Below are 903,456 nucleotides of genomic sequence, written 5' to 3' on the forward strand. Positions count from 1 at the left end.
TCCATGGCGGCCAGGTCGCGGGAAGAGTCACCGCGGTCGGAGGGCGGCGCCTCGCGGCCCTCGGCGGCTCCGGCGTGGTCGGCCACGTCGTCCCGTCAGCGCCGGGTGCGGGCATCCTTCCGGCCCGACGGCCGCACTTCGGGTCGGTCAACTCCCCGACGCCCGCGCCGCATGCGCCGCTCGCACACCTGGAGCTTGCTCAGCGCCTTCCTCCAGCGCCATGCGCGCCACCACGTACGCGGGGTCGTCGTGCTTTGAACTCATCTCGTACGGGTCGGTCTTGAGGTCGCAGAACTCCCGGCCGCCCTTGATGTAGCGCACGTACAGATCCCGCTCTGCGCGGATGACTCGTACGCGGTGGAGTAGGCCCCGTGCCGGAGTGGCGGCTTGTGGGTCTTCCTGGATGAGGCCTAGGCCGGTTCGTTTAGATCATCGGATCGTTGGTCTGGTCGTGCTGTTGACTGACGCCCAGTGGGCGCGGAGTGAGCCGCTGTTGCCGGACCGGACGCCGAAGCGGGGCGGGCAGTGGCGTGATCACCGGCAGGTGATCGGTGCGATCGCCTGGAAGTTCCAGACCGGCTCGCAGTGGGTGCACCTGCCGGAGAGGTACGGCAACCGGCGAGGGGTCCACAACCGGTTGCGGATGTGGGCCGCCGATGGCACCTGGGAGCGGGTCTTCGCCGCGCTGATGGCCCAGGCCGACGCGGAGGAGGAGCTGAACTGGGCGGTCTCGGTGGACTCCACCATCGTGCGCGCGCACCAGCACGCGGCCGGGGCCCGGCAAAAGGGGACCCCGGCCGCGAGCCGGCAGACCATGCCATCGGACGCTCCCGCGGCGGACTGACCTGCAAGATCCACCTCGCGGCCGACGGCAACTGCCGACCGCTGGCCTTCCACCTGACCGCCGGACAGGCCGGTGACGCACCCGCCTTCGATGCGGTCATGGCACGGCTGCGGGTGCCTCGCCGGACCGGCCGCCCCCCGCACCCGGCCCGAGGTGGTGCTGGCCGATAAGGCGTATTCCTCCCGCGCCATCCGCGCCCATCTGCCGGCGCGGTATCCGGGCGGTCATCCCCACCCCGGCCGCCAGCAGGGACACCGCCGACGCCGCGGCCAACGCGGTGGCAGGCCGACCGCCTTCGACCGGGAAGCCTGCAAACAGCGCAACACCGTCGAGCGGTGCATAAACCCCCTCAAGCAGTGGCACGGTCTCGCCACCCGCTATGAGAAGACCGCGACGGTCTACCTGGCAGGACTCCACATTGCCGGGATCTTCTTGTGGTCCGCCCGATGATCTAAACGAAAGTTCCTAGCTGCCCTCGACGGTGACGCGCTCGATCACGACGTCCGTGACAGGGCGGTCGCCCGCCCCGGTTGGTGCGTGCGAGATGGCGTCCACGACCTTAGAGGACCCGTCGTCGGCCACCTTGCCGAAGATGGAGTGCTTGTCGTTCAGCCAGGTCGTGGGCGCGACAGTGATGAAGAACTGCGAACCGTTGGTGCCTGCGCCCGCGTTGGCCATGGCCAGCATGTACGGCTTGTCGAACCGCAGGTCCGGGTGGAACTCATCGGCGAAGGTGTATCCGGGGCCGCCGCGTCCCGTGCCCGTGGGGTCGCCGCCCTGGAGCATGAAGCCACGGATGACCCTGTGGAAGATCGATCCATCGTAGAACGGCCCGGTGGATTCACCCTTGGCGTTCTGTTCCGTGTACTCCTTGGTGCCCTGCGCCAGTCCCACGAAGTTACGAACGGTATTCGGGGCGTGGGACGGGAACAGCGCCAGTCGGATTTTCCCTGCCGAGGTGTGCAGGGTGGCGTGGAGAGATTCGTCAGCCATGGACAGTGCCTTTCACGGCGGTCGGCGTCATGATCCGAACCATACTTTCAGTAGTCGGATGACTACGAGGACCGACACTTTCTGCCTGGCCGGACTGCACGCCGCAGGCGTCTTCCTCTACTCCGCCCGATGATCCAAACGAAACGGCCTAGCCGTCCTGGTCCTAGTCGCCCTCGGCGACCCGCCGTCCGGACGCGGCGTCGTCGCCGGCCTTCGCCGAGCCGCCCTCGGACACCGGCCCTGACCGTGCGCCCCCGGCCCCCTTGCGCACGACCGACCGGTCGGTACGCCGACAGCGGTCGCGCGCGAACGGCAGCAGAGGCCACCCCCCGAGCGTGAGCCCCGGCCTGGCTCCGCCGATGTCGGCGATCGCGGCGGCGAGATCGACGTTGCTGCTCATCTCGCGCGAAGGAGTGCCGCCGTTGATCCCGGGCACCCGTGCGTCATCATCGGCACGTGCCCCGACGCGTCGTGCGGCCAAACTTCCCAGTGGAGGGACGTTGTGCCTGCCGAAGAAGAAGCCGTTGTTCGAGGAGAAGAGCAGATACGTGTTGTCGAGCTGCCCCGCCTCGCGCAGCGTCGGGACGAACTTCCCGACGGCTTCATCCACGGCGAGCAGCGACTCCAGCCCCCCTCGGTGGTCTCCTCGCCCAGCTCCGGGTAGTCGCGCAGGAATCCGGGCTTGACGCTCACGTCGCCCCCGCCGTTCCCCGCCGCTGAGCCTCGGCCGCCGACGCATCCAGCGTCCCCCAGGTGGCTCTACCTTCTTGATCGGGTTGATCGAGCCATTCGCAGGGTTGGGTCGCCCAGGGGTGCCGGGTGTGGCTATCAGGTGGCTGCCGTTTTGTGGCTTGCAGGGCTTGGCCGCCCAGCACCCCACGACGGCTCGGCCGCCGATTAGGAAGTGCGAACAAGTCGCTGTGTAGAGCAATGCCGGCGAGGTCGTCCGTGGCACGAACAGAACGAGCACGTACGTCAGGAGCACGATGAGCCGGGTATGGGTGGGGATCGACAGCGGCAAGGACCACCATCACGGCCTCGCTCTGGAGGCGGAGGGCAAGACGCTGCTGTCGCGGCGAGTCGCCAACGACGAGCCCGAGCTGATGAAACTGATCGGTGACGTCCTCGACCTGGCCGACGGCTGTGAGGTCACCTGGGCGATCGACTGACCGGCGCGGAACCCGCGCTGCTTTGGCCCTGCTCTGGTCAATCACGGCCAGGCAGTCCTCTACATCCCCGGCCGTCTGGTGAACCGGACCTCCGACGGATACCGCGGCGAGGGCAAGACCGACGCCCGTGACGCCTACGTCATCGCCGACCAGACCAGGATGCGCCGCGACCTGCGACCCGTCCGCTCCGGCGACGAATCCGCCATCGAGATGAAGCCCTGCCTCCTCGGATGCGACGAGGTCGCCGCCCGCCGCGCTCGGTCAGTCTTCCTGGCGGTGGCTGCCTGACCACGGCGTGATCCGCGGGCGTTCCGCCTCGGAGATCCGCCGCACCGCCTTTTGCCCGCACCCTCACTCGCCCGCGATCACCGGTACGGGCCACCCGGCCCAGCTCAACTCGGCCGTCCGCGCCCGCATCACCAAGTCCCGCGGCGCCTTTCGCGCCCGCGCCGGTCGACCGGTGACCGCCCGCTCGTCCTCGTCACGATCAGGTTGTGCGTGCCCGCAACATCACCGCCGTGCATCCGCCCCCAGCCCCGGAACGCCCCCAGAAGGACACATGCCCACGGAAGGCTAGAATCCAGCACCAGTCGTCCACGAAGGGCGAGTTGATCAATTCAACGACTCGTCGTCCAGTCCCTCTTCCTTCCCTCCCAAGAGCCGGATGAGCCGCACGAGGGTTGCCACGCCTTCCTTGGAAAGACCGGCCTGGGAGGCCTCAAGAGCGATTCGGCGAACGTCGGCACTCTTTATCGCGCTCCTGAGCGCCAGCCTGATGGCGAATTCTTCCTCGGAGTGACACGGAAGGAGGTCCTCCACGCCGACATCGAAGTAATCCGCCAGGGCCTGAAGTTGCCCGATCTTCGGGTCCGTCTTCGAACCCGTTGTCAGCGCCCAGATGTGCTGCCACGAGATCACAGGCTTCCCGCCGTGCGCCTCTTTGATCTCCTCGGCAACGGCCCTGTATGAGGGACGTTCGCCCGTCTCGGCTCTTCTGGCTTCGAAGAGGCGGTCGAGCTTTTGCGCCAGCGAGAGCGTGGCGCCTGGATCTTCCTCAAAAGACTGCGGCGCCTCAGCGGATCCGGACAAGGTACCTCCACCCACGTAACGCCCTGGCCCGGCCACCCGGCGGGCCCCAGTCCGACCAAGACCCTATCGTCAGGTCAACCCGCTCGCAGCGCCGCGCGAGGGAGGCAGGATCTCAGCACCGAGCACCCTGCGGAGCGCGTCCAGGGCTGCCTCAAAGAGCCTGTGCGATCCGGACAACCACGGTCCGTCCGACGCAGGTCCATGCGTCGCCCCCCCGCCCGTCCCGCCGCCCCCCGCGTCCACGCAGGTCGGCGAGAGGGACGACCGCGCGTCTCGCATTGCGTCATGCGCCTCCTTGCGCTGCCGCGCCACCGGGCCCTCTCGGAGAGGCCTCAGCCGCTTGCCGAGCCAAGGAGGGGGCGTAGATGGGCGTGGAAAGGACGGCTCCGGATCCGTGGGCACGAGAGGCCCCAGCAGTTCGTGGAGCAGTTGCGGCGACTGCGGCGCTGGTCGGGCTTCACCTACCGGCACCTGGCGTGTCGCGCCGACGCGGCCAGGCACGTACTGCCGTACAGCACTCTCGCCGGGGCCGATCGGCCCGTAGCACACTCCCCCGGTAGGAACTGGTGATGGCGCCGGCAACGGCCTGCGGCTGCGCGCCGGAAGCGGTCGTGACTGGCTGGTCGCGCGCCGGAAGCTCGCCGTGAAGCCACCACCCCGGCGAGGGAGGCGGGGTACTGGGTAGCTCCTCGCTCGGCGGCGGTGCCGTTGACCGCGCTCGTGTGCGCCGTTCGCAGCCTTGCGCTTCTTCGCGCTCAACAGCACCGACCCTCCCAGCCACGACGAGCAGAGCGCGGCCGTCGCCGCCGCCGTCCACCGGCTCAACGCTCGCGCCCAACCGAGCCGAAGACGGAACTTCGCACCCGACTCACCCACCCATCAGCGGACGCAATACCCGGGCAAGGCGGCGTGCCGAGGCGGCGTCACGATCAGCTAGCCGATGAGGAGGAGCACGCTGATCGCCAGCATCACCGCTGCGGTGGCGCCGTGTACGCCGTAGACAGCTGTCTTGGGCCCGTTGCTGCGCAGCACGATCAACGCGTCGCCGACGGGTATGCCGGTCGCGACCAGCATGAACCAGCCCAGCAAGTGGGCCGATCCGCCGACCAGCAGGACGAAGATGAAGAGCCCGCAGGCTATGTCACGCACGGCCTTGACGGTCAGCCATGCATGGAAGCTGCGGTCCTCGGTGGGTGTGTCGGGGATGCCGAAGCCGACTGCGGCCTGCGGCGCCCGGAATGCACGGGCGCCGATGAAGATGATGCCCACGCCGATCAGTCCGGCGAGCACGGTGGCGACGTTGGTGAGCATGGTTGCTTCCTCTCGGTAGCAGCGCCCACCACCCTTGCAATCGGCGCTAGTTGACGTATCGACGATAGCGATATCGCTGGCCGGAAATCTAGCCTTGCTAGGATGTCGTCATGTCCGCCATCAAACAGCGCCGTGAACGCGAACGCGCCCAACGCCACCAGCTGATCATCACCGCAGCCCGCGAACTCGCCGAGACCGAAGGCTGGGACGCGGTGACGACGCGGCGGCTCGCCGAGCGCGTCGAGTACAGCCAACCCGTGCTCTACAGCCACTTCAGCGGCAAGGACGCCATCGTTCGCGCCGTCGCGCTCGACGGCTTCGACGAACTCGCCGCCCACCTGCGCCGTGCCCGGCCGGCCAACCCCGAGCCACAGCAGGCCCTGCACGCCGTCTGCCGCGCCTACCTGGATTTCGCCGCCGAGCGGCCCGCCCTCTACCAGGCCATGTTCGTCATGCCGACCGACGTAAAGTTCGCGCACGCCGAGACACCGCCCCAACTTCGCGCCTGCTTCAACGAATTCGTCAGCTGCTTCCGCCCGGACAACGCGCGACGCGAACTGTTCGCCGAAGTCACCTGGAGCGCACTGCACGGCATAGCCACCCTGTCCGCCAGCGGCCGCATCCCCCCGGACACCCAGGAGGAACGCCTCGACTTCCTCATCAACCAACTCACCGACACTCCAAGCTGACCGGCCTCAGGCTGCGGAGTAACAAGGAGTAGGAAGCTGACGACCCCGCAGCCCGGTCCTCGTCCTGCAACGTAGGAACGTTGAGGCCGCACGTTCGGTGCATCGCTGACACACCGGTGTGACGGAGCCAGCTAGTTGGCCACTCAGCGTTGTAGTCGGCTGCTTTGCCGCTGCAGGAGCAGTGCGCGCCCCTGGGCAAGGGGCCCCGGACAGGAGCGCGGGCCGGCATCGCATGCCCGATTCCTGGTGCGGCTCAGTTGGTCACGTCCATGCGCTGAGTGCCGATGACCGACAGCAGCCGCAGTGCTCCCTCGGAGGGCGAGCCCGGTGCCGCGATGTAGATCACGACCTGCTGGTCCCGGTCGGTGACGTCGAGGACGTCGCAGTTGACGGTGACCGGACCGACCACCGGGTGCTGGAAGGTCTTGCACAGGGTGGGCTCGGCGCACACGTCGTGGGAGGCCCACAGCCGGGTGAACTCCGCACTGCCGGAGAGCAGGCCACCCACCAGCTCGTTCACCTCGGGATCGTCGGGGTAACGGGCAGCGGCGGCGCGCAGGCGCTGCGCCGAGTTGCGGGCGAACGCGTCCGCGTCGGACACCCCGTACAACCGCCTCCCCTGCGGGTGCGGCCCGAGGAACACCCGGTGCACCAGGTTGCGGTCGCCGTGGCAGGGCTGAGAAGTCCGCCATCAGGGCGGCCGCCAGATCGTTCCAGGCGATCACCTCGAAGGTCGCGGACGTGACGATCGCGGCGGCCTGGGGCAGCCGGTGCAACAAGTCGAGGATGCTCTGCCGCACCTCGCGCGAGGGTCCGGGCGGCGGGCCCGGCGGTGCGTCGGCGAGGTGGTGGAGATGGTCGCGCTCGGCGTCCGACAGGCGCAGGGCCCTGGCCAGTTGGGCCAGCACCTCGCGTGACGCGCGCGGGCCTGCTCCAGCCACGTCTAGTACTCGGTTCGAGATTAACGCCAGCTGCGCCGCCTCCCCGCGGCGCAGCCCCGGCGTGCGGCGGCGCGGTCCGATGGGAAGGCCGACGTCGGCCGGGGTGATCCGCTCGCGCCTGCCGCGCAGGAAGGCCGCCAGTTCTCGTCGGTCCACGCCCCCAGTGTGCGCGAGGGCGCGGAGCCGATCCAGGTACCGCCAGAGCCTGGATCCGGCTCCGCGAACGGTCGCAGGCTCGCTGCCATGGACAACACACCGACCACCGACACATCCGCCCCCGCCGCCCCGGGCCAGCTGGTCGGCAAGGTCGCCTTCGTCACCGGTGCCGGGCGCGCTATCGGCGCCGCCGCGGCGCGGCTGTTCGCCCGGGAGGGCGCCCGGGTGCTGCTCGCGGCCCGGACGGAGGCACAGTTGAAGACGGTGACCGAGGAAGTCCGGGCGGCGGGCGGCGGGCGGCACGGCGGACTATGTGGTGTGTGATCTGGCGGACGCGGCCGACGTGCGCGTCGCCGTGGACCGAACCGTGGACCTGTACGGCAGACTCGACGTCGCCTTCAACAACGGCGCGACGATCCAGACCCCTGGCCCCATGGACCAGTTGCCGGAGACCGACTTCGACCAGCTTCTACGCCGTGAACCTCAAGGGCTTCTGGCTGGCCATGGTCGCCCAGATCGTCGCCATCCGCGCCACCGCCGGGACGGGCGCCATCGTCAACAACTCATCCGTCGGCAGCCTGCGGGGCAACCCCGAACTCCCCGCGTACGGCGCCATGAAGCGGGCGGTCAACAGCCTCACGGAGTCAGCCGCGGTCACGTACGGCCCGGAAGGCATCCCCGTCAACGCCATCGCCCCGGCCATACGGCGACCGAGACGATCCGTACCTGGGAAGCGGATTCGCCGGCTCTCGTCGAGCGGCTCAAGGCGCTCACCCCGCTGCGCCGCGCGGCTGACCCGACGAAACCGCCCAGGCCGCCGCCTGGGTGCTCAGCGACCGCTCCTCGTACGTGACCGGCACGGTCCTGCGGGTCGACGGCGGCGCGCGAGCTTGAGCCGACGATTGCGGCACGAGTCCGTTGCAGGGCCGAAGGAACGCCGTCCTCGCTCCGGCTCAGGTCACTGGGTTCCGGTGGCGCTGGTCACCATGCGATGACCGGCGCCTCCTGTTCGTGCTGCTGCCAGGCCTCGTCGAGGCGCGCGAGCCGGTCCGCGGCGGCGATGCCGTACAGTGACGCGACCTTGCCGTCGCTGACTTCGAAGGCCACGGCGCCCACAACCCTGTCGTCGACCACGGCGACGACGGCCGGGGAGCCGTTGACCAGGGCGAGATGGAACGCGGGCGAGCCGCCGGCCAGCCGCCGCTTCGCCTGCGTGGGTTTGAAGCCGGCCCGCACGAAGGAGGCGACCCGCTCGCGCGTCGTGTACCGCAACAGCCGCTTGCTCAGTCCGGCGCCGTCCGAGACCGCCGTCACGTCGTCGGTGAGCAGCGCCACCAGCCGTTCGGTGCGCCCCGATGTGGCGGCGGCGAGGAACTCCTCGACGACCCGGCGCGCGGACGCGGGGTCGGCCTCGCGGCCGCGGCGGCGCTCGGCGGCGACCCTGGTCCGGGCCCGGTGGGCGTGCTGCTGGCTGGCGGACTCGGTGATGTCGAGGATCCCGGCGATCTCGGCGTGGCTGTACGAGAAGGCCTCACGCAGGACGTAGACGGCCCGCTCGACCGGCGAGAGGCGCTCCATGAGGGTCAGTAGGGCCAAGGACACCGATTCGCGCTGCTCGACGGTTTCGGCCGGACCGAGCATCGGGTCGCCGTCGAGGAGCGGCTCGGGCAGCCAGGCACCGGCCGCTCGTTCGTGGCGCGCCTGCGCCGAGCGGAGCCGGTCGAGGCAGAGATTGGTGAGGACCTTGGTCAGCCACGCCTCCGGCACCTCGACCCCTCCCCAAGCTCTCGGCTCCGCTCGAGCAGGGGATACCCCATTGCGGTCTGCGGCCTGCCAGCGCAGGAATGTGTCCTGCACGGCGTCCTCGGCGTCGGCGGCCGAGCCGAGCAGACGGTACGCGAGCGAGGCCAGCCGGCCCCGGCTGGCCTCGAACCGATCGACGGCTGCGCTGTCCATACGGAACAGCCTATGCGGCGACCCTCGCACCGGCCCGGTCGGGCGCGGTGGTCAGGCGGTGCTTGCGCTTCGGCACCCCGAAGGTCGGGTGGGCGATGCCCCACGCGGCCCCCTTGAGTACGCCCGACTTGAGCCGCGCGGCCGTCCGGCCGCCCAGGTACCAGGACTTCGAGCGGACGTCCCCGTCCACCATCTGGAAGATCGCGTCCCGCCGCCCGAGGCTGATGTGGTTGCCGTAGTACTTCAGCCCGGTGGCCGGAACCTTGTTGCCCGTCAGGCGCGCGATGATGGCGGCGGTCGCCTGCATGTTGGTGAGGCCTGCCGAGGCGCAGGACATCGGCAGCGGCCGGCCGTTCTCGCCGATCGCGTAGGCGGAGTCACCGGCGGCGTAGACGTCCGGGTGCGAGACCGAGCGCATGGTGCGGTCGACGACGATCTGGCCGGTATCGGCGACCTCCAGGCCGCTGGCGGCCGCGATGGGGTGCACGGCGAACCCGGCCGACCACACGGTCACATCGGCCGGGATGGACGTACCGTCGGCGGCGATCGCCCGCGTCGGCTCGACGGCTTCGATGCGGGTGTGCTCGTGGACGGTGATGCCGAACCGGTCGAACGCTTGGCGCAGGTGACGGCGGGCCTTCGGGGAGAGCCAGTCGCCCAGCTCGCCGCGGGCGGCGAGCGCGACCGAGAGGTCGGGCCGGGACTCGGCGAACTCGGTGGCGGTCTCGATGCCGGTCAGCCCCTCACCGACGACCAGCACGGTGCCGCCCTCGCCCAGGCCGGCCAAGCGCTCGCGCAGACGCAGCGCCGAGGCTCTGCCGGTCACATCGAAGGCGTACTCGGCCACGCCGGGGACGCCATGGTGGGCGACGGAGCTGCCGAGCGCGTAGAGAAGCGTGTCGTACGCGAGCTCGCCATCCCCGTCCTCGCCGGTCACCGCGACGGTCCTACGCTCGGGGTCGACGCCGGTGACCCGCGCCAGGCGCAGCCGCACCCCGGTGCCCGCGAAGATGTCGGCCAGCTTGCGGAACGCGATGTCCTGGCCGGCCGCGAGCTGGTGGAGCCGCATCCGCTCAACGAAGTCGGGCACGGCGTTGACAACGGTGATCTCGGTGTCGGCGGGTGAGAGCCGGCGGGCCAGGTTCCCGGCCGCGAAGGCCCCGGCATATCCGGCGCCGAGTACGACGATGCGGTGCTTCATGGCATTGCTCCTGTCTCGTTCGCGTGCCCCTTGAACGAGACGGCGCCCTGGTTGCTGACAGGAGTTGGGTGTGACGCGGGTCACCACGGAGCTAGGACGAGAGGCCGAGTCTCCACAGACCCGATGCCCGAACGAGTGCGGCGGCGACCGGTGCTCTGACAGGCACCAGCGAACTGCTGGCGCGTACGAGAACCATCCCGTCCAGGGCAACCACAAAGGCTCACCTGCGCGTCCTAGTTGAGCCGTCCGGCTCGGTGTTGTCGGCGGCAGCGATTCCGATGACTGCGAAAGGTGCACATGTTCTCTAGCGTTCTTGGTCGTGGGGCATTGGCTGGGGCTGTGGCAGGGGTGGCTCTGCTGGCGACCGTCCCGGTGGCTTCTGCGGCGGCTCAACGCTGTAGCGCCTGGGGACCAGGTGATGCGGACACCATGAAGGTGTGTGCTTCTGCCTCTGGCGGAAAGGTTCACGGCAAGGGCTACACCAGGGGTTCGGCAAATGGTGCAGTGGTGTGGATCGAGGCAGTCAACACGTCCACCGGTAAGAAGTACGGCGTTCACGTGGGGAAGACTCTGTCCAAGAAGGTGCCGCGGGGTCGCTATGAAGTGACCTTCTACCGTGGCGATGGGCAGGGCGCCGTCCACAGCCCTGCCGTGAGGGTCTGAGTCTGATTCGTGCTGACGGTGGGTCGTTGGCGGATTGATGACGACGATCCACCGCTCAGCTCAATATCCCCCGCAGTGCGAGTTGGGCGACAGTGCTCCTCGCGTGCGGGCGTCGGCCCGCCTCGTTCTGGGCGCTCACATGGGGAGCCAGGTGAGCAGGGCGGCGACTGTACGGCGCCGCCCTGGCCCCGTCAGTAGTCAGTAGTTGAAGCCCGCGATGCCGAAGCCCTCCCTGTTCTGCGCCTCGCGGAACCATCCGACGCAGCTCTCGATCGCCTCCAGGACCTCGTGGTCAACGGCCTGGCGCTGGTCCGGTGTGGTGCTCTCCCACTGCGCCAGCGCCTCCCGGCACTCCTCGGGGCTCCACTCGCCGTACGCCGGCGCCCATTCGGGCTGCGGCAGCGGCGAGGGCGGAGAGCCGTACGCGAAATCGGTCAGCTCGACCGCCTTGATGCCGAGCTGAGCGAGCCCGGCGTCGACATCCTCCAGCCAACTGCCCCGGTACGGCGAGAACTCGTTGTTGAACAGTGCCTTGCCGTAGAACTCGCAGACCAACTGGTAGGCGTATCCGTACTGGAAGCCGTACCGGTCATCAAAGGGACCACCCTCGATCACCGCGCGCAGCGCCTCGTAACGGCTGGGCGCGCCCTGCTCGATCTCGTGGGCGAACTGCCCATCAGCGGAGGCTATCTGCCGCTTGAACCGACCGCCGATCATCCGCCGCAGCTTCTCGTCGTTGGAGCCGATCGCACCCCGTACGACACTCAAGTCCACCAGATACACACTCAATCCCATACTCATGCCGGGGATCCTAACCAGCCGCACTGACACCACAGGACGCGCCGCAACTGGAGTGCTAGCGGCGGTGTCCGTACTCGCAGACGCATGAGATCACCGCACCCAGCGCGAGCAGGCCGACGGGGAGGGGCAGCAGAGCCTTCAACGGGTCGGTGGCCAGAGCGCGCAGCGTGTAGGTGAAGGACGTAACGGCAATTGTGGCGCTCAGGACGAGAATGCGGTGGCCGCGTGGGCGTACGAGGTGGAGAAGGTGGCGGCCGATATTCCGTCGACGTGGACGGCGGTGTTCGGGGGTCATGAGTAGGGGGTGGAATTGAGCTGGCCGGGAGCGAGGACTCGGCTGTGCTTCTTCTTCTCCTCGGGGTCGCTCGCGGGGTCGTTGGCGTAGTCGATGCCGGTGGCCACCAGGGAGGCGGGCAGCCCGAACACCTTGGAGCCGACCTTGCCGAGGCCGCTGAGTACGTTGCCCGTGGTGGTCAGCGGGCCAGGCGCGCGGTGCGCTCCGCTGCCGCCGCCGTGTTTGGCCAGCCCCTTGCTGCCCTCTCCGGCGAGAAACGCCGGGAGACCGCCGAGGAAGTAGTCGGGCGCCTTGTTGAGCGCGCTCTTGTCGCCGCCGGGAATTTCCGCGTATCCGGCGCCGCCCTTGACAAGAGAGGCACCGCTGTTGATCCACGATCGGTAGCTCAGGAAAGAGACGGCGTCCTTGGCCGGGCCGGGCAGGGGAATGCTGTCGGGGCGGGTGTACTCGGAGACCGCGTCCTCGGTTTCGCCGATCGCCCGGATCTCGTCCATGGAAACGTAGCGCTTGTGGCCGAAGTTGTGCGGATCGCCACCGTGACACTTCCTCAACGCTACGGTGATGGAGGTGTCCAGTTCCGCCGCTTCGCGCAGCAGCGCATTGGCCCGGTCCTCGATCCTGTCCTTTTCCCTGATGTCGGCCTCGGAGCGTTTCCCTTCTTCTCCGGCCACACAGGGGAAGCTGCAGGTGACGGTTCCGTCACGGTTGCCGAGGATGATGACATCGGCCTTCTTGGCGTCGATGTCGCGCAGGTTCGTCAACTCCGCCTTGAGCCAACCGAGGTCGGTGCAGGCGGTGTCGAGGACCAGCTGGATACTGCTCGCTTCCTTGAGCACACCCGCGAATTCGTCCGCCGTCACGCGGACGAAGCTCCGCGTGACATCGGCGTTCACACCTGCCCAGCGGGCCTGCTCCGAGCGCCGCTTCATACCGTCGCGCGCTTCGCCGACCAGCGGTTCCAGGTTGCGGACCACAGCCTTCCAGTCGGCGACGGCCTGTTGGAGAGCAGAGAGGTCCAGCTGAAGGAGGGCGTCCCAGGTGGGTTTCCCCATGGTCAGGCGCCGCCTATGCAGTCGTAGATCTTCGACGTCGAGAGCCGTTTCCCCTGGATCTGCCGCATCGAGTCCATGACGTCAACCTCGTCCCTCGCGTGCGCCTTCTTCGTGTAGTCCAGGTGGTCGGCTATCCGGGCGCAGGCCTGGAGAAGAGTGTTCAGCTGGGAATCCCAGATCCGTAGCGTGGTCCGTATCTGGTCGCCCATGTCGAAGTCTCCCCGCGCCAGTTCGTTCGCGGCCCGCTCGCAGGCGCTCTTTCCTTCCTTGTCGAGCCCCTTTCCCCTGATGTCGGCGCCTGATTTCAACTTGCGGTACAGCGTGTAGGCGTCGCTGCCGACCTTTCCCAAATCGTCTTGGCGCACCACCAACCCGGGGCGGTATCCCGTACCGAGTCCCGCCGTCGCGGATTCCTTGCTGCGCGCCCACTCGTCCTGGAACGACATGCCGGCTACGCTACTCGCCCGCCGGGCGCGGAAGTGGGATACGAAGGCGACGCTGATTCTCTTTTGATGGCTCCTTAGCGAACGCTACTTCAGCGAAACCGCCTCCGGAATTCCGCCATCCGCCATGGGGCGTAGCGGCGCGCCAACGGGCCCGAGAGTTCGTCGACTGCGTCTGCTCTGTCTGCTCAGGATTTTGACGGTTTGATACCAGGGCCCCACCGGAGGCCCCAGCCGTAGAGCCGGTCGATGTCGGACTGGAAGCCGAGTATGTAGCGGCCCTCGTGGCGTACCACCAGCTCGTCCTTGCGGTGCTCGATGAGGGCCACTGTGCAGGAACAGGCGTGTGGAGATTGCTCGTCGAGGCTGACCGTGAGCCACGGGCCGGTGTTCGGCACAAGGGTGACGACCGCCTGGGCACGGGCGAAAGCAGGCGTGTTGTCAGCGCAGAAGACGAAGAACAGCAGCCGCTTGATCTCATCCTTCCGGTCGAGGTTGACGTAGACCGTCTCCCCGGAAGGTGAGCCGAACCGGTCGTCCCCGCTGAGTTTCACGAACGGCGGGGAGTTCAGGGATCCGTAGAGGGCGCCGAGCGGCTGGACCACGCCTTTGGTGCCGTCGGTCAGCTCATACATGCAGCCCAGGTCGAGGTCGATGGATGCGATACCGCGCGTATGCGTCGGCACAGGTTCTGGTTTCAGCGCACGCAGCGGGTGACCGAGCACTCGGCTGACAGGGCGGCGGCCGGGCAGTTCGGGGGTGTGCGGCCGCCAGGAAAGGTTGACCCGTAAAGTGCCGGTGTCGCCTCCGTTACGACTCAGGGAGACCGTTGGGCGGCGTTTGGTGAGCTGCACAGCATATGGCGGGCTGCCAGGGGCGGTGAATCTCCGTGTGTGGTAGCTCTCCCGCCAGTTCTCCCACAAGGACACCATTTCTCATCTCCTCGGAACCTCAGCTCCGGGCGCATGCCCCCGCATTGCCGCGCCACTGCGTTGCCGCATTGCGGCGTTCTCGCGTTGCCCCCTCGTCGCGCTCTCGCGTCAGAACTTGTCCGGATACTTTCGCGCCAAGAGGAGATAGCCGATCAGACAAGCGGCCAGAATCAACCCCGCGATATTTCCTTCTGCCATTCCACTCAGCCCCTCCAACGACGGCGTGTTCGGTTCCAGCTGAACCGGCGCACGGGGCGGAGCACATCCGGCTTGACGTCTTGCTGTCGTCGGCGAGCCGGACTTTGACGGGTCTCTGACGAAGCGAGGTTCCGAAGGCGGTACAAGCTGTGCGGGGTTGCTCAGAGCAGTGCGGGGTGGCTCAGTGCAGTCCTGAGACCTTGAAGACGGTGTGTGCTGTTTCCCGGTCGATGGCTCGGGCCATTTTCCGGAGTGCGGTCGTTCCGTTCCGCAGCGTTCCCCGTTCCGCGCAGTAGCGGACGTCCGCGTCCAGCAGGCGCCACAGAGGAGGGTTCGCCGTGAGCACCTTGGGGTCGATCTCGACGCGTACGCCGTCCGCGTCCCGGAGTACCAGGCGTTCGCACACTCCGGTGGACCAGTACGCGGCCACGAGTCGATCGGTGCGTACCCGCCGCTCGCGCAGCAGCCCGCGTGAGCTGAGCCACCCCGGGCCCGCGGAGAGTCTCGCCGGCATCAGGACGACGAACAGGAGCGAGGCCAGGGCTGACCAGATCCCCGCGCGCCACGGGGTGAGCGTTTCACTGATGGCGTCGACCGACAGGAGCAGGCCGAGGAGCGACGCTGCGCACATCACTGCGTACCGGGCACCCGCGGCCCAGGCGGTGTCGTACACCTGGCCATCGAGTCTCTCGCCGCGGTGGGCTTCGCTTCCAGGAGCAGCCCCCGCGGAATTTCCTTTCATGGCAGGGACGGTAATGACCGGCTGTCGCGGGTCAGGTGACTTTGACAGTGCGTTTACGGCGGATCAGTGATTTTTGACACCCGCCTGACGGATTTCCGGGCCGGGTCCGGTCGCGGTCTTGAGGGTGAGGACCATGGTCAGGCCGCCACCCGGGGTGTCCTCCGCCGTGATGGTGCCGCCCATGACCTCGACGAAGCCGCGGGCCACGGCGAGACCGAGGCCGACTCCGGCGCCGCGCGGTGCGTCGCCGTAGCGTTGGAACGGGGCGAAGATGCGCTGCTTCACCTCTTCGGGTACGCCGGGGCCGCGGTCGATGACCCGGATTTCGACGCGGGAGCCCAGGGCGCTGGCCGAGACGATCACCGGTTCTGCTTCGGGGCTGTACTTGACGGCGTTCTCCACGACGTTGGCGACGGCCCGCTCCAGCAGCCCCTTGTCGACCTCGGCCATGGGCAGGGTCTCCGGGATGTCGAGTTCGACGCTGCCGTCGGGTACGCCGCCCAGTGCCATGGGGACGACTTCGTCGAGATCGACGGGGCGTATCAGGGGGGTGACGGTGCCGGTCTGGAGCCGGGACATGTCCAGCAGGTTGCCGACCAGTTGGTCGAGACGGTCCGCGCCTTCCTCGATGCCTTGGAGCAGTTCGGCCTGGTCTTCCTCGGTCCACTCGACGTCGTCGGACCGCAGGGAAGAGACGGCGGCTTTGATGCCCGCGAGGGGCGTACGGAGATCGTGGCTGACGGCGGCGAGCAGTGAGGTGCGGATCCTGTTTCCCTCAGCGAGTCTGCGGGCTTCCTCGGCCTGGCCGAGGAGGCGCTGGCGGTCCAGGACGACGGCAGCCTGGGCTGCGAAAGCGCCGAGTATCCGGCGGTCCTCGGCGGGCAGTGCGCGTCCGGAGAGGGCGAGCGCCATGTGGTCGTTGACGGGCATGTCGACGTCCGCGTCCTCCGGGCGTGTCACGGGTGCCGGCCCGACGCTGCCGGCGCAGGTCCAGGCGTCGACGTCGCTGTCGCGCTCCAGCAGCGCCACCGACTCCATGGAGAACGTCTCGCGAACCCGTTCCAACAGGGCGTCCAGGGTGGTCTCGCCGCGCAGGACGCTGCCTGCCAGGAAGGAGAGCACCTCGGATTCGGCACGCAGCCGGGCCGCCAGATGAGTACGGCGGGCCGCGAGGTCCACCACCGAGGCGACAGAGGCGGCGACCGCGAAGAAGACAGCGATGGCCAGGACGTTTCTGGGGTCCGAGATGGTGAGCGCGTGCAGAGGCGGGGTGAAGTACCAGTTGAGCAGCAGCGATCCGGTGGCGGCCGAGGCCAGGGAGGGGAGCAGCCCGCCGAGCAGCGCTGCTGCCACCGTCAGGGAGAGAAACAGCAGCATGTCGTTGGCGAGGCCGATCTCCGGGACCACGCCGTCGAGGAGGTAGGTCAGCAGGACGGGCCCGGCGACGCCGACGAGCCAGCCCCAGGCGAGGCGGGAGCGGCCCAGGCGGGCGCGTCCGGCGATCGGAAGACCACGCCCCTTGGCGGCCTCGTCGTGCGTGACGATATGAACGTCCAGGTCGGGGCCGGATTCACGGGCGACAGTGGAACTGACACCAGGACCCAGAAGGTACTGCCACGATCGGCGACGGCTGACTCCCAGGACGATCTGGGTGGCGTTGACACCCCGCGCGAACTCCAGCAGCGCGTCGGACACATCGTCGCCGACGACCTGGTGGAAGGTGCCGCCGAGTTCTTCGACGAGGGCACGCTGGGCGGCGAGTTCCTTGGGCGAGGCGGAGGTGAGGCCGTCGCTGCGGGCTATGTAGACGGCGAGCACCTCGCCGCCCGCGCCCTTCTCCGCCAGCCGGACGGCACGCCGGATGAGCGTACGGCCCTCGGGGCCACCGGTGAGACCTACGACGATGCGCTCGCGGGAGCCCCAGATGGTCGAGACGCGGTGCTCGGTCCGGTACTCCTGGAGGTACTCGTCGACCCGGTCGGCCGTCCACAGCAGGGCCAGTTCGCGCAGAGCCGTGAGGTTGCCGGGACGGAAGTAGTTGGAGAGGGCCGCATCGACCTTTTCCGGTCTGTAGATGTTGCCGTGGGCCATCCGGCGACGCAGTGCCTGTGGCGACATGTCGACCAGTTCTATCTGGTCGGCCCGGCGGACGATCTCGTCGGGCACTGTCTCCCGCTGGCGGACGCCGGTTATCGACTCCACGACATCACCCAGCGACTCCAGATGCTGGATGTTGACCGTTGTGATGACGTCTATGCCGGCGTTGAGCAGTTCCTCCACGTCTTGCCAGCGCTTGGCGTTGCGGGAGCCGGGCACGTTGGTGTGCGGGAGCTCGTCCACCAGCGCGACGGCGGGACGGCGCTCCAGCACCGCGTCGACGTCCATTTCCGTGAAGACCGTGCCGCGGTACGTCAACTCCCGGCGCGGGACGTGCTCCAGCCCGTGCAGCATCACCTCGGTCCGCGGCCGGTCGTGGTGCTCCACGAAGGCCACTACACAGTCCGTGCCCCGCTCCACCCGTCGGTGGCCCTCGGAAAGCATCGCGTAGGTCTTTCCGACGCCCGGTGCGGCACCAAGGTATATACGTAGTTTTCCGCGTCCCATGAGTCGACTTTACGGTGGGGTGGTGAGGTCGGATTCCTGCTTTTTCATGTCTCTCCTTTGGGCTTTCACGTCTCGAAGCGGTATCCCATGCCGGCTTCGGTGGTGAGATAGCGGGGGTGGGAGGGATCCCGCTCGAGTTTGCGGCGCAGCTGTGCCATGTAGACCCGGAGGTAGTTCTTTCTGTCGCTGTAGGCCGGGCCCCAGACTTGCTTGAGGAGCTGCCGCTGGGTGACGAGGCGGCCCTGGTTGCTGAGCAGTATTTCCAGAATGTGCCACTCGGTGGGGGTCAGTCGTATCGGACTGCCGCCGCGGGTGGCCTTCTTGGCGGCCAGGTCGATGGAAAAGTCGTCGGTGGTGACGACGAGTGCGTCGGGTATCGGCAGCGCGGTCTCCGTCCTGCGTACGGCCGCGCGCAGCCGGGCCAGCAGTTCCTCCATGCTGAACGGCTTGGTGAGGAAGTCGTCGGCGCCCGCGTCGAACGCCGCGATCTTGTCCTGGGTGCCGTGGCGGGCGGAGACCACGATGATCGGTGCCTGGGTCCAGCCCCGCAGACCTCTGACCACGTCGACGCCGTCCATGTCGGGCAGGCCGAGATCGAGCAGTATGGCGTCCGGCCTGTGGGTGACCGCGAGCCGGAGCGCGGTGGCTCCGTCGGGTGCGGCGTCCGCTCCGTACTTGCGTGCTCGCAGGCTGAGTACGAGAGCCCGGACGAGCTGTGCGTCGTCCTCCACCACCAACACCCGCGTCATCGGTGTGCGGCCTTCCTGTCCGATATCCCGGCAGAGTGGTTGTTGCGGTCGACGTGTCGGGAGCCGACGGGCTGCGGCGCTTTTGCGGCCCGTCGGTTCCCGGCTTCCGCGGGTAACGCCATCAGTTCTTCTCGGCCAGTTCTTTGAGCGCGATGTTGAGCTTGAGGACGTTGACCCGTGGCTCTCCCATGAATCCGAGGATCCGGCCGTCGGTGTGCTTCTTGACCAGTTCCTCCACTTGTCCGACGCGCAGGTGGTTCTTCTCGGCGACGCGGTGGACCTGGAGTTCGGCGTACCCGAGCGAGATGTGCGGGTCGAGGCCGGAGCCGGAGGAAGTGACGGCATCGGCCGGTACATCCGAGGATTTGACCTTGTAGTCGGCGGTGCTGTTGTCCTCGACCACGGCAGCCTTGGCGTCGGTGACCCACTTCAGCAGTTCCTTGTTGTCTCCGGAGCGGTTGGTCGCACCGGAGAGGAGGAGCTTGTACTGGGTGTTGACGGTGTTTTCGCCGAGGCCGTTGGACGGCCGGGGCTGGAACCATTTCAGGTCGGGCGCTGCAGTTTCCTCGCCCTTTTTCAGGGGCAAGTCGTAGCGCTGGCCGATGAGTTCGGAGCCGACGACTTTGCCCTCGCTCCTGATCTCGGAGCCGTTGGCTTTGTCGTGGAAGAGGCCCTGTGCGACGCCGGTGACGGCGAGCGGGTAGAGCACGCCGCAGACCAGAGTCAGGATGACCAGGGCGCGCAGGCCGGCGCCGAGCAGCCGCGTGGTGCTTCGTACGGAGGTGTTCATGGTCGTCACCCGATGCCAGGGATGAGGGAGATGAGCAGGTCGATGAGTTTGATGCCGAGGAACGGTGCCACCAGGCCGCCGAGGCCGTAGATCCCGAGGTTGCGGCGCAGCATCCGGTCGGCGCTCATGGGCCGGTACTGGACGCCCTTGAGGGCGAGGGGTACCAGGGCGACGATGATCAGCGCGTTGAAGATGACGGCGGAGAGGATGGCGGACTCGGGCGAGGCCAGGCTCATGAGGTTGAGCTTGTCCAGGCCCGGATAGGCGACGGCGAACATCGCGGGGATGATCGCGAAGTACTTCGCGACGTCGTTGGCGATGGAGAAGGTCGTCAGGGCTCCCCGGGTGATGAGGAGCTGCTTGCCGATCTCGACGATCTCGATGAGCTTGGTCGGGTTGGAGTCCAGGTCCACCATGTTCCCGGCCTCCTTGGCGGCCGAGGTACCGGTGTTCATGGCCACGCCGACGTCCGCCTGAGCGAGCGCGGGTGCGTCGTTGGTGCCGTCACCCGTCATCGCGACCAGCTTGCCGCCGGCCTGCTCCCGCTTGATGAGCGCCATCTTGTCCTCGGGCGTGGCCTCGGCGAGGAAGTCGTCGACGCCTGCCTCCTCGGCGATGGCCCGGGCGGTGAGCGGGTTGTCACCGGTGATCATGACGGTCTTGATGCCCATCCGGCGCAGCTCCTCGAACCGCTCCCGCATGCCCTCCTTGACCACGTCCTTGAGGTGGATGACGCCCAGGATCCGGGCGCCCTTGTCGTCCTCGACGGCGACCAGGAGCGGGGTGCCGCCCGCCTCGGAGATGGCGTTCGCGGTGGCGTCGGCGTCGTCGACCACCTGCCCGCCGCGCTCCTTGACCCAGGTGAGCACCGAACCGCTCGCGCCCTTGCGGACCTTGCGGGCCGCGCCGTCCTCGGTGAGGTCGACGCCGCTCATCCGGGTCTGCGCTGTGAACGGCACCCACTCGGCGTGCTCCAGCTCGCCGGCGTGCCGCTCGCGCAACCCGTACTTCTCCTTCGCCAGGACGACGATCGAGCGGCCCTCGGGTGTCTCGTCCGCCAGCGAGGACAGCTGCGCGGCGTCCGCCAGCTCGGCGGCCGTCCTGCCCTTGACGGGAACGAACTCGGCGGCCTGGCGATTGCCGAGGGTGATGGTGCCGGTCTTGTCGAGCAGCAGCGTCGAGACGTCACCGGCGGCCTCGACCGCGCGGCCGGACATCGCCAGGACGTTGCGCTGTACGAGCCGGTCCATTCCGGCGATGCCGATCGCGGACAGCAGCGCCCCGATGGTGGTCGGGATCAGGCAGACCAGCAGCGCGGTCAGCACGATCAGCGAGGTCTGGTCATCGGCGCCCGCGTAGATCGCGAACGGCTTCAGCGTCACGACCGCCAGCAGGAACACAATCGTCAGCGAGGCGAGCAGAATGTTCAGCGCGATCTCGTTGGGCGTCTTCTGCCGGGCCGCGCCCTCGACCAGGTTGATCATCCGGTCGATGAACGACTCGCCGGGCTTCGTCGTGATCTTGACGACGATCCGGTCGGAGAGCACCTTCGTACCGCCGGTGACGGCGCTGCGGTCGCCGCCGGACTCCCGGATGACGGGAGCGGATTCGCCGGTGATCGCCGACTCGTCGACACTCGCGACGCCCTCGACGACGTCACCGTCGCCGGGGATGATGTCGCCCGCCTCGCAGACGACGAGATCGCCGACGCGCAGTTCGGTGCCGGGCAGCTGCTCCTCGGTCTCGCCGTCCTTCGAGAGGCGCCGGGCGACCGTGTCCGTCTTGGCCTTGCGCAGCGTGTCGGCCTGGGCCTTGCCGCGTCCTTCGGCCACGGCCTCCGCCAGATTGGCGAAGAGCGTGGTCAGCCACAGCCAGCCGGTGATCGCCCAGCCGAACCAGTCCCCCGGGCCCTTGACCGCCAGGGCCGTGGTGACGACCGAACCGACCAGCACCACGAACATCACCGGGGACTTGACCATCACCCGGGGGTCCAGCTTGCGGAAGGCGTCTGGCAGCGAGGTGAGCAGTTGCCGGGGATTGAACAGCCCTCCCCCGACACGCCCTTCGGTCTTGTGGCCGGTGGGCACGTCCTGGTGCGGCGCTCGGGTCGGGGTGGCGGCGTCCGAGGGGGACATAGCGCCTGGCTCCTCATGTTTCTTGACGTTCGTTGTCATGCCGCCAGCCCTTCAGCGAGCGGGCCCAGCGCCAGCGCCGGGAAGTAGGTCAGTCCGGTGATGATCAGGATGACGCCGACCAACAGGCCTGTGAACAGCGGCTTGTCGGTCCGCAGGGTGCCTGCCGTGGCCGGGACGGGTTTCTGCTCGGCGAGCGAGCCCGCCAGCGCCAGGACGAACACCATCGGTACGAACCGGCCGAGCAGCATCGCCAGTCCGATGGTGGTGTTGAACCACTGGGTGTCGGCGTTCAGTCCGGCGAAGGCGGAGCCGTTGTTGTTGGCTCCGGAGGTGTAGGCGTACAGGATCTCGGAGAAGCCGTGCGCGCCACTGTTGGTCATCGAGTTCGCCGGGGTGTCCAGGGCCATCGCCGCCGCGGTGAAGCCGAGGACCAGCGCCGGGGTGACGAGGATGTAGCAGGCCGCCAGCTTGATCTCGCGGGTGGAGATCTTCTTGCCGAGGTACTCGGGGGTGCGGCCGACCATCAGGCCCGCGATGAACACCGCGATGATCGCCATGATCAGCATGCCGTACAGCCCCGAGCCGACACCGCCTGGCGCGATCTCGCCCAGCTGCATGCCCAGCATGGTGATGCCGCCGCCGAGGCCCGTGTACGAGGAGTGGAAGGAGTCGACCGCGCCCGTCGAGGTCAGCGTCGTGGAGACGGCGAAGATCGACGATGCGCCGATCCCGAACCGTGTCTCCTTGCCCTCCATGGCTCCTCCGGCCACCTCGAAGGCCGGGCCGTGGTGCGCGAACTCGGTGCTCCACATGAGCACGATGAAACCGATCCAGATGGTCACCATCGTGGCCAGAATCGCGTATCCCTGCCTGAGGCTGCCGACCATGCGGCCGAACGTGCGCGTCAGAGCGAAGGGGATCAGCAGGATCAGGAAGATCTCGAAGAGGTTGGTGAATCCGTTGGGGTTCTCGAAGGGATGGGCGGAGTTGGCGTTGAAGTAGCCGCCGCCGTTGGTGCCCAGTTCCTTGATGACTTCCTGGGAGGCGACAGCGCCTCCGTTCCACTGCTGCGAGCCGCCGAGGAACTGGCCGACCTCGTGGATGCCGGAGAAGTTCTGGATGGCGCCGCAGGCGACCAGCACGATGGCGCCGATCACGGATATCGGCAGCAGGATCCGGACCACACCCCGGACCAAGTCGGCCCAGAAGTTGCCGAGTTCACCGGTGCGGGACCTGGCGAGTCCTCGTACGAGGGCCACCGCGACAGCGATACCGACGGCGGCGGAGACGAAGTTCTGCACCGCCAGCCCGGCGGTCTGTACGACGTGGCCCATGGCCTGTTCGCCGTAGTAGGACTGCCAGTTGGTGTTCGAGACGAAGGACGCGGCGGTGTTGAACGCCTGGTCAGGGTCGATCGAGGAGAAGCCCAGCGAGCCGGGCAGCGAGCCCTGGACGCGCTGGAGCAGATACAGGAAGAGAACACTGATCGCGGAGAAGGCCAGGACACCGCGCAGATAGGCGGGCCAGCGCATCTCGGCGTCCGGGTTGGCGCCGATGGCCTTGTACATCCACCTCTCGACCCTCAGGTGGCGGTCGGAGGAGTAGACGCCGGCCATGTAGTCGCCGAGCGGCCGGTAGGCCAGGGTGAGGGCGCCGATCAGTGCGACGAGCTGGAGTACAGCGGCGAGGGCAGGGCTCATGCTGTCCGCTGCGGCAGCAGCAATGGTCACCGTCAGAACCTCTCGGGGTACACGAGGGCGAGGACGAGATAGCCCAGCAGGGCGACGGCCACGATTAGGCCGACTACGTTTTCGGCGGTCACAGCTTCGCCACACCCTTGGCGATGAACGCCACCAGCGCGAAGACCGCGATCGTGGTGACGACGAAGGCCACGTCGGCCATCGGTTCTCCTGATAAGAGGTTCGGGTTGAGATGGACCCCTCGAGGAAAGCGCCTTTTCGGCCAGCTGCGTCTTCCGTTGACAGCTCTCTTACGGCCGCAAGCCCCCCTTTGACGCTTCCCTAACATTTCTCCCGCGCGACCGGCCCTGACCTGCGGCAACGCTGCTGTGGCCGGCTGACTCCGTCAGCGCGACGGCTCGCCGCGGCGGACCGAGCCGGGCGCCCTGGCGGCCGGATGGTCGGCGCGGGCGGAAGAGGTGGTGACCTTGACCACGACACGAGCCTAGGCAGGCTCCAAGGCCGCCGGCTGGGGTGTTACGCCGAGCGGTGGAGCCGCTTGGGGGCCGATGTCGTGCGGTGATCGGGGCGGCGGCCCGGGGCCCACAGCGCGCGTTGCCGGTGATCGCCCAACTGGCGACCCGATGCCGATCACAGCATCAGCGGGCGAGCGGGACGAAGACGTTGACGAGCAGATGGTCCTGGTGCCGGATGGGACGGGGTCTCAACGCCGTGCGTGGCGGATCTTCAGCCGTCCGAACCCCATGGTCCCGGAGATCCGGATCCTCGGCCCGCCGGGTCGAGAGGGCTGCCGGGCCTTGTAGAGCGTGTCCTTCCACCCGGTGTGCAGAGCCTCGGCGTCGACGATCGCGTCGCGGGGCACCGTGATCTTGCCGCTGCCGGTGCCGAGTTGGAGCTCGATGTCGACTACCGGATGCTCGATGACGGCCCGGGACAGGTCCAGGTGCACACTTCCGTATGCAGACTCGACCTTGAGGATGCGAGGTACCCGCCATGCACCGCGCCGCCGGATCCGTCCGCCGGCGGCGGCAATCGTGGACGTGGTGCCCGCATCTTCCTCCGGGAGCGAACCCAGAGCCGACTTGAGCTCGCTGCGCGTCTTGGCAGTGAGCACCTGGTCGAGGCGTCCGTCCATCTCCTCGTGCGAGATGTGCCCTTCGGCATACGCCTCCCGCAGGCGCTGCACGGCCGTCTCGCGGTCGTCTTCACTGATCAGCGACGGCGGGTCTTCCGACAGAGAGGTCACCGTCTCACTGTAGAGCCTGTCTGGGGGTCCCCCGGCCGAAGGCTGGGGGAGGATCATGGTGGCTTCGGAAGGCTGGGGGAAGAAGTCCCGGTCCACCACGTGCGCTTGGCCCGGTACCGAGGAAGCGCACGCATGCGCCGAGCCGCGCGATCAGTCGAATCGGGCGGCGAAGCGCCGCCGCAGGTCGGTGTAGTCCTCCGCGGGGAAGATCCCGGGAAAGGGGCCCAGCCGCACCAACTGCTGGTCCCACCCCTCGACCTCATTCATGTCCATGCCCCTGGCCAACCGAAGGGGATCAAATCGGGTGGATGCTTCAGTACCGCGGTGAACAGATCGGTGATGCGGAACTCGCCGCCCAGCTCCGGCAGACCCGCGCCGGGCGCACTCCACCAATGGTTGGCGAGCTCGCTGATGCGTGGGCTGTTCACGCATAGTCCGGAGCTGAGCACCACGCCGTCCCACTCGGGCAGGTAGCCGAACAGCGCCGGGGTCTTCTCGAAGATCTCGCCCAGCGCGCCGGTCAACGACCGGTCCACCGCCAGATGTGGGCAGTCCTGCGGCTCCTGCTGGGACTTGAGCAGCCGTTGCTCGATCGGAGTGGGGGCACCGCATGGGCCGACCCTAGCCAGGCGGCGCCGTCCTCGCCCACGATCTGCGGATCGATGATCTCCACAACTGGGACATGGTGTGCAGCTCGGCTACGAATACTCCCAAGCCCGCTCGGGTGCCGACCGCCTGCTACTGGCGGCTGCGGATGAGCAGATGGAGGAAGTACGGGGTGCCGATGACAGCGGTCATCAGGCCGGCGCCGAGCTGGGCCGGGGCGATCACGGTTCGGCCCACCAGGTCGGCGGTGCAGACGAGGGTGGCGCCGAGGAGCATCGCGACGGGAACCACTCGGGCGTGCTGCCGGCCCACGAGGGCACGGGCGGCGTGCGGTGCCATGAGTCCCACAAAGCCGATCGTGCCGGCGGCGGCCACGGCGGTGGCGGTGAGCAGGACGCTCAGGGCGAGGAAGCCGAGGCGCCCGCGTTCCAGGTGCAGCCCGAGGAGCTTGGGGGTGTCCTCGTCGAGTGACACCAGGTCGAGTTCCGTGCGCCGAGTGACCGCGACGAGTACGCCCCCGGTGAGTACGGCGGCGAGGGGCAGCACGTCGGGCAGGGTCCGGCCATAGGTGGAACCCGACAGCCAGGTGAGCGCCTTCGTCGCGTTGAACGGGTCGGTGAGGATGATGAGCAGGCTGATCACGGCAGTTGTCCCGGTGGCGACGCCGAAACCGACGAGCACGAGTCGGTTCTGCTGGAAGCCGCTCCGCGCGGCGAGCCCGAAGACGAGGACGGAACTGAGCGCGGCACCCGCGAAAGCGCCGCCCGCCAGGCTCCACGATCCGGCCATGGGTACCGTCGTCACGAGGAGCACGGCGCCGAGCGCGGCGCCCCCGGAGACGCCCAGAGTGCCGGGTTCCGCGAGGGGGTTGCGGGTCACGGCCTGGACGAGTGTCCCGGCGAGAGCGAGTGCCGCGCCCGCGAGGAGGGCGGCGAGGACCCGGGGTACCCGGGTGTCGAGGGTGAAGGTGATGGCCTGGCCGGCCCTGCCCTGTGCCCAGTTCAGCACGTCGCCCAGCAGCAGCTTGGCGTCTCCCAGCAGGACGGAGGCGATGGCCACGCCGACGACTGCGGCCGTCAGCAGGGCTGTGGTGGTGAGGAAGACGGCCCGGCTCCTGATGCGCAGCCGTGCAGTGGCGGCCGTTCCGGCGGAGTCCCCCACCCGCGTGGCCATGACGATGACGAAGGCGGCACCGACCAGGCTGGTGACGACGCCGGTCGGCACGGTGACGGCGACATCGGCGGGGACGACGGCGCGCAGTAGCACGTCCGAGCCGAGGACCAGCGCAGCGCCGATGATTCCCGCGGTCGGAACGCTGCCGCGGGTGCGGCCGAGTGCGCGGAACCGGCGGGCCAGTGGGCGGACGAGAGCGGGGGCGCACAGGCCGACGAAGCCGATCGGTCCGGTCAGGGTGACGGCAGCCGCGGAGAGGAGAGCCGCGATCACGACTGCGGTGAGGCGGGTGGAGCGGACCGGGACGCCGAGTCCACGGGCGGCATCGTCGCCGAGAGCCAGGGGGTCGACCCTACGGGCGAGGAGCAGCAGCCCGGCAACGCCGGCGACGCCGATCGGCGCCATCTGCAGCACGCCGTCGAAGCCGTTCTGGGCGATGCTGCCCTGGTTCCACTCGTAGACGCCCTCGGTCTCCTGGGGGAACAGCAGAAGCAGCCCCTCGGTGACGGCGGTGAGGCCGAGGGTGAGGGCGCTGCCTGCGAGAACGAGCCGTACGGTGCCCGCACCCGGGCCGGACAGCCCGAGCACGACCGCTGCCGCCGCGAGGCCGCCGGCGAACGCGATACCGGAAGAGGCGAACAGCGGAAGCGAGACACCGGTGGCGGTGGCCAGCCCGAGGGCCAGGTAGGAGCCCGCGTTCACGGCGAGGGTGTCGGGCGATGCGAGCACATTGCGGCACACCGCCTGCAGGGCGGCGCCCGCTGCGCCGAGCACGGTTCCGACGAGCAGCCCGGCCGCCGCCCTCGGCAGCCGCGAGGCGATGACGACGGACGCGTCGGTCGGGTCGGCCCGGCCGGTGAGCGCCTTCCAGACCTCGGCGGCGCCCACGGCGGCCGTGCCCTGCGTGAGGTCTACGAGGGCGAGGACAGCGACCAGCAGGGCCAGCGCGGCCGTCACCGCGGCCGTGCCCGTCCGGGACGTGGCCGCGGGCGGGGACGTGGCCGCAGACGGACGGGTGTCGGGAGTTGTCGCGGTGACGGCCATGGCGCTACTTCGTCAGCTCTGCGACAGCGGCATCGATGTACTGGTTCATCGACTCGGGGCCGCCGAACATCCAGATGCCGTCGGGCAGTCGGTGGACGTTGCCCTTCTTCACGAACGGCAGCGAGGTCCACACCTTGTCCTTGGCCAGGGGGCCGGTGAACGGCGTGCTGCTCTTGTCCTTGTCGTTGCCGATGTAGGCGAACTGGACATCGTCGTCCAGCTTGGTGAGCCCTTCGACATCGGTGGAGCCGAGGCCGTAGACCTTGTCGCCCTTGACCTTCCAGTTGTTCTTCAGGCCGAGCTTCTTGTTGATGGCCCCGATGAGCGAGCCGCTGGTGAATGGCCTGATCGAGACCTTCTTGGAGACGACGTATCCGTCGGCGAAAGCGAAGTTCGCACCGTCGAGATCTGCGTCGGCGAGTTCTCTACGGCCTTCGGCGATCTTCGCGTTGAACTCCTTCTTCAGCTTCGTGGCCTGCTTCGTGGTGCCCGTGGCCTTGGCGATGAGGTCCAGGTTCCCGGTCATCTGACCGACCGGGTCGGCGGCGTCTGCGGTGCGCACGTTCAGGACCGGGGCGACCTTGCGCAACTGTTTGACAGCGCCCGGCTTGAGGTCGGTGGTGGCGACGATGAGGTCCGGCTTCAGGGAGGCGATGGTGTCCATGCTCGGCTCACCACGGGTGCCGATGTCCTTGGGCTTGTTCTTGAGCGGGGCGGCTGTGTCCCAGGTCTGGTAGCCCTTGACGTCGGCGACGCCTACAGGGTCGACGCCCAGGGAGACCAGGTTCTCGACGACGTTCCACTCGGTTCCGACGACTTTCTTCGCCGGACCGTCGAGTTCGACCTTCTCACCCGAGGCGTCGGTGAGGGTGATGTGCTTGCCGGATTTCTTGTCGTTGTCGGCGGCCGGCTCGGTCGTCCCGCAAGCGGTCAGGGAGAGGGCCGCGGCGGTGGCGGCGGCCACGGTGAGCAGGAGGCGTCTCATGGGGCGGTACTGAGCCTTTCGCTTCGGGTGTGGTGTCGGCCGATCGCGCGGGTGCGCAACCGACCCGTGAGGGGGTCGGTATCGACTTCGATGCGGATGCCGTACGTGTCGGTCAGCCGCTGCGGTGTCAAGACGTCTTCGGGGAGTCCGTCGGCGACGATCCGTCCGGCGTGCAGCAGCGCGATCCGGTTGGCGACGGCCGCGGCCTGGTCGAGGTCGTGCAGGACGGCACCGACGGCGATCCCGTGGTCGTCCGCCAGGTCGCGTATGAGGTCGAGGAGTTCGACCTGGTACCGCAGGTCGAGATAGGTCGTCGGCTCGTCGAGGAGCAGGACACCGGTCTCCTGAGCGAGGCAGCCGGCGAGCCAGACCCGCTGGAGCTGGCCTCCGGAGAGATGTTCGGCACCCCGTTCGGCGAGCTCCACGATGCCCGTCATGGCCAGCGCGCGGTCCACCGCCGCCCGGCCGCCCGGGTCCGACCTGCCCCAGCGGCCCCGGTACGGATAGCGGCCGAACTCGACGACCTCCCGTACGGTCAGCCCGCTGGGAGTGGGCCGCCCTTGGGTCAGCAGGGCGACCCGGCGGGAGAACTCACGGGTGGTCAGAGCAAGGCCGTCGGTATCGGTGTCGATGATCAACGTGGCGGTCCTGGGCCGCTGCAGACGGGCGAGCGTGCGCAGCAGCGTCGACTTCCCGCTGCCGTTCGGTCCCACCAGAACGGTCACTTCGCCGGGCCGCAGCGTCAACGACGTGTCATGGACGACGTCGACGCCTTCGTAGGCGACGGTGACACCTGTGGCCGAAAGTTCATGACCGCGGGGCCGTCGAGGCGCGGAGGTCTGTTCACCGACATTCACGCTGGGAAGGTTAGCCTAACCTAATCCGACCTGGAAGAGTGGGGTCGGCAACCGGACACAAGACGAAATCTCGCCAAGGTTGGCAACGCCTTCCGAGTCGGACGGCATCGACTCTTGCCCCGCTACTCCCTCCCGCCTCCGACGAACATTAGGTTAGCCTTACCTCCACTTTTGGTCTTCGGGGGAAGCGAGCGACGATGAAGGCACAGCGCAGCGACCGGCGCGTGCTGCTGCGCGTTCTCGCGGGCGAGCGCCGTGACCTTGTGGTCGGCTGCTGGCTCGGCGCCTTCCATCAGATCGGCGAAGCCCTCATCCCGGTGCTGATCGGTTTCGTCGTCGACGGCGCCCTTGTGCACCCCGACGGGGCGACGCTGGCCCGCTGGGTCCTCGTGCTCGCTGCCGTTTACGTCGTTCTCTCCGGCAGCTTCCAGCTCGGCGCCCGCGCTGGTGAACGGGCCTCCGAACGGGCCGGGCACGCGCTGCGCATGCGGCTGATCGAGCGGGTGCTGGCCCCGAACGGCGGCGCGTCAACCGGCCGTCCGCCCGGGGTGCTGGTCACCGTCGCGACGGAGGACGCACGCCGTGCGGGCAACATCGCCATGGCGGTGACGCTCGGTTTCTCCGCCGTCATCGGGCTCGCGGCCGGAGCCGTCCTGCTGCTACGCGCTTCCGTCCCGCTCGGGCTGCTGATCCTGCTGGGCACCCCCGTGCTGATGGCGCTCGGCCAACTACTGGCCCGCCCCCTGATACATCTCAGCCACGCCGAGCAGGAGCGCGCGGCCCACGCTTCGGGGGTCGCCGCCGACCTTGTCGCGGGCCTCCGTGTGCTGCAAGGGCTACGGGCCCAGCGCGCGGCCTCCGAACGCTACCACCGCACCAGCCGTGCGGCGCTCGACGCAACTGTGCGCGCGGCGCGGGCCGAAGCCGTGCAGACGGGCCTGATGCAGGCACTGACCGGAGTGTTCATCGCCTGCGTCGCGTTGGTCGGCTCACGCCTTGTGCTCGACGGCCGGATCGGCCTCGGTGAACTGGTGGCCGCCGTGGGTCTCGCACTGTTCCTGCCGGGACCCTTGCAGGTCATCGCCTGGGCCACTGCCGAGTCCGCCCGCGCCCGGGCCTCGGCGGCGCGGATCGCCGAGGTACTGGACGCGCCGGGCGACATCTCCGCGAATCCCGGCAGTCCCGCGCCCATCGGCACCCCGAACGGCGATGCGGCGGCAACCGGGCGGCTGCGGCTGCGCGGGCTCACGCATGAAGGTCTGCAAGGGATCGAACTGTGCGTGGAACCGGGCGAGTTGCTCGGAATCGTCGTCACCGACCCCGCGCACGCCGAGGTGCTGGTGCGGTGTCTGAGCCGCCGTACCGACCCCGCCGCCGGCAGCGTCGAACTCGACGGCGTGCCGCTGTCCGAACTGTCCGTGCGCACGGTGCGCTCAGCAGTGCTGGTCGCCGAGCACAACGCCGTACTGTTCTCCGGTTCGCTGCGCGACAACGTCGCCGCCTCCAGCGCCCCCGCAGGCGAAGGCATCGACCTGGGCGCCGCGCTGTCGGCGGCAGGCGCCGACGAGGTCGCCGCCTCGCTGGACAGCGGCATGGACACACCCGTCGGCGAGCGCGGCAGGGCGCTGTCGGGAGGCCAGCGCCAGCGGGTCGCGTTGGCGCGCGCCCTGGCGGCCGACCGCGATGTGCTCGTCGTCCACGACCCCACGACCGCCATCGACGCGGTGACCGAGTCCCGGATCGCCACCGGTGTCCGGGACATCCGGCGCGGGCGTACCACCGTGCTGATCACCAGCAGTCCCACGTTGCTGGCCGTCACGGACCGCGTCGCGCTCATCGACGGCGGGCGCCTTGCCGACACCGCGCGCCACGAGGAACTGGTGCGCCGCAGCACCGTCTACAGAAGGGCGGTACTCGCGTGAGTACGACTTCCCGCCTCGACAACAGCGGGATATCCGGCGAACGCTGCACGCCGGAGGAGCGCGGGACATCACTGCGGACGGACCGTACGGACACGCGCCAGGACCGGGGCGGCATCCACGCGCACGGCCTTTCCGGCTCCGCAGCGGACGAGGCCGAGCCGGACCTGCTGCCCGTCGCGACCGGACGCCGTACCCGCGCCGCCGCTCGTGAACTGCTGCGCCCCGAATGGCGCAGGGCGGTGGCAGCCGGGGTGCTGCTGACTGCTGCGACCGCCATCGGGCTGCTCGCGCAGCCGTTGCTCGGCCGGATGGTCGACATCGTCGCCCGTGGAGGCGAGGCGAGCGCGCTGACTCTGCCCGTCGTCCTGCTCGTCGTCGTCGCACTCGCGCAGGGCGGCGCGACGGCGCTCGGCATGAGCGCCGTCGCCCGGCTCGGGGAGTCGGTGCTGGCGCGGCTGCGGGAACGGTTCGTCGAGCGTGCGTTGACGCTGCCCGCCGACCGGTTGGAGCGTGCCGGCGCGGGGGATCTGACCGCGCGGGTGACGGGCGATGTCTCGCGCGTTTCCGAGGCGGTCCGCTCTTCTCTTCCGGAACTCGCCCGTTCCGGGCTGACGATCGTGCTGACGCTGGGTGCACTCGCCCTGCTGGACCCGCGGTTCCTGCTGGCCGCGCTGCTCGCCGTCCCCGTCCAGGCCCTGACGGCCCGCTGGTACGTCCGCAGGGCCGTACCGCTGTACGCGCGCCAGCGGGTGGCGACCGGTGCACAGCAGCAGCAGCTGTTGGAGACCATCGGGGGCGCCGACACGGTGGGCGCCTACCTGCTGGAGGAGGAGCACACCGCACGTGTGGCGCGGCGTTCGCACGAAGCGGTGCGGATCACCCTGCGCGGTGTGCGGCTGGTGCTCGGCTTCTACGCCAGGCTGCACGTGGCGGAGTACATCGGGCTGGTCTCCGTGCTGTTCGCCGGCTTCGTGCTGGTGCGTGACGGGGCGGTGTCGATCGGTACGGCCACCGCCGCCGCGCTGTACTTCCACAGCCTGTTCGGGCCCGTCAACGCCGCCCTTGTGCTGCTGGACGACGCCCAGTCGGCGACGGCGGGGCTGGCGAGGCTGGTGGGAGTGACGGACCTGGCCGACGCCGACGCCGAGGACCCCGCAAACGAGCCCGCCCCCCTGCGCAAAAACCAACCGGCGCCTCACCATCGGGACTCCGGCACCGTCATCGCCGCGACCGGCCTCAGCCACTCCTACGGCACCGGCGCCCCCGTCCTGCATGACGTCGACCTGACGCTCAGGGAAGGCGAACAGGTCGCGCTCGTCGGCGCGAGCGGCGCGGGCAAGAGCACCCTCGCCCGCATCCTCGCGGGTGTACAGCCGCCCACCCGCGGCGAGGTCACGACTGCCGCGCCCCGGAACCCTCAGAGCCCGGCCACCGTGCTGGTCTCCCAGGAACTCCACGCCTTCGCCGGGCCGCTGGCCGAGGACTTGCGGCTCGCACGGCCCGGCGCCACCGAGGACGAGCTGCGTGCGGCGCTGGAAACGGTCGAGGCGCTGGACTGGGCCCTGGCGCTGCCCGAGGGCCTGCAAACAGTCATCGGCGAAGGCGCGTACGCGCTCGACGCCGTCAAGGCGCAGCAACTCGCCCTCGCCCGGCTGGTGCTGGCCGACCCTGCCGTCGCCGTCCTCGACGAGGCGACGGCGGAGGCGGGCAGTGCCGGTGCCCGGGCACTGGAGCGTTCGGCCCGGCAGGCGTTGCGCGGGAGGACCGCGCTGATCGTCGCGCACCGGCTCGCGCAGGCGGCCACCGCCGACCGGGTCGTCGTGCTCGACCGGGGCCGGGTCGTGGAGAGCGGTCCACACGAGCAACTCGCGTGCGCGGGTGGCCCGTACGCCGCGCTCTGGGCCGCCTGGTCCGGGGAGCGTGCACGCGCCGATCCGTGATGCCCATCCCCCGCAACGCACCTCCCACCCTGCTCCCCCACCTCCCTGGCCACTGAACCGAAGGGCTTTGCACATGCCTCCCCTCCTCCCCCGCGCTCGGCACGCTGCTGCCGCCACGTGCCTCGCACTCCTCCTGGCCGCCACCACCGCCTGCGGCTCCGGCTCCGACGACGAGGGCGGCGAGGGCGGTACCTCGGCGTCCTCGGCGGAGAAGGGCGCCTTCCCCGTCACCATCAAGCACAAGTTCGGCAGCACCACGATCAAGTCCGAGCCCAAGCGCGTGGTGACCGTCGGCCTGTCCGACCAGGACGCTGCGCTCGCGCTCGGCAAGGTGCCCGTCGGCACCACCGAGTGGCTCGGCGGCTACAAGGGCGCCATCGGCCCGTGGGCCAAGGACAAGGTGGGCTCGGCCGAGACGCCGACCGTGCTCAAGGACACCGGCACGGGACCGCAGGTCGAGAAGATCGCCAAGCTGCGCCCCGACGTGATCCTCGCGCTGTACGCGGGGCTGACGAAGGAGCAGTACCGCACCCTCTCGAAGATCGCACCCGTGGTGGCCCAACCCTCCGGGATCCCGGACTACGGCATCCCCTGGCAGGAGCAGACCGAGACGATCGGCAAGGCCCTCGGCCGGCCCACCAAGGCGAAGAAGCTCGTCGCCGCAGCGGAGAAGCGCATCGCCGAAGCGGCGTCCGAGCACCCCGAGTTCAAGGGCGCCACCGCGGTCATGGCCACCCCGTACCAGGGCCTGTTCGTCTTCGGCCCGCAGGACAACCGCACACGCCTGCTGAGCGACCTCGGCTTCGTCCCGCCCAAGGGCCTGGCCAAGGCCATCGGCAAGGACAAGTTCGGCGCGAAGATCAGCAAGGAGCGCACCGACCTCCTCGACAACGACGCCACGGTCTGGTTCATGACGTCGCCCGAAAAGGACGCCGCCAAGCTGCACAAGGACAAGCTGTACGGCGGCCTGAAGGTGGTCAAGGAGGGCCGGGAGATCAATCTGAAGGAGAAGAGCGACTACGCCCACGCCGTCACGTTCGTCTCCGTCCTCTCCCTGCCGTACACCCTGGAACGGCTCGTGCCGCAGCTCGCCGACGCCGTGGACGGCAAGCCGTCGACCAAGGTGCGTACCCCCGCGTCGGGCCGGTGACCGGGCGGTCCCGTGGCGTGCTGCTGTTTGCGGGGCTCGGCATGCTGCTGGTGGCGCTGTGTCTGCTCTCGCTCGGTCTCGGAGCGCTGAACATCCCGCCCACACGGGTGTTGGGCGCGCTGGCCGGGCACCCGGAGCCGGCCCGTGTCGAGGACGTCATCTGGACGGTGCGCGTGCCACGCACCGGCCTGGCGCTCGCGGCCGGCGCCGCACTCGGCCTGTCCGGCTGCGTGATGCAGGCGCTCACCCGCAACCCGCTGGCCGACCCCGGCATCCTCGGCGTCAGCGCGGGCGCCTCGTTCGCGATCGTACTGGCGGCGGGCCTGGCCGGGATCGGCTCGTTCCTCGGCTACATCTGGTTCGCCTTCACCGGGGCGCTGGTCACCTCGGTGACGGTCTATCTGCTCGGCCGGCTGGGTCGCTCGGGCCCGACGCCGGTGAAGCTGGCGCTCGCCGGGGTCGCCGTCACCTCCGTCCTCTCCTCCCTCACCAGCGCCATTGTGCTGACGGACCCGGACGCGCTGGACCGCTTCCGGTTCTGGTCGGCGGGCTCGCTTGCCGACCAGGACGGGGCGACCGTGCTGCGCGTCCTGCCGTTCCTGGCGGTCGGCGCCCTGCTGGCGCTGACGGTCGCGCCCGCGCTCAACAGCCTCGCGCTGGGCGACGACGTGGCGGCCTCGCTGGGGCGGAAGCTCGGCCTGGTACGGCTCCAGGGCGTGGCGGCCGTCACTCTGCTGACTGGTGCCGCCGTCGCCGCCATCGGGCCTGTGGTCTTCCTCGGCCTGGTGGTGCCGCACGCGGGGCGAGTCCTCGCGCAGTACGCCGGATTCGGGCCCGACCACCGCAAGCTGCTGCCCCTGTGCGGGGTGCTGGCCGCCTGTATGTTGCTCAGCGCCGACGTGCTCGGGCGGGTGGTGGCGCGACCCACCGAGGTCGAGGCGGGCGTCATCGTGGCGTTCCTGGGCGGTCCGTTCTTCATCGCCCTGGTCCGCCGCCGCAAGCTCGCGGAGGTATGAGCGATGCCCAAGTCCCTTCCTCCGGCGTCCGATTCCCTCGCGCCACGCTCCTTCCGGCTCCCGGTTCTGTCCGTATCCGGTGTGCTGCGGCCCCGGCTCCTACTGGTGTGCGCGCTGCTGGCCTTCGCCCTGGTGGCCGCACTGAGCTGGCACATCTCCGTCGGTGAGTTCGACGTGCCGGTGCCCGACGTGCTGCGCGCGCTGACCGGCTCCGGGGACGAGGGCACCAGGATCGTCGTCACCGAGCTGCGGCTCCCGCGCGCCATGGCGGGGCTGCTGGCGGGTCTGGCCTTCGGCGTGTCCGGGGCGCTCTTCCAGACCATGACCCGCAACCCGCTCGCCAGCCCCGACATGATCGGCCTCACCCAGGGCGCGGGCACCGCTGTCGTGGCAGGCGTCGTCCTCGGCTGGGACGGCGGCATGGGCCCGCAGACCCTCGGCCTGCTCGGCGCGATGGCGAGCGCGCTGCTCGTCTACGCCCTTTCATGGCGGCGCGGAACGACCGGCTACCGCATCATCCTGGTCGGCATCGGCATTTCCTGGGTGTGCATGAGCGCCACGGACTATCTGCTCGCCCAGGGCGGCCACCGTCAGGCGCAGTCCGCCGTCGGCTGGCTCGTCGGCAACCTCAACGGCCGCGACTGGCAGCAGGCGGGGCCGCTCGCCGTGGCACTGGCCGTTCTGCTGCCCACCGCGCTGCTGCTGGGCCGGCTGATGCGTACGCTCCAGCTCGGCGACGATGTGGCGGCCGGGCTCGGCACCCGCGTGCAGACGGTACGGCTGGCGATTGCGGTGACGGGTGCCGCGCTTGTCGCCTTCGCCACGGCCGCGGCCGGGCCCATCGCGTTCGTCGCCCTCGCCGCGCCGCAGATCGCCCAGCGTCTCGCCCGCGCCGCGGCACCACCGCCGCTGGCCGCCGGACTGACCGGCGCCGTACTGGTGCTGGTGTCCGACGTGGCCGCGCGCACCCTCATCCCCGACACGGAGCTGCCCGTCGGCATCGTCACCGGAGTGCTCGGCGCCCCCGTACTGCTCTGGCTGCTCATCCGCACCAACCGTGCGGGCTCAGGAGGCTGAACCCATGTCACACCCCGCGCACGTGTCCGGCCTGCGCGCCGACTCGCTGCACCTCGCGTACGACGACCGGCTCGTCATACGCGACCTCGACCTGGCTGTCCCCGAGGGCCGGATCACTGCCATCGTCGGCCCCAACGCCTGCGGCAAGTCCACGCTGCTGCGCGCCCTCGCCCGGCTGCTGACGCCACGCGAGGGCGTCGTACGACTGGACGGCGAGGAGATCCGCTCCATGCCGACCCGGCTGCTCGCCCAACGGCTGGGCATCCTGCCCCAGTCGCCCGTCGCACCGGAAGGGCTGACCGTCAAGGACCTGGTCACCCGGGGACGTTCGCCGCACCAGACGTGGTGGCGGCAGTGGTCCAAGGCCGACGAGCGGGCCGTGGCCGAGGCACTGGCCGCCACCGGCACCACCGACCTCGCCGAGCGCGCCGTGGACGAGCTCTCCGGTGGCCAACGGCAGCGCGCCTGGATCGCCATGGCCGTGGCCCAAGGCACCCCTGTCCTCCTCCTGGACGAGCCGACGACGTATCTCGACCTGGCCCACCAGATCGACGTTCTCGACCTCGTCGTCGACCTCAACCGGAACGAGGGCCGTACGGTCGTGATGGTCCTGCACGACCTCAACCAGGCGTGCCGCTACGCCGATCACCTCATCGCCCTCAAGGACGGCAGAACCGTGGGAGAAGGGAGGCCCAGCGACGTGATCACGGCGAGTGCCGTCGAAGACATCTTCGGGCTGAGCTGCGAGGTGACCACCGACCCGGTCAGCAGCACACCCCTCGTGATCCCCGTGGGCCGCCACCATGGAGCCATGGCCGCAGCGGCGGAGCAACTATAGGTCCCCCCGGTGAGTTGAGCTCCCCCGGCGCGAGCGCGTACAACTGCGGCAACAGGGTCTCCTGGATCTCGGTTGGCATCGCAAACCCGAGCTACCAAGAGGCCCTGTTCTCATGCCCGCGGCCCGCTGCGATCCGACCGAGACTTCCAGAAAGGGCGTGTGGCGCCGGCGACGACGGCACCACACGCCAATTGATGGTTTCGTCCCTACGACTTGATGGACGTCGTCTCTTTGCCGAACCCGTTGTTCGTCAGGTTCTTGTCGTCGCTGTCGGGATGTAGTTGTCGTGCTCGAACAGACAGAACGTCACACCCCGGAAACGCTCCGATATCGCGGCTCTCGCATCGGCCTGTGCGACCGAGCTCAAGCCAATGAGGCTCGATGCCCCCACCTACAGCGCGTTGACGGCGAGGGCAACGATGCGTTTCATACGCTTTCCCCTATCCTCTTGACCGCGCTAGAACCTGGCAGAGCTGGCCTTGTTGTCGAACCCGTTGTTGGTGAAGTCCTTGTCCTCGCTGTCGGGCCTGGCGGCGTAGCCCGACGAGCCCGCGCAGTTGGTCGCGTTGTACAGCCGCACCCGGTTGTTCGACGAGTTGATCATCGAACTGCCTTGGTTGTTGATGAGTCTGAGGTTGGCGCAGCCTGAGTCCCGACCGCTCTCCAGAGAGTTCCCGTCGAAGTCGTCATGCTGGTACAGGCAGAACTTCCCGTTGTGTCTGCACCGCTCCCAGAGATTGGCCCCAGTGTCGGCCTGCGCCGCCGGACTGAAACCCACAAGGCTCGCCGCGGCCAGCGACAGGGCACTGAGAGTGAGGGTTATCGTGCGCTTCATAAAGAAACCTTCCTTCGTGAGTAGCATGTGGCACCGAAAGTTCCGGCACCCCAAGCCGTTTGACGACATGGCAGTTTGAGAGGGCTCTCTTGGAGTGGCGCAGGACTCAACAGTCCGCCGCACCAGAAAATGGAATCTGCTTTCCGCAACGGTCGCTCGCATACCCTGCGAAGCGACTCACTCGGCCGAGTCCAGGCCAATCAGGACCGACACGCGCAGTGTTGGCGCTCTGACAGCGAGACAACTGGCCGCATCGACGTTTTCCCCTCTTCCCGCACGCCAGAAATCGATCGAAGTATAGCCGTGTGATCCCCGAGGTCTACCCTCTGCGAGCCGTAACTCCCCGATAACGAGGGCGAGTTGACCGATACGGAGGGGTCGGCCACTCCGGCGTGGAGCGCCTTGAGGAGTACTTCGCTCCCCACCGAAGAACCGCCCGCCTACGCCGTATCCGGGGCACCTCCCGGACGGAGTCTGGGGGAGGGTCGGGGCGCAGACCGGGATTCCGCTGGTCAGGGGCCGCCCAGCGGGCTGCCGGACCTGTTCACCGCCGAGGGGTTGCGGGCCAAGAACTGCCGTACGCGACGCTGCGCCCACTGCGGCCCCGACCCGCTGTAGGGCTTCGCACGTGGGTTGACGTTGGTGCCGCTGCACGGCATGGCAAGCCGATTCCGCCGCGGGCTCGACGGTGGTGACGACGGTGCCGACGAGGGCCACGGCTTGGGCTAAGGCGAGGCGAGGGCGGCGAGACAGTACTCGGCTGCCCCGCTGGAGCCTGGTTGCTCGTCGCTTCCTGCAGCCCCACCGCTCCGCGAGAAGCCCGCCAGTTCCAGCGGACGGCGAAAGAGACAAGCCAAAGACAAGGGCAAGGAGATCGCTCTCCTTGCCACTCTCAACGTATAGCGCAGTGGGGGGCTTGCCGCAAGGCCCGGGTCGCGGCGCAGAATCGTCGGCCGAGACGACCACGACCTGCGGAAATGGGGGGCACAACGTGCGTGTCTTGATGGCGACGTACGGGGGACGCCGTGACGTCGAACCCGTGGTGGGACCGGCAGTGCAGCTGCGGGTGCTCGGCGCGGAGGTGCGGGGTGCGGGGTGCCGCGCCGCCCCGAGAGGGCGGAGCGGACGGCCGACCCGTCGAAGGGACGGCAACCACAAATGAGGACGTACCCGACAAGAGGAGCGACAGAGCTGGACGCGCCAGTGATTCGACCGGCCACTGCAGTGCAACGGAGCACGGCTGCCTCGGAGGTAACGCAATGATCGAGCAGTACGTGTTGGATCTTCACGAGTGTGACGAGACGCAGGTCGCGGTCGTCGGTGGCAAGGGCGCGCACCTGGGTGCGCTGTCGCGGATCGAAGGCATCCGCGTGCCCGGGGGCTTTTGCGTGACGACGGGCGCCTTCCGGCGGATCATGGCGGAAGCGCCGTCGATCAAGGATCGGCTCGATCAGCTGTCGCGCCTGAGTCCGGACGACGGGGAGGCCGTCCGTACGCTCAGCGCGGAGATTCGCCGGACCATCGAAGGGGTTGCCATCCCGGATGATGTGGCGGCGGCGATCACCCGCGCGCTCGGCCGGCTCGGCGAGCACGCCGCCTGCGCCGTTCGATCCAGCGCGACGGCAGAGGACCTGCCGACGGCTTCCTTCGCCGGTCAGCAGGACACGTACCTGAACGTCGTGGGGCCGACGGCGGTCCTCCAGCACATCAGTCAGTGCTGGGCCTCGCTGTTCACCGAGCGGGCCGTGACCTATCGCCAGCGGAACGGCATCGACCACCGTACGGTCCACATGGCCGTGGTCGTGCAGCAGATGGTCTTCCCGCAAGCGGCCGGCATTCTGTTCACGGCCGACCCCGTCACGGGCAACCGGAAGGTCGCCACCGTGGACGCCGGATTCGGCCTCGGCGAGGCCCTGGTCTCCGGGCTGGTGAACCCGGACGTCTTCAAGGTGCGAGGCGGCGAAGTCGTCGCCAAGGCGATTGCCGCCAAACAGCGTGCCGTTCGCGCCCTGCCGGCCGGCGGTACGCAGGAAGTGGCGATCGACTCGCAGCGGCAGGAGCAGCCGGCGCTGACGGATGAGCAGGTCGTACGGCTCGTAGAGCTCGGGCGGCGGATCGAGGCGCATTTCGGCTGCCCGCAGGACATCGAATGGTGCCTGGTCGATGACGGATTCCAGGTCGTTCAGAGCCGGCCGATCACGACACTGTTCCCCATCCCCGAGGCCGACGACCAGGAGAATCACATCTACGTCTCCGTCGGTCATCAGCAGATGATGACCGACCCCATGAAGCCCCTCGGACTCTCCGTGTGGCAGCTGACAGCCATGGTGCCGATGCAGGCGGCCGGCGGGAGGCTGTTCGTCGACGTCACCCGGCGCCTGGCCTCGCCCGCGAGCCGCGCCGGCCTCCTGGACCTCATGGGGAGAGGAGATCCGCTGGTCAGGGACGCGCTGGAGACCGTCCTGGACCGCGACGATTTCGTCCCGTCGCTCCCGGACGCGGGCCCCGGCGGGCCTCCCCCAGCCCCGGAAAGTACCCCCATGGCTGGCCGGGCGCCCGCCCCGATCGAGACCGATCCGGCCATCGTCACCGAGCTGATCGAGCGCAGCCAGGCATCCATCGCCACCCTGGAGCGCGACATCCGTACGAAGACCGGACCGGCGCTGTTCGACTTCCTGCTGGAGGCCTTCGAGGAGCACAAACGAGTCCTGGGTGATCCGCTGAGCATGCAGGCGCTCATGGCGGGGATGGAGGCCACGTGGTGGCTCAACGACAAGCTGCACGAGTGGCTTGGCGAGAAGAACGCGGCTGACACGCTCACGCTGTCCGCCCCCGACAACGTCACCTCGGAGATGGGACTGGCGCTGCTCGACGTCGCGGACGTGATCCGGCCCCATCCGGAGGTGGTGGCGTTCCTGGAGGGCGTCGAGGACGAGGGCTTCCTGGACGAGCTGGCGAAGCTCCCGGGCGGGACCGAAGCACGCGACGCCATAGAGAACTACCTCGACCGGTACGGCATGCGCTGCGTCGGGGAGATCGACATCACCAGACCACGGTGGCGCGAGCGCCCCACCACGCTGGTGCCCGTGATCCTCGATAACGTCAGGAACTTCGAGCCGGGCGCCGCCGAGCGGCGCTTCGAGGAAGGCCGGCGGAAGGCGCAGATGAAGGAACGGGACGTTCTGTCACGCTTGCGGGCCCTGCCGGACGGGGACCGGAAAGCCGACGAGGCCAAGCGGATGATCGACCGCGTCCGAACCTTCATCGGGTACCGGGAGTATCCGAAGTACTGCATCGTCAGCCGCTACTTCGTCTACAAGCAGGCCTTGCTTGCCGAGGCCGAGCGTCTCGTGCAGGCAGGCGTGCTTCCCGAGAAGGAGGACGTCTTCTACCTCACGTTCCAGGAACTCCACGACGTCGTGCGCTCGAACCAGGTGGATGACCAGCTCATCCAGCAGCGCAAGGACGCGTTCCGGTCGTACCACGCGCTCACACCGCCCCGGGTGCTCACATCGGATGGTGAGGCCGTCACCGGGGCGTACCGGCGCGACGACGTACCGGCCGGCGCCTTGACCGGCCTACCGGTTTCCGCCGGGACCATCGAGGGAAGAGCCCGCGTCATCCTCGACATGGCGGAGGCCGATCTCGAAGCGGGCGACATCCTGGTCACGACCTTCACGGACCCCAGCTGGTCGCCGCTGTTCGTCGGAATCGCGGGCCTGGTGACGGAGGTGGGCGGTCTGATGACCCATGGAGCAGTGATCGCCCGGGAGTACGGCTTGCCGGCCGTCGTGGGCGTGGAGCAGGCCACCCGCCTGATCCGGGACGGGCAGCGGATCCGCCTGCACGGAACCGACGGGTACGTCGAGATCCTGTCTTGATCGACCGTGGAATCGCTGCGGGCCGTATGGAACCGGAACGGTACGACCTTCTGCGCGGGCTGTTGCATGAGCTGGGGCAGTAGGTCGGCAGGGTGTAGTGGGAGGGAGGGGCGTCACCGCCGCGGACTGGCGCGCGCTATGCCCGCTCAACGCAGTGTGGCCGGGGCCCGGTTGTGTGGTTCGGCGTCAGGTGAGGGCTACGGCATTGAGGTTCCTGCTGTTGAGGTGTGTGGTGATCGTGCCTTCTGGGCTCAGGCCGAGGCCGCAGGGTGCCTACAGGCGCGCCTTGAAGGCGGGTAAGCCGTCGTCGGAGTCCTGGCCGCCGCCGGCCATGTGCGCGGGGTGGTCCTCGACCCTTCCCCTGCTGCACGCCGTCTTCGGCGTCACCGTGCGCCCCACCGGCCGTCCCCCTGGTCGGCTTCTCCGCCTGCGGCACCCTCGATGACATTCCCTCCAGCACCACTACTGGTCGCCCGGGCGCCGGTCGTAGACCGCGCACGGCCCCGGACCCGGACTGGGCAACGCGGCACTGCCGACGGCTAGTGGCCGTTCCGGCGGCAGACTTTGCCAAACGGTCGACCACTTGCTTTTCCTGGTCAGATAGCTTTCACGGCATCCATTGATCGTTATGTGCGGGCTCATTCGGCATGACCGACCGGGTCCGTGAGGAGGGGTGTGCCATGAGTGCGGTCAACCTGGCGGAGACGGCGGCCGGTCTGCCGACGGCGTGGAGTTCTCGCACGTTGGGTCTGGTGGGGGCGGCCTGCGTGAAGGTGCTGCGCATGGATGAGCTGCCGGTCGAGGAGGAGAGCCATGAGGCCGCCGAGGCGCTACTGGTGCTCGACGGCCGGCTGGAACTGGAGGTGGACGGTATGCCGGTGTCGGTGCGGGCGGGCGAGCTGTACATGGTGGCGGCGGGAACTGCACACGCGGTCCGTCCCGGGAGCCGGGGCACGTTGGTGATCGTGGAATTGGCGGAGGAGTGAGGCTCTTCAGGGCGCCCTGGCCGGGGACTTGGTGGGCCAGGTGCGGATGGGTGAGTGCGGGGCGAAGTCGGTCTTCGGTACGGCCCGGGCATTGTGTCGGCGCACGTAGGCGGCGACGGCGATGCTCTGTTCGTGGTGGCTACGGTGGGCGGTGCCGTCGTTGGGCAAAGGGGCGCAGGGTCGGCGAACTCGGGCTCGATCCAGTCCAAGGAGCGGGCCGCGGGGGGGGCAGCGCTGAGCCGTTCCGCTGGCTCCGGGTTTGTCGGTCGCTTCCCACTGGGCGAGGCAGGCGGCTGCCAGGGCGGTGGAGAGCGTCGTCGTCGACGGGCTGCCCGGCGGAATGGGGGCGACGCGCTGCCGAGTTCGTCAGGCCGCTGTTTCCCAGCCGTGTCCTCGGTGGGGAAAATCCGGCGGAGGCTACCGCCCTGGCCCTGCGACACGATGCCCCGCCAGCGCATATACGCGCGGCGGGGCTCTCACAGGCGCGCGTACATGCACTGGGCGAATGCGCTCCCCCAGCCACCGGCCTCGGCGAGATGCTCCGCTGTCGCGGCTCGTCCGTTCGCCTGCTCCGTCAGTCGACGCGGTCGCAATTCTCTGTGGAGTTGTTGTGGTTCCGCCACTGTGCGATGTCCCGGCTGCCGTCTACCTCGTTGCCGTTGTTCAGCAGACGGATACGGAAACGGAAGCAGTCTCCCTCTGCGAGGTTGAATGGCTGTTCGAGTACCTCGCCCCTCGTGGCACAGACCTCGTCGCCTGACGCTTGCAGGTCGTACTCCACCTGGTCCGGGTCTTTGGTGACGTTCCAGATCTTCAGGTCGGCCCGCGCACCGTCCGACTGCTTGTCGCATAACTTGACTTCGTCGCCCCGAGGCCAGAAGTCGACTCTTGCGCCGTTGGCGCCGGAGTCGTTCGTATACATCCAGTGGTGCGGTTCCGCCGCCTGCGCCGGGCTCGCCGTCACCGCGACGGCCCCCAGGCACGCCACACCTGTAGCTGCCGTACGTATCCATCGCTTCTGCATGTGCGCTCCTTCCTTTTGTTGCTGTCAAGAATGTCCCGCCGTGCGTTGTCAGGAAAGGTTCGAGGACTTTCACCCCTCTCGGGTGGGGTAATTGGCCGCGCGCCACCGTCGCCGACTGGCAGGTGCTCGGTCCAGCGGGGAGCGGTGACCACCACGTCATGGTCGGCCCCCCCACGCGAAAGTCTCATTGGGGCCGACTTCGGAGTGTTCGGTTGTGCAGGCCTTGATGGTGGGGGCCGGGGTGAGGGGCGACGGCTTCGGGGGCGCCGGTGGCGTGGAGCCCGTCGGGGTCCTGGCCGTGGTCGCGCGACAGGCGGGCCGGAAGACGAGGCTCAGCCAGAGCCAGAGGCGCGGGAGGGTTTGCCGTCACGGGTGAGGGCGGCGTAGCCGATAGCTGACGAGACGGCCGTCGCGGTGGCAGGCAGGGTCGCGGCGGCGGCCGGCCTGCATGCGGAGTGCCCGGTTCCTGCTCTCGTACCGGCCGGGGTGGTGGATGCGGAATGGGCGGGCTGCTACGGGAGTTGAGACCGGTATGACGACTGACCAGCGCACCATCACCAACCCGGCCGACCTTCACGACCCGACGCCGTTCGGTTACAGCCATGCCGTCTCGGCACCCGGTGAACTCGTTTTCATCGGCGGCCAGTACGCCTCCGATGCCACCGGCGCTCCGGTGCCCGGTGACTTCGCGACACAGGTGGACCTGGCGTTCGACCGGCTGCGGTCGGCGCTGGCGGGGGTCGGGCTCCGATACGAGCATGTGGTCCGCCTCGGTACCTTCATCGTCGACCACGACCTCGACAAGCTTGAAGTCCTCGGCAAGGCCCTGCACGCCCGTTTCGGCGACAGGCTGCCCGCCCAGACGCTGAGCGGCGTGGCCTCGCTCGCGCTGCCGGGAATGCTGTTCGAGGTGGATGCAGTGGCGGTGCGGCCGTAGCGGATGCGGCGCGTACGGAAGGCCTGATTCCGCCGTGGGTGGCTCTGTTCCGGTTATGCGTCGGCGGTGGGAGGCGTTATGGCGACCGGCACCGCTTGGGCGGGGCCGGTCGTCGTGTTGTGCGGAGAAGAGCTGTCGGGCCGGGCGCGAGTGGCGCGGGGCGTTCGGGTGTCGGTGCATTGAGGTGTCCGCGAATTCCTCGGCCGACGTCGGGAGAGCCGAAGCCGTCCAGCCAGGGGGGGTCGAGGAGGCCGACCGGTGTTGCCGGTCGTTTGCCGGGGGCCTTGAGAGCTAAGTTCTCATGGGCCTGGCCTTCTCAGGTGAGCGCGGCGGCTGCCCGGGCGTTGACGATCGAGCCGTTGCTCCCGTGCCGGATGCCATAGCGGGTTGGCTGGGTGAGGGCGATTGTGGCGGTGTCGTGCGCGGCTGCTGCTTGTTTCATCTGGTGGTGGTGTCGACGCGCATGCGCACCTGAAGCCTGTTGCAGAAGGCTGTGGTCGGGCATTTCCCTTGCATGGGTCGAGCCGATCTAGGGGGAGGCGTTCACTGGGCCTCGGGTCGATCAGTCCGGGCGGCTGCTGAGTGCGGTGCGGAAACGGGGCGGCGGGGGTTGCGGGTGGCGACGTCCGTGACGGCTGCTGCTGGCTGGGCGGGTGCTGCTGGTGGCCGTCTACTACCGCCCGAACCTCACCAAGTGGCAGCTCGCCCCGCTGTTCAGTACATCGCCAGCCGCCGTGTGCCGAGGATACACCCGCTGGGGCCGCTGCTCGCGCTCGAGCCCGTTCGGGCCCCAGCCGACACCGCCGAGCGGCCGTCGATCGTGGACGGGTCCCTCGTCCCGGTGCTCGACCACACGGTGGGCGCCTCCTCCCGCAACTACCGGCTTTGCGAACGGGCAGGTCATCGTGGACCGGACACCCGCCTCGCGGTGGCGAGGGCCCGCCCCGTGCCCGGCACCACTGCGGATGCGACAGCATGGCGGGACCGAGCCTGGCCGGGCACCGCTGGGCGCCGCCGGGCTCGGCGACGGCGCCTATCAACACAGGCCTGATCGTCCCGCACCGCAAACGCCTCGGACGAACGCTGCTGAAAGGCGAGGAACAAGACAACGCTGCCCATCGCAAAGGTCCGTGCACGCGCGGAGCACTTCTTCGGCTGGATGAAGAACTACAAGATTCCGCGCGACTTACCGACAGCGCGGCGACGGCCTCCACCACACCGTCCAGGCCGTCGCCCCATGCACAACCTCGCCCTCACTGCATGACCAGACACGCCAACAGCCCGGTTAGGGCTGCGTGATCACAGCCTTCTGGAACCCGCTCTATGGCGCGTTTCGAAAGTGGGTCTCGGCGATGCGCGCGCTTTACTCCGGAGGTAATCGTCTCGGCTGGCCTGCGCTGGCTAGGTTGGTGATCTCGCCGCGTGAGCAGAAAGCGGGACCATACGGAGAGGTCGGTCATGTCAATAGCCTCACCTGCAAACACACGAACTGCCGTTGAGGAGCTGCTGCGCCGGATCGGTGAGGGCGACCCCGAGCGCATCGCTGAGCTCTATGCCGAGCAGGGCGATTGGAAGCTGAGCTGGCCGGAGGCCGAGCACGGTCGAACTGCCACGCCCTGGATCCGCCATCGCTCCTCCCGGGCCGACGCAGCCAGCCACTATCGCGAACTTGCCGAGCACCACGTGCCGGAGCAGGTGGGGACCGAGATCGAGCGCATCCTCATCGACGGAAACGACGCGGTCGTGCTCGGCGAGATTCGCCAGACCGCTCGCTCCACCGGACGTGCGTATCGAGCGCGTTTCGCTATGCATCTCACCTTCGAAGACGGCTTGGTCATCCGGCACCACATCTATGAGGACAGCCTCGCCGTTGCGCAGGCATTCGACGCCGAAGACAAGTGAAAGCCACCAAGGCAGGCATGAGGATGCTCGTCAACACCCACTCGTTGACGGCTTCGACGACGGGCGTTGCCTCGCAGCCAGCGGCGAGTTCCTCGTACGACGCGACCGCCCAGTCTCTCGAGGCGGTTGATGCCACACTGCCACGTGATGCTCCCGGTAGTCGGAGCTGTCGGACTTCGGCGGACGACCGCCTGGGGTGCCGAGCTTCCCGCGGTGCGGGACGGCGACCCCGACCGCTTCGTCTCATCTCGGCGTCGCTCAACGACACGAAGGTGTCGATCAGCACGCAGCCTCAGGGGGCTGCGTGCGGCGCAGCTCGACAGCGCCACCATAGGGACACCGGCCGAGCGGGAGGGAGGGGGACGCCGGTAGCTGTGGTCCCCCCATCCCCCGGCACACCCGCCGACGAGCGGACCGCGTCCCGCTGCTGCCCGCTCAGCCCGGCCCCGTCGGGCCCCAGCTGTCACGGACGGTCCTGCCGCAGGCCAGCCGGACCAGGTCCGCGGCGAGCCCCATCGATACGGTATGGAGGTACTTCTGCCCCCACAGGCAGGAGCAGACCGTGACGGAAGATCCGACGTTGATTTCGAAGTCGGCGGCGGTGTTGCGCCGTAGCCGCGCACCCGACCCGTGCTCCTCGTACTGCCGCGTGTACTGCTCAGCCCGCCGTGGTGATCCCGGAACAGGTTGCGAGCCCTCGCCAACCCACACACCCGCCAGTTCCTCCACCCGAGGCACGCGCCACGAACGCGGGAGCGGCGTAACAACGTCGGAAGCCTCCACCGCCACCATCGACACCGACAGACCGACCGGTCGGTCAATCACGCCCTATTCGATGTGGCTGACGGCGGCGGAGAAGTGTCACTGGAGGAGTAGAACCGACGCCGTCCCGTACGCGACGAGTACCTCGACGGCGGGCGGGAACTGCTGACTCGCCAGGACCCGAATGCGGCCCGGCACCTGGCTGATGGCCGCACCACCGCACACCAAGCCCCGTACGCATCGAGCCGACCTCCTGCGGTGCCCCGGGAAGCGCCCGATCCGAGCGGCGCCTCCCGGGCACCGGGTGATCGTCCCAGCGGCAGGTTCCGAGGGCTCGCTCGCCGACAAGCCAGCTCTCATCACCGGAGGCGGCAACGCAACTCTTCGACGACGCCCTCCCGGCCACCGGCCGAGCCCCAAGCTCATAATCCTCCGACGCGTCGTTTCTTCCGCTGAACCCCCTCAGGCACGCATGGGGGCGGAGCGCTCTGCGCACCAGATCCGCGCCTGCGGACGGTTCAGCTGCCAGGCCGCGACCAGAAGGCTGCCGCACGACACACCTATCATTGCCACGTTGCCCCACCAACCGGCATCGCCGTACTGGTCGTTGTCGCTCATGAAGACGGTGAGCACGAGCATGCCCCCGGCGCCGAGGCCGATGATGCCCATGAGCTGCGTCAGGAACGCGTGCACGCGCGGGTGGCCGCCTTGCCAGACCGCCCGTAGGAACAGTGCGGCGACCACCCCCACCGCGAGCAGGCCCGCGATCTGCTTCCCCAGCTCCCCAGCATCGGCTTTCACGATGCCGCAGACGACGATGAAGGCCCAGTACGCGCTCGACAGCCACACACCCACGGTGACCGACCGCGGCCTGGTCATCGACACGGACGCATCGACGCCGTATGTGCCTGCCTGCATCTGCTCGTTCATGCCTTGCCGATCCCCCGTGATGTGAGTCGTGAACAGCGGAAAAATGCGCGCCGGCAAGGGTAGGTCGTCCGCTCCGACGAGTCACCCGCCCCTCCCCCGGCACAGGGCCGGGGTCCCTGAGGGCCACTGCTGTGGTGGCTGTCGTGTCGGCGAGGCTGTTCAACTCAGCGCGCGTTGAGGGATCTCCGTCCGGCTTGGGACATCGAGGGCTTTCCCTCCAGGAGAGGTCACGGACTGCCCGCGGACGCATACGACGACTGGCCGACGCCTGGTGCTGCAGCAGGGGCGGTTGAATGTGCGGATCACGTTGATGGTCATGTACGTGAGTGCCGACGTCGTTTCGATACGGGAGGGGAGTCACTCGCGCTCCGGCCGCCGCCGACGTGACGGCTCCTGAGGGGGATCGGATCGGAAACGGCCGAAGCGGCAACGGGCCGATCCGATCTTCGTTCCCGTTCGGGCGGTAGCCCCGAGTCCCGAGGAATGCCGGGTCTGCCTGAAAACCAGGCCTGCCGTTAGGCCCGTTCGCGGCCGAGCCGACGGCCCGCGCAGCCAGCCCGATTGCGCAGTGCTGTGGGACTCGGTGCGGGCGACCCGCTGCTACGCCGCGCCCGGCAACCGACCGAGCGCGAGGCGCGGGAGAGCTGCGGTATGTCACGGAGGCCAAGGCCAGGGGACGTGCGCGGCAAGCCGGTCCTCGATCTGGCCTCCGGCACCGGCTTCTTCAGCGGGGAGTTCATGCGGCGCGGCGCCGCGGAGGTGCTCGGAGTCGACATCTCCGGTGAGAGGGTCGCTGCACAGGGCGTTGGAGGAGCGCGAGCCGCTCGGTGTGCGCGACAAGGTGGGCGATGTGGCCGAAAGCGGCGCTTCGACGTTGCGGTCCAGCTGCTCAACTACGCAGAGGTCGTTGCCACCATAGAGCGGGATCACGGCGCTGCTCGACCCGCCGATCTCGTTCGTCACGACCCACCCGCGCCGTGGGGTCTACGAAAGGTGTCTGCGGGCGGCCGGATGCAGCGAGTTGACCTGAGCTCCTTGGAGGTGTCCGACGCCGATGTACGCAGGTTCGGTGCGGGCTTCTGAAGATGCTGCGCTGCCGCGGCCGACCACCGACCGTGCGCCCGGTGGGCCGACTCCCCTGGCCGAGAACTTTCCTCGGAGCGGCCATGAATGTTCAGTGTTCGATCAGGATTGGCTGGCGCTCGGCAATGATTCAGAGATCAGCTCAGGAAGGCTTGGAGGCGGGTTTACGTTCCTTTCGTGAACTTTGGTCCAGTACCGGATGAGGTCGTCCACGCAGAGCGGATGATGCCCATTATCCCGGTTTCCGGCACAACGCCCTCCGCCCGGCGTTCCTTCCTCCGTACCGCGCTCGCCGGCACCGCGGCCTTCGGCACCGGTCTCGCCGTCAGCGGTCGCCCCGCGGCTGCCGTATCCCCCACTGCTGCTCCGCGCACGCGGCCCGCAACCGCCGGGGAGGCACTGCGGGAGCTGGCGGCGGGCAACAGGCGCTGGCGTACCTATCACCAGCAGCATCCCGACGAGACGCCCGCCGTCCGGCAGATACTGACGGTCAGCCAGCACCCGTTCGCCCTCGTACTCGGCTGCATCGACTCCCGGGTGCCGCCGGAACTCGTCTTCGACCAGGGCCTCGGCGACCTGATGACCGTACGCAGCGCGGGCCAGGTCCTCGACGAGGCCGTTCTCGGCAGCCTTGTGTACGGCGTGCTCGAACTGGGCATCCCGCTGCTGGTGGTACTCGGCCACCAGTCATGCGGGGCTGTGAAGGCCGCGGTCCGGGCGGACGAGTCGGGCGAGGAGCTTCCCGCCCACATCCAGTACGTGGCCGACCAGATCAGTCCGGCCATCGACCACGGCAAGGAGGGCGATGCGCGCGTCGCCGCGACGATCGACGCCAACGTACGGCTCGTCCGCTCGCGGCTCGCGGTGGAGCCGGATCTCGCCGCCGCGGTGAACTCGGGGTCACTGGCCGTCGTCGGCGCCCGCTACGAGCTGACGACCCAGCGGGTACATCGGGTTAGTTGAACCAGGCCGGAGGGAGGGCGACCACCGGAGTCGCCTCCGGGTTTCGGGGCACTGCTGCACGCAGGCTCGCAATCGTCCCGCTGCCGGAATCTTGTGCCGGTCAGCCGCCCGCCACAGCGGGCCGGTTGGCCGAGATGCGACCGCCGCGTCTTGGGCGATTTCGCTAGCAGGACCCCGAGGGCGCCCCTGGGAGCCTGCACTGGTGACTGCTGGTCGGGGTATCTGGGTATGCCGACCGCCTTCTGGGGGTGCGGGCGAGATGACCGACGGCGCACGGAGCGGGCCTCCGGCCGACACCAGCGCGTTCCTGCTCCTGCTCACCGTGACGGAAGGCGTCGGCGTCGTGCTGATGGGAGCGTTCATCCCGAGCCGCATCCGGAATCTCCCCGTTGGACCACGGTCTGGCGCCGCGGGGCCCCCTCATCAGGCTCGCCGTCGCAGCAGATCTGGCTGGCGTCCTCCGGCGGCGGCGCCCACCACACCATGCCCGACCCGCCGGCTGATCGAGGCGTCAGGGACGGTGGCTTTCCTTCCGCGCTGCGCAGGCACGCAAGGCACAGGGCGAGGACTCCTTGTCAGCGACGACCCGCTCCCGGTCTGCGACGAGACCGGCCACCGGCCAGCCCTGGCCGGGAGATGCGAACGCTGCCGGTCACGGCTTCGGCCTGCTGGCGGGCCCAACTGCTCTCCGACGACGATCGACGCTCCGCGGAAATTACCTACCATGGTGGCCGGAAAGAGCGGAGACTCGCCTCATGGCTGATATGGGGTCGTTCCGGGAGGCGGTCACCGCGTGGGCTGCCGGTGGCCGCGGCGAGCCCGCACGCGAGCTGGCCGCGCGGCTGTCCGTTCGGGCAGCCGTCCTGCTCGAAGGACCGAGCGACGTCGCAGCCGTCAACGCGCTGGCCGCGAGTCGCGGTCGGGACCTGGCGGCCGAAGGAGTATGTGTCCTGCCGATAGGCGGTGCGATGAGCGTCGGGCGTTTCACCCACCTCCTCGGTCCACCCGGGCTGGGCCTCCGCCTCACGGGACTGTGCGACGAGGCGGAGCGTCGCTACTACGCCCGCGGCTGGGAGCGGGCCAGCGCGGCACAGCAAGAGTTCTTCGTCTGCGCGGCGGACCTGGAAGACGAGCTCATCCGCGCTCTGGGCGTTACACGGGTGGAGGAACTCGTCCGGGCGGAGGGCGATCTCCGGTCCCTACAGATCTTCCTGCGCCAGCCCGCGCAGCAGGGGCGTAGTTCACAGCAGCAGCTGCGGCGCTTCCTCGGCACGAAGAAGGGCCGCAAGATCCGCTACGGGCGCGTCCTCGTCGAGGCCCTCGACCCCGACCGCGTACCCGCCCCACTCGACGGCCTGCTCGCCAGCCTCTGACCGCTGGGTGACGTCAACCCGGTGTCGGGCGAGACGCCGGACAGCGGAGGAACGGCGAAGCGAGCTGCCGCATGGTGAGCTCCGTCCGGTTGTAGGCGGCCACCGGGAGGACTCGTTCGGCCAGGGGCAGTTGCTGCGGGAGGCCGTCTCCAGCTTTCACGGCCGCATCCCCGGACTGCCCCCTCCGCAGACGGTGCCGCGAGCTCACACGTGCAGGTCCGCCTGACGGAGAACGTGAGGCGCAGATACGTGCCCGTCGCGCAGGACCGACGCTTCTACGAGCACGGCGATATCGGCAGCCAGCGAGTGGTCGGCACCTTCTTCCGCCAGCCAACGGGCTGCGGCCACCGTGCCGTAGGTGGACCAACCGCCGATGAGTACGACGCGTCTGCTTCGGTTGAGGGGGTTCGGGGCTCTGACGACATAGCCGCAGTCCCTGGTGACCTCACCGTCTGCGGCTTCTCCCCGATAGGCGGTGCCGTCCCAAGTGATCTCTCCCCCGCCCAGCCGGAAGGGAAGCGACTCCGTCATGGCGGCCAGGAGGCGGCGAGCGACCTCGTTGTTCTTCGATCCGCCGAGAACGAGCAGGTCGTGCTCCATCTCATGGCCCGGCAGATGGGCGGACAATCGGACCTTCTCCAGGTCGAGTTCTCGGTAGGCGTGAGTGAGAGAGGGGATCAATAGGGACAGGGCCCGGATCTGGCCCAGACCGGCCACGGGGCGCTGGTATCGGCCCGTATCCACGTGTGCGGTGTCGAGGACGACAGAGAGCTCACTCGCCCCCGTATACCGCCACGTTCGGCGCGCGGGGAGCCGCCTGACGAACAACCAACGCGCCAGCCCGGCGATGCTGGTGAGCAGCGCGGCAACCACTGCGCTGAGAACCTGCGAGCCGACAGCTTCCGCAATGCTGTCCATGCCCTTCGCCCCCTCCATTCCCCGCAGACCCTAGCGCCCCATATGGAATGGTCGGCTCGTCGATAGACCGCGTGCCACGGTCGCGCGGTCGGTCGACGGCCGCGTCCATGCTGGACGGGGTGGAGTTGCGCGAGCGGTTTCGGACGGTGCGCCGTGTCCGCCTACCACCTGCGGGCTCACAGCCCGCTGGGCATCTGCCACAGCCACCACGACCGGTACCGGATGGCAGGCCAGGTCGATGACGCCGCCTTGCTACGACGCCGGCTACGCCACTACCTGCTATCCCGCCGACGGCGCTTCCCCGCACCAGGCGGAAGAAGCCAATACCAAGCGGGACTCGCCTACCTACGGGCCGAACTCCCATTTCTCTTGGCCACCTCTCAAGTCCTCGACGTACCTTCCGCAGTGGTCTGCTACCACACCGTCGTGCCGGTGCTCCGCGAGCTCTACAACCCATGCCTTCCGCCACCCGGCCCCGGGGGTACCTCACGGTCCGTCCTCAGCCCCAAGCAGGGCTCCTGGCCCGGGCGAGCAGTTGCCGTGGGGTGTGGGTCATTGCGGCGGGCGCGGCTGAACAGCGCAGGTGCCGCTCATTGCAGGTCTGTCTGCACCGAACCGCGCCGGAAGGCTGCGCCCCACTCAGGTGGCCGGACGGGTTGAACCGATCCGTGCCCGACTCCGTAGTCCGCACCAAGACGTTCCCCAGGCACACAGGCGAACGGTCGAATGACAGAAGCCCGATGTGGGCCTCCCTGCACACGGCCATCGCTGGAAGGAGAACGAGAAGATGGTGGACGCCCCTCCCCCTGATTCCGACGACTCTGGTTCCGACTCTGATTCCGAAACGATCAGACCGGATCGGAGCAGCACAGACACAATCAGGGCGGCGGACCTCGGTCGCCGCCCGACTCCCCCACAGTCCCCGGGCTGGAACCGGTAGACAGAAATACGGCCTCCCAGCCGAATCCGCAGTCGACTTCCGCGCCCGCCGCCGACGAATCATCGCAGCCATCCATCGCCGAGGCCGCGAAGCGCTTCGACCCGCTGGCCGAGGACAGCTTCATGCACCCGCGGAAACCTCCCCCGGTGCCCGGGACGTCCAGTAGTAGACCTCAGAAATTGACCGGACCTCAGCCGCAGCAGGAGTCGTCAAAGCCGAAGCGCAAAAGGTGAGCTTCTCCTTGTTCCTGCCCCGTTGGGACGGAGCCGCTGCCGATTGACGCCATCCGATTCGGGCTGCACCGCGATCTGCGGGAAGATCCGCCAGGGTTTTCGGACAGGGTGCGGCTGCGCTCGATAGGTGCCTGGGCCTGAGCCAATGCGCAGTGACCGTGCACCGGGTCGTGGGGCAGCTCGCCGTTGCCCGGGGTTTCCCAGAGGCCGGTGCCCGCGCCCGGCCTGGTAGGACTTCACGTGGGGCGCCGAGGCGATCGATCAGTGTGACGGCGACGCCCCCGGTGTCCGGCGGACCTTGCGTACCCGGTATCGGGGGCTGCGCTTGCCCACCCTGCGCCCTGGGGTACCCCTGCTCGAAGAGCTTGGGGGAGTAGCCGCAGACCGCGAGCGTCGGGCGGGGCACCGGCCAACCGGAACAATAGAGAGGGCCGGCCAAGACCCGCCGGACACCCCCCTAAGCGTCGGCCCGCTGCGCGCTGGCCTCCTGGGGCTCCTCCCCCTGGTCCAGTTGCTGCGGTTCGCGGTCGTCCTCCGCCAGCAGCTCGTCGTAGACCTTGTCCGCGCGGGCCCGCAGTGCCCGGATCCGGGCGACGGTGTCGACGTCGACCGGTTCGGCGGGCAGGACCGGGATGTTCCACTGTTGGGCGGTGACGACCAGACTGTCGGCCACCTCGACCTGATGGGCCAGCAGTGCGGTGGGGAAGAGGCTCGCGCGCAGGGTCGTCTCGCGTCCCAGCAGACCTCGGTAGGTGATCTCCGAGGCGACGTCGACCGTGTCCAGGCGCTGCCCGGAGGCCCGTTCCAGAGAGGCCAGCACGACGGAGCCCAGACCCTCGACGACCTTGGTCACCGCCCACTTGCGTCCTGGCAACGGCGGCAGGACGTCACGTATCCGGTCCACCTCATGATCCAGACCCTCGGTGCTCATCGCGGCGAAGGCGTTGTGCAGCCGCAGGCTGACGACCTTCTTCCAGGGGATGTCCTCCCCGTCGAACCCCACCGACTCCGGCCCGAAACTGAGCGCGCCCAGGCTCCTCAGGGGACGCAGCGCCTTGGCGGTGAGAGCGGGCACCTTCGGGTGTTGGGAGACGAGCGCACCCAGGGAGAACTCCCAGGGCTCTTCGGCCGGAGCGGCCGGCGCCGGCAGCGCGCGTACCGCCTTGAGCACCCACTCACCGGAGTTGACCGCACCGTTCCGCCGGGCCTCGGCACCTCGGTCCGTCAGTTCGCGGCCCCGCATGGCCGCCGAGGCGGCAACGTTGCTCACCGAGTCACCGATGCCGCGGACCCTGTCCCGAATACCCATGTTTTATCCCCCGATCCCGTTCGGTCCTCCTGAAATCGCATACGCGCCGCCCGCCCACCCCGATGGGGGCAGCCTGGGCGGAGCCCACGCGCGCCCAAGACTAAATGTTGCGGGGCAGGACGTTGCTGCCACCCGGTGTGAGAGCAATGGATTGGCAACAGCCAGAGAAGTCGAGGACACCGCGTCCACCGCGCGGCCAAAAGATCCGAAATCGCGCAGAGCATCATCACACCACCGCCCCCCATCACTCACTCGCTACCGGGTCTGGCGTACCCCGCGGCGCCAGACGTCGGCGATGCAGCCCGTCACGGCGATGCACACGGTGGGGTCGCCTTCGACCAGCACCAGGTCGGCGCGGAGACCGGGGGGCGATGCGGCCGCGGTCGGTGAGGCCGAAGTGGTGTGCGGGGGAACGCTGGTTGCGGCGACGAGCGCCTCCTCGGTGCTGAGCCCGGCCTCGGTGAACAGTTGGAGCTCGCGGTGCAGACCGGTGCCGTGGGCGGGTACGAACGGGGTGGCGTCGGTCCCGGCGAGCAGGGGGGCGCCGGCCCCTGGCGCAGGGCCCGCAGGGCGTGTACGGCGTTGACGGAGCTGCCGGGGCAAGCACAGTCGCTGCCGGAACGGGCACAGTCGGCGGTCCAGAGGTGTTGAGCGGTGATCGCCTCGAAGTAGGCGAGTGTGGTCGCGACGAACACGCCCTGGTCGCAGCCCCGTTCGGCCAGTTGCTGCGAGGCCGAGGCGTCGTTCGGGGCGAGATCGCACCACACGTTGGCGAGACCGTCGACACCGGCATCGAGTGCGATCTTCACCTCGGGCGCGGTGAGCGCATGGGCGATGACCCGTAGCCCGGCGTCGTGTGCCGCCGCGGTGAGGGCGGTGGCGATGGCGGGCGTCATGACCGGGAGGTCGGCGCCGTGCACCGTACCGTCATCGATGACGATCTTGAGGTAGTCGGCTCCCTCGGCCAGCCGGGCCTGGACGAAGGCCGGTGCCTGCGCGGGGTCGGTGACGAAGTCGATCTCGGTTTGTCGAGGTCACCGAAGACCGGGGGTCGGTCAGGGCGGCCAGCAGCTGGACCGGGTGCCCGCCGGGTGCGGTCGCCAGGGTGCCCGCGCTGCGGAGATCGGCCACGTCGTCGTTCTCGGAGGCCAATCGCCGCTGTTGATACAGCAGTTGGGGGAGGCAGAACATGTCCAGTTCGGTGGTGACCCCGTGCCGCAGTGCCCGGGCGAGGCTGCCGTCGAACACATGCGTATGGGCGTCGATCAGTGCAGGCAGAAGTGTCTTGCTCGTCCCGTCGATCTCGACGTCGGCCAGGTGAACCGCCGCACCGGTGCCGACCGCGGCGAGCAGTCGCCCTCGACCGTTACATCGGCCGCCGCGATGGTCTGCTCGCCGTCGAACACGCTGACGTCACCGACTCCGAGGACGCGATGCAGGAAGTGTGGCCGGCCTGGTCCGCCCGGCGTCGGAAGCCGGACGCCGAGCCGGTCGAGAACGCCCGGGCCTACCTGGTCCGCGTCGCGGTGAACCAGGCGCTCGCCCGCCACACGGACCTGAGCCGCAGGCAGGAGACCTAAGACGGGCCCTTGGCTGCCGGAACCCCTGGTCATCCCTGGGGACAACGTCACCGGCGCCGCCGAGCGCACCGAATCGCTGTCGATGGCGATGCTCGTGGTGCTGGAAACCCTGTCCCCGCTGGAACGGGCGGTGTTCGTACTGCACGAGGTGTTCGGGTTCGGCCATCCGGAGATCGCGGACATCCTCGGCCGCTCGTCGGCGGCGGTTCGCCGGCTCGCGGCCCGCGCGCGCCGCCACGTCCATGCGCGCCGCCCCCGTCACCGGATCGAGCCGGACATCCACGCCCAGGTCACCGAGCGGTTCGCCGCGGCAGCCCTCGGCGGCGATCTACAGGCCCTGCTCGCGGTACTGGCACCGGATGTGACCTTGTGGACCGACGGCGGCGGAAAGGGACCGGCCACCAGCCTGCGCCCCGTGCACGGCCGCGACCAGGTGACTGCGCCGTTCATGGCGGTCGCCGCGCAACTGCCAGCAGCTGGGCTGAACTTCCGCTACCGGCGGATGTCCGGCGACCCTTGCGCTCTCCTCTTCTCCGGTGACAGCCCAGTCGCCGTGATCATTGTGGATCTGGCCCCTGCCGGCGATCAGATCGCACGCATCTACTCAGTCACCAATCCAGACAAACTCCCCGGGGTGCCCCGCTGAACACTGCGCCTGGCGTTAAGAGTCCGTCCCCGACAGCAGCCAGCACTCACTCGGCGAGTTTGACCACCCGCGCAAGTATGCGGACACACAGGGACGGGGGCACCGGCCAAGCCAGTGCCCCCGCCCTGATTCGTCGTCCGCCGTCTGCGGCTTTCAGCCCTCGTCCCAGTCCGCGCTTCCCGCACCGGAGCTCGTCGGCGCACACGTGGCCCTGGACCAGCCCTCTTGGCCGGGGTTCAGGGTTACCCACTTGCCGGCCACGTCCGGCGCCCACCCGCACACCACCGTGGCGCGGAAGGCGACAGCCCGCTGAGTGTGGTTCTCGCAGTACGCCGCACCGGTCTGACCGTCCACGGCGGTCGAGCACTCCAGCACCTTCTGCGCAGCTGCAGAAGATCGAGGTGCGTCCGCCGCCGACGCTGTGCCGGCGAGCGGGACCACCGTCGCCGCACCGGCCATCAGGATCGCCGCATGCGCACGCTTCATATGTTGCTCCCGTTCAACTGCTTCCGTCGGACGGTCCCAGCGAAACAATCGGCAAGCGCGCATGCACACCTGTCATCTGTCGGGATGCCGCCGCACCTCGTCCGCATCTCGTCCGAGCATTGCGGACAGAAGCTGGCCGCAATGCTTTCTACGGTCGTTCCATGACGCAGAAGCAGATGATTCTTGTTACCGGCGCCACCGGAACCGTCGGCCGTCAGGCCGTGGCCGAACTGCGCGCCCGGGGTCACGCGGTCCGCGCCCTCACCCGGGATGCGGCGAAAGCTGACTTCCCGGCCGACGTCGAGGTCGTCGAGGGCGATCTGACCGAACCCGACAGTCTGATACCGGCCTTGGAGGGCGTCACCGGTATCCATCTGATCACCTTCGGCGGTGCCTACTTCGCGCCGCTGGAGACGGGCCCACGGATCTTGGAGTTGGCCCACGCGGCCGGCGTACGCCGGGTCACCGTGCTGCACGGCGGCGGGCCGTCCCTGCTGGAGGACGCCGTTCGCGCAGACGACGGTGTGGACTGGACTGTTCTCATGCCGGTCGAGTTCATGGCCAACGCCCTGGAGTGGGCGGACGGCATCGTGGCCTCGGGCGAAGTCCGCGAGCCGTTCGTCGGCCGGCTGAGTGCCATGGTCCACGAGGGGGACATCGGCGCCGTCGCCGCGGTCGCGCTCACCGAGGAGGGCCACGGGGGCCAGGAATACGTGATCACGGGGCCCGAGGTGCTGACCGTCAGCGACAAGGTGGCGGCGATCGCTGACGCCCGCGGCCGAGGCATCGCGCTCGTCGAGCTGACGGAGGAGCAGGCGGTTGCGCAATGGCGGGCGGCGGGCCATCCGGAGGACGTCATCGGCTTTCTGACCGAGGCGTACGGGAACACGCCGGAAGTGGGCCGTACGGTTGTCGACACCGTCGAGAAGGTCACCGGCCGCCCGAGCCGCACTTTCGCCCAGTGGGCCGCGGAGCACGCGGACGCCTTCACGGCGTAGCCGCACGCTGTACGGGTACGGGCGCGGCATGGTCCCCCTCGCAGGTGACGCCCGCGCCCGGCCCCGTCCGCCGAAGCCCGTGTGCTCCCGCTCTCTCGGATCCCGCACGGGGTCCGCCCATCACCACGGCCGGCGGAAGGTGCTCCGGGCGACGATGCGCCGGTTCTCCTTGTGGACACACTCAAGTGAGGGGCTTACAAGCAGAACCGGCGCGGGTGCGGTGCCGTCACGACCGCGTGCGGTGCCGTCACGACCGCGTGCGGTGCCGTCACGACCGTTGGATGGCGCTCTTCACATTGTCGAGATCGAAGCCGACCTCCATCACTCCGTGAGCAATGGCCAACAGAGCGCAAACGGTGGCTTTTTGTCCTGGCTCGCTGATTCCGTCCACCAATTCCTCAGCCTGCCTGGCGTACTTCCGCGCTGCCGAAAGATGCTCTTCCACGGATTCCTCCTGAGATCAGCGATGCGCCGGCTCCGTACACATCGAGGAGCAGCGTTTCTACATGAGTTCCGGAAGCATTGCGACGGCCTGGACACCCGAATGTTCACGACGCGGAGCAGCGGAACCTGACTCGTAGGAGGCGAAGACCGGTGCCCAATCGGCTGCCGCCCTCAGGAGGCGGGCGCAAGCGGGCGTGCTTACCCGGAGGCCACGGCGGCCGCCTACCGTGCCGTGGCCCCAGAAGTCCTGCTGATTCGAGCGCTCAGCCAGCAGGGGCGTTTCGAATCGCGGCTATGTCGAACTGAAGGCGTACTTTCTCGCTGACCATCGAACCGCCCTCAGCCAGCCTGCTGTTGTACGTGAGGCCCCAGTCAGAACGGTCGATAGTGGTCGTACCGTCGAAGCCAACTCGCTGGTAACCGAAGGGATCCAGCACCTGGCCTATGTAGGTCATCTCCAGCACGACGGGGCGGGTCACGTCCCTGATCGTGAGGTTGCCTGCCATGCGGTACACATCGCTGCCGACGATCTGCACGTCCGTGCTGGTGAACTGCATGTGCGGATAGTTGTCGGAATCGAAGAAGTCACGGCTGACCAGGTGGGCGTCACGCTGTCCCACCCCCGTGTCGACACTGGCCGTGGAGATGACAACCTCAGCCCGGGAGCGGGACGGATCGTGGCCGTCGAAGTAGAGACGGCTCTGATACTCCGTAAAGGCCCCGCGCACCGTGGTCACCATGGCATGGCGTACGGAGAAACCGATCCGGCTGTGCGCGGGGTCGATGATCCATTCCCCGGTGAGCATTTGCAGCGCCGGATCCACGACGGCTACGGCGGTGGGGGCTTGACCGTACGTGGCAGGGGGCGTCTGCGGGCGGGATGAGATGCCACGACTGAACAGTTTCATGCTCCACCTGGCGACTTGACGATTGGACAGTCCGGCAATGCTGCACCACCAATCGCCGTGCCCTAGCTCCGGATAAGAACCCCTTTGGGCGGTGATCACATAGTTGCCCCACGCGGAATCTTCACATGATCGACGTAATTTTTTCGGAGTCTCGAAAGCGGCAAAGTTCGCGGACGGACTTGAGTGATGGCTGGGCGCGACAACAACCGCAGTTGGGCTGCCACTTCGCCGCGTGCCCGGCGACGGCGCGGCGAAGCGGGCGGTCAACGGTCTCCCCGCGTCGGCATTCCAACCCCCACACCACCTCGGCTCATCGGCTACCAGCGGCTTCGCTCAGGTCAGGAGCCCGACGGTGGCTGCTTCGTGTGCCTGGTCCGCGGTGAGTTTGCCCTTGGTGTGACGGGTGCGGGTGTTGCTGCGGAAGACGCCGAGCCGCACCTGGTGCTCGCGGCCCTCGGTATCGGTGACGGTCTCGGTGTGGGAGCGGGGCACGCGCAGGTGCCCCTCCCGGGCCTTGAACTGCCGCGCGGCTGCCAGGTTGATCTCCCACCTCGATGCCCCGGCAGGTACGGCCGGGCCAGTGCGCTCCGCCTTCGCGGCGGGCCGCACCCCGAGCTCGGTGAGGCGTTGGCGCTGTCCGGGTTCGAGGGTGTGCCAGGCGGCGGGCTGCTCGGCGAGCCAGCTGCCGACGTCCTCTCCGTCGACGCTGACTCCGGGCTGGAGCTCTTCGAGAGTGGCGCCTTCCGCCAGCAGCCGCCGGACTTTCGCGTAGTGGCGCTGCCAGGTCAGGGGCCAGTCGGGATTCCAGTCCGGGTCGATGGCCGCCAGCCGCTTGCGGCGGCTCTCGGCCCGCTCGGGCTTCTTGGCGAGGCCGCCGGGTTTGCGGGCCTGGTGCAGCCGCTCCCCGATCCGTACGCCGGCGATGGCTGCGTCGCGCGGTGCGGCGAGGGTGTGGTGCTCGGCGAAATACAGGGCGCATACGTCCAGGAACTCGGTGAACGCCAGGTCGCGGGGGTCGAAGACGAAGCCCTCTTCGGTAAGGAGTTCGGTACGCCAGTCCTCCAGCTCGCCCGCCCGCCAGGCGCGGCGCTGTTCGGCGGCCCACTGGCCGACCGGGTAGGCGACGTGCGCCTCGCCGAGGGTGACGGTGGCGGTGTAGGGGATGTTCGCGTGCCCATGGGCGGCGGCGAAGGCACGGACGGCTTCCAGTCCGGTGAGCCAGGCGGTGGATTCCGGGCGCAGGATGCGGGTGCGGACCAGCCGGGCGATCTCCTCGGCCTCCCGGCCGCGACGGGAGAAGCGCAGCAGCGCGGGCTCGACCACCTCACCCGCCTCCGTCTTCCGGGCCTCGTGGCCGTCGGCGGGCACCGCGGTGGTCTTCCCCGCCTCGCGGGGGTCCCCGGCAGGATCGGCCGCGACGGTGTCCTCGGCCGTACCGCGTCGGCCGGAAGGGCGCAGCGCGAGCCGCTCGACGAGGCGGGAGTCGAACGCACGCAGCGCCCGCAGCACGGTCACCAGCGGTTCGAACGCGGCTGTGGCCGCCATGTCCCGGCCCTCGTCCTCCGCGCTGAGCAGGACGGGCACGACCAGGCGAGCGACCTTGCCCTCGTCGGGCTTCTGCCGCAGCGCGCGGCCCACGGCCTGGACGATATCGACGGGTGAGCTGCGTACGTCCGCGAACAGGACCCCGTCCAGGCCGCACCGCCCGGTGATGTCGACCCCCTCCCCCAGCAGACGACAGGTCGCCAGGATGCGGAATTCGGTCTTACGGCCCGCCGCGTCCTCGCCGTTGGCGAACTGCGCCAGAACTGCGCGCTGATGCGCGGCGGGGTGGAGACCGCACAGCCACTCGCCCCACACCTGCCCCGGAAACCGGCCTGCCGCACGCAGTTCATCGGCCGCGTCCGGCAGTCCGCGGGCGAAGGAGAGCGCCTCCTGGGTACGCGCGTGGAAGCTGAGGAGGCTGACAATGCCGGCGGTTTCCATGTGAGCGAGGGTGGCGGCGCGGATCGCACCCAGCCGCGCCCCACGCCGCTCATCGAGCGTCGCTTCCGTACCCGGAGGCGCGGGGTCGCGGATCTCGAGGACATCGATCTCGAAGGACGCGAGGAAACCTTCCTCGATGGCCTGCCCCAGGGGATAGGTGAAGACGGGCTTGCCGTAGAGGACTTCGTCGTCCATGGAAGCGACGAGGATTTCATCCCCGGCTTCGCCCGCTTTCCCCTGTTTCCCCTGCTTCCCCTGTTCGCCTGCCGCCTGGCGCGGGCCGCTCTTGTCCCAGATGCGCGGGGTCGCGGTCATGTACAGGCGCCGGTCGGCGGGGATACGGGTGTTGTCGTGGATGACGGCCCACGGCTTCGTGGCCAGGCCCGCGGTCCGGTGGGCCTCGTCCACGATCGCCAACCCGAACCCGTCGAGCTGCTGCCCGAACGCCCCGGCCAGCGCGCGCTCCAGCACACCGGCGACCTCACGCTCCTCCGCGGCTTCATCGTCCTCGGCGTCGTTGGCCTCTGCGGGGCGGCCCGGGTTGCCGACCAGGGAGGCGTAGGTGGCGAAGACGGTCACCGGTCCGCTGCCGGCCCACATCGCGAGCCGGATCGGGTTGGTCGTACACCGGATGTCCAGGTCCTCGGCCAAGTACGTGCGAACCTCGGGGTCGCGGTCCAGGGAGCAGACCGCGACCCCACGGCCGCGCATCCCGTACTGCCGCCACTTCTCCACCGTCTGAGTGAGCAGGCCGAGCGTCGGCACCAGCACCAGCACCCGCCCCCGTGGCTTGAGACGGCGGGCGACCTCATAGGCGATGAGAGTCTTGCCCGACCCCGGAGCAGCGACCACCTGCGTCCGCAAACCCCCTGCGGGAATGCCACCGGGCGGGGTCTCCAGCGCGGCAACCGCCGCCTCGACGGCCTCCTCCTGCCGAGGACGCGGCCGCATCAACCCGCTCACATCGTTCCCCTTCTCCGCTCCCTGCTTCGGCGCTGCGGTCCGGTCCGTTGGCTTTGCAGGGTCTCACCTTCGTGTCAGGTGACGGCTCTGCGCCGCGTCCCATAGGCGGCGCCGGCATGACCTGGCAGCAACGACCTCGCTCCCGTACCCGCGGACCACGTGCAACTCGGTCACTAGGCGCGAATAGTGGACGGACAGTGGATGTCTCCGCACGCCACGACACGACAGCGGAGAAATGACACGGCGCCGGCGAACCCACACAGCCTTCCAGGGGCGGGCTGCCCGTCGACCTTGACGGCCCAGCGGTCACACCCCAATGAAGCTGACCGTTTCTGTCATATCCGCCCGCCCGGTACGCAGCCGTGGCACGCCTTCTTTTTCGAATCCCACTGAGACGCCACAGAACAATACGAACCTGTCATCGGCTCCGACTATCTGGCTGACAGTCTTGCGGTACATGGTCCACATCACCTGGGGGCAGCTGTGCAACCCCTCCGCCCTCAGCAACAGCATGACCGTCTGCAAGTACATCCCCGCGTCCCCCCACTGTCCGGGCCCCATCGTCCGGTCGAGGTAGCAGAACAGTACGACGGGCGCTCCGAACGCCTCCGAATTCAAGGCGGCGATTTTCATGGGCCTGTCGGGGTCGTGGCGCTCGATTCCCAGCGCTTCGTACCGCTGGGCGGCCGCGGCGGAGAAGCGGTCCAGATACGGTGAGGCCAGTTCGGCCGGGTACATCGGATACTCCCGGTCATCACCGGGGTCTCCCGCCAGTGCCCTGGCCGTCGCGAGCCTCTTCAGTTCGGCCAAGGGCTCGCCGGTCACGACATATACATGCCACGGCTGGAGGTTCCCGCTCGACGGAGCACGCGTCGCCGCAACCAGCACTCGTTCGAGTACCTCTTTGGATACCGGCTCATCACTGAACGCCCGCACAGCCCGGCGACTGTCCACGGCCTCATACACATCCACGTCCCCGCGTCCTCTCCCTCAACCGGCTCCTCCACCGTATTCAGCGGTCGGTGCCGAGCATTGACCCGTCCCGGGCAGCGCCCTGACGATCAGTCCAGTCGTTGGTAGGACTCTGGAATACAGAGGCGACCTGACGGGGCCGCTCAATGGGAGCTGCTTCGACCGCTCCTGCCGGTGAGCAACGGACGTTGTGGCAGGTGGCGGGATCACCGGCAGGTGATCAACGGAGTGCTGTACCGGATCAGGACAGGTGCGCAGTGGCCGAGCGGCATCGCCGTTGGTCGGCACACAGCACTTGGGAACGGCCGTTACGTTCGGATCACCGAACCCTTGGAGTGTGAGCGCGCTCGTCGAGTACGGCGTCTCCGACGGCCTCTGTAGCCTGGCGTCGCTGTACGTCGGGGGGGGGGAGCTGACCGTGGAGAACATCCTGTCCGTAGCCATCGGAGCCGCTATCGGCCTCATAGGGGTGGTGTTCGGTTCATGGTTCACTGCACGCCGACAGGACCGCATGTGGCTCCGTGAACAGAAGCTCAAAGCCGGGATCGGCTTCAACACGGCCGTAGTTCAGCTACTGGACTACCTGAAGGAAGCACGGCTCAGTGACGACGGTCCCGGAGCCAACGAGTTGGCGAACCAGATGCAGGAAGCACGCTCAGCCCTCTACCTGCTCTGCGCCAGCGACACCGTCGAACTCGCTGATGCTCTTGCGCGTCGGGTCTGGAGCACCCTGCCAACCGACGGCAGGGACGACCGCCGGGCCGAGTTCCGAGAGACGTTGGACCTCCTGCGTCGCTTCACCCGCCAGCTCCGGCAAGAGATCGCCAGCTCGTAGTCCTCTTCTGGTGGTGGCTTCGTCCGGGTTGGGCCAGGAAGCCTTGGCGGGCAAGGTGTCCGAAGCTGTTGCGGGTGACGTTCATGCTTGGGTCGACGGTGGGCTGGCCGAGTAGTCGTGCCGTCGGACCTGAACGAAGGCGTGCACGATCTGCTGGTAGGCGGTGCCTCGGTTCTGAGGACCGGACCGGGATCGGATATTCGGTGTTCCTGCCCGCCCCATGAGGACGCAAGATGACGCCCATGACTTTGGCCACCCCCACACTGCACACCGCTCGCCTGCGACTGCGGCCCTTCACCGACGCCGACGCGGAGCCCCTCTTCGCGCTGCACAGCAGCACCTATGTGATGCGCTACTGGGACTCGCCGCCGTGGACCGAACGGGCCCGCGCCGAGCGCTTCATCGCGATGTGCCGGACGATGGCGGACGAAGGCACCGGCGCTCGGGTGGCCATCGACCGGGTTTCTGACGGGGCCTTCGTCGGCTGGTGCGGTCTGACCGGATGGAACCCGGACTACCGCAGCGCCTCGTTGGGCTACGTCCTCGGCGATGCGATGTGGGGCCACGGCTACGCGACGGAGGCTGCGCACGCCTTGCTGCGGTGGGCCTTCGACACACTGGACCTGAATCGGGTTCAGGCCGAGACCGATACGCGCAACGTGGCATCCGCCCGGGTGCTGGAGAAGGTCGGATTCGTGCGGGAAGGGACGTTGCGGGAAGACTGCGTCGTCAACGGCGAGGTATCCGACTCGTGGGTGTTCGGGCTGATCCGGCGAGAGTGGCGGCCGTAGGCCGTACCGATCCCAGCCCGCTGAGAGGCCGCTACATCCGTTTCCGGTACAGGTGCCTCCGGGCTGGGTGTACTGCCGACCAGGCCGGGAAATCGTGCGGCAGAAGCCTGGGACGCCTTGGCGCGCAAGGCGGCCGAGGCGTCTGCGCGTTGTCGTACGCACGGGCCGTCCGCCGGGGTGGACGACAAGCTTGCTGTCCGCTACGAGGCCACCGTGCTGGTTGCGGCCATCAACGAGTGGCTGTGACCAGAGATGTTTGGTACATCCCCGAGCTGGTCACGAGGGACGAGCGGCTGACCTGCGGAACAGCGATAGGACATCGGCCGTGAGATCAGGACACGAGCGTCGAGACCCTACAACTGCCTAGGCGGAGAAGCCCACGGAGGTGGCGTACTCGTACTGGCCCCATTGCGAGCCGAGGTCGGTCAGCCAGTCCTCCCACGCGTCCGCGAGTGCTTCGTCGTCCTGGGCGACCCAGGCGTCCACGATCCGGTCCCAGACGCGGATGCGCAGACGGCGGAAGCCGGCGACCGGGGTGATGGTTCGCCGTCGGGGCTCGGGGACAGCCCGCTGGTCGAGGGGCTGGATCTCCACGCGGGTGCCGCCGCGGGCGTTGAGGCGCTGCAAGAGGTGGCGGGAGACGTTGCGGCGGCGGTAGGCGCGGTAGGCGGCATCGATGCGGGCGAGGTTGTGGCGGGAGGGGGTCTGCTTGTGCTGGAGCCACCGGCGCAGTGTGCCCCGCGTGACGGAGATCCCCGCATCGGACATCGCCTGGTACCCGGCAGGGGAGTTGGTGAGGTAGTTCAGGCGCGCGTTCAGCCCGCGGCGACTGGTGACGGGTGAGCGGATGCCGCCCTCCAGGGCGAGGCGATCGAGGACGTCGGCGGCGAGCTGGGCGCTCTTCTGTCCCTGGGCGCCGTAGAGGCCGAAGTTGAGGGTGCGCTCGGGCACTTCAGTTCACCTCTCGCTCGCGGTAGCTGCCCTCGGCCACCTTCTCAAGCCGGTAGACCTGTTTGGGCTTGAACTCGGTGACTTCACGCCCCTCGGGGAACAGCGGCGTATCCTTCCCCGCCACCCGCGCGTCTCTCCAGTCGCCGGCCAGGTGAAGCTCGTCGGTGCCCATCATCCGCACGACCGTCAGCCCCGCCTGGTGGGCCTGCCACGCCTTGTTCCACAGATTCGCGAACGCCTGGCTACGGATGATGTGCATCCAGTCCTGCCGGTACAGATCCCGGTTGTAGTTCGACTCCCCCATCGTCGACACCAGCTTCGAATACATCGCCTTGACGTACTCGTACACCGCCTCACCCTCCGCCGATTCGGTGGCCAGGGCGCGGGTGCGGGCCTGGACCAGAGCACGGCGCAGGGACTCCAGGAGCTGTTCGGTGGAGCCGGAGGTCCACGACTCGTGGATCAGCGGCCGGTCACACAGCCCGTACTTGGGGCCGGAGAGCCGCAGCAGCAGCCGGAGAGTGGATTCGGTGATCCAGAACGGGCCGGGCTCCTCCCGGTCACCGATCGGGTTGGGCAGGTCGGGGTGGCCCCAGGTGGGTGGGGTGACCAGGTGGACACCCGAGCGATTGGTGTCGTGCGCCGGCCCGCCTTCGTCGGGGCCGAGGTGGTGTTCCAGCTGCCCGATCGGCAGATGCGCCTTCAGCGCGCTGAGGTAGGCGCCATTGACGTCCAGCGCCGTCACCGGCACCGCCTGTTCCGCGAGCTGGTCGAGAACCTCGGGTGGGGCCGCCCAGCGGGGACGGGCCTCCCAGATGTCGTCGGCGTCCTGACGGCCCCGCTTGTGCAGGATGTCGGGCAGGTCGGGGTAGTTACGGAAGTCGTAGCGGCCGCCGGCCCGGCTCTGCTCCAGCAGATCCATGACGTCCGGGATGGCGGTCTTCTGGAGCTGGGCCACCGCCGTCTGGACCTCTCCCCCGGTCTCGGCCAGCACGGCGCGGACCCTGCCCTCGATCCGCTCCACCAACTCGGCCACCACTCCGCCGGACTTCCGCACCATCGCCGACCCGCCGGCCTCGGCACCGCCGCGTGGGGTACCGGCGCGTGGGGCGCCGCCGCCTGGGGCGGCAGCCACCGCCCGCGGAGCAGGCCGGGCCGTACGGCGCGCCGGGGACGGAACCGTCACCTCGCCGACCCCGCCCGGCGCAGCGGCTACCGGTGACGACGGCGCGGCAGGTGCCGCAGATGCCGCAGGTGCCGCAGCGGTGGAGGCCGGGACGGGACCCGAGGGCGCGGACGAGGCCGGAGCGGGCCGCATGGACGGGGCAGGCTGGTCGAGCAGGCGCAGGTGCGTCATGTCCAAGGCCACCTCCACCGAGCCCAGTGTGCCCAAGTCCCGGGCCGTGACCGTGATCCGGGCCGTGGTGCCGTCGCCGGGGCGGGTCAGATGGAAGACGCGGTCCGCGTCCAGTTGGTCCACCAGATGGGCATCGCCGGTGGCCAGCAGCGCCACAACAGCGGCCCGCTGTTCGGCAGCGAGCCGGGCCAGGGCCTTCACCGCTGACGGCAGGGACCTGCCGGAGAGCGGGGTGTTGTCCGTACGGGCATGTTGGAGCCGGTCGACCACCACCACACCCAGCCCCTCGATCCGGGCAGCCTCCGCGGCAATCGCCTGCGCTGTCGGCTCAGGACGGGTGAACGACAACGGCGCGGACCGCAGCCGCCCCTCAGTATCCACGACAGCCTGCCGCTGCTCGGGGGTCAGGGCCCCGGCGGCGAACTGGGCATAGGGCACGAGGGCTTCGGCGGCGACCAGGCGCCGGGCCGCCACCTGCAACGGCACCCCGGAGAGGGCGTAGAGCACCGGCACCGGCTGCTCGGAGTCGAACGCGGCCGCTCGCGCAGCCTGCAACGGCAGCAGGCTGCCACCCGCATTCGGCGGCGCCACGACCAGCGTCACACTCCCCCGCACCAGGCCGCCGCTGATCCGGTCCAACGCGGCCACGCCCGTCGACAGGCCTGACGTCTGCGGGGCGGTCTCCAGCAGGCCGTCGAGGACGTCACCGAGTCCGGTGATTCCCGCGGCGGCGTTCTGCCGCGGCTGAGGATTCCGGGGCGGGGTGTGCCGGGAGACAGTGGCTGCGGGGTGCCCGCCCACCGTCAGGATCTGGGGTCCTTCTTGGGCAGCGGCCACCAGATTGCCCAGCTCCTGCCGGGCCTGTGTGCTCGTCCACATCTTGCTGCCGACCGAGTCCGGGCGGCTCAGGTGGCGCATCACAGCGGCTTGCCTGCTCTTGGAGTTCACCAGCACGACGTCCTCACCCTGCTGGAGACGCTCGACCACCTCGCTCCACTGCTCACGTGCCTGCGAGAGCGTCAACTCCACCGAGGTGCCTCCTTTGTGCGGTGCTCCAGCCTAGCAGTGTAGGTACTGCGTAGCTTCAAGCCTGATACATCGATGTGCCGCGACCGACAGTTGGCCGTTTCATCGGCTGCCGGTGCCGTATCGGGTCAACGCTCGCCCTGGCGTTGCCCTTACGCGGAGCGCGAGTGAGCCCCACATCGCCGCTGGAACATGCTGATCGGTGGACGAAGGGGGCAAGGCCGATCGGGCGCTGTCAAACATCGCGTCATCGTCTAACTGGCCTTACTGGCAAGGGAGTTGAGCCGATTTCGCGGTGATCTTGCGATGGCTTGTGGAGGACCAGATGGATGACCTGGAGAGGCCACATGTGAGTGGTGGGGCTGGTGATACGCATGAGAAATGAACAACGAGGTTCAGCAGCCGCACGGCGACGACCCGGCTGCGCACAAGCGGAACTCTGACGTCCGCCATAGCGACATCACTGTCACGGACGAGGCGACAGTCAAGCGGGCTACGAGGGCCGCCGCTGTCGGCAACGCCATGGAATGGTTCGACTTCGGGATCTACGCGTATCTCGCGGTCACTATCGGAAAGGTCTTCTTCCCCGGGGACGGCGGCACACAGCTCCTGGCCTCCTTCACGGCCTTCGCCGCGTCCTTCCTGATCCGGCCGCTGGGCGGGATGGTCTTCGGACCGCTCGGCGACCGTCTCGGCCGAAAGCAAGTGCTGGCGCTGACCATGGTGCTGATGGCGGCAGGCACCTTCTGTATCGGTCTGATCCCCTCCTACGACTCGATCGGGATCGCCGCTCCCGTCCTGTTGCTGCTCTGCCGCATGGTTCAGGGCTTCTCCACGGGCGGCGAGTACGGCGGCGCGGCCACCTTCATCGCCGAGTACGCGCCGGACAAGCGGCGTGGCTACTTCGGCAGCTTCCTGGAACTGGGCACCCTGATCGGCTACACCGGCGCCGCCGGTCTGGTCCTCGTGCTCAACACCGTGCTGGGCGACGAGCAGATGCTGGCCTGGGGCTGGCGGATTCCGTTCCTGATCGGCGGACCGATCGGAGTTGTCGGGCTGTACCTGCGGACGAAGCTGGACGAGACCCCGGCCTTCCAGCAGCAGCAGGCGCAGTCGGCCGAGGCGGGCACCGACGCGGCGGGCGGGCCCAAGCTGTCGGAGGACATGCCGCGGAAGAAGTTCACGGCGATCTTCACCGAGCAGTGGCCCATGCTGCTCCTGTGCATCGCCCTGGTCGCGGCCTACAACATCACCGACTACATGCTCCTGTCGTACATGCCCGCGTATCTGACCGACGCCCTCGACTACAAGCACTCGATGGAGCTGGTCGCGGCGATCATCGCCATGGTGGCGATGGCAGTGGTGATCCAGCGGGTGGGGAACCTCGCCGACCGCTTCGGCCGCAAGCCGCTGCTGATGGCCGGCATGGGGGGCTTCGCCGTGCTGACGATCCCCGTCTTCGTCCTCTTCCAGCAGGGCAGCTTCGCGGCGGTGATCGTCGGACTGCTGTTGCTGGGCGCCCCTCTGGTGTGTCTGCTGGGCACCATGTCGGCGACGCTGCCCGCGCTCTTCCCCACGGAAGTGCGGTACGGCTCGCTGTCCGTCGGCTACAACGTGTCCACCTCCCTCTTCGGCGGTACGGCACCGATGGTGATGGCGTATCTGGTCGACAGCACCGGCGACAAGTTGGCCCCGGCCTACTACGCCTCGGGCGCTGCCGTCCTCGGCATCATCGCCGTGGCCTTCATGAAGGAGACCGCGCAGCAGCCGCTGCCGGGCTCACCGCCCTCGGTCAGCACGGACGAGGAAGCTCGCGCTCTGGCCCGTACCGAAACCGACGCGGCCGTGGTCTGATCCGGCTCGCCCACCGCCTGCTCCGCCCCGGCCCACTGGGTCGGGGCGCGAGCGCTTTCATGATCGGTGGTCTCGCCGAGAACCAACGCCGATCACCGTCGTCCCCACCATGGTCAACGGCAGCCCGGCACTCCTCGTACATCTGGACGAGGAGATCGACGGTGTCATGGCGGTCCATGTCGAGGACGCCCGTATCACCGGTCTCTACTACGTCCGCGACCCCGAAAGCTGACCCGCGTCGTCTGGGAGACCCCGCTCACCCTGCGCTGAACTTCCGGTGGTGGAGCAGCCATCCGGAATCCGGGGTGACGCCGAGACAGCGCGCGGCGGCGTCAGCCCCGGAACAGTCGGCGAACGACTTCCGGGCGAGGCGCTGCGCGAGCGCACGGAAACACGGGATGAGTCGTCTAATCTGAACCGTGCTTGACGTGACCGCGGCGGCCGGCCGGGGTGGATGGGGGAGGCACACGGTGCAGGCGAGTTGGACGGGGGCCGCACGCCCCGGTGAGCAGATCGGCCCGTACACCGTACTGACGGAGCTGGCCAGTGGTGGCATGGGCCGCGTTTATTTGGCCCGTTCCCCGGGTGGCCGCACCGTCGCCGTGAAGATCCTCCTGGCCACGTCCGACGGCGGCACCATCTCGGAGCCGGACCGCCGCCGCTTCGCCCGGGAGGTGGCCCTGGCCCAGCGCGTGCGCGGTCTGTTCACCGCCGGCGTGGTGGATGCGGACGCCGACGCCCCCGTTCCCTGGATGGCCACCGAGTACATCCCGGCTCCGTCACTGCGCGAACTGGTCGCGTCTCAAGGCCCGTTGCCACCCACCGCGCTGTACTGGATCGCGGCCGGAATGGCCGAGGCCCTGGTGAGCATCCACACCGCCGGACTGGTCCACCGCGACGTCAAGCCCTCGAACGTGCTGCTGCCCGAGGACGGCCCCCGCGTGATCGACTTCGGGATCTCCCAGGCCGCCGACGTCACCCGTACAAAGACCGCTCTCGGCACCGTCGCCTTCATCGCACCCGAACAGGCCCGAGGCGAGCCGACCACCACCGCGTCCGATGTCTTCTCGCTGGGCGCCACGCTGTTCTACCTGGTCACGGGCCGTAGCCCGTACCGCGACATGGGCCCAGGGCAGCACGATCGAGCAACTGGTCCGGGCGGCCGAGGGCGACCTCGACCTGCACGACCTGCCCACCGACCTGGACGCCCTGATCCGCCCCTGCCTCGCCCTGGACCCCGCCCGACGTCCCACCACACACGATCTGTTGGCGCAGGTCAGCACCGTTCTCGCCGAGCACCCGCAAGCACGCGGCGCCACCGACTGGCTCCCGCGCGGCTGGTCCGCCGCTATCGAGCAGCACCGAAGACGGCGTGCTGAGGAGGCCGATGCGGCCCAGCGGCGTATCGACCCCGAGGCGGTCACCGCCCGCATGCGGCCCACCGCCGCCCGCACCCGCCACTTGCCCAGCTCGATACCGCGACAGCCTGCACCGCGCCGCTCCGGACTGTGGCTCGGCATCGCCCTGGCCGGACTCCTCGCCGGAGGCGGTGTCATGTACCTACTACTCCAGCGGGACGGCGACACCCCCGCGCCCGGGGAGGTACAGCAGGACCTGCGGCTGGCCCTGGTGGAACAGAGCGCTTCCGGCGAGTGCACCAACAAGCTGCCGCCGCCCACCTTCTACTCCCAGGACCTGAAGAGCTGCTACAGGATCTCCACCGATGCCGAGGAGCGCATGAGCGTCAAGCAACTCCGGCAGGTGCGCACCGAGTTCGGCGAGACTTCGGGCTGGATGATCCAGGCGTCGTTCCAGGACCAGGACGCGAAACGGTTCGCGGCCCTCACCGGGCGGGCGGCCCAACGCCAGTCCCCGCGGAACCAGGTCGCCATCGTCCTGGGCGACCGCCTCATCAGCGCCCCCGCCGTCACGGGATCCATCACCGGGGGCCAGGTGCAGATCACTGGCAACTTCACGGAGGACTCCGCGAAGGCGTTGGCCAAGGAACTGGGGGCCCGCTAGGGGTTTTCGGCGCCTTCTTGCTTGGGCCCTCTCGGTTGTTCCGGTTAGGGGGTGCCCCTGTCCGGGGCTTGCGGGCTGCGGGTGGGTTGTGGTTGCTCGCGCAGTTCCCCGCGCCCCTTCGGGGCGCGTGTTCCTGCTGCGCTTGGGCAATCTGCGCCCCTCTCAGAATGCGTGGAAATCCTCGAAGGAGGGCTCGAATGAGGGGTTGGGCAGGCGAATGGCTTTGCAGCGAGTCGCTGGTTCGGTCGGGGAATCGGCGGCAGCTGCCGTCGAATCCTCGCTGGGGAAGGCGTCGGGAATCACCGTCCAGCCCAGGTTCCGCTCGTAGTAGTGCACGGCGGTCCGCACTGATGGTGCCCAGGTGTCGTCGATGACGATCAGACCGCCGGGCCGGACGATCTTGCGTAGGAAGTAGAGGTCGACGAAGACCTCGTGGAAGCGGTGACTGCCGTCCACGAATGCCGCGTCAGCGACGAGACCTTCGGTGAGCAGTTGCGGAAGCGCGATCGATGAAGGAGCGAGCATGAGCGAGGCGATCGTGTCCAGGCCCGCGCGGCGCAGCAGGTCCCAGCCGGCATTGGACCAGTCACGTTCCTGGAACGGGTCGATGATGACGTGCCGGGGACGCGGTGCGTTGACCGCGACCAGCGCCTCACCGATCGCCAGCGCGGAACTGGCGTAGGCGAGACCCACCTCGACAACCGTCTGCGCACCCTCGGCCACCAACAGGTCCCGCAGCTGGTCGCAATCGCGCTCGGGCACCGTGACCGTATCGAAGTCCGCCTCGCGATCCCGAGTCCACGGCGGCCCCTCCTGAACGAGTCGACGGTGTACCTCACGGATGCGCGCGCGACGTTCATCGGTCTTCATCGTGCTGACCACCTCTCGACTGACGCCGGGCGTGTCCGGCACGCGCACTGTTGTCGAACGCAAGCTTCGCAGGGGAGCCGCGCCCTGTCAGGGGCGCGGGGAACGGCGCGACCAGCCACAACAAACCCGCAGCCCGCAAGCGTCGGGAACGGACACCCCCATAGCGGAACAGCGGAGAGGGACCGAGCAAAACGCGCCGGACACCGCCTAGCGGCACGGCGCGCTCACCCCATGGTCAAGCCGCAGCATCCAGCGCAAGCGCGGAGTCAATGGTGGCGTCCAGGAAAGCAAGGGCATCGTGGCGGCGGGCGAGTGGGTTGCGGTAGTGCCGGCGGCCCTCTGCGCCGCCGGTGCGCAAGTACAGGCTCTCTTCGATGATGGGACGCCGAGCCGGGTCGAACGCTTCAAGCGCGTACCGGCCGGCGCCGCACTTGGAGGTCATGTCTCCGGTGGCGAGCGTGTAGTGCAACCGGCTCACGCCGAGGACCGCCCACACCGGGAACCACCGGGTGAGCCCGATGGCGAGCCCCAAGGGGCTCGGCTGTCGTTTCCGCTGCCACCAAGGCCTCCAGTAGAAGCTGAGGTTGTCGGCCGTGAAGGCCCGCAGGGCAGCCTGCTCGGCCCATACGCCCGCCTCGGCCGGCCGGGGCCCGCGCACCGCGATGCCGTACCAGGCCAGCTCGCAAAAGGTCACCGCGTTGATGCCGGACCGACCAGCCGGTATGAACCGGCTCTCCTGCGCGCAGGGAACGTCCGGGCAACCGTCCGGCCCGGCCGCAAGGTCGCTCCAGGTGAGGAACGCACCGTCGAGGTGCGGCCGGGGAAAGCGGGCGACGGTGCGGGCGTGCGCCTCCGCAAGCGCCGCCACCTCCTGCGAGTCGTCCCGGAGTCGCTGGTCGGTCACCGCGATGAAGTCGATGTCGCTCGCCGTGCTGAGCCGCCCCCGGCCACCACCGGGATGGAAGTCGTTCAACGCCACCGAGCCGACCAGGTAGAAGCCGGTGACCAACCCCGGTGTCAGCTCGTCGACAGTGGCCAGGAACATGTTCACTGTCCGGCGGACCTCTGCGGGAAGATCGTCGGTCAACACGGCCTCCAACTTACCGTTCGGCTACTGCGATACGAGTGGGTCCAGCCCTCCCATGAGGACGTGTTCACGGCCCGGCGCGACTACGGCACGCGGGTCCGGCCCGGGCTCGCCGTCCCGTCCGTCATCGGCGGAACCCGGGCCGGGTGCGGCGGGCCCGGCGGTCACCGGGCCCGGAGGGCGATCAGCAGCACGCCTGTCCTGCGGCAGCGTGCGCACGCGGTGTGCTGCCGGCTGCGGCTGACGCCTCGGCGTCGGCGAGCCTGCCGTGCAGCATCAGGTCCATCACCTTCATGTACCGCTGGGTCCGGGGGCGGCCGAGCACGAAGGGGTTCGGTCCGTCGGGGTCGTTGCGCAGCTGCTCGGCGCGTTGGAGACCGTAGTCGTTGGGGTGGTTGGACAGCTCCACGTCCACCTTCGCCTGCCGCATCCGATCCCGGAAAGAGCGGATAGAGGTCAGATAGGTGCGCAGTTCGGCGGGTGCGGCAGGCGGGTTCAAGCCGCCCCACAGCATGGCCGTATGGCGCTGGTGCCCGTTCTGTACTGGGAAGATCGGGGAGATGGTGCCGGGGGTGTGGCCCGGGGTGTGGTGGAACTGGATTCTCGTGCCGCCGAGCGTGAGCTGCTGCCCGTCTTCGATGTCCATGTCCCGAGCAGGGGCGCCGTCCGGGTCGGTGCGGGCGACGAGGTCCCAGTCGGTCGGTGACATCAGCACGCGGGATCCGTAGCGGTCGGCGATGTACCGGGCACCGCCGTAGTGGTCATCGTGGCCGTGCGTGATGACAACGTACTTGATCGTCTCCGGATCGGCTCCCAGCCTGCGCAGCCCGGGGACGATGATGCTTTCGGCCTCCTGTGCGGACGTGAGCGCGTCGATCAGCACGATCCCGTCGTCGGTCAGTACGGCCATGGCGGAGACCCAACCCGCGCTCAGCATCGCGAGGTTGTCGAAGATCCTCAGCGGTTCCGGCGCGGGCGGCCGGGGAAATTGGGTGTCGGGGGTCAGCGCCCGCACGAGGGCGAGCAGCACCGGGTCGTCGCCGGCCAGCCGACGGGCACGGTCGTAGTACGCCTGCCTGCCCGGAGTGGCGGCCGTCGCCGAGGCGACGGGGAGCGAGCCGGCTCCGGCCGCGAGGGCGACGGCGGCGAGTCGGCCGAAGCGGCGCCTGGAGAGAGGTCTGCCCGGTCCCTCGTGGCGGGGCGGACGCGTCATGGTGTTCTCCTCGTGATGCGAATGGCTCGATTTCAGAAACGTTCAGCAACTTTCAGGCCCGCTCTCGCGGCCCGTGGATCGCGTGGTCGGCGCCCATGACGAGAGCCCCCGTACCGGTCGCCGTCCGCCCAATGCCACTACTCAGTCGCATAGTTGACCAGGCCCACAAAGATCAGAGTGTGCGTGGGCGTCCGTCGGTTCCCTAGTGCCTCGACCCGATGTTGCCGACGCTCGTGGAGCAGGCGCGGTTGCTCTCTTCCTGGTCAGCGTCCATCTGTTGTCGGGCCGCAGCATCGGGGCGCCCGGCGGGCGAGTGCCGGGGGTCAGTGAGGTTCGTCGCCCTCCAGGAGGGCCAGGTCGGATTTGACGAGGGTTGTGGTCACGAGGAGTTCGGTGATCAGGTTGTGGTTGAGTGCGTTGCCGACGGGCTGGGGGATTTCGTCTTCCATCAGTCCGGGCACCGTGCAGCTGAGCCTTGTCCGTACGACGGCGACGACGCGTGCCGCCCGCTTCCCGGTCCATGATTCCGCCGGGCGCAGATCCGTCAGTTCGGCCGCGACTTCGGCCCAGGTGAGCGGCTGCGGTTGGGGGTCGTTGCGCAGATAGCGCTGGGCGAGGCAGACCAGGACCAGCTTCTCGGTCGCGGTCAGATCCCACACCTCGCCGTCGTGCGTGGCGGCCTCGCGCACACCGTCATCTTTGGGGTCGGGCGTTGGCGTGGCGATGCGCACCTCGAGCAGGTGCTCCCGTTTCGGGCCGACGATGAACAGTGGGGTGAATCCGGACGGGAGCTCGACCCGGTCGCCGCCCAGCACCAGGCGGGCCCCGGGGAGCCGGATGGGCAGGCGTCCGCTGTTGTTCAGCACCCATCGCGAGTGCTCGCGCGTGATGTAGCCGTGCCTGCGGCTGACGCGCGGGTCGTCCGGCGCGACACAGACATGCACCTCGGGTTCGTTGCGGCCGAACACGAGAGGGAAAGCGGCATCGGGAGCCATGCTCATACCGCCGTTGACGCCCATGACGAACAGCGTGCCGGGCTGCGCGGGCGGAATGCCGCGAGACAGGCTTCCGTAATCCTTCGGCAGCAGGTTGACCTTGCTCGGTGGCCGTGGCGGCGACAGTGTCATCGGCTCTGCCTCCCCGTACAAGACGCTCGAAAGCACGCCGGCCGCCTCCCGGAGATCAGTCCAGCGCCGTTCCGCCGTGTACCGGCATCCCATTATCGTGAGCGCCAACGACTGGGCCGGACAGCCCTCCGGGCACAGCAGCCGGGTCACGATGTCCCGGTGCCGCCCGCCATGGTCCCGGCGATCCGTCGAAGGGCGGCATCGCGTGAGGGGCCTCCGCCGGCGCTGGCACGCGGCAATCGGTGCGCCACACCCGGACATCCGGGTCGCGCGCTAATCCACTCCGCGCGGGCGCCGCCCAGTCCCTCGTCACGGCACGGCCCGGCCGGGCGCCCTTCCGGTGTCACGCCTCCCCTGCACTGACACGGCCCTCGCCCTGGTACGTCGGCTCCGCGCGTGGCACGGACGCCGCCTCGCTGACGTCGCCGCCTCGCCAGGCCCTGGCTGCAAGGCCGCCGACAGGGGCCGGCCCGGTCGTATTCGGGCCGGGAGCCCCGTCGTGGGTAGCGCTGCGGGGTCGCCGGGCCTGGGCGGCCGCTTCCCCGGCCACCCGGGCGCGGGCAACGGCGCGGACCGCCAAGGCCCGAGTTCCAGCGCCCCGGTCGACACCGCCGTACGGACCAGCTGGCCCCCCGCAGCGGCTTCGCGTGCCACTGCAACCGGAGTAGCGAGAACGCCGACCGCGCCGCCTTCGACGGCTCACCGCGATCGCCGATACCGGCCGCGCCCGATACGTCGGCGTCCACCAGCTCGCGTGCCGTGGCCGCCGGTACCTCGATCAGCGCACCCGCGCCGGGACGACCGTGGCGTCGTCAGGCCCGGCGACACCGCCCCGTGTGCGACGACCCGCCCGAGGTCGGTCAGTTCCTCGACGTCGACGATCAGCAACGCTGCTGCGGGCAGCTCCACACCGGTGCTCTGTCCATCCACCAGACCCGCAGCCACTGAGCCGCCTGCGGTGCGGCGAACTCGTCCCCGTACATCGGCAAAACAAGCACCTGTCCGCCCTCGCCGGCCTCGGCCGACCGCGACCGCCTCCCCCGGCAACGGCGTTGGCCAGTTGAAGTCCCTGACCCGCACCAGGCAGGCCTCCGGAACCTCCCTGGTGCGGGCTCTCTTCGCAGGGCAGATGCGATCGGACGATCGCGGAGCCCCAGTCACGTACGCCGATAACTGAACGCCCGCGTGCCCTCCCATGTCTTCTTCTTAATACGGTAGTTGTGCGCCCTTTCGTCGGCGAGGTGACCGGGGCCGATGTCGACGACGTCGGCGCGGCGCCATTCGCCGTCGACCTTGTGATCGACGAAGTAGGTGAACTCGTTGAAGTCTTTTGTCGACGATTCAAACGTGTTCCTGATGATGAGCGTTCTCCTGCCCTCGGTGGATGACCTCGGCAACTCGACGGTCTGATCCACCCAGATGGTGAGAGCTCTGTCCCGAATAGGCATCCACCAACCGGCCTTTGTGCCGTTTACGGAGATCGATGCACTCTGCTCGGAGACACTGGAATCGAGGCGGCGTGTCAGCCGCACGCCGGAGTTGTCCGGATCGACCTTCACAGCGAACTGGCTCCATCCGCCGGGTCCGAATGCGCGGCCGTCGTCGGTGACGATGCGCCCGCCGGGCGCCGACGGCTCGGCGGATTCCGGGAGCACAAGGAACATCACTCCGGCCACGGTGGCAACGAGCGCTGCCACGAGCCCGCCGAGCAGGACGGCACGGCGCGGAATCCTGCGTTGGGAGGCGGAGTCGGAAGCGGAGTCGTCCGGGTCGGCAGAGCCGGTGGGGTCGGTCGGGTCCACCGTGGTCTGCCCGTGCAGCCGCTGATCCGATTCCCCGGGCTCCGCCGCCAAGGCACCGGTGGACTCGGACTCCCTGGCAGCAATCATGGCCATGACGGCGGGCGGAAGCCAGTCGGCGCTCGGCCAGGGGCCGGCCAGCCGGTCGAGAACGTCAGCGACCGAAGGCCGCGCGGCGGGGTCCTTTTCCAGGCAAGCGGCGATCAGGTCGCGACACTCGTGCCCCACAGCGATATCGCGTAGGTCGGGTGGTTCGCTGGTGATTCGACGAAGGATGGCGGCAGTTGTCTCGCCGTCGAAGGGGCTGCGCCCAGTGGCTGCAAAGCCCAGGACCGCGCCGAGGGAGAACACATCGCCGGCGGCTTCGGGCGGATGACCGTTGACCTGCTCCGGGGACATGTAGGCGTAGGTCCCCAGGACAGCGCCGGTTGCCGTCAACTTACCGGCGTCCTGCGTGCCGGCAATACCGAAGTCGATGATTCTGGGACCGTCGGCGGCCAGAATCACGTTGCCGGGTTTGAGATCTCGATGCACCAGCCCACACGCGTGAATGGCGGCCAACCCCTCGGCGAGTCCGGCACCCAGGGCGCGTACGGCCCGCGTGTCGAGCGGACCGTGTTCGGTGACGGCACCGTGCAAGGAAGGGCCGGGGATATAGGCGGTGACCATCCACGGTGGATCGGCGTCGGGATCGGCGTCGATGACCAATGCGGTATGGAATCCCCCGACCCTGCGGGCGGCCTCGACCTCTCGGGCGAATCGCACGCGGAATCGCTCACGGTGAGCGTATTCGTACCGGATCAGCTTCACCGCGACAGGACGCCCCCCGGGAGAACGGCCGAAGAACACCTGCCCCATGCCACCTTCGCCAAGCCGCCCCACCAGCCGGTACTTACCGACGCGCCATGGGTCGCTGGGCTGCAGAGGATCCACCCAAGCCCCCCACCATCGATTACGAGGACCCAATACACCATCAACCCCGCAAGGAGGCTAGAGCCACTTGCTCCAGGAATAGACCCTTTCATGCAGCCCCTCCATCGATTCCATGCATCAACTTCACGGATTCGCGACAAGCCACAGGACAAACCGTTGGACTGGCCCGAGGGCACACCGCCGAAATTCGCTTGCCCGGCTTCGTCGCTCGGGCCAACGTCGCCTGATACCCCGATGAAGGCAGAGACGATGACCACCCAGACCCACCCCGTCGACCATGAACTCATCCAGGCCGCGGCCCACGTCGCGCGCACCCGCTCCCGGGGCGACAGCCACACCATGGCAGCCGCGGCCCGCGCCCAGGACGGCCGGATCGTCACAGCGATGAACGCCTTCCACTTCACCGGAGGCCCCTGCGCCGAGCTGGTCCTGATCGGCGCGGCTGCCGCGCAGGGCGCCTACGAGCTGGACACGATCGTCGCCGTGGGCGACGGCGACCGGGGTGTCACCCCGCCGTGCGGCCGGTGCCGTCAGGTCCTTCTCGACTACTTCCCCGCCATCAAGGTCATCGTCGGCGAAGCCGACCGCGTCCGAACCGTCCCCATCAACGACTTGCTGCCCGAAAGCTACGTCTGGGCCGACCACCAGCTCGACACCGAATAACTCCCCGCAGCCGCGCAGGTCGAGGGACGGGCCGGAAGGGACGGGACGTCGGTGGCAGATGGGCGGAGTTACGAGCGCCACGCCGTCCCGTCCGCCCCTCAGATGCCGGTGAGTTCCCCCCTCAGACCCGCCACTCACCTCACCCTCAACTCACCTCAACTGCCGACTGCGGCTGCGGCTGCGGCTGCGGCTCCTGCTCACTCCCGCCCTCCGCCTCCCCCAGCGGCCGCACCCGACGCAAGGTCACCAAGGCCAGCCCGCTCAGCGCCCCGGCCACTGCCGCTGCGAGCAGCGCGACCAGCGACATGCCGCTGGTGAATGCGTCACGGGCGCTCTCCAGCAGCGGCGCGGCCACCTCCCTGGGAAGCTCGCCCGCCACGGTCAGCGCCCCCGGCAGGCTGTCCTCGGCGAGCGCTGCCGCCTCATCGGGTACGTCTGCCGGGGCGACGCCGCCCATCCGGGCGCGGTACACGGAGGCGCCGACGGTGCCGAGGAGTGCGACGCCGAGGGCCATGCCCAACTCGCCGGCGGTCTCGGACATCGAGGACGCGGAGCCTGCCTTGGCCGGCGGCGCGGAGCCCAGCACCAGATCGGTGCCGAGCACCATCGTCGGCGCCAGCCCGAGGAAGCCGAAGCTCACCCCGACCACCGCGAAGGCGAAGCCTCCGGAGCCGCCCGCCAGGGCCAGCGCCAGATAACCCAGGGTCGTCAGCACCAGGCCACCGGCCACCAGCTGTCCCGGCGGGACGCGCCGCGCCAGCACCGGGGCGAACATCGAGCCCAGCACCATCGCTCCGGTGGCGGGCAGCATCCAGAGCCCGGCGACGATCGGCGAGTAGCCGCGCACCATCTGCAAGTACTGGATGAAGAGCAGCATCACTCCACCCGAGGTTGCGACCCCGACGAGCATGACCGTCAATGCCGAGGTGAACGTCCGGTCGGTGAACAGCCGCAGATCGAGCAGCGGCGCGGTCAGGGTGCGCTGCCGCCGTACGAACAGCAGCCCGAACGCGGCACCGGCCACCAGGGCGGCCACGGGCAGCGGCTCCAAGCCCTCCTTGGCGAGTTCCTTCATCCCGTAGATCACCGGGATGGCCGCGGCCAGCGACAGGCCGACGCTGACCAGGTCCAGCCGGCCGGCGTGCGCATCCCGGTACTCGGGGAGCAGGAAGGGCGCGGTGACCAGCAGCAGAAGCATCACGGGTACGCCCAGCAGAAAGACCGAGCCCCACCAGAAGTTCTCCAGCAGCATCCCGCCGATCACCGGGCCGAGCGCCACCCCCGACATGAAGCTCATCATCCAGACCCCGACAGCCGTGGCCCGCTGCCGGGCGTCGGAGAACATGTTGCTGATCAGGGCCAGCGTGGAGGGCATCAGGGTGGCCCCGGCTATGCCGAGCAGCGCTCTGGTGGCGATCAGCATCTCCGCGCTGGTGGAGTACGCGGCGACCACCGAGGCGGCGCCGAAGGCGGTCGCACCGATCAGCAGCAGCCTGCGCCGCCCGATCCGGTCGCCCAGGGTGCCCATGGTGACGAGAAACCCCGCGATCATGAAACCGTAGATGTCCAGGATCCACAGCAGTTGGGTACTGGTCGGATTCAGATCGGCGCTCAAATGCGGTGCCGCCAGATGCAGCACGCTGACGTCGAGGGCCAGCAGCAGGGTCGGCAGCGCCAGCACGGCGAGCCCGGTCCACTCCCGGCGGCCGGCCCGCCGCCCGATGGCGGTGTGGGCAGTCATAACAGTCCTCCCGTGGAAATCGATACGGCCGCCAGCCTGCCGAGACCCCCTTCTGGTCCACGCACGGTTCACGCACGAAATGCTTCGGAGGCGGTGTGCCCCGGCGGTTACCGTGTGGGCATGCAGTTCGGTGTGTTGGGTCCGCTACGGGTCTGGTCTGTTCAGGGGCATCCCGTCACCGTCCCCGAGGCCAAGGTCCGCACCCTGCTGTCCGCGCTGCTGGCCGCCGAGGGACAGGCCGTTTCCACCGACCGGCTCATCGACGCGCTCTGGGGCGTGCACCCACCGCGCAGTCCGTCCAACAGCCTTCAGACCAAGGTCTCCCAGCTGCGCCGCGCCCTCGACACCGCCCGCCCCGGCGCCCGACAGCTGCTGACCCACGGCCCGGCCGGCTACCAGTTGCGGATGAGCCCGGACGAGGCGGACGCCGGTCTGTTCACTCAACTGCTGGCCCGCGCCCGTGCGATGACCGACCCCGCGCCGCGGGCGAAGGTGCTGGACGAGGCCCTCGGCCTGTGGCGGGGCCGGGCCTACGCGGAGGTGGCCGATGAGCCCTTCGCCCGCGCCACGGCCGACCGGCTGGAGGAGCAGCGCCTGACGGCGATCGAGGACCGCGCCGAGGCCCGGCTGGCGCTGGGCGAGCACCGGGAACTTGCCGATGAGCTCGCCGAGGTCGTCGGCCGGCACCCACTGCGCGAACGGCTGCGAGCCCTCCAACTGCGGGCGCTGTACCGCGCCGGGCGGCAGGGGGAGGCACTTGCGGGATACGCCGAGCTGCGGGCACGGCTGGCTGAGGAGTTGGGCGTCGACCCGGGCCCGGAACTCGCCGCCCTGCACCAGGCGATGCTGACGCAGGACCCGGCCCTGGACGCCGCACCGCAGGCGCCTCCGGCGCCGTCGCCGTCGCCGTCGCCGTATGAGTCTCCGTTGTCGACGTCGCCGACGTATGCATCTCCGTTGTCGACACCGCAGCCGTACGCGCTTCCGTTGCCGTCCCCGCACTCGCATACGTCTCCGTTGTCGACCCCGCCGACGCATGCGCCGTACGCCGCCCGGCCGCCGTGGTCCGACTCCGGGATCCGTGACAGGGCGCACCGCAGCAATCTGCCCGCGCCCGTCTCCGGGCTGGTCGGCCGGGAGGAGGCGGTCCGGGAGATCGGCGAGTTGTTCGGCGCCGGCCGTCTGGTGACGCTCACCGGGCCCGGCGGGGTGGGCAAGACCCGGCTGGCCGTGGAGACCGCACACCGGCTGCTGGACAGTCGGCCCGACGGCGTCTGGTTGGTGGAGCTCGCCGCGCTCAGCCGCCATGTCTCGGACCCGGCCTGTCAGCTGGCCGAAACGGTGACCGCCGTCCTCGACATCCGGGAGGACCCGGCCTTCCGGCCCTTGCCCCGTAACACCAGCCCCGGCCAGGATCCGCTGACGCTCGCGCTGCGCGGGCGGACCATGACCCTGGTGCTCGACAACTGCGAGCACCTGATCGACGTCGTCGCCGAGGCCGTCACCCGGTGGCTGCGGGCCGTCCCCGGGCTCACCGTCCTGGCGACCAGTCAGGAACCGCTGGGCGTCGAGGGTGAGACGATATGGACCGTCCCGCCGCTGGAACACTCCGACGCCGTCGAGCTGTTCACCACTCGCGCCGCCGCATCAGCGCCGGGCCTGGTGATCGACGAGGCACACGCCGAGGCGGTGGACACCATCTGCCGCCGCCTGGACGGGATTCCGCTCGCCCTGGAGCTGGCCGCCACCCGCGTCCGGGCGCTGGGGCTGCACACCCTGAGCTGCCGGCTCGACGACCGGTTCAGCCTGCTGGCGGGCGGCCGCCGGGGCGTCCCGCAGCGACAGCAGACGCTGCGCGCGATGATCGAGTGGAGCTGGGAGCTGTGCACCGAGCCCGAGCGGGCACTGCTGCGCCGGCTCTCCGCCCACGCCGACGGCGCCACCCTGGAGGCCGTGGAGGCCGTCTGCTCCGGTGGCGCGGTGCCACGGGACCGAGTGCCGGAGCTGCTGGCCCGGCTGGTGGACCGCTCCCAGGTGGTCATGACCGAGGGGCCGGACGGCCCCCGCTACCGAATGCTGGAATCCGTCGGGGCGTACGCCGCCGAGCAGTTGGCATCGGCCGGTGACGGCGAGGCCGACCGGATACGGCAGGCACACCGGGAGCACTATCTGGCCTTCGCCGAACTCGCCGAACCGGCGCTGTACGGGCCCGGCCAGCACGAGACGCTGGAACGGCTGGACAGGGAGTCGGCCAATCTGCGCCGCGCCTTCCACACCGCGGTGCAGGACGGCGCGGCGCCCCACGCGCTGCGGCTGGCCAATTCACTGGCCTGGTACTGGTATCTGCGCGGCCGCTTCCGGGAGGCGCATCGCCTGTCCGATCTCGCCCTCGGTCTGGGCGCCGAAGCGCCCGAGCCGATCCGGGCCGAGGCGGCCGTCTGGCGGGCCGGGATGGCGATCATCTTCGACCATGAGACCTCGCTGTTGGCGAAGAGCCGGGAGGCACTGGCCCGGTACGCCCGGCTGGCACAGCCCACCCGCAGTCTGGCCTGGGCACAGTGGTTCCTGGCATTCACCCAGTGGGGCATGGGCGACCACGAGGCCAGGGACCGACAGGTCGACGCCGCGCTGGATGCCTTCCGGGCGGCCGGCGACCGCTGGGGTACGGCCGCCGCGCTCTGCTCCCGTTCCTTCAACGCCCAGGAGCGGGCAGACCTGGCGGCCTCGGTCGCCGCCGGACGGGAGAGCCTGGAGCTGTTCACCGAGCTCGGTGACCGCTGGGGACAGCTCCAGGCCGCCGAGGCGCTGGGCTCCGCCGCGGAGATCACCGGTGACTACGACGAGGCGGCCCGGCTGCGCCGGATCTCCGTAGAAGTCGCCGAGGAGCTCGGGCTATGGGCCCAGCTGTCCGAACAGCTCTCCGCTCTGGGCCGGGTGGCCCTGCTGCGGGGCGATTACGCCGAGGCGGACGCGCTGCACGAGCGCGGGAGACGGATGGCCGTCGAGCAGGCCCACCCGGCCGGTGAACAGTACGCGGAGATCGGCTTGGCGCTCAGCGCCCGCCGCCAGGGCAGATACGACGACTGCGAGCGCTTTCTCCGCCGCTGGCTGAACGTCGACCGTGAGGCCGAGGCTCACGCGGGGGTGGCCCTGATCCTCGCCGAGCTGGGCTTCGTCGCCGAGCTGCGCGGCGACGCCGATGCCGCGATGGCGCTGCACCAGGAGGGGAAGGAGGCGGCCGAACTGAGCGGGGACCCGCGGGCGGTCGCGCTGGCACTGGAAGGGCTGGCGGGCGCGCACACCGCGGCCGGCCACCCGACGGAGGCCGCCCGGCTGCTGGGCCGCGCTGCCGCGCTCCGCGCATCTGTCGGGGTGCCGCTGCCGTCGGCAGAGCGCGGCGATGTGGACCGGATCACCGCCGCCGCCCTGGCAGCCCTCGGCACCGAAACCTTCGCCACCGCCCACGCCGACGGCGCCGCAGCCGCTGCCCGACAAGCCGGCTGACCGCCCCACGCCTGTCTGGCGGGCAATGACGCATCGCCGGACAACGGCCTCGGGGAACACGGAACAGCCGCATGCAAAGCCGAGGAAGCCGCCGCTGGCCGACCTTCGTGTGCCGTCGCAATTGCCTTTGCCGCAGGCGTAGTTGCGGTCGAACTGGGCGGCGGCGTTGCCCCTCACATCGGTCAGTACCGTGCGCGCCTCGACGACCTCACGGCACCGAAAGAAACGACTTCAAAAGTCTCCGAGAAACTCCGATCAGTGCTCGTCCCAATGGCCGTTGTGTTCGGCATGACGGTGCCCATCATGGACGTAGTCGACGTGGTCCGCGTGCGGAACAGCCACGTGCCCGCACCCGGGTCCGTGCTGATGGGCGTGCTCGGCGTGCTGCCGGTGGTCCGCGGCCTCGCACTCGTCGGTGTGGTCGTCATGGACGACGTGGAGATGCCCGTCGTGGACGTAATCGACATGGTCCGCGTGCGGCACGGCCACGTGGCCACACCCCTCGCCGTGGTGATGCGGGTGGTCCGAGTGAACCTTGTGCTCGGCTGCTGTCGCCATTTCCCTATTCCTCTCCCAAGATCCGTGCAGGAATTTCCCACAGCGGGAGGTAAATGCCCCACAGGCAAAGTACTCCGGTTTCGTTTCGCAGCGTGGATTTCGCGGAGCAGCGCGTCCCAAAGTGCAACAAATGGAAAGGAAATACAGAAAATGAAATCCAAATCCATTGCCGCCGAGCCAGGCCGAGCCGAGCGGAGCTCACCCCCCGACGGACCCGCACCCAGCCGGGCCCTCAGTGACCGACCATCGCGCACGGCACGACCTCTCGCCGCTCCCCGGCGTCAGCCTTGATCGCCTCCGAAGAACTAATGAAAACGACAACCATTAAGGCGTAGGCTTCCGACTACCCGTCTCACTGCCCGAAGAGAGGACACCGGAGCCATGGCCGGACAAACCGTACGCCTGGGTGTAGCCCAGGAGACGCTGATGATCCCGCTCTACGGCCGCGCCGTGGAGAGCCGTAAGCCCGAGGGCGAGGCAGTGCTGCGCGACCCGGCGGCCGAGGCGATGGTGGAGGCGATCGACTACGACTTCTCGCGGTTCGACGGCGGACCGAGCCTGGCCGGCACGGTGATGCGTACGAACCTCTTCGACCACTGGGTCCGCACGTTCCTCGCCGAGAACCCTGACGCAACGGTGGTGGAAATCGGCACCGGGCTCAACACCCGTTATGAGCGCACGGACAACGGCCGCGCCCACTGGTTCGAACTCGATCTGCCGGACGTCATCGAGCTGCGCCGCACATTCTTCACCGACTCCCCGCGCCGCCGGATGCTCGCCGCCTCGGTACTGGACGACGACTGGACGGCTGCCCCGCAGGCCCAGGGCGGCCCCTACTTCCTCGCTGCGGAAGCGGTGCTCGGCTACCTGCCCGAGGAGGACGTACGGCGTGCGATCGGCATGCTCGCCGAGCGCTTCCCCGGTGCGCTGCTCGCCCTCGACACCACGGGCCCCGGCATGGTGGACACCCAGGACAGCCATGACGCCCTCAGCAAGGTGGAGGCGAAGCTGCGCTGGAACTGCCCGGACCCGCGCGTGCTGGAGGAATGGCACCCGGGCAACCGCCTGCTCGCCTCGCACACGTTCACCACCATGCCTGCCGAGATACGCGACAAGCTGCCGGCGCAGTACCAGGAGATGATCGCCAACATGACGCAGCAGCAACTGCCGCAGGTCGAGGACTACCGGCTCAACCTGCTGCGGCTGGGCTGATCGCTGCGCTGATCGCGCTGCGGCACGGCAGGCTGCCATGACCTGCTGCCGAGTCCGCTGCGCATCTCCGCCCCCGCCCGCTCCGGTCAATACCGAAGAGCTGGGCGGACGGGGTTGCCCGGTCGGCCTTCGCTATTGCGGTGCGACGGTCTTGAGCCAGTCCTCGACGGTGACGACATCGGCCCACTGCGGGAATAGTTTTCCGGTGAGGACGCGGTGTACTTCGGGGTCGGTGTCGAGGCAGGTATCCTTCAGGACGGTGAGGCCGAAATCCAGGTCGTTGGCGTGGCACAGGGTGGACAGCACGACACCGCTGGTGGCGATGCCGGTGAGTACGAGGCTGTCGATGTCGCGGGCCCTGAGTACCAGGTCGAGGTCGCTGCCCGAGAATGCGCTCGCTCGCCTCTTGGTCACCACGATGTCGCCCTGCTGGGGCGTGATGTCGTGGTGGATCTCGGTTCCGGGGTCGCCCTCGGCGAACAGGCCGGCACGCACGGCGGTGGTGAGGACCCGGTTGCGCGTACTCACCTCCGGCTGGCCCGGCCGTAACGCGATGACCACGTAGATCACGGGGATGCCCGCCGCCCGGGCACCGTCGATCGCTCTGCGCAGACGCGGCAGATAGCCGGAGCCGTCGTCGGCGACATCCACCATGTGGTGCTGGACGTCCATCACGAGGAGAGCGCTGTCGGCCATGCTTGCCGCCCTTTCGTCGCTGGGAAACACGAGCAAGTCTGGGGCAGTCGCGCGGCTGTGGGGAACACTTCGGCGATCCTCATCGCCAAGTGCTCCCGGCGAAAACCGACCCCTCTCCCGTGCCGCAACGTGCCCGGCCACCCTGTCCTGTTCGACCGCGGCCCGCCGTCGCCGGGCGGGTCAGGCGAAATTCTCCGGGGCGCCGCCGCCACCGCCGCGTACATCCGGGCCAGGCCACGGGCGTTGCTCACCCCGCCGGGTGCCCCCCGGTGACACCACCGCGGCGACGGGTTGACCGGGGTGGCAGCGGCAGGCCCGCCCCAGCGCCTCCTGTCCGCCGGCTCCGGGCGCTGCGCCATGAACCATGCGGACAGCCATGACCCGAGGACACGTTTCGCGGCCACGGCGCGGCCGGTCGTGCGCACGCCCGGTGCGATGCGACGGGGGCGTCGAAGCGGCAGCGCCGTCGGGCGTGTCTGCCGGTGCGGGCGCCGCCCGACATCGTATGGGCGCTTCCGTGCGCGGGCTCCGGGCGCGTGACGTCGTACGGGACGCTCCCCTACGCCGAGTCTGACAGCCGACGTCGACGGGCACTCCCGTGTCGGGTCAGCGGCGCCCATGCCCCTCTCGGACTGCGGACCGCGCCCGCGGCGCGGGGTCAGATGGCGGCGCGGACGGCTTGTTCGAAGCCTTCCACGTGGCTGCGGGAGAGTTCGGCTGCCTTCTCGGCGTTGCCGTCGATGATTGCCGCCAGCAGCGGCCGGTGCTCCTCGATGTGGCCGCTCACCCCGCCGGGCAGCCGGTCGAGGAAGAGGCACCAGATGCGGGTGGCCAGATTGTCGTGCCGGACCAGGGTGTCCTCCAGATACGGGTTCTGCGTGGCCGCGTAGATGGCACGGTGCACCTGGAGATCGATCCGCATCAGCTCGTCGGAGTCGCGTCGGCTTGAATCCACCCGCTCCAGTTCCTGGAGCAGCGCTTCCAGGGCGGCACGGTCCTGCTCCGTGGCGCGCCGTGCGGCCTGGCCGGCGGCCATGGGCTCCAATTGCTGGCGCACCTCGGAGATATGGGCGAGGTCGGTGATGTTGACCTCGGTGGCGAAGGTGCCGCGCCGGGGGTAGGTGACGATGAGGCGCTCGTACTGCAACCGCTTGAGCGCTTCCCGTACGGGCGTCCGTCCGACCCCGAGCTCCTGCGACAGCTGGTCTTCGTTGATCGGCGCACCGGGGCGGATCTCGAGCATCACGAGGCTGTCCCGGATGGCGCGGTAGGCGCGCTCGGCATAGGACAGCTCCGCACTGCCGGACGTTCTCAATACGTACTGCATGGAGCCCCCTTGACCAGGCCGACGATCTTCCATACCTTACCGTACAGCTGATATATCAGTTACCTCTTAGTTGGCTTGAGGATGGTGCTCAGTTGTCGGCGAACCCCTCGAACATGCCCTTCTCCCTCTCCCTCCCCCTTCGCGAGCTCGATCCGGAGGTGTCGTCGGCGGTGGACGCCGAACTCCGCCGGCAGCAGTCGACCCTCGAGATGATCGCTTCGGAGAACTTCGCCCCGGCCGCCGTCATGGAGGCCCAGGGTTCGGTACTGACCAACAAGTACGCCGAGGGCTACCCGGGCCGCCGCTACTACGGCGGCTGCGAACACATAGATGTCGTCGAGCAACTCGCCGTCGACCGGGTGAAGGCCCTGTTCGGCGCCGAGGCCGCCAACGTCCAGCCGCACTCCGGCGCCCAGGCCAACGCCGCCGCGATGGCCGCGCTGCTGGAGCCCGGCGACACGATCCTCGGCCTCGACCTGGCGCACGGCGGGCACCTCACGCACGGGATGCGGCTCAACTTCTCCGGCCGGCTGTACAACGTGGTGCCCTACCACGTCCGCGGGTCCGATATGCGGGTCGACATGGACGAGGTCGAGCAGCTCGCGCTCGCCCACCGGCCCAAGATGATCGTCGCCGGCTGGTCCGCATATCCGCGGCAGCTGGACTTCGCCGCGTTCCGCCGTATCGCCGACCGGGTCGGCGCCCTGCTGCTGGTCGACATGGCGCACTTCACCGGCCTCGTCGCCGCCGGGCTGCATCCCAGCCCCGTACCGCACGCGGACATCGTCACCACCACCACACACAAGACGCTTGGCGGCCCGCGCGGTGGCGTGATCCTGGCCGGGAAGGAGTACGCGAAGAAGATCAACTCCGCGGTCTTCCCCGGCCAGCAGGGCGGCCCGTTGGAGCATGTGATCGCCGCCAAGGCCGTGGCGTTCAAGGTCGCGGCCTCGGCGGAGTTCCGCGAACGTCAGCAGCGCACCCTCGCCGGAGCGCGTGCGCTCGCCGCCCGGCTGCTGGCCGACGACGTCTCCGGGTCCGGCGCGACCGTGCTGACCGGCGGCACCGACGTCCACCTCGTCCTGGTCGACCTGCGCAACAGCCGGCTCGACGGCCGGCAGGCCGAGGACCGGCTGCACAGCATCGGGATCACCGTCAACCGCAACGCGGTGCCCTTCGATCCGCGCCCCCCGATGGTCTCCTCCGGTCTGCGGATCGGCACTCCGGCTCTGGCGACCCGCGGTTTCGGGGCCGAGGAGTTCCGGGAGGTCGCCGACGTCATCGCCCGGACGCTGACGGCCGAGCACCTGGACGGCTCCGAGGCGGACCTGCTCCGCGACCGCGTCGCGAAACTCGCCGACGCCTTCCCTCTCTACCCCCGGCTGACGAGGAGCACGGCATGACACCCACTCCGGCGGCCCCGCTCCCCGAGCACCCGGACTTCCTCTGGCGGAACCCGGATCCGAAGCGCTCGTACGACGTCGTGATCGTCGGGGGCGGCGGGCACGGCCTGGCCACGGCCTACTACTTGGCCAAGGAGCACGGCATCAGCAACGTCGCCGTCCTGGAGAAGGGCTGGCTGGCCGGCGGCAACATGGCCCGCAACACCACCATCATCCGCTCCAACTATCTGTGGGACGAGAGCGCCGCCCTCTACGAGAAGGCCCTCAAGCTGTGGGAGGGCTGGCCGGAGGAGCTCGACTACGACTTCCTCTTCAGCCAGCGCGGGGTGCTCAATCTGGCCCACACCCTGCAGGATGTCCGCGAGGGCGTCCGCCGGGCCAACGCCAACCGGCTCAACGGCGTGGACTCCGAGTGGCTGGAGCCGGACGAGGTCGCCAAGGTCTGCCCCATCCTCAACGTCTCCCGGGACACGCGCTATCCGGTGCTCGGCGGCACGTTCCAGGCGCGCGCCGGGATCGCCAAGCACGACCATGTCGCCTGGGCGCTGGCCCGCCGCTGCGACCAGATGGGCGTCGATCTCATCCAGGGCTGCGAGGTCACCGGCTTCGTCAAGGACGGCGAACGCGTCGTCGGCGTCGAGACGACTCGCGGGCCCATCCGTGCGGGACGGGTCGGTCTCGCGGCCGCGGGGCACAGCAGTGTGCTCGCGGAGCTGGCCGGCTTCCGGCTGCCGATCCAGTCCCATCCCCTTCAGGCCCTGGTTTCCGAGCTGCATGAGCCGGTCCACCCCACTGTGGTGATGTCCAACCACGTGCACGTCTACGTATCGCAGGCGCACAAGGGCGAGCTGGTGCTGGGCGCTGGAGTCGACCAGTACACCGGGTACGGACAGCGTGGCTCCTTCCACGTCATCGAGCAACAGATGGCCGCCGCCGTCGAGCTGTTCCCGGTGTTCGCCCGCGCCCATGTGCTGCGGACCTGGGGCGGCATCGTGGACGTCACCCCCGACGCCTCGCCGGTCATCGGGCCCACTCCGGTGGAGAACCTCTTCGTCACCTGCGGCTGGGGCACCGGCGGTTTCAAAGCCACCCCGGCCGCGGGCTTCACCTTCGCCCACACCATCGCCACGGGCGCACCGCATCCGCTCAACGCCCCCTACGGCCTGGAGCGGTTCAGCACCGGGGCGCTGATCGACGAACACGGCGCCGCAGCCGTCGCCCACTGAGAGGAGCCCGCCATGCTGCTGATCACCTGCCCGTGGTGCGGTCCGCGCGACGAGACCGAATTCCACTGCGGGGGCCAGGCCCATGTCCCCTTCCCCGCCGACCCCGGTGAACTGACCGACGGGGAATGGGCGGAGTACGTCTTCTACCGCGACAACCCCAAGGGACCGCGCGCCGAGCGCTGGGTGCACAGCACCGGATGCCGACGCTGGTTCAACGCCCTGCGGGACACCGTCGACTACGAGATTCTGGCCGTCTACCGGCTCGACGAGCCCCGACCGGCTCTCCCCCCCCTCCCGCGAGCACGCCGGAGCGAGCCGATGACGGACCGGACGGAACTCACCGAGCAGGAGTGCCGGCTGCCGCGCGGCGGCCGTATCGCACGGGACCGGCTCCTGCGATTCACCGTCGACGGCCGCGAGCTGACCGGCCACCCCGGCGACACTCTCGCCTCGGCCATGCTGGCCAACGGGCTGCTGGAGACCGCGCCCTCGCTCTACCGGGGCCGGCCGCGCGGCATCGTGTCCGCCGGTGTGGAGGAGCCCAACGCGCTGGTGCGCGTGCATCTGGCTGGCTGCGCCGAGTCGATGCTGCCCGCCACCGCCGTCGAGCTGTTCGACGGGCTGACCGCGCAGACCCTCTCCGGGATGGGCCGGCTCGACCCCAGCCCGGACCCGGCCGAGTACGACAAGAAGTACGTCCACACCGATGTCCTCGTCGTCGGAGCCGGCCCCGCCGGACTCGCCGCGGCCGGCGCGGCGGCCCGGTCGGGCGCGCGGGTGACGGTCGTCGACGACCAGCCGGAGCCCGGCGGCTCGCTGCTGTCCGCACCCGGCGAGACAGTGGACGGCATACGCGCGGCCGACTGGGTCGCGGACGTGACCGCCCGCCTCGAAGCGGCCGCGGATGTCGTCTTCCTGCGTCGCACGACGGCGTTCGGCTCGTACGACGACAACTACGTCCTCGCCCTGGAGAAGCGCACCGACCACCTCGGCGACGCGGCACCGGAGGGCGTCTCGCGGCAGCGGGTGTGGCACATCCGCGCCCGGCAGGTCGTCCTCGCCACCGGCGCGCACGAGCGCCCGTTGGTCTTCGCCGGCAACGACCGGCCGGGCGTCATGCTCGCCTCGGCTGTGCGCTCGTACGTCAACCGGTATGCCGTAGCGCCCGGTTCGCGTGTCGTCGTGTCCACCACCAATGACAGTGCGTACGACACCGTCGCCGATCTGCACGCCTCCGGTATCGAGGTACGCGCCGTGGTGGACTCACGGGCCGAACTCTCCGAGCGGGCCGGCGAGATCGCCGAGGCGACGGGACTGCGGGTACTGACGGGCAGCGCGATCGTACGGAGCAAGGGAGACGGCAGGATCAGCGGTGTCGCCATCGCCGCACTCGACGCGGACGGTCTGCCCATCGACGGGGAGGAGTGCGTCGACTGCGACCTGCTGGCCGTCTCCGGCGGCTGGAGTCCAGTCGTCCATCTGCACAGCCAACGGCAGGGACGGCTGCGTTGGGACGAGGACCTGGCGGCCTTCGTGCCGGACGGCGCGGTGCGCGATCAGCAGGTCGTCGGCGCAGCGGGCGGGACCTTCGATCTCGCCGGCTGCCTGGCGGAGGGCACGGCGGCAGGTGCCGCCGCGGCGGACGCCGCCGGCTTCGCCACCGAGGAGGCTCCCCCGCCCCGGGCCGGTGCCGCCCGCGGGCCGGGGACCGTCCGCCCGCTGTGGCTGGTTGCAGGGCCTGGTGAGCCCGATGGCTGGGACACGCACTTCGTCGACCTCCAGCGCGATGCCACGGTCGCCGACGTGTGGCGGGCCGTGGGCACGGGGATGCGCGGAGTCGAACACGTCAAGCGCTACACCTCCATCGGCACCGCCAACGACCAGGGCAAGACCTCCGGCGTCAACGCCATCGGAGTCATCGCCGCCGCGCTCTCCAACGGCGAGGCGGTCTCGCCCGGCGAGATCGGCACCACTTCCTACCGCGCCCCGTACACGCCGGTGAGCTTCGCCGCGCTGGCCGGGCGCGAGCGGGGTGAGCTGTTCGACCCGGCGCGGCTGACGTCCGTACAGCCCTGGCATGTGGCGCACGGCGCCGAGTTCGAGAACGTCGGCCAGTGGAAGCGCCCGTGGTACTACCCGCGGGACGGTGAGGACATGGATGCCGCCGTGGCCCGCGAGTGCCGGGCGGTGCGTGAGGGCGTCGGGTTCATGGACGCCACCACCCTCGGCAAGATCGAGATCTGGGGCGCGGACGCGGGCGAGTTCCTCAACCGCCTGTACACCAACGGCTTCAAGAAGCTCAAGCCCGGCATGGGCCGGTACGGCGTGATGTGCACGCCGGACGGCATGATCTTCGATGACGGCGTCACGCTGCGGCTGGAGGAGAACCGCTACTTCATGACCACCACCACCGGTGGAGCAGCGGGCGTCCTGGACTGGCTGGAGGAGTGGCTGCAGACCGAGTGGCCGGAACTGGACGTGTACTGCACCTCGGTGACCGAACAGTGGACCACCATCGCCGTCGCCGGACCGCGCGCGCGTGAGGTGGTGGCGCCGCTTGTTCCCGAACTCGACCTGTCGGCCGAGGCGTTCCCGTTCATGGCGTTCCGCGAGACGACCCTCGCGAGCGGGATCCCCGCACGCGTCTGCCGTATCTCCTTCTCCGGCGAGCTCGCCTACGAGATCAACGTCGCCTCCTGGTACGGCCTCGCCGTGTGGGAGCAGGTGTACGAGGCGGGGCAGCCGTGCGGGATCATCCCGTACGGCACGGAAACCATGCACGTCCTGCGGGCCGAGAAGGGCTACATCATCGTCGGCCAGGACACCGACGGTACGGTGACGCCGCACGACGCGGGCATGTCGTGGGCGGTCTCCAAAGTCAAGGACTTCATCGGCAAGCGCTCCTTCTCCCGGCCCGACACCGCCCGTACGGACCGCAAGCAGCTCGTCGGGCTGCTGCCCACCGACCGCCGCACCCGGCTGCCCGAAGGCACCCAGATCATCGCCTCCGGCGTACCCGTCACACCTCAGGAAGCCCCGGTGCCGATGCTCGGTCACATCACCTCCAGCTACCACAGCCCGGCGCTCGGCCGGCCGTTCGCGCTGGGACTCGTCGCGGGCGGACGCGACCGTATCGGCGAAACCCTCCTGGCGCCGGTCGGCGAGGAACTGGTGCCCGTCACCGTGGCCGAACCCGTGCTCTACGACCCCGAAGGGACGAAGCGAGATGGCTGAGCCGACCGGCACGACCCCGGTGACGCTGCGGCGGAGCCCTCTGGCGCATCTGGAGGACCGGATGCGTGCCGCGTCCCGCTCCGGCGCGGGTGGCGTATCGCTGACCGAGTGCCCCTTCATCACCATGGTCGACGTACGTGTGGATCCCGCTTCCCCGGCGGCCGAGCGGATCGAGAAGGTGCTGGGCTCAGCGCTCCCCCGCAACTGCGGCGACACCACCGCTTCCGGCTCTCACACGACCGTGTGGCTCGGCCCCGACGAATGGCTCGTACTCTCCCAGGCCGACGGCACCGATCTGGCGGCCGCACTGCGCGAGGCACTCGACGGAGAACCGGGCTCGGTCGTCGATGTCTCGGCGAACCGCACAACGCTGGAGCTGCGGGGACCGTACGCCCGGGACGTACTCGAAAAGGGCTGCCCACTCGATCTCCATCCCCGCGCCTTCGGCCCTGGCCAGGCGGTACTCACCACGGTCGGCCCGGTCCCGGTGCTGCTGTGGCAGATCGACGCGGACCCCGGCTACCGGCTGTTGCCGCGGAGCTCCTTCGCCGACTACCTGGCACGCTGGCTGCTGGACGCGATGCGCGAGTACGGCCACGGCGCGCCGAGTTGAGCTCGCTGACGCGGCGTCCGGCCTGGGGGTGCGGCTCGCCGCCGGGGCCCTGGTTTCGGGCCCCGGCGGCGGCTGGTCCGCGCGTGCAGGCGCGTGGAGTCGACTGCGACGACCCGGGGCCCTCCACGAACCGCGCGCCGCGCCCACTGCACGTCAGTCGACGACGTGCATCAATCTCCGATCGGAGAAGAGTCCCGGTCGCCATCCGACAGCCGTCGTGAGGGCGTCGCCCCGTCCGTGGTGCGCACCAGGAAGTCGCCGAGCACGAGGAAGTCGAGGCCCGTGCGGCGGAAGGTCCGGATCGCGTCGCCGGGGGTCAGCACGATGGGCTCGTCATAGGTGTTGAACGACGTGTTCAACACCATCGGCACCCCGGTCATCTCGTGGAATGCGCTGATGAGCGCGTGGTAGCGCGGGTTGGTCTCGGCTGTGACGCTCTGCAGCCTGCTCGTACCGTCGACGTGCAACACCGCCGGGATGAGGGGCTGCTTGTCGGCCTGGACGGACAGCCCGAACGACATGAACCGGTAGGACGGGGAGTTCGCGTGGATGTCGAACCACTCCGCGGCATGCTCCTCGAGCACGCTCGGCGCGAAGGGGCGGAAGTACTCGCGGTGTTTGACGCGAAGGTTGATGATCTCCCGGCTTCCCGGCCGCCGAGGGTCCGCCAGGATGCTGCGGTGTCCCAGCGCCCGGGGGCCGACTTCGGCAGCGCCGTCGAACCAGCCGCCGATGAGCCCCTGGGCGAGCAGCGTGGCGACCTCGCGCGGCGCGTCGTCCAGTCGCGTGTACTCCAAGTCCGCTTCCTCAAGGGCGCGTACGCAGTCCTGCTCGGTGTAGCTGGGGCCGAGGTACGGGCTCGTCATCTCCCAGCGGTCCGTGATGTCGTGGCACTGGTGCACCGTGTGCAGCGCCGCGCCGAGTGCGGTGCCACCGTCGTGGGCGAGCGGCTGGACGAAGATGTTGTCGAAGCGGGAGTCGCGGGCCAACCGCCCGTTGGCGATGCAGTTCAGCGCGACACCGCCGGCCAGGCAGAGGTTGTTTGAGCCGGTGGCGTGGAAGAGTTCGTCGGCGAGTTCCAGTAGGACCTCCTCCGTCGTCTGTTGCAGCGCCGCGGCCACCTGGGCGTCACGGTGGTCGATGTACTCCCCCGGTCGGCGCCGTGGGCCGAACAGTTCCTCCAGGGGCCCGTAGTCCTCGACGCGGAACCGCAGCGCGTCCAGGTCCACATCCAGTTCGCTGCTGTCCTGGTGGAACAGCCGCTTCATGGCCGGTCCGAAGCTGCCCGGTTCGGCGAAGGCGGCCAGGGCCATCACCTTCGCCGCCTCGTACTCACCGAGGCCGACGAACTTCGCGAACTTCTCCCACAGGAACCCGATCGAGTTGGGGTAGTGCAGCAGGCGGATCTCGTCGATCTTGTGGTCCCTGCCGTGTGCCAGCAGCCCGGTCGTCCACTCCCCGATTCCGTCGAGGGACAGCACTGCCGCATCGGAGTAGGGGGAGGCGTAGTAGGTGCTGGCGGCGTGGGCCAGCTCGTGGTGCACCCAGTGGATCTTCTCGCCGACGTCGTCACCGAGCACGGCGGCGAGGCGCTCAGGGATGCGGGCCACGCCGGCGCGGAAGATCCGCTCCCCTTCCGGGTCACCCCAACTTCCCGGTGTCACTCGCTCGGTGATCGGCTCGGGACGCCGTTGGAGGTCGAACGAGAGCGCGATGGAGTCGAGATCGCGGGCAGTGATTCCGGCCGTACGAAGGCAGTACTCGATGGCGTGGGTGGGGAGTTGGTCAGCGGTGTCGACGCCGGCCGGCTTGGCGTGCTTACGTCGGTTGAAGCGCTCTTCCTCGCCGATGGCCAGGACCTGCGAACCACGCACCAGGCAGGCTGACGATTCGTGGTAGACCGAGTTGACGCCGAGCACCAGGGGCTGATCGGACATTGATCTCCTTTGTGTTGTCGATCTGTGGAGGCGTAGGTCAGGCATGCTGTGTGCGCGGCCTGGGCCGGACGCAGGGCCGTCGAGTCGGGTTCGAAGTGTTTTCTCAGCGGACGTCGGAGCCCGTCGAGGCACCGGCGGCGATGCCTTCGAGAGCGGCGATCCAGGCGGTGCTCAGCTCTTCGACCGCGTCGGTTCCGATCAGCTGAGCGGGCCACAACCATGTGGCCGTCAGCACGGGCTCGTCGCCCCGGTCGAGGAGTGCCGCGTTGATCTCGATGCAGGACATGAACAGCTGCGTCCCGCCGATGATCCCGCCGCAGTCCTCCGCCAGTTCCCAGGCGGTGTCCGGAGGCACGGACAGCCGCCCGATGTAGTTGAAGTTGAGCCACGGGGTGTTCAGCGAAGACAGCGCGTGACGCGTCTGCGGGTTGAGGTGTCGCAGCAGTCCGAAGCCCAGACCGTGTTCGGGCACGGACGCAAGGGCGCGGTGGGTTCGGCCCAGGGCCGCGGCCAGGTCCGTACGACCGTGCTGCACGTCCTCCCAGCGGACAGGGCCGCAGTCCAGATGCACCGGGTATGTCGCGGTGAACCATCCGACGGTGTGCGACAGGTCCATTCCCGCGCTGTCGGCATGCCGCCCGTGGCTTTCCAGTTCGACGAGCAGGCCCGTCGTTTCGCTGCCGTGCCGTCGGTGGTGCCAGTGGGCGACGGCGAGGTTGAGCGCGGTGAGCAGTACGTCGTTGGGCCGGACCTGGTGGGCTGCCGGCGTCTGGGTGAGGACCGCGCGGGTGAGCTGCGGGGACAGGGTCACCGTCCGCGACGCGGTGTCGAGGCCGCGCCGCGTCGGAGAGTCCTGGGGCACGGCCCAGGGCGCGGCCAGTGCCGTCCGCGACAGGACGTCCTTCCAGTACTCGGCTTCGGTGATGCGGTGCGCCGAACGGGCTTCCTGACCGAGCCATGTCGTCCACTGCCTGAACGACGGAGCCGCCGGGGCCGGCCCGGGTGCCGCTCCGCACCGCTGTCGCCACGCGGCGGCGAGATCGTTCAGCATGATCCACCACGAGACGACATCGACTGCCAGATGGTGGACGACCAGCAGCAGACGGCCGCTCTCCGACTCTGGGCCGTCCAGCCACACTGCCTGCACCATCTTCCCCTCGCGGGGCGCCAGTCGTGCTGCGGCGGCGTCCACCTGCGCCCTGACCGCCTCGGCCGGTGACATCCCCGGGGGTGCGGCGTCGACACGGGTGAGGAGATCGGCTGCGCACACGGCGCCGCTCTCGGCGATGCTGAACTCCCAGGAGCCGTCCGGCTTGACGTCGAGCCGCGAACGCAGCATCTCATGCTTGTCGAGAAGCGCTTGCAACACCGCCACCAGCGCATCCCTGCCGATCTCGGGTGGCAGGTGAATCGCCGCGGCGAGGAAGAACTCACGGGGTGCTTCCCCGACGTTGTCCTGTAGCCAGCACATGAGAGGTGTCAGCGACGCGGTCCGGTCACCGGATGGTGCGGCCTCCGCCGCCGAGCGCTGGGCCGGGATGAGAGCGGCGGCCAACGCGGCCGGGGTGGAGCGGGTGAGCACGTCACGCGGTCGTACTTCCCAGCCCTGTGCCCTGGCCCGGGAGGAGATCCGCAACGCGGTGATGCTGTCGCCGCCGAGCTCGGTGAGCGAGTCGTCGGCGCCCACCTCGTCCTGGCCGAGCGCCTCGGCGAACCAGCCGCAGACGCTCCGCTCCCGCGGTGTCCTCGGCTGTCGTGGAATGCGGGCCCGCCTGGTGTCCGGGGCGGGCAGGGCGTGGCGGTCGAGCTTGCCGTTGGGCAGGGTCGGCAGCTGTGCGAGCGGCACCACCACGGCCGGGACCATGTATGCGGGGAGTTCGCGCTCCAGCCTGGCTCGCACCGCGGCGGTGTCGACGCTCGCGCGGGGCTTCGGAACGACGTACCCGACCAGCTGTGTCCCGGACTTCTCGTCCCCGTGTACGGCCGCCACCGCGTGCTGGACTTCGTCGGCGGAGCGCGCCAAGGCGGCTTCCACCTCGCCGAGTTCGACGCGGTAGCCGCGCAGCTGGACCTGTTCGTCGACGCGTCCGACAAACTCCAGATCGCCGCTCTCCTTCCAGCGCACAAGGTCGCCCGTGCGGTACATGCGCTGCCCGGGCGGGCCGTACGGGTCGGCGACGAACCGCTCGGCCGTCCACGCCGGTCGCCCCCGGTATCCGCGCGCGAGGCCGCTTCCGGCGATGCAGAGCTCGCCCACGGCGCCGACGGGCCGTGGGCGCAGCCACGGGTCGAGGACGTATGCCCGCGTGTTGGCCACGGGTACGCCGATGGGCGGTGTGCCGGGCCCGGACAGCGGCTCGCTCAAGGTGGCACAGACCGTGGCTTCCGTGGGCCCGTAACCGTTGACGATCCGGTGTGCGGATGACCAACGGGCTGCCACGTCAGCGGGGCAGGCTTCCCCGACAGACAGAACCGTCATGCTCTCCAGCCGTGCGGGATCGAGTTCGGCCAGCAACCGCGGCGGGAGGCATGCACAGGTCACGCGCTGCCGGGCCATGAGTCCGGCCAGCTGGTCCGGTGTCACGAGCCGGTCGTGGGGTGCCAGTACGACGGTTCCTCCGCTGGTCAGCACGGGGAACACGTCGAGGAACACGCCGTCGAAGCTCGGTGAGAAGAACTGCAACATCCTGCTGTGCGCCCCGATGCCGAGGCGGTCGTGGAACACGCGTACGCGGTCGGTCAGCCCGGCGTGCTCCACCAGGACGCCCTTGGGCCGGCCCGTCGAACCGGAGGTGTAGACGAGGTAGGCGGGATGGCACGGGTGCAGGGCGCGGATACGGTCGTCATCCAGCACCCGGTCGGTCGCCATGCCTGCGAGCGAGTGTCGCGTGTCCTCGTCGTCGACGACGACACACTCCAGGCCGCCTGTCACCGAGCCTCCTGCCGTGGCAGTGGCACGGTCGGTGACCAGCAGCACCGGCTGGGCGTCGGCGAGGATCGTCGTAACGCGGTCCCGCGGGTAGTCGGGGTCGACGATCAGCACGGCCGCCCCGGCCTTCTGCACGGCCAGCACCGAGACGACCATCCGCGGCGAGCGCGGGATCAATACCGCCACCACGCGTTCCGGCCCCGCTCCCCGGCTGATGAGCAGCCGCGCGAGCTGGTTGGCACTCGCCTCCAGTTCGCCGTAGGAGAGGCCGCTGCATTCACCGACCACCGCGAGAGCCTCCGGCTGCTGCGCCGCTCGGGCCTCGAAGAGCTCCACGACGGTGCCGGGTACGGAGTGGCGCTGCGGCCCTTTCCCCAGCGCGAGTACCCGTTGCCGTTCACCGGCCGGGAGGAGCTGGGCTCGGGCGAGCGTGTCTGCGGGGTGCCGGGAAACGGCGGTCAGCGTGTGCCGGAGCGCGGCAAGCATCCGCTCGGCGGTACTTTCGGCCACCACCGCCGGGTCGACGTTGAGCGTCAGGCCGATCCGGTCGCCAGGTTCCACCACCAGCGTCACGGGATGGTCGGGCTCTGCCCAAGTGCGCACCGGACCGGCGGACAGCACGCCGTCCTGACCGCGTACCGCGCTTGGCTCCGGGAGGTTCTGGAAGACCAGCATTGTGTCGAACAGGCGGTCCAGGCCTGCGAGGCGCTGAATCTCCGCCAGACCGAGATGCTGGTGACCCGCCAGCGCTGCCTGCTCGTCACCAATGCGGCGCAGCGCGTCCTCGAACGTGTCACCGCCGGACAGTCGCACTCGCACAGGCACCGTGTTGACGAACATGCCGACCGCGCGCTCGATGCCTGGGATCTCGGGCGACCTGCCGGAGACGACGGTGCCGAAAACCACGTCGTCCCGGCCGGTCTCATGGTGCAGCACCATGCCCCAGGCGAGTTGCAGCACGGTGTTCAGCGTCACCTTGCAGTCACGTGCCACCTGCGTGAGCTGTGCGGTCTCTTCGGCACTCAGCTGCTCGCTCGGACAGCCCGGGCGCGGAGCGTCGGGCTTCTCGCTCGGACACGGAACGCCGGCGTCTGCGGCTTCTGCCCGGGTCGACGGGAACACCAGGGTGGGGCTACTGACGCCGTGCAGGGCCTTCCGCCATGCCGCCTCCGCGCGGGCGCGGTCCTGGCGGGCCAGCCACTTGAGGTGACTGCGCATGTCGGCAGCGGGCTCCAGGCCCTGGGTGCTGCCGTGCTGGGCGTGCAGGGTCAGCAGTTCCATAAGCAGCAGGGACAGCGACCACCCGTCGAAAGCGAGGTGATGCCCCGTCACAACGAGGCAGTGCCGCTCCTCCTCCAGCCGCACAAGTGCGAACCTCACCAGGGGTCCTTCGTCGAGCTCGCCGAGCCGGGACAGTTCGGCCGCGCGGAGACGGTCGAGTTCACGTTGCTGTGTGTCCGCCGGCCGTCCGCGAAGGTCGGCCTCCGTGACGGCTGGTGCGAGGTGCGGGTGCACCACCTGCTTTGGCTCGCTCAGGCCGCGGAAGGCGATTGTGACGCGCAGACCCGGGTGGCGCTCGCACAGTGCGTGGACGCACCGTCGGAAAAGGGCGGCGTCCACGCGCCCCCACAACTCCGTGTCGCACTGGTTGCGGTAGAGAGCACGGCCTCCGGCCTCGCTGTCGAGAAACTCGAACAGCATCCCCCTCTGCAGGGACGTCAGTTCAGCGACATCGACCTGACTGCCGTACTGCCGGCGCAGCGCGGCGACGTCGTCGTCGGCGGCGACGTCGGCTGCTGCTGCTGCTGCTGCGTCACAAACGGTGTCGGCGGCCGAGTCGGTCGGCGGGGTCCCGGCGTCGGTGCGCTCACCGGCTTCGTGTGTCTGCTGCGCGAGCTCAGCAAGCGTGGCGCAGTTGAGCACCTCGCGCACATCGATCGGGATTCCGTGCTCGCGGGCACGGACGGCCACCCGGATCGCGCTGATGCTGTCCCCACCGAGCTCCAGGAAGCCGACAGCGCCACTCACCTCCGGTACCTGGAGGACCTCGGCGACGATACGGAGGACGGCTCGCTCCGCGTCGCTGCGCGGCTCCTCGGACGCCACGGACGCTACGGACACGTCCGGGGCAGGAAGAGCGCTCCTGTCCAGCTTGCCGTTCGGCAGCCGCGGCAACTCGTCGAGCACCGCGATCCGGGCCGGCACCATGAACGCCGGGACGCGTCGCCGCAACGCCGCACGCACCTGTGCGGCGTCGGTGTGACCGTCGGGCGCCACGACCACGTAGCCCAACAGGCTACGCGCCGACGGCTCTTCGCGCGTGGTCGCGGCTGCCTGGACGACTCCGGGGCAGGAACGCAAGGCCGTTTCCACTTCGCCGAGTTCCACGCGGTGGCCACGGATCTGCACCTGGTCGTCCGCCCGGCCACCGAACCTCAGCTGCCCGTCGGGCGCCCACCAGGCGAGGTCCCCGGTGCGGTAGATCCGCTCACCCGGTGCGCCGTAGGGGTCGGCGACAAACCGCTCCGCGGTCAACGCCGGTCGGCGCAGATAGCCGCGTGCCACTCCGGGACCGCCGAGATACAGCTCCCCGACCACGGCTTCCGGAACGGGCTGGAGCCACGCGTCCAGGACATATGCCCGCGTGTCGGCGATCGGCCGGCCGATGGGTGGGGGTTCGTTCGGGGACAGTGGCCCGCTCATGGTCGAACAGACCGTGGTTTCGCTGGGGCCGTAGGCGTTGAACAGCCGTCGGTGCTCGGCCCACCGCGAGGCAACCTCCTGCGGACACGCCTCACCACCGACGATCACGGTCATCTCATCCGGCGTCGCCGTGGGATCGAGCTGTTCCAGCATCCCCACGGGCAGGTCCGCGTGGGTGATGCGACGGGTCACCAGGAACCGCGCCAGCTCGGCCGGCGTCATCAGGCGGTCGGCCGGGGCCAGTACGAGAGTCGCCGCGCTGCTGAGCGCGAGCAGCATCTCAGCGAAGATCGTGTCCACGCCGGCCGCCGCGTACTGGAGCACACGGCTCGTTCCGTCGATGCCGAACCGCTCGCACTGGTCCGCGATCAAGCCCGCAAGCCCGGAGTGCGGCACGACGACGCCCTTCGGCCTTCCGGTCGAGCCCGAGGTGTAGACGACGTAGGCGGCGTCCGCGCTGTGCAGCGACCGGCCACGCTCGCGGTCGGTGATGTCGGTGTCGGCGGGGGCCTCGTCCGCCGGGTGGACTCGGTCGGCCGTGTCGTCCCGACCGAGCGTGTCGACCTGGTCGGCCGCTGCCTCACCGGGACGGGAGTCCTCCTCCCCGGGCGGGGAGTCATCGAGCACCACTCGTTGCAGGTGCGGCGCGGACACGGCTTTTCCGGCGGCGGTGTCGGTGACCAGCAGGCGGGGATCGGCGTCGGCGAGGATGTGGGCCAGCCGCTCGGCGGGATGGTCGGGGTCCAGCAGCAGCACCGCAGCCCCGGTCTTGGCCACCGCAAGCGCGGCAGTCACCATGTCTGCACAGCGCGGCATAAGAACGGCGACTGTCGTGTCGGGTTCGGCGCCTCGCGCGAGGAGCCGGCGGGCAAGCTGGTTCGCCGTCGCGTTCAGCTCGCCGTAGCTCACCTGCTCCGCGTCCGCTTCAACCGCCACCGCGTAAGGAGCCCTTCGGGCCTGGGTCTCCACGAACTCCGGCAACGTACGCTCCTGCAACGTACGCCGTGAACTCGGAAGCGGTGCGGGCCCAGTACGAGCGCGATGCGGTCCCGACGCGTGTTGCGGCGGTGCGGTGGCCGCACAGGCCGAGGCCAGCTTTGCGGAGGCTTCACTCCCGGCAAGCCTGGTGAGGGTCCGCTCCAACTCCCGCCCATGGGCCTCGATGTCCAACTTGCCGTACAGCGCCGGATTACCGGCGATCTCCAGACGCCAGCCGCGCTCGTCGTCGTGTGTGAGCACGGTGATCACGACGTCCTCGACCGGGCCGGTGGCCAGCACATGCCGCTGCGCCCGGACCCCGGCGAACTCCACGTCACGGTCGGCCGCCAGGACATTGACCACCGGGCCGAACAGCCGGTCCACCGGCCTTCCGAGGTCGCGTGCGATGTCCTCGCCACGGTGGAGCTGATGGCGGAGCAACTCGCGCATCGACCTGTGCGTTTCCCTGAGCAACGCGCCGACCTCGCGCTCGGCCCCCGGCCGGAGGCGCAGCGGCAGGGTGTTCGCCGTCGTGGCGACGACGTGGCGCGCGCCGGGATGCCGCCCCGGTACGAGGAACCCGAGCGTCAGGTCGCCCACGCCGGTCAGCCGGTTCAGATACGTTGCCGTGGCGGCCGGGACGAACACCGCGGGGTGCACACCGTGCGCACGGGCCGCCGCCTTGAGCGATGTGACGCTTTCCGGCGTGATCCACGTCCTCCATCGAGGGGTCTCGCCCGCGCCTGGGTCCACCGCGGGAAAGTGCGTCGGTTCCTCGGCGTCCGCGAGCCGATCCCGCCACAACTGGCGGTCTCTTTCGTGAGCTTCGCATTCACGGTATTCATCCTCGGCACGGAGAATGTCACCGATCGAGCCGAAAGCCGGGAAACCAGGTTCCTTGCCGTCGACCAGTGCCGTGTACACCTCGGCCACCCGACGCGAGACGTCCTCGATACTTGTGTTGTCGAGAACGATGTGATGGTAGCCCTGATACCAGAAATAGCGGTCGGCCGCGATCCGGAACAACGCGGAGGAGAAAAGGGGAAAGCGTTCGAGGTGGAAATCCGCGAGGTCTCGCTGCATCCAGGAGACGGCTGCTTCTTCCGGCGCGGATTCCGCAGTGAGATCGACAACGGGCAGCGACCATTTCTCGATCTCACGGACGACCTGACGGGGCTCTCCGCCCTCCTCCTGAATCCCCACCCGAAGCGAGTCCGCCTCGCCGACCGTCCACCGCACGGCCTGCTCCAACGCGGCGACGTCGACCGAGGACGGAATCTCGTGGTAATCGCCGACTCCGTAAGCGGCATCCACACCACTGCCCCGCCGCACCCGTTCGGCCAACCAAATTTCCCGCTGAGCAGAACTCAACCGAAATCGAAACTTCCTCGACCCCATGCAACCCGTTCCCTGCCGGCGGAAAAATCAACCACCGTGAGTATGCACGCACTTCAGCCGACGAGACAGACCCCTCCGGGTCTATCACACGATCGAGGCATAGCCCATTTCCGGAGAGTGGCCACCGCAAAATCGGGGTAGCACCTGATAATTCATCGAAAGCTCACGCGAGGTTACGCTTCGCCCCGCCGCATTTCCGAATGGGCAGCGCAAACACCGCAGTTCCCCGCGCCCCGTCAGGGGCGCGGGGAACTGCGCGACAAGCCCCAAACGACCCGCAGCCCGCAAGCAACAGACAGGGGCACCCCGTCACCGGAACAACAGGGAGGGCCCGATCAAGATCCGCCGGGCACGGCCTACCGCGGCACGACCGGCTCCGCCGAGTTCTTGCGGCGGGACCGTTCCCTGATCAAGGAGATCGCGATCACCACGGCGGCGACGAGTACCGAGAGCAGTACCTGGCTGCGGCCGCCGCCCTCCTTCTCGTCGGTGAGCATGTAGACGAGTACGAACGCGATCATCCCGATCGTCGCCCACGTCAGATAGGGGAACAGCCACATCCGGACGACGAGCTTTTCAGGGCTCTCACGCAGGATGATTCCCCGCATCCGCAGCTGGGAGAAGGAGATGACCAGCCAGACGAAAAGCGCGACGGCGCCAGAGGAGTTGAGCAGGAACTGGAAGACCGTGTCCGGCCACAGATAGTTGAAGGCGACCGCCAGGAAGCCGAAGGCCACGGAGGCCAGGATCGCGACCTGGGGGACGCCTCGGGTGTTCGTCCGTACGAAGGACCGCGGGGCGTCGCCGCGCTGTCCGAGGGAGAAGGCCATCCGGGAGGCGGTGTAGAGGCCGGAGTTGAGACAGGAGAGTACGGCGGTCAGCACGATGAAGTTCATGATCTGGCCGGCGTGCGGGATGCCGATCGTGTCGAGGGCCGCGACGTACGAGCCCTTGTCGGCGATCGCGGCGGAGTCCCACGGCAGCAGGGTGACCACGACCAGGATCGAGCCGACGTAGAAGACGCCGACCCGCCAGATCACGCTCCTGGTGGCCTTGGCCACCGCCCGCTGCGCGTCCGCTGACTCCCCTGCGGCGAGGGTGACGATCTCGCTGCCCATGAAGGAGAAGACGACCAGCAGGATGCCGGTGAGGATCGCGCCGGGTCCGTTCGGCAGGAAGCCGCCGTGCTCGGTGAGGTTCCCGAATCCTGACGCGGCATGGTCGGAGCCGGGCAGCACGCCGAAGATCGCCAGTCCGCCAAGAACGATGAAGCCCGTGATGGCGACGACCTTGATGCCGGCGAACCAGAACTCGAACTCGCCGAAGGAACCGACCGAGGCCAGATTCGCGACGGTGAGCACCACCATCACGATCAGGGCCCAGCCCCATTGCGGTACGGCCGGCACCCACCCTTCCAGGATCACGGCACCGGCTGTCGCCTCCACAGCGAGTACGACGACCCAGAAGAACCAGTACAGCCAGCCGATCGAGAACCCGGCCCAGCGGCCCAGCGCCCGGTCCGCGTAGGCGGAGAAGGAGCCGGAGGTCGGGTTGGCGGCGGCCATCTCGCCGAGCATCCGCATCACGAAGACGACGAGGGCGCCGACCAGTGCGTACGAGAGCAGGATGCCGGGCCCGGCGGCGGCGATGCCGGAGGCGGAGCCCACGAAGAGACCGGCACCGATCACGCCGCCGATGGCGATCATGGACAGATGGCGGTTCTTGAGACCGGCCTGGAGACCTGCCTGCTGCTCCGGAGGCTGACTCTTGGCGGGCGGAGCGGTGTCGGGGGCCAGAGAGTCAGGGGGACGTGTAGTCATGTGACATCCATTGAGTGGTTGGTGCCGTGCGGGGCCTGGCCGCCCGGATCGCCGGATCGCCGCGCTGGTGGGGGTGAGCGGGCCGGGTTCGGGAGAGGCGGTCAGGGACTGACGATTCCTGGAGGCGTTCAGGGTGTGGTTCGCGGCGCGGTCGGTGTCCGGGTGCCGTACCGGTGGGGTGGCCGTCACCGCACGTCCGCGATTCGCCCCGTCTCCTCGTGGGAGGTGGGCCGCATCACCTGCGGAAATGGATTTGCGCAAGCGTATGGGTGGTCATGGGGCTACAGGTTTGTGAAAGCTGAACAAACTCGCCGTCGATGGCTGTACGACCGGCCAATGCGGAACCGGGTCAGCTGGTGGGTGGCAGCCGCAGCTGGAGCATGGCCAGCAGACGCTGGTCGGGACGGCTGAGGTCGAGACCGGTCAGCTCCTCGACGCGGCGCAGCCGGTATCGCAGCGTGTTGGGGTGCACATGGAGATGGGCAGCGGCTGCCCGCACGTCGCCGAAGGAGTTCAGGTACGTCAGGAGCGTCTCGGCGAGCCGGCCCTGGTGCCGCCTGTCGTGCGCGACCAGGGCGGTCAGTCGTGGATCCCGCATCTCGGGGTGGGCCGAGAGCAGCGTCAGCAACTCGCTGACCAGCACTTCCGCCTGGATGTCCGGCAGTGCGGCGACTGCGGCGGACACACCGGTGCTCAGCATGGCGTCGAGGATCCGGTCGGCCTCCCGGCGTGACTCGGGGACATCCCCGAGCCCCGGCACCAGGCAGCCGACCGAGCCGCGCAGCGGCAGCCCCAGATGGCGGCGTGCGGCGTCGGTGATCTCCTGGGCCCAGCCGCGCAGCGTTTCCGTGTCGATGCCCCGGGCCAGCTGGGGCAGCAGCACATAGATACGGGAATCGACCTGAGTGACCAGAGCGCTGCGGTGCCGGGCGGCGATGTGGACCGAGACCAGGTTGGTGACCTCGGCGTGGGCCATCTCCGGCGCGGCAACGACCTCCGCGGTCTCGCTCGCCTCTGTCGTCCCGTATGTGAAGCCCAGTACGGCAGCCGGGCGGGTGGCGTCGAATCCGAGGTGGGTGGCCAGCGGCTGCGGCCCGGTACTGCCGTCCAGAAGTCCTGCCAGCAGGGTGCGGGTTAGCGTCACCTCCTCCGACAGCTCCCGGCGACGCCGTACGAGATGGAGCGCGGCGACCCGGGCGGCGCCCAGCAGCGCTTGGGGCGAGCGCTCCGACAGCGGGGTCGAGCCCTCCTGCACCCAGATGGTGCCCAGCTGCCGGTCCCCGGACCGGATGGCCACCGCGAGCCGGCGGCGGATGCCGAGCTCGGGGTGGCTGTCGATGCCGATCACCTCGTCGCTGGAGTGCAGATGCTGGAACACGCCCCACTCGCGCAGCTGCGCCAGATACCCCTCGGGGCCCTGCCAGCCGAGGATGGAGCGCCGCCGCAGATCGTCCGCCTCGTCGGAGTCGGTGGTACGGGAGTAGGCCAGGACCCGGTTGGCGGTGTCCTCGATGCTGACGATGCCGCTGGTGAGGATGGCGGTGGTCTGGGCGAGCGAGAACAGGTCGCCTTCCTCGGCCCGGTTGCCGGGGTCGCCCGGCGGTGCGTCGTCGAGGGCGGCCCGGGCCAGCGCGTTCACGTGCTCCCAGCGTGCTTCGCTGCGCAGCGAGAGCAGGGCGACGCCGGCCTCGGCGGCGGTCTCGCTGAGCGCCGCGGCCTGGCCGGGCCCGTCCAGCTTGACCACGACGGCAGCGGCTCCGTCCCGCCCGGCCGCCCGCAGCGCGGGAAGAGCGGCTCGGCCACGGGCGCCGATGACGAGCACGAGGTCGCCCGGCTGTGCGGTCGGCGGATCCTCGGGGTCGAGCAGCGCGATGCCACGGATCTCGACGTCCAGCCCGCCGGGAGCGGCCTGCACCTCCACCAACGAGTCACCCAGCGTCATCAGCAGGTGACGCAGGCTGATGCCCGCTGCGGGGGGAGATACCGGGCCCGGATCCATGATCGTCGCCTCTTCTGGGAGCCACTCCGGATCTCCGATGCTATCCGCAGGGGCGGGGATGACCGCACGGCCCGCGGGGCGCCGGTCGGGGTGGCGGAGGAGCGGGTGGCGGAGCCCAGGGACAGGTGGCCGGCAGTGACCGGGCGGGTCAGTGCCGGGCCCCGACCTCCTTCCATGCGGTCGCCAGCCGTTCCGCCATCGCGGCCTGGTCCCACAGCTGGGCAGGGTCGTCGGGCATGGCAGCGTCGTAGAGCTCCAGGCGGGCGGCATTCGGTACGCGCAGGAGCATGTCGCGGGCCGCGCTGGCCTCGGTCACCTTCAGGCCAAGGGCCTTACGGGTCTCCGGCGGCAGGAAATTGTGCCCCCGGTCGGTGATGTGCGGCAGGCCCGCCATCAGCAGGGCCGCCGCGGCGCGGTCGAGGTCGGTGGCTTCGGCGAGCCGGGCGGCCGCGGTGGGATCGAAGGGGACCGGTCCGCTGCGCTTGAGTTCGTCGACCAGCCGGTGCAGCCGCTCGGGTGTGGCCCAGCCTTCGGGCACCGGTTGGCTGGCGAGCAGACCCGCGGGGCGGGGCACGGCCCCCCGTTGCAGAAAGGCCGCGATCTTCCGCGTGGCATGGGAATGGGAACGGCCCCAGTCGCCATGAAGCATGGTGATGTCCAACGGCATCAGTGCGCCGTTCTCGTCGGACAGCGCCGCCCGCTGCTCGCTGACCAACAGGCCTCGCTGCAGGCCCGGTTCGGCCAGCGGGGAGAGGGCCCAGAATCTCAGCAGGCGAGCCAGTGCCCGGCGGTGCGGGGTACTGGTGACGGCGCTGACCGCACGGACCGCAAGGCCCCCGATCCGTCCGGGGAGCTCGGTCCAGTCGAATGCGCTGTCATTGTCCAGCCAGCGCTCCATCGCCGTTTCCGCGTCGACCGTGCCGGTGAAGAACGCCGAGGTGAGCTCGATCTGCGTCGCCGTACCGCGGTAGCGGCTGTTGTATCGGCTGACCAGCCCCTCCAGCGCTCCGCCCAGGTCTTCCTCCGACACTTTGAGCTGTGCCCGGCGGGGCCGCTTCAGCCGGTTCAGTATCCGGTCGCGCTGGGAGATCATCTCGGTGGTTGCCTGGACGCATCCGACGACGCCCTGTACGAGGAGCCGATGGCCGACTTCGGGCAGCAGTTTGCCGACGGCGGTCCGCAGGGCTTCCTCCGAGGTGGCCGCAGCCTTCAGCAGGCGCCGTACGGTGTCCTCGGTGATCTGCCGCAGAGCTAGCGAGCCAGCGGGGTCGCGCGGTTTGAGGAGGTGCCAGAAGGCGGGCGGCGGTATGAGCCGCGTCCCGGCGGCCACCGGGTCGGGTTCGGTGTCCACCCAGCCGTCGTTCTTGAGCTCCGCCTGCCAGTAGAGCTCGCCCGTTTCGGCGTCGCGGGCGAGTACCGGGTTGTAGCGGCCGATACCGCCGCTGAGCACCAGTCGCTTCTCGGTACCCGGTACGTCGAGCAGACCCCAGATGGCGGTGATTCCCGCCCCGTCGAGCGTGCCGTGGACGCCGTCGACGCGGTGGTAGCGGACTTGTCCGGTGACCCTGTCCTTGGAGACCCGCAGGCCCACATGTGTGCCGTCGCTGCCCAGCGGTGATTCCTTGACCCCGTACGGCAGTGGCGCCAGGGACGAGGATCCGAAGTCCCATTGTTCGTCCTTGCCGAGCAGGGACGGGTCGAAGAACTCGGGCAGGCCGGCTTCGGTGAGTTCGCCGGTGGCCAGGTCGATGCGGCGCACCTGTGACTCCCCCGCGTCCTCGGTGTGCCACCAGAAGTCGCGGCCGTCATGGAACATATGGCCGTTGGGGCCCACCCGCTGCTCGTGGGGGTCGAGGACCCGGTGACCCATGAAGCGCCGACCGCTCGGCGCCATGAACGTGTAGCCGGGCCGAGCCGCTTCGTAGTAGAGCGACTCCCACATCCCGGGCCGTACGGCGAAGACCTCGTCAGGCGCGTCCGACCAGTAGTGCTGCTGTCTGCCGTTGATGAAGTGCAGGACGAGGAACTGTCCGTCGGAGAAGTAGACCTCGGGTGTGTAGTGGAACTGGGCGGCGTTGCCGGGCACCCGCATCCGGTGCTCCGCGATGCGGCCGCCGGGCCCGATCGCGATGGCTTTCCGGCGATCGTGGACGGTCAGGGCCGGCCAACTGGGCCTGCACCAGAAGCCCTTGCCCTTGAGCTCGGCGGCGGCCTCGTCCAGGGCGGGCCAGCCCAGCTCGTCCAGGATGCCCGCGCGCAGCGTACGGGTCAGCGGCGTCACCATGTCGAGCTCCGCGATCCGCGCGGGCAGTTCGGGCATCTCTCGCAGCATGTCAGCGCGGGTGTTCTCCTCCAGCCAGCGGAGCGCGAGGGTCGCACCCGCCAGGCCGGCTGACCGTGCACGCCGGACGTGGGTCTCGACGATTTCGCGGAGGACGGGTCTGAGGGCCTTCTCCGCCCACACCTCGCGGAACTCCGCCCCTCCGTGCGGAACGGAGCGGACGAGCAGCGGCCCGAACCGTTCGTCGTCGATCAGCGCCTGGAGATCGACATGAGCAGTCCCCTGCCAGTTCCTCAGCACTGCTCCGGGGCCGGGGTCCGCCACCGGGATCCCCGCGTCCAGGCAGCTGACCAGCGCGACGGCGTCGATGCTGTAGTAGTCCTCGGGCGCGCCGGGGTCGAACCGTACCGGCGTCCCCGCTTCCCGGATACGGTCGGCCAGCAGGAGCGGCAGCCGCAGCAACTCCTCGGGAACCGAGGGCGAGGATGCCCTGCCGTACCGGCCGAGCATCGTGGAGAGCCACTCCCCCGCGTCACCGGCGAGTTGGTCGAGCGCCCCGGTCTCTTCGAGCAGGCTGCACCACCAGATGTCCATCTCCGAGGGCGGCGCCTCGGTCAGCTGCCACAGCAGCCGCTTCCGCAACGTTGCTGACGCCGCGACCGCGGGCACCAGCAGCTTGCGCTGCGCCGTCCAGAAAGTGTCCGCCGCCCGCCACAGAGCCGGCATGTCCACCAGGCTCTCCAGCAGCAGCCGGTGTTCGGTGACGACATCCAACCCGGCGGCCTTGGCGAGCTTGCCGGTCTGCTTCAGCATCTCGGGCCATGGCGGGAGACCGCCTCCCGTCCGCCGTACGGCCAGTTCCCGCAGCTCGCGGTACGCCTCCACAGGGTCGGCTTCCTGGGACAGCTCTGCGACGTACGCCTTGATGTCCTTGGCCGAGAGGGCTCCGGCCAGCGCGAACTCCAGGAACACCGCGCGCCGCCGGGCAGGATCGGGGCCGAGGTTGGCGTGCCGGTCGGCGGCCCGGGCCCTGCCGAACATCATCGCGCCCTGCTTGTCGCGCCCGGCGGCGACGAACATCCGGCCGACCTCTTCCCAGAACACCGGCAGATGGTCGGCGGGCAGCGTCGCCGCGATCCGCTGGAATTCCTCCAGCGCGGGACCGGGCCGCGGGCCGACCAGCCGCCCGGCCCGCGCCATCTCGACGCCCGCGGACAGTGCGACCTCGGCGTGAGCCGGATCGTGGACCATCGCCCAGGCCGGATAGCGGAGCGCCGGGCGGTGTCCGGCGGCCACGGCCTCGCCCACGTCCGGCGCGGAGTAACCGATGTCCGCCAGCAGCCGGTCCTCGACGGGCGCGACCGTCCGCGCCGTCAGCCGGACCACGGGCCGCGCGCCCAGCAACGGGTGGCTGTAGCAACGGGCGGTGACTTCCTCCCCGCCAGCCGTGCCGACCGGCGCCAGCCCCGCCGTCAGCGCCGACGCCATATCGGTGGCCGCCTCGGCGGCGTACGCGCTGATGCTCGTATACGCGTCCTGCGTCATCGGTCCTCGGCCTCCCGCGGAGCGTCTCCGCCGTAGATCAGCTCCGCCATCCGCCGGCCTTCCGACCAGGCCACCGGCCCCACCTCGCCGAGCGGGACCGGCCGTTCCGCCTCATCGACCCACAGGAGCCGCCCGGCCGCTCCGGGCGCCCCCGCCTCGTCGTCCCCCAGCCAGCAGCGCGCCTCCACCATGAAGCCGCGCTCGGTCACCCTCAAGACGGCGTATCCGCCGCGCACTTCGAAGCCGTTCTCGACGGCGCGCCACCGGGCGGACCCTCCGGTCCCCTCGGTGTTCTCGTCCACGGACACATCGATGCCGGTGGCCTCGGGGTCGCTCCCCTCCGGTCGACGGTGAACCGGACGGCTCAACTGGTCGATCCCCTGTGCGGCCCCGTGCTCCTCCAGTAGCCGCTGCCACGGTCCGAGATCGTCCAGCAGGACGGGATGCACCAGCGTGACGGGCGACCCGATCGGCGGCTCGCGCAGCGCACCGTCCGCCTCCCGTACGCGCACCCGCCCGTCCTCGGACACCTCCGCCAACAGCCCGATCCGCCCATCGACATGCACCACCAGATGCTGCAGTCGGGTCCGCCAGCCGGGATCCGGCCACACCCGCGCCAGGAGACGGGCGGGAACCGGCGTCCCGCCCAGCAACCAGGACTCCACGGTGTCCCGGCACTCCTGCTCGTGCCGGACCAACTGCTCCCGCAGCGCCGCGAACTGCTCGCCGACCGGACTTCTCCGTACGGCACCGGGAATGGTCGCCGGCATCCGGCCATCGGTCTTCCGGCATCTCAGGTCCGTCCCGTCCAGCGCCAGTTCATGGCCGTGCAGCGCGGGAACCCACGCGAGTGGAGTCGTCATGCGGGTGACTATGCCAACACCCACTGACAACCGACCCGGGGCCCCGGCCCTCCCGCCCGCCCACCGGTAGGGCGGAGCGCCGTCGATCCGCCGTCTACGCGAACTCGTGCGGAACTATCTCGAAGAATTCGATGTCGAGGTCATCGGCAGGGCGGCCGACGGCGTCAGCCAGCATTTTCCGGGCCTGGTGCTCAGCGGAGTCGTAAGTCGGCGACGGCGGGACCGACAGCGCGACGGGGAGGTCCTCCTGGGCGGGGAACTGGGTGAGCCACTCGCTTCCGTTGAACACCGCGGCTCCGGCGTACACCGGCGTTCCGTCGCCGCCGCTGTGCCCGAAGAGGTGCACGTCGACCTCGTCGGAGGTGATACCGAGGACGTCCGCGAGCGCCGCACTGACTTCGTCCGTCAGGTCTCCGTCCTCGCGAGTGACCACGACCACGGGCGGTCGCTCCGGAATCTCGACCCTCGCGCGGTAATCCGGGCCCTCCTGGGTGACGATGCCGAAGTACATGGCGCCGACGACGTTCATAAAACCTCCGATGCGGAGCGACATTTGCCGGGTCGCCGCCCTGGTTCGGGTTGGTGACCGGGGGTCAGTCTGCAAGGGCCGCCAGATCCGCGCACCTCGAATATCGGACCGGTACGTGCCGCCGGTCAGCGCAGCGCGAGTCGAAACGGCGAGTAATCGTTCGCGCACGGGTGGGCCCGAGTCCTACCCTGCGCGCCATGGCAAAGGCACCCGTTCTCACGCCGCAGGCGGACGACTTCCCGCACTGGTACCAGGACCTGATCAGCAAGGCCGAACTGGCCGACAACGGACCGGTTCGCGGCACCATGGTCATCCGACCGTACGGGTACGGCCTGTGGGAGCGGATGCAGCAGGAGATGGACGCCAGGATCAAGGACGCGGGCGCCTCCAACGCGTACTTCCCGCTGTTCATCCCGCAGTCGTATCTGACGAAGGAGGCCGAGCACGTCGAAGGCTTCTCTCCCGAACTCGCCGTGGTCACACACGGTGGCGGCAAGGAGTTGGAAGAGCCCGTCGTCGTCCGCCCCACCTCCGAGACGATCATCAACGACTACTTCTCCAAGTGGGTGCAGAGCTACCGCGACCTGCCTTTGCTGATCAATCAGTGGGCGAACGTGGTGCGTTGGGAGCTGCGCCCGCGGGTGTTCCTCCGGACGACGGAGTTCCTGTGGCAGGAGGGCCATACCGCCCACGCCACGTATGAGGAAGCCCGGGATTACGCGGCGCACATTCACCGGAACGTGTACGGCGACTTCATGGAGAAGATCCTCGCCATGGACGTCATTCCGGGCCGCAAGACAGCGAGGGAGCGGTTCGCCGGCGCGATCAACACGCTCACCCTCGAAGGCATGATGGGCGACGGCAAGGCCCTGCAACTGGGCACCAGCCATGAGCTCGGCCAGAACTTCGCCAGGGCCTTCGGCACGCGGTACTTGTCGAAGGACGGTCGGCAGGAATACGTCTGGCAGACCTCCTGGGGCTCCACCACACGGATGGTCGGCGCGCTGGTGATGATGCACGGGGACGACAACGGTCTCCGTATTCCCCCGCGCCTTGCCCCGATTCAGGCGGTGGTGGTCGCCGTCAAGGACGACGATGCGGTGCCGGCCAAGGTCCGCGAGATCGGCCACCGGCTGCAGGCGGCCGGCGTCCGCGTTCATGTCGACGACCGCACCGACACCCCGTTCGGCCGGCGCGCGGTGGACTGGGAGCTCAAGGGCGTCCCCGTACGGATCGAGGTCGGGCCCCGTGACCTGGAGAACGGCACCGCCGTACTGGTCCGCCGTATTGCCGGAAGCAAGGAACCGACGGCGATCGAGGCACTGCCCGAGATCCTGCCCAAGCTGCTGGCGGACGACCAGGCGCTGCTGCTGGCGCAGTCCCGCGAGCGCCGTAGGGACCGTACCGCCGAGGTGACGACGATCGCGGAGGCCATCGAGGCCGCGGGCACCGGCTGGGCGCGCATCCCGTGGGCCACGCTGGGCCCGGGGGGCGAAGCGCGGCTCGCCGAGCAGGGTGTGTCCGTGCGGTGCCTCGTTGCCGCGGACGGCTCGATCCCGGAGAGCGACGATCAGCCGGGCAACATCGCTGTCGTGGCGCGCGCGTACTGACGCGGAGCTGACCTGGACCGGCCGCGCACATCCCGGTCCGCCACCGGGCACTCAGTTGATGGGTACGAACTTCCGTTTGCCGGTCTCGGGATCGGGGGCGCTGAGGTACCGCTGGCCGATGACGCGGTCGCCTTTGTCTCCCGCTGAGGTCTCGAAGCCGATGGGGATGCCGTTGACCGTGAATTTCGCCCCCAGTTTCAGCTCACCCGCGCTGCCCTTGTAGGAGACATCGCTGACCTGGGCGCGGCTGTGGGCCAGTTTGGCGAAGAGGTCCGCGTCGGGAGCGGGCGGGTCGGCCGGGACGCCGGGGTTGACCAGGGCTGTGGTGGGCGGCGTCTTGAGCCACTTCCGGGCGGCGGCCTGCTCCTCGGGGGCCGCGCCGATCGGTACGTTGACCGTCACCACATGGGCGCTGGTGGGTCCGCCCTTGACGGAGCCGGAGACACCTGCGCCCTTGCCGTCGAGCTCACCGCTGAAGGCTCCGCTGGTCGTCTTCTCCACCGTCTGGATGAGCCGGACGGTGGTGATGTTGGTGTTGGGGTCCGGGTTGTTCTTGTCCCGGACGACCTGGATGGTGCCGTTGACGACCCTGCCGTGTTCGACCTTCACCTTGTCGCCGAGGGCAAGTGAGCCGTCCACGACGAAGTCTCGGCTCTCCGTCACCGTGGGCCGTTGGGGATCGGTGGTGCTGGTGATGGTGGAGAAGTTGCTGCTGAACTTGATGCCGCTGGTCCCGGCTCCCGCGCCCAGCTCGGCGTTCGCCTCCACACCTTTCGTGGTGATTTTGATCTGCGGCTGACCGATCCGCTCCAGTACTCCGGGAAATCGCATCTTGGCCTCGATGACGCCGAAGATGTTGGTGCCGTTCAGCTGCCTGTGCAGATAGAACGCCTCTTGGAGGTCCTTCTGCAGTTTCTCGGCGTCCGCCTTGCTCTTGAACACCCAGGTGTCGCCGAGCTCGAACTTGGCCCCGCCGCCCAGCGTCATCTCGTCGGTCTTGACCTTGATCCCGCCCTGGCCATTGTTGATCATGGTGACGCGGAAGGTGCCGTCGCTCATCTGCTCGGTGCGCAGGGCGAAGCCTTCACCGATCTCGAGGATTCCGAGCGAGAGTTTGGTGCCGCCCGTGCTCTCGTGGCTGGAGGTCTTGTAGGGCACCACTTTGAAGTAGGCCAGCTGCGCCGCCTGTTTCAGCACATCCGCCGGCAGGCCCTTGAGGGTCTGCAACGCCTCCGGTTTGAGGTACAGATACTGATTCCGCTGCCCGGGAGTCAGACCGGCCCACCACTTTGCGATCGCCTGCTCGCCGGCGTTCGGCTTCGGGACGGCGTTGAGATCGGCGAAGGCGTCGAGCAGGGCGCCCGCATCGAGTCTGGCGGAGGGCGGGGCCGCCTGCCGGACCTGCTCCAGCCGATCGCACCGGGCCCGGATGTCGGCCGCTGTCTGCCTGAGGAACGGATCGACGGAACCGGGCAGCGGTCCGGCCGCGAGCGCCTCGGACTGTGTCCTGGGCCCCGGCAGGTACTGCGTCGGATAGCCGCCCATGCGCGAGATGGCCGGCATGGGCTCCGGCACCCCGCTCGATGTGTACCCGGCGTTCAGCAGCGGCTCGATTTCCGGGCTGGTGCTCACCTTCTGCGGCGCCACATCGGTGGCCGCTGCCTCCAGGATCTGGGTGAGCCGACGGTGCATCGGCACGATGGAGCCCGCCACCGATTCCAGATGTCCGGCCAGCTCCCGCACCTTCGCCGGGTCAAAGCCTTGAAACTGTCCCATCGGTGTCCTCCGGTGCCGACTGCGGCAGCCTCGCGAGCAAGCTGCTCGGCCTCCTTGTCCCCATGCCGGCGATTCCCCCGGCCGTATGGCTCCCATACGGCCTTGAGGGCCCGCCGTCCCATGGCGCAATCCTTGCCGGAAAACCTGCGTGACGCCTTAGCAGAGAGTGCCAAGTTGACCTTCTTCGTCGACCGCTCCCTCTCCCGCTCCCGCGCCCTCGCAGAAGGCACGGCACAGTGCGCCCTCGCACAGGGCACAGCCCCAGTGCGGCCTCAGCGCCGCTCAGCGCAGACGAGGAAGATCCGGCGGACGCCGGGGACACCCCGAGGGGGAACGGGGTCCTTCCACCGGCCGTAATGGGCACTCGGGTCGCCCGGCTGAACGACCTCCGCAGTGAAGCGGTGCCGGTCGAAGAGGGCCTCCGGCTCGTCCGTGCCGAACCGCCAGGGGCACCCCCACCGGGCGAAGACGTCCAGCTGACCGCGTGCATGGGCCAAGGTCAGCGCTTCGGAGTTGACCAGATCCCCCGCCACCAGACTGCCGACAGCGCTGATGGTGCGGATGCGTTGAAGCAGCCGGTGCACATCCTGCTCGCGCAGGTACGGAAGCACGCCTTCCAGGAGCCACACGGAGGGCGCTTTCGCGTCGTACCCCGCCTCTCCCAGGCGGCGCTCCCAGCCCGGGGCGGTCAGGTCCGCGGCGATCATCTGGTGCGCCACCCGGGGGCGCGTCCCGGCGAGCCGGTCCCGTTTGTAGTCCAGTACGGACGCGCGGTCGAGCTCGAAGTAGCGTACGTTCGGCGGCCATTCGAGCCGGTAGGGCCGGGAGTCCATCCCCGACGCCGCGGACACGATCTGGGTGAACTGCTGGGAGGTGCGCTGGAGCAGGTCGTCGAAGAAGCGGGTGCGGATGGCGTTGACGTCGAGAGTGTTGGGCATGGCGCGTCGTCGGTGCGGCGGGAAGGTCGCTCCCCACACCTCGTCCAGCAGTTTCGGTCCGTCGTCGCCGCACAGGTCCTGTGCGTACGGATCCACATAGAGCCGGTCCGGTCGGCGGCTCTCCAGTGCCCGCATCGCCGCGGTCAGCAGCGCCGTGCGCCCCACCGCGTCCATGGTTTCGGTCATGACGCCCTTTCCGGCCGCGAGTTGCGGCCGTCGCCGACCACCGCCTCGATGATCGACGCGTGCGCGGAGAGGGTCCGCACCTGACACACGGTCAGCCCTGCCAGCGCGAGCAGTTCCTCGTACTCCGCGCGCGTTCGTGCCTTCCCGTTGAGCACGGTCATCATCAGCATGTCGTGGGTCTTGCCGGGGTGCGGCTCGTTCCCCTCCGGGATCAGCGCGTTGACGATCAGCAGCCGGCCACCGGCGAGGGCCGCACGGCCGCAGCTGCGCAGGATCCGTACGCACTCCTCGTCCGGCCAGCTGGCCAGCACGTGTTTCAGCAGGTAGACATCCGCGCCCGCCGGAACCGAGGTGAAGAAGTCACCCGCCTCCACCCGCCAGCGCCCGGCCAGTTCGGGGGTGTCGAGTACGTGTCCGGCGACCACGGACTCCAGATCGAACAGCGTGCCCGTCACGCGTGGGTTGCGTTGCAGGATCGCCCTCAGCAGTCCGCCGCGTCCGCCGCCCACGTCGACGACGCTCCGCGCGGCGGAGAAGTCGTAGGCGTCCGCGACCTCGTTGCTCAGCGTCTGGGAGAACGCCGCCATGCTGGAGTGAAACGCAGCGCCCAGTTCGGGGTGGGCCGCCAAGTGGTCGTAGAAGGGGACGCCGTAGAGCTGCTCGAAGGCCGTGCCACCGGTGCGTACCGCGTCCGGCAGCCGAGCCGCCGAGAGCCAGAAGATGTCCTCGCCGCGCATCATGACGTAGTCGCGCAGGGATCCCTCGACGCCCGTACGCAACGGCTGGGCGAGCGGCGTGAGATGGAAACGGCCTGCCGCGTCCTGCCGGAAGACGCCCTTCGTCGCGAGGAAGCGCAACAGCCGCCGCAGATGTGGGCCATGTGCCTGCGCCGCCTGGCCGAGTTCCTCCGCGGTGCGCGGGCCGTCCACCAGGTGGTCGGCGATGCCCAGGCGGGCCGCGGTGTGGAGGGCGGCCGAGTAGAGGTAGCCGAAGGACAGCTCCAGCAGCTGACCGGCCGGGTCCTCGGAGGCGAGGGGGGTGGTCGCGTCGTCGGGGCGGGCGGCGCTGCTCATCGGCTGGGTCCCCTCTCGTCGCGCGTACTTCCCCGCGCGAGGTCGTGACGGCTCTCGGCCGCGCGAGGTCGTGTCGCCTCTCGGGTCGCCTCTCAGACGGCCGGGAGCCGGCGCTACGGCTGTCGCGCGGTGCGGCCTCAGGCTGCGGCGTACGGATCGCGCGGTGGTCGAGGAGTGCATGAGGAACGGCGAAGCGGGGCTTGCGAGTCGGCGTCGACTGTGCATCGTGCCCACGTCGAGCCTCCGACGAGGCCGTTCGTGGATGATCGGCCCGCTCCGTAGCAGGTTTCCGCACTCTCCCGTCCAAGGAGGCTTCCCATGGCCGACGTATCGGCCCGTACTGTCGCGCAGGGTTTCGCCGACGCCGCCGAGCAGCGCCGCGCGAACCGGGCCACGGTCGAGAAGTACCTGGAGTACACCAAGGGGCCCAATCGGCTGCGTCGGCACGAGCTGTTCGCCGAGGACGGCAGCGGCGGTCTGTGGACCAACGACACGGGCGCCCCGATCGAGATCAAGGGCCGCGAGCGGCTGGCCGAGCACGCGGTCTGGTCGCTGAAGTGCTTCCCGGACTGGGAGTGGTACAACATCCAGATCTTCGAGACGCAGGACCCGGGCTTCTTCTGGGTCGAGTGCGACGGACACGGGAAGATCAACTTCCCGGGGTATCCCGAGGGTTACTACGAGAACCACTTCCTCCACTCGTTCCGCTTCGACGCGGACGGGAAGATCCGGCAGAACCGGGAGTTCATGAACCCGTTCGAGCAGCTGCGCGCGCTCGGGATCCCGGTGCCGACGGTCCGCCGAGACGGCATTCCGACCTGACCAGCGCAAGCCCACCGTGGCCGACGCCAGGCGGGTGCGACAGCCCGGCAGCCGCGGTGAGTTCCACCGCGCGACAGCCGCAAGACGGCCGCAAGACAGAAAGGCACCAGCGCCTATGCCAGGCATCCCGCCCATCGAGTCCTACCCGCTTCCCTCCCCCGGTGAGCTGCCGGCCAACACGGCCGAGTGGGCTGTGGACCCGAACCAGGCGGTACTGCTCATCCATGACATGCAGCGGTACTTCCTGGCGCCGTTCCCCGGCACCGTACGCGCGGAGCTCCTCGGCAACCTCACGCGGTTACGCGAACGCTGCGCCGCCCGCGGCGTGCCCGTCGCCTACACCACCCAACCCGGCGGTATGAGCGCTCGGGACCGCGGGCTGCTCATGGATTTCTGGGGGCCGGGGATGGGCGCCTCGGCCGAGGACCGGCAGGTGGCCGCCGAACTGGCACCCGCCGAGGGCGACTGGCTGCTCACCAAATGGCGCTACAGCGCCTTCTTCCGCTCGCCCCTGCTGCGGCGTATGCGCGAGACGGGCCGTGACCAGCTCATTCTGTGCGGCGTGTACGCGCATGTGGGGGTGCTGGCGACCGCGTTGGAGGCGTACGCGAACGACATCCGGACGTTTCTGGTCGCCGATGCCGTCGCCGACTTCTCGCAGGACCGCCACCGGATGGCCCTCACGTACGCGGCGGAGCGCTGCGCCATGGTCGTCTCGGCGGAACAGTTGCTCGCGGAGGTCGCGCGGTGAGCGGGCGGATGCTGGAGCGGGTGCTCAGCGATCCGTCCACGCCGTTCGCCCTCCTCCACCGCGCCTCCCCCACCGGCCCCGACCGCCTGGACGTTCTCGTCGGACCGGTCTCCACTCCGCCGACGCTGGCGCGGATACCGCTCCCGGCGCCCTCGGATGCGGAGAGCGCGGGGGCACCGGGGTGGCCGGAAGGCTCCGCATCCGCCGGCGCTGCCGAAGGTGCGGGGCACCGGCACGAGACTCTCGTCCTCATCCCCTACCGCCAGCTCACCGAACGCGGCTACGCCTGCGTCGACGACGCCACACCGCTGGTCGCGCTGACGGTCACGGACCAGGAGACCCTGCCTCTCGCCGAGGCGCTGCCGCGGCTGCCGCGCGCGGCGACCACGCTGGTGAACCGGCGCTTCGTCCCGGACGACGCCGAGTACGCGCACACCGTGCGCCGGGTCGTCAGCGAGGTGATCGGCCGCGGGGAGGGTGCCAACTTCGTCATCAAGCGCGACTTCGTCGCCGACATCAGCGACTACTCCACCGACCGCGCCCTCGCGTTCTTCCGGCGTCTCCTGGAGAGCGAGTCGGGGGCCTACTGGACGTTCCTCGTGCACACCGGGGAGCGCACGCTGGTGGGCTCCAGCCCCGAGCGGCACATCAGCCTGCGGGACGGCACAGCGGTGATGAACCCGATCAGCGGCACCTACCGCTATCCGCCCACCGGCCCCGAACTCGACGGTGTCCTGGACTTCCTGGCCGACCGCAAGGAGGCCGAGGAGCTGTACATGGTCGTGGACGAAGAGCTGAAGATGATGGCGCGGGTCTGCGAGGGCGGCGGCCGGCTGGCCGGGCCGTATCTGAAGGAGATGGCCCGGCTGGCGCACACCGAGTACTTCATCGAGGGGCGCACCGGACGGGACGTCCGCGAGATCCTGCGCGAAACGCTGTTCGCGCCGACCGTGACCGGGAGTCCCCTGGAGAGCGCAGCCCGGATCATCTCCCGGTACGAGCAGCAGGGCCGCGGCTACTACAGCGGTGTCGCGGCCCTCATCGGCCGGGACGCGCGCGGCGGCAGGACGCTGGACTCCGCGATCCTCATCCGGACCGCCGACATCGACGCCGGCGGGGAGGTCCGCATCGGCGTCGGCGCCACCCTCGTACGCCATTCGGACCCGGCGTCCGAGGCCGCCGAGACCCGCGCCAAGGCAGCAGGGCTGATCGCAGCGCTGGAGTCCGGCCATTCCCGCTCCTTCGCCGCGCACCCCAGCGTCCGCGGCGCGCTGGCCCGGCGCAACGAGCCGCTCGCGGATTTCTGGCTGCACGAGCCGGCGCCGACGCGGGCACCGGCGCCCCGACCGGACTTGACGAGCCCCGGCGGCACTCCCGGCGTTGCCAGCGGCCCCGGTTTTGCCGGCGCTGCCGATCTGGTCGGTCGCAGCGTCCTGGTCGTCGACATGGAGGACACCTTCACGGCGATGATCGCCCTCCAGCTGCGCTCTCTCGGCCTGTGCGTGACGCTCCGCCGGTACGACGAGGAGGTCGACTTCGACGCCTCCGACATGGTCGTGATGGGGCCTGGCCCCGGCGACCCCCGCGACCTGACCTGCCCCAGGATGGCCCGTCTCCATTCCGCGATCGGCACCTTGCTGGAGCGGCAGCGTCCGCTTGTCGCCGTCTGCCTGAGCCATCAGGCGCTCAGCCGGCGGCTCGGATTCCCGCTGTTCCGCCGGGATGCCCCCAACCAGGGTGTGCAGCGGGAGATCGACCTGTTCGGCGTCCGTGAACGTGTCGGCTTCTACAACACGTTCGCCGCCCACGCCCGGCACGACAAGACAGATGTCGACGGCGTCGGCGTGGTGGAGGCGGCGCGGGACCCGAAGACGCACGAGATCCACGCGCTGCGCGGACCGCATTTCGCGTCGATGCAGTTCCACGCCGAGTCGGTCCTCACCCAGGACGGCCCGCGCATCGTCGGCCAGGCCCTGCGGACCGCACTGGGACGGTGACACCTGTCCCGAGCCCGACCGCGGCCGGTCCGGTGAAAGCACCGGCCCGTTCCACCCACCCGCTTGGAGGCCCCCGATGCACGCGTACGTAGTCGTGGACGCGTTCGCCCACGAGCCGCTGTTCGGCAACCCCGTGGCAGTGTTCTTCGACAGCGACGACCTGTCCCCCCGCACGATGCAGCGCATCGCCCGGGAGATGAACCTGTCGGAGTCCACCTTCGTTCTGCGGCCCCGGCAAGGCGGCGACGCCAGGATCCGCATCTTCACCCCGGTCAACGAGTTGCCCTTCGCCGGGCACCCGTTGCTGGGCACCGCCATCGCCCTGGGCGCACGCGGTTCGGCTGACCGCTTGCGTCTGGAGACGGCCATGGGCGTCGTCCCGTTCGACCTCGTCAGGGAGCGGGGCCGGGTGGTCGCCGCCCGCATGCGTCAGCCGGTCCCCACCTGGCGCCCATTCGAGCGCGCGGCGGAACTACTGGCCGCGCTCGGCCTGGAGAAGTCCACGCTGCCCGTGGAGATCTACCGCAACGGTCCCCGCCACGTATTCGTCGGCCTGGAGAACGTCAGCGCGCTGTCCGCCCTCCGTCCCGACCACCGCGCGCTGGCCGACTTCGAGGACCTGGCCACCAACTGCTTCGCCCCGGACCTCGACGCCGACGACAGCCACGTCCCACCGGGCCAGGAAAGCGGGAGCTGCTGGCGCACCCGGATGTTCTCCCCCGCTTACGGCGTCACCGAGGACGCCGCCACCGGATCCGCCGCCGGCCCGTTGGCCGTCCACCTCGCCCGGCACGGCCTCGCCCCGTACGGCCGACAGGTCCGAGTCACCCAGGGCGTCGAAATGGGCCGTCCCTCGCTGATGCTCGCCCGGACCGAGGGGGCCGCGGATTCCGTCGCGGCGGTGGAAGTGGGCGGGGCCGGGGTGCTGGTGGCGGAGGGCAGCCTGCACGTATGACCTCCGCTCGACGGCCGCACGGCATGACACGGAACGCGACGACCGCACCGCATGACACGGAAGAAGGACGGTATGGACACTGGCAGGTCGGAGACCCTGACCGCGGCGATCGACGTCACCTTTCCCGAGTATGTCTCGCCGCCCGCCGAACCACTGGGGCTGCTGCGCCGCTGGCTGGAATCGGCGGAGGCGCACGGCGTACGCGAACCGCGGGCACTGGCTCTCGCCACCGCCGACGCCGAGGGCCGCGCCTCGCTGCGGACCGTCGTCCTGAACCGGGTCACCGGGAACGGCATCGTCATCGCCACCCACGACGGCAGCCGCAAGGGCCGCGAACTCCGCGCCAACCCCTGGGCCTCCGGCCTGCTGTACTGGCGCGAGACCGGTCAGCAGATCAGTCTGAGCGGCCCCGTCCGCCGGCTGTCCGACACCGAGTCGGATGCGCTGTGGGCCGCCCGCCCCGTCTTCACCCACGCCATGACCGTCTCCTCCCGCCAGAGTGAGCCGCTGGACGACCTGGCACACGTGGCGCGGCTACGGGCCCGCGCCGAGACGATCGGCGAGCAGGGCCCGCAGCCGCGCCCGGCCGCCTATATCGGCCTCGAACTCGTCCCCGATTCCGTGGAGTTCTGGGCGAACGGCACCTCCCGCCTGCACGAACGCCTGCGCTACGACCGCACGGCGGAAGGCTGGACCGCAGTTCGCCTGCAGCCGTGACACGCCTCGGCGCCACCACCGTGCGGGCGCGGATTCGCGGCCGATGACGGCGGGTGCGCCCGCGCCCGGGACCAGGTCAACCGGCGGTCGGCAGCCGGCAGTCGGCAGCCGAAGAGCGGTCGTCGTCGGGCGGCAGAATCACGAGAACGAGGTGCGGTTCCGGGTGTCGTTGTCGCTCTTGTCGTGGCACTGGTCGGTCCGCCAGTCCTTCAGGGATTTCATCATGAGGACATCGACGTCCTGCACCGTCGGGCAGATGACAGGCAACAGGTTGGCGGCGTCGGCGGTGTCATCCGCCTGTGCGGGCGATGCGGCCAACGTGGCCGCCACAGCGGCGACGCCGAGCAGCCCGGCACGGAGACGAGAGCGCCGGCCGACGAGAGTGCGGTCGTTCATGAGGACCTCCGAAGAGCAGGTGACGGGCCCGCTCGGGCCCTGCACCGTGCTTCCCTGATCTCTCGTGCCCGGCAACAGCACACGGTGCGTCATCACCCGTGCGAGTGAGCGCCCAGGTCCGACCGGAGGCTCCCGTCGCCTTCGGGTGGCGGGGCCCGTCGCCCTCGGGTGGCGTGGACGCAAACCGTGGTCGCTACTCCGCGGGCTCGAAGTCGCCAGGGCTGGTTCCGTAGCCCAGGACCGAGCCGAACTTCTTGTCCTTGAAGGTGAAGCCGAACTTCGGGGCGCTGAAGGACGAGGCGCCCTTGGTCGTCATCCCGTCGGCTGAGCCGCGCAGCGCCCACACCGCGCCGTCCTTTTTCGCGCCCGGTGTGACGTCCTCGCCCTTCGCGCTGACGGCCACATCCGATCTGCCGTCGCCGTCGATGTCGGTGACGCGGACGGCGGAACCGAAGTGGTCGCTCTTCTCACCGGCACCGGGGACGCCCGCGGTGTCTTGATGCATGCCTTGGGCCCCCTTTCCGGTCAGGCCCTTCGCGCTGCCCTTGAGGAGGACGACGGAACCGCTCGACGCGGCACCGCCGACGTCTTTGCCGGGCACGCCGACCGCCACGTCCGCGTATCCGTCGCCGGTCACGTCACCGACCGAGACGGAGGCGCCGAACTGGTCCGGGATCCCGGTGGCTCCGGGAACCCCCGCGGTGCCCGGATGGATGACCTTGGGGCCGGTGCCGAGGCCCTTCTCCGTGCCGTAGAAGACGGCTATCTGGCCGGCGCCGAGGGACGGATTCTCCAGGTCGTCGGAGCAGCAGTCGATGCCCCCGCCCAGGACCAGGTCTTCGCGGCCGTCCTTGTTGATGTCACCCGACGCGCCGCCGTCGGACATCGGCAGCCCGCCCTCGGAGATCTCGCCCTTGAACGTGACGCCGGCTCGGCCGCCCCGGTAGACGTGGACGCCGGACATCATGCCCGCCTCCGCGTCCGCCGCCCCGGACACGACGATGTCGTTGCTGCCCGACCCGGAGAAGTCTCCGGTGACCAGGCTGCTTGCCGCGATGTCGCCGAAGCCTTCGGTGACGCTGGTCGCGCGGGACGGCTTGTCGCGGGAGAAGCCGTCGGCGTACGTCAGCATGCGCTGCTCGTTGAGCACGACGAGGTTCTGCCTCTTGTCGCCGTCGATGTCGGCCACGGCCACATCCGTGCCGAAGATCTCGTGGTCCTTGTCGCCGGTGACCGAAGTACCCCCGTTGGTGAGCCCCTTAGAGCCGCCCCAGACGACGGTGACCGAGCCGGTACGGCCGGTGCCTACGGCTGCCTTCTCCTGATCGGCGGCGACGACCAGGTCGTCGAAGCCGTCGCCGTCGAGGTCGCCGCTGCTGAAGCCGGCGCCGAAGCGGTCCCCGGCCTCGGGCGAGTCGGGCACGCCGTCCGCGCCCTGCGCGATGGTGGTGGAGCGGGACGGGCTGATGCCGTCGGCGGAGCCGTACTGCACCACGACGTTGCCCGCTGCGGCCTGGCCGCCCACCGTGGCGCTCGGCGTGGCAGTGACGAGGTCGGCATATCCGTCGCCGTTGAAGTCGTCGCGCAGGGAGGCATGGGAGGGCGCCTTGGACTCCACGGGGGCCGACTCGTCGCTGAGGGCCGCATGGACCGCTGGGACGCCGAACGCGCCGACGACGGCGGCCATGACGACCGCGGCGAGGGCGAGCTTCCGGACTCTCAAGAAGACTCCAGGGTCGTGGGAGATCAGAAGAGGAGTAAGAGACTCCTGCGGGGTGTGTGACGTGCTGGACGCGCAGCCAGTTGCATGTCGGGGTGTGCGGAGGGCGTGAAGATGAAGCGGCCGCGTGCTCCGGCGAGTTGGCGCCGGGAAGGTTGCCGGTAGCTGCGGACGCGGTGGACAACCGTGGTACTTCGCCCCGCCCGCCAGGAGGGTCCGCTGTGCGGCAGCGTCGGGATAACCGGAACCTCGGCCCCCTCGTCGCCGCCGGGTTCTCACGTGGTCCGGAGTGCACCAGCGGTGAGCCGTGTCGCTTCCCGAGTGAGCGCGTTTGCCACGTATGAGTGCATTTGCTTCCGCTGTCGTACGGTCTCTGACTGTCGTGCCGCGCGCGCTGACGAGCTCGGGCTTCCCCCGCGTTCGCCGTGTTCTTCGCGTTCTCCGGTCGAGGGCGGGGCGTCTGTCCGCCGCCGTCCTGGTGGCGGGGGCCATGGCCCTCCCCGTGAGCGGCCATGCCTCGTCTGTTCCCGTCACACGTTCCGCGCAGGTCGCCGGGCCGACTCTGCCGGCTGCGCGCCTGGACCCCGGGCCGGTGGAGGGGCTCTTCGGTACGGAGGTCCGGCGGATTCCCACCACGCGGCGGGTGGTTGCGCTGACGTTCAACGCCGCCTGGGACGAGACGGGGGTCGACGCGGCGTTGAAAGTACTGCGCCGGTACCAGGTGCCGGCCACGTTCTTCCTGACCGGGCAGTTCGCCGAACGACACCCCAGGGCAGCACGGGCGATGGCGGCGGAACACGGGGTCGGCAACCACTCCCACAGCCATCCGGAATTCGCAGATCTCACCGGCCCGGAAGTGACGCGGGAGGTCCTGCGCGCGGACCGTGCGATCCGGAGGGCGACCTGGAGTGGTCCCGCTGCCGTTCTTCCGCTTCCCCTACAGCGCCGCCACCCCGGAGGGGATCGCACGAGTCAACGCACTGGGCTTCGCCGACATCGAGTTCACCACCGACACCAACGGCTACCTCGGAACTGCTGCGGGCATGACGGCGCAGAAAGCCGTCGACCGGACCCTGCGCGACCTGGCGCCGGGGCAGATCGTGCAGATGCACGTCGGCACCTCTGACGGAAGCCGGCGCGCCCTCGACGCGGAGGCGCTCCCCCGCATCATCGACGCCCTCCACGCCCGCGGATACCGGATCACCGACCTGCGGAGCCTTCTCGCCGACTGAGGCGACACTTTCGTCCTCATCCCGGACCGGATCCCAGACCGGACTTCACTCGGAGCTTTACCCGGAGCTTCACTTGGATTCGATACGGCCCATGGGCGCGTCGCTCTCCGACAGGGCCTTCCGCGCTGCCGTCCAGCCGGCGTCCTCGATGCCGAGTGCATGGCGGAGGTACGCCCATGTGACCCGCTGGATCGGGGCGACACGCGCCGGGTTCTCGTCCGTCGTTTCCCGGACCTCGTAGCCGGCGATCCCGCCGAGCGAGTGCTCCGCCCCGAACAGAGTGAGCAGGCTCTTGCCCCCCGGGCTCAGGAAGTACGGGTCGGCAAGCCACTCCGGCCCCCTGGCGGACAGCGGGGAGTCGTCCTTGTCCCCGACGACGATGAGGGCTGGTGTCGTCATGTTCGCGAAGCTCGGGTTCATGAACGGGAAGTGCTCGGCTGCGAACGGTGTCAGATCGGCTCCGCCCTTTCCGGCCGTGGCAAGCGGCACGCCTGCCTTGATCCGCGAGTCGGACAGGTCCTCCTCCTTCTTGCTCACCGGATCGAGGACGCGCAGGCCCAGCAGATTGCCCGCCGTCTGGCCGCCGAAGGAGTGCCCGGCCGCGGCGATACGGCTTCGGTCGAGGCGACCGCTGAGACCGGGAACGGCGGCTTCCAGCACATCGAGCTGGTCCAGCATGCGCTTCAAGTCCTCGACGCGGAACCGCCAGAGCCGCGGTATGCGGGGATCCTCCTGAGGAAGGGCGACTGTCCTGGAGTCGAGGTGGGTGGGCTGCATCACGACGAAACCGTGAGCGGCCCAGAAGTCGGCCAAGGGGCCATATCCGTTCAGCGACGAGCCGAAGCCGTGCGAGAGGACGATGATCGGAAGTTCACTCCCGGTGGTTGGCGCGGAGACCCGCACCTGGAGGTCCTCTCCACGGCCCGGTGCTTCCAGCACCACCGGCTTCACCGAGACGACGGGGCTGGGCGGGGTGACGGCCCCAGCGGCCAGCGGCACTATCCGGAGAGCGCGGTCGACCGTGTCCGGCTGATCCAGCAGTTGTACGCGGCCGGGGTGCCGAGCAAATCGATCCGGGATCTGCTGCCGTGCGTCGTGAACGGTGAGGCCACGCCGGAGCTGCGCGACCGGCTCTCATCCGAACGGGACCGTATCGACAGGCAGATAGGCGACCTGGTGAGCGCCCGGGACAGGCTCGACACCGTCATCACCGCGGCCACCGCGAACTTGCGAACAGGCCAACGCTGCCGACCCCGGTGACCGGCGCCGTTCCCGCCCGTCGTTCACGTCCCGGGGACGATCGCTTCTTGGCACATCGGGCACCGGTCCTTGCCGTCCCATCTGTCCCATCCGAAAACAGCGGGCGAAAGGGACTGGCCCTCCAACTCCTCGCGCACGGCGACCCGGTACGCCCAGACCGTGCCGATGTAGGGGTGGTAGGCGCCGTGGAAGGCAGGTGACGACGGCTCCGCGCCTGCGGCGACCGCGCGTTGCAGCGCTCGGAGTTGCTCGAACATCGCCTGCCCGGCGCCGGCGACCGCGGTGCTGGCGTCGATGAAGAGCCGTTCGCGCGCTTCGTAGATCGCCCCGTCGCTCAGTGCCGTACGGGTGGCCGCGTCCAGGTCGACTTCGGTACCGGGAGCCTGGGCGATCTGGCGCAGCCGGGCGTGGCATGCCTCAGCGGCGGTGATGAACTCGATGTACACGGTCCGCCGCCGTTCCCCGACTCCGCGGTCGTCCTCATGGCGATGGCGCAGATAATCGGCCAGAACGGTGCCGGAAATGGCGAGAGATCCACCGCTGACCGTCGCGACGAGCGTCCCCCAGTCCAACGTCAAGTCCTCCCCGCAGTGATCACGACGTCGAAATCTGGAATCTACGCGCAGCTTGCCCCGGCGAACAGAGGCCCTGTCCGGCCGGTCAGAGGGTGCCCCTCGCATCCTTGCGGTGGCGGCGCGGGGCGGCGGAGGGCAAGAAGGCCCGCCGAAGTGGCAGACGTTCGGCAGGGGGCGTGGTGTGGAGCGGCTCGTCGAGGCTGCCGGGTGGTGCTGCTGCGCGTCAGCTGGACTCCTGTACGCCGAGCAGAGTGAGGGCGTTGCGGATGCCCTCGTCGAGGAGTTCGTCGGAGAGTCGCCGGTCGGCCAGGGTGCGGGAGAGCTGCAGCGTTCCGACCATCATGGCGTAGACGCCGAGGGTCTTCGTGTGCACCGAGCGCGGATCGGCGGGCGCCAGGCGAGCGGCGATACCGTCGATGACGGCGAGTACGCCGTCGGTGTACGCCTGCTTGGTCTCGTCCGGGCAGCGCCCGATCTCATCGATGAGTGCCGCGGAGGGGCAGCCGTCGTCGGGACTGTCGCGGTGCTGGGGCGACAGATACCACCGTACGATCTGCTCGATTCCGGCGATGCCGGGGGCCGCCTGCTCGATGAGGTTCGCGTACTGGGTGCGCAACTGGTCCGCGACCGCGGTGGCCACGAGGTCGTCCTTGGATGCGAAGTGGGCGTAGAAGGCGCCGTTGGTCAGTCCGGCGTCCGCCATCAGCGTCGAGATGCCCGAGCCGTCGATACCGTCCCGCTTGAACCGGCGGCCGGCGGTCTCGATGATCCGCTGCCTCGTCGCCTGCTTGTGCTCTTTCCCGTAACGCGCCACGTGCTCGCTCCTTTGTGCGCCGGAAGGGTCACCTGCCCTCCGGAGGCTTCGCCATCGTATTGGATTGCGAACGTACTCCAACTGTGTGCCGACGGTGCCTTGGAGTACCGACACGCCTTCTCTGCGGCCGGCCCGATTCAGTCGTTGTCGGGCGCCATCGAGATCACGACCTTTCCGGCCGTGGTACGGCCCTGCTCGACGTACGCCATCGCATCGAGCGTCTGGTCGAAGGGGAACGTCCGGTCGATGACCGGGCGGAGCTGTCCGTTGTCGTACAGGGCGCCGAGTTCACGGAGTTGGGAGCCGCCGGCCTGCATGAAGAAGAACTGATAGCGCACGCCCAGGGCCTTGGCCTGCTTGCGCACCTTGCGGCTGAGCGCGGTCATGACCACACCCATGAACGAGGGGGCGTCGAGTTGCCTGGCGAACCCGACGTCCGGCGGGCCTACGACACCGATGGCCAGGCCGCCCGGCTTCAGCACTGTCAGCGACTTCTCGAGGTTCGCCCCGCCCAGGGAGTCCAGCACCAGGTCGTAGCCGGACAGCACCTGCGAGAAGTCCTCCTTGGTGTAGTCGACGACGATGTCGGCGCCGAGGCTTCTGACCAACTCCTCGGTGCGGGTGTTCGTGGTCGTCGCCACCGTGGCACCGAGGTGCTTGGCGAGCTGGATGACCGTCGATCCGAGGCCACCGGCACCGGCGTGGATGAGCACCTTCTGACCCGGCTTCACATGGGCACGGTCGACGAGGATCTGCCAGGCGGCCAAGGCCACCAGCGGCACCGCGGCTGCCTCGCGGAGGGTGAGCGACTCCGGCTTGGGCGAGACGTCGTCCTGGTCGATCGCAATGAACTCGGCGAAGCCTCCGATCCGCAGGTCTCGGGGACGCGCGTAGACCTCGTCGCCGACGGCCACGTCGCGCACGGCCGACCCGACCTGCGTCACGATGCCGGCGACATCGTGGCCGAGCACGAACGGCAACTCGTACTTCAGAAGTCGTTTGAACTCCCCGTTGCGGACCATTTTGTCCAGCGGGTTGACGCTGGTGGCGCTCACTCGGACCAGGACGTCGCCGTCCCCGACGGTGGGCTCGGGAACGTCTGCGGCGCGTAGGCCGTCCTTGCCGTACTTCTCGACGATGAATGCCTTCATGTCAGCCATCCCTTTGCGTGATCTTCCCGATTGCCTTTCGGCGGACGATGCATGTCCGGGCGGCTCCCGCGTCAGCTGCCGAGGTGCCGGCGGAGCCACTGACCCATCTGCCCGATCGCCCGGTCCACCTCGGGCACGCGCCCCGCGCCGAGGATGAACGAGTGCTGGCCCTCGGGCAGCGGGCGGACCTCGGAAACGATCTCGAAGTCGGCGAGCCGGCGGCCGAAGTCGGCGCCCTCGCCGGCAAGCGTCTCGTACTCGCCGTAGTGGAGGGCCGTGGGCGGCAGCCCGGTCAGGTCGGCGTTCACGATGCTGATTTCGGGGTCGGTGAAGTCCACGGCGGGGTCCTGCAGCCAGGCTGCTCGGAACAGTTCGAGGGTGTCCCGGCTGAGCATCTTGTCGAGTTCCTCGTTCTCGTCGACCATCGGGTTGCTGATGGTGAGGTCGGTCCACGGCGAGATGCTGATGATCGCCCCGGGGGTTGCCTCGCCCTTGGCGAACAGGCGCAGCGGCAGCATGACTGCGAGGGTGCCGCCGATGGAGTGGCCGGTGCTGCCGATGTTCCACGGCTCGTAGCCCTGCGTGAGCAGCCAGCGGTATGCGGTCTCGGCGTCGTCGATCTGCGCCGGGTGGGGGTGCTCGGGCGCCAGGCGGAAGCCCACGACGAGTGAGCGGGCTCCGGCCGCCTTGGCGATGTGGCCGGCGGCCTTGCGGTCCGATGAGATCGAGGCGGCGACCGATCCGCCGAAGTGGAAGTGGAGCAGCGCCCGGTCGGGGTCGGCGCCCTCGGGGATGGCCCACAGGGCGGGGACGCCGTCGGCGTCCACATCGGCGTAGGTGACGCCTTCCGGCTCGGTCGACGCCGCAGCGTGTGTGTCGACGATGTCGCGGACGACGGCCAGATCGAGGCCCGGTGTCGACGCCTTCGCGCGCACGCTTTCGAGGAACTGCGCGAACTGCTGTGCTTCCGTACTGATTCCCATGGTGATGCTCCTGGTCAGGTTGGAGCTGAGCGCGCCTCTCGCGCGCAGTGCGGGTCGATGGGCCGGGTGCGACGTCAGCCGGGCATCCGGTTGAATTTGCGGATCTGCTTGTCGAAGATCCCGGCGGGGACGAGGCGTCGCGCGGTGGAGATGCGTGAGGCGAGCGGTCCAGCGGTGTAGCGCAGCTTCGGCTTCGGGGCGGTGGCTGCTGTGACGATCTCCTTGGCGACGACGGCGGGGTCGTCGCCGGACTCCATCGCCGCGGCGACCACCTCGGCGAAGACACGCCGCCGCTCCGCATACAGCGACAGCGGCGTGTCGGGCTGCGCGGCATTGGCGTCGAAGGCGGTCCGGGTGTAGCCGGGCTCGACGAGCAGGACGCGGACGCCGTGCTCGCGGACCTCGTGGTCCAGGGACTCGGAGTAGCCCTCGACGGCGTGCTTCGCCGCGACGTAGAGGGCCATGTACGGCTGCGGGATGACGCCGAGGACGGACGAGAGGTTGACGATGCGGCCACGGCCCTGGGCACGCATGTGCGGCAGGACGGCCTTCGTCATACGGACGAGACCGAAGAAATTGAGGTCGAAGAGGCGCTGGGCCTGGGCGACGGAGTTCTCCTCGGCGGCGCCGGCCGAGCCGAGGCCGGCGTTGTTGACGAGGACGTCGATCCGACCGAACCGTTCGATCACTTCCCGGACGGCGGCGGTGACGGATTCGTCACTGGTCACATCGAGGTCGAGGAAGGTCACACCGGCGGGCGGGGTGAGTCCCGAGGTGTTCCGTCCGGTCCCGATCACCTCGAATCCGGCTGTGACGAAGGCGCGAGCGGCTTCGTTGCCGATCCCCGATGACGCCCCCGTCACGAGTACTACCGGCCGATGTGTCGCCATCACTGACTCCTTGATCATTGGATTACGATCGTTTAACTTACGGTCGTAATGCTATAGGGGGGCGACGCGGATGGCAAGCAGCGGCTCCGGCGATCGCCGGGAACCTGCGGCTTGGTGCGGGAGGGGAGACCAGGGGGCGGCGAAGGCGGCAGGCCACCGATACGGCCCCGTACCCCCTGTCCGGGCACGGGGATGTGTCCGGCACCGCGCCGCCCCAGGCACCCGTAACTGTTGCCGCGTCCGTTCCAGCCCTGCGGCTACATCGTGGCTGGTCGCGCAGTTCCCCGCGCCCCTGACGGGCGCGTCCCCCTTCGCTGATCGTCGGCGGCCGTGTGCAGTGTGTGCATGACCTGCCTGCTGTGCCGAGGTGACCTTCTCACCGGACAGTGCGATGCAGTGTTCGTCGGGCAGTCCCCACAGATCGGCGTCCATGAGCAGCTCCTTCAGCTTGCTCACGTTGTTGTCGATCGCGGGCAGATCCGGCAGCTTGTCGTAGCCGGCCACTCCGATCAGCACGGGACCGGGCGCGGGATCGGGGAACGGCGAGTTCATCAGGCGCCAGGCGACCCGCGGTCGCTGCGGTCCTCCCCCCTTGTTCCCCCGGTCTCAGGAACGGCGCGGGAATCGGCTCGGCGGAAACCGGCTCTGCGGGAACCGGATCCGGCAGATTCGGCAGGACTGTTCGCATCGGGCACGCTGCCGTGCAGCGCTGCCACGATGCGGCGGATTTCTTCGTCGGAACCGTCGTGGACCGTGGTTGAGCCGCGGCTGGTCGTCAGCGTCACCGCGGCGCGGAGGGGCGGGTCGCGCGCCAGGAGGCGTACGCGACCGCCAGATTGAGAGCCGCGAATCCGTGACCCAGGACCAGGTCGATGATCTCGGCCGCGCGCATCGTCTCCACGTCGTCCTGCTGCGCGAGACGGAGGCTGATGGCCGCGTGCTCCCGGACATCGGAGGTCTGTCTCAGCCATGCGTAGAAATCGAGAGTTGCCCTCTCCCCGCCTTGGGCCCCGGACTCGGTCAGGAAGGCTTGAACCCGGCGTCGACACGGAACGAGACAGTCGTGCCGCCGAAACGGCTGGGGGTCACCGTCCAGGAGTCGGAAAGCGCGTCGACCAGGCACAGCCCACGGCCGTGCGCCTCATCGGCGTCGGGATGGCGCAGCCGTACCGCCAGCGGGAAGCCCGGGTTATGAACATCGACCCGCAGGGCTTCGCCCTCGCGCCACCACTCCACCCGTACGCGCCACGGCTCTTCGGACTCGCCGTACAGGATCGCGTTCGTCACCAGCTCCGAGATCATAAGAACGCAGTCGTCCATCGAGCACACCAGGTCATGAGGTGCCATGAACTTGCGGAACCAGCGCCGGGCCCGTGGCACCGACTCAGGGACGGGATACAGCGTCATCGAGCCGAGCGGTTCCGGCTCTGCGTGTGCGGTGTAGTTGCCAGCGGTCTCGCCCATTCGCGCACCTACTCCCTACCGGTGCCGTCACAGTCCAGACAGCACCGTTTGCGAGTGGCGCGGGCATGTCCGTCAGCAACGGAGGAGGCCACGGCGGAACAAGGGCTGACAAACTTCCATCCCCGGCCCCGGCATCCGTAGCAAGGTGCCGGCCGGGCGGCCTCACCTAACCCTTGTCGCCGTTGGCTCATGCCTCGCGCTCCTTCCATTCGAAGTGGCCTTAGCCACTTCAGTGGATACTGGCATTAGCCACTTCGACTGCGCAAGCGATTCGTCAACATCTGCCCACGGAGGAAGCTCAGTTGAGGGGATAGCCCTGCTCGAATGCCCACCGCTCAGGCGGATACGTGGCTTCGGCGAACTCCAGCGGCCGGTCCCTCAGGTCGTAGACGACGTGATGCACGATCAGCACCGCCGACCCAGGCGCGAGCGCGAGATCAGACGCCTCGTCATCAGTGGCCAGGCGGGCGCACATGCGGTCCTCGGCGTAACTCCCCTGCCGCCCCGTCATGTTCTCGACGTACATCAACGTGCCCTCCTGGATGCGGTCGGCATCCCGGAGCTTCGGCGCACGCTCCCCCACATCCGGACCGAACCAGGAGGTAGACAAAGTGATCGGGCCCGACTGGTTGTTCGTCACCCTTCGACGGTGAACTGCCCGACTTCCGGGCGCCAGACCGAGCGCCTCGGCGACGTGGGCCGGAGCCTCCAGCCAACCAGCCGACGTGATGACCGCGTATTCGCCGGGCGTGTAGATCTTGCCCGTCTGGCGTGCACGGCCGTACAACTCCCTGGCACGACGGTTCACATCGAGACCGCGCACGTAGGTGCCCGACCCTTGACGCTTCTCGACCAGGCCCTGATTCCTCAACGCTTCCAGCGCGCGGGCGGCGGTCGGTCGCGAGACGCTCCAGTCGGCCGACAACTGCCGCTCCGAGGGCACCTCGTCCCCCGTACGCAGATCCCCGCGAAGAATCTGATCGCGGATGTAGTGAGCGATCTGCAAGTACTTCGGCTGAGCCTCTTCGATCTTGGGCATCTCACCCTCCCTAAGTGGCTATTACCTCTGGCCACTATAGAGTGAGTGGCTAAGCTCGAAACCCGTACCCTGACGCGGTGACGCGCTTGATCGTGGCAGCAGGAGGAGGGGGCGACGCAGTCGCCGCCGCCATGGTGGACACCGCTCTGAACCGCGATGCGGAACCAGCGGTCGTCCTCACCTACGCATGGGACCGCCTACTGATCGACCCCGTTCCCGGGCCTCGAGGGCCCGCCAACTTCACCGGTCTCAGGGCGATCACGCCCACTGTCTACGCAGTGCCGGGAGTCGCGCGGCCGGTGCATCCCGCCGGCTCGACACTGCCCAGGCTCGCGGCGGAACTCCCCCACTCCTTCGCGCTGATTGACCCGCATGCGGGTGTACGCGGGATCACGCACCAATTGCAGGAACTCGCCGAGCACCTGGCCCTCGACTCGATCGACCTGCTGGACGTCGGCGGAGACATCCTCGCCAAGGGCGACGAACCCACCCTCCGCAGCCCTCTCGGTGACGCACTCACCCTCGCGGCCTGCTGCCAACTGTCCGTTCCGGTCCGGCTTCTGATCGCGGGCCCCGGGCTCGACGGCGAGTTGCCGGCCGACCAGCTCCGCGAACGACTAGGCCGCCAGCTCCTCAGCCTCACTGCTGAGCACACCGAGCCCGTCAGCAGCATTCTGGAATGGCACCCCTCCGAAGCCACCGCAATGCTCGCCGCCGCCGCACGAGGCACCCGCGGGCTCTGCGAAGTACGGGACTCCGGCCTGTCAGTCCCTCTCACAGACGAGGGCCCCACGCTTCACGAGGCCGACCTGGACGACGCCCTTCACCGCAACGAACTCGCCCAAGCCGTCCTCTCCACCACCTCACTTGAGGAAGCTGAAGAGCACAGCCGGGAGATCTGCGGATACTCGGAGATCGACTACGAACGCAACAAGGCCGCTTGGCTCGACAGCCGGACGACCAAACCCATCGAGAGCACACCTGCCCTACTGGCACAGCTCGACCAGTTCGAAACCGAAGCCAGCGCCCGAGGCGCCACCCACACCACATTCCGCCGCATCAGTGAGGCACTCGGCTATGTCGGCTCGCAACGCCTTGAACTCCGCGAACTGCTGCTTCAGCAGAGGCCGGAGCAGTACGACGCCCCGCTCTGGCGCATCACAGCGAATCCTGCGTAACAACTTTCCCCGCAGGTCACCCGGCACCCTCCCGTCCCTCGCTCGCCGAGACGGATCTGCACGGCGCTGCGCTGACATCCCACGGGGGGGGGGGAACAACGGTAGCCTTAACTCCCCTAGGAGGTAGGTGAGTTGACGAGCTGACACCGCCGCCTCCACCGGCGATGGGCCGATGGGCCGCTGGGCCGCCCGGCTGGGTGCAAGGTTCCTGGTCCGGCTGTGCGACGATCCTGGCCGGAGGCGAGGGAGCTGGTGATACATGGGCAGGATGCACGCGGACGAAGCGGAGACCGATGCCGACCTGGTCCGGCGGCTGCTGCGCGCTCAGTTCCCCCGGTGGGCGGACCTGCCGATCGCCCGGCTCGCCTCCGGCGGTACGGTCAACGCGATCTACCGGCTCGGCGAGGACCTGACCGTCCGGCTGCCGCTGCGCCCCGGCGGCGCCGAGGCCATCGCGATGGAGGCACGGCTGCTCCCTCGGCTGGCGCCGCTGCTGCCGCTGCCGATCCCGGAGGTGGTGGCGACCGGCGCTCCGGGCGAGGGGTTCCCCTGGGCCTGGGCGGTGCACCGGTGGATCGAGGGGCGCAACCCGGTCGAGGGGGAACTGGCCGAGCCGGGACTCGTGGCCCGTGACCTCGCGGAGTTCGCGGTCGCCTTCCGCAAGATCGAGCTGCCCGGCGGTCCGCCCGCGCACCGGGGCGAGCCACTGATCGCCGAGGATCAGGAGATGCGGGCGGCAATCGAGGCACTGCGCCGCACCGACGAGCCCTTTGACGCCGACGAGATCACCGCGGCCTGGGAGGAGGCGCTCGCGGCACCGTTGTGGACGGGCCCGGCTTGCTGGACGCACTCCGACCTCATGCCGAGCAATGTGCTGCTCGCCGGCGACCGCGTCTCGGCAATCATCGACTTCGGCACGGTGGGCATGGGGGAACCGGCCACCGATCTCATTCCGGCCTGGAACCTGCTGCCCGCATCGGCGCGGTGCGTATACCGCGAGGCAGTGGATGTCGACGACGCGACCTGGGCCCGCAGCCGGGGCTGGGCGCTGTCCATGGCGGTCATCCAGCTGCCGTACTACCGGACGACCAATCCGGTCATCTCAGCCAACGCCCGGCACGTCATCCGGGAAATCCTCGGGTCCTCCGCGTAACGGAAACCAGGGACCACGCACCGAGCACGGTTGAGTCGAAGCGGGCACCGTGAGCGGCGCCGAGCGCTCAGCTGGTGACGTACTGCTCGCCGTACTCCGCGGTGGGGGCGATGGGCGTGATGACGTCGATCAGTACGCCGTTGGGGTCGGCCACGATGAAGTGCCGCTGCCCGAAGTCCTCGCTGCGCAGTTCAAGGACGGGAGGCAGTCCTTCGCGGGTGACGAGCCGTTCCCATTCCGCGTCGACGTCCGCCACTTCGAAGTTCAGCAGCAGACCCTGGGCGGGGACCCGGTGGCCTTCCGGAATCGTCGGGTGGGTGTGGTCGAGGAGGGCGAGCTCATATCCGGGCTCTTCCGGTCGACGGAGACTGACGTACCAGTCCGCCTCGAACGTCGTCTCGAACCCCAGCAGCCGGGTGTAGAAGTCATGGGACTCCCGCAGCCGCGCTGTGCCGATCACGGGATAGAAGCTGGTCAGTTTCATACCTGATCACCTTTCGCATACCATCGGTATGCGAGTGAAGCTATTCGCATACCGCTGGTATGTCAACGAGGAGTGCGATGCGGCAGGACGGCATCCGGGCACAGCAGCGGGAACAGACCAGGCAGGCGCTGCTACGGGAGGGCAGGCGCCTGTTCTCGAGCAGCGGCTACGGCGGCGTGGGTCTGACGGAGATCGTCCAGGCGGCCGGGGTCACCAAGGGCGCGCTCTACCACCACTTCACGGGCAAGGCGGACTTGTTCCGCGCCGTTCTGGAGGAGTTGCAGCAGGAAGTGGGCCGACGTGTGGCCGCGGCCGCCGACGCCCATGAGGATCCCTGGGCCCAACTCAACGCGGGCTGCCAGGAGTTCCTCACCGCGACCACTGATCCCGACATCCAGCGGGTCATGCTCGTCGACGGGCCTGCCGTACTGGGATGGAGTCAGTGGCGGGCGATGGACGAGGCCGCGTCGGCCCGCCATCTCGCCGACGCGTTGTCGTCCGTCATCGAGGCGAGGATCATCGCCCCTCAGCCCGTCGCACCGCTGGTCCACCTGTTGTCGGGGGCGATGAACGAGGCGGCCCTCTGGCTGGCCTCCTCCTCCGACCCCGAAGACCTGGCCCACACCAGAGCCGCGCTGACCCAACTGCTCCAGGCACTGCGCGCCAGGTGATCCGGCGGGCCCCGCCTGGTCAGCCACGAACCCCCGGAGCACGCCTATAAATTGGCCGAATGAGGATTCTCCACTTGTCGGACACGCACCTCGACCGCTCTGGCGGCCCGGACTCCGATGGGGCCGACGGCACGGCGGCGCTGCGCCGCATGCTCGCCGACATCAGCCATCTGGACGGCCTCGACGCCCTCGTGGTCACCGGCGACGTCGCGGACGACGGCTCACGTGAGGCGTATGCGCGGGCACGCGAACTCGTCGACGCGTACGCGCGGGAACGCGCCGCGCCAGTCTTCTACACCACAGGGAACCATGACGAACGCGGCGCGTTCGCCGAGGTGCTGGGCAGCGGGCACGAGCACCCTGACGCGGTCTACGAGGGATCCGAGGGAGAGCGGGCGGCCACGAGTACGGTCGACGGCTGGCGGTTCATCACCCTGGACTCCCTCGTGCCGGGCAAGAGTTACGGCTGGATCGGAGAAGGCCAACTCGACTGGTTGCGCGAGGTGTTGACCACTCCCGCGCCGCGCGGCACCGTGCTGGCCTTCCACCACCCGCCGGTCACCCTGGACGTGGAGGTGCAGCAGGCGCTCGGGCTGCAGAATGCTCCGGAGCTGGCAGAAGCGATACGCGGAACCGACGTGGAACTCGTGCTCTGCGGCCACTTTCACCTACAGATCCTCGGACGCCTGGAGCAGGCGACGGTCTGGGTCACGCCGGGTGTGGTCAGCCGCATCGACCTGACCGCGCGCCCCGGCACCGAGCGTGCCGTCCACGGGGCGTCCGCCTCGCTCATCCAACTCGGAACGCCGCACGCGCCGCTTATCCACACACTTCACGCTCGGGACCCGCGTATCGGCGAGACGGTCTATGAGAGTGACGAGGATGAGATGCGTGAGGTCATCAAGAATCACGGGCCCACCATCCGGTAAGGGGGTGCCCCTGTCCGGCGCTTGCGGGCTGCGGGATCGTTGTGGCTTTGGGGGCACCTCCCGGCCGGAGGCTGGGGGAGCAGTTCCCCGCGCCCCTTTGGGGCGCGGGGAAACGAGGATCAAGCCTCGACGATGCCCAGTTGCTTCATCAGGCCGAGGTCGTCCATGTTCCACCAGCTCTCGGCGAGCTTGCCGTTGCGGCAGTGGAATGTGGCGTGACCGGTTCCCGAGACCTCGCGGTTGGTGGGTTCCACGCCCTGGAACTCGCCCACATGGCGGCCCTTGTAGGAGAGCCGTGCGCACACGAGATCGCCCTCGGCGGTCAGGCTCTCGATGGTGGCGACCGGTTCGAACGCCCTGAGGATCTCCCCGTACTCCGTCTTGGCCTGCGCGAGCCCGATGTCGTACGACGACATGAACGGGTCGTGCTCGCGATAGTCGTCGGTGCACACGTCGTCCGCCGCGTCAGGATTCCGCTTGTTGATCACTTCCTCGAAGAAGGTGCCGACCGCGATCTTGTTCAGCTGCTCGTCCCGGACCACCTCGAGGTCCGTGAACGTGGGCTCCTCGTCGCAGGCTTCCAGGAGTTCATGGAAGATCTGGTCGGTCTCCGGAAGCTTCGAGTTCTCCATCGCCGCCTCGTAAGAGGGGAACTCCACGATCTCGACGACGTGCCTGGAGTCGGAGCGGTCCCGCCCCATGATCGAGTGGGTGGCCGTCCGCTTACCCTGGGTTGCTTCCAGCCAGTTGTCCATCAGTTTGTTCAACTCATCAACTTTGCTGGTCTTGTAGTCGATGACCTGGACGAATGCCATGATGCCTCCCTCCGCGATAACTTTTTTCCCACCATTTCAGGCTATGCGTCGTTCAGCTTGCTTGTCCTGGATCGATCCTGGGTGGATGCGGATCGTGCAGCACCAGGGTCGTACGTGACGTTCAAGCCTTCCTGGTTCCGGTGCGGCGGGCGTACGCGCGGGCGGCGCGGGCGCGGTCGCCGCAGCGGGTGGAGCACCAGTGGCGGCGGCCGTGGCGCAGCAGATAGCGGTTGCAGGGTGGGGAGCCGCAGGCGGTGAGGCGTTCGGCGTCGGGCCCGGTGAGCAGGTCGGCGGCGTCGGCGGCGAGGGTCGCGAGGGCGTGATCGACGATCTCGGTGGTCGGGTGGGGGGCCGCGCGGTAGGGACCGGTCTTCTCGTCCCAGTGGAGCAGCGCCGCGGTGGGTGCACGGGTCAGCGCGTCGTTGACGGCGGAGAGAGCCGCGGGCAGGGCGGGGAGTCCGCGCACCCGGGAGGCGAACAGGGCTCGGATCTGCTCGCGCAGCGAACGCAGCTGCCCCAGACACATCTCCTGCAGTCCCGCATCGGCAGGTGCGAGGTCGCGCTCGGTGAGCCACCGGTTCGCGTCCGCTGGGGTGCCGAGGAGGTCGAGGAACTGGCCGCCGGGCAGGGCGAGGGCGCTGTTGGCGAAGTCGAGGGCGGGGTACTGCTCCGCCCCCGGTGCGGGCTGCAGCGCGTGCTCGTCGTTCAGGCTCTCGGTCACGTTCCTCATGGTACGGCGCGTCGCCATCCGTGAGGAAAGTGTTAGCGTCTCCTCACGGATACAAACCCTCTCATCCGTGAGGAGCTCTTTTATGTCTTCTGCCGACACGACCCCTGGGCACATCCCCGTTCGCGTCTTCGGCGGTCCGACCGCGCTCTTCGAGTACGGCGGCCTGCGCTTCCTGACCGACCCGACCTTCGACGCCCCCGGCGACTACCCCACCCCGGGCGGCCCGACATTGACCAAGACGGCGCCCTCCTCCGGCACGCCGGCCGACCTCGGCCGGGTCGATGTGGTGCTGCTCTCGCACGACGAGCACGCCGACAACCTCGACGTCTCCGGCCGGGCACTGCTCGCCGACGTGCCACTGACGCTGACCACCCCCGGCGGCGGACAGCGCCTGGGAGCCGGCGCGAAGGGCCTGGCGGACTGGGAGTCCGTCCAGCTGGACCGACCCGACGGCAGCACGGTGACCGTCACCGGTGTCCCCGCCCTGCACGGCCCCGGGAAGCGGGAGGAGGTCGAGGCGGTCGCCGGGCAGGTGGTCGGCTTCGTACTGACCGCGGACGACCTGCCCACCGTGTACGTCAGCGGTGACAATGCCTCACTGGAGCTGGTCCGGGAGATAGCGGAGCGGTTCGGCCCGGTGGACACCGCGATCCTGTTCGCCGGCGCGCCGCGCACCCCCGCCGTCTTCGACGGCGCGCTCGTCGTCCTCGACAGCGCCCAGGCCGCCGAGGCGGCCCAGATCCTCGGCGCCCGCCGCGTGGTTCCGGTCCACTACGACAGCTGGGCCCACTTCACCGAAGGCCGCGAGGACCTGGAGGCCGCCTTCGACGCCGCCGGGCTGGCCGACCGGCTGCACCTCGGCGACCGGGGCTGACCGGACCGCAGCTCCGGCCCTCGTCGTGATCCGTCCAGGGACGGTGACGACACGAGGGCGGAGCTGCGTCTCGTGGCCAGGGGAGCGAGAGTTCTGCGTCAGTCCAGGCAGAACTCGTTGCCCTCGGGGTCGGTCATCACGATGAAGCCGGCGCTCATCGGCGGAGCGGGCTCGTCGCGACGTACCCGCGTCGCTCCCAGCGTGACGAGTCGCTCGCACTCGGCCTCCAGCGCCGCCATCCGCTCCTCCCCCTCCAGCCCCGGAGCCGCACGGACGTCGAGATGGACGCGGTTCTTGGCGACCTTGTCCTCCGGCACCTGCTGGAAGAACAGCCGGGGGCCCTGCCCGGCCGGGTCCTCGATGGCCGATTTCGTGTTGCGCTGCTCCTCCGGTACGCCGAGCCGCGCGAGGAAGTCGTCCCATGCGGCCAGCGGGTCGGCGCCCTCGGGCAGTTCGACTCCGGGCGGGCCGGGGTGGACGTAGCCGAGTACATCGCGCCAGAAGGACGACAGTGCCCGCGGGTCGTGTGCGTCGAAGGTGACCTGGATGTGACGGCTCATCGGGTTGCTCCGTTCGTGACGAGTTGCGTGTGCTGGTACAGGTCGCGCAGCAGGCAGACCTCGGACAGGTGGTGGATCAGCTCACGGTGGATGTGCAGCACCAGATCGGCCATGGGCGCCTCGGGGTAGGGCTCCTTCGCGCCGACCGGGACCCGGAGCCCGGCGTCGCCGAGGCCGCGGACCCCGGCCAGCCAGACGTCGAGCTGGGCCTGTAGCTGATCGAGCGCGGTGGCCGCGCTGCCGGCGTACTCCCAGGTCTCGTACGACGCCTCCGGCGCGCCGAAGTGCGCCGCGTTGCGCGCGGCGAGCACGCCGACGATGACATGGCCGAGCCGCCAGGCAATCGTGGTGAAGGGCGGCGGAACCGGCTCGGGGAAGGCGTAGTCGATGGTGAAGTCACCGGCGCCGACCTGCACGGGCGCCGTCGAGCTGCCGCGCGGCCGCACGCTCCAGGCACCCGGCACCGGCGACCAGAAGTACTCGTCGTCGGTGAGACCGTCGAGCCGGGCTCGGAGCTGATGGTCCCAGTGGAACTCCCACTGCTCGCGCAATGTCCGGTTCCAGGTGAATTCGTGTGCATCCATGGGGCCACCCTGACACCTCTTGCGGTCAGGATCGGTCCGCAAAAGGCGGCCGCATGGGCGCGGCATGGACGTGGCATGGACGTGGCCGACGGGGCGCGCGAGGTGCTCACCCAGTTGGGCGGGGTGACGTGAGGGATGCGGCGCGGAGGGGGCTGCGGCCTCGCCGCGCCGGTGGTCCGGTTGTGCCGGATGGCGGGGCCATACGGTGGGCGGGGCCCGCGCTGCGCGAGCCCCGCCGTTGTGGTCCGGTCGTGCCGGGTCCGGTCAGTCGTAGGAGATGTCGGACTCGGAGTACAGGCAGGTCTTGCCGTCGGGGCCGCTGCCGATCTCCTCCGGCTCGTCGCCGGAGTCGTTGCCCTGGTAGCGGATGCAGGGCTCGATCTTCTTGTCGGAGTCGCCGTGGATGCGGACCTTGCGCAGGGTGGCGGTGTCGCCGTAGTTGGCGTTGACGCCCGCGATCGATTTGCCGGGCGCCGTGACGTCCACATCCTCGATGGTGATGGAACGCTTGTGCTGGGTCGAGCAGTTGCCGCAGGAGCGCACGAGCTTGCCGAAGTCGGAGACCTGGAAGCCGGAGACCTTCAGCGAGCCGGCGCCGTTGAACTGGAAGACCTTGTCGTCGGCCTTGCGGGCACCGCCGCCGGTGACGGTGTAGGTGGCGGAGGAGGATTCGCCCTTGAAGGAGGCGGCGTCCTCGCCGACGTCCTCCCACCACACGTTCTCCAGGGTGCAGCTGCCCATGCAGTGCACGCCGTCGGCGGCGGGCTTGCCGAGCACGACGTTCTTCAGCACCGCGCCGTCCTCGAGCTTGAAGATCGGGTCCTGGCCCTCTTCCTGGTCGCCACCGCCGAGGTCACCCTCGCCGTAGAAGCGCTGCATCTTGCCGTCGTACTCCCCCGAGACCGGGATCGTCTCGGAGACCGGCTTCTCGCCCTGCGGGTCGGGCCAGTCCGGGGCGGCGGCAGCCCCGGCCGAGGTCACGGTGGTGGTGAACAGGGCGGCACCGCTCAGCGCCACGGCGGCGAACGTCCCGGCGAGGGTGGCACGGCGACTCGGTCGGCGTCGGTGCAGTGCGGATCTCATCGTCGGATCTCCTTCTGTGTGGGGGTGATGTGGGGGGTGATACGCGGGGGGTCAGCGGCTGGTGACACCGAACTGTCCGGTGGTGAAGTCGAGGCCGCCCGGCGAGGAGGTGATCTCGTACCCGAACTGGACGTCGCCGATGGTCTCGTCGCCCCACCAGCCCTTGTCGTCCTTGAGCCAGCGCAGGATCGGCAGGATGTCGACGGTGCCCTCCGCGGAGTCGGAGGTGCGGACGAACGAGAAGACCTGGTTGGAGCCGTTGTCGCCCTTGTAGACCTGCCAGGTGTGCCCGCCGAGGGAGACCGTGCCCTGCGGCGTGCCGATCGGGCCGACCGCGCCATGCTGGTTGACCCACAGCATGACCTCGTAGTCGTGATCGCTGTCCCAGATGTCGTACGAGGTGTTGTAGGCGCCCGCCTCCGGGACGTTCACCCGGTAGCTGCTGCTGAGCGAGGAGAGCTCGCCGATGCGTTTGTCGACGACCTTCTTGGCGTTCGGGTAGGACTTGATGCCACCGGTATTGGGGTGGTCGGCGTGCACCCGCCAGTCCGACGCCGAGTTCGCCTCGATCGTCTGCGAACCGGCGCCCTCTCCCCAGATGTTGTTGTAGAGGGTGTAGCCGTCGGACGTCTGCCAGCTGCCCCAGCGGTCCGAGGAGGACCAGGCGGCGGCGTGCGCCGGTGCCGCGGCGAAACCGAGCAGCGCGGCGAACGCCCCCGAGGAGGCTAAGAGCAGGGTGGTTCGCCTGCGGATTCGGTGCCGTTTCTGCCGTGCCATGAGGGCTGTTCCCTTCTTCTCCGTGCGGGTGTTCCGCTGTTGGTGCGGATTTTCCGCTGCGTGTGCGGGTGTTCCGCTGTTACGCGGTGATCCCGTCCACCGGATCACCGGCCGACAACGAGTGCTGTCTGCTCTGTCGTTGCCGCCGGTGCGGGAAAGGTTGCCGTCGGGGTGCACGATTTTTTCGGGGCGGTCGCCACGCGGATCACGCCGCACGCGGAGCACGCCGGAAGGGCCCACGTCATGGGGGGTGCTGGGCGAGGCCATCAGCTTCTGGTCCGGGACATGGAGAAGCCCCAGGGGTCAAAGCACCCCCGGGGCCCAGAAGTCCGCGTCTCAGTCCTTCAGTGCCGCGGCGATCGAGTCGGCGATCGGTGTGGTGGGCCGCCCGATCAGCCGGGAGAGGTCGCCGCTGGTGCCGGCCAGCTCGCCCTTCGCAATGGACACCTCCACGCCGCCGAGTATCGCGGCGAGCGCCTCGGGCAGCCCGGCGTGGCCGGTCAGCATGCTGGTGAAGTCCTCGACGGAGACGGCGTTGTAGCCGATCTCCTTCCCGGTCTGCCGGCTCAGCTCTGCCGCGTACTCGGCGAAGCTCCAGGCGGTGTCGCCGCTGAGCTCGTACGTCGTGTTCTCGTGGCCCTCGCCGGTGAGCACGGCGACCGCCGCGGCGGCGTAGTCGGCGCGGGCGGCGGAGGCGACGCGGCCCTCACCGGCGGCCTGGGTGAAGGCGTTGTACTGGAGCACCGGGGCCAGCTGCTCGGTGTAGTTCTCGTGGTACCAGCCGTTGCGCAGCAGCACGTAGGGCAGACCGGACTCGAGGATTGCCGCCTCCGTGCCCCGGTGGTCGTCGGCGAGAGCAGCGGTCAGGCTGCCGGGGGCGCTCGTGTACGCGATGAGGGCGACTCCGGCGGCCTTCGCGGCGTCGATGACGACCTTGTGCTGGCTGACGCGGTCCTTGTCGACCTCGCTGCTGGAGATGAGGAGCACCTTGTCGCCGGCGGAGAAGAGCCCGTCGAAGGTCGACGGGATGTTGTAGTCGGCAATGGCGATCGTCACGCCGCGGGCCGCGAAATCGGCGGCCTTCTCCTCGTTGCGGACGACGGCGGTGATCTGGTCGGCCGGGACCTTCTCCAGCAGGCCCTCGACGACGAACCGGCCGAGGCTTCCGGTGGCACCGGTGACGATGACGCTCATAATGGATATCTCCTGATCAGGGCGTTGTATTCCTTGTGAGGCAGGTATGCGAACCAACCCTAGGAGGCGCACTAACTTTCTGGAAGTACCCACCTTGAAGTAAGGTACTGGCGTGAAGGTGAGTAACGCGGTGCTGGTCGACCGGCTGCGGAGCGCCGACGGCGACATGTGCCCCGAGCGCCTGGTCCTGGAGCATGTCACCAGCCGCTGGGGCGCTCTGATCCTGATCGCGCTGCTGGACCGTTCGTACCGCTTCAGCGAACTGCGCCGGGAGATCGGCAGGGTCAGCGAGAAGATGCTGGCCCAGACCCTGCAGACCCTGGAGCGGGACGGCCTGGTCCACCGCGACGCCAAGCCGGTGATCCCGCCCCGCGTGGACTACTCCCTCACGGACCTCGGCCGGGAGGCCGCCGAGCAGGTCCGTGGCCTCGCGCTGTGGACGGGGCAGCGGATGACGGCGGTCCGGAAGGCACGCGAGGAGTACGACGCGGCGAAGGCGTGACCAGCAGGCCGGTCCGGTCGGCCCGCACCCCGCTGCGCCCCGTATCCGCCGGAGTGGGTGGGCGGACACAGGGCGCAGCACAGAAGTCGGCAGTGAGCTCTCAGCTCCCGTTCCCCGCGGTGGACGTGGTGGGTGCCGCCGACGGGGTGCCTGCGGCGGCTCGGCGACGGGCCGCCCAGACGGCGGCGCCCCCCAGAGCGGTCAGCGCGGCGGCTGTGCCGGCCAACGGGCCGGACGGCAGCCCGGCGCCGGACGAGGCGAGCGAAGCCGCCGCACCGTCACCGCCCACGCTGCCCGCACCTCCCACGGTGGCGGGTTCGGTGCCCCCGTCCGTGCCGCCGTCGGCGCTGCCCCCACCGCTGCCGGAGCCGGGAAGGTCGGCGTCCTCGTCCAGGGAGACGGCCACCGTCACCGGGTCGAGGGCGTCGCCCGGCTTGTAGAAGCCGCCGAACGCCTTCGATCCGGCCGCCGTGAGGGTGGCGGGCGCCTTCTTCACGGAGATGATGTCCTCGTGCGGGGTCAGTGCGCCGCTGTCGAGCTTCAGGGTGGCGACGGTGACGGCCTTGTCGGTCGAGACCTTGCCGCTGGTCCGGTCCTTGGAGCGTACATCGGCGACCAGACTGCCCTTTGTGCCCTTGGCCTTCACCTTGAGGTGCGAGAAGGTCAGGTCCAGGGTGTAGGAGGAGCCTTCCTTGTGGCCGAGGAAGCGCACCCCGCCCTGGAACGAGGCGTTCAGGTCGCCGTCGGCGAAGTCACCGCTGCCTTTGGGGAAGCGGTACCCGCTGTCGGTGCTGTTGGCCCCTCCGGAGGTCTCCACCTTGCCCTTGGCGATGGGGCCGGTGACATAGGTACGGAACGACGCCTTGACGCCCCAGTCGAGGTTGCCGTCGGCGATGGCGCCCGAGGCGGGCTGCTCCGTGCCGCCGCTTCCGCTCCCGGAACCCGAACCGGAACCGGTGCCGCTGTCACCGCTGCTGCCGGAACTGCCGCCCGAGTCGCTGCCGCTGGAGCCGGAGCCGGAGCCCCCGGATCCGGAACCCGAACCCCCGGCTCCCGAACCGCCGGAGCCGGAACCCGAACCCGAGCCGGACCCGCCGCTTCCGCTGCTGCCGCCGGGGGTGACCTGCAACGTCACCGGGTCGAGCTTCTCGCCCTTCTGGTAGTAGCCCTCGAACGCGTCCGAGCCCTCCTCGGTGAGGGTCGCCGGGATGTCGGCGAACGTCATCGCACCGTCCTGGCCCGAACCCGGCTTGACCTGCGACAGATCGAGTGAGGCCAGCGGAACGTCGTCCTTGGTCTTCTCCGGCTCGCCCGCGCCGTCCTCGCCCGTGCCCGTGTCGACGTCGGCTCTCAAGGTGCCGCTCTTGCCCTCGGTTTCCATGGAGAAGCCGGACAGCTTGATGTCGAGCGCGCCGTGGTGGCCGTACAGGTGGACGCTGCCGTGGAAGGACGCGGTGACGGCGTGGGTCGTCATGTCGTAGCTGCCCGTACCGTCGGTGAAGCGGAACGAGCCGTCGGCGTTGGTCCTGGCGCCGTCCGCGACGGTGATCTTCCCCTTCGCTATGGGGCCGTTCAGATAGTCGCGGAAGGACTTCTTGATGCCCCAGTCCAGCGTCCCGGCGGTCAGCGGGATGGCGGGGGCGGCCTGCGGGGCGGCCGTGTGTGCGGCGCCCGGGGCCGCGACGGCGGGCAGCGCGAAGGCGGTGACACCTGCGACGGTCGCCGTCGCGGTGGCCAGGAGGAGGGCGCCGGCACGCGAACGGCGGCGGGGAGGACGGGCGGTGACGGTCATGACTGCTGGTCTCCTGGGTGCGTCGGATGGACGGGTGGATGGGATGGACAGGGAGGGAGCCGCAGGGAAGCTCGTCCCGCACGAACGTCGGCGCCCGGTTCAGCCCGCGCCCTGCTGCCGGGCACGCTTCCGGCGGACGGCGAGGAACACGCCCCCGGCGACGAGGAGCACTGCCGCCGAGGCCCCGGCGGTGACCAGCGGGGCTGTTGAGGAGTCGGACGCGGCGTCGGCGGACTTGTCGCGCTGTGCGGACTGCGAATCCGCGCTCTTCGCCGCGGTGTTGCCGCTGCCGAGGTCGGGCAGGGCGGGCAGCTCCGCGTCCTCATCGAGGGCTACCGCCAGGGACACGGGATCCATGCGGGTTCCCTCGGCGTACATGCCGTCGAACGCCTTGGCTCCCTGGGCGGTGAGTTCGGACCGCACCTCGCTCAGCCGCACCAGTCCATCCTGCGGCTTCAGCACGTTCTTCGCGGCGGGGAAGGTGATCAGCGGTTGCTGCCGAATTGTGCGGTCGTTGCGCGTCACATCGGCGCTCAGGGTGCCCTTGCCGTCGGCGATCCGTACGGACAGTGAGGCGAGGCGCAGGTCGAGCCGCTTGCCGGTGAACCGCACGGCGCCGTCGAAGTCCGCGTTCAGAGTGCCCTTTTCCCGGTCGTAGGTGCCCTTCCCGGCAGGAAAGCGGAAGAGCGCCCCACCGTCCTGCGCCCCGTCGGTCAGCTTCCAACGGCCTTTGGTGATGGAGCCGGTGACGTATTCGCGGAAGGTTCGGCGCACGCCCCAGTCGACGGCTGCCTCGGTGAACCGCCCTCGCTTCCCGGCGTCGGCCTTGCGGCTCTTCTTGTCCTTCTCGCCCTTCTTCTTGTCCTTCGCGTCGGCGCCGCTCCCGTCGCCGCTACGCGGTGCGAGGTCGACGGAGAGGCTCACCGGGTCGAGGGGGGTGCCCGCCTTGTAGTAGCCGGCGAAGGCAGTGGCGCCGCGTGTGGTGAGCCGGGCGGGGACGTTGGTGAGGGCGATCGGGCCGGTGCCGCCGCGCATGTCGACCCTGCCGAGATCGAGTGAGGCCAGCGGTACCCGGGAGGAGTTGGTGACCTTGCCGGTGCTCTTCGCCTTGCTGCGGATGTCGGCGTACAGCGTGCCGGTCCTGCCGGAGACATGCACGGCGGGGCGGCTGACGGTCAGGTCGAGCTGGTTGCCGCCGCCGGGCTTGCGGTGTCCGGTGAAGTGCACTCCGCCGGAGAAGGAGGCGTCGAAGGTACCTGTTTTCGGGTTGTAGTCCCCGTGCGCGGAATGGAACCGGAACTGGCTCTCGCCCGCGGTGGCGGCGCCACCGGTCAGCGACCAGCGGCCTTGGGCGATGGGGCCGGTGACGTAGCTCTGGAACGAGGCCTTGATGCCCCAGTCCAACCGGCCCCCGGAGACGGTCCGTTCGTCGGTCGGCGCGGTGGGTGAGGTCCGGGCGCCCGGCGCCGTCAGCGCGGTCTGCGGTTTCGGAGCCGTGGTCGCCGCGGCTGCCGGTGCGGCGGTGGCCGTCAACGCGGCAGCGGTCAGGGCACTCAGCACCAGCGCCACCGGTCCGGCGCTCGGGTGGGCGCGGCGCACTCGGTGGCCGTGCCGGGTTCGGGAATGCATCGGTACGTCTCCAGGCAACCGGAGGGAACGAGGGACGAGCGGGCGCAGCAGCGGTGCGTCGGAAGCCCCCTTTTGGTCCAGGAAGGCGGGCTGGCGAGCAAGGTAAGGCTAACCTAAGCTATGTCGGGCTCGCCCGGAAGTCCCCGCTTCGGCGACTTCAGGCAGCCCCGAGAGCCCCGACCGGTGAAAGGCGCAGACGTGCACCAACGAACCCGAGTGCCAGGCGTGTTCGCCGCCGCCCTCGCCCTGGCGCTCTCTGTCAGCGGCTGCGGCGGCGCCCCGGGCGACAAGCCGTCAGAGCCCAACTCCGCTGGCGGCAAGCACGGTTCGGCAGGCTCCGCACACGCCGACCGCGTCCAACCGCTCTCCGGCCCGGCGCCCGCACCGAAGTTGCCGGTGCGCGTCGAGTCCGCCGACGGGCGCACCGTCACTGTTCGCAGCGCCGAGCGGATCGTGCCGCTCACCGGATCCCTCTCCGAGATCGTCCACACCCTCGGCCTCGGCGACCAGGTGGTGGCCCGGGACATCACGGCGACGTTCGCGCAGGCCAAGCACCTTCCGGTCGTCACCCGCGCGCACGATGTGTCCGCCGAGAGCGTGCTCTCCCTGAAGCCGACCGTCGTACTCGCCGAGACCACCACAGGACCGTCGGAGGCCGTCGACCAGATACGGGACGCGGGCATCCCCCTCGTCGTCGTCGAGCCCGCACGCCAACTGTCGGACGTGGACACCCGGATCGCCGATGTGTCCCGGGCACTGGGCGTACGGGCGGCGGGTGAACGGCTGCGGGAACGGACGGACAAGAGGATCGCCGCCGTACGGAACGACATTCCCCAGGGCGACTTCGGGGGGACGGAGAAGTCGGGCGGTGAGCGGGAGCGGGGCGGCGATCGGCCACGGGTGGCCTTCCTCTATCTGCGCGGCTCAGCGTCCGTCTACCTCCTGGGCGGTGCCCGCTCAGGTGCCTCCTCTCTCATCGAGGCGGCCGGCGGCGTGGACGCGGGCAAGGAGTCGGGTCTGAAGAAGGACTTCACCGCCATCACCAGCGAAGCGCTCGTCAAAGCGGCCCCGGACGTGATCCTGGTGATGACCAAGGGCCTGCAATCCGTGCACGGCGTCGAGGGCCTGCTGAAGATCCCCGGCGTCGCCGAGACCCCAGCCGGCCAGAACCGTCGCATCGCCACCATCGACGACGGAGTCCTGCTCAACTACGGCCCCCGCACCGACCAGGTCCTCAAGGACCTCGCCGGCCAGATCCACACGAAGGGCGGCGCTTCATGACCGCCCCGGTCCACCGGGGCCGGTCAGAGCCCGAAGACCCCCGCCCTTCGGCGCCCGCCGCCGACACGAGGGCGTTGCGGGAGACGGCAGCCGCCGAAGCGGCCGGGAAGGCGCCACCCGGAAAGGCAGTGGCGGCCGGGGAGACGGTGGCAGCAGGGAAGGCAGAGGCGTCCGGGGAGGACATGGCAGCCGGGAAGGCACAGGCGTCCGGTTCGGTGCCGAGGCCGCCCCGGACCCGGCGTGGTGCCGCCGCCACCCTCACCCTCGTACTCGCCACGGTTCTGGTGCTGTTGGCCCTGCTCTCGGCAGGCATCGGTGCCTACACCATCCCCGTCGGCGACGTCTTCGGCTCCGTTCTGCACCGGGCCGGGCTGGGCGGCGCTCCGCTCGACCGCGTCGCCGACAGCGTGCTGTGGAACGTCCGGCTGCCCCGGGTCGCCCTCGCCGTGCTCGTCGGCGCCTCCCTGGGATGTGCCGGGGCGCTGATGCAGGGCGTGTTCGGCAATCCGCTCGCGGAGCCCGGCGTCATCGGCATCTCCTCCGGCGCCGCTGTCGGTGCCGTCGCCTCCATCGCGCTGGGCCTGACCTTCTTCGGCACCTGGACGGTGACCGCCTGCGCGTTCGTGGCGGGCCTGGCCACGGTGCTGGCGGTGTACGCGCTGTCGCGCTCCGGCGGCCGTACGGAGGTCGTCACCCTCATCCTCACCGGCATCGCCGTCAACGCGTTCGCGGGTGCGCTCATCGGCCTCGGCGTCTTCTTCGCGGACAACGCGCAACTCACCCAGATCACGTTCTGGCAGCTCGGTTCGCTCGCCCAGGCCACCTGGCCGAAGGTGCTGGCCGTGCTGCCCTGCGCGCTCGCCGGTCTCCTCGTCGCACCCTTCTACTCCCGCCGCCTCGACCTGCTGGCGCTGGGCGAACGGCCGGCGCGGCACCTGGGCGTCGACGTGGAGCGGCTGCGGCTCGCCCTCGTCCTGATCGTCGCCCTGCTGACGGCGGCGGCCGTCGCGGTGGCCGGCATCATCACCTTCGTCGGCCTGCTGGTGCCGCATCTGCTGCGAATGGCGGCCGGTCCCGGGCACCGTTTTCTCGTGCCGGGCAGCGCGCTGGGCGGCGCCGTCGTCCTGGTCGGCGCCGACCTGACCGCACGCACCGTGGCCCAGCCCGCCGAACTCCCGCTCGGCGTCCTCACCGCACTGCTGGGCAGCCCCTTCTTCTTCTGGCTGCTGCGCAGGACCCGGCGCCGCCAGGGCGGTTGGGCATGACCCGGGCACCCCTCCTCCCCCACGCCGTCGCCCCGACCCGAGGAATCCCATGCACCGACTGACCCTCACTCCCCGTCGCCGCCAGGACCTCACCCGGCTCCGCCCCGCTGCCGGCGAGCCGGTTGCCGAGGCGTGCGGGGTGGCTGTCCGGCTGGGCGGCAGGCGAGTGCTCGACGGGATCGATCTGCCCCTGGCCGCCGGTGAGGTGCTGGCGCTCGTCGGGCCCAACGGCGCGGGCAAGTCCACCCTGCTCGCCGCACTCGCCGGTGACCTGCCGCCGGAGGCGGGCACCGTTCGGCTGTGCGGACGCCCCGTCGGGGATTGGACCCCGCGCGAACTCGCCGTACGGCGCGCCGTGTTGCCGCAGGCCGCGACGCTGGCCTTCCCCTTCACCGTCGCGGAGGTCGTCCACATGGGCCGTACGCCGTGGGCCGACACCCCGCGGGAGGACGAGGACGACGCAGCCGTCGCCGAAGCCATGGCCGACGCCGAGATCACCGCGTTCGCGGACCGGCCGTTCTCCGCGCTGTCCGGGGGCGAGCGGGCCCGCGTCGCCCTGGCGCGGGTCCTCGCCCAGCGCACCCCGCTGCTCCTGCTGGACGAACCGACGGCGGCGCTGGATCTGCGCCATCAGGAGCTGGTTCTGGCGCTGTGCCGGGCCCGCGCCGCCGCGGGCGACGCGGTCGCCGTCGTCCTGCACGACCTGAACCTGGCCGCTGCCTACGCGGACCGTGTCGCCCTGCTCGACGCCGGGCAGCTGACCGCACTCGGCCCGCCCGCCCACGTCCTCACCGCCGACGCGCTCACCACGGTCTACCGCCACCCGGTCGAGGTCCACCCCCATCCGGCCACCGGCGCCCCGCTCGTCCTCCCCGCCCGACGCCCGAACGCCGGCTGACCGCCCGAACAAGCCCGAAGACGAACGAGCTCGAAGAAGAACCAGCTCAGGGAAGGATCGCGTCCACGTAACCGCCGTCCACGCGCAGGGCACCGCCCGTGGTGGCCGAGGCCAGCGGCGAGCTGAGGTAGACGGCCATGTTGGCGATCTCCTCCGGTTCGATCAGCCGCTGGAGCAGTGACTGGGGCCGGTGCTTGCGCATGAACTCCCGCTGCGCCTCCTCCCAGGGGAGACTCGCGTCGACCAACTCGTAGACGAAATCCTCCACGCCACCGGTGTGCGTCGGACCGGCGATGAGGGAGTTGACGGTGACCCCGGTGCCCGCGGCCTCTTTGGCGAAGCCACGGGTGACGCCGAGCAGCGCGGTCTTCGACATGCCGTAGTGGATCATCTCGGCGGGGATGACCACCGCCGAGTCGCTGGCGATGTTCAGCACCCGCCCCCAGGAGCGTTCCTTCATCCCGGGCAGATACGTGCGGATCATCCGTACCGCGGCCAGCACATTGACCTCGAAGTAGCGGCGCCACTCCTCATCGGTGATCTCCAGCGCGTCCTTGGCGCCGAAGATGCCGAGGTTGTTGACGAGGATGTCGGCGTCCGGCAGGGCCTCGGCGACCCGACGCGCGCCGTCGTCGGTGGTGATGTCCCCCGCGGCGGCGACGAACTCACCGCTGCCCTCCGTCTGCTCGCCGAGCCGCGCCACGGCCGTCTCGACGGACTCCCGGCTGCGGCCGTTGACGGCCACCCGGGCACCGGCACGGGCCAGGCCGGCGGCGATGGCGGACCCGATGCCCTGCGTCGAGCCGGTGACCAGAGCCGTCCGGCCGGAGAGGTCGATCTGCACGGTTCCTCCTTGAGCTAGGTGGACACCGTACAGATCGTGCCCTCAAGGCATAGGCGGGCGGGGCCGGTCGGCCAGGCCATGTTCGTGGGACGAGAGCAAACGCCGAGCGTCGGCACCGGCAGCGCGGCCGGTCGCCGTCATCCCACGCGGGCCCGAGACCCGGGTGCCTTGGCACAGCCTGGATCGCGCGGGGGAGAATCCCGGCATGGTGATGGCACGGCACTGGTACTCCTCGTCGCCCGTCGTGGACGGGCATCCGCTCCTCGGTGAGCCGGGCTTCTGGCCCGCGCATTTGGCAGACCTGTCCGAGGGCTTTCCGCCGGAGGCCTTCGGCTCGGACGCGGGCGACGCGGACGCCATGCTGGGCAGGCTCCAGGACCCGTCGGCGTGGCCGGTGTTCACCGTTCCCCTGGCCGGTGATTTCACGATCGTCGTGCACTACAACAGCGGCGAGGAGTGCACCACCACGGACTACTTCCTCACCCACCCCGAATGGGGCCAGGATCTCGTGCTGGCCAGCGACGATCAGGACCGCATCGGCCCGGGGCTGTGCTGGCCCGAACTCGCCGCGCTGCGGGAAGCACCGGAGGGTGCCACTGGTGTCACCGATCCCGATGCCCGTCTCCTTCTCCTGCTTCCCGTGCTGGGCGACACGGCGGCCCCGGACGAGGCGGTGGCAGCCGTGGCCCGGGCGTTGACCGCTCAGGGGGCTCCCGAGGCGAGCGAGCCGCTGGCCGGGCGCCTGCTCCAGGGGCACCCCATGTGGGGCGTCGAGGACTGGTGGTTCGACACCGACGAGCGGAGCTGGATCTGCGCAGGCGAGCACAGCCCCCGCACGGCGCCCCTGGGTGACCACTTGTCCGAGCAGCAACGGGCCGCTCTCGAAGCCTGCCTCACTCCGAGTTGACCACTCACGCCGGGGGGAGCATGCCCATACGGTGCCCGCCAACGGCCTTTGGCCGCACGCATCTTGACTTGGTATGGACCAATACGCTTGAGTGCCTCCACCCCCACAAGTAGAGGAGTGCGCGAGTGTCGAAGAGACGCGTCATGGCGCTGCTGACCGCCGTAGTGGTCGGATGCAGCTTATGGTTTGTCATGCCCATGGCCTCGCAGGCGGCGAGCACGGCGAAACCATCGAAAGGCAAGGCGGCGGAATTCATCGTCAGCGAGAGCCAGTTCAACCAGATGTTCCCGAACCGGAACTCCTTCTACACGTACAGCGGCCTCACCGCGGCCCTGGACGCGTACCCGGGCTTCGCCAACACGGGCAGCGACACCGTCAAGAAGCAGGAGGCGGCGGCGTTCCTGGCCAACGTCAGTCACGAGACCGGCGGTCTCGTGCACGTCGTGGAGCGGGACGCCGCGGTGGCCTGGAAGACCGGCCTGTGGTACTGGAACACGCAGTCAGGACCCGGCACGATGACCCCGCACGACGCCATGGTCAACGGCGCCGGCTTCGGCGAGACGATCCGCGCGATCAACGGCAGCCTGGAGTGCAACGGGGGCAACCCCGGCCAGGTGCAGAGCCGGGTCGACAAGTACAAGCAGTTCGCCGCGCTCCTGGGTGTGCCCCCGGGCGACAACCTGAGCTGCTGAACCCAGCGGTCCTGCCGCCGGGCCTCGGGTCCGGCGGCCCGAAAGGAGAAGAGCCCAGGCCGGGATCGCCCGGCCTGGGCTCTTCGTCGGCGGCACCTGTCGTATCCGGTCCGGAACACGAGCGGGCGCTGGTGGAAGGCGTCGGCACCGAGGCGTCCCACGTCGCGCGTCCCGTCAGGCGTCGAGCAGAATCTTCCGGCCGGACGCAACAGTTTCTCAGCTGTGCACGCAGTGCTCGCGTGGGTGTCCAAGGCCGGAAGTCGACGGCCGGCGCGGGTCGTTCAGGCCCGAAGCGCCTCCAGATGTGCCGTGCGGACCTCGGCAGTCTGGCCCTGGACGACGAGGAAGAGACCCTCGCGGGCGAGGCGCTGGGCCGGGCTGGAGAGGCCGAAGGCGCGGCCGCCGCCGGCGACGATCGCGGCGGTGGTGGCGGCGCGCATCAGGTCGTAGGCGCGGGTCTTGACCGCGAGCCTGTCGTCGAGGCGTTCGGCGGGCGGTACCTCGTCGACGAGGGCGTAGGCGTCTCGGCGGGCGGCGTCGAGGCGGGGTCGGAGGGCGTCCGCGGTCTCCTTGGCCTCGCCGTCGCCGGAGGCGTCGAGCAGGTCGAGCGCTGCGCGGGCGACGCCGAAGACGGCGGGGTTGGTGTTGGTGTTCTTCGGGCGGTCGTCCATCGCCCAGCGCTCGTACGGCGTACGGAGAGCCACCGCGTCGTCCGGCAGTACCAGGCCGTCGAGCAGCAGCCCGACCGTACGCGAACCGGTGAGCGCGGCGAGCTGGAGCCAGGGCGTGGAGGTGAGGCCCGGCTGTTCACGGGCGTCGGCGACGGCGAAGACCACCTCGCCGTCCTCCGTCGCGCCGCCCAGCAGAAACACGTCGTTGAGGCCCCACCCCGTGTACCAGGGCACCCGCCCGTCGAACCGCCAGCCGCCCGGCACCCGGGTCGCCCGCACCGGCAGCTTCGGATAGGCGCGCAGGTGCGAGAAGGCGATCCCGGCGAGCAGCGTGCCCTCGCTCAGGGGGCCGAGCCAGCGTTCGCGGGCCGCCTCCGCCTCCTGGCCGGCCGTGGCCAGCGTACGCACGGGCGTGTGGTGCTGGGCCTGGACGAAGAACGTCGAGCAGCAGGCGCCCGCCAGGATCTCGGCGATCTCCCGTCCGACGGCTGCCTGAGCCTCCGCACCTCCGTAAGCTGCCGGTGCGTTGACCCCCAGCACGCCTGACGCCTTGACGGCCGCGATGGCCTCGGGCGTGACGGCCTCGCGATCGTGGGTCTCGGCGGCGGGAGAGAGGACGTCGTCGGCCAGCCGGCGGGCCGCTTCGATGAGGGGGTGGTCGGGGATCGCGGTCATGCTGTCGGCTCCTTGGAGGTCGTACGGGGCTCGCCCAGGGTCAGCATCAGGCGGTTGGCCCAGGCGAAGACGGCAACGACATGGACCAGGTCCAGGATCTCCGTGTCGCCCAGTCCCGCGTCCGTCCGCAGCGCCGTGAGATCGAGCGGCTGGTTGGGCTCCCGGGTGAGGCGTACCGCGAAGTCGGTCACGGCGCGGCGGCGGGGTGTCCCCGTGTCCGCCTCCGCGCCCTGGCGCAGGATCGCCTCGGCCGGGGCCGCGTCCTTGTGGAGCTGGGCGAAGCGCCGCGCGTGCACGGACGCGCAGTACACGCAGCCGTTGACGCGCGAGACCGCGAGTGCGGCGATCTCCCGGTCGCGACGGTCGAGGCCGCGCGGCGCGTACATGATGGCGTTGTAGAGCCGCGACCGTTCACGCAGCGCCGCCACATCGTGCACGAGCGCCAGGTAGTACGGCGAGGTCTTCGCCGTCGGCAGCGACTCCTCCAGTACGGCGAGCTGTTCGGGCGTGGCTTGGTCCACGTCCACGGTCTCCACCCACGCGTCCCACTCCAGCGCGTCGATGGTGAACGGCCGGGCCTCGCTCGCGACCTCGTACGCGGGCGGCTCACCGCCCTCGGCGGGGACGCCGCCGAGCGCCCGCAGCCCGGCGACGAGCCGTGACTGGTAGGTGACGAACGCGATGAGCTGCGAGGCCGCGACGATCTCCGGGGCGCTCCAGCCCGCGTCCTCCAGCACCGCGATGTCCTTCGGGCCCGCCGTGGAAGGAGCGAGTACGAGAAGGTCGGCGTGGCGCCGGAGCGCGGTGAAGCGCGCGGAGGGGGCGGGTGCCGGGCCGAGGGAACGGTAGTGCGCGGCCAGCTTCGGCGCGCCGTCCAACTCCGCCGCGTACGCCGCGAGCGCCGCCCGCTCATCGCGGCCGAGCCCGCTGTCGGCGGTGCCGGTCAGCAGCGCGTCGTGGGCGCCCTGCGTACGCGCGTACGCCTTGTCGCGGTACGTACGCAGCGCGGCGGGCGTACCGGCGACGGAGTCGATCACATCGGGCATGGGTGGTGGTGCCTTTCGTAGAACTGACGTGGAGAGGAACTCGGGGGCCGGACAAAATCCGCCGGGCACCCCTAGTCCGCCGCATCCTCCGCGGCCCGATACGCCCGCAAATACAGCCGCGCGCCCGCGACCAGCAGGATCGCCACGCACACCGCCAGCGCGGACGCCGCTCCCAGGTCCTGGTCGGCGAAGGCCAGCTTGCGGATCTCCAGCGGCACAGTGGTCGAGGTATCCATCGGACCGCCGCCGGACAGCAGATACGGCAGGTCGAAGTCGTACGCCGTCCAGATGGTGCGCATCAGCATGGCGACGATCAGCGCAGGCATGATCCACGGCAGCGTGACGTAGCGGAAGACGCCGAACCGCCCGGCGCCGTCCAGCGCCGCCGCCTCGCGCAGTTCGCCCGGCATCGTCTGGAGCCGCGCCAGGACGACGATCACGATGAACGGCACGTACTTCCAGCAGTTCACGGCGACCAGCGCGGCCATCACGGTGGCCGGATCGGCGAAGGGGTTGACGAGGGTGTCGCTCAGCCCGAGCGTCCGCAGCAGATACCCCGCCATACCGGAGGTGTCGTTGAACGCGAAGCGGAACACCATCGCCGCGACCACGGCCGGGACGACGTACGGGAAGAGGACGAGCCCGCGCGCCAGGGTCTGGCCCCGCAGCCCGGCGTTGAGCAGCAGAGCGACGGCGACTCCGGCGACGGCCTGGATCACCACGTTCCCGGCGACCCACAGCACGCTGCGCCCGAACGCGCCGCGCACGGCCGGGTCCTCCCACAGTCGGCGGTAGTTGTCGAGGCCGAGGAAGGTGTGCTCGCGGGTGAGGAAGTCGACGTGGAAGAAGCTGTCGAAGACCGACGCGAGGAAGGGGTAGACGGCGAAGACGAGCAGCAGCAGAAGCGCGGGCACCAGCATGAGGGTGCCGAGCGTGCGGTCCGACAGGCCCCGGCGCGGGGCACCGTCCTGCCACCGTACGGGCACACGGGTCCGGGATACGGCAGTCACTTCACGGCCCCCTGTCCGATGCCGCCGACGAGGAATTTCTGGACGAACACGAACAGCACCAGCACGGGCGCGACGACCATCAGCGCGGCGGCCATCAGCACGCCCCACGAGTAGACGCTCGTCTGGTCCATCAGCAGCGAGAGCCCCGGGCTGAGCGTCAGCTTCTCCGGGTCCGCCATCAGCGTCGACGCGAAGAGGTATTCGCTCCAGGCCGCGTTGAAGGCGAACACGGCTGTCGCGACCATCCCCGGCACCGACTGCGGCAGCACCACCCGCACGAACGCGCCGAAGCGGGTGCAGCCGTCGACCATCGCGGCGTCCTCCAGCTCGACGGTCAGCCCATGGAAGTACGAGCGCAGCGTCCACAGCGCGAACGGCAGCAGCGTCGCCGTGTAGATCACGATCAGCGCGGCCAGGTTGTTGGCGAGCCCGAACCTCGCCACCAGCTGCGAGACCGGCACCAGCACCAGGATCGGCGGCACCAGATACGCGAACAGCGACAGCTCACCGACCCAGCGCAGCCCCGGAATCCGGAACCGGACGAGCGCGTACGCGGCGCAGGTGCCCAGCGCGACCACCAGCAGCGTCGAGCAGGCGGCGACGATCAGGGAGTTGGTCAGATACGTACCGAAGGACGAGATCTCGAAGAGCGTGCGGAAGTTGTCGAACGTGAACTCGTGCGGGAAGAACGTCGGAGGGTAGGAGATGATCTCCTCGTCCGGTTTGACGGCCGTGAACAGGATCCACAGCAGCGGCAGATCGGCGAGCACCACGACGGCGACGAGCGCCACGTACTGGAGGGCACGCCCGAGGCGGAGAGTCCTCATGCGCCGGGCCTCCACTCCGGGTTGGCCTTCCGCCAGTCGCGGGCCGCGAAGGCGAACTGGTCCACGGCCCGGCGCCACGCCTGCTCGGGGTCGTCGCCGCGCAGCAGGATCGACTGCACCATCGACGCGTCGGCCGGCGGCGGCGCCCACGCCTTGCCGGCCCAGGGGCAGGGGTTGGAGAGCTTGCCGTCGTAGCGCCCGTTCACGACCGAGCCCATGGCCATGTCGGGGCTCATCGCGTGCGGGACGAGATCGAGGATGGTGCGCACCCAGTCGCCGTGCTTCTTCAGGTACGGGTCCTTCGAGTGGCCGATTTCCGCGCGGAGCCGGGCCTTGACGGACTTCAGCGGCGGGACGAGGTGTCCGGGGACGGTGAGGGAGAACTTCAGCGCGTTCTCCCCGGTGGTCAGCTCCTTGAGGAAGGCGCGGGCCTCGCGTCTGTGCCGGGTGTGCGCGAAGACGCTGTACTGGTTCTTGCCGCCGTACGCCAGCCGCCCCGTACGGAACGGCCCGGCCGGGACCGGGATGACGCCGGTGACCTCGGCGATCTTCGGGTTCTGCGCGGCGAGGTTGACGCCGAGCCGGCCCGCCATGGTGGCGAAGGCGGCCTTCCCGGAGATGTAGGTGTTCATCAGGTCCGGGTAGTTGGTGTTGTACGCGCCCTTGCGCCCGTACCGCATGATCGCGACGTGCCGCCGTACCGCGTCGAGCACCTCGTCCTTGCCGAACAGGACTTCGCCGTCGGACCCGTAGTAGTCCCAGCCGGCCTGGTAGACGTACGGGGCGAGGAACTGGGTCGTCATTCCGGGGGTGTTGCCCGCGCCGGAGGAGATGCCGTCGATGCCGTCCCTGCCGTGCAGCTCGCGTACGGCGCCGAGGAACTGGCCGTAGGTGCGCGGCGGCTCGATGCCCGCCTTGTCGAGGAGGTCCTTGCGGTAGTAGAGGACGGAGGCGTTGGCCTGGAACGGCATCGCGTAGTCCTCGCCCCGGTGGATGATGCGGGTGCCGGGCAGGAAGTCGTCCTCGCCGATCTCCTCGATCATGCCGGTGAGCGGCAGCAGATAGCCCTTCACGGCCCAGTCGAGGATGTTCGCGGCGGGCGGCGCGAAGACGCCGATGTCGGTGCCGGTCTGCATGGCCGACTGGAGGTACTGGAGCTGGTTCTCGTCCGAGTACAGCGTCATCTTCACGGTGACGCCGGGGTGCTGCCGCTCGAACTTCTCGATCACGGAGCGGTAGAAGGCGAGCGATTTGGGGTCCGACTCGGTCGTGTAGAAGGGCACGACCTTGCCGCCGGCGGCGGCGCCGGTGCCGCAGGCGGTGAGCAGAGCGGAACCGGAGGCGGTGACGGCGGACGCGGCGGCCAGCGACAGCAGGCGGCGCCGCGAGAGCCGCCGCGATATGCGGGCGGAAGGCATGGCGGTCCAGGGTGGTGCGTGAGCGGAGGGGGAGCGGGGAGAGTGCCGCTCAACATCCCGTGCTGGTGGACCGCCGCAAGTCGAGGTAACGGCGCTGGGTGAGACGCGGAGTCGTCACGGCGCTGCCCTCCTCGATCTTGGTCCGATACAGATGACCGGCAAACTATGTGGTGGGCTCGTCAGCTGTCAAAGGTGATCCACCTGCTGGGAAGCCGGACAGCAACCCATTCCCTTCACGGCAACCAGCGAGCCCGGGCGGCGCCGACCCGACGGAATTCACCGCCGGTTCCAGCCCCGGCCATCCGCGGCCGCTAGCTTCCCCGGCGCAGCAGCACCGTCCGTGCCCCTCCCTCTTCGTCAGGAGAGCTCATGGATCGTCGCTCACTTCTCCGCACCGCTGTCGTTGCGGGCTCCACCGCCGCGCTGGGCGGCTCACTGTGGCGTACGGCCGCCGTCGCGGCCCCCGCTCAGCCGGGCGCCGGTCCCTACGGCCCGCTGAGTGCCCCCGACTCGAACGGCATCCGGTTGCCCAAGGATTTCACCAGCAGGGTGATCGCGCGGACCGGGCAGAAAGTCGGCTCCACCGGCTACACCTGGCATCCGGCACCCGACGGCGGCGCCTGCTTCTCCGCCGAGGACGGCGGCTGGATCTACGTCTCGAACTCCGAGGTCGCCCCGGGCGGCGGGGCCGGTGCAGTCCGGTTCGACGCGCGGGGCGGCATCACCGGAGCGCACCGCATTCTCGACGGCACCCGGCTCAACTGCGCGGGCGGCAAGACGCCCTGGAACACCTGGCTCTCCTGTGAGGAGACGGACCGCGGCGCCGTGTTCGAGACCGACCCGTGGGGCAGCAAGGCAGCACAACGCCGCCCCGCCATGGGCCTGTTCAAGCACGAGGCCGCGGCCGTCGATCCCGACCGCAAGGTCGTCTACCTCACCGAGGACGAGTCGGACGGCTGTCTGTACCGCTTCGTCCCCAGCACCTGGGGCGATCTGTCGGCAGGCAGGCTGGAGGTGCTGACCATGGGCTCCGGCACCTCGGGTCCCGTCAGCTGGGCGAAGGTGCCCGACCCGGCGGCCGGCGGCACCCGCACCCGGCACCAGGTCGCCGCGGCCAAGCACTTCGACGGCGGCGAGGGCTGCCATTACGCGGACGGCACGTGCTGGTTCACCACCAAGGGCGACAACCGGGTGTGGCAGCTGAACTGCGCCGCCAACACCATCGAACTCGCCTACGACGACGATCTCGTACGGCAGGGCGAGGACGCGCCGCTCAGCGGCGTGGACAACATCACCGGCAGTGCCTCCGGAGATCTGTTCGTCGCGGAGGACGGCGGCAACATGGAGATCTGCCTCATCACGCCGGACGACGTCGTCGCGCCGTTCCTGCGCGTCGAGGGGCATGGCGAGTCCGAGATCACCGGCCCGGCGTTCTCCCCCGATGGCAAGCGTCTGTACTTCTCGAGTCAACGCGGCGCCGATGGGAGTTCCTCCGACGGCGTCACCTACGAGGTGGCGGGGCCCTTCCGGGGGTAGCCGTCCTCGGGGTCTACAGGCTCGGCCCCGCGCGCCTTTGAGGCCCGTCGGCCAGCCGGTTAGGGGGTGCCCCTGGCCGGCGCTTGCGGACTGCGGGTTGTCTGTGGCTGGTCGCGCCGTTCCCCGCGCCCCTTCGGGGCGCGTCCCCCTGCTGCGCTTGGGCAGTCTGCGCCCTGGGGGTACCTCCCGGACGGAGTCTGGGGGAGCAGGGTGGGCAAGCGCAGCACCCATTGTCGGTACGCAAGACTCGCGGGGCTACCGGCCGCGGAGCGGAAAGCGTTGCAGAGCGGCGAAGGGGTTGTCGGTGAACAGTGTGTGTGCCCGGACTGTGCCCCCAGGGCGGAGCCCTCCCGGTTCGGCGTAGCACTCCGCTCCGCGCTCGCAGGTGCGGTTGGGCGACGGTGACGTGAGCCGGGACGACCCGGGCCATCGCAGGGTCCCAGGCGTGTCTCCACCGCTCGATCTGTTCGGCCTCGCGCCCCGCGAGCACCACACACAGATGCCGTCTCATGCGCCCGTCCAGCGCGGCGTGCGCTTCTCCGCGAAGGCGCGGGGGCCTTCCTGTGCGTCGGCGGAGGTCAGCATGGCGCGGTAGCGGGGCAGGTCCGCGTCGCGCAGCCGGGCGTACGCGGCCTCGGTCCCCAGCTGCTCCGTCGTACGGAGGACTTCCTTCACGGCTGCCACCGCCAGCGGTGCGCCCTCCCGGATGGTGTGTGCCAGGGCGAGCGCTTTCTCCAGTGCGGTGTCCGGCCGCTCGGCGACCTGATTCACCAGGCCCCACCGGGCCGCCTCCGCGGCGCCGAGGCGACGGCCGGTCAGCAGCAGCTCGGTCGCCACTGCGCGCGGCACTCTGCGGGGCAGTCGCAGTACGCCACCGGAGTCGGCGATCATGCCGACCCGCACCTCGGGGAGGGCGAACTCCGCGTGGGCGTCGGCCACGATCAGGTCGGCGGCGAGGGCGAGTTCGAAGCCGCCGCCCAGTGCGAGTCCGTTCACCGCGGCGATCACCGGCTTGTCCAGGTCGAACAGCTCGGTGAGCCCCGCGAATCCGCCGGGTCCGTGGTCGGCGTCGATGGCCTCGCCCTCGGCCGCCGCCTTCAGGTCCCAGCCCGCGGAGAAGAACCGCTCCCCCGCGCCGGTGACCACTGCGGCCCGCAGCGTGCCGTCTCTGCGCAGCCGGTCGAAGCCTTCGTACAGCGCCTTGCTCGTGGCGGCGTCAATGGCGTTGGCTTTGGGGCGGTCCAGCGTGATCACCAGTACGCCGTCGTGTACGTCCAGCTGTACCGGGTCCATGGTGTTCCTCTCCGTCGTTCCCGTGGTTCCCCTCGTGCCCGTCATTCCTGTCGCCCGGGTGGACACGGCTGATCAGTACGTCCGCTGCGACGGCGCCTTGCCCCTCGGGCAGCACCAGCAGCGGGTTGACGTCCAGTTCGGTGACCTCAGGGTGGTCCTGTACATAGGCGGCGACAGCCTGAACCGCGTCGACCGCGGCGCGTACGTCACCTGCCGGGCGGCCCCGGAAGCCGCGCAGCAGTGACCAGACGCGCAGCGAGGCGAGGGCGGCTTCGATCTCTCCCTCGGTGGTGGGCAGCAGCAACGTGGCGGTGTCCCGGACCAGTTCCACCAGTACGCCACCCGCTCCCAGGGTCAGCGCGGGGCCGAAGACCGGGTCGTGGTGCACGCCGACGAGGATTTCGGCGATGGCGTCCGGCACCATCCGCTCGATCAGAAACCGGTCGGCGAGCCCCGCCATGGCCGAGACGGCGTCCTGCACTGCCGCTTCGTCCGCCAGCCCCAGGCGCACGCCGCCTGCCTCGCTCTTGTGCGGCAAGTCGGCAGCGAGGGCCTTGGCGACGACGGGGAAGCCCAGCCCGCGTGCGGCCTGCGCGGCCTCGCCGGGTGCCGCCACGACGCCGTTCGGGACGGGCAGGCCGTACGCTGTCAGCTCGCGCTTACCGGCGTGCTCGTCCAGCACTTCGACCCCGCGGCCGGCCTGCCCAGGTATCGGGCCGCGTGGCGGTACCGGTTCGGCCAAGCGCTGGGCGGCGCCGATCCGGTGGGCTGCGGCGATGGCCCGTATACAGTCCGCCAGTCCCTGCATGGGGGCGATGCCCTCCGACAGCAGCCGCTGCGCGACCGGTTCGGGCACTCCTTCGGGCAGCGAGCCGACGACGCACGCCGGGGCACCGGTGCGGCGCTGTGCTGCCGCGTAGGCGTCGAGTGTGGTGTTCCAGGCACTGCTCTCGCATCGGTCGGCGCGTGGCATGTCGAGCAGCAGCAGATTCATGTCGCAGTCCGTGCCGAGGAGTGCGGTGAAGCACTCCCGCTGCGCGGCGAGATCGCCCCAGATGTAGGTGTGGTAGTCGAGCGGGTTGCGTACGTGGACGTGCTCGCCGAGCACCTCGCGCAGCCGTACGGCCGACTGCTCCTGGAGCGGCGGGAGTTCGACGCCGTGCTGCTGCGCGGTGTCGGCCAGCAGTGCGGCCTCGCCGCCCGAGCAGCTGGCCGAGGTGATCCGGGCAGGTCCCGCCGGGTCCGTACCACCGCTCAGCGGTCCGTGGACGTGCAGCAGCTTCAGCGTCTCCACGAAGGTGCCGATCTCCGCCACCCGTGCGACACCGGTACGCCGGAACAGGGCGTCGCACAGCACGTCCGAGCCGGCGAGTGAGCTGGTGTGGCTCATGGTGGTCTGCGCGCCCAGCTTCGAGCTGCCCGTCTTCAGCGCCACGACGGGGACGCCGCGCCGCAGCGCGGACAGTGCCGCGCGGGCGAACCCGACGACGTCCGCGATCCCTTCCAGGTGCAGCCCGATGGCAGTCACCCGCGGGTCCTCCAGCAGCGCCTCGATCAGCTGCGGTGTCCCTGTGACCGCGCTGTTCCCCGCAGTGATCACGTAGGCGAGAGGGAGGGCTCGGCGCTGCATGGTGAGGTTCTGGCCGATGTTGCCGCTCTGGGTGATGACGGCGACGCCGCTGTCCGTACGGGTGCCGCCGTGCTGGTCGGCCCACAGCGCCGTACCGTCGAGGTAGTTGAGGACGCCGATGCAGTTGGGGCCGATCACCGGCATGTCACCGGCGGCGGCACGCAGTGCGTCCTCCAGCGCGGCACCGCGCGGCCCGTCCTCGGCAAAGCCGGACGCGTGACACACCGCCCCTCCCGCGCCGCGCCCGGCGAGTTCCGCGAGGATTCCCACCGTGGCCTCCCCCGGTACGGCGAGGAACGCGGCGTCCGGCGCCACGGGCAGCTCGGCCGTGCTGCGGCGGCAGGGCAGACCCTCGATGTGCTCGCGCCGCGGGTGGACGGGCCACAGCTCGCCCTCGTATCCGACGGCGCGGCACTGGCGTACGGCTTCCGAAGCGGACTCCCCGCCGTACAGGGCAATGTGACGGGGCGCCAGCAGGCGTGTCAGGCGGTGGGCGGCGGCCGTCATCAGGCGCCCAGGGGGCGCAGCAGGGAGCGGGAGATGATGTGGCGCTGGATCTCGCTCGTGCCGTCCCAGATGCGTTCGACGCGGGCGTCGCGCCAGTAGCGTTCGATGGGCAGTTCGGCCATGAGTCCCATGCCGCCGAAGGTCTGGAGGGCCTGGTCGGTGATGCGGCCCAGAGCTTCGGAGGCGTACAGCTTGGCCATCGCCGCGTCGCGGTCGGTCATGGTGCCCTGGTCCTGTTTCCAGGCGGCGCGCAGGGTCAGCAGCTCGGCGGCCTCCAGCTCGGTGGCCATGTCCGCGAGTGGGAAGCTCACCCCCTGGAACCTGCCGATGGGCTGTCCGAACTGCTCGCGTTCGGCGGCCCAGCCGAGAGTGAGGTCGAGGACGCGACGGGCGCGGCCGATGCTGGTGGCGGCGACCTGGAGGCGGCTGGCGCCGAGCCACTCCCCCATCAGTTCGAAGCCGCGGCCCTCCGCGCCCAGCCGCTGCCCGGCCGGGAGCCGGACGTCGGTGAAGGCCAGTTCGCACTGGTGGTAGCCGCGGTGCGAGACGCAGCGCGAGCCGCGCCGCACCTCGACGCCGGGCGCGTCGAGGTCCACCAGGAAGGCGGTGATGAGGTTCTTGGCGCCGCGCGGTGTCTCCTCGGTGCCGGTGGCCGTGAACACGATGGCGAAGTCGGCCATGTCGGCGTGCGAGATGAAGTGCTTGGTGCCGTTCAGTATGTAAGCGTCTCCGTCGCCGCTCTGGCGTACGGCCCGGGTGCGCATCGAGCGCACGTCGGAGCCGGCGCCCGGCTCGGTCATGGCGAGACAGTCGTGCCGTTCGCCGCGGATCGCGGGGAGGAGGTAGCGGGTACGCTGCTCGCCCTCGCACGCTTCAAGGATGTTGCTGGGGCGGGCGACGAGCATCTGGAGGGCGAAACTGGTCTTTCCCAGTTCGCGTTCGACGAGGGTCATGCTGACGGCGTCGAGTCCGCCGCCGCCGAGCTCCTCCGGCATGTTCGCCGCGTACAGCCCGGCCCGGATGGCCTTCTCGCGGACATGGCGGGCGAGTTCGGGCGGTACGTCGTCGAGTTCTTCGACCTCGTCGGCGTGCGGGTCCAGTTCGGTCGTCACGAATCTGCGGACGGTATCCACGATCATGCGCTGCTCGTCGGTGAGCTCGAACTCCATGTCTGGTCTCCTCACCTGGTCCCGCGGCGGGCCCGGCCCCGGTCGCCGGGTATGCCCATGGGCTTGCCGACCACTTCGGGCACGGGCAGTTCGTCGTGTGCGGTCTGGATCGCGCCGAGCCTGCGCAGCAGTTCACCGGGGAGCGGGCAAGCTCGCGCCTGCTCCGTGTCGACGTGCAGCAGCATCTGCTCGGCAGTGGCCAGCAGGGTGCCGTCGGCGCCGTGCCGCATCTCGTGGAACAGGTGCACGCGCTTGGTGTCGTGGTCGAGCAGTCGCAATGTGAGCGCGAGCGGTTCTCCCTCGGCGACCTCGCGCTTGTTGTGCAGGTGCGTCTCGACGGTGTAGAGCGACGTGCCGTTCGCCCGGTACTCCTCGTCGATGCCGAGGTAGCGGAAGAAGGCGTCGGAGTTGTCACCGAAGACGAGCAGGTAACACGACTCGCTCATATGGCCGTTGTAGTCCACCCACTCCGCCCGCACCGGCGTGCTGTGCAGCGCCAGCGGCGCCGGTACGGGCACCGCGTCGTCCCATGGCCGGTGGCCCGTCCCCTCGTACGGGGTGACCACGCGGGCTGCCTTCTGTGTCATCTTCCACCCCAGACAATCCGGAGGCGTCGCACATTACGCTGTGCACGTTCGTATTGTGCGACGCTAAGGGTGGGCTTTCCGGCCCGTCAAGGGACCGCGCTGCCCGCACGGGCCGCGGCGAGCGGACGACTACGCTTCGCGGAACAGGCGCTTTCCGGAACAGCGCTTCCCGGAGCGGACGAAGAGAGCGGAGGCAACGGAAATGGACGCGGCGCACGCCCCGGACGCCTCGGACGAGCAGGGCCCGGCACGGCCGGGCGGAGGCCGGGTACAGGCGCTGGAGCGGGCCATCGCCCTGCTCAACGCCGTCTCAGCGAGCGCCCCACACGGCCGCCCTGTCGCCGAACTCGCTGCCGAGTGCGGCCTCAACCGGGCTACGGCCTGGCGGCTGCTGGCCACGCTGGAACATCACGCGATGGTCGAACGCGACCCGGCCGACAACCGGTACACCATCGGCTCCGCGATCAGCCGCATGGCCTCGACCGCGAGCATTGAAGGGCTGATCCGCCGCTCACACGACGTACTGGAGCGGCTGTGCCGGGACACCGGCGAGACCGCGAACCTCGCAGTGGCGCAACGGCTCGGCCTCACCTACGTCGATGAAGTGGTCCCGCCCGCGGTGCTCAGCGCACGCTGGCTCGGCAGACAGGTCCCGATCCACGCCACCTCGGCCGGCAAAGCCCTGCTGGCCTGGCAGTCGACCAAGGAGGTCGACGCCCTGCTCTCCGGCCCGCTGGCCGAGTACACCGAGACAACACGCACCGACCGGCAGGACCTGCACGCCGAACTCGCCAAGGTCCGCGCCCAGGGGTACAGCGTCAGCGTCGGCGAACTCGAACCCCAGTTGTACGGGGTCGCCGCCCCCGTCCTCGACGCGGGTGACCGCCCCATCGCCGTCGTCAGCGTCTGGGGCCCGCAGGACCGCGTCCCCGAATCCCGTTTCGCGGAACTCGGCGCCCAGGCCCGACAGGCGGCGCATGAAATCCGCGAACGCCTCGCGCCCGGGGCCTGACCTGCCTCTCCTCGAAGCCTGGCCGGAGGGCTCCGGCGTCCCGACCCGGAAGACCTCCGGGTCCTGGCCCGGAAGGCCTCCAATCCAAAGCCACTTGGTTCCCCCAAGCACCCACTTGGAAAAACCAACTACAGTCGCTACGCTGCCTCAGCATGATCACAAGCTGGGAAGACGGTTACGAACTCTCCACGGACCCGGACCGTCTCGACGTCGACCTGGTGCACCACTGGCTCTCGACCGACGCGTTCTGGGCGCTGGGCCGCAGCCGGGAAACGGTCGAGCAGTCAGTACGCGGCTCTCTCAACTTCGCCGTTCATGACCGCGCCGGTGCCCAGGTCGCTTACGCGCGCGTGGTCACCGACCGGGCAACCTTCGCCTGGCTGTGCGACGTCTACGTCGCCCCCGCCCACCGCGGCAAAGGCCTCGGCACCCGGCTGGCCGGCGCCGTTCGCGACCACCTCGCCCCCTACGAACTGAAGCGCGTCCTGCTCTCCACCCTCGACGCCCACGGCGTCTACTCGAAGGTCGGCTTCGTGCCCTTCCCGGACCCCGAACACCTGATGCTGCTGAGCCCGGCGCAATGAATTCGTATGTGAACCGACTGATCGTGTGATGCGGCTGTGGAAGGACGACGAGGTACGGATATGCGCGTTGTGGTCTTGTGCGGTGGAGAGAGCTCGGAGCGGGACGTCTCCCTGGCCTCGGGCCGATCAGTGACCCGGGCTCTGCTCGACCGGGGGCACGAGGTGGTGCTGGTCGACCCGGCCGCCGCGGTGCCGGTCCTGGCTGGTCCGCTGCAACCCGGTGACGCGGTCGACGAGTACGCGGTCGGGAAGGAGCCACCGTCCCTCTTGGACCGAGACCAGTCGCGGCAGCGCATGCACGCCGCTCTGACCGACGGTCCCGTCCTCGAACTGCTGCGCAGCGCCGACCTGGTATTCCTCGCTCTGCACGGCGGCTGGGGAGAAGACGGACACGTGCAGGCACTGCTGGAGATGACCGGCGTACGGTTCACGGGTGCGGACAGCGCGGCATGCGCGGCCGCATGGCACAAGGGACGGGCCCAAGCGGTGCTGGGCGCGGCAGGTCTGCCGGTGGCCGAGCGGGTGCTGTGGCAGCCCGGGACGGGCGAGGTGCCGCAGGCCGTACAGCGACTGATGACGGCCGGTCCAGTGGTCGCCAAGCCGGTTGCGGACGGCTCAAGTGTTTCTGTCCACTGCGTCGAGTCGCTGTCGCAACTGGAGCAGATCGCAGCCGAAGTGCGGCCCAGCGATGCCGAGCTGCTGGTGGAACCGTTCCTTCCCGGGCGGGAGTTCACCGTCGCCGTGGTCGGCGACCAGGTGCTCCCCGTGGTCGAGATCGAGTTGACGACGCCAGTGTGGGACTACGCGGCGAAATACCAGCCCGGGGCGGTCAGCGAGGTTTGCCCGGCACGCATCCCGTCCGACCTCACGGCACAGCTCCAGGAGTCGGCCCGGCACGCTCACCTGGCCCTGGGGTTCGGCACCGATGCGTACTCCCGCACCGACTTCCGCTGCGACACCGCCGGGAATCCGTTCTGCCTTGAAGTCAACGCCCTCCCTGGCCTGACAGCCACCAGCCTGCTGCCCCTCGCCGCAACGGGCGCCGGCTGGACCTACCCCGACCTGATCCAGCGCATCGTGGACCTCTCCGCACCCTGATGGGCGCTCCGCCAGCGTTGTCACGGCTGCTGAAGTGGCCGACGGTTGAGCCGTCGAATACCTTGCGGGGAGCACGCGTTCAGGCACGTGGCCTCGGACACGGGAGGGGGATCGGGGGCCGTGGCCCTCGATCCCCCTTACCTCTGAGTCGGACGCTTCTCACACCCTCCAGCACGCTTCAATAGCAACGCCGTTCTCGACGCCCAGGCCTTCCAGACGGCCTTGGCATTCCAGGCGCTCTCCGTACGTGGGAGCCGGGGGGGGTTCGGCGCGGGAACCTGGCAGGCAGCCGTGACTCCGGGCCCGACAACGTAGCCGTGGGAGGCGACGACCTGCTCGCACTCCGGCACCCCTGCCGTGTGCAGCTGCCGACTGATGCCCTCCCGTGCACGTGGGATGCTCGCAGCACGCCGGAACCAGGCCGCAGCCAGAGGCAGAAAGGATGAGCTCATGCCGATCCAGGGTGTGCTATTCGACGTGGACGACACCCTGTTCGACTACTCGACCTCGGAGGAAATCGGCCTGCTCGCCCATTTGCGAGCCGAGGGGCTGCTTGAGCTCTTTCCCGATGCCGCCACGGCGCTGGCGCTCTGGCGGGAGATCATGGAGAGGCAGTACGCCCGCTTCCTGAGCGGCGAGATCACCTTCGCCGGGCAGCAGCACGAACGCACTCGGGAATTCCTCTCCCACATCGGGCAGGCTCCCCGCACCGGACTGTCGGACCACCAAGTGACGGCCTGGTTCGCCGGATACCAAGTCCACCGCACCGCTGCCTGGGCGGCGTTCCCCGATGCCGAGCCGGTCCTGGGAAAGCTCGCACCCGACTACCGCCTCGGAATCGTCTCCAACTCATCCGTCGACCACCAACGCACCAAGCTCGACGCCATCGGTCTCCTGCCGTACCTCGACGGCACACTCGTGTGCTCCGACGAGCACGGTGCGGCCAAGCCCCACCCCAGCATCTTCCTCGCCGGCTGCGCATCGCTCGGCCTTGAGCCGCGAGAGGTGGCGTACGTCGGAGACAAGTACGCACTCGACGCGGTGGGAGCCCGCGAAGCAGGGCTGCACGCCTACTGGCTCGACCGCGCGAACACCGGCTCAGGCAAGACCCTCGACGACGGCATCCGTGTCATCCACTCCCTCGACCAACTCCCGGCCGCCATCGCCGACTGAACCCCTGCCGCCACTATGCCAACCGGCGGTGCAGCGTCGGTCAATTGGCGCGGTTCCTGGCAGGCCCTGACCGCGTCGACCCGAGCGCTGTTGGACTGCCGCCGCATGATTGGCAAGGCGGTCGGACGGTCGCTGTGGCCGACTGTACGCCCCCGCGGATGCCGTCAGGCCGCCCACGGAGTTGTCGCGTACGAGAGCCATCCGGCCGGTCGACGCCTCCCGGGCCGACGACCACCTGGTGGCGCCCGCCCGGCCAAGCCATCGGGCGCCGCCCGGTGTTCCCACCGGGGCGATCAACTGGGGCCTCCCGCAGACCGTCGGCTGGACCGCCGGGTAGCGGCCGACGCCGTCGGTCGGGGCGGTTTCCCCCAGGTCAGCGAGTACCGGCGTAGCACGTGTCGGCGGTAACGCACGCCGGGCAGCAGCCGGCGCGCTGTGGCCCGTACTTCCCCGTAGCTCATCTGCGGGTCGGTGGCGGGCATTCCGCCCGGGCTGTGCGCGCGGCGCAGCACCTTTGTCATCCGTACGACGGGGGCGGCTGCGATCATTGCTGCCCACTCCCCCAAGGTCGCCTCACGGGCCAGTCCGACCACTACGAGCGTGCCGCCGGGACGCAGCAGCTCACACATGCGGGTGAGTGCCGCCTCGAAGTCCATGTGGTGGACCGCGGACACCGAGCAGATGAAGTCATAACCCGCGACGGGAAGGTCTGCCGTGAGGAAGTCGCCCTCGATGAAGGTGACGTTCGAGCAGTCGGCGGCAAGTCCGCGGGCACAGGCGATCATTTCCGGCGAGTTGTCGATCCCGGTGACACGCTTCGCCTGCCCGGACAGCTTCCGCGCCAGCAGCCCGTCCCCGCATCCGACGTCCAGCGCGTCACCGCACCGCTCGGGCACGGCACTGAGGATGCCCGGGTGCCGGGCAACGTTGGTGTTCCAGTAGGGCTTCAGGTCGCTCTGGCGCATCGGCTCATCGTAAGTGTCCTGCAGTAGTACGGGAGTTCGTCAGGGTTGATGCTCCTCCCCCGGCTCCAGTTCGCCCCTCACCCCCTCGCCCTCGCCACGGCCGGCGTCTGCGGCTCGTACGACGTAAGAGCGCCTGGCGCCCACCTGGTCGGCTTCTACCCCTGGTCGGCCTTGAGATTGGCGACGACCGTACGGGCGATGGCACGTGGAGATTTCTTGGTGTTGAGTGCCGTGACGGTGATCCAGCCCTTGTCGTCGCCGGACGACACGGTGATGTTCGAGCCCTTGCACGTGCTGGTCAGGCCGCCGATGGGCTGGTCGCAGCTCTTGTCCTGGATCCAGCCGTTGTCGCGGTCGGTCACGAGCGTCACCACCACCGAGGCGTGTGAGGCAGGGCCGGGGGCATCCCAGGAACACATGGAGGTTGCACCCTCCTGTGCGTCCTGCACCACCTCCATGATGCCTCCGATGGTGGCCAGTTCTTCCTTCGTCAGCAGGTCGCAGGCATTGTGTCCCTTGAGCTGGACTTGCGGACCGGAATCCTCCGAACAACCGGCTACCAGCATCACCAAGGCGGCGGAGACAGCAGCCGACAGCACGGTGCGGCAGCCTCTGGTGACAGACAAAGTGCGCAACTGGCGAATCCCCCGATGGTGAAGCGATACCGACCCGCCGCCCGACGCTCTTCGCTCCCACGCGGGCGAACCGGGCACTGCCGTCGGCCTGGGCATCCTCAGCCTATGCCTTGACAGCGGCCAGGTCGTGCGGATGAGCCTGGACAGCTACCGGGGTGAGGGAGCACAGCAAAGGGGCGGCGCCTGTCTGTGGTGGATGTATCAGCCGACGACGAACGGCAGCTTCGCGGCCAGTTCGCCGAGTTCGGCCGTCTCCGCGTCGGTCGGTGCCCGGCGGCCGGTGCCGACCAGAAGTGTGTCCTGGTCGGTGAACGACGCGGGGAACGCGGCGTCGGCGATCTGTTCCAGCAGCGCGCGGGATCGGGCCAGACCCTCCGGGGGCGGATCGGCCGCATTCGGGAGGTACGCGATCAGGTCGAGGTGGTGCAGTGTCCATTCCAGGACGTACGCGGTGAGGTAGTCGCCCACGGTGAGGACCTCGTCGCGGGTGCTCACCCGGGCGCCGGGGTCGGCGAGTTCGGCGGCGCGGCCGGCGGCGGAGCCGACATCGTCGAGGTGGAACTTGAGCAGGTGCGGTTCCTCGTACGCGGCGGCCAGTCGGACGGTCAGTGCGTCGAGCGGATCCTCGCCGGTCGGCGGTTGGTCGTCGACGTGCCAGTAGGTCACCGCGTTGACGGTGGGTTCCGCTTCCGTGGGGGTGGCGAGGGTGATCAGGATGTCCTGCGCGTCGATGATCAGGTGGCACACGAGGTCCCGCACGAGCCAACCGGTACAGCCGGACGGCTGCTCGAAGTCCTGGTCCGGGAGTTCGGCGACCGTCGCGCGCAATGCCGCCCAGGAGGGTGAGAAGAGATCCACCTCGGCACGGTAGTGCGGCGCCGAAATCGCGGACAAGCGTATTTCGACGCCGGGTCGTACACCTGGAGAATCGGCAACTGCCCTTGCCATCGCCGCCGAGAAGTGGCTGTGACGCGCCTGTCCGTGGCAGACCCCAAGTGCCGACCGTAGCGCGTCCCTATACAAAGCCATGCGTATGTCCAGGGAACGAATCCTGCGGAAAAGGAGGCCTTGTCCGAGGGGAGCGACCAGCGGGGCCACAGACCGTCGTCCCGGCTTCGGTCACTGCGTATCTGGGTGACGGCGCTGTCCGCGCCCGCGGCGCTGTTGACGTTCATCGCGGTGTGGGTCAGCAGAAACGCCCAGAAGCTGCTGACAGGCGAGTCGGCCACCGTGCGCAATGGACCCGGTGTGTTGAAGGTGGAGGTCCGTCGCTGCCGACTTCCCATTGCGACAAGTTCGTGGGTGTTCGCGGACGGCCGCTGCCCAAGCCCTGCCACGCCGCCCTCACGACACGTCCTGGCCATCTCTTCCGACCGGTGCGAACCTCCTCCGGCGACAGACAAAAAGGCGTGGCCTTGGTTGCCCGCTGCTCGCTACGGTCCCGGTCATGGCGATTGTGGAGGCTCCGGGATCGACGGTTCGACGTATGGGCACGGGCGCCGTGGCTGGGCCTGTGCAACGTACGCGGCGGACAGCGTCCGTTGCTGATGAACCGGAGCTGATCGAGCGACTCGACGGGTGAAGGGCACACCCGTGACCACCGTCCCTGTGGCCCGTACGAGCGGACGAGACCGGGCCCTGCTGCTCGCCCTGTGCGGCACAATCTTCCTCGAGGGCAGCGACGTCGCCATGCTGGCCGTCGCCGTCCCCACCATCCGCGCCGACCTCGGCCTGACGACCGGCACCGCGGCGTGGGTGATGAGTGGCTACGTACTCGGCTACGCCGGTTTCACCCTGCTCGGCGGACGGGCCGCTGATCTGCTGGGCAGGCGGCGGATGTTCCTCATCTGGCTGGGCGTCTTCCTGGTCTTCTCCATGCTGGGCGGCTTCGCGACCGCCGGCTGGATGCTGGTCGTGGCCCGGTTCGTCACCGGCGTGGCGGCGGCCTTCATGACCCCTGCCGCCATGTCGATCATCACGACCTCGTATCCGGAGGGGCCGCAACGTGACAAGGCCCTGCTGATCTTCGCCGGCGCCGGTGCATGCGGCTTCTCGCTGGGCCTCGTCATCGGCGGGCTGCTGACCGAACTCGGCTGGCGCTGGGTGTTCTTCGCCCCGGTGTTCTTGGCCGGTGCCATCCTGCTCGCGGCGCTCAGGCTGCTGCCGGCCGAGGCTCGCCCCGAGCCCGCTCAGCGCGGCTACGACCTGGCCGGCGCGGCCTGCGCCGCCGCCGCGATGCTGTTGTTCGCCTACGGCATCGTGCGGCTCGAACACCGGGGCGAAGGGCTCGGGCTGACCCTCGGCGCGCTCGCCACCGGACTGGCGCTGGTGGCGGCGTTCATCGTGATCGAACGACGCGTCAAAGCGCCGCTCGTCCGGCTGGGGATCTTCCGCAAGGCCGCGATGGTGCGGGCCGACCTGGGCGCGCTGCTCTTTCTGGGCGCGTTCTTCGGCTTCCAGTTCATCGTCACGCTCTATCTGCAGGAGCTGCGCGGCTGGTCGTCGCTGCAGGCCGCGATCGCGCTGATCGTCATGGGCTGCGACGCCGTGCTGGCGCCCACCCTCACCCCGCGCCTGGTGAACCGCTACGGCAACGGCCGGGTGATCTTCGGCGGCTTCCTGTTGGCGATCGTGGCCTACGGGCTCTTCCTGCCGGTCGGGATGGACTGGTCGTACGCGGCGATGTCCCCGAGCCTGATCATCGCGGGCACCGCCTTCGCCCTCGCCTACGGTCCGCTCACCATCGCGGCGACCGACAGCGTGCCCAAGGAGGAGCAAGGCCTGGCCGGCGGACTGCTGTACACGTTCACCCAGTTCGGCTCGGCGGTCGGCATCTCCGCGGTGACCGCGGTGTACGGGATCGCCGCGGCCGGCGCCGATGACTCACCGGGCGCGGTGCTGAACGCCTACCGCACCGCACTCGTCGTCCCGGTGGTCATGGTGCTGCTGGGCACGGCGATCTCCGCCTTCGGCCTGCGCGGCACCGGCCCCGCCAACGGCCGGCAGAAGGGCCCGGCACCCGCCACAGCCGAGTCGACGGCGGCCTGCCCCGCCTCTAACAGCCCTTTGCAGAAGGGGCGTTGAACGAAAAGCTCTCAGCTTGAGTTTTAGTCTCCGACCGGCTCATTGCTCCAGCGGAACCATGCCTCGTCACCGTCAATATGCAGGAGGAAATCGGCCACCGGGCCTGACGGCGAAACCAACGTCAGCTCCCGGGGGATACGGTCATAGGCAGCCTCGAACCCCTCGAAGTCGTCCGCCTCCATGAGGGCCAGTGCGTCGTCGAACCACGGCTTCACCTGGGAGAACGAGGGCTCAGGGACGAAACTGCCACGCAGCCAGGGGAAATCGGCTTCCTCCACGGTGATCGTGCCGATCAGTACATCCTGGCGCATGACGCGCCACGTGCCATTCTCCTGCGCCATCCTGCCGCCACGGCTCCTCTCGCTCGCATCATGCCGGGGAGTCGCGCGCCTCTCGCGCGCCCCGGGATAGGAGACTACGGAACACCCGCAAGAAGGACAGTTGGCACCCTGGACGGCGCGGTCGGCCCTGGGTCGCTCGTGCCACGGTCCAGTGGCAGGAAGATCTCGTGCCGCAGCACGTCTCGCACGACGGCGAAGCCGCTGAGCGACGGCTTGGGGCCCATAGCTGCTCCTGAGTGAAGTACGCCGTGGTCCGGCGCGCCAAAGGCGAGGCTGGAGGATTCCGGTGGTGACGATTCTCGGGTCGTGTACGCCGAGTCGCCGCAGAACGTCACGCAGAGAGGTCCCCGTGTCCACTGAAGAGAACAAGATGTTGGTCCGCCGCTTCTACCAGGAGATCGACGCGGGAAATCTGGACGCCATGGACGAGCTCGTGGCAGAGGACTACAAGGACCACTCGCCGCCACCGTTCCCGGGAATCGCGCCCGGCCGTGAGGGACTCAAGCAGGTCTTCCAGCTGTTCTGGGACGCCACACCAGGAACCCACACGGTCGAAGACCAGGTCGCGGAAGGCGACAAAGTCGTGACCCGGCTGACGGCCCAGGGAGTGCACGAGGGGGATCTCCCCGGCATCCCCGCTACCGGGAATTCGCTCACCATGACCGCGACGGTGATTCATCGCATCGAGAACGGCAAGCTCGCCGAGAAGTGGTCGGACAAGGATCTCCTCGGCTTTCTGCAACAGCTCGAAGTCATCCCGACACCTGGTGGAGGGCCGGAGTCCTGAGCTGCAATGAGCCCTGACGGGCCGGAAGTCGCATGCCGTCGCGGGAGGCGAGAGGGCGCGGCAGCCGGGGCGCGTATCGAAAGTGTTTGCGGGGCGTTGTCGGTGCCTCCGCTACTGTGCGGCCATGTCGAACTTTGTACTGGTTGCCGGCGCATGGCTCGGGTCCTGGGCGTGGGATGACGTGGTGCCCACGTTGCGTGAAGCCGGCCACGGCGTTCACCCGTTGACGCTGTCCGGCCTCGCCGACAAGCAGGCCGTGCCCGCTGGGCGGCGGACTCACGTCCGGGACATCGTCGATGAGGTCGAGCGCCTCGGTCTGCGCGATGTCGTGCTGGTCGGGCACAGCTACTCGGGCATCCCGGTCGGTCAGGCCGCCGAGCGGATCGGCGACCGGCTGGCCCGCGTGGTCTTCGTCGACGCCAGCGTCCCGGCCGATGGTGAGTCGTTCGTCTCCACCTGGTGGGAGGGCCCGGCGAAGCTGGAAGCCGCCATTGCTCAGAACGGCGGCTTCTGGGCTCCGCCGGCCGAGGCCGACTGCGAGGGTCAGGGCCTCACCGATGCGCAGATCGCCCGGTTCGTGGGTGGCTCGACTCCCCACCCCGGCGCCACCCTGGCCGACCCGGCCGTGCTGGCCCAGCCGCTCGGCGAGCTTCCGACGACGTACGTCAAGTGCCTGCTCGACGGGGCCGAGCCGAGCGACGACGTCGCCAGGCTGCTGACCAGTGAGCAGTGGCGGCTGGTCGAGATGGAAACCGGCCACTGGCCGATGTTCTCCCAACCGGACGAACTAGCACGGATCCTCCTCGACGCGGCCGACCCGGCATGGGGGACCCGCGCCCCGTAAGGGGCGCGGGTAACTGCGCGACCAGCCACAACACACCCGCACCCCGCAAGCGTCGGACAGGGGCACCCCCTCACCGGAACAACGGAGGGGCCAGCCAGGATCCGCCGGACACGCGCGAAGCGAGCCGCCCCTCCGTTCGACGCCGTCACGGTCAGCGTCCGGTCGGCATCGGGACACGCCGGTCACCCAGGCACGCAGCGGGTACCGACCGGTCAGTCGGTCACTCGGTAACCACCCCGGTGACCTCATTCGGCTTCTTGTCGAAGGTGCCGGTCGCCTTCTTCTTCCCGGACTCCAAGTCGACCGCGTAGAGCTTCTTCTTCTCGGGGTCGGTGACGTAGGCAGTGTGGTCCCGTACGAAAATCTCCGGGCGGGCCTGCTGCCAGTCGATGGGCTCGCGCCACTCGTCAACGACCGGGATGGTGTCGTTCACCTTGCCCGAACGGGGGTCGATGACGTGGATCTTCCCGTCCGTTCCCAGCACCAGGGCCTCGCCCTCCGGACCGCGCGCCAGTGACCTGAAGCTGTAGCTTGTGCCGAGATCAACCAGCTTCAGCTTGCCCGTTTCGGTGTTGATAAGTGACACCTTCTCGGGGCGTTCGAGTTCGGCCTCGGCGTCCTGCTTGTAGTCACCGAGAACGATGGGGGACTTCTCGGAGCCCTTCTGGTTGCCGATCCTGCCGTATTCCGTAGGACTGTCGATCTTGGTGATCTTCCGGTCCTTGTAGAGCAGTACACCGTCTTCACAGCCGATGACCACCGCCTCGTTCTTGGCGGTCGCCTCGCCGTGCACCTCGGGGCATTTCTCGTTACGGGTGATCTCCTTGCGCTTCTCGTCGAGAACGACGATGCCCTTGCGCTTCTTCTCGGTGCCCAGCGTGCTGATGAGTTCGCCGTTCTTCAGCTCGACGGCGACCCCGTGGTGCGGCGAGGGCGAGGTGTAGGTTTCGGTCTTCGGCTTCTTCTTTCCGAGTTCGGCGGGGTCGAAGATCGTGGCTTCGCCGGTGCCGTCGGTGAACAGCACGGTCTTCCCGGCGTGCAGCACGACATGGCCGGGCTCCGCACCCTTGAACTGGGTCTCCGTCAGCTTCTGGCGGGCGGCGTCGAGTACGCGGAAGCCCTGCGACGTGGACACCATGATGTGCTTGTCGTCGCCGGCTGGATTCACCCTGTTGTAGCCCTTGAGCGGCACGTCCTTGGCCACCTTGAGGGATTCGCCGTCGAGAACGTATATCCCGCCGTCGTGCGTGACGGCGAGCGGGTCCTTGACCTGTGCGGCCGACTGCTGTCCCTCGCTCTTGGCGGACGTCCGGTCCGAATCGTCGGTGCCGCATGCCGTCATGACGACAGAGGTGAAGAGGAGCGCGGAGACGGTGGCTGCTCTCCTGGTGCGCGAACTGCTGGGCATGGTCTCGTTCTTCCTTCCTGTGTCCGCCGGGCATGTGCTGCGGCGGACTTGTCCACGTTTTCGGCTTGTCGTTGTTCCGCTCACCGTCGGTCGGCGAGCTAGGACTTCGTGAGTCCCCGCGCTATTGCCTTGGTGTTGGAGCGCATCATCTGGAGGTAGGTGGCGGCGCCCTTCCCTTTCTCGGTGAGGGATTCGGAGAACAGCGGGATCACGGCCACTTCGAGGTGGCTCTCCCGCTTGAGCGCCTGTGCCAGCCGGTCCGGCTGTGAGGAGTCGGCGAATATCGCCTTGACTCCGGCCTTCTTGATGGTCGTACTGAGGGCGTCCATGTCGGCTGCGCTGGGCGAGGCCAGGGTGGTGCCGCTCGGAATCACCGCGCCGACGACCCGGAAGTCGAATCGCCGGGCCATGTATCCGAAGACATGATGGTTGGTCACCAGCTTGCGCCGGTTTTTCGGAATGGTGCCGAAGCTCTGCTTCATCCACGCGCCGAGCTGTTCGACCTTCTTCCCGTAGGCAGTGGTTTGCGCCCGGACGGCGCCCTTGTCGACTCCGTCCACTTTCTCGGCGACCTTCTCGCCGATGATCCCGACGGCTTTCCGAACCCGGTACGGGTCGGTCCAGAAGTGCGGATCGGGCTTTCCGGCTGTCTTGTCCGTCCGGTAGGTGAGGGGATCCACCGCGTCACCGACTCCGAGCGTCGGCACATCCGATTCCCTGGCTGCCGCCACATGGCGCAGTACGTTCTCTTCGAGTCCCAGGCCGTTGTAGACCACCAGGTCGGCGCTCTCGATCTGCGCTGCCTCGGCGGCGGAGACCCCGAAGGAGTGAGGGTCCGCATTCGGCTTCATCAGCACTTTCACCTCGGCCTGGTCGCCGACGACCTGGCGGGTGATGTCGCCCAGGATGTTGGTGGTGACCACCACGGTGGGGCGCTCGTCGGCCGCACCGGAGCATCCCGTCAGCCCGGCGAACAGCGCACCGACGAGCAGCAGGACACCGGCCCTCGTACGGTGCCGGGAAAAGCGCTCAGGGCGTTCGGCACGTTCGGTTCTCATCACGGTCATCAGCGCCCCGTCTCGACCATGCCGGAGGGCGTGAAGTCCACGGAGAAGGAACGCGCCTTACGCAGCTCGTCGTTGTAGTCGATCTCGTGGACCTTCTTCGCCGCTACGTCGTTGACATAGGCTCGGCTGCCGTCGACCTCGATCACCGGCCGGGAGGCGTTCGCCGTACTCGCCGTCCCGGAGAGGATCTTTTTGCCGGCAATCTTCTTTCCGTCGGATATCTCGTACGCCTCCAAGGTGCCGGATTTCTTCAGGGCCAGCAGTGGAGTCCCCTCCCCCGCGCTGTTCACCGCTGCCACCGGCCCGGTCTCGACGAGTTTCCATTCGCGCTCGGCCACGTTCAGGACCCACACGCCCTTGTCGCCCGCTGGAGCGGTCAGCGTGGTGCCGAGCGACCTGTTCCGGAAGGAGTCGGGGCGCTCCCCCTCGGGCACCTTCCGGTCGAAGGGGATCTTCTCCGCGTGGGGTTTTCCCTTCTTCTCCTTCACCAGCAGCGCACCGTCCGCGCACCCGAAGACGACACCGATCCGCGTCACCGCGGCGCCGCGGAGTTCGGGGCACTTCTCATCGAGTGTGGTGTTCTTCTTCCCCTTCCGGTCCCGCACCTCCACGACGGTTTTCCCGCCTGGTCCGGCGACAGGAACGAGCGCCTTCTCCGCCAGGGGCACGACCGGCCCTTCATCGGCGTCGTCGAGAGACGCGGTGGAGCTGATACGGCCCTTTTCCAGCGCCGCGTGATCCACCAGCCGCGCCGTGCCGTCGGCAAAGGTGAAGGCCGTCAGCCAGGAACTGCTGTAGACGTGTTCCGTCTTCTTGCCCCGCACGGTGCCGACTTCGCGCGGCTTGGCCCGGTAATAGTGCACATGGTCGCCGTGGTCGACCATCCACGCGCCGCTGTCGAAAACTTGCGAACCGCGGCCTGAGTTGACGTAGGCGAACCGGCCGTCGGTGACCAGCTCCGCCCCCTTGCTCATCCGTCCCAGCGGTTCGGTTTTCCCCTCGATGAGATCGAGCAGCGCGAGGGTGCCGTTCTTCTTGTCGCCGAGTACGAGACGGGACTGCTGCTCCGCTGCTTCTTCCGCGCCCGCGACATAGCCGTGCGGTTTCGAGGACGAGGACTTCTTCCCGCTCCCCTCCTTTTCCCCGCCGTCGCCGTCGCCCGCGCAGCCCGCGAGCAACAGCCCGAGGGCCAGGAGGGCGGCAGCGGTGGGCGCGGCCTTCTTCCGGTTCCGGATCATGATGAGTGCTCGTCTTCCATTCGCTCTTCGATTGCGGGGGTGGGCTGCGCGTCCTCCACCGGGCGGTTGCGGATTCCGGCGGCCAGCGCGGAGAGGAAGAACAGCAGGACGGCGACCGCGGCGATGGTCGCTCCCGCCGCCGTACCGAGGTGCCAGGACAGGAGCAGACCGACAAAGGTCGCGGCCACGCCGAACAGCGCCGCACCGCACATCACCGTCGGGACACGCCGCGACCACGGCAGCGCCGCCGCGGGCGGGGCGATCAGCAGCCCGAAGACCAGCAGCGTGCCCACGACATGGAACGACGTGACGATGGCCAGCGTGACGAGCCCGAGCAGCGCCGCGTGGGCCAGCCGGGGGCGCAGGCCGAGGGTGTGGGCCTTCCGCTCGTCGAAGACGAGGGCCAGAAACGAGCGGTAGCCCAGTACGGAGACCAGCACGGCCACGCACAGCGCCACGGTGAGGTCGACCAGGTCCTGCTCCCGCACCGCGAGGACGTCACCGAAGAGGAAGCCGGTGAGGTCCACCGCGAAGGACTGCGACCGCGAGACGATGATCACGCCCAGCGACAGCATGCCGACGAACAGCAGGCCGATCCCCGTGTCCTGGGAGATCCGGGGCGAACGCGAGAGGGCCGTCACCCCGCAGGCCATCACACCGGCGCTCACCGCGGCGCCGATCAGCAGGTTGCCTCCGTAGAGCGAGGCCAGGGCGACACCGGGGAGCATGCCGTGCGACATGGCGTCGCCGAGAAACGTCATGCCACGCAGCACCACCCAGGTACCGGTGGTGGCGCAGATCAGGGAAACCAGGATCCCGCTCCACAGGGCCCGCTGGACAAAGGCCACGTCGAACGGGCCGGTCAACCATTCCATGACGCGGAATCTATAATGAAAACGATTGTCATAACAAGAAGGGGAGGACATGCCACCCTCCGAGCCCTACGAGGTCTCACTGCACAACGTCGCCGCCGGATACCCCCGCCGCCCGGTGCTTCGCCAACTCACCGCGGCCATCCCCCGGTCGGCGACCACCGCCGTCGTCGGACCGAACGGCTCGGGGAAGTCCACGCTGCTGAGCGTGCTCGCGGGGGTCCGCCCGCTCACGTCCGGCACCATCGACAGAAGCCGCGCCTCCCGGCCGTGCTTCGTCGTGCAGCGCAGCGCGGTCTCCGACGCCCTCCCGCTCACCGTCCGGGAGACCGTGACCATGGGGCGATGGGCCCACCGCGGCGCCTGGCGGCGGCTCACTGCCAGGGACCGCGCCGTCGTACACGACAGCCTGGACCGGCTCGGCATCCTCGACCTGGCCGAACGGCAACTCGGCGAGCTGTCGGGCGGCCAGCGGCAGCGCGCTCTCGTCGCTCAGGGGCTCGCCCAGGAGGCCGATCTGTTCCTGCTGGACGAGCCGACAACCGGCCTGGACCTGGCGGCGAGGGAGAGCATCTCCACCGTGCTCGGCGCCGCCGCGGCCCAGGGAGTGACGGTGGTTCAGGCGACCCATGATCTGGAGGCGGCCCGGCAGTCCGATCACTGCCTGCTGCTCCAGGGCGGGCGGCTCGTCGATGAGGGAAAGCCCGGCGACGTACTCACCGACAGCGCACTGCGCCGGATCCGGGACCACTGACGGAGGCCACATGCCCAAGACGCTGTTGAGCGTGGTGTCCGGGAACTCCCCCGAAGTGCGCGGAGCCCTGGTGGACCAGGTGCTGGCTGCTTCGCCGAACGCCCTGGCTCTGGCCGTCTCGCTGCACCACAGACCGGACGGCTACCCGGTCGTCCAGCGCCTCCTGTACGGGGCGGGACCGCGCATCCGGGAGAGCGGATCGCTCGGGGCGACCGGCGCGCCGGCGGTGATCGTACGTCAGGATCTGCTCTCCGTCGGACGGGCCGCGCACCGCCCCGACATCGTCGTCCTCGCCCTGCCCCAGAACCTCGACACGCTCCCCTTCGTACTGGAACTGTGGCGCCCGCAGGTCACGGACGGCTCGCTCGGTGACCACTACGTGGCGGGCCCCGTGCTGACCGGCGTCGATCCCGGCTCCTTCATGGCGGACATCAGCTGCGTTCACCGTGCGGTGCGCAGGTGGAACGGCTGGACGGCGAGCGAGCCGATCACGCGGGCCGAAGCGGCAGCCGCACAGGTGGAGGCGGCTGACACCGTCGTGGTGGACTCCCGGTCCGGAGCCGGGCGGGGACTCGCGCCGGGAGTGGCCGAACTTGTCCAGCACCTCAACGGCCGCGCCCGGGTGGCGACCCCCGACAGCACCGGATCGGCAAGGCTGCCGCCCGCCGCTCTCGGACCGGTGCCGTACGACGCCCAGGAGGCGTGGCGGGCGCGTCTGGACCCGGTGACTGTGCCGCATGTACGGCGCGACACCAGCCACAGTGTCGGTTCCGTCCTGTGGCGGGCCCGCCGCCCGGTGCACCCCGGACGGCTGGCCGACGCCCTCACCGTCGCGCTGCTCGGGGTCGTACGCGGGCATGGACATCTGTGGCTGTCCAACCGCCCCGACTCGGTGGTGACCTGGCGGTCGGCCGGTGCGCATCTGGAGCTTCGGGAGGCGGGGCCCTGGTTGGAGGCGGACGCACCGCGGCTGTGGGAGGCCGTCTCCGCGCAGCGGCGTGCGCTCGCGTCCTGGTTCTGGGACGACTATTTCGGCGAACGGCGGAACGAGGTCACCTTCACCGGTATCGACCTGGACGCCCAGCGGATCCATGCGGCGCTGGACGCTGCCCTGCTGACCGACGAGGAGCTGGCGCTGGGGCGGGACCACTGGGTCGACGTCGAGGACCCGTTCTTCCGCGACAACGACGCACTGTGATCCCGCCCCCGGAACCGGCGGGGCGGCGAAGTCGGCAGCGGGGAGACGCAGGTCACATCCGTCCGTGTCACAGGGTGCCGGGCTACCCCGTCTCAGGGGTGTAGCCACTGACAACCGCGGAGGAGCACACCATGGACGCGCGACTGAACTACTTCGCCGACCCGACCGCCGGGAAGGTCCTCAAGCACTTCATGACGGCGGGCAAGGAGCTCAAGAACTCATCCCTGCCGACCGCGACACAGGAGCTGGTCGCGCTTCGCGTGAGCCAGATCAACGGCTGCGCCGTCTGCATCGACATGCACACCAAGGAGGCCGCCGCGGCCGGGGAGACCCCGGTGCGGCTGAATCTGGTCGCGGCATGGCGGGAGGCCACCGTCTTCACCGAGGCTGAGCGTGCCGCGCTGGCGCTGGCGGAAGAGGGGACGCGGGTCGCGGACGGGGCCGGCGGGGTCAGCGACGAGGTGTGGGCGCACGCCGCCAAGCACTACGACGAGGAGCAGCTGACCGCGCTGGTGGTCACGGTCTCCTTCATGAACGCGGTGAACCGGCTGAACGTCATCACCCAGCAGCCGGCCGGCGACTACAAGCCCGGGCAGTTCCACTGACGGATCAGCAACCGGCTCGGGGTCCTGCTGCGGGCCCCGGGCCCCGGCATCGGGGGCCGCGGTTCGGCCCTGCCGATGGTCCGGTTGATCAGCGGAATAGTGCCCGCGCCGGTGAATACGGCCGGGTGGGAGGGGCCAATGGGGAGGGAGTCGGCGTGAGCAGGGTCGAGGAGTTCGAGGAGCTGCGGCCGCTGCTGTTCTCGATCGCCTACCGGATTCTGGGCAGCGTGGGTGAGGCCGAGGACGCGGTACAGGAGACATGGCTGCGCTACGACGGCTCGTCGTCCCGGCCGACGTCGACCAAGGCGTTTCTGTCGGCCACGGTGACGCGGATCTCGATCGATGTGCTGCGCTCCGCGCGGGTGCGGCGCGAGGAGTACGTGGGCCCTTGGTTCCCCGAGCCGCTGCTGAGCGATCCGTATCAGGATCCGGTGCGGTCGGTGGAGCTGGCCGACTCGGTGTCGATGGCGGCGCTACTGCTGCTGGAGCGGCTCAGTCCGCTGGAGCGGGCGGTGTTCGTGCTGCGGGAGGTGTTCGCCTTCGGGTTCGACGAGGTCGCCTCTGCGGTAGGGCGTTCGGAGGCGGCATGCCGGCAGCTGTTGGTGCGGGCGCGACGGCATATGGAGGCCGGGCGGCCGCGGTTCGAAGCGGACCGGCAGGAACGGCAGGAGCTGGCAACGCGGTTCTTCGAAGCGCTGAAGAACGGCGATGTGGGTGAGCTGCGGAATCTGTTGGCCGCCGACGTGCAGATGGTCGGGGACGGCGGCGGCAAGGCCCCGCAGCTGGCCAACGCGGTCATGGGCGCGGAGAACGTGGCGCGGGTGCTGGGCGCGGCCGCCCCTTTGCTGACCCGGATAGACGTGACGTTCGAACCGCACGAGGTCAACGGCCAGCCGGGCGCGCTCTTCCGCGACCGGGACGGCAGGATCCTGCGCACCCTGGCCCTCGATGTGCTCGACGGACAAATCCAGACCATCCACTCGGTGAACAACCCCGACAAGCTCGGCCACATCGGCCCGGTCGCCGACGCCTGGGCCGTCAACCGCGAGTTGAAGCAGGCCCGTCGGCAGATGAACTGACCTCCACTGTCGGTGCTCGTCGCCGCCTGCCCGACGCCGTCCAGCGCGGCGGAGTCGGGCATCGGTCGCGCGCGCCGACAAGGACAAGGCGGCGTTACCACACAGCGGGCACTGAAAGCGCCGGCTATCGAATCTTCGACTCCGAAAGGCTACTGAACGACTACACACGGCAACTCCCGGGCAGCGTCGGTGTGTTGGCAATGGGAGCTCCGACTTCCGGCCGCGCGAGGGAGGAAACGGCGTTGAAGTGCACTGGTGGTCGGGGGCGGGCAGTCGTCGAGGTCGTCGATCCGGTACGCGATACCTACGACCGCATGGCGGACTTCTACGACACCGCAACGCGGGCCGATGACTACGACAGGTGGGTCGCCTTATACCGGAAGCTGATCGACCGCCACGGTGCGCCGGGGCGGGAGCTGGTGGACCTGGGGTGCGGCACCGGGAAGGCAGCGCTGCGGCTGGCGGCGGCGGGTTTCACGGTGACGGGTATCGACCTGTCGCCGGAGATGGTCCGGGTGGCCGCTGCCAAGCCCGGTGCCGGGCAGGTGCGGTTCCTGGCCGGTGACCTGCGCGAACTGCCGCGGGTGGGGCGCTTCGACGTGGGGGTCACCCTCGGCGAGCCGCTCAACTACCTGGCCGACGAGAACGAGTTGCTGGCTGCCTTCAGCGGCGTGGCCCGTCTGCTGCGGCCGGGTGGGCTGTTCATCTTCGACGTCAACACCACCGGGTTCTACCGTCGGCTGGCCGAGATCACAAGCGTCACGGAGGAGGAGGGTGTCGTCACCGTGCAGCGCGGGGTGCCTTCCCCGCGGCAGGCGGAGGCGACGGACCTGCACGTCGACCTCTTCGCGACGGTGGACGGTGTGACGTGGCGGCGCACCAGCACGCTGCACTCCTTCTCCTACTTCTCCCCGCCCCAGGTCGAGGGCCTGCTTGCCCGTGCGGGCTTGAGTCAGGTGGCCGATTACGGCATCGACCGTGGCGGACTCCACTCCGGGGGCGACGAGGAGTGTGACCGCAAACGTTTGGTCGTCGCCCGGAAAGACTCCATTGCCCGGGCTCTGTGAGGCGGGGCAGTGGTCGTTGCTGGTTCAAATCCGGGAGGGGGTGACACCATGCGCAAGATCGTGATCGTGGCCAAGGAGGCCCAGCGGGAGGACCGCCGCCGCTTTATCACATGGGACATGTAACCGTCCTGCACCTTGCAAGGGGTCCGGGCCCGGGGCATTCGGGCCCGGGCCCCTTCACTCACCCATGATGACCGCTTGGAGAGTCCTGGTCATGCGGCTGCGCAGGGCACGGTGCCTGGTCTGTTACTGGCACGAAGACGACTTCATCGCCCACCCCTACCCCCGCGGCAGCCCCATCAGCCTGCCCCCGGCCACGGCGGAGATCCTCGCCGCCTTCGGTGGCTGGGCCACGGTGGATGAGGCCGCCAAGAAGCTGCCCTCCTACGACTCCGGCAGCGTCCGCGACGCCGCCGACACGCTACGGGAGCTCGGCCTCCTCCTGGCCGAGGACAGCGAGCAGGCCCAGCGCGACGAGGAAGTGGCGCGGCACTGGGCCCCGTGGTCGCCCGAAGCGTCGTTCTTCCACTACGCCACCCAGGACTGCCCCTACGAAGAGCTCTCCGGAGAGGACCGCTACGAACTGGTTGCAGACGGCCGTCCTGCGGTGTTCGCCTCCTACCCGGAAGCGGACCGCGTCCTGCTGCCCCGTATCCCCCACCCTCTGGACGCGCCGCTGGGCGAGGTGCTCTATCAGCGGCGCACCCACCGCGCCTTCGGCTCCCATCCAGTGGAACTACCGGACCTGACCAAGCTCTTGAGTACGGTCTTCGGCCCGGTCGACTTCCTCGACGCCGGCGGCTTCGGCGCGCTGATGCGTCGCACCAGCCCCTCCGGCGGAGCACGCCAGGAGCTGGAGGCGTATGTCGGCATCCGCGACGTGGCGGGCGCGGATGCAGGGTGGTACCAATACAACGCCCGGGAGCACTCCCTGGAACTCCTGGCCGAGGGTTGCTCCGGGGACGAACTGGCCTCTCTGTGCGGGCGGCAGGAGTGGGTGGCAGGCGCCTCTTTCGTGGTGGTGCTGGCCGCCGTCGTGGAGCGGATGCTGGTCAAATACCGTTTCCCGCGTGCTTACCGTGTCTGCCTGCTCAACGCCGGCCACTTCGGGCAGAGCTTCGTTCTGACCGCCACCGCACTCGGGCTGAGCCCGTTCCAGACCGGCGCGTTCGACGACAGCGCCATGACCGAACGCCTCGGACTGGACGGCGCCTCCATCACCCCGCTCTACGTGCTCGGCGCCGGGACGCCTTCCGACACCGAGAGCCCCGTCACGCGCCGAGCCGCGACCACGGAGACCTTCAGCCGGACGACGCTGGACCGCCCCCTGCACTACACGCCGCCCCACCGCCCCCGCGAGCACTGAAGCAGCGACCTGCCGCGTGTCCGGTGCCACTCGCGGAGGCGAAAGTCCTCTGCCGGCTCGGCCAGCCGGTCCAGGCGACCGCGGTGGGCGGGGGTCAGGTGGAGCTGTTCCGCGGCGAGGTTCTCCTCCAGATGGTCGACCCGGGCGGTACCCGGGATCGGGAGGATGACCGGTGAGTGGCCGAGGAGCCAGGCGAGTGCGAGCTGCGTGGGTGTGGCGTCGAGCTCGGACGCCATGGCAGCGACCTCCTCCCTCGCCCCCGACTCCCCCCAGGCCACAGTGCGCCACGGCAGGAAAGCGATTCCGGCCGCCTCGCACGCCGCGAGCACAGGCTCGTGCTCGCGGTCGAGCAGGTTGTAGCGGTTCTGCACACTCGCGATGTCGACGATCTCCCGAGCCTCACCGAGTTCTTCGACGGTGACCTCGGACAGCCCGATCCGGCCGATCTTGCCCTCGGTCCGCAGGTCCCGCAGCGTGCCGAGTTGGTCGGCGAGCGGTGTCTCCGGGTCGATACGGTGCAGTTGGAGCAGCTCGATCCGCTCGACGCGAAGTCGGCGCAGGGCCTGCTCGACCTGATCGCGCAGAACGGCCGGCCGCCCGTCGAGCTTCCACTCGCCACCAGGGCCCGATCGGGCGACACCGACCTTGGTGGTGATCAACAGCTCGTCCGGGTAGGGGTGCAGGGCCTCGGCCAGCAGTTCCTCGTTGGCTCCCCCGCCATACAGATGCGCGGTGTCGATCAGCGTGACACCCAGCTCCACGGCCCGCCGGGCGACCGCGAGGGAGGTCTCACGCGCCGGCCCCGGCTCGGTCGGCAAGTGCATGGCCCCGAACCCGAGGCGCCGTACGTGCAAGCCCTCGCTGAAATGAAACTCAGTCGATGTCACGTGCTGTGTTCTCTCCTTCTTTCAACGGCAACGTCAGCATCTCAGTTGGCCACGGCGTCGGTTCCCCCTGAAAAAAATCCCGGCACCGCGTCAGGTAGTGGCCATCAGGAAATCCTCCCCGGTGGACGGGCGAAGGCCGTCGGGCCGATCGGCGAAGTACCGTTCGGCGAGCACAGTGCCCGACACATGCCGAGCGTCCTTGAAGTCGGCGTCCCGGGCCAGTGCCAGCATCTCCTGCGGGGTGTGGAAGCTGATGAGTCGACCAGCACCAGTCGCAGCCAGTCGGGATTCCGTGCCGCGACCAGCGCCGTTCCTGAAGCCTGTGGTCCCTGATGGTGCGCCGCCGACGCACCTGCCCACCCGCCAAGGTGGCTCCGACGAGCAGCGTCAGCCCTGGCGGGGCTCCGCGTCGGCGGCGGGGGTTGTCGCGCGGGCGGCAAGGGCCTCCAGGAGGAGGTCCAGGGCGCTTTCGAACGCGGAGCCGGCCATGGTCGGCAACTCCTCGCGGACCGTGTGCAGATGGGGGTAGGTGTCGGCGGGCAGCTGCGTGTATGCCTCCTGCCACGCCTGCGCGTCACCCTCGCGAGCGGCGGCCGGCAGCCGTAGTACGGCGGCGTCCAGAGCGGCGTGACCCAGGACGGTGTCGATGAAGGCGTGGTAGTGGCGTACGGCGGCTGCCTCGTCGAAGCCGGCGCGCAGCAGCAGTCCGATGCCCGTATCGACAGCGTGATACTCGTGGGGGCGACGGGTGACGCGGCTGGTGCTCAGCGCGGCGATCCTGGGGTGCCGAAGGGCGGACCGGTAGACGCGGAGCCCCAGTTCCCGCAGCCGCTCCGACCAGGGCCCCTGGGCGGAGAAGCCCTCCAGGGCCTCGCCGATGAGGCGGTCAGCCACGGCGAGGAAGAGGTCGTCGGTGTTGCGGAAGTAGCGGTAGACGGCGCTGGGGTCCGCGCCGAGCGCCGCGCCGAGCCGGCGGACGGTCAGCGCCTCGCCGCCGTGTTCCTCGATCAGCCCGAGGGCACTGTCGACGATCATGTCGGCCGTCAGTACCACCCCTGACCTGGTCGGACGTCGCCGCTTGCGTTCGGATGCGACGCGCTCGTGCGGCACCACGTCGTCCCCTTCCCGTGCTTGGTCCCGAGGTTCAGCGCTCTTTCCCGGGCCAGCGGTGTCCCGCTCCAGCGGGAGCGAGCAGGCCACCGGCCCTGATCCCCCAAGTTAACCACCGGCTCTCGGGCCCGTACGGCCTGTCGGTGCGCCAGGCCTTCGACCCGTCGCGTGAGGAAGTTATGTCAACGCCATTGACGTAAGACTGGGCCGGCTGTTTCATCGTCCGCACACCGGCGGCCCGCGCCGCACGGTGAGGTGTCCGGTGAGCGGAGGAGGAGATCCATGCGAAGCGACGGGCGACCCGCCCTGCGGCGCACTCTCGGGGTGCGGGACGGCATGGCCATCGCCGCCTCCAGCACGGCGGCCACGACGAGCCTCGGCATCGGGATGGGAGCGCTGGCGGCCAGTGCCGAGCGGCAGATCCCCGGTCTGCTGCTGCTCGCCTTTCTGCCGATCCTCGGCATCGCCGTGGCGTACTCGCGGCTGAACCGCACCGAGCCCAACTGCGGCAACGGCTATGTGTGGGTGGGCCGTTCGCTCAGCCCCTGGGCTGGGTTTCTGACCGGCTGGGTGCTGCTGCTGGGAAATGTGGTGTTCATGGCGTACACCGGGGCCGTCACCGGCTCGGTGGTGCTCCAGTTCCTCAACAAGATGGGGCTGCACAGCGCGTTCGGCGTCGCGCTCGATCCCACCTCCACCGGGACCTGCACCGTCGTCGGGCTGGTCGCGCTGGTGGCGGTCACGCTGACGGCCGTGACCGGGGTACGGTCCGCCACCCGCCTCCAACTGTGGCTGCTCGTCTTCGAGTACGTGGTGCTGTTCGTCTTCTGCGGCTGGGCGCTCGTGGTCGGCGACCAGGGCTTCTCCCTCTCCTGGCTGAACCCTTTCGCGATCGGCTCCGTTGAGTCGCTGTCCCAGGGCCTGGTGCTGGCGGTCTTCATCTACTGGGGCTGGGACGCGGCGTACTCCGTCACCGAGGAGACCCACCACCCCGGGGACGCGGCACGCGGCGGCCTCATCGCACTGCTGTCGGTGCTCGGACTGTTCCTCTTCGGCTCGATCGCGTTCGAACGCGTACTGAGCGACGCGGAACTGGTGCACCACGGCCCGCAGGCTCTCACCTTCCTCGGCAGCCATCTGGCGCCGGAGCCGTGGGCTTCGCTGCCGCCGGCGGCGCTTGGGGGCACCTCCCGGCCGGAGGCTGGGGGAGTGCTCCGCGTTCGCCTCGCTCCAGTCGAGCGTGATCCCCACAGCGCGCGGGGCCCTGGCCATGGGCCGGGACCGTACGCTGGGCGAGGTGTGGACGCGGGTGAGCCCCCGTTTCGGTACGCCCGCGGTCGGGACGGTCCTGATCATGGCTCTCGCGGCGGGGCTGGCCGTGCTGGCGTTCGGTATTCCCGAGCTCAACGACATGATCCTCACGGCCGTGAACTCGATCGGCCTGCTCGTCTCCCTCTACTACGGGCTCACCGCGCTGGCCTGCGCGGTCCGCTTCCGGCACCGGCTGCGGGCGGGCCCGGTCGAGGCGCTGTGCTCGGTGGTGGTCCCGGCGCTCAGCTCCGTCGCGCTCTTCGGTCTCGGCGCCGTCCTCGCGCACCATTACGCCACCATGAGCGACCACTTCGCGGCGCGCCCCGACAACGGCTGGTTCATGCTGCTGGTCCCCGGGCTCTTCCTGGCCACCGGACTGGTCGTCGCCGCCTGGGCGAAGTGGCGCCGCCGCTCGCCCTACTTCGCCACCGGCCGCGGCACGGACGCCGACTCCGTCGAACTGCCCATGGACGGCGGATTGCCCATCGACGGCGGCGCCGCAGCGGACCCGGCGGCCGTCGCCGTCGCGGAATCCGCACCCGCACCCTCATCCGCCCCTCGGAAAGGAGCCCCCTCATGACCCGCCCGCAGCCGGCTTCGGCCGACCTCGTTCTGGCCGGCGGCCCCGTGCACACCGTCGACCCGGCCCGCAGCCGGGCGAGCGCGCTGGCGGTGCGCGAAGGACGCATCGTCGCCGTCGGGCACGACGAAGTACGGGAGTTGATCGGGCCGCGCACCGAAGTTGTCGACCTCGCGGGCAAGTTGCTGATCCCGGGCTTCCAGGACGCGCATGTACACGCGGTCGGCGGCGGGGTGGAGCTGGGCCAGTGCGATCTGACCGGCGCGGTCACGGTGGAGGCGTACCGCCGCCGCATCCGCGCGTACGCCGACAGCCATCCGGACGCGCCCTGGGTCACCGGCGGCGGCTGGTCCCTGGAGGCGTTCCCCGGCGGGACCCCGACCCGGGCGCTGCTGGACGAGTTGGTGCCCGACCGGCCGGTCTACCTGGTCAACCGCGACCACCACGGCGGCTGGGCCAACACCCGGGCGCTGGAGTTGGCTGGCGTCACGGCCGCCACTCCTGACCCGTCCGACGGACGTATCGAACGTGATGAGCGGGGCGAGCCGACCGGGATGCTCCAAGAGGGCGCCATGACGCTGGTCGCCTCGGCGGTTCCTGACCCGGCGCCGGAGGAGCTCACCGCAGGACTGCTGCGCGCCCAGCGACTGCTGCACTCCTACGGCGTCACCGCCTGGCAGGACGCGCTGCTGGGCAACCACGCCGGCATGCACGACCCCTCCCCCGCCTACGCGGACGCCGCCCGCCGTGGGCTGCTGACCGCCCGGGTCACCGGCGCCCTGTGGTGGGACCGGGCCCGCGGCCTGGAGCAACTGCCCGAACTGCGGGAGCGCGCCGCGGCGTTGACCCTCGGGCGGCTGCGGGTCGGTACCGTCAAGATCATGCAGGACGGGATCGCGGAGAACCACACCGCGGCGATGCTCGGGCCGTATCTGACCGGGTGCGGCTGTGCCTCGGACAACAGCGGAATCTCCTTCATCCCCCCGGAGCGGCTGCGCACCTATGTGACCCACCTCGACGCCGAGGGCTTCCAGGTGCACTTCCACGCGCTGGGCGACCGGGCAGTACGAGAAGCACTGGACGCGGTCGAAGCCGCACGGCTGGCCAACGGCTGGAGCGGCAACCGGCCGCACCTCGCCCACCTCCAGGTCGTCCACCCCGACGACGTGCCCCGGTTCCGCCGGCTCGGGGCGACCGCCAACATCCAGGCGCTGTGGGCGGCGCACGAGCCGCAGATGGACGAGCTCACCATCCCCTTCCTCGCGCCCGAACGCGCCGCACAGCAGTACCCGTTCGGGGATCTGCTGCGCAGCGGGGCGACCCTCGCGGCGGGCAGCGACTGGCCCGTATCCAGCCCGGATCCGCTCGCCGCGCTCCACGTCGCCGTCAACCGGCGGCTTCCCGACGCGGCCGCGACGACCCCCGTCTTCCTACCCGAGCAACGCATCGACCTCGGCTCCGCGCTGGCCGCGTACACGGCGGGCAGCGCGTATGTGCAGCACCTCGACGACACCGGCTCCCTCCGGGTGGGCGGCCTCGCCGACCTCGCGGTGCTGGACCGCGACATCTTCGACCGCCCCGCGGAGGAGATTGCGGAGGCCCGTGTGCTGGAGACGTATGTGGGCGGCGAGCGGGTGTACGCCGCGCACGACGCGTGACGGGGCGTTGCCGCTGGCGGGCTCTTGCCGGGCGCTCTCCGTTGGTCCGGTCAGGGGTGCCGCTGCCCGACGCTTGCGGGGTGCGGGTGCTCCCCCAAGCTCTTCGAGCAGGGAGGTACCCCCCAGGCTGGTCGCGCAGTTCCCCGCGCCCCTGACGGGGCGCGGGGCCGGTTGCGAAAGTGGATCGTCTGTCAGACCTGCCTGGGATGCTCCGAGCATGGAGATGACTATGCAGTTGACGATCGACTGCTCCGATCCGCAGAGAATGGTGACTTTCTGGGCCGAGGCGCTGGGCTACGTGCCTGAGCCTCCGCCGGGCGGGCACGCCACGTGGCGTGCTTACTGGGCGGCGGTGGGGGTGCCCGAGGCAGAGTTGTCGGCCGGTGCCGGGGATGTTCCGGAGTCGATCATCGATCCCGCGGGACGTGGCCCGAGGGTGTGGTTCCAGCAGGTTCCGGAGCCGAAGGTCGCCAAGAACCGGTGGCACTTCGACCTGAAGGTCGGTGGGGGCCGTGACGTCCCACTGGACGTCCGCACACAGCGGGTCAAGGCCACGGTGGAACGGCTGGTCAAAGCTGGTGCCACCGTGCTGCGGATCAAGGATGAGCCGGACATAGGGTTCTACGCCGCCGCCATGCAGGACCCAGAGGGCAACGAATTCGACGTCGTCTGAGGGCCGTTGTGACGGTGCTGGTCACAGCCACTCGTTCACGGCTGCGACCAGCACGGCCGCCTCGTAGCGGACGGAGAGCTTCCCGTACCTCGTGGCCACCGCGCGGGTAGCGCGACGAAAGCCGCCTGGGCTCCAGCAGATGGGAGAAGAAATGGCGGTGCTCTCGTCTGACGCCGATAGCCTGCGTGGGTGAAGCGTATGGAGCGAGCCGTCGCGACGGTCGTCGGCTCGGCGGTGGGCGACGCGTTGGGAGCGCCTTTCGAGTTCGGTCCCCGAGGGGCGTTCTCTGCCCGGTTCCCGGAGCCAGGGTGCGGTGGGGAAATGTGCGGAGGCGGTGGTTGGGAACCGGGCGAGGCCACGGACGACACGCAGATGGCCGTACTTGTCGGGGAGTCGCTGCTACAGCGCGGTGGACTGGACTTGCCGGACATCTTCGCCCGCTTCCAGCGGTGGGCGGCAGCCGACCCCAAAGACATCGGGCTGCAGACCGAGGACGTGCTGACAAACGGCATGCCGTGGGATCTGGCCGCCGCAGTTCATTTCCAAGTCAACCAGCGAGCAGCCGGCAACGGCTCATTGATGAGGGCATCGACATCTGCGGTCTATTTCTCACAGGCCGGCCAGTCGGCCACGATGAATGCCGCCCGGCGCATCGCTGCCCTTACCCACGGTGACCGCGCCGCCTGGGAAGGTACCGCGATATTCCACGAACTCATTCGCCACAGCCTGGCAGGCGTCGACCCCCTCGGCGCCACTTCTGACGTTCTGGATCTCGTCCATCCCGACCACCGCCGGCGATATGCCACAGTCCTCGCTCCTGACTGGCATCCCGATCAGGCAACCGAGTTCAACGGCGCAATATGGCCCTGCCTCGGGTCGGCGGTCTGGGCTCTGCGCAGCACAACCAGCTTCGAGGACGCCATTCGTGCTGCGATTGACGTCGGCGGTGATACAGACACTGTCGCCGCGGTTACCGGAGGTCTCGCTGGCGCGTACTACGGATTGGAGGCGATCCCTGCCCGCTGGACTGAGCCCTTGCACGTCCCCCTGCCAGGGGCCGGCGGACGGGTGCTGCGGCTTGCCGATCTGATCGATCTCGGGCACCACCTCGGGGCCGGCCTGGACTGACAGAGCCGGTGGTGGGGCTGTGCCATCAGCTCGCGGCTTGTCACGCGTGCCCGCCTGCCCGCCGACAGCCGCTGGCGCCGACCTTCCACTTGGCGCCGGCGGACAAGGCACACTCCTTGCCGGCCATCCGGGCTCAACCGGACGGCATGCACGAGGGCCACACGCCGAGCCACTGCTCGGCGCCGTACTCCTCGAACCGCTCCACCTCGGTGAATCCCAGCTTCGCCGCGAGGCGCATCGCGCGGTCGTTGGCGGTCTGGGTGCAGAGCACCACCGGCTCGCTGGGGAGTACGTCGGCGAACCAGTCGAGTACTGCTGCGCACGCCTCGGTGGCGTACCCGCGTCCCCACGCTTCAGGCAGGAACAGGTAACCGAGCCGCGGCCTGCCCGGCGTACGGACGGACATGACCTGGACGCTCCGCATCGCGCCGATCGAGCGTGATCATGCCGATCATCGCTCCTTCGAGGTCGATTACGAAAAGGCCAGGGCGCCGCCCGGGCACCTCGGGCACCGCGCGTTCGAGCTCATCACGCGGTCGAGGGCCGCCGATGTAGGTGCCCACTTCTGGCGAGGCGAACAACTCGATGAACGCCGCACGGTCCCGGGCCTCGGACTCTCGGAGCACGAGCCGTTCGGTCCATATCGGTGCGGGTGGCCAGGCGACGGGTCCGAGTCCAGTCATGGCGGGGAACCTATCGCAAGTCCGTGAGGGTGGTCCGACCTGCGCCGTATGTGCAGATGGCCCTCGGGGGGGGAAGGCACAGCACACGTTGGTGACTGTGCCGGTGATCAGGACGGTGTCGCCCCGGCGGTCTTTCAACAGCTCCGGCAGCACGCAGCGTCCCGGGAAGAACGCGCTGGCAGCGGACTTCTCCACCAGGAGATCACCCGGGTTCGGCGGTGAAGTCATGCCACTGCCGCGCGGCCGGCGGCCCGGTGCCCCCTGACGTACGGAACGACTCGGCCACGTCGGGGCCGAAGAACTCATCGGCCACCGCAGACCGTTCGCCCACTTTCGGCAGCTCCCACGCGATGGTGCCGCCAGCCGCTGGACCACCCTGCTGCACCGGGAGGGCGCAGCAACAGGGCTCACCGCACGAGAACAGGGCCCACCGCACGAGCAGAACGTGTTCGCGCCGACCGACCCTGCCCGAAGTGGGATCGCGGCGGCCCCATAGGGTCGGGGCATGGCGAGTGAATTCAGCGATGCCTTCCTCCTGGAGGCCGAACGGCATGCCGCGTGGGGTGCAGCCCAACTCGAGGCCCTGACCGCGTTCCTGCCGGACGGGCCGTGGACCGCCGACCTGCCGTCCTGCCGGTATCAGCAGGGCGAACTGGAGCTGCACGTAGGCGTGCTGGGCACATATGACATGGACGAGCAGTCCTGGATGTGGGGCTGGGCGAACCCGGGTCTCCAGGGCACCGAGGTGGTTGCCCTGGCGGCCGCGGTCCAGCGGTACGGACTCACGCACGGCATCGCCGAACTGACTGCGGAGGTCCTGGATCTCTCCGGCTTCGCGGACCCGCGGCGCGCGGCGGAGATGCTCGCCTTCACCGGGATGGGGGTCGCCGAGGCACCGGGGTACATCGGTGTTCCGGCGGGACCGGCCACGCAGGTCTACTTCCTGCCCGACGACACGCAGGTCCCCCGCATCGGTCCGGATCCGGTCACGCTGCCGCGGACACTGCTCACCGGTGCCGGACTGATCGGGTACTCGGCCCGGCAGGTCGTCAGCGGGTACTTCGACCACCACGGCGTGCCGCAGCGCGTCGAGGGCGACCGGATCGTCGCCGACCTGCCCGGCGGCCACGCTGTCGAGGTCGACTTCGATGCGTCCGGCCGGATCGCAGGCGTAGGGGCCAAGGTTCAGCCCTGAGCCAGGCTACGGCGGGCCCCCGGCAACGTGCTGGTGGGCGCGGACGGCGGTGGGGTCGCCCCGAGTCGACCCACCGGCCGTCCGCGCCCCGCTGTGCGTCGGTCAACGACGCGCATCAACCAACGTCAAGGTGGCCCTGCCGAAAGCGCGCAGCCCCCGCGCCCCTTCGGGGGGCAAGCCCTAGTCGCCCCCTCCCCCACCACACGAGGACCCGCACGAAGAACCACAGGACGAGCCACAGGAAGAGCCACAGGAGGAAGTGGAACAGCCACCGTCGGGATGATCGGTCCCCCGCTTCCGGCGGCGCCCCGCCCCAACCGGGACCGGCGGGTTCGCCGTCACCGTCCACAGCTCCTTGTCCGCGCTGAACCCGGCCTCCTCGATCAGGGCCACGGTGCGCAGGTGCGCGTCCGGGGCGTGATCCGGACTGCCCGGTCCGTCGGGATGGTGGTGTACGAACTTCCCCAGCCGACCGCACAGTTTGGCGTACAGCGCCGTGTGCAGGATGAGGGCGTGCCACCCCTCGTCGACCAGGCGCGACGGCCGGATGGACGTCGTGGGGAACTTCGCGGCGGCCACGACGAACTTCAGGGCTTCATCCACGACGCGCCTGGCCGTAGGCTCAGCCATGCCGGGGTTGTTGTCCATGACTGTGGCTACGACACCCCTGAACGCGTCGGGAGCGAGTAATCCGCGTACATCGTGCATGTGCGTGTCCTCTTTCCTGGTGTGTTCTCTCCGGGCGCCCGCCTCGGCCGTTCAACCTGTCAGGATCGATCCGGCCGGGGCGGGGGCTCTTCGTCCGGTCACCCCACTCGCCGTCGACTACGTGCGCTCCGGGCTGTCCGCCGCACCGGGCGGGCGCGTGGGTGACTCGAGGTGGCGCTTGAGGCGCTGAAGTGTGGTTCCGATGTTGGCGTTGTTGGTGCCGATACGGTCGATGACGCCGGTGATCAGGATCGCGAACGGGATGAACCACAGCGGCACCCGCAGCCAGTTGGTCTCGGTCACGGCGCAGCCCTGCGGCGTGGGCGCGATGTCGTACTGCCAGCGGGAGATGCGGACACCGAGCGGTGCCGTCACCTCGTAGGCGAAACACCGGTGCGGATCGGCGTCCGTGACACGGCAGTTGGTGACCCAGCGGCGGAACCCGTTGCGGTTGTGGCCGCGGAAGCGCGCGCCCACCGCCGGCGCCGTCGCGCCGTCCAGCCAGCGGACACGATGGGCCTCTTCGCCGAGACGGATCATGACGGGCGGATCGCTGACCACGCGGTACGCATCAGCCGGGGCCGCCCTGATGAACACCGTGCCGGTGGCCGCGGGGTCCGGGAAGCGCGGGATGCGGGGCAGGCGCGGTACGGGCATGGGAGCCTCCTCGACTGATGTAATCACCGATTACATCAGCGGCTCCGTAGCGGGGTCAATCCCCCGTGTGATCGGGTGAGTTGGCGATGCCGAGGCCGAAGGTGTCCAAAACCTGCTCGGCCAGTTCCTCCGCCCGGTCCGCCGGCAGATGCCCGTCGGTGATCATCTGCGCCAGGCCGTAGACGACTGCCTGCCCCGCGAGGCCCACGATCGCCGGGTCGCCGGGACGCAGCACACCGGCCTGCTGGTCGGCGACGATGATGTCGGTGAAGACGCGCTCGATGTCGGAGAGACGCTGGTGCAGTTCTGCGGGCTGACTGCCGCCGAACACCCTGCTCTTGATCAGCTCGAAGCGGCGCGGGTGGCGGATCGCGAAACGTACGAAACCGAGGCCGAAGGCGCGCATCACAGAACCCTCGACATCGGCCACCATGCCGAGCTGCCACTCCCCGAAGTCGGCCAGGATGCGATCGGCGACCGCTGTCAGCAGCGCCTGCCGGTCAGCGAAGTGCCGGAACGGCGCCCCCGGCGACACCCCTGCGCGGCGCGCTACTTCACGTACCGTCACATGCTCCATCCCGCGCTCGTCCAGCAGCTCGATGGCCGCGGCGGTGAGCGCGGCGGGGAGGTCGCCATGGTGATAACCAGCGCGTTCAGCAGGCTTGCCCGTCATGTACGCAGTGCTACCACACGCGGCCACGCGGGTGCCCGGCGCACCGGAGCCGCCGCTAGCGGACTGCCGGCCGTGGTCCGTTCGACAGCGCGAATCCGTCGCTGGGGTCGTTGGGGTCGCCTGGGATCGCCGCGCTGATCGAACGCGATTGACTTCAACTGAGGTTCAACTTCTACGGTCGGTTCCGTCGAACGAGCTCAGCAAAGGCGGAGGGACCGATCATGGAGTACTCGCACGGCGACGCCGAACTGATACAGCAGCCCATCGGCTACTGGAGTTGGGCGGCCTACAAGGCCGTCGTCACTCGCACCAGGGCCGCGCTCGCCGAGATCGGCACCACCCAGCCGCAGTGGTGGGTGCTCGCGCAGATCGCGCGTGCCGACACCGTCAGAACCCGCGACGAGGTGTCCCGCCTGCTCCGTAACTATCTCGACACGGGCCCCGAAGCCATGGAGTCGGAGATCGACCACACCATCGCCCAAGGCTGGATCACCGAGGACGCCGAGGGACGCCTGGGCATCACAGCGGAAGGCAGGGCCTTCTACGACAAGGCCGCGGCCCTCCAGGACGAGTTGTGGGCGGAACGGCACGCGGGGATCTCCGACGAGGAGTACCTGACCACGCTCAAGGTGCTGCAGCGCTTCATCCACAACACGGGCGGGCAAGCCTGGCACCACTGAGAACGCCGAACACGATGGCCGCATCCGCTCTGGTGAGTTGGGCAGGAGGCCGGCGGGGGGGGTGCGCCTGGGGGAGGGCGCGGCGGTGCGCCCTCCCCCAGATCGAGCGGTCGTGCAGGGTCAGCTCTTACCGGCCGCGTTCCAGGTCATCCCCCAGCCGTACTCCAGATCCACGGCCTGCTGCTTCATGATGCCGGGCCGCAGCACGATGTACTTCGCCTCCCGCCGGACGATCAGTTCCCCACCCACGTTCTCGATCAGCGCGACGGCAGCGACCGGCGAAGGAACGGTGCACTCGTCCAGCCGCATCTCGATGGGCGGACCGCTCGGCGGATACAGGGTGGCGACCCCGTCCAGGCCCGCGAAGCTGGACGCACCGGCGTAGACGACCACGAACACCAGGAGGCGCTTGATCTCCGCCGTGTGATCAAGGTTGATCACGAGGTTCTCACCGGCCGCACTGGATCCGGTCCGGTCGTCCTGGTCCAGCCGGACGTAGGGCGGCTGGTCGAACGAGCCGAAGCGGTTGTTGATGGGGTGGATGATCCCCTTGTCGCCGTTCTGCAACTCCCACAGACAGGAGAGGTCCAAGTCGAGGTCCTCCAGCCGGACGGCACCCTTCCCCTTCTTCATCCAGCCACGCTGCTTGCGAGCGCTCCACGAGAGATTGACCCGCATGGCTCCTGAGGTGGCGCCCTGCTTGGTCAGTGACACCGCGGGCGCTGCCTTCGTCAGCGTGATCTTCGTCAGACTCACCGGCGGCGCAGGCGCGGGCTGCTGCATCGGCGCAGCCGGCGGAGCCTGCGGAGGCACAGGCTGCTGCATGGGCGCGGGCTGCTGCATCGGCGCAGGGGCAGGCGCGGGCGGAGGCGGCGCAGGCGCGGCGTACTGCGCGGGCACGGACGGTGCAGGCGGTACAGGCGGTGCAGGCGCGGCCTGCTGCGCAGGCACGGACGGTGCGGGCGGCGGAGGTGCGGCCTGCTGCGCAGGCGGGGGCGAGGCGGGCTCCTCCTCGACGGTGATACCGAAGTCGGTGGCGAGCCCTTCCAGGCCGGAGGAGTATCCCTGGCCCACGGCTCGGAACTTCCAGGCGTCATTCCGCCGGTACAGCTCCCCGAGCACGAACGCCGTCTCCGACGTGGCACCGGCGGCGTCGAATCGCGCCGTCTCCGCGCCGCTCTCCGCGTCCAGCACGCGTACGAACAGGCCGGGCACCTGACCGAACGTGCCGTCGGTGGAAGCCGCGACCACCACGGTCGCTATCTCCTGCTCGACCGCGGACAGGTCCACCGCGATCGTCTCGAGCGCGCCCGTGCCCTCCTGGCGCTTCCCCTCTTGACGCACCGCACCACTGCGATGGACGGGCTGGTTGTAGAACACGAAGTCGTCATCCGACCGCACCTTGCCGGTCACCGTCAGCAACAACACCGACGCGTCGACATCGGGCACACCCGGCCCTCCCTGCCAACCCAACTCCACCCGGACCCTGGCAGTCGGCACCAGTACATTGGCACCCTTTTGCAACGACATGTGGCGCTTCCCCTCCGTGGCCTTTCAACCCCACGAAGCTTAGGTGTTGAGGATCCGCACAGCACCGCCGGTCCACTCAGTGGCCAACGGCCGGTTTTTGGGCATCCCCGCGCGCTTGCAGGGGCCGTTCCTAGGCAGTCTCCATCAATTCCTTGAGCCGGGTCAGGTCGGCGGCGACCATGTCGGCGTCCCGCCGGAAGTCGGCGTCGCTCATCTCCGGCTGTCGGCGCAGGGTGAACACCACCTCGCTTCCGGTTCCGTCGGCGATCACGCGGACGGGGTTGTAGATGGTCTTCCCGGAGGGCAGCGTGACGTCGTGGTCGAGCACACCCAGCTTGTTGCCGGGCGCGAAGGCGATCAGCACCCGCCCCATGGGGGAGGACTCCGCGACCCACTGACCGTCGATCTTCTCGATGGAACGCCCCAGTCCATGGGCCCAGGCGGGCCAGTTCGCGGGGTCGGCGGCGTAGGCGTAGACATCCTCGACAGGGCGGTCGATGAAGACACTGACGTGGCGGGATTCTTTGCCGGTGGCGTTCATGCCGTGACGGTAACGGGGCGCAGTCACCGTCCTCTTGAACGAATCGGACACGGCAGACGCACGACGGATGGGTACACTTGTGCGAGCCCGCCCGGGGCGGGTCTACTCGGGACGGGTCTGCTCGTCGGTCGCTTCCGTAAAGCCGGAACGTTCCCGCCGTCGGACGGACCGGGCGCCAACCACCTGACCGGCACGCGAACGCTCGGCGGTGTCGAGCAGTTCGCCCGTTCAGCCCAACGGCCCGCCGACGGCGCCACCATCCTCCACGACGGCATTCTCGACAGGAGCGACGTGATCGCGCTTCCCGGAACCGACACCGGCCCACTCGACGTGTCCTGCGAGCCACCGGCCCCCACACCCGCGCCACCGCGCCGACGACCGGCCGACAAGGGCCCCGGCGGCGCGGCGTGTCAACGGTGACCGTTCTCGACAACCGGGCGCTCAACCGCGCGACGCTCGCCCGGCAGTTGCTGCTCGATCGGGCCGACATACCGGTCCTGGACGCCGTCGCGCACCTCGGCGGGCTGCAAGCGCAGGAACCGCAGGAACCGTTCGTCGGGCTCTGGTCGCGGGTGCGGGCGTTCGATCCTGCGACACTTTCGGATCTGCTGACGGGCCGGAGCGTGGTACGCACACACCTCATGCGCCGTACCGTCCACCTCGTCACCGCCGACGACGTACTGGCCTGGCGGGCCCGGCACGACGCCATGCTGCGCCAACGGGTGCTCGGGGTCTACCGCCGCGAGCTCGCCGGGACGGATCTCGACGAGCTCGCCGCAGCAGGGCGGGCGGTGCTGGCCGACGGCGAACCCCGCACGATGACCGAGCTCGCGCGGGCGCTCGCCGAGCGCTGGCCGACGCCGGGGCCGCGGGCGCTGAGCGAGATGCTGATCGCGGCGGTCCCGGTGGCGCAGCTGCCACCGCGCGGGATCTGGCGCACGAAGGCAGGGGTGCGCAATGTCCTGCTGTCCTCATGGCTGGGGCGTGAGGTCGACCCCCTGTCCCCCGACGCCGCTGATCCTGTGGGCCAGGCGCTGATACGGCGCTATCTGGCTGCGTTCGGCCCTGCCGCCTCGGCCGATCTGCGCGCCTGGTGCGGTCTCGCGGGCTTGCCGGCCGCGGTCGCCGCGATACGGGAGGAGCTGATCACCTTCCGCGACGAGCGTGGCCGCGAACTGTTGGAGCTGCCCGACGCGCCGCGCCCCGACCCCGACACCCCCGCCCCGGTGCGGTTCCTTCCCGCGTTCGACAACGCGATCCTCGGCTACCACGACCGCAGCCGGATCATCGACGACGAGCATCGCGGTCTGTCGGTCGCCGGTGCTCGCGTTGTCCTGGTCGACGGCCGGGTCGCCGCGACCTGGACCGTCGAGGCCGGCACCGTGCTGGTCACCCCGCTGCGCCGCTTCTCCCGCACCGACCGCGCCGCCGTCGCCGAGGAGGGCCGGGCGCTGGCGTCGTTCCTCTCCGACAACGACAGCGACCGCGTCCAGATCGCCGCGTCGCCCAGCTGACGCCCGCCCGGGAGGCCACGGAAAGGCCCGGGCCGAGCCGCCCAGCCGCGAACGCACAGCACGACAGACCGCACTGGCAGGCCGCATACGGCCGGCAGCGTCCGTCCGGTCACGCCGCTCGAACGCGCAGCGCGGCGACGGACCAGTCGACCGCAGGCGTCAGACCTTCCGGAGGCGGCCAGCCGTTGATCACGGCGAGCAGTTGGAAGTAGCGGTCCCTGCGCGGATCGTTCGCCGCTTCCAAACGGTGCAGCAGCCACTGCCGCAACTCGTCGTCGGCGGGGCGGCCGAGAGTACGCGCGCACTGTGCGGTGAGCGCCGTGACGACGGAATCGGCTCGGGGCGACTCCGGGGAGATCCCGGACGTGACGGCTGCTGTCGCATGGTCACGGACGACGGCGAAAACGTCCGGAAGCGGCCGCGTGGCGCCGCCGGCGGAGCGGTCCGCCGTATGGTTCTCGACCCCGCGCCGCACACTGGCACGGAAGTCCGGGTCCAGGGACAGTTCCGCCAGCTCCACCCATGCCTCGACCTGCTCTTCCGTGGGGTCGTCGGGCAGCTCGGGCGTCATGGAACGCCGGGCCCCCGCGTACCCGGCACCGCCGTCGAGGCCGGTGAAGACGGTGTCGAGGAAGTCGTCGGTCAACCGCTGACGTTCGGCTCGGGAGAGCTGGGCGAGTCTGTGCATGTGTTCCATCTCCTCAGGGCTGGGGCTGCGCCTGGCCACAGCCGTCAGTACCGCGCGCTGCAGGCGCAGGATCCCGATCTGCAGCTCCAGCGCGGCGGCATGCCGCGTGGCGACTTCGCCGAGCGTCTGCTCCCGGTCGAGCACCTGCCGGATCGGTTCCAGACCGAGACCCAGCTCTCGCAGCGTCCGCACCAAGGCCAGTCGGGCCACCGCGTCCGGGCCGTATCGCCGGTAGCCGGCCGGGGTGCGGTCGGTCGGCGCCACGATGCCGCGGTCGGAGTAGAAGCGGATGGTCTTGACTGTCAGCCCGGTGCGCCGGGCCAGTTCACCGATCGAACAGAGACTGGCGTCGTCCATGGCCCCACCCTCATGTCTCCCCCGGCGGGAGACTCAAGCCCGCCCGTTCGCACCCAACCCCGCATACAGCCACCGGTTCAACGGCTTCCGCGCGAGCAGCAGCACGCCGCCGAGAACGGCCGCGGACGCCGCGACGATCGTGAAGTACGCGGTGCTCGAGATCTCGGCGAAGAGCTGTCCGAGCAGGCCGGACAGCGACGACCCGAGTGCCAGGGTGAGGAAGTTCAGCCCGACCATCTGTGAGGTGAACTTCGCCGGCCCGATCTTCGTTGCCAGCGCCAGTCCGATCGGTCCGACGTAGACCTCGGACGACCCGGCGAGCACCATGAACAGGAGGATGAGAAGCAGCGGAATCGTCGCGTTCCCCGTCACGGTCGATACGACGAGGAGGTAGAAGTACGCGAGGCCGATCTGGATGAGCCCGATCGCGAACTTCGCGACGGGTTTGGGCTGACGCGGTCCGAGGCGGCCCCACAGACGTGCGACGAGCGGTGTGATGAGGACGGCCGAGAGCGGGCTGAGCGCCGTGATCCAGGCGACGGGGAACGTCCAGTCGCCGATCTCGAGGTCGACCCGGTCGGTGATGAGGATCGAGATCGCCGTGAACTTCTGGAAGAGGAAGCCGAAGTAGATCCCGGAGAGCAGGAACAGCGGAAGGTAGGCGCTCACCCGCCGCTTCTCGTCGCTCGTCACCTTCTTCGAGGAGAGGATGACGGCGAAGTACCCGGCCGCGGCGACGAGCGCGGCGATCGTGACGACGCTCGACATGTTTCCCGCCCGGAGCCACCCGGTCAGCGAGCACGTCGCGATGACGGCGATCGCGATGACCGCGTACCCGATCGGGGCGAGGAGCTTGCCCGCGGGCAGCGGGTTGTTCACCTGCCCCGCCCGCTCGGGGAGCTTCTTCATGGAGAGTCCGTACTGGACGAGGGCGGCGAACATGCCGATCGCGGCGAGTCCGAATCCGTAGTGGAAACCCCACTGGTTCTGCGCGAAGCCGGTGGTCAGCGGTCCGACGACGGCGCCGATGTTGATCGCCATGTAGAAGTAGGAGAAACCGGCGTCGCGCTTGGCGTCGGTGTGGCCGTCGAGCATGAACCCCACGATCGAGGTGATGTTCGTCTTGAGGGCACCCGTGCCGAGGATGATGAGGACGAGGCCGACGCCGAGGCCGGTCAGCCCGGACAGTGCCGCGAGCGTGACATGACCGCAGGCGATGATGATCCCGCCCCACAGCACCACGTACTTCGGGCTGACGAGCCGGTCGCCGATCCAGGCACCGACCAGCTGGGCAAGGTAGACGGCGCCGCCATAGGCCCCGACGATCCCCGACGACGCGGCAGGTCCGAGGTCGAGGCCGCCCTTGTCGAGCGAGTAGAGGAGATAGAAGGACAGGATGCCCTGCAGACCGTAGAAGGAGAAGCGCTCCCAGAGTTCCGTGAACGCCATGCTCCAGAGGGAGCGGGGCACGGCACGGTTCTCGGTCGGGACGTCGAGCCGCGGTGGTGTCAGTGTCATGGTGTGGTACCTCGCAGTGTGTGCTGACGTCTCGGGGTGACGCGGTCCGGGAGGCGCGGTCGCGCTCTCCTATTCGTGGAGTCCGGCCAGTCGGGAGCCGAAGCGGGCGATCAGCGAGGTCCGTTCGGCGCGGCGGGACTGCTCCCAGCCGTCGGCGACCTCGAAGAGCCGGTACATCGCGTGGACGCCGAGCCAGCGGACCGGTTCCGGCTCCCAGAGCCCTGAGTCGTGGTCGTTCCAGGGCAGTTCGGTGCGCATGGTCGTCCTGCCCTCGGCTCGGTCGAGGAGCGTGCGGGCCGCCAGCTGGGTGGCCGTCACCCCGTGCCCGGCATAGCCGCGGGCGACGCCGATGCGGGTGCCGGTATCGAAGTAGATCCCGGCGCACCAGTCGCGGGTGACGCCGATGACTCCGCGCCAGGCATGGGCGATCGGCATGTCGAGCCCGGGGAAGAGGACTTCGAGCTTGTGCCGCAGTTGTGCGACGGTCCGCTTGTCGACAGCGCCGCTGCCCGGCGTGCCGGAGTTGTAGGCGTACGGGGAGCCGCGTCCGCCGATCGCGATCCGGCCGTCGGCGGTGCGCTGGGCGTAGATGAAGGTGTGGGCGGCGTCGCTGAGGCACTCCCGGCCCTCCCAGCCGATGCGGGCCCAGGTCTCCTCCGACAGCTGCTCGGTGACGATGATCGACGAGTTCACCGGGATCACCTGGCGCGCGCCGAGGCCGGGCGCGTTCCCGGTGATCGTTCCCGAATAGGCTTCGAGGCAGGACAGGATCGTCGTGCCGCGCACCGGGCCGCGGTTCGTCACCACGGAACCCGCGCCGATGTGGCTGACCCGCGTGCCCTCGCAGATCCGCACGCCGCGGGCGGCGACGACCCGGGCGAGTCCGCGGGTGAGCAGTGCGGGATCGACCACGGTCGTGCGCTCGTAGAGGATGCCGCCGACCGCGCCTTCGACGTTGACGCGGGCCCGCGCCTCGGCGGCGGTGAGCAGCCGGACGTCGTCGGTCGAGTAACCGTATTTGAGGTCGCCCTGGTAGGTCGCGCGGATGCGTTCCATACCGGCCGGTGTCTGGGCGACCTTGAGGTTGCCGCCCTGTGTCTGATGTGCGTCGATTCCCTCGGTGTCGAGCACGGCCAGGGTGTCGTCGATCGTGGTGAACATGGCCTGCTGGAAGGTGCGGACAGCCTCGAGACCGTCGCCTCCAGCCGCGTCGACGGACTTGGCGTAGACGGCGCGGTTGCCAGGAATGAGAGTCGAGAGCCAGCCTCCGTTGCGCCCGCTCGCGCCGTAGCCCACCTCCTTGGCCTCGAGGACGCTGATCGCCCAGTCGGGGTGCTCCAGCGAGGCGTAGTAGGCCGCCCACAGTCCGGTGAGCCCGCCGCCGACGATGACGAGATCCTGACTCTCGACCGGCAGCGGGGCGGCCGGAGCGGCGCCCGGAGCGGCGCTCGCGGCCTGCGCGGCCGGGGTCTCCTCGGCAAGGTCCGGGTGGACGGAATCCTGCATCCAGTGCGAGATCTCACCATTGCGGTACGTGCTCATGACATGTTTCCTCGACGGTTGCGGACTCCCGGCGTCCCGGTCGTACAGGCGGCGGTGGCGCGGTCGGAGCCGTGCCGAACGCTTCGGTCGGTGCCGAGCCGGACGATTCGGTCGGTGCCGAGCCGGACGATGACGTCGTACTCGCCGGAGGCGTCGGCGCCTCGGCGGCAGGGACGATCAGTAGGTCGGAGGGGACATCGCCCACAGGACGCGGGCCTCGGCTGTGCCCGTGCTCTCGGCGACGCGATGCGGTTGGCTGCTGCGGTAGTGAATCGAGTCGAAGGTCGACAGGGTGTGGGTGTCGCCGTCGATCGTGACCTCGACATCGCCTTCGATGACGAGGAGGACCTCTTCGGAATCACCGTGGGTGTAGGGCTCGACGCCCGTCGATCCGCCCGGTTCGAAGTGGCCGAGGAGGAGTTCGAGGTGATCGAAGTGTGCTGGTGTCAGCTTGATCTTCGAGGCGCCCTCGCCGAACGCCACGCCCTTGGCGTCACGGAAACGCAGCACCGGCTGCGCCGAGGATTCGGTCTGGGCGAAGAGGTCACCGACATTGAGCCGGAGCACCGCGCAGATCCGCTGGAGGGTCGACACACTCGCGTTCGACCGGCCGCGTTCGATCGAGGAGAGATGCCCCTCGGTGACTTCGGCCCGGGCCGCAACGTCGCTGAGGGTCAACTGCAGCGCCCGTCGGCGACGGCGCAGGCGTTCACCCGGCGTCCGGGCCGAGGCAGTGTCTGTACTCACGGCGCAGAAGCTAACCGAGTTTGACTGCCGCCACAATAGTTTTGGCACCAGTACAGAAAACTTTACTGGCGGCATGGGGGACGCGCCCCGAAGGGGCGCGGGGAACTGCGCGACCAGCCATGGGGGTACCTCCCTGCTCGAAGAGCTCGGGGGAGGACCCGCAGCCCGCAAGCATCGGACAGTGGGACCCCTTCACCGAAACAATGCGATCTCCGCCTGAAAGGTCCGTGGCCCTACACGAAAGGCCGCCAGGTGCCCGGCGACCTCAATGGCCGGCAGCGGCGACGCAGTCCCCCGTTCACCCGGTGGCCGCCAACAGCGCCGCAGGCGTACCCAACGCAGCGGAGAACTGATCCGTGACGTGGGCCAGGGCCTCGGCCGAGCCCGGTGCGACGGTCAGCGTGCCGTCGTCGCCCACCGCAATGTCCTTGTCGAGTACGAACCAGCCGGGCGTGATGTGGGCCGGTCCCATGGAGCTCAGCACGGGGCGCAGCGCGTAGTCGATGGCCAGGACGTGCGCGGTGGTGCCGCCGGTGGCGAGGGGGAGGACGGTCTTGCCCGTCAGGGCGTACTGCGGGAGCAGGTCGAGCAGCGCTTTGAGCAGTCCCGAGTAGGCGGCCTTGTAGACCGGAGTGCCGACCACGACGCCGTCGGCCTGGTCGAACAGCGAGATCACCTCGGCGATTGCCGGGTGGCCGAAGTCGGCGTGCAGCAATGCCTCGGGCGGGAGAGTGCGTACGTCCAGCGAGACCACGTCGTGCCCCTGAGAGACGAGCCGGGCGTCGATGTCACGCAGGAGCCGGGCAGTACGGGAGGCGGCGGAGGGACTGCCGGACACGGACAGGACGGTGGCCATGCGGAGACCTTTCATGAGTATCCGGCGAGCTCGGGGGGCGTTCGCCGGTGGGGACATGTCGGCGGGGGATGAAGCAGCCGGAAACGCGCGGCGGCACTGGGAAGCCCTCGGCGATCGCGCGGAAAGCCCGCGGCAGCAGTGATTCCCGAAGAGCCACCGAAGCGGCAACGATCAGCAACCGGACCGGAATTCATGACCTATGGAACCGAGATGAGCGCTGTCCGCACGACGCGACGCGACGCGGCGCAAGCGCCGGCTGGTGGGAGCGCGGCCGGCAGACGGAGGGGGTGCGTCGAGAGGTTTCCCCGGCTGTGCTCAGCCCCGGCAGCGACAGAAGGCGCTGGAGACACGGGCGAGATCGACGTGGCGTCGCCGCGTGAGGTCCTGTCGCTTCATGCCCTTGATCCAACCAGTGGGATGTTCAGCCGGTCAAGAAAACCCGCAGGCGGTTTCATATCTCGGACGCGGCGTCTCAGCGCGGGAATTCCGCTCGTACCAGCCACCACCATCCGAGCAGGGCCCGCCCCGAGCAGGGCCGCCCCGCCTCCCCCGGCCGGTCCGGGGTCTCACCTGCGCCGGGGCATAATGGCGGCATGCGGATCTCGGCCAAGGCGGACTATGCGGTGCGCGCAGCACTCCAGCTTGCAGGGGCCACCGCAGGCGAACCGTTGAAGGCGGAAGCCATCGCCGAGGCGCAGGACATCCCGCACAAGTTCCTCGAGGGCATTCTCAACGACATGCGCCGCGGCGGGCTCGTCACCAGCCAGCGGGGCATCAACGGCGGCTACCGCCTGGCGAAACCGGCTGCGGACATCAGCATCGCCGACATCATCCGGGTCGTCGACGGGCCGCTGGTCTCGGTGCGCGGCGTACGTCCCCCGGAGCTGTCGTACAGCGGACCGGCCGAGTCGCTGCTGCCGCTGTGGATCGCGCTGCGGGTCAATGTCCGGCGGATTCTCGATGGCGTCTCCCTCGCGGACGTCGTCTCGGGCCGTCTCCCCAGCGAGGTGTCGCTGCTCACCGAGTCCCCGGCCGCCTGGACCAATCCGTAATCCTTCCGGCGTTCCGGCGTTCCGCCGTTCCGGCCGACGGTCCGTCATCCGAGACGGGCGCCACCACTCGCAGACTCATCGCCACCGCTTGCCCGAGGACTGGCCACTGAAGTCCGCATGATGGACAGGCACTTGTGGTGCCCACCTCTCTCCACCCAGTATTCCTATTACTCCGGTAGGAAACCTAGGGATCTGTGAGGTGGCTGTGCGCACGCTGGTACTGCTGGCCTTGGCCGGGCTCGGTGCCCAACTGGTGGACGGCAGCCTGGGCATGGCCTACGGCGTCACCTCCACCACTCTCCTACTGGCCGCGGGTACGAACCCGGCCGCGGCATCCGCCACCGTTCATCTCGCCGAGATCGGCACCACCCTGGCCTCGGGGGCCGCACACTGGCGCTTCGGCAACGTCGACTGGGGCGTGGTCGCCAAGATCGGCATCCCCGGCGCCCTCGGAGCCTTCGCCGGTGCCACCTTCCTGTCCAAACTGTCCACCGAGACAGCCGAACCGTTGATGTCCCTCCTGCTGCTGGCCCTCGGCCTGTACGTGCTGGGACGGTTCACTTTCCAGGGGCTGCCCACCGGCCACCTGGGCAAGCCGCTGCGCAAGCGGTTCCTGACCCCGCTGGGTCTGGTGGCCGGCTTCATGGACGCGACCGGCGGGGGCGGCTGGGGACCCGTGGGCACACCGGCGATTCTCGCCAGCGGCCGGATGGAGCCGCGTAAGGTCATCGGCTCGATCGACACCAGCGAAACGCTGGTCGCGGTCGCCGCCGGCCTCGGGTTCCTCTACGGACTCGGCTCTGAGGGCGTCAACGCGGGATGGGTGATCGCCCTGCTCATCGGCGGACTCGTCGCCGCACCCCTCGCCGCCTGGCTGGTGCGTCACGTACCGCCACGGGTACTCGGCTCCGCGGTGGGCGGCCTCATCGTCCTGACCAACGTCCGCACGCTGCTGCGCAGCGACTGGCTCTCCGCCGGGGACGCCGTCCAGTGGACCGTCTACGCGATCATCTACGCGGTGTGGGCAGCAGCGCTGGCCTACTCCGTACGGGAGCACCGCCGCACCCCGGCTCCGCAGCCGGAACCCGCCGTCGAGGCAGCACAGCCGTCGTCGGCCTGAGCCGCGGCCGCGCCGAACCGGTGACGATGACGATGACGGTGCCGCCCGTCGTCGGCCGGCTCCTCTGCCGTGTGTCCACCCCCCGTTTGTTTCTGGAGGCTCACGCGTGACATCGACTCCCTATCCGCCGCTCTGTTCCCCGGACCGCTTCGGGCGGATCGTCCAGCCGCTCGGACGCGTATCGGATCGCGACGCGCATAGCACGTGGCGTCGGCCGTGATCCTGGACGAGGAGGAACGGGCGGACAACCACGAGGCTGCCGCGGACCGTTGGGAACATTGGGAACATGTCGCCCGCGATCTGGCCGACGACCTCGCCGTCGACGCCCCCGAGCGCGACCGTGCAGGCAAGCCGCCTGTCGACGAAATGGCACGCCTACACGAGTCCGGCCTGCTCACCGCATTCGCCCCGGCGACGCCCACGGGTCGCGGCCTGGGATGGCCGTCGGCCTTCAGCATCGTCCGCCGGATCGCCGCCGCGGACAGCTCCATCGCCGAGCTGCTGGGCCGGCACTACGTCCTGTCCTGGTGCGGGCGCCTAATGCTGCCCACCGACCGCGGGCTTTCCCGGGATGCGCACGCGTTGCCGCAGGGCCGGCTGCTGGCCGGAGAGATCGGGCCAGGGGCGATCGCCGACCGGGCCGCGGACGACGCTTTGACCGTCACGGTTGACGACCGCGGCTACAGCCTCAACGGCCGCAGCGGCATGGTGCCGGGTGCCCTAGTGGCGGACCGCATCCTGCTGTCAGCCCGGCGTGCGGGTGCGGCAGAGTCGCGACTGGTGATGCTGATCGATCCGTCCGACACCGGGATCACCATCGACCCCGTGGACCACTTGCTCGGCCAGCGGCTCACAGGTGCCGGCATGCTCACCTTCGATCACCTGCATGTCAGCGCCGACCAAGTGCTCGACTCCATTACGGCGGACGAGCACCTGACTCCGCCGATCACGACCCTTGTTCCCCTCGCGCTCCGGATGATGACCGCCCACGTGGTGCTCGGCATCGCCGAAGGGGCCCTGGCCGAGGCGCGCGACGCCACCTTGATCACGTCCCACGCACGAGCGTCATCGCGCCGGCGGCACGACCCCGATCCCCTCGCGACGAGCCCGGATCCCGACCTCCTACAGGCCTACGGCGAACTCGCGGCAGCGGCCCATGTGGCGGCAACAGTCGTGGAACACGCCACACACGCCCTGGCGGAAGGCGTCCGGCAAGGCAAGGAACTAGACGCCGAGCAGTGCTCCCGTATCGCCATGTCCGTGACCACAGCAGAGGCCACCGCCGGCGAGTCCGCACTGCGTATCACCGCACGCGTTCTGGAACTCGTGGACGCGGCGGACATGGACCGGTTCTGGCGCAACACCAGGACCCTCACGACACGCCGCTCACCAGCCCCCCGACTGCGCGCCATCGGCGAACACTTCCTCTACGCAGCACGCCCATAGCGGGCATCGGACACCTCGCGGGCCGACTGACTGGTCGGTATTCGCGGACGGCGACGCGAGGGGTCGGCAAATGCGCCGACGGCATGTCAGAACTGAGTCCCGGCCGCCGTAGTCCCTTTCGACCATGAGCAGAACCGCCAACGCACTCCGATGAGTTCTGCTCGGCGCCTCATGGCCGGCAGCAGCAGGTGTTCGCGTTCGTGTTCTGCTCCCTCGACGGCTATCACGAGGGGCCCGGTGGGGAATTGGACTGGGGCCTCTACGACGATGAGTTCTTCGACTGGAACCTGCGCCAGATCCGCGAGGTGGGTGCCCTGCTGCTGGGCCGGCGCACCTACGAACACTTCGCCGAAGTCTGAACCTCACCCGCCACCGCGGAGCGGTTGCCCGAAGTCACGGCCTTCATGAACGCCGTGCCCAAGACAGTGGTGACGAGCAGCGGCCCGGTGACCCCCTGGGAGGGCACCCGCGTTACCGAGGGCAGCGATCTGGACGCGGAGATTGCTCGGCTCCGGGCCGAATCCCCCGGTGGTATCGCGAACTTCGGGAGTTCGGGTCTCACCGTCACACTGCTGGAGCGGGGCTGGTCACTTCGCCTCGGCTCGACCTGGACCTGGGTGACGATCCTGGCCAGGTCCACTCCGGGCGGCCGCACCGTATGCCGTCCATCAGCCGGCGCCGTGTCCCCACCGGCGGACGGCCGCGACCGGCAAGCGGCTATCGATTTCACCTGACAACAGGACTCGGCTGACAACAGGACTCGGCGCCCCGGGATGTCCGGTCCGGCATCGGCTGCCTCCGCAGCGCCCTCTTAGCCTCTGCAGCAACTGGACGACGAAAGTGCGCAATACCAGGGTAAATACCCCGAGGTGCAATGCCTTCCATAAATGCTCGTCTTACGGACCCAGCGGCTATCATCTGTCGTTGGCCTCATACGGCTTTGATCGTGAGCTAGGAGAATTGAATTGCACAGCAAGCGAATAGTTCAGGGCGGAATGTCCGCACTGGTCATGGGGGCGTTCGCGGTGGCCATGGTGCCGGGCTCGGCCCAGGCGGTGAACTGGGACCACGGGCCGCTGTACGACCGCGGCAAGCACGCGGCTGCCTACTTCGAGGAGAACGGCGACCACATCAAGGTCTGTGACACCAGGAGTGACGGCAAGAAGGCGTGGGTGAACGTCTCCGACTACACGACCGAAGACTTCCTGTACAGCCTCACCGACAAGACGAACGACGGTAAGTGCAGTTACCGGGACGCGTCGGACGGCGGCCGGTACAACCTTCCGGAGAACCACAAAATCAGAATCGTGGTCTCGCACGAGCCCTCGGACAACTCGGGCGCCGCGGAATACCAGTACCTCAACGACCACTGATCTCCACACTCGTGACGGGCCATCAGCGCAGCTGATGGCCCGTTCCCGTCTCCCGTTGCTGTGCAGGCACGGGCCGTTTCCGGCATTGGAGAAGCCGCGTATGCGGGACGGTTGGCCCGAGCGCCTGCGCGCGGACAAGGCATAGGCCTCACGGAAGAACCCCGCCTACCTGCGGCAACGCGGGATCCGCAGCAGCATCCCGAACAAGGCCGATCACGTCCGCAACCGCAAAAAGCGCGGCTCTCGAGGCGGCCGACGATCGCAATTCGACAAGACCGACTACCGCGAGCACCACGCAGTCGAGCGCGGGATCAATCGTCTCGAGCGGCACCGGGCCGTGGCCATGATGTACGACAAGCTCACGGCCCGCTATGAGGCGACCGTCATCGTCGCGGCGATCAATGCGCGGCTGTGACTGCCTGCGACCCCACCGGGATGGCGAACTCCAACTCCGGGCGTTCCCAGGCAACCTTGGGCGGCGATGGAGCAATTGTCCCGACGCGCTTTGCTCCCATACGCCGGTAGAACTTCTCTGCCGGCGGATGGGCCACCACGCGCACGTTCGTCAGCCCGGCCTCCCCGGCCTGACCGACCATGTGTCCGATCAGCTGCCGACCGATGCCCAGCCCCTGCGCGTCATCCGCGACGAATGCCAAGTCCAACTCCGGCGGCTCCAGCACGAGAGAGTAGAAGCCCAGTATCTGATCGGATGCGCCGACGGCCACGAACACCCGATGCCGGGCGAGGTAGTCCGCTGTGACCCGGTATCCCGAGATGATCGAGGCGTACCGCCCCTGATAGGCACTGGACTGCTGGATCAGCGAGGTAAGGCGCTGCGCATCCCGCGCGACGGCACGCCTGATCGTCGTGGACTGCATCCGCCAGAGTATAGGGGCGCATACGCCCACGACCATTACATCGTCGACTCAAGAGCCACGTCCGATACACGCCCCAGTGCTGTGACGGGGGGGGAACGTTTGCCGCGTTGCTCGTCCGCCGGAACCGCCCCAGCCATCGCATGTCTGGTGCAGGCGGACGACTCGGACTTCGTCGCCGCGACGGCCACCACCGGCCCGCCGCGGAATCTCAGTCCAGCGTACGAAGACCTGGAAGGAGTCCCCGGATCCGACCTTCGATGCCGAGCTCGCCCGCATCGATTACGCGATCAACGAGCGGGTCCGGACGCAGTTTCGGTCCTCCGGTTCCGCCGGGTCTCGATCAACTACACCGACTGGGGTGAGGCGCCCGGGGCAGGTAGCGCAGGAACGGGATCGCGGCGCCCTCGTCGCCCAGCAACGTCGCCCATTCGGCGAACTCGGGTCGCCCGGCCGGAGCACCGATGTTCGGTGAGCGCGCCGAGAGCCGCTGACAAGCAGAGGAACAGCAGGCCGAGAGCGTCGGCCCGGCCGGCGGCGGCGCGAGCGACGACCCTCTGAAACCCCCGCCAGGACTGCCACGCCCAGGCGAGCCAATTCGTCCACGGCTGCCGCGGCCCTGTGCGGATCAGCCGCGGTGTGTCTCGGCCGGCCCTCTCCGTGGTTCCGGTAAGGGGGTGCCCCTGTCCGACGCTCGCGGGCGGCGGCTGTGTTGTGGCTTGTCGCGCAGTTCCCCGCGCCCCCTTCGGGGCGGCGATCACGTGCGGAGCCGGGTGACCAGGGACAGGAACTGCTCCGGGCGTTGCCGCTGCTGCTCGGGTGAACGGTCGGCGTCGGGAGAGTGGGACCCGAGAGCGAGGGGGGCGGAGGAGCCGAGGTCAGGGAATCGCTGCCTCGCATGCGCCAACGTTTCCCGAGCGAGGAGTGTCCTGTGGACGAGCCACAACAGAACGGCGAGGAGACCGCCCAGCTGCCGTCGGACGACGTCGTAGCGGTGCTGCTGAGCCAGCATGCCCGGATCCGCGAACTGTTCGACGCGGTGCGCAACGGCCCCGCCGACGAGCGCGAGCGCAGCTTCCTGGAGCTCCGCGCCCTGCTGGCGGTCCATGAGACGGCGGAGGAGATGATCGTCCGCCCCACCGTCAAAAAGATCGGCGGCGAACAGGAGGCCACCACCCGCAACGAGGAGGAGAAGGAAGCCAATAAAGTCCTCGCCGAGCTGGAGAAGCTCGAGTTCGGCAGCGAGCGGTTCGCCTCGATGTTCGCCGACTTCGAGCGGTCGGTGAACGAGCACGCGGAACGGGAGGAACGCGAGGAGTTCCCCCCGCTGACCCGCCTGTGCACCCAGGAAGAACTGCAGAGGATGGGCCGGCGTCTCCAGGCCGTGGAGAGAGCCGCACCGACCCGGCCGCACCCCTCCACCGCCGGTTCGACAGCAGCCCAGTGGACTCTCGGCCCCTTCGCCGCCCTACTCGACCGCGTACGTGACACGGTCACTTCGACCTCCATCCGCTGAAACCGACGGCCCGGCGGGCAGGGGCCGTCGCCCGGTTGGCGTCCGGGCAGCTGCCGTTCGTCCGCCTCCCGCCGTAACGGCAGTGACGCCGGGGACGTTCTGCCCGCCCCTGCTGGCTTGCCCGGCCATTTGTCGCTGAGTGCGCTACCCACTTGGTCGCTTGTCACCTGTGGTCGAAGATTCTTTCTGTCCGCAGGCGCCGGACGGACACGGCGTGGCCGAGCAATGAGATGGGCTTGAGCATGAGCAGGGGGAAGCGGCTTGCCGAGGAGATCCTGATCGTCGGTGCCGGTGCAGTGGGGGCGTCGGTCGCGTACCACCTCACCCGGTTGGGGCACGCCCGGGTGACGGTGCCGACCCAGGACAGCGTCGCCGCCTACCGAGGGCTCTCGGAGAGCGAGCCCGACAGGCCGGGGGCGAGGCGCAGGTGCTCGATGCCGCCGAGGCACTCGCCCTGTCCCCCGAACTCGTCGATGCCGACCAGGCGCTGGGCACGGCGCACTGCTCATCCCGTCGGACGGCGCAGCAGAGCCGGACGCCCCAGCGCCATATCCCCGTACAGGCCAGGCGCAGGCCGACTCCCCGTCCGCCGGAAACCACCAGGCACGACGATCGCCCGAGGAGGGCATGTGGAAGAGCAGGCCGAGCTGGAACAGGCCAGCCCCGAAATCCAGGCGCGCATTCAGAAGAGTTTCGACCGGCAAGGGCTGATGGACCATCTCGGTGCCCGCATAGCCCACATAGGACCGGGACGCGTACACATCGTCCTGCCCAGCCGTCCCGAAGTGACCCAGCAGGACGGCTACTTCCACGCCGGTGCCACCAGCGCCATCGCGGACAGTGCGGGAGGCTACGCGGCCTTCACGCTTTTCCCCGAGGACACCTCGGTGCTGACGGTGGAGTACAAGGTCAACCTTCTCTCGCCCGCGGTCGGCGATCATCTCAAGGCTGTGGGAACGGTCCTGAAATCCGGTCGGACGCTGACCGTATGCCGGCTGGAGGTGTTCGGCGTTCAGGACGGCCGGAGCAAGCTCGTCGCGACCGGCCAGCAGACCTTGATCTGCCTGGGGTGAAGTGCTCCAACCCCAGACATTGCACCACAAGCTTAGCCAACACGGGTGAAACGCGGCTCTCGTACGAGTGACCGCCGCCCCCTTCCGTCCCGATCCCATCGAGCATGGCCAGAGAAGGTACGACCGGGATGGCGGGAGGCGTGCACGAATGCTCCTTCGAGCCCCGCCCATGGTCCGTGTCCGGCCGCTCATGGCCCGTATTCGCTTGTCGGCCCGCTTGCGCGCGGCCACCGCGACCCTGGCGGCTGTACTCGCGCTGCTGCTCACCTTGTTCTCTCTCGGCTCCGACGTTGCCGCCGAGGAGCAGGAATGCGTCAACGGCCGGGCCACCCTCGCGGCCCCCGCCGCAATTCCTTGTCCCCAAGTGGCCGTGGACGCTCCGACCCGGGACCAGCATCCGGGTCACGACCCCTCCTCCGCCCAAGTGTGCCCCGTGGCGACGGCCGCCCACCGGTCGCTGTGCCACACTCCCCTGCCTGCGGTCGACTCCCCGGTCATGAACGGTTCGCCGCCCCGCGCGGCCGCTCCCACAGACCCGGCTCCCGGCACCGCTGTCGACTGTCACCCACGGGTGGCCCAACGGCAGATCCTGCGCTGCTGACAGGGCCCGCCTGCCCGGAAACACGCGTCTACCGCGTCTCCGGGCGGCTCCGCCCAGGTTCCTCACATCTGCCGCAGGAGAACCATGCCTAACGATCCCTTCCGGGCGATCGCCGCGCTGGCGCGCGCCGAAGCCGCCCGCACCACAGCCCCTGCCCCGCCCGAACCTCGTACACCCGAAGAGCCGACCGAACCCGAACCGGGCACACCCGAGGACCGGCGCAGCGTCTGGCGCGAGATCGCCCGCCGACTCCGCCACCCCAGGTCCGCCTGACGCCCCCCGTGCCGGCCGGGCCACCGGTCTCGGCCGGCACGGGCGACAGGCCGGAGGCGGAAATCGATCCGATTCGGAGATCAATCCGTAGTCGGAAATCGATCCGAACCGTTCGGAACAGTCCGGACCGTCCGACCTTCCAGCGCGCGGGCGCCGCGAGTTCCCCGTTCCACTCGGCCGTCGCGGCGAGTCCCTCACCCAGCGGCCCAGTCAGCGTTCGCGCCGCAGAGGATCAGGCACGGCAGGTCTCCGGGGACCCGGCCGGTCAGCCAGGCGGCGAACGGGGCGGCGGCAGCCGGTTCGACGGCGATCCGGCACTCCTCCCACAGCCGGTCGCGGGCCCGCAGTATCTCCTCGTCGGTGACCAGCACGGGCGAGACGTCGTGTGCGGACAGGACGGCGAATGGGACCTCACCGACCCGGCTCGCGCCTGTCGCGGAGGCGGCGACGGAGTTCACTGCCGAGTCCACCGGCTTGCTCGCAGCGAGGGCGTCGTGCAGGCAGCGGCAGTGCTCCGGTTCGACGGCGACGATGCGACGCTCACCGATCGTGAGTGCCGTACCGGCCGCCAGCCCGCCGCCACCGACAGTCGCCGCGATGGCGTCGACTTCGGGTGCGTCGGCCACGATTTCAGCCGCCACCGTTCCCTGCCCCGCCACAACGGCTGGATCGTCATAGGGGTGCAGGAACCGGTGTCCGGGCCGCGTCGCGACAACCGATGCTTCCGAGGCAGCCTCGGCGAAGGTGGCACCGTACCGGACAAGCCGTGCACCGGCGGCCTCGATACGGCGGGCCTTCGCCGCCGGAACCGTCTCGGGTACATAGATCGTCGCGGTCACTCCCAGCAGTGACGCGGCCGTTGCGACGGCCAGACCGTGGTTGCCGCCGGACGCGGCCACGATGTGGTTGTCCAGCGGACCGGAGAGCATCGCGTTGAGCGCGCCGCGCAGTTTGAACGAGCCGCTGCGCTGGAGGTACTCCAGCTTCAGCAGGACACGGCGATTGTCGAGCTCCAGATCGAGCAGCGGGGTACGGCGGGCGTGCGGACGGATTCTCTCGGCAGCCGCACGGACATCGGCCACCGAGGGCAGCGGGGGGAAGCTCTTCATGGCGTCCATGCTTCGCCTGCCAGCCCATTAGCACAAGCAACGATCAATAAGCTCCCGTTAGCGCAGCTTACGATGACTCCATGGTGCGAGAGCTGGACATCAACCGGCTGCGGGTCCTGGTGGAGGTGGCACACGCCAAGTCGATCGCCGAGGCCGCACGCAATCTGGCATTCACGCCCTCCGCGCTCTCACAGCAGATCTCCAAACTGGAGACGGAGCTCGGTGCCCGACTGCTGGAGCGTCGCCCGAGCGGTGTCACGCTGACGCAGGTCGGCACGGTCCTGGCGGAGCACGGGGAGCGCGTGCTCGGCGAGCTCCGGGAAGCCCGCGCGGCAGTCGACGCCGCGATGGGGGTCCAGCCGCAGCGTCTGAGCCTGGGCTCCTTCGCCACCGCAGCGCAAGTGCTCGTGCCGGCCGCGCTGGCGGCGCTGCAACGCCGACATCCTCGGGCCGAACTGTCGCTCGTCGACATGGAACCGCCCGAGGGATATGGCCTGGTGACATCGGGCGACCTCGACATGCTGATCACCCACCGCTACCCCGGCGTCGGACCGACACCCCACCCCGGTCTCGTCCGGCAGCCGCTGCTCGACGATCCGCTTCGACTGGTCCTGCCCGCCGACCACCGGCTCGCCGGCGGCGCGGGACGTCGCAGCATCAGCCTCAGCCGGCTCGGGAAGGAGACGTGGATCTCCGGCGCACCAGGCATTCCGAACAGGACGTGTCTGGACACTCTCGCCCGCAAGACCGGTATCGCGCCGCACGTCGCCTACGAGTCCGCCGACTACCACGTCACCCTGGCGCTCGTCGGCGCCGGTATGGGAATCGCGCTCGTTCCCGCGAGCATGCTCACCACTGCCGACCGCTCCCGCATCTCGGTCCACAGTCTCCGCGGGCCCGCCCCGGCCCGTGAGATCAGCATCGTGCACCGTCGGCGACCGACTGCGCTTGTGCAGGAACTCACGGCCTTCCTGCACACCGCCGCGGACGCCATCAGCCACGACTCGCCGCCCGAACAGCTGTGAGCCGTACGGGACTTCACCGGTCGGGATGCAGCTGGCCTCGCTGCTGTCACGGGGCGCTCTAGGCTGGCCGTATGTGGAGAGAAATCGCAGGCCAGGCTTTCCCTGAGGCCGAGTTCGGGGCACCGGCCGACGCCGCGCGGGTGACTGCCGCGGAGCACCGGCTGGGCTGCTCGCTGCCGCCGGAGCTCGGGAGTCTGTTGCGGGAGACCGACGGCATCGTGGGGCGCTACGGAGTGGAGACGGTCTGGCCACTGGAGCGGATCGTCGAGGACAACCTCCGCTTCTGGTCGGACAGCTCGTTTGCCGAGCTGTACATGCCGTTCGAAGCGCTTCTCTTCTTCGGTGACAACGGCGGCGGCGATCAGTTCGCCTTCGTCCGGAGGCCCCCGCGAGCCGACATCTTCGTATGGGAGCACGAGGACGACAGCCGCCGTTGGGCCGCCCCCGACCTCCAGACCTACCTCCGCCGGTCCCTCGCGGCCGAGGGGGACGACTGGTTTCGGTAGGCTCCAGCTCGGGCTGGGGCCACAGTGAGGAGTCCGGGGGCGGCTCGCCTGTCCTACGTCGACTTCCGGTAGGCCCGGAATGCCCGTGTGGCCAGGAGGCCCATCACAAGGGCTGCCACCGCGAGCAGTCCCAGGTGCGCCCAGACGGTGCTCCAGTCGGTACGGGCGAGCATCGCCTGGCGAGCCGCGACGACCGCCCATTCCACGGGGTTGTACCCGGCAACGTTCCCGACCCAGCCCGGCGCGAGGTGAAGGTCCATCACGGCGGAGCTCAGAAACATCAGCGGCAGCGTCGTGAACTGGGAGATCGCGATCAGCGTGGCCTGCTGACGGGTCAGCAGGGCGACGGCGTTGGACAGTGCCGAGAAGGTCAGCGTCAGCAGCACCGCGGCCAGGACGGTGACACCGACACCGGGGACGCCACCAGGGAAGCGGGCGCCGGCGCTCAGCGCGATGACCACGATGATCAGACTCTGGACGATGGTCTGGATCGCCTGGTGGACCATGGTCGCGCACATCATGGCGCCTCGGCTGGCCGGAGAGGTGAGCAGCCGGTCCATCACCCCGCGGTCGATGTCCTGCAAGTAAGTCGTCCCTGCCCACGCGCTGGCGAACAGGGCGGTCATCATCACCACGCCCGGGGTGAGGAACTGGAGGAACCCGCTGCTGCCGTACGCGAATCCGGGCAGGTTCACGACCGAGCGGAAGAGCTGCCCGAACAACAGCAGCCAGATCACCGGCTGCACGAGTCCGATGACGAGGAAGGTGGGCATCCGCCACAGGGCGCGCAGCAGGCGGCCGGTGAGGAACGCGGAGTGTGCGATCACGGTCGTCGGACGCGTGCGGACGGGGTTCATGTGTGCTGTCGTCACTTCGCCGCCTCCAGAGCCTTCGGGTCCTGGTCGCCTGCGGCTTCGAGGCTGTGGCCGGTGTGCCGGAGGTAGACGTCGTCGAGTGAGGGGCGGGCAAGCGTCGCCGAGGTCACGGCGATTCCCGCCTCGTCGAGTACGGCCAGCACGGGCGGCAGTGCCCGGGCGCCGTCGTCGGTACGGCCACGGACCGTGCACCCGTCCATGGTGATCTCGCGTAGCTCCGGCACCCGTTGCAGTACCGCTTGTGCTCTGCTGTCCGTCTCGGCGAGCTCGACGTGCACCGCGTCGCCGCGCAGGTCGCTCTTGAGTCCCTCCGGAGTGCCCGTAGCGACAACTGTCCCGTGGTCGACGATCGCGAGCCGGTCGGCGAGGTGATCGGCCTCATCGAGATAGTGCGTGGTGAGCAGCACCGTCATCTGCTCGTCACCGGCCATCCTGGCGATCTCATCCCACATCTCGCTACGCGCCTGGGGGTCGAGACCGGTCGTCGGCTCATCGAGGAAGAGCACCTGCGGACGGTGCATCAGCCCCAGCGCGACGTCCAACTTGCGGGCCATGCCACCGGAGTACGTGCTCACCCGCCGGTCCGCAGCGTCGGCCAGGCCGAACCTGTCGATGAGCTCGCGGGCCCGCGCCTTGGCATCCCGGCGGGACATCCCATGGATGCGTCCCGCGAGCAGCAGATTCTCGGTCGCTGTTCCCATCGGGTCCGTGCTGGGCTTCTGGGCCACGAACCCGATGGCCCGGCGCACCCGGTCCGGCTTCGCCGCGACGTCGATACCGGCGACGCGTGCCGACCCCGAGTCGGCGACCGACAGTGTGGAGAGAATCTTCACCGTGGTCGACTTGCCAGCCCCGTTCGGGCCGAGCAGCCCGAAGACGGTCCCCTTCGCGGCGGAGAAGCTCAGCCCCCGCAACGCTGTGACCGGGGATTTGTTCCTGCCCGCCGAGTAGGTCTTGATCAGATCAACGGCTTCCAACGCCGTTTCCGTTCGCTCAACCGCAGCCATCGCCGCACACCCTTGTCAGAATCCGGTGTGACTCCCACCTTCCTGGTGTCACCGGACACAAGGAGGCTTGATGGCGAGGGCGAGAACCCTACGGTGAGATGTCGCAGCAGACGCTAACAAGGGTGCGCGAGCAGCTGCAAGCGAGACCTCCACGGGGAGCCCGGGCCCCCGCAGGGCCGGTGCTCAGCCCGCGCGGGACCGTCGTGCGGCGGGCCGGCCTTGGTCGGCGCCGATGTTGGGCGGGTCGAGGATGGGGTTGTTGAAGAAGTCTCGCTCGGTACGGTCGCCATCGATCTTCGTCCCCGTGCCCAGGGCAGGCGATCCGGGCCGCAGTCGCAGGTCGTCCGGGGTCTTCGGGCCGGCGGAGCGCAGCATCGGGTCGGCTTTCACGGCTTTGGGGTCGTCGAAGTCGGTAGGCAGTCCGATGCGCCAGTACAGGTTGTTGTTGAAAGTGCTCAGGGTGTCCTTCAGCGGCGTGCCCTCCGGGGCGCCGACGAAGATGTTGTTCTCGAACGTCGCCACCCCGCCGTCCTGGATGTCCTTCGAGTCGTTGGAGACCATCCGCGTGTTCGCATGGCTCGTGACGACCGTGTTCCGGTAGACGCGGTTGTTCCTCGAAGGCCCGCACAGTACGGAGATCACGCCATAGCCGGCTCTCGTGTTGCGGTCGTTGATGCTCACGTTGTCGTGGAAGCGGTTGCCGCTTGTGATGGTGTCCCCTGGCGGGCAGATCAGCAGGAATCCGCCCTCGTTGTCATGGCTGTAGTTGTAGCGGTAGACACTTCGGTTGTTGCCGCCGTCGAAGTCGAAGGCCATCGAGTCCTTGGTGCCGCGGCCGCCGGTGACCTCGTTGTACTGGTACAGCACCTCGTCCGCGTTCCACGCCCAGATCCCGGCGTTGTACGTGTTGCCCCGCCTGTTGAAGCCGTTCAGATAGTTGCGCTCCACCAGCGCGCCCTTGGCGTTCTGTACGACGATGCCGTCGCCGCCGATGTCGTACAGCTTGTTGCGGCGGATGGTCAGGCCGGTGATCGCCTCCCAGCTCCTACCGGCGCCCTCGGGGTTCTCGGGGCGGCGGGCCCAGGTGGAGGTGGTACCGATGCCGGTCCGGTCCACGTGGCGGAGCGTGGAGTTCGCGACGCGGATCCCGGCGAAGCGGGTGGGCTTCTTCGAGCCGCGTACGACGAAGAGGATGCCGCCCGAAGGGTCGGGGTCCTTGGCGAAGGCGCCGCCGGTGACATCGTGGACGTCCACTCCCTCCACGACGAAGTGCCTGGCGACGCCGTAGTCGGAGAGTTGGGCGAGCAGGCCCGCACGGCGCTGTGTCTTCGAGGGACGGGCAGCGGTGTTGGAGATGTCGAGGTTGCGGACCTCCCACTGCTCGGTGTTCACGAGGTGCACCGTGCCCCGCGCGCCCGCGCCCTCCAGATGCGGCTTGGGACCTCTACCGTAGGCGTCGATGAGCACCGGTCGCCCGGGGGCGCCCTTGCCCTTGGGCTTGAGCGCGCCGGTGCAGCGGGTGCCGCGCTTGATCAGCAGCCGTTCGCCGGGGCCGTAGGTGTGGGCGCTTGCCCGGGCCGGCGTCCGCCAAGCGCCGGCGGTCGTGGTACCGGCCGCCTTGTCGTTGCCCGCCCGGCAGTCCAGGTAGTAGGTCCTCGCCGGTCGTCCGGCGGTGATGTCGATACGGCTCTGGCTGCGGGGGTGGGCGGTGCCCTCGGAGCTGATGCGAACAGTGCCCTTCGCCGAGGCGGCCACCTTGACCCTGATCTGGACCGGCGGGAAGGTCTCGCTCGGCGCGAGGGCCCGGGAGCCGGGGTAAGTGCAGCTGACCTGCTGTCGAGCGACGGAGCACCGCCAGCCGCGGCCCGACGCCTGGGTCGGAGTCAGTTCCTTCGGGAGGGTGTGCCGGACGGTGACCGGATTCGGCGCCGGCCGGGCGCCGGGGGCGTTGCTGGTCCGCGCCACCAGGACAGCGGACCCACCCGCCACGACTCGGCCCTGCGCCGACACCGTGGTGGACAGCCGCGCAGCGGGAGCCTCCGGCTCGTCCGCGACGGCTACGGGTGACGGGGCGCCGCTCAACGGGCTCAGCCCGAGGACCGCCGCCATCGCCACGACGGCTCCCGCGACGGCACGCCGCTGGGACCTCCCGGAAGAGTAAGAGCGGAACGTCATAAGCCTGACCTCGGACGCTGTGGCTGCCAGTCGCCGTCCGGCCGCAACCGCGGGGAAACTTGACGACCTTGACGAGTCGAGCCAACGCGCTCCGAACCCGAGGACGTCGGTGCAACTCCGCACCACTTCCGCACATTCCCACTGACGGCCGAAGAGCAACTGTCGCGCCCGATCCCTCTAGGCGCGTCCGGTGGCGCTTGCGTACCCGGCGTCGGGGCTGCGCTTGCCCACCCTGCGCCCTGGGGGTACCCCCTGATCGAAGAGCTTGGGGGAGCAGACTGCCCAAGCTTCGCGGGCAAGCCATCAAGGGGCGCGGGGAACTGCGCGACAAGCCACAACGAACCCGCAGCCCCCGAACACCGCACGATCAACGGCGACAGGTCAGGCCGACAAGGGCGTACCCAGCGTCGCGGCGGCCTGCTGGAGCGGGGTGAGCCCTGGCGCGGGCGCGTCCGTGGGAGCGGTGCGGCAGGTGAAGCCGAGGAGGGTCATGGCCCGCTGGACTTCACCGGCGGTGAAATCACGGCGGTCCTGGCGGGTGACGACCTGGCCCACCTGCTTGAAGGGGTAGTGGCGGCGGCCGATGATCACGTAGTCGCCGGTGACCGGCTCGGGCTTGACGCCCTTCATGGATTGCAGCACGCCGCTCTTGGTCAGATCGAACGGGAAACGGGCGATGACACAGCGCATGAGACCTCGCAGGGAGAAGGGGAGAACAGCCGGGAGGAGGGAGGCAGCAGGGCCGCTGCCGCCCCCGCCCCGTCCGCGAGGATGTCAGTCGCGGACAGGACCGGGGGCGTCTGAACCAGCGTCACAGGTACCTCAGGGAGAGATGGGCCAGCGCCTCGCTCACGTACGTACGCTCTACGCCGCTGAGTCGAAGGCCGGCTGCTGCCGAGAGGCACCGCGCCGTGCCTGCGAGGGGCGGCGACCGCGCCGGCCGCGGGAGGCAGTGCTGCGCTGGGGACGTTCGGCGACAGGTGCCGTGATGGTGACGGGGATGCCCGAGGGGGCCTGTGCGCCGGTGATGCGGTGCAGTTCGGCCTCGCCGGAGCGGACCTGGGTGGTCTGCGGGACGATGCCCGCGCTCGCCATCAGACGGGTCATGTCCCGGCGCTGGTTCGGCGTGACCAGGGTGACGACGCTGCCGGACTCACCGGCGCGCGCGGTACGCCCGCCCCGGTGCAGGTAGTCCTTGGGGTCGGTGGGCGGGTCGACGTTCACGACGAGGTCGAGGTTGTCGACGTGAATCCCCCGCGCCGCCACGTTTGTCGCCACCAGCACGGTGACGTGCCCGGTCTTGAACTGCGAGAGCGTCCGGTTGCGCTGGGACTGGGACTTCCCGCCGTGCAGCGCGGCGGCCCGCACCCCACTGGACAGCAGGTCCTTGGTGAGCCGGTCGACGGCGTGCTTGGTGTCCAGGAACATGAGCACGCGACCGTCACGGGCGGCGATCTCAGTGGTGGTGGCGTGCTTGTCGGCGCCGTGGACGTGCAGCACGTGGTGCTCCATCGTGGTGACCGCGCCGGCCGAGGGGTCGACGGAATGCACGACGGGGTCGGTCAGATAGCGGCGCACGAGCAGGTCGACGTTACGGTCGAGCGTGGCGGAGAAGAGCATCCGCTGGCCCTCGGGACGTACCTGGTCGAGCAGTTCCGTGACCTGCGGCATGAAGCCCATGTCGGCCATCTGGTCGGCTTCGTCCAGCACGGTGATGCCGACCTGGTTCAACCGGCAGTCGCCGCGGTCGATGAGGTCCTTGAGCCTCCCGGGGGTGGCGACGACGACGTCGGCGCCGTTGCGCAGCGCACCGGCCTGCCTGCCGATCGACATTCCCCCGACGACTGTCGTCAGCCGGACCTTGAGAGAGCGGGCATAGGGGGTGAGCGCGTCGGTGACCTGCTGTGCGAGCTCCCGGGTGGGGACGAGGACCAGCGCGAGCGGCTGCCGGGGCTCGGCGCGCTGCCCGGCGGTACGGGCCAGCAGCGCGAGGCCGAAGGCCAGCGTCTTACCGGAACCGGTCCGCCCACGGCCGAGCACGTCACGGCCCGCGAGGGTGTTCGGCAGAGTCGCGCCCTGGATCGGGAACGGCACGCTCACCCCCTCCGCAGTGAGGGCGGCGAGCAGCTGCCGGGGCATGTCGAGATCGGCGAACGCCTCGACGGCGGGCAGCGCGGGAGTGATCGTCTTCGGGAGCGCGAACTCACCCTGCACCGGGGCGGGCCGACGGCCATAGCCACCGGAGCGGCCCGACCCGCCGGAACGGCTCTGCCCGCCGGAGCGGCTGGGAGCGCCGGAGCGGCCGGAAGCCGACGAGCGGAAGCGACGGCCGTTGCCGGAGCCCTCGGCACCGCCGGCACGGCTGCGGGAATAACGGTCGTTCGTACGGTTGCGATTCATGCAGAACCTTTCCTCGATGCGGCACGTATCAAGGAATTCCCGCAGCAGAGAAGCGGCGCGGTGAATCGCGAGAACGAGCCGGAATGAAAGCAATGGCGTAAGCGGGCCCGCGCAGAAAAGAAAACTGCGGGTCGATCGCTTGAATACGCCGAGTGATCCCGGCGGCGGGCCAGTAATCCGATTCAGCAGCTCATACGGAGCCGGAATGGAGCTGGGGTGTCCGCCAGGCGATGGGAACGGGTTGGGAAGACTGCCGCGGCTGGGATCGTCAGGGATGCGGGGGCGACGCTGCCACCCTCCCGTGCGACGACCGGGACGGCTGTGCCGTCCCATGCAGCGAGCCGGGACCCAAGGCGCGGGCCCCCAGCTCGTATGCGCGCCGGCGTCAGCCGAAACGGTGCTCAGGCGGGAACGATGTTCTCGGCCATCGGGCCCTTCTGGCCCTGTGCGATGTCGAAGCTCACCTTCTGGCCCTCCAGCAGCTCGCGGAAACCCTGGGCGGCGATGTTCGAGTAGTGGGCGAACACGTCAGCGCCGCCACCGTCCTGCTCGATGAAGCCGAAACCCTTTTCCGCGTTGAACCACTTCACGGTGCCAGATGCCATATCAATTCTCCTTCGGGGGGCAGTGCCCGGGGGCCGCACTGTGCGGGCCCCGTGTCGCCGCGATGATTGCCCCGTCCGGAAAATGGCCGGAAATACAGACGTGCTCACAGCGGCCGTCGGGCCGGTGGAGTCACTCGGAGTGTGGGAACCACAACTGCAACTGAGAACAACAGTAGCACGGGGCGATCGACCCCGGCCTGGTGAACAATTCCACGCTGCCTGCCGATGAGACACCATGATCGCGCCTCGGCCTTATTTCTCATTTCGCGGTCATAGATATTGGCCGACGCGTGCCGAAGACTCTCCCCGGATCGCGTCACCGACCCCTGTGGGAGTGGCCGGCGACACGGTCCGCGGCGCGGGCTCGGTCAGGAGCCGACGTAGGCCGCGAGGTGCTCCCCTGTGAGGGTGGAGCGGGAAGCGACGAGGTCGGCGGGGGTGCCCTCGAAGACGATCCGGCCGCCGTCGTGGCCGGCCCCTGGGCCGAGGTCGATGATCCAGTCGGCGTGCGCCATGACCGCCTGGTGGTGCTCGACGACGATGACCGACTTGCCGGAGTCGACGAGCCGGTCGAGCAGGCCGAGCAGCTGCTCGACGTCGGCGAGATGCAGGCCGGTGGTCGGCTCGTCGAGGACGTAGATGCCGCCCTTCTCTGCCATGTGGGTGGCCAGCTTGAGCCGCTGCCGTTCGCCGCCGGACAGCGTCGTGAGCGGCTGGCCGAGGCTGAGGTAGCCGAGTCCGACGTCGGAGAGCCGGTCGAGGATCTTGTGTGCGGCCGGGGTGCGTGCCTCGCCGGCGCCGAAGAACTCCTCCGCCTCGGTCACCGACATCGCGAGCACCTCGCTGATGTCCCGGCCGCCGAGGCGGTATTCCAGCACCGCGGCCTCGAATCGCCTGCCGCCGCAGTCCTCGCACGGGGTGGCCACCGTCTCCATGAATCCGAGCTCGGTGTAGATGACGCCGTTGCCGTTGCAGGTCGGGCAGGCGCCCTCGGAGTTGGCCGAGAAGAGGGCCGGCTTCACGCCGTTGGCCTTCGCGAATGCCTTGCGGATCGGCTCGAGCAGTCCGGTGTACGTCGCGGGGTTGCTCCGCCGTGAGCCGCGGATCGCGGTCTGGTCGAAGGTCACCACGCCGTCCCGGCCGGAGACCGAGCCGTGGATCAGCGAGCTCTTGCCCGAGCCCGCCACTCCCGTGACGGCGACGAGCACACCGAGCGGGATGTCGACGTCGACGTCCCGCAGGTTGTGCAGCCCGGCGCCCCGCACCTCCAACACGCCCGACGGCGTACGCACCTTCGGTTTCAGGGTGGCCCGGTCGTCCAGGTGCCGTCCGGTGACCGTGTCGCTCTTCCGCAGCGCCTCCACGGTGCCCTCGAAACAGATGACCCCGCCCGCGGTGCCCGCGCCCGGCCCGAGGTCGACGACATGGTCGGCGATCTCGACGGTCTCCGGCTTGTGCTCGACCACCAGCACGGTGTTGCCCTTGTCGCGCAGGCGCAGCAGCAGCTTGTTCATCCGCTGGATGTCGTGCGGGTGCAGCCCGATGGTCGGCTCGTCGAAGACGTAGGTGACGTCGGTCAGCGACGAGCCGAGGTGCCGGAGCATCCTGATGCGCTGCGCCTCGCCGCCCGACAGCGTCCCGGACGGCCGGTCGAGGCTGAGGTAGCCGAGCCCGAGCTCCACGAACGAGTCGAGGTTCTCCCCCAGCGCCTTCAGCAGCGGCGCCACCGAAGGCTCATCGAGGCCGCGGATCCACTCGGCCAGGTCGGTGATCTGCATCGTGCACACGTCGGCGATGCTGACGCCCTTGATCTTCGACGACCTGGCGGACTCGCTGAGCCGGGTTCCGCCGCAGTCGGGGCAGGCGGTGAAGGTCGCGATCCGGTCGACGAATTCGCGGATGTGCGGCTGCATCGCCTCCCGGTCCTTGGAGAGGAACGACTTCTGGATCCGGGGGATCAGCCCCTCGTAGGTCATGTTGACGCCGTTGATCTTCACCTTGCCCGGCTCGCGGTGCAGGAAGTTGTGCAGCTCGGTCTCGGTGAAGTCGCGGATCGGCTTGTCCGGGTCGAACATGCCCGACTCGGCGTAGAACCGCACCGACCAGCCGCCCGCCTTGTAGCCGGGGACGGTGATCGCGCCCTCGTTGACCGACTTGCTCTCGTCGTAGATCTGGGTCAGGTCGATGTCGGAGACCGTGCCGCGGCCTTCGCAGTGGGGGCACATGCCGCCGTGGTAGACGGCGTTGCGCACGATGGTCTTCTCACCGGTGGCACTGGTCATCACGCCGCTCGCCTTGCGCGCCGGCACGTTGAACGCGAAGGCGGTGGGCGGGCCGACGTACGGCGTGCCGAGCCGGCTGAACAGGACGCGCAGGATCGCGTTGGCGTCGGTCACGGTGCCGACGGTCGAGCGGGGGTTGGCGCCCATCGGTTCCTGGCCGACGATGATCGCGGTGGTCAGCCCGTCGAGTACGTCGACCTCGGGCCGGGCCAGCGTCGGCATGAAGCCCTGCACGAAGGCGCTGTAGGTCTCATTGATCATCCGCTGCGACTCCGCGGCGATCGTGTCGAACACCAGGGAGCTCTTGCCCGAGCCGGAGACCCCGGTGAAAACCGTCAGCCGGCGCTTCGGGATCTCGATGCTGAGGTCCTTCAGATTGTTCTCACGCGCGCCGTGCACGCGGATCAGATCGTGGCTGTCGGCAATGTGCGGCGCAGCCGACTGTCTGTCCGACCCCGAGGGCGTGTTCATCGTGTCTCCATCTGTTCAGCGGGCCCCTTCGCAGCCTGGACAGGCCTCGGTCGGCTCGATCCGACCAGCTGGGAGCAGTAGTACGTCCGGTCCTACTTCGTCGGCGCGGTCACGGCAATGGTCCGTCGGCCACCTGATCGGCGGTGCCGCCCGGGACGGCGCGACGCGCGTCCGGCAGGCGCCGACGGCCGTCGCGGGTCAGCTGGCGGTCAGTCCCCTCCTCCGCCTCGCGCCCGGCGTGGATGCGGCGCGGGGCTCACTCCGGCAGGGCGCAGGGCAGCGCCCGGCGGGAGCGAGCCCGGGCTCACTGCTTGCGAGGCTGGGCGAAGCGGAGCATATTGCCGGAGGGATCGCGGAAGGCGCAGTCGCGGACGCCGTACGGCATGTCCATCGGCTCCTGCAACACCTCGCCGCCCGCGGCGCGGATCCGCTCGAAGGTGGCGTCGCAGTCGTCGGTGGTGAAGATGACCCCGCGCAGCAGGCCCTTGGCCAGCAGTTCCGCTGCGGCCTGCTTGTCGGCGGCCGAGGCGTTCGGGTCCGCGACGGGCGGTTCAAGGACGATCTCCACGCCGGGCTGCGACGGCGAGCCGACGGTCACCCAGCGCATGCCCTCGAACGCGACGTCGTTGCGCACCTCCAGGCCGAGAACGTCCCGGTAGAAGGCGAGCGCCTTGTCGTGGTCGTCGACGGCGATGAAGCACTGTGAAAGCTTGATGTCCATGCCGTTCACGCTACGGGCGGGGGTCGGCTTTCGCTTCTCCATTCCTGACCGGTATTCCTCACCGGTCGGGTGTGGATCTTGATGACGCAGGGCGGGATGGCGGCACCGTCGTCATGGCGGCGGGCCCGGTACGAGCTCGGGCTCTCGCCAACCAGCTCGGTGAACCGCGAGCTGAACGAGCCCAGCGAGGTACAGCCGACCTCGAAGCAGACCTCCGTCACGGACAGGTCACCCCGCCGCAGCAGCGCCTTGGCCCGCTCGATCCGGCGCGTCATCAGATAGCTGTACGGCGTCTCCCCGAAGGCGGCGCGGAAGCTGCGGGAGAAGTGGCCCGGCGACATGAGGGCGACGCGTGCCAGCGCCGGAACGTCCAGCGGCTTCGCGTAGTCGCGGTCCATCAGGTCACGGGCCCGGCGCAACCGGACGAGATCCTCCAAAGTCACACGATCAGCATCCCACAGCACTGCACCGCCGACGCCGACGCAGCCATGAGGATCACAGTCCGTGACCGGAGCTTGAGGGAGGCCCCGCGGGTGGCTGCCCGCTCGGTCCCGGCCGGCACGGGACCGTGCGCGGTGGGGGTGCCGGTGACCTTGGGGGGAAGCGAGGGCGCGGGGCGGGCCGCTGACCGCGAGCCGGCGCGGCACCTGGGGTCAGCAGCCGAATCAGCTGACAGCCCAGCAGGAAGAGGGTCAGGCGTCGGCCTCGTGGCGGGGCCCGGCAGCGGAGCGCCGCAGTTCCTCGTTGATGCGCTGGGCTTCTTCGAGCTGGTCTTCGAGGATCACGATGCGGCACGCAGCCTCGATGGGGGTGCCCTGGTCGACGAGCTCGCGGGCGCGTGCGGCGATCTTCAGCTGGTAGCGGGAGTAGCGGCGGTGCCCGCCTGCCGAGCGGAGGGGGGTGATGAGGCGGGCTTCGCCGATCGCACGCAGGAAGCCCGGGGTGGTGCCGAGGATTTCGGCGGCGCGGCCCATCGTGTAGGCGGGGTAGTCCTCATCGTCGAGACGGTCCAGGGAGTTCTCTGCGGTCATTTGCACCTCTGTTCGGGGAACGCATCGAGGGGCCCTGGTGCTGAACAGCACCAGGGCCCCGAGGGACTTAACACCATCTGCCGGCTTACTGCGCTGCCGGCTTTCTCTTTCCGCGCGGTCCCCCGGAAGAGGGGGACGTATGCGGGGATCGCGGATGCGTGACCGTGGGACCACCTTCCAATCCGGGGCCTGCGGTACCCGGGCTGACGAGATTCCCGCCCGGGCGATCCTGATGGCGTCTGCCTCCTTGTTCTTCTTTCCTGCTGATCAACCGTTACTTGCGGATACTGCACACTTCCCGCGGCCCCTGGTGGGCCGCTCGGCCCGGCAGTCAGCGACGGGACCCTGAGAACTTCCGGCCCCGCCGCTCCACTGCCGGTGCTGCATGCGCGGCAGTTCGTCTCTGCCGCACCCAATCGATCTCTTGGCTACACAGAAAACGTTAGCCCCGGCACGCTCCCATGTCTACTCTCGCCATGACAGATTTTCTGCGCGAGGCACCGGCGCACTCCTGCTGCCCCTGTCACCCGAAAGGCTGCAACTGCGGTCACCAGCAACCCGGGGCACGAGTCAGTCCGCGGACCCCGCAGCCCCCGCGGCTTCCGCGCCGAAGGAGTGGGCGGGTTGGAGGCTTCCGGCCACCAGTCCAGCGGTGACCGGGTGAGTCGGCGAGCTGAACATCTGGGCGGTGGGGCCCGACTCGACGGCTCTGCCGGCGGACAGGACGAGGAGGCTGTCGGTCCGGTCCGCGACGAGACGCAGATCGTGACTGATGAGAATCAGAGCCAACCCCCGGCTGTCCCGCAGCTCTTCGAGCAGGTCCATCACCGCGGTGGCTGTCCCGTCGTCGAGCGCCGAGGTGACTTCGTCGCAGACCAGTACGTCGGGGTCGGTTGCCAGTGCGCGGGCTATGGCGGCGCGTTGGCGCTGTCCGCCGGAGAGCTCGTGCGGATAGCGGTCCGCGAAGTTGGCGGGGAGGCCGACGTGTTCCAGGAGTTCGAGCACCCGTGCGGCGTACTGTTCGCGGCTGGTGCGCCGGTGCAGTCGCAGCGGGCGGCCGATGGTGGCGCCGACGGTACGGCTCGGGTTGAGCGTGCCCAGCGGGTCCTGCGGTACCAGTTGGAGGCGTCGGCGTTGTTCGCGGGTGCGGCTGTGGGCCGACGGGGCGAGGCGCAGCCCGTCGAGGGTGACCGTGCCGCTGGTGGGCCGGTGCAGCCCGACGATGGCGCGTACCAGCGTGGTCTTGCCCGATCCTGAGGCCCCGACGATGCCTGTGCTGGAGCCGGCGGCGACGGTGAGGCCGATGTCATGGAGAACGGGTGTGCGTCGGCCGCGTCGTACGAAGGCGGCGTGCAGTCCGGACACGTCGAGGGTCGGTTTGCCGGCGGGCACGGGCCGGTCGGCGGTGCGTGGGGCGGGACGTTTTGGTGGGGCGGTGCCGCTGGACAGGTCCACGACGTCGTCGGCGAGCCGGGAGAGCAGGTCGGTGTCGTGGCAGGAGAGAGCGACGGCGAGTTGGTGCTGGGTCGCCAGATGGCGCAGGAGTTCGGCGATCTCGTCGCGCACCTCCGGGTCGAGCCCGGCGGTGGGCTCGTCGAGGAGGAGCACGTCCGGGCGCCGGGCCAGCGCTCTGGCCAGGGCGACGCGGCGCTGCTGGCCGCCGGAGAGCTCGCCGGTGCGCCGGGAGGGCAGTCCGTCGTCCGGGGGCAGCCGTACCTCGGTGAGCAGCGCGTCGAGCGCCTCGCGCCGTCGGTCGACGGCGACTTCCGCGAGGAGGTGCCGCACCTTCATCCGGGGGTTGAGGCCGGAGCCGGGGTCCTGGCCGACGTAGGCGAGGCGGTTGCGGCGCAGTGCGCGCAGGTCGGCGGCGCCCAGCGTGAGGACGTCCTGGCCGAGGACTTCGACGTGTCCGGCAGTGCGCCGGGCGCCCGGGGGCAGCACGCCGACCACGGCCTTGAGCAGCGTGGTCTTACCGCAGCCTGACGGCCCTGTGAGCGCGGTGACGCGGCCGGGACGAACGTCCAGGCGACCGCCGGTCACCAGGAGTCGGCCGTCCGGGGCTGCGATGGTCAGATCCGTGACGCTCACCGCGGCACCGGAGGTGGGGGCCGGCTTTGCGGGATCGTCCGGGTACCAGTCGGGCATGTGGTTCACAGCGTGCTCACCGCTTTCCGGCCGGTCGTCGGGACGAGTGCCGAGGCTGCCAGGTTGACGCTCATGGCGAGGAGTCCGATGGCGATGCTGGGCGCCAGTACGGCCCAGGGGTTGAGGACGATGCCGCCCGCGTTCTCCCTGACCATCAACGCCCAGTCCGCTGCGGGTGGTTGGGGGCCGACCTGGAGGAACCCGGCGGTGGTGACGACATAGACGGCGGCGACGAAGCGCAGGCCGAACAGGGCGAGAAGAGTGGCGCGCAGATTCGGCAGGACGTCCCGTAGGACGAGGTGCCACAGCCGCTCGCCCCCGACCGCCGCCGCCTCGATGTATCCGGAGGCCGCGACGGGCGCCGCTGCGCCGGCGACGAGACGTACCGCGTAGGGCACACCCATCACGACGGCCACGGCGACGATGGCGAGCCTGCCGCCGCCCGGCCAGGACAGCGCGACGAGGAGGATGCCGAGTACGGCCGGCAGCAGCATGAGTACGTCGGCGGACCGCTCGACGATCCGGCCGACCGCGGGGCGCAGCGCGCTGACCGCGCCGAGCACGGCTGCGGTGGCGGTCACCAGGACCGTCGCCAATAGGGAGGTGACGATGAGTTCGCGGCCGCCGGCGAGGAGGCGGGTGAGCACGTCCCGGCCGAGCTGGTCGCCACCGAGCGGTGCCCGGCCGCCGGGTTCGGCGTACGGGGCGGTGACCGGGGTGTCGATCGCGTGCGGGGCGAGCCATGGTCCGACCAGGGCGAGGGCGATGAGGAGGAGGGCGGGCAGGATGCGCAGCAGGGCGCCTCGTCGGAGGCGGCCGCGTACCGGCTGCTTGGCATCGGCCGCTGGCGGGGCGGTCATACGCGTCCTCCGGAAGCCCAGGCCCGCACGAAATCGGCGAGCAGCAGTACGCCGGTGATGACGGCTCCGGTGACGGCGACGACGCCGGCGATGACCGGACTGTCCCGGTCGGTGACGGCTCCGGCCAGCACCGAGCCGATGCCGGGGTAGTTGAAGATGGTCTCCACCACGACCGCGCCGCCGAGCAGCATTCCGGTCGAGGTGGCGATGCCCGCCGCGATGGTCGGCAGCGCTCCCGGCAGCAGATGGTGGGTGAGTACGCGGTGCCGCGGCAGTCCGTCGATCACCGCCGTCTCGACGTGGGGGGCCTTGGCCTCGTCCGCGAGTGCGGCGCGCACGATGCGGGTGTTCCAGCCGATCTGCGGGATCGCCAGCGCCAGTACGGGCAGTACGAGCATGCGCCAGGAGGCGGGTGAGCCGTCGGCGCCGGTGAGGGTGACGGCGGGCAGCCAGTCGGTCCACAGCGCGAAGACGAGCACGAGGGCGACCGCCACCACGAATTCGGGCAGCGCCAGCACACCGGTGGCGGTCGATGAGACGGCCCTGTCGGTCTTTCCGCCCGGTTTGAGGGCTGCCCAGCACCCGAGAGCGAGCGAGGCGAGCAGGGTGACGAGCAGCGCGAGGCCGCCGAGCAGCACGGTGTTGGGGAAGGGTTTGGCGAGCAGTTCGGCGACCGGCACGCCGCGCGCCGAGGTGCCGAGGTCGCCGGTGGGCAGGCCGGTCATCCAGTCGGTGAACCGGCTCAGGAGGGGCTGGTCGAGGCCGAGGAGCGCACGCCGCTGTGCGAGGTCGGCGGCGCTTTCCCCGCGTTCCGAGGTGGCGGTGGCCGCGTCGCCCGGCAGCAGTTCCACGGCGGCGAAGACGGTGGCGAGCAGCACGGCGAGCAGCAGTGCCCGGCGGACGAGCAGGGCGAGCAGGGCCAACGGGCCGCTCAGCCGCAGGCGTCCGAGGAGCGGGGGCGGGGCCGGGAGGCCGGCGACCGCGTCGGCCGGCCCCCCGTTCGCCGTCTGCTGCGCCGTACGGCTCAGCGGGCCAGCCATGCCCGCTCGAGCTGCACACGTCCGTAGCCGGGCAGGGTGGGCAGGCCGCGCACCGGGGCGGCGGCCAGGTCGATGCCGTCGGCCATGCCCCACAGCAGATAGCCGGAGCTGTCGTGCTGGATCTTCTGCAGTTCGCGCATGGCCTTGGCGCGCGCGCCGGCGTCCTTGGCGCCGATGGCCTCGCGGTAGGCCGCGTCGAACTTGCGGTTCTTCCAACCGGTCTCGTTGGTGCCGGAGTCGGAGTCCATGGTCTTGCTTGCGAAGAAGATCACGGAGTCGTTGGTGCCCCAGTACGTGGCGTAGAGGTCGCCCTTGAGCCAGGTCTTGTCCCAGAAGGTGGCGGATTCCTGCTTGACCACGTCGATCTTCACCCCGGCCTCGCGGACCTGGGAGGCGAACAGGGTGGCGGATTCGGCGAGTCCGGGGATGTCCTCGGTCGTCATCAGTTTGTACGTCTTGGAGGTGTCGAAGTCGGCTTCCTTCAGCAGCGACTTGGCCTTGGCGAGGTCGCGGGAGCGCTGCGGGATGTCCTTGGCGTACTCCGGGTCGCCGGTGCCGAGGATGTCGTTGGCGACCGTTCCGTAGCCGGACAGGACCTGCTTGACCATGGCCTTGCGGTCGACAGCCAGCCGCAGGGCTTCGCGGACCTTCTCATCGGCGAACGGTCCGTCGGCGGTGCGCATCACAATGGGCATCGCCATGTCGTCGCGACGCCGGATGATCTTGATGTCCTTGCGCTTCTCGCCCGTACGCGCGGCCACGGGACCGACGTTGGAGGCGAGGTCGATCTGGCCTGCGAGCAGGGCGTTGGCCATCGCCTGCGGGGATTCGAAGATCTTCACCTCGATGGCGTCGAGGAGCACCTCGCCGCCGTGCCAGTTCTCGTTGCGTACGAGGCGGGCGTTGCCGGAGCGGAACCAGTCCAGCTTGAACGGGCCGGTGCCGGGCGCCTTGGGGATCTCCTTGTCCTTCGTGTCCTTCTTGAGCACGAATGTCGTCAGCCGGGTGAGCTGGGGCAGTTCGGCGTTGGCGTAGTCGGAGACCAGCACGACGGTGTCGGAGCCCTCGGCCTTGATGTTCTCCGCCTTGATACCGGGCAGCCGGGAGGCGCCGGAGGGGGTTTTGCGCAGCCGGCGCAGCGACCAGACGACGTCCTCGGCGGTGACGGGTGAGCCGTCGTGGAACTTCGCCCCCTTGGCGAGGGTGAAGCGCCAGGTCTTCAGGTCCTTCGACGCCTGCCACTTGGCGGCCAGGCGGGGGACGGTGTTGGTTGTCGCCTTGTCGGCGGGGGCGGTGAGGGTGTCGTGAACGAGCGCGATGATGAGGTAGTCGCTCTCGTTGGCCTGGGTGGCGTGCGGGTCCCGGGTGATGGCGGAGGTGCGGCCCAGTGCGCCCACCCGGAGCGTGCCGCCCTTCTTGGGCTTGGCGCCCGCGGGCTGCGCTGAGGGGTCATCACTCCCGGTGCAGGCGGTGAACAGTCCCGCCATACCTATCGCTCCGCCGGCCCACAGCACTTGGCGCCTGTTGATGCTCACGTACGTCCTCAATCCGGTTCGGGGCAACGGGGGGGCTTAGGTTTGCCTATCCTAATGGCGGCAACGGGCGCAAGAGCGCCCCCGCTCGAACGGACGTACACGAAGTATTAGTGCGCCCCCAACGATCCGCTGTGCGCCCCTTTTTGGCACCCGTAAGCCCCTGAACAGCTAGCGAGCAAGGTTTGCCTAACCTAAGTTCGTGCTAGCGTGCAGGGCATCCGCCGGTTCACCGGCCCCTGGCCGTGCCTGCGGTCATTCACGTCTGTCCGTTACACCGCCGAGGCCTCGGCCGGGAGCGACGGACCGACGTCACGGCACCCCCCGATGTCTCCTTGCCACCGACGAAAGTGATCTTTTGGCATGAACACGGCAGCCGCCGCCGCACCTGTTCGCCAGCTCGACGACCGCACGTTGGAGGAATTGCGCAACGCCGCGGTGAAGATCCTCGACGAGTTCGGCACATCCGCCACATCGCCCCAACTACTGGAGCGAGTTGCTCAGATGTCCGACGGATTCGGTGAAACGCTACGTCACCACTGCCGGCCCATCGACACCGCGGACGGCCTGTTCGTCCTGCGTGGCCTGGAAGTCGACGACGACGCCGTCGGCCCGACCCCCGCCGGCTGGGCAACCGCCCAGGACAGCGGGGCCCTTCACGACATCACACTGCTGCTGCTCGCCAGCGTCATGGGCAACCCGATCGCCTGGGAGGGCCAGCAGGACGGCCGCTTCGTGCACAACATCGTCCCGGCGCCCGGACACGAGACCGCGCAGACCGGCGCCAGCAGCTCCGTACTGCTCAGCCCGCACACCGAGGACGCGTTCCACCCCGGCCGTGCGCACCTGCTGATGCTCGGTTGCATGCGCAACCACGACAACATCGCCACAACCGCCGCCAGCATCCGCAAGGTCCGGCTCACGGACGAGGACATCGACATCCTGACCCGGCCCACGCTGCCGATCCTCCCGGACGACGCCTACGCCGAAGCGCAGGGTTACACCGACCAGACGCCGCCCGCCGTGCCCACGCTGTTCGCCTCCGAGGAGGGCATGACGCTGCGCTTCGATCCGGCGTACACCCCGCTGGAGGAAGCCGACGAGACATACCGGGCCGCCTACCGGCGCCTGGAGGACGAACTCGCCCGCGTCTCGGTCGCCGTCAGCCTCGACCCCGGCGAGATCCTCGTCGTCGACAACGACCTGGTCGTGCACGGCAGGGTGCCCTTCCAGGCCCGCTACGACGGCACCGACCGCTGGCTCAAGCGCGCCTCCGTCCGCGTGCCCGGGCGGCGCACCCGCCCACTGGCCGAAGCCGGCGAGCACGGCTACGGTCAGGCCGCCCTCGAAGCACACGCCGCCTGAACGCCCGCCCACGGACCGGAGGAACACCATGACCGACACCTCGGCCGTCCCCGCCGGAACCGTCACATCCGGCGACGACACACACCTGCGGATCCTGTCCAGGACAGATCTGGCCGGGATCGAGATATCCCTGTCCGACGTGGTCAGCACGGTGGAAGGTGCCTACCGCACCCTCCACGCCGGCCAGTCGGACAACCCCCGCAAGCTGACCGTCAAGCCGCACGACGAACACTCCGTCTCCTACGCGATGCTGGGCCGGGACGGCTCCCGTGACGTCGTCGCGATCAAGACCTCCTACAAGCACGGGCTGGACAAGGGCCGCGAGGACCAGCACTACTACACGACGCTGACCCTGTACGACGACGTCACCGGCCTGCCGGTGGCGATGATGGACTGCTCCCGCATCGGCTCGCTGCGCACCCCGGCCGTCTCCGCGCTGCTGGCCCGCGAGTGCGCCGCGGACGGAGCCCGCAGCGCCCTGGTCATCGGCACCGGAACCCAGGGCCGCCTCGCCCTGCCGTTCCTGCTCACCACGCTCCCGGACCTGGACCGGCTGATGCTGTTCGGCACCCACTCCGAGGGCGTCGCCGCCGTCCGGGAGCAGCTGCGCGGTCACTTCCCCGACCGCGACGTCGAACTCGTCACCGAGTTGCGAACTGCCGCCGCGGAGGCCGATGTCGTCGTCGCCACCGCCGGAGCCCACACGCCCGCCGCAATCGAGGCGGACTGGCTCAAGCCCGGCGCGCTGTCCATCCTCGTCGGCCACGGTCTGGCCCCCTCGACACTCCACCAGGCCGACCGCGTCGTCGCCACCAGCGAGGCGCAGATGAACGTCACCGGCACCGACATGGCCGACGCCGAGGGACGACTGCCCGCCGTCGACACCGAGTTCCCGCCCGTGCTCGCAGGTGTCGCCCCCGGCCGCCGGTCCGCCACGGAGCGGATCTTCGCCTACAACAGCGGCCTGGTCGTCACCGACATCGCGCTGGGCCACCGCTTCGCGCAACTGGCCCTCGCCCAAGGGCTCGGTACCGAGGTGCCGCTGTGGCAGTGAGCGAAACCCCCTGGCCCACCCTGCCCGTACTGCCCGACCCCGCCACGGACGCGGTCCTGGCCAGCGGACTGGTCGAGGAACTCTCCTACGCTTTCGGCGGCCCGTTCCACTTCCTGCTGCCGGACGCCTTCGACGCCAACCTGGCCGCGCTGCGGACCGTCATGGCCGAGGCCGATGTCGACGGGTTCGTGTACTTCGCGAAGAAGGCGAACAAGGCCGCCGTGTGGATCGAACGCTGCGCCGCGAGCGGCGCTGGTGTCGATGTCGCCTCCGTGGGCGAGCTCCGCGAAGCCCTCGGACACGGGGTGCGCGGCGAGCACCTCGTGGTCACCGGCCCGGCCAAGAGCGGGGAGCTGCTGCGGCTGGCGGTGCGGCACGGTGCGCTGATCGCCGTCGACGCACTCGACGAACTCGACACGCTCATCACGACAGCCCTGACCGGCGCGGTACGCCCGGCCAGGCTATTGCTGCGCTGCCTGCCTCCCGCCCAACCGCACAGCCGCTTCGGAATGAACGACGCCGAACTGAGCACCGCCATGGACCGCTGTGCGCGGGCAGGCGAGGCGGTGCGCATGGAGGGCTTCAGCTTCCATCTGTCCGGCTACGCCGTCCAGCCGCGCGCCGACCTCGCCGCGGACCTGGTGGCCCTGTGCCTCAAGGCCCGCGCCGTGGGCCTCGAAGCCGGCCGGATCAGCATCGGCGGGGGCCTGGCGGTCAGCTACACCGACGCCGACAGCTGGCACACCTTCCTCAGCGAGCAGCGGAGCGGTCACTACCACGCGGGCAAGTCGTTCGGCGCCGACGACTTCTACCCGTACCACTCCCCCGCCGCGGGCGCGGAGGCACTGCGCGCCCTGCTCGGCACCCGCCCCGAGGGCCACAGCCGCAGCCTCGCCGAACTGCTGCGTGAGGCCGGGGTCACCCTGCTGATGGAGCCCGGCCGCATGCTGCTGGACCGCGCCGGAGCGAGCGTGTTCCGGGTCCAGGGCGTCAAGGAACGGGACGGCTACCAGCTCCTGACCGTCGACGGCACCAGCCTGAGCCTGTCCGAGCAGTGGTTCAACAGCGAGTACCTGCCCGACCCACAGTTGCTCCCCCGGCACGCTGACGCGCCGGCAGGCACCTGGCCCGCCGCCATCGGCGCTGCGACCTGCCTGGAATCCGACATGCTCACCTGGCGGAAGATCCCCTTCCAGCGTCAGCCGCGCCCCGGGGACCTGCTGGTCTACCCCAACACGGCCGGCTACCAGATGGACTCCAACGAGTCGCCGTTCCACGACCTGGCCCTGCCGCCCAAGGTCGTCATCGACCGCACCGAACGCCCGCGTCCCCGCTGGCGGCTGGACAGGCACTTCTCCTGACCCGCGCCGCCCACCCTCAGCCCGACCCACAGGAGCATTCGATGCCCGGAGCACTTCAGCGCCCCGCCGTTGTCTCCCGCGTATCCGACCTCATCGGCTACACCCCTCTGTTGGAGCTGGCCGTCACCGAAACCGGCAGCCGCCTGCTGCTGAAGCTGGAGATGTTCAACCCCACCGGAACCGCGAAGATCCGCATGGCGCGCCAGATGGTCATCGACGCCGAGGAGCGCGGCGAGCTGCGGCCCGGCGGCCGGATCATCGAGTCCACCTCCGGGAACACCGGCCTCGGTCTCGCCGTCGTCGCCGCCGAACGGGGCTACACCTTCACCGCCGTCGTCGACAACCACGCCAGCGCCGACAAGCTGCGCGGAATGAAGGCCCTGGGCACCGAACTGGTCTACGTCGTCGACGACGGAACGGAGGAACTCGCCACCGCGGCCCGTGAGGAACTCGCCGAGGAAATGGCCCGCGGCAAGGACAACACCATCTTCACGGAGCAGCACAACAACCCCAGCAACGGTGTCGGCTACTTCCCTGTGGCCCACGAACTGGCCGAGGCGCTCGACGGCGACATCGACATCCTGATCGGAGCGGTCGGCACCGGCGGCTGCCTGTGCGGCACCACCCGCGAGCTGCGTACCCTCGTCCCCGACTGCACGACCATCGGCGTCGAGCCCAAGGGGTCCATCGCCTTCGGCGGCCCGGCGCACGACTACTACCAGTCGGGCACCGGCACCCCGGAGGGAGCGGAGATCGGGGCCCTGGTGGACTACGACCTCATCGACGAGGGCGTCAAGGTGGGCGACATCGAAGCCTTCGCCACCTGCCGCGCGCTCGCCAGGACCGGTCTGCTCATCGGCGGCTCGGCAGGCGGCGTCGTACACGAGGCACTGACCCGGCTGCCGGCCCTGCCGCCCAGCACGACTATGGTCGCGCTCGTCAACGACGGCGGCGAGAAATACATGGACACCGTCTTCAACGACGACTGGATGCAAGACCGCGGCCTCCTCGATCCCGCAGCGGAACGGGAGATCGAGGAACTCCTCACCAAACTCCGCAGGAACCGATAAGCCCATGCTGACCACACTGCTCCGCGACAGCCGCGCCCTGGCCTCCCTCGCCGTCCCGCTCATCCTCACCCAGCTCGCCCAGGTCGCCCTGACCACCACCGACACCGTGATGATGGGCCTGCTGGGCACCCGCGAACTGGCCGCCGGCGGCCTGGCGATCGTCATCTTCAACCAGCTGCGCACCATGGGCGTGGGTCTGGTCACCTCCGTCGGCAACCAGATAGCCTCGGCCGCCGCCCGCGGTGAGCGGGCCACCGCCGAGGCGGGCCGAGAAGGAGGAACCGGCCCCAAGGGAGGAGACGGAGAGGGGCACGAGGAAGTCCGGGCGATCGTCCGCGCGAGTCTGGCCGTGGCCACGCTCGCCGGTATCGCCGGAGCCGTCCTGCTGATCCTCCTCGGCCAGACCCTGACCTGGTTCGGCCAGGACGCCGAGATCGTCGAACTCACCCAGACCATGCTGCTGGCGCTGGCTCCGGGGCTGCTGCCCTGTCTGTGGTTCCAGGCCATCCGCCAGTTCACCGTCGGCATGCGACGCCCCCAGGCGCTCCTCCAGATCACCCTCGCGTCCATCGCCGTCAACGCGGGCCTCAACTGGCTGCTCATCCATGGGACCTGGATCCTGCCCCGCCTCGGCCTGACCGGCGTCGGCGCCGCCACCTCCACCGTGTACCTGCTGTCCTTCCTCGCCCTGTATGTGTCGGCGAAGAGGGACAGCGAGCTGGCGCCGCTGCTGTCCATGAACGCCGCGAAGGCCGACGCGGCCACCGTCAAGCGGCTGATCGGCCTGGGCGTGCCGATCGCGGCCACGTACGGCTCGGAAGCCGGGTTCTTCTCCCTCACCGCGCTGATGGCCGGCTCCTTCGGGCCTGCCGCGCTGGCCGCGCACACCGCGGTCAACCAGCTCGTGTACATCGTCTTCCAGGTGGCCGTCGGTCTGTCCCACGCGGCGTCCATCAACGTCAGCCGCGAGCTCGCCCTCGGCCGCGCCGACGACGCGCGCCGTATCAAGAACACGGCACTGGCGTGCGCGGCGGCGGTGATGGCGGTCGTCGGCATCGTCTACCTCGTCATGCCGCAGCTCGTGCTGGCCCCGTTCCTCGACTCCGGCTCCGACCGGGCGCTCACCATCGCCACCCACCTGCTCGTGGTCACCGCGTTCCTGCAGTTCTTCGACTGTGCGCAGAACATCGGTGTCGGACTCCTGCGCGGCCTCGACGACACCAAGAGCGGCTTCCGTATCACTCTCGTCGGCTACTGGGCCGTCGGCCTGCCCGCCGCCTGGCTCCTGGCCTATCCGCTGGGCCTGGACACCCTCGGCATCTGGCTCGGTCTCCTCACCGGCCTGGCCACGACCGCCATGCTTCTGCTGCGCCGGTACAGCCAGAGTCTCGTCGGCCGCGTCAGCGATCCCGTTCCCGCCTGAGCGTGGCCCCGACTGACCGGACCCCGGGGCTCGCCGCTGCGGGGTCCGGTCAGCTCTCCTCCGCCGCGAGCGCCGGAATGATGCCACCGGCGAGGACGGTGGCGCGGCGGCTGGGCGGCAGCCGGTGGCGCAGGGTGTACTCCTCACCGCGGGTGGTGTTGCGCACCCTCAGCACGGGTTCCGCCTCGTCGCCGAGGGCCGCGCGCAGCCCCTCGAAGTGCAGCTGGTCGTCGTGCTGGACGCGGTCGTAATCGGCCGGGTCGACGAACTCCAGGGGCAGCACACCGAAGTTGGTGAGGTTCTGCCAGTGAATGCGCGCATAGGACTTGGCGATGACGACGCGCAGGCCGAGGTAGCGGGGCGTGAGGGCGGCGTGCTCGCGGGAGGAGCCCTGGCCGTAGTTGTCGCCGCCGACGACGACGTGCGCGGCGACTGCGCTGTCCCCGCCGCTCTTGACGGCCGCCTCCTGGTGCTCGGTCGCGCGGGCGGGGTAGTCGGGGTCGAGCCGGGTGAAGGTGAAGGTGGCGAGCGCGGGAATGTTCGACCGGTGCGGCAGTGCCCTGGCACCTGCCGGGGAGATCTCGTCCGTTGACACGTCGTCGCCGGTCTTGAGCAGTACGGGTGCGTCCAGGGTGTCCGGCAGCGGATCGAGGTCGGGCAGTGCGGAGATGTTCGGGCCCCGGTCCAGCTGGACGTGGACCGCCTCCGCGGGGGGTGGCGGGGGCTCCAGCATCGCCTCGTTCGGTGGGAGACGGCGCAGGACTGGCAGCTCGGGCCGGTCCACGCCGGCGCGGGCCGCCCACTCGCGTGGATCGGTGACGACGCCGGTCAGCGCGGACGCGGTGGCGGTTTCCGGGGAGCACAGCCACACCGCGTCCTCCTCGGTGCCGGAGCGGCCGGGGAAGTTGCGGGGGAAGGTGCGCAGGGAGTTGCGGTTGGCTGCGGGCGCCTGGCCCATGCCGATGCAGCCGAGGCAGCCCGCCTGGTGGATACGGGCGCCGGCGGCGATCAGGTCGAACACGGCACCGGCTTTGCTGAGGTCCTGGAGGATCTCGCGGGAGGTCGGGTTGACGTCGAAGCTGACGCCCGGCGCTGTCTGCCGTCCCTTGGCCATGGCCGCGGCCACCGCGAAGTCCCGTAGCCCCGGATTGGCGGACGAGCCGACCACCGCCTGGTCACAGGGCTCGCCTGCCACCTCACGTACGGCGACCACATTGCCCGGGGAGGTCGGGCGGGCGATGAGGGGTTCGAGTGACGACAGGTCGATCTCGTCGTCCAGGTCGTAGCGGACGTCCTCGTCGGCGGCGAGCGGACGGTAGGCATCGGCACGGCCCTCGCTGCGCAGGAAGTCGCGCACTGCCTCGTCGGACGGGAAGACGCTGGTGGTGGCCCCCAGCTCGGCGCCCATGTTGGCGATCACGTGCCGGTCCATGGCGCTCAACGAGGCGAGTCCCGGGCCGTAGTACTCCAGGACCCGGTTGACGGCGCCCTTCACTCCGTGGCGACGCAGCATCTCCAGCACCACGTCCTTGGCGCTGACCCAGTCGGGCAGCTCGCCGGTGAGGCGGATGCCCCAGATCTCGGGCATGGTGATCCGCAACGGGCGCCCCGCCATGGCCAGCGCCACCTCCAGGCCGCCGGTGCCCACCGCGAACATCCCGAGCGAACCGGCCGCGCAGGTGTGGGAATCGGAACCGGCCATGGTCTTGCCGGGCAGACCGAAGTGCTGCATGTGCACGGGGTGCGAGACGCCGTTGCCCGGTTTTGAGTACCAGACGCCGAAGCGGCGCGCTGCCGAGCGGAGGAAGGCGTGGTCCTCGGCGTTGCGCTCGTCCGTCTGGAGAATGTTGTGGTCCACGTACTGGACGCTGACCTCGGTACGGACCCGGTCCAGGCCGATGGCCTCCAGCTCCTGCATGACCAGGGTTCCGGTGGCGTCCTGGGTCAGCGTCTGGTCGACGCGCAGACCGACCTGCGTACCGGGCTCCAGCCGGCCCTCGACGAGGTGCTCCGCCATGATCTTGTGGGCGACGCTGCCGTTGGTCCGGCGCTCGTCGCCCCCGTCCGCTCCGCCTCCGCGCACATCCGCCTCCGGTCCGTCGTGGCTTGCCCCGGCCGGGTACCAGTGCTCCGCGGAGTACCCGGTGCTTCCCCGACGATTCCTCTCGGACGGACGGCAGCCGGGATCCGAGAGCAGCCGCGGACAGGAAGCAGCTGTCCGACAGGCAGCCGGCCGGGAATCGTGCCAGCATGAAAAAGCATCTCCAGCGCCGGGTCCGTGACCATCGGCGCCACCGCCGAAGCCACCGGATCGGCGAACGCTGGAGCACCCCTCAGCAGTGAGATTCCTTTCGCCTGCACTCCGCAGCACAGGAATCTCTCAGCCCCCCATTCCCGAACTTGCCGGTTCCACGGTACGGGGTGAGCGTCCTGAAATCGGTTCGAGCACAGAGGAGCCCACGCATGCCCACGTTTCGGAATGAAGTGAACGACCCCGCGCAGCCGGAGGAAACAGCCATTGAGGGCGTGGCGCACGGTGTGAATTCCATCGCCGTCTTCGCCAAGGGCGAGGCGGTCGGCCTCCGGGGAGATGGCAAATCCTGGCACGGCGTGACAGGAATCAGCACGAGCACGACGGGCGGGGCCGGAGTCAACGGCACGGGCAACGTCGGGGTCCAAGGCGTGGGCCAGACCTGGATCGGCGTCTACGGGGAGACCCTGGCACCGTCGACCGCCGGAGCTTCCGGCGTGCTGGGAGAGGGCAAGGACGGCGGGGACGGAGTGAAGGGCCACGCCAACGGCCCCGGAAAAGCGGCAGTCATCGGCGTCCACCTCTCCGGCAAAGGCCCCGGAGTTTTCGGAAAGGGCGCACCGGCGGGCTTTTTCGAGGGGAACGTGGAGGTCACGGGCGACCTCATCCTGACAGGAGGGGACGTGGCCGAGCAGTTCGACGTGGCCCGGTCACCTGACACTGTCGACGATGTCGCTCCGGGGACGGTCGTCGTCCTCGATGACGAGGGCGCTCTCGCGCCATGCACACAGGGCTACGACTCATGTGTAGCCGGTGTGGTCTCCGGTGCGGGCGACCGTGTGCCGGCGCTCGTTCTCGACCGGCACGGAGACGTACGCGAAGGCGCTCAGCGGCGGGAGATCGCTGTCGTGGGCAAGGTGTGGTGCCGGTCGGAGGCGTGCGACCGGCCCATCAGAGTCGGAGACCTGCTCACCACCTCCTCGACTCCTGGCCATGCGATGGCCGCGGTCGACCGCGACGCGGCCTTCGGCGCGGTTCTCGGGAAGGCGCTGACTCCGCTGGATTCGGGCACAGGTCTGGTGCTGGCCCTCGTCGGCTTGGCGTGATCCGCCGCCAAGGCCGCCGAACCCCTTCACAGCAGGGCTGCTGAACTCTCAGCGGAAAGGACACCAACATGCCTGGGCTGCGCATTGCCATTCACAGTGCTCGCGACAGAGGCGTGCTGCCCCAGTTCCGCCCGGACGGAAATGTTCGCATGATGGCACGCGCCCTCGACCTGAGGGCGCCCATCTCCATGAGATCCCTCATCGGACTGCTCGACAGTCTGCATTTCGACCGGCCCGAGGAAGAGCCACCACCGCCACCGGTGCCGGAATCACCGACCCCACCGCACATCACGGTACGGAGCGAAGGGTCCGGTGCCGGCGCTGTCTTCACCGTGGAGGGAGACGGGTTCGCGCCGGACCGCGACGTCAGAGTAAGAGTCGTGGACGATGACTTGCAGGAGACAAATTTTCACAAGAGCGCCGACTCAGCGGGGAAATTGACAGCAAGTCAGTCAATTCCCTGCGTATCTGGGCTCACGCTGCACTTCAGTGCGACGGATGGCCGAGTGGTCCCGCCCAGCGTTGATCTCACGGGATTCTTGTGGAGCAATACCTTCAATATTTCCTGCCCCTGAACGGGAGGTGCCCTCAGTCCCCGGCGGTGACCTGGTAGAGCCACTGACCGGGGATGCGGCGCAGTCGGGTCCGGCGGGGTGTGGTGAAGCCGGCCGCAGTGAGCCAGGCCAGCAGTTGCTCGTCGGTGTAGACGGCGGCGCCCGAGCTGAGGTGGAACAGCAGGCCGAGGCAGCTGGCGGTGGCAGTGGGCCGACGTCGCCGGGCCGGGGAGGCCAGCAGGTCCAGGACGGCGAGGGTGCCGCCGGGCCGCAGGGCGGCGTGCAGCCGCCGGAAGAGCGCGGCTGCCTCGTGCTCGCGCAGGTGGTGCACGAGGTTGAGGCAGAGCGCCATGTCGTATCCGCTGCCCAGGTCCGCCGTACGGACATCCTGCGCACGGTGCTGCACGAGATGTCCGTACCCCGCACCGGCGATGATGTCCCGGCCCACGGCCACACTGCCGGGCAGGTCGACGACGGTCGCCCGCAGCGGCGGGTGTCTGCGGCACAGCTCGGCGGCGAACCAGCCGTGCCCGCCTCCGACGTCCAGCACCCACCGTGCGCCCTTCGGCACATCCAGCGCCCTGACCAGCTCCGGTGCGCTGAAGCGGGCCAGTTCGTACTGCCCGGTGATGTACTCCCGCCAGTACGGGTCCGCTGCCGGCCGGGTGTGGTGGTCGGCCGGAGCGCCGCCCCTGGCGGTGTCGGAGAGCGAACTCCACCACGCCCAGTAGTCCTGGTGGCTGGCGACGAAGTGGCTGACGGAGGAAGGGGAGCCCGGCAGCAGCCAGCGCCGGGCCCGCCGGGTGGGCCGGTACCGCCCCCGGCGGAGCCGCACGTACCCCAACGCATGCAGGGACTCCAGCAACAGCCGGACCGTCTCCGGGCGCAGGGACAGCGCAGTCGCCAACTCCCCGGCGTCCGCGGGCCGTCGGGCCAGCTGCTCGACCAGGCCGAGCCGGGCCGAGGCGACCAGCACCCCGGACAGCGCCATGCCGCCCATCGACTCGAAGGCCGGCATCGGCGCGATCCGGCAGCGCAGGGCCAGCCGTTCCTGCCACGTCTCACCGTGCACCGCGATCCGCATGGGACCCTCCCTCTCTCCTCATCGGGCGAGTTGCCTCACGACGCCGCTGAAGAGCCCGGGCAGCGCGGTGCAACCGGGCAGCAGCAGGGGCCGCAGCGCGGTGCGTGAGGTGCCGGCGACCAGTGCCCGGGTCAGCAGCCGGGCGCTGCGGGTCAGTTGGTGCCACTGCCGCTCGTAGCGGTACGGGTCCTCGGCGAGCAGTGCCGCCACGGCCGCCTCGGCCTGGGCCAACGCCAGTCCCACCCCCTCGCCGGTGAGGGCGTCCTCATACCCGGCGGCATCCCCCACCAGCAGCACGCGCCCCATGACGCGCTGCCGTGGGTACTGCCGTAGCGGGCCTGCCCCGCGCACCGGGGAGGCCGCGACAGCCGGGGCGAGGCGGGCGGCCAGCTCGGGAAAGCAGCGCAGGAGCCCGGCGTAGGTGTCGGCCCCCGCGCGCACCGACCGACCGGCACGGCGTGGCCGATCGGGGCGGTAGAGCACCGCGACGCCCACCAGTTCCGGGCCGACGGGGGTCACATACGCCTCGGCTGCGGGCGCCCAGGTCACCTCCACGGCGTCCGTCCAGGGCGCCACCCGCCAGTGCCGGCGCACACCGAAACGGCGGCTGGATCCGTGCCGGACGGGGATGCCCAGCGCCCTGCGCACCGGCGAGTGCAGCCCGTCGGCCGCGACGAGCCAGCGTGCCCGTACGCCCGCCGCGCTGACGCCCTGTCCGTCCTGGGCGACCGCGGTCACCCGCGTCCTGGACCAGACGGCCCCCGCAGCGCGGGCCGCTGCCGTCAGCGCACTGTGCAACTCGGTGCGGCGGACGCCCAGTCCGGCCGGCGCCCCGGAGGTGTCTCCCTCGAATTCGGCCCGCGCCGACCGGCCGGCCAGGTCGCGGTACTCGATCCCGGCCAGCGGCATTCCGTGGGGCCGTACCCCCAGCGCGGCCAGCCGTCGTACGCCGCCGGGCAGCAGACCCTCGCCGCACGCCTTGTCCACCGGTGCGGCCCGGGGTTCGCAGATCAGCACGGACAGCCCCGCGCGAGCGGCGTGGACGGCGGTGGCCAGCCCCGCCGGGCCGCCACCGGCGACGAGCACGTCGCAGTCGAACGTACCGCTCACCGCGCGAGCTCCAGGGCGGCGTTCTCCACCCGGAGCCGCACCGTCAGCACCGCGGCGTTGACCACGGTGAAGGCCAGCGCGGTCAGCCAGGCCGAGTGGACCAGCGGGAGCGCGATCCCTTCGACGGCCACGACGAGGTAGTTCGGGTGGCGCAGCCATCTGTACGGGCCGCGGGTGCTCAGCGCCAGTCCGGGGACGACGATGACGCGGGTGTTCCAGCACGGCCCCAGCGACCTCACACACCACCAGCGCAGCACCTGTGCGACCGCTGTCACGGCCAACGCCGGCCACCCCAGAGCGGGTACGAACGGGCGGTCGCAGAGGCCGGTTTCGACGACCGCCCCGGCCAGCAGCCCGGCGTGCACCACGACCATGACCCGGTAGTGCCGCCGCCCGCGCTCCACCCCTCCCCTTGCACGGGCCCAGCGCGCGTGCCGCACCGAGACCAGCAGTTCCGCCAGCCGTTCCACGGCCACGCCGCACACGAGCGCGAGATGCCACGGAGCGACGAGGAACGCGGCGGAGCCCCCGTTCGCGACACCGGTCATGGCGTGGACCTCCTGACAGCACCGGTCATGGCGTGGACCTCCCGGCGGCAGGGGACGAGCAGCGTGCCAGGGCAGCGCCCGGGCGGGGGCGGTCAGCCGGTCGGCGGCATGGCACGCGAGGCCAGGCCGCGCGGTGCGGGCCCGTGCCGTGACCGCCGGTCCCGGGAGGCAGCGCTCCGGACGGTCGCGCTCCGGTGGAGCCGCGGTCGCAGTGCGACTCAGGCCGCCGTGAACAGCAGTGCCGCATTCTGGCCGCCGAAGCCGAACGAGCAGGTCAGCGCGGTCTGCGCGGCCACCGCACGCGGCCGGTGAACCACCAGGTCCACGCCCAGTTCCGGGTCCGCGTCGAAGATCTCCGCGGCCGGAGGCAGGCGCTGGTGTTGCAGAGCGAGCACCGTCGCGGCCGCCTCGATGGCGCCCGAGGCGCCCAGCGCGTGCCCGGTGAGGCCCTTGACCGCCACCACGGGCGGAGCCGCGTCGCCGAAGACCCGGTCCAGGACCGCGGCCTCCACCCGGTCCCCCTCCACCGTGCCCGTGCCGTGTGCGTTCACATGGCCCACCTCCCTGGCCGGGCAGCCCGCATCGGCCAGCGCCGCGCGCACCGCGTCCTCCGCACCCTGGCCCCGGGGATGGGGCGCGGTCGGATGGTGGGCGTCGGCGGAGGCGCCGTAGCCGCGCAACCAGGCGCGTACGGGTGCCTGCCGGCGCCGGGCGTGCGCCGCCGACTCCAGGACGAGGACGGCCGCGCCCTCGCCCAGGACGAAACCGTCCCGGTCGCGGGCGAACGCGCACGACGTCGGTCCCTCCCCGGAGGCGGCGGCGGACAGCACACCGAGTTGACCGAATCCGGTCGCGGTCATCGGGTCCCGTCCCGACTCGCTGCCGCCGGCGAGCACCACGTCGCAGCTGCCCGAGCGCACCAGGTCGCGGGCCACCCCGAGAGCTGTGGCGCCGGAGGCGCAGGCGCTGCTCGTCACGAAGTTGGGGCCGCGTACGCCCAGATCGATGGCGATCTCACCGGCGGCCATGTTGGGCACGCTGCGCGGCAGTGCGGCGGGCGAGACCCGGTGCGCATGGCCCCGCGCCAGGTGCGCGTACTCCTGCCCGTAGCCCTGGAGGCTGTTGCTCCCAACGCCCAGCACGACACCGACCCGCTCGGCGCGGGCGTCCGCCGGATCCAGCTCGGCGTCCACGACCGCCCGACGTGCGGCGACCAGCGCCAGTTGCGCGAAGCGGTGAAGCCGTCGGCTCAGGCGCCCACCGAGCTCCTTCTCCGGCTCGAACCCGGCGGCCTGGCAGGAGTAGCTGCACCGGAGCGCGGTAAGCAGCGGGTCGGGGGCTGCGGTGGGGCGCCCCGTGCACAGCCGGTCCCAGAACTCCCCCGGGCCGCCGCCTGCCGCCGTGACCAGCCCGAGTCCGGTGACGGCGACCTCAGTGCGGTGCATGCCGGCCTTCGGGGCGCGAGGGAGTGGACGACAGAGAGACCTCGGTGGCGGGCTCGGCGGCCTCGCGCACCGCCCTCTCCAGCGTCCGGGCGGCCTCGGCGAGTGTGGCGTCCTGGTCGATGTCGCGGAGGTCGGCGGGGCGTTCGAGCCCCAGGTCGTTCTCGACCGTCACGAGCAGTTCCAGCAGCGCCAGCGAGTCCACTTCCAGCTCCCGGAAGGTGCGCTCGGGAGAGATCTCCTCGGGGGCCACGGCGAGCTGCTCGGACAGGAGTGCGCGCAGCCGGTTCTCCAGCTCGGTGGGGCAGAGGGACATAGGCACCTTCTCTCGGTTGGGGTGAGCCGACAGCGCGTCCGTCACCAGCGCAGCAGCACCAGTTCACTGGCGAACCCGGGGCCCATCGCGGTGAGCAGGCCGGTGGCGCCGGGTGGCGGGGGCTCGGCCAGCGTCCGGCGGAGTACGTCGAGCACCGAGACGGAGGAGAGGTTGCCCTGATCGGCCAGGGAGCGCCGGGTGTTCGCCAGCGCGTCGGCCGGCAGCCCGAGCCCGCGCTCGACCGCCTCGATCACCTTCGGCCCACCGGGGTGGCAGACCCACGCCGCCACGTCCGTGGTCCGTAGCCCGTGCTCGGCGAGGAAGCCCTCCACATCGGCCGGAAGTTCGCGCTCGGCGAGCGCCGCCACGTCCGGCGAGAGGACGAACTCGAATCCGGTGGTGCCGATCTCCCACCCCATGACCGAGCTCGTCCCGGGGTAGAGCCTGCTGCGTGCCGCGAGCACCGCGGGGCCGGGGCGCTGCGGCTCCCGTTCGGCCCCGGTGGCGACGACGGCGGCGGCGCCGTCCCCGAACAGACTGATCGCCACCAGGTTCGCCGGCGCGGGGTCGCCGCGTTGCACGGTGAGCGAGCACAGTTCGACGGCCAACAGCACCGCGACCTGGTCCGGGTAGGCGCGTAGATGGTCGTGGAGCCGGGCCACACCGGCCGCGCCCGCCGCGCACCCCAGACCGAACAGCGGCAGCCGCTTGACGTCCTCCCGCAGTCCGAGCCGCCCCGCCAGCCGGGCTTCCAGCGAGGGGACGGCGAGACCGGTAACCGTCGTACTGACCACCAGATCGACTTCTTCCGGAGCCACCCCCGCCGCCTGCAGGGCCTCGCGGAATGCCTGTTCGCCCAGGTCGAGTGCGATGGTCTGCCACGCCTGGTTGGCCTCGGTGAACCCGGCGAGGTCCAGGTACTTCTCCAACGGCAGCGCCATGTTCCGCATGCCCACGCCCGCGTTCCGGGAGATCTGGGCGAGCATGCGGCGCGCTACGGGCAGCTCCTCCAGGCACACGTCCGCGAACGCCTCGGTGATCTCCGCCTGCGGATAGCGGTGCGGGGGTACGGCCAGTGCCGTCCCGGCGATCCGCGGTGCTCCCGCCGTCCGCGTGCGCACGGGGTACTGCGGCTCCAGGTCTTCACCGTCGTGGACGCTCGTGTGCATACGGCCTGGCCTCGGTAGGCAGTGGAATGCTGACCCCACCTTAGATATGACATATCCCGATTCGCGGATTTTCCCACCATTGACCGCGCGGCTCGCTGAATCGGAGGACCGCGCCCCGTCAGGGGCGTGGGGGAACTGCGCGACAAGCCATGGGGGTACCTCCCTGCTCGAAGAGCTTGGGGGACCACCCGCACCCCGCAAGCGACGGGCAGGGGCACCCCCTGACCGGAAGAACGGCGAGCCTCACCCCGGGCCGGCGTCGACGGTCTCCACAGCGACGCCGAGGGCACGCAGAGCGGCAAGCTCCTCAGCAGGTGTGGCGTCGTCGGTGACGACCCGTTGATAGAGCGCGGCGGTGCCGTAGGCATACGTGGCGGTCTTGCCGAACTTGGAGTGGTCGGCCAGCAGCAGGGCCGTACCGGCGGCGGCGAGCATGGCCTCCTTGACCTCGGCGTACGCACGCAGCGGGTGGAAGAGCCGGCCTTCCCGCACGGCAGTGGCCGACATCAGCGCCAGGTCGGCGTGGAGGCGGGCGAGCGCACGGATGACGTCAGGACCGGTGCAGGAGTTGAACTCGCCGTGGTAGTGGCCGCCGAGCAGGGTGACGGTCACCTCGGGTGCGGCACCGAGGCGCTGGGCGAGGCCGACGGAGTTGGTGACGACGGTGAGCTGATCGATCCCGGCCAGCATGTCGGCCAGCGGGAAGAGGGTGGTGGAGTCGTCGATCAGCAGCGTGCTGCCGGGCGTGATCCGGGTCGCCGCGGCGGCGCACATGGCGGTCTTGGTGGCGAGGTGCGTGCCCTCCCGGAAGCGGGTGGCGGTCTCCATGGTGAGGGCGGGGAAGGCCACGGCCCGCCCGCGCGCCTTTTGCAGCAGGTGGCGGGCGGCCAGGTCGTCGAGGTCCCGGTGCATGGTCATGAGGCTGACGTCGAACCGGGCGGCCAGGTCGTCGATACGGGTCTCACCGTGTTCGGCGACGAACTTCAGGACGTCCTGTCGGCGCTGCTCGACGGCGGCCTGGGACAGCCGTGGCCTGGCCGGCACGTGGCGCTCCTTCCCGTCCGCTCGCCGCTGCGACCGCTGGTTTGTCGTCAACTCGGCTGCGGACACACTAGGGGTTTGACCGTCGTACGGTCCCGGGCGGCGGCGGTGAGGGAGTCCTCCGCCGCCTCCAGCCCGTATCGGTGCGTGATCAGCCGGTCCAGCTCCACTTCGCCCGAGGCGGCCAGCGCGATGGCGGTCGGCCAGGTGTTGGCGTAGCGGAAGGTGCCGGTGACCTCGATCTCGAAGTTTTGCACATGGGCGAGCGGCAGCGGGATGGTGTCGCCGCCCATCCCGACCAGCACGGCCCGCCCCGCACGGCCCACCGCGCGGATCGCCTCCTCCGCGACGGCGGGGACACCGGAGCACTCCAGCAGGATGTCGGGCTCGTACCCGGTGTCGGCGAGCCGTGTGGAGCGGACGTCCACGGTGGCGGTGGCGCCCAACTGCCCGGCCAGGTCGAGGCGGTGGGGTGCGACGTCGGTGACGACGACCTCCGTGGCGCCGAAGGCGCGGGCGGTCTGCGCCGCGACCAGCCCGATGGGGCCGGCGCCTGTGACCAGGACGCGGGAGCCGGGGCCGACCCGGCCCTTGCGGGACGCCCACACCCCTACGGACAACGGTTCCAGCAGCGCCGCGGTCTCGGCGGTGAGCGGATCGGGCACGGGGTGGGCGAAGTCCTCGTCCACGGCGACGTATTCGCACAGGGCGCCGTCGACGGGCGGCGTGGCGTAGAAGGAGACGTCGGGGCACAGGTTGTAGCGGCCCCGGCGGCACTGGGCACAGCGGGCGCAGGGCACGCCCGGTTCGAGGGACACCAGTTGCCCGACCTGGTGGCGGGAGGTCTCCGGGCCGAGGGCGACCACTGTGCCGCCGGGCTCGTGGCCCAGCACCATGGGGGCGCGGACGACGAAGTCGCCGATCCTGCCGTGCTGGTAGTAGTGGACGTCGGAGCCGCAGATGCCGACCGCTTCGACGCGGACGAGGACCTGTCCGGGCCCTGGCCCGGGCACCGGGCGCTCCTGGATCTCCAGTTGCCCGGGGCCACGCAGGACGGCGGCCCGCATGGTGGCGGGGACGTGCGAGGGGAGGGCGGTGGCGGTTCCTGCAGTCAGGTTCCGATCGGTCGTGTTCCGAGCGGTCGTGTTCCGAGCGGTCATTCTCCGGTCACGGCTCCCATGGTCAGGCCGGTGACCAGCCACCGGCGTACGGCAAGGCCGACGAGCATCATCGGGACCACGACGACGGTTCCGATGGCGGTCAACTGCCCCCAGTCGATGCCGGTCTGGGTGACCAGCTGGCTGGCGGCGATGGGCAGGGTCTGGGTGTGCGGCCCGCCGAGCACGAGCGCGAAGGCGTAGTCGTTCCAGGAGAAGACCAGGCACAGCACGAAGGTGGTGACCAGGCCCGGGCGGGTCAGCGGCAGGATGACGTACCGGAACGCCTGCCAGGGGGTGCACCCCGCGACCTGCGCCGACTCCTCCAGGGACGGGGGCAGTTCGGCGAAGAAGGCGCTCAGCAGCCAGATCGCGAATGGCAGGTTGAAGCTGAGGTAGGCCAGAACGAGTCCCGGCACGGTGTCGATCAGCCCGAGGAAACGGAAGATCAGGAAGATCGGCAGGACGACGGCCGCGATCGGCGCCATCCGCGTGGAGATGATCCAGAACGACAGGTGCTGCTTGCCGCGCATCCGGGTGCGGGCCAGGCCGTAGCCGGCGAGCGCGCCCAGCGCGGTGGCCAGCAGCGCGGAGAGGCCGGCGGCCAGGATGCTGTGGTTGAGGTAGGGCCACAGGTTGTTGGCGCCGCTGAACAGCTTGCGGTAGTTGTCCAGCGTCGGGCTGAACCACACGTCCGGGGTGGGCGCGGTGACGGAGGCCGTCGGCTTGACGGAGGACAGCAGCATCCAGCCGAGCGGGACGAGCGTCCAGACCAGGGCGACGGCGACGGCCAGGCGTACGACGGTGCGAGAGGTGCGGGTGCCGCGTTCCAGCGGTCCCATGGCGGAGACGCGGGCACGGCTCGTGGGGCGGGCTCCCGTATCGGCGGCGGGGCGCGCGTCGGGGGCGGTTGCGGGGGCCGGGGCAGCGGTGGTCATCGGGCCGGCTCCTTCCGTTCGAGAAGGCGGACGAAGTAGCGGGCGACCACCGTGGTGACGGCCAGCATCAGCAGCCCGGTCACGGCCGCGTAGCCGAAGTCGAAGAAACGGAACGCGGTCTCGTACAACTTGACCGACGCCGTCTTGGTGGCATCCGCGGGACCGCCGCCTGTGGTGTTCCAGATGATGTCGAAGTACCGCAGCGCGTCCATCGAGCGGATCAGCAGCGCGACCAGCAGCACCGGGGCGATGGACGGCAGCACGATGTGGCGCAGCATGCGCGGCAGGCCCGCGCCGTCGAGGGACGCGGCCTCCAGCACCGAGGACGGTACGGAGGTCAGGCCCGCCAGCGCGATCAGGGTGACGAGCGGGGTCCACTCCCAGATGTCCATCAGGGTCACGGCGGCGAACGCGGTCGTCTTGTCGGCCATCACATCGCCGTGATAGCCCAACTGGCTCAGCAGCCAGCTGTACAGACCGAAGGTGGAGTCGGTGAGGAACCGGCCCAGCAGACCGACGATGACCGGCGCGACGAACATCGGGAGCAGCAGCAGGCTCAGCGCGGCGTTACGGCCGCGCCGCAGTCGCCACAGACATACGGCGAGCGCGGTCCCCAGCACCATTTCGCCGCCCACCGTGAGGACGAAGTACCCGGCCGTGCGCGCCCACGCCCAGGCCATGTCGGGGTCGCTGAACAGGCGCGTCCAGTTGTCCACGCCGACGCCTTCGAGGCGCAGGCCGCCCAGCAGGTGGACGCGGGCGAAGCTCATGGCGATCACTGCTGCGAGCGGCAGCAGCGACACCGCGGCGAGCAGCAGCAGCCCGGGCGCCATCATCCGCCCGGTGAAGCCGGGCAGCGGGTTGCGCGGGCGGTGAGCGGAGCCGCCGGGCCGGTGCGTACGGCGCGAGGCGTCCGGACGACCCGTCACATGGGCCTTTGCGGGAGTGGAGGACACGGTCAGTTCACCCACCCTCGGGCCGTGATGCGGTCGATACGTCCGGCGGCTGCCTTCATCGCCGCGGCGGGTGAGGCGTCACCGGCGAGCATGCCGGACAGCTGTGTGTAGATGGCGGTGTCGCACTCGCCCCACATCGGGATCTTCGGCCGCAGCCCGATGTTCGCGGTCTTCCAGGCTGCTGTGACCGCCTGGGCCGAGAGCATGTTGGGCATCTTCGAGGGCCGGCGCTCGGCCGCGACGACGCTCGGCAGCTCGTATACGGAAGTACGGGTCGGGGTGCCGCCGCCCACCTTGCTGGCCAGGTTGGAGACCTGGGTCTTGGGCGCGGTCGCCCAGTTCAGGAAGAGCCAGGCGGCCTGCTGTCGCCGGGCGGGGATGACGTCCGAGATGGCGATCCCGGTGCCGCCGTACATCCCGGCCGAACGGGCAGGGCCCTTCGGCAGCCTGGCGTAGCCGACCTTGCCGGGCAGGGCCGCCTCGTTGGAGGCGGCGTACTCGTGCCAGTTGGGGCACATCGCGATCCGGCCGGCCCGGAAGGCGGCGCCGAGCCCGTCCCAGTCCCAGGTGCGGGAGCCGGGGTCGGCGATGCGCAGCAGCCGGTGGTAGAACTCGGCACCCGCGATCGCCTCCTCGGAGCCCAGCAGGCACCGTCCGGGGTCGGTGGTGCCGAGCCGCCCGACCCGTGGACCGTCGGCGAAGTAGTCGCCGCCGTAGGCCCACAGCAGGTTGGAGAAGTCGCACATCAGCGAGTCGTGCTGCTTGGCCTGGTGGCCAGTGCCGTAACGCACCTCCCTCGCATGGGAGTTGAACCACTCGGCGATCGCGTAGTACTGCTCCCAGGTCGAGTTGTCGGACGGTGTCGGGTCGAAGCCGAGGTCGTCCGCCATGCGTGCGCCGTACTTGGCGAACAGGTCGGCACGGTACTGCCACACCATGGTGGGGCAGTCGTAGGGCAGCGCCAGCACCTTGCCGCGGTCCTCGAAGCGGCCCGCGGCGTCCAGATGCGTGGAGATGAAGTCCCCGAAGCCGCCGCCCGACAGCCGGGGCAGGGAGGAGTCCTCCTGGAAGCGGCGCAGATCGGCGAAGGCCGGCGCGTAGGGCGCCAGGACCAGATACGGGTCCGCGTAGATCACGTCGTACTCGCCGTTGCCGGAGGCGAAGTCGAGGGCGACCTTCTGCGCCAGCGCCGACAGTTCCAGCGTCACGATGTTGACGCGGATGCCGGTCAGCTCGGTGAACGGCTTCAGGTCGGCCGCGATCGCGGCGGTCGGGGCGGTGTTCTCGGAGATGAAGTTCAAGGTGGTGCCGGCGTACCGCTTCCAGGGCGTGGCGTCGGCGTCGAGAACCGCGTCCGGCCGACGACCCGCACAGGCGGTGAGCAGCCCCGCGGTCCCGGCCGCCGCGGCCCCTCGCAACACGGCGCGACGGCTCGGTCCCGGCGGCGCCGGTGGTCTGGCTGACAGGAGAAATGGCATGACAGTGCTTCCCTTGGGCCGGTTCGACGTGCGCGAACATCCGCGGGAAGCATTGTTAGCAGAAGAGCAATGGCTTGTTAACACATCTTGCGTGAAGTTTCTGAGATCGAGACCGTCCCAGTGTTTCGACTCATGTCAAAATAGAGACTGCCCCGACAACCGCCTGATGGTGAGCCACCCCGATCCGTCGACGTCGTCCGCGTGCCCGGCCGGGTCGACGCCGGGTTACGGCAACTGATCGCCCGCACGGCCGCGTTCGTCGCGCGGCGTCAGGAGCCGGATCGGGCGCCCGTGAACCGCGCACGCCAGGCCAGCGCGACGTAGACGAGACCGATCAGTACCGGGACCTCGATCAGCGGGCCGACGACGCCGGAAAGAGCCTGGCCTGAGGTGACGCCGAACGTGGCGATGGCCACGGCGATAGCCAGCTCGAAGTTGTTGCCCGCCGCGGTGAAGGCGAGCGTTGCCGTACGGTCGTAGGCCAGGCCCAGCCCCTTGCCCAGGGCGAACGTGCCGAAGAACATCAGCGCGAAGTACACCAGCAGCGGCAGCGCGATCCGTACCACGTCCAGCGGCTGGGAAGTGATCGTCTTCCCCTGGAGGGCGAAGAGGACCACGATCGTGAACAGCAGCCCGTACAGCGCCCACGGGCCGATCCTCGGCAGGAATCGCTCTTCGTAGCCGGTACGGCCCAGCTGCTTCTCGCCCAGGCGCCGGGTGAGGAATCCGGCCAGCAGCGGGATACCGAGGAAGACCAGCACATTCAGGGCGATGTGCCATACGGAGACGTCGAGTCCTTCCCCGTCGCCGAGGCCCAGCCACTGCGGCAGCAGGTCGAGGTAGAACCAGCCGAGGAGACCGAACGCGATCACCTGGAAGACGCTGTTGAGCGCGACCAGAACAGCGGCTGCCTCCCGGTCGCCGTAGGCCAGGTCGTTCCAGATGATGACCATGGCGATGCAGCGCGCGAGGCCGACGATGATCAGCCCGGTGCGGTACTCGGGGAGATCGGGGAGGAAGGTCCAGGCCAGGGCGAACATCACGGCCGGGCCGACGACCCAGTTGATGACCAGTGAGGAGACCATCAGCCGCCGGTCGCCGGTGACGGCGTCCAGCTTGTCGTAGCGGACCTTGGCCAGCACCGGGTACATCATGACCAGCAGGCCGATCGCGATGGGCAGGGAGATCCCGCCGATCTCGATCTTGCTCAGGGCGTCGCCGAGCCCGGGGACGAGCCTGCCCAGTCCCAGGCCGGCGCCCATGGCCAGCAGGATCCATACCGCCAGGAAGCGGTCCAGGGTGGACAGCTTCTGGACGATCCCGGTCTCGGCCGGATCAGCGGCTGCGGCGGGTGCCGTGGCTTCCGTCCTGGTCACGGGCACGACCTCTTCCGGTCGGTGGCGATCGTGGTGCGGGCGGTCTCGGCGAGCGCGGTGAAGGCGCCGGCCAGCGACTCCAGGACCTGCGGACGCAGCTTGTAGTAGGTGAAGCGGCCACACGGCTCGGTCTCCACCACACCGGCCTCCCGCAGCACCTTCATATGGTTGGAAAGATTCGTCTGCCGCGCCCCTGTCTCCTCGACCAGGTGCGTCGTGCACAGGGTCTCGTGGGCGAGCAAGGAGACGATCCGAAGCCTGAGCGGGTCGGCCAGCACCCGTATCACGTCAGCATCGACTGAAGTCAGCATGCGCTGATATTGTCACATCACCACTCACTGATACCAACCGGCGTCGAGGTCGGCGGCGGACGACGCCGTCGCACAGAGCAAGTCGTACGGACGGGGTCGTACGGGCAAGGTCGTACGGGCGAAGACGTACCGGCGAAGTCGTACTGACGAAAGAGAGCGATCACCATGGCCGCTTCCACGGACAAGCCTTCCGTCCTGTTCGTCTGTGTCCACAACGCCGGTCGCTCGCAGATGGCCGCCGCCTGGCTGGCCCACCTGGCCGGCGACCGCGTCGAGGTCCGCTCCGCCGGCTCCGCGCCGGGTGCCGAGGTGAACCCGGCGGCGGTCGAGGCGATGGCCGAGGTCGGCATCGACATCTCCGCCGAGGTGCCGAAGCTGCTCACCGTCGACGCCGTCCAGGAGTCGGACGTGTGCATCACCATGGGCTGCGGCGACGCCTGCCCCGTCTTCCCCGGCAAGCGCTACCTCGACTGGCAGCTGGACGACCCGGCCGGTCAGGGCGTCGAGGCCGTCCGGCCCATCCGCGACGAGATCAAAGCCCGCGTGGAGCGCCTGATCGCCGAGATCGCCCCGTCAGGCACGGCCTGAATGCCGACGTTCACGCACCCTGGCCACCGCCGGCATTCAGCAGGCGATCGGCGAGGCGAGGGGCCTGGCGGCATGGTTGTTCGTCTGCGCCGGGTCGGCAGCGGCCACAGACGCCGGTCAGTTCGAGGGTGTGCTCCAGTTCCGTGAAGCCGGTCGCCTCCGCGAGGCCGGCCGCCCACTCCTCGACGGCCTCCGCGTCGACGGACTGACTGCGGCCGCAGCAGCGGCAGATCAGATAGTGCCGGTGCTCGGCGGTCGGCCTGTGCAGATACAGGCGCTCGCCGCCCTCGTCGCGTACGACGTCGACGAGCCCGGCGCGGTCGAGTTCGCGCAGAGTGCGGTAGACGGTGGTGAGCCCGACAGTGCTGCCGGAGTCCAGCATCAGGGCATGGAGTTCCTGCGCGGAGACGAATTCGCGGCAGCGGCCCAGCACATCGAGCACAGCCCGCCGCTGCCGCGTGCTGCGCATGCCCGCCGCACCGGCCGGATCCTTCGGCCTTTCCTCCGCTTCGCCCATTCCTGGACTCCTCAGTTCGACCAGCGCCTCGTCGCGGCCATGTTAAGTGAACATGGTTTTCAAGAACAGCTTACCTCTCTCCCTCCACAGAGGGTCCAACAGGGTTGCGGAGCGGGTGAGGGCGCGGGCGGCGACGGTGCAGCGGTGGGCGAGTTGCTCGACCTGGTGGTGGAAGGCAGCGGCCTCCGGGCCCGTCCAGTCGACGGCGGCGGCACTCGCCCGGAGTCGTTCGGCGTGCGCGTGGAGGGCTGCGGCGTGGGCGCGCAGTTGGGACGCGGGGGCATTCGGGTCCTCGGGGGCTGTGCGAGGGGTGGGAAGAGTGGCCGGGGACGAGGGCGGGGGCGATGACGAGGGCGGGGGCGGGGGCGTCACAGCTTCCTCCAGGGAGCGAAGGCGTTGGTCACTCCGTCCAGGGCGGGGGCGAGTTCGGGGTGGTGGCGCAACAGGACGCGGATCATGCCGTTGCGGTCGATCCACTCCAGCCCTTCGGGGGTGTAGATCTCGGGCCGGTAGTCGGTGGTGAAGAAGCGGTCGCTCTTGAGGCGCCGGCTGGCCATGAGGATGAAGATGCGGAACAGGGAGTCGCTGAAGCCGAAGCCTGCGGGGCGGGGCTCGACGAGGTTGCCGACGAGGGTGTCGACGCGGTCGAGCCTGCCCTCGTAGAGCTCTTCGAGCAGCGGGGTGTCGGTGGGGTGGCCGCCGGTGAGTTCTTCGAAGGAGGCGACGGGGCGCTTGCGGAGCATCTTCCGATAGGCGTTGTAGCGGGGGATGCCGCGTTCCCGGTCGCGGAGGATGTCGACGGTGCCCAGATCGATGTGTTCGCCGGTGAGCCGGACCAGATCGCGCAGCGCGTCGGGGTGGTTGTGCAGGACCAGGGCGCCGGGGTTGGCGGTGCCGAAGCTGTAGAACAGGTCGCTCATACCGTGCGCTTCGATCGCGCTGCGGGTGGTGGCGCCCTGCATGTCGTCGAAGCCGATCGTCTCGCCACGGCGGCCCGAACGGTGGTCGCGTAGCGTCAACTCGTCCGGGATGAGGGGATGGAGCCGGTACGCGGAGACGAACTCCTCGGTCATGGAGAACGGTGCGGCGTGGTGGTCGGTCGGAGAGCCGAGGATGCCGCTGAGCATTTCACCCTGGCCGATACGGCCGTACTTCCTGCGGATCCAACGGGGCAGTACGCCATACCAGTTGGCGTTCATCGCGCGGTGCAGTACGGGCGTGTCGAGGATGCCAGGGGTCCACTCCACCGTGTGGATCTTCGCCATCAGAGCGGTGTTGACGAGCCGGGCGGTGTGGAAGAGCCGTTCGTCGTCCCAGGTGCGGTAGTGGGAGTGCAGGTAGTCGCAGATCGCGTTGTGTTCCTTGGCGAACAGTGTGTGCAGCAAGGAAAGGCCGGCCCAGTAGTCGCTGTTCATCCCCGTGGCGTCGAGGCAGGACATGCCCGGCCTGGGGTCGGCCGGCAGTCGGCCGTCCTGGACGATGAGCTGTCCCAGCTCGCCGGTACGCAGCGAACGGCAGCGTTCCTCGGACGAGCCGTAGAGCTGCGAACCGTCCCACCAGTGCGTGACGGTGTTCTCGTATGTGGGCGGGGCGTCGGGGGTGGTGTGCGCGACCGGGTCGGGGCGGGTGCGGTTGACGCGCATTGGGCACTCCCCCGCCCAGTCGTCGTCCTCGGCCAGCGGCACGGTGAACGGTTCCGCTTCCTCGTTGTCACCGTGGTTGGCCCAGCCGTGGTTCTCGAACTGGATCCAGGCGGCGGCCAGCAGATTGAGGGTGGGAGCCGGTGTGAAGCTGCGCCGGGCCAGGAGGTGGCGGCTGACCTCGCGCGGACTGGGTGACATCAGCTCGTCGTCGGCGTCGGAAAAGGCCAGGTCGAGCGGGGCGTTGCGGTCCAGGCGGGTGCCGACCCTGCCCATGTCCTCGTCGTGGGGGTCGTAGGCCGATCCGTCGTAGGAACGGAAGGGCGGGAGCGCCGCCGGGGCGCGGCGGGGGCGCTCGCCACCGGCGCGGTAGGTGTCGTGGAGGTTCTCTCGGCGCAGGTCGTCGCGGAGTACACGGAGGTTCAACAGGCCGAGGGCCGTGGGGAGTTCGTGCCATTCGCGGCTGCGGTTGAGACGGGCGAAGGCGGCGGAGCCGAGGCGCTCGAGGACGCCGGGCGGCCCGTAGGGCGTCGGGTTCGAGGAGCGCGACGGGTCTGCCGTCTGCTCGCTGCCGGACTGTGCGGGGATGTCCGGGGTGGTGGTGGCAGGGCTGGCGGGCGTGCCGGGATTGTGGGGTGTGGTGTCGGTCATCGGGCGGCTCCGGGCGGGCGGTTGACAACGGAAGGACCGGAAAACCCCCATGGCACGAACCGTGGGGACCTCTCGGCTCTGAGGGGGAACGAGGCGTGTGAGCTCAGCGGTCGTGGAGGGCGAAGAGCCGGGTGGCGGTCACCCGGCCCCGGTAGGGAGCGAGCGCCGCGTCGACTTGGGCGCTCGCCTCCGGCACATCGAACTGAAGGTTGTGCGCATAGCGTTCGGCCGCGTGGCACAGCGGGAAAGCGTGGGTGTCGTCGGTCCAGGTGTACTCGGTGAACTGCGCCGGGAGGGCGTACGGCGAGACCGCGGAACGGCCCTCCAGGCTGGGGACGATGTCGTGCTCGTTGATCAGCGAGAAGACGCGGGTGTCCGGGTCGGCGGGGCGCTTGCCGTCGACAGGCGAGCCGATCGCCACGCTGTGCGTGACGCGGTACAGCGCACAAAAGTCGGGATCGGCGGCGAGGTTCAGTGCGGTGATGCCGCCCAGGCTGTGGCCGATGAGGGCGATGTCGGTGCCGGAGGGCACCAGAGTGCGCAGGGCCCGGGTGACGGCGCGGGAGTAGGGCGTGGCGGGCCGGGCGACCGCGTGGATGGCGCCGAGAAGGTCCTGCGGGCTGTCCTGGGAGACCGCGTCGGTGGCCATTCCGGCGAGCTGGACGACGTACCGCGTCACCCCGTCGGGGCCGGTGACCCGCTGGACGAGCAGGGTGCCGCCGGTGCCGACGGCACCGATGTTGCGGATGTAGCCGACGACGGTGCCGGAGCGGTCGAGCCGTTCCAGCAGGGACGGGTCGGGCGCGACGGGTTCGGCACGGCCGGGGCCACGGTCCAGGCGGGCCCAGACCCGGGCGCTGATTCCGAGGACCGGCTCGGCGCTGGTGAGCGTACGGCCGGTGGCGATCTCCCAGGCGGCGGCGTCGTTGAAGGGGTTCTCGTCGGTGAGCGCGTTCCACGCGAGGATGTCGCCGAAGGACGGGGCGAGCAGCGCGAAGGCGCGTTCGGCGCCCTGGCTGCCGATGATGGCCTTGAAGGCGCGCAGTGCCTCGCGTTGTCTGTCGTCCTCGATGGCCCGCAGCACCCGGGCGGTGTCGGGGTCGGTGAGCAGTTCGGGATGGGTGACGGCTGCCGCCCGGATGCGGGCCTTGAGCCCCGCGACGGCCAGACTCACCGCGAGGCTTTCCCGGCTGGTGAGCACCCCGGCCAGCCAGGCGGCACGGGCCACCGGACGCCTGCCGTCGAGGGCCCAGCCCAGTCCGGCCGGGTCGGTGAGGGCGCGCAGCAGGGAGCGCAGGGCCGTGCGGGCGCGGGTGCCGGCGAGGGCTCGCGCCGGGAGGCGGGCGCCCAGGGCGAGTTCGCCGGCGTACTGGGAGGCCTGGCGTACGGCGTCCGCGGCCTCGCCCAACTCGCGGCACAGCGTGTGCAGTCCGGCCACATCCGGTTCGGTGTCGGTTTCCGTGCCGGTTTCGGGCATGGGGTGTGGTCTCCAGGTCGGCGATCCGGTGGGGTTCAGAAGCGGGCCAGGGTGAGCTGGATGCCGGAGGCGTTCAGGGCGCCCGGCAGCGGGCGGTGCGGGTCGAGCCGGGGGCGTCCGCCGGTGACGCGATGCTCGCGGAGCACCTGGGCACAGACCTCGGTGGCGGCCATCAGCCCGAGCCGGTCACCGGGGCAGCGGCCCTCGCCGTGGCTGAACGGCGCCATCCGCGGGTCGTGGTCGGTGCCCTCCTCTAGCCAACGGCCGGGCGCGAACAGCGAACCGCCGGGGACGAGGTCGCTGTCGCGCTGCAAGAACCCGATGGGGACGAGGACGTGCGTCCCGGCCGGGTAGGGCACCCCGCGCCATGTGGTGTCGGTGCGCAGGATGCGCAGCAGGTCGGGAACGACCGGGTAGAGCCGAAGGCTCTCCAGGACGCAGGCCCGCAGCCGGGTGGTGTCGGGCGCTTGTGCTGCCTCGTGGATCGCGGCCTGCTCGGCGGGGTGGGCGGCGAGCATCAGCAGGGTCCGGGCGACGATGGCGGCGACCGCGTCGAGGGCCAGGAACCAGTGGTGTGCCTGGCCCACGGCGTCGACGTCCTCCTCGCAGGACGTGGCCATGGCGCGTCCGAGCAAGGTGGGGGCCGGGGCGTGCTCGGCGTAGACGTGCAGCCGGGTGGTGGCGGCCGCGTACATCCGCCGGCCGGCCGGAGTGGGGCCGCGCCGCACAGCTCCCCAGTTGCCCTCCTTGCGCAGCGCGACCAGCCAACGGTGCAGCTCCTCGTCCCCGGCGCCCTGGTCGCCCAGCACGATGCGGCGCGTGATGCGCTCAACGGTGCGTTGCAGCCGGGCGAACGGAAGGGCGGGGCCGGTGGTGAGCCGGGTGCATTCCTCGGCGATGACGGTACGGAACGTGTCGCACGAGGGGTGGGCGTCCTCGTGGGGCGCCAGCACCTGGTCGTTGAGGGCGCGGCGCTGTTGGCGCAGGTCGCCGTGGGAGCAGACGACCCCGGTGGGTTCGAGGACCGAGAGCATCTTTGTCTTGTCCACCGCGTCCAGGGCCAGTTCGCGCACAGGGCGGGCGAAGAACTCCCGCACGTCGGCGGGGTCGAGCAGAACGAGCATGTCACCGGAGGCGCCGCTGAGCAGTACGGGGGCGCCGTCGTAGCGGTTACGCAGGGCGCGCAGGGTCGCGGCCGACCAGCGGAACTGGCCCGCCGCGCCCAGCAGCGCCACGGCCGCCGGGCGCGGGGCCGGGACTCCTCGGGCGAAGGCCGGCAGCGTGTGGGTGACGGCGAAGCGTAGGCATTCGGCACGGCGGGCGCGGCGCGGCCGTACGACGGTGCTCCCGGACGGCGCGCCCGCATGGCTGGGGACCGTGGGGTCGGCGGGCTCCGTAGGGCCCGTTGGGCCCGGGGCGTCCGCAGGGCCCGCGGCGTCCGTTGGGCCCGGGGCGTCCGTTGGGCCCGGGGCGTCCGTTGGGCCCGTGGGGTCCGTCGGGCCAGTCGATGGTGCGGGACGGGTCATGCTTCCACGACCTTTCCGGGGTTGAGCAGATTGTGCGGGTCGAAGAGCCGCTTGATGTCCCGGTGCAGTTCGAGGCTCACGGCGTCGAGTTCGCGGCTGAGCCACTCGCGCTTCAGGGTGCCGATGCCGTGCTCGCCGGTGGTGGTGCCGCCGAGTGCCAGTCCCGCCGCCATGATGTCGTCGTAGGCGGTGCGGGCCCGGCGGACCTCGTCGGGGTCGGACTCGTCGAAGACGACGGTGGGGTGCAGATTGCCGTCTCCTGCGTGGCCGAGGGTGAAGATCCGCAGCCGGCGGCGCCGGGCGATCTCCTCGATCGTGCCGACGAACTTGGCCAGCTCGGACGGCGGTACGGCCACGTCCTCGATGAACGCCGTGGGCCGCCCGCCGAGGGCAGCCGCGAACGCGCCCAGCGCCGGGGACACCAGCCGCCGGGCCTCGATGATCTTCTGCGACTCCGCCGCGGTGCCGGCGGCCACCACCTGGTCGGCGCCGGCCTCCTCGCACAGCGCCTTCATCTCCGCGAGTTCCGGAGCCGGGTCGGGTGCGTCGCTCTCCACGATGAGGGTGGCGGCGCTGTCGGGCCGCAGCAGCGCGTGCCCGAACTCGGCGACGGCCTGGGACGTGGCCCGGTCCAGCAGCTCGACGGCCGAGGGGACGTGCCCGCCGCCGGTGATGGCCGCGACGGCGTGCCCGGCCGCGGCCAGGCTCGGGAACTGGGCGAGCAGCGCGAGCGGGGTGGGCCGGGCGGGCCGCAGGGCGAGGGTGGCACCGACGATGACGCCGAGGGTGCCCTCCGAGCCGACGAAGAGCCGGGTCAAGTCGTATCCGGCGACGCCCTTGGCCGTGTCGCGCCCGGTGCGCATCCGCCGCCCGTCCGGGAGTACGACGTCCAGACCGAGGACGTAGTCGGCCGTCACGCCGTACTTCACACAGCAGATGCCGCCCGCGCCGGTGGCGATGTTGCCGCCGATCGTGCATGTCTCCCAGGACGCGGGGTCGGGCGGATAGGCCAGACCGTACTCGGCGACAGCGTCGTTGAGCCGCTTGGTGATCACGCCGGGCTCGCAGCGGACGAGCCGGTTGACCGGATCGATGGTGCCGATCCGGTCCATGCGGGTGGTGGACAGCACGACGCAGCCGTCAACCGCGTTGGCGGCCCCGGCGAGTCCGGTCCGCGCACCCTGCGGGACCACGGGGACGCCGCACGCGTATGCGGTCCGCATCACCTCCTCGACCTCCGTTGCGGTGCGCGGCAGGGCGACGACCGCGGGGGTGCCGGGCGCGGAGAACGGGGCGGCGTCCCGCGTGTGTGCGGCCAGCGCCTCGGGGTCGGTCAACAGGGCGTCGGCGGGGAGCCGGTCACGCAGCTCGCTCAGCAGCTGCGAGGGATCAGGGGACATACGGCCTTCCAGGTTCGTGCGGCCAGTGGCCGGTGCGGTCGTACGGCGGCAGCGGGCAGCGCGGCAGCCAAGCGGTACGAGGAAGCGGCTTCTGCGGCAGTAAGAGGGATGGGGCGGCGGGGGTGCCGCCGGTGGCTCACAGCGAGGGCAGTTCCGTGGTGACGGGTACGTCGATCAGTACGGGGCCCTCGTGCTGGGCCGTGCCGTCCCGTACGAGCTTGGTGAGTTCCCCGGCGCTCTCGGCGCGGACGGAGCGCACGCCGTAGCCGGCCGCGATCGCGGTGATGTCCAGTCCGGGGATCTCCAGTCCCGGGGCGCCCTGCGCGTGTTCGAGCTGTGCGAACCACTGCAAGATCGCATAGCGCGCGTTGCTCAGTACGACGAACGTGACGGGCACGTGGTAGGCCGCCGCGGTCCACAGCGCCTGCACGGCGTAGTGGACCGAGCCGTCACCCAGGACGGCGACGACCGGCCGGTGCGGAGCGCCGAGTTGCGCCCCGACGGCCGCGGCCGCTCCGAAGCCGAGCCCGCCGCCCGCGGAGAAGAGGTAGGAGCCCGGGGTGCTGATCCGCGCCGCCTGGTGGAACTGCGGAACGTTGGACGGCGACTCGTTCACCCACAGCGTGTTCTCCGGCGCTCCCTCCGCGACGGCGGCCAGCGCGCTGCCCGGCGGGAGGGCGCCGTCCTCCGACTGTGTGGCGCGCACCCGCCGGTCCGGTGCCGCGGTGGGCTCCCGCGCGGGGAAGTGCTCGGCGAGCGCCCGGGCCGTCACCGCGGGGTCGGCGACGATCGCGTCGCCGACCGGGGCCTTGGCTGCCTCGTCGGAGTCCCGGGTGACGAGGACCAGTTCGGCGCCGTCGGGCAGGTACTGGCCCGGCACGTAGGGGTAGTAGCGGAAGACCTGCGCTCCGATGACCAGTACCAGGTCGTGGCCGTCCAGCGCCCGGGTGAGCGGACCGATGGCAGGCGGCAGCTCGCCCCGGTACAGCGGGTGGTCGTGCGGGAAGGAGACGCGGGCCGAGGCGGGCGCTCCCCACACCGGGAGGCCGCCGCGCTCGGCGAGGGCGACCACGGGGTCCCAGGCGCCGGACGCGTCCACGTCGTCGCCGACGACCAGCACGGCGGAACGGGCCCGCTTGATGCGGTCGGCGAGCGACTGGACGGTCTCCGGGCGCGGGGCCGTCGCGTGCTCGACCCTGCGCGCTGCGGCGGCCTGCGCGGCGCTGTCCTCCGCCGCTGTGACGGTGGCGTCGAAATCGTCCATGGGCAGGGAGAGGAACACGGGCCCGTGCGGCGGCGTTTCGGCGAGCCGTACGGCCCGGGCGAGCGCGGGCGGCACGTCGGCCGGACGCGGCGGCTCGTACGCCCACTTGACGGCCGGCTGCGGCAGCAGCGCGGGCTGGGGGTTGGAGAGCAGCGCCTCCATGGTGAGCATGGCCCGCACCTGCTGTCCCGCCGTGACCACCATGGGGGTGCGGTTGGCGCGGGCGTTGAGGATGGCACCCATCGCGTTGCCCGTACCGGGGCCGGTGTGCAGGTTGACGAGGGCGGTGGTGCCCGACGCGAGCGCGTAGCCGTCGGCCATGCCGACGACCACGGCTTCCTGGAGGCCGAGGACGTACCGGAAATCGTCGGGGAAGTGTTTGAGGAACGGCAGCTCCGTCGAGCCGGGGTTGCCGAACACCGTGGTCATGCCGCGTGCTCTTAAGACATCCAGGGCTGATTCCCGGACTGTTCGCATGGAGGGCCTTTCCCGCAGAGCTGTCGGTGACGGTGGTCACCACGTGCGGAGGCCAATGCAGCACGGCGGACACGGTCCGACAAAATGTCCCGCTCTCTTAGGCTTTGCTCCTCCCAGCCGTCGTACCGGGGCCTTCTCACCGACCGGGCCGATCTTCCGTCAACCGGCCGTTCGGTAAACCCCGCGCAGTGATGCTTTCTCCAGGGCGGCCGAGCGCTGGTCGGTGGTGATCTCTGACCGGCTCAGGAGTTCGGCAACTCCCGGTTCAACCCGGCGTCGTCGTCGGCGGTCGCGGTCTCGTGCGAAATCGGCACGCTCCCCGCCTCATACTCCGGCCGGTCGACCGGTCCCGACCCGTCGTCCGCTGCCTTGGTGCGCCGCGGCCACCGGCCCTGGGTGACGGCGAGCACGGCCCCGGTGAGCAGCACGAGCGCGCCCGCGCCCTGCAGCGCGCCGAAGGATTCGCCCAGGATGACGGTGGCGCACACCGTGTTGACGACAGGGACGCAGAACATCATCAGCGACGCGTTAGCGGGGCCCACGGCCCCCACCCCTCGGTAGTAGAGAAGGTTGGCGACAGCTGCGGCGCCCAGCGCCAGGTAGGCGGTGTTCAGCCACACACCGGCCGGCAGCTCGCTCCAGCGCACCGAGTCGAGCTCGGGTGCGGCGAGCACACCGAGCAGTACGGCACCCGCACAGGTGGCGTACGTCGTCGCGCGCAGCGGCTCGATACCCGCCAGGACCCGCGGTCCGGCAAGCGTGAAGGCCGCCCAGCAGACCGCGCTCAGCAGGAAGAGCGCGTCGCCCGCGAGCCGCGTCGAGTCACCTGCCGAACTGCCGCCGGCACCCAGGAAGAAGATCACCGCCCCGACGAGGCCCAGGCCCAGCCCCGCCAGCCGGCCCGGTGAGGCGCGTTCCTTGCCCACCACCAGCAGGAACGCGCTGGTGAGCACGGGAGTCATGACGGGGATGAGGATGCCACCGTCCAGCGACGGCGCCAGCGACAGACCCCAGAAGAAGAAGCTGTTGTAGGCGAAGACGCCCAGCACTCCCGCCAGCGCCGCCCGCCATCCGTTGCGTACGCCCACACTCGCCCCGCGCTTGCCGAACAGCTGCACGGCTATGAGCAGAGCGACGGCGCCACCGCCGAAGCGCAGCAGCGCCGCCACGGAATGCGGTAGGTGCTCCACCACCGATTTGGAGCTGGAGAAGGCGCTGCCCCACAGCACCATGGTGACCATCAATAACAGGTAGGGACTGCTGAATCCCCGTCTCGTTCCCATGCCCCGACTCTGCCGGGGATCCGGGCATCTGGCTTGAACGCTGGTGCGGACCCCAAACGCAGCGCAGGGGGGACGCGCCCCGTAAGGGGCGCGAGGAACTGCGCGGTAAGCCACAACACACCCGCAGCCCGCGTGCGTCGAGCAGGGGCATCCCCTTACCGGAACAACGGAGAGGGCCCCGCACGATCCGCCGGACACACCTACGGCACAGCGGCTGCCAAGGCTGCCGCGAATCCGTCCGGGTTGTCGTGCATCATGTCGTGCCCCGCGCCGGGTACCTCGATGACGGGTATGCCCGCGCTTCGGATCTCCTCCTCGTCTTCGTAGGGGCGGTTATGGGCACCGACGAGCAGGGCGCGCGGGTGCGGCAGGGCGAGCAGCTGTGCTGCCGTGTCGGGTTCGGTTCCCCTGACCAGGCCGAGGGCGCTGCGGTACAGGGCAGCGGGGTCGGTGACCCGGACCCGCGCCGCGTACCCCGGCTCGAACTCCTTCAGTACGGTGCGGAAACCGTGGGCGACGAAGTCCTGCTCCGTGTAGGCGGTGATGGGGCCGCTGAACATGCCGGCGCCGGGGTGCAGATTGGGTTCCGCGACGATCACTCGGGAGAACAGCTCCGGGCGTAGCGTCGCGAGGACGATGGCGATGGCTCCGCCCATGGAGTGCCCGATCAGGACGCAGCCGTCGACATCGCAGTGGTCGAGCAGGTCCGCGACCGTCCGGGCGTGGGCGTGCAGGGTGTAGGAGAAATCCGTGGGGCGGTCGCTGTAGCCGTGTCCGAGAAGATCGACGACGATCGCCCGCCGCCCGGCGAACCGCGGGTGTGCCGCGATGTGGGAGAAGTCCGCCGAGCCCGCACAGCCCAGACCGTGCAGGAAGACATGTGCGGGGCCGTCGCCGGGAAAGTCGATCCAGCGCAGATGGCTGTCGATATCGGTGAGTTGGTACGAGCGCACGGGTACTCCTGGTGAGCGACCGCCGCGGCGTGCGCCGTCAGCGGGACGGATCGGGGAGAGAGGTCGCCGCTACTGCGGCGTTCCCATGGTGCGGGGCACGCGTGATCCCCGGGCGCCGGGGGCGTCAGTTGGGCGTCCACTTCTTCCCGACTCGGCACTGCGGAGCCATAGGGATACCAATACCTGACATAGGAATCCTCATTGGAAACCTATCGCTGACCGTTCTACCTTCGAGGACATCCCGGCAGGCACTGCCCTCTGCCCCGCCTGACGGGGCCCACCCTCTTGGAGAGAACCCCCATGTCGAAGATCCTCTTTGTGATGACCGGCGTCGACCACTGGACGCTCGCCGACGGCACACAGCACCCCACCGGCTTCTGGGCCGAGGAAGCTGTCGCCCCGTACCAGGCGTTCAAGGCCGCCGGCCACGAAATCGTCGTCGCCACACCCGGCGGTGTCGTTCCGACCGTGGACCAGGGGAGCCTCGCCGCTGAGGTCAACGGTGGCCAGGAGGGCGCCGACGCGATCGGCAAGGCACTCGCCGCGATAAGCGAGCTGCGGAAGCCGATCAAACTGGAGGATGTCCGCCTCGACGACTACGCCGCGGTCTTCTACCCGGGCGGCCACGGCCCCATGGAGGACCTCGCCGTCGACGCCACCTCAGGCCGGCTGCTGAGCGATGCGCTGGCCTCCGGCAAGCCGCTCGGCGTGGTCTGCCATGCGCCCGCCGCGCTGCTCGCCGCCGAGAAGGAGGACGGCTCCAACGCCTTCGCCGGCTACCAAGTCGCCGCGTTCACCAATGCCGAGGAGACCCAGGCCGGTTTCGCCGACAAGGCGAAGTGGCTGCTGGAGACCCGGCTCGTGGAGGCGGGTGTGGATGTACGGGTCGGTGAGCCGTGGGCGCCGAACGTGGTGGTCGACCGCAACCTCGTCACCGGCCAGAACCCCGCCTCCTCCGCCCCGCTCGCAGCCGAGCTGCTGAAGAAGCTGGCCTGAGCCATGCGTACTCGCCCACAGATGACGCCTGACCGTCCTCACCTGCCGTGTTCAAAGTATTTCGCGGGGACGAACAGCCCGTGGCCGGTACGGAATTGGACTCGCACACCGTCGGTCGTCCAGTCGGTCGACTCGATCCCCTCCGCGCCCGCGGTGGAATCGACGTCCACCGAATGCCCGTAGGACAGGCCCGGGTCTCTGCCGACCTTCAGGTGGTAGGTCTCATCCCCGAGCCATTTCTGTTCGCGGACCAGCCCCAGGTAGTGACGGGATGAGTCGCTGTAGGTCCGCGTCGAGGTGTCCTGGCTGCGATGGACGACATCGGATCGAGGCCAAACCAGAACGGTGAGGACCACAGCGGTCAGCGCAATTCCCACAACGCAGCCGAGGGATATCAGACGGAGGCGTCCGGGCCGACGGCGAAACTGATCGTGCTGACTGTGTGGTGACGTGACCTCGTGAACCATGATGGGCATTTCTTTCCCGGTCGGGGCAGGTTGCTGCGTGAGTGGTCGTATATGCCGTGGAAGATGAGAGCCGCGGTCCCCGCCGCGCCGACCGTGAGACCCCCGATCTCGACGAGGACTACGACGTGCCGCAAGGCGAAAAGGTTCACGTCCAGCGACACCGCCGGCAGCGAGATTCACGGGGCAGCATCTAGGCTTTCTTCGTGAGCCGTAAGGATTCCGCTGACCCGGTCGAAAACCCGCAGACCGGCACAGCCCTCGTTTCGGACCTGAACCTGCTGCGCACTTTCCTGGCCGTGTACAGATCCGGTTCGTTCACCGCCGCGGCCGGGTTGCTCGGCCTGTCGCAGCCGACGGTGACCACCCAGATCCGGTCGCTGGAGCGGCAGATCGGCCGCGAGCTGTTCGAGCGCCTGCCGCGGGGCGTCGCTCCGGCCTCGTTCGCCCATGACCTGGCGGCCCAGGTTGCCGCGCCCCTCGACGCGCTCGCCGCGGCGACCGGAGGCGGCGCCGCGAGCGAAAGGCCGGGCCCGGTCCATCTGGCCGGGCCCGCCGAACTGCTGTGCACCCGCGTGCTGCCCGCGCTCGCCCCGCTGGTGTCCGACGGCGCACGGTTGCGCGTGACTGCGGGCCTGACCGATCCACTCCTCGACGAGCTGCGCGCAGGCCGCCATGACCTCGTAATCGCGACCGTGCGGCCGCGAGGCAGAGCGCTGACGGCGGTACCGCTGATGGACGAGGAGTTCGTCCTGGTCGCCGCCCCCTCCTGGGCCGACCGCCTCGGCGGACGGGTCACCGCCGAAGGCCCTGCCGTGCTGCACCCCGTCCCCCTCGTCACCTACGCCGAAGACCTGCCCATCGCGCGCCGTTACTGGCGGCACGTCTTCGGTACCCGCCTGTCCTGTCCCGCCGCCGTGACCGTCCCCGATCTGCGTGGCGTACTGGCCGCCGTCGCAGCGGGAGCCGGCTTCACCGTGCTGCCGCGCTACCTGTGCCAGGACGAACTCGCCTCCGGCGCACTGGTCCCCCTGCATGAACCGGATGATCCGCCCATCAACACCGCCTACCTCGTCCAGCGCCCCGACAGACCCGACAACCCCGACGTCATCCGGGTCCGCGACACACTCCTCGAAGCAGGCCGCACATGGTGACTCCCAGCCGTCCCGAGCGCGTTCACCGCTCAGACAGTGGCCGGTGGATCGGCGATCTTCTCCACTCGGGGCTGCGCGAGCCTCGCGTAGTCCGCCCCCGCGATGGCCAGTGACCGGTCCAGGCGCGCGGCGTTGAAGTAGAGCTGCGGCTGGGCGATCACATCCGGGTCGGCAACGAGTTCGAGGCCGGGGTCGAAGCTGAAGGGCAGCACCGTGCCGGGAACAGCCCGGGCCAGACGTTCGGCGGTGGCCGCGTCGCTGACTCCGACATAGCGCGCGGAGAACAGCGCCCGGACGGCATCCAGGTCGACGCGTCGATCGCCGGGGACGACGGCGAGCACGTGGCGCGTGGTGCGCCGGTCCAACTTGGCCCGCAGGACTAGGCATTTCGCCGCCTGGGAGACGGGATGCCCGCGCAGTGCGCTCACCGTCTCGGTGCTGCCCTCGGGGAGGTGGTCGATGAGGCGGTACGGGGTCGCGCTGTCGTCCAGCAAGGCGATCAGACGGCTGTAGGTGTCGTCGTAAGGCATGTGGTGTTCTCCTTGGTACGGGTGCGGTGGACGCGTTCGATGGCCTGGCCCCAGTAGGTCCCGGTCACCATCAACAGGGCGCCGAGGGTGGTGAAGGCGGTGAGGTGTTCGCCTCCCAGGGCCAGGCCGATGGCGACGGCCCAGACCGGTTCCGTGCCCAGCAGCAGGCTGGCCCGGCTGGCGGAGGTGCGTTGGACGGCCCAGGTCTGGGCGAGGAAGGCGAAGAGACTGCAGAACAGGGCGAGATAGGCGAGCTGGAGCCAGGTCGCGCCGTCGGCGCCCGCCAGCACATCGAGATCCGCTGCGGCGGGGGTGAGGAACAGCATCGACCCCACCGAGGTCTGTATCGCCGTCAGTTGGAGCGGGCGCAGGGCGCGTCCCGTGGTGAGGCGCCCGACGAGAGCGACGTGAGCTGCGCGGACCACTGCCGCGGCGAGTATCAGCAGGTCGCCGACTCCTGGTGCGCCGAGCCCGTGGCCGGACGTCAACAGGCCGACCGCCAGGACGCACAAGCCCGCGGCGAGAAAGAACCGCGCCGGCATCCGGCCGCCACCCGTGCGGTCCAGCAGCGGGGTGATCACGAGGGTCAGACTGATGAGCAGTCCGGCGTTGGCGGCGCTGGTGTGCGCCACGCCGTACATCTCCAGCAGCAGGACGGCTGCTTGGGACAGGCCCAGCAGCGCCCCGATCCGGACCTCCTGCCGCGTCCAGCGAGGGCGCGTCCGGAGCGTGGTGGCGAAGACGACGGGGATGCCGGCCAGCGTCGAGAGCAGATAGCGCAGAAACAGCACCACCAGCACCGGGGCGGCTTCAGCGGCGCTTTTCGCCGTCAGATAGCTGGAACCCCACACGAGCGCGACCAGCAACAGCACCACATCGGTACGACGTGCTTCAGGCATGCCGGCAACCCTGCCCTGACCAGCACAATGAAGCCAAGTACCAACTGCTCAATCAACGATGTAGCAGAGCTACACTGTCCGCCATGGACGAGAGGCAGCTGCGTGTTCTGCGAGAGCTGGGCGAACTGGGCAGCGTCACCGCGGTGGCAGAGGCGCTCATGGTCACGCCGTCGGCGGTCTCCCAGCAGTTGAGGCTGTTGCAGCGCTCGGTCCGCGTCCCGCTCACCGAGCGCGAGGGCCGGAGGCTGGTACTGACGCCCGCCGGACGGGCCCTGGCCGCCGCGGCGATCGACGTCGAGACGGCGCTGGCCCGCGCCCGGCACGCCGTCGAGGAGTTCCTCGACCAGCCGGACAGTGTGGTGTCGATCGCGGCCTTCCACAGCGCCGCCGCCGGCCTGTGGCCCCGCCTCGTGCGTGGGCTGGCGGCCTCCGGGGCGCCACGCGTCGCGCTCGCCGACGAAGACGTCTCCCAGGAGGACTTCCCGCCGCTGACCCATGACTACGACATCGTCCTCGCCCACCGGCTCGACCACTCACCGGCCTGGCCGAAGACCGTGACTGCCACACCGCTGCTGCACGAACCCCTCGACATCGCGCTGCCCGCCGGCCATCCGCTGGCGGAGAAGGATTCCCTGACCCCGCACGACGTGGCCGACCAGACCTGGATCACCGTCCATGACGGCTTCCCGCTGATGGCCACCATCGAGGCCATCGCCGCCGCTGCCGACCGACGGCTCCGGATCGCCCACCGCATCAACGAGTTCGCCGTGGTCTCCGAGGTGGTGGCCGCCGGCGGCGGTATCGCGCTGCTGCCCCGCTGGACCGCGCGCCCGCACCCCGCCGTGGTCCTCCGGCCCCTCTCCGGCGTCCACGCCCGACGCCATATCGACGCCCTCCACCGCCCCGAACACTCGGCCCGGAAGGCCGTCCGCACCGTCCTCGCCGAACTCCTGCGCGCGGCAGCAGCCCTCAGCAGCGACGACAATCGCCGGGAAACCGCCCAGGGGCCCGTCGGACGTCCGTGATCGCCCGGTGCGCGGAGCGGACCGCAGCAGCGGGGTCGTGTGGGCAGTGTCTCCGTCCCGAGCCGTCGGCTTGATTCGCGGCGGGGCAGTCGGTTCGTACGTGACGGCGTGGGACGCCGGGGTCCGGGCCCCGCAGACCGGGTGCCCAAGGTGCGGGCCGCGCGCGATGCCCGCAGTCGTCGGGCCGCGCTCCGTAGCGCGGGAGGCCCCACGGGGTGCGGATACGGCCGGGGGCCGCTGTGACCGGGGCGGCAGCTTCGCCGCAGGACGGTGCCGTCGACACGTTCCGTGATCGAGGGGTCCCGTACCGGCACCGGGCAGCGGTGGTGTGACGCAGTCCGCACGGTCGGGGGCGGATCCCATGGCACACTCGGACAAACGTGCCCCTTCCGCCTCGGCAGTGACAGCCGCGGAGCCGGAAGCCGGCGCACAGGTGCGACGCCCGGCCCGAGGAGCCCGGCGTTCCGGCACTCCGCCGGGCAGTGCCCCCCAGGCTCGCCCGGCGACGGTTTCCGCCCATGACGCCGGATGCCGACACCGACGCCGTAGTCGGTCCCCAGCGATCCCAAGCCCCGTCGACCGCCCGCGCCCGCTGCGGAACGCCGCGTGCCCGGTCCCGGTCGGGCCGGTGCCCAGGCACCTGCCCGGCACCCTGTCCCAGATGGGAGTACCACCCCCCATGAACACCCGCCGTACCGTCTTCGTCTCCGCCGCTGCGCTCGCTGCCGTCGTCGCAGCGGGCGGCGGCGCCAACGCATTGGTCGAGCACAAGGCCCAGGAGCGCGCGGCCGAGGAGGCCCGGTGCCAGCTGGGTGACAAGGCCACCGGGGTGCACGCGGAGCTCACCGACCCGCTGGCCGGTTTGAAGACCCTGACCGGTGATGTGGGCACGGTGCGCATCAGCGCCGACAAGGTCCAGCACGAGGGGACGGCCTTCGCCGTCGATGCGGCCCTGCACGGTGTGTCCACCGACGGCAGCGCCTCCTCGGGCTCGGCCACCGTCACCGTGGGCTACGACGAGGTGGCCAAGCAGCTGCCGAAGCAGGTGAAGGGGCTGAAGCCCGGCACGGACGGCCGCCACCTGACGCTCTCCGGGACCATGGGCGACATGGGGATCCCCATGACCGTGCTGAACAAGGTGTCGGCCGGGCCTCGCGGCCTGACCGTCACTCCGGACAGCGTTCGCGTCATGGGCCAGCAGATGAAGATCAGCACGCTCACGTCGCTGCCCGGCATGGACCGGTTCGCCGACCAGCTCGGCCCGCGCACCGTCGGCCTCGACCAGCTGCCCGAGGGGATCGAGCCCACCGGCGCCGAAGCCACCGAGGATGGGCTCGCCCTCTCCTTCCGGTTCTCGCCCGAGACGCTGAAGTCCTCCGAAGCCTCCCAGGCCGCTGCCGGCGCTTCCAAGGCGTCCTCCGGGTGCGAGTCCGGGGACTCCAAGAGCAGCGGCGCCTGAGCCGACCGCGCTCCGGGCCCGCGTGGTGATCCTTGCTGGTCGGCGAGATCCTGGTCACAGCATGTAGGCCCCCGGCCAGGGGCGGCTCAGCGGTAGGAGGCCTCCAGTTCGGCGATGGAGGTGAAGGTCTGGCTCCCACCGCTGCCGCCGATGATCCGCACGCCGTCGCCGCTTGTGGTGTCGAAGTCGAAGACATACGTCCTGTTCGTTCCGGCGGCCGACGACGTCGGGTAGGACGGTGTCACCCGCAGGCCGCCGACATCGGTCCAGTCCCCGTCGCGCCGCACCTGGACCCGTGGCGCGCTGCTGAACCAGCCGCCGTCGCCGAACATCGTGCCGGTCGTGTAGGCCACCCGGTTGAGGCGGTACGTACGCGGCCAGGTGTAGCCCCACCAGCTGGTCGGCTTGCGTTCGTCGTTCCAGTCGTCCTCGTTCTGCGCCTTGTTGCCGTCGTTGTAGATCGCTCTGCCGAAGTGCGTGGCGCGTTCGATCGGTACGGTGCCGGGCTCGCGCGCGAGATTGCGTGCCGGGTCCGGGGAGTTGTCCGGGGTGGTGGGGACCGACGGGGTCAGGGACATCCGGCGCAGCGAGAAGGTGTAGGCCCAGAAATCGCCGGCCGGGTAACCGCCGCCGCACGGGCAGACGTTGGATTGCAGCCACATCGACTTGCCGTCCGCGCTGATGTACTTGGACGGGATGGTGGTGGCGTATCCGCCGTGCTTGGCATGCGTCCATGGGTATCCGCCGAAGTCCTTCGGGGTGAAGTGCTTCCACGGGCCCCACGGGGTGGGCGCCTCGTAGAACTCGTACGTGTACTCCGTCCAGGAGGTGTAGATGTAGCGCTTCAACGGCTTGTTGTAGACGACACCGCCCTGGCTGATCACGCTCAGGTCCCTGACGCGGCCCGCGGTTCCCACGTTCTGGTAGATGCGGTGGTCGTCGTGGAGCACCGGGACGCGTTGGTCGATGCTGGAGCTCCACCGCGGGGTGCCGCCGTCGTCCCCGGCGTAGAACTGCCAGGCGGCCCGGTCCTGCACGGATGCCGCCGGTACCCGGGCCAGGTAGACATCGACCGGGTCGGGGTCGGGGTCGAACGTGTCGCGCCAGTTGTGGTCCAGGCCGTACGCGTAGACGTACCCGTCCGGGCTGTTGGCGTTGTCCTCGCCGTAGTCCAGGAACATGACCGTGGTGAACTTCTGGTCGGAGAACATCGGCTCGGCCTTGTCCGACGTCCAAGTGGCGCCCTTGTCAGTCGACTTGACGACAGTGGCGCTGGGCGCGTGGTCCAGCGTGTTCCGCTTGAGGTCCTGAACGGCCAGATACAGGGTGCCGTTGACGCACACCATGCCGGTGGGCTTGCGATAGTAGTCCTGCGGGTTGCCCCAGATCCGGCCGATCTGGTCGCCGGCCGCGCGCTGGGTGCCGGTCAGGTTGCCTGGCATGCCGCTGATCCGGGCCACGCCGATGTCCTGCCAGGTGTCGCCGTAGCCCACGCCGTCGCCGTACGCGGTGTAGACGTTGTCGTCGTCCGACCAGCACGACGGCCACAGGTCGCCGTGCTCCTTGTTGTCGCCGATCGCGGGAGCGCCTTCGGTGGCGCCCGGCGCTATGTCCACGGTGGAGAAGTACGTGCTCTCGGGCGCGTTCGCGGGTGCGGTGGTGGCAGTCGGCGCGGAGCGCGGCGCTTCGTTCGCCCCCGTGGCCGGACCGGTCAAGGCCGTCACGACGGTCAGCGCGGCCGCAAGGGCGATCAGGGCTCTGGTTCTTCGCACGAGCGTGCTCCTCGGCGGTTCGGGGAGGGGATGAAGCTTGCTCAGACGGCCAGACCGTTGACCCGGTACTGCATCACCCGGTAGTTCTGGTCGTCGTACCACTGGCTCACGGCGAGGTGGAACTCGCTGAAACTGGAGCCCGGGACGATGAATCCGCCGTACGGGCTTGCGACCGCGTTGCCCGACTCGTTGCCCGGCGTGGTGGGGACGATGACGGTCTGTTCCGGCGTGTCGAACAGGTTGCTCGTGGGGAGCGCGAAGACCTGGGCGCGCATATCGAGGGGCTCCATGTTCAGCCAGGTCAGGGCGTATCGGCCGGCCATCGCGCGGAAGCAGATCTCGCCCCACCTGCGACGCGCCGTCACTGTGGTCGGGGCATGGCCCCAGGCCCAGCTGCCGTTCGCGTAGCCCCACGGCTCATACGCGGCCGGGTCCCCCACCCGCTCGTGGCGGACGCGGTGCAGCAGGAGGTCGGAGGCCACGTCCCGGTTGAACACCGTCGACAGGACATAGCAGTAGCCGTCGTCCGCGACCGCGTACGTCTTCTGCTGAAACTGGCCGCCGTACTGGTCACCCGGCCACTGGCACAGGTACTCCCAGGTCTCACCGTTGTCCGTCGAACGCCAGAAGTCCGAGTGGTGGGTCTGGTGAAGGACGCCGCGCATCAGATGCATATACATCGTGTCGCCGATGGTGAAGACGTCCGACGGTATGGCGGTGGTGTTGTTCTCATGGCTCTCCGGCACCAGGCCAACGGCGTGCGCACCGCCCACGCTGTCGTCGATGACGAGCGAGGAGAGGTCGGGCTCCCGCGCGCGCAGACCCACTGGGGCGCGCCAGTCCCCGTCGCCCACGCCGGCACCGTCGAAGGTGTCCCCGCAGACGAACAGCATCGTGCCGTCGGGGCAGCGGACGGGGATGCCGAGGTCGGTCCAGTCCGCGGCGAACCGGCCCGTCTCAGCGGGACCGGTGAGGTTGCGGACCTTCGTGCCGGTGATGGCGGCAGCGCTCGCCGGCGCCGCACCCGCGGTGAGCCCGGTTGCCGCCAGGCCCACGCCTGCGGCGAGCACGAAGCGACGGCTCGGACCGTCGGACGCTCCCACAGGGGTGGGGTGTTGTGAACCTGCCATGCGGAACTCCTCGTGCTCGTGGGGGATTTCTGATTCGACTGCTCAGCCGCGCACCGCCGGTACGGCTACAGCGAGACGTCGCCGCACAGGTGCACCTCGACACCCAGCTCGGCGAAGAGCGCCGCCTTGGCGCGCAGTGCCTTGTCGCCGGTCGCCGCGTCCGGTGCGTAGGCCACGTTGAGGTGGTTGGCGCGGTGGCGGGCCATGAACTGGTCCCGGGTGACACCGTGCAGGACCGCGTGCATGATCGGCCACTGGTGGTTGGTGGCGTCGAGCCGACGCCGGGTCTCCTCCTCGGGCAACTCGACGGAGGTGGCGCGGCCCAGATCGACATGCAGACAGCCGTCCATCAGAAACACCCGTGACCAGACGATCTCACCCGGCTTGGAGACGCCGCTGAGGGTGCCGCCGCCGAGAGGGAAGAACATCGGGGGCTGGCGCATGCTGTACGACTTGTCGTAGCCGCCGTTGTGCGAGGCGGGCACCGAGCCGGAGATCTCGAAGACCCACACGAACCGGCCGTCGTACTCCTCGCCCCAGCGGATGTCGTGCAGCGTGGTGGCAGGATCGAGCCCCATCGCCGTCCAGATGCGGTTGGTGACGAGGGAGTCGACTGCGACACCCTCGTCCACCTCGTTGAAGTGCGGCAGCGGCGCGCCCGCATAAAGCTCGCGAGCGCCGTCGCGACTGCGCACCGGCGGGCGCTGGACGTTGTTGAGCAGCCCCTCGGCGAGGTCGCTCGCGGGGACGGTGTCCTTGAGGCCCTGCTGGTACTGGATGCCGACCGCGTCGAGCCCGAAGTCGTCCGAGATCCGCAGCGCGGCGATGTACATCTTGAACTGGCTGAGCAGCTGCGCGTCGGTCAGCTCGGTGGCCTCGTCGGTTCCGGTGTGGAAGGTCATCCCGGCCTGGTCGAGCCAGTCGCGCACCGCCTGGGCCTCCGCGTCCGAGACCTTCCTCATCTCGGCGACCAGGGCACTCTGCGACAGGCGCTCCTTGTAGATGCCGAGCGGATTGAGCAACTCGTCGTCGATGATGGCGTTGTACATCCCCATGCAGCCCTCGTCGAAGACCCCGATGATCGCCTTGTCCTCGCGCAGCTGCCTGGCGAGGGCCACACCCAGTTCCGTCTCGGGGTCCCGCGGCAGGGGCGGCAGGGGCCTCACATGGCTGGTGTCGTGGCGAACAGTGCCGGTCTCCAGCCAGGCGCGCAGGCCCTCGCGGGCCCAGTCGTCGGTGAAGTCGGCGCTCCACAGTACGGAGTAGTCGCGGCCCGCCTTGGTGAGGCTGCCGGCGAGGTTCAACAGGCCGACGAGGCCAGGGAATTCACCGCTCCAGTTGGCCACGACCAGGATCGGCCCCCGGTGGCTGCGCAGCCCCGCGAGGACGTGGTGGCTGTACTGCCAGACGGCCTCCACGACGATCAGTGGGGCTTCCGGCGGCAGGTGCTTGAAGACCTCGATACCGGCCCGCTGGCTGTCGATGAAGCCGTGCCCCTTTTTCGGGTCGACGTGGTGGCCGCGCCGCGGGGTCCAGCCGAGCTGGGTGATCGCGGCGGTCAGGTCCGCCTCCAGTTTCTGCTGGGTGGGCCAGCAGGTGGTGTTCGCGGCGGGACGGAGGTCGCCGCTCGCCACGGTGTAGACCGTGCGCGGTTCGGGGGTGGGTCGCGGGGTGAGTTCGGGGAGGGTGTACGTGGTCATACGGTCTCCGTTGGTCGCAGCCTTTGGGGGCGCCGATGAATTGAGGGCCTCGGGTGGGTGGGGGTGGGCTTGAGGGCCCAGCCTTGGGCCCCCTCCCTCTGTTGGGGGCGCTGCCCCCAAACCCCCGGTCCTCGCCGGACGGGCGTTGGGGCGGCTCCGCCCCCCAACTGCCCCCCGCTACGGGGGCTCCGCCCCCCTAGGAGCCCCCCCGACCCCATGCCTCCCTATGGACAATTCGACCTCCGCGCCCGGTCCAGGACTATTCGCTGCGGGTGGCGCCCATATCTGGGGTGGATAACAGCCCCCATGCTCCAACCCCAGATATGGGCGCCACCCGCAGACAAAAGGCAGTAGCCCTGAAGCGGTCTGCTCTTACGTCAATAGGTGGCGGTCTTGCGGAAGGGGGGTCCTAGGGGGGCGAAGCCCACCTAGCGGGGGGCCGTTGGGGGGCGGAGCCCCCCAACACGACCACTCGGCGGCAGCCGAAAAGACCAGGGGGCGTGCCCCCACAACAGGGGCGGCAACAAAACACCAGCGGCGGCAAAGCGAAGGCATACTCCGGAACCCTCGCAGAAATCGATTTCACCGTCAACCCACCCCACAGAAGCCCCAGTTGCCCAGACAAAAGACAACGACAGGTACCCAAACCCACCACCGAGGCCACCAACACACCTCACCCCTTGACACCCCCGAGCTCCCTCTCTACGTTCCCGTGAAATGGATTTCACACCCCGCCGCGCCCCCAGCTGCGCGGCGCCCCCTCCCGCCGCGCCCCCAACCGGCGACCCGCAACTCACGTGAGGGCAAGACACGATGACGACGTTTGGACTCGACGGCATCGCCCACAGAACGCGCGCCGCAACCCGCTCCCTCAGCGCCGAGAACCCCACCGGCGCCAAATCCAACGGCGCCCGTGCCACAGCAGGCACGGGCGCCCTGGCGGCGAGCCGGCTCGGCCGAGGCTGGAAGATCTCCCCCAGCATCGACATCGCCGCAGGCGAAACCACGGTGCTCGGCGACATCGAAGGCCCCGGCACCATCCGCCATCTGTGGTGCACCACAGACCCGCACTCGGCCTGGCGAGGCACCCTGCTGCGGATGTACTGGGAGGGCGATGAGGAGCCGGCCGTCGAGGTACCGCTCGGCGACTTCTTCTGCAACGGCTGGAACACCTTCAGCCAGGTCTCGTCCGTGCCGGTCGCCGCGAATCCCAACGGCGGCTTCAACGCGTACTGGCCGATGCCGTTCCGGCGCCGGGCGCGCCTCACCCTGGAGAACCTGACGGCCGAGAAGGTCACCCTCTACTACCAGGTGGACTATGAGCTGGACGAGGTCGGCGGCAACGCCTCCTACTTCCACGCCCAGTGGCGGCGCAGCCACCCCGTGCCGTACGGCGAGGTGCACACCCTGCTCGACGGCGTCACCGGCGCCGGCAGCTATGTCGGCACCTACCTCGCCTGGGGCGTCAACAGCCCCGGCTGGTGGGGCGAGGGCGAGCTGAAGTTCTATCTCGACGGGGACGACGAGTTCCCGACCATCTGCGGCACCGGCACCGAGGACTACTTCGGCGGCGCCTGGAACTTCGATGTACCCGGCCAGGGCTACACCGCGTACACCACCCCGTATCTGGGCTTGAATCAGATTCTGCGCCCGGACGGGCTCTACCGCAGCCAGCAGCGGTTCGGGATGTACCGCTGGCACGTCCTGGACCCGATCCGCTTCGCGGAGGACCTCCGCGTCACCGTACAGAGCCTCGGTATCGGCCCGGGCCAGGGCAACGGTCTGCCACACCGCTACCGGCACACCAGCGACGACATCGCCAGCACCTCGCTCTTCTATCTGGACGCCCCGAGTTCCGCTTCCCGTCCGGCCACGCCGGACCTGCTGACCCTCGAAGTCGACTGACCGCCGTACGGCGAGTCCCGTTCACGGAAAAAACGTCCACCGGTTCCCGGGGTCCGCTCTCCCCAGCCCCATCCCACTCCGACAGGAGCGCACGCATGCTCCAGCACGGCAACGACGCCGAGCGCACATCTTTCGGCAGCTCGCGCCGCCGCTTCCTCACCGCGATGGCGGGTGCCGGGGCTGCCGTGGCGTCCCCGGCCCTGCTCACCGGTTGCGGCACGGCCCAGGCGAAGGGGGGCCGCCTCCAGTTCTGGAACTTCTACGGACCGCAGCGGTCGCCCGATCCGGCGGTCAACGCACAGTCCAAGTGGTTCGTCGACATCGTCGCCAAGTGGAACGCCACCCACACGACGCAGATCGACCTCGTATATCTGCCCCGATCCACCTACCTCAACGGATTCAAGCTGCCGTCCGCCTTCGCCGCCGGCGACGGCCCCGATGTCTTCCTGGTCTCCCCCGGCGACTTCCTGCGCTACTACAACGGCGGGGTGCTGGCCGATCTCACCCCGCACATGGAGAAGAAGGCCATCGACGACTTCGGCTCCACTCTCGACAGCCGCAAGGTCGACGGCAAGGTCTGTGCGCTTCCCATGGAGGTCGAGCCGCTGGCGATGTTCTACGCCCAGGACGTGTGGGAGAAGGCCGGCTTGTCCGAGGCCGACATCCCCACCACCTGGGACCAGATGCTCGACATCGGCGACAAGCTGCGTACGAGGACCCGGGCCGGCCTCGTCTTCCAGACCGAGCCGGGCTACTTCCAGAACTTCACCTGGTACCCGTGGATGTGGCAGGGCGGCGGCGAGGTCCTGGACGAACGGGGCGAGGTCGCCTTCGACTCCAAGGCCACCCGCCAGGCACTTCGACTGTGGCAGGACGCGGTGCGCCACGGCATCGCGCCGCGCACCATGCCCGCCGCCGGGGATGTCGTCGGCGGTTTCAAGGGCGGCAACGTCGCCATGTGGCAGGAGGGCATCTGGAACGTCTCCAGTTTCAAGGCGTTCGCCCCGAAGTACCAGTACGGCGTCTTCAAGCTGCCGGTGCCGCCGGGCGGCGAGTACGTCACCGCGCTCGGCGGCTGGTCCTTCTGCGCCAACGCGAAGGGCCGCAACCCCGAGGCGGCGGCCGAGTTCTGCGTCTGGGCGCTGGGCTCGATGAAGGACGACTCCATCGGCCGGATGGTCGACTGGTGCGTCGGCGCCAAGTCGGATGTGGCGCCGCGCACGAGCGCCCTGGAGCGCGGTGCCGCCAAGGGCGGCTACGACTCCGAGGTGATGCGGAAGTTCAAGGAGGAGATCGTCCCGGGCGGCCGCGCCGAACCGCGCTATCCCCCGGTCGTCTACAAAGCGATCTCCGACGCCATCCAGGGCACCATGCTCGCCGGTCGCGGTGTTGCCGACGAGACGGAGAGAGCCGCCCAGTCCATCGCGGCGTACACCAAGAGCTACCAGGGGGCGAGCCTGATATGAGCAGCGTCGCCGCACAAGAACGCCGTCGCACCGGCCCGGCCCCCGCGCGGGCAACCGCGTCGTCCGAGGGTCCGGGGCTCAGCCGCAAGCACCGCGAGTGGCTGGCCGCCGGTCTGTTTCTCGCCCCCGACGTGCTCGGGCTGCTGGTCTTCGTGGCCGTTCCGATGGTGCTCTCCATCGTGCTGAGCTTCTTCCAGGTCAGCGGCTTCGGCAGTTACGAGTGGATCGGGCTCGGCAACTACCGGCGGATGATGAACGACCCGCTGTTCTGGGACTCGATGCAGATCACCGGCCTGTACGTGGTGATTCTCGTCCCCGTCCTGTTCTGTGTAAGCCTCGGTCTCGGCCTGCTGGTCAAGCAGAAGCTGCCCGGCGTCGGGGTCTACCGCACCGCACTCTTCCTGCCGTACGTCATCAGCCTCGTGGTGGTCGGCGTGCTGTGGAAGTTCCTGCTCGACGAACAGACCGGTGTGGTCAACCGGGCCATGCGCGCGGCCGGTTTCGAGGGCGCCTCCTGGCTCGGCAGCCCGGCACTGGCCCTCGGGTGCGTCATCGCCGTCATGGTGTGGGTGATGATGGGCTACTACATGATCATTTTCCTGGCGGGGCTGCAGGAGATCCCCCAGGAGTTCTACGAGGCCGCGCGGATCGACGGCGCGGGGCCGTGGACCACCTTCCGTACGATCACCTGGCCGCTGCTGCGCCCCACCAGTTTCTTCGTCCTGCTGATGTCCACGGTCGCGGCCATCACCGGGGGCCTCGACCTGATCTTCGTGCTGACCAACGGCGGCCCCGCCAACGGCACTTCGGTGGCGATCTTCTACATCTATCAGCAGGCCTTCGGATTCGGTGAGTACGGCTACGCGTCGGCCATGGGCTCGTTCCTGGTGCTGATCATGCTGGCCATCTCCGCGGTGATCTTCAAGTTCACGAGAGGCGGGAGGTTCGACGATGGCGAGTGACACCATGGCGACCCGGGCCACCACTCCGGCGGCCCGGCGCCGCCCGCTGTCCGCACGGCTCCGGTCCCCGCGTACCGGGCTGACGGCCCTGGCCGTCGTGTTGTCGCTGATCAGTGTCTTTCCGGTGCTGTGGATGGTCACGTCGTCCTTCAAGACGCGGGCCACGGTCACCGACGGAAAACTGATCCCCCGGGACTTCACGTTCGACAACTTCGTATACGTCTTCACCGAGGTGCCGTTCGCGCGCTATCTGTGGAACAGCTTCTTCATCTCCGCGGTGATCACCGTGGCGGCGCTGTTCTTCCACTCGATGGCCGCCTACGCGCTGGCGCGGCTGCGTTTTCCAGGGCGCGAGAAGCTCTTCGCCGCGATCTTCGCAACGCTGCTGGTCACTGCTCCGGTGGTGCTGATCCCGCTGTTCCTGGTCGCCCGCGAGCTGGGCCTGCTCGACAGCTATGCCGGGCTGATCATCCCGGCGATCTTCAACGCCTTCGGCATCTTCCTGCTGCGCCAGTTCTATCTGGGGCTGCCCAAGGAGTTGGAGGAGGCGGCGATCGTGGACGGCTGCGGCCACTGGCGGGTCTACTGGAACATCGTCCTGCCGATGTCCCGGCCGATCCTCTCGGCCCTGGCGATCTTCTTCTTCCTCGCCAACTGGAACGCCTTCGTCTGGCCACTGGTCGCCACCAACGACCAGGACCTGACCGTCGTCCAGCTCGGCATCGCCTCGTTCCAGACCCAGTACGGGTCCAACTGGAACCACATCCTGGCCGCGGCGACGGTGGCCGCGCTGCCCATACTGCTCCTGTTCTTCGTCTTCCAGCGGCAGATCGTGGAGTCGATCAAAACGTCCGGCCTGAAGTAATCGAGAGGGCCGCCTAGGGCCTACCCGGCGGACGTTCCCCGCGCCCCGAAGGGGCGCGGGGCTGTGTTCATGTGCGGCTCCGCCGCGATGGGGGTCCCCCCTGTTCGAGCGAAGCCGAGAACTTGGGGGAGCGACCAGCCACGCCCCACCTGCAGCCCGCAAGCATCGGGCAGGGGCCGACCCTCCCCGGAACCACGGAGAGGGCCGGCCAAAATCCGCCGCAATTCGGCGTCCCACTCAACCCGCCGTCACAGGACGTCGGCGAGCCGGTCGACCTGGCTTGGATCGAGGCCGTAGCAGTAGAGCATGACCTCATCCGCGCCGAGGTCGGCGAAGTCGGCGATGGCGCCCCGGATTTCGGCGGGCGTGGTGAGCATTCCGGCGACCATCCGGTCGGCCATGCCGGTGAAGGTGTAGTAGGCGTGCATGTTCGCCCGAGCGTCGTCGATCACGTCCTGCGGACCGAGCGCGACGTTGACCTGCGCGACGATGCGGGGTTCACCGTCGCGGCCATGTTCCTTCCAGTAACCGCGCACGGTGTCGAACAGGCCGCCTGCCCATGAGGGTGCTGCGGCAGCGAGATAACCGTCGCCCCAGCGCGCGACGCGTTCGAGCGCGACGGGCTTGAAGCCGCCGAAGAGCACCTCGGGGCCGCCGGTCCTGGCGGGCGCGGGACCGATCGGGCCGACGCCCTCGCCGTACGGTTCACCGGACCACAGGCGGCGCATCACCGCCATCTGCTCGTCGAGGCGGCGGCCCCGCGTGCGCTTGTCGACGCCTGTGGCCTGATGGTCGTCGTCCCGGCCGCCGATACCGAGGCCGAGTACCAGGCGTCCGCCGGTCATCCGGTCCAGGGTGGCGGCCTGCTTGGCGAGGAGGGCGCTGTCGCGCAGCGGGGCCAGCAGCACCTCGGTCTGGACGCGGATGCGGGAGGTCGCGCCGGCGAGGACGGCAAGCGCGACCATGGGCTCCGGGTTGTGGTAGACGAGCCGGTCGAGCAGTCCGAGTGTGCTGAAGGGGCCCGCGTCGGCGCGTTGGGCCCAGGTGAGCAGGGTGGCCGGGTCGCCGATGGGCAGGCCGATACCGACGTTCATGAAAGAGACCTCCGAGAGGAAGGGTCGACAAAGACTGTTGCCGCCCCTCCGGCACCTCAGCGAGGTGGGACGCTCCTGCTCTGCGGCGTACTTCCGGGGAGACGTCTCATCGAAGTGGGCTCAGCGTAGGACGAGCCGGCCCGGCGGGACAAGCCAATTCGCCGCCCGCCTGTCCCAGCAGCGACAACAAGTCCCGCAGTGACACAAGTCCCCTGAGCCGCCCGGGAATTGAGAGCGAGGAACTCAGGGTGTCGGGATGCCGGCCGGGCGGACGGGGCGGCCGAAGCGCACGGGGACGCCCGGGGAGTACAGCACGCTGATCGGGTCCCCGTCCGGAGCCGGCAGCCCGGCCGCCGCGACGAGATCCTCCTCGCACTCGATCAATTCGGCCTCGTACAGCGGCCAGCGAGGGTGGACGTTGGGCAGGTACGCCGGCGCGCCGAAGAAGGCCGTGTGCATGCCCCATCGGGCGGTGAGGAAGTGTTCCAGTTCGGTCGGCTCCACCACTCGTGGCCCGGGGCGTACGACGATCCGGCTGTGCGCGCCGCGTGGCCCGGGCCAACGTCGGGTGCTCTCGTAGGTGACCGTCGGCCCCTCGGTGCGGACGGTCATCCGGGACCACACGTAGGGCAGGCCGAAACCGGCCCGGCCCATCAGCACCGGCACCAGCCGGGAGGCGTCCAGCGAGCGGAAGACCACTCCGCGTCGTCCCTGCGCATCCACCGAGTACAGGCGCACGTTGGTCTCGGGGAAAGTGCCCAGGTACGGGACGCCCGGCAGCCGCAGCCAGCCGACCCGGTGCATCCGGAAGGCGACCAGACCCACGAACGTCGACCCGTCGAGCGTGTCAGGTGTAGTCCCGGCCGGCAGCAGCGGCACCACCACAGCGGGGTCCACGGCCCAGTGGATGAAGGTGAGGTCGAGCCACTGCTGGGTGATCAGCGGTCGCGGTACGGTCACTGGTGCGTCAGGTGTGACGGGGTCGGGCGGCCGCGGGGAGAACGACATGCCGCCAGGATCCCAGACACCTGGCGGCCGCCGATCCACTCCCACCGGCTCCTGCCCTTGCGCCCACCCGCTCCTGCCTTGCGCCGAGGGCGCCGAGGATGTCCGCGTCAGTCGATGTGGTAGCTGTCGCCGTAGACCTTCCAGTCCAGCGGCGGTTCGAGATCGAAGTTCCCGGCGCGGAGGAAGACACGCTGTGCGGTGTCGACACGGCTGGTGTCGCTGTGCGCCTCCTCCTGCTTCATGGCCCACACCCGCGCGTCGAGGAAGGCGTCGAGGTACTCCTTCTCGTCACCGCCCTCGGCGGGCGGCTGTGCCTGGCGCAGGGCGCGCCGGCGGATGTTGCGGAAGCTGGTGGCGTCGCTGCCGTCGCCGTGCATGACGAAGGCGTCGTAGTAGGCGAACTGTCCCAGGGCGCGCAGCCCGTCGGCCTTGCCCTGCTCGACCGCGGGGTTGAAGTACACACGGTCACGCTCGTCGTTCTGCGCCTGCTGGAAGACCTGGTCGCGGGCCGCCGTACGCCAGTCGCCGCTGAAGTGCGGATCGAGTCCTTCGTGCGAGTCGGAGCCGTTCACTCTGCGGAGCGCCAGCAGATACGGGGCCAGGACGTTGCCCGGCTTCCGGTCCTTGTACAGCTCGACGAGGTCGAGCATGTCGCCGGTGCCGGAGCAGAAACCGATGATGCCCGCGGTGTACCCGCGGCCGTCGCCTATGTCCTCGATGTACTTGTACTGCGCCTTCCAGTCGAGGGAGGAGTTCTCCGCGCTGGAGACCAGTTTCATGGCGATCTCCTTCTTCGCGGGGTCGTCCAGTCCCCTCCCCCGCCGCGATACCTCGGCGGCCGGGGAGGGGACGGCGCTGAGCAGGGGCACCGCCGCCAGGGAGGTGCCCAGCAGCGTGAGGGCGGTGCGGCGGGAGAGGCGCCCGGGACGGGGGGTGTCGCTGGACGGTGACATAGAGGGGGCTCCAAGTGGGGGGTGGGGGCCGCCGGTTGGGCGGTTGCCTGCGTATCAACGCACAGACGCGTACCGACGCACCGGCGTTCCGGCGTTCCGGCGTTCCGGCGTTCCGTCAGGAAGGTTTCCTACCAGAAGGCAGCAGTGCGGGGTACCCGGCGGACACCCCTCGGATGAAAAGCTGGGCCCGTGATCGAACCGTCCGAGAACCCGGAGCTGTGGGCATTTCTGAGCTCGCTGCGCCGCGGCGAGCTGCTTTCCGGCACCGTCGCGGCGATCGAGCGGTTCGGCGTATTCGTCGCGCTGGACGAAGGCCCCGCGCACCCCGTCTACCCCGGCGTCGGGTTCATCACCATTCCCGAACTGTCCTGGCTGCACATCGAGGCAGTTGAGGACGTCGTCCGGGTCGGGCAGCGCGTCTCGTGCGAGTTCCTCCAGTTCGACACATGGCACGCGGAGGCCAGACTGTCCCTGCGAGCCACGCGGCAGGATCCTTTCCAGGCGTTCGCCGACCGCACCCCGGTGGGCCGGACGCTGCACGGACAGGTCACCAAGCTGGTCCCGTTCGGGGCGTTCGTCCGGGTCGCCGACGGCATCGAGGGCCTGGTCCCGCTTCGCGAACTCACCCGTACGCCCGTCGACGCTCCGGAGGATGCCGTCCGGGTCGGCGACGAGGTCACCGTCGTCGTCACAGAGATCGACCGGCAGCGACGCAGACTGGCGCTCTCCCGACGACAGGTGTCATCCCGCCCGGACGTGCCGGAGCCTCCTCAGGGGTCGGTCGCATGAGCGACCCCGTACTGGAGATCTTGCGCACCCGCCCGGAGCTGGCCGAGCCGGCGGCCTTCCCCTTCGGCTTCGACGTGCGCCGGGCGTACCACGTTGAAGAGGTGCACCTGGCGTCCGGTGCGCCGCTGGAGCCCATCGCCGGTGACGACACGGGCGGCACCTATTTCCTGTGCGGGGGAACAGCTGTGCTGTACGCGTCCTCGGAGGGGGACGCCGCGCTGCTCGCCGACAGTGTGGGCGAAGCACTCGAGATCCTCGTCCGGCTGCCCTGGTGGTGCAAGGACGTCGTCTCCACCGAGATGGACGAGGCGGAGCTGCTCGCCGCGCTACGTGCCGCCGACGACCGGGCACGGGAGGAGGTCGCTCCCCAACTGGACGCACAACGGGCGACGTTGCTCAGCGGCCTGGGTCTGCCGGACCGGCCACTGGTCGAGCTGGTCGCCATGGCGGAGTCGGCCGCCGGGCGTACCGAGCCGGATCATGTCCTGCTCAACTCCCGGGAACTCCGCGCATACCGGCTGGACGAGTCCTTCCGGCAGCCTCTGCGCGACATCGTCCTCGGCCCTGGGCGGGAAGCGCTGGCCCGGCTGCGCTCCGGCGACTCCGGCGCACGGGAGGAAGTGGCTGCGGATCCAGAGCTGCGGACGGGGGTACTACGGGCAGCGCAGTACGACCGCCGGGACGGTGACCTGCCGCTGCTGCGCTTTCTTTTGGAGTGCGAGTTGCTGGAGCGCGAGCGCGCCGGGCAGACAGAGTCGTACGAGGAGCGCTGGCTGGCCGCGATGCTGGTGGCGTGGCACGGACAGGACGGAGACGTTCCGCTGCTGCGGTCGGCCACTGCCGGGCAGGTGACCGACAGTGCGGGAGCCGTGGAGTGGGCTCGCGTCCAGGAGGCCAGGCGTTACGCGCGTGATGTGGCCGCGGAGAGCGAGTTCACCTGGATCGGGCTGGCTCGTCGGCAGGGCCGCGTCGAGCATGCCCGGGTGGCGCTCATCCGCCTGCTGGACGCCACGGGCCCGGACGCGGACCGGCTCCGGGAGCTGAGCCGGGCACTGGAGCGCATCGGCGACCACGCTCAGGCCGCCCGCGCCCAGTCCAGCCTCCTCTCGCTCCAGGACACGGCATGGGACCGGGCGTCGGAGGCGTACGTACTGGCCCGGCTGGAGCGCCACAAGGGGGACCTTGCCGCGGCGGCGCTGGCGCTTGAGCGGACCCGGGCCGCGGTCGGCGCCGACGGCACCGCGCCGGACGAGACAGTGTCCCGGTGGCACCGCCTGGGCCTCGGCCGGCTGATCACGGAGCAGCATCTGGAGCTGACACTCGCCGCGGTCGAAGCCGGTGACGTGGAACTCGCGCGCGCAACGATGGCGCACGGGAAGCGGTTGCTCAAAACGATCGGCAAGAACTCGGCGAAGGCGCTCAGCGGGCTGTCCACGCGGGCGGCATGGGCAGTGGCCGGACTGCGCTCGTCCGGCTCCTGAGGACATCCGTTGCCGGGACGCGGGCGGCCCCGCTGTCGACGCGCACGGCTTTCGGTACCCGTGTCCGTTGTACGGGCGACCCGTTTGCCGGTGCACGGACGCGCGAGCGGAACTCCAGGCCCGGCGACCACCCTGGCCCATGGCTACCTGGCCCGCGGCCGCCGTGTCCTCCCGAGGGCCGGACAACGGTCCGAGGGCCGGACGACGAGCCAGCCTGTCAGTCTCGCCAGGCGCCCCGTGCCCAGCGAGTGAATTGCGCCATCATTCCCCACCGTTCGCCCCACGGGCCCCACCGGACCCGCACGCGAGCCCTGTTCCCCCGACCGGCACCCGCGCGGGAGGGCCGATTTCCGGAGCGGTGTCGCACTGCCGTCGCCTCACCATGAGCGGATGGCCATGGGCGCTCCGTATTCGGCGTTCGCGTTTTCCGGCCAAGGGCCGCGCTCCGCGGCTAGCTGACCCTTCCGGCCGAGGGTAGCGTGTTCCCACACCAGGCGGTCAAATGCCGCGCGAGGCCGTGTAGTTCTCATCGGGTGGGAATTCACGCAGGGCAGTCGCGGCAATCGCCCTGGGGGCTGTCACGTGGCTGGGGCTCGGGGGATCCCGGCGCCGTGCAGCGAGGCCCCGAGCCGATACGTCGGCTCGGGGCCTGCTTGTAGATATCCCCCACTCCGTGCCCTGTGCCGCACCCTAGGAGGAGCAGTGCCTTATGCGACTGTCGACGGGATCGAGTTGTTCTACGAGGATCACGGGGCCGGGCAGCCGCTGATCCTGTTGCACGGCTGGGGCACATGCGGTCAGGTGTGGAGCGCGCAGCGGGAGGAGTTCGCCCGCGACCACCGGGTCATCACGCCTGACTGGCGCGGCTGCGGCCGCTCCGGGCGGCCCTCGAGCGGCAACACGATCGCGGGCAACGCGGAGGACATCCTGGCGCTGGCGGCCGCGCTGGAACTGGACGGTCCGGTCCTCGTCGGGTGCTCGGCCGGGGCCGCGATCGTGCTGGAAGCGGCCACCAGGGCGCCCTCGTTCGTCCGTGCGGTGGTCGCCGTCGACGGGCCCGGATACTGGCCCGCGGAGCGGAAGGCGGAACGGCTCGTAGAACTGCGGCGCGCTCTGCGTACCGCCCGCGCTGAAACGGTGCGGCAGTGGGTCAAGGACTGGTACGGCCCACTGGCCGACCCGGCACTGCCGGAGTGGACGGCTCAGCAAATTCTGGATTCATCGGAATACATCGATGAAATCCTCACAGATGCGGTACGCCATAACCCACGGGCCACCATTGGGGAACTCGCCGTGCCCGCGGTCTTCGTCCATGGGGAGCTCGACGCGGAAATTCCCTTCGAGGTGTCCGAAACCCTCGCGGAACTCGCTCCGCACGGCGAGGCTCACCTGATGAAGGAATCGGGGCACATGCCGCACGTGGAGCAGCCCGCGGAGTTCAACGCGCTGCTGCGGTCCGTACTCCGGCGGCTCGCGGCGCCCGCGGCAGCCGGCCCCGCCGACCAGGACTGACCGCCCGAACACAGTGCACATCAGCAGGGCCCCGAACCGGAGATCCGGCTCGGGGCCCTGCCGTACTGCGCCGGGTCCCCCGACTCCCAGACGCGGTACGGCTCCAGGACATGGCCGATACTGGCCCGTATGAACTCCAAGGCCGCGCCCGGCATTTGACTCCTGGGATCCAGAACGTTACTCACTGTGGAAAAGGCAGGCTAGCCGCGGAGCGCGGCCGCTGGCCGCATAACGCGACGGTGAGTGAGGAAGCTCTGATGAACGCGTCCGCTGCCGATGACAGCCGGATGCGGACGCTTGTCCGCAGCGACGACCTGGACGAGACGCGCGAGCTCATCAGCACTGCCTACAGCCCGTACGAACTGCGCGCCCTGAACAGGCCGCAGGACTTCACCGCGTGGTATGCCGAGGGAGGCTTCCCCGGGGTCACCCTCTCCGCGCTGAGCTACGGCACCGAGACCCTGGTCGCGCCCGAACCGCTCACGACGTACCTGCTGGTCTGCCAGGTGCACAGGGGCCGGGTCCGGGTGGAGTCGCCGGGGCGCGAGGAGCAGTTCGTCGACACCGGCGACACCTATGTCCTCGATCCGCACCGGAGGTTCAAGGTCTTCTGGGGCGCCGGAGCCCGGATGACGACGCTCAGGCTCTCCCGCGAGGTGGTGGACCGGGCGGCGGGCGAGGCGTTGGGCCGCGATGAGCCCGTACGGGCGCGGTTCGCCCTGGGCGGGGCGGTGTCAGCGGCGGCGGCGGAGAGCTGGTCGGGGATCTCCGCGGCAGTACACCGGGAAGTGATGGCCGGTGGAGTCGCCAACACCAGCCCACTGGTCGCGGCGCAGCTCACCCAGGCGGCGGCCGCGACCCTGATGGCGACACATCGCCTGCTGCCGGCCTCTGAGCCGGTGCGGCACACGGGGAACGTGGCACACCCCGCCGTCCGCAGGGCCATCCAGCTCATCGAGGAACGCAGCGACCAACCGCTCACCCTCTCCGACCTCGCCGTGGCGGCCAGGCTCAGCCCCAGAGCTCTTCAGGAAGCGTTCCAGCGGTACGTCGGCCGTACGCCGTTGGCGCATCTCCGCGAGGTCCGGCTGGAGCGCGCCCACCGCGACCTGGTCGCGGCCGACGCCGACGGACCGATCACCGTTGCCGAGATCGCCTTCCGCTGGGGCTTCTCCAACCTGGGCCGGTTCGCGAACTGGTACCGCCGGCGCTACGGCCACGCTCCCTCCGTCACCTTGCGCACCTGAACGCCACGCGGCGGCCGTCACCGTCGGACGCCGGTGGTGCGGGCCAACGGGCGATATACGGTGGCTCGACCGGCGCGCCGGTTGGCAGGATTTGGGCATGCGATCCCAGGCCAACGGGGTGCCGAGCCATGCGTGGCTCGGCACCCCGATCGATGCCCGCTCGCTCTTCGCTCCTGAGCAGGCCGCACTGATGGCCACGCTGCGCGGTCTGGAGCCCGCCAACTGGTGTGCAGAGGCGGTGCCGGGCTGGACCGTACGCGATCTCGCTGCCCACCTCCTCGGCGACTTCTACGGGCGCCTTGCCCGCGACCGCGACGGACACCGGGAAGGGCCCGGTTTCGCGGCGGGCGAGTCCCTGGAAGCGTTCATCCACCGCATCAACCAGGAGTGGGTCGACGCCCACCGCCACGTGAGCCCGGCCGCCCTCGTCGACACGCTCGATCTCGTCGGCGCACAGCTCGTCCGATTCTTCGAGACGACCGACCCCGATGCCCCGTCGTTGGGGGTGTCCTGGGCCGGCGTCGATCCGGCACCGATGTGGCTGGACAGCGCCCGCGACTTCACCGAGTTCTGGACCCACCGCCAACAGATCCGGCACGCCGTCGGCCGGCCCACCGACCCGGACCCACGGTTTCTGAGCCTGGTCCTGGACACCTTCTTGCGGGCGCTCCCCCACACCCTGCGCAACACTGAAGCGCCCGTCGGTACCCAGCTTCAGGTGCACATCGCCGGCCCGGCGGGCGGGACTTGGACCGCCACCGCCACCGCCCCCGAGCGCTGCTGGTCCCTGGCCGAGCCGGACAGCGGTCATCCCGCAGCGGTCGTCCACCTGGACGCGGAGACCGCCTGGCGCCTGTGCACCCGGGGCATCCAGCCCGACACCGCCCTCGCCCGCGCCCGCGTCGAGGGAGAACGAGAACTCGCCCGGGCTGCATGCCAGATCGTGTCCATCGTCTATTGACCCTCCGCTGCGGAGGGGGCACGCCTGTTCATCGATGACCGAGCAGTTCAGGAGCTCGCCCGAGGCGGACAAGCGGTGAGCGTCCCTGATCATCAAACGTTCGCCGTCGGACGCCAACGGCTGCCGACCACTGACCGCCGACCACACCGCCCCCGCCCGGCCCCTTGCTCACTCCCACGACTGGTAGTTGTTCGCTCATCCGGGGACATCCGCTGTGCGAGGGCAAAGCGCCAGGACAGCCTCTGCTCGTGCGTCCTCCCAGCTCTGTCGAGCGGCCTTCGAATGCCGCGCGGCCCGCGTACGCGTCCCCCCGGGATGTCGCGCTGTGCTGCGTCGCGTCGGGCGTCACCACGTGCGGGGACGTCATCGCCACAGCGCTCTGCTGCTCCATGTGCACGGCGGCGGGCCGCCGTCCGGGAGCCCCTCATGCGCCGCGACCCCCGGGACGAGACCGACCTGCTGCCCACCCCGCTGCGCGCCGATCCGCGGCCGGTGTCCGGGCTGTTCCAGCAGGTCGTCGTACTGGCCCGGAGCGTCCTGCTCTACGACCGGATGCTGGACGACTGCCCCCGCCCCCTGACGGCCGGCCCGAACACAGAAGTGCGGCAGGCGATATGGGAACGCCGCGAGCTGCTCCGCGTACAAGGACTCCAGGGCGGCAGCACCCTCGCGGAACGGTCCGCCGCCCTCACCGACCACGGTCGCGCCCTCGCCGCGGAAGCCCGTCGCGTACTCGACGGGAGCGCGGCATGAGCCGTCCCGGGATCGTGGCGCCGACGGCCGCCACGGAGACGGGTGTTCCCGGCTTCGGCGAGGACTGGCCGGTGCGGGTGGCCACGCTGTTCAGCGGTACGCCCGGGCTGCTGCTCGCCGCCACCGCCGCGCGCTCGGCCGCCTTTGCCCGCAACGACGCGGCCGTCGGCAACCGTGTCCTGATCGGCTCGGCCGCCGGGTTCGACCGGACGGATGTGGTGGCTCGCGCCCGGGGCGGCTGGTGGAGCGGGTCGGCAATGTACTCGCCGGGCGGCGCGCCGAGGCCCGGGCGGTGCCGGGGGCGGACGCGGCCGCACGCGTGGCGTGCTCGCCGGGGGGGGAGGCATGATCGCCTCGTACGACGCGCTGCACCGCCGCAGTGTTCCCGTACTCTACCCGTATTCGTGGCCCGAACTGTCGGCGGACGGTGACAAGTTGCGTGCCGCCGACATGCTGTGGGTGCTGGGGGCGATCCTGCACGACCGGGGACAGCGTGTGGGTTCCCGGCTGCGCCGTATACCTCGCCCACCGGCCGCCGACGGGCTGCGTCGCCCCGCTCCGACCCGGCTCCACGGGACTGGCCGCTCACGTCAGTCGGGACAGCGCGGTGCGTCACGCCGTGTTCGAAGTGCTGGAGCGTCACCTGGTGTGGCACGCCTGGGACACGCACGCTCCCCGCCGGCAACTGTCCCCGGAGCAGTGCCGACGAGTGCTCCCGGAACCGCTGCGGGAGGGGCTGACGGCGCTGGGTCGCGCGGCCACCTTCCTGGAGTTGCCGGGGCGGGCCGGATGTCCTGCGTGCTGGCGTGCGCGCACCGACCGGACGGTATGCACCAGACCTTCGGGGCCCGCGGCACGCTCGTCGATGACTGCGGCACCCCACCACCCGCTGCCCTCACGGCCGCGTGCCTGGAGGCGCTGATGGTCCGCCGGGCCTGGAGAGCACCTCCGCCGCCACGGCATGGACCCGTATGACGCGGGCGGAAACCACCGCAGGTTCGCCGGGAAGCCCGGGCACCGTCGGCCCGCGCGGACTGTTGGAGCACGCCCTGCACACCTTCCACCGGAAGGACAGCCTCCGTCATCTGCGCCCCGAACCCGGCTCCCCCACACGCTCCGACAGCCGGAACACGGAAGCTGCGCCGGCCGGTGAACCACCGGAACCACTGCGCAGCCACCACGGTCCCACCCCCGCCGCAAGGGTCGTCGGCGTTCTCGGAGCTCTGTCTGCGTTCTCAGAGCTCGGAGAAATCAGCCTAGGAACCGTCGCTACTGCTCAACAGGGCCGAAGTGGGGCGCGAAACCGGGACGGGCTGTGCGCCCCGTACGCCGCCGTTCCCCGCCCCGCTTCGGGCGGCAGCCGCCTCACTGCCGCCGTGGGACGCGGGCTCAGCGCGGGGCTTCAGCGCGGGGCTTGGGCGCCGCCGCCCCGCCGCAGCTGGTCGACCACCTGCTGGTGGAGGGCGGCCAGTCCGCCGGGCGGGACGGGCGTCGGGCTGCCGGTGAGGGTGTACCACTCCTCCGCGCCCGTGTACTGCACGTCGATCGCCGCACGCCCGCCGGGCGCCGGGCGGGTCACGACGGTCACCTCGCCGGTGATGACGCCCACCTCGTCGGTCATGACGCCGCCCGGGCCCGCCTGGACTCGGTCCTCGTAGCGGTCCTGGCCGTGGCCGGCGTTCCGTTCGGTCACCGGTCGCAGGTCTCCAGCATGTCGCCGAGCTCGGCCTTCTCGGCGCGGGTCACCGTCAGCTTGTAGGTGGCCTTCACCGCGATCCAGGCCCGGGCGTAGGTGCACCAGGAGGGCTTGGACGGCGGCTGCCACTCCTCCGGTCCCTGGTCGCCCTTGGTCCGGTTCGTGGTGGCGGTGACGGCCAGCAGCTGCGGGTGGGTCAGGTCGTTGGCGAACGTCTCGCGCTTGTTCTGGGGCCAGTCGTCGGCTCCGGAGCGCCAGGCGTTGGCGAGCGGGACCATGTGGTCGATGTCCAGTTCGGAGGCGTCGGTGACCGCCTTGTCGTCGTAGAGGCTGGTCCAGTGGCCGGAGACCGCTCGGCACTCCGCGTCACGCTCGACGTCGGTGCCGGCGCGGGCGAGGACCTTTTCGCGGGTGTCACAGTTCTCGCCCCGCGCGCTCCAGTGGGGGAACTTCTCCCGGCTGTAACCGGACATCGACCCGTGCGGAGCCGCCTTCAGCCCGGACAGCCGGCGTTGCGCCTCCTTTGCCGTCGGCACGCCCGGCAGACCCCGCGTACCGGGCGCCTTGTCGTCGGCAGCCGGACTGGAGGCGGGAGCCTTGTCCTGCTCCGGTGAAGACGCCGTATCCGCGGACGAGCATCCGGCCACGGCGAGCACGGCCAACGCCGCCGCCCCCCTCCCCCACCACCGCAGACGCCGCATGCCCCTCCCAGGTCTTCGCCCAACAGCTCTTCCCGGCGAAGACTACCCGCGCGAGACCCGGCCCCACCCTCCGCGCTGCGGCCGGGCTTCCGCGATGCGGATCTCCCGCTCGACGAGGTCCCCGGTCCGGAGGGGGCATGCCAGCATGACGGGACCGACCGTCCGCCTTTGACCGACCGTCCGCCTTGTGAGAGGTGCCCATGGCCGAGCAGCACACCGAACGGGCCGGCGCGGCCCGTAACCGCCGTGCGGTGCTCCGCATGGCGGTGCTCCGCATGAGAGAGCAACGCCCTCGATGACCGCCGCAGACCTCTCGGCGGAGTGGCTCACCGACTGGCAGTGGCGGACCACCCTCGCGCTGAAGCGCGCTCTCCGCTCCTTCGAGTCCACCTTCGGCTACCCACCGGGCGACAACGAAGTCGTCCCGGCCGACGAGGAGAGCCGAACCGCAGCGGCACAACTCGTACGCGCAGCAGACATCCCGGCAGCGCTGGTCACCTTCTACACGACCGTCTGCGAACTTTCGCTGCCCGATATCGACCACGGGTACTTCATCCACTCCCCCGCCCAGGTACGCGACGGCATCAAGCAGTACGGCCTCGCCCGCGTCGCGGAGAGAGATGCGGAGAGAGATACGGCCGTCGTGTTCGGCAGCGACGGTGGCGGCATCCTGTTCGCCCTCGATCACACCGGGAGGGTGCACCGCTCCACCACGCCCTCCTGGTTCGGCCAGTACGAGGCTGCCGCCCCGAGCCTGGCCCACTACCTCGATGAACTGCACGGGGCCGTCGTGGACTTCGCGGTTCGCTGAGTGAAGGCGGGACCCTCGGCCGCCCACCTTCCTGTCCCTAGCCGAAGTACTGGTCGAAATTCTTCGCGTACTCCCAGTCGTTGAAGCGGTCCCAGTTGATCGACCAAGTCATCAGGCCACGCAGGGCGGGCCGGCGGCCGTGCGGCTGGTAGGAGCCGCAGTTGGTGGCCTTGGTCAGACAGTCGAGGGACTTGTTGACCTCGCTGGGCGGGACGTGTCCGTTGCCCGCGTTCGTGGAGGCGGGCATCCCGATGGCCACCTTCTCCGAGGGCAGGGCCGGGAAGACGTTGCCGGTGTCGCCCTGCACCGGGAAGCCGGTGAGCAGCATGTCGGTCATGGCGACATGGAAGTCGGCACTGCCCATCTGGTGGTACTGGTCGTCGAGCCCCATGATCGGGCCCGAGTTGTAGTTCTGGACGTGGAGCAGCGTCAGGTCGTCGCGCAGGGCGTGGATGACCGGCAGATACGCGCCCGCGCGTGGGTCGCCGCCCGACTGGCCCGGACCGTAGCGCTGGTAGCCGAGCTGCACGAAGAACGTCTCCGGGGCCATGGTGAGGGTGAAGTCCTGGCCGTACTTCGCCTTGAGGGACTTTACGGCTGAGATCAGGTTCACGATAACCGGTGTCTTGGGGTTCTTGAAGTCGATGTCGCCGGCGTCCACGGACAGCGAGTGGCCCTCGAAGTCGATGTCGAGACCGTCGAGACCGTACTCGTCGATGATTGCCGAGACGGAGGAGACGAACTTGTCGCGGGCCTCGGCGGTGGTGAGACGCACCTGGCCGTTCTGGCCGCCGATGGAGATCAGGACTTTTTTGCCCTGCGCCTGCTTGGCCTTGACGGCGGCCTTGAACTCATCCTTGGTCTCGACGTTCGGGCACTCCGCCTTCGGGCAGAGGTCGAAGCGTATGTCGCCCGACGTGGCCGAGGTCGGCTCGCCGAAGGCCAGGTCGATGATGTCCCAGCTGTCCGGGACGTCCGCGAGGCGCGTATAGCCGGAGCCGTTGGCGAAGCTGGTGTGCAGATACCCGACCAGGGCGTGCTCGGGCAGGGCTGCTCCGGTTGCCGGTTCGGTGGACTCGCGGGGCGCGGGAGCCGTGCCGGACGCTGCGGCCGGAGCCGCGATCAGTCCCGAAGCCGCGAGGACGAGCGCTGTGGCCGCAGTACGGAGTCGAGGTCTGCGTCGGCCTGAACGGGAGGAAGAGCGTGCCACAACTGCCTCCGGTGGTGGGGGGGAATGGAGAACTGGCAAAACAAGTTGGTCCAGACCAACACCGCTGTCAAGGCCGCCCCAGGCTCCGAACGCAGCAGTTGCCATATGCCCCTCCACCATGTAGGAGACGTGGAACAGCCGGCCGATCACGGTCCTGTTCCGCGCCAACGTCCACTGTCAGCGCAGCCATGCGCCGGCGGTGCCCCGGCCACGGTCGGCGCCGGCAGGCCGGTTGCGTGCGAGCATGATCGCGGGTACCGCAGCAAGGACGAAGAGCACTCCCGCCATCGCGATGTACAGGTACACGCCGGTCGCCGTGCTGACCGGGGCACCGTCGCCCTGGCCGTACCGTTCAACCGGAATAACGCAGTCGTCCGCAGAGAATTGCGAAAACCTTGCCGCGCCATTTCCTTCGGCTATAGCCTGACGCAGTCCGAAGCACAGGACGACCGAGAGGATCCGATTGTGGGCAGCGTTTCGTACTCCGACCTCCCTGCCGGCACCATCGTTGCTGAGGAATTCGCTCGATGGAGCCCTCAACTGCTGAAGGAGTTCGACAGCAACGCCCACAACGGCTGGATCGGCCAGTCACTGTTGAGCGAGACCGATTCGCTGCGCGTCTGGGAAACCCATCTTCAGCCCGGAGAGCGGATCCCCGTACACCGGCACGTGCTGGACTACTTCTGGATAGCTCTGACCAGCGGTCAAGCCCGCCAGCACACGAGCGACGGCACCACTCGCGAGATCGCTTACACCCGCGGTGAGAGCCACCATTTCCGGTTCAGCTGTGGGCAATACCACCTCTACGATGTGAAGAACATCGGCGATGACGTCCTGTCGTTCCTGATCATTGAGATGAAGAACGGGGAGAACGAGCCTCTTCAACTCCCCACGGCCGTCAAATAGCCACGGCGGGCGGAAACCGCGGACGGCACTGACACCGGCGCCGAATCAGGCCGGCGCCGGATCAGGGCGAGTGAAATACGCGGGGTCGTTTTCGGCTCACACGGCAGCGGAAAGCGCGGCAAGCAGCGCATTGTTCGCACGCCGATTACCGATGGATATACGGCAGGTGGCGGGGATGAGGAACCCAGTGTCGGCGACCATGATCCCCGCACTGCGAAGCTGTTCCATGACGCGCTCGTGCTTATGGAGCCGGACCAGCAGGAAGTTGGTCTCCGAGGGGAACACCCGCTCCACTGCGGGGTGATCGGCCAGTGCCGCGGCCAACTGCTCACGCTCGGCACGGATGTGCTGGATGCTGGCCCGTACCCGCCGGGAGTTGGTCAGCCGTTCCTGGACGGCGCGCTGCGAAGCGTCGGTGAAGCCGAAGGGCACCTGCACCCGCCGTAGTGCTTCGATGATGCCGGGATGGGCCAGGGCGATCCCACAGCGCGCGCCGGCGAGCCCCCATGCCTTCGAGAGCGTTCTGAGCACGATGAGGTTGTCGTGCTCCTCGACCAGTCCGGCGTACGAGGGCTTCTCGCTGAACTCGACATACGCCTCGTCGATCACCACCAACCCACGCGTTGCGGTGACAAGGTCATGCACCTGCGCCGGGTCGAGCCTCGTCCCGACCGGGTTGTTCGGATCGCACAGGAAGGTCACCCGCGGATCCGCCGCCAGGATGCGCTCGGTGTCGAGTTCGGACAGGTCGTCGCCGCGCAGCGGTACCTCGACGAGGGGCAGGCGCAGGAGGCGGGCGAAGTGGGCGTAGAGCGGGAAGGTGGGTGGCGTGATGCAGACGCGCTCGTCGGGCGAGGTCAGCGCCGCCAGCAGCAACATGACTCCGTCGACCGCGCCGCTGGTGAACAGCAGATGATCCGCGCTCAACGCGCCGACACCGTCGTGGCCGGGCAGCGCCGAGATCGTTGCCAGGTAGGTTCTGGCGAGTTCTGCCGTATCGAGCCCGGGATAGTGGCTTGCGGCGCCCAGGAACGGATTGGTGTTGCTCGACAGGTCGACAAGATCGAACCGTGGCCGATGACGATCCCGGGCCGGGCCCGGAACCGGCACCGTTGTGACGGGTGGCGCCGCGAAATCCGACAGAGTTCCCGCCTCTTCCCGGTCCTCCGTTGGTGAGAGGTCGGGGGCGCGCAGCCAGTGGTCGAGGGGGACGAACAGGTCGGCTCCGAGGCGGCGGTTGTGGTCGGCGTCCCCCCGGCCGAGGTGGACCCATTCCAGCCCGGAGCGCCGGGCGTCGACGCAGAGCCCGTACAGGAACGCCGCGTAGAGGTCGCGGCACGCGGCCGGATCGCCGTACTCGATGGCCTGCGTGAGGTAGTAGACGCCTCGGCCGTTGTGGGACTTCGTGATGAGCCCCGCCTGGACGACGGTGTCCTCGCCACGGCGCACGACCATCTCGGTACGGTCGGCCAACGGGCCGTGTGACAGCGCGTCAAGGCCATCGGTGTTGTACAGGTTGTCGTGGCCGTGTCGCTCCGCCTGGCGCTGGTGGAGTTCCACGAAGGCGGTTCGCGCCCACGGCCTCTCGTGGAGCTCGCTCAACCGGATCCGTTCCCACGTCACTCCGCAGGAGAGCGTGTGATGGCGCCGACGGAGATCGCGGAGCTGTCCGGCACCGACACGGGTCCGCAGGAGATCGTCCAGTTCTCCGTCCCCGGTCAACCGTACGACGCACTCGGTGCCACCGGCGACGGGCACGAAGCCGGCTGCCCGCAGTGCGTGGGTGTCGTCGCTGCGGCGCACGTTGGGCACGAGGATCTGGGGGACGTCCAGCGTCTCCGCGCGCTGGAGCAGCGCGTCGAGGGCGTGGGCGGTGGGGGCGGGGTTGGTCGGGGCGTACGAGGCCCCGCCGCCGAGGAGAGTGGGGCGCTTGAGCACCTCGGGGTCGAGGGCAGCGAACGCGTCAGCGCCCGGTCCCAGCCGATCCAGTGAGCACACGGGCTCGCGGGAACCGAGGGCAGCGCACAGCATGTGCTGAAGCGCATCGATATCTGCGGACCTGCGCATACTGGTTCCCCACTCCTCGTTGTCACTCGGCTTTTCTCAACTGCTCTGTCACTTGGCTGTCTCAGCCGCGTGCTGACCGACGTACTCGTCGATGCGGTCGCGGTATTCCTCGAACAATTCGGCCAAGGTGCGGGCGATACCGGTCTTCCAGCCGACGGAACAGTCGCCGATGAGAGCGCGGCGGGCGTCGTGGTCGAAAATCGCGGTTTCCCGGCTGTAGTCGCCGCGGTCCAGTGTGACCGGCACGCCGGTGAGCGCTGACATGTATTCCAGCAGGTCGGTGATGCCGACCTCCTCGTCACCGCCCCAGTTCACCACCCGCGCGGGCACCTGCGCCGCCTCCCACAACAGCGGCACCTGGCGGACGACATCGTCGGTGTGCAGCAGATTGCAGTAGTTCTGTCCTTCGCGAGGCACCGCGCAGGGCTGTCCCTTGCGCATCTCGTTGAACAAGATCATCGGCACGCCGCCGTGCCCGTACGGGCCATAGGCGATGTTGAGCCGGGCAATGACCGTCGGCAGCGCCAATGCCTCGGCCAGCCCTCGTGCCACCCCCTCTGCGGTGATCTTGCCTACGGGGTACGTCGGCAGCCACGGCGCCGCGCCGCCAAGCGGATCGCCCACTCGGTACCGGTGGGTGCTATCGGCACGGTTGTAGACCACTCCAGACGAGACATACAGGAATGCCTCGGCCCCGGAGCAGTGCGTCATCAACCGCGCGGTGCCGACCGCGTTGACGCGTGCGGTTTCCTCGAAGTCCTGCCCGTCGCCCCGGTGTACCGCCGAATGCAGCACATGGGTGAAGTCGCGCGGCAGGTCCTCCAGATCATCGGTGGCCATGTCCCAGGTGACGGTGCGGGCGCCGAGTTCTTCCAGTTCCTTGCGCGCTGCCTGGTCACTGAACCGGCCCAGGCACCACACCTCGTTTTCCGGGACGAGCGATTCGGCGACGGGTCTTGCGACTTGCCCGGTTCCACCGGTGACGAGAATTTTCTTGCCTTGCATGATCAGCGGCTCCTGGTCGTATCAGCGATTGCCTTTGCCCGTCCTCAGCCGAGCGCGCGGGCCAGTTCCTGCCGCAATGTCGCCTGGAAGGTGTGCACGTGCTGCGGGCTCATCAGGGTGTAGTGCTCCCCGTCGACTTCGATGTAGGTGTTGGGATCACGTGTGAATGCGTCCCAGTGACGCAGTTGGTTGTCCAGCCATTCCTGTTTGGTGCCGCGCAGCGGAGTGCAGTAGAAGACCCGGACCTGCCCGACCGTCCCTGAGGGCTCGTATGTGCGGCCCAGGTGCACCATGTTCTGGGCCAGGTGCACCCAGTTGGTGAACCGTTCGACGGTGAGGTCCAGTTCGATCAGGCGCCGTTTCGGCGCGTTATCGATGAGGTAGGCCAACTGGTCGGCCTCGGGCAGCCGACGGAGTGTGGCGGTCAGTTCTTCGATGTCGGCAGCATTGATCAGCTCGAGGAACAGGGCCAGATTGATCGCGCCGTCGGTGAAGCTGATCTCGTTCATACGGCCGGAGATGTGCGGCGGCAGATTGAAGACGCCCACGAAATCGACCTTGTCGCCATCGGCCTCCAGCCGTTTGGCGATCTCGAACGCGACTGCCCCGCCGTAGGAGTATCCCGCGACGGCGTACGGACCACTCGGCTGCGCCCGCCGGATCGCCGCCACGTAGGTGGAGACCATTTCGGCGAACGACCCGAAGTGCGTCTCGCCCTCTCCGAAACCACGTGCCCGCAGCGCGTAGAACGGACGCTCGCCGGTGAAGTACTTGGCGAGGTTGACGAATACCAGCACCTCCCCGAGACCGGGGTGAACGCAGAACAACGGCGTTCCGTCCCCGGTGACTTGCAGGGGCACCAGAGGGTCGTAGGCGGAGTCCCCGCCGTCGCTCCGTCCGGCGGTCAGCCGGCCGGCCAGTGCCCGCACGGTCGGGGCTTGCAGCAGCGTCGACATCGGTACGTCGTCGATACCGAACTCGGCCTGGATCTCCGATTTGAGCCGCAACACATCCAGCGAGGTTCCGCCCAGATCGAAGAAACTGGTGGTCGCCGGCACGTTCCTGGTGTTCAGGACGCGGGCGTAAATGGCAGCCAACGCGGTCTCGGCGCCACCTTCCGGCGGCACATAGGCACCGAGGAACCTGGTGCTCACCTCCTCCGCGCGGCGGGCCGCATCGTCCAGGTCCCCGGCCTCCACGGCTGCACGCAGCCGGGACCGCTGGACTTTCCCGAGGTTGCCGCGGGGGATCCGGGCCACCGTGACCGGGAGAATCAGCTGGGGGCGGAATCCCCAGTGCATCACCGTGGAACTGCGGATCGCCACGATCGCCCGGTACACCGCCGAGTCGTCGGCGGGATCCCCCGCCGGGACGAAAGCGATGGCAAGCAGCTCGGAATCGGCTCCGTCAGGTCGGATCGGGAAAGCAGCGACCTGTCCGCGCTGCACATCGTCCAGCCCGTCCAGAACCGCTTCGAGGTCGTGGCTGTAGTAGTTGACGCCGTTGACGATGATGGAGTCCTTGGTACGGCCGACCAGCGTCAACCGCCCCTCGGAGTCAAGGTGTCCCAGGTCGCCGGTGCGGAACCAGCCGTCGGAAGTGAACGCTTGCGCGGTGGCCTGGTCGTCGCCGAAATAGCCGTCCGTGACCATGGTGCCGCGCAGCTGCACCTCGCCCGCTTCCAGCGTTCCGGGGGCATCGGTGGACGCCAGCACCCGGCCGTCGTCGTCAGCAATACGTATGTGCAGACCCCGCACCGGGCGGCCCAGTGGAGGAAACTCCGTTTCCAGGTCACGGGTGGCGAAGTCGCGGTTGAAGACGCTTCCCGCACAGGTCTCGGTCATCCCGAAGGCGGGCACGATCACATCTCTGCGCAGCCCGTAGCGGGAAAGAGAGTCCAGGAATGTCCGTACGGTGGCGGTCACGGTGGCCTCACCACCGGAAATGATGTACCGCACCTTCGACAGATCCACGTCCTGCTGCGCGGTACGCCCCTGTGCGAGCGCCTGGTTGATCTGGCCGAACAGGAAGTTGGGAGTGAACGTCACGCGCACCTTGTGTGCCGTGAGCAGCCGCAGGAATTCCACGGGGTCCGCCAACACCGTCGCGGGCGTCGCCATGATCTGGTCGGCGCCGTTCAGCATCGGCAGCAGGTGTGCCTCGATCGCGGCAATGTGATCGGCTGAGATCCAGTTCATCGTGGTGTCGGCGGGCCCCAGTTCCAACGCCCCTGACTTTCCGGCCTGTGCCGCCAGCAGATTGGCGTGGGTGAGCCTGACCGCCTTGCTCGCACCGGTGGACCCGGAGGTGAGCATCAGTAAAGCGAGATCGTCGGCAGCAGGCACATGATGCTGCTGATACTCGGGCGAGACCTGGCTCAGCTCTTCCACCGTCAGGGTCTGCAATCCGACATCGGGCAGATCGCCGTAGGCCGCCTTGGGAACGACCACCAACGGATCGCCCAAGAGCACGCGCAGGTGCTCCAGTTGAGCTTGCGACCGAAGAGGGTCGGCCTGTGGCGCGATCGGGCACGGCACCGCACCGGCCAGCACGCACCCCCAGAAGGCGCGGAAGAAGCTCTCCGGATCGTTCGCGGTGATCAGCACCCGGTCGCCCGGAGCAGTGCCGTGGCCACGCAATCCTTGTGAAATCCGGCAGGCACAGTCCCACAACTCAGCGTATGAGACGAACGAGCCGCCGATGAATGTGACACCTCTAGAACTGTCACGAGCCGCGCCCTCGAGCAGCTGCGGGAGTGTTGAAGCAGAACGTGGTTCCGGCATAGGGGCGAAGACCTCCGATCGGAAGCGACGGAAAGCAGTAGCGAACAGACGCCTGAGCAGAGGCGTGCGGGGGGGATGCGGGGAGGGAAGGAATGGGCTTGGCCCCCGGCGTTCCATCGCGAGCGGGCGCGCGGAGCCGTGAGCCGTCAGTGGTGCGGATCCTGGAAGGCACACCGTTGGATGCGATGTGGGCGGGCGCAGCTCGGCGCCTGTGCCCTGGTCGACCGAGGTGACAGAAGCCCGTCAGCGGCGGGATGCCCCGGATCGACGGCGGCTCGGCCGAGGCCGTGGAGCGGATCCTCCTGTGACCGGAGGCGGCACAGCCGGGTGGTTCTGTTCACCGTCGGCCTCACCCGACCTCATTGAATTGCACGATCTCCTCGACCTTCTTCTCAAGTTCCAGCTCATCCGGGTCGGAGACCATCGCATGGCCGACGCTGCCGTAAGGACCGGGAGGCGCATCGGGCGACGACGCGTATTTGATCTCGTCCAGGGCGAAGCGGCGTTCGAAGTCCTCCTGGGTCAGTTTCCCGCTGTCGGAGCGCCGCAGGAGTACATATCCGTGGAGCCGGTCCGGTGTACCGCCGACCGGGATCCCGGTCGGCTCCTCTCCGAGCGCCAGGCTGATTTCCACGTCGAACAGGTCGACCCCGAACGTCAAATTGTTGGCCTGCGGGGACAGCCCACCGGGGAGACGGATGGCGCACTCGCCGAACGTCAATCCCCCCTCTTCCACGAACGCTTCCAGGTGGAACACACAGTCAGGCGCTTCCAGGGTCCCGAGCACTTGCCCCAGAAGCGTCTCCGCCTGCTGGAACAGTGTCGGATGCCGTCTCTTGTCGAGCAGATGGCAGGCCAGGATGCCGCCTTGTGCCGCACTGACCGGTGAGCTGTGATAGCGGGAGACGGAATACCACTCAAGGCCACCGTTCCGCCAGATGCCATCGGCGAAAATCTCCGGGGCATCCACGAAGGATTCGGCGACGACCTCGACATCCGACTGACTCGGCAGCACCTTCAAGGCTTCTGCGTACTCTTCGGGGGAACGAACAATGTTCGTACGCAGCGAGCCGGCCCCGTTCGCCGGCTTGACCACGAAGGCCTCCCCCAGCTCAGCGGCGAGTTCCGGGTAGGAGGTATCCCTTGTCACATAGCGGCAGCGTGCCCGCTTCACCTCGGGCGGCAAATTACTCTTCTGGAGGTACTTGTCCCGGAAATAGAGGACTTTCTTGGAGTCCTTGTTCCCGGGAAGATTGAGCTGTTGCCGCAAATAGGCAGCACCGAACACGCCCATCTCATGGACGCTGAGCACCCCTGCCACCTCGTTCAGACCCGCCGAGAGTACGGCGCGCAGCACTTCCTGGACGTTCTCCATATCGCTGACACAGGTGAAGCTGCGGCCCTTCAGCGAGCTCACCGGCGTCTGGACGATGTAGTGGGGTTCCAGACCGCGACGTTGCACCGCACGGTCGAGATCGTCCCGGTATCCGATAACGATAATTGTCGGCATTCTTGTCTCCCCGAATTACGGCCGGTCAAAACTTTCAAGAAGTCAGTTGCCGTACTGCCGCCCGCAGTGAATCCGGGTGATCAGTGGGCCGGACAAGTGATTCCCTGAGAGATCGAGTCTCCGCACGACAAAACCCCCGTCCAATGTCTCGCGACCGGTTACCGATCGAAGCCGACGCGGTGGCATCGTGGCACACCGGATACAGGGATGTGGATATGCGGAGCATGATCTTTTCCGGAATGGTGGGTGATATAGATCACAAGCTGAGTTGACGCCGAGTCAGTCAATGGAATGCCCCAAGTCCCCTTGCCCAGCGGGCTGTTCGGCATATCGGCCATACCCCTGACTCCAGTACGCTCCGCGCACGAATAGTCACGCGAGCAGCAGCGCCAATAACTCAGCCGACACAGAAGAGCAAGACCCATTCGGCGCGACAATAGAGAATAGAAGGCCGGGCAGGTGGTCCCGGCCGGGCCAGGCGGTCATACCACTGGAACGCCCGCCGCGCCCGCAACAAGTCGCCACGGCGCCCTGGCCGGAGGACTTTGTACGCGGCCTTTGACAACGCCCGCGCCTGCCGCCCTCCCCGACCCCCGCGAAGAGCAAGCAACCCGCCGACATCCGTCCGACCGATTCGGGTCGCAGCACTCCCTGCGTCAGGGCGTGTCCGGCAATTCGATCTCCGCTCCCCACCGGGGATTGCGTTAATGTCCTTGCATGGAACAGCGCATCAGTCTGGTCACCCTGGGAGTTTCTGATGTCGCACGCTCTCGGGCGTTCTACGAAGCCTTGGGCTGGCGGGGCCAAGAAGTCCAGGAGACGGTCTTCTTCCAGGCGGGCGGTCAAGCCCTGGTCCTGTGGGGCCGCGACAAACTCGCGCGGGACTGCGGGCTGACGGACGGAGCAGCGGCCGGCTTCAGCGGGATCGTCCTGGCGCACAACGTGCGCTCAGATGCGGAGGTCGACGAGCTGCTCACGGCCGCGGAACGCGCCGGAGCAACCATCACCAAGCCCGCGGTCACCAATGCCATCGGCTTCTACTCCGGCGCCTTCATCGACCCGGACGGCCACGCCTGGGAGATCGCCCACAACCCCGGCTTCCCCCTAGCCGAGGACGGCTCCCTCACCCTCCCCGACTTCGGCACCTCTTAGGGGTGTCCGGCATCGGTGGACGCGCCCCGTCATGGGCGCGAGGAACTGCGCGAGCAACCTGGGGGTACCTCCCTGCTCGAAGAGCTTGGGGGAGGACCCGCAGCCCGCGACCGACGGACAGAGGCACCCCGTCACCGGAACACGGACGGGCGACCGCCCTCACATCCCGCGGGGTGCCCGCGTGGTGTCCCGTACGACCAACTTCGGCTCGATCACAGCTTCCTGCGGCTCCAACCCCTTGTCGTCCAGCCGCTGCACGGCGAAGCGGACAGCGTGCTCGGCCATGAGGACGGCGTCCTGGCGGACCGTCGTCAGGCCGACGGGCATGAGGTGGGACAGATGGCTGTCGTCGTAACCGACGACGGACACCTCCCCCGGCACCTCGACACCGGCCCGGCCGAAGGCCATCAACAGGCCCATGGCGCAACGGTCGTTGGCGGCCAGGACAGCTGTCGGCAGCGGTCGCCCGGCATCGCGTTCCGCCATCAGCAGGCGGCCGGCGTCGATACCCGACTCTTCCGTGTGGTTGCCCGGAATCACCCGGATCTCCGACTCCAGCCCGTGGCGGCGCATGGCGGCGCGGTAGGCGCGTCGACGCTCGGCCGAACCGGGGCCGCGGCCGCCGTCGACATGGACGATGTCGCGGTGCCCCAGCTCGACGAGGTAGTCCATGGCCTGCCGTACGCCTTTGCCTTCGGCACTGTGGACGAAGTCGACCGGGGATCCTGACATCCGGCGGCCGACCGAGACCGCCACCGTGCGCTGCCCGAGGGTCTCGAGACCCTCGGGCGCCGAGTCCGAGCAGAGCAGGATCATGGCTTCGCAGCGGTGACTGAGCAGCGCCTCCACGGCCTTCACCTCGCCCCGGCCCTGGGCCGTCGCCGACAGCAGAACGTCGTAGCCGTGCCGCTCGGCCTCGGCGTAGATGCCCTCGATGAGGTCGGCGTGGAAGGTCTGGCGCACGGTGAACATCACGCCGAGCGCCCGGCTACGGCCCCGGGCAAGAAGTCGGGCGGCGTTGTCGGGGCGGTAACCGATCTCGTCGGCAACCCGCAGCACCCGGTCACGGGTCTCCTGCCCGGCTCCCGGCTGATCGCGGAAGACGATCGAGACCAACGCCCGGGAAACGCCTGCCTTCGCGGCGACGTCCGCCATCGTCGGACGCTGCTTACCCGTCGCAGCCACCTGTCGACTCACCCTCCCGCAGTTCTCCCGCGCATCCGCACCGCGCGCGTTCGCGCCTTCCGTTTCCTTCGCGTCCGACGACGTCCGACATCGTCCGACGACGTCCGGAGACATCCGGTGGCGTCCGGTGCCGGTGCCTCCAGTGACCTCCGGTGCCGGCGCCCCCAGCGCCTCCGGTGGCCGCGCCTCCGACGACGTCAGATGACATCCGGCACCTCCGGTGCCAAGTGCCACCGGCGCCAAGTGCCTCCAGTGACACCCGGTACCGGCGCCTCCAGTGGCGCCCGGTGCCCGCCAATAAAACCCAACGCACCAACCGCCCCCACCGTGCCCCGCCCCACCCCCTCCCTCACATCCACCCGGCACGCTATCCCGCGCGCCCCCGCCACCCGCGGACCGAGCCTCGTTGAACGCTCCGCAAATCTCGCGGCAACAACCTATTGACATGACATTTGCACGAGGGCCATCGTACTCGAACTAGAGCGCGCTAGTAGAGCGCGACAGTCCAACCGCCACCCCACCAGCCGCCACCCCACGAGTCCGGGGTCCTCGGTGCGAAGGGAATCCAGCGTGATGTCGTTCGAAGTGCTGACCATGGGCCGCGTGGGAGTGGATGTGTATCCGCTCCAGACCGGCGTCGGGCTGGCGGAGGTCACCTCGTTCGGCAAGTACCTGGGCGGCAGCCCCACCAACGTGGCCGTCGCCGCCGCCCGGTACGGGCACCGGGCGGCCGTGATCACCAAAACGGGACGCGACCCGTTCGGCGGCTTCGTCCGTGCGGCTCTCGACGGTTACGGGGTCAGCGACCGCTTCGTCGGTACGTCGGACATCGCGCCGACCCCGGTCACGTTCTGCGAGATCTTCCCGCCCGATGACTTCCCGCTCTACTTCTATCGGCTGCCGAAGGCCCCTGACCTGGATATACGCCCGGAGGAGCTGGACCGGGGCGCAGTCCGCGACGCGGGGATCTTCTGGATGACCGGCACCGGACTGGCCGAGGAGCCGAGCCGGTCCGCCACTCTGGCCGCGCTGGAGCATCGGGCGAAGTCCGGTACGACCGTCTTCGATCTGGACTGGCGGCCGATGTTCTGGCCCGACGCCGATGCCGTCGCGGCCCGCGCGTGCTACGCCGAGGCGCTGCGGCACACCACGGTCGCCGTCGGAAACCTCGACGAGTGCGCGGTCGCCACCGGTGAGCGCGAGCCGTACGCCGCTGCCAAGGCGCTGCTGGCGGCCGGGGTGGAGCTGGCTGTCGTGAAGCGGGGCCCTGCGGGGGTCCTGGCCATGGACGCCGAGGGACAGGCTGTCGAGGTTCCGCCTGTGCCGGTGGAGGTTGTCAACGGGCTCGGTGCCGGTGACGCCTTCGGTGGGGCCTTGTGTCATGGGCTGCTCTCCGGCTGGGACCTGGGCCGCGCGGTGTCCTTCGCCAATGCCGCAGGTGCGCTGGTCGCGGGCCGGCTGGCCTGCTCCGACGCGATGCCGACCGAGGCCGAGGTCGCGGACAAGCTGCGCGCGGCCACCACTGCCCCCGACGTACGAAAGGCCTGACGACGTGCTGTCCGACAACGTGAGCCGGATCGTGGCCGCCCGGGTCAGCGACCCCGGCGCCATCGCGGCGGCCGCCGCACAACGCGTGAAGCCCACCTCGCCGCTCGGCGCGCACGGCAAGGCGATGATCATTGCCGCGGACCATCCGGCGCGCGGCGCCAACGGCGTCGGGGACGACCCCAGCGCCATGGCCGACCGCTTCGAGCTGCTGGAGCGGATGTGCGTGGCCCTGGAGCGCCCGGGGGTGACCGGGGTGCTGGCCACGGCGGACATCCTGGAGGATCTGCTGCTGCTCGGCGTCCTCGACGGCAAGAGCGTCTTCGGGTCGATGAACCGGGGTGGGCTGGCCGGTTCGGTGTTCGAGATCGATGACCGGTTCACCGGCTACGACGCCGAGACGATTGCCGCGATGGGCTTCGACGGCGGCAAGATGCTGACCCGTATCGCGCTGGGGGATCCTGCGACCCCGGCGGCTCTGGAGAACGCCGCCCGCGCCGTCGACGAACTGAACGACCGGCGCCTGGTGGCGATGGTCGAGCCCTTCCTGTCGGTCTGGCAGGACGGCCGGATCCGCAACGACCTCTCGCCGGACGCGGTCATCAAGTCGATCACCATCGCCTCCGGGCTGGGCCGGCGCAGCGCCTACACGTGGCTGAAGCTGCCGGTCGTGGCGGACATGGAGCGCGTTCTGGCCTCCTCCACGCTGCCCGCGTTGCTGCTGGGCGGCGAGGTCACCGACCCCGAGGCCGCCTTCGCCTCCTGGGGCCGTGCCCTCGAACAGCCCACCGCACAGGGGCTGGTGGTGGGCCGTTCCCTGCTCTACCCCTCGAACGGCGATGTCGCCGGTGCCGTGGACAAGGCGGTGAGCCTGCTGTGAGCAGCACCTACCACCTGCCGAACGGCACGGCGGCCGACGGCCCGTACGACCTGGTGGTCACGCCCGAGTCGGCGGGCTGGGGATACTCCGGGCTGCGGACCCTGACGCTGAGGCCGGGCGAGGCGCACGCGCTGTCCACGGGTGATTCGGAGTTCCTGGTGCTGCCGCTGGCGGGCGGCTGCACGGTCACCGTGGACGGGCAGGTCTTCGGACTCGGCGGGCGGACGGGCGTGTTCGACTCGGTCACCGACTTCGCCTATCTGCCGCCCGCATCGGAGGCGCTCATCAGCGGCGCGGCCGGCGGTACGTTCGCGCTGCCGTCCGCTCGCACTCGCCGGAGCCGCCACCTCGCCGCTCGGTACGGCCGGGCAGCGGACGTGCCGGTGGAACTGCGCGGTGCCGGGGCGTGTTCGCGGCAGGTCAACAACTACTGCCTGCCCGGCACGTTCGACGCGGAGCAGTTGCTGGTGTGCGAGGTGCTGACGCCGGGCGGCAACTGGTCGTCGTATCCGCCGCACAAGCACGACGAGGCGCGCCGGGACGAGCAGGGCAGGCCGGTCGAGTCGGAGCTGGAGGAGATCTACTACTTCCAGGTCGCGGGCGAGGGCGGTTTCGCCTACCAGCGGGTGTACGGCACCGAGGCGCGGCCCCTCGATGTGCTGGCCGAGGTCCGCTCCGGCGACGCGGTGCTCATTCCGCACGGCTGGCACGGCCCGTCGGTCGCCGCGCCGGGCTACGACCTGTACTACCTCAACGTCATGGCGGGTCCCGGGCAGGACCGCGCCTGGCTGATCTGTGACGACCCCGCGCACGGCTGGGTGCGCTCGACATGGGAGTCCCAGGACGTCGATGCCCGGCTGCCGTTCGGGGCCGAGGAGACCGCGTGATGGAAACGATCAGGCTCACGACAGCCCAGGCCCTGGTCCGCTTTCTGGCGAACCAGTACAGCGAGCGTGACGGGCGGGAGCAGCGGCTGATCCCCGGGGTCTGGGGGATCTTCGGGCACGGCAACGTGGCGGGTGTGGGGCAGGCGCTGTTGCAGGCCGCCGTCACCGAAGAGGCCGATCTCCCGTACTACTTGGCCCGGAACGAGCAGGGCATGGTGCACGCGGCGGTGGCCTACGCGAAGATGCGCGACCGGCTCTCCGCCTTCGCCTGCACGGCCTCGACAGGCCCCGGCTCCACGAACATGCTCACCGGTGCCGCACTCGCCACGACCAACCGGTTGCCGGTCCTGCTGCTGCCCAGCGACATGTTCGCCACCCGTACGCCGGATCCGGTGCTCCAGCAGTTGGAGGACACCCGCAGCGGGGACGTGACGGTCAATGACGCCTTCCGCGCGGTGTCGAAGTATTTCGACCGCATCTCGCGGCCCGAGCAGCTGATCCCGGCCGCGTCGGCCGCGATGCGGGTGCTGACCGACCCGGTCGAGACGGGCGCCGTCACGCTCGCGCTGCCGCAGGACGTGCAGGCCGAAGCCTTCGACTGGCCTGCCGACTTCTTCCGCCGCCGGGTGTGGCGCGTGGGCCGCCCGGTGCCGGAGGCGGCGGCGGTCGAGCGGGCCGTGCGTCTGCTGCGTACGGCGAAGCGGCCGCTGATCGTGGCCGGGGGCGGCACCGTCTACTCCGGTGCGCACACCCAGCTGCGGGCCTTCGCCGAGGCCACCGGTATCCCCGTCGCCGACACCCACGCCGGCAAGGGCGCCGTCGCCTGGGACCACCCGTGCGCGGTCGGCGGCATCGGCTCGACCGGCTCCTACGCCGCCAACGAGCTGGCGAGGGACGCGGATGTGGTGCTGGGCATCGGCACGCGCTACAGCGACTTCACCACCGCCAGCCACACCGTCTTCGGCAACCCCGACGTCACCTTCGTCAATCTGAATGTGGCCCGCCTGGACGCCGTCAAGCACTCCGCGGAACCCCTGGTCGCCGACGCCCGGCTCGGCATCGAGGCACTGGCCGGTGCGCTGGCCGACTGGCAGGTGCCCGAGGACTACCGCCGCCGTACGCGGCAACTCATCAGCCGCACCCGGGAGATCGAGGACCGCTGCTTCACCCTGGGGCACGGTCCACGCCCCGCCCAGACCGAGATCCTGGGCGCGCTCAACGAAAGCCTGGGCGACCGTGACGTGGTCATCAACGCGGCCGGTTCCATGCCCGGTGACCTGCAACAGCTGTGGCGGGCCCGGGATCCGAAGGCATACCACGTCGAGTACGCGTACTCCTGCATGGGTTACGAGGTCGCCGCCGGGCTCGGCGCCAAGATGGCCGACCCGACGCGTGAGGTGGTCGTCCTGGTCGGGGACGGGTCCTACCTGATGATGGCGCAGGAGATCGTCACCATGGTCTCCGAGGGCTTGAAGGTCATCATCGTCCTCGTCCAGAACCATGGCTTCGCCTCCATCGGCGCGCTCTCCGAGTCCCTGGGATCTCAGCGCTTCGGCACCAAATACCGCTACCGCGACGACGCATCGGGCCTGCTCGACGGCAATGTGCTCCCCGTCGACCTCGCCGCCAACGCCGCCTCCCTCGGCGCCGACGTCCTGCACGCCACCACCGTCGACGAGTTCCGCACCGCGATGGAAAAGGCCAAGGCCGCCGAGCGCACCACCGTCGTGCACGTCGAGACCGACCTGTACGGGCCGAACCCACCCGCCCACGGGTGGTGGGACGTACCCGTCAGCCAGACCTCCGCTCTCGACTCCACCCGCACCGCGTTCGAGACCTACGCCGCGCACAAGGCCACCCAGCGGCATTACCTGTAAGGACATCCGCACCGTGAAGACCATCCCGCACTGGATCAACGGCTCGCCCGCCACCGGCCCGAGCACGAAGACCGCGCCGGTGTTCAACCCGGCGACCGGCCACCAGCAGGCCCAGGGCACCCTGGGCACCCCCACCGACATCGATACGGCCGTCCAGGCCGCCGCCACCGCCTTCGAGACCTGGTCGGAGTCCTCCCTCACCCGGCGCACCCAGGTGATGTTCGCCTTCCGCCAGCTGCTGCTGGAACACGAGGAGGAACTGGGCCGGATCATCTCCGCCGAACACGGCAAGACCGTCGCCGACGCACGCGGCGAAATCGCCCGCGGCCGGGAAGTCGTCGAGTTCGCCTGCGGCCTCGGCGACACCCTCAAGGGCAGCTACTCCGACCAGGTCTCCCGCGGCGTGGACGTCCACAACTTCCGCCAGCCGCTCGGTGTCGTCGCCGGCATCACACCGTTCAACTTCCCCGCGATGGTGCCGCTGTGGATGCACCCCATCGCGATCGCCACCGGCAACACCTTCGTCCTCAAACCCAGTGAGCGGGACCCGTCGGCCGCCAACTTCGTCGCCGGGCTCTACCAGCGGGCCGGACTGCCCGACGGCGTCTTCAACGTCGTCCACGGCGGCAAGGAGGCCGTCGACGCGATCCTCACCCATCCCGGCATCGAGGCCGTCTCCTTCGTCGGTTCCACCCCGATCGCCACCTACGTCCACCAGCAGGCCACCGCACACGGCAAGCGCGTCCAGGCACTCGGCGGCGCCAAGAACCACGCCGTCGTCCTGCCCGACGCCGACCTCGAATTCGCCGCGGGCCACATCACCGCCGGTGCCTACGGCTCCGCGGGCGAGCGCTGCATGGCCGTCTCCGTCACCGTCGCCGTCGGCTCGGCCGCCGACGACCTGGTCACCGCCCTGGAGCGCAAGGCCCGCGAGATCACGGTCGGCCCCGGCAACGCACCCGACACCGACATGGGCCCGCTCGTCACCAAGGCCGCGCAGGAACGCGTCGAGAACGCCGTCGGCACCGCGGCCGCACAGGGCGCCACCGTCGTGGTCGACGGTCGCGGACTCAAGATCGACGGCCATGAGAGCGGCTTCTTCACCGGCCCCTCCCTCCTCGACCACGTCACCACCGACATGGACGCCTACCAAGAGGAACTCTTCGGCCCCGTCCTCGCCGTCGTCCGCGTCGAAACCCTCGACGAAGCCATCGCCCTGATCAACGCCAACCCCTACGGCAACGGCACCGCACTGTTCACCGGCTCGGGCGAGGCCGCGCGCCGATTCCAGCGCCGGACCAGGGTCGGCATGATCGGCGTCAACGTGCCGGTCCCCGTCCCGATGGCCTACTACTCCTTCGGCGGCTGGAAGGACTCCCTCATCGGCGACTCCCCCATCCACGGCCCCGAGGGCATCCGCTTCTACACCCGCCCCAAGGTCGTCACCACCCGCTGGCCCCAGCCGGCGACCCGGCACGCCGCCGCGGACTTCGCCTTCCCCACCTCCAGCTGACCGCGGCCTTCCCCTACCTCCCTCCCCCCGTATCCCCTCCCCTCTCCAAGGACTGATCGACATGGCAACGGCGCCATCCCCTCTCCGTACCGTCGCGGGCAATCTGTGTCTCGGCTCGGCCCCGGACTCCTGGGGAGTCTGGTTCCCCGAGGACGAGCACCAGGTCCCCTACACCCGTTTCCTCGACGAGCTGGCACAGGCGGGCTACACCTGGCTGGAGCTCGGGCCCTACGGCTATCTGCCCACCGATCCGGCCGTCCTCGCCGAGGAACTGGCCGTACGCGGGCTGAAGGTCTCCGGCGGCACCGCCTTCGGCGCGCTGCACCGTCCCGAGGCGTGGGACGAGATGCTGGCCCACGTCCGGCGGGTGGCCGAGCTCACAGCTGCCGCGGGCGCCCACCACCTCGTGCTCATCCCGCCCATGTACCGGGACGAGAAGACCGGCGAGTTCACCGAGTCCCCCGAGCTGACCGCCGAGCAGTGGGCCGGCTTCGGCCGGAACGCCGACCGGCTCGGTAGGCTTCTGCTCGACGAGTACGACATCCGGCTGGTCCTCCACCCGCACGCGGACAGCCACATCCAGACGCAGCCCGAGATCGAGCGGCTGCTCAACGAATCCGACAGCCGTTACACGAACCTGTGCCTGGACACCGGTCACGTCGCGTACGGCGGCGGTGACAATCTCGACCTCGTGCGCCGGTTCGGCGAGCGGGTCGGATATGTGCACATCAAGCAGATGGACCCGGCGGTGCTGGCGCAGGTGGCCGCGGAGAACCTCTCCTTCGGCGAGGCCGTCAAACGCGGCGTGTGCGTGTCGCCGCCCGAGGGGGTGCCGAACCCGGCCGAGGTGGTGGACGCCCTCTCACGGCTCGACGCCGAGCTGTTCGTCATCGTGGAGCAGGACCTGTACCCGTGCGCCCCGGAGGTGCCGCTTCCCATCGCGGTACGTACCCGTGAGCATCTGGCCGGCTGCGGCCTGACCCGAACCCGCCGTCCGAACAACAACCGGTAGGAGGCCGCCATGGATGTCAGAGACGACGACGCGACAAGAGACGACGCGGCCCCGAACCCGACACCTTCCGTGCCGTCCACCACCATCGACGACGCACCGCCGCACGTCCGGCGAAGGCTGCGGCTGATCACTTGGATCGCCACCTTCGGCGGGCTCCTCTTCGGCTACGACACCGGCGTCATCAACGGCGCACTGCCGTATATGACCGACGATCTGGGCCTGACCCCGGCCACCGAGGGCATGGTCACCAGCTCACTGCTGCTGGGCGCGGCGCTCGGCGCGGTCACCGGCGGACGGCTCTCGGACGCGCGGGGTCGGCGGAAGAACATTCTGCTGCTGGCCGCGGTGTTCTTCATCGGCGCGCTGGGCTGCTCCCTCGCCCCCAACACCGAGGTCATGATCGTGGCCCGGTTCGTGCTCGGCCTCGCGGTCGGTGGCGCGTCGGTGACGGTGCCCGTCTACCTCGCCGAGGTCTCTCCCGCGGAGCGCCGTGGTGCGCTGGTGACGCGGAACGAGCTGATGATCGTCACCGGTCAGCTGCTGGCCTTCTCCTCCAATGCGGCCCTCGCCCAGGTGGGCGGCGAGTCCGGCGGCGTGTGGCGCTGGATGCTGGTGCTGGCGACGCTGCCGGCCGTGGTGCTCTGGTTCGGCATGCTGGTGATGCCGGAGAGCCCGCGCTGGCTGGCCGCCAAGGGCCGCTTCTCCGAGTCGCTCAAGGTGCTGCAACAGGTCAGGTCGCAGGCGCGTGCCGAGGCGGAGCTGAGCGAGGTGACCGCGCTGGCCGTCAAGGACGAGAAGGAGAAGCTCGGCGGCTGGAAGGACATGAAGGCCACCCCGTGGGTGCGCAAGCTGATGTTCGTGGGCTTCGGCATCGCGATCGTGCAGCAGATCACGGGCGTGAACACGATCATGTACTACGGCACCCAGATCCTCACCGAGGCCGGTTTCGAGTCGAACAACGCGCTCGTGGCGAACATCGCCAACGGTGTGATCTCGGTGCTGGCCACCTTCGTCGGCATCTGGTTGCTGGGCCGCGTCAACCGCCGCCCGATGCTGATGACCGGGCAGCTGGGGACCACCGCGGCGCTGCTGATGATCGGCGTCTTCTCGCTGACCATGGACTCGGGCATGGGACGCGCTTTCGCGGTACTGGCGATGACCATCACCTTCCTCGCCTTCCAGCAGGGCGCCATCTCGCCGGTGACCTGGCTGATGCTCTCGGAGATCTTCCCGACGCGGATGCGCGGTTTCGGGATGGGCGTCGCGGCCGTGGTGCTGTGGCTGACCAACTTCGTGATCGGGCTGGTCTTCCCGTCCCTGGTCTCCGGGATCGGGGTCTCCAACACCTTCTTCCTCTTCGTGGTGGCGGGACTGTTCTCCCTCGCCTTCGTGAAGCTGTTCGTCCCCGAAACCAAGGGGCGCACCCTCGAGCAGCTCGAGGACGACCTGCGCACCCGCTTCTCCTGATCCACTCCGTCCCGTCCCCGTGCGGCGCCGCCGCCCGGCACCGGCCGACGGCGCCCCGGGGACCGTAGAAAGGAAGCCCTCATGACTGTGCGCGTTGGGGTCATCGGCGCCGGAATGATCGGCCAGGACCACATACGCCGGCTCACCGACGTCGTCGCGGGCGCCCGGGTCACGGCAGTCACCGACATCGACAGCGCCCGGGCGGGCGATACGGCAGCCCGGGTCGGTGCCCGCACTCTTCCCGACGGCCCGGCCGTGATCGCGGCGGACGACGTCGACGCCGTGCTCGTCACCTCCTGGGGCCCCACCCACGCCGAGCACGTGCTGAACGCCGTCGCGGCCGGCAAGCCGGTCTTCTGCGAGAAGCCCCTCGCCACCAACGCCGAGGACTGTCTGCGCATCGTCGAGGCCGAGCGCGCGCACGGCCGCCGCCTGGTCCAGGTGGGCTTCATGCGCCGCTACGACGCCGGGTACCGGCAGCTGAAGGAGGTGCTGGACGGCGGCTCCATCGGCGCCCCGCTGATGGTGCACTGCGCCCACCGGAACCCCACCGTGCCGGACTCCTATCACTCCGCCATGGCCGCGCAGGACACGGCCGTGCACGAGATCGACGTACTGCGCTGGCTGCTGGACGACGAGATCGTCTCAGCGCAGGTGATCACCCCGCGCTCGACGAGCAACCGGTTCGAGCACCTCAAGGATCCGCAGATCATGCTGTTCGAGACCGCGCAGGGTGTGCGTATCGACCTGGAGGTCTTCGTCAACTGCCAGTACGGCTACGACATCCAGTGCGAGACCGTCGGCGAGAACGGGCTGATCCGGCTGCCCGACCCGGCGGCCGTCGGCATCCGGAGCGCGGGGCAGCACGGTACGGCCGTGCTCCAGGACTGGAAGGGCCGGTTCGCCGACGCCTTCGACACCGAGTTCCGAGAGTGGATCGGCTCCGTGGCGGCGGGCGTCGAGCCCACCGGCCCGTCCGCCTGGGACGGCTACGCCGCGACCGTCATCACCGACGCCACGGTCCGGTCCCTGGAATCGGACCGGCAGCCCGTCACCGTCGACATGAAGCCTCGGCCCGCTCTCTACGGAGGCCTCGCGTGAAGATCGCCCTCGACCCCTACATGCTCCGCACGCTGCCGCTGGACGAGATGGTCCGTACGGTCGCCGAACTCGGTTATGAGTACATCGAGTTGTCACCGCGCGACGACTTCATGCCGTTCTTCCTGCATCCCCGGGCGGACGACGAGCGCGTCGCCCAGCTCAAGGGCGCGCTGCGTCGGCACGGCGTCCAGCTCTCCTCCGTACTGCCGCTGTACAAATGGTCCTCACCCGACGAGACCGAGCGGCAGGCCGCCGTACGTTACTGGAAGCGGATGATCGAGGTCACGGCCGAGCTCGAATGCCCGCTGATGAACTCGGAGTTCAACGGCCGCCCGGAGCGGGCCGCGGAGAGCGAGGCCGCCTTCTGGCGCTCGCTGGAGGAGCTGCTGCCGGTCTTCGAACGTGAGGGCATCGCACTCAACCTGGAAGCTCACCCCGACGACTTCTGCGAGGAGAACACCCCCGCGGTCGACCTCGTACGCGCCGTCAACAAGCCCTGGGTCGGCTACCTCTACTGCGCCCCGCACTCCTTCCACCTCGCCGGGCCCGCACAGCCAGGTGCGGACATCGCGGCGATGCTGCGCTACGCGGGCGACAAGCTGCGGCACGTGCACATCGCGGACACCTTCAACCACAAGGGCTCGTCCGGTCTGCGCTACATCCTCAATCCCCCCGGCACTCCAGCGCGCATCCACCAGCACCTGGACATCGGCCAGGGCGAGGTCGACTGGGACATCTTCTTCAGCACCCTGCGCGAGCTCGATTTCGACGGTGTCGCCACCGCCTGCGTCTTCGCCTGGGAGGAGCGGGCCCGTGAGTCCTCCGCCCTGATGCTGGACCGCATCACCAAGGAGCTCGTCGGCTGACCGCGGACTCGCCGGGAACCCCAGAGGCCCAGGGGGAGGGAGCGGCCCGCCCCTCCCCCTGGGAGCGGGTTCTCAGGCGGAGTAGAAGTGCCAGCCCTGGCGCTGCGAGGGGTGGTCACCCCACATCCGCTTGAGGTCGATGTAGGTGTCCCCTTCACCGCGGGCGGTCAGCGCCAGGTCCTCGTCGCGGTAGGAGACGATGCCGTAGTCGGGGTCCTGGGGGTCGGTGCCGGGGACGTGCTCCAGGAGCCACCACTGGTCCTTGTTCCGAGAGGAGCTGGAACAGTCGCGGAGATAGACGATGCTGTTCTCGCCCTTCTCGTTGGTGGCGCATGCTCCGGCGGAGCTTTCCAGTTGATAGACCGGTCGCCCGTTGGAGGTGGCGACCCGGACGAAGCGCCAGGTTGTCTTCCATTCCTTGGGGGCGGTGTGGGGGTAGACCTGAAGGTAGGTACCCGGGTTCCCCTTGGTGTCGTCGGGGATCATGTAGTTGCCGGTCACCTGGCTGACAGCGGTGAACTCGCCCGTGGGCACGGCGCGGGTCGAGGAGTCGGCTGCGGAGGGCGCGGCGGCCAGAGCGGTGCCGGCGAGTGCCGTGACGGCGAAGACGGTCAGGATCCTGCGGGCGGCGCGAGCGAGCATGTCGACTCCATGCAGTAGTAAAAGCGACACTGTCTGTTGATGACACTAGAGCCGGCACACCGCCCGAGGGAGAGGGTCCGAGCCCTGCTCCCGGGCGTTCGAAGTGATCAGGCCACCGCTCTCGCCGCCGCCTGCGCGCCAGGACCGTCCGGGAGGCTTCAGCGAGCCGCGTAAAGTCGGCAGATTCCGTTCGCTCAGATACGGCGCCCCGTGGCGAACGCCGTCGGCACCCGTCCATGCCGGGGTGCGAGGGCCGCCCAGTAGGGTGCGGCAATATGGTCCAGATGTTCGAGCGCTTCCGCCGCGAGCGCCGCCCCCAGCCGCCGTACGAGCCGCCTCTGACAGCCCATCAGCTGTGGCTGGTGTCCCTGTCCGCTCCGGTCAACCGCGGCCGGGACGCCGCGCGCGCCACCCTGTATCCGTTCCGGTACCGCGACGACGCCGAGGCCGAGCGCTGGCTGCGGGAAGAGTGGGAGATCCCGGACCGCGACGAACTGCTGAGCAGGCTGGACGACCTGCTCAAGAACGGCTACCGGGCACCGCTGCGAGAGCAGACGGGCACCGAACCGCTGGCCTGGGACATGGCGCTGTACACCGATGTGGTCCGCAAGGGCTACGCCGCCGGACACCTGGACGCGCCGACCGCCTGGCAGCTACTGCGCGCCACCATCATGCCCACGGTCGCCGCATACGACTCGTGGCATGCGTTCGCGGCGGACTACCTGCTGGTGCGCAAGGTGTGGATGGAGGGTCTGCGCGGCACCCCGGACCAGGACTTCCCCGCACCGCAGGCCGTCTCGGACGCCCATCTGCGCGCCCTCCTCGACCCCGCGAACCAGGCCAGCCCGTGGAACTGGGCGCCCTGGCATGTGATCAGCCTGCCCGACCGGCCGCTGTGACCCGACCGCGGTGATCCCGGCGCCAGACGTGGCCGCCCGCAGCGACGGTGCCGAGGCGGGCGGCCTCGGCACCGTCACTCCGGTCAGTGGGCCAGCAGCTGGGCGCAGCGGATCAGACCCAGGTGGGAGTACGCCTGGGGGTGGTTGCCCAGGGAGCGTTCCGCGATCGGGTCGTACTCCTCCGAGAGCAGTCCGGTCGGGCCGGCCGTGTCGACGATCTGCTGGAAGAGTTCGGCTGCCTCGGTGCGGCGTCCGGTGAGCAGATACGCCTCGATCAGCCACGCCGCACACAGATGGAAGCCGCCCTCGTCGCCGGGCAGGCCGTCGTCGCGTCGGTAGCGGTACACCGTGGAACCGCTGCGCAGCTCGGACTCGATGGCGGTGACGGTCGCGGCGAACCGCTCGTCGGTGGGGTCCACGAGGCCGGAGAGCCCGACGTGGAGGGATGCCGCGTCCAGGTCGAGACCGTCGTAGGCCGTGGTGAACGACTGGGCGTCCGGGCTCCAGCCATTTTCGAGGACATCCTGGGCAATCCGGTCACGCAGCGGTTCCCAGGACGGGTCGGGGCGACGGTCGTAGATCGCGGCAAGCTTCAGCGCGCGGTCCAGTGTCACCCAGCACATGACCTTGGAGTAGACGTGGTGCCGGGGCTTGTCGCGCTCTTCCCAGATGCCGTGGTCGGGCTCGTTCCAGCGGCGGGAGACAGCCGCGGCCATGGCCTCGACCAGGTCCCAGTCGCGGTCGCGGATCCGCCCTGTGGCCTCGGCCAGGTGCGCGACGAGCTCCACGACCGGGCCGAACACATCCAGCTGGACCTGCTGGTCGGCGAGGTTCCCGACGCGGACGGGCCGGGATCCGGCGTATCCGGGGAGGCTGTCGAGTACGGCCTCCGGGCCCAGACCGGTGCCCTGCAGGGTGTAGAGGGGGTGCAGCCGCTCGGGCCCGGGCAGCGTGTCAAGCACCCGGTGCAGCCAGTCGAGGAACGCCTCCGCCTCGGCGGTCGAGCCGAGGGTGACCAGCGCCTGCGCGGTCATCGAGCCGTCCCGCACCCAGCAGTAGCGGTAGTCCCAGTTGCGTACGCCGCCGATCTCCTCCGGCAGCGAGGTGGTGGCCGCTGCCATGATGCCGCCGGTCTCGGAGTCGCACAGACCACGCAGGGTGAGGGCCGAGCGGGCCACCAGATCCCGCTCGAAGTCGGGCAGGTTGAGCTTGCTCAGCCACTCCGACCAGTACCGGTCGGCGAGCGCACGGCGCTCCGGCTCACCGGTCGGGGCCGCCGCCAGGTCGTCGGTGCCGCACCGCAGCTCCAGCACGACCGGGCTTCCCTCGGTCAACTCCACGACGGCGTGCGCTGTTTCGTTCACTCCGTCAGAAGTGATCTCCCAGCGCACTCCCGGCGAGCGCAGCACCATCGGCTCGGCGGTACCGAGAACGCGCAGGCCGTCCGCCTCCGCCGTCAGGCGTACCGGCACCTGGCCGAACTCCGGACGGGGAGCGAACTCGACGGCGACCGCGGTGCTGCCCGTGAGCACGCGGGTCAGCTGGGTGCGGTGACCCGGCAGGCCGTGTTCGAGGTAGTCGGTCACCAGCAGACGGGACCAGCGGGTCTCGACGGTCATCGTCCCCGGTACGTAGCGCTGGCCCAGCGGCAGCGGGCTGCGCGGCGCCCCGCCCGCCGGGTTCGCCGCGCCTGCCGCACGGCGGCCCGGGATGGTGCGGGGCCGCACGGAGAAGTGTCCGGCGCCGGGGCCGCCCAGCAGATCGGCGAAGACGGCCGCGGAGTCGGGGCCAGGGTGGCACATCCAGGTCAGCCGGGCGTCCGGGGTCAGCAGGGCGACGGTGCGCTCGTTGGCCAGCATCGTCAACCGCTCGATGGGCGGGCTCTGTTGGCCGTAGAGCCAGGAGCGCCGCTCCTCCAGCAGGAACGCCAGCGCGGTGGCCACGTCGGTGGCGTCGGCGATGCGGTACTGGGCGCCGGTGTCGCCCTCGCCGACCTTGATCCCGACGTCCGGTCCCTGGAGCCGCGCGAAGGCACGCTCGTCGGTGGTGTCGTCGCCGAAGTAGACCGCGGCGCTCGCACCCACCTGGTGGCGCAGCGTGTCCAGGGCGTTCCCCTTGTCGGTCGCTATCACCGACAGCTCGATGACCGCCTTGCCCTCGGTGACGTGTATCCCCTGCCAGGTGGCGGGGCCGGAGCGGACCGCCTTCAGCGCCCGCTCCGCAGTCTCGGACTCGGCGCGCCGCAGATGGACCGCGACACCGGCCGGCTTGGGTTCCAGCGTCACGCCGGGCGCCTGCGCTGCGACCTCCTCCAGGGCCTGCTGCAACTCGGCCCGCAGCCGGGCCGATTCGGGGTCGAGCTGGTGGACGAAGCCGACATCGAACTCGGAGCCGTGGCTGCCCACCAGATGCACCTCGGCGGGCAGCCGGGAGAGGGTGGCCAGGTCACGCAGGGCGCGCCCGGAGATCAGCGCGGCGGTGGTCGCGGGCAGCGCCGCGAGCGAGCGCAGCGCGTGCACCGACTCGGGCACCGGCCTGGCTTCCGCCGGGTCGGGCACGATCGGCGCGAAGGTGCCGTCATAGTCGCTGGCGACCAGCAGACGGGGGGTCCGAGCGAGCTGCACGAGGGCACGCCGGAGCTCGGCGGGCAGGGCTTCGGCGGTCAACGCCTCACTCTCCAAGGGGTGTTGTGGTGCGGGTAGGGGCAGCTGTGATCTTGACACAGGCGGGCAGCGGCGTGCTTGCCGATTCCAGGGCGTTCAGCACCTGGATGACCAGGGCCTCGCCGAGGGTACGGGGTCCGTCGCGGCCGGGGTGACAGCCGTCCATCCTGTAGACGTACGCGCGGTCGATTCTGCCGACGTACGCGCCGTCGATCCTGCTGATTTGCGCGACTGTGGCGATGCGAGGCCTGGGGAAACGATGTGACAGCCGGTGAGCGGTGCCCGTACTCCTCGACGACCCGTACGCCGATGCCGGATCCCGCGTTCAGGCCCGCCTGCCTCCCCGGCCACCGTGGAAGCGCGGCACTGCGCGTTCCGGGCCGAGGCATGCAGCTTTGGCGGAGCCGCGCCCCGCGTGCTGCTGCCGGCCCCGGAGTCGCCGAAACACGGGGCCGCTTTCGGACCCTTGTGGTCCTCGGCCCCGGAACGGCCGTCGGCCCGGGCACGATCCGTGGCCCCGGTCGCTGGCTGCAATGTCACGGAGGGAAGGCTAGGCAAGCGCCGCACTGCCGGTCAATATTTTGATCGAAGCACTTCGAAGGGGCTTCGAAAGCCCTCTTCGGAAGGCGGGCTTGGGGTGGGACGTTTCGGGAGGCGCGCTTCGAGGGGGAGCGGTTTGGAGGGGGCGCTCCGGGAGGGATGGCAGCCGGTCGGGCCGTACGGTAACGGGTCAGGCCGTGCCGCGGCGAACGTAGGAGAGTTCGAGACGGGTGCGCTGGATCGGCCGGTCGGGCTCGCATACGCGGTCGAGCAGGATCTGCGTGGCGACGCGGCCCGACTCCCGGAACGGTTGCCGCACCGTCGTCAGGTCCAGAGCCTCCGCGAAGTCCCCGTCGTCGAAGCCGACCACCGCCAGGTCGTCCGGGACGCGAAGCCCACGGGCGCGGGCCGCCCGCAGCACACCAGCGGCCAGATAGTCGTCGTGGGCGAAGACGGCGGTGGGCGGCTCCTCCTCGTCCAGCAGCTCCGCGGTGGCCTGGACAGCGGCGTCCACATGGTTCTCGACGAGCCGCACCCGGGAATCCGGCAGGTCGGCCTCGGCGTCCCGCAGCCCGGCGCGGAAGCCGGCCAGCCGCTCCCGGCACTGGGAGGCGAAGTCCGGGGACGCCTGGGTCTCGCCGACGAAGCCGAACCGGGTATGGCCCGCGGCGAGCAGTTGTTCGGCGACCAGCCGCCCGCCGGCCGCGTCATCGATGCTGACACTGCTGAAGTCCGGTCGCGCGAGCTCGACCAGTACGGTCGGCAGCGTCTTGCTGCGCAACCGCTCGACCACGTCCGGGGCCAAGGGCAGGGACATGACGAGCAGTCCGTCCAGCCGGTGGGTGAGAGGGAGACCGACCAGCAGCGGAGCGGCCGCGGCGGCGGAGATCTGGTCGTAGACGACGACCTCGTACTCCAGCCCGTTGACGGCCTCCAGTACGCCTTCGAGCCGCCGGGCGAACGTCGGATACGTGGTGAACGGCGCCATGACGCCGATCCGCCCCACCCGTTTTCGTGCCCGGGACGCCGCTTCGGCGCGTGGGGTGAAGCCCAGTTCGTCGATGGCGGTCATGATGCGGTTCAGGGTGGCGGCTCGAACCTTCGACGGCGCGTTCAGGGCCAACGAGACGGTCGAGATGCTGACTTGGGCACGCTCGGCGACGTCGTAGATGGTGGCCCGGCTCATCCCTGAATCCTCCCTCACTCCCCCGGCGCCTCCTGCGACACCCCCCCCCCGGGGCGGATGAACAGTCCGCGCTGTTCGGCCCGCGCACCTCGGCCGCCAGCTTCTGACCTGCTCATCAGACCGGCGGCGTAACGATACCAACCCGTATCGAAGTGCTTCGGTCCGCCGGTGGTCGGCCCGCGACGGGGAAGGGTGCCTGCCCGATGCTCGCGGGCTGCGGCTACGTCGTGGCCGGTCGCGCAGTTCCCCGCGCCCCTGACGGGGCGCAGCCCTCATGCGGGTGCCGGGTGGCCTTTCCGGCCACCCGGCACGACCAGCCTTGTGGAGCGCCGCGATACGACGCGTGGGTCAGCGCTGTTGGTAGACGAGCCAGACCTGGCCCTTGTCGAAAGGCATGCGCTTGCCGTTCGAGAGGGTGTAGGTGGTGTCGCCGGTCGCGCTCTTGCGCTCCCACTTGGTCTTGAACGCCTTGCCGTCGCGCAGCACGGTCGCCTCACCGCTGCCGACCGTCTCGATGTACGGCGTCTCGCCGCTGGAGTCCGGCGGCATGTCCGTCTTCTGGATGATCACTGTCTTGCCGCCGAGCCGCTCCCCCGAAGTGCCCTTCGCCGGCTCGCCGTCGAAGGAGGCCAGCCAACGGCCCTCCTTCGCCGACCAGTTGAAGGTGGTCTGGGACGAGCCGTAGTCCACCGTCTGCTCGTCGGTCGGCGTGCCACCGCTCGGCGCGGCGCCGAAACGGAAGCCGATGTCGCTTGCCTTGCTCGCCTTCGGCGCCTTTGCGAGGAGCTTGTCGGGGTGGCCGTAGAGGTTGTGCGGGGGCTTGTTGTCTCCCCCGCGCTCATAGGCGTCCGGGTGGTCGTCGTGCGAGACCCCGTACAGCGGTGACTTCTTGATCTTGTCCACGACCGCCTTGCGGGCGCCCGAGTAGGCGAGCGCGGGGCGTTGGAACATCTGCATCTGCTCGACGTTGTACTCGCGGGCGCTGCGCACCGGCCCCAGGGACTTGGGGTAGTTGCTGGAATAGATCGCGAACAGTCTGCCCAGTCCGCCCTCGACCTTCTCCACACCGACGATGTCGGCGTCTTCGAGCGCGGTCTGCGGGCGGGCGTCCTTATGGTTGTCGATCTTCACCGCGAGTACGGGGTTCTCCTTCGCCGGAAGCCCGGTGAATGGAGAGGTGAACGCGGCCTTCCGCTGCTTGGCGTTCTTGGTGTCGTCCTCGTACGCGGCGAACGACGGTGTCGCCACAGCGGCACCGGTCAGCCCGCCGGCGACGGCCAGCGCGACCACCAGGGTGCGGGCGCGGCGTGGACGCTTCCGTATGGAGCCCTTCGATCCGCCGGTGCGGGAGCACGACATGGGGCTGCCTTCCATGGAACAGGCCTCCTGTGGGGGGAACTTCTGCTGGGGGGAGCCCCAACCACACCTCCCCTCGCACCCCGACGTCAATACCCGGCACGGCAGCGGAGCGACTGTGTCGCCGTTCCTCCAACTCCTGTTCATTCAGGCACGGTTGGCCTGGACCTCAGGAAATTGCACTGCGTTGCAAAATCACACCACGCTACTCTTTCCCTGATCGGTGTCATCGGCACCACGCAAACGCAGAGTGCGGGAACGGGAGTGACGGGAGTGGACGTGACAGAAGCGGGCCGGCACGAAGAGCACGAAGAAGCGGTACGTCGCGCCAACGAGGCCATGCAGACCTACGCCCTGTCGGAAGGCGGGTGGCGGAAAAGTCCCAGTGAGACGTTGCAGCAGATGCTCGCCGATTTGCTGCACTGGTGTGACGACACTCAGCGCGACTTCGACGCCGCGTTGGAGCGTGCGCGTGTCCGCCATGCTCGCCCTGACCGGTAGCAGCGTGCGCTATCCGACTGGTGTGCTCGCCCTGAGCTGCGGCGTTGCGCCCGTCCCCGGCGTCCGCACGGCACGCTGTGCCGAGCAGGCGGAATCGCGTCTGCGCCGGAAGGTCTTCCGGTAGCTGCTCGCCGCGTCACGCTTCGGGAGGTCCTGGGTGGACAGGTTGCCGATCATCTACGTACGGGGCTACGCCGGGCCGACAGCCGGCATCGACGCAGCGGTGGACGACCCCTTCTACGGGTTCAACCACGGTGCCACCCATGTGCGCGTCGGAGGGGACGGCGACCCTCACTTCTACCAGTTCGAGGGGCCACTGCTGCGCTTGATGGGCGACGAGGACTACCGGTTGCTCGTACAGGGAGACCAGCACCGGTACCTCCTCGATGCCGCGGACGCGGAACTGCCGCAAGCCTCACTGTGGGTGTACCGGTTCTACGACCAGGCAGCGACCACTTTCCTGCCGCCCCCGCACGAGAACCTGTTCGAACGCGTCTTCAGCAAAATCCATCAGCGGGTGACCGCCGACGGTTTCAACATCGAGACGGCGGCCGCCGGACTGTACGACCTGATCGCCCTGGTCCGGCAGAAGACCGGTGCCCCCAAGGTCCACCTCGTGGCCCACTCGATGGGCGGTCTCGTCGTGCGCTGCATGATGCAGAAGATCTGCTTCCAGCCCGAGGACGACGGCCGGTCCCGCGTGCCGGCGAAGGACCTGGTGGCGAAGTTCTTCACCTACGGCACCCCGCACGGCGGCATCGACTTCCAGCTCGATGCCCTCGACTGGGCGCAGCAGGCCTTCGGCCCGGCCGGTTCGGACATTTTCGCCCCGGAGAAGATGTACGGCTATCTCGAGCCGGGAGCCGCTTTCGGCGACGAGCCCCCACGCGGGTCCGACTTCGACCCACAAGCCATGCCGGAGGAGGCTTTCCCGCCCAAGGATGTCTTCTGCCTCGTGGGCACCAACCCCAAGGACTACGGGCTCGCTCGGCTCACCGTCGGGCCGAAGAGCGACGGCCTGGTGCGCATCGACCACGCCTATGTGCGCCGCGCGCACCGCGCCTATGTCTACCGCTCACACTCGGGCCCGTATGGGGAAGTGAACTCGGAAGAGGGCTACCAAAATCTGCGGCGCTTCCTGTTCGGCCGCTGGCAGGTCCTCCTCGGGCTCGCCGATCTGCCCACCGCCGCCGGGGACGACGACCAGTGGCAGGCGGATATGCGCCTCGCAATCCGCGGACTGCCGGTCATCATCAGCGAACGGCAGGCCGCGCACTGGTGTCCGATCCAACTCAGCAAGGAAATCCGACGCCGGAGCGGAAAGCCCGACCGCACTGTTCCGCTCGCCGCCACATTTCTCCTGGAGCGCGCCCCCGCCACACCTGGGCCTCCCTTGGACAAGAGCGCTGCCGCACGTATGCGCTACAGCCTCACCCTGCGCGTATTCGAACTCCAAGGGCAGAACGGCCATTTCCGCTTCGATGATCACCTCGAACAGGTACCCGCCTGGAGTGACTCCCTCATTGTCGACATCGAGCCCGGCACTCAGGGGGAGGGCCTTCAGGTGTGGGCGGCGTGGAACTCCATGGTCGAGGGCGCCGGCGAACGCTTCGACCCCATCACCGACGGCCTGCCCACTCCCTCACAGCGTCAGCCGGCGGCGCTGGAGAGGGAAGACGAGGGCTACGCCTGCCATATCGACCTGCCACCGACCGCTCGGGCCCTCCCCGTACTCGGCGCGGACGCCACGGTGAGGATTCAGATCCGCGACCGCCGAGCCGGTTCCTGAGCTGCTCAGGCGCGCCCTGCGGTCCGGGCGGATAACGAAAGCGCGCCGGCTCATGGCGAGCGGGGCAACGGGACGCGATCAGCGCTTGCCCGCCCAGCGCAGCAGTTGACCGGCCGGCAGTGTGTTGACGACCTGCTCGGCCGATACCCCGCACTCGGCCGCACGGACGCAGCCGCCCACCTGCCAGTCGAGCTGGCCGGGGGCGTGCGCGTCGGTGTTGATGGCGAAGCGCACTCCCGCGTCGAGGGCCTGCCGCACCAGAGGGCGCGGCGGATCGCTGCGCTCAGGGCGGCAGTTGATCTCCACAGCTGTACCGGACTCCGCGCAGGCGGCGAAGACCTCTTCCGCGTCGAACTCGGACTCCGGCCGCCGCCTTCCCGACAGCAACCGCCCCGTGCAATGCCCCAGCACGTCCACCAGGGGATTGCGCACGGCGCGGACCATTCGCCGGGTCATCCGGTCCCCGGGCATCCGCAGTTCGGAGTGCACCGAGGCGACCACCACATCGAGCCTGTCCAGCAGCTCTTCCTCCTGGTCGAGGGTGCCGTCCTCCAGGATGTCGCACTCGATACCCGTCAGCAGCCGGAAGGGCGACAGTCGCTCGCTCACCTGCGCTACCACGTCCAGTTGCGCGCGCAACCGGTCAGCGGACAGGCCACCCGCGATCGTCAGCCGCGGCGAGTGGTCCGTGAGAACCGCCCACTCGTGCCCGAGTGCCTTCGCCGTCGCGGCCATCTCCTCGATGGAACTGCCACCGTCGGACCAGTCCGAGTGCAGATGGCAGTCGCCGCGCAGCGCCGCCCGCAACTCCCGTGCCGCCTCGGGCAGCGAGGGCTCCTGCTCCGACTCGGCCTCCAGCTTCGCCAGATAGCGCGGTACGTCGCCCGCCAGCGCCTCCCGTACCACCTGCGCCGTCTTGGGTCCGACGCCCTTCAGCGATTCCAGCGAACCGGCCGCCGCCCGCTCCTCGACCTCCCCCGCCGGGAGCCCGGCCAGCACCTGCGCAGCCGTACGGAAGGCCCGCACCCGGTACGTCGGTGCCTGGGCACGCTCCAGCAGAAATGCGATCCGCTCCAACGCCGCCTGCGGCTCCACACCCGCACCCTTCCCGGTCCGCCGAGCACGCTGCCGGTGCGCCCGCCATGGTGGTCGGCGCCGGACCGTCACTGCCTGCCGGCCGCGACGAGACTACGGCGCGGTCCCGCACGCCGGCGCTCGTTCACCGACCGTGTTGCGCCGGCTTCTCCTCGTACGCCTCCGACCTCGGACGCCTGGCGGGCGGCCGCCCTCGGAAAGGGGCCGTCGCGGGTGCGCTTCCAGCGCTCGCTTGCCTGTCGTGACCGGGTCTACGCTGGTAATACCTGCTGTCGATGGTAGGTGTCGTCATGCTGCAAGTAGTGATAGCTGTCATCGTCGTCGTGGCCGCGCTGGCGGCGTTGGGACTCCTGTCGGCGGTCCGCATCATCAAGCAGTACGAACGCGGTGTCGTACTGCGCTTCGGACGCCTCCTGCGTGATGTACGAGGGCCCGGACTGACGCTGATCGTCCCTGGGGTCGACCGACTGCGCAAAGTGAACATGCAGATCGTCACGATGCCCGTACCGGCCCAGGAGGGCATCACGCGGGACAACGTGACGGTGCGCGTCGACGCGGTCGTCTACTTCAAGGTGGTGGAAGCGGCCGACGCGGTCATCCGCGTCGAGAACTACCAGTTCGCCGTCTCGCAGATGGCCCAGACCTCGCTGCGGTCGATCATCGGAAAGAGCGACCTGGACGATCTGCTCTCCAACCGGGAGAAGCTCAACCAGGGCCTGGAGCTGATGATCGACAGCCCCGCCGTCGACTGGGGCGTCCAGATCGACCGGGTGGAGATCAAGGATGTGTCGCTGCCGGACACCATGAAGCGCTCCATGGCGCGGCAGGCCGAGGCACACCGTGAGCGGCGGGCGCGCGTCATCAACGCGGACGCGGAACTCCAGGCGTCGAAGCGGCTGGCGGAAGCGGCCCAGCAGATGTCCGTACAGCCCGCGGCGCTGCAACTGCGACTGCTCCAGACCATCACGGCCGTCGCCGCCGAGAAGAACTCCACCCTTGTGCTTCCCTTCCCCGTCGAGCTGCTGCGCTTCCTGGAACGCGCACAGCAGCCCGAGGCCGAGACCGAGGCCGAGACCGAGCCCGAAACCGCGGAGAGCGTCTCCGCGGCGCGCTCGGGGCCTTCACGGGCCGAGGCCGCGCTGGCGGCCGCCGCCGGAGAGCCGGAGACGGGCGCGCGGGACCGGGAGATGGCGCGCGAGGGGGAGCAGGAGATCGCCCCCACGTTCCGGCCTGCGGCCCAGGGGTCCCGCGCCGGTACGGAGCCCGGCGCTCCGTTCGGCGGACCGCTGCCACCGGACCCGGCCAGTCCGCTAAGGGACCCGGCCATGGTGCTGCCTGAGCTGCAAGTGACCGGCCTTCCCACTGCCGAGGACATCGAGGCCAAGCGCTCTCAGGCTCAGGAGAGCCGGCCGGAGGAGCAGGCACGCTCCGGCCACAAGCGTCGGCACCCGCACGGAAAGGCTGCCTGAGGTCGCCTGGAAACCCGAGTCGGCTCACAGGGAGTGCAGCAGCCGGTTCAGGGTGGGCCATAGTGACCCGGTTCGGCCGCGGGGGACGGCGTCATCGTGGTAGTACCACCAGAAATAGCCGCCGATGAAGCGCGGTCCCAGGTGCTGCTGCAGTTCATGCTGCATGCCGTAGTACCGCTCGGCGAGGCGTTGCTTCTCCGGAAGACCGGGATTCTTGGAAAGGCCGTCCTGTTTCCCCTGTGCTCCTATCTCTCCGATGCCGAGCTTCGCATCCGGAAACGTCTTGCCGAGGCGTACGAGCATGTCGCCGATCTGCCTCGGGGACGGATGCTGAGCCGGCGAGCACGCCGTTTCGTAGATGCTCAGCAGCACGAAGTCGACGCCGTTCCTGAGCCGCGCGGGCATACGCCGAGCGTAGGTCGCGGTCGGTTCCCACGACTTCTCGTAGCAGTCGGGTCCGGACCAGTGGTTGAGCGTGAGAGCAGTCCGCCCACCGTGCTTCTCGACCACGTCGTAGGCCGCCTGCACCTTCTCGTTGATCTCAGCGGGGCTGCCACCGGTCCATGAGCCGTTCAGCTCGTTCCCGATCTCCCATACGTCGATCCGGTCGCCGTAAGCCGCGACGAACTCCTCGGCGCGTTCCCGTACCTGGCCGACGCTGAAGCCGGACAGTGCCTCGGAGTCGAGCAGCTCTCCCATGAGGTAGGCGTGCGGTCTCAGTCGGTCGATGGCCGCCGCGTAGTCACCCACCGAGGCGTCCTCCTGGAACACGATGCGTACCGTCGGCGCACTCGACAGGTCCGCGACGGACCGTACGAGTTCATCCCGGTTCTCCACCGAGTCCGTTGTAATCCCCCGCAGCGGAAAGGGAAGGTCACGGCCGGGCTCCAGGGCGAGACGACTGTGACCGGCCTGCTGCGCGGGAGCCCGCTCGGCGGCTCCACAGGCAGGCACACCGAAGGCGAGCAGCACAGCGCCGGCCGCCGCAATGCTGCGCCGTAGCGCCCCGTCCGTGTGCATACGGGCCCTGGCGTTCCTTCCTCCCACCCCTCCCACACCCTTCCTTTCGTTTGTCCGCCCCTCGATCCTCGCCGTACGCGCCGGGCGTCAGCCGATCGGGGTACGAGATGGCCCTCCGGGCTGTCCTCCGTCGGCCTCCCCTCGGCCAGTTGGCGGCTGTCGCGGTTTGTGAGGGCCGGCGCGGGTGATCCATGTGCCCGGACCCCGTCATGGCGGCACGAGAGCGCGGAGGGCCCCGGTGGGGCCGATGGCGGGCACCGTCCGACCGACGAGGAGACGCTGAGCAATGCCGGAATTCGACCGTGGCCCGACGGCCCAGTTCGCCGAACTGTTCGCACAGGTGCCCGACCCGCCCGTCGAGTCGGCGTTCTGGTTCGACTGGGGGCCGATCTTCTACCGCGGCCGGCTCGACGGCTCGGCCCGTGTGCTGATCGTGGCCTCGGACCCGGGCCCGACCGAGCGGATCGCCGGGCGCAGCCTCGTCGGCAACGCCGGACAGCGGGTGCAGGGCTTCCTCACCAAACTCGGTCTGACCCGCTCCTATGTCTGTCTGAACGCATGGGCGTACGCGGTGCATCCGAGCCAGGCGTTCCCGATGAAGGACCGCCTCGGCGATCCGGCGCAGACGCAGTGGCGCAACGCCGTCTTCGACCGGGCGACGGACCCGACGCTGGAAGCCGTCGTCGCGATGGGGTTCATGGCCCGGGAGGCGGTTCGACTGTGGACGACACGGCCGCAGGTCGCGCTCGTCGAGGTCCCCCACCCCTCCAGCCATGACGAGGCGGAGCTGCTGGACGGGTGGCGCGATGCCGTCACGCTCCTCCGTACGGTCGTGACGCCGGACGACGACGGCGACAACACAGGACCCAACTACGGGGCGGAGTTCAAGGAGTCCGACTACACCGCGATCCCCCGCCGTGACCTGCCCTTCGGCGCGCCGGCATTCCTGGGGGACGACTCCTGGGTGCGGGCCAGGCCGGGCGAGGCGCAGAACTCCGTCAGCCGCCCGTCGCCGGACGACGGGCACACGCTGGTGTGGAAGGCGCCGGACTGATGGCGCTCGTACTCCGCGGCACGGTCGTCACCTTCGACGACGACCATCGCGTCCTCGACCTCGGCGCGGTGTACGTCGGGGACGACGGCCGGCTGGCCGCGGTGCGGTCGGCCGGGCAGGATCCCCCCGCGGGGTTCTCCGGCGCACCGCGGATCGACACGGGAGCACTGATCCTCCCCGGCCTGATCGACCTCCACAACCACATCGGCTACAACACGCTTCCGCTGTGGGAGGCGGTCGGTGTCCCGTATGTGCACCACGACCGCTGGGTCAAGGAGGCCGAGCCGCCCGACTACTCCACGTCGGTCAGCTGGCCCGCCAAGGTGCTCCAACAGGCCGCGCCGGAAGCGCTGATCAAGTACGTCGAGGTCAAGGCACTGATCGGTGGGACCACCGCCATTCAGGGCGCTCCGCATTCGACCCGGCCCGTGGACGGGTGGCTGCTGCGGATCATCGACAACGAGAAGCTGCCGGCGGGCGCCGACATGGTGATGACCGCGGCGCTCCAGCTCGATGCCGACGAGCTGCGTGAGAAGCGGGCGGATCAGCTCGACGGGACGCGCGTGCTGATCTACCACGTGGCGGAGGGGAAGCCCGGCTCGATCGTCCACGACGAGTTCGACGATCTCGAACCGTGTCTGAAGCCCGGCTTGATCGGTGTGCACAGCACCGCGCTGACCGCGGCGGACTTCGCGATGTGGCAGGACGCGGTGACGGCGATCAACGCCGCGGAGAAGGGGACCGTCGTATGGTCGCCGTTCTCCAACTACTGGCTGTACCACGAGACGACGGACGTGGTGGAGGCGGACAGGAAGGGGCTGCGGATCGCGCTCGGCTCCGACTGGTCGCCGTCGGGGACCAAGAACGTGCTCGGCGAGCTCAAGGTCGCCGACGCCGTCAACCGCCACGAGCTCGGCGGGCGGTTCAGCGACCGCGAACTCTGCGACATGGTCACCGCGAACCCCGGCGACGCGCTGGCGACCGCCTGGGGGCCGCAGGTCGGCCGGCTGCGCCGGGGCAGCGCCGCCGACCTGCTCGTACTCGAACGCCACGACCCGACGCGGGACGTGTACCGCAATCTGATCGACGCGACCGAGCGCCACGTACGGCTGGTGATGGTGCGCGGCCGACCGTTCTACGGACTGCCGGGGCTGATGACCGCCGCCGGTGCGACGGACACCGACACCCTCACGGTGGCCGGGCTCAAGCGCCGGGTGGCGGTACGTCAGCCGGGCCGGAGCGACGCCGTGCTCGACTGGCCCGGCGTCAAGCGTGCGCTGGAGGGTGTACGCGCCGACCCGGTGGCCGCCTGGCGCGCCGCGCAGGACGCGCTCGCGGACTGGGGCGGGCCACTCGACGATCCCGACGCACCGCTCGTCCTGTTCGGTGACATGCCGGACGGCGATGTGGGTGCGTTCGCCGCCGCCGGTGAGATCCCACCGGATCTGGTCGTACCGCGGCTTGACCCGCTGACCCACGATGCGGCCTACTTCGCCGCCGTGGCCCGCAGCGGGGTGCCCCAGCTCCAGCACCTCGCGGACTACTACTCATGAGCGCGACGGTGAGGCAGCCGCCCCGGACGCTGCCGGACTCGATCGGGCTCGACGCGTTCCTGGACCGGGCCGGCGCCGACCCGCTGCCGCTCGCGGGCCGCTATCAGCTGGTGGCCGCGGCGCGCGTACTGCTCGAGGAGCTGTACGTCCACCTTCCGCTGAAGCGGGCGATGCACGCCATCGATCCGGTCCAGCGGCTGCGGCTGCTCGAACGCCGCCTCCGTACGCTCAGCGAGCCGCAGTTCCACGCCGAGCTCGCGGGCGTCTTCCGCGAGCTGCGCGACCTGCACACCGTCTACCAGCTGCCCGACCCGTACCGGGGCCACGTGGCGACGCTGGGCTTCCTGGTCGAGCGCTATGTCGACCCCGACGGGACGCCGCACCACATCGTCTCCAAGGTCGACCCCTCGCTCGTGCACGCGGGCTTCGACGTGGGCGCCGAGCTGGAGGCCTGGAACGGCGTCCCGATCGAGCGCGCGATCGAACGCAACGCAGCCGCACAGGCGGGCTCCAACCCCGACGCACGCCTGGCGCGCGGACTGGAGGCGCTGACGCTGCGGCCGTTGCGCACCGGTCCCCCGCCAGACGAACACTGGGTACTGCTGTCCTACCGCACACCCGCCGGCCGCCGCCGCGAGACGCGCCTCCCCTGGCGGGTGCGCGCCGCAGAGTGGCGCGCGGGACGCGCGCAGGATCCGGTGCCCACGCTCGCGACGAGCCTCGGCATCGACACCGGCAGAGAAGCCACGCGGCAGATCAAGCGCGCGCTGTTCGCACCGGTCCAGGCGCGGCGTCCGTCCCCGCGGGCCCTGCGGAGCGTCGTCGACCACCGGACGCTGCGGATCCGGGGCCGCTCGTACGGATATCTGCGCATCTTCTCGTTCAACGTGGCGGGTGCGCGGCTGTTCGCCGAGCAGGTGGCGAGGATCGTGGCGAGTGCTCCGCCGGGAGGGCTGATCGTGGACATCCGCGGCAACCCGGGGGGTCATGTCCCGGCCGCGGAGTGCGTCCTGCAGCTTCTGAGCGAGCGCCCCGTCGCGCCGGTGAGCTTCTCGCTGTCGACCACGCGCGCCGCGCTCGCGCTGGCCCGGGCCAATCCGGGGTTCCGCGCCTGGACGGGCTCGATCCGTGCCGCCGTGGAGACCGGCGAGGTGCACTCGCAGGGCTTCCCGCTCACCGACCCCGACGCGATCACCGCCGGGCTGCCGCGCTACTCCGGCCCGAAGGTCCTGATCACCGATGCGCTGTCCTACTCGGCTGCCGACATCTTCGCCGCCGGCTTCCAGGACAACCGCCTCGGCCCCGTCCTCGGCACCGCGCGGCGGACCGGTGCGGGCGGCGCCAACGTGTGGACGCACGAGCTGCTGCGGGTCTGGCTGCCCGATCTGCTCGGCGAGTTGCCGCGCGGTGCCGGCTTCCGGGTCGCCCTGCGCCGCGCCACCCGGGCACGCGGCAACGTCGACGTCCCGCTCGAGGATCTCGGCGTACAGGCGGACGAGCTGCACCAGTTGACCGAGCGCGATGTCACGGGGCGCAATCAGGATCTGCTGGCCGCAGCCGCCGCGCTGCTCGGCGCGTAGGGGGTCCGGCGGTTCTGGGGGTCCCTCCCGTTTTGCTGGGCAGGGGGTGCCCTTTCTGGCGTTCGCAGGCTGCGGGTGCGTTGTGGTCTGCTCGCGCAGTTCCCCGCGCCCCTGACGGGGCACGTGCTCCCTGCTGCGCTCGGGAGGTCTGCGCCAGAGGCACAGTGCTGGCGAGCGCCCCCCATGCCAGACACGCAAGATCCGCCGGGCACGACCTAGGCCACGAGGTAGTACGGCGGTGGACTCTCCCACCGTGGGAGAGTCCACCATGGTGGCGTGCAGGACGAGGTCCCGGTGCAGCCTCGGGTCGAGGCGCCGTAGAAGAACCGGTGATCCGGCTGATCATTCCCCTCCAGGAGCGCATGGCATGACCACGGTGAGAGACATCGATGTCCGCGGTACGCAGCACTGCGAGACAACAACCCTGGGGGTGCTGCTGCGGCACCAGGGGGTCGATCTGTCCGAGCCCATGCTCTTCGGCCTCGGCTCCGGCCTGTCCTTCATCTACTGGGACAGCAAGGGCATGGGCTTCCCGTTCCTCGGGGGACGGGTCAAGCCGTTCGTCCTCACCAGGAACCTGGCCACCGGACTCGATCTGGAGCTCCTGGTCCAGGAGACCACCTCCCCCCGCAGGGCATGGGAGAACGTGGTGGCCCCCGTCGACGCCGGCCACCCCGTCGGGCTGCAACTCGACAGCTACTACCTGGACTACTTCGGTTCGAAGGTGCACTTCGGCGGCCACGTCGTCGCCATGTACGGCTACGACGACCACGACGCCTACCTGGTGGACACCGAGCAGCAAGGCGGAACGGTGACCACCAGTCTGACCAGCCTCGCCCAGGCCAGGGCCGCGCGCGGCCCGATGGCCGCCAAGCACCGTTCCTTCACCGTCACCGCTCCGAGCAGCCTGCCCTCCCCGCAGGGCCGGATCGTTCCCGCCATCACCGCCTGTGCCGACGCCTTCCTCAACCCGCCCATCGCCAACCTCGGCCACCGAGGCATCGAGAAGGCCGGCAAGCTCGTACGCACCTGGCTGCAGCGGGCCGACGATCCGCAGCGGGACCTGCCGCAGGCTGCCCTCCTGATGGAGCAGGCCGGGACCGGTGGCGCCCTGTTCCGCAACCTCTACCGCGACTTCCTGGCCGAATGCGCCGAACTGCTCGACAGCAGCCATCTGCGCACCGGTCACTCGCTCTACGCTGAGGCAGCCACGCTGTGGACGCAAGTCGCAGCACTGATCACGGAGGCCGGTGAATCGGGCAATGCGCAGTGCCTCACAGAGGCAGGCACGCTTCTCTGCGATCTCTCACGCATTGAGCGCGAGGCCATGCAGGCACTGAGCCGCCTCGGGCAGTGAAGCCCCAAGCACAGCAAGGGGACGCGCCCCCAAGGGGCGCGGGGAACTGCGCGAGGAACCACAACGCAACCCGCAGTCCGCCAGCGTCGGACAGGGGCACCCCCTTACCGGAACAACGGAGAGGCCCCGGTCAAGATCCGCCGAGCCGACCTTGTTGTCGAAGCCAGGTGTTCCGAGAGTCGGCACGTCCTGCCGGGCGGGATCACGAGTCGGCGCCCCGCCCCGGTGCCGCACTGCCGCATTCTTGCCCGCGCCTCGGCGCGTCCGCCGGCGCGCGCGTCCCAGGTGAGGTGGGGCGTTTCCGCCAGGCTAAAGTCTGCGACCGGGCCTGACGTGCGAACCGGCGCCGCCCGCGGCGGCTCGTCCGGATCGGGCGCGGACGGCACGGCAAGCTCAGGAGAAACGCGGACGATGGACTACCAGGCAGTGCTCGACGAGGTCGCGGACGCCGTGGCGCCCCAGATCGGCCGCGGGCAGGCAGCGGGGTACATCCCGGCACTGGCCGCGGCGGACCTGGGCGGGTTCGGCATGGCACTCGCGGATGTGGACGGCTCGGTCACCGGGGTCGGCGACTGGGAGGTGCCCTTCTCCGTACAGAGCATCTCCAAGACGTTCAGCCTGGCGCTGGTGCTGGCCCAGGACGGCGAGAGCCTGTGGGCGCGTGTGGGGCGGGAGCCGTCCGGCACTCCCTTCAACTCCCTGGTGCAGCTGGAGTACGAGCACGGCATTCCGCGTAACCCCTTCCTCAACTCGGGCGCACTGGTGGTCACCGACCGGTTGCAGTCCCTCACCGGGGATGCCAGCAGCTCATTGCTGGACTTCCTGCGCGCCGAGAGCGGGAACCCGGAGGTCACCTTCGACCCGGCCGTGGCCTCCTCCGAGGCGGAGCACGGCGACCGCAACGCGGCGCTGGCGCACTTCATGGCCGCCTACGGCAACCTGGACAATCCCGTGCCGACCCTGCTGGAGCACTACTTCCTGCAGTGCTCGATCGCCATGAGCTGCCGGGATCTGGCCCTGGCCGGCTCCTTCCTGGCCCGCCACGGGCTGGGCGCGGACGGCTCCCGACTGCTGGCGGCGCGGGAGGCCAAGCGGATCAACGCGGTCATGCTCACCTGCGGGACGTACGACGCGGCGGGCGACTTCGCGTACCGGGTGGGGCTGCCCGGCAAGAGCGGCGTGGGCGGCGGCATCCTCGCGGTGGTCCCGGGCCGGTGCACGCTCTGCGTGTGGAGTCCCGGCCTCGATGTGCGGGGCAATTCGGTGGCCGGTGTCGCGGCGCTGGATGCCTTCACGTCGCTGACCGGCTGGTCGGTTTTCTGAGCCACCCATGTCGGCGGTGCCGCCTGCGCGGACCTCTCCGTTGTTCCGGTAAGGGGGGTGCCCCTGTCCGTTGCTCGCGGACTGCGGGTGTGTCTGTGGCTTGTCGCGCAGTTCCCCGCGCCCCTGACGGGGCGCGGTCCCGCCCCCCTTCGCTGCGCTGACGAGACGGGGTGGCGGTGGGCGTCAGTTTCCGTACTGCTGGGTGTCCGGGTGCTCGATGAGCAGGATGTGGGCGGGCTGCTCCGCGACAGGGCGATGGCGCAGTCCTCTGGGGACGACGAAGAGTTCGCCCGGCTTCAGCAGCACCGGCTCCCGGCCCTCCAGTTCGATCTGAAAGGTGCCGTCCCAGCACAGGAACAGCTCGTCACCGTCGTGGCTGTGCCAGGGGAACTCGCCTTCCAGCCGGGCGAGACGGACGACGGTGGTGTCGTTCACCATGGCCAGGTTCCGCTGCTGGAAGGGCCCCGGGAGGGCGGCGACGGCCTCGGGCACCGATACCGCGGCGGAGGTGCGCGGAGCCTCATGTCGTGTGGTCATGCTGTGATCCTCGCCATCCTCATGGCCGGAGCACAGGGCCAATACGCCATGATTGGTCCACGCGGCGAACCAATCGCCTCGTCCGCACCCGCACGGACCGAAAGACCGATCATGCCGATGGGCCCAGTTGAACTGGCAGACCGCCTGGGACGGTGGTCGGCCGGCCGCGGACCGCTGTATCTCCTGCTCACCGCACGGCTGCGGCGCCTGGTGGACGAGGGCGAACTGCCGCCCGGCACCGGGCTGCCGCCCGACCGGGCTCTGGCGTCCGCGCTCGCGGTGGGACGCGGGACGGTCGTGGCCGCGTACGAACAGCTCAGCCTGGAAGGCCGGATCGTCCGGCGCCAGGGAAGCGGTACCCGGGTGGCAGGCCCCTCGCGTCCCGGGCCGAGGGAGACCACGAACGCGCCGGTCTTCCTCCACCTGCTGGAGCCCGAGGACGACGACGTGATCCTCATGGCGTGCGCCGCGTCCCCCTCGCCTCCGCCGATGCTGCTGGCGGCGTACGAGCGGGCGCTGTCCCAACTGGCCACCGTGGCGAACGACATCGGGTACCACCCGTTGGGTCATCGGCAGCTGCGCCGCGCTGTGGCCGACCACTACAGCCGGCGGGGCGTACCGACCGCCCCCGAGCAGGTGCTGATCACCAACGGCGGTCAGCAGGCGCTCTCCCTGCTCGCCCGCGCCTTCGTCCAGCCCGGCGGCACGGTGCTGGTCGAGGCGCCCACCTACCCCGGCGCGCTGGAGGCCTTCCGGGAACAGACGACGTCCTTGGAGACGCTGCCCGTCGGCCTGGACGGCTTCGAAGCGCGGGTCCGTAATCCCGGTCGCCGCCCGGAACTCGGCTACATCGTGCCCACCCACCACAACCCGACCGGGACGGTGCTGCCGCCGCTGGCGCGCCGCCGGATCGCCGCGGCAGCCGCCGCCGCGGATGTGCCGCTCATCGATGACGAGGTCCTCGCCCCGCTCGCCTTTCCCGGGCAGCAGTCCACGCCCCCTCCGCTCGCCGCGTTCGGCGACACGGTTATCTCGGTGGGCTCGCTCAGCAAGAGCGTCTGGGGCGGGCTGCGCGTCGGCTGGGTTCGGGCCGCACGGCCCGTCATCGACCGCCTCGCCCGGCTGCGGGCGGTGCACGACCTGGGTGGGAACTTCCCCGCGCAGCTCGCTGCCGCCGAACTGCTGCCCCGTATCGAAACTCTGTGCCAGGACGCAGCGGCAGACCGCCAGGTCCGCCATGACCACCTGCGTGCGGAATTGCTGCGCCGGCTGCCGGACTGGCACATCCCGGCCGTCACCGGCGGTCACACCCTCTGGATACGTCTCCCGCACGGTGACGGCGACTCGTTCGCGCAGACGGCCCTCCGGCACGGTGTCGCGGTGCTGCCCGGCAGCGGGCTCGACGCGTCCGGGGGCAGCAGGGAGTTCATCCGTCTGCACTTCCTCGCCGCCCCCGAGACGCTGACCGAAGCAGTGCGCCGTCTGGCCACGGCCTGGCAGGCGTACGGCGGCGAACCCGACCGTGGCACCCCGGCACCCCGAGCGCTGGCGATCTGACAGCGAGCGCGATCCGGATGTTCGGCCTCCGCCCGGCCGGAGTCGGCGGTAGGTCTGACGGGGCCGGATCGGGGCAGATGCGGATCATGACTGGGACAACCGGCCACCACGATCGCCACCGGTCGTACGACGAACAGGGCGCGGCGGCGGATGCGGGCACCCCGCCGGCCACCCCCGTCACCGGCCACGGTCGAGCAGTCGAGTAGCCGTCGGCGCTCGCGGGTGCCCCGGTTCAGCTGTCGGTAGGGGCGGCGGTGCCCGGTGCTCCCGTGCGCAGGCCGTCCATCACCAGGTCCAGTAGGCGTTCGGCTCGTGCCTGCCAGTCGTCGTGCGGGTCGATCTGCCACAGTCCCGCGATGGCGAGCAGGAAGTCCTGCGGGGTCACTCCGCTGCGGATGGTGCCGGCTCGTTCGTTCGCCTCCAGGAGGCTGGTGACGGCCTGGGTGACCGAGCCGTGCCCGAGCCCGGCCAGTGTGCCGCGTGCGTTGGTGGTAGTGGTGGCCGAGCGCAGGGCGTCGGCCAGACCGGCCTTGGCCAGGGCGTACTGCGCGAGCCGGTCCATCCACTCGCGGAGCGCCTGGTCGGGCGGCCGGGTGCGGAGCAACTGTTCCGCCGCTTCGGCCACTTGCTGCACCTCGTAGCGGTAGACCTCCAGCACCAGTGCCTCGCGGCTGGGGAAGTTGCGGTAGAAGGTGCCCTGGCCGACGCCCGCCTTCTTCGCGATGGCGCTCAGTGGCGCGTCCGCCGCGCGCGTCAGCTCCGCGAGCGCCACCTCGAGGATGCGTTCGCGGTTGCGCTGCGCGTCCGAGCGCAGCCGGGTGCCGGTTTGTCTGTGCCGCACTCGTCCTCCTTCCGTCTTTCTCCGCCCCGGCGCTGGAACTGCGGGTGCGCGACGGCGTGTTGAGGGGGCCTTCTTGCGAACCGGACAACTGTCCTCTACGTTCATGACGGTAGAGCGGACCGTTGTCCGTTTCCTGGCCCCTCACCATAGCGGCGGTCGTCGGGCGACGGGCCACCGTCTGTCACCGACCACCCGAGGCCACACCGCACCGCGCCGATTCTCCTCGCACCGCACTCGCGAAAGAAGCCGCCCATGGCCCCAGCCACCGCAAGCGCGATCACTCTGACCATCAACGGAGAACCCCACACGCTGACTGTCGACCACCGCACCACGCTGCTCGACGTACTGCGCGAACGCCTCGATCTGACCGGTACGAAGAAGGGCTGCGACCAGGGGCAGTGCGGTGCCTGCACGGTCCTGGTCGACGGCCGCCGTATCGTCTCCTGCCTGCAACTGGCCATCGCCGCCGAGGGCCGTGCCGTCACCACCATCGAAGGCGTCGCGGCCGACGGGCAGTTGCACCCGGTGCAGCAGGCGTTCCTCGACCTGGACGGTTTCCAGTGCGGCTACTGCACCCCGGGCCAGATCTGCTCGGCGCTCGCCGTACTCGACGAGCATGCGGCAGGCTGGCCGAGTGCCGCCACCGGAGACATACGGCCCGAGGCGGGGCCGCCGGCTCTGACACCCGAGGAGATCCGGGAACGTATGAGCGGCAACCTGTGCCGGTGCGGCGCCTATGTGTCGATCGTCCAAGCCGTCGCACAGGCCGCCGGGAACCCGGCGGCCACCCGAGCCGAGAACACGAAGGAGCCTGCCGCGTGAGGGAGTTCAGCTACGAGCGCGCCACCGACACACATGGCGCCGTCGCCCTCCTCGACGCGGACCCCGACGCGCGCTATCTGGGCGGCGGCACCAATCTCGTGGATCTGATGAAGGCCGGGGTGGAGCGTCCGGGACGCCTGGTCGACGTACGGGAACTACCGCTGGACCGCGTCGAGCCCACCGGCGACGGCGGGCTGCGCATCGGCGCCACTGTCACCAACAGCGATCTGGCCGCCCAACCGGAGGTACGGCGGCGCTACCCGGCGCTGGCGCAGGCCGTACTGGCCGGGGCATCGGGGCAGCTGCGCAACATGGCCACCGTCGGCGGCAATCTCCTCCAGCGCACCCGCTGCGCCTACTTCACCGACACCTCCCTCCCCTGCAACAAGCGTGCGCCCGGCACGGGCTGCCCGGCCACCACCGGCGAGCACCGCAACCACGCGATCCTCGGCGCCTCCGCGCACTGCGTGGCCGTCCACCCGTCCGATATGGGCGTCGCGCTGGCCGCGTTCGACGCCGTCGTCTCGTACGAGACGGCCGAGGGCGGCGGGGAGGTGCCGCTCGCCGACTTCTATCTGCCGGTGGGTGACACCCCGCACCGGGAGACCGCGCTGCCGCCGGGTGCGCTGATCACCGCTGTCACGCTGCCGCCCGCTCCGGTCGCGGCGCACTCGCGCTACCGCAAGGTCCGCGAGCGGGCCTCCTACGCCTTCGCCATCGGCTCGGCGGCCGCCGCACTGGAGGTCACCGACGGCGTCGTGAGCGAGATACGGCTGGCCTTCGGTGCCGTCGCGTCCCGGCCGTGGCGGGCCCGCACCGCGGAGCGGGTGCTGACCGGGCAGCCCGCCGTCGGTGAGGCGTTCGCCGAGGCCGCCGACGCGGAGCTGGCCGCCGCCCAGGTGCTGGAGCAGAACGCCTACAAGGTGCCCCTGATGCGCAACCTCGTCGTGTCCCTGCTCACCGAACTGGCCGAGGAGGCCGCCCGATGACCACCACGGCACAGCCCCCGACCGTCGGTGCGGCGCACACCCGCGTCGAGGGCCGGGAGAAGGTGACCGGCGCCGCCCGCTATGCGAGCGATCAGCCGTTCGATCAGCTCGTGCACGCCTGGCTGGTGCTGTCGACCGTCGCGCGCGGCCGCGTCCGCACGGTGGGCGAGGATGGGGTCCGTGCCCTGCCGGGCGTGCTGGCCGTGCTGCACCACGGCAACGCGCCCCGTCTTGCCTCCGACTACGTTTCCGTGCTGGGCCGGCCGGACCCCACCGTCGCGCTGTTCCAGCACGACCGGGTGCCGCACATGGGCTGGCCCGTGGCGCTGGTGGTCGCCGAGACGCCCGAGCAGGCGCGGGAGGCCGCCGAATCGCTGGTGGTCGAGTACGACGAGGAACCCCACGACATCGCCTTCCACGCCGACCGGCCCGGCAGCTACGTACCCGAGGACGGCAACGCGGTACTGAGCAAGGGGGACTTGGAGGCCGAACTCGCGGTCTCCGCCGTGGTGGTGGACGCCTCGTACACCACTCCGGAGCAGCATCACAGTGCCATGGAGCCGCACGCCGCCACCGCCCGGTGGGAGGAGGGGCGGCTGGAGTTGTTCGACTCCAATCAGGGCTCCATGTGGGTGGCGGACGAGCTGTCCAAGCTCTTCTCGCTGGACCCGTCCTCGGTCCGGGTGCGCTCCGAGCACATCGGCGGCGCCTTCGGCTCCAAGGGCGTACGGCCGCACCAGGTGGCCGCGGCGATGGCGGCGACGGTGCTGCAACGGCCCGTACGACTCGCGCTGACGCGCCGTCAGACCTTCGCGATCACCGGTTACCGCAGCCCCACGGCGCAGCGCGTCCGGCTGGGCGCCGATCCGGACGGGCGGCTGCGCGCGTTCGGGCACGAGGCGCTCAACCTCACCTCGACCCTGCGGCCGTTCGTCGAGACCAGCGCCGCCCTCGGACGGGTCCTCTACGACGCCCGGGCACACCACACCGCGCACCGGCTGGTCGATGTGGACATGCCCACCCCGACCTGGATGCGGGCCCCCGGCGAGGCACCGGGGTCCTTCGCGGTGGAGTCGGCCCTGGACGAGCTGGCCGAGCGGCTCGGCATGGACCCGATCGCCCTGCGCGCCCGCAACGAACCGGCCGTCGGCCCGCTGTCCGGGCTGCCCTTCAGCAGCCGTAATCTGCTGGGCTGCTTCGAGGAGGGGGCCCGCCGGTTCGGCTGGGCCGAGCGCGATCCGAGGCCGCGTATGCGCCGGGAGGGCCGCTGGCTGCTGGGCACCGGAACGGCTGCCGCCACCTATCCGGCAGGGGCCGCGCCCTCCACGGCTTCCGTGACGGCCGAGGCGGACGGCACCTTCACCGTACGGATCTCCGCCGCGGACGTCGGCACCGGCGCACGCACCGCGCTCACCCTGATCGCCGCGGAAGCACTCGACGTGGCACCCGAGCACGTGGACGTGCGGATCGGCGACAGCGACTTCGGGCCCGCCTGGGTCGCCGGCGGCTCGATGGGCACCCGCTCCTGGGCGCTGGCCGTCACCTCCGCGGCCGGGGAGCTGCGCGGCCGGCTGGCACTGGCCGACGGCGAGATCCCGCCCGAGGGCATCACGGCGCGCACGGACACCGCCGGGCTGATCGCCGAGCTCGCCAAGAAGGAACGGCACTCCTTCGGCGCCCAGTTCGCCGAGGTCGCCGTCGACGTCACCACCGGCGAGATCCGGGTACGCCGCATGCTGGGCATCTTCACGGCGGGCCGCATCGTCAACCCGCTCACCGCACGCAGCCAGCTCGTCGGCGGGATGACCTGGGGCATCTCGATGGCGCTGCACGAGGAGGCGGTCCGGGACGAGGCGTCGGGCCGTCACCTCGGCGCCGACTTCGCGGGTTACCACGTCTCCGCCAACGCCGATGTGCCCGCCATCGAGGCGGACTGGCTCGACGACCCGGTCCCTGACGACCCCGTGGGGATCAAGGGCATCGGAGAGATCGGCATCGTGGGCGTCGCCGCGGCGATCTCCAACGCGGTCTGGCACGCGACCGGCGTACGCCACCGGGACCTGCCGCTGCGGCCGGACCGTGTGTTGGAGGGGGACGGCGCGTAGGGAGTGATTGGCGGATATTGGGCGGGCCCTCCCTTGCTCTGGTGAGGGGGTGCCCCTGCCCGACGTCCGCAGGCTGCGGGAGCCTCGTGGTTGCTCGCGCAGTTCCCCGCGCCCCTTCGGGGCGCGGGCTCCCTTTGGCGCTTGGGCAGTCTGCTCCCCCAAGCTCTTCGAGCAGGGGGTACCCCCAGGGCGCAGGGTGGGCAAGCGCAGCCCCATGCCGGGTACGCGAGATCCGCCGGGCAGGCCCCCGTCCGGGCAGCGGCGGCAGCCGTTCCGGTTCGCGGGGCAGCAAACCGGCCAGCCGCTGAGCAGGGCGGCTCGGCGTGGCGGACAGCGCCGGCAGTCGGCGAACGGTGCCGCACGGCCGAATGAGCCCGCATGCCCTGCGGCCGGGTCCTCGGGTCCCCGGGGCGCCCGGCGGGGCGGTGAACGGCCGGAACAACGGCGGCGGAATCGGCGAGACCCCTGCGCGGCGGAGATCAATTCCGTTCAGCTGGCGAGAAAATGCCATGCCTCGGGCATAGATCACAATTCTTTTCAATGCTGACCGGATGAGACCTCCTCCGGTGTTCCTTTCTTCTGCTTCAGTGTCCGGTGTGTGTCGCACTTAACTGAGGAGGTCATATGGCCGAAGTCAAAAAGGTCGCCAGACCCGCGGTCACCGCATCGACCCGGCCCTGCGCATTCGTCTCACCGGACAAGGGCAACGCCCCGACGATCACACCGCCCCGCACCCGGGCGGAGGTCACCAAGACCCCTGTTGAGCAGCGGAAAGAGGGGGCTTCGGCCTAAGCGCTGAGCTTCCCCGGGACCCGGCCACGGTCGGGTCCCGGTTCAGGTCGGACGGCCGACCGGCCGAAAGCCGACGGGCCGAATGCCGAGCGGCCGAAAGCCGACGGGTCGGTTCGGGCCACGCGGCTCGGGCCGTGGCCTTTTCACCGGCGCGGCGTCGTGCACGCCGTTGCCGGAATTCACCGGACGCAGAGAGAAGTCTTCAGCCATGCCGAATTCGATGTACCAGTCCTCGCGCTATGTCCGTACTCTGCGCGCTGCGGGTGACCGCGATTTCACGTCGTTCGGAGGCAGGCTCGATTCGTACGAGGGCGACGAGCGCACGATGGCCTTCCATTCACTTTTCGGAAATGCGCGGCTGATCGACCGGGAGATCGTCGACCTGCTCAACGAGGCTGCGGGGGGCATCAGTTGGGAGCGGCTGCGTGACCGGGTGGACGACGAGTCGCTGCGGGACCTCGTCGACGCGCGGTTCCTGGTCGAGGCGGGCCACGACGAGGCCAGGGAGATCGACGGCCTGCTGGAGAGCCGGCGCGACGCTCTCGGCACGGGCGTGTTCCACTCCTCCATCCAGCTCGTGCTGACCAACGCGTGCAACTTCTCCTGCCAGGGCTGCTTCGCCTACAACTTCGACGGCGGGGTCGAGGAGCGCAACACCTCGGGGGAGTCCGTAAAACCCGGTCCGGTGCTGGTCGAACTACGCCGCTCCCGGCCGGACTCGGGCCCCACCCTGGCCCGGGGCGACTGGAACCACGGCTCGGACGAGGCCCGCAACCCGTCGATGCACATGTCCCAGGAGGTGGCCGAGAAGACCGTCAAGGAGGCGATCGAGTTACGCAAGGCCAACGGCGGCGGCCATCTGACGGTGTCGTTCTTCGGCGGTGAGCCCACTCTGGCGCGCGGCACCATCCTGCACATCCTGCGCACGTTCGGCGCCCGCCACGCAGGCGTGACCCTCTCGTACGACCTGACCAGCAACGGCTCCCGCATCGACGACGAGTTGCTGGCGGCCCTGGCCGAGCACCGGGTGGACACCACCGTCTCCATCGACTATCTGGTGCCCGAGACCGGTGAGTTCCGCGGCGGCCAGCAGCAGCGCACCCCGTGGCCGGTGGTCCGCAAGGCGATCCTCGACATGAAGGCCGCGGGCGTCCCGATGAACATCACCACGGTGCTCTCCCAGTACACCTGGGACAAGTGGGGGACGCCGCTGATCGACTTCGTCGCCGAGGCCGGTCTGGACAGCCTGGATGTCATCGTGTCGTTCCAGGCCAAGGAGTTCTTCGAGAAGCACAGCCCGCACGACGTCGCGCAGCGGCTGCTGGCCGCGGTCGACTACGGGCGCGAGCGCGGGGTGCAGCTCAGCGGCTACTGGTACCAGACCTTCCAGATGATCGTCGATGAGGCCAAGTGGGCCCAGCAGGCCGACTACAAGACCTGCCCGGCGGTCGGCCGCCAGCTGTCCATCGAGCCGAACGGCAGCGTGTTCGCGTGCAAGGCCACCGCGCGGAAGCTCGGCACCATCGACGACTGGCGCGGCATCTTCTCCTCTCCCGCGTACCAGGACTACGGCATGCGCGCCTACACCAACGGCCCCGGGTGCCAGGGCTGCGAACTCCAGGGCACCTGCTCGGGCGGCTCGGCCGGCGCGCTGGAGGAGGAGAACGGGTCGATCCAGCTGATGTCGCCCGGCTATTGCAGCTATATGCGCGAGGTGGTGCAGGGCCTTCTGGAGCGCCACCACGCCCAGAGCCTCACCGCCGTGTCCTGACCCGGAGTGACCCGGCCTGTTCAGTGACCCGGCCTGTTCAGTGACCCGGCCTGTTCAGTGACCCGGCCTGTTCTGTGACCTGACCGACGAAGGGTGACCGGTTCATGGCAACGATAGGGATGCACTTCGGCCACGACGCGGGGGCCGCGCTGACCCAGGCGCACGGCTACCACGTCATCGAGGCCGAACGCCGACTGGGGCTGCGCCATGTCTGCGGCGGCAACGGGCGCTTCCCGCAGGCCGCCGCCGAATGGCTCACGGAGCTGCGCGACCGGGCGGCGACTCCGGTGACACACATCGCCGTTGCCGACTGGTACACACCGGTGTGCCAGATGCTGCCCCCCGCGCTGGTCGAACTCGTCAACGACGACGCGCGCTGGACGGCGCCCGGCGGCACCGGGCTGCCCGACGCCGTGCTCCGGGTGCTCAAACCGCTGGACTGGCCGCCGGCCCGGCTGTTCGGCGACATCACCCTGACCGCGGTACGCCACCACTACGCGCACGCCGCACTCGCTTACTACTCCTCGGGGGTCGGCAAAGCCCTGGTCCTGGCGCTGGACGGGACGGCCAACTACGCCGAGTGCGGCATGGTCTGCCTCGGCGAGGGCGACCAGCTCACCCCGGTGATGTCCTTCACCAACCGCACCGGGCCGCGGTTCGGACTGCTCTACGAGGCGCTGGCCCGGCGCATCCACGGCAGCCAGTTCGACACCGGCAAGCTGCTCGGACTGACGGCCACCGGCGGGACCGACCCGGGGCTGCTGCCGGTGCTGCGCGCCATGCTGGTGCCGCAGTCCACCCGGCGCAGGTCGCCCGATCTGTACGAGCGGCTGGACGACGGCGGGCTGGCGGGCACGGCGCTGCGGTACGCGGACACGTGGTGGAAGTACGACCCGGACAGCGGCGGCTATCTGGACGGGGGCCTGGCGGACTCCTCGGACGACGATGTGGTGCACTCCTTCGGTTCGGTATTCCCCGACGAGATCCGCACCGCCGACGGCCGGAGCGTCCTGGTGGGGAACGGCCCGCACGAGCGGGTCTGCCGGGATCTGGCGGCCACGCTGCAGACCGCCGTCGAGCATGACCTGGTGCGGCTGGTCACCGGTATCAGCCAGCGCTTCCCCGGCTATACGACGCTGTGCTACGCGGGCGGCTGCGCGCTCAACATCACCGCCAACAGCCGGCTGGCGGAGTCCGGTCAGTTCACCCATATCTCCGTGCCGACCTGCTGCGACGACTCGGGGATCGCGCTGGGCGCGGCACTTGCCGCCGCTCCCCCGGCCGATCGCCCCGCCCTGCTGGGCCGCACCGGCTGGGCGCCGCTTGCCTACGCGGGGCCGCCGCTGGCCGGTCTCCCGGACGACGACACGACGGGCGGTCCGGACGGGCGACTGGCCGGAACAGGGCTCCGCCACCACCGGTCGGCGAGCGACGAGGAGTTCATCGGGACGGTGGCGGAACTGCTGGCCGAATGCCGGTGCGTGGCCTGGCTGGAAGGCGGTCTGGAGACCGGGCCGCGGGCGCTGGGCCACCGCTCGCTGCTCGTCTCCGCGCACTGGAGCGGTGCCCGCCGGTACGTCTCCCAGACGATCAAGTACCGCGAGTGGTTCCGCCCGGTCGCGCCGCTGTGCCCCGAAGAGGTCGCGGACCGCTACTTCACCGGCCCTCTCGACCACGCCGAGACGATGCTCTTCGCCGTACAGGTCAGGCCCGGGATGGCGCGGCTGCTGGCCGAGGCGCGGCACATCGACGGCACGGCCCGGCTCCAGACCGTACGGCCCGATGTGCAGCCCCTTCTCCACCGGCTGTGCTACGCGGTGGCCGCGCACACCGGGCTGCCCGTACTGATCAACACCAGCGCCAACAGTGGCGGCCGCCCCATCCTCAACCACCTGGACGAGGCGATGGAGTTGCTCACCGGGACGGACCTGGACGCGGTCGTGCTGCCGGAACGACGGCTGATCATCGAATGAGGCCATTGCTCCACAGGCGGGCAGACCGCCCGGATCGGCCAGACCAGGCCGGCCCGCCCCCGTCCCACCCGACCATGTGCAGACATCACATCCCTGGAGAGTGCCCGTGTCGGCTGTTCAACTGCGAGACATCCACAAGACCCAACCGCTGCGCGTGCTCTCGCGCCAGGACTGGGAACAGTGGACCGAGCAGGGATACGTGATCGTCCGTCAGGCAGTGGCTCCGCAGACGGTCGCCTCCCTCGCCGAGGGCCTGCTCACCTTCTTGGACATGCGCCCCGACGACCCCTCGACCTGGGCCTCTCCGCACACCGGGAACGCGCGGCTGCCCGGCCACAGCGGACTGGTGGAGATGTACAACCACCAGGCGCAGTGGGACGCCCGGCAGACGCCCCGGGTCTACGAGGCGTTCGTCGACATCTGGGACCGCACCGACCTGTGGGTGACCATCGACTTCGCCAACGTCAACCCGCCCAACCGGGGCGCGCGTGCCTTCGACGGGTTCATCCACTGGGACGTGGACACGGCCGACGACCCGCTGCCGATCAGCTGCCAGGCCGTGCTCTCGCTGACCCACGGCAACGAGGAGGTCGGCGGCTTCCAGTGCGTTCCGGAAATCTTCACCGAGTGGGACAAGTGGCTGGCTTCCCAGCCCTGGGACCGCGATCCGTGCGCCCCGGACCTCACCGGATACGAGATCACCACGCCACGGGTCGAGCCCGGCGACCTGATCATCTTCAACAGCCTGCTGCCGCACGGCGTGCGCCCCAATGTCTCCGAGGGACGACTGCGGATGGCCCAGTATCTGACCATGGCGCCGGCCTGGGAGGAGAACGCCGGCCTCAGAAAGGCCCGGGTGGACTTCTGGCGGGACCGCATCCCGCCGCACCCACCGGAGGGCGGGGTGCGCAAGGAGGAGGCCGCACTGTACGGGCCCGCGCGGCTGACCGAACTGGGCGAGCGGCTGCTCGGGCTGCGTAGCTGGGGTGCGGAGAGCCACGAGGGAGGCGTAGTTGGCTAGCGCGGCCCCGCCCGGCACCCGCCAGGGCCGCCGTGCGGACCTGGGCCGGCCGTTCCGCTGGCTGTGGGCCTCGACGGCCGCCTCCAACGGGGGCGACGGCATCTCCCGCACGCTGCTGCCGCTGCTGGTGGTCGCGCACCATCCCGATCCGGCCGCGGTGGCCGGGCTGACCGCGGTCAACATGCTGCCCTGGCTGCTGTTCGCGCTGCCCGCGGGTGTCCTCGCGGACCGGGTGGACCGGCGCCGAATCGTGCTGGTCAGCAATCTGGCCCGGGCGGCGGCCCTGCTGGGCGCGGCGCTGGTGCTGGCCGACGACCGGCCGCTGCCCGTCCTGTACGCGCTGGCGTTCGTGCTCGGCATCGCCGAGACCCTGGCCGACACCGCGGCGCCCGCGATGCTGCCGCGGATGGTCGACGAACGGCACCTGGAGCGGGCCAACGGCCGGCTACTGGCGGCGCAGATCGTGCTCAACGAGACGGCCGGGCCACCCGTGGCCGGTCTGCTGGCGGGGCTCGCCGCCGCGGCCGCACTCGCCACCGGCGGCGTGCTCTACGCGCTGGCCGCGCTGCTCCTGCTCGGACTCGCACCGCTGAGCCGGAGGAACGGCGTCGAGAGCGGCTCGGGAGACGGCGCGGGGAACGACGACTCGGCGAACAGCTCCCTAGCAGCCCCGACCACCTCAGCCGCCCCCACCGGCGAGCCCGCCGGTGCGGGCAACGGCGTGCTGCGGGGCATCCGGGAGGGTCTCGGCTTCGTCGTCCATCACCGCACCCTGCGGCTCACCCTCGCGACGAGCGCGCTGTACGGGCTGGTGTTCTCGGCGACCTTCTCCATGCTGGTGCTGCTCAGCGACCGCACCCTCGGACTGAGCGAGGCGGGGTACGGGCTGCTGCTGGCCGCCGGGTCGCTGGGGGCCGTCGCCGGCAGTTGGCTGGCACCCCGCGCCGCCGAACGTATCCCGACGGTGCGGCTGGCCCGTTGGTCCCTGGTGGCCTCCGGTGCCGCGTACGCCGCGCTCGGCCTGGCCCGCCATCCGGCCCTCGCCGCGTTGGCGCTCGCCGCCAACGGCGTGTTCATGATGGGCTGGAACATTCCCGTGATGTCGCTGCGCCAGCGGCTCACCCCGGAGGACCTGCAGGGTCGGGTGATGAGCGTGGCCCGGCTGTGCGCCTGGGGCACCATGCCGCTCGGCGCGACGCTGGGCGGGCTGCTGGCCGAGGCACTGTCCGTGCCGGCGGTCTTCGTGGTGTGCGGAACCGTCCTGGTGGCCGGCGCGCTGGCGCTACTGGCACCACTGCGCCGGGAACCGCCCGGCGCAGACCCTCCTCCGCACCCGGACACCTCCGCGCACACCGGTCTTTCTCCGCACGGCGACTCTCTCGACAAGGGGTGACCATGGACTCACAGGTCTACGACACGGTGATCGTCGGAGGGGGCCCGGCCGGGCTCAACGGCGCGCTGTACCTTGGCCGTTCGCGGCGCCGTGTGCTGCTGATCGACTCCGGCGAAGCGCGCAACATGGCGGCCGGCGTGATGCACAACGTACTGACCAACGACGGGGCCCCGATCGGCGACTTCCGCAGGCGCGCCCGCGCCGAGCTGGCCGCCTACGACGTGTCGTTCCGCGACGACGAGGTTGTGCTGGCCGAGCCCGACGAGGACCACGTACTGGTCACCACCAAGGAGTCCGGCAGCTTCCGTGCCCGTACCCTGCTGTACGCGGCCGGGGTGCGCTCCGTACTGCCGCCGGTGCCGGGCCTGGCCGAACTGTGGGGGAAGTCGGCGTTCGAGTGCCCGTACTGTCACGCCTGGGAGGTACGCGACCGCAGCTTCGCCGTGTACGGCGGCGCGGTGCCGAGCGAATGTCTGGCCGCCACGCTGACGGTGTGGTCCGGCTCCGTCACCTATCTGACCGACCGGCGCGAGCTGCCCCAGGACGAGCGGGCGCGGCTGACCGCCGCAGCGGTGCCCCTTGTCGGCGACAAGGTCGACGCCGTGCGGCCGCATCCCGAAGGCGTCGAGGTGGCGTTCGATAACGGACGGTCCGCGCGCTACGGGGCGCTGTTCCTGCACATGGACACCGAGCCCCGGGTGGAGCCGCTGCGGCCCTGGTTGCAGGCCCCCGACCTGGAGTCGGTCCAGACCGACGAGCGCGGCCGCACCAGCGTGCCCCGGCTGTACGTCGCCGGGGACCTCGGCCGGAACATGCAGCAGGCAGCCATGGCCGCCGCCAGTGGGGGTCTTGCGGGCATGGCCGTCAACGCCGACCTCATCCGCGAGGACCGGCCGGGCTCCCTGCCCGAGCCGCCGCGCCCGGCTCCGGCCGGATAGCGCGTCACAACCGCCGCAGTCCCAGCAACGTACGCACTCGACGGGAGCCCCTCGCCATGACGTCACCCCGCGCCGAATTCGCCCCGCACATGGAGCACTACACATTCGTACTGGAGGACCAGCCCTATGTGGGCTACTTCCAGTACGGCCACGAGAAGACCCCCGTCTACAGCACCGACCGGCACGGATTCCGGGTCACGCCGGGGCCGGACGGCGGGCCGGCAACCGTCGGTGACGAGCGCCCGGACGGCCCGCACCGGATCCTCGCGGGCAGCTCGGCGGTGTTCGGCGTCGGCGCGACGAGCGACGCGGCCACGGTTCCGGCCAGACTGTGGAACGCCCACGCACCCCGGCTGCCCTGGCTGAACTTCGCCGGGCAGAGCCACAACTCGGCACAGGAGCTGTTGCTGTTCACGCTGTTCCAGCACGAACTGCCCGAGGTCGAGGAGATCGTGCTGCTGTCCGGCGTCAACAATCTGGTACTCAGCCGCCTCCCCGAGGAGAAGCAGGGCCGGCACGGCGCGTTCTTCGAGTGCGGTCCAGCGCCCGACGTCATACCTCCCCCGGAGCAGCGGGTCGCCCACGCAACAGAACTGACGGTACGTCACCTATCGGTCTGGAAGCTGCTCGCCGACGCGCTGGGTGCCCGGCTGACGTTCGTACTCCAGCCGCTCGCACCATGGGTGCGGGAGCCGCTGCCCCGCGAGCGGCTGCTCTTCGACGAGCTGGACGAGGTGTCCAACTTCCGCCGCTTCCACAACGACATCTCCACGACGGCGGTGGGGCGCAGCTACGCGGAGCAGCTGGCGGGCGGCTGCGCCGGGCTCGGAGTGCCGTTCCTGGACCTGAACACCGCGCTGGCCGAGGCCGCCGGCCCCGAGGACTGGCTGTTCATCGACCGTGTGCACTGCACCGACCGGGGCTACGACCTCGTCGCCCGGCTGCTGACCCACCATCTCGACATGGGCTGAGGAGCCGAACGATGCACAAGTCGAACAGCACCGCGCCCTCGTCGGCGATCCGGCGGCTGGCCTCCCGGCTGCGGCGGCGCTCCCGGCCGGAGCCGGCCCCCGAACCGGCCCCGCCGCCGGCGGCACCGCCGTCGCGACTGCGGCCGCAGCCCGAGGACGACGCCTCCGTCTATCCCCTCTTCTGACCGTGGACGGACCGGTTCTGGGCCTCTCCGCCTACTACCACGACAGCGCGGCCGCGCTGGTCTCCGGCGGCGTCCCGGTCGCAGCGGCGCAGGAGGAGCGGTTCACCCGGCGTCGGCACGATTCCGGCTTCCCCCACCACGCCGTCGACTACTGCCTGGCGGAGGCCGGGGTGCGGCTCGACGAGGTCGCGGCGATCGCCTTCTACGAGGACCCGGCGCTGAAGTTCCGCCGGGTGCTGGCGACCTGGCTGGCCACCGCCCCGCGCGGCTGGCCCGTGTTCCGGCGGGCCTTCCCCGAGTGGGTGACCTGGAAGCGCCGGGCCCTGGACGAGGTACGCGCGCGGCTGCGGGACCGCGCGCGGGGTGCCCTGCCACCGGTGGTGGCGCACCGGCACCATGCCTCGCACGCCGCGTCGGCGTACTTTCCGAGCCCGTACCAGTCCGCGGCCGTGCTGTGTGTCGACGGCGTCGGCGAGTGGGCGACCACCACGCTGTGGCACGGCCGGGGTGTCGAGCTGACCCCGCTCGCCGAGCTGCGCTTCCCGCACTCGCTGGGCATGCTCTACTCCGCGTTCACCTACTTCTGCGGATTCAAGGTGGACTCCGGCGAGTACAAGCTGATGGGCCTGGCCCCGTACGGCACCCCGCGCTACGCCCCGCTCATCCGGGAACGGCTGATCGACATCAAGCCGGACGGCTCCTTCCGGCTGGATCTGCGCCACTTCACCTTCCAGTACGGGCTGGCCATGGTCGGCCGAGCCTTCGAGGAGCTGTTCGACGGCCCGCGCCGGCTGCCGGAAGGCCCGCTGACCGAGCGGGAGTTCGACCTGGCCGCCTCGGTGCAGCAGGTGACGGAGGACGTGGTGCTGCGCCTGGCCCGTACGGCGTTGCACCGCACCGGGGAGCGGCGGCTCTGTCTGGCGGGCGGCGTTGCCCTTAACTGCGTCGCCAACGGCAGACTTGTGGCCGACGGTGTGTGCGACGAGGTATGGGTCCAGCCAGCTGCCGGTGACGCGGGCGGCGCGCTCGGCGCGGCCCTTGCCGAGTCGCACCGGCGGGGCGCCCCCCGGGCCCATGTGGCGCGAGGGGCGGACGCCATGGCGGGAGCGCTGCTCGGCCCCGCCCCCTCCGACGCGGAGATCGCGGCGTATCTGACCGGGCACGGGTACCCGGCCGACCGGCTGCCGGTCCGGGAGCTCGTTCAGCGGGTCGCGGCCGAGCTGGCCGCAGGCAAGGTCGTGGGGTGGTTCCAGGGGCGGATGGAGTTCGGCCCCCGGGCGCTCGGCAACAGATCGATCCTCGCCGATCCGCGCGACCCCGCCATGCAGTCCACGCTCAACCTCAAGACCAAGTTCCGGGAGTCCTTCCGTCCGTTCGCGCCCGCCGTGCTCGCCGAGGACGCCAAGGACTGGTTCGACCTCGCGCAGGAGAGCCCGTACATGCTGCTGACCGCGCAGGTTGCCGCGGCGCACCGGCTGGAGTGCCGGGAGGCGGCCGAGGGGGTGACGGGCCCCGACCTGCTGCGGGTGCCGCGTACGACGATCCCCGCGGTCACCCATGTCGACGGCTCGGCCCGCGTCCAGACCGTGACCGCCGGGCGCAACGAGCGCTTCCACGCGCTGCTTTCGGCATTCCGGGACCGCACGGGCTGCCCGGTGCTGGTGAACACCTCGTTCAACGTACGCGGCGAGCCGATCGTCCGTACCCCGCAGGAGGCTTACGCCTGTTTCATGCGTACCCGCATCGATCTGCTGGTCCTCGGCGACTTCCTGCTGGACAAGCGGGACCAGCCCGAGTGGCAGGAGGAGGGCGACTGGCGTGCCGCGATCCCCATGGACTGACCGCGCGACGCATGCGGCTCTCGCCGCGCTGTACTTCGCGGTGGTGACGCCCTTGGGGTGGTGCGTGCGGGTGGTGTGGGATCCCTTGCGGGGCGCCTGGGATGGCGGCTCGCGCGAGAGCTATTTGGGCACGCCGCCGCCACTTGTTAGCCGCGGGTTGCGTTGTGGCTGGTCGCGCAGTTCCCCGCGCCCCTGACGGGGCGCGTCCGCGTCCCCCCTGCGCTGCGCTTGGGCAGTCTGCGCCAGGGGCGCAGGGTGGGCAAGCGCAGCCCCCATGCCGGGTACGCAAGAGCCGCCGGGCTACTGGTACGGCAGCACGTGGAAGGTCGGGTCCTCATCGGGGCGGATGTGCCGGGGCCCTCTGGCGAACTCCATGCAGAACTCCACCGGCTCCTCAAACCTGACCGCCGCAACGGCGTCAGCGCCGGGCATCGGTACAACGGGGCCAATGACGTAGCGATGCCGGGAGACCTCATCCAGCGGTTCGGCCTCTTCCGTGGAGGCGAATGCCGCGGGGCCGGTGCCGTCGCCGGGTGTGCCCTGCACGCGCCACCGCGCGTGCAACTCCACGACTCCAGGTTCGGGGCACCGCCAGCGCAGCCGCGTCACGCACAGCGCGTGGACGTTGAACCAGGAGCTCCACCCCTGGCCATCGGGGAGAAGGCCGAGTTCGGAGGCTTCCATTACTCCGTAGGAGAGGGGGACGCTGCTCCAGTGGCCTACCAGTTGGTGATCCGGATCCATCCTGGGATTGTCGCGGAGTGAGGGCCTAGGCTCCAGCCGGTAGACGCCCCGTGGCGTGCGAGAGCCGAACGAGGAGCCGATCGGATGACCGAAGCGCGAACCGTCGATTTCTGGTTCGACCCCGTCTGCCCGTACACGTGGATCACCTCCCGGTGGATGGTGGAGGTGACCAAGGTGCGGCCGGTGACCGTGCGTTGGCGAGTGATGAGTCTGTCGGTGCTCAACGAGCACCGGGACGACAATCCGGAAGGCGAGTGGGGCGACTACATGTGGGCGCCGGTGCGGGTGTGTGCCGCGGTGGAGCAGCGCTTCGGTCACCAGGCACTCGGTGACCTCTTCACGGCGCTCGGCACCCGCTTCCATCTGCAGGGCGACTGGGACCTCGCCGCGGCCCTCGCCGACGCCGGGCTCCCGCGGGAAATCGCCGAAGTCGCCTGGTCCAGCACCTACGACGAGGCGATCCGCTCCTCCCATGCCCGGGCCGTCGCACTGGCCGGAACCGAGGTCGGCACCCCGGTGCTGGCGGTTGCCGGGACGGACGGTGAACAGGTGGGCTTCTTCGGTCCGGTCGTCTCCCCCGCCCCCACCGGGGAGACAGCCGGACGGCTGTGGGACGGTTTCCTGTTGCTGGCCGGCGTACCGGGCTTCTACGAGGTCAAACGCACCCGCACGGAGGAGCCCCGGTTCGAGATGGCCGACTGACTCTGCCCGGAGGGAAGAATGCCCGTACTGCGCCAGGCCCACGTCGCGGACCACGGCACGATCGTCTCCTGCGTGCAGCGGTGGTGGGGAGACTCCCGCACCCCGCAGCAGGCGCGTGAACTGTCGTTGCTGGTCCCCAAATTGTTCTTGCAGTTCTTCTCCACCACCAGCCTGGTACTGGAGGACGACACGACCCTCAGCGGGTTCCTCATCGGCTTCGACGCCGCCGACAACGACCGGGAGGCCTACATCCACTTCGTGGGCGTGGACCCCCGACTGCGGGGGCAGGGCTGGGCCCGCAGTCTGTACACGGCGTTCTGCCGGCGTGCCGCCGAGGCAGGCCGGACGGAGGTGCGCGCGATCACCTCGCCGGCGAACGCCGGCTCCATCGCTTTCCACCGGGCGATGGGGTTCACCCTCGAACCGGGCGACCGGGAGGTCGACGGGCTGCCGGTGCACAGCGACTACGACGGCCTGGGGCAGGACCGGGTGTGCTTCCACAAGACGCTCACGTCGCGTGACCGGTGAACCGCGCGGTCAAGTTCAGCGGCCACAGCCTCTGTTCAGTAGTTCCCTGGCCAGCGCTTCGCTCCACCACCGTTCGACCCGATCGGGCGACCAGCCGCGTTCGGTGATGAGCACGGTGAAGACGTCGATGTTGCACAGAGCCGCGTAGATATCCGCGGCCGCCCGCACATCCAGGCCCTCCCGCAGGACGCCGGAGGGCCATGACGAGAACACCTGCACGCGGGTGTCGTCGGCGCGCGTGCGGCCCTCGCGGTAGAGCGTCGCCAACTCCGGTTCGATCCGCCCCGCCTCACGCATCAGCGTGATGATGTCGCCCGCACGCTCGAAGAGCCGCCGGTCATAGCCGGCCATCGCGGCCAGCTGGGTCGCCGGGTCCGCCTCCGGATCCTCCAACTCCGCAACCAGTTGCGACACATCGGCCGACAGATCCGCCGCGTCCGCCAGAGCGCGGGTCAGCCCTGCCTTGTTGCCGTACGCGGCATAGACGGTCGGCGCGGAGACCCCCGCCTCGCGCGCCACGTCCCGCACGGTCGTCGCCCCCCACCCCTGGGAGACGAACAGCCGACGGGCGGCGCGGGCGATGTCCGCGCGGGTCTCCTGCGCCTGCGCCGTCCGGCGCAGTGAGTCATAGCGGCGTCGGCCCGGCTCTGGGCTCACGGCTGGCCTCCTATTGATTTTACGGGGCTTATAGTGAATACATGATACGACAACTGCCTTGGTCGGCCGCGCCGAGCTTCTCCCGGATCAGTGGCATCGCCGCGCTCGGCTTCGCCTTTCTCATCGTCATGGGCAATGTGATCGTGGTTCCCGCGGGCCTGCCGCGCACCGGCGCCGCCATCGGCCACGTCACCGCGTTCTTCGGTGCGCAGAGCGGTCCGGTTGGCCTCGGGTCCGCCCTCACTCCCGCCGCCTGGGTGCTGGCCACACTGTTCGGCGCGGGGGCTGTCGCCGCGCTGCGGCGTTCCGAGCAGGAGCGGGGCGAGGCATGGTCGCTGCTCGGGTTCGCCGGCGTCCTCCTGCAGAACGCCGCCTTCGCCGTGGTCATCGCGATCCGCCTCGCCATCGCGTCGACGACCTCGGACGACACCAGCGCGACCTTGGGCCTCTGGGCACTGCACGACGCTGTGTTCACGCTGAACGGCACGTTCCTGGCGCTCGCTCTCGTCGGCCTGTCCGTCGGTGGCCGCCGCGCCGGACTCATCCGGTCGTGGCACGGCACCTTGGGACTGCTGTCGGCCGGGCTGCTGTTCGCCTCGGCCACCCTCGCCCCGCTGGTCATCGACGGCACCGGCCCCCTCGGCCTCCTCGGTCTCGTCGGCTGGCTCCTGTGGGTCGTCTGGATCGCCGCGTACGGCATCACGCTGATCCGTCTCGACTCGGCCCGCCCCGAACCTCAGGCGGAGAAGCTGCCGAACGAGCCGCAGTAGAAGAGGAGCGGGGTCCCGTGCGGGGCAGCCGCGAGGTGGTGGACGCGGCCGGTGACGATGTGGTGGTCGCCCCCGGGGTGTACGGCGTCGATGGTGCAGTCGATCCAAGCCAGGGCTCCGCGCAGCATGGGGGACCCGGTGGCCCGGCCCGGGTCCCATTCCACACCGGCGAACTTGTCGACGCCCCTCCTGGCGAAGCCGCGGCACAGTTCGCCCTGGTCGGAGGTGAGGATGTTGACGCAGAAGACCCCGGCGTCGGCTATGCGCGGCCACGTCGTGGAGGTGCGGGCGACAAGGAACGTCACCATGGGCGGCTCCAGCGACAGTGCGGCGAACGACTGGCAGGTGAAGCCGGCAGGGCCGGCCGCACCCTCCCCCTGCGGCGCCGTGATGACGGTGACCCCGCTGGCGAAGTGCCCCAGTACGTGGCGGAACCGGCTCTCGTCCACGGGCACGGAACGTCCACCGGACGGCACCCGGCGCGGCTCGGAGCGCCCGCCGGGCACCGTGGCCCGCGCCGGGTGCGGAGCGCGGGCCACGGACGTGACCGTACTTTCGTCTCCCATGCTGTGTGCTCCTTACGGGCCGTGAGGCGGATCGCGGCCGGTGGCGGGGTCCGGGCCCCGGCCTCCGGCCGGCGGCGGTGTCAGCTGGGCTGGGGTTCCGTCTCCAGCTCGTAGAAACCTTCTCCGTCCAGGTACTTGATCGTGCCGGTGTCACGCAGCACGGTCTCCTCCGAGTCGTGCTGCAGCAGCACGCGCATCGGCGTGATGTCGTCGGTGGTGGGCACGATCCGGCTGCCGGGCTCGATGTCGATGATCATGCTGTGGAAGCTCTCCAGTTCCCGGATCCGGTCCAGGTGCCGGTACCCGCGCAGCGTTCCCTCCACCGGGCAGACCATCGGGACGACCACGAAGTACGGGCCGATCGGGTAGTCGCCGCCGACGCGGGCGTGGAACTTCTCCGGCGCCAGGTAGGCGTCCACCGTCAGGTCGAGTTGGGACTCGCCCAGCAGTTCCTTGGTGAACAGGGGCAGTCGCCCACCGCCGGCCCGGGCGCCCACCTCGACCAGCACAGGGCCGGACTCCGTCATCCTGATCTCGGCGTGGGAGGGCCCGTGGCGGATGCCCAGCGCGTCCAGGACCTTCTCCGCGTAGGCCACCAGCCGGTCCTGGACCTCGCCGCGCCGCCGCAGCAGATGGACGGAGCTGGCGAAGTCGAGGATGCCGTTGACGGAGATCCGCGCGGTCCGCCAGATGTCGGTGACATGGTGCCGTCCGTCCCGGCTCACCATGTTGACCACGTACTCGGTGCCGCGCAGATACTCCTGTGCGACCACACCGTCGTTGATCTCGGAGAACCCGTTGACCGCTCCGTTCAGCTCCTGGAAGGCGGCCACGGACTCCTCGGGGGTATCGCAGAAGTGCACCCCGTCCCCCGCCCCGGACTTGAGGGGCTTGATGACGACGCGCTCACCCAGCGACCGGTGCCATTCCGCCAGTTCCTCGGCCGAGGTAGCACGGATCTGCCGTGCAGCGGCGAGGCCCGCGGCGCGGATCGTCTCGATCATCACGTACTTGTCCCGGCGTGCGGGACTGAGCTCGACCCCGTTGGTCAGCAGTCCCAGTTCGGCGCTGAGCGCATCGGTCAGCTCCACTCCCGGCTCGCTGCCCGCGACGACGGCGTCGGGTTCGTAGGCGGCGCACAGTTCGGCGGTACGGGTCAGATCACCCTCGTGGACGATGTTGTCGAGGTACACACTGAGGTCGAACGGGCCGTCGAAGAGCGTCGGCACCACTTTGCTGCTCTGCACGCGGATGAGTTCCGCTCCGGACGCGGCGAACTCGTCCGCGGTCGACTTCGTCCCGGGGAACGAGTCGACGATGACGACCCGGGGTGCATTCGGCATGTCAAACCCTCATCTCTTGGTTCCGGTGCGCGCCGCCGCCCTGGGCGGCGGACGCGCCGAGTGTTCGCCGGCTCGCGAGTCCCGCCGCGATACCGACACTTCCGACGGCAGCGAATCCGGCCACCGAGGCACCGTGCTCGAAGACCACCCCGGCCAGTGGCGCACCAAGCGACGAGCCGACCATCATCGCGGCCCCGTACAGGCTCATCACGGTGGCCCGGTCACGGGGATCGGCCAGCCTGGACGCCGCACCGGCGGAGGAGGAGAAAGCGGGGGCGACCAGCAGCGCCGCCGGCACGACGGCGCAGACCATCCAGCGCCAGTCCGCGACGAACCCCACCGGAACCATCAACAGCCCCAGCCCGGCCACCAGGGGAGCGGGAGGAACGGCCCGCTCACGGGCGCCGTACACCAGGCCGCCGACGACCGAGCTCGCCACGCAGGCCGCCATCACGACAGCCGCCCAGTTGGTCTGGCCCGCGGACCGGAGCGTCGCCAGTATGGCGAGGTCGCTGCCGGACATCATCGCGCCGATGGCGGCAACACAGAGGAACGCCATGAGCAGTTGCCGTCCCCTGAGAAGGGATACGGACAGCGCTCCCCGCCCGCTGCCGCCCAGCTCCGGCGCAAGGGCCGCGAGGCAGGCACAGTTCACCACGAGCACAGCGCCCAGACCCAGCAGCGCGGGGCGCGTGCCCACGCTGGTCGACACCAGCACACCGACCGCGGGTGCGGCGAGGGACGAGAGGTTCGTCAGCATGGCGTCGACGGCGAACGCCGTGTGCCTGTTGGCCTCCGGCACCAGGGCGCTGATGGCCATGCGGGGGATCGTGCCGCCGGGCACCAGGAAGAGCCCGCCGCAGAACGCCGCGACGGCGAGCTGGGGAAAGGACAGCATGCCGGCTGTTCCCCAGAACGCGGCCTGCGCGGCCAGCACCACACAGAACGCGGGACGCATCCCCCACCTGTCCATGAATCTGCCCTGGAGCGGCGCCCCGACGGCCATGCCGAGCGTCCACAGGGCGACCAGCATCCCGGCGGCCCCGAAACCACGTCCCAGTCCGATCGAGGCGTGCAGTGTCAGCACCACGGGCGCGGCGACGGTGGGGACTTTGAGGGCCTGGCCGAGCAGGAACACGCCCGGGAAGTGGGGGGTCGACAGGACACGGCGGTACTGCTGGAGTTTGGTCATCGTCGGCAGTTCTCTCCCTCATGACGCCCGCAGCGGCGTGCCGTTGCACGCGACGGGACGGTGCTGCGGGTCAGTGCAGGCGCAGCGTGCGGCCGATGTCCGTCTGCGCTGCCTGCTCGGCCACGGCGTGGTACAGCGCCACGTCGAGCACTCCGAGGCCGAAGGGATTGGCCACGGTGTATCCGGACTCGGGACGGGTGCCCGTACGGCCGCTGCTGAGCAGCTCACCGAAGGTCGCCGTGACGCTCGGCCGGCCCGGTGTGTCGTCCGCCAGGATCCTGCGCTCGTTGACGAGCCTGCCCAGGGGGCGCCGCGGGTTCTCCGTGATGAGCTGGAGGTCGTCGACATAGAGCTGGTCGCTGCCGAGGAAGACCTCATCGGTCAGATCGCCGAGCGAGGTGTTCACCAGGAGGGACCCGGGGCGGACCCAGGCGCTGGGCACATACCCTTCGGAGGCAGTCGTCAGGAACAGCACGACGTCCGCCTCCGCCAGCGCCTTGGCAGTGGTGTCCGCGGTCTCCACGACGATGTCGGGCCGGCGGGCGGCGCACCATGCGGACAGCTTGTCGGCCATGTGCGGCTCGCTGTCGTGCAGCACGACTTCGCGGATGCCGGGCCAGCGCGAGAGGAACAGCGCGAGGTGCACCTTCGCCTGGGTGCCGCATCCGATCACGGCCAGCCGCTCGGGAGCGGCGAACCCCGCCGTCCGCACGGCGACAGCCGATACGACGGCTGTTCGCACCGCACTCAGCAGCCCCGCCTCCATACATGTCGTCACCCGCGCGGTTTCCGGGTCGAAACACAGCCCGAGCCCACCGGCGCGTTCCATTCCCAGTTCCGGATTCGACACGCTGGCATTGATGATCTTCATGCCGAATTTCTGCTCCCCCTTCTCAGGAAGCACCGCCCCCGGCATTCCGATGGAACGACTGTACGCACCCTTGGAATTACGCCACGGCAGATACGACTCACTCGGCAGGACCGAGCGTCCCGCATGGTGTTCCACCAGCGCAGCTTCGACAACGGAAACGGCGTCGATCTTTCGCAGGCAGTGTGCGATATCGGCCCTGCTGAGAAATCGTACGGACTCCGTCGGGCGTTCTGGAAGCACATCTTCCAGCCAGTCCTCGTGCACAGTTCCCCCGTTCGTCTGGATCGTCGGCGGGCGCTTCCGCTCCCCTGGGCGCCGCAACGCCGACGGTATTCATGGTCTCATTCCGTCGCGCAAATCTGTAGGCCCGACGGGGCAATCCGGCGGAGGTGCGCCGGGCTGCCGCGAACTCAGCCCACCGCCACACCTGGTGGCACGCTGCTGAAATGGCCGGCCACCCAGTCGTCGTCGTACACCGTGCTGAGATAGCGGTCCCCGAAATCGGGTGAGAGGGCGACGATCCGGGATCCCGCCGACAGTTCGGCACCGAGACTTTCGACCGCGTGCAGTACCGATCCGGAGGATCCGCCCAGCAGAAGACCGCGCTCCTGGGCCCAGGTTCGGCAGGCGCGCACGGCGTCCGCCTCTTCTACCTGGACCACCCGGTCGACATGGAGGCCCTGGCACAGCTCGGGGCGCCGACTCGTACCCAGACCGGGAACGTACCGGACGCCGGGTGGATGGCCGAAGGTCACGGAGCCGACGGTGTCCACGGCGACGATCCTGGTGCGCGGCGAATGCACCCGGAAGTAATCGGCGCACCCCACGAGCGTGCCCGTGGTGCCGGCCCCCACGAACAGGTAGTCGACACGGCCCAGTTCGGCGTGTATCGACTTGGCCGTCCGTGAACTGTGCGCGGCCGGGTTCGCCGGGTTCGCGTACTGGTTCAGCCAGACGAGACCGGCGTCCTCGGTGATGCGCTGCCGGATGTACTCGATGCGGCTCTGCAGAAATCCCCCGTTCCCGTCGCGCCGGTCCACCCGGAACACCTCGGCGCCCGTGGCCCGCATGAACGCGACGCTCAGCTCGGGCACGTTGGGATCGCAGACGCAGGTGAACCGGTAGCCACGCTCGGCACACACCAGGCTCAGCGCGATGCCGAGATTCCCGGAGGAGGACTCGATGATCCTGCCGCCCGGCCGCAGCGCTCCGCTTCTCTCAGCGTGCTCGACCAGGCTGACCGCGGTCTTCAGTTTCACCGAACCGGCCGGGTTCAGCCCTTCGAACTTGAGGAACAGCTCGCAGCCCGGAACGACATCCGTCGCCCTGAGGAACACATTGTCCACGACAATGTCCGCCACACGCTCTGCAATCATCGCCCCCACCAGCCCGAAATGGCCACCAACAATTTCCGAATTTCCGCAGCCGACGATAACAGAGGCGATCAACAGGCAACAGAGCCAACGGATTCGACGGATCGGCACACAAACTGGTCCGGTAACACCCCTACTGCTAGCGTCTTTCGAATGGAGCAAGAATTCTACGCACACCACAGCAATGTCACGGACCCACGTGACCTGTCGTCACTTCTCGTCGGCCTGCCGAACGATCTCCCGGCCTTGAGCAAGGTCGTTCGCGGCGCGGTGGTGCACCGTAACGAGACGTTCAAACGTTTCGGCTTCGAGGTTCCTCAGGAACGGTTCAAGGAAAGCGAGATCCGTTTCTTCAGGGACATCGTCCAGTTTCTCGGCGGAATGCACGAGCGCCCGGCCGACCAACGCCTTGCCGGCACCTGCCGGGACTTCTGCATCACGCTCTGCGCGGTACTGCGCCAGGTCGGCATCCCGGCCCGGATGCGCGGCGGATACGCCGACTACTTCCCGCCGTACGCGTGGGACGACCACTGGGTGGTGGAGTACTGGCTGGACGGCCCCGACTGGCAGATCGCCGACCCGCAGATGGCGGAGGCCGCCGAGCACTACGCCGTCGACTTCGACGTCGACAACGTGCCCCGCGAGCGCTTCGTGACCGCCGGCGAAGCCTGGCTCGCCTGCCGCGGCGGCGACCAGGATCCGGCCGTCTACACCGCCAGCGTCATCGAGCAGGCCGGCATGGGGGTGATCCAGGGAACGGTCGTCCGGGATCTCGCCGCGCTCAACCGGCTCGAAGTCTTCCCGTGGGACTCCTGGGGCCTCATGACCAGGAACTTCGATGAACTGACGGAGGAGGAACTGACGCTGCTCGACCAGGCCGCGGAGATCGGGGCCAAGGGTGGCCCCTTGGACCAGGCGATCAGGCTCTACCAGGAACATCCGCAACTTCAGGCCCCCGCCCACATAGTCGGCTCCTGACCCCGGGAACCATGACGACGCACAACGACAGGGCGCGGTGGACATCACCACCGCGCCCTGTCGTTGCGGGACGGCCTTACGGCGTGTCCGGCATGGCGACCGCGCCCCGTCAGGGGCGCGGGGAACTGCGCGAGCAACCACAACGCACCCGCAGCCCGCGGACGGCGGGCAGGGGCACCCCCTCACCGGAACACAGAGGCGGCCGCTCACCTCATGCGATACCGCGCGACCGCCCCCTCAATATCGTCGGCCAGCAAATAATGGTTGAGCGCGATCCCCGCACTCATCCCCATGCCCGCCGCAGAAGCCAACTGCGCGGACTCGCTGACCACGTTCCCCGCGCCCCAGACCCCGGGCACGCTCGTGCGTCCCGAGGGATCGACCGCCACCCAGCCGTTCGGGCCGACCTCGCACCCGAGCCTGATCAGCAGCTCGTCCCTGGGTTCGAAGCGAGGGCCGACGAAGAGCGCCGCCCGCGGCACCATCCGGCCGTCGGCCATGCGAACGCCGGTGAGGGAGTCACCGTCGGCCTCCAGCCGTTCGACGTCACCCTCGACGATCCGGACACCGCGGGCCAGCAAACGCTCCCGTTCCTCGTCGTCCAGCTCGATCTCGCGGGGGAAGAAAACGACGTCCTCGGACCACTGCCGCACCAGCGATGCCTGATGGACGCTGAACGGGCGGTTCTCACCGCCGAGTACACCGATCGGGGTGCCCCGCACCTCGTGCCCATGGCAGTACGGGCAGTGCAGCACGCCGCTCCCCCACAGCTCGGCGACGCCGGGTACCTGCGGAAGCACGTCCCGCAGGCCGGTTGCCACCAGGAGCGCACGCGCCCGCAGCAGGCGGCCGGTCTCCAGGCGCACCGTGAATCCGTACTCCGCTCCGGGGGCCGCCTCGCGGACCCGGCCGCTGACGAGTTCGGCGCCGTAGCCCGCGATCTCGCTGCGGCCCACCTCGATGAGTTCCCCGGGCGGCATGCCGTCCCTGGAGAGGAAGCCGTGCAGATGTCCGGCGGGTGCATTGCGCGGCTCGCCCTGGTCGACGACGGCCAGCCGGCGGCCGGCCCGTGCCAGGGTCAGCGCCGCGCTCAGCCCCGCCGTACCGCCGCCGACGACCACCACGTCGTACTCCACGAAGTCCCCTCTCAGGGAAGTGCTCTCCCGCAGGCACCGATGTCCGGTCACCTGCTCCGTCAACGAGCGGCCCGATGCTCCGTCAACGGGCGGCCCGGCTCGCGCTGCGCGCCGACGTCAGCCACGCCGGGGCCGCAGCAGGGCCCGGCGCAGTGTCGGCCCACTCGGCGAGCGTCGCCACGGCGGAGTCGTCGTCCGGCTGCCGGATCAGCAGCGCGCCGTCGTAGACGATTCCGGCCGCACCGTCCACGGTCACCGTGCGCCCGCGCAGGGCAGCGGCGGTGCCGGGGCCGCAGCCGACCACGCACGGTACCGCCAGTTCGCGGCAGACCACAGCAGCGTGCGAGGTGGAGCCGCCTGTCTCGGTGACGACGGCGCACGCCTGGGCCATGGCGGGCACATCGTCTGGGTCGGTGGTCGGGCGTACGAGGACCGTGTCGACGCCCGGCAACCGGGCGGCGGAGTCCGGGTCGGTAGTCACAACTCCCGTACCGACGCCAGGGCAGGCCGGTTTGCCCCGCGCCAGCACGGTGGCGTCGGCAGCGGCGACGGGGTCGACGCTGGGCCGCACAAGGGCCTCGACCTGCGCGGGGGTGACCCGGCGCACGGCTTCCTGACGGGTGATCACGCCCTCGTCGGCCAGTGCCACCGCGTGCCGGACCGCGGCCTGCGGGGAGCGCTTCGCCACCCTGGACTGCAACAGCCACAGCGTTCCCGACTCGACGGTGAACTCGATGTCCTGGACGTCCCGGGCGTCCTGCTCCAGGGTGCGGGACCAGGTGAGCAGCCGCCGGTACACCTCGGGCATGGTGTCGCCCAGTTCGGACAGCGGCCCGGCATCGGTCCGGCCGGAGACCACGTCCTCGCCCTGACCCCTGGCCAGCCACTCGCCGTACGGCTCTCCCGCGCCGGTCAGCGGGTCGCGGCTGAAGACCACGCCGGTTCCTGAGCGGTCGTCCAGATTGCCGAAGACCATGGCCTGCACCGTCACGGCGGTGCCGTCGTCCTGCGAAATGCCGTGCTCCCGGCGGTAGGCGACCGCACGGGGGGCGTGCCACGACGCGAAGACGGCCTCGACGGCGAGCCGCAGTTGCTGCCACACATCGTCCGGTACGGGCCGGCCCACGGTGCGGGTGAACTGCTCGGCGAAGCGGCGGCGGGTGTCGGCGGCGTACCGCGGCCCTTGTGCCGCGAGGTCCTGCTCCGTACGGGTGGTGAGGCCGACGTTGAGGATGGTGTCCATCATGCCGGGCATGCTGGTCGGCGCCCCGGAGCGGACGGAGACCAGCAGGGGGTCCGGGCCGCGGCCGAACGTCCGTCCTGTGGCGTTCTCCAGCGCGAACAGCAGCCCGGGCACCTGCCTCCAGATGTCCTCCGGCACTCGTCCGCCCGCCGCGTGGAACCGCCGGCACGCCGCGGTGGTGAGGGCGAACGCGGGCGGCACAGGCGCGCCCAGCGCGAGCATCCGCTCGATGCCGGCTGCCTTGCCGCCGAGCAGTTCCCGGCCGAGACCGCTGTGGCCGTCCAGCAGGACGGCGTGCTGCTGCTCCGTCGTCATCCGGCTCGCCCCGCAGCCGCCTCCTGGGCACGTTCCAGGCCGGTCAGTCCGAGGAGGTCTTCGTGCAGTTCGAACCAGACGGTGTGGTAGCTGTCCGCCAGCGGCTTGGCCAGCCAGCTGTGGTCGCCCGACTGGATCTTCTCCAGTGCGCTGTCGAAGCGGCCCGGATAGTGCGTCAGCCGGGGTGCGAGGTCGACCAGGTGCGCCAGCAGCGGGCGGAACTCGCCGTGCAGTCGGCCGAGTCGGCGAGTGATGTCGGCGTCGTAGTCGGCGTCGCTGTGGTCGTTGACGGTGGTGCCGTCCACCAGCTGCCAGTCGGTGACGAGGCGTTTGACCGCGGTGTTGTGCGTGCAGAAGCGTTCGTAGGCCATGGCCAGGGCTTCCCGGTCCAGCCCGGCACGTTCCTGTTCGATCAGCCGGGTGAGGTGGGCGCGGCCGGTGGGAGTCAGCATGTGGCGGCCGTTGGCGGTCGTGCACATTCCGGCGTCCGCGAACGCGTTCAGCAGCGGGCGCAGCGCTGTTTTGGCCACGGCAGTCGACGAGGCGATCTCAGGCACGGTGGGCCGCCCCTTGAGCCGGATCGCCTGGAGTACCTGGATTTCCTCGTGCATTTTCCGCTCCATACTCGGTCCTCTACTGACGGCGGCCCGCCGCCACTGGAATTCTGGAGTTTTTCTTCCAGTGTCGGCGGGCCGCTTCTCGACTGGTTTCCACTGAACAGTGTTGTCGCTGATCTCGCAGCGACACCCTCGCGTTCCTGCTGTTCAGCGGCGGTCGATTCAGCCGGTGCAGTAACCAGTGCAGAAACCGGTGCACGACATACTGATCCCCTCCCCTCGAAAGTCGGTGAGTTTGTCGGCATATCTTTCTTTTCGCCGACTCCTCAGACGCTAACAGACGTCAAAAGCCGTTTCCAGGCGCTGCGCCAGCTGCGCGCGCTTGATTTTCCCGATTCCGGTTTTGGCCACGACGTCTTTCTGTATCGGGATCACCCGGCCGACCGGGAGCCCGAACCTTTTCGCGATGTGCGCGACGATCCGCCAGTTGTCCTGGTCGGTGGAGACTCCGGCACGGTGGTGGAACGCGATCGCCAGTGAGCCGGCGCCTGCGGTTGCCAGAGGGCCGGCGCAGACGACGGTGAACGACGGTTCGACAAAGGGGAGTTCCTCCACGGCCGCCTCGATCTCATGGCCGTGGTAGGCGACACCACCGACTTCGATCACATCGTCGGCGCGGCCGGTGACCGTCAGCACCCCGTCCGAGACGAACGCCAGATCCCCCGTCTTGAACCAACCGTCGTCGCTGAACGACTGCTGGTTCTGCCGGGGATTGCCGTAGTACCCGGAGGTGATCGGCGGTCCCGTGACCTGAAGCCTGCCGGTCTGCCCCACGCGCAGCAGTCGGCCGTCGTCGTCGACGACGCGGACCGAGACGCCGGGATGCGGTCTGCCGACGGGGACAAAGCGCTCGTCCTCGCCATGGTCCCGGGCGGAGAAGACGCAGTCGACCACGCCTGCGGACGTCTCCGACATGCCCCAGCCCGGGTGCATCGCCGTCGCGGGCAGTCCGAACGGTCCCAGCAGGGCGAGGAACCGCCGCGCCACCCTCGGTTTGACCGCCTCCCCGCCGTTCATGACGTAGCCGAGGCGGCTGAGGTCCCACGAGCGGTCCGCCATCCGTGGAGCCTCGTCGATGACCAGGCCGAAAGCGAAGTTGGGCGCCCACGTCGTGTCGCACCGGTGCTCGCTGATCGCGTCGAGCCAGCGCAGCGGGTCCTGGAGCACCCACCGGGTCCGGGCGTGCACCTGGTGGCAGCCGAGGAAGACGTCCCGGACGTGGAACATCACCAGGCCGCCCACATGGTCCAGCGGCATCCAGTTGAAGGTCCTGTTGTGCCGCGACAGGCCCCGGACCAGGGCACTGGCGTGGGCCCTGCTGAGGATGTTGCGGTGGGTCAGCATGACGGCCTTGGGTACCCCGGTGCTGCCGGAGGTGAGCAGCAGGGCCGCCGGCGCCTCCGGGTCGACGTCGGGGAAGTCGCTCGCCGGCTCCGCGGCCCGCAACTCCTCGATGCTGCCCAGCCATGCCGCCGGGCCGGGGTCGACAGGCCCGGCCACCGCGGTCGAGAGCACCCACGGCCGGTCGGCGACCGCGCACGCCTGGGCCAGCATCTCGGCCGTCGACAGCGGACTGCCCGGAGGCGGGTTGGCGGCGACCGGGACCGGGACGAGGCCGCCGAGCTGGCAGGCCCAGAAAGCGGCCAGCAGGTCCGGCTCGTCCCCGAGTTGCAGCACCACCCGGTCACCCGGCCGCGCTCCCAGCCCCCGTACGGAGGTGAGAATCCGCGCCGCGTCGTCCAGCAGCTCCTGGTAGGTCAGCACTCGGGGTGGTGCGTCCGTCCCGTCCAGACAGACGACGCGGCCCGCCGTGCCGGACCGTGCGGCGCGGGTCAGGGTCTGTCCGAGGTTGCGGACCGGGAGATCAGGAAGGGGCCCGCCGTGCAGCACTGCCACGTCGTCAGGACCGGAAGAGGGGTTCACTGCGACTCCTAGTCCACGATGCCGAGAGCCAGCGGGAAGCGCGGCCTTCCGCCGAGCACGAAAGCCCCCGCCGACTGGATGATCTGGTCCTGCGCCATGACGTGCTGGCACATGGTCTCCATGTCCCTGAGCCAGCGGTCCATCGGCGACGGCTTGTAGATCGCGGCCGTGGCCAGCAGGTCGTAGAGCCGGCGGACGATGTCGCGTGCGCCGCGCATCGCCGCCAGGCGGGTCAGCATCGTCGCGATCCGCTCGTCCGGGGTGAGTTCCGACAGCGTCACCCCGGACGCCAGCCTCTCCCAGCGGTGTTCGAGGCTGCCGTACACCGCGTGCCGTACGGACAGCAGGCGCGCTTCGCACCGGGCGAGCGTGAACTGGACGCGGTAGTCGTCCGCCCACCGCTCGCCGGTCATCCGGTTGACCTTGGTCCTTGCCACCTCGCGGACATGGTCGAGCGCCGCCCGCGCCACGCCCAGCCCCACCGCGGGCATCTTCCGCATCAGCGCGTCGGGCGCTGCCAGCGGGCCGGAACGGCTGGGTTCGCCGAGGCTGAAGGTGTGCTCCTCGGGCACGAAGACGTCGTCGATGGAGAAGTCGACGCTACCGCTGCCGGCCAGCCCGGTGGCATGCCAGGTATCGATCAGCTCGACCTGCTCGGGGCGCACCATCATGATGCGCCAGTAGGGCTTGCCAGTTGGGGTGCGCTCCTGCTCGTCGTCCGCGAAGACGAACGCCCCTGCCGAGACCCAGTCGGCATGCGCGATGCCGCTGGCGAATCCCCAGCGGCCGGTCACGCGGTAGCCTCCGGGCACCCGGTCGGCGCGTCCGACGGGCGGCAGCATGCCTGCGGCGATCACGTCGAGGCTCGGGAACATCTCCCGCACCGCTGTGTCAGACAGGGCGTACAACCCGGCGTCCATGCCGATCATCCCGCACCAGCCGGCGGAGGTGTCGCCGTAGCTGAGGGCCTCGACGACCTCGACCTGCTCGGTCGAGGTCAGCCCCGGACCGCCGAGTTCCTTCGGAAAGCCCATCCGGAACACGCCTGTCCCGCGCAGCAGTTCCACGACCCGCGACGGCAGAGCCCGATTCCGCTCCGTCTCCTCCGCGTGCCCCCGCAACTGCGGAGCCACCGCCCTGGCGGCAGCGAGGATCTCCTCAGCCGTGTTGGGCGTGACTGTCACCGACCCGGTCATGTCGCGCTCCCCTTCGTCCGGTCGACGGTGACCGGCTCGCTCGTCGTCGTACGGTGGCCGCGCGGCTCGCCCGCCGTACGGTCGCTGCGCGGCTTGTTCGCCGTACGGCCGTCGCGCGGCTCACTCGTCGTACGGCCTGCGAGCAGCTCGACCGGTTCGGGCCTCTCGGTCGGCTCGACTGGCACGCCCGGCACGTTCAGCTCGATCGACTCGTTCAGCTCGACCGGTTCGTTCGGCCCGTTCGCCGCAACCGACTCGGCGCCGGAGAGGATCTCCACCGTGCCCTCGTTTCCGTGCACCCGGACGTGGTCGCCCGTACGCAGGGCCTTGGTTCCGTCGCCGGTGCCGACGACACACGGCACGCCGAGCTCGCGGGCGACGACTGCGGCGTGGCTGAGCAATCCGCCGACGTCGACCACCAGCGCGGAGGACAGGAACAGCGCGGACGCCCAGCTGGGGTCGGTGGTTGCGCAGACCAGCACGTCACCGGGCTCGATGTCGGCGAAGGCCGGATCGTCGACCACCCGTACGGTGCCCTCGACCACGCCGCCGCTCGCCCCGATGCCCCGGACCGGCCCACGGGCCCCACCGACCGGCTCCGGGGCGGGCTCGTGTATCGGCTCGGGGTTTCCCTGCCAGTGCGCCGGGAGGGTGGTGGCCTGGAACGCCTCGCGCTGCGCACGCCGTTCGGCGGCCACTGCCGCGGCATCTGCCGGGAGCGTGCCGGTGAGCTCGTCGACGGTGAAGCAGAAGACGTCCTCGGCGTCGTCCAGCACGCCCTGCTCGGCCAGGTGCGCGCCCAACTGCCGGGCCGCGCCGCGCGCCACGTCCAGCGCCTGGAGGAAGGCCGCCTTGGCCACGCCGCGCATCGGAATCCGCGAGACGGCCAGGTTCAGCACGAACCGGGCGGCGGGGCGCTGCCGACGGGGCAGTGCGGCGATGAGGCACCGCTCGGCCTCGCGCCGCGCGTGCGCGCGCCGTACCGCCGCGGCCTCGGGATCGGCGTGTTCGTCGAGCGCCGCGTACTGCTCGGCCAGCCGCAGGACCGGCGTCGGGTCCTCGCGCCACACCCTGCTGGAGACCTCGCCCTCGTCGGGACCGTGGAAGCCGTGCTCGGCCAGGAAGTGCTCCAGGGTGAGCCTGCCGCGGCCCAACGACCACAGGTCGTTGATCAGCTCCAGCTCGGCGTGCGAACCCTGGCCGCTCACCAGGGCGTTGGTCTGCTCCTGCGGCAGCTCCGCCCTGTCGATCAGCGCGAGCAACCGGTCGTAGACGGACTGCACGCCGATGAACAGCCCCGCGGCCTGGACGCGCAGCATCTCGGTGAACCGGTCGCGTGCCTCGGCGAGCAGGTGCCGGGAGCCGGCCGGATCGAGGGTGTCGAAGCGGGGTGCCCACTGCTGCCACCAGCCTTTGACGGGTGCGGCGCGGCGCAGCACATCGCGGCGGACGGTGGCCTGGGTGCAGGGCATCTTGACCGCGACCGCGGGCAGCCGCCTGAGGGTGCTGCGCGCCGGGAGGTCGGCGGGCAGCTCGCCGAGGAACTGCCGGGCGATGGCGTCGGGCGCGCTGCCGGGCAGATTGGCGCCCATCCGGCAGAAGAAGTTGACGTTCAGGGCGCCGCGGCCGAAGAACACCGAGATCAGCCGGTCCTCCTCCCGCGCGGGGACGCGCACCTCCTTCCGGGGCAGCGCACCAACCCGGGCGTAGCTGTCCCGGATGCCCACCTCCACCCCCGGGCCGCACAGTGACCAGCCCAGCGGGGTGACGACGCCGGGAAACGCTTCGCCGACGTTGGTGGTGCTCCAGTACGTGTCCGGTCCGGAACGGGAATGCAAGGGCCCCTGCGGGGTGTCGGCGACAGACATCCGAACTCAGCTCCTAGTCGAGAATCCCGAGCACAAGGGGGTTGCGGGGGTTGCCGCCCAGCAGGAACGCGCCCGCGGACTGGATGATCTGGTCCTGCGCCATGAAGTGCTGGCACATGGTCTCCAGGTCGCGCAGCCAGCGGTCCAGGGACGAGGACCTGTGCGGCGCGGTGGCGGCCGACAGGTCGTACAGCCGGCGCACGACGGAGCGGGCGGTACGGAAGGCATTGAGCCGGGCCAGCATGGTGTCCACCCGCTCGTGGGCGGTGAGGTCCGCCTGGGTCGCGCCGGCCTCCAACCGGCTCCAGCGGTGGTCGAGGCTGCGGTAGACGGCGTGCCGCACTGCGGTCAGCCGCGTCTCGCACTCACCGAGGACGAGCTGCACCCGCTGATCGTCGGCCCAGGGGCGGCCGGTCCTGGTGTCGGTCGAGGTGCGCGCGGCCTCCCGTACCTGGTCGAGCGCCGCACGGGCGGCACCGAGCGGAACGCCCGGCATCTTCCGCATCTGCAGATCCGGGGTGGACAGCGGGCCGGTGCGGCTGCGCGGTGCGCGGAAGCTGAAGGTGTGCTCCTCGGGCACGAGCACGCCGTCGATCGTGTAGTCCATGCTGCCGGAGCCGGCCAGCCCGGTGGCGTACCAGGTGTCCAGCAGCTCGACCTGCTCGGGCGGCACCATCATGACGCGCCAGTTGGGCGTGCCTGTGGCGCTGCGGTCCTGTTCCCCGTCGGTGTACGTGTGCGCTCCGGCGAACACCCAGTCGGCGTGTGCGATGCCGCTGCCGAATCCCCACCGTCCGGTCAGCCGGTAGCCGCCGGGGACCCGTTCGGCGCGCCCGGCCGGAGCCAGCATTCCGGCGCTGCTCAGGTCGAGGGTGGGGAACATCTGCCGGACGGCCGGCGCGGGCAGGTAGTTGGCGAACAGCCCGCTGTCCATGCCGACCATGGCGCACCAGCCGGCCGACGTGTCCCCGTAGGAGATCGCTTCCAGCACCTGCGTCTGCTGGGCCGAGGTGAGGGCGGGGCCGCCGAACTCCTCGGTGAAGCCCATCCGGAACGCGCCTGTGCCGCGTACGAGTTCCACGATGTCCGCAGGGAGCCGGCGGCCTTCCTCGATCTGTGCCGAACGGGCCCTCAGCCGGGGAGCGATTGCCCAGGCCGCGGCGAGGATGTCCGCGGCCGTGTTGGGTACGGCGGGCGCGGCTCGGGTGTCGAGCGTGGTCATCATCGGCCCTCGGCTACTCGGTGATGCCCACGGCGAAGGGGAACTGCGGCCGGCCGCCGAGCAGATACGCGCCCGCCGACTGGATGATCACGTCCTGCGCCATCACGTGCTGGCACATGGTGTTGAGGTCCCGCAGCCACCGGTCCATCGGGGACGGCTTGTAGATCGAGGTGGTGGCCAGCAGGTCGTAGAGCCGGCGGACGATGGACAGCGCGCCCCGGAACGCCTCCAGGGCCAGCAGGACCGTGGCCACCCGGTCGTGCGGGGACAGTTCGTCGTAGGCCGAACCCGCCTCCAGCTTGCGCCACTTCTCCTCGACGCTGCCGTAGACCGCGTGCCGCATCGTGAGGAAGTCCATCTCGCACTCGCCGAGCGTGAACTGGACGCGGTAGTCGTCCGCCCACCGCTCGCCCGTCATCCGGTTGACCTTGGTCCTGGCCACCTCGCGGACGTGGTCGAGCGCGGCCCGCGCGGCCCCGAGCGGGACGCCGGGCATCTTCCGCATCAGGGAGTCGGGGGCCGCCAGCGGACCGGTGCGGCTGAGCGGCGTCCCGAAACTGAAGGTGTGCTCCTCCGGTACGAAGACGTCGTCGATCTCGTAGTCGATGCTGCCACTGCCCGCCAGGCCCGTGGCGTGCCAGGTGTCGATCATCTTGACCTCACTGGGGCGCACCAGCATCACGCGCCAGTTCGGGTTGCCGTTGGCGTTGCGGTCCTGCTCGCCGTCGGTGTAGGTGTGCGCTCCGGCGGACACCCAGTCGGCATGGGTGATGCCGCTGCCCAGGTTCCAGTGGCCGGTCAGCCGGTAGCCGCCCGGCACCCGCTCCGCCCGGCCGTTGGGGTTGATCAGACCGCCGGTGATCACGTCGGGGGTGGGGAACATCTCGCGGACGGCGGAGGGGCTCAGGTAGGCGGAGTACAGCCCGCTGTCCATGCCGATCATTCCGCACCAGCCGGCGGAGGTGTCCGCGTAGGCCAGGGCCTCCAGCACGCGGGTCTGCTCCACCGAGGTGAGGTCCGGGCCGCCGAACTGCCTGGGGAAGCCCATGCGGAAGACGCCCGCGCCCCGCAGCAGCTCCACCACGTCGGCGGGCAGCCTCCGGTTCTGCTCTATCTCCACCGAACGTTCCCGCAGTTCGGGGGTGAGTGCACGCACGGCAGTGAGAATGTCCTCGGCCGTGTTCGGCACCGTGCATTCGTGGTCTTGCGGCCGGGTTTCCAGCGTGGTCATCAGTCGCCGTCCTCGAGTCTTGAGTGAAAGAAAAGAGCCGTGCCGGCTCACGGATTGAAGGACGAGTATTCGAGGAACCGCCACCGCAATGATGTGGCGTTCTCGATCTGCACGACGCGCTGCACAGCGAAGTGCACGGCCCGTTTCGCCCCCGGTGCCGACCGGTCGCGCCAATCGATATGGCATTCGCCGGTCACCTGCAAAGTATGACCGTTTTCCCAGTCCACGAACAGCAGCCCGCAGCGCGGATCGAGTTCGATGTTCCCGAACGTCATGTAGAAGGAATTGCCCTTGTAGTCGGGCCAGCTCAGCTGTCTTTCGCCGGTCACGGTGACGAATCCGGGAAGGCCGCCCCGGTGGCTGGCGTCGGCCCCGTGTTCCGGTGAGTGGCTGGCGATGAAGAAGGTGTCGGCGCCGGAAATCCACCGCTGCTGGTACGCAGTGAGCCGCGTACTGCTGACGGCGGCGGGGCCCGGCGTGCCGGACGGAGCCGCTTCGGGGGCCAGTTCGCGCTTCTGGATGTACTTGGCGCAGTTGCGCAGCACCTGCTCGGTACGCATCACCAGGCCGTCACCGTGCCGGCGGACCGCGCCGTTGGCCCTGACCCGACGGCTGTTCAGCGGGTCGAGCGCGATCATTCCGCTCGGCCGCTCGCTCTCGAACGCGTGCCGTAACGGGTCGCCGTCCGGCGGGAAAGCGGCGAAGACGAGCGTGGTGTCGCCTGCCGGAGCGGCGAAGCCGGCGTCACCCGTCAGCTGGGTGGCCCAGACCGCGCCCGTCTCGTCCAGGGAGCCCAGCACGACCATCCGCCGCTGCGCGATGAACTCGGCGTACGCCGGCGCGATGTCCGGCCCGAACATCGGCGAGCCGTGCCGAGGGCTGCCCTCTCCGACCCGTTGTTGCACGGCCTGCTCACCCCGGTGGGTGACGGGAGTGCGTACCGCCGCTGCGTGGTCACTCATCGAGCAGGTCCGGCTGTTCGTGGACGATCTCGTCCCACATCAGCTGGAAACTGAACCAGGCCAGCTGCGCGTCACCGAAGCCGTCCCGCGCCAGCAGCGCCTGCTTCTCGGTCATGGGCCGAGGCGTTCCGGCCGCCGCGGCCAGCAGTTGGACCCGGGCGCAGCTCTCGAAGGTGAAGAACCAGTGCACGGCCTCTTCGAGCGAAGCCCCCACGGTGATCAGTCCGTGGTGGCGCAGGAGGAGCGCGGTCCTGTCGCCCAGCCGCTGTGCGATGTCCCGCCCCTGGTCGATGCTGATTGCGGGGCCGTCGTACTCGTCGTAGAGCACCTGGTTGTCGTGGAACGCGGCCGATTCCTGGTCCACCGGCTGCAACAGCTGCCCGAGTGCGCCGAGGGCACGGCTGTAGGCGGTGTGCCCGTGTGCGATGCCTTCCGCGTCGGGGCACAGCTGATGAATCTGCGCGTGAATGGCGAACGCGCTTGGATTGACCGGGTGTCTACCCGACCGGACGACACCGTCGGAATCGACGCAGATCAGATCGGCCACCCGGACGCGTTTGAAGGAAACACCGAAGGGGTTCACCCAGAAAAGGCCGGGGTCCTCCGGGTCACGTACGGAGATGTGGCCGGAGATTCCTTCGCCGAAGCCGTACTTGCCGAACAGCCGGATCGCCGCGGCGAGCCGCTGTTTGCGGTGGCGCCGCTCCTCTTCGGCCGACGCGAACTCGGGTGGGCCGGGAATGGGCAGACCGGTCGCGGTGTCGGCGAGATGGGCCGGCAGCGTGTTCGTCGATTCCTCAGGCACAGCTTCCTTCTTCCGTACGCATTGCCTGGACGGTGAGAATGTCCGTGACGATGTCGTGGCAGCGGTCGACCAACGACGGGATACCGAAGGTGAAGAAGAAGGTCCCGCCCGCTATATCGCCGATCGCGTAGATCCCCCGGCTGCGGTGCCCGGACCCCACCACCCGGCTGGTGGCGGTGTCCACGCAGAGGCCACCGTCCGGATGCGGCATCGCCAGGCGCTCGTCGTACAGCGCGTTCACCAACTGCCGTGCCCCGAGCGGGATCCGGTGTGCCGGCGCGTTCACCCCGTTGATCACATGCGGGGTTGCAAGTTCCGCGTCGTCGGCCGTGACGTGGAAGCCGCCGTCGGGCAGCGGTGCCACGCGCCGGACTCCGCTGAGGACCCGCAACTGACCGGAGGTGAGCAGCCGCAGGAGGGTGTGCGCGCTGCTCGGCGGCATGGGACAGCACAGGCTCATCAGGGTGCGGTGATGGCTGTTCAGGATCTCTTGCCTGACCCGTTCCGCCAGCAGCGGCCACAGGTCCGGCCCGCACACATGCACGGCCTGCTGCAACACCCTGAGCCCGATGCGCTCGCAGTCCACATCGTTCAGCTGCCGGCGCAGTCGGGCGGCCGGATCCTCCTCACCGGTGCGGGTGATCTCCTCCCAGACCTCGTCGAGGTCCGCTCCCGCTTCGGCGAGCTCCAACCGCAGCAGTTCGACGACGTCCGGCAGAGCGACATACTTGCTCCGGCCCGCCATCGCGTGCAGTCGCTGCGGTACGAAGTGCCGTAGCCGGTGGCAGATGGGGCGCTGCCGCACGGCAGGCAGCACCCCGTGCCGGGAGAGCAGGGTGATCCGGCCACGGTGACCGCGGGAGACCAGAGCGATCAGCACATCCACCGCGGTCAGGCCCGTGCCGATGACGACGACGTCGTTCTCGGCACCGACGGCCGGAAGGGTGGCGGCGAGCGGGTAGGGGTCCCCGACGAAGCCGGGTCGGCCTGCCAGCCCGTAAGTGTCCCTGGGGCGGCCGCCACCGACGGCGAGCACCACATGGTCGAAGGGCTCGTGCAGACCGTCCGCCGTGTGCAGGACGAGTTGTTCACCGCTGCGCAGCGCACCGGTCACCGCCTCGCGTACGAGGGTGATGCGCCACCCGCGGCCGCGCAGCCGCTCGATCCCCTCGCGCGCGGTCTCCTCGAGGTAGTCGCCGTACGCCGTGCGCGACGCGAACTCCGCACGCACGCCCCGGTGCCGCAGCCACCGCTCGTAGTGGTCGGTGTCGCCCTGCCGTACGGACATGTCCTCCGCGGGCGAGTTGACCAGGACGACCTCGGTGTCCCGTTGATAGGCCCGCCCTCGCCATAGCTGCGGCGAGGGGTCGAAAACCGTCACTTCCCCGAAGGGGTGCCCGGACTGTGCCAGTGCGTCGATGACGCACACCGCTGACGCGCCACCGCCGACGATACCGATCCTCACGGCGCTCTCCCCCGCTCTCCCCCCGAACTCGGCCGCTGGTCAGGCCTGCTGCTCGGCCACGGCCTTGACCCGGGCCAGCGTGCTCTCCATCGAGTGCTGGAGGTGCTCCTTGCGGTTCTGGACGTGGTCGGCGCGCTTGTCCTCGTCCACTTCCTCGAGCAGCGCGCGGTAGAAGGGCCCGACCAGTCGCATGACGTGCCGCTGAGTCAGGACACATCCGTCGGAGCCGTCGTCCTCGATCTGGAAGGTCCAGGTCATGTCGCCCGGCTGGGAGCCGCCCAGCCAGCTGGAGTCAGCGGTGGGCTCCCCGGCGCAGAACTTCAGCACCGTGAAGCCGAATTCCTTCGGCTCCTTTGCCGTGATGACCTCCGACTCGCTGGTCCACACCGCTTCGCCCTCCCGGTTGAAGCCGTGGAACCGGGCGCCTTCCGTGCCGGGTGTGCCGGCGATCCACTTGCCGCCGAAGCACTCCGGCGACCACTCCCCCATACGTGTGATGTCGCTGACCATGCGGTAGACCGCCGCGCCCGGCGCGTCGATCCGTACCGAGGCGGTGAGTTCCCACGAGGTGGTGTAGACGTCGGTGCTTCCAGTGTTCGTCGCCATGAATTTCTCCTGCTTTCGTTTCTTGAGAATTCGCTCTAGGGAATTTCGGAGCCGTCGCCGACTCACAGCATTTCGAAGCCGACGCCTGGCCTGCCGTCGAACTGGGAGGCGACCTCGGCGGAGAACTTCCGCAGCATCGCCTCGACTTCGTCCCGCGAGGTGCCCAGCGCCTCGAGGTACGCGCGGTGCGCCAGCAGCGAGCGCACTCCGGCGTCGAACCATTCCCCGATGTCGACGGCGTGCGTGTTGTTCGGTGAACCGAGCAGGGCCGTGTAGCGCACGCCCGACCACGGCTCCTCTGCCAGCTCCCGGAAGACCCAGCGGTTCGCCGCGTCACGGACCGCGTCGATTCCGGCCTGCCCGACCGCCCGATGGTCGGCCATGTTGAGCATGCCGTTGCCGCTGATCTCCCGGTGGTTGCCGATGATGACCAGTTCGGGCCGGTGCCGGCGGATCGCGGCCGCGATGTCGCGGCGCAGTCCGAGGCTGTATTCGATCATTCCGTCCGGGTGATCGAGGAATTCCACCTGGGAGACGCCGACTTCCGCGGCAGCGGCAATCTGCTCGGCCACGCGCAAGTCCTTGCACTTCTCCGGCGGCATGGTGTCCAGCCCGGCCTCGCCACGACTGGCCACCAGATAGACCACATTCTTGTTCTGCGCTGTCCAGCGGGCGACAGGAGCCGCTCCTGGATATTCGACATCATCCGGATGGGCAACCACAACCAGTGCGGAATTCCAGTCTTCGGGGAACTCGATGAGGCTCATGCAAATTTTTTAGCACAGCCTCTGATGAGGCGACTAGGGTAATGAGCCCACTCATTTCCCCGGACAGCACCCATTCCGTACTGCCAAAAATTCTGCGCCGCAAGGGAATTCGGCGTCTACGCTCGGCCAGCATGCGGGCTTCTCGTTACTTCGGCCGAGAAAGAGGGCACGGGCGCTCGACGGCCGGGCGACGGTCATCCGGCGAGCGCACGGACGGTCGCGGACACCCCGTCGCGAGGCGCCGGCGAGCGCCCCCTGGGGGCAACTGGGGAATTTCCCCAGTCGACCGCCAGTCGACCGCAGGTCGACCATTAGTCGACCCCCGCGCGCGGTACCCGCACGCGGACGAACTCCGATACGGGGCACCGGCGCCGGACCGGACCGGCCCCGCACCGGCGCAGGCGCGCCGGCCCCCGGGCATACGGGGACCGGCGCCCTACGGCCTCAACCGCCGTACGCGGTGTGTGCGTTCGCGCGCCGCTCCAGTTCGTCGGCGAGCTGTTGCCACATGGCCGCGCTCTGCCGCGCCAGCGCGGCGATCAGGCCGAGATGGTGGTCCGGCACCCGGCCCGCGAGGGTGACGGCCTCCGCCACGGTACGCGGGCCGACGTCGAGCCACCGCAACAGCGCACGGCCGGACTCGGTGAAACGGACGGACGGGTCCGCGCGGAGCCGTTGCAGGTCCGCCGCACGGTCCGTACTCCGCACCCCGGCTGCCGGGCGCCTCCTCCTGGTCACCTCTCCCTTCCGGGCCCTGGGCACCCTCGGCTCCTCCGGCCGGGCGGGCATCGACGACGCCTGGTCGGCCCGTGCGTGGTCGGGCCTCGCACGCTCGGCCGAGACACCATCGAGCGGGGCACGCTCGGCCGAGACACCATCGAGCGGTGCGCACTCGGCCGAGACACCGTCGAGCGATGCGCACTCGGCCGAGACACCGTCGAGCGATGCGCACTCGGCCGAGACACCGTCGAGCGATGCGCACTCGGCCGAGGCATGGTCGAGCGTGGCTCGCTCGACCGGTGCATGATCTGCTGTCGCGTGCTCGACCGAGCCGTCCGGGCCGTGCCGCTGCCGGCCGGACGGCAGCGGATCCTCGCCGCGTTGCAGTCGCCTGCGTACGTCCTTCACCGTGGTCGGCGAGATACCGGCGGCGAGACCGATCTCCTCGGACGTCGCGTGCGGGCTCTTCTTCAGCAGCTCGCTCGCCCGCAGCCTCCCGTCACCGCTACTCAACGGCCGTACCCGACCGTCACGTCCGACCCGCGCGACCGGCTGGGACCCCCCGCCGTCCAGCCGGCGGCGGATCGCACCCACCGTCTTGTGGGCCAGCCCCGTCGCGTCCGCGATCATCCTGTCCGACCACTGCGGGTGGGAGGTGACGATGCGGAGCGCGGCGGCCTTACGGTCGGCGAGCGAAAGCGGCAGACCGTGCGCGACGTTGGACTTCACGGCCAGGACGAAGGCCGCGTTCTCGTCGCCGTCGAAGAAGCGGGCTGTGATGGTCTCGGCGCCTCTGAGCTCGGCCGCCCGCAGCCGGTGCATTCCGTCGATCACGCGCATCGTGTGCCGGTGCACCAAGATCGGTGGCAGAGCCGCGTCGGTCTCGGCCAGAGCCCTCGTGTGCGCGGTGTCCTCCCCGTTCGCCCGCGGGGAGTCGGCGGCCTTGAGGGCGTCCAGCGGCAGTTCGACCGTGTCCGTGCCCTCGTCGGCGCGCAACATGTACAGACGTTGCCTGCTCCGGCCCGACTGCTCGGACTGACATTCGACGCTGGTTGGAAATTCCATTCGTCGACTCCCGGGCTCTACGAAGCGACGGGCGAGAGACGACAGAGCCCCTCAGCGTGGCCGAAAAGCATCGTATTTCGCCCCGCACGAACGCCGGGCTGTGTTTCTTTGCCGTGGGGAAGGACGTGTTGCTGACCTGCCGGGTCCCCCATGCGTACCGTGCGCCCCCGACGGGCGGGCTGGTCGAAGCCCATTCTGTTTCCTCCCGTTTAATTGTTCGACTTCTGCCGTCGCGGCCGAAGTCTTCGCACGAGTTGTATGTTTTCGCACTTCGGCACCTCTCGGAAGGTTGAGAGGGGATATTTCGCCCCTGCTCGAAACGGAGCATTTGGGCAGCCGGTGCCGAGTGCTCACGCCGAAGCGCCGCCCAGCGTTTGTGCTCACTGGGCGGCTGTTCCGCACGGTGTCCGGCGGGTCTTGACCGGCCCTCTCCGTTGGTCCGGTCAGGGGGTGCCCCTGCTCGACGCACGCCGACTGCGGGCGCGTTGTGGCTTGTCGCGCAGTTCCCCGCGCCCCTTACGGGGCGCGGGGACACGCCCTACGCGGGGCGCCCGACGGTGTCGATCAGGCTCTCCTGCAACAGCTGCGCCCCGACAGGTGTCAGGGAGTGGTGGGCGGCGCGGTGCCGGCGGAGGGTGGTGATGAGGCCGGCCGCCCGCAGCGTGGTGGCGTGTTCGCTGGCGGCGGCGAGCGAGATGTCAAGACGCCGGGCCAGTTCGGTCGTGGTGCAGCCGACCGCGATCGTCTCCAGTGCCGCCGCGCGTGTACGCCCCATCAGGGACGCCAACGGACGGGCCGACTGCCCGTGTTCCGGCCGGCCGTCGGCCACCGCCCAGCCCAGTTCGTGCCGGACGGGGTAGACCAGCACCGGAGGGAGCTCGGGATCCCGCAGACAGATGGGCTTGCCCCAGCAGAAGAACGAGGGCACCAGAATCAGGCCGCGGCCGTTCAGCCGCAGATCCCGGTCGCAGCCCCCGTAGGAGAGGGTGAGCACGCGGTCCGTCCATTTTCCCGCGGGGTGCAGCGTGCCCAGCAGATGCCCCAGTCCGTGGTCGAGCAGGGTGTGGGCCCGCATCGCCCGGTCGGCCTCGACCCGGCGGCGGATCTCCGGCCAGAAGGGTGCCAGGGCGACGGCGTAGTACTCCCGCAGTGCCGTACCGAGCTGTCGCATGGCGTCGCCGCTGCCGTCCGCCAGAGACCGCTGCCAGTTCGTCGGCCGCCTCGTGGCCGTCAAGGTGAGGAGGTCGCCCCGGAGCCGGCTACGGGGCGTGGACATGATGGATTCGATGCCGGATTCCAGGTCGGCCGCCCCGGGCGGGGTGAGGAAATCCACGGAATAGCCGCGCGGTGGCGCCAGTTCGTAGAGCAGAGCCGTGTCGCTGCTGATGGACTTCCGGACTTTCGTCCGCCACTGCCCGAACACCTCTGCCAGCTCGTCGTGCTGAAGCATGTGCAGACTCAGCAGGCTTTCCCACATCGGATCGGGCCCGCAGGCAATACGTGTTCGGGCGAGGTCGTCGTTCGTGAAATGAATGCGCAGCATCAATCCCCCGTTGTGCACTGCATCCCCGTTGCATTGCGCATTGCTTTGCGCATTGCCTTGCGCTCTTTGCCGAATAATGCGTTCATCTTCGTGTCGGGTACTTGCGTACCCGGCTCTGGGCCTCCCCTTTGTGCGGTGCGGTGACACGCGTTCGCCACGAAGCGCCGTGCGCGTACCACCGGTTGTCGCCCGTGGCGACAGCTCTTCCGTCGTATCACCCCTCGCTGACAGTCCGTCGGCCCACGCCTCCCCGGCTGTTCCATGAGCCCGCCCTCCCCCGACGGTTCCTGCCGGCTCCCTGGGGGCCGCTCCTCGGGGCGCCGCAGGGCGCCCCGGATTTCCAGGATGTCCGCAAGGATCTCCCAGGCCGGGTCACACCCCTGTCCCGGACCTGCTGCGGTATCGCAGCGTCCAGTCGCGGGGCGGCCGACACCGCGATGACCTGCCCGCCTACGCTTGCGTAAGACCACCGCACGTCCGGAACGTCCAGGAGCGTTCATGACCGCCACCGCTCAGGCCACCCCCTCCCGTACCGCAGTCGTCACCGGTGCGAGCAGCGGCATCGGCGCCGCGACCGCGCGCCGGCTCGCGGCGTCCGGCTACCGGGTCGTGCTCACGGCGCGCCGCGAGGACCGCATCGCGGCCCTGGCGGCGGAGATCGCCGAGGCGGGGCAGCAGGCCGAGGCGTACGCCCTGGACGTGACGGACCGGGCGGCAGTCGACGCGTTCGCCGGACGGTTCGACACGCTCGACGTCCTGGTGAACAACGCGGGCGGCGCGCTGGGGGCCGACCCGGTCGCCTCCAGTGACCCGGAGGACTGGCGGCAGATGTACGAGACGAACGTCATCGGCACCCTGCATGTCACCCAGGCCCTGCTTCCCACGCTCACCGCGAGCGGGGACGGCACCGTCGTGGTGCTCTCCTCCACCGCGGGGCACGCGACGTACGAGGGCGGGGCGGGCTATGTCGCGGCGAAGCACGCGCAGCACGTGCTCGCGGAGACTCTGCGGCTGGAGATCGTCGGCAGCCCGGTCCGCGTGATCGAGATCGCGCCCGGGATGGTCAGGACCGACGAGTTCGCCCTGACCCGCTTCCGTGGGGACAAGGAGAAGGCGGCGAAGGTGTACGCGGGCGTGGCCGAGCCGTTGACCGCCGACGATGTCGCGGACACCATCGCCTGGGCCGTTACGCGCCCGAGCCACGTCAACATCGACCTGCTGGTGGTCCGCCCGCGCGCGCAGGCGTCCAATACGAAGGTCTATCGGGAGGGGTGAGCGGTGCTCGGCGCACCTGGCCCCCGGTCCTCGCCGGTTCCGGTGAGGGGGTACCCCTGCCCGAGGCTTGCGGGCTGCGGGAACGTCGTAGTTGATCGCACAGTTCCCCGCGCCCCTGACGGGGCGAAGCTCTTCGCTTGGTAGGTCTGCTCCCCCAAGCCCGCCCTCAGGGGCGAAGCCCCAGCCGCAGCATCACCTTCCCGCACCCGGCCGTCGGGTCGGCCGCGACGGCCAGGGCGTGGGCGGCCTCGTCCAGGGCGAAGTGGTGGCTGATGACGGGGGCGACGTCGAGGCCGTCCCGCATGGCGCGCAGCGCGTCGTCGATCTCCTCGACGAAGCGGTATGAGCCGCTCCAAGTGATCTCGCGGGTCACCAGATCGCCGAGGACGGCGGGTGCCGGGGTGCCGGGGAGATTGCCGACCTGGACCAGATGGCCGCCACGCGCGGTGGCCCGCAGCACGGGGCCGAGCGCTCCGGGTGCGCCGGACGCCTCGAAGACCACCTCCACATCGTCGGGAAGCCGCTGCCCCTGCGACAGGTCGCGGGTCTCGTCGGCGCCCATGGCGCGGGCGACGTCCAGCGCGGCGGGCGCCACATCGGCGGCCGTCACATGGCCGGCGCCGGCGTGCCGGAGTGCGGCGACGAGCAGCGAGCCGATCGGTCCGGCGCCGTTGACCAGCACGGAGCGTCCCCGTAGCGCGGGAGCCCGGTTGACTGCGTGCAGGGCGACGGCCAGTGGTTCGGCGAGGGCGCCGTGCTCGGTGGAGACCCCCGCCGGCAGCGGACGCAGCTGCTCGGCGGGCACGGTGCGGTACTCGCAGAAGCCGCCGTCCGTATGCGGGTCGAAGGCCGCGGAGCCGAAGTACCGTACGCGCGGCAGCAGGTTGGTGCGTCCTGCCAGTCGCTCGGGGAGGATGGTGTCGCCGACCGGGCGGGCCGGGTGCACGGTGGCGGGGGTGCCTTCGGTGATCCCGGTGACGCCGGGGCCGACGGCGGCGACGCGGCCGGCCACCTCGTGGCCGAGGACCATGGGGTGGGCGAGGGTGGCGGTGCCGGAGGCGCCGTGTTTCCAGTAGGCGATGTCGGAGCCGCAGATGCCGCCCCATTCGAGGGCGAGCAGCACCTCGCCGTGGCCCGGGACGGGCGTGGGCCGCTCGTCGACCCGTACGTCACGCGTGCCGTGCACCACCACGGCTTTCATCCGGGCGGCGGCTGTCATACGGCGTCCTCCACGCGGACCAGGTCGCGGCCGCGGGTCTCGGGGGCGAACAGGGCGGAGAGCAGTGTGATGAGGGAGTAGACGACGAGCATGGCGGCGATCGGCCACCAGCTTCCGGTCGCGGCGGTCAGTGCGGCGGCGAGCACCGGGCCGATGGCGGTGGCCAGCACGCCGCCTATCTCCTTGGCCACGGCCAGCTGTGTGAACCGCGTGCGGGAGCCGAAGAGTTCGGCCATGGTGACGCTCTCCAGCGAGAACAGTCCCAGAACGCCGATGTTCAACGCGAGGATCATGCCGAGGGTCAGTGCGACGGTGCTGCCGTGGGCGATCATCAGCATCAGCGGGAAGGCCAGCACGATGGTCAGTCCCGACAGCGCGAGATAGACGGGGCGGCGGCCCCAGCGGTCACCGGCCATGCCGATCGCGGGGACGGTGACGAAGCCGATCAGTGAGCCGTAGAGGATGGCATCGGTGGGCACGGAGCGGTCGATGGCCAGGGTGCCGGCGATGTAGCCGACGAGGAAGGTCTGGACGAGCCCTGAGTTGCCGGCTTGTCCGAAGCGCAGGCCGAGCGTCAGGAAGAACGCCCGGCCCTTGCGCTGCCGGAGTCCCGCCTCCAGCGTGCCGGCGGTCTCCTCCCCGACGGCGGAGCGCAGTTCGTCGGTCTTCACGGCCACTCCGTCCACGACGTCGGGGCGTTCCTCGAAGACGGGGCTCTCCTTGAGGCTGCGGCGCAGCCAGAGGGCGAACAGCAGCGGGAGGAAGCTCAGCAGGAACGGCAGCCGCCAGCCCCAGGACAGCAGTTGATCCTCAGTGAGGACGGCCAGCAGGACGGCCCACAGCCCGGAAGCTGCCAGGGTGCCGGTGTTGGTGCCCAGCGAAGCCAGCGACGCGACGAGGCCACGGCGGCGGACCGGGGCGTACTCGGCGAGCATCACGGTGGCGCCGGCGATCTCGGCACCGGCCCCGAAGCCCTGTACCAGGCGCAGCGCCACCAGCAGCGTGGGAGCCAGCAGGCCGATCTCGGCGTAGGTGGGCAGCACGCCGATGAGGGTCGTGGCCGCACCCATCATCAGGATGGTGATGACCAGGACCTTCTTTCGGCCGACGCGGTCGCCCATCCGGCCGAAGTAGACGGCACCGACGAGGCGGGCGACGTAGCCGACGCCGTAGGTGGCCATGGCGGCGAGCAGGCCGAGGGCCGGGCTTGCTCCCGGGAAGAAGATCTTGTTGAAGACGATCGCGGCGGCCAGTGAGTAGAGCTGGAAGTCCATGAACTCCATGGCCGTGCCCAGCCATCCGGAGACGGCTGCTCTGGTCAGGTCGCGGGTCGTGCGCTGCACACGACCTGCGCCCGCCGGCTCGGTGGTGGCGCTGTGCGTCATCGGAACTCCGTTGTTCGTGAGTGCTCGGGGAAGCGCGGGGGCGTACGGGGAAGTTGGAGGCGCGGGTTCGTAGCGGGGGCGTACGGGTGTCGTGCGGAAGCCGAGGGGGTGTGCGGCTCGGCGTGGGCGTAATGGCGTCAGACCTCGATGCGGCCGGCTCGCAGCGCGGGCAGCCGGGCGGCGACGGCGCCGGTGAGCGCGGTGTCGTCGGCGAGATCGGGGGCGCCGAGCGTACTGAGCAGGGCGCGGACGGTGCCGGTGGGCTCCGGGTGGGTGCGCCAGCAGGCGGCGAGGGTGTCGGCCGCGGGGTCGGCGGCCTGCCGGTCCGGGTGGGTGGCGTACACCCAGCCGGCGAGGGCGAGTTCGAGCAAGGGGGTGGGGGTGCCGGCCGCACGCAGGGTGCGCAGCGCCGGCAGCCAGCGTTCGGGGAGTTTGAGTGAACCGTCGGCGGCTATCTGCCGGAGCCGGTGGTCCATGGCGGGGTTGCGGAAGCGGGTGACGAGTTCGTCCGCGTAGGCCGTCGGGTCGGGTCCGCCGGGCGGCAGGGTCGGAGCCAGTTCGGCGCACAGCCGCCGCACCAGTGGCCCGCCCCAGTCGGTGTCCAGCGCTTCGGCGACGGTGCTCCGCCCGGCGGCCAGTCCGAGATAGGCGAGGGCGGAGTGGGAGCCGTTGAGCAGCCGCAGCTTGGTGAGCTGGAAAGGCGTGGTGTCGGGGACGAACAGCGCGCCGTCCAGCTCCCAGGGCGGCCGGGGGCCGCTGAAGGAGTCCTCCAGCACCCAGCTGCGGTACGGCTCCCCGGTCACCGCCGCGGAGTCCCGCACGCCGAGCGCGGCAGCGGCGCGAGTCAGGTCGACGTCGGTGGTGGCGGGGACGATCCGGTCGACGACCGTACCGGGGAAGGCGACGGCGGTGGCCATCCGGTCGAGCACGGCCCGCCGGTCGGGCCAGCCGCTCGCGGCGACGAACTCCCGTACGGCGGCGCCGAGTACGGCACCGTTGTCCCGCATGTTGTCGCAGGAGACGACGGTGACGGGCGCCGCACCCGACCGCATCCGGGCGGCCAGTCCGGCGGCGAGCCGTCCGATGACGGTGGTCGGCCGCGCCGCGCCGGGCCCCGCCGCTGCCCGTTCGAGATCGGCGGCGATGGCGAGGGCCGCCCGGTCCAGGAGGGCACCGTCGTGTGGCGTGCGGCCGGGGATGCGGTGGTAGCCCTTCTCGGTGACGGTGAGGGTGACGACCGTGACCTCGGGATCGGCGAGCAGCTCGTCGACGCGGGCGGCGTCGTCGGTCATCACCAGGGCCCCGGTGAGCGCGGCGACGACGCGGGTGGGAGCACGTGTGGCGGCGCCGTCCGGGTGCCGTTCGGTGAGTGAGTAGAGGAAGTCCTGCTCACGCAGTGTCCGGGCGGTCGCGGCCGAACGGGGCGCGACCGCGGTGATCCCCCAGGGTTCCCCGGAGCGGGCGGCGGCCTGCTCGGTCCAGACGGCCTGGTGCGCCCGGTGGAAGGCGCCGAGCCCGAAGTGCAGTACGCGGGTGCGCAGTTCGCCGGGGTCGAGCGCGGGACGGCACTCGGACGGGAGCCGCCGCAGGGCGGCGCGGTCGAGACGGGGCGGCTCGGCGGCCGGTTCGGTGGCGGTCACCAGTCGTGGACCGATCCGTCGAGGCGGCGCGCCACGGGCAGGTACCGCGGTTCGTACGGGAAGCGGGCTGCGGCCTGTTCGTCGTACTCCACACCGAGCCCCGGCTCCTCGGGCGGGTGCAGCATGCCGTCGGCAAAGGTGACTCCGCCCCGGAAAACCTCGGCGGCCTCCTCGGGGTGGCCCATGTACTCCTGGATCCCGAAGTTGGGGACGGCCAGGTCGAGATGGACGTTGGCACTGAGGCTGACCGGGGACAGATCGGTAGCGCCGTGCGATCCGGTACGCACCTGATAGAGCGCTGCGAGGTCGAAGATCCGGCGCAGATGGGTGAGGCCACCGGCATGTACGACGCTGGTGCGTACGTAGTCGATGAGCTGCTCGGTGATCAGCTGCTGGACGTCCCAGATGGAGGTCAGCACCTCGCCGACCGCGACCGGGGTGGTGGTGTGCTGCCGGATGAGGCGGAACGCCTCCTGGTTCTCGGCCGGGGTCGGGTCCTCCATCCACAGCAGCCCGACGTCCTCCACGCGCTTGCCGAACCGGGCGGCCTCCATGGGCGTCAGCCGGTGGTGGATGTCGTGCAGGAGGTGGAAGCCGAAGCCGAAGCGTTCGCGTACCGCCTCCAGATAGGTGGGGGCGAAGCGCAGATACGCCTCGGTGTCCCAGGGCTGCTCGTCCGGCAGCGCGCTGGCGGCCGGCTCGTACAGCTTGCCCTTGCGCACACCGTATGTGCCGCCGACGTCGGGGACGGCGGCCTGGGCCCGGATCGCCTTGTAGCCGAGTTCGAGGAAGCGCTCGACGTCGTCGAGGAGGGCGGGCACGTCGGCGCCGCTGGCGTGCGAGTAGACGAGGACGCCGTCCCGGGAGCGGCCGCCGAGCAGCTGGTAGACGGGGAGGCCCGCGGTCTTGCCCTTGATGTCCCACAGGGCGGTGTCGACAGCGGAGACGGCGGTCATGGTGACCGGGCCGCGCCGCCAGTAGGCGCCCTTGTACAGGTACTGCCAGATGTCCTCGATCCGGGCCGGGTCCTTGCCGATCAGCAGGGGGGCGACGTGGTCGCGGAGATACGCGGCGACGGCCAGTTCCCGGCCGTTGAGGGTGGCGTCGCCGAGGCCGGTGACCCCGTCGGTGGTGGTGATACGCAGGGTGACGAACGTGCGCCCCGGGGAAGCGACGAACACCTCGGCGTGCTCGATCTTGCTCACGGCGTCCCTCTCTTTCGAACGGTCGGTTCCAGCGGTCCGCCGGTCGGTTCCAGCGGTCCGGCGACCTCTGGTCGGGCAGGGCTTGTATACAAGCACTTGTCGCGCAGCCGGACAAGGGGTGCGTGCCGCGTCACCTGTGTCTTCTCCGCGGGGCCCGGCCGGCCGCCGTCCCGATACGATGGGGCGCATGGCTGACTCGAAGCGGCGGCCGACCAGCCGGCGCGCCCTCTACAACCGGCTGCGTCAGATGGTCCTGACCCTGGAGCTCGCCCCGGGCGCCGCCATCTCCGAGAACGAGCTGGCCGCCACCCTCGGGGTGAGCCGCACCCCTGTCCGGGAGAGCTTGATCATGCTGGCCCAGGACGGGCTGGTGCAGATCTTCCCCAAGATCGGCTCCTTCGTCTCCCGAGTGGACCCGGCGCAGGTCGCGGACGCCCAGTTCCTGCGCGAGGCGGTCGAGCTGGCAGCGCTGGAGGACCTGCCCGAGGAGCTGGACACCGGCGTCGTCACCGAGCTCCGGGAGAATCTGGAACGCCAGCGCGGCCCCGGGCTCGAACTGGAGGAGTTCTTCGCCCTGGACGAGGCCTTCCACCAGGGACTGCTACGGCTGAGCGGGCACGCCAACGCCTGGACCACGGTCGCAGCCGCCAAGGGCCATCTGGACCGGGCCCGCCGACTCGGCCTCCACGAGCACGCCTCCTCCGCCGCGTTCGCCGCCCAGCACGCCGAGATCTTCGAGGCGGTCCTCGGCGGCGACACGGAGCGCGCCCGTACCGCCATGCGCACCCACCTGCGCGCGGTCTTCAGCGACATCGAACGCATCCGCACCCACTCCCCCCACCTCTTCGCCACCGACCCCACATCCGTCCCGGTCCGCCGCAGCGTCGCCGTGTGGGAGTGAGCGGCGCGGGGCCCAGGGGCGTGCGCAACAGCAGCTGACAAACGGCGCTCTGCCAGGGCCGGCTCACTCCATCGGCTCACCGGACACGGCCCGCTGGCCAGCACACACGTGGCGGGCGGAGCCGGGTGCCGGGCGGCTGGAGCAGACTGGGGTCATGGGCAACCTCAGCTCGCCGGGAGCACCGGGCCCGGCGGGGCCGCCGAGCTCGCCGGGAACTTCCGCACGGCGTTTTCCCCCGCGGCCGGAGAGCGTGCCGGAGGCCCGGCGCTTCATCCGGGGCGCCCTGGACGGCGTCGCGCCCGATGTGGTGGACAGCGCCGAGCTGCTGCTCAGTGAGCTGGTGACCAACGCGGTGCTGCATGCCCGCACGGAAGTCGAGGTGTCGGCCTCCGCCGTCGACGGCACGGTGCGGGTACGCGTCGCCGATCGCCGCCCGTCCCGCGGGCTGGTGCCCCAGGAACGCCGTGCGTACGCCAGTACGGGGCTGGGGCTGCTCGTGGTGGAGAGGCTCGCGTCGCGCTACGGGGTCGAGGCCGACGACGAACGGAAGACGGTGTGGTTCGAGTTGGGGTCCGCCGGATCGCCCCCGCCGCCCTCCGGGTGGCAGGACGCCGCACCGCCGTCCGGTCCCCACGACACGGTGACGCTGGTGGACCTGCCGGACGCCCTCTACACGGCGTCCCACTACCGGAGGCACGCGCTGCTGCGCGAACTGCTCCTCGCCGTACTGGCGGGAGAGCCGGTCGGCGTGCAGCCGCAGGATCTCGTCACCGCTCACGAGATGAGCAACGTGCTCAGCGCTTGTATGAGGGCGGCCCGGGAGCACCAGCCCTCGGACGCGGATGTCCGGTCCCTGCGGGTGTCGGTCCCGGCGGACACCACTGCGGCGCTGTTCACCCTGCGCCGGGTGCTCGACCTGGCCGAGGAGGCTGCCCGGGACGAGCGGCTCCTCACCCGGCCGTCCCTCCCGCACAATCGCGTCTTCCACCAGTGGCTGTTCGACCAGATCGCCGGCCAGCTCGCCGGCGGTGAGCCCACCGCGTGGACGGTCGTCCCCCGCGAGCCGGGCGCCAGCCCCTCCGAGCTGGCGTCGTGGGACCCGGGGCAGGTGCGGGACAGCAGGGTCCCGACCATCGCGGCCGACGAGGAGGACCGGATCATCGCGGCGAACGACGCGGCGGCGGATCTGCTGGGCCGGCAGACGGATGAGCTGCTGGGGCAGCAGCTGACCGTTCTCATCCCCGAACATCTGCGGAAGCGCCATGTATCGGCGTTCACATCCCTGCTGCTCACCGGTCAGCCCCGGATCCTGGGCCGCTCCGTGCCGCTGCCGGCGCTGCACCGCGACGGCACGCTGATCCCCGTCCGCCTGGTGATCCAGCCCCAGGAGACAGCCGACGGACGCACCGTCTTCGTCGCCCAGCTCTCCCCGCGGGCTGCCGGCCCCTCCGAACGCGCTCCCCGTAAGGAGCGGACGGTTCCGCTGCCGGAGGCAAGCGGCCCTTACGGGCCCACTCCCCCGGAGCCCGTGCGGGAGCTGAGCGGTGACAAGACCGACGTGTCGGCGTTGGAGCGGCTCTCCCTGCTGGCCGACACCCGCAGCGCGCTGAGCGGCACCCGGGATCTGGTCGAGGGGCTGCGGCAGGTGTGCCGGATCCTGACCGAGCGGCTGGCCGACTGGTGTGCGCTGGATCTGCTGGACGAACAGGGCCGTGTCGACCGGGCCTGCGTCGCTCACCGTGATCCCCGGCGGGTGCGCCCCGATGTGCGCGAGGGCCGGCTGCCCGCGGTGGCGGAGGAGGCACGCGGGCCACTGGCCCGGGTGCTGCGGGGCGCGGGCCCGCTGCTGTTCACCGAGATCCCGGCGGCGAACCAGGCCCAGAGTCCGCTGGACGCCAGCCAGCTGGAACTGTTCGAACAGTTGGGCGGCAGCAGTGCCGTGGTCGCCCCGCTGCGGGCCCGCCGGGAGGTGCTCGGCGCACTGACCGTGGCTCGCGGCGAGGGCAGCAGGCCGTTCACCGAGAACGACCTCTCCCTGGTCGACGACCTGGTCCGCAACCTCGCCCTCGGCGTGGACAACATCCGCCTCTACCAGGCGACACGGGACATCGCGGAACGACTCCAGCACTCCCTGCTGCCCGTGCTGCCGGACATCGAGCACCTTCAACTGGCCGCCCGCTACGCGCCCTCCTCCACCACGGCGCAGGTCGGCGGCGACTGGTACGACTGCTTCGTCGTGCCCAACGGCGAGACGGCGCTGGTCATCGGCGATGTCGCCGGGCACGACCTGGAGGCGGCGGTCGCCATGAGCCAGCTGCGCAGCATGCTCCGCGGGATCGCCGTCGACCGGCAGGAGCCGCCCGAAGCGGTGCTGCGCCGGCTGGACCTGGCCAACCACAGCCTGTCCAGGGAAGCCACCGCGACCTGCGTCTACGCCCTCGTCAAAGGCCCCGAGGAAGGTCCCTGGGAGCTGAAGCACTCCTCCGCCGGGCATCTGCCGCCGCTGCTGACCACCGCGGACGGTGAGACCCGCTATCTGGAGAACGGGAACGGCCTGCTCCTGGGCATGGACCCCGAGCAGCGCCGGCCCACCGCCGCGGATCCGCTCCCCGCCCACTCGACCGTACTGCTGTACACCGACGGCCTCATCGAACGCCGCGGCGAATCCCTGGGCGACGCCATGGCCGAGCTCCGTCGGCACACGGCCGACCTGGCGCGCGAACCCCTCGACGTCTTCTGCGACGAACTCCTCATCGGACTCGGCGCCGACAGCACCGACGACATCGCGATCCTCGCCGCCCGCCCCACACAGCCGTCCGCGCGGCCCCGGAGCTCCGAGGTCTACGGCAGATAGCGCGGGGGCCGCCAGGCGTCCAGCCGGCGCTCCACCGCCGCACCCAGCGACAGCAGTTCGGCGTCCTGGTGGTCACCGGCCATCAGGAGCAGCCCGACGGGCAGCCGGTGCACGGATCCGGCGGGCACCCGGCCGGCGCCGGCGAACCGGCCGTCGTCGGCATGTCGCGGGTGTCCACGTTGTCGTTCAGTAGCTCCGGCTTCGCGCAGCCGCCCCGGGGCTGCGACAGCGCGTGCGGCAAGATGGTGGACCGTGATCGATGACCAGCGCCATCGGGCCGCCAACCAGCCGTATGCTCCTCCGTCCGCGCACCCGCCGCCCAATCCGGCTCCGCACGCGCCGCCGCCTCCGGTCCCGCGGCGGCCCCTCGTTCCCAACGAGATCGGGGACGAGCGCCGGGCGCTCGCCGCCATGGTCGACGGCACGATCGCGCTCGTGGCCGGCCTCGCCATCGCTCAGCGCCTCGCGGGCGACAAGAGCGTCGGTACCTTCTGGCTGTACGCGGCAGCGGGTGTCCTCGGAGTGTCCTTCCTCCACCATGTGCTGGGTGCCGTGGTGTTCCGTACGACGGTGGGCAAGTTCCTGTTCCGGACGCGTGTGGTGCGCGAGGCCGACGCGGGGCGGCCGCGCCTGTGGCAAGCCGTCGGCCGCTGGCTGCTCGGCCTGACCTGGCTTCCGATGCAGCCGCTGCGGTCCCTGATCGGCGCGGAAGGTGACCCGTACGAGGACGCCTGCGGGCTGCGGTACGTACGAAGCCGGGATCTGCGCCGCTGACCAGGGCCGGGCCGTTTGCTACCGCGTTCGGCTCCCCGATCCGCTCCGCTCCCGTCAGGTGGCGCGCCAGCCGGTCCAGCGGGTGACCGCGATCTCCACCACCGGACCTTCGGGCGGGCAAGTTCCGTACTGCTGCCGGTACTTCTCTGCCAGCAGGCTCACATACCGTGCGGAGGCCGCCGATCGGTCGGCAGGTGGCAGTACGGTGGCCGTGCCGTCGGCGCGGACCCACCACAGGAGGTCCCAGTCCTCGTCGTAGTTGTCGACGAGAAGGCAAACCCGGGGATTCGCCTCGATGTTGGCGAGCCGCTTGAGCCGCCCGGATCGTTTCGGCTTGTGGTCGACGGCGAACACGACGGTGTCCCCGGTCACGGCGAAGACGACGGGGACCAGGTGCGGCTGCCCGTCACCGCCGACGGTCGCCAGGTGGGCGACCCGGGCCGCGATGAAGCGCTGCTGCGCCTGGCTTCCCGTCATGTCCGGCACTGTCGCTCCCGGGCCGCTCAGCCGAAGCGGCCGGCGACGTCGGCGAGCCGGTCGAGATAGGACAGCGTCTCGGATTCCGGCATGGTCGGCAGATAGAACAGCAGCCGCTCCACATCGAGCTGTGTGTACTGCTCGACGATCTCCGGCTTCTTCGACGCCGCGTAGACGGTCACGGGAACATCCCGGCCCGCGATGCTCCGCATCCGGTCGATCTGCGGCCCCAGATCCTGGGGCGGCACGCTGTTGGCCAGCCAGCCGTCGCCGAGGGCCGCGACCCGGTGGAAGGCTCCCTCGCCACCGCCCACGTAGAGGGGCGGATGGGGGCGCTGGACGGGCTTGGGCCAGGAGTAGACGGGATCGAAGTCGACGAACTCCCCGTGGAACTCGGCCTTCTCCGCGGTCCACAGCTCGCGCATGGCCCGGAGCCGCTCGTCCACGAGACGCCCCCTGGTGCGCGGGTCCGTGCCGTGGTTCTCCATCTCCTCCCTGTTCCAGCCGACACCGACCCCGAAGACGGCCCGCCCGCCGGACACCATGTCCAGGGACGCCACCGCCTTGGCCGTCGTGATCGGATCCCGCTGTGCCACCAGCGCGACACCGGTGCCGAGCAGCAGCCGCTCGGTCACAGCCGCGGCCGCGCTGAGCGCCACGAACGGGTCGAGCGTGCGGTAGTAGATGTCGGGCAGATCGCCGCCGCCCGGGTACGGCGTACGGCGGGACGCCGGGACGTGCGTGTGTTCGGCGATCAGCAGGGAGTCCAGCCCTCGCTCCTCGACGGCACGACCCAGTGGGGCCGGCGCGATGCCCTGGTCGGTGATGAAGGTCGAGACACCGAACTTCACAGCCGCTCCTTCGGTCCGGGATCGTTCCGGGGCTCATCCGTTCCACGGTTCCACAGCCCCTGCCGAGGTACCCCGCCCCGGCCCGGGACAACATCGCGGGCGTCCGAACGGCGTACCGACGGCCGACGGCACCGCACCGGCAGGCACCGCACCGCCGTCGCCGACTCAGCCGGTGGGGAACCGGGCGAGGAAGTCCCCGATCTCGCGGTCGAGGTGCGGTGCTGTTCCCGACAGGTCGGAGACGATGCTCCAGAGCTCTTCCGCCAGCTCGGGAAAGAACTGCCAGGCATCCGCAGGCTGCCGAAGAACGGCACTGAGCAGATCGCCCTCGTAGTACTTGCCGTCCGGTCCAGATGGAGCGGGCGGCTCATCCCGTCGATCCCCTTCCGTGCCGAACCGGCCGCACCGTGCCGGCTATGCGAAGCGCTCGGGGTCGCCCGCGCCCGTCCGTACGATCTCGGCCTCGCCGCCGGAGAAGTCCACGACCGTGGTGGGCTCGGTGCCGCAGTCGCCCGAGTCGACCACGGCGTCCACCACGTGGTCGAGCCGCTCCTTGATCTCCCAGCCCTGGGTCAGCGGCTCCTCCTCGTCCGGCAGGAGAAGAGTGCTGGACAGCAGCGGCTCACCGAGTTCGGCCAGCAGCGCCTGAGCGACCACGTGGTCGGGGATACGGACTCCGACCGTCTTCTTCTTCGGGTGCAGCAGCTTGCGCGGCACCTCCTTCGTCGCGGGGAGGATGAAGGTGTAGCGGCCCGGCGTGGCCGCCTTGATCGCGCGGAACACGTCATTGTCGACATGCACGAACTGACCCAGCTGCGCGAAGTTCTGGCAGACGAGCGTGAAGTGGTGCCGCTCGTCCAGGTTCCGGATGGACCGGATGCGGGACATCCCGTCACGGCTGCCCAGCCGGCACCCCAGCGCGAAACAGGAGTCGGTCGGATACGCGATGAGTGCGTCTGCCCGGATGCTGTCGACCACGGTGCTGATGGTGCGGCGCTGCGGATTCTCGGGGTGCACGTCGAAGTACTTCGCCATCCACCGAGCCTATGACGTGCCCGGAAGACCTTGCACACCCGGCACGGGTACTGCGCGCCCCGAAGGGGCGCGGGGAACGGCTCCCCTGGGGGCACCTCCCGGCCGGAGACTGGGGGACTCCGGCCGGGTGGGGGTACCCCCGGCCGAAGGCTGGGGGAGTGCCCCCACCAGCCACCAAGAACCCGCAGTCCGCGCGATCCGGGCAGGGGCAACCCCCTCATCGGAACAACGGAGGGGGCCGGGGGACGTGCGGCTATCGGCCGTCGCGGGGCGCCTTCCGGTCGCGGTCGAGCAAAAGATCCGCCGCGCGGGCCCGCACCTCGGCCCGGGTGAGGCCGTGGTAGTCGGCGGCGATGAAGTGCTCGCCGATCGCCACGCAGAAGGCGAGCATGCTGCGGGCCTCGACCTCGTCGGGGTCGGAGCAGAAGGTGCCGATCATCTCACGCAGCAGCGCCATACGCCGGTTGTCCACCCGCCGCAGGCGCTCGGCGACCGCCTCGTCGCGCCTGGCCCAGTCGCGGATGGCGAGGTCGATGGGGAGCAGGCGGTCGTCGGAGAGGGTGAGCATGCCGGCGCGCTGGATCTTCGTCTTCGGGTCGCCGCCCTCGCGCTCGATACGGTCGAGGACGTCGTCGATGCTCTCCCGCTCCCAGGCGTCCAGCATCGCCTCCAGCAGCGCGTCACGGTCGGCGAAGTACCCGTAGAACCCACCCTTGGTGACGCCGAGTTGCTTCGCCAGCGTCTCGATGCGGACGGCGTCCGGTCCGCCGCCCGCGGCCAGCGCCCGCAAGCCCTCCTCGATCCACCTGTCCCGCGGCGTGCGCACAGCTCCCACGATGTGTCCCACCTCACCTCTCACCACGTATACGCCACCGTATAAACGGCGCTAGCCTCCTCGTATACGCCATCGTATAGCCGATTCGGAGGCAGCGAGATGACCGCTGGATTCATCGCCTTCCACTACCCGCGCCTCGAGCACTTCGAGGAGTTCGTTGACCGCACGCACAAGGTGAAGGAGTTCCTGGAGTCGAGGCCGGGATTCGTGTCCGCCGACATCTGGGCCACCACCGACGGCGACGCCGTTGTCACCTCCGGCCGGTTCGAGTCCGGGGAGGCCCTGGGAGCGGCCCTCGCCGCCGCCCGCGAACTGGGCTCGATCGTCAGCTTCGACGAGCGCGAGTACAAGCCCCGCGAGATCTTCACCCTCCGAGCGACGTGAGGACCAGGCGGCACAGCCGCTGCCGGTCACGACAGGGGGGCCACAGCAGGGTCCGGAGCCCCGTGAGTCCCTGGTAGCCTCACCGCCGCACGGGGGATGTGCGGAATAGCGGTAGGTGACCGGGATATCGAACAGGAGGGGCTCCGTGCCTTCCCCGACGGGTGAGTTCCACGCCTTCTTCGAGCGGTACCACGCCGAACTCGCCCGTCTGGCCTACCTCTTGCTCGGTGACGCGGAGGAGGCGGACGATCTCACCGCCGACGCCTTCGTCGCGCTCTGGCACCGGTGGGACCGCGTGCGCACGGCCGACCGTCCGGCCGCGTACGCCCGGGGGATCGTCACCAATCTCGCCCGCAGCCAGATACGCAGCCGCACCCGCGAGCGGCGCAGGGTCGCGCTCTTCTGGTCCCGGCACCAGGAGCCCGCCGAGGGCCCCGATGTGCCGGCCGTCCTGGACGTACGGGAGGCGCTGGGCCGGCTGCCGTTCCGCAGACGCGCCTGTGTGGTGCTGCGGCACGCCTTCGATGTCCCGGAACGGGAGGCGGCGCGCATCCTGGGGATATCGACCGGCACCGTGAAGAGTCAGGCGTCGCGTGGAATGGCGGAGTTAGCACGGCTGCTGGAGCCCGCGGAGCAGGGTGCGGACCGTAGCGTGGATGCCGTAATGGCGCTGCGAGGAAGGAAGACGGGACGGTACACCTGATGAACGTGCGCGAGGAGTGGGAGGAGTCCGAGGCGGAGCGGCGGCTCGGCGCCCGTCTGCGCGCCGCCGCCGACGACCATCAGCCGGACCGCGCACGCATGCTCGACCGGATCGCACGCGCCACGGAGGATCCGGGCACCCGGCGGCAGCCACGCCGCATCCCGGTGCCGCTGTTCGGGGCCTGGCCCCGGGCGGCTGCCGCGGTCGGCGCCTTCGTCATGGTGCTCGGCATCGGGGGCGCGAGCGCCCTGTGGGCGCAGCAGGGAGACAGGCACACCGCCAGGGACGGCCGCCCCTCGCCGGTGCGCACATCGGCCGGTCCCGCCGGGACCGAGGGGAACGGGGGGTCCGGCGGGACTGGCAGGGCCGGCAGACTGCCGGCGGTCGACGGGCCGCTGCGGTCGAGCGGTTCGGTGGCCGAGGGCGGCAACGACTACTGGTCGCAGACCGAGGTCACCGTCCGCACCGGAAAGCAACTCACCGCGCTGACCGTCGAGTTGCGGATCGCGGAGCAGTCACCGCTGAACTCCACCGGCTCCTGGCGCACACGCCCGTCCCGCGACTTCGACGTCGACGTGCGGCACGCCGGCGGTGCGCTCGTCTACCGCTGGACGCTCAAGAAGGGCCGCACCGTACCGCCCGGCAGACATGTCTTCGCCGGGCAGTACGACCACGGCTCCGGCAAGCGGAGCCCGAAGAACGACCGATACACGGTCTCGGCCACCGCCGGCGGGCGCACCTACGCGGTGGGCGGCGCGATCGGCTAGGCCGCGGATCTTGCGTACCCGGCAATGGGGTGCTGCCCCTTTGCTGGACGGTGGGCGCGCCTGATCCGCTCGCGCGTCCGGTCCCTGGTTGCCGCCCGCGCCGGAAAGGTTGGTCCGAAGCGTTGACGCCGGCCGGGCTCCCTCCTACTTTCGAACGGTCACACTTCGTACGTCATATATGAGACGTGATACGCGAGATCCGAGGGCCCATGACGACCGTCCCGACCCCCATCCCCTCTCGTACGCAGTTCGTGCTGGAAGCGATCAAGCACCGCATTCTCACCGGCCAGTTGTCGCCTGGGCAGACGCTGGTCGAGACCGAACTCGCCGCGCAGTTCGGGGTCTCCAAGACGCCCGTGCGCGAGGCGCTCAAGACGCTGGCCGGGACCGGGCTCGTGGTGATGAGCCAGTACAAGGGCGTCACGGTGCGCATGGTGGACGCGCAGATGGCGCGCGAGGTCTACGACGTACGGCTGCTGCTGGAGCCCGAGGCGGTGCGCCGCACAGTGCGGCGGCGAGCAGCACTCGACGCCGCCCGCGAAGCGCTCGGCCGCGCCGACGCGGCCACCGACGCCGCCGAACGCTCCCTCGCCAACCGGGAGTTCCACCGCGCCCTGTATCTGCCGTGCGGCAACCCGCTGCTCGGCCGGATGCTGGACGAGGTCCGCGACCAAGCGGCCCTGGTCTCCGCGGTCGCCTGGGCGGCCGACCCCTCCTGGCAGCGGGAGGCCGACGAGCACCGGGAGATCCTGCGGCTCGCCGCCGACGGTGACGCGGAGGGCGCGGCGCAGGCCGTCCACGCACATATCGCGTCGTTCGTACGGCGCGCCTTCCCGGCGACGGACGACACCGCGGCAACGGACGAGGCCGCGCAGGACGGGGCCACGAATCAGGAGGGGGCCGGTCATGACCAGGGATTATGAGGCGCAGCGGGCAGCGCTCGCCGACGTGGTCGCGATCCCGGTGACCCCGTTCGCCGCGGACGGCAGCGTGGATGAGCGGGCCCACCGTGCCCTGCTGCGCCGACTCCTGGACAGCGGCGTACGGAGCCTCACACCGAACGGCAACACCGGTGAGTTCTACGCGCTGACGCCCGCGGAGCGGCGTGCCGTCACCGAGGTGACGGTCGAGGTGGCGGCGGACCGCGCCGCGGTGCTCGCGGGGGTGGGGCACGATGTGCCGACCGCGGTCGCTGCCGCCAGGCATGCCCGGGAGGCGGGCGCCGGGATGGTGATGGTGCATCAGCCCCCACATCCGTACGTGTCCGAGAGCGGCTGGGTGGACTACCACCGGGCGATTGCCGAGGAGATTCCGGAGTTAGGTGTCGTGCCCTATCTCCGTGACCCGCGGATCAGCGGGTCGTGCCTCGCCGAGCTCGGCGACAGCTGCCCCAACGTCATCGGCGTCAAGTACGCGGTGCCGGACGCGGTGCGCTTCGCCGCCTTCGCCCGCGACGCCGGTCTGGACCGCTTCGTATGGGTGGCCGGACTCGCCGAGCCGTACGCTCCCCCGTACTTCGCCATGGGCGCCACCGGTTTCACCTCCGGTCTGGTGAATGTCGCGCCCACCCTCTCCCTGACCCTCCTGGAAGCGCTGCGCTGCGGCGACTACCGGGCGGCGATGAAGGGTTGGGAGCAGATCCGCCGCTTCGAGGAGCTGCGTTCGGCCCACGGCGGGGCCAACAACGTCACCGTCGTCAAGGAGGCGCTGGCCTCGCTCGGGCTGTGCCGCCGGGATGTACGCCCGCCCAGCAAGATGCTGCCCGAGGCGGAGCGTGCCGAGGTGGCGGCAATCGCTGCGGGGTGGGCGATATGACACCGCGCGGCTCCTCGTCCGGGCCCACGCCGGACATCCCGCACAGACCGTCGCCGTCGGACCGGCGCAGGCCCGAGGAGCTGCGCAGCCACCAGTGGTACGGCACCGATGAGTTGCGCTCGTTCAGCCACCGGGCCCGCACCCGGCAGCTCGGCTATCTGCCTCAGGAGCATCTGGGCAAGCCGGTCATCGCCGTCCTCAACACCTGGTCGGACATCAACCCCTGCCACGCGCACCTGCGGGAACGGGCGCAGGCCGTCAAGCGCGGGGTGTGGCAGGCGGGCGGGTTCCCGCTGGAGTTCCCGGTCGCCACACTCTCCGAGACCTTCCAGAAGCCCACCCCGATGCTCTACCGGAATCTGCTGGCGATGGAGACCGAGGAGCTGCTGCGATCGTATCCGGTGGACGGCGCGGTGCTGATGGGCGGCTGCGACAAGACCACGCCCGCGCTGCTCATGGGCGCTGCGAGCGTCGGGCTGCCGACCGTGTTCGTGCCCGCCGGGCCGATGTTGCCGGGGCACTGGCGGGGCGAGGTGCTGGGGTCGGGCACCGACATGTGGAAGTACTGGGACGACAAGCGGGCCGGGCTCATCGGGGACTGCGAGCTGACGGAGCTGGAGAGCGGGCTGGCCCGCTCCCCCGGGCACTGTATGACCATGGGCACGGCCGCGACGCTGACGGCGGCGGCCGAAGCCCTGGGGGTGACGTTGCCCGGCGCCTCCTCGATCCCCGCCGTCGACTCCGGGCACGAGCGGATGGCGGCCGCCGCCGGGCTGCGCAGTGTCGAGCTCGTCCACCAAGGCCGCGGGCTGGCGCAGTTGCTGACCCGGGAGGCGTTCGAGGATGCCGTGACCACCGTGCTGGGACTCGGCGGCTCCAGCAACGCCGTCATCCATCTGATCGCGATGGCCGGGCGGGCCGGGGTACGGCTCACCCTCGACGACTTCGACCGTATCGCCCGCCGGGTGCCGGTGCTGGCCAACGTCCGCCCTGGCGGGGGCCCTTATCTGATGGAGGACTTCCACTTCGCCGGCGGGCTGCCCGGCTTCCTGTCCCGGATCACGGATCTGCTCCATCTGGACCGGCCCACGGTCGCCCACGACAGTCTGCGCGAGCAGTTGGCCGGTGCGGGTGTGCACAACGAGGAGGTGATCCGTACCCGGGACGATCCGGTCGCGGCCGAGGGCGGACTGGCCGTGCTGCGCGGCAATCTGTGCCCGGACGGCGCCGTCATCAAGCACATCGCAGCCGAGCCGCACCTGCTCCAGCACACCGGGCCCGCCGTCGTGTTCGACGACTACCGCACGATGCAGCGCACCATCAATGATCCGGCGCTCGGTATCACCCCCGAGCATGTCCTGGTGCTGCGCAACGCGGGCCCCAAGGGCGGCCCCGGTATGCCGGAGTACGGAATGCTGCCGCTGCCGGACCAGCTGCTGAAGCAGGGCGTGCGGGACATGGTGCGGATCTCCGACGCGCGGATGAGCGGCACCTCCTACGGCACCTGTGTGCTGCATGTGGCGCCCGAGTCGTATATCGGCGGTCCGCTCGCGCTGGTCCGCACCGGGGACCCGATCACGTTGGACGTCGCGGCACGCACCCTCCGGCTGGAGGTGAGCGACGAGGAGCTGGCGCGGCGCCGTACGGAGTGGACGCCGCCGCCCGAGCGGTACGAGCGCGGCTACGGAGCGCTCTACAACGAGCAGATCACCCAGGCCGACACCGGCTGCGACTTCGCCTTTCTCGCCAGGCCGGGGGCGGTGCCCGACCCCTACGTCGGCTGACGGCCTCCCGGATACGCACACCCCGCGCAACCCCTGTCCGTGTACTCGATCGACTCGCACATTCGATATTTCGAACAGCGTCCGAGCGTGCTCTCCGCACACTCACCATCCGAGAACGGAGCACAGGCATGGCCCAAGGCGCAGCCGTGGCGAAACCACCGCCCGGGCAGACGCGGGCGCCCCGGCGACGAGGCACGGGCACGACGCCGCGCCGGCTCCCGTATCTGCTGATCGCACCGGCCGCCCTGCTGATGCTGGGCTTCATCGCCTACCCGGTGCTCAGCGTCTTCTACTACAGCTTGCAGAACTACAACCCCACCAAGCCCTGGCGCAACGGCTTCGCGGGCCTCGACAACTTCGTCACCGCCTTCACCGACGACCCCGAGTTCTGGTCCGCTCTCGGCTTCAGCTTCCAGTGGGTGGCCGTCGAGGTGGTGCTGCAACTGCTGTTCGGCCTCGCTCTGGCGCTGCTGGTCAACCAGACCTTCGTCGGCCGGGCCATGGCCCGCGCGCTGGTCTTCTCCCCATGGGCCGTCTCCGGAGTGCTCACCTCGGTGATCTGGGTGCTGCTCTACAACTCCCAGACGGGAATCGCCCGTTACCTCGCGGACCTCGGCCTCGGCTCGTACGGCACCTCCTGGCTCTCCGACACCGGGACCGTCTTCCCCGCCGTCGTCGTCGCCGAACTGTGGCGCGGGGTACCCTTCTTCGCGATCCTCATCCTCGCCGACCTCCAGTCCATCCCCAAGGACCTGTACGAGGCGGCCGAGGTGGACGGCGCGAGCCGGCTGCGGCAGTTCCTGCACATCACGCTGCCGCATCTGAAGGACGCCATCATCCTGTCCACGCTGCTGCGGGCGGTGTGGGAGTTCAACAACGTCGACCTGCTCTACACCCTCACCGGCGGCGGCCCGGCGGGCGAGACCACCACGCTGCCGCTGCGCATCGCCTCCATCGCCGTCGACTCGCACGACTTCGGCTACGCCTCCGCGCTGACCTCCGTCGCGTTCGTGCTCCTGCTGTTCTGTTCGGTCGTCTATCTGCGGCTCAGCAAGTTCGGAGGCGAGGACAAGTGAGCACCAAGGAAGCCCCCGCAGCCGTACTCGGCCCGGCCCCCGGGGCCGCTCCCCCGGGCGGCGCGGACTCTCCGCCGGTACGCCGGACGCGCCGGCCCCGTGCGTGGGACGAGGCACCCCGCTGGCAGATCTATCTGCCGCTGGGCCTCTATCTGCTCTTCACCGTCGTGCCGTTCTACTGGATGCTGCTGTTCGCGTTCCGGCCCTCGGGCTCCACCTCGCTCGTCCCGTGGCCGCTGACCTTCGAGCACTTCGAGAAGGTGTGGACCGAACGCAGCTTCGCGGTCTACTTCCAGAACAGTGTGCTGGTCGGCGTCTGTTCGCTGCTGATGACCACCGTGGTCGCACTCGCGGGCGGCTACGCACTCGCCAGGTTCCGCTTCCGGCTCCGGCGCGCTTTCCTGCTGGCGCTGCTGTGCTCGCAGTTCATTCCCGGCGCGCTGATGCTGGTGCCGCTCTTCCAGATCTTCGCCGAGCTCCAGATGATCAACTCGCTGGGCAGCGTCATCATCGCGGAGACGGTCTTCCAACTGCCGCTGTCGATCATCCTCATCAGCGGGTTCATCAGGAACGTCCCCTACTCGCTGGAGGAGTCGGCCTGGGTCGACGGCTGCGGCCGCTTCCGCGCCTTCTGCTCCGTGGTGCTGCCGCTGCTGCGTCCAGGACTGATCGCCGTCGGCTCGTTCGCCTTCGTCCACAGCTGGAACCACTTCCTGTTCGCGCTGATGTTCCTCAGCAACCAGGAGAAGCAGACCATCCCCGTCGGTCTCAACACCCTGATGAGCGCCGACAGCGTGGACCTTGGGGCACTCGCCGCGGGCGGTGTCGTCGCCGCCGTGCCCGTCGTGATCGTCTTCGCCTTCATCCAGAAGTGGCTGATCACCGGATTCAGCGCCGGGGCGGTGAAGGGATGACCGAGCCCACTGCCGCTGGCCGCGCTCTCCAGCCCCCGCTCGCCGTGGTCCTCGCGGGGGCGCGTGGCCACGGCCGCCAGCATCTGGACAACATCCGGCGGCTCCAAGAGAGAGGGCGCGTCCGGCTCGCGGGGATCTGCGAGTTGCGGCCGCTCAACGGGCAGGAACTGGATGGCCTCGGCCGCCCGGAGCAGTCCACGGACTTCGCGGCCCTGCTGGAGTCCACCCGGCCCGACCTCGCCGTCGTCTGCACTCCCATTCACACCCACACCCGCCTGGCGCTGACCGCCGCCGAACGCGGAGTCCATCTGCTGCTGGAGAAGCCGCCCGCACCGTCCTGGGCCCAGTTCCGGCGGATCGCGGACGGTGTGGCCGAGGCCGGGGTGAGCTGCCAGATCGGCTTCCAGGCGCTCGGCTCCCATGCCGTCCCCGCCGTACGCGAACTCCTCGCCGACGGTGCGATCGGCAAGCCTCTGGGCATCGGTGCGGCCGGGGCCTGGGCGCGGGACGAGTCCTACTACCGCCGCGCCCCGTGGGCGGGTCGCCGCCGCCTGGACGGTGCGGACGTGCTCGACGGTGCCCTCACCAACCCGCTCGCACACGCCGTCGCCACCGCGCTCGCGATCGACGGCTCCACCCGGGGCGAGGACGTGGCCTCGGTGGAGACGGAACTCTTCCGCGCCAACGCCATCGAGGCCGACGACACCTCCTGCGTACGGATCACCACCGCCCGCGGGAGCATCGTCACTGTCGCGGCGACGCTGTGCGCTGAGCAGCCCGGCGAGCCGTACATCGTCGTCCACGGCAGCAGCGGGCGGATCACCTACTGGTACAAGCAGGACCGCGTCCGGCTGCACCGCGCCGGACACGAGCCCGCCGAGTTCACATACGGCAGGACGGATCTGCTGGAGAACCTCGTCGCGCATCTGGCCGGGCAGGCCGGGCTGCTGGTACCGCCCGCGGCGACGGGCGCGTTCATGCGGGTGGCCGAGGCTGTCCGGCAGGCGCCGGATCCCGTCGCGCTGCCGCCCGGCGCCTGGCGGAGCCTGCCGGGTGAGCCGGCGCAGCGGCGGGCCGTACGGGGCATCGACGGGCTGGTCGCGGCCTCGGCCGACACCCTCTCCCTCTTCTCGGAGCTGGGCGCCTCCTGGGCGCTGGGCCCCGCCCCTTCCTCCCCGTCCTCCGCGAGGTGACCGCATCGTGCCCACATCACGGACGTCGAAGACGCATACGGAGCTCGTGCTGCGCTGCGAGGGCCGGCCGGTCGCCCGGTATGTGTTCCGGCCGCAACTGGCCGGGCGGCTCTCCCCACGGCCGTACTTGCACCCGGTCAGCACGCCGGCCGGCACCCTCGTCACCGAGCTGAGTCCGGCCGACCACACACACCACCTCGGCGTCGGTGTCGCCGTTCCCGACGTCGAGGGGCACAACTTCTGGGGCGGCCGCACCTTCGTGCGCGGCCGGGGCCCCACCGAGCTGGACAATCACGGGGCCCAGCTGCACGGGGAGTTCACGGCGTGCGGCGAGGACGGCTTCGCGCAGCAGCTGAGCTGGGTGGCCGACGGGCGCGAACTGCTGCGGGAGCGGCGCACCGTCGCCGCGCTCGGGCTGGGCAGGGAGGCGTGGGCGCTGGACTTCGGCTTCGCGCTCACCAACGCCACCGGCCGCCCGCTCTCGCTCGGCAGCCCCGCCACCAACGGCCGCCCCGGCGCCGGGTACGGCGGCTTCTTCTGGCGCGCCCGCGCGGGGACGGAGGCGCCCCGGGTGTGCACGGCAGCCGACGAAGGTGAGGACGCGGTGCACCAAAGCCGTGCTCCGTGGCTCGCGCTCGCCGGGGCGGACTGGACGCTGGTGTTCGCCGGGGCGACGGGGCGCACGCGCGAGGACCCGTGGTTCGTCCGGAGCTCCGACTACCCGGGCGTCGGCTCGTCGCTGGCGCACCGGACGCGGCTGGCCGTCGCGCCGGGCGGCACCGTCGAGCGCCGTATCGTCACCGTCGTCGCCGACGGGCGGCTCGGTACGCAGCGGGCTGCCGCGCTCGTCCGCCAGGCTCTCGCCGCGGCCACGGCCCGGAGCAGGGCGGTGGACGCATGAGCGGCCCGCTGCCCTGGACGGCCGATCTCGGCGACGGCACCTACCGCAATCCGGTCCTCAACGCGGACTGGTCCGACCCCGATGTGGTCGCGGTCGGCGACGACTTCTATCTGACCGCCTCCAGCTTCGGCCGCTCCCCCGGGCTGCCTCTCCTGCACTCCCGCGACCTCGTCAACTGGACGCTGCTGGGGCATGCCCTGGAACGGCTGGAACCCGAGGCGGCGTTCACCGCGCCGCGGCACGACTGCGGTGTGTGGGCACCGTCGATCCGCCACCACGACGGCCGGTTCTGGATCTTCTGGGGCGATCCCGATCACGGCGTCTTCCAGGTCAACTCGGCCAGGGCGACCGGGCCGTGGACACATCCGCAGCTGGTCAAGGCGGGCAGAGGGCTCATCGACCCGTGTCCGCTGTGGGACGAGGAGACCGGTGAGGCCTATCTGGTGCACGGCTGGGCCAAGTCCCGCTCCGGGATCAAGAACCGGCTCACCGGGCACCGGATGCGGCCGGACGGCAGCGGGCTGCTCGACGAGGGCAAGGTGATCGTCGACGGCGACCGCATTCCCGGCTGGTTCACCCTGGAAGGCCCCAAGCTCTACCGGCACGACGGCTGGTACGTCATCCTCGCCCCGGCCGGTGGCGTGGCGACCGGCTGGCAGGGTGCCCTGCGCGCCCGGGACTTCTTCGGCCCCTACGAGGAGCGCGTCGTCCTCTCCCAGGGGCGTACCAGCGTCAACGGCCCGCACCAGGGCGGCTGGGTGCGCACCCGGGCAGGCGAGGACTGGTTCCTGCACTTCCAGCAGCGCGGCGCCTACGGGCGGGTCGTCCACCTCCAGCCGATGCGCTGGCGGGACGACGGCTGGCCGGAGTTGGGCGAGGACGGGGAGCCCGTTCTCGTGCACCGCAAACCGGATCTGCCCGCGCGGCCGGTGTCCGCCCCCGCCACCGACGACGCCTTCGCGCAGGGCCGGTTCGGTCCCCAATGGCAGTGGACCGCCAATCCGCACGGCGACTGGACGGCACCCGGCACCGGCGACGGGCTGCGGCTGCGCTGCGTACGCGGCGACGACGTACGGGATCTGCGGCGGCTGCCGCATGTGCTGACGCAGCGGCTCCCGGCGGCGCTCTTCTCCGCCGAGGTGGAGCTGGCGCTGCACCGCGCGGAGTCGGGCGCGCGCGCCGGGCTGGCGGTGCTGGGCGACGCGTACGCCTGGATCGGGCTGGAGCGCGGTGCCGACGGCACGGTCCTGCTGGTGCACCGGTTCGCCGAGCAGGCCGCGGACACCGAGCGGGACGCCGCTCACTCACGGCCCGCACCGAACGGCACGGCACGGCTGCGGGTCGAGGTCTCCGAGGGGGCCCGCTGCCGCTTCTTCGCCGATACGGGCGACGGGTTCCGGCCCTCGGGGCTGGTCTTCGCAGCGACACCGTGGCGTTGGGTCGGTGCCCTGCTGGGCCTGTTCGCCGCCGCGCCGTCCGGTGCGGGGGATGCCGGGACCGCTCTGTTCACGCAATTCCGGACCACCGGATCCATGGACCTTCAGCGACCTTCAGCCAAGGAGAGCCGCCCATGAGCAGCATCCGTAACAGCAGCATCCGCAGCAGCAGAGCCCGCAGCGGCGGAGGACGCCGCCGTACGAGCGCCGTGCTCGCCCTGAGCACCGTTCTCGCGCTGACCGCCACCGCCTGCGGTGACGACGGCAGCGGTGCCGCGGGCGACCGGGGCAAGGAGGGCTCCGGCAAGGGCGAGATCACCTTCTGGGACAACAACGGTGGCGTCCGCACCGAGGTCTGGAAGAAGATCATCAAGGACTTCGAGCGGAAGCACCCCGACATCGAGGTCAAGTACGTCGGGATTCCCGCCGAGAGCGTCCAGTCGAAGTACGACACCGCCATCCAGGGCGGCGGCCTGCCCGACGTCGGCGGGGTGGGTATGGCGATGCTCTCCGGGATCTCGGCGCAGGGAGCGCTGGAACCGCTCGACAAGCGCGTCAAGGACAGCGCGCTCCAGGGCAAGCTGAACCCCGGCATGGTCGAGAGCATCCGGGCCTCCGGCGACGGCAAGCGGATGTACACGGTGCCGACCTCGGCCAACAACGGCACGCTGTGGTACCGCACCGACATGTTCAAGGCCGCCGGGCTGGACGCGCCCACCAGTTGGCCGAAGTTCTACAAGGCCGCGAAGGAGCTGACCGACACCTCCAAGAACACCTTCGGCTACACCATCCGCGGCGGCGAGGGTTCCATCGCACAGGCGCTGGACGCGATGTACGGCCAGTCCGGCATCACCTCGTTCTGGAAGGGCGACAAGACGACCGTCAACGCGCCGGAGAACGTCAAGGCGCTGGAGAAGTACGTCGGCCTGTACAAGAAGACCACCCCGTCCGCCGACGTCAACAACGACTTCAAGAAGATGGTGGCCCAGTGGGACAGCGGCAGGATCGGCATGCTGAGCCACAATCTGGGCTCCTACCAGGACCATGTGAAGGCGCTCGGCAAGGGCAAGTTCCGCGGGATACCGAACCCGACACTCGCCGACGGGACCCGGGTGCAGGTCTCCAACCCGGTGGACGGTCTCGGTCTGTTCAAGAGCAGTAAGAACAAGGCGGCGGCCTGGAAGTTCATCGAGTTCGCCGCCTCGCACAAGGCCAACAGCCAGTGGAACGAGTCGGCAGGCGCCATCCCGGCGAACACCGAAGCCGCCGAGGACGAGTGGGTCCAGCGGGCCGAGCCGACCAGGCTGGCGGCCGAGGCACTCAACGACAGTTCCGTCAAGATCGTGCAGCTGCCCTACCACCTGCCCGACTGGAACACCATCAGCAAGGCCGACAACGAGCCCGACCTGCAGAAGGTGCTGCTCGGAAAGATGTCGTCCAAGCAGTTCCTGGACAGCCTCGCCGACCAGCTCAACAAGGCACAGGCCGAGTGGAAGAAGCAGCGGAGGTGACAGCCGTCCGGCCACCCGGCCGGACGGTGGTAGCCCTCGCGGGTGACTCCACCGCCGCCCAGAAGTACACCGACGCGGTCCCCGAGAGCGGCTGGGGCATGGCGCTCCCCTTCTTTCTCCACAGCACAGTGCTGGTGACCAACCACGCGGTGAACGGCCGCAGTTCGAAGAGCTTCCTGGACGAGGGGCGGCTGCCTCCCGTGCTGAACGAGCTCGGCTCCGGCAGCCATGCGGGCCCTGGCCGAGGAGGAAGGTGTGCCGCTCCTCGACATCCAGGCGCTCTCGCTCGCCCTGTGGCAGCGGCTCGGCACCGAGGCGACGAAGGGGTACTTCAACTGGACCGCCACCGAACAGGACAACACGCACTTCGGCCCGCCGGGCGCCATCGCGGTGGCCCGGCTGGTGGCCCGGCAGCTCGCGGAACGCGGGGTGCTCTCCCCGAGCCAGGTGCGCCGCTTGGCCGACGAGCTCCCCGCGTCCTGGATCACCTGGCCCGAAGCGCGGGTACCTCACCCCTAACGGCCAGGTCCAATCTCCTCAACGGTCGCCCTGTCGTCCGCCGCGAGGGCGTCGGCGCCCTCGGCTGATCGCGGTACCCGCCACTCGCCCGCCCGGCTCGGAGGGGAGCCCGGCGGGCCCGCCCCGGGCGCCGGATAATGCCGGGCATGGATCTGCGCCCGGAACTCCTGCCGCCGCCCGTGGACCGGCAACGGCTGGAGGCGACATGCCATGAGATCGACCGGATCGCGGACCTCATCGCCCGCGGCGGAGCGGCGGACGACGCCGTCGCCGCCTTCAACACGACGACCGGGCACGCCTACACGCCTCTGGACTTCGCCGGATACCACGGGTCGCGTTCTGTAGAGGACTTCGCACGCGAAGCCGCCCGCCCCGCACGGCCGAAGGTGCCCGGCATCACGCGCGACGAGTTGGTGGAAATCGTCCGGAGAGTCCTGTCCTGCGACCCCGACAGCGACTACTACCTGCGGCTCTTCGACGTCAACGTGCCCCATCCGCGAGCGGTCGGCCTGATCTTCCACCCCCCGGCTGAACTGCGGGACGCCTCCGCGGAGTCGATCACCGACGCGGCCCTGGAGTACCGCGCGATCGCGTTGTGAGCCCAGGTACGGAAGCGTCACCACACGGGTTCCCCACCGCCACCCGACGCGGTCCATGCGCCGGGCGCGTTCGGCGGCACTACCGGGGCCCAGTCCCGGATGCTCACGACGCGGACGCCCGGGGTGCTGTAGTACGGATCCGCGGCCATGATCGCGTCCAGTTCGGTGCGGGGTACGTCGAAGATCAGTGCCGCGCCGCTGTCGTCCGCCCACGGTCCGGCAGCGACGATTCTCCCTTCGGCGTGCAGCCGGGCAAGCCGCTCCCGGTGGGCGGGGCGTGCGGCCAGGCGTTCCGGGTGGCCGGTGAAGGCGAGTTCGAGAATCAGCATGTCGCCGACGGTACGGTCGAGGCGTGACCAGGTCTGTATCGGTTGATACACCCGAACAGTGGCGCGCGCTGGGCCGCATCCCCTTGCTGGCCTCCCTCCCGGACGCCACGTTGCGGCAGTTGTGGCACCAGTCCGTACCGCACTCAGCACCGACCGGGCAGCTGCTGCGCACCGCGGGAGATCCCGCAACGCATCTCCTCCTGCTGGTGCGGGGACGGGTGGCAGCCTCGACGACGACAAGCTCCGGGCGGGTGATCCGGTTCGGGGAGTGGCCGGCGCCCTGCGCGCTGGACAAGATCGCGGTCATCGACGGGGCGGGGCACACCGCAACGCTCACCGCGCTCACGCCCTGTGCCGTACGGAGCCTGCCGCGCGACCGGTTCCTGGGTCTGGTCGAGGACGTCGGCTCGGTGCGGACACATGTGCTGCATGTCCTCGCCGGGTACGCCCGCAGGCAGCAGCAACAGCTGGCGGCGACAGCCACGCTGCCCGCGGAGGCCCGGCTGTCGGCCTGGCTGCTGGAGCGGGCCGCCGGCGTGCCCGGCTGTCGGGTGCCACTTCCCGGCGGCCAGCAGGCGCTCGCGGATCTGCTGGGCGTCACCCGTGTCACCGTCAACCGTGCACTGGCCCGGCTCCGGCGCGACGGGGTGATCGAGGTGCGGGACCGCATCATCACCGTTCTCGCCCCGGAACTGCTGCAACTGCGCGCTCAGGGCTGACCGGCCGGCCTGTCGGCTCTCGGCGGGAGGGGGTGACGGGCGTCAGGGCTCGTCGGCGATCCATGCCCAGAGGCGTTCGCCGAGTACGACGTCGTGCGGCAGCCGTTCCAGCTCTCGCGCGTCCGCGTGCACGCCCTGCCGGGCGAGGGTGTCGGCCAGGTGGGTCCAGTGAGCGGTCGCCGCGTCCTCGTATGACTCGCCGTCGACCGGCTCGTCCGGGCCGACCACCATCCGGGCGGTCTCCTCCACGTCCTCGACCGAGATCCACGCCCGGATACCGGCCTGCTGCTCGTCCACTCCGCCACCGTGCAGCATGGAGCTCCAGCCCCGGTCGTCGAGCAACGTCTCGCTGCGGCCGTCCGCGAGTACGGCCTCAAGTCGTGCCGAGACCGACAGGGAGCGGGCGTCCGTGCCGGTGCCGCTCATCTCGACGTGGGTGACGAGGCGGGTCACAGCAGTCATACCGGCCTCCCCTCAGTTCGTCCGTGCCCAGCCCGGGCCGGCTCCTCGTGGACGTTGTCGGACCAGCTCAGAGTACGGAGAGGGGGCGGCGGGCGAAGGAGGCGGGGGCTTGCGCCGTTTCAGCTCGGCGGAGGTGCCGAGGAACCCCGTACGACCACAAGAGTGCCGAGCCGCACACGCTGCTCCTCCGCTCCGGCACCGCGGTTCGCACCGTCACGCCGCTCCAGCACCATCCGTACCGCGCTGCGGCCAGTTCCTCGTAGGGGACGTGCACCGTGGTCAGCCCGGGGGCGAGTTCGCGGGAGACCGGGATGTCGTCGAAGCCCACCACCGAGATGTCGCCGGGGACCCGCAGCCCCGCTTCCCGCAGCGCCTCCAGGACCCCGAGCGCGACCATGTCGGTCGCGGCGAAGACAGCGCTGAAGCCGGGCCCGGCGCGGTGTTCCGTCAGCAACTCCCGCATGCCGCGCAGTCCGCCCGCGCGGGTGAAGGGCGTATCGACGACCAGCCCGGGATCGGGCGCCAAGCCGTAGGACTCCAGGACGCGACGGTATCCGGCACGGGGTGTTCGGCTCGGCGGTCGTTGTTCGAGACTCTGGTCATACGGAGGCGCCCGGGGGCGGCGCGGTGCTGTGCCGTTCCACGAGCCGGGTGGGCAGTTCGGTCCTGACGCCCGGCGGCATGCGCCCCTCGCGGATCCGCAGCAGCTGCCGCAGCGCGGTCGCCGCCATCTCGCCGAGCGGCTGCCGTACGGTCGTCAGCGCGGGTGTCACCCACTCCGCCTCCGGCAGATCGTCGAAGCCGACAACGCTCACATCCCGCGGCACCCGCAGCCCCAGCGCGGCCAGCGCTTGATAGACACCCAGCGCCATCGGATCCGAGCAGGCGAAGACCGCCGTGGGCGGTTTCTCCAGCGCGAACAGCTCATGGGTGCGTTCGCGGGCCAGGTCGGTGGCGAAGTTGGCGTAGCGGACGTATTCGGGGCGCGGGCGCAGCCCGGCCGCTGTCAGGGCGGCGCGGTAGCCGGCCACGCGGGCGCCGCTGCACTGTTTGCGGCGGTAGCCGCCGATCACGGCGATCCGGATGTGCCCGAGCGCCAGCAGATGCTCCACCGCGCTGCGTGCGCCCCGCTCGTTGGCCGCGCGGACGGCGAGGACGCCGGGCGGCGGGTCGGCGACCGGGTCGATCATGGCGTAGGGGATCCTGTGCTGTTCGAGCCAGGCGTGGTGGGTGGGGGTCAGCTCGGCCAGGTTGAACAGCACGCCCGAGGTGCCGCGCAGTGCCAGTCTGTCGAGCCAGCCGCGCTCGGGTCTGCCGCCCCGGGTACGGGTCAGTCCTGCCGAGACCATCACCTCCAGGCCCGCTTGGTGTGCTGCCTCTTCCACGCCCCGCAGCACGGCCCCCGACCAGGTGTTGTCCAGCGAGTGCACCACCAGGTCGACGACCGGCGGCGGCTGCCGCGGGGTGAGGCGCGGCCGGCGCACATAACCCAGCGCGTCCAGTGCCTCGGTGACCCGGCGGCGGGTGTCGGGGGCGACGTCCTCGCGGCCGTTGACCACCTTGGAGGCCGTCGGAATCGAGACGGCCGCCGCACGGGCCACCACGGCGAGAGTGGGTCCCGCCGGTCCGGGTTCGGTGCGCGTCATTCTCGCTCTCCTCTTCTCCCTTTCCGCGCACGGGAATCGGCACACGCGCAATTCCGGGGCGCACGCGGAAAGCGGACAGCTGGGCGAACGCACCTCACATTACGGCGGCTGCGGTTTTCGTTGAAGTCCTGGAAACGGTCCAGAAATTCTCCTTGACCGGTATTTCGAACCGGTCGAAATTTCGGTCGACATCAACGGACAACGCGGCCAATCCGGAACAACGGAGAGGGCCCGGACCGGACCCGCCGGACAACCGGCCTAGGCCTCCAACACATAGGCGAGGGTGCCGAAACCGAGTTCGTCGTACCCCCCACTGTTGGGGCCGAAGTCGCCACCACCGCCCTCGGGGCTCTGCTTGCGGGCGATCGCCGAGATGTTCGGCGTCGCGTGGCCCTTGCGATAGTGGTAGTGGTGGTAGACCCGCTCCCAGACGGGGCGGGCCTGGCCGCGGCCAGCGGCGGAGATGACGGTCTGCTGCATGGGCTTGCAGTTCTGTCCGCTGCCCCACTCGTAGGTGCGGAACGGCACGTCTGAGCCGGAGTTGTACTTGGCGACGTATTCGCACGCCTTCATGAAGCGGTTGTCGTCGGCGCCGTACAGGTCGGTGCCCTGTTTGTGGGCCATTTCGCAGATGGTGCCCATCAGACCTATGCCCATGACGGTGTGGCCCTGGTCCCGGCCGCTCTCCTGCCACTGGGCGAGCCCGCCGTCGTGCAGGAAGGGCACCGCGTGCGCGAGGGAGCCGTTGCCCTCGCCGTTGTGGAAGTAGTCGACTGCCTGGTCGAACTTGGCCTGGTCGTCGTTGAGGATGCCGATGGCCATGACGGCGGCCATGTTGCACAGGTCCCAGTTCGCCCAGTAGTTGGTGATGCAGGCGCCGTTGTGGTTCTTGAGGAAGTGGTCGCACAGCGGGTAGAAGACGCGGGCCATCATGTCCTGGAAGCGGCCCAGGTCGAAGCCGTCGTAGCCGCGCATGATCTCGGCGGCGTTGGCGAACTGATAGCCGTAGATACCGGACGCGAGGAACCGGTCGGCGTTGCCCGTGACCTCCTTGAGCTTGCCCGACCAGGCGTTGAGGATGTCCCGCGCGGTGTCGGCGTGCGCCGTGTCGCCGCTGACCTTCCAGCGCAGGGCGTTCTGGTAGGCGGCGTGGATGTCCTTGTAGAGCTGGGGGTAGTTCGACCCGGCGCCGCCGCGGACGACGGTCTCCAGCGGCCTGGGCGTCCATCCGGCCGCGGAGTGTGCGTTGGCGGTCAGCCGCTCCCAGCCGCTCTTCCAGGGCTCCGTACCCGCCTTCACCTTCTCGGCCATGCGCGCGAAGTCGTCGGCGCTGTGCAGCATGCCGGGGTGGGCGAGCGCTGCCGCCTTGGCCTTCGCCCCGGCCTTCGTTGCGCCGCTGTCCACGGTGGCGGCGTAGGTGATTCCGGGGACGGCGAGCACGCCCGCACCGAGTGCGGTGCCCTTGAGGAGGCGGCGACGGCTGAGCGCGGCGTCGTGGGGGGACCGGTGTGCGTTGTCTCTGCGGTTCATCGGGGTTTCGCTCCACGTGTGGGGGGTGGGGGGATCGAAGGGCGACGGTAACCGTCTTCGGCCGCGTTGACGAACCGGGCGGGCGGGATCCGAAACTTTCGAGTTTCGGATGCGACAACGGCTGGCCGACGACGAGGTGCTCGTCACCGGCTGAGGCTGCCCACCGGTGGACGCGGCGGTACTGGCGGCCGCCGCCCAGGTTGGGAGCTGTGCCGCATACCGGCCGGTCGGTCAAGGGGCTGGTCACGCCCGCCTGCTGGGAGCGGGGGCCGGCTTTCTCCTCGGCCGCCGATGCCAACGCGGTGCCGGCCAACTCGCCGCTGTACAGGCTGACCGCGCGGGCGTGAGCGGTGCACGTCGATCTGTTCGGGCCGGGTCGGGCCCCGCGCTGCTGCTCGTCCACGGCTGCGGCGGCGACGCACCCGAGCGGGCACCCCGCGCTCTGCTGGGCCGCGGAGGGCCGCCGCGTCCTGGTGCCGGAGCTGCGTGGGCACGGCCCGTACGCCACCGGGCGGGGACATCTGGTCCCCGCGGGGGCTTCGCCGTCGACCTGGCCGTGCTCGTACGACGATCTGGAGGCAGCCCCGTCACAGCCCGCGTCGCCGGGAGTCGGCGACGGGGATCCCGAAGTCCGGTGTGCCGTCGGAGTTCCAGCGCAGGGGCTGGACGCGGGTGTGCCGGTTGGGGTCGTTCAGCGGGTCGCCCTCGATCTCCTTGTACTGCCGCGCGTGGTAGACGAGCAGGTCGGTCTTCCCGTCCTCGGCGACGGTGAAGCAGTTGTGCCCCGGCCCGTACTGGCTCGTCGTGTCGTTGCTGGTGAAGACCGGCTCGGGGCTCTTCGTCCAGGAGGCGGGGTCGAGCAGGTCGGCGTCGTCCCGCGCGGTGAGCAGCCCCATGCAGTAGTTGGCGTCGGTTGCGCTGGCGGAGTAGGTCATGAAGACCCGCCCGTTGCGCTGGAGCACGAACGGCCCCTCGTTGACGGCGAAGCCGATGGTCTCCCACGCCAGCTCGGGCCGCGAGAGCCGCACTTGCGGGCCCGTGATGCTCCAGGGGCTGTCCATCGCGGCGAGGTACACGTCGGTGTTGTTGTTCTGGGAGGGGTCGTGCTGGGCCCAGGCGAGATAGCGGGTGCCGCGGTGCACGAAGGTGGTGGCGTCCAGGGAGAAGCTGTCCCACTGGGTCTCGATGCGGCCCTTCTCGGTCCAGGTGCCCCGGAACGGGTCGGCGGAGGTGTTCTCCAGTACGTACGGGCGGATCGCCCACTGGTCCTGGGAGCTTCCGGCGGCGAAGTAGATGTACCAGGCGCCGTCGATGAAGTGCAGCTCCGGCGCCCAGATGTGGTTGGCCATCTCACCGCTGTCGTGCGCTCGCCAGAGCACCTTCTCCTGCGCCTTCGCGAGCCCGTTGATGGTGCGGGAGCGGCTCAGCACGATGCGGTCGTACTCGGGCACGGTCGCGGTGAAGTAGTAGGAGCCGTCGGTGTGCCGCATGATGAGGGGGTCGGCGCGCTGCCGTACGAGGGGGTTGGCGTAGCCGGGGGCGGCGGCGCCGGACGGGGCGCCCGCCGCGCGGGCCGCTCCGGTGGTGCCGAGCGCGGCGAGCCCGATCCCGGCGGCCGTACCGACCGCTCCCTTCAGTACGGTTCTGCGGCTCTTCACGTAGGTCACTCCTCCGAAGGGGGTCGCGGGTCGGTCGGGACATTACGGTCCGCCCGGGGCGAGGTCAGCGGCGTGCGACGAACCCGAAAATTTTCGGTGCCTGCGGTGCCCGCAGTTTCGGCCCGGGGAGTTGCCCCCCTCGACGGCCGTACGCACCCGCACCAGCCGGGCCGCCGGTGCGCTCGGCAGCATGACGTGCACCCCTCCCCGTCCGGCGTCAGCCGCACCTCCCCCTCCGGGAAGCGCCGGCCGGTCACGCTCGCCCGCGGAACAGCCCCGGGTCGCCGAGAGCCGCACCGCGGAATCCGCACACCGCCGGGCGCGGTGCACCCGCCGTACGTAAGCGGCGTACGGCAGCCCTCTCAGGCGGAAGACTCCGCGCTGTGCGCCTCCATCGCCCGGGCCAGTGCGCCCGGCAGGGCCGCCTCGTGCAGGATGCCGAGGGTCTGCGTGGCGCGGGTCAGGGCGACGTAGAGGTCGCTCGTGCCGAACTCGGCGGGCTCGACGACCAGGACGCGGTCGAATTCGAGGCCCTTGGCCTGGCGCGGGGCGAGCAGCACGAGGTGCTGGGTGAGGTCCGGTTCGGCGCCCGCGACCACGCCGGGCAACTGGGCGGCCAGCGCCTCGTGCAGGCGGCGAGGTGCGATGACGGCGAGCCGCCCCTCCTCGGGGATCTGCTCCCGCGCCGCCTCGGCAACCACGGCCGCCAGGTCGCCGGATGCCTGCCGGGCCCAGGGGCGGGTGCCCGTGGAGCGGACCGAGGAAGGCGGCTCGAAGCCGGGATGCCGGTCGCGGACGACTGCCGCGGCGAGCCCCATGATCTCGGCGGGGGTGCGGTAGTTGACGCCGAGCCGGTTGTGCTCCCAGCGGTCCTCCACATACGGCGCGAGGACGTCCTCCCAGGAGCCGACCCCCGCCTCTTCACCGGTCTGCACCGGGTCGCCGACCAGCGTCATGGAACGGGACGGGCAGCGCCGCATGAGCAACCGCCACGCCATCGGGGACAGCTCCTGCGCCTCGTCGACGATGATGTGCCCGAACGCCCAAGTGCGGTCCGCGGCGGCACGTTCGGCCGCCGTACGGTGGTCGGCCTCCTCGTGACGCTCGGCCATCCGCTCGGCGTCGATGATGTCGTGCGCGGCGAGAATCTCGGACTCGGCGTCCTCGAACTCGAACGACTCCGAACCGCGGGCGACTTCCAGCACACCCTGTGCGTACTCGATGCGCTCCTGGCGTTCGGCCTCGGCCGCCGCCCGCTGTGCGCTGTCGTCCTCGCCCAGCAGTTCGGCGGCCTCGTCGAGCAGCGGCACGTCCGCCGGGGTCCAGTCGGCGGGTGAGGTGACCGGGCGGCGGATCGCGGCGGCGTCCTCCTCGGACAGGTAGGTGGGTTCGGCCAGATAGTCGGCGACGAACTCCTCGGGCGTCAGCTCGGGCCACAGCTGCGCGATCGCCGCGTGCACCTCCGGGTTGGCGGCGACGGCCTTGCCGAGCTGCGCGACGTCGTCCGGGCCCAGCAGATTGGGGCCGCCGTAGGGGTCGGTGCCGATCCGTTCGACCAGCTGCGCGGTGAGCGCGTCGATGACGCGGAAGGCGAAGTGCGGGCGGGCGAGGTTGTGCTGGAGCCGGGTGGCGCGGGCGGCCTCGCGCGCCTCGTCCACGAGGTGCCAGTCGAGTACGAGATCCCCGTCGTCGTGCGGCACGACGATCGGCTCGCCCGGCTCGGGCACCTGCTGCCGGTCGCGTACGGCCAGCCGCAGCGCCTCGGCGATCTCGGCGCGGCCCTTCACCGCTGCGGCGCGGGGGCTGTCGGTGCCGCGTGCCTCGATGCCGGGGAACAGCTCGCCGAGCGTGGCCAGCAGCACGCCGGTCTCACCGAGTGAGGGCAGCACTTCGCCGATGTAGGAGAGGAACGCCGGGTTCGGGCCGACGATCAGCACGGCCCGCTTGGCGAGCAACTCGCGGTGCTCGTAGAGCAGGAACGCGGCCCGGTGCAGCGCGACAGCGGTCTTGCCGGTGCCCGGACCGCCCTCCACGACCAGGACGCCGGGATGCGGGGCGCGGATGATGCGGTCCTGCTCGGCCTGGATGGTGCGCACGATGTCGCTCATCCGGCCGGTGCGGGCCGCGTCGAGGGAAGCGAGGAGGACGGTGTCACCGGTGGGGTCCTCGTGCCCGGTGCGCTCCGCGTCACCCAGGTCGAGCAGTTCGTCGTGCAGTTCGGTGACCGTACGGCCGTTGGTGGTGATGTGCCGCCGCCGGCGCAGGCCCATGGGGGTGTGCCCGGTGGCGAGGTAGAACGGGCGGGCCACCGGAGCCCGCCAGTCGATGAGGATCGGCGTGCGCTCGGCGTCGTCCTCGCGAATGCCGATACGACCGATGTGGTACGAGGCGCCGTCGACACGGTCGATACGGCCGAAGCACAGCGATCCGTCCACGGCGTTCAGCGCGGCCAGCAGCCCCGAGCGCTCCGCGACGCGCACGTCACGCTCGATGCGCGCCTGCCGAGTGTTGCCGTCCGGCCGCTGCGCCTCCTCCACGGCCGACGCGGTCTGCCCACGCAGTGCGTCGACCCGCGCATAGAGGTGGTCGACGTATTTCTGCTCGTGTTGCAACTCAGCGCTTCCCCGGTTTGACAAAACGGCTCCCTGCCCGCTACATTCCTTCTCAGCAGCCCTTCTTTGAAGGGCTTTTTCTGTGTCGACACAGAAATACCGAGCATAGCCAAGGAAATCCCCGGCCCGCAATGCGGCACCGGGGATCCTTTATGTCAGGGCTCAGGGAGACAGGTTTATGTCAGGGCTCAGGGAGACGGGTCTCAGGCGAGCGCCTCCGCACGGCTGTCCCGCACGTGGTCCTCATGGGCACAGGCGTCGTCGATGCCGTACGTGTCCCATGCCGGAAAGGGATCATCGGCCGGGACGCTCTCGCCCTCGGCGAGTAGGCAGGCACTCAGCGCCGCCCGCAACGCCTCGGGGCGCAGCCCGGAGCCGATGAACACCAGCTCCTGCCCCCGCTCGGCATCCCCCTCCTCCCGGACACCGGCCGGCTCGAACCGGGCCACCGAGCCCGCCTGCGACCACAGTCCGCTGACGTGCGGGCGGTCGGCCAGCCAGAAGAATCCCTTGGAACGCAGCACTTGGCCGAATTCACCGCTGTCGAGTCCCTCGGTGACGAACGTCCACAGCCGCCCGGCGTGGAAAGGCCGGGAGGAGCGGAAAACCATGCTGGAGATTCCGTATTCCTCGGTCTCCGGTACATGGTCGCCATTGAGTTCCCGCACCCAGCCGGGGGCCTGCGAGGCGCGTTCGAGGTCGAACAGACCCGTGCCGAGAACATCGCGCGGATCCACCCGCCCGTGCTGCGCTGACACGATCCGGGCCACCGGGTTGAGCCGGGCGAGCGCCGCCCGCAACCGCTCGGCTGCCGCGGCGTCGACCAGATCGAGCTTGTTGAGGACGATGACGTCGGCGAACTCGACCTGGTCCGTCAACAGGTCGCTGACGGTCCGCTCGTCACCCTCGTACTGATCGAGCCCCCGCTCCACCAGCCCGTCGCCGCCCGCGAGTTCGGGGAGGAAGTTCGCCGCGTCGACGACGGTGACCATGGTGTCGAGCCGGGCGAGATCGCCGAGGGTGGCGCCGTCGTCGCGCGGGAAGGCGAACGTGGCGGCCACCGGCATGGGCTCCGAGATACCGCTCGACTCGATCAGCAGATAGTCGAAACGGCCCTCACGCGCGAGCCGGTCGACCTCCTCGAGGAGATCGTCGCGCAGGGTGCAGCAGATACAGCCGTTGGTCATCTCGACCAGGCGTTCCTCGGTCCGGGAGAGGGCGGCCTCACCGCCGCGGACGAGCGCGGCATCGATGTTGACCTCGCTCATGTCGTTGACGATCACCGCCACCCGGAGGCCCTGCCGGTTGCCCAGGACGTGGTTGAGCAAGGTGGTCTTTCCCGCGCCGAGAAATCCGGAGAGCACGGTCACGGGCAGCCGGTCGTACGGCACAGGTGCTCAGTCCTCCGGCCGCAGCAGGCCACGCTCATAGGCCTTGACCAGCCGCTGAGGCACCCGGTGGACCTTCCCGTCGACCGTGACGGGGACCAGCTGCTGCGTGTTGGCCTTCCACTGCGACCGGCGATGCCGGGTATTGCTGCGCGACATCTTCCGCTTGGGCACGGCCACGAGAAACCTCCTGATGTGGTGACGACCCCGGCAGGTTAATGGAAATGAGTTTCATGAGCAATTCATGCCGAGCCGTCGCAGGAGCCGCTGTCAGTGGCGGATGCGACGATGCGGGAGTTGTCAGCACGATCAGGAGGGCTGGATGGGTACTTGGGACGTCGGTCCGTTCGACAACGACGCTGCGGGGGACTTCTGCGCCGCCCTCGACGAGGCGAGCGCGGACGCGCGCGAGGGCATCGTCCGCGACACCCTCGCGCGTGTGGCCGGGACCCGCGACTACCTTGAGGCCGACGAGGCCGAGGAGGCCGTCGCGGCGGCAGCGCTGATAGCGGCACAGTGCCACGGCGGCCCCTCCGTCGACCGCTTCGACGGACCGGAAGAACCTCTCCCGGACCTCACCGGGCTGCGCTCGCTGGCCGTCCAGGCGCTCGACCGGGTCGTGTCGGAGCCGTCCGAACTCCCGGAGCTCTGGGACGACGCCTCGGACAGCACACCCTGGCGGGCGAGCATCGACGGGTTGCGGACCATACTGCTGCCCCAGGCGACAGCGGATCAGCACCTCTGACACCGCCTGCCCGGCCGGGCTCACGACCGGAAGGATGCGCTCAGGCCGCCGGGATATACGCCAGCCCGTGTGCGCCCGGCTCTCCCCGACGCGGGACCGACAGCGTGGTGAGCGGGCGCAGGGCGGCCAGATCCACCACCGTGACCGTCGAGGACACGACATTGGCGACGTAGGCCACCGAGCCGTCGGGAGACGAGGTGACGGTCAGTGGGAACTTCCCCACTGCGACCTGGCCGAGCAACTCCGCGTCGGCGTCCGCCCGTGAGTACACGTTGAGCACGCCGTCGGTCTGGGTCCCGAGCCCTCCCGCGCCGTCAGCCGGCGGTGCCATACGCAGTTCGCCGGTGAGCACCAGGCCCTGACTCGTGGTGTGGACGGGGAAGTTGACGCCCTGCGTCGGTAGCGTGCGGACGATCCGCGCCTGTGCCGTGTCGATCACCACGATGCCCGCGTCGTCCGGTGCCGGGGCGGAGAAATCGCCCTTCGGGGTCGCCACGAACACATACCGGCCATCGGGCGAGATGTCGATCCCCTCGCTGCCCGGCACCGGAACGCGGTCCAGCAGCTGTCCGGTGTCCAGTTCCACGACGGAGACGTACGGCGCTTCCTTGTTGGCCGCGTACGCGTGACGTCCGTCCGGTGTCACCGCGAACCAGTGCGGCCCGGGCGCCGCCACCGGGGTGCGGCGCAGCACCTCGCGGGAGCCGGGGTCGATGGCGAGCACCGCTCCGGGAGCGGAGTCGGTGGCTTCGACACTGGTGTAGAGCACATCGCGGTCCCGGTCCAGGACGAGACCGTGCGGTGCGTGCTCGGGGGTGAGGTCGATGACATCGATCACCCGCCGTTCGTCCGGGTCGATGACGGCGATCTCGTGGGCCCGTCCCGAGTTGTGGTGGTAGTAGCCGGAACGGTAGGTGATCGCGCAGTACAGCAGTCGGCGGGCCGGGTCGAAGCACAGCTCGTGGGGCTCGCTGGGCACCTCGACCGTGCCCAGTTCCTCGTATGTGCCGGCGGAGAAGAAGGACACAGTGGGCCCGCTCTGGCTCGCGACGGCCAAGAAGTCGTTGTTGGACATGATCAGCACTCTGCGGCAACGCGGCTGCGCAATCCAGTGCAAACTTCGCAACACGTCATTGCGTCATGCGCAACCCGGCGTTCGCTGGATGGGGGCGCCCCGTCAGGGGCGCGGGGAACTGCTCCCCCAGCCTCCGGCCGGGAGGTGCCCCCACAAGCCACCACGCGCCCGCAGACCGCGAGCGTCGGACAGGGGCACCCCCTCACCGGCCGGGCTGTGGGCGCCGGCATGGTGAGCGAGGGCCGCATGCGGATCGGCGCCGAGAGGGGTGTGATCGGTGTGCACGGTCGCGGCAGTCAGCCGAGGCACCGCGTGGATGAGGGCATGCTCCGCCTCGACGGCCAGCCTGTGCGCCGCCACGACCGTCAGGTGAGCGTCGACCACGATGTCGGCCTCCGCCCGCAACGCATGGCCGATCCACCGCATCCGCACCTGCCCCACGCCCCGGACACCCGGTACGGCGCGCAGTGTCGTCTCGGCGGTGGCGACCAGCGCCGGATCGACGGAGTCCATCAGCCGCCGGTAGACCTCCCGGGCGGCGTCCCGTAGGACGAACAGGATCGCGGCCGTGATCAGCAGGCCGATGACCGGGTCCGCGAACCGCCAGCCCAGCGCCGAGCCGCCCGCGCCCAGCAGCACGGCCAGCGAGGTGAAGCCGTCGGTGCGGGCGTGCAGTCCGTCCGCGACCAGGGCAGCCGATCCGATCCGCCGGCCGGTCCGGATGCGGTAGCGGGCCACCCATTCGTTGCCCACGAACCCGGCCAGCGCCGCGCCGGCGACCGCCCACAGGTGCGTGATGTCCCGGGGGTCGAGCAGCCGGTCGATCGCCGCCCACGCCGCCAGGGCCGCCGACGCGGCGATCGTGGTGACGATGAGGATGCCGGCCAGGTCCTCGGCCCGGCCGTAGCCGTAGGTGTAGCGGCGGTTGGCCGCCCGACGCCCCAGTACGAAGGCGATGCCCAGCGGCACCGCGGTCAGCGCGTCGGCGGCATTGTGGACCGTGTCGCCGAGCAACGCCACCGACCCGGACAAGGCGACGATCACCGCCTGCACGACCGTGGTCGCACCGAGGACGGCCAGCGAGATCCACAGCGTGCGCATCCCTTGCCGGGAGGTCTCCATCGCCGCGTCCACCTTGTCCGCCGCCTCATGGCTGTGCGGCTTGACCAGGTGGGCCAGTTGGTGGCGCAGCCGGGACAACCGGGAGGCGTGCGCGCCGTGCCGGTGCCCGGCACTGTGGCCGCCGTGGGCGTGGCTGTGGTGGTGCTCTCTCCCCTCCATGACGGTCACGGTGACACAGAAACCGCATTGCGGCTACAGCTGTCTTACATGCTCTGACCAGCTGCGATGCCTTCGCAATTAGCTCCACGCACGCGCGCCCCGTCAGGGGCGCGGGGAACTGCGCGAGCAACCACATCCCACCCGCAGCCCGCAAGCGACAGGCAGGGGCACCCCCTCACCGGAGCAGCTGAACGCCCCCGCAGCGCGCCACACCGGCGTCAGGGAGTCACGACAATCTTCCCGTGCACATGACCCTCCTGACTCATCCGGAACGCGTCGCCCAGCCGCGTGAGCGGAAACGTCTCCGCCACCCGCACCGTCAGCTTGCCCGTGTCGGCCAGGTCGGCCAGTGCGGTCAGGTCGCTGCTGCTGGGACGCACCCACATCCACTGGCCGCCCGACTCCGTCACCGTGTTGTCCGCGATCGAGGCGTGCCGGCCGCCCTCGGCCAGGACGGCCAATGTGGCGTCGAGGACGCCCCCGACGAAGTCGGCCACCACGTCGGCGCCCTTCGGCGCGATGTCGCGCACCCGGTCGGCGAGCCCCGCACCGTAGGCGACTGGTTCGGCTCCGAGTTCGCGCAGCCGGTCGTGGTTGGCCGTCGAGGCGGTGCCGATGACGCGGGCGCCGAGGGCGCGGGCGATCTGCACGCCGAGTGAGCCGACTCCGCCGGCCGCGTTGTGGATCAGCACCGTCTCGCCCTCGCGGGTGCCGAGCCGGGTGAGTGTCTGGTACGCCGTCAGACCGGCCAGCGGCAGTCCCGCCGCCTGCTCCCAGGACAGCGAGGACGGCCGGCGGGCCAGGCAGCGGACCGGCACGCTGACGAACTCGGCGAACGTCCCGCCGTGCACATAGTCCTTGCGGGCGTAGGCCATCACCTCGTCCCCGACGGAGAACTCGGGTGCGTCGATGCCGACCCGCTCGACGACCCCCGCGACGTCCCAGCCGGGCACGACGGGAAAGACCGTGTCCATCAGGTCCCGCAGCCCGCCCGACATGATCTTCCAGTCGACGGGGTTGACCGCCGCGCACCGCACCCGGACGAGCACCTCCCCGGGCCCCACCTTCGGCAGCGGCTGCCGTGTCGCGGACAGCACCTCCGTGCCGCCGAACCGGTCGTAGGTCATCGCCTGCATCGTGGCGCCGGTGGAGTTGCCGTCGGCCATGGTCGTCGCTCCCTTTCGGTCGATCTCGGGCAACAGTGCGGGTCACAGGAGTACGCATGCGTCCCGTACTCCACCCCTAACCCACTGCGGTGATACGTAACGCCGTTCCCCCGGCCGGAAGCGCCGTGCGGGGAAGGGCGGAAGGGTCGTGCGGGAAGGAGGCGGATGGCCGAGCTCTGGGACGTGATCATCGTCGGAGCCGGCTCGGCGGGCGGCGTACTGGCGAACCGGCTGAGCGAGGACCCGGGACGTTCGGTGCTGCTGCTGGAGGCGGGCCCCGACTACGGCACCCGGGCCGCGGACCAGCCGTACGACGTCGCACTGAGCCCCGCCTCGACGCACACGCACGACTGGGGGTACCGGAGCGAACCCGACCCTCTCGGCCACAGCGTGGAGCTGCCGCGCGGCAAGCTCGTGGGCGGGTCGTCGGCGATCAACTCGGCGATCGCGCTGCGCGGCGCTCCGGCCGACTACGACTTCTGGGCACGACAGGGCGTACCCGAGTGGTCGTATCCACTGCTGCTGCCCTACCTCCGCCGTGTGGAGACCGACCTGGATTTCGGCAGGCACCCCTGGCACGGCGCGCACGGCCCGGTGCCCGTCGGCCGGTACGCGGAGCAGGCGCTGACCCCGGTGCAGCGGGCCTTCCTGGAGTCCTGCGCCTACGACGGCCGGCGTCGCACGCCGGACCACAACGCGCCGGACGGGCTGGGCGCGGGTCCGGTGCCGGTCAACCGGCGCCGTGGCGTACGGCAGAGCACCGCGCTGACCTATCTCGCCGCTGCCCGTGGCCGCTCCAATCTGACGGTGCGGGGTGGTGTCACGGTCGACCGGGTGCTGCTGCGCGGCAACCGCGCGATCGGGGTGCGGCTCGCCGACAGCGCGGGCACGGCTGTGCACGCCGAGCGGGTGGTGCTGGCCGCCGGCGCCTACGGCAGCCCGCTGCTGCTGATGCGCTCGGGCATCGGTCCGGCCGCGCATCTGCGGCAGACGGGCATCGAACCGCTGGTGGACCTGCCCGGTGTCGGCGGCAACCTCCAGGACCATCCGACGGTGACCCTGGAGTACGCCGTCACGGGCGTGCCCGTGCGGGCGAACGATCCGGTGCTCCAGACCTTCCTCGTCCTCCCCGACCACCACATCTTCCCCGAAGGGCCGCACCCGGCGGAGGACGGCGGCGCGACGCTCAATGTGTTCGTCGCCGTACTCCGTCCACGCTCACGAGGGCGGCTGTGGCTGCGCTCGTCCCATCCGGACGATCCGCCGCACATCGACCCGGCGCTGCTGCGCGAGGAGGCCGATCTGCGTCAGATGACGGCGGGCGTACGGATCGCGCGGCACCTGATGGACACCCCGCCGCTCGCCGATCTGCTGGGCGGCGAACGCGTCCCCGGCCGGGACACCCATGGCGACGACGCCGTGGCGGACGCCTGCCGCCGTCTCGTCGCCGGGTACCAGCACGCGGCGGGAACCTGCCGGGCGGGACGTGCGGCCGACCCCGAGGCCGTGGTCTCCGCCTCGGGGGCCGTCCATGGCACCGAGTGCCTGTATGTGATCGACGCCTCGGTGATGCCGACCCTCCCCGGCGCCAACACCAACCTGACCACCATGGCCCTCGCGGAGCTGTGCGCTGCTCAGCTGTCCGGGGTGCTGTGAGGGGTCCGGGTGCGGTAGGAGTGCCCTAGTTCCGGGCCGAGTGCGAAGTAGTGGCGGAAGTTGTAGAGGAGCGGGCTCCAGGCGGCGGGGTCGACGTGGTCGGTGCCCGGAACGACGATCCGGGGGTCGGCGTGGACCTTCCGTACGACGGCCTCGATGACGACGAACTCCCCGGACAGGTCCGGCCGCACCCGCTCGGCGCGCGCCTCGAACTGGAGGGGGCACTCGGTGACGCGAGGCGGCCGCACCGTGTGCGAGGGCTCGGCGTGCAGCCCGGCGGCGGTGAACTTGTCCGGCTCGTAGCGGCAACCTGCCGCCTTGCCTGCCGGTACGGGGTTGCGGCCGGTCAGCGGCGCCAGCCGCTCCACCGCAGGCCACAGCGCGGGGGCCGGCAGATTGATCACGAGGTCGGGCCGGTCGCCCAGGTTCTGCGCGGTCTGTCCCTCGCGGCCCAGACCGAGGACGACGGTCCACCCGAGCGCCCACGCGGAGGACATGGGCGCGAGGTTGAACGAGCCGTCCTGGTTCTCCGTCGAGAGGAGAACGACCGGGGTCCCGAAGTACAGAATGCTCGGCTCGATCGCGGTGTGGGAGGCAGCTGCGTGGGTGGACACGGTGTCGATCGGTGCGGTGCTCATGGACCGGGAGCCTAGAAATCGGACGCTTCGGCAGCCGCCGAAGCGTTCCGGGCGATAATCGGGCGTATGAGCTCACCGCACCGTGATGCAGCAGGCCCCGACCTGGCCTCCGTCGCCAAGCTGCTGGCCGACGCCACGCGTGCGGGCTTCTGTCTGGCCCTGCTCGACGGCCGGGCGTGGACGGCGACCGAACTGGCCCGCCATGCGGGCGTGGCCGCCTCCACCGCGACCGAGCATCTGAACGCGCTCGTCGCGGGCAACCTGCTGATCGAGGAGCGGCAGGGGCGGCACCGCTATGTGCGGCTGGCCGATCCGCACGTCGCCGAGCTGATCGAGAGCCTCGCCGCGCTGGCCCCCGACCGCCGCACGCCGCCCCGCTCGCTGTCGGCGGCGGGCCGTCGGCAGGCCCTCACGCACGCCCGCACCTGTTACGACCACCTCGCGGGAACCGTCGGAGTCGCGATCACCGACGCGCTGACCGAACGCGGGCTGCTGGAGTGGGGCAACGGGCTCCGGCTCACCGGCGAGGGCGACGCCTGGCTCGGCGGACTCGGCATCACCGTGCCGACCGGCACGCGCCGCCCGTCGGTGCGGTCGTGCCTGGACTGGACCGAGCGTCGCCCCCATCTGGCAGGCGCCGTCGGCGCCGCCCTGTGCGGCCACGCGTTCACCGAGGGATGGATCACCCGTATCGGCACCACCCGCGCCGTGACCGTCACACCCGCCGGCGGACGCGCCCTGCACGACCATCTCGGCCTGCCGGCCGAGCTTTTGGCGCCGAAGGCCGAGCTCTTGGCGCAGAAGTGAGCCGTCCGGAGGTGAGCCGTCCGGCAGCGCGTCACGGCTCAGGGGTGTGCAGCGGAAGCAGGTCGGGGCGTTTGGCCCGGATGTTGTCGCCGGAGGACTCCCCGCGCAGCCGGCGGCCGATCCACGGCAGCAGATACTGACGGGCCCAGTACAGATCGTCCCGGCGCGAGGCGGCGGGCCCCGGCGTGCCGGGCCAGGGCTCGTCCGGGCTGGCGGGCGGCTCGATGCCCAGCACTTCGGCACACCGCAGGGCGACGCGCCGGTGCCCCTCGGGAGACAGATGGAGGCGGTCCTCGTCCCACGCCCTGCGGTCCTGGACCGCCCGCAGCGACCACAGATCGAGCACGGGGCAGCCGTGCCGGTCGGCGACCGCGCGCAGATGACTGTTGTACGTGGCGATCCGGCCCCGAAGGTGGCGCAGCAGCGGGAAGTTGCGGGTGTCGAAGCCCGTGCACACCACCACGATGCCGACGGTGGTGAGGAGTTCGCGCAGCGCCGCTTCGTAACGTTCGGCGAGGGCGTCCGGGTCGGAGCCCCGCAGGATGTCATTGCCTCCGGCGCAGAACGTCACCAGATCGGGGGCGAGTTCCTTGGCGCGGGGGGCCTGCTCGATGATGATCTGGTCCAACAGGCGTCCGCGTACTGCCAGGTTGGCGTAGCGGAAGCCGTCCGGGACCTGTTCCGCCAGGAGCAGGGCGAGCCGGTCGGCCCAACCGACGAAGACTCCGTCGGGTCCCGGGTCCCCGACCCCTTCGGTGAAGCTGTCCCCTATCGCTGCGTACGAGGCGATAGGGGGTGCCGTATCCGATGACCACTTACCTGTCGCGCCTGTCACGATACGCATTTCATCAGGAAGGTCCGACACGGTCGAAAGCGGGGTCCATCGGTCGCACAGTGGTCCAGGGACGACGGCGCTGCGCGGCGTTCGGCCGTGATCAAGGTAGGTTTGCCGGGTGAGCGCACGATTCGAGGAGCTCGACTGGCGACCGACGGAGCTGGGAGCCATCAGCCTGCGGCGCCGCCGGGACCCTTCCACCGGGGCAGATGTGTACGAGGTCAAGCTCGACGACGACTTCCTGATGACCAGCCTCTTCACGGAGGGAGAAGTCGCGCTCGCCCGGCTCGGGCTGGCCGCGGCGCCGGAGGGTGAACTGGACGTCGTCGTAGGCGGGCTCGGCCTCGGCTACACCGCCGAAGCCGCGCTGCGGGACCCGCGGGTGCGCTCGCTCCTCGTGGTCGAGGCACTCGGCGAAGTGATCGAGTGGCACGAGCGGGAGCTGGTGCCGGTGGGTGCCCGCTTGGTCGGGGATGCCAGGTGCCGGCTGGTGCACGGGGACTTCTTCGCCTTCGCCGAGGACGCCGAGGGCTTCGACCCGGAGACGCCGCGGCGGCGCTTCCACGCGATCCTGCTGGACATCGACCACTCACCGCAGCACGTGCTGCGGCCGAGCAACGCCGCCCTCTACGAGCCCGCGGGCCTGCGCCGTCTGGCTCGGCATCTGCACCCGGGCGGCGTCTTCGCCCTGTGGTCCGACGATCCTCCGGAGGAGGGTTTTCTCTCCACGCTCGGCGAGGTCTTCCCGGGAGTCCGAGCGCACACCGTCACCTTCGACAACCCCCTGCACAGCGGCACCTCGGCCAACACCGTCTACGTGGGCCGCACTCCGGTGTGACGTTTGCCTGGTCGGGCCTGCAGCGCGACCCTGAAAAGGAGGGGGACCTGCAAGCCAGAGGGGAAGAAGGTGCCCTTGATGCGCAAGGTAGCGGACTGCCGGGACTACCCGAGCGAGTCGAACTGCACGCTCACCATTGCCGGTGAAGAGGACGAGGTGGTCCGGGCCGCCGCCGAGCACGCGGCTTCCGTCCACGGGCACACCGACTCGCCGGAACTGCGTGAGGAACTGCGCAAGATGCTGAAGGACGAGAAGACGCCGCAGACTGCCTGATCGTCCGCGCTCCTGGGAGGCGGCCCGGTCACCCGGGCCGGCACCCCACCGGAGCTCTCTTCAGAGCGTCCTGGTCATGAAGGCGCTGTTCGGATCCGGCCGGTAGTCGGCGAACGGTTCGCAGTACCGGAAGCCGAACTTCTCGTACAGCTTGCGCGCCGGCAGGAAGAACTCGGCGGACCCGGTCTCCAGGCTCAGCCGGGTGAACCCCATGTCTTCGGCCTCGGCGATGATGTGTCGCAACAGCATGGACGCCACTCCGCTGCGCTGCCGTGTCGGCCTGGTGCGCATCGATTTCAGTTCCGCGTGGGACGGGTCCAGCATCTTGATGGCGCCGCACGCGACCAGGGTGCCGTCCTCCGATGCCGACCAGAATGTGACGTCCGGCTTCCGCAGACCGTCGAGATCGAGCGCGTGCTTACTCTCCAACGGGGTGAGGGAGCGCATCTGCTGGACGTGCTCCTCCAGGAACTCGGCTATCTCCGCGCCGGAAAGATCGTCTACGCCGATCGTCAGCTTGCTCAACTTCCCTCACCTCCGGGTGTGGCGGGCTACCGATGCCGCGTCACATCCGCACTGTGCTCACGAGCTGGGTGCTCGCCGCCGAGGCTAAGTTGATCAGACCGGGCCGAGCCAGTCCTTTTGGTACCGCCTCTTCTTCCTCAGCGCAGCCGATGTCCCTTCCCCTGTCCGGGACAACACCGCGAAGACGCCGCTGAGCTGCGGGGACAGGGGGGCGGCCGTCCGGGACAGCGCATTCCTCTTCCGTCGGCCGGAGCCGCGGCGAAGGATCTGGGCCATGCGGCACCTCCTCCGGCCCGGCACCTGCCGGGCACCTGGCCGTCCCTCAACCACGGGGGGTGAGGGACGGCCAGTCGTCGGTCACCGGTCACCGATGGCGCCACGCGGCCGGGCGGCCACCCACCGCGCGGCCGGCAGCCGGTCAGCCCCGAGCGGACTCGATACGGAACATCTGGTGGCGGTCCGAGGTGCAGCGCTGGGCAACGGCCTCCGAGCCCTCGGCGGAGACGGGCCGTGCGATGCCGACACAGCGGTCCCCCTCGGTCCGCAGGACATACGCGTCCTTGCCCCGTACGGGTACGAGGCGGAAGAGGTCGGCGCGGTCGCACGCGTCCCAGGGCTCCAGGAGATCCTTGCCGGGCCCCGAACCGAGGACCTTGAGACAGCCGGTGCCGAACTCGGGGTGGTGCCACTGGATCCGGTGACGGTTGGCGCCCGGCTCCAGGGGCAGCTCGGTCGTCTGCGGCGCAGTCTGCCCGCAGGGGCGCTGCACGGCGACCTGCGAACCGTAGCGCCTGTCGCGGACGTGGCCGTCGGTCACACACAGCCGCGGGGCGGAGAGCGGGCGCAACCGCACCGGACCGCGGGGCACGTCGCTGTCCCCGCTCGCCGCACCTCTGTCGGCGGAGGAGTCCTTCGCGGCGTCGGTGACAGCTGCGGAGCGGGATCGCGGCTTGTCGCCACCGGATCCGTCACCGCGGGTGCCGAGCACTCCGGCCGTGGCCGCCAGCAGTACGGCGACCGAGAGCGGGACCAGCAGACGGGGCCGCAGGAAGTGCCGCGGCAGCCGTCGGATGCGGGGAGCCGCGGCGGCCGTTGCGGGTGGGCCGGCGGTGCCTGCCGGGGCGCTCGTGGCGGCGGCCCCGTCCAAGGCCGCGGAGCCGGACGAGCCGGCGGCGTCGGCGGGGGCGGCTCCGCCGGTGGAGCCCTCGGCGTCGCCGCCCTCGCCCTGGGCGAGGGCATCCCGTGTGCGGACCCACTCCGCCAGGTTCCGCTCGTGTCCGCAGGCCCGGACGAAGGCGGCAAGCAGCTCGGGCCGGGGGGGCCTCCTGCCGCTGAGCATGGAAGAGAGAGTGCTGCGTGGGAGGTAGTCACCGGCCGCGGCAGCACGCTCCTCCAGCTGCCGCAAGGTAAGACCCGACGCCTCCTTGAGCTGTCGCAGACACTCCAGGAACTCGGAGACGTCCTGAGCACGCGGTAACCCGGTCTTCTCCTGGGAATCCATGCGGTACCCCTATCAGACCGGTGCCCGCCTGACTACTGGCGCGCGGTGCTCCTGCCGCAGGACACGGCAGGTCCACGGTCGGCAGGCCCCTCGCGTTCTGATGATTTTCGGTACGAGGAAGTCCGCCCGTAACCCCCGCCCGGCCAGGCGCCGTCCGTGCAATTGGGCGAAGTACGACGGCGGGAGCGCGCTCGACCGTGGCCGTGCGCCTGTCAAGATTCACGACGCGTACGCTGGACGCATGGCTGACCCGAAACAATCCGAGCTCGACGCCCTGTACGAGGACGCGAACGCGGGCGTGATGGAAGCACGGCAGCGCGTCCGCGACGCAGCGGCCGGAAAGGACAGTGCCCGGCTCGACATCGCGCTGGACGAACTGGAAGCGGCGCTGGCGCACCGCGAGGCAGCGCGCCTCCGCACTCGGGAAGACGCCTGGATCCTCACAGCTCTGGGAGCGGCGAACGCGATCGACCCGGAGTTCCACGGCGGCGACCCGACGCAGCCGGCCGAACCGGAAGAGGACGCCGACGACGACACACCGCTGGCCAGCTGAGCCGTTGGCCGGCGTCGGCCCCCGCCCCGGCCCCGCACGGAAGTTCAGTCCCCGCGGGGTGCGTACATGATGACGGCCATCCCGGCGAGGCAGATCAGCGCGCCGATGACATCGAAGCGGTCGGGGCGGTAGCCGTCGGCGACCATGCCCCACGCGATCGACCCGGCGACGAAGATCCCTCCGTACGCGGCGAGGATGCGTCCGAAGTTGTCGTCGCTCTGCCAGGTGGCCACCACTCCGTACAGACCGAGCGCGACGACGCCCGCGCCCGCCCAGAGCCGGCCCCGGTGTTCCCGGAGGCCCTGCCAGACCAGCCAGGCCCCTCCGATCTCGAACAGCGCGGCGACGGCGAACAGGGCGATGGAGCGAGCGACGAGCACAGCGGGGTCTTTCCGGTAGGAGTCGGCAGGGCGGGGGCGCCCCATGGGGAGGCGTTTCGTCCCCTGTGACAGGATCTTCGCCCATGGCCAGCACTGAACGACCGATGCCACCCCTCGACGCCGATGAGCGTACGACCCTGGAGGGCTGGCTGGACTTCTACCGGGCGACTCTGGCGACGAAGTGCGCGGGGCTCAGCGAAGAGCAGCTGCGCAGCACCTCCGTTCCGCCCTCCCCGCTGACGCTGCTCGGCCTGGTCCAGCACATGGCCGAGGTGGAACGCAACTGGTTCCGCCGGGTGCTGATGGAGGAGGACGTACCGGCCATCTACCCGCCCCGGCCCAGCAACCCGGACGGCCGCGACGACGGGTTCGGCCTCCTCGACGACATCTCGTTCGAAACCGCCCACGCCACCTGGCAGGACGAGATCGCGCGCGCCCGCGCCAACTGTGCCGCCCGGCAACTGGACGACACCGCCCCCTTCATGGGCGGTCGGGTCAGCCTCCGGTGGATCTACTCCCACATGGCCACCGAGTACGCCCGCCACAACGGCCACGCCGACTTCCTCCGCGAACGGATCGACGGCAGCACCGGCGCCTGACCGACGGGCCTCCGCCTCCTCGCCGTCGGCGGCTCGGCGAGATCAGGGCGCCAGCCGGTCCAGCTCCTCCCCGATCGCCGCACGCACGGCGTTGTGCCGCGGGCCGAGCGCGAACCGCTCGTCGGCCCACCTGTCCCGCGGATACAGCCACACCGGCCGGCTCACGACGTCCTCCGGCTCCCATGCGAACCTCGGCCACACATGTGCGTGCAGAAACGGGTCGGTGTTCCCCAGGATCTCCAGGTTGACCCGCAGGAAGTCCGGATCCAGCCGCTGGCAGGCGTGTTCGACGGCTTCGCCCAGCCTGTCCATGTCGGACAGGAACGCCAACCGTTTCCGCCTCGGAAGCCCGGACAGCCGCTGCACCGCCGGGTCGTCCACCAGGAGCACCGAGTATCCGGGGAGGAACTGCACATCCCCCAGCACCGCGAACCCTGCTTCCAGTCTCCGGAGCACCGCCGGGTTCTCGCCCCGGAGCGCGCTGCCGATCCGGTCCTTCCGCCAGTCGTCGGTCATGGTCGGCGACTGTACCCGGCACCGACGGGCCGACGGCCGAACTCCCGGACGAGCCGGGCGGCGTGCGGCGTGCGGTGTGGCGGCCGGGAGGAAATGTGCTGTCGGGGGTGCGGGCGTGGGACGTACCTTCGGGGGATGGCGTACGGAAATCCGGCGACGCGGCAGTCCCATCACGTGTGCGTTGACTGCCGGACGTCCTACAAGCGCAACGGCTCACCCGCCCCGTGCCCGGAGTGCGGGCGGCCTCTGACGGATGCCGGTGCCCAGTTGGCGGTGCCTCCGCGACGGGACCGCGACGGCTGGCGCGCGCTCGCCGCCGTACTCGACGCGGGGCTGCGCTTCCACGCCACCTGCGCATGCTGCAACGACGGCCCAGGCCACCGGCCGCGCACCATGCGCGAGGTACGCGAGTGCCTCGAAGTGGCCGACCGCACGGGCCTGCCATTGGCGAAGGTCCTCACCATGCCCGAACCCACCGACGCGTACGACGAACAGCATGCGCGGGGCGGCGGATGCGCCCCGTAAGGGGCGCGGGGAACTGCGCGACAAGCCACAATGAGCCCGCATTCCGCAAGCGCCAGGCAGGGGCACCTCCTCATCGGAACAACGAAGACGGCCCGGTCAAGATCCGCCGGACAAGCCCTGGTCGTACGGTCGACCGGCGGACGCCACCCCGTGGGGGCCGTCCCAGCGGTGCGGGTCGTCCTCCAACTCGGCGCGGTTCCAGCCACCGTGCTCGGCTGCGGCCTCGTACGTGGTCTGGAGGAACTCGGCCAGTGTCCGGTCCGGATCGTCGGCAGTGCGTACTGCCTCGTACGGCAGCAGGAACTGCCCGTGCTGCGCGCTGTAGAAGGCGCTGGAGGGCAGCACCGGGTGCTCCCGGAAGCCGTCCGGCTCGGGATAGGCGTAGGCGTAGAAGGCGCCCTCCTCGCCGCCGCCGGGCCAGAAGCCGCAGCTGCTCAGCTCCCGGGAGTAGCCCTCCACCATCACCCAGTCCCCGCAGTGCGGCGCCCCGCCCGGGTGGGTCGGGGCCGGACGGCCCGAGAATCGGGTGCAGGCCAGATCCATGGCGCCCCAGAAGAAGTGCACCGGGCTGACCTTGCCGACGAAGCGGGCCCGGAACTGTCCCAGCACCCGGTCGGCTTGGAGGAGCTGCCGCCAGAACAGATGGGCGGCGTGCGGGTCGTACGAGGCGTGGACGGTGTCCTGCGGGAAGGGGATCGCCTGCTCCACCTCGTTGGGCCAGGGCTGGATCGGGGTCTCGACGCCCAGTTCGTGCAGGGCGCGCACCGCCTCGTCGTAGAACTGCGCGACGGGTTTGGGCTCCAGGATCACCCCGCGTGCGGTGCCCTCGGTGGTGCGGATGCGGAGCTGGTGGTCGATGAAGTCGAACTCGATGTCGAAGGCGCCGGTGCCGTACGGGATGGTCGACGTCGTGAGCCCGCGCGGAGTGACGTAGAACGTCACCTGCCACCAGTGGTTGACCAGCGGAGCGTGGGCCAGCCGGATCTTGCCGATGATCTGCGTCCACATATGGAGGGTGTCGCGGGTCGCGGTCCAGTCCGCCACCCGGAGCTTCGGCCACGCGCTGCGGGCAGGCGCCGTCATCAGCTCTACCACCGCCACCTCCTTCGCCGCCCCTCCCCCGATGGTGGGTCCGGTCCGCCGGGCCGACAACTCGGGAGCCCGGGACCCCCGGACCCGGGCGACGGTCCGCAACCCCTTGGGCGCGCAGCGTGCGAGTGTGGATCAGTGCGGCGGAAACTCCGCCTTCCATCCGCCTTGCCGCACATTCCGGTCATGCGGCATACGTTGTGGAGTGGGCGTGCCGGGGCCATACTCCTCGTCAAACAGGGGGCGCAGACAAGCGAGCGGGGGCACGCATGGTCGCGTGGATCGTTTTTGTGGTGCTGTTGATTCTGGTCCTCACTCTCATCTACCGGTGGACCGCCAGTCCGCCCAGCCTCAACCCGCGGAACGCCGCGCGCGGGGGCTCGGGCGGCGGGAACACCGCACACGCGTGGTCAGCCGGTGAGCACATGAACCCGAGTGACACGGACAGCGAGAGCTCCGGCAGCGGCGGCGAAGGCTCCGGCAGCGGCGGTGAAGGCGGGGCCTCCTGCGGGGGTGGCGGCGGAGGTGGCGCCTCCTGCGGCGGCGGAGGTGGCGGCGGCGGATTCTGACCCCTCAGGGACCGGTCCGGGTGCCCTGCCGGGTACCGAAGGCACCCGGCCGCAGCGGCTGACTACGCTGCACAGGTGACCATCGAGCTGACCCTCCTGGACCGAGTGGCCTACCGCGGCCAGGAGGTCACCGCGCCCCGGCTGCGCGGACTCCTCGCCCTGCTCGCCGCCGATCCGCGTACCGGTTGCAGCACCGGGTGGCTGGTGGAGGGGCTGTGGCCGCTGGAGCAGCCGGAGCGGCCGGGCAAGGCGTTGCAGGTGCTCGTCTCCAGGGCACGGACGCAGCTGGGCGCCGAGGTCATCGTCAGCACGCCCAGCGGCTACCGGCTGGGCCTCTCCGACGACCAGGTCGACAGCTCGGCGCTGCTGCGGTACGCGGCGGCGAGCGCCGAGCGGGCCAGGGCCGGGGATCACGCCGCGGCACTGGCGCAGGCCGAGGCGGGTCTGGCGCTGTGGGAGGGCGAGGACGGCGGGGCCGCCGATGAGGGGCTGTACGACCCGGTGGCGGCGCTGCGCGCGGAGCGGGCGCCGGTACGCAGATCGCTGGCGCGCGCGCTGGCGCTGGCGCGGGCGCGGCTGGGGCGGTACGCGGAGGCCGTCGGCGCGTTGGCGGAGCTGGCCGCCGAGCAGCCGCGGGACGAGGAGGTGCTCGCCGAGCTGCTGCGCGCCGAGGCGGCCACGGCGGGTTCGGCCACGGCGCTGGCCCGGTACGAGACCTACCGCCGCGCACTCCGCGAGGAGTTGGGGACCGATCCCGGCGCCGCTCTGGCTGCCGTACACCAGGAGTTGCTCAAGAGCGAGGCGCCCCAGGTGCGGCAGGGCATACCGCACGAGCCGAATCCGCTGCTGGGCCGCGATGCCGAAGTAGCCGCGGTGAAGGGGCTGTTGCGTACGTCCCGGGCCGTCACGATCACCGGTCCCGGAGGGCTCGGCAAGACACGGCTCGCGCACGCCGTGGCCTGGCAGGCGGAGCAGCGGACGGTGCACTGCGTACCGCTGGCCGGCGTCATCGCCGACAGCGATGTCGCGGGTGAGGTGGCCTCGGTACTCGGCCTCGGCGACACCAGGCACTCCGGCGCCGGGCACCCGGCAGGCGGGCCTCAGACGGGCGGGCCTCAGGCAGGCGGTGCCGACCCGGCCGCCGCCGCGATCGCGGGCGCGCTCGGCGCCGGGCCCGCGCTGCTGGTGCTCGACAACTGCGAGCACGTCGTGGACGGCGTCGCCGCCCTCGTGCGGTCGCTGCTGGCGCTGGCCCGGGACGTACGGGTGCTGGCCACCAGCCGGGCGCCGCTGGGGCTCACCTCGGAGTCGGTCTTCCGGCTTCCGGAGCTTGCGCCGACGACGGCGGCCGAGCTGTTCCGGCAGCGGGCGCGGGCGGCCCGGCCGTCCGTCGAGCTGCCACCGGACGAGGTCGAACGGCTGTGCCGGCAGCTGGACGGGCTGCCGCTGGCGGTGGAGCTCGCGGCGGCCCGGGTGCGGGTGCTGTCCGTACCGGAGATCGCCGACCGGCTCTCCGACCGCTTCCGGCTGCTGCGCGGCGGGGCGCGGGACGTACCCGAGCGGCACCGCACCCTGCGGGCCGTCGTGGAGTGGAGCTGGAACCTGCTGGAGCCGGCGGGCCGGGCCGCGTTGCGTACGCTGTCGGTCTTCCCCGGCGGCTTCACCGGGGAGGCCGCCGAGCACGTTCTCGGGGACAAGGGCGACGGTCTCTGGGGCGAGGACGGCAGTGGTGGCGATGTGCTGTTCCTGCTGGAGCAGTTGGCGGACCAGTCGCTGCTCAAGGCGGCCGACACCGCCGCGGGCGTACGGTTCTCGATGCTGGAGACGGTACGGGAGTTCTGCGCCGAGCAGCGCAGCCGAGCGGGCGAGGACGAGGCCGTCACCGAACGGTTCCTCGGCTGGGCCCGGGACTTCGGGCTGGCACACCACGACGCGCTGTTCCGCCCCGATCCGATGCCCGCCTGGCAGCGCGTCCGGGCCGAGCAGGACAACCTCGTCCTGGCGCTGCGGCAGGCGCTCGCCCGCGACGACGGCCCCACGCTCGCGGCCACCACCGCCGTGCTCACCGCATTGGGGACGACGGAGACCAACTACTTCCGTCTGCTGTCGGTCATCTCCGACACCGGCCACGCGCTGTCCCACTTCCGCCCGGAACCCGCTTACGTGGAAGTGACCAGGACCGCCGCGGTGCTGTCCACGGCCACACTGTTCATGGGATACGGCCCGCACGCCGTACGCCAGTTGGTCGTCCTGCGGCGGCTGCCGCCCGCGCCGCCGGACACGCTGTTGCGGGCGCTGACGGTGGTCTTCCGCTCCGTTCCCGACATCCGGGGGACCTCCTCGCCGCTGCTCGTGGAGCTGTGCGCCGGTGAGGAGCCGCTGCTGGTGGGCGTCGCCGAGGGCCTCGCCGGCTATCTGTGGGAGTACGAGCACGACGCGGAGCGCGCGTTGGTCTCCGCGCGCCGGATGCACGCGGCGCTCGATCCGCTGGGTATTCCCTCGGTCCAGATCCTGACCAACGCCCGGATCAGCGAGCTGTGCCTGCGCACCGAGCGGGGTGCGGAGGCCGTCCCGTATCTGCTGGCCGGACTGACAGCCCTGCGGCGGCTCGGCGACGGCACCGACTCGATCGGCGTCCGCTGGGGTCTGGTGCTGGCCAATCTGCAGCGCGGGGCGATCGAGGAGGCCGAGCACTGGCTGGAGCAGGCGATGGCCGAACAGCCGTACTACGTGCCCGACTTCTTCACCCCGGATCTGGGCGCGCGCGCCGAGATCGCCCTGGCCCGCGGTCTGACGGAGGTCGGCCTGGGGCTGTGGCGGCAGGCCGTCGACCGGCTGCGGAACGGCTCACCGATTCCGGGACGCGACCCGTTCATGGAGCCGTGGTGGCTGGAGCTGCAATCGGTCGCCGTGGTGGCACATGCCCAGCACGGCCGGCTGGAGCCGGTGGAAGACCTCGTCGACCAGCTGCGGCAGCGGCTGCGGATGCTGATCGACCGGCCCGGTGCGGTGACCGGCTCGCCGGAGGAGCTGCCCGTGCACGGCACCGTGCTGCTGGCGCTGGGCATGGCGGGCCTGGCCCGTGGTGACACCTCGGCCGTGCGGCTCGTGGCACTGGCCGAACGGCTGCGGGTGCTGCGGGACTTCCATCCCACGATGTCCTCCGCCCGCTCCCGGCAGGCCGCCGAACAAGCCGACGGGGCGGCGTACGCCGCTGCCGTCGCGGAGTACGCCGCCCTGGGGCCGGCGGAGTTGCGGGCCGCCGTCCTGGCGGCGGTCCGGTGACGGGGCACGCTAGCGCGGGTCCCGGGTGAACAGCTTCTTCGACCAGAGGTAGCCGAGCACGCTGAGCCCCAGGCACCAGGCCACCGCCAGCCATCCGTTGTGACCGATCCCGGTGCCCAGCAGCAGTCCGCGCAGCGTCTCGATGCCTACGGTGAAGGGCTGGTACTCCGCGATCCACCGGATACCGGCCGGCATCGATTCCACCGGTACGAAGGCGCTGGAGATGAAGGGCAGCAGCATCATCGGCAGACCGGCGTTGCTGGCCGCCTCCGGGTTGGGACTGGCCAGGCCGATACCGACGGACACCCAGGTCAGTGCGAGACCGATCAGGGCCAACAGGCCTGCGGCGGCGAGCCATTCGAGGGCGGTGGCGTCGGTACGGAACCCGATGGCCAGCGCGATGCCGACCACCAGGACGAGTGCCAGCAGCACCTGGAGCACGCTGCTGAGGACGTGCCCGATGAGCACGGAGGCGCGGGAGATGGCCATGGTGCGGAAGCGGGCGATGATGCCCTCGGTCATATCGGTGCACACCGACACCGCCGTGCCGATGGCCACCGAGCCGACGGTCATCAGCAGGATCCCCGGGGTGAGGTAGTCGACGTAGTCGGTGCGGTGCGCGCCGGATCCGACGATGCCGGTGCTCATCGCGTCGCCGAAGACGTAGACGAACAACAGCAGCATCAGCACCGGCGTCAGCAGGACGTTGAGCGTCAGCGAGGGATAGCGGCGCGCGTGCAGCAGGTTGCGGCGCAGCATGATCAGGTTGTCGCGGGTGGCGAGGGGCAGGGAGGTCATCGCAGGGTCTCTTCCTGGGCGTCGGTACGAGCGGTACGAGCAGCGCTGTGGGCGGAGTTGTCGGTGCCGGGCCGGGAGCCGTGTTCGTGGGTCCGGTCGGTGACGGCGAAGAACACGTCGTCCAGATCGGGCGTGTGCACGGTCAGCTCGTCGGCCTGGATGCCCGCGGAGTCCAGCCAGTCGAGGATGGCGCGCAGTTCCCGCTGGGTGCCGTCGCTGGGGATCTGCAGGGCCAGCCCTTCGTCGTCCCGGGTGGTCACCCGCAGGGCTTCGGCGGCGTGTTCGTAGGCTGCCGGTGCGTCGAAGCGCAGCCGCACATGCCCGCCGGGGATCAGCCGCTTGAGCTCCTCCGGGGTGCCCTGGGCCGCGATCCGGCCGTCGCTCAGCACGGCGATACGGTCGGCGAGTTGGTCGGCTTCCTCGAGGTACTGCGTGGTGAGGAAGACGGTGACGCCGCCGGAGACGAGTTCGCGGATGATCCGCCACATGTTGTGGCGGCTGCGCGGGTCCAGGCCGGTGGTCGGCTCGTCGAGGAAGATGATCCGCGGGTTGCCGACCAGCGTCATGGCGATGTCGAGGCGGCGGCGCATACCGCCGGAGAAGGTGGCGGCGGGCTTCTTCGCCACATCCGCCAGATCGAAGCGCTCCAGCAGGTCGGCGGCGACCCGGCGGCCTTCGCGGCGGCCGAGGTGGTGCAGATCGGCCATCAGCAGCATGTTCTCCTCGGCCGTGATCACGTTGTCCACGGCGGAGAACTGCCCTGTGACACCGATCGCGGCGCGGATCAGGTCCGGCTCGCGGGCGAGTTCGTGGCCGCCGACGCGGATGTCTCCGGCGTCCGGTGTGATCAGGGTGGAGAGGATCTTCACGGCGGTCGTCTTGCCCGCACCGTTCGGGCCGAGCAGCGAGAAGACGCTGCCCTCCGGAACCTGCAGGTCGATGCCGTCCAGCACCGTCTTGTCGCCGTACGCCTTCCGCAGTCCGGTGACCGCGATCGCCCAGGGGGCCTGCGTTGTGTGTGTCGTCGTCATGCCCCGAATCGTGCGCGGAGCCGGCTTCAGCACGGCTTCACCCCGGTTTCAGCCCGGACCGGCTGCCCGGACGGGCTGAAACCGGCCCGCGTGCGCGGCGGTCACGCGGGCCGTCACCAACGCGGGGGCGGGCGTTCGCCGCCGCGCGCCGGATCAGCAAAAGCCGCGCACCGGATCAGCAGGACCCGTGTACTGGATCGGCAGGACCCGCGCCCCCGGATCAGGAGGAACCGCGCCGGATCAGTTCCGTACGGAGCACCAGCGTGGGCTGCCCGTCCGTACCGTCCCGGCCACCGGAACGGTGCCGGGTGTGCTCCTGGTCGCGGGCCATCAGGTCCAGCAGCATCCGGACCATGGCGCGCCCCATCTCCTCGATCGGCTGCCGTACGGTCGTCAGCGGCGGGTCCATGTGCCGGGCGACGGCCGAGTCGTCGAACCCGACGAGGGCCACGTCCCCCGGCACGTCCCGCCCGGCCTCGCGCAGCGCCAGCCGGGCACCGGCGGCCATCACGTCCGAGGCGCAGAAGACCGCGTCCACCTCCGGGTCCCGCTCCAGCAGTTCGCGCATGGCGCGGTGTCCGCCTTCTTCGGTGAAGTCGCCCTGCGCGACGAGGCGTTCCTCAGCTGCGGAACCCTCCTTTCCGGCCGCGCGGAGCGCTTCCTGGTAGCCGTCGAGCCGGCAGCGGGACGCGTACATGTCCAGCGGTCCGGTGATGGTGGCGACCTTCCGCCGCCCTCGCCCGATCAGGTGCTCGACGGCGATCTGGGCGCCGAGCAGATTGTCCGAGTCGACGTAGGGCAGTTGCTCGGCGTGCGAGCGGCGGCCGCTGAGCACCGCGGGCATACCCACGTCCCGCAGCAGATCGGGCAGCGGGTCGTCGGCGTGCACCGACACCAGCAGTACGCCGTCCACGCGGTGGGCCGCGGCGTACTGCGCGAAGCGTTCGCGCCCCCGCTGGTCGCGGATGAGGGTCAGCAGCAGCTGCATGTCCGTGTCGCCGAGCTCGGTGCTCACTCCGCGCAGGATCTCGGAGAAGTAGGGCTCGGCGAACAGCCGGTTCTCCTGTTCGGGTACGACGAGGGCGATGGCGTCCATGCTTCCGGCGGCCAGTGCCCGGGCGGCCCGGTTGGGGACGTAGCCCAGTTCGGCCACGGCGGCCTGGACCGCGGCCCGGGTGCGCTCACTGACCCGCGGGGAGCCGTTGATGACCCGGGAGGCCGTTCCCCGGCCGACGCCCGCACGTGCGGCGACCTGTTCCAGGGTCGGTCCGGACTTCGCCGGCCCGGACTTCCCGGCGCCTTCCGCGCGGGCTGCTGGCATGGACGCGTCCTCCTGCTCTCCCCTGCCCTGGTGGGCGCTGTTCCCCCGCCCTGACGGGCGCTGACGGGCGCGAGTCGTTGTCGCTGCCGGGCCCATTGAACTACATCGGCACCGGATCAGCTCCGGGAGCGCTCCCTCGGCGTATCTCTTGACGCGGAGCGTTACCTCGCGCATGCTGCAACGCATCGATGGGAGCGCTCCCACGCCCACGCTCCATGGTGTCGGGGGCTGCTTCCTGCTTGACGCGGGTCCGGGAGGGACGGCACAGCCATGCGTACGACCAGGAAGAGAACCCTGCGGCAGCCACTCCGCAGCCGGCCCGTCACCTACGGCCTCGCGGCCGTACTGGGGGCGGGCTTACTCGCCGGATGCGCCGAGGACAGCGGCGGCTCCGACAGCGGCGACGGCAAGACCACCATCTCGGTGGGGGTGTTCGGCGTCTTCGGCTACAAACAGGCCGGCCTCTACGACGAGTACGAGAAGCTCCATCCCAACATCCGGATCAAGGAGAACTCGACGGAGCGCAACGAGGACTACTACCCGGCCCTGCTGAACCACTTGTCCGCCAACAGCGGACTGAGCGACATCCAGGCCGTCGAGGTCGACAACATCAACGAGGTCGCCGGGCTGCACTCGGACAAGCTCGTCGACATGGCCAAGGTCGACGGAGTGCGCAAGTCCGACTGGCTGGACTGGAAGTGGAACCAGGCCAAGGCCGAGAACGGCCAGGTCGTCGGCCTGGGCACGGACATCGGCCCGATGGGCGTCTGCTACCGCAAGGACCTGTTCGAGAAGGCCGGGCTGCCCACCGACCGGGACCAGGTCGGCAAGCTCTGGGCGGGCGACTGGGACAAGTACGTCGAGGCCGGCGAGAAGTACATGAAGTCCGCGCCCAAGGGCACCGCGTTCACCGACGGCGCCGCCGGTCTCTACAACGGGGCCGTCTCCAGCTACCCCGTCAAGTACTACAACGCCGACGGCAAGCTCATCTACAAGAAGAGCAAGGCCGTCCGTGAGTCCTGGGACCTGGCCATGCGCGCCGTCGAGGGCAAGATGACCGGCAAGCTCAAGCAGTTCGACAAGGAGTGGGACCAGGCCTACGCCAACGGCGACTTCGCCAGCGTCATCTGTCCGCCCTGGATGCTCGGCTACATCAAGGAGAAGGCCGGCGACAAGGGCGCGGGCAAGTGGGACGTGGCGGCCGCGCCGAAGCCCGCCAACTGGGGCGGCTCGTTCCTGACCGTTCCCAAGGGCGGCAAGAACGAGAAGGAAGCGGTCAAGCTCGCCAAGTGGCTCACCGCGCCGAAGCAGCAGGCCAAACTGTTCGAGAAGCAGGCCAGCTTCCCCAGCTCGCAGACCGCCTACGCGCTGCCCGAGGTCAAGGGCGCCGAGCACCCGTACTTCGACAAGGCGCCGATCGGCACGATCTTCTCCGAGGCCGCCGAGGGCATTCCGACCATCCCGCTCGGTCCGAAGGACCAAGTGATCAAGACGACCATCTCCGACATCGGCATCCTCCAGGTGGAACAGCAGGGCAAGAACCCCGAGGAGGGCTGGAACGCCGCGGTGAAGAAGATCGATGACGTCGTCGAGGACTGAGCCACTCCCCCGCGTCCGGGCAGCCGGGCGCCCCGTGCCGGCGGACGGCGACCGCGAGCGCCCCGAGGAGCGCCGCGGCCGCCGCCGGCACCGGTGGGACGCCCGGTGGAGCCCCTACGCCTTCATCGCACCGTTCTTCGTCTTCTTCGCCGCCTTCGGCCTCTTCCCGCTGCTGTACACGGGCTGGGCCTCGCTGCACCGGGTTTCGCTGCACGACCCCACGCGGATGGAGTGGGTCGGTCTGCGCAACTTCTCCCGGCTGCTGGAGGACGACTTCTTCTGGAACGCCCTCCAGAACACCTTCACCATCGGCGTGCTGTCGACGGTGCCGCAGTTGCTGATGGCCCTGGGCCTGGCCCATCTGCTCAACTACAAGCTGCGCGGGTCGACGTTCTTCCGCGTCGCCATGCTCACTCCGTACGCCACCTCGGTCGCCGCCGCGACGCTGGTGTTCACGATGCTGTTCGGCCGCGACTACGGAATGATCAACTGGGGGCTCGGGCTGGTCGGTATCGATCACATCGACTGGGAGAACGGCACCTGGACCTCGCAGTTGGCCGTCTCGTCCATCGTCATCTGGCGGTGGACCGGTTACAACGCGCTGATCTACCTCGCCGCCATGCAGGCCGTCCCGAACGATCTGTACGAGTCCGCGGCGCTGGACGGGGCCAACCGCTGGCAGCAGTTCCTGCACGTCACCATCCCCTCGCTGCGGCCGACGATCCTGTTCACCGTGGTCGTCTCCACCATCGGCGCCACCCAGCTCTTCGGTGAGCCACTGCTGTTCGGCGGTTCGCAGACCGGCGGCGGCTCGCACCAGTACCAGACGCTGGGGCTGTATCTGTACGAACAGGGCTGGTTCGACTTCCAGCTCGGCCGGGCCTCCGCCATCGCCTGGACGATGTTCCTGATCCTCATCGTGATCGGCCTGGTCAACTGGCTGATCGCCCGACGTCTCACCAAGACCCACTGAAGGGGGCGGGACATGCTGCCAACCACGGCCCAGCGCCGCACCCGTACGACTGCGGGGAAGGCCACCGGCACCGCAGGGACGACTGCCGTGACGGGCGGCGGGCCGGCTCCCCGCAGAGCCACCAGGAAAGCCGGCAGCGCCGGCCGGCAGCTGCACGCGGGACGCTTCACCTACGGCGTCCTGCTGCTGTTCACGGCTGGATCGCTCTTCCCGTTGCTCTGGACGGCCATCGCCGCCTCCCGGAACAACCAGCGGCTGGCGGAGACCCCGCCGCCGTTCTGGTTCGGCGGCAACCTGTTCAGCAACATGACCACCGCGTGGCAGGACGCGAACATGGGCAAGGCGCTGCTCAACACCACGTTCGTGGCCGGCAGCATCGCGCTGAGCACCGTACTGTTCGCCACACTCGCCGGGTACGCCTTCGCGAAGCTCCGTTTCCGCGCCAAGAACGCGCTGCTGATGATGGTGATCGGCACGATGATGGTGCCGCCGCAGCTCAGCGTCGTACCGCTGTTCATGGCAATCGCCGAACTGGAGTGGACCAACCAGCTCCAGGCGGTGATCCTGCCGATGATGGTCAACGCGTTCGGCGTCTTCTTCATGCGGCAGTACCTGGTCAACGCGCTGCCGACGGAGCTGATCGAGGCCGCACGCGTGGACGGCGCGCACAGCCTGCGGATCGTATGGCACGTCGTCTTCCCCGTGGCCCGGCCCGCGATGGCCGTGCTGGGCATGCTGACGTTCGTGCTGGCCTGGAACGAGTTCTTCTGGCCGATCATCGCGCTCACCCAGGACAACCCCACCGTCCAGGTCGCCCTGACCGGACTCGGCCGCGGCTACATCCCCGACGAGTCCGTCATCATGGCCGGCGCCCTGCTGGGCACCCTGCCGTTGCTGCTCGCCTTCGCCCTGTTCGGCAAGCAGATCGTCGGCGGCGTCATGCAGGGAGCCGTCAAGGGCTGAGCAGATTCCGTGCGGTCCGGGGCGTGGGACCCGGCGCCGCGCGGTACGGAGCCGTGCGGGAGGCCGTGTGGGGCGACCTCCCTCACGGCTCCCCTCCCCCTTCACCCTCCCCCTCCTCCCCGAGCACCAAGACGAGCCAGGGCGCAGCTGTGCCCGCACACCATGGGAGCGCTCCTATGACATCCGTCCCCGCCGACACCGCGGTGACCACCGCCGAGACCGCCGAGACCGCCGCACCTGTCCGCTTCCCCGCCGGCTTCCTGTGGGGCGCCTCCACCGCCGCGTACCAGATCGAGGGCGCGGTACGGGAGGACGGTCGCGCCCCGTCCATCTGGGACACCTTCTCCCACACTCCGGGCAAGGTGGCCGGTGGCGACACCGGGGATGTGGCCTGCGACCACTACCACCGCTACCGGGACGATGTGGCGCTGATGGCCGAACTGGGCCTGGGCGCCTATCGTTTCTCGGTGGCCTGGCCCCGGATCCAGCCGACCGGACGCGGCCCCGCCGCGCAGCGCGGGCTCGACTTCTACCGCGCGCTGACCGATGAACTCCTCGCCGCCGGAATCACCCCGCTCCTCACCCTCTACCACTGGGACCTGCCCCAGGAGCTGGAGGACGCCGGAGGCTGGCCGGAGCGCGAGACCGCGTACCGCTTCGCGGAGTACGCGGCAATCGTCGCCGATGCGCTGGGCGACCGCGTCGATCTGTGGACCACCCTCAACGAGCCCTGGTGCAGCGCCTTTCTCGGCTACGGCTCCGGGGTGCACGCGCCCGGGCGTACCGACCCCGTGGCGGCGCTGCGCGCGGCGCATCACCTCAACCTGAGCCACGGCCTGGCCACCCAGACGCTGCGCGCTGCCCTCCCCGAAAGTGCCCGGATCAGCGTCAGCCTCAACCCGGCCGCCGTACGCCCCCGTACCGAGGCGCCGGCCGACCAGGACGCGGCCCGCCGTATCGACGCGCTGGCCACCCGCGTCTTCACCGGGCCCATGCTGCACGGCAGATACGACGAGGACCTGCTGGCCGACACCGCCGGGCTCACCGACTGGTCCTTCGTACGGGACGGCGACCCGGCCCTCGCCCATCAGCCGCTCGACGGCGTCTGTCTGAACTACTACACCCCGACAGTGGTCTCGGCCGCCCCGGACGGCACCGAGCCCGAGCGCAACGACGGGCACGGCGGCGGTGCGCACTCGCCCTGGCCGGGTGCGGACCGCGTCGCCTTCCACCAGCCACCCGGCGACCGGACGGCCATGGGGTGGAGCATCGACCCGAGCGGCCTGACCGAACTGCTCCTCCGCTTCCATCGCGAGGCCCCCGGAACGCCGCTCTACGTGACCGAGAACGGCGCCTCCTACCCCGACGCACCGGACGCCGACGGACGGTTCCACGACCCCGAACGCATCGCATACGTCCACCGCCATCTGCAAGCCGTGCACCAGGCCATCCAGGAAGGCGCCGATGTGCGGGGCTACTTCCTGTGGTCGCTGCTGGACAACTTCGAGTGGGCATGGGGCTACGACAAGCGCTTCGGCCTGGTGCACGTCGACTACGCGACCCAGCGGCGCACCCCGAAATCCAGCGCATCCTGGTACGCCCGTATCGCCCGCACCGGGGAGCTGCCGCCGGAGTGAGCCGGACGCCGGGCCTCGCCGGAACGGCTACAGCGCTCCGTCGTATGAGGAACGGCTACTGCTCTCCGTCGTAGACGAGCAGTCCGTCCTCCCGCAGCCGGGCGCCCGGGGTGGGTGGGTGTTCGGTGAGGCGGCCGTCGTGGGTGAGGTGCAGCACGGGCCGGCCCCGGGCGAGTACGGCGAAGTCGGCGATGATCCGCCGGTGGCAGCGCCACCACACCGACTCCCCGCACAGCACGGCCGTACGGGTGCCGGCGGCCTCGCGCAGCAACTCGTCCATGGCGGCGAGGAAGTCGGGGCTTCGGGTGTGCCCGGCGTAGCCGCGGAAGGAGGCGTTGCGCCAGTAGGTGTCGGGGGCGTCCGGCGCGGCCTGCCGGAAGCCACCGAGCCGCTTTTCCCAGCGGTAGCCGACGCCCTGCTCGGGCAGCCATACGCGGAGTGCTTCCCGGCGCGCGTCGGGGTTGTGCCGACTGCCCGGTGCGCTCCGTACGTCCACGACGGACCGCACCTCGGCGCCGTGCAGCAGCCGGGCCAGCTCCTCGCGTCCGGCCGTGCCGTGGCCGAGGGTCAGCAGCGGCTGCACGCTCTCCACCCGCCCAGGATGACACCGGCCCGGCCACTCCGCCGGGCCGGGCCGTGTGCTTCACAGACCGTGGCTGCGTTGTCCCGTCACCAGCGCGCTGACACCTGCTTCGGTCACGGCCGAGAACGGGTCCCGATGGGCGGCGACCGCCTGGCGGGTCTCCTCGGCGACGAGATCGGCGTTGATCTGTGTCGCGGCGACGGCTCCTGCCGCTGCCGCGTTGCCGACCTGCGCCGCGAGCTCGGTGACGTTCCCCGCGACCCAGACGCCGGGCACATCGGTACGGCCGGTGGGGTCGGCGGCAAGGTGCTCGCCGACCCCCATCGGGTGTTCCACCGGGCGCAGCCCCAGCGGGGCCAGGAAGGCGGCGCGTGCCGTCATCCGGGGCGCGACGACCAGTACCTCGCGGCTGACCAGGGTGCCGTCGGCGAGCCGTACCCCCGCCAGCCGGTCCGCCACGATCTCCAGCGCCGCCACCTCACCGTCGACCACCCGGATCCCGCGAGCGGCCAGCTGCTCCGCCTCCGCACCGGCCGGTGCCGGCATGGTGTGGGAGAAGACCGTGACATCGGCGCTCCACTGGCGGAACAGCAGCGCCTGGTGCACCGTCATCGGTCCACTGGCCAGCACACCGACGGCCCGGTCCCTGACCTCCCAGCCGTGGCAGTACGGGCAGTGCAGCACATCGCGGCCCCAGCGCTCCCGCAGCCCCGGCACCCGCGGCAGCTCGTCCACCACCCCGGCGGCCACCAGCAGACGCCGCGCCCGTACGGTCCGCCCGTCGGCCAGCGCCACGACGAACCCGTCCTCCTCGCGGGCCGGAGTGGGCACAGGCTGCTCATGCGCCGCGGGAGCCCCTGCCTGCTCGCGGATCACCCTCGCCACCCTGCCGGGCACGATCTGACCGCCGTAACGGCGAACTTCCGCCCGGCCGCGTTCCAGCAGCCGGGCCGGGGGGATGCCGTCGTGGCCCAGCAGCCCGTGCACGCCCTCGGCCGGGGCGTTGCGCGGATCGCCGGCGTCGATCACCACCACCGACCGCCGGGCCCTGGCCAGCATCAGCGCCCCGTTCAGTCCGGCGGCGCCACCGCCGACCACCACCACGTCATAGCCGTCCCTCAGCTGCTCGGTCATCATGACCACCTCCGCCGACGACCATGCGGACCTACCGAGGCGAGCGGCAAATCCTGTTGCCGATCTGGCAACCTGAAGGCATGGACGACGACCTTGATCAAGCACTCGACGCGGTCGGACCACGACTCCGCGCACTGCGGCGGCAGCGCGAGACGACGCTCGCGGAGCTGTCGGCGGCAACCGGAATCTCGGTGAGCACCCTCTCCCGGCTGGAGTCCGGCTCCCGCCGCCCGACCCTCGAACTGCTGCTCCCGCTGGCGAAGGCGCACGGCGTCACGCTCGACGAACTCGTCGACGCCCCGCCGACCGGCGACCCCCGCATCCACCTGCGTCCGGTCACCGCGTACGGCATGACCCTGCTGCCCCTGAGCCGCAGGCCCGGCGGCATCCAGGCGTACAAACTCGTCATCCCACCCGGCGACTCCCCGCGGGAACCCGAGCCGCAGACCCACGACGGATACGACTGGATCTACGTACTCGACGGTCGGCTGCGGCTCGTTCTCGGCGAGCACGATCTGGAGCTCTCGCCCGGCGAGGCAGCCGAGTTCGACACCCGCGTACCGCACTGGTTCGGCGCCGCCGGTGCCCAACCGGTCGAGATCCTCAGCCTGTTCGGCCGTCAGGGCGAACGCGCCCACCTCCGAGCCCGCCCCAAGTAGGGCTTGCCGGGACATCCCGCGTACCCGACACGCGGGCTGCTCCCCACGGCACGCGGGGGACGGTCAGCTCACGGGGTTGTGCTTCAGGACGGCTTCGATGAGGCCCGGCTCCGCCTGGGGGAAGTCCATCGGAACGATGCCGAGGCCCGTCCGCCCGGCCATCTCGGAGCCGTTGAGGAAGTCCCGCACCTGCGGGTTGAGACGGTCCGCGTTCCAGACGGGCGGCAGCCCGGCGGCCGTGGACACGAAGTTGATGTAAAACGGGCCGGGTCGGGACGCCGCCTCGCGGAACTGCTCCGTGATCTTCGGGTACTTCGCGAACGGCTCGGCCTGGTAGTCGTCCTGGATGTCGAAGATCCCGGTGTCCGTCCAACGGACCCCCGGCAGCCCGCCGTTGTCGGCGAGCAGCATGACCTTGCCCCGCGCCTCACCGAGCGTCGGCAGCGTGCCGTCGAGCCGGAAGAGGGAACGCCAGCCCTTCTCGTCCAGGTACGTGTCGAAGATCCGCCGGAACTCCTCGTCGCCGACCGTCGAGTACTCCTGCTTCACCCGCATCAGCACCGTCTCACCCGGGTGCGCGGCGAGGAAGTCGCGGCAGGCGATCAGCACATCGCCGAACATCAGGTGCTGGAAGAACGCCCCGTGGTGGATGGCGAACACCCCGTCGATGGCCCGGCAGCGGACGTCCAGGAACCGGATCCCGGCAGTCAACTGGTCGGCTATCAGGGTGTCCTGGCACTCCACCCAGGCCCCGCCGAACCGCGCCCCGGAGTCGTGGCTGCCGGGAATCGTCAACGAGCGCAGCGGGGTCGAAGCACCCAGCGCCGCCATCCAGTCCTGCGGCGCGAGCCGCCTACGGGCACGGGCGCGCCCACCGTCCCGCGCCGCTGCCACCCCACCGCCGCCGGCGAGCGCAAGCGCCCCCGCCGCCGGAAGCACCGCCGCTCCCCTCAAGAACCCCCGCCTGTCCACGTCCGAACTCCCCCCGTACTCCTGGGCCGATGTCCGCGGACATCATGGTTCACGGCGTGACGCGGGGGAAGGGTGCGAGGGATGTGGTGACGTGACGACGGTTTCGCTGTGACGGGCTCACGACATCCGGCCCGCGCTGTCCCGACCATGCGCCCGCCCGAGCGCGCGGAGGTGCCCGGCCGAGCCCGCGGATGTGCCCGCCCGAGCGCGCGGGGTGCCCGGCCGAGCGAGCCGGGGCGCCTGACCGGGCGCCGCCGGTTTCCCCCGTACGATCGGCGGGACGGCAGGTGGACGCGGGGAGGCGGCAGAGGGCGGAGGCGGAGAACGACCATGGAACGGCGACAGGACCCGACGCCGGACGCCGGTGCTATCCCCTTCCGGTCCACCACCGGGCGCTGGGTGCTGCTGGCGACCGTACTGGGCTCGGCCATGGGCTTTCTCGACGCGACCGTCGTCAATGTGGCACTGCCCGCGATCGGGCGGGACGTCGGTGCCGATGTGTCCGAGCTCCAATGGGTGCTCGACGGCTATCTGCTCACCCTCGCCGCGCTCATCCTGCTCGGCGGCTCCCTCGCGGACCGCTACGGGCGAAGGCGCGTCTTCATCCTCGGCGTCGTCTGCTTCATGATCCCGTCCGTGCTGTGCGCGGTGGCACCGAACGCCGAGATCCTCATCCTCGCCAGGGCGTTGCAGGGTGTCGGCGCCGCGCTGCTCACGCCCGGGAGCCTGGCCATCATCCAGGCGACCTACCGCTCCGCGGACCGGCCCGCGGCCATCGGCGCCTGGTCCGCACTCACCGGGGTCGCCTCGGCGCTCGGTCCCATCGTCGGCGGCTACCTCATCGACGCCTTCTCCTGGCGGTGGATCTTCCTCCTCAACGTACCGATCGGTCTGTTCGTCATCGCGGCCACTGCCCGCCGGGTCCCGGAGAGCCGCGACCCGGCCGCGACAGGGCGGCTGGACGTACGCGGCGCGGTGCTGGCCACCGTCGGGCTGGCCGGGATCACCTACGCGCTGATCGAGGGGCCGCGCGGCGAGTCGCCCGGCTGGCTGACGGCCGCCGCTCTCGTCCTCGGCACCGTCGCGCTCGTCGGCTTCGCACAGACGGAGCGCCGTGCGGCCAGTCCGATGCTGCCTCCGGGCGTCTTCACGGCGCGTCAGTTCCTCAGCGCGAACGCCGTCACCTTCGTGGTGTACGCCGCGCTGGGCGGTGTCTTCTTCCTGCTCGTCGTCTTCTTGCAGACCTCCCTCGGTTACACCCCGCTGTACGCCGGCGCGGCGTCGCTGCCGGTGACGTTGCTGCTGCTGGCGCTCTCCTCGCGGGCCGGGGCGCTGGCCCAGCGCATCGGGCCGCGCATTCCGCTGACGGTCGGACCGCTGCTGCTGGCCGCCGGGATGCTGCTGATGCTCCGCATCGAGGTGGGCGAGGGCGGCATGGGGGCCTACGCCGCGTCAGTGCTGCCCGCGGTCCTGGTCTTCGGGCTCGGCCTGGCCACCACGGTGGCGCCGGTCACCGCGACGGCCCTGGCGGCAGCACCCTCCGAGCACTCGGGGGTGGCCTCCGGTGTCAACAACGCCGTCTCCCGAGTCGCCCAGCTCGCGGCCGTCGCCGCGCTTCCCGTCCTCGCCGGGATCGGCGGCAGCGACTTCGCGGACCCGCGTGCCTTCGCGGACGGCTTCCGCTCGGCCATGCTCATCACCGCGGGGCTCGCGCTGGTCGGCGCGGTGCTCGCCTTCACGACGATTCGCCGCGATGTCTTGGCGCCGCCGCCGGTTGCTGCCGCGGAGGGCGCTGCCGCGGAGCGCGCCGTCGGGGAACCGTGCCCGTATGAGTGCCCCGTTGCCGGCACACCGCTGCGGCCCGCGCCGCCGCGGGCCGCCTCGGATTCGCCGGACGAGCCTTCGCCCTGACGGTGTGCTGGGAGAGCCCCGCTCTCTGCGCTTGGGAGGTCTGCTCCCCCAGACTCCGTCCGGGAGGTGCCCCCAGGGCGCAGGGTGGGCAAGCGCAGCCCTCCATGCCGGGCAAGCCCTAGTCGGCGGCCTGGAGGATCGGCTCCGTCGATCGGCCCATGCCGTGGGGGCATGTCCAGCTGGGGATGCCATCGATTTCGGCGGCGACGGCGGGGTGGTTGTGGCCGGGGCACGGGGGGAGGGGGATGCCGCCGGTCTCCTCCAGGACGGCGTCCTGGAACCTGTCGGCCAGCAGCACCACGGCATCCGTCTCACCCGTTGCCGCCGCCAGCTCGACGGTGACCGCCGAGCCGTCGGCAAAGCTCAGCGTTGCCTCGACGTCCGCCGCCCCGGCGGCACCGGCACCCGCGGCCACCGTGACGGTCGCATCGGGCGGCGCCCCCACCTGCCGCAGGATCGACTCGGCCCACTCCTGGACCAGTTCGCTGGTCATCTGCCGTCGGCTCATCGCCACTTCTTCGCCTCGACGTTGCTGGTCCGGGTCAGCATGCCTGTTCAGCTCCGCCCTTCGCCACGCAACACCGCGCCGACACCCGGGTGCCCGGCGGTGCCGGGCGGCACGGGGCGACGGCGCGTAGGTTCGTCGTCGCGGGACCGTCTCCGACAGCTGTGAGGTCGATGGGGGCTGCATGCGGGTTTCTGCGTACGTCATCCTCCCGGCGAGCGTGCTCGTCGTACTGGCCGCGCTGCTCGCCCCCGTACCGCCGTCGACCGCGAGTGACGGCCAAGGCCCCGGCCCGGCGACGGGGCCCGGATTCAGCCGCGGATTCGACCGGCCCGTGCAGGGCTTCGCACCCGCCGACACGGTGCTGCGGCGCGCGACCCCCGCGGAGGAGGGGCTGGATCCGGCACCCATCGACGCTTTTCTGCGTCGGCTGAAGGGCTGGACCGATCCTGAGCGCGGTGCCGATTACCTCTTCCCCGGAGCGACCGCGTTGCTGGGCCACGACGGCGCCGTCGTCGCCCGGCGGGCGAGTGGTGACGCCGTGCGCTTCACAGCAGAAGGGGAGCTGCCGCCGGGCCAGCGGGTACCGGCCCGTACCGACACCATCTACGATCTGGCGTCGCTCTCGAAGCTGTTCACCGCCATCGTGGCCGTACAGCAGCTCGACGCCGGGCGGCTGCGGCTGAACGCACCCGTCGCCCGCTATCTGCCCGCCTTCGCCGCCCAGGGGAAGGGCGGCATCACCGTCGAGCAGTTGCTCACCCATACCTCCGGCCTGCCTGCTGACCCCCGGCCACCGCTGTGGGAGAACAGCGGCGGCCTGCGGGCGCGGCAGCAGGCGATCCTCCGGACCCGGCCCGTCACCCCACCGGGAGCCGCGTACCGCTACTCGGACCTCAACCTGATCAGTCTCCAACTGCTGCTGGAGCGGGTGACGGGCCGACGGCTGGACGCCCTCGTGCGGGAGGGCATCACCGAGCCGCTGCGGATGCGCGACACCTCCTACAACCCGCCCGCCGCCTGGCGGCCCCGGATCGCCGCCACCTCGTACAAGGCCAGTCCCGACCGGGGGCTGCTGCGCGGGACGGTGCACGACGACAACGCCTGGGCCCTGGGCGGTGTGGCCGGGCACGCCGGAATCTTCTCCACCGTGGACGACCTCGCGGTGCTCGCCCAGGCGCTGCTCAACGGCGGTACGTACAAGGGCCGGCGGATCCTCCGTCCACACGCTGTCACCTTGCTGGAGCGGAACTACACGAGCCGCTTCCCCGGGGACGACCACGGCCTCGGCTTCGAGATCGACCAGGCGTGGTACATGGGCGGCCTCTCCTCGCCGCGGACGGTGGGGCACACCGGTTTCACCGGCACCTCACTGGTGATCGACCGTCAGTCGCGCTCATTCGCGATCCTGCTGACCAACCGGGTGCACCCCCTCGACGAGACGCCCTCGACCAACCCCGCGCGACGCGCCCTCGCCCAGGCGCTGGCCCGGTCGATCCCGGTACGGGCACCAGGGGGCGGGCGCTCATGGTTCGACGGGCCGACGGACGGCCAGGACACCGGCGGCACCAGCGGCACCAGCGACGACGACACCGGCGGGCAGGGCGGCAGCACGCTGACCACCGGGCCGCTCGTGGTGGCTCCGCCACGCAGCCGCGGTCCGCTGCGCATCGGCTACGACGCCTTCGTGGACACCGACGAGACCGATCGGTTCGCACTGGAACAGAGCACGGACGGCGGCCGAAGTTGGCGCACCGTGCCGGGCACCGAACGGTCCGGGTACCACGGGCGCGCCTGGCAGCGGGTGCACGCCCGGCTCCCGGCGGGTCCGTATCCGGCGGGCCTGCGGCTGCGCTGGCGCTACACCACCGCTGTCTCCGGAGGCCGCGGCGTGAACCTGGCCGGAGTGCTGGTGACCGACGGAGCGCGAGTGCTGCTCAACAGCGACTGCCCCGACGCCCCACTGACGGCGCACGGCTGGCGCCCGCTCCCCCCGCCCTGGCCGCTGGCGCACGCCGCCGGACTCCCCGCCGGCGGCCTCGCCATCGGCTGCCCACCCGACGCGGGCCCGCGCGCCGGTCGGCACCCGCACCCGGGCCGCTGACCGAACCGGGCGTCGGCGGTCATCGTCGTACGCGTCGGGTACGGCGACCAGCCGGTGCAGCAGCACGCAACCGCGCCGCAGCTCCGGCCCCGGCCCCGATGCGCGTATCTGCGTGAGGACCACTGGGGTGCGAGGCGACGATCTCGGGCACCTCGCCGCCAGTCATCCCCCGGGGCAGGCTGACGCCGCGTCAGGGGGGGTCATCCCGTAGACGGCCGCCGTGACCGCGCCGTAGGCCAGATGCGGCACCAGGTCGGACAGCCAGTCGGCGGGGCGCCAGGTACGCGGGTCGGAGACCTTCAGCAGTGCCGACGGCACATCGGAACCCGCCATCGCCGCCAGGCCGGTGACCAGCGCGGCCAGCGGCAGCGGCGGGCGCCATGGGAGCGCGCGCGACGCGCCGTACAGCGCGCCGACGCCGACGCCGGTGAGGATGCCGAGCAGTGCGCCCGACGCCGAGGCGCGGTTCTCCCGCGCCTCGGCGTCGCCCGGTAGGAGCACATGCGTACGGTTGCTGAGACGGTCGGCGATTTCCCGTGGTACGGAGCTGCCGGCCCGGCCGCGCAGCACCATGTCCGCGTACGTGACGGCGTTGAGCGCGGTCGTACCGGCCGCCCCGGCGACAGCTCCTGCCCATACCCGGCGCATCATGGACCGGCCGTTCCCGGGACGGCCGCATTCCCAAACCTCACCCCCTGGGCTCACCGGGGCTTCGCCGGGAGGTGGCGACAGCCCACCCATGAAGGGCGTCAGTCGAAGGGCGTCAGTGTGAGCTTCAGTTCCTTCGCGGCGCTGTCCTCGATGTACGAGGCGAACCCGGCCACGTCGTCGAAGGCGAAGCCGTACGCCTTGCCGTCCTCGGTGGCGGCGTGCATGGCCTTGGCGTAGTGATGCGTGAGGTCGCCCTTGTAGAAGGCGGCGGGGTCGGTGGTGGGCTGGTCGGGGGTCGAGAGCAGTGTGGTGCGGTTGAAGGCGGCACCCAGGATGGCGGCCACGGGGCCGGTCGTCCCGTCGTTGGGTGCGGCGAGGGCACCGTCGCAGAAGAGGACGTCCTTCGTGGACGGCTTGCCGAAGGACACCTGGCCCGGGCCCGTGAAGGACAGCTTGTCGCCGCTGACGCGGCCGGTGAAGGTGCCGGCGTTGGTGGTGACCTTCAGCTCCTTGCTCTGGTAGGCGGCCCACACCTCGTCGATGTACGACGCGAAGTAGTCCTCGGCGAACCGGCCGGCGCCTATGCCGTGGCCCGGGGCTATGACGCGCTTGTCGTCGATGACGAGCTTCGAGAACGCCTCGACGGAGCGCACCGATTCGAAGATCTTGGCGCGGGCGCCCGGCTTGAGAGTGCCGGTGGTCTGGTCCTTGGCGCCCTTGAGCGCGATGGCCAGCGGCACGCTGAACATGTCCACCATGGTGGTGTTGCAGTACATCGCGCCGCCCTTGTACGTGAACTCCGCACAGTCGTGCACGATCGGGTAGTTCGGGTCCGACTCGACCCAGGCGGCGGGATAGGCCAGGGCCGCTCCGGTGTCGGCCTCAACTGCCTTGAACTTCAGCTTCTCCCCGCAGGCAACATAGATCCGGCCGGACATCTCCGGCAGCGAGAGGGTGGTCTCGTTGCCGGTCAGTGGGATGGCGTAGTCGGTGTAGCCGTCCGGGCCGTTGTCGGACATCTGGATCGGCTTCAGTTCGCCTTCGGGCGTGACACGGCACTGGTTCTTGCCGTCGTTGCCCACGATGTAGACGTGGACCGATTTGTTGTCGTAGGCGCCGCTGTTGTTGACGATCTTCAACGACAGCCCGGCGGCTGCCTGTCCCGCGAACAGGTTGCCCGCGCTCGCCTGTTGAGCGACGAGCCCGGCAGCGGGGACGGTGACGGCGGCGGCTGCGGCTCCGCGGAACAGTGCGCGGCGGCTGACGGGGCTCATCGGACGGGACCTCCGGAGACGGCGGAGACGGGGGAAACAGTGGGTGTGACATCGTTGTCGGCGAACGGGACGTCGCCGACCTCGCCTTGGACGGCGCCTCTCGGCGCGGCGGCCTCCTCGGCCGTAACTGCCTTTGGCGCAGGGGTACTTCGTGCGGAGATGTTCTGCGCAGGCGTCGTCAACGCACTCATGATGCGCTCCTTGGAAGTGGGGGGTGGGTGAGCGCTCTCACGTCACGGCAGAGAACGGTGCCGAAGGTATGGACCTTCGTCAAGTGCTCGCGTGAATCGGCCGTTCCGGAGGCACCGAGGAGACGTCGGTGAGACATCAAGAGGGCATCCCGCTTGGCGCCCGGCGGAAATCGACTTCATCACAGGTCAGTACGGGGTACCGGAGGGTCGGGTTCACGGGCGGGCAGCCTCTTCGCCGAGAATTTTTGGCTGTCTTGCCTGTGCGTTGCATGCTTTGCCTGTGGGGCAAAGCTTTTGCCCGAGCGGCAGAGCTGTGCCTTAATCGGGGCATGCGTCCGAACCGTCCCCATGATGAGGCAGCCGGACCGGAGGAGGGAGACCTCCCCGCGTTCGCGCCCCGGATGCGCCTGCTGAGGCGGCGCAGCGGGCTGAGCCTGGAGGCGTCGGCGCGCAGAGCCGGGCTCTCACCCGCGCATCTCTCCCGCCTGGAGACGGGAAAGCGGCAGCCGTCACTGCCGCTTCTGCTCACCCTCGCCCGCGTCTACGGAACGACCGTCGGCGAGCTGCTGGGCGAGACGACCACGGCCGCCGACTCCATCGTCCGCGGCGCCGAGATGGCGCCCGTCGACGCCGGAGGGTGGCGCTACCGGCAGGCAGGCCGCTCCGGGTGCGCCATGCAGGCGCTCCGCGTCCATGTGCCGCGCGGCCCGCAGAGCGAGCTCGTGCGGGTCCACCCCGGAGAGGAGTGGATCCATGTGCAGAGCGGCGAGCTGCGGCTGACGCTCGGTCAGGTCACCGAGACGCTGGGCCCCGGCGACTCGGCGCACTTCGACTCGCTCACCCCGCACCGGCTGGAGGCCCTCTCCGCCGGGGGCGCGGATCTGCTCTTCGTCCATACGCTGCTCCAGTCCCCCACCGCGGACCTGTGCGTGAGCGGCATGCCTGGGCATGCCGCGGCCCGTCGCGCTCCGTAGGGCTGAGGCGCACTCCGCGGCGCTAAAGCGCTCCCCTGCCCCGCGCCGAGTCGCCCCCCGAAGCGCTGAGCCGGCCCGCGCAGCGCCGAGCCGGACCCCGGAACGCTGCGCCGCCTCGGAACCGGCACGCCGGGGCGCGCCCCTCCCGACGTCCCAGCCCTCGACCCATCGCGCCCGGCGCCGGCCGCGTGCGTCCAGAAAGGCCCCACCATGACCGCAGCCCAGACACCGGAACCGCAGCCTCCGTCGTCGCCCTCCCCGGCTTCCGGGCAGGCGCGCCCGCAGCGTACGCGCAGGGAGCAGCCGGGCGAAGAGCGCGGCGACGGACGCTTCCCACGCGGGCTGGCCCTCCGGCTGTTCGTCTATGTCGTGGCGGGCCACCTGCTGGCCGGTTTCCTGTTCCTGCTCTTCGAGTTGGGTGGCAGCCGATAGGGCGTATCCGGCGGATCTTGGCCGGCCCTACCCGTTGTTCTGGTGAGGGGGTGCCCCTGTCTGTGGCTTGCGAGCTGCGGGAGCGTTCTGGCTGGTCGCGCAGTTCCCCGCGCCCCTTCGGGGCGCGTCCCCCTGCTGTGCTCGGGGGAGCAGGGTGGGCATGCGCAGCCCCCAAGCGCGCAGACTGCGGGTGAGTCGTGGCCGAGCGCGCAGTTCCCCGCGCCCCTTTGGGGCGCGCACACATCCAGCCGCCGAGGCGGAGGCACCCCTCCCGCGCGAAAAATTGGTGGAGCCGGACTCCCATGTGCCGTTATCGTGCTCCGGTCCGTAGTCGCCCTGGCAAGGATGTGCCGTTGTACACCAAGTGAGAGTCACCGAGCGCTGATCCGTCGCGCGTTCGCACATGTGCGACGCGCTGCTTTGCGTTGCGATCTTCTCACTGGAACCGGTGTATTTCTGTGTCCAAAAACTGGGTGGTCGTGCCCACCTGCCCGCCGATTGTTCTCCGCCATTGCCACAGGTGCGTCTCCGGGCACATCCGGGCGAACGGCGAATTCCGCGTCACTGCGAATCACAAGCTCCCCGACGTCTGGCTCACCGTTCTGGAGCGGATGAACGTGCGCTCCGTACCACCCGAGTCCCTGAATCTGCCGCACGACAACGGCCCCGGCCTGGCAGCCGAACTGCCCCAGGACACGGCCCTACGGCGCCGCGACGTGGGTGACTCGGGTCGAACCGAGCGGCCGGCCTGGCAGTCGCCGTACGGTCCGCCGCCCCACCGAGCGCACCGCGGCCGATGGGCGCCTGAGCCGGGCTCGGGCAGGACTCGGTCCGCTGTGCGGCGCGGATACTTGTGCGGTCGGTGCAACTGATCGTCGACATGCCCTGCAGGGCATGCTCGGCGGATCTTGCCGGGCCCCTCCGTTGTTCCGGTAAGGGGGTGCCCCCAGGGGAGCAGTTCCCCGCGCCCTTACGGGCGCAGCTCCCATGCCGGGCACGCAAGATCGGCCGGACACGTGGACCGTCGTGCCTGCCGGTGTCGCTGGACGGGGCGCCCGCCGAAGTGGGCGCCCCTCTTCCGGTTGTGGTGCTGTGTCGGGTGTCAGGTCCTCATCGGAAGGAGCCGGCCACCAGGCGGGTGGCGACGTTCACGCGGTTCCAGGCGTTCACCGAGGCGATGGCCATCACGAGGGCGGCGAGCGCATCCGGGTCGAAGTGGCGGGCGGCGGCGTCCCAGACGTCATCGGGTACGCCCTCGGGGTCGTCCGTTATCCGCGTAACCGCTTCGGCGAGCGCCAGCGCGGCGCGTTCCCGGTCGGTGAAGAATGGAGTGTCCCGCCACGCGGCGACCGACCACAGCCGTTCGTTGGTTTCGCCCGCGTCACTGGCCCGGTGTGAGTGCAGGTCGACGCAGACCGAGCAGCCGTTGATCTGGCTGACACGCAATCTGACCAGTTCCAGAACATCGTTCGGGGCGGGACTGTCGTGGAGGAACTCCTCCATCGCGGACAGGGCCTGATAGCCACGGCCGGCGAGCTTGTACACGTTGGCCATGCGAGGTTGCATTTTTGATCCTCTCGTTTCTGAACAGAAAATGTTCAGGTTCTCTTGCTGCGAAGACCGCACCCGCGGTGTGACCGGTTCAGCGGGTGGGTTGGGTCAAGCGGTTCCGCGCCATCCGTGGTGCTTCAGGGTGCCTGCTCTCGACCGAGTCCTTGATGTCGGCGAGCGTCTGGGCGGCGAGCTCACGCCGCCATGCCAGCTCCGCCCGGCGCATCGCCTGTGAGACCAGGCAATGCCTGCGGTAGTCGACGTCCGACCGCCCGCCCGGCCCGTCACGCATGATCTGCCGGCATCGGAAGGCGTCCTGCTCGCCCTCGATCGCGACCACGACGTCGAGGAGCGTGATCTGCTCCGGCTCCCGCGCGAGCCGGAAGCCGCCGCGCGGCCCGGAGGTCGACGTGACGATCCCGGCGCGCGCCAGTGCCTGCAGTTGCCGGTTCAGATACGCCGGCGGCAGGTTGTAGAACGCCGCCAACTTCCTTGCTGTCACAGCTTGGTGCTCCGCCCAGGCGAGGTTGAGGCAGCTGTGCAGGGCCCATTCGACGCCCTCGCTCATCTGCATAGTGAATATTTAGCATTCAGGATCTCCATAATCAATCCCGAGACGGCCGGAAGACAACCGGCCGTCTCACGGTTTCCTCGGGCCCTACTCGGTGGATGTGACCCGTGCGAGGGCAACTCCGGCGATGATGAGCGCCAGTGCGGCGACCCGGCCGGCACTCACCGGGTCCTTGTGGACCGCGATGCCGAGGATGATGGCGCCGATCGCGCCGATTCCGGTGAACACCGCGTACGCCGTGCCCACCGGCAGGCCCTTCATCGCCAGCGACAGCAGGTAGACCGCGACGGCGGCGAGGAAGAAGCAGACCAGAGTGGGCAGCGGCCGGGTGAAGCCTGCCGTGGGCTTGATGCTCTGTGACCAGGCCACCTCCACGGCACCGGCGGCCAGCAGCAACAGCCAGCTCACAGAGCGCCGCCCAGCATCCGGGCCGCAGCGAGGGCGGCTGCGCGGGAGTCGTCGTGCTGGGCGCGGCGAGCCGCCAGGTCAGGGTCGAGGAGGGAGTTGACCAGTTCGGTGCCGACGAAGGTGACATCGTCGACCGCGTAGTGCCCGCGGAAGAAGTCGCGCAGATACGCCTCCTGGTGGTCGTACGCGTGCCGTGGCGTGCCGGGCCCGTACGCGCCGCCGCGGGCATGAGCGACGACGAAGCGCCGTGGGGCCAAGGACATCTTCGGGAACGTCACCTGGTCGATCCACGCCTTGAGGGATGCGGGTATCGAGAAGTTGTACATCGGCGCGGCCATCAACACCACGTCTGCGGCCAGGAGTTCGGCCAGCAGCGGCTCGACGACGGCCCATGCCTCGCCCTGGGCCGGAGTGCGGACCGCCTCCCGGTACCGATGGGGGTCGGTGATCCGGTGCTCCAGGACGTAGTCGCACAGCTCGGTCCATGCCTCGTCGATGTGCGGGACGGGATCGAGTGCGAGATCGCGGTGGAGGTAGGTCCCGCCCGGATGCGCCGCTCGCCAGGCGTCGGCAACAGTGTCGCCGAGTTCGCGGCTGAAGGAGCGGCGGCGGGCGCTTGCGTCGAGGTGCAGCAGGGTGGGGCTCATGGGTGTGCCTCTCAAGGGGAAGTTAAACGGACACGGTGTCCGCTTGTGGAATCGTAGACTAGCAACCGGACGCCTCGTCCGCTTATTCCGGAGGAAGCCCTAGGCTGACCCCGTGACCAAGGAACGTGCCGACGCCGCTCGCAACCGGGGAAAAGTGCTCGCCGCCGCGGCCGAGTTGTTCGCTGCCAAGGACCCCCGCGCCGTCACCATGGAAAACATCGCCCGGGCTGCCGGAGTTGGCCGGGGGACGCTGTACCGGCGGTACCCGGACGTCGCCTCCATCGCCACCGCGCTGTTGGACGAACACGAGAAGGCCCTGCAACATGAACTGCTGCAGGGCCCGCCGCCGCTGGGCCCGGGAGCACCGCCGCACGAACGGCTGGCCGCGTTCTACGCGGCCATGGCCGAACTCCTCGACCAGCACGTCCACCTGGCACTCGGCGCCGAGACGGGCGCCAGGCGGTACGCCACCGGCGCCTACGGCTTCTGGCGTGCCCACGTCCTGGCCCTCCTCCGCGAGGCCGACGTGGCCGACCCGGACGCCCTGGCCGACACCCTGCTGGCTCCGCTGGCGCCCGACGTCTTCGCCTACCAGCGCGAGCGCGGAGTCTCGACAGCCCGGCTGACCGCCGCCCTCACCGAACTCGCCCGCGTCCTGGACCGCCAGTGATCTGAGCCGGAGATTTTCTCGGTGGCTCCGACTCCTCATCAGCCGTGGTGAGGGTGCTGTCGACGGCCGTCAGCGGCGTGGCCGGCATGATCGGCTTCTGGGCGGCGAGCGAGCGAAGGGACCGGATGAAGAGGCCCGCCAGGTCCCGCCATTTCTCAAGCCCGTTGACGCGGCACTCCGCAGCGGCGAACAGCCACCCCCGCCGGGCGCCGGCGTCACACCAGCGGCGGTTCCACCTGGCTGGCCGTCAGGGGGAGTTCGGCCCAGATCGTCTTGCCCTCGGGTGTGTAGCGGGTGCCCCAGTGCTGGGCGAGTTGGGCGATCAGGAACAGGCCGCGGCCTCCCTCGTCCACCGTGGTGGCCCGGCGAAGGTGTGGCGCTGTGCTGCTGCTGTCGGAGACCTCGCAGGTCAGACAGCGGTCGCAGAGCAGCCGTACGGTGATCGGCGGCGCGCCGTAGCGGATGGCGTTGGTGATCAGCTCGCTCAGGATGAGTTCCGCGGTGAAGGCGGTCTCCTCCAGGCCCCACTCGGTCAGCTGGGACATACAGGCGGCGCGGACGGGTGCGACGGCTTCCGGGTCGCTGGGGACCTCCCACTGGGCGATCCGGGAGGACGGCAGCCGCCGGGTCTCGGCGACGAGCAGCGCGATGTCGTCGCGATCCTCGCTGGTCCGGTCGGGAAGCAGGGCCTCCAGTACCGCCGCGCACGTCTGTTCCGCGCCGTGCTCGACGCGGGTGAGAGCGGTGCGCAGCATGTCCAGGCGGTCGTCGATGTCGCGGCTGCGGACCTGGACCAGGCCGTTGGTGTAGAGCACCAGACGGCTGCCCTCGGGGAGGGTCAGGGTGTGGGTCTCGAACGGGGAGGTGCCCAGCCCGAGCGGCAGGTTCTGCGGGATGTCCAGGATGGTGGTGGTGCCGTCGGGGCAGGCCAGCGCGGGCGGCGGGTGACCGGCCATGGCCAGATCGCACTCTCCGGACGCGGGGTCGTAGATGGCGTACAGCACGGTCGCGCCGGTGACCGGCTCGGTCTCCGGACCGAGGGTGGGGTCCTGGTCGATACGGACCACCAGTTCGTCCAGGTGGGCGAGGAGTTCGTCCGGCGGCAGATCCAGTGAGGAGAAGTTGTGCACCGCGGTCCGCAGCCGTCCCATGGTGGCGGCCGCGTGCAGCCCGTGGCCGACCACGTCTCCGACGACCAACGCCACCCGGGCACCCGGCAGCGGGATGACGTCGAACCAGTCGCCGCCGACCCCAGCCTGTGCGGGCAGGTAACGGTAGGCGGCGCGGACGGCGTTCTGCTCGGGCAGGCCACCCGGCAGCAGACTGCGCTGGAGCGTGACGGCGAGGCCGTGTTCCCGCGCGTAGCGGCGGGCGTTGTCGACGCAGACCGCGGTACGGGTGACGAGCTCCTGGGCCGAGGCAAGGTCTTCGGGCTGGAACGGCCGCTGGTCCCGGCGCCAGAAGCTGGCCAGCCCGAACACGGTTCCCCTGGCCCCCATCGGCACGGTGATCAACGAGTGGAAGCCCGCTTCGAGAAGGCGCTCGGCCCGCTCGGGGTCGATTGTGCGCCAGTCGGTCGCGGCGGACAGGTCGGGCTCGAAGACGGCCGCGCCCTCTTCCCCGCCGCCTTCCCCGTGCTGACCGCCGGCCACGGGCGGGATGGAGGGCCTGCTGCCCACCGGCTGGAGCGGATGCGCGTCACCGACGGCGGAACGCAGCGCGACCCTCCGCACCCGGGCGGACGCGGGGTCGGGAAGCGGCTCCTTACCGCTGATCACATGGTCGAGCAGGTCGATGGTGACCACGTCGGCGAACTGGGGGACGGCCACCTCGGCGAGTTCCTCGGCAGTACGCACCACATCGAGCGTCGTTCCGATGTGCAGGCCCGCCGTGTACAGCAGCTCCAGGCGCTGCGCCGCGATCTCCGCCTGACCGGCCACCTGTCGCAGTTCGGTGGTGTCGCGCAGGGTGGCCACGCTGCCGGCGGGCCCGCCGTTCCGCCCGGTCGGGCGCTGGTTGACGGCGAGCATCCGGTCGCCGATCACATGGACCTCGTCGCTGGCGGTACGGCCGGAGGACAGCAGCTCCGCCACGCTCGACTCCAGCCGCAGGTCGTCCACGTGTTCCCCCTGGGCCTGGTCGGGCAGCCCCAGCAGCCGGTGCGCCTCGTCGTTGGCGAGCACCAGCCGCCGTTCGCCGTCGAGTACGAGCACGCCTTCGCGTACCGAGTGCAGAACCGCGTCGTGGTGCTCGTACATCCGGGTCACCTCCCCCGGGCCCAGGCCGCGGGTCTGCCGGTTCAGCCGCCGGCTCACCAGCCCCGCGCCCGCCGTCGCGAGGAGCAGCGCGCCGGCGGCGCCGACCGCGACCCATGGCAGCCGCTGGTTCAGCCGCGCCGAGACGGTGGTGAGGTCGACGCCCGCGGTGACGATTCCGATCACCGTGCCGTCCGCCTCCCGTACGGGTGCCACGGCGCGTACGGAGTCCTTGGGCTCCCCCTCGAACTGCTCGGTGTACGCCTCACCTGCCAGCGCCCGGCTGAAGTCGCCGGAGGCCCGCTTGCCGATCAGCTTCGGGATCGGGTCGCTGAGTCGCACGCCCTTCGTGTTCAGCACCGCGACGAAGTCGATCCCGCACTCGTGGCCCGCCCGCACACTCAGCGGCTGCAGCTGCTCGGTCGGTCGGGGCGACTGGAGAGCAGCTGCCGTCGAGGGCGATACCGCCAGCGTTCTGGCACACGTCCGAGAGCGGTCCCGCGCGCTGCGGACGTCCGCCGAGCGCGCCTCCCAGGCCAGGACCACGGCTGCCACGATCACCAGCAGCAGGACGATCGCGAACTGGAGTACGAAGACCTGCCCGGCGACGCTCCGCACCGCGAACCGCGAGCCGCGCTCCCCCGTCCCTGGACGCTTTAGTGTCATGCAGCATGGTTTACCGTCATTTGCCGTGAATTACGCGGACGCACAGCCCTGCCATGTCTGCGACAGCGCAGGAGAGCCCCACCGATCAGCGTCGCTCTCGGTTCCCGGCGCGGAGTGCGGGCGGGTCACGCGGAGCGGTCGTCGACGTCCGTCAGGGCGCTGAGCCGGTGTGCGGGGGCTGTGCCCTCGGCGGCGTCGCGGAAGGCCTTGAGACCTTCGGTCAGCACGCTGCGCGCTCTCGGCGGCATTGCGGCGAGGGTCGCAGTCAGGGCTTCCTCACGGCGGAGGCGCAGGTCGCTGAGGTATTTCTTGCCCTGGTGTGTGAGGTGGAGTTCCAACTCCCGGCGGCTGACCTGGCTCGGCAACCGCTCCAGGAAACCGAGCGCCTGGAGACGGTCGCACAGCCGGCTGACGGATGACGGGGCCGAGCCCAGCATCTCTCCCAGCGTGCGCAGGTTCATGCCCTCGTCACGGTCGAGGCAGTAGAGGACCCGCAGTTGCGAGGCGGAGACGGGTGAGGAGGAGACCGCGTCGCGGCCGTGCTCCCACAGGACTTCCAGCAGTTCGATGACCTCACCGGCCGTTTCGGCCGCCTCGTGCGCCCCTCGGCGTCTCGACTGTCCTCGGCCGAGGGGGTTCTCGCCCGTCACAGCTCCGCTCCGCACCAGCGCAACCGGTCGATGGCGGGGGTCGGCGTCACGTCTCACTCCACAACTTCGGCACTCTTGCCGCCCGGCTCTGCGAGCTTCCTCGCCGCTGTCAAGGGCCGGGAAGAGCTTATCTCTCCGCACGCTCCGCGGACAGGCCCGTCTCGGCAGGCGCCCACCTTCTCCGGTGCCGCCCCGGCAGGCGTTCTGTTGTCATTCGGCGACTGTTTCCATGCGACGATAATGTACTGATCCGGCCCGCGGGGGACGCAGTGCCCCCTGTCCGGCCGCTGCACGTATGGCAGACGGAGAAACAGGAGACGTGGACACATTCGCCGCGGTCGAGCGGGCCCTGCGCGCCGCCGCCCCGCACGCACTGATGGACGTCGTCAAAAGGGCACTGCGGGAGCACTACGGCGCCGTCGATGTCGAGTTGCGCCTGGCCGACTACGGTACGCGCACCCTCCAGATGGTGGAGCCCGTGCCGCTCACCGCCGAGCCGCTCGCCATCCACGACAGCCCGCAGGGCCGGGCTCTGCGGGCCCCCGAACCCGTCGTACTGGCCGACCGGGCGACGGACACCGTGGCGGTGCACCTGCCGGTGAGCGTACGAGGCGACCGGCTCGGGGTGCTGTCCGTGACGCTGCCCGGTGACACGGACGCCGTTGAGCTGCTGCCGGAGCTGGAAGACCTGTGCGAGGCGCTCGGCCACGAGATCACGGTCGCCGAGCGGGACACGGATCTCTACCAGCGGGCCCGCCGGGCCACCCGGCTGACCGTCGCCGCCGAGCTGCAGTGGCAGTTGCTGCCCGGCCACTCCTTCCGGCGCCACGAGTTCGCCCTGGGCGCCCATCTGGAGCCCGCCTACTCCGTCTCCGGTGACAACGTCGACTGGTCGCTCTCCGCGGAGCATCTGACGGTCGCCGTCACCAACGGCATGGGCGAGGGGGTCCATGCGGCGCTGCTGACCAACCTCGCCGTCAACGCGCTGCGCAACGCACGCCGCGCCGGTCTCGGCCTCGCCGACCAGGCGGCGCTCACCGACCAGGCCGTGTACGCCCACTACCGGGGCTCGGCGTACGTCTCGATGGTGCTGTTCCGGTTCGAACTCGCCACCGGGGAAGTGGAGATCGTCGAGGCGGGCTCGCCCCGTGCGTGGCTGTGCCGGGACGCCAAGGTCGACAGCCTCGTCTTCGACGCCCAGTTGCCGCTGGGCATGTTCGAGGACACCCACTATGTGACCGAACACTTCCGGGTCCAGCCCGGCGACCGGCTGCTGCTGGCGACCGACGGCGTCTACGAGCCGCTCTCCCGCGCCGGTGAGCCGTTCGGCGACCACGCCCTGGCCCGCTCCCTCACCGCCAACCGGCTGCTGCCCCCGGCCCAGGTGCCGCGGGCGGTCTTCCGCGATCTCGCCGGCCACCGGGGCGAGGGCCCACTGGAGGACGACGCCCTCGTCGTGTGCGTCGACTGGTACGGACGTGACGGGCACGGAGAGGGCGAAAGCGGCAGCGGAAGCGGGTGAGGGCGGGACTCACAGCCGCCGCACAGGTTCAGCACAGACGGATGACAGGGCGGTCCGCGATGTTCGGTCCACAACGGACCTGAAACAGAAGCGGACTTCAGCATGACCACCCTCACCTCCTCCGGCAGCGCGGCGGACGCGCCCCGCACGGGCACCGATCCCGCCGCCGGGCGCCGGGGCGCACTCAGCGACCGCCTCCGGGCCCGGTCACGGGACCGAAGGGCCGGCCGGCCGCGCTGGGAGAGCCCCGCGTTCTGGACGCTGCTGGCGGCCACCGCGGTGCTGTACCTGTACGGCCTGGGCGCCTCGGGTTACGCCAACTCCTTCTACTCCGCCGCGGCACAGGCGGGCGGGGCCAGTTGGAAGGCGTTCCTGTTCGGCTCACTGGACGCGGGCAACGCCATCACCGTCGACAAACCGCCGGCCGCGCTGTGGCCGATGGCCCTGTCCGTGCGGCTCTTCGGCCTCGGCTCCTGGCAGACCCTGGTACCGCAGGCGCTGCTGGGCGTCGCCTCTGTGGGCGTGCTGTACTCCGCCGTACGCCGCCGCAGCGGACCGGCCGCGGGTCTGCTGGCCGGGGCGCTGCTGGCGCTGACCCCGGTGGCGGCGCTGATGTTCCGGTTCAACAATCCGGACGCGTTGCTGTGCCTGCTCATGGTGGCGGCGCTGTGGTGCGTGGGCCGGGCCATGGAGGACGCCCGCACCAGGTGGCTGCTGCTGGCGGGTGCCTGCTTCGGTTTCGGCTTCCTGGCCAAGGCACTGCAAGCGTGGCTGATCCTGCCGGTGGTGGCGCTGGTGTATCTGGTGTGCGGGCCGACCCGGCTGCGACGCAGGATCGGGCAGTTGCTGTGCGGCGGGCTGGCGACGCTGGTCACGGCGGGCTGGTGGGTCGCCCTCGTGGAGCTGTGGCCCGCCTCGTCGCGGCCGTACATCGGCGGCTCGCAGCAGAACAGCTTCCTGGAACTGACCTTCGGCTACAACGGCTTCGGCCGGCTCACCGGGAACGAGACCGGCAGTGTCGGCGGCGGGGGCGGCGGCCGAGGGCCGGGCGGAGGTGGCGGCGCCTGGGGCGAGTCGGGCCCGGGACGGCTGTTCAGCGACTCGATCGGCGGCCAGATCGCCTGGCTGCTCCCGGCCGCGCTGCTGCTCCTCGTCGCGGGCCTGGTCCTGACCCGCGGGGCGGCGCGTACGGACGCGCTGCGGGCTGCGTTCCTGCTGTGGGGCGGCTCGCTGCTGATCACGGGTGCGACCTTCAGCTTCATGTCCGGGATCTTCCACGAGTACTACACCGTGGCGCTCGCGCCCTACGTCGCGGCCGTGGTGGCCATGGGGGCCACGGCCCTGTGGCGGGAGCGGTCCCGATTCCCGTGGAACGCGGTCCTGGCGGCAGCGGTCGCGGGGACGGCCGGGTGGGCGTTCGTACTGCTTGGCCGCGCGGCGGACTGGCTGCCTTGGCTGCGCTGGACCGTACTGGGTGCGGGCGTACTGGCGGCGTGCGGCCTGCTGGCGGCGACCGTGCTGCCGCGCAGGCTGGGTGCCGCAGTGGCGGCGCTGGGGCTGCTCACCGCGGTCGCCGGGCCGGTGGCGTACACACTGAGCACCGTCGGCACGCCGCACACCGGCTCAATCGTCACAGCGGGCCCCGCCGGGAGCCGAAGCGGCCCGCCCGGGATGCCGGGCGGCGGCAAGGGGATGCCGGGAGCCGGACAGCGGCCGGGATCGCAGCAGGGCGGGGCAGCGGGCCAAGGCGGGGCGGCGCCGGGTCAAGGCGCGCCGCAGGGCCAGGGCCTTCCCGGCGCCGGGAAGGGCAACCGGCAGAGCACTGGCGGCCAGCAGGGCATGCCGCCTGCTCCCGAGGCCGGCGCGCCAGGGCAGGGCACTCGGGACGGCGGAGGCCGTGCGGGCGGGACTGGTGGCCCTGGCGGAGGAATGGGCGGGCTGCTCAATGGCAGCAAGGTCTCCGCGAAGGCGCAATCGCTACTGCGCGAGGACGCCGCCTCCTACACCTGGGCCGCGGCGGCGATCGGCTCGCAGAACGCGGCGAGCTACCAACTCTCCACCGGCCTACCGGTGATGGCGATCGGCGGCTTCAACGGCACCGACCCCTACCCGACCCTCGCCCGGTTCAAGGAGTACGTCGCACAGGGCGAGATCCACTACTTCCTCGCCGGTTCGCAGGGCGGCCCCGGAGGCAACCGGGGTACGGCGTCCTCGATCAGTTCCTGGGTGAAGGCGCACTACACCAAGGTGACGGTCGGCAACAGCACCTTCTACGACCTCACCAAGCCGAAGGAGGCAGCAGCGAGTTGACGTATACGGGCAGCCGGGCCGTCCAACTGGGACAGCCCGGCTGTTCGCGGCTGTCCACCGCTGCCCGTAACTGCTCACGGCTGTTCGCGGCGGCCGGGCTGTCCGGGGCCGGGAGGGGCCGCCGTCCCGCTGGGAGGAGCCGCCGGTCCCGCCACCACGCGCGGAGCGGGCTGTCTTCGACCGGACCATTGACGGATCCACCAGTGGGGTTCTAGGTTCCCGGCATCGATAGGAAAGTTTCCTAATGAACGCCAACCCGCCCGCGCACCGCACACGCCCGGACGGCACGCCCACACCGGACAGACAGGGCACACCATGGCCATGCACGTCGGCCCCGGCGGCACCTCAGGAACCCCGGGCACCCCGCGCGTGCTGCGCGCGATGAACGACCGCGCCGCACTCGATCTACTCGTCGCCCACGGGCCGCTCACCCGCACCCGGATCAGCGAGCTGACCGGCCTGTCCAAGCCCACCGCCTCCCAACTCCTCGGCAGGCTGGAGGAGATGGGCCTGGTCCGCACCCGCAGCAAGGAGCGCGGCAGGCCGGGACCGAACGCGCTGCTGTACGAGATCGAACCGGCGGCCGCCCATGTGGCCGCGCTGTCGGCCGATCCGCACGGCATCTCCGCGGTGGTCGCCGACATCACGGGCACCGTCGTCGGCCGCGCCCGGGTGAAGGCGGACTCCGTGGCCGAAGACGTGCGGCACCGTACCGCGCAACTGGTCAAGGAGGCCGTCGACGGGGCCCTGCGCCAGGCCGGTTCTGGACCGGCGGAGCCGCACACCACGGTCATCGGTACGCCCGGCGCGCTCGATCCGCGGACAGGCGAGCTGCGTTACGCCCCGCATCTGCCCGGCTGGCACTCCCGTACGCTGCGCGCCGAACTGGCCGAGGTGCTCGGCACCCCGGTGACCATCGAGAACGACGTGAACCTCGCGGCCATGGCGGAACAGCACGCGGGAGCGGCCCAGGACCACGACGACTTCGTCCTCCTCTGGGTGGACAACGGCACGGGTGCCGCCATCGTGGTGGACGGCACCGTGCTGCGCGGGGCGACCGGCGGGGCCGGGGAGATCGGGTACATGCCGCTGCCCGGCGCACCGCTCGCCCGTGGCGGCCCCGGCCAGTACGCGGCGGCGAACGCCGGCGGCGGCTTCCAGAGCCTCGTCTCGGTACCGGCCGTACGCCGGCTGGCGAACGGCAGCCCACTGGCCGACGCGCTGGCCGATCCGGCCGTACGCGAGGAGACCGCGCGCCGGCTGGCGAACGGCATCGCCGCCGTGGTCGCGGTCGTCGATCCCCAACTCGTCGTGCTGTCGGGTGCCGTACCGCGCACCGGCGGCGAGGAGCTGCGCACCTTGGTGGAGCGGGAGTTGACCGGGCTCGCGCTGCCCAGGCCGCTGCTGCGGGTCAGCGAGCTGGAAGACGACCCGATCCTGAGCGGTGCTCTGCTGTCGGCCCTGGCACAGGCGCGGAACCAGGTGTTCGACACCGCCTGAACCGGATCGAGAGCCGGGCGCGGACTGCCGCAGCGCCACTCGATCTGCGCTCCCTCCCGTGCTCTCCGTCGCCGGTCATCATCGTCTTCTTCGCACAGAAGGCGTTCGTCGAAGGCGTCACCCTCACCGGAGTAAAGGGCTGAAGCACATGAAGCTCGCAGTGGTCGGCGGAGGCTCGACCTACACCCCCGAACTCATCGACGGCTTCGCACGGTTGCGCGGGGTGCTGCCGATCGACGAGCTGGCCCTGATCGATCCGGCAGCCGAGCGGCTGGAGCTCGTCGGCGGCCTGGCCCGGCGCATCTTCGCCAGGCAGGGCCACCCGGGCACCGTCACCACCACATCCGAACTGGACGTGGGCGTCGACGGCGCGGACGCCGTCCTCCTCCAGCTGCGCGTGGGCGGACAGGCCGCCCGCGAGCGGGACGAGACCTGGCCGCTGGAGTGCGGCTGCGTCGGTCAGGAGACCACCGGCGCCGGTGGCCTGGCCAAGGCGCTGCGCACCGTGCCGGTGGTGCTGGACATCGCCGAGCGGGTCCGGCGCGGCAACCCGGACGCCTGGATCATCGACTTCACCAACCCCGTCGGCATCGTCACCCGCGCACTACTGGCCGCCGGGCACAAGGCGGTCGGCCTGTGCAACGTGGCGATCGGCTTCCAGCGGAAGTTCGCCAGGCTGCTGGACGTCGCCCCCGCCGAGGTGCACCTGGACCACGTCGGGCTCAACCACCTCACCTGGGAGCTTGGCGTCCGGCTCGGCGGCCCCGACGGCACCGACGTACTGCCGAAGCTGCTGGCCGAGCACGGCGAGGCCGTCGCCGACGATCTTCACCTCCCCCGCACACTGCTCGACCGCCTCGGTGTCGTCCCGTCCTACTACCTGCGGTACTACTACGCGCACGACGAGGTTGTCCGCGCCCAGCGCGGCAAGCCCACCCGGGCCGAGGAAGTGGCGGCACTGGAGCGGCAGTTGCTGGAGATGTACGCCGACCCGGCCCTCGATACGAAGCCCGAGCTGCTGGCCCGGCGCGGCGGCGCCTACTACTCGGAGGCAGCCGTCGACCTGGCGGCCTCGCTGCTGCGCGAGGGCGGCAGCACCTACCAGGCGGTCAACACCCTCAACCGCGGAACGCTGCCCTTCCTGCCCGACGACGCCGTGATCGAGACCCAGGCCCGTATCGGCCGGGACGGTGCACACCCGCTGCCGGTGCCGGCGCTCGATCCGCAGTTCACCGGGCTGATCGCCCATGTGACCGCGTACGAGGAGCTGGCCCTGCGCGCGGCGCTGCACGGGGGCCGCGACCGCGTCTTCAAGGCGCTGCTCGCCCATCCCCTCGTCGGGCAGAACGAGTACGCCGAGCAGCTGACCGATCAGCTACTCGCCCACAACAAGGAGCATCTGGCGTGGGCCTGAGCCGACCCCGAGCCACAACCACCGGCCACCCGGAAGCGTCCCCGGTCCCGTCCCCGACCGCCTCCCCGGACGGCCGACAGCGACCGGCGGAGACGGCCCCGGCCCCGGCCGTCCTCGCCATCGACGCGGGCAACAGCAAGACCGACGTGGCGCTGCTCGGCGCGGACGGCAGCGTGCTGGGCACCGCGCGGGGCGGCGGTTTCCGCCCGCCCGTGGTGGGCGTACGCGCTGCCGTGGACGGCCTGGCCGAGGCCGTCGGCCGGGCCCACGCGGCAGCTGCCGCGGCCACACCCGGCGGCGGCACGACCCGGCGGGCCCCGCTCCCCGTACGCCATGTGATGGCGTGCCTCGCCAACGCGGACCTGCCGGTGGAGGGGGAGCAGCTGGCCGCGGCACTCACCGAGCGTGGCTGGGGCGAGCAGGTCACCGTGCACAACGACACCTTCGCCGTGCTGCGCGCCGGCCTCACCGCACCCGACGGTGACGCGGCGCCGTGCGGGGTCGCCGTCGTGTGCGGCGCCGGGATCAACTGTGTCGGCATCCGGGCCGACGGGCGCACCGCGCGTTTCCCCGCCATCGGCCGGCTCTCCGGCGACTGGGGCGGCGGCGGAGGGCTGGGTGAGGAGGCGCTGTGGCACGCGGCCCGCGCCGAGGACGGCCGCGGCGAGCCCACTCTGCTGCGTACCGCGCTGCCCGCGCACTTCGGGCTGGACTCGATGTACGCGCTGATCGAGGCCATGCACCTGGGCCGCATCCCGCACGCGCGGCGGCTTGAGCTGGCCCCGGTGCTGTTCGCGGTGGCCGCCCGGGGCGACGCCGTCGCGGACTCGCTGGTGGCGCGGATGGCGGAGGAGGTCGTCACCATGGCGGTGGTGGCGCTGCGCAGGCTGGAGCTGCTGGAGGCGGAGGTTCCGGTGCTGCTGGGCGGCGGCATCCTCGCCGCGGGCCAGCCCCTCCTCGACGACCGCGTCACCCGGCTCCTCGCCCAGCGCGCCCCGCGTGCCGTCCCCCGCGTCGTACGCGCCCGCCCGGTGCTGGGCGCGGCCCTGCTGGGGCTCGACGCGCTGGGTACCCCGGTGGCAGCACACGAGCGGGCACGCCGCTACTTCACAGGCGAGCACCCGGCAGCCCCCGCGGATCCGCAGGCGCCGGACGGCACCCAGGTACCGGACACCGGCGCGACGGTCGGCTGACGTGCTGCCCGGCAGGCTGCGCCGGGCGGCCGCGATGTTTCGCGGCGCACGGTCGGGGGGCACTCCCGCCGACCAGGAGGGAGGATGGGAGGATACGGCCCCGCCGTCCAGGGAGGTAGCCGTCCGTGAGGAACCGCGAGGAGCCGCCCGAGGGTGACGCCGACGGGGCGCCGGGCGTCAGCCTCTCCCCGCCCGGTGGGCTCCTGGATGTGCTGGCCGTCGGCGCCGTGGTGCTGGACGAGCGCGGCCGGATCGTCCTGTGGAGCCCGCAAGCGGTGGAGCTGTTCGGGTACTCGGCGGAGGAGGCGCTGGGCCGGTACGCGGCCCCGCTGATGGTGCCGGACGAACACATCGAGCTGGTGCTCCGGCTGTTCGACCAGGTGATGCGGGAGGGGAGGAGCTGGGCGGGGGTCTTCCCCGTCAAGTGCAAGGACGGCCGGGTCCGGTCCATGGAGTTCCGCAACATGCGGCTCCACGACGTCGACGGCGCCCCGTACGCGCTGGGCCTGGTCACGGACCGGGCCACGCTCCGCGAGGTCGAGCGCGATCTGGCCTTCTCGACGCTGCTGATCCAGCAGTCCCCCATGGGCATAGCGGTCATGGACACCGACCTGCGCTACGTCTCCGTCAACCCCGCCCTCACCCGGCTCGACGGCGTCGGCGAGGAGGAGCACCTGGGCAGAACCGTCCACGACGTCCTGCCCGCGGCCCACGCCAGGAAGGCCGACGCGGTGCTGCGGCAGGTGCTGGAGACGGGCGAGCCGGAAATCGACCTCGAGGTGCTCGGCGGCGAGACCCCGGCGGGCAAGGGCCACGCCTGGTCGGTCTCCGTCTACCGGCTCGACGACGCCGGCGGGCAGCCGCTGGGGCTGTCCATCTCCGTCACCGACATCACGGCCAGACACAAGGCGGCGCTCCAGGCCGAGCAGGCCCGGCAGCGCCTCTCCCATCTGGCCGAGGCCTCCGTACGCATCGGCACCACCCTCGACCTGGAGCAGACGGCCCGCGAGCTCGCCGAGATCACCGTGCCGGAGCTGGCCGACATCACCGCCGTCGATGTGCTGGACGCCGCCGTACGGGACCAGCCCGTCCGCATCCCCGAGGAGGAGACCGCCACTTTCCGCGCCCTGGCGCTGGTCACCGACTACCCCACCGTCGCCGCCGACGCGGCCGACCCGCAGGGACAGGTGGCCCGCTACAGCGCCGAGCGGCTCGTCACCCGCTGTGTCGCCACCGGGCAGCCGGTCGCCGTGCCCTCCGTACGGCACGAGGACCTGCACAAGATCGCCAGGGACGAGCGCAGTGCCGCCCTCCTCGCCCGCGCGGGCGTCCACTCCTATCTGGCGGTGCCGCTGATCGCCCGCGGCGAGGTGCTGGGCGCGCTGGATCTCAAGCGCACCCGCAACCCCAAGCCCTTCGACCACGACGACACGATCCTCGCCTGCGAACTCGCCGGCCGCGCCGCCGTCTGCATCGACAACGCCCGCCTCTACCGGCAGCAGCACAGCATCGCCCTCACCCTGCAGCGCAGCATGCTGCCGACGCCCGCGACCACCTCCGCGCGGCTGCGTATCGCCTCCCGCTACCAGCCGGCCGGAGCGCACAGCGAGATCGGCGGCGACTGGTTCGACGTCCTCGAACTGGAGGAGGAGCGCACCGCGCTGGTCGTCGGCGATGTGATGGGCAGCGGCGTGAACGCGGCCGCCACCATGGGCCGGCTGCGCACCGCCACCCAGACGCTCGCCCGGCTGGCGCTGCCGCCGACCGATGTGCTCCGCCACCTCGACCAGATCACCACCGGCCTCGACCCGTATTTCGCCACGTGCCTGTACGCCGTCTACGACCCGCGCCGCCACCAGTGCCACATCGCGTCCGCCGGCCATCTGCCGCCCGTCCTCGTCCCCGCACGGGGCGAGCCCCGGCTGATCGAGCTGCCCACCGGAACTCCGCTGGGCATCGGCGGTGGTGTCCACGGCACCGTCCCCGTCGACCTGAACCCCGGCGACCTGCTGGTGCTCTACACCGACGGGCTGATCGAGACCCGGCGCGACGACATCGAGGACCGGCTGGACGTGCTGCTGGACCTGCTCCGGCCCGTCGCCGGCTCCGCCGACTCCCTGGAGGAGACGTGCGACCGCCTGCTCGACGCGCTGCGCAACCCCGAGAACCACGACGACGTGGCGCTGCTGCTGATGAGCCCGACGGAGTGACGGAGCGTCAGGCGCAGCCGCGCGTCGTGATGTCGCCAGGGGCGGACGGCGGTCGTGCCCGGCGCGGACGTAAGGTCGGGCGGTAACGGGGCCGTGGCCGGATGCGGCCCGTCGTGGCTGGAAGGCGACCGTGACTGCGAACACCGTGCACCCGTCCCTGCTGGATCTGCCGCCGCTGAGTGCGGAGCATTTCGCCGCCATCGAGGACAAGATCGCCTCGTTGCTGCGGACACGCTGCGATGTCGTGGCCATGCAGGGCGAGGCGCTGCTGCCGCTGGAGGCGTGCATCCGCTCGGCTGCCCCGCGCGGCAGCACGGCACTGAACATCGTCACCGGGCCCTACGGGGAGACGTTCGGCGGCTGGCTGCGCTCCTGCGGCGCCGAGGTCGTCACCGTGACGGCGCCGTTCACCGGCGCAGTAGGTGCGGACGAGGTTGCCAGGGCGCTGCGGGAGCACCCGGAGACCGGCCTGGTGAGCCTCGTCCACGCGGAGGCGGCGACCGGCAACACCAACCCCGTCGCCGAGATCGGCGCTGTGGTGCGCGAGCACGAGGCGCTGCTGATGCTGGACGCGGTCGCCTCGGTGGGCGCCGAGCCGCTGCTGACCGACGCGTGGGGCGTGGACCTGTGCGTCATCGGCGGCCAGAAGGCGCTCGCAGGACCCGCCGGAGTGTCCGCCGTGTCGGTCAGCGAACGGGCCTGGGAGCGGATCGCCGCCAACGAGCAGGCGCCGCGCCGCTCGTACCTTTCGCTGCTCGACTGGAAGGAGCGGTGGCTGGACGGCGGCCGTACGGCATTGCCGCACGCCCCGGCCCAGTTGGAGATGCTGGCGCTGGAACAGGCCGTCGGCCGGGTCCTCGCGGAGGGCCTGGACGCGTCGATCGCCCGCCACCGGGCGGCCTCGGCCGCGCTGCGGGCCGGCGCGGGACAGCTGCCCGGGCTCGCCCCGTACGTGGTGCGCGACCAGGACGCGGCCCCGGCTGCGACGACGCTGCGCGTACCGGCGGAGGGCGTCGAGGCACGCGAGGTCGTGGCCGCCGCGCTCGGGGCCGACGCCCGCGTGCCGTTGCAGGCAGCGGCGGGCCCGCTCGCCACCGAGATGCTGCGCGTCAACCACTACGGACAGGCAGCCGACCGCACGGTGGTTCTCGACTCTCTGCGGGCGCTGGCCGCCGGTCTGGAAAAGCTGGGCGTTTCCGGTGCCCGCAGCGCCGGAGACCAGGCCCTCGACGCCGCGGGCGCGGCCTGGGACAGCACCGCGACACCCTGACCCGTCAGGGACGGGCCGCACCCGCCCCCGACTGCTGTACGACGGCGGCCGTACGGGCCGACGGCCCGCCGCTCACTCCGGCCAGGGCGACTCCAGAACCGTGCGGACGAAGTCGCCGCGCCGGAAATGCGGGTCGTAATGAGCGAGGACGTCGGCCTTCACATTGCCGAACGTGGTCTCCGGCTTCTCCTCCACACCGTCCGCGAACGCCCGCAGGATGCGCTGCTTGAACGCCGGACGGGGGTGTGCGGCGACGACGGCCTCGCGGTCAGCGGCGTCGATCTCGTCGTAGGCGAAGCCGAACACGTCGTACTCCACCCCGGCCGCCAACAGCGCCACCTCGGGCTCCATGAACTCCGGGATGCCCGGGGTGGTGTGCAGGGCGATCGCCGTCCACACCCGCCGGATGCTGTCCTCGGGGACCTGCCGCGCCTGGAGGAAACGGCGGGCCTCTTCCGCACTGTCGACCTCGAAGCGCCGCCCGCTGTCGTGGAAGCGCTCCCCCAGGCCGACGTCGTGGAAGAGGGCGGCGACGTAGAGCACTTCCGGGTCGAAGCCGATCTGGCGGACGCGCCCCAGGAGGCTGCCGAAGAAGTACACCCGGCGCGAGTGGTCGTAGATCAGATCGCTGGTGGTGTCGCGCACCAGTTCGGTGGCCTCCGCGGCCAGTCGGGAGTCCGGCACACTCACGCCTGCCGGGCCGTGCTGTTCACCCATCGGCCTCCTCGCCTCTCTTCCGTCCCTGCCCGCGCCCGGCCGCCGTCGGACTCGTCCGCGGTGCGGTCAGTGTCCGCCCGGGGTGGGTTCCAGGACGAACACCGGGATCTCACGGTCGGTCTTGCGCTGGTAGTCGGCGTAGTCGGGGTACGCCTCCACGGCACGCTTCCACCACACGGCCTTCTCCTCGCCGGTGACCTCGCGGGCCGTCATGTCCTGCCGTACGGGCCCGTCCTGGAGCTCGACCCGGGGGTCGGCGACGACGTTGTGGTACCAGACCGGATGGGAGGGCGCCCCGCCCAGCGAAGCCACCACCGCGTACTTCCCCTCGTGCTCCACCCGCATCAGCGGCGTCTTACGGACCTTGCCCGTCTTCGCACCCCTGGTCGTCAGCACGACGACGGGCATACCCCGCATCGTCGTCCCCTCGGTGCCACCGGAGCGCTCGTACAGCTCGACCTGGTCCCGCACCCACTGCTCGGGGCTCGGCTCGTACTCGCCCTCGATCGGCATATGTGTACGTCCCTTCGTCGGATCGTCCCGGACCCTTGCGGATCTCGCGGTTGTGGCCTTCTGGGACTACCACGAGCGGCGGGGGCGTACACGTACACGAGTGCGGACCAGGGGCGGCTGAGGCGCCCGCACCAGGCGGGGATAGCGTGACGGGGAGCGTGCCGGTGGGCACGTGATCGGTACATTCACCCGGAGGTAGAGGCTCTCGTGGCCGGTATAGAGGACGCACGCAAGACCTTTGACAAATTCGACCGGAACGGCGACGGATACGTCACCCCGGCCGAGTTCCAGCAGGCCATGGTGGAGCTGGGCGACCGGCACTACACCGTGGGCCTCGCGGAGGCCATTGTGAAGACCCGGGACGCGAACGGTGACGGCGTCCTGTCCTTCGAGGAGTTCTTCGAGAAGGCCAAGGACCTCTGACAGCAGGCGTCCCACCGACGCCTCGCTCTTGCGTGCAGCAGGCGGCCGCCCGGACGGGCGGCCGCCTCTTCGTCGTCCCGGAGCGCCGCGCCGTGCTGCGTCGGCATCAGGTTCGTGCGGCGGCAGGGCACCGGACCGAGTACCGCGGCGTGGAGTACGTGGAGCTGGGTGGCGCGATTGTCTGGCCCGCTTCGGCGCGCGGGCGCCCGCCTACGAGTCCCTGCGAGGGGACGCAGCCTCAAATGCGCTGCTCAGTCCCGTCAGTTGGGGGGCGGCACGGGGTGGCTGACCGCACCACTGGGGGCGGATGGTGTGGCGCGCGGTTCTACGGAAACCGGGAACGGACGCCTCAGGCGTTGACCTTCGCCTTCGCCGCACCGGGGCGCTGCTTCTTGTTACTCAACTGCGGCTGCTCCGCAGGGGGTTCTTCCTTGGGAGCTCGCTGCTCCTGCGAGCCGTACACTTCCGCGCTCGCCTCGGCGGCGATGTCGTACAGCTCCTCGTTCACCTCGTGAGCTGCGCGCTTGGCGTCCGCGGCCAGCTTCACCGATGTCTTGACGGCACCGCGAACGACCGGCTTGAGCACCTTTTTGACGAGCGGAGCTGCCACCACTCCGACCAAGAAGACAGGAAATACGGGAGGCATGACTACTGGTTCCTCTCAGAGCGTTCCGCGGGCCCTCTACTTTTTCGAGGGTAGAGGGCCCGGCGAGGACCAGCCAGACCAGCCCTCTTCATTCACTCTTTCGAGTATTCAGCAGTCGAAATTGAGCATTTCCGCCCCAAAGTGAAAGACGGGGCCGCTGGGGAAATTGAGGCTGTTATTTTCTAAGAAACCCGCGCCGTAAGGATTCAGCTATGGATCCGGTATGGAAGGACCCCGAGATGGACGGGCCTGTGTCCCAGAAGACCCAGCAGACAGAGACCGCGACGGACGACCTGCTCTACTCAGCGCAGGTGCGGTGCGAGAACGGCCGGTACACGCTGACGGTGACCGATCTCGTGAGCGACACCGTTCAAGTGTTCCCGGTGGCGAAGAAGGCGGTGGACAGGCTGCCCTTCTACCTCGACATGCTCAGGAGCAAGCTCTCATGAGCGGTCGGCCACGGGCGACGGCCATGGCCGACGGGTCGTAAGTGAGGCCGACGGGCCGTGAGTGACCGGCGCCGAGTCGCCGCCCGGAAGCATAGGCGCCGCTGCCGGGCGGTCCGGCAGCGGCGCCTGTCACGCACTCACTTATGGGTCGGCGCCGGCAGAGGCCCCCTCCCCCGGTGCCGACCGGACGCCATCGGTGCCTGGATCAGTGCGTCTTGGACGAGGCCGAGCGACTCTTCGGTACCGTCTTCCGCTCGGGCTCGGCAATATCCTCCAGGAATACCTCGGAGCTCGCCTCGGCGGCGATATCACGCAGCTCGTCATTGAGTTCATGAGCGGCCCGCCTGGTATCCGCGGCCAGCTTCAGCGATGTTTTCACCACGCCACGGACAGCGGGCTTTGCCACCTTCTTCACGAGCGCGGATACGAGAATACCCGCCATGAAGGCAGGGAGTACGGGCATTGTGATTCGTTTCCTCTCCGGGGAAGTGAGATAGGCAAGCAGAGCCTAGGCCACGGATCAGGCTCGGCTCCCCGGATTCACTCGTACGGGTATTCAACGCTGTGAACTCAGCCCTTTCCAGTCAACTGCCCGACGCGCTCATCCCCGTGTGGCGGGCCGGCAACCGGCCCGCCACCCGGAGCGGTTGCTGCCCGTCAGCCCTTGATGTTGAAGGAGCCGTCGAAGGGCGCCTGCTTCAGTCCGCCGGCGAGGGACTGGCTGCCGCAGTTGATGCCCTCCCTGACCAGGTCGACGCGGAACTTGCCGTGCAGCCTGGCGCCGGCGAAGGCGCCGTCTGTGACGTGCCCGTCGACGGTGGCGCTGTTGAACAGTTGGCCCGAGATGGTGAGCGAGAGGGTGCTTTTTGTGCTCTTACCGTCCTTGGTCTTCCACGCGATGGTTCCCGTACCCTCGGTCGGGACGTCACCCCCGCCGACCACGCACGACATGGGCGCGTCGAAAGCACCGTTGAACTTGGCCGTGGCGATCTGCCCGCCATCCGGCGTCGACCCACTACAGCTGCGGTCCTGCCCGTTGTACTGCACGTTGGTGTCCCTCGGTACGGGCACCGGGAGCAGACCGGGAGAGAAGAACGCCCTCCCCCCGGCCTGGCAGGACACGTTCGCCGCGGCAGTGGCCCGGCCTTGATCCGATGCCGGGGCGGCGGCCTGTCCCTGATCCGGTGGTGCTGCCTGCGCCGCGCAAGTCGGCAGGACAGCCGCGAGGGCGCCGACGGTGGCGAGTGCGGAGCCGAGCTTGCGCGCGGGAATACGGACGGAAACTACGGACACCAAGGTCTCCTCCCTGAGGGGCGAATTGTTGCGGGCCAAGCAAAGAGCGCACAGCGGGCACTACTCAAGAAAACGGGACTAAACGCATCCGCTGAGATGATGCGGGTGCATTGATCCACACAGGCGCATTAAGAGCGCGTACGTCTCTGTACTACGGCCGAAGTCCCGTAAGGCTTATGCCAGTTCAGCGTGCTCCCCGCTCGCTCCTCCTTGCGCCCCCGCGGCGCGGGCGCACTTCGTCCCCGCGGCGTGCGGCCGACGGGAGATTCGGGGGCGCACGGTGCGGCTGGGCGGAGGCGGCGGTTCGGGGCCCGGTCCTCGGCGGTGTTGCCGGCCGGGCGCGGCGCAGCGCACCGCGTCTCGCGGTCGCGGCCACACGGGCTTCTGCTGGGCGGTCCACCCGTTCGAGTGAGGGCGGTCCCGTCCTGGCCCGCTGTCGGTGTTCCCCCGTGAGGTGTTCGCGCGGGTGCCCGGCGGGGGCGCGCCTTGGCGTCGGCAGGCGGCGGGGCCGACCGGAAGGTATACCGGAAGCGTGCGCCTCCAGCAGCGACATCTCCCGCCCGGCCCAGGGTCCTGGCGAGCCCGTCACGGACTGCTGGCGTTCCCGCTCGGGCTGATCGTTGCCGTCGTGGTCGTGGACATCCTGGCGCCGCCCGAGGTCCATCTCGGTCCGCTGCTCGTCGCGGCGCCCGCCCTGACCCCGGCGATCGGCGGCTCCCGTCTGGTGGCCTTCGTCGGGGCCATCGCGGTGGCGGCGCAGCTGGTCATCGGCACGGTCCGCAGAGGGTGGCTCTCCCTCAATCACGAGGTGCAGGTCCTGTCGCTGACTCTCGTCACGGGGGTCATCGTGGGCTTCTGCTATCTGCGTGAGCGCCACCAGCGACAGCTGACGCAGCTACGTTTCGTTTCCGAGGCCGCCCAGCGGGTCGTGCTGCGGCCGCTGCCCAGCCGCATCGGTCCCCTGGAGGTGGCCTCGGTCTATCTGGCCGCCGAGGCCGAGGCGCAGATCGGCGGCGATCTCTATGCCGCCGCGCGTACCGGCGGGGCGACCCGGCTGATCATCGGCGACGTACGGGGAAAGGGGCTGAGCGCGATCAGTGATGCCTCGCTCGTGCTCGGCGCCTTTCGCGAAGGGGCCCACCAGCATGCCGACCTCTCCGGACTCACCCGCGGGCTGGAGGCGAGCGTCAGCCGCGGCCTGGCCGAGCTCACCACGACCGGTGACGATGCCGAGGAGGACTTCATCACCGCCGCCGTCCTCGAGGTCCCCGATGACGAACCGGTCATCCGCTTGATCAACTGCGGGCATCCGCCGCCACTGCACGTACGGGATCAGCAGGTCACACCGCTGCACACCCGGCAACCCGAAACCCCACTCGGCCTCGGCGAATTCGCCCCGACGTCATACGCCGCCGACACCTTCCCGCTCGAAGCCGGCGACTTCCTCCTGCTCTACACCGACGGCGTCATCGAGGCACGCGACGAAGCCGGCGTCTTCTACCCGCTCGGAGACCGGATCACCTCGTTGACCGCGGACGACCCCGAGACCCTCGTCCACCGGCTCCGCGACGACCTGCTCGCACACACCGGCGGCAGCCTCGGCGACGACGCCGCCGTGATCGCCCTCAAGCGTCAGGGCTGAGGTCGAGGCCCGTGCCGGTGCGGCAGGGCGGCGAGTATGCGATGTCCTCGGTGCCCGCTTCGATGGGCAGTCTGATCAGCATCGCGGTCTGCCCCTTGACCTTCATACCGATATGAAGGTTGACGATCCTGCCATGGATACCAACTCCCTTCAGGAACAGCAGACCTCACAGCACCGCGGCAACGAGCACGCTCCCGTGACAGTCATCGGCCTCGGTCTGATGGGCCAGGCGCTGGCTGGGGCATTTCTGCGCGCCGGACATCCCACCACCGTGTGGAACCGCACCCCGGCCAAGGCGGAGCAACTCGTCGCGCAGGGTGCCCGGCTCGCCGACTCGGTCGGTGACGCCGTCGCGGCCGGGCCGCTCATCGTCGTCTGCGTGTCGGACTACGACTCCGTGCATGAACTTTTCGATCCGCTGGGCGACGTTCTCGACGGCCGGACCTTGGTGAACCTCACCTCGGGCACCTCGGAGCAGGCCCGCGAGATGGCTGCCTGGGCCGCGCAGCGGGGCAGCACCTACCTCGACGGCGCGATCATGGCCACCCCTCCGGGCATCGGCTCGTCGGACACCATCGTTCTCTACAGTGGGCCGCAGTCGGCGTTCGAGCAGCACGAGCCGGTCCTGCGCAACCTCGGGCCCGGAATCACCTACCTCGGTGCCGATCACGGGCTGTCGTCGCTGTACGACGTCGCTCTGCTGGGCCTCATGTGGGGCATCCTGAACGCCTTTCTCCAGGGTGCAGCCCTCGTCGGCACGGCGGGCGTGGACGCGGCGACCTTCGCCTCCTTCGCCGGCCAGGGCGTCGGAACCGTGGCCGGCTGGCTGCCCGCTTACGCGCAGCAGATCGATGACGGTACGTATCCGGCCTTCGACTCCACCATCGACACCCATCTGGCCGCGATGGACCATCTCGTCCACGAGAGTGAGTCCCTCGGTGTGCATTCCGAACTGCCGAAGCTTGTCAAGGCTCTGACCGAGCGTGCTGTCGCCGAGGGGCACGGCGGCGACAGCTACGCGGCGATGATCGAACTGTTCCGCAAGCCTTCCGGGGCGCGCCCATGACCGCCGGCACCTTCGACCCGCACGGTCTGCTCGCGGAAAGCCGGCTCGGCGTGCCGGCAACGATCAAGTCGGACGGCCGCTCTCGGCTGTCCCCGTCATGCCCTTCTACGCCCCGGACGAGTACCGGTCGGTGATGGTCTCCGACCGGTGGGTGCTCATGACGATGACTGTCGACCACGTGTACGGCGCCAAGCTCCGCTGACGGCGCCGGCCACCAGCTACCGGCCCCGACAGACCGACCGGCTGGTATGCGTTCAAAGGGCGGTGCCTCCCTCCCGGGGCACCGCCCCTTTCCGCGTTCTGTGGCTCGGTTCGGCTCTCGCGGCCATGCCCCAGGGCCTGGGGATTCGCTGTCCGGGTGACCCATTCGGCCCCGTGTCCCAAGAACTACAGCCAGGGCTAGTGCGACGCCCACGGGCGGCGCATAGCCTCTGGTGTCACGACCGGCGTCCCCTGCCTCACCAGCAGTCGACAACGGCCACCACCGTCCGAGGCCGAGAACCAACACCTGGCCAACTCCTCACAATCTGCCCCGACCCTGTAATAAGCACAGCTCACAGAGGTGGCTGCTCCCCTCGCCAGGAGGTACGCATGAGAATGCTGATCAATGTTCCCGAGTCCGTGGTGCCCGACGCTTTGCGGGGGATGGCGGCGGCTCATCCGGAGCTGACGGTGGACGTGGACCGGCGGGTGGTGGTCCGGCGGGACGCCCCTGTGGCCGGAAAGGTGGCACTGATCTCGGGCGGGGGTTCGGGGCACGAGCCGCTGCACGGGGGGTTCGTGGGGCAGGGGATGCTGGACGCCGCGTGTCCCGGCGAGATCTTCACCTCTCCCGTCCCCGACCAGATGGTCGCCGCGGCCGCGGCCGTGGACAGCGGGGAAGGTGTGCTGTTCATCGTCAAGAACTACACCGGGGACGTGCTCAACTTCGACATGGCCGCGGAGCTGGCCGAGGACGAGGGGGTGCGCGTCGGCAAGGTGTTGGTGGAGGACGACGTGGCCGTCACCGACAGCACCCACACGGCAGGGCGCCGGGGTACGGGCGCCACGCTCTTCGTCGAGAAGATCGCAGGCGCGCTCGCCGCCGAGGGAGCGCCGCTGGAGCGGGTGGAGGCTGTCGCGCGTCAGGTGGCCGACTCGTCGCGCAGCTTCGGCGTGGCGCTGAGCCCGTGCAGTACGCCGGCCAAGGGCGGCCCCATGTTCGAGCTGCCACCGGGCGAGCTGGAGTTGGGCGTCGGCATCCACGGGGAGCCCGGCCGCGAGCGGAGGGCGATGATGACGGCAGGGGAGATCGCGGACTTCGCCGTTGATGCCGTACTGGAGGATCTGCGGCCCGAGGAGCCGGTGCTCGCGCTGGTCAACGGTATGGGGGCGACGCCGCTGCTGGAGCTGTACGGGTTCTGCGGCGAGGTGCACCGGGTCCTGGCCGAGCGGCGGATTCCGGTCGCCCGTACCCTCGTCGGCAACTATGTGACCTCGCTGGACATGGCGGGCGCCTCCGTGACGCTGTGCCGGGCCGACGAGGAGCTGCTGCGCCTGTGGGACGCGCCCGTGCGCACCCCGGGACTGCGGTGGGGCGTCTGACGTCGTACCGCCCAGCGGCGACACGACGCGGCGAGCAACGACATGGCACGACAGCAGACAGCAAGGCGTTACAGCAGTGACGCGGTAACGGCAGCACCGCCGTGCAGCAGTAGTGCCGTACAGCGGTGCAGCAGTACTTCGGTACGGCAGCACAGCAAGCACGGCAGTGCGGTACGGCAGGCACACAGTGCTGTAGCGAACAGCACCATGAACGGGACAGCGGCGAAGGAGCACAAGTGAGCGGCAAGGTGACGAACGACCCCGGCGGGTCCGGGGACGGCGGCGACAGCAGCAAAGGCACACAAGAGCTGGACGCCGCCTTCTTCGCACGCTGGATGACGGCCGCGGCGGACGCGGTCGCCCGCGAGGCCGACCGGCTGACCGAGCTGGACTCGGCAATCGGCGACGCGGACCACGGCGGCAATATGCGCCGCGGTTTCGAGGCGGTACGCGAGGAACTGGGCGAGGACGTTCCCGCGACGCCGGGTGCCGTGCTGATGACGGCGGGCAGGAAGCTGGTCTCGACGGTGGGCGGAGCCTCCGGCCCGCTGTACGGCACTCTGCTGCGCCGTACCGGCAAGGCGCTCGGCACCGGCGAGCAGGTGGGCCGCGAGGAGCTGGCAGGCGCGCTGCGTACCGGGATCGAGGCGGTGGCACAGCTGGGTGGTGCCGCCGTGGGTGACAAGACGATGCTCGACGCGCTGTTCCCGGCCGTCGAGGCGCTGGCGGACAGCAGCGGCAAGGATTTCGAAGCTGCGCGTACGGCGGCCGAACGGGGCGCGGAGGAGACGGTGCCGCTCCAGGCACGCAAGGGCCGGGCCAGCTATCTGGGCGAGCGCAGCATCGGCCACGAGGACCCGGGTGCGACCTCGGCGGCGCTGCTGGTGGCCGCGCTGGCGGAAGCGGAGGCCGCCGGTGCCGGGGAGAGCGACAGCGGCGGGAGTGAGTGAACGTGGCACAGGCGAATGACGGCAAGCGGGTGGGGATCGTTCTGGTCTCGCACAGCAAGGAGGTCGCCGACTCGGTCGCGCAGTTGGCCATCGGGCTCGCCGGGGTGCCGGACGCGCTGGTCACGGGCGCGGGCGGACTGCCCGACGGGGGCCTGGGCACCAGCGAGCAGCTGATCGTCGAGGCGGCGCACCGGATGGACGAAGGGGCAGGTGTCGCGCTCCTGGTCGATCTGGGCAGCGCGGTACTGACGGTCAAGACGCTGCTGGCCGAGGGTGACGAACTGCCCGAGCCCGCACGGCTGGTCGACGCCCCGCTGGTCGAGGGCGCCGTCGCCGCCGTCGTGACGGCCGCGGGCGGCGGCGATCTGGCAGCGGTGGCCTCGGCCGCGGAGGAGGCGTACACCTACCGCAAGCTCTGAGCAGCGGTGCGGCGCCGACGCCCTGATCCGGCGTCGGCGCCCGCATCCGCTGCGGCCCGGGGCCCGTCCTGCTCGCCGCCCCGATCGAAGTCCCGGTCGCCGTCCTGGTCGCAGTCCCGGTCGCCGCCCCGGTGGAAGTCCCGGTCGCCACCCCGGTGGAAGCCACGGTCGCCGCCCCGATCGAAGTCACGGTCGCCGCCCGGGTCCGCCCTCTGGTCGGAACCCTGGCCGAAGCCCTGACCGAGGCCCCGCTCAAGGTCGTGTTCGCAACCGGACCCGAGGTCGGATTCAAGCCCGGATCCGAGGCCGTTCCCAAGGCCCCGCCCATGGCCAGGGCCCCGGTCGATGCCCTCGGCAAGGCCCCGCCCATGGCCGCCTTCAGGGCCACTTTCAAAGCCACTTTCCAGGCCGCGTTCGATGCTCCGCTCCGCGCGCTGCTCGGAGCGCCGTCCGCGGCTCGGGGAGGCCACCGCCGTGGTGGCGGGGGTGCGCCGATGCGCGCTGCTGGGTGCCTGCGCGGCACGGCCAGCGGCAGTGGCAGGACCGGGGATCCGCGCCCGGGCGCGGTGGGCTGCATCTGCCGCCGTACGGGCCACCGCTCCGGCCAGCGTGTACCGCCCGTATCCGGTACGGCGGACCAGCCCGTGCTCCGCGGCCTGCGCCAGCAGCTTGTTCGCCTGGGAGGCGCTCAGTCCGGCGCGCCGGGCTATCACGCACAACCGATGGGGAGTGCCCGGGTCCTCCCGCTCCAGGGCCGTCATGGCCGCCAGTAACGCAAACCCTCTCGCCGCGCTCACCAGGCACTTCCGGTTCCTGGAAGACTCTGCCGCCCGGTGTCCGGGCAGGACCGTGCCGGACGGCACGCCAAGTATTTCGCCATGGAGATACACCTTCGAAGTCGATCCCATTTCAAGGATCTTCACAATTCAACTACGGCCGCTATCCAATCGCCGTCGTTTCGGATGCCCCATACCGGTGTCCCGCATTCACCGTCACCCACGGAATCTGACATACCGGTTATGAATGCAGCGCCTACTTTTCCATCCGTGGAAAAGTAGGCGCCCTCAACCCGTCATCCCCTTGCGCGGAGCACACCGGCTGTCGGAGGGTAACCACGGCCCACATCCGGCCACGAAGGTCAACAGGGAAGGCGGGATGCGCGGATTCCTTTCACATCCATGTCGTCGGCAGCGCTCTCGGCATCGATTACGAGGGACGCTCTCGCCCGGCCCCGGCGCCTGAGCACTGGCCTGATTCCCCTTTTCAGGACTGGATTTCAGGCCGCCTCCGGCGAAAAACCCGCCCTACGCGCCCTGTGATGGAGGGCCTGGAGAAACCATGCAGAAGGGAGAGAGCACCATGCGTTACTTCTACTGATGAGTTCGCCGTCGGCGCGGCCACGCACGACCTCGCGTGGCCGCGGACGGCCTCGCCCTTCACATCCCCCCACCGGGCCCAAGACCCCACCCGGACCCGAGAAAGGCTGGCCATGGCGGGAACGGCCGCACACCTCCAGCGTGATCCCCACTACGATCCGCTGGCTCCCGACGTCATCGCCGCGCCGCACACCGTCTACCGGCGGCTGCGCGAGCACCGCAGGGTCTACTGGCATGCGCAGCTCAGCTCATGGGTGCTCACCGGGTACGCCGAGTGCCGCCAGGTCCTCGGCGACACCGATGCGTTCGGCTCCGACTTCCGCAGGATGGGCGAGGACATCCCGGAGGCTCTGCTGAGCGTGCAGACCCTCGACCCGCCCGCACACGGAGCCATCCGCCATCTGCTCGTCTCCGCGCTGCACGCCCGGTCCCACACGGCGATCACGGACACCGCGGCCCGGCTGGTGGCGGAACGTACGGCGGCGTTGCGGGGCGTCGGCCGTACCGTCGATCTCGTCGGCGAGTTCGCCCGCCCGCTCGCCCTGCGCACGATGTGCGGCTTCCTCGGTGTCACCGCGCCCGACGGCCCCTGGCTGGAGGAGCTGTCCAACGCGATCGTCCGCAGCATGGACGCCGGTCTGGACCCGTCGCGCGCGGAGCCGGGGAACAAGGCGAAGGCCGAGCTGAGCCGGATGGTGAGCGGCTGGCTGGAGACCGCCGACGAGGGCGGGTTCATCGACGCGGCGCGCACCGCACACGCCCGGGCTCCCCAGGTTCCGGAGGCGGTGCTGGCCAACTCGCTGCGCTCCGTGTTCCACGCCGGATACGAGTCGGTCAGCCGGCTGCTGAGCAACGCGCTCGCCCGGCTGGTGGCCGAACCCGGGCTGCTCGCCCACGCGGTGGCCGAGGACCGGCTGGACGCGCTGGTCGACGAGCTGCTGCGGCTCGACGGACCGGTGCAGGCCGCCGCCCGGGTGTGCGTCGCGGACAGCGAGGTCGGGGGCGAGCGGATACGGCGCGGCGACGAGGTCATCCTGATGCTGGCCGCCGCCGACCGTGACCCGGCTGTCTTCGCCGACCCGGACGCCGTCGACCTGACCCGGCGCAAAGGGCTGCATCTGGCCTTCGGCCGTGGCGCGCACTCCTGCCTGGGCGCGGGGGTCGCCACCTTGCAGCTGCGCGCGGTCCTCGACGCGCTGCACGCGGCGGGGATCGTGTTCGAGGCCGCGGGTCTCGCCGAGTACGAACCCACCGCGACGCTGCGCGGCTTGCGCACGCTCCCCGTCACCGTCCGGGCGACCCGGCCCACCCGCTGACCGGGGACGCCGCCGTGGCCGGGAACCCGGGAGCTGCCGATGGTCGGCTGCCCGCCACGGAAGCTCGGCCACGCCCGGGGGCCGGCTGCCGTCAGTTGCCCGTCTGCGGGGACGTGGCGAACCAGGCGGGGCCCTCCTGGGCGGCCTGCTTGATGCGGAAGTACGCGTACTCCTTCATCGTCGGCAGCTCGTCCAGGCCGAACCAGCCGACCTCCAGGGACTCATCGTCGTTGACCCGCGCCTTGTTCGCCTCCTCGGCGGTGGCCCGGCAACGGAAAGTGATGTCCATGAACTGACAGATGTCGCCGTTGGGGTACTTGACGGGCTTGTCCAGGCCGTAGACGAGGACGACGCGCTCCGGAACGCAGCGCACATTGGTCTCCTCGAACACCTCGCGTACCGCGCAGTCCGCGGGCTGCTCGCCGGGCTCCGGGATGCCGCCGATCAGCGACCACCGGCCGGTGTCTGCGCGCCGCCCGAGGAGCACCCGCCCCTGGTCGTCGAAGACGACCATGCTGATGCCGGGCAGATAGAGCAGTTGGTGCCCTGCGGAGCGCCGCAGGTCGCGGATGAAGTCGGGAGTGGCCATGCACCGAGCCTACGTCCCTGGCGGAGCGGCCCGCACGACGTACCGGCAGGTCAGGCCGGGCGTCTGTCCCGCAGCACCCACAGCCCCGCGCCACTGCCCAGCACGCCCAGCCCGGTCAGCACACTGAGCACTATCTGGGTGGCGCCGCCGGGGCCCGCGAGGCTGAGGAAGACGTTGGCGACGACGCAGGCGGCGAGCACCAGCCAGAGCAGGGACTTCACAGGACTCCTCCGTGGAAGGACGGACGAAAGCAGGGCGGACGAACCGTAAGTGGAGTACGGCGTCGGGCAGATGGGCGAACCCGGCGCCGGATGAACGTCTCCCACTCTGCTGGATTCCCCGCCGCGGGCCCATAGTGCTGGCTCCCGGATCAATGGTGTAGCCAGCTCCACCGCGCTGGGGACCCGGGCCCGCCTACTCTGATCGCCATGCGGCGGGTCACGGTGCGACAGGTGTTGCGGAGCGCGGGCCGGGCCTCGTTACACCTGGTGACGGGGGCCGGGCTCAGTCTCGTCTGCTACCTGATGATCGGCCTGATGCTGGTCGCCGCCACGGCGACCGTGACCGTCATCGGCGCCGGCATGCTGCCCGAGACCGTGAGGGCGCTGCGCGGGCTCGCGGGCTTCGAGCGTCGCAGGACCGCCGCATGGCTCGGCTCCCCCGTGCCGGAGAAGTATCTTCCGCTGGACCAGGGCTCATTGCTGGAGCGGGTCCGGGCGGCGGGGACCGACCCGGGCACCTACCGGGACCTGCGCTGGCTGGCCGCGCAACTGCTGTACGGGCTCGTTCTCTGTTACGCCGCGATGGTGCTGTGGCCGCTGGGGCTGCTGGTGGACGGCGCGTGGTGCGGGCTCGCCCGCCGTACGCCCGTGTTGCTGCCCCGGCTCACGGATCTCGCCGATTTCCAGGCCCGAATATCCCGGCTGCTGCTCCTGCCCTCCCCCAGCGCGCGGCTGTCCGAGCGGATCGACCAGCTCGCGGCCACCCGCGCGGGTGCCGTTGCGGCGCACGGCGCGGAGCTGCGGCGTATCGAGCGGGACCTGCACGATGGCGCGCAGGCCCACTTGGTGGCGCTGTCGATGCGGCTGGGCCTGGCCCGCCGCGCCTACGACCGGGACCCGACCGCCGCCCGCTCGCTGCTGGACACCGCGCAGGACCAGGCAGAGGAGGCGTTGGCCGAGCTGCGGCACGTGGTGCGCGGCATCCACCCGCCTGTGCTCACGGACCGTGGACTGGTGGGCGCGGTGCGGGCGCTGGCGGCGGGGAGCGGACTGGAGGTGACGGTCGTCGCCCATGGGCTGGCGGACGGTCCCGGCTACGAATCACGTGCCCCGGCAGCGGTGGAGGCCGCGGCGTACTTCGTCGTCGCCGAGGGCCTGACCAACGCGGCCAAGCACAGCGGCGCCGAACGCGCCGGGGTGGAGCTGCGGCGCGCGGAAAGGGCGTTGCGGGTGCGGGTGTGGGACGAGGGCCGTGGGGGCGCGGACGAGAGCGCGGGCAGCGGGCTCCTCGGTGTCCGCCGCAGGGTGGCTGCGCTGGACGGCACCGTATGTCTGACGAGCCCTTCGGGGGGACCGACCGTGGTGGAAGTGGAGCTGCCGTGCGTGTGGTGATCGCCGAGGACAACGCCCTGCTGCGCGAGGGGATGGTGTTGCTGCTGGGCTCGGCGGGCCATGAGGTGGCGGGGGTCGCCGCCACCGGGCCCGAGGTGCTGCCGCTGCTGCTGGAGCAGCGCCCTGACGTGGCCGTCCTCGACGTACGGCTGCCTCCCGGGTTCCGCGACGAGGGGCTGCGCGCCGCGCTGGACGCCCGCCGCGAACTGCCTGCGCTGCCCGTGCTGGTGCTGTCGCAGTACGTCGAGGAGACGTACGCGGCGGAGCTGCTGGGCGGCGGGGCGCACGGGGTGGGCTATCTGCTCAAGGACCGGGTGGGCCGGGTGGACGAGTTTCTGGAGGCGCTGGAGCGGGTCGCGGCGGGAGGCACAGCGCTTGACCCGGAGGTGGTGACGGAGCTGATGTCGCGAGGCCGCGGCGGCGGGCCGCTCGACTCGCTGACCCCTCGCGAGGAGGAGGTGCTGCACTTGATGGCGGAAGGCCGCGACAACGCCACCATCGCCAAAACCCTGGTCATAAGCGAGCGTTCGGTGCACAAGCACATCGGGAACGTCTTCGCGAAGCTGGACTTGCCCCCCAGCGACAGCGGCCATCGCCGGGTCCTGGCCGTCCTGGCCTACCTCAAACGCTGAACGGCACCCGCGGCCCCGTCAGGGGCGCGGGGAACTGCGCGCCCAGCCACGACATGTCCGCGCCCTGCGAACATCAGCCAGAGGCACCCCCTCCCCAGCGCCTGGGAGGGCGGCTACCCCCAACGCCGTCCGGCCGCGCAGCGGCCAAAGCGTTCCGGCCGCGGTTGTGGCTGCGGCCAGCGCGATGACGGCCGCGGCCTGCCACAACGGAAGTGCGGGCAGCGAGCGGTCCAGCGAGAAGCTGAGCGCGGTCAGCGGCAGCGCAGCCGCGGCCAGCCCGCAGACAAGCCCCGCGAGGGTGAGCACGGTGGCGTCGGCGGCCAGCATCCGGCGCACCTGGCCGCGTCCCGCTCCGAGGACCCGCAGCAGCACGAACTCCCCCCGTCGGCCTGCTCGGATGAGGCGCAGCGTGCTGATCACGGTGAGGGCGGCAAGCGCGGCGATGGCGGTGACCGCGATACCGGAGAGCAGTCGCCCGGCATCCTCACCCTCCGTCCGTGGCGGCGCCAGCAGGCCGGCGGGTGCTGTCCGCGCGCCCGGGGCAGTCACCTCCAGCATCCGCCGAACTGCGGCCCTGGTCCGCTCCGGATCCGCTCCGGGCGCGACAGCGACCAGCATTCGGGTGGGACGGGAGTCGGCGGAGTGCTGGATCAGATCCGTACGCGAGAGGAGGAAATCGCCCAGTGCCAGGGAGCGTTCGTAGACGGCGGCGACCCGCAGCGCCCGTTCGGCCCCGTCGCCGAAGCGGATCCGTACCGTCGAGCCCGGATGCAGATCCTGGCTGTGCGCGCGGTCCGCGCCGACGGCGACGCTGCCGGAACGCAGCGCGGCCAAGTCGCCCTCCCGTATGCCGGGATCGAGCGTCGCCGTCACTCCTCGCGGGGTGACGCCGAGCACCGGCAGCCGCTCCAGCCGGGGTTCGCCGGTCTCCTTGCGGGCGAGGACGACCGTGCTGCGTGCCAGCCCGGTCACCGCTGCGACTCCGTCCGTGGCGCGGAGCCGGTCGAGTGCGACGGTGGGCAGTCCGCCGGGCGCGGTGACGGCCAGTTCGGCGCGTACTGCGCGCGCGGCCTGACGGCTCGTCCGGTCGTCGACGGTGGCGGCGGCGGAGAGCTGCACCCCGGCGAACGCGGTGACCAGGACGACCGGGGTGAGGGCCGCGCCCAGCCGGCGGGATTCGGCCCTGCCGTACGTCTCGGCCAGTCGGCCGCCGACACCGCCGAGCCTCCGCAGCGGCGTCCGCAGCAGGCGCACGGCCGCCGCCGCGATCCAGGGGCCGAGCAGCGCGCAGCCGATGACGAGGGTGAGGGCTGCGGCACCCGCAGCCGCGGCAGCCGCCTCACCGCGCTGGAGGGCCGCCGTACCGGCCGAACTCGCGCCTGCCGTCAGCAGGATGAGACCGGCCACCTTGCGGCCCTTGCCGGCGGCGCCCTCGGTGTCGTGCGCGGGCCTGCCACGCGTAACACGGGCGCACGCGAGCAGCGCAGCGAGGCGGGCGACGCCGACGGTGAGCGCCGCTGTGCCGAGCGGGAGGAGGAACGCCCAGGCCGGGGTGGGAAGTTCGAGTCCCTCCGGCCGGGCGCCACGCGCCACGAGCGCGGAGTGCAACGCGAGAAAGGCGGGGACAGCCCCTACGGCGCCGCAGAGGGCAGCCTGTGTGGCCTTACGGGAGACTTCGCGGCCGAGCATTGTCCGCACCTGGCGGGGTGTGGCTCCGACCGTACGCAGCAGCCGGAGTTCGGGCTCGCGTTGGTGGATCGCCTGTGCGGTCAGGGAGCAGATCACCAGCAGCGCAACCAGTACGAGGCTCGCGGTGACGGAACCGAGCAATTCGAGCAGCGCCGAGCGGGCAGGTGCCGCGTGCAGGTTCTCGGCCGCGCCACGGCTGTCGCCGGTCAGCACCCGCAGGGCAGCCGGATCACCTTCGGCGCGTGCGGCAGCGCTGGTGTCCTTCAGTCCCCCTCCGTCCAGCGCAGCACGAATCCGGATGGACAACTGCCGTGTGGAGGTGCCGGGTTCGGCCAGTACGCCGATGGCGTCGACCGAGCGCGGGTGCCCGGCCAGCCGGCGGGCCTCGGCCGCGGTCACATAGAGGACGCCCGGTCCTTCGGCGACACCCACGATCCGGCGTCCCGCCAGTCGCTGCCCCGGCTCGGCGTGCAGCCCGGCGCCCGCCACGGCCTCGCCGACGGTGCGCGGCGCCCGGCCCTCGCGCAGGGTGTACGGGGCGAGCGCTGCGGCCTGCCAGGAGCGGCCCGGCAGTGGCTTGTTCCCCGCACCGGTGCGGATGGTGAACGCGTTGTCGGGAACGGCGGCCCGTACGCCCTCGACCCGGCGGAGCACCCCCAGCGCTGCGTGCGGCACCCGGACGCGTTCGGTGAGGGCGGCGTGCGCCGTCTCGGGCTCGCTCCCCCACGGCTTGGCGGTGAACCGGGTGCTCTGGCTGCCCGCCACCACCACGGGCGCGGCCGCGCGGTCGGCGACCCTGGGGTGGCCCAGCGCCACGGAAGCGACGGCCGACGCCGCGGCACCCAGGAGGAGGGAGGTCAGGACGAGCGCAGCGAGCGTCGTGGACCAGGCGGCACGGTGGTAGGCCCCGGCTCGACGGGCGAGCAGCCGGACACCACTCCCCCTCACCATCTGGCCAGTTCCCTGCGCACCTCGGCCGGGGACGGGCGTTCGAGGGTGGCGGTGATCCGGCCGTCGGTGAGGAAGACGGTCCGGTCGGCGACGGCGGCGGCCGCCGGATCGTGGGTGACCATCAGTACGGCGGGTCCGTCCGCAGCCACCGTACGGCGCAGGAGGTCGAGGACTTCGTGCGCGGTGACCGGGTCGAGGGCGCCCGTCGGCTCGTCGGCGAGGATCACCTCGGGCGTGGTCACCAGCGCCCGGGCCACGGCGACCCGCTGCCGCTGGCCACCGGACAGCTGCCCCGGCCGCGCCTCGCCCCGCTCGGCGAGCCCGACCCGGGCCAGCGCCTCGTCGGCGCGCCGCAGCGGCTCAAGACCCTGCGCGCGGGCGCGCCCGTGCTCCTCGGCCAGCAGCAGCGGCAGCGCCACGTTCTCCCGCACGCTGAGCGCGGACAGCAGGTTCAAGTCCTGGAATACGAAGCCGACCCGGTCGCGGCGCAGCCGGGTACGGTCCCGCTCGCCGAGCGCGGCCACGTCCGTACCGCCGACGGTGACGGTTCCCTCGTCGGGCCGGTCCAGGCCCGCCGCACAGGCGAGCAGCGTGGACTTGCCGGAGCCGGAGCGGCCCATGACAGCCAGGAAGCGGCCCCGTGGCAGTACGAGGTCGATGCCGTCCAGGGCCCGGCGGCTCCCGTAGCTCCGGGCGACGCCGTCGAGTGCGAGGGCCGGGTGCGCGGGGGCGGAGTGTACGGCTGCGGATTGCGCGGGTGGGTGTGCGCTGAGGCGCCCGGGCATGAGCGTCCTTTCCGTGTGCGGAAGTACCACGTGGACGCTATGCAGCGGGCGGAGCCGGGAGGAGAGAGCCGGCTGGTGTCCCGGTGGTGGAGCCCGCTACACCCCCGGACGCCGAGAGTGCGGGTCCCGGATCAGGTACGCAGTGCGTGCAGGCGGGTGCGGATGTGCTGCACGGCGGCCTCGGCGTCGTCCACCGTGACGGTGAACAGCCGCCCGTCCCCCAGCCGGAGGACGAGCCCTTCGCCGCGGCGGATGACGACAGCCGTGCCCTTCTCGGGCCGCCAGCGGTAGCCCCAGCCGCCCCAGTGCCGCGGGGTGACGCTGGGCGCGTGGTCGGCCGCGACCACATCCCGCAGGTGGATACGGCGACGCGGCACACCGGCGTGCCCGCACCGCACCTCCAGCGTGTCGCCCTCGACCTTCACCTCGACATGGACGAAGGCGAGCGTGCCGAAGAGGATGAGCAGTCCGGCCGCGACACAGCCGACGACGGACATGACCAGCGGCACGAGCCCGCCGGACCAGGTCACGTCGACCGCGAGCTCGATGCCGAGCGCGATGCAGCCGGCACCGACGGCAGCGAGCGCCCATTGCAGCCGGCTGGTCGCCCGCCCGGTCCACACGTCCGCGCTCGGCGGCAGCACGACCTCCTCCAGCGGCGTGGGAGGGGTGGTGGTGCGGTCGGTCTCGTCTCGGGATCCGGCGCCACCCTCGGCGGGTGGGACGCCGTCGCAGGGATGGTCACTCATGTTCGGCAGATTACTCCCGGCGCCCCACGTCGGCAGCTCGCGCAGGCCGTGGCCTGGCGAATACCGGGTCGGCACGCACGGTGAGGAGCAGCCACGCTATGTCAGATACCGCAGGTGCGCTCAGCCGCGTACGGCAGCCGCCTCGGCCCCCGCCTCGGCCCCGGCACCGGCCAGCAGACGGCCCTCCGCGTAGACGAGGGCGGCTTCCGGAAGAGTGGCCACCCGGCCGCTGTGCAGGACGGTGAGGCCCCCGGTGGCAGCCGCACCCGGGTCCGGCTGGGCGCCTGCGCGGCGCAGCGCCTGGGCGCACACGGCGGCGGCCGAGCCCTGCAGCGCGGGGCCCGCTGTACGGTCGCCCCGCAGTGACTCCCGGATGCGGTTGCCGACCAGTTCGTAGTGCGTGCACCCCAGGACGACGGTCTCCACGCCGTCGGGGGTGCGCTCGGCAGCGGCTTCGACGGCGGCCGTAATGAGGTCCTCGTCGCCGCTCTCGATGGCGTCGGCGAGCCCGTGGCAGGGCACGCCGGTGATGTCGGCGCCGTTCCCGAACTCCTCGATCAGCCGGCGCTGATAGGGACTGCCGGTGGTGGCCGGGGTGGCCCAGATGGCGACGCGGCCACCGGTGCGTACGGCGGCGGCCGCCGCGGGCTTGACCGCGGGAACGGTGCCGATCACCGGCAGTGCGGGCTCCAGTTCGGCGCGGAGGGCGGGCAGCGCGTGCACGGAGGCGGTGTTGCAGGCGACGATCAGCGCGTCCGGCCGGTATGCGGCGGCGGCGCGGGCGCACTGGAGCGCCCGCTGGGTGATGTCGTCCGTGTCGCGGGGGCCCCAGGGCAGGCCGTCCGGGTCGGAGGAGAGCACGAGGTCGGCGTCGGGGCGTGCGCGGCGTACCGCCGCTGCTGCGGCCAGCAGGCCAATACCGGAGTCCATCAGCGCGATCTTCACGTGAAACAACTGTACTTCACGTGCGGCGAGGGCCTCGATCGCCGCAATGCGGGGAGCCCGCGCCCCCCGGCAACGTTGTGGAAGCCCGGTGCCCGCGGCGAGAAGGCGGGGCCCGTCCGGGGCGCGGCGGGGTGCCGGTGACTCGCGGGGTACGGCAAACTGCCGCACGTGCTCACCTGGACCTCCGCCCTTCCGCTCGGCTCGCTGGCCGCGTGGGCGTGGCTCCTGCTGGGCCAGGGGTTCTTCTGGCGGACCGACGTACGGATGCCGCCCTTCCCCGGGGGTGCGGAACCGGCGACCTGGCCGTCCGTCGCGGTCGTCGTACCCGCCCGGGACGAGGCAGAGGTGCTGCCGCTGACCCTGCCGACGCTGCTGGCTCAGGACTATCCGGGGCATGCGCGGATCCTGCTGGTCGATGACGGATCGAGCGACGGCACCGGCACGCTCGCCCAAGAGCTGGCCCAGCACGCGCCGGACGGGCCGCCGTTGACGGTACTGAGCCCCGGCGAGCCGGAGCCGGGCTGGACGGGCAAGCTGTGGGCGGTGCGGCACGGCATCGAGCACGCCCGCACCGGCCCGGCGGAGCCGGAGTTCCTGGTGCTGACGGACGCGGACATCGCGCACGAGCCCGACTCGCTGCGCCGTCTGGTGCGCGGTGCGGTCGTCCAGCGGCTCGATCTGGTCTCGCAGATGGCGCGGCTGCGGGTGCGGACGGGCTGGGAGCGGCTGATCGTGCCCGCTTTCGTGTACTTCTTCGCGCAGCTGTATCCGTTCCGCTGGGTCAACAACCCAGGGGCCCGCACGGCTGCGGCGGCGGGCGGGTGTGCGCTGCTGCGGACGGTGGCCGCGGTACGCGCCGGGGTGCCGGACAGCATCCGGGACGCCGTGATCGACGACGTGACACTGGGCCGCGCGGTCAAGCGTTCCGGCGGCCGGATCTGGCTGGGGCTCGCGGACCGGGTGAGCAGTGTGCGCCCGTACGCGGGGCTCGGGCCGCTGTGGCGGATGGTCTCGCGCAGCGCCTACGCGCAGTTGCTCAACAACCCGCTCCTGCTGGTGTTCACCGTGGTGGGGCTGCTCCTGGTGTATGTGGTGCCGCCGGTGTGGGCCTGTGCGGGCTCGCCGGTGGGCGGTGCCGCGTGGCTGGTGATGACGCTGTCGTACGTGCCGATGCTTCGTTACTACCAACAGCCGCTGTGGCTGGCGCCCCTGCTGCCGGTGACAGCAGTGCTGTATCTGGCCATGACCGTCGACTCGGCGGTGCAGCACTACCGGGGCCGGGGCGCCGCGTGGAAGGGCCGCACCTACTCCTGAGCGGGCCGCCTACTTCTCGGGGGCCGGTCAGGGCCGGCGCGTCATTTGCGGCCCGGTGTCCACTGCATGCCCCAGCCGTACTCCTCGTCGACGGTGCGCTGCGGGCTGACGCCGCGCCGGGGCACGAGGTAGCGCGCTTCGCGGCGGACCATCAGCTCACCGTTCTCGTTGGTGATCAGAGCGAGGGCACACACCGTGGAGGGGACGGTGCACTCGTCGAGGGAGAAGTCCACGGGTGCGCCGTGCTGCGGCTGGAGGGTGACGGTGGCGTGCAGCCCGGCGAAACTGCGCGCCCCCTCATAGATGGTGACGAAGATGAGGACGCGGCGCAGTTCGGCGATGTGATCCAGGTTGACGGTCAGATTCTCGCCGGTCTCCACGGCTCCGGTGCGGTCGTCACCGTCGAGGTGGATGTAGGGCGGACGGTCCAGCGCCCCGAAGGAGTTGCCGAGTGCCTGGACGACTCCCTTGCGGCCGTCGGCGAGCTCGTAGAGGGCGCACAGGTCGAGGTCGGGTCCGGTGAGCGCGCTCATGGCGCGGGTCAGCCGCCCGGCCAGGCCCTTCGGTGGCTGCGCCTGGGTGGTCCAGTTGAGGTTGACGCGCATGGCGCCGGAGGTGCCGCCCTGCTTGGTGAGCGAGACCGAGGGCGCCTCCTTGGTGAGCGTCACCTTGCTCAGCCGTACCGGTGCGGCCGGTGCACCGGGAGCAGGCGCACTGGGCGTCGGCGCGGCAGGAGGCGTCACCGCGGCGGGAGGTGTCGGCGCAGTGGGAGGGTTGGGCGCGGCCGGAAGAGTGGGCGCCGGGGGCACGTCGGGGGCCCGCACGCCGGGCGGGGCGGGCGCGCGCGGGGTGTCGAGACTGTGCGGCTGCGGCGGTACGGCGGTGCCGGGCGCCGTGGGCGTGCTGCCCGACGGCGAAGGACCGGAGGGCGCGGGGTCGTCCACGCTGATACCGAAGTCGGTCGCAAGCCCGGCCAGTCCGCTTTCGTACCCCTGGCCGACCGCGCGGAACTTCCAGCCGCCCTGCCGGCGGTAGAGCTCGCCGAGGAGGTACGCGGTCTCGCCGGCCGCGTCAGCCGGGTCGAAACGGGCGATCTCCTGACCCGCTCCCGGACCACCGCCCGCGCTCGCGTCGAGCAGGCGCACATACAGGCCGGGCACCTGGCCGAAGCTGCCGCCGTCCGCGGAGGCGGCGATGACGATGCGTGCGATGTCCGGTTCGACGCTGTCGAGATCGACGGTCAGTTCGTCGGTGGTGGAGGCGCCGATCGGCTTCTTCCCCTCGTGCCGTACGGCGGAGGACGAATGCCGCGGCTGGTTGAAGAAGACGAAATCGCCGTCGGAGCGGACCTTGCCCTGTTCGGTGAGCAGCAGTGCCGAGGCATCGACGTCCGGCACGAGCGGGCCGGACGGCCAACCGAGCTCGACTCGCACCGCCGTGGCGGATACGGGGACGTTTGTCCCCTTGCGCATCGTCATGGCCACTCCCCCTGGGCTCGGTTCCGTGCGTACCGTTCCCCAACCTATTGCACGGCACCGCCGCTGCCGAAGCCCTTGCACCACGTCCCACCACGACTCATCGGACTCGAACAGCTGGTGGGGGCATGGGCGTTCTATGTCCTAGCCGGTGGGCTTATGCTTCTGTCAGCTTCCCCTCCCGCGCGCCCACAAAGGGACAGGCGGGAACAAGCCATGTCCCTGTGCCTGATCAGCCGTCATCGTGGTCGGCATGGGGGGTATTCGCCCTGTTCGGGCTCCCCCGCGTGCGCCCCTGGCGCGGCTGTCCCTTATGGGGTGAAAACCGGCTCCTGCCTGCACTGATATGGGCGTGGCAGGCGTTCCTTCCGTACCTCTCTAGTGCCGATGCTGATTTTGGGCTTAACTTATGAGCATGACCTCCCCCCGCAGCTCTTATAGCGGCGGCTACTACGCTGCACCGTCCTACCCCGAGACACCGATCTACGACAGTCTCGTCGCCGAGCGGGGCACGCCGCAGATCGCTCCCATCCGGGTGCCGTCGGCCTATGACACGGGGGGCACGGGCAGCGCGCTCGCGGCGCTGCCCCCCGCGCTGCCTTCGGGCCCTTCCGCGCCGCAACATCAGATGCCGCACCCCGCCCCCATGCAGCACGCCCCGGCTCCGTCGTACGGCGGCTATCCGGGACCGGCCGCGCCCCAGCCGCACATGCCGCATCCCGCACCGCAGCAGGCCGCACCGATGCGGCAGCAGCCGGTACGGCAGGCGCCCGCAGCGCTGCCGCCCGGCGGTGGCGGAGCCGGGCAGGGCGGGCCCGTACCGCTGCAGCACACGCCCGCACCGCACATCCCGCAGCAGGCACCGCCGCGCGGCTACGGCTACCCGGGGCCGGGGGGCCCGGCGCAGCAGCAGCCGCCCATGCAGCCGCAACAGCCGCAGGTCCAAGTGCAGCAGTACCAGCAGCAGCCGGTACAGAACCAGGCGACGCAGTACATGCGTCCGGTGGCTCCGCGCCCCGCGGCGCCCCGCCCGATGCCGACCCAGTACGAGGATCCCTACGACGGCGGCCACCAGTACCCCGGCCGCGGGTACTGAGCGGCCCTGCCCCGGCCGCGGGGTACGCGAGCGGTCCGTACGGATGCCCTGAACGACGCCGACGGGCGCCGCCGTTGGGGAGACGGCGGTGCCCGGAGCGGCGTCATCGGCCGGTGCCCGGCGCTCAGCTCTCCAGCAGCACTGGTGCTCAACTCTCCAGCAGCCGGGATCTGATCAGGAAGCGCACCCCCTCAGGGGCCTCCAGGGAGAAGCCGCTGCCTCTGCCCGGGACGACGTCGACGGTGAGATGGGTGTGGCTCCAGTACTGGAACTGGCTAGCAGACATCCAGAACGGCACCGGTTCCGGCACCCCGTCGATCTCCAGCTCGCCGAGCAGGACGTCGGAGTCCCCGGTGCGGAACTCGCCGCGCCCGTAGCACATGGGGCTGCTTCCGTCGCAGCAGCCGCCGGACTGGTGGAACATCAGCGGTCCGTGCTTGTCGGTCAGCTCGCGCAGCAGCTGGGCGGCCGCCTCGGTGACGGCGACCCGCTCGGTCCCGCCCGGGTCCATCAGAACAGTCCCATTTTCTGCGGGGCGTAGCTGACCAGCAGGTTCTTGGTCTGCTGGTAGTGGTCGAGCATCATCTGGTGGTTCTCACGGCCGATGCCCGACTGCTTGTAGCCGCCGAACGCCGCGTGCGCGGGGTAGGCGTGGTAGCAGTTCGTCCACACCCGTCCGGCCTGGATGGCGCGGCCGGCCCGGTAGGCGCGGGAGCCGTCCCTGGTCCACACTCCGGCACCGAGCCCGTAGAGGGTGTCGTTGGCGATCGCGATGGCGTCGTCGAAGTCCTCGAACTCGGTGACGGAGACGACCGGGCCGAAGATCTCCTCCTGGAAGACCCGCATCCGGTTGCTGCCCTCCAGGATGGTGGGCCGTACGTAGTAGCCGCCTTCCAGTTCGCCGCCCAGTTCGGCGCGGGTGCCGCCGGTGAGCACCTTGGCGCCCTCCTGCTTGCCGATGTCGAGATAGGAGAGGATCTTCTCCAGCTGGTCGTTGGACGCCTGTGCGCCCACCATGGTGGCGGTGTCCAGCGGGTGCCCCTGCACGATGGCTTCGGTGCGGTCGATGCCCGCGTCCAGGAAGCCGCGGTAGTGGCTGCGCTGGATGAGGGCGCGTGAGGGACAGGTGCACACCTCGCCCTGGTTGAGGGCGAACATGGTGAAGCCTTCGAGGGCCTTGTCGTAGAAGTCGTCCCGGTCGGCGGAGACGTCCTCGAAGAAGATGTTGGGGCTCTTGCCGCCCAGCTCCAGGGTGACGGGCTTGAGGTTCTCGGAGGCGTACTGCATGATCAGCCGCCCCGTGGTGGTCTCCCCGGTGAAGGCGACCTTGGCGACGCGGGCACTACTGGCCAGCGGTTTGCCCGCCTCGGCACCGAAACCGTTGACGATGTTGACGACGCCGGGCGGCAGCAGGTCGGCCACCAGGCTCATCCAGTAGTGGATGGAGGCCGGGGTCTGCTCGGCGGGCTTGAGGACGACGGCGTTGCCCGCGGCGAGCGCGGGTGCCAGCTTCCAGGTCGCCATCAGGATGGGGAAGTTCCACGGGATGATCTGCGCGACGACGCCCAGCGGCTCGTGGAAGTGGTAGGCGACGGTGTCCTCGTCGAGCTGGGAGAGCGAGCCCTCCTGGGAGCGGATCGCGGCGGCGAAGTAGCGGAAGTGGTCGATGGCCAGCGGAATGTCGGCGGCCAGCGTCTCCCGCACCGGCTTGCCGTTCTCCCAGCTCTCGGCGACGGCCAGCTCCTCCAGGTGCGCCTCCATGCGCTGCGCGATCTGGTTGAGGACCTGGGCGCGCTCCGCGGGCGACGTGCGGCCCCAGCCGGGTGCCGCTTCGTGGGCCGCGTCGATGGCACGCTCGACGTCCTCGGCGGTGCCGCGGGCGATCTCGGTGAACGGCTGCCCCGTCACCGGGGTGGGGTTCTCGAAGTATCCGCCCTGTTTCGGGGCGACATAGCTGCCGCCGATCCAGTGGTCGTAGCGCGGCTGGTAGCTCATCAGCGCGCCGTCGGTTCCGGGTGCGGCGTAGCGGCTCATGCTCTGCCTCCCTGTGCTCGGTGTACTCGGCCCGCGTATCCGGTGGGCGGGCTCGGTTGCCGGGAGGCTAGTTCCGGGAACGTTGCGGATACGTTGCGCGCCGGCTCGCGGGCCGGGCGGGTGGAATCTGGGGCGGCAACAGCCCGTAGACGTGGCGGAGTTCGCGTACCCGCGCCGCCGCGTCCGGGGTGGGACGTACGGCGTGCAGGGCCTCCCACACCTCCAGGTCCTCCTCCCCCGCCGCCGTGCACAGCCAGCTCTCCAGCAGCCGTGCCTCGGGCCGGGCGAGCAGGCGGCGGCGCAGCCGTTGCTCCAGCAGCCTGCGCAGCCGTACGACACCGGGGGCCTGCGAGCCGGGCAGCAGCGGGCCGCTGTACGCGTCGAGGGCAGCGGCCGGCTCGTCGGCGGCGAGCGCGTCGGTGACCGTGTCGTAGTCGGTGTGCGGGCGGTCCCGCAGCCGGTAGGGGCGGGAGTCCAGCAGTGGGCCCAGCAGCTGCCGCAGCCGGGAGAGTTCGGCGCGCAGCGTGACGGGGTGGACGTCCCGCTCGCCGTACAGCTCCCTGGCGAGCTGTTCGCCGGTCAGCCCGTCGGGGTGGGCCGCGAGCAGCAGCAGGATCTCGCTGTGCCGCCGCCCCAGCCGCAGCGGCGTGCCCGCGGCGCGGGTTCGGGGGGTGTGCAGCAGTGCCTCGTCCCGTCCGAGAACGGCGAGCGTGCAACTGTCCGGCGGTAACGGCGTACCGCTCGCGGTGGGCGCCGGTTCCAGCGCGGCCAGCCGTGCCTCGGCGGCGCGGGCGGTGGCCTGGACGAGGGCGAGGCTGTGCGGCGAGGCGAGGTGGTCGCCACCGGTGAGGTCGACGGCGCCGATGACGCGCCCGGTGTGCGGGTCGTGCACGGGGGCCGCGGCGCAGGTCCAGGACTGCACGGGGCGGCAGTAGTGCTCGGCGGCGAAGATCTGGACGGCGTGGTCGACCGCGAGCGCGGTGCCGGGCGCGTTGGTTCCGCTGGCGCGCTCGGCCCACTGGGCGCCGGGAACGAAGTTCATCCGCTCGGCACGGCGCAGCACCTGTGGATGGCCCTCCACCCACAGCATGGTGCCGCGCTCGTCGCAGACGGACAGCAGATGGGCCCCGTCGTCGGCGATGGTGCCCAGCAACTCGCGGAAGAGCGGCATCGCCCGGGCAAGGGGGTGGGTCTCGCGGCGCAGGGCGAGCCCGGCGTCGTCCATCTCGACCCCGGCCATGCTCTCGGGCCCCAGCCGTGCCCCCGCGCAGCGCCGCCAGGAGTCGGCCACCACGTCGCGGACGGGCGCGGCGATGGCGCCGCCGGTCAGGAACCGCTCGTGAGCGCGGCGCAGCTGTCCGGCCCGCTCGGCCGCGTCGGCGCCCGCTTCGAGTGCCAGCCATGGATTGCGCACCCCGTCATCGTGCAGCGCGGGAGGGCGGCAGACAACGGCTGCGGCACGGTATCGCCCCCACTGACCACGGTTCGGCCACCTGACCCGATTCCGGCCCCCTGACCGGGGATCACCGGGTGTCGGAACCGGCCCGTCCTGGTACCCATCGGGCATGCCGGAACACGAACCCCTCACCGACCGCGAGGCCGAGGCGCTGGACGCGCACTGGCGTGCCCTCAACTACCTCTCGGCCTGCCAGCTGTATCTGCGTGCCAACCCCCTGCTGCGCGAGCCGCTGCGGCCCGAGCACATCAAGCCGAGGCTGCTCGGCCACTGGGGTACCTGTCCCGGCCTGACCTTCGTCTACACCCATCTGAACCGGCTGATCAGCGGGCGCGGGCAGCGCACGATGGGCGTGTGGGGCCCTGGACACGGTGCGGCTGCCGTGGTGTCGGGCGCCTGGCTGGAGGGCAGCTACCAGGAGCTGCGGCCGGACGTGCCGCGGGACGAGGCCGGCATGGGGCGGCTCTTCGCGGAGTTCTCCCAGCCGGGTGGCGTCCCCAGCCATACGGCGCCGAGCGTACCGGGGTCGATCCAGGAGGGCGGCGAGCTGGGTTACGCGCTGGCGCACGCCTACGGTGCCGCGTTCGACAATCCGGACCTGCTGGTGTGCGCTGTCATCGGGGACGGCGAGGCGGAGACGGGACCGCTGGCCACCTCCTGGCACGCGAACAAGTTCCTGGACCCGGTCCACGACGGCGCCGTGCTGCCGGTGCTGCATCTGAACGGGTACAAGATCGCGAATCCGACGGTGCTGTCCCGGCTGCCCGAGGACGAGCTGGACTCGCTGATGCGCGGCTACGGATACGACCCGCTCTTCGTCACCGCAGGGCAGGACACCCCTCCGCTGGACGCGCACCGGGCGCTGGCCGCGGCCTTCGACACGGCGCTGGACCGGATCGGTGCCATCCAGCGCGCGGCGCGCGCGGGCGACACCGACAGCGGGCGGCCGCGCTGGCCGATGGTGGTGCTGCGGACGCCCAAGGGCTGGTCGGGTCCACGGGAGCTGGACGGCGAGCCGGTGGAGGGCACCTGGCGCTCCCATCAGGTGCCGCTGCCGGGCGTACGGGACGATCCGGAGCGGCTGCGGCAGTTGGAGCGCTGGCTGCGCTCGTACCGTCCCGACGAGCTGTTCGACCAGGACGGCAGGCCACGGCCCGAGGTGCTGGAGGTCGTCCCGGAGGGCGATCTGCGGCTGGGTGCCGTCCCGGAGGCGAACGGCGGCCGGCTGCTGCGTGAGCTGCCGCTCCCGCCGCTGGAGTCCTACGCGGTGCCGGTCGAGCGGCCCGGGGCCGGCGCGCACGAGCCGACCAGGGTGCTCGGCGAACTGCTGAAGGGGCTGCTGGCGGCCACCGAAAGCAGCCGCGACTTCCGGCTGTTCGGCCCGGACGAGACGGACTCCAACCACCTCTCGGCGGTCTACGGCGCCTCGGACCGCGGCTGGCAGGCCGAGCTGCTGCGTACGGATACGCATCTGGGGCGGCACGGCCGGGTGCTGGAGGTGCTCTCCGAGCATCTGTGCCAGGGCTGGCTGGAGGGGTATGTACTCACCGGCAGGAACGGGCTGTTCGCCTCCTACGAGGCGTTCGCCAACCTGGTCGCGAGCATGGCGGCGCAGCATGTGAAGTGGGTGCACAGCGCCCGGGAGGTGCCCTGGCGGCGGCCGGTCGCCGCGCTCAACTATCTGCTCACCTCGCACGCCTGGCGCCAGGACCACAACGGCTTCTCGCACCAGGACCCCGGCTTCATCGACCATGTACTGAGCAAGAGCCCGGATGTGGTGCGGGTCTATCTGCCGCCGGACACCAACACCCTGCTGTGCGTGGCCGATCACGCGCTGCGGACCCGGGACACGGTGAACGTGGTGGTGGCGGGCAAGCACGCCTGCTTCGACTGGCTGGATCTCGACCAGGCGCGAGCCCACTGCGCCCGCGGCCTGGGCGTGTGGGAGTGGGCCGGGACGGAGCGCGGCGACGCCGGGCCCGATGTGGTGCTGGCCTGCGCGGGGGATGTGCCCACCCACGAGACGCTGGCGGCCGCCTCGCTGCTGCGCGAGTGGCTGCCCCAACTGGCGGTGCGGGTGGTGAACGTGGTGGACATGGCTCGGCTGATGAGCCCCACCGAGCATCCGCACGGGCTGAGCGACGCGGAGTTCGACACCGTCTTCACCCGCGACCGGCCGGTGATCTTCGCGTACCACGGCTACCCGTGGCTGGTGCACCGGCTGACCTACGCGCGGGCGGTGCACGGGCAGCTGGCGGTACGCGGCTACCGCGAGTCCGGCTCGACGACGACGCCGTTCGACATGGTGGTGCGCAACGGTATGGACCGCTACCACCTGGTGATGGACGTCATCGACCGGACGCCGGGGCTCGGCGCGCGGGCGGCGGGCATCCGGCAGCGAGCGGCCGATCTGCGTGCGCGGCACGGGCAGTATGTGGTCGAGCACGGCACGGACATGCCGGAGGTCACCGACTGGCGCTGGCCCGGCCGGTGACCTCCGGTTCTCCAGGTGTCCGGCTCCTGCCTCCATGGGCCGGACTCTGCCTGGGGTCAGACCTCGACGTCCTCCAGGATGCCGAGCGCGTCGGGCACCAGCACCGCGGCCGAGAAGTAGACACTGACCAGGTAGGAGATCAGGGCCCGGTCGTCGATGCCCATGAAGCGGACGTTCAGGGAGGGCTCGATCTCGTCGGGGATTCCCGTCTGGTGCAGCCCGATGACGCCCTGGTCCTCCGCTCCTGTGCGCATGGCCAGCACCGAGGTGGTGCCGTCCTCACGCACCGGGATCTTGTCGCAGGGCAGCAGTGGGATGCCGCGCCAGGCGTGTGCCTTGCTCCCCTCGACCTGGGTCGACTCGGGGTAGATGCCGCGCTTGCTGCACTCGCGGCCGATCGCGGCGATGGCTCGCGGATGTGCCAGCAGGTAGCGGGTCTTGCGGCGGCGTGAGATCAGCTCGTCCAGGTCCTCCGGGGCGGGCGGGCCCGAGCGGGTGCGGATGCGCTGGCTGAGATCGGCGTTGTACAGCAGCCCGAACTCGCGGTTGTTGACCAGCTCGTTCTCCTGGCGCTCGCGCAGCGCCTCGACGGTGAGCCGCAGTTGCTCCTGTACCTGGTTCATCGGGTCGTTGTAGATGTCGGCGACCCGGCTGTGCACCCTGAGTACGGTCTGCGCGACGGCCAGCTCGTACTCGCGCGGGCTCAGTTCGTAGTCGACGAACGTGCCCGGCAGCGGCTGTTCGCCAACGTGTCCTGAGGCCAGGGCGATATCCGCCTCGCCGCGCCTGTTCTGTGCCGGTACGGCGCGGGAGAGCACCGCGTCGAGGTGGTCGCGCAGCGGCGCGGAGGCGTCCGCTGTCTGCTGGAACGTGCTGCGCGGCAGCGCGAGTACGGTGCAGCGCGTGGTGGCGCGCAGGGTGTACTCCCAGCGTCCGGGCTCCGGGGTGAGGATCTGGTCGCCCGCGTGGTCGCCGTCCGCGATGACGCCGAGCTCGATCTCCTCGTCGTACTGTCCCGCCGTCTGCTTGATGACGCGGCCGTGCGCGATCAGCAGCAGTTCGGCCGCGGGCTCGCCGCGGGTGGCCAGCGCCTCACCGGGCGCGTACTCGCGCTGGGTGAAGCCGTCGGCCAGGGAGCGCAGGGCCGCCTCGTCCTCCAGACCGCGCAGCAGGGGGATCTCCCGCAGCTCGGCCGGGATGACGCTGACGTCGGCTCCGGTGGAGACGAACTCGATCCTGCCGTCGCCCAGGGTGTGGGTGAGCCGCCGGTTGACGCGGTAGGTGCCGCCGGTGGTCTCGGTCCAGGGCAGCACGCGCAGCAGCCAGCGGGGGGAGATCCCCTGCATCTGCGGCGGCGTCTTGGTCGTGGTGGTGAGGTTGCGCGCGGCCGCTGTGGAGAGGCTGGAGCGGTCCTGCTGGACTTCTTCGGGGTGCGTCGTCATCTGTCGCCAGTTCCTGGTGTTTCCGACTGCCGGTTTCCTGGTGTGCCGACGGCGGCCTGTCGCCGATGCCGGTCTGCGGGCAGGGGTCAGTGCCCGATCTCGACGTCCTCCAGAATTCCGAGCGCGTCGGGCACGAGGACGGCGGCGGAGTAGTAAGCGCTCACCAGATAGGACATGACGGCCTTTTCGTTGATGCCCATGAAGCGCACCGAAAGGCTCGGGCTGTACTCGTCGGGAATTCCCGTCTGGTGCAGCCCGACGACCCCTTGGGCCTTCTCGCCGGTGCGCATCGCGAGGACGGAGGTGCTGCCCTGCGGGCTCACCGGGATCTTGTTGCAGGGCAGGATCGGGACGCCGCGCCAGGCGGGCACGGAGTGGCCCTCGTAGTCGACGGACTGCGGGTAGACACCGCGCCTGCTGCACTCCCTGCCGATCGCGGCGATCGCCTTGGGGTGGGCCAGGATGACGCTGGGGTCCTTCCACACGGTGGCCAGCAGTTCGTCGAGGTCGTCGGGGGTCGGCGGGCCCGACCGGGTGTGGATGCGCTGCTTCATCTCGGCGTTGTGCAGCAGCCCTACCTGCCTGTTGTTGACCAGCTCGTGCTCCTGGCGCTCGCGCAGCGCCTCGATGGTGAGCCGCAGCTGCTCCTCGAGCTGGTTCATCGGGTGGTTGTACAGGTCGGCGACCCTGGTGTGGACGCGCAGCACGGTCTGGGCGACTTCCAGCTCGTACTCACGCGGGCTCAGCTCGTAGTCGACGAACGTGCCCGGCAGCGCCTGCTCGCCGACGTGCCCGGAGGCCAGCTCGATCGCGGACTCGCCGTTCTCCGTGCGCTGGGACGGGATCAGGGAGCGGGTGGCGGCCAGGTGGGCGCGGAGGGAGTCGGAGTCGGCGAGGACGGCGTCGAAGGCGCGCCGCTCCAGGGTGAGGACGGTGCCGCTGGTGAGCGAGGTGAGGGTGTGGTCCCAGGTGCCGGACTGGCCGGTCAGCCGGTCGTCACCGACGAAATCGCCGTCGGCGAGCACTCCCTGGGTGATGTCCTCGTCGTACCTGCCGCGGATCGACTGGCGCAGCTTGCCGTGCGCGATCAGCACCAGCCGGTCGGCGGGCTGACCCTCCTCCACGATCACCTCGCCGGGGCGGAAGTCGCGCTGCTCGCACCGGGCGGCGAGGGCTTCCAGCACCTCGCCGTCGTCGTAGCCGCGCAGTGTCGGCAGTTCGGTGAGCTCCAGCGGGATGACCCGGACCTCGGCGCCGGTGGAGATGAACTCGATGCGGCCGTCGCCGAGGGTGTGGCTCAGCCGCCGGTTCACCCGGAACGTGCCGCCGGTCACCTGCACCCACGGCAGGACCCGCAGCAGCCATCGCGAGGTGATCCCCTGCATCTGCGGGGGCGTCTTCGTGGTGGTCGCGAGATTCCGTGCCGCTGCTGTGGCGAGGCTCTGCTGCGCCTGCTCCGCGCTCTCGTTACCGGAATTCCGCTCCGCCGCAGTCGTCATCCGACACCGCCAATCCTCGTGATGATCTGTCAATTCACGCGCTGCGGCACGAAGCTAGGTGAGTCACATGAGAGGCGGCAATCGCTCAAAAGATGAGGCCGCCGTCCGAATGTCCGCGCGATTTCCGGGGTAAAGGCCGCCGCCCACTCCGGCTCTATACACCGAGGGTGACGAAAATCCGGCCGCGCTCACCGTGCGCGATATTTCCGGCGCCGGATGCGCCCTCCTTCCGCTCCGGAAACCCACCAGGATGTGCAGGCGCACCCAAGGGCGCGCGGACACGAGGTCCGCGCCCGCTGTCCGCTGCCGGAAACCCACTCAGTAAACTCGGCGGATCACGAGGGGAACGAAGCAGGCCCACGGAGCGGAGAGGGAGCCCACGGACCACAAAGTGCGCCCGGCACCGCCCGAACCACCGGACCGTTCACCCCGCGCCTCGACCAGGCGCGGGCCGGACCACCCGACCGGACGGCCGTCCGGTCGACAGACCCGGTCACAAATCGGTGACTTCAGGGCTCTTCGGCCCTTCTCGTGCATGTACCGAGCCTGGTGAGGTACGTAACGGACGGCGAGAAGGGGGTGAGCAGCGGTGCGCACTGTTGTCGGACTGTGGCGCTGGCGCGGAAATCCGCTGTGCCGCCGCACCGACCGCCGTGAGGCATGGCTGACCCTGTGGGCCGCGCTGCTGATCGTCCTGGGCACCCCGCTGGCGGGCTGGGGCGGTGCTGAGGCCGCCCACGAGGCGCTGCTGCACACGGCGCAGAAGCAGCAGCGGGAAAGACAGCGGATCTGGGCGACGGTCGAGCACGTGACCGTCCTTCCGCCGCTGGACTCCGAGACGGAGACGGCCGCCGGGGCCCCGAACCGCAACCGGGTAACAGCGCACTGGACGGGGCCCGACGGCAGCCGTCATGTGGGCACCGTCATGCTGCGCCATCCCGTCGAGCCCGGCAGCCGCTTCCGCGTGTGGGCCGATTCGCACGGCCGTCTGACGTCCCGCCCGATGAGTGCGCGCGGTGCCGACTCGTACTCGCTGCTGGCCGGGCTGGCCGCCGCCGCCTTCACCGCCGGAGCGCTGGAGGCCGGGCGCCGGACGACCGTGCGGCTGCTGCTGCGGCGCCGGTACGCGCGCTGGGACGAGGAGTGGGGCCGTATCGGTCCCGACTGGGGCCGTACCGGCACCAGCAGCTGACAGGCACCGGCGTCCCGGCGGTGCTCCGCAGGGACTTCACAGCGGCTCCGGAGAGCTTCCGCAGAAGCTCCGCAGAGGTGTCCGTGCCGGTCACTCGGTTGGACCCGTCAACGCTGACGACCAGCGCACGCTACGGTGGTGCGGCCGGCACGGACAGCGCACTCGGGCATTCCGTGCGACTGGCGCAACGCATCTTGGCACGCACGAGGTTGGGGCACAGCACTCCATGGCACAGGGCTCGGTCCAGGTGACGCACAGCGGCACGTCGCGGTGGCGGCGACGCACGGGCGAGTACGCGTCGTTGTCCGCCGCGCTGGAGGCGGCGGGCGACGGCGACGTCCTCACCGTGGCTCCGGGCACCTACCGGGAGAATCTCGTCATCGAGCGCATGGTGACGCTGCGCGGCCCGGAGCGAGGCGGCTCCGGGCCTGTTCGTATCGCGCCGGCGGACGGGGTGGCAGTGACCATACGCTCCGCCGCGCTCGTCCAGGACCTCCAGATCGAGGGCCAGGACTCGGCCGTACCCGCCGTGCTGGTGGAGGACGCGGCGCCGGAGCTGACCGGGCTGCGGGTGATGACCCGATCGGCCTCGGGGATCGAGGTGCGCGGCGGCGCGCGGCCCACCGTGCGTCGCTGCACCGTGGACAACCCGGCCGGGATCGGGCTCAGCATCACCGGTGGGGCGGGCGGCGTCTACGAGGAGTGCGAGGTGGTGGCCGCCGGCCAGTCCGGCGTCCTGGTGCGGGACGGCGCGCGTCCGCGCCTCGCACGGTGCCGGGTGCATCTCGCCTCGGGGGCCGGTATCGCGCTCCAGGGTGAGGGCACCACGCTGGAGGCGCTCGGCTGCGAGGTGTACGAGATCAAGGGCAGCGGGCTGCGCGTCGCGGCGCGCGCCAGCGGGCACTTCACCGACTGCCAGGTGCACCGCACCTCGGCCGACGGCGTCACCTTGGAGGCCGACGCCGTGCTCACCCTCGACGACTGCGACATCCACGACATCCCGGAGAACGCGGTCGATCTGCGGTCCCGCTCCGTGCTGACGCTGACCCGCTCCACGGTGCGCCGCTTCGGCCGCAACGGCCTGTCGGTGTGGGACCCGGGCACGCGCGCCGACGCCAACGGCTGTGAGATACACGAGAGTACGGGCGACTATCCCGCGGTGTGGGTCAGCGACGGTGCCACCGCGGTGCTGGACACCTGCCGGGTGCACTCGGTGCCCGACGCGCTGTTCGTCCTCGACCGTGGCTCCCGCGCCGACGTGCTCGACAGCGACCTGTCCCAGGTACGCGGCACCGCCGTCTCGGTGAGCGACGGCGCCGTCGTACAGCTGGACGACTGCCGGATCAGCAAGGCGGCCACCGGCGCCTGGTTCCGCGACCACGGCAGCGGCGGGGTGCTCAACGGCTGCACCATCGACCAGGCCGCGACGGGAGTCATCGTCACCAAGGGCGCGGATCCCACCATCGAGCGCTGCACGGTGAGCGGCGCCGGCGAGGCGGGGTTCTATGTGTCCGCCGAGGGGCGCGGGACGTTCCACAACTGCCGGGTGACCGGCTCGCGCGGCTACGGGTTCCACATCATCGACGGCTGCCGTACGACACTTCGCCGCTGCCGCACCGACCGGTGCACGCGCGGCGGCTACGAATTCGCCGAGGACGGCCCGACAGTCGAGGACTGCACCAGCGACGAGAGCGCGTCGGCCGTCACCGCGCTGCCCGCCACCGCGGCCAACTCCGCGGCCCCCGCGTCCGCTGCCGGCGGTTCGGGCGACGGCTCCACGGGGCTGCTGACCGCTCAGGCGGCGCTCCCCCGGCAGCGTTCGGGCAGCTCTACGGGGACGGCCCCGGCACTGGCCGCAGCGGGCGGCAGCACCGCATCCGGCGACGGCACGCCCGGCGAGGGCACGGACGCGGACGAGGGCGCACCGCGACCGGCCAAGGAGGTGCTGGGCGAACTCGACGCGCTGGTCGGGCTGGAGAGCGTCAAGCGCGAGGTCCGGGCGCTCACCGACATGATCGAGGTCGGCCGCAGGCGGGAGGCCGCGGGACTCAAGGCCGCGTCCGCGCGCCGCCATCTGGTCTTCACGGGCTCGCCCGGCACCGGCAAGACCACGGTGGCCCGCCTCTACGGCGAGATCCTGCGCTCCCTCGGTGTGCTGCGGCGTGGCCATCTGATGGAGGTCTCCCGTGTGGACCTGGTGGGCGAACACATCGGCTCGACGGCGCTGCGCACCCAGGAGGCGTTCGAGAAGGCCAAGGGCGGGGTGCTGTTCATCGACGAGGCGTACGCCCTCTCCCCGCAGGACTCGGGCCGCGACTTCGGCCGGGAGGCCATCGACACGCTGGTGAAGCTGATGGAGGACCACCGCGACGACGTGGTGGTCATCGTGGCGGGCTACACGACCGAGATGGAGCACTTCCTGGCCGCCAACCCGGGTGTGGCCTCCCGCTTCTCCCGCACCATCACCTTCGGCGACTACGCGCCGGAGGAACTGCTGCGCATCGTCGAGCAGCAGGCCGAGGAGCACGAGTACCACCTGGGCGAAGGGACGCGGCAGGCGCTGCTCGGCTATTTCACGCGGCTGCCCAAGGGCCCCTCGTTCGGCAACGGGCGTACGGCGCGGCAGACGTTCGAGGCGATGGTCGAGCGGCACGCGGGCCGGGTCGCGCAGCTGCCCGACCCGAGCACCGAGGACCTCACCCTGCTCTACCCCTCGGACCTGCCCGGCTCCGACTGAGCCGCACCGGCCCCCGCGCCGGCCGGACCGGCGTTCCGGGCGGCCGGACGGGGCTCGGCGGGCCCGCGCCCGGGCTGTCGCGGTATGCCCTGCCGACGCTCGTGGGACCGCCGGGAGCGGGCCTCGAGGCGGGCCAGCAGTCCGGCGCGCTCCTCCGCAAACGCCGGATCCGCCTGGTAGTCGCCGTGCGCCAGGATCGGCTCGGGCAGCGGCAATTCGCGGGTGCGGCCGTAGACGAGCGGGTCGTGGAGCGGGCCGCGGTCCACGCCGGGGCACTCCTCGGGCGGGCCGGGCTCGGGCGGGTCGGCGCTGTCGGGACTGACGGGGCCGCCGATCGGGTCGGTCAGCCGCCACAGGTTGCGCCAGCACTCCAGTCCGCCGTGCAGCGCGGCGAGCCGGTGCGGCCCGAAATAGGCGGGGAACCAGCGCCCGTAGAGGCGTTCCAGCGGTGAGCCGTAGGTGAGCAGCCCGATCTGGCGGCGGGTGTCGGGGTCCAGCTGCCAGACGGCAGCGGCCGCCAGGACGCTGCCCTGCGAGTGACCGGAGATCACCAGTTGCCGCTCCGGATGCCGGTCGGTCCACATCGCCATCCGCCAGGCCAGGTCGGGCACGGCGCGCTCGGCGTAGCAGGGCGGCGCGAACGGATGGGCGCAGCGCGGCCAGAAGGTGCCCACGTCCCACAGGATGCCGATGGTGCGGCGGGCCGAGGCGTCCTGGTAGGCGCGGCGGCTCCAGGCGAGCAGCAGGACGAAGGCGAAGCCGACCAGCCAGGAGCCGAGCGCCTGCACGGTGTCGGCGAACCCCGCGACGATGTCGGGCGCACCATTGGCCGCCTCCCCGGGTACCTGTCCGGTCCACATGGTGCCCACCACGGCCGCGCCGCCCAGCACGAGCGTGGCCGCGGCCACCGTCGCGATCAGCCAGGGCGCCCGGTCGGTGAGTCCGGCCCTGGCGATGGCGGACGCGATCCGGCGGGACCGGGACTCGTCGGGCACGACGCCGGGATAGCCGGCCGCCACATCGCCGGTGAGCCGTCGTACGTCGCGCCATACCCGGAAGGCGAACCAGCAGGCCAGCAGCAGCACCAGGGCGAGCAGCAGCGGGATCATGGAGGCCTGCCAGGTGAGGACGGTGGGCGGGCCGTCGATGTCGCCGCCGCCCCGGCCGGGCGTGCCGGGCCCGTCCAGCCAGTCGCCGACCCGCTGGGAGACTCCGCCGGAGAGCAGTCCGCCCAGTGCGCAGGCCAGCGTGCCGACGGCGGCCGAGGCCAGCCCGCCCAGCGCCGTACGCGGCACCCGGGTGGCGCGGTGCAGCCGCAGTCCGAGTACGCCGAGCGCGACCACGAGCGTGCCCTGGAGCACCGCGATGACGCTGAACGTCTCATCTCCCGGGAGCGTGCCGCTGGAGGTCCAGCCGGGACGGCTCCAGCCGCTGTGCACGACGGCGAGCAGCAGTACGGCGAGGGCGGCGCCGGGCAGCGCGCGTACGGCGAGGATGTCGGTGTCGCGGTCCGGTTCGCTCTCCTTGCGGCCCCTGCGGCAGACGACGAACAGCACCCAGGCGGCACCGGCGAGCACCAGCCCCTCCAGCAGCCATCCGCAGACGCTCAGTACGGCGTTTCCGCCGGGGCCGCGGTCGTGCCGGGTGGTGGCGGCGGTGAGGGCTGCGGCGACGGTCAGGAACCCGATGGCGGTGTGCGCGGCGCGCAGCCGGGCGACGAGGCGCTTGCCGTACCAGAAGCCGGGCAGCGACAGCGGCGGGCGTCCGTCGGCTGCCGGGGCGTCCTCCGGGACGGTGCGCTCCAGCGGTGGCTGTGACTCATACGCGCTCCAGGTGCGGTGCGAGAGCCACCACAGCAGCGCCGTCGCAGCGGTGGGCAGGACGGCGGCCAGTGCGAGCCTGCGGCCGGGCTGGCTCCACCAGCCGGGGTCACCGGTCCCCTGCTGCACTGTCATGAACGCGAGCCAGGACCGGTCCTGGCCGCAGCGCGCGGCTCCGGCGCACTGCCAGGCGATCAGATCCAGTGCGACCTCGCAGACGGCGGCGACCAGCAGCACGGTCAAGGAGAGCGCGATCAGCCGGACCACGAGGCCGTGCAGCCGTACTGTGTGGCAGCGGCCGTTGGAGGCGGGCCGGGTCCAGTGCGCGAGGTTGGCCACCATGAACGGCAGCAGGATCAGCCACAGGGCGCGAGCCCCGTTGCCCGAGGTGAGGTTGGACCAGCAGTACGCCTCCGGTACCGGCTTGCCCGCGTAGTCGTCGGGACGCCGCTCGGCGTCCTTGTCGTCGGCGCGGCGGTGAACCGCCGCCGTGCTGTCCCCGGTCACCCGCACGGTACGCGGGTCGCCGAGCATCTCGGCGGGAGTGGTTCCCCCCACTCCGTGTACGAGCAGTTCGAGTGCGAGTCCCGGTGCTTTCCCGGGCGCGCCGTTGGGCGCGTGGTCTGACGGCACTGTGCTTCCCCCGAGTCCCCCGAACGGTGTGTCAGCTTCGTCGGTGCCAGCATCACCGCCCGGGCCGCCGCTTTGCCAGCCCCTCACGGGTGAAGGTGGGGTGCGGACCGCTCGATCGCGCCAGCGGCGCACCTGTTGTACGCGTGCGAGGATGGCCCCACCGGCGGCCTCCCCCACAGCCCCGAGAAGTCGGTCAGGAAGGAACGGAGACAGCGGCAGTGAGCGACAACCAGAACCTCCTCGCCGAGCAGCGGCGCGCGCTGATCCTGGAGGAGGTGCGGCGCAGGGGCGGGGCGCGGGTCAACGAGCTGACCCGGAAGCTGTCGGTCTCGGACATGACGGTGCGACGCGACCTGGACGCACTGGCCCGGCAGGGTGCCCTGGAGAAGGTGCACGGCGGGGCCGTACCGGTCGCCGAGGCGAGCACGCACGAGCCCGGGTTCGAGGCTAAGTCCTCCCTGGAGCTGAGCGCGAAGGAGGACATCGCGCAGGCGGCGGCCACCATGGCGCAGCCGGGCACCGCGATCGCGCTGTCGGGCGGTACGACGACGTTCGCGCTGGCACGGCACCTGCTGGACGTGCCGAACCTGACGGTGGTCACCAACTCGGTGCGGGTCGCCGATGTGTTCCACTCCGCGCAGCGTGCGGGCGCCGGGGCCACGGGGAGCCGTCCGGGTGCGGCGACGGTGGTGCTGACGGGCGGCGTGCGTACGCCCTCGGACTCGCTGGTGGGTTCGGTCGCGGACGCGGCGATCCGGTCGCTGCACTTCGACGCGCTGTTCCTCGGGGTGCACGGCATATCGGTGGAGGCCGGGCTGTCCACGCCCAATCTGGCGGAGGCCGAGACGAACCGGCACTTCGTGGGTTCGGCGCGCCGGGTGATCGTGGTCGCGGACCACACCAAGTGGGGGACGGTGGGGCTCAGTTCGTTCGCGTCCCTGGACCAGGTGGATGCGCTGGTGACGGACAGCGGGATGCCGCCCGAGGCCCGTGAGGAGATCCGGGACCACCTGCCGGAGCTGGTGGTGGCCGGGGAGTCCGGGGAGCAGGACGCCGAGGTTGCCGCGAGCGCACTCTGAAGCGCGCGCTCTTGCAGCGCCCGGCGGCGGCCTTCGGCGGCCCGCTGCCGGCGGCTAGGCTGGTGCGGCTCCGCACGTCCGTTCGCGTACCGCTGGGGGTCGTTCGTATGGCACGTCTACTGTCGGCACGGCAACTGCGGCCCGTCGAGCTGGACTTCGCCGACACCGCACCGCTGCGGCTCGCCTTCACGGCGGACCTGGGGGTTTCTCCCGAGCGGGTGTACGCCGCGCTGGCCGACGAGTTGGAGACGTGGCCGTGCTGGTTCACGGCGGTCAGCGAGGTGCGGCCGACCGCCGGCGGCAAGGGCCGGGACGTCCGGCTGAAGGGCGGGGGCTTCTTCGAGGAGACGGTGCTGGCGGCGCGCCCCTGCGAGCGGTACACGTACCGGATCGACCGCACCAACGCGCCGGGCCTCCGCGCGATGGTGGAGGACTGGAACCTGGCCCCCTCCCCGGCAGGCGGCGCCCGGGTGCGCTGGACGATGGCCGTGGACGGCACAGGGGCGCTGCGTACGGTGCTGCTGCTGGGCAGGCCGGGCCTCGGGGCCTCGTTCCGGGACGCGATGCGGAAGCTGGAGCGCAGGCTGCGCCCCTGAGCGACGGGGGCCGCGGGGCCAGGCGGCAGGGGGCCGGCTGCAGCAGGGGCGGACTACAGCAGCGGGCCTACGACGGCTCCGTCCACTCTCCCGTGGCCAGGAAGCGCTCCAGGATGCGGGTGTACGGTCCGATGTCCAGGCCCTGTCCGGCGAGCCAGCTGTCCGAGTAGTACTTGTCCAGGTACCTCTCGCCCGGGTCGCAGAGCAGCGTGACGACGCTGCCGTGCTCGCCGGCGGCCAGCATCTCGGCGACGATCCGCAGGCTGCTCCACAGTCCGGTGCCGGTCGAGCCGCCCGCCTTGCGCCCCAGCACCCGGTCGAGCGTGCGTACGGCGGCCACGCTGGCGGCGTCCGGGACCTTCATCATGCGGTCGATGGCGCCGGGCACGAAGCTGGGCTCCATACGGGGCCGGCCGATGCCCTCGATCCGGGAGCCGGACTCGTTGGTGGCGTCCGGGTCGCCGCGGGTCCAGCCGTCGAAGAAGCAGGAGTTCTCCGGGTCGGGGACGCAGACCCGGGTGTCGTACTGCATGTAGCGGATGTAGCGCGCGAAGGTCGCCGAGGTGCCGCCGGTGCCCGCGGTGGCGACGATCCAGGCGGGTTCCGGGTACCGCTCGCGGCAGAGCTGCTGGTAGACGGATTCGGCGATGTTGTTGTTCCCGCGCCAGTCGGTGGCCCGTTCGGCGTAGGTGAACTGGTCCATGAAGTGTCCGCCGCTCTCTGCGGCGAGGCGTGCGGAGACCTCGTAGACGGTGCGCGGATCGTCCACCAGGTGGCAGGTGCCGCCCTGGAACTCGATCAGCCGGGTCTTCTCGCGGCTCGTCGTGCGCGGCATCACCGCGATGAACGGCACTCCGATCAGCTTGGCGAAGTACGCCTCGCTCAGGGCAGTGGAGCCGCTGGACGCCTCGATGACGGGGCGGCCGGGGCGGATCCAGCCGTTGCACAGCGCATAGAGGAACAGCGAGCGCGCCAGGCGGTGTTTGAGGCTGCCGGTGGGGTGGGTCGACTCGTCCTTGAGATACAGGTCGATGCCCCACTCCTCGGGGAGCGGAAAGGCCAGCAGGTGGGTGTCGGCGCTGCGGCCGCTCTCGGCCCGCACCTTGCGTACCGCCTCCTTGAGCCAGCGGCGGTGGTCCGGGTCGCTGCGGTCCACGTCCTGGGTGGGGAGTTCCGGGACAGGAGGGGCGGGTTCGGTGGTGCTCACGGGCCGATCATAGAGCGGGCCGATAGACAGGCCCGGACATGGGCATGCTTCCCGGCGAGGGGTGGAGCTTCTCGGGGTGTACGTGCACCGCTGGGGGGTACCCCTGCTCGGCAGGAAGCGGTGGGAGGCGGTGTGAAGTGGCGGATCCGGAGTTCGACGCGACTGGGGTCGGGATAAGCCGGATGCTTCGCTCACTCACCCGGGCCGGCCATGTGCTGGTGCGGGACGGCGAGCTGGTGCTGATGACCAGCTACGGCAGTGAGATCGACAGCGCGCCGGTCGACGAGGTGCGGATCAGCGGCTACGGGCTGCGGGATCAGGCGCTGGCGACACTGCGCGGCAGAAGCTATCTGCTGCGGCTGGGCCTGAAGCATCGGGAGGGGCTGCTGTCGGCCGTACGTACGGCACGGGCCAAGGTCGCCGCGGAGCGGGGTCTGCTCGGCAGATGAGCAGACACTGAGCTCAGTGTGTGACCAAATCGTCGCTGTGCGTTTGCACGTCCGCTCGTCCGCTCTCATCCTGGCTCTGTAGCGCACGTCACATGTGATCCGTCCCCGCCCTTCGGCGGCCCTCGTGAGGGAGTCACAGTCGTGATCAGTCCACCGAGCAGCACGAGCAAGCACACCACGTCGGCGCGCCACTGTGCCGTGGAGTTCCAGGCGCTTCCCTCGCGCATAGGCCAGGTCCGCAGAATCGTCTCCGCGCAGCTGCGGTACTGGCGTCTGGACGCCCTCATAGACGCCACGGCCCTCGGGCTGACCGAGTTGCTGGCCAATGTGCACCGGCACGCGGAACCGGAGGCGCGCGGCGACGGTCCCGCCCTCGCCGACAAGCACTGCACCGTGGAGCTCTCCTTCATGTGGGACCGGCTCACGGTGTCGGTGCGGGACCACGATCCCAGGCTGCCCCGGGTACGTGGCCCGGCCGCGCGGGAACCGCTGTCCACCAGCGGGCGGGGGCTGGCCCTGGTGGCGTCCATCAGTGAGAGCTGGGGGATGCGCACCCAGGCCGACGGCTCGGGGAAGACCGTTTGGTTCTCCCTCCCGGCGCCCCCGCAGGAGAGGGCCGCCCAGTCCCGGGTCCGTCCGGGCAGTACCGCCCGGACGGACCACACGTCCCCCGCTCCGGCCCCCGTACCGCCGCCCGTCGAGGTGGAGCCGGCGACAGCGGGTTGAGGCCCGCTCCGGCGGCTCCACCCGGGGCTACTCGGTGGCGATGGCGCGCAGCGTGTCCAGGCGTGCGGCCCTGCGGGCGGGTCGCCAGCCCGCCAGCAGGCCGGCGGTGACGCCGACGAGGGCCACCACGGTCAGCTGGAGCGGCGGCAGGCTGAAGACGCTCAGTCCCCGGCTGTCGGTTGCCCGTACCAGGGCCCAGCCAAGGAACCCGCCGAGGCCGAGCCCGCCGACGGTGCCGAAGGCGGCGACCAGCACCGACTCCCACCGCACCATGGCCCGCAGTTGACCGCGGGTCTGGCCGACGGATCGGAGCAGCCCGAGCTCCCTGGTGCGCTCGTGCACGGCGAGGGTGAGGGTGTTGGCGATGCCGAGCAGCGCGATGAGGACGGCGAGGCCCAGCAGTGCGTAGACGAGGGTGAGCATCATGTCGATGCCGCCGGCCGCGGACTGCGCGTACTCCTGGCGGGTCTGCACTTCCGGTTTGCCGTACCGGTCGGCGACCCGCTCGACGGCGGCCCTGCCCGCTTCCTGGGAGACGCCGTCCTTGAAGCTGACGGCCAGCAGACGGTCGGCGTCCTGGCTGCGGTGCGATGCCCACGCCTGAGGGGTGATCACGTAGTCGCCGGTCAGTTCGCCCGTCTCGTAGACGGCGCGGACGGTGAAACGCTGTGCGGTGCCGTCGGTGAAGGTGAGCGTCGTGGTGGAGCCGGGCCGCCAGTCGTGGTCGGCGGCCTCGCTCCGCGAGACGGCGATGCCGCGGGTGCCCAGGTCCGTGAGCGAGCCGTCCACCTCGCCCAGGTTCATGACGCGGGGCAGTGCGGCCGGGTCGGTCACGGTCAGTTCCCGGCCGGCGCCGTCGACGCGGGCGACACCCTGCCCCAGGCCGAGCGCGGTGTCCACCTCGGGCAGCCGCTGTACGGCAGGGGCCAGTTGAGGGCTCAGGTCGCTGCCGCCGGCGCCGAAGCCGGGGGTGCTGACAGCGACGTCCCCGGCGAAGTTGCGGCTGACGGTCTCGTCCATCATCGCCTTCAGCGAGGAGGCGAAGACGGTGAAGAGGGTGACGACGGCGACGCCGATCATCAGCGCCCCCGCGGTCGCCGCGGTCCGCTTGGGGCTGCGCAGCGCGTTGCGCCGGGCGAGCACCCCGGTCGTACCGCGCAGCCTGGCCACGGGCCCGCCCAGGGCGCGGACGGCCAGGGTGGCCGCCGCCGGGCCCAGGACGATGAACGCCGCGAGCACCGCGACGGCACCGGACGCGGTCGTCGTCACCGATCTGCTGCCGGAGGCGGCCCCCAGCGCGGCGAGCGCGACCCCGGCAGCGCCGAGCACGACTCCGAGAGCGGCGCGGCCGCGGGAGACGCGGGTGTCCTCCGCAGCGGTCTCCCGCAACGCCGCCAGCGGCGCGGTGCGTGCGGCCCGTACGGCGGGCAGCAGCGCGGAGGCGAGACACACCACGACTCCGACGCCGAGCGGCAGCAGCAGGGACAGGGCGCTGATGACCAACGAGCCCTCGGGGAACGGGAATCCGATCGCCGGGAAGAGCAGCTGGAGCCCGGCGGCGATGCCGATCCCCGCGCCGAGCCCCACGGCCGAGGCGATCGCGCCGACGACCGCGGCCTCGCTCAGCGTGGTGCCCAGCACCTGGCGGCGGGAGGCGCCCAGGGCGCGCAACAGGGCGTTCTCCCGGGTGCGTTGGGCGACGACGATCGCGAAGGTGTTGTGGATGGAGAAGACGGCGACCAGCAGCGCGATACCGGAGAAGACGAGCAGCAGGCTGGTGAAGAGGGTCAGGAACTGGCCGGAGATGTTCTCGGAGTTCTCCTCGGCCGCCTCCTGTCCCGTGACGGCCTCCACGCCCTTGGGCAGTGCGGACTCCAGCCGCTCGGCGAGCTCCCGCTGACCGGTGCCGTCCTCGGCCCTGACCCGGATCGAGGCGGCCATGCCGGGCTCGGGCATCAGATACTTCTCGGCGTCCGCGCGCGTCATCCCGGTGAAGGTGGACTGCGCCATGCCGCTCTCGCCGCCGAAGGTGGCCAGGCCGACGATCTTCACCCGGACGGGCTCGGGGGTGCGCAGCGTCGTCACGTCGCCGAGGGCGAGCTTGCCGGACTCGGCGGCGCCCTCGTTGACGACGACCTCGCCCGCCGAGCGGGGTGCGCGGCCCCGGGAGAGCTCGTAGGGGTTGAGTTCCCTGTCGTGGATCCAGTTGCCGGCGGTGGTGGGTGGGCCCTGGCCGCCCACGGGTTCGCCGTCCGCACCGACGAGTTGCCCGGCGCCCTCGATGCTGGGTTCGGCGGCGGCGACGCCGGGCGTGCCGCGGACGGCCTGCAGGCTCTCGCCGGTGCGCAGCGGGCTGCGGGCGCCCATGGCGTCGTCGGAGGTGGTGATGACGCTGTCGCTGCGCACCACCGCGTCGGTGCCGCTGGTGGCGTTGCCGAACATCGTGTCGAAACTGGCCCGCAGGGTGTCCCCCATCACGAGGGTGCCGGTGAGGAAGGCGACACCCAGCAGTACGGCGGAGAAGGTCCCGGCGAAGCGCCGTTTGCGGGTGCGCAGCGAGGCGAAGCTGATCCGCAGCGCGGCGCGGGAGCTGCCGTCGGCGCTGGTCCGGGTACCGCTGTCGGCGCCCGCGGGGGTTCCGGTGTCGGTCCTCATCGGGCCGCCCCCATGCGGTCGTACGACTTGAGCTGGTCCAGCACCCGCTCCGCTGTGGGCTGTTGCATCCGTCCGGCGAGCCGGCCGTCGGCGAGGAAGACGACCTCGTCGGCGTGTGCGGCGGCCACCGGGTCGTGGGTGACCATGACGACGGTGCGGCCCATCTCGTGCACCGCGCGGCCCAGCAGCCCTAGCACCTCCTCACTCGATTGGGAGTCGAGGTTGCCGGTGGGCTCGTCGGCGAAGACCACCTCGGGCCGGGAGGCCAGCGCCCGGGCGACGGCGACCCGCTGCTGCTGCCCGCCGGAGAGTTCGCCGGGCCGGTGGTGCAGCCGGTCGCCGAGTCCGACGACGTCGATGAGAGCGGCGGTCCACTCCGGGTCGGGGCGCGAGCCGGCCAGATCCTGCGGGAGAGTGATGTTCTCGGCGACGTTGAGGGTCGGCAGCAGGTTGAACGCCTGGAAGACGAAGCCGACCCGCTCGCGGCGCAGCAGGGTGAGCTTCTTGTCGCCGAGGGAGCCCAGTTCGGTGCTGCCGATGAACGCCTGCCCCGCGGTGAGTGTGTCCAGCCCGGCGGCGCAGTGCATCAGGGTGGACTTGCCGGATCCCGAGGGCCCCATGATGGCGGTGAAGCGGCCCGCCGCGAAGCCGAGTGTCACACCGTCGAGTGCGCGGACCTCCGTGTCACCGGCGCCGTAGACCTTCACGGCGCCGGTGACACGGGCTGCGGCGGTGCCGCTCATCGGTTGCCGCCCTTGGCCCCGTGGCCGCGCTCGCGGGTGCTCTCGTTCAGTACGGAGACGCGGCGCCAGTACTCGTCCTCGTCGATCTCGCCCTCCGCGAACCGCCGGTCGAGCAGATGGAGCGGGCTCTCGGTGCCGCCCTGCGTCATGTGCGGCTGCGGCTGCCAGGGGCCGCGGGGGCCGCGGGGGCCGCGGCCGCCGCGCCACACGGTGCGGCGCAGCAGGAAGATCCCGCCCGCGATGACGGTTGCCCAGACGAGGGGGAAGAACAGGATCCAGGGGCCCGGTCCTGAGCCGTTGTGCCATTGCGCCAGGGTCTGCATGATCCTCAGCTCCTCGGTAGCGGTGTGCCTTTGTCGCTACCGAGCGTGCTCGCCGAGAGGGTGCCCGGTCGTCGTACGGCCAGCGGCAGTACGGATACCTCCCGGGGAGTACGGAGAGGATTTCCGGCTGCTCCTCGCGGGGCGCGTCACCGGCGGTGGCTACCCACCCCGGCGACGACCAGCGGCATCCTGTTGACCGGCAACTTCCCGGCGCATGCACACCCGTGGCCAGCGGTCCAGCCCTGCCTTGGTCTCCCTGATGCGGATCTCCCGCAGTTCTGGGCCGAGTTCATGTGCGGCGAGGGTGCGGAAGCCGAGGCGTGCGTAGTAGGGCGCGTTCCAGGGGACCTCGGTGAAGGTGGTGAGGGTGAGCGCGGGCATCCGGTCGGCTGCCGCCCGGTCCGTCAGGTGGTCCAGGAGGGCGCGGCCGATGCCGCGCCGGGCGCGGTCCGGGTGGACGGAGAGCTGCTCGATGTGCAGGCAGCCGTCGACCGGTTCGGTGAGCGCGTAGGCGACGGGTGGGCCGCCCGTCGTGTCTGTGGCGACCCACAGTCCGCCCGCGTCCGCGAACTCGCGCAGGCACTCCGTCGAGGGCGGCTCGTCGTCGGCTATTTCGTCCATCCCGAGGTCGCGGAACCAGCGGCCCGCTGCCCGTTCGATCTCCTGGAGCCTGCCGAGTTCGCGGGCGGCGCCCGCTCGGATAAGCATGGGGCTATCCTCCCAGCGCTCCGATCGGGTCATCGAGTACGGGCTGCCAGGCCAGTTCGGCGGCGCCGACCAGGGAGTTGTGCTCCAGTTCGCTGGGGAGCACGGGAACACTGCCGCTGAGCCCCCACAGGCTGCGGTCCGCGACGACGCCGCGCAGCCGGTCGCCGTCGGCCTCCACCAGGGCGCGGTGCAGTCCGGCGAGCACGATGCGGTCCGGGTTGAGGATGTTGACGAGCCCGGCGAGGCCGAGTCCGAGCCGGTCGATGAGCCGGCCGGCCGCCTCGCGGACGCCGGAGTCGGTGTCGTACTCCGTACGGACCAGTTCGGAGGCCTGGGTCAGCAGCGAGGTGCCGGATTCTGGCTCGCGCCCGGCGGCGTCGAAGAGCGCCACCGGGTCGGTCTCCACATCCAGGCAGCCGCAGCTGCCGCAGTGGCAGGGGCGGCCCTCGGGGTCGACGGTCAGGTGCCCCACCTCCATGGCGAGGCCCGAACTGCCGGTGTGCAACCGCCCGTCGAGTACGAGTGCGCCGCCCACACCGTGGTGTCCGGTGCCGACGACGAGCAGATGGCGGGCTCCGCGCCCGGCGCCGTGCCGGTGCTCGGCCAGCGCTGCGACGTTGAGGTCGTTGGCTGCGAAGCCGGTGACCGTGCCACCGTCCGCCTGGTCGATGACCCCGGCATCGGCGAGGCAGGCGCGGAAGGTGTCGCGGACCGGGGCGCCCGCCTCCCAGGCGAGGTGCAGCGGGTTGAGCGCGGTGCCTTCCGGCTCCGCGACGGCGGAGGGCACGGCCAGCCCAGCGCCGACGCAGCGCCGCCCCGTGCTGCGCAGCAACTCGGCGCCCACCTCGACGACTTCGCTGATGACCTGCGCGGGGTCGGCGTCCACGGTGCCGCAACCCGGTGCGGTGGCGACGATGCGCCCGCCGAGGCCGACCAGGGCCGCCCGGAAACCGTCCGCGTGGATCTGCGCGGCCAGCGCCACGGGTCCGGCGGGGTCGACGGCGAGCCGGTGCGAGGGGCGGCCCTGGCTGCCGACGGGGGCGGTGGGATGGGCGTCGACCGTGATGAGTCCGAGGGCTTCCAGCTCGGCGGCGACGGCCCCGGCGGTGGCGCGGGTCACGCCCAGTTCGGCGGTGAGCACGGCGCGGGTGGGCGCCTGCCCGGTGTGGACCAGCTCCAGTGCGGGCCCGAGCGCCGAACGCCCTCTCTCCAACCTTGTTGTACGCGTGTGGGTCACGCCTCTATTCTCTCTTTGTGCCGACACTAAACAAAATACGGTCGGCGCTCGCCGGTGCGAAGGGGCACGGCGGCCGGTTCCCCGCCGCTGCCCACCGCCCGGACCTGCGCCGCTTCCGTTACGCCCTGACCGCCTTCTTCGCTCTCGATGGTTTCCTCTTCGCCGGATGGGTTGTCCGCATCCCCGCCGTCAAAGCCCAGACGGGCGCCTCGGCCAGCGCACTCGGCCTCGCGCTCCTCGGCGTGTCGGCGGGAGCCGTGGCCACCATGATGGTGACCGGACGGCTGTGCTCCCGCTTCGGCAACCAACCTGTGCTGCTCGCCTGCGGCTTTCTGCTGCCCGTCAGCGTCGCCCTGCCGCCGCTCACCCACTCGGCGCTCACGCTGGGGCTGGTGCTGCTGGTCTTCGGCGCCGCGTACGGAGGGATGAACGTCGCGCTCAACAGCACCGCCGTCGACCTGATCGCCGCGCTGCGCCGCCCCGTCATGCCCGGCTTCCACGCTGCTTTCAGCCTCGGCGGCATGCTCGGCGCGGGCCTCGGCGGGCTGCTCGCCGGCCAGTTGAGCGCCACCCGGCATCTGCTGCTCCTCACGGTCACGGGGCTGATCGTCGCCGCGCTCGCCGCCCGGCCGCTGCTGCGCTTCCACTTGCCGGTTGCGCGACCTGCGGAGCATACGGGCGACGCCGCTTCCGCGCAGCGGGCACGTATGAGCGGGCGGGCCCGCCGACTGGTCGCCGTACTGGGGCTGATCGCGCTGTGCACGGCCTACGGCGAGGGGGCGCTGGCGGACTGGAGCGCGCTCCATCTGACGGACGACCTGGGGGCGAGCGCGGCCCTCGCCGCTTCCGGCTACTCGGTGTTCGCCGGGGCCATGACGCTGGGCCGGCTCTCGGGCACGACTCTCGTCGAACGGCTGGGCCCCGGACGGGTGCTGGTCGGGGGCGGCGCGCTGGGCTGCTGCGGCATGCTGCTGGGTTCGCTCGCGCCGTCGGTGTGGCTCGCCCTGGCCGGCTTCGTCCTGACCGGTCTGGGCCTGGCCAACGTGTTCCCCATCGCCATCGGGCGCGCGGGCGACCTCGCGGGGCCCAGCGGTGTCGCTGCCGCCTCCACCTTCGGCTACGGCGGAATCCTGCTCGGCCCGGTGGCCATCGGCTTCCTCGCCGACTGGTTCTCGCTCCAGTCGGCGCTGTTGACGGTGGCACTGCTGGCGGCGTTCGCCTCGGTTACGGCGGCGGCGACGGGGCGGGCGGTGCTGCCGGAAAGGTGACCGCGCGGCGGGTGGGTTTCCGTGCGGTTGGCGGGCTCTGTGCGGTCGGCGGGCTCCGTACGGCTGGCGGGCTCTATGTGGCCGGCGGGCTCCGTACGGCCGCGGGCTGTGCGACCAGCGAGCCGTGTGGCCGCTTCCGTACGGCTGTGACGTGGCCAGAATCTTCCGGTTGTCGTCACTCAGGCCAGTGTTCCGGCGGCCCCGCGGCCCGCAGAGTGGTGCCCATGAACGACACATGGACGCTGGACCGTACGTACGAGAGCACTCAGGGAGCCGTGCGCTGGGCGGCTCTCGGTGACCCCGCGCTGCCGCCCGTGGTGCTGCTGCACGGGACGCCGTGGTCCTCGTACACCTGGCGGGGCGTCGCCCGCGCGCTCGCGGCCGACCACCGGGTGTACGTCTGGGACATGCCGGGCTACGGCGCCTCGGCGAAGTACGAGGAACAGGACGTCTCCCTCGGTGCGCAGGCCCGGGTGTTCACCGAACTCCTGGCGCACTGGGGGCTCGAGCGGCCTTCCGTGGTGGCGCACGACTTCGGCGGCACGGTGGCGATGCGCGCCCACCTGCTGCACGGCGCGCCCTTCGAGAGGCTCGCGCTGGTGGACGTCGTGGTGGCCTTCGATTCCTGGGGCTCACCCACCTACAAGCTGATGGGCGCGCATCCGGAGATCTTCAGCCGGCTGCCTGCCGCGCTCCATGGCGCCATGGTCCGTGAGTACATCTCCTCCGCCAGCGCCCGGGGCCTGCACCCGGATGTGCTCGACCAACTGGCCCGGCCGTGGTCGGACGAGGCGGGACAGCCGGCCTTCTTCCGTCAGATCGCCCAGAACGACCAGCGCTGGACCCAGGAGGCCGAAGAGCGGTACGGCGAGACGGCACTGCCCGTACTCATCTGCTGGGGCAGCGACGACGCGTGGATCCGGGCCGACAACGCGCACCGGCTCGCCGAACGCATCCCCGAAGCCCGGCTCCGGATGATCGAGGGCGCGGGCCATCTCGTACAGGAGGACGCCCCGGCGGAACTGACCGCGGCACTGGTCCGGTTCCTGGGCGACAAGTGATTACCGGCCGGTAGGTCCCGGTGCTACCGTCCCGTCCATGGCAAACCTGCTGCGCACCCCCAAGGGGCTGTTGCGGGCCCTGAACTGGTACCCGCCGTACCGATTCGCGGGCATCCGCGTCCTGGACATCGCCGACGACTGGAGCAGCGCCCGGGTACGGCTGAAGCTCGGACGGCTGAACCGCAACTACTTCGGCACCCAGTTCGGCGGGTCGCTCTATTCGATGAGCGACCCGTTCTGGGCACTGCTGGCGGTCAACAGGCTCGGCCGGGACTACGTGGTGTGGGACAAGACGGCCGAGATCGAGTTCGTCTCGCCCGGACGCGGCGACGTCTACACCGAGTTCAAGCTGACCGAGGACCGGCTGGAGGAGATCCGCGCCGCCACCGCTGACGGCTCCAAGGCGCTGCCCTGGTTCGAGTCGACGGTCACCGCGGCGGACGGCACCGTGGTCGCCCGCGTCCGCAAGCAGCTCTACATACGCCGCAAGCGGGACGGCTGACAGTCGTCGGTAGCGGGAGTCAGCCGAGCCAGCCCGGGCGCACCAGCCCCGACTCATAGGCGAGGACGACGAGTTGGGCCCGGTCGCGGGCGCCCAGCTTGACCATCGTGCGGCTCACATGGGTCTTGGCGGTCAGCGGTGAGACGACCAGCCGACGGGCGATCTCCTCGTTGGAGAGACCTATCCCCACCAGCGCCATCACCTCCCGTTCGCGCTCGGTGAGTTCGGCCAGCCCCTCGACCCCGGCGGGCTCCTTGGAGCGGGCTGCGAACTCCTCGATGAGCCGCCGGGTGACGCCGGGCGACAGCAGCGCGTCCCCGTCGACCACGGCACGCACGGCCCGCACCAGCTCATCCGGTTCGGTGTCCTTGACGAGGAACCCGGAGGCGCCCGAACGCAGTGCCTCGAAGACGTACTCGTCCAGTTCGAAGGTGGTCAGCATGACCACCTTCACCCCGCTCAGCTCCGGGTCCGAAGTGATACGGCGGGTGGCGGCCAGTCCGTCGACAAGTGGCATCCGGATGTCCATCAGAACCAGATCGGGGCCGAGTTCCCGTACCAGCGCGACCGCTTCCTCGCCGTCGGCCGCCTCACCCGCCACCTCGATGTCGGGCTGCGCGTCCAGCAGCGCACGGAATCCGGCGCGCACCAGAAGCTGGTCGTCGGCCAGCAGCACACGGATCACGGTCTCTCTCCTCGTCTCGGCGGCTCTGCGGCCGGGGCGCTCACTGTAGCGGCGGCCTGTTCTCCCCGGAGTGCAGCGGGATCGTCGCGTGGACGCGGAAGCCGCCGTCCGGTCGCCGGCCCGCCTCGACGGCGCCGCCGAACGCCGCGGCGCGCTCGCGCATCCCCACCAGCCCGTTGCCGCCCCCCGTCGGCCCGGTGCCGGTCGCCGGTCCCTCGTCGTCGACGAGCAGCTCCAGCACGTCGGTGCCGTAGCGGATACGGACGACTGCCGTGCGGGAGCCGGAGTGCCGCACCACGTTGGTGAGCGCCTCCTGGACGACGCGGAACGCCGCCAGGTCCGCCCCCGGTGGCAGCGGTACCGGCGTGCCCTCGGTCTCGGTGGTGACCTGGAGCCCGGCACTCGCGGCCTGCTCGGTCAGTTCGCCGAGCCGGTCGAGTCCCGGCGCCGGTGCGCGGGGCGCGTCCCCCGGCGCCCGTAGCGTGGCGAGCACCTGCCGCACCTCGCCGAGCGCCTCCTTGCTGGCGGACTTGATGGTGGTGAGTGCCGTACGGGCCTGCGCCGGATCGGAGTCCAGCAGCGCGAGGCCCACGCCCGCCTGCACGTTGATGACGGAGATGCTGTGCGCCAGTACGTCGTGCAGTTCACGGGCGATTCGCAGCCGCTCCTCGTCGGCCCGGCGCTTCGCGGCCTCCTCTTCCTCGCGCACCCGGCGCTCCCGCTCGGCGCGGCGCACCCTGGCCAGTTCGCCCGCCGTGCACAGCGCGACCATCCATACGGCCATGAACAGGTCGGTCCCCCACGGCCCCGGCCCGTCCCCCTTCGGCGGCACCCACCCGTAAAACGCGTGCGCCGCCAGCAGATTGCCCACCCACAGCATTCCGAGCGCACCCCAGGTCGCGTACCGGCACCCGGCAACAAGCGCCGCGAACCCGGCCACCACGACACTGATCAGCACCGGCCCGTAGGCATAACCGGCCGCCAGATACACCAGCGTGACCGCCGACGCACCGAACACGGCAGTACGGGGGAACCGGTGCCGCAGCAGCAGAAACAGCGGCCCCAGCACCAGCAACGCCCGGGCCGGCCCGTCCAGGTCCACAGTGTCGGCCCGCTGGTTGTGCGCGGCAAAAGTGCTGCCGACCTGCTGGAAGACCAGGACGACGAGCGAGGAGAGCCATGGGACGCGCCGCGGGTCCGTCCCGTGTCCGGGACGGAGATGTCGTAGGAACAGCGGTGGCCAGTCGGCGGGGTGCTCTCCGCCGGGCGGTGGATTTCCGCGGAGGGGCGGCCTTTTGCGGAGCGGCGGGTTTCCGCGGAGCGGTGGTTTTCCGCCGGGCGACGGGTTTCCGGCGGGCGGTGAGTCGCCGTGGGTGGGTGGGTTGCCGCCGGTGGGCGAGCCACCGTCGGTGGGCGAGTTGCCGTCGGCGGGTTGGTTGCCGTCGGTGGGTGAGTCGCTGTCGGTGGGTGAGTTGCCTTCGGCGGGTGAGTCGCCGCCGGTGGGTGGGTTGCCGCCAGGGGGCGGGGGCGCGCCGAAGTGTCGGTGCGCGAATGCGCAGGACGGGCGGCGGAACGGGAGCCTGCTGGTCACAGTCCTCACGCTAGACCTGGCGTGCGCACTGCGGCGTCAGCCGAGCGCGGTGCGGACGGCTACTCCCTGCGGAGTACGCGGAGGGGGCTCGGGGTCTGGAGGCTCGGGGCCGGAGGGCTCCGGGGTCGGGGACTGGAGGGCTCGGGGGTCGGGGGTCAGAGGGCGGGGGCCGGAGGGCTCCGGGACTGGAGGGCTTGCGGGCCGGGAGCTTGCGGGCCGGGCGACTCGGGTTGCGGGGGGCGCGCGGTCGGGCGGCCCCTCGCGTCGGCGGCGGCGCCGCCCGCGTCAGCGGCGGAGGCCCACTTGGTCGGCGAGGCGCTCGACGGCGTGGTCGAAGAACTCGTCACGAGCAGCGACAACATTGGTGAACTGCCCGAACAGCTCGAAGCTGACCAGCCCGAAGAGCTGCGACCACGCCGCGACCGCCTCCACCGCCACAGCCGCCGGCAGCCGCACCCCGAGGTCCCCGACCAGACGCTCGGCATCCTTCAGCACCACGTCCGGCGCCGCGGCAGCACGCGTGGGCTCCCGCAGCGCACCACTCCCGTGCGCGTCCCGGAGGATCCCCAGCAGTGCGAGGCCGACCCGCGAGGCCGACTGCGTGGTGGTCGGCGGAGCCGCGTACCCGGGGACCGGCGAACCGTAGATCAGCGCGTACTCGTGCGGATGCGCCAGCCCCCACGCCCGGACCGCCCGGCAGACAGCCCGCCAGCGTACGAGGTGCGAGTCCCCTACCGACTCGGCCTCGGCGAGCGCCGCTTCGGCCGCTGCCCCGACCGCGTCGTACGCGTCCGTGATCAGCGCCGTCAGAAGGTCGTCCCGACTGGGGAAGTAGCGGTAGAGAGCGGACGAGACCATGCCGAGCTCGCGGGCGACGGCGCGGAGGGAGAGGCGCGAGGCTCCCTCATCCGCGAGGTGGCGGCGTGCCTCGTCCTTGATCGCACTGGTGATCTCACCTCGGGCCCGCTGCCGGGCGCCCTTGATCTTGCTGCTCATGAGGGCAGTGTGCCAGCTATGAGAGCGCTGCTCAACATTGAGAGCAGTGCTCATGCACGCGGGCGACGCCCGCGTTCGAGATCGGTGCTCACCTCCAAGAGCACTGCTCTTGCCCCGGAGCACCGGAGGTGCAACACTGCTCTGCATCGAGAGCAGTGCTCTCGCTTCGGATCACCGCTTCCCGCCCGCTCCACCCGCCCCCTCGACGGAGGAACTGATGTCGTCCAAGCCGTTCGTCAAGCGTCCCGGCTGGTTCACCAACAAAGTGCTGAACCGCGCCGTCTCCTGGCTCTCCCGGCGAGGCATCAGCCTGGCGGGGTCAAGTGTGCTCGCGGTCAAGGGCCGCAAGAGCGGCGAATGGCGCCGTACACCGGTGAACCCGCTCACCCACGAGGGCGGGATCTATCTGGTGGCCGCCCGTGGGCACGTCCAGTGGACGCACAACATGCGCGCCGCGGGCGGCGGCGAGATATTCCACGGCAAGCGGGGTCGGCGCTTCACCGCAACCGAGGTGCCCGACGCCGAGAAGCCGGAGATCCTGCGGGCCTATCTGCGCAAGTGGAAGTGGGAGGTCGGCGCATTCTTCGAGGGCGTCGGCCCGGACTCCTCCGACGACGAACTCCGCTCAGTTGCCGAACGCCACCCTGTCTTCCGACTCACCTACACCGACTGACGGCTCTTGCGTTCCCGGCGCCCCGAAGGGGCGCGGGGAACTGCGCGACCAGCCACATCGCGCCCGCAGACCGCAGTCGCCGGGCAGGGGCACCCCCTCACCGGCACACCGCAGCGGGCCGGACAAGACCCGCCGGACACGGCCTACACGGAGCGCCCGGACGTTGCCGAGTCGCCGCCCGCACCGCCGTCACCCGCACCGCCGTCCCCCGCAGGGCCCTCACCGGCCCCGGGGGCACCCCCGGGGCCGACCGCGCTGTCGGTGCTCCCTCCCCGTTCGGCCTCGCGGCGGTCGAGGGTGTCCAGGGCGCGGCGGGCGATGGGGTGGACGCGGACGACCTCGGCGAGGGAGGTGGCGCCGCGGGTGAAGCGGGCGAAGACGTTCCAGGCGGGGCGGAATCCGGTGAGCGCCGCGTGGAAGAGGCCGGGGCGCCGGGAGAAGATCCGCAGCAGTCGCCGTCCGACGCCCATCTCGACGCCGAGCCCGGCCTTGACCGCGAAGGCGTAGTTGAGGGCCTGCCGCCGCGCGTCCACCGCGTCGTGCGCCTCCGCGATCCGTACGGCCCACTCCCCCGCCAGCCGCCCCGAGCGCAGCGCGAAGGAGATGCCCTCGCGGGTCCAGGGCTCCAGCAGTCCGGCCGCGTCGCCGCAGACCAGCACCCGGCCGCGGGAGAGCGGCGAGTCGTCCGTACGGCAGCGGGTCAAGTGCCCCGACGAGACGCGGGGTTCGAAACCGGCCAGGCCGAGGCGGCCGATGAAGTCGTCCAAGTAGCGCTTGGTGGCCGCACCCTCGCCGCGGGCCGAGATCACACCGACGGTGAGGGTGTCACCCTTGGGGAAGACCCAGCCGTAACTGCCGGGCAGCGGGCCCCAGTCCACGAGCACCCGCCCCGCCCAGTCCTCGGCGACACTGGCCGGGACCGGGATCTCGGCCTCGAGGCCGAGATCCACCTGGCTCATCTTGACGCCGACGTGGGCGCCTATCCGGCTGGCGCTGCCGTCGGCGCCGACGACTGCGCGGGCGAGGACGGGCTGTTCCTCGCCCGCCAGGACGACCGCGACGGTACGGCGGTCGGGCACGGCGGGGCCGTGCTGTTCGACGCGGGAGACCGTGACACCGGTGCGCACCTCGGCACCGGCCTTGACGGCGGACTCCACCAGGCTGTTGTCGAACTCGTCCCGGTTGACGAGCCCGAAGAGCATGTTGCGGGAGCGGCGGGTGCGGGTGAGCTTGCCGTTGAGGGAGAAGGTGACGGCGTGCACGCGTTCGCGCAGCGGCAGGTCGAAGCCGGGGGGCAGCGCGTCGCGGGAGGGGCCGATGATGCCGCCGCCGCAAGTCTTGTAGCGGGGCAGTTCGGCCTTCTCCAGGAGCAGTACGCTGCGGCCCGCGACGGCGGCCGCGTAGGCGGCCGAGGCTCCGGCGGGTCCGGCGCCGACCACGACGACGTCCCAGACGGGGCGGTCCTCTCCCCCGTCCGCCGCGGAGTCCTCGGCGGGGCTCTCGACGGGCTGCTCGCCGGCCGTCTCCGGCTCTCCCGTCCGACCCGTACCGGCGTTCTCCGCGGGCTCGACGTCGTCGTTCCCGGCTGCGTGCTCGCTGCTCACGATGTGTTGTGCTCCCGCTTGACCTCGGCTTACGGAATGGCCCATCGCATCCTACGGGGCCGCTCATGTGCGATACACATGTCTCCGTACACGTGTGCCAACGTCGCGCCCACAAGGAGCGTTCCCCATGCAGCAGCCTTCGTCCGACCCGACGGCTATGCCCCCCTCGCCCGCTTCGTCCACTTCTTCCTCGTCATCCGTATCACCCGCGTCGGACGCGTCGAACGCGTCGGCCGTCGCCGCGACCGTCGCGTCGCTCATGCCGCGGGCGCGGGCCGAGCTCGCCGAGCTGGTGGCGTTCCGGTCGGTCGCGGATCCGGAGCAGTTCCCGCGGAGCGAGTGCGAGGGCGCTGCCGCCTGGGTCGCTGAGGCGCTGCGTGCGGAGGGCTTCGAGGATGTGGCGGCGCTGGACACCCCGGACGGCACCCAGTCCGTCAACGGCTTCCTGCCGGGCCCGGCGGGCGCGCCCACGGTGCTGCTGTACGCGCACTACGACGTACAGCCGCCACTGGACGAAGCGGGCTGGCACACCCCGCCGTTCGAGCTGACCGACGGTGCCGACGGCCGCTGGTACGGACGAGGCGCCGCCGACTGCAAGGGCGGGTTCATCATGCATCTGCTCGCCCTGCGTGCCGTCAAGGAGAACGGCGGGCTGCCCGTCTCGGTGAAGATGATCGTGGAGGGCTCGGAGGAGCAGGGCACCGGCGGTCTGGAGCAGTACGCGCGCCAGCACCCCGAGTTGCTGGCCGCGGACGCCATCGTCATCGGGGACGCGGGCAACTTCCGCTGCGGGCTGCCGACCGTCACCGCCACACTGCGCGGTATGACGCTGCTGCGCGTACAGGTGGACACGCTCGAAGGGAACCTGCACTCGGGCCTGTTCGGCGGCGCGGCACCCGACGCCCTGGCGGCGCTGCTGCGCACCCTCGACTCGCTGCGGGACGCCGAGGGCAACACCGTCATCGAAGGCCTGGACGCGGACGCCCGGTGGGAGGGCATGCCGTATCCGGAGGAGAACTTCCGGCGCGACGCCAAGGTGCTGGACGGGGTCGGCCTGGTCGGCGACGGCGCCGTCGCCGACCGGCTGTGGGCGCGCCCCGCAGTGACCGTACTGGGCATCGACTGCCCGCCCGTCGTCGGCGCGACGCCCTCGGTGCACGCGTCGGCACGCGCGCTGATCTCGCTGCGGATCCCGCCGGGCACCGACGTCGAGAAGGCCATCGAACTGCTGATCGCGCACGTGGAGTCGCACGTGCCGTGGCAGGCGCGGGTGTCGACCGAAGTGATCGGCAAGGGCCAGCCGTTCAGCGCGGACACCTCCAGCCCCGCGTACACCGCGATGGCTGCGGCACTGAGCACGGCGTACGACGGACAGGAGATGCAGATCGCGGGGATGGGTGGCTCGATCCCGCTGTGCAACGCCCTGGACGCGCTCTATCCGGACGCCGAGATCCTGCTCATCGGGCTGAGCGAGCCCGAGGCGCAGATCCACGCCGTGAACGAGAGCGTGGACCCGCGCGAGCTGGAGCGGATGGCGGTCGCCGAGGCGCTGTTCCTGCGCGGTTACGCGGAGCAGGCAGTCGAGGTCTGAGCGCGGGAGCCGCTCCGTCCGAGGGTCAGCGCAGCAGATTGCCGGAACCGGTGGCGCCGGTCGGGACACCGCACTCCAGGTAGAGCGGATGTCCCGCCCGACGGGCCTGGAGGGCACAGCGCAGCCGCTCCAGCCGTACCGGAGGCAGCAGTTGCGCGGCTTCCTCCTCGGTGACGAACCGCCAGCCGCGGAGTTCGGCGCTGGGCAGCAGCAGCGCCGCGGCGTCCTCGGCCGCGAGCCGTCCGCCGTCGAAGAGCAGCCGCATCCCGCCGAATCCCGGCGGATGCGGCGGCTCCCAGTCGACGACAAGCAGTGCCAACTCTCCGTCCAGCCGCAGTCCCAGCTCCTCGAACACCTCCCGCACGCCGGCCGCGCTCGGCGCCTCCCCCTGTTCCACCACTCCGCCGGGGAACTCCCAGCCCGGTTTATAGGTGGGGTCGACGAGCAGCACCCGGTCGCGGTCGTCGAACAGCAGTATCCCGGCCGCGACGGTCTCGGCCGTCGGTTCGGGCGTCTGCACGATGTCCACGTCCCCCGCCCCGGCATTGATCGCCTCGGCAAGGCGTTCGGCGGTGCTGCGCGGGCTGAGAAACGTGCTGTCGACGGTGTGCGCTTCAGCGGTGATCCACGGCAGCGCCTCCTGGTAGGGGCGCAGATGGCTCAGGCACCAGGCCCGGTTGGCACCGCCGTCCGCTGCGGCGCGGGTGTCGATACGCTCGCGCAGCACGGGCTCCTCGGCATGCAGCAGCAGATGGCGTACGGGTATCCGGCGTGCGGCGAAGGCGCCGAACATCTCGTCCCGGTACTCGCGCCGCAGCAGCGTCATCGGCGTGATCAGCGGGCCTGGGACCTCGGTCAGCAAAGCGGCGGCCGTGTCCACCACGAGCCGCCGCCATGAGCGCAGATCCTGGAAGTCGGCTATCTGCGCCAGCCGTTCCTTCGGCAGCATCCAGCGCAGCTCCGCGCCGATGACTTCGGGATCGTAGAGCGTGCTGCCTGGGAGCAGGTCCAGGAGTTCGTACGCCGCAGTGGTCTTGCCCGCGCCGAAGGCGCCGTTCAGCCAGACGATCACGGTGTTCCCCCCTCATCCGTCGTCCCCGTTCAGTTGCCCGCATCACCCGGTGTGGGAAACGCGCCGGGTCGGCTCTCCCGGCGCTGAACGAGGCACGGCGCCCGCGCCCCGGCGCGTACGGCAGGCGCGTGCGACCCCCTGCGGAGGGGGCAACCGACGGAGGGGCGGCAACCGACGGACGGATGTTCCCCGGCCGGCCGCCGGCTGGCCAACCGGCCGGATCAGAACGGCAACCGGCAATGGCGCTGCAGCCCCGGCCAGGGACAGGAGGGCGACCGGCCATGGCGGGGCGGCCCCGGCTGGGGCGAGGCCGGCGGCGACCGGCTGGGGCGAGGCCGGCGACCGGCTGCCAGCCAGAGCAGCGACGACTGGCCGCTGTCAGGACGGCGACCGGCCATGGCGGTGGCCCCCGGCCGGAGTCAGGGCGCGACCGCCATGGCGCTGCGGCCCCTGGCCGGGACAGGGCGGCGGCCCCGGCTGGGGCGGGGCGGCGACGACCGGCTGGGGCGGGGCAGCGGCACCAACCGGCTGCCAGCCAGGGCGACGACGACTGGCCGCGTCGGGACGACGACCGGCCATGGTGGGCGGCCCCGGCGGTTCAGGGCGGAGACCGCCATGGCGTTGCGGCCCCCGGCTGGGGCGGGGGCGGCGACCGGCTGGGGCGGGGCAGCGACCGGCTGGGACAGGGCGGCGGCGACCGGGTGCCAGTCAGAGCGGCGACGACTGGCCGCGTCGGGACGACGATCGGTTGCCGTCAGGACGGCGACCAGTGGGGGTCACGGCCGGTGCACATCAGCACTCTCTCGAACGGAGTGGCGTCGGGCGGCGGCGGGATCTCCTCGCCGAACGCCCCCGCCTTCCGGGCCATGGGGGCCATCTCCTCCAGGGCCGGTCCGGCCTCGCCGAGCGCGGCCGGGTCGGGCCGGTAGTCCTGGCCCGTCGCGCGGGCGAGGTCCCAGCCGTGTACGACCAGATCGCCCATCACCATGTGCGCGACAGTGCGCTGCGGCAGCCCCATGCCCTGGGAGACGCCCTCCAGCGCGTCCGGATGCGACCACGCCTCGGCCAGCTTGACCGTCTCGTCGCCGAAGCGGGTGCGCCAGTCTCCTTCGAGGTAGTCGGGGGTGGTGCTGAAGTCGAAGGTTCCCCTGGCGGCCAGCGCCTGGAAGCCGACGACGACATGGAAGAGGTGATTGAGCAGCGCCCGCACGTCGTACTCGGTGCAGGGTGTGGGCCAGGTCAGCTGCTCGTCCTTGACGCCGCGGACCACCGGTTCGGTCGCGCGGGCGGCGCTGTCGATGAGGGGAGCGAGTGCGTTTGTCATTCCGTCACGCTATGCCGGGCCGCCCGCCACGACCTGAAGAAACGCGACACGGGATTGCGCCATAGGATTGCTGTCATGGCAGGTCAGAGCGACCACGGCGAGGGCCGGGCAGCCGGGAGAACAGGCCACGCCAAAGGGGAGGGCGAAGGCCCTCGCCGGGACACCCGGGGGATCGTGCAGGCCCCGGGGCTGATGGCGCGGGTCGACTTCCGCCGGAGGCTTCCGGCCGAGCCGCTGCGCCGCTGGGTCGAGCACTACTGGCTGATCGACTGGGACCTGGAGGAACCGTACGTCTCGCAGGTGGTACCGCACCCGTGCGTCAACGTCGTCTTCGAACGGCGCGGCCCGGCGGACCTCGCGCCCAGAACGGGGTTGGTCGCGGGGGTGGGCACCGGCGTGTTCTCCACCAAGCTGGAGGGTGTCGGCCGTGTATGCGGGGTGCAGTTCCGCCCTGGCGGCTTCCGCCCCTTCCTCGTACCGCCCCGCCGGGTCTCCGCACTGACCGGCCGACAGCTGCGGCTGGAAGAAGCGTTCGACACCGCCGCTGTCGGCACGGTTGCGCACCAGGTCCTGGACCCGGACCGGGAGGACGAGCGGGTTGCGGCCCTCGACACCTTCCTGCTCTCCCTCTCCCCCACCCGGGACCCTGCCGCCGTCCAGGCCATGGCGCTGGCGCATCGGGCGCGTACGGACCGCTCCGTGCTGCGCGTCGAACGGCTCGCGGCGGACGCCGGCATGTCCGTACGCACCCTCCAGCGGCTGTTCGCCACGTACGTGGGAGTCACACCGAAGTGGACGATCCTGCGGTACCGCGTCCATGAGGCCATGGAGCACGCCACCATCCATCCCGAGACGGACTGGGCCCGTCTCGCCGCCGAACTCGGCTACAGCGACCAGGCCCACCTGGTCCGCGACTTCACCACCGCGGTGGGCGTCACCCCCTCCGCGTACGCCCGCGCGGCAGCGGAGACCCCACCTCAGACCGACTGACCGGCCGGTATGTAGTCGGCAGGGGGACGCCCGCGCAGACCGGGCCGGGCTCGCATGGGACCGGGGCCGGGACGTGTGCAGGCCACCGGACATGGTTACCCGCTTGGCTGCGGCGCCCCCGAAGCCGCCGCGCACGCGAGTCGGCACGCCCAAAGACAAGCCGACAAGCGCCCCGGACAACCGAACACCGGAACCCCTGCCACCGAGGAGGCCGGAATCCCATGTCAGCTCAGCAGTCCAACGCCCTGCCGCTGCCCGACTACGACCAGTTGCCGGCGGGGAGCGTGGAGCACCGGATCAGGTCGCTGGGGAGTGACGACGTACGGCGGCTCCTGGAGTACGAGCAGGCCCACGCCGACCGGACACAGGTGAAGCAGACCCTGACCGCACGCCTGGACCAGCTCGAATCCGGCGCCCAGCCCTCCCCGGGCGACCCCAACGCCCCGGGCCCCGACATCCCCTCCGACACCCCCGGCGGCTCCCCCGTCTCCCCGGCAAGCGCTGCCGAACCGGAAGAGCCGCTGCGCCACGGCAAGCACGAGATGTGACCCGCAGCGGGCCGTCGCGGACGGCGCTCCGAGGCGAGAGCAGTGCTCTTGTTCGGGATCGGTGCTCATCTCAGAGCAGTGCTCTTGTCCGAGAACAGCGCTCTGACTCGGCTGGCAGCGCTCTCGCCCAGTGACAGCGATCTCACCAGCGGGCAGCGCTCTCGCCTGAGAGCAGTGCTCTTGCCCAGGGACAGCGCTCACCCCAGCGGGCAGCGCTCTCATCCGAGAGCAGCACTCTTGCCCAGGGACAGCGCTCTCAGCCCGCGGGCAGCGTTCTCGTCCGGGAGCAGCACTCTCGCCCGGGGCCAGCGCTCTCGTCCGGGAGCAGCGCTCTTCCCTGGGGGGTAGCGCTCTTGTCTTGGAGCAGCACTCGCAATAGAGAGCGCCGCTCTCACCGGGAACAGCACCCTGACACGAGAGCACCGCTCTCACGCGAGAGCGCCGCTCCGCCACGCCGCGCGATACGGCACGATCACCCCTGGAGCCCCGTGCACCGAGAAGAGCCCGACCGACTCCCCGCAGCCGACGGCTCCACAAGCGAGGGCGGCGGCCTTGCCTCCGTCGTCCCACATCAACCGCTCCTGACCGAAACATGACGGCGCAACGGCAGGGCCAGGAGCGTTTCCGCGCCAGCCGGGGCCGCCCCCAGGCGGGGCAGCAGCCAACCCCAGACCCCCAGGAGCACGGGCCGGACGCGTTCCACCGCGCAGTGCGTGGCACCACGGACGAGCCACACCGTCGTACCGGGCCGTGAGGCCAGCGCGGTGGTGTCGCCGCGCGGGATGTACTGGTCCTCGTCCCCGTTGACCGCAAGGAGCGGGGCGCCACCCGGGGTATCCAGCAGGCCCTGGTCGCGCAGTGAGAAGCGCGTGAACAGGTCGGCCGCTGTCGCGGCGTCGGGCTCGGCCTCCAGGTGAAGGGCGTTGGCGATGATGCCCGGCATTCCGTACGGAAGAGCGAGGACGTCGGTTTCGCCGGCCGCGCCCGTGGGGGCGCCCAGCGAGACGGCCGCGTCGACCACACCCTGCATGGCCAGTTTGACTGCCCAGTGCCCACCGAAGCTGACCCCGAGGTAGGCCACGGGTTCGCCGGGGCGCTGACGGCGTATGAGGGCGACGAGTGCCGCCAGTACCCGGTCGCTGTCCGCGGTGAGCGGGAGCGGGCATTCGCCGGTGCCCGGCATGTCGATGACCATCACCAGCAGGCCGGTGGCGAGTGCGGTGGCCACGGCCATGCGGTGCAGTTCGACCTTCCAGGTGTCGACCCCGCCGGAGATGACCACGACACCCGGCCGCCGCCTGCCGCGGCGCGCCATGAGGTGCACGGGCAGCGGCAACGGCCCGTCGTTCAGCGGGAGGTCGAGCGTTCTACGTTCGAACCGTATGGGGAAGCGTGCGGCTGCCTTCAGGTAGCAGACCCGCTGACGTTCGTACGCCGCCAGGCGCTCGGGGGCGGCCAGTACCGGGAAGCGGGCCGCTCCCCACAGGTGCGCCGCGCGCAGCAACCTGCCTTCCGCTTCCGCCTCCTCGGCCAGGCGCCCCCATACGGTGGTCCAGGAGCCCCGGTGCCCGCCCCACATGTCGGTGATCTCGTTACGGGCCCGTTCGACGGTCCGGGCGGGGATGCCCCAGGACACGAACTGCCGGTGGCGTTCCTCGAACAGTGCAGCGGGGTCGACCTCGAAAGTCAGCATGCTGGTAAGAATGTGAGCAATCCTCGGCTTCTTCAACTCGCATTGGAACCCCATGTCCACACCGCGCAAAAGGCCCCGCCAGCAGCGCTCTCAGGAGACCTACGACGCGATCGTGGAAGCCGCTGCTCAGCTTTTCGAACGGGACGGCTACGCGAAGGCGACGACCAACCGCATCGCGGAGCGCGCGGGGTGTCCATCGGGTCCCTGTACCAGTATTTTCCGAACAAGGACGCCTTGCTGTACGCCCTGGGCGAGCGGCATTTGCGGCACGTGGCCGCCGGGCTGGCGGCCGTGGCGCAGGAGCTGCGCCGCACCGGCCCGACGCTGCCGGCGACCGTGAACACCGTCATACGCGCCATCGCCGATCTGCACCGGGCCGAGCCCGCCATGCACCGGCTCCTGTACGACCAGGCCCCGCGCCCGGCCGAGGCCGCCGCCCAACTGCGCGAGATGCAGCGGCTGATCGCGTCCGAGATCGAGTATCACCTGCGCCGTCTGGAGGTCGGCGGACCCGATCAGCGGCTCACGGCGCTGCTGCTCGTCCAGGGCGTCGAGGCCCAGCTGCACGGCGCTGTACTGGACCCGCCCGACGGATGCACGACGGACGAAGCGATCGATGCGGTGGTGCGGCTGTGCGTGGGAGGGCTCGAAAGGAGCCGGCTCCCGGAACGTGTCCGGCACGGGTGACCTGCCCGCCGGGAGGCAACAGTGCTGTGGCGGAAGGGTCTACCTTCCGGCGGGCGCTGGGCAGGCGGCATTCGTGGCTCGCGCCCAGCGCCCGCCGGGGTCGGGTCAGGAGGCGAATTTGACCGACGACGCCTTGTCATTGAACGACGCGCTGACGTTCTTGCACTGCGAAGGACTCAGCTTCTCGGAGGAGCCTTTGTAGTCGTCGTGCTCGTAGAGACGCACCGGATTGGTGGTGTGGTTACAGACGGAACTCGCCCTGTCGTTGAACCGGTATTTTTCCAGCCTGCGAATGTTCTGGCTCGCCATGAGAATCGGGGCCCGGGCTCCCTTGTTGAGTTTATTGTTCTCGTAAAGGCATACAACCCCCCAGGAACACGCCTTCTTGCCGTGCCCCTTGGTCATGAGCACAGCGCGAGGCGCAGATTCGACTGCCTGCGCGGGGATCGAAGCCGCTCCCACGAGCAGCGCGGCGCCAACCAGCAGCGGAATCCGGTGCTTCACAGGTTTCTCCTTCGAGTTCAAGGCGCGATCAGGACGATACTGAACCTACGTCCATGGTCGAACCCAGAAACTTCCCCTCTGGAAGTTCCCCCGAAGGAGATAAACGGCCTTCCACGCAGGGCTGTTGTACGCCGAGAGGCGGAACGGCAGTCACACAATGGGCTGTCGCACAAGCCGCGTCCCGCCGCGACGTTTCGCAGGCGGAGTTCCGATTTCCCTGCCGCCGGCCCGTTCCGGCCCCGTCCGGGGGCATTGGCTCAGGCCGCAACTGGCATACCCGGCGGCAGTGTTCGTACAGGACGGTGCCGGGGCCCGGCTCGTCCTCCTCGTCCGCCCCAGACTCAACCCGCGCGGCTCTGTCATCACTTCGGGACCCTCATCGTTACGGCACGGCCCTGATCCACGGCGACCCCTGAGTCGTTCGGTCCCTAGTCTGGATGGCCAATGCCCGCCTGGCCGTCCGCCGTGATGGCGAGTTCCAGGCCCGAACCGCGATGGCCACTTGGGGAGTTCGACAAGGGGGTGAGGGGGGTGCGTGCTGTTGCCCTGATGGCAGGACAACAGCACGCAGAGAAGGCGTATCCCGCCCGGCGCCGGACCACGCGGAACCCCTACCTGCAGACATCACCCGTGTACGCGGCGAACCTCGACGGCCGTCACTTCTTGCCGCGCTTCCGCCCCTTGCCGCTCCTCGGCTTCGCCTTCCGCCACCCTGCGGCCTCCCTCGACCAGGGGCCGCAGTGGATGTCACAGCGCGAGGCACCGATCAATGCCAATCGCTGACACCGTGTCCCCTTCGTTGTCAGAGCACCGCACTTCGACTGTGTACGCGCCACGAACGCTCGCCCCCTGGCCCTCGATCCCAATTGATCCGGCAAGGGTCATGTGCGGGATACCGGCCGTGGAAGGCGCATACGACAGCAACGGAAGTGCTCCGGCGTACGGGCGCACCCGACGCATGCGGCAGCCGCAGCAAGACCCCACCGACTGGCTAGAGTTGGTCCGGAGCGGTCAGGAAAGCGGCATGCGTTTCAGCCGCCTTGGGCCGAGTTGCCGGTGCGCTGTTGACGCTGTCGCGCGCCCGCCGCCGCGGGTAGCGGACGGGGTCCTGCGCTCGGGCGAAGGGGACCGCCTGAAGGCCCGTCCGTCTCGGGAACGGCCGGCCGGAGGGTGTGGCCGGATTACGACGTCGGGCGGGAACGGTTCTGTACCGGACGGCATAATGCCACTAAAGTAGGACGCCTCATATCTTCCACGGAGAAGGAGAGGAGGGAAGCCGTGCCGATCTACATGTGCAGCTGGACCACCGGGAGCCCCGGAAAGGGTGGCGTGAACCGTAAGTGGCGAGAAGCTGTCGGAAGGGCCGGTTCCTTCATCTTCTCCGTCCCAGGATCATTTTCCTGTTCTTGTGATTCTTAGAGTGCGCGCCCGGCCCGTGCGCGGGGAGGCGAGCGCGATGTTTCTCGAACTTCTTCAAGCCCTCGGCACCTTCTTCGGCGGCCTCGGTGCTCTCATCGCGGCCACTACCCAACTGCTGACCTTTCTTCAGAAGAAGGATGAAGAAAGGGGCATCGGTCACGGTGGCGACGGGCCGGTGTCCTGGATGATTCCCATCAAGCCGTTCGCATATTTGGCCGCAGCAGCCTGACGGCTCCTCCACGAAGGACGCCGCCTCGCAGCACTCACCCTTCGACGGGTCAGGCCATGCCGTTCCGGCGGGGAAGAATTGCAGTAGGAACTGAACAAGCGGAGGGGCGGAACCGCCGCCCCTCCGCTTGCTCGTGCTGACGACTACCCGCGCGATACCGCCCCGCCCCAGAGCCCCCTCCAGCCCTCCAGCCCCAGCCCTCCAGCACCCTCCCGAGGGGCTCCCTCAGGCCACCCGCATGCCCAGCTGCTGCCAGCCGGCCGCTGCGGCGCCGATCAGGCCTGCGTTGGTGCCGGTGGCGGCGGGGGCCAGCGCCAGGCCCTGGATGTAAGGGAGGGTGGCGTAGCGCTTCAGTTCGGCGCGGAGGGGCGCGAAGAGGACCTCGCCCGCGTGGGCGACCCCGCCGCCGATGACGGCGATCTCCAGCTCGACGAGGGCCGCGGTGGCGGAGATGGCGGCGGCCAGGGCGCGAGCGGCCCGGGCGAAGGCGGCGCGGGCCAGTGGGTCGCCCGCGCGGGCGGCAGCGGCGACGCCTGCCGCAGTGGCGTCCTGGTCGGGGCCGGGCCGCCAGCCCGATTCCAGGGCCCGGCGGGCGATGTTGGTGCCGCTGGCGATGGTCTCGACGCAGCCGCGCGACCCGCAGGGACACGGGTCGCCGTCCATCTCGACGCTGATGTGCCCGATGTGACCCGCGTTGCCGGTGGGCCCGGAGTGCAGGGAGCCGCCCAGGATCAGGCCCCCGCCAACACCCGTGGAGACGACCATGCACAGCGCGTCGGAGCGGCCCTTGGCAGCGCCCTGCCAGTGCTCGGCCGCGGCGATGGCCGGGCCGTCGCCGATCAGCGTGACGGGGAGGGCGCCGGCCCGTTCCCGTACGTCGGCGACGAGCGGATGGTCGCGCCAGGCGGGGATGTTGACCGGGCTGACGGTGCCGGCCTTGGCGTCCACGGGCCCGGCGCTGCCGATGCCGACGGCGCCGACGTGACGCCATTCGCGGGCGGCGGTCAGTTCGCCGAGGACCTCGTCGACGGTCGTACGCAGGCGCTCGGCGTCCTCCCGCGCGGGGGTGGGCCGCTGGGTGCGGGCCAGGAGTCTGCCGGCGCTGTCCACCAGGGCACCCGCGATCTTGGTACCGCCGATGTCGAGCGCGGCGACGAGGTCGTTGGGCATGGGCAGTCGACTCCTGCGCGTGCGGTGTTCGGACCCGCACGGTGCGCGGGGTGGACCGGGCAAGTCTGACAAGACTTGGCCGATCTGACAACGTTGTCCAGACCGCTGACCGGACCCGTCGCCCCGCGACTATGCTGCTCCGTACCGCGATCACCGACAGCACCCCACCGCACCCGCCCAACGCCATCACCGAGAGCGCCCCACCGCGGCCGCCCGACGCGATCGCCGACAGCGCCCCGCCGCACCCGCCCGAACCCTCGACAAGGACAGGACCCGTGGCCGCCGACGCCCCCGACACAGCCGACCCCGCACTCCCTCCGCTCCCCGCAGGCCCTCGCACCACCGGTGCCCGCCGGCGGGACCGCCGCCACGCCGGCCGCCCGACGATGAAGGACGTGGCGGCCCGGGCGGGTGTCGGCCTCAAGACCGTCTCCCGCGTCGTCAACGGCGAGGCCGGGGTCTCCAGCGACACCGAGCGGCGGGTGCAGGAGGCCATCACCTCGCTCGGGTTCCGGCGCAACGACAGCGCGCGCGTACTGCGCAAGGGCACCACGGCCAGCATCGGCATGGTGCTGGAGGACCTGGCCGACCCCTTCTACTCGCCGCTCAGCCGCGCGGTCGAAGAGGTCGCCCGGGCACACGGTGCGCTGTTGATCAACGGGTCGAGCGCGGAGGATCCGGAGCGGGAGCAGGAGCTGGCGCTGGCGCTGTGTGCCCGCCGCGTCGACGGGCTGGTGATCGTCCCGGCCAGTGACGACCACCGTTATCTGGAGCCGGAGATCGCCGCCGGGGTGGCCACCGTCTTCGTCGACAGGCCGCCTGGACGGATAGCGGCCGACCTGGTGCTCTCCGACAACTTCGAGGGCGCACGGGCGGGCGTCGCCCACTTGATCGCGCACGGACACCGGCGGATCGGCTTCATCGGCGACCGGCCGGGCATCCACACCGCCGAGGAACGGCTCCGCGGCTACCGCGCCGCGATGGCGGACGCCGGGCTGCCGGTTGCCGAGTCCTGGGTGGCTCCGGGCAGTACGGACTCCGACCGGGTACGGGCCGACGCGGCCCGGATGCTGGACGGCGCCGACGGTACGGAGCCGGTGACCGCGTTGTTCTCCGGCAACAACAGGGTGACGGTCACCTTGGTGCGGGTGCTGGCCGCGCCCGAGCGGCGGGACCGGCCCGTGGCGCTGGTCGGGTTCGACGACTTCGAACTGGCCGATCTGCTCTCGCCCCCGGTCACGGTCATCGCCCAGGACCCGGCCGACCTCGGCCGCAGCGCCGCCGAGCTGCTGTTCAGGCGGCTGGACGGCGCCGACGACGAGCCCCGTACCGTCTCCCGCCCGACAAAGCTGATCACCCGCGGCTCGGGCGAGATCCCGCCGTACGACTCCGAGGGCGGCGCCTGAGAGGGCTTACGGCGGAGGTGGCGTACGGCTGAGCAGGCGTTCGGCTGGGAGAGTGCGCGTACGACGGGCCGGATGTCGGTGCCCATCTCCGGAGGTTGACCAGATGATCGAAGTGCGGCGTGCGGGCCCGGGCGACGGGGATGTGCTCGGTGAAATCCATGCGGCGGCCTGGGAGGCGGCCTACGCCTCCTTCTTCGAGCCGGAGTTCGTCCACGACGCGGTCCGGAGCAGGCGTACACGGTGGCATGAGCGGGTGGCGGAGGGGCGGCCGGGAACGATCCTGCTGGCCGTGCTCGACGGCCGCCCCTTGGCGCTGTCCTCCTTCCACCCGTCCCCGAGCCGGCCGGGATTCGCCGAGATCTGGAGCTTCTACGCCCACCCCGACGGCTGGGGCAGTGGCGTCGCCGCCGCGCTGATGACCGAGACGCTGCGGCACGTGCGCGCCGACGGGTTCGTCCGCGTACACCTGTGGACACTGCGCGACACCCCGCAGTCCCGGCGCTTCTACGCCAAGTGCGGCTTCACCGAGTGCGGCACCACGCGGGCCCTCGACTTCGGTGACGGCAACCCGCTCGACCAGGTCGAGTACGAGCGAACCTGCTGATCCGGTACGTCGGTTGCGGGGTGGGGCGCTGTCCGACCGTGCCGGCCCGCGATCCACTGGGCCGGGCGCTGTTCGCCGGTCGCACCTACAGCGGTGATCCGATGTGTCTGGTGTTCCTGGCTCGGCGGTGGGGATCGACTGGGACGACCCGGAGTTGATCCGTACGGTCGGCGGGCTGTCGTTGATGAGCCCGGAGTTGCGTCGGCTGTGGACCCGGCACGACATACGCCAGAAGTCCCACACCACCGAACGCTTCCGGCACCCCCTGGTCGGGGAGTTGACCCTGGGCTTCGAGTCGCTGACCGTCAACAGCGCCGCTGCCAGCAACTGGTCGTCCACCAGGCCGGCTCGGCTCCTTCAGCTCCGCCATCGACACCTGGCGCGATGTCATCCTCAGCGCCGACTACCCCGAGGGAGGCGCGCAGTCAACTGCGGCCACGAGGGCTTCCAACGCCCGTGCTTAAGTGGGTTCATGGCTGACAAGACCCCGGAAAAGACCCCCGCGACAGATCCCGCGACGGCGGCCCCCTTCCCCGCGCCCACCGCTCCGGACGTACTCACCACCGCACCCGGATACCAGGTGCGGCGCCTCTATCAGGCGTACCTGGCGGTGTGGTTGCGCACTGTCGGCCAGACGCTGACCGGACCCCAGTTCGCCGTCCTGACGACGGTACGGGCCAGTCCTGGCAGTGACCAGAGCTCGTTGGCCTCCGCCGTCGCGCTGGACTCCTCCACCATGGCGGATCTGGCGCGGCGGCTGGAGAACCGCGGGCTGCTGGAGCGTAGGACCGCGGCGGCGGACGGCCGCCGAAAACTGCTGTATCTCACGCCGGAGGGCGAACGCGCACTCCGCGAGGCCGAGGGGCGGGCACGGGCGTTGGACGAGCGGCTGCTCGCGCGGTACGACTCCGGGCGCCGCGAACAGTTGGTGCGGGAGTTGGCTGCGCTCGCCGATGAGTGGGAGCGGTTGAGTGTTGGCTCCTAGGCCGCGGGGCCGTTGTTCCGGTGAGGGGGTGCCCCTGCCGCGACGCCCGCGGACTGCGGGTTCGCCGTGGCTGGGCGCGCAGTTCCCCGCGCCCCTGACGGGGCGCCCGCGTCAGTCGTCCGCGGGGAGTGCCGCCGGGTCCGTGGCGACGCCTGCCAGCCGATGGCGGATACCGCGTCGGGCCCGCTCGTACGGCTTCGCCTCCACCGAGGTGTCACCGTGCAGTACCGACTCGGCGTTGCTGGCCTCCAGTAGTGCGATGATCTCGAAGGCGAGTTGGGGGACGTCGGTGTCCTCGGCGAGCTCTCCGGCCTGCCGGGCTTCCTCGAGGGTGCGTTCGACGAAGGCCGTCCAGTCGGCGCGTGCCCGGGCGATGCTGTCGTGCACCCGGCCCTCGCGCGCGTCGAACTCGGCCGAGACGGAGGAGAAGAAGCAGCCGCCGGGAAAGACTCGGTCCCGCGAGTAGGTCAGCCAACTCTCGTACAGGCGCACCACTCGGCGTAGCCCGGCCGGTTCCTCCAGCGCCGGCTGCACGACGTGCTCGGTGTAGATCCGGGTGGCGGCCCGCACGGTCGCGAGCTGAAGCTCCTCCTTGGAGCCGAACAGGGTGAAGACACCGCTCTTGCTCAGCTGGAGCTCACCGGCGAGGCGGCCCAGCGAGAGCCCGTCCAGCCCCTCCGAGGAGGCGACCCGAACGGCTCGCCCCAGGATCAGCCGCCGCGTCTGGTTACCGCGTTCGACACGTCCGTCCGACCGCTTCACAGCTCCTCCGTTCCGTACCGTCCACCACGCCTCGTGCCCAGGCGCCGCCGAAGTCGTCGCCGCACGGCCGAAGTCTACTCAGTGGACGACCGTTCGGTCAGGTGCCGGAGTGCGATCGAGAGAACGCCGAGATCGCCGGGCGCCTCCAGGCCGGTACGGCGCCTTCCATTCCGTCCTCGCCCACTCTTTCGGGGTGCTCTGCGCCTTCCTCGCACTCCGCGAAGGGATCGAGGCGGAACGGCTCGTCGCTGTCGCAGGGGTGAGCGACTTCGGCACCGCCGCGTCCTCAACGCGCCCCTGACGGTCGACAGTGCGCCCGACTTCCCCACCGCGGCGCGGAGTTGACCGCGCAAGGCGTCGGCGTCCTTGCCGCGAAAAACCAGTTTGCCGGGAGGAGATCGGGTGGCACGGTCGTGCGATGCATGTATCGCGATGTGAGCTGCTGCGTTGGCAGTTCGATCTGACGTGGTCGCTCTTCGAGTACCACCTGGAGCGGATCGAGCCCGGGGATCTGCTGTGGGAGCCGGGGCCGAACTGCTGGACCGTACGGCGTGCCGCCGACGGCGGGTGGGTGCCGGACTTCGCGGAGACCGAGCCCGACCCGGTGCCCGTTCCGACGATGGGGTGGGTGAGCTGGCATCTGGGCTGGTGGTGGAGTGTCGCCCTCGACCATGCGCAGGGCCGCCCGCCCCGGGACCGGGACGCCGTCGTCTTCCCCGGTGACGAGGCGGGCACCGTGGCGTGGCTGCACGGGCTGCGGGAGGAGTGGCTGACGGTGCTGGACGGGCTCTCCGACGCCGAACTCGACGCGACGGCGCCCTTCCCGTGGGAGGGCGATCCCGCGCACACCGTCGCGCACATGGTGGCGTGGGTGAACGCCGAACTGATGAAGAACGTGACGGAGATCGGCCAACTCCGCCTGCTGCGGGCCACCTCGAAGGCGTGAGCCGGGCCGGCCCGGAAGGAGCCGGGCGGGGGACGAAAGGGGCCGGGCGGCCGCGCGAGACCTGGGCGGCCGCCCGGGGATCCGGTGGGTCAGCGGCCGGCGAGCCGGTCGAGTGCGGCCCGGTCGAGCCCGGAGACCTCGCTGACCTCTGCGGCGTCGAGCGCACCGCAGTCGAGACCGCGCAGCAGATAGCCGCTGAGGGCACGGGCTGTCGCGGGCTCGTCCATGACGTCGCCGCCCGCCTGGCCCACATAGGCGGCCAGCCGCTCGCCAGCGCGCCGCATGCCCTCGCGGTAGAAGGCGTAGACGGCGGCGTAGCGGGTGGGCAGGTGGCCGGGGTGCATGTCCCAGCCCTGGTAGTAGGCACGCGCGAGCGAGCGCCGTACCAGGGAGTGGTGGAGCCGCCAGGCGTCGTGCACCTGCGCCTGGTCGCCGGTGGGGACGATGTTGGTGGAGCCGTCCGAGAGACGTACGCCGGTGCCCGCGGCGGCCACCTGCATCACCGCCTTGGCGTGGTCGGCCACCGGGTGGTCCATGGCCTGATAGGCGGCGGAGACCCCGCACGAGGCGCTGTAGTCGAAGGTGCCGTAGTGCAGCGAGGTCGCACGGCCCTCGGCGGCGTCGATCAGCCGGGCGACGGTGGCCCGGCCGTCCGCGCCGAGGATCGACTGGGTCGTCTCGATCTGGATCTCGAAGCCGATGCGGCCCACCCCGAGACCGCGGGCCTTCTCGAACTCCTCGCACAGCCGGACCATCGCGGTGACCTGCTCGGGGTAGGTCACCTTGGGCAGGGTGAGGACGAGTCCCCCGGGCAGCCCGCCCGCCTCCATGAGGCCGGTGAGGAAGATGTCGAGAGTACGGATGCCCCGGTCGCGGACGGCCGCCTCCATGCACTTCATCCGGATGCCGGCGTACGCGGGCGTGGGTCCCTCGGCGCCGTCGGCGAAGGCGTCGGCGATCAGCTCGGCGGCCCGGACGGCGGCGGCGTCCTCCTCGTCGTCGGGCCGTACTCCGTAGCCGTCCTCGAAGTCGATACGCAGGTCCTCGACGGGCTCGCGGCGCAGCTTCTCCTGGATACGGGTGTACACCGGACCCGCGAGCGTCTCGTCCATGCCGAGGACCCGGGCGAGCGCCGCGGCGTCGGGGGCGTGGGTGTCGAGCAGTGCGCGCGCGGCCTCGCCCCACTCCCGTACGGTGCCGGGCGTAACGGTGTCGGCGGGCACATAGACGGTGTGCACCGGCTGCCGCGTGCCCGGGTCACCCGGGTAGCGCCGGGCGAGCTCGGCGTCCACCGGCGCGAGCAGCTCGGAAACCCCCTCCAGCGCGCCGCTCCCCAAGCTGGTCCCGACCGTCCCGCCCTGCGCCATCTGTACTCCCTCTGCCGCTCTCCGAGCAGGCATCAACAAAACGTTGAAGCCAGTGCCGTGACGCTAATGGTGGCCTGACCAGCCAGTCAAGGGTTGCCCGTAGGCCCGTCCGGCGGAGCCGCAGCACGGGAACCGAACGGCTCGAACCATGGTTTCCGGTCGTCGTGGAGGCTCGGAGATCAAGCCATCCAGGCCGAACACAAGCGCTGCGAAAGAGCGTTCTCGCAGGCCGCGAGAGCGGGAAGGCGTCACTTTACGCCACTGATTCAACGCGAAACGTTACCGAAACATAAGGTGCCGATGTGCTTTATCCCGGCGGACTCGGCAAACTCACTTTCGCCGATAGATCCGGCACATACCTCAAAGCGGAAGGAAGCACACAATGCGGAAGACCGCACCCTGGCGCACCGTCCTCACCACGGCGGCTGCTGTCACGGGGGCCGTCAGCGCCCTCGCGCTCACGGCAGCACCTGCCCAGGCCGCGCCTGCGAAGCCCACCTCGCTCTACGCGCCCTCGGCCCTGGTGCTCACCATCGCGGACGGAGAGAGCGCCACGACCGCAACGCCCCAGCGCGCCGTCACGCTCAGCTGCACGCCCGGACCGTCCGGCACCCACCCCAACGTCAAGCAGGCCTGCACCCAGCTGCGGGCCTCGGGCGGGGACTTCGAAGCTCTGGCCGACAACTCCGGGACCACCTTCTGCACCAAGGAGTGGCGCCCCGTCGTCGTGACCGCCCAGGGGGTCTGGGAGGGCAAGCGCGTGAACTACGAGCGCGTCTACGCCAACAACTGCATGAAGAGGGTCGCGGGCGCCTCCGTCTTCGCCTTCTGACAGGGCTGCCGACGCGGCTCCTGACAAACGCCGAGAAGCCCCGCACCGGTCGAACCGGTGCGGGGCTCCTCTCCGAGCGCTCGAAGAGCGTCAGCCCTTGCGGGTCTTGATCTCTTCGGTCAGCTGGGGGACGACCTCGAAGAGGTCGCCGACGACGCCGTAGTCGACCAGGTCGAAGATCGGGGCCTCGGAGTCCTTGTTGATGGCCACGATCGTCTTCGAGGTCTGCATACCGGCACGGTGCTGGATGGCGCCGGAGATGCCGGTGGCGATGTAGAGCTGCGGCGAGACGGTCTTACCGGTCTGGCCCACCTGGTGGGAGTGCGGGTACCAGCCGGCGTCGACCGCGGCGCGGGAGGCGCCCACCGCGGCGCCCAGCGAGTCCGCCAAGCCCTCGATCAGTGGGAAGTTCTCGGCGCCGTTGAGACCACGGCCACCGGAGACCACGATCGCGGCCTCGGTCAGCTCGGGGCGGCCGGTGGACTCGCGCGGAGTGCGCGAGGTGACCTTGGTGCCGGTGGCGGCCTCGCCGAAGCTCACCGAGAGCTGCTCGACCGCACCGGCGGCGGCGGACGCCTCCGGAGTGGCCGAGTTGGGCTTGACGGTGATGACCGGAGTGCCCTTGGTGATCCGGGACTTGGTGGTGAACGCGGCGGCGAAGACCGACTGCGTGGTCACCGGGCCCTCGTCACCGGCCTCCAGGTCGACCGCGTCGGTGACGATGCCGGAGCCGATGCGCACCGCGAGGCGCGCCGCGATCTCCTTGCCCTCGGCGGACGAGGGGACCAGCACGGCGGCGGGCGAGACGGACTCGTACGCGGCCTGGAGCGCGTCCACCTTGGGCACGACGAGGTAGTCGGCGAACTCCGGCGCGTCGGCGGCCAGTACCCGGGTGGCGCCGTACTCGCCGAGCGTCTTGGCGGCCTCCTCGGCGTTCGGGCCGAGGTGCACGGCGACCGGGTCGCCCAGCCGGCGGGCGAGGGTCAGCAGTTCGAGGGTGGGCTTGCGGACGGCGCCGTCCACGTGGTCGACGTAGACAAGGACTTCAGCCATGGGGTGCTCTCCTGCGGAAGATCAAAGGGAGGTCGGAGGGAAGGTGGGCGGCCGTGTTCGGAGGAACGTGCGGCGCGCCGGGCTGCCTTGGACGAAGCTGCCTCAGACGAACTTGCGCTCCGCGAGGAAGGCCGCGAGCTGCTTGCCGCCGTCGCCCTCGTCCTTGACGACGGTGCCCGCGGTGCGCGCCGGGCGCTCGGTCACGTCCTCGACCTTGGTCCAGGCACCTTCCAGACCGACCTCCTCGGCCTCGATGTCCAGGTCGTCCAGGTCCAGCGACTCGACGGGCTTCTTCTTGGCGGCCATGATCCCCTTGAAGGAGGGGTAACGCGCCTCGCCCGACTGGTCGGTGACGGAGACGACGGCCGGGAGCTGGGCCTCCAGCTGCTCGGTGGCGGCGTCACCGTCGCGGCGCCCGGTCACCTTGCCGTCCGCCACGGAGACCTCGGACAGCAGCGTCACCTGCGGCACGCCGAGCCGCTCGGCGAGCATCGCGGGCAGCACGCCCATCGTGCCGTCGGTGGAGGCCATACCGCAGACGACGAGGTCGTAGCCGGTCTTCTCGATGGCCTTGGCCAGTACGTACGAGGTGCCCAGCGCGTCGGTGCCGTGCAGATCGTCGTCCTCGACGTGCACGGCCTTGTCAGCGCCCATGGACAGCGCCTTGCGCAGGGCGTCCTTGGCGTCCTCCGGGCCGACGGTGAGCACGGTGATCTCCGCGTCGTCGACCTCGTCGGAGTCCGCGATCTGCAGCGCCTGCTCGACCGCGTACTCGTCCAGCTCGGAGAGCAGGCCGTCGACCGACTCGCGATCGGTGGTCAGGTCCTCCGCGAAGTGCCGGTCACCGGTGGCGTCGGGCACGTACTTCACACAGACAACGATCCTCAAGCTCACGCCGGCTCTCCTACTGCTTCGACTTACGGGTTCCGATCCGGTGGGACCGGGCGTCCGTCCACAATATTACTCGTCAGTACATCCAGCACGTTCCCCGTTCTCAAGACCGTCAAGGTGTGACGTTGCCAACGGGGAGAGTGAACAGCCCAACTCCATCACGCGGGACGGGACGAAGCGAGTGCCCTGGAGCGGGATCTGGATCACGCGGGCGGGCGTGCAGCCGCGCGCAGCGGGGTTCACGCGATGGCGAGGCCCAGCGCTGCGATCACGTCCGGCTTACGGGGCTGACCCGTGGCCCGCTTCACGATGCCCCTCGGCGTCGAGGACGAGCACCGTGGGCGTGCCGGTGACGCCAAGATCGCGCACGAGCGACAGATGGTCCTCGGCGTCGATCTCGATATGGGCGACGCCCTCGACCATGGCGGCCACCTCGTCGAGGGTCCGCCGGGTGGCGCGGCAGGGCTGGCAGAAGGCGCTGGAGAACTGGACGAGGGTGGCCCGCTCCCCCAGGCCGCCCGCGACACCGAGCGCCTCGGCGCTCACCAGGTCCGCCCGGCCCGCCCGCTCCGCCACGAAGTCCTCCATTCCCGCGTGCATCTGGACAAGTCTGCCAGGAGGGTAGCCAGGAGCAACGCTTTGGGGAACGATCTGCCGGAGTCGGAAGTTACGCACCCGTAAGTACCGGCATCCCGAGACGAAGGGTTCCCCCGACGTGGCAGATCTCCTCTACCCGCCGGTGATCGGTGCAGCGCGAGCGTGGTTCAAGGCTCTCGATCTGCGCTTCGACATCCGCGGCACCACACATGTGCCCGCACGCGGCGGCGCCGTACTGGTGAGCAACCACATCAGCTACCTGGACTTCGTCTTCACCGGGCTGGCGGCCCGCCCCGCCAAGCGCCTGGTGCGGTTCATGGCCAAGGAGTCGGTCTTCCGGCACAAGGTCTCCGGGCCGCTGATGCGTGCGATGAAGCACATACCGGTCGACCGCTCGCGCGGCGAGGACGCGTACGCGCACGCGCTCGATGCGCTGCGGTCCGGCGAGGTCATCGGCGTCTTCCCGGAGGCCACCATCTCGCCCTCCTTCACCCTCAAGGAGTTCAAGACCGGTGCGGCCCGGCTGGCCCAGGAGGCACGGGTGCCACTGGTACCGATGGCGCTTTGGGGCACGCAGCGGCTGTGGACCAAGGGGCACAAGCGGGACTTCGGCCGCAACCACTTCCCCATCAACATCCACGTCGGCGAACCGGTGGAGGCCGGCCAGGACGAGTCGGCACTCAGCGTCACCGAGCGGCTGCGCGAGCGCATGCACGAGCTGCTGGAAGCGGCCCAGCGCGCCTATCCCGCCGTCCCGCAGAGCTCCGCCGACGCCTGGTGGCTGCCGGCGCACCTGGGCGGCACGGCCCCGACACCGGCCCAGGCCCAGGCGCTGTAGCGCACCGGCACGGGGAGACGCGCCCCGTCAGGGGCGCGGGGAACTGCTCCCCCAGCCTCCGGCCGGGAGGTGCCCCCAGCAACCACGACGCACCCGCAGCCCGCGGACAACGGGGAGGGGCACCCGGTACAACGCAGCGGTGAACGCAACCTAGCGCCCCGCGTCGGCCAGCAAGCGCAACAGTGGAGCCACCGCCAGCACCCGCTCGACCTCTCCCTCCGAAAGCGCACCGAGGCGCTCCAACAACACCTCGGCCTCGCCGTGGGCCACCCCGCGCAGCGCGCCGACCCCCTCCTCCGTGACGGCCACGCGTGTGGCGCGGCCGTAGGTGGGGTCGGGCTCCCGGCGTACGAGCCCGAGGGTCTCCAGCTCCGCGACGACGGCGGTGGCAGTCGGCTGGGAGCACGGGACCCGGTCGGCGATGACACCGATCCGGCTGGGCCCTGCCTCCGTGAGCATGGCCAGGGCTATCAGCTGGGTGGGCTGCAACCCGCCCGTGGGGCTGGCCCGGCGCAGCGACCGCAGCAGCCGATGCAAGGCCAGGACCATCTCGAACGCCGCGTCCTGCCGGGTCCCCATCGCTCCCCCATGGGCTCGTCCTGATCGGATCAGCGAATCGTGAGCTGATCAGGCCTTGATCGGATCAAGTGAGTGTAAGCGTCGGGGCGTACATGTCGATCCACAGCGCCAGGTCGAGGACGCGCTCCAGACCGCGCCGGCCGGCCTGGGTGATCTGCGGGGTCCCGACCTTGACCGCGCGCTCCAGCCAGTCCCTGCTGACGAGGTCGAAGACCTGGTGGGAGGGCTTGGCCAGCAGGTCCCTGACGTTCTCCTGGAGCGCCGTGTGGTACTTCGGGTCCTGCGTGGAGGGGTAGGGGCTCTTGACCCGGTCGTAGACGGAGCGGGGCAGCACATCGGCGGTCGCCTCCCGCAGCAGGCTCTTCTCCCGGCCGTCGAACGACTTGAGCTCCCAAGGGGTGTTGTAGACGTACTCCACCAGTCGGTGGTCGCAGAACGGTACGCGCACCTCCAGCCCGACGGCCATGCTCGCGCGGTCCTTGCGGTCGAGCAGGACGCGGACGAAGCGGGTGAGGTGCAGATGACAGATCACCCGCATCCGGTACTCGAAGTCGCTCTCCCCGTCCAGGCGTTGGATGCCGGAAACGGCCGAGGAGTAGCTGTCCCGCACATAGCCGGGCAGGTCGAGGGCGCGGATGACGGAGTCGTTGAGTACGTCGCCGTCCTCGCCCATATCCTGCGCGAACTGCACCAGCCACGGGAAAGTTTCGCCCTTGCGCGCCTCCTCGTCGAAGAAGTGCTTGTAGCCGCCGAAGACCTCGTCGGCGGACTCTCCGGACAGCGCGACCGTCGAGTGCTGCCGGATGGCCTTGAACAGAAGATAGAGCGAGGCGTCCATGTCGCCGAGGCCCATGGGGATGTCGCGGGCCCGGATGACGCGGGAGCGCACCTCGGGATCGGCCAGGTCGTCGGAGCTGAGGACGATGTCCTGGTGCTCGGTGCCGGACTCGCGGGCGACATCGTGCACGAAGGGCGTGTCAGGGGTGGCGCGCAGGTCGTCGGCGACGAAGTTCTCGGTCTGTCCGACGAAGTCGACGGCGAAGCTGCGTACCGTCTCGCCGCTCTCGCGCAGCTGCCGGGCCGCCAGCGCCGTCATCGCGGAGGAGTCGAGACCGCCGGAGAGCAGGGTGCAGCGCGGTACGTCGGAGACGAGCTGACGGCGCACGATGTCGTCCATCAGCTCGCGCACCCGCGCGACGGTCTCGTCCTTGCCATCGGTGTGCGGCCGGGTCTCCAACTGCCAGTAGACGTGGGTGCGTACGCCGCTCTCGCTGACGGTCACCACCGTGCCGGGCTCCACCTCGCGCATGCCCTCCCACACGGCGTGGCCGGGCGTCTTGACGAAGGCGAACAGCTCGCGCAGGCCGTCGAGTCCGACCTCGCGGCGGGCCAGCGGGTTGGCGAGTATCGCCTTGGGCTCGGAGCCGAACAGCACACCGTCGGCGGTCTCGGCGTAGTAGAAGGGCTTGATGCCCATCCGGTCGCGCACCATGACCAGTTGCCTGGAGCGGCTGTCCCAGATGGCGAACGCGTACATGCCGTTCAGCCGCTCGGCCAGCGCGTGACCCCACTCCAGATAGGCGTGGAGCACCACCTCGGTGTCCGAGTCGGTGCTGAACCGGTGGCCGCGCCCGGCCAGTTCACGGCGCAGCTCGGTGTAGTTGTAGGTCTCCCCCGAGTAGACGAGGGCGACGGTGCCCTCGGGAGTCTCGACGGTCATCGGCTGCCTGCCGCCTGGAAGGTCGATGATCGCGAGCCGGCGGTGCCCCAGTGCTGCGGGGCCGGCTGTCCAGGTGCCGGCGTCGTCCGGACCACGGCAGGACATGGTCTCCATCATGGCGTCGACGGTCGCCCGCTCGGACGCCAGGTTCCTGTCGTAGGAGACCCATCCGGTGATTCCGCACATGTTGCTCCTCCGCCTCCACTACGTGTATCGGGCACCTATCCATCTGCCACTGTGTCACATCCATGTTTCGGCGCACATCCGGGGGCCCGCGCCCCGAAGGGGCGCGGGGAACGGCTCCACTGGGGGCACCTCCCGGCCGGAGGCTGGGGGACTCCGGCCGGGAGGTGCCCCCACCGGCCACTACGAAGGCGACTCGCGGACAACTGCCTGACCTGCAACAGCGAGTGTCCGCAGCACGCCGGGGGGCGGAGTGGCGGGGTTACAGCGCCGTATCGAGCAGCTGCCACAGCTGGGCGCGATTGGTGGCCTGCCGCAGCGCGCGCAGGACGACCGGATGCGGCTCGGCGTAGAGCACCGGATAGTCGCACTCCCCCTTCTCCGGCCACACGGAGAAGGCGAGCTGCTCACGGTCGAGGCTGAACTGGGCGTTCACTCCCGGCTTGTTGCCCCGCGCGTCCTGCCGCACCCAGTGCTGCGACCCCGGGAGCCGCAGCGCGATCAGTCCGTGCAGCACGTTCAGCTTCTGGTAGCAGAACCCCGCCGGAACGCCCTCCGCGCGCAACAGGGCGACCAGGGCGTGGGACTTGGCGTGACAGATGCCGACCCGCTGGGCGAGCACATCGGAGGCGCGCCAGGTGATGCGCCAGTCCCCCACGTCGGCGGAGTGCGGGATGGTGTCGCGGACGAACTCGTAGGCCGCGCGGGCGTACGCGGCCAGATCGCCGTCCGTCCCGGCACTCAGCCGGGCGGCCGTCTCGCGTACCAGTGGATGGGTGTGGTCGATGACGTCGTCGGCGGCGAGGTAGGCGGACTCGTCAGCGGTGACGGGAGTGAGCATCATGCCGCGTCAGCGTACGGCGCAGCCCGCCGCGACTCAATGGAATTACGACGGGCTGCATAAATATTCAGATCGCGAGGTGCTACCGGGCCATCTCCTCACGGAGCGCCGCGAGGAAGCCGTCGACGTCCTGCTCGGTGGTGTCGAAGGAGCACATCCAGCGCACCTCGCCCGCCGACTCGTCCCAGAAGTAGAAGCGGTAGCGCTTCTGGAGGCGTTCGCTCACATCGTGCGGCAGGCGCGCGAAGACGGCGTTGGCCTGCACCGGGTAGCGGATCTCCACACCGTCCACGTCCCGGACGCCCTCGGCGAGGCGCTGCGCCATCGCGTTGGAGTGCCGTGCGTTGCGCAGCCACAGATCGCCCGACAGCAGCGCCTCCAACTGCACGGATATGAAGCGCATCTTGGAGGCCAGCTGCATCGACAGCTTGCGCAGATGCTTCATATGGCGGACCGCGTCCGGGTTGAGCACGATGACGGCCTCGCCGAAGAGCATGCCGTTCTTGGTGCCGCCGAAGGAGAGGAGGTCCACGCCCGCGGCGTTGGTGAAAGCGCGCATCGGAACGTCCAGCGCCGCGGCCGCGTTGGCGATCCGTGCTCCGTCGAGGTGGACGAGCATGCCGCGCTCGTGCGCGTGCTCGCACAGGGCGCGGATCTCCTCCACCGTGTAGAGGGTGCCGAGTTCGGTGTTCTGGGCGAGGGAGACCACCTGCGGCATGGCGCGGTGCTCGTCGTCCCAGCCGAAGGCCTCCCGGTCGATCAGCTCGGGGGTGAGCTTGCCGTCCGGGGTGGGCACGGTGAGCAGCTTGATGCCGCCGACCCGCTCCGGAGCGCCGCATTCGTCGACGTGGATGTGTGCGGTGTCGGCACAGATGACGGCGCCCCAGCGGTCGGTGACCGCCTGGAGCGCGACGACATTGGCTCCGGTGCCGTTGAAGACCGGGAACGCCTCGGCGCGCCGGCCGAAGTGGCTGCGGACCACGGTCTGGAGGTGTTCTGTGTACTCGTCCGCACCGTAGGCGGCCTGGTGGCCGCCGTTGGCCTTCGCCAGCGCCGCCAGGATCTCCGGATGCGCACCCGCGTAGTTGTCGCTGGCGAAGCCGCGGACGTCCGGGTCGTGACGGCGTCTGGCGTCGGTGGCCGGCGCCGCCGCGGACCGGGCGGGCTGGTTCAGGTGTTGGGCGTCAGCCACAGGCGGGTTCCGTTCAGCTCTTCGGCGGGCTTGTTCCAGGTGTCGACAACGGCCTTCGCGAGGTCCTTGACGTCCGTGAAGCCCGCGAACTTCGCGTTCGGCCGGTCGGCGCGCATCTGGTCGTGCACCAGTGCCTTCACCACCAGGATGACAGCGGCCGCCGGCGGCCCGCCCTCGCCCCCCGACTTGCGGAAGGAGTCGCCGAGCGCGAGCGTCCACGCCTCGGCTGCCGCCTTGGACGCGGCGTAGGCGGCGTTGCCCGCGGTCGGCTTGCTGGCGCCCAGCGCGCTGATGAGCAGGAACCGGCCGTCACCCGCGCGCTTGAGCGGAGCCTCGAAAGCGAGCGAGGTGTGCTGGAGGGTGCGGACGAGGAGGTTGTGCAGGGTGTCCCAGTCGGCCAGGTCGGTCTCGGCGAACGAGGCCGAGCCGCGCCAGCCGCCGACCAGATGCACCAGACCGTCGATACGGCCGAACTCCTTCTCGGTCTTGTCCGCCCATGCCCGGGTCTCCTCCAGGCTGAGCAGGTCGACGGTGTCGCCGGTGACGGTGGCCCCTCCGTGGGCGAACCGCGCGGCATCCACGGCCTGCGCCAGACGCTCCGCGTCCGCGTCGCAGGCCACGACGGTGGCACCCTCCTCGGCGAGCCGCAGCAGCGTGGCCTGTCCTGCGGGTCCGGCCGCTCCCGCGACCGCGATCACGCGGCCCTGGAGATCGCCCTCGCCGTTGCCCTCGTAGCCACGCTCTGTCGTTGTGTCCGTGATGCCCGTCATCTCCGTCGCCTCCTCGCGCTCCTGCCCTCCGCTGTGCCCCTGGGGGGACCCGCTCATGCGGCGGCCCGGACCGGGTCGGCAGCGGTGATGCCCTGGGTCGATGCGATCACACTCCGGAGCTTCTTCGCGAGAGCTTCGTAGAACATGCTGAGCGGAAACTCGTCGGGCAGCACCTCGTCCACCAGCTTGCGCGGCGGGAGCGTCAGATCCAGCGCTTCCGGGCCCTTGGCCCACGTCGAGCCGGGGTGCGGGGCCAGATAGCGGGAGACCAGCTCGTACGCCTTGAACCAGTGGACGATCTTGGGCCGGTCGATACCGGCGCGGTAGAGCGTCTCGATCTCCTCGCGCAGCGCGACGGTGACCTCGCGGGCGCGGTCCCAGTCGATGGACAGCTTGTTGTCCCGCCAGCGCAGCGCGTCGTGCTGGTGGAGGTAGGCGAAGAGCAGCTGCCCGCCGAGGCCGTCGTAGTTGCGCTTGCGCTCACCGGTGACGGGGAAGCGGAAGAGCCGCTCCAGCAGCATCGCGTACTGCACGTCCCGGCCCTGCGGGTAGCCGTCGGCCTCCAGCTTCACGCCCTCGTGGAAGGCGGTCAGATCGCAGCGCAGCTCCTCGAGGCCGTACATCCAGAACGGCTGCCGCTGCTTGATCATGAAGGGGTCGAAGGGCAGGTCGCCGTGGCTGTGGGTGCGGTCGTGGACCATGTCCCACAGCACGAACGTCTGCTGGCAGCGCTCCTGGTCGGCCAGCAACTCCTGGGCGTCGGCGGGGAGTTCGAGGCTGGTGACGTCGCAGGCCGCCTGGACGACGCGGCGGAAGCGGGCCGCCTCGCGGTCGCAGAAGATGCCGCCCCAGCTGAAGCGCTCGGGCGCCTCGCGTACGGCGATGGTCTCCGGGAAGAGTACGGCGGAGTGGGTGTCGTAGCCGGAGGTGAAGTCCTCGAAGGTGATACCGCAGAACAGCGGATTGTCGTAGCGGGTGCGCTCCAGCTCGGCCAGCCAGTCCGGCCAGACCATGCGCAGGACGACGGCCTCCAGATTGCGGTTCGGGTTGCCGTTCTGCGTGTACATCGGGAAGACGACCAAGTGCTGGAGGCCGTCGGCGCGGTTCTGCGCCGGCTGGAAGGCGAGCAGCGAGTCGAGGAAGTCCGGCACGCCGAAGCCGTCGTCGGCCCAGCGGCGCAGGTCGGCCACCAGGGCGCGGTGGTAGTCGGCATCGTGCGGCAGCAGCGGGGAGAGCTCCTCCACGGCAGCCACGACGCGCTCCAGCTCGTCCCGCATCTCCTGACGGGTGGGTGCGCCCTCGGCGTCGAAGTCGATCGAGCCGTCCTTGGACTGTGCGGGGCGGACGGCCTCCACGGCAGCCTTCAGTACCGGCCAGGCGGGGTGCGCGGCCACGCTCTCGGCGGCACCACCCGCGGATGGCGAAACGCCGCCCCGAGCGGGCGCGGGCGAAAGAATTTCCGTCATGTTGACCCCTCCACAGGAGAAACTCGCGTAAGGAAACCGTATACGTGAGAGCGTCCCCTCTCAAGAGGAGAGATCAAGAGATTATCCTGCGCTCCCTCGGGTAGACCGCTGTTTTTCCTGTGATCTGCGGCCGACACCGCTGCCCTTTCCAGTTCCCCCAGGGCTCCCACGGCCTCCGGCCGGATGCGGCGCGAGGACCGTTTAGTCTGGCGATCCACCGCCGTCCCCGCACGAAAGCGAGCGCGCCCGTGCCACTGCTCACCGTCGGACACCGCGGAGTGATGGGCGTCGAGCCCGAGAACACGCTGCGCTCCTTCGTCCGCGCCGAACGCGAAGGGCTCGACGTCATCGAACTCGATCTGCATCTGAGCAAGGACGGCGAGCTGGTGGTGATGCACGACGCGGACGTGGCGCGTACGACCGACGGCAGTGGCCCGATCAGCGACTTCACCCTGGCCGAGCTGCGCGAGCTGGACGCGGGTCAGGGCGAGCGGGTGCCGGTCTTCGAGGAGGTCGTGGACGCGGTGGACAGCCCGCTCCAGGCGGAGATCAAGGACCGCGCCGCGGCCCGGGTGCTCGCCGACACCATCCGGCGGCGGGAACTGCACGAGAGGGTGACGGTGATCTCCTTCCACGCCGAGGCGCTGCGCGAGACCCGCGAGCACCTGCCCGACATCCCGATCGTGCTGGTGGCGGGCCGCTCATCGCCCACAGCGCCGGAACGGGCCCGGGAACTGGGCGCGGGGATGATCTCGCTGGAGCTCCAGCACCTGGACGCGGACATCGTGCGCAGGGCACACGACGCCGGGATCCAGGTCATCAGCTGGACCGTCAACACCGATGAGGACCTCGCACGCGTACGCGAGCTGGGGCTGGACGGGGTCGTCACCGATATGCCGGCGGTGAAGCGGGCCGTCGGACGTTTGGGCTGAGGCCGTCGCGGATGCCGCCGGACCCTCGCCGCGGTGGCTGAGCGCCGTCGCGGCGGAAATGGGTCTGGGGGCTCCGCCCCCAGGACCCCCACGGAGGGGCCTCAGGGCCACACCGGCTCTCAGCCGCGACGGGCTCAGGCCCCGCGTTCGGTCACTCGCCCAAGGGTTTGACCAGGAGCTCGAAGGCCAGGTCGGTGCGTTGGGGGATGCCGAAGCGTTCGTCGCCGTAGGGGAAGGGGCTGAGCCGGCCGGTGCGGACGTACCCGCGGCGCTCGTACCAGGCGATCAGATCCTCGCGCTGCCGGATGACCTGCATCTGCATCTGCTCGGCGCCCCACTCCGTACGCACCGTGCGTTCGGCCTCGGCCAGCACGGCGCGGCCGACCCCGCCGCCCTGGAGCAGCGGGCTGACGGCGAACATGCCGAAGTAGGCCTCCTTGCCGCGGTGTTCGAGCTGGCAGCAGGCGATGACGGTGTCGTCCCGTTCGACGACCAGCATGATGCTCTTCGGATCGCGGACCACGGCGGCGACCGCCTCCGGGTCGGTGCGCCGGCCGTCCAGCAGATCGGCCTCGGTGGTCCAGCCCGCACGGCTGGCTTCGCCCCGGTAGGCGGACTCCACCAGCGCGGTGACGGCGGGGATGTCGGCCTCGACGGCGCGGCGGAAGGTCAGGGGCAGCTCGCCCCGCTGTGCGGTGTCGCTCATGTCGCCCGACCTTATCCGGAGGGCTGCGGATCTAGAGTGCGGGCATGGTGCACGTACTGAGCAGCCGGGTTCTGCTGCGGCCCACCGATCCGGACAGGTCGCGGGCCTTCTACGGCGACACGCTCGGCCTTCAGATCGCCCGCGAGTTCGGTACGGGACCCGAGCGCGGCACCGTCTATTTCCTGGGCGGCGGCTTCCTCGAGGTCTCGGGGCGGAGCGACGAGCCACCCACCCCCACTCTCCAGCTCTGGCTCCAGGTCGCCGATGCCGCCGCCGCCCACGAGGGGCTGCGCGCGGCGGGAGCGGAGATCCTGCGGCCGCCGGTCAAGGAGCCGTGGGGTCTGATCGAGATGTGGATCGCCGACCCGGACGGCCACCGCCTGGTGCTGGTGGAGATCCCCGCGGACCATCCGCTGCGTTACCGCCCTGGCATCTGACGGAGGCGTCGCCCGTAGTGGAAGGGGCGCCTGCCGGCCAGGAGAGGGCGATCAGCGGGGACGGGACGGGTGCAGGGTGGCGAGGAGGGCGATGCCTTCGGCGATGGCGGTGGGGGTGGCGGCCGCATAGCCGAGGACGAGACCGGGGCGGTCGGGGCGCTGGGTGTGCCAGGACAGTGGCTGGGTCTTGACACCGTGCGCGAGGGCGCGGGAGGCCAGCGCGGTGTCGCTGACGCCGGGCGGCAGGGTGACCATCAGATGCAACCCCGCGGCGGCGCCGTGCACCCGCGCGTACGGCAGGTGGGTGCGGATCGCCGCGATCATGGCGTCGCGGCGGGCCCGGTGGCGGCGCCGGATCAGCCGCAGCTGGCGTTCGAAGGCGCCGGACTCCATCAGTCTGGCGAGCACCAGCTGCGGCAGTGCCGCATTGCCGAGATCGGCGAAGCGTTTGGCGTCGGTGAGCGCCTCGCGGTAGCGGGCGGGTGCGAGCAGCCAGCCGACGCGGAGGGCGGGCGCGAGGAGTTTGGAGACGCTGCCTGCGTAGCAGACGTGGTCCGGCGCCATCGCGCCGAGCGCCGCCACCGGGGCGTGGTCGTAGCGGTGTTCGGCGTCGTAGTCGTCCTCGACGATCAGTCCGCCCTCCCCCGCCCAGCGCACCAGTTCGCGGCGGCGCTCGCCGCCGAGGACGACGCCGGTGGGGAACTGGTGTGCCGGGGTGAGCAGCACGGCGCGTGCTCCGGTGGCGCGGAGCGCGTCGACCCGTACGCCTTCGGAGTCCACGGGTACGGGGGGCGTCGCCAGCCCCCAGCTGTGCAGATGTTGGCGGGCGCCGAGGGAGCACGGGTCCTCGACGGCGAGCCTGTCGATGCCCTCGGCCCGCAGTACCTGCGCGACCAGGCCGAGGGCCTGTGCGGTACCGGCGACGATGATGATCTCCGCGGGTTCCGCCGAGATGCCCCGGTTGACGCGCAGCCAGCCGGCGACCGCGCGGCGCAGTGCGAGGGTGCCGCGGGGGTCGCCGTATCCGAGGTCGGAGGCGGCCAGTTCGGCCAGTACGGCCCGTTCGGCACGCAGCCAGGCGGTACGGGGGAACGCGGCGAGGTCCGGCAGCCCTGGCGACAGGTCGATCCGGGCGGGCGCCGCGCGGAAGACGTCGAAGACGTCGGCTCCGGGTGGTACGTCGAACACGGTGGTGGCCGGGTGCGCCTCGGTGGCGGCGTCGGCGGAACTCGCCGCGCCGCGCGCCCCGTTCAGCGGGTTGGCCGCCACCACGGTGCCGGCGCGGCCCCTGCCCACCACATGGCCGTCCTCGACCAGGCGTCGGTACGACTCGGTCACCACGCCGCGAGACACCTTGAGGTCGGCGGCCAGCACACGGGTGGCGGGCAGCCGGCTGCCGGTGGGCAGCCGGCCGTCGGCGATGGCGCGTCTGATCTCGCCGACGAGCCAGTCCGACAGCCCGCCGCGGGGCACCTCGGCCGCGCTGAGCTGGAGGAAGTCGGAGGCTGCGGGGGTGGCCGGCACGGCCGGTTCGCTCCTTGCGGCCTCCCCTTCGGTCTCTTCTTCGGTCTCTTTGGTCCTGTCGACCGAAGATCCTTTGGCTCTGTTCACAGGCCCATTGTGCCGAGAGGGTCAAGGCATGGAGTTTCTACTGACCGCGCTGGTCGTGGTGGTGACCCCGGGCACGGGCGTGCTCTGCACGATCGCCGCCGGGCTGACGCACGGCAGACGGGCCGGCCTCGTGGCCGCCCTCGGCTGCACGCTCGGCACCCTTCCGCAGGCTCTCGCCGCCATCACCGGGCTCGCCGCGCTGCTGCACACCAGCACGGTGGCGTTCCAGATCCTCAAGTACCTGGGCGTTGCCTATCTGCTGTGGATGGCGTGGAGCACGCTGCGGGACAAGAGCTCGCTGACGGCACAGGACGGCCACGAGGAGGCGGGAAGCGCTCCGCGCACGACCTCGAAGGTCATCGTCTCAGCCGTTCTCCTCAACGTTCTCAACCCGAAACTGACGCTGTTCTTCGTCGCCTTTCTGCCACAGTTCGTACGGGAGGACGAGCCGCACGCCGTATGGCGGATGGCGCAGCTGAGCGCCTGCTTCGTACTGCTGACCCTGGTGGTGTTCGCCGGCTACGGACTCGCGGCCGCGACCATGCGTGCTCAGGTCATCTCCCGGCCGCGGGTGGTGCGGTGGATGCGGCGCGCCTTCGCCGGTACGTTCGCCGCACTCGGCGCCCGCCTCGCCTTCTTCTGACCGCACCCCGACTTCCGGAGACAACAGCACCATGCACTTCGCGCACTCACCGCAACTGTGGCGGGACTTCCCCCAGTTGGTACCGGGCGTCCTGCACGCCAAGGGCATCGCGGCCGACGCCCGCGCCGACGACACCGTGGCGCAGCTGTGCGCACGGGCGGCGGCCCGCAACGCGGACGGCGGCGGCCAGGAGAGCGGGCTGCCGCAGATCCAGGCGTGGCGGCGGGCGTTCACGGCCATGGGGCTCAAGCCGACCCAGTACCGATGTGCCGCCGAGTCGCTGCTGCGGCGCTTCCGCAAGGAGGGGGCGCTGCCGGCCATCCACCCGCTCATCGACCTGTGCAACGCCGCCTCGCTCGCCTACGCGATCCCGGTCGGCGTCTTCGACCTGGCGCGGATCGAGGGGGATCTCCAGGTGCGGTACGCCACGGGCGACGAACGCTACGAGACGTTCGCGGGCGGCGAGGAGCACCCCGAACCCGGCGAGGTGATCTTCGCCGACGACGCGGCCCGTGCCCACGCACGCCGCTGGTCCAACCGGCAGAGTGGCTGGTCCGCCGTACGCGAGGGCACGGACGAAGTGCTGATCGTCGCCGAGGCATTGCACGAGACCGCACCGGGTGAGATGGCGGAGCTGCTGGACATACTCGCGGACGCGCTGCGCACCCACTGGGCGGTCAGCCCGCGCTCAACCGTCCTCACCGGGCAGGCTCCCCGCTTCGAGCTGTAGTGCCGGCCCGTCAGCCGACGACGTCGACGAGGCTGACTCGTCCGGTGTGGTCGCTGATGAGGAGGACGGTGAGGGCGCCGGGGAGGGTGGCGCAGCGGATGCGGACGGGTCCGTCGATGTCGAGGCCGTAGGGCTGGGTGGCCTTGTCGGGGTCGTCTTCGAGCTGCGGGATGAGGTTGAAGAAGGCGAACTGCGCTTCCGTGGATAAGGCGGCGATGAGTTCCAGGGCGTGCGGGTCGCGCTCGAAATGCCAGGTCACGCCGCGTTGTGCCCTTGCTGCTGCCTCATCTGCTGCTCCCACTGTTCCCAGGCGGCTTGTGATTGGGGTGTCTCACGGTACTCGGCCGGGAGCTGTCCGTCGCCGTGTTCGGTGTATCCGCGAAGCCGTTCCGCGCGGGCCAGGGCTTCCTGCAGCCGTTCGACGTACTGCTGCCAGCGGGCGATGGTCTCGGGGAGCTGGTCGACGGGGGTGAGGTTCACATCGCGCCAGAACTGTTGCCGCTGGTCGGGGTGTGGGAGGGCGTGGGCGAGGCTGTCGATGGTCCACGGCTGGTCGCTCACGGCCGGCCTCCCGCCTTGGTCAGTTCATGGTGCGTGATTCCCCGATGAGACACGAGATTAGCGCGGGGGTGGGGGTTGGCGCACAGGCGTGGGCACATACGTCGAGCACCTGAGGAGCGTCCGGCAGGCGTAGGGACAGGGAGGGGGCCTTCGGCAGAGGGGCCCCTCCCTGCGTCGACGGACTTGCGCAGGGGTCTGCTCGCCCCCTCCAGGGTCTTCGCTCAGCGGATCGGCATGCCCGACAGGGTGCGCGCGATCACCAGCCGCTGGATCTCACTCGTACCTTCGAAGATGGAGTAGATGGCCGCGTCGCGGTGCATCCGCTCGACCGGGTACTCGCGGGTGTAGCCGTTGCCGCCGAGGATCTGGATGGCCTGGGCCGTCACCTTCTTGGCTGTCTCGCTGGCGAACAGCTTGGACATGGAACCCTCGGCCGACTCGAACTTGCGGCCCGTCACGCCCATCCACGAGGCCCGCCACACCAGCAGCCGGGCCGCGTCGACGCTGGTGCGCATGTCGGCGAGTTGGAAGGCGACACCCTGGTTGTCGATGATGGGACGGCCGAACTGCTCCCGGGTCTTGGCGTAGTCGAGGGCGACCTCGTACGCGGCACGCGCGGTGCCGACCGCCATGGCACCGACGGCGGGGCGGGACGCCTCGAAGGTCGCCATGGCCGCGTTCTTGATCCTCTCCCCGCTCCCCTTCTTCGCCCGCTCCCGGGCGCGGGCCAGCCGCTCGTCCAGCTTCTCCTTGCCGCCGAGCAGGCAGTGCCCTGGCACCCGGACGTTGTCGAGCACGACTTCGGCGGTGTGCGAGGCGCGAATGCCGTGCTTCTTGAACTTCTGGCCCTGCGACAGACCGGGGGTGCCGGGGGGAACGATGAAGGAGGCGTGGCCCTTGGAGCCGAGCTCGGGGTCGACACTGGCGACGATGACGTGGACGTTGGCGATTCCGCCGTTGGTGGCCCAGGTCTTGGTGCCGTTGAGTACCCACTCGTCCTTGGCCTCGTCGTAGACGGCGCGGGTGCGCATGGAGGCCACGTCGGAGCCGGCGTCCGGCTCGGACGAGCAGAAGGCGGCGACCTTCACATCGGCGGCGTCCCCGTACATCTGCGGCACCCAGGTGCCGATCTGCTCCTCGGTGCCGTTGGCGAGCACCCCGACGGCGGCCAGACCGGTGCCGACGATGGACAGCGCGATGCCCGCGTCACCCCAGAACAGTTCCTCCATCGTCATGGGGATGCCGAGTCCGGTGGGGTCGAAGTACTGCTGGGCGTAGAAGTCGAGCGAGTACAGGCCGATCTTGGCGGCCTCCTGGATGATCGGCCAGGGGGTCTCCTCGCGCTCGTCCCATTCGGCGGCCGCGGGGCGCATCACATCGGCGGCGAACCCGTGGAGCCAGTCCCGGACTTCCTTCTGATCGTCGTTGAGATCCAGTGCGAACTCGGTCTCGGCCATCGTCGGGGTCCTCCGCCTGTCTCAGTAACTCGTTACCATCGGTAATCCGCAGTCTGTTACCCGTCAGTAGCACCTGTCAACTCCCGTTCGCCGAGGCATTCGTGCACGTGAGGGTGTTACGTTGCGGCCCGGCAGTCGCAGACAGGGGCGGGGAGAAGCACCATGGGGAGCACACGGCCGGCGGACCAGGGCGACCGGTCCGACAGCACCGAGCAGCGCCGCAAACAGCTGCTGGAGGCCGCCGAGCGGGTCGTACTCCGCGAGGGCCCCGGCGCTTCCATGAACGCGATCGCCGCGGAGGCGGGCATCACCAAGCCCATCCTCTACCGGCACTTCGGCGACAAGGGCGGCCTCTACCGCGCACTCGCCATCCGGCACACCGACGCGCTGCTGGCCTCCCTGCGGGCCGCGCTCGACGCGCCCCGCGAGCGGCGCGAGCGCGTGGAGGCCACCCTGGACACCTATCTGGCCGCCATCGAGGCTCATCCGCAGGTCTACCGCTTCCTGATGCATCCGGCCGAGGACGCCTCCACCAGCGAGCGCGGGTTCGACGTGGGCCAGCACTCGGCGCCGCTGCTGCGGCGGCTGGGCGAGGAGTTGGCCAAGGTGATCGCCGAACGGCTCGATCTGGGCCCGGAGAGCGAGGAGCTGGCCCGGGTGTGGGGGCACGGGATCGTCGGCATGATGCATGCCGCCGGGGACTGGTGGTTGCGGGAAAAGCCTTGTGAGAGGGCTGCGTTGGTACGGCACCTCGCCGATCTGTTGTGGGGCCGGCTTGCTGCGGCGGGGGACCGCGTGGGCGGGCCGCGCTTCTAGGGCTCCCTCCCGTTTTGCTGGTCACGGGGTGCCCCTGCCTGCCGTCCGCAGACTGCGGATTGCGTCGTGGCTTGTCGCGCAGTTCCCCGCGCCCCTGACGGGGCGCGTCCCTCCATGCCTAGTTCGAGGCAGCCGCTTTGCGGAGCACGCGGCGGCGCGTCCACCCCGTGAGCCGGTCCGTGTAGACGCGGCCCTCAAGGTGATCGCATTCATGCTGGAGGCAGCGCGCGAAGTAGCCGGTGCCCTCGATCCGCACCTCGGCGCCGGTCATGTCCTCGCCCTCGACGACGGCCAGGTCGGCGCGGGGGGTGGGGGCCTCCAGGCCGGGCAGTGAGAGACAGCCCTCGGGGCCACGCACGGTCACCCCGTCCACACGCACCAGCCGGGGGTTGACCACATGGCCCCGGTGCCGGCGATCGTCGTCGTCGGGACAGTCGTAGACGAACACCCGCAGCGGCACCCCGATCTGGCAGGCGGCCAGCCCGACTCCGTGGGCCGCGTACATCGACGCGTACAGGTCCTCCACCAGCGCGGGCAGCGCACCGCGGTCGCCGGCCGCGACCGGACGGCTGGGAGTGTGCAGCACCGGATCGCCGTATGTCCGCAGCGGGTGTACCGCACCCGTGCTGCCAGGAATGGGGCCGCGTCGCATGGCCGCCAGCCTACGCCCGGCGCCGCATTGTCGATCTTCGCAGGGGTGGCGCGGTCAGGGGCCCGGCGGGATCTCGGTAGGCTTCTCTTCTACGCGAGGGGCAAGGAGGTTCAGACACGATGGCAGGCAACACGGAGCCGCTGTCGCCGCGGTCCCGGCTGGCCGTGACGGCGGGCAAGGCGGCCGCGGCGGTGTCGCGGGCTGCGGGCCGCGGCAGCGGGTCGGTGATCGGCGGGAAGGTGGCGCTCAAGCTCGACCCCGACCTGCTTCAGCGGCTGGCCCAGCACCTGGACGTGGTCCTGGTGTCCGCGACCAACGGCAAGACGACGACCACCCGGCTGATCGCCGAGGCGCTGCGCGCCAACGGCGAGGTGGTCTCCAACGCGCTGGGCGCCAACATGCCTGCCGGTATCACCTCGGCGCTGGCCGGCGGCTCGAACGCGCGCTACGGCGTCATCGAGGTGGACGAGAAGTACCTGTCCGGCGTGGCCAGGGACGTGACGCCGAAGGCCATAGCGCTGCTGAACCTCTCGCGTGACCAGCTCGACCGTGCGGCGGAGACCCGGATGCTCGCCGAGCGGTGGCGTGAGGGCCTCTCGGGACAGAAAGCCGTCATCGTGGCCAACGCCGACGACCCGCTGGTGGTCTGGGCGGCCTCCTCCTCCCCCAACGTGGTGTGGGTCGCGGCGGGCCAGGAGTGGAAGGACGACGCCTGGTCCTGCCCGGCGTGCGGCGGTGTGATGCAGCGCCCCGGCGACGACTGGTTCTGCGCCGAGTGCGGTTTCCGCCGTCCCAAGCCGACCTGGGCCCTCTCCGGCGACCATGTACTGGACCCGCACGGCTCCGCCTGGCCCATCCACCTCCAGCTCCCCGGCCGCGCCAACAAGGCCAACGCCGCCACCTCGGCGGCCGTGGCCGCCGCCTTCGGGGTGCCCCCGCAGGTCGCGCTGGAGCGGATGTACGCGGTCAAGGCCGTCGCCGGACGCTACGACGTGGTGCAGTACCAGGGCCGCGACATGCGGCTGCTGCTGGCGAAGAACCCCGCCGGGTGGCTGGAGACGTTCTCGCTGATCGACCCGCCGCCCACCCCCGTCATCCTCTCGGTGAACGCACGCGGCGCGGACGGCACCGACACCTCCTGGCTGTGGGACGTGGACTACGGGCGGCTGGCCGGGCACCCGATCTGTGTCATCGGCGACCGCAAGCTGGATCTCGCGGTGCGGCTGGAGGTCGCGGGCGTGGACTTCCAGGTGTGCGAGAACCCCGCGGACGCGGTGCGCCGGTGCCCGCCGGGGCGGATCGAGACCATCGCGAACTACACCGCCTTCCAGGACCTGCGCCGCGCCGTCGGCAACTGATCATCCGTATCTTGGGATCCCGGGCCGTCGTACGCCCGACCCATCGATCCGCTCAAGGAGACTGGCGGCATGAGTGACACGAGTCTGCGTCTGGTCTGGGTCTACCCCGACCTGCTGAGCACGTACGGCGACCAGGGCAACGCGCTCGTGGTGGAGCGGCGGGCGCGGCAGCGCGGGCTGGACGTGCAGCGGCTGGACGTCCGCTCGGACCAGCCGATCCCGACGTCCGGCGACATCTATCTGATCGGCGGCGGCGAGGACCGGCCGCAGCGGCTGGCCGCCGAGCGGCTGCTGCGCGACGGCGGTCTGAACCGGGCCGTGGACAACGGCGCCATCGTCTTCGCGGTGTGCGCCGGCTACCAGATCATGGGCCATGAGTTCGTGAACGACCTGGGCGAGCGCTCCGCCGGGCTCGGGCTGCTGGATGTGATCAGCACCCGCGGCGAGGCGGAGCGGTGCGTGGGCGACGTCCTCGGCGACGCCGACGAGCAGCTGCGCCTCCCGCAGCTCACCGGCTTCGAGAACCACCAGGGCGTCACCCATCTCGGCCCCGGGGTACGGCCGCTGGGCCGGGTGCGGCTCGGCAACGGCAACGGCACGGGCGACGGCACCGAGGGCGCGTGGCGGGACACGGTCTTCGGGACGTATCTGCACGGTCCGGTGCTGGCCCGCAACCCGCAGATCGCGGACCTGCTGATCAAGCTGTCGCTCGATGTGAACGCGCTGCCACCGACCGACGACACCTGGTACGAGGCGCTGCGCCAGGAGCGCATCGCGGCGGCGACCCAGCCCGCCTGACCTCCCGCTTCCCCGAGCTGCCCCGGTGGCTCGATCCAGTCGGACCGTGCGACGCGACCGCCCGCCTCTGCCGCCCCCGTGAGGGCGGCGGAGGCGGGCGGTTCTAGTCTGGTGCGGGCTTATCGGTCGGTTGTGGGAGAGTTCGGATGGATCACGGCGGGCACGGCATGACGATGGACCTACCGCCGTTCACGGTCGCGCGGGGGCTGGAGTTCACGGGCGAGCCGTTCTTCCTCGTGGGGTGCCTGCTGACGCTCGCGCTCTACGGCTGGGGCGTGGTGCGGCTGCGACGCAGGGGCGACACCTGGCCGGTGGGGCGCACCGTGGGTTTCGCGCTGGGTGTGGCGACGGTGGCACTGGTGATGTGCACGGCGCTCAACGAGTACGGCATGGTGCTCTTCAGCGTGCACATGGTGCAGCACATGGTGATCAGCATGCTGTCGCCGATCCTGCTGCTGCTGGGCGCTCCGGTCACACTGGCGCTGCGGGCGCTGCCGTCGGCCGCCCGGAGCCAGGGGATGCGCAGGGGGCCGCGGGAGTTGCTGGTGGCGCTGCTGCACAGCCGCTATGTGCGGCTGATCAGCCATCCGGCGTTCACCATCCCGCTGTTCATCGCGAGCCTGTACGCGCTGTACTTCACTCCGCTGTTCGACTTCCTGATGGGTTCGAAGACCGGGCACATCGCGATGATGGTGCACTTCCTCGCCGTCGGCCTTGTCTTCTTCTGGCCGATCATGGGCGTGGACCCGGGGCCGCACCGGCCCGGCTATGTGATGCGGATGCTGGAGCTGTTCGCGGGGATGCCGTTCCACGCCTTCTTCGGCATCGCGCTGATGATGGCCTCCGAGCCGATGGTGGAGACCTACGCCGACCCGCCCTCCTCGCTGGGCGTCAGCGCGCTGTCCGACCAGACGGCGGCCGGCGGTATCGCCTGGGCGTTCAGCGAGATCCCCTCGGTGCTGGTGCTGATCGCGCTGGTTTTCCAGTGGTACGTCACCGAGCAGCGGCAGGCCCGCCGCCGGGACCGCAAGGCGGACCGGGACGGCGACAAGGAGCTGGCCGCGTACAACGCCTATCTCGCCTCCCTCCAGCCCAAGGAGTGATGCCCCAGCCCTCTCGCGCTCCGGGGCGCGAGAGGGCGGAGTACACGGGCGTATCGGGGTGCGCAGTGGCGCACGGGGCCGCGCACGGGTGACCATAGGGACCTGGCCGCGGCCCTTGTGCGTGCGCGACCCGTGCGTCCCGGGGCCGCCGGGAGGAGGACGGTGTTGTGATGTCTGGGATGACGCGCATGCCGGTGTCCGCGAAGGCGATGACCGTGTGCACGGTTGTGGGCCTTGTGGTGGTGACGGCGTACACCGCGGCGCTGGGGAGCAGCGGGTGGCTGTGGTTCTGCTGGGTCGTACTGGGACTGGTCACCCTGGGCGTGTTCGCCACCCGTGAGTGAGCGAACGCGGGGGGCGGCGGCGCCGGGAATCTGAGGCGCGCCGCAGCGCAACGGGGGGAGACACGACAATCAACCGGGCCCCGCAGTCCGTCCCCGGCAGGGGCGGAGTGCGGGGCCCGGCAGTTGAAGCCGTGGCGGTGAGGTGGCGGTCAGCTGCCGCTCCTGCTCAAGGCGCGGAACTCGGCCAGGAACGCCTTGTCGAACGCTTCGAGATCGCCCGGCTTACGGCTGGTGATCAGCTTGTTGGTGCCGCCGTCGCAGACCTTGACCTGCTCGTCGACCCAGTTGCCGCCCGCGTTGCGGATGTCGGTGCGCAGGCTGGGATAGGAGGTCAGGGTGCGGCCGCGCACCACATCGGCCTCGACCAGGGTCCAGGGCGCGTGGCAGATCGCGGCGACGGGCAGCCCCGCGTCGAAGAAGCCCCGCACGAAGGCGACGGCGTTCTTGTCCGTACGCAGGAAGTCCGGGTTGGCGACGCCGCCTGGCAGCACGAGCCCGTCGAAGTCAGCGGGATCGGCCTGCGAGACGAGTTGGTCGACGGGGAAGGTGTCGGCCCTGTCCAGGTGGTTGAACGCCTGGACGGTGTCCCCGCGGGTGGAGACCAGGACCGGCGTGCCACCCGCCTCCTTGACGGCGTCCCACGGGTCGGTGAGCTCGATCTGTTCGGCGCCCTCGGGCGCGACGAGAAAGGCAACACGCACGTGCCTCACGTCCTTTCCGTCATCTCGCGTGCGCCCAGCGGGTCCCCATCGAGCGGGCACCTATGCGTCAGGGCGCGGGGCGCATCCTCGAATCAACGACGGTCTCAAAAAAAGTAGTGCACTTCAGTTTTGCAGTCGGGTTAGGATTCGCCGTATGGGCGAAGGGCTGCGGGAACGCAAGAAGCGGCAGACACGGCAGCGCATCCGCGAGGTGGCCATGCGGCTGTTCGTGGAGCGGGGCTTCGACAAGGTCACCATCGCGGAGGTCGCGGCGGAGGCCGAGGTCTCCGTGAACACCCTCTACAACTACTTCGAGGCCAAGGAGGACCTCGTCCTGCCGCCGGACGAGGCCTCGCCCCAGCGGCTCGCCGAGATCGTCCGGCAGCGCGCACCCGGCGAGTCGCCCGCCCGCGCCGTGCTGGCCCGGCTGCGCGCCGAGGTGCGGGGCCGGGAGCGACAGCTGGGACTGACCGAGGGGTTCGGGGCGGTCTTCGAGATGATGCGGGCCGCCCCCACCCTCACGGCACGCCTGGGCGACCTCGGCCGGGAGATGACCGACGCGCTCGCCGCGCAGCTCGCCGAGGAGACCGGCAGCGCACCGGACGACCCGCTGCTGTGCGCCGCGGCGAGCCAGATCGGCTGGTTCCACTCGCTGGTCTTCGCCGAGATCGGCCGGCGCCTGGTGGCCGGGCGCACCCCGGACGAGATCGCCGACGATGTGCTCGCGCTCCTGGACTCCGTCGAGGAGCTGCTGGGCGAACGTGCCTTCAGCTACGCCGTACGAGAGGACGCGCCGTGTTCCGAGTGACCATCCGGGGAACCTTCACCGAGCTGGACGAGACCAGCCGCGCCGAGCTCCAGGAGAGGGCCGAGGGTTACGGCGCCTCCTTCACCGAGGCGGGCACCTTCACCTGTGACAGCAGCCTGTCCGCCTTCACCTTCCGCTGCCAGGTGCCACCGCCGCCCGAAGGCGAAGAACCCGACGAGGAGGCGTGGGCCGTCCTCCAGGCAACCAGGGCTCTGGAGGCCCATGGCCACCCTCACCGGGTGCTGCGGCTCGCGGTCACGGACCTGCGCGACATCAAGATCCGCCGCAAGGGGTCCGGGAAGCGGCAGCGCTGACCCGGCGTCAGGTCCGTTCGGCGGGCGGCTTCTCATCGCCGGGCTGCTTCCCGGTCGGCAGCACCGGGTGTCTGCCGAGGATGAATACCCCGACGACCACGGCCAGCAGCCCGATGATCCCGCCTGCCAGGGCGCCGGGCGTCAGCTGGATGGAGTCGCCGAGGAAGCCGATTCCGCAGGCGATACCGGCCAGCGGCTCGGCCGCCGTCAGCGAAGGCAGCGACATGCGCAGCGGGCCGCCCTCGAAGGCGCTCTGCACGAGCACCAGCCCGACCACGGCGAGCGCGACGATGGTGTAGCTCTGCCAGCTCGTCAGCACCCCGACCAGACCGGAGGAGCTGTAGATCCCGCCGACGACCCGGGTCAGGGCGTCCTGGAGGCCGTACAGCGCACCGGCCGCAGTGGCCAACAGCGGCGGTTCCTTGAAGAGTTCGAGATGACGGGCGATCAGCACCAGGACCAGAGCGATCCCGACGAGGATGCCGAAGACCAGCCAGTGGCGCAGGGCACCGGCCTCGCGGTCGGTGCCCTCCGGCCGGCCCGCCAGGATGAAGGCGGTCACTCCCCCGCTGAGCAGCACCACTCCGGACCAGCCCGACCAGCCGAGTCGCTGACTGCTCAGCCGCCGCGCGAACAGCATCGCGAAGACAAGGTTCGTCGCCAGCAGCGGCTCGACCGTCGACAGGTCCCCCCTCATCAGGGCGAACGCGCTGGTGAGCTGACCGACCACCATGCTGCCGATACCGAGCAGCCAGCGCGGTACCCGCACCAGGTCGAGCAACAGCCGGAAGGACAGCACATCGGCGACCGGGGCCCGGGCGGCGGCGTCCTGTTGCAGCACGAAGCCCAGACCGAGGAAGCAGGCGGCGACCAGCCCGGAGATGTAGACAGTCAGGGGACGCCCCTTTCCACCGACCGGACGGCACGAGTACCGGTCGACCGCGTTCGCACGCTCGTCCACTCCGTCCACCTGGGAACAGCGCCGCCGAGATTAGGCCGCCGCGCGGGCGGAGACCACGACACCCGCCCCGGAGGCGTGCGGCACGCCCCCTAAGCATGAAAGCCCCAGGGCCGAATGGCGCTTCGCCTCCGGGCGGCGCCCGCTCCGCATGAGCCTGTGACTAGGGCGGCTGTAGCCCTGGCGACGACGCTGGCCCTCCACGTCCGGGAGGAAGCGAATGGACCGTCGCGACATCCACGTGCCGGCCGCCGGCACCGTGCTCCCCCGTCCCCCGGTGGTCCGGGAGCCCGGCGCCACCGAAATGAGCGTCGTCGCCGGGAGCGGCGGTGCCGATTCCGCTCCCTCGCACGAGGGGAACGCCGCGTCGGCGGCGGACACCCTGCTGCGGATGTACCGGCAGGAGCAACTGGTCGCCCGCTACCCGGAGGTCAGGCAGCTGGTGAGCGGGCTGACGGGTTCCGAACTGATCAGGGCTGGGCATCTGCTGAGCCGGGTGGACCCGGAGCGGGTTCTCGCCGCGTATCCGGACATCCCGGCGCTCACCGTGGCCCTGACCGGTCACGGCACGCTGGCGGCGCTGGTTCCGGCACTGACCGCCGAACTCGCCCGGCACGGGCTGCTGATGCGGCGGCACCTCGCCGACTTCGACAGCTACGTCTTCGACCTGGGCGACGCGGGCAGCGAGCTGTACGCGGCGCAGCCCGACATGGCCCTCTGCGTGCTGGACCCGGCCGTCGTCTTCGACGAGGTGCCGCCGCCGTGGCTGCCGGAGCACGTCGAGGACGCGGCCGAGCGGAAACTGGCCCTGCTGGAAGGGCTGGCGGACCGGTTCGGGGACAGCTGCGCGGGCACGCTGGTGTTCAACACCCTGCCGCTGCCCCGCCGCTTCGCCGCACAGCTCCTCGACCACCGGTCCCGGGCCCGGCTCGGCGCCGTGTGGCGGGAGTTCAACGCCCGGCTGCTCACCCTGGCCGAGGACCGCCCCTGGCTGGTCGTACTGGACCTGGATCCATTGACGGCCTCCGGGGTCGCCGTGGAGGACGTACGGCTGAGCGTCTACACCAAGGCCCACCTGTCCGCTCCCCTGCTGGCCGAGTACGCGCGCGAGGTCGGCCACCTGGCGCGGCATCTGACCGGAAGGACCAAGAAGGCACTCGTCATCGATCTGGACGGCACGGTGTGGGGCGGCGTCCTGGGGGACGACGGGCCGGACGGGATCGAGGTGGCCGGGAGCTACCGCGGGGAGGCGTTCGCGGCGTTCCAGCGCGTCGTCAAACAGCTCGCCGCGCAGGGCGTGCTACTGGCGGCGGCGAGCAAGAACGATGTCGAGCCGGTGCGCACGGTGCTGCGCGGACACCCCGGCATGACCCTGCGCGAGGAGGACTTCGTACGGATCGCCGCCGACTGGGGGCCCAAGCATGAGGCCATCGCGGAGGTCGCCGAGGCCCTCGGTCTGGGCACGGACGCCTTCGTCTTCGTGGACGACAGCTGCTACGAACGGGAACTGGTGCGGCGTGCGCTGCCCGACGTCACGGTGGTCGCCGTGGACGACGAGCCGGCGCTGCACGTTGACGCGCTGCTGCACGACGGCTGGTTCGACTGCCGCCGGCTGACGCGCGAGGACCATGAGCGCGTCAGCCGCTACCGGCAGGAGGCGCGGCGCAAGGACTTCCTGGAGGGCTTCGCCTCCGTCGAGGACTATCTGCGGGAGCTGGACGTCCGCGTGGAGCTGGCCGCGCCCAGCGCTGCGGAGGTGCCCCGGATTGCGCAGCTGACCCTGCGGACGAACCAGTTCAATATGACCACCGTGCGCATGCAGCCCGCCGAGGTCGAGGAGCTGCTGGCCGCCCCCGGCAGCGAAGTGCTCGCGGTGCACAGCAGTGACAGGTTCGGGGACAGCGGACTGGTCGGCGCGCTCTTTCTGCGCCGCGAGCGGGAAGAGCTGCACATCGACAACTTCGTCCTCAGCTGCCGGGTCTTCGCCCGCGGCATCGAGCAGAGCTGCCTGTCGTCCGTCCTGCGGTACGCGAAGGACAGCGGAGCCGCGTCGGTGACGGGCAGCTACCGCAGAACGGCGAAGAACGGCAAGGTCGCCGGCCTGTACGCCGCCCACGGATTCACCCAGGTCGCGGACGACGGCACCACGACCACCTTCCGCCACGATCTCCGGCACATTCCGGCTCCGCCGCCGCACGTGCGGCTGACGGAGAGCTTCGGAGAGCGGGCCGGTGATCACGTTCGTACAGGCTGGTCGAGGACGCATGACGGGAGCTGAGGAGATGAGAGCGCAGCCCTTTCCCCGGGAGCGCCGGCACACCGCGTACTTCCTGCGGGAGATCCGCGCCTACGCGCCGGTGTTCCTGGGAGCGGAGATCGATATGACCGCGGTACGGCGCCATCAGCAGGACGCGCGGGCCCGTGGTGACCGGTTCTCGACCGTCACCTACGTGCTGTACGCCGCGGCACGTGTGCTGGCCGCGCACCCGGCGGCGAACGCGGCGCTCCGCGACCGGCTCCGGCCCCGCGTCGCCCACTACGACACGGTGGCGGCGAAGCTCACCCTGGACAAGACGATGGGCGGGCGCCGTGTCGTCCTCTCGGCGGTGCTGCCGGACGTGCATCTGAGGAGCCTGCGGGACATCGCCGAGGAGACAGCCCGCTTCCGCGACGGCGACCCGGACACGATGCCGGAGTTCGCCGGGGTGCGGGCACTGCACCGGCTGCCCGGGCCGCTCGGGCAGCTCGCCTACCGGCTGGGTACGCGGCCGCTGCGCCGCCGGATCACCACCAACGGCACGTTCTCCGTCACCTCCCTGGGGCACCGTCCCGTCACCTCGTTCCACTCGGTCGGTGGCACCACGGTCACCCTCGGCCTGGGCGCCGTCACCGACCGGCCCGTCGTACGCGACGGAGCAGTCGCCGTCGCCCCCGTGCTGCCGCTGTCCCTCACCTTCGACCACCGGATGATCGACGGGGCCGAGGCGGCGGACGTACTCGGCGACATCAAGCAGGCGCTGGAGAGCTTCGACGACGACAGCGGCGGCCCCGCGGACCACGGGGTGGCCGCCCAGCACACGGTGCGCCCGTGACGGGGAGCGGCTGGTCGGCAGGGTTCCGCCGCGTCGGCGGCGATCGCCCGGCCCGCCGCTCGGCTGCCCGCTCAGCGGCTTCGTCGGGGGCGGGGACCCGTCTCGCTCAGGGCTCTCCCGCCTGTGCGGGCCGGTCACCGGCGCCCCCTGAATCCCCGAAGACGGCCCCCGGCCCGGACGTGTCCCGGCGGGCCACGACGGAGACTGCTCCCGGGCGGGCCGGGAAAGCTACGATCGTCGCCTGAATTCGCACTGGTGACGGAGCGTCAGCGAGGTCGGCGGGGAATCGACCGGTCGGGTGGCGCGGGAGGCGACGTGTTCTATTACGTACTGAAGTACGTGCTGCTGGGGCCGCTGCTGCGGCTGGTGTTCCGGCCTCGGATCGAGGGGCTGGAGAATGTGCCGGACGAGGGACCCGCGATCGTCGCGGGAAACCATCTGTCGTTCTCCGACCATTTCGTGATGCCCGCGATCCTCAAGCGCCGGATCACCTTCCTCGCCAAGGCCGAGTACTTCACCGGGCCCGGCCTCAAGGGACGGTTGACGGCGGCGTTCTTCCACAGCGTGGGCCAGATCCCCGTCGACCGCTCCGGGAAGGGCGCCGGGCAGGCGGCCATCGACGAGGGGCTCGGCGTGCTCCGCAAGGGCGAGTTGCTCGGCATCTACCCGGAGGGCACCCGCTCCCACGACGGCCGCCTCTACAAGGGCCGGGTCGGGGTTGCCGCGATGGCGCTGGGCGCCGGGGTGAAGGTGATCCCCTGCGCGATGGTGGGCACCTTCGAACTCCAGCCGCCAGGGCGGAAGGTGCCGCGTATGGGCCGGGTGACGATCAGATTCGGCAAGCCGCTGGACTTCTCGCGGTTCGCGGGGATGGAGCACGAGCGGACGGTGCTGCGGGCCGTCACCGACGAGATCATCCACGAGATCATGCGGCTGTCGGGCCAGGAGTACGTGGACATGTACGCCCCCGACGCCAAGGCCGCCCAGGCCCGGGAGCGGGCCCGCGAGAAGCAGGAGAAACAGGAGAAGCAGCAGAAGCAGAAGGCGCGCAAGAGCAGCGGCCCGGTGCGCTGACGGGCCGTCGGCGGCGGCACCGTCCCGGGCGGGACTCCCTGTTCACCGTGGGCGCGTACACCTAGCGTGCAGTCATGACTGGATCACGGGCTCTTGTGCTGGGTGCGACGGGACAGATCGGGCGGGCCGCGGTGTGCGCACTGGCCAAGGACGGGTGGCGGGTGACGGCGGCTTCCCATGGTGGCGGAGCGGATGCCGGGTGGCCCGAGGAGGTCACCCCCGTCGCGGTGGACCGCGAGGCGGCCGGCGCTCTCGAGGGCACCGTCGGCGACGGCTACGACCTGCTGCTGGATGTGACGGCCACGACGCCCGGCCACGCCCGCCAGATCGCGGGCCTGGCCGGCCGGCTCGGCTCCGCCGTCGTCCTGTCCAGCGGCGCGGTGTACGAGGACGACAGTGGCCGCAGCTTCGCCACCATGGGCGAGCCGGAGCGGGCCCCTCGGTATCCGGTGCCGATCCCTGAGACGTACCGCACCGTCCCGCCCGACCGTGAGGAGTACGGCTCGCGCAAGGTGCTGATCGAGAACGAGCTGACGGCGCTGGGCGACCGGCTGCCGGTCACGCTGCTGCGCGCGGGCGCGGTCTACGGCCCGCACTGCCGCACCCCACGGGAGCTGTACTTCGTCAAGCGGTGGTTGGACGACCGCCGGGTCCGGGTGCTGGCCTACCGTGGCGAGAGCCGCTTCCACCCCGTACACGTCGACAACATCGCCGAGCTGGTGCGGCTGGCTGCGCGGCAGCCGGGGTCGAGGGTGCTGAACGCCGCCGATCCCGAGGCCCCCACGGTGGCCCGGATCGCGGAGCTGCACGACGAGGTGCTCGGCCGCGAGTGCAAGACGGTGCTGCTGGACGGCGCCCCGCCCGAAGAGGCGCCGACGGTGGGCCGGACCCCGTGGTCACTGCCGTATCCACTGGTGATGGACATGTCCGCCGCGGAACAGGAGTTGGGCTACCGGCCGGTGACCACGTACGAGCAGGCACTGCCCGGGACGGTGGAGTGGCTGCTCGGCCACCTCCACGGCCAGGACTGGCGGGAGGCGCTGCCGGCGATGGCGGCGGCGTACGACCCGATGGGCGAACTGTTCGACTACGCGGCCGAGGACCGCTGGCTGACGGAGAACGGGCGCTCGGGCGCCGGGTCGGTGACCGGTTGAGGGGCGGCCCGGATGGTCCGGACCGCCCCTCGTGTATCCCTCACCTCACGGAGTGGGCGCGGGCCCTACGTCACGGAGCCCTGCCTCACGGCGTGGGCGCGGGCACTACCGCGGCCTTGGCCTTCGCCGCTGCCTTGGCCGGGGACTTGACCGGCTCCGGGGTGGCGTGCGGGTCGCAGGTCACGTCCTTGGAGTCGACGGTGCCCTTGAGGAGGTAGGCGTCGACACGCTCGTTGATGCAGGCGTTCTTCAGGTTGGTGACGCCGTGCGAGCCCGCGTCCTTCTCGGTGATCAGACGGGAGCCCTCAAGGCGCTTGTGCAGCTCGACACCGCCCGGGTAGGGGGTGGCGGCATCGCGCGTGGCCTGGATCACCAGCACAGGGTGCGAGGTCTTCGCACGGACCTCCAGCGCGTCGTTCTGCTTCAGCGGCCAGACGCCGCACGGATAGTTCATCCACGCGTTGGACCAGGTGAGGAACGGGTACTTCTTGTGCAGCCGGGTGTTGTCCCGGTCCCAGGTCTTCCAGTCACGCGGCCACTTGGCGTCGTTGCACTCGACGGCGGTGTAGACGGCGTTGCCGTTCTCGCTCTGCTTGTTGCCCGCCACATCGGACATGTCCGGGCCCGCGGACTCGACCAGCGGCTTCTCGTCACCCTTGAGGTAGGCGGACCACACCGAGGCGACCTCGGCCCACGCCGAGTCGTAGTACGGCGCGCTCTGGAAGAAGCCCAGCAGCTCGGCGGGGCCGACGACGCCGCCGATGGGGTTCTTCTTCGCGGTGGCGCGCAGCTCGCGCCACTTGGCCTCCACCTTCTCGGGCGTGGAGCCGATGCCGTAGACGTCGTCGTGCTTGGCGACCCACCTCTTCCAGTCGTCCCAGCGGGTCTGGAAGGCCACGTCCTGGTCGAGGTTGGCCTCGTACCAGATCTTCTTCGTGGAGGGGTTGACCACACTGTCGGTGATCATCCGGCGGATGTGGCCGGGGAACAGCTCGGCGTAGACGGCGCCCATGTAGGTGCCGTAGGAGACGCCGAGGAAGTTGAGCTTCTTGTCGCCGAGCGCGGCCCGGATGACGTCGAGGTCACGCGCCGCGTTGGGCGTGGTCATCTGGGCGAGCAGCGCGCCGCTGCGCTCCTTGCAGCCGTCCGCGTACTCCTTGGCGAGCTTGCGCTGGGCGAGCTTGTCGTCCTCGCTGTCGGGAACCGGGTCCGCCTTGGGGGCCTTGACCCACTCCTGGGGATCGGCACAGGAGATGGGTGCCGAGTGGCCGACACCGCGCGGGTCGAAGCCGACGAAGTCGTAGGCGGTGGCGGCCTTCGCCCACAGCGGGTTCTTGTCCGGGATGCGGTTGGGGAAGCGGAGGCCGGAGGCGCCCGGGCCGCCCGGGTTGTAGACGAGCGAGCCCTGCCGCTTCTCCTTGCCGCCCGTGCTGCGTGCCCGGTCGACGGCGAGCCGGATCTTCTTCCCGTTCGGCTTGGCGTAGTCGAGCGGCACGGTCACCCAGCCGCACTCGACGCCGTCCTTCGTACCCCAGTCGGCGGGGCAGTCCTTCCAGTCGATACCGGCGCGCGCCGCACGGGCCGCGGCCTGCTGGACGCCGCGTGCCTCGGCGGCGCCGGTGCGCTCGGCCGGCTGCGCGTGGGTGCCGCTGCCTTCCGCCAGTGCTGATGGAACGGATATGAGCCCCGCCGTGAGGGCTCCGGCGGCGATGGCACCGGCGGCGGCTATGGCCGCCTTCCGTCTGTTCACGTGTTTCCCCCTCCGGGAACTGCCGCGTGTGGTGGCGGTGGTCGGTGACCATGGTGGTTCTCGACCACGGTGGTGGTCTCCAGAGGGGATCCTTCATCGTCGCCGACGGTAAGGGACAGGGCAGCGGATCGTTCTTTACCAAGACGTGAACGTCAGCGCTGAATCGAGCGTGCGCCGCAGCTGAAGCGCGTCCGCCGCGACGGCCGTGACCAGCAACGCGGGCCCCGCCAGCGGCGTGACGACCGCCGACTCCCCCAGCAGCCGCGCCGACTCCGGCTCCTTGTTCCCCAACTCCGGGTCGACCACGAGGAGTTGCCCCACCGCCCGGTACCCGCCCAGCGCCGCGCCGCCGTCCCATCCCGGCGCGCCCGGCCCGAAATCGAGTTGCTGGTCGAGCAGTGGGCGCCCGCCCCGCCGCACGGTGAGCCGGCTGCTGAGCCTGCCGGGCCCCTCCCCTGTCCGGCCCAGCACCTGCTCGTCCCGCACCACGAGGCGTGCACCGGGGGCGAGTTCGGCATGGAGGCGCTGCCGCAGGTCACTGCCGCGTACGGAGATCAACGGCTCGGGCAGCCAATGCAGTTGGCCGCCCTCGCCGACCTCCAGTCGTACGTCGTAGCAGGCGGGCTCCGCCGTACGGCCCGGCAGGGCGAGGGTGGCCGCGCTGCCGTCCACGCGCAGCGCGGCCCCCGGTTCGGCCCTGGCCTCGACGGTGAGCCGGTCCCCGCCCAGCGGCCCGCTCATCGCCCCGACGAGCGTGACCCGGGCCGCCGCCGGGTCGGCCGAGCGGGTACGGCGCAGCGTGACCGGCCCGCCGCCGCTGAGCAGCGGCAGCGCGGTGCCGCCACGCCCGTCCGGTACGGCGGTGATCCGGGCGCGGGCCCGTACGCCCTGCGGCGCGGTCGCCGCCGCTGCTGCCGTTGCCGTGACCGTCATGCCGGGAGGGCCGCCGTCGCCGTCCAGGCGGCGTACTGCTCGCGCACCCAGTCCGCGACCGGTCCCACGCCGGGCTCGCCGCGCAGCGACTGGAAGAGCACCGGCAGTTCGCCGCGCTGCGCCTTGGCATCCCGCGCCATGCCCTCCAGGTCCGAGCCGACGTAGGGGGCGAGGTCGGTCTTGTTGATGACCAGCAGATCGGCCGTGGTCACGCCGGGGCCGCCCTTGCGGGGGATGTCGTCGCCGCCCGCCACGTCGATGACGAAGATCTGCACATCGACCAGCCCCTTGGAGAAGGTCGCGGTCAGGTTGTCGCCCCCGGACTCGACCAGCACCACATCGAGCGGGCCCACTTCGTCCTCGAGGTCCTCGACCGCCTCCAGGTTGGCGGAGATGTCGTCCCGGATCGCCGTGTGCGGGCAGGCGCCGGTCTCCACCGCGGTGATCCGTTCCGGCGGCAGCACAGCCTCCCGCAGCAGGAACGCGGCGTCCTCCCTGGTGTAGATGTCGTTGGTGACGACGGCCAGCGAGAGCCTGTCGCGCAGCGCGCGGCACAGCGCCGCGACGGTGGCGGTCTTGCCCGAGCCGACGGGTCCGCCCAGGCCGACACGGAGCGCCCGGCGGCTGCCGTCGGACCGCGTCGCCGAGGCGCTGTGCCGCTCGGGGTAGATGGTGGGGTGATCCAGATGCACGGGCTTCTCCGGGGGTTGCGGGGGGTGGGTCAGGAGGCGAAGAGGCGTACGGGCCAGGTCGCATGCTGCTCGGCGGTGATGTCCAGGAGCGGGGCCGAGGTGCACGGCAGGTTCTCGACCACTCCCCTGCTCGCGGCCTCGGCCTGCCGCGCCACCTCGTCCGCCTCGGGGGCGAGCCGGGCCAGTACGGCCGTCGCGTCGAACGGGTCGAGGCTGAGGAGGCGGACGGCTGCCGTCGCCGGTCCGCTGACGCTCTCGTACGCGGAGGCGTACGCCGCGTCGAGCGGGGTGAGCCCTGCCGAGCGGGCCGCGAGCCCCAGTACGACGGGCTGGTGCGCACCCCTGGGGCGGGCGGCGGCCAGCGCGTCCAGCTCAGGGCCCGGCCAGGTGGCCCGGGCCGCCCGCATCAGCTGCCGGCCCAGTCTGCGCGCTGTACGGCGCAGCGCAGGCGAGGGAGTGCGGGCGTCGGCCGCCTCGTCCAGGGCGAGCGGGTCGTGCCCTGTCGCGGCGGCGGCTGCGAGGGCCGCCCCGACGAGGCCCGCGGTGTGCAGGCGGCTCCGGCAGAACTCCAGGAGGGTCGCCGCGTCCTGGATCCGGCCGGCCTTGACGGCTGCCTCCGCACCGCCCGAGTGTGCGTGCCCACCCGCGGGGAACCGTCCGTCGGCGAGCACCAGCAATGCGGCAGCGCCACTCATGTTGAAGACCTCCACAGATCGTTCCGGGCGGCGCGGGGAACTGTGCAACAAGCCCCGGCCGGCCCGCAGCCGACGACGTCGGGAAAGGGCACCCCCTCAGAACAAGAAGTACCGCTGCGCCATCGGCAACACCTCCGCCGGCGACGGGTCGACCGGCGTCCCGTCGATGGTGACGGTGAATGTGTCGGGGTCCACCCGCACATCGGGGCGGGCATCGTTCTGCCGCATGTCGGCCTTGGTGACGGAACGGGTGTTGCGGATGGCGATGAACCGCTTGGCGAGCGGCAGCCGCTCCGGCAGGCCGTCGTCAAGTGCGGCTTGTGTCACGAAGTTGACGGAGTTCGATCCGGGGGCACGCCCTGTCGCCCCGAACATCGGACGGGGCAGTACCGGCTGCGGGGTGGGGATGGATGCGTTGGCGTCCCCCATCTGCGCGTAGGCGATCTGCCCGCCCTTGATGACCAGCTGCGGCTTGACGCCGAAGAACGCCGGGTCCCACAGCACCAGGTCGGCGAGCTTGCCCGCCTCGACGGAACCGATCTCGGCGTCCATGCCCTGCGCGACGGCGGGGTTGATCGTGTATTTGGCGACATAGCGACGTGCCCGCAGATTGTCGGCGCGCCCGTCGCCCGCGAGGGCGCCGTATCGCTCCTTCATCACATGTGCCGTCTGCCAGGTGCGCAGCACCACTTCGCCGATCCGGCCCATGGCCTGCGAGTCGGAGGAGATGATCGAGATGGCACCGAGGTCGTGCAGGGTGTCCTCGGCCGCGATGGTGCTGGGCCTGATCCGGGACTCGGCGAAGGCGAGGTCCTCGGGAACGGCCGGGTTGAGGTGGTGGCAGACCATCAGCATGTCGAGGTGTTCCTCGATGGTGTTGACGGTGTGCGGCCGGGTCGGATTGGTGGAGGACGGCAGCACGTTGGGCTCGGCGACGACGGTGATGATGTCGGGCGCGTGCCCGCCGCCCGCGCCCTCGGTGTGGTACGCGTGGATGCCGCGTCCGGCGATCGCGGCGAGGGTGTCGCCGACGAAACCGGCCTCGTTGAGGGTGTCGGTGTGGATGGCGACCTGGGCGCCGGTCTCGTCGCAGACGGACAGGCAGGCGTCGATCGCGGCCGGGGTGGCGCCCCAGTCCTCGTGGATCTTGAACCCGACGGCGCCGCCCCGCAGTTGGGCGAGCATCGCGGCGCGCGAGACGGTGTTGCCCTTGCCGAGCAGGCCGACGTTGACCGGCAGCCCGTCCATGCCCTCCAGGGTGCGTGCGGTGTGCCAGGCGCCGGGGGTGACGGTGGTGGCCTTGGAGCCCTCCGCCGGTCCGGTGCCGCCGCCGACGAGCGTGGTGATGCCGGAGGCGAGGGCCTCGTCGATCAATTGGGGGCAGATGAAGTGGACGTGCGCGTCGATGGCACCGGCGGTGAGGATCTTGCCGTTGCCCGCGATGATCTCCGTCTCCGGGCCGATGACCAGGTCGGGGTGAACGCCGTCCATGGTGTCGGGGTTGCCCGCCTTGCCCAGGGCTGTGATGCGGCCTTCGCGGATGCCGATGTCGGCCTTGACGACGCCCCAGTGGTCGAGGACGAGGGCGCCGGTGATCACCGTGTCCGGGGCGCCTTCGGCGCGGGTGGTGAGCGCCTGGCCCATGGACTCGCGGATGACCTTGCCGCCGCCGAAGACCGCCTCGTCGCCGGAGCGTCCTGGCCCGCCGGAGAGGTCGTCCTCGATCTCGACGAAGAGCGAGGTGTCGGCGAGCCGTACCCGGTCGCCGGTGGTGGGGCCGAACAGATCGGCGTAGTCGGGGCGGGACAGTTCACGCATCGAGGGGGCCTTCCGCGGCGGATCGCAGTCCCGCGACGATCCGTTTGCCGCCTATGGGGACGAGGGTGACCTCGACAGGGATGCCGGGCTCGAAGCGGACGGCGGTGCCCGCGGCGATGCCGAGGCGCTTGCCCCAGGCGGCCTCGCGGTCGAATTCCAGCCCGGGGTTTGCCTCGGCGAAGTGGTAGTGGGAGCCGACCTGCACGGGCCGGTCGGCGGCGTTGAGCACGGTCAGCCGGGTCTCCTCGGCGCCCACGTTGAGCGGCACCGGTTCCTCGGCGTAGTGGATCTCTCCGGGGATCATGGTGTGGCGACTCCTCGTCGGCGCGGTCAGGAGATGGGCTCGTGCACGGTGACGAGCTTGGTGCCGTCGGGGAATGTCGCCTCGACCTGGACGTCGTGGAGCATCTCGGGGATGCCCTCCATGACGTCGTCGCGGGTCAGTACCGTACGGCCGGACTCCATGAGCTGGGCGACGCTCCGCCCGTCGCGGGCGCCTTCGAGTACGTGCGCCGTGATGAGGGCGACGGCCTCGGGGTGGTTGAGGCGCAGCCCACGGTCCCTGCGGCGCTGTGCCACATCGGCCGCGACGTGGATGAGCAGCCGCTCCTGCTCATGCGGGGTCAATTGCATGGTCTCCACCTCACCGTCGTCGCCGGGCCCGGGAACGCCCTTGGTCACTCGCGGCGACGACACCCGCAGATAGATGTATCACACACGTGACTCTCGGTCGCCCACTGCCCCGGAGATTACGGCAGCGGCGTTTCACCGGCGTTAACACTCACCACGCGCTCGCCGGAGCCGGCACCGCCGGAGACGACAGCACCCTCGGCACCCCCGCCGGGCAGCCTCGTCGCGGTTCCGCGCCGGGATACGGCTCACCGCTCAGTCGGCACCCCCGCCGGGCAGCCCCGTCACGTCTCCGCACCGAGGTGGCTCACTACTCAGTCGGCGTCCCGGCTCTCCGGCACCGACATGGACACCAGGGCACGCAGCCCCTTCGCGAACTCCTCGGGAGTGATCCCGCCCCACAGCGCCTGCTGGACGAAGTACCCCTGCACGGCGCCGATGAGGATCCGGGCGACGTGCATGGTGTCCGCCTCCGGATCGACCCAGCCGCGCGCCTGGTAGTCCTCCACGAGCCGGGCCCACTGCTTGGACAGCTGCCCGTACGCGGTGGTCACCGTCTCGGCCAGCGTGGGGTTTCGCAGCCCCTCGCTCCACACCTGCACCAGCAGACGGGGCAGCTCCCTTGCGTCCTCGCCCGCCCCGACGGATTCCCGGAGCCGGCCGAAGACCTCGGTGAACAGCTCGTCCGGGGTCGGCGGCACATCGGCCGCGGCCACCCGGTCGAAGGAGGACCGGATGGTCTCCAGCGCCTCCTCCGCCACGGCCGCGATGATCTCCTCCTTGCTGCGGAAGTACCGGTAGACAGCGCCCGCGGACAGCCCGCTCTCCTTGAGCACGTCCTGCATCGAGGTGGCGTGGAAGCCGTTGCTCAGGAAGCAGCGGCGGGCACCGTCCAGGATCTGGCGGCGGCGGGCTTCGAGGTGTTCGGCGGAGACGCGGGCCATACGCGCAGCCTAAAACGAACGCTCATTCTTGACAATCGACACGCTCGGCGGGACCGTATGGCCCGTGGGAAAAACGAACGATCCTTCTCTTTTGGTTTTCACCTCCCACTCACCCTGTTCCGTCTCCTCTCCCCCCGGAGGGTCACACCATGGCCACGACACCCGCCCCCTCTCCCGGCCGCACCCGGGGACCACTCGCCGTGCTGGTGGCAGTACCGCTGATCGTCGCGTTCGCGCTGTGGGCCTTCGCCTGGCCCGCCGCCCGCACCGCTCCCCGGGACCTGCCGCTCGGCGTCGCCGGACCGCCCGCCGCCGTCGAGCAACTGACGGGCCAACTGCGGCACCAGGAGGGCGCCTTCGAGGTGCACCGCTATCACGACGAGGCCGCGGCACGGAATGCCGTACGGGACCGCGAGGTCTACGGCGCCGTCGTCGCGACCCCCGCGGGGCCGAAGATGCTGACGGCGAGCGCCGCCGGCCCCGTGGTCGCACAGCTGTTGGAGCAGGCGGCGAGCCGCACCGCCCCCAAGGGCACGACCGTGCGCACGGAGGACGTGGTGCCCGCCCCCGCGAACGATCCGCGGGGAGCGGCACTGAGTACGAGCGTGCTGCCGCTCGCCCTCGCAGGGGTGGCGGCCGGAGCGCTGACCGTACTGCTGCGGCTGCGTGGCACGCGGGGTGTGGGCGCGCTGTTGGGGGCTGCCGTTCTGGTCGGAATCGTGGCCGCGACGCTGGCCGACAGCTGGCTCGGCATCCTGTCCGGCAACTGGTGGGCGGAAGCTGCCTCGTTCGGGCTGACCGTACTCGCCGTCGGCGCCACGGTGGCGGGCCTCGGAGCGCTGCTGGGTGTGAAGGGCATGGCGCTGGGCGGCCTGCTGTCCGTGCTGATCGGCAACCCGTGGTCCGGCGTGTCCAGCGCACCGGAGATGCTGCCCGAACCGGTGGGGATGCTGGGGCAGTTGCTGCCGCCGGGTGCCGGTGGGACGCTGCTGCGCTGCGTCGGCTTCTTCGAGGGGCGGGCGGTGGACACCCCGGTGCTGGTACTGACCGTGTGGGCGGTACTGGGCCTGGTCGCGGTGACGGTCGGCGGGCTGAAGGACCCCGCACGGGAGGGGGCGGAGTCCACGAGCGCTCCCAGCACCCCGGAAGCCGCGCCGGTGCGGGCGGCCGACCCGGCCAAGTTCTGAACAGCGAGGGCGCCGCAGCCCGCGGGCGGTCGGCGGAGAACGGGGGTCGCAGCCTCCGTTCTCCGTAACCGCCTGTCCGGTATGCGCTCTTGACGGGGCGACAACCCCGCAAGCATTCTCATGTCCGCGTCAAATCGATGCTCCATCGCCGCTCCGGGCGATACCTGCCGTCATCGGCAGCCCCCACACCCCCCACACAGCATCGGAGCTCAGCAGTGATACGCGGACACCACAGACAGCAGCGCCGTGTGCGTCGCACCACCATCGCCGCCTCGGCGAGCGCCGCACTCACCCTCGCCCTGCTCGGCGCAGTCGGCGGGGCGGCGCAGGCCAGCCCCGACAAGTCCGAAGGGCAGGCGGCCGAGGCGCCCGACATCGACGTCTCCGCCGTCAAACAGGACCTCAAGGAATTCCAGTCCGTCGCCGAGGCCAACGGAGGCAACCGCGCCCACGGGCAGCCCGGCTACCGTGCCTCCCTCGACTATGTGAAGAAGAAGCTGGACGCCGCGGGCTTCAAGACCACCGTGCAGGAGTTCACCAGCGGCGGCTCCACCGGCTACAACCTCATCGCCGACTGGCCCAAGGGCGGCACCGGGGCGACCGTGATGGCAGGCTCCCACCTCGACTCGGTCAGCTCAGGTCCGGGCATCAACGACAACGGCACCGGCTCCGCCGGTGTGCTGGAGACCGCGCTGGCCGTCGCCAAGGCGGACCTGAAGCCCGCCAAGCATCTGCGGTTCGCCTGGTGGGGCGCGGAGGAAGAGGGCCTGGTGGGCTCCAGCCACTACGTCGACAGCCTCTCCAAGGACGAACTCGGCAAGATCGACACGTATTTGAACTTCGACATGATCGGCTCGCCCAACGCGGGGCACTTCGTCTACGACGACGATGCCGCTGTCGCGTCGGTCTTCAAGGAATGGTTCAGCTCCAAGAAGGTCGAGACGGAGCCGTCCGAGGAGACCAACGGGCGCAGCGACCACGCCCCGTTCAAGAAGGCGGGCGTCACCGTCGGCGGCACCTTCACGGGCGCGGGCGAGAAGAAGACCCAGGCGCAGGCGGACAAGTGGGGCGGTACGGCAGGCAAGGCGTACGACGAGTGCTACCACTCGGCCTGCGACGACATCTCGAACATCGACGAGAAGGCGCTCGACCTGCACAGCGACGCCATCGCGCAGGCGGTCTGGAAGCTCAGCTCCTGACCTCCGGCCCGTAACTCGGTCCGCAACTCGGCCCGTAACTCGGCCCGAAATTCGGTCCGTTACTTCGGCCCGTACGGGCTCAACTCCCCTGGCCCGGTCGCCGATCCCCGGCGGCCGGGCCGCGGTGCTCCGCGGCGATCCCGAACCGCCGGGCCTCGCGCGGCACCCCACCGCCGGCCTCACGGAGCCCGGAGACGGTGCTGATGATCTCCTCCGGCTCCGGCTGCTCGGGTTCCGTGGCCTCCAGCCGTTCCAGGCGTTCCAGGTCGGCGGCCGACACCAGCCCCACGAGCGGCTTCCCGTGCCGGGTCACCACAACGCGCTCATCGCCGTAGACGACCCGATTGATCAGATCCGCCAGCTCGGCCCGCGCCTGCGTCACCGGAATCTCGTAAGCCATGCCGCCATTCTAGGGGCGAGCACAAAACCGCAGTTCAGAGCGGGTTTTACGACGCGGAGGGCAGCGGCACCCCGCAGCGCTTCCGCCCCGGCGGGGCGGCCGGGTGCGCCCGGCGAGGGCAGCCGGTGCGCCCTCAAACCCGGCCGCCCTCCCCTGCTTCGCCTTCAGCGGAATCCGCCCCGCTCAAGGGCTTGTTGAGCACTTTTCATGGCAGGCTGCTCCACGTACGTTCTGTACAGACTGTACGTTTCTCGACCGAGAGTGGAGTGCGACGCCATGCGGAACCAGCCGACAGCACCGACAGCCCGGTACGTCCTGCCCGAGTTCACGGAGCGCACCAGCAGCGGCATGCGCACCATGGATCCGTACTCGAAGCTGATGGAGGAGCGGATCGTCTTCCTCGGAACGCAGATCGACGACACCTCGGCCAACGACGTGATGGCGCAGTTCATCCATCTCGAGCACGCCGCACCCGACCAGGACATCTCGCTGTACATCAACTCGCCCGGCGGCTCGTTCACGGCGATGAGCGCGATCTACGACACGATGCGGTTCGTCTCCTGCGACATCGAGACCGTCTGTCTGGGGCAGGCCGCCTCGGCAGCGTCCGTACTGCTGGCGGCCGGCACACCCGGCAAGCGGCTCGCGCTGCCGAACGCGCGCATCCTCATCCACCAGCCCTCGCTCAACGAGCCCGTCCGGGGGCAGTCCAGCGACCTGGAGATCCAGGCGCGGGAGATGCTGCGGACCCGCGAGATGCTGGAGGAGCTGTACGAGCGGCACACCGGACAGCCGCGCAACAAGATCAGCCAGGACATCGAGCGCGACAAGATCTTCACCGCACAGCAGGCCGTCGACTACGGCCTCATCGACCGCCTCACCACCAGCCGTAAGTCCTCGCCGCTCTCCCCCGTGCGGGGGTGAGGCACGGATGAGCCGCGGATGGCCGCCCGACCTGCCGCCGCTGCCGGCGCTGACCCGCGCCGAGAGCGAGGTGGTGGACGCCTATCTGGAAGTGCTGGATCTGCTCGGCCGGATCAACCCGGCCCGCGGCCGCGACACCTACGGGGCGCTGCGCGCCGCCCAGGGCCTGGTCAGCAAGGCAGCCCTGCTGCGGGACGCGTTGACGCTGATGCATCAACGCGGGGAGAGCGAGCTGCATGCGGAGACGTTGGAGAGGGCGTTGCTGGTGTTGGACGGGGAGCGGCGGGCGGGATTGGTCGGGTTGCCGGCGTCGAAGCGGCGTGCCTCTTAGGCCCTCGACTGTTCTGGGGGCCCCTGTCCGACGCCCGCAGTCTGCGGGTCCGTTGTGGCTTGTCGCGCAGTTCCCCGCGCCCCTTGATGGTTTGCCCGCGAAGCTTGGGCAGTCTGCTCTCCCAGACTCCCCTGTCAGCCCAGTGACCGGCGAGTGCCGCTGTCCGCGGCGAGGCGGATCGTGTCGAGGAGGCGGTGCAGTTCCAGTGCGGTGTCGAAGTTGGGGACGCTGGCCGATCCGGTACGGAGATCGAGGGCCAGTCGGCGGTACATCTGGGCGACGTTGAAGCCCTCGGCGGCCGGGTCGGTCCCGGGGGCCGGGCGGTAGTGGTCGGGCACCGGCAGCTCGCGGAAGGTACCGTCCGAGGCGTCCGTACCGAGCAGGCGCAGTTCGCCGATCTGGATGCCCGCCGGTCCGCCCGCGCCGGTGGAGACGATGGCCAAGTCGCCCTCGGTACCGGTGATTTCCAGCCGGGTGCGGCCCTCGGTGGTCTTGGCGTCGTGGATGTGGGCCGAGACGACGACTCCGCTGTCGAAGGTCGCGTCGAGCAGGAGGTGGTCGGGGCTGGTCGCCTCGACGACCTCACCGGTCTCGGCGATGGTGCAGACGGGGTGCTGGACGGACAAGGTGGCCGACAGCTCGCTGATGTCGCCCAGCAGGTGCCGCAGCGCGTCCAGCGTGTGCCCGCCCGCGACTTCGAGGGTCCCGGCCCCGTTGTGGCGGTCCAGGGTGTACGCGGCCCAGGCGGGGATCCGGCCCCCGGCGCCCTTGCCGCGGGCGGCGTACACCGTGGCCGAGGTGACCCGGCCCAGCCGGCCCTCGGCGATCAGGTCGCGGGCGTAGGCGAGGGCCGGGGCGTACCGGGCCTGAAGTCCGATCGCGTGGTGCACGCCCGCGCCGTGCGCCGACTTCGTGAGGAGGTCGGCCTCCTCGGTGCTGCGGGCCAGTGGCCACTCGCAGTACACATGCTTGCCTGCTGCCAGTGCGGCCTCGACCAGTTCGGCGTGTGCGGGAACCTTCACGGTGATCACGACCAGGTCCACCTCGGGATGTTCGGCGAGCTGCCTGGCGTCGGTGAACGCGTGGGCGGCCCCGAACTGCCGCGCCGCCGCCTCGGCGCTCTCCGTACGGCTGGTGCCCACGGCCGTGAGCTCGTACTCCGGTAGTGCTTCGAGCGCCGGGACGTGGGCCCGAGCGGCCCAGCCGCGGTCGGGGCTCGCTCCGATGATGCCCACCCGGATCTGCTTCGGTTCCATGCCTGACCCCCAGCCATAAGCGGACAGATCTTGTCCGATTGGAGACCCTAGCTAACCGGACAGCCTTGGTCCAGTTATCGCTAGGATCAGCGCATGAGCCAACCGAGCAGCAGCGCAGTGGACCGCCTCCTGGTCGACGCGGCGGGGCGGCGCCCGCGTGCCGATGCGCGGCGCAACGTCGAGCGGCTGGTGGAGGCGGCCCGGGGCGCGGTCGCCGAGGTCGGCGTCGGTGTCTCGGCGCACGAGATCGCGCGCCGGGCAGGCGTGGGTGTCGGCACCTTCTACCGGCGCATCCCCTCCCTGGAAGTGCTCCTCCAGGCAGTGCTCGAAGAGGTCCTCGACGAGATCGCGGACGTTGCCGACCGAGCCGTGGCGGACCCGGATGCCTGGAATGGGCTGCACATCTTCGCGGCGGCGTATGTGCGGCTCCGCACCGAGAGTTGCGGCATCAGCGAGGCGCTCGGCGGTGCCTGCGGAGACGCTCTCGCCCCGCGACTGGCGGATCTGCGGGAACGGATCCGGCATCTCGTGGAGCGCGCCCAGTCGGCCGGTGCCATGCGTACGGACATCGCGTGGCAGGACGTCGCGTTCTTGTTCGCCGCTGCCGCGACGGAGGAGCGCACGCTGGGGCTGCGGGCCGGGGAGCAGCAATGGGAGCGCAACCTCCAGATCGTCCTCGACGGGCTGCGTCCGGCACGGTCCAGCACGCTGCCCGGCACTCCGCCGGCCTGAGCCCGCCGTCGGCACAGGCGAGCGCGGCGTTCCTGGTCCGGTGGCCCGGCAGCCGGACGCCGGGCAGCCGGAATTCCGGGTGACGGCTGCCCAGCCATGTGATTGAGTGCCGATCATGATTTCGGCGACGTTGACGCTCTCCCCGCCGGCCGCGTAAGGCGGGCGGCCACGTACGGCGCCGCGTCGGACACGACTGTCCGGCGCGGGGGTCGGTGGTGCCCGCGGACGGGACCACCCTTCACCCCTCCTTACGCGGAGCGCATTCGTGCCGACTTCTTCTTCCGGCCTGCCCGTCGGGCGTGGCCTGCTCTTCCTCGCCGCTGCCGGTGCCACCTGGGGCACCACGGGCGCGGCCGTCGATCTCGTCTACTCCTCCAGTGAACTGGGCCCTCTCGCGGTGTCCTTCTGGCGCTACGTCAGCGGACTGGCGCTGTTGTTCGTGGGCCGCGCCGTGCTGCTGCCACTGCGTCCGCGCGGCGCGGCCGAGGTGCCGCGGCTGCGCCCTGTGCTGCCCCGTTCCCGGTTCGCGCTGCGGCTGGCGACCGGGCTGTGCCTGGCTGTGTTCCAGACCGCCTACTTCGCCGCCGTACCGGCCACGGGAGTGGCTGTCGCGACGATCGTGACGCTGGGCGCGGCGCCGGTGTTCGTGGCGCTCGGTGCCTGGCTCGCGCTGCGGGAACGGCTCGGCCGGGGCGGGGTGTGTGCCGTCGCCGCGGCGCTGACCGGGCTCGCCGTACTGGTGCTGGGCGACGGGAGCGGTGGGGTGCGGCTCGGCGGCGTCGCCCTCGCGCTGCTGGCCGCGGCGGGGTTCGCGGTCTCGGTGGTGCTGGCCCGGTGGGTCGGCAGTGCGGGCCTGCAGGAGAGTTCCTTCACCCTCACAGCCTGGTCGTTCGGGGTCGGCGCCGTTGTGCTGCTGCCCTTCGCGGTGGCCGAGGGCATGCTGCCGGGCTCCGGCGAACTGGGGCGAGTTGTGCTGCTGATGCTGTATGTGGGGGCGGTGCCCACGGCGTTGGCGTATCCGCTGTACTTCGCCGGTGCCGCCGTCGTACGGGCCGCCACGGCTTCGGTGGTCATGCTGATCGAGCCGGTCAGCGCCGCAGTGCTGGCCGTCGGGCTGCTCGGGGAGCGGCTGACGCTGCCCATGCTCCTGGGCACGCTGGTGCTGCTGACGGCTGTGATGTTCCTGACTCGTGCCGAGGCGGCCGGGACCGCTTAAGCTCCCGGAAATGGACCAGCTGGCAAAGATTCTCGAAGCTGCCGCGGGGGGCGAATTCCCGCCCCCCGACGGTGGATTGACCGTACTGCCGCAGCCCTCGCCCCGCGACGCGGGCGTGCTCGCACTGACCGGACACGCGGTCGTCTTCGCCGACCTGCCGGCTGAGTGGATACGCCGCCACCTGCCGCCGGGCGACCTCGGCGCTCCGCTCGCGCCGCCGTTCCTGACCGCGCTGTGTGCTCGTACCGGTAGGTGGGCGGAGACCCACGACGTGCTGCTCGCCCTCCCGCCGGGTGCCGGCGCCGCCGCGTACGACGCGGGCCTCGTCAGTGAGTTGGAGGAGACCTCGGATCAGTCGCATCCGCGGGTGAGAAGAGCTCTGGCACACCGTTCGGACGTCCGGGTGTGGACGGCGGCCGGCGGCACGGTGGTGACCGGGCGCGGTGTGGCGGACCGCTGGGAGGTGTCCGTAGAAGTTGAACAGGCGGCGCGCGGCACCGGTCTGGGCCGCGCGCTGGCCGCCGCCGCACGGGCACTGGTGCCCCGGGACGAGACCCTGTGGGCGCAGGTGGCGCCGGGAAACGCGGCGAGTCTGCGGGCGTTCCTCGCGGCGGGGTTCACCCCGATCGGCGCGGAGGTCCTGCTCTCCCGGGCGGACCCCGCACACTGAGCCGCGGGTCAGCCCGTGGGCACCGGCAGCCAGGGAAGTTCGACCCAGACGGTCTTACCGCCGTCGGGCGCGGGCGTGATACGCATCCGGCCGCCGGACTCGGCGGTCAGCGTACGGATGATCAGCAGTCCGCGCCCGTTGTCCTGCTGCACGGCGGCCGGGAGCCGACGGGGTCGGCCCGGATGACTGTCGGTGACGCCCAGGCACAGCCGTTCGGCGCCCTCCAGACGCAGGTCGACGGTGAAGGTCGGCGACCGGCCGGAAGTGTGCTGTACGGCGTTGGTGGCGAGTTCGGAGACGATCAGACGCAGCGCGTCCATGGCGTCCGCGTCCTCGGGCAGCCCCCAGGCCCGGAGCGCCTCGGTGACATGTCTGCGGGCGGCGGTGACGGAAGCCGGCGCGCTCGGCAGGGTGATCGTCGCTTCCTGGTGGTCTGCCATGGCGAGGCCGTCCCTTTCCCGGGGCCGTTGGCTCCTCCGTCGCGCGGCAGCGGGCCGGCGCTCCGCCGCTCGTGGAGACGGAGAGCGTCCCGGACAGCCGCTGCGCGACAGAGTGCCACTCCTCGCCGCGCCGTGCGGGCGATCCCCCTGCTTGCACGGAGTTCTGTCGCCCGAAGCGGTGAACTCTGCGAGCCAACGGTGAATTCCGCCTCGGCCAGGACGTATCGGGTCCGCGCAACGCGCCGGCCGGGGCCGGTGGAGGGCCCGGAAGACCGGCGTTCGCGCACCCGCCGATCAGCCGGTGGCTCACAGCCGCCGTCCCGCGCACAAGACGTCCCGGGCGAGCGGTCCGGCCTCGGGGTCAGACGTGGGGTGCTGTCGCGATCACGGTGTTCGCCGCGTGGGCGAGGCGCGTCTCGTCGAGGTCGCCGCGGGCGGTCAGCCGGAGCCGGGAGATGCCGTCGGGGACGGACGGGGGCCGGAAGCAGCCGACGTGGATGCCGGCGGCCCGGCAGTCGGCGGCCCAGCGGACCGCGGCTTGCGGGGAGGGAGCGCGTACCGAGACGACCGCGGCGTCCGGGCGGGTGGCGTCGAGGCCGGCGGCGGTCAGCCGGGCGTGCAGTTCGGTGGCGACGGCGCGGGTGTGGGCCGCACGTCCGGGCTCGCGGCGCAGCAGCCGCAGGGCACCGAGCGCGGCACCGGCTGCCGCGGGCGCCAGTCCGGTGTCGAAGATGAAGGTCCGCGCGGTGTTGACCAGATGCGCGATGACATGCGCGGGCCCCAGGACGGCGCCGCCCTGACTGCCCAGCGACTTGGACAGGGTGACCGTCACGACGGTGCCCGGAGTGCCCGCGAGCCCCGCCGCGTACGGCGCGCCCCGGCCGCCGTCGCCGAGCACGCCGAGGCCGTGTGCGTCGTCGACGAGCAGCCCGGCGCCCGCCTCGGCGCAGACGGGGGCGAGCGCGGCCAGCGGTGCCGCGTCGCCGTCGACGGAGAAGACGGAGTCGGTGACGACGACTGCCGGTCCGTCTTCCTTGTGCGCTTCCAGTTCCTTGGCCACGGCCTCCGGGTCGGCGTGCGCGGCGACGGCCGTCCGGGCGCGGGAGAGGCGGCAGCCGTCGATCAGCGAGGCGTGGTTGTGGGCGTCGGAGACGAGGAGCCCGCCGCCGCCCGGCGCGTTGGTCAGCGCGGTGACCGCGGCCAGGTTGGCGGCGTATCCGGAGGACAGTGCTAGGGCCGCCTCGAAGCCGCAGAACGCGGCCAGCTCCGCCTCCAGCCGGGCGTGGAGTTCGGTGGAGCCGGTCACCAGGCGGGAGCCGCTCGCCCCGGCGCCCCAGCGCCGGGCGGCCTCGACGGCGGCGGAGACCACCTCCGGGTGCCGGGAGAGACCGAGGTAGTCGTTGCCGGCCAGATCGAGCAGCGGGGAGTCGGCGGGGCGGGGCGCGAGCGTGCGCAGCAGCCCGGCGGCGCGGCGGGTCTCCAGCGCCTCGGCAGTCCACGCGAAGGGGTCCTGGGACATGGGGGCTCTCTTCGTCACCCGGCCTCGAAGGTCGGCTGGGGTTCGGCTGAGGTTTGTAGGCAGTCAATAGAACCTAACGTGCCATGCCGAAGGTCGACGTGTGACAACATCCACACCTCGCTCAAGCGGTCTTGTAGGCTTCCTCCATTACCCAGCACGGTCGCATGGGCAAGGATCGTGCCCATGGACGACCTGCTGAACTCACTGGTGACCAAGGGGCTCCGCGGCGAGACACCCACCCGGGACGAAGCACTTGCGGTGCTGCGGACCACCGATGACGACCTGCTCGATGTGGTGGCGGCCGCCGGAAAGGTGCGCCGCCGGTGGTTCGGGAAGCGGGTGAAACTCAACTATCTGGTGAACCTCAAGTCCGGGCTGTGTCCCGAGGACTGCTCGTACTGTTCGCAGCGGCTCGGTTCCGAGGCCGGCATTCTCAAGTACACCTGGCTCAAGCCCGAGGAGGCGGCGGACGCCGCGGCGGCGGGCGTGCAGGGCGGCGCCAAGCGGGTCTGCGTGGTGGCCAGCGGGCGCGGTCCCACCGACCGTGACATCGACCGGGTCTCCCGGACGATCGAGGCCATCAAGGACCGGAACGAGGGCGTCGAGGTGTGCGCCTGTCTCGGCCTGCTCTCCGAAGGGCAGGCGGAGCGGCTGCGCGAGGCCGGGGCCGACGCCTACAACCACAACCTCAACACGTCCGAGGCCACCTACGGCGACATCTGCACCACGCACACGTACGACGACCGGGTGGAGACCGTCAAGCAGGCGCGGGGCGCCGGGCTTTCGCCCTGCTCCGGGCTGATCGCGGGGATGGGCGAGACGGACGAGGACCTGGTCGACGTGGCCTTCTCGCTGCGGGAGCTGGACGCGGACTCGGTGCCGGTCAACTTCCTGCTGCCGTTCGAGGGCACGCCGCTGGCCGACAACTGGAATCTGACGCCGCAGCGCGCGCTGCGCATCCTGGCGATGGTGCGGTTCGTCTGCCCGGACGTGGAGGTGCGGCTGGCGGCCGGGCGCGAGGTGCATCTGCGCTCGCTCCAGCCGTTGGCGCTGCACCTGGCCAACTCCCTCTTCCTGGGCGACTACCTCACCAGTGAGGGCCAGGCGGGCAAGGCCGATCTGGAGATGATCGCCGACTCGGGCTTCGAGGTGGAGGGGACCGGCACCACAACGCTGCCCGAGCACCGGCGCGAGGAGTCGCCGGGCAGCCCCCGTGAGCGGGTTGCCGTGCGGCGGCGCGGGGCGGGGACGGAGCTGCCGCCCAATGCCTGAGAGCACGACCGAGATGCCTGTGCCCGAGAGCACAACCGACATGCCCGGGTGCACAACCGGCGCACTTCTCGCGCTTGACCGGCAGCACGTGTGGCACCCGTACGCACCGATGCCGGGGACGAGCGACCCGCTGGTGGTGGAGTCCGCAGCGGGCGTACGGCTGCGGCTGGCCGAACCCGCGTACGGGCAGCGTGAGCTGGTCGACGGCATGTCGTCCTGGTGGTCGGCGATCCACGGCTACAACCACCCGGTGCTGAACGAGGCGGCGCGCGAGCAGCTGGGCCGGATGAGCCATGTGATGTTCGGCGGGCTCACCCACGAGCCCGCCGTACGGCTGGCCGCGCGGCTCGCCGAGGTGTCACCCGGCGACCTGGAACATGTCTTCCTGTCCGACTCGGGCTCGGTCGCGGTCGAGGTGGCCGTCAAGATGTGCCTCCAGCACTGGCGTTCGCTGGGCCGCCCGGAGAAGCGGCGGCTGCTGACCTGGCGGGGCGGCTACCACGGGGACACCTGGCAGCCGATGTCGGTGTGCGACCCGGAGGGCGGTATGCACCACTTGTGGTCGGGTGCGCTGCCCGTGCAGGTGTTCGCCGACGCCCCGCCTTCGGGCTTCGCCACGGAGCCCGACGAGGAGTACCTCGCGCATCTGCACAAGACGGTGGAGCAGCACGCGCACGAGCTGGCCGCCGTCATCGTGGAACCGGTGGTGCAGGGCGCAGGCGGGATGCGGTTCCACTCCCCCGCGTATGTGCGGGCGCTGCGCGAGGCGTGCGACGAGCACGGTGTGCTGCTGGTGCTGGACGAGATCGCCACCGGTTTCGGCCGTACGGGAGAGCTGTTCGCGGCGCAGCACGCCGGTGTCACCCCGGATGTGATGTGCGTCGGCAAGGCGCTGACCGGCGGATACGTGTCGATGGCGGCGACGTTGTGCACACCGCGTGTGGCGGCGGGGATCGCACGCGGCTCGGTGCCGGTGCTGGCGCACGGCCCGACGTTCATGGGCAATCCGCTGGCCTCCGCGATCGCGGGCGCCTCGCTGGACCTGCTGCTCTCCCAGGACTGGCAGGCCGAGGTACGCCGGGTCGGTGACGGCCTGCGCGCCGGACTGGCCGGGGCCGCGGAGCTGCCGGGCGTACGGGAGGTGAGCGTGCTGGGCGCGATCGGTGTCGTACGCCTCGACCACCAGGTGGACCTCGCCGCAGCGACGCGCGCCGCCGTGGCGGCCGGGGTGTGGCTGCGGCCGTTCCGCGACATGGTGTACGCGATGCCGCCCTACGTCACCGACGACGCGGATGTCGCACGGATCGCCGCCGCGATGTGCGCGGCGGCACGGGAGGGCTGAGATGCGCGGCGCATCCGAAGTGCCGGGGCCCCGGGGCGTGCTGTGCGTCTCCGGAGCGGGGACGGAGATCGGCAAGACGGTGACCACGGCCGCGGTGGCGGCCTGCGCGCTGCGCGCCGGCCGTTCGGTGGCCGTACTCAAACCCGCCCAGACGGGGGTGGCCGCCGGGGAGCCGGGCGATGTGGCGGAAGTGCTGCGGCTGGCCGGTGCCGACGCGGCGGTGCCGGGTGCGGTGACGGGTGCCGAACTGGCGCGGTATCCGGAACCGTTGGCGCCGGAGACGGCGGCCCGGCGCGCTGGACTGCCGTATGTGTCGGCGCACCAGGTCGCGGAGGCGGCCGAGAAGCTGGCCGCCTCGCACGACCTGGTGCTGGTCGAGGGCGCGGGCGGGCTGCTGGTGCGGTTCGACGACGAGGGCTCGACACTGGCGGACGCCGCCCGGTTGCTGGCCGCGCCGGTGCTGGTCGTCGTCCAGGCGGGGCTGGGCACGCTGAACACGGCGACACTGACGGCCGAGGCCCTGCGGGCCCGGCGGGTGGAGTGTGCGGGCACCGTGATCGGCAGCATGCCCGCCGCCCCCGGACTCGCGGAGCGCTGCAACATCGCGGACCTGCCGCGGTACTCGGGGCTACCGCTGCTGGGAGCGGTGCCCGAAGGCGCCGGGGCACTGCCACCGCCGCGCTTTTCCGCTGCGGCACCCGGCTGGCTGGCGCCTGCGTTGGGAGGCAACCGTTGAGGGGGTGCCCCTTGCCCGATCCCGCGGGCTGCGGGTGCATTGTGGCTGGTCGCGCAGTTCCCCGCGCCCCTTACAGGGCGCGTGTCCCCTGCTGTGCTTGGGCAGTCTGCTCCCCCAAGCTCTTCGAGCAGGGGGTACCCCCAGGGCGCAGGGTGGGCAAGCGCAGCCCCCCATGCCGGGTACGCAAGATGTGGGACGCGGCCTAGGATCAGGGCGTCGGCGCGTCAGCGCAACGCGGCGTCATCCAGGGAGGGTTGGCATGACGGAGCCCGCAAAACCATTCCGTTTCGGTGTCAACATGGTGAGTTTCGGCTCGGGCGACGAGTTCCGGCAGCGCTGCCGCCGGGCCGAGGAGCAGGGGTACGACGTCATTCACGTCCCCGACCATCTGGGCATGTGCGCGCCGTTCCCGGCGCTCGCGGCCGCCGCCGAGGTGACCGAGCGGCCCGCGCTGGGCACCTTCGTGCTCAACGCCGGGTTCTGGAACCCCGCGCTGCTGGCCCGCGAGGTGGCCACCGTCGACCAGTTGTCGGGCGGCCGGTTCGAGCTGGGGCTGGGCGCGGGCTATGTGAAGGCCGAGCACGACAAGGCCGGGCTGCCGTGGGCCTCGCCGGGCGGCCGGGTGGACCACCTGGAGCACACCGTCGCGGAGCTGACCCGGCTGCTGGCCGACCCCGAGCACGCGCCCCGCCCCGTACAGCAGCCGGTGCCGCTGCTGATCGGCGGCAACGGTGACCGCGTACTGAAGCTGGCGGCCCGCACTGCCGAGGTGGCCGCCTTCACCGGCGGGCGGCAAGTGCCGGGCGGGCCCGAGGGCGCCATGGAGCTGATCACCCCCGCGGAGCTGGAGGAGCGGACCAGAGCGCTCCGCACCTTCGCCGAGGACAGGGCCGAACCGCCCGAGCTGAACTACCTCATCCAGTACGTCGCCCAGACCTCCGACCCCGGCGAGGCGCTGGAGAGCCTGCGCCCGTACGGGCCGCGGATGAGCGACGAGGAGCTGCTGGAGCACCCGGCGCTCCTGCTGGGCTCCCCCAAGGAGATGGCCGAGCGGCTGCGCGCCCATCGGGACCGGTTCGGGTTCTCGTACCTCACCGTCCTCGACCCCTACATGGACGCGTTCGCTCCGGTGGTGGAGGAACTGCACGGCAGCTGAGCCGGCACCGCGGCCGCGGCTCACCAGACGAAACAGCGTGGCGGGGGCAGCGCGGGCCGTGCTGGGATGCGGCCATGAGCGATCTTCGGATACGGGCCGCGGGCGAGCGGGACATCGACCGGGTACTGGCGTTCTGGCGGGACGCGGCCGAGGGCACCAGCGTCAGTGACGACCGGGACGGGGTCGGCCGGCTGCTCGCCCGTGACCCGGAAGCCCTGCTGCTGGCCGAACGGGACGGACAGCTGGTCGGCACCGTCATCGCAGGGTGGGACGGATGGCGCTGCTCCCTCTACCGGCTCGCGGTGCTGCCCTCCCAACGGCGGCAGGGCGTCTCCCGCGCACTGCTGGCCGCCGCGGAGGAGCGCTTCGCGGAGCTCGGCGGGCGCCGCGGCGATGCGATGGTGTTGGACGAGAACGAGCAGGCACACCGGGCATGGGAGGCCGCCGGTTACGCTCCGCAACCCCAATGGAGTCGTTGGGTCAAGACACTCACTCTCTGAGCTCCTCGCGGCGCACGCTGCACCTGCGTTGGGAACCGGCCCACCGCCCGTCCCGTTTACGCTGTATATCGCCGGGCCCGCATTCCCGCAGGTCCGGCGCGGCCATCGAATCCGAAAGGTGTGAGCGTCCGCCCATGGGCGACCCTCCCAGTAGCAGCTACCGACACCGCGCGTCCCGACGCCCCTTGTCCCACGATGGGAAGGAGGTGAAGGGCCGATGACGGAAGTCCTGCTGCTGTTCGTGGCACTGCTGTTGTCAGTGGCCTGCGGTGGCTTCGTGGCGGCGGAGTTCTCCCTGACGACCGTCGAGCGCAGCGAACTGGAGCGGGCCGAGCAGCGCGGCGACCGGCGTGCCAAGAGCGCGCTGGCGGCCGTACGGTCCCTCACCTTCCAGCTCTCCGGGGCGCAGCTGGGCATCACGGTCACCAACCTGATCGTCGGCATGCTCGCCGAGCCGTCCATCGCGAAGCTGATCGCCGGACCGCTGCGCTCGATGGGCGTACCGTCCTCGGCGTCCTCGTCCGTCGCGCTGGTGCTCGGCACGGGGTTCTCGACAGTCGTGCTGATGGTGATCGGTGAGCTGGTGCCCAAGAACTGGGCGATCTCCAAACCGCTGCCCGTGGCCCGGGCGGTGGCGACCCCGCAGCGGGTCTTCTCGGCGTCCTTCCGCCCGCTGATCCGCCACCTGAACAACACGGCCAACCGGGTGCTGCTGCGGATGGGGCTCGAACCCACCGAGGAGCTGGCCTCGGCCCGCTCGCCGCAGGAGCTGGTGGCGCTGGCGCGGCACTCCGCCAAGGAGGGCGCGCTGGAGGAGGACACGGCCGATCTGTTCGTCCGCACCCTGCATCTGGCGGAGCTGACGGCGGAGAACGTGATGACGCCGCGCGTGCAGGTCACCTCGCTGGAGGTGGAGGCCACGGTGGAGGACGTCGCCAATGCCACCCGCGCCACGGGACTGTCCCGCTTCCCCGTCTACCGGGGGAACCTGGACACCGTCGTCGGCATTGTGCGGATCAAGGACGTGCTGGCGGTGCCCGCCGCCGACCGGCGACTGCGCCCGGTGACCGATCTGATGCGTGAGCCGCTGCTGGTGCCCGAGTCGCTGACCGTGGACCGGCTGCTGGACCAGCTCTCGGGCGGGGACCGCAGCATCGCGGTCGTCATCGACGAGTACGGCGGCACGGCCGGCGTCGTCACCCTGGAGGACATCATCGAGGAGGTCGTCGGCGAGGTCCGCGACGAGCACGACCCGCTGGAGGCACCCGATCTGGCACCCGCGGGACACGACGCGGAGGGCCGGCGCATCTACGTCGCGGACGGCGCCGCCCGCACCGACCAGTTGCAGACCATAGGGCTGCGCGCCCCGGAAGGCCCGTACGAGACGCTCGCCGGACTGATCGCCACCGAGCTGGGACGTATCCCGGCCGCCGGTGACACGCTCTCGGTCGTCGGCTGGCAGCTCGAGGTCATGGACGCGACCGGGCGGCGTGCCGCGCAGGTGCGGCTGTACGGGCCGAAGCCGGGCGACGACCCGGCCGAGGCCGAGGCCGCCGACCGGGGGGAGGCGCGCCGATGACCGCGATCCAGCTCTTCATCGGGCTGCTGACCCTGGTGCTCAACGCGTTCTTCGTCGGCGCCGAGTTCGCGCTGATCTCGGTGCGGCGCGCACAGATCGAACCGCTCGCCGAGGACGGCGACAAGAAGGCCCGCAAGGTGCTGTGGGGCCTGGAGCACGTGGCGCAGATCCTGGCCGCGGCACAGCTCGGCATCACGCTGTGCACGCTGGTGCTCGGTGTCGTCGCGGAGCCGGCCATCGCGCACCTGCTGGAGCCGGTCTTCCACGCGATGGGCGTGGCGGACGGTGTGGCGCACGGCATCTCCTTCGTGATCGCGCTGTCGCTGGCCACGTACCTGCACATGCTGCTGGGCGAGATGGTGCCGAAGAACATCGCGCTGGCCGGCCCTGAGCGGGCCGCTCTGCTGCTGGGCCCGCCGCTGGTGTGGCTGACCAGGGCACTGCGCCCGGTGATCTTCACGGTGAACTCGTTCGCCAACGCGCTGCTCAAGCTGATCCGGGTCCAGCCCAGGAGCGAGGTCGAGGCCGCGTTCTCGGACGACGACCTGGCGCAGATGGTCGCCGACTCCAGTGAGGCGGGGCTGCTGGACGACCGTTCGACCGAGCGGCTCCGGGACGCGCTGGAGCTGGGCAGACGACCGATCGGCGATGTGGCGCAGCCACTGCACAAGGTGGTGACGGCGGGCCGTGGCGTGACGCCCGAGGGCCTGGAGAACCTCTCGGCCCGGTCCGGGTTCTCCCGCTTCCCCGTGGTGGACGACGACGGGCGGGTGCTGGGCTATCTGCACGTCAAGGACGCGCTGGACGCCTCCCCCCGGGAAGCGCCGTTCCCGCTGACGGCGATGCGCCCCATCGCCCGGGTACGGGCCTCGCTGCCGCTGGACGACGTGCTGGGCGCGATGCGCTCCAGCGGCACCCACCTGGCAGCCGTCACCGGCCCGGACGGGCGGGCGACGGGAGTGGTGACGATGGAGGACGTACTGCGGGAGCTGATGGGGCAGGCGTAGCCCGCCCGGCCTGCGGTTGAGGGGCCGGTTGCCCCGAGGGCGAGAGATCGTTGCTCGGGGCAACGGGCTACCATGAGCCACCGTGACCAGTGCCGCTTTCGCCTCGCCCGCGGAATCCACCCAACCGCCCGCCGCCTTCCGCTCGTTCGTCGCCCTGGGCGACTCGTTCACCGAGGGCATGTCGGATCTGCTGCCGGACGGTGGCTACCGCGGCTGGGCCGATCTGCTGGCAGCCCGCCTGGCGGCCTTGGAGCCCGGATTCCGGTACGCGAACCTCGCGGTGCGCGGCAAGCTCATCGGGCAGATCGCCGCTGACCAGGTGGCGCCCGCGGCGGCGATGAAGGCCGATCTGGTGACGCTGGTGGGCGGGCTCAACGACGTACTGCGGCCGGGCTGCGACACCGCGCGGGTGTGCGCACTGCTGGAGGAGTCCGTCGCCACGCTGGCGCCCGCCTGCGGCACGCTGGTACTGATGCGCAGTCCCGGGCGGCGCGGCCCGGTGCTGGAGCGCTACCGCGCCCGGATGGAGCAGCTGTTCGACTTCATCGACGAGCTGGCCGCGCGGCACGGCGCCGTGGTGGTGGACCTCTTCACCTCGGAGGCGCTGGGCGACCCGCGGATGTGGGCCGACGACCGGCTGCACCTGACCGCGGAGGGGCACCGCCGGGTGGCCGAGGCCGTCTGGCAGCGCCTCGGCCTGCCGCCGGAGGCCGACTGGAACGCGCCACTACCGCCCGCCGGCCCACCCTCCTGGCCCGCACGCCGCGCAGCGGATCTGCGGTTTGCCCGCGTCCACCTGCTGCCCTGGATCGGCCGGCGACTCACCGGCCGCTCCTCGGGCGACGGCCGCTCCCCCAAACGCCCGGAGCTCGCCCCGCTGTCGTGCGACCGTTAGGGGCCCGAACATCGCGCGTGCCCCGCATGGGGGCTGCGCTTGCCAGCCCTGCGCCTCTGGCGCAGACCTCCCAAGCGCAGCAGGGGGTGTGCGCCCCGAAGGGGCGCGGGGAACTGCGCGCGCAACCAGGACGCACCCCGCAGCCTGCGACGCACAGACAGGGGCACCCCCTCCCCAGCAGGCGCACGGCCCAGCCAGGTCCGCGGCATGGCCCAGCGCAGCGCCCCGTAGACTCGGGCGACGTGAGTGACAAGCCCCGCATCCCGAACGTCCTGGCGTCCCGCTACGCCTCCCCCGAGCTGGTCCGTATCTGGTCCCCCGAGTCGAAGATCGTGCTGGAGCGGCGGCTGTGGCTCGCCGTGCTGAAGGCACAGCAGGACCTGGGCATCACCGTGCCCGAGCAGGCGCTGGCGGACTACGAGCGGGTGGTCGAGGACGTCGACCTCGCCTCGATCGCGGAGCGAGAGAAGGTCACCCGGCACGATGTGAAGGCCCGCATCGAGGAGTTCAACGCGCTGGCCGGGCACGAGCAGGTGCACAAGGGCATGACCTCGCGCGATCTCACGGAGAACGTCGAGCAGCTCCAGATCCGGCTCTCGCTGGAGCTGGTGCGGGACCGTACGGTGGCACTGCTGCACCGGCTGGGCACGCTGGCGGGCGAGCACGCGGCGCTCGTGATGGCGGGGCGCTCGCACAACGTCGCGGCGCAGGCCACCACGCTGGGCAAGCGGTTCGCGACGGGCGCCGACGAGCTGCTGGTGGCCTTCGAGCGGCTGGAGGAGCTGCTGCGCCGTTACCCGCTGCGCGGCATCAAGGGACCGGTCGGCACCGCGCAGGACATGCTGGACCTGCTCGGCGGAGGACCCGAAGGCGCCGAGCGGCTGACCGACCTGGAGCGCAGGATCGCCAAGCACCTCGGTTTCGGCCGGGTGTTCACCTCCGTCGGGCAGGTGTATCCGCGCTCGCTGGACCACGAGGTGGTCACCGCGCTGGTGCAGCTGGCCGGCGCCCCCTCGTCGCTGGCCAAGACGATCCGGCTGATGGCGGGCCAGGAGCTGGTGACCGAGGGCTTCAAGGAGGGCCAGGTCGGCTCCTCGGCGATGCCGCACAAGATGAACACCCGCTCCTGCGAGCGCGTCAACGGCCTCATGGTGATCCTGCGCGGCTACGCCTCGATGGCGGGCGAGCTGGCCGGCGACCAGTGGAACGAGGGCGATGTGTCCTGCTCGGTGGTGCGGCGCGTGGCGCTGCCCGACGCGTTCTTCGCCTTCGACGGGATGCTGGAGACGTTCTTGACGGTGCTGGACGAGTTCGGTGCCTTCCCCGCCGTGGTGGCCCGCGAACTGGACCGCTATCTGCCGTTCCTGGCGACGACGAAGGTGCTGATGGGCGCCGTGCGCGCCGGGGTCGGCCGGGAGGTGGCGCACGAGGTGATCAAGGAGCACGCGGTGGCTTCCGCGCTGGCCATGCGCCAGGGCGCCGAGCACAACGAGCTGCTGGACCGGCTCGCGGCGGACTCCCGCATCCCGCTGGACCGCGCCGCGCTGGGTGAGCTGATGGCCGACCGGCTGGCGTTCACCGGCGCCGCGGCCGCGCAGACGGCGGAGGTCGTCAGCCGGGTGCGGGAGGTCGCCGAGCTGCACCCCGAGGCTGCCGCCTACCGGCCGGGGGCGATCCTCTGAGCCCCCGGTTCACCAAGGAGGAGCTGGAGGCGGCCCGCGACAAGCTGGTGCCCGACGTGGCCGCCGAGGGGCTGCGGGTGCTGTTCTGCGGCATCAACCCTGGGCTGCTCTCGGCTGCGACGGGCCACCACTTCGCCCGCCCCGGCAACCGTCCCCCAGACTCCGTCCGGGAGGTGCTGGCGGAGAAGGTGGCGCGGCTGCGGCCGAACTGGCTGGCGGTGCTGGGCATAACGGCCTACCGCGCGGCCTTCGACGAGCCCGCGGCGGCGGTGGGTCCGCAGCAGCGGCTGGTCGGCGGGGTGCCGGTGTGGCTGCTGCCCAACCCCAGCGGGCTCAACGCGCACTACGCGCCGCCCGCGCTGGCCGAGGAGTTCGGCAAGCTGCGGATGGCGGCGTCGGCCGAGGACTGAGCGCCGCGTCGGCCTCAGCCGAGGTCCGACGGTGCGCTGCTGCCCTGCTCCCCCACGGCGGCGAGGAGTTGCAGCGGTATCTCCTCGCTGCGGCGGGCCAGGCCGACGCCTATCCAGCGGCCTTCCACCGTCCATACGGTCAGTTCGGCGACCCGCCAGCACAGTGTGCGCTCGGGCTCGGGCAGCCGCACCCGCCCCTCGGCGGCGGCCAGCAGGTGCCCGCCGAGGTCGACGGTCCGCGGCTCGCCCCACTGCTGGGACAGCAGGACGACCAGCGCCTCGTGGTCGGCCCGTACTTCCCGCTCGGCCTCCAGGAGTTCGACCGGGTCGCCGTCCGGGTCCGGGTCCGCCGTGCGTAACTCGGCGACGCGCGCGCCGGGCTCGGTGTGCAGGCGGCCGATGGCGGTGAGGTGATGAGCGAGGTGCATGGGGACAGTCAACCTCCCGGCACTGACAGCCGGTTGAGCGGGCCCGCCGGTTCGGGGACGCAGCGGTCGGTTCCGCGGGGTACCCCGGCCGCTCGCCGTGATTCCCCGCAGCGGTTACGATCCGCCCCACACGCACAGGCAGGGAGGCGGAGCGTGAGCAGGCTGACCGGAAGAGACCCGTCCCTGCTGCGGCGGATAAATTCCACGGTCGTGCTGCGGGCGCTGCGCGGCACCACGACCCCGGCGGCGCTGACCCTCACCGAGCTGGTGCACGCCACCGAGCTGTCCCGGCCCACGGTCGAGGGCGTGGTCGAGGACCTGATCGAGGCGGGTCTGGTGGCCGAGGCCGCGGATGATCCGGTCCGGCCCGGCGGCGCGGCACGGCGCGGGCGTCCGGCGCGCAGATTCCGCTTCCGGGCCGAGGCGGGTCAGCTGCTGGGCCTGGAGATCGGCCCGCACCGGGTGGCGGCCGTCCTCTCGGACCTGACGGGCCGCCTCACCGGCTCCCTCACCCGGGAGGTCGACGAGGCTGCGGAGGCCGACGTACGGCTGGAGCGGATCCGCGGCACCGTCGCCGAGCTGCTGCGCAGAACCGGCACCGCACGGGACACGCTGCGCGCGGTCGGCGTCGGCACACCGGGCATCGTGGAAGCCGACGGGACGGTACGGCTGGGTACCGCGCTGCCCGGCTGGACGGGGCTCGCGCTGGGCGAGCGGCTGCGCCGGTCGTTCCGCTGCCCGGTGCTGGTGGAGAACGACGCGAACGCTGCGGTGCTGGCCGAGCACTGGAAGGGCGCGGCCCGCGGCGTGGACGACGTGGTGATGGTGCTCGCCGGGCTCAGCCCCGGCGCCGGTTCACTGATCGGCGGACGGCTGCACCGCGGCTTCGGCGGCGCGGCCGGGGAGATCGGGGCGCTGCACCTGCTGGGCAGGGAGGCCAGGCCGGAACGGCTGCTGTCCACGACGGACGAGCCGCTGCACCCGCTCGACGAGGCAGCGGTGGCCCGGGTGTTCGCCCGCGCCAGGGGCGGCGACGACCGCGCACGCCAGGCCATGGACCGCTTCCTGGCCCGGCTGGTGCACGATGTGGCAGCCCTGGTGCTGGCGCTGGATCCGGAACTACTGGTGGTCGGCGGCTGGGCCTCGGGCCTGGACGGCGTACTGGACCCACTACGCGCCGAGTTGGAGCGCTACTGCCTACGCCCACCCCGAGTAGCCCTCTCCCGACTGGGCGAGACAGCCGTGGCGACAGGAGCCCTACGAGTAGCCCTGGACCACGCGGAGAGCGAACTCTTCACCCTGGAAGAAACGGAACCCACCCGCACCTAGGACGTACCCGGCACCCGAGGGCTGCGCTTGCCAGCCCTGCGCCTCTGGCGCAGACCTCCCAAGCGCAGCGCAGGGGCACGGGACCGCGCCCCGTCAGGGGCGCGGGGAACTGCGCGCGCAACCACAACATGCCCGCAGACCGCAACGCGCAGGCAGGGGCAGCCTCCTCCCCGCACCAGGCGAGGGGCAACCTTCCTCAGCTGGCCAACAACGAGACCTCGTCGCTGTCACTGAACGAGAGCCGACACGTATCAGCGCGGTACGTGGCGACAGCCACAGCAGCGGTACGACCGTCGGAGACATACCGCGTCGTGACCACCAGAACCGGCGCACCGGGCAACCGATCGAGCCGACGCGCATCCTCCGCACGTGCCGAGCCCAGCTCCACCGTGCGGTCCTGCCCCGCGAGGTCGAGCCGGTGCAGCTCACGCAGCACCGCGCGGGCCCGCGCCGGTCCGTCCGGCTCGTCGTCCGCACCCGGCGGAAGTGCGGGAACCGAGGCGGCGGGAACGTACAGCACCTCGGCCGCCACCTGCTGGCCGCCGGTGGTGCGGCCGCGGCGCACCGCGTGCACTCCCACGTCGGCGGCCACGCCGAGCATGCGGGCCACGACTGCGGGGGCCGGGGCCTCCTCGTGATCCTCGGTCTGCCAGGCGTCGCCCGGCGCGCCGGGCCAGGTGTGGGGGCCGGCCTCGGAGCCGACGTCCACTCCCACACGCGGCGGCGCGACAGTGGTGCCGACGCCGCGGCGGCGCTGGAGGCGGCCTTCCAGTTCGAGCTGTTCCAGGGCCTGGCGGAGGGTCGCGCGGGCGACGCCGAAACGGGCGGCCAGTTCGCGTTCGTTCGGCAGGATCTCGCCGACCGCGAACTCGGAGTCGAGCGCGTCGGAGAGGACGGTCTTCAGGTGCCAGTACTTCGGCTCCGGCACCGTCTCCAGCTGCGTGGTCCCCACCCTTGCCTCCGCAATCCCCGTACGCCCAGCGGGCGGTGTGTGGCGGTGTTTTATGCGTCCTTGTTTTTTAAAGGACCTTGCGTATGCCTCCCTGACGATAGGACGGCCCCCACCCTTGGTCAAGACCAATGCCCCGCACCCAGCCTCTTGCTGAGCTGCGGCTGAGCTGGTTTGATCGATCATCGATCATCGATCAAACCACGATCAAATGCCGACCGGCCACCGACGCCCGGAGGACCCCATGGCTCGCCCCCGCACTCCCGCCTCCCGTCAGCGCGTCACCGTCGTCACCGGCGGCAGCCGGGGCATCGGCGCCGCCACGGCCCTGCGGCTCGCCAGGGACGGGCACCACGTGGGCATCGGTTACGCGGCGGACGAGGAGGCGGCAGCACGTACGGCGGCGGCGGTACGCGAGGCGGGCGGCGAAGCCGTCACCGTCCAGCTGGACACCAGTGAGGCGGACGGCGTCGACCGCCTCTTCGACACCGTGCGGGAAGCCCTCGGCCCGGTCACCGGCCTGGTCAACAACGCGGGCGTCTCAGGGCCGCTCGGCCGGTTCACCGAGACCTCGCCGGAGGTGATGCGCAGGGTCGTGGACGTCAATGTGACGGGTGCGCTGCTGTGCGCGCGGCGTGCGCTGCGGGAGATGTCGACCGCGTACGACGGACCCGGCGGCGCGATCGTGAACATCTCCTCCTCCGCCGCCACCCTCGGCTCCCCCGGCGAGTACGTGCACTACGCGGCGTCGAAGGCCGCTGTCGACGCCATGACGGTGGGCTTGGCGAAGGAGTTCACCGGCGAGGGCGTACGCGTCAACTGCGTCCAGCCCGGCTCCGTGCTGACCGAGATGCACGCCAGGATGGGCGACCCGGACCGGGCGTGGAAGAAGGCGGAGATCACTCCGGCCCGGCGCCCCGGCGAGCCGGAGGAGATCGCCGACGCCGTCGCCTGGCTGCTGTCCGACGAGGCGTCGTACGTCTCGGGCGCCGTGCTCAGGGTCGCGGGCGGCCTGTGAGGACGAGCCGTCCCCGGGTCACTCCCCGGCACTCTCCAGGTGGGCGAGCTTGTCCGGGTTCCGGATGAGATAGACGGCCTGGATGACGCCGTCGGCCACGTCCAGCGAGAAGACCACGTCCGGCCGCCCTTCGTAGGTCACCATCGCCGCCGGGCCGCCGTTGAGCTCCAGGAGCCGGAAACCGAACGCGGGGTCCTGCGCCCCCTGCGGGCCGACGGCGGCCAGGAAGCGGCTCACCTTGTCGGCGCCGAGGATGACGCGGCGCGGTGCCTTGGCCTTGCCCGCGCTGTCGGAGACCATCCGCACCTCCGGAGCCAGCACCGAGACCAGCCCCCGCACATCGCCTTCCACCGCGGCCTTCAAGAAGCGCTCGGTCAGATCGCGCTGGAGCTGGGGGTCGACCTCGAACCGCGGCTTGCGCTCCGCCACATGCCGCCGCGCGCGGCCCGCGAGCTGGCGCACGGCGGCCTCGCTGCGCTCCAGCGTCTCGGCGATCTCGCCGTACGGGAAGCCGAACGCCTCGCGCAGCACGAACACGGCGCGCTCCAGGGGCGAGAGGGATTCCAGCACCACGAGCATGGCCACCGAGACGGACTCGGTCAGCATCACCCGGTCCGCGCCGTCCTGCTGCTGGGCCGTCGCCGCCGGAACCAGGTCGGTGACCAGCGGCTCGGGCAGCCAGGAGCCGACGTACGTCTCGCGCCGGGCCTGCGCCTGGCGGAGCCGGTCGATGGCCAGCCGGGTGGTGACGCGGACGAGATAGCCGCGCGGCTCGCGCACCTGCCCGCGGTCGGCCGCCGACCAGCGCAGCCACGCCTCCTGCACCACGTCCTCGGCGTCGGCCACCCGGCCCAGCATCCGGTAGGCCACGCCGTCGAGCACCGGCCGGTGCTCCTCGAAGACCTCGGTCACATCAGCGGTCAGGTCAGCGGTCACGCTGCCATCATGCCACCGGGGCCGGAGCCGACGGCTACACGGGGCTTCCCTGAGCGGGCACCCGCTGACATCGTGTCAACAAGCCGCGGCAGAGTTCCCGCCCCCGCGCGGCCGCCGCGCAGCACCCGCAGTAACCGGAGGAGTGGTTCATGCCCGCCGTCTTCACCCCGCAGACGCCCGCCCGCGTCTCCGCCTCCGTCGTCGAGGTCTCACGCGCCGGGCAGCCGCCGTTCGAGGTCGTGTACGAGCGGCGCGGCTCCGGCGAGCCCATGCTGCTGCTGCACGGCATCGGCCACCACTGGCAGGCGTGGGAGCCCGTGTTGACCGTGCTCGCGGGCAGCTATGACGTGATCGCGCTCGACCTCCCCGGGTTCGGTGCCTCCCCGGGACTGCCCGACGGCATCTCCTACGGGCTGGAGAGCGTGGTGCCGCTGCTCGCCGAAATCTGTACGGAACTGGGCATCGAGCGCCCGCACGTGGTGGGCAACTCCCTGGGCGGGCTGCTGGCACTGGAGATGGGCCTGCACGGCTACGCCCGTTCGGTCACGGCGCTCTCCCCCGCCGGATTCTTCACCCGCCCCGAGCGGCTGTACGCGTTCACAGTGCTGCGCGGGATGCGGGCGGGGGCGCGGGCGCTGCCCGATCCGGTGCTGGGAGTGCTGGCCCGCACGGCAGTCGGCCGGGCAGCCCTGACCAGCACCATCTACGCCCGGCCCGGCCGGCGTTCGGCCGACGCCGTGGTTGCCGAGACCCGCGCGCTGCGGCAGGCCACCGGCTTCGCCCCGGTGCTGGCTCAGGGGCAGCGGCCCGGTGCGCTGTTCGAGGCGGATGTCCCCGGGATCCCGGTCACGATCGGTTGGGGCGATCGGGACCGGCTGCTCTTGCGTCGTCAGGGCGTACGCGCCAAGCGGGCGATCCCCGGCGCGCGGCTGGTACGGCTGCGTGGCTGCGGGCACGTGCCGATGAACGACGACCCCGCCACTGTTTCCCGCGTCATCGCGGATACCGCCCGCCGCGCGCCGGCCCCTCCTTTGTGCGCGTGAGGGGGTGCCCCTGCCCGAAGCCCGCGGACTGCCGGTTCGTTGTGGCTGGTGGGGGTACCTCCCGGCCGGAGGCTGGGGGAGCAGTTCCCCGCGCCCCTTCGGGGCGCAGCCCTCTCAGCTCAGCGCACCCTCGATGCGGAGCTCCAGCGCTCCCGCCTCGCTCACCCGTTCCGCGACCACGCCGTTCGGGTCCGGCGTGCCCGCCGGGTACGCGGCGCGTACGCGGGTGAGCCGGGCGACGGCCTGGTCGTACCGGCCGAGGTCCACCTCCAGCGCGGCAGCGCGCAGCTCCGCGCTCGTCGCCTCGTGCAACCCCGCCTCGCCGCAGGCGTGGAACGCGGTCACGGCGCGATCCGCGTACTCGATGCCCCGCGCGTAGCAGTCCAGCGCGACGGCGCCCTGCTCGCCGGGGACGGGCGCGGCGGGCACCGACACCGCCTCGATCAGCAGCTCGGCGGTCTGCCGGTGGGTGTGGCCCGTCTCCAGGCGCAGCCGGAGCCGCTGCTCCTCGTCCAGCTCCCCCTCCGGGTCGTCGAGCACCGCGGCGATCTCCTCCTGGGCCGCGTCCATGAAGCGCAGCGACTCCTCGACCGGCGCACCCGACTCCATCGCCAGCCAGGCCCGGGCGTGCAGCGTACGGATGACGGCGTGCTGGTCGCCCAGCGCCCGCCACAGCTTCTCGGCCCGCCCGTACAGCTCAGCGGCGACGGCGTACCGGTCGCAGGCACGGTGGGTGTCGGCGGCCAGATGGGTGACGACGGCGTGCCCGTTCGCGTCCTGCCATGGATGCGGCAGGTCGGCGGCGCGGCGCAGCAACCGGGCGGCGGCCTGGAGCTGTTCGGGGCGCGCGCATGACTGGCCGAGCCAGACGCAGGCCTGCACGATGCCCGGTTCGTCGGCGGCGTCCAGCAGTTCGCCCAGCGCTGCGACGAGGACGGCCGCCGCCTCGTCGGGCTGTTCGAGGGCGAGCACACAGCCGCCGAGGCGGAGCCTGGCGCGGGTGACCTCGGCACCGCCGTCGGAGGTCTGGAGCGCGTGCACGGCGTGCCGTAGGGATTCGGCCTCCTCGGCGAGCAGTCCCTGTGCGGCGTGCACGTCGGCGTGCATGAGGTGGAGGCGCGCGAGGTCGGCGGGGGTACGGTCGGCCGCGTCCGCCCGGTCCTGCAAGGCACCGCGCAGCACCTCGGCTGCCCGCTTGTGGTCGCCGGTCTCCATCAGCAGCCGGGCCAGAGCGAGTTCGGGCCCGGTGGCGGACCAGGGTCGGCCCGCCTCGTGGAAGAGGTCGGCGGCCTCGGCCAGCAGCTCGCCCGCGCGGACCGCGTCGCCGCGCTGGGCCGCCAGCCGTCCCCGGGTCTCGGTGGCCTCGGCGATCCGGGCGCGGACGGCGGGCTCGGAGCTGTCGGGCTGGGCGAGGGCGACCAGGTGTGCCAGCTCGGCGTCGAGCGCGTCGGCGGCCGGGCCCAGCGGGTCGCCGGCGGCGCCGTCCCCCTGCTCCGGCTCGGCCGCGTCCGCGCCGTCCGCGCTCGCCGCGCTGGCCGGGTTCGCCGCGTCGAAGGGCGTACCGCCGTTCCCTCCGTCGTCCTGGGCCCCGCCGAGGTCGTGGGCCCGTAGCCGGGCGCGGGTCAGCAGTACGGCGGTGGCGTGCCGGGTGCCGATGCGGCCCTCGGCGTGCAGATGCTCGGCCTCCGCGCACAGTGCGTCGACCGACTCGGGCGGTACCGCAGCGTCCTCGGGCGCGAAGGACGCGGCGAAGGCGGCGCGGGCCCGACAGGCGAGGGCCTCGCCCGGCAGCCCGGCACCGGCGAAGAGGCTCGCCGCCTCGGTGAAGCGCGCCGCGCCGGCCGCCGGATCGGTACGGGCCAGCTCCATGGCCCGGTGGTCGAGGAGTTCGGCCCGCTCCCCCTGGTCGAGTCGTACGCCGGTACGGGCGACGGCGTCTTCCGCGGCGGCCCACCGGGCTGCCGCTTCCGGGTGCCCGACGGCGCTCAGCTGCCGCGCCTCCTCCAGCAGCCGGTACGGATCCGCGGTTTCCGCCCCGCCCGCGGACGGTGCCGGTGGGAGCGCCACCGCGCCGACGCCCAGCGGAAGGTGCTCGACCAGCGGGGTCGCCGCGAGCCGGGCGCGGAGGGCCGCTCCGTGCAGTGTGGTGCCGGCGCGCCGGTCGAAACGGCCTGCTACATCCTGCGCCTGCGCGGCGGCGTACTCCAGGAGTGCGGCGGCGTCCCAGTCCCGTCCCGGGGGCCCGGGGACGGGGTCGGTGCCGTGGCCGAGTTCGCCGAGCCGCCGCATCAGCAGCGCTACGGCGGCCATCCACGCCTCATACCCCGGCGCGTCGTCCTGCGGCTCCCAACGCGTCCCGTCCTGCTCGGCGAGGATCTCCAGGCCACGTGGCTCGTTCCCGGTGCGGGCGCAGAACTCCACGTGCCGGGCGAGGGCGCCGCGCTCGACGGGCGCCTCCCGGACCAGCAGATAGCCGGCGAGGTGTCGGCCGCGGGCCTCCGCGACACGGCCGAGGCGCAGCAGCGGGGCCTGCGAAGCGGCCAGTACGTACGGCTGCCGACTGCCGCACGGGTACTCGCCGCGCAGCACCGGCTCCCACATCCGCAGCGCCGCCTCGTCCTCGGCGGCCCCGCTGCCCGGCGCCCGGACCTCCGCTTCCTCCGCGCGGGCGGCGTGTGCCCGGCCGCGCCAGGCCAGCTCGCAGCCCGCGCAGTCGGCGCTCCGGTCGCGTTCGGCCTCCAGCCAGTCGTCGTAGGCGCGGGCGGCGCGGGGCCGGTCGCCGAACCACTGGGCGGCCAGGAACTCGCGTGCGTACACGGCACGTTGGGACAGGCCGGCGTCGGCGTGGCTGCGGGCCATCAGGGTGAGCCACTCCTCCACGTCCGCCACGGGGGTCTCCGGGTCGGCGATCAGGTCCTCCACGACCCAGCGGAGGGACCACAGCAGTGCGAACGCGGTCTCGGCGTCGAAGGCTTCGGGGTCCTCGTCCCACAACCGCAGCGCCCGCGCGACGGGGGCCGGAGCGGTGCGGGCGGCCGAGCCGAAGGCGCGGCTGGCGGCCAGATGCAGCAGTGCCGCGCCCAGCGCGGCCCGCCCCTCGCGGGTGCCGGCCTCCGCGAGTGTCTCGGCCTCCGCGACCAGATCCGCCGCCCGGGCGACGCGCTCGGGACCGTGCGGCACCGCGCCCCACGCCCGGATGTCCGCACGGAGCTGGGCGGGCGTACGGCTGGTGGTCATCGGGCCTCCTGGGCCGGGGTGGAGCGGTCGGGCAGCATGCGGGTGGAGTTGTCCGTGAAGCGGCATCCTAGGGCGCCGGAAGCGGTCGGACACGCGGAGTCGGGGCGGCCCTCTTCTGTCCGGTGTGACACCGGTGTTCACTGAGGCTTCGTGTGTACGGCACACGGACGGGATACAGGTAACACAGGCAACAGCCGATGTATGGCGTCACAGCTGATGCCTGACGTAATGATGGACGTCTGCCCGGCTCCATGGTTGACGTCAGGCGTAGTGGCCGACGCCTGCGAGTCCGGCAGACGTTCCGACACCGCACGCTTCAAGGAGGCCCGCACATGGCACAAGGCGATCCGGCGACCGGCAGACCCCCCGCGCGGCGGGCAGTGCTGCGCGGCACGGTCGGCGCGGGCGCGGCGCTGTCGTTGCCGCTGCTCAGCGCCGCGGCACCGGCACAGGTGCGGCGCGGCCGTCCGGCAGCGGAGTGGGGAGTACAGGCCGGGGACGTGACAACGTCGTCCGGGCTGGTGTGGGTGCGTGCGGACCGTCGGGCGCGGATGGTGGTGGAGACCGCGGCCACCGAGTCCTTCCGTAACCCGAAACGGTGGTACGGCCCGATCGTGGGTCCCGACACCGATTTCACGGGGCGTACCGCGCTGCACGGGCTGCCGCCGGGTGAACAGATCCACTACCGGGTGACCCTGGCCGACCCCGACGACCCGCGGCGCACCGGCCAGCCCATCCACGGCACCTTCCGCACGGCGCCGGCCCGCAGGCAGGATGTGCGCTTCCTGTGGTCGGGTGACCTGGCGGGGCAGGGCTGGGGCATCAACCCGGACCGGGGCGGCTATCCGATCTTCGATCAGATGCGGAACCTGAATCCGGACTTCTTCCTCAACAGCGGCGACACCATCTACGCCGACGCGCCCATCCAGGAGCGCGTGGAGCTGCCGGGCGGCGGGGTGTGGCGGAACGTCACCACGGAGGAGAAGTCCAAGGTGGCCGAGACGCTGGCGGAGTTCCGCGGCAATTTCCGCTACAACCTGCTGGCCGAGAATCTGCGCCGGTTCAACGCGCAGGTCCCGTCGATCGTGCAGTGGGACGACCACGAGGTGCTCAACAACTGGTACCCCGGCGAGATCCTGGACGACGACCGGTACACCGAGAAGGACGTCTCCACACTGGCGGCACGCTCGCTGCGGGCCTTCGGCGAATACTTCCCCATCAGTACGCTGCCGCCCGAGGACGCGGACGGGCGCGTCTACCGCGTACTGCGGCACGGCCCACTGCTGGACGTCTTCGTCCTGGACATGCGCGCCTACCGGAACGCCAACTCGCCCGGCCGGCAGCCGGACGACGCCCAGGGCATCCTGGGCGAGCGGCAGCTGAAGTGGCTCAAGCGTGAGCTGTCGCGCTCGCGTGCGGTGTGGAAGGTGATCGCCTCGGACATGCCGCTGGGACTGGTCGTACCGGACGGCAAGACCGACTACGAGGCGGTCGCGCAGGGCGACCCGGGCGCCCCGCTCGGCCGGGAGTTGCAGATCGCGGAGCTGCTGCGGCACATCAAGCACCACCGGATCACCGGCACGGTGTGGTTCACCACGGATGTGCACCACACCTGTGCGCAGCGGTACGACCCCGACCGGGCGGCGTTCAAGGACTTCGCGCCGTTCTGGGAGTTCGTCTCCGGGCCGCTGAACGCGGGCGGGTTCGGCGCGCTGAAGCTGGACGGCACCTTCGGACCCGACCAGAAGTTCATCAAGGCCCCGACCCGTCCCAACACGCCGCCGACCGAGGGCGGGCAGTATTTCGGCCAGGTGGACATCGACGGCTCGACCGGTGAGATGACGGTGCGGCTGCGCGAGGAGAGCGGCGCGGTGCTGTTCACCAAGGTGCTGCAGCCGGGCCGGGTAGGGCAGTGACGCGGGCAGGGCAACAGCCGTGACCGCACAGGAGCCCGCGTTCAGCTACACACCCGTCGGCCGTACCGCGCACCGGGTGACGCCGCCCGGTTTCAGTCCGCTGTTCGTACGCACTCTGCTGGACACCGGCGAGGCCGCCTTCGCGGCGGCCTCGCGGGCCGTGCTGGAGTGGCGCATGCACCGTGCGATGGGCGTACGGATGGATACGGACGCCGAACGGGCGGCGCCCGGTGTACGGGTGACGGTCAGCCTGGGTGTGGGGCGGTGGCGGGTCGGCGGCTCGTGCCGGGTGGTGTGGACCGCCGAGGAGGAGCGCCGCGCCGGATGGGCGTACGGGACGCTGCCGGGGCATCCGGAGTGCGGTGAGGAGGCGTTCCTGGTCGAGTACGCCGAGGACGGCCGGGTCTGGCTGACCGTGTGGGCCTACAGCAGGCCGGCGGTGTGGTGGACGCGTGCGGCGGGCCCCGCGGTGCCGGTGTTTCAACGGCTGTACGCGCACCGGTGCGGGCAGGTTCTGCGGCGGCTGGCCCGAGAGGGGGACGCGCCATAGGATGAACGCTCAACAGATGGCTCAAAAGGGACGTTTGGCAGCCAGCTGCTCTTTTTACGCACCTGTCATGCATCGTTCGTGGTCAGGCAATGACCTTCCAGCAGGGTGGTCGTATGGCTGATGACTCTGCCGTGAAGAAGACGGACACCGCGACCGGCGCGACGACACGCCCCTGGCACCGCGCGACGGAGGCCGCGCGGAACGGGTGGCGGACCTGGCTCGCCCGGGAGCCGTACGGCGAACGCTCCGGCAGGAGCACCCGCGCGGACGGACGGCCGAGCACCGACGACGCCACCGCGCTGTGGCGGGTGCGGACGACAGTACGAGAGGAACCGGGCTCCCTCGCCCGCGTGTGCAGTGCACTGGCGGCGGGCCGGGTCGACATCCTCACGCTCCAGACGCACCCGCTCGGCGACCGTGTGGTGGACGAGTTCCTGCTGCGCACCCCAGCGGCACTGGAGCCGCACGAGCTGACCCGGCTGCTGTCCGAGGCGGGCGGCAGCGACACCTGGACCGAGCGGGCAGACGCGCACGACCTGGTGGACACCCCCACCCGGATACTCGGTCTGGCCACCCGGGCCGCCCTGGACACCTCCGAACTCCCGCTGGCCCTGCGGACGTTGCTGGGCCGCTGCACGATCCGTTCGGTCCCCGGCGACACCCCCGCGGAGGGCACACTGGAGGGTACGCTGCTGCGGCTGCCCGACCCTGCCGGAGGAGAGATCGTCGTGGAACGGCACCATGTGCCCTTCACTCCCACCGAGTTCGCCCGGGCGCATGCCCTGGTGGAGCTCGACGCGCGACTGGGGCGGCGTACCCCGCGCGAGCAGCACGCGCTGACCCTGCCCGAGGGCCGCTCCGTCACCATCCGGCGCGCCGACGAGGGCGATCTGGAGGCCGCGCTGGCCATGCACGCCCGCTGCTCGGAGCAGACGCTCCGGCGGCGCTACCACGGCCCCGTCAAGGACGCCGACCGCTATCTGCGGCACCTCCTCTCGCCCCGGTTCGGCCGCACCCTCGCCGTTGAGTCACCCGCGGGCGAGCTGGTGGCCCTCGGTCACCTGCTATGGGACGGCGACGAGACGGAGGCGGCGCTGCTGGTCGAGGACGCCTGGCAGCACCGGGGCATCGGCTCCGCACTGCTGCGGCGGCTGATCGGCATGGCACGCGAGGCACGCTGCGAGAGCGTCTACGCGGTCACCCAGTCGTCCAACACGGGCATGGTCGCGGCCATGCGAGGGCTCGGGCTGCCGCTCGACTACCAGGTCGAGGAGGGCACCCTCGTGGTGACCGCCGCGCTGACGCCCGCCGCCGTGGCGCCGCGCTGAGCGCCGCACCGGCGCCGCGCTCCGGTGGCCCACCTGCGCCGTCCCGGTGCTGACGGCGAGGGCATCGGCGTACGAGGATGGGCCCATGTCCGATGCGATCAACTCAGCGACCCCCGGGCCCCTGCCGCGCCAGGTGGCCGACACCTACGTCGACGCGCTCGTCGAACTCGATCCGATCTCCGGCACCTACCTCGGGGTGCCCGAGAGCCACAGCAGGCTGCCCGACTTCTCGCCCGCGGGCCAGGAGGCCATGGCCGTACTGTGCCGCACCACCTTGGCGGAATTGGAGGCGGCCCAGGCGCGGCCCGGCGGCGACAGCGACGAGGAGCGGCGTTGCGCCCGGCTGCTGCGCGAGCGGCTGACCGCCGAGCTGGCCGTCCATGAGGCCGGGGAGGAGCTGCGCGCGGTCAGCAACATCCGCTCGCCGCTGCACTCGGTACGCGGCATCTTCACCGTGATGCCGTCCGAGACGGAGGAGGACTGGAAGGCGGTCGCCGCCCGGATGCGGGCGATGCCGCTCGCGCTCGACGGGTATCGCGCCTCCCTCGCCGAGGGGCTTTCCCGCGGTCTGTACGCCGGGCCCCGCCAGGTCTCCACGGTGCTGGGACAGCTGGCGCAGTGGCTGGGCGAGAAGGACGCGGAAGACGACCGTGGCTGGTTCGCGCAGTTCGCCGGCGGCTGCCCCGACACCCTCCGCTCCGAGCTCGGCGAGGCCGCCGCCGAGGCCACCCGCTCCATCGCCGAACTGCGCGACTGGCTGCGGGACGTGTACGCACCGGGCGTCGCGGGCGCCCCCGAGACGGTGGGCCGCGAGCGGTACGCGCTCTGGTCGCGCTACTGGAACGGCGCGGATCTCGATCTGGAGGAGGCGTACCGCTACGGCTGGGAGGAGTTCCACCGACTGCTCGCCGAGATGCGCGCCGAGGCGGCGAAGATCCTGCCCGACGCGAAGACCCCCTGGGAGGCGCTGCGTCATCTGGACACGCACGGCGAGGCCATCGAGGGCGTCGAGGCGGTACGCGAGTGGCTCCAGGGGCTGATGGACGAGGCCATCGCCGCGCTGGACGGCACCCACTTCGAACTGGCCGAGCCGGTACGCCGGGTGGAGGCCCGGATCGCCCCGCCCGGCAGCGCCGCCGCGCCGTACTACACCCAGCCCTCGCTGGACTTCTCCCGGCCGGGCCGCACCTGGCTGCCCACCATGGGCGAGACCCGGTTCCCGGTCTACGACCTGGTCAGCACCTGGTACCACGAGGGTGTGCCCGGACATCATCTGCAGCTCGCGCAGTGGACGTACGTCGCCGACAGGCTCTCCCGCTACCAGACGACCGTCGGCATGGTCAGCGCCAACGCCGAGGGCTGGGCGCTGTACGCCGAACGTCTCATGGACGAGCTGGGCTTTCTGACCACGGCCGAGCGGCGGCTGGGCTACCTCGACGCGCAGATGATGCGCTCGACGAGGATCATCGTCGACATCGGTATGCATCTGGAGCTGGAGATCCCCGCCGACTCCCCCTTCCACCCCCGCGAGCGGTGGACCCCGGAGCTGGCGCAGGAGTTCTTCGGCATGCACAGCGGGCGCCCCGCGGACTTCGTCGAGAGCGAGCTGGTGCGCTACCTCGGCATGCCGGGCCAGGCCATCGGCTACAAGCTGGGCGAGCGCGCCTGGCTGGAGGGCCGGGACGCGGCGCAGCGGGAGCGCGGTGCCGCCTTCGATGCCAAGTCCTGGCACATGGCAGCCCTCTCGCTGGGTTCGCTGGGGCTGGATGATCTGGTGGCGGAGCTCTCCGTGCTCTGACCCCGGATCTGCGGGCACCGGCGGTGCCGAACCGGCCTCAGCCCGGGGCGGGTTCGGCACCGCCGGACACGTTTGCCGCGGCCGAGCCTCCCCCAGCCTTCGGCCGGGAGGTGCCCCCAGTCCCGGCGGAGGGAGCCGGCTCAGCCGTCCGCCGGGGCCGCGTGGTGGCGCAGCGCTGAGCCCGCCCGCGATTTGACGACCTCCAACTGGGCCGGCACCCGCTGCCGCAGGTCGGCCACATGGCTGACGATGCCCACGCAGCGGTCCCTCTCGCGCAGCGAGTCCAGCACGTCCAGCACCTCGTCCAGTGTCTGCTCGTCCAGACTGCCGAAGCCCTCGTCGATGAAGAGGGTTTCCAGCCGGGTGCCGCCGGCCTCCTCGGTCACCACGTCGGCCAGCCCGAGGGCCAGGGCGAGGGAGGCGAAGAACGTCTCGCCGCCCGAGAGCGTGGCGGTGTCCCGCTCGGCGCCCGTCCAGGCGTCCACGACGTGCAGTCCGAGACCGGATCTGCCGCGCCCGGAGGCCCGTTCGTCGGAGTGCACCAGCGTGTAGCGGCCGCCGGACATCTTGCCGAGCCGCGCCGAGGCGGCCCCGGCGACCTGTTCGAGCCGCGCTGCCAGCACATACGACTCCAGTCGCATACGGCGCTCGTTCTCGGCGGAGGTGCCCGCCGCGAGTCCGGCCAGCCGGGCGATCCGGTCGTAGGTCGCACTCAGCGGTGCCAGCCGGCGGGCGCGGTCGGCGGCGCGCCGGCCCAGCTCGTCGAGGGCTTCGACCCGGCCGCGCGCGGCGTGGTGCTCGGCGTCGGCGGCACGCAGCCGCTCCTCGGCCGCCTCGGCGGCGGCCTGGGCCGCCTCCGGCCTGGCAGCGGGACGGGCAGCGGCCGCTGCCAGCGCGGGTTCGGCCAACTCCTCGCGTACGGCGGCCTCCTCAGCCTGTAGGCGTTCCAGCTGGACGCGCAGCTCGCGCTGTTCGGGTTCGGGGAGCACGGCCTGCGCCGCGTCGTCAGGCCCGGTGAAACCTGCCCTGTCCGCGGCCTCGGCCAGCTGCGCCGCGGAGTCCGTGAGCCGTTCGGCAGTGCGGGCCGCCGTATGGGCGGCTTCCGCGGCCTGGGACAGTAGGCCGACGCGGCGCTCCAGTTCGGCGAAGCGGGCGGCGACACTGGGCGCCTCGCCACGGGCCTTCGTCAGCCGCTCGGTGAGGGCCGCGAGCTCCCGCTGGAGCGCATCCCGGGTGGAAGTGCGGGCCGCGGAGCGGCGCTCGGCATCCTGGCGGGTGGCCTGCCGCTCGGTGTGTTCGCGCTCGGCGGCGGCCAGCGCCTCGCGGGCCTCATGGGTGCCGGCCGCCAGCGCGTAGGCCTCGGCGTGCTCGCCCTCAAGCGCGGCGACGGCGGCGGCCAGCGCCTCGGTGCTCACGCCCGGGTCCGCTGTCGGCCGAGCGGTTTCCCCAGCGGTCCGCCCGGGCGGGCCGCCCGCCTCGGGCCGGGAACCGCTCGCAGCGGCGGGCTCGCTGCCAGTGCCGGTCACCCGCTCGGCGTCCGGCCCGGCGCCCGACCCCGCACCGGCCCTCCCGGCCTCCGGTCCGTCGCCGCCTCCCCCGCCCGCCGCTTCCGCCTGCGCGGCGGTGTGGCTCTCCCGCAGCGCGGCGAGTCGCTGCTCGGCCGACTGGCGGCGCTCGCTCGCCCGTTGGCTGATGGCGAGGGCTTCCTCCTCGGCAGCGCGGTCGACGTGGTCCGGCTCCTCGCGCGCCGGGTCGGGGTGCTCGGTGGAGCCGCAGACGGCGCAGGGCTCGCCCGCCGCCAGGTTCGCGGCGAGCTCGGCCGCGATACCGCGCAGCCGCCGCTCCCGCAGGGCGAGCCACTGCTCCTTCGCGTCGGCGGCCTCCTCTCGGGCGCTACGGACGGCTTCGGCGGCGGTCTCGATCTCGGCTGCGAGCTGGTCGCGGCGGCGGGCGGCCTGGAGGCGGGTACGAGCTGGGTGCAGCCGGCCCGCGAGGCGTTCGGCGCGGGTGGCGGCCTCCAGCGCCTCGTCCACCCGGCGCTGGAGAGCGTGCCGCTGCTCCTCCCAGCCCGCCAGCCACTCCGCCGCCTCGCGGAGGAGTTCGTCGTCGGCCCGGGACTCGGCGTCCAGACGGCGCAGTTCGGCCTCGATTCCGGCAGCGCGCGGCTCCTCCTCGCGGGTGGCCCGCAGTGCGCCCAGCTCCTGGCGCAGCTCCCGCTCCAGCGCCGCCAGCCGCTCCGGCTCGGCGTCGGCCAGGGTGCGCGGGAGGTGGGCGCGGGCATCCCGTTCGGCCGCGCGGGCCCGCGCGTGTTCGTCACGTGCGGCGCCGTGCAACCGGAGCGCCGGGGCCACGGCCTCGGCGGCCTGCGCCCGCTCCAGCCTGCGCCGCAGCGCGTCCCGTTCGTCCGCCTTGGCCGCCAGCTCGTCGGCACGCTGCCGGGCGCGGGCGAACCGCTGCTGCTCGCGGGCGAGTTCACGGCTCGTCTCCAGCTCGCGTACGGCCGATCCGTACTGCTCGCGCGCGGTCCCGGCGGCGAGGGCGGCCGAGGCGAGGCGTTCGCGGGCGTACGAGCGGGCCTGTGCCGCCCAGGCCAGGACGGCGTCGGTGAGGCCCGGGTCGCCGGGGGCGAGCCTGCCCCGCTCGGCTTCCTTGGCCTGCTTGGCCCGGGTGCCGGCCCGTCCGCTGCCGCGTGCCGGTGCGGTGATGGCCGCCGGGGCGGTGCGCTGGCCTGGCACGGGGTCGGCGTCGGGCGTGCCTGTGGGGCCTTCGCCCAGTTCGGCCGGGTCGCCCACCGCCTGCCGCATACGGTGGGCGAGGGCCAGCAGTTCCTCGTCGGCCGTGGCGACCTCGTGCTGTGCGCTCTTCCGCATCCGCGCCAGCTCTTCCTCCACGGCCGCGAACCTGCCGGTGTCGAAGAGCCGCCCCAGCAGCTTCGCCCGGTCCTCGGCACCGGAGCGCAGGAACCGCGCGAAGTCGCCCTGCGGCAGCAGGACCACCTGACAGAACTGGTCCTTGCTCATACCGAGTGCCTGGCTGATCTCCTCGCCGATCTCCTGGTGGGAGCGGCTGAGACCGTGCCACTCGCCGGTCGCCGGGTCCCAGGCGCGCAGTTCGCAGCGGGCCCGTTCGCGGGTGAGGCCGGTGCCGCGGGCCTTGGGGCGGAGCTGCTCGGGGGCGCGGGTGAGCTCCAGCCGCCGGCCGGCGACGGTGAGATCGAGGACCACCTGGGTGCGGGTGTGCGGGTCGGCGTGGTCGCTGCGCAGGGTGCCGCCGGGCTGTTGGCGGGCGCCGGGTACGCCGCCGTAGAGGGCGAAGCACACGGCGTCCAGCACCGATGTCTTGCCCGCGCCGGTGGGGCCGTGCAGCAGGAAGAGCCCGGCCGAGGAGAGGGTGTCGAAGTCGACGGTGTGGGTGCCGCTGAACGGGCCGAAGGCAGTGAGGGTGAGCCGGTGCAGCCTCAACGGGCCACCTCGCGTTCGCCGTCGGCGGCCGGGCGCCGGCTGCCGCCGTCGGCGGGGTGTGCGGTGGGCGCCGTACCGGAGACGGCCGGCCCGGTGCGGGAGACGGCGGGCGGCTCGGCGCTCTCGGCGACCCGCACCGCCTCGAGGGCCTGCCCCAGCATCCGGCGTTCCTCGGGCGCCACCTGCCGTCCGGGGCGTACGTGGCCGACGAAGTCCTCGGCGATCTGCCGGTCGGTGCGGCCCTTCAGTCGTACGGCGTAGGAGCGTTCGTCGTCGGTCTCCTCCCGCTCGGGCGCGAAGACGAGGCTGATGGTGTGCGGGAAGCGCTTCGCCAGCCGGGCCATCGGGTCGTGCGGCCGGGCGGCGTCGGTGAGGGTGGCCTCGACCCAAGCGTCCGCGTGTTGTTCGTGTGCCGGGTCCGTCAGCAGTTCGTCGAGCGTGCCCCGCAGCCGGGCGAGGGGGCGCGGGACGGGACAGTGCAGCCGCTCGGCGGCGAGTTCACCGCCGGGGCCGAGGTCGACCAGCCACATGGACTTGGGGTGGCCCGCCTCGGAGAAGGAGTAGGCGATCGGGGTGCCGGAGTAGCGCACCCGCTCGGTGATGGACTGGCAGTTGTGGAGATGGCCCAGCGCGACATAGTCGACGCCGTCGAAGACGGACGCGGGTACGGAGGCGACGCCGCCGACGGTGATGTCCCGCTCGCTGTCGGAGACTTCGGCCCCGGTGACGAAGGCGTGCGCCAGGACGACGGAGCGGGTTCCGGCAGGTCTGCCGGAGAGGTCGGCGCGCACCTTGTCCATCGCGGCGCGGAGTACGGCGGTGTGTCCCGCCCCCTCGGCGCCGAGGGACTGCCGCACCAGCGAGGGCTCCAGGTACGGCAGCCCGTAGAAGGCGACCTGTCCGTCCGCGTCGTCGAGCACCACGGGTGTGCCGCACTCGCGTGGGTCGGTGCGCAGATGGATGCCCGCGCGGCCCATCAGCTTCGAGCCGACGCCCAGGCGGCGGGCCGAGTCGTGGTTGCCGGAGATCATCACGGTGGGCACGGAGAGCTCCGCCAGCCGGTGCAGCGCGTGGTCGAACATCTCGACGGCGGCGAGCGAGGGCACCGCGCGGTCGTAGATGTCACCGGAGACGAGCACGGCGTCCACCGAGCGCTCCTCGACGGTGGCGACCAGGTGGTCGAGGAAGGCGCGCTGGGCATCGAGGAGGCTCACGCGGTGGAAGCTCCGGCCCAGATGCCAGTCCGAGGTGTGCAGCAGACGCATGGTCAACGACCTTAAGGCCCACCACTGACAGCGCGTGCCGCACCCCGGACCCGGCGCGACGTCCGGCCTCGGCGGGGGGCGATATCCGGCGCTCGACGGGGCGCGATATCCGGCACTCGGCGGCGCCCAACCACGCCGCCCGTCCCGCGCACTCACACGGTGCCGAACGCCTCGCCGCCCACCTCCAGCCGCGCGGTGCCCGCGGTGGCGTCGGCGAGCCAGCCCCGGAAGTCGGGCAGATCGGCGTCGGGCAGCCCGAGCTCGATGGTGACCTCGGCGCCGTAGCGCACCTCGCGCACCTGGCGCCCGGTGGCGCGCAGATCGTTCTCCAGCCGCCCGGCACGCTCGTGGCCGACCGTGATCGTCACCAGCCGGAAGCGTCGCCGGGTGACGGTACCGACGGCGTCCAGGGCCTCGCCCACCGCGCCGCCGTACGCGCGGATCAGGCCGCCCGCGCCCAGCTTGACGCCGCCGAAGTAGCGGGTGACGACGGCCACCGCATAGCGCACTTCGCGGCGCAGCAGCATCTGCAGCATCGGCACCCCCGCGGTGCCGCCCGGCTCGCCGTCGTCGTTCGCCTTCTGGATGCTCGCGTCGGCGCCGATGACGTACGCGGAGCAGTTGTGGTTGGCGCCGGGGTGCTGCTTGCGGACGCGCGCGATGAACTCCTGCGCCTCGGCCTCGGTGGCGGCGGGTGCGAGGGCGCACAGAAAGCGGGAGCGGTTGACCTCCGTCTCGTGCACGCCCTCCGCCGCGACGGTGATGTACTCCGCGGGTCCCTCGGGCTGCTGCTCCTGCTGTGCGCGCTGCTCCTGCTGCATCCCGCCAGCCTATGGCCAGGGCAGCGGGAATCGGCGCGCGGTGGGAACCGTTGTCGCAGGGACAGGGCCTGCTACGGAGGAGAGGGAACGATGTACGGCGATTCCGGGACGGTGCGGGAGATTCTCACCGAGCTGGGTGACACCTGGGCGGTGGTGGGTCTCTCGCAGAACACCTCCCGGCCCGCGTACGGGGTGGCCCAGGTGCTGCAGCGCTACGGCAAGCGGATCGTGCCCGTCCACCCCAAGGCGGAGACGGTGCACGGCGAGCGCGGCTACCCGAGCCTCGCGGACATCCCCTTCCCGGTGGACGTGGTGGACGTCTTCGTGAATTCCGCCCTCGCGGGACCGGTGGCCGACGAGGCGGTGGCGATCGGCGCCGCAGCGGTCTGGTTCCAGCTCGGGGTGGTGAACGAAGCGGCGTACGAGCGCACCCGGGCGGCCGGCCTGCGGATGGTCATGGACCGCTGCCCGGCGATCGAAATCCCCCGACTGGGATGAGCGCCGTGCGCCCCGAAGGGGCGCGGGGAACGGCGCGACCAGCCACAGCGAACCCGCAGCCTGCGACGTCGGCCAAGGGGCACCCCCTAGCCGCGCAACCCGAGCCCCTCCACAACCGTGGCGCCCGGGAGCGTAGCCAGTGCCTTGCCGGGGACGATCAGCTTGCCCCTGCGGCTGCCGCTGCCGATCAGTACCCAGGGCAGGGCCGCCGTCTCGGCGTCCAGCAACAGCGGCCAGTCGGCGGGCAGTCCGATGGGGGTGATGCCGCCGTACTCCATGCCGGTCTCGCCGACGGCAGTCTCATGCGGCGCGAAGGAGACCTTGCGGGCGCCGAGGCCGCGGCGTACCGCTCCGTTGACGTCGAGGCGGGCGGAGGAGAGCACCACGCAGCCCGCGAGGGTGCGGACCCCGCCCTGTTTGGCGGCGACGACGACGCAGTTGGCCGACGTCTCCAGCAGGTCCTTGCCGTAGGTCTCGGCGAAGACGGCGGTGTCGGCCTTCTCCGGATCGGTGTCGACGTAGAGCAACTGGTCGGCGGGTACGGGGCCTTCCCAACCCCGGACGGCGGCGGCGACGGGGGTGGCCAGCTGGTCCAGTACCTCGGGGGCCGGCCGTGCGTTGTCGAAGTCTCCGATGGGCGCTCGCATACCGGCACCTTAGCCAACCGCGCGATGCTCGATCAGCGCGGTTCGGGGACCGAGACGGCCATGGTCATCTCGACGGTTTCCGTACCGTCGTTGCGGTAGCCGTGCGGCACATGCGACTCGAAGCAGGCGGAGGTCCCGGCGGGGACGGTGTACTTGTCGCCGTCCACCTCGAGGGTGAGCGTGCCCGCGGTGACGTGCACGAGCTCGGTGGTGCCGATGGGGTGCGGGTCGGAGCTGCTGGCGTCACCGGGCACCAGCTTCCAGTGCCACAGTTCCAGCGGACCGGGGGCTTCCGTGCCCGCCAGCAGGGTGCTGTGGCTGCCCGCCTCGGTGGACCACAGACGTACGGCCTGCTCCGGCGGGACCAGCCGGACCTGCGGCTCCTGGTCGAAGTCCAGCAGCGAGGTGATGCTGACGCCGAGGGCGTCGCCGATCTTGACGACGGTGCCGACGCTCGGGTTGGTGCGGGCCTGTTCGATCTGGATGAGCATGCCCCGGCTGACGCCTGCCCGCGCCGCCAGCGCGTCCAGGGTGAAGCCGCGCTCGGCCCGCAGGTGCTTGAGGTTGCGGGCGAGCGCCTGCGTGAGGTTGTCGAGGTCCGTCACGGTGTTCCGCACCATCCAAAATAATAGATGACAGAGTGCACTATGGTGAACTACGGTGTCCTGGACTTAAGCGTTCACCACACTGTACTGCGAGGGATTACTGCCATGACCGCTGTCTTCGCTCTGGCCACCAGTCTCCTGTGGGGGCTGGCCGACTTCGGCGGCGGGCTGCTCAGCAAACGACTGCGCGAGCTGACCGTGGTGGTCGTCTCGCAGGGCGCGGCCTGCCTGGTGCTCGGCGCCATCGTGCTCGGCACGGGCGCCTGGAGCGAGCTGGACGCCCGGCTGCTGTGGTGCGCGGTGGCGGCGGGCGCGATCGGACCGGTGTCGATGCTGTGCTTCTACCGGGCGCTGGCCATCGGCCCGATGGGCGTGGTCTCCCCCGTCGCCACCCTCGGCAGCGTCGCCGTACCCGTTGCCGTCGGCATGGTGCTGCACGGCGAACGGCCCGGGCTGGTGCAGGCGGCGGGCAGCCTCGTCGCCGTCACCGGTGTGGTGCTGGCCGGTGGGGTCGGCGGTGGTGGCGCGCCTGTGCAGCAGCGCACGATTCTGCTGACCGTGGTCGCCGCCTTCGGCTTCGGCGCGACGATGAGCCTGGTCGCCGAGGCGTCCGCCACCATCACGGGGCTCTTCCTGACGCTGTTCATCCAACGGGTGGTCAACGTCGTCGTGGGCGGCGGCGCGCTCTACGCCTCGGTGCGCCGGGGCACTCCCGCGCTCCCCGAGGAGGGGATGCGGGCGGTGTGGACGGCGCTGCCCGCGCTGGCCTTCGTCGGCCTGGCGGACGTCGCCGCCAACGGGACGTACGCCGTCGCCGCGCAGCACGGCCCGGTCACCGTCGCCGCCGTTCTGGCCTCGCTCTACCCCGTCGTCACCGCGCTGGCCGCCCGGAGCGTGCTCCAGGAACGGCTGCGGGCCATGCAGACCGCCGGTGCGGGGCTGGCGCTGCTCGGCACGGTGCTGCTCGCCTCGGGCTGACCGACGCCGGGCTCAGCAGTCGGGGAGGGGGCCCTCGGCACCCTCCCCTGTGCCGTCCAGCCGCCCGTGCTGGCGGGGCAGTTCGGCCAGGGCCGCCAGCTCCTGCGGAGTGACCCCCTCCGGCACGGGCACGGGTGGCGGGGTGCGCAGCGGCGGCTGCCACCCCTGCTCCGGATCGAGGCGCCGCACCACCTTGGCGGGCGCGCCCGCGACCACCGCGTGGTCGGGCACCTCGCCCCGCACCACGGCGCCCGCCGCGACCACCACGTTCCGCCCCAGCTTCGCGCCCGGCAGGACGACGGCTCCGGCACCGATCCAGCTGCCGGTTCCGATCTCGACCGGCGCGGTACGCGGCCACTGCTTGCCGACGGGGCGCGCCGGATCGTCGTAGGAGTGATTGGTCGAGGTGATGTAGACGTATGGGCCGCAGAACACATCGTCCCCGATGCTGACCGTGGTATCCGCGATGATGTGACTCCCCCGGCCGAGCACCACGCCGTTCCCCAGCCGCAGCACGGTCTCGGGGCCCAGATCCAGGTCCGGCATCATGCCGGCCGTCAGCGTGACGTCCTGGCCGACGATGCAGTGGTCGCCCAACTCGATCCACGGCGTACCGAAGAGTGTGCCCTGCGGAAAGGCGAGCCGGGTCCCGGTCCCGATCCTGCGGAACGCGTACGGCCCGGGCCGCTCGGCCGTGACGGCTCCCGCACGCTGGGCCCGGCGCCAGATGCCGTGCACAGCGCGGGAGCTGAGGGAGGAGAACACGTTCCTGAGGGAGGGCACGCCGTCACGGTAGCGCCCCGGCACTCGCCCACCCCGGTGATGTTCCTCACCAGTAACCCGGGGTTGCCCGCTCAGGAGTGCGCGCTTCCCTCGCCGATGGACGCCTCACGGTGCTGCTTGGCCAACTCGACGTACACGAGCGCGTTGAAGCGCACCCCCTCGCGCTCCTCGTCGGTCAACTCACGCCGCACCTTGCCCGGCACCCCGGCGACCAGCGAACCGGGCGGCACCACGGTGCCCTGGGGCACCAGGGTCTGCGCCGCGACGAGGGAACCGGCGCCGATGTGCGCGCCGTTGAGGACAGTGGCGCCCATGCCGATCAGCACCTCGTCCTCGACGGTGCAGCCGTGCAGGACGGCGTTGTGGCCGACCGTGACGTGCGCGCCGACGGTGACGGGAAAGCCAGGGTCGCCGTGGACGGTGCAGTTGTCCTGCACATTGCTGCCCTCGCCCAGCACGATGGGCCCGGCGTCGGCCCGCAGCACGGCGCCGTACCAGAGGCTGGACCCGGCGGCCATGGTGACCTCACCGGCGATCACGGAGGTCGGCGCGTTGAACGCCGTGGGGTCCAGCCGCGGTTCGTGCCCGCCGACCGTCACGATCACTCCCCGCTGTGCCACTCTGCTCTCCTTGTTCGGGCCTGCTGAGGGGGTGCCTCCCCCAGCGAAGCTTGGGCAGTCTGCGCCAGGGGCGCAGGGTGGGCAAGCGCAGCCCACCCTGCGGGGCAAGCACTAGTCGCCGGTCAGCGCCGGTTCGCGCGCGTCCACATCCGCGGCCTCCGCCGCCGTCTTCGCCGTGCGGCGTTTGACGAACAGCATGGAGCCGAGGCCGATCAGCACGGCGAGCACCAGGCCGAGCCAGGAGAAGCGCTTGAGCCAGGCCTCGGCGACGATGCCGACGTAGTAGATGACGGCGGTCGTACCGCCTGCCCACAACACGCCACCCAGCACGTTCGCCGTCAGGAACTTCCAGTACGGCATCTTCAGCACACCCGCGAGCGGTCCGGCGAAGATTCGCAGCAGGGCGATGAAACGGCCGAAGAAGACGGCCCACATTCCCCACCGCTGGAAGGAGCGTTCGGCGGTGGCCACATGGCTGGGCCCGAAGTGCTTGGGGAACTTCCCGCCCAGCCAGTCCAGCAGCGGCTTGCCGCCCTTACGGCCGATGGCGTACCCGATCGAGTCACCCACGATGGCACCGACGGTGGCGCACGTGCCCAGGATCAGCGGATCGATGTGTCCCTGCTGCGAGGCCAGCAGTGCGGAGCTGACGAGAACGATCTCCCCGGGCAACGGAATTCCCAGGCTCTCCAGCCCGATGACCACCCCCACCAGGAGGTACACACTGACGGCCGGGATGTTTTCCAGCCACTCCTGGATGTGCAACTGCGGCTTCCTCTCCTGACATACGGGACACGAGCTGCCATGACAGCACGAGTCCGGAAGCCTACTCGACCGCACACCCTCCCGCGCCGACGGCCCTGCGCCGCCGGTGCGGCCAGGGCCCGAGGTCACGCGTGGTTCAGTCGTTGGGGCGCAGGGTCCACACGATGGTCATCTCGCTGGTGACGGCACCGTCGGCGCGGCTGAGCGCGACCTTCACCGGGAATTCGGGGCGTTGCCCCTGGTCCAACTCGGCGATCACATCGGCCACCGGGCGGCCGAGTTCGGCAGTGGCGGTGACGACGCCCTTGGCGAGCTTCTTGAAGTCCATCTCCGCGCGCACCGGCAGCGGAACAGCACGGGAGAGCTGGTCGAGGAAGGCGGCCATGGTCACCGCGCCGCTCGCGGACTCGGCCAGCGTGAACATCGCGCCGGCATGCGGGCCGCCGACGTGGTTGTGGTACTCGCTCTGGTCGGGCAGCGAGACGACGACCCGCTCCGGCGAGGTCTCGAGGTACTCCAGGTTGAGAGTGCGGGCCATGGGCACGGAAGCCTTCATCAGCTCGCCGATGTCCGGCTGTGACGGTGTGGTCATGGCCGCACGTTACCACCGGGTAACTCTGGGCGGGAGGGCTGTTCCCTGCGGCTTCGGGCCTCCGCTCAGATAGCGGGTGCATACCGATCCGTGGGCGCCGGTGGTCGGTGCGGGGAACGCACCATAAGGTTGTCGGCCATGTGGCCAGGACAGCAGCAGCCCGGGGGCGAGCAGAACCCGCAGCAGCCGAACCCGTATCAGCAGCCCGGCTACGGGCAGCCGAACCCGTACCAACAGCCCGGCTACGGGCAACAGCCTTCAGGCCAGCAGCCCGGCTATGGGCAGCAGCCGCCGGCGGGCCAGCCGTCCGGCTACGGACAGCAAGGCACCCCGCCGTACCCGTACGGCCAGCAGCCCGGCGGCCCCGGTCACTCGGGGCAGTGGGGGCAGGCGAGCATGCCCGGCGGCCCGCAGTCGCCCCAGGGCGGCGGGGGCGGTGACCGGAAGAAGACGGTCATCATCTCGATCGTCGCCGCGGTCGCGGTCATCGCCGCTGCCGTGACGGGCGTCTTCGTCTTCGGCGGTGACGACAAGAACGACAAGAAGAACGAGGCCGACAATTCCGCCTCGGCTTCGGAGAAGACGAAGCCGGAGGAGAGCGAGAAGACCGACCCGGGTGGTGGCGGCGGAGCCTCCAAGGACCCCTCGGAACCCGTGATCTCCGGCTGGCAGACCGTCGTCAACCCGAAGTGGTACTCGGCCTTCGACGTGCCGGACAACAAGGACTGGACGCTGGCCGGCGAGGGCACCATCACCGGCTTCGAGAACGACAAGGGCAAGGTCCTGGTCGCCATGTCCTCGCCCGCCTACTTCAAGGACAACTGGTGCAAGGAGAGCAGCCGCGCCGCTGTCGGCACCAAGGGCGGGCAGGGCTCCAAGGACACCAAGGAAGCCGCGAAGATCGCGGCGGAGAACTTCGCCATAGCCGGCTACGACCAGAAGCAGAAGGGCAATCTCAAGGTCTCCAAGACCAAGCCGTTCAAGAACAAGCACGGCATCAAGGGGCACACCGCCACCGCGAACATCACCGGAGCACCCACGAACGACAAGTGCGCCACCAGCGCCGGCAAGGTGGTCACGGCCTCCTGGATCAACAGCAACGGTGACCTGGCGATCTGGGTTCTCTACACCGACGCGGGCGTCAAGGACGAACTCCCGGACGCCACCATCAAGAAGATCATGGGCAGCCTCCGCAACTACGACGGCGGCGGCAACGAGCCTCGCGGCTGACCCCGCCCGCCTCCGCGCGGTCCAGGCCAGGGACGGCGCCTTCAGCCGATGCTGAAGGCGCCGTCAGGCGGTTCCGGGGACGGTACGGCGTCGCCGTCCTCGACGGCCGGTACGCCGCGCATGAAGCGCTCCAGCGCCGCGCCGTGCTCGACCCGGGCCGGGAACGGATCCGCCGAGCAGCGGCGCGCCAGCTCCGGCAGCGGCTGCTCGTGCCGGGAGGCGAGCAGCACGATGTTGCCGAACCGCCGCCCGCGCAGCACCGCGGGCTCCGCGAGCAGAGCCAGCCGCGGGAAGACCGCCGCGAAGGTGGCGAGTTGCGAGGCGAGGAAGCGGAACGGCGTGGCATCGGCGAGGTTTGCCACGTATGTGCCCCCGGGCCGCAGCACCCGCGCCGCCTCCCTCGCGTACGGCAGGGTGGTCAAATGCGCCGGCACCCGCGAGCCGCCGTAGACGTCGGCCACCAGTACGTCAACGCTGCCGGGCGGTGAGGACTCCAGCAGGGCCCGCCCGTCCGCGGCCTCCACCGTGATGTCCGCCCCCTCGGGCAGCGGAAGGTGCTCGGCGACGAAGTCGGTCAACTCCGCGTCCGGGTCGGCCACCCGCTGCCGGGATCCTGGACGGGTCGCGGCGAGGTAGCGGGGCAGGGTGAGGGCTCCACCGCCGAGGTGGAGCACGTCCAGGGGCGCTCCGGGCGGCGCCGCCACGTCCAGCAGATGGCCGACCCGGCGCGCGTACTCGAACTCCAGGTGCTCCGGCGCGTCCAGGTCGACGTACGACTGCGGCGCACCGTCCACGGTCAGCAGCCAGGCACGCCCCCGGTCGAGGTCAGGCAGCAGCTTGGCCGTGCCGCCCGCGACGGCTCGGGTGCGGGGTATCTGCTCCCCGTCGGCGTCGGTGTCCACCGCACCATTGTGGGCCCGGCAAGGCGGTTCAGAGCACCCCCGGCAAGGGCACGTAGGTGTCCACGGCATCCAGCAGCGCCTCGATCGTGCTCTGCCAGCGCGGATCGCCCTCCAGCGCGCGCCGGGCGGAGACCCGGACGACCGGAAGCGTCTCCCCCGCGAAGCCGTGCGCCGTCAACTGCGCCCGTACGTCGAGCTCCACCAGCTCGGTCAGCTCGTCATTGCTCGCGTCGGCCATGGTGAGGGCCACGACCAGATGTGCGAGGCCGCTGCGGCGCGCGAGCGCGAGGTGCTCGGCGGTGCCGAGCCGCACCCCCCGCAGGACGGAGACGACGAGCAGCGCTCCGTCCAGACCGCGCAACATACCGGGATCATCGGGACATTCAGCATCCCCGGCCGGATCCAGCAGGGTGTAGCGCCGGGTGTCGGTCGCGTACCGGAATCGTCGTCGTGGTCGTTTTGGATCCGCGGGTGAGCGCGGGCCGGCGTCCGCGGCCCGGGGGTCGGCAGAGCCGGGTGCGCGGGCCGCGGCCAGCGCGGCGGCCAGTGTCGTCCTGCCGTGCCCTTGGTGGCCCAGCGTGCCGATGGTGAGGTGCGGGACGGGATACGGGTGGGTGTGGCCGGACATGAGTGCCCTCCTGGACCGGTACGGGACGAGGCGGACCCCAAGGGATGACCGACCCTCCCCCTGTGGGGTCCTCGGTCGGTCCGGGAAGGGTCAGCGTCGGCGGAGCCGGACGCCGGGAGGGAGGGGGCGGACACACACGCCCCGGGTCGGGAAGAGGGCAGCCCGCGGGGCGACCGCGACCGCGGCCGGAGCACAGGAACGGGACTGCCGGAGCACCGATCGATCATCGCTCCCCCGCTTCCGGACGTCGAACGGTTTTCGACGCCGCACCGGCCGAGACCTGCACAGTGCTCTCATCCCCAGGTGAAAGCGGGGATGGACGGTGGGCGAACACCGTTTCGGAGCGGCACTTTTCGGACCGTCCGTACGACCTCGAACGGCGGAGGCACCGGTTCGTCGGTTACGCTCCCTGCGTGCCCGTCCCCGCCACGCAGCCAGACGGACTCCCCGGCCGTCTCACCAGGACGCTGCTCTCACCCTGGTCCCGCCTCGCCCTGCTCGCCGTACTGCTGTGCAGCGCGGCGACGGCGATGGTGCTGTACGAGCCGCAGCGGGTGCTCACCCACGGCTTGTCACCCCAGGCCGCCGGCGGTGCGGCTGTCGCCCTCTTCGGCGCCGCCTACGGGCTGTGCACCGCGGCCTTCGTACCGCGCCCGGTGCTCAATGTCACGGCAGGCGTCCTCTTCGGCGCCCAGGCAGGCACCTTCTCGGCGACGGCCGGCACGGTGATCGGCGCGGGGATCGCCTTCGGGCTGGGCCGGCTGCTGGGCCAGGATGCGCTGCGCACGGTGCTGCGCGGCCGCTGGCTGTCCGCCGCGGACCGGCAGTTGAGCAAGCACGGCTTCCGCTCGATGCTGGTGATCAGGCTGCTGCCGGGCGTACCGTTCGCGGCCTCCAACTACGGCGCCGCCGTCTCCCGGATGAGCTGGCCCGCCTTCCTGAGCGCCACTGCGCTCGGCTCGGTGCCCAACACCGCGGCGTACGTCATCGCGGGCAGCAGCGCGGCGAAGCCCACCTCGCCGGTGTTCCTGGCCTCGTTCGGCTTCATCGCGCTCTCCGGGCTGGCAGGCGGCGTGGTGGCCTGGCGCAAACGCGCCCAGCTGCGGGGCGGCACACCGCGTGCGGACGCCGGGGCCGAAGCCCCGCCCGAAGCCTGCTCGACGGCCGTACGCGAGCCGGTCTCCCATCACTGACCCCGACTACCACAGGGACGAGCCCCGCCGCCGATGTCTTGGTTTGAATCCTTTGTTCTTGGACTCGTCCAGGGACTGACCGAGTTCCTCCCGATTTCTTCCAGCGCCCATCTGCGGCTGGTAGCGGCGTTCGCCGGCTGGCACGACCCGGGCGCGGCGTTCACCGCCGTCACCCAGATCGGCACCGAGGCAGCCGTACTCATCTTCTTCCGCAAGGACATCGGCCGCATCGTCACGGCCTGGTTCCGCTCGCTCCACAACCGCGAGGCCCGCCGTGACCACGACGCCCAGATGGGCTGGCTCGTCATCGTCGGCTCCATCCCGATCGGGGTGCTCGGGCTGGCCTTCAAGGACCAGATCGAGGGCCCGTTCCGCGATCTGCGGCTGATCGCGACGACGCTGGTGGGGCTCGGCATCGTGCTGGGCATCGCGGACCGGATGGCGGCGCGCGACGCGAAGGGCGGCCGTCACCGCGCGCGGCGGGAGCGCAAGTCCCTGGAACAGCTCAATGTGCGCGACGGACTTCTCTTCGGCTGTGCGCAGGCGCTGGCGCTGGTTCCCGGAGTCTCCCGGTCCGGCGCCACCATCAGCGGCGGTCTGTTCATGGGGTACCGGCGCGAGGCGGCGGCACGGTACTCCTTCCTGCTGGCCGTTCCCGCGGTGCTCGCCTCGGGGCTGTTCGAGCTGAAGGACATCGGCGAGGGCCACGTCTCCTGGGGCCCGACCGCCTTCGCCACGGTGCTGGCGTTCGTGGTCGCGTACGCCGTCATCGCATGGTTCATGAAATTCATCTCGACCCGCAGCTTCATGCCGTTCGTCATCTACCGAATCCTGCTGGGACTCGCTCTGTTCGCCCTGATGGCGGCGGGCGTGCTCAGTCCGCACGCGGGCGAGTCGGTGGGCTGAGCCCCCGGGCTCCGGCAGCGGTCAGCGGTGGCGTTCGCGCTCCTGTGCGCGCCTGCGCCTGAGCACCAGCAGATCGATGGCCGCGCCCAGTGCCAGCGCGCCGCAGACGGCGGCCAGCACGGTGAGCACCCGGTCGCTGGGGGTGCTGCGGCTGTCGGAGGAGGCGGCCCACCAGGCGAACAGCGCCGTCGCCGCGGCGAAGAACGGCACTCCGATGGACGACAGCAGCGTGCGCAGCCGGATGTCGCTGCGCGCGGTCAGCGGTTCGGTGCCGGAACGGGGGCGCCGGCGGGAGCGGCGGTCGTCGTCGCGGTCGGATCCGTTCCGGTGCGGTCCGGGCTGCGGTGGCTGGGACACGGGGGCTGCCTTTCGCCGGTGGACTCCCTCATGATTCCGGCGGGTTCCCGAATCCGGGCGGGGACGCGCCGTGATCCGGCGGCTCACCGTAAGGGGGTGCCCCTGCCCGTCGCTCGCGGGCTGCGGGTGCGTTGTGGCTTGTCGCGCAGTTCCCCGCGCCCCTGACGGGGCGCGTGCTCCCTGCTGTGCTTGGGAGGTCTGCTCCCCCAGACTCCGTCCGGGAGGTGCCCCCAGGGCGCAGGGCTGGCAAGCGCAGCCCCCCATGCCGGGCACGCAAGAGCCGCCGGGCACCTCCTAGCACGAACCTCTCGGCACGCACCGTACCAACACGGACACCCGGCCGGAGTAGCCCGAAATGCGCAGCGCGTCCCGAGGCCCACACGGTGGGCGTGGAGACAACAACCACCCCTCTCTCGGGAGCGAACATGCGAATTCGTACCGCGATCACGGCCGGCGCCCTCGGCGCCGTCGCCCTGCTCGGCTCCACCACGGGCACCGCGGCCGCCAACGACGGTCCCCATTCCAAATCGCCGGGCTCCGTGAACATCGGCCTGAACGTCTGCGGCAACCCCCTCCTCATCCCGGTGCTGAGCCCGCCGGTGCAGAACTACTGCAAGAACAAGTTCTGAGGTCCCAGGACAGCATCTGAGGTCTCAGGACAACAGAAGTGCACGTCGGCCGACGGGCCCCGTCCCCGCACCCGCGGGCGGCGGGGTCGCGTCGTTCGCGGCACGCGATCCGGCCGAGCACGGTTGTGCCGGGCGGGTCCGGGACTGCCACACTGGCCGCATGGACAACTTCTACCGTGGTCCCGCGACGCTGCTGACCGGAGCCGCCGAGGTGCCGGTCGACGCGGCGCTGTTCACGGAGACCACCGGCCCCGGAACCGCGTGGTCCGGCACCATCAGGCCGGAGGGCGACCAGCCGCTGTGGACCGAGCTGGAGGGCGACACGGCGAGGCTGCGGCTGGCCGACGGACGCGTCTGCCAGGTCACCCTGCTGGGCAGCGGCTTCGGCCCGGTCGAGGTCGCCGGCGAGGGCCCGCTCCCGACCCAGCCGTAGCCGCATCTCGGTCACGCCGGGCCGTCTCCGCCCGTGGGCCGATCATCCTTGAGACGTCACCTGCCAGGGTGATACGGCTCCGTGCCCGTACTCCGCTGGCTGTACGGCAAAACGATGCTGGCAGGTGACGACAGATCACCGCGCGCGCGGAATCGTGGAAGGCATGAACCCGATGCCCAACCCGCGCCGCGCGGACCGGATATGAGCGCGCTGACCACGGCGGTGCTGCTGTCCCTGGTTTCCGCGGTCAGCTACGCGCTGGCCGCGATCGTGCAGGAGCGGATCGCCACGACGACAGCGCCGAGCCGATGGGGCCTGCTGCGCTCCGGCATGTGGTGGACAGCGGCGGTGCTCCAGGGCGCGGGCGCGCTGCTGCACGTGGTGGCGCTCGGTCTGGGGCCGCTGACCGTCGTCCAGCCGCTCGGCGTGCTGACGCTCGTGCTCGCCGCTCCGATGGCGGCCCTGCTGGGGCGGCGGCGGGTGGCGGCGGCCGCGTGGCGGGGCATCGTCCTGGTCTCGGCCGGGCTGGCCGGGATTCTGCTGCTCACCGGCGACCGGGGCGCCGATTCCCTGGACGGCGGCGGCCAGTTCGCGCTCGCGGGCTGGGTGCTGGGCTCGCTCGCGCTGCTGGTGGGTGCGGCGACGGCAGTACAGCGGATGGGACACGGCCGCCCCGGCACCCGCGCCGTCGCGCTGCGCAGTGTGTCGCTGGCGCTGGCCGCGGGGGTGGCGTACGGCGCAGCCTCGGTGTTCGTGAAGACCCTCGCCGACAACTGGACCTCCGCCCCGTTGGCGACCTTCGTGCCGCTGGCCGTGCTGACGCTGCTGCTGGCGGGTGCCGGGATGGCCAGCTCGCAGGCCTCGTACCGGGACGGCGGGTTGGCCACGCCGCTGGCCACCACCACCGTGGCCAACCCGGTGGTGGCCGCGGCCGCCGGGATATTCCTGCTGAACGAGGGCTTCCGGTACGGCGCGACAGGCACGGTGCTGGCGCTGGGCGCCGGGGCGCTGGCCGCCTGGGGCCTGGTCGTACTGACGTCCGAGAGCACACGGCAGGCGCGGGCGGAGGAGACACCGCAGCCCCAGCCCCGGCCCCGACCCCGGGAGCCGCGGACGAAGGACACCGGCGTGCCGGGTCGTACCGCGGAGGCCGAGTTCGCGGTGCGGCAGGCACCGGAGGCGGCGACCCGCGCCGTGGTCGTCCCCGGCCCTCGCGTCCCCGCGGGCCGCCAACCGGTGCCCGCGCCGTAACGGTCGGGGCAGACCGCCGCGCTGGATGGCCGAGGGCGCGGGCCGGCGCCGCCCGCGGCCTCAACGCGCGGACAGTCGCGCCGCGCCCGCCCCCGTACGCCCCCTCGCCCCCACGCACACCCTCCCGCACACTGGTGATCAAACACCGGATGAAGGAGAGGGCTCATGCGTCCGTGGCAGGCGTCCCGCTGGGCGCGCGTGGCGCTGCCGCTGGTGGCGGGCGCCGTGCCCGTACTGGCGTTCCCCGCGCCCTCACTGTGGTGGCTGGCGTATGTGGCGCTGGTGCCGTGGCTGCTGTTGCTGCGCGCCGCGCCGTCGGGCCGTGCTGCGGCGTTCACGGGCTGGCTGGGCGGTACGGGGTTCATGCTGGTGATGCACCACTGGCTGATGCCGAACCTGCACGTCTTCATCCTCCTTCTCGCCGCGCTGCTGGGCCTGTTGTGGCTGCCGTGGGGCTGGCTGGTGCACCGGCTGCTGGCGGGCGCCCCCGGCGGCGGTCGGCTGGCGGCCTCCGTGGTGCTGATCCCATCGGGCTGGCTGCTGGCGGAGTTGGTCAGGTCCTGGGAGTACCTGGGCGGCCCATGGGGGCTGTTGGGCGCGAGCCAGTGGGAGGTACGACCCGCGCTGCGGCTGGCCTCGGTGGGCGGCGTATGGCTGGTGAGCTTCCTGGTGGTGGCGGTGAACACCGCGCTGACCGCGCTGCTGACCGAACCTCGGGCCAGGGTGGGCGCCGTGGTGGCGCTGGTGTCCGTCGCCGTCCTCACCAGCGCCGTGTGGCTGTGGGCCCCGCAGCCCGAACCCTCGGGCAGCACACGGGTCGCCGTCGTACAGATCGGGCAGGCGCCCTCGCGGGAGGAGCGGTTCGAGCGCGGCGAAAGGCTGACCCGCCGGCTGGCCGACAGCGATCCGGACCTGGTGGTGTGGGGCGAGAGCAGCGTCGGCTACGACCTCAACACGCACCCGGCGCTGGTGCGCAGGCTCGCCACGCTCTCCCGGCAGACGGGTGCCCCGCTGCTGGTGAACGTCGACGCGCGGCGCGGCGACCGGCCGGGCATCTACAAGAGCTCCGTCCTCGTCGACGAGGACGGACTGACCGGGCAGCGCTACGACAAGATGCGGCTGGTGCCGTTCGGCGAGTACATCCCCGCCCGACCGCTGCTCGGCTGGGCCACGTCGGTGGGCCGGGCGGCCGACGAGAACCGACGGCGCGGGCAGGAGTCGGTGGTGATGCGCGGGAACGGGCTGAGGTTCGGCCCGTTGATCTGCTTCGAGACGGCGTTCCCCGACATGTCCAGGCAACTGGCGAGGGAGGGGACCCAGGTGCTGGTCGCCCAGTCGTCGACCTCGACCTTCCAGGAGAGCTGGGCGCCCGAACAGCACGCGTCGCTGGCGGCGCTGCGGTCCGCCGAGTCCGGGCGGCCCATGGTGCACGCAACACTCACCGGGGTCAGTGTCGTGCACGGGCCCGACGGCGAGCGGATCGGGTCGCCGATGGGCACGGAAACCAGCGCCGTGCAGATCACGGAGGTGCCGCTGGCCACCGGGACGACGCTGTACGTACGGTTCGGCGACTGGACGGTGCGGTTGGCGCTGACCGCGCTCGTGGCGTACGGCGTGCTCGAAGGCGTGCGGGCGGCGCGGGGGCGCTCGGTGCGGGGCCGCGCGGAGCTCAGCGCGACTGTTCCAGCACGTCGTTGACGACACGCTCGCAGAGTTCGTGGGTGCGCAGGGCGTCCTGCGCACTGAGCGTCCGCCCCTGACGTACGGCGTCGAGGAAGGCGAGCACACACTGTTCGATGCCGCGCTGGCGGGCGACGGACACCCAGTCGCCGCGGCGCCGGACGCTGGGCTGGCCCTTGTGGTCGATGATCTCCGCCAGATCGCGCACTTCGCGCTTGGTGTCCTGACCCGAGACCTCCAGGATCTCCTCGGCGGATCCGGAGAGCCGGTTCATCACGCCGAGCGCGGTGAAGCCGTCGCCCGCGAGCTGGAGCACCACATGGTGCAGCAGCCCGTCGCGGACCCTGGCCCGCACATCGATGTGGTCCGCCTCGCCCGGAGCGAGGAAGCGCAGGGTGTCGACGACGTGGATGAAGTCGTCCAGCACCATCCTGCGGGGCTCCTCGGGCAGGCCCACCCGGTGCTTCTGGAGGAGGATCAGATCGCGGGGGTGCTCCAGGCACTGCGTGTACCCGGGGGCGTGCCGCCTGTTGAAGCCGACCGCGAGGCTGGTGCGGCGCCGCTCGGCCAGCTCCACGAGGGCGGCGGAGTCGGCGAGTTGGTAGGCGAGCGGCTTGTCGACGAAGGTGGGCACCCCCGCGTCCAGCAGCCGGTGCACCAGTTCGGGGTGGGCGCTGGTTGCGGCGTGTACGAACGCGGCGTCGGGGCCTGCGGCGAGCAGCCCGTCGAGGCCGGTGTGCCGGTGGGCGGCCGGGATCCGGTAGGCATCTGCGACGGCCGTCAGGGTGGCCGTGGTGCGGGTGACAAGGTGTGGCTCCAGGCCCGGCTGGGACATGAGCACCGGCAGGTACGCCTTCTTGGCGATGTCGCCGAGGCCGATCACACCGATCCTCACGGGCTCTCCCTCACTACCGAACGGGTGGCTGCGCCTGCGCAGCATACGTGCGCTGCGGCGGGCGCCAGTCGGCGATCCCCGCCATGGCACGCAGTGCGGCGGCGGGCGCGAGGCGGCTGACGGCGACGAGCGCCACATTGCGCAGGGCACAGGCCGGAGCGCTGGTCAGGATCGACGTACGGCTCGCGCGGGCGGAGCGCCGTACGACCTCGGCGGTACGGGGCAGCCGCTGCCGGGTGTAGTGCGCCAGCGCGTCGGCGATCTCGCCTGCCGGGTCGGCGCATTGGGCCAGTAAGACGGCGTCCTCGACGGCCTGGTTGCCGCCCTGGCCGAGGCCGGGGGCCATGGCGTGCGCCGCGTCGCCGAGCAGGGCGACCCGGCCCGTGTGGAGGGCGGGCAGCGGGTCGGTCAGGTGGTGGACGTCGTTGCGCAGTACGGCCTCTTCGGGCACGGATGCGATGAGCTGGGGCAGCGGCCGGTGCCAGCTGCCGTACAGCCGCAGCAGTGCGGCGCGTTCGCCACGCGGGTCCTGCTGCCCGGCCGGAGCCGTGGCGGCCGCATAGGCGTAGATCCTCCCGTCCGGGAGCGTCTGGGTGCCCCACATCCGGCCCCGGCCCCAGGTCTCGTGGGGCTCGACGCCGCCTTCGGGGGTCTCGGTGAGGAACCGCCAGGTGGTGAAGCCCGTGTACCGGGGGCCGGGGTGGGCGGGGAAGAGGGTGTGCCGGGTCGGCGAGTGGATGCCGTCGGCGGCGACCACGAGCTCGGCCGTGCGGGTCTCGCCGTCATCGGTGGTGACCGTTGCGGGCCGGCTCACGGCGCCCGGGTCGGTGAGGGTCGCGGCGATGCCGGTGCGCAGTTCGACGGTGCGGGGCAGCCGGTTGCGCAGCAGTTCGACGAGGGTGGAGCGGGTGAGCAGGACGACGGAGTCGCCGTAGCGTGCGGCCGCTTCGTCCCCCGTGGTGCGGACGAGCCAGCGGCCGGAGGGTACGCGCAGTCCGCCCTGGCCGGTCCAGGTGCGCAGCTCGCGTACGGAGTCGCCGAGCCCGATCACGTCCAGGGCGCGCAGGCCGTTGGGGGCGATGCCGATGCCCGCGCCGACGGGTTCGAGTTGCCGGGCGCGCTCCAGGACGGTGACGGACCAGCCGCGGGCGCCGAGCGCGGCGGCCGCCGTCAGCCCACCGATACCGGCGCCGATGACGAGAGCGCGCGGAGCTTGGGACGAGTGCACGGGGCCTCCCCGGAGAGCCGACTACAAGCGTAGTGATCGACACCGAGCGTACTACAGATGTAGTGATCCCGGTAGATTGCCCCCATGACCCCACGTGCCGCCGCCACGCCCCGTACCGCGCTGATCGCCGACACCGCCATCCGGCTGCTGGCCGAGCGCGGGCTACGCGGCCTGACCCACCGCGCCGTGGACGAGGCGGCCGGACTGCCGCTGGGCTCCACCTCCAACCACGCGCGGACCCGGGCAGCCCTGCTGGAAGCCGCCATACGGCGACTGACCGAACTGGAGGCCGCCGTCCTCACCACCGAGGAGATGGCGGAGTCGGCCCGTGAGGCGAGCGGTCCCGGCCCGTTGGCCGCCCTCATCGCGACCGCGCTGCACCGTCATCTCACCCGGCACCGCGCTCTGCTGGTGGCCCGTTACGAGCTGGCGCTGGAGGCCACCCGGCGTCCGGAGCTGCGGGCGTACTACGACCGAACGGGCATGAGCAACTTCGCCGGGCCGCTCCGGGCCATGCTCGGCGCCGCCGGCTCGACCGCGCCCGACCGGCACGCACTCTCACTGCTGGCCTGGTGCGACGGCATCCTCTTCACCTGCACGGCAGGCACCTTCAACGCGGCCGCGCCCACCGAGGAGGAGCTGCGGACCAGCCTGCAGGAGATGCTGACCGGGATGCTGGCCCCTCGCGGCTGACGTACCGCGGGGAGCACTGCGGGAGCACCGAAAGCCCTCGGACCGCCGGGAAACCTGTTGCTCCCGCACCGCCCGCGAGCACGATGGCCGGATGACAACCGACGACAAGCAGACAACCGACGACAAACAGACGAGCGACGACAGGCAGACGAGCGACGGCGAACAGTCGCAGCGGCGCCCGGTCGGAGCCGTGAGCGGGCTTCCGCTCCCCCAGGGCAGCGGCCCCGAGAGGCAACTGCTGGAGCAGTGGCTGGACTTCCAGCGCGCCACGCTCGCCGCGAAGTGCGCAGGACTCGACGACGAGCAGTTGCGGCACGCCTCGGCCCCGCCGTCCAACCTGACTCTGCTCGGCCTGCTGCGGCACATGACCGACGTGGAACGCCACTGGTTCCAGTTCGTGTTCGGCGAGAAGGACTCGGACCCGATCTACTTCACCGAGGAAGCCCCCGACGACGACTTCGTGGTGACCGACGCTGACACCGGCGCCGACACCCTCGCCGTCTGGCAGCGCGAGGTCGACAGGGCCCGCAAGTCCGCTGCGCGGCGTTCCCTCGACGACACGGGCGTCAACCCTCGACGGCCCGCCTGGAGCCACTCCCTGCGGTGGATCTATCTGCACGTGATCGGCGAGTACGCGCGGCACAACGGCCACGCCGATCTGCTGCGGGAGCGCATCGACGGAGCGACGGGCTTCTGAGCGCCCCGTGATCACCCCTGGGGGGACTTCCCGGCCGGGGCGCGGGTGGGAAGAGTTGCCGGAGTGTCACGTATGACGAAAGCCATGGCCGTCGCAGGAGTGGCGCTCTCGGCCGCGACAGGGTGCATCACCGTCTCCGGCAGCCCCCAGGCGCCCGGCGACGGACCCTCCCCCCAGCACTCCCCCGTTCCCGGGCACGGGGCGGCGCCGCCTCGCCTGGTGCTCCCCTCGGCGAAGGAGGCACTGTCCCGGCTCCCCCGCCAGGGAACCGCCCCCGAGCGGCGCGGCACGGAAGACCCGCAACGGCGCGGCGCCTCCCTGCGCACCGGCGAGAGCGGGACCGCCGCGGATACGACAGCTCGCCCGGAGCAGCAGCCCCCTCCCCGGCCCGCACCACTGCCGCGTGCCCGGGATCAGGCCCCGGCCGCCGGGAGCGGAGGCGCGGGCCCCGGGCCGGCGGAATACGGCGGGCCGAGGGGCGGCGCGGGCGGACTCGGGCACCACGGCCGGGACGACGGCCGAGGGCACTCCGGCGCCGCCATGTGCGAGTGGGGCGAGACGTACGGGCGATGGGACCCGGACAGCGCCCAGGCGCGCATCTGCCGCGACACTTACGGCAGGTGACCCGGCCGGGGGCGCGGGCCGGTCACGGCAGCTGGTCCGGCCAGGGGCGCGGCACGGCAAGTGACCCGGCTGGCGGCGCGCTCCGGTCACGGCAGGTGACCCGGCCAGGCGCGTGGTCCGGTCACGGCAGGTGATCCGGCCAGGGGCGCAGCCCGGTCACGACAGCTGACCCGGCCGACGGCGCGCTCCGGTCACGGCAGATGACCCGCCCGGCGGCGCGGGCCGGTCACGGCAGGTGGTCCGTGCCGCCGCTCGAGCCGTCCGGGGTGCCGCCGGGCGAGGCGGCACCGTCGGCGATCCGCTTCTCCAGGCGCTCGATGGCGGCGCGGATGCCCTCCCCGTACGCGTCTCCGGGCAGCGCGTCCAGCTTGCCCCGCGCCTGCTCCAGCTCGCGCCGGGCCGCCTCCTCGTCGCCGAGCTTGACGTGGTCGGCCGCCAGGTTGAGGTACAGGGAGGGGTACAGCGAGCGAACCGCGAGCTGGTGCTCACCCCAGCTGACCCGGTCCCCGTTCAGGGCGTCCGCCGCAGCGAGGGCCCGCAGGTCCCAGGCGAGCTCGTCCGCCGGATCGTCCTGGGTGTCCGCCATGTAGTGCGCGATGGTGCAGCGGTAGAAGAGATCGGCTTCCGTGTCGGTCTCCGTCCACAGCGCGGCGAAGCGGTTCCTGGCCTCCTCCCGGTCACCACCGCGGTGCAGCATGATCGCCTGGCCGATTCTGACCATCGTCGCGTCCTGGTCGCCCTGGGGGGCGTCCTGCTGGGGCTCCGCCACGAGGGGCTCCTCCCGTTCGCCGTGTGCTGGATCTACGACGCTAACGGCCGCCTCTGACAATGGCGCTCACCTCGGGAGGAACCCCGCGTGGCCCGGCCCGGACCGGGGGGTCGACGCGGACCGGGTGGGTCGGCCCAGGCCAGGTGGGTCGGGCCCGGACCTGCTGCCTCGCTCCGGACCGGGGGTCGGCCAGGACCGCGTGGCCCTGCCCGGACCGGCTGCCTCGCTCCCGACCCGGTGGCCCGGCCAGGACCGCGTGGCCCGGCCCGGACCAGCTGCTTCGCTCAGGACCAGGTACCTCAGCCCAGATCGGGGATGCGCCAGTCGATCGGGGTGTGGCCCTGCGCCGCGACGGCCTCGTTGATCTGGGTGAAGGGCCGGGAGCCGAAGAACCGCTTCGCCGACAGCGGTGAGGGGTGGGCGCCCTGCACCACCGCGTGCCGCTCGGTGTCGATGAGGGGCAGCTTCTTCTTCGCGTAGTTGCCCCACAGCACGAACACCGCCGGATCCGGGCGGTCGGCGACAGCGCGGATGACGGCGTCGGTGAACTTCTCCCAGCCCTTGCCCTTGTGCGAGTTGGCCTCGCCCTCGCGCACCGTCAGCACCGCGTTCAGCAGCAGCACGCCCTGCTCGGCCCAGGGCATCAGATAGCCGTTGTCGGGAACCGGGTGGCCCAGCTCGTCCCGCATCTCCTTGTAGATGTTGCGCAGCGAGGGCGGGGTCTTGACGCCGGGTCGCACCGAGAAGCACAGGCCGTGGCCCTGACCCGGTCCGTGGTACGGATCCTGGCCCAGGATGAGCACCTTCACCTGCTCGTACGGGGTCGCGTCGAGGGCGGCGAACACCTCCTCACGGGGCGGGTAGACGGGGCCGCGCTCCCGCTCCTCCTCGACGAACTCCGCCAGTTCCTTGAAGTAGGGCTTCTCGGTCTCCTCTCCGAGGACGCCCTGCCAGGACTGGGGCAGCATCTCTTTCACGCGCTGTTACCTCCGCTGCGGTGGTGCTCTTCCGGGTGGTGCTCACTGATCGCCCCGAAGGTACCGTCCGCCACTGACAGCCCCGCAGGCCGCTACCAGCTCGACTTCTTGTACAGCTCCCACACGCGCAGGATGACCGAGGCGTCGACCGCCCACTCGACACCCGCGATGTCCTTCTCCGCCGCTACGTAGACCTTGCCCTGCCACAGCGGCAGCAGTTGTACGTCGTCGGCCATCTCCCGCTGGGCCCTCGCGAACGACTGCCCGGCCGCTCCGCGGTCGCTCTGCCGGCGCGAGTACGGCAACAGCTCCTCGGTCAGCTTTTTGTCCGGGTACGGGGTGCCGACCGCGTTCTTCTCCCCCACGAAGGGCGTGATGTAGTTGTCCGCGTCGGGGAAGTCGGCGGACCAGCCGCGCCCGAAGACCGGGTACTCGCCCTTGAGGTAGCCCTTCTGGAACGTGTCCCACGGGCGCGACTTGAGGGTGATGTCGAAGAGGCCGGAGTCCTCCAACTGCCGCTTCAGCTCGGCGAACTCCCGGCCTGTCGAGTCGCCGTAACGATCCTCCGCGTACCAGAGGGTCAGCCGCACCTTGTCGTAGATGCCCGCGTCCCGGAGCGTCTTGCGGGCCTTCTTGGAGTCGGGTTCCCCGTAGCGGTCGAGGAAGGCGTTGGTGTGTCCGGTGATGCCCGCCGGGACCATGGAGTAGAGGGGGTCGGCCGTCCGGTCGTAGACCTCGCGCACCAGCTTCTTACGGTCGACGAGCTGGGCTATCGCGCGCCGGACGGCGGGCTTGGCGACCTGCTTGTCCTTCGGGTTGAGGACCAGGAAGTGCACCTCGGAGCCGGTCATCTCGCTCAGGTCGACGGAGTCGTCACCCGAGGCGGCGGCCTCCTGGAACTCCAGGACTTGTTCCGGAGTCAGTCCGCGGTAGGTGATGTCTATTCGGCCCGCCTGGAGGTCGCTGACCATCTTGGCGGACCGCTTGTAGTAGCGGATGGTGACCGCGTCGTTCCGTACCTTCGCGCTGCCCTTGTAGTCGGGGTTCTTGGTGAGCTCGGCCCGCTTGCCCGGCTCGTAGTCCTTGAGCGTGTACGGCCCCGAGCCGGTCACCCCGGGGCCGGGGTGCTCGGTGGAGCGCGGATAGTCCTCGGGGTCGACGAGGGAGGTCGCGGGGGTGGAGAGGATGAACGGGAAGGTGGCGTCCGACTTCTTCAGCCGGAAGACCACCGTGCGGCTGCCGGTGGCGTCGACCCGCTCGAGGTTGGCGAGCAGTGCCGCGGGCCCTGACGGGGCGTCGATCGAGGTGATGCGGTCGAAGGAGTGCTTGACCGCTTGGGCGTCCAGCGGCCGGCCGCTGGAGAACTTCAGCCCCTTGCGCAGCTTGCAGCGGTAGATCCGGCTGGCCGAGTCGGTGAACCCGCAGTCACTGGCGGCCTCCGGCTCCGGGGTGGTGCCGGAGTTCGGGATGGTCATGAGGGTCTGGAAGATGTTCCGGTACAGCTCCCAGGAGCCGTCCCAGGCTGCGGCCGGATCGAGGGAGCTGGGAGCGCTTGTCGTACCGACCACGATCTTGTGCTCCTCGTCCCCGTCGCCGCCGGGGAGCGAACTGCACCCGGTCACGAGTGCGAGGGAGAGTATGGTCGCTGCGGCTCTCGGCAGCGCTTGCCGGTCGAACACGTGGCGCTCCTCAGTCGGCGGTGCCTGTACTGCTGGTGCGGTGCCCTGGGGATGCGCCCACGCTCCGGGGCGACACCCAACTGCGGGAAATCGCTTGGACATTACCCCAGCCACTGCCGTCACGGAGATGGAACAAGACGTCCGGGTGCCGGTACCTGTGGTACCGACACCCGGACATATGGGCCATAGGCCGTTCGGCGCCTGGAATCGCGGCGCCAGTTCAACGGTCGTACGGAGGTGCTCGACGGGCCGCACGAGTGGCGCGGCGCGGCTGTTCGACTATTCGACGCCCGCGTTGAGGAAGAGACCGCCGTCCACGGTCAGCGTCTGGCCGGTGATCCAGCCCGCATCGTCGGAGGTCAGGAACTTGGCGGCGCCCGCCACGTCCTCCGGCGCGCCGAGCCTGCCCATCGGATAGCGGGCGGCCGCCTCCTCCTCGCGCCCCTCGTAGAGCGCCGCGGCGAACTTCGTCTTGACCACGGCCGGCGCCACCGCGTTGACCCGCACCTTCGGCGCGAACTCGTGGGCGAGCTGCTGGGTCAGATTGACCATCGCCGCCTTGCTCATGCCGTACGCGCCGATGAACGGCGAGGCCGAAATGCCCGCGATGGAGGCGACGTTGACGATCGTCCCGCCGTGTTCCCGCTGCCAGGCGGCCCAGGTGCGCTGCGCGAAGCCGAGTGCCGAGATCACGTTCGTCTCGAACACCTTGCGGGCGACGCCCAGGTCCAGCTCGGCCATCGGCCCGAACACCGGGTTGGTGCCCGCGTTGTTGACCAGGTGGTCGATGCGTCCGTACGCCTCCATCACCTGCTCGACGACGGCCGCCTGGTGCTCCAGGTCGTGCGCCTTGCCCGCGACCCCCATCGCCCGGTCGGAGCCGAGCCGTTCGACCGCCTCCTTGAGCGCGTCCTCGTTCCGCCCGGTGACGCACACCCGGTCGCCGCGCGCCACCAGCGCCTCGGCGATGCCGTAGCCGATGCCGCGGCTGCCGCCCGTGACGAGTGCGACCTTCCCGGTGTCGGGCAGTCGGCCGCCCGCTGTCTGCTCTGTCATCCGATCTGCTCCTCGCCGGCCGTCAGTTGAGGGGTCCGCCGGCGACGTACAGCACCTGGCCGGAGACGAAGCCGGCCTGCTCGTCGGCGAAGAACGCGACGGCGTTGGCGATGTCGGCGGGCTCACCCACGCGCTGGACGGGGATCTGGCCAGCCGCAGCGGCCTTGAAGTCCTCGAAGCCCATGCCCACGCGCTCGGCGGTGGCGGCGGTCATGTCGGTGGCGATGAAGCCGGGTGCCACCGCGTTGGCTGTGATGCCGAACTTGCCCAGTTCCTTGGCGAGGGTCTTGGTGAAGCCCTGCATACCGGCCTTGGCCGCCGCGTAGTTGACCTGCCCGCGGTTGCCCAGCGCCGAGGACGAGGAGAGGTTGACGATGCGCCCGAAGCCGGCGTCCACCATGTACTTCTGGCAGGCACGGGACATCAGGAAAGCGCCCCGCAGGTGCACGTTCATGACCGTGTCCCAGTCGCTGTCGCTCATCTTGAACAGCAGGTTGTCGCGCAGCACACCGGCGTTGTTCACCAGCACCACGGGCGCCCCGAGTTCCTCGGCGACGCGGCTGACAGCGGTCTCGACCTGCGCGGAGTCGGAGACGTCGCAGCCGACGGCGAGCGCCTTGCCGCCCTGCTCGGTGATCTGCGCGACGGTCTGCGCGCAGGCGGCCTCGTCGAGGTCGAGTACGGCTACGGCGTGGCCCTCGGCCGCCAGACGGACGGCCGTGGCCGCGCCGATCCCTCGGGCGGCGCCCGTCACGATCGCGACTCGCTGCTCGGTGCTGGACATGCTGGTCTCTCCTCGGCCTGAGTGGGTGAGCAACCGCTTAGTACCTATGGCAGTCGTGACGCTATGGGGCGGGCGATGTGGTGTCAACGCCCGCATCCGGGAGGGACCGGCACGGACCGGCCCCTCCGGGATGCGGCTCAGCGCACCAGCAGATCCAGCAGGCGCTCGCTCTCGGCCTCGGGATCGGCGGTCAGCCCGGTGTGCACCGGGCCGGGCTGGACGACCGTGCTGCGCGGCGCCACCAGCCACCGGAAGCGCCGGCCCACGTCCTCCCCGGCCGCCTGCCCGGCCTGCGCGCCCCCGCTGCACACGCCCTCCACGGCGTGCAGCGCGGCCCGTACGCCCTGGACGTCGGCGCACGGGTCGAGGGCGAACAGCCGGTCCTCGTCGAGATGAGTGCGCGCGCCGAGGAAGGAGCGCGCCCGGCAGTAGACCAGGACGCCCGCGTTGATCAGCTCGCCGCGCTCGATGTGGGGAACAACACGCAGCAGCGCGTACTCGAACACGTCGAGATCGCTGCGCGCACCTGCCGCAGTACGAATCCGCGTCACTTGGCATCGCCGCCCTTCCCGGTGAGCCACCCCGGCGCTTGCGAGGGCAGGTCCTTGCTCGGCTCGCCGAGCGTGATCCGCTCCTGGATCGTACGGGCGCGGGACGCCAGGACCTTGGTGTACGCGGCGCGTACCTCGTCCGGGTACGCGAAGCCCGGTTCGTCCGCGAGCCACTCGTCGGGGATCTCGGCGGCGCACTCGGACAGCAGTTCCTCGGTGACCCGGGGCGCCAGCTCGGCCGCCGCCTCCTCGGTCAGCGGCCCGAAGGGAGCCAGCGCGTGGTCGGAGGCGTCGTACGGCCGCTCGGCGGCGGCCTGCGCGGTGGGCCAGTTGTGGTGGAAGATCAGCGTCGCGCCGTGGTCGATCAGCCAGAGATCGCCGTGCCACACCAGCATGTTGGGGTTGCGCCAGGAGCGGTCGACGTTGCCCACGAGCGCGTCGAACCACACCACGCGCCCGGCCTCCTCGGGGCTCACCTGGTAGGCGAGCGGGTCGAAGCCGAGCGAGCCGGGCAGAAAGTCCATGCCGAGGTTGAGCCCGCCGCTCGCCTTCAGCAGTCCCTGCACCTCTTCGTCGGGCTCGGACAGACCGATCACCGGGTCGAGCCAGGTCCGCACCAGATCGGGCACCCGCAGACCGAGCCGCTGGGCGAGCCGCCCGCACAACACCTCGGCCACCAGCGTCTTGCGGCCCTGTCCGGCGCCGGTGAACTTCATGACATAGGTCCCCAGGTCGTCGGCCTCGACCAGACCGGGGAGTGAACCGCCCTCGCGCAGTGGTGTGACATAGCGCGTGGCTGTGACTTCGGGGAGCATTTCCCCAGGTTATACGCCCGTCTACGGTTCAGTTTCAGGTCCTGCCACCGGGTCACCCACCCCAGCGGCCGCCCTGAGCACCCCCGCGGAGAATCCGGGGTAGGACGGGCTCCTCCCGGCACTCAGCGGCACTAGAGGCATGGACGGTGATCGAGTCGTCCAGCGGCTCAGCGCGGCCCGTTCCCTGAGCGCGTCCCGGGGCCGCCTGTCAGCCGCAAGCCCGCTCCGATCAGCGGCAGTTGGCCGCCCGGGTCCGACCAGTCGGCATGTTGCTCGCGGATCCCCTGGCTGTGATCATCGGGGCGTGGCGAGCGCAGATCAGGTCAAAGTCGAGAGCGAGCGAAACGCGGACCGGTGGCCGGACATTCCCGGCGACACAGCGTTCACCATCAAGATTCCAGAGGCTGATCCGCTGGTCCGGGCCGGATTCCCCGCCCATGTGACCGTGCTCTACCCGTTCGTGCACGAGAGCCGCATAGACACCCTCGTCCACCGTGAACTGTCCGGCCTCTTCGCCAAGCACGATGCGTTCACCTTGACCTTCTCCGAATTCGGCCGCTACCCCGGTGTGCTGTACCTCGCCCCGCAGCCGCACAACCCGGTCAAGGCGCTGACCGCGGACCTCACGCAGCGCTGGCCCGAACTGGTCCCGTACCGAGGGCTCTTCGGCACCGGTCTCGACCCCCATCTGACGGTCGCGAACCACGAGGGCCCTGCGACCCAGGACGCAGCGTACGACGCGTTGCAGGCAGAACTCGCGCCTCTGTTGCCGCTGCGCTGCCACGTCCACGCGGTTCAACTCATCGTGTGGGACGGCGAACGCTGGCAGGAACGGGTGAACTACCCGCTCGCTGTGCTGCGGCGGGGCTGACCGAACAGATCCGCGTACGGCGCCGTCGCGAGCGGTCAGCCCGCCGGTCGTTGAAGATCACCAGGGGTGCAGAATGACCCATGTGCCGATAACGAACACGCCGAAGACGGCAACAATCGACGACGCTCAGCTGGTCAGCCGCACCCTGGCCTGCGCCTTCGACGATGACCCGATGATGCGCTGGTTCTTCCCCGATGATTCCGCTCGGGAGGCAGCGCTTGGCCGTTACTTCACCACACTCTTCACCCGGCAGTACGCCCAGCACGGCGTGTGCGAGCGCACTGACGCAGCGGTCGCCTTCTGGGTACCGCCGGAGGGACAGGAAAAGGCCGTTCCTGACGCGGAGACCGTCCAGGAGCTCCAGAACATCCTCGGCGACCGGGCACTGCTGTTCCGCGATGCCGTCACGACAGTGGCCGAGCACACACCGACGGAACCTCACTGGTACCTGGCCTTGATCGGCGCCGACCCCGCCGCCCAGGGCCAGGGGCACGGGGCAGCGCTGCTGCGTTCGGGGCTGGCCAAGGCCGACGCGGCAGGCCTGCCCGCCTATCTGGAGCCCTCCAAGCCATCCAACCTCCCCTTCTACGAGCACTTCGGCTTCACCGTGCACAAGGAGCTGCAACTGCCCGGAGGCGGACCAGTGCTGTGGGCCATGCGGCGCGAACCCGGTCCGTCGGCTGGCGTGTAGGGCGTGACCGGCGGGTCTTGACCGGCAGCTCCGTTGAGGGGCTGCCGACAGTCAGGCCCTCTCCACCAGTGCCGAGTAGGCCCTCTCAAGGCCCTTCGTGTGGCCGGCCCGCAACTCGATGTAGGCGTGCCCGCCGGCCGTACAGGCTTCACGTAGGGCGGTGCTCTGTTCCCTGACCCACGCGGCGATCTTCCGGTACGTGGTGTCATCGGCTCCGTCGAGCCAGTCCGGGGCGGCCCTCAAGTGTTCGGTGGTGAGCTCCGTGTTTCCGAGGAAGACGCAGCTCAGTGGCACTCCGAGAGCGGCAACCGCATCGGCCGCCGCCGGCGTGACGATGTCACCCTCGACCACATAACCGTCCAGAGGATCGGAGTCGTCGAGGCTCTCCGCAGTGGCACGGACGAACTCGATGAGGAAGGGCTGCGCCCGTACGGCCTTGTCCGCATGCGTACCGTGCCGCACGCCGTGCTCGGGCGCAGCACGCTGAAGCATCGAGACCAGAGCGTCGGTCGGGCATCCCGGGATGCCGTCCCGGTCCAGCAGCATCCATGCGAGGGTGCTCTTGCCCACCCGTGGCGGGCCGCCTATCAGGTAGATCACGCGCAGACCGTACCCCGCTGTCCCGGGCCACGGCGTGGTGATTTCGCGCGGAGGCAGAATCGCGCCCAGCGCCTCCGGATCCGGCAAGTGACCGTCCGGACAGCGCATTTGCCTGGCTGAGCCCACCCGCCCTCGACAGGTTGATGACCGCAGCCGGGTGCGGCGACCCGGTGGTCCAGCGCCAAGTCCTCTTTGCGCGGGAGTAGTTGGTAACCGTCTACTCGAAGCCCCGGGCGATGAACAAGCGGGTGGCAGGCCGGTAGGGGTTGCGGGCGAGGTGCCGTCGGTAGCCAGTCGTCCAGAAATTTTTACACTCGTGGCATTTTTATGTTGACACCTTCAGAGCCTCGGAGTAAATTTACGTCCGTCGCAAATTTTCAACTCCGCAGGAAGAACGGAAGCGCCCATGCCCGAACCCATCCCCGCCCTCCTCCGCACCACGGCCCTCGGCACCAGCCCCCTGGCCAAGCTCGACATCCGCACCCCCGTACCGCCCCGCGGCAACCGGCGCCCGCCCGTCCAGGCGTCCCCCGCACGCGCCCGACGGGTTCCCCCGCCGGTCCGCAATCTGCCGCGGCGCTACGGCAACTGACCTGCCCCACACCGGCACCCACATCAGCACTCACCCCCCGAACCATGAGGAGAAACGCCTTGCAGATCACCGCCTCCACCGTCTCGCTCACCGTCGACGACGTCGCCGCCTCCCAGCAGTTCTTCACCGCGCACCTCGGCTACACCGAACAGGCCGCCGCTGACGGCTTCGCCTCCCTGACCCGCCCGGACGCCGCCGCCGATATCGTCCTGCTCGCCCGTGGCACCGGGATACTGCCGGCCGACCAGCGCGACCAGCGCGCCTCCGGGCTGATCCTCGCCTTCACCATCACCGGTATCCAGGACGAGGAGAAGCGCCTGCGCGACGCGGGTGTGGAGATCACCATGCCGCTGCGCGAGGAGCCCTGGGGCGAACACCTCTTCCAGATCACCGATCCCAACGGCGTGATCATTCAGTTCGTCGAGTGGGCAGCGCCGGCCGCCTCCTGATCACCCGACTCCGCCGTCACGCCCTGCCCTGCCCCGTACTCTGTCGCCCCCGTACTCAGTCGCCCCGAAGGAGACACCCCATAAGGCACCCGCTACCCCCTCGTCAGCCTCGCTGCGCCCCGCCCCGCACGGTGCGCACGGCAACGTCAGCGCACGCCAACTACCGGCCCGGCCGCCGAGAACGGGGGAACAGCACCATGCGTGCGTCACAACTCACACTCCACGACATCACCAAGCGCTTCGGCGATCACGTCGTACTCGACCAGGTGAGCCTCACCGTCAAGCCGGGCGAGAAGGCCGGTGTCGTCGGTGACAACGGCTCCGGAAAGTCCACACTGCTCCGGATCATCGCCCAGCAGGAGCGGTTCGAGTCCGGTGAGCTGACCGTGACGGCGCCCGGTGGCACCGGATATCTGGCGCAGACCCTGCAACTGCCGCCCGACGCCACCGTCCAGGACGCCGTCGACCTGGCTCTCGCCGATCTGCGCGCGCTCGAATCACGGATCCGCCGGGCCGAAGCCGAACTGACAACGGGAGGGGAAGTGGAGTCCGACCCCTCTTATGCGGCCTACGCCGCGCTGATCGAGCAGTACGAGGCCCGGGGCGGATACGAGGCGGACACCAGGGTGGGCATCGCGCTGCACGGGCTCGGACTGCCGAACCTGGACCGCGGCAGGCGGCTCGGCACCCTGTCCGGCGGTGAGCGGTCCCGACTGGCGCTGGCCGCCACGCTGGCGTCGGCACCGGAGCTGCTGCTCCTGGACGAGCCGACGAACGACCTGGACGATCAGGCCGTCGGCTGGCTGGAAGAGCACCTGCGCGAACACAAGGGAACGGTGGTCGCGGTGAGCCACGACCGGGTGTTCCTGGAACGACTCACCACCACGATCCTGGAGGTCGACTCGGGCAGGGTCTCCCGGCACGGGAACGGCTACGACGGCTACCTCGCCGCGAAGGCGGCAGAGCGCCGACGACGGCTGCAGGAGTACGAGGACTGGTGTGCCGACCTCGCCCACAACCGGCGGCTCGCCGAATCCAACGTGGCGCGGCTGGACGCCATTCCGCGCAAGATGCCGCTGAGCGTCTTCGGTCACGGCGGGTTCCGGGCGCGCGGCCGCGGACATGGTGCGATGGTCCGCATCCGCAACGCGAAGGAGCGGGTCGGACGGCTGACCGCAAACCCCGTCGCGCCTCCGCCCGAGCCGCTCGTCCTCACCGCACACATCACCACGGCCACCAACACCGCGAACCTGGCCGCAGCAGCTCAACTTGCCGGGGTGAACGTCGGCGAGCGGCTCCGCATCCCGTCGTTGACCGTCCGGCCCGGCGAACGGCTGCACGTGACCGGCCCCAACGGAGCCGGCAAGAGCACTCTGATGCGCGTCCTGGCAGGAGAGCTGCACCCCGACGACGGCTCGGTGCACGTCCCCGGGCGGGTGGGACATCTGCGCCAGGAGGAGACTCCGTGGCAGCCCGGGCTGACCGTCGCCCAGGCATTCGCCCTGGGGCGGGAAGGCGACCCGGACGAGCACACCGAGACGCTGCTCGCGCTCGGTCTGTTCAGCCCGGCCGAGCTGCGCCTGCGCGTCGGAGAACTCTCCTACGGCCAGCGACGCCGGATCGAGCTGGCCCGGCTGGTGAGCGACCCGGTCGACCTGCTGCTTCTCGACGAGCCCACCAACCATCTCGCCCCCGCCCTCGTCGAGGAACTGGAAGAAGCGCTGGCCGACTACCGGGGCGCCCTGGTGGTCGTCACCCACGACCGCCGGATGCGATCCCGATTCACCGGCTCGCACCTCATGCTGCGTGACGGACGGATCGCCGCGTACCAAGCGCCTCCAGCCGAGTGACCCGTACCTCTTCGCTACCGTGTACCGAGCCTCGAAAGGCACTGTTGACAGAAGGGCTGCCGGACCACTTGCTGTGTGATACAGAAACTCGCCGCGATCCGCGATCCGCGATCCGCGATCCGCGATCCGCGATCCGCGATCCGCGATCCGCGATCCGCGATCCGCGATCCGCGATCCGCGATCCGCGATCCGCGATCCGCGATCCGCGATCCGCGATCCGCGAGCGCAGGGGGCGCCCCGAAGGGGCGCGGGGAACTGCGCGACAAGCCACAACGCACCCGCGCCCCGCAAGCGTCGGACAGGGGCACCCCCTAACCGCACCATGTGACCCCTCACGGAGCGGCCGTGCTCAATAGCCGGCCGCTCCCCGTACCCGTCCGCGAGGACGCAGTCCGTTGGAGCACCTTCCACCACACCAGAACCGTGGTCGTCGCGGCCCGAACACTCGTCTCGACCATCCGCGTACTGGAGTGCCTCCCCCAACTGCTGCGCAATGACAGCCGGATCGCCGTGGTCTTCGCGTACGACCCCACCTCGGCATTCAGCGACGGCGTGCTCGACCTTCTCCACGACACCGGATGCCGCGTCGTTCCATGGGAGCAGCTCGACTCGCTCGCGCCCGACCTCCTCATCTCCGCCAGTGAGAACATCGACGTCCCCAAGGGCGACTACCCGGTCCTGTACTTGCCCCATGGAGTGGGCTTCCAGAAGTTCGTCCCGGACTCGCGTTCGTCCCGCACCCGGCTCTCCGGCGCCGTACAGGATGAGCTGCTGGACGCCCAACGGGCCTGGCTGGCCATCTCCCATCCCAGCCAGCGCGACCAGCTCCATGCCTCGAACCCGCAGGCTGCCGAGCGCACCGTGCTGGTGGGGGATCCGTGCTTCGACGAGCTTCGGGCGGGCCTGGGCCGAGCGTCCTGGTTCCGTCAGGCGATGGGGGTGGGGGACGGCCAGCACCTGGTGGTCGTCAGCTCCACGTGGGGCCCCACTTCCCTGCTGGGCCGGCGCCCCGATCTCCTCGCCCGGCTGCTCGCCGAGTTGCCGTACGACCAGTACCGAGTCGCCGCGATACTCCACCCCAACGTCTGGTCGAGCCACGGAACCTGGCACATCCGGATGCTGCTGGACGCGGCACTCGAGGCGGGACTGATGCTCATCCCGCCTGTGCACGCATGGCGGTCGGTCCTGGTGGCGGCCTCGGTGCTGGTCGGCGACCACGGGTCGGTCACCCTTTACGGAGCGGCGCTGGGCAAACCTGTGCTGCTGGGCGCGTTCGGCACTGACGCCGTGCCGGGAACGGCGATCGCCGCACTGGGCCGGCAAGCACCCAAGCTGCGGGAGGGCAGCGGCCTGCACCGGGATGTCGAGGAGGTCCTGGCCACTCACGTTCCCCAAAAGTACGCCGGCCTCGCCGACCGGGCATTCGCCGAGCCGGGCAACGCGCTGGCCAAGCTTCGTACCGTCATCTACCGCCTCATGGAGCTCCCGGAACCCACCGCTGCTCCGGTACGCCTGCCGGCACCGCCTGCGCCGGAGCCGCCCTCCGCACACGTCACCTCGTTCATGGTGACCACCCGGATCGACCGGCACGCAGACCGGCCCACCGTTTCCCTGCGTCGTTACCCCGCCTGCGTGTCCGAAGCCATGGACGAGACCGCGGACTCCTTCAGCCACCTGTGTTGCGCACAGGACGAGCGGGACACCAGGCTCACCGAAAGCGCCTCCGTCCTCGTGCACCACAGCCCGGCTCCCACTGCGGACGCCGCTGAGCGCTGGATCGGCGAAACCCTGTCCAGCTTTCCGGGCAGCCTCTTGGCCGCAACGGCCGTACGCGCAGGCGGCTGCCTGGTGGGAGTACGCGACGGGCGGGTGGTGGAAGCAACGGCCACTGACCCGGACGCCGATACCGGCCTCCTGGCCGCGGTTGTCTACACCTGTCTGCGCGCACAGTTTCCCGTGGACGGGACGCTGGTCAGGCTGAAGACCAGCCCTGCACGGCAGACGGACGTCACCCTGCGCCAGCGGCCGTCATACGAGGAAGAGCCCACCTGACGGCCCTCGGTCCGGGCCGGTCACTCGCCCGTGAGACTGTCCAGCCAAGGGCGCAGCTCCTGCGCCTTCGGATGCCCTTCGGCTTCGTAGATCTCCACGGCCCTGGCCACCTGGGCCTTGACGACGGACGGCCGCTCCCCCTCGTCCCGCAGGACCTCGGCCAAGACCACGCGGGCCTGCGCCTCGTAGTGCGCCGCCTTCTCCGAGCACAGGACCTCGGCCGCCTCACTCAATACCGTTCGAGCTTCGGCCACTTGCCCCAGGTGGGCGTGCACCTGACCGCGGGCGAGCAGCGCACGAGCCGCCATCCTTGCGTCCTCGCACGCCAGCAGCCCCTGGTGAGCCTCGCGCAGGGTCTCCAGAGCGGAGGTGTGGTCGCCCATCGTGTCCTGTGTGCAGCCCAGGAAGTAGGTGACGATGGCGGCGCCGCGCCACTCCTCTTCGCGGCGGTTGAGGTCGGCCGCCTTCCGGTACTCCGCGAGCGCCCGGGCGGGTGCGAAGCGTTCCCAGTAACGTCCGGAGAACTCCAGCACCGACGCGTGCACCACGGCGTCTCCCGATGCCTCCGCCGCGGCGAGCGCCTTGTCCAGCTCGGCGCGTGCCGCGTCGTACTGGCCGAGATCCATCAGTGGCCGGGACAGCAGACTGCGCAGCCGGGCTTCCGCGGCCGTTACCGGACGCTCGTCCCGCGCCACGGCCTCGACCCCCAGCTCCAGTGATTCCTTCCAGCTGGCCAGGTGACGGTGACGGAGGAACAGTGCGGTGAACGCCTCGGACAACTGCCACACCTGCCGGTGCAGGCCCGCGCGGAAGGCCGCCCTGAGCACCTCCAGGATGGCCGGGTGCTCGGCCTCCAGCCAGTCGAGGGGAGACACCGCGCCCTCCCCCTCCGTGAAGGGATCGGGCACCTGGTCCAAGAAGGCGTCCAGGTCCGCGATCCGCAGCCGGTCCCGCCGCAGCGCGCGGTCGGCGAGAGCGGTCAGGGCGAGGTAGTGAGTCACCACCCTCTCGACCACTGCCCGTTGAGCGTCCTCGGTTTCCTCGGCTTCCGCCTTCTCCCTGGCGTGCAGCCGTACGAGATCGTGAATGCGGTAGCGGTCGTCCTCCAGCGCGTCGACGAGCCGCGCCGACTCCAGCGCGTCCAACAGCTGCTGCGCTGTCCGCGCGTCCGTCTCCGCCGCCACCGCGAGCGTCGCGGCGTCGAACCTCTTGGTGGGAAGCAGGCCGATCACACGGTAGACGCGGGCCGCGTTCGTCGGCAGTTCCCGGTAGGTCATGTCGAATACCGCGGACACCGAGTACTCCTCCCCCAGGGCCATTCCTGCCAGCCTGTCGGTTTCCTCGGCCAGTTCACCGGCCAGCTTCGTCATGGTGAGCCGGGACGAGTTCACCAGCTTGGCAGCAACCACGTTGAGGGCCTCCGGCAGGCCGCAGGACAACTCGACAAGCTTCTCGGCCGCCGCCCGCTCCGCCGCGACGGCCTCCGCACCGCACCGGTCCGTCAGCAACTGAAGGCCGCTGTGCGTGTCGAAAGGTTCCATTGCCAGTAACCCCGCCCCGGCCATGGCGAGTTCGCCCAGACGAAGATGGCTGGTGGCCAGCAGCACGCTGCCCTTCCCCTTGGGAACCAGGGATCTGACCTGCGACGGGTGGCTCACATTCTCACAGACGATCAGCAGTCGCCGCCCCGCCGAACACGAACGGAACAACGCGGCCCGCTCAGCCGGCGCGGTCGGGATGGCTGTCTCCCCCACACCGATTCCACGCAGACACTGGCGCACCGCCTCCGACACATCGGCACCGGACGAACGCCCGCCCAGCAGCGCGAAGTCGATATACAGCTGCCCGTCCGGGAACAGTTCACGACCGCGCTCCGCCCAGTAGCTCACGATGGAGGTCTTGCCGACTCCACGCAGCCCGTAGACGAGCCCGAGCCCCACCCCCGTGGCCGACCGGCCCGCACCGAACCGCTCGTCCAGCCACGCCAGATCCCGCTCACGGTTGACGAACGGCACCAGCACAGGCGGGACCTGGTCCGGCTTCACATCGGGACCGGAAGCGGGCTGCGGAGCGGCAATGAAAGTGATTCCTCCGTGAATCTGCTGCGCCTGCACGCTGTGTCCCGCCACAGTGCCGGACAGCTCGTTGGTGAACCCGCCGACACTCGACGGTGCTCCCGCTCCGGTGCTCGTCATCCCACCTCCACGCCTCACGCCCCGTCAACATCAGCGCACGCCACGGTAGGCGTTACGAGGAACGGGCGCACGGTGACCGCCGCTTTCCCCGCGGGGTGACCGCGTCTTCCCCCGCCCGCGGAAGGATGTCACGCCTGCGCCGCCCGATGTGCCGTCGGCAGTCCGGTGGTTACTGGTCGGCACTGCCAGGGCGTCAGCCCGCCCAGCTCTCCCGCACCTCGTCGGTCGTGGTGATCGTCGCGACGAGCGCCAGCGTGTGGCGGATCAGCGCGGAGGTGTAGTCGGCCGGCACCCCGGCGATGGCGTCGGCGGGCACCACCGCGGTGTAGCCCAGGTTGACGGCGTCGAAGACCGCGTTGGGCACCGCGACGTTCGCCGAAACGCCGGTGATCACCAGCGTACGGACGCCGAGGTTCCGCAGCAGCGCGTCCACGTCCGTGCCCGCGAGCGGCGAGAGGCCGTGCAGCCGCCGTACGACCAGGTCCTCGTCCGCGACCGGGATGGGCTGGGCGACCTGCACGGCCGGCGAGCCCGTCAACTGCCGTACGGGCAGCCGTTCGGCGGCGCGGAAGAGCCGCGCGTTGCGGCCGGCGCCCTTGCCGTCGGGACGGCGCTCGGCGACGGCGTGCACGACCTGGACGCCCGCCCGGTGCGCGGCGACGGTCAGCTGTGCGATGCGGTCCAGCACCCCCGTGCTCCGTACTTGGTGGGCGAGTTCGGGTAGGGCGCCGTCCGCACCGACGACCCCTCGCTGACACTCAACCGTCAGCAGTGCGGTGGTTGCGGGGTCGAGCTGGGCGGCGAGCCGGTCGCGCGGGGGCATGCGAGCTCCCTTCCGTCGTCGGAGCGCCGGGGCATCGCGGGTCCGGGTCGTCGGGGAACCGGCCGCCGGGAGCCCGGTCGCGGAAGCGCCCGCAGGATAGGGAGCATTGCGCAAGACAGGAAGAGCCCTCATGATTTCCTGACGCACAGTCAGCAACGCCCGGCTCGGTTCGGAAAGCGGGGACGTATGGCCGACACACAGCAGCGGCGGGGACGCCGGATCATGATGACGCCCGAGGAGCGGGACGCCTTTCTGCGCACCCAGCGCACCTGCCGGGTCGCCACGGTGAGCCGGCAGGGCGCACCGCACGTGGGCGCGCTGTGGTTCTGCTGGGACGGCGACGCACTGTGGCTGTACTCGCTCACCCGCAGCCGGAGATGGGCGCAGCTGCGCACCGATCCACGGCTCGCGGTGCTGGTGGACGAGGGCGAGGAGTACGGGGAGCTGCGCGGCGTCGAGCTGTCCGGCCGGGCCGAGTTCGTCGGAGAGGCACCGCGTATGGGCGAGCCGTGCCCGGAGCTGGCCGAGGTGGAACGGGCGTTCCCCGCCAAGTACTTCGGCCTGGAGCGGATGCCGTACGACGGACGGCACGCCTGGCTGAAACTGACACCCGAGTCGGTGGTCTCCTGGGACTTCCGCAAGCTGTGAGCCGGCCACCTCGGCCGGGACGCGGCGTCAGTCGTAGCGTCCCCGCTCGGCCGGGCGCAGCGCGGCTGCCAGATCGTCGGCGAGCCGGTCGATGCCGGCAAGGGTCAACGGCGAGACGGTCAGCCGCAGTCCGGGCGGGGAGGCGACCCGGAAACGGGCGCCGGGAGCCACCGCCCAGCCCGCTTGGAGCAGCCGCGCCACCGGGCCGGTCTCCTCCCGCACCGGCACCCATACGTTCATGCCGCTGCGCCCTCGCGCGGTGACACCCCGGGCGGCCAGCGCGTCCACCAGGGCCGTACGCCGCACACCGTACGCGGCAGCGACCTGGGCCGGGTCCGTCGCGCCGGTCGCCCACAGGTGTGCGACGGCGCGCTGCAGCAGATGGCTGACCCAGCCGGGGCCAAGCCGCTGGCGGCCTCGGACCCGGTCGACGGTGAGCGGATCGCCCGCCAGGACGGCCAGCCGCAGATCGGGCCCGTACGCCTTGGCGGTTGAGCGCACCAGCGCCCAGTGGTGCGTAGTGCCCGCCAGCGGGTGCAGCGGCAGGTCGACGATGCCGTGGCCGTGGTCGTCCTCGATCAGCAGCGTGCCGGGCCGGTCCGCCAGCACTGCACGCAGCTCGCGGGCGCGTGCCGCCGAGACGGCGGCGCCCGTCGGGTTCTGCGCGCGGTCGGTGACGATCGCCGCACGCGCCCCCTGCTCCAGGGCGCGTTCGAGCTCCGCGGGGAGTGGTCCGTCGTCGTCCACGGCGACGGGCAGCGGGCGCAGTCCCAGCGCGGGTACGAGGTCGAGCAGGCTGCCCCAGCCGGGATCCTCAACGGCCACGGCGTCGCCGGGGCGCAGATGCGCCGCCAGCACGCGTTCGATGGCGTCGAGCGATCCGGACGTTACGACGAGCGGCCCCGCCGGCACCCCGTCCGCGTCCAGCGCGGCCCTGGCCGACGCCGCGAACGCGGGGTCGGCGTCCGGTGCTCCGTACAGCACGGGGTCGTGTGCGGCGCGGTCGGCCGCGACGGCGAAGGCGGCGGTGAGTGGCGGAAGCAGCGCGGGATCGGGGTTCCCTGTCGAGATGTCGACACCGCCCGGGGGCGGCTCGACCCGCACGGATTCGCGGGGTGCGGTGGCGGGCCGCTGCCGCACCCGGCTGCCCCGCCGGCCGGCCGTCTCGATGACGCCGCGGTCGCGCAGCGCGCGGTAGGCCGCGGCCACGGTGTTGGGGTTCACCCCCAGTTCGGCCGCCAGCTCCCGCAGGGGTGGCAGCGAGTCGCCGGGCGCGAGCGCGCCGCTGCCGACGCCGCGTTCCACGCTGTCCGCGATCTCCGCTGCGCCACGACCTTCGATCCGGTAGTCTCCTAGCACAAACTTGATTATGCACTAGTGCAATAGGAGGCGCAATGACCGGCTCACCGTCCACCCCGACGACCTACGCCCCGACCCCCCGCACCACCGGGAGCCGGGCACGCGAGCGCATGGCCTACGACCGGGAGCTGGTGCACTCCATCCTCGACGAGGGCTTCCTGTGCCACCTGGCCTTCGTCCGCGACGGCGCACCGGTCGTCCTGCCCACGCTGTACGCACGCGTGGGCGAACGGCTGTACGTCCACGGCTCCACCGGCTCCCGGCCGCTGCGAGAGGCGGGCCAGGACAGTGGGATGCCGGTCTGTGTGACGGTCACGCACCTGGACGGGCTGGTACTGGCCAAGTCCACCTTCCACCACTCCGTGAACTACCGCTCGGTGGTGGTCCACGGCCGCGCGCACCAGGTGACGGACCACGAGGAGCGGCTGATGGCACTGGACGCCATCGTGGACAGCGCCGTCCCCGGCCGGGCCGAGGACTCGCGCAGGGCCAACGCCAAGGAGCTGGCCGCGACCGCCGTCGTCCGCGTCGATCTGGAGGAGGTGTCGGCGAAGAGCCGTGCGGGCGGGCCCAGCGAGGAGCCGGAAGACCTCGAACTGCCGTACTGGAGCGGCGTGCTGCCCGTCTCCCCCGTCTACGGCACCCCGATACCGGCCGACGACCTCGCGCCGGGCACCCCGCTCCCCGACTACCTCACCGCGCGCTGACGTCCACCGCCGCGTCGGCGGACCCGGAGCCGGAACGTGGACCGGAACCGGTGGACCCGGCGACCGGCGCGGCGGCGTCGGTCTGCGCCTTGGGGGTGGAGCGCTGGGCGATGAAGGCACCCAGCAGCACGACGGCGCCGCCCGCGAGCTGGACGGCGCTCAGGTGCTCCCCGAGCAGCACCCACGCGAGCACCGTTGCGATGACCGCCTCCAGGCAGGCCACCACGCCCGCGACCGGCGGTGAGAGCCGCCGGACCGAGACCACCCCGGTCAGATACGCGGCGGCGGTGGCCACCAGCACGATCCAGACCAGCAACACCAGCCCGTGCACCGCCGCGCCGTCCAGCTGGGCACTCCGGCCGAGCACCGACCAGTCGGTATGCCACGGCCTGGCGACGACGGTCAGGGCGAGCGCACCGATCAGCAGCCCGTAGGCGATGACCCCCATCGGATCGGCGGGCGGCCTGGTCACGGCACCCTCGCCGGCCGTGCCGTCGGCCTCCTCCGCTGTGCTGCCGTGGTCCGAGAGCACGAAGTAGCCCACCTGGCAGCAGGCGGCGCCGAGGGCGAGCGCCAGCCCGAGCCCGTCCAACCGCAGCCCGGACCACACCTCGACGACGCAGCTGAGTCCGCCGACCGCCAGCACCATGCCCACCGCGGCCGCCCGTGTCACCGCCCGGCGCTGCACGAACCGCACCCACAGCAGCACCAGCGCGGGTGCCAGATACTCGATCAGCAGCGCCACTCCGACCGGGATACGGGAGAGCGCGGTGAAGTAGAAGGCCTGCACACCCGCGACAGCGAGCAGCCCGAAGCCCACCAGCAGCCACGGCCGTTGCCGCACCAGCGCGCGGTGCCGCCAGGCGAGCGGCAGCAGCACGAGCGCCCCGCCCGCAGCGCGCAGCCAGGTGACGTGCAAGGGCTCCAGACCCGCCTCGATCAGCGGTTTCGCCGCCACCCCAGAGCTGCCGAACGCGCAGGCGGAGACCAGGGCGAGGGCAAGACCCGAGGTCCGGGCCCGGGTGACGTCCGCTGCGGAGGCGGCGGAGCTGGAGGACTGGGTAGGCATCGCCGCATCATCTCAAGCCCCGACAGGAGTGTCACCCCCGATACCCCTGACGCCCCCACCCCTCAGGCGTCGGCCACGTCCAGCCGGTCGGCGAGCTGTGCCACGTCCACTCCCGCGCGGCGCAGCACCTCCACGCCCCGGCACTCGGGGTCGGCCACCACTCCGGCGAACAGGTCGACCCCCTCGGTCCGTTCCTTCCGCAGTCGCCGGGCACGGTACGCCGCCAGCTCCAGGGCCGCCTGCGCGCTGGGCGACCAGCCGGGAACGCCACCGGGCTGCTCGGAGACGGCGGGTACGGCGCCGGAGTCCTCGACGGTGCTCTGCCAGCGCAGGCCGTAACCGATGCTGCGCTGGACGAGGTAGCCGAGCAGCTTGCCGATCTGCGGGCCGCCGCCGTCCAGCAGCTCCCAGGTGCCGCTGTCGGACTCCAGCAGGCTGTGCAGCAGGTGCGCCGTGTCGATCTGCCGGTCCCCGTCCCGGGCCGCGCGGCGGCGCGCGGTCGCGATCACATCCGCCAGCGCAGCGCTGACCTGCGGATCGACGACGGCGTCGACTCCCGTTTCGACGGAGGGGCTGGGCGGTGTAGAGCTGTGCACCGAACCACCACATCACACGCACCTGTGAGAATTCATCGGCGTGCCGTGGCATATGCCCGTCCCCCCATGGGTGGGCGCGGATGTCGGACGTCTCCTCCTTGGGAAGGAGATAGCACGCCCCAAGCCCCCGGTCATCCCCCAGCACACCAGCCCAGCAGGCCCCGCGGGCTCAGTCCTCGTCGGCGAGGATCAGATAGAGGCTCTTCCTGGCGTCGTTGACGACCCGGAGCGCCTTTTGCCGCTGCTCCTCCGTACCGGTCGCCCACACCTGCTGGAACGCCGCTGCGAGACCGCCGGCCGCGGTACGGACCTCCTGCATGGCCTCCCAGTCGACGCCGCGCCCGGCTTCCTCCCAGGGCGCCTCGGCACCGGCCTCGGCCTCGGTCCTGCCCTCGTCCGTGAGTGAGAATTGCTTCTTGCCGCCCTCGCTCTCGCTGGCGATCAGCCCCTCGTCCTCCAGCAGCTGCAGCGTCGGATAGACGGAGCCGGGGCTGGGTTTCCAGGCGCCGCCGCTGCGTTCGGCGATCTCCTGGATCATCTCGTAGCCGTGCATCGGGCGCTCCTTGAGCAGCACCAGGATCGAGGCCCTGACGTCACCGCGCCGGGCCCTGCCCCGAGGACCGCCCCGGCCGCGCCCACGGCCACCGAAGGGCCCGCCACCGAAGGGCGGCCCGAACGGACCGAAGGCCGCACGCCCCCGGCCGGGTCCGCGCCCGCGCCCACGGCCGTGCCGGTGCGGTCCGCAGGGACCGCCGTCGGCCCCCTCGATCCCGTCACCCCGGCCCGGACCGTACTGCCTGGCACCCTCTTCCATTCCGTGTTCCATTCCATACGGATACATCGCTGACTCCTTTCACATCACATCTTTGATCAGTCGCGATGCTTCAACGATATATCGGGAGCCATCGCCTGACAATCCAATCCCGGGCCGGAATCCGGGATTGCATAGTCATGCGCAATCAGACATACTCTTCCTATGTCCAAGGTCCTCACCTCCCTGCCCGCCGGCGAGCGCGTCGGCATCGCCTTCTCGGGCGGCCTCGACACCTCGGTCGCGGTCGCATGGATGCGCGACAAGGGCGCCGTCCCGTGCACCTACACCGCCGACATCGGTCAGTACGACGAACCCGACATCGCCTCGGTGCCCGGCCGAGCGAAGACCTACGGTGCCGAGATCGCGCGCCTGGTCGACTGCCGCGCGGCGCTGGTCGAGGAGGGCCTGGCCGCGCTCACCTGCGGCGCTTTTCACATCCGCTCGGGCGGGCGCGCCTACTTCAACACCACACCGCTCGGCCGCGCCGTCACCGGCACCCTGCTGGTGCGGGCGATGCTCGAGGACGACGTCCAGATCTGGGGCGACGGCTCGACCTTCAAGGGCAACGACATCGAGCGGTTCTACCGGTACGGCCTGCTCGCCAACCCGAACCTGCGGATCTACAAGCCGTGGCTGGACGCGGACTTCGTGACCGAGCTCGGCGGCCGCAAGGAGATGTCGGAGTGGCTCCTCGCCCACGACCTGCCCTACCGCGACAGCACGGAGAAGGCGTACTCCACCGACGCCAACATCTGGGGCGCCACCCACGAGGCCAAGACGCTGGAGCATCTGGACACCGGCGTGGAGACCGTGCAGCCGATCATGGGCGTGCGGTTCTGGGACCCCTCGGTCGAGATCGCCACCGAGGACGTGACGATCGGCTTCGACCAGGGCCGCCCGGTGACGATCAACGGCAAGGAATTCGCCTCCCCCGTCGACCTGGTGATGGAGGCCAACGCCATCGGCGGCCGGCACGGCATGGGCATGTCCGACCAGATCGAGAACCGGATCATCGAGGCCAAGAGCCGGGGCATCTACGAGGCGCCCGGCATGGCGCTGCTGCACGCGGCGTACGAGCGTCTGGTCAACGCGATCCACAACGAGGACACCCTCGCCCAGTACCACAACGAGGGACGGCGCCTCGGCCGGCTGATGTACGAGGGCCGCTGGCTGGACCCGCAGGCGCTGATGGTGCGCGAGTCGCTCCAGCGCTGGGTCGGCGCGGCCGTCACCGGTGAGGTGACGCTGCGGCTGCGGCGCGGTGAGGACTACTCGATCCTCGACACCACGGGCCCGGCGTTCAGCTACCACCCGGACAAGCTGTCCATGGAGCGCACCGAGGACTCGGCATTCGGCCCGGTGGACCGGATCGGCCAGCTCACCATGCGCAACCTCGACATCGCCGACTCCCGCGCCAAGCTGGAGCAGTACGCCGGCCTCGGTCTCATCGGCGCCACCGCAGCGACACCCGGGGGCGCCATCGGTGCCGCCCAGGCGGCCGCGACCGGGCTGATCGGTGCCCTGCCGGAGGGCGGCGCGGAGGCCATCGCCTCCCGCGGCGAGATCTCCGGCGACGACGAGCTGCTGGACCGCGCCGCAATGGAGTCCGGCACCGACTGACCGGCCCTCGCGGGCTGAGGCACTTCGCTGAAGGCGCTCCGAGGAGGACGCAGCACCGTACACGCCCGAAGGGCCGTGCGGCGATCTCCGTAGGCTGTGTGGGACGGCGGCTGACGCCGTCCCACACAGCGTCAGGAGCCGTCCCCATGCAGACCGTCGCCGACCCGTCGGCCCGCAGCCGCCGGGTTCCGGCGTTCGTCGCCGCCCTCCTCACGGTGGCCGCCCTCGCCGGGTGCGGCGCCGGCCCCGGCGACGGCACCCCGGACCGCGACGGCACCCCCTCGTCGGCCCGGCCCACTCCGCCGCCGGTCCACGCGGGCTTCGACTACCAGATCGGCGGCGCCTATCCGCCACCCGACGGGGTGCGTGTGGTCTCCCGCGACCGCGGCCACTCCCCCGCTGCCGGGCACTACAACATCTGTTACGTCAACGGCTTCCAGGCCCAGCCCGACGCCCTGGACCGGTGGCAGCGGCGCCACCCCGAGCTGGTGCTGCGCACCAAGGGCGGCAAGCCGGTGCTGGACACCGACTGGAACGAGGCGCTGCTCGACACCTCCACCGCCGCCCGCCGCACGGCGCTGGCCCGTATCGTCGGACGCTGGATCGACGGCTGCGCCAAGAAGGGGTTCCAGGCCGTCGAACTGGACAACCTCGACTCCTACGAGCGCTCAGGCAGGCGCCTCACCAAGGCCGACAACGTGGCCTTCGCCGCGCTGCTGACCCGGCGCGCACACCGGAGCGGACTGGCAGCCGGGCAGAAGAACGCCCAAGAACTGCTGGCGCGGCGTACCACCATGGGCTTCGACTTCGCGGTGACGGAGGAGTGCGGCCAGTACAAGGAGTGCGGCCAGTACGCGAAGGCGTACGACAACCGCGTACTGGACGTCGAGTACACCGCCAAGGGGCTGACGGCGGCCTGTCGTACGTGGGGCGAGCGACTGTCGATCGTCCGCCGGGATCTGGACGTCCGCCCCGAGGGAGAGGACGGGCACCTGTACGAGCGATGCTGAGCCGGGCCGCGTGCGGACGGGGCCGCGCCCGCCCCCCCCGCGGCCGTCCACGGTCCGCACGCGGCGAATTGGCCTCTCGCACCGCGCCCCGCGTCACCCTGAGGGCCTGCCGCACCGGCTTTCCGGACCACTTGCGGCGAATTGGCCATGCAGCCGGCCGGCCCGACGCCGTACCGTCCAGGCCATGAGACTCCGCACTGTTGACGCCTTCGCCGCCGGTCCCTACACCGGCAACCCGGCCGCTGTCGTGCTCCTGGACGCGGGCACCTTCCCGGAGGACTCCCGCCTCCAGGCCCTCGCCGGAGAGCTGAACCTTTCCGAGACCGCCTACGCGCACCCCCTGCCCGACGACCTGGAAGCCGACTGGGCGCTGCGCTGGTTCACGCCGACGACCGAGGTGGACATGTGCGGCCACGCCACACTCGCCACCGCGCACGTGCTCGGCGAAGACGGTCTGCTGGGCGAGGGCGAACGGGTCCGCTTCCGTACCCGCAGCGGGGTGCTCGGTGCCTCCCGCGAGCCGGACGGCACCCTCACCCTGGACTTCCCCACCGCCGAATTGACGCCGGTGCCGGTGCTGGCCGGCGTCGGGCAGGCGTTCGGTACCGACGCGGTGGCGGCCTGGGACACCGGCACGCTGGGCATGCTGGTGCTGGAGCTCGCCGACGAGCGGACGCTGCGCGAGCTGGCCCCCGCACCCGCCGACGTGGCCGCGCTCCCCGCCCCCGTCGTGGTCGTGACGGCCGCCGCGGCAGCGCCGTCGGGCTCCGCGTCCGGCGAGCCGGAACACGACTTCGCCTCCCGGGTGTTCGCACCCTCCCAGGGCATCCCCGAGGACCCCGTCACCGGCAGCGCGCACACCGCGCTCGCCCCGCTGTGGTCGGGCCGGCTCGGCCGCGACACCCTGACGGGCCTTCAGGCGTCCCGGCGTACCGGCTACGTCCGCACGACACTGCGGGGCGATCGCACCCTGCTGGGCGGGCAGGCCATCACCGTGCTGGACGCGGAGCTGCGTACGCGGCTCTAGCCGCCACCCGGTTCCCGGCTGCCCGCGCCCGCGTCACGGCGTGGGCAGCCAGTCCACCCGTCCGGCGAGCAGCGCGTACCCGACGAAGGCGACGATGTCGATCAGCGCGTGGGCCACCACCAGCGGCCCCACGCGCCCCCAGCGCCGGTAGAGGAAGCCGAAGACGAGGCCCATCGCCAGGTTGCCGAAGAAGCCACCGATGCCCTGGTAGAGGTGGTAGGAGCCGCGCAGCACAGCGCTGACCGAGAGCGAGGCGAGCGGTGACCAGCCCAGCTGGTCGAGCCGACGCAGCAGGTAGCCGACGACGATCACCTCCTCCAGCACGGAGTTCTGCACGGCGGAGGCGATCAGCACCGGGTACTTCCACCACACCCCCGGCAGCGACTCCGGCACCACGGTGAGGTTGAAGCCGCCGGCCTGCGCCAGCAGATAGAGCCCGATCCCGCAGCCGCCGATACCCGCCGCCACCGCGGCACCCCGGCTCAGGTCAAAGCCGGGCCGCCGGCGGTCGAAGCCCAGCACCCGCAGCCCGCCCACGCCCTCGCGCGCCAGAAGGTGCGCGACCAGTACGACCGGCACCAGCGCGGTCGCGATCCCGAACAGCTGCCAGGCCAGATCGAGCCAGGGCCGCCCGGGCGCCTGCGAGGAGTTGAGCCGCGCCGCCTGGTCGGCCAGCCCGCCCGGTTTCGTCAGCGCACCGAGGAAGCTGATCAGCGAGGAGACGGCGCTGGCCCCCAGCGAGAGGGCGAGCACGAGCAGCAGCTCGGTACGGAGCGACTGCCGCGGCAGCCCATCGGCGGGAGCCGCCACCTCAGGCGCCTGTACGCGCACTCGACCCTCCAGCTGTGAACGCCGTACCCATCCCGTTCCCTCCTGTCCCACCGCGCCCCCCTCACGCTAGAGCCCCAGCTTGCCCGGCGACTCTCGCGTACCCGACATGGGGGTGCGCCCCGTCAGGAGGGAACTGCGCGCCCAACCGCATCCCACCCGCAGTCCGCGAACGACGGACAGGGGCACTCCCCTAACGGAACAACCGAGGGGCGCCGCAACGTCCGCCTACGGCCCCTCGGCCCACGTATGCACCGCGGCGCCGTCCGCCGCGCGGTCGCAGTAGGCGCGGGTGACGGCGGCCAGCGCCTTCTCCCGGTCGAGCCCGGACTCCACCGCGCGGCGATAGGCAGCCGCCTGCCAGGAGGCACCGTTGACCCGCAGCCGGCAGCGCTCCTCGATGATGGAGAGGTACCGGTCCCGGTCCGCGGGCTCCACACCCCACGCGTCGAGCCCGGCGGCAGCCAACGGCAGCAGCTCGTTCAGCACCAGCCGGGTGGCGGGCTGCCGGATCAGCCCCGCACCCCGGCCCGCACGCGGCCACCACAGCTCGGCCTCGATCCCGTACCGGCACGCCGCGTCGAAGTTCCGCTCGGCGTATTCGAACGGCATCCGGTTCCACACCGGCCGCGGATCGTCGGCCAGCGCGCGGACCAGCCCGTAGTAGAAGGCGGTGTTGGCCAGCACATCGGCCACCGTCGGACCGGCCGGCAGCACCCTGTTCTCCACCCGCAGATGGGGAGCGCCCTCCATCACCCCGTACACCGGCCGGTTCCAGCGGTAGATGGTGCCGTTGTGCAGCGTCAGCTCGGGCAGCGCGGGCACCCCGCCTCCGGCCAGCACGCGCTGCGGGTCCTCCTGGTCGCACAGGGGCAGCAGTGCGGGGAAGTAGCGCAGGTTTTCCTCGAACAAGTCGTACGCGGAGGAGATCCAGCGCTCCCCGAACCAGGTGCGCGGGCGCACGCCCTGGTTGCTCAGCTCCGGCGGGCGGGTGTCGGTGGCCTGGAGGAAGAGCGGGACCCGCGACTCGCGCCACAGTTCGTGCCCGAACAGGAAGGGCGAGTTGGCCCCCATGGCGATCTGCACGCCGCTGACGGCCTGCGCGGCGTTCCACACGTCGGCGAACCGTCCGGGAGTCACCTGGAGATGGAGTTGTACGGAGGTGCAGGCGGACTCCGGCGCTATCGACTCCGAGGTGCTCACCAGGTGGTCGACGCCGTCGATGTCGAGGGAGATCTCTTCGCCCCGCGCTGCCATGATCTGGTCGTTGAGCAGCCGGTAGCGGTCGTCCTCGGTGAGGTTGGCCAACGTCAGATCGCGTGCTGTGAGCGTCGGAAGCGTTCCGATCATGACAATACGCGCGTCCACCTCACGGGCCTGCCGGTCGGCGTACGCCAGCCCGGTGCGGAGTTCTTCGGCGAGCTGATCGAGAACTCTTCCGGAGAGCGCGTGCGGCACGATATTCACTTCGAGATTGAACTGCCCCAGCTCTGTCTGGAAATCCGAGCTCGCGATGCGCTGGAGAACTTCGGCATTCACCATGAGGGGCTGACCATGGGCGTCCGCGAGATTCAGCTCGATCTCCAGCCCCATCAGATTCCTGGGTCGGTCGAACCTCTTCTCCTCCAGCAGCTGCCACAGTCCCTCGAGACACTTGTGCAGCTTCTGCCGGTATCGCCGTCGATCGGACAGGTCGAACCTGTCGGCGACGACCTTCTCTCCCATCGGAGGCTTCCTCCCTGCTGGTGGACGCTGCCGGAGGTCCCGGTCGAGCGTGCACCGATGATGCCCTGCCGCGCCACGGATAACGCCTGGCAGGGCTGACGCGGCAGGTAAGTGCCGCTAGGCTGGCGGATGCCGGACGGCACATTCCGACGGCATACGGCGGCGTCCAGCCCCTGCGGCACACTTCTCGAGAAATACACCGACGCCATCCGGCCGACCGCGTTTCCGGCAGATTCCGAGGTCATCGCCTTACCTTAGGCGTCAGTGCAGGTGAAAAGCCTGTGGATTCGGCCTGTTACGGCCTTACAGGAAACAACGGAACACGTTAGTGGAAACACTTCTCGAACACATCTCGTATAAACTGCGCGAACGAGGCAGAGACTTGGCGATCCCGGCCCGCCCCCGTCGAACCCTCCCAGCCGCTACCGCGGCCATCCCCGCGCCGACACAGCCGTCGCGCCCCCGCCAGCACCATGTGTCTCCCAAGAGAGGCGACCCGCCATGCCGCTGCACGTACCCCCGGCCCCGGCCCCAGCCCTGCGCAGTGTCCTGACCGCCCTCGGCTCCCCGAGCGCGGTCCGAGGCTCCCGAGCCCCCATGGCGCTGCGCACCGCTCAGGGCCCGCTGCGTCCCGAACTCCCGCTCCCGGCGTACGAGATGGCACGCGTGGCGCCGCGCACCGCCGAACGCGCCGTCGAGCGCGCCTCCGGACGCGCCGGCGAACCGGCGGACACCTCCCCACGCACCCGGCTGACCGGCTGGCGCTTCCTGCTGTCCGACGAGGGAACCGAGGGCGGCGCCGGCAACCCCGGCGGCGACGGCACCCAGAGCGGCGCGTACATCGGCACAGCGGAGGCGGTACTGACCGCGGACGGCTGGACCTTCGGGCAGTTCCGGCAGGGCCCCTACGTCCTCTCGACGGTGCGGGCGATGCGGCAGGCCGAACTGCTGCCGACGCCCTACCAGCCGCGGCTGCTGTCGGTGCCGGAGCTGTACATGCTCACCCTGTGGCTGCACGCCGACGTCGCGGCCGACCCGTGCGGCGGCGTTCCTGACCCGGCCGACCTGCTGATCCCGCTGGCCCCCGCACCGCCCGGCATCGCCCCGCACACCGCGCACCGCGTGGACGCGCTGCTGCCCGTCCTGACCCGCAGGCTGGTCGCCTCCGCGGCTCCGGCCGTGGCGCCCGAGCCGGATCCCGGCACAGCTCTGCTGCGGACCGCGTGAGACCGGCGTCTGTCCGTGACCCCACCTTCGCCGCCGTGCGCCCCTCCGGATGGGCTAGTCTTCCCCATTACCCGAACCCCCCGAAATGACCGGGCAGTTGGGCGCAACCGCCCGCCAGGGTGATGCGTCTGTCCGGTTGGGACAAGCTGACGCGAAATCCCTGCGGATTCGAGCCAGCAGCGGAACACTGGGAGTTGCACCGGAACGCACGCACGTACGGGGTTACGGGGGGACCGGCTATGTATGACAAGAGCCGCAGGACAGACGCCACAACACGACGGAAGACGACACCGACCATGTGCCAGCACCAGCCACCGTGCCCGACAGCGGATTCAGCAGACAGGGAGGCCGCGCACCCCGTGGCCCACCACCCCGAGCAGGGCTGGAGCCTGCTCTGCAACGGAGTTCTGCTCTTCGAGGACACGGGAGAGCTGCTGCCGGACGGCCAGATCATCGCCCCGCACAAGCCGCTCAGCACCCGCCACATCATCACCGCCGCCTAGGCACACACGACGGCGGGTCAGCCGAACGCCGGGGGCCTGGGGGCGCGCAGCCCCCAGGCCCCCTTCCGCCGCAACGACGAGCAACCACAGTGGCGAGGGTCCGGCGGCCCTCACGACGGCCCCCGCCACAGCGCTCGGCGCCGAACTACCCCGCGTCGTACTCCGCGATGGGCGGGCAGGAGCACACCAGGTTGCGGTCACCGTAGGCGCCGTCGATCCGGCGCACCGGCGGCCAGTACTTGTCGGCCGCCCGCACTCCGGCCGGGAAGACGGCCTCCTCACGCCCGTAACCCTGCTGCCACTCGCGGGTGAGCATCGCCGCCGTGTGCGGAGCGTTGCGCAGTGGATTGTCCTCCGCGTCCCACTCCCCCGTGCCGACCTTCTCGATCTCCGCACGGATGGCGATCATCGCCTCGCAGAACCGGTCGACCTCAGTCAGATCCTCGCTCTCCGTCGGCTCGATCATCAGCGTCCCGGCGACGGGGAAGGACATCGTCGGCGCGTGGAAGCCGTAGTCGATCAGCCGCTTGGCGACGTCGTCGATGCTCACCCCCGTCTGCTTGGTCAGCGGCCGTACGTCGATGATGCACTCGTGCGCGACCAGCCCGTTCGGGCCCGTGTAGAGCACGGGGTAGTGCGGCTCCAGCCGCTTGGCGATGTAGTTGGCGCTCAGCACCGCCACCTGCGTCGCCCTGCGCAGCCCCTCGGCGCCCATCAGCCGTACGTACGCCCACGAGATCGGCAGGATCCCGGCCGAGCCCCACGGCGCGCCGGAGACCGGCCCGATACCCGTCTCCGGTCCCGCGGCGGGCTGGAGCGGGTGGTTGGGCAGATATGGCGCCAGGTGCTCCCGTACGCCGATCGGGCCGACGCCGGGGCCGCCGCCGCCGTGCGGGATGCAGAACGTCTTGTGCAGGTTGAGGTGCGAGACGTCGGCGCCGAAGCGGCCGGGCCGGGCCAGCCCCAGCAGCGCGTTGAGGTTGGCACCGTCCACATACACCTGGCCGCCGGCGTCGTGCACCGCGGCGCAGACCTCGGTGATGTGCTCCTCGAACACGCCGTGCGTCGAGGGGTAGGTGACCATGAGGACGGCCAGCTCGTCGCCGTGCTGCTCGATCTTGGCGTGCAGGTCGGCCACGTCCACGTCACCGTTGTCGCTGGTCTTGACGACGACGACCTTCATCCCCGCCATCACGGCGCTGGCCGCGTTGGTGCCGTGCGCCGAGGACGGGATGAGGCAGACGGTGCGCTGTGCCTCGCCGTTGGCCCGGTGGTAGGCGCGTACGGCCAGCAGTCCGGCCAGCTCGCCCTGGGAGCCCGCGTTGGGCTGGAGGGAGACCTTGTCGTAGCCGGTGACCTCGGCCAGCCGCTCCTCCAGTTCGCGGATCAGCGTCAGATAGCCCTCGGCCTGCTCGGCGGGCGCGAAGGGGTGCAGGGCGCCGAACTCCGGCCAGGTGACCGGCTCCATCTCCGTGGTGGCGTTGAGCTTCATCGTGCAGGAGCCGAGCGGGATCATGCCGCGGTCCAGCGCGTAGTCGCGGTCGGCGAGGCGGCGCAGATAGCGCAGCATCGCCGTCTCGGAGCGGTGCTCGTGGAAGACGGGGTGCGTGAGGTACTCGTCGCCGCGCAGCAGGGCGTCGGGCAGTGCGCTGTCGGTCGCGGCGTCCAGCGCGTCGAGGTCGCCGGGCGCGGACACCCCGAACGCCTGCCATACGGCGGTGAGCTGCTCGCGTCCTGTGGTCTCGTCGCAGGCGATGCCGATGTGGTCGGCGTCCACCTGCCGCAGGTTGATCCCGGCCGCGCGGGCCCGCTCGGTGATCTCGGCGGCGCGGCCCGGCACCCGCGCGGTGACGGTGTCGAAGAAGCTCCCGTGGACGACCTCGACGCCGCCGTCCCGCAGCCCGGCGGCGAGCAGCGCCGCGTAGCGGTGGACACGGCGGGCGATGGCCGCCAGCCCGTCGGGCCCGTGGTAGGCGGCGTACATCCCGGCCATCACGGCGAGCAGCACCTGCGCGGTGCAGATGTTGCTGGTGGCCTTCTCGCGGCGGATGTGCTGCTCACGGGTCTGCAGGGCGAGACGGTACGCCTGCTCGCCGTCCACGTCCTTGGAGACACCGACGAGCCGTCCGGGCAGGCTGCGGGCGAACGTGTCGCGGACGGACATGTAGCCCGCGTGCGGCCCGCCGAAGCCCATCGGTACGCCGAAGCGCTGGCTGGAGCCGACGGCGATGTCCGCGCCCAGCTCGCCGGGCGAGGTCAGCAGGGTGAGCGCCAGCAGATCGGCCGCGACGGTGACGACCGCACCCAGTTCGTGGGCCCGCTCGATCACTCCGCGCGGGTCGCGCACCGCACCGGAGGCGCCCGGGTACTGGAGCAGCACGCCGAAGATGCCGCCGCGCTCGGCCAGCTCGTCGGGGATGCCGTCGCTCAGGTCGGCGACCACGATCTCCACCCCGGTGGGCTCCGCGCGGGTCCGCAGCACCGCCACGGTCTGCGGCAGACAGTCGGCGTCGACCAGGAAGACGTCGCCGCCGCTCTTGCCGACCTTGCCGACCCGACGGGAGAGGGCCATCGCCTCGGCGGCGGCCGTGGCCTCATCCAGCAGCGACGCACCGGCGGTGGGCAGCCCGGTCAGATCGGAGACGACGGTCTGGAAGTTCAGCAGCGCCTCCAGCCGGCCCTGCGAGATCTCCGGCTGGTACGGCGTGTAGGCGGTGTACCAGGCGGGGTTCTCCATGACGTTGCGCAGGATCACCGGCGGCGTGACAGTGCCGTAGTAGCCGAGGCCGATCATCGAGTGCAGGACCTGGTTGCGGTGCGCGAGGGTGCGCAGTTCGGCCAGCACCTCGGCCTCGCTCCGCGCGTCGGGGAGCTCCAGCCGCTCGGTGCTGCGGATCACGTCGGGCACCGCCGCCGCTGTCAGTTCGTCGAGCGACCCGTAGCCGACCTGCGCGAGCATCTTGGCCTGCGCGCCGGTGTCGGGTCCTATGTGGCGGCTCTCGAAGGGAGTGCCGCTCTCCAGCGCGGAGAGCGGGGTCCGGTGGGAAGTCATCTGCGGGGGCCTCCTGGTCTGTGCGACCTGCGAGGGGCACCTTTCACGGGTGCCCGGACGGCCTCCCCCTCTGTCATCTGACCTGAGAGTTTCACCGAGCCGCCCAGGTGCGGGGCGCTCGGCTTACACCGTCGGTGAGGAGGGGCTTCGGCGCTGGTCCGGGCCCGCCCTGCTTTCCAGAGTGACCTCGTCCGCGCGGTACGTGAGCCTGAGAGATTCCGGGGAGGAGTTGCTCCTTCGGCGCCTCCGGAAAGTGCACCGGAGGACTCTCCCGCACGGGGTCGGCAGCCACCTTGAGCGTATCAGCGCCCCCTTGAGTGGTAACCCGGAGTGCGCTCAAGTAGCCATCAGTCGAAAAGTGCCGTTTCGTGGTGAGTACGAGCGTGAACAGCACGTCGCGACCCCATGGGAGGAGACCCGTGCAGACCGATATAGATCCGCGGAGCCTGATCGGCCGCAAGGCGTTCGACAGCGAGGGAGTCAAGATCGGCACGGTCGACGAGGTCTACCTCGACGACGCGACGGGCGAGCCGGAGTGGGCGGCGCTGCGTACCGGCATCTTCAGCCGCGACGCTTTCGTACCGCTGGAGCCCGCCAGCCTGGACGAGACCGGGCTGCGCGTCCCGTTCGAGCGTGCGCTGATCAAGGGAGCCCCCGACTTCGGCGTCGGCCGGCATCTCTCCCCGCAGCAGGAACTCCAGCTCTACCGCCACTACGGGCTCGACGTCCCGGCGGGCGGCGAGGCGCCCACGCCTCCGGACCGCGACTTCGGGCGGATCGCCGGCGCGGAGGACTGAGCCGCCAGCACCCGGGCGATGTCCGCGTCCAGCATTCTCGGCTCCGCGGGCTCCAGCTCCGGGTCGTCGACGGAGAACGTCCGCACCCGGCCCGGCGGGGTGTCGGGTTCCTCGAAGCGGACGGTGACCTTCCCGACGCCGCTGCCCTGCACCCAGCCTCTGCCGTACGCGGCGTGGTGCACATCCCGACCGGGGATCCACCGCCGGTCGGCGGGCACGGCCGCGCCCGGCTCCTCGACGGCGGCGCCCGCTTCCATCCCGGCCCGGGCCGTCCGCACCGCCCCCTCGGCCCCGGCCTGACCGCCCGCTGCCTCCGGCTGGCCCGCCCCGTCCTCGGAACGGTCGCTTCCGGCTGTCTCCTGCGCCTGGCTCAGCGCGGCCTGGGCCTGCGCGAACAGATCCTCCTGGGTGAAGTCGGCGAGCCCGCTGACCCCCACTCCCAGCAGCCGCACCCCGGCCGTGGTGTCCACCCCGTCCAGCAGCCGCAGCGCGGCCTCTCTGACAACGCCCAGGTCATCGGTGGGCCCGCGCAGGGTCTCGGATCTGGTGAGGGTCGAGAAGTCGTAACTGCGCACCTTGATCACGACGGTGCGGCCGGACCGGCCGGCATCACGCAGCCGCGTCACACAGCGCTCGGCCAGCCGCTCCAGCTCCAGCCGCACCCTGGTGCGGTCGGTGAGATCCACGTCGTAGGTGTCCTCGACGGAGACCGACTTGGCGTCCCGCTCGGCGACCACCAGGCGGTCGTCGATGCCGTGGGCCATCGCGTGCACCGAGGTGCCGTGCGCCTTCCCGAGCAGCCGCAGCAACTCGTCCTCGCCGGCTTCCACGACCTCCCCGACTGTGGTGATACCGGCCCTGCGCAGCACCTCGGCCGTGGCGGGCCCCACCCCGGGCAGCGTCCGCACCGACAGCGGCGCCAGCATCTCGCGCTCGGTGCCCACCGGGATGAGCACGAGGCCGTCCGGCTTCGCCTGCTCCGAGGCGATCTTCGCCAGCATCTTGGATCCCGCCAGCCCCACCGACCCGGTGAGTCCCGTCGCCGCTCGGATGTCCCGCCGCAGCCGCTCACCGACCTCTCGTGCCCCCTCAGCGCCCCCCTGCGTCCCTTCCAGCGCCTCCCCGGCCTCCAGGTCCACAAAAGCCTCATCGAGGCTCAGCGGCTCCACCAGCGGCGAGAGGTGGTGCAGCAGTTCCATCACCACCTCGCTGACCGCCCGGTAGAGCCCGAAGCGCGCGCCCAGATACGCCGCGTTCGGCGCCAGCCGCCTGGCCTGCGCCGTCGGCATCGCCGAGTGCACCCCGAAGCGCCTGGCCTCGTACGAGGCGGTGGAAACCACCCCGCGCGGCCCCAGACCGCCGACCACGACCGGCTTCCCGCGCAGACTGGGCTTCGACGCCTGCTCCACGGCGGCGAAGAAGGCATCCATGTCCAGATGCAGGATGGTCGGCTGGGTCCTCACACCATCCGATGCTGCCCCATACCACTGACAACAGAGCGCAGCACAGAGTTCAGCGCCATGCGGCAATAGCGAGGGCCTCGGCCCGGTGTCCGGCTACCCCGCCCGATTGCGGCGGCGCGCCAGCTCGTCCTCGGGATGGTCCCGCACCAGGGTCTCGCCGGTGTCGACGCGCTCCCCGTGCAGTTGGGAGAGCGCTCCCTCGACGTCCTTCCAGACCACGCCGACGGCGATCCCGAAGACGCCCTGGCCGCCCTGGAGGAGATCGACGACCTCGTCGGGCGACGAGCACTCGTACACCGTGGCTCCGTCGCTCATCAACGTCATCCGCGCCAGATCGGTGCGGCCCCTGGAGCGCAGGTGCCGTACAGCGGCGCGAATGTTCTGCAGGGAGACACCGGTGTCCAGCAGCCGCTTGACGATCTTGAGGACGACGATGTCCTGAAAGCTGTAGAGGCGCTGGGTGCCCGAGCCGTACGCGGGCCGGATGCTGGGCTCGACCAGCCCGGTACGGGCCCAGTAGTCGAGCTGACGGTAGGTGATCCCGGCCGCCGAGCAGGCAGTCGGACCGCGGTAGCCGACCTGCTCGGCCGGGGTGTCGGCCGGCGGCCCTGCGGCGCCGCCCGGCCGCAGGCCGGGGGGTGGTGGGGGGGACGGCCGCCCTGGGGGCGCCTCCCGGCCGGGGGCCGGGAGCGGGCCGTCGGGTAGGGACGAGTCGCCAGCCGCCGTACCTTCGCCGCCGGTGCTTGTCACGCCGACCTCCGTCCTTCACATCCCGGGTTACCCCCGGAACCTGCCCACATGAAGGTAGGCAGTCACTCCGAGTGCGTCAACGATCGCCACACTCGGCACGGCGAGTGATAATGCCCCAGAGGGTGGTTTCGCGTGCCCACCACCGGGGAATGGCTGGCTGAATGGTCAGCGGCACGCACCGGTCCGCGCACCCCTCCCCCGCCTCCGGCCGGAAGCACCGGTCCGGCGGCGGCTGACGGCGGCGCGTCACTGGCTGCTGGTGCCGAAGTCCTCGGGGGAGATCTGGTCGAGGAACTCGCGGAACTTCTCCACCTCGTCCTCCTGCTCGTCCGGGATCGCGATCCCCGCGTCGTCCAGCACACCGTCACTGCCGTAGATCGGCGTTCCGGTGCGCAGTGCGAGCGCTATGGCGTCGGACGGACGGGCACTGACTTCCACGCCGCTGGCGAAGACCAGCTCCGCGTAGAACACGCCTTCCCGCAGATCCACGATGCGGACCGCGGTCAGCTCCTGACCCACTGCTTCCAGGACGTCCTTGAACAGGTCATGGGTGAGTGGGCGTGCGGGGGTCATGCCCTGCTGGGCGAAGGCGATCGCGGTCGCCTCCCCGGGGCCGATCCAGATGGGGAGGTAGCGGTCGCCTCCCACTTCTCGCAGGAGCACGATCGGTTGGTTGGTGGGCATTTCCACCCGGACACCCACGACGTCGAGCTCATTCACACAGCAACCCTAGGCCGTGCTGCGCCTGTTTGGGTAGTCGGGCAGCCGTCCGGCACCGGCATCCGTGTACTGATTCAGTCACCCCGCGTGCGGGCCGCGCGCACTGCCGACTCCACGAAGGCCCCATAGAGCCGCACGGAGAGATTCGTGAGTTCGTCCGCCGTGCCCGCGGCGCGCGTTCTGGTCCGCTGGTCCGGATGGTGCCGAAGGGGCGCGACGAGCTGCTCGACGAGGTCCAGCTGACGGTCGGCGGCAGCCTTGACCGTCCGTAGGTGGCGTGCTTCCACCCCGTGCCGCCCGAGCTCCGCCACCAGCTGCGCGACGGTCACATCGGCCAGCCGGTAGGTACCGTCCTCGGCGGCGCCGAGCAGCCCGTACTCCTCCCACTCGGCCAGTTCCTCCTCCTCCGCGCCCACCAGCCCGAGCAGCTCCTTGCGTCCGGTACGGACAGCGGGAGCGGAAGCCTCGTCCGGCTCGCGGGGTGGAACCACCGGCACGTTCGGGTACGGAGCGTCGTCACCGAACGCTTCCAGATGCTCCCTGATGACCTTCAGCGGCAGATAGTGGTCCCGCTGCATCCGCAGCACATAGCTCAGCCGCTCGACGTCCTCGGCCCGGAACTTCCGGTAACCCGAAGGGGAGCGCGCCGGCTCGACCAGGCCTTCCGCCTCCAGAAAACGGATCTTGGAGACGGTGACCTCGGGAAATTCCGCACGGAGCGCCTCGAGGACGGCACCGATGCTCATCGGTCCGCTCTTCTGCCCGGTGGCGGTGCCCGCATGGGCACCGCCGGTCGGCGTGTGCAGCATGAGCCTCCCTGCCGGGGCTGTCAGTAGGTGCGCTGGCTCGCGAAGAAGACCAGCCGGTACTTCCCGATCTGCACCTCGTCGCCGTTGCCGAGCGGCACTCCGGTCTCGATCCGCTCGCGGTTGACGTAGGTGCCGTTCAGGCTGCCGACGTCGGAGACGGTGAAGCTGCCGTCGGGGCCGCGCCGGAACTCGACGTGACGGCGCGAGACGGTCACGTCGTCCAGGAAGATGTCGCTCTCCGGATGGCGCCCGGCAGTGGTCAGATCACCGTCGAGCAGGAACCTGCTGCCCGAGTTGGGCCCACGACGGACGATCAGCAGCGCCGAGCCCATGGGCAGGGCGTCGACGGCGGCCTGCGCTTCGGGGGGCAGCACGGGGGAGGCATGCTGGCCGGTCGTTTCCGAGTCGTACGCCTCCAGCCCGGAGATGGAGATCGTGGACGTCGTCTCGGACGACCCCTCCGCGGGGACGCCGCCCCGCAGGGGAGCACCGCAGTTGGAGCAGAACCGGCTCGCTTCCGCGACGCGGGCTCCACACCTGTTACACACCGGCAAGGCAGAACCTCCACCCGAATTTGAGGTTGGCGGTGCCTGGGAACCTATGCGCCCCTGAGTACCAGGGTCAACAGAAACCGCGCCGTGACCACCCGAATTGTCTCCTCCGGGTCCGGCCACCTCGTCACGGAAGAGCGGGCGCTCGGCGCCGCTTTCCGGCGCCCCGCCCGGCATCTCCGCACCTTGGGGAGCGCGGTGCCGTGCGGTACCCGTGTCGCCGCCCCGGCGGCCCTTGCCGAACAACTTCGAAAAAAAACTCACGGGCGATTCCCCTCGCACGAAACAGACCCGCCCGTGGGGCAGGACAGACCCTCGATGCTCTCACTGGTCACTCTTGACGCTCGTATAACGTCCGTGAACCGTAGACAGTTTCCACCACGCGGTGCCCAACTCGCCCGCCGACCCCCCGAAACTCCTATCACCATCTCAGCGCGATGACGACCGAGCGTAGTCAGGCCGCTTCGCCTGTCGCAAGGCGTCCACAGTGATCTTCCCCGAGCGGGTCACATCCACTGTGGCCTGCTTGTTCTTCAGTGTCTGCACGACGCCGCCGGGGATGTTGAGCGCCGGTTCCAGATCGGCGGGCTTGCCGATGACCTCGAAACGGTAAGGCTGGTCGATCCTATGCCCGTCGACGTTGACTCCGCCGCCGCTGTCGGTGAAATGCGTGCTGGCCACCACACGAACACCGTTGACCTGCATGGCCTCGGCGCCGGCGGCCCGCAGCTCCTGGACGGCGTCCAGCAGCGTGTCCGAATCCGCCGCTCCGGCCCGGTCCTTGATCTTCATATGGATACCGGGCCCCTCGGCAGCCACCGTACCGGCGAGCACACCGAGCTGGGCCTCCTTCTCCTTGGTCTGCTTGCGGGCCTCTTCGGCCTGGTCCGAGGAAGTCTCCAGCTCAGTACGCTGCCCGTCCAGCTTCCGCTTCTCGTCCTCGAGCCGTTTCGTGCGGTCGTCGAGTTCGTCGAGGATGCGGACCAGGTCCTCCCGCCGGGCACCGCGCAGCGCGCTGTTCTCACTGGTGGAGCGCACCTGGATCGCCAGGCCGAGGCCGAGCACGAAAAGCAGGAGCGCGACGATGAGTTGGGCGCGCGTCACCCGTGGGGGCCATACGGCCTTGGCGAGGCGTTGCCGCCCGGTCAGCTGCGTGCCGGTGTTCTCACCCTGTGTGCCCGCCGGCTCCGGCCGCTCCTGGGGGAGCTCGCGCTCCGGCGGCAGCTCACGCTCCGGCTTGCTGTCCTTGTCCGGCCTGTCATTGCGGTCGTCACTCATCGGCCTCACGCCCTGAACACATGACGGCGGATGGCGGCCGCGTTGGAGAAGATCCGGATACCCAGGACGACAACCACACCGGTGGACAGCTGGGCACCCACCCCGAGCTTGTCGCCGAGGAAGACGATCAGCGCCGCCACCACCACGTTGGAGAGGAACGAGACGACGAAGACCTTGTCGTCGAAGATGCCGTCCAGCATGGCGCGCAGGCCGCCGAAGACCGCGTCCAGCGCGGCGACGACGGCGATGGGCAGATACGGTTCGACCGCCAGCGGCACCACGGGCCGGACGACAAGTCCGGCCACGACTCCCACGACGAGGCCCAGTACGGCGATCACGATGTGCTGCCCTTCCCTGTCCGCACAGGTTTCGCTGTTCTCAGAATCAGACTCGGCGCGGCAGGCAGCCGCACCTTGTCCTGGACGGAAATGCTGGTCCTGGCACCGTAGTCCTTGTGCAGGACGTACAGGTACTGCCCGTCGACGCTGTCCTGAAAGGTCCGGGAGAACTGCTGTCCGGGACCGATCGCCAGCAGCGTGTACGGCGGAACCAGCGGCTTGTTGTCGACCAGGATCGCGTCACCCGCCGCGCGGATGGCGGACCGTGAAGTGAGGCGCTGGCCGTTGACCGAGACGGCTTCGGCACCGGCCGCCCACAGCCCGTTGACGACCCGCTGGAGATCGCGGTCACGGATCCGGCCCGTGTCGGAGAACCCGTCGGTCTGCCGGGGACCGTCACCTTCGCCGGACTCGGCGTCCTTCGCGTCGTCCACCACGAGCTTGAGGCCGGGCCCCTCCACGGCGGTGCTGCCGGAGAGCAGGGCTGTGGTCCTGCCCCGCTCGTCGCCGTGCTTCTCCAGGGCCTTCCGCTGCTGCCGCTCCACCGAGGCCCGCAGTTTGTCCACGTCCTTCTGGAGCTCGTCGGCCTGGTCGCCGCCGGACTCGATCCGTTCGATGAGCTCCTGCTTCTCCTTGGCGACGCTCGGCGCGGAAATCTGCGCCTGCGCGGCCCCCACGGTCACCACCAACGCCGCCAGCACCAGCCCGACCGCCAACCCCAGCTTGGCCCGCAACGTACGAGGCATCCGCGAGCGGCCCACCTCGCCCCGCCGGGCGGCCGCTTCCGCGTAGCCGTCGTCGAGGCTGTGCTCCATCACGTTGGTCAGCAGCGACATGGAAGCGTCGGGCCGCGGGGACCGCGACGAGGTGCTCCGAGTGGGGTGCTGCTGCGACATGCCGCACATCGTCGCACGTCGAGACCCCTGCCGCCGAATGCACCCACCCGGTCTCCGTACGGCGGGACTTGCCCTTCGAGCAGGGCCCGTCCCGCCGCCGCGTTCAGTGGCCCGCGCTGTCGACCACTGCCGCCCATTCGTCCAGCAGGGCCTGCGCGGAGGCCTCGTCGGGCCCCTCCGCCCACAGATGCGTGACGGCTTCCGCCGGGTCGGGCAGCACCATCACCCAGCGGCCGTCCGACTCGACCACCCGCACCCCGTCGGTGGTGTCAACGGACCGGTCGCCGGCCGCCTCCACGACCGTACGCATCACAAGACCCTTGACCGCCCACGGAGTTGCCAGGTCGCGTCGGCTCACATGCGCCCGCGGGATCCGCGCGTCGATCTGGCTGAGGGTCAACTGGGTACGCGCCACCAGCCCGATGAGCCGAACGAACGCCGCCGCGCCGTCGAAGACAGAGCTGAACTCCGGGACGACGAAACCGCCCCTGCCGTCACCGCCGAAGACGGTGCCGTCGTCCCTGCTGACCCTGGTGAGGTCGTCGGGAGACGTCGTCGTCCACTCGACCTGCGTGCCGTGATAGGCGGCGACCTGCTCGGCAATCCGCGTCGTGGTCACCGGCAGCGCCACCCGGCCACTGCGCCGCTCTGCCGCGACCAGGTCGAGCATCACCAGCAGCGCCCGGTCGTCCTCCACGATCCTGCCGTGCTCGTCCACCAGCGAGATGCGCTCCCCCACCGTGTCGAAGCGCACCCCGAACGCGGCGCGGGCCGACGCGACGATCTCCCCGAGCCGCACCAGCCCGGCCCGCCGGCTCTCGGCCGACTCCGTCGGACGCGACTCGTCCAGGCCCGGGTTGATCGTCAGCGAGTCCACGCCCAGCCGGCCCAGCAGGCTCGGCAGCACCAGCCCCGCGCTGCCGTTGGAGGCGTCGACCACGACCTTGAGCCCCGACTCGGCGACCCCGGTGGTGTCCACGGCGCGCAGCAGCGAGCCCGTGTACGAGTCGTAGACGCTGGAGGGGAAGCTGAGGTCACCGATCTCCCCGGGGAAGGCGCGGCGGTACTCCTGCCGCGCATAGACCCGGTCGAGCTTGCGCTGCCCGGCCTGGGAGAGGTCGGCACCCCGCTCGTCGAAGAACATGATGTCCACCGAGTCCGGAACGCCGGGCGTCGTACGGATCATGATGCCGCCCGCGCTGCCCCGCGCCGTCTGCTGCCGGGCCACCGGAAGCGGCACGTTCTCCAGGTCGCGTACGTCGATGGCGCTGGCCTGGAGCGCGGAGATGATGGCCCGCTTGAGGGCACGCGCGCCTCGGGAGTGGTCCCGGGCCGTGCAGACGGTCGAGCCCTTCTTGAGCGTCGTCGCATACGCGCCCGCCAGCCGTACGGCCAGCTCCGGGGTGATCTCCACATTCAGGATCCCGGAGACACCTCGGGCACCGAACAGATGCGCCTGCCCGCGGGACTCCCAGATGACGGACGTGTTGACGAACGCGCCGGCCTCGATCGTCTTGAAGGGGTAGATACGGACATTCCCCTGGACGATCGACTCTTCACCGATCAGGCACTCATCGCCGACGACAGCCCCGTCCTCAATCCGTGAGGCCCGCATGATGTCGGTGTTCTTGCCGATGACACAGCCCCGCAGATTGCTCTGCGGCCCGATGTAGACGTTGTCGTGCACTACGGCTCGGTGCAGGAAGGCGCCGCTCTTGACGACGACGTTCGAGCCGATGACGGAGTGCTCCCGGATCTCCGCGCCCGCTTCGACCTTGGCGTAGTCGCCGATGTAGAGGGGGCCGCGCAGTACGGCATCGGGATGCACCTCGGCGCCCTCGGCGACCCAGACACCGGGCGAGATCTCGAAGCCGTCCCGCTCCGCGTCGACCTTGCCCTCGAGCACATCCGCCTGGGCCTTCACATAGCTCTCGTGCGTGCCGACGTCCTCCCAGTAGCCCTCGGCGATATAGCCGTAGATGGGCTTGCCTTCCTTCATGAGTTGCGGGAAGACATCACCGGACCAGTCGACGGGCACATCGGGCTCGACATAGTCGAAGACCTCGGGCTCCATCACATAAATGCCGGTGTTCACCGTGTCCGAGAAGACCTGCCCCCAGGTCGGCTTCTCCAGGAACCTTTCGACCTTGCCGTCCTCGTCCACGATGGTGATACCGAATTCCAGCGGATTCGGCACCCGGGTCAAACAGACGGTGACCATCGCACCGCGTTCCCGGTGGAACCTGATGAGGTCGGTGAGGTCGAAGTCGGTGAGTGCGTCGCCGGAGATGACGAGAAACGCGTCGTCCCGCAGGGCTTCCTCGGCGTTCTTGACGCTGCCGGCCGTCCCCAGTGGCTTCTCTTCGTTGGCGTAGGTGAGCTCCATGCCGAGCTCCTCACCGTCACCGAAGTAATTCTTGACCAGCGAGGCCAGGAATTGCACGGTCACGACGGTCTCGGTGAGCCCATGACGCTTGAGCAGCTTCAGCACATGCTCCATGATCGGCTTGTTCACCACCGGCAGGAGCGGCTTGGGCATGCTCGCGGTCATCGGTCGAAGGCGCGTGCCTTCGCCGCCAGCCATCACGACGGCCTTCATATCGGAAGCGTCCTCCTCGTACAGACGACGGTCATCCCGACCATGACCCCTCCAGGATGACCTACAAAGGCGTAATCAGGGCAACCGGCCCCCGAAGCGAGGAAAGGCGGGTTTCAGTCGGTCGTCTCGGTGTCCGCCCTGATCAGACGGCGAACCTGGACCACATAGAGGATCCCTGCCCACCAATAGAGAGCAGTACCCCAACCTGCGAAGGCCCATCCGAAAATTGCTGCGAGTGACGAAACCCAGCCACTCCCGTCACTGAGCAGCAGCAGTGGGAAGGCATACATCAGGTTGAAGGTCGCGGCCTTGCCCAGGAAGTTGACCTGCGGGGGCGCATAGCCGTGCCGGTCCAGGATCCACACCATGACCAGGAGCAGCAGTTCCCGGGCCAGCAGAGTGATGGTGAGCCAGAGCGGCAGAATCTCCCGCCAGGTCAGGCCCACAAGAGTGGAGAGGATGTACAACCGGTCCGCGGCCGGGTCGAGAATACGACCGAGACTGCTGATCTGATTCCACCGACGGGCCAGTTTGCCGTCGAGGTAGTCGCTCACTCCACTCGCGGCGAGGATGAGCAGCGCCCACAGATCGCAGTTCGGACCACCGAACTCCGGCCAGAGGATCAGCCACAGGAACACCGGCACGCCGACCAGGCGGGCCATGCTGAGGATGTTCGGGAAGGTGAGGACCCGATCCGTCTGGACCTGCGTCTCCTGGACCTCCACCCGTGGGCCTCCTGAGTAACCGTGCCGACGCTACCCCCTGACCCTACCCGGCGCCGCTCACCGAGCGTGCACGGGGTCGCTGGTAGGCCGAGGAAAGGGAGGGCTCGCCCACCGAAAAACACGAAAAGGCCCTGCCGACGTCAGCCGGCAGGGCCTTTTCCAAGAATTGTTCGGCGGTGTCCTACTCTCCCACACGCTCCCGCATGCAGTACCATCGGCGCTGAAAGGCTTAGCTTCCGGGTTCGGAATGTAACCGGGCGTTTCCCTAACGCTATGACCACCGAAACTCTGTTCAGGACTTCCGGATCAACAGAATCCGGGCCCTGGAGTCTCTTAGCGAACAAGCACACTCTTCAATTGAAGTGCGGTTGTTGTCTCAGAACCAACACAGTGGACGCGAGCATCTACGGACAAGCCCTCGGCCTATTAGTACCGGTCACCTCCACCCATTACTGGGCTTCCAGATCCGGCCTATCAACCCCGTCATCTCCAGGGAGCCTTACTCGCTCAAGGCGATGGGAGTCCTCATCTCGAAGCAGGCTTCCCGCTTAGATGCTTTCAGCGGTTATCCTTCCCGAACGTAGCCAACCAGCCATGCCCTTGGCAGAACAACTGGCACACCAGAGGTCCGTCCGTCCCGGTCCTCTCGTACTAGGGACAGCCCTTCTCAAGACTCCTACGCGCGCAGCGGATAGGGACCGAACTGTCTCACGACGTTCTAAACCCAGCTCGCGTACCGCTTTAATGGGCGAACAGCCCAACCCTTGGGACCGACTCCAGCCCCAGGATGCGACGAGCCGACATCGAGGTGCCAAACCATCCCGTCGATATGGACTCTTGGGGAAGATCAGCCTGTTATCCCCGGGGTACCTTTTATCCGTTGAGCGACGGCGCTTCCACAAGCCACCGCCGGATCACTAGTCCCGACTTTCGTCCCTGCTCGACCCGTCAGTCTCACAGTCAAGCTCCCTTGTGCACTTACACTCACCACCTGATGACCAACCAGGCTGAGGGAACCTTTGGGCGCCTCCGTTACCCTTTAGGAGGCAACCGCCCCAGTTAAACTACCCACCAGACACTGTCCCCGATCCGGATCACGGACCCAGGTTAGACATCCAGCACGACCAGAGTGGTATTTCAACAACGACTCCACAACCACTGGCGTGGCCGCTTCACAGTCTCCCACCTATCCTACACAAGCCGAACCGAACACCAATATCAAGCTGTAGTAAAGGTCCCGGGGTCTTTCCGTCCTGCTGCGCGAAACGAGCATCTTTACTCGTACTGCAATTTCACCGGGCCTATGGTTGAGACAGTCAAGAAGTCGTTACGCCATTCGTGCAGGTCGGAACTTACCCGACAAGGAATTTCGCTACCTTAGGATGGTTATAGTTACCACCGCCGTTTACTGGCGCTTAAGTTCTCAGCTTCACCACCCCGAAGAGTGACTAACCGGTCCCCTTAACGTTCCAGCACCGGGCAGGCGTCAGTCCGTATACATCGCCTTACGGCTTCGCACGGACCTGTGTTTTTAGTAAACAGTCGCTTCTCGCTGGTCTCTGCGGCCACCCCCAGCTCAAGGAGCACGTCCTATCACCAGAAATGGCCCCCCTTCTCCCGAAGTTACGGGGGCATTTTGCCGAGTTCCTTAACCATAGTTCACCCGAACGCCTCGGTATTCTCTACCAGACCACCTGAGTCGGTTTAGGGTACGGGCCGCCACACAACTCGCTAGAGGCTTTTCTCGACAGCACAGGATCACCCACTTCACCACAAACGGCTCGGCATCAGGTCTCACCCCTCATGCCAGGCGGATTTCCCTACCCGACGGGCTACACCCTTACCCCGGGACAACCATCGCCCGGGCTGGACTACCTCACTGCGTCACCCCATCACTCACCTACTACAAGCTCGGGCCGTCGGCTCCACCACTCCCGTAACCGGCAAAGCCGGCACAGGCGGTTTCACGGACTTAGCATCACCTGATTCGATGTTTGACGCTGCATAGCGGGTACCGGAATATCAACCGGTTCTCCATCGACTACGCCTGTCGGCCTCGCCTTAGGTCCCGACTTACCCTGGGCAGATCAGCTTGACCCAGGAACCCTTAGTCAATCGGCGCACACGTTTCTCACGCATGTATCGCTACTCATGCCTGCATTCTCACTCGTGAACCATCCACAACTCGCTTCCACGGCTGCTTCACCCGGCACACGACGCTCCCCTACCCACCCCAGCCCCCGTTAGGAGTATTACTGGAGTGACACGACTTCGGCGGTGTACTTGAGCCCCGCTACATTATCGGCGCGGAATCACTTGACCAGTGAGCTATTACGCACTCTTTCAAGGATGGCTGCTTCTAAGCCAACCTCCTGGTTGTCCCTGCGACTCCACATCCTTTCCCACTTAGCACACGCTTAGGGGCCTTAGTCGATGCTCTGGGCTGTTTCCCTCTCGACCATGGAGCTTATCCCCCACAGTCTCACTGCCGCGCTCTCACTTACCGGCATTCGGAGTTTGGCTAAGGTCAGTAACCCGGTAGGGCCCATCGCCTATCCAGTGCTCTACCTCCGGCAAGAAACACACGACGCTGCACCTAAATGCATTTCGGGGAGAACCAGCTATCACGGAGTTTGATTGGCCTTTCACCCCTAACCACAGGTCATCCCCCAGGTTTTCAACCCTGGTGGGTTCGGGCCTCCACACGGTCTTACCCGCGCTTCACCCTGCCCATGGCTAGATCACTCCGCTTCGGGTCTTGAACACGCTACTCAAACGCCCTCTTCGGACTCGCTTTCGCTACGGCTCCCCCACACGGGTTAACCTCGCAACATGCCGCAAACTCGCAGGCTCATTCTTCAAAAGGCACGCAGTCACGACACCAAGTGCAAACACTTGATGCGACGCTCCCACGGCTTGTAGGCACACGGTTTCAGGTACTCTTTCACTCCGCTCCCGCGGTACTTTTCACCATTCCCTCACGGTACTATCCGCTATCGGTCACCAGGGAATATTTAGGCTTGACGGGTGGTCCCGCCAGATTCACACAGGATTTCTCGGGCCCCATGCTACTTGGGAGTCCCACAAACGAGTTGCCAACATTTCAGCTACGGGGGTCTTACCCTCTACGCCGGGCCTTTCGCATGCCCTTCGCCTACATCGACAATTTCTTACTCGTCCAGCAGCCGGCAGACCACTGAAGTGGAATCCCACAACCCCGCATGCGCAACCCCTGCCGGGTCTCACACACATACGGTTTAGCCTCCTCCGGTTTCGCTCACCACTACTCCCGGAATCACGGTTGTTTTCTCTTCCTACGGGTACTGAGATGTTTCACTTCCCCGCGTTCCCTCCACACCGCCTATACATTCAGCGGCAGGTGACAGCCCATGACGACTGCCGGGTTCCCCCATTCGGACACCCCCGGATCACAGCTCGGTTGACAGCTCCCCGGGGCCTATCGCGGCCTCCCACGTCCTTCATCGGTTCCTGGTGCCAAGGCATCCACCGTGCGCCCTTAAAAACTTGGCCACAGATGCTCGCGTCCACTGTGCAGTTCTCAAACAACAACCAGCCACCCACCACCCCCAACACAAGCTGGAGTTCACTGGGACCGGCAACCAAGAGCCACAACCACACGGCCGTGCCCTCAGACACCCAACAGCGCGCCCAACACCCCGATCACTCGTCCACGTTCCACGCCGAAGCAGTACTGATGAACAACCAACCGAGAGTGCCGAATAGTCAACGTTCCACCCATGAGCAACCCACCGCGAGTCGTTCGCTCGCGTAGTGGGCCTCTGGACCGCCGAAGCGGCCAAAGATGCTCCTTAGAAAGGAGGTGATCCAGCCGCACCTTCCGGTACGGCTACCTTGTTACGACTTCGTCCCAATCGCCAGTCCCACCTTCGACGATTCCCTCCCCACAAGGGGGTTGGGCCACCGGCTTCGGGTGTTACCGACTTTCGTGACGTGACGGGCGGTGTGTACAAGGCCCGGGAACGTATTCACCGCAGCAATGCTGATCTGCGATTACTAGCGACTCCGACTTCATGGGGTCGAGTTGCAGACCCCAATCCGAACTGAGACCGGCTTTTTGAGATTCGCTCCACCTCACGGCATCGCAGCTCATTGTACCGGCCATTGTAGCACGTGTGCAGCCCAAGACATAAGGGGCATGATGACTTGACGTCGTCCCCACCTTCCTCCGAGTTGACCCCGGCAGTCTCCCGTGAGTCCCCAACCTCCCGAAGGAGTTGCTGGCAACACAGGACAAGGGTTGCGCTCGTTGCGGGACTTAACCCAACATCTCACGACACGAGCTGACGACAGCCATGCACCACCTGTACACCGACCACAAGGGGGCCCCTGTCTCCAGAGGTTTCCGGTGTATGTCAAGCCTTGGTAAGGTTCTTCGCGTTGCGTCGAATTAAGCCACATGCTCCGCCGCTTGTGCGGGCCCCCGTCAATTCCTTTGAGTTTTAGCCTTGCGGCCGTACTCCCCAGGCGGGGCACTTAATGCGTTAGCTGCGGCACGGACCACGTGGAATGCGGCCCACACCTAGTGCCCAACGTTTACGGCGTGGACTACCAGGGTATCTAATCCTGTTCGCTCCCCACGCTTTCGCTCCTCAGCGTCAGTATCGGCCCAGAGATCCGCCTTCGCCACCGGTGTTCCTCCTGATATCTGCGCATTTCACCGCTACACCAGGAATTCCGATCTCCCCTGCCGAACTCCAGCCTGCCCGTATCGAATGCAGACCCGGGGTTAAGCCCCGGGCTTTCACATCCGACGCGACAAGCCGCCTACGAGCTCTTTACGCCCAATAATTCCGGACAACGCTCGCACCCTACGTATTACCGCGGCTGCTGGCACGTAGTTAGCCGGTGCTTCTTCTGCAGGTACCGTCACTCGCGCTTCTTCCCTGCTGAAAGAGGTTTACAACCCGAAGGCCGTCATCCCTCACGCGGCGTCGCTGCATCAGGCTTTCGCCCATTGTGCAATATTCCCCACTGCTGCCTCCCGTAGGAGTCTGGGCCGTGTCTCAGTCCCAGTGTGGCCGGTCGCCCTCTCAGGCCGGCTACCCGTCGTCGCCTTGGTAGGCCATCACCCCACCAACAAGCTGATAGGCCGCGGGCTCATCCTGCACCGCCGGAGCTTTCCACACACAGACCATGCGGTCGTGTGTCGTATCCGGTATTAGACCCCGTTTCCAGGGCTTGTCCCAGAGTGCAGGGCAGATTGCCCACGTGTTACTCACCCGTTCGCCACTAATCCCCGACCGAAGCCGGTTCATCGTTCGACTTGCATGTGTTAAGCACGCCGCCAGCGTTCGTCCTGAGCCAGGATCAAACTCTCCGTGAATGCATCATTCGCGGAAGAGCGGAACAGTAACCAGAGGAATAGTCCGGCACTGTCCACAGCGTCCTCGCTGTAATTTTCTTCAAAGGAACCTCAACTCGCCTTCGGCGAGTCGGGGTATCAACATATCTGGCGTTGACTTTTGGCACGCTGTTGAGTTCTCAAGGAACGGACGCTTCCTTTGGATTCCCTCCCGGGTTTCCTCCGGACGTTTACCTTTCCATCTCTCCAAGCCTACCACCGCGATTTCGTTGACCCGAAACCGCTCGCGCCGAAGCGCATACGGCCAACGAGCCGAAATCGGTGAGGTTTTGGAAGTGCTGCCCACGCCGTCGGCGCCGGGCAGGCATACGACAGTACAGCGGTCCGCGCGACAGAGGCAAATCGGTTCTGCACGCCGGCATCACGGCAGGGTCACAACCGTGCGCTGACAAGGGGCAACGGGCAGTAACGGCGCGCCCGCGCCTCTTGCGGAATCAGCTGTTCCTATGACTTACGCTTCTGCACGGTGCGCCGTCCTGGACAGGTAGCGACGGCGGCTGATCGAGACTCCGCCCTTGGGAGGTCCCCCATGACCACCGTGTCGTCCCCGTTGACCGGACGCGCCATCGGCTTGGCTGCGGTGCCGGATCCGGTGTTCTCCGGGGCGATGGTGGGCCCCGGTACCGCCGTCGACCCCGTACGGGAGCGGACGGAGGCGGTGGCGCCTGTCGACGGAATCGTCGTCTCGCTGCACCCGCACGCGTTCGTGGTGGTGGACTCCGATGGGCACGGGGTGCTGACGCACCTGGGGATCGACACCGTGCAGCTGAACGGCGAGGGTTTCGAGCTGCTGGCCGCCAAGGGGGACACCGTTACCCGGGGGCAGCCCGTGGTGCGCTGGGACCCGGCGGCCGTGGAGGAGAAGGGGAAGTCGCCCATCTCCCCCGTCATCGCGCTCGAGGCCACCGCTGAGGCGCTCGGTGATGTGCTGGAGGACGGTGACGTCGAGCGCGGACAGGCGCTCTTCGGCTGGAGCTGACGTCGGCAGACGTCGAACGGCGTACGAGCCCGGCCCCTGCTCCCTGTCAACCTCCACGCGGATGGGAGTCCCCTCCCGCGCGTGCGCGGGCCGGGCGGAAACGACTGCGGTGGCCTGGCGCCGCCGCCGAGCGGAGACGGGTGAGATGGACACAACGCTTCGAGGCGTGGGCGTGAGCCACGGGGTGGCGATCGGCGAGGCGCGGCACATGGGCACGGCCGTGCTGGAGCCCCCGGCCAAGCAGATCGCCGCCGATGAGGCGCCGCGTGAACAGCAGCGGGCGCGGCAGGCCGTGGAGGCCGTCGCCGCGGACCTGGTCGCCCGGGGAAATCTCGCAGGCGGTGAGGCGCAGGCCGTGCTTGAGGCACAGGCCATGATGGCGCAGGACCCGGAGCTGATGGCCGATGTCGAGCGGCGGATCGCCGTGGGCAGTACGGCCGAGCGCGCCGTCTACGACGCGTTCGCCGCCTACCGTGCGCTGCTCGCGCAGGCGGGCGACTATCTGGCCGGCCGGGTGGCGGACCTGGACGACGTACGTAACCGCATCGTGGCCAGGCTGCTGGGCGTTCCGATGCCGGGGGTGCCGGACAGCGACCGGCCGTATGTGCTGATCGCACGGGATCTGGCGCCTGCCGACACCGCGCTGCTCGACCCGACTCTGGTGCTCGGGTTCGTGACCGAGGAGGGCGGGCCGACCAGCCACAGCGCGATTCTCGCGCGGGCGCTCGGGGTGCCTGCCGTGGTGGCGCTGCCCGGCGCCGGCGAGCTGGCCGAGGGCTCGGTCATCGCGGTGGACGGCAGCACCGGTGAGGTCATGGTGAACCCGACCGAGGCGGAGCGGGAGGAGCTGGCGCGGACCGCGGAGGAGCGCAAGGCCGCCGTGGAGGCCGCCAACGGGCCGGGCGCGACTTCGGACGGGCACAAGGTGCCGCTGCTGGCGAATGTGGGCGGTCCCGGTGATGTGCCGACTGCCGTGCAGGCGGGCGCCGAGGGTGTGGGGCTGTTCCGTACGGAGTTCCTGTTCCTGGACGACAGTGAGCAGGCGCCGTCGGAGGACAAGCAGGTCGACGCGTACCGGCAGGTGCTGGAGGCGTTCCCCGAGGGGCGCGTCGTGGTGCGCGTCCTGGATGCGGGCGCCGACAAGCCGCTGAGCTTCCTGACGCCCGCCGACGAGCCGAACCCGGCCCTGGGGGTGCGCGGGCTGCGGACGCTGCTCGATCACCCGGACGTGTTGCAGGGGCAGCTGCGGGCGCTGGCGAAGGCGGCCGAGGGGCTGCCGGTGTACCTGGAGGTCATGGCGCCGATGGTGGCGGACAGGACCGATGCGCGAGCGTTCGCGGACGCCTGCCGGGAGGCGGGGCTGAGCGCGAAGTTCGGCGCGATGGTGGAGGTTCCGTCGGCGGCGCTGCGGGCGCGTTCGGTGTTGCAGGAGGTGGAGTTCCTGTCGCTGGGCACCAACGATCTGGCGCAGTACACCTTCGCAGCGGACCGGCAGGTCGGTGCCGTTTCGCGGCTCCAGGACCCGTGGCAGCCGGCGCTGCTGGATCTGGTGGCCATCTCGGCGGAGGCCGCGAAGGCGGAGGGCAAGAGCTGCGGCGTCTGCGGTGAGGCGGCTTCCGATCCGCTGCTGGCGTGTGTGCTGACGGGGCTCGGGGTGACCAGCCTGTCGATGGGTGCTTCGGCGATCCCGTTCGTACGGGCGCAGCTCGCCAAGCACACGTTGGCGCAGTGTGAGAGGGCGGCGGCGGCTGCGCGGGCGGCGGACAGCGGTCCTGATGCGCGGGCTGCGGCGCAGGCGGTGCTGTCCGGGGAGTGACGCCGCGTCACTCCCCTGGGAGGGCCCCCGGGCTTCCCGGGGTCCCCCTCCTGATGCGCAGTTGCCCCGCAAGGGGTGCTGCGCTTGCCCACCCTGCGCCCCTGGCGCAGACTGCCCAAGCACAGCAGCACAGTGTCAGCTGCGGGCGCGCGACAGCTTTTCGTAGAAGCGGAGCAAGTCGGCGTTGTCGACTGAGCCGGGGTTGACCGCCCTTTCCATGGGGGTGCCCTGGAGGAGGCGTTTGACGGGGACTTCTAGGCGCTTGCCGGTGAGGGTGTGTGGGACGGCGGGGATCTCGATGATCTCGTCGGGGACGTGGCGGGGCGAGAGGCTCTGCCGGATGGTCTGCTTGACGCGGTCGCGCAGTGCGTCGTCGAGGACGGCTCCCTCGGCGAGGTGGACGAAGAGCGGCATCCAGTAGCCGCCGTCGGGCTGTTCGACGCCGATGACAAGGGATTCGCGGATCTCGGGGAGGCGTTCGACGGCCTCGTAGATGTCGGCGGAGCCCATCCGGACGCCCTGGCGGTTGAGGGTGGAGTCCGAACGGCCGTGGATGATGACGGTGTTGCGGCTGGTGAGGGTGATCCAGTCGCCGTGCCGCCAGACGCCGGGGTACATGTCGAAGTAGCTGTCGTGGTAGCGGGAGCCGTCCGGGTCGTTCCAGAAGCGCACCGGCATGGAGGGCATGGGCTGGGTGACGACCAGTTCGCCGACCTCGTCCACCAGCGGTTTGCCGTGCGGGTCCCACGCGGCGAGGTCGGTGGCGAGGGAGGGGGCCTGGAGCTCGCCCGTGTAGACGGGGAGGGTGGGTACGGCACCGGCGAAGCAGCTGCACACGTCGGTGCCGCCGCTGACGGAGGCGATCCACATGTCGGGCGAGACCTCGTCGTGGATCCAGCGGAAGCCGTCGGGCGGCAGCGGGGAGCCGGTGGTGGCCACGCACTTCACCCGGGAGAGGTCGAAGTCGCGCCCCGGGTGCACGTCGGCCTTGCGGCAGGCCATCACGTAGGCGGCGGAGGTGCCGTAGATCGTCGTACCTGTGCGTTCGGCGACGCGCCACTGTGCTGCCGTGTCGGGGTAGCCGGGGCTGCCGTCGTAGGTGACGACCGTGGCGCCGGTGAGCAGGCCGGAGATCAGCAGGTTCCACATCATCCAGCCGGTGGAGGTGAACCAGAAGAAGCGGTCGCCGGGTCCCATGTCGTTGTGCAGGGTGAGTTGCTTGAGGTGTTCGATCAGGATGCCGCCCTGGGACTGGACGATGGCCTTGGGCAGTCCTGTGGTGCCGGAGGAGTAGAGGACCCACAGCGGGTGGTCGAATGGCACCTGCTCGTAGCGGGGTTCGGCGTCGAGGGAGGTGAGGTCAGCCCACTCCAGTGCGCCGGCGGGTGCCGGGGTGCCGAGCAGGGGGACGTGGACGACGGCGCGGAGGGTGGGCAGTTCATCGCGGAGTGCGGCGACGGTCTCGCTGCGGTCGTGTTCCTTGCCGCCGTAGCGGTAGCCGTCGACGGTGAACAGGACGACGGGCTCGACCTGTTGGAAGCGGTCCAGGACGCTGCGGGCGCCGAAGTCGGGGGCGCAGGAGGTCCATACCCCGCCGACCGCCGCGGTGGCCAGCAGGGCGACGGCCGCCTGCGGGATGTTGGGCAGGTAGCCGCTGACGCGGTCGCCGGGACGGACGCCGAGGCGGCGCAGCTCCTGGGCGAGGGAGGCGACCTGGGAGCGCAGTTCGGTCCAGCTGACCGGGGTCGGCTGGTGGGACTCGTCGACGTGCAGGAGCGCGGGCTCGGCGGCGCGTGCGGGGTCCTCGGCCGGGCGCAGCGCGTGCTCGGCGTAGTTGAGGGTGGCGCCGGGGAACCAGCGGGCGCCGGGCATGCGCGGGTCGGCGAGGACGGTCTCGTACGGGGTGCTGAAGCGGATGCCGGACCATTCGGCGAACGCGCCCCAGAAGGTGGCCGGCTGTTCGGTGGACCAGCGGTGCAGCGCGGCGTACGAGGCGACGGGGTCGGCCGGGTCGGGTGCCGGGGCGCCGTGCCGGCGGGCTGCCCACTCCTGGAACCGGGTGAGGCGGGCGGAGGGGAAGTCGCCGGGGTCGGGCCGCCAGAGCGCCTCCGGCTGCGAGGGCTGCGAGACCTGCGGGGTCCGGGCGGTCCTGTCGCTGTGCGCTGCGGTCATGGCGGCTCCCTGCGTCCTGTACGCGTCGTCGCGTCCCTTACGCGCGGGACGATGCCATGTGATCACCCGTTGTGCCAGGGCAGGAGTCACACAGCGCGGCGGTGGGGGGTGTGCGGGGCCCACTGCAAGCAGGGTGACCACCGGGTGAACGGCCGCTGAACAGCCCTGACGTGAACGGTTGCTGATGGCAGGCTGAACAGCATGGAAGGGCGGGGCCTGGTGCGGTCGGTGACGGTTGTCGGTTCGGAGGGCAGGGGACGAGGAGTAGGCGCGCTGCGCGCGGCGTGGCGCAGACGGCGGGCGGACGCGGTCGGGCTGCCGCGGCAGCGCGCGGAGCGGGCCCGTACGCCGGGTGAGGCCGGGGGCGCGGAGCCGGGTCCCGGCGGCGGCAGGGTGGCTTTCGCGCGCTCGGTGCTGGATGTGCGGGTGACGGTGGGCGGCGCGGTGTTCCTGGGGTGGGACGGCGCGGAGCCGGAGCCGTCGTACGCGCTGGCGGGTGCCTGCCCGGAGCCCGATCCGCGGGCGCGGCTGGAGCCGGACAAGGACGGCGGCTGGCGGGTGGTCTCGGAGCGGATGCTGGTGATCGTCTCCCGGCACGGTGCCGTGGAGATGCGGACTCCGGGCGGCGCGCTGTTGCGCCGGGATCAGCCGCCCCGGTGGTGGGAGAGCGCGCAGGAGAGTGCCGAGGGGGCGGAGACCGCTGCCGCGTCGCGGTGGATGCAACGGTCGGAACTCCCGCCCGACGCCCGGTTCTTCGGGCTGGGCGCCAGGTCGGCGGGGCCCCGGCTGCGGACTGGCACGTACCGGCTGTGGAACACCGACGCCGGCCCCTGCGCGCCGGGCACGGATCCGCTGTCGGTCACCATGCCGGTGCTGGTGAGTGTGGCGGACGCGGGCACGCTGCTCGTCTTCCACGACAACCCCCGGGACGGTTCGATCACTGTGCGGGAGGGCGCGGAGGGGCAGGGCTCGGGGCATGACCGGCCCGCTCGGTGCGAGGTGCGGATGGGTGGCGGGCCGATGCGGTACTGGGTGGTGGCGGGCGCGCCCTCCCGGGTGCTGCACGGCTGGGCCGCGCTCACCGGTGCCCCGGCCGTGCCGCCGCGCTGGGCGCTGGGCCACCAGCACGCGGTGCGGGGGGCCGACGGGGAGCGGGAGGTGCGGCAGCTGGCGGACGGTCACCGCGAGCGCGGGCTGCCGCTGGACGCGCTGCATCTGGATGCCGCACATGGGCGGGGGCACCGCGGCTCCTCGGTGGATACGGCACGCTTCCCGGGTCTGCCGCGGCCGGCGGGAGGGCTGCGGGAGGCCGGGGTGCGGCTGGTCCCGGTGGTGGAGCCGGGGGTGCGGGCCGCGGCGGGCGACCCGGTGTTCGACAGCGGCAGCGCGGCTGATGTGTTCGTACGGGACACGCGGGGGCGCACCGTCCTGGGCAGTGCGCGCTGTGGGGAGGTGGCCTTCCCCGACTTCACCGACCGGCGGGTACGTAAATGGTGGGGTGCGCTGTACGCGGAGCTGCTGGAGCGGGGTTTCGCCGGGGTGTGGCACACCGGGGAAGAGCCGGTGTCGCTGTGCGCGTTCGGTGACCGGACGCTGCCGCTCTCGGCGCGGCACGCGCTGGAGGGCCTGGGCGGCGACCATCGCGAGGGCCACAACGTCTACGGCCTGACGATGGCGAAGGCCGGCTACGCGGGGCTGAGGGAGGTGCGGCCCAGCGAGCGGCCGTTCGTGCTCTCCCGTGCGGGGTGGGCGGGAATCCAGCGGTACGGCGGTGCGCGGGCTGCCGAGCTGGAGACCGGCTGGGCGGGGCTGCGGGCCGCGTTGTCGCTGGTGCTCGGCCTGGGGCTGTGCGGGGTGCCGTACGCGGGTCCGGATGTCGGCGGTGACACCGGGCGCCCCTCCGCTGAGCTGTATCTGCGCTGGTTCCAAATGGCCGCGTATCTACCGCTCTTCCGTACGCACACCGCCGCCGGAGCCGGAGCGCCGTGGGACTTCGGCGAGGAGGTGCTGGAGCACGCGCGTGCCGCGCTCGCGGAGCGGGAGCGGCTGCTGCCGTATCTGCTGACGCTGGCTCAGCTTGCGCACCGTACGGGCGCTCCTTACGTGCGGCCGGTGTGGTGGCAGCATCCGCGGGACCGGGCGCTGCGTGACTGCGAGGACGCGTTTCTGCTGGGTGACGCGCTGCTGGTGGCACCGGTGCTGGAGCCGGGGGCGCGGTCGCGTGCGGTGCGGCTGCCGGCGGGCCGGTGGTACGACACCGGCACCGGGCGCGGCCACCAGGGACCGGCGACGGTGCGGGTGGCGGCGCCGCTGGGACGGCTTCCGGTGCTGGCGCGGGCGGGCGCGGCGGTGCCGGTGCGGGGTGCGGGCGGGCGGACGGAGCTGGAGGTATGGCCACCGGCGCCGGGACGTACCGGGGACGGGCTGCTGATCCCGGATCCGGGTGACGGGTGGGAGCGGCCATCGGCGGAGCGGTTCACGGTGCGCCGCGGGGAGGACGGTGCCGTGGTGGTGGAACGGGACGACGGCACAGCGGCGGGGTACGCCGTACGGGTGCGCCGCCCCGTCGATCCGATGGCCCGTTAGCGCTCCGGTGGCGCCGGGCTGCTATCCCTTGCGTCCGACGCCGCCGTAGCAGGCGATCTCGGGCGGTTCGCCGAACGGCAGTGCTTCGGGGCGCCAGTGCGGGAGGGAGACGATGCCGGGCTCCAGCAGTTCCAGTCCCTCGAAGAAGGCCGCCATCTGCTCGGGGGTGCGGGGGGTGTAGGGCACGGCGCCGCTGTTGGCGTTGAAGCGGCGGATGGCTTCGACGTAGGCGGGGTCGGTCGTGCTGCCGTCGTTGTAGCCGAGGTAGCTGCCGGGCGGCAGCGCGTCGAGCAGTTCGCGGGTCACGGCGCGTGCTTCGTCGTAGTCACTGACCAGGCCGAGGATGCCCATCAGCATCAGGCCGACGGGCTGGTCGAAGTCGAGCGTCTCGGCAGCCTCCGCGAGGATGAGGGCCGGGTCGCGTACATCGGCGTGCAGATAGCTGGTCGAGCCCTCGCGGGTGCTGGTGAGCAGTGCCTGGGCGTGCGCGAGGACGAGGGGGTCGTTGTCGACGTAGACGATGCGGCTCTCGGGTGCCACCCGTTGGGCGATCTCGTGGGTGTTGTCGACGGTCGGCAGGCCGGTGCCTATGTCGAGGAACTGCCGGATGCCCGCCTCGCCCGCGAGGTGGCGTACGACGCGGCCGGTGAAGGCGCGGGAGTGCCGGGTGATGTCGACCATGCCGGGGAAGACCTCACAGACCTTGTCGCCTGCCATCCGGTCCACGGCGTAGTGGTCCTTGCCGCCGAGGAGGTAGTTCCAGATGCGCGCGGAGTGCGGGATCGTGGTGTCGATCTCCATCGCGGGACGCTGTGCCCGCTCCGTGCTGTCGGTCATGGCTGGCTCCCCTGCTCGGCTGCGGATGTTCGGCTGCTGCCTCAACGTAGCGCCAAAGGCGGGGCCACTGGAGCCGCACGCACTTTTCCGGGCGGCCCCAGTGGCGATCGGACTCCGTGGCGGTCGGCCCCAGTGGCGGCCGGGCTAGTGGTGTGAGGTCAGCGAGCGGCGGGAGACGGGGAAGTCGAAGTAGGTGTCGGGGAAGGTCTCCGGCTTGTGGGTGAAGTGCCACCACTCCTCGGGCAGGTTGGTGAAGCCCTCACGCTCCAGGGTGGACTTCAGCAGCTGCCGGTTGGCGCGCTGCTGCCCGGTGATGCGGGGGTCGTCGGTGTGGGAGAGGGTGTCGAAGCAGTCGAAGCCGGTACCCGTGTCGACGGCGTTGTCCGGGAACCGCTCCTCCTTGGGCGCGTAGCACGGCACCAGCGGCTCGCCGGGGCGGTAGGGCCGGGTGGGCTTGGCGGGCAGCTCGGCAACGGTGATGTCGACGGTGCTGCCGCGGCTGTGCCCGGACTTCTCCGCTATGTAGCCGTCCTCGAAGAGCCGGTTCTTCTCGACGCGGGGATAGAACTCGCGCTTCATCCTCTCGTCGTCCAGGTCCTTGGCCCAGCGCACGAAGTGGTCGACGGCGCGCTGCGGGCGGTAGCAGTCGTAGACCTTGAGCGTGTAGCCGCGGCGGAGGAGGGAGCGCTGGGCCCGGGCGAGGGCCTTGGCGGTGTCCTTGGTGACGATGCACATCGGCCGGCGGTAGCCGTCGATCGGCTCGCCGACGAAATTGTGCTCGGTGAAGTAGCGGATGTCCTGCCGGATGGTCGGGGCCACATCGTGCAGGGCGACGAACTCCTCCGGCGCCTTGGGCTCATGGCCCTGCCCGGACGCCGGCCGGCTGGACGGGGCCTGCCCGGACACGGCCTCTTCGGACGAGGCATTGGCCGTGGGAACGGGGGCGGCGGCGAGGGCCAGGAGCAGGGCGGCCGCGGCGAGCGGGGCGTACGGTGTGGTGCGGATACGTCTCATGCCCCTCTCCTCTACCAGGGGACGACCCCCTCCACCAGAGTTCTCCAGGGATCTCCAGTGATCTCCAGGTTCCACCGGGAACGGAGCACGGGGACATGAGAAACGGCGGCTCGGGACCACCCCCGTCGGTCCCGTGCCGCCGTTCTGTTCAGTGTGGACGCCGGACCCCCCGGGCCGGTTCGCGTGAGCAGGGGTACGTACGGGGGCGTGAGGATCTGGTGACACCTCGGTGACAGTCGCGACGGGAGCGTCGCAGACCGGGCGCGACAGCCGGGTTGTGCGCCCGGCCTTGACTGCCTCTCAGCTGGGCTGAACACTGCCGTCACGCTCGTCGCGGACACCGCCGTGATGCCGGGTGGACCGCCGATCGGCGGGGCCTGAAGGCTCTGCTCGGCGGGGCTTCGGCGTGCTGCTCCGCAAGGCCGCATTCTGATCGTGACGTCCGAACGCACCTAACGAGGGGTCGTCAAACCATGACGGACAAGTACGTCGCTGCCATCGACCAGGGCACCACGTCCAGCCGCTGCATCGTCTTCGACGAGCAAGGCGGGATCGTCGCCGTCGACCAGCAGGAGCACCGCCAGATCTTTCCGAAACCGGGGTGGGTGGAGCACGACGCCGGCGAGATCTGGACCAAGGTCCAGGCGGTGGTCGGCGGCGCGTTGGAGCGGGCAGGGTTGCGCGCCGACCAGCTCAGCGCCATCGGTATCACCAACCAGCGCGAGACGACAGTGCTGTGGGACCGCGCGACGGGCGAGCCGGTGCACAACGCGATCGTCTGGCAGGACACCCGCACCGCCGGGCTCTGCACCGAGCTGGGCGGCGAGGTCGGCCAGGACCGCTTCCGTGACCGTACGGGCCTGCCGCTGGCCAGCTACTTCTCGGGGCCGAAGGTCGCCTGGCTGCTGGACAACGTGCCGGGGCTGCGGCAGCGCGCGGCCAACGGGGAGATCGCCTTCGGCACCATGGACTCCTGGCTGATCTGGAACCTGACCGGCGGGGTGGACGGGGGCCGGCACGTCACCGACGTCACCAACGCCTCCCGCACGATGCTGATGAACCTGGAGTCCCAGGAGTGGGACCAGTCGGTGCTGGACGCCATGAACGTGCCCGCTGCCGTGCTGCCGGAGATCCGGTCCTCCTCGGAGGTGTACGGCACGGCTGTCGGGCAGCTCGCGGGCGTGCCGGTCGCCTCCGCTCTCGGTGACCAGCAGGCAGCCGTTTTCGGACAGACGTGCTACGGCGTCGGCGAGGCCAAGAACACCTACGGCACCGGTTCCTTCCTGCTGCTGAACACCGGCACCCGGCCCGTGCCCAGCAAGCACGGGCTGATCACCACGATGGGCTACCGGCTGGGCGACGAGGCGCCCGTCTACTGCCTGGAGGGCTCCATCGCCATCACCGGCGCGCTGGTGCAGTGGTTCCGCGACCAGCTGGGCTTCATCAACGACGCCTCCGAGATCGAGGGGCTGGCCGCCAGCGTGGAGGACAACGGCGGCGCGTACATCGTGCCGGCGTTCTCCGGCCTGTTCGCCCCGTACTGGCGTTCGGACGCGCGCGGCGTCATCGCCGGACTGACCCGGTATGTGACCAAGGCGCATCTGGCACGGGCCGTGCTGGAGGCGACGAGCTGGCAGACCCGCGAGGTCGTCGACGCGATGTACCAGGACAGCGGCGTGGAGATCACCACGCTGAAGGTGGACGGCGGAATGACGGCCAACAGTCTGCTGATGCAGCACCAGGCCGATGTGCTCGGCGTACCGGTGATCCGGCCCGTGGTCGCGGAGACGACCTGCCTGGGCGCCGCCTACGCCGCGGGGCTCGCGACCGGCGTCTGGTCCGACCTGGACGAGCTGCGCGCCCACTGGAAGCGGGACGCGGAGTGGACACCGTCGATGAGCACGGAGGAGCGCGAGAAGGAGTACGCGAACTGGCACAAGGCCGTCGAGCGCAGCTTCGGTTGGGAGAAGTCGGACTGAGACGGAGACTGCCCCTGCCCGTCGCTTGCAGGCCGCGGGTGCGTCGTGGCTTGTCGCGCAGTTCCCCGCGCCCCTTCCGGGGCGCGGGGAACTGCGCTGTGCTTGGGTAGTCTGCGCCAGGGGCGCAGGGTGGGCAAGCGCAGCCCCCCATGCCGGGTGGGCAAGATGCGCCGGGCAACCCCTACATGTCGGCGGGCGCACGCGCAGCGTTCCGCATGGCGTGCTCGACCACCGAGATGAGTACGTCCCGGGCGGACTCGCGCTGCCGGGCGTCACACAGCAGCACGGGCACGGCCCCGTCGAGATCGAGCGCTTCCCGCACGGTCTCGGCGGGGTACTGCTCGGCGTCCTCGAAGCAGTTGACCGCCACCGTGAAGGGGATGCCGCGGCGCTCGAAGTAGTCGATGGCGGCGAAGCTGTTGTCCAGCCGCCGGGTGTCGGCGAGCACCACGGCGCCGAGCGCGCCGGTCGCCAACTCGTCCCACAGGAACCAGAAACGGTCCTGTCCCGGGGTGCCGAACAAGTACAGCACCAGTGCGTCGTTGATGGTGATGCGGCCGAAGTCCATGGCGACGGTCGTGGTGGACTTCGCCTCCACGCCCCTGGTGCTGTCCACGGGGCGGCTGGCCTCGGTCAGCAGCTCCTCGGTGCGCAGCGGTTTGATCTCGCTGACCGCCCCCACCAGCGTGGTCTTGCCGACCCCGAAGCCGCCGGCCACCAGGATCTTCAGTGTGACCGGTTCGGCCGGGGCCGTCCTGCCGCCCCGCTTAGAGCGCCCGAAGACCATTGATCACCTCTCTGAGGATGCTCTCGTCCGGCAGCTCCGCCGGAGGGACGGGGCGGGTGACGCGTACGAGTTCGGCCTCCACCAGGTCGCCGATCAGGACGCGTACCACCCCCACGGGAAGGTCGAGCTCGGCCGCCACTTCCGCCACGGAGAGCGGGGAGCGGCGGCAGAGCGCGAGGATGTCGAGGTGCTCGGGCACGAACGAGTGATCCGAGAGGAGCTTGTCCTCCTCGCCGGGAAGGAGCCCGCCCTCCGCGGCGGACCCGGCGTCCGGCTCCGCCGTGTCCACGCTCTCGGCGATGACGAGGGCGATGAGGTCGAGCTGCGTGTCCTTGGCGCCGCTGCGGGTACGGCCCCGGGTCATCGCGTACGGCCGTACCACGGGTCCTGCCGCGTCGTCGAACCAGTGGTCCGTCATGGCCAGCCCCGTCCCCTCACTCCCTCGTCCCGTCGCCCTGCCGTCCCCGGTGGTGCGGCTCAGTTGGCGCCAGCGGGGTCGCCGCCGGCCGGAGTGCTGCGCGCCGCGGTGCCCAGATGCGCGCCGACCCGCTTGACAAGGAGCGTCATCTCGTAGGCGACCTGGCCGACATCGGCGTCGGCGTCGGTGAGGACGGCCAGACAGCTGCCGTCACCGGCGGCCGTCACGAAGAGGAAGGCCTCCTCCAGCTCGACCACGGTCTGCCGGACGCCACCGGCCCCGAAGTGCCGGCCGACGCCCTTGGCGAGGCTGTGGAACCCGGAGGCGACAGCCGCCAGGTGCTCGCTGTCCTCCCGGGTGAGGCCCTCCGAGGCGCCCCTGGCGAGGCCGTCCCCGGAGAGCACCAGCGCCTTGCGGATACTGCCGACGCGCTGGACCAGCTCGTCGAGGAGCCAGTTGAGCTCACCGCCTCCAGCGTTGTGCGATGCGGCGTTCGGTGCGGTCATCGACCGTCCCCTCCCGGTGTCGTTCCTGGTGCTGACTCCCCCGTGTCGTGCGGCGGTTCGCTCTCGCGTCTGCCGCGTTCCCAGCCGCGCTGGAGGGAGGCCATTCTGCTGCGCACTTCGTCGGCGTCGCGATCGTCGACATCCGGCGTGCTGGATCCTTGGGTGCCCGTTCGCGCCTGCGGCATGCGGGTGTTGCCGGTCGGCGTGTCCGCCTTGAGCTGCGGCGCGAGGCTGGCCTGGCGCACCCGGCGCGGCAGGCCCGCGGGCCGGCCCTGCGGCGGGTCGGAGGGCTGCGCGGACGGCTGCTCGGCGTCCCCGGCGGTGGCCCCCGACGCGGGCACGGGCCCCGTCGCGGCCTCGGTCTCCGTCTCGACGGTGCTCTGCGGTGCGGCGCCGGATCCGGGCCCCGATTCCGGCTGGGACGCGGGTTCCGGCTGACGCTCGGGGTCCGTCTGCCGCGTCGTACGGTCGGGTTCCGTCTGCCGCGTCGTACGCGGCTTGCGGCGGGGCAACGGTGCGCGGCCGCCGGCGCGTTCGCCGGTGGACCGGCGGTCCGGGTCGACGGTGCGTCCGTTGTCGGAGACCAGCACCGGAGCGCCGGGGCGGCGACGGGGCAGTGGTGCCGGGCCGACGTCGTCGGGCGTGCTGTCGTCGGTGCCGCCCTGGGGGCCGGTTCCGGGCTCGGAGCGGGCGTCCGTACGGGCGGCGGGAGGGGCCTCGTCCCGCGTCTGCTGGTGCTGTTCGCCCGACGGGGCCACCGAGGTGGACGCCGTATCGCGCTCGCGTCTGCGGGGCCCTCCGCGGCTCTCCCGGGAGGTGCCGGTCTCGAGCGAGGGGCGGGGCTCCTCCTCCAACGGGGCCTCCAGCTCGACGGGCCCGTCCAGCGGCCGAGCGGTGGTCCCGCCCGCCTCGATGGCGGTACGGCCCCCGCGCTGGTCCTCGTCCCGGCCGGGGGTCTCGGTGAGGACGGAGCCGGGGATCAGGACGACGGCGGTGGTGCCGCCGTAGGGCGAGGACTGGAGCGACACGCGTACGCCCTGACGCTGGGCGAGCCGGGAGACGACGAACAGGCCGAGCCGGTCGGTGTCGGACAGCTCGAACTCCGGGGTCTCCGCCAGCCGCAGATTGGCGTCCAGCATCGCGTCGGCCGTCATGCCCAGGCCACGGTCGTGGATCTCCAGGGTGAAGCCGTTGGCGACCCGCTCCCCCAGCACCTGGACGGCGGTGTGCGGCGGGGAGAACACCGTGGCGTTCTCCAGCAGTTCGGCGATCAGGTGGGTCAGGTCGGCGACAGCGCTGCCGTCGACGGCGAGCCGGGGCAGCCTGCGTACCTCGATCCGCTCGTAGTCCTCGACCTCGGCGACGGCGGCCCGTACCACGTCCATCAGCTGGACGGGCTTGCGCCACTGCCGGGTGGGTGCCGCGCCGGAGAGGATGACCAGGCCCTCGGCGTGCCGGCGCATCCGGGTGGTGAGGTGGTCGAGCTTGAAGAGGTCGGCCAGTTCGTCCGCGTCCTCGGTGCGCCGCTCCATGGCGTCGAGGAGGGTGAGCTGGCGGTGCAGCAGCACCTGGTTGCGGCGGGCGAGGTTGACGAAGACCTCGGAGACGCCGCGCCGCATGTCGGCCTGTTTGACGGCGGCCTCGACGGCGGCCCGCTGCAGGGTGTTGAGGGCCTGGCCGACCTGGCCCATCTCGTCGGAGGGGTAGTCCAGCCGGGGCGACTCGGTCTCGACGTCGACCTTGTCACCCGCCGCGAGCCGGCGCATCACGCTGGGCAGCCGTTCGCCCGCCGCCGCGTTGGCCTCCTTGCGCAGGGTGTTCAGATCGCGGACGAGGCTGCGGGCGACCCGGATGGAGATGACGAGGGAGGCCAGTACGGCGAGGAAGCCGAGCACGCCCGCGGCCGCGGCCTGGATGAGGACCCTGGTGGCGACGGGGTCGACGCGTTTCTGGAAGCGCTGCTGCGCCTGCTCCCCCATCCGCTGGAGGTCGTCCAGGACCGTGGTGTTGCCGAGGTGCCAGCGCTCCTCGCTGACCGGCCCCTCGCTGGTGCGGGGTCCGGCGGCGATGACGGCGTCCTCGTAGCTGCGCAGGGTTCGGCCGTCGCTGCCGTTCCAGTAGTTCTCGAAGATCTGCCGGTCCTCGGCGGGCAGCGAGGGGAGGTTGCTCTCGTAGGCGATGTTCCGCTCGGCGACCCGGTCGGAGAGCGCACGCTGGTCGCCCCGGGTGAACTGGCCCGCGGCGTAGGCGGCGGCCATCAGCGCGTCCTCCCGGGAGAGGTACTCACGGGCGCGGGAGAGGCCGACCAGGGCGCGGCCCTGCTTCTCCAGATCGACGTCGTCGACGATGCTGAGCGAGTCGACCAACGCGTAGGCGGGGTCGATGAGTTCGTTGTACGCCTGGAAGGCGCCACCACGGGTGATGGAGTTCTGCTCGACGCGGGAACGCAGGCTCTTCAGGCCGTCCAGGGCTTCCAGGAAATCGCCGAGCCGGGCCTTGGACTCCGGGCCGAGGTTGGAACGCAGGCCGCCGTCGGAGGCGTTGCGGCGCACGGTGGAGATCTTCCGGTCGGTGGTGTCCTGCGCCTGGTGCAGGAGTCTCAGCTCCTGCCCGCTGCCGGGGTCGGCGACGTAGACCATGATCTGGTGGCGCTCGCGCTGGATGGCCCGGACCGCGTCCTCCGTCGGGTTGCCGATCTTGCGGGTGATCTCGTCCAGCCGCAGCAGACTGTTGGCCTCCGCTGCGGTGATGTAGGTCGCGAAGCCCCAGATGGACAGCAGGGAGACCAAGGGCACCAGCAGCAGCACCACGATCTTCCGGCGGATGGACTTCCCGCGAAAGCGCATGGCCTCCCCTACGTCTTCCCCAGCGCACGGGGGCGTGTACCGACAGCAAACGGCGTGAGCTTACTACTGACGCGCTGGCAACTCGTAGGTCTGTATGAGCGTCCGAACAGGCAGTCCAGGGTGCCTCATCCTGAGTTGTCCGTCGATGCCCCGCCGGACCTTCGAAGTCTGTGGCACAGCACACGTTTACGGAACCGTGCGAGGATCGGAGGGTAGTGAAGGGGGAGTGAAAAAGATGTACGCGAAGCCCCGTCTGCCGGACCCGGTACGTGCGGCGGCGGTACGGGCCGTGATCATCGCGGCGCTGACGCTGGTGCAGCTCATGGTCGCGTTCTTCTGCTCGATGGCCGCTGTCTGGCTGGCGTTCCCGATGGTGCTGTCCACCATCGGCAGCACCGTCGTGGCGACGTGGGCGGTGCTCGACGTATGGATCACCCGGCAGGTGTGGGTGCAGCGGCACGGCGTCGTCTCGGAGCCCAGCAGCGCGGCCAGACGGCGCGCGCTGGCCGATCGCGGCCGGCCGCCGCGCGCCGGTGCCGAACAGGGCTCCCCGGCACCGGGCGCGGCCCGCGACGTCAGGAGCGCGGGGAGTGTGCCGCGTCCGGCGCGTCACCCGGCGGATGAGGGGCGGGAACGTCCGGCCGGGCATCCGGCTCCGACGGCTGCGCCCGCGGCTCGTCGCGAGCGTCGGGCGGATCCTGCTCGGGGCGGCGGAACATCCGTGTCGCGGTGATCTCACCGTGCACCGCGGTCTCGCCCTCCTCGGCCTCCGGTTGGGGAAGGCCGGGCCGCAGATGTTCCTCCACGCTGATGTACTTCAGTCCTGCACGCAGGTCCGCGTCGTTGCGCAGCCGGATCACCAGCGGGAACTCCGCCAGCGCCGTGGTGTCGAACAGGCCCGTGGTGTAGAGCAGCTGGACGCCCAGCGCGTCGGCCACGGCCCGCTGGAGCTCCAGCAGATAGGTGGCGTTGGCCCGCCCGATGGGGTTGTCCAGGAAGAGCGTGCCGGCATGCCGGTGCTTGTCGTGGCCGCGGTCGTTGCTGCGCAGCGCCGCCATCGTGCAGTACAGGGCGATGGCGGCGGTCAGCAGCTGGCCGCCGGAGAAGACGTCGCCCATCTGTCCGACCGGCACCCGCTCGGCGCGCAGCACGGCGTCCGGCTTGAGGATCTCCACCGAGACGCCACGCGGCTGGAGCGCCGCATGCACGCCGCGCAGCAGCAGCGTCATACCGTCGCGGCGCAGATCGGAGTTCTTCCGTACGGCCGCACGCGTGGCCTCGTCGATGACCTCGCCCAACCGCTCGGTGAGGGTGGCCTGGTCCGGGTCGTCGAAGCGGATACGCAGGAACTCCTGGCCGGACCACTCCCCCAGCCCTTCCGGCAGCCGGGAGAGCCGCTGTGCCGAACGCAGTGTCGTCAGCGAGGACTCCACCAGACCGCGCAGCCGGTCCACGATGCTGTCGCGGTTGCGCTCCAACTGGGCCAGCTCGTCCGTCAGTACGCGCAGCCGGGGCGCGAACGCGGCCGCCCAGGCGGCCGCGTGGTCCGGCAGCGCGGAAGCGGGCAGCTCGCGCACCTGCTGCCGCGCCGGAGTGCGGACCTGTTCGTAGCGGCTGGAGTTGGCGTGCCGTACGAGCACGTCACACGCCTCGCGGACGGACTGCTCGGCGGCGGTGAGGTCGGCGGCGCAGCCGCGCAGTGAACGCCGGGCCTCGGCAGCCGCCTGCCGGGCGTCCGCGGGGCTGCCCGCGTACGGCTCGGGGGGCTCCTCGCCGTCCTGCTCGCCGGGCGCCGAGGCCGCCGGATCGCGGAGCAGATCGCGGAGGGTGGCCGCGGTCTCGTCGAAGCCGCTCGCGGCGTCCTCGGCGGCGGCATGGGCACGCTGGAGCGCGGCGTGGGCAACGCGTGCGGCTTCCAGTTCGTCGCCGCGGGCCGCCAGTTCGGCGTTGGCCGTCCGCAGCAGGGTCTGCGCCTGCGCGGCGTCGGCGGGCACCAGTTCGTCGGGCAGTTCGGTGTGGCGGTCGCCCTCGCCGGGCGCGAGGCGCTCGGCCTCGCCGCGGAGCCGGCCCAGCTGTTCGCTGGCGTCGGAGCCGCGGGCCTCCAGCCGCTGGACGAGTGCTTCGGCGCGGGCCGCTGCGGCCTGCCGGGAGGGGCCGTCGGCGCCGTCGGGGCCTTCCAGCAGCTGCGCCGCGCGGGTGCGCACCTTGTTGCTGAGCCGGTCGAGCGCCGCCTTGGCCGCCGACTCGTCGCCCTCGGCGCGCGCCTGTTCGGCACGCAGATCGGCGCCTACGCCGACCTTCTCGTACAGCTGGGAGGCCGAACGGTATGCCTCGCGCAGGTCTGGCAGAGAGGCGGTGCGCACGGGGTTGCGCTTGTCGCCGAGGGCCGCCGACTCGCTGTCGGCGGCGGCCGGTTCCGGTTCTTCCGGGTCGTCCGGTACGCCCGCGATCTCGGCGCGTTCGGCGCGCAGGGTGCGGGCCGTACGGCGTGCGTCGTCCGCCGCGCGCTGGGCGGCGCGCCGGTCCTCGTCGGCCGAGCGTGCCCGCTCCAGGCACTGTTCGGCGCGCTCCTGAGCGGTGGCGACGTCGTCGGCCAGCTCCCGCAGCCGGGCCTGCCACTTGTTGCGCTCCCGCAGCCGGAAGGCGAGCCCGGACAGCGCGTCGGCGCTGCGCCGGGCGCGCTGAGCCGCTTCCTGGCGCTCGTCGCGGACGCGGGCGGTCTCGGCAGCCTGTTCGTCGGCCTCCGCACGGGCCTCGCGCACCGCGGCGAGGTGCTCCTGGGCGGCCTCGGCGGCCTGCCGGGCCTGTGCCGCCGCCTCGGCGAGTTCGTCCAGGCGGCCTTCGGGGCAGCCGCTGCGCCAGGAGGCGAGACGGGCCGCCAGCGCACGGTCGGCGGAGAGCCGGGACGCCAGCGCGCGGATCTCCTCGTCGCGCGCCGCGGCCCGCTCTCGCAGTCGGCGGCGCTCGTCGTCGGCCGCGTGCTCGTCGTGCATCGCCGGGTTGGGCGGTACGAGGAACACATCCGAGGGGCCGGAGTGCTCCCCGCCGCTGTCCGGCGGGGGCGCGGGGGCCAGCAGCGCGGCGGACGTGCCGACGGCGACGGCCGAACGCGGCAGCAGGGGCGCTCCCGCCAGCACCTCGCGGGCGCGCGCGTGGCTGTCGGGGTCGGTGATGATGACGCCGTCGACCAGTTCGGGGCGCGCCGCGAGCACCGCGGCGTGGTTGGCGGGGTCCACGGCCTGGGCGAGATAGCGCCAGCCGGGCAGCGCGGGGACACCGTGCTCGCCCAGATACTCGACGGTGGCCGTCACATCGGGGCCCGGCGGGAGCAGTCCGCCGTCGCCGAGCGCGCCCAGCATCCGCGAGTCGTCCGCCGCGGCGGTACGCAGATCGAACAACTGCCGCTCGGCGGCGGCCACTCCTTCGTCCAGCAGCTCCTGAAGCGCCTCCGCGTTGCGGTCCAGCTCCTCGGCGGTGAGCGGGCCCTGGGAGGGGGACGCGGTCCGGTCGGGGCGGGTACGGGAAGCGCCGCCGGCCTCCGGGGCGCCGCCCTGGCCCGGCACGGTCCCGGCGCGCGGGCCCGGCCCGGGGTCGGTGTCCGGGGCCGCGGCAGGCGAACTGCCCGCGCCCCGCTGGCCGGGGAGCGTCGCCCGCGTCGGCCCGGCGGGGCCCGCGTCCGGCGTATCCGGGCGGGCGGTGGGCAGCCCGAGCAGATCGGCCAGCCGCTCCTCGGCGCCGAGGGTCTCGGCCGTGGCGCGCTCCGCCGTGTACGCCCCTTCGGAGGCTTCGGCGGCGTCGGCGGCGCGTGCTGCGGCGAGTTCGGCACTGGCGTGGCGGCTCGCCAGCTCGCGGGCCCGCTCGGCGCTGCGGGCTGCCGCGTCGCGGGCCGACTCGAAGGAGGCGACAGCGGTCTTCTCCGCGTCGCTCGCGGCCAGCGCGGCGCGGGCCGGGTCGGCGTCCGGGTCGCTGTCGTCCAGCCAGCCGGCGCGTACGGCCTGGTCCATCTCCTGCTCCACCTCGGCGAGGCGCTGGCGCAGGTGTTCGGTCTCGCTGCGGGCGCGCTGCGCCTCGGTGGCGGCCGCTGTGGCGTCCTGGTGGGCGCTCTCGCTCTCCGTCTGCAGCGCGGCGGAGCGCTCTTCCTGTTCACCGGCGATGCGTTCGCTGTCCTCGGCCGCGGCGTTGAGAGCACGTACGAGCGCGGTTGCGGCGTGGGCGCGCGCGGCCAGCGCGGGCGCAGCGTCCCGCTCGGCCTCCTGGATGGCGGCGGCGACCCGGGCCGAGCGGTCGGCGGCCGTACGGTGCGCGAGCACGGTCTCGGCCGCCTGCCACGCGGAGTGCAGCGTTCTGGCCTCGCTCAGCTCCCGCTTCTGCGCCGCTGCCGACTTCTCGGCGGCGGCCAGCGCCAGCGAGGCGTGCCGGTAGGCCAGTTCGGCGGCGATACGCGAAGCGCGGGTGCGGGCGTCCTCGGCTGCGGTGACCGACTCCCTGGCCTGCTCCAGCTGTTCGGCCAGTTCGGCGGCGCGACCGCGCTCCTGGGTGCCGCGCGCCGTCAGCCGGTGCGCGAGATGGCGGGTGCGGCGCTCGGCGCCGGCGTGGATCTCCCTGGCCTGCGCGCGCGCCTCGGCGGCCTCGGTGATGCGGTGCAGATGGTCGAGGGAGCCGGCGGTGAAGTCGCGCTCGGCGGTCAGCTCCGCGCGGCGGCCGAGCTTGTGCGCGAAGCCGTGTACGAGGTCGGCGAGCCCGTCGGTGTCGCGGGTGTCGGTGACGGCGCGCAGCAGCAGGTCGGTGAAGTCCGAGTCGTTCTTGACGGCGAACAGGCCCGCCGCCTCGCCCTCGTCGGCGTTCATCTCGCGCTGGTAGCGGAAGAGTTCGGGGTCTAGGCCGAGCGTGGTCAGATGTTCGTTCCAGCGCTCGTGGATCTCTTCCCAGACCACGTCGAGGTTCGGGTACGCCTTGCCCGTCTCGGTCAGTATGTCGCGGAAGCCCTTCATGGTCCGCCGCCTGCCGCGCGCGGCGGACGTGCCCTCGGCGTAGGGCCGCAGCGCCGCCGACTCGGCAACGGGGAGGGAGTCCAGGGACATGCCGGGGCCGGGACGGAACGAATACCACGCCTCGGCGAACTTGCGCGGGTCGCCGGAGACCTGGCGGCCGCGCCACTCGCTGACCTTGCCGACGACGATCGTCTCGCCGGTCCTGGTGTGCTGCCACTCCAGGGCGACATGGCCGCAGTCGTCCGCGAGCAGGAACTTGCGGAGCACGCCCGAACTGGCGCCGCCCAGGGTGTTGCGGTGCCCTGGCAGCATCACCGAGAAGATCAGCTTGAGCAGCACGGACTTGCCGCCGCCGTTCTCCAGGAAGAGCACCCCCGCGGGCGCGGGGCGGCGGGGCGGGCCCTGCGGCTCCTCCTCGAAGAAGTCCGCCTGCGTGGGCGCCGGGCTGGGCACGGGCTCGCCCACTCCGCGCAGGTCCAGCACGGTGTCGGCATAGCGCGCACCGGCGGGCCCGATGGAGTAGAGGCGGATCCGGGACAGCTCGTACATAACGGCGGGGCTCTCGTTGATGGTGGGCGGTGCGGGGGTTCCCGCGGGGTTCAGGAGTGGAACGGCAGTCCGGCGTCCGGCGCGAGCTCCAGATCGTCGCCGTCCGGCGGCGGCAGCAGGCTGGCCGTACCGTCCGAGACCGGGACGACGCCGAGCTCCAGAAGCTCGGCCATGGCAGCGCTGCCCGCCATGTCGCGGACCTGCAACTGATAGCGCGCCGTGGTGCGGTAGGTGCCGCCCGCGTCGTCCCCGGTGCGCTGGAGGAACCCGGAGTCGGCGAGGAAGGCGACGGCCTTGGCGATGATGCCCGTGGTGGAACCGGCGAGCCTGCGGGCGTCCTTGGTGGCGCCGGTGGCGCTGCGCCGGGCGTAGACCCGCCAGGCCGCCTCCAGCCCCGGTGCGTCGGTGGCCGGGTCGGTGTTCTCACCCTCGGCCCCGGCCCGCTCCTCCAGCCTGCGGCACGCCTGGCGTACGAAGGAGTCCACACCGTTGACGGTGATGCGGCCGATGTAGCCGTCGTCGGCCAGGTCCTCGGGGCGGGGGAAGGCCATGGCGGCGCAGGCGAGATGGGCGAGGCCGTGCAGGAAGCGGTCCGTGGAGTCCGCGCCGGCCCGCCGGGCGTAGTCGCCCATGCGTACCGCGAAGACGGAGTCCTCGGCGGCGGCCAGCGCCATGCCCGCGCGGGTGGAGACCTCCAGCACGACGAGCCCCAGGCCGGTGGCCACGGCGTCGGCCAGCCGCGCGAACGCGGGTTCCTCGCGGTAGCGGCGCAGGAGTTCGGTGTATTCGGCGTCCCTGGCGGGGACCAGCTTCGGGTGCAGCCCGAACGACACAAGGCGGGCCGCGTCGGCCGCGTCCGCGGGGGTCACTTGCGGAGCGGAGTTCTCTTTGCCGAGCCCCTCGTCCGGGTCGGGCTCCGGTGCGAAGTCAGTCACGTCCCTCACGTTCCTTCGGTGCTGCGGCTGCTTCTTCCGGTGCTGCCGCGTGGCGTCGCGCCGTTGTCGGATACAGCCGTTTCACGCCGCCTCCGTTCGGTCCGCCGCCATCCCGGCCGCGTCCAGCAGCGCCGTCCCCACAATGAGATCCGCACCGCCGAACTCCGGGTCGTCCAAGGGCGTGCCGTCATCCACGGCGAACAGCAACCGCGGCTCGCCCTGCCGGTACGCCGTGCCGACAGGCGGACTCGCGGCGTGGACGGCGAGCAGGGCGATGAGGTACGGCAGTTCGGGATCCCGGCGCCGGGCGTCGGCCAGCAGTCCGGAGAGCCGGCGCGGCGCGTCGGGAGGGAGCTCCAACAGCTCCATGGCAACGGCCAGCTGCTCCTCGCTGAAGCGGCTGTCGTCGGGTGTGGCGACCAGGTCGGGTTCGGGCATCTCGGCGCCCAGATGTTCCCGTGGCGCGGGCGGGGTCAGCAGCATGTCGGTGAGATCGCCCAGCCGTACGGCACCTGGCGTGCGCAGCCCGGCGCCCCGGGCGAAGAAGGCGTCGGTGACGCGGGTGGCCCGCTCCAGCGGCAGCGGCAGTACGGGCGCGAGGAGCTGGCCGTACAGATCGAGTCCGGCGCGTGCCGCGGGGGGCGCGAAGGACTGCCGGTCCTGTTCGGCACGGAAGAGCGGGCCGGCCTCCAGCAGCCGGGACTGGAGCTGGGTGTGGCGGCGGATGCAGTCCTTGACGATGTCGACCAGTTCGGCGGCGCGGCGCTTGTGGTCGGCGTCCTCGGCCTCGTCGCGCGCCTTGCGGATGTTGGTGAGGATGGCGTTCTCGTGGCGGTAGCGGTCGGCGACATGGTCGAGGGCTTCGGTGATCATGTCGGGGACGGCGCTGAGCCAGTCGACGGCGCGTACGTCGCGCCGGGTGGCCTCCAGGGTGCGGCGCAGCGTCTCCGCGTACTGGACGGTGCGGTAGCGGGCCTGTTCGGCGGCGAGCTGGGCGTCGGCGAGCCGGCCGCGGCTGATGAGGACCTCCAGCTTGACCTCGGCGGCGATCTGGGCGCTGGTGACGTCCGTGTCGAGCGCACCGACCAGGACGTTGACGGCCTCGTCGGTGGTGCGCAGATAGACGCTGCCGCCGGGGCCCGGCACCTCCTCGATGAGCTTGAAGTCGTAGTCCCGCCGTACGTATGTGCCGTCGGGGTCGAAGGTGCCGTAGACCGCTCGGAAGCCGCGGTCCACGCTGCCGACGTTGATCATGTTCTCCAGCACCCAGCGGGCCACCCGTTCGTGTTCGGCGGGCTCTCGGGTGGGGGCCTGCGCCGCGATGCGCGGCAGCAGCTTGGCGACGACCTGCTCGTGGTCGGCGCCGGTGTCGAAGTCCATCTGGAGCGTGACCAGGTCGATGGCGGCCAGCGCCAGCTCGGCCATCTCGTAGGTGCTGTACTCCCCCGCGAGGTTGGCCTTGCGGGTGTCGAGGTCGTGCAGCGGCGCCGTGCAGGCGAGCGCGCGCAGGCGGCGGGCCAGGCCCTCGTCGGCCGCGGGGCCCGGGGCCGGGGAGGGTGCGGATGCACCTGTCCTTGCCTGCGTGCTCGTCGTGGTGGCGCTCTCAGTCACGACGGACACATTAAGCGGTCGCACTGACAAGATCCGAAACGGCACGGTTGTCACGGTCCAGGGCGGTTGTCCCGACCCGGGCGGCCATCAGCTCAGGGACGGGTGTTCGGAGCCCGCCGAGGGCGGTGTGCCGGTTGCGGCCGACCGGTCAGCGTAGCTGGCGGGCGTAGCCCTCGGCGAGCTGGCGCCGGGAGTCGTCGAGGTAGACGGCGAGCAGCTGCTCGGCACCGGCCGCGTCGCCGCTCTGGAGGGCGCGCAGGATCTGCTCGTTGCGCGGCAGATAGGGCTCGTGGAAGCGGCGGGGGTTCTCCATCACGTGGAAGACGAGCCGGAGTTCGGCCAGCACTCCGCGCATCATCTCGTCGGTGCGCGGGCTTCCGGCCAGCTCGACGAGCCCTTGGTGGAAGTGCATATTGGCGGTCCCCAGGTCGCGCCAGCGGTGCTCGTCCGCCGCGCGCCGGCCCGCCGCCACCGCCGTCTCCATCGCCGTCATGGCCGCTGTCGGGTAGGGCGGTGCCGCCAGCTGCCGCAGCGTGGCGCATTCGACCAGGCGTCGGACGCGGTAGAGGTCCTCCAGGTCCTGGACGGTGAGCTTGCGGACGAACATGCCGCGGTTGAGCTCGTGGACCAGCAGTCGCTCGTGGGTGAGCAGCCGGAAGGCCTCGCGCAGCGTGTTGCGCGAGATGCCCAGCGCGTTGCCGATCTCCTCCTCGGCCAGCCGCATGCCGGGCTGGAAGCCGCCCTCGATGATCCGGGTGCGCAGGATGCCCGCGACGCGCTCCGCCGTACTGGTGCGCCCCAACAGTCTTCGATCGCCGCTGAGTTCGTCCAGCACGTTGTCGCTCATGGCTGAAGTGAACCGCAGTTCCCAGAACGTGACAACAACAGGATTGCGGAATCGTTCAACAATCCCCTACTTTGCCATCAGGGGGACATGAGACCTGCGTCACCCCAACTGCGCGACACGGCCCATGAATTGCCGCGCGCCCGTCCGGACGCCGGCCTGTCGTCTGCGAGGTGCCCATGAGCACGGCCCCGAAGGCTCGCACCGCGAGCGAGGACATCAACGAGGACATCCACGACAGCGGCGCCTTCGGCTGGCTCCGCTCCCTCGGCCCCCGTGGACGGCGCGCCTTCGTCGGCGCGTTCGGGGGGTACGGCCTGGACGCGTACGACTTCTACGCGCTCCCGCTGAGCATGGTCGCCATCGCGGCGTACTTCGGGCTCAGCAGCGGACAGACCGGACTGCTGGTCACCGTGACCATGGTCGCGTCCGGCGTCGGCGGGGCGCTGGCCGGAGTGCTGGCCGACCGGATCGGCCGGGTCCCGGCGCTGATCGCCACGGTGCTCACCTACGCGCTGTTCACCGTCGCGTGCGGCACCGCGCCCAACTACGAGACGCTGCTGGTCTTCCGCGCACTCCAGGGGGTCGGCTTCGGCGGCGAGTGGGCGGTGGGCGCCGTGCTGGTCGCCGAGTACACCTCGGCGCACCACCGGGGGCGCACACTCGCCGCCGTGCAGAGCGCGTGGGCGGTGGGCTGGGGGCTCGCCGTGCTGGTCTACACAGCCGTCTTCGGACTGCTGGAGCAGGACACCGCCTGGCGCGTGATGTTCTTCACCGGCGCGCTTCCCGCCCTGCTGGTGCTCTACGTACGCAAGAACGTCAGCGACGCCCCGGAGGCCGAACGACAGCGCCACCGCAAGTCGTCCCTCGGCACGTTCGCCGCCATCTTCCGGCCGCGGCTGCTGCGCACCACCGTGTTCGCCTCACTGATGGCCACCGGGGTGCAGGGCGGCTACTACACGCTCGCCACCTGGGTGCCCGCCTATCTGTCGAAGGACCGCGGGTTCGCCGTCGTCACCACCGGTGGCTTCCTCGCCGCGCAGATCCTGGGCGCGTTCCTCGGCTACCTCACCGGCGGCTATCTGACGGATCTGCTGGGCCGCAAGAAGAACATCGCCGTCTTCGCCGCGCTCTCGGCCCTCTGCATCGTCGGCTACACCCAGGTGCCGACGGGCGCCGACGCGCTGCTGCTGGTGCTCGGATTCCCGCTCGGCTTCTGCATGTCCGCCATCTTCAGCGGCTTCGGCTCCTTCCTCGCCGAGCTCTACCCGACCTCCGTCCGCGGCACCGGCCAGGGCTTCACCTACAACGTGGGGCGCGGCCTGGGCGCCGCCTTCCCCGCGCTGGTGGGCGCACTGGCCGACAGCTGGGGCGTGGGCGGAGCGCTGGTGTTCGGTGCCGCGGCCTATGCGCTCGCCGCACTGGCACTGCTCGGCCTGCCGGAGACCCGCGGCCGTGAACTGGCCCAGCTGAACTGACCGTCCGCACGGCGGCCCCGCGCCGCCCCGATGGACACTCCGCGGACAGGAGGAACACCATGTCCTGCAACAACTCGCCCCATCCCATCGACCCGGCCGAAGTACGCGCACTGCACCGTGCCGGGCTCGACGCTCCCACGGCGTGCTGGACCCCCAGCCATGCGCGGGCCCACCTGGTGGCCGTCCCGGTCTCCTGGGCGCACGATCTCTCGCTGTACTGCGCGCAGAACCGGCACGCGCTGCCCGTGCTCGACATCGGTGCGGCCGGAGGCTGGACGACGCGGCTGGCGGCAGGCGCAGACCTGCGGACCGATCTCGCCCGCTACCGGGTGTGGCGGGACGGCGAACTCGTCGACGAGCCCCCACAGGTCACGGACCACTGGCTCGACGACCTCGTCGCCTTCCTGCTGGGCCGCCCCGTCGCCCTCGACGCGGACCTGGCGGCCGCCGGCGTACCGCTGCGCCATGTGGAGCAGGGGCAGCCGGTACCGCAGTACGTGACCAACCGCTCGTGCCGGCCGGCGGGACGGCTGAACGGGCCGCTCGTGGTGGCCATGCGGCCGGTACCCGCGCCGCTGGTGGCCGCCACCCGCACCGCACGCGGAGCCTGGCCGCTCGCTCCGGTCGGACCCCTGCACACCGGGGACCCCGAGGCGCTGGGCATCCGTGCGCTCTCCTGCCCCGACTTCGGCGGCCGGGTGCGCCCGGCGCCCGGCGACGTACCGGTGTTCTGGGCGAGCGGTGTCACAGCGCAGGCGGCGCTGATGTCGGCGCGTCCGCCGTTCGCCATCACCGAGGCGCCGGGCCATCCGCTGATCACGGACCTGCCCAGCGGCCCGCCCCTGGCCGCGTGAAGCGGGGCGCGAGGTGGGTGCATCGCGCTCGCGTGAGGGAGCGCGGGGGAAGCGCGAGGTGGGCACACCGCGCCCCCGTGAGGGAGCAACGCCCGGCCGCACAGGGCAGCGTGCCGGGGAACCGACGGCGCGATACGGGGCGCGTCAGCCGGGAGGTGGCGGCGACGGTGGGGTGCCGTAGCCGCCACCGCCCGGGGTGTGCAGCACCAGCGCGTCGCCCGCGTCGAGTTCGGCCACATCGCGCCCGGCCAGCTCCGTGCGCGTGCCGTCCGCGCGCTCGACGGCATTGGCGCCCAGCGCTCCGGGACGGCCGCCCGCCATCCCGTAGGGGGCGACACGCCGGTGCCCCGTCAGCAGCGCGACGGTGACCGGCTCCAGGAAGCGCAGCCGCCGCACCACACCGTCGCCGCCCCGCCAGCGGCCCGTGCCTCCGCTGCCCCGGCGCACATGGAAGTCCTCGACCCGCACCGGGTAGCGGAACTCCAGCACTTCGGGGTCGGTCAGCCGTGAGTTGGTCATATGGGTCTGCACCGCGTCCGCGCCGTCGAAGCCGTCTCCGGCTCCGGAGCCGCTGGCGACCGTCTCGTAGTACTGGACGCGCTCGTTTCCGAAGGTGACGTTGTTCATCGTCCCGGAGCCCTCCGCCTGCACCCCGAGCGCCGCATAGAGGGCACCGGTGACGGCCTGCGAGGTCTCCACGTTTCCCGCCACTGTCGCGGCGGGGTACACGGGCGCGAGCATCGAGCCCTCAGGGATACGCACTTCCAGCGGAGCCAGACAGCCGCTGTTGAGCGGGATGTCGTCGGCCACCAGCGTCCGGAAGACATACAGCACCGCCGCCGTCACCACGGAGCTGGGCGCGTTGAGGTTGTCGTCCCGCTGCGGCGAGGTGCCGGTGAAGTCGAGCACTGCCGTACGGTTCGCGCGGTCCACGCCGACGGACAGCCGGATGACGGCGCCGCTGTCCGTCTCGTACGCACAACTGCCGTCGCTCAGCCGGGTGATGATGCGGCGTACGGACTCCTCCGCGTTGTCGCGCACGTGCCGCATGTACGCCTGTACGACATCGAGTCCGAACTGGTCGGTCATCTTGCGGAGTTCCGCGATGCCCTTCTCGTTCGCGGCGATCTGGGCGCGCAGGTCGGCGATGTTGGTGTCCGGGTCGCGGGAGGGGTAGCGGGCTCCGGTGAGCAGGGCGCGGGTCTCGTCCTCGCGCAGCTTCCCGTCGCGCACCAGCAGCCACGCGTCGAACAGCACGCCCTCCTCCTCGACGGTACGGCTGAAGGCGGGCATCGAGCCGGGGGTGAGGCCGCCGATCTCGGCGTGGTGACCGCGCGAGGCGACCAGGAAGCGCAGCCGGTGCTCTCCCTCCGCGCCGTCGCGCTCCTGGTCGAAGACCGGCGTCACCACAGTGATGTCCGGCAGATGAGTGCCGCCGTGGTACGGGTCGTTGACGGCGTAGACGTCCCCCGGGCGCAGCTGCCCCGCGGTGCGCCGCAGTACCTCCTTGATGGAGTCCCCCATCGAGCCCAGGTGCACCGGGATGTGCGGTGCGTTGGCGATGAGGTTGCCCTCCGGGTCGAAGAGCGCACAGGAGAAGTCGAGCCGCTCCTTGATGTTGACGGAGTGCGCCGTGTTCTCCAGACGGACGCCCATCTGCTCGGCGATCGCCATGAAGAGGTTGTTGAACACCTCCAGCCGCACCGGGTCGACCTCGGTGCCCATCGCGGCCACCGCCTCCCGTTCCTGTACCCGGGTCAGCAGCAGATGCCCGTGCGGATCGGCCCCGGCCGCCCAGCCCGGGTCCAGCACGGTGGTGGCGTCCGGCTCCACGACGACGGCCGGCCCGGTCACCCGCTGACCCGGACGCAGCTCCTCCCGCCGGTACAGCGGGGTCTCCTGCCACCGCCCGCCCGTGAACATCCGCACCACGTCAAGAGGTTCAGGACTGCCCTGACCCGGCTCCGGAGTGACCGGGTGCGCGCTGACCGGGCCCGCCGTGCCGGTCGCCTCCGCGACAACGGTGGCGACCACCAGCGGCTTGTCCATGGTGAAGCCGTAGCGTGCCCGGTGCTCGGCCGCGAAGTCCTCCGCCATCCGGTCCGCGCCGCCCAGCGGAACGGTCAGCACGGCGTCCGTTCCGGCGTACCGCAGCTGCAACCGCGCGGTCGTGCTGATCGCCTCGTCCGGAATGCCGTCGGCCCGCAACTCCTCCCGGGTCTGCCCCTCCAGCCCGGCGCACAGGTCGCGCACCTCGACCAGCCGCTCCTCGGTCAGCTCACCCTCCACGGACTGCTCGCGCAGCGCGGTGGCGTCCGCCACGCCGATCCCGTACGCGGACAGCACCCCGGCCAGCGGCGGTACGACCACCGTACGGATGCCCAACTCGTCGGCGACCGCACAGGCGTGCTGGCCGCCCGCGCCGCCGAAGCTCGCCAGCGCGTAGCGGGTGACGTCGTGGCCGCGCTGTACGGAGATCTTCTTGACGGCGTTCGCCATGTTGAGCACGGCGATCTCCAGGAACCCCGCGGCGACCTGCTCGGGGGTGTGCCCGTCGCCGGTCTCCTCGGCGATCCGCGTAAAGCCCGCCCGGACCGCCTCGGGATCCAGCGGCTGATCGCCCTGCGGCCCGAAGACGGCGGGGAAGTGCGCGGGCTGGATTCGCCCCAGCATCACATTGGCGTCGGTGACGGTCAGCGGGCCGCCACGCCGGTAGCAGGCCGGCCCGGGGACCGCGCCCGCCGAGTCGGGGCCGACGCGGTAGCGGGCACCGTCGAAGTGCAGCACCGAGCCTCCGCCGGCCGCCACGGTGTGGATGTCCATCATGGGCGCCCGCATCCTGACCCCCGCCACCTGGGTGCCGAACACCCGCTCAAGCGCGCCCGCGTAGTGCGACACATCGGTGGACGTACCGCCCATGTCGAAGCCGATGACCCGCTCGTGCCCCACCTCGGCGCAGCTGCGGGCCATCCCGACGACACCGCCGGCCGGGCCGGACAGCACGGCGTCCTTGCCCCTGAAGTGCCCGGCCTCGCGCAGGCCGCCGTTCGACTGCATGAACATCAGCCGGACACCGCTCAGTTCACGCGCCACCTCATCGACGTAGCGGCGCAGCACGGGCGACAGATAGGCGTCCACGACGGTGGTGTCGCCGCGCGACACCAGTTTGATCAGCGGGCTGACCTCGTGCGAGCAGCTCACCTGCGAGAACCCCGCCTCGTGCGCGAGGCGGGCGACCTCGCGCTCGTGTGCGGGGTGCCGGTAGGCGTGCAGCAGTACGACGGCGGCGCTGCGGAAACCCGCGCGGCGTGCCTCCTGAAGGGCGCGCGCCGTGGCCTCCCGGTCGAGCGGCTCCACGACGGTGCCGTCGACGCCCATCCGTTCCGGGAGCTCCGCCACGCGGTCGTACAGCGCCTCCGGCAGCACGATGTGGCGGTCGAAGATGCGCGGCCGGTTCTGGTACGCGATCGTGAGGGCGTCCCGGAAGCCCCGGGTGGTGATCAGGACCGCCGGCTCTCCCTTGCGCTCCAGGAGGGCGTTGGTGGCGACGGTGGTGCCCATCTTGACGGCGTCGATCCGGTCGGCCGGAACGGGATCCTGCGGCGGTACCTCCAGCAGTCCGCGGATCCCCTCGACCGCGGCGTCCTGGTCGGGCCGCCCCGGATCGTGGGACAGCACCTTCGCGCTGACGAGCGTGCCGTCGGGCCGCCGCCCGATCACATCCGTGAACGTCCCGCCCCGATCAACCCAGAACTCCCACCGGCCACCCACCCTCCCCATGGTGTGCTCGCCGTCTTCCTGCCGCAACGGCGCACGGCGGCAACGGCCCGCGGCGAGGACGGTCAGGCGGGAGGTGTGAGACGGCCGCGAATTGCGGTCTGGACGCCGGCCTCCTCGGCCGGATCCGCGGCGAGCCGCCGAAGGCGCTCCACCACACGTGCGTCACCCGTGGCGGCGTACTCCGCGGCGACCTGCCGGGTGGTCTCCTCGCAGTCCCACAGGCACTCGATGGCGAACCCGGCGGGGAAGGACGGATCGGTGGCGGCGAGCGAGCGGGCTGTGCGCCCTCTCAGCTGTGAGGAGGCAGTCTCACGGTAGATGTGCCGCAGCACAGGTGCCGCGCAGCTGATGGACAGCCGCCCGGCGCCGTCCACGAGCGGCCACAGAGCCGCACTGTCGGGGCCCTCCAGCCGGATGGTGCGGCGCAGGGCCGCGAGAACGGCGTCGGCGTCCTGTTCGCCGCCCCGGCAGGCGAGCATCTCAGCGGCGACAGTGGCCAGACCGGGCGGCAGCACGCCCTCGGGGGCCGCGGCCCACCGTCTGGCGCGCTCCAACGCGGCCACGGACCGCATACGGGCGAAGGAGGAGAGGGCGGCGCGGGCGACGGTCTCGCAAGGATCGGCAGCGGCCTCTTCGACGAGGTCGAGCACTTCGGGATCGCCGCGATCGACGAGGTGCCGCAGCGCCGCGGCCCGCGCGGCCTCGTACGGGCCGCGTGCGGCGGCCAGCAGCAGCGGCCGGTCCTCGGGCCCTGCGACGGCGGACAGGCAACGCGCCGCGGGTGCCTCACGGTGCTGGCGCGGATGCTGGTCGTACCCGTCCTGGGCCCACTCGAGGATCTCGCGCACGCTCCACCCGGGCCGCGGGCCGGGGGTGCGCAGCTGGCGTTGCCAGCGATCGAAGGAGCGGCACTCCTGGACCCGCCGCAGCCGGTCGGCCTGCCCGGGGTGTGCGGAATCCTCCGCCCACAGCCGCCAGGGGCGGGGCTCGAAGGCGTCCCGCGCGGCTTCGGCGAGCTCGGCGTCGCCTTCCGGGGTGCGGGGGAAGCGGGCCAGGATGGCCGGGCCCAGCGGACGCAGCCCGGCGTCGTCGTCGCGGACGGCGAGCTCGTCGAGGGCCCACTGCCAGTTGGTGCCGGTGGTGGCATAGCGGCGCAGCAGCCGCAGCGGAGCGTTCTCCTGCCGGCTGTCGCCCTGCGCCGCCGCGTAGGAGGCGAGGTGGCCGAGGACGGAGAGCGCGAGTCCGGTGCGGACCTCGGCCTCCTCGGGGGTGCACAGCAGGTCGGCGGGGTCGAAGAGGTGTGCGGCGATGTCGTCGAGTCCGGCGTCCAGCTCCCTGTGCAGACGCGCGTAGTACAGGGAGCGGTGTTCGACCTGCCAGTCGCGCCTGGGGTCGTGCAGCACACAGTGCCGCAGCGCGCCGAGCGCTTCGGCGCGCGGCGCCGCGAGGGCGTGCAGCGTGCCGTCGCCGCGGCCCCTCTGGAGGAGGCCGAGCAGCGTGCCACTGGGCGCTATGTCTGAATCGACGGAATCGACGAACATAAGAGTCAGCATCCGGTGCGGGGTATTCGGCTGGCAACGGGATTTCCGTTGCCCGGCATTCTTGCCGGTGACCGTGGTTCTACTCCTGCGTTTTACCTTGCGGAGCGAGTGCCCGGTCAAGAGCTGGAGCCTACCCGGAAGTAAACATTCCGCCGAGCCCGGCGACCCCAGGGACGTATGCCGACTACCCGCATCGACATATGACAGCAGCACCACCGCATCGAGTGTGGCCGAATCCCTTACGGTCAGTCGCGGGCTGTGCCACAGTCGTAATCGACTCTCCCCCGTATCGGAGCTCTCTATGGCCTCCCACCTCCATGCGGACCGCTCAGCACCGCAGCCGCCGGACCGCGGCACGCTGGACGCCCTCATCACACAGGCGCGCACGTTGCGCGGCGGCCTCGACGCAGTACGAAAGGGCGCGGGAGGAAGCGGGAGCGATGGGGGCGAACCGGACCCCGGGGTCGCGGGTGCGGACCCGCGCACGCGGTGGCAGCGCGCGCTGTGCGAGCTGGCCGTGCACCAACTCGACGACCTGGGCAGCCAGCTCGACCAGTTACGCGAGGGCATGCCCCCCGTGGCGCCCCGGTCCTGGCCGTCCGCCGACCAGCCCCCGGGGGAAGCGGCGGATACGTCCGGCGCGGCCTACGGCACTGCCGCACCGGCCAGCCAGGGCACGGCCTCCGAGCTGGTCGGCAGGGTCGGCAGCGCGGAGTGGAACCTCCTCACCGACGAGGTGTCCTGGTCGCCGGAGCTGTACCGGATCTTCGGCAGGACCGAGGGGGACGGCCCGCTGTCCCTCGACGAGCTGCCCTCCTGGGTCGTCCCGGAGGACCAGACCGCACTCGCCACCGCGTTCACCGACTGCCTGGTGGACGGCAGGGCGATCGACCAGGAGTTCCACCTGGTGCGCCCCGACGGTTCGGTGCGCACGGTCCACATGGTCGGCGAGCCGGTGCTGGACGACGACGGAAGCACCGCCTCGATGTGGGCCGTACTGCGGGACGTCAGCGAACTGCGGCGCAGCGAGCACGCGGTGCGCGAGACCCGGGACTCCCTCCAGCGCGAGCGGCACATCGCACAGACCGAGCGCAGGCTCGCCGTCGAGCTCCAGGAAGCCGTGCTGCCGCCGTGGCGCGGCTCGCTGAGGTTTCCGCACGGCGACGAGCGGACCACCGGCGCACTCGACCTGGCAGCGCACTATCTGCCGTCCGCGTCCAGCGCGCTGATCGGCGGCGACTGGTACGACGCGATGGAACTGCCGGACGGTGCGACGCTGCTGACGGCCGGCGATCTGACCGGGCACGGTGTCACCGCCACCTCGGGCATGGCCATGCTGCTGGGCGCCGTACGCGGCATGGCGCTGGCCGGTGTGGAACCGGGCGCGCTGATAGGGCACCTGAACCAACTGCTCGACTCCTCGGCGCAGCCGTCCCTGGGCAGCGCACTGTGCTGCCGCTACGACCCGCACTCGTGCACCCTCACCTGGGCGCAGGCGGGCCACCCGCCGCCGCTGCTCTTCCGGGGCGGCGCCGGACGGGTGCTGCGGCGCCCGGAGGGTGTACTGCTGGGCGTCACCTCCGGGGCGACGTACGGGCAGCGCACCGAGCAGCTGGAGCCCGGCGACCTGCTGGTGCTGCACACCGACGGACTGGCGCCCGACGACGCGCGGAGCACGTCCCGGCAGTCGGCACTCCACCCGGGCAGCGCCCGCATGCTGGGCCTCGCCGCCAGGTTCGGTGCGGCCGGCTCGGCGCAGGACTGCGTCCGGGCTGTCGCGGAGGAGTTCGCCGACAGGGAGCGCGAGGACGACGCCTGCGTCCTGGTGGCCCGCGTCACCCGGTGACCTACGTACTGGTGAGCCGCTGATCTCGAAGCACGGTGCCGTTGAGCGCATTGAGACTCGGCGAGCGCGTGAACATTGAGACTCCGCGAGCGCGTGAACGGTGAGCCGGAGCGGCCGTCAGGGGCCGTCCGGCTCACTCCGTCCGCTGCTGCCTCACCGGGACCTCACACCGACCTGGTCCCCTTGGAGCCGCGCGCGCCGCGGACGTTCCGGACGTCGCCGGGTGCCCGCTTCAGCTCGTCGGCGTCCTTGAGACCCCGGCCGCTCCGGGAGGGCTTCGGCGCCCGGGGCAGGGCTTCCTGGATCTCCGCGCGCAGGTCCTCGATCTTCCCGTACCCGGCGTACTTGCCGGTGAGGCGGTACATCTCACGCAGCCGGTCCCAGGTGCGGTGCGAGGAGTTCTCGTTGATGGACAACAGGGCGAGGCGGGCGTAGCGGTCGGCCTGCTCCGGGTCGTCGGAGATGAAGCAGGCGGAGGCCATCGAGATGAAGTCGAAGATCTGGGAGCGCTGCCGCCCCTCCTCGCGGAGCGCCAGCGCTCGTTTGGCGTGCTGTTCGGCCGTGCGCGCGGCGACGGGCTCGTGGTCGGCGAGCGTGCGGAAGGCCAGTGCCTCCATGCCGTGCAGGTCGGCTTCGTCGAACATCTGCATCCAACTGGGCGGCGGCACATCGCCTTTGTCCGAGGCGAACAGCTCTTCGGCCCGGCCCAGGGTGCGGCGCATCTCCTGGCCCCGGCCCATGGACGCCTGCGCCCACGCCTCGATGGTGCTGAACATGGCGCGAGTGCGGGGCAGGGCCTCCTGGCCGGAGCCGGACTGGGCGAGCTGCACCAGGTCGAGGGCGTCGTCGGGCCGCCCCAGGTGCACCATCTGCCGGGCGGCGCGGGAGAGGGCCTCGCCCGCGCGCGGCCGGTCGCCGCCCTCCCGCGCCGCATGCGCGGCGATGACGAAGTACTTCTGGGCCGTGGGCTCCAGACCCACGTCGTGCGACATCCATCCGGCGAGCACCGCGAGATTGGCGGCGACGCCCCACAACCGGCGTTGCAGATGCTCGGGGTGGTGGTAGGAGAGCATGCCGCCCACCTCGTTGAGCTGGCCCACCACGGCCTTGCGCTGGAGGCCGCCACCGCGCGCGGCGTCCCAGGCGCGGAAGACCTCGACGGAGTGCTCCAGCGCCTCGATCTCCTGGAGCCCCACCGGGGCCGCCTCATAACGGTCGTACGACGAGTGGCCGGCCGGGGCGGCGTTGGCCCCTGTTCCGGCGCTCTGCGCGGAGGGCCTGGCCGGATCCGCGCTGAGCCAGTTGTGCATGGCACTGGTGAGTGCCGATCCTGCGGCGAGCGCGGCGCCCGCACCCACCAAGCCGCGTCGGTTGAGCATGAGGTCCATTCCCGTGAATTCGGTGAGGACCGCGGCGACCTGCCCGGACGGCAGGGGCAACCCCTCGACGGGCTCCCCCTGGGCTGTCTGTCCCGGCCTGGTGAACCCGAGGTCCTCGATGGTCACGACACGGCCGAGTCGCTCGGTGAACAGGGACGCCAGCACCTTGGGCACCGGGTCGCGCGGAGTCTCCCCCGTGTCGATCCAACGCCGCACCCGTGAGGTGTCCGTCGCCAGTTGCGCATACCCCATCGCCGCCGCATGCCGGTTGACCAGCCGGGCGAGCTCGCCCTTCGACCAGCCGGCGAGGGCGAAGAGGTCCGCCAGGCGTGCGTTGGGTCCCTTTGTCACGTCAAGCCCCCAGGTTCTCGGCTGTGTTGACAGTAGCTTCCGTACGCATCGGTAAGACGGCCCCGAGAGCATTCGCCAGGGTTCGCCAGGGTCCGCCAGATGGTGTGCCACCCGCGCGCCGGTGTCCTGTAGGAACGCGCCACCCCGGTCGTTCTGCCCGGCCCGCATTCCCCAGGGTGCTCAGGTCCGGGCAGGCAGCCGGGGAGGCGCGGAAACCCGTCGGCACACGAAGGGATCTCGCGCGCCCATGTATTCAGCACCATCCCCCGTGTCCGTGCAGCGTCGGCCGCGTGCGGCCCCCGCGCCGCAGCCATACGGAAGGGGACCGGCAGTGCTGGCTCCCGATCCGTCGCGCGATCCCGCGCGCGCCCCGGGCCCCTCAGGCCCGCACCTCGGCGCACGCATGGACCTTCGCGCGCCCAGTACCGTGTCCCAACCCGTGAGCGGGAGGCTGGACTTGTCCGGCCCGCAAGGCGCGCAGCTCCGTGCCGCCATCGCCTCGATCCACCGGATCTGCCCGGAGTTCACGCCCGTCCAGCTGCTCCGCAAGCGGGGACGCTCGGTACTGCTGGCCGGCACGGCGGGCCGCAACACCGTGATCGCCAAGTGCCTGCTGGACCACTCCCCCGCCTGGGCCGAGCGTTTCCAGCACGAAATAGCGGCCTACCGTGCCTTCGTACGGCACCGTCCGCCCGTGCGGACCCCGCGGCTGATCGCGGCCGACCCGGACAGCTGCACGCTGGTGATCGAACGGGTGCCCGGCAGGGTGGCGGCGGCGCAGCGGCACCCGTTCGAGGCTCCCCCGCGGGCTGATCTGCGGGCGGTGATCAGCTCGTTCCGCCGGGTCAACCAGTGGGAGCCGCCGCCCTCGATGTTCCAGCGCCCGCTGGACTATCCGGCGCGGCTGACCCGCTTCCACGAGCAGGGCCTGCTGACGGACCGTGACCTGGGCGACCTGCAGAAACTGCTGCACGGACTGGTGCAGGCCGGCCGTCCCGGCGGCAGGCGCGGTGTGGCCTGGCAGTTCTGCCACGGGGACGCCCTGCTGACCAACGTCATGCTGGGTCCGACCGGCCCCTCGCTGGTCGACTGGGAGCACGCGGGCTGGTACCTGCCCGGGTACGACCTGGCGTCGCTGTGGGCGGTGCTGGGTGACGCCCCGCTCGCCCGCCGCCAGATCAGCCAGCTCGCACAGGCGGCCGGGCCCGCCGCGCGGGACGCCTTCCTGGTGAACCTCATGCTGATCCTCACCCGGGAGATCCGCACCTACGAGATGGCCGTGCAGCGCACCATGCGGGACTCCTCCCCGCAGGTCGCGGCGGAGGCCGCCGCCGCGGTCAGGGCGGGCGGGATCCCGACGGGCGAGGAGCAGCGGCTGCTGCTGCGCAGGCTGCACGACGACTGTGCGACCGCGCGCAAGGCCGTACGGGCAGCAGTCGGCACCCGCTGAGCCGCATCAGTCATCCGATCGGGTGCCTCATCGGCGGCGTCACCGGTCTGCACCGGTGACGCCCCGGGTGTCCGTAACGCCTCACGACCAGGGCGACGTGCGCTGTCGCGCTGTGCGTCCCGCCCGGAAAGTGCCCACTGTGCGGAATGATTGACGGATCGTCGGCCAGTGGGTACGTCTGAGGACTGCTCGCGCACGTGATCCCACGGGCGCCCAGTCCGAGGAGGCGGCATTGCCACGACCCTTCCGTGCCCCCGACAGCCCATCAGCCGACGACGCCCGCGGTGACAGAAGCGGCGTAAGACGCGGCGACAGACGCACCCGCAGACGTACCGCCCGGTCCGCGCTCGTCGCCGCGGCGGCTGCCGCGCTCGTCGTCCCGCTGCTGACGGCGGGTACGCACGCGGCGACACCCGACGAGCCGGGCGGCGAGTCCCTCCAGCAGCAGTTCGCCGCTGCCGCCGACCGCTACCACGTGCCCGAGAAGGTGCTGCTCGGCGTCTCGTACCTACAGTCGCGCTGGGACGCGCACCAGGGGGCGCCCAGCGTCTCCGGCGGCTACGGTCCGATGCACCTCACCGACGCGCGTACGGCGCTGGCGTCCTCGCGGCAGCAGGGGCACGCCGGTACGGAGGACGCACGGGGCGACAGCGCGCGACCCGCCCGCGTCGCCCACGAGGCCGCGAAGCCGAAACTGAGGGGGAAGCCGCCGGCCCGGTTGCGGACGCTGGAGCGCGCCGCGCAGCTGACCGGGCTCTCCGCCGACCGACTGCGCTCCTCGACGGAGGCGAACGTCCGGGGCGGCGCCGCGCTGCTGGCGGACGCGCAGCGCCGGCTCGGCCATCCGCTGAGCGCCGACCCGGCCGACTGGTACGAGGCCGTGGCCGCGTTCCCGGGCGGCGGTCAAGGCAGCCCGAGCGCCACCGCGTTCGCCGACGACGTGTTCGACGTACTGCGGACCGGCGAGCGCCGCACCACCGACACCGGTGAGACCGTCACCCTGGGGGCCACGCCGAAGCTGCGCACCCCGCAGGCGTCGGACCGGACGCGGCGCGCCGACGGCGGAGCGGAGTGTCCGCGGAATGTGGACTGCGAGTGGTATCCGGCGCCGTACGAGAAATGGACGGGCGACAACGGCGAGGAGGACTACGGCAACCACGACAAGGCGCGGCGCCCCCGGTCGCAGAAGATCGACTACATCGTCGTCCATGACACCGAGGGGACGTACGAGACGACGCTCGATCTGGTGACCAACCCCAAGTACGTGTCGTGGAACTACACGCTCCGGTCGTCCGACGGACATGTGGCACAGCACGTACGCAACAAGGACGCCGCCTGGCACGCGGGCAACTGGTTCGTCAACTCCAAGTCGGTCGGGCTGGAGCACGAGGGGTTCCTGACCGACCCGGACGCCTGGTACACGGAGGCGATGTACCGCAGTTCGGCGCGGCTGGTGAAGTATCTCGCGAAGCGGTACGACATCCCGCTGGACCGGCAGCACATCCTGGGCCACGACAATGTGCCGGGATCGACGGCCTCCGGCATCAGGGGCATGCACACCGACCCGGGTCCGTACTGGGACTGGCAGCACTACTTCGCGCTGATGGGCAAGCCCTTCACCCCCGAGGCGGGACCGGCGTCGGATGTGGTGACGATCCGGCCGACCTACGACAAGCACAAGCCGCTGTACACCGGGTGCGAGTCCGCCGGAAAGCCCTGCCCCGAGCACGGCTCCTCCGCCGTACGGCTGCACCAGGCGCCGGACGCGGCGTCGCCGCTGGTCAAGGATGTCGGGCTGCGGCCTGACGGCACGCCCTCGACCACGGGGGTGAACGACACCGGTGCGCGGGCCACCACCGGCCAGCAGTACGCGGTCGCGGACCGGCAGGGCGACTGGACGGCCATCTGGTACCTCGGCCAGAAGGCGTGGTTCCACAACCCGTCCGCCCTGCCCACCGCCGTTCCCGGACGGGGCACCGTGATCACACCCCGCGCAGGGGCCGAGGAGATCCCGGTGTACGGGCGCGCCTACCCGGAAGAGGCCGCGTACCCCAAGGACGTGCCGGTGCAGGCGCTCTCACCGCTGCCGTACAAGGTGGCAGCAGGGCAGCGTTATGTGGCGGGCCTGAAGACGCCTGGCGAGTATCTGTACGCCGTCAAGTACGACCCCGACGCGAAGAACTTCCAGGTCGTACGGGGTAAGCAGCGGTACTACCAGATCCAGCTCGGTCACCGGGTGGCGTTCGTGAAGGCGGAGGACGTCCGGGTGCTCCGCTGACCGTGTGTGGGCGGTCGGCGTGCGGTGCCGGCCGCCCGTACGGCTTACGGCGTACGGTGACCTGGTTACTGCTGGAACATCTCGGCCGGCAGCGGCTTGAGGAGCGCGTACAGGTCGTTGGTGATCGGCCGGTCCCAGCTGGCGATGGTGACCAGCACGCCGTCGCTGCGGTCGAACTGGACGCAGGAGATCCGGTCTTCGGACAGCTTGATACGGCGCACGATCAGCAGGTTGTCCTCGTGCATCACCGGGTCGTCCTCGGTGCCGACGACCTCGACGTGCTCGTCGTTCTCCAGCGCGGAGAGGAGCTGCGCCACCTCGAACGGCACCTCGCCCTCGGCGACCTCCCGCGCCGGGGAGCCCTCCGGGAGATTGCCGATGATCATCGCGGGGCCGCGTCCGCCGAACAGGTCATAGCGCAGAAAGACGCCCTGGCAGGTGCCGTCCGGTGCGGGCAGCAGACCCGCGCCGAGATTCCCCGGCCAGTCGGACGGGTCCATGGCCAGGACATCGAAGTCCGGGCCTGCGGGCACGGCGGCGCTGCGGCGGCGGAGGAACGACATGCCGCAATAGTACGTGGCCGCCGGTGATCGCCCCCAGTCAGTGCCCCGTTACCGCCGGGGCCCTGCCGCAGTACAGGAAAGTGAGGGCGACGAGGGCCGGGCGCTCGCAGCCACAGGGATCGTCCGTCCAGGACAGACCGCCGCGGACGGCTTCCTCGGCGTGGCGCAGCACCGTGGCGGTGGGTTCGCCGCGTCGCAGGGCGCGCCAGGCGCGCAAGGCGGGGACGGGCGGCTCCTCGTCGTCGGCCATGGAGTGCAGCGCGCGCCACAGGCTCAGCTCGGCGCGCAGCGCGTCCCGCACGGCGGGGACACGCGCGTGCCGGACCTCCGCTTCGAGGGTGCGCAGGGTGCGCAGGGCTTCCTCCGGGCGTCCGGTGCGGGTCAGCGCCCGTGCCGGCAGACGGACGGCCCGCACGCGTGGCTCCCCCTCACAGACGGGCTCCTCCATGGCGGCGCGCAGATGGTGGACGGTGGCGGCCGGGGCGTCGGAGCGGAACGCCGCGCCGGCCAGGTCGTACAGGACAGCGGGGCGGTCACACTGTGCGGGCGCTCCCGCAGGGCGCGGCCACATCATGCGGGCGGCTCCCGCAGGGCGCGGCCCGGAGACAGCGGCAGGCGGCATCGGGCGCGCCCGCGACCGCGTACTCGTGCGCGGCCCGCCGCAGCTCGCCGACGACCGCGGGGCCGCCATCGGGGTGGACCTCCAGCAGGTGACGTACGGAGGAGCCTGGGGGGCGCCCCGTGCGGCGGCGAGAGCGGCGACCGTCTGACCGTGCAGTGCGGTGCGGATGCCAACGGGGATGGCGCGGTAGACCTCGCCCGCGAGGGAGGGGTGGGTGAAGATCAACGGTGTGTCCGCGTCGCCGGGCGAAGATCTCCCGGGCGAGTTCGGCCACGGCTTCGGTGCTCAACTCTGAGAGTGCGTACGGCGGTTGGGCTGCTCCGTCGACAGCTGCCCGGAAGCCCGCCGCATCCGGGCGCAGCTCCTGTGGGTCGTAGCCGAGCGCGCACAGCAGGGGCAGACCGGGTGCGCGGGGCGCGAATCGGGCGAGCCAGGCGAGGGAGGCGGGGTCGGCCCAGTGGGCGTCGTCAACGATGACGGCGAACGGCGCGTCCCGTACGGCGGGGTGAGCGAAGAGCCGGTCGAGCGCCCGGCGTACGCCCTCCGGATGCACCACGGTGTTGCCGGGGGCGGGCAGACCGGCAGCGGGTGCGGCGAGGTCGTACCAACTGCCAAGCAGGGCGCGGAGTTCGCGTTCGTCGAGCGCGGGCAGCAGCGGTCTCAGCAGCCGGCGTATGACGTGGAAACCGCCCTCCTGCTCGCCTCCGTACGCGTACACAACGGTGCCTCCGCGTGCGGTGACGCGCGCTGCGATCTCACGCAGCAGTGTGGTCTTGCCGAGCCCGGCCGGTCCGGTGAAGGCGAGCAGGCCGCCGGTCCGAGGGGCGGTCCGCCGTGGACGCGCCCGGTTCGCCGCTGCCGTACAGCCGGGCCACTTCGCGCTCGACAGCGGCGAGTTCAGCCTCCCGCTCCAGCAGCGCCACTGTCGCAGCCCTCGCAGTCCTCGCCGTCTCCGCCGATTCCCCGCTTCCGCCGTCCTCGCTCCTCGGGCGGATGCGCAGAGCGTACGCCTGCGGCGGCGGCGAGTAGCGGAGAAGGCTGGCAAGACGGAAGAAGGACGAAAAGCCCAGGACGGGAGGGGCAGGCGACGCGTTGGCGCTGCGCGGGCCACGCGCGCGGGAGGGGCCGCCGCCGGATGCGCGCGTGTTACGTCAGATCGAATTCGCCCTCGCGCGCCCCGCGCACGAACGCGCGCCACTCCCCCGGATCGAAGATGAGCGCGGGCTTGTCGGGCTGGCGGCCGTGCCGCATCGCCACGAACCCCTCGACGAAGGCGATCTCGACATCGCCGGTGCCCCGGCTGCTCGACTGCCACTGCGCCCGGCTGAGGTCGAGTTCGGGCTGCCCGATGGTGCTGTCGGCCACGCTGGTACTCCTCCCGGTCATCGTCGTCCCGGCGCCACCCTAACCACGCCCCGGGCCCCTCGGACAGGGCGCGGCACGGGGGAATACAGATGCGGAGAACCAGCGGGCCCGGCGCCTCTCGCGTACCCGGCATGGGGGCTGCGCTTGCCCACCCTGCGCCCTGGGGGTACCCCCCGGCTCGAAGAGCTTGGGGAAGCAGACTGCCCAAGCGCAGCGCAGGGGGACACGCACCCCGTCAGGGGCGCGGGGAACTGCGCGAGCAACCACAGCTCACCCGCAGCCGGCAGGCGACGGGCAGGGGCACCCCCTCACCGGAACAACGGCGAGGCCCTAGCCGCCAGGCGGCTCGGCAGCGACCAGCCACATGGCGAAGAACTGCGAACCCCCTCCATAGGCGTGCCCGAGCGCCCTGCGCGCTCCCGGCACCTGGTGTGCGCCGGCCAGCCCGCGCACTTGCAGGGCCGCCTCGGCGAACCGCAGCATGCCGGAGGCGCCGATGGGATTGGTGGACAGCACGCCGCCGGAGGGGTTGACGGGCAGATCGCCGTCGATCTCGGTTGCGCCGGACTCGGTCATCTTCCACCCCTCCCCCTCCTTGGCGAAGCCGAGGTTCTCCAGCCACATCGGCTCGTACCAGGAGAAGGGCACATACATCTCGACGGCGTCGATCTCCCGGCGTGGCTCCGTGATGCCCGCCTGGCGGTAGACGTCGGCGGCGCAGTCCCGGCCCGCGCGCGGCGAGACGGCGTCCTTGCCGGCGAAGAGGGTGGGCTCGCTGCGCATGGCGCCGCCGTGCACCCAGGCGGGCGGGCGCGTGGCGCGCGCGGCGCCGGCGCGGTCGGTCAGCACCATGGCGCAGGCCCCGTCGGAGGAGGGGCAGGTCTCCGAGTAGCGGATGGGGTCCCACAGCATCGGCGAGGAGCGCACCTTCTCCAGGGTGATGTCCTTCTCGTGGAGGTGCGCGTACGGGTTCTTCAGCGCGTTGCGCCGGTCCTTGTAGGCGACGAGTGCGCCGATGTGGTCGGGTGCCGAGGTGCGGTGCATGTACGCGCGTACGTGCGGCGCGAAGAACCCGCCGGCGCCCGCCAGCAGCGGCTGCTGGAACGGTACGGGCAGCGAGAGGCCCCACATGGCATTGGACTCGGACTGTTTCTCGAACGCCAGGGTCAGCACGGTGCGGTGCACGCGTGCCGCGACCAGATTGGCGGCGACCAGCGCGGTGCTGCCGCCGACGGAACCGGCAGTGTGCACCCGCAGCATGGGCTTGCCGACCGCGCCGAGCGCGTCGGCCAGATACAACTCGGGCATCATGACGCCCTCGAAGAAGTCGGGGGCCTTCCCGATCACCACGGCGTCGATGTCGGCCCAGCCCAGCTCGGCGTCCTCCAGCGCCCGTTGTGCCGCTTCCCTCACCAGTCCGGCCAACGAGACGTCGCGGCGTGCCGAGACGTGCGTGGTCTGGCCGACACCGACGACGCCGACGGGCTCCTTGCCACTCATGCGCGTCCTCCTTCGGCTCCGGCGTCGGCGGACTCCAGGACCGCGACGAGGTTCTGCTGGAGGCACGGCCCGGAGGTGGCGTGGGCGACGGCGCGGCGGGCCTCGCCCCGGGACACACGCGCTGCGGCCTCGCCGATCCGGACGAGCCCGGCCGCCATGACGGGGTTGGCCGCCAGTGGGCCGCCGGAGGGGTTGACGACGGTGTCCTCGCCGAGCCGAAGTGCCTTGCGCAGTACGACTTCCTGGGAGGTGAACGGAGCGTGCAGTTCGGCGATGTCCGGTGGGGGTGCCCCGGGGTCGAACAGTCCGGCACGCTCGGCGGCCAGCCGGGTGGAGGGTGAAGCTGTGAGGTCGCGTACTCCCAGGCTGTGGGCCTCGATCCGATGGTCCATGCCGCTGATCCACGCGGGGCGGCGGTCCGGGCCGGTGATCCGGCGCGCGGTGTCCCCCGCGGCGAGCACCACGGCGGCGGCGCCGTCGGTGACGGGCGGCACGTCGTGCAGCCGCAGCGGCTGGGCGAGGTAGGCGTTCTCCAGCAGCGTGTCAGTGCCCGGCGAACCGCCCAGCTGGGCGTACGGGTTGTCCTCGGCCGCGTTTCTGCTGCGTGCCGCGATGGTGGCCAGCTCCCGCTCGTCGGTCTCACCGGCGTCGATCAGGGCGCGGGCCTGGAGCGCCGCGAGGGAGACGGAGTCGGGCCACAGGGGGGCGACGTAGTACGGGTCGAGCTGCCGGGTGAGGACCTCGGGCAGGTCTCCGGCGGAGGACTTGCCGTAGGAGTACACCAGCGCCGTTTCGGCCTCGCCGGTGAGGATCTTCACCCACGCCTCGTACAGCGCCCAGGCACCGTCCATCTCCACATGCGACTCGGAGATCGGTGGCCAGGCCCCCACCCCGTCCAGCGCCATGGTGAACGAGAAGGCGCGGCCGGCGAGATAGTCGCAGGAGCCGGAGCAGGTGAAGTCGATCTCTCCCGCGGACAGCCCTGTCCGGTCGAGCACTTCGCGCAGCACCGGCATCAGCATCTCGACCTCGGAGAGGTTGTCCGCCGCACGTACGTGCGCCGTCTGCGCGAAGGCGACAACGGCTACGTCCCTGTGGCCCGCCCGGCTGTGCCCCGCTCGGCTCGTCACAGCAGCTCCTTGTACGTCTCGTAGTCGGCGTCGGGCTCGCCGGTGGGCCGGTAGTGGTCCGGGTAGCGGCCGCCCTCCGTCCATACCGGCTCTACCCGCAGGCCCATGCGCACCTGGTCGTAGGGGATGCCGGCGATCCGGCCGTGCAGTGCGAGCCCGGCACCGTCGAGGGCGATGTGCGCGTAGACGTACGGCACTTCGATGTCCAGCCCTTTGGCCTTGATGTTGACGACGCAGAAGGTGGTGACGGTCCCGCGCGGGCCGACCTCGACCTGTTCTCCGGTGGGCACCCCGCAGGTGGGGCAGGCTCCGCGCGGCGGTACGTACACCTTGCGGCACCGCGGACAGCGCTCGCCCAGGGTGCGGTGCTCGGCGAGCGCGTTGAGGTAGCGGGTCTGCGCGCGGCCGGGTGTGTAGGTGTAGTCGAGGCGGGCCTCGGTGACGATGCCGGTGACGAGGTCGGCGAACTTGCCGGTGTGCGGCTCCACTTGGTTGTCGGGTGCGCTGTCGGCGGCGGGTTCGAAGCAGGCGATGTCCGTGATGGCGCCGCTGCGCTGTTCCGCCCAGCGGATGCGGACGCGCATCCCGGTGCGCACCGAGTCGGGGCCCTCGGGCGCGTCCAGTGCGTGCAGGAGGGCGGTGTCGGCGCCGTCGAGGCGGACCAGCACCCATGCGAAGGGGTGCCGGAGGGGCTGCCCCCGGCGCGGGGTGCCGTTCCACGACCAGGTGGTGACGGTGCCGGTCCGGCCGACCTCCACCAGGTCGCGGAGCTCCTCGGCGGTGACGGGGTCGTACTCGGTGGGCGGTACGAGGATGCGGCCGTCGGATGCCGTGACGCCGAGGACCGTCCGTTCGCGGAGGCCGGTGAGGAAGGCGCTCTGCACGGGGCCGAGGGAGCGGGTGAAGGGGAACTCGACTACCAGGGGTGCGCTGAGCGCTGTCTGTGAGGGGGCCGCATTCAAGGGTGGTACCTCTCCGTCTCTGGCCGAGGTCGGCGGGCGGGTGTTCTCACTCCCGGCGGAACCGGGGCTCCCGCTTCTCCGCGAAGGCGCGGGCGCCCTCCTTGGCGTCCGCCGTGTCGAAGACGGGCCAGCCGCGCTTCAGTTCGGCGGCCAGGCCCTCCTGCTCCGTCATGGCCGCTGTCTCGTAGACGGAGGCCTTCACCGCCTCGACGGCCAACGGGCCGCAGGCGTTGACGCGTTCCGCGATCCCCAGCGCCGCGTCCAGCGCCGTGCCGTCGGGTACGACGCGTCCGACCAGCCCGATGCGCGCTGCCTCTTCCGCGCTGTACGGACGGCCGGTCAGCAGCATTTCCAGCGCATGTGTCCGTGGGATCTGTCGCGGGAGCCGTACCGTCGAGCCGCCGATGGGGAACAGCCCGCGGCGCACCTCGTAGAGGCCGAAGACGGCGCTCTCGGCCGCGACGCGGATGTCCGTGCCCTGGAGCATCTCCGTTCCGCCCGCCACGCAGTGGCCCTCGACGGCCGCGATGACGGGTTTGCGCGGCCTGTGGTGCCGCAGCATCGCCTTCCAGTGCAGATCGGGATCGTCGCGCAGCCGCGCACGGTGGTGCTCCCCGGTCATGCCGTCACCGGCGAGGGCCTTCAGATCCATGCCTGCGCAGAAGGTGCCGCCCGCGCCGGTGAGGACGACGGAGCGGATCGCGTCGTCCGCGTCGGCCTCCAGCCAGCCGTCGTACAGGCCGACGAGCAGCGGCAGGGAGAGGGCGTTCTTGGCTTCGGGACGGTTGAGGGTGAGCACGAGGGTGGCACCCACGCGCTCCACGGTCAGATGTTCGGTGCCGCCCATCGCGGATCCTCCCGTCTGCGGGCCGCCTCAGGACCTGGAACAGGTTGCAGTAATGCCGCGCGGAGTTCAAGAGGTTCCTGACGCCGCGTCATATTTCTGGCGCGGAACTCTTCCCGTCTCCGCCCGCCGGTGCTCTGATGGCGCGGAACGGAACCACCGCGGGGCACACACGGGGGCGCACGCGAGACGAGCACGTACGCGAAACGAGCACGCCGGGCCGGGTATGGAGGAGCGCGCCGTGGAGTACAACCTTGCCGACCTGTTCGAGTCGATCGTCGACACCGTCCCGGACCGCGAGGCACTGGTCCATGTGGACCACCCCGGTACGGGCGCCGAACGGAGGCTGACGTACGCCGAGCTGGACCGAGCGGCCAACCGGCTCGCGCACCACCTCGTGCACGCCGGCATCGAACCCGGCCACCACGTCGGGCTGCACCTGTACAACGGCGTGGAGTACGTACAGACGCTGCTGGCCTGCCTGAAGATCCGCGCCGTCCCCGTCAACGTCAACTACCGCTACGTCGAGGACGAGCTGGCCTATCTGTACCGGGACGCCGATCTGACCGCGCTCGTCTTCGACGGCGAGTTCACCCCTCGCGTGGCCGCGGCGGTGCCGAGCGCCCCGAAGCTGCGGCACCTGGTGCGGGTGGGCCCCGGGCCGCGGGAGGCGGGGACCGGGCCGGGGCTCACCTCGGGACCGCGCACCTTCGTGGAGTTCGCGGAGGCCGAGGCGGCGGGGTCACCGGTGCGCGACTTCGGCCCGCGCTCGCCGGACGATCTGTTCCTCATCTACACCGGCGGCACCACGGGAATGCCCAAGGGCGTGATGTGGCGGGCGGAGGATCTGTTCTTCTCCGGGCTCGGCGGCGGCGCGCCCACCGGTGAGCCCGTCTCCCGGCCCGAGGAGTTGGCCGAGCGGGTCGCGGCCGGCGGCGAGGGACTGGTCTTCTTCCCCACGCCCCCGCTGATGCACGGCACGTCCACGCTGACGCTCTTCATCGGGCTCAACTACGGCCAGAAAGTGGTGCTGCACCGCAAGTTCGTACCCGAGGAAGTGCTGCGCACCATCGCACGCGAGAAGGTGACAGCGGTCTCACTGGTGGGCGACGCGATGCTGCGGCCGTTGGTGGACGCGCTGGCCGGGCCGCTGCGCGGCACCGACTGCTCGTCCTTGCTCGTGGTCTCCAGCTCCGGGGCGATCCTCTCGGGGACCGTGCGGGAGCAGTTCACGGAGTTGGTGCCGCACACCACCCTCATCAACAACTTCGGCTCCTCCGAGTCCGGGTTCAACGGCACCGCGACGGCGGACTCCGGCCCGGCGAGGGGCTTCCGTATCACCGTCAACGACCGCACCGCGGTGGTCGACCCCGCCACCCGCCGGCCGGTGCCGCCCGGCGAGGTCGGCCGCATCGCGCTGCGCGGGCACGTACCGCTCGGCTACTACAACGACGCGGCCAAGAGCGCCGAGACGTTCTTCGAGGCCGACGGCGCGCGCTGGGTGCTGCTCGGCGACATGGCGACCGTCGACGACGAGGGAGTCGTCACCGTGCTGGGCCGGGGCTCCCAGTGCATCAACACCGGGGGCGAGAAGGTCTACCCGGAAGAGGTGGAGGAAGCCCTCAAGTCCCACCCCGACATCTACGACGCGCTCGTCGCGGGCATCCCCGACGAGAAGTGGGGCCACCGCGTGGCGGCCGTCGTCCAGCTGCGGGATTCGGCTCCGCCGTTGACCGCTGAGGGGGTACGGGACCATGCGCGGAAGCGGCTCGCGGGGTACAAGGTGCCCCGCACCGTTGTGCTGACGGAGCACATTTGCCGCTCGCCGAGCGGTAAGGCCGACTATCGGTGGGCCCGCCGGACCCTGATCGAGGGGGCGTCCCCTACGCCTCCGCCAGAAAATCCAGCACCGCCCTGGTGAATTCCATCGGCCGCGCCTCGTGGACGAGGTGCCCCGCGCCGTCGATGGTCAGGACGCGGGCACGCGGAATGCGGTCGGCCATCAGGTGCAGGTCTTCCTGCGGGAGATGGCTGCGGTCGCCGCCGCCCACCAGGAGGGTGGGCGCGGTGATGGCCGGGAGCCGGTCCCACCACCGCGGGTCGGGTTCATTGCGCTGCCGGGTCCACTGGACCTTGACCTCCCAGTCGAAGAGCGGGGTGCCCGGCGGCGGTTCGGGCACCTCCTGCGGCGGCCGCACGGGGCGCATGGCTCCGGTCTCCTCCAGCACGAGGCGGTCCACCCGCTCCGGGTACTCCTGGGCGAACAGGTAGGCGACGACGGATCCGAAGGAGTGGCCGACGAGGATCGCCCTGCCGATGCCGAGCTCGTCCAGGAACCCCCGCAGATCGCCGACGAAGTCGTCCATGGCGTAACTGCCCGGCCAGTCGCTCCCGCCGTGCCCGCGCAGGTCGAGCGCGTATACGGGATGCGTGCCTGCGAGCCCCGAGATGAGGGGGCCGCGCCAGTCCTCGCCGTCCTCTCCGAGGCAGTGCAGCAGGACGACGGGGACGCCTTCCCCGTCGCCCCAGGAGCGATAGCTGAGCCGGATCCCGCCCGTGCGAACCGTCTGCGTTCCGTTTTCGCTCATACGGGCGACCGTACCCCGCTACTCGTCCCGCTTCCCGAAGGAGGGCGGCGGGGTGTTGCCGGGCCGCCTGGCCAGCTCGGACTTCCGGTAGGAGTAGGCGAAGTAGACGATCAGGCCGATGATGAGCCAGATGCCGAAGCGCAGCCATGTCTCCCAGGTGAGGTAGGTGGTCAGCCAGATCGAGAAGACCACGCCGAGCGCCGGAGTGACGGGCATGCCGGGGACCTTGAAGGTACGCGGCAGGTCGGGCCGCCGGTAGCGCAGCACGATGACCGCGATACAGACCACGACGAAGGCCAGCAGGATGCCGATGTTCGTCAACTCGGCCGCCTCCTGGATGGGCAGGAATCCCGCGATGGCGGCGGAGACGACGCCCACGATCCAGGTGACGCGCACGGGCACATGGCGGACGGGGTCGGTCTTGGCGAACCACTTGGGCAGCAGCCCGTCGCGGCTCATGGAGAACCAGACCCGGGTGACGCCGAGCATGAAGGTGAACATCACGGTGAGGATGCCGATGATGGCGCCGACGGCGATGACGTCGGCGATCCCGGCGAGCCCGACGGACTTGAACGCGGTGGAGAAGCCGCTCTCGGGGTCGATGTCCTTGTAGTTCTGCATGCCGGTCAGCACCAGCGAGACCGCCACGTACAGCACCATGGAAATGGCCAGCGAGTAGATGATCGCCTTGGGCATGTGCCGCTGGGCGTCCTTGGACTCCTCGGCCGCCGTACTCATCGCGTCGTAGCCGAAGACGGCGAAGAAGACGGTCGCTGCGCCGGTGAAAGCGCCGGAGATGCCGTAGGGGAAGAACGGTTCGTAGTTGCCGGTCTTGACGTGGAAGACGCCGACGACGATCACCAGCAGGACGACGGCCACCTTGAGGGCGACGACGATCAGCTCGAAACGGGCCGCGCTCTTGATGCCCCTGGTGAGCAGGTAGGCGATCAGCAGGCACAGCACCGTGGCGAACAGGTCGATGCGGTGCCCGTCGCCGGTTCCGGGGGCGCCGAGCATCCAGGCGGGCAGTTCGATACCCGTCTCCCCGAGCAGGAAGGAGAAATACCCGGAGATGCCGATGGCCACCACCGCGACGATGGCCGTGTACTCCAGCAGCAGGTCCCAGCCGATGAACCAGCCGCCGAGCTCGCCCAGCACCGCGTAGCCGTAGGTGTAGGCGGAGCCCGCCTTCGGGATGAGCCCGGCGAACTCGGCGTAGGAGAGCGCCGCGCACGCGCTGGCCAACCCGGCGACGAGGAAGGAGATCAGCACGGCGGGGCCCGCCTTGCCGTTGGCGACCGTCCCCGCGAGGCTGAAGACGCCGGCTCCGATGATGCCGCCGATGCCGATCGCGGTCAGGTGCCGCAGGCCGAGGGTGCGGGAGAGTTGCGGTCCGGTGCCACCCTCGGTCTCCTCGATGTGCTCGATGGGTTTGCGGCGCAGTACGCCCTCGCCGCTCCAGAGCCCGGCCATGGGTCCTCCTGACGTTGGTGCGTATGACGGCGTCGCCGTGGGCAGCACCCACGACGCCGCGTGATCATCATGGCCGCGCCAGGAAGGGGTGAAAAGTGGCCACGAGGTCTCCTTTGGGCATCGCTCCCAGACGTACCCGTCTGGTCTCACAAAGTGACGCCCGTCACAGCGGCCGTTCCTGTTCCTCCCAGTACGGTGCTCGCAGTCGGCGCTTGTAGAGCTTGCCGTTGGGATCACGGGGCATCTCATTGGTGAAATCCACCGTTTTTGGGCATTTGTAGCCCGCGAGTCGTCCCGCACAGTGCGCCAGGATCTCCTCCGCCAGCTCCGGTCCCGGCTCATGGCCCGGCGCGGGTTCGACGACGGCCTTGACCTCCTCTCCCCAGTCGTCGTGCGGGACTCCGAAGGCGGCGGCGTCCGCCACGGCGGGGTGGGTGAGCAGCGCGGCCTCGATCTCGGCGGGGTAGATGTTCACCCCGCCGGAGATGATCATGTCGATCTTGCGGTCGCGCAGGAAGAGATAGCCGTCCTCGTCGAGACAGCCCAGGTCGCCGACGGTGAAGAAGTCCCCGATCCGGTTCCTGCGGGTCTTGCTCTCGTCCTTGTGGTACGAGAATCCGCCGGTGCTCATCTTCATGTAGACGGTGCCCAGCTCCCCCGCGCCGAGCCGGTTGCCGTCGTCGTCGAAGACCGCCAGTTCGCTGATCGGCCATGCCTTGCCGACCGTGCCGGGCTTCTTCAGCCAGTCCTCGGCCGTCGCGAACGCTCCCCCGCCCTCGCTCGCCGCGTAGTACTCCTCCACACAGCTGCCCCACCACTCGATCATCGCCCGCTTCACATGGTCGGGGCAGGGCGCGGCCCCATGGATGGCGTGCCGCATCGAGGAGACGTCGTAGGCGGCCCGCGTCTCGTCGGGCAGCGCGAGGAGCCGGTGGAACTGCGTCGGCACCATATGGGTGTGCGTGCAGCGGTAGCGGTCGATCAGCCGCAGCATCTCCTCCGGCTCCCACTTGTCCATCACCACCAGCTGGTGCCCGATGTGCAGCGCGGCGGCCGCGAACTGGAGAACCGCTGTGTGGTACAGCGGCGAGCACACCAGATGGACGTTGTCGTCGAACGGCTTGATACCGAAGATGCCGAGAAAACCGCCGAGATGCGTCTCCTCCGGACGCTTGCCGGTGAGCGGCCGCCGGATACCGCGGGGACGGCCGGTGGTGCCTGACGTGTAGTTCATGACCCAACCGCTGGTGCGGTCGGCGGGTGGCTCGGGTGCGTGGCCGTCGAGGAGCTCGTCGTACGGACGGAAGCCCTCGCTCTGTCCGACGGAGTAGCGCCGCCCGTGCGCCAGCTCCGCCTCGTCGGCGGCTGCCCGCGCGGTGTCCGCGAAGCGGGCGTGCGCGATCAGTACCTTCGCGCCCGAGTCGGAGAGTATCCACGCGATCTCCGGGCCCACCAGATGGTGGTTGACCGGGACCATGTAGAGGCCGGACTGGGCGGCGGCGAGGTAGGCGGCGATGAACTGCGGGCCGTTGGGCAGGACCGTCGCGAAGGCGTCTCCCTCGCGCAGCCCCGCGGCTCCGAGGCCGTGGGTGATCCTGTTGCATTCCGCGTGCAGCCGGGCCGCGGACCACTCCTCGCCGTCCGGAGCGACGAGGACCGTACGCCCGGGATCCCGCTGGGCCTGCGCCCAGAACCCGTTGGGTGCGTCCACCTTGGCTCTCCTTTCGCGTGCGGTTCGGTGCGCCGTATGTGTGGACCCCACCGCGGACGGAGACTCCTCAGCGGGAATCCGCGATGGCGTTGAGGCGGGCGAGGGCGCGGTCGAAGCCGCGGGTGAGGTCGTCGACGACGGACTGCACGGACCGCTCGCTGTTCATGGAGCCGACGATCTGCCCCACGGGAGTGCCCAGCAACGGCTCCACCTCGTAGCGCTGGATCCGCGAGTTGGCCTCCGCCACCAGCAGCCCCTGCAACGGCATGGGCAGGGTGCCGGGCCGCCCCTCCCCCGCCTCCCAGGCGTCCGTCCACGCGGTGCGCAGCAGCCGCGCCGGCTTCCCGGTGAGGGCACGCGAGCGCACCGTGTCGCCGGGTCCGGCGGCCAGCAGCTTGCGGGTCAGCGCGCGGGAGCCGAGATCGGCCTCGGCGGTGGTCAGCCACACCGAGCCGAGCCAGCCGCCCTGCGCACCCAACGCGAGGGCGGCGGCAAGCTGTTCGCCGCTGCCGATGCCGCCCGCGCACAGCACCGGCAGCGGGTCGACGGCACGTACCACCTCCGGCGTGAGCACCATGGAGGCGATCTCCCCGGTGTGGCCGCCGGCCTCGTAGCCCTGGGCAACCACGATGTCGATGCCCGCCTCCTTGTGCCGCTCCGCGTGCCGGGGGCTCCCGGCGAGCGCCGCGACGGGGATGCCCTTCCGGTGGGCACGTTCGATCACATCGGGCGGCGGTGAACCCAGCGCGTTGGCAAGGAGTTTGACGGGATACTCGAAGGCCACGTCGAGCTGGCTGCGGGCGACGCTCTCCATCCAGCCGGTGATGCGCCAGCCGCCCCGCTCGCCCTCCGGGAGCTCCGGTACGTCGTACTCGGCGAGGACGTCCCGTACGTACTGCCGGTGCTCCTCGGGGATCATCGCCTCGATGTCGTCCTCGGTCACTCCTTCGACCTTCTTCGCGGGCATCACCACATCCAGGCCGTACGGCAGTCCGTCGGTGTGCGCGTCCAGCCAGTCGAGGTCGCGTTTGAGGTCGTCGGCGGCGCCGTAGCGCACGGCGCCGAGCACCCCGAAGCCGCCCGCGCGGGTGAGCGCCGCGGCAACGGCGGGGAAGGGCGTGAAGCCGAAGATGGCGTGCTCTGCTCCCAGCTGTCTGCTCAGCTCCGTCTGCATGGGCGGCAGGATGCCGCAGCGGCGTCGCGGAGGGAAGACATTTTCTGACGCTGCATCAGTTCACTGCCGCCGCCCGGCTCTTACCGCCTGCGCGCCAGCTCGCGGTAGACCTCGGCCGCCTCCCCTGGGCGGCCCAGCCGCTCCAGGCAGTGCGCCTCGTCGTTCCTGCTGGCCACCGTCGCGGGATCGGCGGAGCCCAGGACGCGTTCCCGGACGGCGGCCACCTGCCGGTGCGCCTCAAGTGCCTCCTCCCAGCGGCCGAGCCGCCCCAGCGCGTGACCGAGCTCGTGGCGGACCGCGAGCGTGTCGGGGTGGTCGGCGCCCAGCACGGCGGCACGGCCGGCGGCGGTGCGGATGTACTCCTCCAGCGCCTCCGCGTGCCGCCCGAGCCGGGCGAGCGCCGCGCCGGTCTCATAGCGACTGGCGAGAGTGTCGGGGTGGTGCGGACCGAGCAGCCGTTCGCGTTCGGCGGCGACCGCGCTGTGCACCTCGTACGCCTCCTCCCAGCGGCCGAGCCGGCCCAGCCGCAGTGCGGCGTTGTGCCTGCCCGCCAGGACGGCGAGCCGTTCCCGCGGCTGCGGGCGCCTCCTGGGGGCGCCTCCCCCGGACGCCGTCCGGCTGGCACCCCCGGGCCGGAGACCGGAGGAGTCGGCCGGGGCGGGGACGCGCGGGGCCTGCTGCGGTATCCGCGGCGAGGTGTGCCGCCAAGCCGCATGGGTGATGTCCTCGGACTCGGGCGGCTCGGCCGGTCCCGCACCCTCCGTCCAGCGCCCGGTGAGCCCGCTCAGCTGCGCCGCCCGCCCCGCGGGCGGGGTCCGCGGCGCGAGGGCGCCGCTCGCGGGGAGACCGCCGTCCATGCCGTGCGACCAGGGCGGCATCCACAGCGGCACGGCGTGCGGACCCGCGCCCGCACCCACCGCCGCACCCGCCGCCGCTCCGGCGAGCAGCGGCGCGGCCACACCGGGCAGATGGGCGCGGGCCGCGGCGAGATCGTCCGCCAACGCGGCCGCGTCGGCGGGACGTTCGTCCGGCGTCTTGGCCAGCAGCCGCAGGACGGCCGCCTCCAGCGGAGGCGGCAGCTCGGGACGGTGCGCACGCGGCGGTACGGGACGGGTGTCGCGGTGGCCGACGAGTACCGCCCAGGGGTCGCCGCCCTCGAACGGGGGCGCGCCGGTGGCGATCTCGTACAGGACACACCCGAACGAGTACAGATCGCTGCGGTGGTCGACGGCTGAGCCCGCGATCTGCTCGGGCGACATGTAGTGCGGGGTGCCCATCGCGATACCCGTACCGGAGAGCTTGGCGGTGAAGCCGATGTCGTGGGCCAGCCTGGCGATGCCGAAGTCGCAGATCTTCACGGCGCCGTCGTCGGTCCGCATGATGTTGGCGGGTTTCAGATCGCGGTGCACCACGCCCTGGTCGTGGGTATAGGCCAGCGCTGCCGCGACTTGTTCGGCGATGTCCACCACCTCGGCCACGGGCAGTGGCTGCCGTTTGTTCTCTTCCAGCAGCTGGCTGAGGTTGCGCCCCTCCAGCAGTTCCATGACCAGGTAGAGCAGGCCCTCGTCGTCGCCGAAGTCGTGCACCACCGTCACGCCCCGGTGCTGGAGCGAGGCGGCGACCCGCGCCTCGCGCCGGAAGCGTTCGCGCAGGACGCGCTGGAACGCCTCGTCGTCGCGCCGGGCCAGCGGTTTGAGGCATTTGACGGCCACCCGCCTGCCCAGCGACTCGTCGCGTGCCCGCCACACTTCGCCCATGCCGCCGCGCCCCACAAGATCGAGCAGCCGGTACCGGCCATGGATCAGGGTGCTCTGCGCCATCCCTGCTTCTCGCCCCCGTCGTTGCCGCCTTCGTCCCTCCCCTGTCTGCCCAGTATGGCTGCCTCGCCCCGTCCTGTGTATGCCAACCGGTGGGGAGGTGTACGCGTTTGACTGGTTCGATGCGGTACAGGTGCGTACAGGTGTGTTCGGTGTCGTATCTGGGACAGAAGTGCCGGCCCGTGCGTCGCCACGTACGGCAGTCCGTGCGTCACCACGTACGGCAGCCCATGCGTCGACGCGTACGGCGCCCGTACATCAGCGCCGGACGCGTGGCATGCCCAGGCCGATCCAGGAGATGATCTCGCGCTGGATCTCGTTGTTGCCGCCGCCGAAGGTGAAGATGACGGCGCTGCGGTAGCCGCGCTCCAGTTCGCCGCCCAGCACCGCGCCCGCGGAGCCCTCTTTGAGCGGACCCGCGGCGCCTACGACCTCCAGCAGCCAGGCGTAGGCGTCGCGGCGTGCCTCGCTTCCGTAGACCTTGACGGCGGAGGCGTCGTGCGGGGTCAGTGTGCCCTTGTCGAGGGCGTCGACCATCTGCCAGTTGAGCAGCTTCATCGCGTCCAGCCGGGCGTGGGCGCGGGCCAGCCGGGTGCGGACCCAGCCCAGGTCGATCACGCGGCGCCCGTCGGAGAGCTTGGTCTGCCGGGCCCAGCGCCGGGTGTCCTCCAGCGCGCGGATGGCCATGGTGCCGTGCGCGGCGAGGGTGACCCGCTCATGGTTGAGCTGAGTGGTGATCAGCCGCCAGCCGCCGTTCTCCTCACCGACCCGGCGGCTCGCGGGCACCCGCACGTTCTCGTAGTAGCCGGCCGTGGTGTCGTGCGAGGCGAGGGTGGTGATGAGGGTGCACGAATAGCCGGGGTCACTGGTCGGTACGAGCAGCAGGGTGATGCCCTTGTGCGGCTTGGCGTCGGGATCGGTGCGCACCGCGAGCCACACCCAGTCGGCAGTGTCCCCGTTGGTGGTCCAGATCTTCTGCCCGTTGACGATGTAGTGCCCCGTCTCGGTGTCGCCCTCGCGGACCGCGCGGGTGGTGAGGGAGGCGAGATCGGTGCCCGCGTCGGGCTCGCTGTAGCCGATGGCGAAGTCCAGTTCGCCGGAGAGGATCCGGGGCAGGAAGTACTCCTTCTGCTCCGCGGTGCCGAAGCGCATGAGGGTGGGCCCGACGGTGTTGAGCGCCATCAACGGCAGCGGCACGCCCGCCTGCGCGGCCTCGTCGAAGAAGATGAACTGCTCGACGGCGCTCATCCCGCGCCCGCCGTACTCGCGCGGCCACCCCACGCCCAGCCACCCGTCCCGGCCGAGCTGCCGTACGGTCTCGCGGTAGAACCGCTTCTGCGCCGCCGGTTCCGCGTACCTGCTGTGCGCGTCCTCGGGTACGAGCTGCGCGAAGTACTCCCGCAACCGGGTGCGCAACTCCTGCTGTTCGGTGGTGTATTCGAGGTACACGGTCCCCTCCCGCTCCACGACGATGTGCCCGCTGGCGGCGCACACAGTAGAACGTGTTCCACCACAAGGGAATGGCCGCAGTGCGGTCTCGCGCGGAGCACGGTGATCCGGTGGAATATCCGTATGGCCAGAGTGACGGCGCGGTCGGGGGAACGGGCGGCACGGCTGAGGCGGCAGGCAGCACGCGGGGCACCCCTGGGCCCGCGGCAGCCCGGACAGCGGCGCGGCGCACCGGAACGCGCCCCCGCGCCACCGGCCCCGCCCCCGCAAGCCGCTCAAGGCGCGGACGGGACAGGTGCGTCCGCGGCCGACGGCGCACCGGCGGACAGGCGGGAACGGTGGCCACGGGCGATCGAGGTGCTCGCGGTCGCCGTCACCGCGATCGCCGCCATGGCCACCGTGATCGTCACCCGGGAGCAGTCCGCGAAGGAGGTGGGCGTCACCCGCGAGGGACAGATCACCGACCGGTACACCTCGGCCGTCAGCAATCTGGGGAACAGCGCCTCCGAGGTACGGCTCGGCGGCATCTACGCACTCCAGCGGATCATGAAGGACTCGCCCCGGGACCAGCCCTCCGTCGTGGATGTCCTCTCCGCCTACATACGCACCCACACGAGGGGCACCGACGGCAAGCACGCGGCGTCCGCCCGGCCTTCGGCAGATGTGCAGGCCGCGTTCGAGGTGCTGGCACGGCGCGAACCCGAACGCGACAACCGTGCCGCGGTGGATCTGCGGGAGGCGCGGTTGGCGAACGTGAGCGTCCGCGGTTCGGCCCCGGCAAGCGGCGCCGCTCCCGGCAGCCGCAAGACCCGGGCCGATCAGGCACGGCTGGCGGGCGCCAATCTCAGCGGCGCGGTGCTGGAGAACGCGAACCTGCCCCGCGCACAGTTGAACGGCGCCTACTTCGTCGGCTGCCGAATGCGGGACGCCAACCTCCGGGACGCCGATCTGCGTTCGGCCTGGCTGGTCCGGGCCCATCTGGAAGAGGCTCAGCTCGCGGGCGCGGATCTGCGCGGGGCGCATCCCCTCGACGCGTACCTCCAGCACGCCGACTTGACGGGCGCCGATCTACGCGGCGCCGACCTTCGTGGGGCCGAGCTGCGCGGCGCCGAGCTCAAGAACGCGGATCTGCGCGGTGCGGACCTGCGCGGCCCTCGGAACCGCCCCTCAGAGGGGAAGCGCCCGGCGTGGGAGCCGACGCGTGCCACCGCTGTGACAGCCGGTCAACTCGCGTCGGCGAAGCTGGACTCGCGCACCAAGCTGCCTCAGCAGTTGGCCCGCGATCCGGACGTACGCGAGAGGATCGACAACGGATGACCCGGTCGCCCGGGTCGTGCTCGCCCCTCACTCGCTCTTCGGGCGCGGGGTCAGCCAGGCGAGGGAGGCGGTGACCAGGGCGCGTACGCCGGTGTCGAGGGTCGGCTGGATGACCGGGGCGAAGCGCGGGCTGTGGTTGCCGGGGATGTCCTGGTGGACGGTTCCGGCGCGCTCGGCCTTCCGGTAGGTGTCCGGATCGGTGCCGCCGAGCCCCCAGTAGGTGCTGGGGCAGCCGAGCCCGGCGGGGAGCTCGCCGAAGTCCTCGCTGGCCGGGACGGGCGCCGTGGTCTGTGCCCGGTCCTGGCCGAAGTAGGTGGCGAATGCCGCGGCGACCCGGTCGGTGGCCTCCGGGTCGTTCTCCGTCACGGAGAACTGGCTGAGTGTCTCGAACTCCGGTTCGCGGTCCACACCGGAGGCGGCGCACTCACCGGCGACGATTCGGCGGACCGCGGCCAGCACGCGGGAGCGGGTCTCCTCGTCGAAGGAGCGGATGTTGAGCTGGATCTCGGCGCTGTCGGGAATGATGTTCGGCCCACTGCCCGCGTGGATCGCGCCGACGGTCACCACGGCGGGCGTGGTCGCGGCGGTCTCCCGGGCGACGACGGTCTGGAGCCGTACGACAGTCGTCGCGGCCAGCACCACGGGGTCCAGGGTCCGTTCGGGCATGGAGCCGTGCCCGCCGCGCCCGTGGAAGGTGACCCGCAGGCTGTCGGAGGCCGCCATCATGACGCCCGAGCGGGTCAGCAGGGTGCCCGCGGGCGCCGGCAGCACATGCTGGCCGAGCGCCACGTCCGGGCGGGGGATCCGCCGGGCGAGTCCGTCGTCGACCATGGCGCGGGCGCCCGAGCCGTTCTCCTCGTTCGGCTGGAACAGGACGACGAGCGTGCCCCGCCACACGTCCGTCACGGTCGCCATCAGCCGTGCCGCGCCCAGCAGACAGGTGACGTGGACGTCGTGGCCGCAGGCGTGCATCACCGGGTGTTCGACGCCGTCCGCGTCGGTGCCGGTCTCGGTCGAGGCGTAGGGCAGCTCGGTCTGTTCGCGTACGGGCAGCGCGTCCATGTCGGCGCGGAGCAGCACGGTGGGCCCGTCGCCGTTATGCAGCACGCCGACGACGCCGGTCCCGCCGACCCCCTCGGTGACCTCGTAGTTCCACTCGTTGAGCGCCTGGGCGACATGCCCTGCCGTGCGGCGCTCCTGGAAGCCGAGTTCGGGGTGCTGATGGAGGTCCTTGTAGAGGGATTCGAGGCTGTCGCGGAGGTCGGACAGCCCTGCCAGCACCGCGTCCGCGGCAATGGTCATCGGGTCTTTCTCGTTCATGGAGGGCCTTTCCTCTGCGACGGGCTGTCTGCGGCGGTTCGAGGTGGGGCTTCCACCGGGAGCGCGGGAGCGACACGACCCGTTCAGGGGCGTTAGCCACTGAATCACCCAGATGCCCGCTTCGTATGATCCGTCCGATCTGTGAAGCTGGTGAAGCTCATGGTGACCGTCCCCTACATCAGGAGTGACTGGTGATTCTCTCCATCTCCGGCGTCGTGCTGCTGGGCTTGATCGTCTTTCTCTTCTTCCGCAAGGACAACCTCAAGGTCTCCCACGCACTCGTGTGCGCCCTCTTCGGCTTCTACCTGGCGGGCACCGCCATGGCGCCCAGCATCAAGGCGGGGGGCGAGAGCCTGGCGAGCCTGCTCGGCGGGCTCAAGCTCTAGCCGGCACACCGACAGGCCGACGGACCAACAGCCAGCAGGCCAACGGGCCGACAGGCCGACAGGCCGACAGGCATGAACCGAGCATCAGTCAGCGGGCCGGGAGGAGCTGGGCGTGGGGCGGTGGCCGATGCCGTCGCAGTGGAACGCGCGGAACGCCGTGCGTGCCGGGACCGAGGGTTTGCTCGACGTACTGCACCCCGTGCTCGTGCTCGGCAGGGGGGCGCGCTGCCTGGCCGGGAGGGGACGGGCCTGGTGGGAGCGTACGCCCAGGGAACGGCGGGGTCCCACGCTGTTCGTCGTCGCGGCGTGCGCGGTACTGCTGTGGCTGCTGCCCTACGGCCCGCCACTGGCGGCGCTCGGCCTGCTGGGCGCCACCGCCTGGTACGGGAGGCGGGGCGCGGCCGGGGCCACACTCCGAGCGGCCCCCACGGATGTGCAGCGTGCACGGCTGCAAGCGCTGTACGAGGCGCTGGTGCCGTACTTCGCGCTGGACGGCGATCCACGTCCCGAGCCGCTGTACGCGTACGACGGGCACTGGGAGCGCGCCTTCGAGGAGTTCGCCTTCCGGGACGGGCGGATCAGCGGGCTGCTGCTGCGCTATCCGGCCTCCTTCCGCGACGGTGAGCTCGCCGAGCGGCTGCGGGTCGAACAGCTGCTGGCGGCCAAGACCGGCCGCGGCCGCGAGTACCGCTTCTGCTGGGACGAGGAGTGCAACCTGCTGGAGATGACGGCGTTGGAGCCGCTGCCCACCGGCATCCACGCCCAGCCCTTCGTGACCGCGCCCGGCGAGACGGTGCTCGGCTTCACGGACGGCTGCGAGGTGCACAGGACGGTGCCGGTCCATTTCGCCGGTGAGTCCGCCCCACGGGACGTACCGCCGGTGGTGTGGCGTACCGGAGCCCGCTCCACCGAGCAGCATCTGCTGGCCGTCGGTACGCCGGGCTCGGGCACCAGTTCGCTGCTGCGGTCGCTGGCCCTCCAGGCGCTGTGCGGCGGGGACGTACTGATCGTGGACGGCGACGGGGGCGGCGAGTTCGCGTCCTTCGCCGCTCGGTGCGGGGTGCTGGGGGTGGAGTCCACCCTGCCGGGGGCGCTGGCCGCGCTGGAGTGGGCGGCGCGGGAGACGGAGCGCAGGCTGCTGGAGACGAGCCGGGCCCGGCAGCGCGGCGAGGGCGCCCCGGAGGACGTACGCCGGCCGCTGTGGGTGCTGGTGGACCGGCCGGCGGCGCTCAGCTGTCTCGCCGGGACCGAGGGCTGGGCCGATCCGCAGGAGCTGCTGCGGGTCCCGCTGCGGCACGGGCGCGCCGCGGGGGTGATCGTGGCGGTGGCCGAACAGTTCGACGGGATGGACGAGTTGGGGGAAGCGGTGCTCACCCACACCAGGGCCCGGGTGGTGCTGGGAGCCGTCTCGCCCGAGCAGGCGGGTGCGGTGCTGGGCGAGGCACCACAGACAGGACCGGCACCGGACGCGCCGCCCGGCCGGGGCTTCGCGCGGCTCGGCGAGGGGCCCGTGCTGCGGCTCCAGGTGCCCGCCACCCCGGACCCGATGGACGAGACGGCGGGCGAGGCGCAGCGGAGCGCGGTCCGCGCACTGCTGCCCGAGCCGGTGCGCGCCCCCGCCCACGCGCCCGCCCAGGAGACGGCGGGCGTCCCGGCTCCGCTACCGCCCGCGGGTCAGGCCACGTAGGAGCGCGGCACGTCCGAGGGGGTGGCAGCGCCGGACCGCACCAGGTCGGCGGCGGCCGCCAGGCGCGACGCCGCCTCCCGGGCAAGCGGCTCGCCGATGGTGAACGGGAGCCGTACGAACCCCTCGAAGGCACCGTCCACCCCGAACCGCGGTCCGGAGGGCACCCGTACGCCGAGCTGTTCGCCCGCCTCGGCGATCCGGGAGCCGGAGAGTCCGCCGGTGCGCACCCACAGGGTGAGGCCACCGTGCGGGATGTCGAACTCCCAGTCGGGCAGGTGGTCGCGGAGCGCCGCCGTCAGCGCCTCGCGGTTCTCCCGCGCCCGGGCGCGGCGCTCGGTGACGGCCTGCTCCCAGCCCTTTCCGTTGAGCAGTTCGGCGACGGCGAGCTGTTCGAGCACGGGGCTGCCCAGATCGACATAGGCGCGGGCCGCGGTGAGGCTGCGGATCACCTCGGGGGCGGCCCGGATCCAGCCGATCCGCATCCCCGCCCAGATGGACTTGCTGACCGAGCCGACCGTGATGACGGCCGAACCGCCCGGGTCGAAGGAGGCCATGGGCCGCGGCATCTCCAGCCCCGGCGAACCGGTGCTCGGCGTTCCGGTGGCGCCGGGCGGGCCCAACGGCAGGTCGGCCATGGTCTCGTCGGCGATCAGTACGGTCCCCGAGGCGCGCGCCGCCGCCACCAGTTCGCGGCGCTGCTCGGTGTCGGCGAGCGCGCCGGTGGGGTTGTGGAAGTCCGCGACGACGTACGCGAGCCGGGGCGCGGACTCGCGCAGGGTGCGGTGCCAGGCGGGCAGGTCCCAGCCGGCGAGGTGGCCCGCCATGGGCACGGGGACGAGGCGGCCGCCCGTCTCGCGCAGCAGTTGCAGGACGTTCGCGTAGGAGGGGTGTTCGACGGCGATGCGCTCGCCGCGCGGGACCAGCATCCGCGTCAGCGCTCCGACCCCGCCGAGCGCGCCGGTGGTGACCATGATCTGCTGCGGCATCGTGGGCACGCCGAGCGCGGTGTAGCGGTCGGCGAGCGCCTCGCGGAGCACGGGCAGGCCCGCCGGGTAGTCGCCGTGGGTGTGCGCGTAGGGCGGGAGGGCCGCCAGTGCGCTCTGGAACGCCTCGCTCATCAGCGGCTGGGCCGGCAGCGCGGCACAGCCGAGGTCGATGACGGTGCCTTCGTTCTCGGGCGGGAGAGGGTGCAGGCCGCGGGTGGGCAGCGGATTGCCCGCGGGTACCGTCGTCCAGCTCCCGGAGCCCCGGCGTGATTCGAGGAACCCGTCGGAACGCAACGCCTCGAAGGCGGCGGCCACCGTGGTACGGCTCACCGACAGGGCCGCGGCCAGCTCGCGCTCGGCGGGCAGCCGGGTGGCGACGGGGATCCGGCCCTCCAGCACGAGCAGCCGCAACCCCTCTGCCAAGGAGCGGTACGCCGGAACGCGCTCCCGCCGCACGGTGTGCTGGGAACCGAGAAGCCGGGCGAGCTGCGCAGCCCCCACAGCGGAGTTCCAGTGCGCCATTATTCGGTCCACCTCTCCTGGATTGGCCGTTGAAATGGCCTGCTTCCATGCCACAGGGTGCCATGAAACAGTCCACTGGCACGAGAAGGGGTAGGTCTTTGTCCATATCGAGGGGTTCTGGCACGCATCTGGTCCGTCGTCTCACGCAGCTGTACGTGGGACTGCTGCTGTACGGAGCGAGCGCGGCACTGATGGTGCGTGCGGGGCTGGGGCTGGACCCCTGGGACGTCTTCCACCAGGGCGTCTCCGAGCACACCGGACTGTCCATCGGCATGGTCTCGATCATCGTCGGGGCCGTGGTGCTGCTGCTGTGGTGGCCGATGCGTGAACGTCCCGGCCTTGGCACGGTCTCCAACGTCTTCCTGGTGGGCCTGTCGATGGACGCGACGCTGTGGCTGCTGCCGCAGCCGGACGCACTGGCCTACCGCATCCCGCTGCTGCTCGGCGGAGTGGTGCTGAACGGTGCCGCGACAGGGCTCTACATCTCGGCCCGCTTCGGTCCTGGCCCCCGCGACGGGCTGATGACCGGGCTGCACCGGATGACAGGTCGCTCGATCCGGCTGGTGCGCACGGGAATCGAGGTCGTGGTCCTGGTCACCGGGATCCTGCTGGGCGGCTCGGCCGGCGTGGGCACCGTGCTGTACGCCCTGGCCATCGGCCCCCTCGCCCAGTTCTTCCTCCGCTTCTTCGCCCTGCCGGGCAGCACAGGAACGGGCGAGACGTCCCGGGTGGTGGCCCGGGGCGAGGGCCAGCAGGAGCGCCCGGCCCCGCGAAGCTGACGAGGGACCGCGCGACGCCGCGCCGCGATGACACCCGTCCCGCGGCGGTCACCGCGACAGCGATACTGCCGCGGTGACGAACGTACGAACGCCCAAGGGCCGCCACTTCCCCGGTTCCGGCCATCCGTTCCTGGCCTCCGCCAAGCCGCTGGCCTTCGCGCACCGGGGCGGTGCGGCCTCGGGACTGGAGAACACCCACGCGGCCTTCGCCCGCGCCGTCGAGCTCGGCTACCGGTATCTGGAGACCGACGTGCACACCACGGCGGACGGCGCGCTGGTGGCGTTCCACGACTCCGGCCTGGACCGCACCACCGACCGCAGCGGCCCCCTTGCCGCGCTCAGCTGGGCGGAGGTGAGCCGGGCGCGCGTCGCCGGGCGCGAACCTGTGCCACTCTTCGCCGATCTGCTGCGCGCCTTCCCGCACGCGCGCTGGAACGTCGATGTGAAGACCGACAGCGCGCTCGTCCCACTGCTGGAGCTGCTGGAGCGCGAGTCGGCCTGGGACCGGGTGTGCGTGGGGTCGTTCGCCGAGGCGCGGGTGGCCAGGGCGCGGGCCCTGGCGGGTCCCCGGCTGCTGACCTCCCTGGGCACCGGCGGGGTGCTCGCCCTGCGCATGCGCTCCTACCGGCTCCCTTGGCGGCTGCCTGCAGGGGCGGGGTGCGCACAGGTGCCCGAACGGCACGGCATCGTCCGCGTGGTGGACAGTGCCTTCGTACGGGCCGCGCACGTACGGAGGTTGCGGGTGCACGTGTGGACGGTGAACGATCCGGCCCGCGCCGCTGCCCTGCTGGAGCTGGGCGTGGACGGGATCATGACCGACCAGTTGGAGATGCTGCGCGACGTGTTCGCCGCACGCGGCGCCTGGCCCCAGCAGTGACGGCCCCCGGAGTGCGGCCTCAGCCGAGCGTCCGGTCCAGGAAGCCGCCGACCGCGCGGGCGAAGCCGTCCGGGTCGTCCTCGTACAGCCAGTGCCCGCAGCCGGGGAAGGTGACCAGTTCCGTGTGCGGGCGCTCGGCAGCCATCCGCTGCGCCGTCCGCGCGGAGAGCATGAAGCTGTGTTCGGCGCGCAGCAGCAGCGCGGGCTGGTCGGAGGCGCGCCAGTGGGCGCTGAGGTCGCCCGCGAAGGCGCGCTGCGAGGCCATCATGTCGCCGGTCTCGAACAGCAGGCCCCAGCCGTCCTCGAACCGCGCCGCGCTCTGCAGGAAGTAGCCCGCGTCCGGAATTCCGTGCGCCTCGATCGCGGCGCCGAGCGCTTCACGACTGGCGGCACGGCGCGGCCAGGATGAGCAGTCGAGCACCGGATGCGCCTCGGGCTCCTGGTTGAGCACGGTCATATCGGCGACGAGCAGCGCGCCGACCCGCGCCGGGGCACGAGCCGCCAGCACGAAGGCGACAGCGCCCCCCATGGAGTGGCCCAGCACCGCGGCGGTACGGATACCGAGCACGTCCAGCAGGGCCACCGCGTCGTCGGCATACGCCTCGGGCGAGAAATCCTCGGCACGGTCGGAGCGGCCGTGCGCACGCTGGTCGGGTGCGATGACCCGGTAGCGGCCCGCGAGCGCGCGGGCCAGCGGGACGTAGATCCGGCCGCGCCCGAAGTGCCCGTGCAGGGCGAGCAGTACGGGCCCCGGGCCGCCACTGTCCAGAAAGGCGATGCGGCGGCCGCCGATGTCCGCGTAGCGCTCGGACAACTCCTCGCCATCGGCTGCTGGTTGGTCGCGGGCTGCGGGCATGATGTGCCGACTCCTCGGTTCCGGACGGTTCGGGGCGCGGCCAGGATGCCAGGCCGGGCGGCCGGTGGCGCGCGACTTTCCCGGCCGCCGCAGCCGGGCTGTAGTCTCCCCGCACCGGTTGCGAAGATCGTTCGGGTTCCGCGTTCGTTCGAGGCCGCCGGCGCCGGACGGCAGGACGGTTCAACGGGGAGGAACGGGGATGGGAACGGTCGCATCCGATGCGCCGGACACACCGCAGGCACCTGAAGAGGGCGCGGATTCCGGGGAGTTGGCGCAGCTTCGGGAACGCCGCCGCGAGCAGCGCGGCTGGTACGTCTACGACTGGGCGAACTCCGTCTTCTCCACGAGTGTGCTCACCGTCTTCCTCGGCCCGTATCTGACCGAGGTCACCAAGGCCGCGGCCGACGCGGACGGTTATGTGCACCCCCTGGGCATCCCGGTGCGCGCCGGGTCGTTCTTTCCGTACGCGGTCTCGGCGTCCGTACTGCTGTCGGTGCTGGTGATGCCGCTCGCCGCGGCGTTCGCCGACCGCACGGGGCGGAAGAAGCCACTGCTGGGCATCGCCGCCTATCTGGGCGCCGGGGCCACGACAGGGATGTACTTCCTGGACGGCGACCGCTATCTGCTGGGCGGTGTACTGCTGGTGGTGGCGAACGTCAGCTTCGCCGTCTCCATCGTGCTCTACCACGCCTTCCTGCCGCAGATAGCGGCGCCCGAGGAGCGCGACGCGGTCTCCTCGCGCGGCTGGGCCTTCGGCTACGGCTCGGGCGCACTGGTGCTGGTGGCGAACCTGGGGCTGTTCCTGGGGCACGCGAAACTGGGCGTCGCGGAGTCGACAGCCGTACGGATCTGTCTGGCCTCCGCGGGACTGTGGTGGGCGGTCTTCACCGTCGTTCCGCTGCTGCGGCTGCGGGAGCGTCCGGCAGCCGCACACGTCCCGGACGGGACCGGGCGGGCCGGGTTCGGCCAGGGGTTCCGCCAGTTGGCGGGAACGTTGCGCCAGTTGCGCCGCTACCCGCTCACCCTGCTGTTCCTGCTGGCGTATCTGCTCTACAACGACGGCATCCAGACGGTGATCACCCAGGCGTCGGTCTACGGCTCCGAAGGGCTGGGGCTGGATCAGACGACGCTGATCGGGGCCATCCTGCTGGTGCAGATCCTCGCGGTGGTAGGCGCCCTGCTGCTGGGCAGACTCGCGGCCCGCTACGGCGCCAAGCGGACCATCCTGGCGTCGCTGGTGGCATGGACGGTGACAGTGGGTGCCGGATATTTCCTGCCGCGCGAGAATCCCGCCTGGTTCTACGCACTGGCGGTGGGCATCGGCCTGGTGCTGGGCGGCAGTCAGGCGCTTTCCCGTTCGCTCTTCTCGCACCTGGTACCGGCCGGCAAGGAAGCCGAGTACTTCGCGCTCTACGAGATCAGCGACCGCGGGACCAGCTGGCTGGGGCCACTCGTATTCGGGCTGGCGTACCAGCTGACGGGCGACTACCGGAACGCGATCCTGTCGCTGGTCGTCTTCTTCGTGCTCGGTTTCGCGCTGCTGCTGCGGGTACCCGTACAACGTGCGGCAGCGGCCGTGGGCAATGTCGCACCGGAACGGATTTAGACCTGTGGGTGCTGGGCCGGTAGTGTACGCCTTTGGCCCACCGGGATGGACCGTTACTGCACGCCGAAGAGATGCGAACAGTGGGTGACATCTTCTGTCAGTTGTGACAAACCGGTCACCGGGGGGTACCGCAGATCAACGAAGCGGCGGCACGAAGGAGCAGCGGCGCGCAGCCCTCCGGTCACGGTTGGAGGTGCGTGACGGGTGGGCGATCTCCCGATTGCGGGAATCTTCACCGGCGGCCGGACGTTGACCGGATGACGACGACAGCGACACCTGTCCTGTGGGCGACCAGCCCGGGAGGCACGAATTCATGAGTGAGCGAGCTCTTCGCGGCACGCGACTCGTGGTGACCAGCTACGAGACCGACCGCGGTATCGACCTGGCTCCGCGCCAGGCCGTGGAGTACGCATGCCAGAACGGCCATCGTTTCGAGATGCCGTTCTCGGTAGAGGCCGAGATTCCATCCGAGTGGGAGTGCAAGGTGTGCGGCGCACAGGCGCTCCTGGTGGACGGCGAGGGTCCGGAGGAGAAGAAGGGCAAGCCCGCGCGCACGCACTGGGACATGCTGATGGAGCGGCGTACCCGCGAGGAGCTCGAGGAAGTCCTCGCCGAGCGGCTCGCCGTACTGCGCTCCGGCACGATGAACCTGGCGGTGCACCCCCGCGACGACAACAGCGGAAGCAAGCGCAAGTCCGCCTGATCAGGACGGGCGCACACTGAGCGAGAGAGACAGGCGAGAGGGGCCTGGGTTCACGCGGTCGCGTGAACCCAGGCCCCTCTCGCTGTTGCGCCAGAGCGCTCAGCGCTTGTCGTCGGCTTCCCGCGAAGCGCCGCGCTCGTCCTCGCGGACGACCTCGCCCTGGACGACCTTGCCGTCGGGCCGGTGCATCCGCACCTGCTGCTCGGCCGTGCGCGCCTGCTGGTAGGCGTCGCCGAGGGTGCCGGGCGGGAAGCCGCTGCGGCGGTCCAGGGAGCGCTGCACGGAGCCGCGCAGCAGCTTGGCCGTCGGCGGGAAGAGGAACAGCAGCGCCGCCGCGTCCGAGACCAGCCCGGGGACCATCAGCAGCAGTCCGCCGAGCATCGCCATTCCGTTGCCGCCACGGCTCTCGGCGGCGGGCTTGTCACCGGGCTCACCGCCCCCGCGCGCCTGCTCCTGGGCGCGCTGCACCGTATCGGTGAGGTTGCGCCAGGCACGGCGGCCCGCCCGCTTGATCACGGCGGCGCCGAGCACGATGCCACCGGCGAGTACGAGGAAGACCGTCAGCCCGCCCGCTGCCCGGCCGAGCAGGGTGAGCAGCCAGATCTCCAGCACGGCCCACGCCGCGACGGCCAGCGGCAGCAGCGTACGGACCTTACGAGGCGGCCGGGGCTGAGGCTGCCCGCCGGAGCGGGCCCCGGCTCCCTGCCCCGGGCCGCCGTCTGCACCGCCCGAGTCCTCTCCCTGGGGCTCGTACGGGAAGGGTGCGCGCGTCGTCATTCTTCCAGTGTGCCTGGTGCCGCGTAGGCCCGGGATCAGCTCTCCCGGCGGCCGTCTCCGCTGCTGTCCTGGCGGCTCTCGCCGCGGCCGAGAACCTTCTTGACCCGGTCCTCGACGCCCCAGGCGGCGATCCGCCACAGCGCCTCGGCCATGATGTCCCGGCTCATCTTGGAGTCGCCGCGCTCCCGCTCGACGAAGGTGATCGGGACCTCCACCACGTGATATCCGGCGTGCACGGTGCGGCGGGTGAGGTCCACCTGGAAGCAGTAGCCCTGGGAGGCGATGGAGTCCATCCCGATGCCCTCCAGGGTCTCCTTGCGGAAGGCACGGAAGCCCGCCGTCACATCGCGTACGTCGACGTCCAGGAGCAGCCGGGAGTAGGTGCTGGCGCCGCGCGAGAGGAACTCGCGGGACTTGGGCCAGTTGACGATCCGGCCGCCCGGCACCCAGCGCGAGCCGATCACCAGATCTGCGCCGCCCAGCGCGGTCAGCAGCCGGGGCAGCTCCTCCGGCGGGTGGGAGCCGTCGGCGTCCATCTCGATCAGCACGCCGTAGCCGTTGTCGATGCCCCAGCGGAAGCCCGCCAGATACGCGGCGCCGAGGCCTTCCTTGCCCTTGCGGTGCAGGACGTGCACCTGCTCGTCCTCGACGGCGAGCTCGTCGGCGATCTTGCCGGTGCCGTCGGGGCTGTTGTCGTCCGCGACGAGGATGTGCGCCTCGGGCACCGCCTCGCGTACCCGGGAGACGACAGGCTGGATGTTGTCGGCCTCGTTGTAGGTCGGGATGATGACCAGGGCCGTTCCCAGCGGGCCGTACCGCCGCTGTCCGCCGTCCGTCACTGGTGCTGCCCCTCCGGTTGAGCCTGTCGGTCCTGCTCGTCGATGCCGTCCCCGTGGCCGGCGGCCGGCGCCTGCGTACCGGTCGGGGTGCGGGCGCCGCGCCTCCTGCGGCCCAGGAGCCAGGCTCCGGCGCAGGCGAGCACGCCCACGATAGCGATCACCCATTCGGGAGCGGCACCGACGCGGTCGGCGAGGGTGATCTCGTCGCGCAGCGGCAGGTTCCCGGTGAGCACGTCCTGGGTGAACTCGTCCGTACGCTGCTGCACGGTGCCGTCGGGCGCGACGATGGCGCTGATGCCGCTCGTCGCAGCGGTCACCACGGCGCGGCCGTGCTCGACGGCGCGCAGCTTGGACATCGCCAGCTGCTGCTCGGGCTGGCCGGTGCGGCCGTAGGTGGCGTTGTTGGTCTGGACGACGAGCGCGCGGGCTCCGTCCCTGACGGTGTCGCGGGGGATCTCGTCGTAGGCGACCTCGAAGCAGATCACGTCGCCGAGCCGGGCCGGGCCGGTCTGGAGGACGCCGGTGTGGTCGCCCGGGTAGAAGTCACGGGGGACCTGCTGGAGGCGGGTGATCACCTTGCTGAGCTGGTCGCGGAAGGGGACGTACTCGCCGAACGGCACCGGGTGCTGCTTGGTGTAGGAGGCGCCGGGGCCCTTCTTCGGGTCCCAGACGATGCCCTGGTTCTCGACGTAGCCCTCCTTCGTCGGGTGGTCGACGAGGGCACCGACCAGGACGGGGACGCCGACGGCCTTGACGGCCTTGTCGATGCGGTCACCCGCCTCGGGCCACTTGTAGGGGTCGAGGTCGGAGGAGTTCTCCGGCCAGATCACCAGATCCGGCTTGGGCTCCTTGCCCTGCTTGATCCGCTCGGCCAGGTCGAGGGTGGCCTCGACGTGGTTGTTGAGGATCTGCATGGGGCGGCCGAGGAAGTGCATGCCGGGCTGCTGGACGTTGCCCTGGACGACCGCGATGCGCACGGTGTCGGCAGCCTTGGTCGGCACCGGCACCGCGAACCCGGCGGCGGTGACCGCCCCGGCGAGCGCGAGGGCGCCGGCCCCGGTGGCGTACGCGCGGGTGGTGCGCGCCGAGTGCGAGCGCAGTTGCAGGCCGGTCAGCGCGACGGCGGCCAGCAGCGTGCCGGTCAGGGCGACCGTGAAGGACACCAGCGGGGCGCCGCCGAGCGCGGCCAGCGGGGTGTAGGGCGAGTCGGTGTTGGCGAAGGCCAGGCGTCCCCAGGGGAAGCCGCCGAACGGCAGCCGGTCGCGCAGGAATTCCTCGGTCAGCCACAGACAGGCGCCCCACAGCGGCCAGGCGGGCAACCGCGAGGTGAGGGCGAGTCCTGCACCGAGTCCGAGGATGAACAGGCCCTGGATGAAGGCGAGTCCGATGGTCGCGTCCCAGCCGACGACGTGCAGCCACTTGAGCAGGACGACGAAGAACGGCCAGCCGAACGCGAATCCGAGCCACGCGCCCTGGCGGCCGGTGCGGCCACGGGTGAGCAGGCTCAGCGCGGCGACGGCCACGATCGAGAGCGGCCAGATCCCGTACGGCGGGAAGGCGAACGCGAGGGCCACACCGCTGACCGCGGCCAGTCCCGTACGGAGTGCTTCGCGCCGCGCCAGGGCCGCCAGCCGGCGCATTCGGCCGGGGCGCCCGGCATCCCGGCTCGCCGACTGCTCGGCGTCCGCCGAGACGTTACTGCTCGTGTCGGCGCTGCTCGCGCGCGCCGACTCACCTGGAGTGCTGCGCCGCGCGGCGGGTGCCGCCTTCCGCTCCCGGGGGTCGTCCGGGGCGGAGGCGGGGGTGGTCTCGGGGCCCGATGCCAAGGTCGCGGCCTTCCTAGCAGGTCGTGCGATGGTGTGAGCCGACGGTACAACGGTCCCGGGCCCGTGCGGGGCCCGGGACCGTAAAGCGGTGGGAAAGCGCGGGGTGGCGGATCGGAACCGTGTTTGCCGCATCGCGGAGCGTGACGGGTTGCCCCGTCAGTGCAATGCGCCGCAGAGCTCGGGTGGTTCGGACGCCCGGCGACCGGCCCACCATCGTGGTCGCGCGCGCAGTTCCCCGCGCCCCTGAAGGGGTGCCCCTCCAACCCGGCAGCGGGGGGCTCTGGGGGCGAAGCCCCCAGAACAATTACCGCCGCAACGGCGAGCAACCACAGCGGCGAGGGTCCGGCGAAAGGAAAGAACCCCGCAACCACAACGTCCGGCCAATCCCGTCCCGGACAGGGACCCGGCGCCCTTCGGGCCGACCTGGGACCCGCTGGCTGCGGATCGTCCGAAAGCCGTTGTCTACTGAGCGCCCGGCCCCGTCCCGGGTCACACCCGCCGACCGGCGGAAACCATCTGTCCCCGTGCCGCGGGCGCTGGACCTGGCTCGCAGTGGTGGTGCGCCGGTGCGGTACACCACCCCGTGGCCCAGCGGCGTTCGACGACAGCGCGGAAGATCCCCGGTCGGACGTCCTGTGGTGGACGCGGCTGAACCTACCGGGCTTCGGGCAATCATTGTCAACAGCCCGGTTACCTGGGGTGTTTCGGCGAAATACCAGGTCAGTGCGGAGAAGGCGGCGTCACGTCGACCGGCGGAGGGGGTCTCGTTCGGCCGTATCGCCGTCTCGTACATCACTCGTCCGGCCGTGCGTAGACCGTACGTCCGCTCACCACCGTCCGCAGACAGACCGGGACTTGACCGCCCGGTGTCAGATCGGGCAGCCCCGGGGTGCCGGACCGGGGATCGGTGGACCAGTTGGCGACCCGGGTGTCGGGGGCCTGTACGACCAGTGGCCCGGTGCGCCACAGCGCGTAGTCCGCGGGGGCACCGGGGACCAGCACGCCGGCGTCGTCGCGGCCGAGGGCGCGCCAGCCGCCGCGGGTGTGCGCGGTGAACGCGCCGCGGACGGAGATCCGGTGCTCGTGGGTGTGGTGGAAGGCGGCGGCGCGAATGGCCTCCCAGGGCCCGAGCGGGGTGACGGGGCTGTCCGAGCCGAGCGCGAGCGGGACGCCGGCGCGCAGCAGGGCCGCGTACGGGTTGAGTGTGGCAGCGCGTTCGGCACCCAGGCGGCGCGCGTACATACCGTCCGCGCCGCCCCAAGCGGCGTCGAAGCCGGGCTGGACGGAGGCGGTGAGGGCGAGGTCGGCGAACTCGGCGATGGTGTGCTCGGTGAGCATCTCGGCGTGCTCGACCCGGTGCCGGGCGGCCCGGACGCGAGCGAGGCCGACGGTCTCGGCGGCGCGGCGCACCCCCTCGGTGACGGCTCGCAGCGCGGCGTCGCCGATGGCGTGGAACCCGGCCTGGATCCCCGCTTCGGTGCAGGCCGCGACGTGCGCGGCAATCGCCTCGGCGTCCAGCTGTGCGCTGCCGTTGGTGTGTGGCGCGTCCGCGTACGGGGCGCTCAGATGCGCCGTGTGGGAGCCGAGAGAGCCGTCCGCGAAGAGGTCACCGGCGGCACCGATGGCGCCGAGCTCGCCGACGCGGGCGGCTTCCTTCGCGGAGGTGACGAGTTCCGCCCAGTACCCGTGGACGCGGGGGCCCGGCTCCTCGGCGGCCAGCGCGAGCAGCCCGCGCAGATCGTGCTCGCCGGAGATCTCGGGCCCCGCGCACTCGTGCAGCGCCCCGATGCCCAGCGAGGCGGCATGGGCGCGGGCGGCGCGCTGGGCCTCGGTGCGCTGCCGCGGGGTGAGCGTGGCGTACGCGGCCTCCCGTACGGCGTGGTGAGCTTCGCCCGTCAACGGCGCACCGGGCTGGTAGCCCTCACGGGTGGTGATGTCGGGGACGAGGTCGAGCATGGCCGTGCTGACGAGCGCGGAGTGGACGTCGATCCGGGTCAGGTACAGCGGTCGCCCACCGCCTGCCTCGTCCAGCTCGGCGCGGCTGGGGTGCCGTTGCTCGGGCCAGGCGTGCGCGTCCCAGCCGGTGCCCAGCAGCACCGGGTCGCCGGGGCGGTCCTTCGCATACGCACGCACCTTGGCGAGCGCGTCGGCGAGCGTGGGCGCGCCGGACAGGTCGAGGCCGGTCAGTGCGAGGCCGGTCGCGGTTGTGTGCACATGGGCGTCGGTGAAGGCCGGTGTGACGAGCGCGCCGTCGAGGTGGACCACCTCGTCGACGCCGTCGGCGAAGGAGTCGGCAGCCCCCTCCGAGCCGATCCAGGCGATGCTGTCGCCCTCCACGACCATCGCGGTCGCGAACGGATCGGCGGGGCTGTGCACCTCGCCCCCGCGCAGCAGGAGGGTGCGGGCCCGTGAGGGGGTTGTGCTGTCGCTCATGGCACCAGTCTCCCGCTCCCCGGGCTCCCTCCTCGCACGGGGTCGGGGTGACGCCGCGGGGGGGGCAGCGCCGGGAGCGGGGCGGGCGCCTCAGATGCGGGGCGGGCGCGCCTCGTACGGGGTGGACAGCACGACGGTCGTACGGGTGGAGACCCCGGCGAGGCTGCGGATCCGGGCCAGCAGATGCTCCAGCTCGATGGGGGTGGCCACCCGCACCTTGAGGATGTAGTTCTCGTCCCCCGCCACGCTGTGGCAGGCCTCGATCTCCGGTACGTCCGCGAGCCGGTCCGCGATGTCGTCCGGGGCGCTGGGGTCGAACGGTTTGACGGAGATGAACGCCGTCATTGGCAGCCCGACCGCCTCGGCGTCCACCAGCGCGGCATAGCCGCGGATGACACCGCGCTGTTCGAGGCGGCGTACCCGCTGGTGCACGGCCGAGGTGGACAGGCCGGTGGCCTTGCCCAGGTCGGTGTAGCTCATCCGCCCGTCCTTGACGAGCAGTTCCACGATCTGACGGTCGAGTTCCTCCACAGCGGATCACGGTACTGCGCCCGCGCGCCGGGCGCAGCGAGAACGCTCCGGCACGAGCGGGCGGTGCGCCGCCGTGAGCGGGCGTCGGCCGCGAACGCACGGGCCCCGGGCATGTGACGAAGGCCACACATATGCACCCGCGTCCTCCCGCTCCGGGCGATTATGCGCCTGGCACGGCGGGAAGTGCTTGCTGTGGCCGGAGCCCAGTCGCCCGGCCGTTCCATCGAGGGGGATTACATGCGCACGACGAAGTCCGCCCACTCCGCTCGCCGGTACGACGAGACGCCCGAGAACCAAGCGGCCGCTTCCCCGGACGGCCAGGACGTCTCCACCGAGCTGACAGGACCGGTCGTTGAGGACGAGATGTACGAAGGTCTCCGCGTCAAGTGCCCCGAATGCCGCCAGGCGATCGCGGTGTTCACCCACGAGGAGAAACTGCCGCGCCACGGGCTGTGCGCCTCACCCTGGGACCCGTTCGGACTGACGGTGTGCCAGGGCTCGGGCCGGCCGGTGCGGGATGCCACACCCTGGGACAGCGAGACCCGTGAGCGCGCGGTCAGTGAACTGCTCACGCTGCCCGAGGGACTGGACTGGCGCACCCAGCCGTTCTCCCACGCGGGCCGCCCGGACCACCGCCCCGTCAGTGCCTGACACCACGTAACTGATTCACCACCGCAGCCAAGTCGCCGCTGCCCGCCGGTAATTCGGTTGTCCCGTTCGGCGGGCCCGGCCAAGGTGACCGTATGAAACGGTTGCTGGTGGTGGGGCTGCGGCGCGGGCTGGTGCTCGCCCGCTGGTGTGCCCGCGCGGGGTTCGAGGTGGCGGCGTTGTGCGATCCCGACGCCGAACTGCTGGCTGCGGCCTCCGCCGAGTTCCCCGCGGCGCGTACGGCGCGCAGTTGGCAGGAGCTGGTGACCGCCGATGTGGAGGCGGTCGTCCTGGCCCATGACTTCGACGTGCACGCCGAGCCCGCCATCGCCTTCCTCGGGCGGGGAGTGCACGTGCTGAGCGAGTGCGCCGCGTGCGTGACCGAGGCGGAGGGCAGGGCGCTGGTCGAGGCCGCCAAGAAGTCCTCGGCGAGCTACTCGTTCGCGGAGAACTACGTCGAGCACCCGCATGTGCGTACGGTCGCCGGGCTGGTCGCGGACGGCGAGATCGGCTCCGTCGAGCTGATCGAGTGCGACTATGTGCACGGCCTCGCTCCGCAGGACATCGTCGAGATGGTGGGCGACCCCGCCCACTGGCGCGGCCGGATCGCCCCCACCGCGTACTGCACCCACACTCTCTCCCCCGTGCTGGATGTGACCGGCGCCTGGCCCGTGGAAGTCACCGCGCACCCGGTGGCGCCGAGCGAGCGCCCGAGGGCGGTGGTGCTGGTGACCCGGCTGTCGACCGGGGCGCTGGCGCTCACCCGGCAGACGTTCCTCCAGGGCGAGCCGGACAGCCACTGGTCGTGGCTGTCGGTACGCGGCAGCCGGGGGCTCGCGGAGTCGCTGCGTGCGCCGGGCGAGGACGCCTGGTCCATACGGCTGCGCAACGAGCCCTGGGCGAACGGCGGTTCGCTGCGGGACGAGATACGCCGACCGCCGCGGACGACGCTGTACGGCGAAGTCGTGGATCCGATGGAGGCAGGCACCGCGCTGGTCGTCGAGGCGTTCCGGCGGACGGTGACCGAGGGGGCGCCGCCCCGGGTGCCGGTCCGGGCCGCGGTCGCCGCCTCCCTGGTCGGGGTGGCCGGCGCCCGCTCGCTGGCGGAGGGCTCCGTTCCGGTGCCGGTGCCGAAGGTGGCCGAGTGGTGAGACGTCGGTGGTCGGGCGGTGAGCCGCCCCATGGTCCGGCGCGGCCGTCGGGTGCGTTTTCGGCCGGGCGCCGGTGAGGAACAGCTGACCGGGTAACTCCGTACGGGCCCGCGTGGGATCCCGTACGGCTGGTGACCCGGGTGCCGAGGAGGCGTTATGGCTGCGAAAACGAGCACGAAGAGCAGGACGAGCAAAACGACCACCAAGCAGAACCAGCAGCAGGCTCTGGTACGGGAGCTGCTGAAACGGCATGGGACGACTTACGCGGAGGAAGCGGGCATCACGCTACGTGACACTCCGCAGCCGCTCTACCAGCTGCTGGTGCTGTCCCTGCTGCTGAGCGCACGGATTCGCGCGGACATCGCGGTGGCAAGCGCGCGGGCGCTGATCAAGGCGGGGATGAAGGATCCGAAGCGGATGATGGAGGCCACCTGGCAGCAGCGGGTCGACGCCCTCGGCGAGGGCGGCTACCGCCGCTACGACGAGCGCACCGCGACCCAGCTCGGCAAGGGCGCCGAGCTGCTGCTGGACCGGTGGGGCGGCGACCTGCGCAAACTGCGCAAGAGCGGCGATGTCGAGGGCGGTCTGCGCGAGGTGCCCGGCATCGGCCCCATGGGAGTGGCGATCTTCCTGCGGGAGGCCCAGGCGGTGTGGCCCGAGTACCAGCCCTATCTGGACGACAAGGCGCTGCAGGGCGCCGAGCGGCTGGGGCTGCCGAAGTCCTCCGAGAAGCTGGCCTCGATGGTGAAGAAGAACGAGCTGGCGCCGCTGGCGGCCGGGCTGGTGCGGGTGGCACTCAGCGCGGATGTGGCCAGGGACGTGTGGGACGCCGCCCGCAGCTGAGCCGGAGGATGCCTGCCGGGCCCCGGTGCGGGGCCCGGTGGCGGGCTACAGCTCGATCAGGGCCTGCACCGGCAGGTGGTCGCTCGGGTACTGGCCGTCGCGCTCGTAGGTGTTGATCGAGGCATGCCGGACGCGGACGCCGGGTGAGGCGAGGATCCAGTCGATGCGGTCGCCGTCGGGGACCAGCGGCCGGTAGCCGTGGAAGGTCCCGTACAGCTTGCTGCGGCTCTCGGCGGTGTCCCAGGTGTCGGTGAGCTTGCCGTCGGCCAGCAGCGTGTCGTAGACGGGGTTGCCGTGCGCCGGGACGTTGAAGTCACCCGTCACCAGGCGCGGAAGCTCCGGGTCGAGCCCGGCGAGGCGCTCGTTGACGAGGGCCACCGACCGCTCCCGCGAGGGCTGGCTCCGGTGGTCGAGGTGGGTGTTGAGGTGGTACAGCTCGCGCCCGGTTGCCAGATCGCGGAACCGCGCCCAGGTGACCATCCGGACGACGGTGTTGCCCCAGGTGGCGGAGCCGATGAGGGCGGGCTGGTCGGAGAGCCAGAAGTGGTCGTACTCGAGCGGCAGCAGCCGCCGGACGTCGTAGAAGATCGCCATGAACTCGTCCCGGCTGCCACCCGCGCGGCCGATGCCGAGCCAGTCGTACCGTTCCCGGCCAAGATCCGCCGCGATGTCCTTCAGCTGCGGATACAGCCCTTCCTGGGTGCCGATCAGATGCGGCCGCTCGCGGCGGAGCAGCGCCCGGGTGACGGACCGGCGCTCGGGCCAGCTGTGCGGCGGCGTGTCGGAGGCGAAGCGCAGGTTGAAGGTCATCGTGCGGAGCGCTGCCGTGCCCCCGGCTCTTAGCTGCTCGTCCGCAGGCGCGGGTTGGGCCGTGGCGGCGTGCGCGGTCGCGGCACGCGCCGCGAGGGGCAGCGCCAGGGCCGCCGCCGCGGCCGTACGGATGCCGCGGCGGCGGGTGAAGTGCGGTACGGCTGCGGACATATGGCGCCTCCAGCTGTGGGCGGTACGCGATGTCCGGGAGATTCTCAGACCGCCGGGTGAGGGGGAAGTAGCCGGTACGCGTACGAGACGCGAACGCGATCCGCAGCCGCTCAGCACTCCGCGCTCCTGGCTCAGCCCTTGCTCTCCGGGCCCGCCAAGTGCCGGGCGACCACCATGCGCTGGATCTGGTTGGTGCCCTCCACGATCTGCAGGACCTTGGCCTCACGCATGTACCGCTCGACGGGGAAGTCCGTCGTATAGCCGTACCCGCCCAGGAGTTGCACCGCGTCCGTGGTGACGCGCATGGCGGTGTCCGTGCAGAACAGCTTGGCCATCGCCGCCTGCTGGGCGAACGGCTGCCCCGCGTCGCGCCGCCGGGCCGCCGCCAGATAGAGGGCGCGCCCGGCCTCGATCTGGGTGGCCATGTCGGCGAGCATGAAGCGCAGCCCCTGGAAGTCCGCGAGGGGGCGGCCGAACTGCTCGCGTTCCGCCGTATAGGCCAGCGCCTCGTCCAGCGCGGCCTGCGCGACACCGATGGCGCAGGCCGCGATGCCCAGCCGGCCCGAGTCGAGGGAGGAGAGGGCGACGGTGAAGCCCTGGCCCTCGTCTCCGAGTCTGCGGCTGTCGGGCACGCCGACCCCGTCGAAGTGGAGCTGCGCCGTAGGCGATCCGTTCAGCCCCATCTTGTGCTCGGGCGGCGCGGCGCTCAGCCCCTCGGTGTCGGCGGGGACGAGGAACGCGGTGATGCCGCACGGCCCCTCCTCGCCGGTGCGGGCGAGCACGGTGTAGAAGTCGGCGACGCCGCCGTGGGTGGTCCACGCCTTGGTGCCGTTCAGCGTCCACATGTCTCCGTCGCGGACGGCTCGGGTGCGCATCGAGGCGGCGTCGGAGCCGGAGGAGGGTTCGGAGAGGCAGTAGGCGCCGAGCAGGCCGCCGCCGAGCATGTCGGGCAGCCACTCGGTGCGCTGTTCCTTGCTGCCGAAGTGGGCCAGTCCATGGCAGGCGAGGGAGTGCACGCTGGTGCCGAGCCCCACGGTGAGGCGTGCCGCGGCCAGTTCCTCGAGGACCTGGAGATAGACCTGGTAGGGCTGGCCGCCACCGCCGTACTCCTCCGGGTAGGGCAGGCCCAGGAGCCCTGCCTCGGAGAGCAGCCGGAAGGTCTCGCGGGGAAAGACGCCCGCGGCCTCCTGTTCGGCCGCCACCGGCTTGATCTCCCGCTGCACCAGATCGCGGACGAGGCCCAACAGGTCGCGTGCCTCGTCGGTGGGCAGTTCACGTTCCACCGGCTGCGGACCGTCCTTAGGCATGGCGCGCTCTCCTTCGGGTCAGGACTGCGGCGACGGCGCCGGGGTGTGGCGGGTCGCCGAGGGACACCGGCCCGTGGGCGGACCGGGGGTGCCGCTGCCCCTGCCGTGATACTGCACCGTCGGGTCGCGAGGGTGGCTGACCAGCGGCTGCGGCGAGTTGGAGTATGCCCGATCGAGCGTGGCGCGTCACCGGTGAGCGGGGTTGAACCGAAGTGATCGGGGCCGCTTGGCAGAGCGGTGCCCAGCAACAACGAGATTGGTCCGAACCATTGACGTACTGGTCTAGTCCTCCTACATTCCCGGGACGTACGACCGGCACCACACCCCCCGCACCCCACACGCGAGGTGACCATGCTCGGATCGGACAGAAGACACCACTCCCGCCCCTCCAGACGCCCCCGCCCGACCCGCCGCCGCGGCCTCTTCGGCCTCCTGGGCGCACTGTGCGCGGCGGCCCTCGCCGCGACGCTGCTCGCGTCCAACGCGTCGGCCGGGACGGACGTGCGACAGAAACCGGCCGCGAAATCGCGTGCTGCTGCAGGCAAGACGGTCGGATACTTCACCAACTGGGGCGTCTACCAGCGCAATTACCACGTCAAGAACATCGAGACCTCGGGCTCGGCCGACAAACTCACCCACATCAACTACGCCTTCGGCAACGTCCAGGGCGGCAAGTGCACCGTCGGCGACAGCTACGCCGACTACGAGAAGGCGTACACCGCCGACCAGAGCGTGGACGGCAAGGCCGACACCTGGGACCAGCCGCTGCGCGGCAACTTCAACCAGCTGCTGAAGCTCAAGCAGAAGCATCCGAATCTGAAGGTGCTCTGGTCGTTCGGCGGCTGGACCTGGTCCGGCGGCTTCGGTGAGGCGGCCAAGAACCCGGAGGCCTTCGCCGAGTCCTGCTACAACCTGCTCAACGACTCCCGCTGGAAGGGGCTGTTCGACGGCATAGACATCGACTGGGAGTATCCGAACGCCTGCGGCCTCAGCTGTGACACCAGCGGTCGGGACGCCTTCGCGAAGATGATGAAGGCGCTGCGTGGCAAGTTCGGCGACAAGCTGGTCACCGCGGCGATCACCGCCGACGCCTCCAAGGGCGGAAAGATGGAGGCCACCGACTACAAGGCGGCAGCCGAGTACGTCGACTGGTACCTGCCGATGACGTACGACTACTTCGGCGCCTGGGACAGGGAGGGGCCGACCGCGCCGCACTCACCCCTGAACAAGTACGAGGGCATCCCCAAGGAGGGCTTCAACACCCAGGAGTCCATCGCCAAGCTCAAGCTGATGGGCGTCCCCAACGACAAAATGCTGCTCGGCATCGGGTTCTACGGCCGTGGCTGGAGCGGGGTGACGCAGTCGGAGCCCGGCGGCAAGGCGACGGGTCCGGCACCCGGCAAGTACGAGCAGGGCATCGAGGACTACAAGGAGCTCAAGACCCGCTGCCCCGCCACCGGCAAGGTCGGCGGCACCGCCTACGCACACTGCGGCAACCAGTGGTGGAGCTACGACACCCCGGAGACGATCGGCACCAAGAGTGACTGGGCCACCCAACAGGGCCTCGGCGGCACCTTCTTCTGGGAGCTGAGCGGTGACACCCCGAACGGAGAGCTGATCAAGTCCATCCGGTAGGACAGAAGGTGCTCGGCGCATCGCATTGAGGCCCCGCGGTGACGTACCGCGGGGCCTCGGCCGCGTCCGCGTCGTCAGCGGCGACGGACCGTGGGGCCGCGTCCGCGTCGTCAGCGGCGCACCCGTCCGCCCCCGCGTGCCCGCTCCAGCGCGCCGACGCCGACCGCCGCGAGGGCGACCTGGATGAGCAGCTCGATCCAGTCGAACCCCCTGGTGTCCGCGACACCCACGGCATCCGCGATACCGGTGCCGATGAGGGCGGCGACGATGCCGACCACGATCGTCCACAGCAGCCCCACCTGCTGCCTGCCCGGCAGCACCAGCCGACCGAGCGCACCGATGATGACACCGACCACGAGCGCGCTGATGAGACCCGATATGTCCATGGTTTCCCTCTCAGCCCGAAGGACGCTCTGCTGCCGACGAGTGTCCAGAAATGCGGGAGATATGCGCATGCCCGGGGCGTGACGCGGGGACCGGCTCGGCCGGGGGCGTTGTCAGAGGCGGCTGAGACACTCCGAACATGGACGAAACGGGGGTTCGGCAGGCACTGCGGGAGACACCCGCCGGGAGCCGTACGACGCCTGCCGCAGGCCGGTGGGCGCTGGTCCCGGCGGACGGTGACCGGGTGCGGGTGTGCCCGCTCGACGCACAGGGCCGGCCGGCGGGCCCGGTCCGTACGGAGGAGTCGGCGGCAGCTGCCGTACGGGCGCGGCCGGGGACGGTCCGCTGGGTGTGGCGTGCCACGCCGCAGATCCAGCCCGCGCTGCTGGCCTCCGGGGTGCGGGCGGAGCGGTGCTACGACGTGGAGGCGGCGGAGGCCCTGCTGCTGGGCCACGAGGGCAGAGCCGGCGAGCCCCGCTCGCTGCCCGCGGCCTGGGCGCGGCTGCACGGGCGGCCGGTGCCCCCGGACCGGCAGCCGGCCCCGCGGGAGACGGATCCGCAGCCCTCGCTGTTCGAGGCGGGACCGGTGCCGCTGCCGGAGGGGGTGGATCCGCTGGAGGCGCTGCTGGAGGTGTACGCGGAGCAGCTCGAGCGCACCACGCGGACCGAGTATCCGGACCGGATGCGGCTGCTGCTGGCCGGGGAGTCGGCGGGCACCCTGGTGGCCGGGGAGATGACGCACGCGGGCGTGCCCTGGAGCGCGGAGATCCACCGGGAGCTGCTCGACGAGCTGCTGGGCGAACGGTATGCGGGCAGCGGGCTGCCCCGACGCCTGGTGGAGCTGGAGGAGGAGATCTCACAGGCGTTCGGACCCGGCGTACGGGTGCGGCCCGACCTGGCCGCGGACGTACTGCAGGCCTTCGCCCGCGCCGGTGTCCGGCTGGGCTCCACCCGGGCCTGGGAGCTGCGGAAGGTCGACCACCCCGCGGTCGAACCGCTGCTGCGCTACAAGAAGCTGTACCGGCTCTACACCGCGCACGGCTGGAGCTGGCTGCGGTCCTGGGTGCGGGACGGGCGCTTCCGCGCCGAGTACGTGCCCGGCGGTGCGGCCTCCGGCCGGTGGACGACCAACGGGGGCGGCGCCTTGCAGATCCCGAAGGTGGTGCGCCGGGCCGTGGTCGCCGACCCGGGGTGGCGGCTGGTGGTGGCGGACGCCGACCAGATGGAGCCGCGCGTGCTGGCGGCCGTCTCGCGGGATCCGGGCCTGATGGCGGTGGCGAGCGGCGAGCGGGATCTGTACACCGCGCTGTCGGAGCGGGCTTTCTCGGGCGACCGTGACCAGGCCAAGCTGGCGCTGCTCGGCGCGATCTACGGCCAGACCAGCGGTGATGGGCTGAAGAACCTGGCGGCGCTGCGAAGACGGTTCCCCGCTGCCGTCGGCTATGTGGACGAGGCGGCCCGCGCGGGCGAGGAGGGCCGCCTGGTCCGTACCCATCTGGGCCGGACCTGCCCTCCCCTGGGCCACGGTGACGGCAGCGGGGAGGACGGGGGCGGTACGGGGCCTGAGGCCGGTGAGGGTGCGGGCACCGGCGGCGAACCGGAGGGTGCGGCCGGTGGCGGGCCGGGCGCCGCGCGGGCACGGGGCCGCTTCACCAGGAACTTCGTGGTGCAGGGCAGCGCCGCCGACTGGGCGGTGCTGATGCTGGCCGCACTGCGGCAGCGGCTCGCGCACCTCGCCGCTGAGCTGGTGTTCTTCCAGCACGACGAGGTCATCGTGCATTGCCCCGCCGAGGAGGCGGACGAGGTACGGGAGGCGATCACCGCGGCCGGCGAGCAGGCCGCCGTCGCCGCGTTCGGGCCGACGCCCGTGCGGTTCACCTTCACCACGGCCGTAGTGGAGTGCTACGCCGACGCGAAGTGAGGCACCCGGGCCGGGGACGGGCAGCGCCCGCCCCGACGGCGAACGGTCCGGGCATGGCCGCCGTACGTCCGGACGCCGTGCGTCGGACCTCGTGCATCGGGCCTCGTGCATCGGACGCCGTGCGTCGGCCGCCGTACGCCTGGCCGCGCCGTAGCCAGCCCGCCGTACGCCCGGCAGCGAGCGGTCCGGGGCGTGTCAGGAGACGATCGAGGGGGCAGTCGGGCCCGGACCCGCCAGGAAAGCTCCCGCCCGGAAGCTCCGAGAGGCCGAAAGGGATGAACATGACAGCTACGGCGCAGATCGGCGTCACCGGCTTGGCCGTCATGGGACGCAACCTCGCCCGTAACTTCGCCCGCAACGGCTACACCGTCGCACTGCACAACCGCACCGAGGCACGGACCCGGGAGCTGGTGGAACAGTTCGGCGACGAAGGGGACTTCGTGCCGGCCGGCACGGCCCGGGAGTTCGTGGCGGCCCTGAAAAAGCCGCGCTGCCTGGTGGTGATGGTGAAGGCGGGCGGCCCGACGGACGCGGTGATCGAGGAGTTCGCCGAGCTGATCGAGCCCGGCGACGTCATCGTCGACGGGGGCAACGCGCACTTCGAGGACACCCGCCGCCGGGAGGCCGCACTGCGGGAGCGCGGTATCCACTTCGTCGGCACCGGCATCTCCGGCGGCGAGGAGGGCGCCCTGCTGGGCCCGAGCATCATGCCGGGCGGCTCGGCCGAGTCGTACCGGGCGCTGGGCCCACTGCTGGAGCGGATCGCCGCCCGCGCCCCGGACGGCGCGCCGTGCACCGCGCACATGGGTCCGGACGGGGCAGGTCACTTCGTGAAGATGGTGCACAACGGCATCGAGTACGCGGACATGCAGCTCATCGCGGAGGCGTACGACCTGCTGCGGAACGTCACGGGACTGGCGCCCGCCGAGATCGCGGACGTCTTCCGGAGCTGGAACGAGGGCCGGCTGGACTCCTACCTCATCGAGATCACCGCGCAGGTCCTCACCCACACCGACGCGGACACCGGCCGGCCGTTCGTCGACATCGTGGCGGACCGTGCCGAGCAGAAGGGCACCGGCCGGTGGACCGTACAGACGGCACTGGATCTGGGGGTGCCGGTGCCGGGCATCGCGCAGGCGGTCTTCGCCCGCTCGCAGTCCGGCCACACACAGCTGCGCGAGGCGGCGGCATCGCTGCCGGGCCCGTATGCGAGCGAGGGCAGTGGCGCGCGGCAGGCACGGCTGTCGGAGGCGGAGCTCGCCCGCTTCGCCGAGCAGGTCGAGCAGTCGCTGTACGCCTCCAAGGTCATCTCCTATGCGCAGGGCTGGGACATGATCCGCGCGGGCAGCGCGGAGTACGGCTGGGACATCGATCTGTCGTCCGTCGCCGCGATCTGGCGTGCGGGCTGCATCATCCGCGCGGCGTTCCTCGACCGCATCCGGGCGGCCTTCGCCGAACGTCCCGGCCTGCCCACGCTGTTGGCCGATCCGGAGTTCGCGCGGGAGCTCGGCGAGGCGCAGAGCCCCTGGCGGGACACCGTCGCCACTGCGGCCCGGCACGGGGTGCCGGTGCCCGGCATGTCGGGGGCTCTCGCCTACTACGACGGGCTGCGGGCCGACCGCCTCCCCGCCGCGCTCACCCAGTCCCAGCGCGACTACTTCGGCGCCCACACCTATCAACGCACCGACCGTGAGGGCACGTTCCATACCCGCTGGGGCGGCGACCGTACGGAGGTCCGTACGGACTAGTTCCGCGTCTTTGAGGGCTCCCGCGTCTTTGAGGGCTCCCTCTCGTTCCGGCGGCACCCCGCCGTGGGGGGTTTGGCGGTGCCCGTGTGCCGCTGCGTCGTGGCTGGGCGCGCTCGCCTCGAAGCAAGCGATGCGCCCGCGAGAGGCGCAGAGGAAGGGGCCCGCGCCCCTTGCGGGGCACTCCGTAACAGCAGCGTCGCGGGACCGTCCCCGGACGGTCCCCGGAGCACCCTCCCCCGCCGGTCCCCACGTCTTGATCAGCAGCACCGTTGAACAGAACCGAAGGCGAGGGGGACTTATGGCAACCGGATGCCGTGACTGCGCGACCTGCACCAAATCGGGGCTGGGCAAGCTCGTTCAGAAGACCGCGGTCGGAGTGATGTATCTGTGCACCGTGGGCATCGGCTACGTACTCAAGCGGGGACTGCGGCGCCACTGCCCCCAGTGCGGGCATCTGCTGTCCCGCCACGCACGGCGCGCGGACGGTTCGTTCCGCGACTGACCCCACTGGGCGGCCGCGACTGAGGCGACTGGCCGGCTCCGGGCGGTGAACTGCCCGTATAGCGAACGCGTATATACGGTCAACGGACCGTTTCCGGCCAACCCTTGATGCGGGTCCTGACAGCCGTTCCTCAGGGTGGCACTCTGCGACTGGCCGCCGCGCAACCCCACGAAAGTCGAGCGGCCGTTCCACTGGTTCCACCAGTTCAGCCTTGCTCTGCCTTGTTCTGCCGAGATCTGCCCGGACGGTCATCCGCCGCCCGGTCTTCCCGGCCGCACAACCCTGCGGCCTGCAGAAGGAGTCAGCATTGCGAAGATCTACCTCCCACAGAAGCTCCACCACCTCCCACAGACGTCGCCCCAGACGTCTCCCCCATCCGAAGGCGTCCGCCGGCATCGCGCTCGGCGCCGTCGCCGCACTGCTCTCGATAGCCGTCCAGACCGGCCCGGCCACGGCCGACGACCAGGGCCGCGGCACCGCCAAGGCGACCGCCGCCAAGGGAGCGGACTCCGGGGCCCTGCCCGCCGACCTCTCCCCCACCCAGCGCGCGGAACTGCTGCGGAAGGCCGACAGCAAGAAGGCCGCCACCGCCGAGAAGCTAGGCCTCGGCGCCAAGGAGAAGCTGGTCGTCCGCGATGTGCTCAAGGACCGCGACGGCACCGTGCACACCCGCTATGAGCGCACCTACGCCGGAATGCCGGTTCTCGGCGGTGATCTCGTCGTCGAGACCACCGGGAAGGGCCGCACCGAGGAGGTCGTACGGGCCTCGAAGCACGCGCTGAAGAACATCCCCGCCAAAGCGAGCGTGCGACCTGCCACGGCGGAACGGCAGGCGCTCAAGGCCGCCGACGCCGCGGGGTCGAAGAAGACGGACGCCGACCGCGAGCCCCGCAAGGTCGTCTGGCTGGCCCAGGGCAAGCCGACCCTCGCCTACGAGACGGTCGTCGGCGGGCTGCAGAAGGACGGCACGCCCAACGAGCTGCACGTCGTCACCGACGCCCGGTCCGGCAAGAAGCTCTTCCAGTGGCAGGGCGTCCACAACGGCATCGGCAACACCCAGTACAGCGGCCAGGTCACCCTGAGCACCGCCAAGTCGGGCTCGAACTTCACGCTGACCGACAACGACCGCGGCGGTCACAAGACCTACAACCTCAACCGCGGTACGTCCGGCACCGGTTCCCTCTTCACCCAGACCACCGACACCTGGGGCAACGGCAGCCCGTCCAACGCGGCCACCGCCGGTGCCGACGCCCACTACGGCGCTGCGGAGACCTGGGACTACTACAAGGAGGCGTTCGGCCGCTCCGGCATCCGCGGCGACGGCAAAGGGGCGTACTCCCGGGTCCACTACGGCAACAACTACGTCAACGCCTTCTGGAGCGACAGCTGCTTCTGCATGACCTACGGCGACGGCTCGGGCAATGCCAAACCGCTGACCTCGATGGACGTCGCGGCCCATGAGATGACCCACGGTCTCACCTCGGCCACGGCCGGTCTCATCTACAGCGGCGAGTCGGGCGGCCTGAACGAGGCGACGTCGGACATCCTCGCCACGGCGGTCGAGTTCCACTCCGCCAACTCCGCCGATCCGGGCGACTATCTGATCGGCGAGAAGATAGACATCCGCGGCAACGGCACCCCGCTGCGCTACCAGGACAAGCCCAGCCGGGACGGCGCCTCCAAGGACAACTGGTACGCGGGCATCGGCAACATCGACGTGCACTACTCGTCGGGCCCGGCCAACCACTGGTTCTATCTGCTGAGCGAGGGCAGTGGCGCCAAGGTCATCAACGGCGTCAGCTACGACTCGCCCACCGCTGACGGCCTCCCGGTCACCGGCATCGGCCGCGAGAAGGCAGCGCTGATCTGGTACAAGGCGCTGACCACCAAGTTCACCTCCACCACCAACTACGCCTCGGCTCGCACCGGGACCCTCGCGGTGGCCGGTGAGCTGTACGGCACCAGCAGCGCCGAGTACAAGGCGGTGGCGGACGCCTGGGCAGGCGTGGCTGTCGGCGCCCGTCCCGGCGGCGGCGACCCGGGCAACGGCAAGACCTTCGCCAACGACACCGACGTCGCCATCCCGGACTACCCCGGCGCGGCGGTCACCTCCAAGATCACCACCAGCGGGCTGACCGGGCGGGCCCCCACCAGCCTCCAGGTGGGCGTGAACATCGTGCACACCTACAGCGGTGATCTCCAGGTCGATCTGATCGGCCCGAGCGGCAAGTCCTACCGGCTGCACAGCGTGGCAGCCGACCCGACGCCGAACATCGACACCACCTACTCGGTCGATGCCTCGGCGGAGGACGCCAACGGTGTCTGGCAGCTGCGGGTCCAGGACAAGGGCCCGGCCGATACCGGCCACATCAACAGCTTCAAACTCACCTTCCCGTAGGCCCCGGCAGCACCCGCCCGGCGCACCCGGCGCCGGGCATCGAACCACCGACGGCGCGCCGTGCCGGAGCCACGACTCCGGCACGGCGTGCGGTAGCAGCGAGGACCGGCTCAGCTGACGCCGTGCTTCTGCAGCACCCGCTTCTGAGTGGCCGTCAGTTCGGTCGGGAAGTAGAGGTAGCAGACGCCCCCGGTGCCGCTGACGACCTTGCCTTCGGCGTTCTTGCGCTTGGTGCGCAGCCAAATATTTTCAAACTGCCGCCGCTTGTAGACGTGGCGGACCGAGGGGTTGTCCGGGGAGTTGGGGTCGTTGGCGATGACGTCGCCGGTCTTGGTGAAGCCGATGACGGTCATCAGATGCCCCGCGGTGCCGTAGCCGGCGCCGTCCAGTTCGGACTCGATGAAGGACTGCGAGGTGATCACCGGGATGCCCGCGGCGACGAGTTCCTCGGCGTCGGTGAGCGAGTTGAGCCGGGTGACGACCCCGTTCATGTCCCGGTATGTGCTGGCGTAGGCGCTGTTGAAGGGCCAGTTGCCGCAGCCCTCGTACTGGTAGTCGAAGGTGTAGCGCGCGGCGTGGCAGACCTGGGGGTCGGCGTAGTCGGGGTTCACCCAGGCGAGGTCCTCGGCGGTGGGCTTACGCCCCCAGTACTCGATGATCATCTGCGATGAGGTGGGGCTGCACCAGGCCTCGCCGCCGTTGTCGTACTCGGGGTACTGGCCCTTGTGGATCTCCTGCGAGTAGCGCGGCACCTTCAACTCGACCGCCCGCCCGAGGCCGGGCTCGGAAGCGGGGACCTCGAAGCGGTCCGGTACGTCGGAGCACATCACGCCGGCCCGCCAGACCGTGGGGGTGGCCTTGCTGCCGGGGGCGCGATAGAGGGTCAGCCGCAGCCGGTAGGACTTCAGCCGCAGCCCGCTGCCCAGGTCGTCGATGGCGAAGGTGTCGGTGGACACGGAGCTCTTGCCGTCCTTCTGGCCGTCGACGGAGGTGCGGCGCGGCACGTCGTCGCCGTCGCCGGACGTCCAGATGCCCATGGTGTACCAGGGCGTGCTCTTGCCGTCCGAGTAGGTGCCGCGCAGCTCGATCCTGATCCAGGTGCCCTTGGGCGTGTGGGCGTTCCAGGAGGCGATGGCCTCACCGGCCGGTACGGCGCTGGTGTGTACGGGCGAAGTCCAGGTGGCGTACTCCCAGCTGGCTTTCTTCCCGGTGTGCGGGTCCTTGTAGTCGGTGCTGCCCGCGGGGGTCGCCAGGACGATGCCGGGGCGTCCTCCCGAGTCGACGCGGGTTCCCTTGGCGGTGCCGGAGGCCCAGTCGCGCTGCGAGGCCCAGTTGTGGAACTCCACGTTTCCTGCCCTCCCCGGCCGGCCGGGCTTGGCCGGGCGGCCCGTGGTTCCACCCGACCGGGTGTCGGCTGCCAGGGCGGCGGGGACCGCGACTGCCGAGGCTGCCGCGGCGACGGCGGCGGCCAGGACGGTACGGCGATTGGCGGATCTGCTGGTCATGCGGAGTGCCCCCAGTCGTGGGTCGGTGCGGCGGTCGTCACAGATGGTGCGTGGTGTCGATCACAGGTTGGTGCGTGCTGTCGGTGTCACAGGTGGTGCGCGGCGCCGTGCGCGGCCGTACCCGGCGGTCGTACTCGGCCGTGCGGTTGTGCGGTCGTACCGGGCCGTACGCGGAAGCCAACTATTGCCGCTGAGCGAGGCGCGTGCCAGGGCTTCGGCCGCCCGGCATGCCGTCGTCATTGGCGCAGCCAGTGACGGAGCGTGGCCGGCGCGCGAAGGCCACCACCGCACACCCGTGCGACCCCGACGTACGCTGGGGAGATGCCCGCTCCACGCTCCCTCGAAGCACTTGCCGACCGGCTTGCCGCGCTGCCCGCCTCATGCGGCCCGGTGCGGCTGGTGGGCGTGGACGGGCACGCCGGGTCCGGCAAGACCACGCTGGCGCGGCAGCTCTCGGAGCTGCTCGGCGGTGCGCCGGTGCTGCACCTCGACGATCTGGCCTGCCATGAGGCGCTGTTCGACTGGACGGAGCGGCTCGCCGAGCAGGTGCTCGGGCCGCTGGAGCGCGGGGCCCCTGCACGCTACGTGGTGTACGACTGGGTGGCGCGTGCCCACAGCACGGAGGCCGTGCTGCCGCCCGCTCCGGTCATCCTCGTCGAGGGAGTGGGTGCGGGCCGGGCAGCTCTACGGCCTTATCTGGCTTGCCTGTTGTGGGCCGACATGGCGGCCGAGGCCGCATGGCAGCGCGGCCGACGGCGGGACGGTCCGGGTCAACACGGTTTCTGGGAGCGGTGGATTCCCGCGGAGCGCGCGCATTTCGCGGCCGACCCTTCGCGACCGTTCGCGGACTTCCTGGTGCGCGAAACGGGCAAGGGGCGTCCGGGGTACGAGATACGGGAGAGAGCTGAGGAGGCGCCGGACGCGGCGTTGAATATGACCCTCCGTATAACTCCTGGCAGTTGACAGCGGGCTGATGGCACTGTGTGCAACCGAGCGGCTTGACCATTGGCGCCGGACCGATTACGTTTCCAACAAGCGGTCTACGCAGGCCGTCTTCAGACGCGAAGCCCCCGGTTGTTCCCCCGTGACCGGGGGCTTCGTTCTGCCTCCACACAGTCAAGTGGAGGGAGACTCCTCCATTTTGCTCACTCTTAGTAAGAGTTTTGCGGAAGCCTTCCCCCCGCGCCTCTCCCGACACGCCCCCTGCCACCGGCTGTTCCACGACCTCGGAAGCCGTGTACGCCGCCCTTCGACAGCGCCCTGAGCACGGGTACGATGCGAAACAGCGTGGGAACCCCGGGTGATAACCGGCAGATACGGGGGACGTTTCGTGGGGGACGTGATGAACTTCGGCACGCAGGACCCCCAGGGCCTGCACGCCCCGGCCGAACTCGCCTGGCTTCGCGGGGTGGACGCGTACACCGTCGGCGGATACGCCCAGGCCGAGGAGGAGTTCCGCACAGCAGTGCGGCTCGATCCCGGAATGGCCGACGCCTGGCTGGGCCTGCACGCACTGCGCGCCGACACCGCGACCGCGCTGCTGCGGATGTACCACCACAGGGACCGCTTCGGTGAACAGCGCGCCCGGCACGGACGCACCCTCAACTCCTGGTACTGGCTCGGCTGGTGGGTGCAGCCGGTGCTCGAGTACGAACGTGATCTGCTGCTGGCGCACGCCTCCCACTGGCTGGACGGACGACACGTCGCCGAGCTCGACCGCGCCCTGGCCGGCTGTCCCCCGGTGGACACCGATCCGCAGGTGAGATTCCTGCACGCCTGCCGTGCCTATCTCGCCAAGGACTGGGAGGGACTGGTCGCCCACACCGAGCCGCTGGTCGACGACCCGCTGCTGGGCATCGAGGCGGGACTGTTCGCGGGCATGGCCCGGGTGCGGCTGGAGATGTACGGGCAGGCCGAGCCGCTGCTGGCCGCCGCACTGATGCGCTGCCGCAGCGAACAGCCGCAGCGCAAGGAGTTGCGCTACTGGCTGGCCCGCGCCCGCGAAGGCACCGGCCGCAGCGCGGCGGCACTCCCGCTGTACCGCGCCGTGCACCGTATCGACCCGACGTTCATGGACACGGCCGCGCGGCTGACGACCATCGCGGAGAGCGACGGCGTTGGTGGTACGGCGGAGGATCTGGCAGCCGCTGTCCTCTCGGGCGGTCTGGGCGGGCCGGACGGGCCGGTGGGGAACGGGCCCGAGCTCTTCGACAGGGGCCCCGAGGCGCCCGGCGACCCGGCCCAGCCCCCGGATCCGGCCGACCCGGCAGACAGCGCAGCCCCCACGGACGGCAGCGGCCCAGGCCGCCCCGGCGACGACACGGGCCCGCGGAGCGGCACCGACCCGCGGAACGGCACCGGGCGGCCGGACGACGCCGGGCGGCCGAGCGACGGCGGGCTCCACCAGGACCCGGGCAGGTCCTTCGATGGAGCACCGGACGCGGGGCAGCCCGGCGGCACCCAGGACGGTTCGGACGCGGGGCTGCGGGACGCGGCCGAGTCCGCCGACCCGGTGGTGGACCCGGAGGCCGACGGGCTGCGCCTGGAGGACTCCGGAGACCCCGCCGAGCCGGTCAGGGTGGACACCAGCGTGCTGCGGGAGCGCGCTGCCGCGGGCGGCGGGCGCGGCGGCGACGGCAGGCTGCCGACGGGCCCCTCCGATCCGGTGCTGCTGGCGCAGGCGCTGGAGGAGCTGGAGCGGATGGTCGGCCTGGAGCCGGTCAAGCGCCAAGTGCGGGCGCTGTCCGCGCAGTTGCACATGGCGCGGCTGCGGGCCGGGCAGGGGCTGCCCGTGCAGCCGCCGAAGCGGCACTTCGTCTTCTCCGGGCCCTCCGGCACCGGCAAGACCACGGTGGCCCGCATCCTTGGCCGGGCCTTCTACGCGCTGGGCCTGCTGGGCGGCGACCATCTGATCGAGGCGCAACGCGCCGATCTGGTGGGCGAGTTCCTGGGCCAGACAGCGGTCAAGGCCAACGAACTGATCGACTCGGCGCTCGGCGGGGTGCTGTTCGTCGACGAGGCGTACGCCCTCTCCAACTCCGGCTACACCAAGGGTGACGCGTACGGCGACGAGGCGTTGCAGGTGCTGCTCAAGCGCGCGGAGGACAACAGGGACCAGCTGGTGGTGATCCTGGCGGGCTACCCCGAGGGCATGGACCGGCTGCTGGCCGCCAACCCGGGCCTCTCGTCCCGCTTCACCACCCGGGTCGACTTCCCCAGCTACCGGCCGCTGGAGCTGACGGCGATCGGCGAGGTGCTGGCAGCCGACAACGGCGACGTATGGGACGAGGAGGCGCTGGAGGAGCTGCGCAGCATCAGCGGTCACGTCGTCGACCAGGGCTGGATCGACGAGCTGGGCAATGGCCGCTTCCTGCGCACCCTTTACGAGAAGAGCTGCGCCTACCGCGATCTGCGGCTGTCCGGCTACTCGGGCACCCCGACCCGCGACGACCTGGCGACGCTGCGGCTGCCCGACCTCATGCAGGCGTACGGGGAGGTGCTGTCGGGGCGGGGTCCTGACGGTCCTCGTCCTGGCCCGCTGCCGCCCCCGCTGGGCTGAGGCCGCCGCCCGTACCGCTCCGCCCGGTGCCGCCGGGGCCCGTCAGATGCCGGGCACCGGGCAGGGCACGCAGCCGCCGGGGCCCGGTCCCGGGGCTGCCGGACGGGGTGCCGGACCTGGTGGGAGCGCCTGTCGTCGCGGGCGCGTAGGGTGCCGCTCCGGTCCTGGCCAGGTCGGTGTGTGCGGGGTCGTGCACCTCGCCGACCAGCATCTCCAGCACGTCCTCCAGCGCCGCCACCCCCAGCACCCGTCCCGTGGCGTCGGCGACGGCGGCCAGATGCGAGGCGCCGGCCCGCATGGCGGTGAGCGCGTCGTCCAGCGGCAGTTCACCGCGGAGTGTCGTCATGGGCCGCCACAGCCGCTGCGGTACCGCACGGTCGGCCTCCTCCAGATCGAGCACGTCCTTGACGTGCAGATACCCCAGGAAGCCGCCGTCGTCGGCGCGCACCGGGAAGCGGGAGTAGCCAGTGCGTACGGTCAGCTCCTCCACCTGGCGCGGGGTGACGTCGGTGCCGACGGTGACCAGTTCGGTGCGGCCCAGCAGGACGTCGGTCAGCGGCCGGGAGCCCAGTTCCAAGGCGTCGGCCAGCCGCTCGTGTTCGTCGGGTTCGAGCAGGCCGGCCTGCCGGGAGTCCTCCACCAGCTGGTTGAGCTGTTCGCTGGTGAAGACCGCCGCCACCTCGTCCTTGGGCTCGACCCGGAAGAGCCGCAGGATGACGGTTGCGCACGCGCCCAGCGCCACGGTCACCGGGCGGGTCAGCCGCGCGAAGGCGACCAGTGCGGGGCCGAGCCACAGCGCGGTGCGCTCAGGAGCCGCCATGGCGAGGTTCTTGGGCACCATCTCGCCGACCACGAGGTGGAAGAAGACCACCACCGCCAGCGCGATCACATACCCGACCGGGTGCACCAGCGCCTGCGGCAGCCGTACGGCATGGAAAGCCGGCTCCAGCAGGTGCGCCAGCGTCGGTTCGGCGACAGCGCCCAGCGTCAGCGAGCAGACGGTGATGCCGAACTGTGCGGCCGCCATCATCTGCGGCAGCGTCTCCAGCCCGCGCAGCACCCGCCGGGCGCGTGCCGAGCCCTCGGCCGCGAGGGGTTCGATCTGGCTGCGGCGTACGGAGACGAGCGCGAACTCGGCACCGACGAAGAAGCCGTTGCCGAGCACCAGCAGCGCTGCGAACAGGAGTTGCAGGACGCTCATGACGCCGCCGCCTCCATGCTCCGCACCGGACGCGCGGAATCACTGCCGACGCGGTCCGGCAGCGCACCGGTCGCAGGGCCTTCCATCCGGTGCGGGGCCACGATGCGGACGCGCTCGGCGCGGTGGTGTGCCACGTGCCGTACCCGCAACTGCCACTCCTGGCCGCCCTCCCGCGCGCCCCCTCCGGCGCGGGCGAGCGGCACCCGAAGCCGCGCGGTGTCACCGGGCACGGGGATGCGGCCCAGCAGGTCGGCGACGAGCCCGGCCACCGTCTCGTACGGGCCCTCGGGCACCTCGAGGCCGATCCCGCGCAGCGCGCCCACCCGGCAGCTGCCGTCGGCCTCCCACGCCGGGCGGCCCTCCGGATCGGGCGGCGCCGGGGCCAGTTCGGGCAGTTCGTCGTAGAGCTGCCCGTCGTGCTCGTCCCGCACCTCGCCGACGATCTCCTCGACGATGTCCTCCAGCGTGACGACGCCCGCCGTGCCGCCGTACTCGTCCACGACGACGGCGATGGGCTGCTCGCTGCGCAGCCGCGCCAGCAGCGGCCGTACGGGAAGGGTCTGGGGGACGTGCAGCGCGGGCACGGCGATCCGGGCCGCCGGGGTGTGCAGCCGCTGGTGCGCGGGCACCGCGAGGGCGTCCTTGAGGTGCACCATGCCGACGACCTCGTCCAGCGTGTCCCGATAGACGGGGAAGCGGGAGAGGCCGGTGGCGCGGGTGAGGTTGAGGACGTCCTCCGCGGTGGCCAGGGCTTGCAGGGCACTGACCCGTACCCGGGGCGTCATCACATGCTGCGCCGTCAGCCCGCCCAGTGCCAGAGTGCGGACGAACAGGTCGGCGGTGTCCTGTTCGAGGGCGCCGGCGCGGGCCGAGTGATGGGCGAGGGAGACGAGTTCGCCGGGCGTGCGGGCCGAGGCCAGCTCCTCGGCGGGCGTCACGCCGAGGAGCCGCACCATGCGGTTGGCCGCCGCGTTCAAGCCCGCGATCACGGGGCGGAACGTCCGGGAGAAGAGGCGCTGCGGTCCTGCGACGAACCGGGCCACCGCCAGCGGCCTGGAGACCGCCCAGTTCTTGGGCACCAGTTCGCCGAGGACCATCTGGACGGCGGAGGCGGTCAGCATGCCGGTGCCGACAGCGACCCCGCCGACCGCACCCGGCGGTATCCCGGCCGCGGTCAGCGGCCCGTCGAGCAGCCGGGCCAGCGCGGGCTCGGCGAGCATGCCGGTGACCAGGGAGGTGAGGGTGATACCGAGCTGGGTGCCGGAGAGCTGGAAGGACAGTTCGGGCAGGGCCCGTACGACGGCGCGGGCCTTCCGGTCGCCTTCAGCGGCGGCACGTTCGGCCTCGGGTTTCTCGACGGTGACGAGCCCGAACTCCGCCGCGACGAAGAAGCCGTTGGCGAGAACGAGCAGGAACGCCACACCGAGCAGCACTAGCGGGAGGGTCATGCCGCGCCCCCACCAAGACGGGACGCGGCGCACGTACTACAGGACGATCCGTCCATCGCTGGAGGTGGTCACTCCTCGGTTCGCAGGTGCCCCCGCACAAGCGCGGGGCGGCTCATGCCGATGGGCACCAGAGTAGACATTCGGTCTCGTCCCGCGAAGACGCGCGGCACCGCGCCGGGGTTGCCGGCCGTGCCGGTGGGACCGCTACTGTCCGGCGTCGTCAGCGGCGCCGTGTCCGGCGTCGTCCGGCGCTCCATCCGAGGGGTCCCGCGGGGTGGTGCCCTTGTGGTCGACGAGAGCGCGCAGGGCACGGGCGTCGGCCAGCGCCTGCCGCTTGGCGATGCCCGGCTGGATGCCCATCGCGGGCAGGCTGGTGCCGTCGGCGAGGTCCAGTGAGACCCACGGGTCGCCGGGCCGCAGATGGACGGCGAGCACCTGCGCCCATTCGAGACGTCGCTTGGTCGTCAGGTTGACGACCGTCACCCCGTCCTCGTCCGCGGTCACCCGGGGGCGGCTCAACAGCACCAGTACGCCGGAGAAGAGCGCGGCGGTGAAGATGAAGCTCGCCCGCTCGCCGCCGCCCAGCTGAAGCATCAGCGAGACGACGGTGAGGGCGGCGAACACCGCGAGCCCGGCCGTCAGCAGCACCGCGCGGGTGCGGGCCGGCCGGAACGTGACGGGAAGCGCGGGAATCCCAGGGCTGTCGGTCATCGGCGTGCTCCGGTCGCGGGTCACAGACGGCAGGCGTGGATGCCCGTGGTGAGGATGGCGCGGGCACCCAGGTCGTAGAGGTCGTCCATGATCCGCTGTGCTTCGGTGGTGCGCACCATGGAACGGACGGCCACCCAGCCCTGGTCGTGCAGCGGGGAGATGGTCGGCGACTCCAGACCCGGGGTGAGGGCGACGGCCTGTTCCAGGTGCTCGGCGCGGATGTCGTAGTCCATCATCACGTAGCTGCGGGCCACCAGGACGCCCTGGAGGCGGCGGAGGAACTGCTGCACCTTGGGCCCCTCCGGTTCGGCGCCGGTGCGCCGGATGACGACGGCCTCGGACTGGAGGATCGGCCCTCCGACGATCTCCAGGCCCGCGTTGCGCAGCGAGGTGCCGGTCTCCACGACATCCGCGATGACCTGCGCGACGCCCAGTTCGATGGCCGTCTCCACGGCGCCGTCGAGGTGGACGACGGAGGCGTCGATGCCCTTGTCCGCCAAGTGCTTGGCGACGATGCCCTCGTAGGAGGTGGCGACCGTCAGCCCCGCCAGGTCGTCGAGCGAGTCGATGGTGCCGGGCTTGGCGGCGTAGCGGAAGGTGGAGCGGGCGAAACCGAGGGGGAGCACCTCCTCGGCCTGCGCCCCGGAGTCCAGCAGCAGATCGCGCCCCGTGATGCCGATGTCCAGCCGCCCGGAGCTGACGTAGATCGCGATGTCGCGGGGGCGCAGATAGAAGAACTCGACCTCGTTCTCCGGGTCCACCAGGACGAGTTCCTTGGTGGCCTTGCGCTGCTGGTACCCGGCCTCATGCAGCATCTCCCCGGCAGGGCCGGAGAGGGAACCCTTGTTGGGGACGGCGATGCGCAGCATGAGCTTCCTTTGTTCGTGAAGGGGATCGTGTTCGTGAAAGGGGGCGTGAGCGGGAAGAGCCGGGTGAGGCTCGAAGGTGCAGCTCGGAGGTACCGGCTCAGAGGTGAGCGTATACGTCGTCGAGGGAGAGGCCCTTGGCGGCCATCAGCACCTGGAGATGGTAGAGGAGCTGCGAGATCTCCTCGGCGGTGCGCTCGTCGCCCTCGTGCTCGGCGGCCATCCACACCTCGGCGGCCTCCTCCACGATCTTCTTGCCGATGGCGTGCACGCCCTGCGCGGCGAGCTCGGCGGTACGGGAGGTGCTGGGGTCGCCGGTTGCGGCCTTGTGTTGCAGCTCGGCGAAGAGCTGCTCAAACGTCTTGTTCGCCATGGTGACGCTCAGCCTACGCGGTACCGGGGGCCGCTCACCGCCAGGGCTCCGCGACCGTGCGCAGGGCAGCCGCCGTCGCCACGGCTGCCGTGACCGCCTCGTGCCCCTTGTCCTCGGTGGATCCCGGCAGCCCCGCACGGGCGATGGCCTGCTCCTCGTCGTCGCAGGTCAGGACGCCGAAACCAATCGGCACTCCGGTGCGGACCGATACTTCGGTGAGGCCCTGGGTGACGCCCTGGCAGACGTAGTCGAAGTGCGGGGTGCCGCCCCGGATCACGACGCCGAGCGCCACGATCGCGTCGTATCCGCGGTCGGCGAGGACCTTGGCGACGACGGGCAGCTCGAAGCTGCCGGGGACGCGCAGCAGGGTGGGCTCGTCGATGCCCAGTTCGCGCAGCGCCCGCAGGGCGCCGTCGACGAGGCCGTCCATGACCTGCTGGTGCCACTGCGCGGCGATCACGGCCACACGCAGGTCCTGGCAGTTCTTGACGGTCAGTTCGGGTGCGCCCTTGCCGCTCACGGTGCTCCTCGTGCTCTCAGTGTGTGCTGGTGCTGTCGGTGATGCTTGTTCGGGGGACGGTCGGTGCTTACTGCGATCCGCAGGGCGAGGTGCGCTCGGCGTCCAGCCAGGGCAGGTCGTGGCCCATGCGGTCGCGCTTGGTGCGCAGATAGCGCAGGTTGTGCTCGCCCGCCTGCACGGGCATCGGCTCCCGGCCGGTGACGCGCAGCCCGTGCCGCACCATCGCTGCGGTCTTCTCCGGGTTGTTCGTCATCAGCCGCATGGACCTGACGCCCAGGTCGGTGAGGATCTGCGCGGCGGCCGCGTAGTCCCGCGCGTCGGCGGGGAGGCCGAGTTCGAGGTTGGCGTCGAGGGTGTCGCGGCCGCGCTCCTGCAGCTCGTAGGCGCGCAGCTTGGACAGCAGCCCGATCCCCCGGCCCTCGTGTCCGCGCAGATAGAGCACGATGCCCCGGCCCTCCTGCTGGACCCGCTCCAGGGACGCCTCCAGTTGGGGCCCGCAGTCGCACCGCAGGGAGCCGAAGACATCACCGGTGAGGCACTCGGAATGCACTCGTACGAGGACATCGTCGCCGCCCGAGAGGTCCTCCGGGCCGGTGATGTCGCCGGTGACCAGGGCGATGTGCTCCACGCCGTCGACAATGGAGCGGTAGCCGTAGGCGCGGAACTCGCCGTGCCGGGTGGGCAGCCGGGTCGCCGCCTCCCGGCGCACGGTGGGCTCGGCGGAGCGGCGGTAGGCGATCAGGTCCTCGATGGAGATGATCCGCAGCCCGTGCTTGCGTGCGAACGGCACCAGCTCGGGCAGCCGCAGCATGGTGCCGTCCTCGCCCGCGATCTCCACGATGGCGGCAGCGGGCCGCAGCCCGGCCAGCCGCGCCAGGTCGACGCCCGCCTCGGTGTGCCCGGCGCGGACGAGCACCCCGCCGGGCTTGGCGCGCAGCGGGAAGGCGTGCCCGGGGCGGACGAAGTCCGCAGGGCTGGTGTCGGGGTCGGCGAGCAGCCGGATGGTGGCGGCCCGGTCGGCCGCCGAGATGCCGGTGGTGACGCCGTGCGCGCCGGTCGCGTCCACGGAGACGGTGAACGCGGTGCCCATGGACTCGGTGTTCTCGGCGACCATCTGCGGCAGCGCCAGCCGGTCCAGGTCGGCCCCCTCCATGGGGGTGCAGATCAGGCCGCGGCACTCGCTCATCATGAAGGCGACGAGTTCGGGGGTGACCAGCTCGGCGGCCATCACCAGGTCGCCCTCGTTCTCCCGGCTCTCGTCGTCGACGACCACGACAGGGCGGCCCTCGGCGATGTCGCGGATCGCCTCCTCGACGGGGTCCAGCGCGAGCGCGAACGCCGCGTCGGCCTCCGCCGGTTCCTCCGGGAGTCGCGGGGCGGGCGGCGCGTCGTACCAGTTCGGCAGCGCGGTCATGGGCGTGCTCCTTCCTTGGTGGTGCGCTCGGGTGGCGTGCTCCGCGTCCACAGCGCGGCTCCGGCTGCCGTTCACAGGGCGGCTCCCGCGGAGTGCAGCGCGGGCTCCGTGCGGGCGGCGGCCAGGGCGCGGGCGTCCACGCGGGAGCGCAGCCACCAGGCACGCAGGCCCCACAGGACGAGGCCGAGGTAGACGACGTAGACCAGACCGGAGAAGGCCAGTCCGCTGCTGAAGGCGAGCGGCACCCCGACCACGTCCACCAGCAGCCAGGCGAACCAGAACTCGACCAGTCCGCGGGCCTGCGCGACCATCGCCGCCAGCGTGCCGACGAAGATGTAGGCGTCCGCCCAAGGGCTCCATGAGAGGGACGGGACGAGGGTGAAGAGGGTGCCGACGGCGGCGGTGCCCAGCACGGTGCCGAGCGCCAGCAGGCCGCGTTCGCGCCAGGTCGCGAACCGTACGGCGATGGATCCGTCCTGCGCCTGCTGGTTGCCGCGCCGCCACTGCCGCCAGCCCCACAGCGCCACCCCGATGACCAGGAGCTGCTTGCCGACGCCGCCCGCCAGCTGGGCGGAGGCGAAAGCGCTGACGAGTATCAGTCCGGACAGCAACTGCGCGGGCCAGGTGCCTATGGAGCGCCGCCAGCCCAGCGCCAGGCCGAGCAACCCCATGATGTTGCCGAGCATGTCGGACCAGATGACGTGCTGGCCGAAGGCGGCGAATGCCTCCTGGTTCAACCAGTGGAGACCGCTCATCGGGTTGCCTCGCTGTGCTGGATGCTCTGCTGGACGAGGCCCGGTGCGGAAGCGCCCAGCAGTCGCTCGACGTACTTGGCGAGGACGTCGACCTCCAGGTTGACCGGGTCGCCCGGCTGCTTGGTGCCGAGGGTGGTGAGCGCGAGGGTGGTGGGGATGAGGGAGACGGTGAAGTGGTCGTCGGTGGCCTCCACGACCGTGAGGCTGATGCCGTCGACGGTGATGGAGCCCTTCTCGACCAGGTACCGGCCCAGTCCTTCGGGCAGCCCGATCGTGATGTCCGTACCGCTGTCGGCTTCGTGACGCGCCGTGATGGTGCCGGTGCCGTCGACGTGGCCCTGGACGAGGTGGCCGTCGAGCCGGCCGCCGAGCGCCATGGGGCGTTCCAGATTGACGGGCGAGCCCACGGTGAGCGCCCCGAGGCTGGAGCGGTGCAGGGTCTCGGCCATGACGTCGGCGGTGAACTCGCCGTCACTCGTCTCGACGACGGTCAGGCACACGCCGTTGACGGCGATCGAGTCGCCGTGCCGCACGTCGGCGGTGACGCGCGGTCCGCGCAGCCGCAGCCGGGCGGAGGCGCCCTGGTCCTCGACGGCGACGACCTCGCCCAGCTCTTCCACGATTCCGGTGAACACTCAGGACTCCTCGGACTGTTCGGACTGCTCGGTCTGTTCGGCGGTGGCGGTGGTGACGGCGGCGGCCGAGCGGGCCGTCTGCGGCGCCGTACTGCCGACGGCGGTGATCCGCAGGTCGGGGCCGAGCCGCACGGTGTCGCTCACCGTGAGCCGCAACGCCTGCGCGATGGTGCTGATTCCGGCCTCTCCCAGCGCGGGTCGCCCGGCGCCCAGCAGCACGGGCGCGATGTAGCCGACCACCCGGTCGACCAGCCCGGCGGCGACGAAGGAGCCGGCCAGGGTGGCGCCGCCCTCCAGCAGCACGGCGCGCACATCGCGGGTCTGCAAGGCGGTCAGCAGCGCATCGAGGTCGAGCCCGGTTCCCCCAGCGGCGCGGGGCAGCCGCAGCACCTCTGCCGGGCTCGCGCCGGCGGCGGCCTCGAGCGCGGCGGTGTCCGCGTCCTGGGCGACGGCGATCAGGGTGGGTGCCACCTCGTCGAGGACCCGCGCCCCCGCCCTGACGACGGTCGCCTCGGTGTCGACGACGACCCGGAGCGGCTGCACGGCGCCGGGTACGTCGCGGACGGCCAGATGCGGGTCGTCGGCGCGGGCTGTGCCGGAGCCGACGAGGACGGCGTCGGACTCGGCGCGCAGCCGGTGCACATCGGCGCGGGCCTCGACGGAGGTGATCCAGCGGCTGGAGCCGTCGGCGGCCGCGGTGCGGCCGTCGAGCGTGGCGGCGTACTTCCAGGTCACGTACGGGCGGCCGTGCAGTACGGAGGTCAGCCAGGCGGCATTGCCGGCGGCGGCCTCGTCGGCCAGCAGGCCCCCCTCGACGTCGATGCCGGCCGCGGCGAGCGTCAGCGCTCCGCCCGCGGCGCCCGGGCTGGGATCGGAGACGGCGTAGACGACGCGGGAGATGCCCGCGTCGATGAGCGCCTGCGAGCAGGGGCCGGTGCGTCCGGTGTGGTCGCAGGGTTCGAGAGTGATGACGGCGGTGCCCCCGCGGGCGTCCTCGCCCGCTTCGGCGAGCGCGTGGACCTCGGCGTGCGGGCCGCCGGCACGCTGGTGCCAGCCCTCGCCTACGGTGCGGCCCGCCTGGTCGAGGACGACGCAGCCGACGACGGGGTTGGGGCTGGTGGAGCCGAGTCCCCGCGCGGCAAGAGCGATGGCACGGCGCATCGCGTCGCGCTCCGCCTGCGGCGCGTACGGCGCTTGGGGGTGGGGGGCCACCGGGTCCTCCTGCCTCTTCGGGCACGGACTCCGGGGCTGCTACGGGACTTGGACGGACGCGCGTCCGGGAACGACCACCAGAATGGGAGGGGCCCGCTCCGGTTTCTGCTTCGCTCCGGAACGGGACCGCCAACTGTGGCGGTGCACCGGTTGCGGCCCGCCGCGCACTGCCTCCCATCCGGACTTTAACCGTCGGTCCAGGAATCTCACCTGGTCAACCGACCGCTGGCTGCGGCCGGGTCGCGGACTGTAACCGCCGGTTCGGACTTTCACCGACCCCGGAGTGCGCTGACGTCACTGGTACTCCACCAGTCTGCCACGCGGGGACGGTGGCCATGCGAGCGGATGCTGTGTGGTGACTCACAGCAGCCACGGGACACTACTCGTGTCCGCTGCTGGTGCGGGCGTTCGAGCCGTACACGATCGGGGCACGATCTGCGCGGGTCCGCACCCACGGCCGTGGGTGCGCCTACGGACTCTTTGGGGGCGCGAGGGTGCGGCAGGGAGACGAGATGCGGACGGGCGACAGCGGGCCTGAGCCGGATGCGGGGCCGGGGGCGGCGCCGGGTGCGGTGCCGGACCCGGCGGCTGGGGCGGTGCCGCATACGGGGACGGAGGTCGGCCCGCCCGGACGTGCGCCGGGACGCGTGGGCGACGGGCCTCGGCGCCCGGCCCGGCCCGTGCGGGCGGCGCGGGTGGCGGTCTCCGTAGTCTTCGCGGTGCACGGGATGGCGAGCGGTACGTTCGCCACCCGGATCCCCTGGCTACGGGAACATCTGAGCCTGAGCCCCGGCTGGCTCGGGCTCGCGCTGGTGTTCATGACGGCCGGAGCCTCCGCCGCCATGCCGCTCTCGGCGCGGCTGGCACACCGCTACGGACCACGGCGTGCGCTGGCCGCGGTCTCGCTGGCCTGCTGCGCGGGGCTGGCGCTGCCACCCCTCGCTCCTGCCCTGGGGTGGCTGTGCCTGGCGCTGTTCGTGTACGGCTGCGGGCTCGGCCTGATGGACGTCGCGATGAACGCCCAGGGAGTACGGGTCGAGGCGGCGTACGGGCGCTCGGTGATGTCCGCGCTGCACGGCTTGTGGAGCGTGGGGACGCTGCTGGGCGGCGCGGGGGGCGTGGTGGCGGCGCATGCCGGGCTGGACGCGCGGGTGCACCTGGGGGTGGCGGCCCCGCTGCTGGCCGTGGTCGCGGTGGCCGCGGCCCGATGGACGCCTGGGGAGGAGCAGCGCGCCGAGCGCCCCGGCGCTGCGGCCGAGCCGTCGGGCGCCCGGGACGAAGGGGAGGCCCCGCCCCGTTTCGCGCTGCCCTCGCGCGGGGTGCTGGCGATCGGCCTGCTCGGCTTCTGCGCGGTGTTCGCCGAGGGCGCCTCGATGGACTGGTCCGGCATCTATCTGGCCGATGTGACCGGCGCCGAGCCCGGTCTCGCCGCCGCCGCGTACACGGCGTTCGCCTGCACGATGGCGCTCGCCCGGCTGTCGGGCGACGCCGTGGTGCGACGGTTCGGCCCGGTGGCGACGGTACGGGCGGGCGGCGTGCTCGCGGCGGCGGGTGCCGCGCTGGTGGTCGCCGCCCGGACGCCGCCCGCCGCCGTCGTGGGGTTCGCGCTGATCGGGGTGGGGATCGCGGTGGTGGTCCCGCTGTGCTTCGCCGCGGCGGGGCGTACGGCTGCGGGTGCGCCGGGGCAGGCCATCGCGGGCGTCGCCACCCTCGCGTACGCATCGGGCCTCGCGGCCCCCGCGGCGGTGGGGTGGATCGCCGAGTCGACCTCGCTCTCGGTTTCCTTCGGCGTCGTCACCGCGCTGCTGCTGGGGCTGGTCGGCGGAGCGCGAGTGCTCCGCACCTGAGGGCCGCCGCTTTGGTTGGCCCCTCGCGTTTTGCCGCCGTTGGGGCTTCGCCGAGTACCCGGGTGCGGGCACGTCGTGGCCGCTCGCGCAGTTCCCCGCGCCCCTGAGGGGCACCCCCACCGTCACGGCGCACCCTCCTTCCGCCGCCCCTGCAGGGCGACCCCCTCACCATCACGGCGAACCCTCCTTTCCGCCGCGACGGCGGGACGGCGGGACGCCCGACGGCGCAGACCGGCGGTGCCGAGGCGGCGGAAACCCGCCGTTGGAGCTTCGCCGAGCGCCCGAGTGCGGGCACGTCGTGGTCGCTCGCGCAGTTCCCCGCGCCCCTGAGGGGCACCCCCACCCCCCGCGACGGTGGGCAAGAAGTGGGGCGGCGAAATCGGATTAGTATGTGCGGCGATCAAAATCGGCCAGGGGAGCGGAGCGACATGGGCGGGCTCGGCGTGCGGTGGACGGTGCACGGCGACGGGCGCGTGCCGGCGCCCGGCGCGGTGGTGCGGCCGGACGAGCGGCTGTCGTGGCCGCGTACGGCGGGGCTCGGGGCCCAGCACGTGGTGGCGATGTTCGGCGCCAGCTTCGTGGCGCCGGTACTCATGGGGCTGGATCCGAATCTGGCGATCATGATGTCCGGGTTCGCGACGATGATCTTCCTGCTCGCAACCCGCGGCCGGGTACCGAGTTACCTCGGCTGCAGCCTCTCCTTCGTCGGCGTGGCCTCGGCCATCCGCGGCCAGGGCGGCAGCAGCGCCACGGTGACCGGCGCGATCCTGGTGGTCGGCGCCGCGCTGCTCCTCGTCGGGCTGGCCGTCCAGAAGTTCGGGGCGCGGATCATCCACGCGGTGATGCCGCCCGTGGTGACCGGCGCGGTCGTCATGCTGATCGGCTTCAACCTGGCCCCCGTCACCGCCTCGACGTACTGGCCGCAGGACCAGTGGACGGCGCTGCTGACCATGCTGCTGACCGGTCTCGCGGTGGTGTGCCTGCGCGGCTTCTGGTCGCGGATCGCGATCTTTCTGGGGCTGGTCGCCGGCTATCTGATGTCGTGGGTGTTCGACACGGTCTTCGGCCGGATTCATTCGCCGGACGCCGGCGGCAAGACGGTGGACCACTGGCGGCTGGATCTCTCCGCTGTGGGGAAGGCCGACTGGTTCGGGCTGCCGTCCGTGCACGGCCCCGACTTCTCCTGGTCCCCCATCCTGGTGGCGCTCCCGGTGGTGATCGCTCTGGTGGCCGAGAACGCGGGGCACGTCAAGGCGGTCGGCGAGATGACCGGCGACCCGCTGGACGACAAGCTCGGCACCGCGATCTCCGCGGACGGCGCGGGCAGCGTCCTGTCGACGGCGTTCGGCGGTCCGGCCACGACCACGTACTCCGAGAACATCGGCGTCATGGCCGCGACCCGGGTCTACTCGACGGCCGCGTACTGGGCCGCCGCCTGCTTCGCGCTGCTCTTCGGGCTCTGCCCCAAGTTCGGAGCCGTCGTCGCGGCCATCCCCGGCGGGGTGCTCGGCGGTATCACCGTGATCCTCTACGGGATGATCGGGTTGCTCGGCGCGCAGATCTGGATCAACAACGGTGTCGACATGCGCAATCCGCTGAACCTGGTACCGGTGGCGGCGGGCATCATCATCGGCATCGGCAACGTCACACTGAAGTTCACCGACACCTTCGAACTCGGCGGCATCGCCCTGGGCACGCTGGTCGTCCTCACCGGCTACCACGCCCTCAAGGCGCTGGCCCCGCCGCACCTCAAGACCCAGGAACCGCTGCTGGACGAGGGCACCAGCGACTACGACGAGCCGAGCTGAACCGGGTCGCCGGACGCCGCTTCCCGTCGCCGCATCTCGAAGTACCGCACCCGGTGGTCCTCCCCCACCACCCGCATACCGACGGCGGTCATCACCCGCTGCGAGGCGAGGTTGTCGAGGTCGGCGTCGGCCTTGACCAGGGTGACGCCCTGTGACCAGGCGAAGCCCAGCAGCGCGCGCAGTGCCTCGGAGGCGTAACCCCGCCCGCGCGCCGAGGAGTTGAGGGCGTACCCGACGACGACAGTGCCCTCCGCGTCGGGGACCTGGTTGAAGCCGATGCCGCCGATGGCGCGGCCGTCGGCGCGGAGCCGTATCTCGTAGTTGCCGAAGGGCCGCGGATCGCCGGTGGTCGCACACGCCTTCAGCAGATCCTGGGCACCCTCCACATCCATCGCGTCCGGGTACTCGGGGCCCCACAGCTCCATCTCGCCGGGCGTTCCGGCCACCACGCGTTCGGCCTCTTCCGGGGTCATGGGGTGCAGCACGAGCCGGTCGGTGTGCAGGTCGGCGTACGGCTCCGCCGTGGCATCGGTCATGGCAGGTGAGGTATCACGCGGACGCCCGGCACCGCATCCGATTATCCGGCAGCGCCCGCGTCCTCCGTCCGGGGGCCGTACGGGCCGGGCTGCCCGTCCGGCGCGGGGGCGGCTGGCAGGCTGCGGGCATGACCTCTACGGAGCAGGTGCCCGCGCAACGCGCGGTGACGTCGGCGCCCATCGCCGAAGTGACGGCTCAGATGCGGGAGATCGGCGCCATACTGCCCCGGCAGGACGGGGTGGCTGTCTTCAATCGGGTGTACCTCTCGGTGACCGAGGAGCTGGAACGGCGCCTGGTCGCGGGGCACTTCGAGGACCGGGCCGCCACCGGCGAGCTCGGCACCCGGTTCGCGCGGCGTTTCCTGGAGGCAGTTGACCGCGAGGCGGCGGGGCTGCGGGTGCCCTCGTGCTGGCGGCCGCTGTTCCGCTTCCGGCGCCATCCCTCCGTCCACCCGCTCCAGTTCGCGCTGGCGGGCATCAACGCGCACATCGGCCACGACCTGCCGCTCGCGCTGGTGGACACCTGCCGGACGCTGGAGGCCGCACCCGACGACCTGGAGGCCGACTTCGAGCGGATCGGCGAACTGCTGACCGGTCTGGAGGAGCGGATCCGAGAGGATCTGATGCCGGGCCCGGACCTGCTGGACGTGGCCGATCCGCTCACTCATCTGATCGGCTCCTGGAGTCTGGAGCGGGCACGTGCGGGCGCGTGGGTGTCGTTCCGGGCGCTGTGGGGACTGCGGCCGTGCGGAGAACTGCTGGAGGAGATGGCGGAAGGGCTGGACTCCACGGTCGGCGTGGCCGGGCGCTGCCTGCTGACCCCGCTGTGGCACTGAACGTCCACCCCGTACAGTCGGACGACCCGAGCAATCAGCGCGCTACGGAGGCGAGATGGCACTGCGACTGGGGCTGGGACTGCCGCAGACCGGAACGTACGACCTGGCCAGAGACGTGACCGCGGTGGCGCGCGCGGCGGAGGAGCTGGGGTACGACAGCGTCTGGGTGCTGGAGCGGCTGATGCGCCCCGAAGAGCCGCTGGACGACATGTATCTGGTGCCGGGGCTGCGGTGGGCGGGATACTTCCGGTCGGTCGCCGACCCGCTGGTCACCCTGTCGCTGGCCGCCGCCGTCACCGAGCGGGTACGGCTGGGTTCGGCCGTGCTGGTCGGCCCGCTGCACCCGCCGTTCCTGCTGGCCCGGGCCCTGGGATCGCTGGACGCCGCCAGCGGCGGCCGGCTCGTCGCCGGGCTGGGCACGGGCTGGTCCCGCGACGAGTACGCCGCGGCGGGCGTCGACCACGCCGCGCGCGGTGCGGCGCTGGACGAGCTGCTGGATGTGTGCGCCGCCGTGTGGGGCCCGGATCCGGCCGCGTACGAAGGCCGGCGGACCCGGTTCTCACCCTCGGCGGTCGGCCCCAAGCCCGCCGCCCGTATCCCGGTGCTGCTGGCGGGCCGCACCGACACCGCCCTGCGGCGTCTGGTGCGGCGGGCCGACGGGTGGCTGCCCTCGATGCTGACCGGCGAGCAGATCGCCGCCACCTGGTCCCGGATCGCCGAGCTGGCCCGGGAGGCGGACCGGGACCCTGCCGAGCTGTCCATCACCCTGCGCGCCTCCGTCAAGCTCACCGACAAACCGGTGGACGGCAAGCGCCGCCCGCACGAGGGCAGCCTCGAACAGATCGTGTCGGACCTGGCCGGGGCGGTGCGGGCGGGCGTCCACGAGGTGCTGCTGGACAACCAGTTGACCAGCCGGGACGCGCAGGAGCTCGTCGAGACGGCGAAGGCGCTGCGGGAGGCGGTGACCGAGGCGGGCCTGTAGGCCCGCCTGCCCCGTCACTCCCCCGTCGGTCGCCGCGTGCCGGTCAGTCCTCCGGGAGCCGCACCGGCTCGATCTCGTCGAAGACATCGCCAGGCCCCGGGTTGGCGGGGTCGGTGGTGCCGCCCAGGTGGTGCATGACGCCCCAGACGGCGTTCAGCGCGGTCTGTACGGCGCCCTCGGCCCAGCCCGCGGTCCAGGAGATGTCGTCGCCGGCGAGGAAGAGACCGCGCCGGTCGGCGGGCAGCGTCTCCTGCATGAAGTGGGTGAACAGCCGCCGCTGGTAGCGGTAGTGACCGGGCAGATTGGCCTTGAACGCGCCGAGGAAGTACGGCTCGTCCTCCCACGAGACGGTGAGCGGGTTGCCGGTGATGTGCTTGCGGATGTCGACGCCTGGATAGATCTCGCCGAGCGACTTGAGCATCACCTCCATCCGCTCGTTGGCGTCCAGCGGCAGCCACTTCAGGCTGTCGTCGCACCAGGTGTAGGACAGGCAGATCACGGCCGGCTTGTCGGGCCCGTCGTCCAGCAGGTAGGTGCCGCGCGTCATCCGGTCGGTCAGCGTCATGCTCATCGTGTCCCGCCCGGTGCGCGGGTCCGGGTCGAGCCAGAACGGCCGGTCGACGGGGACGAACAGCTTGGAGGACTCCATGTAGTGGGTGCGCTCCACCGCCGTCCAGTGGTCGATGGGCAGCAGCGCGTCGTCGCAGTCGATACGGCTCAGCAGCAGCCACGACTGGGCGGTGAAGACGGCGGCGCGGTAGGTGCGGATGTCGCCGTCCGCGTCGGTGACCGTGACCCGGTTGCCCGCCGTACGGTGCAGCCTGGTGACGGCGGGGCGGTGCACGCCGCCCGGGTGCAGCGACTTGAGGCTGGTGCCCTGCGGCCAGTGGACGAGCTTGCCCGGCTGGCGCTCCCACAGCCGCAGCGGAAGCTGCTGGCAGCCGCCGACGATGCCGCGGTGGTCGTCGTCGGCGCCGGTGTAGACGACGCGCAGGATCTCCAGGATGGAGTTGGGGAAGTCGGTGTCCCAGCCGCCGGTGCCGAACCCGACCTGGCCGAAGATCTCCCGGTGCCGGAAGGAGGCGAAGGCCGCCGAGTCGCACAGGAAGCCGTAGAAGGTCTGGTTGTCCAGCTTCTCCACCAGCCGGGACCAGATCTCGCGGATGCGGGGCACGTCCCGCTCGCGTATCGCCTGCTGCATCGCGGTGAAGTCGGCGCCCTCCTCCAGGCACGCGTTCCACGCGTCCATCACCTGGTGGTAGACGGGCGGCAGATCCTCCAGCGTACGGGCGTAGTGCGACTCGCCCTTGAGGTCCACGACCGTGGAGGGGGTGTCGGGCGCCAGCGGGTTGGGGAACGGCTTGGTCTCCAGGCCGGCCAGGTCGATGTAGTGCTGGAGCGCGGTCGAGGACGGCGGGAAGCGCATGGCACCCATCTCGGCGTGCAGCGAGGGGTCGCCGCCCTCGAACGTCGCCGTCCGCAGCCGCCCGCCGAGCTGATCGGCCTCATAGACGACCGGCTTGAGCCCCATCTTCATCAGCTCGTACGCCGCCACCAGGCCCGACAGACCGCCGCCGATGACGGCCACCTCGGTGCCGTGCTCGGTCGGCGGTACGGCACCGAGACCGGCAGGGTGGGCGAGGAAGTCGTCGTAGGCGAACGGGAAGTCGGGGCCGAACATCGTCAGCGGGCGCTGGGAGCGCTGCTGGGCTTCCTGCTGCTCGTCGTGCTCATGGGCAGCGTTGGGCACGGTGGGCACGGTGGAGGTCATGCGGGTGTCGCTCCTGGGTGGTACGGAAGTACTTGACGGCCTGCGCGGTGCGGCTTCGCCGGCTAGCGCGCGTACAGCTCGGGGCGGCGGTCGGCCAGATATGGATTGCGGTCACGGGAGGCGCGCAGCGCCACGGGATCGGCGTCGGCGACCAGCAGGGCCTCGCCGCTGCCGGCAGCGCGCACCGGCACGGTGCCGTCGGGCGCGGCCAGCCGGCTCAGCCCCGCGAAGTCGAACTCGCCCTCGCGGCCTGCGCGGTTGGCGTACGCGACATACAGCTGGCTCTCCACCGCGCGCGCCACGACGAGGGTCTCGGCGACGGTCTCATACGGCCGCATCAGCGCCGTCGGCACCAGCAGCACGTCGGTGCCGGCCAGCGCGTGGGCCCGGACCGCCTCGGGGAACTCCACGTCGTAGCAGATCAGCAGCCCGAGCCGGACCCCGTCCAGCTCCGCCTGGACGGGCAGCTGCTCGCCGGGGGTGTAGTGCTTCGCCTCGTAGGGACCGTACAGATGCGTCTTGCGGTAGTTGGCGAGTGCGGCCCCGTCCGGGCCGATCAGCTGTACGGAGTTGTGGACCGCGCCGTCCTCGCCGCGTTCGGGGTAGCCGTAGGTGATGGCCACACCGTGCTGCCGGGCGATCCGGGAGACGGCAGCGGCGCTCGGGCCGTCGGCCGGTTCGGCGAGCTGAGCCGGGTCCTCCAGCGCGTAGCCGGTGAGGGAGAGCTCCGGCGTGACCAGCAGCCGGGCACCGCGTGCCGCGGCTTCACCGGCTGCGGCGTCGAGGGAGGTCAGGCCCCCGGAGCCCGCAGTGGAGGGCTGGGCCTGGATCTGGTGGAGAGCGATTCGCACACTTCGACGCTACGGTCGCCCCGGGTGCGCCACAAGCGGGGGATCTTGCGAGTTGACCCGCGGTCTGTTGCGCCTTCAGCGACGACAGCGTCGATTTGTTGCGCCGGTACGGGGTGGTCACAGCGGCGGGCCCGCGTTGTAGCGGCGCAGCAGCGGGGAGAGCACCAGGACGGACTTGGTGCGCTCGACGAAGGGCTCCCCGGCGATCCGTTCCAGCACGGTCTCGAAGTGCCGCATGTCGGCGGCGAACACCTGCACGAGTGCGTCGGCCTCCCCGGTGACGGTGGAGGCCGCCGCCACCTCGGGATAGTGGGACAGCGCCCGGTGGATGTCCTCCGGGGAGGTGCGGGAGCGGCAGTACATCTCGATGAAGCCCTCCGTCTGCCACCCCAGTGCGGAGGGATCGACCCGCACGGTGAATCCGGTGATCGCGCCCCGCTCCCGCAACCGGTCCACACGCCGCTTCACGGCGGGCGCCGACAGACCGACCTCGGCCCCGATGTCGGCGTACGTGCGACGGGCATCCTCGGCGAGGGCGTGGACGATACGTTCGTCGAGATCGTTCATTGACACGGCGATCAGTAGAACATGACGAAACCGCCGGATGAGCCTGCGTACCGGGCATGAGGGCTGCGCTTGCCGCCCCCGCTCTCCCCAAGCTCTACGAGCAGGGGGCGCGCGCCCATCCAAGAAGCGCGGCGCCCCCTCAGTACGCGGCGGTCACCAACTGGCGTGCAGGGGCTTGCCCTCCGCATAGCCGGCGGCGCTCTGGACGCCGACGACGGCCTTCTCGGCGAACTCGTCCAGCGTCCCGGCGCCCGCGTAGGTGCAGGCGGAGCGGACCCCCGCGATGATCGAGTCGATCAGGTCCTCGACGCCGGGGCGGGCCGGGTCCAGGAACATCCGGGAGGTGGAGATGCCCTCCTCGAACAGCCCCTTGCGGGCCCGGTCGTAGGCCGACTCCTCGGAGGTCCTGTTGCGTACGGCACGTGCCGAGGCCATCCCGAAGGACTCCTTGTACAGCCGCCCGTCGGCGGACTGCTGGAGGTCGCCCGGCGACTCGTAGGTGCCGGCGAACCAGGAGCCGATCATCACGTTCGAGGCACCGGCGGCCAGCGCCATGGCGACATCGCGCGGATGCCGCACACCGCCGTCCGCCCAGACGTGCTTGCCGTACTTGCGTGCCTCGGCGGCACACTCCAGGACGGCGGAGAACTGCGGCCTGCCGACACCGGTCATCATCCGGGTGGTGCACATGGCGCCGGGGCCGACGCCGACCTTGATGATGTCGGCGCCCGCGTCGACGAGGTCGCGTACGCCCTCGGCGGCGACCACGTTGCCCGCCACGATCGGCACACCCGGGTCGAGGCCGCGGACGGCCTTGAGCGCCTCCAGCATGCCTTCCTGGTGGCCGTGTGCCGTGTCCACGACGAGGGTGTCGACACCCGCGTCGAGCAGCGCCTTGGCCCGCGCCGCGACGTCGCCGTTGATGCCGACGGCGGCGGCGATACGCAGGGCGTTGTCGGCGTCGACGGCGGGGGTGTAGAGCGTGGCCCGCAGCGCGCCCTTGCGGGTGAGGATGCCCACGAGCTTGCCGTCGGCGTCGACGGCGGGCGCGAACTTGCGGTGGGCGGAGTCGAGCTTGGTGAAGGCGTCGCGCGGGTCGATGTCCGCGTCGATCACCATGAGTTCGGAGGTCATGACCTCCGAGAGCTGGGTGAAGCGGTCGACGCCCGTCAGATCCGACTCGGTGACGACGCCGACGGGCCTGCCGTCGCGGACCACGACACCGGCGCCGTGTGCCCGCTTGGGCAGCAGCGACAGCGCGTCGGCCACGGTCTGGGTGGGGGCGAGTGTGATGGGGGTGTCGAGGACGTGATGCCGTTGTTTGACCCAGCCGATGACCTCGGTGACGACGTCGATCGGGATGTCCTGGGGGATCACCGCGAGTCCGCCGCGGCGGGCCACGGTCTCGGCCATCCGGCGTCCGGCGATGGCGGTCATATTGGCGACCACCAGCGGGATGGTGGTGCCCGAGCCGTCGGGCGAGGACAGGTCCACGCCCTGCCGGGAGCCGACCGCTGAGCGGTTCGGCACCATGAAGACGTCGTCGTACGTCAGGTCGTACGGGGGCCGCTGATCATTGAGAAAACGCACGTACTTCATTCTCCCACGTCCGCACATTCATGCGAGCAGGACGATCCGCTGGAGTGCCGACAACCTGCTGGTGGGATCGCACGAGGGCGTGACCTGCGCCGATGGCACGGTCACGAAGGGTGACCGCCGCCGCCCACCGGGTCCGGAGCGGCCTCCCCCGCGTGGTCCATGGAGCCCTCGCGCCGTGCGCTCCCCGCGCGCCCGGCGTCCCGGCGTGCACGGCGGGTGTCCATCAGCCCCTTGAGGCCGAGTACGGCGGGCGCGGTCCAGCGCGCGGTCAGCGGGCCGAAGATCACCAGGATCATCACATACGCGGTCGCGAGCGGGGTGATCCGTGGATCCGTGCCCGCGGCGAGCCCCGCGACCACAATGGAGAACTCGCCTCGCGCCACCAGCGCCCCGCCGGCCCGCAGCCTGCCCTTGCTGCCCACACCCGCGCGGCCCGCCGCGTACCAGCCGGTGATCACCTTGGTGACGACGGTGACCGCGGCCAGCGCCAGCGCGGGCAGCAGCACCGGGGGAATGTCGGCCGGCGCGGTGTTGAGCCCGAAGAAGACGAAGAACACGGCGGCGAACAGATCACGCAGCGGCGTCAGCAGGCTGCGCGCGTTCTCCGCCGTCTCCCCGGAGAGTGCGATGCCCACCAGAAAGGCGCCGACTGCGGCCGAGACCTGGAGCTTCGCGGCGATACCGGCAATCAGCAGGGTCAGCCCGAGGACGACGAGCAGCAGCATCTCAGGCGTGTCGGAGCTGACGGCGCGGCTGATGTGGCGCCCGAACCGCAGCGCCACGAACAGCACTATGCCCACCGTGCCCACCGCGACGATCATCGCCACGCTGGTCCCCGCCACCCCGAGACCGGCGACCAGCGCGGTCAGCAACGGCAGATAGAGGGCCATGGACAGGTCCTCGATGACGAGCACGCCCAGAATCACGGGCGTCTCCCGGTTACCGAGCCTGCCCAGATCGGTGAGGACCTTGGCGATGACACCGGACGAGGAGATCCAGGTGACGCCCGCCAGCGCCACGGCCGCGATCGGCCCCCAGCCCAGCAGCAGCGCGGCCACCGCGCCCGGCACCGCGTTGAGCAGCAGGTCCACGATCCCGGACGGGTACTGCGTCTTGAGGCTGGTCACCAGCTCGGAGGCGCTGTACTCCAGGCCGAGCAGCAGCAGGAGCAGGATCACCCCGATCTCCGCGCCGACCTCGATGAACCCCTCGCTGGCGGTCAGCGGGAAGAAGCCACCGTGCCCGAAGGCCAGGCCGCCCAGCAGGTATAGCGGGATCGGGGAGAGCCCGATCCGGCCCGCGAAGCGGCCGACCAGTCCCAGGCCCAGGATGACGGCGCCGAGTTCGATCAGCAGAACGGTGGTGTCGTGCACAAAGGGCCCTTCAGTTGTCCAGCGGCTGTCCGGTCCGGGTCAGGTACCGGCGATCATCCGGGTCAGCTCGTCGACTCCCTCCCGGGTGCCGACCGCGACCAGGGTGTCCCCCGCCTCCAGCCGGAAGTCCGGACCCGGCGAGGGAACGGCACCGGTGCGGCGCAGTACGGCGACGATGGAGGCCCCGGTGCGGGTCCGCGCCCTGGTCGCGCCCAGCAGCTCCCCGCTGTACGGGGACTGCCCGGACATCGGGATACGGACGGTGACCAGGTCGATCTCCATCTCGCACGTGCCCAGCCTGGGGCTCTCCCCCGGGGCGAGGATCTCCGCGAGGGAGGCGGCCTCCTCCTGGTCGAGCTGCACCGTCGCCTGGCAGGCGTCCGGGTCGTCCTCCCGGTAGAAGCCGAGGAATCTGCGGCCGTCCTGGTGCTGCACCACAGAAATGTGCCGGCCGGTCCGGGTGGTGATGTCGTACTGCTTGCCCAGCCCCGGCAGCTTGGTGCTCTTGGTCGTCATGGCGTGCTGCCTTCCAGAACCCTCTACGGAGAAAGTGCTACGAAGCGGCGGTGCTGTCCGGATCCGTACGCTCCAACGCCGGGCGCGGTCCAGGTTGTTCCTCCGCCAGCAGCCAGTCGGCGGCCGCGGTGTCCGTCACCAGGCTGGTGACCAGTCCGGAGCGGAGCACCGCGCCGATGGCCGCCGCCTTGCGGTACCCGCCGGCGATGGCGACGACCTCCGGGACCCGGCGCAGCCGCTCGGCCTCCACGGTGATGCAGCGCTCCCCCAGATCCCGGCCGATGCGCCGGCCCTGCGCGTCGAACAGGTGCGCCGACATCTCGGCGGCCACTCCCAGTGACGAGTAGTGGTCGCGTTCCTCGGCGCTGAGCATGTCGTGCACCGTGGAGATGCCCGGCTCCCAGGAGCCGATGGAGACGGCGGCGACAGTCACCTTGTCGAAGTACTCGAAGGCACGGGCGATGCCCGTCTGACTGCGCAGCGCGGCCGCGGTGGCGGTGTCCGGCAGCAGCATCGGCGCGTAGATGGGGTGTGCCTCTCCTCCGGCGACCTCGGCCGCCCGCCGTACGGCCTCCACCGAGCCGCGGTCGGCCGTACCGGCGTCGTACACCCCGGTCAGCTGTACGACGGTGCAGGGCGGCAACTGGCGTAGTGCGGTTGCCATATGGATGGTGGAGCGGCCCCAGGCCAGGCCCAGCACATCGCCGTCGGTGACCAGCTCGCCGAGCAGATCGGCGGCGACCTCGCCGAGGTTCTCCGGGTCCGCGGCGTCGTCCCCGGCCTCGGTGGGCGACTCGACGACGACCGCGTGCCGCAGGCCGAAACGGGCGCGGAGCGCGTCGGAGCGCTCGGCGTCCAGTTCGGCGGGCACCCGGATCTCGATACGCACCAGGTCACGCTCGAGCGCTGTCTCCAGGACCCGGGCCACCTTGAAGCGGCTCACCCCGAACTCGTCAGCGATCTGGATCTTGGATTTGCCCTCCAGATAGAAGCGGCGCGCCATCGCCGCAGCCTGCATGAGTTCGGCGGGTCCCATTCGCGTGGCTCGCCCCGACGACACCGCTCTCACCTCACTGTCTTGCCGTGTCCGCGCTGTCGGCGCTGCCGCGCCGCGCGTTCATCCTTGCAGATCCCCGGCCAATGGTGACCGCGCTCACCTCAGCCCTCCCGGCCGGGCCCCGCCGCTTCCTCCGCCTGCTGCCGCAGCGCGCGCACGGCCGCCGCCGGATCCTCGGCCCCGTAGACGGCCGAACCCGCGACGAACACATCGGCGCCCGCCTCAGCGCAGCGCTCGATGGTGGAGTCGGAGACCCCGCCGTCGACCTGCAACCACATTTGAAGACCGTGCTTGTCGATGAGCTGCCGCGTCCTGCGGATCTTCGGCAGCATGATGTCCAGGAACGCCTGCCCGCCGAAGCCCGGCTCCACCGTCATGACCAGCAGCATGTCGAGTTCGGGCAGCAGATCCTCGTACGGCTCGATCGGAGTGGCCGGCTTCAGCGCCATGGAGGCGCGGGCGCCCTTGGCCCGGATCTCGCGGGCCAGCCGCACCGGCGCCGCCGCGGCCTCCGCGTGGAAGGTGACGGAACCGGCCCCAGCCTCCACGAAACCGGGTGCCCAGCGGTCCGGTTCCTCGATCATCAGATGGCAGTCCAGCGGAATGTCCGTGGCCTGCCGCAGCGACTCCACCACGGGCGCGCCCAGGGTCAGATTGGGCACGAAGTGGTTGTCCATCACATCGACATGCAGCCAGTCGGCGCCTGCCGCGCCGTCGGTGCCCTCGACGCGCCGCGCCTCCTCGGCGAGGCGGGCGAAGTCGGCGGACAGGATGCTGGGGTTGATCTGAGCCATGGCTACCAGTATTCCGTGTGGGTGTTCGAGGTGATCACGCGGTACGGCGGAGCAGCGCCAGATACATCGCGTCGGTGCCGTGCAGATGCGGCCACAGCTGGATGTCGGGCCCCTCCCCCAGCTCGGGCACGCCCGGCAGCAGGGGACGCGCGTCCACCGGCTCGGCGGCCGTCGTGCCCTCCTTCTCCAGCCCGCGCAGTACGTCGTCGACCACCGCGCGGGTCTCCGCCAGATGCGGCGAGCAGGTCACATACGCGACGACGCCGCCGACCCGTGCCGACTCCAGCGCCTGCCGCAGCAGCCCGCGCTGCAACGGTGCGAAGCCCGCCACGTCCTCCGGGCTGCGCCGCCAGCGCGCCTCGGGCCTGCGGCGCAGCGCCCCCAGACCAGTGCAGGGCACATCGACCAGTACCCGGTCGAAGCTGCCGGGCGCCCAGGCCGGCCGGGTGCCGTCCGCGCTGACGACCGCCCAGGGGCCCGGGTTCCCGGCCAAGGCGCGGGCGACGAGGCGGGCGCGGTGCGGCTGCTTCTCGGACGCCAGCAGCGCCGCGCCCCGCTCGGCCGCCAGCGCGCCCAGCAGCGCGGCCTTGCCGCCGGGTCCGGCGCAGGAGTCGAGCCAGCGCGCGTCGGCGCCTTCGAGGGGCGCGGCGGCGAGGGCGAGCGCGACGAGCTGGCTGCCCTCGTCCTGCACCCCGGCCCTGCCCTCGCGTACGGCGTCCAGCGCGCCCGGCTCGCCGCCCTCGGCCAGCCGCACCGCGTACGGCGACCAGCGGCCCGGTACGGCCGCGCCGGGGCTCGTGCCGGAGCCGTGTGCCGACGTGTTCTCCACCTCGGTGCTCAGCTCCTCGGCGGTGATCCGCCCGGGCCGGGCGGCCAGGGTGACCTCGGGGCGTTCGTTGTCGGCCTCCAGCAGCGCGGTGATGTCCTCGCGGCCCCCGCCGAGCGCGTCCCACAGCGCTGACACCACCCAGCGGGGGTGAGCGTGGCGCAGCGCCAGATGCTCCTCCGGGTCCTCGTCGTAGGGCGGTGCGATCCGGTCCAGCCAGCCGTCGAGGTCGTCGGCCGTGATGCGCCGCAGCACGGCGTTGACGAACTTCGCCCGCCCGTCCCCCAGCACCACGCGGGCCAGCTCCACGGTCGCGCTCACCGCGGCGTGCTGCGGGATGCGGGTGCCCAGCAGCTGATGGGCGCCGAGGGAGAGGACGTCCAGCACGGGCGAGTCCACCTCGCGCAGCGGCCGGTCGACGCACTCGGCGATGATCGCGTCGTAGGTGCCCTGCCTGCGCAGCGTGCCGTACACCAGCTCGGTGGCCAGCGCGGCGTCCCGGGCGTCCAGACCGCCGTGCGCGGGGTCCTTCTCGCGGGCCTTTCGCAGCAGCGGCGGCAGTACGAGATTGGCGTAGGCGTCCCGCTCGTCCACCGCCCGCAGCGCCTCGAAAGCGAGGATGCGGACGGGATCCTTACGCGGACGCCGGTACCGGTTGCCGCCCCGGCGGGGTTGAGTGCTCACGAAAAAGGTGCTCCGCAAGATGAGGGGTTGAGGCTTCGAAGGGTGAGACCTCCACCCTACGGCCCCGCACCCTGCGGGCGATGGCCGGTGGCGCCCGGCTCAGGGAGCTGGCGCTTCGAAGCGGGCGCCCTCCTCGATCCGGGTGCCGCGGGCCCAGTCCGCGGCCCGCATGGGCTTCTTGCCCTGCGGCTGCACCCACTCCAGCTCCACGGCGTGCGAGCCCGTACCGACGTGCACCGCGTTCTTGCCGACCCGCAGCTCACCGGGGGCCACCCCGCCCAGCTCGGCATCGGGCGCCGGCACGAGCGAGCGCACCTTCAGCCGCTCCCCGCGGAAGACGGTCCACGCGCCGGGCGCGGGGGAGCATGCCCGCACCACCCGGTCGACGCGCAGCGCCGGCGCCGTCCAGTCGATCCTGGCGTCCTCGACGGTGATCTTCGGCGCGAGGGAGATGCCTTCCTCCGGCTGCGGCACCGCCTGGAGCGTGCCGTCCTCGATGCCGTCCATGGTGGCGGCCAGCAGTCCGGCGCCCGCGAACGCGAGCCGGGTCAGCAGGTCACCGCTGGTGTCCCGTGGCCGTACTTTCTCGGTCACCACCCCGTAGACCGGCCCCGAGTCCAGCCCCTCCTCGATGAGGAAGGTGGTGGCCCCGCTCATCTCGTCCCCGGCCAGCAACGTGTGCTGTACGGGCGCGGCCCCGCGCCAGGCGGGCAGCAGCGAGAAGTGCAGATTGACCCAGCCCTTGGGCGGTACGTCGAGCGCGACGCGGGGCAGCAGCGCGCCGTAGGCGACGACAGGGCAGCAGTCGGGCCCGATCTCGCGCAGCCTGGCCAGGAAGTCCTCGTCCCGGGGGCGCGCGGGCTTGAGCACCTCGATGCCCTCCTCCTCGGCCCGCTGGGCCACGGGACTGGGCACCAGCCGCCGACCGCGCCCCGCACGGGCGTCGGGCCGGGTGACCACGGCGGCGACCTCGTGCCGTTCGGAGGCGATCAGGGTGTCGAGCGCGGGGACGGCGACCTCGGGGGTGCCTGCGAAGACGAGCCTCATCAGTGGCGAACTACCTCTCACACGTGGAAAGCGTGGAAAGACAGCCCAGTTTACGGTCAGCGCGCCCCCATCGGGCGAGGGGGCGTGCGGGCACCCGCGCGCCCTGCCGATACTCCTCCCGCGCCCCCGCAGCGTGACCAGAGAGCCCATCGCGGCGTTGGTCAAGTCAGATTGACCGAACCGAGCGCCGCCCCGCCCACGCGCCGCGGCCTCGTTCCCCCCACATTCCGCACAGCCATCACCCCATCCAGCACCACAGCTGAACACCCCCATGTCAGCCGGTCCGAGAGGCTTCTTCATGGCCGACCACGCAACCCACGACGCCCAGGCGCGGGCCAGCCTGCACCTTCTGGTGCGGGACATCGAGCGGGTCCGCCGGCAGGTGGACGCGCTGCGCACCCTCACGGCGCAGTTGGGCAACGTCTATCGTCCACGGCGCACCGGCCCCTCCGCGGGCTTCGTCGTCTACGGCCGCGCTCCGGCGCCGACCGTCAGACTCGCCCAGGAACTACGCGACAGCGTCGAGACGCTGGTGACGGCGGCGGTGGACTTCGACCGCTCCCTCGGGTTCTCCTGGGACGCCGTGGGCTCGGCGCTGGGCGTCACCAAGCAGGCCGTGCACCGCAGGTACGGTTCTGCACGGCGCGGCGCAGCGCGCAACGCCCCCGAGAACGCCGAGACTTCCGCGGCGGGGACATCGCCGGTCCCGTCCCCGGCGTCCGTGCCCCGGCAGCCCGAGACCGTGCCCGCCGCTTCCCGTTCGCTTCCCATGGCTCCCGGTACGGCAGCTCCCCGGCCCGCCGGTACGCCGGCGGTACCCGCCGCCCGCTCGATTCCGCCACAGCAGCCACCCGCGGCGCAGCCGTACGACACCCGGCACGAGCCGCGCCAGGACGCCTACCGCGATGCCCGGCAGGAGCCGCGTACGGGGGCGCTCCCCTCACCACGCAACGGCTAGGGCGGGTCCCGGCGGGTCTTGCGCAGGGGACGCGCCCCGAAGGGGCGCGGGGAACTGCGCGACCAGCCACAACAAACCCGCAGCCCGCGAACGTTGGACAGGGGCATCCCTTACCGGAACCGACGTTCGGCTTCGGATTCCTGGCGTCGCCCTCACCTCCTTGATCCGCGTTGCCCGGTGCTCTCCGCACCGGGCAACGTGGCGTCCGTACCCGTCGTCACCCGATGTCCAGCGGGTCGATCCGCACATGGGCGAGCGGGCCCTCCCGCCGGGTCAGCCGGCCAACCTGCGCCGTCTTCAAGGCCGCCGCCAGCGCCGCGCCGCTGCCCCGTGGCACCCGCACCAGCGCCCGCTCCCAGAGTTCGCCGGGCGGCGGGTCGCCCGGGTTGCGGGGACGGCCGGGCTCCAGTACCGGGAGCGGCACGGGGCCCAACACCTGTGCGCCCTCGGGCAGTCCGGCATCCCGCGCGGCGGCCAGCAACCCGGCGACGGCCTCCGGCGGGCCGGTGATCGCCGCCATCCGGGACACCGGCGGAAAGCCCAACTCCGCGCGGTCGGCGAGCTCCCGCAGCGCGTGCCCCGCCGGATCCCAGCGCACCAGGGCCTGCACCGGCCGCATCGACTCGTCCGCGACGACCACCACGCTCCCGCCCTCGCCCTGCGGCCGCACCAGCGAGGCGGCACCCAGCCAACGGCGCAGGGCCTCCTCCCCGGCGCGCAGATCGGGGCGGCTCAACAGCGCCCAGCCGTCGAGCAGCAGCGCGGCCGCATACCCCTCACCGCCCTCCGGCACGGGTTCGGCGCCCGGCGTGGCGACCACCAGCGCGGGCCGGCCCGGCACCGACTCCAGCACATGCGCCCCGCCCGAGGTCCGTACGGGCACCGACGGAAAGGCCCGCCCCAACTCCTCCGCCGTACGGCGGGCGCCGATGACGCTGCCCCGCAGCCGCGTCCCCGAACACATGGGGCAGGACCACTGCGGCGTCTCCCGGGCACACCAGCCGCAGCGCAGCGCGGTGCCCTCGCCCGCCGCCTCCAACGGCCCCGAGCAGTGCGCACACCGCGCCGGCTCCCGGCACCGCTCGCACACCAGCCGAGGCACATAGCCACGGCGCGGCACCTGCACCAGCACCGGGCCCCGCTCCAGCGCGTCCCGCGCGGTGCGCCAGGCGAGGCTCGGCAGCCGGGCGCTGCGAGCCGCCGGGTCCCGCCCCTCGTCGCCCTCGGCAGCCGTACGGACGCGGGGCATGACCGCCCGCACGGTGTCCCGGTCGGCGGCCAGCGGCCTGGCGAAGCCGGACTCCACCAGCTGTGCGGCCTCCACCGTGCAGCCGTGCGCGCCGAGCAGGAACGCGGCCTGTTCGGTGACGGCTCGCTGGAGCAACACCTCGCGGGCGTGCGGCTGCGGGGCCCGCTCCTCGCTGTGGCTGCTGTCGCCGTCCTCCCAGATCGCGGCGAGCCCGAGGCGGCGTACGGGCGCGAACATCGCCGCCCTCGTCCCCACGACGGCCCGTACCGCACCCCGGCTGACGGCCAGCCAGCGCCGGTAGCGCGGCTCGGGCCCGGCCTCCGCGGTCAGCAGCACATGCCGGCCCTCGCCGACGAGCGCGGTGAGTGCGGCGTCCACCCGCGCCGCCGACTTTCCGTCGGGCAGCACCGCGAGCGCCCCGCGGCCCGTCGCCATCGTGGTGGCCATCGCGCGGGCCAGCTCGTCCGCCCAGCTCTCCGGGCCGGGCAGCGCGGTCCATACGGCGCGGGGCGCGCCCTTCTCGGCGAGCGCCCGCAGAAACGCCGGGCCCTCGGGGTAGCGCGCCCACCCGCCCGGCTCGGGCACCGACGGCTTGGGCGGGCGGCGTGGGGAAGGCTGCTTCTCCGCCTTGGCCCGGCGCGGCGGGACGGCGAGCTGGACCACGTCGGCCAGCGACCCCGCGTACCGGTCGGCCACCGCCCGGCACAGCTGGAGCAGTTCGGGTGTGAGCACCGGTTCGGGTGACAACACCTGGGCGATCGGGGCGAGCCGTCCGGTGAAATCGGTGTCGGCCCGGCGCTCGACGATGAACCCGTTGATGAGCCCGCCTCCTTCGCGGCGCCCCTCGCGCTCCCCCGCACCGAAGCGCACCCGCACCCGCACGCCCGGCTGCGCCTCCTCGTCCATCGAAGCGGGGACGGCGTAGTCGAAGTACCGGTCGAGGTGGACCAGCCCCTTGTCGACCAGCACCCGCGCCACGGGCAGCCGCTCCGCCATCTCGGCACCCCGCCAGGTCCGCGGCTTGGCCCTCGGCTGCTGGGCCTTGCGCTCCCTCACGGTCTCCCGGATCAGCGCAAGCTGCTCGGGCGCATGCTGCTGCCGCTCCCCTTCACCGCTGCCATCACCCCTGCTCACAGCCTCAGTCTCGCAAACACCACCGACACCCGCCGCCCATCGGCCCTTACGGAGGCGCCGCCACCCGTCACCGCGGAGCAACGCCAGGTCGGGGCAGCGGGAGCAGAAAGAGAAAGAGGATGACGGACGCGCCCGAGGTCTGAGTCGGCTGGGGAGTGGGCGTAGGCCCGGCCACTGCCTTCGGCCGCTCGGCCACGCCGCGTCACGGGAGGTGAGGCGGCGACGGGATTCGAACCCGTGAGGAGTTGGGACTCCGGTGGGGAAGGATCCCCCGCCTGCGCACCGAGCGCGTCCGCGTTCACCCTAGAGGCGAAGCCAACAGCGGGCTAGGGGTTTACCGAGGGCGAGGGGCCGGGGCGGAGAGGCCGGAAACGGGTACGCCGGAGGCCCGGCACCCCGCCAGCATGGGGTGCCGGGCCTCGGCGGACGAACGGAGAGACGCGGGCGCGGACGGAAGGCTAGAGCCCGGCCGCCTTGCGCAGCGCTTCGACCCGGTCGGTGCGCTCCCACGTGAAGTCGGGCAGCGCGCGGCCGAAGTGTCCGTAGGCGGCCGTCTGCGCGTAGATGGGGCGCAGCAGGTCGAGGTCGCGGATGATCGCGGCCGGGCGGAGGTCGAAGACCTCCGAGATGGCCTGCTCGATCTTCTCGTCCTCCACCGTGGCGGTGCCGAAGGTCTCCACGAAGAGACCGACGGGCTCGGCCTTGCCGATCGCGTACGCGACCTGCACCTCGCAGCGGGAGGCGAGCCCGGCCGCCACGACGTTCTTGGCGACCCAGCGCATGGCGTAGGCGGCGGAGCGGTCGACCTTGGACGGGTCCTTGCCGGAGAAGGCGCCGCCGCCGTGGCGGGCCATACCGCCGTAGGTGTCGATGATGATCTTCCGGCCGGTGAGTCCGGCGTCGCCCATCGGGCCGCCGATCTCGAAGCGTCCGGTCGGGTTGACCAGCAGCCGGTAGCCCTCGGTGTCCAGCTTGATGCCCTCGTCCACCAGGGCCTTCAGCTCGGGCTCGACGACGAACTCGCGGATGTCGGGTGCGAGCAGCGAGTCCAGGTCGATGTCGGCGGCGTGCTGGGATGAGACCACGACGGTGTCGAGACGTACGGCCTTGTCGCCGTTGTACTCGATCGTGACCTGGGTCTTTCCGTCGGGGCGCAGATAGGGGATGGTCCCGTTCTTGCGGACGGCGGACAGCCGCTCCGAGAGCCGGTGCGCCAGGGTGATCGGCAGCGGCATGTACTCGGCGGTCTCGTCGCAGGCGTAGCCGAACATCAGGCCCTGGTCGCCGGCGCCCTGCTCGTCGAGCTCGTCCTCGTCGCCTTCCACCCGCTTCTCGTACGCGGTGTCGACACCTTGCGCGATGTCGGGCGACTGGGCACCGATGGACTCCGAGACGCCGCAGGAGGCGCCGTCGAAGCCCTTCTTGGAGGAGTCGTAGCCGATCTCGAGGACCTTGTTGCGCACGAGCGTCGAAATCGGGGCGTAAGCCTTGGTCGTCACCTCTCCGGCCACGTGCACGAGGCCGGTGGTGATCAGCGTCTCGACGGCGACCCTGGAGTGCGGGTCTTCCTTGAGGAGGGCGTCGAGGATGGTGTCGCTGATCTGGTCAGCGATCTTGTCAGGGTGACCCTCGGTCACAGATTCCGAGGTGAACAAGCGGCGCGACACATCGCTCCCTGGGGTTGCAGCGGCTGCTGGCTGAGCATGGGGCGGACCGGTCGGGGGCTGCGCCCAAGCACGGTCCGCGGCCAGTTTATCCATCTCCACCGGCATCCAATCACGGACTCTCGAACTGCGAGACGACCATGACCTGCTCAATCCGGACTCCAGGGGCACCAGAAGGCCACCTGAGATCCGGATATGTCAGGGCGTGTCGGTCGGAGAAGGGCCTGGTCAAGAGCGCCGTTCCAGCCTATTGCGGCGACTTCCGGCCCACTCGGTCACAGTGCCGAATTCGACTGGGCGAGCACCGGAGGGAGGGATTCCGCACCGTTCAGGGATCCCGGCTCACTCCTCGGGAAGCCCCCGAAGGCGCTCCGCGATCAGATCCCACACCGTCTCGGCGAGGGCTTCCTTGGGACCGTACGGCACCGGCGTCTCGGTCCCGTCGGCAGCCAGCACGACAGCCTCGTTCTCCTCCGAGCCGAAGGTCTTGCTCTCCCCCACCTCGTTGACGACCAGCAGGTCACAGCCCTTCGCGGCGAGCTTGGCGCGGCCGTGCGCCAGCACGTCGTCGGTCTCGGCGGCGAAGCCGACCACGACCTGGCCCGACCGGGGGCGACTCGCGGAGATTTCGGCAAGGATGTCCGGGTTACGGACGAGGGTCAGCGGCTCCGGCTCCTGGTCGTCCTTCTTCTTGATCTTCCCGGTCGCGTACGCGGCGGGCCGGAAGTCGGCGACCGCGGCGGCCATCACCACGGCGTCCGCGTCGGCGGCCGCCTTCGTCACCGCTTCGCGCAGCTCCAGCGCGCTGCCGGCCCGGACCACGTCCACGCCCGCCGGATCCGGCAGCGCACTGTTCGCGGAGATGAGCGTGACCCTGGCGCCCCGTGCGGCAGCCGTACGGGCGAGGGCGTAGCCCTGCTTGCCGGAGGAGCGGTTGCCGAGGAAACGTACCGGATCGAGGGGTTCGCGGGTGCCGCCCGCGCTGACGACGACATGCCGCCCGGCCAGATCGGCGCCGAGGCCGGCCACACCGCGCAGCAGCGCCCGGCGGCAGACGTCGAAGATCGCGTCGGGGTCCGGAAGCCGTCCCTTGCCGGTGTCCTTCCCGGTCAGACGGCCGACAGCGGGCTCGATGACGAGGGCGCCGCGGCGCCGCAGGGTGGCCACATTCTCTTGTGTCGCCGGGTGCTCCCACATCTCGGTGTGCATCGCGGGGGCGAAGACGACGGGACATCGCGCGGTGAGCAGCGTATTGGTGAGCAGGTCGTCGGCGAGGCCGTGGGCTGCCTTGGCCAACAGATCTGCGGTTGCGGGTGCGACGACGACGAGGTCGGCGGTCTGGCCGATGCGCACATGCGGCACCTCGTGCACGGACTCCCACACCTCGGTGGCCACCGGGTGCCCGGTCAGCGCCGACCAGGTGGCGGCTCCGACGAAGTGCAGCGCCGATTCGGTGGGGACGGCCCGCACGTCGTGACCGCTCTCGGTCAGCCGCCGCGCCAGCTCGCACGCCTTGTAGGCGGCGATGCCGCCGCTCACCCCGAGTACGACCTTCGGCCTGCCGGCCGCCGCCGCTTCCTGCTGCGTCACTCGTCTCTCCCCACATGCCACACGCGTCGTCATGCCCTATGACACACCAGAGGCCCGGCAGCCGCGCTGCCGGGCCTCTGGTGGAAGTGGTGCCGACCGGCTACTGGGCGACCGGCGGAGCCTCCACGGGCTCGGAGGTGAGGAGGCCCGCGTTGATCTCGCGAAGCGCGATGGAGAGCGGCTTCTCGTGCACGTGGGTGTCCACCAGCGGGCCGACGTACTCGAGAAGGCCCTCACCGAGCTGGGAGTAGTACGCGTTGATCTGGCGCGCGCGCTTGGCGGCGTAGATCACGAGGCTGTACTTCGAGTCGGTGGCCTCGAGCAGCTCATCAATCGGCGGGTTGATGATGCCCTCGGGCGTGGTGATGGAAGAGGACACTCTCTGCCTTCCGAAGGGTGAATGAAGAAGGAATGATGCGCGGGCAGCGCGCTGAGCGCTGGAGGTCGATCGGTGCGCATTCAATCGATACGCATCAAGGCTAGCAGCTCGGCGCTGACCTCCTCGACGGAGGTGTTGACCAAGGTCCGGTCGAACTCGGCCTCGGCCGCCAGCTCGGTGCGGGCCACCTCCAGCCGGCGTTCGATGACCTCCGGCGCCTCGGTGCCCCGTCCGGTGAGCCGCCTGACCAGCTCCTCCCAGCTGGGAGGAGCCAGAAAGACGAGCTGCGCCTCGGGCATGGACTGCTTGACGAGCCGGGCGCCCTGCAAGTCGATCTCCAGCAGGACGGGCTCCCCGCGCTCGAGGTGCTCCAGCACCGCCTGCCGGGGGGTGCCGTAGCGATTGCCTGCGAACTCGGCCCATTCGAGCAGCTCGCCGTTGGCGATCAGCTTGTCGAACTCCTCGTCGTCCACGAAGAAGTACTGCACTCCATGGCGCTCGCCGGGGCGGGGCCTTCGGGTGGTGGCGGAGACGGAGAGCCAGACCTCGGGATGGGCCTTGCGCATATGAGCGACGACCGTGCTCTTACCGACCCCGGAGGGGCCGGAGAGCACGGTCAGCCGCGATGTGCCGACCGGGGGTGCCGGGGTCTCCCCCCGGGGAACTGCGGAATTCATGCAGCGATTATCCCGGTTAACGCGAGTGCCTGAGACCTCAGGCGTTGGCACCGCCGAACTCGCGCTCCAGGGCGGCGATCTGGTTGGAGCCGAGACCGCGGACCCGCCGGCTCTCGGAGATCCCCAGCCGCTCCATGATCTGCTTGGCGCGGACCTTGCCGACGCCGGGCAGGGACTCCAGGAGCGCGGAGACCTTCATCTTGCCGATCACGTCGTTTTCCTGGCCCTGCTTGATGACCTCGTGCAGAGACGCGCCGGAGTGCTTGAGCCGGTTCTTGACCTCGGCGCGCTCCCGGCGAGCCGCGGCGGCCTTTTCGAGCGCGGCTGCGCGCTGTTCAGGGGTAAGGGGCGGAAGAGCCACGCCTACGTCACCTCGGATGTCGAACTGTCGGATACGGATCGGTGAGGAACCTAGTAGGCCCGCACCTGCGGAGCAACGAGCAACGCGCCTGTTCGCGGTGCTCTCGACGGAGACTAGCGGGCGTGAGCGCCGGAGTCAGCGAGAACAGACGAAAAGTCCAGGTCAGCCTCCGCCGACCTGGACTTTTCTGGACATAACCGGCGCATTTTCTGCTCTCAGCGTGGGTCACAGCTGCTCTCAGCGTGGGCCGCAGCCGCTCTCAGTGTGGGTCGCCGCTGCTTTCAAGGCGAGCCTGCGCGGCTCTCAGCCCCGGATCACGGCCCCCAGCGCCGGGTCCTCAGACCACGGCGCCGCGTACCTCGTCGGCGAATCTGCTCGCGGAATCCCGCAATCCGTTTGTGTCGGGTCCGTGGCGAAGCACTCCCCGGCTGACGCTCGGCACGACGTTACGGACCGCGTCGCCGAAGACCGCGGGCAGATCCGCGGGCGTCGCGCCCTGCGCACCGATGCCCGGCGCGAGCAGTGGACCGTTCACGGCCAGGTCGAACGCCGACAGATCGCCCAGCGTCGCGCCGACCACCGCGCCGAGGGAGCCGAGCGGCTCGGCGCCCGCGTTCCGGTCGGCCAGGTGCCGCAGCACCGTCGCGGCCACTGTCGAGCCGTCCGCGCGGACCGCGCGCTGGACCTCCTCCCCCTCCGGATTGGAGGTGAGCGCCAGCACGAAGAGCCCGGACCCGCTCGCGGTGGCCGCCGTGATGGCCGGTTCCAGCGCCCCGAAGCCCAGGTAGGGGCTGACGGTGAGCGCGTCGGAGAAGAGCGGGCTGCCGGTGTCGAGGAACGCCGCGGCGTAGGCGTCCATGGTCGATCCGATGTCACCGCGCTTGGCGTCCATGACGACGAGCGCCCCGGCCTCCCTGGCCTCGGTCACCGTCCGCTCCAGTACGGCGATACCGCGTGAGCCGAAGCGCTCGAAGAACGCCGACTGCGGCTTGAGCACGGCCACCCGGTCGGCCAGCGCCTCGACCACCGTACGGCTGAACCGCTCCAGGCCCGCCACGTCGTCGTCCAGGCCCCAGGCGTGCAGCAGGGAGGCGTGCGGGTCGATGCCGACACACAGCGGGCCCCGGGTGTCCATGGCGCGGCGCAGCCGGGCGCCGAACGGTTCAAGGGCTGTCGGGTGCCGTTCGGTTGTGCCCGGGGCTGTCATGCGGCGTCCTCCTGCTGACGGTCCTGCTCACGGTGCTCGGCGCCGACGGCCTCGGCGAGGGTGGCGTACGGGCTGGCCGCCAGCAGCTCGGCGAGCCCCTGGTGCATCCGGCGCATCCAGAAGGGGCCCTCGTAGAGGAACGCGGTGTAGCCCTGGACGAGCGTGGCACCGGCCAGGATGCGGCGCCAGGTGTCCTCGGCGGTGGTGATGCCGCCGACGCCGATGAGCGTGAGCCGGTCGCCGACGCGGGCGTACAGCCGGCGCAGCACCGCCAGCGAGCGGTCGCGGACCGGGGCGCCGGACAGACCGCCGGTCTCGGCGGTCAGCGAGGGATCGGAGACCAGGCCGAGCCCGTCGCGCGCGATGGTGGTGTTCGTCGCGATGATCCCGTCCAGTCCCAGTTCGACGGCGAGATCGGCCACCGCGTCGATGTCCTCGTCCGCCAGATCTGGCGCGATCTTGACCAGCAGGGGGACGCGGCGTGCGGTGACCGTGCGGTCGGCCGCCTCGCGTACGGCGGTCAGCAGCGGCCGCAGATGCTCGGTGGCCTGGAGGTTGCGCAGGCCGGGGGTATTCGGCGAGGAGACGTTGACGACCAGGTAGTCGGCGTGCGGGGCGAGCGCCTCGGTGGAGGTGACGTAGTCGGCGGCCGCCTCGGACTCCGGTACGGCCTTCGTCTTGCCGATGTTGACGCCGACGGTCGTACGGAAGACCGGCTTACGGGTGGCCAGGCGGGCGGCGACGGCAGCCGAGCCCTCGTTGTTGAAGCCCATCCTGTTGATCAGCGCCCGGTCCTCGACCAGGCGGAACAGCCGCTTCTTCGGGTTGCCCGGCTGGGCGCTGCCGGTGACGGTGCCGACCTCGACATGGTCGAAGCCCAGCATGGCCAGGCCGTCGATGCCCTCCGCGTTCTTGTCGAACCCGGCGGCCAGCCCGAACGGGCCGTGCATCCGACGGCCCAGCGCCTCGACGCGGAGTTCCTTGTGGCGGGGGGCGAGGACGGCGGCGGCGAAGGTGCGCAGGACGGGGGTGCGGGCTGCCCTGCGGATCCAGGAAAAGGCCAGGTGGTGGGCGCTTTCCGGATCCATGCGGCGGAAGAGGGTGCGGAAGAGGAGTCCGTACATGTGGGGTGGGTTCCTGATCGGTGGGCGCTCCTCCTCATGCGCTGGAGGGGCGATTTCAGCCCCTCCAGCGCATGAGGACCGGGGGTGGCTCAGCTCTTGCGGGCGGCGACCAGGTGCTCGGCGTGCTCCTGCAAGGACCGGACGCTGACCTCGTCGCGGGCCATGGCGTCGATGCCCTGCACGGCAGCGGCCAGCGCCTGGACGGTGGTCAGGCACGGCACCGAGCGGGCGACGGCCGCGGTGCGGATGTCGTATCCGTCCAGCCGGCCACCGGTGCCGTACGGGGTGTTGACGATCAGGTCGACCTCGCCGTCGTGGATGAGCTGCACGATCGTCGGCTCGCCGGCGGGGCCGACGCCCTGGCTCTGTTTGCGGACGACCGTCGCGTTGATCCCGTTGCGCTTGAGAACCTCCGCGGTGCCGGAGGTGGCCAGCAGCTCGAAGCCCATGGCGACCAGCTCCCGCGCGGGGAAGATCAGCGAGCGCTTGTCGCGGTTGGCGACGGAGACGAAGGCGCGGCCCTTGTCCGGCAGCGCACCGTACGCGGCGGTCTGCGACTTGGCGTAGGCGGTGCCGAAGACCGAGTCGATGCCCATGACCTCGCCGGTGGAGCGCATCTCCGGGCCCAGCACGGTGTCCACGCCGCGGCCCTGCACATCGCGGAACCTGCTCCAGGGCATCACCGCCTCCTTGACGGAGATCGGCGCGTCCAGCGGCAGGTCCCCGCCGTCGCCCTCGGCCGGGAGCAGCCCCTCGGCACGCAGCTCGGCGATGGTGGCGCCCAGCGAGATCCGGGCCGCGGCCTTTGCGAGCGGAACGGCGGTGGCCTTGGAGGTGAACGGCACCGTGCGGGAGGCGCGCGGGTTGGCCTCCAGGACGTAGAGGATGTCGCCCGCCATCGCGAACTGGATGTTGATCAGGCCCTGGACGCCGACGCCGCGGGCGATGGCCTCGGTGGAGGCGCGCAGCCGCTTGATGTCGTAGCCGCCGAGGGTGATCGGGGGCAGTGCGCAGGCGGAGTCGCCGGAGTGGATACCGGCCTCCTCGATGTGCTCCATGACGCCGCCGAGGTAGAGCTCGTCGCCGTCGTAGAGCGCGTCCACGTCGATCTCGATGGCGTCGTCGAGGAAGCGGTCGATGAGGACGGGGTGCTTCTCGATCAGTCCGGCGTGCCGCTCCAGGTAGGACTCCAGCGAGGGCTCGTCGTAGACGATCTCCATACCCCGGCCGCCCAGCACGTAGGAGGGGCGGACCATCACGGGGTAGCCGATCTCGGCGGCGATGCCCTTTGCCTGCTCGAAGGAGAAGGCGGTGCCGTACTTGGGCGCGGGCAGCCCGGCCTCGGTGAGCACGCGGCCGAACGCGCCGCGCTCCTCGGCCAGTTCGATGGCCTCGGGCGAGGTGCCGACGATGGGTACGCCGTTGTCCTTGAGCGCCTGGGCGAGGCCGAGCGGGGTCTGGCCGCCGAGCTGGACGAGGACACCGGCGACGGGGCCGGCCTGCTGCTCGGCGTGGACGATCTCCAGTACGTCCTCCAGCGTGAGCGGCTCGAAGTAGAGCCGGTCGGAGGTGTCGTAGTCGGTGGAGACGGTCTCCGGATTGCAGTTGACCATGACGGTCTCGAACCCGGCCGCGCCCAGTGCGAAGGAGGCGTGGACGCAGGAGTAGTCGAACTCGATGCCCTGGCCGATGCGGTTGGGGCCGGAGCCGAGGATGATCACCGCGGGCTTCTCGCGGGGCGCGACCTCGGTCTCCTCGTCGTAGGAGGAGTAGAAGTACGGCGTCCTGGCGGCGAACTCGGCGGCGCAGGTGTCCACGGTCTTGTAGACGGGGCGGATGCCCAGCGCGTGCCGTACCTCGCGCACCACGTCCTCGCGCAGCGAGCGGATGGCGGCGATCTGCGCGTCGGAGAAGCCGTGCCGCTTCGCCTCGGCGAACATGCCGGGGCTCAGTTCGGGGGCCGCGGCGATCTCCTCGGCGGTCTCCTTGATGAGGAAGAGCTGGTCGACGAACCAGGGGTCGATCTTCGTGGCGTCGAAGACCTCCTGCGGGGTGGCGCCGGCCCGGATGGCGGCCATGACGGTGTTGATCCGGCCGTCGGTGGGCCGCTCGGCCTCCGCGAGCAGCTGCGCCTTGTCGCCGAGTTCGGAGACCGGGGTGGCGAAGTCGAACTGGCTGCCCTTCTTCTCCAGCGAGCGCAGCGCCTTGTTGAGCGCCTCGGTGAAGTTACGGCCGATGGCCATGGCCTCGCCGACCGACTTCATGGTGGTGGTGAGCCGGGAGTCGGCGGCCGGGAACTTCTCGAAGGCGAAGCGGGGCGCCTTGACGACGACGTAGTCGAGGGTGGGCTCGAAGGAGGCCGGGGTCTCCTCGGTGATGTCGTTGGGGATCTCGTCCAGCGTGTAGCCGACGGCCAGCTTCGCGGCGATCTTCGCGATGGGGAACCCGGTGGCCTTGGAGGCGAGCGCCGAGGAGCGGGAGACGCGCGGGTTCATCTCGATGACGACGACCCGGCCGTCCTCCGGATTGACGGCGAACTGGATGTTGCAGCCACCGGTGTCGACGCCGACCTCGCGGATGACGGCGATGCCGATGTCGCGGAGGATCTGGTACTCACGGTCGGTGAGCGTCATGGCGGGCGCGACGGTGATCGAGTCGCCGGTGTGCACACCCATGGGGTCGAAGTTCTCGATGGAGCAGACGACCACCACGTTGTCGTGCTTGTCCCGCATCAGCTCCAGCTCGTACTCCTTCCAGCCGAGGATGGACTCCTCCAGGAGCACCTCGGTGGTCGGCGAGAGGGTCAGGCCCTGTCCGGCGATGCGGCGCAGTTCCTCCTCGTCGTGTGCGAAGCCGGAGCCGGCGCCGCCCATGGTGAAGGAGGGGCGGACGACGACCGGGTAGCCGCCGAGCTCCTCGACGCCGCGCAGCACATCGTCCATGGAGTGGCAGATGTAGGAGCGTGCGGACTCGCCGTGCCCGATCTTGCGGCGAACGGCCTCGACGACCTCCTTGAACTGGTCGCGGTCCTCGCCCTTGTGGATGGCCTCGGGGCGGGCGCCGATCAGCTCGACGCCGTACTTCTCCAGCGCGCCGGACTCGTGGAGGGAGATCGCGGTGTTGAGCGCGGTCTGGCCGCCGAGGGTGGGCAGCAGCGCGTCGGGGCGCTCCTTGGCGATGATCTTCTCGACGAAATCGGGGGTGATCGGCTCGACGTAGGTGGCGTCGGCGATCTCCGGGTCGGTCATGATCGTGGCCGGGTTGGAGTTGACCAGGACCACGCGCAGGCCCTCGGCCTTCAGCACGCGGCATGCCTGGGTGCCGGAGTAGTCGAACTCGGCGGCCTGCCCGATGACGATCGGTCCTGAGCCGATGACCAGGACGGACTGGATATCGGTGCGCTTAGGCACGCTGGTCCTCCATGAGCTTGGCGCTGTGCTGGTTGTTGTCGCGCATCAGCGCGACGAACCGGTCGAACAGGTACGCGGCGTCGTGCGGACCCGCTGCCGCTTCGGGGTGGTACTGGACGCTGAAGGCGGGCTTGTCGAGGAGCCGCAGCCCCTCGACGACACCGTCGTTCAGGCAGACGTGCGAGACCTCGGCCCGGCCGTAGGGGGTCTCGCTGACGCGGTCGAGCGGTGCGTCGACGGCGAAGCCGTGGTTGTGCGCGGTGACCTCGACCTTGCCCGTCGTACGGTCCTGGACGGGCTGGTTGATGCCGCGGTGGCCGTACTTGAGCTTGAAGGTGCCGAACCCGAGGGCGCGGCCGAGGATCTGGTTGCCGAAGCAGATCCCGAACAGCGGCGTGCCGCGCTCCAGCACGCTGCGCATCAGCGCTACGGGGTGCTCGGCGGTGGCCGGGTCGCCGGGGCCGTTGGAGAAGAAGACCCCGTCGGGCTTGACGGCGTAGATGTCCTCGGGGCTCGCGTTGGCGGGCAGTACATGCACCTCTATGCCGCGCTCGGCCATCCGGTGCGGGGTCATGCCCTTGATGCCGAGGTCGACGGCGGCGACGGTGAAGCGCTTCTCGCCGATGGCGGGAACGACATACCCCTGCTGGGTGGCGACCTCGCCGCACAGGTCGGCGCCCTTCATCGCGGGGGTCTCCCGCACCCGGGCCAGCAGTTGTGCCTCGCTGCCGGCGTAGGCGTCGCCGGAGAAGATGCCGACGCGCATGGCGCCGCGCTCGCGCAGGTGCCGGGTCAGGGCGCGGGTGTCGACGCCGCTGATGCCCACGATGCCCTGGTCGCGCAGCTCCTGGTCGAGGGAGCGGGTGGCGCGCCAGTTGGAGGGGGTGCGGGCCGGGTCGCGTACGACGTAGCCGGCCACCCAGATGCGGGCGGACTCGGGGTCCTCGTCGTTGACGCCGGTGTTGCCGACGTGCGGGGCCGTCATGACGACGACCTGACGGTGGTAGGAGGGGTCGGTCAGGGTCTCCTGGTATCCGGTCATGCCGGTGGAGAACACGGCCTCGCCGAACGTCTCTCCCACGGCCCCGTAGGCGCGCCCGCGGAAGGTACGGCCGTCCTCCAGGACGAGAAGGGCGGGATTCGCCGTGGTTCCGGTCGCTCCCCTGGCGGAGGTCGTCATCATGCGCCTTCCTTGTGCTGCTGCATTGCCGCGACGTCGTCGTCGCCGCACATTGCGTTGATCTTCTCGACCCATCGGGCCTGGTCGGCCGAGTGGTCGAAGCGGAATCCGGAATCGAGCCGCCGTCCGCCGTGCTCCCAGGTGACGATCAGCAGGCCGCCCTCGGTGAGGACCTTGCCCGCGATGCCGGTGTCGAGCCGGGCGCCGCGCAGCTGGTCCGTGGGGACGAAGAAGTCCTGTGCCGCGGGCCGTACGACATCCAGCCCGTGCCCGCTCAGCGTCAGTTCGACGCGGCTGCGGGTGCCCAGACCGTGCGCGACGATCCGGTCGAGCCACTGGCCCGCGCTGGTGGAGCCGTGGTAGCGGCCGGTGGCGGTCAGCAGCGGCTCGCCGCTGTCCTCGGGCGACTGCGGGAGCTCGGGCAGATCGCCCTGGAGGGTGCCGCGCCACTTCCAGCCCTGCCGCATCAGCCAGTACAGCAGCGCGACGAACAGGACGAGGCCGACGACCCAGCCGATCCGGGCGGCCCAGTCGGTGACTTGCTGTGACTTCTGTTCGGCTGCGAGGCCGATCAGGGGGAGATTTGTTGCACTCACACTGCTCACACCGCTCACACTGCTCCCGCTGCTCCTACGAGTTTCCCGTCCACGACCGTCGGGCGGCCCCGCAGCCAGGTGTGGGTGACGCGACCGGGCAGCTCGCGGCCCTCGTAGGGAGTGTTGGCGCTGCGGGAGGCGAAGCCCGCGGGGTTCACCTGCCCACGGTAGTCCGCGTCGAGAAGAACCAGGTTGGCTGGCTCGCCGGGTGAGACGGGGCGGCCGTGGCCCTCCAGCCGTCCGATGGCTGCGGGCCGGAAGGACATCCGGTCGGCGACCTGTGCCCACTCCAGCAGCCCGGTGTCGACCATGGTGTGCTGCACCACGGACAGGGCCGTCTCCAGGCCGACCATGCCCATGGCGGCCGCGCCCCACTCGCAGTCCTTGTCCTCGTGCGGGTGCGGGGCGTGGTCGGTGGCGACGCAGTCGATGGTGCCGTCGGCCAGCGCCTCGCGGAGAGCCATCACATCGGCCTCGGTGCGCAGCGGTGGGTTGACCTTGTAGACGGGGTTGTAGGAGCGGACCAGCTCGTCGGTGAGCAGCAGGTGGTGCGGGGTGACCTCGGCGGTGACGTTCCAGCCCTTGGACTTGGCCCAGCGGACGATCTCCACGGAGCCGGCCGTCGACAGGTGGCAGATGTGGACGCGGGAGTCGACGTGTGCGGCGAGCAGCACATCCCGGGCGATGATCGACTCCTCGGCGACGGCCGGCCACCCTTGCAGGCCCAGCTCGGCGGAGACGATCCCCTCGTTCATCTGGGCGCCCGCGGTCAGCCGTGGCTCCTGGGCGTGCTGGGCGACGACACCGTCGAACGCCTTCACATACTCCAGGGCACGCCGCATGATCACCGCGTCGTCGACGCACTTGCCGTCGTCGGAGAAGACCCGTACCCCGGCGGCGGAGTCGTGCATCGCGCCCAGCTCGGCGAGCTGCTTGCCCTCCAGGCCGACGGTGACGGCGCCGACGGGACGTACGTCGCAGTAGCCGTACTCCTTGCCCAGCCGCCACACCTGCTCGACCACGCCGGCGGTGTCGGCGACGGGGAAGGTGTTGGCCATGGCGTGCACGGCGGTGTAGCCGCCCTTGGCGGCGGCCCGGGTGCCGGTCAGCACCGTCTCGGAGTCCTCACGGCCGGGCTCGCGCAGATGGGTGTGCAGGTCCACCAGGCCGGGCAGCAGGATGCCGCCGCTGGCCTCGACCACCTGGGCGTCCGGGGCCTCGATCCCGGGGCCGACCTGGCCGATGGTGGCTCCTTCGATCAGTACGTCCTGCGGCTCGCCGCCGAGGATCCGCGCACCGCGCAGCAGTGTCTTGTTCTGCTCAGTCATCTCAGTTGTTCTCCTCTACGGCAGAGCGGCGCGCAGCGCCTCCGTCCGGGGTGGTGGCGGGTGACGGGTGGGCTGTTTCCTCGCGGGACAGGGCCGGCTCGGCGCCGCCGAGCAGCAGGTACATCACGGCCATCCGGATGCTGACGCCGTTGGCGACCTGCTCCACGGCGGTGCAGCGGGGCGAGTCGGCCACCTCGGCGGTGATCTCCATACCGCGGTTCATCGGCCCGGGGTGCATCACGATGGCGTGCTCGGGCATCCGCGCCATACGTTCGCCGTCGAGGCCGTAGCGGCGGGCGTACTCGCGCTCGGTGGGGAAGAAGGCGGCGTTCATCCGCTCCCGCTGGACGCGCAGCATCATCACGGCGTCCGACTTGGCCACTACGGCGTCCAGGTCGTAGGAGACCTCGCACGGCCAGCTCCCCACGCCGATGGGCAGCAGGGTGGGCGGTGCGACGAGGGTGACATGGGCGCCCAGCGTGCTCAACAGGTGCACGTTGGAGCGGGCGACGCGGCTGTGCAGGATGTCGCCGACGATGGTGATCCGCTTGCCGTCGAGCGCTGCGCCCTCCTCGCCGACCAGCCGGCGGCGCATGGTGAAGGCGTCCAGCAGCGCCTGGGTGGGGTGCTCGTGGGTGCCGTCGCCGGCGTTGATGACGGAGCCGCCGATCCAGCCGGAGGTCGCCAGCCGGTGCGGGGCCCCCGAGTCGCCGTGCCGGATGACGACGCCGTCGGCGCCCATCGCCTCCAGGGTGAGCGCGGTGTCCTTGAGGGACTCGCCCTTGGAGACGGAGGAGCCCTTGGCGGAGAAGTTGATGACATCGGCCGACAGCCGCTTGGCCGCCGCTTCGAAGGAGATCCGGGTGCGGGTGGAGTCCTCGAAGAAGAGGTTGACGATGGTGCGGCCGCGCAGGGTGGGCAGCTTCTTGATCGGCCGGTCGGCGAACCGGGCCATCTCCTCGGCGGTGTCGAGGATGAGGACGGCGTCGTCGCGGGTGAGGTCGGCGGCCGAGATGAGGTGACGCTTCATCTGTTGCCTGGTGCCTTCCGTGGGTGGGATGTGAGGTCGTCGCGAGGGCTCGCGCGCTGGAGAGCACCTCAGGGGTGCGCTTCCGGGCAGCGTGCGCCCGGGCAGGCAGTGGCGAGCGGCACGCGGGCGTACGTCGGTGCTGCGCGCGCCGAGCGCATACGCCGGACCAGCGCGCCGGCCCGGTTCGGTACGCGGCTAACCAGCGGGCGCGGTGCCGTGGCGCGGGGGTGCTGTTCCTTCGGCGTGCTCGGATTCGGTCGCGCGGGTGCCGAGCAGGACGCCGTCGTGGCCGTCCTCCTCGGTCAGCTGAACCTTGACGGTCTCGCGCTGCGAGGTTGGCAGGTTCTTGCCGACATAGTCGGCGCGGATCGGAAGCTCGCGGTGACCGCGGTCCACGAGGACGGCGAGCTGAACCGCGCGCGGACGCCCGATGTCACCCAGGGCATCGAGTGCGGCGCGGATGGTGCGGCCGGAATAGAGCACATCGTCGACGAGGACGACGAGCCGTCCGTCGACCCCCTCGGCCGGGATCTCGGTGTGCGCGAGGGTCCGCGCGGGGCCGAGCCGGAGATCGTCCCGGTACATCGTGATGTCGAGCGAGCCGACCGGAACCGCGCTGCCGGTGATCTCTTCGAGCTTGGCGGCCAGCCGTCGGGCGAGGAAGACACCACGGGTGGGAATGCCGAGAAGTACCACGTCGTCGGCGCCTTTGGCGCGTTCGACGATCTCGTGGGCGATGCGGGTGAGCACCCGCTTGATGTCCGGCGCCTCCAGTACGGGGCGTGCCGGATGCAGGCTCGCGCTGTTGTCGTCCATGAAAAGTGGACCTCCTTCCCCGCCTCACGGGACGGGCCTTAAAGGACGTCTTGCTGTCGCTGCTCAACGCTACCAGGGGCCGTTCAGCGGGCGGCGCGGGGGCGGTGCCAGCCGTTCGGACCCCCTCGGCTTGACGCGGCACATTACGCTGCGTAACCTCACAGTGAGTTACGAAGCGCGAAGGCGCGCGGCGCAGCACACCGCGTGGCGCAGCCGCTCAGCGATACAGCGTCCGGGGAGCCATATGTCCAGCGAATACGCCAAACAGCTCGGAGCCAAGCTCCGCGCCATCCGCACCCAGCAGGGCCTCTCCCTCCACGGTGTCGAGGAGAAGTCCCAGGGCCGCTGGAAGGCGGTCGTGGTGGGCTCGTACGAGCGCGGCGACCGGGCCGTGACCGTGCAGCGCCTCGCCGAGCTGGCTGACTTCTACGGGGTGCCGGTGCAGGAGCTGCTGCCGGGAACCACTCCGGGCGGGGCCGCGGAGCCGCCGCCGAAGCTGGTGCTCGACCTTGAGCGCCTTGCCCATGTGCCGGCCGAGAAGGCGGGTCCGCTCCAGCGGTACGCCGCGACGATCCAGTCGCAGCGTGGGGACTACAACGGCAAGGTCCTCTCCATCCGCCAGGACGACCTGCGCACGCTGGCCGTCATCTACGACCAGTCGCCGTCCGTGCTCACAGAGCAGCTGATCAGCTGGGGAGTCCTCGACGCGGATGCCCGGCGGGCGGTCTCGCACGAAGAAGTGTGACCCTCTTTTCGGGTCGCCTCTCCTTCGCCGAGAAACCTCTTTCCGCCGCGACGGCGAGCAGCCCACGGCGCAGACCGGCGGTGCCGAGCCGGCCGCAACCCCTCCTGCAGGACGGGTTCGGCCGGCTTGGCACCGCCGGTTTCGTTTCGTTGTGGCTGAGCGCCGCTGCGGCGGAAGAGGGTTACCGCATCAGTGTGGGCTTGAGCTCCTTCAGCCGGCCCAGCAGGCCATTGATGAAGCCCGGCGACTCATCCGTCGAGAACTCCTTGGCGAGCTGGACGGCCTCGTCGATGACGACCGCATCCGGCACGTCATCGACGAACAGCAGCTCGTAGACGCCCAGCCGCAGGATGCTCCGGTCCACATCGGGCATCCGGTCCAGCGTCCAGCCCACCGCGTAGGTGGACAGCAGTTCGTCGATGCGCGCCGCGTTTCCCGCGTAGCCCTCGACGAGCGTCATCGTGTACTCGGAGACCGGCGGCTGCCGGGTGTCCGTCCGGGCGAGCCGCAACCAGTCCGCGAGCACGGTGCGCACGTCGGCACCGCGCTGGTCGGCCTCGAAGAGGATCTGGAAGGCGCGCTTGCGGGCCTTGTTGCGTGCAGCCACGGTTAGCTGTTCACCCGACCGAGGTACTCACCGGAGCGCGTGTCGACCTTGATCTTCTCGCCGGTCGTGATGAAGAGCGGGACCTGGATGCTGTGGCCCGTCTCCAGCTCGGCGGGCTTGGAGCCGCCGGTGGAGCGGTCGCCCTGGACGCCCGGCTCGGTGTGCTTGATCACCAGCTCGACAGCGGCGGGCAGCTCGACGTAGAGCACCTGGCCCTCGTGCTGCGCGACCGTGGCGTCGAAGCCCTCGATCAGGAAGTTGGCCGCGTCGCCTACGGTCTTGCGGTCGATGTGGAGCTGGTCGAAGGTCTGCATGTCCATGAAGACGAAGTAGTCGCCGTCCATGTACGAGAACTGCATGTCCCGTCGGTCCACAGTGGCCGTTTCGACCTTGGTGCCCGCGTTGAACGTCTTGTCGACGATCTTGCCGGAGAGGACGTTCTTCAGCTTCGTACGGACAAAAGCAGGCCCCTTGCCGGGCTTGACGTGCTGGAACTCGACAACGGACCAGAGCTGGTCGCCGTCGAGCTTGAGCACCATGCCGTTCTTGAGGTCGTTCGTGGATGCCACGGTCGCGGAATCTCCTGAGACTGCTGCGGAGACCAGGGCGGCTACCGCGCCTCCGACGGCCCGTGGGCTGAGCCCCCGTGGGGGCTAGAGGGCGAGCAGCTCCTTGGTCGTGATGGTGAGTAGCTCGGGTCCGCCGTCCGCCTGCGGGCGGACGACGAGCGTGTCGTCGATCCGGACGCCGCCCCGGCCCGGGAGATGGACCCCCGGTTCGACGGTGACCGGCACACAAGCGTCCAGTTTACCCACGGCCTCAGGTGAGAGCCGAGGGTCCTCACCGATTTCCAGCCCGACCCCGTGCCCGGTCGACTCACCCAGCGCCGCGCCATGGCCCGCGGCCCCCAGCACCTGACGTGCGGCCCGGTCCACCTCCCGGCACTCCGTGCCGGGCCCCAGCGACTCCCGCGCAGCCCGCTGAGCGGCGAAGACGGTGTCGTAGAGTTCGATCTGCCACGCCTCGGGTGCGGTGCCGATGACGAAGGTACGGCCGATCTGGCAGCCGTATCCCCGGTAGCGTGCGCCCAGGCGTACGGAGAGGAAATCGCCTTCCTCCACCCGCCGGTCGGTGGGCCGGTGTCCGGGAAGTCCGGAGTTGGGCCCGGTGGCGACGGAGGTGGGGAGGGCCGCGCCCTCCGCCCCGTGGTCGATCAGCCGGCGCTCCAGCTCCAGCGCCAGATGCCGCTCGGTGCGGCCCACCAGGATCGACTCCAGCAATTCGCCGAGCGCCTGGTCGGTGATCTCGGCGGCGATCCGCAGCGCGGAGATCTCCTCCTCGTCCTTGACGACCCGCTGCTGTTCCACTGCCAGGCCGAGGTCCGCGAGACGCACGGAGGGCGCCACCGCGGCCAGCGCGCGGTGCCGGGCGACGGTCAGATGGTGCTCCTCCACGGCCAGCGCGCCGGCTCCGCTCTTCTCGGCGAGCCCTGCGGCGGCCACCGCGGTGTCGTTCCGGGCGCCGCCGTGCGGTTCGGCGGCGTACGCGCCGCTCGGCATGTCCAGGGTGACCTCGCGGAGGTCGTCGGCCGGGTGGGCGCCGTTCGCGGGCCCCTCCCCGGGCGCCGAGACGAGGGTGTCCTGGCCGTCCGGGCCGAGCAGCAGCACGCTGCCGGGCGCCGCGCGGCCGGTCAGATACCGGACGTTGGCGGGACGGGAGATCAGCACCGCGTCGGCGGGACCGTCATGGGCGGTGCTCGCCGCACAGCGGTCGCGCAACCGGGCGCGGCGGGACACATGCACCTCGGACATATGCCGAGGGTACGCAGCGTCAGGCTTGTCGGCCGCCCGGACACGGCCGTGCGAGCGATGCATTGAGGATTGTCAGCTCAGCTGTCGGTCCCGGGCCCGTGGGCGCCTGCCCGGGCGCGCGGCAGCGGGTCAGCTGCCGGCCGTCACCAGCTCACCGGGCTGGCGAGGCTGCGCGCGACCACGTTGTCGAGCATCTGCGCGGTGCTGGCCACATCCTGCCGGGAGTTGTCGATGATCGGCAGCCCTGAGCTGTACCAGCCCGCCATCCGGCCGTGGATGTGCGCCACCTCCTCGTCGGAGAGCCGCCTGTTGCCCGTACGCTCCGCGTTCCGCTCCAGAACGATGTCTAGGCCGGGCAGCAGCACCACCGGGATCAGCCCGGGGCCCACGTGCCGCTTCCAGCCGCCGAGGCCGATCACGGGCCAGTCGGGGAAGACGGCGTCGTCCAGGATGCAGGAGATGCCGTTGGCCAGGAAGTTGCGGGCCGCGAAGCCGCAGGTGCGGCGGGCGAGGCGGTACTGGGCCTCGGAGTTCTCGTTCCAGCCCGCCTGCGGGTCGGCGAAGCCGGAGCGCACCCACTCGCGTACGTCGTCGAGGCTGATGTGGGCCGTGGGCACCGCACGGTGGTCCGCCCAGTAGCGCGCCACGGTCGTCTTCCCGGCGCCCGCCGGGCCGATCAGCAGCACGGCGACGGCAGCACGGGTGGCGTCCAGCTGGGCCGGTGTCGCGCCGGGCGCCGGGACCTGGACGGGGGCGCCCGGCGGCAGCTTGACGTGGCCCGTCGACTCACCGGTGGGCGCACCGCTGCCCGGCTGCGGGGGCGCGCCGGGGGGCGGCACGTGGGTGCCGGTGCCGGGGTTTGCAGGCGGCTGGGCCGGGGCGGGGCGCGGGTGCTGCTGGGGTGGCTGCGGCGGTTGGTGCGGGGGCTGTGGTGGCTGGGGTGCCGGAGCGTGCGGGTGGGGCTGGGGCTGCGGATGCGGCGGCTGTGCCGGAGGGGCCTGGGTGTGCGGGCGCGGCGGCGGTGCCTGCGGGTGGGGGTGCGGCGGCTGGTGGGCCGGGCCCTGTGCCGAGCGGGCGCCGGGGGCCGGCGGGGGTGCGGACCACTGTGCCCCGAAGCCTCCGTAGGCGCCTTGGGCACCGCTGTGCTGCATCCGGACCCCAACTCCGTCCCACGTGTGAAGGCGCTGCAACGCAACGCCAGGTGTTGTGCGAATACTGACGGTACCTTCCCCGACCGTCTCCGTGTGAACGGGCGGGTCCGCTCCCGAGTGCCCGCGGACCTGGGACCGCATTCCGGTGCGGGGCTGCCCCGTCTGCCGTCCGCGGTCTGCGGGCTTCGTCGCGCGGACGCCGCGGGGCAAGCCCGGCAGGGCTCAGGCGGCGATCTCGGCGTGTGCCGCCAGCAGCATGGCGGGGTCGGGGCTCTCCAGGACGGCCGGCTTGGCGAGCCCCTCCAGCACGATGAAGCGCAGCCGGTTCCCGCGCGACTTCTTGTCGACCTTCATGGTCTCCAGCAGCTTGGGCCACTGGTCACCGCGGTAGGTGACGGGCAGTCCGACCGACTCCAGCACCGTGCGGTGCCGGTCGGCCGTCGCGTCGTCCAGCCGTCCCGCGATCCGGCCCAGCTCGGCGGCGAAGACCATACCGACCGAAACGGCCGCGCCGTGCCGCCAGTTGTAGCGCTCGTTCTTCTCGATGGCGTGGCCGAGGGTGTGCCCGTAGTTGAGGATCTCGCGGCGGCCCGACTCCTTCAGGTCCTCGGAGACGACCTCGGCCTTCACCCGGATCGAGCGCTCGATCAGCTCGGCGGTGTGCGGCCCCTGAGGGGAACGCGCGGCCTGCGGATCGGACTCGATCAGCTCCAGGATGGCCGGGTCGGCGATGAAGCCCGCCTTGATGATCTCCGCGAGACCGCTGACGTAGTCGTGCACGCCCAGCGAATCCAGCGCCGCCAGATCGCACAGCACCCCGGCGGGCGGATGGAAGGCACCCACGAGGTTCTTGCCCTCCGCGGTGTTGATGCCGGTCTTGCCGCCGACCGCCGCGTCCACCATGCTCAGCACCGTGGTCGGCACCGCGATCCAGCGCACCCCGCGCAGCCAGGTCGCCGCGACGAACCCGGCCACATCGGTGGTGGCCCCTCCCCCGACGCCGACGATCACATCGGTACGGGTGAATCCGGTCTGGCCCAGCGCCTTCCAGCAGTAGGCGGCGACCTCGGCGGTCTTGGCCTCCTCCGCGTTGGGCAGCTGAACGGCGATGGCCTCGTACCCCTGGCCCGCCAGATCCTCGCGCAGCGCCTCTCCGGTGGAGGCGAGCGCCTCGGGGTGCAGTACGGCGACCCGCTGCGCTTCGGTGCCGATGAGGCCGGGGAGTTCGCCGAGGAGCTGCCGTCCGACGAGCACGTCGTAGGGGGCCGTGCCCGCCGTGCCACCGACGGCGATACGGGTCACGGCAGGGTCCTGAGTGGTCATTGCTGCTTCTCCGACTGGGTGGACGGTAGCTCCAGGGCGGCGAGGATCTCGTCGGCGACCTGGTCGGGCGTGCGGTCCTCGGTGCTCACGACGACGCGGGCCACCTCGGTGTAGAGCGGCCTGCGCTCCTCCATCAGCTTGCGCCACTGCTGGCGCGGATTGATGACGAGCAGCGGGCGGGGAGCGTCCAGGCCGACGCGCTTGACGGCCTCGGTCAGGCCCATCTCCAGGAAGACGACCGGGCGTCCGGCCAGCAGCGCCCTGGTCTCCTCGGCGAGTACGGCGCCGCCGCCGAGCGCGAGCACTCCCGTGTGTTCGGCCAGCGCCGTACGTACGGCGGCCCGTTCGAGCTCGCGGAAGTGCGGCTCGCCCTCGTCCAGGAAGATCTCGGAGATGGGCTTGCCGGTCTGTTCCACGATGTCCTGGTCGGTGTCGCGGCAGGTCACACCGAGCCGCTCGGCGAGGATCGCGCCGACGGTCGACTTGCCGACCCCCATGGGGCCGACGAGCACGATGACGGGCCCGGTCACCTGATCTCCAGGTTGTCGAGGAAGCCGCGCACGTTGCGGGCGGTCTCGGCGACGCTGTCGCCGCCGAACTTCTCGGCCACCGCGTCCGCCAGCACCAGCGCCACCATCGCCTCGGCGACGATCCCGGCGGCCGGTACGGCGCACACGTCGGAGCGCTGGTGGTGCGCCTTGTCGGCCTCGCCGGTACGGACGTCGACGGTGGCCAGGGCGCGCGGCACGGTCGCGATCGGCTTCATCGCGGCCCGTACGCGCAGCAGTTCACCGGTGGTCAGGCCGCCCTCGGTGCCGCCGCTGCGCCCGGAAGCGCGGCGGATGCCCTCCGGGGTCGGCAGGATCTCGTCGTGCGCCTGCGAGCCGGGCACCCGGGCGAGACCGAAGCCGTCGCCCAGCTCCACGCCCTTGATGGCCTGGATTCCCATGAGCGCTCCGGCCAGCCGCGAGTCGAGCCGCCGGTCCCAGTGCACATGCGAGCCCAGCCCGACGGGCACACCGTGCGCCACGACCTCCACTACACCGCCGAGGGTGTCGCCGTCCTTGTGGGCCTGGTCGATCTCGGCGACCATCGCCTCGCTCGCCTCGGCGTCCAGGCAGCGCACCGGGGCGGCGTCCAGCCGCGCCACGTCTCCGGGCTCCGGAACCGTGCCGTACGGGGCCTTCGCCGCGCCCAGCTCCACCACGTGCGAGACGATCTCAATGCCGGCCGTCTCCTTGAGGAAGGAGCGTGCGACGGTGCCGAGCGCGACCCGCGCCGCGGTCTCCCGCGCCGAGGCGCGTTCCAGGATCGGGCGGGCCTCGTCGAAGCCGTACTTCTGCATCCCCGCCAGATCGGCGTGGCCGGGCCGGGGCCGGGTGAGCGGGGCGTTACGGGCCAGCTGCTCCAGCTCCGCGGGGTCGACCGGGTCGGCCGCCATCACCTGCTCCCACTTGGGCCACTCGGTGTTGCCGACCATGATGGCGACCGGCGAGCCCAGGGTGCGGCCGTGGCGGACTCCGCCGAGAAAGGTGACCTCGTCGCGCTCGAACTTCATCCGGGCGCCGCGGCCGTAGCCGAGGCGGCGGCGGGCCAGCTCGTCGGCGACCATGTCGGTGGTCACCGGGACACCGGAGGGGAGGCCCTCCAGGGTTGCCACGAGTGCGGGGCCGTGCGACTCCCCTGCGGTCAGCCAGCGCAACCTGCTCAACGGTGCTCCTCTCGGCCGTCTTGCGGCCCGTCCACAGTCCTGTGTCCGATCCTCCCATGCCGCTGGGAGCGCCCTTCCCCCAAGCCCGCCCCGTCTCGGAATGTGAGCGGCAGCGGTGGTGCCGGCTCACATGGCGCGGGCCCGCAGCTCGGCTTCACCGGCGGCGCGCATGGCGGCCAGCGGCGCGGGGCGACGCCCCGTCATCAGCTCGACCTGGAGCACGGCCTGGTGCACCAGCAGGTCGAGGCCGCCGATGACGGCACCGTTCCAAGCGGCGGCCAGGGCGGTCGGCCAGGGGTCGTAGAGAACGTCGAAGAGGGTGCCGCCCGAGGCGGGCACGGCCTGGGCGAGTCCGTCGGTGGCGCCCGCGGGTGTGGTGGAGATGACCAGGGGGGCGCGCAGCCCCTCGGCAGCCCGCGTCCAGTCGGCCGTCCGCACGGCGACCCCGAGCCGTTCCCCCCAGCCCCGCATCTCGCGGCCCCGCTCCTCGCTCCGTACATAGGCGGTGACCTCGCCCTCGCAGATCCGGGCGAGGGCGGCCAGCGCGGAGGACGCCGTGGCGCCCGCGCCCAGCACGGCGGCGCTCTCGACGGAGCGGATACCGCGCTCCTCCAGTGCGGCGATCATGCCGGGGATGTCGGTGTTGTCCCCGGTGCGGCGCCCGTCCTCGGTGAACAGCACCGTGTTGACGGCCTCCACCGAGGCGGCGGTCTCACTGATCTCGTCGAGCAGCGGGATGACGGCACGCTTCAGCGGCATGGTGAGGGAGAGCCCCGCCCACTGCCGCGGATGCCCCTCGTCCTGCTTGCCGAGGCCGGCGAGGAAGTCCGCGATGCCCTGTTCGTCCACCTCGTAGCGGTCGTACGTCCAGCCGTCGAGGCCGAGTTCGGCATAGGCGGCCCGATGGAGCACCGGGGAGAGGGAGTGCGCGACCGGCGAACCGAGGACGGCGGCGCGCCTGGCCTCCGGCGAGGGGGTGGATGGCATCAGCCGCCGTTCTCCTTACTTGCGCTGGTTTCTGTTGAAGTCTTCGACATTCTTCTGGTGTTCGCGCGGATCGTCGGTGAACCGGGTGTCGCCGGGCTCGACCGTGACGAAGTACAGCCAGTTGCCCTTGGTCGGCTTGAGCGCCGCCTCTATCGCCTGGTGCCCGGGGTTGCCGATGGGGCCGGGCGGGAGGCCCTTGTGCAGGTAAGTGTTGTACGGGGAGGGGTACTTGGTGTCGGCGACCGAGGTGTTCAGCGTGGAGCGGCCCATCGCGTAGTTGATGGTGGAGTCGAAGCCGAGCTGCATGTCCTTGTCGAGCCGGTTGTAGATGACGCGGGAGACCTTGCCGAACTCGTCGTCTTCCTGGGCCTCCGCCTGGACGAGCGAGGCGATGGTGATGATCTGCTCCGGGGTCTTGCCGGTCTCCTTGGCCTTCTCCTCCAGCCCTGTCCTGGCGTACTCGGACTCCGCCCGCTTGACCATCTGCCGCAGTACGTCCTTGGGCTTGCTGCTCTTGCCGACGCTGTACTTGGAGGGGAAGAGGAAACCTTCCGGCTTGCCGTGTGCCCACTTGGGCAGGCCGAGACCGCCGGACTTGGCGGCCTTCTTGGTGGTGCCCTTGGCGACGCCGAGCTTCTTGTCGATCTCCGCGTAGATCCGGGTGGCACGCCAGCCCTCGGCGACGATGATGCCGTTCTGGCTGGCCGGGTCGAGCATCATCGCGACGGCGCTGGCCCCGGACATCTTCTTGCGCAGGGTGTACGTACCGGCCTGGATGCTCTGGGCCTTCTGGTTGCCGTCGGCCGCCTCGACGAAGGCGCCGGGGCTCTTGACGACGCCTTCCTTCTGGAGGACCGCTCCCATGTCGGCGAGCGATGCGCCGTCCGGGATGTCGACCATCACCTCGCCGGTGCCGTCCCCCGCGTAGTCGGGGGCCGGGCCGAAGTGGGTCTGGTAGAAGTCGTAGCCGAAGTACCCGACGACCCCGACCCCGGCGACCAGAGCCGCGGAGATGACGAGTCCGCAGCCGCGCCCGCGCCTGGCCTTGCCGCCGCTCTCACGCCCGCGGCGGCCACGGTCGTCGTACTCGTCGTAGTCGTCCTCGGGCAGTTCGTCGTCGCGGTCCCGCTGGAAGAAGGCGTACTCGCCCTGGTCGGGGCCCGGGTCCCAGCCGGTCTCCGGGTCGGGCGTCGGATCGGCCGCCGGCGCCGGTGCCTGCCGCGGTCCGGGCACGGGGGCCTGCTGCGGGTGCACTTGGGGATTTCCGGCCGGGTAGCCGCCCTGCTGCGCGTAGTAGCCGGGGTGTTCGCCGGTGTTGTACCCACCCGTCGGGTATTCGCCGGTGTGGTACTCCCCGGTGGGGTAAGTGCCGGTGCTGTACTCGCCGCTGGGGTACTCCGTGTAGTGCCCGCCGGTGGGGTACTCCCCCGTGCTGTAGTTCGCGTTCGGATACCCACCGGTGTGGTACTCCCCGGTCGGGTATTCGCCGGTGCTGTACTCACCCGTCGCGTACTCGCCCGTGTGGTACTCGCCGGTCGCGTACTCCCCCGTGCTGTACTCCCCGCTCGGGTACTCCGTGTAGTGCCCGCCGGTGGGGTACTCCCCGGTGCCGTACGGGTCGGCCGGGTGTCCGGCGGGGTGCTGGGCCGCGTACGAGGGGTCGTACTGCTGCGCGGCGCCGGGGACGTTCTGCTGGGTGCCGTCCCAGCCGTTGTGACCGTACTGCTGCTGCGGGTGCGGGTACTGCTGCTCCGCGTACTGCTGGGGGCCGGGGTGGCCGGAATACTCCCCCTGTTGAGGGGCCTCGTTCCAGCCACCCTGGTACTCGGGCTGCCGGCCACCGTCCCACTCCTGATCCCCGTAGAGGGGGTCGTCAGGGTGCCACGGTTGGGAGCCATGTCCCCGGCCATAGTCAGTCATCGATCCCCTTGCGACGCGAGATCGGCAGCCGGTGACGCACCGGACGCCCTGCGTGGGAGTCCCCGCACCGTACGGGTTCCATCGCTCCGTACGCGTTCCGTACAAGTGCGGTTACGCGAGTGCATCGGCGGCTGCCGTGTCGCGCGGAACGTTACCGTACAGCGATCAGACAACCACCTCGACGCACTGCCCCGGGGGACGGCCCGAGCTCCGTTCCGCCTCCAGCGCGCTCTGGAGAATCACCACCGCTGCCGCCTGGTCGATGCGTGAACGTCCCTTTTTGGAGCTGACTCCGGAGGCTCGCATCCCCTGTGCGGCGGTGACCGTCGACATACGTTCGTCGACGAGTCTCACCGGTACGGGTGTGATGTTTTTCGCCAACTGCTGAGCGAAACCGCGGACCTTGGCCGCCGCCGGGCCCTCCCCTCCGCTGAGCGAACGGGGCAGTCCGACGACGACCTCCAACGGCTCGTACTCCGCCACGAGCTCCACCAGCCGGCGCTGGGCGGCCGGGACATCGCGCCCCGGCACCGTCTCCACCGGGGTGGCGAGGAGCCCGTCGGGGTCGCTGCTCGCGACCCCGATACGGGCGTCCCCGACATCGACGGCGAGCCGCCTGCCGCGCCGGAAGGTCTCCGGCTGCGCGGCGTCGTCCTGGGTCATCAGGCGTTGCCTCCGGCCTCCGCGACCAGGCGCTCCACGGCGGCCACGGCGTCGTCCACGGCCTCCGGGTTCTGGCCGCCGCCCTGGGCGACGTCCGGCTTGCCGCCGCCACCACCGCCCAGCGTCTTGGCCGCCGTACGCACCAGGTCACCGGCGCGCAGCCCGGCCTCCCTGGCGGCCTCGTTGGTGGCGATGACGGTGAGCGGACGCCCGTTGGTGACGGCGAACAGCGCGACGACGGCCGGGCGGCTGCCGAGCCGCTGGCGTACGTCGAGCACCAGGGTGCGCAGATCGTCGGCCGTGGTGCCGTCCGGGACCCGGGCCGCGGCCAGCGCGATGCCGCGTACCTCCTTGGCGTTCTGGGCGATTCCGGCGGCGGCCTGGAGAACCTTCTCGGCGCGGAACCGCTCGATCTCCTTCTCGGCGTCCTTCAGCCTGGTCAGCATCCCGGAGATGCGCTCGGGCAGCTCCTCGGAGCGGCCCTTGAGCAGCTCGGTCAGCTGGGAGACGACGGTGTGCTCGCGGGCGAGGAACCGGTAGGCGTCCACGCCGACCAGGGCCTCGACACGGCGCACGCCGGAGCCGATGGAGGATTCGCCCAGCAGCTTGACCAGGCCCAGCTGCGCCGTGTTGTGCACATGCGTGCCACCGCACAGCTCCTTGGAGAAGTCGCCGATGGTCACCACGCGCACGGTCTGGCCGTACTTCTCGCCGAACTCGGCCAGCGCGCCCTGCTTCTTGGCGTCGTCGATGCCCATGTACTCGGCGTGCACGTCGAGTTCGCGGGCCAGCACCTCGTTGATCTTCTGCTCGACGTCGGTGAGCACGGTGCCGGGGACGGCGGTGGGCGAGCCGAAGTCGAAGCGGAACCGGCCGGGGGCGTTCTCCGAACCGGCCTGCGCGGCCGTCGGGCCGAGCGCGTCGCGCAGCGCCTGGTGGGTGAGGTGGGTGGCGCTGTGGGCCCGGGCGATGGAGCGGCGGCGGTCCCCGTCGATCTGCGCGTAGGCGGACGAGCCGACGGTGACCTCGCCGACCTGGACGGTGCCCTTGTGCACGCTGACGCCGGGCACCGGCTGCTGGACGTCGCGCACCTGGACGACGGCGCCGCCCTCCAGCCGGATGCGGCCGGTGTCGGCGAGCTGGCCGCCGCCCTCGGCGTAGAACGGGGTGCGGTCCAGGACGACCTCGACCTCGTCGCCCTCGGTGGCGGCGGGCGAGGAGACCCCGTCGACCAGCAGCCCGACGATGGTGGCCTCGCCCGCGGTCTCGCCGTAGCCGGTGAAGTCGGTGGCTCCGGCGGTGTCGGCGATCTCGCGGTAGGCCGACAGGTCGGCGTGGCCGGTCTTCTTGGCCTTGGCGTCGGCCTTGGCGCGCTCCCGCTGCTCCTTCATCAGCCGCCGGAAGCCCTGCTCGTCCACCGACAGGCCCTGCTCGGCGGCCATCTCCAGGGTGAGGTCGATGGGGAAGCCCCAGGTGTCGTGGAGCAGGAACGCCTTGTCGCCCGGCAGCACCGTGCTGCCGGTCTTCTTGGTGTCGGCGACGGCGGTGTCGAGGATGTTGGTGCCGGCCTTCAGCGTCTTGAGGAAGGCGGCCTCCTCGGCGAGGGCGACGGTCTCGATGCGCTTCCGGTCGGTGACCAGTTCGGGGTACTGCCGGCCCATCGTCTTGATGACGACGTCGATCAGGTCCTCGGCGACCGGGCCCGTGGCGCCCAGGATGCGCATGTTGCGGATGGCACGGCGCATGATGCGGCGCAGCACATAGCCGCGGCCCTCGTTGCCGGGGGTGACACCGTCGCCGATGAGCATCACGGACGTACGGATGTGGTCGCAGACGACGCGCAGCGACACATCGGTGTCCTCGGCGGCACCGTAGGCGACGCCGGTCAGCTCGGTGGCCTTGTCGATGACGGCTCGCGAGGTGTCGATCTCGTACATGTTGTGCACGCCCTGGAGGACCATCGCCAGGCGTTCGAGGCCGAGACCGGTGTCGATGTTCTTGCTGGGCAGCTCGCCGAGGATCTCGAAGTCGGTCTTGGTGGAGCCCTCACCGCGCTCGTACTGCATGAAGACGAGGTTCCACAGCTCCACATACCGCTCGTCGTTGACGGCGGGGCCGCCCTCGCGGCCGAACTCGGGGCCGCGGTCGTAGTTGATCTCCGAGCAGGGGCCGCACGGGCCCGGCACGCCCATGGACCAGTAGTTCTCCTCCATGCCCAGGCGCTGGATGCGTTCGGCGGGCACGCCGACGACGTCCCGCCAGATCCGCTCGGCCTCGTCGTCCTGCTCGTAGACGGTGATCCACAGGCGCTCGGGGTCCAGTCCGTAGCCGCCCTGCTCCTGCGAGGAGGTCAGCAGCTCCCAGGCGAGCTTGGCGGCCCCCTCCTTGAAGTAGTCGCCGAAGGAGAAGTTGCCGCACATCTGGAAGAAGGTGCCGTGCCGGGTGGTCTTGCCGACCTCTTCGATGTCCGGCGTACGCACACACTTCTGCACGCTGGTGGCCCGCGGCCAGGGCGGGGTGGTCTCGCCCAGGAAGTACGGCTTGAAGGGCACCATGCCCGCGTTGACCAGCAGCAGCGTCGGGTCGTCCGCGATCAGCGACGCCGACGGCACGACGTGGTGCCCTCGCTCCTCGAAGAAGCGCAGCCAGCGGCGGCGGATTTCAGCCGACTCCATCAGTGGTCCTCATTCCGGTCGTTCGATTGGTTGGAGTTCTCCGGCCGGTCCTGGTGGTCCGGCCGGTCCGGGAGCGGCGGGGTGTGGCGTTCGCTGCCGGCCGGGGCCTGGCGGAGCACGCTGCCCAGCTGCCGCTTGTCCTGCTGCCGCGGAAGGCGCTTGCCCTGCTGCCGGGCGACGGGGGCCTGCCGTGCGGCCGGGAGCTCCCGGTACCGGTCGGCCTCCTCGGGTGCCGACAGGCCCAGCGCGTCCTTGAGTTCGCTCTCCCGCTGGACCATGCCCGCGCGTACGTCGAGCGCGAACTCGCGGAGCCGGTGGCCGCCTTCGACGGCCTTGTCGGCGGCGCGCAGTGCCAGCGCGTCGGGCGCGAGGCTGCGGATCTTGCGCTGGACCTTGGTGGTGGCCCAGACCCCGGCGGCGGCGCCGGTGGTGAACCAGAAGGCTCGGCGGAACATCTGCGTTCAGCCCCTTCCACGCTTGCGGCCGCCGCGGCGGGCGGCGGGCACGGTGCGGCTGACGACGACCTTCCGGCCGCCGCGCTTCTCCCGTTCCGGTGCGTCCTTACGGCCCAGCGCCCGCCGTACGCCGTAGCCGAAGGCGGCGACCTTGACGAGCGGGCCGCCGAAGGCGGTCGAGACGGTGGAGGAGAGCGCGGAGGCGTTGGAGGTGACCTCCTGGACGTCCGTCGCGATGGCGTCGACGCGATCGAGCTGGGTCTGTGCGGAGCGGACAGTCGCCGACGCCTCTCCCAGGAGGGGGACTGCCTGCTCCGTCACGCCTGTCACCAGCTTGGTCGCCGCCTTGAGCGTCTGCGCGAGCCTCACCAGCACAACGGCGAGGAACGACACCAGGATCGCCCAGAAGACGGCCACGAGGAGGCCGGCCACTTCTCCACCGGACACGCTGCACCGCTTCCCTTGATGGTCATGGGGGTCGGCCGCCGCTCGCCGGGGGCCGACCGCGGCGGCGTACGAGGTATCGACCTTATCGCGCCGGACCGACACCCCCGTACCGCATTACGGGTGCCCCGGAAACGCCGCAGCCCGCCGTGCCCGTACCGGGCGGAACCGGCGTGGGCAGGCGGGCTGGCGGGGCTGAGCCGAAGTGTGCGGTCAGCGTGCGTAGTACTCGACGACGAGCTGCTCGTCGCAGATCACCGGGATCTCCTTGCGGTTGGGGTCCCGGTCCAGGCGGAAGGCGAGGGCCTGCAGGTTGACCTGGAGGTAGCGCGGGGTCTCCCCCTCACCCGCGTAGCCACCCTCACGGGCGACCTGGAAGGGGTGCTTGCTGCGGCTGCGCTCGCGGACCATCACCACGTCGTCGGGACGGACGCGGAAGGACGGCTTGTCGACCTTGCGGTCGTTGACCGCGATGTGGCCGTGCACCACCATCTGCCGGGCCTGGTAGATCGTGCGGGCCAGACCGGAGCGCAGCACGAGCGCGTCCAGCCGCCGCTCCAGCTCTATCACCAGGGCCTCGCCCGTCTTGAGCTCGGTCTTGCGGGCGCGCTCGTAGGCGCGGCGCATCTGGCTCTCGCTGATGTCGTACTGCGCGCGCAGGCGCTGCTTCTCCAGCAGACGGACCTTGTAGTCACTGTTCTGCTTACGGCCCCGGCCGTGCTCCCCGGGCGGGTACGGGCGCTGTTCGAAGTACTTGACGGCCTTCGGGGTCAGCGCGACGCCCAGGGCACGCGACTTCTTGACCTTGGGACGCGACTGGTTCACGTTGAACGGACCTCCGTGTAAGTTAGGTGAGCCTTACCTTAGCCGAGGAGCACGTATGTTTCGACCTGGGATTTCCCTGCCTGGCACCGACGCCGAGGAGGAACAGCCGCGTCCTGTGGAAGACGCCCGGCAGCCGACCGCTGCCGAACGGGTACGGACCCTCGCGCAATCCAGCGTATCCGCCCGGCTGAGCATTCCCGGCGCCGAGCCCGACCTGCGGGAACCGGGCTCGGGCGTGCCCGAGGCCCGCGCCGTCACCCCCGACGGAGACGTTCTTCTGCTGGTCCCGGCGGACTCGCTGGAGGCGCGCGTGAGCGCGTACGCACACGATGACGACCTCGCCGCGGTGATGGAGATCACGGATGTGGCGCCTGTCTCCGTACCCCACCGGGTACGGGGCCGCGCCTGGGTCGCCGGCTGGCTCACCCCCGTACGCGGCGACGAACGCGCAGTCTGCGCCCGGCTGCTCGCCGAGGCGGCCCCCTCGGCCCCCGTCGCCGGGACCTCCCGGCGGATGCTGCGGCTGGAGGTCGGCGAGGCCTACATCGACGACCTGTGGGGCGAGGAGGCCGTGGAACCCGACGCCTTCGCCGAGGCCATGCCCGACCCGCTCGCCGCCCATGAGGCGGAGCTGTTGCAGCACTTGGCCGCCGCGCACCAGCAGCAGGTGCGGGGGCTGTGCGCCTGCCAGGGGTGGGAGCACGCCGTTCCGCTGGCGCTCGACCGGTTCGGGCTGCGGGTACGGGGGTGGAGCGGTACGGGAACGTGTGCGGACGCCCGCTTCGACTTCGCGGAGCCCGTCAGCACCGTTGCGGAGCTGCGGCACGCGATGCACGCGCTGTTCGGCGCCGGCGGCTGAGAGGGGCCATGCCCCGGTGCGGGGAGGGCGCCCTCGTGCCCGCCGTTCCCGGGGCTACTCGCCCTCCCCGCGCTCCCCCCGCTCTCCACGGAGGCGGGCGCGGACGCGGTCGGCGATGTCGGCGTAACGGGCCTCCGCGCCGTACCGGGTGGGCTCGTAATAACGGCGCCCGTGCACCGCGTCCGGCGCGTACTGCTGCGCGGCGATACCGCCCGGCAGATCGTGCGGGTACTGATACCCCTGCCCGTGCCCCAGCTTCTGCGACCCCTTGTAGTGGCTGTCCCGCAGGTGCGGCGGTACGGGCCCGGCGAGCCCGGCCCGTACGTCCGCGAGTGCCGCGTCGACAGCGAGGTAGACCGCGTTCGACTTGGGCGCCAGGGCGAGCGCCACCGTGGCCTGGCTCAGCGTGATCCGCGCTTCGGGGAAACCGATCATGGCGACGGCCTGCGCCGCGGCGACAGCGGTCTGGAGCGCGGTGGGATCCGCGAGTCCGATGTCCTCACTCGCGGAGATCATCAGTCGCCGAGCGATGAACCGCGGATCCTCCCCGGCCTCGATCATCCGCGCGAGGTAGTGCAGCGCGGCGTCCACATCGGAGCCCCGGATCGACTTGATCAGCGCGCTGGCCACGTCGTAGTGCTGGTCACCGGCGCGGTCGTACTTCACCGCAGCGCGGTCGACGGCCTCCTCCACGGAGGCCAGCGAAACGGTGCCCTCGCCCTTGGCGAGGGCCGCGCCCGCGCCCGCCTCCAGCGCCGTCAGCGCACGCCGCGCGTCGCCGCCGGCAATCCGCAGCAGATGGTCCTCCGCCTCCTCGGGGAGCGTCACCTGCCCCGCCAGGCCGCGCTCCTCCGCGACGGCGCGGCGCAGTAGTTGGCGGATGTCGTCGTCGGTCAGCGGCTCCAACGTCAGCAGCAGGGAGCGGGAGAGCAGCGGCGAGATCACCGAGAAGTACGGGTTCTCGGTGGTGGCCGCGATCAGCGTGACCCAGCGGTTCTCCACCGCGGGCAGCAGGGAGTCCTGCTGGGCCTTGCTGAAGCGGTGGATCTCGTCGAGGAAGAGGACCGTGTCCTTGCCGTAGGCGCCGGAGGCACGGCGGGCCCCGTCGATGACGCTGCGTACTTCCTTGACCCCCGCGGTGATTGCCGAGAGTTCCACGAACCGCTTGTCGGTGGCCTGGCTGACGACGTACGCGAGGGTCGTCTTTCCGGTGCCGGGCGGGCCCCACAGCATCACGGACGAGGTGCCGGCCGGGCCGCCGCCGCCCTCCCCCACCAGCCGACGCAGCGGGGAGCCGGGGCGCAGCAGATGCTGCTGCCCCACGACCTCGTCCAGGGTGCGCGGCCGCATCCGTACGGCGAGGGGGCTGGCGGACGGATCCTTGGCCTGGCGTTCCTCTGCTGCTGCGGTGAAAAGATCGGGCTCCACACCGGAAACCCTAAGTCAGCGCTCTGACAACCGCGCCGCCCGCGGCGTTCACCGCGGGCGCGGGGAACTCAGCCGCCTCGCGGACCCGGAATCAGCTGGTCCAGAAGTCCCACCAGCGGGTGAGCACCAGGATGCCGATCACTCCGATGTGCAGTACCGGGATCACCCACGGGAACTCGTCGGCGAAGCCGCGTACCGCCGCCGGGGCCGGCAGGAAGCCGTTGCGGACATTGTGCGCGGTCACGTACCAGAACATGATGATGGTCGCTACCCAGGCCAGGCAGCACCACAGGCACAGGTTCCCGATGGTGTACAGCGACTGGTACTGGAGCCAGGTCACGAAGCCGACGCCGAACAGGCAGCCCGCGTTGAACGTCAGCCAGTACCAGCGCGGGAAGGCGGTCCGGGTGAGCAGGGTGACGCCGACGCAGATGACGATGCCGTAGGCCACCAGCCCGATCATCGGGTTCGGCGCGCCGAAGGCCGAGGCCTGATCGCTCTCCATGATGTTGCCGCAGGAGACGACCGGGTTGATGCTGCACCCCGGCTTGAAGTTCTTGTCCTCCAGCAGCTTGAACTTGTCCAGCGTGATGACCCAGGACGCGAGCAGCCCGGCGGCGCCGGTGACGATGAGCATCCAGGCGAAGGCCCGGCTCGCGCCGACGGCACCCCCCTTCGGATCGTCCGCGCCCACCTGCGCCTCGTCGAGGGGTGCCGTCGTCGTCATAGCCTTTTTCGTCCCGTCATCTGGTCCATGGCCGGTACGGGCCACATTCTGCCCCAACTGGCCGTACGGTCACCGCAGCTTGGCCCGCACTTCGGCCACCACCCGATCGAGTGCCACGGCCGTCTGCTCGCCACTGTCGAGGTCCTTGAGCTGGGCCACGCCCTCGGCCAGGTCGCGCTCGCCGAGCAGCATTGCGAACCGGGCGCCGGAGCGGTTGGCCGACTTCATGGCGTTCTTCATGCCCTTGCCGCCGTACGCCAGGTCCGCCGCGACGCCTTCCCGGCGCAACTCGGTGACCAGGCGGAACAGCCGACGGCGCGCCTCCTCGCCGATCGGTACGGCGAACAGCTCGGTGGCCGCGGGCAGTTCGAGCTCGATCCCCTCGGCCTCCAGCGCCAGCACCGTACGGTCAACGCCCAGGGCCCAGCCGACCGACGGCAGCGCGGGGCCGCCGATCATCTCCGAGAGGCCGTCGTACCGGCCGCCGCCGCCGATGGCCGACTGCGAGCCGAGCCCGTCGTGGACGAACTCGAAAGTGGTACGCGTGTAGTAGTCGAGACCGCGTACCAGCCTCGGGTCGTCCTCGAAGGGCACGCCCGCCTCGGTGAGCAGCCCGCGCACCTCCTCGTGGAACGCCTTGCACGCCTCGCACAGGTGGTCGCGCATCATCGGCGCGCCCGCCAACTGCCGCTGCACGCTCTCGCGCTTGTCGTCCAGCACCCGCAGCGGGTTGATCTCGATCCGGGTCCGGGTGTCCTCGTCCAGGTCGAGCCCGCGCAGGAAGTCCTGGAGCGCGGCCCGGTAGACGGGACGGCAGGTGCGGTCGCCCAGCGAGTTGAGCAGCAGCCGGAAGCCGGTCAGCCCCAGCGAGCGGTAGGCGTCGTACGCCAGGATGATCAGCTCGGCGTCCAGCGTCGGGTCCTCGGTGCCCAGCGCCTCGGCGCCCACCTGCGAGAAGTGGCGGTAACGGCCCTTCTGGGGGCGCTCGTAGCGGTAGTACGAGCCCGAATACCACAGCTTCACCGGGAGGTTGCCCGCCTTGTGGAGGTTGGCCTCCAGCGCGGCCCGCAGCACCGAAGCGGTGCCCTCGGGGCGCAGGGCCAGCTCGTCGCCGCCCTTGGTGGTGAGGGTGTACATCTCCTTGGTCACGATGTCGGTGGACTCGCCGACACCGCGCGCGAACAGCTCGACGCTCTCGAACCCGGGGGTCTCCACATAGCCGTAGCCGGACCTGCGCAGCGGCGCGGCAATGGCCTCGCGCACGGCGAGGTACTTCGCGGAGTCGGGCGGCAGCAGGTCGTAGGTGCCCTTGGGGGCCTTGTAGGTGCTCACGTGGCTTCTCGTCACATTCCTCGTCGCGGGGTGGCGGCGGCGTCGGTGCCGCCACCTCCCGGGCCGTGCTCCGCCACCTGTCGCAGGAACGGGTTGGTGGCGCGCTCACGGCCGATGGTCGTCTGCTGCATGTGCCCGGGCAGGACCACGGTCTCGTCCTCCAGCGGCAGGCACACACGCGCCAGGGACCGGAGGATCTCGTCCGGGTCGCCGCCGGGCAGATCGGTGCGTCCGATGGAGCCGGGGAACAACAGGTCGCCCGAGAACAGCACCGGCGGGCACCCCTGATTTCCTGAGGTGGCGGCCTGTTCGGGCATCCGGAAGGTCACCGACCCCTTGGTATGGCCGGGCGCGTGCGCGACGGTCAGCTCCAGACCCGCCAGGTTCAGCACCGCGCCGTCGGACAGCTCCTCGACGTCGTCCGGCTCGCCCACCGTCAGCTCGCCCATCAGGGGCTGCCCGATGGTCATCCCCAGCGCCTTCTCCGGGTCGCTCATCATGTAGCGGTCCGCGGGGTGGATCCAGGCGGGTACGTCGTGCGAGCCGCAGACCGGGACGACGGAGGCGACGTGGTCGATGTGGCCGTGCGTGAGGATCACCGCGACCGGCTTCAGCCGGTGCTTGGCGACGGCCTCCTCGACGCCCTGCGTGGCCTGGTGGCCCGGATCGATGATCACGCACTCCTCGCCGGCAGCGGGGGCGACCAGATAACAGTTGGTCCCCCAGGCTCCGGCGGGGAACCCGGCAACGAGCACGATCGTCCTTCATTCGTCCGACAGCGGGGGAGGCGACGCGGCCGAGCGGGCCCGTCGCCGGTCAGGCAGCTGCCAGCCTACCGGCGCGGGTCCGCGCGGGGCGAACCCGTAACGGGCCGGGCGAACCCGTGAGGGCGGCGTATACGGTACGTGAGGTCCCGCAGGTACGACGCCTCGCGACGCCTCGCCAGACGCCTCACCAGACGCCTCGAAGGAGACGAGACCGTGGTCAGCAGTGAGCAGCGCAGAAAGCAGCTCGCCCGTGAGAAGTACGAGCGGCAGCTCAAGCGGCGGGAGGCGGCCCGCCGCAAGGCCCGAATACGCAATATCTCGATCACCCTCGGGCTGGTGATCGTGCTGGCCGCCGGTGGGGCCTACGCCGCCTCGGGCGGGCTCAACGGCGACAAGGACAAGAAGGACGCCGCCGACAAGGCCGCCGCGAAGCCCTCCCCGAGCAAGGCCCCCGACCCCTGCGAGAAGCCCGCCAAGGGCAAGCCGACCGGCGAGAAGTGGAAGAAGGAGCCGGCCATGAAGGTCGACAAGTCGGCTTCGTACACCATGCGGCTGAGCACCACCTGCGGCGAGATCGACTTCACCATGGACGCCGACAAGGCGCCGCACACGGTCAACTCGTTCAACTTCCTGGCGGGCGAGAAGTTCTTCGACCACACGCCCTGCCACCGGATGACCGAGCAGCCAGGCCTCAGCGTGCTGCAGTGCGGCGACCCGACCGGCAGCGGCAGCGGCGGGCCCGGCTACGAGCTGCCCGACGAGAACCTCAAGGGCGCCCAGTATCCGGCGGGCACCGTCGCGATGGCCAACAGCGGCCCGGACACCGGCGGCAGCCAGTTCTTCCTCGTCTACAAGGACAGTAAGCTCCCGCCCAACTACACCCCGTTCGGCAAGGTCTCCGACTCCGGGATGAAGGTGCTGAAGAAGATCGCCAAGGCCGGGGTGACCCCGATGCAGGCCGAGGGCGACGGGCGGCCGAACGCCACCGTGGTGATCGACAAGGCTACGGTCCGTAAGTCCTGACAAACCGGCCGTCGCCGCCCGCGCGGTACCGTTCCGGAACCGCTTCCGACCGGCAATTCGCCGCTCGCCGGATGCGGACAGCGCGGGCGCCGGTCGCCTATGTTGGCTGTGACGAGAAACGTGGACGATGCCGGGGGGCCGCAGCCCTCCCAGGCATCTTGTGGAGGAGGCGCTGTGAGCAGCGACCCGTGGGGCCGCGTCGACGACGCGGGGACTGTGTACGTGCGTACGGCGGACGGCGAGAAGGTCGCCGGGTCGTGGCAGGCGGGCTCGCCCGACGAAGCCCTCGCCTACTTCAAGCGCAAGTACGACGGTCTGGTCGTGGAGATCGACCTGCTTGAGCGCCGGGTGAAAACCACCGATCTGTCGGCCAAGGACGCCACCGCCGCGATCGACCACCTGCGCGAGCAGGTCGACGCCCACAACGCGGTCGGCGACCTCGACGCGCTGCGGGGCCGGCTCGACCACCTCACCGAGGTCGTCGAGCAGCGCCGCGAGGAGCGCAAGGCCCGCAAGGCACAGCAGGCCGAGGAGGCGCGCCGCGCCAAGGAGGAGCTGGTCGCCGAGGCCGAGGAGCTGGCACAGAGCGAGCAGTGGCGAGCGGCCGGTGAGCGGCTGCGGGCGCTGGTCGACACCTGGAAGGGCCTGCCGAGGCTGGACCGGAAGAGCGACGACGAACTCTGGCACCGCTTCTCGCACGCCCGCTCGGCGTTCTCCAAGCGCCGCAAGGCGCACTTCGCCCAGCTGGACGCGCAGCGCGAGGAGGCACGGCAGCGCAAGGAGAAGCTGGTCGCCGAGGCCGAGGCGCTCTCCGGCTCGCGGGACTGGGGCCCCACCGCCGCCAAGTACCGCGAGCTGATGCAGGAGTGGAAGGCCGCGGGCCGGGCGCAGCGGGAGCACGAGGACGACCTGTGGGCGCGGTTCCGCGGCGCCCAGGACGTCTTCTTCCAGGCCCGCAGCGAGGTCTTCGCCGAGCGCGACAGCGAGCAGCGGGAGAACCTGGCGCGCAAGGAGGAGCTGGCCGCCGAGGCGGAGAAGCTGCTGCCGATCAGCGATCTGAAGGCCGCCCGGAGCGCCTTCCGCGCCATCAACGAGCGCTGGGACGCCATCGGCCATGTGCCGCGGGACGCGCGGCCGAAGATCGAGGGCCGGATGCACGCGGTGGAGCGCGCCATCCAGGAGGCCGAGGAGGCCGAGTGGCGCCGCACCAACCCGGAGGCGCGAGCCCGTGCCACCGGGCTCGCGGGCCAGCTCCAGGACGCGGTGGACAAGCTCCACGCCCAGATCGACCAGGCCCGCGCCGCGGGGAACACCGCCAAGGTCGCCAAGCTGGAACGCGAACTGGAAGGCCGGCAGGCCCTGTTGGACCAGGCCCTGAAGGGCCTCCAGGAATTCGGCGGCTGACCACCGCGTTGCGGGGCGCCGAACGCTTCGGCTGAGGCCGCCTCATTTTCCGCCGGACCCTCGCCGTCGTGGTTGCGCACCGTCGCGGCGGACAAAGGTGTGGGGGCTCCGCCCCCACACCCCCACCGGATGCTGGACCGAGGGCCCGGGGGCGAAGCCCCCGATCAATTCCCGCCGCGACGGCGCGCAACCACAGCGGGCGAGGGTCCGGCGGAATCAATGACGCGCCCCGCCACAACGTTCGGCTATTGAGGCCTGCGCGCGGAGGTGACGCGGTACACGTCGTACACGCCCTCCACGCCACGCACGGCCTTCAGGACGTGCCCGAGGTGCTTGGGGTCGCCCATCTCGAAGGTGAAGCGGGAGATGGCGACGCGGTCGCGGGAGGTCTGCACGGCGGCCGAGAGGATGTTGACGTGCTGGTCGGACAGCACCCGGGTGACGTCGGACAGGAGGCGGGAGCGGTCCAGGGCCTCCACCTGGATGGCGACCAGGAAGACGGAGGACTGGGTGGGCGCCCACTCGACGTCCAGGATCCGCTCCGGCTCCCGAGTGAGGGAGTCGACGTTGACGCAGTCGGTGCGGTGCACCGACACCCCGTTGCCGCGGGTGACGAACCCGATGATCGGGTCACCCGGCACCGGCGTACAGCAGCGGGCCAGCTTGACCCATACGTCCGAGCCCGCGCCCTTGACGACAACGCCCGGGTCCGCGGTGGAACGGCGCCGCGTGCTGCGCGCCGGCATCGGGGGCGCGGTCTCGGCGATGTCCTCCTTGGCCTCGTCCTCGCCGCCGAGCGCCTGCACCAGCTTCTGGCAGACGTGCTGCGCTGAGACATGGCCCTCACCGATCGCCGCGTACAGCGCGGAGATGTCGGGGTAGCGCATCTCGTGGGCGAGGGTGACCAGCGAGTCGCCGGTGAGGATGCGCTGGATGGGCAGGTTCTGCTTGCGCATGGCCCGCGCTATCGCGTCCTTGCCCTGCTCGATGGCCTCGTCGCGGCGCTCCTTGGTGAACCAGGCGCGGATCTTGTTGCGGGCGCGCGGTGACTTGACGAAGCCGAGCCAGTCCCGGGAGGGGCCGGCGCCGGATGCCTTGGAGGTGAAGACCTCCACGGTGTCACCGTTGTCGAGGGTCGACTCCAGCGGCACCAGGCGGCCGTTGACGCGGGCGCCGATGGTGCGGTGGCCGACCTCGGTGTGCACGGCGTAGGCGAAGTCGACCGGGGTGGCGTCCGCCGGGAGCGCTATGACGTCGCCCTTGGGGGTGAAGACGAAGACCTCGTTACGGGAGAGGTCGAAGCGCAGGGATTCCAGGAACTCGCCGGGGTCCTCGGTCTCCTTCTGCCAGTCGAGCAACTGCCGCAGCCACGACATGTCGTTGACGTGGTCGTCGCCCTTGCCCGCGCTCTTGGGCACGTCCGTGCGCACCTTGGAGGTGCCGGCGACGGCCTGCTGCTTGTACTTCCAGTGCGCCGCGATGCCGTACTCGGCGCGGCGGTGCATGTCGAAGGTGCGGATCTGGAGTTCGACGGGCTTGCCGCCGGGGCCGATGACCGTCGTGTGCAGCGACTGGTACATGTTGAACTTGGGCATCGCGATGTAGTCCTTGAACCGCCCGGGAACCGGGTTCCAGCGGGCGTGCACGGTGCCCAGCGCGGCGTAGCAGTCGCGGACGGTGTCCACCAGGACGCGGATGCCCACCAGATCGTAGATCTCCGCGAAGTCCCGGCCGCGGACGATCATCTTCTGGTAGACGCTGTAGTAGTGCTTGGGCCGCCCGGTGACGGTGGCCTTGATACGGGCCGCACGCAGATCGGCCTGGACCTCGTCGGTGACGACCGCCAGATACTCGTCCCGCTTCGGCGCCCGCTCGGCGACGAGCCGGACGATCTCGTCGTACATCTTGGGGTAGAGGATCGCGAACGCGAGGTCCTCCAGCTCCCACTTGATGGTGTTCATGCCCAGCCGGTGGGCGAGCGGCGCGAAGATCTCCAGCGTCTCGCGGGCCTTCTGCTCCTGCTTGGACCGCTTGAGATAGCGCATCGTGCGCATGTTGTGCAGCCGGTCGGCGAGCTTGATGACCAGGACACGGGGGTCCTTGGCCATCGCGACGACCATCTTGCGCACCGTCTCGGCCTGCGCGGCCTCGCCGAACTTGACCTTGTCCAGCTTGGTGACGCCGTCCACGAGGAGGGCCACCTGGTCGCCGAAGTCACGGCGCAGGGTGTCGAGCCCGTACTCGGTGTCCTCGACGGTGTCGTGCAGCAGGCCCGCCATCAGCGTCGCCGGGTCCATGCCCAGCTCGGCGAGGATCGTGGTGACCGCGAGGGGGTGGGTGATGTACGGGTCGCCGCTCTTGCGCTTCTGGCCGCGGTGCCAGCGCTCGGCGACCTGGTAGGCGCGCTCGATCTGGCGCAGCGTGGAGGACTCGATCTTGGGGTCGTTGCTGCGCACTATCCGCAGCAGCGGCTCAAGGACGGGATTGAACGGGCTGGAGCGCTGCACCCCGAGGCGCGCCAGACGGGCACGTACGCGGTTGGAGGAGCCGGAGCGGCCCGAGACCCCGGAGACGGCCCGGGCGGGCGCCACACGCTCCCGAGCGCCGTTCTCGGCGCCCTTGCCGCCCCGGCCGGGGGCGCTGTGCGAGGTGCCGGGCTGCTTCGCGGAGCCGTTCGCGGAGCCGTCGGCGGTACGGGAGCGGCCGGTGCCCTCGCTCCTCGAGGGCAGCCCGCCGTTGGCCGCCGCGCCGGACCGGCGCTGGGCCGCCTTGCCGGCGGCCTCCGCTTCCTGACGCTGAGCGGCGGTGAGCTGCTGGGCCTCGTCTGGCAAGAGCACTCCTCGGTGGACCCCGGTCGGACTGCCATGGTAGCCACCCCGGCCACGCCCGGCTCTCCCGGACCGAACCGCGAAGGCGGCCACCCTTTCATCGTGAACGTATCGGGTGGCCGCCTTATGCCGCTCCTGCCGCCGGCCGCACGGGGCGGCCGGTGGCCTCAGACGGTGACGAGGGTGTCGAGCGGCGCACCCGCCAGGGCGCGCTCCACCCGTTCCCGGCCCGCCAGGAAGCCGAGCTCCAGCAGTATGGCCACGCCCGCGACCTCGGCACCGGTGCGCCGGATGAGCTGGACGGAGGCCTCGGCGGTGCCGCCGGTGGCCAGCACATCGTCGATCACCAGCACCCGGTCACCCTCCGTGAACCCCGCGGCGTGCACCTCGATCTGGGCGCTGCCGTACTCGAGGTCGTACGTCTGGGAGAGCGTGGCGCCGGGGAGCTTGCCGGACTTGCGTACGGGCACGAAGCCGATGCCCGCGCGCACGGCGGCGGGGGCACCGAGGATGAAACCGCGCGCCTCCAGCCCGACGATCTTCGTGGCCCCGTGCCGCTCGGCGAGGCCCGCCAGCACGTCCGTGAGGACGGAGAACGCCTTGGCGTCGGCGAGCAGCGGGGTGATGTCCTTGAACAGCACCCCCGGCTTGGGGTAGTCGGGCACGTCGTGGATCCGGCTGGTGAGCAGTTCCCGTACGTCGGCGGGGACCAGCGGGGTCGCCGCCGACTCCATCGCGCTCACCGGCTCACCTGCGCTTTCCGGACGGCCTGCCGCGACCCCGGCCGCGGGAGGGTGGCTGGCGCCGCTGTCCGGCGACCCCGGCACCGGCCGCCGCTGGACCGCCGCCGCGGCCGTTGTCCACGGTGACGGAGGGGCGGACACCGCCGCCGTCGTCACCCGGCGGCTCGTCGCCCTCCTCGTCGTCCGGCTCGTGCGCCTCGCGCTGGGCGGCCTTCAGGCGCTTGGTGTGCACCCGCCTGGCGAGGGCCTTCATCTCGGGCTGGCGCTCCTTGAAGTCGGCGACCAGCGGGGTCGCGATGAAGATCGAGGAGTACGCACCGGCGGCGAGACCGACGAACAGGGAGAGCGCGATGTCGTTGAGCATGCCGCCGCCGAGCATCCCGCCACCGATGAACAGCAGACCCGCGACGGGCAGCAGCGCGACGACGGTGGTGTTGATGGAGCGCACCAGCGTGCTGTTGATGCTTCGGTTGGCGATCTCGCTGAAGGTGAACTTGGTCTGCTTGGTGACGTTCTTGCTGCCCTCTCTCAGGCCGTCGAAGACGACGACCGTGTCGTAGAGCGAGTAGCCGAGGATCGTCAGCAGACCGATCACGGTGCCTGGTGTGACCTCGAATCCGACGAGTGAATAGACACCGACGGTGATGGTGATGTCGTGGATGAGCGCGATGAGCGCGGCGAGCGCCATCCGCCACTCGAAGGCGATGGCGAGATAGATCACCACCAGGATCATGAAGATCCCGAGCCCCTGCCACGCCTTGTTGGCGATCTGCTCACCCCAGCTGGGGCCGACCAGCTGGGCGTCGATCTTCTCCGCGTTGACGTTCAGCTCCTGGGCCAGCTCCTCCTTGACCTTGGTGGAGGTGTTGGTGTCGACGCTGGCGATCTGTACGCGCTTACCACCGTCGCCCAGCTCCTGGACGATGGCCGTGTGCCCGGAGACCTTCTCCGCCGCGTGCGTGGTCTGCTCCACGGAGGCGGCGGTCTTGGGCGTGGTGAAGACGGCCCCGCCCTCGAACTCGATGCCCATGTTCAGGCCGCGGACGGCGAGGGCGGCGATGGCCGTGATGGTGATCAGGATCGAGAGGCCGTACCAGACCTTGCGGTGCCCGACGAAGTCGTAGCCGACCTCACCGCGGTACAGCCGGGCGCCGAGACTGCCGAGACGGGACACCTCAGACCTCCTTCGGGTCGGTGCTGACGGTGCGGCGGCCGCGCCGCAGAGGTGGCCTGGCTCCGAGCCGCTTGGGATCGAGGCCGGACCAGGGGTGCCCGTCGGCGAAGAACCTCCTGCGGGCGAGCAGCGTCATGACCGGCTTGGTGAAGAAGAAGACCACGACGACGTCGAGCGCGGTGGTCAGGCCCAGCGTGAACGCGAAGCCCTGCACCTTGCCGACCGAGACGATGAACAGCACCGCGGCGGCGAGGAAGGAGACGAAGTCGGAGACGAGGATGGTGCGCCGGGCGCGCGGCCAGGCCCGCTCCACGGCGGGCCGCAGTGTGCGGCCCTCACGCACTTCGTCTCTGATGCGTTCGAAGTAGACGATGAACGAGTCGGCGGTGATACCGATCGCGACGATGGCACCGCAGACGGCCGGCAGGTTGAGCGCGAAGCTCATCGCCGGGCCCAGCAGCGTCATGATCGTATACGTCAGGATCGCGGAGACGATCAGGCTGAGGATGGCGATCAGCGAGAGCCCGCGGTAGTAGGCGACCAGGTAGACGACCACCAGGGCGAGGCCGATGGCGCCCGCGATGAGACCCGCTTGCAGCTGGTCACTGCCGAGGGCTGCGGTGACGGTGGTGACGTCCGACTCCTCGAAGGTCAGCGGCAGCGCACCGTAGGACAGGATGTTGCCCAGATCCTCCGCGGACTCCTGGGTGAAGCTGCCGGAGATCTCCGCGTTGTTGGTCAGCCGCTGGTTGACGGTCGGCGCCGACTGGACCTCGCCGTCCAGCGCGATGGCGAACTGGTTCTGCGGCTGCGGCTTCTTGCGCAGCTTGTCGGTGATGGCGCCGAACTGGTCGGATCCCTTGTCGTTGAACGACATCTGGACGATCCACTGACCGCGTTCCTGGGCGAAGACCGCCTTGGCCTTGCTGACGTTCTTGCCCTGCACGGCGACCGGGCCGAGCGCGTACTTGATCGGGTCCTTCGCGTCACAGGCGACGATCGGCTCGGAGCCCTTGGTGTTCGCGGCCTTCTCGCTGGCCTTGGCCCGGGCTTCCTTGGTGCTGCAATCGAGCGCGGTCAGCTGCTTGGCGAGTGCGGCGGGAACCCCGGGGGCCTGGGGCTGCTGCGGCGGCACCGTGGGCGGCGGGGTCTTCTTCTTGCCGCCGGGGTCGCTGGGCTGCGGGGTGGGGCTCTTGTCCGTCTTGGCGGCGTTCTTGGCCGTCAGCCCCTCGGTGACGGCGCGGCCCTGGCCGTCGGCGGACGGCGAGGCCGACGGCGAGGAGGAGGGCTCCGCCTTCTCGTCCTGGCCGCTCTTGCTCTTGTCGTCCTGCTTGCCCTTGCCGTCCTGGCCGCCCTGCTTGCCGGCGCTGCCGGACTTGCCGGGGTTGGGCTTCTGCTTCTGCGGCTTCTCGGCCTGCGCCAGCGTCAGCACCGGGCGGAAAGCGAGCTGCGCTGTGGTGCCCACCTGTTCGCGCGCCTGCTTGGAGTTGGTGCCCTTGGGGATGTTGACGATGATGTGCCGGTCGCCCTGGGTCTGGACCTCGGACTCGGTCACACCAAGACCGTTGACGCGCCGCTCGATGATGCCGACGGCCGTTTCCATGTTGGTCTTGTTGATCGCGTTGGGCTTGCCGGGCTGGTTCTGCGCCTCGAGCGTGATGCTGGTGCCGCCCGCCAGGTCGATGCCCAGCCTGGGCGTCTTGTGCCCCGAGGCGAACATCCCCACGATCAGCCCGGCCGTGATCACCAGAATCAGCCCTAGGGCGCGCCACGGCCTCCCCTGGGCGCCGGAGGCCCTGCGACCCCTCTTCGGTGCTGCCACCTTCTCGTCTCTCCCTGTCCAACCGCCCGTGCCGCCCCGCGAGTTCGGCCGGGCGCGGCACAGCGGCGCGCGAAGTGGTCTGTGGACGTGCTACGCCGCCGGACCCGGTCTCTCCCCCAGTCCGGCGGCGCTGACCTTACTTGGAGTCGGCGTCCTCGTCCCGCTTGGCGTCCTTGGCCTCGGCGGTGTCGGCCTTCGCCCCGTCCGTCTTCGGCTCGTCGGACGCCTCGGTGGACTCCTCGCCGTCCTTGTCGTCGGCCTTCGGCTCGGCGGCGTCGGAGCCGTCGGCGTCCTTCTTCCCGAGGTCGAGCTTCGCGTCGGAGGGAGCGTCCTCGTCCCTGGTCAGGGCGGAGGCGTCGTCCGGGACCACAGTGTCGACGTCGAACTCGTCTCCCTCCGGACCGTTGGTGATGCGGTCGAACTCCTCGTCGGAGAGGACGGCACCGATGGCGTTCTTGGCGAAGAGCGCGTGCGTGCCGGGCTCGATCTCCACGAGGACGCTGTCCTCGCGGATCTCCTTGACGACGGCGTACATGCCCCCGATGGTGCGGATGCCCGTGCCAGGCTGCATCTGGTCACGCATCTGCGCGGCCTGACGCTGCTTCTTCTTGGCGGAGCGAGTCATCAGGAACATGGCCCCGATGATCACAATGAACGGGAGCAGAGCAATAGGATCCACGGCGGAAGATATTCCTTCGCATGGCCGCGTCTCAGCGGCCTGGGTATTCGGGGTGGGCAAGCCTCCGCAAAGGGAGGGCGTCGGCGGAGTCTAAGCGAGCCTTCGCCGATGGAACAACGTCAAGCATGGCACCGAGGTTCCTGACCCGACGAGTCTCCGCGCCGTCACGCTCCGAACAGGCCCTGTTGCCCTGACCCTCCGGAAGCCGGCCGCGAGGACTGCTGGGGCGGGGTGAGCCCCAGGTGAGCCCATGCGGCTGGAGTGGCCACGCGACCACGAGGAGTACGGGCCAGCAGTCCCTCACGTACGAGGAACGGCTCGGCCACCTCCTCCACTGTCTCACGCTCCTCGCCAACCGCGACGGCAAGCGTGGAAAGCCCGACGGGACCGCCGCCGAACAGCTTCAGCAGCGAGCCGAGCACCGCGCGGTCGAGCCTGTCGAGGCCGCGCCCGTCCACCTCGTAGACCTCCAGCGCGGCGGCGGCCACCTCACGGGTGATGACGCCGTCCGCCTTGACCTGCGCGTAGTCCCTCACTCTGCGCAGCAGCCGGTTGGCGATCCGTGGCGTACCCCGGGAGCGCCCGGCGATCTCCACGGCGCCCTCCGGATCCGTACGCACCTCCAACAGCTCCGCGGACCGGCGTACGACCTGCTCCAGCTCCGCCGGCTCGTAGAACTCCATGTGCGCCGTGAACCCGAAGCGGTCCCGCAGCGGCGGCGGCAGCAGCCCGGCCCGGGTGGTGGCACCGACGAGCGTGAACGGCGGCAGCTCCAGCGGGATGGCCGTGGCCCCCGGCCCCTTGCCGACGATCACATCGACGCGGAAGTCCTCCATGGCCATGTAGAGCATCTCCTCCGCCGGACGGGACATCCGGTGGATCTCGTCCAGGAAGAGCACCTCGCCCTCCTGGAGCGAGGAGAGGATTGCCGCCAGGTCGCCCGCGTGCTGGATGGCGGGCCCTGAGGTGATCCGGATGGGGGCGCCCATCTCCGCGGCGATGATCATCGACAGTGTCGTCTTGCCGAGCCCGGGCGCGCCGGACAGCAGCACATGGTCGGCGGTGCCGCCGCGCGCCCGTGCGGCGCGCAGCACGAGGTCGAGCTGTTCGCGCACCTTGGGCTGCCCGATGAACTCGCCCAACTGCTTGGGGCGCAGTGCGGCCTCGACGGCCTGCTCGTCACTCTCGACCTCGGCGTCGACGAGCCGTTCCTCGGAGCTCATGGCGTCACCGTGCCCGGTTCAGCGACTGGAGGGCGGCCTTCAGCAGGACCCCGACCTGCGGCTCACCACCGTCCGCGACCACCGCCTCGGCCTGCGGGGCCACCGCGGCGACGGCGTCGTCCGCCTCCTTGGCCGCGTACCCCAACCCGACCAGCGCGGCGTGGAGTTGCTCCTGCCACCCGGCGGCGGCCCGCGCGGCGGTGCGCGAGGCGGGCACCGTGCCCAGCGGCTGGCCGAGCCGGTCCTTCAGCTCCAGCAGCAGCTTCTGCGCGCCCTTCTTCCCGATGCCGGGCACGGCGGTCAGCGCTTTCTCGTCCCCGCCGGCGACGGCGAGCCGCAGCGCGTCGGGAGTGTGCACCGCGAGCATTGCCTGGGCCAGCCGCGGGCCAACGCCGCTCGCGGTCTGGAGGAGTTCGAAGATCTGCCGCTCGTCGTCGTCCGCGAAGCCGTAGAGGGTCAGCGAGTCCTCCCGTACGACCAGCGAGGTGGCGAGCTTGGCCGGCTCGCCCATGCGCAGCCCGGCGAGCGTGCCGGGCGTGCACTGGACCGCCATGCCGACCCCGCCGACCTCGATCACGGCGGAGTCGGGGCCGAGCGCGGCGACGGGTCCCGAGACGGAGGCGATCATCGAACGGTGCCCTTCCTGGGGTGCTGCGTACGTGCTGCGGGGGCGGACTGCCGTGCGGCGACAGCCTGTTGGAGCCGGTTCTGCGCCGGGCCGCGCCAGATGTGGCAGACGGCGAGGGCGAGGGCGTCCGCGGCGTCGGCGGGTTTCGGCGCGGCCGTCAGCCCCAGCAGGCGCGTCACCATGGCACCGACCTGCGCCTTCTCGGCTCGGCCCGAACCGGTGACGGCGGCCTTGACCTCACTGGGGGTGTGCAGCGCGACGGGCAGCCCGCGCCGGGCCGCGCACAGCATGGCGACGGCACTGGCCTGAGCGGTGCCCATGACGGTGCGGACGTTGTGCTGGCTGAACACCCGTTCCACCGCGACTGCTTCGGGACGGTGTTCGTCCAGCCACTCCTCCAGCCCGCGCTCGATCAGCACCAGCCGCTCGGGGATCTCCGCCTCGGCGGGCGTACGGATCACGCCGACGCCCGCCATGGTCAGCCGCCGCCCCGCGACACCGTCGACCACGCCGATGCCGCAGCGGGTCAGCCCGGGATCGACCCCCAGCACACGCAATGCCATCCCCCTCTCCCGGTGTGCCCTGTGCAACCGTGCCTGTGTTCCCGCAGGTTATCGGGAACCTCTGACAGCAGCGGCAGCGCCGACGGCCCGGCGGAACGTGTCTCCGCCGGGCCGTCTCTTACGGGACTGTGCCGGGCGCCCCATAAGGGGCAACCTCGCCAGAACAGGTCACCGCTTACGCGTCGACCTTCGCCATCACATCGTCGGACACATCAAAGTTCGCGAAGACGTTCTGCACATCGTCGCTGTCGTCCAGCGCGTCGATCAGCTTGAAGATCTTGCGCGCGCCCTCCTCGTCCAGCTCGACCTGCATGCTGGGGACGAAGCTGGCCTCGGCCGAGTCGTAGTCGATACCGGCGTCGACCAGAGCGGTGCGCACGGCGACCAGGTCGGTGGCCTCGCTGATCACCTCGAAGCTCTCGCCGAGGTCGTTGACCTCCTCGACGCCCGCCTCCAGCACGGCGCCGAGAATGTCGTCCTCGGTGCGGCCGTTCTTCGGGACGATGACGACGCCCTTGCGGTTGAACAGGTAGGAGACCGAGCCCGGGTCGGCCATGGAGCCGCCGTTGCGGGTCATGGCGACCCGTACGTCGGAGGCCGCGCGGTTGCGGTTGTCGGTGAGGCACTCGATCAGCACGGCGACGCCGTTGGGCCCGTAACCCTCGTACATGATCGTCTCGTAGTCGGCACCGCCGGCCTCGAGGCCCGCGCCGCGCTTGACCGCGCTGTCGATGTTCTTGTTGGGAACCGACTGCTTCTTCGCCTTCTGAATGGCGTCGTAGAGGGTCGGGTTGCCCTCCGGGTCGGCACCGCCCATCCGGGCCGCGACCTCGATGTTCTTGATCAGCTTCGCGAAGAGCTTGCCGCGCTTGGCATCGATCACGGCCTTCTTGTGCTTGGTGGTAGCCCACTTAGAGTGGCCGGACACAGCCTCGCTCCTTCACAGTCCCAACTTCATCCCGACGCGGAGATCCTACCGTCAGCAACTCAGTGTGCTGCCCGCACCATCTCCGTGAACAGCGCGTGCACCCGCTGGTCGCCGGTCAGCTCCGGATGGAAGGCGGTGGCCAGCAGATGCTGCTGTCGGACGGCCACCGGGTGGCCGTCGTAGGAGGCCAGCGTCTCGGCCGCCGCGCCCGTCGACTCGACCCAGGGGGCGCGAATGAAGACACCCTCCACAGGGCCGCCGGGGACGGCCGGCATGTCGAGGGCCGCCTCGAACGACTCGTTCTGGCGTCCGAACGCGTTGCGGCGGACGATCATGTCGATACCGCCGATGGTCTCCTGCCCGGAGCGGGGGTCGAGGATCTTGTCGGCCAGCATGATCATGCCGGCGCAGGAGCCGTACGCGGGCATCCCCTCGGACACCCGCTCGCGGAGCCGGTCCATGAGGCCGAACGTGACGGCGAGCTTGCTGATCGTGGTCGACTCGCCGCCGGGGATGACGAGGCCGTCGACCGCGTCGAGCTCTTCGGGGCGCCTGACCTGTACGGGGTTCGCCCCCGAGGCCTTCAGGGCCGCCAGGTGTTCGCGGACGTCGCCCTGGAGGGCGAGTACGCCGATCGTTGGCACAGACACTGTGCGGGTCCTTCTTCGTTGCGGGACGCCTGCGCGGGGCGGGCGGGTGCGGTGGATGGACGGGCGCCGCCCTCTGTGGGCACCCGTGCCGCCCTACGGGACGGTCCGGGCGCCCACAGAGGGCGTGTGCTCCGCTGCCGCTGTCACCAGCCGCGGCTGGCGTAGCGCTCCGTTTCCGGGAGGGTGTCGCAGTTGATGCCGACCATGGCCTCGCCCAGCCCGCGGGAGGCGTCGGCGATGATCTTGGGGTCGTCGTAGAAGGTGGTGGCCTTCACGATGGCCGCGGCGCGCTTGGCCGGGTCGCCGGACTTGAAGATGCCGGAGCCGACGAAGACGCCCTCCGCACCGAGCTGGCGCATCAGCGCGGCGTCCGCCGGGGTGGCCACGCCGCCCGCGGAGAACAGGACGACCGGCAGCTTGCCCGCCACCGAGACCTCCTTGACCAGCTCGTACGGCGCGCGCAGTTCCTTGGCCGCCGCGTAGAGCTCGTTGTCGTCCAGGACGGTCAGCTTGCCGATCTCGTTCTTGATCTGGCGCATGTGGCGGACGGCCTCGACGACGTTGCCGGTGCCGGCCTCGCCCTTGGAGCGGATCATGGCCGCGCCCTCGGCGATCCGGCGCAGGGCCTCACCCAGGTTGGTGGCGCCGCAGACGAAGGGCGTGGTGAAGGCGAACTTGTCGCTGTGGTTGACCTCGTCGGCCGGGGTGAGGACCTCCGACTCGTCGATGTAGTCGACACCGAGCGCCTGGAGAACCTGGGCCTCGACGAGGTGACCGATCCGGGACTTGGCCATCACCGGGATCGAGACGGCGTCGATGATGCCCTCGATCATGTCGGGATCGGACATCCGGGCCACGCCGCCGTCCTTGCGGATGTCGGCGGGCACACGCTCCAGCGCCATGACGGCGACGGCACCCGAGTCCTCGGCGATCTTCGCCTGCTCCGGTGTGACGACGTCCATGATCACGCCGCCCTTGAGCTGCTCGGCCATGCCCCGCTTGACGCGGGCGGTGCCGGTCTCGGGGCGCTGCGCCGCGGCGGACGCCGCAGTGGACTCAGTGGCGGTGGACGGAGTTGACACGTTCGACCTCGCTGCAGGGGTGATGTTCGACGGGACCTTCAGGTCAGGTCCTCAATCAGCCTGCTCGAACGGGCGCCCTGCGAAAAGGGCCAATCGCCGGGCTGTGGCCTGCATTGCTGCCCTCTTCCGGCCGGATCACCTCCGTTTCGGCCCGGAGCAGCCCGCGCGTTTCGGCCCGGAGCAGCCCGCGCCCGGAGCAGCCCGCACCGCCGGCCCAGGGGCACCCGCCGTCAGCCGTCCGCGGCATGCCCCCGGTCGGCCAGCACCGGCGGTGGCTCGTCGTCCATTTCGAACGCCAGCGGCGAGGGCGCGTGGCCGGCCAGCCGGAACCAGCGCACGGTCCGGTGGCTCCGCAGCGCCCGCGCAGCCCGTACGGCGTCGTTGTGGAAGCGCCGCGCCATGGGCACCCTGCGGACCGCCGCGCTCAGCTCGCCAGCCGTCTCATGGCCGCCCGGTGCCTCCCGTACGGCCTCCAGCTGTGCGCTCTCGGCGAAGACGGCCCGCAGAGCCTGGCTCAGTTCGCTCTCGGCGACCTCACGCTGCTCCTCCTCGGCCTGCCGGGCCCCGTGCGCGGCCTGGTAGAGCACCATCGAGGCGGCAGGGTCCAGGACTCCCGCCGTGGCGAGCTCCTGGGCGATGGAGGCGCGGCGCAGCAAGGTGGCGTCCAGCGACGCCTTGGCCGCGTCGATCCGCGCGTGCAGCCGGTCCAGGCGCCCGGCCGTCCAGCTCAGGTAGACGCCGACGAGCGCCAGCGCGACGACGATCCAGATGACTGTGGTGAGGGTCGGCATCGTAGGTATCGGTCCTAGGGTTCAGTCCCGGGCGAGACCGAACCGGGCCCACAGCCCGGTGCGCTCGTCGGGTGCGACAGAGGCGGCACCGTCCGTGACCGTCTCGTACACGGCGAGGATGTCGGCACCGACGGTGGACCAGTCGAACCGCCGCACATGCCGGGTGCCGCGCTTGCACAGGTCGGCGCGGCGTCCGGGGTCGGCGAGGAGGCTTATGGCGGAGGCGGCCAGTGCGTCGGCCTGCTCGACGGGGAACAGCTCGCCCGCCGCTCCCCCGTCCAGCACCTGTTCGAAGGCGTCCAGGTCGCTGGCGAGCACCGGAGCACCGGCCGACATGGCCTCCACCAGGATGATCCCGAAGGACTCGCCGCCGGTGTTGGGCGCCACGTAGAGGTCGACGCTGCGCAGCAGCCGGGCCTTGTCCTCGTCGCTGACCATGCCGAGGAACTCCACCCTCTCCCGCATGGCGGGCGGCAGCTGGGCGACCGCCTCCTGCTCGTCGCCCCGCCCCGCGACCAGCAGCCGGGTGCCGGGAAGCTCCGCCAGGATCGCGGGCAGCGCCTTCATCAGCACCGGCAGGCCCTTGCGGGGCTCGTCGATCCGGCCGATGAACCCGATCGTGTGACCTTCGGGGCCGCCCTGCCACTCCGGCTTGGGCTCGGCGTCGGCGAAGAACCCGACATCGACCCCGTTGGGGATGGTGACCGCGTCCCCGCCCAGGTGCTCGACCAGGGTGCGGCGCGCGTACTCGCTCACCGCGATCCGGGCGCTGATCTTCTCCAGTGCGGGCTGGAGGATCGGGTACGCCGCGATCATCGCCCTGGAGCGCGGGTTGGAGGTGTGGAAGGTCGCGACGATGGGGCCCTGCGCCGCCCAGCACGCCAGCAGCGCCAGCGAGGGCGTGGCCGGCTCATGGATGTGCAGCACGTCGAAGTCGCCCTCGTGCACCCAGCGGCGCACCCGGGCCGCCGAGAGGAAGCCGAAGTTCAGCCGGGCCACCGAGCCGTTGTACGGCACTGGCACGGCACGCCCCGCCGAGACGACGTAGGACGGCAGCGGGGTCTCGTCGTCCGAGGGCGCCAGCACGGACACCTGGTGGCCCAGCCGGATCAGATGCTCGGCCAGGTCGCGGACGTGGAACTGGACGCCGCCGGGCACGTCCCACGAGTAGGGGCAGACGACGCCGATCCTCATCCGGGCCCCCGCTCGCCCGCGTCCGTTGCCTCGCCCGGCGCCGGGCCCCTGCCCGGGGCCGGATCCAGATCGGCGAGCCAGAAGCGCTGGAGCATGTGCCAGTCCTGCGGGTGCTCGGCGATGCCCGCGGCGAAGGTGTCGGCAAGGGTCTGCGTCATCGCCGCGACCCGCTCCCTGCGCCCCGCGAGGTCCGGCACCGGGACCGGCTCGTGGACCCTGGCCTTCATCCGCGGCGGCGCCTCGTACCAGAGCGTCACCGGCATCAGCAGCGCCCCGGTCTGCTGGGCCAGCAGTGCGGGGCCCGCGGGCATCCGGGTGGCCTCACCGAAGAACTTGACCTCGATCCCGCTGGCGGACAGATCGCGGTCGGCGACCAGGCAGACGAAGCCGCCCGCACGCAGCCTGCGCGCCAGCGTGCCGAACGCGGAGGCGCCACCGTGCGGCAGCACCTCCATGCCCAGGCTCTCCCGGTAGGCGACGAACCGGTCGTAGAGGCTCTCCGGCTTGAGGCGCTCGGCGACCGTGGTGAAGGGCGTACGGGTCGCGGCCACCGCCCAGGCGCCCGCCAGGTCCCAGTTGGCCATGTGCGGCAGCGCGAGTATGACGCCGCGCCCGGAGGCGAGCCCGTCGGTGAGCCGGTCCAAGTTCTCGACGTCGACGCTGTCGAGGATGTGCTGCTCGCTGTAGGCGGGCAGCCGGAAGGACTCCATCCAGTAGCGCAGATACGAGCGCATCCCGGCCCGCGAGAGCTGCCGCAGATGGGCGGGGGACGCGTCCGGCACCACCCGGGCGAGGTTGGTCTCCAGCCGGGTGACGCCCTTGCCGCGGCGTCGCCAGACCGTGTCCGCGATCCGGCGGCCCAGCGCCTCGGCCGCGGGTTCGGGCAGCTTTTTGACGCCCGCCCAGCCCAGCCCGTAGAGCGAGTCGGTGAACCGGTCACGCAGCGCGCTCAAGCGGTCCTCCCCTTCTCCTCCGCCTCGTCCCCGGCGACGGTCTCCCGCTCCCCCGCCGCGGCCTGCGACTCCTCGGCCGCCGCGACCTCCGCGGCCTCACGCCGCACCGTCACCACCCGCTGACCGAGGGTGACGGCGCTGCCGACCGCGACCACCCACAGGGCGATCGGCAGCAGTACGCCGATGTGCGGGACGCTGAAAGTGACCTCGAAGCCTGAGAAGCCCGCCAGCACCAGCGTGATCACCAGCCGCTCGGACCGCTCCACCAGCCCGTTCACATTCACCGGCAGCCCGATGCTCTCGCCACGCGCCTTGGTGTACGAGACGACCTGGCCGCTCGCCAGGCAGAACAGCGTCACCGCGCACAGCACCAGGTCGTCGCCGCGGCCCGCGTACCACAGCGCGATCCCGCCGAAGACGGCCGCGTCCGCCACCCGGTCCAGCGTCGAGTCGAGGAAGGCCCCCCACCGGCTGGAGCGGCCCAGTTGCCGCGCCATGTTGCCGTCCACCATGTCCGAGAAGACGAACAGCGTGATGACGACAGTGCCCCAGAAGAACTCCCCAAGCGGGTAGAAGATCAAGGCTCCCGCCGTCACTCCGACGGTACCGACGATGGTCACGGCGTCAGGGCTCACGCCCCGGCGCAGCAGCAGCGCGGCAAACGGCGAGAGGACACGCGTGAAGAAAGCACGCGCGTACTTGTTCAGCATGACCGTCCCTGGTACGTCGAGGGCGAGCCGGATGACGGTGTGGCCACCGGGTGGCCCATCGTAGTCACGCGGCAGCACCACACGGCGCACACGGTCGGGTAGTGCCGTGTTCCACGTATGGACGCCTGTCGGTAGCGGTGTAAAGCTCGAAAGGACCGTGGTCTTCGCGACCGCTCGGCCCCTTCAGCGTGCTCCAGCAGGTGACAACCGGAAGGCGGGACACATGGCCGACAAAGCGAACGCACACCCCGGAGCCGCCGGCAGGGCAGCGGCGGCCGACCACCCCGCGGCGATACGGAACGTGGTGCTGGTCGGCCACAGCGGAGCCGGCAAGACGACTCTGATCGAATCCCTCGCGCTCGCCTCGGGCGCGATCAACCGACCCGGCCGGGTGGAGGACGGCACCTCGCTCTCCGACTACGACGAGATCGAGCACCGTCAGCAGCGCTCCGTCCAGCTCTCCCTGGTGCCAGTCACCTGGAACGGCATCCGGATCAACCTCCTCGACACCCCCGGCTACGCGGACTTCGTGGGCGAACTGCGGGCCGGGCTGCGCGCCGCGGACGCCGCGCTCTTCGTCGTCTCGGCCGCCGACGGCGTGGACGGAGCCACCCGGCTGGTGTGGCAGGAGTGCGCCGCAGTCGGTATGCCGCGCGCCATCGTCGTCACCCATCTCGACGCCGCCCGCGCCGACTTCGACGAGATGACCGCCGTATGCCAGCAGATCCTGGGCGGCGACGACCCCGACGCCGTCATCCCCCTCTACCTGCCGGCGCTCGGCGAACGCCGCTCCGACGGCACGGCCCCGGTCACCGGCCTGATCGGGCTGCTCACCCAGCGGCTGCTCGACTACGGCAGCGGACAGCGCACCGAACGCGACCCGGACGAGGGACAGCTGCCGCTCATCACGGAGGCCAGAAACCGGCTGATCGAGGGCATCATCGCGCAGAGCGAGGACGAGTCGCTGATGGACCGCTACCTCGGCGGCGAGGACTGCGACATCAAAACGCTCATCGAGGACCTGGAAAAGGCCGTGGCCCGCGGCACCTTCCACCCCGTACTGGCCACCGCGCCCGCCACCGACGGCGCCAAACAGGGCCTGGGCACCATCGAACTGCTGGAGCTGATCACCGGCGGCTTCCCCACCCCCGAGGAACACGGCATACCCACCGTCACCACGCCGGAAGGCAAACCGCAGCCGGCGCTCAGTTGCGACCCGGCGGGCCCGCTCGCCGCCGAGGTCGTCAAGACCTCCTCCGACCCGTACGTCGGCCGGATCTCCCTCGTACGAGTCTTCTCCGGCACCCTGCGCCCGGACGAGACCGTGCACGTATCCGGACACGGGCTGGCGGACCGGGGCCACGAGGACCACGACGTCGACGAGCGGATCGGCGCCCTGTCCGCGCCGTTCGGCAAGCAGCAGCGCTCCCTCGACGCGGCCATCGCGGGCGATCTGGCGTGCGTGGCCAAGCTCAGCCGCGCCGAGACCGGCGACACCCTCTCCGCCAAGGACCGCCCACTGCTGATGGCGCCCTGGGTGATGCCCGATCCGCTGCTCCCCGTCGCCATCCAGGCCCACAGCAAGGCCGACGAGGACAAGCTCTCCCAGGGCCTCGCCCGGCTGGTGGCCGAGGACCCGACCATGCGGCTGGAACAGAACCCCGCCACCCATCAACTCGTCCTGTGGTGCATGGGCGAAGCACACCGGGACGTCGCCCTGGAACGGCTGCGGACCCGGTACGGGGTGCAGGTGGACACCGTCGAGCACAAGGTGTCGCTGCGCGAGACCTTTGCCGCACCGGCCAGCGGCCGCGGACGGCACGTCAAACAGTCCGGCGGGCACGGGCAGTACGCCATCTGCGACATCACCGTCGAACCGCTGCCGGGCGGTTCGGGCATCGAGTTCGTCGACAAGGTGGTGGGCGGCGCGGTACCCCGCCAGTTCATCCCTTCGGTGGAGAAAGGCGTCCGCGCCCAGGCCGCCAAGGGCGTGGCCGCCGGCTACCCGCTGGTGGACGTACGGATCACACTCGTCGACGGCAAGGCACACTCCGTCGACTCCTCCGACGCGGCCTTCCAGACGGCGGGCGCGCTCGCCCTGCGCGAGTGTGCGGGCCAGGCGAAGATCCACCTGCTGGAACCGGTCGCCGAGGTCGAAGTCGAGGTCCCGGACGACTATGTGGGCGCCGTGATGAGCGACTTGTCCTCCCGGCGCGGCCGGGTACTGGGCACCGAACAGGCCGGTCCTGGCAGCACGATGGTGCGCGCCTCGGTCCCCGAGATCGAGATCAGCAGGTACGCGATCGACCTCCGCTCGATGTCCCACGGCACCGGCCGCTTCTCCCGTACGTACGCCCAACACGAACCGATGCCGCAGCAACAGGCAGCGCGGATCCTGGACTCGGCCGGCTAGAGCGTGCCCCGCGCCCCGTAAGGGGCGCGGGGAACTGCGCGACCAGCCACAACGGCCCGCAGCCTGCGTACGCCGGACAGGGGCAGCCCCTGCCCAGAATCAGGGAAGGGAGCCGGCCCTCGGCCGGGCCACCCCGCGGCGGGGTAACCCCGTCATGCGACGGTCGCAACATCACCGCGGCTGAGGCAAGATGTGTGCCGACCACGGCAGTTGGGCAGCCGTCTGTCGTGGTAGGCGGCACCAACCGCGCCCGCGCGGTCGGGTGCCGCGAGCCAGATCCGAACGGAGTGGGGGCCAGTGGCCGGATTCGACGACCTCAGCAGCCAGCCCGACGTGGCGGCCGAGTTCACCCCGGGCGCCCAGGTCCCCATCTCAGGATCGGGCGGCCAGACGGCGGCGACCCAGGCACTCGCCTCCGCCGCGTACCGCGACGACGAGGTCCAGAAGCTCATCGAGGCCAACCCCGAGGCCAGTTTCAAAAAGCCCCGGCTCTCGCTGTTCGAACCCAACCTCGGCGAAGCGTTCTCCCGGGCCGTCCAGACCCGGCTGCTGGGCGGGGCCCGCAAACCGATCATCCAGTCCTTCGGCATCGAGCCCCAGACCGTCGTCGAGCACTGCCTGGCCGCCACCCGGGTACGCAAACAGCGCGACGCACGACTGACCGGGGTGATGGTCCTCTTCGGGCTGCTGTTCCTGCCCGGCGTCCTGCTGTGGCTGCTCGCGTTCCAGCTGCGCCGCATGATCGCCGGCTCCAAGGACAAACGCGCCGGCGCCATCGGCATGGTGGCCATGGTCGCCGTCGGAGCACTCGCCGTACTCTTCGCGATCAAGCTCCCGTACAGCGGCTTCCTGGGCATCTACCTCCGGGCCATGTTCATCGCACCGGTCATCGGCGGATTCTGGGCCAAGCAGATCTGCGAGCGATACGCCAAGGACCTGCGCAGCCGCTGGCAGAGCCTGCTGGGCGGCGCGGGAGTCGGCGCCAAGATCCCCGAAGCCGTGCCCCAGGACCCGGGCGACGCGGGCGCCGAACGCATCCGGCTCGGCCTGGCCAAGGTCGCCGCCGAACAGGCCAGCAACCTCGTCTACTACGCGGGCCCCAAGGGGATACTCGGCATGGGCACCCGCTGGGGCAGCTGGCAGCTGGCCGAAGAACTGACCCCCGCGCGCGAGGGCGAGGACATCCACCCGTTCCGCAGCTGGGACGTGGTCCGCTCCATCCACGACCAGCTCCGTATGCTGGAACGCGGCCCACTGCACACCGGCGGCTTCCCCACCCCCTCGATACGGCACTGGATCGTCTCCCCCATCGCCGAGGGCGCCAAGGAGGTCAAGCGCCCCGACGGTCAGGAGGTCGAGGGGTACCGCATCAAGGACTTCGAAATACAGCGCATCTGCAACGAGCAGCAGTTCGGCGCGGGCAACCGGCACTACCTGGGCGTCCAGTTCGTGCTCTGGGACGGCCAGTTGGTGATCACGCTACTGATCAGCGTCACCGTGCTGCACCACACCCTGCGCATCGAGGTCACGGGCCACGCCCTCGGTCCCGTCGACGGGCTGTTCACCAGCGGCCCGAAGGCCAAGACCAAGGAGGTCGCCAAGAGCGTCAAGTTCTGGGAGACCCGCACGGTCAAACTGCCGCTGGTGGAGACCAAGGAGGTCGTACGCCTCGCAGCGCGCGCCCCGCTGACCTGGTTCCCGCCCGTACTGGACTTCCTCGGCGGCAAGCTCAGCCTGCCCGAGCCGTTCGGCCTGCGGCACGCCTGGGCCAAGAAGCCGTGGCGGCACCGGTTCATGGCCGACGACGCGATGCGCGCGGCAACTCCCGTACTACGGGTCGTGCACTCGGCGGCCATCAAGGTGCTGGAGGAGAACGGCTGCAACGTCGAGAAGTTCGGCAGCCGCTCCCTCAACCTCAGCGCCGCCGTGCAGGACGCCAAGCCGTTCAAGGCCGACGTCTACGACGCCTGAGGGTTCACCAGGCCTCGGCCAGCATCGACCGGGTGTCCGCCAGCAGCTGGGGCAGCACCCGGGTGTGGCCCACCACCGGCATGAAGTTGGTGTCCCCGCCCCAGCGGGGCACCACATGCTGGTGCAGATGCGCGGCGATACCGGCGCCGGCGACACTGCCCTGGTTCATGCCGACGTTGAAGCCGTGTGCTCCGGAGACGCGGCGCAGCACCGTCATCGCGTGCTTGGTGAACTCCGCCAGCTCCAGCGTCTCGTCCTCGTCCAGCTCGGTGTAGTCCGCGAGGTGCCGGAAGGGGACAACCATCGTGTGGCCGCCGTTGTACGGATACAGATTGAGCACCGCGTAGACGTGCTCGCCGCGGGCGATGATCAGCCCGTCCGCGTCGGACTTCTCCGGGATGGTGCAGAAAGGACAGCCGTCCTCGGCGCCGGGGCCGCTCGGCTTGTTCTCGCCCTGGATGTAGGCCATCCGGTGGGGCGTCCACAGGCGCTGGAACTGGTCCGGCGCCCCCACTCCGATCTGCTGCTCCGGCTCACTCGTCATGCTCGCCAGCTTATGCGCCGTCCGCCGCCGGACACGAGGAGGGGCGGCCCCTCACGGAGACCGCCCCTCGCCGCACACCCCCGCAGCGGCGGGGACAAACGCCGTGCCGTAGATCCGGTGCAGCTGTGGGTTCGGACCAGCCCCGCACCTGCGGGGACCACTTACACCTGAACGCGACGCTCCACGACGTCCAGGATCTCATCAAGAGCCTCGCTCCGCGGAATCCCATTCTTCTGCGACCCGTCCCGGTAACGGAACGAGACCGCGCCATTGGCCACATCCTCGTCGCCGGCGATCACCATGAACGGGGTCTTGGACTTCTGCGCGTTCCTGATCTTCTTCTGCATCCGGTCCGACGACGAGTCGACCTCCATCCGCAGCCCCTTCGCCTTCGCCGCGGCGGCGAACTCCGTCAGATACGGCACATGGTCGTCGCCGATCGGGATGCCGATCGCCTGTACCGGCGCGAGCCAGGCGGGGAAGGCGCCCGCGTAGTGCTCCAGCAGGACGGCGAAGAAACGCTCGATGGAGCCGAAGAGGGCACGGTGGATCATCACGGGCTGCTGGCGTGAGCCGTCGGCCGCGGTGTACTCCAGCCCGAAGCGGGCGGGCTGCTGGAAGTCGACCTGGATGGTCGACATCTGCCAGGTGCGGCCGATGGCGTCCCGGGCCTGTACGGAGATCTTCGGCCCGTAGAAGGCGGCGCCGCCCGGGTCCATGACCAGCTCCAGGCCCTGCTTCCCCGCGGCCTGCCGCAGCGCCTCGGTGGCTTCCTCCCACTCCTCGTCGGTGCCCATGAACTTGTCCGACTCGGGGTCGCGGGTGGACAGCTCCAGATAGAAGTCGCTGAGGCCGTAGTCGCGCAGCAGGTTGAGGACGAAGGTGAGCAGGTTGTCCAGCTCGTCCGGCATCTGCTCCTTGGTGCAGTAGATGTGCGAGTCGTCCTGGGTGAAGCCGCGGGCGCGGGTGAGCCCGTGGACGACGCCGGACTTCTCGTACCGGTAGACGGTGCCGAACTCGAACAGCCGCAGCGGCAGCTCCCGGTACGAGCGCCCCCGCGCGCGGAAGATCAGGTTGTGCATCGGGCAGTTCATCGCCTTGAGGCGGTAGTTCTGCTCGTCGAACTCCAGCGGCGGGAACATGCTGTCCGCGTAGTTCGGCAGATGGCCCGAGATCTCGAAGAGCCGCTCCTTGGTGATGTGCGGCGTGTTGACGAAGTCGTAGCCGGATTCCTCGTGCCGCTTGCGCGAGTAGTCCTCCATCACCTTGCGGACGACGCCGCCCTTGGGGTGGAAGACGGCAAGCCCTGAGCCGAGCTCCTCGGGGATGGAGAAGAGGTCCAGCTCGGTGCCGAGCTTGCGGTGGTCGCGCTTCTCGGCCTCGGCGAGGAATTCCAGGTACTGCTTGAGCTCGTCCTTGGTCGGCCAGGCGGTGCCGTAGATCCGCTGGAGCTGGGGATTGCGCTCGCTGCCGCGCCAGTACGCGGCGGCGGAGCGCATCAGCTTGAAGGCGGGGATCAGCCGGGTGGAGGGCAGGTGCGGGCCCCGGCACAGGTCCTTCCAGCACAGCTCGCCGCTCTTGGCGTCGAGGTTGTCGTAGATGGTCAGCTCGCCCGAGCCGACCTCGGCCGAGGCGCCCTCGGCGGCGTTGGCAGCGTTGCCCTTGAGGCCGATCAGCTCCAGCTTGTACGGCTCGTCCGCGAGCTCCTCGCGGGCCGCGTCGTCGGTGGTGACGCGGCGGGAGAAGCGCTGCCCCTGCTTCTGGATCTGCTGCATCTTCTTCTCGATGCGCTTGAGATCGTCGGGCGTGAAGGGCTCGGCGACGTCGAAGTCGTAGTAGAAACCGTCCTTGACGGGCGGACCGATGCCGAGCTTGGCCTCGGGGAAGAGCTCCTGGACGGCCTGCGCCAGCACGTGCGCGGTGGAGTGGCGCAGGATGTTCAGACCGTCGTCGCTGGTGATCTCGACGGGTTCGACCTCGTCGCCGTCGGCCAGCGGGTGGGTGAGGTCCTTCAGCTCGCCGCCGACCCGGGCGGCGACGACCGAGCGCTCGCCCTCGAAGAGCGCGGCGGCCGTAGTGCCCGTCGTCACCACGCGCTCTTCCCGCTCGGAATCGCGTTGGATGGTCACACGGACATCTGACACCGGTCTCTCCTGACTCTCACCTGGGATGCGCGACCGTCGCCGCGCCGTGAGCGCGGGCACGCGCCGCGCCGTCGAATCGTACCGAGCCACGCCCCCCGACCGCGAAACGGTCACGGCGCCGACCGCGCACCGGCCGGCGGCCGGTGCGCGCTCCGGCAGTGCCGGCTCAGCCGCCCATGCCCTGCTCGAAGTCGTCGAGGCCGTTCCGCAGCTGCTTCAGCAACCGTTCCCGCGCCGCCTCGGGCACCGGCACGGGGGCGATGTCGTACGCGCCGCTGAGCCGGCGGAAGCCGCCTCTGCTCTCCAGCAGCCCGGCGATCCGCAGCGGCAGCCCTGCCAGGTGGGCGTGGACGGCACGGCGGTAGCCCTCCTCGTCCAGCCGGGCCCGTACCTGGGTGACCTCGGCCCCGGCGAGCACATCCAGCCGTACCGACCCGGGTCCGTCGGGCCTTGCGCGGCGCAGCCGTACGACGGTGCCCGTCAACCGCACGGGCACGGAGGGTTCCGCGCGGGTGTAGTGCCGTCCGGCCAGTTCCAGCGCGGGCAGGTCGCCGGGGGTGAAGACGACGGGCAGCGGGCGCGGCGGGCAGCCCTGCGGCGTCCCGGCCGTCCGCGACCAGGCCAGGGTGATCCGTACGCCTTCGGTACCGCGTATCAATTCGCAGAGCGAGTCGGTGAGTTCGGCGCAGCAGCCGTCCGCCACGGCGGTGTCGAAGTGCTCGGTGGCACCCGTGGCGCGGTAGCGGCACACGGCGTCGGCGGTCGCCCGCAGGGCGCGGCCGAGTACGGCGAGCTCGCGGCTGCCGTCCGCGGGGCCCGGTGTGACGCGGGCGGTCAGCAGCCGGCCGGCGCTGCCCTCCTCGGGGCTCTCGTCGTACCGCACCTGTTCGGTGAAGGCGTCGGCTCGCCGCTCACCGCGAGCCCCATGGAAGCCGGTGTTCCGGCGGGCGGCGAGGGCCGCGGCGCGCAGCATCGCGCGGGCTGCCGTGCTCAGCTTCTGCCGGGCACGCCAGGTGGCTGCCGTGTTGCTGGCGGGCAGTTCGCGTCTCCAGTGGATTTCATCGTCGTCGGCGGCGACTCGCATCACGCTCTCCGTGTCCCGGCCACTCCCCTCCTTCTCCTGACCACGGATCTGTGCGGCAAACGACCACTCTTGAAAGCGCCGCAGTCGGCGAGGGGGAAATCCGGGAAACGAAAAAGAGGCCGTCCCGTCTGCTGACGGTCCGGCCTCCGGTGATCTCAGGTGAACACGGGGTGGGCGATACTGGGTTCGAACCAGTGACCTCTTCGGTGTGAACGAAGCGCTCTCCCACTGAGCTAATCGCCCCGAGCGTTCCGCCGACGGCGCGGCGGCACGGGCAGAACAATACAGTGCGCCTCACTCTTCATCCAAACCCCTTTCCAGCAGGGCCCGCAGACCCCGCAGACCGCTGCGCATCATCAGCTTGTGGTTGACGATGAACAACGGCCGGCCCGGTACGGCGAGCACGCGCAGGAGCCGCCTGTTGACCTCCACGTCCTGTTCGAAGACCGCGATGGTGCCGGTGCCGTGGTGGCGTACGGTCCAGCGGGCCCAGCCGTCCATGTCGCCGCTCATGCCGATCTCGAGGATTCCGGCTGCGGGGTCGCGGCGAGATGTGCGGAGAGTTACGGAGAGTTCGTACGGCAGCACGGAGCGGATGCGCAGGGTGCCGCTGTCCTCCCCGGTCCTGGCGAGGCGGCGCACCTGGGGCCACCACTCGGGATATCTCTCGGCCCGCCCCAGTACGGCGAAGACGCGCGCCGGCGGAGCGGCGAGCCTCCATGCCGCGCGGAAGCGGTAGTGGTTGCGGCTCACGCGACCTCCCGGGAACCGCGGCCGACCTCCCGGAACGCACCGGGGCCCGGAAGCTGGTCGCTTCCGGGCCCCGGTGCACAGGGTGGGCGATACTGGGTTCGAACCAGTGACCTCTTCGGTGTGAACGAAGCGCTCTCCCGCTGAGCTAATCGCCCGCTGGCGCGCACAACATTACCGCATGTCAGCGGGTGCTCATGACCAGCAGCAGGCCCTCAGCGGGACTGCCGTTCCGCCCGCTGGGCGAGCCTGCGCTCCTTGCGCGCCGCCCGCCGGTCCTTGATCCACTGGGTGCCCTCCTGGTACTTGCGCTTGGTCCACCGCAGGACGTGCTGCGCCCAGACGAACTCGGTCGCCCACACGGCCATCCCGCCGAAGATCACCAGCCAGCCCGGACCCGGCAGCGGCAGCATGATCACGCCGCCGGTCACGATGGCCAGGCCAACGAGGAAGATTCCGACACGCCAGCTCATGTGCAGCGGCCGGGAAGCCTGCACGAATCTCGGCGCGCGGGAGCCGAGCGGCTTTTCTTCCCGGGTATCACGCGGCATCGCGTCACTCTCCGCAGTCATGAGGGACAAGGTACCTGACACCTTTCGATCAGGCCCGTTCACTTGATTGGCCGTACGTCTCAAACCTACAAGAGCCGTACGAAGGATTCGATTCCGTACAAATCAGTCAGAGGGGTTTACAACCGGCGCGTAGGTGGCATGTCGATTTCGCCGACGTGCGAATCCCCGAGCGCACACTGAGCGAAAGGCCCTGGCGCTTATGAACACAACGGTGAGCTGTGAGCTGCACCTGCGCCTCGTTGTTTCGAGCGAGTCCTCACTGCCTGTACCAGCGGGCCTGCGGTACGACACGGCGGACCCCTACGCCGTGCACGCCACCTTCCACACCGGTGCCGAGGAGACCGTGGAATGGGTTTTCGCCCGCGATCTCCTGGCCGAGGGCCTGCACCGGCCCACGGGCACCGGGGACGTCCGAGTCTGGCCGTCCCGCAGCCACGGTCAGTCCGTGGCCTGCATCGCCCTCAGCTCCCCGGAGGGCGAGGCCCTGCTCGAGGCCCCGGCGCGGGCACTGGAATCCTTCCTCAAGCGGACCGACGCGGCGGTGCCGCCCGGTACCGAGCACCGCCACTTCGACCTCGACACCGAGCTCTCGCACATCCTCGCCGAGAGCTGAGACCGCCGGTCACCGCGGCCGTCCGACTCGGGGCGACGGCCGAAGGGACTGGCAGCCGTGTGCCACGGCACCGCTTCGTGTAACGGCACACTGCGACGCCGCCGCCGCGTAGAGATACGCGGCGGCGGCGTCGCTGCGTTCGGCAACCGAACTGCCACCGTCCGAAAACAGCCGACTCCCGCGCGAGGCGCAGCGACTAGGCTTCCGCATCAGGCCGGAGATGTTCCCGGACACGGCAGGAGCGGCCCGTGCAGATCAACCACGACACCCGGTGCGCGCTCGACCAGGTGGTCGAGCTGCTGAACACCATGGCGGACGGCGACACCCCCGACACGCTGGTGTCCGTGGCGGATCTGCGTGCCTACGTCGAGCGCAACAGCGTCAGCGGTGTCGGCACGCTCACCGAGGAGGACCTGCGGGCCGTACGGGAGGCGCGGGAGCGCTTCGCGCAGGTGTTCGCGGCGGAGGACTCACGTACGGCGGCCCGGCTGATCAACGCGCTGGTCGCGGAGGCCGGGACGACGCCGCAGCTCACCGACCACGACGGCTACGACTGGCACGTCCACTACTTCGCGCCCGGCGCGTCCCTCGCGCAGCATCTGGCGGCCGACGGCGGCATGGCGCTGGCGTTCGTCCTCGTCTCCGGCGAGCGTGACCGGCTGCGGCGCTGCTCGGCGCCCGACTGCCGGCGCGCCTTCGTCGATCTGTCCCGCAACCGCTCCCGCCGCTACTGCGACAGCCGCACCTGCGGCAACCGTCTCCACGTGGCCGCCTACCGTGCGCGGCAGCGGGAGTCGGCCGAGGCCACCCGGAGCTGAGCTCCGCGCCGTACACGCTCGCCGTGGTTCCTCACCGGCCGCTCACAGCAGGAGCAGATCGTGCGCCCCCGCCGCGCCGAGCAACACCGCGATCACAGCGAGGAACAGCATCAGCGGCGGTTGGGAGAGTGCGTACAGACATCCCTTGGGCTCGGAGGGCGGCAGCTCGTCGAGCTCGATCGCGGAGTTCGGCGTCGTGTCCATCTCGCGGTGATCATGTCGCAGACCTCACGACCGCGTACGACCGCACGCCCTCTTTCCTGGTGGTTTCCAGTGGAAAGCCCCTCATTGTCCGGACAGGCATGCTAGAGCCGCGGACACACGTGAGCGAGGCGGGTGCCGGTGCGAGCCGGCTCCAGCCCGGTCGGTAGTCGGTAGTCGCCGCTAGATGCCGTGCTTCTTGAGGATCGCTTCGATGTCGGAGAAGTCCTCGCCGGACTCGGCGGGCTTGTTCTTGCCGGCCTTGGCCTTCTCGGGCTTGGCCTTCCGCTGGGTGGCGGGTGGGGCGGAGGAGCCGAGGGCGGGGGTGCCCGCGGCGGGTTCCGCGGCACGGGACCGGCGGGCGGGCTTGGACGCGGCACGGCCGGCAGCGGCGCGGCCGATGATCCACAGCACGACGGCGCAGGCCAGCACGGCGAACCCGGCCCAGACGGTGGGCTTGAGCACCAGGTCGGCCGCCCAACTGCCGAACGCCCTGCCGATCTTGCCGCCGAGGCCGACCAGCCCGGACATCGCCAGCCCGACCGGCACCAGCGCGACGGCGGCCAGCCGCGTCGCGGCGGCGAAGCGGCGCCGCCACGCCGTCAGGAAGGCGACGGCGAGGCCCGCGGCGGAGAGCGCGGCGCAGACGGTGGTGGTGAGCATGTCTCCATCGTCGCACCAGGCGGGCCGCGGCCGCCATGGCTTGGCCTCCGGTTCAGGGACATCTCGGGGTCGGGCCCCTCCGCGCGGCTGAGAGACTGTGGCCATGGACAACACCACCGACTCCGGCACCTCCCTTCCCCAGTCTTCGGCCGGGAGGGACCCGCACGCCCTCGCCACGCTCGATGTGTGGTGCGACCTCCAGTGCCCGGACTGCCACCGGGCGCAGACCGATCTGCGGTCGCTGCGGGAACGGTACGGCGACTCGCTGGAGATCCGGCTGCGGCACTTCCCGCTGGAGAAGAACAAGCACGCCTACGCGGCGGCCCAGGCGTTCGAGGAGGCGTACGAGCAGGGCAAGGGCGAGGAGTACGCCGAGGCGCTGCTGGCCCGTACCGGGGAGCTCAGCGGGCGCGGCGAGGAGCTGCTGGTGGAGGTGGCGCGTGAACTGGGCCTGGACGCCGAGGAGTTCTCCTCCGCGCTGATCGACGGCCGGCATCTGCTGGTGGTGGACGCCGACCAGGCCGAGGGCAAGGCGATCGGGGTGAAGGGGACGCCGACGTACGTCATCGACGGACAGCGGCTGGACGGCGGCCAGAGCCAGGAGGGGCTGCGGGAGCGCATCGAGGAGATCGCCGACCGGGTGCTGGGGCGCTGATTCCTGGCCGGAGGGCTTCGCCGTGTCCGGCGGATCTTGACCGGCCCTCCCCGTTGTTCCGGTCAGGGGGTGCCCCTGCCGCCACTTGCGGAGTGCGGGTGCGTTGCGGTTGCTCGCGCGGTTCCCCGCGCCCCTTCGGGGCGCGTGCTGCGGAGCTTGGGCAGTCTGCGCCGGACACGCCCTAGAGCAGGGGCTTGACGTAGAAGCGTTCCAGCGGGTGGTAGCCCAGCGAGGTGTAGAGCCGGCGGGCGGGGGTGTTCTCGGCGAAGACGTTGAGGCCGAGCCGGTCGGCTCCCGCGTCCAGGCAGATGCGCTCCGCGGCCAGCATCAGCGAGCGG

The 903,456-nt window shown here is 70.7% G+C and carries 795 protein-coding genes, 2 tRNA genes, 3 rRNA genes, 20 pseudogenes and 2 riboswitches (1 of these 822 running past the window's edge); of the genes and pseudogenes, 339 read left to right on the plus strand and 481 right to left on the minus strand.

The features are described from left to right. Positions 1 to 147: 147 nt before the first annotated feature. On the minus strand, positions 148 to 321 hold the full coding sequence (locus ACQEU8_RS19615; protein WP_433102815.1) for a hypothetical protein: 174 nt from the start codon (positions 319 to 321) through the stop codon (positions 148 to 150). A gap of 82 nt (positions 322 to 403) precedes the next feature. Here ACQEU8_RS19615 and ACQEU8_RS19620 point away from each other — a divergent pair. Beyond that, positions 404 to 1,294, plus strand: a pseudogene (locus ACQEU8_RS19620) (IS5 family transposase). Between the two features lie 15 nt (positions 1,295 to 1,309). On the opposite strand, the gene ACQEU8_RS19625 reads toward ACQEU8_RS19620, so the two are convergent. Together ACQEU8_RS19625 and ACQEU8_RS19630 are read right to left on the minus strand one after the other, a co-directional pair. Next, positions 1,310 to 1,837: a peptidylprolyl isomerase gene (locus tag ACQEU8_RS19625; RefSeq protein ID WP_433102817.1), complete on the minus strand. Its 528-nt coding sequence runs from the start codon at positions 1,835 to 1,837 to the stop codon at positions 1,310 to 1,312. Between the two features lie 163 nt (positions 1,838 to 2,000). Then, positions 2,001 to 2,447, minus strand: coding sequence for a hypothetical protein (locus tag ACQEU8_RS19630; RefSeq protein ID WP_433102819.1), 447 nt, complete (start codon positions 2,445 to 2,447; stop codon positions 2,001 to 2,003). A gap of 376 nt (positions 2,448 to 2,823) precedes the next feature. Here ACQEU8_RS19630 and ACQEU8_RS19635 point away from each other — a divergent pair. Next, positions 2,824 to 3,294 (plus strand): annotated as a pseudogene (locus ACQEU8_RS19635) (IS110 family transposase). A gap of 324 nt (positions 3,295 to 3,618) precedes the next feature. On the opposite strand, the gene ACQEU8_RS19640 reads toward ACQEU8_RS19635, so the two are convergent. Together ACQEU8_RS19640 and ACQEU8_RS19645 are read right to left on the minus strand one after the other, a co-directional pair. Beyond that, positions 3,619 to 4,095, minus strand: a complete 477-nt coding sequence (locus tag ACQEU8_RS19640; RefSeq protein WP_433102821.1) for a hypothetical protein — start codon at positions 4,093 to 4,095, stop codon at positions 3,619 to 3,621. Positions 4,096 to 5,028: 933 nt separating this feature from the next. Continuing rightward, positions 5,029 to 5,406 (minus strand): DUF4267 domain-containing protein, encoded by a 378-nt coding sequence (locus ACQEU8_RS19645; protein ID WP_433102823.1) that lies wholly within the window; start codon positions 5,404 to 5,406, stop codon positions 5,029 to 5,031. A gap of 110 nt (positions 5,407 to 5,516) precedes the next feature. On the opposite strand from ACQEU8_RS19645, the gene ACQEU8_RS19650 reads away from it, so the two are divergent. Further along, complete coding sequence (locus ACQEU8_RS19650) at positions 5,517 to 6,095, plus strand: TetR/AcrR family transcriptional regulator (RefSeq protein WP_433102825.1); 579 nt, start codon at positions 5,517 to 5,519, stop codon at positions 6,093 to 6,095. Between the two features lie 253 nt (positions 6,096 to 6,348). Here ACQEU8_RS19650 and ACQEU8_RS19655 read toward each other — a convergent pair. After that, positions 6,349 to 7,192 (minus strand): annotated as a pseudogene (locus ACQEU8_RS19655) (helix-turn-helix transcriptional regulator). 87 nt (positions 7,193 to 7,279) lie between these two features. On the opposite strand from ACQEU8_RS19655, the pseudogene ACQEU8_RS19660 reads away from it, so the two are divergent. Further along, a pseudogene (locus tag ACQEU8_RS19660) lies at positions 7,280 to 8,086 on the plus strand (SDR family NAD(P)-dependent oxidoreductase). Between the two features lie 87 nt (positions 8,087 to 8,173). Here the strand turns inward: ACQEU8_RS19660 and ACQEU8_RS19665 are convergent. The 19 genes from ACQEU8_RS19665 to ACQEU8_RS19755 all read right to left on the minus strand — a co-directional run bounded on the left by ACQEU8_RS19665 (position 8,174) and on the right by ACQEU8_RS19755 (position 29,364). Continuing rightward, the gene (locus ACQEU8_RS19665) at positions 8,174 to 9,148 is read right to left on the minus strand and encodes a sigma-70 family RNA polymerase sigma factor (protein ID WP_433102827.1); all 975 of its coding nucleotides are present in this window, start codon (positions 9,146 to 9,148) and stop codon (positions 8,174 to 8,176) included. 10 nt (positions 9,149 to 9,158) lie between these two features. Beyond that, positions 9,159 to 10,349 (minus strand): NAD(P)/FAD-dependent oxidoreductase, encoded by a 1,191-nt coding sequence (locus tag ACQEU8_RS19670; RefSeq protein ID WP_433102829.1) that lies wholly within the window; start codon positions 10,347 to 10,349, stop codon positions 9,159 to 9,161. An 861-nt stretch (positions 10,350 to 11,210) separates the two neighbouring features. Further along, complete coding sequence (locus ACQEU8_RS19675) at positions 11,211 to 11,813, minus strand: DUF7691 family protein (RefSeq protein ID WP_433102831.1); 603 nt, start codon at positions 11,811 to 11,813, stop codon at positions 11,211 to 11,213. 55 nt (positions 11,814 to 11,868) lie between these two features. Beyond that, positions 11,869 to 12,108, minus strand: coding sequence for a hypothetical protein (locus ACQEU8_RS19680; RefSeq protein ID WP_433102833.1), 240 nt, complete (start codon positions 12,106 to 12,108; stop codon positions 11,869 to 11,871). Continuing rightward, on the minus strand, positions 12,105 to 13,160 hold the full coding sequence (locus ACQEU8_RS19685) for a hypothetical protein (protein WP_433102835.1): 1,056 nt from the start codon (positions 13,158 to 13,160) through the stop codon (positions 12,105 to 12,107). Before ACQEU8_RS19685 ends, ACQEU8_RS19680 begins: the two co-directional genes overlap by 4 nt. Positions 13,161 to 13,162: 2 nt before the next feature. Further along, complete coding sequence (locus tag ACQEU8_RS19690) at positions 13,163 to 13,606, minus strand: hypothetical protein (protein WP_433102837.1); 444 nt, start codon at positions 13,604 to 13,606, stop codon at positions 13,163 to 13,165. 185 nt (positions 13,607 to 13,791) lie between these two features. After that, positions 13,792 to 14,289 (minus strand): hypothetical protein, encoded by a 498-nt coding sequence (locus tag ACQEU8_RS19695; RefSeq protein ID WP_433102839.1) that lies wholly within the window; start codon positions 14,287 to 14,289, stop codon positions 13,792 to 13,794. 625 nt (positions 14,290 to 14,914) lie between these two features. After that, on the minus strand, positions 14,915 to 15,475 hold the full coding sequence (locus ACQEU8_RS19700) for a hypothetical protein (RefSeq protein WP_433102841.1): 561 nt from the start codon (positions 15,473 to 15,475) through the stop codon (positions 14,915 to 14,917). Between the two features lie 63 nt (positions 15,476 to 15,538). After that, on the minus strand, positions 15,539 to 18,079 hold the full coding sequence (locus tag ACQEU8_RS19705) for an ATP-binding protein (protein WP_433102843.1): 2,541 nt from the start codon (positions 18,077 to 18,079) through the stop codon (positions 15,539 to 15,541). Between the two features lie 65 nt (positions 18,080 to 18,144). Beyond that, a complete protein-coding gene (locus ACQEU8_RS19710) occupies positions 18,145 to 18,828 on the minus strand; it encodes a response regulator (RefSeq protein WP_433102845.1) in 684 nt (227 codons plus the stop codon). Between the two features lie 121 nt (positions 18,829 to 18,949). Beyond that, the gene (locus tag ACQEU8_RS19715; RefSeq protein WP_433102847.1) at positions 18,950 to 19,618 is read right to left on the minus strand and encodes a potassium-transporting ATPase subunit C; all 669 of its coding nucleotides are present in this window, start codon (positions 19,616 to 19,618) and stop codon (positions 18,950 to 18,952) included. Between the two features lie 5 nt (positions 19,619 to 19,623). Next, the gene (gene kdpB, locus ACQEU8_RS19720) at positions 19,624 to 21,792 is read right to left on the minus strand and encodes a potassium-transporting ATPase subunit KdpB (protein WP_433102849.1); all 2,169 of its coding nucleotides are present in this window, start codon (positions 21,790 to 21,792) and stop codon (positions 19,624 to 19,626) included. Beyond that, a complete protein-coding gene (kdpA, locus tag ACQEU8_RS19725; protein WP_433108576.1) occupies positions 21,789 to 23,453 on the minus strand; it encodes a potassium-transporting ATPase subunit KdpA in 1,665 nt (554 codons plus the stop codon). The genes kdpB and kdpA overlap by 4 nt, the downstream gene beginning before the upstream one ends. Before the next feature lie 32 nt (positions 23,454 to 23,485). Then, the gene (gene kdpF / locus ACQEU8_RS19730) at positions 23,486 to 23,575 is read right to left on the minus strand and encodes a K(+)-transporting ATPase subunit F (protein WP_190123518.1); all 90 of its coding nucleotides are present in this window, start codon (positions 23,573 to 23,575) and stop codon (positions 23,486 to 23,488) included. A 581-nt stretch (positions 23,576 to 24,156) separates the two neighbouring features. After that, positions 24,157 to 24,699: a DUF1707 SHOCT-like domain-containing protein gene (locus ACQEU8_RS19735; RefSeq protein WP_433102851.1), complete on the minus strand. Its 543-nt coding sequence runs from the start codon at positions 24,697 to 24,699 to the stop codon at positions 24,157 to 24,159. A gap of 263 nt (positions 24,700 to 24,962) precedes the next feature. Further along, positions 24,963 to 25,223 (minus strand): hypothetical protein, encoded by a 261-nt coding sequence (locus tag ACQEU8_RS19740; protein ID WP_433102853.1) that lies wholly within the window; start codon positions 25,221 to 25,223, stop codon positions 24,963 to 24,965. 214 nt (positions 25,224 to 25,437) lie between these two features. After that, positions 25,438 to 27,522, minus strand: a complete 2,085-nt coding sequence (locus tag ACQEU8_RS19745) for an iron ABC transporter permease (protein ID WP_433102855.1) — start codon at positions 27,520 to 27,522, stop codon at positions 25,438 to 25,440. Positions 27,523 to 27,526: 4 nt separating this feature from the next. Beyond that, the gene (locus ACQEU8_RS19750) at positions 27,527 to 28,507 is read right to left on the minus strand and encodes an iron-siderophore ABC transporter substrate-binding protein (RefSeq protein WP_433102857.1); all 981 of its coding nucleotides are present in this window, start codon (positions 28,505 to 28,507) and stop codon (positions 27,527 to 27,529) included. Beyond that, on the minus strand, positions 28,504 to 29,364 hold the full coding sequence (locus ACQEU8_RS19755; RefSeq protein ID WP_433102859.1) for an ABC transporter ATP-binding protein: 861 nt from the start codon (positions 29,362 to 29,364) through the stop codon (positions 28,504 to 28,506). Before ACQEU8_RS19755 ends, ACQEU8_RS19750 begins: the two co-directional genes overlap by 4 nt. A gap of 197 nt (positions 29,365 to 29,561) precedes the next feature. Here ACQEU8_RS19755 and ACQEU8_RS19760 point away from each other — a divergent pair, with 197 nt between their 5' ends. The 6 genes from ACQEU8_RS19760 (at position 29,562) to ACQEU8_RS19785 (ending at position 37,307) form a co-directional block, all read left to right on the plus strand. Beyond that, the gene (locus tag ACQEU8_RS19760) at positions 29,562 to 31,286 is read left to right on the plus strand and encodes an ABC transporter ATP-binding protein (RefSeq protein ID WP_433102861.1); all 1,725 of its coding nucleotides are present in this window, start codon (positions 29,562 to 29,564) and stop codon (positions 31,284 to 31,286) included. 113 nt (positions 31,287 to 31,399) lie between these two features. Beyond that, positions 31,400 to 33,226 (plus strand): ABC transporter ATP-binding protein, encoded by a 1,827-nt coding sequence (locus ACQEU8_RS19765; protein ID WP_433108578.1) that lies wholly within the window; start codon positions 31,400 to 31,402, stop codon positions 33,224 to 33,226. A 73-nt stretch (positions 33,227 to 33,299) separates the two neighbouring features. Beyond that, positions 33,300 to 34,376, plus strand: a complete 1,077-nt coding sequence (locus ACQEU8_RS19770; protein ID WP_433102863.1) for an iron-siderophore ABC transporter substrate-binding protein — start codon at positions 33,300 to 33,302, stop codon at positions 34,374 to 34,376. Between the two features lie 41 nt (positions 34,377 to 34,417). Further along, entirely contained in the window at positions 34,418 to 35,392 is a 975-nt protein-coding gene (locus tag ACQEU8_RS19775; RefSeq protein ID WP_433108580.1) for a FecCD family ABC transporter permease, read from the plus strand. A 3-nt stretch (positions 35,393 to 35,395) separates the two neighbouring features. After that, complete coding sequence (locus tag ACQEU8_RS19780; protein WP_433102865.1) at positions 35,396 to 36,469, plus strand: FecCD family ABC transporter permease; 1,074 nt, start codon at positions 35,396 to 35,398, stop codon at positions 36,467 to 36,469. A gap of 4 nt (positions 36,470 to 36,473) precedes the next feature. Further along, the gene (locus ACQEU8_RS19785) at positions 36,474 to 37,307 is read left to right on the plus strand and encodes an ABC transporter ATP-binding protein (RefSeq protein ID WP_433102867.1); all 834 of its coding nucleotides are present in this window, start codon (positions 36,474 to 36,476) and stop codon (positions 37,305 to 37,307) included. A gap of 457 nt (positions 37,308 to 37,764) precedes the next feature. Here the strand turns inward: ACQEU8_RS19785 and ACQEU8_RS19790 are convergent, their stop codons facing one another. Beyond that, on the minus strand, positions 37,765 to 38,142 hold the full coding sequence (locus tag ACQEU8_RS19790; RefSeq protein ID WP_433102869.1) for a peptidase inhibitor family I36 protein: 378 nt from the start codon (positions 38,140 to 38,142) through the stop codon (positions 37,765 to 37,767). A gap of 1,259 nt (positions 38,143 to 39,401) precedes the next feature. Here ACQEU8_RS19790 and rph point away from each other — a divergent pair. Continuing rightward, positions 39,402 to 42,023, plus strand: coding sequence for a rifamycin-inactivating phosphotransferase (gene rph / locus ACQEU8_RS19795; RefSeq protein WP_433102871.1), 2,622 nt, complete (start codon positions 39,402 to 39,404; stop codon positions 42,021 to 42,023). A gap of 680 nt (positions 42,024 to 42,703) precedes the next feature. Then, positions 42,704 to 43,009 carry a cupin domain-containing protein gene (locus tag ACQEU8_RS19800; RefSeq protein ID WP_433102873.1) on the plus strand — a complete coding sequence of 102 codons (306 nt, stop codon included), beginning with the start codon at positions 42,704 to 42,706 and terminating at the stop codon, positions 43,007 to 43,009. Positions 43,010 to 43,015: 6 nt separating this feature from the next. Here the strand turns inward: ACQEU8_RS19800 and ACQEU8_RS19805 are convergent, their stop codons facing one another. After that, the gene (locus ACQEU8_RS19805; protein ID WP_433102875.1) at positions 43,016 to 43,177 is read right to left on the minus strand and encodes a hypothetical protein; all 162 of its coding nucleotides are present in this window, start codon (positions 43,175 to 43,177) and stop codon (positions 43,016 to 43,018) included. Between the two features lie 406 nt (positions 43,178 to 43,583). Next, complete coding sequence (locus ACQEU8_RS19810; RefSeq protein WP_433102877.1) at positions 43,584 to 44,033, minus strand: hypothetical protein; 450 nt, start codon at positions 44,031 to 44,033, stop codon at positions 43,584 to 43,586. Positions 44,034 to 44,565: 532 nt separating this feature from the next. Between ACQEU8_RS19810 and ACQEU8_RS19815 the strand changes: the two genes are divergently transcribed. Beyond that, positions 44,566 to 44,970: a RidA family protein gene (locus tag ACQEU8_RS19815; protein WP_433102879.1), complete on the plus strand. Its 405-nt coding sequence runs from the start codon at positions 44,566 to 44,568 to the stop codon at positions 44,968 to 44,970. 316 nt (positions 44,971 to 45,286) lie between these two features. On the opposite strand, the gene ACQEU8_RS19820 is transcribed toward ACQEU8_RS19815, so the two are convergent. Then, positions 45,287 to 45,412, minus strand: a complete 126-nt coding sequence (locus ACQEU8_RS19820; RefSeq protein ID WP_433102881.1) for a hypothetical protein — start codon at positions 45,410 to 45,412, stop codon at positions 45,287 to 45,289. Between the two features lie 94 nt (positions 45,413 to 45,506). Here ACQEU8_RS19820 and ACQEU8_RS19825 point away from each other — a divergent pair. Together ACQEU8_RS19825 and ACQEU8_RS19830 are read left to right on the plus strand one after the other, a co-directional pair. Then, a pseudogene (locus ACQEU8_RS19825) lies at positions 45,507 to 46,234 on the plus strand (transposase family protein); the annotation flags it as partial. A 194-nt stretch (positions 46,235 to 46,428) separates the two neighbouring features. Continuing rightward, complete coding sequence (locus ACQEU8_RS19830) at positions 46,429 to 46,872, plus strand: nuclear transport factor 2 family protein (RefSeq protein WP_433102883.1); 444 nt, start codon at positions 46,429 to 46,431, stop codon at positions 46,870 to 46,872. A gap of 435 nt (positions 46,873 to 47,307) precedes the next feature. On the opposite strand, the gene ACQEU8_RS19835 is transcribed toward ACQEU8_RS19830, so the two are convergent. The 3 genes from ACQEU8_RS19835 to ACQEU8_RS19845 form a co-directional block, all read right to left on the minus strand. Then, a complete protein-coding gene (locus ACQEU8_RS19835) occupies positions 47,308 to 47,697 on the minus strand; it encodes a hypothetical protein (RefSeq protein ID WP_433102885.1) in 390 nt (129 codons plus the stop codon). Positions 47,698 to 48,096: 399 nt separating this feature from the next. Then, the gene (locus ACQEU8_RS19840; protein WP_433102887.1) at positions 48,097 to 48,564 is read right to left on the minus strand and encodes a hypothetical protein; all 468 of its coding nucleotides are present in this window, start codon (positions 48,562 to 48,564) and stop codon (positions 48,097 to 48,099) included. A gap of 654 nt (positions 48,565 to 49,218) precedes the next feature. Then, the gene (locus tag ACQEU8_RS19845) at positions 49,219 to 49,527 is read right to left on the minus strand and encodes a hypothetical protein (protein WP_433102889.1); all 309 of its coding nucleotides are present in this window, start codon (positions 49,525 to 49,527) and stop codon (positions 49,219 to 49,221) included. A 342-nt stretch (positions 49,528 to 49,869) separates the two neighbouring features. Here ACQEU8_RS19845 and ACQEU8_RS19850 point away from each other — a divergent pair, with 342 nt between their 5' ends. Together ACQEU8_RS19850 and ACQEU8_RS19855 are read left to right on the plus strand one after the other, a co-directional pair. Beyond that, positions 49,870 to 50,610, plus strand: coding sequence for a carbonic anhydrase (locus ACQEU8_RS19850; RefSeq protein WP_433108582.1), 741 nt, complete (start codon positions 49,870 to 49,872; stop codon positions 50,608 to 50,610). 755 nt (positions 50,611 to 51,365) lie between these two features. Beyond that, on the plus strand, positions 51,366 to 51,983 hold the full coding sequence (locus tag ACQEU8_RS19855; protein ID WP_433102891.1) for a TOPRIM nucleotidyl transferase/hydrolase domain-containing protein: 618 nt from the start codon (positions 51,366 to 51,368) through the stop codon (positions 51,981 to 51,983). Between the two features lie 204 nt (positions 51,984 to 52,187). Here ACQEU8_RS19855 and ACQEU8_RS19860 read toward each other — a convergent pair whose 3' ends face one another. After that, complete coding sequence (locus tag ACQEU8_RS19860; protein ID WP_433102893.1) at positions 52,188 to 52,901, minus strand: hypothetical protein; 714 nt, start codon at positions 52,899 to 52,901, stop codon at positions 52,188 to 52,190. A gap of 222 nt (positions 52,902 to 53,123) precedes the next feature. On the opposite strand from ACQEU8_RS19860, the gene ACQEU8_RS19865 reads away from it, so the two are divergent. Next, positions 53,124 to 53,561 carry a tRNA-dependent cyclodipeptide synthase gene (locus ACQEU8_RS19865; protein WP_433108584.1) on the plus strand — a complete coding sequence of 146 codons (438 nt, stop codon included), beginning with the start codon at positions 53,124 to 53,126 and terminating at the stop codon, positions 53,559 to 53,561. Between the two features lie 970 nt (positions 53,562 to 54,531). On the opposite strand, the gene ACQEU8_RS19870 is transcribed toward ACQEU8_RS19865, so the two are convergent. Next, complete coding sequence (locus ACQEU8_RS19870; protein WP_433102895.1) at positions 54,532 to 55,383, minus strand: hypothetical protein; 852 nt, start codon at positions 55,381 to 55,383, stop codon at positions 54,532 to 54,534. 255 nt (positions 55,384 to 55,638) lie between these two features. Further along, positions 55,639 to 55,986: a hypothetical protein gene (locus ACQEU8_RS19875; protein WP_433102897.1), complete on the minus strand. Its 348-nt coding sequence runs from the start codon at positions 55,984 to 55,986 to the stop codon at positions 55,639 to 55,641. Positions 55,987 to 56,816: 830 nt separating this feature from the next. Between ACQEU8_RS19875 and ACQEU8_RS19880 the strand changes: the two genes are divergently transcribed. Further along, positions 56,817 to 56,963, plus strand: a complete 147-nt coding sequence (locus ACQEU8_RS19880) for a hypothetical protein (RefSeq protein ID WP_433102899.1) — start codon at positions 56,817 to 56,819, stop codon at positions 56,961 to 56,963. An 82-nt stretch (positions 56,964 to 57,045) separates the two neighbouring features. Beyond that, positions 57,046 to 57,609 carry a sigma factor-like helix-turn-helix DNA-binding protein gene (locus tag ACQEU8_RS19885; RefSeq protein WP_433102900.1) on the plus strand — a complete coding sequence of 188 codons (564 nt, stop codon included), beginning with the start codon at positions 57,046 to 57,048 and terminating at the stop codon, positions 57,607 to 57,609. A gap of 153 nt (positions 57,610 to 57,762) precedes the next feature. On the opposite strand, the gene ACQEU8_RS19890 is transcribed toward ACQEU8_RS19885, so the two are convergent. Then, on the minus strand, positions 57,763 to 58,095 hold the full coding sequence (locus ACQEU8_RS19890; protein ID WP_433102902.1) for a hypothetical protein: 333 nt from the start codon (positions 58,093 to 58,095) through the stop codon (positions 57,763 to 57,765). 161 nt (positions 58,096 to 58,256) lie between these two features. Between ACQEU8_RS19890 and ACQEU8_RS19895 the strand changes: the two genes are divergently transcribed. Next, a complete protein-coding gene (locus ACQEU8_RS19895) occupies positions 58,257 to 59,093 on the plus strand; it encodes an SDR family oxidoreductase (protein ID WP_433102904.1) in 837 nt (278 codons plus the stop codon). A 268-nt stretch (positions 59,094 to 59,361) separates the two neighbouring features. Here ACQEU8_RS19895 and ACQEU8_RS19900 read toward each other — a convergent pair whose 3' ends face one another. From ACQEU8_RS19900 to ACQEU8_RS19915, 4 genes are all read right to left on the minus strand, one after another. After that, on the minus strand, positions 59,362 to 59,538 hold the full coding sequence (locus tag ACQEU8_RS19900) for a hypothetical protein (RefSeq protein ID WP_433102906.1): 177 nt from the start codon (positions 59,536 to 59,538) through the stop codon (positions 59,362 to 59,364). Positions 59,539 to 59,800: 262 nt separating this feature from the next. After that, a complete protein-coding gene (locus ACQEU8_RS19905) occupies positions 59,801 to 60,445 on the minus strand; it encodes a YceI family protein (RefSeq protein ID WP_433102908.1) in 645 nt (214 codons plus the stop codon). 333 nt (positions 60,446 to 60,778) lie between these two features. Then, positions 60,779 to 63,394 carry a Helicase associated domain protein gene (locus ACQEU8_RS19910; protein WP_433102911.1) on the minus strand — a complete coding sequence of 872 codons (2,616 nt, stop codon included), beginning with the start codon at positions 63,392 to 63,394 and terminating at the stop codon, positions 60,779 to 60,781. 306 nt (positions 63,395 to 63,700) lie between these two features. Further along, positions 63,701 to 64,366, minus strand: a complete 666-nt coding sequence (locus ACQEU8_RS19915; protein ID WP_433102913.1) for a nitroreductase family protein — start codon at positions 64,364 to 64,366, stop codon at positions 63,701 to 63,703. 112 nt (positions 64,367 to 64,478) lie between these two features. Here ACQEU8_RS19915 and ACQEU8_RS19920 point away from each other — a divergent pair. From ACQEU8_RS19920 to ACQEU8_RS19935, 4 genes and pseudogenes are all read left to right on the plus strand, one after another. After that, positions 64,479 to 64,677 (plus strand): annotated as a pseudogene (locus ACQEU8_RS19920) (transposase); the annotation flags it as partial. Between the two features lie 107 nt (positions 64,678 to 64,784). Then, a complete protein-coding gene (locus tag ACQEU8_RS19925; protein ID WP_433108586.1) occupies positions 64,785 to 65,201 on the plus strand; it encodes a hypothetical protein in 417 nt (138 codons plus the stop codon). A 242-nt stretch (positions 65,202 to 65,443) separates the two neighbouring features. Continuing rightward, positions 65,444 to 65,992 (plus strand): GNAT family N-acetyltransferase, encoded by a 549-nt coding sequence (locus ACQEU8_RS19930; protein ID WP_433108588.1) that lies wholly within the window; start codon positions 65,444 to 65,446, stop codon positions 65,990 to 65,992. 117 nt (positions 65,993 to 66,109) lie between these two features. Beyond that, entirely contained in the window at positions 66,110 to 66,238 is a 129-nt protein-coding gene (locus tag ACQEU8_RS19935; protein ID WP_433102915.1) for a hypothetical protein, read from the plus strand. 117 nt (positions 66,239 to 66,355) lie between these two features. On the opposite strand, the gene ACQEU8_RS19940 is transcribed toward ACQEU8_RS19935, so the two are convergent. Both ACQEU8_RS19940 and ACQEU8_RS19945 read right to left on the minus strand, forming a co-directional pair. Continuing rightward, complete coding sequence (locus ACQEU8_RS19940; protein ID WP_433102917.1) at positions 66,356 to 66,943, minus strand: transcriptional regulator; 588 nt, start codon at positions 66,941 to 66,943, stop codon at positions 66,356 to 66,358. 1 nt (position 66,944) lies between these two features. After that, the gene (locus ACQEU8_RS19945; RefSeq protein ID WP_433102919.1) at positions 66,945 to 69,329 is read right to left on the minus strand and encodes a DnaB-like helicase C-terminal domain-containing protein; all 2,385 of its coding nucleotides are present in this window, start codon (positions 69,327 to 69,329) and stop codon (positions 66,945 to 66,947) included. 378 nt (positions 69,330 to 69,707) lie between these two features. Between ACQEU8_RS19945 and ACQEU8_RS19950 the strand changes: the two genes are divergently transcribed. The 4 genes from ACQEU8_RS19950 (at position 69,708) to ACQEU8_RS19965 (ending at position 73,202) form a co-directional block, all read left to right on the plus strand. Then, positions 69,708 to 71,180, plus strand: a complete 1,473-nt coding sequence (locus ACQEU8_RS19950) for an MFS transporter (RefSeq protein WP_433102921.1) — start codon at positions 69,708 to 69,710, stop codon at positions 71,178 to 71,180. A 109-nt stretch (positions 71,181 to 71,289) separates the two neighbouring features. After that, entirely contained in the window at positions 71,290 to 71,412 is a 123-nt protein-coding gene (locus tag ACQEU8_RS19955; RefSeq protein WP_433102923.1) for a hypothetical protein, read from the plus strand. Positions 71,413 to 71,734: 322 nt separating this feature from the next. Then, positions 71,735 to 72,559 carry a serine/threonine-protein kinase gene (locus ACQEU8_RS19960; RefSeq protein WP_433108590.1) on the plus strand — a complete coding sequence of 275 codons (825 nt, stop codon included), beginning with the start codon at positions 71,735 to 71,737 and terminating at the stop codon, positions 72,557 to 72,559. Positions 72,560 to 72,734: 175 nt separating this feature from the next. Then, complete coding sequence (locus ACQEU8_RS19965) at positions 72,735 to 73,202, plus strand: SecDF P1 head subdomain-containing protein (RefSeq protein ID WP_433108592.1); 468 nt, start codon at positions 72,735 to 72,737, stop codon at positions 73,200 to 73,202. Between the two features lie 162 nt (positions 73,203 to 73,364). On the opposite strand, the gene ACQEU8_RS19970 is transcribed toward ACQEU8_RS19965, so the two are convergent. The 5 genes from ACQEU8_RS19970 to ACQEU8_RS19990 form a co-directional block, all read right to left on the minus strand. Further along, a complete protein-coding gene (locus ACQEU8_RS19970; protein ID WP_433102925.1) occupies positions 73,365 to 74,072 on the minus strand; it encodes a class I SAM-dependent methyltransferase in 708 nt (235 codons plus the stop codon). Positions 74,073 to 74,307: 235 nt separating this feature from the next. Next, positions 74,308 to 75,162, minus strand: a complete 855-nt coding sequence (locus ACQEU8_RS19975; protein ID WP_433102927.1) for an aminoglycoside adenylyltransferase domain-containing protein — start codon at positions 75,160 to 75,162, stop codon at positions 74,308 to 74,310. Positions 75,163 to 75,343: 181 nt separating this feature from the next. Continuing rightward, entirely contained in the window at positions 75,344 to 76,372 is a 1,029-nt protein-coding gene (locus ACQEU8_RS19980; RefSeq protein ID WP_433102929.1) for an MBL fold metallo-hydrolase, read from the minus strand. 323 nt (positions 76,373 to 76,695) lie between these two features. Further along, positions 76,696 to 77,499, minus strand: coding sequence for a hypothetical protein (locus tag ACQEU8_RS19985; protein WP_433102931.1), 804 nt, complete (start codon positions 77,497 to 77,499; stop codon positions 76,696 to 76,698). Positions 77,500 to 78,656: 1,157 nt separating this feature from the next. Further along, the gene (locus ACQEU8_RS19990; RefSeq protein ID WP_433102933.1) at positions 78,657 to 80,231 is read right to left on the minus strand and encodes a serine/threonine-protein kinase; all 1,575 of its coding nucleotides are present in this window, start codon (positions 80,229 to 80,231) and stop codon (positions 78,657 to 78,659) included. Positions 80,232 to 80,480: 249 nt separating this feature from the next. Here ACQEU8_RS19990 and ACQEU8_RS19995 point away from each other — a divergent pair, with 249 nt between their 5' ends. Continuing rightward, positions 80,481 to 80,894 carry a cytidine deaminase family protein gene (locus ACQEU8_RS19995; protein WP_433102935.1) on the plus strand — a complete coding sequence of 138 codons (414 nt, stop codon included), beginning with the start codon at positions 80,481 to 80,483 and terminating at the stop codon, positions 80,892 to 80,894. 145 nt (positions 80,895 to 81,039) lie between these two features. Here ACQEU8_RS19995 and ACQEU8_RS20000 read toward each other — a convergent pair whose 3' ends face one another. Beyond that, positions 81,040 to 82,635 carry an MFS transporter gene (locus tag ACQEU8_RS20000; RefSeq protein ID WP_433102937.1) on the minus strand — a complete coding sequence of 532 codons (1,596 nt, stop codon included), beginning with the start codon at positions 82,633 to 82,635 and terminating at the stop codon, positions 81,040 to 81,042. 120 nt (positions 82,636 to 82,755) lie between these two features. Between ACQEU8_RS20000 and ACQEU8_RS20005 the strand changes: the two genes are divergently transcribed. After that, positions 82,756 to 86,139: an AfsR/SARP family transcriptional regulator gene (locus ACQEU8_RS20005; protein ID WP_433102939.1), complete on the plus strand. Its 3,384-nt coding sequence runs from the start codon at positions 82,756 to 82,758 to the stop codon at positions 86,137 to 86,139. 255 nt (positions 86,140 to 86,394) lie between these two features. Here the strand turns inward: ACQEU8_RS20005 and ACQEU8_RS20010 are convergent, their stop codons facing one another. Further along, positions 86,395 to 86,697: a hypothetical protein gene (locus tag ACQEU8_RS20010; protein ID WP_433102941.1), complete on the minus strand. Its 303-nt coding sequence runs from the start codon at positions 86,695 to 86,697 to the stop codon at positions 86,395 to 86,397. Between the two features lie 381 nt (positions 86,698 to 87,078). Between ACQEU8_RS20010 and ACQEU8_RS20015 the strand changes: the two genes are divergently transcribed. Further along, positions 87,079 to 87,909 (plus strand): class I SAM-dependent methyltransferase, encoded by an 831-nt coding sequence (locus tag ACQEU8_RS20015; protein WP_433102943.1) that lies wholly within the window; start codon positions 87,079 to 87,081, stop codon positions 87,907 to 87,909. Positions 87,910 to 88,041: 132 nt separating this feature from the next. Here the strand turns inward: ACQEU8_RS20015 and ACQEU8_RS20020 are convergent, their stop codons facing one another. Beyond that, positions 88,042 to 88,605 carry a cysteine hydrolase family protein gene (locus ACQEU8_RS20020; protein WP_433102945.1) on the minus strand — a complete coding sequence of 188 codons (564 nt, stop codon included), beginning with the start codon at positions 88,603 to 88,605 and terminating at the stop codon, positions 88,042 to 88,044. 658 nt (positions 88,606 to 89,263) lie between these two features. Continuing rightward, on the minus strand, positions 89,264 to 89,932 hold the full coding sequence (locus ACQEU8_RS20025; protein ID WP_433102947.1) for a GntR family transcriptional regulator: 669 nt from the start codon (positions 89,930 to 89,932) through the stop codon (positions 89,264 to 89,266). A 113-nt stretch (positions 89,933 to 90,045) separates the two neighbouring features. Here ACQEU8_RS20025 and glyA point away from each other — a divergent pair, with 113 nt between their 5' ends. Genes glyA through ACQEU8_RS20045 form a run of 4 tightly spaced genes read left to right on the plus strand, consistent with a single transcriptional unit; the run spans position 90,046 to position 96,408 of the window. After that, positions 90,046 to 91,335, plus strand: a complete 1,290-nt coding sequence (gene glyA, locus ACQEU8_RS20030) for a serine hydroxymethyltransferase (protein ID WP_433102950.1) — start codon at positions 90,046 to 90,048, stop codon at positions 91,333 to 91,335. After that, entirely contained in the window at positions 91,332 to 92,561 is a 1,230-nt protein-coding gene (locus ACQEU8_RS20035; RefSeq protein WP_433102952.1) for a sarcosine oxidase subunit beta family protein, read from the plus strand. The genes glyA and ACQEU8_RS20035 overlap by 4 nt, the downstream gene beginning before the upstream one ends. Positions 92,562 to 92,573: 12 nt before the next feature. Beyond that, on the plus strand, positions 92,574 to 95,795 hold the full coding sequence (locus tag ACQEU8_RS20040; RefSeq protein WP_433102954.1) for a sarcosine oxidase subunit alpha family protein: 3,222 nt from the start codon (positions 92,574 to 92,576) through the stop codon (positions 95,793 to 95,795). Next, positions 95,788 to 96,408 carry a sarcosine oxidase subunit gamma gene (locus ACQEU8_RS20045; protein ID WP_433102956.1) on the plus strand — a complete coding sequence of 207 codons (621 nt, stop codon included), beginning with the start codon at positions 95,788 to 95,790 and terminating at the stop codon, positions 96,406 to 96,408. Before ACQEU8_RS20040 ends, ACQEU8_RS20045 begins: the two co-directional genes overlap by 8 nt. Positions 96,409 to 96,578: 170 nt before the next feature. Here ACQEU8_RS20045 and ACQEU8_RS20050 read toward each other — a convergent pair whose 3' ends face one another. From ACQEU8_RS20050 to ACQEU8_RS20080, 7 genes are all read right to left on the minus strand, one after another. Then, the gene (locus ACQEU8_RS20050; RefSeq protein WP_433102958.1) at positions 96,579 to 98,345 is read right to left on the minus strand and encodes a carbamoyltransferase family protein; all 1,767 of its coding nucleotides are present in this window, start codon (positions 98,343 to 98,345) and stop codon (positions 96,579 to 96,581) included. Positions 98,346 to 98,448: 103 nt separating this feature from the next. Then, positions 98,449 to 106,353: an amino acid adenylation domain-containing protein gene (locus ACQEU8_RS20055; protein ID WP_433102960.1), complete on the minus strand. Its 7,905-nt coding sequence runs from the start codon at positions 106,351 to 106,353 to the stop codon at positions 98,449 to 98,451. Between the two features lie 356 nt (positions 106,354 to 106,709). Then, positions 106,710 to 108,173 carry an amino acid permease gene (locus ACQEU8_RS20060; protein WP_433102962.1) on the minus strand — a complete coding sequence of 488 codons (1,464 nt, stop codon included), beginning with the start codon at positions 108,171 to 108,173 and terminating at the stop codon, positions 106,710 to 106,712. A 349-nt stretch (positions 108,174 to 108,522) separates the two neighbouring features. Continuing rightward, positions 108,523 to 110,172: a PucR family transcriptional regulator gene (locus ACQEU8_RS20065; RefSeq protein ID WP_433102964.1), complete on the minus strand. Its 1,650-nt coding sequence runs from the start codon at positions 110,170 to 110,172 to the stop codon at positions 108,523 to 108,525. Between the two features lie 148 nt (positions 110,173 to 110,320). After that, positions 110,321 to 113,998 (minus strand): hypothetical protein, encoded by a 3,678-nt coding sequence (locus ACQEU8_RS20070; protein ID WP_433102966.1) that lies wholly within the window; start codon positions 113,996 to 113,998, stop codon positions 110,321 to 110,323. Next, positions 113,995 to 114,861 (minus strand): DUF4132 domain-containing protein, encoded by an 867-nt coding sequence (locus tag ACQEU8_RS20075; RefSeq protein ID WP_433102968.1) that lies wholly within the window; start codon positions 114,859 to 114,861, stop codon positions 113,995 to 113,997. Before ACQEU8_RS20075 ends, ACQEU8_RS20070 begins: the two co-directional genes overlap by 4 nt. Before the next feature lie 94 nt (positions 114,862 to 114,955). Then, positions 114,956 to 115,390: a hypothetical protein gene (locus ACQEU8_RS20080; RefSeq protein WP_433102970.1), complete on the minus strand. Its 435-nt coding sequence runs from the start codon at positions 115,388 to 115,390 to the stop codon at positions 114,956 to 114,958. 197 nt (positions 115,391 to 115,587) lie between these two features. On the opposite strand from ACQEU8_RS20080, the gene proS reads away from it, so the two are divergent. Then, the gene (gene proS / locus ACQEU8_RS20085; protein ID WP_433102972.1) at positions 115,588 to 117,000 is read left to right on the plus strand and encodes a proline--tRNA ligase; all 1,413 of its coding nucleotides are present in this window, start codon (positions 115,588 to 115,590) and stop codon (positions 116,998 to 117,000) included. 51 nt (positions 117,001 to 117,051) lie between these two features. Here proS and ACQEU8_RS20090 read toward each other — a convergent pair whose 3' ends face one another. The 3 genes from ACQEU8_RS20090 to ACQEU8_RS20100 all read right to left on the minus strand — a co-directional run bounded on the left by ACQEU8_RS20090 (position 117,052) and on the right by ACQEU8_RS20100 (position 120,973). Further along, the gene (locus tag ACQEU8_RS20090; RefSeq protein WP_433102974.1) at positions 117,052 to 118,776 is read right to left on the minus strand and encodes a hypothetical protein; all 1,725 of its coding nucleotides are present in this window, start codon (positions 118,774 to 118,776) and stop codon (positions 117,052 to 117,054) included. Positions 118,777 to 119,048: 272 nt separating this feature from the next. Beyond that, positions 119,049 to 119,900 carry a class I SAM-dependent methyltransferase gene (locus tag ACQEU8_RS20095; RefSeq protein WP_433102976.1) on the minus strand — a complete coding sequence of 284 codons (852 nt, stop codon included), beginning with the start codon at positions 119,898 to 119,900 and terminating at the stop codon, positions 119,049 to 119,051. Next, positions 119,897 to 120,973 (minus strand): methyltransferase, encoded by a 1,077-nt coding sequence (locus ACQEU8_RS20100; protein ID WP_433102978.1) that lies wholly within the window; start codon positions 120,971 to 120,973, stop codon positions 119,897 to 119,899. Before ACQEU8_RS20100 ends, ACQEU8_RS20095 begins: the two co-directional genes overlap by 4 nt. Before the next feature lie 318 nt (positions 120,974 to 121,291). Here ACQEU8_RS20100 and ACQEU8_RS20105 point away from each other — a divergent pair, with 318 nt between their 5' ends. The 5 genes from ACQEU8_RS20105 to phzG all read left to right on the plus strand — a co-directional run bounded on the left by ACQEU8_RS20105 (position 121,292) and on the right by phzG (position 126,215). Then, positions 121,292 to 121,795 carry a PhzA/PhzB family protein gene (locus ACQEU8_RS20105; RefSeq protein WP_433102980.1) on the plus strand — a complete coding sequence of 168 codons (504 nt, stop codon included), beginning with the start codon at positions 121,292 to 121,294 and terminating at the stop codon, positions 121,793 to 121,795. 115 nt (positions 121,796 to 121,910) lie between these two features. Further along, complete coding sequence (locus tag ACQEU8_RS20110) at positions 121,911 to 122,546, plus strand: isochorismatase family protein (protein WP_433102982.1); 636 nt, start codon at positions 121,911 to 121,913, stop codon at positions 122,544 to 122,546. 8 nt (positions 122,547 to 122,554) lie between these two features. Then, entirely contained in the window at positions 122,555 to 124,543 is a 1,989-nt protein-coding gene (locus tag ACQEU8_RS20115) for an anthranilate synthase family protein (RefSeq protein ID WP_433108594.1), read from the plus strand. Between the two features lie 76 nt (positions 124,544 to 124,619). Next, on the plus strand, positions 124,620 to 125,498 hold the full coding sequence (locus ACQEU8_RS20120; RefSeq protein WP_433102984.1) for a PhzF family phenazine biosynthesis protein: 879 nt from the start codon (positions 124,620 to 124,622) through the stop codon (positions 125,496 to 125,498). Between the two features lie 72 nt (positions 125,499 to 125,570). Next, a complete protein-coding gene (phzG, locus tag ACQEU8_RS20125) occupies positions 125,571 to 126,215 on the plus strand; it encodes a phenazine biosynthesis FMN-dependent oxidase PhzG (protein ID WP_433102986.1) in 645 nt (214 codons plus the stop codon). A gap of 138 nt (positions 126,216 to 126,353) precedes the next feature. Here the strand turns inward: phzG and ACQEU8_RS20130 are convergent, their stop codons facing one another. Beyond that, positions 126,354 to 126,611, minus strand: coding sequence for a hypothetical protein (locus ACQEU8_RS20130; protein WP_433102988.1), 258 nt, complete (start codon positions 126,609 to 126,611; stop codon positions 126,354 to 126,356). A gap of 193 nt (positions 126,612 to 126,804) precedes the next feature. Beyond that, positions 126,805 to 128,334 carry an FG-GAP repeat protein gene (locus ACQEU8_RS20135; protein ID WP_433102990.1) on the minus strand — a complete coding sequence of 510 codons (1,530 nt, stop codon included), beginning with the start codon at positions 128,332 to 128,334 and terminating at the stop codon, positions 126,805 to 126,807. 487 nt (positions 128,335 to 128,821) lie between these two features. On the opposite strand from ACQEU8_RS20135, the pseudogene ACQEU8_RS20140 reads away from it, so the two are divergent. Together ACQEU8_RS20140 and ACQEU8_RS20145 are read left to right on the plus strand one after the other, a co-directional pair. Then, positions 128,822 to 129,181, plus strand: a pseudogene (locus ACQEU8_RS20140) (polysaccharide deacetylase family protein); the annotation flags it as partial. Positions 129,182 to 129,239: 58 nt separating this feature from the next. Then, positions 129,240 to 129,563, plus strand: a complete 324-nt coding sequence (locus ACQEU8_RS20145; protein ID WP_433108971.1) for a hypothetical protein — start codon at positions 129,240 to 129,242, stop codon at positions 129,561 to 129,563. 69 nt (positions 129,564 to 129,632) lie between these two features. Here ACQEU8_RS20145 and ACQEU8_RS20150 read toward each other — a convergent pair whose 3' ends face one another. Then, a complete protein-coding gene (locus ACQEU8_RS20150) occupies positions 129,633 to 130,562 on the minus strand; it encodes an alpha/beta hydrolase family protein (protein ID WP_433102992.1) in 930 nt (309 codons plus the stop codon). Here ACQEU8_RS20150 and ACQEU8_RS20155 point away from each other — a divergent pair. Further along, positions 130,545 to 130,823 (plus strand): annotated as a pseudogene (locus ACQEU8_RS20155) (MerR family DNA-binding protein); the annotation flags it as partial. The gene ACQEU8_RS20150 and the pseudogene ACQEU8_RS20155 sit on opposite strands and share 18 nt — an antisense overlap. 23 nt (positions 130,824 to 130,846) lie before the next feature. Here the strand turns inward: ACQEU8_RS20155 and ACQEU8_RS20160 are convergent. From ACQEU8_RS20160 to ACQEU8_RS20195, 8 genes are all read right to left on the minus strand, one after another. Further along, entirely contained in the window at positions 130,847 to 131,395 is a 549-nt protein-coding gene (locus tag ACQEU8_RS20160) for a CchlQ (RefSeq protein ID WP_433102994.1), read from the minus strand. Positions 131,396 to 131,621: 226 nt separating this feature from the next. Next, entirely contained in the window at positions 131,622 to 132,212 is a 591-nt protein-coding gene (locus ACQEU8_RS20165) for a TetR/AcrR family transcriptional regulator (RefSeq protein WP_433102996.1), read from the minus strand. Positions 132,213 to 132,349: 137 nt separating this feature from the next. Continuing rightward, on the minus strand, positions 132,350 to 133,363 hold the full coding sequence (locus ACQEU8_RS20170) for an NADP-dependent oxidoreductase (RefSeq protein ID WP_433102998.1): 1,014 nt from the start codon (positions 133,361 to 133,363) through the stop codon (positions 132,350 to 132,352). A 71-nt stretch (positions 133,364 to 133,434) separates the two neighbouring features. After that, the gene (locus tag ACQEU8_RS20175) at positions 133,435 to 134,346 is read right to left on the minus strand and encodes an alpha/beta hydrolase (protein ID WP_433103000.1); all 912 of its coding nucleotides are present in this window, start codon (positions 134,344 to 134,346) and stop codon (positions 133,435 to 133,437) included. 74 nt (positions 134,347 to 134,420) lie between these two features. After that, positions 134,421 to 135,236 carry an oxidoreductase gene (locus tag ACQEU8_RS20180; RefSeq protein ID WP_433103002.1) on the minus strand — a complete coding sequence of 272 codons (816 nt, stop codon included), beginning with the start codon at positions 135,234 to 135,236 and terminating at the stop codon, positions 134,421 to 134,423. A 781-nt stretch (positions 135,237 to 136,017) separates the two neighbouring features. Further along, on the minus strand, positions 136,018 to 136,359 hold the full coding sequence (locus ACQEU8_RS20185) for an effector-associated constant component EACC1 (protein ID WP_433103004.1): 342 nt from the start codon (positions 136,357 to 136,359) through the stop codon (positions 136,018 to 136,020). Further along, positions 136,257 to 136,700: an ATP-binding protein gene (locus ACQEU8_RS20190; RefSeq protein ID WP_433103006.1), complete on the minus strand. Its 444-nt coding sequence runs from the start codon at positions 136,698 to 136,700 to the stop codon at positions 136,257 to 136,259. The genes ACQEU8_RS20185 and ACQEU8_RS20190 overlap by 103 nt, the downstream gene beginning before the upstream one ends. Before the next feature lie 298 nt (positions 136,701 to 136,998). Further along, positions 136,999 to 137,739: a GntR family transcriptional regulator gene (locus ACQEU8_RS20195; RefSeq protein ID WP_433103008.1), complete on the minus strand. Its 741-nt coding sequence runs from the start codon at positions 137,737 to 137,739 to the stop codon at positions 136,999 to 137,001. Positions 137,740 to 137,816: 77 nt separating this feature from the next. Here ACQEU8_RS20195 and ACQEU8_RS20200 point away from each other — a divergent pair, with 77 nt between their 5' ends. Both ACQEU8_RS20200 and ACQEU8_RS20205 read left to right on the plus strand, forming a co-directional pair. Beyond that, a complete protein-coding gene (locus ACQEU8_RS20200; protein WP_433103010.1) occupies positions 137,817 to 138,917 on the plus strand; it encodes a DUF1152 domain-containing protein in 1,101 nt (366 codons plus the stop codon). A 268-nt stretch (positions 138,918 to 139,185) separates the two neighbouring features. Further along, positions 139,186 to 140,070 (plus strand): aminoglycoside phosphotransferase family protein, encoded by an 885-nt coding sequence (locus ACQEU8_RS20205; protein WP_433108596.1) that lies wholly within the window; start codon positions 139,186 to 139,188, stop codon positions 140,068 to 140,070. A gap of 67 nt (positions 140,071 to 140,137) precedes the next feature. Here ACQEU8_RS20205 and ACQEU8_RS20210 read toward each other — a convergent pair whose 3' ends face one another. Beyond that, positions 140,138 to 140,554: a VOC family protein gene (locus ACQEU8_RS20210; protein WP_433103012.1), complete on the minus strand. Its 417-nt coding sequence runs from the start codon at positions 140,552 to 140,554 to the stop codon at positions 140,138 to 140,140. Between the two features lie 59 nt (positions 140,555 to 140,613). Between ACQEU8_RS20210 and ACQEU8_RS20215 the strand changes: the two genes are divergently transcribed. After that, entirely contained in the window at positions 140,614 to 141,225 is a 612-nt protein-coding gene (locus tag ACQEU8_RS20215) for a TetR/AcrR family transcriptional regulator (RefSeq protein WP_433103014.1), read from the plus strand. A gap of 59 nt (positions 141,226 to 141,284) precedes the next feature. Continuing rightward, positions 141,285 to 142,154: a metallophosphoesterase family protein gene (locus ACQEU8_RS20220; protein WP_433103016.1), complete on the plus strand. Its 870-nt coding sequence runs from the start codon at positions 141,285 to 141,287 to the stop codon at positions 142,152 to 142,154. Between the two features lie 119 nt (positions 142,155 to 142,273). Here ACQEU8_RS20220 and ACQEU8_RS20225 read toward each other — a convergent pair whose 3' ends face one another. Beyond that, on the minus strand, positions 142,274 to 142,969 hold the full coding sequence (locus ACQEU8_RS20225) for an ester cyclase (RefSeq protein WP_433103018.1): 696 nt from the start codon (positions 142,967 to 142,969) through the stop codon (positions 142,274 to 142,276). Positions 142,970 to 143,090: 121 nt separating this feature from the next. Beyond that, complete coding sequence (locus tag ACQEU8_RS20230; RefSeq protein WP_433103020.1) at positions 143,091 to 143,699, minus strand: CGNR zinc finger domain-containing protein; 609 nt, start codon at positions 143,697 to 143,699, stop codon at positions 143,091 to 143,093. Positions 143,700 to 143,781: 82 nt separating this feature from the next. On the opposite strand from ACQEU8_RS20230, the gene ACQEU8_RS20235 reads away from it, so the two are divergent. Beyond that, positions 143,782 to 144,573: an MBL fold metallo-hydrolase gene (locus tag ACQEU8_RS20235; protein ID WP_433103022.1), complete on the plus strand. Its 792-nt coding sequence runs from the start codon at positions 143,782 to 143,784 to the stop codon at positions 144,571 to 144,573. Between the two features lie 98 nt (positions 144,574 to 144,671). Here the strand turns inward: ACQEU8_RS20235 and ACQEU8_RS20240 are convergent, their stop codons facing one another. From ACQEU8_RS20240 to ACQEU8_RS20260, 5 genes are all read right to left on the minus strand, one after another. Continuing rightward, positions 144,672 to 145,133 carry a VOC family protein gene (locus ACQEU8_RS20240; protein WP_433103024.1) on the minus strand — a complete coding sequence of 154 codons (462 nt, stop codon included), beginning with the start codon at positions 145,131 to 145,133 and terminating at the stop codon, positions 144,672 to 144,674. Further along, positions 145,130 to 145,717 carry a DinB family protein gene (locus tag ACQEU8_RS20245; RefSeq protein WP_433103026.1) on the minus strand — a complete coding sequence of 196 codons (588 nt, stop codon included), beginning with the start codon at positions 145,715 to 145,717 and terminating at the stop codon, positions 145,130 to 145,132. Before ACQEU8_RS20245 ends, ACQEU8_RS20240 begins: the two co-directional genes overlap by 4 nt. A gap of 264 nt (positions 145,718 to 145,981) precedes the next feature. Next, positions 145,982 to 146,800, minus strand: coding sequence for a pectate lyase (locus tag ACQEU8_RS20250; protein ID WP_433103028.1), 819 nt, complete (start codon positions 146,798 to 146,800; stop codon positions 145,982 to 145,984). Positions 146,801 to 146,851: 51 nt separating this feature from the next. Continuing rightward, positions 146,852 to 147,577 carry a GH12 family glycosyl hydrolase domain-containing protein gene (locus ACQEU8_RS20255; RefSeq protein WP_433103030.1) on the minus strand — a complete coding sequence of 242 codons (726 nt, stop codon included), beginning with the start codon at positions 147,575 to 147,577 and terminating at the stop codon, positions 146,852 to 146,854. A gap of 336 nt (positions 147,578 to 147,913) precedes the next feature. Next, positions 147,914 to 148,771, minus strand: a complete 858-nt coding sequence (locus ACQEU8_RS20260) for an SDR family oxidoreductase (protein ID WP_433103032.1) — start codon at positions 148,769 to 148,771, stop codon at positions 147,914 to 147,916. 166 nt (positions 148,772 to 148,937) lie between these two features. Here ACQEU8_RS20260 and ACQEU8_RS20265 point away from each other — a divergent pair, with 166 nt between their 5' ends. Beyond that, positions 148,938 to 149,273 (plus strand): winged helix-turn-helix transcriptional regulator, encoded by a 336-nt coding sequence (locus ACQEU8_RS20265; RefSeq protein WP_433108598.1) that lies wholly within the window; start codon positions 148,938 to 148,940, stop codon positions 149,271 to 149,273. Positions 149,274 to 149,373: 100 nt separating this feature from the next. On the opposite strand, the gene ACQEU8_RS20270 is transcribed toward ACQEU8_RS20265, so the two are convergent. Together ACQEU8_RS20270 and ACQEU8_RS20275 are read right to left on the minus strand one after the other, a co-directional pair. Then, a complete protein-coding gene (locus ACQEU8_RS20270; RefSeq protein WP_433103034.1) occupies positions 149,374 to 151,065 on the minus strand; it encodes an HtaA domain-containing protein in 1,692 nt (563 codons plus the stop codon). 99 nt (positions 151,066 to 151,164) lie between these two features. Next, positions 151,165 to 152,694: an HtaA domain-containing protein gene (locus ACQEU8_RS20275; RefSeq protein WP_433103036.1), complete on the minus strand. Its 1,530-nt coding sequence runs from the start codon at positions 152,692 to 152,694 to the stop codon at positions 151,165 to 151,167. Between the two features lie 120 nt (positions 152,695 to 152,814). Here ACQEU8_RS20275 and ACQEU8_RS20280 point away from each other — a divergent pair, with 120 nt between their 5' ends. The 3 genes from ACQEU8_RS20280 to ACQEU8_RS20290 all read left to right on the plus strand — a co-directional run bounded on the left by ACQEU8_RS20280 (position 152,815) and on the right by ACQEU8_RS20290 (position 156,138). Beyond that, positions 152,815 to 153,975: a heme/hemin ABC transporter substrate-binding protein gene (locus tag ACQEU8_RS20280; RefSeq protein WP_433103038.1), complete on the plus strand. Its 1,161-nt coding sequence runs from the start codon at positions 152,815 to 152,817 to the stop codon at positions 153,973 to 153,975. 182 nt (positions 153,976 to 154,157) lie between these two features. Then, complete coding sequence (locus ACQEU8_RS20285; RefSeq protein ID WP_433108600.1) at positions 154,158 to 155,240, plus strand: FecCD family ABC transporter permease; 1,083 nt, start codon at positions 154,158 to 154,160, stop codon at positions 155,238 to 155,240. A gap of 49 nt (positions 155,241 to 155,289) precedes the next feature. Continuing rightward, the gene (locus ACQEU8_RS20290; RefSeq protein WP_433103042.1) at positions 155,290 to 156,138 is read left to right on the plus strand and encodes a heme ABC transporter ATP-binding protein; all 849 of its coding nucleotides are present in this window, start codon (positions 155,290 to 155,292) and stop codon (positions 156,136 to 156,138) included. Positions 156,139 to 156,184: 46 nt separating this feature from the next. Here the strand turns inward: ACQEU8_RS20290 and ACQEU8_RS20295 are convergent, their stop codons facing one another. Further along, positions 156,185 to 156,982, minus strand: a complete 798-nt coding sequence (locus tag ACQEU8_RS20295; protein ID WP_433103044.1) for an SDR family NAD(P)-dependent oxidoreductase — start codon at positions 156,980 to 156,982, stop codon at positions 156,185 to 156,187. 205 nt (positions 156,983 to 157,187) lie between these two features. On the opposite strand from ACQEU8_RS20295, the gene ACQEU8_RS20300 reads away from it, so the two are divergent. Together ACQEU8_RS20300 and ACQEU8_RS20305 are read left to right on the plus strand one after the other, a co-directional pair. Then, positions 157,188 to 157,889: a hypothetical protein gene (locus tag ACQEU8_RS20300; RefSeq protein WP_433103046.1), complete on the plus strand. Its 702-nt coding sequence runs from the start codon at positions 157,188 to 157,190 to the stop codon at positions 157,887 to 157,889. Between the two features lie 143 nt (positions 157,890 to 158,032). Beyond that, positions 158,033 to 158,581 (plus strand): chitinase, encoded by a 549-nt coding sequence (locus ACQEU8_RS20305; RefSeq protein ID WP_433103048.1) that lies wholly within the window; start codon positions 158,033 to 158,035, stop codon positions 158,579 to 158,581. A 281-nt stretch (positions 158,582 to 158,862) separates the two neighbouring features. On the opposite strand, the gene ACQEU8_RS20310 is transcribed toward ACQEU8_RS20305, so the two are convergent. The 5 genes from ACQEU8_RS20310 to ACQEU8_RS20330 form a co-directional block, all read right to left on the minus strand. Next, positions 158,863 to 159,927 (minus strand): acyl-CoA dehydrogenase family protein, encoded by a 1,065-nt coding sequence (locus tag ACQEU8_RS20310; protein WP_433103050.1) that lies wholly within the window; start codon positions 159,925 to 159,927, stop codon positions 158,863 to 158,865. Beyond that, a complete protein-coding gene (locus ACQEU8_RS20315; protein WP_433103052.1) occupies positions 159,924 to 160,973 on the minus strand; it encodes a CMD domain-containing protein in 1,050 nt (349 codons plus the stop codon). The genes ACQEU8_RS20310 and ACQEU8_RS20315 overlap by 4 nt, the downstream gene beginning before the upstream one ends. Before the next feature lie 71 nt (positions 160,974 to 161,044). Continuing rightward, entirely contained in the window at positions 161,045 to 161,983 is a 939-nt protein-coding gene (locus ACQEU8_RS20320) for a carbohydrate ABC transporter permease (RefSeq protein WP_433103054.1), read from the minus strand. Continuing rightward, entirely contained in the window at positions 161,980 to 162,810 is an 831-nt protein-coding gene (locus tag ACQEU8_RS20325) for a carbohydrate ABC transporter permease (RefSeq protein ID WP_433103056.1), read from the minus strand. Before ACQEU8_RS20325 ends, ACQEU8_RS20320 begins: the two co-directional genes overlap by 4 nt. Continuing rightward, complete coding sequence (locus ACQEU8_RS20330) at positions 162,807 to 164,228, minus strand: ABC transporter substrate-binding protein (protein WP_433103058.1); 1,422 nt, start codon at positions 164,226 to 164,228, stop codon at positions 162,807 to 162,809. Before ACQEU8_RS20330 ends, ACQEU8_RS20325 begins: the two co-directional genes overlap by 4 nt. A 369-nt stretch (positions 164,229 to 164,597) precedes the next feature. On the opposite strand from ACQEU8_RS20330, the gene ACQEU8_RS20335 reads away from it, so the two are divergent. Continuing rightward, the gene (locus tag ACQEU8_RS20335) at positions 164,598 to 165,764 is read left to right on the plus strand and encodes an alkaline phosphatase PhoX (protein ID WP_433103060.1); all 1,167 of its coding nucleotides are present in this window, start codon (positions 164,598 to 164,600) and stop codon (positions 165,762 to 165,764) included. Between the two features lie 507 nt (positions 165,765 to 166,271). On the opposite strand, the gene ACQEU8_RS20340 is transcribed toward ACQEU8_RS20335, so the two are convergent. Genes ACQEU8_RS20340 through ACQEU8_RS20355 form a run of 4 tightly spaced genes read right to left on the minus strand, consistent with a single transcriptional unit; the run spans position 166,272 to position 170,950 of the window. Continuing rightward, a complete protein-coding gene (locus ACQEU8_RS20340; RefSeq protein ID WP_433103062.1) occupies positions 166,272 to 167,057 on the minus strand; it encodes an enoyl-CoA hydratase-related protein in 786 nt (261 codons plus the stop codon). Then, complete coding sequence (locus ACQEU8_RS20345; protein ID WP_433103064.1) at positions 166,981 to 169,194, minus strand: acetate--CoA ligase family protein; 2,214 nt, start codon at positions 169,192 to 169,194, stop codon at positions 166,981 to 166,983. The genes ACQEU8_RS20340 and ACQEU8_RS20345 overlap by 77 nt, the downstream gene beginning before the upstream one ends. Continuing rightward, positions 169,194 to 170,363, minus strand: a complete 1,170-nt coding sequence (locus tag ACQEU8_RS20350; protein WP_433103066.1) for an acyl-CoA dehydrogenase family protein — start codon at positions 170,361 to 170,363, stop codon at positions 169,194 to 169,196. Before ACQEU8_RS20350 ends, ACQEU8_RS20345 begins: the two co-directional genes overlap by 1 nt. An 11-nt stretch (positions 170,364 to 170,374) precedes the next feature. Beyond that, positions 170,375 to 170,950: a thioesterase family protein gene (locus ACQEU8_RS20355; protein ID WP_433103068.1), complete on the minus strand. Its 576-nt coding sequence runs from the start codon at positions 170,948 to 170,950 to the stop codon at positions 170,375 to 170,377. Positions 170,951 to 171,152: 202 nt separating this feature from the next. On the opposite strand from ACQEU8_RS20355, the gene ACQEU8_RS20360 reads away from it, so the two are divergent. The 4 genes from ACQEU8_RS20360 to ACQEU8_RS20375 all read left to right on the plus strand — a co-directional run bounded on the left by ACQEU8_RS20360 (position 171,153) and on the right by ACQEU8_RS20375 (position 174,817). Beyond that, complete coding sequence (locus ACQEU8_RS20360; protein WP_433103070.1) at positions 171,153 to 171,962, plus strand: IclR family transcriptional regulator; 810 nt, start codon at positions 171,153 to 171,155, stop codon at positions 171,960 to 171,962. Between the two features lie 152 nt (positions 171,963 to 172,114). Further along, positions 172,115 to 172,546, plus strand: coding sequence for a GNAT family N-acetyltransferase (locus tag ACQEU8_RS20365; RefSeq protein WP_433103073.1), 432 nt, complete (start codon positions 172,115 to 172,117; stop codon positions 172,544 to 172,546). A 60-nt stretch (positions 172,547 to 172,606) separates the two neighbouring features. Next, complete coding sequence (locus ACQEU8_RS20370; protein ID WP_433103075.1) at positions 172,607 to 173,644, plus strand: D-alanine--D-alanine ligase family protein; 1,038 nt, start codon at positions 172,607 to 172,609, stop codon at positions 173,642 to 173,644. Between the two features lie 450 nt (positions 173,645 to 174,094). Further along, the gene (locus tag ACQEU8_RS20375; protein ID WP_433103077.1) at positions 174,095 to 174,817 is read left to right on the plus strand and encodes an HAD family hydrolase; all 723 of its coding nucleotides are present in this window, start codon (positions 174,095 to 174,097) and stop codon (positions 174,815 to 174,817) included. 293 nt (positions 174,818 to 175,110) lie between these two features. Here the strand turns inward: ACQEU8_RS20375 and ACQEU8_RS20380 are convergent, their stop codons facing one another. The 3 genes from ACQEU8_RS20380 to ACQEU8_RS20390 form a co-directional block, all read right to left on the minus strand. Further along, a complete protein-coding gene (locus tag ACQEU8_RS20380; protein ID WP_433103079.1) occupies positions 175,111 to 175,782 on the minus strand; it encodes a class I SAM-dependent methyltransferase in 672 nt (223 codons plus the stop codon). A 155-nt stretch (positions 175,783 to 175,937) separates the two neighbouring features. Then, positions 175,938 to 176,381, minus strand: coding sequence for a hypothetical protein (locus ACQEU8_RS20385; RefSeq protein WP_433103081.1), 444 nt, complete (start codon positions 176,379 to 176,381; stop codon positions 175,938 to 175,940). Between the two features lie 237 nt (positions 176,382 to 176,618). Next, positions 176,619 to 177,275: a maleylpyruvate isomerase N-terminal domain-containing protein gene (locus tag ACQEU8_RS20390; protein ID WP_433103083.1), complete on the minus strand. Its 657-nt coding sequence runs from the start codon at positions 177,273 to 177,275 to the stop codon at positions 176,619 to 176,621. A gap of 735 nt (positions 177,276 to 178,010) precedes the next feature. On the opposite strand from ACQEU8_RS20390, the gene ACQEU8_RS20395 reads away from it, so the two are divergent. After that, the gene (locus ACQEU8_RS20395; protein ID WP_433103085.1) at positions 178,011 to 179,501 is read left to right on the plus strand and encodes an MFS transporter; all 1,491 of its coding nucleotides are present in this window, start codon (positions 178,011 to 178,013) and stop codon (positions 179,499 to 179,501) included. Positions 179,502 to 179,524: 23 nt separating this feature from the next. Here ACQEU8_RS20395 and ACQEU8_RS20400 read toward each other — a convergent pair whose 3' ends face one another. Continuing rightward, a complete protein-coding gene (locus ACQEU8_RS20400; RefSeq protein ID WP_433103087.1) occupies positions 179,525 to 179,842 on the minus strand; it encodes a hypothetical protein in 318 nt (105 codons plus the stop codon). A gap of 349 nt (positions 179,843 to 180,191) precedes the next feature. Here ACQEU8_RS20400 and ACQEU8_RS20405 point away from each other — a divergent pair, with 349 nt between their 5' ends. After that, entirely contained in the window at positions 180,192 to 180,629 is a 438-nt protein-coding gene (locus ACQEU8_RS20405) for an ester cyclase (RefSeq protein ID WP_433103089.1), read from the plus strand. A 124-nt stretch (positions 180,630 to 180,753) separates the two neighbouring features. Next, complete coding sequence (locus ACQEU8_RS20410) at positions 180,754 to 181,473, plus strand: alpha/beta fold hydrolase (protein ID WP_433103091.1); 720 nt, start codon at positions 180,754 to 180,756, stop codon at positions 181,471 to 181,473. 220 nt (positions 181,474 to 181,693) lie between these two features. Here ACQEU8_RS20410 and aztD read toward each other — a convergent pair whose 3' ends face one another. From aztD to aztB, 4 genes are all read right to left on the minus strand, one after another. Continuing rightward, positions 181,694 to 182,881, minus strand: coding sequence for a zinc metallochaperone AztD (gene aztD / locus ACQEU8_RS20415; protein WP_433103093.1), 1,188 nt, complete (start codon positions 182,879 to 182,881; stop codon positions 181,694 to 181,696). Between the two features lie 98 nt (positions 182,882 to 182,979). Further along, positions 182,980 to 183,939 carry a zinc ABC transporter substrate-binding protein AztC gene (gene aztC, locus ACQEU8_RS20420; RefSeq protein ID WP_433108602.1) on the minus strand — a complete coding sequence of 320 codons (960 nt, stop codon included), beginning with the start codon at positions 183,937 to 183,939 and terminating at the stop codon, positions 182,980 to 182,982. An 8-nt stretch (positions 183,940 to 183,947) separates the two neighbouring features. Beyond that, positions 183,948 to 185,186 carry a hypothetical protein gene (locus tag ACQEU8_RS20425; RefSeq protein WP_433103095.1) on the minus strand — a complete coding sequence of 413 codons (1,239 nt, stop codon included), beginning with the start codon at positions 185,184 to 185,186 and terminating at the stop codon, positions 183,948 to 183,950. Continuing rightward, positions 185,183 to 186,061: a zinc ABC transporter permease AztB gene (gene aztB, locus ACQEU8_RS20430; RefSeq protein ID WP_433103097.1), complete on the minus strand. Its 879-nt coding sequence runs from the start codon at positions 186,059 to 186,061 to the stop codon at positions 185,183 to 185,185. The genes ACQEU8_RS20425 and aztB overlap by 4 nt, the downstream gene beginning before the upstream one ends. A 49-nt stretch (positions 186,062 to 186,110) precedes the next feature. Here aztB and aztA point away from each other — a divergent pair, with 49 nt between their 5' ends. The 6 genes from aztA (at position 186,111) to ACQEU8_RS20460 (ending at position 192,127) form a co-directional block, all read left to right on the plus strand. Then, positions 186,111 to 186,812: a zinc ABC transporter ATP-binding protein AztA gene (gene aztA / locus ACQEU8_RS20435; protein WP_433103099.1), complete on the plus strand. Its 702-nt coding sequence runs from the start codon at positions 186,111 to 186,113 to the stop codon at positions 186,810 to 186,812. Between the two features lie 10 nt (positions 186,813 to 186,822). After that, positions 186,823 to 188,010, plus strand: coding sequence for a GTP-binding protein (locus ACQEU8_RS20440; RefSeq protein WP_433103101.1), 1,188 nt, complete (start codon positions 186,823 to 186,825; stop codon positions 188,008 to 188,010). Positions 188,011 to 188,141: 131 nt separating this feature from the next. Continuing rightward, the gene (locus ACQEU8_RS20445; RefSeq protein WP_433103103.1) at positions 188,142 to 188,615 is read left to right on the plus strand and encodes a carboxymuconolactone decarboxylase family protein; all 474 of its coding nucleotides are present in this window, start codon (positions 188,142 to 188,144) and stop codon (positions 188,613 to 188,615) included. Between the two features lie 155 nt (positions 188,616 to 188,770). Continuing rightward, a complete protein-coding gene (locus ACQEU8_RS20450) occupies positions 188,771 to 189,694 on the plus strand; it encodes an RNA polymerase sigma-70 factor (RefSeq protein WP_433103105.1) in 924 nt (307 codons plus the stop codon). Positions 189,695 to 189,936: 242 nt separating this feature from the next. Further along, positions 189,937 to 190,761: a class I SAM-dependent DNA methyltransferase gene (locus ACQEU8_RS20455; RefSeq protein ID WP_433103107.1), complete on the plus strand. Its 825-nt coding sequence runs from the start codon at positions 189,937 to 189,939 to the stop codon at positions 190,759 to 190,761. A gap of 214 nt (positions 190,762 to 190,975) precedes the next feature. Further along, positions 190,976 to 192,127 carry a SagB/ThcOx family dehydrogenase gene (locus ACQEU8_RS20460; RefSeq protein WP_433103109.1) on the plus strand — a complete coding sequence of 384 codons (1,152 nt, stop codon included), beginning with the start codon at positions 190,976 to 190,978 and terminating at the stop codon, positions 192,125 to 192,127. Here ACQEU8_RS20460 and ACQEU8_RS20465 read toward each other — a convergent pair. From ACQEU8_RS20465 to ACQEU8_RS20475, 3 genes and pseudogenes are all read right to left on the minus strand, one after another. Further along, a complete protein-coding gene (locus tag ACQEU8_RS20465) occupies positions 192,094 to 193,014 on the minus strand; it encodes an aldo/keto reductase (RefSeq protein WP_433103111.1) in 921 nt (306 codons plus the stop codon). The two genes, ACQEU8_RS20460 and ACQEU8_RS20465, sit on opposite strands and share 34 nt — an antisense overlap. Positions 193,015 to 193,104: 90 nt before the next feature. Then, positions 193,105 to 193,269, minus strand: a pseudogene (locus ACQEU8_RS20470) (SAM-dependent methyltransferase); the annotation flags it as partial. A gap of 132 nt (positions 193,270 to 193,401) precedes the next feature. Next, the gene (locus ACQEU8_RS20475; protein ID WP_433103113.1) at positions 193,402 to 194,127 is read right to left on the minus strand and encodes a TetR/AcrR family transcriptional regulator; all 726 of its coding nucleotides are present in this window, start codon (positions 194,125 to 194,127) and stop codon (positions 193,402 to 193,404) included. A gap of 384 nt (positions 194,128 to 194,511) precedes the next feature. Between ACQEU8_RS20475 and ACQEU8_RS20480 the strand changes: the two are divergent. The 5 genes and pseudogenes from ACQEU8_RS20480 to ACQEU8_RS20500 all read left to right on the plus strand — a co-directional run. Then, positions 194,512 to 195,165, plus strand: a pseudogene (locus ACQEU8_RS20480) (amino acid permease); the annotation flags it as partial. A gap of 199 nt (positions 195,166 to 195,364) precedes the next feature. After that, positions 195,365 to 196,015 (plus strand): hypothetical protein, encoded by a 651-nt coding sequence (locus ACQEU8_RS20485; RefSeq protein ID WP_433108973.1) that lies wholly within the window; start codon positions 195,365 to 195,367, stop codon positions 196,013 to 196,015. Continuing rightward, positions 196,012 to 197,673, plus strand: a complete 1,662-nt coding sequence (locus ACQEU8_RS20490) for an amidohydrolase (RefSeq protein ID WP_433108604.1) — start codon at positions 196,012 to 196,014, stop codon at positions 197,671 to 197,673. The genes ACQEU8_RS20485 and ACQEU8_RS20490 overlap by 4 nt, the downstream gene beginning before the upstream one ends. A 217-nt stretch (positions 197,674 to 197,890) precedes the next feature. Further along, positions 197,891 to 198,346 carry a VOC family protein gene (locus ACQEU8_RS20495; RefSeq protein WP_433103115.1) on the plus strand — a complete coding sequence of 152 codons (456 nt, stop codon included), beginning with the start codon at positions 197,891 to 197,893 and terminating at the stop codon, positions 198,344 to 198,346. 198 nt (positions 198,347 to 198,544) lie between these two features. Next, positions 198,545 to 199,474 carry an ADP-ribosylglycohydrolase family protein gene (locus tag ACQEU8_RS20500; protein ID WP_433108606.1) on the plus strand — a complete coding sequence of 310 codons (930 nt, stop codon included), beginning with the start codon at positions 198,545 to 198,547 and terminating at the stop codon, positions 199,472 to 199,474. A 133-nt stretch (positions 199,475 to 199,607) separates the two neighbouring features. Here the strand turns inward: ACQEU8_RS20500 and ACQEU8_RS20505 are convergent. Then, positions 199,608 to 200,157, minus strand: a pseudogene (locus tag ACQEU8_RS20505) (GNAT family N-acetyltransferase). 202 nt (positions 200,158 to 200,359) lie between these two features. Further along, a complete protein-coding gene (locus ACQEU8_RS20510) occupies positions 200,360 to 200,488 on the minus strand; it encodes a hypothetical protein (RefSeq protein WP_433103117.1) in 129 nt (42 codons plus the stop codon). Between the two features lie 174 nt (positions 200,489 to 200,662). Here ACQEU8_RS20510 and ACQEU8_RS20515 point away from each other — a divergent pair, with 174 nt between their 5' ends. Then, positions 200,663 to 201,352, plus strand: coding sequence for a DUF6882 domain-containing protein (locus ACQEU8_RS20515; RefSeq protein ID WP_433103119.1), 690 nt, complete (start codon positions 200,663 to 200,665; stop codon positions 201,350 to 201,352). A gap of 180 nt (positions 201,353 to 201,532) precedes the next feature. Here the strand turns inward: ACQEU8_RS20515 and ACQEU8_RS20520 are convergent, their stop codons facing one another. The 3 genes from ACQEU8_RS20520 to ACQEU8_RS20530 all read right to left on the minus strand — a co-directional run bounded on the left by ACQEU8_RS20520 (position 201,533) and on the right by ACQEU8_RS20530 (position 203,390). After that, a complete protein-coding gene (locus tag ACQEU8_RS20520) occupies positions 201,533 to 201,982 on the minus strand; it encodes a glycine-rich domain-containing protein (protein WP_433103121.1) in 450 nt (149 codons plus the stop codon). A gap of 195 nt (positions 201,983 to 202,177) precedes the next feature. Further along, positions 202,178 to 202,717: an SRPBCC family protein gene (locus ACQEU8_RS20525; protein WP_433103123.1), complete on the minus strand. Its 540-nt coding sequence runs from the start codon at positions 202,715 to 202,717 to the stop codon at positions 202,178 to 202,180. 55 nt (positions 202,718 to 202,772) lie between these two features. Further along, positions 202,773 to 203,390, minus strand: coding sequence for a TetR/AcrR family transcriptional regulator (locus tag ACQEU8_RS20530; RefSeq protein ID WP_433103125.1), 618 nt, complete (start codon positions 203,388 to 203,390; stop codon positions 202,773 to 202,775). 221 nt (positions 203,391 to 203,611) lie between these two features. On the opposite strand from ACQEU8_RS20530, the gene ACQEU8_RS20535 reads away from it, so the two are divergent. Beyond that, positions 203,612 to 204,070, plus strand: coding sequence for a MarR family winged helix-turn-helix transcriptional regulator (locus ACQEU8_RS20535; RefSeq protein WP_433103127.1), 459 nt, complete (start codon positions 203,612 to 203,614; stop codon positions 204,068 to 204,070). A gap of 120 nt (positions 204,071 to 204,190) precedes the next feature. Here the strand turns inward: ACQEU8_RS20535 and ACQEU8_RS20540 are convergent, their stop codons facing one another. Beyond that, positions 204,191 to 205,600, minus strand: coding sequence for a TerD family protein (locus tag ACQEU8_RS20540; RefSeq protein WP_433103129.1), 1,410 nt, complete (start codon positions 205,598 to 205,600; stop codon positions 204,191 to 204,193). Positions 205,601 to 205,730: 130 nt separating this feature from the next. Continuing rightward, positions 205,731 to 206,141 carry an SRPBCC family protein gene (locus ACQEU8_RS20545; protein WP_433103131.1) on the minus strand — a complete coding sequence of 137 codons (411 nt, stop codon included), beginning with the start codon at positions 206,139 to 206,141 and terminating at the stop codon, positions 205,731 to 205,733. Between the two features lie 416 nt (positions 206,142 to 206,557). On the opposite strand from ACQEU8_RS20545, the gene ACQEU8_RS20550 reads away from it, so the two are divergent. Further along, positions 206,558 to 207,655 carry a winged helix DNA-binding domain-containing protein gene (locus tag ACQEU8_RS20550; protein ID WP_433103133.1) on the plus strand — a complete coding sequence of 366 codons (1,098 nt, stop codon included), beginning with the start codon at positions 206,558 to 206,560 and terminating at the stop codon, positions 207,653 to 207,655. Between the two features lie 109 nt (positions 207,656 to 207,764). Here the strand turns inward: ACQEU8_RS20550 and ACQEU8_RS20555 are convergent, their stop codons facing one another. The 6 genes from ACQEU8_RS20555 to ACQEU8_RS20580 form a co-directional block, all read right to left on the minus strand. Continuing rightward, entirely contained in the window at positions 207,765 to 208,700 is a 936-nt protein-coding gene (locus ACQEU8_RS20555; protein WP_433103135.1) for a MerR family transcriptional regulator, read from the minus strand. A gap of 33 nt (positions 208,701 to 208,733) precedes the next feature. Next, positions 208,734 to 210,218: a peptide MFS transporter gene (locus tag ACQEU8_RS20560; protein ID WP_433103137.1), complete on the minus strand. Its 1,485-nt coding sequence runs from the start codon at positions 210,216 to 210,218 to the stop codon at positions 208,734 to 208,736. 69 nt (positions 210,219 to 210,287) lie between these two features. After that, positions 210,288 to 211,760 carry an NAD(P)/FAD-dependent oxidoreductase gene (locus ACQEU8_RS20565; protein WP_433103139.1) on the minus strand — a complete coding sequence of 491 codons (1,473 nt, stop codon included), beginning with the start codon at positions 211,758 to 211,760 and terminating at the stop codon, positions 210,288 to 210,290. Positions 211,761 to 211,937: 177 nt separating this feature from the next. Then, positions 211,938 to 212,507 (minus strand): helix-turn-helix domain-containing protein, encoded by a 570-nt coding sequence (locus ACQEU8_RS20570; RefSeq protein WP_433103141.1) that lies wholly within the window; start codon positions 212,505 to 212,507, stop codon positions 211,938 to 211,940. A gap of 298 nt (positions 212,508 to 212,805) precedes the next feature. After that, positions 212,806 to 213,363 carry an NADPH-dependent FMN reductase gene (gene ssuE, locus ACQEU8_RS20575; RefSeq protein ID WP_433103143.1) on the minus strand — a complete coding sequence of 186 codons (558 nt, stop codon included), beginning with the start codon at positions 213,361 to 213,363 and terminating at the stop codon, positions 212,806 to 212,808. A 315-nt stretch (positions 213,364 to 213,678) separates the two neighbouring features. After that, positions 213,679 to 213,759, minus strand: coding sequence for a putative leader peptide (locus ACQEU8_RS20580; protein ID WP_425088005.1), 81 nt, complete (start codon positions 213,757 to 213,759; stop codon positions 213,679 to 213,681). 197 nt (positions 213,760 to 213,956) lie between these two features. On the opposite strand from ACQEU8_RS20580, the gene ACQEU8_RS20585 reads away from it, so the two are divergent. From ACQEU8_RS20585 to ACQEU8_RS20610, 6 genes are all read left to right on the plus strand, one after another. After that, positions 213,957 to 214,415, plus strand: coding sequence for an RrF2 family transcriptional regulator (locus ACQEU8_RS20585; protein ID WP_433103145.1), 459 nt, complete (start codon positions 213,957 to 213,959; stop codon positions 214,413 to 214,415). A gap of 199 nt (positions 214,416 to 214,614) precedes the next feature. Beyond that, the gene (locus tag ACQEU8_RS20590; RefSeq protein WP_433103147.1) at positions 214,615 to 215,535 is read left to right on the plus strand and encodes a sulfite exporter TauE/SafE family protein; all 921 of its coding nucleotides are present in this window, start codon (positions 214,615 to 214,617) and stop codon (positions 215,533 to 215,535) included. 216 nt (positions 215,536 to 215,751) lie between these two features. Continuing rightward, positions 215,752 to 216,981: an acyl-CoA dehydrogenase gene (locus ACQEU8_RS20595; protein WP_433103149.1), complete on the plus strand. Its 1,230-nt coding sequence runs from the start codon at positions 215,752 to 215,754 to the stop codon at positions 216,979 to 216,981. A 188-nt stretch (positions 216,982 to 217,169) separates the two neighbouring features. After that, positions 217,170 to 217,340 carry a dihydrofolate reductase family protein gene (locus ACQEU8_RS20600; RefSeq protein WP_433103151.1) on the plus strand — a complete coding sequence of 57 codons (171 nt, stop codon included), beginning with the start codon at positions 217,170 to 217,172 and terminating at the stop codon, positions 217,338 to 217,340. Positions 217,341 to 217,364: 24 nt separating this feature from the next. Continuing rightward, entirely contained in the window at positions 217,365 to 217,715 is a 351-nt protein-coding gene (locus ACQEU8_RS20605) for a hypothetical protein (RefSeq protein ID WP_433103153.1), read from the plus strand. Positions 217,716 to 217,976: 261 nt separating this feature from the next. After that, positions 217,977 to 218,354 (plus strand): hypothetical protein, encoded by a 378-nt coding sequence (locus tag ACQEU8_RS20610; RefSeq protein ID WP_433103155.1) that lies wholly within the window; start codon positions 217,977 to 217,979, stop codon positions 218,352 to 218,354. Positions 218,355 to 218,752: 398 nt separating this feature from the next. Here ACQEU8_RS20610 and ACQEU8_RS20615 read toward each other — a convergent pair whose 3' ends face one another. Beyond that, positions 218,753 to 219,232: a GNAT family N-acetyltransferase gene (locus ACQEU8_RS20615; protein WP_433103157.1), complete on the minus strand. Its 480-nt coding sequence runs from the start codon at positions 219,230 to 219,232 to the stop codon at positions 218,753 to 218,755. 355 nt (positions 219,233 to 219,587) lie between these two features. After that, positions 219,588 to 219,886: pseudogene (locus tag ACQEU8_RS20620) on the minus strand (hypothetical protein); the annotation flags it as partial. 274 nt (positions 219,887 to 220,160) lie between these two features. On the opposite strand from ACQEU8_RS20620, the gene ACQEU8_RS20625 reads away from it, so the two are divergent. After that, entirely contained in the window at positions 220,161 to 220,745 is a 585-nt protein-coding gene (locus tag ACQEU8_RS20625; protein WP_433103159.1) for a hemerythrin domain-containing protein, read from the plus strand. Between the two features lie 376 nt (positions 220,746 to 221,121). On the opposite strand, the gene ACQEU8_RS20630 is transcribed toward ACQEU8_RS20625, so the two are convergent. Then, complete coding sequence (locus ACQEU8_RS20630) at positions 221,122 to 221,247, minus strand: hypothetical protein (protein WP_433103161.1); 126 nt, start codon at positions 221,245 to 221,247, stop codon at positions 221,122 to 221,124. Positions 221,248 to 221,455: 208 nt separating this feature from the next. Between ACQEU8_RS20630 and ACQEU8_RS20635 the strand changes: the two genes are divergently transcribed. Next, positions 221,456 to 221,818, plus strand: a complete 363-nt coding sequence (locus tag ACQEU8_RS20635) for a PaaI family thioesterase (protein WP_433108609.1) — start codon at positions 221,456 to 221,458, stop codon at positions 221,816 to 221,818. A 685-nt stretch (positions 221,819 to 222,503) separates the two neighbouring features. Further along, positions 222,504 to 222,692, plus strand: coding sequence for a hypothetical protein (locus ACQEU8_RS20640; RefSeq protein WP_433103163.1), 189 nt, complete (start codon positions 222,504 to 222,506; stop codon positions 222,690 to 222,692). A gap of 194 nt (positions 222,693 to 222,886) precedes the next feature. Here ACQEU8_RS20640 and ACQEU8_RS20645 read toward each other — a convergent pair whose 3' ends face one another. Continuing rightward, positions 222,887 to 223,801 (minus strand): serine/threonine dehydratase, encoded by a 915-nt coding sequence (locus ACQEU8_RS20645; RefSeq protein WP_433103165.1) that lies wholly within the window; start codon positions 223,799 to 223,801, stop codon positions 222,887 to 222,889. 80 nt (positions 223,802 to 223,881) lie between these two features. On the opposite strand from ACQEU8_RS20645, the gene ACQEU8_RS20650 reads away from it, so the two are divergent. Both ACQEU8_RS20650 and ACQEU8_RS20655 read left to right on the plus strand, forming a co-directional pair. After that, complete coding sequence (locus ACQEU8_RS20650) at positions 223,882 to 224,826, plus strand: LysR substrate-binding domain-containing protein (protein WP_433103167.1); 945 nt, start codon at positions 223,882 to 223,884, stop codon at positions 224,824 to 224,826. A gap of 71 nt (positions 224,827 to 224,897) precedes the next feature. Continuing rightward, a complete protein-coding gene (locus ACQEU8_RS20655) occupies positions 224,898 to 225,332 on the plus strand; it encodes an SMI1/KNR4 family protein (protein ID WP_433103169.1) in 435 nt (144 codons plus the stop codon). 53 nt (positions 225,333 to 225,385) lie between these two features. On the opposite strand, the gene ACQEU8_RS20660 is transcribed toward ACQEU8_RS20655, so the two are convergent. From ACQEU8_RS20660 to ACQEU8_RS20725, 14 genes are all read right to left on the minus strand, one after another. Continuing rightward, positions 225,386 to 226,204 (minus strand): ABC transporter permease, encoded by an 819-nt coding sequence (locus ACQEU8_RS20660; RefSeq protein WP_433103171.1) that lies wholly within the window; start codon positions 226,202 to 226,204, stop codon positions 225,386 to 225,388. After that, the gene (locus ACQEU8_RS20665; RefSeq protein WP_433103173.1) at positions 226,201 to 227,214 is read right to left on the minus strand and encodes an ATP-binding cassette domain-containing protein; all 1,014 of its coding nucleotides are present in this window, start codon (positions 227,212 to 227,214) and stop codon (positions 226,201 to 226,203) included. The genes ACQEU8_RS20660 and ACQEU8_RS20665 overlap by 4 nt, the downstream gene beginning before the upstream one ends. Positions 227,215 to 227,397: 183 nt before the next feature. Continuing rightward, a complete protein-coding gene (locus tag ACQEU8_RS20670) occupies positions 227,398 to 229,323 on the minus strand; it encodes a right-handed parallel beta-helix repeat-containing protein (RefSeq protein WP_433108611.1) in 1,926 nt (641 codons plus the stop codon). Between the two features lie 447 nt (positions 229,324 to 229,770). Continuing rightward, positions 229,771 to 230,079, minus strand: coding sequence for an SCO5918 family protein (locus tag ACQEU8_RS20675; RefSeq protein ID WP_433103175.1), 309 nt, complete (start codon positions 230,077 to 230,079; stop codon positions 229,771 to 229,773). A gap of 174 nt (positions 230,080 to 230,253) precedes the next feature. Next, the gene (locus tag ACQEU8_RS20680; RefSeq protein ID WP_433103177.1) at positions 230,254 to 231,789 is read right to left on the minus strand and encodes a DEAD/DEAH box helicase; all 1,536 of its coding nucleotides are present in this window, start codon (positions 231,787 to 231,789) and stop codon (positions 230,254 to 230,256) included. 401 nt (positions 231,790 to 232,190) lie between these two features. Further along, positions 232,191 to 232,394: a cold-shock protein gene (locus ACQEU8_RS20685; RefSeq protein ID WP_398346036.1), complete on the minus strand. Its 204-nt coding sequence runs from the start codon at positions 232,392 to 232,394 to the stop codon at positions 232,191 to 232,193. Between the two features lie 368 nt (positions 232,395 to 232,762). Beyond that, positions 232,763 to 235,147, minus strand: coding sequence for an ATP-binding cassette domain-containing protein (locus ACQEU8_RS20690; protein ID WP_433103179.1), 2,385 nt, complete (start codon positions 235,145 to 235,147; stop codon positions 232,763 to 232,765). Between the two features lie 304 nt (positions 235,148 to 235,451). Continuing rightward, positions 235,452 to 235,868 carry a VOC family protein gene (locus ACQEU8_RS20695; RefSeq protein ID WP_433103181.1) on the minus strand — a complete coding sequence of 139 codons (417 nt, stop codon included), beginning with the start codon at positions 235,866 to 235,868 and terminating at the stop codon, positions 235,452 to 235,454. Positions 235,869 to 235,873: 5 nt separating this feature from the next. Next, a complete protein-coding gene (locus tag ACQEU8_RS20700; RefSeq protein ID WP_433103183.1) occupies positions 235,874 to 236,311 on the minus strand; it encodes a helix-turn-helix domain-containing protein in 438 nt (145 codons plus the stop codon). A 249-nt stretch (positions 236,312 to 236,560) separates the two neighbouring features. After that, positions 236,561 to 236,899 carry a MerR family transcriptional regulator gene (locus tag ACQEU8_RS20705; protein ID WP_433103185.1) on the minus strand — a complete coding sequence of 113 codons (339 nt, stop codon included), beginning with the start codon at positions 236,897 to 236,899 and terminating at the stop codon, positions 236,561 to 236,563. A gap of 570 nt (positions 236,900 to 237,469) precedes the next feature. Further along, positions 237,470 to 239,053: an ABC transporter ATP-binding protein gene (locus ACQEU8_RS20710; protein WP_433103187.1), complete on the minus strand. Its 1,584-nt coding sequence runs from the start codon at positions 239,051 to 239,053 to the stop codon at positions 237,470 to 237,472. Continuing rightward, positions 239,050 to 239,904 (minus strand): ABC transporter permease, encoded by an 855-nt coding sequence (locus ACQEU8_RS20715; protein ID WP_433103189.1) that lies wholly within the window; start codon positions 239,902 to 239,904, stop codon positions 239,050 to 239,052. The genes ACQEU8_RS20710 and ACQEU8_RS20715 overlap by 4 nt, the downstream gene beginning before the upstream one ends. Continuing rightward, on the minus strand, positions 239,901 to 240,944 hold the full coding sequence (locus tag ACQEU8_RS20720) for an ABC transporter permease (protein ID WP_433103191.1): 1,044 nt from the start codon (positions 240,942 to 240,944) through the stop codon (positions 239,901 to 239,903). Before ACQEU8_RS20720 ends, ACQEU8_RS20715 begins: the two co-directional genes overlap by 4 nt. Then, positions 240,929 to 242,479: an ABC transporter substrate-binding protein gene (locus ACQEU8_RS20725; RefSeq protein WP_433103193.1), complete on the minus strand. Its 1,551-nt coding sequence runs from the start codon at positions 242,477 to 242,479 to the stop codon at positions 240,929 to 240,931. The genes ACQEU8_RS20720 and ACQEU8_RS20725 overlap by 16 nt, the downstream gene beginning before the upstream one ends. A gap of 360 nt (positions 242,480 to 242,839) precedes the next feature. On the opposite strand from ACQEU8_RS20725, the gene ACQEU8_RS20730 reads away from it, so the two are divergent. Genes ACQEU8_RS20730 through ACQEU8_RS20750 form a run of 5 tightly spaced genes read left to right on the plus strand, consistent with a single transcriptional unit; the run spans position 242,840 to position 248,749 of the window. Further along, positions 242,840 to 243,841 carry a TauD/TfdA family dioxygenase gene (locus ACQEU8_RS20730; RefSeq protein ID WP_433103195.1) on the plus strand — a complete coding sequence of 334 codons (1,002 nt, stop codon included), beginning with the start codon at positions 242,840 to 242,842 and terminating at the stop codon, positions 243,839 to 243,841. Positions 243,842 to 243,869: 28 nt separating this feature from the next. Continuing rightward, positions 243,870 to 244,895, plus strand: coding sequence for an ornithine cyclodeaminase family protein (locus ACQEU8_RS20735; RefSeq protein ID WP_433103197.1), 1,026 nt, complete (start codon positions 243,870 to 243,872; stop codon positions 244,893 to 244,895). Then, a complete protein-coding gene (locus ACQEU8_RS20740; protein ID WP_433103199.1) occupies positions 244,886 to 246,256 on the plus strand; it encodes a Y4yA family PLP-dependent enzyme in 1,371 nt (456 codons plus the stop codon). Before ACQEU8_RS20735 ends, ACQEU8_RS20740 begins: the two co-directional genes overlap by 10 nt. Before the next feature lie 41 nt (positions 246,257 to 246,297). Further along, a complete protein-coding gene (locus ACQEU8_RS20745; RefSeq protein WP_433103201.1) occupies positions 246,298 to 247,326 on the plus strand; it encodes a cysteine synthase family protein in 1,029 nt (342 codons plus the stop codon). 4 nt (positions 247,327 to 247,330) lie between these two features. After that, positions 247,331 to 248,749 (plus strand): MATE family efflux transporter, encoded by a 1,419-nt coding sequence (locus ACQEU8_RS20750; protein WP_433103203.1) that lies wholly within the window; start codon positions 247,331 to 247,333, stop codon positions 248,747 to 248,749. Between the two features lie 49 nt (positions 248,750 to 248,798). On the opposite strand, the gene ACQEU8_RS20755 is transcribed toward ACQEU8_RS20750, so the two are convergent. Further along, entirely contained in the window at positions 248,799 to 250,832 is a 2,034-nt protein-coding gene (locus tag ACQEU8_RS20755) for an aconitate hydratase (RefSeq protein ID WP_433103205.1), read from the minus strand. A 380-nt stretch (positions 250,833 to 251,212) separates the two neighbouring features. Here ACQEU8_RS20755 and ACQEU8_RS20760 point away from each other — a divergent pair, with 380 nt between their 5' ends. Next, positions 251,213 to 252,106 carry a hypothetical protein gene (locus ACQEU8_RS20760; RefSeq protein ID WP_433103207.1) on the plus strand — a complete coding sequence of 298 codons (894 nt, stop codon included), beginning with the start codon at positions 251,213 to 251,215 and terminating at the stop codon, positions 252,104 to 252,106. Between the two features lie 588 nt (positions 252,107 to 252,694). Here the strand turns inward: ACQEU8_RS20760 and ACQEU8_RS20765 are convergent. The 13 genes from ACQEU8_RS20765 to ACQEU8_RS20825 all read right to left on the minus strand — a co-directional run bounded on the left by ACQEU8_RS20765 (position 252,695) and on the right by ACQEU8_RS20825 (position 265,586). Further along, positions 252,695 to 253,744, minus strand: coding sequence for an SAM-dependent methyltransferase (locus ACQEU8_RS20765; RefSeq protein ID WP_433103209.1), 1,050 nt, complete (start codon positions 253,742 to 253,744; stop codon positions 252,695 to 252,697). Between the two features lie 18 nt (positions 253,745 to 253,762). Continuing rightward, complete coding sequence (locus ACQEU8_RS20770) at positions 253,763 to 254,854, minus strand: NAD(P)/FAD-dependent oxidoreductase (RefSeq protein WP_433103211.1); 1,092 nt, start codon at positions 254,852 to 254,854, stop codon at positions 253,763 to 253,765. Continuing rightward, the gene (locus ACQEU8_RS20775) at positions 254,851 to 255,402 is read right to left on the minus strand and encodes an isoprenylcysteine carboxyl methyltransferase family protein (RefSeq protein ID WP_433103213.1); all 552 of its coding nucleotides are present in this window, start codon (positions 255,400 to 255,402) and stop codon (positions 254,851 to 254,853) included. The genes ACQEU8_RS20770 and ACQEU8_RS20775 overlap by 4 nt, the downstream gene beginning before the upstream one ends. A 218-nt stretch (positions 255,403 to 255,620) precedes the next feature. Further along, the gene (locus ACQEU8_RS20780; protein ID WP_433103215.1) at positions 255,621 to 256,847 is read right to left on the minus strand and encodes a beta-ketoacyl-[acyl-carrier-protein] synthase family protein; all 1,227 of its coding nucleotides are present in this window, start codon (positions 256,845 to 256,847) and stop codon (positions 255,621 to 255,623) included. Continuing rightward, a complete protein-coding gene (locus ACQEU8_RS20785; RefSeq protein ID WP_433103217.1) occupies positions 256,834 to 257,160 on the minus strand; it encodes an acyl carrier protein in 327 nt (108 codons plus the stop codon). Before ACQEU8_RS20785 ends, ACQEU8_RS20780 begins: the two co-directional genes overlap by 14 nt. Before the next feature lie 41 nt (positions 257,161 to 257,201). Beyond that, positions 257,202 to 258,329, minus strand: coding sequence for a type III polyketide synthase (locus ACQEU8_RS20790; RefSeq protein WP_433103219.1), 1,128 nt, complete (start codon positions 258,327 to 258,329; stop codon positions 257,202 to 257,204). 243 nt (positions 258,330 to 258,572) lie between these two features. Further along, entirely contained in the window at positions 258,573 to 259,373 is an 801-nt protein-coding gene (locus ACQEU8_RS20795; protein ID WP_433103221.1) for a DeoR/GlpR family DNA-binding transcription regulator, read from the minus strand. A 47-nt stretch (positions 259,374 to 259,420) separates the two neighbouring features. Continuing rightward, positions 259,421 to 260,530 carry an NAD(P)-dependent alcohol dehydrogenase gene (locus tag ACQEU8_RS20800; RefSeq protein ID WP_433103223.1) on the minus strand — a complete coding sequence of 370 codons (1,110 nt, stop codon included), beginning with the start codon at positions 260,528 to 260,530 and terminating at the stop codon, positions 259,421 to 259,423. Further along, on the minus strand, positions 260,527 to 261,465 hold the full coding sequence (locus ACQEU8_RS20805; RefSeq protein ID WP_433103225.1) for a carbohydrate ABC transporter permease: 939 nt from the start codon (positions 261,463 to 261,465) through the stop codon (positions 260,527 to 260,529). Before ACQEU8_RS20805 ends, ACQEU8_RS20800 begins: the two co-directional genes overlap by 4 nt. Then, positions 261,462 to 262,421, minus strand: coding sequence for a carbohydrate ABC transporter permease (locus ACQEU8_RS20810; protein WP_433103227.1), 960 nt, complete (start codon positions 262,419 to 262,421; stop codon positions 261,462 to 261,464). Before ACQEU8_RS20810 ends, ACQEU8_RS20805 begins: the two co-directional genes overlap by 4 nt. A 2-nt stretch (positions 262,422 to 262,423) precedes the next feature. After that, entirely contained in the window at positions 262,424 to 263,899 is a 1,476-nt protein-coding gene (locus tag ACQEU8_RS20815; protein WP_433103229.1) for an extracellular solute-binding protein, read from the minus strand. 269 nt (positions 263,900 to 264,168) lie between these two features. Then, positions 264,169 to 265,275 carry an ACR3 family arsenite efflux transporter gene (gene arsB, locus ACQEU8_RS20820; RefSeq protein WP_433103231.1) on the minus strand — a complete coding sequence of 369 codons (1,107 nt, stop codon included), beginning with the start codon at positions 265,273 to 265,275 and terminating at the stop codon, positions 264,169 to 264,171. Further along, entirely contained in the window at positions 265,272 to 265,586 is a 315-nt protein-coding gene (locus tag ACQEU8_RS20825; protein WP_433103233.1) for an ArsR/SmtB family transcription factor, read from the minus strand. Before ACQEU8_RS20825 ends, arsB begins: the two co-directional genes overlap by 4 nt. A gap of 165 nt (positions 265,587 to 265,751) precedes the next feature. Here ACQEU8_RS20825 and ACQEU8_RS20830 point away from each other — a divergent pair, with 165 nt between their 5' ends. Continuing rightward, complete coding sequence (locus tag ACQEU8_RS20830) at positions 265,752 to 266,174, plus strand: arsenate reductase ArsC (RefSeq protein ID WP_433103235.1); 423 nt, start codon at positions 265,752 to 265,754, stop codon at positions 266,172 to 266,174. Between the two features lie 10 nt (positions 266,175 to 266,184). Here ACQEU8_RS20830 and ACQEU8_RS20835 read toward each other — a convergent pair whose 3' ends face one another. From ACQEU8_RS20835 to ACQEU8_RS20870, 8 genes are all read right to left on the minus strand, one after another. Further along, on the minus strand, positions 266,185 to 266,691 hold the full coding sequence (locus tag ACQEU8_RS20835) for a Fur family transcriptional regulator (protein WP_433103237.1): 507 nt from the start codon (positions 266,689 to 266,691) through the stop codon (positions 266,185 to 266,187). 368 nt (positions 266,692 to 267,059) lie between these two features. Continuing rightward, entirely contained in the window at positions 267,060 to 268,982 is a 1,923-nt protein-coding gene (locus tag ACQEU8_RS20840) for a peroxidase family protein (protein WP_433103239.1), read from the minus strand. Positions 268,983 to 269,085: 103 nt separating this feature from the next. Further along, positions 269,086 to 270,459, minus strand: a complete 1,374-nt coding sequence (locus ACQEU8_RS20845; RefSeq protein WP_433103241.1) for a hypothetical protein — start codon at positions 270,457 to 270,459, stop codon at positions 269,086 to 269,088. Positions 270,460 to 270,494: 35 nt separating this feature from the next. Beyond that, positions 270,495 to 271,694, minus strand: coding sequence for a cytochrome P450 (locus ACQEU8_RS20850; RefSeq protein WP_433103243.1), 1,200 nt, complete (start codon positions 271,692 to 271,694; stop codon positions 270,495 to 270,497). A 287-nt stretch (positions 271,695 to 271,981) separates the two neighbouring features. Continuing rightward, complete coding sequence (locus tag ACQEU8_RS20855) at positions 271,982 to 273,385, minus strand: FAD-binding oxidoreductase (RefSeq protein WP_433103245.1); 1,404 nt, start codon at positions 273,383 to 273,385, stop codon at positions 271,982 to 271,984. Positions 273,386 to 273,521: 136 nt separating this feature from the next. Next, complete coding sequence (gene mdlC / locus ACQEU8_RS20860) at positions 273,522 to 275,126, minus strand: benzoylformate decarboxylase (protein WP_433103247.1); 1,605 nt, start codon at positions 275,124 to 275,126, stop codon at positions 273,522 to 273,524. A 242-nt stretch (positions 275,127 to 275,368) separates the two neighbouring features. Beyond that, positions 275,369 to 276,409, minus strand: a complete 1,041-nt coding sequence (locus ACQEU8_RS20865; protein ID WP_433103249.1) for a DMT family transporter — start codon at positions 276,407 to 276,409, stop codon at positions 275,369 to 275,371. Between the two features lie 200 nt (positions 276,410 to 276,609). Next, a complete protein-coding gene (locus ACQEU8_RS20870) occupies positions 276,610 to 277,362 on the minus strand; it encodes an alpha/beta fold hydrolase (protein WP_433103251.1) in 753 nt (250 codons plus the stop codon). Between the two features lie 300 nt (positions 277,363 to 277,662). On the opposite strand from ACQEU8_RS20870, the gene ACQEU8_RS20875 reads away from it, so the two are divergent. After that, entirely contained in the window at positions 277,663 to 278,358 is a 696-nt protein-coding gene (locus tag ACQEU8_RS20875) for a type 1 glutamine amidotransferase domain-containing protein (RefSeq protein ID WP_433103253.1), read from the plus strand. 38 nt (positions 278,359 to 278,396) lie between these two features. Here the strand turns inward: ACQEU8_RS20875 and ACQEU8_RS20880 are convergent, their stop codons facing one another. Next, on the minus strand, positions 278,397 to 278,825 hold the full coding sequence (locus ACQEU8_RS20880; protein WP_433103255.1) for a hypothetical protein: 429 nt from the start codon (positions 278,823 to 278,825) through the stop codon (positions 278,397 to 278,399). Positions 278,826 to 279,028: 203 nt separating this feature from the next. Between ACQEU8_RS20880 and ACQEU8_RS20885 the strand changes: the two genes are divergently transcribed. Beyond that, positions 279,029 to 279,976, plus strand: coding sequence for a LysR family transcriptional regulator (locus tag ACQEU8_RS20885; RefSeq protein ID WP_433103257.1), 948 nt, complete (start codon positions 279,029 to 279,031; stop codon positions 279,974 to 279,976). Positions 279,977 to 280,005: 29 nt separating this feature from the next. On the opposite strand, the gene ACQEU8_RS20890 is transcribed toward ACQEU8_RS20885, so the two are convergent. Both ACQEU8_RS20890 and ACQEU8_RS20895 read right to left on the minus strand, forming a co-directional pair. Further along, the gene (locus tag ACQEU8_RS20890) at positions 280,006 to 280,506 is read right to left on the minus strand and encodes a YbaK/EbsC family protein (protein WP_433103259.1); all 501 of its coding nucleotides are present in this window, start codon (positions 280,504 to 280,506) and stop codon (positions 280,006 to 280,008) included. Beyond that, positions 280,476 to 281,405, minus strand: a complete 930-nt coding sequence (locus tag ACQEU8_RS20895; RefSeq protein WP_433103262.1) for a DMT family transporter — start codon at positions 281,403 to 281,405, stop codon at positions 280,476 to 280,478. Before ACQEU8_RS20895 ends, ACQEU8_RS20890 begins: the two co-directional genes overlap by 31 nt. An 83-nt stretch (positions 281,406 to 281,488) precedes the next feature. On the opposite strand from ACQEU8_RS20895, the gene ACQEU8_RS20900 reads away from it, so the two are divergent. Together ACQEU8_RS20900 and ACQEU8_RS20905 are read left to right on the plus strand one after the other, a co-directional pair. Further along, positions 281,489 to 282,430 carry a LysR family transcriptional regulator gene (locus ACQEU8_RS20900; protein WP_433103264.1) on the plus strand — a complete coding sequence of 314 codons (942 nt, stop codon included), beginning with the start codon at positions 281,489 to 281,491 and terminating at the stop codon, positions 282,428 to 282,430. A gap of 661 nt (positions 282,431 to 283,091) precedes the next feature. Next, complete coding sequence (locus tag ACQEU8_RS20905) at positions 283,092 to 283,889, plus strand: LmeA family phospholipid-binding protein (protein WP_433103266.1); 798 nt, start codon at positions 283,092 to 283,094, stop codon at positions 283,887 to 283,889. 86 nt (positions 283,890 to 283,975) lie between these two features. On the opposite strand, the gene ACQEU8_RS20910 is transcribed toward ACQEU8_RS20905, so the two are convergent. The 3 genes from ACQEU8_RS20910 to ACQEU8_RS20920 form a co-directional block, all read right to left on the minus strand. Further along, on the minus strand, positions 283,976 to 285,661 hold the full coding sequence (locus ACQEU8_RS20910; protein WP_433103268.1) for a DUF4185 domain-containing protein: 1,686 nt from the start codon (positions 285,659 to 285,661) through the stop codon (positions 283,976 to 283,978). Positions 285,662 to 285,702: 41 nt separating this feature from the next. Continuing rightward, a complete protein-coding gene (locus ACQEU8_RS20915; RefSeq protein WP_433103270.1) occupies positions 285,703 to 286,791 on the minus strand; it encodes a DUF4185 domain-containing protein in 1,089 nt (362 codons plus the stop codon). Between the two features lie 65 nt (positions 286,792 to 286,856). Beyond that, a complete protein-coding gene (locus tag ACQEU8_RS20920; protein WP_433103272.1) occupies positions 286,857 to 288,491 on the minus strand; it encodes a fucose isomerase in 1,635 nt (544 codons plus the stop codon). Between the two features lie 813 nt (positions 288,492 to 289,304). Between ACQEU8_RS20920 and ACQEU8_RS20925 the strand changes: the two genes are divergently transcribed. The 4 genes from ACQEU8_RS20925 to ACQEU8_RS20940 all read left to right on the plus strand — a co-directional run bounded on the left by ACQEU8_RS20925 (position 289,305) and on the right by ACQEU8_RS20940 (position 293,689). Beyond that, positions 289,305 to 290,396 (plus strand): glycoside hydrolase family 172 protein, encoded by a 1,092-nt coding sequence (locus ACQEU8_RS20925; RefSeq protein ID WP_433103274.1) that lies wholly within the window; start codon positions 289,305 to 289,307, stop codon positions 290,394 to 290,396. A 95-nt stretch (positions 290,397 to 290,491) separates the two neighbouring features. Continuing rightward, positions 290,492 to 291,862: an ABC transporter substrate-binding protein gene (locus tag ACQEU8_RS20930; protein ID WP_433103277.1), complete on the plus strand. Its 1,371-nt coding sequence runs from the start codon at positions 290,492 to 290,494 to the stop codon at positions 291,860 to 291,862. Beyond that, complete coding sequence (locus ACQEU8_RS20935) at positions 291,859 to 292,824, plus strand: carbohydrate ABC transporter permease (RefSeq protein WP_433103279.1); 966 nt, start codon at positions 291,859 to 291,861, stop codon at positions 292,822 to 292,824. The genes ACQEU8_RS20930 and ACQEU8_RS20935 overlap by 4 nt, the downstream gene beginning before the upstream one ends. Beyond that, a complete protein-coding gene (locus ACQEU8_RS20940) occupies positions 292,814 to 293,689 on the plus strand; it encodes a carbohydrate ABC transporter permease (protein WP_433103281.1) in 876 nt (291 codons plus the stop codon). The genes ACQEU8_RS20935 and ACQEU8_RS20940 overlap by 11 nt, the downstream gene beginning before the upstream one ends. A 248-nt stretch (positions 293,690 to 293,937) precedes the next feature. On the opposite strand, the gene ACQEU8_RS20945 is transcribed toward ACQEU8_RS20940, so the two are convergent. From ACQEU8_RS20945 to ACQEU8_RS20955, 3 genes are all read right to left on the minus strand, one after another. Next, the gene (locus tag ACQEU8_RS20945; RefSeq protein WP_433103283.1) at positions 293,938 to 294,783 is read right to left on the minus strand and encodes an LLM class flavin-dependent oxidoreductase; all 846 of its coding nucleotides are present in this window, start codon (positions 294,781 to 294,783) and stop codon (positions 293,938 to 293,940) included. 243 nt (positions 294,784 to 295,026) lie between these two features. Beyond that, positions 295,027 to 295,791 carry a YqjF family protein gene (locus ACQEU8_RS20950; RefSeq protein ID WP_433103286.1) on the minus strand — a complete coding sequence of 255 codons (765 nt, stop codon included), beginning with the start codon at positions 295,789 to 295,791 and terminating at the stop codon, positions 295,027 to 295,029. 107 nt (positions 295,792 to 295,898) lie between these two features. Next, a complete protein-coding gene (locus ACQEU8_RS20955; RefSeq protein ID WP_433103288.1) occupies positions 295,899 to 296,744 on the minus strand; it encodes a chitosanase in 846 nt (281 codons plus the stop codon). 189 nt (positions 296,745 to 296,933) lie between these two features. Between ACQEU8_RS20955 and ACQEU8_RS20960 the strand changes: the two genes are divergently transcribed. From ACQEU8_RS20960 to ACQEU8_RS20995, 8 genes are all read left to right on the plus strand, one after another. Continuing rightward, positions 296,934 to 297,533, plus strand: a complete 600-nt coding sequence (locus ACQEU8_RS20960; protein WP_433103290.1) for a S1 RNA-binding domain-containing protein — start codon at positions 296,934 to 296,936, stop codon at positions 297,531 to 297,533. Continuing rightward, positions 297,530 to 299,014, plus strand: coding sequence for a hypothetical protein (locus ACQEU8_RS20965; protein WP_433103292.1), 1,485 nt, complete (start codon positions 297,530 to 297,532; stop codon positions 299,012 to 299,014). Before ACQEU8_RS20960 ends, ACQEU8_RS20965 begins: the two co-directional genes overlap by 4 nt. A 702-nt stretch (positions 299,015 to 299,716) precedes the next feature. Beyond that, positions 299,717 to 300,526: an alpha/beta fold hydrolase gene (locus tag ACQEU8_RS20970; protein WP_433103294.1), complete on the plus strand. Its 810-nt coding sequence runs from the start codon at positions 299,717 to 299,719 to the stop codon at positions 300,524 to 300,526. Positions 300,527 to 300,783: 257 nt separating this feature from the next. Beyond that, positions 300,784 to 301,773 (plus strand): AraC family transcriptional regulator, encoded by a 990-nt coding sequence (locus ACQEU8_RS20975; protein ID WP_433103296.1) that lies wholly within the window; start codon positions 300,784 to 300,786, stop codon positions 301,771 to 301,773. A gap of 97 nt (positions 301,774 to 301,870) precedes the next feature. Beyond that, complete coding sequence (locus tag ACQEU8_RS20980; RefSeq protein WP_433103298.1) at positions 301,871 to 302,734, plus strand: maleylpyruvate isomerase family mycothiol-dependent enzyme; 864 nt, start codon at positions 301,871 to 301,873, stop codon at positions 302,732 to 302,734. A 426-nt stretch (positions 302,735 to 303,160) separates the two neighbouring features. Next, the gene (locus ACQEU8_RS20985) at positions 303,161 to 303,487 is read left to right on the plus strand and encodes a hypothetical protein (protein WP_433103300.1); all 327 of its coding nucleotides are present in this window, start codon (positions 303,161 to 303,163) and stop codon (positions 303,485 to 303,487) included. After that, positions 303,484 to 303,918, plus strand: a complete 435-nt coding sequence (locus ACQEU8_RS20990) for a hypothetical protein (protein WP_433103302.1) — start codon at positions 303,484 to 303,486, stop codon at positions 303,916 to 303,918. The genes ACQEU8_RS20985 and ACQEU8_RS20990 overlap by 4 nt, the downstream gene beginning before the upstream one ends. A gap of 8 nt (positions 303,919 to 303,926) precedes the next feature. Further along, on the plus strand, positions 303,927 to 304,409 hold the full coding sequence (locus tag ACQEU8_RS20995) for a YcaO-like family protein (protein WP_433103304.1): 483 nt from the start codon (positions 303,927 to 303,929) through the stop codon (positions 304,407 to 304,409). A gap of 480 nt (positions 304,410 to 304,889) precedes the next feature. On the opposite strand, the gene ACQEU8_RS21000 is transcribed toward ACQEU8_RS20995, so the two are convergent. After that, positions 304,890 to 305,108, minus strand: coding sequence for a hypothetical protein (locus tag ACQEU8_RS21000; protein WP_433108613.1), 219 nt, complete (start codon positions 305,106 to 305,108; stop codon positions 304,890 to 304,892). Positions 305,109 to 305,176: 68 nt separating this feature from the next. Beyond that, the gene (locus tag ACQEU8_RS21005) at positions 305,177 to 305,884 is read right to left on the minus strand and encodes an HNH endonuclease family protein (protein WP_433103306.1); all 708 of its coding nucleotides are present in this window, start codon (positions 305,882 to 305,884) and stop codon (positions 305,177 to 305,179) included. A gap of 295 nt (positions 305,885 to 306,179) precedes the next feature. Here ACQEU8_RS21005 and ACQEU8_RS21010 point away from each other — a divergent pair, with 295 nt between their 5' ends. Further along, the gene (locus ACQEU8_RS21010; RefSeq protein WP_433103308.1) at positions 306,180 to 306,695 is read left to right on the plus strand and encodes a hypothetical protein; all 516 of its coding nucleotides are present in this window, start codon (positions 306,180 to 306,182) and stop codon (positions 306,693 to 306,695) included. A gap of 37 nt (positions 306,696 to 306,732) precedes the next feature. Here the strand turns inward: ACQEU8_RS21010 and ACQEU8_RS21015 are convergent, their stop codons facing one another. Further along, positions 306,733 to 307,905: a chitinase gene (locus tag ACQEU8_RS21015; protein ID WP_433103310.1), complete on the minus strand. Its 1,173-nt coding sequence runs from the start codon at positions 307,903 to 307,905 to the stop codon at positions 306,733 to 306,735. Between the two features lie 24 nt (positions 307,906 to 307,929). Between ACQEU8_RS21015 and ACQEU8_RS21020 the strand changes: the two genes are divergently transcribed. Then, positions 307,930 to 308,811: a hypothetical protein gene (locus tag ACQEU8_RS21020; RefSeq protein ID WP_433103312.1), complete on the plus strand. Its 882-nt coding sequence runs from the start codon at positions 307,930 to 307,932 to the stop codon at positions 308,809 to 308,811. A gap of 96 nt (positions 308,812 to 308,907) precedes the next feature. Here the strand turns inward: ACQEU8_RS21020 and ACQEU8_RS21025 are convergent, their stop codons facing one another. The 4 genes from ACQEU8_RS21025 to ACQEU8_RS21040 all read right to left on the minus strand — a co-directional run bounded on the left by ACQEU8_RS21025 (position 308,908) and on the right by ACQEU8_RS21040 (position 316,176). Further along, positions 308,908 to 310,878: a pyridoxal phosphate-dependent aminotransferase gene (locus ACQEU8_RS21025; protein ID WP_433103314.1), complete on the minus strand. Its 1,971-nt coding sequence runs from the start codon at positions 310,876 to 310,878 to the stop codon at positions 308,908 to 308,910. A gap of 48 nt (positions 310,879 to 310,926) precedes the next feature. Beyond that, the gene (locus tag ACQEU8_RS21030; protein WP_433103316.1) at positions 310,927 to 311,883 is read right to left on the minus strand and encodes an NAD-dependent epimerase/dehydratase family protein; all 957 of its coding nucleotides are present in this window, start codon (positions 311,881 to 311,883) and stop codon (positions 310,927 to 310,929) included. 44 nt (positions 311,884 to 311,927) lie between these two features. After that, a complete protein-coding gene (locus tag ACQEU8_RS21035; protein WP_433103318.1) occupies positions 311,928 to 314,666 on the minus strand; it encodes an alpha/beta fold hydrolase in 2,739 nt (912 codons plus the stop codon). A 349-nt stretch (positions 314,667 to 315,015) separates the two neighbouring features. Continuing rightward, positions 315,016 to 316,176, minus strand: a complete 1,161-nt coding sequence (locus ACQEU8_RS21040; protein WP_433103320.1) for an ATP-grasp domain-containing protein — start codon at positions 316,174 to 316,176, stop codon at positions 315,016 to 315,018. Between the two features lie 717 nt (positions 316,177 to 316,893). Here ACQEU8_RS21040 and ACQEU8_RS21045 point away from each other — a divergent pair. Next, complete coding sequence (locus ACQEU8_RS21045) at positions 316,894 to 317,328, plus strand: VOC family protein (RefSeq protein ID WP_433103322.1); 435 nt, start codon at positions 316,894 to 316,896, stop codon at positions 317,326 to 317,328. Positions 317,329 to 317,487: 159 nt separating this feature from the next. On the opposite strand, the gene ACQEU8_RS21050 is transcribed toward ACQEU8_RS21045, so the two are convergent. Further along, positions 317,488 to 318,483, minus strand: a complete 996-nt coding sequence (locus ACQEU8_RS21050; protein ID WP_433108615.1) for a LacI family DNA-binding transcriptional regulator — start codon at positions 318,481 to 318,483, stop codon at positions 317,488 to 317,490. Between the two features lie 603 nt (positions 318,484 to 319,086). Between ACQEU8_RS21050 and iolC the strand changes: the two genes are divergently transcribed. The 9 genes from iolC to ACQEU8_RS21095 all read left to right on the plus strand — a co-directional run bounded on the left by iolC (position 319,087) and on the right by ACQEU8_RS21095 (position 329,661). Further along, positions 319,087 to 320,061, plus strand: a complete 975-nt coding sequence (gene iolC / locus ACQEU8_RS21055) for a 5-dehydro-2-deoxygluconokinase (protein WP_433108617.1) — start codon at positions 319,087 to 319,089, stop codon at positions 320,059 to 320,061. 4 nt (positions 320,062 to 320,065) lie between these two features. After that, on the plus strand, positions 320,066 to 320,938 hold the full coding sequence (locus ACQEU8_RS21060) for a Cgl0159 family (beta/alpha)8-fold protein (RefSeq protein ID WP_433103324.1): 873 nt from the start codon (positions 320,066 to 320,068) through the stop codon (positions 320,936 to 320,938). After that, a complete protein-coding gene (iolB, locus tag ACQEU8_RS21065) occupies positions 320,935 to 321,825 on the plus strand; it encodes a 5-deoxy-glucuronate isomerase (protein ID WP_433103326.1) in 891 nt (296 codons plus the stop codon). The genes ACQEU8_RS21060 and iolB overlap by 4 nt, the downstream gene beginning before the upstream one ends. Then, the gene (gene iolD / locus ACQEU8_RS21070) at positions 321,825 to 323,702 is read left to right on the plus strand and encodes a 3D-(3,5/4)-trihydroxycyclohexane-1,2-dione acylhydrolase (decyclizing) (protein WP_433103328.1); all 1,878 of its coding nucleotides are present in this window, start codon (positions 321,825 to 321,827) and stop codon (positions 323,700 to 323,702) included. Before iolB ends, iolD begins: the two co-directional genes overlap by 1 nt. A gap of 13 nt (positions 323,703 to 323,715) precedes the next feature. Then, positions 323,716 to 325,215: a CoA-acylating methylmalonate-semialdehyde dehydrogenase gene (locus tag ACQEU8_RS21075; protein WP_433103330.1), complete on the plus strand. Its 1,500-nt coding sequence runs from the start codon at positions 323,716 to 323,718 to the stop codon at positions 325,213 to 325,215. A 61-nt stretch (positions 325,216 to 325,276) separates the two neighbouring features. Continuing rightward, positions 325,277 to 326,227, plus strand: coding sequence for a TIM barrel protein (locus ACQEU8_RS21080; protein WP_433103332.1), 951 nt, complete (start codon positions 325,277 to 325,279; stop codon positions 326,225 to 326,227). 9 nt (positions 326,228 to 326,236) lie between these two features. Further along, positions 326,237 to 327,694 (plus strand): sugar porter family MFS transporter, encoded by a 1,458-nt coding sequence (locus ACQEU8_RS21085; protein WP_433103334.1) that lies wholly within the window; start codon positions 326,237 to 326,239, stop codon positions 327,692 to 327,694. Between the two features lie 81 nt (positions 327,695 to 327,775). Continuing rightward, positions 327,776 to 328,795, plus strand: coding sequence for a Gfo/Idh/MocA family protein (locus tag ACQEU8_RS21090; protein ID WP_433103336.1), 1,020 nt, complete (start codon positions 327,776 to 327,778; stop codon positions 328,793 to 328,795). Continuing rightward, a complete protein-coding gene (locus ACQEU8_RS21095; RefSeq protein ID WP_433103338.1) occupies positions 328,792 to 329,661 on the plus strand; it encodes a sugar phosphate isomerase/epimerase family protein in 870 nt (289 codons plus the stop codon). The genes ACQEU8_RS21090 and ACQEU8_RS21095 overlap by 4 nt, the downstream gene beginning before the upstream one ends. Positions 329,662 to 329,733: 72 nt before the next feature. Here ACQEU8_RS21095 and ACQEU8_RS21100 read toward each other — a convergent pair whose 3' ends face one another. Further along, on the minus strand, positions 329,734 to 330,303 hold the full coding sequence (locus ACQEU8_RS21100) for a hypothetical protein (RefSeq protein WP_433103340.1): 570 nt from the start codon (positions 330,301 to 330,303) through the stop codon (positions 329,734 to 329,736). A gap of 275 nt (positions 330,304 to 330,578) precedes the next feature. Between ACQEU8_RS21100 and ACQEU8_RS21105 the strand changes: the two genes are divergently transcribed. Next, complete coding sequence (locus ACQEU8_RS21105) at positions 330,579 to 331,202, plus strand: DUF1266 domain-containing protein (protein ID WP_433103342.1); 624 nt, start codon at positions 330,579 to 330,581, stop codon at positions 331,200 to 331,202. A gap of 83 nt (positions 331,203 to 331,285) precedes the next feature. Here ACQEU8_RS21105 and otsB read toward each other — a convergent pair whose 3' ends face one another. From otsB to ACQEU8_RS21120, 3 genes are all read right to left on the minus strand, one after another. Further along, positions 331,286 to 333,868, minus strand: coding sequence for a trehalose-phosphatase (gene otsB / locus ACQEU8_RS21110; RefSeq protein ID WP_433103344.1), 2,583 nt, complete (start codon positions 333,866 to 333,868; stop codon positions 331,286 to 331,288). A 727-nt stretch (positions 333,869 to 334,595) separates the two neighbouring features. After that, positions 334,596 to 335,591 (minus strand): LacI family DNA-binding transcriptional regulator, encoded by a 996-nt coding sequence (locus ACQEU8_RS21115; protein ID WP_433103346.1) that lies wholly within the window; start codon positions 335,589 to 335,591, stop codon positions 334,596 to 334,598. 348 nt (positions 335,592 to 335,939) lie between these two features. Further along, positions 335,940 to 336,965, minus strand: a complete 1,026-nt coding sequence (locus ACQEU8_RS21120; RefSeq protein WP_433103348.1) for a DUF3048 domain-containing protein — start codon at positions 336,963 to 336,965, stop codon at positions 335,940 to 335,942. 255 nt (positions 336,966 to 337,220) lie between these two features. Between ACQEU8_RS21120 and ACQEU8_RS21125 the strand changes: the two genes are divergently transcribed. Together ACQEU8_RS21125 and ACQEU8_RS21130 are read left to right on the plus strand one after the other, a co-directional pair. Continuing rightward, positions 337,221 to 337,448 carry a hypothetical protein gene (locus ACQEU8_RS21125; protein WP_433103350.1) on the plus strand — a complete coding sequence of 76 codons (228 nt, stop codon included), beginning with the start codon at positions 337,221 to 337,223 and terminating at the stop codon, positions 337,446 to 337,448. Positions 337,449 to 337,605: 157 nt separating this feature from the next. Further along, on the plus strand, positions 337,606 to 339,237 hold the full coding sequence (locus ACQEU8_RS21130) for an esterase/lipase family protein (protein WP_433103353.1): 1,632 nt from the start codon (positions 337,606 to 337,608) through the stop codon (positions 339,235 to 339,237). A gap of 78 nt (positions 339,238 to 339,315) precedes the next feature. Here ACQEU8_RS21130 and ACQEU8_RS21135 read toward each other — a convergent pair whose 3' ends face one another. Next, on the minus strand, positions 339,316 to 340,332 hold the full coding sequence (locus ACQEU8_RS21135) for a PHP domain-containing protein (RefSeq protein ID WP_433103356.1): 1,017 nt from the start codon (positions 340,330 to 340,332) through the stop codon (positions 339,316 to 339,318). A 290-nt stretch (positions 340,333 to 340,622) separates the two neighbouring features. On the opposite strand from ACQEU8_RS21135, the gene ACQEU8_RS21140 reads away from it, so the two are divergent. Then, positions 340,623 to 341,801, plus strand: coding sequence for a slipin family protein (locus ACQEU8_RS21140; RefSeq protein ID WP_433103358.1), 1,179 nt, complete (start codon positions 340,623 to 340,625; stop codon positions 341,799 to 341,801). A gap of 24 nt (positions 341,802 to 341,825) precedes the next feature. Here ACQEU8_RS21140 and ACQEU8_RS21145 read toward each other — a convergent pair whose 3' ends face one another. Beyond that, complete coding sequence (locus ACQEU8_RS21145; protein WP_433103360.1) at positions 341,826 to 342,821, minus strand: Tat pathway signal sequence; 996 nt, start codon at positions 342,819 to 342,821, stop codon at positions 341,826 to 341,828. 286 nt (positions 342,822 to 343,107) lie between these two features. Between ACQEU8_RS21145 and ACQEU8_RS21150 the strand changes: the two genes are divergently transcribed. The 5 genes from ACQEU8_RS21150 to ACQEU8_RS21170 all read left to right on the plus strand — a co-directional run bounded on the left by ACQEU8_RS21150 (position 343,108) and on the right by ACQEU8_RS21170 (position 349,688). Beyond that, positions 343,108 to 343,875: a hypothetical protein gene (locus ACQEU8_RS21150; protein ID WP_433103362.1), complete on the plus strand. Its 768-nt coding sequence runs from the start codon at positions 343,108 to 343,110 to the stop codon at positions 343,873 to 343,875. Beyond that, entirely contained in the window at positions 343,875 to 345,428 is a 1,554-nt protein-coding gene (locus tag ACQEU8_RS21155; protein WP_433103364.1) for an amidohydrolase family protein, read from the plus strand. Before ACQEU8_RS21150 ends, ACQEU8_RS21155 begins: the two co-directional genes overlap by 1 nt. After that, complete coding sequence (locus ACQEU8_RS21160; protein WP_433103366.1) at positions 345,425 to 347,008, plus strand: S41 family peptidase; 1,584 nt, start codon at positions 345,425 to 345,427, stop codon at positions 347,006 to 347,008. The genes ACQEU8_RS21155 and ACQEU8_RS21160 overlap by 4 nt, the downstream gene beginning before the upstream one ends. A gap of 367 nt (positions 347,009 to 347,375) precedes the next feature. After that, on the plus strand, positions 347,376 to 348,365 hold the full coding sequence (locus tag ACQEU8_RS21165; protein WP_433103368.1) for a BtrH N-terminal domain-containing protein: 990 nt from the start codon (positions 347,376 to 347,378) through the stop codon (positions 348,363 to 348,365). Between the two features lie 411 nt (positions 348,366 to 348,776). After that, complete coding sequence (locus ACQEU8_RS21170) at positions 348,777 to 349,688, plus strand: glutaminase (RefSeq protein WP_433103370.1); 912 nt, start codon at positions 348,777 to 348,779, stop codon at positions 349,686 to 349,688. 183 nt (positions 349,689 to 349,871) lie between these two features. Here the strand turns inward: ACQEU8_RS21170 and ACQEU8_RS21175 are convergent, their stop codons facing one another. Further along, positions 349,872 to 350,225, minus strand: a complete 354-nt coding sequence (locus tag ACQEU8_RS21175) for a cupin domain-containing protein (RefSeq protein ID WP_433103372.1) — start codon at positions 350,223 to 350,225, stop codon at positions 349,872 to 349,874. 111 nt (positions 350,226 to 350,336) lie between these two features. Here ACQEU8_RS21175 and ACQEU8_RS21180 point away from each other — a divergent pair, with 111 nt between their 5' ends. Next, positions 350,337 to 351,782, plus strand: coding sequence for a PLP-dependent aminotransferase family protein (locus ACQEU8_RS21180; RefSeq protein WP_433103374.1), 1,446 nt, complete (start codon positions 350,337 to 350,339; stop codon positions 351,780 to 351,782). A 232-nt stretch (positions 351,783 to 352,014) separates the two neighbouring features. Here the strand turns inward: ACQEU8_RS21180 and ACQEU8_RS21185 are convergent, their stop codons facing one another. After that, positions 352,015 to 352,623 carry a TetR/AcrR family transcriptional regulator gene (locus ACQEU8_RS21185; protein WP_433103376.1) on the minus strand — a complete coding sequence of 203 codons (609 nt, stop codon included), beginning with the start codon at positions 352,621 to 352,623 and terminating at the stop codon, positions 352,015 to 352,017. Positions 352,624 to 352,875: 252 nt separating this feature from the next. Here ACQEU8_RS21185 and ACQEU8_RS21190 point away from each other — a divergent pair, with 252 nt between their 5' ends. From ACQEU8_RS21190 to ACQEU8_RS21245, 12 genes are all read left to right on the plus strand, one after another. Beyond that, positions 352,876 to 353,445 carry a (2Fe-2S)-binding protein gene (locus ACQEU8_RS21190; protein ID WP_433103378.1) on the plus strand — a complete coding sequence of 190 codons (570 nt, stop codon included), beginning with the start codon at positions 352,876 to 352,878 and terminating at the stop codon, positions 353,443 to 353,445. Further along, positions 353,442 to 354,434, plus strand: a complete 993-nt coding sequence (locus tag ACQEU8_RS21195; RefSeq protein WP_433103380.1) for an FAD binding domain-containing protein — start codon at positions 353,442 to 353,444, stop codon at positions 354,432 to 354,434. The genes ACQEU8_RS21190 and ACQEU8_RS21195 overlap by 4 nt, the downstream gene beginning before the upstream one ends. After that, positions 354,431 to 356,539, plus strand: a complete 2,109-nt coding sequence (locus ACQEU8_RS21200) for a xanthine dehydrogenase family protein molybdopterin-binding subunit (protein ID WP_433103382.1) — start codon at positions 354,431 to 354,433, stop codon at positions 356,537 to 356,539. The genes ACQEU8_RS21195 and ACQEU8_RS21200 overlap by 4 nt, the downstream gene beginning before the upstream one ends. Positions 356,540 to 357,163: 624 nt before the next feature. Continuing rightward, positions 357,164 to 357,331 (plus strand): hypothetical protein, encoded by a 168-nt coding sequence (locus tag ACQEU8_RS21205; RefSeq protein ID WP_433103384.1) that lies wholly within the window; start codon positions 357,164 to 357,166, stop codon positions 357,329 to 357,331. 208 nt (positions 357,332 to 357,539) lie between these two features. After that, complete coding sequence (locus ACQEU8_RS21210; protein ID WP_433103386.1) at positions 357,540 to 359,102, plus strand: radical SAM protein; 1,563 nt, start codon at positions 357,540 to 357,542, stop codon at positions 359,100 to 359,102. Positions 359,103 to 359,206: 104 nt separating this feature from the next. Continuing rightward, positions 359,207 to 361,075 carry a carbamoyltransferase C-terminal domain-containing protein gene (locus ACQEU8_RS21215; RefSeq protein ID WP_433103388.1) on the plus strand — a complete coding sequence of 623 codons (1,869 nt, stop codon included), beginning with the start codon at positions 359,207 to 359,209 and terminating at the stop codon, positions 361,073 to 361,075. Between the two features lie 106 nt (positions 361,076 to 361,181). After that, positions 361,182 to 362,096 carry a phytanoyl-CoA dioxygenase family protein gene (locus ACQEU8_RS21220; protein WP_433103390.1) on the plus strand — a complete coding sequence of 305 codons (915 nt, stop codon included), beginning with the start codon at positions 361,182 to 361,184 and terminating at the stop codon, positions 362,094 to 362,096. Further along, positions 362,089 to 363,489 carry an MFS transporter gene (locus ACQEU8_RS21225; protein ID WP_433103392.1) on the plus strand — a complete coding sequence of 467 codons (1,401 nt, stop codon included), beginning with the start codon at positions 362,089 to 362,091 and terminating at the stop codon, positions 363,487 to 363,489. Before ACQEU8_RS21220 ends, ACQEU8_RS21225 begins: the two co-directional genes overlap by 8 nt. A 2-nt stretch (positions 363,490 to 363,491) precedes the next feature. Then, positions 363,492 to 364,427, plus strand: a complete 936-nt coding sequence (locus ACQEU8_RS21230; protein ID WP_433103394.1) for an NAD(P)/FAD-dependent oxidoreductase — start codon at positions 363,492 to 363,494, stop codon at positions 364,425 to 364,427. Between the two features lie 56 nt (positions 364,428 to 364,483). Next, complete coding sequence (locus ACQEU8_RS21235) at positions 364,484 to 365,398, plus strand: SGNH/GDSL hydrolase family protein (protein WP_433103396.1); 915 nt, start codon at positions 364,484 to 364,486, stop codon at positions 365,396 to 365,398. Positions 365,399 to 365,409: 11 nt separating this feature from the next. Beyond that, a complete protein-coding gene (locus tag ACQEU8_RS21240; protein ID WP_433103398.1) occupies positions 365,410 to 365,583 on the plus strand; it encodes a hypothetical protein in 174 nt (57 codons plus the stop codon). Between the two features lie 2 nt (positions 365,584 to 365,585). Next, entirely contained in the window at positions 365,586 to 367,424 is a 1,839-nt protein-coding gene (locus ACQEU8_RS21245; protein WP_433103400.1) for a carbamoyltransferase family protein, read from the plus strand. A 300-nt stretch (positions 367,425 to 367,724) separates the two neighbouring features. Here the strand turns inward: ACQEU8_RS21245 and ACQEU8_RS21250 are convergent, their stop codons facing one another. Further along, positions 367,725 to 368,168 carry a hypothetical protein gene (locus tag ACQEU8_RS21250; protein WP_433103402.1) on the minus strand — a complete coding sequence of 148 codons (444 nt, stop codon included), beginning with the start codon at positions 368,166 to 368,168 and terminating at the stop codon, positions 367,725 to 367,727. An 84-nt stretch (positions 368,169 to 368,252) separates the two neighbouring features. Between ACQEU8_RS21250 and ACQEU8_RS21255 the strand changes: the two genes are divergently transcribed. Continuing rightward, positions 368,253 to 368,870, plus strand: coding sequence for a mycothiol-dependent nitroreductase Rv2466c family protein (locus ACQEU8_RS21255; RefSeq protein WP_433103404.1), 618 nt, complete (start codon positions 368,253 to 368,255; stop codon positions 368,868 to 368,870). 18 nt (positions 368,871 to 368,888) lie between these two features. Continuing rightward, positions 368,889 to 369,398 (plus strand): N-acetyltransferase family protein, encoded by a 510-nt coding sequence (locus ACQEU8_RS21260; protein ID WP_433103406.1) that lies wholly within the window; start codon positions 368,889 to 368,891, stop codon positions 369,396 to 369,398. Positions 369,399 to 369,413: 15 nt separating this feature from the next. Here the strand turns inward: ACQEU8_RS21260 and ACQEU8_RS21265 are convergent, their stop codons facing one another. Continuing rightward, positions 369,414 to 370,055 carry a TetR/AcrR family transcriptional regulator gene (locus ACQEU8_RS21265; RefSeq protein WP_433103408.1) on the minus strand — a complete coding sequence of 214 codons (642 nt, stop codon included), beginning with the start codon at positions 370,053 to 370,055 and terminating at the stop codon, positions 369,414 to 369,416. Positions 370,056 to 370,096: 41 nt separating this feature from the next. Between ACQEU8_RS21265 and ACQEU8_RS21270 the strand changes: the two genes are divergently transcribed. Then, a complete protein-coding gene (locus ACQEU8_RS21270; RefSeq protein ID WP_433103410.1) occupies positions 370,097 to 370,825 on the plus strand; it encodes a 2-oxoglutarate/malate transporter in 729 nt (242 codons plus the stop codon). Here ACQEU8_RS21270 and ACQEU8_RS21275 read toward each other — a convergent pair. The 5 genes from ACQEU8_RS21275 to sbnA form a co-directional block, all read right to left on the minus strand. Further along, positions 370,792 to 371,391, minus strand: coding sequence for a flavin reductase family protein (locus tag ACQEU8_RS21275; RefSeq protein WP_433103412.1), 600 nt, complete (start codon positions 371,389 to 371,391; stop codon positions 370,792 to 370,794). The genes ACQEU8_RS21270 and ACQEU8_RS21275 overlap by 34 nt on opposite strands. An 80-nt stretch (positions 371,392 to 371,471) precedes the next feature. Next, complete coding sequence (locus tag ACQEU8_RS21280; RefSeq protein ID WP_433103414.1) at positions 371,472 to 372,734, minus strand: ATP-grasp domain-containing protein; 1,263 nt, start codon at positions 372,732 to 372,734, stop codon at positions 371,472 to 371,474. 1 nt (position 372,735) lies between these two features. Beyond that, entirely contained in the window at positions 372,736 to 373,926 is a 1,191-nt protein-coding gene (locus ACQEU8_RS21285; RefSeq protein ID WP_433103416.1) for an MFS transporter, read from the minus strand. A gap of 70 nt (positions 373,927 to 373,996) precedes the next feature. Next, a complete protein-coding gene (locus ACQEU8_RS21290) occupies positions 373,997 to 375,061 on the minus strand; it encodes a hypothetical protein (protein WP_433103418.1) in 1,065 nt (354 codons plus the stop codon). A 146-nt stretch (positions 375,062 to 375,207) separates the two neighbouring features. Then, on the minus strand, positions 375,208 to 376,281 hold the full coding sequence (gene sbnA / locus ACQEU8_RS21295) for a 2,3-diaminopropionate biosynthesis protein SbnA (protein WP_433103420.1): 1,074 nt from the start codon (positions 376,279 to 376,281) through the stop codon (positions 375,208 to 375,210). Between the two features lie 42 nt (positions 376,282 to 376,323). Here sbnA and ACQEU8_RS21300 point away from each other — a divergent pair, with 42 nt between their 5' ends. After that, the gene (locus ACQEU8_RS21300; protein WP_433103422.1) at positions 376,324 to 377,148 is read left to right on the plus strand and encodes a transglutaminase-like domain-containing protein; all 825 of its coding nucleotides are present in this window, start codon (positions 376,324 to 376,326) and stop codon (positions 377,146 to 377,148) included. A 206-nt stretch (positions 377,149 to 377,354) separates the two neighbouring features. On the opposite strand, the gene ACQEU8_RS21305 is transcribed toward ACQEU8_RS21300, so the two are convergent. The 15 genes from ACQEU8_RS21305 to ACQEU8_RS21375 form a co-directional block, all read right to left on the minus strand. Next, a complete protein-coding gene (locus tag ACQEU8_RS21305; RefSeq protein ID WP_433103424.1) occupies positions 377,355 to 378,284 on the minus strand; it encodes an NAD(P)/FAD-dependent oxidoreductase in 930 nt (309 codons plus the stop codon). An 82-nt stretch (positions 378,285 to 378,366) separates the two neighbouring features. After that, on the minus strand, positions 378,367 to 379,842 hold the full coding sequence (locus ACQEU8_RS21310; RefSeq protein WP_433103426.1) for a pyruvate, phosphate dikinase: 1,476 nt from the start codon (positions 379,840 to 379,842) through the stop codon (positions 378,367 to 378,369). Further along, complete coding sequence (locus ACQEU8_RS21315) at positions 379,839 to 380,453, minus strand: hypothetical protein (protein ID WP_433103428.1); 615 nt, start codon at positions 380,451 to 380,453, stop codon at positions 379,839 to 379,841. Before ACQEU8_RS21315 ends, ACQEU8_RS21310 begins: the two co-directional genes overlap by 4 nt. Before the next feature lie 279 nt (positions 380,454 to 380,732). Further along, positions 380,733 to 382,382, minus strand: coding sequence for an AMP-binding protein (locus ACQEU8_RS21320; RefSeq protein ID WP_433103430.1), 1,650 nt, complete (start codon positions 382,380 to 382,382; stop codon positions 380,733 to 380,735). Positions 382,383 to 382,390: 8 nt separating this feature from the next. Continuing rightward, positions 382,391 to 383,578 carry an acyl-CoA dehydrogenase family protein gene (locus ACQEU8_RS21325; RefSeq protein WP_433103432.1) on the minus strand — a complete coding sequence of 396 codons (1,188 nt, stop codon included), beginning with the start codon at positions 383,576 to 383,578 and terminating at the stop codon, positions 382,391 to 382,393. Then, positions 383,575 to 385,446, minus strand: a complete 1,872-nt coding sequence (locus tag ACQEU8_RS21330) for a PEP-utilizing enzyme (protein ID WP_433103434.1) — start codon at positions 385,444 to 385,446, stop codon at positions 383,575 to 383,577. The genes ACQEU8_RS21325 and ACQEU8_RS21330 overlap by 4 nt, the downstream gene beginning before the upstream one ends. A gap of 13 nt (positions 385,447 to 385,459) precedes the next feature. Further along, positions 385,460 to 386,671: an acyl-CoA dehydrogenase family protein gene (locus tag ACQEU8_RS21335; protein ID WP_433103436.1), complete on the minus strand. Its 1,212-nt coding sequence runs from the start codon at positions 386,669 to 386,671 to the stop codon at positions 385,460 to 385,462. 10 nt (positions 386,672 to 386,681) lie between these two features. Continuing rightward, complete coding sequence (locus tag ACQEU8_RS21340) at positions 386,682 to 387,899, minus strand: acyl-CoA dehydrogenase family protein (protein WP_433103438.1); 1,218 nt, start codon at positions 387,897 to 387,899, stop codon at positions 386,682 to 386,684. Between the two features lie 47 nt (positions 387,900 to 387,946). Next, positions 387,947 to 388,861, minus strand: coding sequence for a pyridoxamine 5'-phosphate oxidase family protein (locus ACQEU8_RS21345; RefSeq protein ID WP_433103440.1), 915 nt, complete (start codon positions 388,859 to 388,861; stop codon positions 387,947 to 387,949). Beyond that, entirely contained in the window at positions 388,854 to 389,666 is an 813-nt protein-coding gene (locus tag ACQEU8_RS21350) for a class II aldolase/adducin family protein (protein ID WP_433103442.1), read from the minus strand. The genes ACQEU8_RS21345 and ACQEU8_RS21350 overlap by 8 nt, the downstream gene beginning before the upstream one ends. Beyond that, positions 389,659 to 391,131: an FAD/NAD(P)-binding protein gene (locus ACQEU8_RS21355; protein ID WP_433103444.1), complete on the minus strand. Its 1,473-nt coding sequence runs from the start codon at positions 391,129 to 391,131 to the stop codon at positions 389,659 to 389,661. Before ACQEU8_RS21355 ends, ACQEU8_RS21350 begins: the two co-directional genes overlap by 8 nt. Before the next feature lie 39 nt (positions 391,132 to 391,170). Continuing rightward, entirely contained in the window at positions 391,171 to 391,737 is a 567-nt protein-coding gene (locus ACQEU8_RS21360) for an SRPBCC family protein (RefSeq protein ID WP_433103446.1), read from the minus strand. Positions 391,738 to 391,799: 62 nt separating this feature from the next. Further along, positions 391,800 to 392,504 (minus strand): PIG-L deacetylase family protein, encoded by a 705-nt coding sequence (locus ACQEU8_RS21365; RefSeq protein WP_433103448.1) that lies wholly within the window; start codon positions 392,502 to 392,504, stop codon positions 391,800 to 391,802. Between the two features lie 444 nt (positions 392,505 to 392,948). After that, positions 392,949 to 394,223, minus strand: coding sequence for a ParB/RepB/Spo0J family partition protein (locus ACQEU8_RS21370; protein WP_433103450.1), 1,275 nt, complete (start codon positions 394,221 to 394,223; stop codon positions 392,949 to 392,951). Positions 394,224 to 394,827: 604 nt separating this feature from the next. Continuing rightward, positions 394,828 to 395,739, minus strand: coding sequence for an ArsR/SmtB family transcription factor (locus tag ACQEU8_RS21375; protein ID WP_433103452.1), 912 nt, complete (start codon positions 395,737 to 395,739; stop codon positions 394,828 to 394,830). A 591-nt stretch (positions 395,740 to 396,330) separates the two neighbouring features. On the opposite strand from ACQEU8_RS21375, the gene ACQEU8_RS21380 reads away from it, so the two are divergent. Then, positions 396,331 to 397,107 carry an SDR family NAD(P)-dependent oxidoreductase gene (locus ACQEU8_RS21380; RefSeq protein WP_433103454.1) on the plus strand — a complete coding sequence of 259 codons (777 nt, stop codon included), beginning with the start codon at positions 396,331 to 396,333 and terminating at the stop codon, positions 397,105 to 397,107. Between the two features lie 166 nt (positions 397,108 to 397,273). On the opposite strand, the gene ACQEU8_RS21385 is transcribed toward ACQEU8_RS21380, so the two are convergent. The 4 genes from ACQEU8_RS21385 to manD all read right to left on the minus strand — a co-directional run bounded on the left by ACQEU8_RS21385 (position 397,274) and on the right by manD (position 402,556). Beyond that, complete coding sequence (locus tag ACQEU8_RS21385; protein ID WP_433103456.1) at positions 397,274 to 398,326, minus strand: L-idonate 5-dehydrogenase; 1,053 nt, start codon at positions 398,324 to 398,326, stop codon at positions 397,274 to 397,276. Further along, entirely contained in the window at positions 398,323 to 399,711 is a 1,389-nt protein-coding gene (locus ACQEU8_RS21390; protein ID WP_433103458.1) for an MFS transporter, read from the minus strand. The genes ACQEU8_RS21385 and ACQEU8_RS21390 overlap by 4 nt, the downstream gene beginning before the upstream one ends. A gap of 137 nt (positions 399,712 to 399,848) precedes the next feature. Beyond that, a complete protein-coding gene (locus ACQEU8_RS21395; protein WP_433103460.1) occupies positions 399,849 to 401,351 on the minus strand; it encodes a mannitol dehydrogenase family protein in 1,503 nt (500 codons plus the stop codon). Then, on the minus strand, positions 401,348 to 402,556 hold the full coding sequence (gene manD / locus ACQEU8_RS21400) for a D-mannonate dehydratase ManD (RefSeq protein WP_433103462.1): 1,209 nt from the start codon (positions 402,554 to 402,556) through the stop codon (positions 401,348 to 401,350). Before manD ends, ACQEU8_RS21395 begins: the two co-directional genes overlap by 4 nt. 187 nt (positions 402,557 to 402,743) lie before the next feature. Between manD and ACQEU8_RS21405 the strand changes: the two genes are divergently transcribed. Together ACQEU8_RS21405 and ACQEU8_RS21410 are read left to right on the plus strand one after the other, a co-directional pair. Then, complete coding sequence (locus ACQEU8_RS21405) at positions 402,744 to 403,457, plus strand: GntR family transcriptional regulator (protein ID WP_433103464.1); 714 nt, start codon at positions 402,744 to 402,746, stop codon at positions 403,455 to 403,457. A gap of 154 nt (positions 403,458 to 403,611) precedes the next feature. After that, positions 403,612 to 406,311 carry a SpoIIE family protein phosphatase gene (locus ACQEU8_RS21410; protein WP_433103466.1) on the plus strand — a complete coding sequence of 900 codons (2,700 nt, stop codon included), beginning with the start codon at positions 403,612 to 403,614 and terminating at the stop codon, positions 406,309 to 406,311. Here ACQEU8_RS21410 and ACQEU8_RS21415 read toward each other — a convergent pair. Beyond that, positions 406,299 to 406,439 (minus strand): annotated as a pseudogene (locus ACQEU8_RS21415) (amidase family protein); the annotation flags it as partial. The gene ACQEU8_RS21410 and the pseudogene ACQEU8_RS21415 overlap by 13 nt on opposite strands. A gap of 124 nt (positions 406,440 to 406,563) precedes the next feature. Here ACQEU8_RS21415 and ACQEU8_RS21420 point away from each other — a divergent pair. Continuing rightward, positions 406,564 to 407,085, plus strand: coding sequence for an RDD family protein (locus ACQEU8_RS21420; protein ID WP_433103468.1), 522 nt, complete (start codon positions 406,564 to 406,566; stop codon positions 407,083 to 407,085). Positions 407,086 to 407,139: 54 nt separating this feature from the next. Here ACQEU8_RS21420 and ACQEU8_RS21425 read toward each other — a convergent pair whose 3' ends face one another. The 4 genes from ACQEU8_RS21425 to ACQEU8_RS21440 form a co-directional block, all read right to left on the minus strand. Further along, the gene (locus ACQEU8_RS21425; RefSeq protein WP_433103470.1) at positions 407,140 to 407,571 is read right to left on the minus strand and encodes a TIGR03668 family PPOX class F420-dependent oxidoreductase; all 432 of its coding nucleotides are present in this window, start codon (positions 407,569 to 407,571) and stop codon (positions 407,140 to 407,142) included. A gap of 17 nt (positions 407,572 to 407,588) precedes the next feature. Further along, positions 407,589 to 408,413, minus strand: coding sequence for an LLM class F420-dependent oxidoreductase (locus tag ACQEU8_RS21430; RefSeq protein WP_433103472.1), 825 nt, complete (start codon positions 408,411 to 408,413; stop codon positions 407,589 to 407,591). Between the two features lie 414 nt (positions 408,414 to 408,827). Further along, a complete protein-coding gene (locus ACQEU8_RS21435) occupies positions 408,828 to 409,448 on the minus strand; it encodes an L-threonylcarbamoyladenylate synthase (protein WP_433103474.1) in 621 nt (206 codons plus the stop codon). A 253-nt stretch (positions 409,449 to 409,701) separates the two neighbouring features. Next, positions 409,702 to 410,283 carry a TetR/AcrR family transcriptional regulator gene (locus tag ACQEU8_RS21440; protein WP_433103476.1) on the minus strand — a complete coding sequence of 194 codons (582 nt, stop codon included), beginning with the start codon at positions 410,281 to 410,283 and terminating at the stop codon, positions 409,702 to 409,704. A gap of 99 nt (positions 410,284 to 410,382) precedes the next feature. On the opposite strand from ACQEU8_RS21440, the gene ACQEU8_RS21445 reads away from it, so the two are divergent. The 14 genes and pseudogenes from ACQEU8_RS21445 to ACQEU8_RS21510 all read left to right on the plus strand — a co-directional run bounded on the left by ACQEU8_RS21445 (position 410,383) and on the right by ACQEU8_RS21510 (position 423,885). After that, on the plus strand, positions 410,383 to 410,667 hold the full coding sequence (locus ACQEU8_RS21445) for a hypothetical protein (RefSeq protein WP_433103478.1): 285 nt from the start codon (positions 410,383 to 410,385) through the stop codon (positions 410,665 to 410,667). 145 nt (positions 410,668 to 410,812) lie between these two features. Beyond that, positions 410,813 to 411,370, plus strand: a complete 558-nt coding sequence (locus ACQEU8_RS21450) for a SigE family RNA polymerase sigma factor (protein WP_433103480.1) — start codon at positions 410,813 to 410,815, stop codon at positions 411,368 to 411,370. Further along, on the plus strand, positions 411,370 to 412,137 hold the full coding sequence (locus tag ACQEU8_RS21455; RefSeq protein WP_433103482.1) for a hypothetical protein: 768 nt from the start codon (positions 411,370 to 411,372) through the stop codon (positions 412,135 to 412,137). Before ACQEU8_RS21450 ends, ACQEU8_RS21455 begins: the two co-directional genes overlap by 1 nt. Positions 412,138 to 412,346: 209 nt before the next feature. Further along, positions 412,347 to 413,060 carry a GntR family transcriptional regulator gene (locus ACQEU8_RS21460; RefSeq protein WP_433103484.1) on the plus strand — a complete coding sequence of 238 codons (714 nt, stop codon included), beginning with the start codon at positions 412,347 to 412,349 and terminating at the stop codon, positions 413,058 to 413,060. Continuing rightward, entirely contained in the window at positions 413,044 to 413,952 is a 909-nt protein-coding gene (locus ACQEU8_RS21465; RefSeq protein ID WP_433103486.1) for a dihydrodipicolinate synthase family protein, read from the plus strand. The genes ACQEU8_RS21460 and ACQEU8_RS21465 overlap by 17 nt, the downstream gene beginning before the upstream one ends. Beyond that, positions 413,949 to 415,736: an L-arabinonate dehydratase gene (gene araD / locus ACQEU8_RS21470; RefSeq protein ID WP_433103488.1), complete on the plus strand. Its 1,788-nt coding sequence runs from the start codon at positions 413,949 to 413,951 to the stop codon at positions 415,734 to 415,736. The genes ACQEU8_RS21465 and araD overlap by 4 nt, the downstream gene beginning before the upstream one ends. 128 nt (positions 415,737 to 415,864) lie before the next feature. Further along, a complete protein-coding gene (locus ACQEU8_RS21475; RefSeq protein ID WP_433103490.1) occupies positions 415,865 to 416,812 on the plus strand; it encodes a carbohydrate ABC transporter permease in 948 nt (315 codons plus the stop codon). Next, the gene (locus tag ACQEU8_RS21480) at positions 416,809 to 417,726 is read left to right on the plus strand and encodes a carbohydrate ABC transporter permease (RefSeq protein WP_433103492.1); all 918 of its coding nucleotides are present in this window, start codon (positions 416,809 to 416,811) and stop codon (positions 417,724 to 417,726) included. The genes ACQEU8_RS21475 and ACQEU8_RS21480 overlap by 4 nt, the downstream gene beginning before the upstream one ends. Next, positions 417,723 to 418,919, plus strand: a complete 1,197-nt coding sequence (locus ACQEU8_RS21485) for a Gfo/Idh/MocA family protein (RefSeq protein WP_433103494.1) — start codon at positions 417,723 to 417,725, stop codon at positions 418,917 to 418,919. The genes ACQEU8_RS21480 and ACQEU8_RS21485 overlap by 4 nt, the downstream gene beginning before the upstream one ends. Before the next feature lie 7 nt (positions 418,920 to 418,926). After that, positions 418,927 to 419,820 carry a PmoA family protein gene (locus ACQEU8_RS21490; protein ID WP_433103496.1) on the plus strand — a complete coding sequence of 298 codons (894 nt, stop codon included), beginning with the start codon at positions 418,927 to 418,929 and terminating at the stop codon, positions 419,818 to 419,820. Beyond that, positions 419,817 to 421,394, plus strand: coding sequence for a family 43 glycosylhydrolase (locus ACQEU8_RS21495; RefSeq protein WP_433103498.1), 1,578 nt, complete (start codon positions 419,817 to 419,819; stop codon positions 421,392 to 421,394). The genes ACQEU8_RS21490 and ACQEU8_RS21495 overlap by 4 nt, the downstream gene beginning before the upstream one ends. Next, complete coding sequence (locus ACQEU8_RS21500; RefSeq protein ID WP_433103500.1) at positions 421,391 to 422,767, plus strand: ABC transporter substrate-binding protein; 1,377 nt, start codon at positions 421,391 to 421,393, stop codon at positions 422,765 to 422,767. Before ACQEU8_RS21495 ends, ACQEU8_RS21500 begins: the two co-directional genes overlap by 4 nt. Beyond that, positions 422,746 to 423,286, plus strand: a pseudogene (locus tag ACQEU8_RS21505) (hypothetical protein). The gene ACQEU8_RS21500 and the pseudogene ACQEU8_RS21505 overlap by 22 nt, the downstream one beginning before the upstream one ends. 146 nt (positions 423,287 to 423,432) lie before the next feature. Then, positions 423,433 to 423,885 (plus strand): hypothetical protein, encoded by a 453-nt coding sequence (locus ACQEU8_RS21510; protein ID WP_433103502.1) that lies wholly within the window; start codon positions 423,433 to 423,435, stop codon positions 423,883 to 423,885. Between the two features lie 17 nt (positions 423,886 to 423,902). Here the strand turns inward: ACQEU8_RS21510 and ACQEU8_RS21515 are convergent, their stop codons facing one another. Then, on the minus strand, positions 423,903 to 424,214 hold the full coding sequence (locus tag ACQEU8_RS21515; RefSeq protein ID WP_433103504.1) for a YciI family protein: 312 nt from the start codon (positions 424,212 to 424,214) through the stop codon (positions 423,903 to 423,905). A 23-nt stretch (positions 424,215 to 424,237) separates the two neighbouring features. On the opposite strand from ACQEU8_RS21515, the gene ACQEU8_RS21520 reads away from it, so the two are divergent. Further along, entirely contained in the window at positions 424,238 to 424,933 is a 696-nt protein-coding gene (locus tag ACQEU8_RS21520) for a Crp/Fnr family transcriptional regulator (protein ID WP_433103506.1), read from the plus strand. 42 nt (positions 424,934 to 424,975) lie between these two features. Here the strand turns inward: ACQEU8_RS21520 and ACQEU8_RS21525 are convergent, their stop codons facing one another. The 8 genes and pseudogenes from ACQEU8_RS21525 to rpmF form a co-directional block, all read right to left on the minus strand. Beyond that, on the minus strand, positions 424,976 to 425,395 hold the full coding sequence (locus ACQEU8_RS21525) for a hypothetical protein (protein WP_433103508.1): 420 nt from the start codon (positions 425,393 to 425,395) through the stop codon (positions 424,976 to 424,978). 67 nt (positions 425,396 to 425,462) lie between these two features. Then, positions 425,463 to 425,966 (minus strand): annotated as a pseudogene (locus ACQEU8_RS21530) (substrate-binding domain-containing protein); the annotation flags it as partial. Between the two features lie 28 nt (positions 425,967 to 425,994). After that, entirely contained in the window at positions 425,995 to 427,041 is a 1,047-nt protein-coding gene (locus ACQEU8_RS21535; RefSeq protein ID WP_433103510.1) for a LacI family DNA-binding transcriptional regulator, read from the minus strand. Positions 427,042 to 427,299: 258 nt separating this feature from the next. After that, positions 427,300 to 428,571: an alginate lyase family protein gene (locus ACQEU8_RS21540; protein ID WP_433103512.1), complete on the minus strand. Its 1,272-nt coding sequence runs from the start codon at positions 428,569 to 428,571 to the stop codon at positions 427,300 to 427,302. A gap of 587 nt (positions 428,572 to 429,158) precedes the next feature. Beyond that, positions 429,159 to 430,229: a glycoside hydrolase family 43 protein gene (locus tag ACQEU8_RS21545; RefSeq protein WP_433103514.1), complete on the minus strand. Its 1,071-nt coding sequence runs from the start codon at positions 430,227 to 430,229 to the stop codon at positions 429,159 to 429,161. A 362-nt stretch (positions 430,230 to 430,591) separates the two neighbouring features. Further along, a complete protein-coding gene (locus ACQEU8_RS21550; RefSeq protein ID WP_433103516.1) occupies positions 430,592 to 432,841 on the minus strand; it encodes a HelD family protein in 2,250 nt (749 codons plus the stop codon). Between the two features lie 203 nt (positions 432,842 to 433,044). Beyond that, positions 433,045 to 434,232 carry a GTP-binding protein gene (locus ACQEU8_RS21555; RefSeq protein WP_433103518.1) on the minus strand — a complete coding sequence of 396 codons (1,188 nt, stop codon included), beginning with the start codon at positions 434,230 to 434,232 and terminating at the stop codon, positions 433,045 to 433,047. A gap of 6 nt (positions 434,233 to 434,238) precedes the next feature. Beyond that, positions 434,239 to 434,409: a 50S ribosomal protein L32 gene (gene rpmF, locus ACQEU8_RS21560; protein WP_433103520.1), complete on the minus strand. Its 171-nt coding sequence runs from the start codon at positions 434,407 to 434,409 to the stop codon at positions 434,239 to 434,241. 142 nt (positions 434,410 to 434,551) lie between these two features. Here rpmF and ACQEU8_RS21565 point away from each other — a divergent pair, with 142 nt between their 5' ends. Next, the gene (locus tag ACQEU8_RS21565) at positions 434,552 to 434,974 is read left to right on the plus strand and encodes a DUF4259 domain-containing protein (protein WP_433103522.1); all 423 of its coding nucleotides are present in this window, start codon (positions 434,552 to 434,554) and stop codon (positions 434,972 to 434,974) included. A gap of 40 nt (positions 434,975 to 435,014) precedes the next feature. Here ACQEU8_RS21565 and ACQEU8_RS21570 read toward each other — a convergent pair whose 3' ends face one another. The 3 genes from ACQEU8_RS21570 to ACQEU8_RS21580 all read right to left on the minus strand — a co-directional run bounded on the left by ACQEU8_RS21570 (position 435,015) and on the right by ACQEU8_RS21580 (position 438,466). Beyond that, on the minus strand, positions 435,015 to 436,049 hold the full coding sequence (locus tag ACQEU8_RS21570) for a YncE family protein (protein ID WP_433103524.1): 1,035 nt from the start codon (positions 436,047 to 436,049) through the stop codon (positions 435,015 to 435,017). A 102-nt stretch (positions 436,050 to 436,151) separates the two neighbouring features. Further along, positions 436,152 to 437,330 carry a cation diffusion facilitator family transporter gene (locus tag ACQEU8_RS21575; RefSeq protein ID WP_433103526.1) on the minus strand — a complete coding sequence of 393 codons (1,179 nt, stop codon included), beginning with the start codon at positions 437,328 to 437,330 and terminating at the stop codon, positions 436,152 to 436,154. Positions 437,331 to 437,548: 218 nt separating this feature from the next. Then, positions 437,549 to 438,466, minus strand: coding sequence for an NADP-dependent oxidoreductase (locus ACQEU8_RS21580; protein ID WP_433108619.1), 918 nt, complete (start codon positions 438,464 to 438,466; stop codon positions 437,549 to 437,551). A gap of 195 nt (positions 438,467 to 438,661) precedes the next feature. Here ACQEU8_RS21580 and ACQEU8_RS21585 point away from each other — a divergent pair, with 195 nt between their 5' ends. After that, positions 438,662 to 440,152 carry a GMC family oxidoreductase gene (locus ACQEU8_RS21585; protein ID WP_433103528.1) on the plus strand — a complete coding sequence of 497 codons (1,491 nt, stop codon included), beginning with the start codon at positions 438,662 to 438,664 and terminating at the stop codon, positions 440,150 to 440,152. Here the strand turns inward: ACQEU8_RS21585 and ACQEU8_RS21590 are convergent. Next, complete coding sequence (locus ACQEU8_RS21590) at positions 440,131 to 440,790, minus strand: flavin reductase family protein (RefSeq protein WP_433103530.1); 660 nt, start codon at positions 440,788 to 440,790, stop codon at positions 440,131 to 440,133. The genes ACQEU8_RS21585 and ACQEU8_RS21590 overlap by 22 nt on opposite strands. A 66-nt stretch (positions 440,791 to 440,856) precedes the next feature. Between ACQEU8_RS21590 and ACQEU8_RS21595 the strand changes: the two genes are divergently transcribed. Next, positions 440,857 to 441,597 (plus strand): ArsR/SmtB family transcription factor, encoded by a 741-nt coding sequence (locus ACQEU8_RS21595; RefSeq protein ID WP_433103532.1) that lies wholly within the window; start codon positions 440,857 to 440,859, stop codon positions 441,595 to 441,597. Between the two features lie 31 nt (positions 441,598 to 441,628). Here ACQEU8_RS21595 and ACQEU8_RS21600 read toward each other — a convergent pair whose 3' ends face one another. Continuing rightward, positions 441,629 to 442,441 (minus strand): SGNH/GDSL hydrolase family protein, encoded by an 813-nt coding sequence (locus ACQEU8_RS21600; protein WP_433103534.1) that lies wholly within the window; start codon positions 442,439 to 442,441, stop codon positions 441,629 to 441,631. 109 nt (positions 442,442 to 442,550) lie between these two features. Between ACQEU8_RS21600 and ACQEU8_RS21605 the strand changes: the two genes are divergently transcribed. Further along, positions 442,551 to 443,270: a spermidine synthase gene (locus ACQEU8_RS21605; protein WP_433103536.1), complete on the plus strand. Its 720-nt coding sequence runs from the start codon at positions 442,551 to 442,553 to the stop codon at positions 443,268 to 443,270. Positions 443,271 to 443,348: 78 nt separating this feature from the next. After that, entirely contained in the window at positions 443,349 to 443,543 is a 195-nt protein-coding gene (locus ACQEU8_RS21610) for a DUF1059 domain-containing protein (RefSeq protein ID WP_433103538.1), read from the plus strand. Between the two features lie 60 nt (positions 443,544 to 443,603). On the opposite strand, the gene ACQEU8_RS21615 is transcribed toward ACQEU8_RS21610, so the two are convergent. Both ACQEU8_RS21615 and ACQEU8_RS21620 read right to left on the minus strand, forming a co-directional pair. Beyond that, positions 443,604 to 444,059, minus strand: coding sequence for a GNAT family N-acetyltransferase (locus ACQEU8_RS21615; protein WP_433108621.1), 456 nt, complete (start codon positions 444,057 to 444,059; stop codon positions 443,604 to 443,606). Positions 444,060 to 444,486: 427 nt separating this feature from the next. Beyond that, positions 444,487 to 445,569, minus strand: coding sequence for a helix-turn-helix domain-containing protein (locus ACQEU8_RS21620; RefSeq protein WP_433103540.1), 1,083 nt, complete (start codon positions 445,567 to 445,569; stop codon positions 444,487 to 444,489). A 241-nt stretch (positions 445,570 to 445,810) separates the two neighbouring features. Between ACQEU8_RS21620 and ACQEU8_RS21625 the strand changes: the two genes are divergently transcribed. Then, positions 445,811 to 446,122, plus strand: a complete 312-nt coding sequence (locus tag ACQEU8_RS21625; RefSeq protein ID WP_433103542.1) for a hypothetical protein — start codon at positions 445,811 to 445,813, stop codon at positions 446,120 to 446,122. A gap of 44 nt (positions 446,123 to 446,166) precedes the next feature. On the opposite strand, the gene ACQEU8_RS21630 is transcribed toward ACQEU8_RS21625, so the two are convergent. Beyond that, positions 446,167 to 446,502: a YnfA family protein gene (locus ACQEU8_RS21630; protein ID WP_433108623.1), complete on the minus strand. Its 336-nt coding sequence runs from the start codon at positions 446,500 to 446,502 to the stop codon at positions 446,167 to 446,169. Positions 446,503 to 446,585: 83 nt separating this feature from the next. Here ACQEU8_RS21630 and ACQEU8_RS21635 point away from each other — a divergent pair, with 83 nt between their 5' ends. Further along, positions 446,586 to 447,101, plus strand: a complete 516-nt coding sequence (locus tag ACQEU8_RS21635) for a DinB family protein (protein ID WP_433103544.1) — start codon at positions 446,586 to 446,588, stop codon at positions 447,099 to 447,101. 42 nt (positions 447,102 to 447,143) lie between these two features. Here the strand turns inward: ACQEU8_RS21635 and ACQEU8_RS21640 are convergent, their stop codons facing one another. Then, positions 447,144 to 447,617, minus strand: coding sequence for an HIT family protein (locus tag ACQEU8_RS21640; protein ID WP_433103546.1), 474 nt, complete (start codon positions 447,615 to 447,617; stop codon positions 447,144 to 447,146). Positions 447,618 to 447,890: 273 nt separating this feature from the next. Here ACQEU8_RS21640 and ACQEU8_RS21645 point away from each other — a divergent pair, with 273 nt between their 5' ends. Then, positions 447,891 to 448,142 carry a hypothetical protein gene (locus ACQEU8_RS21645; protein WP_433103548.1) on the plus strand — a complete coding sequence of 84 codons (252 nt, stop codon included), beginning with the start codon at positions 447,891 to 447,893 and terminating at the stop codon, positions 448,140 to 448,142. A gap of 96 nt (positions 448,143 to 448,238) precedes the next feature. Here the strand turns inward: ACQEU8_RS21645 and ACQEU8_RS21650 are convergent, their stop codons facing one another. Beyond that, positions 448,239 to 449,225, minus strand: a complete 987-nt coding sequence (locus ACQEU8_RS21650) for a DUF5996 family protein (RefSeq protein ID WP_433108625.1) — start codon at positions 449,223 to 449,225, stop codon at positions 448,239 to 448,241. 275 nt (positions 449,226 to 449,500) lie between these two features. On the opposite strand from ACQEU8_RS21650, the gene ACQEU8_RS21655 reads away from it, so the two are divergent. After that, on the plus strand, positions 449,501 to 449,800 hold the full coding sequence (locus ACQEU8_RS21655) for a hypothetical protein (protein WP_433103550.1): 300 nt from the start codon (positions 449,501 to 449,503) through the stop codon (positions 449,798 to 449,800). Positions 449,801 to 449,875: 75 nt separating this feature from the next. Continuing rightward, positions 449,876 to 453,085 carry an ATP-binding protein gene (locus ACQEU8_RS21660; RefSeq protein WP_433103552.1) on the plus strand — a complete coding sequence of 1,070 codons (3,210 nt, stop codon included), beginning with the start codon at positions 449,876 to 449,878 and terminating at the stop codon, positions 453,083 to 453,085. A 9-nt stretch (positions 453,086 to 453,094) separates the two neighbouring features. Here the strand turns inward: ACQEU8_RS21660 and ACQEU8_RS21665 are convergent, their stop codons facing one another. From ACQEU8_RS21665 to ACQEU8_RS21675, 3 genes are all read right to left on the minus strand, one after another. After that, positions 453,095 to 453,883, minus strand: a complete 789-nt coding sequence (locus tag ACQEU8_RS21665; RefSeq protein ID WP_433103554.1) for an ABC transporter permease — start codon at positions 453,881 to 453,883, stop codon at positions 453,095 to 453,097. Continuing rightward, a complete protein-coding gene (locus tag ACQEU8_RS21670; RefSeq protein ID WP_433103556.1) occupies positions 453,880 to 454,914 on the minus strand; it encodes an ATP-binding cassette domain-containing protein in 1,035 nt (344 codons plus the stop codon). Before ACQEU8_RS21670 ends, ACQEU8_RS21665 begins: the two co-directional genes overlap by 4 nt. A gap of 220 nt (positions 454,915 to 455,134) precedes the next feature. Continuing rightward, entirely contained in the window at positions 455,135 to 456,235 is a 1,101-nt protein-coding gene (locus ACQEU8_RS21675; RefSeq protein WP_433103558.1) for a LacI family DNA-binding transcriptional regulator, read from the minus strand. Between the two features lie 270 nt (positions 456,236 to 456,505). Between ACQEU8_RS21675 and ACQEU8_RS21680 the strand changes: the two genes are divergently transcribed. The 4 genes from ACQEU8_RS21680 to ACQEU8_RS21695 all read left to right on the plus strand — a co-directional run bounded on the left by ACQEU8_RS21680 (position 456,506) and on the right by ACQEU8_RS21695 (position 461,407). Continuing rightward, positions 456,506 to 457,834, plus strand: coding sequence for an ABC transporter substrate-binding protein (locus tag ACQEU8_RS21680; protein ID WP_433103560.1), 1,329 nt, complete (start codon positions 456,506 to 456,508; stop codon positions 457,832 to 457,834). Then, on the plus strand, positions 457,815 to 458,807 hold the full coding sequence (locus tag ACQEU8_RS21685; protein WP_433103562.1) for a carbohydrate ABC transporter permease: 993 nt from the start codon (positions 457,815 to 457,817) through the stop codon (positions 458,805 to 458,807). The genes ACQEU8_RS21680 and ACQEU8_RS21685 overlap by 20 nt, the downstream gene beginning before the upstream one ends. Positions 458,808 to 458,819: 12 nt before the next feature. Beyond that, on the plus strand, positions 458,820 to 459,770 hold the full coding sequence (locus ACQEU8_RS21690) for a carbohydrate ABC transporter permease (RefSeq protein WP_433103564.1): 951 nt from the start codon (positions 458,820 to 458,822) through the stop codon (positions 459,768 to 459,770). A gap of 176 nt (positions 459,771 to 459,946) precedes the next feature. After that, complete coding sequence (locus tag ACQEU8_RS21695; RefSeq protein WP_433103566.1) at positions 459,947 to 461,407, plus strand: GH1 family beta-glucosidase; 1,461 nt, start codon at positions 459,947 to 459,949, stop codon at positions 461,405 to 461,407. Positions 461,408 to 461,462: 55 nt separating this feature from the next. Here ACQEU8_RS21695 and ACQEU8_RS21700 read toward each other — a convergent pair whose 3' ends face one another. Then, positions 461,463 to 461,999, minus strand: coding sequence for a DUF488 domain-containing protein (locus ACQEU8_RS21700; RefSeq protein WP_433103568.1), 537 nt, complete (start codon positions 461,997 to 461,999; stop codon positions 461,463 to 461,465). 51 nt (positions 462,000 to 462,050) lie between these two features. Next, positions 462,051 to 463,124, minus strand: coding sequence for an NAD(P)/FAD-dependent oxidoreductase (locus tag ACQEU8_RS21705; protein ID WP_433108627.1), 1,074 nt, complete (start codon positions 463,122 to 463,124; stop codon positions 462,051 to 462,053). A gap of 80 nt (positions 463,125 to 463,204) precedes the next feature. On the opposite strand from ACQEU8_RS21705, the gene ACQEU8_RS21710 reads away from it, so the two are divergent. Continuing rightward, positions 463,205 to 463,783: a helix-turn-helix domain-containing protein gene (locus ACQEU8_RS21710; RefSeq protein WP_433103570.1), complete on the plus strand. Its 579-nt coding sequence runs from the start codon at positions 463,205 to 463,207 to the stop codon at positions 463,781 to 463,783. 63 nt (positions 463,784 to 463,846) lie between these two features. On the opposite strand, the gene ACQEU8_RS21715 is transcribed toward ACQEU8_RS21710, so the two are convergent. Beyond that, complete coding sequence (locus ACQEU8_RS21715) at positions 463,847 to 464,755, minus strand: phosphatidylinositol-specific phospholipase C (protein WP_433103572.1); 909 nt, start codon at positions 464,753 to 464,755, stop codon at positions 463,847 to 463,849. Between the two features lie 330 nt (positions 464,756 to 465,085). On the opposite strand from ACQEU8_RS21715, the gene ACQEU8_RS21720 reads away from it, so the two are divergent. Further along, positions 465,086 to 466,666: a DHA2 family efflux MFS transporter permease subunit gene (locus ACQEU8_RS21720; protein ID WP_433103574.1), complete on the plus strand. Its 1,581-nt coding sequence runs from the start codon at positions 465,086 to 465,088 to the stop codon at positions 466,664 to 466,666. Between the two features lie 118 nt (positions 466,667 to 466,784). Here ACQEU8_RS21720 and ACQEU8_RS21725 read toward each other — a convergent pair whose 3' ends face one another. Then, the gene (locus tag ACQEU8_RS21725; RefSeq protein WP_433103576.1) at positions 466,785 to 467,174 is read right to left on the minus strand and encodes a hypothetical protein; all 390 of its coding nucleotides are present in this window, start codon (positions 467,172 to 467,174) and stop codon (positions 466,785 to 466,787) included. A gap of 181 nt (positions 467,175 to 467,355) precedes the next feature. Between ACQEU8_RS21725 and ACQEU8_RS21730 the strand changes: the two genes are divergently transcribed. Further along, positions 467,356 to 469,275, plus strand: coding sequence for a serine hydrolase domain-containing protein (locus tag ACQEU8_RS21730; protein WP_433103578.1), 1,920 nt, complete (start codon positions 467,356 to 467,358; stop codon positions 469,273 to 469,275). 162 nt (positions 469,276 to 469,437) lie between these two features. On the opposite strand, the gene ACQEU8_RS21735 is transcribed toward ACQEU8_RS21730, so the two are convergent. The 3 genes from ACQEU8_RS21735 to ACQEU8_RS21745 form a co-directional block, all read right to left on the minus strand. Beyond that, positions 469,438 to 469,926, minus strand: coding sequence for a hypothetical protein (locus tag ACQEU8_RS21735; protein ID WP_433103580.1), 489 nt, complete (start codon positions 469,924 to 469,926; stop codon positions 469,438 to 469,440). Positions 469,927 to 470,024: 98 nt separating this feature from the next. Beyond that, positions 470,025 to 471,200, minus strand: a complete 1,176-nt coding sequence (locus ACQEU8_RS21740) for a beta-1,3-glucanase family protein (protein ID WP_433103582.1) — start codon at positions 471,198 to 471,200, stop codon at positions 470,025 to 470,027. Next, complete coding sequence (locus ACQEU8_RS21745) at positions 471,197 to 471,391, minus strand: hypothetical protein (RefSeq protein ID WP_433103584.1); 195 nt, start codon at positions 471,389 to 471,391, stop codon at positions 471,197 to 471,199. Before ACQEU8_RS21745 ends, ACQEU8_RS21740 begins: the two co-directional genes overlap by 4 nt. A 329-nt stretch (positions 471,392 to 471,720) precedes the next feature. Between ACQEU8_RS21745 and ACQEU8_RS21750 the strand changes: the two genes are divergently transcribed. Both ACQEU8_RS21750 and ACQEU8_RS21755 read left to right on the plus strand, forming a co-directional pair. Further along, positions 471,721 to 472,365, plus strand: a complete 645-nt coding sequence (locus tag ACQEU8_RS21750; RefSeq protein WP_433103586.1) for a helix-turn-helix domain-containing protein — start codon at positions 471,721 to 471,723, stop codon at positions 472,363 to 472,365. A 210-nt stretch (positions 472,366 to 472,575) separates the two neighbouring features. Further along, the gene (locus ACQEU8_RS21755; protein ID WP_433103588.1) at positions 472,576 to 472,797 is read left to right on the plus strand and encodes a DUF6126 family protein; all 222 of its coding nucleotides are present in this window, start codon (positions 472,576 to 472,578) and stop codon (positions 472,795 to 472,797) included. A 1,110-nt stretch (positions 472,798 to 473,907) separates the two neighbouring features. Here the strand turns inward: ACQEU8_RS21755 and ACQEU8_RS21760 are convergent. From ACQEU8_RS21760 to ACQEU8_RS21775, 4 genes are all read right to left on the minus strand, one after another. Then, positions 473,908 to 474,351 (minus strand): carboxymuconolactone decarboxylase family protein, encoded by a 444-nt coding sequence (locus tag ACQEU8_RS21760; protein ID WP_433103590.1) that lies wholly within the window; start codon positions 474,349 to 474,351, stop codon positions 473,908 to 473,910. A gap of 88 nt (positions 474,352 to 474,439) precedes the next feature. Continuing rightward, positions 474,440 to 474,916 (minus strand): RrF2 family transcriptional regulator, encoded by a 477-nt coding sequence (locus ACQEU8_RS21765; protein WP_433103592.1) that lies wholly within the window; start codon positions 474,914 to 474,916, stop codon positions 474,440 to 474,442. Between the two features lie 90 nt (positions 474,917 to 475,006). Then, complete coding sequence (locus tag ACQEU8_RS21770; protein WP_433103594.1) at positions 475,007 to 475,327, minus strand: DMT family transporter; 321 nt, start codon at positions 475,325 to 475,327, stop codon at positions 475,007 to 475,009. Then, positions 475,324 to 475,974, minus strand: coding sequence for an FMN-dependent NADH-azoreductase (locus ACQEU8_RS21775; protein WP_433103596.1), 651 nt, complete (start codon positions 475,972 to 475,974; stop codon positions 475,324 to 475,326). The genes ACQEU8_RS21770 and ACQEU8_RS21775 overlap by 4 nt, the downstream gene beginning before the upstream one ends. Positions 475,975 to 476,086: 112 nt before the next feature. On the opposite strand from ACQEU8_RS21775, the gene ACQEU8_RS21780 reads away from it, so the two are divergent. Then, positions 476,087 to 476,644 (plus strand): TetR family transcriptional regulator, encoded by a 558-nt coding sequence (locus tag ACQEU8_RS21780; protein WP_433103598.1) that lies wholly within the window; start codon positions 476,087 to 476,089, stop codon positions 476,642 to 476,644. A 215-nt stretch (positions 476,645 to 476,859) separates the two neighbouring features. On the opposite strand, the gene ACQEU8_RS21785 is transcribed toward ACQEU8_RS21780, so the two are convergent. Further along, positions 476,860 to 479,565: a SpoIIE family protein phosphatase gene (locus ACQEU8_RS21785; RefSeq protein WP_433103600.1), complete on the minus strand. Its 2,706-nt coding sequence runs from the start codon at positions 479,563 to 479,565 to the stop codon at positions 476,860 to 476,862. A 125-nt stretch (positions 479,566 to 479,690) separates the two neighbouring features. Continuing rightward, positions 479,691 to 480,215 (minus strand): MarR family winged helix-turn-helix transcriptional regulator, encoded by a 525-nt coding sequence (locus ACQEU8_RS21790; protein WP_433103603.1) that lies wholly within the window; start codon positions 480,213 to 480,215, stop codon positions 479,691 to 479,693. Positions 480,216 to 480,534: 319 nt separating this feature from the next. On the opposite strand from ACQEU8_RS21790, the gene ACQEU8_RS21795 reads away from it, so the two are divergent. The 7 genes from ACQEU8_RS21795 (at position 480,535) to ACQEU8_RS21825 (ending at position 491,634) form a co-directional block, all read left to right on the plus strand. Continuing rightward, complete coding sequence (locus tag ACQEU8_RS21795; RefSeq protein ID WP_433103605.1) at positions 480,535 to 481,737, plus strand: PP2C family protein-serine/threonine phosphatase; 1,203 nt, start codon at positions 480,535 to 480,537, stop codon at positions 481,735 to 481,737. A 102-nt stretch (positions 481,738 to 481,839) separates the two neighbouring features. Beyond that, entirely contained in the window at positions 481,840 to 484,047 is a 2,208-nt protein-coding gene (locus tag ACQEU8_RS21800; RefSeq protein WP_433103607.1) for an ArnT family glycosyltransferase, read from the plus strand. 315 nt (positions 484,048 to 484,362) lie between these two features. After that, complete coding sequence (locus ACQEU8_RS21805; RefSeq protein WP_433103609.1) at positions 484,363 to 485,547, plus strand: ROK family transcriptional regulator; 1,185 nt, start codon at positions 484,363 to 484,365, stop codon at positions 485,545 to 485,547. 148 nt (positions 485,548 to 485,695) lie between these two features. After that, positions 485,696 to 486,961, plus strand: a complete 1,266-nt coding sequence (locus tag ACQEU8_RS21810) for a 6-phospho-beta-glucosidase (protein WP_433103611.1) — start codon at positions 485,696 to 485,698, stop codon at positions 486,959 to 486,961. Positions 486,962 to 487,080: 119 nt separating this feature from the next. After that, positions 487,081 to 488,154: an N-acetylglucosamine kinase gene (locus ACQEU8_RS21815; protein WP_433108629.1), complete on the plus strand. Its 1,074-nt coding sequence runs from the start codon at positions 487,081 to 487,083 to the stop codon at positions 488,152 to 488,154. A gap of 125 nt (positions 488,155 to 488,279) precedes the next feature. After that, entirely contained in the window at positions 488,280 to 490,364 is a 2,085-nt protein-coding gene (locus tag ACQEU8_RS21820) for a SpoIIE family protein phosphatase (protein WP_433103613.1), read from the plus strand. A gap of 130 nt (positions 490,365 to 490,494) precedes the next feature. Beyond that, on the plus strand, positions 490,495 to 491,634 hold the full coding sequence (locus tag ACQEU8_RS21825) for a pyridoxal-phosphate-dependent aminotransferase family protein (protein WP_433103615.1): 1,140 nt from the start codon (positions 490,495 to 490,497) through the stop codon (positions 491,632 to 491,634). 72 nt (positions 491,635 to 491,706) lie between these two features. Here the strand turns inward: ACQEU8_RS21825 and ACQEU8_RS21830 are convergent, their stop codons facing one another. Both ACQEU8_RS21830 and ACQEU8_RS21835 read right to left on the minus strand, forming a co-directional pair. Further along, the gene (locus ACQEU8_RS21830) at positions 491,707 to 492,351 is read right to left on the minus strand and encodes an HD domain-containing protein (RefSeq protein WP_433103617.1); all 645 of its coding nucleotides are present in this window, start codon (positions 492,349 to 492,351) and stop codon (positions 491,707 to 491,709) included. Positions 492,352 to 492,417: 66 nt separating this feature from the next. After that, positions 492,418 to 492,864, minus strand: coding sequence for a nitroreductase family deazaflavin-dependent oxidoreductase (locus ACQEU8_RS21835; protein WP_433103619.1), 447 nt, complete (start codon positions 492,862 to 492,864; stop codon positions 492,418 to 492,420). Positions 492,865 to 493,071: 207 nt separating this feature from the next. Here ACQEU8_RS21835 and ACQEU8_RS21840 point away from each other — a divergent pair, with 207 nt between their 5' ends. After that, complete coding sequence (locus tag ACQEU8_RS21840) at positions 493,072 to 493,287, plus strand: EF-hand domain-containing protein (RefSeq protein ID WP_433103621.1); 216 nt, start codon at positions 493,072 to 493,074, stop codon at positions 493,285 to 493,287. A 349-nt stretch (positions 493,288 to 493,636) separates the two neighbouring features. Here ACQEU8_RS21840 and ACQEU8_RS21845 read toward each other — a convergent pair whose 3' ends face one another. Further along, positions 493,637 to 493,933: a DUF5132 domain-containing protein gene (locus ACQEU8_RS21845; protein ID WP_433103623.1), complete on the minus strand. Its 297-nt coding sequence runs from the start codon at positions 493,931 to 493,933 to the stop codon at positions 493,637 to 493,639. Between the two features lie 212 nt (positions 493,934 to 494,145). Between ACQEU8_RS21845 and ACQEU8_RS21850 the strand changes: the two genes are divergently transcribed. After that, positions 494,146 to 494,382 carry a hypothetical protein gene (locus ACQEU8_RS21850; protein WP_433103625.1) on the plus strand — a complete coding sequence of 79 codons (237 nt, stop codon included), beginning with the start codon at positions 494,146 to 494,148 and terminating at the stop codon, positions 494,380 to 494,382. 205 nt (positions 494,383 to 494,587) lie between these two features. Here ACQEU8_RS21850 and ACQEU8_RS21855 read toward each other — a convergent pair whose 3' ends face one another. Together ACQEU8_RS21855 and ACQEU8_RS21860 are read right to left on the minus strand one after the other, a co-directional pair. Beyond that, on the minus strand, positions 494,588 to 494,824 hold the full coding sequence (locus ACQEU8_RS21855; RefSeq protein WP_433103627.1) for a DUF5132 domain-containing protein: 237 nt from the start codon (positions 494,822 to 494,824) through the stop codon (positions 494,588 to 494,590). A 215-nt stretch (positions 494,825 to 495,039) separates the two neighbouring features. Further along, the gene (locus tag ACQEU8_RS21860) at positions 495,040 to 495,675 is read right to left on the minus strand and encodes a hypothetical protein (RefSeq protein WP_433103629.1); all 636 of its coding nucleotides are present in this window, start codon (positions 495,673 to 495,675) and stop codon (positions 495,040 to 495,042) included. A 532-nt stretch (positions 495,676 to 496,207) separates the two neighbouring features. Here ACQEU8_RS21860 and ACQEU8_RS21865 point away from each other — a divergent pair. Further along, a complete protein-coding gene (locus ACQEU8_RS21865) occupies positions 496,208 to 497,317 on the plus strand; it encodes a PP2C family protein-serine/threonine phosphatase (RefSeq protein ID WP_433103631.1) in 1,110 nt (369 codons plus the stop codon). Here ACQEU8_RS21865 and ACQEU8_RS21870 read toward each other — a convergent pair. After that, entirely contained in the window at positions 497,301 to 497,423 is a 123-nt protein-coding gene (locus ACQEU8_RS21870) for a hypothetical protein (RefSeq protein WP_433103633.1), read from the minus strand. The genes ACQEU8_RS21865 and ACQEU8_RS21870 overlap by 17 nt on opposite strands. A 27-nt stretch (positions 497,424 to 497,450) precedes the next feature. Between ACQEU8_RS21870 and ACQEU8_RS21875 the strand changes: the two genes are divergently transcribed. From ACQEU8_RS21875 to ACQEU8_RS21895, 5 genes and pseudogenes are all read left to right on the plus strand, one after another. Continuing rightward, positions 497,451 to 498,383, plus strand: a complete 933-nt coding sequence (locus ACQEU8_RS21875) for an NAD(P)-dependent oxidoreductase (protein ID WP_433103635.1) — start codon at positions 497,451 to 497,453, stop codon at positions 498,381 to 498,383. Then, positions 498,380 to 498,585 (plus strand): annotated as a pseudogene (locus ACQEU8_RS21880) (hypothetical protein). The gene ACQEU8_RS21875 and the pseudogene ACQEU8_RS21880 overlap by 4 nt, the downstream one beginning before the upstream one ends. A 389-nt stretch (positions 498,586 to 498,974) precedes the next feature. After that, positions 498,975 to 499,967, plus strand: a complete 993-nt coding sequence (gene dhaK, locus ACQEU8_RS21885; RefSeq protein WP_433103637.1) for a dihydroxyacetone kinase subunit DhaK — start codon at positions 498,975 to 498,977, stop codon at positions 499,965 to 499,967. Positions 499,968 to 500,203: 236 nt separating this feature from the next. Further along, positions 500,204 to 500,917 carry a dihydroxyacetone kinase subunit DhaL gene (gene dhaL, locus ACQEU8_RS21890; RefSeq protein ID WP_433103639.1) on the plus strand — a complete coding sequence of 238 codons (714 nt, stop codon included), beginning with the start codon at positions 500,204 to 500,206 and terminating at the stop codon, positions 500,915 to 500,917. A gap of 2 nt (positions 500,918 to 500,919) precedes the next feature. Continuing rightward, positions 500,920 to 501,336: a PTS-dependent dihydroxyacetone kinase phosphotransferase subunit DhaM gene (locus ACQEU8_RS21895; RefSeq protein ID WP_433103641.1), complete on the plus strand. Its 417-nt coding sequence runs from the start codon at positions 500,920 to 500,922 to the stop codon at positions 501,334 to 501,336. Here the strand turns inward: ACQEU8_RS21895 and ACQEU8_RS21900 are convergent. Further along, positions 501,321 to 502,097: a hypothetical protein gene (locus ACQEU8_RS21900; protein WP_433103643.1), complete on the minus strand. Its 777-nt coding sequence runs from the start codon at positions 502,095 to 502,097 to the stop codon at positions 501,321 to 501,323. The two genes, ACQEU8_RS21895 and ACQEU8_RS21900, sit on opposite strands and share 16 nt — an antisense overlap. Before the next feature lie 728 nt (positions 502,098 to 502,825). Between ACQEU8_RS21900 and ACQEU8_RS21905 the strand changes: the two genes are divergently transcribed. Continuing rightward, positions 502,826 to 504,028, plus strand: a complete 1,203-nt coding sequence (locus ACQEU8_RS21905) for a cytochrome P450 (RefSeq protein WP_433103645.1) — start codon at positions 502,826 to 502,828, stop codon at positions 504,026 to 504,028. Positions 504,029 to 504,119: 91 nt separating this feature from the next. Here the strand turns inward: ACQEU8_RS21905 and ACQEU8_RS21910 are convergent, their stop codons facing one another. After that, complete coding sequence (locus ACQEU8_RS21910) at positions 504,120 to 504,617, minus strand: NUDIX hydrolase (RefSeq protein WP_433103647.1); 498 nt, start codon at positions 504,615 to 504,617, stop codon at positions 504,120 to 504,122. 50 nt (positions 504,618 to 504,667) lie between these two features. After that, on the minus strand, positions 504,668 to 504,838 hold the full coding sequence (locus tag ACQEU8_RS21915) for a hypothetical protein (protein ID WP_433103649.1): 171 nt from the start codon (positions 504,836 to 504,838) through the stop codon (positions 504,668 to 504,670). A gap of 207 nt (positions 504,839 to 505,045) precedes the next feature. Between ACQEU8_RS21915 and ACQEU8_RS21920 the strand changes: the two genes are divergently transcribed. After that, positions 505,046 to 506,230: a sensor histidine kinase gene (locus ACQEU8_RS21920; RefSeq protein ID WP_433103651.1), complete on the plus strand. Its 1,185-nt coding sequence runs from the start codon at positions 505,046 to 505,048 to the stop codon at positions 506,228 to 506,230. After that, entirely contained in the window at positions 506,218 to 506,862 is a 645-nt protein-coding gene (locus tag ACQEU8_RS21925) for a response regulator transcription factor (protein ID WP_433103653.1), read from the plus strand. Before ACQEU8_RS21920 ends, ACQEU8_RS21925 begins: the two co-directional genes overlap by 13 nt. An 18-nt stretch (positions 506,863 to 506,880) precedes the next feature. Here ACQEU8_RS21925 and ACQEU8_RS21930 read toward each other — a convergent pair whose 3' ends face one another. The 4 genes from ACQEU8_RS21930 to ACQEU8_RS21945 all read right to left on the minus strand — a co-directional run bounded on the left by ACQEU8_RS21930 (position 506,881) and on the right by ACQEU8_RS21945 (position 511,981). After that, positions 506,881 to 509,502 carry an FtsX-like permease family protein gene (locus ACQEU8_RS21930; RefSeq protein WP_433103655.1) on the minus strand — a complete coding sequence of 874 codons (2,622 nt, stop codon included), beginning with the start codon at positions 509,500 to 509,502 and terminating at the stop codon, positions 506,881 to 506,883. Then, positions 509,496 to 510,287, minus strand: coding sequence for an ABC transporter ATP-binding protein (locus ACQEU8_RS21935; RefSeq protein ID WP_433103657.1), 792 nt, complete (start codon positions 510,285 to 510,287; stop codon positions 509,496 to 509,498). Before ACQEU8_RS21935 ends, ACQEU8_RS21930 begins: the two co-directional genes overlap by 7 nt. Positions 510,288 to 510,418: 131 nt before the next feature. Further along, positions 510,419 to 511,036 (minus strand): hypothetical protein, encoded by a 618-nt coding sequence (locus tag ACQEU8_RS21940; RefSeq protein ID WP_433103659.1) that lies wholly within the window; start codon positions 511,034 to 511,036, stop codon positions 510,419 to 510,421. Positions 511,037 to 511,156: 120 nt separating this feature from the next. Further along, a complete protein-coding gene (locus tag ACQEU8_RS21945; protein ID WP_433103661.1) occupies positions 511,157 to 511,981 on the minus strand; it encodes a glutamate racemase in 825 nt (274 codons plus the stop codon). 168 nt (positions 511,982 to 512,149) lie between these two features. Between ACQEU8_RS21945 and ACQEU8_RS21950 the strand changes: the two genes are divergently transcribed. Further along, entirely contained in the window at positions 512,150 to 513,295 is a 1,146-nt protein-coding gene (locus tag ACQEU8_RS21950) for a glycosyltransferase (protein WP_433103663.1), read from the plus strand. Between the two features lie 41 nt (positions 513,296 to 513,336). On the opposite strand, the gene ACQEU8_RS21955 is transcribed toward ACQEU8_RS21950, so the two are convergent. Next, positions 513,337 to 514,773, minus strand: coding sequence for a TerD family protein (locus ACQEU8_RS21955; RefSeq protein ID WP_433103665.1), 1,437 nt, complete (start codon positions 514,771 to 514,773; stop codon positions 513,337 to 513,339). Between the two features lie 412 nt (positions 514,774 to 515,185). On the opposite strand from ACQEU8_RS21955, the gene ACQEU8_RS21960 reads away from it, so the two are divergent. Next, positions 515,186 to 515,866: a DUF6643 family protein gene (locus ACQEU8_RS21960; protein WP_433103667.1), complete on the plus strand. Its 681-nt coding sequence runs from the start codon at positions 515,186 to 515,188 to the stop codon at positions 515,864 to 515,866. Between the two features lie 148 nt (positions 515,867 to 516,014). Here ACQEU8_RS21960 and ACQEU8_RS21965 read toward each other — a convergent pair whose 3' ends face one another. The 3 genes from ACQEU8_RS21965 to ACQEU8_RS21975 form a co-directional block, all read right to left on the minus strand. Beyond that, on the minus strand, positions 516,015 to 516,377 hold the full coding sequence (locus ACQEU8_RS21965; RefSeq protein ID WP_433103669.1) for a DUF779 domain-containing protein: 363 nt from the start codon (positions 516,375 to 516,377) through the stop codon (positions 516,015 to 516,017). Beyond that, complete coding sequence (gene exaC / locus ACQEU8_RS21970) at positions 516,377 to 517,900, minus strand: acetaldehyde dehydrogenase ExaC (protein WP_433103671.1); 1,524 nt, start codon at positions 517,898 to 517,900, stop codon at positions 516,377 to 516,379. The genes ACQEU8_RS21965 and exaC overlap by 1 nt, the downstream gene beginning before the upstream one ends. Before the next feature lie 67 nt (positions 517,901 to 517,967). Next, positions 517,968 to 519,314, minus strand: coding sequence for a GAF domain-containing protein (locus tag ACQEU8_RS21975; RefSeq protein ID WP_433103673.1), 1,347 nt, complete (start codon positions 519,312 to 519,314; stop codon positions 517,968 to 517,970). A 151-nt stretch (positions 519,315 to 519,465) separates the two neighbouring features. Between ACQEU8_RS21975 and ACQEU8_RS21980 the strand changes: the two genes are divergently transcribed. Continuing rightward, a complete protein-coding gene (locus ACQEU8_RS21980) occupies positions 519,466 to 521,850 on the plus strand; it encodes a phosphoketolase family protein (RefSeq protein WP_433103675.1) in 2,385 nt (794 codons plus the stop codon). A gap of 56 nt (positions 521,851 to 521,906) precedes the next feature. Here the strand turns inward: ACQEU8_RS21980 and ACQEU8_RS21985 are convergent, their stop codons facing one another. Together ACQEU8_RS21985 and ACQEU8_RS21990 are read right to left on the minus strand one after the other, a co-directional pair. Continuing rightward, a complete protein-coding gene (locus ACQEU8_RS21985) occupies positions 521,907 to 523,292 on the minus strand; it encodes a family 2B encapsulin nanocompartment shell protein (protein WP_433103677.1) in 1,386 nt (461 codons plus the stop codon). Between the two features lie 86 nt (positions 523,293 to 523,378). After that, on the minus strand, positions 523,379 to 524,791 hold the full coding sequence (locus tag ACQEU8_RS21990; RefSeq protein ID WP_433103679.1) for a family 2B encapsulin nanocompartment shell protein: 1,413 nt from the start codon (positions 524,789 to 524,791) through the stop codon (positions 523,379 to 523,381). Positions 524,792 to 525,380: 589 nt separating this feature from the next. Between ACQEU8_RS21990 and ACQEU8_RS21995 the strand changes: the two genes are divergently transcribed. Then, positions 525,381 to 525,983, plus strand: a complete 603-nt coding sequence (locus tag ACQEU8_RS21995; protein ID WP_433103681.1) for an Rv1733c family protein — start codon at positions 525,381 to 525,383, stop codon at positions 525,981 to 525,983. A 226-nt stretch (positions 525,984 to 526,209) separates the two neighbouring features. Then, the gene (locus tag ACQEU8_RS22000) at positions 526,210 to 528,720 is read left to right on the plus strand and encodes a right-handed parallel beta-helix repeat-containing protein (protein WP_433103683.1); all 2,511 of its coding nucleotides are present in this window, start codon (positions 526,210 to 526,212) and stop codon (positions 528,718 to 528,720) included. On the opposite strand, the gene ACQEU8_RS22005 is transcribed toward ACQEU8_RS22000, so the two are convergent. Beyond that, positions 528,690 to 531,173 carry a hypothetical protein gene (locus ACQEU8_RS22005; RefSeq protein WP_433103685.1) on the minus strand — a complete coding sequence of 828 codons (2,484 nt, stop codon included), beginning with the start codon at positions 531,171 to 531,173 and terminating at the stop codon, positions 528,690 to 528,692. The two genes, ACQEU8_RS22000 and ACQEU8_RS22005, sit on opposite strands and share 31 nt — an antisense overlap. A 218-nt stretch (positions 531,174 to 531,391) precedes the next feature. On the opposite strand from ACQEU8_RS22005, the gene ACQEU8_RS22010 reads away from it, so the two are divergent. Both ACQEU8_RS22010 and ACQEU8_RS22015 read left to right on the plus strand, forming a co-directional pair. Beyond that, positions 531,392 to 532,252: a DeoR/GlpR family DNA-binding transcription regulator gene (locus tag ACQEU8_RS22010; RefSeq protein WP_433103687.1), complete on the plus strand. Its 861-nt coding sequence runs from the start codon at positions 531,392 to 531,394 to the stop codon at positions 532,250 to 532,252. Positions 532,253 to 532,359: 107 nt separating this feature from the next. Next, positions 532,360 to 532,848: an SRPBCC family protein gene (locus ACQEU8_RS22015; protein ID WP_433103689.1), complete on the plus strand. Its 489-nt coding sequence runs from the start codon at positions 532,360 to 532,362 to the stop codon at positions 532,846 to 532,848. Positions 532,849 to 532,915: 67 nt separating this feature from the next. Here the strand turns inward: ACQEU8_RS22015 and ACQEU8_RS22020 are convergent, their stop codons facing one another. Continuing rightward, the gene (locus ACQEU8_RS22020) at positions 532,916 to 534,055 is read right to left on the minus strand and encodes a PLP-dependent cysteine synthase family protein (RefSeq protein ID WP_433103691.1); all 1,140 of its coding nucleotides are present in this window, start codon (positions 534,053 to 534,055) and stop codon (positions 532,916 to 532,918) included. A gap of 137 nt (positions 534,056 to 534,192) precedes the next feature. Between ACQEU8_RS22020 and ACQEU8_RS22025 the strand changes: the two genes are divergently transcribed. Further along, positions 534,193 to 534,504 carry a hypothetical protein gene (locus ACQEU8_RS22025; protein WP_433103693.1) on the plus strand — a complete coding sequence of 104 codons (312 nt, stop codon included), beginning with the start codon at positions 534,193 to 534,195 and terminating at the stop codon, positions 534,502 to 534,504. A gap of 141 nt (positions 534,505 to 534,645) precedes the next feature. Then, a complete protein-coding gene (locus ACQEU8_RS22030; protein WP_433103695.1) occupies positions 534,646 to 535,230 on the plus strand; it encodes an ATP-binding protein in 585 nt (194 codons plus the stop codon). A 27-nt stretch (positions 535,231 to 535,257) separates the two neighbouring features. Here ACQEU8_RS22030 and ACQEU8_RS22035 read toward each other — a convergent pair whose 3' ends face one another. From ACQEU8_RS22035 to ACQEU8_RS22055, 5 genes are all read right to left on the minus strand, one after another. After that, complete coding sequence (locus ACQEU8_RS22035) at positions 535,258 to 537,885, minus strand: ABC transporter permease (RefSeq protein WP_433103697.1); 2,628 nt, start codon at positions 537,883 to 537,885, stop codon at positions 535,258 to 535,260. Continuing rightward, the gene (locus ACQEU8_RS22040; protein WP_433103699.1) at positions 537,882 to 538,628 is read right to left on the minus strand and encodes an ABC transporter ATP-binding protein; all 747 of its coding nucleotides are present in this window, start codon (positions 538,626 to 538,628) and stop codon (positions 537,882 to 537,884) included. The genes ACQEU8_RS22035 and ACQEU8_RS22040 overlap by 4 nt, the downstream gene beginning before the upstream one ends. Continuing rightward, a complete protein-coding gene (locus ACQEU8_RS22045; protein WP_433103702.1) occupies positions 538,625 to 538,951 on the minus strand; it encodes an SHOCT domain-containing protein in 327 nt (108 codons plus the stop codon). The genes ACQEU8_RS22040 and ACQEU8_RS22045 overlap by 4 nt, the downstream gene beginning before the upstream one ends. A gap of 159 nt (positions 538,952 to 539,110) precedes the next feature. Then, entirely contained in the window at positions 539,111 to 539,659 is a 549-nt protein-coding gene (locus ACQEU8_RS22050) for a GNAT family N-acetyltransferase (protein ID WP_433103704.1), read from the minus strand. 4 nt (positions 539,660 to 539,663) lie between these two features. Next, positions 539,664 to 540,896, minus strand: a complete 1,233-nt coding sequence (locus ACQEU8_RS22055) for an ROK family protein (protein WP_433103706.1) — start codon at positions 540,894 to 540,896, stop codon at positions 539,664 to 539,666. A gap of 17 nt (positions 540,897 to 540,913) precedes the next feature. Here ACQEU8_RS22055 and ACQEU8_RS22060 point away from each other — a divergent pair, with 17 nt between their 5' ends. From ACQEU8_RS22060 to ACQEU8_RS22070, 3 genes are all read left to right on the plus strand, one after another. Beyond that, positions 540,914 to 542,164 (plus strand): MFS transporter, encoded by a 1,251-nt coding sequence (locus ACQEU8_RS22060; protein WP_433103708.1) that lies wholly within the window; start codon positions 540,914 to 540,916, stop codon positions 542,162 to 542,164. A gap of 224 nt (positions 542,165 to 542,388) precedes the next feature. Beyond that, complete coding sequence (locus ACQEU8_RS22065) at positions 542,389 to 543,225, plus strand: alpha/beta fold hydrolase (RefSeq protein WP_433103710.1); 837 nt, start codon at positions 542,389 to 542,391, stop codon at positions 543,223 to 543,225. A gap of 37 nt (positions 543,226 to 543,262) precedes the next feature. Further along, entirely contained in the window at positions 543,263 to 543,727 is a 465-nt protein-coding gene (locus tag ACQEU8_RS22070) for a DUF4442 domain-containing protein (RefSeq protein ID WP_433103712.1), read from the plus strand. Positions 543,728 to 543,746: 19 nt separating this feature from the next. On the opposite strand, the gene ACQEU8_RS22075 is transcribed toward ACQEU8_RS22070, so the two are convergent. The 3 genes from ACQEU8_RS22075 to ACQEU8_RS22085 form a co-directional block, all read right to left on the minus strand. Further along, the gene (locus ACQEU8_RS22075) at positions 543,747 to 544,412 is read right to left on the minus strand and encodes a response regulator (protein ID WP_433103714.1); all 666 of its coding nucleotides are present in this window, start codon (positions 544,410 to 544,412) and stop codon (positions 543,747 to 543,749) included. A 40-nt stretch (positions 544,413 to 544,452) separates the two neighbouring features. After that, positions 544,453 to 545,646: a sensor histidine kinase gene (locus ACQEU8_RS22080; protein WP_433108631.1), complete on the minus strand. Its 1,194-nt coding sequence runs from the start codon at positions 545,644 to 545,646 to the stop codon at positions 544,453 to 544,455. Positions 545,647 to 546,288: 642 nt separating this feature from the next. Next, on the minus strand, positions 546,289 to 546,999 hold the full coding sequence (locus ACQEU8_RS22085; protein WP_433103716.1) for a TetR/AcrR family transcriptional regulator: 711 nt from the start codon (positions 546,997 to 546,999) through the stop codon (positions 546,289 to 546,291). A gap of 217 nt (positions 547,000 to 547,216) precedes the next feature. On the opposite strand from ACQEU8_RS22085, the gene ACQEU8_RS22090 reads away from it, so the two are divergent. Continuing rightward, positions 547,217 to 547,672: a nitroreductase family deazaflavin-dependent oxidoreductase gene (locus ACQEU8_RS22090; RefSeq protein WP_433103718.1), complete on the plus strand. Its 456-nt coding sequence runs from the start codon at positions 547,217 to 547,219 to the stop codon at positions 547,670 to 547,672. Positions 547,673 to 547,815: 143 nt separating this feature from the next. On the opposite strand, the gene ACQEU8_RS22095 is transcribed toward ACQEU8_RS22090, so the two are convergent. Beyond that, the gene (locus ACQEU8_RS22095; RefSeq protein ID WP_433108633.1) at positions 547,816 to 549,111 is read right to left on the minus strand and encodes a geranylgeranyl reductase family protein; all 1,296 of its coding nucleotides are present in this window, start codon (positions 549,109 to 549,111) and stop codon (positions 547,816 to 547,818) included. Positions 549,112 to 549,403: 292 nt separating this feature from the next. Here ACQEU8_RS22095 and ACQEU8_RS22100 point away from each other — a divergent pair, with 292 nt between their 5' ends. After that, positions 549,404 to 550,867, plus strand: a complete 1,464-nt coding sequence (locus tag ACQEU8_RS22100; protein WP_433103720.1) for a dipeptidase — start codon at positions 549,404 to 549,406, stop codon at positions 550,865 to 550,867. Positions 550,868 to 550,892: 25 nt separating this feature from the next. Here the strand turns inward: ACQEU8_RS22100 and ACQEU8_RS22105 are convergent, their stop codons facing one another. Both ACQEU8_RS22105 and ACQEU8_RS22110 read right to left on the minus strand, forming a co-directional pair. Further along, positions 550,893 to 551,939: an NUDIX domain-containing protein gene (locus ACQEU8_RS22105; protein ID WP_433103722.1), complete on the minus strand. Its 1,047-nt coding sequence runs from the start codon at positions 551,937 to 551,939 to the stop codon at positions 550,893 to 550,895. 754 nt (positions 551,940 to 552,693) lie between these two features. Further along, positions 552,694 to 553,263: a TIGR03086 family metal-binding protein gene (locus ACQEU8_RS22110; protein WP_433103724.1), complete on the minus strand. Its 570-nt coding sequence runs from the start codon at positions 553,261 to 553,263 to the stop codon at positions 552,694 to 552,696. Between the two features lie 192 nt (positions 553,264 to 553,455). On the opposite strand from ACQEU8_RS22110, the gene ACQEU8_RS22115 reads away from it, so the two are divergent. Together ACQEU8_RS22115 and ACQEU8_RS22120 are read left to right on the plus strand one after the other, a co-directional pair. Continuing rightward, a complete protein-coding gene (locus ACQEU8_RS22115) occupies positions 553,456 to 554,253 on the plus strand; it encodes an AraC family transcriptional regulator (RefSeq protein ID WP_433108635.1) in 798 nt (265 codons plus the stop codon). 221 nt (positions 554,254 to 554,474) lie between these two features. Further along, entirely contained in the window at positions 554,475 to 554,801 is a 327-nt protein-coding gene (locus ACQEU8_RS22120; RefSeq protein ID WP_433103726.1) for a hypothetical protein, read from the plus strand. 428 nt (positions 554,802 to 555,229) lie between these two features. On the opposite strand, the gene ACQEU8_RS22125 is transcribed toward ACQEU8_RS22120, so the two are convergent. Both ACQEU8_RS22125 and ACQEU8_RS22130 read right to left on the minus strand, forming a co-directional pair. Then, positions 555,230 to 555,373, minus strand: a complete 144-nt coding sequence (locus tag ACQEU8_RS22125; protein WP_433103728.1) for a hypothetical protein — start codon at positions 555,371 to 555,373, stop codon at positions 555,230 to 555,232. Next, on the minus strand, positions 555,373 to 556,494 hold the full coding sequence (locus tag ACQEU8_RS22130) for an alpha/beta hydrolase (RefSeq protein ID WP_433103730.1): 1,122 nt from the start codon (positions 556,492 to 556,494) through the stop codon (positions 555,373 to 555,375). The genes ACQEU8_RS22125 and ACQEU8_RS22130 overlap by 1 nt, the downstream gene beginning before the upstream one ends. 52 nt (positions 556,495 to 556,546) lie before the next feature. On the opposite strand from ACQEU8_RS22130, the pseudogene ACQEU8_RS22135 reads away from it, so the two are divergent. Next, positions 556,547 to 556,648 (plus strand): annotated as a pseudogene (locus ACQEU8_RS22135) (ScbR family autoregulator-binding transcription factor); the annotation flags it as partial. A 35-nt stretch (positions 556,649 to 556,683) separates the two neighbouring features. After that, entirely contained in the window at positions 556,684 to 557,181 is a 498-nt protein-coding gene (locus tag ACQEU8_RS22140) for a TetR/AcrR family transcriptional regulator (RefSeq protein WP_433103732.1), read from the plus strand. Between the two features lie 105 nt (positions 557,182 to 557,286). Here ACQEU8_RS22140 and ACQEU8_RS22145 read toward each other — a convergent pair whose 3' ends face one another. Then, on the minus strand, positions 557,287 to 557,685 hold the full coding sequence (locus ACQEU8_RS22145; protein ID WP_433103734.1) for a peptidase inhibitor family I36 protein: 399 nt from the start codon (positions 557,683 to 557,685) through the stop codon (positions 557,287 to 557,289). A 1,456-nt stretch (positions 557,686 to 559,141) separates the two neighbouring features. Between ACQEU8_RS22145 and ACQEU8_RS22150 the strand changes: the two genes are divergently transcribed. Continuing rightward, positions 559,142 to 559,333, plus strand: a complete 192-nt coding sequence (locus ACQEU8_RS22150) for a hypothetical protein (protein WP_433103736.1) — start codon at positions 559,142 to 559,144, stop codon at positions 559,331 to 559,333. Between the two features lie 225 nt (positions 559,334 to 559,558). On the opposite strand, the gene ACQEU8_RS22155 is transcribed toward ACQEU8_RS22150, so the two are convergent. Continuing rightward, positions 559,559 to 560,503: an ROK family protein gene (locus tag ACQEU8_RS22155; RefSeq protein WP_433103738.1), complete on the minus strand. Its 945-nt coding sequence runs from the start codon at positions 560,501 to 560,503 to the stop codon at positions 559,559 to 559,561. Positions 560,504 to 560,889: 386 nt separating this feature from the next. On the opposite strand from ACQEU8_RS22155, the gene ACQEU8_RS22160 reads away from it, so the two are divergent. From ACQEU8_RS22160 to ACQEU8_RS22175, 4 genes and pseudogenes are all read left to right on the plus strand, one after another. After that, positions 560,890 to 561,909, plus strand: coding sequence for a LacI family DNA-binding transcriptional regulator (locus tag ACQEU8_RS22160; protein ID WP_433108637.1), 1,020 nt, complete (start codon positions 560,890 to 560,892; stop codon positions 561,907 to 561,909). Positions 561,910 to 562,012: 103 nt separating this feature from the next. After that, positions 562,013 to 562,513 carry an N-acetyltransferase family protein gene (locus ACQEU8_RS22165; protein ID WP_433103740.1) on the plus strand — a complete coding sequence of 167 codons (501 nt, stop codon included), beginning with the start codon at positions 562,013 to 562,015 and terminating at the stop codon, positions 562,511 to 562,513. Positions 562,514 to 562,697: 184 nt separating this feature from the next. Then, a pseudogene (locus ACQEU8_RS22170) lies at positions 562,698 to 562,769 on the plus strand (hypothetical protein); the annotation flags it as partial. A gap of 216 nt (positions 562,770 to 562,985) precedes the next feature. Then, a complete protein-coding gene (locus ACQEU8_RS22175; RefSeq protein ID WP_433108639.1) occupies positions 562,986 to 563,498 on the plus strand; it encodes a MarR family winged helix-turn-helix transcriptional regulator in 513 nt (170 codons plus the stop codon). A gap of 111 nt (positions 563,499 to 563,609) precedes the next feature. Here ACQEU8_RS22175 and ACQEU8_RS22180 read toward each other — a convergent pair whose 3' ends face one another. Beyond that, positions 563,610 to 564,260 (minus strand): TetR family transcriptional regulator C-terminal domain-containing protein, encoded by a 651-nt coding sequence (locus tag ACQEU8_RS22180; RefSeq protein ID WP_433103742.1) that lies wholly within the window; start codon positions 564,258 to 564,260, stop codon positions 563,610 to 563,612. Between the two features lie 418 nt (positions 564,261 to 564,678). Between ACQEU8_RS22180 and ACQEU8_RS22185 the strand changes: the two genes are divergently transcribed. Continuing rightward, positions 564,679 to 565,206, plus strand: coding sequence for a DinB family protein (locus ACQEU8_RS22185; RefSeq protein WP_433103744.1), 528 nt, complete (start codon positions 564,679 to 564,681; stop codon positions 565,204 to 565,206). A gap of 89 nt (positions 565,207 to 565,295) precedes the next feature. On the opposite strand, the gene ACQEU8_RS22190 is transcribed toward ACQEU8_RS22185, so the two are convergent. Continuing rightward, entirely contained in the window at positions 565,296 to 566,573 is a 1,278-nt protein-coding gene (locus ACQEU8_RS22190) for a DUF6986 family protein (RefSeq protein WP_433103746.1), read from the minus strand. 382 nt (positions 566,574 to 566,955) lie between these two features. Here ACQEU8_RS22190 and ACQEU8_RS22195 point away from each other — a divergent pair, with 382 nt between their 5' ends. Beyond that, a complete protein-coding gene (locus tag ACQEU8_RS22195; RefSeq protein ID WP_433103748.1) occupies positions 566,956 to 567,405 on the plus strand; it encodes a subtilase-type protease inhibitor in 450 nt (149 codons plus the stop codon). A 90-nt stretch (positions 567,406 to 567,495) separates the two neighbouring features. On the opposite strand, the gene ACQEU8_RS22200 is transcribed toward ACQEU8_RS22195, so the two are convergent. The 3 genes and pseudogenes from ACQEU8_RS22200 to ACQEU8_RS22210 form a co-directional block, all read right to left on the minus strand. Next, positions 567,496 to 568,458 (minus strand): electron transfer flavoprotein subunit alpha/FixB family protein, encoded by a 963-nt coding sequence (locus tag ACQEU8_RS22200; RefSeq protein WP_433103750.1) that lies wholly within the window; start codon positions 568,456 to 568,458, stop codon positions 567,496 to 567,498. 102 nt (positions 568,459 to 568,560) lie between these two features. Then, positions 568,561 to 569,352 (minus strand): electron transfer flavoprotein subunit beta/FixA family protein, encoded by a 792-nt coding sequence (locus ACQEU8_RS22205; RefSeq protein ID WP_433103752.1) that lies wholly within the window; start codon positions 569,350 to 569,352, stop codon positions 568,561 to 568,563. Between the two features lie 236 nt (positions 569,353 to 569,588). Next, positions 569,589 to 569,937, minus strand: a pseudogene (locus ACQEU8_RS22210) (TlpA family protein disulfide reductase). Between the two features lie 127 nt (positions 569,938 to 570,064). Here ACQEU8_RS22210 and ACQEU8_RS22215 point away from each other — a divergent pair. Beyond that, the gene (locus ACQEU8_RS22215) at positions 570,065 to 570,784 is read left to right on the plus strand and encodes a lysophospholipid acyltransferase family protein (protein WP_433103754.1); all 720 of its coding nucleotides are present in this window, start codon (positions 570,065 to 570,067) and stop codon (positions 570,782 to 570,784) included. 150 nt (positions 570,785 to 570,934) lie between these two features. Here ACQEU8_RS22215 and ACQEU8_RS22220 read toward each other — a convergent pair whose 3' ends face one another. The 6 genes from ACQEU8_RS22220 to ACQEU8_RS22245 all read right to left on the minus strand — a co-directional run bounded on the left by ACQEU8_RS22220 (position 570,935) and on the right by ACQEU8_RS22245 (position 577,535). Further along, a complete protein-coding gene (locus ACQEU8_RS22220) occupies positions 570,935 to 571,363 on the minus strand; it encodes a MarR family winged helix-turn-helix transcriptional regulator (protein WP_433103756.1) in 429 nt (142 codons plus the stop codon). Positions 571,364 to 571,427: 64 nt separating this feature from the next. After that, the gene (gene asnB / locus ACQEU8_RS22225) at positions 571,428 to 573,269 is read right to left on the minus strand and encodes an asparagine synthase (glutamine-hydrolyzing) (RefSeq protein ID WP_433103758.1); all 1,842 of its coding nucleotides are present in this window, start codon (positions 573,267 to 573,269) and stop codon (positions 571,428 to 571,430) included. A gap of 259 nt (positions 573,270 to 573,528) precedes the next feature. Further along, entirely contained in the window at positions 573,529 to 574,110 is a 582-nt protein-coding gene (locus tag ACQEU8_RS22230) for a transglutaminase-like domain-containing protein (RefSeq protein ID WP_433103760.1), read from the minus strand. Positions 574,111 to 574,189: 79 nt separating this feature from the next. Continuing rightward, on the minus strand, positions 574,190 to 575,299 hold the full coding sequence (locus ACQEU8_RS22235; RefSeq protein ID WP_433103762.1) for a threonine aldolase family protein: 1,110 nt from the start codon (positions 575,297 to 575,299) through the stop codon (positions 574,190 to 574,192). Beyond that, complete coding sequence (locus tag ACQEU8_RS22240; RefSeq protein ID WP_433103764.1) at positions 575,278 to 576,069, minus strand: SDR family NAD(P)-dependent oxidoreductase; 792 nt, start codon at positions 576,067 to 576,069, stop codon at positions 575,278 to 575,280. The genes ACQEU8_RS22235 and ACQEU8_RS22240 overlap by 22 nt, the downstream gene beginning before the upstream one ends. Positions 576,070 to 576,122: 53 nt before the next feature. Continuing rightward, complete coding sequence (locus ACQEU8_RS22245) at positions 576,123 to 577,535, minus strand: DUF6421 family protein (protein WP_433103766.1); 1,413 nt, start codon at positions 577,533 to 577,535, stop codon at positions 576,123 to 576,125. 248 nt (positions 577,536 to 577,783) lie between these two features. On the opposite strand from ACQEU8_RS22245, the gene ACQEU8_RS22250 reads away from it, so the two are divergent. Beyond that, positions 577,784 to 578,467 (plus strand): glycerophosphodiester phosphodiesterase, encoded by a 684-nt coding sequence (locus ACQEU8_RS22250; RefSeq protein ID WP_433103768.1) that lies wholly within the window; start codon positions 577,784 to 577,786, stop codon positions 578,465 to 578,467. A 151-nt stretch (positions 578,468 to 578,618) separates the two neighbouring features. Here ACQEU8_RS22250 and ACQEU8_RS22255 read toward each other — a convergent pair whose 3' ends face one another. Further along, entirely contained in the window at positions 578,619 to 579,173 is a 555-nt protein-coding gene (locus ACQEU8_RS22255; protein WP_433103770.1) for a GNAT family N-acetyltransferase, read from the minus strand. Between the two features lie 44 nt (positions 579,174 to 579,217). Between ACQEU8_RS22255 and ACQEU8_RS22260 the strand changes: the two genes are divergently transcribed. After that, positions 579,218 to 579,610 (plus strand): VOC family protein, encoded by a 393-nt coding sequence (locus tag ACQEU8_RS22260; RefSeq protein ID WP_433103772.1) that lies wholly within the window; start codon positions 579,218 to 579,220, stop codon positions 579,608 to 579,610. 51 nt (positions 579,611 to 579,661) lie between these two features. Here ACQEU8_RS22260 and ACQEU8_RS22265 read toward each other — a convergent pair whose 3' ends face one another. Then, positions 579,662 to 581,134: a PLP-dependent aminotransferase family protein gene (locus ACQEU8_RS22265; RefSeq protein WP_433103774.1), complete on the minus strand. Its 1,473-nt coding sequence runs from the start codon at positions 581,132 to 581,134 to the stop codon at positions 579,662 to 579,664. Between the two features lie 115 nt (positions 581,135 to 581,249). On the opposite strand from ACQEU8_RS22265, the gene ACQEU8_RS22270 reads away from it, so the two are divergent. Both ACQEU8_RS22270 and ACQEU8_RS22275 read left to right on the plus strand, forming a co-directional pair. Continuing rightward, entirely contained in the window at positions 581,250 to 581,864 is a 615-nt protein-coding gene (locus ACQEU8_RS22270) for a LysE family translocator (RefSeq protein ID WP_433103776.1), read from the plus strand. Between the two features lie 31 nt (positions 581,865 to 581,895). Beyond that, positions 581,896 to 582,594: a B3/B4 domain-containing protein gene (locus ACQEU8_RS22275; protein ID WP_433103778.1), complete on the plus strand. Its 699-nt coding sequence runs from the start codon at positions 581,896 to 581,898 to the stop codon at positions 582,592 to 582,594. Between the two features lie 10 nt (positions 582,595 to 582,604). Here the strand turns inward: ACQEU8_RS22275 and ACQEU8_RS22280 are convergent, their stop codons facing one another. The 3 genes from ACQEU8_RS22280 to ACQEU8_RS22290 form a co-directional block, all read right to left on the minus strand. Beyond that, positions 582,605 to 582,853, minus strand: coding sequence for a hypothetical protein (locus tag ACQEU8_RS22280; protein ID WP_433103780.1), 249 nt, complete (start codon positions 582,851 to 582,853; stop codon positions 582,605 to 582,607). After that, complete coding sequence (locus ACQEU8_RS22285; protein WP_433103782.1) at positions 582,850 to 583,155, minus strand: hypothetical protein; 306 nt, start codon at positions 583,153 to 583,155, stop codon at positions 582,850 to 582,852. The genes ACQEU8_RS22280 and ACQEU8_RS22285 overlap by 4 nt, the downstream gene beginning before the upstream one ends. A 221-nt stretch (positions 583,156 to 583,376) precedes the next feature. Then, entirely contained in the window at positions 583,377 to 584,612 is a 1,236-nt protein-coding gene (locus ACQEU8_RS22290) for an acyl-CoA dehydrogenase family protein (RefSeq protein ID WP_433103784.1), read from the minus strand. A gap of 162 nt (positions 584,613 to 584,774) precedes the next feature. Between ACQEU8_RS22290 and ACQEU8_RS22295 the strand changes: the two genes are divergently transcribed. After that, a complete protein-coding gene (locus ACQEU8_RS22295; RefSeq protein WP_433103786.1) occupies positions 584,775 to 585,428 on the plus strand; it encodes a TetR family transcriptional regulator in 654 nt (217 codons plus the stop codon). Positions 585,429 to 585,546: 118 nt separating this feature from the next. On the opposite strand, the gene def is transcribed toward ACQEU8_RS22295, so the two are convergent. Beyond that, a complete protein-coding gene (gene def, locus ACQEU8_RS22300) occupies positions 585,547 to 586,080 on the minus strand; it encodes a peptide deformylase (protein ID WP_433103788.1) in 534 nt (177 codons plus the stop codon). A gap of 119 nt (positions 586,081 to 586,199) precedes the next feature. On the opposite strand from def, the gene ACQEU8_RS22305 reads away from it, so the two are divergent. The 4 genes from ACQEU8_RS22305 (at position 586,200) to ACQEU8_RS22320 (ending at position 589,683) form a co-directional block, all read left to right on the plus strand. Then, positions 586,200 to 587,438 carry a MurT ligase domain-containing protein gene (locus ACQEU8_RS22305; RefSeq protein WP_433103790.1) on the plus strand — a complete coding sequence of 413 codons (1,239 nt, stop codon included), beginning with the start codon at positions 586,200 to 586,202 and terminating at the stop codon, positions 587,436 to 587,438. 69 nt (positions 587,439 to 587,507) lie between these two features. Continuing rightward, entirely contained in the window at positions 587,508 to 588,236 is a 729-nt protein-coding gene (locus ACQEU8_RS22310; protein ID WP_433103792.1) for a type 1 glutamine amidotransferase, read from the plus strand. Positions 588,237 to 588,382: 146 nt separating this feature from the next. Further along, positions 588,383 to 589,339 (plus strand): cytochrome c oxidase assembly protein, encoded by a 957-nt coding sequence (locus ACQEU8_RS22315; RefSeq protein ID WP_433103794.1) that lies wholly within the window; start codon positions 588,383 to 588,385, stop codon positions 589,337 to 589,339. Positions 589,340 to 589,509: 170 nt separating this feature from the next. Next, positions 589,510 to 589,683, plus strand: coding sequence for a hypothetical protein (locus tag ACQEU8_RS22320; protein ID WP_433108975.1), 174 nt, complete (start codon positions 589,510 to 589,512; stop codon positions 589,681 to 589,683). Positions 589,684 to 589,832: 149 nt separating this feature from the next. Here the strand turns inward: ACQEU8_RS22320 and ACQEU8_RS22325 are convergent, their stop codons facing one another. Beyond that, positions 589,833 to 590,384 (minus strand): type 1 glutamine amidotransferase domain-containing protein, encoded by a 552-nt coding sequence (locus ACQEU8_RS22325; protein ID WP_433103796.1) that lies wholly within the window; start codon positions 590,382 to 590,384, stop codon positions 589,833 to 589,835. Positions 590,385 to 590,538: 154 nt separating this feature from the next. Here ACQEU8_RS22325 and ACQEU8_RS22330 point away from each other — a divergent pair, with 154 nt between their 5' ends. Beyond that, positions 590,539 to 591,192, plus strand: a complete 654-nt coding sequence (locus ACQEU8_RS22330; protein ID WP_433103798.1) for a TetR/AcrR family transcriptional regulator — start codon at positions 590,539 to 590,541, stop codon at positions 591,190 to 591,192. Further along, positions 591,180 to 591,506 (plus strand): DUF6204 family protein, encoded by a 327-nt coding sequence (locus ACQEU8_RS22335; protein WP_433103800.1) that lies wholly within the window; start codon positions 591,180 to 591,182, stop codon positions 591,504 to 591,506. Before ACQEU8_RS22330 ends, ACQEU8_RS22335 begins: the two co-directional genes overlap by 13 nt. A gap of 7 nt (positions 591,507 to 591,513) precedes the next feature. Here ACQEU8_RS22335 and ACQEU8_RS22340 read toward each other — a convergent pair whose 3' ends face one another. After that, complete coding sequence (locus ACQEU8_RS22340) at positions 591,514 to 592,401, minus strand: DMT family transporter (protein WP_433108641.1); 888 nt, start codon at positions 592,399 to 592,401, stop codon at positions 591,514 to 591,516. A gap of 283 nt (positions 592,402 to 592,684) precedes the next feature. On the opposite strand from ACQEU8_RS22340, the gene ACQEU8_RS22345 reads away from it, so the two are divergent. From ACQEU8_RS22345 to ACQEU8_RS22360, 4 genes are all read left to right on the plus strand, one after another. Continuing rightward, positions 592,685 to 594,742 carry an HAD-IIIC family phosphatase gene (locus tag ACQEU8_RS22345; RefSeq protein WP_433103802.1) on the plus strand — a complete coding sequence of 686 codons (2,058 nt, stop codon included), beginning with the start codon at positions 592,685 to 592,687 and terminating at the stop codon, positions 594,740 to 594,742. Positions 594,743 to 594,746: 4 nt separating this feature from the next. Next, on the plus strand, positions 594,747 to 595,556 hold the full coding sequence (locus ACQEU8_RS22350) for a 2-oxo acid dehydrogenase subunit E2 (RefSeq protein ID WP_433103804.1): 810 nt from the start codon (positions 594,747 to 594,749) through the stop codon (positions 595,554 to 595,556). Between the two features lie 315 nt (positions 595,557 to 595,871). Further along, positions 595,872 to 596,630 (plus strand): lysophospholipid acyltransferase family protein, encoded by a 759-nt coding sequence (locus ACQEU8_RS22355; RefSeq protein WP_433103806.1) that lies wholly within the window; start codon positions 595,872 to 595,874, stop codon positions 596,628 to 596,630. Between the two features lie 74 nt (positions 596,631 to 596,704). Then, on the plus strand, positions 596,705 to 597,784 hold the full coding sequence (locus tag ACQEU8_RS22360) for an NAD-dependent epimerase/dehydratase family protein (RefSeq protein WP_433103808.1): 1,080 nt from the start codon (positions 596,705 to 596,707) through the stop codon (positions 597,782 to 597,784). An 85-nt stretch (positions 597,785 to 597,869) separates the two neighbouring features. Here ACQEU8_RS22360 and ACQEU8_RS22365 read toward each other — a convergent pair whose 3' ends face one another. The 8 genes from ACQEU8_RS22365 to ACQEU8_RS22400 all read right to left on the minus strand — a co-directional run bounded on the left by ACQEU8_RS22365 (position 597,870) and on the right by ACQEU8_RS22400 (position 605,246). Beyond that, on the minus strand, positions 597,870 to 599,534 hold the full coding sequence (locus tag ACQEU8_RS22365) for an alpha/beta hydrolase (protein WP_433103810.1): 1,665 nt from the start codon (positions 599,532 to 599,534) through the stop codon (positions 597,870 to 597,872). A gap of 135 nt (positions 599,535 to 599,669) precedes the next feature. Next, positions 599,670 to 600,467 (minus strand): urease accessory protein UreD, encoded by a 798-nt coding sequence (locus ACQEU8_RS22370; RefSeq protein ID WP_433103812.1) that lies wholly within the window; start codon positions 600,465 to 600,467, stop codon positions 599,670 to 599,672. Continuing rightward, positions 600,464 to 601,159 carry an urease accessory protein UreG gene (ureG, locus tag ACQEU8_RS22375; protein WP_433103814.1) on the minus strand — a complete coding sequence of 232 codons (696 nt, stop codon included), beginning with the start codon at positions 601,157 to 601,159 and terminating at the stop codon, positions 600,464 to 600,466. Before ureG ends, ACQEU8_RS22370 begins: the two co-directional genes overlap by 4 nt. Positions 601,160 to 601,188: 29 nt before the next feature. After that, on the minus strand, positions 601,189 to 601,854 hold the full coding sequence (locus tag ACQEU8_RS22380) for an urease accessory protein UreF (RefSeq protein WP_433103817.1): 666 nt from the start codon (positions 601,852 to 601,854) through the stop codon (positions 601,189 to 601,191). A gap of 96 nt (positions 601,855 to 601,950) precedes the next feature. After that, positions 601,951 to 603,672, minus strand: coding sequence for an urease subunit alpha (locus ACQEU8_RS22385; protein ID WP_433103819.1), 1,722 nt, complete (start codon positions 603,670 to 603,672; stop codon positions 601,951 to 601,953). Continuing rightward, positions 603,665 to 603,976 carry an urease subunit beta gene (locus ACQEU8_RS22390; RefSeq protein ID WP_433103821.1) on the minus strand — a complete coding sequence of 104 codons (312 nt, stop codon included), beginning with the start codon at positions 603,974 to 603,976 and terminating at the stop codon, positions 603,665 to 603,667. The genes ACQEU8_RS22385 and ACQEU8_RS22390 overlap by 8 nt, the downstream gene beginning before the upstream one ends. Positions 603,977 to 604,002: 26 nt before the next feature. After that, complete coding sequence (locus tag ACQEU8_RS22395) at positions 604,003 to 604,305, minus strand: urease subunit gamma (protein WP_433103823.1); 303 nt, start codon at positions 604,303 to 604,305, stop codon at positions 604,003 to 604,005. 311 nt (positions 604,306 to 604,616) lie between these two features. After that, on the minus strand, positions 604,617 to 605,246 hold the full coding sequence (locus ACQEU8_RS22400; protein WP_433103825.1) for a TetR/AcrR family transcriptional regulator: 630 nt from the start codon (positions 605,244 to 605,246) through the stop codon (positions 604,617 to 604,619). 149 nt (positions 605,247 to 605,395) lie between these two features. On the opposite strand from ACQEU8_RS22400, the gene ACQEU8_RS22405 reads away from it, so the two are divergent. Both ACQEU8_RS22405 and ACQEU8_RS22410 read left to right on the plus strand, forming a co-directional pair. Continuing rightward, the gene (locus ACQEU8_RS22405; protein ID WP_433103827.1) at positions 605,396 to 606,433 is read left to right on the plus strand and encodes an ABC transporter permease; all 1,038 of its coding nucleotides are present in this window, start codon (positions 605,396 to 605,398) and stop codon (positions 606,431 to 606,433) included. 248 nt (positions 606,434 to 606,681) lie between these two features. Beyond that, a complete protein-coding gene (locus ACQEU8_RS22410) occupies positions 606,682 to 607,632 on the plus strand; it encodes a M28 family metallopeptidase (protein WP_433103829.1) in 951 nt (316 codons plus the stop codon). Positions 607,633 to 607,711: 79 nt separating this feature from the next. On the opposite strand, the gene ACQEU8_RS22415 is transcribed toward ACQEU8_RS22410, so the two are convergent. Then, complete coding sequence (locus tag ACQEU8_RS22415; protein WP_433103831.1) at positions 607,712 to 608,032, minus strand: type II toxin-antitoxin system Phd/YefM family antitoxin; 321 nt, start codon at positions 608,030 to 608,032, stop codon at positions 607,712 to 607,714. 276 nt (positions 608,033 to 608,308) lie between these two features. Between ACQEU8_RS22415 and ACQEU8_RS22420 the strand changes: the two genes are divergently transcribed. Both ACQEU8_RS22420 and ACQEU8_RS22425 read left to right on the plus strand, forming a co-directional pair. Next, positions 608,309 to 608,956 carry an ATP-dependent Clp protease proteolytic subunit gene (locus ACQEU8_RS22420; protein WP_433103833.1) on the plus strand — a complete coding sequence of 216 codons (648 nt, stop codon included), beginning with the start codon at positions 608,309 to 608,311 and terminating at the stop codon, positions 608,954 to 608,956. Positions 608,957 to 608,963: 7 nt separating this feature from the next. Then, the gene (locus ACQEU8_RS22425; RefSeq protein WP_433103835.1) at positions 608,964 to 609,287 is read left to right on the plus strand and encodes a hypothetical protein; all 324 of its coding nucleotides are present in this window, start codon (positions 608,964 to 608,966) and stop codon (positions 609,285 to 609,287) included. Positions 609,288 to 609,421: 134 nt separating this feature from the next. On the opposite strand, the gene ACQEU8_RS22430 is transcribed toward ACQEU8_RS22425, so the two are convergent. Then, positions 609,422 to 610,543, minus strand: coding sequence for a Gfo/Idh/MocA family protein (locus ACQEU8_RS22430; RefSeq protein WP_433103837.1), 1,122 nt, complete (start codon positions 610,541 to 610,543; stop codon positions 609,422 to 609,424). A 93-nt stretch (positions 610,544 to 610,636) separates the two neighbouring features. Between ACQEU8_RS22430 and ACQEU8_RS22435 the strand changes: the two genes are divergently transcribed. The 3 genes from ACQEU8_RS22435 (at position 610,637) to ACQEU8_RS22445 (ending at position 613,161) form a co-directional block, all read left to right on the plus strand. Further along, entirely contained in the window at positions 610,637 to 611,275 is a 639-nt protein-coding gene (locus tag ACQEU8_RS22435; RefSeq protein WP_433103839.1) for a TetR/AcrR family transcriptional regulator, read from the plus strand. A 265-nt stretch (positions 611,276 to 611,540) separates the two neighbouring features. After that, positions 611,541 to 612,491 (plus strand): DMT family transporter, encoded by a 951-nt coding sequence (locus tag ACQEU8_RS22440; protein ID WP_433103841.1) that lies wholly within the window; start codon positions 611,541 to 611,543, stop codon positions 612,489 to 612,491. A 10-nt stretch (positions 612,492 to 612,501) separates the two neighbouring features. Then, positions 612,502 to 613,161 (plus strand): GNAT family N-acetyltransferase, encoded by a 660-nt coding sequence (locus ACQEU8_RS22445; protein WP_433103843.1) that lies wholly within the window; start codon positions 612,502 to 612,504, stop codon positions 613,159 to 613,161. An 8-nt stretch (positions 613,162 to 613,169) separates the two neighbouring features. On the opposite strand, the gene ACQEU8_RS22450 is transcribed toward ACQEU8_RS22445, so the two are convergent. Beyond that, the gene (locus ACQEU8_RS22450; RefSeq protein ID WP_433103845.1) at positions 613,170 to 613,601 is read right to left on the minus strand and encodes an ATP-binding protein; all 432 of its coding nucleotides are present in this window, start codon (positions 613,599 to 613,601) and stop codon (positions 613,170 to 613,172) included. Positions 613,602 to 613,962: 361 nt separating this feature from the next. Then, positions 613,963 to 615,120 carry an 8-amino-7-oxononanoate synthase gene (locus ACQEU8_RS22455; RefSeq protein WP_433103847.1) on the minus strand — a complete coding sequence of 386 codons (1,158 nt, stop codon included), beginning with the start codon at positions 615,118 to 615,120 and terminating at the stop codon, positions 613,963 to 613,965. A gap of 183 nt (positions 615,121 to 615,303) precedes the next feature. On the opposite strand from ACQEU8_RS22455, the gene bioB reads away from it, so the two are divergent. The 10 genes from bioB to ACQEU8_RS22505 all read left to right on the plus strand — a co-directional run bounded on the left by bioB (position 615,304) and on the right by ACQEU8_RS22505 (position 625,699). Continuing rightward, complete coding sequence (gene bioB / locus ACQEU8_RS22460) at positions 615,304 to 616,392, plus strand: biotin synthase BioB (protein WP_433103849.1); 1,089 nt, start codon at positions 615,304 to 615,306, stop codon at positions 616,390 to 616,392. Between the two features lie 13 nt (positions 616,393 to 616,405). After that, positions 616,406 to 617,734, plus strand: a complete 1,329-nt coding sequence (locus tag ACQEU8_RS22465; protein WP_433108643.1) for an adenosylmethionine--8-amino-7-oxononanoate transaminase — start codon at positions 616,406 to 616,408, stop codon at positions 617,732 to 617,734. Position 617,735: 1 nt separating this feature from the next. Next, positions 617,736 to 618,470 carry a dethiobiotin synthase gene (bioD, locus tag ACQEU8_RS22470; RefSeq protein WP_433103851.1) on the plus strand — a complete coding sequence of 245 codons (735 nt, stop codon included), beginning with the start codon at positions 617,736 to 617,738 and terminating at the stop codon, positions 618,468 to 618,470. A gap of 259 nt (positions 618,471 to 618,729) precedes the next feature. Continuing rightward, the gene (locus ACQEU8_RS22475; RefSeq protein WP_433103853.1) at positions 618,730 to 619,626 is read left to right on the plus strand and encodes an LLM class F420-dependent oxidoreductase; all 897 of its coding nucleotides are present in this window, start codon (positions 618,730 to 618,732) and stop codon (positions 619,624 to 619,626) included. Between the two features lie 74 nt (positions 619,627 to 619,700). After that, positions 619,701 to 620,126, plus strand: coding sequence for a GNAT family N-acetyltransferase (locus tag ACQEU8_RS22480; RefSeq protein ID WP_433103855.1), 426 nt, complete (start codon positions 619,701 to 619,703; stop codon positions 620,124 to 620,126). Between the two features lie 217 nt (positions 620,127 to 620,343). After that, positions 620,344 to 621,705, plus strand: a complete 1,362-nt coding sequence (locus ACQEU8_RS22485) for a hemolysin family protein (protein ID WP_433103857.1) — start codon at positions 620,344 to 620,346, stop codon at positions 621,703 to 621,705. After that, the gene (locus ACQEU8_RS22490) at positions 621,702 to 622,712 is read left to right on the plus strand and encodes a hemolysin family protein (protein WP_433103859.1); all 1,011 of its coding nucleotides are present in this window, start codon (positions 621,702 to 621,704) and stop codon (positions 622,710 to 622,712) included. The genes ACQEU8_RS22485 and ACQEU8_RS22490 overlap by 4 nt, the downstream gene beginning before the upstream one ends. Before the next feature lie 82 nt (positions 622,713 to 622,794). Beyond that, positions 622,795 to 623,607: an SGNH/GDSL hydrolase family protein gene (locus ACQEU8_RS22495; RefSeq protein ID WP_433103861.1), complete on the plus strand. Its 813-nt coding sequence runs from the start codon at positions 622,795 to 622,797 to the stop codon at positions 623,605 to 623,607. Positions 623,608 to 623,849: 242 nt separating this feature from the next. Continuing rightward, a complete protein-coding gene (gene purB / locus ACQEU8_RS22500) occupies positions 623,850 to 625,289 on the plus strand; it encodes an adenylosuccinate lyase (RefSeq protein WP_433103863.1) in 1,440 nt (479 codons plus the stop codon). A 47-nt stretch (positions 625,290 to 625,336) separates the two neighbouring features. Further along, on the plus strand, positions 625,337 to 625,699 hold the full coding sequence (locus ACQEU8_RS22505; protein WP_433103865.1) for a mismatch-specific DNA-glycosylase: 363 nt from the start codon (positions 625,337 to 625,339) through the stop codon (positions 625,697 to 625,699). A 14-nt stretch (positions 625,700 to 625,713) separates the two neighbouring features. Here the strand turns inward: ACQEU8_RS22505 and ACQEU8_RS22510 are convergent, their stop codons facing one another. Next, positions 625,714 to 626,127 carry a hypothetical protein gene (locus tag ACQEU8_RS22510; RefSeq protein WP_433103867.1) on the minus strand — a complete coding sequence of 138 codons (414 nt, stop codon included), beginning with the start codon at positions 626,125 to 626,127 and terminating at the stop codon, positions 625,714 to 625,716. Positions 626,128 to 626,280: 153 nt separating this feature from the next. On the opposite strand from ACQEU8_RS22510, the gene ACQEU8_RS22515 reads away from it, so the two are divergent. Beyond that, positions 626,281 to 627,456: an ROK family protein gene (locus ACQEU8_RS22515; RefSeq protein ID WP_433103869.1), complete on the plus strand. Its 1,176-nt coding sequence runs from the start codon at positions 626,281 to 626,283 to the stop codon at positions 627,454 to 627,456. Between the two features lie 196 nt (positions 627,457 to 627,652). On the opposite strand, the gene ACQEU8_RS22520 is transcribed toward ACQEU8_RS22515, so the two are convergent. Beyond that, positions 627,653 to 628,408, minus strand: a complete 756-nt coding sequence (locus ACQEU8_RS22520; RefSeq protein WP_433103871.1) for a GntR family transcriptional regulator — start codon at positions 628,406 to 628,408, stop codon at positions 627,653 to 627,655. Positions 628,409 to 628,649: 241 nt separating this feature from the next. On the opposite strand from ACQEU8_RS22520, the gene ACQEU8_RS22525 reads away from it, so the two are divergent. Continuing rightward, a complete protein-coding gene (locus ACQEU8_RS22525; protein WP_433103873.1) occupies positions 628,650 to 629,423 on the plus strand; it encodes an SDR family oxidoreductase in 774 nt (257 codons plus the stop codon). A gap of 18 nt (positions 629,424 to 629,441) precedes the next feature. Here ACQEU8_RS22525 and sigJ read toward each other — a convergent pair whose 3' ends face one another. Beyond that, a complete protein-coding gene (sigJ, locus tag ACQEU8_RS22530; protein WP_433108645.1) occupies positions 629,442 to 630,347 on the minus strand; it encodes an RNA polymerase sigma factor SigJ in 906 nt (301 codons plus the stop codon). Positions 630,348 to 630,508: 161 nt separating this feature from the next. Between sigJ and ACQEU8_RS22535 the strand changes: the two genes are divergently transcribed. Next, positions 630,509 to 631,402: an alpha/beta fold hydrolase gene (locus tag ACQEU8_RS22535; protein ID WP_433103875.1), complete on the plus strand. Its 894-nt coding sequence runs from the start codon at positions 630,509 to 630,511 to the stop codon at positions 631,400 to 631,402. Positions 631,403 to 631,516: 114 nt separating this feature from the next. Here ACQEU8_RS22535 and ACQEU8_RS22540 read toward each other — a convergent pair whose 3' ends face one another. Then, complete coding sequence (locus ACQEU8_RS22540; RefSeq protein ID WP_433103877.1) at positions 631,517 to 634,639, minus strand: hypothetical protein; 3,123 nt, start codon at positions 634,637 to 634,639, stop codon at positions 631,517 to 631,519. 332 nt (positions 634,640 to 634,971) lie between these two features. Here ACQEU8_RS22540 and ACQEU8_RS22545 point away from each other — a divergent pair, with 332 nt between their 5' ends. The 4 genes from ACQEU8_RS22545 (at position 634,972) to ACQEU8_RS22560 (ending at position 640,231) form a co-directional block, all read left to right on the plus strand. Then, positions 634,972 to 636,555 (plus strand): alkaline phosphatase D family protein, encoded by a 1,584-nt coding sequence (locus ACQEU8_RS22545; protein WP_433103879.1) that lies wholly within the window; start codon positions 634,972 to 634,974, stop codon positions 636,553 to 636,555. Between the two features lie 19 nt (positions 636,556 to 636,574). Then, a complete protein-coding gene (locus ACQEU8_RS22550) occupies positions 636,575 to 637,105 on the plus strand; it encodes a DUF1990 family protein (RefSeq protein ID WP_433103881.1) in 531 nt (176 codons plus the stop codon). 113 nt (positions 637,106 to 637,218) lie between these two features. Continuing rightward, positions 637,219 to 638,433 carry a GNAT family N-acetyltransferase gene (locus ACQEU8_RS22555; RefSeq protein WP_433103883.1) on the plus strand — a complete coding sequence of 405 codons (1,215 nt, stop codon included), beginning with the start codon at positions 637,219 to 637,221 and terminating at the stop codon, positions 638,431 to 638,433. Between the two features lie 85 nt (positions 638,434 to 638,518). Next, positions 638,519 to 640,231 (plus strand): DUF885 domain-containing protein, encoded by a 1,713-nt coding sequence (locus tag ACQEU8_RS22560; RefSeq protein WP_433103885.1) that lies wholly within the window; start codon positions 638,519 to 638,521, stop codon positions 640,229 to 640,231. 140 nt (positions 640,232 to 640,371) lie between these two features. On the opposite strand, the gene ACQEU8_RS22565 is transcribed toward ACQEU8_RS22560, so the two are convergent. The 3 genes from ACQEU8_RS22565 to ACQEU8_RS22575 all read right to left on the minus strand — a co-directional run bounded on the left by ACQEU8_RS22565 (position 640,372) and on the right by ACQEU8_RS22575 (position 645,778). Then, the gene (locus ACQEU8_RS22565) at positions 640,372 to 643,692 is read right to left on the minus strand and encodes an AAA family ATPase (RefSeq protein ID WP_433103887.1); all 3,321 of its coding nucleotides are present in this window, start codon (positions 643,690 to 643,692) and stop codon (positions 640,372 to 640,374) included. Next, positions 643,689 to 644,957 carry an exonuclease SbcCD subunit D gene (locus ACQEU8_RS22570; RefSeq protein WP_433103889.1) on the minus strand — a complete coding sequence of 423 codons (1,269 nt, stop codon included), beginning with the start codon at positions 644,955 to 644,957 and terminating at the stop codon, positions 643,689 to 643,691. Before ACQEU8_RS22570 ends, ACQEU8_RS22565 begins: the two co-directional genes overlap by 4 nt. A gap of 152 nt (positions 644,958 to 645,109) precedes the next feature. Beyond that, entirely contained in the window at positions 645,110 to 645,778 is a 669-nt protein-coding gene (locus ACQEU8_RS22575) for a YigZ family protein (protein ID WP_433103891.1), read from the minus strand. 90 nt (positions 645,779 to 645,868) lie between these two features. Here ACQEU8_RS22575 and ACQEU8_RS22580 point away from each other — a divergent pair, with 90 nt between their 5' ends. Beyond that, the gene (locus ACQEU8_RS22580; protein ID WP_433103893.1) at positions 645,869 to 646,276 is read left to right on the plus strand and encodes a CoA-binding protein; all 408 of its coding nucleotides are present in this window, start codon (positions 645,869 to 645,871) and stop codon (positions 646,274 to 646,276) included. 86 nt (positions 646,277 to 646,362) lie between these two features. On the opposite strand, the gene ACQEU8_RS22585 is transcribed toward ACQEU8_RS22580, so the two are convergent. Together ACQEU8_RS22585 and ACQEU8_RS22590 are read right to left on the minus strand one after the other, a co-directional pair. Then, positions 646,363 to 646,923, minus strand: a complete 561-nt coding sequence (locus tag ACQEU8_RS22585; RefSeq protein ID WP_433103895.1) for a YbaK/EbsC family protein — start codon at positions 646,921 to 646,923, stop codon at positions 646,363 to 646,365. A gap of 32 nt (positions 646,924 to 646,955) precedes the next feature. Continuing rightward, complete coding sequence (locus ACQEU8_RS22590; RefSeq protein WP_433103897.1) at positions 646,956 to 647,543, minus strand: helix-turn-helix domain-containing protein; 588 nt, start codon at positions 647,541 to 647,543, stop codon at positions 646,956 to 646,958. A gap of 90 nt (positions 647,544 to 647,633) precedes the next feature. On the opposite strand from ACQEU8_RS22590, the gene ACQEU8_RS22595 reads away from it, so the two are divergent. Further along, on the plus strand, positions 647,634 to 648,506 hold the full coding sequence (locus ACQEU8_RS22595; protein ID WP_433103899.1) for an EamA family transporter: 873 nt from the start codon (positions 647,634 to 647,636) through the stop codon (positions 648,504 to 648,506). 12 nt (positions 648,507 to 648,518) lie between these two features. Here the strand turns inward: ACQEU8_RS22595 and ACQEU8_RS22600 are convergent, their stop codons facing one another. From ACQEU8_RS22600 to ACQEU8_RS22615, 4 genes are all read right to left on the minus strand, one after another. Then, positions 648,519 to 649,289 (minus strand): acyltransferase, encoded by a 771-nt coding sequence (locus ACQEU8_RS22600; protein ID WP_433103901.1) that lies wholly within the window; start codon positions 649,287 to 649,289, stop codon positions 648,519 to 648,521. A gap of 71 nt (positions 649,290 to 649,360) precedes the next feature. Next, on the minus strand, positions 649,361 to 649,909 hold the full coding sequence (locus ACQEU8_RS22605) for a gamma carbonic anhydrase family protein (protein ID WP_433103903.1): 549 nt from the start codon (positions 649,907 to 649,909) through the stop codon (positions 649,361 to 649,363). 111 nt (positions 649,910 to 650,020) lie between these two features. Beyond that, a complete protein-coding gene (locus tag ACQEU8_RS22610) occupies positions 650,021 to 650,674 on the minus strand; it encodes a DedA family protein (RefSeq protein WP_433103905.1) in 654 nt (217 codons plus the stop codon). Between the two features lie 136 nt (positions 650,675 to 650,810). Next, positions 650,811 to 651,266 carry a DUF4442 domain-containing protein gene (locus tag ACQEU8_RS22615; protein ID WP_433103907.1) on the minus strand — a complete coding sequence of 152 codons (456 nt, stop codon included), beginning with the start codon at positions 651,264 to 651,266 and terminating at the stop codon, positions 650,811 to 650,813. Positions 651,267 to 651,404: 138 nt separating this feature from the next. Between ACQEU8_RS22615 and ACQEU8_RS22620 the strand changes: the two genes are divergently transcribed. Then, entirely contained in the window at positions 651,405 to 652,496 is a 1,092-nt protein-coding gene (locus tag ACQEU8_RS22620; protein WP_433103909.1) for a hypothetical protein, read from the plus strand. 41 nt (positions 652,497 to 652,537) lie between these two features. Here the strand turns inward: ACQEU8_RS22620 and ACQEU8_RS22625 are convergent, their stop codons facing one another. Both ACQEU8_RS22625 and ACQEU8_RS22630 read right to left on the minus strand, forming a co-directional pair. Next, complete coding sequence (locus ACQEU8_RS22625) at positions 652,538 to 653,398, minus strand: spermidine synthase (protein WP_433103911.1); 861 nt, start codon at positions 653,396 to 653,398, stop codon at positions 652,538 to 652,540. 40 nt (positions 653,399 to 653,438) lie between these two features. Continuing rightward, positions 653,439 to 654,026: pseudogene (locus ACQEU8_RS22630) on the minus strand (GTP-binding protein); the annotation flags it as partial. A gap of 413 nt (positions 654,027 to 654,439) precedes the next feature. Here ACQEU8_RS22630 and ACQEU8_RS22635 point away from each other — a divergent pair. Both ACQEU8_RS22635 and ACQEU8_RS22640 read left to right on the plus strand, forming a co-directional pair. Then, a complete protein-coding gene (locus ACQEU8_RS22635) occupies positions 654,440 to 655,219 on the plus strand; it encodes a TVP38/TMEM64 family protein (protein ID WP_433103913.1) in 780 nt (259 codons plus the stop codon). 33 nt (positions 655,220 to 655,252) lie between these two features. Continuing rightward, positions 655,253 to 656,125 (plus strand): undecaprenyl-diphosphate phosphatase, encoded by an 873-nt coding sequence (locus ACQEU8_RS22640; RefSeq protein WP_433103915.1) that lies wholly within the window; start codon positions 655,253 to 655,255, stop codon positions 656,123 to 656,125. A 21-nt stretch (positions 656,126 to 656,146) separates the two neighbouring features. Here ACQEU8_RS22640 and ACQEU8_RS22645 read toward each other — a convergent pair whose 3' ends face one another. Continuing rightward, positions 656,147 to 656,482: a DUF6343 family protein gene (locus ACQEU8_RS22645; protein ID WP_433103917.1), complete on the minus strand. Its 336-nt coding sequence runs from the start codon at positions 656,480 to 656,482 to the stop codon at positions 656,147 to 656,149. A gap of 425 nt (positions 656,483 to 656,907) precedes the next feature. On the opposite strand from ACQEU8_RS22645, the gene ACQEU8_RS22650 reads away from it, so the two are divergent. The 4 genes from ACQEU8_RS22650 to lnt (ACQEU8_RS22665) all read left to right on the plus strand — a co-directional run bounded on the left by ACQEU8_RS22650 (position 656,908) and on the right by lnt (ACQEU8_RS22665) (position 660,493). Beyond that, positions 656,908 to 657,111, plus strand: coding sequence for a chaplin (locus tag ACQEU8_RS22650; RefSeq protein WP_433103919.1), 204 nt, complete (start codon positions 656,908 to 656,910; stop codon positions 657,109 to 657,111). A 160-nt stretch (positions 657,112 to 657,271) separates the two neighbouring features. Further along, positions 657,272 to 657,544, plus strand: a complete 273-nt coding sequence (locus tag ACQEU8_RS22655) for a hypothetical protein (RefSeq protein WP_433103921.1) — start codon at positions 657,272 to 657,274, stop codon at positions 657,542 to 657,544. Between the two features lie 201 nt (positions 657,545 to 657,745). After that, positions 657,746 to 658,795: a DMT family transporter gene (locus tag ACQEU8_RS22660; RefSeq protein ID WP_433103924.1), complete on the plus strand. Its 1,050-nt coding sequence runs from the start codon at positions 657,746 to 657,748 to the stop codon at positions 658,793 to 658,795. Positions 658,796 to 658,960: 165 nt separating this feature from the next. After that, on the plus strand, positions 658,961 to 660,493 hold the full coding sequence (lnt, locus tag ACQEU8_RS22665; RefSeq protein WP_433103926.1) for an apolipoprotein N-acyltransferase: 1,533 nt from the start codon (positions 658,961 to 658,963) through the stop codon (positions 660,491 to 660,493). Here the strand turns inward: lnt (ACQEU8_RS22665) and ACQEU8_RS22670 are convergent. Both ACQEU8_RS22670 and ACQEU8_RS22675 read right to left on the minus strand, forming a co-directional pair. Continuing rightward, complete coding sequence (locus tag ACQEU8_RS22670; protein ID WP_433103928.1) at positions 660,465 to 661,370, minus strand: Gfo/Idh/MocA family protein; 906 nt, start codon at positions 661,368 to 661,370, stop codon at positions 660,465 to 660,467. The two genes, lnt (ACQEU8_RS22665) and ACQEU8_RS22670, sit on opposite strands and share 29 nt — an antisense overlap. Positions 661,371 to 661,383: 13 nt before the next feature. Beyond that, positions 661,384 to 662,598 carry an FAD-dependent monooxygenase gene (locus tag ACQEU8_RS22675; protein ID WP_433103930.1) on the minus strand — a complete coding sequence of 405 codons (1,215 nt, stop codon included), beginning with the start codon at positions 662,596 to 662,598 and terminating at the stop codon, positions 661,384 to 661,386. A gap of 84 nt (positions 662,599 to 662,682) precedes the next feature. Between ACQEU8_RS22675 and ACQEU8_RS22680 the strand changes: the two genes are divergently transcribed. The 3 genes from ACQEU8_RS22680 to ACQEU8_RS22690 all read left to right on the plus strand — a co-directional run bounded on the left by ACQEU8_RS22680 (position 662,683) and on the right by ACQEU8_RS22690 (position 664,612). After that, positions 662,683 to 663,291, plus strand: coding sequence for a TetR/AcrR family transcriptional regulator (locus ACQEU8_RS22680; RefSeq protein WP_433103932.1), 609 nt, complete (start codon positions 662,683 to 662,685; stop codon positions 663,289 to 663,291). Between the two features lie 91 nt (positions 663,292 to 663,382). Continuing rightward, on the plus strand, positions 663,383 to 663,988 hold the full coding sequence (locus ACQEU8_RS22685) for a DinB family protein (RefSeq protein ID WP_433103934.1): 606 nt from the start codon (positions 663,383 to 663,385) through the stop codon (positions 663,986 to 663,988). A gap of 72 nt (positions 663,989 to 664,060) precedes the next feature. Further along, positions 664,061 to 664,612, plus strand: a complete 552-nt coding sequence (locus tag ACQEU8_RS22690; protein WP_433103936.1) for a hypothetical protein — start codon at positions 664,061 to 664,063, stop codon at positions 664,610 to 664,612. A 226-nt stretch (positions 664,613 to 664,838) separates the two neighbouring features. Here ACQEU8_RS22690 and ACQEU8_RS22695 read toward each other — a convergent pair whose 3' ends face one another. From ACQEU8_RS22695 to ACQEU8_RS22725, 7 genes are all read right to left on the minus strand, one after another. Then, positions 664,839 to 665,381, minus strand: a complete 543-nt coding sequence (locus ACQEU8_RS22695) for a hypothetical protein (RefSeq protein ID WP_433103938.1) — start codon at positions 665,379 to 665,381, stop codon at positions 664,839 to 664,841. Positions 665,382 to 665,680: 299 nt separating this feature from the next. Further along, on the minus strand, positions 665,681 to 666,349 hold the full coding sequence (locus tag ACQEU8_RS22700) for a uracil-DNA glycosylase (RefSeq protein WP_433108647.1): 669 nt from the start codon (positions 666,347 to 666,349) through the stop codon (positions 665,681 to 665,683). A 101-nt stretch (positions 666,350 to 666,450) separates the two neighbouring features. After that, positions 666,451 to 668,037, minus strand: coding sequence for an ABC transporter substrate-binding protein (locus ACQEU8_RS22705; RefSeq protein ID WP_433103940.1), 1,587 nt, complete (start codon positions 668,035 to 668,037; stop codon positions 666,451 to 666,453). A 279-nt stretch (positions 668,038 to 668,316) separates the two neighbouring features. Then, a complete protein-coding gene (locus ACQEU8_RS22710; RefSeq protein WP_433103942.1) occupies positions 668,317 to 669,093 on the minus strand; it encodes an SDR family oxidoreductase in 777 nt (258 codons plus the stop codon). A 22-nt stretch (positions 669,094 to 669,115) separates the two neighbouring features. Next, positions 669,116 to 669,877, minus strand: coding sequence for a 3-oxoacyl-ACP reductase FabG (gene fabG / locus ACQEU8_RS22715; RefSeq protein WP_433103944.1), 762 nt, complete (start codon positions 669,875 to 669,877; stop codon positions 669,116 to 669,118). A gap of 137 nt (positions 669,878 to 670,014) precedes the next feature. Next, entirely contained in the window at positions 670,015 to 670,428 is a 414-nt protein-coding gene (locus tag ACQEU8_RS22720) for a DUF3037 domain-containing protein (protein ID WP_433103946.1), read from the minus strand. Beyond that, positions 670,425 to 671,243: a HipA family kinase gene (locus tag ACQEU8_RS22725; RefSeq protein WP_433103948.1), complete on the minus strand. Its 819-nt coding sequence runs from the start codon at positions 671,241 to 671,243 to the stop codon at positions 670,425 to 670,427. The genes ACQEU8_RS22720 and ACQEU8_RS22725 overlap by 4 nt, the downstream gene beginning before the upstream one ends. Positions 671,244 to 671,547: 304 nt before the next feature. On the opposite strand from ACQEU8_RS22725, the gene ACQEU8_RS22730 reads away from it, so the two are divergent. Next, complete coding sequence (locus ACQEU8_RS22730) at positions 671,548 to 672,114, plus strand: 2'-5' RNA ligase family protein (RefSeq protein ID WP_433103950.1); 567 nt, start codon at positions 671,548 to 671,550, stop codon at positions 672,112 to 672,114. Positions 672,115 to 672,187: 73 nt separating this feature from the next. Further along, positions 672,188 to 672,805: a GNAT family N-acetyltransferase gene (locus tag ACQEU8_RS22735; RefSeq protein ID WP_433103952.1), complete on the plus strand. Its 618-nt coding sequence runs from the start codon at positions 672,188 to 672,190 to the stop codon at positions 672,803 to 672,805. A 51-nt stretch (positions 672,806 to 672,856) separates the two neighbouring features. On the opposite strand, the gene ACQEU8_RS22740 is transcribed toward ACQEU8_RS22735, so the two are convergent. Next, positions 672,857 to 673,405: a hypothetical protein gene (locus tag ACQEU8_RS22740; protein ID WP_433103954.1), complete on the minus strand. Its 549-nt coding sequence runs from the start codon at positions 673,403 to 673,405 to the stop codon at positions 672,857 to 672,859. A gap of 406 nt (positions 673,406 to 673,811) precedes the next feature. Here ACQEU8_RS22740 and ACQEU8_RS22745 point away from each other — a divergent pair, with 406 nt between their 5' ends. The 4 genes from ACQEU8_RS22745 (at position 673,812) to ACQEU8_RS22760 (ending at position 678,348) form a co-directional block, all read left to right on the plus strand. After that, positions 673,812 to 673,997, plus strand: coding sequence for a hypothetical protein (locus ACQEU8_RS22745; protein WP_433103956.1), 186 nt, complete (start codon positions 673,812 to 673,814; stop codon positions 673,995 to 673,997). A 59-nt stretch (positions 673,998 to 674,056) separates the two neighbouring features. Next, on the plus strand, positions 674,057 to 674,446 hold the full coding sequence (locus ACQEU8_RS22750; RefSeq protein ID WP_433108649.1) for a VOC family protein: 390 nt from the start codon (positions 674,057 to 674,059) through the stop codon (positions 674,444 to 674,446). 197 nt (positions 674,447 to 674,643) lie between these two features. Further along, positions 674,644 to 676,296: a TlrC/CarA/OleB/SrmB family ABC-F type ribosomal protection protein gene (locus ACQEU8_RS22755; RefSeq protein ID WP_433103958.1), complete on the plus strand. Its 1,653-nt coding sequence runs from the start codon at positions 674,644 to 674,646 to the stop codon at positions 676,294 to 676,296. 345 nt (positions 676,297 to 676,641) lie between these two features. Then, positions 676,642 to 678,348: a hypothetical protein gene (locus ACQEU8_RS22760; protein ID WP_433103960.1), complete on the plus strand. Its 1,707-nt coding sequence runs from the start codon at positions 676,642 to 676,644 to the stop codon at positions 678,346 to 678,348. A gap of 20 nt (positions 678,349 to 678,368) precedes the next feature. On the opposite strand, the gene ACQEU8_RS22765 is transcribed toward ACQEU8_RS22760, so the two are convergent. Further along, positions 678,369 to 680,543, minus strand: a complete 2,175-nt coding sequence (locus ACQEU8_RS22765) for an NB-ARC domain-containing protein (RefSeq protein ID WP_433103963.1) — start codon at positions 680,541 to 680,543, stop codon at positions 678,369 to 678,371. 193 nt (positions 680,544 to 680,736) lie between these two features. Beyond that, a complete protein-coding gene (locus ACQEU8_RS22770; protein WP_433103965.1) occupies positions 680,737 to 681,366 on the minus strand; it encodes a cysteine hydrolase in 630 nt (209 codons plus the stop codon). A 186-nt stretch (positions 681,367 to 681,552) separates the two neighbouring features. Here ACQEU8_RS22770 and ACQEU8_RS22775 point away from each other — a divergent pair, with 186 nt between their 5' ends. Next, positions 681,553 to 682,014, plus strand: a complete 462-nt coding sequence (locus ACQEU8_RS22775; RefSeq protein ID WP_433103967.1) for a pyridoxamine 5'-phosphate oxidase family protein — start codon at positions 681,553 to 681,555, stop codon at positions 682,012 to 682,014. Positions 682,015 to 682,041: 27 nt separating this feature from the next. Here the strand turns inward: ACQEU8_RS22775 and ACQEU8_RS22780 are convergent, their stop codons facing one another. Beyond that, positions 682,042 to 683,373, minus strand: a complete 1,332-nt coding sequence (locus ACQEU8_RS22780) for an aminotransferase class I/II-fold pyridoxal phosphate-dependent enzyme (protein WP_433103969.1) — start codon at positions 683,371 to 683,373, stop codon at positions 682,042 to 682,044. A gap of 35 nt (positions 683,374 to 683,408) precedes the next feature. Between ACQEU8_RS22780 and ACQEU8_RS22785 the strand changes: the two genes are divergently transcribed. Further along, positions 683,409 to 684,080, plus strand: a complete 672-nt coding sequence (locus ACQEU8_RS22785) for a pyridoxamine 5'-phosphate oxidase family protein (RefSeq protein ID WP_433103971.1) — start codon at positions 683,409 to 683,411, stop codon at positions 684,078 to 684,080. On the opposite strand, the gene ACQEU8_RS22790 is transcribed toward ACQEU8_RS22785, so the two are convergent. From ACQEU8_RS22790 to ACQEU8_RS22800, 3 genes are all read right to left on the minus strand, one after another. Further along, positions 684,067 to 685,149 (minus strand): EamA family transporter, encoded by a 1,083-nt coding sequence (locus ACQEU8_RS22790; RefSeq protein WP_433103973.1) that lies wholly within the window; start codon positions 685,147 to 685,149, stop codon positions 684,067 to 684,069. The two genes, ACQEU8_RS22785 and ACQEU8_RS22790, sit on opposite strands and share 14 nt — an antisense overlap. Positions 685,150 to 685,211: 62 nt before the next feature. Continuing rightward, positions 685,212 to 685,745, minus strand: coding sequence for a Clp protease N-terminal domain-containing protein (locus tag ACQEU8_RS22795; protein ID WP_433103975.1), 534 nt, complete (start codon positions 685,743 to 685,745; stop codon positions 685,212 to 685,214). Between the two features lie 169 nt (positions 685,746 to 685,914). Then, positions 685,915 to 686,586, minus strand: coding sequence for a PadR family transcriptional regulator (locus tag ACQEU8_RS22800; RefSeq protein WP_433103976.1), 672 nt, complete (start codon positions 686,584 to 686,586; stop codon positions 685,915 to 685,917). A gap of 135 nt (positions 686,587 to 686,721) precedes the next feature. Between ACQEU8_RS22800 and argG the strand changes: the two genes are divergently transcribed. The 3 genes from argG to ACQEU8_RS22815 all read left to right on the plus strand — a co-directional run bounded on the left by argG (position 686,722) and on the right by ACQEU8_RS22815 (position 690,216). Next, entirely contained in the window at positions 686,722 to 688,179 is a 1,458-nt protein-coding gene (gene argG, locus ACQEU8_RS22805; protein WP_433103979.1) for an argininosuccinate synthase, read from the plus strand. Positions 688,180 to 688,325: 146 nt separating this feature from the next. Then, positions 688,326 to 689,189 (plus strand): endo alpha-1,4 polygalactosaminidase, encoded by an 864-nt coding sequence (locus tag ACQEU8_RS22810; protein WP_433103981.1) that lies wholly within the window; start codon positions 688,326 to 688,328, stop codon positions 689,187 to 689,189. Between the two features lie 184 nt (positions 689,190 to 689,373). Further along, positions 689,374 to 690,216 (plus strand): PhzF family phenazine biosynthesis protein, encoded by an 843-nt coding sequence (locus ACQEU8_RS22815; RefSeq protein WP_433103983.1) that lies wholly within the window; start codon positions 689,374 to 689,376, stop codon positions 690,214 to 690,216. Between the two features lie 33 nt (positions 690,217 to 690,249). Here ACQEU8_RS22815 and ACQEU8_RS22820 read toward each other — a convergent pair whose 3' ends face one another. Both ACQEU8_RS22820 and ACQEU8_RS22825 read right to left on the minus strand, forming a co-directional pair. Continuing rightward, complete coding sequence (locus ACQEU8_RS22820) at positions 690,250 to 691,047, minus strand: CPBP family intramembrane glutamic endopeptidase (protein WP_433103985.1); 798 nt, start codon at positions 691,045 to 691,047, stop codon at positions 690,250 to 690,252. 225 nt (positions 691,048 to 691,272) lie between these two features. After that, on the minus strand, positions 691,273 to 692,769 hold the full coding sequence (locus ACQEU8_RS22825) for a glutamate--cysteine ligase (protein WP_433103987.1): 1,497 nt from the start codon (positions 692,767 to 692,769) through the stop codon (positions 691,273 to 691,275). A 501-nt stretch (positions 692,770 to 693,270) separates the two neighbouring features. Here ACQEU8_RS22825 and ACQEU8_RS22830 point away from each other — a divergent pair. Together ACQEU8_RS22830 and ACQEU8_RS22835 are read left to right on the plus strand one after the other, a co-directional pair. Next, positions 693,271 to 693,996 (plus strand): hypothetical protein, encoded by a 726-nt coding sequence (locus tag ACQEU8_RS22830; protein ID WP_433103989.1) that lies wholly within the window; start codon positions 693,271 to 693,273, stop codon positions 693,994 to 693,996. Positions 693,997 to 694,292: 296 nt separating this feature from the next. Beyond that, the gene (locus ACQEU8_RS22835) at positions 694,293 to 694,499 is read left to right on the plus strand and encodes a DUF5999 family protein (RefSeq protein ID WP_433108651.1); all 207 of its coding nucleotides are present in this window, start codon (positions 694,293 to 694,295) and stop codon (positions 694,497 to 694,499) included. A 145-nt stretch (positions 694,500 to 694,644) separates the two neighbouring features. On the opposite strand, the gene gcvP is transcribed toward ACQEU8_RS22835, so the two are convergent. Beyond that, positions 694,645 to 697,551, minus strand: coding sequence for an aminomethyl-transferring glycine dehydrogenase (gene gcvP / locus ACQEU8_RS22840; RefSeq protein WP_433103991.1), 2,907 nt, complete (start codon positions 697,549 to 697,551; stop codon positions 694,645 to 694,647). 186 nt (positions 697,552 to 697,737) lie between these two features. Next, positions 697,738 to 697,835, minus strand: a riboswitch (glycine riboswitch). A gap of 135 nt (positions 697,836 to 697,970) precedes the next feature. Here gcvP and ACQEU8_RS22845 point away from each other — a divergent pair. Continuing rightward, positions 697,971 to 698,348 carry a PRC-barrel domain-containing protein gene (locus ACQEU8_RS22845; protein WP_433103993.1) on the plus strand — a complete coding sequence of 126 codons (378 nt, stop codon included), beginning with the start codon at positions 697,971 to 697,973 and terminating at the stop codon, positions 698,346 to 698,348. Here the strand turns inward: ACQEU8_RS22845 and ACQEU8_RS22850 are convergent. The 13 genes from ACQEU8_RS22850 to ACQEU8_RS22910 form a co-directional block, all read right to left on the minus strand. Then, positions 698,264 to 699,811 (minus strand): DNA polymerase IV, encoded by a 1,548-nt coding sequence (locus ACQEU8_RS22850; protein ID WP_433103995.1) that lies wholly within the window; start codon positions 699,809 to 699,811, stop codon positions 698,264 to 698,266. The genes ACQEU8_RS22845 and ACQEU8_RS22850 overlap by 85 nt on opposite strands. Positions 699,812 to 699,904: 93 nt before the next feature. Then, the gene (locus tag ACQEU8_RS22855) at positions 699,905 to 700,561 is read right to left on the minus strand and encodes a MerR family transcriptional regulator (protein ID WP_433103997.1); all 657 of its coding nucleotides are present in this window, start codon (positions 700,559 to 700,561) and stop codon (positions 699,905 to 699,907) included. A gap of 246 nt (positions 700,562 to 700,807) precedes the next feature. Then, entirely contained in the window at positions 700,808 to 701,281 is a 474-nt protein-coding gene (locus ACQEU8_RS22860) for a bifunctional nuclease family protein (RefSeq protein ID WP_026004895.1), read from the minus strand. Between the two features lie 74 nt (positions 701,282 to 701,355). Further along, complete coding sequence (gene ftsR, locus ACQEU8_RS22865; RefSeq protein WP_433104000.1) at positions 701,356 to 702,090, minus strand: transcriptional regulator FtsR; 735 nt, start codon at positions 702,088 to 702,090, stop codon at positions 701,356 to 701,358. A 20-nt stretch (positions 702,091 to 702,110) separates the two neighbouring features. Continuing rightward, the gene (locus ACQEU8_RS22870) at positions 702,111 to 702,638 is read right to left on the minus strand and encodes an FHA domain-containing protein (protein ID WP_433104002.1); all 528 of its coding nucleotides are present in this window, start codon (positions 702,636 to 702,638) and stop codon (positions 702,111 to 702,113) included. A gap of 432 nt (positions 702,639 to 703,070) precedes the next feature. Then, entirely contained in the window at positions 703,071 to 703,919 is an 849-nt protein-coding gene (locus tag ACQEU8_RS22875; RefSeq protein ID WP_433104004.1) for a DUF881 domain-containing protein, read from the minus strand. A 5-nt stretch (positions 703,920 to 703,924) separates the two neighbouring features. Then, positions 703,925 to 704,257 (minus strand): small basic family protein, encoded by a 333-nt coding sequence (locus tag ACQEU8_RS22880; RefSeq protein ID WP_019358093.1) that lies wholly within the window; start codon positions 704,255 to 704,257, stop codon positions 703,925 to 703,927. Further along, entirely contained in the window at positions 704,254 to 705,153 is a 900-nt protein-coding gene (locus ACQEU8_RS22885) for a DUF881 domain-containing protein (protein ID WP_433104006.1), read from the minus strand. Before ACQEU8_RS22885 ends, ACQEU8_RS22880 begins: the two co-directional genes overlap by 4 nt. 103 nt (positions 705,154 to 705,256) lie before the next feature. Then, positions 705,257 to 707,752, minus strand: coding sequence for a sugar phosphate nucleotidyltransferase (locus ACQEU8_RS22890; protein ID WP_433104008.1), 2,496 nt, complete (start codon positions 707,750 to 707,752; stop codon positions 705,257 to 705,259). Between the two features lie 113 nt (positions 707,753 to 707,865). After that, on the minus strand, positions 707,866 to 708,477 hold the full coding sequence (locus tag ACQEU8_RS22895; RefSeq protein ID WP_433104010.1) for a CDP-alcohol phosphatidyltransferase family protein: 612 nt from the start codon (positions 708,475 to 708,477) through the stop codon (positions 707,866 to 707,868). Positions 708,478 to 708,645: 168 nt separating this feature from the next. Next, positions 708,646 to 708,762 (minus strand): 5S ribosomal RNA (gene rrf / locus ACQEU8_RS22900). Positions 708,763 to 708,883: 121 nt separating this feature from the next. After that, positions 708,884 to 712,008 (minus strand): 23S ribosomal RNA (locus tag ACQEU8_RS22905). Between the two features lie 303 nt (positions 712,009 to 712,311). Continuing rightward, positions 712,312 to 713,842 (minus strand): 16S ribosomal RNA (locus ACQEU8_RS22910). Together the 16S, 23S and 5S rRNA genes form the textbook arrangement of a ribosomal RNA operon. Before the next feature lie 568 nt (positions 713,843 to 714,410). On the opposite strand from ACQEU8_RS22910, the gene ACQEU8_RS22915 reads away from it, so the two are divergent. Together ACQEU8_RS22915 and ptsP are read left to right on the plus strand one after the other, a co-directional pair. Continuing rightward, positions 714,411 to 714,860: a PTS sugar transporter subunit IIA gene (locus ACQEU8_RS22915; RefSeq protein ID WP_433104012.1), complete on the plus strand. Its 450-nt coding sequence runs from the start codon at positions 714,411 to 714,413 to the stop codon at positions 714,858 to 714,860. Positions 714,861 to 715,005: 145 nt separating this feature from the next. Next, the gene (gene ptsP / locus ACQEU8_RS22920; protein WP_433104014.1) at positions 715,006 to 716,676 is read left to right on the plus strand and encodes a phosphoenolpyruvate--protein phosphotransferase; all 1,671 of its coding nucleotides are present in this window, start codon (positions 715,006 to 715,008) and stop codon (positions 716,674 to 716,676) included. A gap of 135 nt (positions 716,677 to 716,811) precedes the next feature. Here the strand turns inward: ptsP and ACQEU8_RS22925 are convergent, their stop codons facing one another. Further along, complete coding sequence (locus ACQEU8_RS22925; RefSeq protein WP_433104016.1) at positions 716,812 to 718,848, minus strand: acetoacetate--CoA ligase; 2,037 nt, start codon at positions 718,846 to 718,848, stop codon at positions 716,812 to 716,814. A gap of 201 nt (positions 718,849 to 719,049) precedes the next feature. Between ACQEU8_RS22925 and ACQEU8_RS22930 the strand changes: the two genes are divergently transcribed. Next, a complete protein-coding gene (locus ACQEU8_RS22930; protein WP_433104018.1) occupies positions 719,050 to 721,434 on the plus strand; it encodes a glycoside hydrolase family 31 protein in 2,385 nt (794 codons plus the stop codon). A 21-nt stretch (positions 721,435 to 721,455) separates the two neighbouring features. On the opposite strand, the gene ACQEU8_RS22935 is transcribed toward ACQEU8_RS22930, so the two are convergent. Next, positions 721,456 to 722,271: an SAM-dependent methyltransferase gene (locus ACQEU8_RS22935; protein ID WP_433104020.1), complete on the minus strand. Its 816-nt coding sequence runs from the start codon at positions 722,269 to 722,271 to the stop codon at positions 721,456 to 721,458. Between the two features lie 144 nt (positions 722,272 to 722,415). Beyond that, positions 722,416 to 723,285 carry a M15 family metallopeptidase gene (locus ACQEU8_RS22940; protein WP_433104022.1) on the minus strand — a complete coding sequence of 290 codons (870 nt, stop codon included), beginning with the start codon at positions 723,283 to 723,285 and terminating at the stop codon, positions 722,416 to 722,418. Positions 723,286 to 723,758: 473 nt separating this feature from the next. Here ACQEU8_RS22940 and glpK point away from each other — a divergent pair, with 473 nt between their 5' ends. Beyond that, positions 723,759 to 725,264: a glycerol kinase GlpK gene (glpK, locus tag ACQEU8_RS22945; protein WP_433104024.1), complete on the plus strand. Its 1,506-nt coding sequence runs from the start codon at positions 723,759 to 723,761 to the stop codon at positions 725,262 to 725,264. Between the two features lie 181 nt (positions 725,265 to 725,445). Here the strand turns inward: glpK and ACQEU8_RS22950 are convergent, their stop codons facing one another. The 9 genes from ACQEU8_RS22950 to ACQEU8_RS22990 form a co-directional block, all read right to left on the minus strand. After that, on the minus strand, positions 725,446 to 726,051 hold the full coding sequence (locus ACQEU8_RS22950) for a GTP-binding protein (RefSeq protein WP_433104026.1): 606 nt from the start codon (positions 726,049 to 726,051) through the stop codon (positions 725,446 to 725,448). Beyond that, positions 726,032 to 726,469 carry a DUF742 domain-containing protein gene (locus tag ACQEU8_RS22955; protein WP_433104028.1) on the minus strand — a complete coding sequence of 146 codons (438 nt, stop codon included), beginning with the start codon at positions 726,467 to 726,469 and terminating at the stop codon, positions 726,032 to 726,034. The genes ACQEU8_RS22950 and ACQEU8_RS22955 overlap by 20 nt, the downstream gene beginning before the upstream one ends. Positions 726,470 to 726,528: 59 nt before the next feature. Next, positions 726,529 to 726,975 (minus strand): roadblock/LC7 domain-containing protein, encoded by a 447-nt coding sequence (locus ACQEU8_RS22960; protein WP_433104030.1) that lies wholly within the window; start codon positions 726,973 to 726,975, stop codon positions 726,529 to 726,531. Next, a complete protein-coding gene (locus tag ACQEU8_RS22965) occupies positions 726,972 to 729,821 on the minus strand; it encodes a nitrate- and nitrite sensing domain-containing protein (RefSeq protein WP_433104032.1) in 2,850 nt (949 codons plus the stop codon). Before ACQEU8_RS22965 ends, ACQEU8_RS22960 begins: the two co-directional genes overlap by 4 nt. Before the next feature lie 186 nt (positions 729,822 to 730,007). Then, on the minus strand, positions 730,008 to 730,256 hold the full coding sequence (locus ACQEU8_RS22970) for a hypothetical protein (RefSeq protein WP_433104034.1): 249 nt from the start codon (positions 730,254 to 730,256) through the stop codon (positions 730,008 to 730,010). 140 nt (positions 730,257 to 730,396) lie between these two features. After that, a complete protein-coding gene (locus ACQEU8_RS22975) occupies positions 730,397 to 735,361 on the minus strand; it encodes a hypothetical protein (protein WP_433104036.1) in 4,965 nt (1,654 codons plus the stop codon). Positions 735,362 to 735,411: 50 nt separating this feature from the next. Then, on the minus strand, positions 735,412 to 736,296 hold the full coding sequence (locus tag ACQEU8_RS22980; RefSeq protein WP_433104038.1) for a hypothetical protein: 885 nt from the start codon (positions 736,294 to 736,296) through the stop codon (positions 735,412 to 735,414). 81 nt (positions 736,297 to 736,377) lie between these two features. Then, positions 736,378 to 737,907, minus strand: coding sequence for a hypothetical protein (locus ACQEU8_RS22985; RefSeq protein ID WP_433104040.1), 1,530 nt, complete (start codon positions 737,905 to 737,907; stop codon positions 736,378 to 736,380). A gap of 148 nt (positions 737,908 to 738,055) precedes the next feature. After that, a complete protein-coding gene (locus ACQEU8_RS22990) occupies positions 738,056 to 738,754 on the minus strand; it encodes a GntR family transcriptional regulator (protein ID WP_433104042.1) in 699 nt (232 codons plus the stop codon). Between the two features lie 176 nt (positions 738,755 to 738,930). On the opposite strand from ACQEU8_RS22990, the gene ACQEU8_RS22995 reads away from it, so the two are divergent. Both ACQEU8_RS22995 and ACQEU8_RS23000 read left to right on the plus strand, forming a co-directional pair. After that, the gene (locus ACQEU8_RS22995; protein WP_433104044.1) at positions 738,931 to 740,229 is read left to right on the plus strand and encodes an MFS transporter; all 1,299 of its coding nucleotides are present in this window, start codon (positions 738,931 to 738,933) and stop codon (positions 740,227 to 740,229) included. Positions 740,230 to 740,288: 59 nt separating this feature from the next. Next, positions 740,289 to 741,083, plus strand: coding sequence for a D-glutamate cyclase family protein (locus tag ACQEU8_RS23000; protein ID WP_433104046.1), 795 nt, complete (start codon positions 740,289 to 740,291; stop codon positions 741,081 to 741,083). A gap of 144 nt (positions 741,084 to 741,227) precedes the next feature. On the opposite strand, the gene ACQEU8_RS23005 is transcribed toward ACQEU8_RS23000, so the two are convergent. Further along, positions 741,228 to 744,854 carry a hydantoinase B/oxoprolinase family protein gene (locus tag ACQEU8_RS23005; RefSeq protein WP_433108652.1) on the minus strand — a complete coding sequence of 1,209 codons (3,627 nt, stop codon included), beginning with the start codon at positions 744,852 to 744,854 and terminating at the stop codon, positions 741,228 to 741,230. A gap of 71 nt (positions 744,855 to 744,925) precedes the next feature. After that, the gene (locus ACQEU8_RS23010; protein WP_433108654.1) at positions 744,926 to 746,404 is read right to left on the minus strand and encodes a HEAT repeat domain-containing protein; all 1,479 of its coding nucleotides are present in this window, start codon (positions 746,402 to 746,404) and stop codon (positions 744,926 to 744,928) included. Positions 746,405 to 746,705: 301 nt separating this feature from the next. On the opposite strand from ACQEU8_RS23010, the gene ACQEU8_RS23015 reads away from it, so the two are divergent. Beyond that, on the plus strand, positions 746,706 to 748,250 hold the full coding sequence (locus tag ACQEU8_RS23015; RefSeq protein ID WP_433104048.1) for a PP2C family protein-serine/threonine phosphatase: 1,545 nt from the start codon (positions 746,706 to 746,708) through the stop codon (positions 748,248 to 748,250). 164 nt (positions 748,251 to 748,414) lie between these two features. Here the strand turns inward: ACQEU8_RS23015 and ACQEU8_RS23020 are convergent, their stop codons facing one another. Continuing rightward, a complete protein-coding gene (locus ACQEU8_RS23020; protein ID WP_433104050.1) occupies positions 748,415 to 749,980 on the minus strand; it encodes a DNA-binding protein NsdB in 1,566 nt (521 codons plus the stop codon). Between the two features lie 247 nt (positions 749,981 to 750,227). Between ACQEU8_RS23020 and ACQEU8_RS23025 the strand changes: the two genes are divergently transcribed. Beyond that, the gene (locus ACQEU8_RS23025) at positions 750,228 to 751,430 is read left to right on the plus strand and encodes an aminoglycoside phosphotransferase family protein (protein WP_433104052.1); all 1,203 of its coding nucleotides are present in this window, start codon (positions 750,228 to 750,230) and stop codon (positions 751,428 to 751,430) included. 232 nt (positions 751,431 to 751,662) lie between these two features. Then, entirely contained in the window at positions 751,663 to 753,708 is a 2,046-nt protein-coding gene (locus tag ACQEU8_RS23030) for an N-acetylmuramoyl-L-alanine amidase (protein WP_433104054.1), read from the plus strand. 65 nt (positions 753,709 to 753,773) lie between these two features. Here the strand turns inward: ACQEU8_RS23030 and ACQEU8_RS23035 are convergent, their stop codons facing one another. The 8 genes from ACQEU8_RS23035 to ACQEU8_RS23070 all read right to left on the minus strand — a co-directional run bounded on the left by ACQEU8_RS23035 (position 753,774) and on the right by ACQEU8_RS23070 (position 760,697). Then, on the minus strand, positions 753,774 to 754,271 hold the full coding sequence (locus tag ACQEU8_RS23035) for a hypothetical protein (protein ID WP_433104056.1): 498 nt from the start codon (positions 754,269 to 754,271) through the stop codon (positions 753,774 to 753,776). 37 nt (positions 754,272 to 754,308) lie between these two features. Further along, the gene (locus ACQEU8_RS23040) at positions 754,309 to 754,845 is read right to left on the minus strand and encodes a hypothetical protein (RefSeq protein ID WP_433104058.1); all 537 of its coding nucleotides are present in this window, start codon (positions 754,843 to 754,845) and stop codon (positions 754,309 to 754,311) included. Continuing rightward, positions 754,805 to 756,091: an ATP-binding protein gene (locus ACQEU8_RS23045; RefSeq protein WP_433104060.1), complete on the minus strand. Its 1,287-nt coding sequence runs from the start codon at positions 756,089 to 756,091 to the stop codon at positions 754,805 to 754,807. Before ACQEU8_RS23045 ends, ACQEU8_RS23040 begins: the two co-directional genes overlap by 41 nt. Further along, on the minus strand, positions 756,040 to 756,258 hold the full coding sequence (locus ACQEU8_RS23050; protein WP_019356239.1) for a DUF397 domain-containing protein: 219 nt from the start codon (positions 756,256 to 756,258) through the stop codon (positions 756,040 to 756,042). The genes ACQEU8_RS23045 and ACQEU8_RS23050 overlap by 52 nt, the downstream gene beginning before the upstream one ends. 330 nt (positions 756,259 to 756,588) lie before the next feature. Continuing rightward, the gene (locus ACQEU8_RS23055; protein WP_433104063.1) at positions 756,589 to 757,758 is read right to left on the minus strand and encodes a thiolase domain-containing protein; all 1,170 of its coding nucleotides are present in this window, start codon (positions 757,756 to 757,758) and stop codon (positions 756,589 to 756,591) included. After that, positions 757,755 to 758,888: a thiolase domain-containing protein gene (locus ACQEU8_RS23060; RefSeq protein WP_433104065.1), complete on the minus strand. Its 1,134-nt coding sequence runs from the start codon at positions 758,886 to 758,888 to the stop codon at positions 757,755 to 757,757. Before ACQEU8_RS23060 ends, ACQEU8_RS23055 begins: the two co-directional genes overlap by 4 nt. After that, the gene (locus ACQEU8_RS23065) at positions 758,885 to 759,850 is read right to left on the minus strand and encodes a Zn-ribbon domain-containing OB-fold protein (RefSeq protein WP_433104067.1); all 966 of its coding nucleotides are present in this window, start codon (positions 759,848 to 759,850) and stop codon (positions 758,885 to 758,887) included. The genes ACQEU8_RS23060 and ACQEU8_RS23065 overlap by 4 nt, the downstream gene beginning before the upstream one ends. A gap of 46 nt (positions 759,851 to 759,896) precedes the next feature. Beyond that, positions 759,897 to 760,697: a crotonase/enoyl-CoA hydratase family protein gene (locus ACQEU8_RS23070; protein WP_433104069.1), complete on the minus strand. Its 801-nt coding sequence runs from the start codon at positions 760,695 to 760,697 to the stop codon at positions 759,897 to 759,899. A 238-nt stretch (positions 760,698 to 760,935) separates the two neighbouring features. Here ACQEU8_RS23070 and ACQEU8_RS23075 point away from each other — a divergent pair, with 238 nt between their 5' ends. After that, the gene (locus ACQEU8_RS23075) at positions 760,936 to 762,615 is read left to right on the plus strand and encodes an acyl-CoA synthetase (protein WP_433104071.1); all 1,680 of its coding nucleotides are present in this window, start codon (positions 760,936 to 760,938) and stop codon (positions 762,613 to 762,615) included. Here ACQEU8_RS23075 and ACQEU8_RS23080 read toward each other — a convergent pair. From ACQEU8_RS23080 to ACQEU8_RS23105, 6 genes are all read right to left on the minus strand, one after another. After that, a complete protein-coding gene (locus tag ACQEU8_RS23080) occupies positions 762,578 to 763,282 on the minus strand; it encodes an alpha/beta fold hydrolase (protein ID WP_433104073.1) in 705 nt (234 codons plus the stop codon). The two genes, ACQEU8_RS23075 and ACQEU8_RS23080, sit on opposite strands and share 38 nt — an antisense overlap. An 18-nt stretch (positions 763,283 to 763,300) precedes the next feature. Continuing rightward, on the minus strand, positions 763,301 to 764,755 hold the full coding sequence (locus ACQEU8_RS23085) for an amino acid permease (RefSeq protein WP_433104075.1): 1,455 nt from the start codon (positions 764,753 to 764,755) through the stop codon (positions 763,301 to 763,303). A 163-nt stretch (positions 764,756 to 764,918) separates the two neighbouring features. Beyond that, entirely contained in the window at positions 764,919 to 766,466 is a 1,548-nt protein-coding gene (locus ACQEU8_RS23090) for an acyl-CoA synthetase (RefSeq protein ID WP_433104077.1), read from the minus strand. Positions 766,467 to 766,533: 67 nt separating this feature from the next. Next, on the minus strand, positions 766,534 to 767,640 hold the full coding sequence (locus ACQEU8_RS23095; RefSeq protein WP_433104079.1) for a nitronate monooxygenase: 1,107 nt from the start codon (positions 767,638 to 767,640) through the stop codon (positions 766,534 to 766,536). Between the two features lie 80 nt (positions 767,641 to 767,720). Beyond that, positions 767,721 to 769,460 carry a protein kinase domain-containing protein gene (locus tag ACQEU8_RS23100; protein WP_433104081.1) on the minus strand — a complete coding sequence of 580 codons (1,740 nt, stop codon included), beginning with the start codon at positions 769,458 to 769,460 and terminating at the stop codon, positions 767,721 to 767,723. A gap of 255 nt (positions 769,461 to 769,715) precedes the next feature. Beyond that, positions 769,716 to 770,906 carry an acyl-CoA dehydrogenase family protein gene (locus ACQEU8_RS23105; RefSeq protein ID WP_433108656.1) on the minus strand — a complete coding sequence of 397 codons (1,191 nt, stop codon included), beginning with the start codon at positions 770,904 to 770,906 and terminating at the stop codon, positions 769,716 to 769,718. Between the two features lie 123 nt (positions 770,907 to 771,029). Here ACQEU8_RS23105 and ACQEU8_RS23110 point away from each other — a divergent pair, with 123 nt between their 5' ends. Next, complete coding sequence (locus ACQEU8_RS23110; RefSeq protein ID WP_433104083.1) at positions 771,030 to 772,223, plus strand: pentapeptide repeat-containing protein; 1,194 nt, start codon at positions 771,030 to 771,032, stop codon at positions 772,221 to 772,223. Between the two features lie 27 nt (positions 772,224 to 772,250). Here ACQEU8_RS23110 and ACQEU8_RS23115 read toward each other — a convergent pair whose 3' ends face one another. Beyond that, positions 772,251 to 773,543, minus strand: coding sequence for an amidohydrolase (locus ACQEU8_RS23115; RefSeq protein ID WP_433104085.1), 1,293 nt, complete (start codon positions 773,541 to 773,543; stop codon positions 772,251 to 772,253). A 191-nt stretch (positions 773,544 to 773,734) separates the two neighbouring features. Between ACQEU8_RS23115 and ACQEU8_RS23120 the strand changes: the two genes are divergently transcribed. Beyond that, positions 773,735 to 773,929, plus strand: a complete 195-nt coding sequence (locus ACQEU8_RS23120) for a hypothetical protein (RefSeq protein ID WP_173868609.1) — start codon at positions 773,735 to 773,737, stop codon at positions 773,927 to 773,929. Positions 773,930 to 774,041: 112 nt separating this feature from the next. After that, entirely contained in the window at positions 774,042 to 775,616 is a 1,575-nt protein-coding gene (locus tag ACQEU8_RS23125) for a hypothetical protein (protein WP_433104088.1), read from the plus strand. Here ACQEU8_RS23125 and ACQEU8_RS23130 read toward each other — a convergent pair. Then, positions 775,604 to 777,124 carry a PLP-dependent aminotransferase family protein gene (locus ACQEU8_RS23130; protein ID WP_433104090.1) on the minus strand — a complete coding sequence of 507 codons (1,521 nt, stop codon included), beginning with the start codon at positions 777,122 to 777,124 and terminating at the stop codon, positions 775,604 to 775,606. The two genes, ACQEU8_RS23125 and ACQEU8_RS23130, sit on opposite strands and share 13 nt — an antisense overlap. A gap of 62 nt (positions 777,125 to 777,186) precedes the next feature. Here ACQEU8_RS23130 and ACQEU8_RS23135 point away from each other — a divergent pair, with 62 nt between their 5' ends. Next, positions 777,187 to 777,903, plus strand: coding sequence for a YczE/YyaS/YitT family protein (locus ACQEU8_RS23135; protein WP_433104092.1), 717 nt, complete (start codon positions 777,187 to 777,189; stop codon positions 777,901 to 777,903). 73 nt (positions 777,904 to 777,976) lie between these two features. After that, positions 777,977 to 778,780 (plus strand): glycerophosphodiester phosphodiesterase, encoded by an 804-nt coding sequence (locus ACQEU8_RS23140; protein ID WP_433104105.1) that lies wholly within the window; start codon positions 777,977 to 777,979, stop codon positions 778,778 to 778,780. 19 nt (positions 778,781 to 778,799) lie between these two features. On the opposite strand, the gene ACQEU8_RS23145 is transcribed toward ACQEU8_RS23140, so the two are convergent. After that, the gene (locus tag ACQEU8_RS23145) at positions 778,800 to 779,636 is read right to left on the minus strand and encodes an alpha/beta fold hydrolase (protein WP_433104107.1); all 837 of its coding nucleotides are present in this window, start codon (positions 779,634 to 779,636) and stop codon (positions 778,800 to 778,802) included. Between the two features lie 199 nt (positions 779,637 to 779,835). On the opposite strand from ACQEU8_RS23145, the gene ACQEU8_RS23150 reads away from it, so the two are divergent. Further along, a complete protein-coding gene (locus ACQEU8_RS23150) occupies positions 779,836 to 781,242 on the plus strand; it encodes an MFS transporter (protein WP_433104109.1) in 1,407 nt (468 codons plus the stop codon). Between the two features lie 313 nt (positions 781,243 to 781,555). Next, positions 781,556 to 781,945, plus strand: a complete 390-nt coding sequence (locus ACQEU8_RS23155) for an RNA polymerase-binding protein RbpA (protein WP_209238044.1) — start codon at positions 781,556 to 781,558, stop codon at positions 781,943 to 781,945. Positions 781,946 to 782,044: 99 nt separating this feature from the next. Here ACQEU8_RS23155 and fxsA read toward each other — a convergent pair whose 3' ends face one another. The 5 genes from fxsA to ACQEU8_RS23180 form a co-directional block, all read right to left on the minus strand. Further along, positions 782,045 to 782,722 (minus strand): FxsA family membrane protein, encoded by a 678-nt coding sequence (gene fxsA / locus ACQEU8_RS23160; RefSeq protein ID WP_433104113.1) that lies wholly within the window; start codon positions 782,720 to 782,722, stop codon positions 782,045 to 782,047. Positions 782,723 to 782,757: 35 nt separating this feature from the next. After that, complete coding sequence (locus tag ACQEU8_RS23165; protein ID WP_433104115.1) at positions 782,758 to 783,561, minus strand: polyprenol monophosphomannose synthase; 804 nt, start codon at positions 783,559 to 783,561, stop codon at positions 782,758 to 782,760. Next, a complete protein-coding gene (gene lnt, locus ACQEU8_RS23170) occupies positions 783,558 to 785,387 on the minus strand; it encodes an apolipoprotein N-acyltransferase (RefSeq protein WP_433104117.1) in 1,830 nt (609 codons plus the stop codon). Before lnt (ACQEU8_RS23170) ends, ACQEU8_RS23165 begins: the two co-directional genes overlap by 4 nt. A 792-nt stretch (positions 785,388 to 786,179) precedes the next feature. Then, positions 786,180 to 787,820 (minus strand): amidohydrolase, encoded by a 1,641-nt coding sequence (locus ACQEU8_RS23175; RefSeq protein WP_433104119.1) that lies wholly within the window; start codon positions 787,818 to 787,820, stop codon positions 786,180 to 786,182. A 90-nt stretch (positions 787,821 to 787,910) separates the two neighbouring features. Next, positions 787,911 to 788,351: an Lrp/AsnC family transcriptional regulator gene (locus tag ACQEU8_RS23180; protein ID WP_433104121.1), complete on the minus strand. Its 441-nt coding sequence runs from the start codon at positions 788,349 to 788,351 to the stop codon at positions 787,911 to 787,913. 237 nt (positions 788,352 to 788,588) lie between these two features. Here ACQEU8_RS23180 and ACQEU8_RS23185 point away from each other — a divergent pair, with 237 nt between their 5' ends. From ACQEU8_RS23185 to ACQEU8_RS23195, 3 genes are all read left to right on the plus strand, one after another. Further along, complete coding sequence (locus tag ACQEU8_RS23185) at positions 788,589 to 789,002, plus strand: hypothetical protein (RefSeq protein WP_433104123.1); 414 nt, start codon at positions 788,589 to 788,591, stop codon at positions 789,000 to 789,002. Between the two features lie 92 nt (positions 789,003 to 789,094). Further along, positions 789,095 to 790,150 carry a Gfo/Idh/MocA family protein gene (locus tag ACQEU8_RS23190; RefSeq protein WP_433104125.1) on the plus strand — a complete coding sequence of 352 codons (1,056 nt, stop codon included), beginning with the start codon at positions 789,095 to 789,097 and terminating at the stop codon, positions 790,148 to 790,150. Positions 790,151 to 790,306: 156 nt separating this feature from the next. After that, positions 790,307 to 790,993 (plus strand): hypothetical protein, encoded by a 687-nt coding sequence (locus ACQEU8_RS23195; protein ID WP_433104127.1) that lies wholly within the window; start codon positions 790,307 to 790,309, stop codon positions 790,991 to 790,993. A gap of 45 nt (positions 790,994 to 791,038) precedes the next feature. On the opposite strand, the gene ACQEU8_RS23200 is transcribed toward ACQEU8_RS23195, so the two are convergent. Both ACQEU8_RS23200 and ACQEU8_RS23205 read right to left on the minus strand, forming a co-directional pair. Continuing rightward, positions 791,039 to 791,974: an endonuclease/exonuclease/phosphatase family protein gene (locus tag ACQEU8_RS23200; protein WP_433104129.1), complete on the minus strand. Its 936-nt coding sequence runs from the start codon at positions 791,972 to 791,974 to the stop codon at positions 791,039 to 791,041. Positions 791,975 to 792,105: 131 nt separating this feature from the next. Beyond that, on the minus strand, positions 792,106 to 793,281 hold the full coding sequence (locus tag ACQEU8_RS23205) for an acyl-CoA dehydrogenase (RefSeq protein ID WP_433104131.1): 1,176 nt from the start codon (positions 793,279 to 793,281) through the stop codon (positions 792,106 to 792,108). A 351-nt stretch (positions 793,282 to 793,632) separates the two neighbouring features. Here ACQEU8_RS23205 and ACQEU8_RS23210 point away from each other — a divergent pair, with 351 nt between their 5' ends. Continuing rightward, positions 793,633 to 794,916: a glycoside hydrolase family 18 protein gene (locus ACQEU8_RS23210; protein ID WP_433104133.1), complete on the plus strand. Its 1,284-nt coding sequence runs from the start codon at positions 793,633 to 793,635 to the stop codon at positions 794,914 to 794,916. Positions 794,917 to 795,026: 110 nt separating this feature from the next. Here the strand turns inward: ACQEU8_RS23210 and ACQEU8_RS23215 are convergent, their stop codons facing one another. Then, entirely contained in the window at positions 795,027 to 795,302 is a 276-nt protein-coding gene (locus tag ACQEU8_RS23215) for a GlsB/YeaQ/YmgE family stress response membrane protein (RefSeq protein ID WP_433104135.1), read from the minus strand. Between the two features lie 137 nt (positions 795,303 to 795,439). Here ACQEU8_RS23215 and ACQEU8_RS23220 point away from each other — a divergent pair, with 137 nt between their 5' ends. The 4 genes from ACQEU8_RS23220 to ACQEU8_RS23235 all read left to right on the plus strand — a co-directional run bounded on the left by ACQEU8_RS23220 (position 795,440) and on the right by ACQEU8_RS23235 (position 801,869). Then, positions 795,440 to 797,221 (plus strand): bifunctional 3'-5' exonuclease/DNA polymerase, encoded by a 1,782-nt coding sequence (locus ACQEU8_RS23220; RefSeq protein WP_433104137.1) that lies wholly within the window; start codon positions 795,440 to 795,442, stop codon positions 797,219 to 797,221. Positions 797,222 to 797,502: 281 nt separating this feature from the next. Then, on the plus strand, positions 797,503 to 798,969 hold the full coding sequence (gene gndA, locus ACQEU8_RS23225; protein ID WP_433104139.1) for an NADP-dependent phosphogluconate dehydrogenase: 1,467 nt from the start codon (positions 797,503 to 797,505) through the stop codon (positions 798,967 to 798,969). A gap of 298 nt (positions 798,970 to 799,267) precedes the next feature. Then, the gene (locus ACQEU8_RS23230) at positions 799,268 to 799,471 is read left to right on the plus strand and encodes a hypothetical protein (protein ID WP_433104141.1); all 204 of its coding nucleotides are present in this window, start codon (positions 799,268 to 799,270) and stop codon (positions 799,469 to 799,471) included. A gap of 307 nt (positions 799,472 to 799,778) precedes the next feature. Further along, positions 799,779 to 801,869, plus strand: a complete 2,091-nt coding sequence (locus tag ACQEU8_RS23235; protein WP_433104143.1) for a M4 family metallopeptidase — start codon at positions 799,779 to 799,781, stop codon at positions 801,867 to 801,869. Positions 801,870 to 801,979: 110 nt separating this feature from the next. Here ACQEU8_RS23235 and ACQEU8_RS23240 read toward each other — a convergent pair whose 3' ends face one another. Beyond that, the gene (locus ACQEU8_RS23240) at positions 801,980 to 803,374 is read right to left on the minus strand and encodes a peptidase C39 family protein (RefSeq protein WP_433104145.1); all 1,395 of its coding nucleotides are present in this window, start codon (positions 803,372 to 803,374) and stop codon (positions 801,980 to 801,982) included. Between the two features lie 321 nt (positions 803,375 to 803,695). Here ACQEU8_RS23240 and ACQEU8_RS23245 point away from each other — a divergent pair, with 321 nt between their 5' ends. Together ACQEU8_RS23245 and ACQEU8_RS23250 are read left to right on the plus strand one after the other, a co-directional pair. After that, complete coding sequence (locus ACQEU8_RS23245; RefSeq protein WP_433104147.1) at positions 803,696 to 804,337, plus strand: uridine kinase family protein; 642 nt, start codon at positions 803,696 to 803,698, stop codon at positions 804,335 to 804,337. 379 nt (positions 804,338 to 804,716) lie between these two features. Beyond that, positions 804,717 to 806,933: an AAA family ATPase gene (locus ACQEU8_RS23250; protein WP_433108658.1), complete on the plus strand. Its 2,217-nt coding sequence runs from the start codon at positions 804,717 to 804,719 to the stop codon at positions 806,931 to 806,933. Here ACQEU8_RS23250 and ACQEU8_RS23255 read toward each other — a convergent pair. The 10 genes from ACQEU8_RS23255 to ribD all read right to left on the minus strand — a co-directional run bounded on the left by ACQEU8_RS23255 (position 806,851) and on the right by ribD (position 816,017). Further along, complete coding sequence (locus ACQEU8_RS23255; RefSeq protein WP_433104149.1) at positions 806,851 to 808,134, minus strand: hemolysin family protein; 1,284 nt, start codon at positions 808,132 to 808,134, stop codon at positions 806,851 to 806,853. The genes ACQEU8_RS23250 and ACQEU8_RS23255 overlap by 83 nt on opposite strands. Next, positions 808,131 to 809,582 (minus strand): hemolysin family protein, encoded by a 1,452-nt coding sequence (locus ACQEU8_RS23260; protein ID WP_433104151.1) that lies wholly within the window; start codon positions 809,580 to 809,582, stop codon positions 808,131 to 808,133. Before ACQEU8_RS23260 ends, ACQEU8_RS23255 begins: the two co-directional genes overlap by 4 nt. Before the next feature lie 204 nt (positions 809,583 to 809,786). Beyond that, positions 809,787 to 810,293 (minus strand): PH domain-containing protein, encoded by a 507-nt coding sequence (locus tag ACQEU8_RS23265; RefSeq protein WP_433104153.1) that lies wholly within the window; start codon positions 810,291 to 810,293, stop codon positions 809,787 to 809,789. A 20-nt stretch (positions 810,294 to 810,313) separates the two neighbouring features. Beyond that, positions 810,314 to 811,162 carry an ATP phosphoribosyltransferase gene (gene hisG, locus ACQEU8_RS23270; RefSeq protein WP_433104155.1) on the minus strand — a complete coding sequence of 283 codons (849 nt, stop codon included), beginning with the start codon at positions 811,160 to 811,162 and terminating at the stop codon, positions 810,314 to 810,316. 97 nt (positions 811,163 to 811,259) lie between these two features. After that, positions 811,260 to 811,532: a phosphoribosyl-ATP diphosphatase gene (locus ACQEU8_RS23275; protein WP_209266586.1), complete on the minus strand. Its 273-nt coding sequence runs from the start codon at positions 811,530 to 811,532 to the stop codon at positions 811,260 to 811,262. Positions 811,533 to 811,566: 34 nt separating this feature from the next. After that, positions 811,567 to 812,052 (minus strand): 6,7-dimethyl-8-ribityllumazine synthase, encoded by a 486-nt coding sequence (ribH, locus tag ACQEU8_RS23280; RefSeq protein ID WP_433104158.1) that lies wholly within the window; start codon positions 812,050 to 812,052, stop codon positions 811,567 to 811,569. Between the two features lie 67 nt (positions 812,053 to 812,119). Then, a complete protein-coding gene (locus ACQEU8_RS23285) occupies positions 812,120 to 813,466 on the minus strand; it encodes a bifunctional 3,4-dihydroxy-2-butanone-4-phosphate synthase/GTP cyclohydrolase II (protein ID WP_433104160.1) in 1,347 nt (448 codons plus the stop codon). A gap of 71 nt (positions 813,467 to 813,537) precedes the next feature. Next, positions 813,538 to 814,221: a nicotinamide mononucleotide transporter family protein gene (locus tag ACQEU8_RS23290; protein WP_433104162.1), complete on the minus strand. Its 684-nt coding sequence runs from the start codon at positions 814,219 to 814,221 to the stop codon at positions 813,538 to 813,540. Then, a complete protein-coding gene (locus ACQEU8_RS23295; RefSeq protein WP_433104164.1) occupies positions 814,218 to 814,856 on the minus strand; it encodes a riboflavin synthase in 639 nt (212 codons plus the stop codon). Before ACQEU8_RS23295 ends, ACQEU8_RS23290 begins: the two co-directional genes overlap by 4 nt. Continuing rightward, positions 814,857 to 816,017: a bifunctional diaminohydroxyphosphoribosylaminopyrimidine deaminase/5-amino-6-(5-phosphoribosylamino)uracil reductase RibD gene (gene ribD / locus ACQEU8_RS23300; protein ID WP_433108660.1), complete on the minus strand. Its 1,161-nt coding sequence runs from the start codon at positions 816,015 to 816,017 to the stop codon at positions 814,857 to 814,859. It lies immediately after the preceding gene. Positions 816,018 to 816,228: 211 nt separating this feature from the next. After that, a riboswitch (FMN riboswitch) is annotated at positions 816,229 to 816,359 on the minus strand. Between the two features lie 221 nt (positions 816,360 to 816,580). On the opposite strand from ribD, the gene ACQEU8_RS23305 reads away from it, so the two are divergent. Both ACQEU8_RS23305 and ACQEU8_RS23310 read left to right on the plus strand, forming a co-directional pair. Continuing rightward, entirely contained in the window at positions 816,581 to 817,915 is a 1,335-nt protein-coding gene (locus tag ACQEU8_RS23305; RefSeq protein WP_433104166.1) for an MFS transporter, read from the plus strand. 428 nt (positions 817,916 to 818,343) lie between these two features. Then, the gene (locus tag ACQEU8_RS23310; protein WP_433104168.1) at positions 818,344 to 819,723 is read left to right on the plus strand and encodes a uracil-xanthine permease family protein; all 1,380 of its coding nucleotides are present in this window, start codon (positions 818,344 to 818,346) and stop codon (positions 819,721 to 819,723) included. Here ACQEU8_RS23310 and ACQEU8_RS23315 read toward each other — a convergent pair. Continuing rightward, a complete protein-coding gene (locus ACQEU8_RS23315; protein WP_433104170.1) occupies positions 819,705 to 820,259 on the minus strand; it encodes a GNAT family N-acetyltransferase in 555 nt (184 codons plus the stop codon). The two genes, ACQEU8_RS23310 and ACQEU8_RS23315, sit on opposite strands and share 19 nt — an antisense overlap. Before the next feature lie 128 nt (positions 820,260 to 820,387). On the opposite strand from ACQEU8_RS23315, the gene ACQEU8_RS23320 reads away from it, so the two are divergent. Then, positions 820,388 to 821,095 (plus strand): DUF5995 family protein, encoded by a 708-nt coding sequence (locus ACQEU8_RS23320; RefSeq protein ID WP_433104172.1) that lies wholly within the window; start codon positions 820,388 to 820,390, stop codon positions 821,093 to 821,095. 55 nt (positions 821,096 to 821,150) lie between these two features. Continuing rightward, entirely contained in the window at positions 821,151 to 822,077 is a 927-nt protein-coding gene (locus ACQEU8_RS23325; protein WP_433104174.1) for a TIGR03619 family F420-dependent LLM class oxidoreductase, read from the plus strand. A 43-nt stretch (positions 822,078 to 822,120) separates the two neighbouring features. On the opposite strand, the gene ACQEU8_RS23330 is transcribed toward ACQEU8_RS23325, so the two are convergent. The 10 genes from ACQEU8_RS23330 to fmt all read right to left on the minus strand — a co-directional run bounded on the left by ACQEU8_RS23330 (position 822,121) and on the right by fmt (position 833,162). Next, entirely contained in the window at positions 822,121 to 823,848 is a 1,728-nt protein-coding gene (locus tag ACQEU8_RS23330) for a flavin monoamine oxidase family protein (RefSeq protein ID WP_433104176.1), read from the minus strand. A 62-nt stretch (positions 823,849 to 823,910) separates the two neighbouring features. Continuing rightward, complete coding sequence (locus ACQEU8_RS23335; RefSeq protein WP_433104178.1) at positions 823,911 to 824,699, minus strand: carbon-nitrogen hydrolase family protein; 789 nt, start codon at positions 824,697 to 824,699, stop codon at positions 823,911 to 823,913. Between the two features lie 117 nt (positions 824,700 to 824,816). Then, entirely contained in the window at positions 824,817 to 825,272 is a 456-nt protein-coding gene (locus tag ACQEU8_RS23340) for an Lrp/AsnC family transcriptional regulator (RefSeq protein WP_433104180.1), read from the minus strand. 147 nt (positions 825,273 to 825,419) lie between these two features. After that, entirely contained in the window at positions 825,420 to 826,865 is a 1,446-nt protein-coding gene (locus ACQEU8_RS23345) for a GuaB1 family IMP dehydrogenase-related protein (RefSeq protein ID WP_433104182.1), read from the minus strand. Positions 826,866 to 826,966: 101 nt separating this feature from the next. Next, complete coding sequence (locus tag ACQEU8_RS23350) at positions 826,967 to 828,238, minus strand: cation:proton antiporter (protein WP_433104184.1); 1,272 nt, start codon at positions 828,236 to 828,238, stop codon at positions 826,967 to 826,969. Between the two features lie 39 nt (positions 828,239 to 828,277). After that, positions 828,278 to 828,754, minus strand: coding sequence for a cation:proton antiporter regulatory subunit (locus tag ACQEU8_RS23355; RefSeq protein WP_433104186.1), 477 nt, complete (start codon positions 828,752 to 828,754; stop codon positions 828,278 to 828,280). 37 nt (positions 828,755 to 828,791) lie between these two features. Next, positions 828,792 to 829,790, minus strand: coding sequence for a sugar-binding transcriptional regulator (locus tag ACQEU8_RS23360; protein ID WP_433104188.1), 999 nt, complete (start codon positions 829,788 to 829,790; stop codon positions 828,792 to 828,794). A gap of 122 nt (positions 829,791 to 829,912) precedes the next feature. Beyond that, positions 829,913 to 830,605 (minus strand): ribulose-phosphate 3-epimerase, encoded by a 693-nt coding sequence (rpe, locus tag ACQEU8_RS23365; RefSeq protein ID WP_433104190.1) that lies wholly within the window; start codon positions 830,603 to 830,605, stop codon positions 829,913 to 829,915. A 34-nt stretch (positions 830,606 to 830,639) separates the two neighbouring features. Further along, positions 830,640 to 832,115: an RsmB/NOP family class I SAM-dependent RNA methyltransferase gene (locus ACQEU8_RS23370; protein ID WP_433104192.1), complete on the minus strand. Its 1,476-nt coding sequence runs from the start codon at positions 832,113 to 832,115 to the stop codon at positions 830,640 to 830,642. A 99-nt stretch (positions 832,116 to 832,214) separates the two neighbouring features. After that, the gene (gene fmt / locus ACQEU8_RS23375) at positions 832,215 to 833,162 is read right to left on the minus strand and encodes a methionyl-tRNA formyltransferase (RefSeq protein WP_433104194.1); all 948 of its coding nucleotides are present in this window, start codon (positions 833,160 to 833,162) and stop codon (positions 832,215 to 832,217) included. Between the two features lie 298 nt (positions 833,163 to 833,460). Here fmt and ACQEU8_RS23380 point away from each other — a divergent pair, with 298 nt between their 5' ends. After that, a complete protein-coding gene (locus ACQEU8_RS23380; RefSeq protein WP_433104196.1) occupies positions 833,461 to 834,120 on the plus strand; it encodes a hypothetical protein in 660 nt (219 codons plus the stop codon). Between the two features lie 217 nt (positions 834,121 to 834,337). Here the strand turns inward: ACQEU8_RS23380 and ACQEU8_RS23385 are convergent, their stop codons facing one another. From ACQEU8_RS23385 to pyrR, 14 genes are all read right to left on the minus strand, one after another. After that, on the minus strand, positions 834,338 to 836,503 hold the full coding sequence (locus ACQEU8_RS23385) for a primosomal protein N' (RefSeq protein ID WP_433104198.1): 2,166 nt from the start codon (positions 836,501 to 836,503) through the stop codon (positions 834,338 to 834,340). 458 nt (positions 836,504 to 836,961) lie between these two features. Further along, positions 836,962 to 838,170 (minus strand): methionine adenosyltransferase, encoded by a 1,209-nt coding sequence (gene metK, locus ACQEU8_RS23390; RefSeq protein ID WP_433104200.1) that lies wholly within the window; start codon positions 838,168 to 838,170, stop codon positions 836,962 to 836,964. A gap of 339 nt (positions 838,171 to 838,509) precedes the next feature. Next, positions 838,510 to 839,757 carry a bifunctional phosphopantothenoylcysteine decarboxylase/phosphopantothenate--cysteine ligase CoaBC gene (coaBC, locus tag ACQEU8_RS23395; RefSeq protein ID WP_433104202.1) on the minus strand — a complete coding sequence of 416 codons (1,248 nt, stop codon included), beginning with the start codon at positions 839,755 to 839,757 and terminating at the stop codon, positions 838,510 to 838,512. 100 nt (positions 839,758 to 839,857) lie between these two features. Continuing rightward, on the minus strand, positions 839,858 to 840,136 hold the full coding sequence (rpoZ, locus tag ACQEU8_RS23400; protein ID WP_209241165.1) for a DNA-directed RNA polymerase subunit omega: 279 nt from the start codon (positions 840,134 to 840,136) through the stop codon (positions 839,858 to 839,860). Between the two features lie 80 nt (positions 840,137 to 840,216). Further along, positions 840,217 to 840,813 carry a guanylate kinase gene (gene gmk, locus ACQEU8_RS23405; RefSeq protein WP_433104204.1) on the minus strand — a complete coding sequence of 199 codons (597 nt, stop codon included), beginning with the start codon at positions 840,811 to 840,813 and terminating at the stop codon, positions 840,217 to 840,219. 37 nt (positions 840,814 to 840,850) lie between these two features. After that, positions 840,851 to 841,174 (minus strand): integration host factor, encoded by a 324-nt coding sequence (locus ACQEU8_RS23410; protein ID WP_019356158.1) that lies wholly within the window; start codon positions 841,172 to 841,174, stop codon positions 840,851 to 840,853. Positions 841,175 to 841,511: 337 nt separating this feature from the next. After that, positions 841,512 to 842,381 (minus strand): orotidine-5'-phosphate decarboxylase, encoded by an 870-nt coding sequence (gene pyrF, locus ACQEU8_RS23415; protein WP_433104207.1) that lies wholly within the window; start codon positions 842,379 to 842,381, stop codon positions 841,512 to 841,514. Next, a complete protein-coding gene (locus ACQEU8_RS23420) occupies positions 842,378 to 843,505 on the minus strand; it encodes a quinone-dependent dihydroorotate dehydrogenase (RefSeq protein WP_433104209.1) in 1,128 nt (375 codons plus the stop codon). Before ACQEU8_RS23420 ends, pyrF begins: the two co-directional genes overlap by 4 nt. A gap of 89 nt (positions 843,506 to 843,594) precedes the next feature. Then, a complete protein-coding gene (carB, locus tag ACQEU8_RS23425; RefSeq protein WP_433104211.1) occupies positions 843,595 to 846,915 on the minus strand; it encodes a carbamoyl-phosphate synthase large subunit in 3,321 nt (1,106 codons plus the stop codon). Next, positions 846,908 to 848,095 carry a glutamine-hydrolyzing carbamoyl-phosphate synthase small subunit gene (gene carA / locus ACQEU8_RS23430; protein WP_433108662.1) on the minus strand — a complete coding sequence of 396 codons (1,188 nt, stop codon included), beginning with the start codon at positions 848,093 to 848,095 and terminating at the stop codon, positions 846,908 to 846,910. The genes carB and carA overlap by 8 nt, the downstream gene beginning before the upstream one ends. Then, the gene (locus tag ACQEU8_RS23435; RefSeq protein ID WP_433104213.1) at positions 848,095 to 848,700 is read right to left on the minus strand and encodes a hypothetical protein; all 606 of its coding nucleotides are present in this window, start codon (positions 848,698 to 848,700) and stop codon (positions 848,095 to 848,097) included. The genes carA and ACQEU8_RS23435 overlap by 1 nt, the downstream gene beginning before the upstream one ends. Positions 848,701 to 848,705: 5 nt before the next feature. Next, on the minus strand, positions 848,706 to 850,019 hold the full coding sequence (locus ACQEU8_RS23440) for a dihydroorotase (protein ID WP_433104215.1): 1,314 nt from the start codon (positions 850,017 to 850,019) through the stop codon (positions 848,706 to 848,708). A 1-nt stretch (position 850,020) separates the two neighbouring features. After that, the gene (locus tag ACQEU8_RS23445; protein WP_433104217.1) at positions 850,021 to 851,049 is read right to left on the minus strand and encodes an aspartate carbamoyltransferase catalytic subunit; all 1,029 of its coding nucleotides are present in this window, start codon (positions 851,047 to 851,049) and stop codon (positions 850,021 to 850,023) included. 195 nt (positions 851,050 to 851,244) lie between these two features. After that, positions 851,245 to 851,865, minus strand: coding sequence for a bifunctional pyr operon transcriptional regulator/uracil phosphoribosyltransferase PyrR (gene pyrR, locus ACQEU8_RS23450; protein WP_433104219.1), 621 nt, complete (start codon positions 851,863 to 851,865; stop codon positions 851,245 to 851,247). A gap of 244 nt (positions 851,866 to 852,109) precedes the next feature. Between pyrR and bldD the strand changes: the two genes are divergently transcribed. Beyond that, on the plus strand, positions 852,110 to 852,610 hold the full coding sequence (gene bldD, locus ACQEU8_RS23455; protein ID WP_030407913.1) for a transcriptional regulator BldD: 501 nt from the start codon (positions 852,110 to 852,112) through the stop codon (positions 852,608 to 852,610). A 181-nt stretch (positions 852,611 to 852,791) separates the two neighbouring features. Here the strand turns inward: bldD and nusB are convergent, their stop codons facing one another. The 14 genes from nusB to rpsD form a co-directional block, all read right to left on the minus strand. After that, complete coding sequence (gene nusB, locus ACQEU8_RS23460) at positions 852,792 to 853,217, minus strand: transcription antitermination factor NusB (protein ID WP_433104222.1); 426 nt, start codon at positions 853,215 to 853,217, stop codon at positions 852,792 to 852,794. Between the two features lie 2 nt (positions 853,218 to 853,219). Continuing rightward, the gene (efp, locus tag ACQEU8_RS23465) at positions 853,220 to 853,786 is read right to left on the minus strand and encodes an elongation factor P (protein ID WP_433104224.1); all 567 of its coding nucleotides are present in this window, start codon (positions 853,784 to 853,786) and stop codon (positions 853,220 to 853,222) included. 84 nt (positions 853,787 to 853,870) lie between these two features. Beyond that, the gene (locus ACQEU8_RS23470) at positions 853,871 to 855,028 is read right to left on the minus strand and encodes an aminopeptidase P family protein (RefSeq protein ID WP_433104226.1); all 1,158 of its coding nucleotides are present in this window, start codon (positions 855,026 to 855,028) and stop codon (positions 853,871 to 853,873) included. 143 nt (positions 855,029 to 855,171) lie between these two features. After that, positions 855,172 to 856,179, minus strand: a complete 1,008-nt coding sequence (locus tag ACQEU8_RS23475; RefSeq protein WP_433104228.1) for an AAA family ATPase — start codon at positions 856,177 to 856,179, stop codon at positions 855,172 to 855,174. Between the two features lie 222 nt (positions 856,180 to 856,401). Further along, the gene (gene aroB / locus ACQEU8_RS23480; protein WP_433104230.1) at positions 856,402 to 857,502 is read right to left on the minus strand and encodes a 3-dehydroquinate synthase; all 1,101 of its coding nucleotides are present in this window, start codon (positions 857,500 to 857,502) and stop codon (positions 856,402 to 856,404) included. Continuing rightward, positions 857,499 to 858,032, minus strand: a complete 534-nt coding sequence (locus tag ACQEU8_RS23485; RefSeq protein ID WP_433104232.1) for a shikimate kinase — start codon at positions 858,030 to 858,032, stop codon at positions 857,499 to 857,501. The genes aroB and ACQEU8_RS23485 overlap by 4 nt, the downstream gene beginning before the upstream one ends. Further along, positions 858,029 to 859,213 carry a chorismate synthase gene (gene aroC, locus ACQEU8_RS23490; protein ID WP_433104234.1) on the minus strand — a complete coding sequence of 395 codons (1,185 nt, stop codon included), beginning with the start codon at positions 859,211 to 859,213 and terminating at the stop codon, positions 858,029 to 858,031. Before aroC ends, ACQEU8_RS23485 begins: the two co-directional genes overlap by 4 nt. 126 nt (positions 859,214 to 859,339) lie before the next feature. Next, positions 859,340 to 860,200, minus strand: a complete 861-nt coding sequence (locus tag ACQEU8_RS23495) for a shikimate dehydrogenase (RefSeq protein ID WP_433104236.1) — start codon at positions 860,198 to 860,200, stop codon at positions 859,340 to 859,342. Between the two features lie 15 nt (positions 860,201 to 860,215). Next, entirely contained in the window at positions 860,216 to 862,120 is a 1,905-nt protein-coding gene (mltG, locus tag ACQEU8_RS23500; RefSeq protein WP_433104238.1) for an endolytic transglycosylase MltG, read from the minus strand. A 165-nt stretch (positions 862,121 to 862,285) separates the two neighbouring features. Then, positions 862,286 to 862,783: a Holliday junction resolvase RuvX gene (ruvX, locus tag ACQEU8_RS23505; RefSeq protein ID WP_433104240.1), complete on the minus strand. Its 498-nt coding sequence runs from the start codon at positions 862,781 to 862,783 to the stop codon at positions 862,286 to 862,288. Further along, entirely contained in the window at positions 862,783 to 865,458 is a 2,676-nt protein-coding gene (alaS, locus tag ACQEU8_RS23510) for an alanine--tRNA ligase (protein ID WP_433104242.1), read from the minus strand. The genes ruvX and alaS overlap by 1 nt, the downstream gene beginning before the upstream one ends. Beyond that, complete coding sequence (locus ACQEU8_RS23515) at positions 865,458 to 865,913, minus strand: DUF6167 family protein (RefSeq protein WP_433104244.1); 456 nt, start codon at positions 865,911 to 865,913, stop codon at positions 865,458 to 865,460. Before ACQEU8_RS23515 ends, alaS begins: the two co-directional genes overlap by 1 nt. 6 nt (positions 865,914 to 865,919) lie before the next feature. Further along, on the minus strand, positions 865,920 to 866,345 hold the full coding sequence (locus ACQEU8_RS23520; protein WP_433108664.1) for a DUF948 domain-containing protein: 426 nt from the start codon (positions 866,343 to 866,345) through the stop codon (positions 865,920 to 865,922). Positions 866,346 to 866,570: 225 nt separating this feature from the next. Next, positions 866,571 to 867,182, minus strand: coding sequence for a 30S ribosomal protein S4 (gene rpsD, locus ACQEU8_RS23525; RefSeq protein ID WP_433104246.1), 612 nt, complete (start codon positions 867,180 to 867,182; stop codon positions 866,571 to 866,573). Positions 867,183 to 867,237: 55 nt separating this feature from the next. Between rpsD and ACQEU8_RS23530 the strand changes: the two genes are divergently transcribed. Then, positions 867,238 to 868,041, plus strand: a complete 804-nt coding sequence (locus ACQEU8_RS23530) for a DUF2470 domain-containing protein (protein ID WP_433104248.1) — start codon at positions 867,238 to 867,240, stop codon at positions 868,039 to 868,041. Between the two features lie 54 nt (positions 868,042 to 868,095). Here ACQEU8_RS23530 and ACQEU8_RS23535 read toward each other — a convergent pair whose 3' ends face one another. The 4 genes from ACQEU8_RS23535 to ACQEU8_RS23550 all read right to left on the minus strand — a co-directional run bounded on the left by ACQEU8_RS23535 (position 868,096) and on the right by ACQEU8_RS23550 (position 872,283). After that, positions 868,096 to 869,469 carry a replication-associated recombination protein A gene (locus tag ACQEU8_RS23535; protein ID WP_433104250.1) on the minus strand — a complete coding sequence of 458 codons (1,374 nt, stop codon included), beginning with the start codon at positions 869,467 to 869,469 and terminating at the stop codon, positions 868,096 to 868,098. 91 nt (positions 869,470 to 869,560) lie between these two features. After that, positions 869,561 to 870,196, minus strand: a complete 636-nt coding sequence (locus ACQEU8_RS23540) for a vitamin K epoxide reductase family protein (protein WP_433104252.1) — start codon at positions 870,194 to 870,196, stop codon at positions 869,561 to 869,563. 69 nt (positions 870,197 to 870,265) lie between these two features. Further along, positions 870,266 to 871,528, minus strand: coding sequence for a histidine--tRNA ligase (hisS, locus tag ACQEU8_RS23545; protein WP_433104254.1), 1,263 nt, complete (start codon positions 871,526 to 871,528; stop codon positions 870,266 to 870,268). An 11-nt stretch (positions 871,529 to 871,539) separates the two neighbouring features. Beyond that, a complete protein-coding gene (locus ACQEU8_RS23550) occupies positions 871,540 to 872,283 on the minus strand; it encodes an MBL fold metallo-hydrolase (RefSeq protein WP_433104256.1) in 744 nt (247 codons plus the stop codon). A 225-nt stretch (positions 872,284 to 872,508) separates the two neighbouring features. On the opposite strand from ACQEU8_RS23550, the gene ACQEU8_RS23555 reads away from it, so the two are divergent. Then, positions 872,509 to 873,318, plus strand: coding sequence for a peptidylprolyl isomerase (locus ACQEU8_RS23555; protein ID WP_433104258.1), 810 nt, complete (start codon positions 872,509 to 872,511; stop codon positions 873,316 to 873,318). Between the two features lie 174 nt (positions 873,319 to 873,492). Beyond that, on the plus strand, positions 873,493 to 874,722 hold the full coding sequence (locus tag ACQEU8_RS23560) for a DUF349 domain-containing protein (protein ID WP_433104260.1): 1,230 nt from the start codon (positions 873,493 to 873,495) through the stop codon (positions 874,720 to 874,722). 245 nt (positions 874,723 to 874,967) lie between these two features. On the opposite strand, the gene ACQEU8_RS23565 is transcribed toward ACQEU8_RS23560, so the two are convergent. The 15 genes from ACQEU8_RS23565 to pgsA all read right to left on the minus strand — a co-directional run bounded on the left by ACQEU8_RS23565 (position 874,968) and on the right by pgsA (position 890,690). Further along, the gene (locus tag ACQEU8_RS23565) at positions 874,968 to 877,553 is read right to left on the minus strand and encodes a RelA/SpoT family protein (protein WP_433104262.1); all 2,586 of its coding nucleotides are present in this window, start codon (positions 877,551 to 877,553) and stop codon (positions 874,968 to 874,970) included. A 164-nt stretch (positions 877,554 to 877,717) separates the two neighbouring features. Next, entirely contained in the window at positions 877,718 to 878,284 is a 567-nt protein-coding gene (locus ACQEU8_RS23570) for an adenine phosphoribosyltransferase (protein WP_433108666.1), read from the minus strand. 13 nt (positions 878,285 to 878,297) lie between these two features. Further along, positions 878,298 to 879,467 carry a protein translocase subunit SecF gene (secF, locus tag ACQEU8_RS23575; RefSeq protein ID WP_433104264.1) on the minus strand — a complete coding sequence of 390 codons (1,170 nt, stop codon included), beginning with the start codon at positions 879,465 to 879,467 and terminating at the stop codon, positions 878,298 to 878,300. A 1-nt stretch (position 879,468) separates the two neighbouring features. Beyond that, positions 879,469 to 881,289 carry a protein translocase subunit SecD gene (gene secD / locus ACQEU8_RS23580; protein ID WP_433104266.1) on the minus strand — a complete coding sequence of 607 codons (1,821 nt, stop codon included), beginning with the start codon at positions 881,287 to 881,289 and terminating at the stop codon, positions 879,469 to 879,471. A 136-nt stretch (positions 881,290 to 881,425) separates the two neighbouring features. Beyond that, positions 881,426 to 881,968 (minus strand): preprotein translocase subunit YajC, encoded by a 543-nt coding sequence (yajC, locus tag ACQEU8_RS23585; protein WP_433104268.1) that lies wholly within the window; start codon positions 881,966 to 881,968, stop codon positions 881,426 to 881,428. 164 nt (positions 881,969 to 882,132) lie between these two features. Beyond that, entirely contained in the window at positions 882,133 to 883,191 is a 1,059-nt protein-coding gene (gene ruvB / locus ACQEU8_RS23590) for a Holliday junction branch migration DNA helicase RuvB (RefSeq protein WP_433104270.1), read from the minus strand. Positions 883,192 to 883,195: 4 nt separating this feature from the next. Next, entirely contained in the window at positions 883,196 to 883,819 is a 624-nt protein-coding gene (gene ruvA / locus ACQEU8_RS23595; RefSeq protein WP_433104272.1) for a Holliday junction branch migration protein RuvA, read from the minus strand. Next, positions 883,816 to 884,376: a crossover junction endodeoxyribonuclease RuvC gene (gene ruvC / locus ACQEU8_RS23600; protein WP_433108668.1), complete on the minus strand. Its 561-nt coding sequence runs from the start codon at positions 884,374 to 884,376 to the stop codon at positions 883,816 to 883,818. Before ruvC ends, ruvA begins: the two co-directional genes overlap by 4 nt. Before the next feature lie 181 nt (positions 884,377 to 884,557). Further along, complete coding sequence (locus ACQEU8_RS23605; protein WP_433104274.1) at positions 884,558 to 885,310, minus strand: YebC/PmpR family DNA-binding transcriptional regulator; 753 nt, start codon at positions 885,308 to 885,310, stop codon at positions 884,558 to 884,560. Between the two features lie 59 nt (positions 885,311 to 885,369). Next, positions 885,370 to 885,960, minus strand: a complete 591-nt coding sequence (pdxT, locus tag ACQEU8_RS23610) for a pyridoxal 5'-phosphate synthase glutaminase subunit PdxT (RefSeq protein WP_433104276.1) — start codon at positions 885,958 to 885,960, stop codon at positions 885,370 to 885,372. 143 nt (positions 885,961 to 886,103) lie between these two features. Beyond that, the gene (gene pdxS, locus ACQEU8_RS23615; protein ID WP_433104278.1) at positions 886,104 to 887,042 is read right to left on the minus strand and encodes a pyridoxal 5'-phosphate synthase lyase subunit PdxS; all 939 of its coding nucleotides are present in this window, start codon (positions 887,040 to 887,042) and stop codon (positions 886,104 to 886,106) included. Positions 887,043 to 887,272: 230 nt separating this feature from the next. Then, entirely contained in the window at positions 887,273 to 887,833 is a 561-nt protein-coding gene (locus tag ACQEU8_RS23620) for a hypothetical protein (protein ID WP_433104280.1), read from the minus strand. 21 nt (positions 887,834 to 887,854) lie between these two features. Beyond that, complete coding sequence (locus tag ACQEU8_RS23625; protein WP_433104282.1) at positions 887,855 to 889,027, minus strand: glycosyltransferase family 4 protein; 1,173 nt, start codon at positions 889,025 to 889,027, stop codon at positions 887,855 to 887,857. Continuing rightward, complete coding sequence (locus ACQEU8_RS23630; RefSeq protein ID WP_433104284.1) at positions 889,024 to 889,980, minus strand: phosphatidylinositol mannoside acyltransferase; 957 nt, start codon at positions 889,978 to 889,980, stop codon at positions 889,024 to 889,026. Before ACQEU8_RS23630 ends, ACQEU8_RS23625 begins: the two co-directional genes overlap by 4 nt. Further along, complete coding sequence (gene pgsA / locus ACQEU8_RS23635; protein WP_433108670.1) at positions 889,977 to 890,690, minus strand: phosphatidylinositol phosphate synthase; 714 nt, start codon at positions 890,688 to 890,690, stop codon at positions 889,977 to 889,979. The genes ACQEU8_RS23630 and pgsA overlap by 4 nt, the downstream gene beginning before the upstream one ends. A 223-nt stretch (positions 890,691 to 890,913) precedes the next feature. Here pgsA and ACQEU8_RS23640 point away from each other — a divergent pair, with 223 nt between their 5' ends. Together ACQEU8_RS23640 and ACQEU8_RS23645 are read left to right on the plus strand one after the other, a co-directional pair. Continuing rightward, positions 890,914 to 893,103 carry an elongation factor G-like protein EF-G2 gene (locus ACQEU8_RS23640; RefSeq protein WP_433104286.1) on the plus strand — a complete coding sequence of 730 codons (2,190 nt, stop codon included), beginning with the start codon at positions 890,914 to 890,916 and terminating at the stop codon, positions 893,101 to 893,103. A 297-nt stretch (positions 893,104 to 893,400) separates the two neighbouring features. After that, positions 893,401 to 895,074 carry a hypothetical protein gene (locus tag ACQEU8_RS23645; protein ID WP_433104288.1) on the plus strand — a complete coding sequence of 558 codons (1,674 nt, stop codon included), beginning with the start codon at positions 893,401 to 893,403 and terminating at the stop codon, positions 895,072 to 895,074. A 4-nt stretch (positions 895,075 to 895,078) separates the two neighbouring features. Here the strand turns inward: ACQEU8_RS23645 and ACQEU8_RS23650 are convergent, their stop codons facing one another. From ACQEU8_RS23650 to ACQEU8_RS23680, 7 genes are all read right to left on the minus strand, one after another. Continuing rightward, positions 895,079 to 895,618 carry an HIT family protein gene (locus tag ACQEU8_RS23650; RefSeq protein WP_433104290.1) on the minus strand — a complete coding sequence of 180 codons (540 nt, stop codon included), beginning with the start codon at positions 895,616 to 895,618 and terminating at the stop codon, positions 895,079 to 895,081. Positions 895,619 to 895,779: 161 nt separating this feature from the next. After that, complete coding sequence (gene thrS / locus ACQEU8_RS23655) at positions 895,780 to 897,762, minus strand: threonine--tRNA ligase (RefSeq protein WP_433104292.1); 1,983 nt, start codon at positions 897,760 to 897,762, stop codon at positions 895,780 to 895,782. 166 nt (positions 897,763 to 897,928) lie between these two features. After that, on the minus strand, positions 897,929 to 898,846 hold the full coding sequence (locus ACQEU8_RS23660) for a hypothetical protein (protein WP_433104294.1): 918 nt from the start codon (positions 898,844 to 898,846) through the stop codon (positions 897,929 to 897,931). Between the two features lie 171 nt (positions 898,847 to 899,017). Further along, positions 899,018 to 899,089: transfer RNA gene (locus ACQEU8_RS23665), tRNA-Val, on the minus strand. A 51-nt stretch (positions 899,090 to 899,140) separates the two neighbouring features. Then, positions 899,141 to 899,599: an SRPBCC family protein gene (locus ACQEU8_RS23670; RefSeq protein WP_433104296.1), complete on the minus strand. Its 459-nt coding sequence runs from the start codon at positions 899,597 to 899,599 to the stop codon at positions 899,141 to 899,143. Between the two features lie 83 nt (positions 899,600 to 899,682). Then, a tRNA-Val gene (locus ACQEU8_RS23675) sits at positions 899,683 to 899,754 on the minus strand. 57 nt (positions 899,755 to 899,811) lie between these two features. Further along, a complete protein-coding gene (locus ACQEU8_RS23680) occupies positions 899,812 to 900,168 on the minus strand; it encodes a TIGR02611 family protein (RefSeq protein ID WP_433104298.1) in 357 nt (118 codons plus the stop codon). Between the two features lie 199 nt (positions 900,169 to 900,367). Between ACQEU8_RS23680 and ACQEU8_RS23685 the strand changes: the two genes are divergently transcribed. Continuing rightward, a complete protein-coding gene (locus tag ACQEU8_RS23685) occupies positions 900,368 to 900,781 on the plus strand; it encodes an SsgA family sporulation/cell division regulator (protein ID WP_026005227.1) in 414 nt (137 codons plus the stop codon). A 248-nt stretch (positions 900,782 to 901,029) separates the two neighbouring features. Next, the gene (locus ACQEU8_RS23690; protein ID WP_433104300.1) at positions 901,030 to 901,599 is read left to right on the plus strand and encodes a CGNR zinc finger domain-containing protein; all 570 of its coding nucleotides are present in this window, start codon (positions 901,030 to 901,032) and stop codon (positions 901,597 to 901,599) included. A 42-nt stretch (positions 901,600 to 901,641) separates the two neighbouring features. Here ACQEU8_RS23690 and ACQEU8_RS23695 read toward each other — a convergent pair whose 3' ends face one another. Together ACQEU8_RS23695 and ACQEU8_RS23700 are read right to left on the minus strand one after the other, a co-directional pair. Further along, positions 901,642 to 901,803, minus strand: coding sequence for a hypothetical protein (locus ACQEU8_RS23695; RefSeq protein WP_276474314.1), 162 nt, complete (start codon positions 901,801 to 901,803; stop codon positions 901,642 to 901,644). Positions 901,804 to 901,983: 180 nt separating this feature from the next. After that, positions 901,984 to 902,463 carry a hypothetical protein gene (locus ACQEU8_RS23700; RefSeq protein WP_433104303.1) on the minus strand — a complete coding sequence of 160 codons (480 nt, stop codon included), beginning with the start codon at positions 902,461 to 902,463 and terminating at the stop codon, positions 901,984 to 901,986. 103 nt (positions 902,464 to 902,566) lie between these two features. Between ACQEU8_RS23700 and ACQEU8_RS23705 the strand changes: the two genes are divergently transcribed. Then, entirely contained in the window at positions 902,567 to 903,118 is a 552-nt protein-coding gene (locus ACQEU8_RS23705; protein ID WP_433104305.1) for a DsbA family protein, read from the plus strand. Positions 903,119 to 903,299: 181 nt separating this feature from the next. On the opposite strand, the gene ACQEU8_RS23710 is transcribed toward ACQEU8_RS23705, so the two are convergent. Continuing rightward, positions 903,300 to 903,456, minus strand: the final stretch of a protein-coding gene (locus ACQEU8_RS23710; protein WP_433104307.1) for a GNAT family N-acetyltransferase. The gene runs 713 nt beyond the window's last position; 157 of the gene's 870 nt are visible here — the last part of the coding sequence; its start codon lies beyond the right edge, outside the window; the stop codon is at positions 903,300 to 903,302.

This window comes from Streptomyces sp. CA-250714, from assembly GCF_050936705.1.
Classification (GTDB): Bacteria; Actinomycetota; Actinomycetes; order Streptomycetales; family Streptomycetaceae; genus Streptomyces.

What these genes read in the sequence shown, in the direction of transcription:
- ACQEU8_RS22475 (WP_433103853.1), top strand. Translation starts at nt 618,730, where the DNA reads ATGACGGAGCCCGCAAAACCATTCCGTTTCGGTGTCAACATGGTGAGT.
- ACQEU8_RS20040 (WP_433102954.1), top strand. Translation starts at nt 92,574, where the DNA reads ATGCTGCTGATCACCTGCCCGTGGTGCGGTCCGCGCGACGAGACCGAA.
- ACQEU8_RS22310 (WP_433103792.1), top strand. Translation starts at nt 587,508, where the DNA reads ATGAGTGACACGAGTCTGCGTCTGGTCTGGGTCTACCCCGACCTGCTG.
- ACQEU8_RS21965 (WP_433103669.1), bottom strand. Translation starts at nt 516,377, where the DNA reads ATGGACCCGGGCGGGACCGAGCGGGTCGCCGTCACCGAGGCGGCCGCC.
- ACQEU8_RS20920 (WP_433103272.1), bottom strand. Translation starts at nt 288,491, where the DNA reads ATGACCACGTACACCCTCCCCGAACTCACCCCGCGACCCACCCCCGAA.
- ACQEU8_RS21345 (WP_433103440.1), bottom strand. Translation starts at nt 388,861, where the DNA reads ATGAGTGACCACGCAGCGGCGGTACGCACTCCCGTCACCCACCGGGGT.
- ACQEU8_RS21385 (WP_433103456.1), bottom strand. Translation starts at nt 398,326, where the DNA reads ATGACAGCCGCCGCCCGGATGAAAGCCGTGGTGGTGCACGGCACGCGT.
- ACQEU8_RS23650 (WP_433104290.1), bottom strand. Translation starts at nt 895,618, where the DNA reads ATGACGAGTGAGCCGGAGCAGCAGATCGGAGTGGGGGCGCCGGACCAG.
- ACQEU8_RS20120 (WP_433102984.1), top strand. Translation starts at nt 124,620, where the DNA reads ATGCACGCGTACGTAGTCGTGGACGCGTTCGCCCACGAGCCGCTGTTC.
- ACQEU8_RS22545 (WP_433103879.1), top strand. Translation starts at nt 634,972, where the DNA reads ATGGCACAAGGCGATCCGGCGACCGGCAGACCCCCCGCGCGGCGGGCA.
- ACQEU8_RS20110 (WP_433102982.1), top strand. Translation starts at nt 121,911, where the DNA reads ATGCCAGGCATCCCGCCCATCGAGTCCTACCCGCTTCCCTCCCCCGGT.
- ACQEU8_RS19960 (WP_433108590.1), top strand. Translation starts at nt 71,735, where the DNA reads ATGGGCCGCGTTTATTTGGCCCGTTCCCCGGGTGGCCGCACCGTCGCC.
- ACQEU8_RS22615 (WP_433103907.1), bottom strand. Translation starts at nt 651,266, where the DNA reads ATGACCACACCGTCACAGCCGGACATCGGCGAGCTGATGAAGGCTTCC.
- ACQEU8_RS21300 (WP_433103422.1), top strand. Translation starts at nt 376,324, where the DNA reads ATGGAGCAAGAATTCTACGCACACCACAGCAATGTCACGGACCCACGT.
- bioB (WP_433103849.1), top strand. Translation starts at nt 615,304, where the DNA reads ATGGACGACCTGCTGAACTCACTGGTGACCAAGGGGCTCCGCGGCGAG.
- ruvX (WP_433104240.1), bottom strand. Translation starts at nt 862,783, where the DNA reads ATGACCCAGGACGACGCCGCGCAGCCGGAGACCTTCCGGCGCGGCAGG.
- ACQEU8_RS19780 (WP_433102865.1), top strand. Translation starts at nt 35,396, where the DNA reads ATGCCCAAGTCCCTTCCTCCGGCGTCCGATTCCCTCGCGCCACGCTCC.
- araD (WP_433103488.1), top strand. Translation starts at nt 413,949, where the DNA reads ATGACACCGCGCGGCTCCTCGTCCGGGCCCACGCCGGACATCCCGCAC.
- ACQEU8_RS21390 (WP_433103458.1), bottom strand. Translation starts at nt 399,711, where the DNA reads ATGACGCACAGCGCCACCACCGAGCCGGCGGGCGCAGGTCGTGTGCAG.
- ACQEU8_RS19715 (WP_433102847.1), bottom strand. Translation starts at nt 19,618, where the DNA reads ATGAACACCTCCGTACGAAGCACCACGCGGCTGCTCGGCGCCGGCCTG.
- ACQEU8_RS22525 (WP_433103873.1), top strand. Translation starts at nt 628,650, where the DNA reads ATGGCTCGCCCCCGCACTCCCGCCTCCCGTCAGCGCGTCACCGTCGTC.
- ACQEU8_RS20375 (WP_433103077.1), top strand. Translation starts at nt 174,095, where the DNA reads ATGCCGATCCAGGGTGTGCTATTCGACGTGGACGACACCCTGTTCGAC.
- ACQEU8_RS22590 (WP_433103897.1), bottom strand. Translation starts at nt 647,543, where the DNA reads ATGGTGCGGAACACCGTGACGGACCTCGACAACCTCACGCAGGCGCTC.
- ACQEU8_RS21575 (WP_433103526.1), bottom strand. Translation starts at nt 437,330, where the DNA reads ATGGAGGGGAGAGAGCACCACCACAGCCACGCCCACGGCGGCCACAGT.
- ACQEU8_RS20205 (WP_433108596.1), top strand. Translation starts at nt 139,186, where the DNA reads ATGCACGCGGACGAAGCGGAGACCGATGCCGACCTGGTCCGGCGGCTG.
- ACQEU8_RS20045 (WP_433102956.1), top strand. Translation starts at nt 95,788, where the DNA reads ATGGCTGAGCCGACCGGCACGACCCCGGTGACGCTGCGGCGGAGCCCT.
- ACQEU8_RS22345 (WP_433103802.1), top strand. Translation starts at nt 592,685, where the DNA reads ATGGACCGTCGCGACATCCACGTGCCGGCCGCCGGCACCGTGCTCCCC.
- ACQEU8_RS22155 (WP_433103738.1), bottom strand. Translation starts at nt 560,503, where the DNA reads ATGCCCAACGACCTCGTCGCCGCGCTCGACATCGGCGGTACCAAGATC.
- ACQEU8_RS20520 (WP_433103121.1), bottom strand. Translation starts at nt 201,982, where the DNA reads ATGGCTGAGCCTACGGCCAGGCGCGTCGTGGATGAAGCCCTGAAGTTC.
- ACQEU8_RS21810 (WP_433103611.1), top strand. Translation starts at nt 485,696, where the DNA reads ATGAAGCTCGCAGTGGTCGGCGGAGGCTCGACCTACACCCCCGAACTC.
- glpK (WP_433104024.1), top strand. Translation starts at nt 723,759, where the DNA reads ATGACGGACAAGTACGTCGCTGCCATCGACCAGGGCACCACGTCCAGC.
- ACQEU8_RS20915 (WP_433103270.1), bottom strand. Translation starts at nt 286,791, where the DNA reads ATGGCAGGTTCACAACACCCCACCCCTGTGGGAGCGTCCGACGGTCCG.
- ACQEU8_RS19750 (WP_433102857.1), bottom strand. Translation starts at nt 28,507, where the DNA reads ATGAGACGCCTCCTGCTCACCGTGGCCGCCGCCACCGCCGCGGCCCTC.
- ACQEU8_RS21080 (WP_433103332.1), top strand. Translation starts at nt 325,277, where the DNA reads ATGGCAACGGCGCCATCCCCTCTCCGTACCGTCGCGGGCAATCTGTGT.
- ACQEU8_RS22350 (WP_433103804.1), top strand. Translation starts at nt 594,747, where the DNA reads ATGAGAGCGCAGCCCTTTCCCCGGGAGCGCCGGCACACCGCGTACTTC.
- ACQEU8_RS20965 (WP_433103292.1), top strand. Translation starts at nt 297,530, where the DNA reads ATGAGCGACCCCGTACTGGAGATCTTGCGCACCCGCCCGGAGCTGGCC.
- ACQEU8_RS20690 (WP_433103179.1), bottom strand. Translation starts at nt 235,147, where the DNA reads ATGAACACGCCCTCGGGGTCGGACAGACAGTCGGCTGCGCCGCACATT.
- ACQEU8_RS22835 (WP_433108651.1), top strand. Translation starts at nt 694,293, where the DNA reads ATGTGCCAGCACCAGCCACCGTGCCCGACAGCGGATTCAGCAGACAGG.
- ACQEU8_RS21155 (WP_433103364.1), top strand. Translation starts at nt 343,875, where the DNA reads ATGGCGCTCGTACTCCGCGGCACGGTCGTCACCTTCGACGACGACCAT.
- ACQEU8_RS20130 (WP_433102988.1), bottom strand. Translation starts at nt 126,611, where the DNA reads ATGAACGACCGCACTCTCGTCGGCCGGCGCTCTCGTCTCCGTGCCGGG.
- kdpB (WP_433102849.1), bottom strand. Translation starts at nt 21,792, where the DNA reads ATGACAACGAACGTCAAGAAACATGAGGAGCCAGGCGCTATGTCCCCC.
- ACQEU8_RS20815 (WP_433103229.1), bottom strand. Translation starts at nt 263,899, where the DNA reads ATGCCATTTCTCCTGTCAGCCAGACCACCGGCGCCGCCGGGACCGAGC.
- ACQEU8_RS22965 (WP_433104032.1), bottom strand. Translation starts at nt 729,821, where the DNA reads ATGCGCTTTCGCGGGAAGTCCATCCGCCGGAAGATCGTGGTGCTGCTG.
- ACQEU8_RS19650 (WP_433102825.1), top strand. Translation starts at nt 5,517, where the DNA reads ATGTCCGCCATCAAACAGCGCCGTGAACGCGAACGCGCCCAACGCCAC.
- phzG (WP_433102986.1), top strand. Translation starts at nt 125,571, where the DNA reads ATGGACACTGGCAGGTCGGAGACCCTGACCGCGGCGATCGACGTCACC.
- ACQEU8_RS19985 (WP_433102931.1), bottom strand. Translation starts at nt 77,499, where the DNA reads ATGACACTGTCGCCGCCACGGCCACCGAGCAAGGTCAACCTGCTGCCG.
- ACQEU8_RS21365 (WP_433103448.1), bottom strand. Translation starts at nt 392,504, where the DNA reads ATGAGCCTCATCGAGTTCCCCGAAGACTGGAATTCCGCACTGGTTGTG.
- ACQEU8_RS20400 (WP_433103087.1), bottom strand. Translation starts at nt 179,842, where the DNA reads ATGGCGCAGGAGAATGGCACGTGGCGCGTCATGCGCCAGGATGTACTG.
- ACQEU8_RS20230 (WP_433103020.1), bottom strand. Translation starts at nt 143,699, where the DNA reads ATGAGGAACGTGACCGAGAGCCTGAACGACGAGCACGCGCTGCAGCCC.
- ACQEU8_RS21690 (WP_433103564.1), top strand. Translation starts at nt 458,820, where the DNA reads ATGCTGCCAACCACGGCCCAGCGCCGCACCCGTACGACTGCGGGGAAG.
- ACQEU8_RS23685 (WP_026005227.1), top strand. Translation starts at nt 900,368, where the DNA reads ATGAACACAACGGTGAGCTGTGAGCTGCACCTGCGCCTCGTTGTTTCG.
- ACQEU8_RS23360 (WP_433104188.1), bottom strand. Translation starts at nt 829,790, where the DNA reads ATGGGACCCGCCGAACTCATGCAGGCTGCGGCGATGGCGCGCCGCTTC.
- ACQEU8_RS20265 (WP_433108598.1), top strand. Translation starts at nt 148,938, where the DNA reads ATGTGCCCCGAGCGCCTGGTCCTGGAGCATGTCACCAGCCGCTGGGGC.
- ACQEU8_RS20515 (WP_433103119.1), top strand. Translation starts at nt 200,663, where the DNA reads ATGGCGAGTGAATTCAGCGATGCCTTCCTCCTGGAGGCCGAACGGCAT.
- ACQEU8_RS23515 (WP_433104244.1), bottom strand. Translation starts at nt 865,913, where the DNA reads ATGTTCCGCCGAGCCTTCTGGTTCACCACCGGCGCCGCCGCCGGGGTC.
- ACQEU8_RS21670 (WP_433103556.1), bottom strand. Translation starts at nt 454,914, where the DNA reads ATGACGACGACACACACAACGCAGGCCCCCTGGGCGATCGCGGTCACC.
- ACQEU8_RS23205 (WP_433104131.1), bottom strand. Translation starts at nt 793,281, where the DNA reads ATGCCTAAGGACGGTCCGCAGCCGGTGGAACGTGAACTGCCCACCGAC.
- ACQEU8_RS20325 (WP_433103056.1), bottom strand. Translation starts at nt 162,810, where the DNA reads ATGAGGACTCTCCGCCTCGGGCGTGCCCTCCAGTACGTGGCGCTCGTC.
- ACQEU8_RS21640 (WP_433103546.1), bottom strand. Translation starts at nt 447,617, where the DNA reads ATGACCGACGACTGGCGGAAGGACCGGATCGGCAGCGCGCTCCGGGGC.
- ACQEU8_RS19810 (WP_433102877.1), bottom strand. Translation starts at nt 44,033, where the DNA reads ATGCAGAAGCGATGGATACGTACGGCAGCTACAGGTGTGGCGTGCCTG.
- ACQEU8_RS23325 (WP_433104174.1), top strand. Translation starts at nt 821,151, where the DNA reads ATGGCACTGCGACTGGGGCTGGGACTGCCGCAGACCGGAACGTACGAC.
- ACQEU8_RS23445 (WP_433104217.1), bottom strand. Translation starts at nt 851,049, where the DNA reads ATGAAGCGTCACCTCATCTCGGCCGCCGACCTCACCCGCGACGACGCC.
- ACQEU8_RS20780 (WP_433103215.1), bottom strand. Translation starts at nt 256,847, where the DNA reads ATGCACCGCACTGAGGTCGCCGTCACCGGACTCGGGCTGGTCACGGCG.
- ACQEU8_RS21625 (WP_433103542.1), top strand. Translation starts at nt 445,811, where the DNA reads ATGGCTGACCCGAAACAATCCGAGCTCGACGCCCTGTACGAGGACGCG.
- ACQEU8_RS20330 (WP_433103058.1), bottom strand. Translation starts at nt 164,228, where the DNA reads ATGCCTTCCGCCCGCATATCGCGGCGGCTCTCGCGGCGCCGCCTGCTG.
- ACQEU8_RS21735 (WP_433103580.1), bottom strand. Translation starts at nt 469,926, where the DNA reads ATGATGCGCCGGGTATGGGCAGGAGCTGTCGCCGGGGCGGCCGGTACG.
- mltG (WP_433104238.1), bottom strand. Translation starts at nt 862,120, where the DNA reads ATGACTGACTATGGCCGGGGACATGGCTCCCAACCGTGGCACCCTGAC.
- gmk (WP_433104204.1), bottom strand. Translation starts at nt 840,813, where the DNA reads ATGAATTCCGCAGTTCCCCGGGGGGAGACCCCGGCACCCCCGGTCGGC.
- ACQEU8_RS23130 (WP_433104090.1), bottom strand. Translation starts at nt 777,124, where the DNA reads ATGGCGCACTGGAACTCCGCTGTGGGGGCTGCGCAGCTCGCCCGGCTT.
- ACQEU8_RS20180 (WP_433103002.1), bottom strand. Translation starts at nt 135,236, where the DNA reads ATGGCGACACATCGGCCGGTAGTACTCGTGACGGGGGCGTCATCGGGG.
- ACQEU8_RS21850 (WP_433103625.1), top strand. Translation starts at nt 494,146, where the DNA reads ATGGATCCGGTATGGAAGGACCCCGAGATGGACGGGCCTGTGTCCCAG.
- alaS (WP_433104242.1), bottom strand. Translation starts at nt 865,458, where the DNA reads ATGGAGTCGGCTGAAATCCGCCGCCGCTGGCTGCGCTTCTTCGAGGAG.
- ACQEU8_RS21085 (WP_433103334.1), top strand. Translation starts at nt 326,237, where the DNA reads ATGGATGTCAGAGACGACGACGCGACAAGAGACGACGCGGCCCCGAAC.
- ACQEU8_RS19785 (WP_433102867.1), top strand. Translation starts at nt 36,474, where the DNA reads ATGTCACACCCCGCGCACGTGTCCGGCCTGCGCGCCGACTCGCTGCAC.
- ACQEU8_RS22260 (WP_433103772.1), top strand. Translation starts at nt 579,218, where the DNA reads ATGGTGCACGTACTGAGCAGCCGGGTTCTGCTGCGGCCCACCGATCCG.
- ACQEU8_RS23705 (WP_433104305.1), top strand. Translation starts at nt 902,567, where the DNA reads ATGGACAACACCACCGACTCCGGCACCTCCCTTCCCCAGTCTTCGGCC.
- ACQEU8_RS21845 (WP_433103623.1), bottom strand. Translation starts at nt 493,933, where the DNA reads ATGCCTCCCGTATTTCCTGTCTTCTTGGTCGGAGTGGTGGCAGCTCCG.
- aztD (WP_433103093.1), bottom strand. Translation starts at nt 182,881, where the DNA reads ATGCCCAGCAGTTCGCGCACCAGGAGAGCAGCCACCGTCTCCGCGCTC.
- ACQEU8_RS20545 (WP_433103131.1), bottom strand. Translation starts at nt 206,141, where the DNA reads ATGAACGCCACCGGCAAAGAATCCCGCCACGTCAGTGTCTTCATCGAC.
- ACQEU8_RS23110 (WP_433104083.1), top strand. Translation starts at nt 771,030, where the DNA reads ATGGCCAGAGTGACGGCGCGGTCGGGGGAACGGGCGGCACGGCTGAGG.
- ACQEU8_RS20875 (WP_433103253.1), top strand. Translation starts at nt 277,663, where the DNA reads ATGTCGAAGATCCTCTTTGTGATGACCGGCGTCGACCACTGGACGCTC.
- carA (WP_433108662.1), bottom strand. Translation starts at nt 848,095, where the DNA reads ATGACGACCTCCGCCAGGGGAGCGACCGGAACCACGGCGAATCCCGCC.
- ACQEU8_RS20495 (WP_433103115.1), top strand. Translation starts at nt 197,891, where the DNA reads ATGGAGATGACTATGCAGTTGACGATCGACTGCTCCGATCCGCAGAGA.
- ACQEU8_RS20945 (WP_433103283.1), bottom strand. Translation starts at nt 294,783, where the DNA reads ATGAACGTCGGTATCGGCCTGCCCATCGGCGACCCGGCCACCCTGCTC.
- ACQEU8_RS20645 (WP_433103165.1), bottom strand. Translation starts at nt 223,801, where the DNA reads ATGAAGAGCTTCCCCCCGCTGCCCTCGGTGGCCGATGTCCGTGCGGCT.
- ACQEU8_RS21460 (WP_433103484.1), top strand. Translation starts at nt 412,347, where the DNA reads ATGACGACCGTCCCGACCCCCATCCCCTCTCGTACGCAGTTCGTGCTG.
- ACQEU8_RS22255 (WP_433103770.1), bottom strand. Translation starts at nt 579,173, where the DNA reads ATGAGCGACACCGCACAGCGGGGCGAGCTGCCCCTGACCTTCCGCCGC.
- ACQEU8_RS21170 (WP_433103370.1), top strand. Translation starts at nt 348,777, where the DNA reads ATGGACTACCAGGCAGTGCTCGACGAGGTCGCGGACGCCGTGGCGCCC.
- ACQEU8_RS20490 (WP_433108604.1), top strand. Translation starts at nt 196,012, where the DNA reads ATGACCCGCCCGCAGCCGGCTTCGGCCGACCTCGTTCTGGCCGGCGGC.
- ACQEU8_RS20055 (WP_433102960.1), bottom strand. Translation starts at nt 106,353, where the DNA reads ATGGGGTCGAGGAAGTTTCGATTTCGGTTGAGTTCTGCTCAGCGGGAA.
- ACQEU8_RS22465 (WP_433108643.1), top strand. Translation starts at nt 616,406, where the DNA reads ATGCCTGTGCCCGAGAGCACAACCGACATGCCCGGGTGCACAACCGGC.
- ACQEU8_RS22085 (WP_433103716.1), bottom strand. Translation starts at nt 546,999, where the DNA reads ATGAGCAGCAAGATCAAGGGCGCCCGGCAGCGGGCCCGAGGTGAGATC.
- ACQEU8_RS20785 (WP_433103217.1), bottom strand. Translation starts at nt 257,160, where the DNA reads ATGTCCCTCTGCCCCACCGAGCTGGAGAACCGGCTGCGCGCACTCCTG.
- ACQEU8_RS20685 (WP_398346036.1), bottom strand. Translation starts at nt 232,394, where the DNA reads ATGGCATCTGGCACCGTGAAGTGGTTCAACGCGGAAAAGGGTTTCGGC.
- ACQEU8_RS20805 (WP_433103225.1), bottom strand. Translation starts at nt 261,465, where the DNA reads ATGACCACCGCTGCCCCGGCCCCCGCAACCGCCCCCGACGCGCGCCCC.
- ACQEU8_RS21485 (WP_433103494.1), top strand. Translation starts at nt 417,723, where the DNA reads ATGACCGAGCCCACTGCCGCTGGCCGCGCTCTCCAGCCCCCGCTCGCC.
- ACQEU8_RS21765 (WP_433103592.1), bottom strand. Translation starts at nt 474,916, where the DNA reads ATGAGCGAGGGCGTCGAATGGGCCCTGCACAGCTGCCTCAACCTCGCC.
- ACQEU8_RS22120 (WP_433103726.1), top strand. Translation starts at nt 554,475, where the DNA reads ATGTCAGCTCAGCAGTCCAACGCCCTGCCGCTGCCCGACTACGACCAG.
- ACQEU8_RS20095 (WP_433102976.1), bottom strand. Translation starts at nt 119,900, where the DNA reads ATGACCGAAACCATGGACGCGGTGGGGCGCACGGCGCTGCTGACCGCG.
- ACQEU8_RS22390 (WP_433103821.1), bottom strand. Translation starts at nt 603,976, where the DNA reads ATGATCCCCGGAGAGATCCACTACGCCGAGGAACCGGTGCCGCTCAAC.
- ACQEU8_RS21730 (WP_433103578.1), top strand. Translation starts at nt 467,356, where the DNA reads ATGCGGGTTTCTGCGTACGTCATCCTCCCGGCGAGCGTGCTCGTCGTA.
- ACQEU8_RS20765 (WP_433103209.1), bottom strand. Translation starts at nt 253,744, where the DNA reads ATGCGGATCGCGGTGCACGGTGAGACGTGGCAGGAACGGCTGGCCCTG.
- ACQEU8_RS21200 (WP_433103382.1), top strand. Translation starts at nt 354,431, where the DNA reads ATGACCACCACGGCACAGCCCCCGACCGTCGGTGCGGCGCACACCCGC.
- ACQEU8_RS22940 (WP_433104022.1), bottom strand. Translation starts at nt 723,285, where the DNA reads ATGAGACGTATCCGCACCACACCGTACGCCCCGCTCGCCGCGGCCGCC.
- hisG (WP_433104155.1), bottom strand. Translation starts at nt 811,162, where the DNA reads ATGCTGCGCATCGCCGTCCCCAACAAGGGTTCCCTCTCCGGCCCTGCC.
- ACQEU8_RS22990 (WP_433104042.1), bottom strand. Translation starts at nt 738,754, where the DNA reads ATGAGCGACAACGTGCTGGACGAACTCAGCGGCGATCGAAGACTGTTG.
- aztC (WP_433108602.1), bottom strand. Translation starts at nt 183,939, where the DNA reads ATGAGAACCGAACGTGCCGAACGCCCTGAGCGCTTTTCCCGGCACCGT.
- pyrF (WP_433104207.1), bottom strand. Translation starts at nt 842,381, where the DNA reads ATGACAGCCCCGGGCACAACCGAACGGCACCCGACAGCCCTTGAACCG.
- ACQEU8_RS22395 (WP_433103823.1), bottom strand. Translation starts at nt 604,305, where the DNA reads ATGCAATTGACCCCGCATGAGCAGGAGCGGCTGCTCATCCACGTCGCG.
- ACQEU8_RS20065 (WP_433102964.1), bottom strand. Translation starts at nt 110,172, where the DNA reads ATGGATCCGGGCCCGGTATCTCCCCCCGCAGCGGGCATCAGCCTGCGT.
- ACQEU8_RS20650 (WP_433103167.1), top strand. Translation starts at nt 223,882, where the DNA reads ATGGTGCGAGAGCTGGACATCAACCGGCTGCGGGTCCTGGTGGAGGTG.
- ftsR (WP_433104000.1), bottom strand. Translation starts at nt 702,090, where the DNA reads ATGCTGCACACGCCGACCGGCGGTGCCCATGCGGGCACCGCCACCGGG.
- ACQEU8_RS21050 (WP_433108615.1), bottom strand. Translation starts at nt 318,483, where the DNA reads ATGGCGGACGTCGCCGCGAAGGCAGGCGTTTCCCGGGCGTTGGTCTCG.
- ACQEU8_RS22890 (WP_433104008.1), bottom strand. Translation starts at nt 707,752, where the DNA reads ATGAAGGCCGTCGTGATGGCTGGCGGCGAAGGCACGCGCCTTCGACCG.
- ACQEU8_RS22115 (WP_433108635.1), top strand. Translation starts at nt 553,456, where the DNA reads ATGGCGCGGGTCGACTTCCGCCGGAGGCTTCCGGCCGAGCCGCTGCGC.
- ACQEU8_RS20305 (WP_433103048.1), top strand. Translation starts at nt 158,033, where the DNA reads ATGGCGCTGCTGACCGCCGTAGTGGTCGGATGCAGCTTATGGTTTGTC.
- ACQEU8_RS23290 (WP_433104162.1), bottom strand. Translation starts at nt 814,221, where the DNA reads ATGAGCGGTCTCCACTGGTTGAACCAGGAGGCATTCGCCGCCTTCGGC.
- ACQEU8_RS19980 (WP_433102929.1), bottom strand. Translation starts at nt 76,372, where the DNA reads ATGACGCGTCCGCCCCGCCACGAGGGACCGGGCAGACCTCTCTCCAGG.
- ACQEU8_RS20255 (WP_433103030.1), bottom strand. Translation starts at nt 147,577, where the DNA reads ATGGCACGGCAGAAACGGCACCGAATCCGCAGGCGAACCACCCTGCTC.
- ACQEU8_RS22035 (WP_433103697.1), bottom strand. Translation starts at nt 537,885, where the DNA reads ATGAGGACCGACACCGGAACCCCCGCGGGCGCCGACAGCGGTACCCGG.
- ACQEU8_RS22745 (WP_433103956.1), top strand. Translation starts at nt 673,812, where the DNA reads ATGCCCGAACCCATCCCCGCCCTCCTCCGCACCACGGCCCTCGGCACC.
- ACQEU8_RS22230 (WP_433103760.1), bottom strand. Translation starts at nt 574,110, where the DNA reads ATGATGCTCACTCCCGTCACCGCTGACGAGTCCGCCTACCTCGCCGCC.
- ACQEU8_RS22110 (WP_433103724.1), bottom strand. Translation starts at nt 553,263, where the DNA reads ATGACAAACGCACTCGCTCCCCTCATCGACAGCGCCGCCCGCGCGACC.
- ACQEU8_RS22755 (WP_433103958.1), top strand. Translation starts at nt 674,644, where the DNA reads ATGCGTGCGTCACAACTCACACTCCACGACATCACCAAGCGCTTCGGC.
- ACQEU8_RS23620 (WP_433104280.1), bottom strand. Translation starts at nt 887,833, where the DNA reads ATGCCGACCCTCACCACAGTCATCTGGATCGTCGTCGCGCTGGCGCTC.
- ACQEU8_RS22305 (WP_433103790.1), top strand. Translation starts at nt 586,200, where the DNA reads ATGGCAGGCAACACGGAGCCGCTGTCGCCGCGGTCCCGGCTGGCCGTG.
- ACQEU8_RS22935 (WP_433104020.1), bottom strand. Translation starts at nt 722,271, where the DNA reads ATGACCGACAGCACGGAGCGGGCACAGCGTCCCGCGATGGAGATCGAC.
- ACQEU8_RS20720 (WP_433103191.1), bottom strand. Translation starts at nt 240,944, where the DNA reads ATGGCTGGCCCGCTGAGCCGTACGGCGCAGCAGACGGCGAACGGGGGG.
- ACQEU8_RS22240 (WP_433103764.1), bottom strand. Translation starts at nt 576,069, where the DNA reads ATGACGGGCATCACGGACACAACGACAGAGCGTGGCTACGAGGGCAAC.
- ACQEU8_RS20830 (WP_433103235.1), top strand. Translation starts at nt 265,752, where the DNA reads ATGGCCGCTTCCACGGACAAGCCTTCCGTCCTGTTCGTCTGTGTCCAC.
- gndA (WP_433104139.1), top strand. Translation starts at nt 797,503, where the DNA reads ATGACAGCTACGGCGCAGATCGGCGTCACCGGCTTGGCCGTCATGGGA.
- ACQEU8_RS23010 (WP_433108654.1), bottom strand. Translation starts at nt 746,404, where the DNA reads ATGTTCGTCGATTCCGTCGATTCAGACATAGCGCCCAGTGGCACGCTG.
- ACQEU8_RS20285 (WP_433108600.1), top strand. Translation starts at nt 154,158, where the DNA reads ATGGCAGCCGGGAAGGCACAGGCGTCCGGTTCGGTGCCGAGGCCGCCC.
- ACQEU8_RS20250 (WP_433103028.1), bottom strand. Translation starts at nt 146,800, where the DNA reads ATGAGATCCGCACTGCACCGACGCCGACCGAGTCGCCGTGCCACCCTC.
- ACQEU8_RS20565 (WP_433103139.1), bottom strand. Translation starts at nt 211,760, where the DNA reads ATGAGCACGTACCGCAATGGTGAGATCTCGCACTGGATGCAGGATTCC.
- ACQEU8_RS19890 (WP_433102902.1), bottom strand. Translation starts at nt 58,095, where the DNA reads ATGAAGCGTGCGCATGCGGCGATCCTGATGGCCGGTGCGGCGACGGTG.
- ACQEU8_RS23195 (WP_433104127.1), top strand. Translation starts at nt 790,307, where the DNA reads ATGGCTGCGAAAACGAGCACGAAGAGCAGGACGAGCAAAACGACCACC.
- ACQEU8_RS23040 (WP_433104058.1), bottom strand. Translation starts at nt 754,845, where the DNA reads ATGATGTGGCCGCGCCCTGCGGGAGCGCCCGCACAGTGTGACCGCCCC.
- ACQEU8_RS19775 (WP_433108580.1), top strand. Translation starts at nt 34,418, where the DNA reads ATGCTGCTGGTGGCGCTGTGTCTGCTCTCGCTCGGTCTCGGAGCGCTG.
- ACQEU8_RS21175 (WP_433103372.1), bottom strand. Translation starts at nt 350,225, where the DNA reads ATGACCACACGACATGAGGCTCCGCGCACCTCCGCCGCGGTATCGGTG.
- ACQEU8_RS23330 (WP_433104176.1), bottom strand. Translation starts at nt 823,848, where the DNA reads ATGACCTCCACCGTGCCCACCGTGCCCAACGCTGCCCATGAGCACGAC.
- ACQEU8_RS22735 (WP_433103952.1), top strand. Translation starts at nt 672,188, where the DNA reads ATGACCCATGTGCCGATAACGAACACGCCGAAGACGGCAACAATCGAC.
- ACQEU8_RS23085 (WP_433104075.1), bottom strand. Translation starts at nt 764,755, where the DNA reads ATGGCCGGGCTCTGGAGCGGCGAGGGCGTACTGCGCCGCAAACCCATC.
- def (WP_433103788.1), bottom strand. Translation starts at nt 586,080, where the DNA reads ATGCGACGCGGCCCCATTCCTGGCAGCACGGGTGCGGTACACCCGCTG.
- ACQEU8_RS19950 (WP_433102921.1), top strand. Translation starts at nt 69,708, where the DNA reads ATGAACAACGAGGTTCAGCAGCCGCACGGCGACGACCCGGCTGCGCAC.
- ACQEU8_RS20530 (WP_433103125.1), bottom strand. Translation starts at nt 203,390, where the DNA reads ATGACGGGCAAGCCTGCTGAACGCGCTGGTTATCACCATGGCGACCTC.
- fabG (WP_433103944.1), bottom strand. Translation starts at nt 669,877, where the DNA reads ATGTCCAGCACCGAGCAGCGAGTCGCGATCGTGACGGGCGCCGCCCGA.
- ACQEU8_RS23625 (WP_433104282.1), bottom strand. Translation starts at nt 889,027, where the DNA reads ATGAGGATCGGCGTCGTCTGCCCCTACTCGTGGGACGTGCCCGGCGGC.
- ACQEU8_RS20705 (WP_433103185.1), bottom strand. Translation starts at nt 236,899, where the DNA reads ATGACCGCAGAGAACTCCCTGGACCGTCTCGACGATGAGGACTACCCC.
- ACQEU8_RS20900 (WP_433103264.1), top strand. Translation starts at nt 281,489, where the DNA reads ATGGACGAGAGGCAGCTGCGTGTTCTGCGAGAGCTGGGCGAACTGGGC.
- ACQEU8_RS20675 (WP_433103175.1), bottom strand. Translation starts at nt 230,079, where the DNA reads ATGCGCTGTGTCATCGCCCGTTTCCCGTTCGATCTGACCAAGAGCGGC.
- ACQEU8_RS19840 (WP_433102887.1), bottom strand. Translation starts at nt 48,564, where the DNA reads ATGAACGAGCAGATGCAGGCAGGCACATACGGCGTCGATGCGTCCGTG.
- ACQEU8_RS20440 (WP_433103101.1), top strand. Translation starts at nt 186,823, where the DNA reads ATGCCCAAGACGCTGTTGAGCGTGGTGTCCGGGAACTCCCCCGAAGTG.
- ACQEU8_RS22995 (WP_433104044.1), top strand. Translation starts at nt 738,931, where the DNA reads ATGAGCACGGCCCCGAAGGCTCGCACCGCGAGCGAGGACATCAACGAG.
- ACQEU8_RS19850 (WP_433108582.1), top strand. Translation starts at nt 49,870, where the DNA reads ATGATGCCCATTATCCCGGTTTCCGGCACAACGCCCTCCGCCCGGCGT.
- ACQEU8_RS21535 (WP_433103510.1), bottom strand. Translation starts at nt 427,041, where the DNA reads ATGACGCGCACCGAACCCGGACCGGCGGGACCCACTCTCGCCGTGGTG.
- ACQEU8_RS23265 (WP_433104153.1), bottom strand. Translation starts at nt 810,293, where the DNA reads ATGACCGACAGCCCTGGGATTCCCGCGCTTCCCGTCACGTTCCGGCCG.
- ACQEU8_RS21705 (WP_433108627.1), bottom strand. Translation starts at nt 463,124, where the DNA reads ATGACCGAGCAGCTGAGGGACGGCTATGACGTGGTGGTGGTCGGCGGT.
- ACQEU8_RS22450 (WP_433103845.1), bottom strand. Translation starts at nt 613,601, where the DNA reads ATGGCAGACCACCAGGAAGCGACGATCACCCTGCCGAGCGCGCCGGCT.
- ACQEU8_RS20925 (WP_433103274.1), top strand. Translation starts at nt 289,305, where the DNA reads ATGACGACGTTTGGACTCGACGGCATCGCCCACAGAACGCGCGCCGCA.
- ACQEU8_RS20215 (WP_433103014.1), top strand. Translation starts at nt 140,614, where the DNA reads ATGTCAACGAGGAGTGCGATGCGGCAGGACGGCATCCGGGCACAGCAG.
- ACQEU8_RS21665 (WP_433103554.1), bottom strand. Translation starts at nt 453,883, where the DNA reads ATGACCTCCCTGCCCCTCGCCACCCGCGACAACCTGATCATGCTGCGC.
- ACQEU8_RS23150 (WP_433104109.1), top strand. Translation starts at nt 779,836, where the DNA reads ATGGGAACGGTCGCATCCGATGCGCCGGACACACCGCAGGCACCTGAA.
- ACQEU8_RS20225 (WP_433103018.1), bottom strand. Translation starts at nt 142,969, where the DNA reads ATGGCATTCGTCCAGGTCATCGACTACAAGACCAGCAAAGTTGATGAG.
- ACQEU8_RS21620 (WP_433103540.1), bottom strand. Translation starts at nt 445,569, where the DNA reads ATGGATTCCCAGGAGAAGACCGGGTTACCGCGTGCTCAGGACGTCTCC.
- ACQEU8_RS19670 (WP_433102829.1), bottom strand. Translation starts at nt 10,349, where the DNA reads ATGAAGCACCGCATCGTCGTACTCGGCGCCGGATATGCCGGGGCCTTC.
- ACQEU8_RS20380 (WP_433103079.1), bottom strand. Translation starts at nt 175,782, where the DNA reads ATGCGCCAGAGCGACCTGAAGCCCTACTGGAACACCAACGTTGCCCGG.
- ACQEU8_RS20275 (WP_433103036.1), bottom strand. Translation starts at nt 152,694, where the DNA reads ATGCATTCCCGAACCCGGCACGGCCACCGAGTGCGCCGCGCCCACCCG.
- ACQEU8_RS20070 (WP_433102966.1), bottom strand. Translation starts at nt 113,998, where the DNA reads ATGACGCAGGACGCGTATACGAGCATCAGCGCGTACGCCGCCGAGGCG.
- aztB (WP_433103097.1), bottom strand. Translation starts at nt 186,061, where the DNA reads ATGGAATGGTTGACCGGCCCGTTCGACGTGGCCTTTGTCCAGCGGGCC.
- ACQEU8_RS20260 (WP_433103032.1), bottom strand. Translation starts at nt 148,771, where the DNA reads ATGAGCGTCATCGTCACCGGTGCCACCGGAAGCCTCGGCCGGTTCGTC.
- ACQEU8_RS22400 (WP_433103825.1), bottom strand. Translation starts at nt 605,246, where the DNA reads ATGGCCCGCGTCTCCGCCGAACACCTCGAAGCCCGCCGCCGCCAGATC.
- ACQEU8_RS20235 (WP_433103022.1), top strand. Translation starts at nt 143,782, where the DNA reads ATGTCTTCTGCCGACACGACCCCTGGGCACATCCCCGTTCGCGTCTTC.
- ACQEU8_RS20500 (WP_433108606.1), top strand. Translation starts at nt 198,545, where the DNA reads ATGGAGCGAGCCGTCGCGACGGTCGTCGGCTCGGCGGTGGGCGACGCG.
- ACQEU8_RS22165 (WP_433103740.1), top strand. Translation starts at nt 562,013, where the DNA reads ATGATCGAAGTGCGGCGTGCGGGCCCGGGCGACGGGGATGTGCTCGGT.
- ACQEU8_RS22220 (WP_433103756.1), bottom strand. Translation starts at nt 571,363, where the DNA reads ATGGGGACCCGGCAGGACGCGGCGTTCGAGATGGTCCTGGCCTTGCAT.
- ACQEU8_RS21120 (WP_433103348.1), bottom strand. Translation starts at nt 336,965, where the DNA reads ATGGAAGGCAGCCCCATGTCGTGCTCCCGCACCGGCGGATCGAAGGGC.
- ACQEU8_RS20865 (WP_433103249.1), bottom strand. Translation starts at nt 276,409, where the DNA reads ATGGGAACGAGACGGGGATTCAGCAGTCCCTACCTGTTATTGATGGTC.
- ACQEU8_RS20005 (WP_433102939.1), top strand. Translation starts at nt 82,756, where the DNA reads ATGCAGTTCGGTGTGTTGGGTCCGCTACGGGTCTGGTCTGTTCAGGGG.
- aztA (WP_433103099.1), top strand. Translation starts at nt 186,111, where the DNA reads ATGCCACCCTCCGAGCCCTACGAGGTCTCACTGCACAACGTCGCCGCC.
- ACQEU8_RS23695 (WP_276474314.1), bottom strand. Translation starts at nt 901,803, where the DNA reads ATGGACACGACGCCGAACTCCGCGATCGAGCTCGACGAGCTGCCGCCC.
- ACQEU8_RS22245 (WP_433103766.1), bottom strand. Translation starts at nt 577,535, where the DNA reads ATGACGGAAATTCTTTCGCCCGCGCCCGCTCGGGGCGGCGTTTCGCCA.
- ACQEU8_RS23015 (WP_433104048.1), top strand. Translation starts at nt 746,706, where the DNA reads ATGGCCTCCCACCTCCATGCGGACCGCTCAGCACCGCAGCCGCCGGAC.
- ACQEU8_RS22825 (WP_433103987.1), bottom strand. Translation starts at nt 692,769, where the DNA reads ATGGGAGAGAAGGTCGTCGCCGACAGGTTCGACCTGTCCGATCGACGG.
- rph (WP_433102871.1), top strand. Translation starts at nt 39,402, where the DNA reads ATGATCGAGCAGTACGTGTTGGATCTTCACGAGTGTGACGAGACGCAG.
- ACQEU8_RS23310 (WP_433104168.1), top strand. Translation starts at nt 818,344, where the DNA reads ATGGGCGGGCTCGGCGTGCGGTGGACGGTGCACGGCGACGGGCGCGTG.
- ACQEU8_RS22575 (WP_433103891.1), bottom strand. Translation starts at nt 645,778, where the DNA reads ATGCAGCAGGAGCAGCGCGCACAGCAGGAGCAGCAGCCCGAGGGACCC.
- ACQEU8_RS23680 (WP_433104298.1), bottom strand. Translation starts at nt 900,168, where the DNA reads ATGACTGCGGAGAGTGACGCGATGCCGCGTGATACCCGGGAAGAAAAG.
- ACQEU8_RS21525 (WP_433103508.1), bottom strand. Translation starts at nt 425,395, where the DNA reads ATGACTGCTGTGACCCGCCTCGTCACCCACGTCGAGATGAGCGGCACC.
- ACQEU8_RS21005 (WP_433103306.1), bottom strand. Translation starts at nt 305,884, where the DNA reads ATGCGGCGTCTGCGGTGGTGGGGGAGGGGGGCGGCGGCGTTGGCCGTG.
- ACQEU8_RS19895 (WP_433102904.1), top strand. Translation starts at nt 58,257, where the DNA reads ATGACGCAGAAGCAGATGATTCTTGTTACCGGCGCCACCGGAACCGTC.
- ACQEU8_RS23380 (WP_433104196.1), top strand. Translation starts at nt 833,461, where the DNA reads ATGGCCGACCACGCAACCCACGACGCCCAGGCGCGGGCCAGCCTGCAC.
- ACQEU8_RS19685 (WP_433102835.1), bottom strand. Translation starts at nt 13,160, where the DNA reads ATGGGGAAACCCACCTGGGACGCCCTCCTTCAGCTGGACCTCTCTGCT.
- ACQEU8_RS21100 (WP_433103340.1), bottom strand. Translation starts at nt 330,303, where the DNA reads ATGCTCGCTCGCGCCGCCCGCAGGATCCTGACCGTCTTCGCCGTCACG.
- ACQEU8_RS20300 (WP_433103046.1), top strand. Translation starts at nt 157,188, where the DNA reads ATGGTGATGGCACGGCACTGGTACTCCTCGTCGCCCGTCGTGGACGGG.
- ACQEU8_RS21180 (WP_433103374.1), top strand. Translation starts at nt 350,337, where the DNA reads ATGCCGATGGGCCCAGTTGAACTGGCAGACCGCCTGGGACGGTGGTCG.
- ACQEU8_RS21315 (WP_433103428.1), bottom strand. Translation starts at nt 380,453, where the DNA reads ATGCACGAGGAAATCCAGGTACTCCAGGCGATCCGGCTCAAGGGGCGG.
- ssuE (WP_433103143.1), bottom strand. Translation starts at nt 213,363, where the DNA reads ATGGCCACCGTCCTGTCCGTGTCCGGCAGTCCCTCCGCCGCCTCCCGT.
- ACQEU8_RS21565 (WP_433103522.1), top strand. Translation starts at nt 434,552, where the DNA reads ATGGGTACTTGGGACGTCGGTCCGTTCGACAACGACGCTGCGGGGGAC.
- ACQEU8_RS21140 (WP_433103358.1), top strand. Translation starts at nt 340,623, where the DNA reads ATGCTGCAAGTAGTGATAGCTGTCATCGTCGTCGTGGCCGCGCTGGCG.
- ACQEU8_RS21090 (WP_433103336.1), top strand. Translation starts at nt 327,776, where the DNA reads ATGACTGTGCGCGTTGGGGTCATCGGCGCCGGAATGATCGGCCAGGAC.
- ACQEU8_RS20680 (WP_433103177.1), bottom strand. Translation starts at nt 231,789, where the DNA reads ATGAATCGCAACCGTACGAACGACCGTTATTCCCGCAGCCGTGCCGGC.
- ACQEU8_RS23320 (WP_433104172.1), top strand. Translation starts at nt 820,388, where the DNA reads ATGACCTCTACGGAGCAGGTGCCCGCGCAACGCGCGGTGACGTCGGCG.
- ACQEU8_RS22680 (WP_433103932.1), top strand. Translation starts at nt 662,683, where the DNA reads ATGACCCCACGTGCCGCCGCCACGCCCCGTACCGCGCTGATCGCCGAC.
- ACQEU8_RS20025 (WP_433102947.1), bottom strand. Translation starts at nt 89,932, where the DNA reads ATGCAGTACGTATTGAGAACGTCCGGCAGTGCGGAGCTGTCCTATGCC.
- ACQEU8_RS22425 (WP_433103835.1), top strand. Translation starts at nt 608,964, where the DNA reads ATGAGCCGCGGATGGCCGCCCGACCTGCCGCCGCTGCCGGCGCTGACC.
- glyA (WP_433102950.1), top strand. Translation starts at nt 90,046, where the DNA reads ATGCCCTTCTCCCTCTCCCTCCCCCTTCGCGAGCTCGATCCGGAGGTG.
- ACQEU8_RS23095 (WP_433104079.1), bottom strand. Translation starts at nt 767,640, where the DNA reads ATGCAGACGGAGCTGAGCAGACAGCTGGGAGCAGAGCACGCCATCTTC.
- ACQEU8_RS22510 (WP_433103867.1), bottom strand. Translation starts at nt 626,127, where the DNA reads ATGCACCTCGCTCATCACCTCACCGCCATCGGCCGCCTGCACACCGAG.
- ACQEU8_RS20610 (WP_433103155.1), top strand. Translation starts at nt 217,977, where the DNA reads ATGTCCGCACTGGTCATGGGGGCGTTCGCGGTGGCCATGGTGCCGGGC.
- pyrR (WP_433104219.1), bottom strand. Translation starts at nt 851,865, where the DNA reads ATGGACGACAACAGCGCGAGCCTGCATCCGGCACGCCCCGTACTGGAG.
- ACQEU8_RS19820 (WP_433102881.1), bottom strand. Translation starts at nt 45,412, where the DNA reads ATGAAACAAGCAGCAGCCGCGCACGACACCGCCACAATCGCCCTCACC.
- ACQEU8_RS22815 (WP_433103983.1), top strand. Translation starts at nt 689,374, where the DNA reads ATGAGACTCCGCACTGTTGACGCCTTCGCCGCCGGTCCCTACACCGGC.
- ACQEU8_RS21920 (WP_433103651.1), top strand. Translation starts at nt 505,046, where the DNA reads ATGCGGCGGGTCACGGTGCGACAGGTGTTGCGGAGCGCGGGCCGGGCC.
- ACQEU8_RS20035 (WP_433102952.1), top strand. Translation starts at nt 91,332, where the DNA reads ATGACACCCACTCCGGCGGCCCCGCTCCCCGAGCACCCGGACTTCCTC.
- ACQEU8_RS20460 (WP_433103109.1), top strand. Translation starts at nt 190,976, where the DNA reads ATGCGGCTGCGCAGGGCACGGTGCCTGGTCTGTTACTGGCACGAAGAC.
- ACQEU8_RS22050 (WP_433103704.1), bottom strand. Translation starts at nt 539,659, where the DNA reads ATGCTTATCCGAGCGGGCGCCGCCCGCGAACTCGGCAGGCTCCAGGAG.
- ACQEU8_RS21905 (WP_433103645.1), top strand. Translation starts at nt 502,826, where the DNA reads ATGGCGGGAACGGCCGCACACCTCCAGCGTGATCCCCACTACGATCCG.
- ACQEU8_RS22960 (WP_433104030.1), bottom strand. Translation starts at nt 726,975, where the DNA reads ATGACCGCACCGAACGCCGCATCGCACAACGCTGGAGGCGGTGAGCTC.
- ACQEU8_RS23260 (WP_433104151.1), bottom strand. Translation starts at nt 809,582, where the DNA reads ATGACCCTCCCGCTAGTGCTGCTCGGTGTGGCGTTCCTGCTCGTTCTC.
- ACQEU8_RS22275 (WP_433103778.1), top strand. Translation starts at nt 581,896, where the DNA reads ATGCACTTCGCGCACTCACCGCAACTGTGGCGGGACTTCCCCCAGTTG.
- ACQEU8_RS21675 (WP_433103558.1), bottom strand. Translation starts at nt 456,235, where the DNA reads ATGCCAGCAGCCCGCGCGGAAGGCGCCGGGAAGTCCGGGCCGGCGAAG.
- ACQEU8_RS23275 (WP_209266586.1), bottom strand. Translation starts at nt 811,532, where the DNA reads ATGGCGAACAAGACGTTTGAGCAGCTCTTCGCCGAGCTGCAACACAAG.
- ACQEU8_RS20015 (WP_433102943.1), top strand. Translation starts at nt 87,079, where the DNA reads ATGGCCGGACAAACCGTACGCCTGGGTGTAGCCCAGGAGACGCTGATG.
- ACQEU8_RS20540 (WP_433103129.1), bottom strand. Translation starts at nt 205,600, where the DNA reads ATGTCGTTGCAAAAGGGTGCCAATGTACTGGTGCCGACTGCCAGGGTC.
- ACQEU8_RS23055 (WP_433104063.1), bottom strand. Translation starts at nt 757,758, where the DNA reads ATGAGTGGCAAGGAGCCCGTCGGCGTCGTCGGTGTCGGCCAGACCACG.
- ACQEU8_RS21910 (WP_433103647.1), bottom strand. Translation starts at nt 504,617, where the DNA reads ATGGCCACTCCCGACTTCATCCGCGACCTGCGGCGCTCCGCAGGGCAC.
- ACQEU8_RS21515 (WP_433103504.1), bottom strand. Translation starts at nt 424,214, where the DNA reads ATGCTGATTCTCGAACTCGCCTTCACCGGCCACCCGGAACGCCTGGCC.
- ACQEU8_RS23570 (WP_433108666.1), bottom strand. Translation starts at nt 878,284, where the DNA reads ATGGAGTCGGCGGCGACCCCGCTGGTCCCCGCCGACGTACGGGAACTG.
- mdlC (WP_433103247.1), bottom strand. Translation starts at nt 275,126, where the DNA reads ATGCGAACAGTCCGGGAATCAGCCCTGGATGTCTTAAGAGCACGCGGC.
- ACQEU8_RS20560 (WP_433103137.1), bottom strand. Translation starts at nt 210,218, where the DNA reads ATGACACTGACACCACCGCGGCTCGACGTCCCGACCGAGAACCGTGCC.
- ACQEU8_RS21340 (WP_433103438.1), bottom strand. Translation starts at nt 387,899, where the DNA reads ATGACCACGCTGGAAACCCGGCCGCAAGACCACGAATGCACGGTGCCG.
- ACQEU8_RS21710 (WP_433103570.1), top strand. Translation starts at nt 463,205, where the DNA reads ATGGACGACGACCTTGATCAAGCACTCGACGCGGTCGGACCACGACTC.
- ACQEU8_RS23315 (WP_433104170.1), bottom strand. Translation starts at nt 820,259, where the DNA reads ATGACCGATGCCACGGCGGAGCCGTACGCCGACCTGCACACCGACCGG.
- ACQEU8_RS20410 (WP_433103091.1), top strand. Translation starts at nt 180,754, where the DNA reads ATGTCGAACTTTGTACTGGTTGCCGGCGCATGGCTCGGGTCCTGGGCG.
- ACQEU8_RS22955 (WP_433104028.1), bottom strand. Translation starts at nt 726,469, where the DNA reads ATGACGGACCACTGGTTCGACGACGCGGCAGGACCCGTGGTACGGCCG.
- ACQEU8_RS21310 (WP_433103426.1), bottom strand. Translation starts at nt 379,842, where the DNA reads ATGACGACGGAGCAGCAGCACGCCGTCCTGCTGGACGGCCACAGCGGT.
- ACQEU8_RS22725 (WP_433103948.1), bottom strand. Translation starts at nt 671,243, where the DNA reads ATGCTCCCCGAAGTCACAGCCACGCGCTATGTCACACCACTGCGCGAG.
- ACQEU8_RS23145 (WP_433104107.1), bottom strand. Translation starts at nt 779,636, where the DNA reads ATGCCCGCAGCCCGCGACCAACCAGCAGCCGATGGCGAGGAGTTGTCC.
- ACQEU8_RS19995 (WP_433102935.1), top strand. Translation starts at nt 80,481, where the DNA reads ATGACCACCCAGACCCACCCCGTCGACCATGAACTCATCCAGGCCGCG.
- ACQEU8_RS22100 (WP_433103720.1), top strand. Translation starts at nt 549,404, where the DNA reads ATGCAGCAGCCTTCGTCCGACCCGACGGCTATGCCCCCCTCGCCCGCT.
- ACQEU8_RS20535 (WP_433103127.1), top strand. Translation starts at nt 203,612, where the DNA reads ATGGAGTACTCGCACGGCGACGCCGAACTGATACAGCAGCCCATCGGC.
- ACQEU8_RS20935 (WP_433103279.1), top strand. Translation starts at nt 291,859, where the DNA reads ATGAGCAGCGTCGCCGCACAAGAACGCCGTCGCACCGGCCCGGCCCCC.
- ACQEU8_RS23115 (WP_433104085.1), bottom strand. Translation starts at nt 773,543, where the DNA reads ATGAACGAGAAAGACCCGATGACCATTGCCGCGGACGCGGTGCTGGCA.
- aroB (WP_433104230.1), bottom strand. Translation starts at nt 857,502, where the DNA reads ATGACCACTCAGGACCCTGCCGTGACCCGTATCGCCGTCGGTGGCACG.
- ACQEU8_RS21955 (WP_433103665.1), bottom strand. Translation starts at nt 514,773, where the DNA reads ATGACGATGCGCAAGGGGACAAACGTCCCCGTATCCGCCACGGCGGTG.
- dhaK (WP_433103637.1), top strand. Translation starts at nt 498,975, where the DNA reads ATGAGAATGCTGATCAATGTTCCCGAGTCCGTGGTGCCCGACGCTTTG.
- ACQEU8_RS22360 (WP_433103808.1), top strand. Translation starts at nt 596,705, where the DNA reads ATGACTGGATCACGGGCTCTTGTGCTGGGTGCGACGGGACAGATCGGG.
- ACQEU8_RS22430 (WP_433103837.1), bottom strand. Translation starts at nt 610,543, where the DNA reads ATGGAACCGAAGCAGATCCGGGTGGGCATCATCGGAGCGAGCCCCGAC.
- ACQEU8_RS22770 (WP_433103965.1), bottom strand. Translation starts at nt 681,366, where the DNA reads ATGCCCCCGCGCGACCGGCTCGCCGCCCAGCTCGACCCCGCAACCACC.
- ACQEU8_RS23220 (WP_433104137.1), top strand. Translation starts at nt 795,440, where the DNA reads ATGGACGAAACGGGGGTTCGGCAGGCACTGCGGGAGACACCCGCCGGG.
- ACQEU8_RS20525 (WP_433103123.1), bottom strand. Translation starts at nt 202,717, where the DNA reads ATGCCCGTACCGCGCCTGCCCCGCATCCCGCGCTTCCCGGACCCCGCG.
- ACQEU8_RS20170 (WP_433102998.1), bottom strand. Translation starts at nt 133,363, where the DNA reads ATGAAGGCATTCATCGTCGAGAAGTACGGCAAGGACGGCCTACGCGCC.
- ACQEU8_RS21740 (WP_433103582.1), bottom strand. Translation starts at nt 471,200, where the DNA reads ATGAGCCCCGTCAGCCGCCGCGCACTGTTCCGCGGAGCCGCAGCCGCC.
- ACQEU8_RS22975 (WP_433104036.1), bottom strand. Translation starts at nt 735,361, where the DNA reads ATGTACGAGCTGTCCCGGATCCGCCTCTACTCCATCGGGCCCGCCGGT.
- ACQEU8_RS20315 (WP_433103052.1), bottom strand. Translation starts at nt 160,973, where the DNA reads ATGCCCGATGTGATCGACTCCGTCGCCGGTACGCCCGCCGCGCTGCGT.
- ACQEU8_RS20270 (WP_433103034.1), bottom strand. Translation starts at nt 151,065, where the DNA reads ATGACCGTCACCGCCCGTCCTCCCCGCCGCCGTTCGCGTGCCGGCGCC.
- ACQEU8_RS22130 (WP_433103730.1), bottom strand. Translation starts at nt 556,494, where the DNA reads ATGCTGACTTTCGAGGTCGACCCCGCTGCACTGTTCGAGGAACGCCAC.
- ACQEU8_RS23250 (WP_433108658.1), top strand. Translation starts at nt 804,717, where the DNA reads ATGAACTTCGGCACGCAGGACCCCCAGGGCCTGCACGCCCCGGCCGAA.
- ACQEU8_RS21445 (WP_433103478.1), top strand. Translation starts at nt 410,383, where the DNA reads ATGACCGCTGGATTCATCGCCTTCCACTACCCGCGCCTCGAGCACTTC.
- ACQEU8_RS21330 (WP_433103434.1), bottom strand. Translation starts at nt 385,446, where the DNA reads ATGTCTGTCGCCGACACCCCGCAGGGGCCCTTGCATTCCCGTTCCGGA.
- ACQEU8_RS19880 (WP_433102899.1), top strand. Translation starts at nt 56,817, where the DNA reads ATGCAGGAAGTGTGGCCGGCCTGGTCCGCCCGGCGTCGGAAGCCGGAC.
- ACQEU8_RS22420 (WP_433103833.1), top strand. Translation starts at nt 608,309, where the DNA reads ATGCGGAACCAGCCGACAGCACCGACAGCCCGGTACGTCCTGCCCGAG.
- ACQEU8_RS21600 (WP_433103534.1), bottom strand. Translation starts at nt 442,441, where the DNA reads ATGCGTATCGTGACAGGCGCGACAGGTAAGTGGTCATCGGATACGGCA.
- ACQEU8_RS22925 (WP_433104016.1), bottom strand. Translation starts at nt 718,848, where the DNA reads ATGACCGCAGCGCACAGCGACAGGACCGCCCGGACCCCGCAGGTCTCG.
- ACQEU8_RS21760 (WP_433103590.1), bottom strand. Translation starts at nt 474,351, where the DNA reads ATGGCCAACGTGTACAAGCTCGCCGGCCGTGGCTATCAGGCCCTGTCC.
- ACQEU8_RS21830 (WP_433103617.1), bottom strand. Translation starts at nt 492,351, where the DNA reads ATGGGTGAACAGCACGGCCCGGCAGGCGTGAGTGTGCCGGACTCCCGA.
- ACQEU8_RS22810 (WP_433103981.1), top strand. Translation starts at nt 688,326, where the DNA reads ATGCAGACCGTCGCCGACCCGTCGGCCCGCAGCCGCCGGGTTCCGGCG.
- ACQEU8_RS20905 (WP_433103266.1), top strand. Translation starts at nt 283,092, where the DNA reads ATGGGAGTACCACCCCCCATGAACACCCGCCGTACCGTCTTCGTCTCC.
- ACQEU8_RS20175 (WP_433103000.1), bottom strand. Translation starts at nt 134,346, where the DNA reads ATGGGAATCAGTACGGAAGCACAGCAGTTCGCGCAGTTCCTCGAAAGC.
- ACQEU8_RS20990 (WP_433103302.1), top strand. Translation starts at nt 303,484, where the DNA reads ATGAGCCGTCCCGGGATCGTGGCGCCGACGGCCGCCACGGAGACGGGT.
- ACQEU8_RS22620 (WP_433103909.1), top strand. Translation starts at nt 651,405, where the DNA reads ATGTGGCCAGGACAGCAGCAGCCCGGGGGCGAGCAGAACCCGCAGCAG.
- ACQEU8_RS20100 (WP_433102978.1), bottom strand. Translation starts at nt 120,973, where the DNA reads ATGAGCAGCGCCGCCCGCCCCGACGACGCGACCACCCCCCTCGCCTCC.
- ACQEU8_RS20425 (WP_433103095.1), bottom strand. Translation starts at nt 185,186, where the DNA reads ATGATCCGGAACCGGAAGAAGGCCGCGCCCACCGCTGCCGCCCTCCTG.
- ACQEU8_RS22045 (WP_433103702.1), bottom strand. Translation starts at nt 538,951, where the DNA reads ATGCAGACCCTGGCGCAATGGCACAACGGCTCAGGACCGGGCCCCTGG.
- ACQEU8_RS19815 (WP_433102879.1), top strand. Translation starts at nt 44,566, where the DNA reads ATGACGACTGACCAGCGCACCATCACCAACCCGGCCGACCTTCACGAC.
- ACQEU8_RS22490 (WP_433103859.1), top strand. Translation starts at nt 621,702, where the DNA reads ATGACCGCGATCCAGCTCTTCATCGGGCTGCTGACCCTGGTGCTCAAC.
- ACQEU8_RS20060 (WP_433102962.1), bottom strand. Translation starts at nt 108,173, where the DNA reads ATGACTACACGTCCCCCTGACTCTCTGGCCCCCGACACCGCTCCGCCC.
- ACQEU8_RS20115 (WP_433108594.1), top strand. Translation starts at nt 122,555, where the DNA reads ATGCTGGAGCGGGTGCTCAGCGATCCGTCCACGCCGTTCGCCCTCCTC.
- ACQEU8_RS19855 (WP_433102891.1), top strand. Translation starts at nt 51,366, where the DNA reads ATGGCTGATATGGGGTCGTTCCGGGAGGCGGTCACCGCGTGGGCTGCC.
- ACQEU8_RS22790 (WP_433103973.1), bottom strand. Translation starts at nt 685,149, where the DNA reads ATGCCTACCCAGTCCTCCAGCTCCGCCGCCTCCGCAGCGGACGTCACC.
- ACQEU8_RS22015 (WP_433103689.1), top strand. Translation starts at nt 532,360, where the DNA reads ATGGCACGTCTACTGTCGGCACGGCAACTGCGGCCCGTCGAGCTGGAC.
- ACQEU8_RS23540 (WP_433104252.1), bottom strand. Translation starts at nt 870,196, where the DNA reads ATGACGACGACGGCACCCCTCGACGAGGCGCAGGTGGGCGCGGACGAT.
- ACQEU8_RS20775 (WP_433103213.1), bottom strand. Translation starts at nt 255,402, where the DNA reads ATGACCGGTGTCGCGAACGGGGGCTCCGCCGCGTTCCTCGTCGCTCCG.
- ACQEU8_RS19865 (WP_433108584.1), top strand. Translation starts at nt 53,124, where the DNA reads ATGGCAGGCCAGGTCGATGACGCCGCCTTGCTACGACGCCGGCTACGC.
- ACQEU8_RS21835 (WP_433103619.1), bottom strand. Translation starts at nt 492,864, where the DNA reads ATGCCGATCGAGGGCGAGTACGAGCCGAGCCCCGAGCAGTGGGTGCGG.
- ACQEU8_RS23420 (WP_433104209.1), bottom strand. Translation starts at nt 843,505, where the DNA reads ATGTACGGACTCCTCTTCCGCACCCTCTTCCGCCGCATGGATCCGGAA.
- ACQEU8_RS21235 (WP_433103396.1), top strand. Translation starts at nt 364,484, where the DNA reads ATGACGTCACCCCGCGCCGAATTCGCCCCGCACATGGAGCACTACACA.
- ACQEU8_RS19625 (WP_433102817.1), bottom strand. Translation starts at nt 1,837, where the DNA reads ATGGCTGACGAATCTCTCCACGCCACCCTGCACACCTCGGCAGGGAAA.
- ACQEU8_RS21020 (WP_433103312.1), top strand. Translation starts at nt 307,930, where the DNA reads ATGGAGAACTGGCAAAACAAGTTGGTCCAGACCAACACCGCTGTCAAG.
- ACQEU8_RS20635 (WP_433108609.1), top strand. Translation starts at nt 221,456, where the DNA reads ATGGACCATCTCGGTGCCCGCATAGCCCACATAGGACCGGGACGCGTA.
- ACQEU8_RS19690 (WP_433102837.1), bottom strand. Translation starts at nt 13,606, where the DNA reads ATGTCGTTCCAGGACGAGTGGGCGCGCAGCAAGGAATCCGCGACGGCG.
- ACQEU8_RS21410 (WP_433103466.1), top strand. Translation starts at nt 403,612, where the DNA reads ATGGGCAACCTCAGCTCGCCGGGAGCACCGGGCCCGGCGGGGCCGCCG.
- ACQEU8_RS21585 (WP_433103528.1), top strand. Translation starts at nt 438,662, where the DNA reads ATGGCCGAGCTCTGGGACGTGATCATCGTCGGAGCCGGCTCGGCGGGC.
- ACQEU8_RS21775 (WP_433103596.1), bottom strand. Translation starts at nt 475,974, where the DNA reads ATGAGCCCCACCCTGCTGCACCTCGACGCAAGCGCCCGCCGCCGCTCC.
- ACQEU8_RS23285 (WP_433104160.1), bottom strand. Translation starts at nt 813,466, where the DNA reads ATGACCGCGCTGCCGAACTGGTACGACGCGCCGCCCGCCCCGCGACTC.
- fmt (WP_433104194.1), bottom strand. Translation starts at nt 833,162, where the DNA reads ATGAGGCTCGTCTTCGCAGGCACCCCCGAGGTCGCCGTCCCCGCGCTC.
- ACQEU8_RS21255 (WP_433103404.1), top strand. Translation starts at nt 368,253, where the DNA reads ATGACCGAAGCGCGAACCGTCGATTTCTGGTTCGACCCCGTCTGCCCG.
- ACQEU8_RS23640 (WP_433104286.1), top strand. Translation starts at nt 890,914, where the DNA reads ATGGCCGACAAAGCGAACGCACACCCCGGAGCCGCCGGCAGGGCAGCG.
- ACQEU8_RS21685 (WP_433103562.1), top strand. Translation starts at nt 457,815, where the DNA reads ATGACGTCGTCGAGGACTGAGCCACTCCCCCGCGTCCGGGCAGCCGGG.
- exaC (WP_433103671.1), bottom strand. Translation starts at nt 517,900, where the DNA reads ATGAGCCGCTACGCCGCACCCGGAACCGACGGCGCGCTGATGAGCTAC.
- ACQEU8_RS23155 (WP_209238044.1), top strand. Translation starts at nt 781,556, where the DNA reads ATGAGTGAGCGAGCTCTTCGCGGCACGCGACTCGTGGTGACCAGCTAC.
- ACQEU8_RS20980 (WP_433103298.1), top strand. Translation starts at nt 301,871, where the DNA reads ATGCGATCCCAGGCCAACGGGGTGCCGAGCCATGCGTGGCTCGGCACC.
- iolC (WP_433108617.1), top strand. Translation starts at nt 319,087, where the DNA reads ATGTCGTTCGAAGTGCTGACCATGGGCCGCGTGGGAGTGGATGTGTAT.
- ACQEU8_RS22445 (WP_433103843.1), top strand. Translation starts at nt 612,502, where the DNA reads ATGGACCAGCTGGCAAAGATTCTCGAAGCTGCCGCGGGGGGCGAATTC.
- ACQEU8_RS21455 (WP_433103482.1), top strand. Translation starts at nt 411,370, where the DNA reads ATGAACGTGCGCGAGGAGTGGGAGGAGTCCGAGGCGGAGCGGCGGCTC.
- ACQEU8_RS19760 (WP_433102861.1), top strand. Translation starts at nt 29,562, where the DNA reads ATGAAGGCACAGCGCAGCGACCGGCGCGTGCTGCTGCGCGTTCTCGCG.
- ACQEU8_RS21465 (WP_433103486.1), top strand. Translation starts at nt 413,044, where the DNA reads ATGACCAGGGATTATGAGGCGCAGCGGGCAGCGCTCGCCGACGTGGTC.
- ACQEU8_RS21025 (WP_433103314.1), bottom strand. Translation starts at nt 310,878, where the DNA reads ATGCGCAGGTCCGCAGATATCGATGCGCTTCAGCACATGCTGTGCGCT.
- ACQEU8_RS19645 (WP_433102823.1), bottom strand. Translation starts at nt 5,406, where the DNA reads ATGCTCACCAACGTCGCCACCGTGCTCGCCGGACTGATCGGCGTGGGC.
- ACQEU8_RS23700 (WP_433104303.1), bottom strand. Translation starts at nt 902,463, where the DNA reads ATGCTCACCACCACCGTCTGCGCCGCGCTCTCCGCCGCGGGCCTCGCC.
- ACQEU8_RS19770 (WP_433102863.1), top strand. Translation starts at nt 33,300, where the DNA reads ATGCCTCCCCTCCTCCCCCGCGCTCGGCACGCTGCTGCCGCCACGTGC.
- ACQEU8_RS20760 (WP_433103207.1), top strand. Translation starts at nt 251,213, where the DNA reads ATGCCCACGTTTCGGAATGAAGTGAACGACCCCGCGCAGCCGGAGGAA.
- ACQEU8_RS22785 (WP_433103971.1), top strand. Translation starts at nt 683,409, where the DNA reads ATGACCGGCTCACCGTCCACCCCGACGACCTACGCCCCGACCCCCCGC.
- ACQEU8_RS20790 (WP_433103219.1), bottom strand. Translation starts at nt 258,329, where the DNA reads ATGCACACGAGCGTCCACGACGGTGAAGACCTGGAGCCGCAGTACCCC.
- ACQEU8_RS23345 (WP_433104182.1), bottom strand. Translation starts at nt 826,865, where the DNA reads ATGAAGTACGTGCGTTTTCTCAATGATCAGCGGCCCCCGTACGACCTG.
- ACQEU8_RS19860 (WP_433102893.1), bottom strand. Translation starts at nt 52,901, where the DNA reads ATGGACAGCATTGCGGAAGCTGTCGGCTCGCAGGTTCTCAGCGCAGTG.
- ACQEU8_RS23080 (WP_433104073.1), bottom strand. Translation starts at nt 763,282, where the DNA reads ATGAGCGAAAACGGAACGCAGACGGTTCGCACGGGCGGGATCCGGCTC.
- ACQEU8_RS21540 (WP_433103512.1), bottom strand. Translation starts at nt 428,571, where the DNA reads ATGAACCGCAGAGACAACGCACACCGGTCCCCCCACGACGCCGCGCTC.
- ACQEU8_RS21335 (WP_433103436.1), bottom strand. Translation starts at nt 386,671, where the DNA reads ATGATGACCACGCTCGACACCCGAGCCGCGCCCGCCGTACCCAACACG.
- ACQEU8_RS22585 (WP_433103895.1), bottom strand. Translation starts at nt 646,923, where the DNA reads ATGCGAGCGCCCATCGGAGACTTCGACAACGCACGGCCGGCCCCCGAG.
- ACQEU8_RS20280 (WP_433103038.1), top strand. Translation starts at nt 152,815, where the DNA reads ATGTCGGGCTCGCCCGGAAGTCCCCGCTTCGGCGACTTCAGGCAGCCC.
- ACQEU8_RS21030 (WP_433103316.1), bottom strand. Translation starts at nt 311,883, where the DNA reads ATGCAAGGCAAGAAAATTCTCGTCACCGGTGGAACCGGGCAAGTCGCA.
- ACQEU8_RS19885 (WP_433102900.1), top strand. Translation starts at nt 57,046, where the DNA reads ATGGCGATGCTCGTGGTGCTGGAAACCCTGTCCCCGCTGGAACGGGCG.
- ACQEU8_RS21370 (WP_433103450.1), bottom strand. Translation starts at nt 394,223, where the DNA reads ATGTTGCGCGCCGACGAGGGCACGGACACGGTCGAACTGCCGCTGGAC.
- ACQEU8_RS21145 (WP_433103360.1), bottom strand. Translation starts at nt 342,821, where the DNA reads ATGCACACGGACGGGGCGCTACGGCGCAGCATTGCGGCGGCCGGCGCT.
- ACQEU8_RS22915 (WP_433104012.1), top strand. Translation starts at nt 714,411, where the DNA reads ATGACCACCGTGTCGTCCCCGTTGACCGGACGCGCCATCGGCTTGGCT.
- ACQEU8_RS22710 (WP_433103942.1), bottom strand. Translation starts at nt 669,093, where the DNA reads ATGACAGAGCAGACAGCGGGCGGCCGACTGCCCGACACCGGGAAGGTC.
- ACQEU8_RS23660 (WP_433104294.1), bottom strand. Translation starts at nt 898,846, where the DNA reads ATGCGAGTCGCCGCCGACGACGATGAAATCCACTGGAGACGCGAACTG.
- ACQEU8_RS22160 (WP_433108637.1), top strand. Translation starts at nt 560,890, where the DNA reads ATGAAGGACGTGGCGGCCCGGGCGGGTGTCGGCCTCAAGACCGTCTCC.
- ACQEU8_RS22950 (WP_433104026.1), bottom strand. Translation starts at nt 726,051, where the DNA reads ATGGTCTTCGGGCGCTCTAAGCGGGGCGGCAGGACGGCCCCGGCCGAA.
- ACQEU8_RS20345 (WP_433103064.1), bottom strand. Translation starts at nt 169,194, where the DNA reads ATGACGGCCGCCGCCCACCGCCTGACACGCCTGCTGGCGCCCCGTCAC.
- ACQEU8_RS21000 (WP_433108613.1), bottom strand. Translation starts at nt 305,108, where the DNA reads ATGACCGACGAGGTGGGCGTCATCACCGGCGAGGTGACCGTCGTGACC.
- ACQEU8_RS20735 (WP_433103197.1), top strand. Translation starts at nt 243,870, where the DNA reads ATGACCGACACCTCGGCCGTCCCCGCCGGAACCGTCACATCCGGCGAC.
- ACQEU8_RS20090 (WP_433102974.1), bottom strand. Translation starts at nt 118,776, where the DNA reads ATGGGACAGTTTCAAGGCTTTGACCCGGCGAAGGTGCGGGAGCTGGCC.
- ACQEU8_RS22290 (WP_433103784.1), bottom strand. Translation starts at nt 584,612, where the DNA reads ATGGCCGAGACCGAGTTCGCACTGGATCTCAACGACGATCAGAAGGAA.
- ACQEU8_RS22295 (WP_433103786.1), top strand. Translation starts at nt 584,775, where the DNA reads ATGGGGAGCACACGGCCGGCGGACCAGGGCGACCGGTCCGACAGCACC.
- ACQEU8_RS23070 (WP_433104069.1), bottom strand. Translation starts at nt 760,697, where the DNA reads ATGGGCGGCACCGAACATCTGACCGTGGAGCGCGTGGGTGCCACCCTC.
- ACQEU8_RS20655 (WP_433103169.1), top strand. Translation starts at nt 224,898, where the DNA reads ATGTGGAGAGAAATCGCAGGCCAGGCTTTCCCTGAGGCCGAGTTCGGG.
- ACQEU8_RS20355 (WP_433103068.1), bottom strand. Translation starts at nt 170,950, where the DNA reads ATGACACAGAAGGCAGCCCGCGTGGTCACCCCGTACGAGGGGACGGGC.
- ACQEU8_RS21800 (WP_433103607.1), top strand. Translation starts at nt 481,840, where the DNA reads ATGACCACCCTCACCTCCTCCGGCAGCGCGGCGGACGCGCCCCGCACG.
- ACQEU8_RS22660 (WP_433103924.1), top strand. Translation starts at nt 657,746, where the DNA reads ATGAGCGCGCTGACCACGGCGGTGCTGCTGTCCCTGGTTTCCGCGGTC.
- ACQEU8_RS20615 (WP_433103157.1), bottom strand. Translation starts at nt 219,232, where the DNA reads ATGCAGTCCACGACGATCAGGCGTGCCGTCGCGCGGGATGCGCAGCGC.
- ACQEU8_RS22150 (WP_433103736.1), top strand. Translation starts at nt 559,142, where the DNA reads ATGTTTCTCGAACTTCTTCAAGCCCTCGGCACCTTCTTCGGCGGCCTC.
- ACQEU8_RS22570 (WP_433103889.1), bottom strand. Translation starts at nt 644,957, where the DNA reads ATGCGTCTGCTGCACACCTCGGACTGGCATCTGGGCCGGAGCTTCCAC.
- ACQEU8_RS20080 (WP_433102970.1), bottom strand. Translation starts at nt 115,390, where the DNA reads ATGAACGTCGTCGGCGCCATGTACTTCGGCATCGTCACCCAGGAGGGC.
- ACQEU8_RS21375 (WP_433103452.1), bottom strand. Translation starts at nt 395,739, where the DNA reads ATGCTTCAGCACGACGAGCTGGCAGAGGTGTTCGGGCAGTGGCGGACG.
- ACQEU8_RS21275 (WP_433103412.1), bottom strand. Translation starts at nt 371,391, where the DNA reads ATGGGAGACGAAAGTACGGTCACGTCCGTGGCCCGCGCTCCGCACCCG.
- ACQEU8_RS23210 (WP_433104133.1), top strand. Translation starts at nt 793,633, where the DNA reads ATGCTCGGATCGGACAGAAGACACCACTCCCGCCCCTCCAGACGCCCC.
- ACQEU8_RS22070 (WP_433103712.1), top strand. Translation starts at nt 543,263, where the DNA reads ATGGCAAACCTGCTGCGCACCCCCAAGGGGCTGTTGCGGGCCCTGAAC.
- ACQEU8_RS22405 (WP_433103827.1), top strand. Translation starts at nt 605,396, where the DNA reads ATGGCCACGACACCCGCCCCCTCTCCCGGCCGCACCCGGGGACCACTC.
- ACQEU8_RS21010 (WP_433103308.1), top strand. Translation starts at nt 306,180, where the DNA reads ATGACCGCCGCAGACCTCTCGGCGGAGTGGCTCACCGACTGGCAGTGG.
- ACQEU8_RS22775 (WP_433103967.1), top strand. Translation starts at nt 681,553, where the DNA reads ATGGCCGACACACAGCAGCGGCGGGGACGCCGGATCATGATGACGCCC.
- ACQEU8_RS20985 (WP_433103300.1), top strand. Translation starts at nt 303,161, where the DNA reads ATGCGCCGCGACCCCCGGGACGAGACCGACCTGCTGCCCACCCCGCTG.
- ACQEU8_RS23440 (WP_433104215.1), bottom strand. Translation starts at nt 850,019, where the DNA reads ATGACTGAGCAGAACAAGACACTGCTGCGCGGTGCGCGGATCCTCGGC.
- ACQEU8_RS19970 (WP_433102925.1), bottom strand. Translation starts at nt 74,072, where the DNA reads ATGAAGACCGATGAACGTCGCGCGCGCATCCGTGAGGTACACCGTCGA.
- ACQEU8_RS22380 (WP_433103817.1), bottom strand. Translation starts at nt 601,854, where the DNA reads ATGAGTGGCGCTGCCGCATTGCTGGTGCTCGCCGACGGACGGTTCCCC.
- ACQEU8_RS20210 (WP_433103012.1), bottom strand. Translation starts at nt 140,554, where the DNA reads ATGAAACTGACCAGCTTCTATCCCGTGATCGGCACAGCGCGGCTGCGG.
- ACQEU8_RS19870 (WP_433102895.1), bottom strand. Translation starts at nt 55,383, where the DNA reads ATGGGTATTCGGGACAGGGTCCGCGGCATCGGTGACTCGGTGAGCAAC.
- ACQEU8_RS21900 (WP_433103643.1), bottom strand. Translation starts at nt 502,097, where the DNA reads ATGACGGCCCTGGAGCGGGAGGACCCGGGCACTCCCCATCGGTTGTGC.
- ACQEU8_RS22885 (WP_433104006.1), bottom strand. Translation starts at nt 705,153, where the DNA reads ATGTCGCAGCAGCACCCCACTCGGAGCACCTCGTCGCGGTCCCCGCGG.
- ACQEU8_RS20195 (WP_433103008.1), bottom strand. Translation starts at nt 137,739, where the DNA reads ATGCCCAAGATCGAAGAGGCTCAGCCGAAGTACTTGCAGATCGCTCAC.
- ACQEU8_RS20750 (WP_433103203.1), top strand. Translation starts at nt 247,331, where the DNA reads ATGCTGACCACACTGCTCCGCGACAGCCGCGCCCTGGCCTCCCTCGCC.
- ACQEU8_RS20580 (WP_425088005.1), bottom strand. Translation starts at nt 213,759, where the DNA reads ATGAAGCGACAGGACCTCACGCGGCGACGCCACGTCGATCTCGCCCGT.
- ACQEU8_RS23215 (WP_433104135.1), bottom strand. Translation starts at nt 795,302, where the DNA reads ATGGACATATCGGGTCTCATCAGCGCGCTCGTGGTCGGTGTCATCATC.
- ACQEU8_RS21875 (WP_433103635.1), top strand. Translation starts at nt 497,451, where the DNA reads ATGGATACCAACTCCCTTCAGGAACAGCAGACCTCACAGCACCGCGGC.
- ACQEU8_RS20310 (WP_433103050.1), bottom strand. Translation starts at nt 159,927, where the DNA reads ATGACCGCGATCCCCGACCACCCCCTCATCGAAGCGGCCCGCCGGCTG.
- ACQEU8_RS20730 (WP_433103195.1), top strand. Translation starts at nt 242,840, where the DNA reads ATGAACACGGCAGCCGCCGCCGCACCTGTTCGCCAGCTCGACGACCGC.
- ACQEU8_RS23035 (WP_433104056.1), bottom strand. Translation starts at nt 754,271, where the DNA reads ATGTCGTTCCTCCGCCGCCGCAGCGCCGCCGTGCCCGCAGGCCCGGAC.
- ACQEU8_RS22535 (WP_433103875.1), top strand. Translation starts at nt 630,509, where the DNA reads ATGCCCGCCGTCTTCACCCCGCAGACGCCCGCCCGCGTCTCCGCCTCC.
- ACQEU8_RS22930 (WP_433104018.1), top strand. Translation starts at nt 719,050, where the DNA reads ATGGAAGGGCGGGGCCTGGTGCGGTCGGTGACGGTTGTCGGTTCGGAG.
- ACQEU8_RS21035 (WP_433103318.1), bottom strand. Translation starts at nt 314,666, where the DNA reads ATGCCGGAACCACGTTCTGCTTCAACACTCCCGCAGCTGCTCGAGGGC.
- ACQEU8_RS23025 (WP_433104052.1), top strand. Translation starts at nt 750,228, where the DNA reads ATGTATTCAGCACCATCCCCCGTGTCCGTGCAGCGTCGGCCGCGTGCG.
- ACQEU8_RS23185 (WP_433104123.1), top strand. Translation starts at nt 788,589, where the DNA reads ATGCGCACGACGAAGTCCGCCCACTCCGCTCGCCGGTACGACGAGACG.
- ACQEU8_RS22580 (WP_433103893.1), top strand. Translation starts at nt 645,869, where the DNA reads ATGTACGGCGATTCCGGGACGGTGCGGGAGATTCTCACCGAGCTGGGT.
- ACQEU8_RS19800 (WP_433102873.1), top strand. Translation starts at nt 42,704, where the DNA reads ATGAGTGCGGTCAACCTGGCGGAGACGGCGGCCGGTCTGCCGACGGCG.
- ACQEU8_RS22040 (WP_433103699.1), bottom strand. Translation starts at nt 538,628, where the DNA reads ATGAGCGGCACCGCCGCAGCCCGTGTCACCGGCGCCGTGAAGGTCTAC.
- ACQEU8_RS22480 (WP_433103855.1), top strand. Translation starts at nt 619,701, where the DNA reads ATGAGCGATCTTCGGATACGGGCCGCGGGCGAGCGGGACATCGACCGG.
- ACQEU8_RS23470 (WP_433104226.1), bottom strand. Translation starts at nt 855,028, where the DNA reads ATGTCCGAGGTGCATGTGTCCCGCCGCGCCCGGTTGCGCGACCGCTGT.
- ACQEU8_RS19965 (WP_433108592.1), top strand. Translation starts at nt 72,735, where the DNA reads ATGTACCTACTACTCCAGCGGGACGGCGACACCCCCGCGCCCGGGGAG.
- ACQEU8_RS21635 (WP_433103544.1), top strand. Translation starts at nt 446,586, where the DNA reads ATGGCCAGCACTGAACGACCGATGCCACCCCTCGACGCCGATGAGCGT.
- ACQEU8_RS22830 (WP_433103989.1), top strand. Translation starts at nt 693,271, where the DNA reads ATGCCGCTGCACGTACCCCCGGCCCCGGCCCCAGCCCTGCGCAGTGTC.
- ACQEU8_RS22560 (WP_433103885.1), top strand. Translation starts at nt 638,519, where the DNA reads ATGTCCGATGCGATCAACTCAGCGACCCCCGGGCCCCTGCCGCGCCAG.
- ACQEU8_RS20745 (WP_433103201.1), top strand. Translation starts at nt 246,298, where the DNA reads ATGCCCGGAGCACTTCAGCGCCCCGCCGTTGTCTCCCGCGTATCCGAC.
- ACQEU8_RS22175 (WP_433108639.1), top strand. Translation starts at nt 562,986, where the DNA reads ATGGCTGACAAGACCCCGGAAAAGACCCCCGCGACAGATCCCGCGACG.
- ACQEU8_RS22065 (WP_433103710.1), top strand. Translation starts at nt 542,389, where the DNA reads ATGAACGACACATGGACGCTGGACCGTACGTACGAGAGCACTCAGGGA.
- ACQEU8_RS20640 (WP_433103163.1), top strand. Translation starts at nt 222,504, where the DNA reads ATGCCTAACGATCCCTTCCGGGCGATCGCCGCGCTGGCGCGCGCCGAA.
- ACQEU8_RS22650 (WP_433103919.1), top strand. Translation starts at nt 656,908, where the DNA reads ATGCGAATTCGTACCGCGATCACGGCCGGCGCCCTCGGCGCCGTCGCC.
- ACQEU8_RS20940 (WP_433103281.1), top strand. Translation starts at nt 292,814, where the DNA reads ATGGCGAGTGACACCATGGCGACCCGGGCCACCACTCCGGCGGCCCGG.
- ACQEU8_RS22000 (WP_433103683.1), top strand. Translation starts at nt 526,210, where the DNA reads ATGGCACAGGGCTCGGTCCAGGTGACGCACAGCGGCACGTCGCGGTGG.
- ACQEU8_RS19665 (WP_433102827.1), bottom strand. Translation starts at nt 9,148, where the DNA reads ATGGACAGCGCAGCCGTCGATCGGTTCGAGGCCAGCCGGGGCCGGCTG.
- ACQEU8_RS20340 (WP_433103062.1), bottom strand. Translation starts at nt 167,057, where the DNA reads ATGGACCCGGTACAGCTGGACGTACACGACGGCGTACTGGTGATCACG.
- ACQEU8_RS21360 (WP_433103446.1), bottom strand. Translation starts at nt 391,737, where the DNA reads ATGGCGACGAACACTGGAAGCACCGACGTCTACACCACCTCGTGGGAA.
- ACQEU8_RS20800 (WP_433103223.1), bottom strand. Translation starts at nt 260,530, where the DNA reads ATGACCGCTCGGAACACGACCGCTCGGAACACGACCGATCGGAACCTG.
- proS (WP_433102972.1), top strand. Translation starts at nt 115,588, where the DNA reads ATGGCAAAGGCACCCGTTCTCACGCCGCAGGCGGACGACTTCCCGCAC.
- ACQEU8_RS21240 (WP_433103398.1), top strand. Translation starts at nt 365,410, where the DNA reads ATGCACAAGTCGAACAGCACCGCGCCCTCGTCGGCGATCCGGCGGCTG.
- ACQEU8_RS20290 (WP_433103042.1), top strand. Translation starts at nt 155,290, where the DNA reads ATGCACCGACTGACCCTCACTCCCCGTCGCCGCCAGGACCTCACCCGG.
- ACQEU8_RS21750 (WP_433103586.1), top strand. Translation starts at nt 471,721, where the DNA reads ATGCGTCCGAACCGTCCCCATGATGAGGCAGCCGGACCGGAGGAGGGA.
- ACQEU8_RS21960 (WP_433103667.1), top strand. Translation starts at nt 515,186, where the DNA reads ATGACCTCCCCCCGCAGCTCTTATAGCGGCGGCTACTACGCTGCACCG.
- ACQEU8_RS23530 (WP_433104248.1), top strand. Translation starts at nt 867,238, where the DNA reads ATGTTTCGACCTGGGATTTCCCTGCCTGGCACCGACGCCGAGGAGGAA.
- ACQEU8_RS20075 (WP_433102968.1), bottom strand. Translation starts at nt 114,861, where the DNA reads ATGACGACTCCACTCGCGTGGGTTCCCGCGCTGCACGGCCATGAACTG.
- ACQEU8_RS21935 (WP_433103657.1), bottom strand. Translation starts at nt 510,287, where the DNA reads ATGCCCGGGCGCCTCAGCGCACACCCACCCGCGCAATCCGCAGCCGTA.
- ACQEU8_RS21115 (WP_433103346.1), bottom strand. Translation starts at nt 335,591, where the DNA reads ATGAGCCGGGCCACCATCTACGACGTCGCCGAGCGTGCCCAAGTCAGC.
- ACQEU8_RS21980 (WP_433103675.1), top strand. Translation starts at nt 519,466, where the DNA reads ATGCCGGAACACGAACCCCTCACCGACCGCGAGGCCGAGGCGCTGGAC.
- ACQEU8_RS20010 (WP_433102941.1), bottom strand. Translation starts at nt 86,697, where the DNA reads ATGGCGACAGCAGCCGAGCACAAGGTTCACTCGGACCACCCGCATCAC.
- ACQEU8_RS20930 (WP_433103277.1), top strand. Translation starts at nt 290,492, where the DNA reads ATGCTCCAGCACGGCAACGACGCCGAGCGCACATCTTTCGGCAGCTCG.
- ACQEU8_RS20825 (WP_433103233.1), bottom strand. Translation starts at nt 265,586, where the DNA reads ATGCTGACTTCAGTCGATGCTGACGTGATACGGGTGCTGGCCGACCCG.
- fxsA (WP_433104113.1), bottom strand. Translation starts at nt 782,722, where the DNA reads ATGACGACGCGCGCACCCTTCCCGTACGAGCCCCAGGGAGAGGACTCG.
- ACQEU8_RS21650 (WP_433108625.1), bottom strand. Translation starts at nt 449,225, where the DNA reads ATGACGGCGCCTGCCCGCAGCGCGTGGCCGAAGCTCCGGGTGGCGGAC.
- ACQEU8_RS20190 (WP_433103006.1), bottom strand. Translation starts at nt 136,700, where the DNA reads ATGGGCGAGACCGCTGGCAACTACACCGCACACGCAGAGCCGGAACCG.
- ACQEU8_RS23190 (WP_433104125.1), top strand. Translation starts at nt 789,095, where the DNA reads ATGAAACGGTTGCTGGTGGTGGGGCTGCGGCGCGGGCTGGTGCTCGCC.
- ACQEU8_RS21105 (WP_433103342.1), top strand. Translation starts at nt 330,579, where the DNA reads ATGGTCCAGATGTTCGAGCGCTTCCGCCGCGAGCGCCGCCCCCAGCCG.
- ACQEU8_RS20845 (WP_433103241.1), bottom strand. Translation starts at nt 270,459, where the DNA reads ATGCCCGAAACCGGCACGGAAACCGACACCGAACCGGATGTGGCCGGA.
- ACQEU8_RS19905 (WP_433102908.1), bottom strand. Translation starts at nt 60,445, where the DNA reads ATGAAACTGTTCAGTCGTGGCATCTCATCCCGCCCGCAGACGCCCCCT.
- ACQEU8_RS23200 (WP_433104129.1), bottom strand. Translation starts at nt 791,974, where the DNA reads ATGTCCGCAGCCGTACCGCACTTCACCCGCCGCCGCGGCATCCGTACG.
- ACQEU8_RS22385 (WP_433103819.1), bottom strand. Translation starts at nt 603,672, where the DNA reads ATGCGTGAACTGTCCCGCCCCGACTACGCCGATCTGTTCGGCCCCACC.
- ACQEU8_RS22455 (WP_433103847.1), bottom strand. Translation starts at nt 615,120, where the DNA reads ATGTCCCAGGACCCCTTCGCGTGGACTGCCGAGGCGCTGGAGACCCGC.
- ACQEU8_RS21655 (WP_433103550.1), top strand. Translation starts at nt 449,501, where the DNA reads ATGGTCGCGTGGATCGTTTTTGTGGTGCTGTTGATTCTGGTCCTCACT.
- ACQEU8_RS22765 (WP_433103963.1), bottom strand. Translation starts at nt 680,543, where the DNA reads ATGACGAGCACCGGAGCGGGAGCACCGTCGAGTGTCGGCGGGTTCACC.
- ACQEU8_RS21590 (WP_433103530.1), bottom strand. Translation starts at nt 440,790, where the DNA reads ATGAGCACCGCACCGATCGACACCGTGTCCACCCACGCAGCTGCCTCC.
- ACQEU8_RS20890 (WP_433103259.1), bottom strand. Translation starts at nt 280,506, where the DNA reads ATGCCTTACGACGACACCTACAGCCGTCTGATCGCCTTGCTGGACGAC.
- ACQEU8_RS22435 (WP_433103839.1), top strand. Translation starts at nt 610,637, where the DNA reads ATGAGCCAACCGAGCAGCAGCGCAGTGGACCGCCTCCTGGTCGACGCG.
- ACQEU8_RS20670 (WP_433108611.1), bottom strand. Translation starts at nt 229,323, where the DNA reads ATGGCGGCGGTCCTCGGGCTGAGCCCGTTGAGCGGCGCCCCGTCACCC.
- ACQEU8_RS21165 (WP_433103368.1), top strand. Translation starts at nt 347,376, where the DNA reads ATGACCACGGTGAGAGACATCGATGTCCGCGGTACGCAGCACTGCGAG.
- ACQEU8_RS22555 (WP_433103883.1), top strand. Translation starts at nt 637,219, where the DNA reads ATGGCTGATGACTCTGCCGTGAAGAAGACGGACACCGCGACCGGCGCG.
- ACQEU8_RS21940 (WP_433103659.1), bottom strand. Translation starts at nt 511,036, where the DNA reads ATGAGTGACCATCCCTGCGACGGCGTCCCACCCGCCGAGGGTGGCGCC.
- ACQEU8_RS20715 (WP_433103189.1), bottom strand. Translation starts at nt 239,904, where the DNA reads ATGACCGCCCCGCCAGCGGCCGATGCCAAGCAGCCGGTACGCGGCCGC.
- ACQEU8_RS20855 (WP_433103245.1), bottom strand. Translation starts at nt 273,385, where the DNA reads ATGTCCCCTGATCCCTCGCAGCTGCTGAGCGAGCTGCGTGACCGGCTC.
- ACQEU8_RS23255 (WP_433104149.1), bottom strand. Translation starts at nt 808,134, where the DNA reads ATGAGCGTCCTGCAACTCCTGTTCGCAGCGCTGCTGGTGCTCGGCAAC.
- ACQEU8_RS22540 (WP_433103877.1), bottom strand. Translation starts at nt 634,639, where the DNA reads ATGACCACCAGCCGTACGCCCGCCCAGCTCCGTGCGGACATCCGGGCG.
- ACQEU8_RS22685 (WP_433103934.1), top strand. Translation starts at nt 663,383, where the DNA reads ATGACAACCGACGACAAGCAGACAACCGACGACAAACAGACGAGCGAC.
- ACQEU8_RS20880 (WP_433103255.1), bottom strand. Translation starts at nt 278,825, where the DNA reads ATGGTTCACGAGGTCACGTCACCACACAGTCAGCACGATCAGTTTCGC.
- ACQEU8_RS21805 (WP_433103609.1), top strand. Translation starts at nt 484,363, where the DNA reads ATGGCCATGCACGTCGGCCCCGGCGGCACCTCAGGAACCCCGGGCACC.
- ACQEU8_RS21270 (WP_433103410.1), top strand. Translation starts at nt 370,097, where the DNA reads ATGATACGACAACTGCCTTGGTCGGCCGCGCCGAGCTTCTCCCGGATC.
- ACQEU8_RS19930 (WP_433108588.1), top strand. Translation starts at nt 65,444, where the DNA reads ATGACTTTGGCCACCCCCACACTGCACACCGCTCGCCTGCGACTGCGG.
- ACQEU8_RS20975 (WP_433103296.1), top strand. Translation starts at nt 300,784, where the DNA reads ATGAACGCGTCCGCTGCCGATGACAGCCGGATGCGGACGCTTGTCCGC.
- ACQEU8_RS21695 (WP_433103566.1), top strand. Translation starts at nt 459,947, where the DNA reads ATGACATCCGTCCCCGCCGACACCGCGGTGACCACCGCCGAGACCGCC.
- ACQEU8_RS20020 (WP_433102945.1), bottom strand. Translation starts at nt 88,605, where the DNA reads ATGGCCGACAGCGCTCTCCTCGTGATGGACGTCCAGCACCACATGGTG.
- ACQEU8_RS21260 (WP_433103406.1), top strand. Translation starts at nt 368,889, where the DNA reads ATGCCCGTACTGCGCCAGGCCCACGTCGCGGACCACGGCACGATCGTC.
- ACQEU8_RS21150 (WP_433103362.1), top strand. Translation starts at nt 343,108, where the DNA reads ATGCCGGAATTCGACCGTGGCCCGACGGCCCAGTTCGCCGAACTGTTC.
- ribD (WP_433108660.1), bottom strand. Translation starts at nt 816,017, where the DNA reads ATGCGCCGTGCCATCGCTCTTGCCGCGCGGGGACTCGGCTCCACCAGC.
- ACQEU8_RS22195 (WP_433103748.1), top strand. Translation starts at nt 566,956, where the DNA reads ATGCGGAAGACCGCACCCTGGCGCACCGTCCTCACCACGGCGGCTGCT.
- ACQEU8_RS20000 (WP_433102937.1), bottom strand. Translation starts at nt 82,635, where the DNA reads ATGACTGCCCACACCGCCATCGGGCGGCGGGCCGGCCGCCGGGAGTGG.
- pgsA (WP_433108670.1), bottom strand. Translation starts at nt 890,690, where the DNA reads ATGCTGAACAAGTACGCGCGTGCTTTCTTCACGCGTGTCCTCTCGCCG.
- ACQEU8_RS21755 (WP_433103588.1), top strand. Translation starts at nt 472,576, where the DNA reads ATGACCGCAGCCCAGACACCGGAACCGCAGCCTCCGTCGTCGCCCTCC.
- ACQEU8_RS21580 (WP_433108619.1), bottom strand. Translation starts at nt 438,466, where the DNA reads ATGCAGGCGATGACCTACGACCGGTTCGGCGGCACGGAGGTGCTGTCC.
- ACQEU8_RS22640 (WP_433103915.1), top strand. Translation starts at nt 655,253, where the DNA reads ATGTCTTGGTTTGAATCCTTTGTTCTTGGACTCGTCCAGGGACTGACC.
- ACQEU8_RS20665 (WP_433103173.1), bottom strand. Translation starts at nt 227,214, where the DNA reads ATGGCTGCGGTTGAGCGAACGGAAACGGCGTTGGAAGCCGTTGATCTG.
- argG (WP_433103979.1), top strand. Translation starts at nt 686,722, where the DNA reads ATGTCCAAGGTCCTCACCTCCCTGCCCGCCGGCGAGCGCGTCGGCATC.
- ACQEU8_RS22185 (WP_433103744.1), top strand. Translation starts at nt 564,679, where the DNA reads ATGCATGTATCGCGATGTGAGCTGCTGCGTTGGCAGTTCGATCTGACG.
- ACQEU8_RS21720 (WP_433103574.1), top strand. Translation starts at nt 465,086, where the DNA reads ATGGAACGGCGACAGGACCCGACGCCGGACGCCGGTGCTATCCCCTTC.
- ACQEU8_RS21230 (WP_433103394.1), top strand. Translation starts at nt 363,492, where the DNA reads ATGGACTCACAGGTCTACGACACGGTGATCGTCGGAGGGGGCCCGGCC.
- ACQEU8_RS21045 (WP_433103322.1), top strand. Translation starts at nt 316,894, where the DNA reads ATGGAACAGCGCATCAGTCTGGTCACCCTGGGAGTTTCTGATGTCGCA.
- ACQEU8_RS22700 (WP_433108647.1), bottom strand. Translation starts at nt 666,349, where the DNA reads ATGCTGCCCCAGTCCTGGCAGGGCGTCCTCGGAGAGGAGACCGAGAAG.
- ruvA (WP_433104272.1), bottom strand. Translation starts at nt 883,819, where the DNA reads ATGATCGCCTCCGTCTCGGGACCCGTCGCCGCGCTCGGCCCCGACTCC.
- ACQEU8_RS23135 (WP_433104092.1), top strand. Translation starts at nt 777,187, where the DNA reads ATGAAACAGTCCACTGGCACGAGAAGGGGTAGGTCTTTGTCCATATCG.
- ACQEU8_RS20220 (WP_433103016.1), top strand. Translation starts at nt 141,285, where the DNA reads ATGAGGATTCTCCACTTGTCGGACACGCACCTCGACCGCTCTGGCGGC.
- ACQEU8_RS21250 (WP_433103402.1), bottom strand. Translation starts at nt 368,168, where the DNA reads ATGGATCCGGATCACCAACTGGTAGGCCACTGGAGCAGCGTCCCCCTC.
- kdpA (WP_433108576.1), bottom strand. Translation starts at nt 23,453, where the DNA reads ATGAGCCCTGCCCTCGCCGCTGTACTCCAGCTCGTCGCACTGATCGGC.
- ACQEU8_RS19710 (WP_433102845.1), bottom strand. Translation starts at nt 18,828, where the DNA reads ATGACGCGGGTGTTGGTGGTGGAGGACGACGCACAGCTCGTCCGGGCT.
- ACQEU8_RS23475 (WP_433104228.1), bottom strand. Translation starts at nt 856,179, where the DNA reads ATGCAGCACAGCGGTGCCCAAGGCGCCTACGGAGGCTTCGGGGCACAG.
- ACQEU8_RS20050 (WP_433102958.1), bottom strand. Translation starts at nt 98,345, where the DNA reads ATGTCCGATCAGCCCCTGGTGCTCGGCGTCAACTCGGTCTACCACGAA.
- ACQEU8_RS20585 (WP_433103145.1), top strand. Translation starts at nt 213,957, where the DNA reads ATGCGGATCTCGGCCAAGGCGGACTATGCGGTGCGCGCAGCACTCCAG.
- ACQEU8_RS21870 (WP_433103633.1), bottom strand. Translation starts at nt 497,423, where the DNA reads ATGAAGGTCAAGGGGCAGACCGCGATGCTGATCAGACTGCCCATCGAA.
- ACQEU8_RS21510 (WP_433103502.1), top strand. Translation starts at nt 423,433, where the DNA reads ATGGATCTGCGCCCGGAACTCCTGCCGCCGCCCGTGGACCGGCAACGG.
- ACQEU8_RS22875 (WP_433104004.1), bottom strand. Translation starts at nt 703,919, where the DNA reads ATGAGTGACGACCGCAATGACAGGCCGGACAAGGACAGCAAGCCGGAG.
- ACQEU8_RS22320 (WP_433108975.1), top strand. Translation starts at nt 589,510, where the DNA reads ATGTCTGGGATGACGCGCATGCCGGTGTCCGCGAAGGCGATGACCGTG.
- ACQEU8_RS21280 (WP_433103414.1), bottom strand. Translation starts at nt 372,734, where the DNA reads ATGCCGAATGCACCCCGGGTCGTCATCGTCGACTCGTTCCCCGGGACG.
- ACQEU8_RS20840 (WP_433103239.1), bottom strand. Translation starts at nt 268,982, where the DNA reads ATGACCGACACCACACCCCACAATCCCGGCACGCCCGCCAGCCCTGCC.
- ACQEU8_RS23305 (WP_433104166.1), top strand. Translation starts at nt 816,581, where the DNA reads ATGCGGACGGGCGACAGCGGGCCTGAGCCGGATGCGGGGCCGGGGGCG.
- ACQEU8_RS21325 (WP_433103432.1), bottom strand. Translation starts at nt 383,578, where the DNA reads ATGACCGGGTCGGTGACAGTCACGCCCAACACGGCTGAGGAGATCCTC.
- ACQEU8_RS21930 (WP_433103655.1), bottom strand. Translation starts at nt 509,502, where the DNA reads ATGGTGAGGGGGAGTGGTGTCCGGCTGCTCGCCCGTCGAGCCGGGGCC.
- ACQEU8_RS23230 (WP_433104141.1), top strand. Translation starts at nt 799,268, where the DNA reads ATGGCAACCGGATGCCGTGACTGCGCGACCTGCACCAAATCGGGGCTG.
- ACQEU8_RS19790 (WP_433102869.1), bottom strand. Translation starts at nt 38,142, where the DNA reads ATGAAGCGCACGATAACCCTCACTCTCAGTGCCCTGTCGCTGGCCGCG.
- ACQEU8_RS21680 (WP_433103560.1), top strand. Translation starts at nt 456,506, where the DNA reads ATGCGTACGACCAGGAAGAGAACCCTGCGGCAGCCACTCCGCAGCCGG.
- ACQEU8_RS20335 (WP_433103060.1), top strand. Translation starts at nt 164,598, where the DNA reads ATGGATCGTCGCTCACTTCTCCGCACCGCTGTCGTTGCGGGCTCCACC.
- ACQEU8_RS23000 (WP_433104046.1), top strand. Translation starts at nt 740,289, where the DNA reads ATGTCCTGCAACAACTCGCCCCATCCCATCGACCCGGCCGAAGTACGC.
- ACQEU8_RS21725 (WP_433103576.1), bottom strand. Translation starts at nt 467,174, where the DNA reads ATGAGCCGACGGCAGATGACCAGCGAACTGGTCCAGGAGTGGGCCGAG.
- ACQEU8_RS21495 (WP_433103498.1), top strand. Translation starts at nt 419,817, where the DNA reads ATGAGCGGCCCGCTGCCCTGGACGGCCGATCTCGGCGACGGCACCTAC.
- ACQEU8_RS21610 (WP_433103538.1), top strand. Translation starts at nt 443,349, where the DNA reads ATGCGCAAGGTAGCGGACTGCCGGGACTACCCGAGCGAGTCGAACTGC.
- ACQEU8_RS21380 (WP_433103454.1), top strand. Translation starts at nt 396,331, where the DNA reads ATGACCGCCACCGCTCAGGCCACCCCCTCCCGTACCGCAGTCGTCACC.
- ACQEU8_RS19705 (WP_433102843.1), bottom strand. Translation starts at nt 18,079, where the DNA reads ATGGGACGCGGAAAACTACGTATATACCTTGGTGCCGCACCGGGCGTC.
- ACQEU8_RS21285 (WP_433103416.1), bottom strand. Translation starts at nt 373,926, where the DNA reads ATGACCAAACTCCAGCAGTACCGCCGTGTCCTGTCGACCCCCCACTTC.
- ACQEU8_RS23355 (WP_433104186.1), bottom strand. Translation starts at nt 828,754, where the DNA reads ATGACGACCAAGAGCACCAAGCTGCCGGGGCTGGGCAAGCAGTACGAC.
- ACQEU8_RS22595 (WP_433103899.1), top strand. Translation starts at nt 647,634, where the DNA reads ATGACCGCTGTCTTCGCTCTGGCCACCAGTCTCCTGTGGGGGCTGGCC.
- ACQEU8_RS19680 (WP_433102833.1), bottom strand. Translation starts at nt 12,108, where the DNA reads ATGACCCCCGAACACCGCCGTCCACGTCGACGGAATATCGGCCGCCAC.
- lnt (WP_433103926.1), top strand. Translation starts at nt 658,961, where the DNA reads ATGCGTCCGTGGCAGGCGTCCCGCTGGGCGCGCGTGGCGCTGCCGCTG.
- ACQEU8_RS20365 (WP_433103073.1), top strand. Translation starts at nt 172,115, where the DNA reads ATGATCACAAGCTGGGAAGACGGTTACGAACTCTCCACGGACCCGGAC.
- ACQEU8_RS20240 (WP_433103024.1), bottom strand. Translation starts at nt 145,133, where the DNA reads ATGAGCCGTCACATCCAGGTCACCTTCGACGCACACGACCCGCGGGCA.
- ACQEU8_RS22485 (WP_433103857.1), top strand. Translation starts at nt 620,344, where the DNA reads ATGACGGAAGTCCTGCTGCTGTTCGTGGCACTGCTGTTGTCAGTGGCC.
- ACQEU8_RS22415 (WP_433103831.1), bottom strand. Translation starts at nt 608,032, where the DNA reads ATGGCTTACGAGATTCCGGTGACGCAGGCGCGGGCCGAGCTGGCGGAT.
- ACQEU8_RS19830 (WP_433102883.1), top strand. Translation starts at nt 46,429, where the DNA reads ATGTCAATAGCCTCACCTGCAAACACACGAACTGCCGTTGAGGAGCTG.
- ACQEU8_RS19745 (WP_433102855.1), bottom strand. Translation starts at nt 27,522, where the DNA reads ATGGCCGTCACCGCGACAACTCCCGACACCCGTCCGTCTGCGGCCACG.
- ACQEU8_RS20445 (WP_433103103.1), top strand. Translation starts at nt 188,142, where the DNA reads ATGGACGCGCGACTGAACTACTTCGCCGACCCGACCGCCGGGAAGGTC.
- ACQEU8_RS21435 (WP_433103474.1), bottom strand. Translation starts at nt 409,448, where the DNA reads ATGGCGAAGTACTTCGACGTGCACCCCGAGAATCCGCAGCGCCGCACC.
- ACQEU8_RS22800 (WP_433103976.1), bottom strand. Translation starts at nt 686,586, where the DNA reads ATGTATCCGTATGGAATGGAACACGGAATGGAAGAGGGTGCCAGGCAG.
- ACQEU8_RS21205 (WP_433103384.1), top strand. Translation starts at nt 357,164, where the DNA reads ATGGCCGAAGTCAAAAAGGTCGCCAGACCCGCGGTCACCGCATCGACC.
- ACQEU8_RS19675 (WP_433102831.1), bottom strand. Translation starts at nt 11,813, where the DNA reads ATGAGTATGGGATTGAGTGTGTATCTGGTGGACTTGAGTGTCGTACGG.
- ACQEU8_RS23240 (WP_433104145.1), bottom strand. Translation starts at nt 803,374, where the DNA reads ATGACCAGCAGATCCGCCAATCGCCGTACCGTCCTGGCCGCCGCCGTC.
- ACQEU8_RS22200 (WP_433103750.1), bottom strand. Translation starts at nt 568,458, where the DNA reads ATGGCTGAAGTCCTTGTCTACGTCGACCACGTGGACGGCGCCGTCCGC.
- ACQEU8_RS22270 (WP_433103776.1), top strand. Translation starts at nt 581,250, where the DNA reads ATGGAGTTTCTACTGACCGCGCTGGTCGTGGTGGTGACCCCGGGCACG.
- ACQEU8_RS20350 (WP_433103066.1), bottom strand. Translation starts at nt 170,363, where the DNA reads ATGGAGTTCGAGCTCACCGACGAGCAGCGCATGATCGTGGATACCGTC.
- ACQEU8_RS19700 (WP_433102841.1), bottom strand. Translation starts at nt 15,475, where the DNA reads ATGAAAGGAAATTCCGCGGGGGCTGCTCCTGGAAGCGAAGCCCACCGC.
- ACQEU8_RS21990 (WP_433103679.1), bottom strand. Translation starts at nt 524,791, where the DNA reads ATGACGACTGCGGCGGAGCGGAATTCCGGTAACGAGAGCGCGGAGCAG.
- ACQEU8_RS22330 (WP_433103798.1), top strand. Translation starts at nt 590,539, where the DNA reads ATGGGCGAAGGGCTGCGGGAACGCAAGAAGCGGCAGACACGGCAGCGC.
- ACQEU8_RS20835 (WP_433103237.1), bottom strand. Translation starts at nt 266,691, where the DNA reads ATGGGCGAAGCGGAGGAAAGGCCGAAGGATCCGGCCGGTGCGGCGGGC.
- ruvB (WP_433104270.1), bottom strand. Translation starts at nt 883,191, where the DNA reads ATGAGCTCCGAGGAACGGCTCGTCGACGCCGAGGTCGAGAGTGACGAG.
- ACQEU8_RS22370 (WP_433103812.1), bottom strand. Translation starts at nt 600,467, where the DNA reads ATGACGGTCACGGCAACGGCAGCAGCGGCGGCGACCGCGCCGCAGGGC.
- ACQEU8_RS23100 (WP_433104081.1), bottom strand. Translation starts at nt 769,460, where the DNA reads ATGGCGCAGAGCACCCTGATCCATGGCCGGTACCGGCTGCTCGATCTT.
- ACQEU8_RS21405 (WP_433103464.1), top strand. Translation starts at nt 402,744, where the DNA reads ATGGCTGACTCGAAGCGGCGGCCGACCAGCCGGCGCGCCCTCTACAAC.
- ACQEU8_RS21785 (WP_433103600.1), bottom strand. Translation starts at nt 479,565, where the DNA reads ATGACACTAAAGCGTCCAGGGACGGGGGAGCGCGGCTCGCGGTTCGCG.
- asnB (WP_433103758.1), bottom strand. Translation starts at nt 573,269, where the DNA reads ATGTGCGGAATCACCGGATGGGTCTCCTACGACAGGAACCTGGCGTCC.
- ACQEU8_RS22125 (WP_433103728.1), bottom strand. Translation starts at nt 555,373, where the DNA reads ATGTGGGACGACGGAGGCAAGGCCGCCGCCCTCGCTTGTGGAGCCGTC.
- ACQEU8_RS21855 (WP_433103627.1), bottom strand. Translation starts at nt 494,824, where the DNA reads ATGGCGGGTATTCTCGTATCCGCGCTCGTGAAGAAGGTGGCAAAGCCC.
- bioD (WP_433103851.1), top strand. Translation starts at nt 617,736, where the DNA reads ATGCGCGGCGCATCCGAAGTGCCGGGGCCCCGGGGCGTGCTGTGCGTC.
- ACQEU8_RS21040 (WP_433103320.1), bottom strand. Translation starts at nt 316,176, where the DNA reads ATGCCGACAATTATCGTTATCGGATACCGGGACGATCTCGACCGTGCG.
- ACQEU8_RS21745 (WP_433103584.1), bottom strand. Translation starts at nt 471,391, where the DNA reads ATGAGTGCGTTGACGACGCCTGCGCAGAACATCTCCGCACGAAGTACC.
- bldD (WP_030407913.1), top strand. Translation starts at nt 852,110, where the DNA reads ATGTCCAGCGAATACGCCAAACAGCTCGGAGCCAAGCTCCGCGCCATC.
- ACQEU8_RS20555 (WP_433103135.1), bottom strand. Translation starts at nt 208,700, where the DNA reads ATGGACGACGCCAGTCTCTGTTCGATCGGTGAACTGGCCCGGCGCACC.
- ACQEU8_RS21190 (WP_433103378.1), top strand. Translation starts at nt 352,876, where the DNA reads ATGGCCCCAGCCACCGCAAGCGCGATCACTCTGACCATCAACGGAGAA.
- ACQEU8_RS21210 (WP_433103386.1), top strand. Translation starts at nt 357,540, where the DNA reads ATGCCGAATTCGATGTACCAGTCCTCGCGCTATGTCCGTACTCTGCGC.
- gcvP (WP_433103991.1), bottom strand. Translation starts at nt 697,551, where the DNA reads ATGACTTCCCACCGGACCCCGCTCTCCGCGCTGGAGAGCGGCACTCCC.
- ACQEU8_RS19955 (WP_433102923.1), top strand. Translation starts at nt 71,290, where the DNA reads ATGGTCAACGGCAGCCCGGCACTCCTCGTACATCTGGACGAGGAGATC.
- ACQEU8_RS22090 (WP_433103718.1), top strand. Translation starts at nt 547,217, where the DNA reads ATGTCGTCCAAGCCGTTCGTCAAGCGTCCCGGCTGGTTCACCAACAAA.
- ACQEU8_RS20695 (WP_433103181.1), bottom strand. Translation starts at nt 235,868, where the DNA reads ATGGACATCAAGCTTTCACAGTGCTTCATCGCCGTCGACGACCACGAC.
- ACQEU8_RS21500 (WP_433103500.1), top strand. Translation starts at nt 421,391, where the DNA reads ATGAGCAGCATCCGTAACAGCAGCATCCGCAGCAGCAGAGCCCGCAGC.
- iolD (WP_433103328.1), top strand. Translation starts at nt 321,825, where the DNA reads ATGGAAACGATCAGGCTCACGACAGCCCAGGCCCTGGTCCGCTTTCTG.
- ACQEU8_RS22690 (WP_433103936.1), top strand. Translation starts at nt 664,061, where the DNA reads ATGACGAAAGCCATGGCCGTCGCAGGAGTGGCGCTCTCGGCCGCGACA.
- ACQEU8_RS23245 (WP_433104147.1), top strand. Translation starts at nt 803,696, where the DNA reads ATGCCCGCTCCACGCTCCCTCGAAGCACTTGCCGACCGGCTTGCCGCG.
- ACQEU8_RS23175 (WP_433104119.1), bottom strand. Translation starts at nt 787,820, where the DNA reads ATGAGCGACAGCACAACCCCCTCACGGGCCCGCACCCTCCTGCTGCGC.
- ACQEU8_RS20950 (WP_433103286.1), bottom strand. Translation starts at nt 295,791, where the DNA reads ATGTCGTTCTCCCCGCGGCCGCCCGACCCCGTCACACCTGACGCACCA.
- ACQEU8_RS20370 (WP_433103075.1), top strand. Translation starts at nt 172,607, where the DNA reads ATGCGCGTTGTGGTCTTGTGCGGTGGAGAGAGCTCGGAGCGGGACGTC.
- ACQEU8_RS21985 (WP_433103677.1), bottom strand. Translation starts at nt 523,292, where the DNA reads ATGACGACGCACCCCGAAGAAGTCCAGCAGGACCGCTCCAGCCTCTCC.
- ACQEU8_RS23495 (WP_433104236.1), bottom strand. Translation starts at nt 860,200, where the DNA reads ATGCCATCCACCCCCTCGCCGGAGGCCAGGCGCGCCGCCGTCCTCGGT.
- ACQEU8_RS20245 (WP_433103026.1), bottom strand. Translation starts at nt 145,717, where the DNA reads ATGGATGCACACGAATTCACCTGGAACCGGACATTGCGCGAGCAGTGG.
- ACQEU8_RS20360 (WP_433103070.1), top strand. Translation starts at nt 171,153, where the DNA reads ATGGACGCGGCGCACGCCCCGGACGCCTCGGACGAGCAGGGCCCGGCA.
- ACQEU8_RS22655 (WP_433103921.1), top strand. Translation starts at nt 657,272, where the DNA reads ATGGACAACTTCTACCGTGGTCCCGCGACGCTGCTGACCGGAGCCGCC.
- ACQEU8_RS22315 (WP_433103794.1), top strand. Translation starts at nt 588,383, where the DNA reads ATGGATCACGGCGGGCACGGCATGACGATGGACCTACCGCCGTTCACG.
- ACQEU8_RS22190 (WP_433103746.1), bottom strand. Translation starts at nt 566,573, where the DNA reads ATGGCGCAGGGCGGGACGGTCGGGACCAGCTTGGGGAGCGGCGCGCTG.
- rpe (WP_433104190.1), bottom strand. Translation starts at nt 830,605, where the DNA reads ATGGCTCAGATCAACCCCAGCATCCTGTCCGCCGACTTCGCCCGCCTC.
- ACQEU8_RS20955 (WP_433103288.1), bottom strand. Translation starts at nt 296,744, where the DNA reads ATGTCACCGTCCAGCGACACCCCCCGTCCCGGGCGCCTCTCCCGCCGC.
- ptsP (WP_433104014.1), top strand. Translation starts at nt 715,006, where the DNA reads ATGGACACAACGCTTCGAGGCGTGGGCGTGAGCCACGGGGTGGCGATC.
- ACQEU8_RS21595 (WP_433103532.1), top strand. Translation starts at nt 440,857, where the DNA reads ATGAGCTCACCGCACCGTGATGCAGCAGGCCCCGACCTGGCCTCCGTC.
- ACQEU8_RS21215 (WP_433103388.1), top strand. Translation starts at nt 359,207, where the DNA reads ATGGCAACGATAGGGATGCACTTCGGCCACGACGCGGGGGCCGCGCTG.
- ACQEU8_RS21475 (WP_433103490.1), top strand. Translation starts at nt 415,865, where the DNA reads ATGGCCCAAGGCGCAGCCGTGGCGAAACCACCGCCCGGGCAGACGCGG.
- ACQEU8_RS20895 (WP_433103262.1), bottom strand. Translation starts at nt 281,405, where the DNA reads ATGCCTGAAGCACGTCGTACCGATGTGGTGCTGTTGCTGGTCGCGCTC.
- ACQEU8_RS21570 (WP_433103524.1), bottom strand. Translation starts at nt 436,049, where the DNA reads ATGTCCAACAACGACTTCTTGGCCGTCGCGAGCCAGAGCGGGCCCACT.
- ACQEU8_RS20105 (WP_433102980.1), top strand. Translation starts at nt 121,292, where the DNA reads ATGGCCGACGTATCGGCCCGTACTGTCGCGCAGGGTTTCGCCGACGCC.
- ACQEU8_RS21160 (WP_433103366.1), top strand. Translation starts at nt 345,425, where the DNA reads ATGAGCGCGACGGTGAGGCAGCCGCCCCGGACGCTGCCGGACTCGATC.